Annotated in this window: 815 protein-coding genes, 40 tRNA genes, 2 other RNA genes, 13 pseudogenes, 1 CRISPR repeat array and 1 riboswitch (2 of these 872 running past the window's edge); of the genes and pseudogenes, 485 read left to right on the top strand and 385 right to left on the bottom strand. The window is 40.1% G+C overall.

Features of this window, described 5'->3' with window-relative positions; translation table 11 throughout:
* The 31 genes from AAGD16_RS11235 to AAGD16_RS11085 all read left to right on the top strand — a co-directional run.
* Positions 1 to 178 carry the 3' end of a sensor histidine kinase gene (locus AAGD16_RS11235; protein ID WP_377111772.1) on the top strand. The gene continues 935 nt to the left of window position 1, outside the view, so only the last 178 of its 1113 coding nucleotides appear in the window; the start codon falls outside the window, past its left edge; it ends in the stop codon at positions 176 to 178.
* Positions 175 to 1599 carry a sigma-54 dependent transcriptional regulator gene (locus AAGD16_RS11230; RefSeq protein ID WP_016899228.1) on the top strand — a complete coding sequence of 475 codons (1425 nt, stop codon included), beginning with the start codon at positions 175 to 177 and terminating at the stop codon, positions 1597 to 1599. The genes AAGD16_RS11235 and AAGD16_RS11230 overlap by 4 nt, the downstream gene beginning before the upstream one ends.
* A 157-nt stretch (positions 1600 to 1756) precedes the next feature.
* Complete coding sequence (gene fliE, locus AAGD16_RS11225; RefSeq protein ID WP_016899229.1) at positions 1757 to 2089, top strand: flagellar hook-basal body complex protein FliE; 333 nt, start codon at positions 1757 to 1759, stop codon at positions 2087 to 2089.
* A gap of 20 nt (positions 2090 to 2109) precedes the next feature.
* A complete protein-coding gene (gene fliF / locus AAGD16_RS11220) occupies positions 2110 to 3825 on the top strand; it encodes a flagellar basal-body MS-ring/collar protein FliF (RefSeq protein ID WP_377111767.1) in 1716 nt (571 codons plus the stop codon).
* Positions 3818 to 4858, top strand: a complete 1041-nt coding sequence (fliG, locus tag AAGD16_RS11215; RefSeq protein WP_013465559.1) for a flagellar motor switch protein FliG — start codon at positions 3818 to 3820, stop codon at positions 4856 to 4858. The genes fliF and fliG overlap by 8 nt, the downstream gene beginning before the upstream one ends.
* 3 nt (positions 4859 to 4861) lie before the next feature.
* Entirely contained in the window at positions 4862 to 5665 is an 804-nt protein-coding gene (fliH, locus tag AAGD16_RS11210) for a flagellar assembly protein FliH (RefSeq protein WP_013465558.1), read from the top strand.
* 18 nt (positions 5666 to 5683) lie between these two features.
* The gene (fliI, locus tag AAGD16_RS11205; RefSeq protein WP_008112184.1) at positions 5684 to 7018 is read left to right on the top strand and encodes a flagellar protein export ATPase FliI; all 1335 of its coding nucleotides are present in this window, start codon (positions 5684 to 5686) and stop codon (positions 7016 to 7018) included.
* Positions 7018 to 7464 carry a flagellar export protein FliJ gene (gene fliJ, locus AAGD16_RS11200; protein ID WP_028833987.1) on the top strand — a complete coding sequence of 149 codons (447 nt, stop codon included), beginning with the start codon at positions 7018 to 7020 and terminating at the stop codon, positions 7462 to 7464. Before fliI ends, fliJ begins: the two co-directional genes overlap by 1 nt.
* An 87-nt stretch (positions 7465 to 7551) precedes the next feature.
* Positions 7552 to 9363 (top strand): flagellar hook-length control protein FliK, encoded by a 1812-nt coding sequence (locus AAGD16_RS11195; protein ID WP_377111761.1) that lies wholly within the window; start codon positions 7552 to 7554, stop codon positions 9361 to 9363.
* A 57-nt stretch (positions 9364 to 9420) separates the two neighbouring features.
* Complete coding sequence (gene fliL, locus AAGD16_RS11190; RefSeq protein ID WP_013465555.1) at positions 9421 to 9948, top strand: flagellar basal body-associated protein FliL; 528 nt, start codon at positions 9421 to 9423, stop codon at positions 9946 to 9948.
* Between the two features lie 9 nt (positions 9949 to 9957).
* Positions 9958 to 11049, top strand: coding sequence for a flagellar motor switch protein FliM (fliM, locus tag AAGD16_RS11185; protein ID WP_010387912.1), 1092 nt, complete (start codon positions 9958 to 9960; stop codon positions 11047 to 11049).
* 20 nt (positions 11050 to 11069) lie between these two features.
* Entirely contained in the window at positions 11070 to 11468 is a 399-nt protein-coding gene (gene fliN, locus AAGD16_RS11180; RefSeq protein ID WP_013465554.1) for a flagellar motor switch protein FliN, read from the top strand.
* On the top strand, positions 11465 to 11848 hold the full coding sequence (fliO, locus tag AAGD16_RS11175; protein WP_024602027.1) for a flagellar biosynthetic protein FliO: 384 nt from the start codon (positions 11465 to 11467) through the stop codon (positions 11846 to 11848). The genes fliN and fliO overlap by 4 nt, the downstream gene beginning before the upstream one ends.
* A gap of 4 nt (positions 11849 to 11852) precedes the next feature.
* Complete coding sequence (gene fliP, locus AAGD16_RS11170; RefSeq protein ID WP_013465552.1) at positions 11853 to 12593, top strand: flagellar type III secretion system pore protein FliP; 741 nt, start codon at positions 11853 to 11855, stop codon at positions 12591 to 12593.
* Between the two features lie 41 nt (positions 12594 to 12634).
* Positions 12635 to 12904, top strand: a complete 270-nt coding sequence (locus tag AAGD16_RS11165; RefSeq protein ID WP_010387922.1) for a flagellar biosynthetic protein FliQ — start codon at positions 12635 to 12637, stop codon at positions 12902 to 12904.
* 2 nt (positions 12905 to 12906) lie between these two features.
* Positions 12907 to 13686 (top strand): flagellar biosynthetic protein FliR, encoded by a 780-nt coding sequence (gene fliR, locus AAGD16_RS11160; protein WP_013465551.1) that lies wholly within the window; start codon positions 12907 to 12909, stop codon positions 13684 to 13686.
* A gap of 9 nt (positions 13687 to 13695) precedes the next feature.
* Positions 13696 to 14826, top strand: coding sequence for a flagellar biosynthesis protein FlhB (gene flhB / locus AAGD16_RS11155; protein WP_013465550.1), 1131 nt, complete (start codon positions 13696 to 13698; stop codon positions 14824 to 14826).
* A 71-nt stretch (positions 14827 to 14897) separates the two neighbouring features.
* Positions 14898 to 17006, top strand: coding sequence for a flagellar biosynthesis protein FlhA (gene flhA, locus AAGD16_RS11150; RefSeq protein WP_008112204.1), 2109 nt, complete (start codon positions 14898 to 14900; stop codon positions 17004 to 17006).
* Between the two features lie 21 nt (positions 17007 to 17027).
* Positions 17028 to 18518, top strand: a complete 1491-nt coding sequence (gene flhF / locus AAGD16_RS11145) for a flagellar biosynthesis protein FlhF (RefSeq protein ID WP_013465549.1) — start codon at positions 17028 to 17030, stop codon at positions 18516 to 18518.
* On the top strand, positions 18511 to 19371 hold the full coding sequence (locus AAGD16_RS11140) for a MinD/ParA family protein (protein WP_010387928.1): 861 nt from the start codon (positions 18511 to 18513) through the stop codon (positions 19369 to 19371). The genes flhF and AAGD16_RS11140 overlap by 8 nt, the downstream gene beginning before the upstream one ends.
* Positions 19372 to 19397: 26 nt before the next feature.
* Positions 19398 to 20108 carry an RNA polymerase sigma factor FliA gene (locus AAGD16_RS11135; protein ID WP_008112209.1) on the top strand — a complete coding sequence of 237 codons (711 nt, stop codon included), beginning with the start codon at positions 19398 to 19400 and terminating at the stop codon, positions 20106 to 20108.
* Between the two features lie 40 nt (positions 20109 to 20148).
* Positions 20149 to 20532 (top strand): chemotaxis response regulator CheY, encoded by a 384-nt coding sequence (gene cheY / locus AAGD16_RS11130; protein ID WP_008112210.1) that lies wholly within the window; start codon positions 20149 to 20151, stop codon positions 20530 to 20532.
* 16 nt (positions 20533 to 20548) lie between these two features.
* Positions 20549 to 21316: a protein phosphatase CheZ gene (locus tag AAGD16_RS11125; protein ID WP_010387932.1), complete on the top strand. Its 768-nt coding sequence runs from the start codon at positions 20549 to 20551 to the stop codon at positions 21314 to 21316.
* Positions 21317 to 21330: 14 nt separating this feature from the next.
* Positions 21331 to 23547, top strand: coding sequence for a chemotaxis protein CheA (locus AAGD16_RS11120; protein ID WP_064662609.1), 2217 nt, complete (start codon positions 21331 to 21333; stop codon positions 23545 to 23547).
* Between the two features lie 53 nt (positions 23548 to 23600).
* On the top strand, positions 23601 to 24752 hold the full coding sequence (locus tag AAGD16_RS11115) for a chemotaxis response regulator protein-glutamate methylesterase (protein WP_377111749.1): 1152 nt from the start codon (positions 23601 to 23603) through the stop codon (positions 24750 to 24752).
* Positions 24745 to 25509, top strand: a complete 765-nt coding sequence (locus AAGD16_RS11110) for a flagellar motor protein (protein WP_028833993.1) — start codon at positions 24745 to 24747, stop codon at positions 25507 to 25509. The genes AAGD16_RS11115 and AAGD16_RS11110 overlap by 8 nt, the downstream gene beginning before the upstream one ends.
* Before the next feature lie 5 nt (positions 25510 to 25514).
* Positions 25515 to 26477, top strand: coding sequence for a flagellar motor protein MotB (locus AAGD16_RS11105; RefSeq protein WP_377111745.1), 963 nt, complete (start codon positions 25515 to 25517; stop codon positions 26475 to 26477).
* Between the two features lie 12 nt (positions 26478 to 26489).
* Positions 26490 to 27260, top strand: a complete 771-nt coding sequence (locus tag AAGD16_RS11100) for a ParA family protein (protein WP_008112222.1) — start codon at positions 26490 to 26492, stop codon at positions 27258 to 27260.
* Positions 27261 to 27263: 3 nt separating this feature from the next.
* Positions 27264 to 27986, top strand: a complete 723-nt coding sequence (locus tag AAGD16_RS11095; protein ID WP_008112224.1) for a chemotaxis protein CheW — start codon at positions 27264 to 27266, stop codon at positions 27984 to 27986.
* Between the two features lie 21 nt (positions 27987 to 28007).
* On the top strand, positions 28008 to 28505 hold the full coding sequence (locus AAGD16_RS11090; protein WP_008112225.1) for a chemotaxis protein CheW: 498 nt from the start codon (positions 28008 to 28010) through the stop codon (positions 28503 to 28505).
* Positions 28506 to 28523: 18 nt separating this feature from the next.
* The gene (locus tag AAGD16_RS11085) at positions 28524 to 28925 is read left to right on the top strand and encodes a DUF2802 domain-containing protein (RefSeq protein ID WP_008112228.1); all 402 of its coding nucleotides are present in this window, start codon (positions 28524 to 28526) and stop codon (positions 28923 to 28925) included.
* Between the two features lie 27 nt (positions 28926 to 28952).
* Here the strand turns inward: AAGD16_RS11085 and AAGD16_RS11080 are convergent, their stop codons facing one another.
* Together AAGD16_RS11080 and AAGD16_RS11075 are read right to left on the bottom strand one after the other, a co-directional pair.
* A complete protein-coding gene (locus tag AAGD16_RS11080; protein ID WP_010387940.1) occupies positions 28953 to 29261 on the bottom strand; it encodes an EscU/YscU/HrcU family type III secretion system export apparatus switch protein in 309 nt (102 codons plus the stop codon).
* Positions 29262 to 29263: 2 nt separating this feature from the next.
* Entirely contained in the window at positions 29264 to 31429 is a 2166-nt protein-coding gene (locus AAGD16_RS11075; RefSeq protein WP_377111739.1) for a flagellar hook-length control protein FliK, read from the bottom strand.
* Between the two features lie 113 nt (positions 31430 to 31542).
* Between AAGD16_RS11075 and ccmA the strand changes: the two genes are divergently transcribed.
* Genes ccmA through AAGD16_RS11025 form a run of 10 tightly spaced genes read left to right on the top strand, consistent with a single transcriptional unit; the run spans position 31543 to position 39258 of the window.
* Positions 31543 to 32163 (top strand): cytochrome c biogenesis heme-transporting ATPase CcmA, encoded by a 621-nt coding sequence (ccmA, locus tag AAGD16_RS11070; RefSeq protein WP_138764392.1) that lies wholly within the window; start codon positions 31543 to 31545, stop codon positions 32161 to 32163.
* On the top strand, positions 32163 to 32849 hold the full coding sequence (gene ccmB, locus AAGD16_RS11065; RefSeq protein WP_128583049.1) for a heme exporter protein CcmB: 687 nt from the start codon (positions 32163 to 32165) through the stop codon (positions 32847 to 32849). The genes ccmA and ccmB overlap by 1 nt, the downstream gene beginning before the upstream one ends.
* A 1-nt stretch (position 32850) precedes the next feature.
* A complete protein-coding gene (locus AAGD16_RS11060) occupies positions 32851 to 33588 on the top strand; it encodes a heme ABC transporter permease (protein ID WP_029609912.1) in 738 nt (245 codons plus the stop codon).
* Between the two features lie 2 nt (positions 33589 to 33590).
* Positions 33591 to 33794 carry a heme exporter protein CcmD gene (gene ccmD / locus AAGD16_RS11055; protein ID WP_008112240.1) on the top strand — a complete coding sequence of 68 codons (204 nt, stop codon included), beginning with the start codon at positions 33591 to 33593 and terminating at the stop codon, positions 33792 to 33794.
* On the top strand, positions 33791 to 34270 hold the full coding sequence (gene ccmE / locus AAGD16_RS11050; protein ID WP_008465420.1) for a cytochrome c maturation protein CcmE: 480 nt from the start codon (positions 33791 to 33793) through the stop codon (positions 34268 to 34270). Before ccmD ends, ccmE begins: the two co-directional genes overlap by 4 nt.
* A gap of 1 nt (position 34271) precedes the next feature.
* Complete coding sequence (locus AAGD16_RS11045) at positions 34272 to 36233, top strand: heme lyase CcmF/NrfE family subunit (protein ID WP_377111732.1); 1962 nt, start codon at positions 34272 to 34274, stop codon at positions 36231 to 36233.
* Positions 36230 to 36802 (top strand): DsbE family thiol:disulfide interchange protein, encoded by a 573-nt coding sequence (locus tag AAGD16_RS11040; protein WP_013465537.1) that lies wholly within the window; start codon positions 36230 to 36232, stop codon positions 36800 to 36802. Before AAGD16_RS11045 ends, AAGD16_RS11040 begins: the two co-directional genes overlap by 4 nt.
* Positions 36799 to 37260: a cytochrome c-type biogenesis protein gene (locus tag AAGD16_RS11035; protein WP_013465536.1), complete on the top strand. Its 462-nt coding sequence runs from the start codon at positions 36799 to 36801 to the stop codon at positions 37258 to 37260. The genes AAGD16_RS11040 and AAGD16_RS11035 overlap by 4 nt, the downstream gene beginning before the upstream one ends.
* Entirely contained in the window at positions 37261 to 38517 is a 1257-nt protein-coding gene (gene ccmI / locus AAGD16_RS11030) for a c-type cytochrome biogenesis protein CcmI (RefSeq protein ID WP_377111727.1), read from the top strand.
* 9 nt (positions 38518 to 38526) lie between these two features.
* Positions 38527 to 39258, top strand: a complete 732-nt coding sequence (locus AAGD16_RS11025) for a VacJ family lipoprotein (RefSeq protein ID WP_028834001.1) — start codon at positions 38527 to 38529, stop codon at positions 39256 to 39258.
* A 64-nt stretch (positions 39259 to 39322) separates the two neighbouring features.
* Here AAGD16_RS11025 and AAGD16_RS11020 read toward each other — a convergent pair whose 3' ends face one another.
* Complete coding sequence (locus AAGD16_RS11020; RefSeq protein ID WP_013465534.1) at positions 39323 to 40546, bottom strand: EAL and HDOD domain-containing protein; 1224 nt, start codon at positions 40544 to 40546, stop codon at positions 39323 to 39325.
* Positions 40547 to 40890: 344 nt separating this feature from the next.
* Here AAGD16_RS11020 and putP point away from each other — a divergent pair, with 344 nt between their 5' ends.
* Entirely contained in the window at positions 40891 to 42402 is a 1512-nt protein-coding gene (putP, locus tag AAGD16_RS11015; protein WP_008113313.1) for a sodium/proline symporter PutP, read from the top strand.
* A gap of 172 nt (positions 42403 to 42574) precedes the next feature.
* On the opposite strand, the gene AAGD16_RS11010 is transcribed toward putP, so the two are convergent.
* Complete coding sequence (locus AAGD16_RS11010) at positions 42575 to 42874, bottom strand: YebG family protein (RefSeq protein WP_013465532.1); 300 nt, start codon at positions 42872 to 42874, stop codon at positions 42575 to 42577.
* 297 nt (positions 42875 to 43171) lie between these two features.
* Here AAGD16_RS11010 and AAGD16_RS11005 point away from each other — a divergent pair, with 297 nt between their 5' ends.
* A complete protein-coding gene (locus tag AAGD16_RS11005) occupies positions 43172 to 43465 on the top strand; it encodes a ComEA family DNA-binding protein (RefSeq protein WP_013465531.1) in 294 nt (97 codons plus the stop codon).
* Between the two features lie 12 nt (positions 43466 to 43477).
* Here the strand turns inward: AAGD16_RS11005 and AAGD16_RS11000 are convergent, their stop codons facing one another.
* The 3 genes from AAGD16_RS11000 to nhaB form a co-directional block, all read right to left on the bottom strand.
* Positions 43478 to 43780 carry a DUF6170 family protein gene (locus tag AAGD16_RS11000; protein ID WP_013465530.1) on the bottom strand — a complete coding sequence of 101 codons (303 nt, stop codon included), beginning with the start codon at positions 43778 to 43780 and terminating at the stop codon, positions 43478 to 43480.
* A gap of 1 nt (position 43781) precedes the next feature.
* Positions 43782 to 44300, bottom strand: coding sequence for a disulfide bond formation protein DsbB (dsbB, locus tag AAGD16_RS10995; protein ID WP_013465529.1), 519 nt, complete (start codon positions 44298 to 44300; stop codon positions 43782 to 43784).
* Between the two features lie 118 nt (positions 44301 to 44418).
* Entirely contained in the window at positions 44419 to 45990 is a 1572-nt protein-coding gene (gene nhaB / locus AAGD16_RS10990) for a sodium/proton antiporter NhaB (protein WP_013465528.1), read from the bottom strand.
* Between the two features lie 301 nt (positions 45991 to 46291).
* Between nhaB and fadR the strand changes: the two genes are divergently transcribed.
* Both fadR and AAGD16_RS10980 read left to right on the top strand, forming a co-directional pair.
* Complete coding sequence (fadR, locus tag AAGD16_RS10985) at positions 46292 to 47005, top strand: fatty acid metabolism transcriptional regulator FadR (protein ID WP_008109093.1); 714 nt, start codon at positions 46292 to 46294, stop codon at positions 47003 to 47005.
* Positions 47006 to 47241: 236 nt separating this feature from the next.
* The gene (locus AAGD16_RS10980; protein WP_008109095.1) at positions 47242 to 47847 is read left to right on the top strand and encodes a peroxiredoxin; all 606 of its coding nucleotides are present in this window, start codon (positions 47242 to 47244) and stop codon (positions 47845 to 47847) included.
* 59 nt (positions 47848 to 47906) lie between these two features.
* Here the strand turns inward: AAGD16_RS10980 and AAGD16_RS10975 are convergent, their stop codons facing one another.
* Together AAGD16_RS10975 and smpB are read right to left on the bottom strand one after the other, a co-directional pair.
* On the bottom strand, positions 47907 to 50501 hold the full coding sequence (locus AAGD16_RS10975; protein WP_033104092.1) for a TonB-dependent receptor: 2595 nt from the start codon (positions 50499 to 50501) through the stop codon (positions 47907 to 47909).
* Positions 50502 to 50789: 288 nt separating this feature from the next.
* Positions 50790 to 51269: an SsrA-binding protein SmpB gene (gene smpB / locus AAGD16_RS10970; protein ID WP_013465526.1), complete on the bottom strand. Its 480-nt coding sequence runs from the start codon at positions 51267 to 51269 to the stop codon at positions 50790 to 50792.
* Positions 51270 to 51417: 148 nt separating this feature from the next.
* Between smpB and AAGD16_RS10965 the strand changes: the two genes are divergently transcribed.
* Together AAGD16_RS10965 and AAGD16_RS10960 are read left to right on the top strand one after the other, a co-directional pair.
* On the top strand, positions 51418 to 51858 hold the full coding sequence (locus AAGD16_RS10965) for a type II toxin-antitoxin system RatA family toxin (RefSeq protein ID WP_013465525.1): 441 nt from the start codon (positions 51418 to 51420) through the stop codon (positions 51856 to 51858).
* Entirely contained in the window at positions 51855 to 52178 is a 324-nt protein-coding gene (locus tag AAGD16_RS10960; protein ID WP_013465524.1) for an RnfH family protein, read from the top strand. Before AAGD16_RS10965 ends, AAGD16_RS10960 begins: the two co-directional genes overlap by 4 nt.
* Positions 52179 to 52228: 50 nt before the next feature.
* On the opposite strand, the gene AAGD16_RS10955 is transcribed toward AAGD16_RS10960, so the two are convergent.
* Entirely contained in the window at positions 52229 to 52588 is a 360-nt protein-coding gene (locus tag AAGD16_RS10955) for an outer membrane protein assembly factor BamE (protein WP_013465523.1), read from the bottom strand.
* 106 nt (positions 52589 to 52694) lie between these two features.
* Between AAGD16_RS10955 and AAGD16_RS10950 the strand changes: the two genes are divergently transcribed.
* A complete protein-coding gene (locus AAGD16_RS10950) occupies positions 52695 to 53036 on the top strand; it encodes a GIY-YIG nuclease family protein (RefSeq protein ID WP_069438684.1) in 342 nt (113 codons plus the stop codon).
* On the opposite strand, the gene AAGD16_RS10945 is transcribed toward AAGD16_RS10950, so the two are convergent.
* From AAGD16_RS10945 to ilvC, 4 genes are all read right to left on the bottom strand, one after another.
* Entirely contained in the window at positions 52982 to 53617 is a 636-nt protein-coding gene (locus AAGD16_RS10945) for a M28 family peptidase (RefSeq protein WP_252190541.1), read from the bottom strand. The two genes, AAGD16_RS10950 and AAGD16_RS10945, sit on opposite strands and share 55 nt — an antisense overlap.
* 277 nt (positions 53618 to 53894) lie before the next feature.
* A complete protein-coding gene (locus AAGD16_RS10940; protein ID WP_028834004.1) occupies positions 53895 to 55085 on the bottom strand; it encodes a tetratricopeptide repeat protein in 1191 nt (396 codons plus the stop codon).
* A 78-nt stretch (positions 55086 to 55163) separates the two neighbouring features.
* Positions 55164 to 57083, bottom strand: a complete 1920-nt coding sequence (locus tag AAGD16_RS10935; RefSeq protein ID WP_013465520.1) for a methyl-accepting chemotaxis protein — start codon at positions 57081 to 57083, stop codon at positions 55164 to 55166.
* Between the two features lie 144 nt (positions 57084 to 57227).
* Complete coding sequence (gene ilvC, locus AAGD16_RS10930; protein WP_064662601.1) at positions 57228 to 58700, bottom strand: ketol-acid reductoisomerase; 1473 nt, start codon at positions 58698 to 58700, stop codon at positions 57228 to 57230.
* A gap of 137 nt (positions 58701 to 58837) precedes the next feature.
* Here ilvC and ilvY point away from each other — a divergent pair, with 137 nt between their 5' ends.
* The 6 genes from ilvY to AAGD16_RS10900 all read left to right on the top strand — a co-directional run bounded on the left by ilvY (position 58838) and on the right by AAGD16_RS10900 (position 64176).
* Positions 58838 to 59743 (top strand): HTH-type transcriptional activator IlvY, encoded by a 906-nt coding sequence (gene ilvY, locus AAGD16_RS10925; protein ID WP_024602050.1) that lies wholly within the window; start codon positions 58838 to 58840, stop codon positions 59741 to 59743.
* 90 nt (positions 59744 to 59833) lie between these two features.
* Positions 59834 to 60880, top strand: a complete 1047-nt coding sequence (locus AAGD16_RS10920; RefSeq protein ID WP_013465517.1) for a GGDEF domain-containing protein — start codon at positions 59834 to 59836, stop codon at positions 60878 to 60880.
* Positions 60881 to 60991: 111 nt separating this feature from the next.
* The gene (locus AAGD16_RS10915; RefSeq protein ID WP_171046523.1) at positions 60992 to 61831 is read left to right on the top strand and encodes a MipA/OmpV family protein; all 840 of its coding nucleotides are present in this window, start codon (positions 60992 to 60994) and stop codon (positions 61829 to 61831) included.
* Between the two features lie 13 nt (positions 61832 to 61844).
* Entirely contained in the window at positions 61845 to 62210 is a 366-nt protein-coding gene (locus AAGD16_RS10910) for a DUF3019 domain-containing protein (RefSeq protein ID WP_028834008.1), read from the top strand.
* 14 nt (positions 62211 to 62224) lie between these two features.
* Entirely contained in the window at positions 62225 to 62917 is a 693-nt protein-coding gene (locus AAGD16_RS10905) for a response regulator (protein WP_013465514.1), read from the top strand.
* 26 nt (positions 62918 to 62943) lie between these two features.
* Entirely contained in the window at positions 62944 to 64176 is a 1233-nt protein-coding gene (locus AAGD16_RS10900; RefSeq protein WP_377111707.1) for an ATP-binding protein, read from the top strand.
* Between the two features lie 109 nt (positions 64177 to 64285).
* Here the strand turns inward: AAGD16_RS10900 and AAGD16_RS10895 are convergent, their stop codons facing one another.
* Positions 64286 to 64507, bottom strand: a complete 222-nt coding sequence (locus AAGD16_RS10895; RefSeq protein WP_076920594.1) for a DUF3820 family protein — start codon at positions 64505 to 64507, stop codon at positions 64286 to 64288.
* A 287-nt stretch (positions 64508 to 64794) separates the two neighbouring features.
* Complete coding sequence (locus AAGD16_RS10890) at positions 64795 to 66366, bottom strand: cation:proton antiporter (protein ID WP_377111704.1); 1572 nt, start codon at positions 66364 to 66366, stop codon at positions 64795 to 64797.
* A gap of 309 nt (positions 66367 to 66675) precedes the next feature.
* On the opposite strand from AAGD16_RS10890, the gene AAGD16_RS10885 reads away from it, so the two are divergent.
* Positions 66676 to 67419, top strand: a complete 744-nt coding sequence (locus tag AAGD16_RS10885) for a sporulation protein (protein ID WP_013465509.1) — start codon at positions 66676 to 66678, stop codon at positions 67417 to 67419.
* Positions 67420 to 67471: 52 nt separating this feature from the next.
* The gene (locus AAGD16_RS10880; protein WP_213608759.1) at positions 67472 to 67915 is read left to right on the top strand and encodes a GNAT family N-acetyltransferase; all 444 of its coding nucleotides are present in this window, start codon (positions 67472 to 67474) and stop codon (positions 67913 to 67915) included.
* 54 nt (positions 67916 to 67969) lie between these two features.
* Here AAGD16_RS10880 and AAGD16_RS10875 read toward each other — a convergent pair whose 3' ends face one another.
* The 6 genes from AAGD16_RS10875 to AAGD16_RS10850 all read right to left on the bottom strand — a co-directional run bounded on the left by AAGD16_RS10875 (position 67970) and on the right by AAGD16_RS10850 (position 73873).
* A complete protein-coding gene (locus tag AAGD16_RS10875; protein WP_024602058.1) occupies positions 67970 to 69325 on the bottom strand; it encodes a sodium-dependent transporter in 1356 nt (451 codons plus the stop codon).
* A 274-nt stretch (positions 69326 to 69599) separates the two neighbouring features.
* Positions 69600 to 70889 carry an ATP-binding protein gene (locus tag AAGD16_RS10870; protein ID WP_377111699.1) on the bottom strand — a complete coding sequence of 430 codons (1290 nt, stop codon included), beginning with the start codon at positions 70887 to 70889 and terminating at the stop codon, positions 69600 to 69602.
* A gap of 86 nt (positions 70890 to 70975) precedes the next feature.
* Positions 70976 to 71680: a response regulator transcription factor gene (locus AAGD16_RS10865; protein ID WP_028834012.1), complete on the bottom strand. Its 705-nt coding sequence runs from the start codon at positions 71678 to 71680 to the stop codon at positions 70976 to 70978.
* Between the two features lie 57 nt (positions 71681 to 71737).
* Entirely contained in the window at positions 71738 to 72124 is a 387-nt protein-coding gene (locus AAGD16_RS10860; RefSeq protein WP_016899250.1) for a DUF3019 domain-containing protein, read from the bottom strand.
* Entirely contained in the window at positions 72114 to 72971 is an 858-nt protein-coding gene (locus AAGD16_RS10855) for a MipA/OmpV family protein (protein WP_013465503.1), read from the bottom strand. Before AAGD16_RS10855 ends, AAGD16_RS10860 begins: the two co-directional genes overlap by 11 nt.
* Positions 72972 to 73063: 92 nt before the next feature.
* The gene (locus AAGD16_RS10850; protein WP_013465502.1) at positions 73064 to 73873 is read right to left on the bottom strand and encodes a hypothetical protein; all 810 of its coding nucleotides are present in this window, start codon (positions 73871 to 73873) and stop codon (positions 73064 to 73066) included.
* A 115-nt stretch (positions 73874 to 73988) separates the two neighbouring features.
* On the opposite strand from AAGD16_RS10850, the gene AAGD16_RS10845 reads away from it, so the two are divergent.
* Together AAGD16_RS10845 and AAGD16_RS10840 are read left to right on the top strand one after the other, a co-directional pair.
* Complete coding sequence (locus AAGD16_RS10845; protein ID WP_377111694.1) at positions 73989 to 75140, top strand: serine hydrolase domain-containing protein; 1152 nt, start codon at positions 73989 to 73991, stop codon at positions 75138 to 75140.
* A complete protein-coding gene (locus AAGD16_RS10840; protein WP_033104099.1) occupies positions 75140 to 75628 on the top strand; it encodes a histidine phosphatase family protein in 489 nt (162 codons plus the stop codon). The genes AAGD16_RS10845 and AAGD16_RS10840 overlap by 1 nt, the downstream gene beginning before the upstream one ends.
* Positions 75629 to 75685: 57 nt before the next feature.
* Here the strand turns inward: AAGD16_RS10840 and yhbY are convergent, their stop codons facing one another.
* The gene (yhbY, locus tag AAGD16_RS10835; RefSeq protein WP_008112687.1) at positions 75686 to 75982 is read right to left on the bottom strand and encodes a ribosome assembly RNA-binding protein YhbY; all 297 of its coding nucleotides are present in this window, start codon (positions 75980 to 75982) and stop codon (positions 75686 to 75688) included.
* A gap of 88 nt (positions 75983 to 76070) precedes the next feature.
* Here yhbY and rlmE point away from each other — a divergent pair, with 88 nt between their 5' ends.
* The 8 genes from rlmE to AAGD16_RS10795 all read left to right on the top strand — a co-directional run bounded on the left by rlmE (position 76071) and on the right by AAGD16_RS10795 (position 84217).
* Positions 76071 to 76700 carry a 23S rRNA (uridine(2552)-2'-O)-methyltransferase RlmE gene (gene rlmE / locus AAGD16_RS10830; RefSeq protein WP_013465499.1) on the top strand — a complete coding sequence of 210 codons (630 nt, stop codon included), beginning with the start codon at positions 76071 to 76073 and terminating at the stop codon, positions 76698 to 76700.
* A gap of 66 nt (positions 76701 to 76766) precedes the next feature.
* Positions 76767 to 78710 (top strand): ATP-dependent zinc metalloprotease FtsH, encoded by a 1944-nt coding sequence (ftsH, locus tag AAGD16_RS10825; protein ID WP_377111688.1) that lies wholly within the window; start codon positions 76767 to 76769, stop codon positions 78708 to 78710.
* Between the two features lie 95 nt (positions 78711 to 78805).
* A complete protein-coding gene (gene folP, locus AAGD16_RS10820) occupies positions 78806 to 79651 on the top strand; it encodes a dihydropteroate synthase (protein WP_377111685.1) in 846 nt (281 codons plus the stop codon).
* On the top strand, positions 79652 to 81001 hold the full coding sequence (gene glmM / locus AAGD16_RS10815) for a phosphoglucosamine mutase (protein WP_013465496.1): 1350 nt from the start codon (positions 79652 to 79654) through the stop codon (positions 80999 to 81001).
* A gap of 72 nt (positions 81002 to 81073) precedes the next feature.
* Entirely contained in the window at positions 81074 to 81823 is a 750-nt protein-coding gene (gene tpiA, locus AAGD16_RS10810; protein ID WP_013465495.1) for a triose-phosphate isomerase, read from the top strand.
* A gap of 1 nt (position 81824) precedes the next feature.
* Positions 81825 to 82178 carry a preprotein translocase subunit SecG gene (secG, locus tag AAGD16_RS10805; protein WP_013465494.1) on the top strand — a complete coding sequence of 118 codons (354 nt, stop codon included), beginning with the start codon at positions 81825 to 81827 and terminating at the stop codon, positions 82176 to 82178.
* Positions 82179 to 82256: 78 nt separating this feature from the next.
* Positions 82257 to 82341 (top strand) — tRNA-Leu (locus AAGD16_RS10800).
* A gap of 250 nt (positions 82342 to 82591) precedes the next feature.
* The gene (locus tag AAGD16_RS10795) at positions 82592 to 84217 is read left to right on the top strand and encodes a methyl-accepting chemotaxis protein (RefSeq protein ID WP_013465493.1); all 1626 of its coding nucleotides are present in this window, start codon (positions 82592 to 82594) and stop codon (positions 84215 to 84217) included.
* A 106-nt stretch (positions 84218 to 84323) separates the two neighbouring features.
* Here AAGD16_RS10795 and AAGD16_RS10790 read toward each other — a convergent pair whose 3' ends face one another.
* A complete protein-coding gene (locus AAGD16_RS10790; RefSeq protein WP_377111678.1) occupies positions 84324 to 84731 on the bottom strand; it encodes a phosphate ABC transporter substrate-binding protein in 408 nt (135 codons plus the stop codon).
* Between the two features lie 12 nt (positions 84732 to 84743).
* Positions 84744 to 85889 carry a porin gene (locus AAGD16_RS10785; protein WP_377111675.1) on the bottom strand — a complete coding sequence of 382 codons (1146 nt, stop codon included), beginning with the start codon at positions 85887 to 85889 and terminating at the stop codon, positions 84744 to 84746.
* Between the two features lie 463 nt (positions 85890 to 86352).
* Here AAGD16_RS10785 and AAGD16_RS10780 point away from each other — a divergent pair, with 463 nt between their 5' ends.
* Entirely contained in the window at positions 86353 to 88575 is a 2223-nt protein-coding gene (locus tag AAGD16_RS10780; protein ID WP_377111672.1) for a TonB-dependent receptor, read from the top strand.
* 72 nt (positions 88576 to 88647) lie between these two features.
* Here AAGD16_RS10780 and AAGD16_RS10775 read toward each other — a convergent pair whose 3' ends face one another.
* Positions 88648 to 89013: a hypothetical protein gene (locus AAGD16_RS10775; RefSeq protein ID WP_013465487.1), complete on the bottom strand. Its 366-nt coding sequence runs from the start codon at positions 89011 to 89013 to the stop codon at positions 88648 to 88650.
* Positions 89014 to 89062: 49 nt separating this feature from the next.
* Here AAGD16_RS10775 and AAGD16_RS10770 point away from each other — a divergent pair, with 49 nt between their 5' ends.
* Both AAGD16_RS10770 and ggt (AAGD16_RS10765) read left to right on the top strand, forming a co-directional pair.
* On the top strand, positions 89063 to 89608 hold the full coding sequence (locus AAGD16_RS10770) for a GNAT family N-acetyltransferase (RefSeq protein WP_090494398.1): 546 nt from the start codon (positions 89063 to 89065) through the stop codon (positions 89606 to 89608).
* Positions 89609 to 89719: 111 nt separating this feature from the next.
* Positions 89720 to 91384: a gamma-glutamyltransferase gene (gene ggt, locus AAGD16_RS10765; protein WP_377111668.1), complete on the top strand. Its 1665-nt coding sequence runs from the start codon at positions 89720 to 89722 to the stop codon at positions 91382 to 91384.
* A gap of 77 nt (positions 91385 to 91461) precedes the next feature.
* Here the strand turns inward: ggt (AAGD16_RS10765) and AAGD16_RS10760 are convergent, their stop codons facing one another.
* Together AAGD16_RS10760 and AAGD16_RS10755 are read right to left on the bottom strand one after the other, a co-directional pair.
* Positions 91462 to 92664, bottom strand: coding sequence for an aromatic amino acid transport family protein (locus AAGD16_RS10760; protein WP_083494660.1), 1203 nt, complete (start codon positions 92662 to 92664; stop codon positions 91462 to 91464).
* A gap of 302 nt (positions 92665 to 92966) precedes the next feature.
* Entirely contained in the window at positions 92967 to 93845 is an 879-nt protein-coding gene (locus AAGD16_RS10755; RefSeq protein WP_377111664.1) for an OmpA family protein, read from the bottom strand.
* Positions 93846 to 94316: 471 nt separating this feature from the next.
* On the opposite strand from AAGD16_RS10755, the gene rnt reads away from it, so the two are divergent.
* Positions 94317 to 94991 carry a ribonuclease T gene (gene rnt / locus AAGD16_RS10750; RefSeq protein WP_013465481.1) on the top strand — a complete coding sequence of 225 codons (675 nt, stop codon included), beginning with the start codon at positions 94317 to 94319 and terminating at the stop codon, positions 94989 to 94991.
* Positions 94992 to 95055: 64 nt separating this feature from the next.
* Here the strand turns inward: rnt and AAGD16_RS10745 are convergent, their stop codons facing one another.
* On the bottom strand, positions 95056 to 96681 hold the full coding sequence (locus AAGD16_RS10745; RefSeq protein WP_016899259.1) for a DUF342 domain-containing protein: 1626 nt from the start codon (positions 96679 to 96681) through the stop codon (positions 95056 to 95058).
* Between the two features lie 250 nt (positions 96682 to 96931).
* On the opposite strand from AAGD16_RS10745, the gene ssrA reads away from it, so the two are divergent.
* The 3 genes and pseudogenes from ssrA to AAGD16_RS10730 all read left to right on the top strand — a co-directional run.
* Positions 96932 to 97288: a transfer-messenger RNA gene (gene ssrA / locus AAGD16_RS10740) on the top strand.
* Between the two features lie 194 nt (positions 97289 to 97482).
* Complete coding sequence (locus AAGD16_RS10735) at positions 97483 to 97650, top strand: winged helix-turn-helix domain-containing protein (protein WP_377111659.1); 168 nt, start codon at positions 97483 to 97485, stop codon at positions 97648 to 97650.
* Positions 97646 to 97918: pseudogene (locus AAGD16_RS10730) on the top strand (tyrosine-type recombinase/integrase); the annotation flags it as partial. The gene AAGD16_RS10735 and the pseudogene AAGD16_RS10730, both read left to right, overlap by 5 nt.
* Here the strand turns inward: AAGD16_RS10730 and AAGD16_RS10725 are convergent.
* Positions 97908 to 98288 carry a hypothetical protein gene (locus AAGD16_RS10725; RefSeq protein WP_377111656.1) on the bottom strand — a complete coding sequence of 127 codons (381 nt, stop codon included), beginning with the start codon at positions 98286 to 98288 and terminating at the stop codon, positions 97908 to 97910. The pseudogene AAGD16_RS10730 and the gene AAGD16_RS10725 overlap by 11 nt on opposite strands.
* Position 98289: 1 nt before the next feature.
* Positions 98290 to 99147, bottom strand: a complete 858-nt coding sequence (locus tag AAGD16_RS10720; RefSeq protein ID WP_377111653.1) for a hypothetical protein — start codon at positions 99145 to 99147, stop codon at positions 98290 to 98292.
* 441 nt (positions 99148 to 99588) lie between these two features.
* On the opposite strand from AAGD16_RS10720, the gene AAGD16_RS10715 reads away from it, so the two are divergent.
* Positions 99589 to 100347, top strand: a complete 759-nt coding sequence (locus AAGD16_RS10715; RefSeq protein WP_377111650.1) for a sulfite exporter TauE/SafE family protein — start codon at positions 99589 to 99591, stop codon at positions 100345 to 100347.
* Here the strand turns inward: AAGD16_RS10715 and AAGD16_RS10710 are convergent.
* Together AAGD16_RS10710 and mnmC are read right to left on the bottom strand one after the other, a co-directional pair.
* Positions 100340 to 100975, bottom strand: coding sequence for an NAD(P)-binding oxidoreductase (locus AAGD16_RS10710; RefSeq protein ID WP_016899261.1), 636 nt, complete (start codon positions 100973 to 100975; stop codon positions 100340 to 100342). The genes AAGD16_RS10715 and AAGD16_RS10710 overlap by 8 nt on opposite strands.
* A gap of 291 nt (positions 100976 to 101266) precedes the next feature.
* Positions 101267 to 103276 carry a bifunctional tRNA (5-methylaminomethyl-2-thiouridine)(34)-methyltransferase MnmD/FAD-dependent 5-carboxymethylaminomethyl-2-thiouridine(34) oxidoreductase MnmC gene (gene mnmC / locus AAGD16_RS10705; protein WP_377111646.1) on the bottom strand — a complete coding sequence of 670 codons (2010 nt, stop codon included), beginning with the start codon at positions 103274 to 103276 and terminating at the stop codon, positions 101267 to 101269.
* 179 nt (positions 103277 to 103455) lie between these two features.
* Here mnmC and fabB point away from each other — a divergent pair, with 179 nt between their 5' ends.
* The 10 genes from fabB (at position 103456) to purF (ending at position 118457) form a co-directional block, all read left to right on the top strand.
* Complete coding sequence (gene fabB / locus AAGD16_RS10700) at positions 103456 to 104667, top strand: beta-ketoacyl-ACP synthase I (protein WP_013465470.1); 1212 nt, start codon at positions 103456 to 103458, stop codon at positions 104665 to 104667.
* Positions 104668 to 104775: 108 nt separating this feature from the next.
* Positions 104776 to 105897: a 4-phosphoerythronate dehydrogenase gene (locus tag AAGD16_RS10695; protein WP_262975977.1), complete on the top strand. Its 1122-nt coding sequence runs from the start codon at positions 104776 to 104778 to the stop codon at positions 105895 to 105897.
* A gap of 45 nt (positions 105898 to 105942) precedes the next feature.
* Positions 105943 to 106959, top strand: coding sequence for an aspartate-semialdehyde dehydrogenase (locus AAGD16_RS10690; protein ID WP_013465468.1), 1017 nt, complete (start codon positions 105943 to 105945; stop codon positions 106957 to 106959).
* Positions 106960 to 107310: 351 nt separating this feature from the next.
* Positions 107311 to 112176: a FimV/HubP family polar landmark protein gene (locus tag AAGD16_RS10685; protein WP_377111640.1), complete on the top strand. Its 4866-nt coding sequence runs from the start codon at positions 107311 to 107313 to the stop codon at positions 112174 to 112176.
* A gap of 166 nt (positions 112177 to 112342) precedes the next feature.
* On the top strand, positions 112343 to 113137 hold the full coding sequence (truA, locus tag AAGD16_RS10680) for a tRNA pseudouridine(38-40) synthase TruA (RefSeq protein ID WP_016899264.1): 795 nt from the start codon (positions 112343 to 112345) through the stop codon (positions 113135 to 113137).
* A gap of 176 nt (positions 113138 to 113313) precedes the next feature.
* Positions 113314 to 114189 (top strand): acetyl-CoA carboxylase, carboxyltransferase subunit beta, encoded by an 876-nt coding sequence (gene accD / locus AAGD16_RS10675; protein WP_013465465.1) that lies wholly within the window; start codon positions 113314 to 113316, stop codon positions 114187 to 114189.
* 25 nt (positions 114190 to 114214) lie between these two features.
* Positions 114215 to 115480: a bifunctional tetrahydrofolate synthase/dihydrofolate synthase gene (gene folC, locus AAGD16_RS10670; protein WP_016899265.1), complete on the top strand. Its 1266-nt coding sequence runs from the start codon at positions 114215 to 114217 to the stop codon at positions 115478 to 115480.
* Positions 115481 to 115491: 11 nt separating this feature from the next.
* Positions 115492 to 116115 (top strand): SPOR domain-containing protein, encoded by a 624-nt coding sequence (locus AAGD16_RS10665; RefSeq protein WP_013465463.1) that lies wholly within the window; start codon positions 115492 to 115494, stop codon positions 116113 to 116115.
* Positions 116116 to 116417: 302 nt separating this feature from the next.
* Complete coding sequence (locus tag AAGD16_RS10660; protein ID WP_024601787.1) at positions 116418 to 116912, top strand: CvpA family protein; 495 nt, start codon at positions 116418 to 116420, stop codon at positions 116910 to 116912.
* Positions 116913 to 116930: 18 nt separating this feature from the next.
* Positions 116931 to 118457: an amidophosphoribosyltransferase gene (gene purF / locus AAGD16_RS10655; protein WP_013465461.1), complete on the top strand. Its 1527-nt coding sequence runs from the start codon at positions 116931 to 116933 to the stop codon at positions 118455 to 118457.
* Between the two features lie 87 nt (positions 118458 to 118544).
* On the opposite strand, the gene AAGD16_RS10650 is transcribed toward purF, so the two are convergent.
* The gene (locus tag AAGD16_RS10650) at positions 118545 to 119144 is read right to left on the bottom strand and encodes a Yip1 family protein (RefSeq protein ID WP_008111059.1); all 600 of its coding nucleotides are present in this window, start codon (positions 119142 to 119144) and stop codon (positions 118545 to 118547) included.
* Positions 119145 to 119343: 199 nt separating this feature from the next.
* On the opposite strand from AAGD16_RS10650, the gene miaE reads away from it, so the two are divergent.
* The 3 genes from miaE to AAGD16_RS10635 all read left to right on the top strand — a co-directional run bounded on the left by miaE (position 119344) and on the right by AAGD16_RS10635 (position 124468).
* A complete protein-coding gene (gene miaE, locus AAGD16_RS10645; protein ID WP_016899267.1) occupies positions 119344 to 120114 on the top strand; it encodes a tRNA isopentenyl-2-thiomethyl-A-37 hydroxylase MiaE in 771 nt (256 codons plus the stop codon).
* 195 nt (positions 120115 to 120309) lie between these two features.
* Positions 120310 to 122538, top strand: a complete 2229-nt coding sequence (locus AAGD16_RS10640; RefSeq protein ID WP_368484954.1) for an EAL domain-containing protein — start codon at positions 120310 to 120312, stop codon at positions 122536 to 122538.
* Entirely contained in the window at positions 122531 to 124468 is a 1938-nt protein-coding gene (locus AAGD16_RS10635) for a sensor histidine kinase (protein ID WP_377111631.1), read from the top strand. Before AAGD16_RS10640 ends, AAGD16_RS10635 begins: the two co-directional genes overlap by 8 nt.
* 19 nt (positions 124469 to 124487) lie before the next feature.
* Here the strand turns inward: AAGD16_RS10635 and AAGD16_RS10630 are convergent, their stop codons facing one another.
* Together AAGD16_RS10630 and AAGD16_RS10625 are read right to left on the bottom strand one after the other, a co-directional pair.
* Positions 124488 to 125222, bottom strand: a complete 735-nt coding sequence (locus AAGD16_RS10630) for a UDP-2,3-diacylglucosamine diphosphatase (RefSeq protein WP_377111628.1) — start codon at positions 125220 to 125222, stop codon at positions 124488 to 124490.
* A 67-nt stretch (positions 125223 to 125289) separates the two neighbouring features.
* Complete coding sequence (locus tag AAGD16_RS10625; protein ID WP_013465455.1) at positions 125290 to 125781, bottom strand: peptidylprolyl isomerase; 492 nt, start codon at positions 125779 to 125781, stop codon at positions 125290 to 125292.
* Between the two features lie 144 nt (positions 125782 to 125925).
* Here AAGD16_RS10625 and cysS point away from each other — a divergent pair, with 144 nt between their 5' ends.
* Together cysS and AAGD16_RS10615 are read left to right on the top strand one after the other, a co-directional pair.
* Entirely contained in the window at positions 125926 to 127305 is a 1380-nt protein-coding gene (gene cysS / locus AAGD16_RS10620; protein WP_013465454.1) for a cysteine--tRNA ligase, read from the top strand.
* A gap of 187 nt (positions 127306 to 127492) precedes the next feature.
* On the top strand, positions 127493 to 128389 hold the full coding sequence (locus AAGD16_RS10615) for a DMT family transporter (RefSeq protein WP_090494364.1): 897 nt from the start codon (positions 127493 to 127495) through the stop codon (positions 128387 to 128389).
* A gap of 31 nt (positions 128390 to 128420) precedes the next feature.
* On the opposite strand, the gene folD is transcribed toward AAGD16_RS10615, so the two are convergent.
* Positions 128421 to 129275: a bifunctional methylenetetrahydrofolate dehydrogenase/methenyltetrahydrofolate cyclohydrolase FolD gene (folD, locus tag AAGD16_RS10610; RefSeq protein WP_013465452.1), complete on the bottom strand. Its 855-nt coding sequence runs from the start codon at positions 129273 to 129275 to the stop codon at positions 128421 to 128423.
* A 346-nt stretch (positions 129276 to 129621) separates the two neighbouring features.
* Between folD and AAGD16_RS10605 the strand changes: the two genes are divergently transcribed.
* The 11 genes from AAGD16_RS10605 to ppiD all read left to right on the top strand — a co-directional run bounded on the left by AAGD16_RS10605 (position 129622) and on the right by ppiD (position 139075).
* Positions 129622 to 129698 (top strand) — tRNA-Pro (locus AAGD16_RS10605).
* Positions 129699 to 129753: 55 nt separating this feature from the next.
* A tRNA-Arg gene (locus AAGD16_RS10600) sits at positions 129754 to 129830 on the top strand.
* A 24-nt stretch (positions 129831 to 129854) separates the two neighbouring features.
* Positions 129855 to 129930 (top strand) — tRNA-His (locus AAGD16_RS10595).
* Between the two features lie 18 nt (positions 129931 to 129948).
* A tRNA-Pro gene (locus tag AAGD16_RS10590) sits at positions 129949 to 130025 on the top strand.
* 54 nt (positions 130026 to 130079) lie between these two features.
* Positions 130080 to 130156 (top strand) — tRNA-Pro (locus AAGD16_RS10585).
* Between the two features lie 353 nt (positions 130157 to 130509).
* Complete coding sequence (gene tig / locus AAGD16_RS10580; RefSeq protein WP_058155052.1) at positions 130510 to 131814, top strand: trigger factor; 1305 nt, start codon at positions 130510 to 130512, stop codon at positions 131812 to 131814.
* 159 nt (positions 131815 to 131973) lie between these two features.
* Positions 131974 to 132591, top strand: a complete 618-nt coding sequence (gene clpP, locus AAGD16_RS10575) for an ATP-dependent Clp endopeptidase proteolytic subunit ClpP (RefSeq protein ID WP_013465450.1) — start codon at positions 131974 to 131976, stop codon at positions 132589 to 132591.
* Positions 132592 to 132722: 131 nt separating this feature from the next.
* A complete protein-coding gene (clpX, locus tag AAGD16_RS10570) occupies positions 132723 to 134006 on the top strand; it encodes an ATP-dependent protease ATP-binding subunit ClpX (protein WP_013465449.1) in 1284 nt (427 codons plus the stop codon).
* Between the two features lie 149 nt (positions 134007 to 134155).
* The gene (lon, locus tag AAGD16_RS10565) at positions 134156 to 136516 is read left to right on the top strand and encodes an endopeptidase La (RefSeq protein ID WP_013465448.1); all 2361 of its coding nucleotides are present in this window, start codon (positions 134156 to 134158) and stop codon (positions 136514 to 136516) included.
* Between the two features lie 210 nt (positions 136517 to 136726).
* Entirely contained in the window at positions 136727 to 136999 is a 273-nt protein-coding gene (gene hupB, locus AAGD16_RS10560) for a nucleoid-associated protein HU-beta (protein ID WP_008111035.1), read from the top strand.
* 174 nt (positions 137000 to 137173) lie between these two features.
* Positions 137174 to 139075, top strand: a complete 1902-nt coding sequence (ppiD, locus tag AAGD16_RS10555; RefSeq protein ID WP_028834040.1) for a peptidylprolyl isomerase — start codon at positions 137174 to 137176, stop codon at positions 139073 to 139075.
* Positions 139076 to 139126: 51 nt separating this feature from the next.
* On the opposite strand, the gene AAGD16_RS10550 is transcribed toward ppiD, so the two are convergent.
* The 6 genes from AAGD16_RS10550 to pspF are packed head-to-tail and all read right to left on the bottom strand — an operon-like array spanning position 139127 to position 145478.
* Positions 139127 to 139888 carry an ATP-binding cassette domain-containing protein gene (locus AAGD16_RS10550; protein ID WP_013465446.1) on the bottom strand — a complete coding sequence of 254 codons (762 nt, stop codon included), beginning with the start codon at positions 139886 to 139888 and terminating at the stop codon, positions 139127 to 139129.
* Positions 139888 to 140880, bottom strand: a complete 993-nt coding sequence (locus AAGD16_RS10545) for an oligopeptide/dipeptide ABC transporter ATP-binding protein (RefSeq protein ID WP_008111028.1) — start codon at positions 140878 to 140880, stop codon at positions 139888 to 139890. Before AAGD16_RS10545 ends, AAGD16_RS10550 begins: the two co-directional genes overlap by 1 nt.
* Positions 140881 to 141774 (bottom strand): ABC transporter permease subunit, encoded by an 894-nt coding sequence (locus AAGD16_RS10540; protein WP_013465445.1) that lies wholly within the window; start codon positions 141772 to 141774, stop codon positions 140881 to 140883.
* A complete protein-coding gene (locus AAGD16_RS10535) occupies positions 141761 to 142795 on the bottom strand; it encodes an ABC transporter permease subunit (protein WP_058155050.1) in 1035 nt (344 codons plus the stop codon). Before AAGD16_RS10535 ends, AAGD16_RS10540 begins: the two co-directional genes overlap by 14 nt.
* Positions 142795 to 144402, bottom strand: coding sequence for an ABC transporter substrate-binding protein (locus AAGD16_RS10530; RefSeq protein ID WP_013465443.1), 1608 nt, complete (start codon positions 144400 to 144402; stop codon positions 142795 to 142797). Before AAGD16_RS10530 ends, AAGD16_RS10535 begins: the two co-directional genes overlap by 1 nt.
* 14 nt (positions 144403 to 144416) lie before the next feature.
* The gene (gene pspF, locus AAGD16_RS10525; protein WP_013465442.1) at positions 144417 to 145478 is read right to left on the bottom strand and encodes a phage shock protein operon transcriptional activator; all 1062 of its coding nucleotides are present in this window, start codon (positions 145476 to 145478) and stop codon (positions 144417 to 144419) included.
* 186 nt (positions 145479 to 145664) lie between these two features.
* On the opposite strand from pspF, the gene pspA reads away from it, so the two are divergent.
* The 8 genes from pspA (at position 145665) to AAGD16_RS10485 (ending at position 152262) form a co-directional block, all read left to right on the top strand.
* A complete protein-coding gene (pspA, locus tag AAGD16_RS10520) occupies positions 145665 to 146324 on the top strand; it encodes a phage shock protein PspA (RefSeq protein WP_016899278.1) in 660 nt (219 codons plus the stop codon).
* 66 nt (positions 146325 to 146390) lie between these two features.
* The gene (gene pspB, locus AAGD16_RS10515; protein WP_008111014.1) at positions 146391 to 146624 is read left to right on the top strand and encodes an envelope stress response membrane protein PspB; all 234 of its coding nucleotides are present in this window, start codon (positions 146391 to 146393) and stop codon (positions 146622 to 146624) included.
* A complete protein-coding gene (pspC, locus tag AAGD16_RS10510) occupies positions 146621 to 147019 on the top strand; it encodes an envelope stress response membrane protein PspC (protein WP_013465440.1) in 399 nt (132 codons plus the stop codon). The genes pspB and pspC overlap by 4 nt, the downstream gene beginning before the upstream one ends.
* 63 nt (positions 147020 to 147082) lie before the next feature.
* The gene (locus tag AAGD16_RS10505; RefSeq protein ID WP_377111612.1) at positions 147083 to 148501 is read left to right on the top strand and encodes a YcjX family protein; all 1419 of its coding nucleotides are present in this window, start codon (positions 147083 to 147085) and stop codon (positions 148499 to 148501) included.
* Positions 148498 to 149526: a TIGR01620 family protein gene (locus AAGD16_RS10500; protein WP_377111609.1), complete on the top strand. Its 1029-nt coding sequence runs from the start codon at positions 148498 to 148500 to the stop codon at positions 149524 to 149526. Before AAGD16_RS10505 ends, AAGD16_RS10500 begins: the two co-directional genes overlap by 4 nt.
* A gap of 135 nt (positions 149527 to 149661) precedes the next feature.
* Positions 149662 to 150843, top strand: coding sequence for a methionine gamma-lyase (gene megL / locus AAGD16_RS10495; RefSeq protein WP_377111607.1), 1182 nt, complete (start codon positions 149662 to 149664; stop codon positions 150841 to 150843).
* 238 nt (positions 150844 to 151081) lie between these two features.
* Entirely contained in the window at positions 151082 to 151879 is a 798-nt protein-coding gene (gene phhA / locus AAGD16_RS10490; RefSeq protein ID WP_013465436.1) for a phenylalanine 4-monooxygenase, read from the top strand.
* A 38-nt stretch (positions 151880 to 151917) separates the two neighbouring features.
* Positions 151918 to 152262 carry a 4a-hydroxytetrahydrobiopterin dehydratase gene (locus tag AAGD16_RS10485; RefSeq protein ID WP_377111604.1) on the top strand — a complete coding sequence of 115 codons (345 nt, stop codon included), beginning with the start codon at positions 151918 to 151920 and terminating at the stop codon, positions 152260 to 152262.
* 86 nt (positions 152263 to 152348) lie between these two features.
* On the opposite strand, the gene AAGD16_RS10480 is transcribed toward AAGD16_RS10485, so the two are convergent.
* The 5 genes from AAGD16_RS10480 to map all read right to left on the bottom strand — a co-directional run bounded on the left by AAGD16_RS10480 (position 152349) and on the right by map (position 160270).
* Positions 152349 to 154379, bottom strand: coding sequence for a BCCT family transporter (locus AAGD16_RS10480; protein ID WP_377111601.1), 2031 nt, complete (start codon positions 154377 to 154379; stop codon positions 152349 to 152351).
* A 229-nt stretch (positions 154380 to 154608) separates the two neighbouring features.
* Positions 154609 to 155625: a tetratricopeptide repeat protein gene (locus AAGD16_RS10475; protein WP_058155040.1), complete on the bottom strand. Its 1017-nt coding sequence runs from the start codon at positions 155623 to 155625 to the stop codon at positions 154609 to 154611.
* Positions 155626 to 155861: 236 nt separating this feature from the next.
* Positions 155862 to 156689 carry a 2,3,4,5-tetrahydropyridine-2,6-dicarboxylate N-succinyltransferase gene (gene dapD / locus AAGD16_RS10470; protein WP_013465432.1) on the bottom strand — a complete coding sequence of 276 codons (828 nt, stop codon included), beginning with the start codon at positions 156687 to 156689 and terminating at the stop codon, positions 155862 to 155864.
* A gap of 9 nt (positions 156690 to 156698) precedes the next feature.
* Positions 156699 to 159317, bottom strand: coding sequence for a [protein-PII] uridylyltransferase (gene glnD / locus AAGD16_RS10465; protein WP_016899280.1), 2619 nt, complete (start codon positions 159315 to 159317; stop codon positions 156699 to 156701).
* A gap of 167 nt (positions 159318 to 159484) precedes the next feature.
* Positions 159485 to 160270 (bottom strand): type I methionyl aminopeptidase, encoded by a 786-nt coding sequence (gene map, locus AAGD16_RS10460; RefSeq protein WP_008467527.1) that lies wholly within the window; start codon positions 160268 to 160270, stop codon positions 159485 to 159487.
* Positions 160271 to 160542: 272 nt separating this feature from the next.
* Here map and rpsB point away from each other — a divergent pair, with 272 nt between their 5' ends.
* The 14 genes from rpsB to AAGD16_RS10390 all read left to right on the top strand — a co-directional run bounded on the left by rpsB (position 160543) and on the right by AAGD16_RS10390 (position 174161).
* Positions 160543 to 161271 (top strand): 30S ribosomal protein S2, encoded by a 729-nt coding sequence (gene rpsB, locus AAGD16_RS10455; protein WP_013465430.1) that lies wholly within the window; start codon positions 160543 to 160545, stop codon positions 161269 to 161271.
* A gap of 104 nt (positions 161272 to 161375) precedes the next feature.
* Positions 161376 to 162227 (top strand): translation elongation factor Ts, encoded by an 852-nt coding sequence (gene tsf, locus AAGD16_RS10450; RefSeq protein ID WP_013465429.1) that lies wholly within the window; start codon positions 161376 to 161378, stop codon positions 162225 to 162227.
* Positions 162228 to 162385: 158 nt separating this feature from the next.
* Positions 162386 to 163135, top strand: a complete 750-nt coding sequence (gene pyrH / locus AAGD16_RS10445) for a UMP kinase (RefSeq protein WP_016899281.1) — start codon at positions 162386 to 162388, stop codon at positions 163133 to 163135.
* Between the two features lie 50 nt (positions 163136 to 163185).
* Positions 163186 to 163707 carry a ribosome recycling factor gene (frr, locus tag AAGD16_RS10440; RefSeq protein ID WP_013465428.1) on the top strand — a complete coding sequence of 174 codons (522 nt, stop codon included), beginning with the start codon at positions 163186 to 163188 and terminating at the stop codon, positions 163705 to 163707.
* Positions 163708 to 163963: 256 nt separating this feature from the next.
* Positions 163964 to 164743 (top strand): isoprenyl transferase, encoded by a 780-nt coding sequence (locus tag AAGD16_RS10435; RefSeq protein ID WP_008110986.1) that lies wholly within the window; start codon positions 163964 to 163966, stop codon positions 164741 to 164743.
* A gap of 21 nt (positions 164744 to 164764) precedes the next feature.
* On the top strand, positions 164765 to 165631 hold the full coding sequence (locus AAGD16_RS10430; RefSeq protein ID WP_008110985.1) for a phosphatidate cytidylyltransferase: 867 nt from the start codon (positions 164765 to 164767) through the stop codon (positions 165629 to 165631).
* Complete coding sequence (ispC, locus tag AAGD16_RS10425) at positions 165628 to 166830, top strand: 1-deoxy-D-xylulose-5-phosphate reductoisomerase (protein WP_058155038.1); 1203 nt, start codon at positions 165628 to 165630, stop codon at positions 166828 to 166830. The genes AAGD16_RS10430 and ispC overlap by 4 nt, the downstream gene beginning before the upstream one ends.
* 1 nt (position 166831) lies before the next feature.
* Positions 166832 to 168184, top strand: coding sequence for a sigma E protease regulator RseP (rseP, locus tag AAGD16_RS10420; protein WP_058155036.1), 1353 nt, complete (start codon positions 166832 to 166834; stop codon positions 168182 to 168184).
* 106 nt (positions 168185 to 168290) lie between these two features.
* The gene (bamA, locus tag AAGD16_RS10415) at positions 168291 to 170762 is read left to right on the top strand and encodes an outer membrane protein assembly factor BamA (RefSeq protein WP_058155514.1); all 2472 of its coding nucleotides are present in this window, start codon (positions 168291 to 168293) and stop codon (positions 170760 to 170762) included.
* Between the two features lie 11 nt (positions 170763 to 170773).
* Positions 170774 to 171292: an OmpH family outer membrane protein gene (locus AAGD16_RS10410; protein ID WP_041695743.1), complete on the top strand. Its 519-nt coding sequence runs from the start codon at positions 170774 to 170776 to the stop codon at positions 171290 to 171292.
* Positions 171293 to 171299: 7 nt separating this feature from the next.
* Positions 171300 to 172322 carry a UDP-3-O-(3-hydroxymyristoyl)glucosamine N-acyltransferase gene (gene lpxD / locus AAGD16_RS10405; RefSeq protein WP_013465423.1) on the top strand — a complete coding sequence of 341 codons (1023 nt, stop codon included), beginning with the start codon at positions 171300 to 171302 and terminating at the stop codon, positions 172320 to 172322.
* 27 nt (positions 172323 to 172349) lie between these two features.
* Entirely contained in the window at positions 172350 to 172802 is a 453-nt protein-coding gene (fabZ, locus tag AAGD16_RS10400; RefSeq protein WP_008110974.1) for a 3-hydroxyacyl-ACP dehydratase FabZ, read from the top strand.
* Between the two features lie 2 nt (positions 172803 to 172804).
* Positions 172805 to 173575 (top strand): acyl-ACP--UDP-N-acetylglucosamine O-acyltransferase, encoded by a 771-nt coding sequence (gene lpxA, locus AAGD16_RS10395; protein WP_377111587.1) that lies wholly within the window; start codon positions 172805 to 172807, stop codon positions 173573 to 173575.
* 178 nt (positions 173576 to 173753) lie between these two features.
* Positions 173754 to 174161 (top strand): septal ring lytic transglycosylase RlpA family protein, encoded by a 408-nt coding sequence (locus AAGD16_RS10390; protein ID WP_008467506.1) that lies wholly within the window; start codon positions 173754 to 173756, stop codon positions 174159 to 174161.
* On the opposite strand, the gene cydC is transcribed toward AAGD16_RS10390, so the two are convergent.
* Genes cydC through AAGD16_RS10365 form a run of 5 tightly spaced genes read right to left on the bottom strand, consistent with a single transcriptional unit; the run spans position 174158 to position 180548 of the window.
* On the bottom strand, positions 174158 to 175894 hold the full coding sequence (gene cydC, locus AAGD16_RS10385; protein ID WP_377111584.1) for a thiol reductant ABC exporter subunit CydC: 1737 nt from the start codon (positions 175892 to 175894) through the stop codon (positions 174158 to 174160). The two genes, AAGD16_RS10390 and cydC, sit on opposite strands and share 4 nt — an antisense overlap.
* Positions 175887 to 177662 carry a thiol reductant ABC exporter subunit CydD gene (cydD, locus tag AAGD16_RS10380; protein WP_377111581.1) on the bottom strand — a complete coding sequence of 592 codons (1776 nt, stop codon included), beginning with the start codon at positions 177660 to 177662 and terminating at the stop codon, positions 175887 to 175889. The genes cydC and cydD overlap by 8 nt, the downstream gene beginning before the upstream one ends.
* Positions 177652 to 177816 carry a cytochrome bd-I oxidase subunit CydX gene (gene cydX, locus AAGD16_RS10375; RefSeq protein ID WP_013465418.1) on the bottom strand — a complete coding sequence of 55 codons (165 nt, stop codon included), beginning with the start codon at positions 177814 to 177816 and terminating at the stop codon, positions 177652 to 177654. The genes cydD and cydX overlap by 11 nt, the downstream gene beginning before the upstream one ends.
* A gap of 12 nt (positions 177817 to 177828) precedes the next feature.
* A complete protein-coding gene (cydB, locus tag AAGD16_RS10370) occupies positions 177829 to 178968 on the bottom strand; it encodes a cytochrome d ubiquinol oxidase subunit II (RefSeq protein WP_058155027.1) in 1140 nt (379 codons plus the stop codon).
* On the bottom strand, positions 178965 to 180548 hold the full coding sequence (locus AAGD16_RS10365; protein WP_013465416.1) for a cytochrome ubiquinol oxidase subunit I: 1584 nt from the start codon (positions 180546 to 180548) through the stop codon (positions 178965 to 178967). Before AAGD16_RS10365 ends, cydB begins: the two co-directional genes overlap by 4 nt.
* Positions 180549 to 180840: 292 nt before the next feature.
* Between AAGD16_RS10365 and lpxB the strand changes: the two genes are divergently transcribed.
* The 6 genes from lpxB (at position 180841) to AAGD16_RS10335 (ending at position 188815) form a co-directional block, all read left to right on the top strand.
* Complete coding sequence (gene lpxB, locus AAGD16_RS10360) at positions 180841 to 181998, top strand: lipid-A-disaccharide synthase (RefSeq protein ID WP_013465415.1); 1158 nt, start codon at positions 180841 to 180843, stop codon at positions 181996 to 181998.
* Positions 181988 to 182587, top strand: a complete 600-nt coding sequence (gene rnhB, locus AAGD16_RS10355; protein ID WP_096038617.1) for a ribonuclease HII — start codon at positions 181988 to 181990, stop codon at positions 182585 to 182587. Before lpxB ends, rnhB begins: the two co-directional genes overlap by 11 nt.
* 2 nt (positions 182588 to 182589) lie before the next feature.
* On the top strand, positions 182590 to 186081 hold the full coding sequence (gene dnaE, locus AAGD16_RS10350) for a DNA polymerase III subunit alpha (RefSeq protein ID WP_013465414.1): 3492 nt from the start codon (positions 182590 to 182592) through the stop codon (positions 186079 to 186081).
* Between the two features lie 16 nt (positions 186082 to 186097).
* The gene (gene accA / locus AAGD16_RS10345; protein ID WP_008467493.1) at positions 186098 to 187054 is read left to right on the top strand and encodes an acetyl-CoA carboxylase carboxyl transferase subunit alpha; all 957 of its coding nucleotides are present in this window, start codon (positions 186098 to 186100) and stop codon (positions 187052 to 187054) included.
* 112 nt (positions 187055 to 187166) lie between these two features.
* Positions 187167 to 188477 carry a tRNA lysidine(34) synthetase TilS gene (gene tilS / locus AAGD16_RS10340; protein WP_377111573.1) on the top strand — a complete coding sequence of 437 codons (1311 nt, stop codon included), beginning with the start codon at positions 187167 to 187169 and terminating at the stop codon, positions 188475 to 188477.
* Positions 188474 to 188815 (top strand): hypothetical protein, encoded by a 342-nt coding sequence (locus AAGD16_RS10335; protein ID WP_008467489.1) that lies wholly within the window; start codon positions 188474 to 188476, stop codon positions 188813 to 188815. The genes tilS and AAGD16_RS10335 overlap by 4 nt, the downstream gene beginning before the upstream one ends.
* Before the next feature lie 55 nt (positions 188816 to 188870).
* Here AAGD16_RS10335 and AAGD16_RS10330 read toward each other — a convergent pair whose 3' ends face one another.
* Complete coding sequence (locus AAGD16_RS10330) at positions 188871 to 189767, bottom strand: GGDEF domain-containing protein (protein ID WP_008467488.1); 897 nt, start codon at positions 189765 to 189767, stop codon at positions 188871 to 188873.
* Between the two features lie 127 nt (positions 189768 to 189894).
* On the opposite strand from AAGD16_RS10330, the gene AAGD16_RS10325 reads away from it, so the two are divergent.
* Positions 189895 to 191868: a monovalent cation:proton antiporter-2 (CPA2) family protein gene (locus AAGD16_RS10325; protein ID WP_013465412.1), complete on the top strand. Its 1974-nt coding sequence runs from the start codon at positions 189895 to 189897 to the stop codon at positions 191866 to 191868.
* A gap of 18 nt (positions 191869 to 191886) precedes the next feature.
* Here AAGD16_RS10325 and AAGD16_RS10320 read toward each other — a convergent pair whose 3' ends face one another.
* Complete coding sequence (locus AAGD16_RS10320; RefSeq protein ID WP_013465411.1) at positions 191887 to 193032, bottom strand: patatin-like phospholipase family protein; 1146 nt, start codon at positions 193030 to 193032, stop codon at positions 191887 to 191889.
* A gap of 346 nt (positions 193033 to 193378) precedes the next feature.
* Here AAGD16_RS10320 and AAGD16_RS10315 point away from each other — a divergent pair, with 346 nt between their 5' ends.
* The 5 genes from AAGD16_RS10315 to AAGD16_RS10295 all read left to right on the top strand — a co-directional run bounded on the left by AAGD16_RS10315 (position 193379) and on the right by AAGD16_RS10295 (position 198075).
* A complete protein-coding gene (locus AAGD16_RS10315; RefSeq protein WP_013465410.1) occupies positions 193379 to 194257 on the top strand; it encodes a DUF3014 domain-containing protein in 879 nt (292 codons plus the stop codon).
* A gap of 139 nt (positions 194258 to 194396) precedes the next feature.
* Positions 194397 to 194493, top strand: an RNA gene (ffs, locus tag AAGD16_RS10310) — signal recognition particle sRNA small type.
* Between the two features lie 132 nt (positions 194494 to 194625).
* Complete coding sequence (locus AAGD16_RS10305; RefSeq protein WP_008133907.1) at positions 194626 to 195255, top strand: TnsA endonuclease N-terminal domain-containing protein; 630 nt, start codon at positions 194626 to 194628, stop codon at positions 195253 to 195255.
* Positions 195248 to 197071 (top strand): Mu transposase C-terminal domain-containing protein, encoded by a 1824-nt coding sequence (locus AAGD16_RS10300; RefSeq protein ID WP_377111566.1) that lies wholly within the window; start codon positions 195248 to 195250, stop codon positions 197069 to 197071. Before AAGD16_RS10305 ends, AAGD16_RS10300 begins: the two co-directional genes overlap by 8 nt.
* A 2-nt stretch (positions 197072 to 197073) precedes the next feature.
* Positions 197074 to 198075, top strand: a complete 1002-nt coding sequence (locus AAGD16_RS10295; RefSeq protein WP_377111563.1) for a TniB family NTP-binding protein — start codon at positions 197074 to 197076, stop codon at positions 198073 to 198075.
* Between the two features lie 146 nt (positions 198076 to 198221).
* Here AAGD16_RS10295 and AAGD16_RS10290 read toward each other — a convergent pair whose 3' ends face one another.
* Positions 198222 to 200285 carry a P-loop NTPase fold protein gene (locus tag AAGD16_RS10290; RefSeq protein ID WP_377111560.1) on the bottom strand — a complete coding sequence of 688 codons (2064 nt, stop codon included), beginning with the start codon at positions 200283 to 200285 and terminating at the stop codon, positions 198222 to 198224.
* A gap of 563 nt (positions 200286 to 200848) precedes the next feature.
* On the opposite strand from AAGD16_RS10290, the gene AAGD16_RS10285 reads away from it, so the two are divergent.
* The 9 genes from AAGD16_RS10285 (at position 200849) to cas6f (ending at position 210443) form a co-directional block, all read left to right on the top strand.
* The gene (locus tag AAGD16_RS10285) at positions 200849 to 201154 is read left to right on the top strand and encodes a helix-turn-helix domain-containing protein (protein ID WP_377111557.1); all 306 of its coding nucleotides are present in this window, start codon (positions 200849 to 200851) and stop codon (positions 201152 to 201154) included.
* A gap of 12 nt (positions 201155 to 201166) precedes the next feature.
* On the top strand, positions 201167 to 202975 hold the full coding sequence (locus AAGD16_RS10280) for an AAA family ATPase (protein WP_377111554.1): 1809 nt from the start codon (positions 201167 to 201169) through the stop codon (positions 202973 to 202975).
* A gap of 27 nt (positions 202976 to 203002) precedes the next feature.
* Positions 203003 to 204643, top strand: a complete 1641-nt coding sequence (locus tag AAGD16_RS10275) for an AAA family ATPase (protein WP_272982000.1) — start codon at positions 203003 to 203005, stop codon at positions 204641 to 204643.
* Positions 204644 to 205516, top strand: coding sequence for a hypothetical protein (locus tag AAGD16_RS10270; protein ID WP_272981998.1), 873 nt, complete (start codon positions 204644 to 204646; stop codon positions 205514 to 205516).
* A 69-nt stretch (positions 205517 to 205585) separates the two neighbouring features.
* Positions 205586 to 205828, top strand: coding sequence for a hypothetical protein (locus AAGD16_RS10265; RefSeq protein WP_377111550.1), 243 nt, complete (start codon positions 205586 to 205588; stop codon positions 205826 to 205828).
* A gap of 150 nt (positions 205829 to 205978) precedes the next feature.
* Entirely contained in the window at positions 205979 to 206761 is a 783-nt protein-coding gene (locus AAGD16_RS10260) for a hypothetical protein (protein WP_377111547.1), read from the top strand.
* Between the two features lie 3 nt (positions 206762 to 206764).
* On the top strand, positions 206765 to 208816 hold the full coding sequence (locus AAGD16_RS10255; RefSeq protein WP_377111544.1) for a type I-F CRISPR-associated protein Csy2: 2052 nt from the start codon (positions 206765 to 206767) through the stop codon (positions 208814 to 208816).
* The gene (gene csy3 / locus AAGD16_RS10250) at positions 208816 to 209844 is read left to right on the top strand and encodes a type I-F CRISPR-associated protein Csy3 (RefSeq protein ID WP_377111541.1); all 1029 of its coding nucleotides are present in this window, start codon (positions 208816 to 208818) and stop codon (positions 209842 to 209844) included. Before AAGD16_RS10255 ends, csy3 begins: the two co-directional genes overlap by 1 nt.
* On the top strand, positions 209841 to 210443 hold the full coding sequence (gene cas6f / locus AAGD16_RS10245; protein WP_138585163.1) for a type I-F CRISPR-associated endoribonuclease Cas6/Csy4: 603 nt from the start codon (positions 209841 to 209843) through the stop codon (positions 210441 to 210443). The genes csy3 and cas6f overlap by 4 nt, the downstream gene beginning before the upstream one ends.
* A gap of 116 nt (positions 210444 to 210559) precedes the next feature.
* Positions 210560 to 210825: a CRISPR direct-repeat array (repeat unit 24 nt; unit sequence TGTGAACTGCCGAGTAGGCAGCTG).
* Positions 210826 to 210861: 36 nt separating this feature from the next.
* On the opposite strand, the gene AAGD16_RS10240 is transcribed toward cas6f, so the two are convergent.
* Positions 210862 to 211398 carry an antitoxin Xre/MbcA/ParS toxin-binding domain-containing protein gene (locus tag AAGD16_RS10240; protein ID WP_377111537.1) on the bottom strand — a complete coding sequence of 179 codons (537 nt, stop codon included), beginning with the start codon at positions 211396 to 211398 and terminating at the stop codon, positions 210862 to 210864.
* Between the two features lie 176 nt (positions 211399 to 211574).
* On the opposite strand from AAGD16_RS10240, the gene AAGD16_RS10235 reads away from it, so the two are divergent.
* From AAGD16_RS10235 to AAGD16_RS10210, 6 genes are all read left to right on the top strand, one after another.
* Complete coding sequence (locus tag AAGD16_RS10235; protein WP_036956181.1) at positions 211575 to 212318, top strand: hypothetical protein; 744 nt, start codon at positions 211575 to 211577, stop codon at positions 212316 to 212318.
* 274 nt (positions 212319 to 212592) lie between these two features.
* Positions 212593 to 213351: a hypothetical protein gene (locus AAGD16_RS10230; RefSeq protein ID WP_036956182.1), complete on the top strand. Its 759-nt coding sequence runs from the start codon at positions 212593 to 212595 to the stop codon at positions 213349 to 213351.
* A 327-nt stretch (positions 213352 to 213678) separates the two neighbouring features.
* Positions 213679 to 214254 carry an SEC-C metal-binding domain-containing protein gene (locus AAGD16_RS10225; protein ID WP_377111533.1) on the top strand — a complete coding sequence of 192 codons (576 nt, stop codon included), beginning with the start codon at positions 213679 to 213681 and terminating at the stop codon, positions 214252 to 214254.
* Between the two features lie 128 nt (positions 214255 to 214382).
* Positions 214383 to 215075, top strand: coding sequence for a hypothetical protein (locus tag AAGD16_RS10220; RefSeq protein ID WP_377111530.1), 693 nt, complete (start codon positions 214383 to 214385; stop codon positions 215073 to 215075).
* Positions 215076 to 215216: 141 nt separating this feature from the next.
* A complete protein-coding gene (locus AAGD16_RS10215) occupies positions 215217 to 215531 on the top strand; it encodes a hypothetical protein (RefSeq protein ID WP_377111527.1) in 315 nt (104 codons plus the stop codon).
* A 485-nt stretch (positions 215532 to 216016) separates the two neighbouring features.
* A complete protein-coding gene (locus AAGD16_RS10210) occupies positions 216017 to 218773 on the top strand; it encodes a response regulator (protein ID WP_377111524.1) in 2757 nt (918 codons plus the stop codon).
* 74 nt (positions 218774 to 218847) lie between these two features.
* Here AAGD16_RS10210 and AAGD16_RS10205 read toward each other — a convergent pair whose 3' ends face one another.
* From AAGD16_RS10205 to AAGD16_RS10190, 4 genes are all read right to left on the bottom strand, one after another.
* A complete protein-coding gene (locus tag AAGD16_RS10205) occupies positions 218848 to 219249 on the bottom strand; it encodes a DUF6691 family protein (protein ID WP_377111521.1) in 402 nt (133 codons plus the stop codon).
* A 3-nt stretch (positions 219250 to 219252) separates the two neighbouring features.
* Entirely contained in the window at positions 219253 to 219666 is a 414-nt protein-coding gene (locus AAGD16_RS10200; RefSeq protein ID WP_036981994.1) for a YeeE/YedE family protein, read from the bottom strand.
* 3 nt (positions 219667 to 219669) lie between these two features.
* Positions 219670 to 220929: an OmpP1/FadL family transporter gene (locus AAGD16_RS10195; protein ID WP_377111518.1), complete on the bottom strand. Its 1260-nt coding sequence runs from the start codon at positions 220927 to 220929 to the stop codon at positions 219670 to 219672.
* Between the two features lie 202 nt (positions 220930 to 221131).
* Positions 221132 to 222556, bottom strand: coding sequence for a sugar porter family MFS transporter (locus tag AAGD16_RS10190; RefSeq protein WP_377111515.1), 1425 nt, complete (start codon positions 222554 to 222556; stop codon positions 221132 to 221134).
* A gap of 486 nt (positions 222557 to 223042) precedes the next feature.
* Here AAGD16_RS10190 and AAGD16_RS10185 point away from each other — a divergent pair, with 486 nt between their 5' ends.
* Together AAGD16_RS10185 and AAGD16_RS10180 are read left to right on the top strand one after the other, a co-directional pair.
* Complete coding sequence (locus tag AAGD16_RS10185; RefSeq protein ID WP_377111512.1) at positions 223043 to 225199, top strand: exonuclease domain-containing protein; 2157 nt, start codon at positions 223043 to 223045, stop codon at positions 225197 to 225199.
* Positions 225200 to 225442: 243 nt separating this feature from the next.
* Complete coding sequence (locus AAGD16_RS10180) at positions 225443 to 225970, top strand: sel1 repeat family protein (protein WP_377111509.1); 528 nt, start codon at positions 225443 to 225445, stop codon at positions 225968 to 225970.
* 2 nt (positions 225971 to 225972) lie between these two features.
* Here the strand turns inward: AAGD16_RS10180 and AAGD16_RS10175 are convergent, their stop codons facing one another.
* Genes AAGD16_RS10175 through dinG form a run of 6 tightly spaced genes read right to left on the bottom strand, consistent with a single transcriptional unit; the run spans position 225973 to position 230789 of the window.
* Positions 225973 to 226125: a YbaM family protein gene (locus AAGD16_RS10175; protein WP_081745130.1), complete on the bottom strand. Its 153-nt coding sequence runs from the start codon at positions 226123 to 226125 to the stop codon at positions 225973 to 225975.
* A complete protein-coding gene (locus AAGD16_RS10170) occupies positions 226118 to 226390 on the bottom strand; it encodes a late competence development ComFB family protein (protein WP_013465384.1) in 273 nt (90 codons plus the stop codon). Before AAGD16_RS10170 ends, AAGD16_RS10175 begins: the two co-directional genes overlap by 8 nt.
* Positions 226391 to 226440: 50 nt before the next feature.
* Positions 226441 to 227328, bottom strand: coding sequence for a histone deacetylase (locus tag AAGD16_RS10165; protein WP_377111504.1), 888 nt, complete (start codon positions 227326 to 227328; stop codon positions 226441 to 226443).
* Positions 227328 to 227936 (bottom strand): primosomal replication protein, encoded by a 609-nt coding sequence (locus AAGD16_RS10160; protein WP_377111501.1) that lies wholly within the window; start codon positions 227934 to 227936, stop codon positions 227328 to 227330. The genes AAGD16_RS10165 and AAGD16_RS10160 overlap by 1 nt, the downstream gene beginning before the upstream one ends.
* Before the next feature lies 1 nt (position 227937).
* Positions 227938 to 228714, bottom strand: coding sequence for a TSUP family transporter (locus tag AAGD16_RS10155; RefSeq protein WP_058154995.1), 777 nt, complete (start codon positions 228712 to 228714; stop codon positions 227938 to 227940).
* Positions 228714 to 230789: an ATP-dependent DNA helicase DinG gene (gene dinG, locus AAGD16_RS10150; RefSeq protein ID WP_377111498.1), complete on the bottom strand. Its 2076-nt coding sequence runs from the start codon at positions 230787 to 230789 to the stop codon at positions 228714 to 228716. Before dinG ends, AAGD16_RS10155 begins: the two co-directional genes overlap by 1 nt.
* 60 nt (positions 230790 to 230849) lie before the next feature.
* Here dinG and AAGD16_RS10145 point away from each other — a divergent pair, with 60 nt between their 5' ends.
* From AAGD16_RS10145 to AAGD16_RS10125, 5 genes are all read left to right on the top strand, one after another.
* Complete coding sequence (locus tag AAGD16_RS10145; protein ID WP_058155509.1) at positions 230850 to 233198, top strand: DNA polymerase II; 2349 nt, start codon at positions 230850 to 230852, stop codon at positions 233196 to 233198.
* 416 nt (positions 233199 to 233614) lie between these two features.
* Positions 233615 to 236386: a TonB-dependent receptor plug domain-containing protein gene (locus AAGD16_RS10140; RefSeq protein ID WP_377111494.1), complete on the top strand. Its 2772-nt coding sequence runs from the start codon at positions 233615 to 233617 to the stop codon at positions 236384 to 236386.
* 66 nt (positions 236387 to 236452) lie between these two features.
* Positions 236453 to 237148: a 2OG-Fe(II) oxygenase family protein gene (locus AAGD16_RS10135; RefSeq protein WP_013465377.1), complete on the top strand. Its 696-nt coding sequence runs from the start codon at positions 236453 to 236455 to the stop codon at positions 237146 to 237148.
* 483 nt (positions 237149 to 237631) lie between these two features.
* Positions 237632 to 240523 (top strand): TonB-dependent receptor domain-containing protein, encoded by a 2892-nt coding sequence (locus AAGD16_RS10130; RefSeq protein WP_058154990.1) that lies wholly within the window; start codon positions 237632 to 237634, stop codon positions 240521 to 240523.
* Between the two features lie 252 nt (positions 240524 to 240775).
* On the top strand, positions 240776 to 242527 hold the full coding sequence (locus AAGD16_RS10125; protein ID WP_096038606.1) for a DEAD/DEAH box helicase: 1752 nt from the start codon (positions 240776 to 240778) through the stop codon (positions 242525 to 242527).
* Between the two features lie 36 nt (positions 242528 to 242563).
* On the opposite strand, the gene AAGD16_RS10120 is transcribed toward AAGD16_RS10125, so the two are convergent.
* Positions 242564 to 242896 (bottom strand): ribonuclease E inhibitor RraB, encoded by a 333-nt coding sequence (locus tag AAGD16_RS10120; protein WP_008109396.1) that lies wholly within the window; start codon positions 242894 to 242896, stop codon positions 242564 to 242566.
* A gap of 192 nt (positions 242897 to 243088) precedes the next feature.
* On the opposite strand from AAGD16_RS10120, the gene AAGD16_RS10115 reads away from it, so the two are divergent.
* The 3 genes from AAGD16_RS10115 to AAGD16_RS10105 are packed head-to-tail and all read left to right on the top strand — an operon-like array spanning position 243089 to position 249412.
* Complete coding sequence (locus AAGD16_RS10115; RefSeq protein WP_377111488.1) at positions 243089 to 244816, top strand: autotransporter assembly complex family protein; 1728 nt, start codon at positions 243089 to 243091, stop codon at positions 244814 to 244816.
* The gene (locus AAGD16_RS10110) at positions 244816 to 248502 is read left to right on the top strand and encodes a translocation/assembly module TamB domain-containing protein (protein ID WP_377111485.1); all 3687 of its coding nucleotides are present in this window, start codon (positions 244816 to 244818) and stop codon (positions 248500 to 248502) included. Before AAGD16_RS10115 ends, AAGD16_RS10110 begins: the two co-directional genes overlap by 1 nt.
* 25 nt (positions 248503 to 248527) lie before the next feature.
* Positions 248528 to 249412 (top strand): peptidylprolyl isomerase, encoded by an 885-nt coding sequence (locus AAGD16_RS10105; RefSeq protein WP_096038603.1) that lies wholly within the window; start codon positions 248528 to 248530, stop codon positions 249410 to 249412.
* Positions 249413 to 249455: 43 nt separating this feature from the next.
* On the opposite strand, the gene queF is transcribed toward AAGD16_RS10105, so the two are convergent.
* Complete coding sequence (gene queF, locus AAGD16_RS10100; RefSeq protein ID WP_028834075.1) at positions 249456 to 250301, bottom strand: NADPH-dependent 7-cyano-7-deazaguanine reductase QueF; 846 nt, start codon at positions 250299 to 250301, stop codon at positions 249456 to 249458.
* Between the two features lie 59 nt (positions 250302 to 250360).
* Between queF and syd the strand changes: the two genes are divergently transcribed.
* The gene (syd, locus tag AAGD16_RS10095; RefSeq protein ID WP_036953897.1) at positions 250361 to 250900 is read left to right on the top strand and encodes a SecY-interacting protein; all 540 of its coding nucleotides are present in this window, start codon (positions 250361 to 250363) and stop codon (positions 250898 to 250900) included.
* A gap of 56 nt (positions 250901 to 250956) precedes the next feature.
* Here syd and AAGD16_RS10090 read toward each other — a convergent pair whose 3' ends face one another.
* The 3 genes from AAGD16_RS10090 to AAGD16_RS10080 form a co-directional block, all read right to left on the bottom strand.
* Positions 250957 to 251730 carry a Zn-ribbon-containing protein gene (locus AAGD16_RS10090; RefSeq protein ID WP_024601585.1) on the bottom strand — a complete coding sequence of 258 codons (774 nt, stop codon included), beginning with the start codon at positions 251728 to 251730 and terminating at the stop codon, positions 250957 to 250959.
* A gap of 13 nt (positions 251731 to 251743) precedes the next feature.
* Positions 251744 to 252010, bottom strand: coding sequence for a hypothetical protein (locus tag AAGD16_RS10085; RefSeq protein ID WP_377111478.1), 267 nt, complete (start codon positions 252008 to 252010; stop codon positions 251744 to 251746).
* A gap of 97 nt (positions 252011 to 252107) precedes the next feature.
* Positions 252108 to 252344, bottom strand: coding sequence for a DUF2789 domain-containing protein (locus AAGD16_RS10080; RefSeq protein ID WP_013465367.1), 237 nt, complete (start codon positions 252342 to 252344; stop codon positions 252108 to 252110).
* 295 nt (positions 252345 to 252639) lie between these two features.
* On the opposite strand from AAGD16_RS10080, the gene AAGD16_RS10075 reads away from it, so the two are divergent.
* Entirely contained in the window at positions 252640 to 253296 is a 657-nt protein-coding gene (locus tag AAGD16_RS10075) for a GNAT family N-acetyltransferase (RefSeq protein ID WP_377111475.1), read from the top strand.
* Positions 253297 to 254476: 1180 nt separating this feature from the next.
* Here the strand turns inward: AAGD16_RS10075 and AAGD16_RS10070 are convergent.
* On the bottom strand, positions 254477 to 254776 hold the full coding sequence (locus AAGD16_RS10070) for a DUF3301 domain-containing protein (protein ID WP_013465365.1): 300 nt from the start codon (positions 254774 to 254776) through the stop codon (positions 254477 to 254479).
* On the bottom strand, positions 254777 to 255805 hold the full coding sequence (locus AAGD16_RS10065; RefSeq protein WP_377111472.1) for a DUF3549 family protein: 1029 nt from the start codon (positions 255803 to 255805) through the stop codon (positions 254777 to 254779).
* Positions 255806 to 255908: 103 nt separating this feature from the next.
* Between AAGD16_RS10065 and AAGD16_RS10060 the strand changes: the two genes are divergently transcribed.
* From AAGD16_RS10060 to AAGD16_RS10040, 5 genes are all read left to right on the top strand, one after another.
* Complete coding sequence (locus AAGD16_RS10060) at positions 255909 to 256229, top strand: YqcC family protein (protein WP_013465363.1); 321 nt, start codon at positions 255909 to 255911, stop codon at positions 256227 to 256229.
* Complete coding sequence (truC, locus tag AAGD16_RS10055; RefSeq protein ID WP_013465362.1) at positions 256222 to 256986, top strand: tRNA pseudouridine(65) synthase TruC; 765 nt, start codon at positions 256222 to 256224, stop codon at positions 256984 to 256986. The genes AAGD16_RS10060 and truC overlap by 8 nt, the downstream gene beginning before the upstream one ends.
* Positions 256987 to 257436, top strand: coding sequence for a flavodoxin (locus tag AAGD16_RS10050; RefSeq protein WP_013465361.1), 450 nt, complete (start codon positions 256987 to 256989; stop codon positions 257434 to 257436).
* A 15-nt stretch (positions 257437 to 257451) separates the two neighbouring features.
* Positions 257452 to 258327 carry an NTP transferase domain-containing protein gene (locus AAGD16_RS10045; protein ID WP_013465360.1) on the top strand — a complete coding sequence of 292 codons (876 nt, stop codon included), beginning with the start codon at positions 257452 to 257454 and terminating at the stop codon, positions 258325 to 258327.
* Positions 258328 to 258536: 209 nt separating this feature from the next.
* Complete coding sequence (locus AAGD16_RS10040; protein ID WP_013465359.1) at positions 258537 to 259610, top strand: phosphotransferase enzyme family protein; 1074 nt, start codon at positions 258537 to 258539, stop codon at positions 259608 to 259610.
* 105 nt (positions 259611 to 259715) lie between these two features.
* Here AAGD16_RS10040 and AAGD16_RS10035 read toward each other — a convergent pair whose 3' ends face one another.
* The 14 genes from AAGD16_RS10035 to leuS form a co-directional block, all read right to left on the bottom strand.
* Positions 259716 to 259955 (bottom strand): hypothetical protein, encoded by a 240-nt coding sequence (locus tag AAGD16_RS10035; RefSeq protein WP_008109433.1) that lies wholly within the window; start codon positions 259953 to 259955, stop codon positions 259716 to 259718.
* Positions 259956 to 260093: 138 nt separating this feature from the next.
* Entirely contained in the window at positions 260094 to 261059 is a 966-nt protein-coding gene (lipA, locus tag AAGD16_RS10030) for a lipoyl synthase (RefSeq protein ID WP_013465357.1), read from the bottom strand.
* Positions 261056 to 261709 (bottom strand): lipoyl(octanoyl) transferase LipB, encoded by a 654-nt coding sequence (gene lipB / locus AAGD16_RS10025; protein WP_013465356.1) that lies wholly within the window; start codon positions 261707 to 261709, stop codon positions 261056 to 261058. The genes lipA and lipB overlap by 4 nt, the downstream gene beginning before the upstream one ends.
* Positions 261710 to 261728: 19 nt before the next feature.
* Entirely contained in the window at positions 261729 to 262007 is a 279-nt protein-coding gene (gene ybeD, locus AAGD16_RS10020) for a DUF493 family protein YbeD (RefSeq protein WP_016898950.1), read from the bottom strand.
* 210 nt (positions 262008 to 262217) lie between these two features.
* Positions 262218 to 263378 (bottom strand): serine hydrolase, encoded by a 1161-nt coding sequence (locus AAGD16_RS10015; RefSeq protein ID WP_029609897.1) that lies wholly within the window; start codon positions 263376 to 263378, stop codon positions 262218 to 262220.
* 53 nt (positions 263379 to 263431) lie between these two features.
* On the bottom strand, positions 263432 to 264193 hold the full coding sequence (locus AAGD16_RS10010; RefSeq protein ID WP_028834084.1) for a septal ring lytic transglycosylase RlpA family protein: 762 nt from the start codon (positions 264191 to 264193) through the stop codon (positions 263432 to 263434).
* Positions 264193 to 265299, bottom strand: a complete 1107-nt coding sequence (gene rodA / locus AAGD16_RS10005) for a rod shape-determining protein RodA (protein ID WP_013465351.1) — start codon at positions 265297 to 265299, stop codon at positions 264193 to 264195. The genes AAGD16_RS10010 and rodA overlap by 1 nt, the downstream gene beginning before the upstream one ends.
* A complete protein-coding gene (mrdA, locus tag AAGD16_RS10000) occupies positions 265296 to 267176 on the bottom strand; it encodes a penicillin-binding protein 2 (RefSeq protein ID WP_013465350.1) in 1881 nt (626 codons plus the stop codon). Before mrdA ends, rodA begins: the two co-directional genes overlap by 4 nt.
* A gap of 9 nt (positions 267177 to 267185) precedes the next feature.
* Positions 267186 to 267656, bottom strand: a complete 471-nt coding sequence (rlmH, locus tag AAGD16_RS09995) for a 23S rRNA (pseudouridine(1915)-N(3))-methyltransferase RlmH (protein ID WP_002958522.1) — start codon at positions 267654 to 267656, stop codon at positions 267186 to 267188.
* 37 nt (positions 267657 to 267693) lie between these two features.
* Complete coding sequence (gene rsfS, locus AAGD16_RS09990) at positions 267694 to 268011, bottom strand: ribosome silencing factor (protein WP_013465348.1); 318 nt, start codon at positions 268009 to 268011, stop codon at positions 267694 to 267696.
* A 62-nt stretch (positions 268012 to 268073) separates the two neighbouring features.
* On the bottom strand, positions 268074 to 268703 hold the full coding sequence (gene nadD / locus AAGD16_RS09985; RefSeq protein WP_013465347.1) for a nicotinate-nucleotide adenylyltransferase: 630 nt from the start codon (positions 268701 to 268703) through the stop codon (positions 268074 to 268076).
* Between the two features lie 10 nt (positions 268704 to 268713).
* The gene (gene holA, locus AAGD16_RS09980) at positions 268714 to 269754 is read right to left on the bottom strand and encodes a DNA polymerase III subunit delta (protein WP_058154959.1); all 1041 of its coding nucleotides are present in this window, start codon (positions 269752 to 269754) and stop codon (positions 268714 to 268716) included.
* Entirely contained in the window at positions 269754 to 270245 is a 492-nt protein-coding gene (gene lptE, locus AAGD16_RS09975) for an LPS assembly lipoprotein LptE (protein WP_016898943.1), read from the bottom strand. The genes holA and lptE overlap by 1 nt, the downstream gene beginning before the upstream one ends.
* 1 nt (position 270246) lies before the next feature.
* The gene (gene leuS / locus AAGD16_RS09970) at positions 270247 to 272835 is read right to left on the bottom strand and encodes a leucine--tRNA ligase (protein ID WP_064662912.1); all 2589 of its coding nucleotides are present in this window, start codon (positions 272833 to 272835) and stop codon (positions 270247 to 270249) included.
* Between the two features lie 574 nt (positions 272836 to 273409).
* Between leuS and AAGD16_RS09965 the strand changes: the two genes are divergently transcribed.
* The 4 genes from AAGD16_RS09965 to AAGD16_RS09950 all read left to right on the top strand — a co-directional run bounded on the left by AAGD16_RS09965 (position 273410) and on the right by AAGD16_RS09950 (position 277500).
* Complete coding sequence (locus tag AAGD16_RS09965; RefSeq protein ID WP_016898941.1) at positions 273410 to 273868, top strand: hypothetical protein; 459 nt, start codon at positions 273410 to 273412, stop codon at positions 273866 to 273868.
* A gap of 79 nt (positions 273869 to 273947) precedes the next feature.
* Entirely contained in the window at positions 273948 to 276374 is a 2427-nt protein-coding gene (locus tag AAGD16_RS09960) for a Lon protease family protein (protein WP_235190255.1), read from the top strand.
* Positions 276371 to 276847, top strand: a complete 477-nt coding sequence (locus AAGD16_RS09955; RefSeq protein WP_128583211.1) for an FKBP-type peptidyl-prolyl cis-trans isomerase — start codon at positions 276371 to 276373, stop codon at positions 276845 to 276847. The genes AAGD16_RS09960 and AAGD16_RS09955 overlap by 4 nt, the downstream gene beginning before the upstream one ends.
* Before the next feature lie 140 nt (positions 276848 to 276987).
* Entirely contained in the window at positions 276988 to 277500 is a 513-nt protein-coding gene (locus AAGD16_RS09950; RefSeq protein ID WP_036953927.1) for a hypothetical protein, read from the top strand.
* 56 nt (positions 277501 to 277556) lie between these two features.
* Here the strand turns inward: AAGD16_RS09950 and AAGD16_RS09945 are convergent, their stop codons facing one another.
* Positions 277557 to 278081, bottom strand: a complete 525-nt coding sequence (locus tag AAGD16_RS09945) for a CIA30 family protein (RefSeq protein WP_036953930.1) — start codon at positions 278079 to 278081, stop codon at positions 277557 to 277559.
* 186 nt (positions 278082 to 278267) lie between these two features.
* Between AAGD16_RS09945 and AAGD16_RS09940 the strand changes: the two genes are divergently transcribed.
* The 3 genes from AAGD16_RS09940 to AAGD16_RS09930 are packed head-to-tail and all read left to right on the top strand — an operon-like array spanning position 278268 to position 280699.
* Entirely contained in the window at positions 278268 to 279278 is a 1011-nt protein-coding gene (locus AAGD16_RS09940; RefSeq protein ID WP_024601597.1) for an RDD family protein, read from the top strand.
* 25 nt (positions 279279 to 279303) lie between these two features.
* The gene (locus tag AAGD16_RS09935; RefSeq protein WP_377111452.1) at positions 279304 to 280155 is read left to right on the top strand and encodes an alpha/beta hydrolase; all 852 of its coding nucleotides are present in this window, start codon (positions 279304 to 279306) and stop codon (positions 280153 to 280155) included.
* A gap of 52 nt (positions 280156 to 280207) precedes the next feature.
* On the top strand, positions 280208 to 280699 hold the full coding sequence (locus AAGD16_RS09930; protein ID WP_096038582.1) for a hypothetical protein: 492 nt from the start codon (positions 280208 to 280210) through the stop codon (positions 280697 to 280699).
* A gap of 67 nt (positions 280700 to 280766) precedes the next feature.
* Here AAGD16_RS09930 and lnt read toward each other — a convergent pair whose 3' ends face one another.
* The 5 genes from lnt to miaB are packed head-to-tail and all read right to left on the bottom strand — an operon-like array spanning position 280767 to position 286226.
* Positions 280767 to 282317: an apolipoprotein N-acyltransferase gene (gene lnt, locus AAGD16_RS09925; RefSeq protein ID WP_377111449.1), complete on the bottom strand. Its 1551-nt coding sequence runs from the start codon at positions 282315 to 282317 to the stop codon at positions 280767 to 280769.
* Positions 282298 to 283182, bottom strand: a complete 885-nt coding sequence (gene corC / locus AAGD16_RS09920; protein WP_013465334.1) for a CNNM family magnesium/cobalt transport protein CorC — start codon at positions 283180 to 283182, stop codon at positions 282298 to 282300. The genes lnt and corC overlap by 20 nt, the downstream gene beginning before the upstream one ends.
* Positions 283183 to 283204: 22 nt before the next feature.
* Positions 283205 to 283663 carry an rRNA maturation RNase YbeY gene (gene ybeY / locus AAGD16_RS09915; protein ID WP_008115159.1) on the bottom strand — a complete coding sequence of 153 codons (459 nt, stop codon included), beginning with the start codon at positions 283661 to 283663 and terminating at the stop codon, positions 283205 to 283207.
* Positions 283664 to 283667: 4 nt separating this feature from the next.
* A complete protein-coding gene (locus AAGD16_RS09910) occupies positions 283668 to 284726 on the bottom strand; it encodes a PhoH family protein (protein WP_008115160.1) in 1059 nt (352 codons plus the stop codon).
* Positions 284727 to 284780: 54 nt separating this feature from the next.
* Entirely contained in the window at positions 284781 to 286226 is a 1446-nt protein-coding gene (gene miaB / locus AAGD16_RS09905; protein WP_008467975.1) for a tRNA (N6-isopentenyl adenosine(37)-C2)-methylthiotransferase MiaB, read from the bottom strand.
* A gap of 256 nt (positions 286227 to 286482) precedes the next feature.
* On the opposite strand from miaB, the gene AAGD16_RS09900 reads away from it, so the two are divergent.
* Complete coding sequence (locus AAGD16_RS09900) at positions 286483 to 287664, top strand: FAD-dependent monooxygenase (protein WP_036953941.1); 1182 nt, start codon at positions 286483 to 286485, stop codon at positions 287662 to 287664.
* A 145-nt stretch (positions 287665 to 287809) separates the two neighbouring features.
* Here the strand turns inward: AAGD16_RS09900 and AAGD16_RS09895 are convergent.
* From AAGD16_RS09895 to lolB, 16 genes are all read right to left on the bottom strand, one after another.
* Positions 287810 to 287884: transfer RNA gene (locus AAGD16_RS09895), tRNA-Gln, on the bottom strand.
* A gap of 39 nt (positions 287885 to 287923) precedes the next feature.
* Positions 287924 to 288008 (bottom strand) — tRNA-Leu (locus AAGD16_RS09890).
* Between the two features lie 39 nt (positions 288009 to 288047).
* A tRNA-Gln gene (locus AAGD16_RS09885) sits at positions 288048 to 288122 on the bottom strand.
* 40 nt (positions 288123 to 288162) lie between these two features.
* Positions 288163 to 288247 (bottom strand) — tRNA-Leu (locus AAGD16_RS09880).
* 66 nt (positions 288248 to 288313) lie between these two features.
* Positions 288314 to 288388: transfer RNA gene (locus tag AAGD16_RS09875), tRNA-Gln, on the bottom strand.
* 41 nt (positions 288389 to 288429) lie between these two features.
* Positions 288430 to 288514, bottom strand: a tRNA-Leu gene (locus AAGD16_RS09870).
* 95 nt (positions 288515 to 288609) lie between these two features.
* Positions 288610 to 288686, bottom strand: a tRNA-Met gene (locus AAGD16_RS09865).
* A 5-nt stretch (positions 288687 to 288691) separates the two neighbouring features.
* Positions 288692 to 288766: transfer RNA gene (locus tag AAGD16_RS09860), tRNA-Gln, on the bottom strand.
* Positions 288767 to 288804: 38 nt separating this feature from the next.
* Positions 288805 to 288889 (bottom strand) — tRNA-Leu (locus AAGD16_RS09855).
* A gap of 69 nt (positions 288890 to 288958) precedes the next feature.
* A tRNA-Met gene (locus AAGD16_RS09850) sits at positions 288959 to 289035 on the bottom strand.
* Between the two features lie 322 nt (positions 289036 to 289357).
* Entirely contained in the window at positions 289358 to 290449 is a 1092-nt protein-coding gene (ychF, locus tag AAGD16_RS09845; RefSeq protein WP_008467970.1) for a redox-regulated ATPase YchF, read from the bottom strand.
* A 53-nt stretch (positions 290450 to 290502) separates the two neighbouring features.
* Positions 290503 to 291087, bottom strand: coding sequence for an aminoacyl-tRNA hydrolase (pth, locus tag AAGD16_RS09840; protein ID WP_008467968.1), 585 nt, complete (start codon positions 291085 to 291087; stop codon positions 290503 to 290505).
* Between the two features lie 18 nt (positions 291088 to 291105).
* Positions 291106 to 291720: a 50S ribosomal protein L25/general stress protein Ctc gene (locus AAGD16_RS09835; RefSeq protein WP_013465331.1), complete on the bottom strand. Its 615-nt coding sequence runs from the start codon at positions 291718 to 291720 to the stop codon at positions 291106 to 291108.
* Between the two features lie 149 nt (positions 291721 to 291869).
* Positions 291870 to 292817: a ribose-phosphate pyrophosphokinase gene (locus AAGD16_RS09830; protein WP_008115168.1), complete on the bottom strand. Its 948-nt coding sequence runs from the start codon at positions 292815 to 292817 to the stop codon at positions 291870 to 291872.
* Positions 292818 to 292903: 86 nt separating this feature from the next.
* Entirely contained in the window at positions 292904 to 293761 is an 858-nt protein-coding gene (ispE, locus tag AAGD16_RS09825; protein WP_013465330.1) for a 4-(cytidine 5'-diphospho)-2-C-methyl-D-erythritol kinase, read from the bottom strand.
* A 2-nt stretch (positions 293762 to 293763) separates the two neighbouring features.
* The gene (lolB, locus tag AAGD16_RS09820) at positions 293764 to 294351 is read right to left on the bottom strand and encodes a lipoprotein insertase outer membrane protein LolB (RefSeq protein WP_028834962.1); all 588 of its coding nucleotides are present in this window, start codon (positions 294349 to 294351) and stop codon (positions 293764 to 293766) included.
* 83 nt (positions 294352 to 294434) lie between these two features.
* Here lolB and hemA point away from each other — a divergent pair, with 83 nt between their 5' ends.
* The 12 genes and pseudogenes from hemA to rlmM all read left to right on the top strand — a co-directional run bounded on the left by hemA (position 294435) and on the right by rlmM (position 305870).
* Complete coding sequence (hemA, locus tag AAGD16_RS09815; RefSeq protein ID WP_024602657.1) at positions 294435 to 295691, top strand: glutamyl-tRNA reductase; 1257 nt, start codon at positions 294435 to 294437, stop codon at positions 295689 to 295691.
* A 7-nt stretch (positions 295692 to 295698) separates the two neighbouring features.
* Entirely contained in the window at positions 295699 to 296784 is a 1086-nt protein-coding gene (gene prfA, locus AAGD16_RS09810) for a peptide chain release factor 1 (RefSeq protein WP_008115176.1), read from the top strand.
* Positions 296785 to 296786: 2 nt separating this feature from the next.
* Positions 296787 to 297626, top strand: a complete 840-nt coding sequence (prmC, locus tag AAGD16_RS09805; RefSeq protein WP_036953989.1) for a peptide chain release factor N(5)-glutamine methyltransferase — start codon at positions 296787 to 296789, stop codon at positions 297624 to 297626.
* A gap of 55 nt (positions 297627 to 297681) precedes the next feature.
* Positions 297682 to 299238: pseudogene (locus tag AAGD16_RS09800) on the top strand (DUF3369 domain-containing protein).
* Positions 299239 to 299256: 18 nt separating this feature from the next.
* The gene (locus AAGD16_RS09795) at positions 299257 to 299631 is read left to right on the top strand and encodes a SirB2 family protein (RefSeq protein WP_024602655.1); all 375 of its coding nucleotides are present in this window, start codon (positions 299257 to 299259) and stop codon (positions 299629 to 299631) included.
* A gap of 131 nt (positions 299632 to 299762) precedes the next feature.
* Positions 299763 to 300589 (top strand): annotated as a pseudogene (locus tag AAGD16_RS09790) (tetratricopeptide repeat protein).
* Positions 300590 to 300610: 21 nt separating this feature from the next.
* Positions 300611 to 301866: pseudogene (locus AAGD16_RS09785) on the top strand (DUF819 domain-containing protein).
* Between the two features lie 9 nt (positions 301867 to 301875).
* Positions 301876 to 302733, top strand: a pseudogene (kdsA, locus tag AAGD16_RS09780) (3-deoxy-8-phosphooctulonate synthase).
* Between the two features lie 119 nt (positions 302734 to 302852).
* A complete protein-coding gene (locus tag AAGD16_RS09775) occupies positions 302853 to 303749 on the top strand; it encodes a transcriptional regulator GcvA (RefSeq protein WP_013465321.1) in 897 nt (298 codons plus the stop codon).
* Entirely contained in the window at positions 303749 to 304405 is a 657-nt protein-coding gene (locus tag AAGD16_RS09770; protein WP_377111434.1) for an alpha/beta family hydrolase, read from the top strand. The genes AAGD16_RS09775 and AAGD16_RS09770 overlap by 1 nt, the downstream gene beginning before the upstream one ends.
* Positions 304398 to 304766, top strand: a complete 369-nt coding sequence (locus AAGD16_RS09765; RefSeq protein WP_377111431.1) for a DUF423 domain-containing protein — start codon at positions 304398 to 304400, stop codon at positions 304764 to 304766. Before AAGD16_RS09770 ends, AAGD16_RS09765 begins: the two co-directional genes overlap by 8 nt.
* Positions 304767 to 304783: 17 nt before the next feature.
* Positions 304784 to 305870 (top strand): annotated as a pseudogene (gene rlmM, locus AAGD16_RS09760) (23S rRNA (cytidine(2498)-2'-O)-methyltransferase RlmM).
* A gap of 47 nt (positions 305871 to 305917) precedes the next feature.
* Here the strand turns inward: rlmM and cysZ are convergent.
* Positions 305918 to 306634 (bottom strand): annotated as a pseudogene (gene cysZ, locus AAGD16_RS09755) (sulfate transporter CysZ).
* 323 nt (positions 306635 to 306957) lie between these two features.
* On the opposite strand from cysZ, the pseudogene AAGD16_RS09750 reads away from it, so the two are divergent.
* A pseudogene (locus AAGD16_RS09750) lies at positions 306958 to 309213 on the top strand (putative bifunctional diguanylate cyclase/phosphodiesterase).
* Positions 309214 to 309616: 403 nt separating this feature from the next.
* Positions 309617 to 311178, top strand: a pseudogene (locus AAGD16_RS09745) (BCCT family transporter).
* A gap of 179 nt (positions 311179 to 311357) precedes the next feature.
* On the opposite strand, the gene AAGD16_RS09740 reads toward AAGD16_RS09745, so the two are convergent.
* The gene (locus tag AAGD16_RS09740) at positions 311358 to 312962 is read right to left on the bottom strand and encodes a methyl-accepting chemotaxis protein (RefSeq protein ID WP_377111428.1); all 1605 of its coding nucleotides are present in this window, start codon (positions 312960 to 312962) and stop codon (positions 311358 to 311360) included.
* Positions 312963 to 313164: 202 nt separating this feature from the next.
* Here AAGD16_RS09740 and AAGD16_RS09735 point away from each other — a divergent pair, with 202 nt between their 5' ends.
* The 3 genes from AAGD16_RS09735 (at position 313165) to speB (ending at position 316607) form a co-directional block, all read left to right on the top strand.
* A complete protein-coding gene (locus tag AAGD16_RS09735) occupies positions 313165 to 313623 on the top strand; it encodes a GNAT family N-acetyltransferase (RefSeq protein WP_013465312.1) in 459 nt (152 codons plus the stop codon).
* A 143-nt stretch (positions 313624 to 313766) separates the two neighbouring features.
* Entirely contained in the window at positions 313767 to 315680 is a 1914-nt protein-coding gene (gene speA / locus AAGD16_RS09730) for a biosynthetic arginine decarboxylase (protein ID WP_335674446.1), read from the top strand.
* Positions 315681 to 315683: 3 nt separating this feature from the next.
* A complete protein-coding gene (speB, locus tag AAGD16_RS09725) occupies positions 315684 to 316607 on the top strand; it encodes an agmatinase (protein ID WP_028834954.1) in 924 nt (307 codons plus the stop codon).
* A 63-nt stretch (positions 316608 to 316670) separates the two neighbouring features.
* Here the strand turns inward: speB and AAGD16_RS09720 are convergent, their stop codons facing one another.
* From AAGD16_RS09720 to AAGD16_RS09710, 3 genes are read right to left on the bottom strand one after another with little or no spacing between them, the layout of a single operon-like run.
* The gene (locus AAGD16_RS09720) at positions 316671 to 316964 is read right to left on the bottom strand and encodes a hypothetical protein (protein WP_013465309.1); all 294 of its coding nucleotides are present in this window, start codon (positions 316962 to 316964) and stop codon (positions 316671 to 316673) included.
* Positions 316961 to 318001: a M48 family metallopeptidase gene (locus AAGD16_RS09715; protein ID WP_064662927.1), complete on the bottom strand. Its 1041-nt coding sequence runs from the start codon at positions 317999 to 318001 to the stop codon at positions 316961 to 316963. The genes AAGD16_RS09720 and AAGD16_RS09715 overlap by 4 nt, the downstream gene beginning before the upstream one ends.
* Positions 318001 to 319089 (bottom strand): YjgN family protein, encoded by a 1089-nt coding sequence (locus AAGD16_RS09710; RefSeq protein WP_377111421.1) that lies wholly within the window; start codon positions 319087 to 319089, stop codon positions 318001 to 318003. Before AAGD16_RS09710 ends, AAGD16_RS09715 begins: the two co-directional genes overlap by 1 nt.
* Positions 319090 to 319261: 172 nt before the next feature.
* On the opposite strand from AAGD16_RS09710, the gene AAGD16_RS09705 reads away from it, so the two are divergent.
* The 8 genes from AAGD16_RS09705 (at position 319262) to msrB (ending at position 328201) form a co-directional block, all read left to right on the top strand.
* Positions 319262 to 319993, top strand: coding sequence for an RNA methyltransferase (locus tag AAGD16_RS09705; RefSeq protein ID WP_013465306.1), 732 nt, complete (start codon positions 319262 to 319264; stop codon positions 319991 to 319993).
* Positions 319994 to 320061: 68 nt separating this feature from the next.
* Positions 320062 to 323463, top strand: a complete 3402-nt coding sequence (locus AAGD16_RS09700; protein ID WP_013465305.1) for a chromosome segregation SMC family protein — start codon at positions 320062 to 320064, stop codon at positions 323461 to 323463.
* 73 nt (positions 323464 to 323536) lie between these two features.
* Positions 323537 to 324283: a cell division protein ZipA gene (gene zipA, locus AAGD16_RS09695; RefSeq protein WP_024602645.1), complete on the top strand. Its 747-nt coding sequence runs from the start codon at positions 323537 to 323539 to the stop codon at positions 324281 to 324283.
* A 79-nt stretch (positions 324284 to 324362) separates the two neighbouring features.
* On the top strand, positions 324363 to 326384 hold the full coding sequence (ligA, locus tag AAGD16_RS09690; protein ID WP_377111415.1) for an NAD-dependent DNA ligase LigA: 2022 nt from the start codon (positions 324363 to 324365) through the stop codon (positions 326382 to 326384).
* Positions 326377 to 326721: a DUF3392 family protein gene (locus AAGD16_RS09685; RefSeq protein ID WP_013465302.1), complete on the top strand. Its 345-nt coding sequence runs from the start codon at positions 326377 to 326379 to the stop codon at positions 326719 to 326721. The genes ligA and AAGD16_RS09685 overlap by 8 nt, the downstream gene beginning before the upstream one ends.
* The gene (locus AAGD16_RS09680) at positions 326718 to 327218 is read left to right on the top strand and encodes a DUF2919 domain-containing protein (RefSeq protein WP_024602644.1); all 501 of its coding nucleotides are present in this window, start codon (positions 326718 to 326720) and stop codon (positions 327216 to 327218) included. Before AAGD16_RS09685 ends, AAGD16_RS09680 begins: the two co-directional genes overlap by 4 nt.
* A gap of 6 nt (positions 327219 to 327224) precedes the next feature.
* The gene (locus AAGD16_RS09675) at positions 327225 to 327665 is read left to right on the top strand and encodes a hypothetical protein (RefSeq protein ID WP_013465300.1); all 441 of its coding nucleotides are present in this window, start codon (positions 327225 to 327227) and stop codon (positions 327663 to 327665) included.
* Positions 327666 to 327760: 95 nt separating this feature from the next.
* A complete protein-coding gene (gene msrB / locus AAGD16_RS09670) occupies positions 327761 to 328201 on the top strand; it encodes a peptide-methionine (R)-S-oxide reductase MsrB (protein WP_013465299.1) in 441 nt (146 codons plus the stop codon).
* A 357-nt stretch (positions 328202 to 328558) separates the two neighbouring features.
* Here msrB and AAGD16_RS09665 read toward each other — a convergent pair whose 3' ends face one another.
* From AAGD16_RS09665 to AAGD16_RS09630, 8 genes are all read right to left on the bottom strand, one after another.
* The gene (locus tag AAGD16_RS09665; protein WP_036954016.1) at positions 328559 to 330190 is read right to left on the bottom strand and encodes a response regulator; all 1632 of its coding nucleotides are present in this window, start codon (positions 330188 to 330190) and stop codon (positions 328559 to 328561) included.
* Between the two features lie 407 nt (positions 330191 to 330597).
* Positions 330598 to 330673 (bottom strand) — tRNA-Val (locus AAGD16_RS09660).
* A gap of 50 nt (positions 330674 to 330723) precedes the next feature.
* Positions 330724 to 330799: transfer RNA gene (locus AAGD16_RS09655), tRNA-Val, on the bottom strand.
* Positions 330800 to 330834: 35 nt separating this feature from the next.
* Positions 330835 to 330910 (bottom strand) — tRNA-Val (locus tag AAGD16_RS09650).
* 50 nt (positions 330911 to 330960) lie between these two features.
* A tRNA-Val gene (locus AAGD16_RS09645) sits at positions 330961 to 331036 on the bottom strand.
* Positions 331037 to 331206: 170 nt separating this feature from the next.
* Positions 331207 to 331282: transfer RNA gene (locus AAGD16_RS09640), tRNA-Val, on the bottom strand.
* 170 nt (positions 331283 to 331452) lie between these two features.
* Positions 331453 to 331528 (bottom strand) — tRNA-Val (locus AAGD16_RS09635).
* 148 nt (positions 331529 to 331676) lie between these two features.
* Positions 331677 to 331752, bottom strand: a tRNA-Val gene (locus AAGD16_RS09630).
* A 663-nt stretch (positions 331753 to 332415) separates the two neighbouring features.
* On the opposite strand from AAGD16_RS09630, the gene AAGD16_RS09625 reads away from it, so the two are divergent.
* From AAGD16_RS09625 to AAGD16_RS09585, 9 genes are all read left to right on the top strand, one after another.
* A tRNA-Ala gene (locus AAGD16_RS09625) sits at positions 332416 to 332491 on the top strand.
* A gap of 36 nt (positions 332492 to 332527) precedes the next feature.
* A tRNA-Glu gene (locus AAGD16_RS09620) sits at positions 332528 to 332603 on the top strand.
* Between the two features lie 143 nt (positions 332604 to 332746).
* A tRNA-Glu gene (locus tag AAGD16_RS09615) sits at positions 332747 to 332822 on the top strand.
* 93 nt (positions 332823 to 332915) lie between these two features.
* Positions 332916 to 332991, top strand: a tRNA-Glu gene (locus AAGD16_RS09610).
* 180 nt (positions 332992 to 333171) lie between these two features.
* Positions 333172 to 333247, top strand: a tRNA-Glu gene (locus AAGD16_RS09605).
* 93 nt (positions 333248 to 333340) lie between these two features.
* Positions 333341 to 333416, top strand: a tRNA-Glu gene (locus AAGD16_RS09600).
* A 93-nt stretch (positions 333417 to 333509) separates the two neighbouring features.
* A tRNA-Glu gene (locus AAGD16_RS09595) sits at positions 333510 to 333585 on the top strand.
* Positions 333586 to 333678: 93 nt separating this feature from the next.
* Positions 333679 to 333754, top strand: a tRNA-Glu gene (locus AAGD16_RS09590).
* 316 nt (positions 333755 to 334070) lie between these two features.
* On the top strand, positions 334071 to 334337 hold the full coding sequence (locus AAGD16_RS09585; RefSeq protein WP_024602991.1) for a DksA/TraR family C4-type zinc finger protein: 267 nt from the start codon (positions 334071 to 334073) through the stop codon (positions 334335 to 334337).
* Between the two features lie 90 nt (positions 334338 to 334427).
* Here AAGD16_RS09585 and gloA (AAGD16_RS09580) read toward each other — a convergent pair whose 3' ends face one another.
* From gloA (AAGD16_RS09580) to AAGD16_RS09565, 4 genes are all read right to left on the bottom strand, one after another.
* A complete protein-coding gene (gene gloA, locus AAGD16_RS09580; protein ID WP_024602990.1) occupies positions 334428 to 334829 on the bottom strand; it encodes a lactoylglutathione lyase in 402 nt (133 codons plus the stop codon).
* Positions 334830 to 334883: 54 nt separating this feature from the next.
* On the bottom strand, positions 334884 to 335915 hold the full coding sequence (locus AAGD16_RS09575) for a serine hydrolase domain-containing protein (RefSeq protein WP_377111407.1): 1032 nt from the start codon (positions 335913 to 335915) through the stop codon (positions 334884 to 334886).
* 119 nt (positions 335916 to 336034) lie between these two features.
* Positions 336035 to 337945 (bottom strand): aminotransferase class V-fold PLP-dependent enzyme, encoded by a 1911-nt coding sequence (locus tag AAGD16_RS09570; protein WP_013465293.1) that lies wholly within the window; start codon positions 337943 to 337945, stop codon positions 336035 to 336037.
* Between the two features lie 557 nt (positions 337946 to 338502).
* Positions 338503 to 339576, bottom strand: a complete 1074-nt coding sequence (locus tag AAGD16_RS09565; RefSeq protein WP_377111404.1) for a DUF418 domain-containing protein — start codon at positions 339574 to 339576, stop codon at positions 338503 to 338505.
* Positions 339577 to 339665: 89 nt separating this feature from the next.
* Here AAGD16_RS09565 and AAGD16_RS09560 point away from each other — a divergent pair, with 89 nt between their 5' ends.
* Positions 339666 to 340220, top strand: a complete 555-nt coding sequence (locus AAGD16_RS09560) for a TetR/AcrR family transcriptional regulator (RefSeq protein WP_028834979.1) — start codon at positions 339666 to 339668, stop codon at positions 340218 to 340220.
* Positions 340221 to 340424: 204 nt separating this feature from the next.
* Here AAGD16_RS09560 and AAGD16_RS09555 read toward each other — a convergent pair.
* The 15 genes and pseudogenes from AAGD16_RS09555 to AAGD16_RS09485 all read right to left on the bottom strand — a co-directional run.
* Positions 340425 to 340673 (bottom strand): annotated as a pseudogene (locus tag AAGD16_RS09555) (endonuclease III); the annotation flags it as partial.
* 123 nt (positions 340674 to 340796) lie between these two features.
* Positions 340797 to 341666, bottom strand: coding sequence for a DMT family transporter (locus tag AAGD16_RS09550; RefSeq protein ID WP_096038569.1), 870 nt, complete (start codon positions 341664 to 341666; stop codon positions 340797 to 340799).
* Between the two features lie 134 nt (positions 341667 to 341800).
* The gene (locus AAGD16_RS09545) at positions 341801 to 342508 is read right to left on the bottom strand and encodes an AraC family transcriptional regulator (protein WP_016900424.1); all 708 of its coding nucleotides are present in this window, start codon (positions 342506 to 342508) and stop codon (positions 341801 to 341803) included.
* Between the two features lie 236 nt (positions 342509 to 342744).
* Entirely contained in the window at positions 342745 to 343377 is a 633-nt protein-coding gene (gene nth / locus AAGD16_RS09540) for an endonuclease III (RefSeq protein WP_096038568.1), read from the bottom strand.
* A 45-nt stretch (positions 343378 to 343422) separates the two neighbouring features.
* Positions 343423 to 344121: an electron transport complex subunit E gene (locus AAGD16_RS09535; protein WP_028835009.1), complete on the bottom strand. Its 699-nt coding sequence runs from the start codon at positions 344119 to 344121 to the stop codon at positions 343423 to 343425.
* Complete coding sequence (rsxG, locus tag AAGD16_RS09530) at positions 344118 to 344756, bottom strand: electron transport complex subunit RsxG (RefSeq protein WP_377111399.1); 639 nt, start codon at positions 344754 to 344756, stop codon at positions 344118 to 344120. Before rsxG ends, AAGD16_RS09535 begins: the two co-directional genes overlap by 4 nt.
* A complete protein-coding gene (gene rsxD / locus AAGD16_RS09525) occupies positions 344753 to 345811 on the bottom strand; it encodes an electron transport complex subunit RsxD (protein WP_377111396.1) in 1059 nt (352 codons plus the stop codon). The genes rsxG and rsxD overlap by 4 nt, the downstream gene beginning before the upstream one ends.
* Positions 345808 to 348198: an electron transport complex subunit RsxC gene (gene rsxC / locus AAGD16_RS09520; RefSeq protein WP_096038566.1), complete on the bottom strand. Its 2391-nt coding sequence runs from the start codon at positions 348196 to 348198 to the stop codon at positions 345808 to 345810. Before rsxC ends, rsxD begins: the two co-directional genes overlap by 4 nt.
* An 8-nt stretch (positions 348199 to 348206) precedes the next feature.
* Positions 348207 to 348761, bottom strand: coding sequence for an electron transport complex subunit RsxB (rsxB, locus tag AAGD16_RS09515; RefSeq protein WP_013465282.1), 555 nt, complete (start codon positions 348759 to 348761; stop codon positions 348207 to 348209).
* Position 348762: 1 nt separating this feature from the next.
* On the bottom strand, positions 348763 to 349344 hold the full coding sequence (gene rsxA / locus AAGD16_RS09510; RefSeq protein WP_008115244.1) for an electron transport complex subunit RsxA: 582 nt from the start codon (positions 349342 to 349344) through the stop codon (positions 348763 to 348765).
* A gap of 244 nt (positions 349345 to 349588) precedes the next feature.
* Complete coding sequence (locus AAGD16_RS09505) at positions 349589 to 351532, bottom strand: GGDEF domain-containing protein (protein ID WP_013465281.1); 1944 nt, start codon at positions 351530 to 351532, stop codon at positions 349589 to 349591.
* A 173-nt stretch (positions 351533 to 351705) separates the two neighbouring features.
* Positions 351706 to 351782: transfer RNA gene (locus tag AAGD16_RS09500), tRNA-Asn, on the bottom strand.
* A gap of 23 nt (positions 351783 to 351805) precedes the next feature.
* Positions 351806 to 351882 (bottom strand) — tRNA-Asn (locus AAGD16_RS09495).
* Positions 351883 to 351903: 21 nt separating this feature from the next.
* Positions 351904 to 351980 (bottom strand) — tRNA-Asn (locus AAGD16_RS09490).
* A 21-nt stretch (positions 351981 to 352001) separates the two neighbouring features.
* A tRNA-Asn gene (locus tag AAGD16_RS09485) sits at positions 352002 to 352078 on the bottom strand.
* Between the two features lie 1038 nt (positions 352079 to 353116).
* On the opposite strand from AAGD16_RS09485, the gene AAGD16_RS09480 reads away from it, so the two are divergent.
* The 5 genes from AAGD16_RS09480 (at position 353117) to AAGD16_RS09460 (ending at position 359199) form a co-directional block, all read left to right on the top strand.
* A complete protein-coding gene (locus tag AAGD16_RS09480; protein WP_033104422.1) occupies positions 353117 to 354496 on the top strand; it encodes an MATE family efflux transporter in 1380 nt (459 codons plus the stop codon).
* Entirely contained in the window at positions 354493 to 356487 is a 1995-nt protein-coding gene (uvrB, locus tag AAGD16_RS09475; RefSeq protein ID WP_377111390.1) for an excinuclease ABC subunit UvrB, read from the top strand. The genes AAGD16_RS09480 and uvrB overlap by 4 nt, the downstream gene beginning before the upstream one ends.
* Entirely contained in the window at positions 356488 to 357417 is a 930-nt protein-coding gene (locus tag AAGD16_RS09470) for a class I SAM-dependent methyltransferase (protein WP_090492241.1), read from the top strand.
* A gap of 8 nt (positions 357418 to 357425) precedes the next feature.
* On the top strand, positions 357426 to 358091 hold the full coding sequence (locus AAGD16_RS09465; RefSeq protein ID WP_024601105.1) for a tRNA (adenine(22)-N(1))-methyltransferase TrmK: 666 nt from the start codon (positions 357426 to 357428) through the stop codon (positions 358089 to 358091).
* 94 nt (positions 358092 to 358185) lie between these two features.
* Positions 358186 to 359199: a hypothetical protein gene (locus AAGD16_RS09460; protein WP_024601106.1), complete on the top strand. Its 1014-nt coding sequence runs from the start codon at positions 358186 to 358188 to the stop codon at positions 359197 to 359199.
* Positions 359200 to 359210: 11 nt separating this feature from the next.
* Here AAGD16_RS09460 and AAGD16_RS09455 read toward each other — a convergent pair whose 3' ends face one another.
* Positions 359211 to 359453: a hypothetical protein gene (locus AAGD16_RS09455; protein ID WP_013465274.1), complete on the bottom strand. Its 243-nt coding sequence runs from the start codon at positions 359451 to 359453 to the stop codon at positions 359211 to 359213.
* A 166-nt stretch (positions 359454 to 359619) separates the two neighbouring features.
* Between AAGD16_RS09455 and AAGD16_RS09450 the strand changes: the two genes are divergently transcribed.
* Positions 359620 to 360069 (top strand): isoprenylcysteine carboxylmethyltransferase family protein, encoded by a 450-nt coding sequence (locus tag AAGD16_RS09450; RefSeq protein WP_024601107.1) that lies wholly within the window; start codon positions 359620 to 359622, stop codon positions 360067 to 360069.
* Between the two features lie 60 nt (positions 360070 to 360129).
* On the opposite strand, the gene queC is transcribed toward AAGD16_RS09450, so the two are convergent.
* Positions 360130 to 360786 (bottom strand): 7-cyano-7-deazaguanine synthase QueC, encoded by a 657-nt coding sequence (gene queC, locus AAGD16_RS09445; protein WP_013465272.1) that lies wholly within the window; start codon positions 360784 to 360786, stop codon positions 360130 to 360132.
* 145 nt (positions 360787 to 360931) lie between these two features.
* Here queC and queE point away from each other — a divergent pair, with 145 nt between their 5' ends.
* The gene (gene queE, locus AAGD16_RS09440) at positions 360932 to 361597 is read left to right on the top strand and encodes a 7-carboxy-7-deazaguanine synthase QueE (protein WP_033104418.1); all 666 of its coding nucleotides are present in this window, start codon (positions 360932 to 360934) and stop codon (positions 361595 to 361597) included.
* A gap of 107 nt (positions 361598 to 361704) precedes the next feature.
* Here queE and AAGD16_RS09435 read toward each other — a convergent pair whose 3' ends face one another.
* From AAGD16_RS09435 to AAGD16_RS09425, 3 genes are all read right to left on the bottom strand, one after another.
* A complete protein-coding gene (locus tag AAGD16_RS09435) occupies positions 361705 to 361977 on the bottom strand; it encodes a hypothetical protein (RefSeq protein ID WP_096038562.1) in 273 nt (90 codons plus the stop codon).
* A 15-nt stretch (positions 361978 to 361992) separates the two neighbouring features.
* Positions 361993 to 362295, bottom strand: coding sequence for a hypothetical protein (locus tag AAGD16_RS09430; RefSeq protein WP_096038561.1), 303 nt, complete (start codon positions 362293 to 362295; stop codon positions 361993 to 361995).
* Positions 362296 to 362411: 116 nt separating this feature from the next.
* Entirely contained in the window at positions 362412 to 362876 is a 465-nt protein-coding gene (locus AAGD16_RS09425) for a hypothetical protein (protein ID WP_096038560.1), read from the bottom strand.
* A 430-nt stretch (positions 362877 to 363306) separates the two neighbouring features.
* Between AAGD16_RS09425 and AAGD16_RS09420 the strand changes: the two genes are divergently transcribed.
* Positions 363307 to 364785, top strand: a complete 1479-nt coding sequence (locus AAGD16_RS09420) for an ABC transporter substrate-binding protein (RefSeq protein WP_096038558.1) — start codon at positions 363307 to 363309, stop codon at positions 364783 to 364785.
* Positions 364786 to 364918: 133 nt separating this feature from the next.
* Here AAGD16_RS09420 and AAGD16_RS09415 read toward each other — a convergent pair whose 3' ends face one another.
* The 3 genes from AAGD16_RS09415 to AAGD16_RS09405 all read right to left on the bottom strand — a co-directional run bounded on the left by AAGD16_RS09415 (position 364919) and on the right by AAGD16_RS09405 (position 366584).
* Positions 364919 to 365365 carry a hypothetical protein gene (locus AAGD16_RS09415; RefSeq protein ID WP_024601113.1) on the bottom strand — a complete coding sequence of 149 codons (447 nt, stop codon included), beginning with the start codon at positions 365363 to 365365 and terminating at the stop codon, positions 364919 to 364921.
* Between the two features lie 195 nt (positions 365366 to 365560).
* On the bottom strand, positions 365561 to 366040 hold the full coding sequence (bcp, locus tag AAGD16_RS09410) for a thioredoxin-dependent thiol peroxidase (protein WP_024601114.1): 480 nt from the start codon (positions 366038 to 366040) through the stop codon (positions 365561 to 365563).
* Positions 366041 to 366050: 10 nt separating this feature from the next.
* Positions 366051 to 366584, bottom strand: coding sequence for a glycine cleavage system protein R (locus tag AAGD16_RS09405; RefSeq protein WP_013465263.1), 534 nt, complete (start codon positions 366582 to 366584; stop codon positions 366051 to 366053).
* A gap of 355 nt (positions 366585 to 366939) precedes the next feature.
* Here AAGD16_RS09405 and bamC point away from each other — a divergent pair, with 355 nt between their 5' ends.
* Positions 366940 to 367998: an outer membrane protein assembly factor BamC gene (gene bamC, locus AAGD16_RS09400; protein ID WP_377111378.1), complete on the top strand. Its 1059-nt coding sequence runs from the start codon at positions 366940 to 366942 to the stop codon at positions 367996 to 367998.
* 65 nt (positions 367999 to 368063) lie between these two features.
* Positions 368064 to 369452 carry a YjiH family protein gene (locus tag AAGD16_RS09395; RefSeq protein WP_024601116.1) on the top strand — a complete coding sequence of 463 codons (1389 nt, stop codon included), beginning with the start codon at positions 368064 to 368066 and terminating at the stop codon, positions 369450 to 369452.
* A gap of 34 nt (positions 369453 to 369486) precedes the next feature.
* Here the strand turns inward: AAGD16_RS09395 and AAGD16_RS09390 are convergent, their stop codons facing one another.
* Together AAGD16_RS09390 and AAGD16_RS09385 are read right to left on the bottom strand one after the other, a co-directional pair.
* Positions 369487 to 369636, bottom strand: coding sequence for a DUF2897 family protein (locus AAGD16_RS09390; RefSeq protein ID WP_076916055.1), 150 nt, complete (start codon positions 369634 to 369636; stop codon positions 369487 to 369489).
* Between the two features lie 85 nt (positions 369637 to 369721).
* Positions 369722 to 370258: an acyloxyacyl hydrolase gene (locus tag AAGD16_RS09385; protein ID WP_036954276.1), complete on the bottom strand. Its 537-nt coding sequence runs from the start codon at positions 370256 to 370258 to the stop codon at positions 369722 to 369724.
* Between the two features lie 246 nt (positions 370259 to 370504).
* Between AAGD16_RS09385 and AAGD16_RS09380 the strand changes: the two genes are divergently transcribed.
* Both AAGD16_RS09380 and AAGD16_RS09375 read left to right on the top strand, forming a co-directional pair.
* On the top strand, positions 370505 to 371098 hold the full coding sequence (locus tag AAGD16_RS09380; protein WP_013465258.1) for a phospholipid-binding protein MlaC: 594 nt from the start codon (positions 370505 to 370507) through the stop codon (positions 371096 to 371098).
* Between the two features lie 209 nt (positions 371099 to 371307).
* On the top strand, positions 371308 to 372645 hold the full coding sequence (locus tag AAGD16_RS09375) for an ankyrin repeat domain-containing protein (RefSeq protein ID WP_138764988.1): 1338 nt from the start codon (positions 371308 to 371310) through the stop codon (positions 372643 to 372645).
* 63 nt (positions 372646 to 372708) lie between these two features.
* On the opposite strand, the gene AAGD16_RS09370 is transcribed toward AAGD16_RS09375, so the two are convergent.
* From AAGD16_RS09370 to AAGD16_RS09350, 5 genes are read right to left on the bottom strand one after another with little or no spacing between them, the layout of a single operon-like run.
* Positions 372709 to 373161: a DUF2069 domain-containing protein gene (locus AAGD16_RS09370; RefSeq protein ID WP_013465256.1), complete on the bottom strand. Its 453-nt coding sequence runs from the start codon at positions 373159 to 373161 to the stop codon at positions 372709 to 372711.
* Positions 373158 to 373712, bottom strand: a complete 555-nt coding sequence (gene wrbA, locus AAGD16_RS09365; RefSeq protein ID WP_013465255.1) for an NAD(P)H:quinone oxidoreductase — start codon at positions 373710 to 373712, stop codon at positions 373158 to 373160. The genes AAGD16_RS09370 and wrbA overlap by 4 nt, the downstream gene beginning before the upstream one ends.
* Entirely contained in the window at positions 373712 to 374059 is a 348-nt protein-coding gene (gene arsC / locus AAGD16_RS09360; RefSeq protein WP_013465254.1) for an arsenate reductase (glutaredoxin), read from the bottom strand. Before arsC ends, wrbA begins: the two co-directional genes overlap by 1 nt.
* Positions 374060 to 374113: 54 nt before the next feature.
* Positions 374114 to 375571 carry a M48 family metalloprotease gene (locus AAGD16_RS09355; RefSeq protein WP_013465253.1) on the bottom strand — a complete coding sequence of 486 codons (1458 nt, stop codon included), beginning with the start codon at positions 375569 to 375571 and terminating at the stop codon, positions 374114 to 374116.
* A 12-nt stretch (positions 375572 to 375583) separates the two neighbouring features.
* Positions 375584 to 376234, bottom strand: a complete 651-nt coding sequence (locus tag AAGD16_RS09350) for a hypothetical protein (RefSeq protein WP_013465252.1) — start codon at positions 376232 to 376234, stop codon at positions 375584 to 375586.
* Between the two features lie 143 nt (positions 376235 to 376377).
* On the opposite strand from AAGD16_RS09350, the gene AAGD16_RS09345 reads away from it, so the two are divergent.
* The 8 genes from AAGD16_RS09345 to AAGD16_RS09310 all read left to right on the top strand — a co-directional run bounded on the left by AAGD16_RS09345 (position 376378) and on the right by AAGD16_RS09310 (position 389225).
* Positions 376378 to 376596 (top strand): hypothetical protein, encoded by a 219-nt coding sequence (locus tag AAGD16_RS09345; RefSeq protein ID WP_033104406.1) that lies wholly within the window; start codon positions 376378 to 376380, stop codon positions 376594 to 376596.
* On the top strand, positions 376589 to 377665 hold the full coding sequence (locus AAGD16_RS09340; protein WP_064662991.1) for an AI-2E family transporter: 1077 nt from the start codon (positions 376589 to 376591) through the stop codon (positions 377663 to 377665). The genes AAGD16_RS09345 and AAGD16_RS09340 overlap by 8 nt, the downstream gene beginning before the upstream one ends.
* 107 nt (positions 377666 to 377772) lie before the next feature.
* Positions 377773 to 380028: an aminotransferase class V-fold PLP-dependent enzyme gene (locus AAGD16_RS09335; RefSeq protein WP_377111367.1), complete on the top strand. Its 2256-nt coding sequence runs from the start codon at positions 377773 to 377775 to the stop codon at positions 380026 to 380028.
* Between the two features lie 319 nt (positions 380029 to 380347).
* Entirely contained in the window at positions 380348 to 381994 is a 1647-nt protein-coding gene (gene pgi / locus AAGD16_RS09330; RefSeq protein WP_028835030.1) for a glucose-6-phosphate isomerase, read from the top strand.
* Positions 381995 to 382228: 234 nt separating this feature from the next.
* Entirely contained in the window at positions 382229 to 383701 is a 1473-nt protein-coding gene (gene zwf / locus AAGD16_RS09325) for a glucose-6-phosphate dehydrogenase (protein WP_013465247.1), read from the top strand.
* A 3-nt stretch (positions 383702 to 383704) separates the two neighbouring features.
* A complete protein-coding gene (pgl, locus tag AAGD16_RS09320; protein ID WP_064662995.1) occupies positions 383705 to 384415 on the top strand; it encodes a 6-phosphogluconolactonase in 711 nt (236 codons plus the stop codon).
* 579 nt (positions 384416 to 384994) lie between these two features.
* Positions 384995 to 387613, top strand: a complete 2619-nt coding sequence (locus AAGD16_RS09315; RefSeq protein WP_033104402.1) for a TonB-dependent receptor — start codon at positions 384995 to 384997, stop codon at positions 387611 to 387613.
* A gap of 76 nt (positions 387614 to 387689) precedes the next feature.
* Positions 387690 to 389225, top strand: coding sequence for a tryptophan halogenase family protein (locus tag AAGD16_RS09310; protein ID WP_377111361.1), 1536 nt, complete (start codon positions 387690 to 387692; stop codon positions 389223 to 389225).
* Positions 389226 to 389228: 3 nt separating this feature from the next.
* On the opposite strand, the gene AAGD16_RS09305 is transcribed toward AAGD16_RS09310, so the two are convergent.
* The gene (locus tag AAGD16_RS09305; protein WP_024601129.1) at positions 389229 to 389939 is read right to left on the bottom strand and encodes a DUF6445 family protein; all 711 of its coding nucleotides are present in this window, start codon (positions 389937 to 389939) and stop codon (positions 389229 to 389231) included.
* Positions 389940 to 390244: 305 nt separating this feature from the next.
* On the opposite strand from AAGD16_RS09305, the gene AAGD16_RS09300 reads away from it, so the two are divergent.
* From AAGD16_RS09300 to AAGD16_RS09280, 5 genes are all read left to right on the top strand, one after another.
* Positions 390245 to 390949 carry a SapC family protein gene (locus AAGD16_RS09300; RefSeq protein WP_013465241.1) on the top strand — a complete coding sequence of 235 codons (705 nt, stop codon included), beginning with the start codon at positions 390245 to 390247 and terminating at the stop codon, positions 390947 to 390949.
* A 124-nt stretch (positions 390950 to 391073) separates the two neighbouring features.
* Positions 391074 to 392108, top strand: coding sequence for an isoaspartyl peptidase/L-asparaginase family protein (locus AAGD16_RS09295; protein ID WP_377111356.1), 1035 nt, complete (start codon positions 391074 to 391076; stop codon positions 392106 to 392108).
* Between the two features lie 128 nt (positions 392109 to 392236).
* Positions 392237 to 396124, top strand: a complete 3888-nt coding sequence (gene hrpA, locus AAGD16_RS09290) for an ATP-dependent RNA helicase HrpA (protein ID WP_377111353.1) — start codon at positions 392237 to 392239, stop codon at positions 396122 to 396124.
* Between the two features lie 226 nt (positions 396125 to 396350).
* Complete coding sequence (locus AAGD16_RS09285) at positions 396351 to 396731, top strand: two-component system response regulator (RefSeq protein WP_013465238.1); 381 nt, start codon at positions 396351 to 396353, stop codon at positions 396729 to 396731.
* 8 nt (positions 396732 to 396739) lie between these two features.
* Positions 396740 to 397036 (top strand): PilZ domain-containing protein, encoded by a 297-nt coding sequence (locus tag AAGD16_RS09280; RefSeq protein WP_013465237.1) that lies wholly within the window; start codon positions 396740 to 396742, stop codon positions 397034 to 397036.
* A gap of 9 nt (positions 397037 to 397045) precedes the next feature.
* Here the strand turns inward: AAGD16_RS09280 and AAGD16_RS09275 are convergent, their stop codons facing one another.
* Positions 397046 to 398236 (bottom strand): class I SAM-dependent methyltransferase, encoded by a 1191-nt coding sequence (locus tag AAGD16_RS09275; protein WP_013465236.1) that lies wholly within the window; start codon positions 398234 to 398236, stop codon positions 397046 to 397048.
* A gap of 139 nt (positions 398237 to 398375) precedes the next feature.
* Here AAGD16_RS09275 and AAGD16_RS09270 point away from each other — a divergent pair, with 139 nt between their 5' ends.
* Both AAGD16_RS09270 and AAGD16_RS09265 read left to right on the top strand, forming a co-directional pair.
* Positions 398376 to 399032: an HD domain-containing protein gene (locus tag AAGD16_RS09270; RefSeq protein WP_377111348.1), complete on the top strand. Its 657-nt coding sequence runs from the start codon at positions 398376 to 398378 to the stop codon at positions 399030 to 399032.
* 4 nt (positions 399033 to 399036) lie between these two features.
* A complete protein-coding gene (locus tag AAGD16_RS09265) occupies positions 399037 to 399465 on the top strand; it encodes a VOC family protein (RefSeq protein ID WP_028835037.1) in 429 nt (142 codons plus the stop codon).
* A 47-nt stretch (positions 399466 to 399512) separates the two neighbouring features.
* Here the strand turns inward: AAGD16_RS09265 and AAGD16_RS09260 are convergent, their stop codons facing one another.
* Positions 399513 to 400508, bottom strand: a complete 996-nt coding sequence (locus AAGD16_RS09260; RefSeq protein ID WP_028835038.1) for a two-component system response regulator — start codon at positions 400506 to 400508, stop codon at positions 399513 to 399515.
* Positions 400509 to 400525: 17 nt separating this feature from the next.
* Positions 400526 to 403837, bottom strand: coding sequence for a PAS domain S-box protein (locus AAGD16_RS09255; RefSeq protein ID WP_377111344.1), 3312 nt, complete (start codon positions 403835 to 403837; stop codon positions 400526 to 400528).
* A 245-nt stretch (positions 403838 to 404082) separates the two neighbouring features.
* On the opposite strand from AAGD16_RS09255, the gene AAGD16_RS09250 reads away from it, so the two are divergent.
* Positions 404083 to 404775, top strand: coding sequence for a M48 family metallopeptidase (locus AAGD16_RS09250; protein ID WP_028835040.1), 693 nt, complete (start codon positions 404083 to 404085; stop codon positions 404773 to 404775).
* A 25-nt stretch (positions 404776 to 404800) separates the two neighbouring features.
* On the opposite strand, the gene AAGD16_RS09245 is transcribed toward AAGD16_RS09250, so the two are convergent.
* Both AAGD16_RS09245 and AAGD16_RS09240 read right to left on the bottom strand, forming a co-directional pair.
* Positions 404801 to 404885: transfer RNA gene (locus AAGD16_RS09245), tRNA-Tyr, on the bottom strand.
* Between the two features lie 49 nt (positions 404886 to 404934).
* A tRNA-Tyr gene (locus tag AAGD16_RS09240) sits at positions 404935 to 405019 on the bottom strand.
* 112 nt (positions 405020 to 405131) lie between these two features.
* Here AAGD16_RS09240 and AAGD16_RS09235 point away from each other — a divergent pair.
* On the top strand, positions 405132 to 405659 hold the full coding sequence (locus AAGD16_RS09235; protein ID WP_058154866.1) for a VC2046/SO_2500 family protein: 528 nt from the start codon (positions 405132 to 405134) through the stop codon (positions 405657 to 405659).
* A 212-nt stretch (positions 405660 to 405871) separates the two neighbouring features.
* On the top strand, positions 405872 to 406174 hold the full coding sequence (locus AAGD16_RS09230; RefSeq protein WP_008113037.1) for a DUF6172 family protein: 303 nt from the start codon (positions 405872 to 405874) through the stop codon (positions 406172 to 406174).
* A 67-nt stretch (positions 406175 to 406241) separates the two neighbouring features.
* Here AAGD16_RS09230 and AAGD16_RS09225 read toward each other — a convergent pair whose 3' ends face one another.
* The 3 genes from AAGD16_RS09225 to AAGD16_RS09215 all read right to left on the bottom strand — a co-directional run bounded on the left by AAGD16_RS09225 (position 406242) and on the right by AAGD16_RS09215 (position 407976).
* Positions 406242 to 406718, bottom strand: coding sequence for a YchJ family protein (locus AAGD16_RS09225; protein WP_090492276.1), 477 nt, complete (start codon positions 406716 to 406718; stop codon positions 406242 to 406244).
* A gap of 39 nt (positions 406719 to 406757) precedes the next feature.
* On the bottom strand, positions 406758 to 407192 hold the full coding sequence (locus AAGD16_RS09220) for a SulA-like leucine-rich domain-containing protein (RefSeq protein WP_013465228.1): 435 nt from the start codon (positions 407190 to 407192) through the stop codon (positions 406758 to 406760).
* Between the two features lie 322 nt (positions 407193 to 407514).
* Entirely contained in the window at positions 407515 to 407976 is a 462-nt protein-coding gene (locus AAGD16_RS09215) for a sel1 repeat family protein (RefSeq protein ID WP_033104392.1), read from the bottom strand.
* Positions 407977 to 408094: 118 nt separating this feature from the next.
* On the opposite strand from AAGD16_RS09215, the gene AAGD16_RS09210 reads away from it, so the two are divergent.
* Positions 408095 to 409387: an NCS2 family permease gene (locus AAGD16_RS09210; protein ID WP_008113045.1), complete on the top strand. Its 1293-nt coding sequence runs from the start codon at positions 408095 to 408097 to the stop codon at positions 409385 to 409387.
* A 114-nt stretch (positions 409388 to 409501) separates the two neighbouring features.
* Here AAGD16_RS09210 and AAGD16_RS09205 read toward each other — a convergent pair whose 3' ends face one another.
* On the bottom strand, positions 409502 to 410257 hold the full coding sequence (locus AAGD16_RS09205) for a hypothetical protein (protein ID WP_013465225.1): 756 nt from the start codon (positions 410255 to 410257) through the stop codon (positions 409502 to 409504).
* A 295-nt stretch (positions 410258 to 410552) separates the two neighbouring features.
* Between AAGD16_RS09205 and cysB the strand changes: the two genes are divergently transcribed.
* Positions 410553 to 411530, top strand: a complete 978-nt coding sequence (gene cysB / locus AAGD16_RS09200; protein WP_008466190.1) for an HTH-type transcriptional regulator CysB — start codon at positions 410553 to 410555, stop codon at positions 411528 to 411530.
* 264 nt (positions 411531 to 411794) lie between these two features.
* On the opposite strand, the gene AAGD16_RS09195 is transcribed toward cysB, so the two are convergent.
* From AAGD16_RS09195 to pabB, 3 genes are all read right to left on the bottom strand, one after another.
* Positions 411795 to 413171, bottom strand: coding sequence for an L-serine ammonia-lyase (locus tag AAGD16_RS09195; RefSeq protein WP_008112780.1), 1377 nt, complete (start codon positions 413169 to 413171; stop codon positions 411795 to 411797).
* Positions 413172 to 413272: 101 nt separating this feature from the next.
* Positions 413273 to 413848, bottom strand: a complete 576-nt coding sequence (locus AAGD16_RS09190) for a CoA pyrophosphatase (RefSeq protein WP_008112778.1) — start codon at positions 413846 to 413848, stop codon at positions 413273 to 413275.
* Positions 413841 to 415199, bottom strand: a complete 1359-nt coding sequence (gene pabB / locus AAGD16_RS09185; RefSeq protein WP_377111339.1) for an aminodeoxychorismate synthase component I — start codon at positions 415197 to 415199, stop codon at positions 413841 to 413843. The genes AAGD16_RS09190 and pabB overlap by 8 nt, the downstream gene beginning before the upstream one ends.
* Positions 415200 to 415365: 166 nt before the next feature.
* On the opposite strand from pabB, the gene AAGD16_RS09180 reads away from it, so the two are divergent.
* The 6 genes from AAGD16_RS09180 (at position 415366) to AAGD16_RS09155 (ending at position 426371) form a co-directional block, all read left to right on the top strand.
* On the top strand, positions 415366 to 416892 hold the full coding sequence (locus AAGD16_RS09180) for a fumarate hydratase (protein ID WP_008112774.1): 1527 nt from the start codon (positions 415366 to 415368) through the stop codon (positions 416890 to 416892).
* A gap of 433 nt (positions 416893 to 417325) precedes the next feature.
* Positions 417326 to 418366: a Glu/Leu/Phe/Val dehydrogenase gene (locus AAGD16_RS09175; protein WP_028835045.1), complete on the top strand. Its 1041-nt coding sequence runs from the start codon at positions 417326 to 417328 to the stop codon at positions 418364 to 418366.
* Positions 418367 to 418517: 151 nt separating this feature from the next.
* Positions 418518 to 419180, top strand: coding sequence for a CatA-like O-acetyltransferase (locus tag AAGD16_RS09170; RefSeq protein WP_090492281.1), 663 nt, complete (start codon positions 418518 to 418520; stop codon positions 419178 to 419180).
* Positions 419181 to 419296: 116 nt separating this feature from the next.
* On the top strand, positions 419297 to 422179 hold the full coding sequence (locus AAGD16_RS09165; protein WP_377111336.1) for a two-component regulator propeller domain-containing protein: 2883 nt from the start codon (positions 419297 to 419299) through the stop codon (positions 422177 to 422179).
* Between the two features lie 94 nt (positions 422180 to 422273).
* Positions 422274 to 423098 (top strand): M90 family metallopeptidase, encoded by an 825-nt coding sequence (locus AAGD16_RS09160; RefSeq protein ID WP_013465218.1) that lies wholly within the window; start codon positions 422274 to 422276, stop codon positions 423096 to 423098.
* Between the two features lie 99 nt (positions 423099 to 423197).
* Positions 423198 to 426371: an amidohydrolase family protein gene (locus tag AAGD16_RS09155; RefSeq protein WP_377111334.1), complete on the top strand. Its 3174-nt coding sequence runs from the start codon at positions 423198 to 423200 to the stop codon at positions 426369 to 426371.
* A 63-nt stretch (positions 426372 to 426434) separates the two neighbouring features.
* On the opposite strand, the gene AAGD16_RS09150 is transcribed toward AAGD16_RS09155, so the two are convergent.
* Positions 426435 to 427010 (bottom strand): TetR/AcrR family transcriptional regulator, encoded by a 576-nt coding sequence (locus AAGD16_RS09150; protein ID WP_377111332.1) that lies wholly within the window; start codon positions 427008 to 427010, stop codon positions 426435 to 426437.
* A 101-nt stretch (positions 427011 to 427111) separates the two neighbouring features.
* Between AAGD16_RS09150 and AAGD16_RS09145 the strand changes: the two genes are divergently transcribed.
* Complete coding sequence (locus tag AAGD16_RS09145; protein WP_013465215.1) at positions 427112 to 427588, top strand: HPP family protein; 477 nt, start codon at positions 427112 to 427114, stop codon at positions 427586 to 427588.
* A gap of 32 nt (positions 427589 to 427620) precedes the next feature.
* Here AAGD16_RS09145 and AAGD16_RS09140 read toward each other — a convergent pair whose 3' ends face one another.
* Complete coding sequence (locus AAGD16_RS09140; RefSeq protein WP_008114254.1) at positions 427621 to 427983, bottom strand: hypothetical protein; 363 nt, start codon at positions 427981 to 427983, stop codon at positions 427621 to 427623.
* A 150-nt stretch (positions 427984 to 428133) separates the two neighbouring features.
* Here AAGD16_RS09140 and AAGD16_RS09135 point away from each other — a divergent pair, with 150 nt between their 5' ends.
* Positions 428134 to 428886: a Nif3-like dinuclear metal center hexameric protein gene (locus AAGD16_RS09135; protein WP_036954340.1), complete on the top strand. Its 753-nt coding sequence runs from the start codon at positions 428134 to 428136 to the stop codon at positions 428884 to 428886.
* A gap of 342 nt (positions 428887 to 429228) precedes the next feature.
* The gene (locus AAGD16_RS09130; RefSeq protein WP_013465211.1) at positions 429229 to 429798 is read left to right on the top strand and encodes a DedA family protein; all 570 of its coding nucleotides are present in this window, start codon (positions 429229 to 429231) and stop codon (positions 429796 to 429798) included.
* 130 nt (positions 429799 to 429928) lie between these two features.
* Here AAGD16_RS09130 and AAGD16_RS09125 read toward each other — a convergent pair whose 3' ends face one another.
* The 3 genes from AAGD16_RS09125 to AAGD16_RS09115 all read right to left on the bottom strand — a co-directional run bounded on the left by AAGD16_RS09125 (position 429929) and on the right by AAGD16_RS09115 (position 434764).
* Positions 429929 to 430693, bottom strand: coding sequence for a YdcF family protein (locus AAGD16_RS09125; protein ID WP_377111329.1), 765 nt, complete (start codon positions 430691 to 430693; stop codon positions 429929 to 429931).
* A gap of 54 nt (positions 430694 to 430747) precedes the next feature.
* The gene (locus tag AAGD16_RS09120) at positions 430748 to 431635 is read right to left on the bottom strand and encodes a LysR family transcriptional regulator (protein ID WP_008114241.1); all 888 of its coding nucleotides are present in this window, start codon (positions 431633 to 431635) and stop codon (positions 430748 to 430750) included.
* A 759-nt stretch (positions 431636 to 432394) separates the two neighbouring features.
* Complete coding sequence (locus AAGD16_RS09115) at positions 432395 to 434764, bottom strand: EAL domain-containing protein (protein WP_016900410.1); 2370 nt, start codon at positions 434762 to 434764, stop codon at positions 432395 to 432397.
* A gap of 206 nt (positions 434765 to 434970) precedes the next feature.
* On the opposite strand from AAGD16_RS09115, the gene pyrC reads away from it, so the two are divergent.
* The 9 genes from pyrC to AAGD16_RS09070 all read left to right on the top strand — a co-directional run bounded on the left by pyrC (position 434971) and on the right by AAGD16_RS09070 (position 443568).
* Positions 434971 to 436011 (top strand): dihydroorotase, encoded by a 1041-nt coding sequence (gene pyrC, locus AAGD16_RS09110; protein ID WP_028835052.1) that lies wholly within the window; start codon positions 434971 to 434973, stop codon positions 436009 to 436011.
* Between the two features lie 420 nt (positions 436012 to 436431).
* The gene (locus tag AAGD16_RS09105; RefSeq protein ID WP_004588138.1) at positions 436432 to 436635 is read left to right on the top strand and encodes a cold-shock protein; all 204 of its coding nucleotides are present in this window, start codon (positions 436432 to 436434) and stop codon (positions 436633 to 436635) included.
* 855 nt (positions 436636 to 437490) lie between these two features.
* The gene (locus AAGD16_RS09100) at positions 437491 to 438261 is read left to right on the top strand and encodes a DUF3450 domain-containing protein (RefSeq protein WP_013465204.1); all 771 of its coding nucleotides are present in this window, start codon (positions 437491 to 437493) and stop codon (positions 438259 to 438261) included.
* Between the two features lie 6 nt (positions 438262 to 438267).
* Complete coding sequence (locus AAGD16_RS09095; RefSeq protein WP_013465203.1) at positions 438268 to 439632, top strand: MotA/TolQ/ExbB proton channel family protein; 1365 nt, start codon at positions 438268 to 438270, stop codon at positions 439630 to 439632.
* Entirely contained in the window at positions 439632 to 440156 is a 525-nt protein-coding gene (locus tag AAGD16_RS09090) for a MotA/TolQ/ExbB proton channel family protein (protein ID WP_008109346.1), read from the top strand. The genes AAGD16_RS09095 and AAGD16_RS09090 overlap by 1 nt, the downstream gene beginning before the upstream one ends.
* Before the next feature lie 14 nt (positions 440157 to 440170).
* Positions 440171 to 440575, top strand: a complete 405-nt coding sequence (locus AAGD16_RS09085; RefSeq protein WP_006792384.1) for a biopolymer transporter ExbD — start codon at positions 440171 to 440173, stop codon at positions 440573 to 440575.
* Entirely contained in the window at positions 440575 to 441192 is a 618-nt protein-coding gene (locus AAGD16_RS09080) for an energy transducer TonB (protein WP_008109338.1), read from the top strand. The genes AAGD16_RS09085 and AAGD16_RS09080 overlap by 1 nt, the downstream gene beginning before the upstream one ends.
* Positions 441193 to 441203: 11 nt before the next feature.
* Positions 441204 to 442463 (top strand): tetratricopeptide repeat protein, encoded by a 1260-nt coding sequence (locus AAGD16_RS09075; RefSeq protein ID WP_013465200.1) that lies wholly within the window; start codon positions 441204 to 441206, stop codon positions 442461 to 442463.
* A 61-nt stretch (positions 442464 to 442524) separates the two neighbouring features.
* Entirely contained in the window at positions 442525 to 443568 is a 1044-nt protein-coding gene (locus AAGD16_RS09070; RefSeq protein ID WP_033104379.1) for a hypothetical protein, read from the top strand.
* Between the two features lie 14 nt (positions 443569 to 443582).
* Here AAGD16_RS09070 and AAGD16_RS09065 read toward each other — a convergent pair whose 3' ends face one another.
* Both AAGD16_RS09065 and AAGD16_RS09060 read right to left on the bottom strand, forming a co-directional pair.
* Positions 443583 to 443909: a TraR/DksA C4-type zinc finger protein gene (locus AAGD16_RS09065; RefSeq protein ID WP_013465198.1), complete on the bottom strand. Its 327-nt coding sequence runs from the start codon at positions 443907 to 443909 to the stop codon at positions 443583 to 443585.
* Positions 443910 to 443968: 59 nt separating this feature from the next.
* Positions 443969 to 444949, bottom strand: coding sequence for a tRNA-dihydrouridine synthase (locus AAGD16_RS09060; protein ID WP_028835056.1), 981 nt, complete (start codon positions 444947 to 444949; stop codon positions 443969 to 443971).
* Between the two features lie 188 nt (positions 444950 to 445137).
* On the opposite strand from AAGD16_RS09060, the gene AAGD16_RS09055 reads away from it, so the two are divergent.
* The 11 genes from AAGD16_RS09055 (at position 445138) to adk (ending at position 455400) form a co-directional block, all read left to right on the top strand.
* Positions 445138 to 445557 carry a hypothetical protein gene (locus tag AAGD16_RS09055; RefSeq protein ID WP_058154841.1) on the top strand — a complete coding sequence of 140 codons (420 nt, stop codon included), beginning with the start codon at positions 445138 to 445140 and terminating at the stop codon, positions 445555 to 445557.
* A 68-nt stretch (positions 445558 to 445625) separates the two neighbouring features.
* Complete coding sequence (locus AAGD16_RS09050; RefSeq protein ID WP_013465196.1) at positions 445626 to 446483, top strand: DUF692 domain-containing protein; 858 nt, start codon at positions 445626 to 445628, stop codon at positions 446481 to 446483.
* A gap of 54 nt (positions 446484 to 446537) precedes the next feature.
* Entirely contained in the window at positions 446538 to 447284 is a 747-nt protein-coding gene (locus AAGD16_RS09045) for a DUF2063 domain-containing protein (protein WP_013465195.1), read from the top strand.
* Between the two features lie 78 nt (positions 447285 to 447362).
* On the top strand, positions 447363 to 447485 hold the full coding sequence (locus AAGD16_RS09040; RefSeq protein WP_013465194.1) for a hypothetical protein: 123 nt from the start codon (positions 447363 to 447365) through the stop codon (positions 447483 to 447485).
* Between the two features lie 161 nt (positions 447486 to 447646).
* Positions 447647 to 448192 (top strand): adenine phosphoribosyltransferase, encoded by a 546-nt coding sequence (gene apt, locus AAGD16_RS09035; RefSeq protein WP_013465193.1) that lies wholly within the window; start codon positions 447647 to 447649, stop codon positions 448190 to 448192.
* Positions 448193 to 448195: 3 nt separating this feature from the next.
* Positions 448196 to 450529 (top strand): DNA polymerase III subunit gamma/tau, encoded by a 2334-nt coding sequence (dnaX, locus tag AAGD16_RS09030; RefSeq protein ID WP_377111321.1) that lies wholly within the window; start codon positions 448196 to 448198, stop codon positions 450527 to 450529.
* A gap of 60 nt (positions 450530 to 450589) precedes the next feature.
* Positions 450590 to 450916, top strand: coding sequence for a YbaB/EbfC family nucleoid-associated protein (locus tag AAGD16_RS09025; protein WP_013465191.1), 327 nt, complete (start codon positions 450590 to 450592; stop codon positions 450914 to 450916).
* A gap of 6 nt (positions 450917 to 450922) precedes the next feature.
* The gene (recR, locus tag AAGD16_RS09020; RefSeq protein WP_368484902.1) at positions 450923 to 451531 is read left to right on the top strand and encodes a recombination mediator RecR; all 609 of its coding nucleotides are present in this window, start codon (positions 450923 to 450925) and stop codon (positions 451529 to 451531) included.
* Between the two features lie 105 nt (positions 451532 to 451636).
* A complete protein-coding gene (locus AAGD16_RS09015) occupies positions 451637 to 452350 on the top strand; it encodes an RluA family pseudouridine synthase (RefSeq protein ID WP_058154835.1) in 714 nt (237 codons plus the stop codon).
* Positions 452351 to 452480: 130 nt separating this feature from the next.
* Positions 452481 to 454394, top strand: a complete 1914-nt coding sequence (gene htpG, locus AAGD16_RS09010) for a molecular chaperone HtpG (protein WP_036954359.1) — start codon at positions 452481 to 452483, stop codon at positions 454392 to 454394.
* Between the two features lie 361 nt (positions 454395 to 454755).
* A complete protein-coding gene (gene adk, locus AAGD16_RS09005) occupies positions 454756 to 455400 on the top strand; it encodes an adenylate kinase (RefSeq protein ID WP_377111318.1) in 645 nt (214 codons plus the stop codon).
* A gap of 74 nt (positions 455401 to 455474) precedes the next feature.
* On the opposite strand, the gene tpx is transcribed toward adk, so the two are convergent.
* The gene (tpx, locus tag AAGD16_RS09000) at positions 455475 to 456056 is read right to left on the bottom strand and encodes a thiol peroxidase (RefSeq protein ID WP_013465186.1); all 582 of its coding nucleotides are present in this window, start codon (positions 456054 to 456056) and stop codon (positions 455475 to 455477) included.
* A gap of 221 nt (positions 456057 to 456277) precedes the next feature.
* Between tpx and AAGD16_RS08995 the strand changes: the two genes are divergently transcribed.
* Positions 456278 to 457282 (top strand): response regulator, encoded by a 1005-nt coding sequence (locus AAGD16_RS08995; RefSeq protein WP_013465185.1) that lies wholly within the window; start codon positions 456278 to 456280, stop codon positions 457280 to 457282.
* A 6-nt stretch (positions 457283 to 457288) separates the two neighbouring features.
* Positions 457289 to 458260 carry a diguanylate cyclase gene (locus tag AAGD16_RS08990; protein ID WP_013465184.1) on the top strand — a complete coding sequence of 324 codons (972 nt, stop codon included), beginning with the start codon at positions 457289 to 457291 and terminating at the stop codon, positions 458258 to 458260.
* Positions 458261 to 458270: 10 nt separating this feature from the next.
* On the opposite strand, the gene AAGD16_RS08985 is transcribed toward AAGD16_RS08990, so the two are convergent.
* The 5 genes from AAGD16_RS08985 to AAGD16_RS08965 form a co-directional block, all read right to left on the bottom strand.
* On the bottom strand, positions 458271 to 459152 hold the full coding sequence (locus AAGD16_RS08985) for a universal stress protein (RefSeq protein ID WP_377111315.1): 882 nt from the start codon (positions 459150 to 459152) through the stop codon (positions 458271 to 458273).
* 5 nt (positions 459153 to 459157) lie between these two features.
* Positions 459158 to 460672, bottom strand: coding sequence for a SpoVR family protein (locus AAGD16_RS08980; protein ID WP_013465182.1), 1515 nt, complete (start codon positions 460670 to 460672; stop codon positions 459158 to 459160).
* A gap of 18 nt (positions 460673 to 460690) precedes the next feature.
* The gene (locus AAGD16_RS08975) at positions 460691 to 461974 is read right to left on the bottom strand and encodes a YeaH/YhbH family protein (RefSeq protein WP_058154832.1); all 1284 of its coding nucleotides are present in this window, start codon (positions 461972 to 461974) and stop codon (positions 460691 to 460693) included.
* Positions 461975 to 462005: 31 nt separating this feature from the next.
* Positions 462006 to 463928, bottom strand: coding sequence for a PrkA family serine protein kinase (locus AAGD16_RS08970; RefSeq protein ID WP_377111312.1), 1923 nt, complete (start codon positions 463926 to 463928; stop codon positions 462006 to 462008).
* A 209-nt stretch (positions 463929 to 464137) separates the two neighbouring features.
* Positions 464138 to 464719 carry a superoxide dismutase gene (locus tag AAGD16_RS08965; RefSeq protein ID WP_010388603.1) on the bottom strand — a complete coding sequence of 194 codons (582 nt, stop codon included), beginning with the start codon at positions 464717 to 464719 and terminating at the stop codon, positions 464138 to 464140.
* A gap of 264 nt (positions 464720 to 464983) precedes the next feature.
* Here AAGD16_RS08965 and AAGD16_RS08960 point away from each other — a divergent pair, with 264 nt between their 5' ends.
* Positions 464984 to 465322: a Grx4 family monothiol glutaredoxin gene (locus AAGD16_RS08960; protein WP_008113155.1), complete on the top strand. Its 339-nt coding sequence runs from the start codon at positions 464984 to 464986 to the stop codon at positions 465320 to 465322.
* Positions 465323 to 465523: 201 nt separating this feature from the next.
* Here AAGD16_RS08960 and AAGD16_RS08955 read toward each other — a convergent pair whose 3' ends face one another.
* The 6 genes from AAGD16_RS08955 to AAGD16_RS08930 form a co-directional block, all read right to left on the bottom strand.
* Positions 465524 to 466828, bottom strand: coding sequence for a sensor histidine kinase (locus AAGD16_RS08955; protein ID WP_377111310.1), 1305 nt, complete (start codon positions 466826 to 466828; stop codon positions 465524 to 465526).
* Entirely contained in the window at positions 466828 to 468156 is a 1329-nt protein-coding gene (locus AAGD16_RS08950; RefSeq protein ID WP_090492319.1) for a sigma-54 dependent transcriptional regulator, read from the bottom strand. The genes AAGD16_RS08955 and AAGD16_RS08950 overlap by 1 nt, the downstream gene beginning before the upstream one ends.
* 85 nt (positions 468157 to 468241) lie before the next feature.
* A complete protein-coding gene (locus AAGD16_RS08945) occupies positions 468242 to 469447 on the bottom strand; it encodes an ABC transporter permease (RefSeq protein ID WP_377114810.1) in 1206 nt (401 codons plus the stop codon).
* A gap of 14 nt (positions 469448 to 469461) precedes the next feature.
* Positions 469462 to 470775, bottom strand: coding sequence for an ABC transporter permease (locus tag AAGD16_RS08940; RefSeq protein ID WP_058154830.1), 1314 nt, complete (start codon positions 470773 to 470775; stop codon positions 469462 to 469464).
* 3 nt (positions 470776 to 470778) lie between these two features.
* Positions 470779 to 471489, bottom strand: coding sequence for an ABC transporter ATP-binding protein (locus tag AAGD16_RS08935; RefSeq protein ID WP_013465175.1), 711 nt, complete (start codon positions 471487 to 471489; stop codon positions 470779 to 470781).
* 35 nt (positions 471490 to 471524) lie between these two features.
* Positions 471525 to 472781 (bottom strand): efflux RND transporter periplasmic adaptor subunit, encoded by a 1257-nt coding sequence (locus AAGD16_RS08930; RefSeq protein WP_377111307.1) that lies wholly within the window; start codon positions 472779 to 472781, stop codon positions 471525 to 471527.
* 726 nt (positions 472782 to 473507) lie between these two features.
* On the opposite strand from AAGD16_RS08930, the gene gltB reads away from it, so the two are divergent.
* On the top strand, positions 473508 to 477965 hold the full coding sequence (gltB, locus tag AAGD16_RS08925) for a glutamate synthase large subunit (protein WP_377111305.1): 4458 nt from the start codon (positions 473508 to 473510) through the stop codon (positions 477963 to 477965).
* 9 nt (positions 477966 to 477974) lie between these two features.
* Positions 477975 to 479390, top strand: a complete 1416-nt coding sequence (locus tag AAGD16_RS08920; protein WP_013465171.1) for an FAD-dependent oxidoreductase — start codon at positions 477975 to 477977, stop codon at positions 479388 to 479390.
* 222 nt (positions 479391 to 479612) lie between these two features.
* Here the strand turns inward: AAGD16_RS08920 and AAGD16_RS08915 are convergent, their stop codons facing one another.
* The 4 genes from AAGD16_RS08915 to nadK form a co-directional block, all read right to left on the bottom strand.
* Positions 479613 to 479930 carry a hypothetical protein gene (locus tag AAGD16_RS08915; RefSeq protein WP_013465170.1) on the bottom strand — a complete coding sequence of 106 codons (318 nt, stop codon included), beginning with the start codon at positions 479928 to 479930 and terminating at the stop codon, positions 479613 to 479615.
* Between the two features lie 48 nt (positions 479931 to 479978).
* Positions 479979 to 481652 carry a DNA repair protein RecN gene (gene recN, locus AAGD16_RS08910; RefSeq protein ID WP_013465169.1) on the bottom strand — a complete coding sequence of 558 codons (1674 nt, stop codon included), beginning with the start codon at positions 481650 to 481652 and terminating at the stop codon, positions 479979 to 479981.
* A gap of 75 nt (positions 481653 to 481727) precedes the next feature.
* Positions 481728 to 482285: a hypothetical protein gene (locus AAGD16_RS08905; RefSeq protein ID WP_013465168.1), complete on the bottom strand. Its 558-nt coding sequence runs from the start codon at positions 482283 to 482285 to the stop codon at positions 481728 to 481730.
* Between the two features lie 279 nt (positions 482286 to 482564).
* Positions 482565 to 483449: an NAD(+) kinase gene (gene nadK, locus AAGD16_RS08900; protein ID WP_024602951.1), complete on the bottom strand. Its 885-nt coding sequence runs from the start codon at positions 483447 to 483449 to the stop codon at positions 482565 to 482567.
* A 339-nt stretch (positions 483450 to 483788) separates the two neighbouring features.
* On the opposite strand from nadK, the gene AAGD16_RS08895 reads away from it, so the two are divergent.
* The gene (locus AAGD16_RS08895; protein ID WP_377111301.1) at positions 483789 to 484754 is read left to right on the top strand and encodes an HrcA family transcriptional regulator; all 966 of its coding nucleotides are present in this window, start codon (positions 483789 to 483791) and stop codon (positions 484752 to 484754) included.
* 58 nt (positions 484755 to 484812) lie between these two features.
* Entirely contained in the window at positions 484813 to 485424 is a 612-nt protein-coding gene (gene grpE, locus AAGD16_RS08890) for a nucleotide exchange factor GrpE (RefSeq protein ID WP_013465165.1), read from the top strand.
* A 27-nt stretch (positions 485425 to 485451) separates the two neighbouring features.
* Here the strand turns inward: grpE and AAGD16_RS08885 are convergent, their stop codons facing one another.
* Positions 485452 to 486651, bottom strand: coding sequence for a Bcr/CflA family efflux MFS transporter (locus tag AAGD16_RS08885; RefSeq protein WP_013465163.1), 1200 nt, complete (start codon positions 486649 to 486651; stop codon positions 485452 to 485454).
* A 170-nt stretch (positions 486652 to 486821) separates the two neighbouring features.
* On the opposite strand from AAGD16_RS08885, the gene AAGD16_RS08880 reads away from it, so the two are divergent.
* Positions 486822 to 487619: a M48 family metallopeptidase gene (locus tag AAGD16_RS08880; RefSeq protein WP_033103610.1), complete on the top strand. Its 798-nt coding sequence runs from the start codon at positions 486822 to 486824 to the stop codon at positions 487617 to 487619.
* A gap of 66 nt (positions 487620 to 487685) precedes the next feature.
* On the opposite strand, the gene AAGD16_RS08875 is transcribed toward AAGD16_RS08880, so the two are convergent.
* Both AAGD16_RS08875 and AAGD16_RS08870 read right to left on the bottom strand, forming a co-directional pair.
* A complete protein-coding gene (locus AAGD16_RS08875) occupies positions 487686 to 488474 on the bottom strand; it encodes a nucleoside-binding outer membrane protein (RefSeq protein ID WP_024602952.1) in 789 nt (262 codons plus the stop codon).
* Between the two features lie 118 nt (positions 488475 to 488592).
* Positions 488593 to 489906, bottom strand: coding sequence for a Na+/H+ antiporter NhaC family protein (locus AAGD16_RS08870; protein ID WP_013465160.1), 1314 nt, complete (start codon positions 489904 to 489906; stop codon positions 488593 to 488595).
* Between the two features lie 571 nt (positions 489907 to 490477).
* Here AAGD16_RS08870 and dapB point away from each other — a divergent pair.
* The 5 genes from dapB to AAGD16_RS08845 all read left to right on the top strand — a co-directional run bounded on the left by dapB (position 490478) and on the right by AAGD16_RS08845 (position 497764).
* Positions 490478 to 491275 carry a 4-hydroxy-tetrahydrodipicolinate reductase gene (dapB, locus tag AAGD16_RS08865; RefSeq protein WP_008463955.1) on the top strand — a complete coding sequence of 266 codons (798 nt, stop codon included), beginning with the start codon at positions 490478 to 490480 and terminating at the stop codon, positions 491273 to 491275.
* 361 nt (positions 491276 to 491636) lie between these two features.
* Complete coding sequence (carA, locus tag AAGD16_RS08860; protein ID WP_377111297.1) at positions 491637 to 492773, top strand: glutamine-hydrolyzing carbamoyl-phosphate synthase small subunit; 1137 nt, start codon at positions 491637 to 491639, stop codon at positions 492771 to 492773.
* 16 nt (positions 492774 to 492789) lie between these two features.
* On the top strand, positions 492790 to 496008 hold the full coding sequence (carB, locus tag AAGD16_RS08855; protein WP_016900400.1) for a carbamoyl-phosphate synthase large subunit: 3219 nt from the start codon (positions 492790 to 492792) through the stop codon (positions 496006 to 496008).
* A 50-nt stretch (positions 496009 to 496058) separates the two neighbouring features.
* On the top strand, positions 496059 to 496535 hold the full coding sequence (greA, locus tag AAGD16_RS08850) for a transcription elongation factor GreA (RefSeq protein ID WP_010388635.1): 477 nt from the start codon (positions 496059 to 496061) through the stop codon (positions 496533 to 496535).
* A 170-nt stretch (positions 496536 to 496705) separates the two neighbouring features.
* Complete coding sequence (locus AAGD16_RS08845) at positions 496706 to 497764, top strand: S66 peptidase family protein (RefSeq protein WP_368484895.1); 1059 nt, start codon at positions 496706 to 496708, stop codon at positions 497762 to 497764.
* A 44-nt stretch (positions 497765 to 497808) separates the two neighbouring features.
* Here the strand turns inward: AAGD16_RS08845 and AAGD16_RS08840 are convergent, their stop codons facing one another.
* Positions 497809 to 498465, bottom strand: coding sequence for a nitroreductase family protein (locus AAGD16_RS08840; RefSeq protein ID WP_008109298.1), 657 nt, complete (start codon positions 498463 to 498465; stop codon positions 497809 to 497811).
* Positions 498466 to 498592: 127 nt separating this feature from the next.
* On the opposite strand from AAGD16_RS08840, the gene AAGD16_RS08835 reads away from it, so the two are divergent.
* Positions 498593 to 499528 (top strand): LysR family transcriptional regulator, encoded by a 936-nt coding sequence (locus tag AAGD16_RS08835; RefSeq protein WP_024602953.1) that lies wholly within the window; start codon positions 498593 to 498595, stop codon positions 499526 to 499528.
* Positions 499529 to 499555: 27 nt separating this feature from the next.
* On the opposite strand, the gene AAGD16_RS08830 is transcribed toward AAGD16_RS08835, so the two are convergent.
* The 3 genes from AAGD16_RS08830 to AAGD16_RS08820 all read right to left on the bottom strand — a co-directional run bounded on the left by AAGD16_RS08830 (position 499556) and on the right by AAGD16_RS08820 (position 505535).
* Positions 499556 to 501010, bottom strand: coding sequence for a serine hydrolase (locus AAGD16_RS08830; RefSeq protein ID WP_024602954.1), 1455 nt, complete (start codon positions 501008 to 501010; stop codon positions 499556 to 499558).
* A gap of 172 nt (positions 501011 to 501182) precedes the next feature.
* The gene (locus AAGD16_RS08825) at positions 501183 to 504356 is read right to left on the bottom strand and encodes an efflux RND transporter permease subunit (RefSeq protein WP_377111293.1); all 3174 of its coding nucleotides are present in this window, start codon (positions 504354 to 504356) and stop codon (positions 501183 to 501185) included.
* Between the two features lie 3 nt (positions 504357 to 504359).
* The gene (locus AAGD16_RS08820) at positions 504360 to 505535 is read right to left on the bottom strand and encodes an efflux RND transporter periplasmic adaptor subunit (RefSeq protein WP_013465149.1); all 1176 of its coding nucleotides are present in this window, start codon (positions 505533 to 505535) and stop codon (positions 504360 to 504362) included.
* Between the two features lie 171 nt (positions 505536 to 505706).
* Between AAGD16_RS08820 and AAGD16_RS08815 the strand changes: the two genes are divergently transcribed.
* Positions 505707 to 505970, top strand: coding sequence for a YkgJ family cysteine cluster protein (locus tag AAGD16_RS08815; RefSeq protein ID WP_008109286.1), 264 nt, complete (start codon positions 505707 to 505709; stop codon positions 505968 to 505970).
* A gap of 329 nt (positions 505971 to 506299) precedes the next feature.
* On the opposite strand, the gene AAGD16_RS08810 is transcribed toward AAGD16_RS08815, so the two are convergent.
* The gene (locus AAGD16_RS08810) at positions 506300 to 508153 is read right to left on the bottom strand and encodes a TonB-dependent receptor plug domain-containing protein (protein ID WP_377111290.1); all 1854 of its coding nucleotides are present in this window, start codon (positions 508151 to 508153) and stop codon (positions 506300 to 506302) included.
* A 202-nt stretch (positions 508154 to 508355) separates the two neighbouring features.
* On the opposite strand from AAGD16_RS08810, the gene AAGD16_RS08805 reads away from it, so the two are divergent.
* Positions 508356 to 508859 carry a peptide-methionine (S)-S-oxide reductase gene (locus AAGD16_RS08805; RefSeq protein WP_377111288.1) on the top strand — a complete coding sequence of 168 codons (504 nt, stop codon included), beginning with the start codon at positions 508356 to 508358 and terminating at the stop codon, positions 508857 to 508859.
* A gap of 395 nt (positions 508860 to 509254) precedes the next feature.
* Here the strand turns inward: AAGD16_RS08805 and AAGD16_RS08800 are convergent, their stop codons facing one another.
* From AAGD16_RS08800 to AAGD16_RS08780, 5 genes are all read right to left on the bottom strand, one after another.
* Positions 509255 to 509554, bottom strand: coding sequence for a hypothetical protein (locus tag AAGD16_RS08800; protein WP_029750492.1), 300 nt, complete (start codon positions 509552 to 509554; stop codon positions 509255 to 509257).
* Between the two features lie 200 nt (positions 509555 to 509754).
* Positions 509755 to 510306 (bottom strand): DUF4136 domain-containing protein, encoded by a 552-nt coding sequence (locus AAGD16_RS08795; RefSeq protein ID WP_013465143.1) that lies wholly within the window; start codon positions 510304 to 510306, stop codon positions 509755 to 509757.
* A gap of 104 nt (positions 510307 to 510410) precedes the next feature.
* A complete protein-coding gene (locus AAGD16_RS08790) occupies positions 510411 to 513203 on the bottom strand; it encodes an ATPase (RefSeq protein WP_377111285.1) in 2793 nt (930 codons plus the stop codon).
* Positions 513200 to 513748 carry a hypothetical protein gene (locus AAGD16_RS08785; protein ID WP_028835095.1) on the bottom strand — a complete coding sequence of 183 codons (549 nt, stop codon included), beginning with the start codon at positions 513746 to 513748 and terminating at the stop codon, positions 513200 to 513202. Before AAGD16_RS08785 ends, AAGD16_RS08790 begins: the two co-directional genes overlap by 4 nt.
* Positions 513749 to 513753: 5 nt before the next feature.
* Positions 513754 to 515025: a hypothetical protein gene (locus AAGD16_RS08780; protein ID WP_377111283.1), complete on the bottom strand. Its 1272-nt coding sequence runs from the start codon at positions 515023 to 515025 to the stop codon at positions 513754 to 513756.
* A gap of 196 nt (positions 515026 to 515221) precedes the next feature.
* Between AAGD16_RS08780 and nhaD the strand changes: the two genes are divergently transcribed.
* Complete coding sequence (gene nhaD, locus AAGD16_RS08775) at positions 515222 to 516469, top strand: sodium:proton antiporter NhaD (RefSeq protein WP_013465139.1); 1248 nt, start codon at positions 515222 to 515224, stop codon at positions 516467 to 516469.
* Positions 516470 to 516567: 98 nt separating this feature from the next.
* Positions 516568 to 516740: riboswitch (Lysine riboswitch) on the top strand.
* A gap of 75 nt (positions 516741 to 516815) precedes the next feature.
* On the top strand, positions 516816 to 518207 hold the full coding sequence (gene lysC / locus AAGD16_RS08770; protein WP_377111281.1) for a lysine-sensitive aspartokinase 3: 1392 nt from the start codon (positions 516816 to 516818) through the stop codon (positions 518205 to 518207).
* Here lysC and AAGD16_RS08765 read toward each other — a convergent pair.
* A complete protein-coding gene (locus AAGD16_RS08765; protein ID WP_036954390.1) occupies positions 518184 to 518942 on the bottom strand; it encodes a 4'-phosphopantetheinyl transferase superfamily protein in 759 nt (252 codons plus the stop codon). The genes lysC and AAGD16_RS08765 overlap by 24 nt on opposite strands.
* 166 nt (positions 518943 to 519108) lie before the next feature.
* Here AAGD16_RS08765 and AAGD16_RS08760 point away from each other — a divergent pair, with 166 nt between their 5' ends.
* Entirely contained in the window at positions 519109 to 520431 is a 1323-nt protein-coding gene (locus tag AAGD16_RS08760; RefSeq protein WP_028835099.1) for a sodium-dependent transporter, read from the top strand.
* Between the two features lie 95 nt (positions 520432 to 520526).
* Here AAGD16_RS08760 and AAGD16_RS08755 read toward each other — a convergent pair whose 3' ends face one another.
* Entirely contained in the window at positions 520527 to 521507 is a 981-nt protein-coding gene (locus tag AAGD16_RS08755; RefSeq protein WP_058154793.1) for a 2-hydroxyacid dehydrogenase, read from the bottom strand.
* A gap of 88 nt (positions 521508 to 521595) precedes the next feature.
* Positions 521596 to 522138, bottom strand: coding sequence for a glutathione peroxidase (locus tag AAGD16_RS08750; RefSeq protein ID WP_013465134.1), 543 nt, complete (start codon positions 522136 to 522138; stop codon positions 521596 to 521598).
* A gap of 120 nt (positions 522139 to 522258) precedes the next feature.
* Between AAGD16_RS08750 and AAGD16_RS08745 the strand changes: the two genes are divergently transcribed.
* On the top strand, positions 522259 to 523140 hold the full coding sequence (locus AAGD16_RS08745) for an NAD(P)-dependent oxidoreductase (RefSeq protein ID WP_058154791.1): 882 nt from the start codon (positions 522259 to 522261) through the stop codon (positions 523138 to 523140).
* Between the two features lie 212 nt (positions 523141 to 523352).
* On the opposite strand, the gene sbcB is transcribed toward AAGD16_RS08745, so the two are convergent.
* A complete protein-coding gene (gene sbcB / locus AAGD16_RS08740) occupies positions 523353 to 524798 on the bottom strand; it encodes an exodeoxyribonuclease I (RefSeq protein ID WP_096038507.1) in 1446 nt (481 codons plus the stop codon).
* 249 nt (positions 524799 to 525047) lie between these two features.
* Here sbcB and AAGD16_RS08735 point away from each other — a divergent pair, with 249 nt between their 5' ends.
* From AAGD16_RS08735 to AAGD16_RS08725, 3 genes are all read left to right on the top strand, one after another.
* Positions 525048 to 525860 (top strand): alpha/beta fold hydrolase, encoded by an 813-nt coding sequence (locus tag AAGD16_RS08735; RefSeq protein ID WP_377111280.1) that lies wholly within the window; start codon positions 525048 to 525050, stop codon positions 525858 to 525860.
* Between the two features lie 145 nt (positions 525861 to 526005).
* Positions 526006 to 526344: a hypothetical protein gene (locus AAGD16_RS08730; RefSeq protein WP_024601607.1), complete on the top strand. Its 339-nt coding sequence runs from the start codon at positions 526006 to 526008 to the stop codon at positions 526342 to 526344.
* Entirely contained in the window at positions 526337 to 527680 is a 1344-nt protein-coding gene (locus AAGD16_RS08725) for an SPFH domain-containing protein (RefSeq protein WP_013465129.1), read from the top strand. The genes AAGD16_RS08730 and AAGD16_RS08725 overlap by 8 nt, the downstream gene beginning before the upstream one ends.
* 76 nt (positions 527681 to 527756) lie before the next feature.
* On the opposite strand, the gene AAGD16_RS08720 is transcribed toward AAGD16_RS08725, so the two are convergent.
* A complete protein-coding gene (locus tag AAGD16_RS08720; protein ID WP_013465128.1) occupies positions 527757 to 528002 on the bottom strand; it encodes a hypothetical protein in 246 nt (81 codons plus the stop codon).
* Positions 528003 to 528348: 346 nt separating this feature from the next.
* Here AAGD16_RS08720 and AAGD16_RS08715 point away from each other — a divergent pair, with 346 nt between their 5' ends.
* The 3 genes from AAGD16_RS08715 (at position 528349) to AAGD16_RS08705 (ending at position 531293) form a co-directional block, all read left to right on the top strand.
* Positions 528349 to 529647: a porin gene (locus tag AAGD16_RS08715; RefSeq protein WP_377111278.1), complete on the top strand. Its 1299-nt coding sequence runs from the start codon at positions 528349 to 528351 to the stop codon at positions 529645 to 529647.
* A 182-nt stretch (positions 529648 to 529829) separates the two neighbouring features.
* A complete protein-coding gene (locus AAGD16_RS08710) occupies positions 529830 to 530675 on the top strand; it encodes an HDOD domain-containing protein (RefSeq protein WP_290191063.1) in 846 nt (281 codons plus the stop codon).
* A 207-nt stretch (positions 530676 to 530882) separates the two neighbouring features.
* Positions 530883 to 531293, top strand: a complete 411-nt coding sequence (locus tag AAGD16_RS08705; protein ID WP_013465125.1) for a hypothetical protein — start codon at positions 530883 to 530885, stop codon at positions 531291 to 531293.
* 74 nt (positions 531294 to 531367) lie between these two features.
* On the opposite strand, the gene AAGD16_RS08700 is transcribed toward AAGD16_RS08705, so the two are convergent.
* Positions 531368 to 532267, bottom strand: coding sequence for a LysR substrate-binding domain-containing protein (locus AAGD16_RS08700; RefSeq protein WP_024601610.1), 900 nt, complete (start codon positions 532265 to 532267; stop codon positions 531368 to 531370).
* Positions 532268 to 532391: 124 nt separating this feature from the next.
* Between AAGD16_RS08700 and AAGD16_RS08695 the strand changes: the two genes are divergently transcribed.
* From AAGD16_RS08695 to AAGD16_RS08685, 3 genes are all read left to right on the top strand, one after another.
* Positions 532392 to 532844: a DoxX family protein gene (locus tag AAGD16_RS08695; RefSeq protein WP_290171833.1), complete on the top strand. Its 453-nt coding sequence runs from the start codon at positions 532392 to 532394 to the stop codon at positions 532842 to 532844.
* 78 nt (positions 532845 to 532922) lie between these two features.
* Positions 532923 to 533873, top strand: a complete 951-nt coding sequence (locus AAGD16_RS08690) for a glutathione S-transferase family protein (RefSeq protein WP_024601612.1) — start codon at positions 532923 to 532925, stop codon at positions 533871 to 533873.
* 29 nt (positions 533874 to 533902) lie between these two features.
* Positions 533903 to 534610 carry a pirin family protein gene (locus AAGD16_RS08685; RefSeq protein WP_377111274.1) on the top strand — a complete coding sequence of 236 codons (708 nt, stop codon included), beginning with the start codon at positions 533903 to 533905 and terminating at the stop codon, positions 534608 to 534610.
* A gap of 72 nt (positions 534611 to 534682) precedes the next feature.
* Here the strand turns inward: AAGD16_RS08685 and AAGD16_RS08680 are convergent, their stop codons facing one another.
* The gene (locus tag AAGD16_RS08680; RefSeq protein ID WP_096038502.1) at positions 534683 to 536725 is read right to left on the bottom strand and encodes a methyl-accepting chemotaxis protein; all 2043 of its coding nucleotides are present in this window, start codon (positions 536723 to 536725) and stop codon (positions 534683 to 534685) included.
* Between the two features lie 205 nt (positions 536726 to 536930).
* On the opposite strand from AAGD16_RS08680, the gene helD reads away from it, so the two are divergent.
* The gene (gene helD / locus AAGD16_RS08675; protein WP_290190518.1) at positions 536931 to 539054 is read left to right on the top strand and encodes a DNA helicase IV; all 2124 of its coding nucleotides are present in this window, start codon (positions 536931 to 536933) and stop codon (positions 539052 to 539054) included.
* A 46-nt stretch (positions 539055 to 539100) separates the two neighbouring features.
* Here the strand turns inward: helD and AAGD16_RS08670 are convergent, their stop codons facing one another.
* Positions 539101 to 540270, bottom strand: coding sequence for an MFS transporter (locus AAGD16_RS08670; protein ID WP_128583790.1), 1170 nt, complete (start codon positions 540268 to 540270; stop codon positions 539101 to 539103).
* A gap of 317 nt (positions 540271 to 540587) precedes the next feature.
* Positions 540588 to 541535, bottom strand: coding sequence for a sodium-dependent bicarbonate transport family permease (locus AAGD16_RS08665; protein ID WP_024603122.1), 948 nt, complete (start codon positions 541533 to 541535; stop codon positions 540588 to 540590).
* 124 nt (positions 541536 to 541659) lie between these two features.
* On the opposite strand from AAGD16_RS08665, the gene AAGD16_RS08660 reads away from it, so the two are divergent.
* Positions 541660 to 542604 (top strand): LysR family transcriptional regulator, encoded by a 945-nt coding sequence (locus tag AAGD16_RS08660; protein ID WP_290191061.1) that lies wholly within the window; start codon positions 541660 to 541662, stop codon positions 542602 to 542604.
* Positions 542605 to 542729: 125 nt separating this feature from the next.
* Entirely contained in the window at positions 542730 to 543146 is a 417-nt protein-coding gene (locus tag AAGD16_RS08655; RefSeq protein ID WP_350314482.1) for a hypothetical protein, read from the top strand.
* A 338-nt stretch (positions 543147 to 543484) separates the two neighbouring features.
* On the opposite strand, the gene AAGD16_RS08650 is transcribed toward AAGD16_RS08655, so the two are convergent.
* A complete protein-coding gene (locus tag AAGD16_RS08650) occupies positions 543485 to 543883 on the bottom strand; it encodes a hypothetical protein (RefSeq protein WP_013465114.1) in 399 nt (132 codons plus the stop codon).
* Between the two features lie 181 nt (positions 543884 to 544064).
* Between AAGD16_RS08650 and AAGD16_RS08645 the strand changes: the two genes are divergently transcribed.
* Positions 544065 to 544568: a DUF962 domain-containing protein gene (locus tag AAGD16_RS08645; protein ID WP_290191059.1), complete on the top strand. Its 504-nt coding sequence runs from the start codon at positions 544065 to 544067 to the stop codon at positions 544566 to 544568.
* Between the two features lie 25 nt (positions 544569 to 544593).
* Positions 544594 to 545385, top strand: a complete 792-nt coding sequence (locus tag AAGD16_RS08640) for an SDR family oxidoreductase (protein WP_290191058.1) — start codon at positions 544594 to 544596, stop codon at positions 545383 to 545385.
* Positions 545386 to 545540: 155 nt separating this feature from the next.
* On the opposite strand, the gene AAGD16_RS08635 is transcribed toward AAGD16_RS08640, so the two are convergent.
* The 3 genes from AAGD16_RS08635 to AAGD16_RS08625 form a co-directional block, all read right to left on the bottom strand.
* Positions 545541 to 546155 carry a DUF7010 family protein gene (locus AAGD16_RS08635; protein WP_290191057.1) on the bottom strand — a complete coding sequence of 205 codons (615 nt, stop codon included), beginning with the start codon at positions 546153 to 546155 and terminating at the stop codon, positions 545541 to 545543.
* 228 nt (positions 546156 to 546383) lie between these two features.
* Positions 546384 to 546563 carry a DUF6435 family protein gene (locus AAGD16_RS08630; RefSeq protein WP_024603117.1) on the bottom strand — a complete coding sequence of 60 codons (180 nt, stop codon included), beginning with the start codon at positions 546561 to 546563 and terminating at the stop codon, positions 546384 to 546386.
* A gap of 92 nt (positions 546564 to 546655) precedes the next feature.
* A complete protein-coding gene (locus AAGD16_RS08625; protein ID WP_290191056.1) occupies positions 546656 to 547816 on the bottom strand; it encodes a PQQ-dependent sugar dehydrogenase in 1161 nt (386 codons plus the stop codon).
* A 366-nt stretch (positions 547817 to 548182) separates the two neighbouring features.
* Here AAGD16_RS08625 and AAGD16_RS08620 point away from each other — a divergent pair, with 366 nt between their 5' ends.
* The 3 genes from AAGD16_RS08620 to AAGD16_RS08610 all read left to right on the top strand — a co-directional run bounded on the left by AAGD16_RS08620 (position 548183) and on the right by AAGD16_RS08610 (position 551502).
* Entirely contained in the window at positions 548183 to 549226 is a 1044-nt protein-coding gene (locus AAGD16_RS08620; protein WP_290191055.1) for a flavin reductase family protein, read from the top strand.
* A complete protein-coding gene (locus AAGD16_RS08615; protein WP_377111267.1) occupies positions 549223 to 550275 on the top strand; it encodes a fatty acid desaturase family protein in 1053 nt (350 codons plus the stop codon). Before AAGD16_RS08620 ends, AAGD16_RS08615 begins: the two co-directional genes overlap by 4 nt.
* A gap of 231 nt (positions 550276 to 550506) precedes the next feature.
* Positions 550507 to 551502, top strand: coding sequence for a branched-chain amino acid aminotransferase (locus tag AAGD16_RS08610; protein WP_377111265.1), 996 nt, complete (start codon positions 550507 to 550509; stop codon positions 551500 to 551502).
* Positions 551503 to 551564: 62 nt separating this feature from the next.
* Here the strand turns inward: AAGD16_RS08610 and AAGD16_RS08605 are convergent, their stop codons facing one another.
* Positions 551565 to 554120 carry a TonB-dependent receptor gene (locus tag AAGD16_RS08605; RefSeq protein ID WP_350314484.1) on the bottom strand — a complete coding sequence of 852 codons (2556 nt, stop codon included), beginning with the start codon at positions 554118 to 554120 and terminating at the stop codon, positions 551565 to 551567.
* A gap of 177 nt (positions 554121 to 554297) precedes the next feature.
* Positions 554298 to 554609, bottom strand: a complete 312-nt coding sequence (locus tag AAGD16_RS08600) for a DUF962 domain-containing protein (protein WP_013465102.1) — start codon at positions 554607 to 554609, stop codon at positions 554298 to 554300.
* 157 nt (positions 554610 to 554766) lie between these two features.
* Between AAGD16_RS08600 and AAGD16_RS08595 the strand changes: the two genes are divergently transcribed.
* Positions 554767 to 556923: a prolyl oligopeptidase family protein gene (locus AAGD16_RS08595; protein WP_138686463.1), complete on the top strand. Its 2157-nt coding sequence runs from the start codon at positions 554767 to 554769 to the stop codon at positions 556921 to 556923.
* Positions 556924 to 556990: 67 nt separating this feature from the next.
* Here AAGD16_RS08595 and AAGD16_RS08590 read toward each other — a convergent pair whose 3' ends face one another.
* Positions 556991 to 558283, bottom strand: a complete 1293-nt coding sequence (locus tag AAGD16_RS08590; protein ID WP_013465100.1) for an anti-phage deoxyguanosine triphosphatase — start codon at positions 558281 to 558283, stop codon at positions 556991 to 556993.
* 181 nt (positions 558284 to 558464) lie between these two features.
* On the opposite strand from AAGD16_RS08590, the gene AAGD16_RS08585 reads away from it, so the two are divergent.
* Positions 558465 to 559274, top strand: coding sequence for a glucosaminidase domain-containing protein (locus AAGD16_RS08585; RefSeq protein WP_013465099.1), 810 nt, complete (start codon positions 558465 to 558467; stop codon positions 559272 to 559274).
* A complete protein-coding gene (locus tag AAGD16_RS08580) occupies positions 559267 to 559935 on the top strand; it encodes a DUF2987 domain-containing protein (protein ID WP_377111262.1) in 669 nt (222 codons plus the stop codon). Before AAGD16_RS08585 ends, AAGD16_RS08580 begins: the two co-directional genes overlap by 8 nt.
* Before the next feature lie 63 nt (positions 559936 to 559998).
* Here the strand turns inward: AAGD16_RS08580 and AAGD16_RS08575 are convergent, their stop codons facing one another.
* Together AAGD16_RS08575 and AAGD16_RS08570 are read right to left on the bottom strand one after the other, a co-directional pair.
* Positions 559999 to 561177 (bottom strand): GGDEF domain-containing protein, encoded by a 1179-nt coding sequence (locus AAGD16_RS08575; protein WP_290191051.1) that lies wholly within the window; start codon positions 561175 to 561177, stop codon positions 559999 to 560001.
* A 135-nt stretch (positions 561178 to 561312) separates the two neighbouring features.
* On the bottom strand, positions 561313 to 562203 hold the full coding sequence (locus AAGD16_RS08570; protein ID WP_036954506.1) for a TIGR01777 family oxidoreductase: 891 nt from the start codon (positions 562201 to 562203) through the stop codon (positions 561313 to 561315).
* A 168-nt stretch (positions 562204 to 562371) separates the two neighbouring features.
* On the opposite strand from AAGD16_RS08570, the gene AAGD16_RS08565 reads away from it, so the two are divergent.
* Entirely contained in the window at positions 562372 to 563415 is a 1044-nt protein-coding gene (locus AAGD16_RS08565) for an AI-2E family transporter (protein ID WP_013465095.1), read from the top strand.
* 39 nt (positions 563416 to 563454) lie between these two features.
* Here AAGD16_RS08565 and AAGD16_RS08560 read toward each other — a convergent pair whose 3' ends face one another.
* Positions 563455 to 564537 carry a flavin monoamine oxidase family protein gene (locus tag AAGD16_RS08560; protein WP_377111259.1) on the bottom strand — a complete coding sequence of 361 codons (1083 nt, stop codon included), beginning with the start codon at positions 564535 to 564537 and terminating at the stop codon, positions 563455 to 563457.
* 696 nt (positions 564538 to 565233) lie between these two features.
* Here AAGD16_RS08560 and AAGD16_RS08555 point away from each other — a divergent pair.
* The 3 genes from AAGD16_RS08555 (at position 565234) to AAGD16_RS08545 (ending at position 567440) form a co-directional block, all read left to right on the top strand.
* Complete coding sequence (locus AAGD16_RS08555) at positions 565234 to 565893, top strand: hypothetical protein (protein ID WP_377111257.1); 660 nt, start codon at positions 565234 to 565236, stop codon at positions 565891 to 565893.
* Between the two features lie 139 nt (positions 565894 to 566032).
* Complete coding sequence (locus AAGD16_RS08550; protein ID WP_377111255.1) at positions 566033 to 566821, top strand: hypothetical protein; 789 nt, start codon at positions 566033 to 566035, stop codon at positions 566819 to 566821.
* 268 nt (positions 566822 to 567089) lie between these two features.
* Positions 567090 to 567440: a VOC family protein gene (locus AAGD16_RS08545; RefSeq protein ID WP_377111253.1), complete on the top strand. Its 351-nt coding sequence runs from the start codon at positions 567090 to 567092 to the stop codon at positions 567438 to 567440.
* 119 nt (positions 567441 to 567559) lie between these two features.
* On the opposite strand, the gene AAGD16_RS08540 is transcribed toward AAGD16_RS08545, so the two are convergent.
* The 5 genes from AAGD16_RS08540 to AAGD16_RS08520 all read right to left on the bottom strand — a co-directional run bounded on the left by AAGD16_RS08540 (position 567560) and on the right by AAGD16_RS08520 (position 570695).
* Positions 567560 to 567973, bottom strand: a complete 414-nt coding sequence (locus AAGD16_RS08540; protein ID WP_377111251.1) for a hypothetical protein — start codon at positions 567971 to 567973, stop codon at positions 567560 to 567562.
* Complete coding sequence (locus tag AAGD16_RS08535; protein WP_028835133.1) at positions 567960 to 569297, bottom strand: ATP-binding protein; 1338 nt, start codon at positions 569295 to 569297, stop codon at positions 567960 to 567962. Before AAGD16_RS08535 ends, AAGD16_RS08540 begins: the two co-directional genes overlap by 14 nt.
* Positions 569291 to 569965 (bottom strand): response regulator transcription factor, encoded by a 675-nt coding sequence (locus AAGD16_RS08530; protein ID WP_008109187.1) that lies wholly within the window; start codon positions 569963 to 569965, stop codon positions 569291 to 569293. The genes AAGD16_RS08535 and AAGD16_RS08530 overlap by 7 nt, the downstream gene beginning before the upstream one ends.
* Before the next feature lie 3 nt (positions 569966 to 569968).
* Positions 569969 to 570229, bottom strand: a complete 261-nt coding sequence (locus AAGD16_RS08525; protein ID WP_377111248.1) for a PepSY domain-containing protein — start codon at positions 570227 to 570229, stop codon at positions 569969 to 569971.
* Positions 570230 to 570392: 163 nt separating this feature from the next.
* Positions 570393 to 570695: a YciI family protein gene (locus tag AAGD16_RS08520; protein ID WP_016900387.1), complete on the bottom strand. Its 303-nt coding sequence runs from the start codon at positions 570693 to 570695 to the stop codon at positions 570393 to 570395.
* A 188-nt stretch (positions 570696 to 570883) separates the two neighbouring features.
* On the opposite strand from AAGD16_RS08520, the gene AAGD16_RS08515 reads away from it, so the two are divergent.
* Entirely contained in the window at positions 570884 to 572308 is a 1425-nt protein-coding gene (locus tag AAGD16_RS08515; RefSeq protein WP_013465088.1) for a sodium-dependent transporter, read from the top strand.
* Between the two features lie 53 nt (positions 572309 to 572361).
* On the opposite strand, the gene AAGD16_RS08510 is transcribed toward AAGD16_RS08515, so the two are convergent.
* Positions 572362 to 573003 (bottom strand): CPBP family intramembrane glutamic endopeptidase, encoded by a 642-nt coding sequence (locus AAGD16_RS08510; RefSeq protein ID WP_024603097.1) that lies wholly within the window; start codon positions 573001 to 573003, stop codon positions 572362 to 572364.
* Positions 573004 to 573234: 231 nt separating this feature from the next.
* On the opposite strand from AAGD16_RS08510, the gene AAGD16_RS08505 reads away from it, so the two are divergent.
* A complete protein-coding gene (locus AAGD16_RS08505) occupies positions 573235 to 573504 on the top strand; it encodes an HU family DNA-binding protein (protein WP_058154739.1) in 270 nt (89 codons plus the stop codon).
* 222 nt (positions 573505 to 573726) lie between these two features.
* Positions 573727 to 574305, top strand: a complete 579-nt coding sequence (locus tag AAGD16_RS08500; RefSeq protein ID WP_377111244.1) for a type 1 glutamine amidotransferase domain-containing protein — start codon at positions 573727 to 573729, stop codon at positions 574303 to 574305.
* A gap of 73 nt (positions 574306 to 574378) precedes the next feature.
* Here AAGD16_RS08500 and trpA read toward each other — a convergent pair whose 3' ends face one another.
* The 6 genes from trpA to AAGD16_RS08470 are packed head-to-tail and all read right to left on the bottom strand — an operon-like array spanning position 574379 to position 580966.
* Complete coding sequence (gene trpA / locus AAGD16_RS08495; protein ID WP_090492418.1) at positions 574379 to 575200, bottom strand: tryptophan synthase subunit alpha; 822 nt, start codon at positions 575198 to 575200, stop codon at positions 574379 to 574381.
* Positions 575197 to 576381 carry a tryptophan synthase subunit beta gene (trpB, locus tag AAGD16_RS08490; RefSeq protein WP_033103492.1) on the bottom strand — a complete coding sequence of 395 codons (1185 nt, stop codon included), beginning with the start codon at positions 576379 to 576381 and terminating at the stop codon, positions 575197 to 575199. Before trpB ends, trpA begins: the two co-directional genes overlap by 4 nt.
* A gap of 7 nt (positions 576382 to 576388) precedes the next feature.
* Positions 576389 to 577753, bottom strand: coding sequence for a bifunctional indole-3-glycerol-phosphate synthase TrpC/phosphoribosylanthranilate isomerase TrpF (gene trpCF, locus AAGD16_RS08485; protein WP_377111242.1), 1365 nt, complete (start codon positions 577751 to 577753; stop codon positions 576389 to 576391).
* Entirely contained in the window at positions 577746 to 578783 is a 1038-nt protein-coding gene (gene trpD / locus AAGD16_RS08480; protein ID WP_033103348.1) for an anthranilate phosphoribosyltransferase, read from the bottom strand. Before trpD ends, trpCF begins: the two co-directional genes overlap by 8 nt.
* Positions 578784 to 578793: 10 nt before the next feature.
* A complete protein-coding gene (locus tag AAGD16_RS08475) occupies positions 578794 to 579396 on the bottom strand; it encodes an aminodeoxychorismate/anthranilate synthase component II (protein ID WP_013465081.1) in 603 nt (200 codons plus the stop codon).
* Position 579397: 1 nt separating this feature from the next.
* Positions 579398 to 580966 (bottom strand): anthranilate synthase component 1, encoded by a 1569-nt coding sequence (locus AAGD16_RS08470; protein WP_377111239.1) that lies wholly within the window; start codon positions 580964 to 580966, stop codon positions 579398 to 579400.
* 445 nt (positions 580967 to 581411) lie between these two features.
* Between AAGD16_RS08470 and AAGD16_RS08465 the strand changes: the two genes are divergently transcribed.
* The 5 genes from AAGD16_RS08465 (at position 581412) to AAGD16_RS08445 (ending at position 585010) form a co-directional block, all read left to right on the top strand.
* Entirely contained in the window at positions 581412 to 582266 is an 855-nt protein-coding gene (locus tag AAGD16_RS08465; protein ID WP_013465079.1) for a PHP domain-containing protein, read from the top strand.
* Positions 582263 to 582883, top strand: a complete 621-nt coding sequence (locus tag AAGD16_RS08460; RefSeq protein ID WP_013465078.1) for an L-threonylcarbamoyladenylate synthase — start codon at positions 582263 to 582265, stop codon at positions 582881 to 582883. Before AAGD16_RS08465 ends, AAGD16_RS08460 begins: the two co-directional genes overlap by 4 nt.
* A 2-nt stretch (positions 582884 to 582885) precedes the next feature.
* On the top strand, positions 582886 to 583728 hold the full coding sequence (locus AAGD16_RS08455; RefSeq protein WP_036954544.1) for a ScpA family protein: 843 nt from the start codon (positions 582886 to 582888) through the stop codon (positions 583726 to 583728).
* Between the two features lie 147 nt (positions 583729 to 583875).
* Positions 583876 to 584427, top strand: a complete 552-nt coding sequence (locus tag AAGD16_RS08450) for a cytochrome b (protein ID WP_024603087.1) — start codon at positions 583876 to 583878, stop codon at positions 584425 to 584427.
* 1 nt (position 584428) lies between these two features.
* Positions 584429 to 585010 carry a YceI family protein gene (locus AAGD16_RS08445; RefSeq protein WP_028835143.1) on the top strand — a complete coding sequence of 194 codons (582 nt, stop codon included), beginning with the start codon at positions 584429 to 584431 and terminating at the stop codon, positions 585008 to 585010.
* Positions 585011 to 585060: 50 nt separating this feature from the next.
* On the opposite strand, the gene AAGD16_RS08440 is transcribed toward AAGD16_RS08445, so the two are convergent.
* Complete coding sequence (locus AAGD16_RS08440; protein WP_036954547.1) at positions 585061 to 585894, bottom strand: transporter substrate-binding domain-containing protein; 834 nt, start codon at positions 585892 to 585894, stop codon at positions 585061 to 585063.
* 122 nt (positions 585895 to 586016) lie between these two features.
* The gene (locus tag AAGD16_RS08435; RefSeq protein WP_007375427.1) at positions 586017 to 586184 is read right to left on the bottom strand and encodes a hypothetical protein; all 168 of its coding nucleotides are present in this window, start codon (positions 586182 to 586184) and stop codon (positions 586017 to 586019) included.
* Between the two features lie 413 nt (positions 586185 to 586597).
* On the opposite strand from AAGD16_RS08435, the gene AAGD16_RS08430 reads away from it, so the two are divergent.
* The 6 genes from AAGD16_RS08430 (at position 586598) to icd (ending at position 597213) form a co-directional block, all read left to right on the top strand.
* Positions 586598 to 587533, top strand: coding sequence for an acetoacetate decarboxylase (locus tag AAGD16_RS08430; protein WP_377111235.1), 936 nt, complete (start codon positions 586598 to 586600; stop codon positions 587531 to 587533).
* 20 nt (positions 587534 to 587553) lie between these two features.
* Positions 587554 to 589803 carry an NAD(P)-binding protein gene (locus AAGD16_RS08425; RefSeq protein ID WP_377111233.1) on the top strand — a complete coding sequence of 750 codons (2250 nt, stop codon included), beginning with the start codon at positions 587554 to 587556 and terminating at the stop codon, positions 589801 to 589803.
* Between the two features lie 87 nt (positions 589804 to 589890).
* On the top strand, positions 589891 to 592161 hold the full coding sequence (locus AAGD16_RS08420) for a TonB-dependent receptor (RefSeq protein WP_377111231.1): 2271 nt from the start codon (positions 589891 to 589893) through the stop codon (positions 592159 to 592161).
* A gap of 15 nt (positions 592162 to 592176) precedes the next feature.
* Positions 592177 to 594861: a 7TM diverse intracellular signaling domain-containing protein gene (locus AAGD16_RS08415; RefSeq protein ID WP_377111229.1), complete on the top strand. Its 2685-nt coding sequence runs from the start codon at positions 592177 to 592179 to the stop codon at positions 594859 to 594861.
* A 97-nt stretch (positions 594862 to 594958) separates the two neighbouring features.
* Positions 594959 to 595699: a glycosyltransferase family 2 protein gene (locus tag AAGD16_RS08410; RefSeq protein ID WP_058154721.1), complete on the top strand. Its 741-nt coding sequence runs from the start codon at positions 594959 to 594961 to the stop codon at positions 595697 to 595699.
* Positions 595700 to 595962: 263 nt separating this feature from the next.
* A complete protein-coding gene (gene icd, locus AAGD16_RS08405) occupies positions 595963 to 597213 on the top strand; it encodes an NADP-dependent isocitrate dehydrogenase (protein WP_096038478.1) in 1251 nt (416 codons plus the stop codon).
* An 11-nt stretch (positions 597214 to 597224) separates the two neighbouring features.
* Here icd and AAGD16_RS08400 read toward each other — a convergent pair whose 3' ends face one another.
* Positions 597225 to 597671: a hypothetical protein gene (locus tag AAGD16_RS08400; RefSeq protein WP_096038477.1), complete on the bottom strand. Its 447-nt coding sequence runs from the start codon at positions 597669 to 597671 to the stop codon at positions 597225 to 597227.
* Positions 597672 to 597780: 109 nt separating this feature from the next.
* Complete coding sequence (locus AAGD16_RS08395; protein WP_096038476.1) at positions 597781 to 598728, bottom strand: LysR family transcriptional regulator; 948 nt, start codon at positions 598726 to 598728, stop codon at positions 597781 to 597783.
* A 117-nt stretch (positions 598729 to 598845) separates the two neighbouring features.
* Here AAGD16_RS08395 and aceK point away from each other — a divergent pair, with 117 nt between their 5' ends.
* The 4 genes from aceK (at position 598846) to lepB (ending at position 603367) form a co-directional block, all read left to right on the top strand.
* Entirely contained in the window at positions 598846 to 600627 is a 1782-nt protein-coding gene (gene aceK, locus AAGD16_RS08390; RefSeq protein ID WP_013465066.1) for a bifunctional isocitrate dehydrogenase kinase/phosphatase, read from the top strand.
* A gap of 397 nt (positions 600628 to 601024) precedes the next feature.
* The gene (locus tag AAGD16_RS08385) at positions 601025 to 601987 is read left to right on the top strand and encodes a zinc-binding dehydrogenase (RefSeq protein ID WP_377111225.1); all 963 of its coding nucleotides are present in this window, start codon (positions 601025 to 601027) and stop codon (positions 601985 to 601987) included.
* Between the two features lie 86 nt (positions 601988 to 602073).
* Entirely contained in the window at positions 602074 to 602328 is a 255-nt protein-coding gene (locus tag AAGD16_RS08380) for a DUF2999 family protein (RefSeq protein WP_008113615.1), read from the top strand.
* Positions 602329 to 602782: 454 nt separating this feature from the next.
* The gene (lepB, locus tag AAGD16_RS08375) at positions 602783 to 603367 is read left to right on the top strand and encodes a signal peptidase I (RefSeq protein ID WP_377111223.1); all 585 of its coding nucleotides are present in this window, start codon (positions 602783 to 602785) and stop codon (positions 603365 to 603367) included.
* Positions 603368 to 603441: 74 nt separating this feature from the next.
* Here the strand turns inward: lepB and AAGD16_RS08370 are convergent, their stop codons facing one another.
* Both AAGD16_RS08370 and AAGD16_RS08365 read right to left on the bottom strand, forming a co-directional pair.
* Entirely contained in the window at positions 603442 to 604155 is a 714-nt protein-coding gene (locus AAGD16_RS08370; protein WP_013465062.1) for a flagellar brake protein, read from the bottom strand.
* 155 nt (positions 604156 to 604310) lie between these two features.
* Positions 604311 to 604811 (bottom strand): fasciclin domain-containing protein, encoded by a 501-nt coding sequence (locus tag AAGD16_RS08365; RefSeq protein ID WP_064662513.1) that lies wholly within the window; start codon positions 604809 to 604811, stop codon positions 604311 to 604313.
* A 241-nt stretch (positions 604812 to 605052) separates the two neighbouring features.
* On the opposite strand from AAGD16_RS08365, the gene AAGD16_RS08360 reads away from it, so the two are divergent.
* The 4 genes from AAGD16_RS08360 to AAGD16_RS08345 all read left to right on the top strand — a co-directional run bounded on the left by AAGD16_RS08360 (position 605053) and on the right by AAGD16_RS08345 (position 606730).
* A complete protein-coding gene (locus tag AAGD16_RS08360) occupies positions 605053 to 605481 on the top strand; it encodes a heme-binding protein (RefSeq protein WP_377111220.1) in 429 nt (142 codons plus the stop codon).
* Positions 605482 to 605492: 11 nt separating this feature from the next.
* Positions 605493 to 605582 carry a hypothetical protein gene (locus AAGD16_RS08355; protein ID WP_377111218.1) on the top strand — a complete coding sequence of 30 codons (90 nt, stop codon included), beginning with the start codon at positions 605493 to 605495 and terminating at the stop codon, positions 605580 to 605582.
* A gap of 58 nt (positions 605583 to 605640) precedes the next feature.
* Positions 605641 to 606117, top strand: coding sequence for a nucleoside deaminase (locus AAGD16_RS08350; RefSeq protein WP_377111216.1), 477 nt, complete (start codon positions 605641 to 605643; stop codon positions 606115 to 606117).
* Between the two features lie 91 nt (positions 606118 to 606208).
* Positions 606209 to 606730 (top strand): DUF2937 family protein, encoded by a 522-nt coding sequence (locus AAGD16_RS08345; protein ID WP_377111214.1) that lies wholly within the window; start codon positions 606209 to 606211, stop codon positions 606728 to 606730.
* Positions 606731 to 606744: 14 nt separating this feature from the next.
* Here AAGD16_RS08345 and AAGD16_RS08340 read toward each other — a convergent pair whose 3' ends face one another.
* Positions 606745 to 607287 carry a DUF3365 domain-containing protein gene (locus tag AAGD16_RS08340; RefSeq protein WP_028835159.1) on the bottom strand — a complete coding sequence of 181 codons (543 nt, stop codon included), beginning with the start codon at positions 607285 to 607287 and terminating at the stop codon, positions 606745 to 606747.
* 135 nt (positions 607288 to 607422) lie between these two features.
* Between AAGD16_RS08340 and AAGD16_RS08335 the strand changes: the two genes are divergently transcribed.
* Positions 607423 to 607596, top strand: coding sequence for a hypothetical protein (locus tag AAGD16_RS08335; RefSeq protein ID WP_167380510.1), 174 nt, complete (start codon positions 607423 to 607425; stop codon positions 607594 to 607596).
* Between the two features lie 224 nt (positions 607597 to 607820).
* Positions 607821 to 608462, top strand: coding sequence for a hypothetical protein (locus AAGD16_RS08330; protein WP_377111212.1), 642 nt, complete (start codon positions 607821 to 607823; stop codon positions 608460 to 608462).
* A gap of 112 nt (positions 608463 to 608574) precedes the next feature.
* Here the strand turns inward: AAGD16_RS08330 and metG are convergent, their stop codons facing one another.
* Entirely contained in the window at positions 608575 to 610599 is a 2025-nt protein-coding gene (metG, locus tag AAGD16_RS08325; RefSeq protein WP_013465054.1) for a methionine--tRNA ligase, read from the bottom strand.
* 177 nt (positions 610600 to 610776) lie between these two features.
* On the opposite strand from metG, the gene apbC reads away from it, so the two are divergent.
* Together apbC and dcd are read left to right on the top strand one after the other, a co-directional pair.
* Positions 610777 to 611853, top strand: a complete 1077-nt coding sequence (gene apbC / locus AAGD16_RS08320; RefSeq protein ID WP_377111209.1) for an iron-sulfur cluster carrier protein ApbC — start codon at positions 610777 to 610779, stop codon at positions 611851 to 611853.
* Between the two features lie 2 nt (positions 611854 to 611855).
* On the top strand, positions 611856 to 612440 hold the full coding sequence (gene dcd, locus AAGD16_RS08315; protein ID WP_013465052.1) for a dCTP deaminase: 585 nt from the start codon (positions 611856 to 611858) through the stop codon (positions 612438 to 612440).
* 17 nt (positions 612441 to 612457) lie between these two features.
* On the opposite strand, the gene AAGD16_RS08310 is transcribed toward dcd, so the two are convergent.
* On the bottom strand, positions 612458 to 613243 hold the full coding sequence (locus tag AAGD16_RS08310; RefSeq protein ID WP_377111207.1) for a CLCA_X family protein: 786 nt from the start codon (positions 613241 to 613243) through the stop codon (positions 612458 to 612460).
* Positions 613244 to 613268: 25 nt separating this feature from the next.
* Entirely contained in the window at positions 613269 to 613862 is a 594-nt protein-coding gene (locus AAGD16_RS08305) for a tRNA-uridine aminocarboxypropyltransferase (protein ID WP_368484838.1), read from the bottom strand.
* 132 nt (positions 613863 to 613994) lie between these two features.
* Between AAGD16_RS08305 and AAGD16_RS08300 the strand changes: the two genes are divergently transcribed.
* Positions 613995 to 614339, top strand: a complete 345-nt coding sequence (locus AAGD16_RS08300) for an Hpt domain-containing protein (protein WP_013465049.1) — start codon at positions 613995 to 613997, stop codon at positions 614337 to 614339.
* Positions 614340 to 614468: 129 nt separating this feature from the next.
* The gene (locus tag AAGD16_RS08295; RefSeq protein ID WP_377111204.1) at positions 614469 to 615686 is read left to right on the top strand and encodes a pyridoxal phosphate-dependent aminotransferase; all 1218 of its coding nucleotides are present in this window, start codon (positions 614469 to 614471) and stop codon (positions 615684 to 615686) included.
* 33 nt (positions 615687 to 615719) lie between these two features.
* On the opposite strand, the gene AAGD16_RS08290 is transcribed toward AAGD16_RS08295, so the two are convergent.
* From AAGD16_RS08290 to mnmA, 5 genes are all read right to left on the bottom strand, one after another.
* Positions 615720 to 616178 carry a GNAT family N-acetyltransferase gene (locus AAGD16_RS08290; RefSeq protein WP_013465047.1) on the bottom strand — a complete coding sequence of 153 codons (459 nt, stop codon included), beginning with the start codon at positions 616176 to 616178 and terminating at the stop codon, positions 615720 to 615722.
* 9 nt (positions 616179 to 616187) lie between these two features.
* Positions 616188 to 617330 carry a JmjC domain-containing protein gene (locus AAGD16_RS08285; protein ID WP_377111202.1) on the bottom strand — a complete coding sequence of 381 codons (1143 nt, stop codon included), beginning with the start codon at positions 617328 to 617330 and terminating at the stop codon, positions 616188 to 616190.
* Positions 617331 to 617410: 80 nt separating this feature from the next.
* Entirely contained in the window at positions 617411 to 618781 is a 1371-nt protein-coding gene (gene purB, locus AAGD16_RS08280; RefSeq protein WP_377111199.1) for an adenylosuccinate lyase, read from the bottom strand.
* Between the two features lie 31 nt (positions 618782 to 618812).
* The gene (gene hflD / locus AAGD16_RS08275) at positions 618813 to 619415 is read right to left on the bottom strand and encodes a high frequency lysogenization protein HflD (protein ID WP_096038467.1); all 603 of its coding nucleotides are present in this window, start codon (positions 619413 to 619415) and stop codon (positions 618813 to 618815) included.
* Positions 619415 to 620515 (bottom strand): tRNA 2-thiouridine(34) synthase MnmA, encoded by a 1101-nt coding sequence (mnmA, locus tag AAGD16_RS08270; RefSeq protein ID WP_377111197.1) that lies wholly within the window; start codon positions 620513 to 620515, stop codon positions 619415 to 619417. The genes hflD and mnmA overlap by 1 nt, the downstream gene beginning before the upstream one ends.
* Before the next feature lie 467 nt (positions 620516 to 620982).
* On the opposite strand from mnmA, the gene AAGD16_RS08265 reads away from it, so the two are divergent.
* Positions 620983 to 622257, top strand: coding sequence for a diguanylate cyclase (locus AAGD16_RS08265; RefSeq protein WP_036954606.1), 1275 nt, complete (start codon positions 620983 to 620985; stop codon positions 622255 to 622257).
* A 57-nt stretch (positions 622258 to 622314) separates the two neighbouring features.
* On the opposite strand, the gene AAGD16_RS08260 is transcribed toward AAGD16_RS08265, so the two are convergent.
* The 6 genes from AAGD16_RS08260 to AAGD16_RS08235 are packed head-to-tail and all read right to left on the bottom strand — an operon-like array spanning position 622315 to position 625015.
* The gene (locus AAGD16_RS08260) at positions 622315 to 622992 is read right to left on the bottom strand and encodes an rRNA large subunit pseudouridine synthase E (RefSeq protein WP_008112023.1); all 678 of its coding nucleotides are present in this window, start codon (positions 622990 to 622992) and stop codon (positions 622315 to 622317) included.
* Positions 622992 to 623321 (bottom strand): TusE/DsrC/DsvC family sulfur relay protein, encoded by a 330-nt coding sequence (locus tag AAGD16_RS08255; protein ID WP_008112024.1) that lies wholly within the window; start codon positions 623319 to 623321, stop codon positions 622992 to 622994. Before AAGD16_RS08255 ends, AAGD16_RS08260 begins: the two co-directional genes overlap by 1 nt.
* Before the next feature lie 3 nt (positions 623322 to 623324).
* Entirely contained in the window at positions 623325 to 623591 is a 267-nt protein-coding gene (locus tag AAGD16_RS08250) for a DsrH/TusB family sulfur metabolism protein (protein ID WP_028835169.1), read from the bottom strand.
* Positions 623588 to 623944, bottom strand: coding sequence for a sulfurtransferase complex subunit TusC (gene tusC / locus AAGD16_RS08245; RefSeq protein WP_008112028.1), 357 nt, complete (start codon positions 623942 to 623944; stop codon positions 623588 to 623590). The genes AAGD16_RS08250 and tusC overlap by 4 nt, the downstream gene beginning before the upstream one ends.
* Entirely contained in the window at positions 623941 to 624294 is a 354-nt protein-coding gene (tusD, locus tag AAGD16_RS08240; protein ID WP_036954613.1) for a sulfurtransferase complex subunit TusD, read from the bottom strand. Before tusD ends, tusC begins: the two co-directional genes overlap by 4 nt.
* A 55-nt stretch (positions 624295 to 624349) precedes the next feature.
* Entirely contained in the window at positions 624350 to 625015 is a 666-nt protein-coding gene (locus tag AAGD16_RS08235) for a Bax inhibitor-1/YccA family protein (RefSeq protein WP_096038464.1), read from the bottom strand.
* Positions 625016 to 625267: 252 nt separating this feature from the next.
* On the opposite strand from AAGD16_RS08235, the gene AAGD16_RS08230 reads away from it, so the two are divergent.
* The 21 genes from AAGD16_RS08230 to AAGD16_RS08130 all read left to right on the top strand — a co-directional run bounded on the left by AAGD16_RS08230 (position 625268) and on the right by AAGD16_RS08130 (position 654260).
* Positions 625268 to 625358: transfer RNA gene (locus tag AAGD16_RS08230), tRNA-Ser, on the top strand.
* Positions 625359 to 625409: 51 nt separating this feature from the next.
* A tRNA-Ser gene (locus AAGD16_RS08225) sits at positions 625410 to 625500 on the top strand.
* A gap of 174 nt (positions 625501 to 625674) precedes the next feature.
* On the top strand, positions 625675 to 626043 hold the full coding sequence (locus AAGD16_RS08220) for a hypothetical protein (protein WP_096038463.1): 369 nt from the start codon (positions 625675 to 625677) through the stop codon (positions 626041 to 626043).
* Between the two features lie 140 nt (positions 626044 to 626183).
* Positions 626184 to 626642 (top strand): GAF domain-containing protein, encoded by a 459-nt coding sequence (locus AAGD16_RS08215; RefSeq protein WP_008112037.1) that lies wholly within the window; start codon positions 626184 to 626186, stop codon positions 626640 to 626642.
* Positions 626642 to 626920, top strand: a complete 279-nt coding sequence (locus AAGD16_RS08210) for a hypothetical protein (protein WP_008112039.1) — start codon at positions 626642 to 626644, stop codon at positions 626918 to 626920. The genes AAGD16_RS08215 and AAGD16_RS08210 overlap by 1 nt, the downstream gene beginning before the upstream one ends.
* 16 nt (positions 626921 to 626936) lie before the next feature.
* Entirely contained in the window at positions 626937 to 627575 is a 639-nt protein-coding gene (proQ, locus tag AAGD16_RS08205; protein WP_008112041.1) for an RNA chaperone ProQ, read from the top strand.
* Between the two features lie 27 nt (positions 627576 to 627602).
* Entirely contained in the window at positions 627603 to 629627 is a 2025-nt protein-coding gene (gene prc, locus AAGD16_RS08200) for a carboxy terminal-processing peptidase (protein ID WP_377111191.1), read from the top strand.
* Positions 629628 to 629784: 157 nt separating this feature from the next.
* The gene (gene nhaC, locus AAGD16_RS08195; protein WP_016900378.1) at positions 629785 to 631269 is read left to right on the top strand and encodes a Na+/H+ antiporter NhaC; all 1485 of its coding nucleotides are present in this window, start codon (positions 629785 to 629787) and stop codon (positions 631267 to 631269) included.
* Between the two features lie 51 nt (positions 631270 to 631320).
* Positions 631321 to 633915: an aminopeptidase N gene (pepN, locus tag AAGD16_RS08190; protein WP_368484831.1), complete on the top strand. Its 2595-nt coding sequence runs from the start codon at positions 631321 to 631323 to the stop codon at positions 633913 to 633915.
* A gap of 3 nt (positions 633916 to 633918) precedes the next feature.
* Positions 633919 to 634140 (top strand): DUF2835 family protein, encoded by a 222-nt coding sequence (locus AAGD16_RS08185; protein ID WP_016900377.1) that lies wholly within the window; start codon positions 633919 to 633921, stop codon positions 634138 to 634140.
* Between the two features lie 253 nt (positions 634141 to 634393).
* Entirely contained in the window at positions 634394 to 636490 is a 2097-nt protein-coding gene (locus AAGD16_RS08180) for a DUF1302 domain-containing protein (protein ID WP_028835176.1), read from the top strand.
* A 13-nt stretch (positions 636491 to 636503) separates the two neighbouring features.
* Entirely contained in the window at positions 636504 to 637868 is a 1365-nt protein-coding gene (locus AAGD16_RS08175; protein WP_008112052.1) for a DUF1329 domain-containing protein, read from the top strand.
* Positions 637869 to 637992: 124 nt separating this feature from the next.
* Positions 637993 to 638988, top strand: a complete 996-nt coding sequence (locus AAGD16_RS08170) for a WD40/YVTN/BNR-like repeat-containing protein (protein WP_377111188.1) — start codon at positions 637993 to 637995, stop codon at positions 638986 to 638988.
* Positions 638988 to 641309: an RND family transporter gene (locus AAGD16_RS08165; RefSeq protein WP_377111186.1), complete on the top strand. Its 2322-nt coding sequence runs from the start codon at positions 638988 to 638990 to the stop codon at positions 641307 to 641309. The genes AAGD16_RS08170 and AAGD16_RS08165 overlap by 1 nt, the downstream gene beginning before the upstream one ends.
* A 210-nt stretch (positions 641310 to 641519) precedes the next feature.
* The gene (locus tag AAGD16_RS08160) at positions 641520 to 646361 is read left to right on the top strand and encodes an NAD-glutamate dehydrogenase (protein WP_036954632.1); all 4842 of its coding nucleotides are present in this window, start codon (positions 641520 to 641522) and stop codon (positions 646359 to 646361) included.
* Positions 646362 to 646467: 106 nt separating this feature from the next.
* Positions 646468 to 647478: a quinone-dependent dihydroorotate dehydrogenase gene (gene pyrD, locus AAGD16_RS08155; RefSeq protein ID WP_024603052.1), complete on the top strand. Its 1011-nt coding sequence runs from the start codon at positions 646468 to 646470 to the stop codon at positions 647476 to 647478.
* Between the two features lie 131 nt (positions 647479 to 647609).
* On the top strand, positions 647610 to 648140 hold the full coding sequence (locus AAGD16_RS08150; RefSeq protein ID WP_036954637.1) for a cell division protein ZapC: 531 nt from the start codon (positions 647610 to 647612) through the stop codon (positions 648138 to 648140).
* A gap of 90 nt (positions 648141 to 648230) precedes the next feature.
* Positions 648231 to 650348 (top strand): bifunctional 23S rRNA (guanine(2069)-N(7))-methyltransferase RlmK/23S rRNA (guanine(2445)-N(2))-methyltransferase RlmL, encoded by a 2118-nt coding sequence (gene rlmKL / locus AAGD16_RS08145; RefSeq protein WP_377111183.1) that lies wholly within the window; start codon positions 648231 to 648233, stop codon positions 650346 to 650348.
* Positions 650341 to 650580, top strand: a complete 240-nt coding sequence (locus AAGD16_RS08140; protein WP_036954640.1) for a glutaredoxin family protein — start codon at positions 650341 to 650343, stop codon at positions 650578 to 650580. The genes rlmKL and AAGD16_RS08140 overlap by 8 nt, the downstream gene beginning before the upstream one ends.
* Before the next feature lie 15 nt (positions 650581 to 650595).
* Positions 650596 to 652509 (top strand): ABC transporter ATP-binding protein, encoded by a 1914-nt coding sequence (locus AAGD16_RS08135; RefSeq protein ID WP_138765217.1) that lies wholly within the window; start codon positions 650596 to 650598, stop codon positions 652507 to 652509.
* Positions 652510 to 652520: 11 nt separating this feature from the next.
* The gene (locus AAGD16_RS08130) at positions 652521 to 654260 is read left to right on the top strand and encodes a DUF3466 family protein (protein ID WP_350644714.1); all 1740 of its coding nucleotides are present in this window, start codon (positions 652521 to 652523) and stop codon (positions 654258 to 654260) included.
* A gap of 97 nt (positions 654261 to 654357) precedes the next feature.
* Here the strand turns inward: AAGD16_RS08130 and AAGD16_RS08125 are convergent, their stop codons facing one another.
* A complete protein-coding gene (locus AAGD16_RS08125; protein ID WP_024603046.1) occupies positions 654358 to 654864 on the bottom strand; it encodes a DUF2062 domain-containing protein in 507 nt (168 codons plus the stop codon).
* On the opposite strand from AAGD16_RS08125, the gene AAGD16_RS08120 reads away from it, so the two are divergent.
* Genes AAGD16_RS08120 through tcdA form a run of 7 tightly spaced genes read left to right on the top strand, consistent with a single transcriptional unit; the run spans position 654844 to position 662304 of the window.
* Positions 654844 to 657111, top strand: coding sequence for a DNA internalization-related competence protein ComEC/Rec2 (locus AAGD16_RS08120; protein WP_377111179.1), 2268 nt, complete (start codon positions 654844 to 654846; stop codon positions 657109 to 657111). The genes AAGD16_RS08125 and AAGD16_RS08120 overlap by 21 nt on opposite strands.
* Before the next feature lie 60 nt (positions 657112 to 657171).
* Positions 657172 to 658917: a lipid A export permease/ATP-binding protein MsbA gene (gene msbA, locus AAGD16_RS08115; RefSeq protein WP_013465021.1), complete on the top strand. Its 1746-nt coding sequence runs from the start codon at positions 657172 to 657174 to the stop codon at positions 658915 to 658917.
* Positions 658914 to 659894, top strand: a complete 981-nt coding sequence (gene lpxK / locus AAGD16_RS08110) for a tetraacyldisaccharide 4'-kinase (protein ID WP_377111177.1) — start codon at positions 658914 to 658916, stop codon at positions 659892 to 659894. Before msbA ends, lpxK begins: the two co-directional genes overlap by 4 nt.
* The gene (locus AAGD16_RS08105) at positions 659884 to 660081 is read left to right on the top strand and encodes a Trm112 family protein (RefSeq protein WP_008112074.1); all 198 of its coding nucleotides are present in this window, start codon (positions 659884 to 659886) and stop codon (positions 660079 to 660081) included. Before lpxK ends, AAGD16_RS08105 begins: the two co-directional genes overlap by 11 nt.
* Positions 660069 to 660833: a 3-deoxy-manno-octulosonate cytidylyltransferase gene (gene kdsB, locus AAGD16_RS08100; protein ID WP_024603043.1), complete on the top strand. Its 765-nt coding sequence runs from the start codon at positions 660069 to 660071 to the stop codon at positions 660831 to 660833. The genes AAGD16_RS08105 and kdsB overlap by 13 nt, the downstream gene beginning before the upstream one ends.
* Positions 660826 to 661506 carry a TIGR01621 family pseudouridine synthase gene (locus tag AAGD16_RS08095; protein WP_058154677.1) on the top strand — a complete coding sequence of 227 codons (681 nt, stop codon included), beginning with the start codon at positions 660826 to 660828 and terminating at the stop codon, positions 661504 to 661506. Before kdsB ends, AAGD16_RS08095 begins: the two co-directional genes overlap by 8 nt.
* Complete coding sequence (gene tcdA / locus AAGD16_RS08090; RefSeq protein ID WP_024603041.1) at positions 661507 to 662304, top strand: tRNA cyclic N6-threonylcarbamoyladenosine(37) synthase TcdA; 798 nt, start codon at positions 661507 to 661509, stop codon at positions 662302 to 662304. It begins immediately after the preceding gene.
* Positions 662305 to 662340: 36 nt separating this feature from the next.
* Here tcdA and AAGD16_RS08085 read toward each other — a convergent pair whose 3' ends face one another.
* The 3 genes from AAGD16_RS08085 to AAGD16_RS08075 form a co-directional block, all read right to left on the bottom strand.
* A complete protein-coding gene (locus AAGD16_RS08085; protein ID WP_024603040.1) occupies positions 662341 to 662757 on the bottom strand; it encodes a SufE family protein in 417 nt (138 codons plus the stop codon).
* Between the two features lie 12 nt (positions 662758 to 662769).
* On the bottom strand, positions 662770 to 663996 hold the full coding sequence (locus tag AAGD16_RS08080; RefSeq protein WP_036954659.1) for an aminotransferase class V-fold PLP-dependent enzyme: 1227 nt from the start codon (positions 663994 to 663996) through the stop codon (positions 662770 to 662772).
* 111 nt (positions 663997 to 664107) lie between these two features.
* Positions 664108 to 665394 (bottom strand): citrate synthase, encoded by a 1287-nt coding sequence (locus tag AAGD16_RS08075; RefSeq protein WP_013465014.1) that lies wholly within the window; start codon positions 665392 to 665394, stop codon positions 664108 to 664110.
* 405 nt (positions 665395 to 665799) lie between these two features.
* On the opposite strand from AAGD16_RS08075, the gene sdhC reads away from it, so the two are divergent.
* The 8 genes from sdhC to sucD all read left to right on the top strand — a co-directional run bounded on the left by sdhC (position 665800) and on the right by sucD (position 675658).
* Positions 665800 to 666177, top strand: coding sequence for a succinate dehydrogenase, cytochrome b556 subunit (sdhC, locus tag AAGD16_RS08070; RefSeq protein WP_076916082.1), 378 nt, complete (start codon positions 665800 to 665802; stop codon positions 666175 to 666177).
* The gene (sdhD, locus tag AAGD16_RS08065) at positions 666168 to 666515 is read left to right on the top strand and encodes a succinate dehydrogenase, hydrophobic membrane anchor protein (protein WP_013465012.1); all 348 of its coding nucleotides are present in this window, start codon (positions 666168 to 666170) and stop codon (positions 666513 to 666515) included. Before sdhC ends, sdhD begins: the two co-directional genes overlap by 10 nt.
* Positions 666516 to 668288 carry a succinate dehydrogenase flavoprotein subunit gene (gene sdhA / locus AAGD16_RS08060; RefSeq protein WP_013465011.1) on the top strand — a complete coding sequence of 591 codons (1773 nt, stop codon included), beginning with the start codon at positions 666516 to 666518 and terminating at the stop codon, positions 668286 to 668288.
* 10 nt (positions 668289 to 668298) lie between these two features.
* Positions 668299 to 669015, top strand: coding sequence for a succinate dehydrogenase iron-sulfur subunit (locus AAGD16_RS08055; RefSeq protein WP_008112091.1), 717 nt, complete (start codon positions 668299 to 668301; stop codon positions 669013 to 669015).
* Positions 669016 to 669102: 87 nt separating this feature from the next.
* Complete coding sequence (gene sucA, locus AAGD16_RS08050) at positions 669103 to 671922, top strand: 2-oxoglutarate dehydrogenase E1 component (protein ID WP_064662497.1); 2820 nt, start codon at positions 669103 to 669105, stop codon at positions 671920 to 671922.
* A gap of 3 nt (positions 671923 to 671925) precedes the next feature.
* On the top strand, positions 671926 to 673443 hold the full coding sequence (odhB, locus tag AAGD16_RS08045) for a 2-oxoglutarate dehydrogenase complex dihydrolipoyllysine-residue succinyltransferase (protein WP_377111171.1): 1518 nt from the start codon (positions 671926 to 671928) through the stop codon (positions 673441 to 673443).
* 176 nt (positions 673444 to 673619) lie between these two features.
* Positions 673620 to 674786, top strand: coding sequence for an ADP-forming succinate--CoA ligase subunit beta (gene sucC / locus AAGD16_RS08040; RefSeq protein WP_008464053.1), 1167 nt, complete (start codon positions 673620 to 673622; stop codon positions 674784 to 674786).
* Positions 674786 to 675658, top strand: coding sequence for a succinate--CoA ligase subunit alpha (sucD, locus tag AAGD16_RS08035; protein WP_024603036.1), 873 nt, complete (start codon positions 674786 to 674788; stop codon positions 675656 to 675658). The genes sucC and sucD overlap by 1 nt, the downstream gene beginning before the upstream one ends.
* A gap of 79 nt (positions 675659 to 675737) precedes the next feature.
* On the opposite strand, the gene AAGD16_RS08030 is transcribed toward sucD, so the two are convergent.
* Entirely contained in the window at positions 675738 to 676808 is a 1071-nt protein-coding gene (locus AAGD16_RS08030; RefSeq protein WP_377111168.1) for a DUF3083 family protein, read from the bottom strand.
* A 214-nt stretch (positions 676809 to 677022) separates the two neighbouring features.
* On the opposite strand from AAGD16_RS08030, the gene glnS reads away from it, so the two are divergent.
* Positions 677023 to 678687 carry a glutamine--tRNA ligase gene (glnS, locus tag AAGD16_RS08025; protein ID WP_013465005.1) on the top strand — a complete coding sequence of 555 codons (1665 nt, stop codon included), beginning with the start codon at positions 677023 to 677025 and terminating at the stop codon, positions 678685 to 678687.
* 71 nt (positions 678688 to 678758) lie between these two features.
* Here the strand turns inward: glnS and fur are convergent, their stop codons facing one another.
* The 5 genes from fur to AAGD16_RS08000 form a co-directional block, all read right to left on the bottom strand.
* Positions 678759 to 679202: a ferric iron uptake transcriptional regulator gene (fur, locus tag AAGD16_RS08020; protein WP_013465004.1), complete on the bottom strand. Its 444-nt coding sequence runs from the start codon at positions 679200 to 679202 to the stop codon at positions 678759 to 678761.
* 183 nt (positions 679203 to 679385) lie between these two features.
* A complete protein-coding gene (gene fldA / locus AAGD16_RS08015) occupies positions 679386 to 679913 on the bottom strand; it encodes a flavodoxin FldA (RefSeq protein ID WP_008113772.1) in 528 nt (175 codons plus the stop codon).
* A gap of 13 nt (positions 679914 to 679926) precedes the next feature.
* Positions 679927 to 680205, bottom strand: coding sequence for a LexA regulated protein (ybfE, locus tag AAGD16_RS08010; RefSeq protein ID WP_008113775.1), 279 nt, complete (start codon positions 680203 to 680205; stop codon positions 679927 to 679929).
* A gap of 2 nt (positions 680206 to 680207) precedes the next feature.
* Positions 680208 to 680429 (bottom strand): DUF2788 domain-containing protein, encoded by a 222-nt coding sequence (locus AAGD16_RS08005; RefSeq protein WP_008113777.1) that lies wholly within the window; start codon positions 680427 to 680429, stop codon positions 680208 to 680210.
* 95 nt (positions 680430 to 680524) lie between these two features.
* Positions 680525 to 681292 carry an alpha/beta fold hydrolase gene (locus AAGD16_RS08000; protein ID WP_008113779.1) on the bottom strand — a complete coding sequence of 256 codons (768 nt, stop codon included), beginning with the start codon at positions 681290 to 681292 and terminating at the stop codon, positions 680525 to 680527.
* A gap of 489 nt (positions 681293 to 681781) precedes the next feature.
* On the opposite strand from AAGD16_RS08000, the gene seqA reads away from it, so the two are divergent.
* The 6 genes from seqA to AAGD16_RS07970 all read left to right on the top strand — a co-directional run bounded on the left by seqA (position 681782) and on the right by AAGD16_RS07970 (position 689179).
* Positions 681782 to 682366, top strand: coding sequence for a replication initiation negative regulator SeqA (seqA, locus tag AAGD16_RS07995; protein ID WP_008113782.1), 585 nt, complete (start codon positions 681782 to 681784; stop codon positions 682364 to 682366).
* Between the two features lie 9 nt (positions 682367 to 682375).
* Positions 682376 to 684013, top strand: coding sequence for a phosphoglucomutase (alpha-D-glucose-1,6-bisphosphate-dependent) (gene pgm / locus AAGD16_RS07990; protein ID WP_013465002.1), 1638 nt, complete (start codon positions 682376 to 682378; stop codon positions 684011 to 684013).
* Between the two features lie 79 nt (positions 684014 to 684092).
* A complete protein-coding gene (astE, locus tag AAGD16_RS07985) occupies positions 684093 to 685145 on the top strand; it encodes a succinylglutamate desuccinylase (RefSeq protein ID WP_013465001.1) in 1053 nt (350 codons plus the stop codon).
* A gap of 265 nt (positions 685146 to 685410) precedes the next feature.
* Positions 685411 to 686625 carry a thiamine pyrophosphate-dependent dehydrogenase E1 component subunit alpha gene (locus AAGD16_RS07980; RefSeq protein ID WP_013465000.1) on the top strand — a complete coding sequence of 405 codons (1215 nt, stop codon included), beginning with the start codon at positions 685411 to 685413 and terminating at the stop codon, positions 686623 to 686625.
* Positions 686625 to 687602: an alpha-ketoacid dehydrogenase subunit beta gene (locus AAGD16_RS07975; RefSeq protein ID WP_013464999.1), complete on the top strand. Its 978-nt coding sequence runs from the start codon at positions 686625 to 686627 to the stop codon at positions 687600 to 687602. The genes AAGD16_RS07980 and AAGD16_RS07975 overlap by 1 nt, the downstream gene beginning before the upstream one ends.
* Before the next feature lie 8 nt (positions 687603 to 687610).
* The gene (locus AAGD16_RS07970) at positions 687611 to 689179 is read left to right on the top strand and encodes a dihydrolipoyllysine-residue acetyltransferase (RefSeq protein ID WP_377111162.1); all 1569 of its coding nucleotides are present in this window, start codon (positions 687611 to 687613) and stop codon (positions 689177 to 689179) included.
* An 80-nt stretch (positions 689180 to 689259) separates the two neighbouring features.
* Here AAGD16_RS07970 and AAGD16_RS07965 read toward each other — a convergent pair whose 3' ends face one another.
* Both AAGD16_RS07965 and AAGD16_RS07960 read right to left on the bottom strand, forming a co-directional pair.
* Positions 689260 to 690429, bottom strand: a complete 1170-nt coding sequence (locus AAGD16_RS07965) for a putative manganese transporter (RefSeq protein ID WP_377111160.1) — start codon at positions 690427 to 690429, stop codon at positions 689260 to 689262.
* 85 nt (positions 690430 to 690514) lie between these two features.
* A complete protein-coding gene (locus AAGD16_RS07960) occupies positions 690515 to 692143 on the bottom strand; it encodes a M28 family metallopeptidase (protein WP_377111158.1) in 1629 nt (542 codons plus the stop codon).
* A 107-nt stretch (positions 692144 to 692250) separates the two neighbouring features.
* Here AAGD16_RS07960 and AAGD16_RS07955 point away from each other — a divergent pair, with 107 nt between their 5' ends.
* The 3 genes from AAGD16_RS07955 to AAGD16_RS07945 are packed head-to-tail and all read left to right on the top strand — an operon-like array spanning position 692251 to position 695049.
* Positions 692251 to 693063: a DUF3025 domain-containing protein gene (locus AAGD16_RS07955; RefSeq protein ID WP_028835198.1), complete on the top strand. Its 813-nt coding sequence runs from the start codon at positions 692251 to 692253 to the stop codon at positions 693061 to 693063.
* The gene (locus AAGD16_RS07950) at positions 693060 to 693848 is read left to right on the top strand and encodes an ABC transporter ATP-binding protein (RefSeq protein ID WP_377111155.1); all 789 of its coding nucleotides are present in this window, start codon (positions 693060 to 693062) and stop codon (positions 693846 to 693848) included. The genes AAGD16_RS07955 and AAGD16_RS07950 overlap by 4 nt, the downstream gene beginning before the upstream one ends.
* The gene (locus AAGD16_RS07945; RefSeq protein ID WP_033103410.1) at positions 693841 to 695049 is read left to right on the top strand and encodes an ABC transporter permease; all 1209 of its coding nucleotides are present in this window, start codon (positions 693841 to 693843) and stop codon (positions 695047 to 695049) included. Before AAGD16_RS07950 ends, AAGD16_RS07945 begins: the two co-directional genes overlap by 8 nt.
* Positions 695050 to 695209: 160 nt before the next feature.
* On the opposite strand, the gene AAGD16_RS07940 is transcribed toward AAGD16_RS07945, so the two are convergent.
* The 5 genes from AAGD16_RS07940 to AAGD16_RS07920 all read right to left on the bottom strand — a co-directional run bounded on the left by AAGD16_RS07940 (position 695210) and on the right by AAGD16_RS07920 (position 700968).
* Positions 695210 to 696934 (bottom strand): proline--tRNA ligase, encoded by a 1725-nt coding sequence (locus AAGD16_RS07940; protein ID WP_377111153.1) that lies wholly within the window; start codon positions 696932 to 696934, stop codon positions 695210 to 695212.
* A 129-nt stretch (positions 696935 to 697063) separates the two neighbouring features.
* On the bottom strand, positions 697064 to 697768 hold the full coding sequence (gene tsaA, locus AAGD16_RS07935; RefSeq protein ID WP_064663947.1) for a tRNA (N6-threonylcarbamoyladenosine(37)-N6)-methyltransferase TrmO: 705 nt from the start codon (positions 697766 to 697768) through the stop codon (positions 697064 to 697066).
* Positions 697769 to 697936: 168 nt separating this feature from the next.
* Entirely contained in the window at positions 697937 to 698506 is a 570-nt protein-coding gene (locus AAGD16_RS07930) for an outer membrane beta-barrel protein (protein ID WP_013464990.1), read from the bottom strand.
* A 249-nt stretch (positions 698507 to 698755) separates the two neighbouring features.
* Positions 698756 to 699220 carry an acyl-CoA thioesterase gene (locus AAGD16_RS07925; RefSeq protein WP_024602547.1) on the bottom strand — a complete coding sequence of 155 codons (465 nt, stop codon included), beginning with the start codon at positions 699218 to 699220 and terminating at the stop codon, positions 698756 to 698758.
* A gap of 101 nt (positions 699221 to 699321) precedes the next feature.
* Entirely contained in the window at positions 699322 to 700968 is a 1647-nt protein-coding gene (locus tag AAGD16_RS07920) for an electron transfer flavoprotein-ubiquinone oxidoreductase (RefSeq protein WP_377111149.1), read from the bottom strand.
* Positions 700969 to 701187: 219 nt separating this feature from the next.
* On the opposite strand from AAGD16_RS07920, the gene AAGD16_RS07915 reads away from it, so the two are divergent.
* The 3 genes from AAGD16_RS07915 to AAGD16_RS07905 all read left to right on the top strand — a co-directional run bounded on the left by AAGD16_RS07915 (position 701188) and on the right by AAGD16_RS07905 (position 704131).
* A complete protein-coding gene (locus tag AAGD16_RS07915) occupies positions 701188 to 701937 on the top strand; it encodes an electron transfer flavoprotein subunit beta/FixA family protein (protein ID WP_013464986.1) in 750 nt (249 codons plus the stop codon).
* Positions 701938 to 702864, top strand: coding sequence for an electron transfer flavoprotein subunit alpha/FixB family protein (locus tag AAGD16_RS07910; RefSeq protein WP_377111147.1), 927 nt, complete (start codon positions 701938 to 701940; stop codon positions 702862 to 702864).
* Between the two features lie 187 nt (positions 702865 to 703051).
* Positions 703052 to 704131, top strand: coding sequence for an acyltransferase family protein (locus tag AAGD16_RS07905; RefSeq protein WP_377111145.1), 1080 nt, complete (start codon positions 703052 to 703054; stop codon positions 704129 to 704131).
* Between the two features lie 57 nt (positions 704132 to 704188).
* Here the strand turns inward: AAGD16_RS07905 and asnS are convergent, their stop codons facing one another.
* Complete coding sequence (asnS, locus tag AAGD16_RS07900; protein ID WP_013464983.1) at positions 704189 to 705586, bottom strand: asparagine--tRNA ligase; 1398 nt, start codon at positions 705584 to 705586, stop codon at positions 704189 to 704191.
* Between the two features lie 291 nt (positions 705587 to 705877).
* Between asnS and AAGD16_RS07895 the strand changes: the two genes are divergently transcribed.
* Positions 705878 to 706312, top strand: coding sequence for an AAA family ATPase (locus AAGD16_RS07895; RefSeq protein ID WP_013464982.1), 435 nt, complete (start codon positions 705878 to 705880; stop codon positions 706310 to 706312).
* A 3-nt stretch (positions 706313 to 706315) separates the two neighbouring features.
* On the opposite strand, the pseudogene AAGD16_RS07890 reads toward AAGD16_RS07895, so the two are convergent.
* From AAGD16_RS07890 to bioA, 6 genes and pseudogenes are all read right to left on the bottom strand, one after another.
* Positions 706316 to 706944, bottom strand: a pseudogene (locus tag AAGD16_RS07890) (Vat family streptogramin A O-acetyltransferase).
* Positions 706945 to 706974: 30 nt separating this feature from the next.
* Positions 706975 to 707985 carry an ABC transporter ATP-binding protein gene (locus AAGD16_RS07885; RefSeq protein WP_377111142.1) on the bottom strand — a complete coding sequence of 337 codons (1011 nt, stop codon included), beginning with the start codon at positions 707983 to 707985 and terminating at the stop codon, positions 706975 to 706977.
* 13 nt (positions 707986 to 707998) lie between these two features.
* Entirely contained in the window at positions 707999 to 709498 is a 1500-nt protein-coding gene (locus AAGD16_RS07880; RefSeq protein ID WP_377111140.1) for an ABC transporter permease, read from the bottom strand.
* Positions 709498 to 710544 (bottom strand): extracellular solute-binding protein, encoded by a 1047-nt coding sequence (locus AAGD16_RS07875; protein WP_377111138.1) that lies wholly within the window; start codon positions 710542 to 710544, stop codon positions 709498 to 709500. Before AAGD16_RS07875 ends, AAGD16_RS07880 begins: the two co-directional genes overlap by 1 nt.
* Positions 710545 to 711357, bottom strand: coding sequence for a hypothetical protein (locus AAGD16_RS07870; RefSeq protein WP_215521690.1), 813 nt, complete (start codon positions 711355 to 711357; stop codon positions 710545 to 710547).
* A gap of 180 nt (positions 711358 to 711537) precedes the next feature.
* Positions 711538 to 712839, bottom strand: a complete 1302-nt coding sequence (bioA, locus tag AAGD16_RS07865) for an adenosylmethionine--8-amino-7-oxononanoate transaminase (protein WP_377111135.1) — start codon at positions 712837 to 712839, stop codon at positions 711538 to 711540.
* 95 nt (positions 712840 to 712934) lie between these two features.
* Here bioA and bioB point away from each other — a divergent pair, with 95 nt between their 5' ends.
* The 5 genes from bioB (at position 712935) to htpX (ending at position 717705) form a co-directional block, all read left to right on the top strand.
* Positions 712935 to 713975 (top strand): biotin synthase BioB, encoded by a 1041-nt coding sequence (gene bioB / locus AAGD16_RS07860; protein WP_058154647.1) that lies wholly within the window; start codon positions 712935 to 712937, stop codon positions 713973 to 713975.
* 55 nt (positions 713976 to 714030) lie between these two features.
* Positions 714031 to 715185 (top strand): aminotransferase class I/II-fold pyridoxal phosphate-dependent enzyme, encoded by a 1155-nt coding sequence (locus AAGD16_RS07855; RefSeq protein WP_377111133.1) that lies wholly within the window; start codon positions 714031 to 714033, stop codon positions 715183 to 715185.
* Positions 715182 to 716000, top strand: a complete 819-nt coding sequence (locus AAGD16_RS07850; RefSeq protein ID WP_377111131.1) for a methyltransferase domain-containing protein — start codon at positions 715182 to 715184, stop codon at positions 715998 to 716000. Before AAGD16_RS07855 ends, AAGD16_RS07850 begins: the two co-directional genes overlap by 4 nt.
* 18 nt (positions 716001 to 716018) lie before the next feature.
* Entirely contained in the window at positions 716019 to 716702 is a 684-nt protein-coding gene (gene bioD / locus AAGD16_RS07845; RefSeq protein ID WP_377111129.1) for a dethiobiotin synthase, read from the top strand.
* Between the two features lie 139 nt (positions 716703 to 716841).
* A complete protein-coding gene (gene htpX / locus AAGD16_RS07840; protein ID WP_033103426.1) occupies positions 716842 to 717705 on the top strand; it encodes a protease HtpX in 864 nt (287 codons plus the stop codon).
* Positions 717706 to 717778: 73 nt separating this feature from the next.
* Here htpX and gloA (AAGD16_RS07835) read toward each other — a convergent pair whose 3' ends face one another.
* The gene (gene gloA / locus AAGD16_RS07835; RefSeq protein WP_377111126.1) at positions 717779 to 718306 is read right to left on the bottom strand and encodes a lactoylglutathione lyase; all 528 of its coding nucleotides are present in this window, start codon (positions 718304 to 718306) and stop codon (positions 717779 to 717781) included.
* 388 nt (positions 718307 to 718694) lie between these two features.
* Between gloA (AAGD16_RS07835) and AAGD16_RS07830 the strand changes: the two genes are divergently transcribed.
* The 7 genes from AAGD16_RS07830 (at position 718695) to AAGD16_RS07800 (ending at position 722466) form a co-directional block, all read left to right on the top strand.
* Entirely contained in the window at positions 718695 to 719435 is a 741-nt protein-coding gene (locus AAGD16_RS07830; protein ID WP_377111124.1) for a toll/interleukin-1 receptor domain-containing protein, read from the top strand.
* A gap of 81 nt (positions 719436 to 719516) precedes the next feature.
* Positions 719517 to 719867 carry a hypothetical protein gene (locus tag AAGD16_RS07825; protein ID WP_377111122.1) on the top strand — a complete coding sequence of 117 codons (351 nt, stop codon included), beginning with the start codon at positions 719517 to 719519 and terminating at the stop codon, positions 719865 to 719867.
* A 115-nt stretch (positions 719868 to 719982) separates the two neighbouring features.
* A complete protein-coding gene (locus AAGD16_RS07820; RefSeq protein ID WP_377111120.1) occupies positions 719983 to 720309 on the top strand; it encodes a hypothetical protein in 327 nt (108 codons plus the stop codon).
* A 129-nt stretch (positions 720310 to 720438) separates the two neighbouring features.
* Positions 720439 to 720891, top strand: a complete 453-nt coding sequence (locus AAGD16_RS07815; RefSeq protein ID WP_273179913.1) for a GNAT family N-acetyltransferase — start codon at positions 720439 to 720441, stop codon at positions 720889 to 720891.
* 199 nt (positions 720892 to 721090) lie between these two features.
* Positions 721091 to 721324, top strand: coding sequence for a hypothetical protein (locus tag AAGD16_RS07810; RefSeq protein ID WP_290190995.1), 234 nt, complete (start codon positions 721091 to 721093; stop codon positions 721322 to 721324).
* A 91-nt stretch (positions 721325 to 721415) separates the two neighbouring features.
* Positions 721416 to 721994, top strand: coding sequence for an excalibur calcium-binding domain-containing protein (locus AAGD16_RS07805; protein ID WP_377114804.1), 579 nt, complete (start codon positions 721416 to 721418; stop codon positions 721992 to 721994).
* A gap of 163 nt (positions 721995 to 722157) precedes the next feature.
* Positions 722158 to 722466 carry a DUF6419 family natural product biosynthesis protein gene (locus AAGD16_RS07800; protein WP_377111118.1) on the top strand — a complete coding sequence of 103 codons (309 nt, stop codon included), beginning with the start codon at positions 722158 to 722160 and terminating at the stop codon, positions 722464 to 722466.
* Positions 722467 to 722705: 239 nt separating this feature from the next.
* Here the strand turns inward: AAGD16_RS07800 and AAGD16_RS07795 are convergent, their stop codons facing one another.
* The 3 genes from AAGD16_RS07795 to AAGD16_RS07785 form a co-directional block, all read right to left on the bottom strand.
* Positions 722706 to 723899 (bottom strand): acetyl-CoA C-acyltransferase family protein, encoded by a 1194-nt coding sequence (locus tag AAGD16_RS07795; RefSeq protein WP_377111116.1) that lies wholly within the window; start codon positions 723897 to 723899, stop codon positions 722706 to 722708.
* A 232-nt stretch (positions 723900 to 724131) separates the two neighbouring features.
* Complete coding sequence (locus tag AAGD16_RS07790) at positions 724132 to 725589, bottom strand: aerolysin family beta-barrel pore-forming toxin (RefSeq protein WP_377111114.1); 1458 nt, start codon at positions 725587 to 725589, stop codon at positions 724132 to 724134.
* Positions 725590 to 725771: 182 nt separating this feature from the next.
* Positions 725772 to 726653 carry a LysR family transcriptional regulator gene (locus AAGD16_RS07785; RefSeq protein ID WP_377111112.1) on the bottom strand — a complete coding sequence of 294 codons (882 nt, stop codon included), beginning with the start codon at positions 726651 to 726653 and terminating at the stop codon, positions 725772 to 725774.
* A 392-nt stretch (positions 726654 to 727045) separates the two neighbouring features.
* On the opposite strand from AAGD16_RS07785, the gene AAGD16_RS07780 reads away from it, so the two are divergent.
* Positions 727046 to 727213 (top strand): hypothetical protein, encoded by a 168-nt coding sequence (locus AAGD16_RS07780; protein ID WP_377111110.1) that lies wholly within the window; start codon positions 727046 to 727048, stop codon positions 727211 to 727213.
* Positions 727214 to 727355: 142 nt separating this feature from the next.
* Here AAGD16_RS07780 and msrA (AAGD16_RS07775) read toward each other — a convergent pair whose 3' ends face one another.
* Positions 727356 to 727952 (bottom strand): peptide-methionine (S)-S-oxide reductase MsrA, encoded by a 597-nt coding sequence (gene msrA / locus AAGD16_RS07775; protein ID WP_090492574.1) that lies wholly within the window; start codon positions 727950 to 727952, stop codon positions 727356 to 727358.
* 123 nt (positions 727953 to 728075) lie between these two features.
* Here msrA (AAGD16_RS07775) and AAGD16_RS07770 point away from each other — a divergent pair, with 123 nt between their 5' ends.
* From AAGD16_RS07770 to AAGD16_RS07760, 3 genes are all read left to right on the top strand, one after another.
* The gene (locus tag AAGD16_RS07770) at positions 728076 to 728675 is read left to right on the top strand and encodes a MepB family protein (RefSeq protein ID WP_058154625.1); all 600 of its coding nucleotides are present in this window, start codon (positions 728076 to 728078) and stop codon (positions 728673 to 728675) included.
* Between the two features lie 95 nt (positions 728676 to 728770).
* Positions 728771 to 728965 (top strand): CPXCG motif-containing cysteine-rich protein, encoded by a 195-nt coding sequence (locus AAGD16_RS07765; protein WP_013464956.1) that lies wholly within the window; start codon positions 728771 to 728773, stop codon positions 728963 to 728965.
* A gap of 140 nt (positions 728966 to 729105) precedes the next feature.
* Entirely contained in the window at positions 729106 to 729453 is a 348-nt protein-coding gene (locus AAGD16_RS07760; protein ID WP_083494654.1) for a GNAT family N-acetyltransferase, read from the top strand.
* A 15-nt stretch (positions 729454 to 729468) separates the two neighbouring features.
* Here the strand turns inward: AAGD16_RS07760 and AAGD16_RS07755 are convergent, their stop codons facing one another.
* Positions 729469 to 729672 carry a hypothetical protein gene (locus AAGD16_RS07755; RefSeq protein ID WP_013464954.1) on the bottom strand — a complete coding sequence of 68 codons (204 nt, stop codon included), beginning with the start codon at positions 729670 to 729672 and terminating at the stop codon, positions 729469 to 729471.
* A 99-nt stretch (positions 729673 to 729771) separates the two neighbouring features.
* Between AAGD16_RS07755 and AAGD16_RS07750 the strand changes: the two genes are divergently transcribed.
* Entirely contained in the window at positions 729772 to 730281 is a 510-nt protein-coding gene (locus tag AAGD16_RS07750; RefSeq protein ID WP_377111107.1) for a GNAT family N-acetyltransferase, read from the top strand.
* Positions 730278 to 731150: an alpha/beta hydrolase gene (locus AAGD16_RS07745; protein ID WP_377111105.1), complete on the top strand. Its 873-nt coding sequence runs from the start codon at positions 730278 to 730280 to the stop codon at positions 731148 to 731150. Before AAGD16_RS07750 ends, AAGD16_RS07745 begins: the two co-directional genes overlap by 4 nt.
* 333 nt (positions 731151 to 731483) lie before the next feature.
* On the opposite strand, the gene AAGD16_RS07740 is transcribed toward AAGD16_RS07745, so the two are convergent.
* Complete coding sequence (locus tag AAGD16_RS07740) at positions 731484 to 732005, bottom strand: TetR/AcrR family transcriptional regulator (protein WP_028835232.1); 522 nt, start codon at positions 732003 to 732005, stop codon at positions 731484 to 731486.
* Between the two features lie 111 nt (positions 732006 to 732116).
* Between AAGD16_RS07740 and AAGD16_RS07735 the strand changes: the two genes are divergently transcribed.
* Positions 732117 to 732299 (top strand): hypothetical protein, encoded by a 183-nt coding sequence (locus AAGD16_RS07735; protein ID WP_024602491.1) that lies wholly within the window; start codon positions 732117 to 732119, stop codon positions 732297 to 732299.
* A 95-nt stretch (positions 732300 to 732394) separates the two neighbouring features.
* On the opposite strand, the gene AAGD16_RS07730 is transcribed toward AAGD16_RS07735, so the two are convergent.
* On the bottom strand, positions 732395 to 733603 hold the full coding sequence (locus tag AAGD16_RS07730) for a porin (RefSeq protein WP_028835233.1): 1209 nt from the start codon (positions 733601 to 733603) through the stop codon (positions 732395 to 732397).
* 618 nt (positions 733604 to 734221) lie between these two features.
* On the opposite strand from AAGD16_RS07730, the gene AAGD16_RS07725 reads away from it, so the two are divergent.
* The 7 genes from AAGD16_RS07725 (at position 734222) to AAGD16_RS07695 (ending at position 742596) form a co-directional block, all read left to right on the top strand.
* Positions 734222 to 735808, top strand: a complete 1587-nt coding sequence (locus AAGD16_RS07725) for an ABC-F family ATPase (protein WP_076916071.1) — start codon at positions 734222 to 734224, stop codon at positions 735806 to 735808.
* Between the two features lie 153 nt (positions 735809 to 735961).
* Complete coding sequence (gene purE / locus AAGD16_RS07720) at positions 735962 to 736444, top strand: 5-(carboxyamino)imidazole ribonucleotide mutase (protein WP_013464946.1); 483 nt, start codon at positions 735962 to 735964, stop codon at positions 736442 to 736444.
* A 2-nt stretch (positions 736445 to 736446) separates the two neighbouring features.
* Positions 736447 to 737592 (top strand): 5-(carboxyamino)imidazole ribonucleotide synthase, encoded by a 1146-nt coding sequence (locus AAGD16_RS07715; RefSeq protein WP_377111102.1) that lies wholly within the window; start codon positions 736447 to 736449, stop codon positions 737590 to 737592.
* 69 nt (positions 737593 to 737661) lie between these two features.
* Positions 737662 to 737886, top strand: a complete 225-nt coding sequence (locus AAGD16_RS07710) for a DUF2798 domain-containing protein (protein ID WP_013464944.1) — start codon at positions 737662 to 737664, stop codon at positions 737884 to 737886.
* Between the two features lie 4 nt (positions 737887 to 737890).
* Complete coding sequence (locus AAGD16_RS07705) at positions 737891 to 738820, top strand: YeiH family protein (protein WP_016900350.1); 930 nt, start codon at positions 737891 to 737893, stop codon at positions 738818 to 738820.
* Entirely contained in the window at positions 738820 to 739989 is a 1170-nt protein-coding gene (locus AAGD16_RS07700; protein ID WP_377111101.1) for an endonuclease/exonuclease/phosphatase family protein, read from the top strand. The genes AAGD16_RS07705 and AAGD16_RS07700 overlap by 1 nt, the downstream gene beginning before the upstream one ends.
* Positions 739990 to 740094: 105 nt before the next feature.
* The gene (locus tag AAGD16_RS07695; protein WP_377111100.1) at positions 740095 to 742596 is read left to right on the top strand and encodes a prolyl oligopeptidase family serine peptidase; all 2502 of its coding nucleotides are present in this window, start codon (positions 740095 to 740097) and stop codon (positions 742594 to 742596) included.
* Between the two features lie 38 nt (positions 742597 to 742634).
* Here AAGD16_RS07695 and rrtA read toward each other — a convergent pair whose 3' ends face one another.
* On the bottom strand, positions 742635 to 743228 hold the full coding sequence (gene rrtA, locus AAGD16_RS07690) for a rhombosortase (protein WP_058154611.1): 594 nt from the start codon (positions 743226 to 743228) through the stop codon (positions 742635 to 742637).
* Positions 743229 to 743325: 97 nt separating this feature from the next.
* Between rrtA and ggt (AAGD16_RS07685) the strand changes: the two genes are divergently transcribed.
* The 3 genes from ggt (AAGD16_RS07685) to AAGD16_RS07675 all read left to right on the top strand — a co-directional run bounded on the left by ggt (AAGD16_RS07685) (position 743326) and on the right by AAGD16_RS07675 (position 747989).
* Positions 743326 to 745104, top strand: a complete 1779-nt coding sequence (gene ggt, locus AAGD16_RS07685) for a gamma-glutamyltransferase (RefSeq protein ID WP_377111098.1) — start codon at positions 743326 to 743328, stop codon at positions 745102 to 745104.
* A 368-nt stretch (positions 745105 to 745472) separates the two neighbouring features.
* The gene (locus AAGD16_RS07680; RefSeq protein ID WP_028835240.1) at positions 745473 to 747167 is read left to right on the top strand and encodes an NAD-dependent malic enzyme; all 1695 of its coding nucleotides are present in this window, start codon (positions 745473 to 745475) and stop codon (positions 747165 to 747167) included.
* A gap of 111 nt (positions 747168 to 747278) precedes the next feature.
* Positions 747279 to 747989: an SIMPL domain-containing protein gene (locus AAGD16_RS07675; RefSeq protein ID WP_377114737.1), complete on the top strand. Its 711-nt coding sequence runs from the start codon at positions 747279 to 747281 to the stop codon at positions 747987 to 747989.
* Between the two features lie 86 nt (positions 747990 to 748075).
* Here AAGD16_RS07675 and AAGD16_RS07670 read toward each other — a convergent pair whose 3' ends face one another.
* Complete coding sequence (locus AAGD16_RS07670; protein ID WP_028835242.1) at positions 748076 to 749437, bottom strand: DUF2254 domain-containing protein; 1362 nt, start codon at positions 749435 to 749437, stop codon at positions 748076 to 748078.
* A 120-nt stretch (positions 749438 to 749557) separates the two neighbouring features.
* Between AAGD16_RS07670 and AAGD16_RS07665 the strand changes: the two genes are divergently transcribed.
* The 11 genes from AAGD16_RS07665 (at position 749558) to AAGD16_RS07615 (ending at position 759665) form a co-directional block, all read left to right on the top strand.
* Positions 749558 to 749926 (top strand): MAPEG family protein, encoded by a 369-nt coding sequence (locus tag AAGD16_RS07665; RefSeq protein WP_033103449.1) that lies wholly within the window; start codon positions 749558 to 749560, stop codon positions 749924 to 749926.
* Positions 749927 to 749932: 6 nt separating this feature from the next.
* On the top strand, positions 749933 to 750832 hold the full coding sequence (locus AAGD16_RS07660; protein WP_377114734.1) for a hypothetical protein: 900 nt from the start codon (positions 749933 to 749935) through the stop codon (positions 750830 to 750832).
* A gap of 6 nt (positions 750833 to 750838) precedes the next feature.
* A complete protein-coding gene (locus AAGD16_RS07655) occupies positions 750839 to 751471 on the top strand; it encodes a sulfotransferase (RefSeq protein ID WP_377114731.1) in 633 nt (210 codons plus the stop codon).
* Positions 751472 to 751545: 74 nt separating this feature from the next.
* Positions 751546 to 752118 (top strand): tRNA-(ms[2]io[6]A)-hydroxylase, encoded by a 573-nt coding sequence (locus AAGD16_RS07650; RefSeq protein ID WP_013464932.1) that lies wholly within the window; start codon positions 751546 to 751548, stop codon positions 752116 to 752118.
* A gap of 191 nt (positions 752119 to 752309) precedes the next feature.
* Positions 752310 to 753278: an ATP-dependent 6-phosphofructokinase gene (locus AAGD16_RS07645; RefSeq protein ID WP_377114728.1), complete on the top strand. Its 969-nt coding sequence runs from the start codon at positions 752310 to 752312 to the stop codon at positions 753276 to 753278.
* Between the two features lie 27 nt (positions 753279 to 753305).
* Positions 753306 to 753731: a DUF1090 domain-containing protein gene (locus tag AAGD16_RS07640; protein WP_377114725.1), complete on the top strand. Its 426-nt coding sequence runs from the start codon at positions 753306 to 753308 to the stop codon at positions 753729 to 753731.
* 357 nt (positions 753732 to 754088) lie between these two features.
* The gene (locus AAGD16_RS07635) at positions 754089 to 754472 is read left to right on the top strand and encodes a response regulator (protein ID WP_013464929.1); all 384 of its coding nucleotides are present in this window, start codon (positions 754089 to 754091) and stop codon (positions 754470 to 754472) included.
* 8 nt (positions 754473 to 754480) lie between these two features.
* A complete protein-coding gene (locus AAGD16_RS07630; RefSeq protein ID WP_028835247.1) occupies positions 754481 to 755386 on the top strand; it encodes a MoxR family ATPase in 906 nt (301 codons plus the stop codon).
* 4 nt (positions 755387 to 755390) lie between these two features.
* A complete protein-coding gene (locus AAGD16_RS07625) occupies positions 755391 to 756380 on the top strand; it encodes a DUF58 domain-containing protein (protein ID WP_377114720.1) in 990 nt (329 codons plus the stop codon).
* Positions 756373 to 758346, top strand: a complete 1974-nt coding sequence (locus AAGD16_RS07620; RefSeq protein ID WP_377114717.1) for a DUF3488 and DUF4129 domain-containing transglutaminase family protein — start codon at positions 756373 to 756375, stop codon at positions 758344 to 758346. Before AAGD16_RS07625 ends, AAGD16_RS07620 begins: the two co-directional genes overlap by 8 nt.
* Entirely contained in the window at positions 758343 to 759665 is a 1323-nt protein-coding gene (locus tag AAGD16_RS07615) for a Na+/H+ antiporter family protein (RefSeq protein WP_377114714.1), read from the top strand. The genes AAGD16_RS07620 and AAGD16_RS07615 overlap by 4 nt, the downstream gene beginning before the upstream one ends.
* 183 nt (positions 759666 to 759848) lie before the next feature.
* On the opposite strand, the gene AAGD16_RS07610 is transcribed toward AAGD16_RS07615, so the two are convergent.
* From AAGD16_RS07610 to AAGD16_RS07600, 3 genes are read right to left on the bottom strand one after another with little or no spacing between them, the layout of a single operon-like run.
* Positions 759849 to 760283 (bottom strand): acyl-CoA thioesterase, encoded by a 435-nt coding sequence (locus tag AAGD16_RS07610; protein ID WP_008114650.1) that lies wholly within the window; start codon positions 760281 to 760283, stop codon positions 759849 to 759851.
* 5 nt (positions 760284 to 760288) lie between these two features.
* Positions 760289 to 761107, bottom strand: coding sequence for a M23 family metallopeptidase (locus AAGD16_RS07605; protein ID WP_377114710.1), 819 nt, complete (start codon positions 761105 to 761107; stop codon positions 760289 to 760291).
* The gene (locus tag AAGD16_RS07600) at positions 761100 to 761957 is read right to left on the bottom strand and encodes a 6-carboxytetrahydropterin synthase (protein WP_377114707.1); all 858 of its coding nucleotides are present in this window, start codon (positions 761955 to 761957) and stop codon (positions 761100 to 761102) included. Before AAGD16_RS07600 ends, AAGD16_RS07605 begins: the two co-directional genes overlap by 8 nt.
* Before the next feature lie 195 nt (positions 761958 to 762152).
* On the opposite strand from AAGD16_RS07600, the gene fabA reads away from it, so the two are divergent.
* Complete coding sequence (fabA, locus tag AAGD16_RS07595; protein WP_008114654.1) at positions 762153 to 762668, top strand: bifunctional 3-hydroxydecanoyl-ACP dehydratase/trans-2-decenoyl-ACP isomerase; 516 nt, start codon at positions 762153 to 762155, stop codon at positions 762666 to 762668.
* A 63-nt stretch (positions 762669 to 762731) separates the two neighbouring features.
* Here fabA and rmf read toward each other — a convergent pair whose 3' ends face one another.
* Positions 762732 to 762902, bottom strand: a complete 171-nt coding sequence (gene rmf, locus AAGD16_RS07590) for a ribosome modulation factor (RefSeq protein WP_008114656.1) — start codon at positions 762900 to 762902, stop codon at positions 762732 to 762734.
* Positions 762903 to 763265: 363 nt separating this feature from the next.
* On the opposite strand from rmf, the gene AAGD16_RS07585 reads away from it, so the two are divergent.
* The 3 genes from AAGD16_RS07585 (at position 763266) to AAGD16_RS07575 (ending at position 765432) form a co-directional block, all read left to right on the top strand.
* Positions 763266 to 763901 (top strand): TetR/AcrR family transcriptional regulator, encoded by a 636-nt coding sequence (locus tag AAGD16_RS07585; RefSeq protein ID WP_016900341.1) that lies wholly within the window; start codon positions 763266 to 763268, stop codon positions 763899 to 763901.
* A 49-nt stretch (positions 763902 to 763950) separates the two neighbouring features.
* Positions 763951 to 764943, top strand: a complete 993-nt coding sequence (locus AAGD16_RS07580) for an MDR family oxidoreductase (RefSeq protein WP_076921148.1) — start codon at positions 763951 to 763953, stop codon at positions 764941 to 764943.
* Between the two features lie 72 nt (positions 764944 to 765015).
* Complete coding sequence (locus tag AAGD16_RS07575) at positions 765016 to 765432, top strand: VF530 family DNA-binding protein (RefSeq protein ID WP_008114664.1); 417 nt, start codon at positions 765016 to 765018, stop codon at positions 765430 to 765432.
* Positions 765433 to 765495: 63 nt separating this feature from the next.
* On the opposite strand, the gene AAGD16_RS07570 is transcribed toward AAGD16_RS07575, so the two are convergent.
* Positions 765496 to 765933: a DUF3859 domain-containing protein gene (locus tag AAGD16_RS07570; protein WP_377114703.1), complete on the bottom strand. Its 438-nt coding sequence runs from the start codon at positions 765931 to 765933 to the stop codon at positions 765496 to 765498.
* Between the two features lie 57 nt (positions 765934 to 765990).
* Positions 765991 to 767808, bottom strand: a complete 1818-nt coding sequence (locus AAGD16_RS07565) for a phosphotransferase (RefSeq protein ID WP_377114701.1) — start codon at positions 767806 to 767808, stop codon at positions 765991 to 765993.
* Positions 767809 to 768048: 240 nt separating this feature from the next.
* Between AAGD16_RS07565 and AAGD16_RS07560 the strand changes: the two genes are divergently transcribed.
* Both AAGD16_RS07560 and AAGD16_RS07555 read left to right on the top strand, forming a co-directional pair.
* A complete protein-coding gene (locus AAGD16_RS07560; protein WP_033103457.1) occupies positions 768049 to 769566 on the top strand; it encodes a leucyl aminopeptidase in 1518 nt (505 codons plus the stop codon).
* A 184-nt stretch (positions 769567 to 769750) separates the two neighbouring features.
* Positions 769751 to 771298, top strand: a complete 1548-nt coding sequence (locus AAGD16_RS07555; protein ID WP_377114698.1) for a methyl-accepting chemotaxis protein — start codon at positions 769751 to 769753, stop codon at positions 771296 to 771298.
* Positions 771299 to 771339: 41 nt separating this feature from the next.
* Here the strand turns inward: AAGD16_RS07555 and AAGD16_RS07550 are convergent, their stop codons facing one another.
* From AAGD16_RS07550 to AAGD16_RS07495, 12 genes are all read right to left on the bottom strand, one after another.
* The gene (locus AAGD16_RS07550) at positions 771340 to 771891 is read right to left on the bottom strand and encodes a cytochrome b (RefSeq protein ID WP_377114696.1); all 552 of its coding nucleotides are present in this window, start codon (positions 771889 to 771891) and stop codon (positions 771340 to 771342) included.
* 340 nt (positions 771892 to 772231) lie between these two features.
* Positions 772232 to 773026: a type 1 glutamine amidotransferase domain-containing protein gene (locus AAGD16_RS07545; RefSeq protein WP_377114694.1), complete on the bottom strand. Its 795-nt coding sequence runs from the start codon at positions 773024 to 773026 to the stop codon at positions 772232 to 772234.
* Between the two features lie 141 nt (positions 773027 to 773167).
* A complete protein-coding gene (locus tag AAGD16_RS07540; protein WP_377114691.1) occupies positions 773168 to 774175 on the bottom strand; it encodes a hypothetical protein in 1008 nt (335 codons plus the stop codon).
* A 112-nt stretch (positions 774176 to 774287) separates the two neighbouring features.
* Complete coding sequence (locus tag AAGD16_RS07535) at positions 774288 to 774467, bottom strand: hypothetical protein (protein ID WP_377114688.1); 180 nt, start codon at positions 774465 to 774467, stop codon at positions 774288 to 774290.
* Entirely contained in the window at positions 774468 to 774707 is a 240-nt protein-coding gene (locus AAGD16_RS07530) for a hypothetical protein (protein WP_377114685.1), read from the bottom strand.
* A gap of 381 nt (positions 774708 to 775088) precedes the next feature.
* On the bottom strand, positions 775089 to 775859 hold the full coding sequence (locus AAGD16_RS07525; RefSeq protein WP_008114682.1) for an SDR family oxidoreductase: 771 nt from the start codon (positions 775857 to 775859) through the stop codon (positions 775089 to 775091).
* Positions 775860 to 775868: 9 nt separating this feature from the next.
* Positions 775869 to 776768 (bottom strand): 3-hydroxyisobutyrate dehydrogenase, encoded by a 900-nt coding sequence (gene mmsB / locus AAGD16_RS07520; protein WP_377114682.1) that lies wholly within the window; start codon positions 776766 to 776768, stop codon positions 775869 to 775871.
* A 4-nt stretch (positions 776769 to 776772) separates the two neighbouring features.
* Positions 776773 to 777930: an enoyl-CoA hydratase/isomerase family protein gene (locus AAGD16_RS07515; RefSeq protein ID WP_377114679.1), complete on the bottom strand. Its 1158-nt coding sequence runs from the start codon at positions 777928 to 777930 to the stop codon at positions 776773 to 776775.
* On the bottom strand, positions 777930 to 778709 hold the full coding sequence (locus AAGD16_RS07510; protein ID WP_013464905.1) for an enoyl-CoA hydratase: 780 nt from the start codon (positions 778707 to 778709) through the stop codon (positions 777930 to 777932). Before AAGD16_RS07510 ends, AAGD16_RS07515 begins: the two co-directional genes overlap by 1 nt.
* Before the next feature lie 10 nt (positions 778710 to 778719).
* Positions 778720 to 779877: an acyl-CoA dehydrogenase family protein gene (locus tag AAGD16_RS07505; protein WP_377114675.1), complete on the bottom strand. Its 1158-nt coding sequence runs from the start codon at positions 779875 to 779877 to the stop codon at positions 778720 to 778722.
* A gap of 120 nt (positions 779878 to 779997) precedes the next feature.
* Positions 779998 to 781488, bottom strand: coding sequence for a CoA-acylating methylmalonate-semialdehyde dehydrogenase (locus AAGD16_RS07500; RefSeq protein WP_069439443.1), 1491 nt, complete (start codon positions 781486 to 781488; stop codon positions 779998 to 780000).
* A gap of 70 nt (positions 781489 to 781558) precedes the next feature.
* Positions 781559 to 782740, bottom strand: coding sequence for a thiolase family protein (locus AAGD16_RS07495; protein ID WP_377114671.1), 1182 nt, complete (start codon positions 782738 to 782740; stop codon positions 781559 to 781561).
* 329 nt (positions 782741 to 783069) lie between these two features.
* Between AAGD16_RS07495 and AAGD16_RS07490 the strand changes: the two genes are divergently transcribed.
* The 9 genes from AAGD16_RS07490 (at position 783070) to AAGD16_RS07450 (ending at position 792540) form a co-directional block, all read left to right on the top strand.
* A complete protein-coding gene (locus AAGD16_RS07490) occupies positions 783070 to 783504 on the top strand; it encodes a MerR family DNA-binding transcriptional regulator (RefSeq protein ID WP_008114692.1) in 435 nt (144 codons plus the stop codon).
* Between the two features lie 37 nt (positions 783505 to 783541).
* Positions 783542 to 784717 (top strand): isovaleryl-CoA dehydrogenase, encoded by a 1176-nt coding sequence (locus AAGD16_RS07485; protein WP_013464901.1) that lies wholly within the window; start codon positions 783542 to 783544, stop codon positions 784715 to 784717.
* Positions 784718 to 784727: 10 nt separating this feature from the next.
* On the top strand, positions 784728 to 786335 hold the full coding sequence (locus tag AAGD16_RS07480; protein WP_024600979.1) for a carboxyl transferase domain-containing protein: 1608 nt from the start codon (positions 784728 to 784730) through the stop codon (positions 786333 to 786335).
* A 12-nt stretch (positions 786336 to 786347) separates the two neighbouring features.
* Positions 786348 to 787118 carry an enoyl-CoA hydratase/isomerase family protein gene (locus tag AAGD16_RS07475; protein WP_016899945.1) on the top strand — a complete coding sequence of 257 codons (771 nt, stop codon included), beginning with the start codon at positions 786348 to 786350 and terminating at the stop codon, positions 787116 to 787118.
* 8 nt (positions 787119 to 787126) lie between these two features.
* On the top strand, positions 787127 to 789118 hold the full coding sequence (locus AAGD16_RS07470; RefSeq protein WP_377114666.1) for an acetyl/propionyl/methylcrotonyl-CoA carboxylase subunit alpha: 1992 nt from the start codon (positions 787127 to 787129) through the stop codon (positions 789116 to 789118).
* Positions 789118 to 790014 carry a hydroxymethylglutaryl-CoA lyase gene (locus AAGD16_RS07465; RefSeq protein ID WP_013464897.1) on the top strand — a complete coding sequence of 299 codons (897 nt, stop codon included), beginning with the start codon at positions 789118 to 789120 and terminating at the stop codon, positions 790012 to 790014. Before AAGD16_RS07470 ends, AAGD16_RS07465 begins: the two co-directional genes overlap by 1 nt.
* A gap of 29 nt (positions 790015 to 790043) precedes the next feature.
* Positions 790044 to 790742, top strand: coding sequence for a CoA transferase subunit A (locus AAGD16_RS07460; protein WP_013464896.1), 699 nt, complete (start codon positions 790044 to 790046; stop codon positions 790740 to 790742).
* Between the two features lie 15 nt (positions 790743 to 790757).
* A complete protein-coding gene (locus AAGD16_RS07455; protein ID WP_013464895.1) occupies positions 790758 to 791414 on the top strand; it encodes a 3-oxoacid CoA-transferase subunit B in 657 nt (218 codons plus the stop codon).
* 247 nt (positions 791415 to 791661) lie between these two features.
* Positions 791662 to 792540 carry a LysR family transcriptional regulator gene (locus AAGD16_RS07450; RefSeq protein ID WP_013464894.1) on the top strand — a complete coding sequence of 293 codons (879 nt, stop codon included), beginning with the start codon at positions 791662 to 791664 and terminating at the stop codon, positions 792538 to 792540.
* A gap of 643 nt (positions 792541 to 793183) precedes the next feature.
* On the opposite strand, the gene msrA (AAGD16_RS07445) is transcribed toward AAGD16_RS07450, so the two are convergent.
* Positions 793184 to 794470, bottom strand: a complete 1287-nt coding sequence (gene msrA / locus AAGD16_RS07445) for a peptide-methionine (S)-S-oxide reductase MsrA (RefSeq protein ID WP_377114661.1) — start codon at positions 794468 to 794470, stop codon at positions 793184 to 793186.
* A 178-nt stretch (positions 794471 to 794648) separates the two neighbouring features.
* Between msrA (AAGD16_RS07445) and pxpB the strand changes: the two genes are divergently transcribed.
* From pxpB to AAGD16_RS07425, 4 genes are all read left to right on the top strand, one after another.
* On the top strand, positions 794649 to 795305 hold the full coding sequence (pxpB, locus tag AAGD16_RS07440; protein WP_377114658.1) for a 5-oxoprolinase subunit PxpB: 657 nt from the start codon (positions 794649 to 794651) through the stop codon (positions 795303 to 795305).
* The gene (locus AAGD16_RS07435; RefSeq protein ID WP_377114655.1) at positions 795302 to 796243 is read left to right on the top strand and encodes a biotin-dependent carboxyltransferase family protein; all 942 of its coding nucleotides are present in this window, start codon (positions 795302 to 795304) and stop codon (positions 796241 to 796243) included. The genes pxpB and AAGD16_RS07435 overlap by 4 nt, the downstream gene beginning before the upstream one ends.
* A gap of 286 nt (positions 796244 to 796529) precedes the next feature.
* Positions 796530 to 798194, top strand: a complete 1665-nt coding sequence (gene asnB, locus AAGD16_RS07430; RefSeq protein ID WP_377114652.1) for an asparagine synthase B — start codon at positions 796530 to 796532, stop codon at positions 798192 to 798194.
* Between the two features lie 946 nt (positions 798195 to 799140).
* Positions 799141 to 800721, top strand: coding sequence for a BCCT family transporter (locus AAGD16_RS07425; protein ID WP_013464887.1), 1581 nt, complete (start codon positions 799141 to 799143; stop codon positions 800719 to 800721).
* A 78-nt stretch (positions 800722 to 800799) separates the two neighbouring features.
* Here AAGD16_RS07425 and AAGD16_RS07420 read toward each other — a convergent pair whose 3' ends face one another.
* The 4 genes from AAGD16_RS07420 to AAGD16_RS07405 form a co-directional block, all read right to left on the bottom strand.
* Entirely contained in the window at positions 800800 to 801501 is a 702-nt protein-coding gene (locus tag AAGD16_RS07420) for a 3'-5' exonuclease (protein WP_013464886.1), read from the bottom strand.
* A 3-nt stretch (positions 801502 to 801504) separates the two neighbouring features.
* Positions 801505 to 803400 (bottom strand): putative nucleotidyltransferase substrate binding domain-containing protein, encoded by a 1896-nt coding sequence (locus AAGD16_RS07415; RefSeq protein WP_377114648.1) that lies wholly within the window; start codon positions 803398 to 803400, stop codon positions 801505 to 801507.
* Positions 803401 to 803486: 86 nt separating this feature from the next.
* Positions 803487 to 806567 carry an efflux RND transporter permease subunit gene (locus AAGD16_RS07410; protein WP_215522115.1) on the bottom strand — a complete coding sequence of 1027 codons (3081 nt, stop codon included), beginning with the start codon at positions 806565 to 806567 and terminating at the stop codon, positions 803487 to 803489.
* Between the two features lie 2 nt (positions 806568 to 806569).
* Entirely contained in the window at positions 806570 to 807586 is a 1017-nt protein-coding gene (locus tag AAGD16_RS07405; RefSeq protein ID WP_016899935.1) for an efflux RND transporter periplasmic adaptor subunit, read from the bottom strand.
* Between the two features lie 221 nt (positions 807587 to 807807).
* Here AAGD16_RS07405 and AAGD16_RS07400 point away from each other — a divergent pair, with 221 nt between their 5' ends.
* Positions 807808 to 808245: a hypothetical protein gene (locus AAGD16_RS07400; protein ID WP_377114644.1), complete on the top strand. Its 438-nt coding sequence runs from the start codon at positions 807808 to 807810 to the stop codon at positions 808243 to 808245.
* 56 nt (positions 808246 to 808301) lie between these two features.
* Here the strand turns inward: AAGD16_RS07400 and AAGD16_RS07395 are convergent, their stop codons facing one another.
* The gene (locus AAGD16_RS07395) at positions 808302 to 809309 is read right to left on the bottom strand and encodes a rhodanese-related sulfurtransferase (protein ID WP_377114641.1); all 1008 of its coding nucleotides are present in this window, start codon (positions 809307 to 809309) and stop codon (positions 808302 to 808304) included.
* Positions 809310 to 809514: 205 nt separating this feature from the next.
* Here AAGD16_RS07395 and AAGD16_RS07390 point away from each other — a divergent pair, with 205 nt between their 5' ends.
* Positions 809515 to 810837 (top strand): DEAD/DEAH box helicase, encoded by a 1323-nt coding sequence (locus AAGD16_RS07390; RefSeq protein ID WP_377114638.1) that lies wholly within the window; start codon positions 809515 to 809517, stop codon positions 810835 to 810837.
* A 2-nt stretch (positions 810838 to 810839) separates the two neighbouring features.
* Entirely contained in the window at positions 810840 to 811670 is an 831-nt protein-coding gene (locus tag AAGD16_RS07385) for a S1 RNA-binding domain-containing protein (RefSeq protein ID WP_010389931.1), read from the top strand.
* A gap of 55 nt (positions 811671 to 811725) precedes the next feature.
* Here AAGD16_RS07385 and AAGD16_RS07380 read toward each other — a convergent pair whose 3' ends face one another.
* From AAGD16_RS07380 to gyrA, 10 genes are all read right to left on the bottom strand, one after another.
* Positions 811726 to 812100: a hypothetical protein gene (locus AAGD16_RS07380; RefSeq protein ID WP_016899933.1), complete on the bottom strand. Its 375-nt coding sequence runs from the start codon at positions 812098 to 812100 to the stop codon at positions 811726 to 811728.
* 90 nt (positions 812101 to 812190) lie between these two features.
* Positions 812191 to 812895, bottom strand: coding sequence for an orotidine-5'-phosphate decarboxylase (gene pyrF / locus AAGD16_RS07375; protein WP_016899932.1), 705 nt, complete (start codon positions 812893 to 812895; stop codon positions 812191 to 812193).
* Positions 812896 to 812928: 33 nt separating this feature from the next.
* Entirely contained in the window at positions 812929 to 814065 is a 1137-nt protein-coding gene (gene lapB, locus AAGD16_RS07370) for a lipopolysaccharide assembly protein LapB (protein ID WP_377114633.1), read from the bottom strand.
* Between the two features lie 2 nt (positions 814066 to 814067).
* Positions 814068 to 814349: a lipopolysaccharide assembly protein LapA domain-containing protein gene (locus AAGD16_RS07365; RefSeq protein WP_008114742.1), complete on the bottom strand. Its 282-nt coding sequence runs from the start codon at positions 814347 to 814349 to the stop codon at positions 814068 to 814070.
* Between the two features lie 21 nt (positions 814350 to 814370).
* On the bottom strand, positions 814371 to 814658 hold the full coding sequence (gene ihfB / locus AAGD16_RS07360; RefSeq protein ID WP_008114744.1) for an integration host factor subunit beta: 288 nt from the start codon (positions 814656 to 814658) through the stop codon (positions 814371 to 814373).
* Positions 814659 to 814725: 67 nt separating this feature from the next.
* A complete protein-coding gene (gene rpsA / locus AAGD16_RS07355; protein ID WP_002961176.1) occupies positions 814726 to 816393 on the bottom strand; it encodes a 30S ribosomal protein S1 in 1668 nt (555 codons plus the stop codon).
* Positions 816394 to 816488: 95 nt separating this feature from the next.
* Positions 816489 to 817199 carry a (d)CMP kinase gene (gene cmk, locus AAGD16_RS07350; protein ID WP_016899929.1) on the bottom strand — a complete coding sequence of 237 codons (711 nt, stop codon included), beginning with the start codon at positions 817197 to 817199 and terminating at the stop codon, positions 816489 to 816491.
* Positions 817200 to 817306: 107 nt separating this feature from the next.
* Entirely contained in the window at positions 817307 to 818584 is a 1278-nt protein-coding gene (gene aroA / locus AAGD16_RS07345; RefSeq protein WP_377114627.1) for a 3-phosphoshikimate 1-carboxyvinyltransferase, read from the bottom strand.
* On the bottom strand, positions 818584 to 819666 hold the full coding sequence (gene serC, locus AAGD16_RS07340; protein WP_036956455.1) for a 3-phosphoserine/phosphohydroxythreonine transaminase: 1083 nt from the start codon (positions 819664 to 819666) through the stop codon (positions 818584 to 818586). Before serC ends, aroA begins: the two co-directional genes overlap by 1 nt.
* A gap of 98 nt (positions 819667 to 819764) precedes the next feature.
* A complete protein-coding gene (gene gyrA / locus AAGD16_RS07335) occupies positions 819765 to 822464 on the bottom strand; it encodes a DNA topoisomerase (ATP-hydrolyzing) subunit A (protein WP_064662744.1) in 2700 nt (899 codons plus the stop codon).
* A 178-nt stretch (positions 822465 to 822642) separates the two neighbouring features.
* Between gyrA and ubiG the strand changes: the two genes are divergently transcribed.
* The 5 genes from ubiG to yfaE all read left to right on the top strand — a co-directional run bounded on the left by ubiG (position 822643) and on the right by yfaE (position 828203).
* Positions 822643 to 823353: a bifunctional 2-polyprenyl-6-hydroxyphenol methylase/3-demethylubiquinol 3-O-methyltransferase UbiG gene (gene ubiG, locus AAGD16_RS07330; protein WP_028835280.1), complete on the top strand. Its 711-nt coding sequence runs from the start codon at positions 822643 to 822645 to the stop codon at positions 823351 to 823353.
* Positions 823353 to 824033 (top strand): HAD family hydrolase, encoded by a 681-nt coding sequence (locus AAGD16_RS07325; RefSeq protein ID WP_058154559.1) that lies wholly within the window; start codon positions 823353 to 823355, stop codon positions 824031 to 824033. Before ubiG ends, AAGD16_RS07325 begins: the two co-directional genes overlap by 1 nt.
* Before the next feature lie 411 nt (positions 824034 to 824444).
* The gene (nrdA, locus tag AAGD16_RS07320) at positions 824445 to 826727 is read left to right on the top strand and encodes a class 1a ribonucleoside-diphosphate reductase subunit alpha (RefSeq protein WP_064662743.1); all 2283 of its coding nucleotides are present in this window, start codon (positions 824445 to 824447) and stop codon (positions 826725 to 826727) included.
* Positions 826728 to 826800: 73 nt separating this feature from the next.
* Positions 826801 to 827931, top strand: coding sequence for a class Ia ribonucleoside-diphosphate reductase subunit beta (gene nrdB / locus AAGD16_RS07315; RefSeq protein ID WP_013464873.1), 1131 nt, complete (start codon positions 826801 to 826803; stop codon positions 827929 to 827931).
* Positions 827931 to 828203 carry a class I ribonucleotide reductase maintenance protein YfaE gene (gene yfaE, locus AAGD16_RS07310; protein WP_013464872.1) on the top strand — a complete coding sequence of 91 codons (273 nt, stop codon included), beginning with the start codon at positions 827931 to 827933 and terminating at the stop codon, positions 828201 to 828203. The genes nrdB and yfaE overlap by 1 nt, the downstream gene beginning before the upstream one ends.
* Positions 828204 to 828300: 97 nt before the next feature.
* On the opposite strand, the gene AAGD16_RS07305 is transcribed toward yfaE, so the two are convergent.
* The 3 genes from AAGD16_RS07305 to AAGD16_RS07295 all read right to left on the bottom strand — a co-directional run bounded on the left by AAGD16_RS07305 (position 828301) and on the right by AAGD16_RS07295 (position 829966).
* Entirely contained in the window at positions 828301 to 828897 is a 597-nt protein-coding gene (locus tag AAGD16_RS07305; protein WP_013464871.1) for a DUF1287 domain-containing protein, read from the bottom strand.
* A gap of 27 nt (positions 828898 to 828924) precedes the next feature.
* Entirely contained in the window at positions 828925 to 829398 is a 474-nt protein-coding gene (locus tag AAGD16_RS07300) for a hypothetical protein (protein WP_013464870.1), read from the bottom strand.
* Between the two features lie 142 nt (positions 829399 to 829540).
* Positions 829541 to 829966, bottom strand: coding sequence for a tetratricopeptide repeat protein (locus AAGD16_RS07295; protein ID WP_008112472.1), 426 nt, complete (start codon positions 829964 to 829966; stop codon positions 829541 to 829543).
* 208 nt (positions 829967 to 830174) lie between these two features.
* Here AAGD16_RS07295 and AAGD16_RS07290 point away from each other — a divergent pair, with 208 nt between their 5' ends.
* Positions 830175 to 830564 (top strand): YkgJ family cysteine cluster protein, encoded by a 390-nt coding sequence (locus AAGD16_RS07290; RefSeq protein WP_008465669.1) that lies wholly within the window; start codon positions 830175 to 830177, stop codon positions 830562 to 830564.
* Between the two features lie 173 nt (positions 830565 to 830737).
* Positions 830738 to 833128: a TonB-dependent receptor gene (locus AAGD16_RS07285; RefSeq protein ID WP_368485584.1), complete on the top strand. Its 2391-nt coding sequence runs from the start codon at positions 830738 to 830740 to the stop codon at positions 833126 to 833128.
* Between the two features lie 78 nt (positions 833129 to 833206).
* Here AAGD16_RS07285 and AAGD16_RS07280 read toward each other — a convergent pair whose 3' ends face one another.
* The 6 genes from AAGD16_RS07280 to AAGD16_RS07255 form a co-directional block, all read right to left on the bottom strand.
* Positions 833207 to 833824 carry an FKBP-type peptidyl-prolyl cis-trans isomerase gene (locus AAGD16_RS07280; RefSeq protein WP_008112467.1) on the bottom strand — a complete coding sequence of 206 codons (618 nt, stop codon included), beginning with the start codon at positions 833822 to 833824 and terminating at the stop codon, positions 833207 to 833209.
* A 69-nt stretch (positions 833825 to 833893) separates the two neighbouring features.
* Positions 833894 to 834217, bottom strand: a complete 324-nt coding sequence (locus tag AAGD16_RS07275) for a hypothetical protein (RefSeq protein ID WP_013464868.1) — start codon at positions 834215 to 834217, stop codon at positions 833894 to 833896.
* A 114-nt stretch (positions 834218 to 834331) separates the two neighbouring features.
* Positions 834332 to 834422: transfer RNA gene (locus tag AAGD16_RS07270), tRNA-Ser, on the bottom strand.
* A gap of 98 nt (positions 834423 to 834520) precedes the next feature.
* The gene (locus tag AAGD16_RS07265; protein ID WP_024601029.1) at positions 834521 to 834898 is read right to left on the bottom strand and encodes a hypothetical protein; all 378 of its coding nucleotides are present in this window, start codon (positions 834896 to 834898) and stop codon (positions 834521 to 834523) included.
* Between the two features lie 203 nt (positions 834899 to 835101).
* Positions 835102 to 835650 carry an NAD(P)H nitroreductase gene (locus tag AAGD16_RS07260; protein ID WP_335675053.1) on the bottom strand — a complete coding sequence of 183 codons (549 nt, stop codon included), beginning with the start codon at positions 835648 to 835650 and terminating at the stop codon, positions 835102 to 835104.
* A gap of 394 nt (positions 835651 to 836044) precedes the next feature.
* Positions 836045 to 838006, bottom strand: a complete 1962-nt coding sequence (locus tag AAGD16_RS07255; RefSeq protein ID WP_377114615.1) for an FAD-dependent oxidoreductase — start codon at positions 838004 to 838006, stop codon at positions 836045 to 836047.
* 322 nt (positions 838007 to 838328) lie between these two features.
* On the opposite strand from AAGD16_RS07255, the gene sppA reads away from it, so the two are divergent.
* Complete coding sequence (gene sppA, locus AAGD16_RS07250; protein ID WP_008112457.1) at positions 838329 to 840194, top strand: signal peptide peptidase SppA; 1866 nt, start codon at positions 838329 to 838331, stop codon at positions 840192 to 840194.
* Between the two features lie 70 nt (positions 840195 to 840264).
* Positions 840265 to 841275 (top strand): asparaginase, encoded by a 1011-nt coding sequence (gene ansA, locus AAGD16_RS07245; RefSeq protein ID WP_008112456.1) that lies wholly within the window; start codon positions 840265 to 840267, stop codon positions 841273 to 841275.
* A gap of 66 nt (positions 841276 to 841341) precedes the next feature.
* On the opposite strand, the gene gndA is transcribed toward ansA, so the two are convergent.
* Complete coding sequence (gndA, locus tag AAGD16_RS07240) at positions 841342 to 842715, bottom strand: NADP-dependent phosphogluconate dehydrogenase (RefSeq protein ID WP_013464864.1); 1374 nt, start codon at positions 842713 to 842715, stop codon at positions 841342 to 841344.
* 350 nt (positions 842716 to 843065) lie between these two features.
* Between gndA and pyk the strand changes: the two genes are divergently transcribed.
* Complete coding sequence (gene pyk / locus AAGD16_RS07235) at positions 843066 to 844502, top strand: pyruvate kinase (RefSeq protein ID WP_008112452.1); 1437 nt, start codon at positions 843066 to 843068, stop codon at positions 844500 to 844502.
* 62 nt (positions 844503 to 844564) lie between these two features.
* On the opposite strand, the gene AAGD16_RS07230 is transcribed toward pyk, so the two are convergent.
* The 10 genes from AAGD16_RS07230 to thrS form a co-directional block, all read right to left on the bottom strand.
* Positions 844565 to 845389, bottom strand: a complete 825-nt coding sequence (locus AAGD16_RS07230; protein WP_008110464.1) for a LytTR family DNA-binding domain-containing protein — start codon at positions 845387 to 845389, stop codon at positions 844565 to 844567.
* Entirely contained in the window at positions 845386 to 846459 is a 1074-nt protein-coding gene (locus AAGD16_RS07225) for a sensor histidine kinase (RefSeq protein WP_008110465.1), read from the bottom strand. Before AAGD16_RS07225 ends, AAGD16_RS07230 begins: the two co-directional genes overlap by 4 nt.
* A gap of 258 nt (positions 846460 to 846717) precedes the next feature.
* Positions 846718 to 848274 (bottom strand): SulP family inorganic anion transporter, encoded by a 1557-nt coding sequence (locus AAGD16_RS07220; protein ID WP_377114608.1) that lies wholly within the window; start codon positions 848272 to 848274, stop codon positions 846718 to 846720.
* Positions 848275 to 848388: 114 nt separating this feature from the next.
* The gene (locus AAGD16_RS07215) at positions 848389 to 848847 is read right to left on the bottom strand and encodes an Lrp/AsnC family transcriptional regulator (protein ID WP_008110469.1); all 459 of its coding nucleotides are present in this window, start codon (positions 848845 to 848847) and stop codon (positions 848389 to 848391) included.
* 84 nt (positions 848848 to 848931) lie between these two features.
* Positions 848932 to 849573 carry an MBL fold metallo-hydrolase gene (locus AAGD16_RS07210; protein ID WP_377114604.1) on the bottom strand — a complete coding sequence of 214 codons (642 nt, stop codon included), beginning with the start codon at positions 849571 to 849573 and terminating at the stop codon, positions 848932 to 848934.
* 1 nt (position 849574) lies between these two features.
* Positions 849575 to 851392: a M14 family metallopeptidase gene (locus AAGD16_RS07205; RefSeq protein WP_377114601.1), complete on the bottom strand. Its 1818-nt coding sequence runs from the start codon at positions 851390 to 851392 to the stop codon at positions 849575 to 849577.
* 287 nt (positions 851393 to 851679) lie between these two features.
* Entirely contained in the window at positions 851680 to 852042 is a 363-nt protein-coding gene (gene rplT, locus AAGD16_RS07200) for a 50S ribosomal protein L20 (RefSeq protein ID WP_008110477.1), read from the bottom strand.
* A 15-nt stretch (positions 852043 to 852057) separates the two neighbouring features.
* On the bottom strand, positions 852058 to 852258 hold the full coding sequence (gene rpmI / locus AAGD16_RS07195; RefSeq protein ID WP_004587840.1) for a 50S ribosomal protein L35: 201 nt from the start codon (positions 852256 to 852258) through the stop codon (positions 852058 to 852060).
* Between the two features lie 212 nt (positions 852259 to 852470).
* Complete coding sequence (gene infC / locus AAGD16_RS07190) at positions 852471 to 853031, bottom strand: translation initiation factor IF-3 (protein ID WP_008110479.1); 561 nt, start codon at positions 853029 to 853031, stop codon at positions 852471 to 852473.
* Between the two features lie 59 nt (positions 853032 to 853090).
* On the bottom strand, positions 853091 to 855001 hold the full coding sequence (gene thrS / locus AAGD16_RS07185) for a threonine--tRNA ligase (protein WP_377114597.1): 1911 nt from the start codon (positions 854999 to 855001) through the stop codon (positions 853091 to 853093).
* A gap of 565 nt (positions 855002 to 855566) precedes the next feature.
* On the opposite strand from thrS, the gene AAGD16_RS07180 reads away from it, so the two are divergent.
* Complete coding sequence (locus AAGD16_RS07180) at positions 855567 to 856013, top strand: DUF3010 family protein (protein WP_008110482.1); 447 nt, start codon at positions 855567 to 855569, stop codon at positions 856011 to 856013.
* Positions 856014 to 856344: 331 nt separating this feature from the next.
* On the top strand, positions 856345 to 858078 hold the full coding sequence (locus tag AAGD16_RS07175) for an AMP-binding protein (protein WP_377114593.1): 1734 nt from the start codon (positions 856345 to 856347) through the stop codon (positions 858076 to 858078).
* 45 nt (positions 858079 to 858123) lie between these two features.
* Here AAGD16_RS07175 and AAGD16_RS07170 read toward each other — a convergent pair whose 3' ends face one another.
* Entirely contained in the window at positions 858124 to 859230 is a 1107-nt protein-coding gene (locus AAGD16_RS07170; RefSeq protein WP_377114590.1) for a GGDEF domain-containing protein, read from the bottom strand.
* 180 nt (positions 859231 to 859410) lie between these two features.
* On the bottom strand, positions 859411 to 860763 hold the full coding sequence (gdhA, locus tag AAGD16_RS07165) for an NADP-specific glutamate dehydrogenase (RefSeq protein WP_028835295.1): 1353 nt from the start codon (positions 860761 to 860763) through the stop codon (positions 859411 to 859413).
* 237 nt (positions 860764 to 861000) lie between these two features.
* Here gdhA and AAGD16_RS07160 point away from each other — a divergent pair, with 237 nt between their 5' ends.
* Positions 861001 to 861975: an IS1595-like element ISPesp2 family transposase gene (locus AAGD16_RS07160; RefSeq protein ID WP_377114587.1), complete on the top strand. Its 975-nt coding sequence runs from the start codon at positions 861001 to 861003 to the stop codon at positions 861973 to 861975.
* An 86-nt stretch (positions 861976 to 862061) separates the two neighbouring features.
* Positions 862062 to 862502: an energy transducer TonB gene (locus tag AAGD16_RS07155; RefSeq protein ID WP_064662731.1), complete on the top strand. Its 441-nt coding sequence runs from the start codon at positions 862062 to 862064 to the stop codon at positions 862500 to 862502.
* A gap of 331 nt (positions 862503 to 862833) precedes the next feature.
* Here the strand turns inward: AAGD16_RS07155 and AAGD16_RS07150 are convergent, their stop codons facing one another.
* The 5 genes from AAGD16_RS07150 to AAGD16_RS07130 form a co-directional block, all read right to left on the bottom strand.
* The gene (locus tag AAGD16_RS07150; protein ID WP_377114583.1) at positions 862834 to 863307 is read right to left on the bottom strand and encodes a DUF1456 family protein; all 474 of its coding nucleotides are present in this window, start codon (positions 863305 to 863307) and stop codon (positions 862834 to 862836) included.
* Positions 863308 to 863405: 98 nt separating this feature from the next.
* Positions 863406 to 864650 (bottom strand): lipoprotein-releasing ABC transporter permease subunit, encoded by a 1245-nt coding sequence (locus AAGD16_RS07145; protein ID WP_377114580.1) that lies wholly within the window; start codon positions 864648 to 864650, stop codon positions 863406 to 863408.
* Positions 864640 to 865338, bottom strand: a complete 699-nt coding sequence (gene lolD / locus AAGD16_RS07140; protein ID WP_377114577.1) for a lipoprotein-releasing ABC transporter ATP-binding protein LolD — start codon at positions 865336 to 865338, stop codon at positions 864640 to 864642. Before lolD ends, AAGD16_RS07145 begins: the two co-directional genes overlap by 11 nt.
* The gene (locus tag AAGD16_RS07135; RefSeq protein ID WP_377114574.1) at positions 865331 to 866548 is read right to left on the bottom strand and encodes a lipoprotein-releasing ABC transporter permease subunit; all 1218 of its coding nucleotides are present in this window, start codon (positions 866546 to 866548) and stop codon (positions 865331 to 865333) included. The genes lolD and AAGD16_RS07135 overlap by 8 nt, the downstream gene beginning before the upstream one ends.
* 136 nt (positions 866549 to 866684) lie before the next feature.
* On the bottom strand, positions 866685 to 867557 hold the full coding sequence (locus AAGD16_RS07130; RefSeq protein WP_029609976.1) for a LysR family transcriptional regulator: 873 nt from the start codon (positions 867555 to 867557) through the stop codon (positions 866685 to 866687).
* A 130-nt stretch (positions 867558 to 867687) separates the two neighbouring features.
* On the opposite strand from AAGD16_RS07130, the gene AAGD16_RS07125 reads away from it, so the two are divergent.
* Both AAGD16_RS07125 and fghA read left to right on the top strand, forming a co-directional pair.
* Positions 867688 to 868809 carry an S-(hydroxymethyl)glutathione dehydrogenase/class III alcohol dehydrogenase gene (locus tag AAGD16_RS07125; RefSeq protein WP_008110499.1) on the top strand — a complete coding sequence of 374 codons (1122 nt, stop codon included), beginning with the start codon at positions 867688 to 867690 and terminating at the stop codon, positions 868807 to 868809.
* Between the two features lie 66 nt (positions 868810 to 868875).
* Positions 868876 to 869718 (top strand): S-formylglutathione hydrolase, encoded by an 843-nt coding sequence (fghA, locus tag AAGD16_RS07120; protein WP_024601045.1) that lies wholly within the window; start codon positions 868876 to 868878, stop codon positions 869716 to 869718.
* On the opposite strand, the gene AAGD16_RS07115 is transcribed toward fghA, so the two are convergent.
* Positions 869672 to 870004, bottom strand: a complete 333-nt coding sequence (locus AAGD16_RS07115) for a hypothetical protein (protein WP_377114570.1) — start codon at positions 870002 to 870004, stop codon at positions 869672 to 869674. The two genes, fghA and AAGD16_RS07115, sit on opposite strands and share 47 nt — an antisense overlap.
* Positions 870005 to 870275: 271 nt before the next feature.
* Here AAGD16_RS07115 and AAGD16_RS07110 point away from each other — a divergent pair, with 271 nt between their 5' ends.
* Both AAGD16_RS07110 and AAGD16_RS07105 read left to right on the top strand, forming a co-directional pair.
* Entirely contained in the window at positions 870276 to 870692 is a 417-nt protein-coding gene (locus AAGD16_RS07110; protein ID WP_013464847.1) for an MgtC/SapB family protein, read from the top strand.
* Positions 870693 to 870819: 127 nt separating this feature from the next.
* On the top strand, positions 870820 to 872004 hold the full coding sequence (locus AAGD16_RS07105) for a DUF1624 domain-containing protein (protein WP_377114567.1): 1185 nt from the start codon (positions 870820 to 870822) through the stop codon (positions 872002 to 872004).
* 69 nt (positions 872005 to 872073) lie between these two features.
* On the opposite strand, the gene AAGD16_RS07100 is transcribed toward AAGD16_RS07105, so the two are convergent.
* A complete protein-coding gene (locus AAGD16_RS07100; protein ID WP_064664202.1) occupies positions 872074 to 873981 on the bottom strand; it encodes a beta-ketoacyl synthase in 1908 nt (635 codons plus the stop codon).
* A gap of 128 nt (positions 873982 to 874109) precedes the next feature.
* Between AAGD16_RS07100 and AAGD16_RS07095 the strand changes: the two genes are divergently transcribed.
* Positions 874110 to 875120, top strand: a complete 1011-nt coding sequence (locus AAGD16_RS07095) for a GlxA family transcriptional regulator (RefSeq protein WP_377114563.1) — start codon at positions 874110 to 874112, stop codon at positions 875118 to 875120.
* Here the strand turns inward: AAGD16_RS07095 and AAGD16_RS07090 are convergent.
* Positions 875109 to 875660: a GGDEF domain-containing protein gene (locus AAGD16_RS07090; protein WP_377114798.1), complete on the bottom strand. Its 552-nt coding sequence runs from the start codon at positions 875658 to 875660 to the stop codon at positions 875109 to 875111. The two genes, AAGD16_RS07095 and AAGD16_RS07090, sit on opposite strands and share 12 nt — an antisense overlap.
* A gap of 39 nt (positions 875661 to 875699) precedes the next feature.
* A pseudogene (locus AAGD16_RS07085) lies at positions 875700 to 876154 on the bottom strand (GGDEF domain-containing protein); the annotation flags it as partial.
* Between the two features lie 232 nt (positions 876155 to 876386).
* Between AAGD16_RS07085 and AAGD16_RS07080 the strand changes: the two are divergent.
* A complete protein-coding gene (locus AAGD16_RS07080; RefSeq protein ID WP_377114560.1) occupies positions 876387 to 877616 on the top strand; it encodes an EAL domain-containing protein in 1230 nt (409 codons plus the stop codon).
* Positions 877617 to 877628: 12 nt separating this feature from the next.
* Here AAGD16_RS07080 and AAGD16_RS07075 read toward each other — a convergent pair whose 3' ends face one another.
* From AAGD16_RS07075 to AAGD16_RS07065, 3 genes are read right to left on the bottom strand one after another with little or no spacing between them, the layout of a single operon-like run.
* The gene (locus AAGD16_RS07075) at positions 877629 to 878141 is read right to left on the bottom strand and encodes an MgtC/SapB family protein (protein WP_064663749.1); all 513 of its coding nucleotides are present in this window, start codon (positions 878139 to 878141) and stop codon (positions 877629 to 877631) included.
* Positions 878142 to 878157: 16 nt separating this feature from the next.
* The gene (locus AAGD16_RS07070; RefSeq protein WP_064663748.1) at positions 878158 to 879303 is read right to left on the bottom strand and encodes a GNAT family N-acetyltransferase/peptidase C39 family protein; all 1146 of its coding nucleotides are present in this window, start codon (positions 879301 to 879303) and stop codon (positions 878158 to 878160) included.
* A complete protein-coding gene (locus tag AAGD16_RS07065; protein ID WP_013464837.1) occupies positions 879303 to 880697 on the bottom strand; it encodes a RimK family protein in 1395 nt (464 codons plus the stop codon). The genes AAGD16_RS07070 and AAGD16_RS07065 overlap by 1 nt, the downstream gene beginning before the upstream one ends.
* Positions 880698 to 881012: 315 nt before the next feature.
* On the opposite strand from AAGD16_RS07065, the gene AAGD16_RS07060 reads away from it, so the two are divergent.
* Positions 881013 to 881348 (top strand): zinc ribbon domain-containing protein YjdM, encoded by a 336-nt coding sequence (locus AAGD16_RS07060; protein WP_013464836.1) that lies wholly within the window; start codon positions 881013 to 881015, stop codon positions 881346 to 881348.
* Positions 881349 to 881497: 149 nt separating this feature from the next.
* Here AAGD16_RS07060 and AAGD16_RS07055 read toward each other — a convergent pair whose 3' ends face one another.
* From AAGD16_RS07055 to AAGD16_RS07030, 6 genes are all read right to left on the bottom strand, one after another.
* Positions 881498 to 881839, bottom strand: a complete 342-nt coding sequence (locus AAGD16_RS07055; protein WP_231893575.1) for a hypothetical protein — start codon at positions 881837 to 881839, stop codon at positions 881498 to 881500.
* Between the two features lie 154 nt (positions 881840 to 881993).
* Entirely contained in the window at positions 881994 to 882542 is a 549-nt protein-coding gene (locus AAGD16_RS07050) for a hypothetical protein (RefSeq protein WP_013464834.1), read from the bottom strand.
* Positions 882543 to 882646: 104 nt separating this feature from the next.
* Positions 882647 to 883123, bottom strand: coding sequence for a GreA/GreB family elongation factor (locus AAGD16_RS07045; protein ID WP_013464833.1), 477 nt, complete (start codon positions 883121 to 883123; stop codon positions 882647 to 882649).
* Between the two features lie 101 nt (positions 883124 to 883224).
* Positions 883225 to 884154, bottom strand: coding sequence for a protein translocase subunit SecF (secF, locus tag AAGD16_RS07040; RefSeq protein ID WP_013464832.1), 930 nt, complete (start codon positions 884152 to 884154; stop codon positions 883225 to 883227).
* Entirely contained in the window at positions 884147 to 885985 is a 1839-nt protein-coding gene (gene secD, locus AAGD16_RS07035) for a protein translocase subunit SecD (protein WP_013464831.1), read from the bottom strand. Before secD ends, secF begins: the two co-directional genes overlap by 8 nt.
* Positions 885986 to 886093: 108 nt before the next feature.
* Positions 886094 to 886555, bottom strand: coding sequence for a hypothetical protein (locus tag AAGD16_RS07030; protein ID WP_013464830.1), 462 nt, complete (start codon positions 886553 to 886555; stop codon positions 886094 to 886096).
* Positions 886556 to 886667: 112 nt separating this feature from the next.
* Here AAGD16_RS07030 and AAGD16_RS07025 point away from each other — a divergent pair, with 112 nt between their 5' ends.
* The 4 genes from AAGD16_RS07025 (at position 886668) to AAGD16_RS07010 (ending at position 892995) form a co-directional block, all read left to right on the top strand.
* On the top strand, positions 886668 to 888458 hold the full coding sequence (locus tag AAGD16_RS07025) for an ABC transporter ATP-binding protein/permease (RefSeq protein WP_197487261.1): 1791 nt from the start codon (positions 886668 to 886670) through the stop codon (positions 888456 to 888458).
* Between the two features lie 195 nt (positions 888459 to 888653).
* Positions 888654 to 890732 carry a M13 family metallopeptidase gene (locus AAGD16_RS07020; RefSeq protein WP_377114552.1) on the top strand — a complete coding sequence of 693 codons (2079 nt, stop codon included), beginning with the start codon at positions 888654 to 888656 and terminating at the stop codon, positions 890730 to 890732.
* Between the two features lie 198 nt (positions 890733 to 890930).
* Positions 890931 to 891644 carry a YebC/PmpR family DNA-binding transcriptional regulator gene (locus AAGD16_RS07015; protein ID WP_013464827.1) on the top strand — a complete coding sequence of 238 codons (714 nt, stop codon included), beginning with the start codon at positions 890931 to 890933 and terminating at the stop codon, positions 891642 to 891644.
* Between the two features lie 73 nt (positions 891645 to 891717).
* Positions 891718 to 892995: a protein kinase gene (locus AAGD16_RS07010; RefSeq protein ID WP_013464826.1), complete on the top strand. Its 1278-nt coding sequence runs from the start codon at positions 891718 to 891720 to the stop codon at positions 892993 to 892995.
* 46 nt (positions 892996 to 893041) lie between these two features.
* On the opposite strand, the gene AAGD16_RS07005 is transcribed toward AAGD16_RS07010, so the two are convergent.
* The 6 genes from AAGD16_RS07005 to glk all read right to left on the bottom strand — a co-directional run bounded on the left by AAGD16_RS07005 (position 893042) and on the right by glk (position 900200).
* Entirely contained in the window at positions 893042 to 894166 is a 1125-nt protein-coding gene (locus AAGD16_RS07005) for a sterol desaturase family protein (RefSeq protein WP_013464825.1), read from the bottom strand.
* Between the two features lie 134 nt (positions 894167 to 894300).
* Positions 894301 to 895305 carry a type I glyceraldehyde-3-phosphate dehydrogenase gene (gene gap, locus AAGD16_RS07000; RefSeq protein WP_013464824.1) on the bottom strand — a complete coding sequence of 335 codons (1005 nt, stop codon included), beginning with the start codon at positions 895303 to 895305 and terminating at the stop codon, positions 894301 to 894303.
* Positions 895302 to 895934, bottom strand: a complete 633-nt coding sequence (eda, locus tag AAGD16_RS06995; protein ID WP_013464823.1) for a bifunctional 4-hydroxy-2-oxoglutarate aldolase/2-dehydro-3-deoxy-phosphogluconate aldolase — start codon at positions 895932 to 895934, stop codon at positions 895302 to 895304. Before eda ends, gap begins: the two co-directional genes overlap by 4 nt.
* Positions 895935 to 895967: 33 nt before the next feature.
* Positions 895968 to 897818 (bottom strand): phosphogluconate dehydratase, encoded by a 1851-nt coding sequence (gene edd / locus AAGD16_RS06990; protein WP_064663751.1) that lies wholly within the window; start codon positions 897816 to 897818, stop codon positions 895968 to 895970.
* 340 nt (positions 897819 to 898158) lie between these two features.
* Positions 898159 to 899172, bottom strand: a complete 1014-nt coding sequence (locus AAGD16_RS06985; RefSeq protein ID WP_008110549.1) for a LacI family DNA-binding transcriptional regulator — start codon at positions 899170 to 899172, stop codon at positions 898159 to 898161.
* Between the two features lie 29 nt (positions 899173 to 899201).
* A complete protein-coding gene (gene glk / locus AAGD16_RS06980) occupies positions 899202 to 900200 on the bottom strand; it encodes a glucokinase (protein WP_377114546.1) in 999 nt (332 codons plus the stop codon).
* Between the two features lie 290 nt (positions 900201 to 900490).
* On the opposite strand from glk, the gene AAGD16_RS06975 reads away from it, so the two are divergent.
* Positions 900491 to 901507, top strand: a complete 1017-nt coding sequence (locus AAGD16_RS06975; RefSeq protein ID WP_013464820.1) for a LacI family DNA-binding transcriptional regulator — start codon at positions 900491 to 900493, stop codon at positions 901505 to 901507.
* A 285-nt stretch (positions 901508 to 901792) separates the two neighbouring features.
* Positions 901793 to 902425: a trimeric intracellular cation channel family protein gene (locus tag AAGD16_RS06970; protein ID WP_064663745.1), complete on the top strand. Its 633-nt coding sequence runs from the start codon at positions 901793 to 901795 to the stop codon at positions 902423 to 902425.
* Between the two features lie 9 nt (positions 902426 to 902434).
* Here AAGD16_RS06970 and AAGD16_RS06965 read toward each other — a convergent pair whose 3' ends face one another.
* The 3 genes from AAGD16_RS06965 to AAGD16_RS06955 all read right to left on the bottom strand — a co-directional run bounded on the left by AAGD16_RS06965 (position 902435) and on the right by AAGD16_RS06955 (position 903887).
* Complete coding sequence (locus tag AAGD16_RS06965) at positions 902435 to 902608, bottom strand: DUF3955 domain-containing protein (RefSeq protein WP_231485836.1); 174 nt, start codon at positions 902606 to 902608, stop codon at positions 902435 to 902437.
* Positions 902609 to 902783: 175 nt separating this feature from the next.
* Positions 902784 to 903209, bottom strand: coding sequence for an N-acetyltransferase (locus AAGD16_RS06960; RefSeq protein ID WP_064663743.1), 426 nt, complete (start codon positions 903207 to 903209; stop codon positions 902784 to 902786).
* A gap of 27 nt (positions 903210 to 903236) precedes the next feature.
* Positions 903237 to 903887: a membrane protein insertase YidC gene (locus AAGD16_RS06955; protein ID WP_290190593.1), complete on the bottom strand. Its 651-nt coding sequence runs from the start codon at positions 903885 to 903887 to the stop codon at positions 903237 to 903239.
* Between the two features lie 408 nt (positions 903888 to 904295).
* On the opposite strand from AAGD16_RS06955, the pseudogene AAGD16_RS06950 reads away from it, so the two are divergent.
* Positions 904296 to 905249, top strand: a pseudogene (locus tag AAGD16_RS06950) (IS110 family transposase).
* A gap of 37 nt (positions 905250 to 905286) precedes the next feature.
* On the opposite strand, the gene AAGD16_RS06945 reads toward AAGD16_RS06950, so the two are convergent.
* From AAGD16_RS06945 to AAGD16_RS06910, 8 genes are all read right to left on the bottom strand, one after another.
* Complete coding sequence (locus AAGD16_RS06945; RefSeq protein WP_013464815.1) at positions 905287 to 905553, bottom strand: DUF4177 domain-containing protein; 267 nt, start codon at positions 905551 to 905553, stop codon at positions 905287 to 905289.
* Between the two features lie 113 nt (positions 905554 to 905666).
* The gene (locus AAGD16_RS06940; RefSeq protein WP_064663742.1) at positions 905667 to 905903 is read right to left on the bottom strand and encodes a hypothetical protein; all 237 of its coding nucleotides are present in this window, start codon (positions 905901 to 905903) and stop codon (positions 905667 to 905669) included.
* Between the two features lie 500 nt (positions 905904 to 906403).
* Positions 906404 to 908116, bottom strand: a complete 1713-nt coding sequence (locus tag AAGD16_RS06935) for an alpha-amylase family glycosyl hydrolase (protein WP_377114540.1) — start codon at positions 908114 to 908116, stop codon at positions 906404 to 906406.
* Positions 908117 to 908202: 86 nt separating this feature from the next.
* On the bottom strand, positions 908203 to 910608 hold the full coding sequence (locus AAGD16_RS06930) for a glycoside hydrolase family 15 protein (RefSeq protein ID WP_377114537.1): 2406 nt from the start codon (positions 910606 to 910608) through the stop codon (positions 908203 to 908205).
* A gap of 14 nt (positions 910609 to 910622) precedes the next feature.
* Complete coding sequence (locus tag AAGD16_RS06925; protein WP_064663739.1) at positions 910623 to 912110, bottom strand: MFS transporter; 1488 nt, start codon at positions 912108 to 912110, stop codon at positions 910623 to 910625.
* Complete coding sequence (locus AAGD16_RS06920) at positions 912100 to 913962, bottom strand: alpha-amylase family protein (protein ID WP_029609931.1); 1863 nt, start codon at positions 913960 to 913962, stop codon at positions 912100 to 912102. Before AAGD16_RS06920 ends, AAGD16_RS06925 begins: the two co-directional genes overlap by 11 nt.
* A 149-nt stretch (positions 913963 to 914111) precedes the next feature.
* Positions 914112 to 915605, bottom strand: coding sequence for a tryptophan halogenase family protein (locus AAGD16_RS06915; RefSeq protein WP_064663738.1), 1494 nt, complete (start codon positions 915603 to 915605; stop codon positions 914112 to 914114).
* 118 nt (positions 915606 to 915723) lie between these two features.
* A complete protein-coding gene (locus AAGD16_RS06910) occupies positions 915724 to 918516 on the bottom strand; it encodes a TonB-dependent receptor (RefSeq protein WP_377114532.1) in 2793 nt (930 codons plus the stop codon).
* 658 nt (positions 918517 to 919174) lie between these two features.
* Between AAGD16_RS06910 and AAGD16_RS06905 the strand changes: the two genes are divergently transcribed.
* Entirely contained in the window at positions 919175 to 920815 is a 1641-nt protein-coding gene (locus tag AAGD16_RS06905) for an alpha-glucosidase family protein (RefSeq protein WP_377114529.1), read from the top strand.
* A gap of 53 nt (positions 920816 to 920868) precedes the next feature.
* Here AAGD16_RS06905 and AAGD16_RS06900 read toward each other — a convergent pair whose 3' ends face one another.
* A complete protein-coding gene (locus tag AAGD16_RS06900) occupies positions 920869 to 921423 on the bottom strand; it encodes a TIGR00645 family protein (RefSeq protein WP_028835834.1) in 555 nt (184 codons plus the stop codon).
* A gap of 243 nt (positions 921424 to 921666) precedes the next feature.
* Between AAGD16_RS06900 and AAGD16_RS06895 the strand changes: the two genes are divergently transcribed.
* Positions 921667 to 921909: a hypothetical protein gene (locus AAGD16_RS06895; protein ID WP_016899532.1), complete on the top strand. Its 243-nt coding sequence runs from the start codon at positions 921667 to 921669 to the stop codon at positions 921907 to 921909.
* A gap of 167 nt (positions 921910 to 922076) precedes the next feature.
* Here AAGD16_RS06895 and topA read toward each other — a convergent pair whose 3' ends face one another.
* Positions 922077 to 922746 carry the final stretch of a type I DNA topoisomerase gene (gene topA / locus AAGD16_RS06890; RefSeq protein WP_377114525.1) on the bottom strand. It continues 2039 nt past the right edge of the window, so 670 of the gene's 2709 nt are visible here — the last part of the coding sequence; the start codon falls outside the window, past its right edge; the stop codon is at positions 922077 to 922079.

Raw genomic sequence — 922746 nt, 5'->3', positions numbered from 1 at the left:
ATTTGAACCCTTTTATACCACTAAAAGCCAAGGTACTGGTTTAGGACTTGCCGTTGTAAGTTCAGTGGCCAGTGCACATCAGGGACGTGTTGAAGCAAACAACAATCCACAAGGGGGAGCAATTTTTAGTATGTTGCTACCTATTAGTGTCACATCTAAATTAGGGGAGTCACAATGAGTAACACTATTTTAGTTGTAGAAGATGACGCCGGACTTCGTGAAGCATTAATTGATACGCTTGAAATGTCAGGTATAGCCTGTATGGCCGCCAATAGTGCCGAGCAAGCCATGGTGCTACTAAAAAAAGAAGTATTTTCATTGGTGGTCAGTGATGTACAAATGGGCGCAATGAGCGGCTTGGATTTATTACGTAGTATTAAATTAAATTACCCTGATTTACCCGTACTAATGATGACGGCCTATGCCACTATTGATGATGCTGTAGAGGCTATGCGTTTAGGCGCGATTGATTATATGGCTAAGCCATTTGCACCAGAAGTGCTATTGAATATGGTGAGTCGTTACTTACCAGAAAAAGAAAAAGAAACAGACGGGCCCATTGTCGCCGACCCTAGTAGTATTCAATTACTCGAACTTGCTAATAAAGTTGCTCGATCAGATGCCAGTGTGATGGTGCTTGGGCCAAGTGGCTCTGGTAAAGAAGTACTGGCGCGTTATATTCATGACAAATCAAAACGCTGTAATGAACCGTTTGTTGCGATTAACTGTGCTGCTATTCCTGAAAATATGCTCGAAGCCACTTTATTTGGTTATGAGAAAGGCGCGTTTACCGGTGCTATTCAAGCTTGCCCTGGTAAGTTTGAACAAGCACAGGGCGGTACTATTTTACTTGATGAAATCACCGAAATGGATTTAGGCCTGCAAGCCAAGCTGTTACGTGTACTTCAAGAGCGTGAAGTTGAGCGTTTAGGTGGTCGTAAAACCATTGCACTAGATGTACGTGTGCTTGCCACAAGTAACCGAGAGTTAAAAGAAGCGGTTGCTGATAACCAGTTCCGTGAAGATTTATACTATCGACTCAATGTTTTCCCACTGCTGTGGCGACCACTGTGTGAGCGCCCAGGGGACATTATTGTGCTGGCTAAACATTTGATTGAACGTCACTTAAGTAAAAGCAAAGAGCCAATGGCGTATTTAGATAGCAGTGCAGAGCAAAAACTGCTTAGCCATAGCTGGCCCGGTAACGTACGCGAACTAGATAACGTTATCCAGCGAGCATTAATTTTACGCAGTGGAAATAGTATTGATGAGCATGCTATTTTTATCGAAAATCTAGCCCCAACGCATTTTGTGGCAGAAACTAAAGCTGACATTGAACCTGTAAAAAGTAGTCTCAGTAACGCTTATTATGATGAAAAAGCAGCGCCTGCAGATGAGCAAAAAAATGATTTGTTAGCCGTCGATACTGGTAGTTACAAAGATGAGCTTAAAGATAAAGAACATCGTATTATTTTAGAAACCTTGGCACGCTGCCAAGGAAAACGTAAAGAGGTCGCCGAAACCTTAGGTATTAGCCCGCGTACTTTACGCTACAAATTAGCACAAATGCGTGATTTAGGTATTTCCCTCCCAGCATAACCCCCATAAGCCCTAAGTTCAATCACTTGAATTTAGGGCTGTCAAAACTCTGACTGCTTAATTATTTTACTTAAAGCGTTGTTTTAATTGGTTTTAATTTTTGGCATGTTTTGTGCTTTATTCTCTTTAAGAGTTTACTGCATTATCAGAGACAATTATGAAAATTCAAAACAGTGCTTTATTTCAAGAAATGCAATCAATGGCTGCGGAGGCCACACGTAGTAATCAAGTTAATAACTTGCCAACGCAAGTGCAATCAACCTCTACAGCACAGTTTGGTGACATGTTGAGTAATGCCCTTAATACAGTGCATGAACTTCAGCAAGACACAGGGCAAAAAGTAAAAGCGGTAGAGAATGGCGACAGAAGCGTATCACTTGCCGAGGCTATGATTGCTTCGCAAAAGTCTTCTGTGGCATTTGAAGCTACGGTACAGGTTCGTAATAAGCTTGTTGAGTCTTATAAAGAAATTATGAACATGCCTGTTTAACTAGGTAGTGGAGAATTATTGTGGCGCAATCTAATCAATCTACAGATCTGGCACTTGCTGATGGCATGATGGAGCAAAGTGAAAACGAAGATCAACAAGAGCAAAAATCAGGCTATTTCAGTGCCCTTGGCGGTGTTGATGTTTTACGTCAAATTACCCTGATTGTTGCATTAGCTATTTGTTTAGCCATTGCTATTTTCGTTATTATTTGGGCTCGTCAGCCAGATATGCGCCCTTTAGGTAAAATGCAAACTGAAGAGTTAATAGAAACACTCGACTTTTTAGATGCACAAAAAATTGACTACCAACTTGATGGCAATGTGGTCTCGGTGGATGAAACTGAATATCAAAATATCAAGTTATTGATGACCCGTGAAGGTTTAGATCAAGGGCCTACATCAGGTAGCGACATTATTATGCAAGACATGGGGTTTGGGGTAAGCCAACGTTTAGAGCGTGAGCGCCTTAAACATGGCCGTGAGCAACAACTTGCCCGTACTATAGAAGAGCTAAATAATGTTACTCGCGCCAAAGTATTGTTAGCGATTCCCAAAGAAAATGTGTTTGCCCGTAGAGAGAAAAAACCCTCTGCAACTGTTGTACTTACTCTTAAACGCGGTCGCTCTCTAGATGGCGAAGAAGTTGACTCGGTTGTTGATATGATAGCTTCAGCGGTACAAGGGCTTGAGCCTTCGCGCGTTACTGTGACCGATCAAAATGGTCGTTTATTAAATTCAGGCTCGCAAACCTCTTTAGCTGCACGCTCACGTAAAGAATACGATATAGAACGTAAACGTGAGCAAGAATACCTAGAAAAAATCGACAGTATTTTGATCCCCGTGGTTGGATTAGGTAATTACACCGCACAAGTAGATTTAAGTATGGACTTTAGTGCGGTAGAAGAAACACAAAAACGTTACAACCCAGATTTACCTGCGGTAAGAAGTGAAACGACCTTTGAAGAAAATAATATTGGTGGCCTAGCGGTTGGTATTCCAGGCGCGCTGACTAATCAGCCACCAGTTAACTCAACTATTCCTGAAGATGCGATGGCGGGCGGTGCAGGCACTGGAACCTCACCGAGTAGAACTCACAAAGAAGCCACTCGTAACTATGAACTCGATACCACTATTTCACATAAGCGTCAGCAAACTGGAGTGATCCGCAGAATAAGCGTCTCTGTTGCGGTTGATTACCTGCCTACGGTGGGTGAAAATGGTGAAACAACTATGACGCCACGCTCGGTTGAAGCCCTGTCAAATATTCGTCGCTTGTTACAAGGTGGCGTAGGCTTTGATATGCAACGTGGCGATGCACTTGAAGTAGTGACCGTACCATTTGTTCGTGAAGACTCAGCGCTTGATTTTGAGTTGCCTTTATGGGAACAAGATTGGTTTATGAAAATGATGCGCTTAGTATTAGGTGCACTGGTTATTATTGTACTGATTTTAGCTGTCGTTAAACCTATGCTTAAACGCTTAATCTACCCAGATAATACACTTGAAGAATACGATGAAGATTCTCTTAGTTCAGGTGTTGATCTTGGTGACAGCACATTAGATATGCTAAATAATGACTTTGATTCTGCTTCTGTTGGCTTCTCAAGCGATGGTACACTACGCTTACCAGACCTACACGGCGACGAAGACTTACTCAAAGCGGTTCGTGCCCTTGTAGCCAATGAACCAGAACTATCATCACAAGTAGTGAAAGCGTGGTTAACAGAAGATGACTGATCAAGAACAAAAACAACTACCTCAAGCGTTTGATGTTGATAAACTTGATGGTGTAGATAAAGCGGCAATATTATTGCTGAGCTTAACTGAAGAAGATGCAGCGCAAATCCTCAAGCACTTAGAGCCAAAACAAGTGCAAAAGGTCGGTATGGCCATGGCGGCAATCGATGATTTGTCGCAAGCTAAAATTAGCGCGGTTCATAATTTGTTTATTGAACAAATTCAAAGCTTTAGTACGATTGGTTTTCAGTCTGAAGACTTCATCAAAAAAGCACTTACAGCCGCATTAGGTGAAGATAAAGCCGCCAGCTTGATAGACCAAATAGTGATGGGCTCAGGCGCTAAAGGTCTTGATTCATTAAAATGGATGGACTCTAAACAGGTGGCTAACATTATTCGTAATGAGCATCCACAAATTCAAACAATTGTTCTCTCTTACCTAGAGCCTGAACAGTCGGCTGAAATTTTAGCGCAATTTCCTGAAAAAGTGCGCCTCGATTTAACCATGCGTATTGCTAATTTAGAAGAAGTACAACCGGCAGCATTGCAAGAATTGAATGAAATTATGGAAAAACAATTTGCCGGTCAAGCGGGTGCACAAGCTGCGAAAATGGGTGGCTTAAAAGCTGCGGCAGATATCATGAACTACCTCGATACCAATGTTGAAGGCCAGTTAATGGATTCAATCCGTGAGCATGACGAAGAAATGTCGCAACAAATTCAAGACTTAATGTTTGTCTTCGAAAACTTAATGGATGTAGACGACAGAGGCATTCAAGCAATCCTGCGTGAAGTGCCGCAAGATGTATTAATGAAAGCCATTAAAGGAACCGATGATGCCCTTAAAGAGAAAATTTTGGGTAACATGTCAAAACGTGCCGCTGAAATGCTCGCTGATGATTTAGAAGCTATGGCTCCTGTGCGTATTAGTGAAGTAGAAGCGGCGCAAAAAGAAATTTTATCAACAGCACGTCGCCTTTCTGATTCAGGTGAAATTATGCTTGGTGGTGGCGGTGGTGAGGAGTTCTTATAACCTATGAGTCACTCTAAAGGTCGCCCATTACATGCAGATGAAGCTGATGAGTTATTAAAAAATTGGCCAATTCCTGATGTTGCTCCTGATGAGCGAAGCTTTCGCAATCGCTCTACGGCTTATGGCACACCCTTAGCCGAGCTATACCGTAAAGAAATAGCAAAAGAACAAGTAGAAGAACCGGAAGAACCAGAGCTGCCTTCATTAACTATGGTAGAGCTGGAGCGTATTCGCCAAGATGCCTACGAAGAAGGCCTTAAACAAGGGCACGAACAAGGCTATATAGATGGCTTTGACAAAGGCGTAACCGAGGGTAAAGAGGCGGGTTACAAAGAAGGTGTAGAGCTGGGTAAAACACAAGGCCAAGAAGACGTTAAACCATTAATTGATGAGCAGTTGACCAGTCTGCGTGGTTTACTAGATAGTTTAAGCGACCCGCTTAAAAAAGTGGACGAGCAAGCAGAAAAACAGCTGGTACAGCTAGCCACTATGCTCAGTGAAGCGATTATTTATCAAGAAGTAAAAACATCACCTGATATTATTTTACATACTTTGAAAAAAAGCATTGATGCACTTAATGCAGAACAAGAAAAAGTTCGAATTCATCTTCATCCAGATGACTTATCGCTGATAAAAACCAGTTATGGCGAACAAGCTATTGAAGATAATCATTGGCAATTAATTGCAGAACCCACTCTAGAGCGGGGCGGTTGTGAAGTTAAAACAACGTTATCATCTTTAGATATGACCTTGAAAACCCGTGTCAAAGAAACGTTGGATAGCTTTTTGCATAACAGTGGTATCTAACTTTTTTATTGGCGTGTTATGTCTGTGAGCGATACTTCATTAAGCGAACGCTTATCTCAATACCAACGGCATATTAAAATTCCAGCGCCTGCAGTCGCGGGAGTTTTAACGCGTGTGGTTGGTTTAACACTGGAAGCCAAAGGTTTGCGCGCTCCGGTAGGCAGCCAATGTAAAATTGAAACAATGAACGGCTTTGTTGACGCTGAAATTGTTGGATTTAACGATCAAACTTTGTATTTAATGCCTAACGACCACATTTCAGGCGTACTTCCTGGTGCGCGAGTTATCCCCCAAGTTAATGACACAGGTTTGCCTGTTGGCATGAGCTTACTTGGTCGAGTGGTAGACGGCTTAGGCAGACCTTTAGATGGCTTAGGTAAAATTAATGCAGAACATACACTCAAATTTGCTCAAAATGCAATAAACCCTCTTGCAAGACGCCCCATTAGTAAGCCTATGGATGTGGGGGTACGTGCTATTAACTCGGTGATTACTGTCGGCCAAGGCCAGCGCATGGGCTTATTTGCAGGCTCTGGTGTGGGTAAATCAGTATTATTAGGCATGATGACCCGAGGCAGTGAAGCCGATGTGATTGTAGTGGGTTTAGTCGGTGAGCGTGGTCGAGAAGTAAAAGAATTTATTGAAGAAATACTGGGTGTTGAAGGGCGTAAACGTTCAGTTGTTGTTGCAGCCCCCGCTGATGCCTCACCATTAATGCGATTAAAAGGCTGCGAAAGTGCGGTAACCATTGCAGAGTATTTTCGAGATCAAGGTTTAAACGTATTGTTATTACTCGACTCGGTGACGCGTTATGCTATGGCACAGCGTGAAATCGCGCTGGCTGTAGGTGAGCCCCCTGCAACAAAAGGCTACCCACCTTCAGTATTTGCTAAATTACCTGCGCTGGTGGAAAGAGCGGGTAATGGCGGGGAAGGGCAAGGCTCTATTACTGCCTTTTTTACCGTACTGAGTGAAGGCGATGACATGCAAGACCCGATTGCTGATGCTGCACGTGCCATACTTGACGGACATATTGTTTTATCACGTGATTTAGCCGACAGCGGCCATTATCCTGCCATTGACATAGAAAAATCGATTTCACGGGTTATGCCACAAGTGGTGTCTGAGTCGCACATGCAACAAGCTCGTGTGCTTAAGCAAGTGTATTCAATGTATCAACAGAACAAAGACATGATCACCTTGGGCGCTTATCAAAAAGGCAGTGATCAAATGCTCGATCAGGCGATAAACATGATGCCAAGAGTGAACGCATTTTTACAACAAGGGATGCGTGATGTGATTAGTTATGATGACGGCCTTCAAGGGCTAGCGCAATTATTAGGACAAGCATAATGGCTAAAAATAAACTGCATTTGTTGCTCAGGCTCGAAAACGAAAAAGAAGAAACGTTACGCATGAGCTACTTGCAAGCTAATCAAAATTTGCAATTAAATCAGCAAAAGCTGCAAGGCTTAAATGACTTTCGACTTGAATACACGCAGCAACTTCATATTAAGGGGCAGTCGGGTTTATCAAGTGCCGGATTTAGTCAGTATCATGCATTTATTGCTAAAATTGAAGAAGCGATCCGTCAACAAGCAAGCACTGTTAATACCGCAAAGCAGGTGGTTAGCCAGCGTAAAACTTTGTGGTTAAAGCAACAAGTAAAAGCGAAAGCGGTTGCTAAGTTAATTGAAAAACAACAGATAAAAGCGGATATATTGGTCGCTAAGAATGAGCAAAAAATGCTCGACGAGTTTTCCTCTAATCAGTTTTATCAAAGGCATAAAGCACTATAAGGTAGGCATGCTAATTGCTTAGATTCTACAAGAGCAATGATTTTTAGGATTGTGCGGTGGGCTGTTGCCGCTTTTATTAGGTGATTTATGGCGATAAATGATATTTCAATGTTAGCGGTATCTGAGCAAGACTCATACTTAGTTAAAAAAGACAGTGATAAAGCAAAGTTAGACAGCAGTAATAATGCGGGCTTTTTTGATCAATTAGCACTTGCTAACCAAGCCTCTGAAACACATAGTGCGCAAGCCAAAGTGCCACAAAAACAACAATCAGATGAACAAGTCGACCTAAAAGAGCAAACCAGCGAAGAAAAGCCTTTGAGCGGTGAAGATATGCTGGCGCAAATTAATGCGGCACAAGTCATCGATACCTCAGTAAAAAATAACCCCCATGGTGGTGCGCAGTTAATAGACAAAGACGCTGTTAAAATAAACGCTAAGCCTGAAGATAAGCTGGCACCTATTGTTATTAATTTACCAAGTGATGAAATTGTTGATGATACGGCCATTGTGCAGTCACAAAAGACTGTAGGTTCTGAATCAGCAAGCAAAACTGCAGCTGAGTCTTCACAGCTTGACACGAAACCTTTAGCTACAGCTGCCCCAACCGGACAGTATGAGGCTGTTACAAATGAACTCGCGGCTGCTAAACCATCGGATAAGCCGACCGAGACTATGAACATTAAAGCATCGCTAGATGCTTCCGTTTTGGCGCTGTTATCAAAAGATGATAATGCCATTAAAGCAGATAAATTACTGGCAAATTTAACACCTGCTCAGCAAGGTGAATTAGCCACTGAGCTTAATGCGATGAGCAAGCCAATTAATAAAGATAACTTAGCGGATTTAAAGCAATTACTCAGTAAGTATGTGAGTGAAAGTGAGAAGCCGCAAACATCTCAGCAGACCATTAATGCGCAAATAAGTACGTTAACTACCTCAGAAAAACAGGCCTTACTCAATCAGTTGCAGGGTTACGTTAAAAATGAATCTTTATCAACGAAAGAACTTACCTCGCTAAAAGGAGTAATCAGTGATTTAGAGACCGCGATTAACGCGGACAGCTTGTTTAGCGCCAAAGATAGGCCACTATTTTCAAATAATGCTTTGGCGGGAGCAATAGCGCCAAAAGCACAGGCTGGTACTGAATCAGCCAATGTAAAACCTGAGCTAAAATTAGAGAGTTCAAAATCGGTAGCTGATAACCCTGAAGAGCTTGCCAAACAGTTAGACGCGCTACAAAAAGAGAGCATGCGCGGCACTAATGCTGAGCAAATGCCACCGCGTGCAGCACAAATTTTCTCTCAGATCATTAATGTATTTGATAAACAGTCGCTTAATACACTCGCTAAATACGATACTTTAGGGTACGAACAAGCTATTATTGAAGCGCAAAGCTTGCAAGCAGGGCAGTTACAAAGTACTGCACAAGCGAAACAAGTAAGCATTGATCCTGCCACCTTACAGGCTTTAAACATTATTAAAAGTGATGCGGCAAAAATGCTACAAGAGCGGGTTAGCTCAATGTTAAGTATTAATAATAAAGAAGCTGAAATTCGCCTAGATCCGCCAGAAATGGGCAGTATGCAAATTCGTATTAGAAGTGATGCTGAGCAAGCACAAATCAACTTTGTAGTGCAAAACCAGCAAGCCAAAGAAGCACTGGAGCAGTCGTTACCTAGGCTTAGAGAAATGCTGATGCAGCAAGGTTTAGAACTAGGTGAAAGCAGTATTTCTTACGGTGATTCCTCAGGTGAGCAAGCACAGCAACAAGAAGGTGATGCACAAGGGCAAATGGCCAATAATCGCTCTACAGATGAGACAAATAGTGAGCAACCAGATAAGCAAATACAGGGTTCTGGACAACAAACGTCATCATCAATAGATTACTATGCCTAAGTCCTGCTATTATAATAGTTAAAACAAGCAAATACCTTTGCAAATAAAGGAAATACAATGGCTGAAGATACTAATTTAGAAATAGAAGAAGTAAGTAAGAGTAAAAGCAAACTCATAATAATTATTGCCGCTGTATTACTTATTGTTGGCGCTGTGGCAGGGTACTTTTTATTATCAGGTGGTGATGAGCCAGTAGAAACCCTTGCAGATGATGCTGCCAATGGTGAGGTAGCTGCTGCGCCAACAAGTTCTTCGGCAACGGTTGGCAGTGCTTTATATGTTGCGATGCCTAGACCGTTTATTTTTAATGTGCCAGGGGCTAGTCGCGATAGAATTGTACAGATTAAAGTACAATTATTAGTGCGCGGCGATGGTAATGAAGAAACGGCTAAAAAACACATTCCACTGATTGAAGGCACACTCCTGAGTGTATTTTCTATGACAACGGCTGATGAACTTAGCACCAGTGTAGGCAAAGAAACACTGCGTTTTACTGCACTTGATAAAGTACAGGCCGCTATGATGGATGTTGAAGGGAACAAAGTAATTGAGCGGGTACTATTTACCGGCTTTGTGATGCAATAAGGGGCCAGTGTGAGCGATTTATTATCCCAAGACGAAATTGATGCACTATTACATGGTGTCGATGAAGTCGAAGAGGAAGATATACACGACGGTGAAGATGGTGAGGGAAGTACACTACAGTACGACTTTTCTTCGCAAGATCGCATCGTGCGTGGTCGCATGCCGACACTTGAAATTGTTAACGAGCGATTTGCCCGTCATATGCGAATTAGCTTATTTAACATGATGCGCCGCACCGCTGAGGTGTCAATTAACGGCGTGCAAATGATCAAGTTCGGTGAGTACATACATACCTTGTTTGTACCAACGAGTTTGAATATGGTGCGTTTTCGCCCACTAAAAGGCACCGGCCTTATTACCATGGAAGCACGCTTAGTATTTATACTGGTAGACAACTTCTTTGGTGGCGATGGCCGTTATCATGCCAAAATTGAAGGACGTGAATTTACCCCAACAGAACGCCGAATCGTACAAATGCTGCTGAAAATAATCTTTGAAGATTACAAAGAAGCATGGGCACCGGTGATGGATGTGTCGTTCGAGTACCTCGATTCTGAGGTAAACCCTGCGATGGCTAATATTGTTAGCCCAACCGAAGTAGTGGTTATCAGCTCTTTTCATATTGAGCTGGATGGTGGCGGGGGAGACTTCCATATTGCGCTACCTTATTCAATGCTCGAACCTATCAGAGAGCTATTGGATGCGGGTGTTCAGTCTGATACTGAAGATACCGATTTACGTTGGAGTAAGGCGCTTCGTGACGAAATAATGGACGTAGAAGTCGATTTATCGACCCAGCTACTTGAAGTTGATTTAAGCTTAAAACAAATAATGGAGCTCAAAGCTGGGGATATAATTCCAGTTGAAATGCCTGAGCATATTACCGTATTTGTGGAAGAGCTCCCTACATTTAGAGCTAAAATGGGTCGTTCACGCGATAACGTTGCGCTACAAATTAGTGAAAAAATTAAACGCCCTGATTCAGTTAAATCTGAGCTGCATGTCTTTACCAAAGGCGGCAAAAAAATTGATTCAGATGCAGAATTAGCAGAACTAGAAGATGATTTACACCTTTCAAACGGTGTAGACTTAGACTGGTAATTGATTAAAAGGTTAAAAGTATGAGCGATGATCAAGATACAATGGACGAATGGGCAGCAGCACTTGCTGAAGCTGAAGGCACTGACGATAGTCCTGAGGTCAAAGTAACCGAGCTTGATGAGCTTGATGATTCAAAGCATGAACTCAGCGGTGAAGAAAAACGTAAACTCGATACTATTTTAGATATTCCCGTTACTATTTCTATGGAAGTAGGGCGTTCTAAAATTAATATTCGTAATTTATTACAACTTAACCAAGGTTCGGTCGTTGAGCTTGACAGGGTTGCCGGCGAACCGCTCGATGTTTTAGTTAATGGTACTTTGATTGCGCATGGCGAAGTGGTTGTGGTGAACGATAAGTTCGGTATTCGTTTAACGGATGTAATTAGCCAGGTTGAACGGATCAAAAAGTTACGATGATAGCACTAGCCAGTTTAAGCAATTCGGTGTTTGCAGCAACCGATGCTGCAACACCGACCACAGATATCGTATCCATGGTGTTATCTTTGGGTATGGTTGTGGTGTTAATTTTAGTGTTGGCTTTTTTTGTAAAAAAGCTCAATCCAAATTTAACCAATAACGATGAGTTTAAAGTGATCCGCAGTCTTCCGTTGGGATCACGTGAGCGCTTAATGGTTGTTGAAATAGATAATGCACAGCACCTATTAGGGGTTACTCCACACAGTATTAATTATCTACACAAGTTAGAAACCCCCCTAACAGAAAAAGAGTTACCAGAATTAGCGAAGCGGTTTGGCAAAATGTTGAATCCGCAACTTAATCAAAATAAAAAGAACTAATATTATGACTAAATGGCTGCTTTTCCTATTTGCCATGGTGTTCGTCCCAGGGGTCAATGCCGAGGGGATTGACGCGCTGACGATCACCACTAATGCCGATGGCACCCAAGACTACTCAGTGACGCTACAAGTGTTGGCGATCATGACGGCTATGAGCTTTATTCCAGCCGCCATTATCATGATGACCTCTTTCACTCGAATTATTGTTGTTTTAGCTATTTTGCGCCAAGCCATTGGTTTGCAGCAAACGCCTTCGAATCAAGTATTACTAGGTATGTCGCTGTTTTTAAGTATTTTTATTATGGCGCCAATTTATGAGCAAATAAATGAGCGAGCTATCGAACCGTATTTAAGTGAACAAGTAACGTCACTTGAAGCACTTGATTTAGCCAAAGAGCCAATGAAAGCGTTTATGCTCTCACAGGTACGTATAAAAGATTTAGAAACCTTTGCTAAAATAGCAGGTTACGATCAGCTTGATTCGCCTGAAGCAACGCCAATGGTTGTGCTTATTCCTGCGTTTGTAACCAGTGAGCTACAAACCGCTTTTATTATTGGTTTTATGTTTTTTATTCCCTTTTTGATTGTCGATTTGGTGGTTGCATCGGTATTGATGGCCATGGGTATGATGATGTTATCGCCCATGATTGTGTCGCTACCGTTTAAAATTATGTTGTTTGTATTGGTTGATGGGTGGAGCTTGGTGATGGGTACACTCGCTAAAAGCTTTGGCTTGGGCACGTAGTTGTGCACTCTTCATTGAACCAATCACACTAGGAGTCGTCCATGGAACCTGAAGTATTTGTTGATATTTTAAGTGGAGCCCTATTTTTAGTGATTAAGCTGGTGTCTGCCATTGTGGTACCTGGCTTAATTATTGGGTTGGTTGTGGCTGTGTTTCAGGCAGCAACCTCAATTAACGAACAAACACTGAGTTTTTTACCGCGTTTATTAATCACCATCAGTGCCCTGATTGTGGGAGGACATTGGTTTACTCAAGAGCTAATGGACTTTTTTAATCGCTTAGTGCTGCTTATTCCCGAAATTGCAGGTTAACAATGGAATTTCCATTTTCCGTTGTCATTCAATGGTTAAGTGATTTTTTACTGCCCTTAGTGCGCATCAGCTCTATGATCATGATCATGGCGGGTATTGGCGCAAAAAACGTACCTGCTCGAATAAAAATGGGCTTGGCTGTTGTGGTCACCTTCTTAGTTGTTCCTGTTCTTCCTGCTGCTACATTTACTAATCTATTTTCTTTTGAAATGATTTTAGTGGTACTCCAACAAATGTTGATTGGTGTCGCAATTGGTTTTGCGTCCACACTATTACTCAATACGTTTGTGTTAGCCGGTCAAATTCTTGCTATGCAAACCGGTTTAGGTTTTGCATCTGTTGTTGACCCCTCTAATGGGATGAGTGTGCCTGCAGTGGGGCAATTTTATCTAATATTAGCTACCTTATTATTTTTTGTGTTTAATGGTCATTTAATGATGATTCAAATGGTGGTGCACAGTTTTGAAGTACTCCCGATTGATGGCAATTGGTGGGCGGTTGATCATTACTGGGACATAGTGACATGGGGTGGTTGGATGTTTACCACTGCATTAGTGCTGTCATTAGCACCATTAACCGCCATGCTGGTTATTAATATGGCATTTGGTATTATGACCCGTGCTGCACCGCAGTTAAATATTTTCTCGATAGGCTTCCCGTTTACCTTAGTGGCAGGGCTCGTTATTATTTGGGCAACGCTCGGTAACTTTGTCACTCAGTTTGAGTTCCAATGGCTAAAAATGGTTGAGCTGATGTGTACTCTAGTTGGTTGTTCCCCTTAGGAGAGCGTAATGGCTGAAGATTCCGGACAAGAAAAAACCGAAGAACCCACCCCAAAAAAAGTTGATGATGCTAAAAAGAAAGGCCAAATAGCGCGTTCTAAAGAGTTAGGTACCATGTTTGTGCTTATTTTTTCTGCTATTTCCTTATTAATGTATGGGCCTGAAATTGGCAAAGGCTTGTACCGCATTATGGGAAGAATGCTGAGTCTTAACCGCAATGAAACCTACGACACCACCAAAATGTTTGCCGTATGGGGAGAGGTGGCCGACGTACTGTTATTTCCTATGTCGATGTTTGTACTCATTATTGTATTGGCTGCATTTATCGGTAATACCATGCTTGGCGGCTTTAATTTTAGTTGGCAAGCAGCTGCGCCCAAAGCCAGTAAAATGTCGCCAATGAAAGGCTTTACCCGCATGTTTGGTCCACAAGCGGCTATAGAATTGCTTAAGTCATTATTAAAGTTTGGCTTGGTGGCCGCATTTGCTATTTTTTTAATTAATACGTTTTTTGATGAAATCTTACATTTAAGTATAGAAAGTGCGCCTGGCAATATTGTTCATGCTTTGGAAATTTTAGCGTGGATGTTTTTAGGCATGTCTTGCACCTTAATTATTATTGCTGCTATTGACGCCCCATTTCAAAGCTATAGTCATAACAAACAGCTTAAAATGACTATGCAAGAGGTAAAAGACGAATATAAAAACTCAGAAGGTGATCCGCAGATTAAAGCGCGCATAAGGCAAACCCAACGTCAAATGTCGCAAAAGAGAATGATGCAGGATGTGCCAGACGCCGATGTTATTGTTACCAACCCTACTCACTATTCCGTAGCTTTAAAATACGATACAGAGCGAGCAGGCGCGCCTATTGTATTAGCCAAAGGTGTGGATGAGCTCGCCATGCAAATTCGTAAAATTGCATTGGGTAATGAAGTGCCTATTGTTGAGTCTCCAACTTTAACCCGAGCGCTTTATCATACTGCAGAAGTGGGTGAGCAAATCCCCGATCAGCTCTTTACTGCGGTTGCTCAAGTGCTTGCTTATGTGTTTCAGCTTAAACGGTTTAAAAAAGGCCGTGGAAAACGCCCTGTTGCCCTTAATAAAAAGCTGCCTATCCCCGATGAATTTAAGTATTAACTGCTAACCAACTAACTTGGAATAGTTATTGCAATTTCAGCGTAGTGTCAATTTTTTGAAATTGTAGAGTTATGGAATTTAAAGCGGTATTACAACAACTTAATAAAGATAAAAAAGAATATGCGAAGGGCGTTGGTACACCGCTTTTGGTGTTGGCTGCGCTGGGCATGGTTATTTTACCACTGCCTCCATTCCTGCTTGATATATTATTTTCGTTTAATATCGCGCTTGCGTTAGTTGTATTACTGGTCACTGTATACACCATGAAGCCGCTTGAGTTTGGTATGTTCCCAGCGGTGCTGTTAATCGCAACCATAATGCGCTTAGCACTCAATGTGGCCAGTACCCGGGTGGTACTGCTTGAGGGTCATAACGGTGGGGATGCTGCTGGTAAAGTCATTGAAGCATTTGGTTCAGTGGTAATCGGTGGTAACTACGCCGTGGGCTTGGTGGTGTTTTTAATTCTGATCATCATTAACTTTGTGGTAATCACCAAAGGTGCTGGTCGTATTTCAGAGGTATCAGCGCGTTTTACTCTAGATGCTATGCCAGGTAAGCAAATGGCCATAGATGCAGATATGAATGCCGGTTTTATCAGTGCCGAGCAAGCCAGAGAACGTCGTGAGGAAGTAACCCGTGAAGCTGACTTTTATGGTTCTATGGATGGAGCTAGTAAATTTGTAAAAGGTGATGCTATTGCTGGCATAGTCATTTTAGTGATCAATATTGTGGGTGGCTTATTTGTTGGCATGATCCAACATGATTTAAGTTTTTCACGCGCTATGGAAGTATACACACTATTGACCATTGGTGATGGCTTAGTCGCGCAATTACCTTCATTACTACTTTCAATTGGTACTGCAATTGTTGTAACCCGTCAAAATGAATCGCACAACATGGGCGATCAGTTTAAGAAGCAATTAGGTAACGAAAAGTCGTTATTTATTGCCTCAGGTATCCTTATTACTATGGGCTTAGTCCCAGGTATGCCACACCTTGCATTTTTAAGCTTAGGGGCGCTTTTAGGTTACCTTGCATACTATACTCAACAAAATAAACTGAAATTAGCCGCTGCAGAAGCAGAAGAAGCCGAAAATGCGGCCTCAGGTACCGGAATTGCGGCTAAACAAGAGCAAAAAGAACTGGGTTGGGATGATGTTCAACAAGTTGATGTTATTGGTTTAGAAGTCGGTTACCGACTCATTCCTCTCGTTGACCAATCACAAGGTGGCGAGCTGTTAAACCGTATTAAAGGAGTGCGTAAAAAACTATCTCAAGAGCTAGGCTTTTTAGTGCCGCCGGTGCATATACGCGATAATCTAGAACTCGACCCAAATGCATACCGCATAACCATGATGGGTGTATCAAGTGGTGAGGGTGAGCTTAAACATGGTGATGAATTAGCGATTAACCCAGGCCAAGTATTTGGCCCGTTAAAAGGAATTGAAACTAAAGATCCTGCGTTTGGTTTAGATGCAGTTTGGATAAAACCTGATCAAAAAGATGAAGCACAGTCTTTAGGTTACACGGTGGTTGATTCGGCTACCGTGGTGGCAACCCATATTAGCCAGTTACTCACCAATAGCGCCGCTTTATTACTCGGACATGAAGAAGTACAAAACTTATTAGATATGTTAGGTAAGAGTCACCCTCGCTTAGTTGAAGGACTTGTACCTGAGGTATTACCGCTGACCACCATCGTGAAAGTACTACAAAATTTATTAAACGAAGGGGTGGCAATACGAGATATGCGCTCAATTGTTCAAACCCTTGTTGAGTATGGCCCTCGCAGCCAAGACCCAGATGTATTAACGGCTGCAGTGCGAATATCACTGCGTAGATTAATCGTTCAAGATGCCGTTGGTATGTCTTCTGAAATCCCTGTCATAACCTTGGCGCCTGAGTTGGAACAGATGTTGCATCAGTCACTTCAAAATGCAGGTGATGAAGGTGCCGGAATAGAACCAGGGCTTGCTGATAGACTTCAAACATCATTGAATGAAGCGCATCAAAATCAAGAAATGGCCGGTGAACCTTCAATATTGCTAACGTCAGGAATGTTACGCACTGTGTTATCTCGATTTGTTAAATACACCATTCCAGGATTGCGAGTGATGTCTTATCAAGAGATACCAGATGAAAGACAGATCAAGATTGTCAGCTCTGTAGGCCAACAATAAGATTTTAAAGGGGTTTGAATTATGAAAATTAAACGTTTTTTTGCTAAAGACATGCGCACTGCACTAAAAGAAGTAAAAGAAGAGTTGGGTGTTGATGCGGTTATTATGTCAAATAAAAAACTAGCTAATGGCGTTGAAATTGTTGCTGCAGTTGATTACGACAAAGCAGCGACAAAACCGCCAGAGCAGCCTCAAAGCCAACCCGCTGCAAGAGCTTCATTTGCACATACTGAGCAAAGTTCACATAATTTTGTTAAACCAGAACCGCAACGCGCTCAACCTAAGCCACAAGCAAAGGTTGCAGATAGCTTACAAGCCTTACTAGAGCGTCAGTCTCCACGTCCTCGTTCAGCAGAGCTTGCTTCAATGTTTTCACACTCTGGCATTGACACTTCTGGCCACTATCAAGAACAAGAGCCTGTGCAATCACGACCTAAAAATATGTTTGAACGTGAACAAAGCGCGCCAGTGCGTCCTCGCACCCAAGCCGATAGCTTAGGTTTTGACGATTTAGACAGTGGCTTTGACGATTTAGATTCACCCAGCGCACCGCGTCAGCAAACAATGCATAAAGAATCCAGTGACATCAGCACAATGCGTGAAGAAATGAACGCAATTCGTCAACTATTAGAGCACCAAGTATCAGGTTTAATGCAGCAAGATATGGCACGTCGCGACCCGACCCGTGCATGTATGATTGACCGCTTAGTCGGTATGGGGATAGAGAAAAATGTTGCTGAGCAAATGGCATGTTTTGTACCAGATGATGTGTCTCGCCAACAAGGCTGGAAAGCTTTATTGAACATGGTTGAAGATCAAATGCAAACCACGAACAACGAAATACTTCGCCAAGGCGGTGTTTTTGCGTTAGTCGGACCTACTGGCGTGGGTAAAACCACCACAGTTGCAAAACTGGCAGCATTGGGTGCACAAAAATACGGTGCCGATAAAGTAGCGCTTATTACTACCGATACCTACCGTATTGGTGCTTATGAGCAGCTAGCAACGTATGGTCGTATTATAGGTTGTGGCGTTAAACAAGTTAAAGATGCAAATGAATTAGCAGAAGTTTTATACCATTTACGAAATAAACGTCTAGTCTTAATTGATACAGCGGGAATGAGTCAACGTGATTTACGCTTAACCGAGCAGTTAAACACCTTGATGCGTAATCAGCGTGTTGATATACGTAGTTATTTAGTATTAAGTGCGACGGCGCAAATTAATGTATTACAAGAAACAGTAAGGCACTTTAAAAAAGTACAGCTAAGCGGATGTATTTTTACTAAACTTGATGAGTCATTGAGTTTAGGTGAGATTATTAGTATTGCGATTCAAAATCGTCTCCCAATAGGGTATCTTACTAACGGTCAGCGAGTACCAGAAGATATTAGAGTGGCAAATGCCGAAAAACTAGTAAAAAAAGCTGAGCAATTGTATTTAAAAAGAATAAAAGCACAACAATCACGACACCAATCAGTGGCGTCGAGCACAGTAGAGATGTATGATTAACACAGTTTTAGATCAAGCAAGCGGCCTTCGCAAAATGAGCAAGAATAATAATAACGGCGTAAAAGTTATCGCTGTCACCGGCGGCAAAGGTGGAGTGGGTAAAACGAACGTATCCCTTAACACGGCAATCGCGTTAGGCCAACAAGGCAAACGTGTGCTTGTACTAGATGCTGATTTAGGATTAGCGAATTGTGATGTGATGCTTGGACTGCGCGTTGAGCGTAATTTATCTCATGTTTTATCGGGCGAATGTGAACTTGATGATATTTTAGTCGAAGGTCCCGCAGGCATAAAAATAGTGCCTGCAACATCGGGTTCGCAAAGTATGGTTGAGTTATCACCCTCAGAGCACGCTGGACTTATTCGTGCATTTAGTGAACTTAACACCGACTTTGATATTTTAATTGTTGATACCGCTGCGGGTATTTCCGATATGGTGCTGAGTTTTTCTCGCGCAGCGCAAGATGTGGTTGTGGTGGTATGTGATGAGCCTACATCAATTACCGATGCCTATGCTTTAATTAAAGTACTTAGCCGTGAGCACGGCGTTTATAAATTTAAAATTGTTGCCAATATGGTGCGTAGTTTACGCGAAGGGCAGGAATTGTTTGCAAAACTTTCAAAGGTTACCGACCGATTTTTAGATATATCAATGGAGTTGGTTGCAACGGTTCCATATGATGAAAATATGCGCAAATCAACGCGCCGCCAAAAAGTAATTGTTGAGGTTTTTCCTGGGTCGCCTGCTGCAATTGCTTTTAAAACACTGGCTACAAAAATTGCTAAGTGGCCAACACCTAGTCAAGCCTCGGGTCATTTAGAGTTTTTCATTGAGAAACTAGTTAGTAACTAACAATGACAATACCGGTGAATAGAGCTATGGGATATCAGTCAACACAGAATTTAAATATGATTGTTGAAAAGCATGCCTCATTAGTCAAGAAAGTGGCGTGCCATTTAATTGCTCGTTTACCGGCCAGTGTGCAGCTAGATGATTTAATTCAATCGGGTATGATTGGTTTAATTGAAGCTTCAAAAAACTTTGATGCAAGCAAAGGCGCAAGCTTTGAAACCTTTGCCGGTATTCGTATTCGTGGTGCGATGATAGACGAAATGCGCCGAGGCGATTGGGTTCCACGTTCAGTTCACAGAAAAAGCCGTTTGGTTGCAGAGACTATTGTTGCGCTTGAGAACAGTTTAAACCGTGAACCTAAAGATAGTGAAGTTGCTGAAAAACTTGAAATTTCGCTAAATGAGTACCATCATATTTTAAACGATGTAAATGTAAGCAAAGTGTTAGGCATTGAAGACCTTGGTATAGATGATGATGTGATTACACCTCATGGCCAAGATTTAGCACTAGACAAACCGTTCAATAATGTTAAAAATGAACGGTTTAATGAGTCTTTACTCAGTGCAATAAAGTCGTTACCGGAAAAAGATGCAATGGTGCTTTCTTTGTACTATAACGATGAGATGAATTTAAAAGAAATTGGGCATATACTCGATGTAAGTGAATCGCGTGTAAGTCAGATACATGGTCAGGCGATGATTAAGCTTAAAGCAAAAATCAATGACTGGATAAACTAGAAGTAAGTAAATAAAGGTTCAGGCCTCACTGGAGGATGTTTTGGATAAAAACATTAAAATTCTTGTTGTTGATGATTTCTCAACAATGAGACGTATTATTAAAAACCTGTTGCGCGATTTAGGTTTTACCAATGTTCAAGAAGCAGATGACGGGTCAACTGCTTTGCCTATGTTGCAAAATCAAGCGTTTGATTTTGTTGTAACAGATTGGAATATGCCAGGCATGCAAGGTATTGATCTTTTGAGGGCAATTCGAGCTGATGAAAAATTAAAGCATATTCCTGTTTTAATGGTTACAGCAGAAGCTAAAAAAGAACAAATAATTGCTGCGGCCCAAGCAGGTGTTAATGGTTATATTGTTAAACCATTCACTGCAGGTACATTGAAAACTAAATTAGAAAAAGTGTTCGAACGCTTAGGTTAATGAGAGGGAGAGGCTTATGTCAGCACCTGCTGCGCCTCAGATTACTTTAGAACAAGCTCGCCAGTTAGTTGTTTTTTTAGAAAATGGTGAGCAAGATAAAGCGAATCAGTTAATTTTAGAAACAGCTTCACAAGAGCAATCACAGTTATTTGCTGAGGTGGGTAAGTTGACGCGTCAACTGCACGAAGCTTTAAAAAGTTTCGAGTTAGACACGCGTTTAACAGACATTACCACTGATGCCATCCCTGACGCAAAAAAACGCCTTAACTATGTCATGGAAATGACAGAAAACGCAGCCAATAAGACAATGGATGCGGTAGAAGCAAGCTTACCATTAGCACAAGAAATCGCTGACGAAATAGCTGATATCAAGCCAACGTGGGATCGTTTAATGAACCGCGAAATAGAGCTTGGTGAGTTTAAATCACTTTGTCATAGTATTGATAAGTTTATGAGCAGTTCTCATCACAAAACCGATGAGTTACAAATGCTGATGACTAATGTGCTGATGGCTCAAGACTATCAAGATTTAACCGGTCAGGTTATTCGCCGTGTTATTGAACTTGTCCGTGAAGTTGAAGAAAGTTTAATTCACCTGTTAACTGCATTTGCAGCGCAAGGTGGTGAGGTTGAACCAACTGAACAACCAGAAAAAATAGAAGATCCCATTGTTGCACAAACACTAGCAGGTCCCGAAGGGCCTATTATTGATAAAGAAACGCGTAATGATGTTGTATCTGATCAAGATGAAGTTGATGATCTATTATCAAGTTTGGGCTTCTAATAGGAGAGTACTGCATGAGCTTTGAAGTCGATGAAGATATTTTACAAGACTTTTTAGTAGAGGCCGGAGAAATCCTTGAGCTTTTATCTGAACAGTTAGTAGAACTGGAAAACAACCCAGATGATACTGAGCTACTAAACGCAATATTTCGCGGTTTCCACACTGTAAAGGGTGGCGCTGGCTTTTTGGCTATGACAGAGCTTGTTGATGCATGTCATGGTGCTGAAAATGTGTTTGATTTACTGCGCCAAGGTGTAAGAACAGTTAACTCTGAATTAATGGATGTGATTTTACAAGCACTGGATACCATTAATGAAATGTTTGCCACGATTAAAAATCGTGACCAGCCAGAGCCTGCTGATCCAGAATTACTTGCAGTACTTCACAAACTTGGACAGCCACCGACAGCAGAAGAGCTTGCCGGCGATTCTGTGGTTGAAGATATAGCTCCTGTCGAAACCCCATCGGTAGAGCCCGAACCAGTTGCAGAGCAACCGAGCAACGATGCTGAAGAAGACCCGTTTGCTTTTGATGAATTATTTAGCGGTTCAGATAGCAGCAGTACTGAGTCTCAGATTGATGAAATAACCGAAGACGAATTCGAAAGCCTACTTGATGAACTTCATGGAAAAGGGCAAGCCCCACAAGAAAAACAATCATCATCAAGTGACAATGATGTCAGTGGTGATATAACTGACGATGAGTTTGACAGCTTATTGGATGAACTTCATGGTGTAGGCAGCTTTGGCGAAGTGAGCCAAGCAACCGCAAGTACACCACAACAAACACCATCAGCCCCTGTGGCTCCACCAAGTAACGAGCAAAGCTCGGGCGATGATGAAATAAGTGACGACGAGTTTGAAGCGTTACTTGATGAACTTCATGGTAAAGGTGCACCTAAGTCGATAGAAACACCGGCTCCTGTAAGTAAACCAGAACCAGTGGCAGCTAAAAAGCCAGAACCAGTTGCTGCAGCTAAGCCACAGCCTAAACCAGAGCCAGCTAAGCCGGCTCCTGCGGCACAAGCAGCTAAAGCTGCGCCGCCTAAAAAAGCAGCGCCTCCACCGGCAGAAACAACAGTACGTGTTGATACCAAACGCCTAGACCAAATAATGAACATGGTGGGCGAGTTAGTACTTGTGCGAAATCGCTTAGTGAGTTTGGCGACTAATTCTGATAGCGAGGCTATGGGTAAAGCTATTTCCAACTTAGATGTTGTGACTGCTGATATCCAAGGTGCAGTAATGCAAACACGAATGCAGCCAATTAAAAAAGTATTTGGCCGTTTTCCTCGTGTTGTACGTGACTTAGCACGAACACTTAAAAAAGATATTAATTTATTACTTGTCGGTGAAGACACCGATTTAGATAAAAATTTAGTGGAAGCATTGGCCGATCCATTGGTGCATTTGGTTCGCAACTCGGTCGACCATGGTATTGAAATGCCCGATATTCGTGAAGCATCGGGTAAACCTAGAACAGGTACGGTGACTTTATCAGCTTCGCAACAGGGTGATCATATTCTACTTACCATCCAAGATGATGGTGCCGGTATGGATGCTGAAAAGCTTAAAAAGATTGCGATTAGTAAAGGGGTGCTTGATCACGACCAAGCGAGTCGTCTTTCTGATACTGAAGCTTATAACCTTATTTTTGCACCTGGGTTTTCAACCAAAGAAGAAATCTCAGATATTTCTGGCCGTGGTGTTGGTATGGATGTGGTTAAAACAAAAATCACTCAGCTCAATGGCTCGGTTAACATAAAATCAGAAATGGGCGTAGGGACTACTTTAGAAATCAAAGTTCCACTAACACTTGCGATATTGCCTACCTTAATGGTGGTGGTGGGAGAGCAAACCTTTGCCTTGCCGCTAGCGGGTGTAAGTGAAATATTCCACTTAGATTTAACAAAAACTAATGTGGTTGATGGCCAGCTAACGATTATTGTTCGTAAAAAGTCGATTCCATTATTCTACCTTGAACATTGGCTTATAAAAGGCGCTGATAGAGGTCAGCGAAAAGCACAAGGGCATGTCGTTATTGTGCAAATAGGGACTCAAAAAGTAGGGTTCGTTGTTGATTCACTAATAGGTCAAGAAGAAGTGGTGATCAAGCCTCTAGATGCATTATTGCAAGGTACGCCGGGTATGGCGGGTGCGACTATTACCTCTGATGGTGGAATTGCACTGATATTAGATGTACCGAGTATGCTAAAGCATTACGCTGGATAATAAAAAGTAGGTATAAACTTTATGCCTACCCATTCATTGAATAAGAGAGCGAAATGGCTGTTAAAGTTTTAGTAGTTGATGATTCAAGCTTTTTTCGCCGCAGAGTGAGTGAAATTCTTGAACAAGACAGCGGCATTGAGGTAATAGGCTTTGCTGTAAATGGCCGAGAGGCCGTCGAAAAAACAGCTCAGTTACGTCCTGATGTTATCACCATGGATGTTGAAATGCCGGTGCTGGATGGTATTAGTGCTGTGAAAGAGATCATGGCGAGTAATCCAACACCTATTTTAATGTTTTCATCGTTAACACGAGCAGGGGCATCTGCCACTTTGGATGCGCTTGATGCTGGGGCGATGGACTTTTTACCTAAAAAGTTTGAAGATATTGCTCGCAATAACGATGATGCAATTAAGTTATTGCAAAATAAGGTTAAGGAAATAGGCCGCCAGCGTATTGGAAGAATTACGAGAACGGCCCCATCTCCAAGTATTAGTAAACCAGCGTCAAACAGCTCTGAACGCTTTTCTAACCTTGCTAAAAAGCCGATAGTTCAACCTGATCGTAGCTTTAATAATGTGAGTCCTGCACCTACTAACAGCAGTGCCTCAGCGCGTGCCAGTGGTAAGCAGTATCAGTTAGTTGCTATTGGTACATCCACAGGTGGGCCAGTTGCACTGCAAACTATTTTGACGCAATTACCTGCTAATTTTCCACACCCTATTTTACTCATACAGCATATGCCTGCTGCATTTACCCCGGCCTTTGCTACTCGCTTAGATGGCTTGTGTAAGATTAAGGTAAAAGAAGCGCAGCAAGGCGATAGATTACAACCTGGGTGCGCTTATTTAGCGCCAGGTGGCCAGCAAATGATGGTAGAAGGACGTGGTTCTAATAGAACCCTTCGTGTGTTTGAAGATAAAAATGAACGAGTAAACTATAAACCAAGTGTTGATATTACCTTTGCCAGTGCTGCCAAAGCATATCAAGGTGATGTGCTTGCCATTATTTTGACAGGCATGGGTGCAGATGGTCGTGATGGTGCTCGCATGCTTAAGCAAACTGGCGCTACAATTTGGGCTCAGGATGAAAAAAGCTGTGTTGTCTATGGTATGCCTCAGGCGATAGCCAGTGCAGGTTTAGCAAGCGAAAGCATTAGCCTTCATGATGTGGCTGCACGCTTAAAAAGAGAGGTTGGCTGTGGATAAGCTTTCTGTTTTAGGATTACTGGTTGCATTAGGTGCTATTGCAATCGGTTATTCTTTAGAGGGAGGTGTGGTATCTGCGCTGTTTAATGGGCCTGCACTAATTATTGTATTAGGCGGTACATTAGGTGCGGTGATGCTACAAACATCAGCCAATACATTTAAAAAAATGCTTAGTATTACTCATTGGGTTTTTGTTACCGACGACCATGATATTGAAGATGCGATTGAGCAAGTAAAACGCTGGTCGCATAAAGCCCGTCAAGAAGGGTATTTAGCATTAGAAAACGAAGCACTTGCGCATTCAGATCCCTATGCTGCCAAAGGACTGAGTTTATTAGTTGATGGCTGTTCAGAGCAAAAACTACGCGATACCCTCGAGATTGACTTATTACTTGAGCGAGAACGATTACTTGAGGCTAGCCGGGTATATGAAGCAATGGGTGGGTATAGCCCAACTATTGGTATTTTAGGTGCGGTACTTGGGCTTATTCAAGCCATGTCATTTATTAACGATCCTGAGCAGTTAGGAACGGGTATTGCCACCGCGTTCATTGCAACTATATATGGTGTTGGTTTGGCTAATTTATTGTTTTTACCTATGGCCAATAAGCTAAAGCAACGGGTTGAACAAAAGATGCTTTATCACGAAATGTTAGCGGAAGGTGTAATTGCTATTAGCCAAGGTGAGAGCCCTATTAATATTGAACTAAAGCTTGAAGCCTACCGCGTTGAACGTCCAATTTTACAGGCCCATTAGCGCCTATGTTACGCCGTCGCTTACGTCATCACCAATTAAAGAGCCAACATACTGAGCGTTGGTTAGTTTCTTATGCGGATTATATGACCATAATGTTTGCATTTTTTGTTGTATTGTATGCAATTGCGATAAACAAAGAAGACAACATCAAGGTTTTATCTGATTCTCTTGAGCATGTTTTTGATAAGTCTGCAAAACAATATTCTCAGCAGGGTAACGGGGTAAATGGTGATGCTTTATTGCTTGAAAGGGTGACCCCTGAGGCTGAAATACTCTATGGCGAAAGTATTCAAGAGCAAGAACAAGGCCCAATGTTACTCGATGGTCAAAGTGACAATAGCAATATTAGTCAACGCCACTTAGGTAAGCCGCTGGATAGTTTATTGGCTAAATTACAATCGTCGCTGATTGATGAGATACGCAGTGGCGAGGCTAGCTTAGAACTAAGCCAAGACTGGTTGGTTATTGAGCTCAATTCCGGATTGTTGTTTGCCAGTGGTAGTGCTGTTGCACATAACAAGGCCAAAGAGATTGTAAAAAAAATTGAAGCAATCATCGCATCAGTCGATAACTATATAAGAGTACGCGGGTATACAGATAACGAAACCATACGAAATGAAATATTTCGTTCTAATTGGGAGTTATCAGTGGCGCGTGCAACCTCAATATTAGTTGAGCTAGAGCGTTTGGGCATTGAATCCGCGCGCATGGCCATTGAGGGATATGGTCAATACTCTCCCTTTGCCGATAATAATACCGAAGCTGGGCGTGCTGAAAACCGTAAAGTCGTGATTGCACTTTCTAAATATGGTTTAGCACCCGAGCCCTCTGATGAACAAACGAGATCATCAATTTCAGTATCAGAGCAAAGTCAGCCAGAAATTGAGCTACCAGCCCAAGACGATACAATAAAAATAATTCGTTTACCGCATGGTGGCATCCGTGTTACAACGCGCAACGAACAGTAATTAGGATGTAATGTGAAAGTTTGGACAGTAGCCAATCAAAAAGGGGGAGTAGGCAAAACCACTACAGCGGTTAGCCTTGCAGGGATCCTTGCGCTTCAAGGCAAGCGTGTGTTATTGATTGATACAGATCCTCATGCTTCACTAACCTATTACTTTGGTATTGATTCAGAAGATTTAGAGGTCAGTGTTTACGATATTTTTACTCGCGGCTCGAGTATGAAAAGTGAAGAAATACTGCAAGCATTATGCCCCTCAACAATTGAAAACCTAGATATTTTACCCGCAACTATGGCGATCGCGACACTTGACCGTAGCATGGGTAATAAAACGGGAATGGGCCTGATTTTAAAAAAAACACTGGCTAAAATTAGCGAGTATTACGATTACGCAATTTTAGATTGTCCACCTGTTTTAGGTGTGCTGATGGTCAATGCGCTTGCCGCCTGTGAAAGAGTGTTAGTGCCGGTGCAAACTGAGTTCTTGGCGCTTAAAGGGCTCGATAGAATGATGCGTACTATGGAGTTAATGCAAACCTCTCAAGCGAAAAGCTATGAATATACTATAATTCCAACTATGTATGATAAACGAACCAAAGCATCGCTTGAGGCCTATAAAACATTACAAGAAACGTATAAAGAAAAAGTATGGCCAGGCGTTATTCCTGTTGATACTAAATTTAGAGATGCAAGTTTAGCGCAAAAAGTACCGGTAGATTTTTGCCCAAATGCGCGTGGAGTCTATGCTTATAAAGCATTACTTAAATATTTAATAAAACAAGGTTAATAAATGAGTAAGCAATTATTTGCTAATGAAAAAGTAGTCACTCAGTACTTAGGGGCGTTATTATCTGATGACGAACCAACAAAAGACCTTGAGCCTGTTGCTAAACTGCTTGAGCAGGTAACGTATGAAGAGCAAAAAGAACAACCAGTAATAGTTGAGCCTGTTGTTGAAGTTGAAAAGCTCAATAAGCAAGTATCGAATGTAGAAATTGACACCCACCAAGAGCAACACGTCGTGCCTGAGCAAGAGGTGGTTGTAGGTGGTGAAGCTGACTACTTTGATGGTGAGTTTCAAGCGCTGTTTTTTGAAGTGGCAGGGCTTACTTTAGCGGTGCCGCTAAAAGCCTTAGGTGGCATTCATGAGCTTGGAGAAGTAAATCATTTATTTGGCAAGCCTAAGTGGTTTAAAGGGGTTATGATCAACCGAGAAGAAAAGCTCAATGTTGTTGATACCGCTCGCTGGGTTATGCCTGAAAAGTACGATGAGCAGTTAGAGGCATCTTTAAATTATCAATATCTCATCACTTTAGGTGATAGCCAATGGGGTTTATTAGCAGAAAAACTAATAAATAACATTACATTGAGTAAAGAAGATGTAAAATGGCGTACAAATAACAGTAAGCGCCCATGGCTTGCTGGAGTAATTAAAGAAAAAATGTGTGCTTTAATAGATGTTAATAATTTAAACGCACTATTAGAGAAAGGCTTAGATAGCCGTCACAAGTAATGACCATTACGAGGTAAGAGCATGAGTGAAGATAAATTACTGTCAGCTAAGAAAAATGCAGATAATAATGATGAGATTTTGCAGTGGGTTACGTTCAAGCTAGAAGATGAAACTTATGGCGTAAATGTAATGCAAGTGCAAGAAATACTGCGTTACACCGAGATTGCTCCTGTACCAGGTGCGCCTTCGTATGTGATTGGTATTATTAACTTACGTGGTAATGTTGTTACCGTTATTGATACTCGCTCTCGTTTTGGTTTACCTGATATTGAAGCGACGGATAATTCACGTATTTTAATTATTGAAGCAGAAGAGCAAGTGATTGGCATTTTAGCCGATAGCGTTTCTGAGGTTGTTTACCTACGTAGCTCTGAAATTGACAGTGCGCCAAATGTAGGTACAGAGGAAAGTGCTAAATTTATTCAAGGTGTATGTAACCGCGACAATGAGTTACTTATTCTGGTTGATTTAAATAAACTACTTAGTGATGACGAATGGGATGAGTTAAGCGATATATAAGCTTCTCTACATAAAACTATGTTATTACTTGGTATTGCTATTGCGGGTTTAGTTTTTGGACTATTCTCGCTGCTTTTAATTGTGATGTTTAAAAAGCGCTATGCGAGTGAGCTTGGCGCGCAATTACAACAGTTTAAAGATTCATCAGAGCAGATTAATATTTTACGTAGCGAAGTGTCTGAGTTGCGAACCGGTTTACTGAGTATTGGTAAGCGTGTGCTTGAGGTAGAACAACAAAACCAAGAGCTGATACAGCAACAAGCAGCTCAAAAATACGATGACCCCGATGCTAAAATATACTCTCGTGCAGTAAAAATGGTTGAGTTAGGTGCTGATTTAGATGAGGTTATTCGCGAATGTGAATTACCCCGCGCCGAGGCTGAACTGTTGTTTTCATTACACAAACAAAAAGGCGCTTAGCGCCTTTTTTGCTTTTATAACACTGCGTTATGCTTTTATATTTAGCTTTCCCTGAAAGTCTTGCCAACCAGGCGGAAACTTTCCTCTAACCACGTATGAAAACGCAATGAGCTCAGCAATAACAAAGTACAACTCTTTGGGGATCTCTTCTGCGAGGTCTAGTTTCGATAGTGTATTTGCAAGTGCTTCATCTTGATGGATTAAAATTCCTTTTTCTTTGGCTAGGGCAATAATTTCATCCGCCAGTTCACCAAACCCTTTAGCACTTACAATGGGTGAATGTCCCGCCTCGTAGAGTAGTCCAATTGCTGAATTGCTTTTTGATGACTCAGTCATGGCTAAACCTTAATATTAATAATGGCATGCGATTGGTAAAATGCTTGATGGTTATCATCCGCTCGTTTTAGTTTAAGCTCACCCACTTGTAAGCCTTGTTTTGCCAGTTTTGAGCGTAAATTATCAAGATGTGGATGAGCTAAAGCGCTCACCGCTTGGGTTGAGGCTAACAACTGACAATCTAAAGCTTTATCCATGAGTTCTGCGATTATTTGTAGCTTACCCAGCTCGGCATAATCAAAGTTGAGCCTGACAAACCAGACATTTTTATCCGCTAGTTTACCGCTACTGTGCTTTTTATACTGCCCTAAAGTTATTTCTGTTTGCGCCGCTTCAGCAGGTAACTTCATCGGTAATAAAAATTGCACCAAGGCGTTTGTGTCAGGTTGTTGACTAATAGCAGGCGTTTGTACTTGGCTTAATGTGTTCTTAATTTGGGTTAATTCACCTGCTAATGCTTGTACTTGTGGTTGCTGTAATTGTTCCAACAATTTATTGGCGCTATTACCCACTTTAAACGTCGGTAATAAAACCTGCAGTAAAGCTTCTAAACCCGTTTGATTATTAATACTCACCGCACTTGGATTTTGGTTAATGATAGGCGCGGCTAAAATGCTTAATGAAAGCTGTTCAACACCTCTATTAAACGAGCTTTGTAAGATGTCGCTTTGAAGTTGTGTGGGCTTTATGGTGCTGAGTATTTCGCGCTGTATGGTTGCTGGGTGCAAATTACTATCTGACAACATGCGATTAAAAGCCTGATTAACTAAACGGTTTAAATCGGTTCCTTGATCAGTCAGTTTGCTTGTAATGGTATTAAGTTGGCTGCTTACTATTTGGTTGGTCGCATCTTTTTGTTCTATTGAGGTGTTTGGACTGTGTTTTAAAACCGTCGCTAATAAGAGTTTTTCTAAAGGCTGTAAGCTCTGACCAAATGTAACTGCGTTAGTTGGTGAGGATGAAAAAGGAGTCACTAAAGGAGATAAAGCGTGTGCTGCTAACGGTTGTTGTTGCCACATAGAAACGCTTGATTTTATTTGCTGGGTAAATTGCATTAGGGGCGGCGCTAAATTTGACACGCTTTTTAATTGTATCATGTCAATTTTTTGCATTGGGGTGAGCCATTTTTGCTGAGCATTGCCTGTAAATTCTGGTTTTTGAGATGAGCTTACCGAGGTCGTAAATGGCTTGCTTTCAAAGTACTTTACTGCATCTAAAATACGTGTTTTAAAATCAGCAAAACTGCTTTTTAACCATGATTGTATGGGACTATTTATCGTGCTGAGCGGATGCTGTTTACTTGGCGAGGAATCAATTAGGCCTTGCGATTGTTGCAAAGAGAGCATCTCATTAAACGGTTTACTAAATGAGTTTTTAAGGCTCACAGTCATATTATGATAAGCGGTTTTGATCAGTAATTTATCTGCTTGGTGAGTAATGTTTACCTTAGTCGGGATGGTAGGTAGTTCACTTAATTGTCGATGACTTAGGTTAATAGTTAATGAGTCTTTAAAAGAGTTTGGGCTTAATACCGCAAACTTAGGCATAGCATGAAGCTGAGCAGGGGTTAAATTACTGGCAAGCAACTGTGTTAGTTTGGCTTGGTTTATTGGCTGTGAATGCACTATATCAGCAAAACGGTTAATAATATTAAGTCGTGTACCTTTGCTATCCGTTTCAATCATCCCCTTTATTAAAGGCTCATCTGCGAGTAATTGTGCAACGTGTTTATTAATAGCAATACTGGCATTAAATTTTTCAATGACCAACTTTGGTGTTGGTTGTAATACCACCTGAAGTGATAGTGGACTGTTTTGAATATCACTTTGGGTGTTTATAAAATTTAAAAATCGTTGCAACTGAGCCGGTTGTTTAATTGTTAAAGTTGTATTGTTAGGGATGATGGTTAAGTTTTTACCATCTGCACTTAACTGTATGTTAGCGCTAGCTATTTTTTCAACGTTTGTGAATGTCTCAGTTGTCCCAAGGCGAATCGTTTGCCAATGCTTATTCATAAACACATCAAGCGTGACTGAATCTTTAGAAAACTGAATATTTTTTGCCGCCAGCACTTCAGGTGGCAGTGTTGCTAACGCAGCCTTACCTGAATCAGTTGTTTGATTACTAACCTGTGGGTTAGACAATGTGATGTGCGTTGGTGTATTCATTATTTTATATCAAGTTTTCTTTATTTTAAGTAAATCGATTCTAAAGCAATATTCGTATTACCCTATCATTATGGTAGACTTACGGCTAATTTTTGGCAGAGAGAATCGTCATCTTGTTACACATTAAGTCCGTTACTTGTATCAAGCAAGAGCGTTGTTTGTTTGATGAACTTAATTTTAGCCTTAAAAGCGGTCAAATCATGCAGTTAGCTGGCCCTAATGGGGCTGGTAAAACATCATTATTGCGCATTATTGCTGGTTTTTCGCTGCCGGATGAAGGTGATATTTTATACCTAAATCAATCTATCAAAAAATATTATGACGAATATGCCAGAGACTTATTATTTATAGGCCATAAAACCGGTGTTAACGTACAACTTAGTGCACTTGAAAATGTAGCACATTGGTTGGCTATTAATGGTTATGTTGATACTCCTGACTTATACCCTTTATTAAGTAAGTTAGGTTTAGTGGGGCTGGAAGATGTACCTGTAAGAACGTTATCTGCGGGTCAACAGCGGCGGGTGGCTCTCGTTCGATTATGGTTATCTGAAGCGAAGTTATGGATTTTAGATGAACCTTTCACGGCGCTAGATAAAAGCGGGGTTGCCTTTTTACAGCAACGTTTTACTGAGCACTTATCAAAGGGGGGCGCTATTTTGTTAACAACACACCAAGATTTAACCACCCACTTTAGTGACTTACAAACGTTGACTTTGGAGTACCGCCACTAATGATACGACAGCATTCATATTGGCAGTTATTTGTCGCTGTATTTAGCAAAGACGTTAAGCTCGCTTTTCGTCAGCGCGCTGAAATAGTTAATCCTATCTTGTTTTTTTTAATTGTTATCTCACTGTTTCCATTAGCCATAGGGCCTGAGCCAGGCTTGCTATCAAGAATGGCCCCGGGCATTATTTGGGTTGCGGCTTTACTCTCGACCATGCTTGGCCTTGATAAACTGTTTAGAGATGATTACCACGACGGCTCTTTGGAGCAGCTCATTGCTTCGTCATACCCCTTATCATTAACGGTGCTGGGCAAAGTAGCCGCACACTGGGTGATCACCGGCCTCCCGTTAGTGCTAATGACTCCTTTATTTGCTTTACTACTAAATTTAGAAACGACGGCCCTAATGGCTACGTTATTAACGCTATTATTGGGCACGCCTTTATTAAGCTTCATAGGCGCAATAGGGGCGGGCTTGACTGTGGGATTACAAAAAGGCGGCATTTTAATGAGTCTGCTCGTTTTGCCTTTGTATATTCCGGTTTTAATTTTTGCAACTTCCGCTATTGATACCAGCACTATGTCGCTGGATTACAGTGGTCAGCTTGCAATCCTTGGTGCGATGTTAGTCGTTGCGACTATCAGTGCGCCAATTGCCATATCATCAGCATTAAAAGTGAGTGTAAGTTAATATGTGGAAGTGGTTACATCCGTATGCGAAAGCAGAGCGAGCATATCAATTATGCAATACTCTACTGCCATATTTTGCAGTAGTAACGGTTATTAGTATGATTGTCGGTTGGGTATGGGGATTAGGTTTTGCTCCTGCCGATTACCAACAAAAAGACAGTTACCGTATTATTTTTATTCACGTGCCCTCCGCTATTTTATCTATGGGCGCCTATTCATCAATGGCGATTGCTGCCATTGTTGCGTTGGTATGGCAATTACGCAATGCAGAGCTTGCGGTGATTGCAATAGCACCCGTAGGTGCCTGCATGACCGCAATAGCCTTAATCACCGGTGCTGCGTGGGGTAAACCTATGTGGGGTGCTTGGTGGGTATGGGATGCACGACTGACCTCTGAACTCATTTTGTTATTTTTATATCTAGGGGTGTTGTCTTTGTACCATGCCTTTGAAGATAAAAAATCAGCCGGTCGCGCCGCGTCTATTTTAGCTATTGTTGGGGTTATTAACTTGCCTATCATTCACTTTTCGGTGGAATGGTGGAATACCCTGCATCAAGGGGCAAGCATCACTAAGTTTAACCGCGACGCGGTAGATCCAAGTATGTTTTGGCCGTTAATGATTAATATTTTAGCCTTTGCCGCGTTTGTTGGTACTGTGACTTTAATTCGTCTTAAAAATGAAATTTTACACCGTGAAAAGCACCGCCCATGGGTGCGACAGTTGTTAACTAAGGGGTAATTATGCAGTTTGACTCGTTTTCAGATTTTATTGCAATGGGAGGCTATGGCTTTTATGTATGGCTTTCTTTTGGTACATGCGCATTAATTTTATTAGGCATTTTATTTAGCTCGTTACGCGACAAAAAACAAATTTTAGCGTCGGTAGAGCAGCAAATTGCGCGTGAAACTCGAATTAAAAATTCTAAGCAGGAGCAAACCTCGTGAACCCTAGACGTAAAAAACGCCTTTTGGTTATTATTGCCGTACTCTTTGGTATTGGTGGATCAATTGGTTTAGTGTTGTACGCCTTACAAGAAAACATTAATTTGTTTTACACCCCCAGTGAATTAATTGATGGTAAAGGCCCGAATAAAGAAAAGCCTCATATAGGACAAAAGCTCCGCATTGGCGGTATGGTTGTCCCTGGTACAGTGCAAAGAAATGAGCAAAGCTTACAGGTAAGCTTTAAGTTGATTGATACTGGCCCATTGGTCACGGTGCGTTATCAAGGAATTTTGCCTGATCTATTTCGTGAAGGGCAAGGAATTGTTGCACAAGGTGTGTTAGTTGAACCTAACGTCATTGAAGCGTTTGAAGTACTGGCTAAACATGATGAAGAATATATGCCAGCCGAGGTTGCCGAGGCAGTAAAAGGAATTAAGCACGAGAAACCAAAATACAATTTAGATAGTGGGAGCTAATATGATCCCAGAACTTGGTTATTTTTCCCTAACATTGGCCATGGTACTGAGTATTCTGTTGTGTATTTTCCCACTTTGGGGTGCACACACAGGAAACCTTCGTTTGATGCGCGCTGCGCCATCACTTGCTATTGGTCAGTTTGCATTTGTTGCTTTGTCTTTTGCTGCGCTTATTTATGCCAGCTTAACCGATGATTTTACCGTATCTTATGTAGCGTATCACTCAAGTAGCACCTTGCCTTGGTATTATAAAATAACCTCAACATGGGGTGGCCATGAAGGCGCTATTTTATTGTGGTTATTAATGCAGGCCGGTTGGACCGCCGTTGTTGCTTTGCGTTCAAAGTCACTGCCTTGGGTACTTCGTGCTCGCGTATTAGGTGTGCTTGGCTTTTTAGGTGTCGGATTTATGATGTACACCTTGCTACTTTCAAGTCCGTTTGAACGTTTACTACCCTATTTCCCTGTTGAGGGACGCGATTTAAATCCATTATTACAAGACCCGGGGATGATAATTCACCCTCCATTACTTTATATGGGGTATGTCGGTCTTTCTGTTGCTTTTGCCTTTGCTATTGCCGCGTTGTTAACCGGCAAGCTTGATAACACCTGGGCAAAATGGTCACGCCCATGGACAATGACGGCATGGGGCTTTTTAACCTTAGGTATCACCATAGGTAGTTGGTGGGCCTATTCAGAGCTAGGCTGGGGCGGCTGGTGGTTTTGGGATCCTGTTGAAAACGCATCACTCATGCCATGGTTAGTCGCAACCGCGTTACTGCACTCTTTAAGTGTGACTGAAAAACGTGGCGTATTTAAATCATGGACAGTGTTACTGGCTATTGCGGCGTTTTCATTAAGTTTACTAGGCACCTTTATCGTTCGCTCAGGAATTATTGTTTCGGTGCATGCCTTTGCAACAGACCCTGATCGTGGCTTATTTATTCTTGGCTTTTTGGCCGTAGTTGTTGGCGGCGGTTTAGCGTTATATGGCTTGCGTGTCTCACAAGTTAAAAGTGAAGGGCGTTATAAATTTGTATCGCGTGAAGTGGCACTTTGGTTAAACAATATTTTCTTAGTGGTTGCTACGTTAATTGTACTGTTAGGTACATTATTACCTATGGCGCACAAGGAAATGGGGCTAGGCAGTATTTCAATTGGCGAACCTTTCTTTAATAAAATGTTTGCTATTTTACTGGTGCCATTTGCTATTTTAATGGGCATTGGACCTTTCCTGCGTTGGAAGCAAAATAAGTGGGCCTTTTTACAAAATAAAATATTTGTAGGCGCATTAGTCAGTATTATCATTACCTGCGCATGGTTATTTAGTAGCTATGAGGTAGTGACTCCATTAACACTTTTAGCAACCACGCTAGGTGTATGGATATTTATTGCCACTTTTATTGATTTATATACCAAAGCAGCGGTTCATGGCTCGCTTAAGCTCGGTATAAAGCGTTTAGGTTTAAGCTATTGGGCAATGGTGCTGGGGCATGTTGGTTTAGCCTTCGTTATAGCGGGCATTACACTCACCTCGGCGTATTCAGTTGAGCGTGATGTATCGATGAAGCAAGGCGATATCGTGCAGCTTAACCAGTATCAATACCGCTTTGAAGGTGTGAAGACTATTCGTGGTGCAAACTACAGTGGTCATGCTGGTGTCGTGACGGTATTAAAAGGGAATGACACTGTAACGCGTTTATATGCAGAAAAGCGTCGTTACGATATTGGTATGCAATTTATGACCGAAGCCGCTATTGATGCCGGATTCACTCGTGATTTATATCTTGCGCTTGGTGAGCAACTAAGTGAAGGGGCATGGTCATTACGCATTTACCATAAGCCGTTTGTACGTTGGATGTGGATTGGCGGTATTCTGATCTCACTCGCTGGTTTTGTGATTTTATTCGATAAGCGCTATCGCGCCTCACCGCGAAAAGATGAAATAGAGGGGGCAGTATGAACCGTAAACTTATCGCAATTGCTCCTTTATTAATTTTTATCTTTATTTGTGTGTTTTTATACCAAGGGTTGTTTGCCAACCCGCGGGAAATACAAACAGGGCGAATTGGTCAAACGGTGCCTGCGTTTAATTTACCTGATTTAATGCAAGACGATAAACGTTGGACTGATGAGCAGCTAAAGGGTGACGTGTATTTGCTAAACGTTTGGGGCACATGGTGTCCGACGTGTTTAGCTGAGCTTGGCTATTTAACTAAGCTACGCGAGCAAGGGGTTAAAATTATCGGCTTGTATTATGTACAAAGTTACGACGCCGATTTTGATGGCCCATTTGATATGCAAGCGCTGCGTGATGATGTGAGTAATATGCTTTCACGTGCGGGCGACCCTTATCAATTTAATATTTTAGATTTAGAACGTTCATTGTCTTTAGATTTAGGGGTGTCCGGTGCACCAGAGACATTTTTAGTAGATAAAAATGGCACCATTTTGTTACATCACACTGGTGATATAAACCCTCGAGTTTGGCGTGCTAAGTTTGCGCCTATTATGCAGGAGCTGCAGCCATGAGATTGTTTTTATTAACCCTTAGCTTGTTTGTTAGTGTAGCTGCGTTTGCTCAGCAAGACCGTTATCAATTTGATAGCAACGAGCAAGCTGTTCGCTTTGAAGAGCTAACAAAAGAATTACGTTGCCCGAAGTGTCAAAATCAGAATATTGCTGACTCTGATGCCGTTGTCGCAAAAGACTTGCGCGAGCGAGTGCTGGCGTTGGTAAAAGATGGCAAAACCAAAGATGAAGTTATTGATTACATGATTGATCGATATGGCTATTTTGTTCATTACGATCCACCGGTAACACCTGCCACGTTAATACTGTGGGTACTTCCGGTACTCATCGTAATAATTGGGTTTGGCTTTATTGTGATTCGCCAACGTAAAGCGTCGGTAAAACAAACCTGGAGTGACGCTGATGAAGTGATGCTCAATAAGCTGATTAAACAAAATAAACATCAGGAGCAAAGTTAAATGATTTTAATGTGGGCGTCTTTTGCTTTACTCACACTCATTGCATTGCTGTTTATTATTGTGCCTTTTTTAAAAAAAGAGCGCGTAGTAACCATCACTCATAACGCCAATGCACAGCTTATCAGCATTTATGAACAGCGTTTAGTTGAATTACAGGCAGATTTAGATAATCAACGTATAGACTCGCAAAATCACAGCGAAGCTATTATTGAATTAAAACGCCGCTTACTTAATGAATTATCGCCAGAGAAGTCACTAAATAGTCGTGGTGACAATCGTATATTTGCTTTAACAGGGGCGGCGTTTTTAATTGCATTAGCAGGTATTTTCTATGCAATGACAGGCAGCCAGCAACAAATTGCAGCTTGGCATGATGCAATGGATAACTTGGCCGATTATGGTCAGCGCGCCGTAATGCAAAAGGGCGAGCCATTAACTAAAAATGAGTTACAAGCGTTTGCCCTAGCACTGCGTACTAAGTTAAGCCAAAGCGGTGATGATGAAGTGGCTTGGATGTTGTTAGGGCGTGTTGCTTTAATGCTAAATGAATTTGATATGGCGAAACAGTCATTCGATAAAACATTAAAAATAAACCCTGATAATATGCAAGCGCTTGTTAGCTACTCTCAGGTGCTATTACTTGAGGGCAGTGAAGAAAACATGACTCGTGCAGCGGGTATGCTTTCTAAAGTACTGCAAGCTCAACCAAATAACCTTGATGCGATTTCGTTACTTGCACTAATCGCCTTTGAGAGAAAAGACTGGCTACAAGCAAAGGCAGCGTTTGAGGTGCTACTTGCAAGTATGAATGAGTCTGATACGCGCTATGCTATGATCAACCAACGTATTAGCGAAATCGACCTACAAATTGCTCAGCAAAACGTGGCAACCAGTGGCGATCAGTTAGCGGCTCAAAGTATTCAAGTTACCGTTGATATCGATAGCCAACTTGCAGACAAACAGCCTAATAATGGTATTTTGTTTGTGTTTGCTAAAGCGGCTAAGGGATCACCGATGCCTTTAGCCGTGGTCAAACTAACAGACTATAGCTTTCCAATTACGGTTGAGCTGAGCGATGCTAATGCCATGATGGCAGGGCTAAACTTATCGAGTGCGAGTGAAATTATCATTTCTGCGCGTATCTCTAATGATGATTCAGTTATGCCAAGCACTGGGGAGCTTGAAGGGCATTCTCAAGTGCTTGCTTCTAAAGAGGTGCGCCAAGTGCAACTGAACATTGATACATTAATACCTTAAGGATTTGAGATGTTAAAACAAGGCTTACTTTTATTATGTTTACTCACGTTATCGGGTTGTGCTCAAGTTCCTGAGAGTAAATATGATGAGCGCGATCCCATACAAAGTGTAAACAGACCTATTTATGACTTTAATATGGACGTACTTGATGCTTATATTTTAAGGCCTGCGGCAGTGGGTTATATAACAGTAACCCCACAGCCTGTGCGTCGAAGTATTGTGCATTTTACCGATAATATTACAGCACCGGTTGATATTATTAATGCGGGTCTGCAAGGAAAGCCAAGCAGTGCCGGAATTAATTTTGCGCGCTTTTTAGTGAACTCTACGGTGGGGGTGTTTGGCTTATTTGACGTTGCAAGTTCGTTAGGGCTTGAAGTAACTGATGAAGATTTTGGCCAAACCTTAGGTGTGTGGGGAGTAGGCGATGGTGCCTATTTAATGATCCCTGCAATGGGGCCATCGACTGCACGCAACTTAACCGGTGATGTTGTTGATAATGTGGTTTTACCTGAAATTGCACTGACAACACCACAAACAATTTTAGTGTTTGCGTTAAAGGCGGTTGAGGCAAGGGCGTCTTTAATGGCTCAAGAGGGCTTATTAAATGATTCATTAGACCCATACCTGTTTGTTAAAGACATTTACTTTCAGCGTCAGTTATATGAACTCTACGATGGCAATCCGCCAATAAAAGAAGAGCCTGAAGATTTTGACGAAGATTTCTTAGAAAGCCTTTAATAAAAATAAAAACGCCAGCAAATGCTGGCGTTTTATTTTTAGTTATTAATTACTAATGAGCGCTTTAATTATCAATCATTATCTGCATTTGTTCACTAACCCAATTAAGTGCTTCGTGGTAAGCATCAGGCACATCATCACCCAAGTTAAGCTGTTGGGCTTTATCGTTAGCAGCGTGCCAGTTACCCTGCTCATAGAGGGTTACTAAGTTTAAATACTCAGCAAGCAGCCCTTCATTGTTTAACAGTGCCGCTTTTATCTCATTTGAAAGCGGTAGTTTAAGCATTACACTGTCCATCTCTTCATCTAGTATGGCATCCATAAGCGACATCATGCCGGTTAAAAATGCTATTCCTGTATCTCTAAGTTTGCCATGTGAAATTGCTAAAAGCTCACAAAAACGCGCGCGTGTTAGCGACAACCTAATAAGCTCCAGAGGTTTGTCTGCAGAGACTTGTGCGGCAAATAATAAAGAGAGTAGTTTTTTTATTTCAGCCGCGCCCAATACAATAAGCGCTTGTTTTATTGTGTTTATTTCAGAGCGGCGAGCAAATGCTGCCGAGTTTGAGTAGCGTAGCAGCTTATACGATAAGTTAACATCACGCTCAAATACATCGGTGATTTTTTTAAGATCCATTTCTACGCTGGATGTTTCATAGAGTAGCTCAGCCAGTGCCATGCCCGATGGCGGTAATGCCTTGCTTTGCACCATTTCTGGTTTTGAAAAGAAAAAGCCTTGAAAGTATTCAAAACCTAGTTCAAAAGCTTGATTGTAAAGCGCGTAAGTTTCAACCTTTTCAGCAAGTAATTTTATGTGTGGATAAGGTTTTAAATCCTCTATGATCGTTTTAACGTTTTCAATATCACAAGTTAAAAAGTCGACTTTAATAATATCGATAAACGGATAAAAGTGCCGCCATACAGGTTGATGTGCATAGTCATCTAGCGCTAGCGTATAGCCTTTTTCTTTTAGGTCTTTAACAATTGCCAATAAGCGTTTACCTGGCTGGACGGTTTCGAGTATTTCAATTACCACCCCATCTTTGTTTAAAAGGGTTGGGTAGCCTTTTAACAAGGTGTCTAAGGTAAAGTTAATATAAGCGGGTTTATTATCAGTTAAATCTTCTAAGCCAAAGTTAAATTGACTGCCTTCAATCAGTCGAGACGTGGCTTCATCGCCGTCAATATTTGGAAATACGTTATCAACTCCATCACGAAATAAAAGCTCATAGCCAATTAGTTCTTTATTGCGATCTAAAATAGGTTGCCGAGCAGCGTAAAAATACATATAAGATTCCGAAAGAGTAGAAATTGATTAACATTGTAATAATATATTGGAAAACATTCAAAATAGCATCGGTAAAATGAACATTATTAATAAAATACTATGGTTGGTTTGGTATTTCTTAATCTAATTTTATTGTTTTTCATTTTATTTGTTGCAAAAGTGAGCTAACCGATGGTTTTTTATCTACTTAAATGAGCGGGTTGGAGTTATTAGCAATTACCGTGTTATAGTTCAGTAGAAAGCTTTTATTCCAATACTGTCTTAATTATAAGATTTCAAGAGTCATTATTTGGATTAAAAGCCTGTTATTACTTATTTAAGTGGAGGCAAATTTGGAAACAGGAATGATTATTTCACTGGCATTATATTTTATTGTAATGCTGGGAATAGGACTATACGCATATAAGCAATCTACCAGCGATATATCAGGGTATATGCTAGGTGGTCGTAATTTAGCCCCCAGTGTTGCTGCCTTATCAGCGGGTGCATCAGACATGAGTGGTTGGTTACTTATGGGCCTACCTGGCGCAATGTACTTGTTTGGGCTTAGCAAGGTTTGGATTGCTATTGGCTTAGTGTTAGGCGCATGGGCAAACTATTTCTTAGTCGCCCCAAGACTGCGTGTTTATACTGAAAAAGCAAATGACTCTATTACCATCCCTGATTATTTTGCAAATCGTTTTGATGATAACAAGAATATCCTTCGTGTGATCTCTGCAATTGTTATTATTGTGTTCTTTACTTTGTATACTTCATCAGGCGTTGTCGCCGGTGGTAAGTTATTTGAAAATTCATTTCAGATGAGTTACGAAATGGGTTTATACATCACCACAGGTGTGGTTGTTGTTTACACCTTATTTGGTGGCTTTTTAGCGGTTAGCCTAACAGACTTCGTGCAAGGTTGTATTATGTTTATCTCCTTGCTTGCAGTACCTATCGCTACTTATATGATGCTTGATCAGCCATTTATGGATACTTTAGCAAATGCAAATTACCAGCAGTTGTTAAGTTCACCAAAAGCCAGTGAAATCCATTCATTGAATATGCTTGATTGGTTTGCTGGTGGTTCTACCATTGCTATTATTTCAGCGATGGCTTGGGGCTTAGGCTACTTTGGTCAGCCACATATTATTGTTCGCTTTATGTCTATTCGCTCAGTAAAAGAAATGCCAACTATGCGTCGTATTGGAATGTCTTGGATGACACTATCTGCGATTGGTGCGGTATTTACCGGTTTATTTGGTGCTGCCTTTATGATTGAAAACCAAATGCCAATTGCCGATAAAGAGACCATTTTCTTAGTATTAGCTGAACTTATTTTCCACCCATTAATTGCTGGTTTCCTACTGGCTGCTATTTTAGCTGCGATTATGAGTACGATTTCATCGCAATTATTGGTGTGTTCAAGCTCGCTTACTGAAGACTTCTACAAGATTTACTTAAACCGCGATGCCTCGCAAACTGAGCTGGTGTTAGTAGGGCGTATTAGCGTAATACTGGTTGCGTTATTTGCTATTTACCTAGCGTATGACCGTAATAGTTCAATACTTGATTTAGTTAGTAACGCATGGGCTGGTTTTGGTGCTGCATTTGGTCCACTTGTCTTGTTTAGCCTTTACTGGAAACGTATGAACTTAAAAGGGGCTATTAGCGGTATGGTTGTTGGTGCTTTAACAGTGCTTGTATGGATTTATGCGCCTATTACCATTAATGGTGAGAGCTTAAGCAGTGTAATTTATGAAATCGTCCCAGGCTTCATTTTAGCGAGTATTGCTATTGTGGTAGGAAGCCTTGTGACAGCTGAACCGAAAAAAGAAATTACTGATCTGTTTGATGAAGTTGAATCGTCATTGTAACTGATTAGCTAACGTAAAGTGTTGGTTTTTATAAATGCCAATCAGTTTAACTGGTTGGCATTTTTTATTAGCTTTAGCTGACCTTTAGCTATTATTATTTAAAGGCATAAAAAAACTGAATTCGAATACCGAATTCAGTTTTTTAATAATTACTATTGAGCTTTTGAAAGTACTAACTCGCTGCTTTATCTTTTATATCCGCAACGTTATCTGACTTTGTTTTTTTAGCTTTAGTGGGTACTTCTTTACCACCTTTAAGTACGGCCATAAAGTCGTCTTTACTTTTTGCAATCTCCAGCGCGAGCGACTCAACCTGTTGTTCACTTAGTGGCACATCTACTTTTTCAAGCATGAGTTCTAGTGACTCGGCAATATCGAGCATTTTGTCATAGGCATCAGCTTCTTTTTTAGTAGTAAACGTCATGCGCTCGACTCCGTTTCGTTCTACAACATATTTAACAACAACAGCCATGATTTCTCCTGCTTACTTACGTGGCAATATGATTAATTTAAATCATTAGATTACTGTTTTTATATACAGTACAAGCTTGCGCGTGGTTTTGCAAGCTTTAGCCTTAGTTTATCTGCAGCTTGGTTGACAATAAAGAGTAACTCTACTTTATTTATTAAGTCACTTTATAACGCGTTGCAGTAAAGGAGTCGCAAGGAGTGATTGTTACCGTTAGTACTTAGTAACCACAACGTTATGTAAAAGTGCTGGGTGTAAATAATCAACGAATGTTCATGTAAGAACACAAAAGGAAATAGTATGAAATTAATTAAAATCATCTCATTAGCCGCTGCTTTATGTTTATTACCTATGGGTAGCACCTTTGCGCAAAGCGATATGCTATCAGAGCAGATGCAATCAGCCGTGGTTAATATTAATACTGCTGATTTAAAACAGTTAATTAAGTTACCAGGTGTTGGCAAGAAAAAAGCACAGGCAATTATCGATTATAGAGAAACAAATGGTGATTTCTCATCACTTGAAGATCTAGCTAAAGTAAAAGGGGTGGGTAAAAAAATGCTAGCCAAACTTGATGGAAAGGTGGCGTTTTAACTTAAAAGGGCGCTATGCGCCCTGATTAAACTGTTTTAAGGCAGCACCAAGGTGCTTTTTAGCAAAATTAACATCTACGGGGGCGGTTAGTAGCGGGTAGCTTAAACCAGCCACAATCAAAAAGGGCACGAGTAGCCATCCTTCAAAAAGGGTAAATATTAAAAAAAATGGGCTTAGCAGCATAAGCTTTACAATACGCATTAACACTCTGTCACTAGGAGAGAGCATACTTAACGAGATCGCAATAACGGTTTGTCTTTGACGAACTTTTAAGTGTTTAAGTTCGTCAACGTGGCTTGAAAAAAAAGTAAACATATTAAAGTGACTTTTTAGAGATTAATCGACTGGCCACTAACGCAATAAGTGTGGCGGTAAACAATACAAAAATAACTTCCATCCATGCTGGCATACTTAAGCCTGCAAATTGCCAATCTATGTTTCCGCAATCACCGGTTGCCTCAAAAAATTGCGGTATCCAATGATGTAATGGCATAAACTCTGGAAAATTTGGCTCAAACTCACAGCTAAATGCGAAGGGGTCAGTGGTTGTTTGCATTTCAATGTGCTCACGAGCTATTAGTAACCCCCATACACTTGAAACCCCCCACACTGTATAAGCGACAATACGGACTACGAGGTTGTTTGGTTTACTGGCGCCAATAATACCGGCAAAAAGTAAGCCTAATACCGCGGTGCGTTGGTAAATACACATAATGCACGGTGCTAATCCCATGTTGTATTGAAAAAAGAGCGCGATGACTTCAAGCAGAAAAACAATCCCACTGAATAATAACCAAGGTGTACGTTGAGTACTTAGATTAGCAAGCCAGTTCATAACAAATCCGTATTTAAATAAGGGCTTAGATTATGACGTAGGATAAACAGCGGAGCAAGTAAAAGGGAAAAAGTGAGGAGCTATGAAATTTCCTAGCTCCTCAAAGTCGGGGAAGCTCTTAATGCCCAGAATTCGCTACAGGGATGTGGTGTTGTATTATCCCCCAGTCATAAAACAAACTGGTTATTTCACTCAAGCCAAAATAAGTCGCGCTTAACCCAACAAAGGTAAGCACAAAAGTGTAAGGTAAAGCCATATACACCATTCGACCGTAAGATAGGCGTAACACGGGAGCTAGTGTTGATGTAAGTAAGAATAAGAAAGCAGCTTGACCATTAGGGGTGGCCACGCTGGGTAAGTTTGTGCCGGTGTTTATCGCCACTGCAAGTAAATCAAATTGGTCTCGAGTTATTTGACCTGCTTTTAGAGCTGCAGCAACTTCATTTATATATACAGTGCCGACAAATACATTATCACTGACCATTGAAAGCAATCCATTAGCGATAAAAAACATCACCAATTGTAAGTGCCCTTCAAATGTTAGTACCCAAGTAATCACAGGGGTAAAGAGTTGTTGATCGATGATTACTGCAACCACACTAAAAAATACACAAAGTAGTGCAGTGAAGGGGAGGGCCTCTTCAAAGGCTTTACCGAGTTGGTGCTCTTCTATTATGCCGGCCGACGACGTGGCTAAAATAATTACCGATAAACCAATTAAGCCCACGGTTGCTAAATGTAACGCTAAGCCAGTAATTAACCAGATAGCGATAAGTGCTTGAATTGTGAGGTTCACTCTATCGCGTTTGGTGCGTTTTTTATCAAGTGTTTGTGCATGGTTTTTTAAAATAGCATGAATTGTTTCTGGCAGTTTTGCCCCATAGCCAAAGGTTTTTGTTTTTTCTAATAAAAAGGTTGTTAATAAGCCCGCAAAAAGCACGGGTAAAGAAACGGGCAGCATTCTTAAAAAGAACTCTCCAAATAGCCAACTTGCTCGCTCTGCAATAATTAAATTTTGTGGTTCACCAACCATAGTACACACGCCGCCAAGTGCGGTCCCAATCGAGGCATGCATGAGTAAATTACGTAAAAAAGCACGAAACTCTTCAAGCTCTTGACGGTTTACCTCTTTTACTTGGTTATCATCGTTAATATCGTGCTCACTAATAAAATCTTTTCCTGAGGCCACCTTGTGATAAATACTATAAAAGCCCATGGCCACCGCAATAACAACCGCCATTACAGTTAGGGCATCTAAAAAAGCTGATAAAAACGCAGCAGCTATTGCAAAGGCAAGCGATAAAACGGTTTTACTTCTTACTGAAACCACTAACTTGGTAAAAATATACAGCAGCAGATCTTTCATGAAATAAATACCGGCAACCATAAAAATAAGTAATAAAAGCACATCTAGGTTTTGTGCTATTTCATGTTCAACTTGCGTGGTTGATGTCATACCAATTAATAGTGCCTCAATGGCAAGTAGACCACCAGGTTGCAGTGGGTAACACTTGAGCGCCATGGCCAGTGTAAAAATAAACTCAATAACCAGTACCCAGCCAGACAAATAAGGGTTTAATTGAAACAGCAGCGGGTTAATTATTAAAAATGCAATAATGGTGTATTTATACCATTGAGGTGCTTTACCTAAAAAATTTATAAATATTGCAGATGGGACACTCTGTTGCATGATTTTTCCCTAGGGAGGCGTTTAATAGTCTGGTTAATGTCATTAACTTAGTCCAGCTTATAGAGGGTGTAAACAACTAAATAATAATAGTCAAAGTGTCTGGTATGAATAATAGGTTGGCATTCATATTGTGTTTAAAACCTATCGGTAAAACTAGCGAATCATACAAGTAAAGTTGCCTTTTTAATCACATACCTAGGTAATTTAACTTACTTTACTTGTTAGTTGTGGCTTGTCTGGTACAATCAGTCAGTTAATCGTATGTAGCGATGTGATGTGAATTAATTCGAGTAGGAATTGAATGAGAATTTTTAAAGCGAAAAGCCCAGCAGGATTTGCTGAGGAATACATAGTAGAGTCAATCTGGAATGGTGATTTTCCTCCAGGTTCAATTCTGCCTGCTGAGCGTGAACTCTCAGAGTTAATTGGTGTTACTAGAACCACATTACGAGAAGTATTACAGCGATTAGCTAGGGACGGTTGGTTAACAATACAACATGGTAAACCTACTCGCGTTAATAACTTTTGGGAAACCTCAGGATTAAATATCCTTGAAACACTGGCACGTTTAGATGAAGATAAAATGCCAGAGCTAACCGATCAGTTACTCTCAGCACGTACTAATATCAGCGCAATTTATACCCGTGCAGCTATAAAGCTTGCACCAGAGCGTGTTATCGAAATTTTATCACAAAGCGATGAATTAGAAGACAGCGCGCAAGCGTTTGCAGATTATGATTATAAAGTTCATCATGAATTAGCTGTTGCCGGTAACAATCGCATTTATGTGCTCATCCTTAATGGCTTTAAAGGTTTTTATTCTAAGATTGGCTGCCATTACTTTTCAGATCCTCGCACTCGCGAGCTTGCACGCCAGTTTTATAAAGACTTAACTAAGCTTGCTGAGAATAAAGAGCACGATGGTGCAATATTCATGATGCGTAAATATGGTCATCAAACCGGTGAAATATGGCAACATATTCGCGGTGATATGCCTAGCGATATTATGGATTAGTAAAAAGAACCTGCTTAAAGCAGGTTTTTTTATGAACAAAAATCAGTCCATTTATCAAGCGTTCGCTATTTTAGAACGGTGCTATCTATAAATACGATTGTTAATTTATTTTTGATAGCCATAGAATAATGTTTAATTAAATATGGTTGCTATTGTAATTTTAAAATTAGTGCCCATATTAGTAATCAGTATTGCGTAAGCAATTGACAATAAACTCAAAATATTTGGAGAATAAAATGGGTGTATTAGTAGGCCGTCAGGCACCAGACTTTACCGCTGCAGCTGTTCTAGGTAACGGTGAGATTGTAGATAGCTATAACCTTCACGAAAAAATCAAAGGTAAAAAAGCAGTAATCTTTTTCTACCCACTAGATTTCACATTTGTATGTCCTTCTGAGCTTATTGCTTTTGATAAGCGTTATGCAGAATTCCAAAAACGTGGTGTAGAAGTAATTGGTGTTTCTATCGATTCACAATTCTCACACAACGCATGGCGTAACACGGCTGTAGCAGACGGCGGTATTGGTAAAGTTCAATACGCACTAGTTGCAGACGTTAAACACGAAATCTGTAAAGCATACGACGTTGAGCACCCAGAAGCGGGCGTTGCATTTCGTGGTTCTTTCCTAATCGATGAAGAAGGTAACGTACGTCACCAAGTAGTGAACGACTTACCACTGGGTCGTAACATCGACGAAATGATCCGTATGGTAGATGCACTAGCATTCCACAGCGAGCACGGTGAAGTATGTCCTGCTGGTTGGACTGAAGGTAAAAAAGGAATGGACGCAAGCCCTGAAGGCGTTGCTAAATTCTTATCTGAAAACGAAGGCGAGCTATAATTTAGCCCTTTAGTTTGAGAAAAAAACCGCCAAAATGGCGGTTTTTTTATTATTTTAAATTAAAACGAAAAGCTAACTTTAGTGTAAATGTAACGACCACGAGGGTTGTGTACACCCGATGCGTAACCATACAGATCTGAATCACCGTCACCAATTGCAAACGGTGGCTCTTCATCAAATAAGTTGTTCACACCTAGTGATACTTTTGCTGACTCAGTAATACGGTATGATGTTTGTAAATCTACCAGTACTTGTGAATCAACAGTACGCGATGTATTACTATCGAAGTCTAAGTTACCATCGAAGTCGATATCTGGCGTATCTTCAAACTCACCTACATAACTAATGTTCATGTTTGTGTTGAACTGACCAATTTCCCAGTTAGTTGAGAAAATCCAGCGATGCTCTGGGTAACCATATTCACCGGTATAATCGCGGCCGTCTTTTTCAAATTTATCTTGGTAAGCCCATTCTAAATTGAATTTTAGTAAGCCTAAATCATCCAGTGAGTGATTGTAGTTTGCTGAAATATCAACGCCCGAAACTTCTTGTGATGACACGTTTTCAAAAGTACTGAAAATCTTTTGAATAGTCCCTAAACTGTCCGTACCTGAAGGAGGTAAGCGAACACATACGGTACTGTTTTGGTTATTACACTCTGAGTTGTAAATTGGACCAAACTCTTGCTCATCAATTTTATTGTCTTGGGTGATACTCCATACATCTACACTCAAACCAAAGTCAGTTGTAGGTGCCCAAATAAAGCCGACGTTCCAAGATTCAGACTCTTCAGCCTCTAAGTCAGGATTACCAGCAAATTCAATGTTGTAATCTAGTGCATCACAATCTTTACCTGTTGCGTCACAACGGTAATTATCGATAAAGAACTGGCTCTCTTGAGATGGCCCTAAACCTACTTGTGCAAGTGACGGTGCTCTAAAGCCTTGTGCCCAAGAACCACGCACTGTGATTTCATCAGTAGGTGCCCAGCGTAAAGCGACTTTAGGATTGGTTGTGGTACCAAAGTCACTGTAATCATCGTAACGACCAGCAAGTTGTAGCTCTAAGTTCTCAGCAAGTGGAATTGAAAACTCTACATAGGCAGCGTATTGGTCACGCTCTGCTGCAGCTGACACAGACTCGGTACCAAAGATTAATCCTCGTTGGAATTGATCATCTGGCGTATCCGTTACGTCCTCTTCGCGGTATTCAATACCGGCCGCCATCATGACAACATCATCACCAAAGCTAAATGCTTCACCTGAAATGTTAGCATCGAACGACGTCATATGAGACTCGCCTTGACGAACCAAGCTCGTAGTAATTCTATCAATTACGGCCGGATCGTTGTAAGTGCCGCCAAATGGGTTGTAGTTACCGGCATCAATTTCTTGTTGTAAGAAGTCGGTGCGTACCCAACCTTGTGAGCGATCCCCAGTTTGTAATGACTTACTACGTCCTTTTTGTACCGCTGTTTCCCAGCTCCAATCGTTTATTTCACCTTTTAAACCAGCAACAAAACGTAATGTGTCTGATTCGATATCCCATTGGCGCGCACCCGCATCTACGGTTCTGTAACGACCTATTTCAATATCTTGGCCGAATGGGTTATTAGGGTGACTACCTGGTACTGTTAAGCCCGCATCTTCATCAAGTGGCGTTGGGGCACCTGCTGCAATTGAGCTGTTATGCTGAACGGCCATTTCTAAGAAGCCCGTTATGCCATTATCAAAGCGGTATTCAAATTGTGAAATAGCACCTACACGTTCTGATGCCGGTGCAATATAGCCAAATGGACCATAGTCAAATAAACAACTGCCACTTGATGTTGCATTTTCTGCAGGACACGCAGGGTCTATTGTTTTAACGCCATCAACATAGAAGTAGCCAGGGAAGCCACGTGATGAACGGAAATCTTCACCGCCATATGGAGATTGATTAGCAGTACCTAAACGCCCCATTTCATCTGATGATAAAGAGGTGTTTTTAAAGTAATCAATAATAACGGATGCGCTACTTTTTGCACTAGTAGTACCCCAAACAATACTAGCTGTAGTTTCTTCATAGTTAGGGCCATCTGTGCCGCCGTAACCTAAGTTTACTTCAATACCGTCAATATCTTTTTTCAAGATAACGTTTACAACACCCGCTACAGCATCAGAGCCATAGATTGCTGAGGCGCCATCTTTTAAAATATCAATACGTTCGATTGCTGAAACAGGAATACTGTTGATATCAACGAATGAGTTGGTGATCCCTTCAGCAAATGCGCTGATTGCAACACGACGACCATTAATAAGTACCAAGGTAGCATCGGCGCCTAAGCCTCGAAGGCTGACGGCAGCTGAGCCATTTGCGGTTGAGTCTTGGTTATTACCACGGGTTGAAAAAGTACCATTACCTGCAACAGGCATTCTTTCAAGAAGCTGTTGTAGGTTGTCATAACCCATGTTTTCGATGTCTTCTTTATTAATGGATTGTACTGGAGACGGGCCTTCGATGTCCGAACGTTTGATACGAGAGCCTGTTACTTGAATACGTTCTACTTTTTCTGCAGTTTGCTGTGCAGCATAAGTCGTTGTACTAAAACCTGCTGACAATGCGATAGTAGCACCGATGATTAAGCTCGGTGTAAATGCAATTGATTGCTTCATCCTTAAGTCCTTGTTGATATGTTATAATTTACTTGTTTTACAAGTCGAATTATTAATACCATGTAACTTAACTGTTATCAATTGGCCACAAAGATGATTTTGTTATCTGCACTAATATGTACTGATTTTCTCAATAAAGGTAAACGATAGGATGCTCGCTATTTGGCGCTGTAACGTGATTTAGTTATTATTGATAAACAAAACGCCGAGCGACTTTAATTTGTAATAATTTGTATTTTCCTAAAAATTTAGCAAAAAAAAGCCTAACATGATGTTAGGCTTTTTCATTTAAACTTTATGTTTCATTAAGCGTTCTTTTTCACGGGACCAATCTTTATTTTTACCGTCTTCACGTTTGTCATGCATTTTCTTACCTTTCGCTAAATGGAATTCAAGCTTTACCCAGCATTTTTTCCAATACATAGCTGTGGCAATTAATGAATAACCATCACGCTCGGTTGCACCTACCAAACGGTCAAGTTCACGTCTGCTGAGCAATAATTTACGATAACGCAGCGGGTCGCAAATAACATGGGTTGATGCACTATTTAAAGGCTGGATTGTGCTGCCTAATAAAAACGCTTCACCGTTTTTAAGATGAATATAAGTTTCAGAGATATTTACTTTACCTGCTCGGATACTTTTTACTTCCCAGCCTTGGAGTTCAATACCTGCTTCAAACTTGTCGTGTAAAAAATACTCGTGTCGCGCTTTTTTATTTAGCGCGATGGTATTACTTGTCGATTTTGATGAATTTTTCTTAGCCATAGTGCCCTATAATATACGTTATACGAGATGTTTTACATCGATTTTTTTAAATTATACATGCAAAAGCGAAGGATTCATTTAAGCGCGATGAAAGTTTGGGGAAACGCACAAAGCTTGCTAAAATTCCTGCACACAGTTGGGAGTGAGTATGCCACAAATAGAAAAAAGTGCGCTGGTTATGTACAGCACTAAAGAGATGTTTGATCTAGTCAATGATGTAGAAGCTTATTCGCAGTTTTTACCTAATTGTTCAGACTCAAAAATTATTAAGCAGCATGATAATAACATGACCGCCAGTTTAGAAATATCTAAAGCCGGTATAAAAAAATGGTTTACCACTGAAAATACGCTAATTGATGAGCAAACAGTGATGCTTCGCTTGGTCGATGGGCCTTTTAAAACCTTACAAGGTCGTTGGCATTTTCAGCAATTAGATGCACATGCGTGCAAAGTACATTTACAGCTAGACTTTGAATTTTCTAGTAAGTTAATAGAACTTGCGTTTGGTAAAATTTTTAATGATGTGGCTAAAAATATGGTGAGTGCCTTTACTCAACGTGCAAAAGCGGTATATGGAGAGCGTGCATGATCAATATTGAAATTGTGTTTGCGTTGCCAACGAAAGCAACCACGCTAAATATAGAGGTATTCCAAGGTACCACCGCAGAGCAAGCAGTGATCCAGTCAGGTATTATTAAGAAGTGCCCTGAGATTGATGCAACCGCTTTAACTTTAGGTGTATGGAACAGAACGGTAAAGCTTAATCATGAGCTTAAAGACGGCGATAGAGTTGAAATTTACCGCCCATTAATTGCCGACCCTAAAGATGCCCGCAGAAAGCGCGCCGAAAAAGCCAAAGAAGAGGGCCGCGCAAATAAAGTAACCGGTGGCCGACCGTTAGATCGTTAGATACAAAAAAGGTGAGCCATGCTCACCTTTTTCAATTAAACCCAAATGGCTTATTGCTCTAAAGGGGTTGTAAAGTTTTCTGGTTGCTCATAGTCACCAGAGACCGTTACCAACTTTTCATTTTCAAAGTTTAATACTAATGATTTATATTGTTCATTAGCGCGCCCTTTATTAAAGCTGTAAACGTAACGCCAAGTATTTTTATCGAAGGCGTCTTCGGCAATCGGTCTGCCTAGTACATAAATTACTTGCTCGCGAGTCATATTAACGCGAAGCTTATCAACGTCTGATTGTTCTAAAAAGTTACCTTGAGGGATGTTGATTCTGTACACCCAGCTAGAACAACCTGCGGCTGAACTAAGCGTTAAAGCGACGATAAGCCAAAGAGAAAAAGTTTTTAACGACTGCATTGTTAGTTGTGATCCTTATTTTTTATAATCTGCATGATACCTATTAGTCACTCAAGGTAAAACCCTTTTGAGTAATTGTTTTTGTTTAGCGCGTTAAGGCGAGGTTTTGACCATTAATAATCAAAAAAGTTTAAACGATGAGTTGTGCAATAGTAAAAGTAAACCGGCTGTTTGGTCACTGTATATTGTGCAAACACGGTTTGGTCATTGGTATACCGGCATTACAGTTGATGTAGCGCGTCGTTTAGCAACGCACCAAGCGGGTAAAGGGGCAAAAAACCTCAAAGGGAAAGGACCGCTGGTGCTCATTCATCAGCAACAAGTTGGGACTAAAAGCGACGCAAGTAAATTAGAATATGCGATTAAAAAACTTCCACGGGCAAAAAAAGAGGCTTACGTTGCTGCTTTTAAAGGGGGACTGAATACCTCAGGTTTTGTCAAAAGCTGATTAATAAATGCCTCAATTAGCAATACTGCTTCTTGATAAAGAGCAGTATTAATATTTTCGAGCGTATCTTTTGCTGTGTGATGATAATTATCGGCGCCCATCGAAAAGTACACATACGGAATTTTCTGTTTAGCGAATGAATAATGGTCGCTGGCTCTGTGCCAGTCTATTTGTTTCGTGTTGGTGAGTCGACTCATTTTTCGTGATGAATAAACGGGCTTTAATTCGACACTCGTATTTTTTATTTGGCTAAATAGTGGAGTGAGTTGGTTTTTTAACGAACGACTTGTTAGCGCGTATAACCGCTTATGCGATTTTTTAATTGCCAACATATCTAAGTTAATATTTAAAGCAACAGGGAACTGGCGCATTGTTTTGGCAAAGTGCTCACTGCCGTGTAAACCGTTTTCTTCAGCGTCTGTTGCAACAAACACAAAACCATAGGATGATTGCACCTTTAAAGCGTTCGATAAGTATAGTAATGCGGCAACACCCGAGGCATTATCGTTAGCGCCAGGGTGTAATTTTCCGGCTTTTAGGCCTAAATGGTCGTAATGCGCTGTAATAACAATAACAGGCAAATTTTTTTCTGTTTTGGTCGCAACAATATTTACGCCTTGCGCCTTAGAAAACAGCCCTGATGGATAAGTAAAAGGTTGTTCAATAACCGTCAGTTGATGCTCTTTAAAGCGTGCTTTTAAATATTCTCTGGTGAGTAAAGCCGAGTGACTATTCGTTTTTCTGCCTGCTAATTTAGAGCTGGTTAGCGTTGTTAAATCAGTGAATAACTGCGGCTCAATCGGCTTTGAGAGTCCACTCCAACTTATAAAAAATACAATGCAGGTTAAACTAAATAATTTAATAATGATTCGCCTTAACGATAAGTGATTTTAATGCGATGAGTTTATTATCATAGCGTTGTTTGTCATGTGTAAAGTCTGCTTTTTTTCTGGCTTTACGCAAATGAAATTCCGCCCTAGCTATATTATTTAACTCAAAGTAACTTCGCGCCAGTCCAAAGTGGCTTTCATGTAAGGTTGGTGACATAGCGTTAGCTTTTTTATAGTGGCTAATTGCGCCTTTAAAATTACCATTTACATACTCACTGTTACCAAGCGAGATATGATAGTAAGGATTTTCTTGGCGTTTTTTGTCAAGCTCAGCCAATAGCTTTTCGCCTTCGGCCACTCTATCTGTGAGTGTGTATAATAATGCTAAGTTACCTTGTGCAGTATTATTATCAGTATTTAAGGCAATAGCATAGCGATACATTTGCTCCGCTTGCTTTAAATCATCTAATTGTTTAAAGAGTACCCCTAAATTGCCCCAGCTAGCACTAAATGAAGCGTCCGTATTGATTGCTGCTTTGAAATAGCTAAACGCTAAATCATAGTGTTTATTTACCAGTGCCTCACCCCCTTTATTATTATAAAACATGGCGGTCACTCTTTTTTTTGAAAGCAATGAGGTTGCAAAACGGGCTTGTCTGCTATTGGGATCAAAATCAATGATTAAACGCTTATTACGCTGATAAACAAGTGAGCTGTCTTTGAGTTTCGTTTTATTGTCTATGGCAAGGTTGATGTGCCCCGTGAGTAAATTAAATCCCTGATTTAGTGACCAATACTCCGGAATGTGTACTTTTTGAAAGCGAGCTTTAAGCCCTAAATGCTCAGCTAAACTATATGCTAAAATTGATAGTGACAAGCAATTGGCGTTTAAGTTTTGATAGCTCTGAGATGCGGTTTGTGTCGTGGTGGATTGATAAGATAAAGCGCTATCGCCATTTGTGAGTAAAAAACTAAGTAGGCTATACGCTATTTCATCAACTGATTTACTCGATTGCACGTAAGCATTTAATTGCTGTTTGAGGCTATCGTCGAGTTGAAATATTTGTTGCTCAGACTCTACCAGCTGCTGTTGTAATTGCATGGGAGGAGTAATAGTGGGGATTGGCACGCTTATATTGGCGTTATCTGTGGTGCTACAAGCACACAGAGCCAGCAGACACACAATCAGTAAATAATGTTTACCTTGGAGAGCATTCATACACACCTCTGTACAAAAAACACACTTAAGTATAGTGGTTATTTTGTACAGAGGTTATTTTTTAATGTAACACTCTATTTAACGTTGCTGATTAAACGTTGCAACGAGTGCATCAAGTGTTTGTGCGCTGGTGGCTAAATCACGAATTGCTTGTTCTGTATTGATTTGTTCACTCATTGACTTATCACTGATCTCACTTATTTGCTCAATACTACGACCTACATCATTCACAACGCTACTTTGCTGTTCGGTGGCGGTGGCAATTAAGGTCGCCATATCGTTAATTTCATTGGCTGTTTCAGTAATGGTATTAAGTAACTCAACCGAGTTTTGCATTGCGCTTACGCTTTGTTGTGCTTTATCTTTTGATTGACCGATATCGCTGACAACGTCATCTGAAATATGAGTGAGTTCTTCAATCATTGATTGAATTTCAGTGGTCGATTGTGAGGTACGATTCGCCAGCGCTCTTACTTCATCAGCAACTACAGCAAAGCCTCGTCCATGTTCACCAGCACGAGCAGACTCAATGGCTGCATTAAGAGCCAGTAAGTTAGTTTGTTCAGATATACCTCTAATTGAATCCACAATACTAGCGATATCAATAGTCTTTTTAGAAAGTAAAGCAACTTGCTCGGTTATGCCGTCAATGTCGCTGGCAAGGGCTGAGATTGTCGTTTGGCTTTGTAACACTTGTTGATGGCTTTGCTTGGTGTTATCGCGGCTATCGTTGGTTAGCTTAGCTGCATTGGCAGCACTTTGTGCTATTTCTTGCACTGTAGCGCCCATTTCATTAATGGCTGCTGCAACTGAAATAGTTTGCTCTTTTTGCTTATCAAGCGCTAAAGAGTTTTGCTTGGCTTGCGAAAATACATGATCTGAGCTGTGGCGAATACCGTGGCTCTCATTAGCCACTTGCACAATAGCGGTTTCTATTTTTTCAATAAATTGATTAAAGCCGGTGGTTAAATTATTTAGCTCAGGTTGGGGAGATGTTGGTAAGCGATAGGCTAAATTTGCATCGCCACGGCCTAAGCGCGAAAATAGCTCAGCCATTGTTGATAACGGTGAAGCTAAAGAGCGAGCTAATAAGTAACTGATCACGCTTGCGATTAGCGCAGTGATGATAGTGAAAGTGAATATTTGCCACTCCAGGGTATTTACACTAGAAAACACTTCGCTTTTTGGGACTTGAGCTAAGACAAATAAGTCAGTGTTTTTAATCGGTGTGGCTGCAATGAGTGTGGCTTGCCCGTTGATATTTACTTCCTCTAAAGCGAAGCCGTTTTTATTAAGTAATTTGTTATGAATATTAGCGCTGTAAATACTATCTATATTAACCTTAGCGACTTTGTCTGCATCTTTATGTAACTGAATTAATCCGTTTTTATCGGCAATAAACACAAACCCTGATTGCTCAATTTTAAATTGTTGTAGCAGCTTTTGCATATCTGTAATGCTTTTTGCTAAGCCTGCCAAGCCTAAACCATTAGGTTGTTGGTGGTTAACAAACATTTTTACATCGTTTTCTGACTCTTGATAAATACTAATTGAGTAAGGTTGCTTTGATTGTGTAAAAGCAAAAAACCATCCATCTGCGGCATCATTTTTTAAAACACGTAAAAAGCCATCTTGATTCCAATATTGTGCAGTGTTTTTATTCGCCCATGAAGCCGTGGCAAGATCGTATTGGTCAACCAAACGATTGAGCTCTTTAAGTAATAGCGTGTCGTTGTTGTTGCCAGCATTTGCCCAATCTAAAATAAAGGTATTTGCCGAAAGCTGCTGTGCTGCACCAAGAAGTTCATTGATCTCCCCACCAATATGATTACTGATTGTTTGCAATTTACTTGGCAGTTCAGATTCGATCATGCGTTGCTCAATAATATTCTTTGAGTTATGCAAAGACGTCAAACCAATTAATACAGCAACACAAATAGCAATAATGCTTCCAAGGGCTGTTATTTTTTGAGTAATAGAGAGATTTTGTATCGTCATGATAGTGCTTATATTTACAACTGAGGCAATGAGGGGAATTATTTTAGCACATTATTTATTTTCAGCTATTGATGATTAAAAAAGCCCACAGCAAAATGCAAGTGGGCTTGGTTTCTAACAAGTGAAAGTTCTAGGGTTATAGAATTAAACTATTTTTTTCATTGCGGACATGTAGCCGCGTAATTTTGCGCCTACTTTCTCAACAGGGTGCTCACGTAGAGCCGTATTTATTTGAATTAAAGTTTGGTTATCAACTTGATTACTTTGCTCATTTAAGCCTTTACCAATAACATCAGTATCAATACCTTGCATAAATTCTTGTAGAAGCGGCAAACAGGCATGGTTATATAAATAGCAGCCGTACTCAGCGGTATCTGAAATAGTGCGGTTCATTTCAAATAACTTTTTGCGTGCAATAGTATTGGCTATCAGCGGCGTTTCATGCAGTGACTCATAATAGGCAGATTCTGCAATAATACCGGCCGCTGTCATGGTTTCAAATGCCAGTTCTACACCCGCTTTTACCATTGCCACCATTAAAATACCGTGGTCAAAAAATTCTTGCTCAGCAATTTCTACATCACCTGCAGGGGTTTTTTCAAAATGAGTTTCTGCAGTTTCAGCACGCCATTTTAGTAAGTTAGCGTCATCATTTGCCCAGTCTTCCATCATTACACGTGAAAATGTGCCATCGATAATGTCATCTTGGTGTTTGTTATAAAGAGGACGCATAATCACTTTAAGCTCTTCACTTAGCTCAAACGCTTTAACCTTTGCAGGGTTTGATAAGCGGTCAAGCATGTTTGTCACACCGCCGTATTTAAGTGCTTCTGTGATCACTTCCCAGCCATATTGAATAAGCTTTGAGGCGTAACCGGCATCAATTCCTTTTTCAATCATTTTGTCAAAACATAAAATAGAGCCAGTTTGTAGCATGCCACATAAAATGGTTTGCTCGCCCATCAGATCAGATTTCACTTCAGCGATAAATGATGATTTAAGCACCCCCGCGCGATGACCACCCGTACCTGCTGCATAGGCTTTTGCTTGTGCCAAGCCATGGCCCTGAGGATCATTCTCTGGGTGAACCGCAATTAATGTAGGTACACCAAAGCCGCGTTTATACTCTTCACGTACTTCTGACCCCGGGCATTTTGGTGCAACCATAATAACGGTAATGTCTTCACGAACTTGCATGCCTTCTTCAACAATATTAAAGCCATGTGAATAGGCAAGGGTTGAGCCGTGTTTCATTAATGGCATGATGGCATTAACAACTGCAGTATGTTGTTTATCAGGTGTTAAGTTAAGTACTACATCGGCTGTTGGGATTAACTCTTCATATGTACCCACTTTAAAACCATTGTCAGATGCATTTAAGAATGACTGACGACGCTCAGAAATGGCTGAATCACGTAGTGTATAGGCTACATCTAAACCAGAATCACGTAAGTTTAAGCCTTGATTTAAGCCCTGTGCGCCACAGCCTACAATTACCAATTTTTTACCTTTAAGTGCAGCAACACCGTCGTTAAATTCGTCTGCGCCCATAAATTCACATTGTGCCAATTGCGCTAATTGTTCGCGTAAAGGTAAGCTATTAAAATAATTTGCCATGATAAGTTTCCTATTAATTCAGTTTGTTAGATGCATTGCTTTTGCTTTGCTTGGAATAACAATATGGAAAATCTTTTCTTGCGTAAAATGATATATTTGAATTAAAGTATTTCATAATATGAAATACCGGTGTTATTATGGATCATAAGCATTTAAATTACTTTTTGGCGTTGGCAAAAACGCTTCATTTCTCTCGTGCCAGTGAGTTATGCCACATAAGTGCGCCCACTTTAAGTCGTAATATTAAGCAGTTAGAAGATGAAGTAGGGGTGATGTTATTCCAGCGTGATAATCGCAGTGTAAAGCTTACCCGCGAAGGCGTTGCATTTAAGGAGTATGCCAGTGCAACACTTAGTCATTGGCAGCGGTTTAAAGCTAATTTAAACGAACCGCAACAACATATTTATGGCAATGTGAGCCTTTATTGCTCCGTTACCGCGTCTTACAGTTTTTTGCATCATATTTTAGAGCAACTTAGAGCTCAGCATCAGCATATTGAAATTACCTTAAATACGGGCGATCCCGCCTTGGCTATTAACCGAGTGTTAGATGGACATGAATCTATGGCCATTGCAGCCAGACCCAGTAAATTACCTGCACAAATTGCATTTGTAGATATTGGCTACTCGCCATTGGTATTAATTGCACCCACTATTCAATGTCCGATCACAGAAAAATTAGCCACTAGTAGCGAAACTATTGATTGGTCTGAGCTTGAATTTATTGTTGCTGAACAAGGATTTTCAAGACAAAGGTTGGAGCAGTGGTGGCGAAAAAATAATGTACAAGGAAAAATTTACGCGCAAGTGGCAGGGCATGAAGCTATGGTATCTATGGTGAGTTTAGGGTTAGGCGTGGCCATGATCCCAAAAATTGTACTCGATAATAGTCCGCTTAACGATAAGGTTCAGGTTTTAGAGTATAAAGGCGAGCCACCACAAGGGTTTAAAATTGGTTTGGCTGTATTACATAAAGAACTAAACGACCCTGCTATTAGTGCGCTTTGGAATATTGCACAAAATATGGGAGAAAACATAATATAGGCTTGTTGGATGATAAAAAACTGTTAATATAAACCGCTAATATTTATGTGTTTATTAACATCTTTGTTGTGATGTCTAAGAGTTTTAATTATGGATAATACGGTTTCACTTGCTCATTCTGCCCAGTGTTTAAAAAAAGCCATTCCGTTGATGGTTAAATACAAAATGCCTGTAACGCCAATAAATTATGCTATTTGGTACTGTTATGTACAGGGCGACAACCCACAACTAAACACAGAGCTTGATAAAGTCATCTCTTTGCACAATACGTGTTCAGCTCAAACCGCCCAAGAAATTTTTAATAAGCATATTAATGACGAAGAGCTTGCATTTTTTCAACAAATGTCTGAAAGGTTTCATGGCACCGTAGAGCAAATGCAGTTTGATCTTAGTGACTCCATTCAATATTCGAAAAGCTTTACTACCTCGTTAGTTGATTCACAAAATGAATTAAAAACACTCTCTAGTATTAACTCATTTAATGAGATCCTTTCTTGCGTTGAGCGCCTAACTGACGAATCAATTGCGATGCAAGATTACGCCCGTGGATTCCAAACCAAATTAGCGCAAGCGTACAACGAAATTAAAGATTTAAAAGAAGCGCTTAGCGTGACCCAAGAAGCGGTTGATAAAGATTCCTTAACCGGATTATTTAATCGCGGTAAGTTTGACACAGACATTGTTGAGTTTTGTTTGAACGCCTCTTCACAAAATGAACACGGTAAATTAGCGGTGTTGATTATGTTCGATATTGATCATTTTAAACGTTTTAATGACGATTTTGGCCATCAAAAAGGCGATGAGGTACTCAAGCTAGTAGCTCAAAAAGTGCAAAATAGTGTACAAGAGCAATACAGAGCTTATCGTTTTGGTGGTGAAGAATTTTGTATTACGGGCTACTTTGAAAGCATTAATGATGCGATGGCATTTTGTAATCAGCTTCGTTTGAGCATTGCCAAATTGACGATTCGTAAAAAAGAAGACAGTAATAATAAACGTAATATTTCAGCCAGTTTCGGCATTGCTTTAATGGAACCCTTTAGTAAAAGCTGTTTATTAGTTGAAAAGGCAGACAGAGCACTTTATTTAGCTAAAACCCATGGTCGTAATCGGGTCGAAATAGCGGCCGATATGTAAACGTGTTCTGTTTGTATCAAATTTGTTAATGATTGTAACCCTCTAGAGCTTGTGTTCATACTACTTGCTACTATAGGGTCAAAGCCACTTTATAAACTAGCGATTAACTTCATGCGGTTCCATCTGAGAATAAACACATGCCTGTTATTAGTGCTATTAAGCACTAATGCGATTGCTCAGAAGCAGCAACATATATCCACTGATGAGCTTAACCTTAGTGTGAGTGTTGGTGTTGGGGTGATCACAAATCCTCTGTATGGTGCAGATAACATCCCCTTAGTTGTTATTCCGCAAGTGGCCTATTATGGTCAAAATTGGTTTTTTGATAATGGCCGCCTTGGTTATTCTTTTTTACAAAGCAAACAACATAACGTTAGTTTTGTGTCAGAAATTAACCCTGAGTCACGCTTTTTTATTGATTGGCATCCACAAAATATTTTCGCCTTTAAAACAACCGCTGAGAACGAGATATTAGAATCGCTACACACTGACTCACCTCGTCAAGTAAATATAAATAATATACAAAAAAGACGAGTCGCACTTGATGCCGGTATCAGCTATTTTTTTGTAAAGCAGCAGCAAGTATTTTCTGCGCAATTATTGCATGATGTAAACAGCGTTTATAATGGCTATAGGGGATCGTTGCAATGGCAATATCACCATGAGTTTAAGCAATTAACGTTAAAGTCGACGTTAGGCGTTAATTACAAATCAGCCCAACTAAATAACTATTTTTATGGTTTAAATAGCGCTGAATCTATTTACGGTGAAATAGAAGTTGGTAGTAGTTGGCAACCTTATGCTAAAATCGACGCCCGTTGGCCTGTAGATGGAGTCAACGCGCTTCGTTTTCATTTAGCCTATTATGATTATTCAGCAATGGATAGCAGCCCGCTTTTTGAACATGACTATTCAATGACCGCCTTTATAGGATTCGAACATACATTTTAATATGAAGTGTTTTATGTTGGTTGTGCTTGCAGCTTCATTTTTTAGCAACGCTAGCGTTGCAAAAGCCTCTTCACTTAACGTATCACCCAAAGTCTGTGTGGTTTCCGAACAACAAGAATTTTGTGATCTTGAGTTAAAATTTAAGTGGCAACTGTCAGCCGCTAGCGATGTATGTTTATACCAACAAGATACACAATTACAATGCTGGCAAGGTGTCAAAAAAGGCCAACTTAGTTATAAAGCGCGTGTTCAGGTGGAGACCATATACTCCCTGATTAATCCCCATACAGGTGTATCGTTAGCGAGTGTGCAAATAGAAGTGCAAACCGCATACGCTAAGAAAAAACATCGGCTACGCTCACCTTGGAGCTTTTTTTAATTTAGGAGCAGTAAATGCCAAAGATATTACTTGTTGAAGATGATTTAGGGTTGCAACAATTAACCAAAGACTATCTTGAGCATAATGGCTTAGAAGTTGACGTTTTAGAACGCGGTGACGAAGTGTTCCCTTATCTTAGTGAAAACCACGTCGACTTGATCATTTTAGATGTAATGTTGCCAGGAAAAGATGGCTTTAGCGTATGTCGACAAGTACGTGACAAATACACTCTCCCTATCTTAATGCTGACAGCAAAGGGTGAAGACTTCGATCAAGTCATAGGCTTAGAACTCGGGGCTGACGACTACGTTATAAAACCAGCAGAGCCGCGTGTACTTCTTGCTCGAATTAGTGCATTGCTTCGCCGTGGACAGCCAAGTGTTAAAGCGATTGAAGAACTTCAATTTGGTGATTTATCAATAGATAAAACCAGCCGCATTGTAAAGCTAAGCGGTGTTGAAATTGTCCTGACTTCTCATGAATTTGAATTGCTGTGGTTATTGGCTTCAAATGCTGGTGAAGTGCTCAGTCGAGAGCATGTCCATCAACATATGATAGGGCGTGAGTACGACGGGTTAGACCGCACGGTGGATGTTCGTGTATCACGCATTCGTAAAAAGCTCGGTGATAACAGTGATAAGCCCTATCGAATTAAAACGGTATGGGGGCAAGGCTATTTATTTGTATCAGATGCGTGGGATATGTAATAAATGCAAGGTGTTAGGCTAGGTTAATGGGAAAGCTATTTATAAGCCTTTACGTGTATATTATTGCCTCTTTGTTTATTGTTAGTGGCGTTATAGAGCAGTTTTGGCCCTATGATGAATCTCAGCAAAGTGTATTGTTAGATGACGAATTCGGGCAGTCTTTATGGCTGCTTTCACAAACCCCAGATGGGCTTGAGCAGCTTAAACATAATTTTGATAGCCAAGTCATTGCCCAGCAAGATCTGGTGCTCCCACCAGAACAGCAAGCACAACTATTTCAAAACCATTACCTTTATTTATATGATAAACAGCAGCGTATCGTTTGGTATGTAACGCTAAATAATTCACAATTGCTACAAGTAGGCCCTGTGGGTGTTAAACACAGCAGCTCCGGGACTGTGTTACCGTATTTACTGGTGTTGTTTATTATAAGTTTACCAATAGGTTTGTGGAGCTTTTTGTTGTGGCGAGACTTTGCAAAGCTGAGTCATGCATGCGAGGCAGTGGGTGGCTCGCAAGATTTTCAATTAAGCGATAGCTCAAAGTCATTCTTCTTACCCATCACCGATACATTGCAAGTAATGCAGCAACGTATTGAGTTTTTACTGAGTGCTCAGCAAGAGCTCACCTCTTCTGTATCTCATGAATTTAGAACGCCATTAGCGCGGTTGAAGTTTGCTATTGCAATACTCGAGGATAAAACTCACGATACCAAAGCACAGCAGTATTTATCTGACATGCAAATGGATATTCATGAACTGGAGTCCTTGGTATCTGAAATGTTGGAATACGCCCGTTTAGACACACAGCAACCTAGTTTACAATTAGCCCCTTGCGATATCGTTGCATTAATTAAAACTAATATTGAAAAAGTAAACTTTGATACCCGTATTAAACTAAAAACAACGCTCCCCACTCAATTTATTTACTCATGCGATAGTCATTTTATGTCGCGGGTGCTGCAAAACTTAATCAGTAATGCACTTAAACATGCCTCGAAAAGTGTACATATTAGTTTAAGTACTGCCGATGAAAAGTTACTGCTAGTGGTTGAAGATGATGGCCCTGGTATTGCCTTCTCTGAGCGCGAAAAAGTATTTAAGCCGTTTACACGCTTAGATAAAAGTCGTGATAAAAAAACCGGAGGGTTTGGGCTAGGGCTGGCGATAGTGAGTAAAATTGTGTCATGGCATAAAGGGCAGTGCACGATTGAAGACTCTACACTGGGTGGGGTTAAGTTTATTATTAGCTTAGACTAGTAAATTCCACACAATAAAAAAGCGCCTTAAAGGCGCTTTTTTGCGGTTTAAAACCAAAAAATCAACAAGTAGCAAATAGATAGACAGGCCACTTATAGAAAAGTTCTATTTATTTACTATTTTTTTCTAGTAATGGCATCAACATTTGCTCTAAACCATTAAGCTTCACTTCGTACATCATTGCAAGTTGAGAGCCGAGCTTGCTATTAGGAAAGCCTTGCTGTTTAAACCACACTAAATAAGGCTCAGGCAGCAAAAGTAAGGGGCGTCCCGCATATTTACCAAACGGCATAATGGTATTAATGGCGACTTTAAGTTGTTGAGGATCCATTATTGACATCTTTTATGAGTAGAGGTGTTAAGTGTAAGGGATAATAAAGAAATAAAATAGGCTGTAACGGGCAAGTAACAGCCTATTGATAGAGGGAGTAGGCCCTCTAATTTGAGAATCTTATTGGTTAATTAAAAGCAAGGGGTCCAGTTGTGTATATTTTATTTAAATACACACTTAGGTATTAGCTTTACTAAACCAACACAGACATTTTACCTTATTTTTAAACCAATAAAATACGCAGATGTAAAGGAATGTAAATGCAATCTATTTGCATCTAAACCCTATTAAGGAAACAGGGTTTGCTTTACATGCTCTGCAAAACCGCTACCTGCTTCTAAGTAAAAGTTGTAAGTAGAGTCTATTCCCATTTCTTCTAATTCTTTTTGCTGATCGGGGTAGTTGGCAATCGCCGTTACTTGTCCTTTATAACCCGATGCTTGTAATTGCTCTAAGGCAAAAATATTTTGCATGTGCTTAGGCATAGCTAGCATTACCATTTCAACGTGGGAGTGGTTAACACGTTGCCAAAAATCAGGATCGGTGGCATCGGCAATTAATACTCGGCGACCTCGCTTTACATGCTTATCAACTACCTCAGGCTTAATATCAATACCTGCAACAACATCCGGATGAGTTGCGTTTATTGTTTCATAGGCACCTGTGCCAATTCTACCCATGCCAAAAATAACAATTTTTGTGTCATTTAAGTTTACTGGGAGCTCTTCAGCTAAGCGGGTTTTGCTTTCAAACTTTAATAAAAAGCGTTCAATTTTAACGTATAGCTCGTTAGAGCGTTTATTTAAAGGAGAAGCAATTACAAAGGTGATCGACACCGCAATCGCAATAACAGCAAGCCACTCAGAGGTAACCATGCCGGTAGATGCGGCAACTGCACACACAATCAAACCAAATTCGCTAAAGTTAGCTAGGCTAAATGCTGTTAACAAAGAGGTACGCGCACGAAGTTTAAATAGGTTGGTTAGTATGTAATAAAGCAGGGTTTTAATTGGAATAATTAATACCAGCACTAAAGCGACGACTAAGGAGTGGGCAGTAAGCTCTGCACTTAAACCAATGCTTAGGAAAAAGCCAACTAGCAATATATCTTTTAGGCTAAGCAATGACTTAGACAATTCACCGGCTTTTTTGTGTGGTGCGAACATCATACCTACAATCAAAGCACCTAAATCACCTTTGAGACCTGCAAATTCAAAGGCGTTATAACCTGCTACTAAGGCAAAGAAAAACCCAAATAGCGGCAGTAACTCACCATGTTTAGAGCGGTTTAACACCCAGTACATAACAGGGCGAAATAAAGGTAAGGCAATAATTAACCCTAAGGCCCAAATATTCGGCAACTGACCGGTACTGACCGCTAAAAATATAACCGCAAATATATCCTGCATAACTAAAATACCAATGGCTATTTTACCGTGCAGGCTTGCCATTTCACCGCGCTCTTCAAGAACTTTTACCGCAAATACGGTGCTTGAAAAGCTCAGAGCAAAACCAACTAACAGCGCACTTTGCCAACTTAAATCGACGAATAATGGCAGTGCAAAAACACCCAGGAATAGCATAAAGCCACTAAATAAGGCGCTGCTTAGAATTATATGTAAGGTGGCCGGAGCCCAGACTTGAGGTTTTATTAAATTTGAAATTTTAAGCTTGAGGCCAATACTAAAAAGTAGCAGTGTAACCCCTAAAGATGCAATTGTTTCCAGCAGTTCCGTGCTTTTATAACCCGCTAAATTAAGAATAAATCCAGCCATAAGAAAGCCGATAAGTGGCGGCAATTTTAGCTGGTATATACCAAAACCGCAGACGAAGGCGGTAGCAAAATAAATTAGTTCCATAGTTATTAATACCACTTTTTTAGGCATTGTAGTGTAGCGAAAAACAATGCTTATTGACAATTAATCTACTTATTTAACGCAGTTAGTTACGTGATAGTGAGTATTTATCAAATGATTGCTACTGTCAGTTTATGCAGAGGTAAAGTAGCTTCAATGTATAAAAAATGCACATATATGGCTAGTTTTATGGTAAACAGCATGTAAATAGCAGTTTTTCGCTGACAAGAGCTTTTAAATGTGGTTAAGATGCCATAACGAAGGAGTTTAAGCGTAAGCAAACATTAGAGTTGCTTAGCTTAAGGAGAAAATATGTTTAAAAAGATTTTAGCATCGGTAGGCATTGGTGCCGCCAAAGTAGATACTATTTTAGAGACCGAGCATCTTCAGCCGGGGCAATTATTTAACGCGCAAATTGTAATTACTGCAGGCGATGTGAGCCAAGAAATTACCGGTTTAGACTTAATGTTAGTCACCCGTGTCAAAGTGGCGAGTGAAGACGGTGATTATTTCACTAATCATGTGATTGACCAGTGGCGCATTACCGATATTGGTATTATTGAGCCCGGTGAAGTAAGAACTATTCCGTTTGAAGCCCGTTTACACTCAGAAACGCCTATAACTGAAATTAATGCAGGTTATAATCAATCTTATGTATGGTTAGAAACAGGCCTTGATATTGACCTTGCGCTTGATCCAACAGATAAAGACCATTTACACATTTATCCTAATGAAGCGGTTAAAACATGCATGCAAGCGATGGAAAAGCTTGGTTTTAGTTTAGTTAAAGCCGATGTAGAACAAGGCCATTTACGTGCCCCTACTTTTCAATCTGTGTCGGGATGTTATCAAGAGCTTGAGTATCAGCCTAATAGCCGCAGTTTGTTTGGCATAAAAGAAATTGAGTTGTCGTTTATTCCTGAAGCGCATAAAACCCATGTATTGATTGAATTAGACAGGGCATTTAGAAGTGATGGCTATGTTGATTTAACCATAGAGCATGACCATGTTAATTTATCGCAGTTATGTGATCAGTTAGAGCGATTATTTGCTTAATCGCTTTAGGGGCTTACTTTAGGTAAGCCCCTGCAATAAAAAAGGTATTTAAATGGCGTTTAAATGTGAGCCATTCTCTGCGCTCGACTCCCAAACCCTATTTTCAATCATGCGTGAACGTGTCGATGTATTCGTTGTAGAACAAGCATGTCCTTACCCTGAACTTGATGATCACGATATCGCAGACACTACACGTCATGTCTATTTACTTGATGGGCTATCGGTGCATGCCTATGCCCGTTGTTATGAAAAAGATGCTCAGTACAGTGCGATAGGGCGTGTATTGGTTGCTCAATCACAGCGAAGCTCTGGATTAGGCAAACAGTTAGTCAATGAAGCAATAGCATGCTGTAAGGCGCAATGGCCGACTCGCGATATTTATATTGGCGCACAAACCTACCTACTGAATTTTTATCGCTCATTCGGTTTTGAATGTGTTGGTGATGAATATATAGAAGATGGCATACCCCATCAGGATATGATTTTAAAGCAGTAGTATTGCTCCACTAAAAAGGCCTACTGATGTGGGCCTTTTTTATGCATCTTTTAACTAGCTTAGTAGGGAATGTAAAAATACTAAGCTAATGGCAATAGGGCATACAAACTTAGTATACCAAGGCCATATCTTCCAAAATAACGTATTATGCACCTCAGGGTTACCTTGTTGAATCGCTTTAAGTAGTGACGATCTGTACCAGATCCAACCTACAAATATACAGCACATAAGCCCTAATAAAGGTTGTGCAACCTTGGTTGTTAGGGTGATCACTAAGCCAAATAAAGTGCCTAGGTTACACACTATGGTAATGCTCACTATGGCAATTAAAGCGCCTATTAACCATGTTGCTTGAACACGTTTCATCGCAAAGCGCTCTACCGTGTACGACACTGGCGCTTCTAGCATGGAAATAGATGAAGTTAGTGCGGCAATACTCATCAATGCAAAAAAAGCAAAGCCAACAAATAAACCTACACCACCCATGCCATCAAATAAGGCAGGCAATACCTGAAATACGAGAGTATCTTCAGAGAGAAGTTTACCTGTAGTTGCAGAGAATATTTCAACACCTTGCGCTTGTGCCACATACATAGCAGGGATGATCAATAAACCCGCTACAAACGCTATAAACACATCAATTAAGGTTACATACGCGCCAAGGGAAACAAGGTTTTCTTTTTTACTGATATATGAGCCATATATAATCATCACACTGGTGCCCAGTGACAATGAAAAGAAAGCTTGGCCTAAGGCACTCACTAACAATGTAGGGTCAAAAATAGAAGAAAAGTCAGGGACTAAGTAAGCTTTTAACCCCTCAACAGCGCCTTCTTGAGTCATCACGTAGGCAATTAGGGCAAACAAAATACCGAGCAGAGCGGGCATTAAGCGTTTAGACCATTTTTCAATGCCGTTTTCTACACCGCGGCTGATAATAGCAACAGTTAAAATAATAAATAAAACAGTGAAAAGAATATTACGAGTAAGCGATTGCTCACTTAACCATAAAGAGGCGGCATCAGCGCCGACCAATGTGGTTACCGGTTCTAAAGTGGCACTTAACATCCAACCGGCAACAATGGCATAAAAACTTAAAATAAATCCAGCACATAAAATACCACCAAAACCGACAGCAAAGGCAAATTGCTTTTGCCATGGTCGCGTGGTTAATTTAGTTAATGAAGAGACCGCATTAGCTTGCCCATGGCGACCTATCATCAGTTCTGCCATTAGCGCGGGGTAGGCTAAAAAGAAAGCCAGTACTAAATACGCGACTAAAAATGCAGCGCCCCCATTACTTGCTGTTTGGGTCGGAAAACCCCAAATATTACCCAAGCCAACAGCTGACCCTGCCGCGGCCATTATAAAACCAAAGCGGGAGCTAAACTCACCTCTTACTGCACTCATATTATTCTGCTTCTCTATTTTTTCGACGCCGTGACAATCTACTGGAATTGTAATTAAATAAAAAGTGCTTATTTGTCTCTGTTGCACAATTATTGCGTTTTATTTAGCTGTATAAATAACACGTGCGTATTTTGATTATAAATAGCACAATTTTTTTAATTATATTTCGTTTATCAGCTGTATAAATAACACGTGCGTATTTTGATTATAAATAGCACAATTTTTTTAATTATATTTCGTTTATCAGCTGTATTGAGCATCTTTGCATTGTTGATTAATGTTCAAACTGAGCGATGGTTAATGTGAAACAGGCGCCTGAGAGTCGTTCACTTTTACTCACTTTTACGGTGCCATGATGCCAATCGGCAACTTTGGCGACGATTGCTAACCCCAAGCCATAACTATTATCACTGCGATTACGGTGGCTGCGTTCACGAAAAAATGGGCTAAATACTTTATGATTATTTTCTTGAGCAATGCCTGGGCCGTCGTCGGCGATGTTCACCACCAGAAAACGTTGTTGTACTGAAGCGGTTACTTGAATGCTGTGATTTGCAAAGTCGCAGGCATTATTAATTAAGTTGGTGATTGCTCTTGCCAGCCAATGTAAGTCAGCATAAACGGTATGATCATCACATTCTAAAGAAATATTAAGCGAGCGAGAGGTTATTCTAGGCTCAAGTTGCAATACAATATCACTTAGGTATTGTTTAAGGTTTGCTGATGAGTAAGTAAGCTTATTCGCATTTTGCTCTAAAGTAGCAAACGTTAAATAGCTTTTTAGCATTGACTCCATATGATCCAAGTCGGTTTCCATGCGAGTTAAATAATGCTTTATTTTACTCTCGTCATGACTATCAAGAGCGGCGTCGACACCAAAGCGTAAGCAAGCAATTGGAGTTCTAATATCATGCGATAAGCTGGAGGCCATTAGCTTGTTTTCAGCAACTAGCTTTTCAATTTGACTCGCCATACGGTTAAAGGTCAGTTCCACATCTTTTATATAGGTAAATCGAGAGGGGGTAATACGCGCTTTAACATTACCAGATGCAAATTGCTTTGCTGCTTCGTTTAACACCGTAAGGCGCTTTGCTAAAGGGGTAATAATAAAACCCATAAAAACACATAAGCCAGTGTAAAATAATAGCGTTAAAATAATATCGTTTCGTTGTGTGGCCTCATAGGGTTTATCTAAACGCATGGTTAAATGATAAGGACTTAACTCATCATTTGTGTAGAGCATATAAAAGCCTTGCTCGTCTTCGAGTATTAATCCGCCTTGGGTTTGCATTTTATCTAATAGCGCTAAGGGCAGTGCCAGCGACTGATTTAATTTGTAGTTAAGTATAAGGTCAAAGTCAGCGGCGAGCTTTGTTACTTGTTGCGGGCGAGCATCGGGTTTAAGCGCCGTGAGCTGTTTACTTAACCCGACAATAATCTGGCTTTGAACGCTAAACTCATCCAAAGGCGCATGCGCTTGTTGGCTAAATGCATCAATAAGCCAACCTAAAACAATAATTGAAAGCAGCGCACTGCCTAGTAGTGAAATATAAAACTTTTTCATTGATGCTATTCCATAATAGGCTGGGTGTATTGAAGTGACTTTTATTACTATCGCGCTAATTATTTTAAGCACTCAGGCATTAAAACTTACCACGCTGTAGTCACAAACAAATAACCACGTCCCCAAATGGTTTTAATTTTTTCTGGTTTTTGTGGGTCATCATTAAACTTTTTACGCAAGGCAGAAATAAGCACATCAACGCTTCTATCTAAGCCATCATATTCCCTGCCTTTGGTTGCTTTAAACACCGCATCGCGGGAAACAACTTGTCCAGCATTACTGGCTAAGTAATGCAGTAATAAATACTCTGCGCTTGAAATGTTCACATCCTGTTGGTTAAGGGTAACGTTGCGTGACTCGGTATTAATACTTAATTGACCGATATTGATCATATTTGCTTGATCATCGGTTTTAGGCGTGTCGCTACTGTAGCGCAAGGCCGATTTAATGCGTGCAAGCAATGCGCGAGGGCGTACTGGTTTTATTATATAATCGGTAGCACCGACTTCTAGCCCAATGACTTCATCCATTTCTTCATCGCGGGCAGTAAGCATTATAATTGGGGCATGATAAAAGCTACGTAGCTCACGACATACACTAATACCATCAAGCCCTGGCAGCATAATGTCGAGTAAAATAAGTTGTGGGTTTAAACGTTTTACTTGGCTTATTACCTCATCACCTCGATGACATACATGTACAACATAGCCTTGCTCTGTTAAATACTCAGTGACCCATTGTGCAAGAGAAATATCATCTTCAACCAGTAAAATAGTACCGTAATTATCCATAAGCTTTCTTCGCATACCTAAATGATGTTTAGCTATCATAATGTTTATAGTGTGTGACTAAAATAACCGCCAACGCCGCTTTTTTTGCCTATTTTGATACACCCATTGTAATTTTACTTCTGTGACGGCAATGACTTGTGATGTATTACTGTCAAATAGTTCAAACGAAATACTTTGCGTTGAGTCAAAGGCATAATTAAACGAACCTTGTCGCTGTTTAAGCCAGCACTGCATAATGTACTTTGAGGTGGCATCGCGTAGACAATAATTCCCCACTTCTACTTGCTGCCATGACAAAACAACATCGGCGTAACAGTGACGTCCTTCACGTAAGGCCACACAGGTATCAGGTACTGCACTCAATTGAGCGGGTATTTGCACTGGGGCTGCCAGCAAAGAGCCTGAATAACTAAACAATAAACAGTAAAAAAATCTAAAGTACATAACGCACGCCTACCTTGGCTTTGTGTTGATATCCTTGGGAAATAATTGGGCTGTCATCAATTTCTTTTGAAAACCACGTCGTTAACCAGCCTGCTAAAAAGACCCAATCTTGGTTAATGGGGTATTCAGCATGAAATTCAAACATAATACTGGTACTGGCATTGGTTTGATAAATAGGGCGAGTTGCGTTTGCTTCATCGCTATCAATACCAAAATAATAGTTTGTAAAATCTGCAGAGTAGGCACTTAGGCCAATACCAGAGCGAAACTCCCAATTACGCCAAGGCTGAATATGACTAAAAAATACGTTTGCCACCCAGCCATTATGAGCACCAGATATGTCATGTAAGTATTCAAGGGAAATTTGTGAGTTTTCAAATCGACGTGTTAATCGAAGGCCGGTATCAAAATCATAGTTACGTTTTTTGATACCGCGCAGTGGCTCAATAATGCCATCGTTATAAATACCTAAGCCTTGTTCGTCAAACCCGGCTTGGGAATTAGTGCCTAATAAATCAAGGCCCCAATCGTATTTGTTAATTAAGCTATAGCCTAAAACAAGTCCACCGCTGAGTTGATTATGATCAAAATCAAGGTAAAAATTATCGTAAGAAACCGCAAGGCTTAAATCTAACTCGGCGCCAACATCATAAGAATTCATCCCCACCAAATAAGAATCTTCTATGTAATAACCAGCTCCTGCACTCCAGTCCCAGGCAAACCCTGTAGTGGGTTCCAATGTGTTATCGGCATAGTAACGATTGCTTGCTGTGCTCTGGCCACTAAAAATGAGCGCAAACAATAAGGCTGTACAACGGAAAAAATGTCTTTGTGGGAAATGCTTCATCCTTGGAACCTAAATTAGAGTTTGCTTAAAAGGGTAGTATATTGTCAAACTCTTGGCTAAATCTGTAAAAAAATGTAGCGGTCGTCCTGCAACTACTGAACTTTAATTTTATCGATAAGTATACTGCTTAAGTAAAATTGCATCATGGGAGTTAATGCGCTTATCTCAGTACGTGTACATGGCCCATTTAATTTAGTTAAACGACTCAGTTTAGTGATCGTTTTATAAGCAGGCGCCGTTACTTCATTTTTAAGTTCAGCACGCTTAAGCCGAGCCTGTTCGGTGTTATGTTTATGAATAAACGCAACAACTTCTAACTCGTTAGTGATCTTTTTTTCTTCAGTAAAGCTATAGATTAGGGGCTCACGGTGAAAGCTTGCACTATCTATTGATGATTTGGCAAACCACACTACATCTCCCGATGCTTTGTGTGTAAGGCGCATACTAACTTGTGCCAGTATATTTGCGCATTGTTGAGAAGGGAATTGCTGTGCTACTTTTGAAAACAATGAATAAGGTTTTTCTGGCTGCGCTAGGATGTACTTTGCATCATCTATAAACTCAAGGTCAACTTGATGAATAGCTAACGTGTAATCACTGTTATCGGTTGTGGTAACTTTTAGTTGTTTATCGTTAAGTGCTTGGCTAATTTGAGATACTAATGTGTCAGTGACACTTGCACGGTCTACGATCACTCTGACAGTCTGATTTTTTTTAATGTTATGTGCAGGTAATTGCACCGATTTTACTTTCGGTGAAGCATGCTCGGTTTCATATTTAAGTTGGTAAGTTTGACTCTTAAGCAAAGGTTTTGCAGGCATTGCTAAAGGTTCTGCAGGCTGCTTAACTACGGCACAACCTGAAGCTAATACAATAAAAAGTGATACAACTAAAAAACGCATAAATATTTTACATCCACTCAAAAGCCATTAATCGAACATATTGTACGTTAGTCCGAGCAAAAGTTCATGATATTATAGAGGCTGATTATGACTAAAAAAGAAAAATTAGCTAAGAATGAAGTATTTTAACTCCTTACCCTTTTATTTTTTTGCTTTATGTATTTTAGGGACGCATTTACAGGCAAGCGCAAGCACAGATCCTCACTGGGAAGCTTTTGTTAAAAATTATGGACGCTACGTAGAAAAAAAACTAAAAGTAAAAAAGATTCCGGGCGGAGCGCTTTCCATCGTCAACGCACAAGCGCGTGACTATATTCATACTATGGGGCATACCAAAGTGCGCAGTGGGCAAAAAATTAATCCACACACTCGGTTTCGTTTGGCCTCAGTATCTAAAACGTTTGCAGGGTCGTTAGCGGCAAAACTTGCAAATGAAGAACAACTTAATTTGTATTTTCCTGTTAGTCATTACATTCCTGAATTTAAACAAACCGACTACAAAGATGATTTAAAGGTTTTTCATATTTTAAGCCATTCTAGTGGGCTAGTACCGAATGCATACGATAATTTAATCGAATCGCGAATGGGGTATATCGATATTGTAGAAAAGCTATTAAGTGTAAAACCCATATGCGAACCCGGTGACTGTTATGGCTATCAAAATGTCATGTTTAGTTTAATTGATGACGTGATTTTAAAAAGCACCAACAAAACTTATACTCAGTGGCTCTATGACGCATTTTTTATCCCTCTAAAAATGAACGATGCAAGCTTAGGCTACGATGCCATGGTGCAAGATAGTAACTACGCACACCCTCATGTGCGTGGGAAAAAGCGTTGGTACAGTGCCCGTTTGAAAAAGAATTATTATAAAGTCGCTCCGGCGGCTGGGGTAAACGCCAGTGCGTCAGATATGGCTATTTGGTTAAATGCGCAATTAGGGCAATATCCATCGGTATTATCCTTAGATGCATTGGCCACGCAAACGCGTCCTTATACACATACTAAAAAAGAACGCTACAGACGAGTATGGCGAGAGCACATGAACGAAGCCTACTATGGGCTAGGCTGGCGTGTGTATGATTATGATGATGAAACGCTTTATTACCACAGTGGTTGGGTGCAAGGCTACCGCAGTGATTTGGTTGTGTTTCCGCACTTAAATGTAGGCTTTAGTTTGATTTTAAATGCAGAAACTGGACTCATAAATGAGCTTACAACTGAGTTTATAAATCGCCTATTAGCATATAAACGAGAGAAGCAATAATGAACGCCCACATAAAAACATTGTTAATAGCATTATTACTTATTTGCCAACCCGCCTTTTCTGCCCCTGAACAGGTTTACTTGTTTCGACATAGCGAAAAACAAACAGGGGAAAATCCATTTCTAACTGCCCAAGGCCAAGCGCGTGCTGAGCACTTGGTTTCGTTAGTTAACACCTATCCAAACATAACGTTATTCAGCAGTAACTATAACCGCACCCTAAGCACGGCAGCGCCATTAGCCGCGTATTATAATATTAAAGTTATTACCTATGATGCTGCTGATCTAACGACATTGAAAAAACAATTATTAGCACAAAATGGCGTTGTGGTAGTAATAGGACATAGTAATACCACACCGCAGCTGGCTTCATTATTGAGTAACCAAGCTATTGAAAGTATGGATGAGAGTCAGTACGGGCATTATTATTTAGTGAGTAAGCTAGAAAATAATAGTTATGAAGTTAAAACGCTGACAATGGGTTTTTAAGCAGGCATAAAAAAACCAGCAATGGCTGGTTTTTTTGTTTTACCTTTAAATGGCTTATTAGCCACGAGGTAATTGAATTTTTTTCTCAGGGCTTTGACGATAAAGCACAATCGTATGACCGATAGTCTGTAATTTAGTAGCCCCTGTTTCGCGAACAATGGCATCAAAAATAAGCTTTTTGGTTTCACGATCGTCTGTTGGCACCTTCACTTTAATTAATTCGTGAATTTCTAGTGCGCTTTGGATTTCGACTACTACGCCTTCGGTTAAACCGTTAGAACCTAGTAAAACTACAGGCTTAAGGCTATGCGCCTGACCTTTTAAAAACTGCTTTTGTTTGTTTGATAATGTCATGATATTACAAATTTTGCTGAATATGGCTTGAATTAAGGGTATTCTAACGCCATCTAGAGAATATTACTAATTAGTTGCGTGTTAATTTATGACAAATAAAAAACAGTCAGCCAGTTCACAACGTTGGCTTAAAGAACATTTTGATGATAAATATGTTCAAGAAGCGCAAAAAAAAGGCTGGCGCTCTCGAGCTGTTTTCAAATTAGACGAAATCCAAAACAAAGATAAGTTATTGCGTCCAGCGATGACCGTTGTTGATTTAGGCGCAGCCCCAGGGAGTTGGTCACAATACTTAGCTGAAAAAGTGGGTGACAAAGGCCAAGTGGTTGCGTGTGATATTTTACCTATGGACTCTTTAGCGGGCGTTGACTTTTTACAAGGCGATTTTCGTGAAGAAGCGGTACTTGATGCATTGTTAAAACGCATTGATGGTAAAAATGTAGATGTGGTATTGTCTGATATGGCACCTAACATGAGTGGCAATAACTCGGTTGATCAGGCAGGCAGCATGTACTTGGTTGAGCTTGCACTTGATATGTGCAACCAAGTTTTAAAGAAAAATGGCGCGTTTATTGTTAAAGTATTCCAAGGTGAAGGCTTTGATCAATATTTGCAAGATGTACGTAATAGTTTTAAAGCAGTGAAGATACGTAAACCGGATGCCTCGCGTCCCCGTTCTCGGGAAGTATATATAGTAGCGACTGGATACAAACTGTAGTACAGTTGCTTGGCGTTTAGTTGAATTTAAATTAATTGGATACAAGAGGTTAACCCCTTGAGCGATATGGCGAAAAATCTAATACTCTGGCTGGTTATTGCAGTAGTGCTTATGTCAGTATTTCAGAGCTTTAATGGCGGCGATCAAGTTGATCGTCAAACAAGTTACAGTCAATTTGTAAAAGACGCCCGTAGCGGCTCTATACAAGAAGTGTCCATTGAAAGTGGTAGTGGCACAATTACTGGCATAAAAAATAGTGGCGAGCGTTTTCAAACCATTATGCCTATTTATGACAAAGACATTTTAAATGATTTGTTAAAAAGCGATGTGAACGTTAAAGGTGTTAAACCTGAAGAGCAATCGTTTTTAGCAAGCATTTTTATTTCTTGGTTCCCTATGATCCTGCTTATTGGTGTGTGGATTTTCTTCATGCGTCAGATGCAAGGTGGCGGTGGAAAAGGCGCCATGTCATTTGGTAAAAGTAAAGCCCGCTTAATGAGTGAAGATCAAGTCAAAACGACCTTTGCTGATGTAGCTGGCTGTGATGAAGCCAAAGACGATGTAACTGAGCTGGTGGACTTTTTACGTGACCCTTCTAAGTTTCAAAAATTAGGCGGTAGTATTCCTAAAGGCGTACTTATGGTCGGTCCTCCAGGTACAGGTAAAACATTACTTGCTAAGGCTGTTGCTGGTGAAGCAAAAGTACCGTTCTTTACTATTTCGGGTTCTGACTTTGTTGAAATGTTTGTAGGTGTAGGTGCATCACGTGTACGTGACATGTTCGAACAAGCTAAAAAAGCAGCTCCATGTATTATCTTTATCGATGAAATTGATGCGGTAGGGCGTAAACGTGGCGCTGGTATGGGGGGCGGCCATGATGAACGTGAGCAAACTCTAAACCAAATGCTTGTTGAAATGGATGGCTTTGAAGGTAATGAAGGTATTATCGTTATTGCTGCGACAAACCGTCCTGACGTACTAGACCCTGCGTTACTTCGTCCTGGTCGTTTTGACCGTCAAGTAGTGGTCGGTTTACCTGATATTCGTGGTCGTGAACAAATTCTCAAAGTACATATGCGTAAAGTGCCATTAGGCGATAACGTTGAAGCGGCCGTGATTGCACGTGGTACACCAGGATTCTCGGGTGCTGATCTCGCTAACCTTGTAAATGAAGCGGCTTTGTATGCTGCGCGTGGCAATAAACGTGTTGTTAGTATGGCTGAATTCGACGCTGCGAAAGATAAAATCATGATGGGCGCTGAGCGCAAGACCATGGTTATGAGTGAGCAAGAGAAAGAAATGACGGCTTACCATGAAGCTGGCCACGCAATTGTAGGTCGTATGGTGCCAGAGCACGACCCAGTTTATAAAGTATCTATTATCCCACGTGGCCGAGCGCTAGGTGTGACTATGTATTTACCAGAACAAGATCGTGTTAGTCACTCTAAAGAGCTTTTAGAATCAATGATTTCAAGCCTTTACGGTGGTCGTATTGCTGAGGCAATCATTTATGGTGAAGACAAAGTAACCACGGGTGCAAGCAACGACATTGAACGTGCCACTGATATTGCGCGCAAGATGGTGACTCAGTGGGGCTTAAGCGAAAAATTAGGTCCATTACTTTATGCTGAAGATCAAAGTGAGATGTACATGGGTGGCGGTGGTGGTCGCTCTATGAGCATGTCTGATGAGACGGCGAAAGTAATTGATGCAGAAGTACGTTTATTCTCAGACCGCAACTATCAACGTGCAGAATCAATATTGAAAGAAAACATTGATATTCTGCATGCAATGAAAGATGCATTAATGAAGTATGAAACCATTGATGCTAAGCAAATTGATGATTTAATGGCTCGTCAGCCTGTACGTGAACCACGTGATGCGCATGACCGTCATGAAGCTAAACCAGAAAAAGAAGATGTTTCTAAAGAGAAACCAGTTGATGAAGTACAAAAACCAGCTGATGAATCTAAAAAAGATGAAACAAACCTTGATGATAAAGCTGAATAATCGTTAAAATAACGTATCCAAAAGCCCCGAAGTTCGGGGCTTTTTTGTATCAGTTTGATGTAAATAACTAAAATTATCACATATTAAGGTTAGCGATGAATAATAAAATTAACCTTGCGCGCGGCCGAACGCTTGATTTTGCAGAGCCTGTGATTATGGGGATCGTGAATGTTACCCCTGATTCATTTTCTGATGGCGGTCAGTTCTTAAATACAACTGCCGCGCTGAGTCATGCGATGCAATTACTTGATGATGGTGCAACCATTTTAGATATCGGTGGCGAGTCAACACGCCCAGGCGCACCTGATGTTAGCCTTGAAGATGAGCTAAAGCGTGTTATTCCTATTATTAAAGCTATTCGTGAGCAAAGTGACTGCGTTATTTCAATCGATACCAGTAAAGCTGAGGTGATGCGCCAAGCGATTCAAGCCGGTGCTGATATTGTCAACGATGTACGGGCATTGCAAGAGCCCGGCGCAATCGATGTGGTTGCACAGTTTCCTGAGGTAGCAGTGTGTTTAATGCATATGCAAGGGCAACCTCGTAGTATGCAACACGCTCCTCACTATAATGACTTAGCGGGTGAGATAAACGATTTTTTTAGCCAGCGAATAGCCGCATGTGAAGCTGCTGGCATTAAACAAAGCCAGTTAATTTTAGATCCTGGTTTTGGTTTTGGAAAAACACTAAAGCATAATTATCAAATATTGGCTCAATTTAACGATTATGCAAAATTGGGACTTCCTTTGCTCGCGGGATTATCGCGTAAGTCAATGATTGGTAAATTATTAAATAGAGACACAGACGATAGATTGGCAGGCAGTTTAGCTGGAGCACTGATCGCCGCACAAAACGGTGCACACATTATTCGTGTGCATGATGTAAAAGAAACCGCAGATGTGCTTGGCGTATATCAAGCCTGCAAACAAGGAGTACTTTAAATGAAAGAAAGAAAATATTTTGGCACGGACGGTGTGCGTGGTTTAGTAGGTCAAGGTCCTATTAACCCAGAGTTTGCGATGAAATTGGGTTGGGCCGCAGGGCGTGTACTCTCACTTCATGGCACTAAAAAAGTCATTATAGGTAAAGACACTCGTATTTCAGGTTACATGCTGGAGACTGCCCTAGAGGCTGGATTAATTGCAGCAGGTATTGATGTTATTCTTTTAGGGCCCATGCCAACGCCTGCAGTTGCTTATTTAGCGCAAACGTTTCGCGCTGAAGCGGGGATAGTGATCAGCGCATCACATAATCCTTATTATGATAACGGCATTAAGTTTTTCAATGGCCAAGGTTTAAAGTTAGATGATGAGGTAGAGCTACAAATTGAAGCGATGCTTGACGAGCCTATGACCTGTGTTGCTTCTGACAAGTTAGGTAAAGCAACACGTTTATCTAGCGCTGATGGCCGTTATATTGAATTTTGTAAAAGCCAGTTTCCACAAGGATTGTCCCTTGAAGGAATTAAAATTGTTTTAGATTGTGCTAATGGTGCTACATACCATATTGCTCCTTCTGTAATGCGAGAGCTTGGTGCAGAGGTGATCACTCATGCATGTGAGCCAAACGGTGTAAACATTAACCATGAATGTGGCGCAACCCATGTTGACACATTAAAGCGTAAAGTACTTGAACACAAAGCGGATGTCGGTATCGCCTATGATGGCGACGGCGACCGTGTGATGATGGTTGATCATAATGGCCGCGTATTCGACGGTGATGATTTGGTTTATATTATTGCTTGCCAAGCTGCACAAGATGACAATTTAGGCGGTGGTGTTGTTGGCACGGTTATGTCGAATATGGGACTTGAAAATGCGTTAAAAGCAAAAAACATTGCTTTTGCTCGCAGTAAAGTCGGTGATCGTTATGTGATGGAACTGCTGCAGCAAAAAGGCTGGAAAATTGGCGGTGAAAGCTCAGGCCATGTGTTGAATCTAGATTTAATCAGCACGGGTGATGGCATCATCTCAAGCTTACAAGTGCTTGCTGCTATGGTAGCACAAAATCGTACACTTCAAGACTTAGGAGCCGGTTTTACTAAGTACCCAATGAAAATGATTAACGTACGTTACACTGCCGGTACTGATCCGACCCAAGCACCCGAAGTGCTCGCTGCAGTTGCTGAAGTAGAGCAAAGCTTAGCAGATAAAGGGCGCGTATTACTGCGTAAATCAGGCACTGAGCCTGTAGTACGAGTAATGGTTGAAGCTGAGCAAGAAAAAATAGTAATAGATAGTGCACAGAAAATAGCAGCGGTTGTCGAATCTATGAGCAAACAAACTGATTAATAACAATAACCTCTTGTAACTTTGGGCGAGTCGAGTTAATATCTCGCCCGCTTTCTAATGTGGAGTGGAAAAATGGCAGCACGCAAAGCGATGGTCGCAGGCAACTGGAAAATGAATGGTTCATTAGAACTCGTTCAACAACTGTCTGATGCTATTAACGATGTTAAATCTTCTGAAGTAAACATTGTTTTATTTCCTCCGTTTCCTCTAGTCCCAGCAATGATTGCAAGTGGTGTAACAACAGGCACGCAAACAGTGTCTGAAAATACCCCAGGTGCATTTACTGGTGAAGTAGATGCAGAGCTAATTAAGCAGCTTGGTGCGAAATATGTACTGGTTGGTCACTCTGAACGACGCAGCATATACAAAGAAAGCAATGATACCGTTGCTGCAAAATTTGCTCGCGCGCAACAAGTAGGTCTAACGCCTATTTTATGTGTTGGCGAAAGCGAAACAGAGCAAGAAAGCGGTCAAACAGAACAAGTAGTTGCTGCGCAGATTGACGCGGTAATTAATAAATTAGGTGTAGCAGCACTAAAAGAATCTGTGATAGCATATGAGCCCGTTTGGGCTATAGGCACAGGTAAGACTGCATCGCCTGAACAGGCACAAAGTGTTCACAAATTTATCCGTGACAAAATTGCTGCACTAGATAGCGATTTAGCACAAGGGCTAACCATCTTATATGGTGGTAGCGTTAATGAAAAAAATAGCGAATTATTATTTGCGCAAACAGATATAGACGGCGGCCTAATTGGAGGCGCAAGTTTAAAAGCAGAATCATTTACTGCTATCTGCAATAGTGCAAAAGGGACCGTATAAGATGTACGAAATTTTATTAGTAGTGTATTTAATTGTAGCTTTAGCGCTTGTTGGTATGGTTTTGATCCAACAAGGTAAAGGTGCGGACATGGGGTCATCATTTGGTGCCGGCGCATCGTCTACAGTTTTCGGTTCTTCTGGGGCTGGGAATTTCATGACGAAAACGACAACGGTATTAGCTACAATCTTTTTTGTGCTTAGTATTGTGTTAGGTAACCTAACTGCCGGTCAAATTAAAAAGACTGACGAATGGGAAAACCTAGAAGCGGCTCCAGCTGTTGAAACAGTGACTCCAGTTGAAGAAGATGTGCCAGTCACATCAACTAAAGAGCAAAGCTCTGACGTACCAAATTAATTTAGTTTTAAATCGTTAAGTTGTTTATTTCCCTCAAATAAACATGCGGACTTAACACTAAGCAATAGCTTAAAAAATGCGGATGTGGTGGAATTGGTAGACACGCTACCTTGAGGGGGTAGTGCTTTCGGGCGTGGGGGTTCAAGTCCCCCCATCCGCACCAAATACAAAAACCAGTAACAGCAATGTTACTGGTTTTTTTGTGCCTAAAATTTAAAATATTAAACAACTCTTTTAGGATTAATGTTGATCATTGAGTAGAACACTCTATATTTCAATTGTTAGTGTTTACAAAAGAATATTACGGTATATTTAACTTTATGTATAAAAAGCGTCTAAAGTTAAAAATAAAGTTAACATTTCTGCATCTTAAGCCGATAATAACTATAGATAATTAAACGGAGTAAATGAATATGGCTTCAGGTTTCTCTTTTAAAAACCTCAGCATTACTAAAAAAATACATGCAATTACATCTATAGCGATCATCGCATTCTTAGTAATCGTTTTGGTTAACTACTTTGCCATGAACGAAAATCGCATATCACTCAATGAAATGGAGAAATCGTCTTATAAAGTAGCCAAATTAACCTTGGCTAACGTAAGTATTTTAGAAAAATTAGATGAATTATACACCCAGGCTGTAACCTTTGGTGAGCAAGACTTAGTAACAAAGGCGAGTGAAACCTATGCGCAGTTGGTTACTAATCTTGGTGCGATTGAGGCAATTAATACCTCTTATATTGATAATGATACAAAAACACGACTAGCTAATTACGAAAAAATATCTGCAACTATTGCCAATGGTATGGTTAATGGCACGGCAGATTTCAGTAAAATTCAACAACAAGCTCAGCTTAAAACAAGCCTATACGAAGCCGTATTAACCAGCTTTAAAAGCGCACAGCAAAAAGCAGATGATCGCTTTTTCCAGCTTGTTGCTAATACAAAAGCTCGCTCAGATGACGCACTTAACTTAATGCTGGTTGTTGCGGTAGTTTCATTAGCACTGTTATTACTTATGGCTATTTGGATAGCGCGTAATATCGGTTCATCAGCCAGTGATGCCGCTAATAATTTAAGCCTTTTGGCAAGTGGTAAAGGGTCGTTAAGTACCAAGCTTGCTGTTAACTCAGAGGATGAAATAGGACAGGTATCTATAAACTTTAATGCTTTTATTAGCCTGCTTAGAGAAACCGTTTTAGAAGTCATCGCGGTATGTGAACCGTTAATGGAAAATTCAACCCGTCTTGTACAAGGGATGGAGCGAGCGGAGAGAGCGACCACCAAACAAACCACCGATGCAGATGTTGTTAAACAGTCGATGGAAGAAATGAAGCAAAGCGTTGGTGATATTTCACAATCAGCTGCAAGCGCATCTAATGCCGTGCAAACCGCAGAAAAAGAAGTAGATCAAAGCCGAATACAAGTAAAAATGTCTGTAAATGCGTCGCGAACGCTAAGTGATGAAATTAATATAGCGGCCAGCACCATTAATAAGTTAGCTGATGACACTAAAAATGTATCGCAAATATTAAATGTAATTACATCCATTGCCGAGCAAACAAACTTATTAGCCCTAAATGCCGCAATAGAAGCTGCACGCGCGGGTGAACATGGCCGAGGCTTTGCCGTGGTTGCAGATGAAGTCCGTGAGCTTGCCTCTCGTACGGCGCAGTCAACTAATGAAATACGTGAATTGTTAAGTACATTAAGTGTGGCAGCTAATGAATCTGTAAGCGCGATGACCTCTGCAAGAGATATGGCAACCGATAATGCTAGTGCAGCAGAGCAAACCGGTGTTTCGATTGAAAAAATTGCAGAGCAAATACTAGAAATTAATGGCATGAACTCGCAAATTGCAGCTGCAACAGAAGAGCAAACCTCTGTTGCTGCAATGGTTGTAGACAACGTATCTAATATGCATGTTTCATTTGAAGATACTATGAGCTCACTAAAAGCAGTAAGAGATGTGGCTAAAAACTTACATTACCTTTCAGATAACTTATTAGATGCAACTGCTAAGTTTAAAATTGAGTAGTTGCTAAAGCACATTACTTTAACGTTTTATGATTTTGTAAAACGTTAAGGGATAAAAAAGCCCGCAATAAAGTATTTATTGCGGGCTTTTATTTTAATTTAGCAGATTAATACTTACCCACTACTTTAACTTTATCACTTACTTTGGCGCTATCGATATAGCCAATTGCATCTGCATTAGCAGCGACAAAATCTATGACAGCTTGATCAGAACCTAACTTCTCGGGTGGTGTACCTTTACCTGTAAACACAAGTTTAGACCAGTAAGCATTAAGCTGGCTGCCAGATTTACCTACAACTTTATCGTTAAACTCATCTGCTGCAGCGGTACCATCTTGGTTTACTGGGTTTACCTTAGTACCATCACCAAATGATTTGGCTTTACCAAGGTATATTTTCTTAATAGTATCTGCGTCTAAAGCATTGGCGTTTCCAGCGTTAACTATTACCGCAACTTCTGCAAAAGCATTAATTGAGCACAATGAAAGTGCACTAGCTAAAATTAATTTTTTCATTATTTGCTCCAATTAAAATACAAGGTCAACGCCAACAGCAACAACATCAGTTTCTGTATCAGTTACATCGTCTTCAAAGCGGCTAAAATCGATTTTAAACGCTGCAGAAGGGTGAAAGTCGTAACGCGCGCCGATAGTGTATACATTGCTTTGCGCTTGAACACCTGTCAAGGCACCGTTTATAGCGGCATTAAGGCTTGGTACTGCTGCGATAGGGTCAAAGCGAGATGCATCATGCTTATCGTCATTATCTTCATACGTAAAATGGACTATAACGTCATCCAAGCGGTAACCTACAGATGCATAATATTGTGTTTGCTCAGTCAAAATACTGTTTTCTACTTCAAATTGTGTATATTCAGCATCAAATAAGAAATTATCATAATCAATTGAGAAGCCAAAGCCGAAAAAGCTGCTGTCATCTTCGTTTATTGCAATATCGTCAGCTAACGTGTTTAAGCTGTTTGCTCGAAGTGCAGCTTCTAAGCCATTTAATGCAGCCCCGCTAGGGTCTGTTCCGTCAAGTGCAAATGATGATTCAGCAATTAAATATGCAGCACGAACACTGAACCAGTCGTATGCAAGCGTCCAGTTAATGCCAGCAAAATCATTAAGCTCAGCTTGAGTTTTTTCAGTGATTGCGTCTATTTCACCATCAAAACTACCGTACATGATTTGTACTGTTGAATCCCAATCACCAAGTTGTGTATTGTGCAATAAGCTTAAACCTTCATAGGTAGAAAAAGGAATGCTATAAACAGATTGAGGCGGGCGTACCCAGCGGTAAGCGTAACCTACATCAATAAAATCTGAGTAACGGTAAAAAGGTACACGCATTTTACCCGCGCTAATTTGTAACTCGTCGCTTAGTTCATAAGTTACGTAGGCCCATTCAAATTCTGCGTCGAAATCATTCTCACCACGAGCAACAATTTGAGCTGTTGCCGTTAGTTTCTCCATTAGGTCAGCTGATAGCTGTAATGCAAAGACACTTTCGTTTTTAAATGAAATGTCATCATCATATCCATATAAGGTACTGTCGCTATCAAGGCTCTTTCCACCGACAATTGATGCAAAGCCATTAATTCGAACTTCGGCGCTAGCATAGTTTGTTGCTAAAGCCGCACATAATGCTACTGCTACAGATAGCTTTTTCATATGTATTTCCTATTAGTTAATTAGATGTTGATTCAAGCGTATTATAGAAGTGAAATAGAGCTATATCTAATCAATTTAGCAAGTTAGTGATAAAAACCAATTGATTTAATACTTTGTTATTATTTTTTAAGTGGGTGTGCCTGATATTTTTAATGCAGGTTGCTGATTTTAAGTAAAATATCAAAATAAGTTTCAACCAATTAAATTTAAGAGCGTATATTTATTGCGAGAGATTTTATGCCGTAATTGCATAAAAAGTAAGTATCGCTGCAACGTGTTAATTTTTCCCCTATAAGGAACATTTGCATTTTTACCAAAAAATAAATACATAAATTCACAATTGTGTAATATAATGCCCTTCCAGAGGAAAGATGCTACCACGCATCTTTTTTTATGCCCAAAATTTACTGGTTGCACCAGTAAATGCATAATAAATAATTTACGGTATCCTTTGGAGAATATTTTGAAACTACGCAAACTCTCACAGTTAAGCCTAGCAATAGTTGCTGCCCTGACTACCTCAGTAAGTGCTGAAGAAACCAAAACAACTGCAAAACAAGATGCGTTTGAAAAAATCGAAGTTACAGCTCGTAAACGTACAGAGAGCTTGTTTGAATCTCCAACCGCTATCACATCAATTGGTGCTAACTTAATTGATAAAGCCAATATGAGTAACCTTGAAGATATTGGCAAATACGTTCCAAATTTAAACATCACACGTTACGGTGTAGGTAACGCAGCACATGCTTCGGTATTTATTCGTGGTATTGGCTTGCAAGATCACATTATTACAACCGATCCTGGTGTGGGTGTATACCTTGATGGTGTTTACTTAGGCCGTCAAATGGGGTCTAACCTATCATTACCAAATGTTGAGCGTGTAGAAGTACTGCGCGGTCCACAAGGTACTCTATATGGTCGAAACACGTTAGGTGGTGCGGTAAACGTTATTACCAAACAACCGGGCGATGAAGGTATTTTAACAACGTCTGCAAAATTAGGTAGTCGTGGACGTATTGCTGGCGATATTTACTTCAATAACTCATTAAATGATGAAGTAAGTATGTCTGCAAGTGCGTCATACAAAACACGCGACGGTGTTGGCGAAGCGGTAAACCTAGCGAACCCAGAAAAAGAAATAGGTGAAGAAGAAGAGTTTAGCGGTCGTGTTGCTCTTAAATGGCAAGCAAATTCAGATCTTGCATTTACGTTTTCTTTAGACGGTGTTGATAACGAGTCAGGCCAATCTCCTTATACAATTGAACTGACAGAACCACTTGACCCAAATGATGTATTCAATGGTGACTTTCCATTACTTACACAAGACATGATCCCATCAGACCCAGATGATTTAGGTACTACTGTTGCTGGTATTGAGTCAACGTCATACTCTGGTTGGGGTACGTCTTTAACTGCTGATTGGGCGATTAACGATACATACACAGCTAAATTTATTTCAAGCTATCGTACATCTGAGTATGAAGGTGGCCTAGATGATGATGCATCACCTCTAAACTTATCAGAATTTCCTGAAGAAGGTGGAGCCGATCAGTACTCATTTGAGCTTCAGTTAAATGCAACATTCGACAACATGGATTTTGTTTCTGGTCTTTACTTCTTTAACGAAGATGGCTTCACTCGTTCAGGTCCATTTGTATTTAGCCCGTTCAATACACCAAATGGCTTGTTGAATGATGGCGTTACTCCTTCATTTGGTGGTTACGGCGACTTTGAAATTAATCAAGAAACTAACTCATATGCAGCTTATATTAATGCTAGCTACGATTTAACTGATGATTTAACTGTTGGCGGTGGATTGCGTTATTCTAAAGACGAAAAAGACGCAAACGCGCAGTTCCCAACATTCCCTGTACCTAAGTTTGTAAGTGCTGATTTTGACGCGGTGACATGGGACATTAATGCATCATACCAAATCAGCAATAACATGAATGTGTATGGTCAAATTCAAAAAGGTTATCAAACTGGTGGCTTCCCACCGCGTCCATTTGGCGGACCAGATCAGTTTGTGTCGTTCGACGAAACTAAAGCGGTTAACTACGAAATGGGCTTGAAAGGCCAGGTACACGAAAACGTATCTATGATGTTAGCGGTATTTGTTACTGATTACACTGATTTAGCACTTCCGTTTTCAGATCCAACAGCGGGTGGTGGTTTTGTAACTATTGTTGAAAATGCGGGCCAATCAAAAGCACAAGGTATAGAGCTTGAAACCACCGTTGCTATCACTGACGACTTTACAATAAGAAGTGCTGTAGGTTACCTAGATTCAGAAATTACAGAGGTTGATGCCGGCGTTCAAGGTATTGGTAAAGGTGATTCACCGGCTTTAACACCTCGCTGGACTGTAATGGTTGCTCCATCATACTTTATGGATTTAGACAGCGGTGCGACAGTTGCACTTAATGCTAATTATTCATACCGTAGTGAAATGCAAGGTCAGTCAGTATATAGCCAAAGTGAAACAATTGATTCGCGTGAGTTAGTTGGCTTTAACATTTCTTACACTAACCCATACGGTGATATGGAAGTGACGTTATATGGCGAAAACGTATTAAACGAAGTTTACGATGTAGGACGTCTACAGCAAACTGGCTTTGTTGGCGTTATGCGCAGTAATGATCGTAGTGAGTTTGGTTTAAAATTCAAAAAAGACTTTGAACTATAATTTATATTTTACTTTAAAAGTAAAACAAAAAAGGTAAGCCATAGCTTACCTTTTTTTTATGGTTAAAAATAATTAACCTTCTTTATGTTCTTTACGTGCCTGCTCAATTTCTGCGGCAATTTCACGTGCTTTTTGCTTGGTTTTTTCAGTCAGCTCGCCAGCCGCTTCTTTGCTTTTAATCCATGCATCAACAGCTACTTCTTTGCCGTCGTCGTACATGTCTAAGCCCATTTCTTTACTTTCTTCAAGTAGCTCGTTTAATGATTCATCATTTTTAAGCTCATTGGTTTTTTCCTTTACTTCATTCCAAGTTTCATCAAGCTTTTCTTTCACTTGAGCGCTTGTTTCTTTTGCATCTTGTTTTACTTCGTTGGCATCTTCACAGCCAGTTAACGTAATTAAAGTGCCTAATAAAGCTAAACCTGCTAATTTCTTCATTTACTATCTCCTTTAGAGAAAATTATATTTCAGGGGTAACTATACAACAATGAAAATGAACATAGCTGTAACAACACGATTAAGTTTTAAACTAATGGACGAACATGATTGGCCGCAATTATACGAGCTCGATCAAGACCCAGCCGTTATGCAGTATTTAACACAAGGTAAACCCACTTCGCTTGAAGAGATAAAAACAGTCAGTATTCCTAGAATGCTTGCTTATCGTAACGAGCAACAAGGGTGGGGGTTATGGCAAGTAACCTTGCGTGAAAGCAATACCTTTATAGGATGGGTGCTTGTTCGGCCGATGGGCTTTTTTTCAGATACGCCTGATTTTAGTGATATTGAAGTGGGCTGGCGGTTTAAGCAAGTGAGTTGGGGCAAAGGGTATGCTATCGAAGCGGCAGGCGCTATTTGTTCAGAGCTTGAAAAACAACGCCAAGTAAAGGCAATTAGCGCTACAGCACTGACCTCAAATGTTGGCTCAATTAATGTTATGAAAAAACTCGGTATGCAGCTTAAACATTATTATATTCATACAGAGGATGGCTCAAATTTAACAGCCGTACTTTATTCAAAGTCATGTGGATAATCTAACAACAATCCTAAGCTCTTTAAATGTGGCGTATAAATATTGACCTAGTGTTTGTTACTGTGCATTAATGTTTGCCATCAATGTATAAAAATAACCTAAGGATATGGGATGGGAACATTTTTTTCACCACGCAAGCTAATTATTAGCAGTGTCTTAATAATACAAGTAGGCTTTTTTAATGTAGCGGCTAAACAAAGTGCGGTGGCGATGCCCGACACATTTAGTGCCCACGCTGCAAAAGCCGTGTTAGAGCAAGGCGGCAACGCGGTTGATGCAGCTATTGCTGCTCAGTTTGTATTAGCCGTTACGCTCCCCGAAGCGGGTAATATTGGTGGCGGTGGGTTTATGCTTATCCATAAAGATGGAAAAGGTGATTTTATAGATTACCGCGAAACCGCGCCCAGTGCCGCGCATCGTGATATGTATTTAGATGAGCAGGGGCAAGTAATTGAAAATAAATCTATTTACGGCATACACGCTAGTGGCGTGCCTGGCAGTGTCGCAGGAATGTGGTTAGCCCATAAAAAGCATGGTACGTTACCGTGGAAAGCGTTAGTGCAACCTGCGGTAACATTAGCAGAGCAGGGCTTTGTTGTGCCTGAAAAGTTGGCTCAGCTGATTGAGGACTATATAGCGCATCTAAATAATAAAAACATTAAAGTAAATTTTGCCAGTTATTTTGCTACAGCTACGGCAGGTGCGCTTTTTAAACAACCAGAGCTAGCTGCCACACTCAAACGCATTCGCGATGACGGTCAAGATGGCTTTTATCAAGGTGAAACTGCCGCAATTATTGCAAAATTTATGCACCAACATGGCGGGATCATTAACCAAGATGACTTAAAACGTTATCGTGCTAAATCGCGGACTCCTATAAAAGCGAACTGGAATGGCTACCAAGTGCTTACTTCACCGCCACCAAGTTCAGGCGGCATTGCTATATTGCAATGGCTGAAAATGTATGAGCTTAAAAAACCAACGCCTGCACAACAACATAATTCAGTAGGGTATGTGCATTTATTGGCTGAAATAGGTAAGCGAGTATTTGCCGATAGAGCAGAGTACTTAGGCGATCCTGATTTTTACCAAGTACCTACAGCAAAACTACTTGCAGAAAATTATCTTAAAAACCGTAGTAGCAGTATAGATTTAAAGGCTATTTCAACCACCGAAAACATTAAACCCGGTTTAAAAGAAAGCGAGCAAACCACTCACTTTTCCATTGTCGATAACATGGGTAACGCTGTAGCTAATACCACCACCATTAATTTAGGCTTTGGTAGTGGTGTGGTGGTAGAAGGCGCAGGCTTTATTTTAAACGATGAAATGGATGACTTTAGCGCTAAACCCGGGGTTATGAATGTATTTGGTGCCATTGGCGGCAAAGCAAATGAAATTCAGCCGCATAAACGTATGCTCAGCTCTATGACCCCCACTATTTTACTCAGTAATAATCAGGTGAAAATGGTAACAGGGTCGCCAGGTGGCACTACTATTATTAGCTCGGTGTATCAATCGATACTCAACGCGATTGAATTTAATATGAGCGCCGATGATGTGGTAAATAGCCCGCGTTTTCATCATCAGTTATGGCCAAAAAATGTGATCAGAGCACATGCCGGCTTGGAGCCATCAGTAAAACAACAGCTGATAAAAATGGGTTACACAGTGGACGAACGCCACTTTGGTGATATGCATGTGATTATTAATCATAATGGCAAATTAGATGCGGCGTCAGAGCAAAGCGGTAGAGGAAAAGCAATCGTGTTTTAACGTTAGCGTTTGCATGTCAATCCCCCCAAACTCTTGTTTGGGGGGATTGCCAATAGAGTATTACTTATTATGGGGTATTAACCTATTGCAGGTATTAGCCCTGCCATTTGCAGGCATTGCGCACTAATAATTGAAATGCCACACAAAGCGGCTATGGCTAAACCAATATTACCGCTTCGTACTTTATAACCGCTTTTTTCAACGCCTTGACGCTGTTTGTACACCATACTCACCGGCAAAAATACAGCCAATATCACCAATGCAATGGCGGCATAACCTAATGCCATAATAAACCCTTGCGGATAAAATAAGGCAAACCCAAGAGGAGGAATAAAGGTAATAAATGCGGTTTTTATTCTATCTGCGCCCGTATCTGCTTTTTTGAATGTGTCGGCAAAAAAGTCAAACAACCCTAAGCTCACTCCTAAAAATGACGTTGCCAGCGCTAAATCAGCAAAAAGCTTAACGGCTGTAGAAACGCTCGTGTTGTTAGCAATATTTGCCACACTGGCTACAAACCCGCTTAAGCCTTCACTTTCGAGAAGTTGGGCTTGGCTCATTATACCTTGGCTTAATACCTGCCAAAAAATATAAATAACCAGTGGTAAAGAGGCGCCTGCAATCATAACTTTGCGTAAGGTTTTTATGTCAAGGCCAACGTATTTAACAATAGAAGGAATAGAGCCATGAAAGCCAAAAGAGGTAAATACCACCGGAATAGCCGAAAGTATCAGCCCTTGCTCAACCGGCATTTCAAGTAAGTGCTGGCCATGCACATAAGGCGTAAGCATATAAAATAAGCTACCCAATACCACTATTTTTATACTAAACAGCACTCTATTAAGCTTATCTACCTTGCTGGTGCCTAAAGTGACAACACCTGCAATCACCACCGCTAAAATAACGGAGCCTAACTGTGGGGCAATACTTAAGTTAAAACCAGTGTTTATACGTTCTTGTAGCTGGGCTCCGCCACCTGCTATGTAGGCCGCGCATAACGCATAAAATAAAAATATCATTGAAAAGTTAGCCACATACTGACCGCGCTTACCTAGCCAAAGCTTAGCCAAGGTATTTAAGGTGGCGTCGCGAGGGGCGTATTGATGTAGTTCCAACATAAGTAAAGCGGTGTAGGTCATAAGTAACCAACAACCGATAATTAATACCATCGCGGTATTAAATCCAAGCCCTGCAGAGGCGATAGGCAGGGCAAGCATACCTGCACCTATGGTGGTTCCTGCAACAATTAACATGCTACCTATTGTTTTATTTTTAAGCACTTAATGATCCTGATCAAACGTGAGAGACACGCAAGATATAACTAGTTGTGCAAAACTTAAATAGTTTTGTCATAAAAGAGACAAAATAAAATGTAATCTTCTATTTACAACTGTATTTAAAAAGCAGAGATATTTTGCTGATGTAATTTAACTCATTAATATAATTAATAAATAAAAAGCCAAATGTTAATAACTAAATGGTCAGATTATTGGTTTTGCACAATAGAGGGATTACTAAAACAATAGGTGTTGGCCGAAAGTGCTAAAATTGCACCTTCAACCATTAAAAGAGGGGGCTGAATTTACATTTTAGCTATTTGAATCACTAAGCGGCGGTTTTTATCACGGCCCAAAATATTATCGTTGGTATCTACAAAGCGTTTTTCACCAAAGCCTTCAGTAACCACTTTAGCTTCATCAACACCTAAGCTCACCATGTAATCTTTAATCGCCTTGGCACGGGTTCTAGATAAATCGAGGTTATTCCAGCGGCCACCGTAACTATCGGTATAGGATGCAATACTGATTGACTCTATACTGGGGTCGTTTTTCAAATACTCAGCAATTTTATCAAGGCGTTGTTGCGATGACTTAGTTAACTTACTGCTATTAGATTCATAGTTCATTATAGTGAACGAAATATCTTCAAAATTGTATGGCAGTAGTTCATCGCGACACTGTAAAAACGCCCAATACGCTTGCTTAAAGTTAACATTAGACATGCCCACGGCAATTTTATCGGCACTATTTTGCCAGTCTTGGTAGTAAAAAGTGGGTTGGTTACCTTTTTCAAGCTCAGTAAGCATTTCCCATGCTGTTTTATTACCTAATTCACCATCAAACTTTTTAAGTAATTTCATATCAGCAATATCACGGGCAGGGCGGCCTGCTCGCCAGCTAGGTGGCACCGCTTTCAAACCGGCAATCGCGTAATTTTCTGGGCGCACAACCATGTCTAAATTAAAGGTGAGATCTTTGTTTTTACTGGCTGATGCTTTAAAAACGGCTTCACCATAGTAGGGAACTTCATGATTTAATTGGCATTGTAAGCGAGTTGTTTTAACCAAGTTCCAGTTTGAATTATCTTGGTTAGCCGTGTACTGGCGCATTGCCGCAGTTGTATTCAAACTATACAGCACACTACTAATGCTTAGGCTAATAAATAACAACTTACACTTCATTGAGAATTCTCCAGTTATCTAGCTTTGCCAAAAAAGTGACAAAAACCGTAAAATATTACGCAACAGTAAATAATTCAGCGCAAACGCTAGGGTCTGTTGACCTTTCAAGGTTAAATTTGCAGCAGCCTGTTTGGTATTTAGGCAAGGCAGCGCCTATGTGGTGTGGTTATTCCCCATAAATAGGCGATAACAAAGCATCAATGCCAAACAGGCGCTGCCCGAAGGGTTCTGCCTAGGGGCGATTTACTCTTTGTTGCTCGGTTTTTACTTAGCCCACTAGGTTACAAACCTCGCGCCGCGATTAAACCGCCCCTAGCTTGAACAAATTTTAATCCGCAACGGTCAACAGACCCTAATTACTAAGCAAGTAACATGCCTATAGTTTAACTGTAATTAATCAATAAATCCCCTAGCCGACAGGCCACCAATTTTGACATAATAGATAGCTAATCCCTATAAACCAAGAATACTATGGCAAATACTGAGCAAACACTTTTCGCACAACGCTTTCGTGGCTTTTTTCCAGTGGTTATTGATGTTGAAACCGCCGGTTTTAATAAAGAAACCGACGCACTACTTGAAATTGCAGCATCCGTTTTAAAAATGGATGACGAGGGATTGCTTAGCATAGATCATACTGTTCATTTTCATGTGCAACCGTTTGAGGGCGCAAACATTGAACAAGCCGCCATTGAGTTTAATGGTATTGAGCCTTTTTCAGCACTGCGAGGGGCAGTCCCTGAAGAAGAGGCGATTAAAGAAATTTGTAAAGTAGTGCGCAAAGCGCAAAAAGCCGCAGGGTGCCAGCGCTCTGTGGTGGTTGCTCATAATGCTGCTTTTGATCATGGCTTTTTAAATGCGGCTATTGAGCGTAATAACATTAAGCGCACACCATTTCATCCGTTTGTTAGTTTTGATACCACATCACTTGCAGGCTTGGCATTAGGGCAAACAGTATTGGCTAAAGCGTGCCGCGCGGCAGGAATAGAGTTTGATAACAAACAAGCACACTCTGCGTTATACGATACAGAACGCACCGCTGAATTATATTGTTTAATTGTCAATCGTTGGCAGCAACTAGGTGGTTGGCCACTTGCTATAGATGAAACACAACAAAACGAAGACGAAGTAAGCAACCAAGATTAGCATAAACTCAGCTCATATTAATGAGTGTTCACTGTGTGGGCTGAGCCAGTCTTAATATGCGTTATTAAAACGATTGCGTTATTTTACCTTCACTGTGAGTAATTAAATGTGGTGGATAATTACGCGAAAAGCTAATTGATTCTCGTGCAATTTTAAGCTCCACCCCGGGGTGCATAAGCTCATTAACTTTCAAACGACTGAGCGCTAAAAGCTGCGCCATTTTCTTTCTTAGCAACTGCTTTTGCTGACTGATACTGGCGCTTCGGTTTGCTATGTGTTCTTCATTCGTTGTTATTTTATTCAAAAACTGCTGACGCTGTGCGCTTGCAACTTGTTTATTAATTCGCTGGCGCGCTTGCTGTAGTTCAATTGACTTACTGATTAAAACTTTTTCAAAGTCAGTGATTTGTGCTTGTTTTTGTTTTAGCACATACCATCGCTGTGCGATGCAAACACGGGTTTTAGTTCCTGCTGGTGCGCCCAATTCACCTGTTTCAATGCGCATTGCGTCTAGAATATGGCCACCAATAATTTTCCCTTTAGGATCTTTTGCGCTGCCAACCCTAATTAAATTTCCAGCACTCAAGTCACAATGTAATGATTGGCGTTCTATTAATAAGTTTTGCTCCGTTTTTATGTCACAGTATTGAGAGTAACCAAGTGCAACGGTTCGTTTAGCAAAAATAGAACAGGTGAATGGCTCATCGGCTTCTCGTTTTCTGCCAATTGCCCCCTTTACTATTGTGATGGCGTTATTACTTTTTAACTGCGCCGATTCAACAAAACCTAAAACAGTAATATCGCCGGTAGCAGTCACGCGCATGCCATCTTTTATATCACCACTGACTATAATACTGCCATCAAATTCAACATGGCCGGTACTTGGGTCAATATTATGAAAACATAAAACATCATCAACACGCATACCACGGGGAAGGGCAACCGGTACACCAGTACAGTCGGCAATTAGTAAGTTGGGGTTATCGGGCGCAATTTTAGTACCGTCAAAAGGTTGTAATTTATGCTCTTTGCCAGGGATTGCAGTTAGCACATCTCCAAACACAGTAAAGCCATCAACTCCCGATGTTGCTGGAATACGCCGCATTAGTTCACACCCAGGTTTTACAGTAATAATATCACCTAGGTTTCTCATATCGACTTTACCACCGCCCTTAGCTTGCGGGCTAAGTACGCGGTCTTGCGCTGTGCAGCAAAGACGCACAAATTTGGCATCGTTACCCACTTTAGGCGCGCGACCAAAAGCGACTTCAGCGCAATGCGTGCTTCCTGAGGGTTGTTCAAATTGTTGTGCCAATAACTGTTCTAATGCATGAGAGCTAATACCCTTTACAATCCCTGCCTGAGCTAACACGTCAATTGCTTGTTCCATGTTAAGTAATTTACCGCCCTTAGCAGTAATAAGGGTAGCTTCAACAAGCATATTTTTTTCATCAATGTTAATGGTTAGCTTTGCATCAATGGCTTGAGCAACCACCAAAGAGGGGGTCTCTTCGTCGTTATTTTGAGCAAACAACTTACCAATATTGCTAGCAATAATGTCACACTCGCAATATTCTGACTGCCTAATTAATTCAATAAGCTGTGTTGCTGTTGAGGCTAAACCTGAGACATTAGGGTGGGAGAGCAAAGAGATATGCCCCGTTTGCTCATCAAAAGAAAAAACCGACATTTATAAATCCTCTAGGTAATATGCCTGTTATTATTTTTTTATATTGTATTAGACCAAGGTCTAGCCCTACATTTGAGCATAAAGCATCATGCTTGTTAAGTAATTGTTTCTTAATTATCCAATATTTTACATTTAAAAGTGTGTTTGATGCAGGATTAACCAACCAATAAAATAAAACGCCTAAGGTGTTGAGTATTGATGGGTTACTCAGTTATACTGCTTGCACGCTCTGAATGAGTAACCTTATTCAGGGGCTGATTAGGATTCGACGGAATTCAAGAAGCCCAAGGTGCATGTCGAGGTGCGGTTTGCCTCGTAAAAAAGCCGCAATTTAAAGTAATCGCAAACGACGATAACTACTCTCTAGCAGCTTAGGCTGGCTAGCGCTCCTTCCATGTATTCTTGTGGACTGGATTTTGGAGTGTCACCCTAACACCTGATCGCGACGGAAACCCTGGCCGGGGTTGAAGCGTTAAAACTAAGCGGCCTCGCCTTTATCTACCGTGTTTGTCCGGGATTTAAAGGTTAATTAAATGACAATACTAAACATGTAGTACCGACGGTCGAGGCTTTTCGGACGGGGGTTCAAATCCCCCCAGCTCCACCAATAAAGGTTTTTAAATTCGTTTGTTTAAAAACCCTAAAAAACCCGCAACTTGAGCAATCAAGTCGCGGGTTTTTTTATGGCTAAAATTTAATTAAGACAATAGATTTGCTTGCAGTCTCGGGTGTACTAATAAAATATTAAGTGACGGTTTAAATGATGGTTTAAAACTCTCTAATCTTGATAAAGATATTTTGATGTTTATTCAACAAGACCGCTATAAAACTAATGCACAGCTTGCTGAAAAATGTGGTAAGTCTCAAAGCACTATTGAAAGGCGCGTAAAGTTTTTGAAAGGTGCAGGCTTGATAACTCGTATTGGCGCTAAGAAAACAGGGTATTGGCAGGTTAATTCACCCGTTTAATCAGCTCCCTAAAAAGTCAGGGTCATTATTTGCAGATTGTCGAAAGGCGTTTGAAAGGGCAGTAAATAAAACAGATATTAATTTGCCAAAAGGGCAGTGTAGCCATGTTTTACGTCATACTTTCGCAAGTCACTTTATGATGAACGGAGGTAATATTTTAGTGCTACAGCAAATACTTGGTCATGCAAAGATTGAGCAAACTATGGTTTACGCGCACTTTGCACCAAGTCATTTAGAAGATGCTATTAGGTTAGGGCCTAAGATATAAAACCAAAATAAATAAATAGTATTTGAGCCAAATAAAACGGTAAAACTGTCCTTGATTTTGCAGTTGAAAGAATAGACAGAGTACCATTCAGAAACTCTCTGTTGTCCAAAGAGTAGTTTGTAGCTTGCTCTGTAATTGCTTTTTCATAAAGCTTTCTAAAAGCTCTTTCTTGGGATAAATAATATGAATCTAAGTACCAAAAAAGAATTACGGGAGATAGCATAAAATAGTCACCAGCTATACCCTCACTTTTCGATGCAATGCCAACAATAGCTGTTGAAACTGTGAGAGACCATCCTTTTAATAGAAATGAGTTGTTAGCCACTCTAGTTATAATAAGTTGTATAAGCTCTAATCGTTTTTCTTGCATGTTAATTGCCCTTATTTACATAACCTAAACCAGTTAATTCATATAAGTAATCTAGAACCTCTAGTTCATTTAGCTCTGAATTTATGATTTTTTCAAACCATTTTTTAAAAGTATCCTCAGTTAATTCGTTTAAATGATTCATCGGAAGTTTATACTTAACTTGTAATACATTACTTGCTGATTCAAGGGATGACTTTTCGAGAGATACGTGGCGTTTAATTGTTGGGTCTATCCGTTTTGGGTAGACTTTTCTTGCTTTGCTCGAGAAGTTTAATTCAGACATTAACCATGGAGAGGTAGTGTAACTATGATTTTTATATAATTTTGATGGATCGGAATCTTGAACAATTGAATTTTCAGAGTTTAAAAATATTAAACATTCAGATTTATCAATCACTTCAATGAGCGCGGAGTTAAGCATTAAATAAACGTTTGATGTTGTTTTATTTCTAACATCATAAGAGTAGATGTTAGAATTTTTATTATATGCATATTTATTATCAACTTTCCTCAATAAATCATCGGAGTAACCCCAAAAAATAGAGTCAATAAAAACATTTAAGCCGCACTTTTTTTTAAATAAATATGCAATTAGAATCGCTAAAGACTCATCTTTGTGCGAATGAGATAAAAAAATATCAAAAGCATTTGGTGGAAACCAATCCCCTATAATTTGATCTGCGTCTAATGTGCCATCTCCATCATTAAGATAGTCAGATATATTTTTGAGGTGTTTATATGAGTCAGCATAAACAGTGTCTTTTAATTCTTGTTTCATCCTCTCTATAGGGAATGGCTCTTCAAAAAAGCTTCCATCTTCCATGTCTATAGATAGCTTTAAGTTAAATCCTTCAAACATTATTTTTCCTTATAGTTTAATTTGTCCACATAATGCCCAAATTCAATATACTTCACAAGATTATGAGAGCTATTATTAGTAGATAACTTATTGTTTTTATTCAATGCTTGTAATAATCGAGGCTTTTCGGACTGGCTTATCTCCCCGAGCCCCACCAATAACGTTTTTTTATGGCTAAAATTATTGAATTTATTGTGCTTTGATTTATCTTGCGAACCCCGAACCCCGAACCCCGAACCCCGAACCCCGAACCCCGAACCCCGAACCCCGAACCCCGAACCCCGAACCCCGAACCCCGAACCCCGAACCCCGAACCCCGAACCCCGAACCCCGAACCCCGAACCCCGAACCCCGAACCCCGAACCCCTTACAACTAATAGACTAGTCGCTTACTTACCTATTTTTTGTATTATGAGCCAATGATTAACTGCGAGCTTTGATATGGATATTTTTACAGCTGAACACATTTCCCCTTTAATTTCGCTTTTATTGGTTTTACTGGCGGGGTTTACTTCGTTTGTATCGGCGGCCTTTGGTGCGGGTGGCGGTTTAATGTTGTTGGTGGTAATGGCGTCGGTTATGCCGATGGCAATGGTTGTGCCGGTTCATGGTTTAGTGCAGTTAGGCTCTAATGCCAATCGATTATTGTTAAGTATTGCTCATCTTGATAAGCCGATGTTGTTGTATTTTACTCTGGGTGGGTTAATTGGTGCCGGGTTGTCGAGCCAAGTAGTGAGCGATATTAACCTTGATAGCATGAAGCTGTTTGTGGCTTTATTTGTGATTTATTTACTGTGGGGAACAATCCCTGAATTTAATAAAGACTCACGATTAGGGCGTTTAATAGCGGGTGTAATTACGGCATTTATTTCTAATTTTGTGGGAGCAAGTGGGCCTCTGGTGGCAAGTTATTTACACATTAATCATTACGATAAGCTTAAATTTACTGCGACTTTTTCAAGTATTATGACCTTGCAGCATAGTTTAAAAGCCGTTGTTTATGCAGGGCTGGGTTTTAGCTTTTGGCAATGGTTGCCGTTAACACTGGCGATGATTTTAAGCGGAGCCATTGGCACTTGGTTAGGGATTCGTTTACTTAAGCGGTTATCGGTGGCACGTTTTAGGGTTATTTTTAAAGTGATTTTAACTCTGCTTGCCATGCAGCTTGCATGGCAAGGGGGGAGTGTAATGCTTACTTAATAGCGGCTTTTATTGGTTTATCGCCATCAAATAACTCAAAAATACGATTGCTATTAAATGAGTTTGTAGCAACGTGAAGCAATGCGTTGGCTACATTTTCGCGGCTAATTTTAGCCTTTGACTGATCGCTAGGGCGCTCTGTTGTTACTTCCAAAGAGGCACTTTCGTCAGTTAATGTTCCTGGGCGGACAATTGTGTAATTGAGTCCACTGTGAATTAAATGCTCATCAGCCATATGTTTTGCTACAAGATAAGGCTTTAAGTCACTATCTATCGCATCAGGATCGTCTGCACCAATAGAGCTGACCATAATAAAGTGTTTTACACCGTGCTCTTTAGAATAAGTTGCTGCTTTTGTCGCTGCCCACAAATCAATAAGTACGGTTTTATCTGTGCCTGTACTTCCACCTGAACCTGCTGCAAAGATAACTTGGTCGCAGCCATTAATGGCACTTGAAAAGTCACCTTCTAAATCCTGTTCAACAATACTTAAAAATGGGCTATCTAAATCACGCAGTTTGCTTTTGTCTCTTACAAGTGCAACAACATTTTGCTCATTTTCTAAAAGTAGTTTGGTAGCCATTTTACCAATTTGACCACTTGCGCCAATAATTAAAGTCTTACTCATAATTAATTCCTTCTCAATATAGTGTAAAGATTGTTCGTACAAACAGACCTTGGGGTAGGAAATTATTTTTAAAGAGTAAATGGGATTTAAACGAGCTTATTTAAAAAAAACATATTAGTGAAAAGTTATTACTTAACTGAGTATTAAAATTAGCTATTTTTTTAGGCGTTTTTTAGAACTTTTTACTCGATCATTATACTTACTTCGGTTACAAAGCTACGGTGGTATAAGCCAATACGTACACTTCGTTCTTGGTAATTACGGTAAAGGGCTTTGTAGGTATTATTACCTTTAAATTTTATTGCGAATAAGGTCACGAACAATAAATCGGCCTGGGTGAATAGCTTGGCTTACGCGTTCGCTTAGTGGGCGAGGTTCATTGTTTAAACTACTAATTAGGTGCTCGGCAGATAGCGGTGCACTGCATAATGCTCGCGCGCCAAAGCCGGTAAAAATATGCAGGCCCTGTTGTGGTTTTTTTAATGCTTGGTATTGATAGCGCTTACCCAAACGTAAATTAGCAAATGCATGTGTATAGTCAGTTTGCTCCACCCATTCACCGGCCATAGGTAAGTGATCAATAAAACTACAGCGAACAGCGGCTTTAGCAGAGCTAATATCGCCTAAGCTGGTGGCAAATTCAGTGTTGTTATAAAAGCTCAGCAGTTGCTCGCGGTTGGTTCGATTATCTTGCTCGGTCACTTCACGGCTTTTACTGTTTTTTTCAAAGGTGGCGCCCATACAATGGTGATCTAAATAAGCGGGGGTGAAATACCCCTTGTGACACAACACGGTTTTTAGCTTACGTGATTGCGTGCTTGCTTGAACATGTGACACCTGTCCGCGTACGCCAACAATAGGGAGCGTTTTAGTTTGCGCAAATGCATCGCTGTGTTCACCGGCGCAAATAATCAAATCGCTAAAGGGGCCAAATGTTTGTTTTTGCGTTGTTAAGTACCAGCCATCGGGTTGTTTGTTAAGTTGCTCAATGTGGCAATTAAATAAGCTCTCAAACTCATTTAATTGCTGTGCGGCATCTAACATAGCACTGACTAACTGGGGGGGATTAACCCAGCCGCCTTGTTCAAAAAACACCCCTGAGTAACCTGTTTTAACCCCAGCAATAGCATCACCCTCATCAGCAGTCACATTTCGCATAAGCTGCTCTGGCCACAGTTGTTTATCAGCGAGATTTTGATGACGCTCTGCCAATGGTTTTTTTACTGCATGTTGCAGCACACCACACCACTGGTGATCAAACAAAAAGCCATTGTTGAGTAATTGATTGTAAAGCCGCTTTGCGTATAAAAAACTATGGGCAAATAGTTCACTGTGTGGCGAATTTTTTGCTTGTAAATGCGGATATATCGCCCCTTGTACATTGTGAGATGCCCCCATGGCCGGTTGTTTATCTTGGCAAAATAAGTGGCTTGGTATACCGCGTTTTGCAAGGCTATAAAGAATACAACTGCTGGCTATACCACCGCCAATAACAGCCACATTGGTAAGGGGAGAGAAGTGATGCTCAAAATAGGCGGGGGCCGATTGTTTTGAATTAGCCTGAGCGAGTGTGCCAACTAGCATCTCTCGTTTTCGGCCAAAGCCTTTGGCTTTTTGCATGCTAAAGCCTGCCTCGTTTAGTCCTCTGCGCACAAAGCCCGCAGCGGTAAACGTGGCTAATGTGGCATTGCTTCTAGAAATATCGACCATGGCATTAAATACACTTTGCTGCCACATGTCGGGGTTTTTACTCGGTGCAAAACCATCTAAAAACCATGCGTCAACCAGTCCACTTTGTGGATAGCTCATGCTATTAATACATTCCAGCACATCACCAAAGTAGAGGTCGAGCACCACAAGGCCATTGGCAAATTCAAGGCGATGACAACCGGTTAAATTAATCGGGTAGTGGGAGACGAGTTGGGCGCTTAAATGACTTAAACTAGGCCAAGCTTGCAAGGCTTGTTTTAAATCATTTACGCTAAGTGGATATTTTTCAAAAGAAATAAAATGCAGTCGTTGCACGTTATTAGACTGTTGACTTTGAACTTGTGGGCATTGCAGGTGGTCATAAAACTGCTGCCATGCATTTAAAAAATTAAGCCCTGTACCAAAACCGGTTTCGGCTATAACAAAGTGCTCACGGTCATGATTTTGTAACCGTGACTCTATATTGTTTTGTTGATAAAACACATAATGAGACTCAGCGAGGCCGTCGTCATTAGAAAAATAAACATCATCAAAGTCATTAGCAACCGGTGTCCCTAAATCATTAAAGTGTATGTGGGCGTTTTTTATCATGACCAATTCAATTTTATAGATAATTTTTTAATTATTTTACGTGTTTTCTTTGAAATAGTCTGGCGTTATTTATAAGCTGTAGGTTCAGAGTACAAGTGTACGCTAGAAAGCTGACCACTTAGGTGATTAAATTCGCGTAAAATAGAACACAATTAAGTATTAAGCTAAGGGAATTACCCATGAGAAGAGCCGTAATAACAGGCATCGGTGTTGTATCAAGCATCGGCAATAATAAAGAAGAAGTATTAGAGTCACTAAGAGCGGGTAAAAGCGGTATTGCTTTTAACCAAGAATTTGCTGATTACAAATTGCGCAGCAATGTATCAGGTAAAATTGATATTGATGTTAAAGAGCATGTTGACCGCAAAGCAATGCGCTTTATGGGTGATGCAGCGGCTTATTCTTATATCTCAATGGCACAAGCGATTGAAGATGCGGGCCTTAGCGACGAACAAGTATCAAACGAGCGCACTGGTTTATTAGTGGGTTCTGGCGGCGGTTCATCAAAATGGCAAGTAGAAGCGGCCGATATCCTTCGCGAAAAAGGCGTTAAGCGCGTTGGCCCTTACATGGTGCCACGTACTATGGCGAGCACCACCTCGGCTTGTTTAGCAACGCCATTTAAAATTAAAGGCGTTAACTATTCAATTAGCTCTGCGTGTGCAACCTCTGCGCATTGTATTGGCCATGCCGTTGAGCAAATTCAACTAGGCAAGCAAGACGTTATTTTTGCAGGTGGGGGTGAAGAACTTCACTGGACGCTAGCGATGGAATTTGACGCTATGGGCGCGCTTTCGACTAAATATAACGACACACCTGAAAAAGCATCACGTACATACGATGCTAACCGTGATGGTTTTGTGATTTCAGCCGGTGGCGGTATTGTGGTTGTTGAAGAGCTAGAACACGCACTTGCACGTGGCGCGCACATTTATGCTGAAATTACCGGTTACGGCGCAACCTCAGATGGTTACGACATGGTTGCACCATCGGGTGAGGGCGCAGTACGTTGTATGCGCCAAGCAATGCAAAACGTTGATAGCATTGATTACTTGAATACCCATGGTACGTCAACACCCGTAGGCGATGTGAAAGAGCTGGGCGCTATTCAAGAAGTATTTGGTGGTAACTCGCCAATGATCAGCGCAACTAAAGCAATGACAGGCCATGCACTGGGGGCGGCAGGTGTACACGAAGCCATCTTTTCATTGCTAATGCTTGAGCATGGTTTTGTTGCGCCATCTATCAATATTGATGAGCTTGATGAGCAAGCAGCGGGCTTGAACATTGTAACTGAAGCCAAAGACGTTGAACTAAATACGGTTATGTCTAACAGTTTTGGTTTTGGCGGCACCAATGCCACATTAGTAATGAGCAAATACAAAGGCTAAGTAAACCTTTAACTATTTTAAAGCCGAGCAAAATGCTCGGCTTTTTCGTTTGTGCAAATAGGCGGTTGTTCGTTACAATAGAGCCTCATTTTGCCAAACGGATTCACAATGAAAATTCTTGCCGATCAAAATATGCCTTTAGTTGAGCAATTCTTTAAAGATATGGGTGAGGTTGAACGATTTGATGGCAGGCAATTAACTCCAGAACAACTCATTGATGTTGATGTATTACTCACTCGTTCAGTCACGCAGGTCAATAGTGAATTATTAGCACAGGCTAATAAGCTAAGCTTTGTAGGTACAGCCACTATTGGTGTGGATCATATTGATACCGATTTGCTCAACGCAAAAAATATTGCTTTTACCAGTGCACCAGGCTGCAATGCGATTGCGGTTGCTGAATATGTGATCAGTAGTTTATTTGCATTAAGTCAAGAAAACGCCAGCCCATTAAGCGGAAAAACAATTGGTATTGTGGGTGTGGGTAATATTGGTAGCTGCCTCGCGCACAAGCTAAAAGCACTTAACGTTAATTTACTATTGTGCGACCCAATAAAGCATGAGCAAGGGCTATTACCCGAGCACGTTGAGCTTGATGAGCTATTAGCGCAGTCAGATATAGTCACGTTTCATGTGCCGTTAGTAAAAACAGGTACGCATAAAACACTGCACATGCTTGATAAAAAGCGCTTAACTACGCTTAAACCTGGGCTTACTTTAATTAACGCCAGCAGAGGTGATGTGATTGATAATCAAGCATTACTTGAGGTGATGGAAGCCGGCGCTGAGCTCGATTTAGTGTTGGATGTGTGGGAAAACGAACCTAACATTTTAACCGAGTTACTTGAGCATGTTCGCTATGCCAGTGTGCACATTGCCGGACATACTCTTGAGGGTAAAGCTCGGGGTACACAAATGTTGTATCAAAGCTTGTGTGAGCTAAAAGGGGTTAACGCAATAAAATCGCTTGATGATTTTTTACCGCCTCCTGCAATTAAAAAAGTCGCCCTAGGAAGTAGTTTTAGCGAAACAGATATAGCCCGTTTAGTGCACTTAGTTTATGACGTACGCCGTGATGATGGCATTTTACTGCGTCACTTGGCCGATGAAGGCTTTGACAGTTTACGAAAAAATTATCCAACCCGACGTGAGTTTAGCACCGTGGTGGTTGAAGGTGATAGCACCGAGCTTGCTGCACTTGCGCAGCTTGGTTTTACTACAGCAAACTAATTTAATTAGCACGGTTGTTTTAATCGTGCTTACAGAGGATGAAATATGTCGCAAAAATATAACGTTGCCGTACTCGGCGCTACAGGCCTTGTAGGTCGTCAAATCATTGAAACTTTGGAAGATCGTAAATTTCCGGTCGATCAGCTGTTTTTATTAGCAAGCAGCCGCAGTGCTGGCGAAGATATAAAGTTTCGTGGTGAGACCATAGAAGTACGTGATGTTGAAGGCTTTGACTTTAGCCAAGCGCATATCGGTTTATTTTCTGCTGGTGGCAGTGTATCTGAAAAATATGCCCCTATTGCCGCAGACGCTGGCTGTATCGTTATTGATAACACATCGCACTTTAGAAATGACTTTGAAGTGCCGCTTATTGTGCCAGAAGTAAATGCATCGAGCTTAGCCGATTTTAGAAATCGTAATATTATTGCCAACCCTAATTGTTCAACCATTCAAATGATGCTTGCGCTTAAGCCTATTTATGATGCATACGGCATTGATCGTATTAACGTTTCAACTTACCAAGCGGTGTCGGGAGCGGGTAAAGAGGCAGTTGATGAACTGGCTAAACAAACTGCAAATTTAATGAATGCACGCCCAATGGAAAACGAAATATTTCCTAAGCAAATTGCGTTTAATGTAATACCGCAAATCGATAGCTTTGAAGATAACGGCTATACGCGCGAAGAAATGAAAATGGTAAACGAAACGCATAAAATTTTAGGCGATACAACCATTGCGGTAAACCCGACTTGTGTTCGCGTCCCTGTATTTTTTGGTCATTCTGAGTCAATTAATATTGAAACGCGTATGCCTTATGATTTTGAGCATGTAAAGCAACTATTGAGTGATGCGCCAGGTGTTGAGCTAATTGATGATGCTGGCGACTACCCAACGGCTGTGTCGGATGCCAGTGGTAATGATACTGTTTATATCGGCCGTTTACGTGCTGATATTTCACACCCACATGGATTAAATATGTGGGTAGTAAGTGATAATACCCGAAAAGGGGCTGCAACCAATAGTGTACAAATAGCAGAAGAACTGATTGCTAATTATATGTAATTAGCCTGAAAATAGTGATAATTTCAATAAACGGCAAACCACAGTGGTTTGCCGTTTTTTTATGCTTTAACCGCCATTTTTTTGCCACTTATTAACTGAGAGAGTGTAAACATCTTGATAAACAACATAAAAACATTTTTATCATGATGTTTAAGGTATTTATTTTCAATGCGTTGCGATGGATATTATGGCTTAACTGGTTTATAGTTTGTAACTGGAATAGAGCTTGCAATAAAAATAGATTGTAATAAAAATGTGCGTTGGCCACGTGGCTAACAACGGCAAGAATAATCAATGTTTAAGCGCCAATTTTAAAGCGCTGCGTTAACATTTAAACATTAAAGGATCAGCATGCGCGGTTTCGTTTCACTTATTATATTAGCGTCTGCACTGATGGTAACGACTGTTTACTCTCAAGACAGTACCCAATTAAGAGGGCCTAAAGGCGCAGATTACGGCGCGCAGGGTCGCTCTATTGGGCCAATAAAACCAACCGATACACTTTGGCGTATTGCCGTTAAAGTTCGCCCAGATAACTCAGTCAGCATTTATCAAGTTATGCAGGCCTTGTATAACAAAAACCCCAACTCATTTTTAGAACAAAACTTAAATCACATGCAAAGTGGTTCGTATTTAAAAATACCTACTTTGGCAGAAATTAGACGAGTAAACCCGCAATTAGCTAAGCAACGTTCTGAGCAAGACGATGAACTGTGGGAAAAAAAGAAAAATGGCACACTCACTCAAGCAGAGATCAATTCAGCACAAACACAAGTAACCCAAGCCCGCAAAGCAGACGTTGATGAAGCCAAAAAAGAATTACAACAAGAATTAAAAGCGATTAAAACAGATCAAGGTAATAAATTAGTTGAGCTTCAGCAGCAGTTTAAAAGTTCGGTTAGTAACGTAGAAGAGATTTTAGTTGAAAACAACAACCTTAAAAAACAGCTGACAGGTATTTCAAACGAGTTAGAAAACGTTCGTTTACAACTAGGGCAAGATAGTGAAATTCAACAACAGTTAAAAGAATTAATCGTTAAGCAAAACGAGATCATTGCACAGCAAAAATTAAAAGATGCAAAGCAAGAGAATGAATTTAGTTTTGCTGCATTACTCTCGAATCCTTTGGTACTCATTTTATTAATGACCATTCCAGCGTTGTTGATTATTTTTGCTGTAGTTATGTGGCTGCGTAAGCGTGGTAATAACCAAGAGCCTGAGAGTAACGATGATGAATTTATACCACAAGCGCCTGCGTATACTGACCCTTTAGATGAAATGCCAGAACCCACGCTTGACGAAGCGCCTGCTCCCGATCCACTTGATGATTTAAGTGTGCAGTTAGATGAGAACATGGATGACGTATTACTTGATGATGATGTGGAGTTTAATGATGATCTCGATGATGACAGTTTATTAGATCAAGATGAGTTAGAAAGCTTACTTAATGATGATGTTGTTTTTGAAGATGAAAATACTGAGGGCGATGAACTTGATGTTTTCATGCAACAAGATTTTGATAGCCCTGATGAAGATGACACGGGCGATACAATTAATCTTGACGAATCGGATGATATTTTAAGTGCGGATGATTTAGATAGCCTGTTTGATGAAGAAGATGACGATTCATTACCAGATGAACCCCAAGGTGAATCGAATGATGATATGGCTGCACTCAGTGAAGAGCTCGCCGAAGAGGGCGAAGACTTCGACATTGATGATTTACTCGATGAAAATAATGAGCAGGCAACTGACACATCAGCAGACGATGACGAATTTGATATTGACGATTTACTCGATGCAGAGCAACCCGCTACTGCACAAAGTGAAGAAACCGATATTGACAGCTTAGTTGATGAAGATGACGAATTTGATATCGACGATTTACTCGATGCAGAGCAACCCGCTGCTGCACAGAGTGAAGAAACTGATATTGACAGCTTAGTTGAAGAAGATGACGAGATTGACATTGATGACTTGCTTGATGCAGAGCAACCCGCTGCTGCAGAGAGTGAAGAAACTGATATTGACAGTTTAGTTGATGAAGGTGACGAATTTGATATTGACGACTTACTTGATGCAGAGCAACCTGCTGCTGAAGTCGAAAATGCAGAGCCTGATATTGACAGCTTAGTTGATGAAGATGACGAAGTTGATATTGACGACTTACTTGATGCTGAGCAACCGGCTACTGAAGCTCAAAGTGAAGAGCCTGATATTGACAGCTTAGTAGATGAAGACGATGAAGTTAATATTGACGATTTACTTGATGCAGAACAATCGGCTACTGAAGCTCAAAGTGAAGAGCCAGACATCGACAGCCTAGTTGATGAAGACGAAGTAGATATTGACGATGTACTGGATGCGGAGCAACCTGAAAGTGATGTTCATGATTCTGAAATAGATCATGCATTGGCGGACTCAATTGAAGATTTAGCTGACGCGCAAGAAGAGTTAAATAGTGAAGATGTAGAATCTATCGCTTCATCTTTTGCTGAGCCAGAAGTAGAGCCAGAGCCAGGCGTTGAAGCTGAGCCGGAGCTTGAAGAAGAACCTGAACTTGAAGCAGAGCCAGAACTTGAAGTAGAGCCTGAGCTTGAAGCAGAGCCTGAACTTGAAGTAGAACCAGAGCTTGAAACAGAGCCTGAAATTGAAGTAGAACCAGAGCTTGAAGTAGAGCCTGAGCTTGAAGTAGAGCCTGAGCTTGAAGTAGAGCCTGAGCTTGAAGTAGAGCCTGAGCTTGAAGTAGAACCAGAACTTGAAGCTGAGCCAGAAGTTGCAGCTGAGCCGGAGCTTGAAGAAGAACCTGAACTTGAAGCAGAGCCTGAACTTGAAGTAGAACCAGAGCTTGAAGTAGAGCCTGAGCTTGAAGTAGAACCAGAACTTGAAGCTGAGCCAGAAGTTGCAGCTGAGCCGGAGCTTGAAGAAGAACCTGAACTTGAAGTAGAACCAGAGCTTGAAGCAGAGCCAGAACTTGAAGTAGAGCCAGAAGTTGAAGTAGAACCAGAGCTTGAAGCTGAGCCGGAGCTTCAAGCAGAACTTGAACCTGAGCCTGAGTTTGACGTTGGATCTGAAGGTGATTTCACCGATACATCTTCTACATTACTCGATCAAGAGGATGCCTTAGATGAATTTAACGATGAAAACCTTGAAAGTATTGATGATCTGTTAAGTGAGTTAGAACAACCTACCGACGACTATGTAGAAACACCAGATTGGTCAGTTGATGGTGTAGATGATGAACTTAAAGCAGAATCTGAACTTGAAGTAGAAGCTGAGCCAGAAATTGAAGCTGAGACAGAACTTGAAGCAGAGCCAGAACTTGAAGCAGAGCCAGAACTTGAAGCAGAGCCTGAACTTGAAGTTGAGCCTGAACTTGAAGTAGAACCTGAACTTGAAGTAGAACCTGAGCTTGAAGCAGAGCCTGAACTTGAAGTTGAGCTTGAACTTGAAGTAGAACCTGAGCTTGAAGCTGAGCCGGAACTTGAAGTAGAGCCTGAACTTGAAGCAGAACCTGAGCTTGAAGCTGAGCCGGAGCTTGAAGCAGAACCTGAACTTGAAGCCGAGCCGGAGCTTGAAGAAGAACCTGAACTTGAAGTAGAGCCAGAGCTTGAAGCAGAACCAGAGCTTGAAGCAGAGCCTGAGCTTGAAGCAGAGCCTGAGCTTGAAGCAGAACCAGAGCTTGAAGCAGAGCCTGAGCTTGAAGCAGAGCCTGAGCTTGAAGCAGAGCCTGAACTTGAAGCAGAGCCTGAGCTTGAAGCAGAGCCTGAGCTTGAAGCAGAGCCTGAGCTTGAAGTAGAGCCTGAACTTGAAGCAGAGCCTGAGCTTGAAGTAGAGCCTGAACTTGAACCAGAGCTTGAAGCAGAACCAGAGCCTGAGCTTGAAGCAGAGCCTGAGCTTGAAGTAGAACCAGAGCTTGAACAAGATCCTGAGTTTGACGTTGAATCAGAAGATGACTTTACCGATACGTCTTCAACCTTACTCGACCCAGAAGATGCGCTTGACGAGTACGACGGTGAAAACTTTAAAAGCGTTGATGATCTTTTAAGTGAACTTGAGCAAACAAGCGATGCAGATGAACACGTTCCTGATTGGTCACTCGACGATTTAAACGATGAGCTTGATGAAGATGAAATTGATTTAGGTGATGATCCGCTTGCTGGTGATATCCAAAACAATGATTTATCGACAGATGACGATGAGCTATACGAGCCAGAAATAGTTACACCGAGTGAAGAGCTTGAAGAATATCCTGAGTTAGAGCTTGATGATGAGTTGCCTTTATCTGATGAAGAGCATCAATCACTAACACCAGAAGAGCTACAAGGTGATAATTTAGACGGTGATGCAACGGGTATGTCACCAAGTCAAGCAGAGCAAGATCTCGCTAATGCACTATCCGCAGGTAATGATCTCGATAGCTTAGAAGACGATTTTGATGATGAATTATTACTAGACAATGAGTTTTCAGAGTCAAACACTGCGCAAGGTCTAGATAATGAAGTTTCAGAGCCTGAAAAGCTGACTGAACAAATTATAGATGAGCAAAGCGTTAGCACAGACGATGAGTTTGATGATGAACAACTTGATGCTTTAGCTGAATCATCAGAGTTTACTGACGAGCAAACGAACGCTGACCGTGAAGCTGATTTAACGCAAGGCCCAGTATCGCCAGAATCAGACATGATTTCAGATGATGAGCTTGACGATGAGTTCATGGCTGATTTAACACAAACTGATTTTGATGCCTTGCTTAATGAACTGGCAGAACCTGAAAATGTTGATTTAAGTGACAGCAGTGAGTTTGATGTTGATTTTAATAGCTTACTAAGTGAAGACTTAGCTGACGAAAGTGCATCCTCGTTGCAAGAGCCTATTGAGCAACCAGAGGTTACTGAGCCATTAGCGCAGGATGACTTTGTTGATATTGATGCATTGTTAGAGCAAAGCGATGAAGCTGATTTAGATCACGAACCTTACACAGACGTCGATATGGATGTTGGTTTAGGTGAGTATGATTCACTTCTGGCTGGTGATAACCCTATGGATGTTGATACCCAAAGCGGGGGTTACTCAGCTAAGCTTGATCTTGCACATGCCTATATTGAGATTGATGATGCAGACTCAGCAGTTAAAATCCTGGATGAGATCATTAATAATGGCCCGGATGATGTGCAAGAAGAAGCGCAAAGCTTAAAGGCTAAACTTAAAAATTAATAACCAAGCTCCTGTAAGGTATGGTTGATATGAAAACCCGTTATTAGTGATGCTAATAGCGGGTTTTTTGTATTGCATAGTTAGGAACCTTAGTTCGCTGCTTTTATTGGGACGCCATATAGCATAAAATGCAGCGTCGATTAGCACAGTAGGTAAAGCAGTAATTATGCGAGTAGCACTTGGAGTAGAATACAATGGCGCACGTTACAGTGGTTGGCAGCGTCAATCACACGTAAATAGTGTACAACAAGAAGTAGAAAAAGCGTTGTCGCGCATTTGTAATCATCCAGTTGAAATTGTATGTGCAGGGCGTACCGATGCCGGTGTACATGGCACTGGACAAGTAGTGCATTTTGATACACATGCTGAGCGTGAAATGGTGGCCTTTACATTAGGTATGAACACCTTATTACCCAAAGATATTGCTATTCGTTTTGCACAACCTGTGGCGGAAGACTTTCATGCCCGCTTTAGTGCAACTGCTCGTCGTTATCGTTATGTTATTTACAATTATGCGTTTCGTGGTGCGGTATTAAATGAAGGTGTTACACATTTTCATCACCCACTAGATGAAGTGAAAATGCAGCAGGCGTGTCAATATTTACTAGGTGAGCATGACTTTACCTCGTTTAGAGCGCTGCACTGCCAAGCTAATACGGCAACGCGAACGATTCATCATTTATCGGTACAGCGCCAAGGTGCTTATGTCATTATTGATATTAAAGCCAATGCGTTTTTACACCATATGGTACGTAATATTACGGGTTGTTTAATGGATATTGGCTTACACAAACATGAACCAATTTGGTTAAAAGAGCTGCTAGATGTTAAAGAGCGAGCTAAAGCGAGCGCTACAGCAAAAGCAGCAGGTTTATATTTAGTGGATGTTGATTATCCAGATCATTTTAATATCCCTAGAACGCCGCTAGGACCATTGTTTTTAGCCGACAGTGATATTTGATAAGTAACGAGATGTGTATATTTTGAGGCTAAATTTATACGCTGTTATTCGTATTGCTAACTACTAAGACCAGTTTTTTATACCGTGACAGCGTAATTCATGTTTTAATTGGAAAAATTTGTTTGCATGGTTAACATGTAGACTCGCGACACAGAACAGCATTAAGAGAGTTGCAAATGAGTTGGCTAGAAAAAATCTTACCAAAAACGACTAAATCTTCAGGTCGTAAAGAAATTCCAGAAGGTGTATGGGCTAAATGTACGTCATGTGATTCAATTTTATATAAAGCAGAATTAGAAAAATCACTGAACGTATGCCCTAAATGCGATCATCATATGCGTGTTAGTGGTCGTAAACGTCTTGAACAGTTTTTAGATGAAGGCGATCGTCACGAGTTAGGCGCCCAACACGAACCTAAAGATGTGCTTAAATTTAGAGACTCAAAAAAATACTCAGATCGTATCAATGCAGCTCAAAAGTCAAGCGGTGAAAAAGACGCGCTTGTCGCAATGAAAGGGAACCTAAAAGGTATTCCGGTTGCTGCTGTTGCATTTGAATTCTCATTTATGGGTGGCTCAATGGCATCGGTAGTGGGTGCCCGTTTTGTTGACGCGGTTGACCAATGTTTAGAGCATAATATGCCGCTGATTTGTTTTTCTGCATCGGGCGGTGCTCGTATGCAAGAAGCCCTTATGTCACTTATGCAAATGGCTAAAACCAGTGCGGCACTGGCTAAAATGACTGAAAAAGGCCTACCGTTTATTTCTGTAATGACAGATCCAACAATGGGTGGTGTATCAGCATCATTGGCAATGCTTGGTGATATTAATGTTGCAGAGCCTAAAGCTTTGATTGGTTTTGCCGGTCCGCGTGTTATTGAACAAACTGTTCGCGAAACGCTACCAGAGGGTTTCCAACGCAGTGAATTCTTGTTAGAACATGGCGCAATCGACATGATTATAGACCGTCGAGAAATGCGCGATACGCTAGCACGTATCTTAGCAAAATTTATGAACTTGCCTTCTACGGAACAAGAGCATAGAGTAGCGTAAATTTCAGCTTTACTGATTACATGCTATGACAAAAACAATTCCTAGCCAATCATCAAGCCTTGATGATTGGCTTTGTTATTTAGAGAGTGTTCACCCTGCTAATATAGAAATGGGTTTAGAACGCGTTGCTCGTGTTGCTAACAACATTGGGCTTTTAACCTCCTCAAGTAAAATCATTCTTATTGCAGGCACCAATGGCAAAGGCACAACAGCACGTTGTTTAGAGTCACTGTTATTAGCCCAAGGTTATCGTGTTGGTACTTATGCTTCTCCGCATTTAATTCGTTACAATGAGCGCGTACGCGTTGATGGCGCAGAGCTTGACGATCAATACCATGTCGATGCGTTTAATTTATTAGAACAAGGTCGTGGTGACACCCCACTGACATATTTTGAATATGGCACCTTAGGCGCGTTAGCAATATTCAAGCGTTTAGAGGTTGATTACGTGCTGTTAGAGGTAGGTTTAGGCGGGCGTTTTGACGCGACCAATATTGTTACCCCCTATGCCAGCATCATCACCACCATCGACTTAGATCATAAAGAATACTTAGGTGACACGCGTGAATTAGTTGCTTATGATAAAGCGGGTATTTTTCGAGAGAGTACTCCTGCAATTATTGGGGACTTAAATATTCCACATACAATGACCGATTATGGTAAAGAAATTAACGCTAATATGGTGTTATCTGGCAGCGACTTTATTTTTAAAGAGCACGCCCAGAGTTTTAGTTGGCAATTTAAAGAGCATAATCTTGAGTTACCTAAACCAGCAATCCCATGTCAAAATGTAGCCACGGCATTAACCGCTCTATCGGTATTAAACTTATTACCGAGCGATGAGGTGATTACTCAGTGTTTAGCGAACTTAGTCGTTGAGGGACGTTTTCAACAACTAAGTGCAGAGCCATTAGTGTATACCGATGTAGCACATAACCCTGAATCAGCTCGCTATTTAGCGACTAAATTAGCAAGCTATAAAGATAAAGGCTTTAAAATTCATGCATTAGCCGCTATGCTTGCTGATAAAGATAAGGTTGGTGTGCTTAAAGAAGTTAGTGATGTAGTAGATGAATGGTCGTTTGCGAGCTTAGAGGGCCCACGCGGCGATAGCGCTGCTAATTTACATCAGGCACTTTTAAGCATTCCTAATAGTTATTTTAAACAGGGTTATAATAGCGTAGAGGCAGCATTGGATGCTATCTTGCCAAACCAGCCAACTAACACACTATTAATTGTATTTGGTTCATTTTTTACCGTGGCTGGCGCTATTCATTACTTTAAAAAATAGAGAGGATGTCGGTGAACTCAGGTTTTATTAATCGCTTAGTCGGAACAAGTATTGTGGTGATCGCAGCAATTGTGTTTATTCCCAATATACTCGATGGTGAAAAAGTGCACTATAAAGAAGGCTTTAAAGCGATTCCAGAACGCTCTGAGTTCAAGACCATTGATTTGCAAGAATCAATCGATCAAAAAGTGGCAAATGCACAGCCTTTAAAAGAGGATGAAGTTGAAGATATTCAGCCTGATGATGCCGCATTTGAACAGCAAAACAGTGCTGCTCAAACAGACATTACCGACCAGCCTGCAATGGTTGAAGCGGTAATACCTGATACAAACCAAAGCAGTACGGCTGCAATTCAAGAACCTACGCGCCCAGCTAACGAAAACTTAACTAGCATGGCGTATGTTATTCAGTTAGGTAGTTTTTCACATGCAGCCAATGTAAAAGCGCTGCAAGCTAAGCTCAAGGCTAAAGGGTTTAAAACTTTTACTAAACCAGTTAAAACGCCAAATGGGACGTTAACGAAAGTTTTTGTCGGACCATCACTGAATAAACAAGAACTGCAATCTCAACTTCCTGCACTTAAAGAGTTAACCAAACTCAACGGTAAAGTCACCCAATTTGAAGTGACCAAATAAATTCAATAAAAGGAAGTGTGTTTATCGCGAGATATTACACACTTACCTCGTCTTATTTTATACGTTTAAATAGACCTTTATCGCATTTTTAGCTTCGCTCCTTTACTTATCAATGCCCACACAAAAATAGCAAAATAGATGCGCTATAAACAAAATGTTTGTTGTTTTTATAACGGTGAGACTGCGCTATTTTTAATCTAATAATGGTGTGTGTTTACTCACCTGTAATCTCACGCTTAAACTTGCATCACAAGGAGGTTTAGGTATAGAATGCGCCCAAAATTAGCGACTAATTGGTTCTTATGATCTGGGTTGATTACGCCATTCTTGGCATTATTGCACTCTCTACCATCATCGGTTTAATACGCGGCTTTGTTAAAGAAGCTATGTCATTAGCGGTATGGGCAGGGGCTTTCATCATCTCCAGCTTATTTTATCAATATTTAGCTTCCTTCCTAACATCCATTTCTGAACCCCTTTTAAGAAATGCGGCGGCCATTGCCATATTATTCTTTGCGACGCTATTGTTAGGCGGTTTACTAAACTATATTTTAGGTGAGCTTGTACAGCGAACCGGATTATCCGGCACAGACCGTGTTTTTGGTGTGGTGTTTGGTGCTCTTCGAGGCGTGTTGGTCGTGAGCGCGTTACTCTTCTTTCTTGATGCTTTTACTGGTGCGCCAAGTACGCATTGGTGGGGCAACTCTATTTTGATTCCAGAATTTGGCTTTGTAGTTGAATGGTTCTTTTCGTACCTAGAAAACAACTCGAGCTTTTTAAATTCAGTAAACCGTTAATCGGCGAGGATAAATTACATGTGTGGTATCGTTGGAATAGTCGGAACATCGCCAGTTAATCAGGCGATTTATGATGGCTTAACCGTTTTGCAACACCGTGGCCAAGATGCTGCGGGTATCATAACTATTGAGAACAATACATTTAGCTTGCGCAAAGCAAATGGCCTAGTGAAAGATGTATTTCACACTCGTCATATGAAACGTTTGCAAGGCAATATTGGCATTGGCCATGTGCGTTACCCAACAGCGGGTTCTTCAAGTTCGTCAGAGGCTCAGCCGTTTTATGTAAACTCTCCATTTGGTATAGCGCTTGCGCATAATGGTAACTTAACCAATGCCGAGTCGTTAAAAGAGCAGTTATTTTCAGAGGCACGTCGCCATGTTAATACGACCTCTGATTCTGAAATTTTACTTAACATCATGGCGCATGAGCTAAGTAAATCAGACAAACTAAAATTAGACCCTGAAGATATTTTCACCGCGGTTACTGAAGTTAACAATAAAGTAAGTGGCGGTTATGCCACTATCGCCATGATTATCGGTCATGGTATTGTGGCGTTTCGCGATCCAAACGGTATTCGTCCATTGGTGTTTGGTAAACGTGAATCAGCAAACGGCACTGAATACATGTTTGCCTCAGAAAGCGTAGCATTAAAGCCTGACGGTTTTGAATTTGTTCGTGACGTTGCCCCAGGCGAAGCTATTTATGTCACTGAAAATGGAGAGTTTCACTCTTTAAGCTGTGCAGATAAAGTGTCTTACTCACCGTGTATTTTTGAATTTGTTTATTTTGCACGACCGGATTCAACCATTGACCGCATGTCAGTGTATGCAGCGCGTGTAAATATGGGGACTAAGTTAGGTGAAAAAGTAGCGCGTGAATGGGCAGACAAAGACATTGATGTGGTTATTCCTATTCCTGAAACCTCGTGTGATATTGCATTAGAAATGGCACGCGTGCTTGACTTACCGTATCGCCAAGGCTTTGTTAAAAATCGTTATATTGGTCGTACGTTTATTATGCCTGGCCAAGAGCTTCGTAAAAAATCAGTTCGCCAAAAACTCAATGCGATTGATCGTGAGTTTAAAGGTAAAAATGTCCTACTTGTTGATGACTCAATTGTACGTGGTACCACCTCAGCACAAATTGTAGAGATGGCACGCGAGTCAGGCGCTAAAAATGTTTACTTTGCATCAGCAGCACCTGAAATACGCTTTCCAAATGTATACGGTATAGATATGCCATCTGCGGCAGAACTTATTGCACACGGCCGTGAAGTAGAAGATATTAACCAAAGCATTAGCTCTGATGGTTTAATCTTTCAATCGTTAAGCGATTTAATTGCTGCCGTTAGCCAAGAAAACCCAGAGATCACTAAGTTTGAAACATCAGTGTTTGACGGACAATACATTACTGGCGACATTGATCAAGATTACTTAAACCGTATAGATAAGCTGCGCAACGATTCAGCTAAAAGCATCCGTGAAAACGCAATGTCATCTGGTTTAGAAATACATAATCAAGATGAAAACGAATCTGATTAATAATGTAATGTTAGCCTGATAGTATTTTAAGGCTAATAAAAAAAGGAGCTTAACAGCTCCTTTTTTGCGTCTATAGAAAAGGAATATTTAAGTAAACATGGGGCTGATAATACCGTTGGTCCATAGCATAGCGGTAAGTGCTAATATAATAACCAGTAAAATTAATCCACAGGTAACAACAGAGCTTGCATAAATAAAGCCGCGCTCTTGCGGAATGTGCATCAAAATTGGCACGCCGGTGTACAGTAAATAAACTGAGTAGGCGAGTGCAACTAATCCAACACACACCACAAACCACAGCTCAGGCCAAAAAGCTGCCAATGCCGACATAAACACCGGTGTAGCGGTATAAGCTGCCAGCTCAATTGTTTGGGTAAAAGTCGGTTTAGCACCAAAAGTAACCGCCATCCAATGGGCTAAATAGGCCAGTGCAAATACACCGCCAATTAAAGCGACATACATGGCTGCGCCAATCATCAGTGCGCTTTCATGGGTTAAAAATACTGGATTACCTGTACCTATACTCCAGCCTAAGTAAACCGATGAGTAGTACCCCATTGCAGAGGGAAATAAAGCGATAAGCAAAATGTGCGATAAGCTATAGGTTAAGCTTTCGTGACGGTTATCAATTGTTTGCCATTCTTCGAGTGGATGGGCGTATAAACCCCATAGGTGATTTAGTATCATTGCGTGCTCTCCATAAAAGGATATATTACTGTTTGGTTATAATTGGTTTGTTTTTATACAGTCCATTTAGTTATGGTTCAGTAAGTATACAAAGTCAAGTTATCCACATGCTTGCAATAAGGGCGAGTGTTTATTTTATTCAGAGTAATATTTCATGTTAAAATGCCATAATCGCAATTTTTAGCAATGAGTAGTCAGCGTGCCACATAGCCAGCTTTTAGAGCCAATTAACAATTTTTTATTATGCAGTACTCCCGATGAGTGGGTTGAACAAGCAATCAAAAAAGAAAACTTACCCATCATATTAATTGATCACTTAATATGTGAATTAAAAGCGGCGCAAAGTGCCATGTTTTTAATTCGTAAGTATGCGGTAGATAAAGAGAGCAGTGATGCACTGCTTGAATGGCTTAAACCGTTTGAAACGCTTATTTATAAACGTGAGGGAAATTGGCGTGATTTAGCGGCTAAAAATAAACTCACTAAATCCATTATCCCTAAATCTAACTCGCCTTATGGCCAAGATTTAATTGATAAAATGGTAATGCTGATAAAAGAAGAGCTGCATCATTTCTATCAAGTGCTCGAAATTATGGATGAATACGGTGTTGAATATAAAAGTATAACGCCATGTCGTTATGCCAAAGGCATGCTACGCAATGTTAAAACGTTTGAGCCTAATGCCTTAGTTGATAAGCTTATTGTAGGTGCTTACATAGAAGCTCGCTCGTGTGAACGCTTTGCCAAGCTTGCACCCCATGTAGATAAACGCTTAGGGGATTTTTATATTTCATTGCTGCGCTCTGAGGCACGTCATTACCAAGATTATTTAACCCTTGCTCAAGACATTGCTGATTTTGATATTACCGAGCGGGTAAAAGAATTTGCTGAAATAGAAGCACAGTTAATTTTATCTGATGACGAAGACTTTAAGTTTCACAGTGGAACACCGTTAAGTAAAAGTGCTTAGTATACTTAAGTGCTACAAATGGGTTATGTTGTTGTAGCACATACTTTAGTATCAAAATTATTTTTAAATTAGACACTTCCAAAACTCTCTCCTAATATTTAAGCAAGTCGAATTTTGAGTTATCAACGGTCTATATTGCTTTGTAATTCATTTTAATAAAAGGGCCATACCTTATTTATTATTGGGTGAGAATGTATGCAAGATAAAGAGGGATTATTTGTATTTGCAGCTGAAGAAGAACCAGCAGATACAGATCTGAAAACTTGGAAAATATTAACCGTTGAGGATGATCTTGATTATCAAAACGCGTTAGTTAACAGCTTAAAAGAGCTAAAAGCCAAAGATGGTTATAAATACGAGTTGTTAACAGCAAATTCGGTACCAGAGGCGGCTTTGGCGTTGAGCATGCACCCTGATATTGCACTTATTTTTATAGATGTGGTGATGGAGGAGGATGACTCAGGTCTGCGTTTAGTGAATACTATTCGAGAGGTCATCGGTAACGCAGAAATGCGTATTGTGCTCTTAACAGGGCAACCTGGTTTTGCACCAGAGAGCGATATCATGAAAATGCTCGATATCGATGAATACTGGAATAAATCAGACCTATCTGCCGAGAAGCTGCAATCAATTGTTAATAGCAACATGCGCACTTGGGAGTATATCTCACAAATTAGGTCAGCCAAGCAAGGTTTACAGTTGGTGCTTGATGCATCTAGAAGTATTAACGGTAAGCACGATATGGCCTCTTTCTCTTATGCTGTGCTTAAAGAAATTAGCAACATTTTAAAAATAACCGAAGGTGGTGGTATTTTTTGTTCGAGTAATTCAGACCCTAGCTCTGAATGTTTAATACTCTCAACCCATGGTTGCTTTAGTGGCATTAAAGGGCAACCTGTGGGACCTAATCTGCCTGCAGAAATGCTGCAAGACTTTAAACAAGCGATTAGAGAGCGTCGTCATATTTTTTCAAAGCACCACAGTGTGTTTTTTTTCGAAACGCCAGATCAGCAGGGCGCTGATTACATAACTATCGTCAAATCAGACAACCCAATTAGTGAGCAAAACGAATATTTACTTAAAGTATTTAGTGAAAATGTGAGCACAGGATTTGCTAATATTTCGTTATTAAATCGCTTAACCGAGCTTGCTTATACCGATGTGTCACTTAACTTGCAAAACCGTAACTGGCTAACCCGTGAAATAAAGAACATGAATGCGCAGGAGCGGCTAAAAACGCGATTGGTCATTTTTGATATTTATCAGTTTGACGAAAAAGCATTCACCTTTGGTCATGAATTTTGTAATAAATTAATGAAGTTAGTTTACCAGAGTATTGTTGATAGCTTTACTAGGTATGACCCCCGCATAGCATTGATTAGTAACAAAGCGTTTGGCATGTTAGTGAGCGTTGACTTTGATATCTCAAATGCAGTTAGTTACTTTCAAAATAAACAAAAATTCGAAATTGAACAAGTTAAGCAATACATTGATGTCCGTATTTTAGAATTAAAATTAAATGTAGCTTTAAACTTAACACCTGAAAAAGTAATCAGCCTTGCAGAGTCGAGCCTGAACTCTTCGCAGCTAAACCAAACTAAGTATATTCAGCATACCGAGGAAAAAACAGATCAAATTACTCGTCGTTATGAACTGATGGCTGAGCTCAGAACGGCTATAGGTAATAAAAGTTTACAGGTGGCGTTACAACCCAAAATCAGCTTATCAACCTTGAAACCAGCAGGTTTTGAAGCGCTCGCTAGGTGGCAAAGAGCTGATGGCAGCTTTGTACGCCCTGATGAATTTATAGAGTTAGCTGAAACAGCCGGATTAATTAATGAACTAGACCATGTGATTTTCGAAAAAATACTAGAGACTATTAATCAACTTAAAGAGCAAGGCTGCAACTTACCCGTTGCATTTAATGCATCCTCTTATGATTTAGTTGAACCTAGTTACTTTGAGCAAATAAAAACTAAAATTGAAGAGTACAACATTCTGCCTTCTATGCTTGAGCTAGAGGTGACAGAAACGCAAGCCATAAGTAACTATAACTTAATTAAAGAAGCACTTGAACGGTTTATCGCCTTAGGTATGAAAGTCAGCATTGATGACTTTGGCACTGGTTACTCGTCGTTAGCTCACATCAATGAAATACCGTCTACGTCGATAAAAATAGATCGCTACTTTGTTAGTGATCTTGAATTTAATGACAACAATCAGTACATGATTAAGATGATATTATCTTTAGCGAATCAGTTTAACTTTTCGGTAATTGCTGAAGGTGTTGAGAATGAATTTGAGGCTCAGTGGTTACATCAGCAGGGGTGCGAAACTGCTCAAGGATACTACTTTTCTAAACCATTATTTTTAAAAGATTTAATTGTGTGGCTAAAACAGTTTGAAGTGAGTAAGAATGAATAGCCTTAACAGCTTGCCGGTCGGCTCAAAAAAAAGTGTGCTGATAAAGTCTTTGTTTAGTTTATTTATTACTTTATTTATTGGCTGGCTTATATACGAACAAACATATCAAGAAAAAATAAACACCATAAAAGCTAAGCAAGATGAAAAGTTAGTCCTTATCAGTGGAGATTTTTCTAAAGAGCTCAGTAGTATTAAAAAGCTTACGCGTATCCTGGCCCAAGGGCCGATTTTAAAAAGCGACACACCAAACAAGCCTTTACAATCAAAGCAAAGAAGAGATGAAATAAATAACTATTTTTTAAATTTTGCTGCTATCTCTACTAATATCGCGCAAATTCGCTGGCTAGATACACAAGGCCAAGAGCAATACCGCATTAACGCAGCCAATGGTATTGGCGAAATTGTATCGCCTGATGAGTTGCAAAATAAGCAAACTCGTTACTACTTTCAAAAAGGGATGCAGGTCAGTGCGCCTGACATTTTTGCCACAGAAATAGATTTAAATATCGAACGCAACCAAATTGTAATTCCTCATCAACCAACAATCCGTGTAACCTATCGTACGGATAAAGAAAATTACCTATTAGATGGTTTGCTAGTGGTAAACTTTAACTTAGATTATTTGTTTGATCAGATTAAAAGTTACAACCAAGAGAGCACTTTAATTAGCATTTTAAACCACGATGGCTTTTGGTTATTAAATACTGATGCTGAATTAGAGTGGGGGTTTATGTATGGTAAAAATGAGCAAACACTCGCTTTAAAAAAACCAGAGCTTTGGCAGCAAATTATTGATGGCAATGTAGAATATGGTTCGCACTTTTTTAACCATAGTCTTTATACCTACCGCCGTTTTTCTATTTTTTCGTTGCGCGAGAACAAAGGTAGAATTAGCAATGCTGACAAAGAATTAATTATTCTTATAAGTAGCCCCAATGAATTGTTAATAACTGTACGAAATGCGGCCTTACGGTTAGCGTTAATTTGCAGTGGATTACTATGTTTAATTAGCTTTGGTTTTATTTATCGTGAGTATAAGTTTCAAAATCAGCTATTAGCCCTGACACATAAATTACATATTGAAAAGATAGAACTAGATATCGTTAACCGTGAGCTTGATGCCACAATTAAGCAGCAGCAGCAACTGCAAGAAGGGTTAATTGAAGCGCAAAAACTATCTTCATTAGGGTTGCTCGTGGCAGGTGTTGCTCATGAAATGAATACGCCTATCGGTGGAGCCGTTATTTCTGTTTCAAATGCAGATATGGCATTGAATAAATTAAATGAAGCGATGAAACAGGGGCTGACTAAATCAACGTTAGAAAGTACTACAACAAGTATTGGAGAGAACCTAGCGCTGGCTAAAATTAATTTAAATAAAACCGCCGTATTAGTAAAAAGTTTTAAAAAAATGGCGATTGATCGCCATAATGATGAATTTATAGCATGTGATATTGAAAAAATTATTGAAGAGCTATTATTGTCATTAAACTCCAGGTTAAAAAACTCGCCAATAAAAGTGAAAACTATTTTTTTACTTAATAAACAGGTAATTAGCTTGCCAGGTGTTATTTCTCAGGTGGTCGAAAACTTAGTGGTTAATGCGCTAAACCATGCTTTTGATGAAAAGCAGGAGGGGGTAATAGAAATAAAAGTCGAACAAGCGACTAATAATAGGGTGAGGCTGAGCGTGTCAGATAATGGCAAAGGTGTTGATGGTGAGATAAAGGCAGATATATTTGAACCCTTTTATACTTCAGCTAGAGGTAAAGGTAACACGGGTTTAGGTTTATATATGGTTTATCAATGGGTAACCCAGATTTTAAAAGGGGACATCAAACTTCATTCAGAACCACAAAGCGATACCTATTTTAAAACGCAATTTATTATTACTTTACCTGACTTAAAAGCAAAGTCTCATTACGATTAGTCAATAAAGGCTAAAAACCCTACAAGGGGGTCGAAACTAACTCTTGAGAATCAGGGGTAATCACTAAATACGAACCTTGAGTATACCAATCGCCCAATACTGTGCGAGTAAGCGTTTGGTTATTAACTTTATAGGTATGTACATCAGGGCGGTGAGTATGGCCGTGGATCATATTAGCCACGTTATGTTTGGCGAAGGTTTCGAGTACTGCGCTTTGCACCACATCCAGTATTTCTATAGGTTTGTCTGCTTGGCTAAGTTTACTTTTTTCACGTGCATCACGCGCTATTTTTTTACGATACCACAATGGCATAGCAAGCATAAGTTTAGGCCACCACCAACCACGGCTCTTTCGACGAAACTTTTGGTACTCAACATCCTGGGTACACATTTCATCACCGTGCAAAATGACAGTAGGAGTGCCGTAGAGGTCGATCACTGTTTGCTCATTCAGTAAGGTCATTCCTGCCATATCGGCGTACTGTTCTCGCATGATAAAGTCGCGATTACCGTGTACAAAATAAATAGGAATACCTAAATTATTAACCGCTTTTAGCTGTTCTGCCACTGCCGCTGAGAGTTCGCTAACATAATCGTCACCAACCCACACTTCAAAAAAATCACCTAAAATATATAGGGCGTCTACTTTTTGAGGAGTAATATGGGCGTGTAAAAATTTAAAAAATGCCGCTGTAATATCAGGGCGATTTTCACTCAAATGTAAATCGGCGATAAAGTAGGTTTGGCGAGTCATGGTGATTCCATTTAGATAAAAGCGGGTGAATACCCGCTTTATGTATTCTTTGAAGAATAATGCGGTCTTAGCTGACAGTTACACTTTCAATTACCACATCTTCAAGTGGTACATCTTGGTGGAAGCCATTGCTACCTGTAGCAACACCTTTGATTTTATTTACTACGTCCATGCCTTCTACTACTTCAGCAAACACACAGTAACCCCAGCCCTGTGATGTTTCACTGCTGTGGTTTAAAAAGTCGTTGTTATTTACGTTAATGAAAAATTGCGCTGTAGCTGAGTGTGGATCAGGCGTGCGTGCCATTGCTAATGTACCTACTTTGTTAGATAGGCCGTTGTTCGCTTCATTTTCAATTGGGTCGTTTACTTCTTTTTGTTCCATACCCGGTGCAAAACCACCGCCTTGAACCATAAAACCATCAATTACACGATGAAAAATAGTGCCATTATAAAAACCTGAGTTTGCATACTCTAAAAAGTTTTTTACTGTATTTGGAGCTTCGCTTTCGTGCATTTTAATGGTGATATCACCAAAATTTGTGTGTAGAACAACCATGAGATTTCCTATAGCTGGTTTGAATATTGACGCTATTTTATCGTAGTTGACCCAGATTAACAAAGAGCTTTGATAAACCGCTAGAGCCCATGCTTAGCAAGTGGTAACATAGCTTTTCTGTTAATCGTGAAGGAAAGCAACTAAATGGTACAAATATACAACACACTGACACGCCAAAAAGAAGAGTTTAAACCTATGGTCGATGGAAAAATCGACATGTATGTGTGTGGTATCACCATTTATGATTACTGTCACATTGGCCATGCACGCACATTTGTGGGTTTTGATGTAATTGTTCGCTACCTTCGCCACTTAGGTTACGATTTAAAGTATGTACGTAATATTACCGATGTTGATGATAAAATTATCAAGCGCGCAAATGAAAACGGTGAGGCGATTAACGACTTAACCGTGCGTATGACTAAAGCCATGCATGAAGACTTTGACAGTTTAAATATGCTACGTCCTGATATAGAGCCAACCGTAACCGGCCACATGGATGAAATTATTGCTATGGTTGAGCGTTTGATTGCCAAAGGCCACGCTTATGTTGCAGCCGATGGCGACGTTTTATTTGATGTTTCTACCTTTGAGCAATACGGAGCTCTTTCGCAACAAGATTTAACCATGTTGCAATCAGGTTCGCGTGTTGAAGTAGCTCAAGATAAAGACGATCCTCTTGATTTTGTTTTATGGAAAAAAGCCAAAGCAGGGGAGCCGTCGTGGTCATCACCTTGGGGTGAGGGTCGCCCTGGTTGGCACATAGAATGTTCAGCAATGAGCTCTAAGCATTTAGGTGAGCATTTTGATATTCATGGTGGTGGTTCAGACCTACAGTTCCCGCACCACGAAAACGAAATCGCGCAATCATGTTGTGCAAATAATGGCCAGTATGTAAATACTTGGATCCACACCGGTATGGTACAAGTGAACAAAGAGAAGATGTCTAAATCGTTGGATAACTTTTTTACCGTTCGTGAGGTATTAAAACAATATGACGCAGAGTCGGTTCGTTACTTTTTAATATCAGGTCATTACCGCAGTCAGCTCAATTATTCGCAAGAAAACTTAGACCAAGCACGTTCGTCTCTTGAGCGTATTTACACCGCATTACGTGGCGTTGAGCCAGTTGAATGTGAGCTTGAGGGTAATGAGTATGTGGCTAAGTTTAGAAAAGCCATGAATGATGACTTTAATTCGCCAGAAGCATTACCGGTTGTGTTTGAAGTTGCTAAAGAGCTAAATCGTGTAAAAGACAGTGATAGCGAAAAAGCAGGACATTTAGCCTTTATTCTACGTAGCTTAGGTGAAATACTTGGTATTGCTCAACAAGCACCAGAGGCATTTTTACAAGGCGGTCAAAACGACGATGAAGTGGCTGAAATTGAGGCACTGATTGTAAAACGTAATGACGCACGTGCCAGTAAAAATTGGGCTGCAGCAGATGAAGCTCGCGATGCTTTAAATGCGTTAGGTGTAGTACTTGAAGATTCAGCGGGAAAAACAACGTGGCGTAAAGCTTAGGGTTTGTTGAGCTTTGCGGATTTAGCCATAACGCGCTGAACACAAAAAAGGGTTGCCATAGGGTAACCCTTTTTTAGTTATATCAATTGCATTAGATTGATTATGCTTTTAATAAAATTGATATTGTTGACCTCAATTATAGTTGAGGTTTTAAACTCGCATTCATCAATTTAAAAATGGAAAATTAATGAATATTTTACTTGCCATGATCCCAGCTTTTTTATGGGGAACGACTTATGCGGTAACTAAATACGCAACCCCAGAGTGGCCGCCAATCTTGCTAGGAGCCATACGTGCACTCCCTGCTGGTTTATTATTGTTGTTATTTAAACCTTCTTGGCCAACGGCTAAACAGTGGCCAGGCATTTTTCTAATAGGCGCAATCAATATTGCGTTGTTTTTTAGTTTTATTTTTGTAATGGCGATTAATTTACCTGCTGCGATTGCAGGTGTCGGTATGGTATCTGTTCCTGTGGTCGCATTATTATATGCATGGCTCGTAAAGCGACAACAGCCAGCGCTAGTGCAAGGATTTTGTGCCCTTGCTTTAGTGGTTTTAGCATGGCGCTTATTTGACCCACAACATGTTACACTTAATTTATTGGGAGTAGTGGCACTGATAGGGGCGCTATTGACTATTGTTATAGGCAGTACGCTGGTAAAAAAAGTGACCGCTAAAGTACACTGGTGGACAGTATTAACATGGCAGTTAATTATTGGCGGCAGTTTGCTAGCAATTGCCGCTGCAATACAGGCTTTTTATTTTGCTCCCCAGCAGTATCAATTTTTAACTGCATCAATAAATACAACCCAATGGCTGGCGCTATTTTGGCTGGTGGTGCCTAACACTGCTTTAGCCTATATTTTGTATGTTTGGTTATTAGGGCGAATGACAGTGGTTGAATTTACTTTTGGCACTATAGCTAACCCAATTGCCGGCATTTTATGTGCAGGGTTATTGATTAACGAACAATATGAAAGTTGGCAGTACGCGATTATGTTATTAATGATCGTGTTTTCGGTATTGCCACAAGGCTTGGCATTAATAAAACGAAGAATGATGATACAAAAAGCCCGCAATTAAGCGGGCTCTTCATTACTTTATTTTTTGTTTATTAGCTGTGATACTTTTCACACGCTTCTAGCGTATTTTCAATTAAGCTAGCAACCGTCATCGGACCCACACCGCCTGGTACAGGGGTAATAAAGTCCGCTTTTTGTTCTGCAACGGCGTACTCTACATCACCCACTAATTTACCGTTGTCTAAACGGTTAATACCTACATCAATAACAATGGCGCCGTCTTTTATCCAATCACCCGGAATAAATTCAGGTTTACCCACTGCTACAACCAGTAAATCTGCACGGCGTACATGCGTTTCTAAATCTTGGGTAAACTTATGACAAACAGTGGTGGTACATCCGGCGAGTAACAGCTCAAGTGACATAGGTCGACCCACAATATTAGAGGCACCAACAACCACAGCATGCATGCCTTTGTAACGTACGCCGGTTGAATCTAGTAAAGTAATAATACCCTTAGGTGTACATGGACGAAGAGCGGGCATACGCTGTGCTAATCGGCCAATATTATAAGGATGAAAACCATCAACGTCTTTGTGTGGAGTAATACGCTCAAGAATTTTTTCTGCATCTAAGCCCTCTGGTAAAGGGAGCTGCACTAAAATACCATCAATTTCACCATCAACATTCAACTCATCAATTAATGCTAATAGCGCTTGCTCTGTGGTGTCTGCTGGTAAGTCGAATGACTTAGAAATAAAACCAACCTCTTCACAGGCTTTACGTTTTGAACCAACGTAAACTTGGCTTGCTGGATCTTGTCCAACAAGTACCACAGCTAATCCTGGGGCTCTAAGGTTTTGCGCAACACGTTCTGAAACTCGTTCAGCCACTGCGCTACGTACTTGTTTTGCTACTGCTTTACCATCAATGATGTTTGCCGTCATGGGTGACCTTTAATTAGGTTAATTAACTTGATACCGATACATTTAAAAAACGAATGCATATATAGGGGTTAAAATGCCGATAAAGAAAACACCTTTATCTTACTCATTTTTTATATGGCGACTATTTTCGCAGAAAAGCGGTTAAGCGCCAAGTTGCTTTTAAAGTATAAGCGCTCGAATTATAAAAAAGAGTTTAAATTTTATCCCTGTATCGTAATATTTGACCATTATGAACTAAAAATGAGCAATTGATTTGTTTTCTTAAAAAAACGTTTGACCTAACCCAGTCAAATCACTATTATGCACCCCGTTGTCAACGAGGTCACTCGCAGACAATAGTAAGTATCGGCGATTAGCGCAGTTTGGTAGCGCACTTGGTTTGGGTCCAAGGGGTCGCAGGTTCAAATCCTGCATCGCCGACCATTTTTATGTTTATTCATAACAATTTAACTTACTAGTGAACTATGAAGTTTTCGATGCGCCCATAGCTCAGCTGGATAGAGCAACGCCCTTCTAAGGCGTCGGTCGAAGGTTCGAATCCTTCTGGGTGCGCCATTTTGAAAACACTGTAATGCCGTGGTGATTGTAGCTCAGTTGGTAGAGCCCCGGATTGTGATTCCGGTTGTCGTGGGTTCGAGCCCCATCAGTCACCCCAATTTACAAAAAAGAATATCGGCGATTAGCGCAGTTTGGTAGCGCACTTGGTTTGGGTCCAAGGGGTCGCAGGTTCAAATCCTGCATCGCCGACCACTTTCTTATAAGTGGTCTTAAATCCAACATTTAAGTATTCAAGAAAAGTTATATCGGCGATTAGCGCAGTTTGGTAGCGCACTTGGTTTGGGTCCAAGGGGTCGCAGGTTCAAATCCTGCATCGCCGACCATTTCCCCTAAGTAAAACACATCTAAATTCTACTTTTATTAAACAACACCCTTAATTTTTTCTTTATTAATCGTATTTTCACTTAATTAGTCTGTTTTTTATTCGCTTAGTCGTTATCTACCCTGATCTACCCCAAATAATTGCCCCCTACACTCGACTATCATAAATATTAGGTTATAATGCCGCGTCTATTTGTTTAATAATATAGTGCCCTAAGGGCAGAGCAGCAATGGTATCTCCTGGTAGCGACGGATTTTTTTAAGCCCCAAAGCTTGAATTTTATCAAGACGCCTATAGATTACTTTGTTTGTAAGGAAGGCGAACAGTCGCCAAAATTGAATATTGAGGTAAATCATGCAAGTTTCTGTTGAGACGACTCAAGGCCTTGAGCGCCGTCTGACCATCACCGTTCCTGCAGAGAACGTTGAGACCGAAGTAAAAAAACGCTTACAACAACTGTCAAAAACGCAGCGTATCGACGGTTTCCGTGCTGGTAAAGTTCCAGTATCAGTAATCAACAAGCGTTTCGGACCAGCTGTTCGTCAAGAAGTTGCTGGCGAAGTAATGCAACGTAATTACATTGAAGCAATTGTTGCTGAAAAAATTAACCCTGCAGGCGCACCAACATTTGCTCCTAAAGCACTTGAAGCAGGTAAAGATTTAGAATTCTCAGCAACATTTGAAGTTTATCCTGAAGTTGAAGTTCAAGGTTTAGAGAAAATTGCTGTTGAAAAACCAGCGGTAGAAGTTACTGACGAAGATTTAGCAAACATGCTAGAAACACTTCGTAAGCAACACGCTTCTTGGGCTGATGTTGATGCAGCGGCTGGCGCAAACGACCGTGTAACGGTTGATTTCGTTGGTACTATCGACGGCGAAGAATTTGAAGGCGGCAAAGCTGAAGACTTCCCATTAGAACTTGGCCAAGGTCGTATGATCCCAGGTTTTGAAGATAACATCGTTGGCAAAAAAGCAGGCGAAGAAGTGGTTGCTGATGTAACTTTCCCTGAAGATTACCATGCTGAAAACTTAAAAGGTAAAGCGGCTCAATTCACTATCACAGTGAAAAAAGTTGAAGCGCAAGAATTACCTGAATTAAGCGATGAGTTTGCAACTAAATTCGGTGTTACCGAAGGCGGTGTAGACGCGCTTAAAGAAGAAGTTAAAAAGAACATGACGCGTGAGCTAGACCAAGCGGTTAAAGCTAACGTTAAAGACCAAGCAATTAAAGGTCTTTTAGAGCAAAACGAAGTTGAAGTGCCTAAAGCATTAATCGACCAAGAAGTTGACGCACTACGTCAGCAAGCTGCTCAACGTTTTGGTGGCAATGGTCAAAACATGCCAGAGCTTCCAGCTGAATTGTTCCACGAGCAAGCAGTAACACGTGTTAAAACTGGCCTATTATTAGGTGAAGTGATTAAAGCGAATGACATCAAAGTTGATGACGCTAAAGTTGAAGCATTAATTGCTACTGTAGCTTCTGCATACGAAGATCCAACTGAAGTAGTAGAATACTACAAAGCAAATGATCAACTAATGCAGCAAATGCGTAATGTAGCAATGGAAGAGCAAGCTGTTGAAGCTATTTTGGCTAAAGCAACTGTGACTGATGTTGAAAAAGCATTTGATGACATCATGAATCCACAGCAAGGTGCATAATAAGTCATTGACTTAAGCGCTCGCTAACGATTAAATGGCTCGTGTTACTCTGTTTATGCAGTGTGCCCGGGCCATTTTAGTTTGTGGTTCTTAATTAGCTAAAAATGATCATTATGCTTTTCTTAGAATAAGTATAAGCGCATAAGGAATTAAATAAGTATGAACACTGGTATGACAGATCCCCTAAACGCATTAGTCCCTATGGTTGTTGAGCAAACAGCTAAAGGCGAGCGCTCGTTTGATATTTATTCGAGACTATTAAAAGAGCGTATTATCTTTTTAACGGGCCAAGTTGAAGACAACATGGCAAACCTGATCTTAGCGCAAATGCTATTTTTAGAATCAGAGAACCCAGAAAAAGATATTTTCTTATATATCAATTCACCGGGTGGCTCTGTCACTGCGGGAATGGCTATTTACGATACAATGAACTTCATTAAACCAGACGTAAGCACAATCTGTGTAGGCCAAGCGGCTAGCATGGGCGCATTTTTACTGTCTGGTGGCGCGAAGGGTAAACGTTTTTGTTTACCAAATTCACGCGTGATGATTCACCAACCGTTAGGTGGATTCCAAGGTCAAGCGTCTGACTTTGAAATACACGCAAAAGAAATCCTGTCTATTAAAGACAAGTTAAATCGCTTAATGGCTGAGCATACTGGCCAACCGCTTGACGTTGTTTCACGCGATACAGACCGTGACAATTTTATGAGTGCAAGCCAAGCTGTAGATTACGGTATTGTTGACTCAGTATTTACTAATCGCGGTAGCAAGTAAGTATGCCTGCAAGCAGTGATGCTTGCTAATGAGAGTTACTATGCGAAAAACACTAAATTTTGGTATAGTTAAAGCGTATTAAAATAGCCACCAAGACTTTGGTGGCCAACGTAATAAAATGAGGTAGCTGAATGTCTGACACTCCTACAGACGGCGACAAAAGTAATAAATTGTTATACTGCTCTTTTTGTGGCAAAAGCCAGCATGAAGTTCGAAAGTTAATTGCAGGACCTTCAGTATACGTTTGTGATGAATGTGTAGAGCTGTGTAATGATATTATCAGGGAAGAAATTAAAGACATCGCGCCTAAGCATGATGCCGCTGACAAATTACCTGTGCCAAAAGAAATTCGTAACCACTTAGACGACTACGTTATTGGTCAAGACCATGCGAAGAAAGTATTGTCTGTAGCGGTTTACAATCACTACAAGCGTTTACGCAATCAATCAACTAAACAAGACGTTGAACTAGGTAAAAGTAATATTTTATTAATTGGCCCAACCGGGAGTGGTAAAACATTATTAGCTGAAACGTTAGCTCGTTTACTTGATGTGCCGTTTACTATGGCCGATGCCACCACACTAACCGAAGCCGGTTATGTAGGTGAAGATGTTGAAAACATTATTCAAAAGCTTTTACAAAAATGTGACTACGACGTAGAAAAAGCACAACGTGGTATTGTTTACATTGATGAAATTGACAAAATTTCTCGTAAATCAGATAACCCATCAATCACACGTGATGTATCAGGTGAAGGTGTACAACAAGCCTTACTTAAACTGATTGAAGGTACAGTGGCTTCTGTTCCTCCACAAGGTGGACGTAAACATCCACAGCAAGAGTTCCTGCAAGTAGACACCTCTAAAATACTGTTTATTTGTGGTGGTGCATTTGCTGGTCTTGATAAAGTTATTGAGCAGCGTAGCCATAAAAACACCGGTATTGGTTTTGGTGTTGACGTTAAAGAGTCGGCGGCGAGCCGTTCTCTGAGTGAAACATTTAAAGATGTTGAGCCAGAAGATTTAGTAAAATATGGTTTAATTCCAGAGTTTATTGGTCGTTTACCTGTGGTTGCAACATTGACTGAACTTGATGAAGCCGCGCTGGTACAAATTCTAAGTGAGCCTAAAAACGCCATTACTAAACAGTTTTCAGTATTGTTTGGTATGGAAGATGTTGAGCTTGAGTTTCGTGATGATGCACTGCGTGCTATTGCTCATAAAGCAATGGAACGTAAAACCGGTGCGCGTGGCTTACGTTCAATCGTAGAAGGTGTATTGCTTGATACTATGTATGAGCTGCCTTCAATTGATAACGTTAGCAAAGTGGTTGTTGATGAAACCGTTATTAAAGGCGAGTCTGATCCTATCTTAATTTATGACAGCAGTAATCAAGAACATGCTGCGGCAGATTAAATTCTGAGCGAATCATAAAAAAAGGGAGCCAATGGCTCCTTTTTTTATAATTAATTTAATCGAGTTAACAAAAATTGTTGAACTTTAATTAGGTTATCCCCATATACTTGAGTAATCTTTAAATAAATGAAGTGCAAAGAGAAAATACAATGACGCTTGAGAGAAACGATCGAGTCGAAATCCCTGTGCTAGCACTGCGCGATGTGGTGGTGTATCCACACATGGTGATCCCGCTTTTTGTAGGCCGTGAAAAATCAATAAAATGCCTTGAAGCGGCAATGGATAAAGACAAACAAATTTTCTTAGTTGCACAAAAAGATGCAACTGTAGATGAGCCTGAGAAAGACGATATTTATCGTGTTGGGACAATTGCGACTGTACTTCAATTATTAAAGCTACCCGATGGTACAGTAAAAGTATTAGTTGAAGGCACACAACGTGCGAATATCGAAGAGTTTGTTGATAACGAAGACTTCTTCGTTGCCAATGCACAGTTTATTGAATCGGATTCAGTGAACGAACAAGAACAAGATATCTTTATTCGTAGTGCATTGAGCCAGTTTGAAGGCTATGTAAAATTAAATAAAAAAATTCCACCTGAAGTCATGACCTCGGTATCCGGTATTGATGAGCCTGCGCGTCTTGCTGACACTATGGCAGCACATATGCCATTGAAAGTGCCTGAAAAACAAAAAGTACTTGAAATATCTAGCGTTACAGAACGTTTAGAGTACTTAATGGCGCTGATGGAAGGTGAAATAGACTTATTGCAAGTTGAGAAGAAAATTCGCACCCGCGTTAAAAAGCAAATGGAAAAATCGCAGCGTGAGTATTACCTCAATGAGCAAATGAAAGCGATTCAAAAAGAGTTGGGTGAAATTGATGACGTACCGGATGAATTTGAAGCGTTGAAAAAGCGCATTGAAGAGTCTGGCATGCCATCAGAAGCGAAAGAAAAAGCCACAGCTGAATTAAATAAGCTTAAGATGATGTCGCCAATGTCGGCAGAAGCCAGTGTTGTTCGCTCATACATAGATACGTTAATTAACGTACCGTGGAAAAAACGCTCTAAGGTGAAAAAAGACTTAGCCGGCGCGCAAAAAATATTAGATAGCGATCACCACGGCCTTGATAAAGTCAAAGAACGCATTATTGAGTACCTCGCAGTACAACAGCGCACAAATAAACTTAAAGGGCCAATCTTATGTTTAGTTGGACCGCCAGGTGTAGGTAAAACATCACTTGGACAGTCTATTGCGCGTTCAACGGGTCGTAAATACGTTCGTATGGCACTCGGTGGCGTACGCGATGAGGCTGAGATTCGTGGGCATCGTCGTACTTACATTGGTTCTATGCCTGGTAAGTTAATTCAAAACATGACTAAAGTAGGCGTTAAAAACCCATTATTCTTGTTAGATGAAATTGACAAAATGTCAGCGGATATGCGCGGTGACCCTGCATCAGCATTGTTAGAAGTATTGGATCCTGAGCAAAACAGTCATTTTGCGGACCATTACTTAGAAGTTGATTACGACTTATCTGATGTGATGTTTGTTGCAACCTCAAATAGCTTTAATATTCCAGGTCCTTTATTAGACCGCATGGAAGTGATTCGATTATCGGGTTACACCGAAGACGAAAAGCTAAATATTGCTAAAGAGCACTTAATTCCTAAGCAAATTAAGCGTAATGGTTTAAAAGCTAAAGAAGTTGAAATTGCCGACAGTGCCATCATTGGTATTATCCGTTATTACACCCGTGAAGCGGGCGTGCGTAATTTAGAGCGTGAAGTATCTAAGCTATGTCGTAAAGCGGTTAAAAATATCTTAATCGAAAAAGACACTAAAACAGTGACAATTGATGCAGATAACCTTGAAGAATACTTAGGTGTGCAGCGCTTTGATTACGGTAAAGCAGAAGATGGCGACCGTATTGGCCAAGTTACAGGCCTTGCATGGACAGAAGTAGGCGGTGACTTACTCACGATTGAATGTGCTGCAGTACCAGGTAAAGGTAAGCTGACCTATACAGGCTCGTTAGGCGATGTAATGCAAGAGTCGATTCAAGCGGCAATGACCGTTGTGCGTAATCGTGCTGATGAGCTGCGTATTAATAGCGACTTTTATGAAAAGCGCGATATTCACGTACACGTACCTGAGGGTGCAACACCTAAAGATGGCCCAAGTGCCGGTATTGCAATGGTAACGTGTTTGGTTTCAAGCTTAACCGGTAATGCGGTGCGCTCTGATGTAGCCATGACAGGTGAAATTACCTTACGTGGTGAAGTATTGCCTATTGGTGGTTTAAAAGAGAAATTATTAGCGGCTCACCGTGGTGGGATTAAAACGGTCATCATTCCAAAAATTAACGAACGTGACTTAAAAGAGATACCTGACAATGTATTGGCGGGTCTTGATATTCACCCAGTTACATGGATTGATGAGGTATTAAAGCTTGCTTTAGTGCATCCAGTTGATAGTTTTTCAGTCGAAACACCGAAAAAGCAGTAAAAAAGCCAAAAAAAGTGCTTTTAGGGGCTTTTCAAATCTAAACGGTATGATAAGTTAAGCACTGGTTTTCAAGCCTAGCCCTTGCAGGGCCTAGGCTTAAGAAAAATATAATCATATGAGCTTTAAATAAATGCTCAAAAATTTCAAAACAGTGATGTTAGTTTAAAAAAACAATCGCTCTTGATAACAACAATGAAAGAGGATGATATTGTGAATAAATCTCAATTAATCGATCAAATCGCAGCTGATGCTGACATTTCTAAAGCGGCTGCAGGTCGTGCACTAGATTCATTCATCGAATCTGTATCTGGCGCGCTAAAAGATGGCGACTCAGTTGCACTTGTTGGTTTTGGTACTTTCTCTGTACGTGAGCGTGCTGCTCGTGCAGGTCGTAACCCACAAACTGGTGAAACGATTCAAATTGCTGCTGCTAACATCCCAGCTTTTAAAGCCGGTAAAGCGCTTAAAGACGCAGTAAACTAATCACTGTGTAAACAAATTAGTTATGGCGAGTGAACAATACGCTTAATTATTCTAATCGATGAATTAAGTTACTTCACCGCCAGTTACTTCAAGTGAAAAAGCGTATCTGGTAAGATACGCTTTTTTTACATATGACAAGGTAGAAAAGACCTTGGTCAGAAAAGAGATAAACAAATGCTTGAGAAAATCAGAGAAGGTTCGCAAGGGCCGGTAGCCAAAGTCATTTTAGGCGCGGTGATTTTATCTTTTGCCTTAGCTGGGATCGGTAGTTACTTAGGTCAAACCACAGAACAACCCGTTGCTGAAGTAAATGGAATTAAAATTAGCCAAACAGAATTTAGCCGTGCGTTTCAAAATGAACGTAGCCGCTTAGAACAACAATTTGGTGAATATTTTACCCAAATAGCAGCCGATCCAACTTATATGGCTCAAATACGTCAAGGCGTGATTGACCGTTTAGTACAACAAGAATTACAAAGCCAGTTAGCGACTGAGCTGGGTCTGCGTGTGAGTGATGAAAGTATTCGTCAAACAATTTTAGAGCTTCCTTATTTTAAAATTGGCGATCAGTTTAATAACGACCGTTACTTACAAGTGATTCGTCAAATGAACTTCCAACCTGATTCATTTCGAGAGTACCTTCGTGATGATATGACACGTAGCCAGTTAGTGTCAGCGGTTGCAGGAACTGACTTTGCATTGCAAAACGAGCTTAAATCAGCCATTGCACTGCAACAACAAACTCGCAGCATTGATTATTTAGTCATTGATAAACAAGCAATGCAGGCTGATGTTGACGTTACTGATCAAGAAGTGGCTGATTATTACGAATTAAATGCAGGGCAATTTTTATCGCCAGAGCTTATTTCAGTTAATTACATTGAGTTAGATGCAGATGATATCGATGTTGCATCGGTAAGTGAAGACGACGTAAAAGCATATTATGAGCAGAGTAAAGCGCAATATGTTGAGCCTGAAAAACGTCGTGTATCACATATCTTAATTGATAACAGTGAAGATGACGATGCGGCAAAAGCGAAAGCTGAGTCTTTATTAGCACAGCTTAATGCGGGTGCTGATTTTGCACAATTAGCTGAATCGTCGTCAGATGATATTGTTAGCGCCGAAATGGGTGGTGACCTAGAGTGGATTGAACGTGATGTCATGGAGCCTGCATTTGAAGATGCTGCTTTTGCACTGCAAAACAAAGGTGATTACTCTGATGTAGTAGCCTCTGAATTTGGTTATCACATCATTAAACTTACAGACATTCAATCGCAGCAAGTTAAACCTTACGATGCCGTGAAAGCCGATTTACGTGCTGAACTTGAACAAGCTGAAAAAGTGGATGCGTTTTACGAGAAGCAAACAGAAATGGGTGCGTTAGCATTTGAGATTTCTGACCGCTTAGACGATGCTGCTGAAGTGGCGGGTGTTGAAGTACAATCTACACCGCTATTAGCACTGAGTGCGCTTCCTGAGCCGCTTAATAATCCTGCGGTTATAACCGCATTATCATCAGTTGAATTACTAGAAGATAAAGTAAACTCAGAAGTAATCGAACTAGGTAATGAGCACGTGATTGTGGTTCGTGTTAACGAGCATCAACCGGCTGCAACTAAAGCATTGAGCGAAGTAAGCGAGCAAATTAAAACACGCTTAGTAAACGAAAAAGCGTCGGATCTTGCTAAAGAAAAAGCACGTACCTTATTTGCACAAATCAAAGACGGTAAGAGCTTAAACGATGTTGCTGCTGAGCAGTCACTAAGCGTTCGTCAAGAGTCGCAACTTACTCGTGAAAGCTTTGCTGTTTCGCCTGCTATTGTTACCCAAGTATTTAAAATGGCGCACCCACGAGATGGCGCAGTTTATGATGTAGTTAACTTAAACAATGGTGATGCTGCTATTGTTGCGCTTAACTCAGTCACGGATGCACCAGTGAGTGACAGCATTGAGCCACAAATGAAGCAAAATATCACGATGGCCCAAGCACAGAAAAACTATACGGTATTCATTGAGTCGCTTAAGCAACAAGCGGAACTTAATGTACCAAAAGCAGCGCAACCTGCGGAATAAATAATAGCTAAACTATAAAAGGCGCCAATTGGCGCCTTTTTTGTTTTTGTATTAACAGCTTAATAAGCGTTGAGTAACCTTTGACTGTGGGCTTTGAAAAATAGCTTCAGTGGGACCGTATTCAACAATTTCACCTTTATTGAGAACGACTAATTGGTCGCTAATATGACGCACTAAACTTAAGTGATGGGTGATCAAAATATAGGTTAAACCGGTTTCGAGCTGTAATTTAAGTAATAAGTTAACTATTTGCGCCCTCACAGAGGGGTCAAGCGACGAAAGTGCCTCATCGAGTACAACGACCTTGGGATCTAAAATAAGTGCGCGAGCGAGCGCTATACGCTGTAATTGCCCAATACTAAACATATGCGGATAGTATTGTTGGTGATCAACCAGCAAACCGACCTTAAGTAAAGTACTGCCAATTTTTTCACTGCGCTGATCTTTATCAAAATCGGTATTAAATTTTAGGCAATCGTCGAGCATTTCTGCAATGGTTAGTGCTGGGTTTAACGAGGTGGCGGAGTCTTGAAAAATCATTCGGATATAACGGCACTGAGCATCGCGCTGGCCGTTGTTTTCAATGGTGTTATTTTCTAATAATATTTGTCCGCTGTCTGCACTGTATGCGCCAACTAACAATTTAGCGAGGGTGCTTTTTCCTGAGCCGGTTTCACCAATAATGGCAATCGTTTCACCTTTACCAATACTAAATGAGATGTTTTTTAGTACATCAAATTTTTTACGGCTAAATAAACCTGCACGCATGTTAAAGGCTTTTGACAAGGCTTGAACTTTTAACAAGGGTTGCATTATTTTACTTCCTTGATCAATGGAAAGTGACACGCGTAACTATGGCCGTGGTGTTTAGAGAGTTTAGGGGCAACCACACACTCTTTTTGTGCTTGCGGGCAACGCGGTCCTAAACGACAACCAATCGGTAAATGTTGTAGTGTAGGTATAGTGCCTTTTAATGCATAAAAAGGTTCTTTATGGGCTAAGCCGTGCTCATAATCAGGTAAGCTTTTTAATAAAGCCTGCGTATAAGGATGACGCGGTTGGCTAAAAATACGGTGCGTTGGACCGGCTTCAACCATTTGTCCGCAATACAAAACATGAATACCATGTGACCAATTTACTATTTCTTCTAGCTCATGGGAAATCATCAAAATAGACATATTCTTTAGCTGATTCAAACTTTTTAATAATCGAAATACCTGCGCACGAGTGGTACTTTCTAGTGCGGTTGTTGGCTCATCAGCAATGAGCAATTTAGGTGTACGCGCAATGGCCATGGCTATCATGACTTTTTGACAAACGCCTTCAGAGAGTTCATGAGGGTAGCTATCAAGCACGGCTTCATGATTTTTAATGCCCACTTTGTGTATCAGTGCTTTTACACGATCTTTACGCTCTCGGTTGCGTTTTAAGAAAAACCCTTTGGCGGCCACTTCAGGCAGTGTTTCAGCGATTTGGTTAAATATTTTTGCAGTAGGGTCAAGGCAGCGACTTGGATCTTGGTAAATCATTGCAATGTCTTGGCTGACGGTTTTACGGCGCTGCTCTGGTGTGAGGCGCATTAAATCAACACCGCGCCAATGCATTCTATCGGCGGTTATAACCCAGCGTTCGTTAAGTACGCCTACAATGGCTTTTGCAATTAAGCTTTTTCCTGAGCCGGATTCTCCCACTAAGGCGTGTACTTCACCTTCTTTTAAACTAAAACTTACTCGGTCAACAGCACGAATAGCGGTTTCAGACGTTTGCAGCTCTATGGTTAAGTTTCGAATATCTAGTAAATGCATTTAATCGGCCTTACGCGCTTGTAAAACTTTGCGAAGTCCATCGCCCACCAAGTTTGTTGAAAGAACGGCTAAAAATAGCAGTACACCCGGAAGAGCCACCGTCCATGGCGCTAAATAAATAAGCCCTAAGTTTTCGGCCAAAATAGCACCCCATTCAGTGGTCGGCGGCTGTGCGCCAAGTTTTAAAAACCCTAGCGCAGCAATATCTAAAATAGCTGTGGAGAGGGCCATAGTAAAAATAACCACAATATACTCATACACATTAGGAAAAATACCGCGCGATAAAATATGCCACTTAGAGGCCCCATCGAGCCGGTACGCTGTGACATAATCTTTACCCAGCTCATCAACGATTAGGTTTCTAATGGAATGAATAAACTGTGGTAACAGCGCTAAAATAATTGCCCAAACGGTATTCATTAATCCTGGGCCGAGTATGGCAATAATAATAATGGCCAATAATAATGAGGGGATAGATAAGGTTACATCAAGTAAATGGTTCAAAAAGCTAGAGCGTATGCCTTTGCTTATACCAGCAAATGTACCGACTAACACACCAATTATGGTGGTAATTAGGGCAGCCACGACCGACAAACCAAAAGTATAAGTCGCACCATTCATCAAGCGTGAAAGCACATCTCGGCCTAAGTCATCGGTGCCTAAAATAAACCGCACATCGCCCATTTCATTCCATGAAGGTGGCAGCAGTAGTGCATTACTGTGCTGTTGATTTACTCCATAGGGCGCAAGAAACGGCGCTGTTGCAGCTAATATACTAAAGGCAATAAACACCCATAAACCCACCAAAGCAGGATGGTTATTTTTAAATTTTCGCCATAGTCTCGCTAATGGCGATTTATTTGAATCTTCTGAAAATAAATTAAACTTTGCCATGCGCTTGGTTCCGAGACAGAGGATCGAGTAGGGTGTATGTTAGTTCAGCTATAATTGTGGCAATAATAATAAAAAAAGAAACGGCCATTAACCCCCCTTGTATGGCAGGGTAGTCACGTTGATAAATACTGTCGATTAACCAACGGCCAATCCCCGGCCATGAAAAAATAACCTCGGTGATCATAGCAAGGGTGATCAAGGTGCTAAATTGCAAACCTATTTGCTTTATGACTGGCAGTAATGCATTTCTCAGGGCGTGATGAATAATAAGCTGTCCACGGTTAAGGCCTTTGGCGCGAGCTGTTTTGATAAAGTTTTGATCCATTACTTTTAACATTGATTCGCGAGTAAAGCGCACCAATACAGTAGTCGGATACATAGCCAGTACAATGGTAGGTAACGTTAGGTGATGCAGTGCATCAAGCATTGCCATGCCATTGTAGGGAAAATCAGCAAGTAAAATATCCAGTAAGATAAACCCCGTACTGGCAGGTATTTCATACAATAAGCTCACTCGCCCCGACATAGGAAACCAACCAAGTTTGAGCGAAAAAACCATAATTAGTAATAACGCGAGCCAAAAAATAGGCATAGAATAACCAACCATAGCTGTTGAGCTAATTAATTTATCAGGCCATTGTTTATGATAAGCCGATGCTAAAATCCCGACAGGCACGCCTACTACAACCGAGATGACTAACGCATAAATACTCAGCTCTAAGGTCGCTGGAATTAAATCAACCACGTGAGCAAAAACACTATCTCCTGAGGCAAACGACACGCCCCAATCGCCTTGTACTATTCGCCCAACAAAGGCAATGAACTGCATGAAGTAGTTACTGTTAAACAGGTACTTTTCTTCTAGCTGTGCATTTTGAGTAAAATTAGTGTCTGGTATGCCACTTAAGTTACTCAGTGGATCGCCAGGGAATAAGTAGCTCAGCGAAAAAGTAAAAATACTCAGTAATAACACCATGAAAAATAACAATCCGAGGCGGCGTAAAATATAATCGAATAACATTACTTCTTCCTCGCGTTAGCCAATGAAATAGCGCCAAATGGCCCGAGTGTGATCCCCTCAACATCAGCACTACTTGCCTGAAAACGCATGCCGTGGGCTATTGGGTATAAGGGTAATTGTTCGATGATCATACTTTGTGCAGCGTCGTAATATTGTTTACGTAAATTTAAATCGGTCGTATCGAGAGCTTTAGTTAACAGTAAATCAAATTCAGGATTACACCAGTTCGCTGGGTTTTTGCCACTGAAGGTCGCGGTGCAGCTAAGTAACGGGCTAAAAAAGTTATCAGGATCAGGCGTATCTGCTGCCCAACCTAATAATACACTGTCGTGACGGTGCTCGCCTATGCGTTGAATAAAGGTGTTCCACTCATACTCGACAATATTAACGTTAACGCCAATTTTGCGTAAATCGCTTTGCATCAGCTCTGCCATTTTTCGTGCATTGGGGTTATAAATACGGCTGACAGGCATAGCCCAAATGCTCATATCAAACCCTTTTTCATAACCGGCTTCAGTTAATAGTTTTTTTGCCAGTTGTGGGTCGAAAATTGGCATGTTCTTTTGTGGTTCAAACGCCCACGACGTGGGTGGTAATATTGACCGCGCACGAAGTCCATTACCGTAGTAAACTGCCTGCATTATTTTTTCTATATCAATGGCATGCACTAAGGCTTGGCGTACTTTTAAGTTATCAAACGGAGGGCGTTCGGTATTAAATGCCCAATAACCTATGTTTAAGTTGGTTTCCCTTTCAACGTTAATATCATCTCGCTGAGCTAAAATACTTAACTGTGCACTGCTAGGATGCGCAGTTACGTCACACTCTTTGGTAAGAATTTTAGCAATACGCGTTGTGCCATTAGGGGTAATGTCGTACACCAACTGCTCAAGTGCCACCTCGTGTTTCCAATAGTCAGCGTTTTTATAAAAGCGTACTAAATGGTCTCGTCGGTATTCTTTGTAAATATAAGGACCGGTGCCAACTGGATATTGATCAAATAGGTTTTCTTGGTTGTTGGCTTTGAGCGCCATGGCATATTCTTTAGAGAGCACCACGGCGAAATCGGTCGCCATATTCGCTAAAAAACTGCTTTCTGCGTTAAATAATTCAAACCGAACTTGGTGATCAGACACCCTGACAATTTTACGAATAAGTTGGTCAATACCCACACTTTGAAAGTAGGGGTAATTCGCATCACCGACAAAGTGATAGGGGTTGTATACATCAAATAAACGACTGAAAGTGAAAATGACATCATCAGCGTTAAATTCGCGTGTTGGAGTAAAATACGCGGTGGTATGAAATTTAACCCCTTTGCGCAGAGTAAAAGTGACAGACTTACCGTCTTTGCTAATTTTCCAGTCGGTGGCTAGTTCGCTTTTAAATTCAGCGGTCACAGGGTCAATACTAATTAACCGGTCGTACAACTGGTTAGCAATAATATCGATGGTTGATCCTGTGGTTGTGACTTGTGGATTGAACGACACAGGATTTGCCTCAGCGCAATAAACGAGGCCTTGGTTTTTTTCTTCTAAGATTTCTTCTTTACTATCAATGCAACCTACTAAACTCAATGATAATAAAGCAAGTAATAATTTATGCACCCGCACAACCTCTACTATTCCAGCAAATTGTATTTTTTCAAATAACCACGTAATTGATGATACGTTAAACCAAGTACTTCTGCAGTCTTCTTTTGATTAAATTGGCTATGTTCTAATGCTTTTTTTATTAATGTGATCTCAAATTCATTAGAGAGTGTTTTTAAGTCACAAGGAAACTCAGGTTCTGCGTTACTCAAACTCGGTGTTACAGGCGCTTCTATGGGCTGGGTGTTAACAACTTCATTTTGCACAGCAACAGGGGCTTGTGTATGTTTAATACGTGCTTTAGGTCTAAAGCGGCTTTCGAATGGGTCTAAAATAATTTTATGCACAGGGATGTGTTCATTGCCGTGGCGATACAGACTTCGCTCCACCACATTTTTAAGCTCACGGACATTACCCGGCCACTCATAACTGAGTAAACTTTCTTGTGCATTGCGAGTAAAGCCACTAAATAACTCCCACTCTAAGTCGCGTGCCATATTCATTGCAAATTGCTCAGCCAGTAACATAATATCGTCTTGGCGTTCGCGCAGTGGCGGTAGAGTGATCACATCAAATGCGAGCCTATCGAGTAAATCGCTTCTAAATTCACCTTGCTGCGCTAAATGCGGTAAGTCTTCATTGGTCGCACAGACTAAGCGCGTATCTACTTTAACCGTTTGTTTGCCGCCAACACGCTCAAACTCACCATACTCGATTACCCTTAATAGCTTTTCTTGCACTAGGGCAGAAGTATTTGCCAACTCATCTAGAAATAAGGTGCCGCTATTAGCCCGCTCAAATCGGCCTTCATGGCGTTTACTTGCGCCGGTAAATGCACCACTTTCATGGCCAAATAATTCACTTTCGAGTAGATTTTCGTTTAATGCCGCACAGTTGAGTTTGACGTAACTTTGATCCCAGCGCTTGGATAAAAAGTGTAAACGTGCTGCAATAAGCTCTTTACCGGTACCACGTTCACCAATAATAAGTACGGGTTTATCTAGGTTTGCTAGCTGCGATACCTGATCAAGAACCGATAAAAAGCTGTCTGATTGGCCGAGCAAATTATCCTGTTGGCGATATTGACTCATATTTCCTAACTCTTAGTCATTTTTACTAACAGTTAGTGTATTTCATTATGATTGATAACAAAAGCAATTTGTAATTTGGATTTAACTGTTTGAAATTTATTGCTATTTTAAAATTAAAAAAGTTGGCAAGCATATTGATACTAATAAAAGCAGACACATTTAGATTAAATAATAGAGGTATATGTTATGGGAATTTTTTCACGTTTTGCAGACATTGTTAATTCTAATATCAATGCCATTTTAGATAAAGCAGAAGACCCTGAAAAAATGGTTCGTCTTATTATCCAAGAGATGGAAGATACACTGGTAGAGGTTCGCTCTACATCAGCAAAAACACTCGCTGAGAAAAAAGAATTAGTACGTCGCGTAGATACACTAAAAGCCCAAGTAAACGATTGGCAAGACAAAGCCGAATTGGCACTGAGCAAAGATCGTGACGATCTAGCACGCTCAGCATTACTTGAAAAGCAAAAATCAGCCGACGCAGTTGCTGCGGTAGAAAGTGAACTTGACCATGTAGAGTCTCATATTGAGAAGCTACAACAAGAGGTAACTACGCTACAAGAAAAGCTAGCAGATGCTAAGGCACGTCAAAAAGCGATTATTTTACGTCAACGCTCGGCTGAGTCGCGCCTTGAAGTTAAAAAAGCGCTTGATAGTTCTAAAGTAGAGGATGCACTTAATCGCTTTGAACGTTACGAAACCAAAATTGATGGGCTAGAATCTCAAATAGAGTCTTATGATTTAGGTAAACAAACGTTAGCTGATGAAATTGCAGACTTACAAAAGAATGAAAAGATTGATGACGAGTTAGCTGAACTTAAAAAGAAACTCGCAAATAAATAAAACGATAATATCAGGGGCCACGTGCCCCTGACATCAACATAGAATACGGATTGTCAGGAGAGGATTATGTTTGATCCAGAGATACTAGTTGCCCCCTTTATCTTATTTATGATTTTTGTTGCGCCACTGTGGTTAATTTTACACTACCGTAGCAAAAAGCAAGTAAGCCAAGGGTTAAGTGAGCATGAGCACCGCCAATTATTGGAGCTTGCACAAAAAGCTGAAAAAATGGCTGATAGAGTAGAAACATTAGAAGCGTTGCTTGATCAAGAGTCACCTCAGTGGAGACAAAAAGTATGAACACTAAACGCGAATTATTCAGAGACCCACAACGCGGCAAAATAGCTGGCGTATGTGCCGGTTTAAGTGACTACTTTAATATGGAGTTATGGTTAGTTCGCATTATATTTGTTAGTGCGGTACTACTAACCGGTGGCCCATTATTTGTGGTAGCGTACATTGCAGCATGGTTTATTTTAGATAAAAAACCTGCTGCAACACATAAAACGCATTCAACTTACAGTGATGACCCACTAGAAGTTAAGTTTAAAGTATGGCAAAAGGGCGAGCCACCTCGTCGTGCATTACAAGACTTAAAAGAGCGTTTAACGCGTGTTGATGTTCGCTTACAAGAGATGGAACGTTACGTTACCTCAAGCGAATTTACGGTCAGTCGTGAAATTAATAAACTTTAAAGGATTGATAGGCACCTTGTTTGTAACGTGAACAATTACGGCAGATAGGGTGCAAAACACTTTATGAGCCAATCATTTGCAAAAAAGACCTTTAAAACCTTTAAAGGCAAAGCACAAAAAGCCCTGCACCGTAGTTTAGACCAACATGTTAAGCTTGCCGTAACGGGGTTGAGCGGCAGTGGTAAAACCGCGTTTATCAGTGCGTTAGTTAAGCACTTAACCTCTCAGGCGAATGACAACAACTTACCTTTTTTTGATGTGATGCGCGAGCATCGTCATATTGCCACTAAAATTGTGCCGCAAGAGGCATTAAACGTGCCCACCTTTGACTATAACCGTGCAATAAATGCTTTACTGCCAATGGAAGGCGACCCTGCTTGGCCGGCGTCTACAGAGCGAATAAATACCCTGCGCTTGGCGATTAAATACCAAAGTAATGCAGGTCTGCGAGGTCATTTTTCACCGCAATCAACGTTATACCTAGATATTATTGACTACCCAGGCGAATGGCTGCTCGATTTACCTATGCTTGAACAAAGCTATACTGCGTGGTGTGAACAGCAATACCCATTATTAAATCAGTCTCCTCGCAGCGCTACCTCAGGCGATTTTTTACACGCCGTAGAGCAACTTAATTTACATGCGCCTGTGGATGAAAGTGAGCTTGCTAACATTGCACAACTTTATCAACGCATGCTGGTAGGGCTAAAAAAAGACACCAAACTTGCGATGTTACAACCAGGGCGAATGTTAATGCCGGGCGACTTGCAAGGTGCGCCGTTATTGTTATTTTTTCCAATTAATCCTGAAAAAATTAAAGACGATGTGGTGGCCGGTTCTAATTTAGCGCATTTAATTAAACGTTTTAATGCTTACGTGAAAGAAGTCGTTAAGCCATTTTATAATGAGCATTTTCGTCATTTTGACCGCCAAATTGTGTTGGTTGATGTACTCAGTGCATTAAATGAAGGCCATGAAACGTTGCATGAGCAAAGCCGTGTTATTAATCAATTGTTGGCACATTTTAGTTATGGGGAGTCTGGCTTTTTTAAACGTTTATTCAAACCGAATATTGATAAAATATTGTTTGCGGCTAATAAGTCAGATCACATCAGTGCTAAGCATCATAAAGCGTTAGCCTTGTTACTAGACTCGCTGGTTAAAGAGCAAAGTAATCATTTAAAGTTTGATGGTGTACAAATTGAAACTATGGCTATGTCATCAATTACCGCAACCCAACCTCGCCAAGTGGTTGATAAAGGTCAAACCCTTGATTGCGTTTACGGTAAACCTTTAAATGAGCATGAGTGGCTGACTTATTTACCACCAGAGCCGCCAAGTAGAATGCTTAATAAAAGTGAGTGGCCAGCGCAAGGGTTTGAATTTTTGTCATTTTCGCCGATGCCAAGCCCCGACAAGCAACTTAAACATATTCGATTAGATCATGTGATGCAGTACCTGCTAGGAGACAAATTAACATGAGTGAGTCAACGCAACAGTTTCAAGCAGGGCGTCGTATTAATGCACAAAATATTGAGCAAAACGAGCCTGCGTTAACACCCGCTAAAATTATTGAACACGGACAAAGTGATTACATCTCTGAGCTTGAGGATGATGCGCTTGAGCCTGAAGTTGATTTAGAGCCGGTGTATAAAAAGTCAAAATGGCAAACGCTCAAAGGCTTGTTTGCGCTCAGCTTTATTATTTTAGTACTGCTAGAGTTTGGGTTTTCTATTGTGCTTACTTATCAGCAATCGCTTATTTTGGGCAGTGTTTATTTAACCGCTGTGGTAAGCGGTGTGTTATTAATAACAAGATTGTTATGGCGAGAGTATCGGATGTTGCGCAGTTTAAAGCGTAATCAGCTGCATCGCCATGAAGCCGATAGGTTATTAAACAGTGAGCAAGTGGGTGGTGCACTCCCTTGGCTTGAAAAATTGAACAAGCACCAGCAGTTAGACAATTTTGAAAACTTTAAAAACCAAGTTGCTACGCACCATAGTGATAAAGAAATAATGACACTTTACGCTAATAGCCTACTGGTAACGCAAGACACCCAAGCTAAAAAGCTTATAAACCGCTTTGCAACAGAGTCAGCCTTATTAGTCGCATTAAGCCCTCTTGCGCTGGTGGATATGATAGCGGTGTTATGGCGCGGTACAAAATTAATTGAACAAATAGGTAAAATTTATGGCATTGGTTTTGGTTACGCCAGTCGTATTAAACTCTATCGAATGCTGTTAAAACAAGTCATGTTTGTAGGTAGTGCAGAGCTTGTATCTGATTTAGCTGCCACGGCACTTAGTGCTGAGCTATTAGGCAAACTTTCAGGGCGAGCCGCGCAAGGCGTCAGTGCGGGTATATTTACAGCACGTATAGGCTATAAAGCCATGGAATTAAGCCGACCCTTACCGCGTCTTGAAAATAAACGCAGCTTGTTAAAAGGCACTGTTCAAGGGATTGCGAGTAAAATTATGAGTCGCACTAAGAGAGCGGAGAGTAAATAGTTGGCAATATTTGTGTACAGCTTTTTGAGTAAAGTTTGCACAAATAGCCATCTGAGCATCCGGCATGCTTGTGATTTAAAGTGCGGTGCGTTTTATTTATGTAATTGACACACATAATAAAAACGAGAGCACACAATGAGCAAGCATCATCCACACACCCAATGTATTCATGGCCCACAAAAAGCCAATGATCCCCATGGCGCATTAACCTCGCCATTATACCAAACATCGACATTTCATTTTGAAAATGCTGCGCAGGGTGCTGCACGGTTTGCTGGCGATGAGCCAGGTTATATTTATACGCGTTTGGGTAACCCTACCACCACTGAACTTGAACAAAAAGTGGCGCAATTAGAGGGCTGTGAGGCTGCAGCGGCAACGGCTACAGGTATGGGAGCGGTATCGGCTTCGGTACTGAGCTTTTTATCACAAGGCGATCACTTAGTTGCATCGAGTGCGCTTTATGGTTGCACCTTTGCTTTTTTTGCGCATATGTTGCCGCGTTGGGGCATTGAAGTCACCTTTGTGGATATGACCAATGAAGATGAGTTACGTGCTGCAATAAAGCCAAACTCAAAAATGATATTTGCAGAAACCCCGATAAACCCAACGATGGCTGTTATTGATTTAGCACTTATTGGTAATGTAGCAAAACAGCATAATTTAATAAGTGTGGTCGACAATACCTTTTTAACGCCGCTGCTACAGTCACCTAAACAATACGGCATCGATATTATTATGCACAGTGCTACCAAGTATTTAAATGGTCACGGCGATGTAGTCGCAGGTATTGTGTGTGGATCCCTTGAGCACATTACACATATTAAAATGACGGTGTTAAAAGATATAGGCGCGACGATTAGCCCACACGATGCATGGTTAATTAATCGAGGTTTAAAAACATTAGCTATACGGGTAGAGCGTCATTGTCAGAGTGCGCAAACAATTGCTGAATATTTAGAGGCTCACCCTCAAGTGAGTAAAGTGTACTATCCGGGACTGAAGTCGCACCCAGGTTATCGGTTTATTGGTAAGCAAATGAAAGCTGCTGGCGGTGTTATTGCTTTTGAAATTAAAGGGAGTTTAACCGACGGTGAGCAGTTTATTGATAGCATGAAGCTATGTACTTTAGCGGTTAGCTTAGGCGATGCAGAAACACTTATTCAACACCCTGCATCGATGACCCATTCGCCTTACACACCGGAAGAAAGATTAGCAGCCGGAATTAGTGATGGTTTAATTCGCTTATCTGTTGGGCTTGAAGATGTTAATGATATTATTAACGATCTCAACCAAGCATTTACTAAAATATCGTAACGTGTAATTTATTGTTTACAGTATTTTCGATCTGTAAGTGCCGTTAAGTATAGGGTGTGTTTTTATCTTTGCTTTGGTGTAATTATAAATTTACTATCTGTGCAATATGCGAAAGTATTGATCTGAGTCAACCTATTAAACTTTTGTTCACTTTTGCATAGTATGACTACATCGAATAGCCGAGCACGTGGCTATTATTTTGACACCGATTTAGGGTTTAAACCCAAAGAAGGTATTTATGGCTAAAGCAAGTAATTACACCTCTAAAACACCAGATGAAAATGGCGTTATACATTGGAGCGATGAAGAAAATAAAATTTGGTCTGAGCTTGTAGCACGCCAACTTGCGTGCATTGAAGGCAAAGCCTGTGACGAGTACATGGAAGGGTTAAAAAAAATTAATCTACCGCATGATCGTATTCCACAGCTAAGTGAGCTAAACGAAGTGCTATTGGCAACAACAGGTTGGCAAGTAGCACCTGTACCTGCACTTATCGACTTTGATGAGTTTTTTAGACTACTGGCCAACAAGCAGTTTCCTGTTGCTACGTTTATTCGTAGCCGTGAAGAATTTGATTATTTACAAGAGCCCGATATTTTTCATGAAATATTCGGCCACTGTGCCATGCTAACAAATCCTGACTTTGCTGAATTTACGCATAAGTACGGGCAACTAGGTTACGCGGCAGAGAAAAAAGACCGCGTTTATTTAGCGCGCATGTATTGGTTTACGGTCGAATTTGGTTTGATGCAAACTGAAAAAGGATTACGTATTTACGGGGGCGGTATTTTATCAAGCCCAGGAGAAACCCAATACGTGTATTCAGATACACCAGAAATTAATCCAATGAATGTGCTAGATGTGCTGCGCACGCCATACCGTATTGATATTATGCAGCCGCTGTACTACACCATTAATTCGATTCATGATCTGTTTGAAATATCGCAAATGGATATAATGACTTTAGTTGAGCAAGCTAAGGCGCTTGGTTTACACGAGCCGAAATTTCCCCCAAAAGAAAAATTAGCTAGTTAGTTTTTTAATAAAAGTAACACTAGAATTAAGGATTTAAAATGTCTTCATTAAGTGAACAAAAATGTGAAGCCTGTCATGCAGATGCTCCAAAAGTATCAGATGTAGAATTGGCTGAATTAATTAAAAAAATCCCTGATTGGGTGCCGGAAGTACGCGACGGTATTATGCAATTAGAGCGCGTTTATAAGTTTAAAAACTTTAAGCAAGCCATTGCATTTACTAATAAAGTTGGCGATATGGCTGAAGACGAAGGCCATCACCCTGGTCTATTAACCGAATGGGGTAAAGTAACTGTTACTTGGTGGAGCCATTCAATTAAAGGTTTGCACAAAAACGATTTTATTTGTGCCGCTAAAACAGACGATGTATTTAACGCGCTGTAATTAATTAGATTTGAGTAAATAAAAAGGCACTTTACAGTGCCTTTTTTATTTTTAATTACCGTTTTTACCAATACTGGCTGTATCCGTTAAGCTTTATCGGTATTTAACATGTCATCATGTTCGGCCATATCCCAAGGAAGTTCGCCTGGGCTATTACCTAGAAAGTGTAAGTAGTTCTCAAATTGGTCAAGAATATCTTTCACAATATCATCTTCAGTGTAGCCATAAACATCGTATGACAGACCACCGCGACGTAAAAACACGTCGGCCTTATAATACTTTTCAGCATCGTTGTTATCAGGCTTTAGCTCTGAGTAAGCAAAGCTTGGCATAGGATGCTCGGTAAGGCGAATATCATAAACAAAATCCACATGTTCATGGCGCAGTACCGTTAAATGAGCGCGGCCTAAATCCGTATCAAATTCCACCACTGCATGCCATTGTCTAGATTTCAATTCTGCTTGTACGGCTTTCATTGCCTTAACTACCACGCTACCAATAAAAGTATGTACTTTTTCTTTATTAGGGTAATTGACCATAGCCGCTAAACGACGCTTCCAGTGAGACAAGTTAATGTTACGGCTATTAAGTGTATGTGCTTGCAAGCTGGTGTCTCGATGGCCTTCAATTTTTAGAGCTCGCCAAAGCCCCGCCGTGGCAATTAGCATAATAATAGCAAAGGGTAAGGCACTGGCTATGGTCATGGTTTGCAGCGCACTTAGTCCGCCTGCCACTAATAAAACAGCCGCCACAGCACCTTCAAGTACCGCCCAAAACACGCGTTGCCAAGCCGGCGTATTAATGCTTCCTCCAGAGGCGAGTGAATCAATGACTAAAGAGCCTGAATCAGATGATGTAACAAAAAAAGTTATGATCAAAATGACAGTGAGCAGTGAAATGAAAAATGACAGTGGTAACACTTCAAATAATTGAAATAATGCGACGGCATGATTTGCTTGTACATCGCCAATAAGGGTATCAAATCCCTCATTCATAATTAAGTTAAGTGCGGTATCACCAAAGACTGAAAACCATAAAAAGGTAAAAATAGTGGGAACTAACATTACCCCAACAACAAATTGTCGGATGGTTCTACCACGGCTAATTTTTGCGATGAACATACCCACAAACGGTGCCCACGCAATCGTCCAGCCAAATATAAATAAGGTCCAGTTACCAATCCAATCACTGCGGCTGTATGCCTGTAAATTAAAGGTACGTTCAATAATGCCGCTTAGGTAACTGCCGGTATTTTGTAAAAATGATTCTAGAATATGGATAGTCGGGCCAATGAAAAACACAAAAGCCATTAGTGAAACCGCTAAGGTCATATTCACAATTGATAATCGCTTGACCCCTTTATCCATACCGGCCACCACTGAGAGTGTTGCTGCCGCAGTAATTACGGCAATGGCTGTAATTTGCACTGTGGTATTAATAGGGATGTTTGGCCATAAATAATGTAGGCCAGCATTTATTTGAGTCACCGAAAGCCCTAGTGTAGTGGCAATACCAAACAAAGTACCTAATATGGCAAATACATCCACAGTATGGCCGATTGGGCCATAAATTTTATCGCCAATAAGTGGATACAAGGCAGAGCGAATAGACAGTGGTAAGCCATGGCGAAATGCAAAATAAGCCAGCACTAAACCAACAATTCCATAGATAGCCCAAATATGAAATCCCCAATGGAAAAAGGCAATTTGCATTGCCTGCTTGGCGGCATCAACGGTTTCAGCCGCTCCCGATGGCGGGGATGCGTAATGCAGCACAGGTTCAGCAACACCAAAATAAAGCAGTGCCACGCCATAACCGGCAGAAAAGAGCATGGCAAACCATTCACCAAAGCTGTATTGCGGCTGTGCATGATCGGGGCCTAGTTTTATATTCCCCCAGCTAGAAGCCGCGACCGAGACAATAAATACCAAAAAAATAGCGACAGACAACATATAAAACCAGCCAAAGGTTTCAGTAATCCACGCAAGGGCAACACTAAATGCCTGACCAGCGAGTTCAGGGTTACTACTTGTACCAATTACCAAAAGTAGAATAATAAATACGGCGGGCAAAAATACAGGTAGCAAAATGGTTGAGCGTAAAGCAGTTTTTGTCATATTAATCCTTAATATTAATTGCTAACTTTCAAGTATGCCTGACTACCTTATTATAAATTCACTAGGGTTGGCTAATTTTGCAGCTTAAAAACGATACTTTTTTAAATTAAAGTTAATATTTACAGCAGCTTGGTTTTAAAAAGAAAGTAAGAGAAAGTTGATGTGAGAGTATTAAAGTATTTATTTTAGAGAGGTATAGCCTTATATAGGCTAAGGACTAAATCGAGTCTTAGCGTTTCCAATCACATTGCTTTACCAGCTCAAACCAAGGGCTGGTAAAGTCCTTAGCGACAATAGGGGCGGGTAAGGTTACAGCTACATCTAGCTTGTTGGCTAAATAGCGCGCGACCAGTTGTTTCATTTTATCGCTTTCTAATTGCTCATACGCTGTTTGTAACTGTTGTTTGTCTTTTTGGCTTATAAAACCCCCAGTCAAATTTTTGTAGCCTATTTCAAGCCAAAAAAGTAATGCTTGTTTCGCTTCATTGGGAAAGGCATGGGTTAATGTGGCCGTTGGGCTATAGAGTCGCTCAAAATTAATTTGCTGCTCTTGAATCAAAAAAACCATTAATAAATTAAGTCCGGTTGAGATTTGCCCCGCGCGTTTATCAATGTTTTGGTTATTACTTAATGCACTTCTAAAATAGCGCTCAGCTTCGGGTATATTGCCCTCATCTAGGGCTAAATAACCTAAGTTACTTTCTATCAGTGCAGTTACATTGGGAAGCTGTAATTGTGTGGTGATTTTATGGCTATCAAGGTACAAGGCACGCGCTTTTGCAAAGTCATCTTGCGAGCGAGCAACCAATGCCATACTGTTGGTGAGTGTTAAGCGTTGACGATCGTTTTGCGCATATTTGTAAGCACATTTAAATGAGTACTGGGCATCGTCTAAATATTCTGCATGGCGAAGCCATATTCCCAAGGCACTCATAATGGTGGTCAGTTTTTGTTTGAAATAGTCAGTTTGATGATGCTGAAATATTGCGTCAATCGATGTATAAAGCTCGTCATAGTGACTTGTAGGTACTGCTGTACGGGCATAGATAAGGTGCCAGCGGATAAATAATTCTGGCGGCATGAGTTGTAACCCTGTGAGGTTTTCTAAAATAGTAATAGATTGAGCTGGATTAACAGTAAGATAATCTTCGGCTTCGTCTAATTTTTTTTCAAAGGTATTGAAGTCATTAGCAAAGACGTGTTTTGAACATAATAATATCAACCAACTTATTACAAAAAGCCGCAACAACTTAACCTCGACAATCGAACTATGCGTTAATTCACTATAGTTGTAGGCATCTAACAAAGCAACGCAATTGCGATGAGCATACTCAACGATGTGGCTATCTGCTATAGCTAAAAAACAAAAAAGCCTTAAACCCAGAAGGGTTTAAGGCTTTTAAAGATTCAATTAAAGTTTAGCTAAAGTACTTAACTTTAAAAGTATCGTTGGGTTTCGTTTCACTCAACCCAAGCACCGTATTACTCATCAATCGAGCGCAGTAGGGCATTAATGCCCACTTTTTCGCGAGTTTGTTTATCTACTTTTTTCACAATAATAGCCGCATACAAGCTATGGCTGCCATCTTTTGAAGGCAGTGCACCTGGAACCACAACAGCGCCGGCAGGCACACGGCCATAGTGAATTTCACCGGTTTCACGGTCGTAAATACGGGTACTTTGGCTAATGTAAACCCCCATTGAAATAACGGCGCCTTCTTCAACAATTACGCCTTCAACAATTTCTGAACGTGCGCCAATAAAACAGTTGTCTTCAATGATGGTAGGATTGGCTTGTAACGGCTCTAAAACGCCGCCTATGCCTACGCCGCCAGATAAGTGTACGTTCTTGCCAATTTGAGCACATGAGCCCACTGTCGCCCATGTATCAACCATGGTGCCATCGTCAACAAATGCACCTATGTTTACGTACGATGGCATTAATACGACATTTTTACCTACAAAGCTGCCTTTACGAGCAACGGCGTTGGGTACGACACGCATGCCGCCTTGCTGAAATTGCTCCGGCGTGTAGTCGCTAAATTTAAGCGGTACTTTATCGTAAAATTGGTTTACGCCGTCGTTCATTGGCTGATTTTCACGAATTCTAAATGAAAGTAGTACTGCTTTTTTAAGCCACTGGTGAACAACCCATTCGCCTGAAATTTTCTCTGCAACGCGAGCAGCGCCGCTATCTAATAGCTCAAGCGCATCTATAATCGCTTGTTTAACATCGCTTGATACTGTAGCAGGGCTAATGCTGTCGCGGTTATCCCACGCATTTTCAATCATGGTTTTTAAATCTGACATAGTGTCCTCTTATTCAATTTCGGCGTTGAGTTTTTTACGTAATGCCTGATGAATTTTTGCTTGCTCTTCATCAGTCAGCGCTTGATATTCGTTATTTGATACCACAAAGAAATCTTCTGCACGTTCGCCTACCGTGGTAATACGTGCGGCATGTATGTGGAGTAAGTAAGCTTGAAAAACCTCGGCTATTTTAGTTAATAGTCCAGGTATATCAACCGCTTGAATTTCTATTAAGCTACGATCCTTACGAGGGTGCGGGCGCAGTACAATTTTAGGTTTAATATTAAAGTCTTTAAAACGCTGTGATCGGCTCTTTTTAAAGCGTATTTTTTTACGTGGATCATGAAGCGCTTGCTCTAATCCGCGTTTAATCGATTGTGCGCGGCTACTGGCAATCGGATCGCCGTTAACTTCTAAAATAACAAAGTTGAACAGTACGTAGCCATCTTTGGTGGTCAGTACTTGGGCGTGCTGAATTTGCGCTTTTTTAGAGCCAATAACACTTACCAGTCGAGCAAAGAGAGCACCTGAATAGGGGCTATAAGCAAACACTTGGGTACCGCCATGCATCGCTTTATTAGAAACGATAACACTGGGCTGGCTTAAATCAGTGCACTTGAGTAAGTGCTCAGTATGCCAAGAAATTTGTTGCTCACTAAAAGCGGTAAAGTAATTTGCTTTAAAACGGCTCCAAATTAAGTCAATTTGCTCCTCGTGATAATGCAAATTAAGCAGGCGTTGCTTAGCTTGGTGCTTTTTATCACGAATTTGGTCGCGTTGATCCATTGGGTTTTCAAGCCCGAGGCGCAAGGCGCGCTGTGTGTGCAAATAAAGCTCGCGCAGCAGCGTGTTTTTCCAGTCATTCCATAGGTTGTCATTGGTGGCTCGAATATCAGCCACGGTTAAACAATAGAGGTAATCGAGTTGGCGTTCGGTTTTTACTCGCGATGCAAAATCTTTTATTACATCGGGGTCGTTAATATCTTTACGTTGCGCAGTTACCGACATAAGTAAGTGGTTGCTTACCAACCACGCTATGAGCTTACCATCTGAAGAGGCAAAGCCATGCAGCTTTGAAAACGCTATGGCATCAACAGCGCCCAGCTCTGAGTGATCGCCACCACGCCCCTTAGCAATATCATGAAAAATACCAGCCAAATACAGTAATTCGGGTTTATCCATGCGCGTAACTATTTCACTGCAAATTGGAAAGTCACTAATGCTGGTTTTATCGAAGTATTGGTAAATATTATTAATTAATTTATGGGTATGTTCATCTACGGTATAGGCATGAAACAAATCAAACTGCATTTGGCCAAAAATATTGCGCCACTGCGGAAGGTAAGCCGCAATCATGCCGTGCTTATGCATCAGCGTAAACGCACGGCCCATGCCGTTAGGGTGCTTTATAATGCGTAAAAAAGCTTCGCGGCACGCGGCATAATCTTGTAAGTCACCTAATAAGCGACGACGTACTTGGCGGATAGTTCGAATGGTACTTGGGTATATATGGGTAATTTCTGGGTGATCAGCAATGTGCTCAAATAATACAAAAAGTTGGTCACGCCTAAAAAATACTGACGGACTTTTTACCCGAATTTGATGGCCCACGCGTTCAAAATTGCGGTCAAGCTCTTCAACGGTGGCTTGGCTGCTGTCTGGCGAAATACTTTGCTCAAAGTACGAAAGTAGCATTTGATTAAGTTCACGCACCCGGCTCATTATTCTGAACAAGCGTTTCATCATGCGCTCAACAGAGGCTTTTCCATCACTACCAAAACCCAAAATTTCAGCCGCTTGCGGCTGGTGATCAAACAATAAACGGTTTTCTGAGCGACCCGCGGCTAAATGCAAAGCAAAGCGAATATTCCATAAATTTTCAAGGCACTCTAACAGTTCTTGGTATTCTTCGTGAGTTAGGTAGCCGTGATTTATCAGCTCTTGCAGGGTTTCGGCTCTAAAGTGTTTTTTTGCAACCCAAATAATGGTTTGTAAATCGCGCAGCCCGCCTGGATTTTCTTTTATATTAGGCTCTAGATTATAAGCCGTACCATGACATTTTTTATGGCGTAAATTTTGCTCTTGTACTTTTGCAACAAAGAACTCTCCAGAGCCCCATACAGGCCTTTCGATGAGGTGACTTTTGAGCTTTTCGAATTCAATATGGTTGCCGAAAATTAATCGGCTTTCTAGTAGGCTGGTGGCAAAGGTAACATCTTCACGTTTTTGCTCTATGGCTTGTTCAATGGTGCGTACACTGTGACCTATTTCTAAATTAAGATCCCATAGCATAGTGACAAACTGGCCAATTTTTTCGCAAATATCGTCATTGGGTTGCTGGGTAACAAGCAGTAAAAAGTCAATGTCGGAGTAGGGATGAAGTTCACCGCGACCATAACCTCCTACAGCAATTAAAGCGAGATCTGGCTCGTGGGCTAAATCGAAAACATGAAAGAGTTTAATCAGTAACCGGTCTATAAATTCTGCACGGGCGTTTATTAGATTACCAACGGGTTGTTTTGAGAATTCATTATGCAACCATTTATAAAAATAGGCGGAGCAATCGCGGTATTCGCTAAGTTGCTGAGCATCATTGAGCAACTTTTTTACTTTGTTAGGTAATGCCACTTAGGCTGGCTCCTATATATGGACTGCATTATAAGTCTTGGATTAAGTTATTTTTATACTGTGTTTGCTGCAAAGGGAATAAATCATGTTATTTCCCTTTGCAGCAAACCACTTAATCTGTACGCAGGCTAAAGCCTGTTATTACTATGATTAAGCACACACTACTATTAGTGCTCGATGATTCTATCGATAGTATCATCTGATCGTAGTGTTAAAATTTCAACACCATTTTCAGTTACCAGTAAGGTATGTTCCCACTGAGCTGATAAACTACGGTCTTTTGTTACCACAGTCCAGTCGTCTTTTAGTAATTTACATTGGCGTTTGCCTGCATTGACCATGGGCTCGATTGTTAAACACATACCGGCTTTTAATGTTTCGCCTGTACCTGGTTTTCCGTAGTGCATTACCTGTGGTTCTTCATGAAATTCACTGCCAATACCGTGCCCGCAGTATTCACGTACGATAGAGTAATTAAAGCTCTCTGCATATTTTTGAATAGCTGCACCAATATCACCAAGGCGAACACCCGGTTTTACCATTTTAATGGCAAGGTAAAGACTTTCTTGAGTCACTTCTGCAAGGCGTTTGCCTTGAATGTTAGGTGTGCCAACATGGAACATTTTTGAAGTATCACCATGGTAACCATCTTTAATAACAGTAATGTCAATATTGACACTGTCACCGTCTTTTAATGCTTTGTCGTTCGGAATTCCGTGACAAATTACATGATTTACCGAGGTACAAATTGATTTTGGAAAACCATGATAATTAAGAGGAGCAGGAACGGCATCTTGCACATTAACAATATAATCATGACAAATTGTATTTAGCTCATCGGTGGTGATACCTGGTACCACATGTGGTTCGATCATTTCTAGCACATCAGCAGCCAAACGGCCGGCTACACGCATTTTCTCGATTTCTTCAGGGGTCTTAATCACAGCGCTCATTGAGGCTCCAAAGTTGCGTTTTTAGATGATTATCGTCGCACAATTTTTGCACGAGACGTTGAGTATTTAATTTTAATATGGTATAAAGCGCGCCGTCTTTTTACAAATAAATTCTTAAATGATTTTTTGTATTTAAGGCAAACACAATTTTATTTTAACACACACACGTATCGTCACATACACTTGGGTGCATTTCAGTTTCATTTAACTGCGGTGTTGGTGCTATGGGATATGTGGAGGCCTAACCCTAAACAACTTAGAGGATTTACAAAATGGCAAACGTTTCAATGCGCGATATGCTTCAAGCTGGTGTTCACTTTGGTCACCAAGCACGTTACTGGAACCCTAAGATGAAACCTTTCATCTTCGGCGCACGTAACCGTGTACATATCATCAACCTTGAGCAAACTGTACCAATGTTCAACACTGCACTTAAGTTTTTATCTGGTGCTGCTGCAAACAAAGGTAAAGTTCTTTTCGTTGGTACAAAGCGCGCAGCAAGCGAAGCAGTAAAAGAAGCTGCTTTACAAAGCGATCAATTCTTCGTTAACCACCGTTGGTTAGGCGGCATGTTGACTAACTGGAAAACAGTTCGTCAATCAATCAAGCGTCTTAAAGACCTTGAAGCTCAAAGCCAAGACGGTACTTTCGAGAAGTTAACTAAGAAAGAAGCGTTAATGCTTACTCGTGAAATGGACAAGCTTGAAAAAAGCCTTGGTGGTATTAAAAACATGGGTGGCCTTCCAGACGCTATCTTTGTAATCGATGCTGACCACGAGCACATTGCTATCCGTGAAGCTAACAACCTAGGTATCCCAGTTGTTGCAATCGTTGATACTAACTCTAACCCAGACGGTGTTGATTACATCGTACCTGGTAACGATGATGCTATCCGTGCAATCAACCTTTACACTAGTGCTGTTGCAGCTGCGATCACTGAAGGCCGTGAGAGTAACATCGTTGCTCAAGCTGAAAAAGATGACTTCGTAGAAGCTGAGTAATTAGCTGTCATCAAGTCTTCATCTTTTAAAGGTGAAGACTTGCTATTCTTGTGGAGCGGGTAACCCGCTTATCTAAACCTGATTTCAGATTTGAGGATTTACTAATGGCTGTAACTACTGCCCTAGTTAAAGAATTACGCGAGCGTACTGGCGCTGGCATGATGGATTGTAAAAAAGCGTTAACTGAGACTGATGGTGACATCGAGTTAGCGATTGAAAACATGCGTAAGAGCGGTGCTGCAAAGGCTGCTAAAAAAGCAGGTAACATCGCTGCTGAAGGTACTATCATCATCAAGCAAAACGCGGGTGTTGCAGTACTTGTAGAAGTTAACTGTCAAACTGACTTCGTAGCTAAAGATGCAAGCTTCTTAGCATTTGCTAATAAAGTTGCAGATGCTGCTATCGCTGACACTTCATCTATCGAAGACTTACAAGCTAAGTTTGAAGAAGATCGTGTTGAGCTAGTAACTAAAATTGGTGAAAACATCAATGTACGTCGTCTTCAGTACATCACTGGTGAGCAACTAGTTGAGTACCGTCACGGCGAGCGTATTGGTGTTGTTGTTGCAGGTGTTGCTGATGAAGAAACACTTAAGCACGTTGCAATGCACGTTGCTGCTTCAAACCCAGACTACTTAACACCAGATGACGTACCTGCTGATGTTGTTGAAAAAGAAAAGCAAGTACAAATCGACATCGCGATGAATGAAGGCAAGCCTGCTGAAATCGCTGAGAAGATGGTTGTTGGTCGTATGAAAAAATTCACTGGTGAGGTTTCTCTTACTGGTCAAGCTTTCATCATGGAACCTAAAAAGTCTGTTGGCGAAATTCTTAAAGAGAAAAACGCAACAGTTACTGGCTTTGTACGTATGGAAGTTGGTGCAGGTATCGAGAAGAAAGAAGAAGATTTTGCTGCTGAAGTTGCTGCTCAAATTGCAGCTGCTAAAGCTAAGTAAGATTAGCTATTTGTGATGCCAAAGGAAAATAGATGCAATTAAAGTACTATTTGCTTTTGCGTCACGCTTAGAAATTCTTTAAAATAACCGCGCTTTTATGTTTAACATAAGCGCGGTTATTTTTTATCCATAATTCAATAAAAGTTGGCCCCAAAACTATGACTATCAATCGCAAACCTATTTTTAGACGTGTTCTTCTCAAATTAAGTGGTGAAGCTTTAATGGGAGACGAAGGCTTCGGCATCGACCCTAAAGTTTTAGATCGTATGGCACAAGAAATTAAAGAGCTCGTAGAACTCGACGTAGAAGTGGGTTTAGTTATTGGTGGCGGTAACTTTTTACGTGGAGGCTCACTAGCCGAAGCGGGTATGAACCGCGTTGTTGGCGACCACATGGGTATGCTTGCAACCGTCATGAATGGTCTTGCTATGCGTGATGCGTTGCACCGTGCATTTGTAAATTGTCGTTTAATGTCAGCCATTCCTTTAAATGGCGTATGTGATGCGTATAACTGGGCAGAAGCCATTAGCTTATTAAAAACAGGTCGTGTTGTTATTTTTGCAGCCGGTACGGGTAACCCGTTCTTTACAACTGACTCTGCAGCGTGTTTACGTGGCATTGAAATTGAAGCTGACACAGTAATTAAAGCAACCAAAGTAGATGGTGTATTTAGCGATGATCCGGTTAAAAACCCAGATGCGACACTTTACCGTCACTTAAGCTACAATGAAATTATTGATAAAGAACTAAAAGTAATGGATTTAGCGGCATTTACATTAGCTCGCGACCATAATATGCCATTGAGCGTATTTAATATGAATAAATCAGGCGCATTAAAACGCGTAATAATGGGTGAAGAAGAAGGAACCCTTATTTCTTCACAAGCCTCAGATGAAGTTAGTAACTAGATTAGGATTAAACCGTGATTAACGATATTCAAAAAGATGCGCAAGCGCGCATGCAAAAAAGTGTAGCAGCACTTGGTAGTCAATTATCTAAAATTCGTACTGGCCGTGCTCATCCTGCAATTTTAGACGGCATCATGGTGTCGTACTACGGCGCACCAACACCGTTAAACCAAGTTGCAAATGTAACAATTGAAGACTCACGTACATTGGCTATTGGTGTATTTGATAAGTCATTAGCGCAAGCTGTTGAAAAAGCGATTATGGCATCTGACCTTGGTTTAAATCCAATGTCTGCAGGCACAGTGATCCGTGTACCACTTCCTCCATTGACTGAAGAACGTCGTAAAGATTTAATTAAAATCGTACGTGGTGAAGTAGAAGGCGGTCGTGTTGCTATTCGTAACATTCGTCGTGATGCAAATGGCGATATTAAAAACTTATTAAAAGATAAAGACATCTCTGAAGATGAAGCGCGTCAAGCTGAAGATGCTATCCAAAAAATCACTGATAAGTTTATCAAAGAAATGGATACGCAACTAACAGCGAAAGAAGCTGAGTTGATGGAAATCTAATTGCTAATCTAGGCTCGGATTAACAGCTTTACTAAAGTAACTAAGTCGTTGTTTATATGCCTTCGCACTTAACTTTAATTGTGTGATTTTAAAGGGTAACAGATTGTGTTTACTCTTTGCTATTGGCTCGATTATCAGTAAATACAAGGTTGTTAGCTGTATAATTATTTGCTTTATGTAGATTTATTATCACGGGTACAGGTTAAAATTATTAGTTTTGAAACGCCGTCTGGGGTATACTAGGCGGCGTTTTTTTATGGAATACACAAAATTTATGGTTCTAGACGCTGATACAATTTCACAGCAATGTTTACCTAAACATGTTGCCATCATCATGGATGGGAACGGGCGTTGGGCACAAGCTAGAAATAGACCTCGTGTATATGGGCATAAAAAAGGCGTGGATGCAGTTCGTCAATCCGTGCAGTTTTGTACTAAATTAGGAATACAATCGTTAACCTTATTTGCTTTTAGTAGTGAAAACTGGCGCCGCCCTGAAGACGAAGTAAATACACTTATGGAGCTTTTTTTATTTGTACTGAGTAAAGAAGTTAAAAAGCTGCATAAAAATAACGTAAAACTAACCATCATTGGAGATTTATCTCGATTCTCTGAAAGCTTGCGCGCTAAAGTACATACAGCTCAAGAACTAACAGCGAACAATACCGGGCTGCACTTAAATGTTGCGGCAAATTACGGTGGTCGCTGGGATATGACTCACGCTGCTAAGCAAGTTGCTTTACAAGTAGCGAATGGAGAAATTGACCCAGCAGATATTACAGAAGAACATATTGCACAGCATATGAGTATGGCAGATCAAGCTCAGCCTGATTTATTGATCCGTACCGGTGGCGATGTCAGAATTAGTAACTTTTTACTTTGGCAGGCAGCCTACGCTGAACTTTATTTCACAAATACACTTTGGCCTGATTTTAATGAAGCTGCTTTTGCAGAGGCCATTGCATGTTACGTTGCCAGAGAGCGACGTTTTGGTTGCACGGGCGAACAAATAAAACAATTACTCGCTCAAACCTAAAATAGATTAAGGGTCATCATTTTGTTAAAACAACGTATTTTAACCTCACTAGTGCTAGCGCCATTAGCACTGGCTTTGGTTTTTTACACCCCACTAACGTTATTTAGTTATTTTGCGGGTGCTATTGTATTAATGGGCGCGTGGGAATGGTCTGCCTTTATGGGACTATGCGATAAGCTAAAACGTGGCGCCTTCGTGTTATTAGTGGCAGTATTACTAGGGTTACTCAATTTGCATTGGCCTATAGAGACTCTATGGCAAGATGGTCAACTTGTAGGCGATGCTAATTACTTATTTACCTTGTCGTTTTCTTGGTGGTTGGTAGCCAGTTACTTAGTGTGGCGTTACCCTGCTATGGCGAAAGGGTGGAACGAAGGGCTTGTGATGCGCGGCATTGCTGGTTTGTTGACCTTAGTACCGCTATGGCTTGCACTTAACACACTGCGTAGTGCGCAATATACGGAATCTACTCACTATGGCTCTATGCTCATTTTAGTTGTATTAGGCATTGTATGGAGTGCCGATATAGGCGCTTACTTTACAGGTAAAAGTTTTGGTAAACATAAGTTAATGCCTAAAGTTAGTCCAAATAAAACCATAGAAGGCCTCGCAGGTGGCGTGGTTGCTGCGGTGTTATTTGTACTGGCTTTTTGTTATTACACTAACGTTGATACCTCTGTATGGCCTATTTATGCAGTTATGACAGCGTTTATTGCCTTGTTTTCTGCGGTAGGTGATTTACTTGAGAGTATGTTTAAGCGCGAAGCGGGACTTAAAGATAGCGGCAGTTGCTTACCAGGACACGGTGGTATTTTAGACCGTATTGATAGTTTAACTGCGGCAGCACCGATGTTTGTTATTTGCTTTGCTTGGACGCTTAGCTTATGAGTGCTGTGCAACAACTGGTTATTTTGGGTGCGACGGGGTCGATAGGTCTTAGCACGTTAGATGTTGTTGCAAGAAACCAACAGCAATTTAAAGTTTTTGCATTGACCGCAGGACAAAATGCAAAAAAAATGGCTGAACTGTGTATAGCTCACCAGCCTCGTTATGCTGTAATGGCATCTGAATCGGCGGCTAAGCAGCTTTCTGCGCTTTTAAAGCATGAGAGTAAAACGCAAGTAATGCATGGCGAGAAAGCCATGAGTGAGCTCTGTGCTCATGTTGATGTTGATACGGTTATGTCAGCGATTGTCGGTGCAGCCGGATTACTACCTACCTTGAGCGCTGTTGAAGCGGGTAAAAAAGTGCTGCTTGCCAACAAAGAGTCACTGGTGATGTCGGGTCAGTTATTCATCGATAAAGTTAAAAAGCATAAAGCAACTTTATTACCCATCGACAGCGAGCATAATGCTATTTTTCAGTGTTTACCTAGTGCTTTACAAAATACCCAAGGGCAAGCAAAGCTTGGGCAACATGGGGTTAGCAAAATTTTATTAACTGGCTCAGGTGGCCCGTTTTTAAATCGCGATATCAATACCCTTAACACCGTTAGCGTCAGTGAAGCTGTTGCTCATCCTAATTGGTCTATGGGGCAAAAAATATCAGTAGACTCAGCTACGATGATGAACAAAGGCTTAGAGTTTATTGAGGCAAAATGGTTATTTAACTGTGATGCAAACGATATTGATGTGGTGATTCATCCTCAAAGTATTATTCATTCGATGGTGCAATACCAAGATGGCTCTATTTTAGCGCAAATGGGTAACCCTGATATGCGCACCCCGATAGCGCATGCACTTGCGTATCCAGAGCGCATTGATGCGGGTGTCAAGCCGTTAAATTTTTCTGATATTTGTGATTTTTCGTTTACCAAACCTGATTTCTCACGTTACCCCAATTTAAAGCTTGCAATTGCAGCCTGTGATGCAGGCCAAGGAGCCACCACCACCGTTAATGCGGCTAATGAGATTGCAGTTAATGCGTTTTTACAGGGGCAGATTGGGTTTACGGATATTTATAAAGTGAATGCGCAAACGCTAGACGCCGCACAATTTACTGATGCGAAAACACTCGATGAAATTTTAGAGTGTGACCGTTTAGCTCGCATCAGCGCTGCGCAGTTTATAACAAAAGTGGTGCATTGATATGTTCGATTTTTTTTGGAATTTAGGTTCGTTTATACTCGCACTAGGCATTCTAGTGACCGTTCATGAATATGGTCATTTTTGGGTTGCGCGTAAAGCGGGTGTAAAGGTACTGCGCTTTTCAATTGGTTTTGGTAAACCCTTACTAAAATGGCACGATAAATATAATACTGAGTACGTTATTGCGGCAATCCCGCTGGGCGGATACGTGAAAATGCTCGACGAGCGTGTTGATGAAGTGCCTGCCAATCAACGTCATTTATCGTTTAATGCTAAATCAGTTCAAGCCCGCATAGCCATTGTGGCAGCAGGGCCGATGGCGAACTTTTTGTTCGCTATTTTTGCTTTAGCGGTGATGTACATGGTAGGTGTGCAAACCATAAAACCAGTTGTGGGTAGTGTTGTTGAAGGCAGTCGAGCTGAACAAGCCGGTATTATGCCAACCCAGCAAATTATTAAAATTGGTGATGACGACATAAGTAATTGGCAAGATGCGACCTTTTCTTTGATGTCTCATTTAGGTGATAAAAGCGTTGCCGTAACCTTACGCAACGAAAATTATCAGCAAACAGTGCAAACGCTTAACCTAGATGGTTGGAAGCTTGATCAACAAGATGTACCGCCGCTCAGTTCGTTAGGTATTGTACCGTTTCGTCCTCAGGCAACCTTGGTTATTGCTGCTATTACTAAAAACTCAGCTGCTGAACAGGCTAATTTACAGGTTAACGACGTTATTTTAGCTGTGAATGGTGAAACAATGAGCAGTTGGCAGCAATTAGTTAATCTTATTACTCAATCGGCTAACAAATCCTTACAATTTAGTGTAAAAAGACAAGATAGTATAAAAACAATAACAGTTACTCCAAAGAGCCGGGTCGTCAGTAATGGCATAGAGCAAGGCTTTTTGGGTGTTGCTCCCGTTGTAGAGCAGTGGCCTGATGATTTTGTAGAGACTAGACATTATGGGCCACTAGATAGTATTGTGCTGGGCACAAAAGAAACATGGCGTTTAATTACGCTGAGTTTTGACATGATAGGTAACTTAATAACAGGCCAAGTGTCGGTTAAAAACCTAAGTGGACCCGTCGGCATAGCCGTAGGCGCCGGCACCAGTGTTAGTTATGGATTAGTCGCATTTTTAAGCTTTTTAGCTTTGATAAGCGTTAACTTGGGAGTATTTAATTTACTTCCTCTGCCAGTGCTTGATGGTGGGCACTTAATGTATTACATAATTGAACTTTTTCGTAAAAAGCCAGTCTCTGAAAAGACACAAGAGTTTGGTTTTAAAGTGGGAGCCTTGCTACTCATTTTTCTAACATGTTTCGCTTTGTTCAATGATGTATCGCGCTTGTAGTTATGTAAGCGTGGTAACGACAAATTAGAACACGATTGTAAAGCTCTTAAATATTTAATTTTCGATGCTAAGCGGTAATACAGTTGTAAAGGATAAAGATAATAAAATGGCTATAAAAAAACATTTGGTAGTTTCAAGTTTATTGGGTGCAAGCTTTGCAGCCCTAGGCCAAAACTCCTTTATTGTTGAAGATTTAAAAGTTGAGGGATTGCAACGTGTCGCACTTGGTGCTGCATTAACGCATATTCCTATTAACGTGGGCGACAATGTTGATGAATATACAATTTCAAAAACAATTAAGTCACTTTATCGCTCTGGTCACTTTGACAATATAAAAGCGTTACGTGATGGTAATAACGTTATTTTTAAAGTAACTGAGCGTCCAACCATTAGCTTTATTGAATTTGAAGGCAATAAAGACATAAAAGATGAGCAGTTAAATCAGTCACTCGATCAACAAGATATTCGCCAAGGCGAGCCGCTTGATAAAACGGTAATCGATAATATCGAAAAAGGCCTGATTGAATTTTTTCACAGTATTGGTAAATACAATGCAAAAGTGGATATCAGTGTCACTAAATTACCACGTAATCGGGTTAAATTAAGACTTGAGTTTGACGAGGGCGATGCAGCCTCCATTCGTCAAATTAACTTAGTGGGTAATGAGCTTTTCTCAAACGAAGAGTTATTGCAACTAGTTGAGTCGCAGCAAGACTTACCATGGTGGCAGTTTATGGGTAGCGACCGCTATCAAAAACAAACCATTGAAGGCGATTTAGAAAAAATTCGCAGCTTTTATTTAGACCGTGGCTATTTACGCTTTAATATTGACTCAACTCAAGTATCAGTTAGCCCTGAACGTGAGTCTGTTTATGTAACGGCAAATATTACCGAAGGCGTTAAATACAAAGTGAAAGGCTTTGATTTCATCGGTGATTTACTTGGTCGTGAAGAATTAATAAAAAGTGTTATTCCACTGCGCACAGGCGAGCTTTATAACGGATCAGTGGTTACCTCATCAGAAGAATTTATCAAAAGCTACTTGGCGCGTTTTGGTTACGCCAATGCTGAAGTACGTACGATTCCAGAAATTGATGACGAGAACCAAGAAGTACAATTGACTCTGTCGGTTGACCCAGGCAAGCGTGTGTATGTTCGTCGAATTATTGTAGGTGGTAACCAAAACACGGCTGATGAAGTACTGCGCCGTGAAATGACACAGCTTGAAGGTGCATGGTTATCTAACCAAAACCTAGAGCGTTCTAAACTACAAATTCAACGTTTACCTTATATGGAAACCGTTGATTTTAATGTAGTGCCAGTTCCAGGTGTTGATGACCAAGTGGACGTTGACTTTACTGTTAAAGAGCAATCAGCGGGCAGCTTTAATGCGGGTCTTGCCTATGGCTCATACTTAGGTCTGCAGTTTAATATTGGTGTAACCGAGTCTAACTTTTTAGGCACAGGTAACCAAATTGGCTTTAATATTAATACTTCACGCGGCTCTGAGCGTGTCAGTGTATCGTATACCGACCCTTACTTTACGCCGGATGGCGTATCGCAGGGCAGCAGTATTTTTTACAGTAACTACGATGCCAGTCAGTTTAGCTTGATTGACTATAAGTCAAAAAGTTATGGGTTAGGGACAAACATTGGTTTCCCAATTGATGCCATTAACCGTATTAATTTTGGCGCACGTTGGATAGAAGAACAATTGTCAGATATTGCTGAATATGAGCAAACACGTGTACTACGTGAAACCTTCTTAGATCCAGAAAATCCAGATGCGGGCTTTGAATTTACAAAGTACGAGCTAAGTGTTGGTTGGTCACGAGTTACAGTTAACCGTGGTTTATTCCCAACGGCAGGTTCACGACAAACATTAAACTTAACAGCCACAACGCCAAACTCTGATTTACAGTACTTTAAATTAAATTATGACTCGCGTTTTTACTGGCCGATTTCTAACGATCATCGTTGGGTTTTCTCAACGCGTGCTGCATTAGGTTATGGTAATGGTTATGGCTCTACCAATGGCTATGATCAAACTTTACCGTTCCAAGAATACTTCCGTATCACTGAAATGGAATTACGTGGCTTTGATAGAAATACCATTTTACCGCGTGCTGTTTCGCGTATACCGCAATCAATACCAGGTACGCCATCAGGTGATGGCACAACCACAGGCAACATTGGTGGGGCGTCAGAGTTTGACGTGCTAATACCACAAGGTCGTATTGGTGGTAATGCTAAAGCAGTGGCAGGTATGGAGCTTATTGTACCTACTCCATTCTTAGATGAAGAAAATACTAGTTCAGTGCGAACGAGTTTCTTTGTTGACGCTGCCAACGTATGGGATACCGAATTCAGTGTTGATCGCTATCAAAACTTAGGGATTGATGAGCGTGCAAAATTAGATGACTACTCAGACCCAATGCGCTTTAGGGTTGCAACCGGTTTATCATTACAGTGGATCTCACCTATGGGTCCGATGCTGATCAGCTTTGCGTATCCGTTGCAAAAAGAAGAAGATGACGATACCAAGACCATCAGTTTTAATATTAGTAACACTTTCTAAAGGAGTTTATTGTGAAAAAATTATTCAAATCAACAGCAGTTGCCGTTTTAGCTACACTTATGATGGGTACATCAGTTAACGCTTTTGCTCATAAAGTGGGTATTGTAGATATGCAAGAAATCTACAAGCAGCTTCCACAAATGGCTAAAATTGAACAGTCTCTGCAAACTGAGTTTGCAGAGCGTCGTCAAGAGCTTGAAAAGTTGCAAGGTGACATTCGCTTTGAAGCTGAAAAGTTTAAGCGTGAAAGCACTACAATGAGTCAAGACCAAAAAGACGCATTACGTGATAAAATTCAAGGTATGCAAAAAAATCTTGCTGAAAAAGGTCGTCCTTTAGAGCAAGAAATTAAATCACGCCAAAATCAAGAGTTGGCTAAAGTTCAGACTCTAATTATTGAAACTATCCAAGAAATTGCTAAAAAAGGCGACTTCGACGAAGTTAAAGTAAAAGACACAACAATTTACTTTAACCCTAAAGAAGTAACTGATCTTTCTGAAAAAGTTGTACAAGCTGTAAGTAAGAAATAATTAATCTATGCAAAATTATACGCTTTCGCAAATTGCGGAACTTCTAAGCGCCGAGCTACAAGGTGATGGCGCTTTAGAAATTAAAAAAATAGCAACACTTGCAAATGCCCAGACTGGGCATATTGCATTTTTAGCGAACAAGAAATATCGCTCTCAGCTTGAAACAACACAAGCCAGTGCTGTGATACTGAGTCCTGAGGATGCGCCTTATTTTTCAGGCAACAAAATCATCGTCGCCAATCCGTATGTGAATTACGCCAAACTCGCTCAGTTAATGGATACCACGCCACGTAGTGCCATTAGTGGTATACACCCAAGTGCGGTTATACATGCCAGTGCGCAAGTCAGTAAAAGCGCAGCCATAGGCGCGAATGTTGTAATTGAAGCTGACGCTGTGATTGGCGATAACGTACAAATTGGTCCGAACAGTTTTATTGGTGAACGTGTTAAAATAGGCTCAGGCACCAAACTATGGTCAAGTGTGAGCGTTTATCATGATGTTGAGATTGGCGCAGACTGTTTATTTCAAGCGAATACTGTTATTGGCAGCGACGGTTTTGGTTATGCGAATGAACGTGGTCAGTGGCTTAAAATTCCACAACTAGGCTCAGTGATCATTGGCGATAAAGTCGAAATTGGTGCAAGCACCACCATAGATCGTGGTGCACTCGATGATACTATTATTCACAGTAACGTTATTATTGATAATCAGTGTCAAATAGCACACAACGTTGAAGTTCAGTCAGGCACTGCAATTGCCGGTTGTACTGTACTTGCAGGCAGTGTCAGCATAGGTAAAAATTGCCAGATTGGCGGCATGACCGCAATTAACGGTCACATGTCTGTATGTGATGGTGTTATAATTACTGGTATGAGTATGGTGACTAAATCAATCACCGAACCGGGTATTTACTCATCCGGTATGCCTCATACGACTAACAAAGAATGGCGAAAGTCAATTGCTCATTTGCGTAACCTTTCAGACATGAAGTCACGTCTAAAAGCGCTTGAAGCATTGAATAAGTCATGAACGTTGAACACTAATAAGGATGCTATTTTGGCAAACGAATTAAATAGCCTTGATATTCAAGAAATTTTAAGTTTATTACCGCACCGTTACCCGATGCTACTGATTGATCGCGTTATAGATTTCACCCCTGGTGAATCGTTACATGCAATTAAAAACGTATCGATTAATGAACCCATTTTCACCGGCCATTTCCCAAACCAGCCGATTTTTCCTGGTGTGCTAATATTAGAGTCAATGGCACAAGCAACGGGTCTATTAGGGTTTAAAACGGTTGAAAATCGTAGTGAAAACGAACTTTACCTATTTGCAGCCGTAGACAATGCTCGTTTTAAGCAGCCGGTTGTGCCAGGTGATACCATGCATCTTCATGTTAAGTTTTTAAAAGAGCGTCGTAACATATGGAAATTTGCGGCTGAAGCTAAAGTTGACGGCAAAACAGTGTGTAGCGCCGAAATCATGTGTGCTAGAAGAGAGTTTTAATTGTGATCCATGCTACGGCAATAATCGAACCGGGTGCAAAACTTGGTAACAATGTGTCAGTTGGACCATACAGTTACATCGGTAATGATGTTGTTATTGGTGATGACTGTATTATTGAGTCTCACGTTGTTGTTAAAGGGCCTGCTACTATTGGCTCTGGTAACCATATTTTTCAGTTTGCTTCTGTGGGCGAAGCCTGCCAAGACAAAAAATATAACAACGAACCAACAAGCTTAATTATTGGCGACAATAATGTTATTCGTGAATGTGTGACTATTCATCGCGGTACAATCCAAGATGAAGGTGTTACCAAAATAGGTAGCAATAACTTATTTATGGCTTACACTCACGTTGCACACGATGCGGTGATTGGCGATAACGTTATTTTTGCAAATAATGCCAGTGTAGCGGGTCACGTTCATGTTGGTGATTGGGTTATTTTAGCGGGTAACTCAGGTGTGCATCAATTTTGTAAAATTGGTGCTCATGCATTTGTTGGTATGTATTCTGGTGTAAATAAAGACGTACCTCCTTTTGTTACCACCATTGGTATGCCAGCAGGTCCTGCTGCAATCAATACCGAAGGCATGAAACGCCGTGGTTTTGAAAGCGATGAGATAATGGCAGTACGCCGCGCATACAAGGCGTTTTATCGTAAGAGCCTAGGCGTTGATGAAGCGATAGAATCGCTTTCAGAAGACGCTGAAAAATACCCAGCGGTGCAGCTGATGATTGATTTTGTTAAAAGCTCAGAGCGCGGTATTGTGCGTTAATACAGAGCATTTTAATTTATAAAAAAACCACCTCTGAGTAATCAAGGTGGTTTTTTATTAGCTGATATTTGATTAATAACTCAGCCATGAAGTGCATGTTGCTATGTTTATTAAATTCAGTCTCTACTCAGGCTTACCTTATTACACTCCCTACACATTTTCCTATAAAGTATAAATAATGAAACGGATAAAGTTAGTATTGCTTTCAATGCTATTGGTTATGTTAACTGCTTGTAGTACTGCGCCAAGGCAAATAAATAATCAACAAAGTGATATGTCAGAGCGAGGTAAAGCATCATTCTATGCAGACAAATATCATGGCAGAACCACGGCTAATGGCGAACGTTTTAGCCAACAGGCGGCAACGGCTGCGCATCTAAGACTCCCATTTGGTACAAAAGTGAAAGTTACTAATATTGCTAATAATAAGTCTGTAGTGGTCAGAATTAATGACAGGGGGCCTTATATTCGGGGGCGAATTATTGATTTATCTAAGGCGATGTTTAAAAAAATAGCCGACCCTAAAGTCGGCGTTATTGATGTAACGGTCACCGTTATTGATAAAAGTAATACTGCTAAGGACTAAAAGCGGGTCGTTAACGCCACATAGTCAGGGTGTTCATTGAGCAATTGTTGATGTGAACCTTGAGCGATGATTTGTCCACTGTCTAACCAGATGACACTATCCATTTGCGATAACAACGCTGGATCATGAGTAATTGTTAATACACTAGCATGCTCTTTTAGCTGTAAAATACTGTTCATAACGGCTTGTTTAGAAATATTATCGAGCCCTTCAGTGGGTTCATCGAGCACTACAATGGCGGGTTGTTGCAGCAGCGCTTGTGCCAAGGCAATGCGTCTTGACTGGCCTTGAGAGACACTGCGTCCCCCTGTGCCTAAACGAGTATTTAAGCCTTCTTTTAGCGCGCTAAACCAGTTACCCAGCTCGGCTTGTTTTAACGCCGCTGTCATTTGTTGCGGTGTTGCATCAGGTGCCGCATAGGCAAGATTATCGCTTAATGTACCATCAAAAATATGATGTTGCTGCGCTAAAATATTTAATGTTTTTGCACGGCTTTCATTATTTAAATTATGCAGGTTTATTGTTTCTTTTTCGTTTTGTAAGCTAATTGCACCTTGTTGCAGAGGCCATAAACCGCTTAGTAAATTCACTAAGGTTGTTTTACCACTGCCGCTTCGTCCAACAATCGCCACTTTATGCTTTGCAGGTAGCTCAAAACTCACATTATTTAATGCCTGCTTTTGGCCATAGTGGTAGCTAATTTTATCTAGCGAAAGTGTCCATTTTTTATTATGTGAATCAATAACCTGTGAAGGTATCTCGTTTTTATTCAGTACTTTATCTTCAAGGGTAAATAGTCGCTCAGCTGCTTTTAATACATTAGGTAGTTCAATAAACGCGTTGGGTAGTAACAATACGCTTTCAAAACTGGCCAGTACAAACAAACTCAACATCGCCAATTCAACATTTACCATCTCGGCGCTAAACACCAGCGGCACAATAGTGACAATGCTGGCGAGCATAGCCAGTTGTACTATGAGTAAGCTCAAACCATCAGCATTGCCAAGAGCCTTATGACGAATAAATAATTGCTGGTTATACTGCTTACTTAACTGATCACACTTAGTGAGTTGTTGGTTTCGAGCTTGGTAAATATTTAGTTCTCTAAGACCCGTTAAGGTATCAGATAGCTCAGCTCTTAATTGGGCGCTGAGTAATGTTTCTTGGTGGCTGTTTTTATCTAATTGTCTGCTCAATATAGCGGGTATAACCACCCCAATAACAACGATACCCGTAAAGCAAATTAAGGCTACACTTGGGCTGTAAGCAGACATAAACAGCATAATAATAGGCACAGTGAGTAAGGCTACCAACATCGGTAGCAACACATTTAAATAAAATTTTTCTAGTGCGTCTACATCATTTTGTAAGCGGTTAACTAAATCGGCACTGCGGCTCATAGCCAAATCAAGGTTATTAAGTTTACTGAGTGTGGCGAACATATTTACTCGTATTTCACTTAACAATAAAAATGTGGCGTTGTGAGTAACTAAGCGTTCAGCGTAACGTGAAGCGGTGCGCACAATCGCCAAAAAACGAATGGTGCCAGCTGGGGTAAAGTAGTTCATATGGACGCCTGCAATTCCTGCGGCAGCCATAGAAGCTAAAAACCAGCCGGAAATAGCGAGTAAGCCTACATTAGCTAGCACCGTGAGTGACGCTAGAAACGTCCCTAGAAGCATCGCTTTATAATGGGGGCGGCACAATTTAAGTAAACGAATAAAGTTAGTCATTAGTCGCTCCATGTTGCGCTGTTTGCAGCAGCTTTGCAAATTCGCCAGCTTGCTGGCTGAGCGTTATAAAGTCGCCTTGCTGAGCGATGGCACCATTTTCCATAACGATAAGTTGTTTGGCATTTCTTACTGTATTTAAGCGGTGCGCTATGGTGATCACTAAGTGTTCTTTTGCATACTCAGCAATAGCGTTTTGAATGAGCTGTTCAGTTTGACTGTCTAAATGAGCGGTTGGCTCATCAAGCATTAAAATAGGGGCGTTTTTTAAAAATGCACGAGCTAAAGCAATACGCTGCTTTTGTCCTCCAGAGAGCCCTTCGCCTTGTTCACCTATTAATGTGTTAAACCCATCAGGTAAGTCGTTAATAAATTCCAGCGCACCAGCTTGCTGCGCCGCCTGCTCAAGTGCTGCATTTGAAACGCCTGGGTTACCTAGCTTTATATTAGCGCCAATGGTGTCGTAAAATAAGGTTGGCTTTTGTGGGATCCAGGCAATGTTTTGTTGTAATTGGCTTATATCGGCTGTCGTCAATGGTTGTTGGTCAATGGATATGTGTTGTATTACTTCTGGGTGAAAACCAAGCATGCAATCAAGTAGGGTGCTCTTACCTGAGCCGCTAGCTCCCACAATGGCTACTAGTCCTGTGCTTGGCAGGGTTAAATTAATATTATTAATTCCCTCATTGCTATTAGGGTAACTAAAATTGAGATCATGGACGCTGATAGTGCTGTTACCCTCCATGTCTATATGAGCTGTGTGGTTATTATTTTTTGATGGCAGTGGTGCATTTAAAATGATTAGCATATCTGCAGCAGCACTAATTCCTTGTAAGCGCGCATGATAATGGCTGCCTAATTGGCGAAGCGGTAAGTAAAATTCAGGCGCTAGCAGCAATACTACAAAGCCGGTTGCAAAATCGAGCGTGCCAAAAAATAATCTAAAACCAATAATAACCGCTACCAGTGCCACACTAATTGTGGCTAAAAACTCCAGTGCAAAAGAAGATAAAAAAGCAATTTTTAACACGCTTAGCGTTGCATGCCTAAAATCATCTGAAATTTGGGCTATTTGCTTTAGCTCTTTGCGCGTAGCATTAAACAATTTTAGTTGGGTAAGCCCTTGTATGCGGTCAAAAAAGTAGTTGCCTAATACCGCCAGTTGTTGCCAGCGCTTTTGGTTAAGCGCTTCTGCCTTATGACCAACTAGAATCATAAAAAACGGAATAAGTGGTGCGGTTAATAAAAATATCAGTCCCGCTTTATAATCGGTCGGAAATATAACCACTAATATTGCCAGAGGAATAAGCGCACTATAGGCAACCCCTGGTAAGTACTTTGCATAGTAGTCATGCAGAGCTTCTACACCATTGTGCAGCGTGTTGAGCGTAGCGCCTTGGCCGTGTTGTTCTATATAACTTGGCCCAAGTAGCGTGAGTTTATCGAGTAAAGTTTGGCGAATAGCCGATTTGATTTTAAGCGCTGCAAATGCGCTTAAGCGCTCGCTTAACGCTAAAAAAATGGCGCGCAGTAAAATAATACCCGCTAAAGGCCATAAAAAGTGGGTTACTTGGGCTAAATTACGCCCTTCAAACATCACATCATGAATGGTTTGTGCAAGTAAATAAGCGCCTGCAATCATTAAAATCGCATTAACTGTACCTAGGGCAATGCTTAGCTTTAACCACATTGCTGCCGGCTTACTTTGCTGCTTTAAAAAAGCGCGCAGAGACTGTTGCTGCGCGCGATTAGGTCGGGGGTTAGTCGTCATTATGAGTTGTATTATGCTCGTTTAATAAATCATGGGTGGCTTGTTCATCATCAGCAATACTGTTTTTATTTTGATGAAACTCATACCACATTACATTTATTACGCCTAATGTACAGGCAAGTAATACACCTAAAATCCACGCGAAATACCACATAATTTAGTCTCCTTAATAGCTGCCGTGAGGGTTGTTTTCAATTTCATCAACCGTCACTCTGCGCCACATTTTTACATAACACCACGTGGTGTAGGCTAAAATGAGTGGCACAAATATAACCACAGCAATAAACATAACATTGAGTGTTCTGTGGCTTGATACCGCATCCCAAATGGTTAAGCTAATATCAGGGTTGTTGCTTGAGGGCATGATAAATGGGAATAACGAAACGCCCGCGGTCATAATCACTCCAATTAACATCACACTGGTTGCCAGTAAGCCTAAAGCGGGTTTATTTACTTTAGAAAACAGCAGTGCACACAGTGCCATTGCAAATGCCAAAATAGGGAAGGTCATTGTCCATGGACGTTCGCTGTAGTTATTCAGCCATGCGCCTTGGGCGGTTGTGACTACTTTTGCCAGTGGATCTGCATGGCCTTGAGTATCACCCATAGAAACAATTTGATAGCCCGTTAGGTTGGCAACCCACACACCAGCCGCCGCAAATAACACTATAAAGGCAAGTAATGAGTAGCGACCGTATTGTCCTGAGCGCTCAGCAACCTGATCTGCAGTGCGCAGTTGTAGCCACATTCCCGCGTGTGCAATTAACATGGTAATACTAACTAAACCGGCAATGAGCGCAAATGGATTAAGCAAGGCGAAAAACGACCCTTGGTAACTGACTCTTAATAAATTATCGATATTAAACGGTACACCCAAAAACAAGTTACCAAACGCGACACCAAATACCAGCGCAGGTATGGCACTACCGGCAAACAAGCCCCAGTCCCAGTTATTACGCCAGCGTTTAGAGTCAACTTTAGAGCGATAATCAAAGCCAAGAGGTCTAAAAAATAATGCAAATAACACCAGCATCATGGCAAAGTAAAAACCAGAAAACGCTGCCGCATAAACCATAGGCCACGCTGCAAACAAGGCACCGCCAGCAGTAATAAACCATACTTGGTTACCATCCCAGTGGGCACCAATGGTATTAATAACGGTACGACGTTCACTGTCTGTTTTGCCCACAAAGCGCAGTAACATAGCAACGCCCATGTCCATACCATCGGTAATGGCAAAACCAATTAACAGCACACCAATAATTAACCACCAGAGCATTTTTAATGTTTCATAATCAAAAATCATGATAGTTCTCCTTTAGCAGCCGTGCTGTGATCAGGTAATTCAAAATGGTACTTACCGGTATGAAGGGAGCTTGGGCCTTGCTTAATAAATTTAATCATTAACCATGCTTCAACAATCGCCAATCCAGTATAGAAAACAATAAAACCGGTCAAGCTAATTAAAATATCATTTACCGTCAGCGATGACGTTGCTAAAAAGGTCGGTAATACTTCAGAAATAGCCCATGGCTGGCGGCCATATTCAGCCACAATCCAACCAAATTCAATAGCAATCCAAGGCAGAGGAATGCTCAATACCGCCGCCCACAACAACCAACGTTTTTGTTCAATAATACGATGGGCGTTGTAATAAAAAGAGAGAATAAACACGCCAAGCATAATTACGCCACAGCCAACCATAATCCTAAATGACCAAAACATAGGGCCCACTTTAGGGAAGGAGTCTTTAACGGCTTGTTGTATTTGTGCCTCGCTGGCATCTACCACATTAGGAGTGTAACGTTTAAGTAATAAGCCATAGCCTAAATCATCTTTGACGTTATCAAACTTTTCGATATTTGCAGGGGTATCGTCACCTGCGCGAAGTTTTTCTAGGTATTCATAAGCAATCATGCCATTGCGAATACGCTTTTCGTGTTTTTTCTCAAGATCTGAAATACCAATCACTTGCTCATCAAGTGAGCGAGTTGCAATAATCCCTAATGCGTAGGGAATTTTTACTGCAGCATGAGTGACTTGCTCTTCTGAGTCAGGGAAACCTATTGCAGTAAAGGCTGCTGGAGCTTCTTCTGTATGCCATTCAGCTTCTATGGTCGCGAGTTTTACTTTTTGTACTTCACCGACTTCGTAGCCAGATTCATCACCGAGTAAAATAACACACAAAATAGAGGCTAAACCAAAGCCTGATGCCACCGAGAACGACCGTTTAGCAAATGCCAAATCACGTCCTTTTAATATGTACCAGCTACTAATTCCAAGTACAAACATAGAGGCGGCCACATAACCTGCAGACACGGTATGAATAAACTTAACTTGTGCTACAGGGTTAAATACCAGCTCTGCAAAACTGGTCATTTCCATGCGCATGGTTTGATAGTTAAACTCAGCCCCTACTGGATTTTGCATCCACGCATTAGCGACTAAAATCCACAGCGCAGACATATTTGTGCCCAGCGCCATTAAAAATGTGACCCCTAAATGCTGGCGTTTAGAGAGCCTATCCCAACCTAAAAAGAACATTCCCACAAAGGTTGATTCTAAAAAGAATGCCATTAAGCCTTCAATGGCCAGTGGCGCACCAAATACATCACCCACATAGTGCGAGTAATACGACCAGTTAGTACCAAACTCAAATTCCATGGTGAGGCCCGTCGCCACGCCAATAGCAAAGTTAATACCAAATAACTTGCCCCAAAACTTAGTCATATCACGATAAATTTCGCGACCGGTCATAACATAAACCGATTCCATGATAACTAAAATCCAGGTCATACCGATTGTTAACGGCACAAATAAAAAATGAAATAGAGCGGTGACAGCAAACTGTAATCGCGATAGATCCACAAAGGTTTCATCTATCATTTTTGGCTCCTTTGGTTGTGATGCAGTGACAGCACAAAGCAATTGTTAATATTTTAATAAACTTTCAGTAATTTCTGAAAGTTTGCATCATTATTAGCGTTTGTACAATTTTTGTCAATATGTATATTAGAAAACTTTAATATACTATGACATTACATCAGTCTATAAAATACGCAATCATCAATTAAGAGTAAGTTAGAAAAAAGTGGTGTGTTTTAAGCGTTTAACCTAGCCTTAAAACACGGTAAACTAATCGGTATGAACGCCGGGTTTACTTGTGAAAAAATAGCAAATGAAAAAAGATAAAAAACAACTACGAATTGGTATTGTGGCAGGTGAACTGTCGGGCGATATTTTAGGTGAAGGGCTCATAAAAGCGCTTAAAATACACTTTCCTGATGCCACTTTTGAAGGTATTGCAGGCCCTAAAATGCAAGCTCAAGGCTGCAAAACGCTGTTTGATATGGATGAGTTGTCGGTTATGGGCTTGGTTGAAGTCCTAGGCCGTTTACCGCGCTTGCTAAAAATCCGCAAACAACTCGTGCAGCACTTTGTTAATAACCCTCCTGATGTATTTATTGGTATTGATGCGCCGGACTTTAATTTACGTGTAGAAAAACCGTTAAAAGATGCAGGCATCAAAACCGTGCAATACGTAAGCCCTTCAGTGTGGGCGTGGCGTGAAAAACGTATTCACACTATAAGTGCAGCAACTAACTTAGTATTGGCTTTATTGCCTTTTGAAAAAGAATTTTACGACAAACACCAAGTACCGTGTACTTTTGTAGGCCATACATTAGCTGACGACATTGCACTTAAGCACGACGATAGCCAAGCCCGCAGCCAACTAGGCTTAAGTGCTGATGATAAGGTGTTAGCGTTATTGCCCGGGAGCCGGGGCTCAGAAGTGGGCTTGTTAAGCGAAACTTACATAAAAACAGCGACGCAGTTACAAGCGCAGAACCCTGCATTAAAAGTCGTGGTGCCACTGGTGAACGAAAAGCGCAAAGCGCAGTTTATTGCTATTTTAAATGCCACAGCGCCCTCACTTAATGTTAACTTACTGGATGGGCAATCAAATTTAGCCATGCAAGCCGCCGATGCTATATTGCTTGCATCAGGTACAGCAACGCTTGAGGGCATGTTATATAAAAAGCCAATGGTGGTTGGTTATAAAATTAAACCCATGAGTTACTGGATTTTTAAAACCTTATTTACCTTTAATATTAAATATTTTTCGCTACCCAATTTATTGGCAGATGAAGAGTTAGTACCAGAGTTTTTACAAAGTGAGTGTAATGTCGCTAACTTAACAGCAGCACTTACCCCTATGCTCAATAGCGATAATAAAGAATTAAAAGCACGCTTTTTAGCCATACATGAAAAAATTAGATTAGATGCAAGTAAACAAGCTGCAAATGCAGTGGCGGAGTTAATAGATGCAAATTGAACGACCCAATGTAACCTTAATAGCCGGTGTGGATGAAGTTGGTCGTGGACCGCTGGTGGGTGATGTGGTTACAGCCGCTGTTATTTTAAATCCCGCTAAACCGATTGCTGGCCTTGCCGACTCTAAAAAATTAACCGATAAAAAGCGCCAATTATTAGCCATCGAAATAAAAGAAAAAGCACTGTGTTACGCCATTGGCCGTTGTAGCCCCAGTGAAATAGATGAGTTAAATATATTACAAGCCACTATGCTTGCTATGAGCCGCGCGGTGGAAGCACTTAACACAGTGCCTGAATTTGTGTTTGTAGATGGAAACCGCCTTCCTAAATTAGCCATGCCCGCACAAGCGGTGGTAAAAGGCGATAGCCTAGTTGCTGAAATATCAGCCGCGTCTATTTTAGCAAAAGTTGCCCGGGATGATGAAATGATTGAACTTGATGCACGCTACCCACAATATGGGTTTGCAGGGCATAAGGGGTATCCAACTAAGGCACATTTTGCAGCGCTTGAACAATACGGTGCGATAGATGAGCATCGCAAGAGCTTTAAACCTGTGCAGCGTGTGCTTGCGCTTTCGGGTAAGGAGTAATTATGGCGGCTCCTGAATTTGTTCATCTAAGAGTTCACTCAGACTTTTCAATGGTTGATGGTTTGGCAAAAACCAAACCAATCGTCGCTAAAGCACAAGAGCTTGAAATGCCAGCGTTGGCAATTACCGATCAAATGAACTTTTGTGGTCTGGTGCGTTTTTATGGCGCAGCGCATAATGCGGGTATTAAGCCGATTGTTGGTGCGGATTTTTGGGTACGTAGCCCAGAATTCCCCGACGAACCAAGCCGATTAACATTATTAGCCAAAGATAACATTGGCTATAAAAATATTACTTTATTGATCTCTAAAGCCTATCAACGTGGCCATGTTTTTCATCGCCCTGTCATTGACCGTGAGTGGTTAGTTGATTTAAAAGAGGGGCTTATCATACTCTCGGGCGCCAAAGATGGCGATTTAGGAAAAGCCTTAATAAAAGGTAACCCCGCTATTGTTGAGTCGGTGGTCAGTTTTTATAAACAGCATTTTAGCGATCATTATTATATAGAGCTTATTCGTACCAACCGTGCTCAAGAAGAAAATTATTTGCACATGGCGGTGGAGCTTGCAACAAATGAGCAATTGCCAGTAGTGGCCACCAATGAAGTGGTATTTTTAAAACCTGAAAACTTTGAAGCCCATGAAATTCGTGTGGCTATTTTTGATGGTTACACTCTAGATGATAAACGCCGACCAAAGCGTTTTTCACAAGAGCAATACCTAAAAACGCCAGAACAAATGGCAGAGCTATTTAGTGATATTCCAGAAGCGCTACAAAATACCGTAGAAATTGCAAAGCGCTGTAATGTAACCGTGCAATTAGGTGAGTATTTCCTACCAGATTACCCGACGGGCTCACTAAAAATTGATGAGTTTTTGGTTAAAGTGTCACAAGACGGCCTTGAAGAACGATTACAGTTTTTATTTCCTGACGAGCAAGAACGTCAAGAAAAACGTGGCGAATACGATGAACGTTTAAAAATAGAACTTGATGTAATTAACCAAATGGGATTCCCTGGTTACTTCTTGATCGTAATGGAGTTTATTCAGTGGAGTAAAGATAACAATATTCCAGTAGGCCCAGGGCGTGGTTCAGGTGCGGGTTCATTAGTGGCTTATGCCCTTAAAATTACCGACCTTGATCCGCTCGAATTTGACCTACTCTTCGAGCGATTCTTAAACCCTGAACGTGTTTCTATGCCCGACTTTGACGTCGACTTTTGCATGGATAGGCGTGATGAAGTAATTGATCATGTATCGGCCTTGTATGGCCGTGACGCGGTATCGCAAATTATTACCTTTGGTACTATGGCAGCAAAAGCGGTAATACGCGATGTAGGCCGGGTACTTGGTCATCCGTATGGGTTTGTCGATCGTATTTCTAAGCTTATTCCGGGCGACCCTGGGATGACACTGGCTAAAGCATTTGACGTAGAACCCCGTTTGCAAGAAGCCTACGACGGCGATGAAGAAGTTAAAGACTTAATCGACATGTGTCGTATTCTTGAGGGCTGTACGCGTAATGCCGGTAAACATGCCGGGGGGGTTGTAATATCGCCGACCACCATTACCGATTTTGCGGCGCTCTATTGCGATGACGAAGGCAAGTTTCCTGTTACCCAGTTTGATAAAAACGATGTAGAAACCGCCGGTTTAGTTAAGTTTGACTTTTTAGGCTTACGTACGCTCACCATATTACAGTGGGCGCTGGATATGACCAATGAGCGCTTAAAGCGTGAAGGCAAACAGCCGGTCGATATCAACACCATTCCATTGGATGATAAAAAAAGTATAGAGTTACTGCTGCGCGCTGAAACCACCGCGGTATTCCAGCTAGAATCACGCGGCATGAAAGACCTAGTCCGCCGATTAAAGCCCGATTGCTTTGAAGATATGATAGCCCTAGTGGCCTTGTTCCGCCCAGGTCCACTGCAATCAGGCATGGTAGATAACTTCATCGACCGAAAGCTCGGCAGAGAAGAAATCTCATACCCCGATGCGCAATACCAACACGAAAGTTTAAAGCCGATTCTTGAGCCGACATACGGCATTATTTTGTATCAAGAACAAGTTATGCAAATAGCGCAGGTGCTGGCCGGTTATACACTGGGTGGCGCCGATATGTTACGTCGTGCTATGGGTAAGAAAAAGCCTGAAGAAATGGCAAAGCAGCGTTCAACCTTTGAAGAAGGCGCACGTAACAACGGTATTGACGGCGAACTGGCAATAAAAATATTTGACTTGGTTGAAAAGTTTGCGGGTTACGGTTTTAACAAATCTCACTCAGCAGCTTATGCATTAGTATCGTATCAAACGCTGTGGATGAAAACGCATTATCCGGCCGAGTTTATGGCGGCGGTAATGTCGGCTGATATGGATAACACCGACAAAATAGTAACGCTGGTGGATGAGTGTGAAAACATGAAACTCACTTTGTTACCGCCCGATGTAAACGCGGGTGAATACAAGTTTACTGTTAACCTTCAAGGTGAAATTGTTTACGGCATAGGGGCAATTAAAGGCGTAGGTGAAGCGCCGGTTGATGCCATATTAGAGGCGCGAGCAAAAGGCGGCCCATTTAAAGACCTATTTGATTTTTGTGCGCGTGTTGATTTAAAACGCTTAAATAAACGCGTTACCGAGAAATTAATTTATGCAGGCGCATTAGACCAACTAGGGCCTGAAAAAACTCAGCCAGGGCGAGCAACACTATTAGCCAGCTTAAAAGATGCGATGCGCGCAGCCGATCAGCACAACAAAGCTGAATTATTAGGGCAAAGTGATTTATTTGGTTTATTGGCTACAGAGCCTGATGAAGTAGAGCAAGCGTTTATAAAAGCAACACCGCTTACGGATAATCAGTGGCTTGATGGCGAAAAAGACACCCTAGGCCTTTATTTAACCGGACATCCTATAAACCAGTATCGACGAGAGCTTGGGCATTATACCAGTGGGCGACTCATCGACTTACAACCAACTAATCGTGATGTAGTCTCAACCGGAGCAGGTTTAGTGATTGCAGCGAGAACCTTAATTAATAAAAAAGGAAATCGTTGGGGGCTGATAACTTTAGATGACAAAAGCGCCCGAATTGATGTACGCTTGTTTCCAGAACAGTTTGAAATGTACCAAGATATGTTGCAAATCAACAATATTTTGGTGATATCCGGACAGGTCAGCTTTGATAACTTCTCTGGTGGTATTACAATGACCGCCAGAGAAATAAACACCATTGCTCAGGCGCGTGAAAAGCGTATAAAAGCGATTAAGATGACGCTGAATATGGTGCAGATCGAGGCTGGTTTCTTCGATAAATTACAAAAAGTACTCGAACCATACAAAATGGGAACGTGTCCGATCAAGGTATATTATCAACGCCCCGATGCGTTGGTGCAATTAACCCTAGGGATCGAATGGTGTGTTACGCCAAGTGACGACTTAATTCATAAGTTATCGCTGATGGCAGCGCAAAATGTAGAACTAGAATTTAACTAATTAGGTAGTTTAGAGCATGAGCCTCAATTATCTTGATTTTGAGCTTCCAATTGCAGAATTAGAAGCAAAAATTGAAGAATTACAAAATGTAAGCCGCGCTGGCGAATTAGACCTTGGATTAGAAGAGGAAGTCAGTAAACTTAAAGAAAAGAGCGCACAAATGAAGGAGAAAATTTTCTCTGAACTAGGCGCTTGGCAAGTATCACAGTTAGCACGTCATCCGTTGCGTCCTTATACTCGAGATTATATCGAGCGTATTTTTACGGAATTTGACGAATTTGCGGGTGATCGCACGTTTGCTAACGACCCTGCCATTTTAGGCGGCGTAGCCCGTTTAGATGGTGAGCCAGTAATGGTGATCGGTCAGCAAAAAGGCCGTGGTACTGCTGAAAAAATCAAACGTAATTTTGGCATGCCAAAACCTGAAGGTTACCGTAAAGCATTGCGCTTAATGGAAATGGCAGAGCGTTTTAAAATGCCAATCATGACCTTTATCGACACCCCAGGTGCATACCCTGGTGTTGGCGCTGAAGAGCGTGGTCAGTCTGAAGCAATTGCACGTAACCTAAAAGTAATGGCCGCACTTAAAGTACCAACAATTTGTACTGTTATTGGTGAAGGTGGTTCAGGTGGTGCATTAGCCATTGGTGTGGGCGACAGAGTAAACATGTTGCAATACAGCACTTACTCGGTTATTTCACCAGAGGGTTGTGCCTCTATTTTATGGAAAAGTGCTGACAAAGCACCATTGGCTGCAGAGGCAATGGGTGTAACAGCAGAGCGTGTTAAAGAGCTAGATTTAATTAATAATTTAGTTGAAGAGCCTCTAGGCGGCGCGCACCGTAATTATGATGCGATGGCACGTAACTTAAAAGTACGCCTTAAGCGCGATTTAGCAGACCTACAAGCGTTATCGCTTGAAGAGATGCTTGACCAACGTTACAAGCGTTTAATGTCGTTTGGTTATTGTTAAAAATAGCTAAATATAGAAAAAAGCCGCCTATGCGGCTTTTTTTGTTTTAAAATACCGTAACGTAGAGCCTTTATTGTTCGGGTTATTAGCAATTTACTCATTGGGTATATTAATGCACAAAACACCTATTTATCTGCAGGTAAAAAAAGCCCTTAATCACTACTTAGAAAATGGGCAATTCACATTTACAGTAGCCTTATCTGGTGGGGTAGACTCGGTGGTGCTGTTGCAGGTAATGCATGCGTTAAAACAGCAGTGCCCGCAATTAGATTTAAGTGCAATTTATGTCAATCATGGCTTAAGTGATAACGCCCATCACTGGCGGCAATTTTGCCATGCACGCTGTGAGCAGCTTTCAATTGATTTTAAGGCGGCAAACGTCATTATTGAGCCGAAATCGCGCACCAGTATTGAAGCGCAGGCTCGCGAAGCGCGTTATCAAGCGCTTGATGAACACAGCCCAAGTGATAGTGTCATTTTGTTAGGCCAGCATTTAAACGACCAAGTAGAGACATTTCTACTTCGTTTAAAGCGCGGCTCAGGCTTAAAAGGGCTCGGCGCTATGCAGCAAACTCGCGTGCTTGAAAGTGGCCGTGAGTGCTACAGGCCATTACTTGGGGTAAAACGCAGCGACATAGAAGCGTTTGCTCAGCAATTTAATATTAGCCATATTACTGATGAGTCAAACTCCAATGAACGCTTTGATCGTAATTTTTTGCGTCAACAAATCGTGCCTAAGTTGGCTGAGCGTTTTACTGGGTTTGAGCAGTGTACAGCCCGTAGTATAGAATTATTACAACAGCAACAAGCACTGCTTGATGAATATACCCAGCAAGATCTCGCACAGTGTATTAACCAACATCAGGCGCTTAATATACAAAATATGGCTCATTACAGCGCTATTCGCATTGCGAATCTTCTGCGCGCATGGCTGGCTTTATTTACTCATACCATGCCTTCGCAAAAACAGTTAATGCAAATAATGAGTCAGGCTATTCATGCCAAAGCTGATGCGCAAATGGTTATTGAGCTAAGCGATGGACAAATACGCCGTCATCAAGGTTATCTGTATTTTGTGCAACCGACGCCTTTAGCCGTTAATATTGAACGCGTAACAAATCACGAATTAGTGCTGAATGACGGACAAATACTACAATGCCTGCAGGGAGTGGGTATACGCGCCCCTAAACTTGATGAACAAGTCAGTGTTCGTTTTAACTCTAATAGTGCGCGTATTAAACCACTCAAAAAACCAGGCAGTAATAGCCTTAAACATTGGTTTAAAGATGCAAAAGTAGCCCCTTGGCTGCGTGCTCATATTCCATTAATTTTTTACAATGATGAGCTAGTTCAAGTGGTTGGTTATTTTGTTAGTGATAACCATAAAGATGAGAATGGAGTTATTTGGGAGTATAAATCATGAGTCAACAACCTCATGTTGGGCTGTCGCTTATAAATAAGGCACCTACTGGCATATTAATTACGCTATTGATTGCGGTTTTAGCGAATGTATTTTTAACCCTTAATATAATTACATTAGGCTACGCTGTGTTGGGCGGTATGGTATGTGCCGCCATTTTACTTGCCTATTGGTTAGGTAAAGGGGGCGTATTTTTCATTTTAGGGGTGAGTATGCCCTTACTGTTAGTGCTTTTTACACCGCTTGCGACAATTGCCGCATTGCTTAATTTACTCAGTGGCTTCTTTTTTGGCTTTTGCGCCATGTTGCTCATTTATAAGCACGTGATATTAAAAAAGTAGCGTAAAAAAGCCCAGCGGGGGAGGCTAGGCTTTTTAAAAATAATGTTTTTATTACTTAATAGGCTTTTGCGCAGTTTCGCCCAGATGCTTTTGCTTTATATAAGCCTTTATCTGCGCGAGAAAATATCTCGTTCTGGCAATCGTCGCTATTAGTCAGCGTAAAACCAATACTGGCTGTGACGTTGTATTTAGACATAATCGGTGAGTTTCTGACTAAACGCATAATACGTTCAGCCACCACTTTATTGGTGGTAAAAGCCGGGTCTTCGATTAATATTGAAAACTCATCGCCACCAAAGCGAAATACCGAATCAGTCCCCCTAATACTACTAGATAAAACCGCAGCAAACTCGATTAAAACGTCATCGCCAATTTTGTGACCATAGTTGTCATTTACTTGCTTAAAATTATCTAAATCAAGCAGCATTAAACTAAACGAATGACCGTTACGTCGATGATTTTCAAGCTTTTGTAGCAACATGTCATTAAATTGACTACGGTTGTTTAATCCGGTTAATGAATCTTTTGTGGCTAACCTTAATACACGGTTATACATAAGCGCATTACGCAATGGATAAATTAGTACACTATGAAAGTGTTGTAGCTTTTTCTCAATAGCCGCACTAAGCGGATACTTTGTATAATAAGTTAATGTGCCTAAGTACTCATTTTCAACTTTTAAATCAAACGAGTACGCTGGATTTTCAACATCACTATTGGGTGTTTTTACATCAATACTTGTTGCTTTAAAATGCACACCAGAAAAATTAAGCAGTTGTTTTGCAAAATTTGCAAACGTTCCTAAAATATCTTCTAAAACTAAGCTCGTTTGCAGTTTAGCTGCTAGCTCATGCAGTGCTGTCGGTGTATTGCTATTATATTGCTCTGCTGAAAACGGCAAAAATTCGCCGCGACCAGAGATACGTTGTGTCAAAATATGAACGTTTTCCACTATTTCTTCCCCCTATAGTATTACTTTTTATAACTAAGCAGGTTATATGCCATATTTACATTCTGGCTGAAACTTATACGGTTGCTATAGTTAAGTTACATTCCATTGATTGCTTATAAGGATTGCATTGCAAAATATTAATGCTCAGGTTTTTGGACTTTTAGTTGCTGCGGTTCTATTTGTATGGCTATTTAAGCGAATAGGGCTTCCCCCTGTATTAGCTTATTTAGCGGTAGGTTTACTAGCTGGTGGCCATGGCGTTGGTTGGATGGCACAAAGCCATGAAATGGACTTTATTGCTGAGCTGGGTATTGTGTTTTTGTTATTTAGTTTAGGGCTGGAGTTTTCTGTATCGCGCTTAATGGCAATGCGAAATATCGTATTTGGCTTAGGCTCATTGCAAGTCATAGTCAGCAGTATCTTGCTTATTTTAATCCTTTATTTATTAAATTTTAGTTTATTAACTAGTTTTACCATCGGCATTATTATTATGCTCTCCTCTACGGCGGTGGTTGCTAAATTATTAAAAGAGAGTGGTGATTTAAATAAACGCCGAGGGCAATTGGCAATCGGTGTTTTACTATTTCAAGACATTGCGGTTGTGCCGTTACTCATTATTTTGCCATTATTTGCCAGCAGTGATCCCAATAGTATTGGTTGGGCATTACTGTTTGCGCTGACTAAAGGCGCGTTTGTGTGTGTATTGCTATGGGCTATTGGCAAGTGGGTTTTGCCCAAGGTGTTTAAAGAAGTGGCACTAGCACGAAGCGATGAGCTGTTTGTATTAACCACGTTATTGGTGTCTTTGTTTGCAGGGTTACTCACATACTCTTTTGGTTTATCGATGGCATTAGGGGCTTTTTTAGCAGGCATGATGCTAGGGGAGAGCCACTATCGTCATCAATTAGAGGCCGATATTCGCCCGTTTCGCGATATTCTCATGGGGTTATTTTTTGTAACCGTGGGGATGCAGTTAGACATTGGTTTTGTTGTTGATCATGCGGGTATTATTATTGTTGCCTTGATGGGCATCTTAATCTTAAAAATTGCCGTAGTGATGTTATCTTCTTTATTTATGGGAGAGCGAAAACAAGATGCGTTAGCGTGCGCTATAATGTTGTGGCAAATGGGTGAGTTTGGCTTTGTGTTAATTGCACTCGCTGCACAGCATAACTTGCTGAGCGTTGAGCAAGTATCATTTTTAATTGCCATGGGCGTAATTTCTATGGCGCTTACGCCCTATTTAATTGATAAAACCCCTTTTATTTTAAAACGACTAGGCATGTTAGAGCGCGCAAAGTTTGCCTTTGAAGACGAGCTTCAAAGTAGCACGCTTTATCATAACCATGTGGTGATATGCGGTTTTTCTCGCGTAGGACAAACTATTGCCCGCTTTTTATCCCCAGAGGCAATTGATTATGTGGCAATAGAGAGCGACCCCATTTTAGTACAGGAAGGAAAAGCGGCGGGCGAGCCTTTAATATTTGGTCATGTTGAGCAAAAAGATATTTTAAAGTGTGCGGGGGTAGAGCGAGCGCGACTAATCATTATTACTTTTACCGAATTTCAACAAACTCAAATAGTCATTAATGCCATTAAACAGGTTGCACCTAAGGTTAAAATACTCATAAGAACCCGTGATGATAGTCAGTTAGAGCGCTTAAAAGCGCTAGGGGTTACTGAGGTTGTGCCTGAGGCGCTTGAAGCAAGCTTAATGTTGGTGTCGCATGTGTTGTCAATGTCTGGTGTGCCAATGAGCCGTATTATTCGCCGTGTTAGTAGTGAGCGACGAAACCGTTATAAATTATTGCATAGCTTTTTTGCCGGCGAAAATATTGACAGCGATACCAACTTGCCAGAGCGTTTAGAGTATTTACACGCAATAGCCTTACCAGATAAAGCATTTGCGGTTAATAAAGCAATTAGCGAACTCAATTTAGCAAAAAGAAAAGTGCTAATTAAGGCGCTTCGCCGCGAGGGCGAAGAAATAGACACACCACAAGAACACACAATATTGTATGCTAATGATATTCTAGTGCTGCAAGGTAAACCACGGCGTGTAGAACGTGTTGAGCATTATTTACTTGATGGTATAGAGTAGCCCATCAAGCAAAAAAACTTACTCTAGCTCTAAGAACTTTCTGATTTCAGGGAGTTGTTTCATACCATCGTCGTATCCGATTTGAATTAAATGCTGGGTGTAGCGTTTTTCAAATAACAAATAGCTGGTCAAACTCGACTGAGAGCGCTTTTTTACCCCGATCATACGTAATAAAACTTTTATCGCCCAAGGCATATCATCGTAATACTGCGCGGCAATGGCATTGAAGTTTTGCGATGGATTAATAATAAAGCTATCTATTTGTTTCAATTCTTGATGCTTATGCTTATTGGGCAGTAAACCGAGTGTGCGGTTTATTCTGTCCAAGCGCTCTAAATCAGATTGCATGGTGTCGGTAAATACACTGTCGAGTAAATGCCCTGCCACGGCCGAAAGCCCCGGGAAATGTGCAGAGTACCCTGGAGGATGTGGCTCTTTGGGTTGATCAACCCCAATAATAAATATTTTATTTGCCCCTAAGTGAATAGAGGGGCTCAAAGGTGAAAGCTGATGTATTGAGCCATCGCCAAAGTAATGGTTATAAATATTCACACTTGGAAACACCATAGGAATGGCACTTGAGGCCATTAGGTGTTCAACATTGATACGAGTAGCGCGTCCTTCGCGCTTGGCTCGTTGCCAAGAATGCTGCGTATTTGACTGAAAAAAAGCAACAGAATCGCCAGTAGTATAACTGGATGCAGTGATAGACAGCGCCTCTAAATATTCACGGTGTAAATTACGCTCAATACGATGTAAATCCAGTATATCGTTTAACAGTTTTCTAAGTGGTCGGTTATTTAACAAGCTTGCTGGTGGATGGTTTATATGCTCTGACTGGAAACTGGTTAAAATATTACGGGTAATATGACCAAACACACTTAAAAAGTCGCTTTTATATACCATCGAAGTTGAAAAGTTTTTCCAAACTGTTTCTAGTTTTCTTACCGCTAAATGCATACATGAGGCGTAACATGCTAAGGCTGCAGAATTAATTGCACCGGCAGAGGTGCCATTTATCACTCTAAAGGGGAGCGGGGCGGTTCTGGGCATACTTTGCGCTAACGCTTTCAAAACACCCACTTGATAAGCCGCTCGGGCACCACCACCTGTTAGTAATAAGGCAATTTTAGGTTTACTAGGATCGACTTGCTTAATTTTCATGTTAGGTATTTAAACTGTTCGCTGTCTTTACTTTATTTATTTACTGTAAGTCTTTAAGCTAGAAGAATCAAAGGATATGTTAGAGTCTATTTATCTTTCGAGGTTGAATTTTTAGTAGTGTGTTTGTTTTTCAGGCAAGGCTGAGCCTATGTATTGTGGTTACTTCCCATAAATAGGCGATAACGTAGCTTAAAAATTAAACATCCTCTACCCAAGGGGGCTGAACAAATTTTAATCCGGAAAGGTCAACAGACCCTACTTATTAATGAATATTAGTGTAAGTTAGGAATTAAATCTGTTTAGAGTACTCTAAACGGTATCGCATTTTTATATTTATGGAGTTCGTATGTCAGATAAACCATCAGAATCAGATGTTCAAAAACGTCCACCGAATAACAACCTTATCTTCGCAGGGGTTATTTTATTAATCATTATTATTGCCGCCGCGTTTGTATTATTAAAACCAAGCGGAGCCCCAGAAACAGTTATGCAGGTTGAAGAACCCATAAAAGAGCAACCCGTTATGGAGCTAAAACCTGAAAACGACCCAGTGGTCGGTGCGCCATCGGTTAAGCCAGAAAAACCTGAAGAGTTGGCAGTGCCAACACAGCGCCCAGACGTTGAGCCAGAGTCTGAGGTTGTGCCTTTACCAACATTAAATGACAGTGATCCTGTCGTGGTTGCAAAATTAGATGAATACTTAGGCGATGCGGCAATGAGCCTAGTGTTAAACGATGATGTTATTCGTCGTGGTGTGGTGTTTATCGATAACTTAGCAAAAGGTAAGGTAGCTAAGAAACATACCCCAGTTGTAAAGTTAGAAGAAGGTTTTAGCGTAAACGAAGGCGATATTTTAACCATTGATCCTAATAGCTATGAACGCTACACCCCATATGTAAAAGTACTAACAAGTATGAGTGCCGCACAAGCTGTTCGTTTATATGAAGAATATAAACCGCTAATCAACAGTGCATACACTGAAATTGGCTATGGCGATGATGAGTTTACACAAACACTTGAAGATGCCATTGACTTGCTACTTGATACTCCAGAGCCAAAAGGCAGCTTACCTTTATTGCGTGACTCGGTTACTTATCAGTATGCGTTTTCTGAGTGGGAGCAATTACCCGCTGCACAAAAACAACTTTTACGCATGGGCCCAGAGAACATGAAAAAGGTAAAAGCAGCGCTACGTAATATAAAAGCGCAGTTAGAGAGTAATTAATAACCGCTTTAATAACTAAATACCCTGCGATTGTATATGAAGTGTGCAATCGCACTTTCTTTTTTGATTATCCCTTGAATAACAGAGTAAAAGTAGAGATAATCTCAATTGCGCCAACCAAGGCCCTCAATGGTAGTCTTATTGGTCCTCTCGCAACACTAGCAGGCGAACCTGGTCAGGCCCGGAAGGGAGCAGCCACAGTTTGTGACGTGTGTGCCGAGATGTGGCTGGTAAGACTGCCACCCAAATTCCTCATTTGGTGTTGTTTGAAGTATAAGTTGACATATTTGTACTAAAAGATGGCATAAATTGGAAGTATAAGGTGGCATAGTCTAGTATTTAACCAAATGGTTAGATGGTTGACTCACATGTACAGAAGAAAACTCAAACACTCCCGTGTTAAAAACCTCCATAAATTTGCTAGTCAAAAAAATAAATCTACCTGTTTAGTCGAATCGTCTTTAGAGTTTGATGCCTGTTTCCATTTTGAATTTTCACCATCAATAGCCGCATTTGAAGCACAGCCACTAGGTTACGAATATGAGTTTGATAACCGTATTTGCCGTTACACACCTGACTTTTTACTTACCCACACAGACGGCACGCAAAAATTTATCGAAGTAAAACCGCAAAGCAAAATTGCTGACGAAGACTTTCGTGCACGTTTTATTGAAAAGCAAGCCATAGCTAAGCAAGGTGGGCGCGATTTAATACTGGTTACAGACAAACAAATCCGTGTATATCCAACACTCAATAACTTAAAGCTTTTGCATCGCTACTCTGGTTTTCAGTCTTTAACAGAATTGCAAGCATCGGTGTTAGAACTTGTTCAGCAATACGAGTCTATTAAAGTAGGCCAGTTAGTTAGCTATTTAAAAGTAACTGCCGGTGAGCTACTTGCTACGGTGCTACGCTTATTATCTTTAGGGCAGTTATTTGCCGATTTAACTACAAATGAAATATCAATAGAAACAGCAATTTGGTCTAATAATGTTTAATGACGGGTTGTTTGAAGATGAATTTAACCAGCCATTACCAAAAGTAGCAGCCAAACTACCTCAAAATTACGCCAAAGATTTACAAGCCCTTCCTGAAAAAATTAAAACAACAACATTTGCTAAGCTTAAATATATTCAATGGCTTGAGGCTAATATTCAAGGCGGTTGGACACAAAAAAGCCTTGAGCCTTTATTAAAAGTAATGCCCGAAGTTGAGGGAGAAAAAAAGCCCAGCTGGAGAACCGCCGCACGATGGTATAGCGCTTATACTAATGCGGATAAAAATATAATGGCGCTAATACCAAGACACCAAAAAAAGGGTAACAGGGAGCGCGATAAAGCAACCGATAAGTTTTTTGAAAAAGCGCTTGAACGTTACTTAGTAAAAGAAAAACCATCAGTGGCTTCGGCTTACAAGTATTACGCAGACTTAGTTATTATTGAAAACGACAGTGTTGTTGGTAGTGTTTTAAAGCCTTTAACATACAAAGCATTTAAAAACAGAATAGATAACTTACCGCAATACGAAGTAATGGTTGCTCGTTATGGTAAGCGCCTTGCTGATATTGCTTTTAATAAAGTGGAAGGGCATACACGGCCTACCCGAGTACTTGAAAAAGTTGAAATTGACCATACACCGCTAGACCTTATTTTATTAGATGATGAACTGCATATTCCACTTGGTCGGCCAACACTTACCATATTAATAGATGTGTATAGCCACTGTATTGTTGGCTACTATTTTAGCTTCAGTGCGCCTAGCTACGATGCAGTAAGGCGAGCAATGCTAAATTCGATGAAACCTAAAAGTGAAGTGGCAAAACTATACCCTGATACTGTAAATGAGTGGAAGTGTGCTGGTAAAATTGAAACACTCGTTGTTGATAATGGAGCCGAGTTTTGGAGTAACAGCCTTGAGCTAGCTTGTGAAGAAATAGGCATTAATACTCAGTATAACGCTGTCGCAAAGCCTTGGTTAAAACCAATTGTAGAACGTATGTTCGGCACAATAAATACAGAGTTATTAGACCCTATACCAGGTAAAACCTTTTCTAATATTTTACAAAAGCATGAATATAATCCCAAAAAAGATGCAATTATGCGTTTTACTACCTTTATGCAGTTATTTCATAAATGGGTAGTAGACGTTTACCATCAAGATGCCGACAGCCGTTTTAAGTACATACCGAGCCAACTATGGGAGCAAGGCTTTAGTACGTTACCACCAACAATGCTGAGTAATGATGATCTACAACGACTAGATATTGTGCTCAGTATTTCAATTCACCCTAAACTTCGAAAGGGAGGGGTATGGCTGGAAAACTTAAGGTATGACTGCACGGAGCTGTCTAATTACAGAAAGCAATTTAGTCACAACGTATCTCATAAGGTTTTAGTTAAGTTAAACCCCGAAGATATTTCTTATGTATACGTATACCTCGATAAGCTAGAGCATTACATAAAAGTACCATGCATAGACCCAAACGGTTACACCCAAAATTTAAGTTTGAATCAGCATAAAATAAACATACGCATCCACCGCGACTTTATTTCGGGCTCTATCGATAATGTAGGCTTAGCAAAAGCGCGTATGTTTATTCATAATAAAATTCAAAACGAGTTTGAAGCGTTAAAAAATGCGCCAAAACACTCAAAAGTAAAAGGCGGTAAAGCGCTAGCTAAGCATCAAAATGTCAGTAGTGATTCACAAAAATCAATAACTCAGTGCAAACCCATAGAACCCAAAAAGGTTACACCTAAAGAGCAACCAACAGATAGTTGGGATGATTTTATCTCAGACCTAGATGGATTTTAATTATGCTGACCGACAAACAAAAAGAAAAGCTTAATGAATTTCGCGATGTATTTATTGAATACCCAATAATAACCACTGTATTTAACGACTTTGACAGATTAAGACTTGGTAAAGGGCTAACAGGTGAAAAGCCTTGCATGGTGTTAAATGGCGATACAGGCACAGGTAAAACAGCACTAATAAAACAGTATAAAGAACGTCACTTACCGCAATTTATTAATGGAGTGATGAATCACCCTGTATTAGTAAGCCGCATACCTAGTAACCCGACATTAGAGTCTACTTTAGCTGAACTACTCAAAGATTTAGGGCAAGTAGGTAGCACAGAGCGTAGACTGCGAATAAACGGTACTAGGTTAACGACATCATTAATAAAATGCTTAAAAACGTGTGGTACAGAGCTTATAATTATTGATGAGTTTCAAGAGTTGATTGAACACAACCAAGGTAAAAAGCGCCGCGAGATTGCCAACCGATTAAAATATATTAACGACGAAGCGGGTGTATCAATTGTATTGGTAGGAATGCCGTGGGCAGAAAAAATAGCAGACGAGCCTCAATGGTCATCGCGTTTATTAGTGAGGCGGCAGCTGCCTTATTTTAAGTTATCAGAAAATCCAAAGCATTTTGTACAACTAATAATTGGCCTAGCCAACCGCATGCCATTTACCGAAAAGCCAAATTTAAGTGAGCAAGCAACAGTATTTGCTTTGTTCTCATTATCAAAAGGCTGTTTTAGAACATTAAAATACTTTTTAGATGATGCAGTACTTTACGCGTTAATGGATAACGCTAAAACCCTCACGACCAAGCATTTAGTTAAAGCATTTGAGGTACTGTTTCCAGATGTACTAAACTTATTTACTTTGCCTGTTGCAGAAATTACAGCAAGTGAAGTCGAGCGCTATTCACTATACAAACCTGAAAGCGCCCAAGATGAAGACCCGTTTATAGCGACTAAGTTTACTGACCGAATGCCTATTAGTCAGTTGTTGAGGAAGTGAAGTCTTATTAAAAATTATAGTAATTCCTATTAATTTGGAATTAATTAATATAATAAAATTTATGTGTAAGTTAGATTGGTTCTACAAAGCTTAAATTACATCTAAATTCTGAATTAGGTGCTTTCCAGACCTTAAGTACTACTAGATTAAATTGCAGAGACTAATCTAGAAACTTTTTCAATTACACTTTCAACTTCAATATGTTCGTTTTTATAAGTATTATCAACACTAACGTTGTTACTAATAGCAATTAGGTGTTCTATCAATTGTGCTTCCTGTTTAGATTCATCCCATTTGGCCAGAAGCTTTTTTTCTTCCAGTGAAATGAATAATAACTTTTTTGCGATAAGATATTTATAATAGAATATCTTGATATTTCTTGGCGTTCTTATATTTAACTTAACGATTGAGTTAATTAACTGCTCATGCTCAGAACTACTAATCTCAAAAACTTCGATATCTTTAGCTTGTATCTCATTTGTATTTGTTGTGTCGGTTAAACTATTTACTGGTAAGTGAACATTTATCTTAGCAGTATTTATAGGACTTTTAGTTGTTTCACTAGAGGTATTAGCTACTTTCGTATGATTATTATTACTGGCTTGAGTAGAATTAGTGCTTTTTAGTACGGGTAATATTTTTTCCAAAAACTCAGCGGACTCTTGCTCGCAAAGTTGATCTAATTTTAGTCCTATGATGAACATTTTTTGCAAATACTCAGAATAAATTTCGTCTCTTTGCCGCTTATCTATTAGTGAATATTTTATTTCAATTGCATTTTTTAAAATTCTTTCGTCAATTGCGGAGATAATTATTACCCTACTATATATTTCAGGGTTATCTAAGATTAAACGTAATCCATCTATAACATCTAAGACATTAGTTATGTCACATCTATCTATATCATCGACAAAAATAACAAGCTTAGATTGACTGTTTTTAGGTATCCAAGAAGAAAGCATTGCAACTAAAGATTCTTCTATATCTGCTTGAAGGCCCAAGTTGCTTCTATATGAAGTCTTAGAAAAATAAGAAGTACCAATCTTCTTTATAATTCCTGAGCTTGCATTAACAAACATGAAAGACTTAACAAGTAAAACAAATGCTCCAAAGGTCATCATGCTTGCAAGTAGCTGTACTAACGCGACTTTGTCGACAAAGAAAACCCAAATAAGAAGAAATATAACAGAGGTGATACCTAAATATAGCCTAGCTGTACCCTTCTTTATTATATTAGCTTTGATCCGATTGTGTAGGTTCTTAAGCTTCCCTTTGAAAGAATTGTCTTTTTCAAGCTCCTTTAAAATTTTATCATGTAAATGGGACCAACTAGATTCTGTATTTTGGTACTTCCAAGCGGAAAAATTGACGTTATACCAAGAGCTATTTTCTTTCATCAGCTTAGATATAGTTTGGTGTGCTAGAAATGTTTTTCCTCGACCCCAACGTCCAAATACTCCGATCATCATTCCACTGTCCTTAGTTAGTTTAGATGATATATCAGCAAGAACATCTGATATTGAATCTACCCCTAGTGCGGGCTCCACATTATTTTTAGCTTTAAATTCAAATTTTTCTGTTTGATTAATTATTTGAGATTTATTTTCAAAACTATCAGAGGAAACACTTTTATCATCAATGTTGAAGGTGCTCCAAATTGATTTTGCGTGGAGGATATACGTATCTTTTTTAACTGAGTTTGTTTCAAAAGGGCTATCGTCAATGTATAAAGAGTCTCCATCAATACTGAGCTCATCTAGGTATTTCGATTTTAAGTAGTTAAGTGCTTTTTGAACATTTGATCTTATACTTCCCTTATAATCATATAAAACATATTTACCTTTGATGGTTTGACTTATTATCTTGATATCGTCTTCTAGTTCAGAAATTCTGAAAAGTCGTGACTCATATTCTGCCAAATAACAATTGCCAACTAATTTTACACTTCCATCTTCTCTCATTCCAGGTAGTGACAGTTTGACAGCTAGCTCATCTAATTGCGGAGTTAAATGAGTGCTTACGTCCGAAGAAATACCAATAAATTGAGGTTGTGCAGATTCAAATAATTTTTGATTGGACAAGTTTGTGCTTAAAGGAGCTAAATGTTGGAGGTGGAAATTGTCCATGAGTTTGTTACCAGAAATTACGCATAGACCATTCTGTTCATTGTAAATAGCTTTCCGAACATCTGAAGTTGATAAGTTTTCCATCTTTTTATTTCCATTTAGTTGCACCTATTATCGATCTTAATAATACCAACTTAAAGTAAATCAACAAACTAATCATCATAGTTGAAAGATAAACAATGCAAAGCTCCCTGCTAGTAGGGATGCTATATTGAGTTTCATAGAATTTTTTTCTAATCTTTTTTAAGATCTCAATGTGAAATAGTAACTGCTGGGTGGTTTAACTTTTTAATGACTAAAAAGTATTCTTGTACGTATCGATTCAAATCGGTCATTAACCGTTATCTGGATTCTTTTTTGTATGGACAAAGGAGTGGCATCTATAGTGCCGCCATTGCTACTAAAGGGTCATTACATGCGATACAAAAACAATTACATGCTTTACCATTTTTGACATTATTTGTTGAAACAATTTTACCAGAAGCATCGCTAGCAAAAACAAGCATAAAATCCCTATTAACTCATAAATGTATAGTTTGAGACATTACTGGTTAAGTATATATTTAAAAACTAAAATATCCTTAGTACACTTATAGGTTAGATACTAAGAGAATCTTAGCAAGATATGTTTTATAGCTAAGGTTCACATGGAAACTCCAACACCTTCACGCCTAAAATCTGCAAGAAAAGCAGCTGGCCTTACTCAGCAACAGCTAGGTATGGCATTAGGTATGGAGCCAAACACGGCTAGTGCTCGCATGAACCAATATGAAAAAGGCAAACATGCCCCTGATTTTTTAACCATGAAACGCATAGCTAAAGAGCTAGATGTGCCAGTTGCTTATTTCTATTGTGAAGAAGATACTTTATCTGAATTAATTTGTGCTTTAGGTAAGTTAAGTAGAGAAGAGCAAATTGAATTATTAAATACCATTAGAATTAATAAGTTATAAGGATCAGGTGACATGGAGGTAAATGTAAATTCAATCAGGAATATTGGTAAAATTGAAGATGAGTTTTGGCTTTTAGAAGACGTGCGCCAGTTAACTTTTTTTATAGGTCCAAATAATTCAGGTAAAAGCAGAGAATTAAGAAAGTTATTTATTGATAATAAAAGTCAGTGGTTTTTTGAGTTTTCTGAGTATGCTGTATCGGAGCTTTTGAGTGTTTTTCTCGAAGAACTAGAGCAAAGGAAGTGGCATAGAGAAATAGCCAGCTTTGGCAATGTAAATGTTGCTAAAATACGAAGAGAGCTTCCTCTATTACTCAAATTACCTATTGGGCTCGCTGAAGTAGGTAAAAAAGTATACCAACTGGGCAAGCCAGAACACTATAATTCTCGATCTGAAGAAGAGCGTTTCAGTACTATGTTTGATAGTGTCTTAAGTTCATATTATGAACAAGTAGACATTGATAAACTTAAAGAAAGTACCATTGTTTCCGGTTGGAGGAATGTGTATATACCTACTCTCCGAGGGCTGAGACATGTTGAAAGGGAAGATACTTTTGAACACCGAACTAAGTCAGATTACTTTCCTAATATTAATAAGGATGAGTTTGAGGTTTTTACCGGTCACAGTCTCTACAAAGATCTAACGACACATCTGCTAGGCTCATACCAAAAAAGACAAAAAGTACGCGACTATGAAAAGTATCTATCTGAAAACTTCTTTTTTGGCAGAGATATTTCTTTAGTTCCAATGGTTGATAAGGATGTTGTGTATGTTAAAGAAGGTGATGATGAAGATCGAGCTATCTATGATTTAGGCGACGGTATTCAATCAATCATATTATTGACTTACAAAGTTTTTATGGCTGAAAGTCCAACAATGTTTTTTATAGAAGAGCCTGAACATTTTCTGCATGCAGGTCTTCAAAGAACATTAATTGAAACATTTGCAAAGCATAAAGAACATATGTTTTTTATGACGACTCATTCAAACCACTTTTTAGATTTGGCTCAAGAGCGTGACGATATTTCAATTCAACAAGTTTCCAGGGTAAATGGTGAGAGTAAAGTACAAGCTTCTTTAGATTATGGTGAGTTACTTAATGAGCTTGGTGTACGTGCATCGTCGGTACTTCTTGCTAATTGTTCAATTTGGGTGGAAGGCGTTACTGATAAGCTATACTTGCGAGCCTATCTAAATAAGTACATCGAAGAGCTCGGAGATGAAGATAAGAAAAGTAAGCTAAAAAGTTATCATGAAAATCTTCATTTTGTTTTTACAGAGTACCAAGGCAGTAATATCACTCACTGGGATTTCAGTAACGATCTTGAAAACGATGGCAGTGAAACCCCCGCTAAAAGACTCAACAGAAATATCTTACTAATTGCTGATGCAGATATTGAAGGTAAAGGTGAGCGTGTTGAAAGCTTAAAAAAAGCTTTGGGTGAGGCATTTTATTTACTTGAATATAAGGAAATTGAAAACTTTATACCTTTTGATATTTTGATTGATACAGCTAAAGCTAGATGGGGAACTTTTACCCAAAGAGCCGATTGTGATATCGATAAATTTAGTAATATTAAAGAAAGCTCATTTAGAAAAAGAGATGTTGGTATAGGTAAGGTTTTAGAGCGTAATGTCGTTAAAGCAGAAAGACTTGAGCGGAACTTTTACTCTGACAAATCAGGCACAATTAAAGACAAAGTTAAATTTTGTCATACTGCAATTTCACTAATGAATAAGTCTGATGATTGGAAGTTAACGCCAGAGCTAACTTCGCTATGTGAAACGGTCTGGGATTTTATTGAATCACATAATTTGTGATGCCTAGTTAATAATAGGGAAGTTATAGTGCAGAAAAAATTGAAAGTTATACTTTGTTCTAGCCAAAGGGGTTATGGGGAGTATCAAAAAAACACGATTTATTTGTGGCCGACAAAAGACAGATGGAATGACTTTAAATTTAAGACACATGGGATGTTTGTAGTACATTTAGAAAATTCATCGGTGATAAGTGGTGAGATATTATTTGCTGTAAATACTAGTATTCACTCTGTAGTGGGCGAATTTACAGGAATAGGAAACTTTGTAGAACTTGAGAATAATGGGGATCTTGAGTTATTTCAACATAACTACTTTAGTTTGCTACCTAGCCTTTCTTCTTATAGGAGTATTGTCTCTGAGGCAGGAAATGAATTTGCGTCTTTAATTCTCACTTCATTAAATGATATTGTTGTTTTTAACAATGAAAAACTTGCACCCAAGTGGCTAAGTAAATCTCTTAATAGTGATGTATTTAATAAATCATTTATGCGTAATTCAGAGCCTTTTTTTGCTTTTCATAATGCATCCGACATACTAAGGGGGCTTAATTTTGAAGAGTTAGACTATGTTTCTAGTGAACTTGATTTGAGCTTTCAGCTTGGTGCTTTTAATAATAAACATGAATTAAAACTTAGATTTTCGCCTAGTGGACTTGTTCCAAAAAGAATAAACATACTTATAGGTGAAAATGGATTAGGTAAAAGTCAGTCTTTAAACCAATTTGTTCGCTCAGCACTACAGCAAAGAGGTTATGCAGATAATTTGATTGATCCTTCAGGTAAATCTAAGCGCCCTATGATTAATAGAGTTTTAGCGATAGGAACACCAGGAGAAACGACAAATACATATCCTACGGACTCAATTAAGAATCCTAAGTTATCTTACCGCCGGCTCATCCTTACGAGAAATAGTCGTTCAAAGTCAAATAGAACTATAGGTAAAAGTATTGTCCAACTAGCTAGACTTGAAGAGTCAATTAGTGAATTTGAACGATGGGATATTTTCATTGAAGCATTAAACAAAGCACTGCCCTTAGAGCAAATTCGAATTACTTTAAATGATTATGAGGGGCATTTAGAAAGCGTGCCTCTAAAAAAGCTTAAAGCAGGATACAATGAGGAAAAGCTTCTAAAAATTTGGTCAAGTATAGCTGACAATTCAGAGCCAAGAATTGAGGTTTGTAATGAGCTTCACCCAATGAGCAGTGGACAGTTATCTTTTTTTAAATTTGCTTTGCTAGCTTGCCTACATATTGAGAATGGCTCTTTTGTATTATTGGATGAGCCTGAAACTCATTTACATCCTAGTTTAATATCTGATTTTATAAACTTGTTAGACACAATTCTTGAAAAAACAGGGTCATACGCTATTGTTGCTACCCACTCACCATACTTTGTTCGGGAAGTATCTAGAGAGCAGGTACATATTTTTAAACGCTTGGGTGAGTGTAACATAGGTATTTTCAACCCTAGATTAAAAACGTTTGGTGCTAATATTGGAGATATTTCACATTTTGTGTTTGATGAAGATATTGGTAATACTCTTTCACAAAAAATTGTTGATAAGGCTAAAGATGAAGAAATTCCTTATTCGCATATAAAAAATAACTTTAGTAAAGAACTACCTACCGAAATATTACAAAATATAAAAAGAAAGATGAGGATGTAAATGAAAAAGCTTCCTCTACCAGAAGTAAATGATCTCGAAATTCTAGAAAGTATGAGAGATAACCCTAGACTCTCATGCCAACCTTATATTTCTCAAGAATATGATATTTTGCTCGACAAATATTTGGAGTATGCAGTTCATGAAGGTAACCCTTGGTCGTGTGTGGGAAGTGTAATTTCAAATGATTTAAAAACAAAACTTAAGTATCACTTTAAAAAACCATATTCAGATTTGGAATATATAAAAATTTTGCGATCACAAGGCTCTCCTGATGTATGTCCTATGTGTGGGAGCTCTAAAACAGGGACTTTGGATCATTTTTTACCACAAGGAAATTACCCAGAGTGGATTATTTACTCAAAAAATTTAATTCCAGCTTGTGATTGTAACTCTAAAAGAGGGGAGCATGTTCGGGGTGATAATATTAATAAACGTGTTTTACATCCTTATTTTGATGATTGCTTGAATACTCGTATTGTGCGTGCAGAATTTAATGGAGATTTTGAGGAGCCTTTCATAAATATAGTTCCAGCCTTAAACGAAGCCGTTAATGAGGAGACGCTGATATTCCATATTGAAACCGTAGTCAAGAAATCGACTATAGTTACTTGGATGGAAGCTAAGTGGCAATCATTGAGAAGGCGACCTAGAGCGATAATTTCGTCTATCCCAAGAGTTGAGCGGGAGATTACGATGGATGAACTTGAACAGTTCATACTTGAAACTCTCGATGATAAAGATACAGAGCATCAAACCCCTAATAATTGGTATTCTATGTTCATTTATGGAATTTACTTATCTGAACCAGCAAAGCATTGGCTGCTAGAACGATACAATGGCATCGTGACTGGGTTAATTGATCCACTGAATTAACGTTAAAAATTGACGATGATAGTTATTTAGCCTAAACCTAAACTAAGATTTTCTTAGTTTAGGTTGGCGATGCATTTTTTAGTTCAAACAAAACCTTATCCAGATGAAGCGCTTGAAAGCTATTTGCTAAGGCTTGCAAGGGATAACTCATATGATGGCTATAGTGAGCTTGCTGATATTTTGTGGCAATGGCTTGCAGAGCAAGATCATGATCTTGAAGGTGCGTTGCCGTTAGAGCTGAGTAAAGTTGATGTTTATCATGCTAGGCAAGCGAGTAGCTTTAGAATAAGAGCGCTTAAGTTAGTAGCCTAATTAGTAGATGTTAACGCTGGTGATATACTATCTCTTGCATGGCGGCGCAGTAACTTTAAATTTGGCAACCTAGCAGCAGTAAGCCGTAGTGAGCTGACCATTCCCCTAGAGCTACTTTGTACTGATAACATACCTGTTTGCATTGAATGCTTGTCTGAGTCTTCATATATTCCTTTTTGCTGGCATCTAAAGCCCTATAAAGCGTGCCATAAGCATAAAGCACAATTAATCTCACAATGTAGGAAATGCCATAAATTAATTGATTATAGAGCTTCTGAGGCGTTTTTAGAGTGCAGTTGTGGTTGTAAACTAACCAATAGTAAACAGTTAAATGATGCAGACTTTAAAATTGCATTTGCGCTTGCAAGTAGTAACAGCAAAAAAATAGTGGGGTTGATATCGTGGTTTGCGAAGGTTAAGCAATTTGATGTAAGCGATGCTGACTTTAACTGCGCTTTTGTTGATTACTTTAGTACTTGGCCTGATGGTTTTACAGCTGAACTAGATTTACTCACAAATAATGCGCGGCTTAAGCAACTCAACCCTTTTAATAAAACTAAGTTTAACTCTGTGTATGGCAATGTGCTCCGTGATGCTCAAATAGCTGCAACAAGTAACCGTAAAAACAAAGTTCTTGATGAGATTATTAATTACTTTGTCGAATTAGTTGATAGTAATCCTAAAGCTAAACATCCAAATATTGCAGATTTACTGCTTTGTACTTTTGATGCCGCAGTATTGTTAAACACCACCACCGAGCAAGTTTACAGGCTTCATCAAGAAGGCTTTTTAAACTGTGCTTATCCACAAAAAAAGCACGAACAGCTCAGAGCTGATAGCTATGTATTTTATTTACGCCAAGTGATTGAGCTACAGCAAGCATTTGCAGCTGAAAAGCCTCAAACAAAAAAACAATTTATAGCGCCGTGGTAACTTATGAACTTACAAGATGCATTTGCAATTGAATCATTAAAAGAAAAAACCACAATACTAAGAAAGTTGTTTGCCCCATACACGCCTCACGTTGCGGTAGATGGCTTTGAAGAACAAGCGCTGACTGTACTCATTAACCTAGTTTATAAGCGCAGTGAAATTGATGATCTAACAAGTACAAGAACCGCTAAAAGTGTATTACGCGATGAAGTGTTACTGAGTAAGTGCATTAACGAAGTTAAATGGTTTCATACTCATAATTTAAAATACCCAGATATACGAGTAAGCCATCAGCGTTTAATTAGTAAGGTAGTAAGTGAAGATATTGCGGGTATTTGTAGCCGGTCATTACCTTTAAGTTTTGGCTGGTCGCACAACAGTGCTGAAATTAATCATGCAAAGTTATTTTTAACCTCGTTTAATTGGCAGGGCGAAGTGACTTGTTTAGCAAAGTTATTAATAACTGAAGAGCTTGTTTGGATTAATTTAATAAGAGCATACGGGTTTACTAAAAAGGCGGTTTTAGATATCGCGGGTAAAGTAAAACAGCAGTTGCCAGTGGCTGAGCTCCCATTAGAAGTAAGTTCTTTTTCACCACAATTACAAATGCCATTTCAGCAAAGCTACCTTGCGGTTACGCCTGTAGTAAGCCACGCAATGCTGGCTAAAATTCAGCCGCTAACTACAGAGCGTAAACTAAACTCTGGTTTAGTTGAGCACTCAAGGCCTGCCAATGTAGGTGATTTAGCAAGCTCAGTTGGTGGGAATATAAGAGTGTTGCGCTACTTCCCTAAAACATATTCTAAGGCTGTTAATCGCTCTAAAGTAGCCAATGATGATATTGAGAAAGCATTTAAAGTTCGTGCGCTATTAAGCAGTCAATTTCAACAGGCACTTTTGGTGCTGGTAGGTATTAAGCAGTTTAATACGTTAAGGCAAAAGCGATTAGCGCGAGTAGCGGCTATTAGGCAAGTACGTGTTAGCTTGCAGTTATGGCTGGATAACATTCTGGAAGCTAAAAATAACGCGCAAAACCAAGCTTATCCTGAGTGGGCAAAGCATTACTTAGATCAGAGTGTTACTAACTGTATTAGCCAATTTAGTAACGTACTAAATGAGAGTCTTGGTAATTTAAGTAAGCTCAAACGCTTTGCGTATCACCCTAATTTAATGGGGCTGTTTAAGGTGCAATTAAACTATGTGTTTACTCACTGTGCAGCTGAAGAGGAAACATTAAATGATGAGCAAATAGTGTATGTACATTGTCAAGATATGCGAGTGTTTGATGCCGAAGCAATGGCTAACCCGTATATTCAAGGCATGCCGTCACTTACTGCTTTAAATGGGCTTGCTCATAACTTTGAGCGTAAGCTAAAAAGCTTTATAGACCCTTCCATTAAGTGTATTGGCAGCGCTATTTACATTGAAAACTATCAATTACATACAGGTAAACCATTACCTGAGCCAAGCAAGTTAAAACAAGTTACAGGACGTAGTCATGTTATAAGTTCTGGTATTATCGATAAACCTAAATGCGATATAACACTCGATTTAGTATTTAGACTTTTTGTACCAAATACTGAGCTGTTAGATAAGTTAAATAGTCAGCTTATAAAGCCCGCACTACCATCTTCATTTGCAGGCGGGACTATGCATCCACCTTCGTTATATCAAAATATAAACTGGTGTCATGTACATACTAAACCGAGTGAGCTGTTTAAAAACCTTAAGGCAAAATCGTTAAATGGCAGTTGGTTGTACCCTTCAAAAAAAGTAGTCAAAAGTTTTGAACAATTGATAGATGCGCTTAACGGGAACTTTAATTTAAGACCCGCTGCAATTGGCTTTGCTGCGCTTGAAGAACCCGTAAAGCGAGATGCAGCATTACATGAACACCATTGTTATGCAGAGCCCGTAATTGGGCTCTTAGAGTGTGTTAGCAATAAATCAGTAAAGTACGCAGGCGCTAAGCAGTTCTTTCATGACGCATTTTGGATTATGGATGTTCAAAAAGGGTCTATGCTTATGAAAAAGTCTAAGTTTGAGTATGAATAATGCAATTACCTCGGCACTTAAGTTACACGCGTTCGCTCTCACCCAGTAAAGCGGTGTTTTTTTATAAAACACCGGAATCTGATTTTGAACCGCTACAAATAGAGCAAAATAAATTAGTTGGGCAAAAGTCAGGGTTTAGCGATGCGTATCAAAAGCAAAATGTGGCTAAAAACTTAGCGCCACAAGATCTCGCTTTTGGGAACCCTCAAACAATTGATGTGTGCTACGTGCCTCCAACAGTAAATGAGCTATTTTGTCGTTTTTCACTCAGGGTTGAGGCCAATAGTATTGAGCCTCATGTTTGTGATGATCCTAAAGTTATTTATTGGTTAAAACGTTTTTTTGAAACCTATAAAAAGCACAATGGCCTTAATGAAGTTGCTACCCGTTACGCTAAAAATATACTGATGGGCAATTGGCTTTGGCGCAACCGTCAATCACCGAACGTTGATATTGAAATCCTCACAGAACATGCAGACCCAATTATTGTTGAAGGTGCACAAAAACTAAAATGGCAAGACAATTGGCAAAATAATCAAACGGCATTATTAACGTTGTCAGAAGCTATTCAAGAAGGGCTTAGTAACCCTCAAAATTATTGTTATTTAGATATAACCGCAAAAATTAAAAATGCATTTAGCCAAGAGGTTCACCCAAGTCAAAAGTTTGTAGATACTGTTGAACAAGGCATGTCATCTAAACAACTTGCATATACTCAAGTAGGCGATAAAAAAGCAGCAAGTTTAAACTCGCAAAAAGTAGGGGCCGCTATTCAAACTATCGATGATTGGTATGAGGGAGGTTACAAACCTTTGCGCACCCATGAATATGGCGCAGATAAGCAAATATTAGTTGCACACAGAACACCTAAGACCCATTCAGACTTTTATTCATTACTCCCTCGCATTGCTTTGCATATTAAACACATGGAAAAGCATGGTTTAGATCAAAGTGAACAATCAAACGCAGTTCACTTTATTGCGTCAGTGTTGATCAAAGGTGGCTTGTTCCAAAGGAGTAAAGCTTGAAGCGCTATTACTTTACCATTACTTATCTACCTAAAAATTGTGATGTAAGCCTGCTGGCTGGGAGGTGTATCGGCATTTTACACGGGTTCATGAGTTCACGCGGAATAAGTAATATTGGTGTGTGCTTTCCTAAGTGGAATGAGCAAACGGTAGGTGATCAAATAGCGTTTGTATCAATAGATAAAAAGCAATTAACCAACCTATCTCAGCAAAGCTATTTTGAGATGATGGCTCATGATAAGTTATTTGGCTTATCAAAAATACTCGAAGTACCAACAGAGCAAAATGAGGTTATGTTTATTCGCAATCAATCAGTAGCCAAAGCTTTTGTTGGCGAAAAGCAAAGGCGGTTAAAACGCGCTAAAAAACGAGCTGAAGCCAGAGGCGAAGTCTACAATCCAGAATATCAATTTGAGGCAAAAGACATAGGCCATTTTCATTCAATACCCGTATCAAGCAAAGGCAACGGGGAGAATTTTATACTGCATATACAAAAAATTGAAAATGCTGAATCTATAAAAAATCAGTTTAATAATTATGGCCTTGCTACAAATCAAACATTTCAAGGCACGGTTCCCTCTTTGAATACCCTTTTTTAATAGTTATAAAACACTCTTTTAATTTTCAACTGGTTATAAGGTTGGTTAAAAATAAGGGTAAATAATTTAAATGCGTTTAACAGTTTGGTATTTATAGAAATTTAAACTATTTTTAATAGTGAACTGCCGAGTAGGCAGCTGGAAATTACAGTGCAGATGTTTTATTTATAGGCTTGTTGTGAACTGCCGAGTAGGCAGCTGGAAATGGCTAAAGGATGGCGGATATCTTTCTTTATTTGTGAACTGCCGAGTAGGCAGCTGGAAATTGAAGGTCAACCAGATTTAACGAAAGATGGATGTGAACTGCCGAGTAGGCAGCTGAAGTTAGGCCGGGAAGTGAATAACCACAAATTGTGACTTTTAACTGCCGAAAAGGCAGAGGCTAAATAGAGAGACCCCAGCAAAAGCTGGGATGTTTTTAAGCGTTATAACCGTATTTAAGGCTATTTATAACGTTCTTAATTAACCTTCTACCAGCAATTGTATTTACAAATGTTAAAGGTGTTTTAGAGCTAAATTGTAAGGAGCATGTATTTAGCCATTTATTCCATCGTTCAATACTTTCAAAGTAATCAATACAAGTTGATGCTAAATGAGCCAGCTCGAAGGTATTTTCACTCAAAGTTGCATTTAAACGTTTATGCTCTTTTTTATGACTTTCGAAAGTTCTAGTATTTGTACCAATTGCTTTAGCAAAGGATTGAATATCCCAACCTAACTGAAGCCTAAACTTCTCAACACTTTTTATATCTAAACCGCGCTGAATTAATTCAATTTCATCTAACGGGTTTAAGCTTAAATTAACTTTTCCATTGCTGAGTATATCTACAAATTTATGATTAGCACTAGGTTGAATATCACTAGGCATACATACCTCAAAGCCAGAAAAAGTTATATTTAATAATAGCACTTCTAATATTAAGCTGATAGTCGGGTTAGAGCGATAACCGGTCATTCAGGTGAGTCGTCATTAACTTAGTTATAATAAGAGGATATTTTTTCTTTTTTAGCATAATATTTATAATTGGCAATGATTTAAACTATTTGCTATTAATGTAAGTTCACAAAATAAGGACGTTTTTTCGCTAAGAAAGTGTCCTCTGATAAAGTTGTTAGCTACTCTGGGTGCATATGCAGGATTTCAGTAAATTCAAAAAGTCGTTATTAGCAATTGATCATTATATTTACGCCTTATGTGAGATAGATGGGGATAAGAGAACCCCATTCTATATTGGCAAAGGTGTAAATGATCGATGCTTGCAGCATCTAAAGGAAAAAAAAGACTCTCCAAAAAAGGAGGTAATTGAAAGGTTGTTAGAAAAAAACTCTCTTGGTATCGATATTCTTAGGCATGGAATAAAAACTGATAAAACAGCTAAGTTGATTGAAGCAACATGTATTGATTTACTGGGAATTGGGGAGCTATCTAATAAAGTTCGTGGCAGTGGCTCAGAAATGGGAAGAGCAACGGTTGAAGAAATTCATAATTTAAAATCTGGTGAGCTTGTTGAAATACAAAAAGAACATCAAGGGCTCGCTTTTTTATTAAATTCTACATACAAATCAGGTATGTCAGAGATAGAGTTGTTTGAATCAACAAGAGGTGTCTGGAGAAATATACCAAGAGATGATTCTATTAAATATGCATACGCAACTTACGGTGGCTTAATCAAAGAAGTATACCAAATCCACTCTTGGGTTAAAGCTGGAACACAGCAATATTTTACTCGTTGTTTTGATAATCGAAATATTAGTCAGCGTTGGGAGTTTGTTGGAAAAAAAGCACCAACAGATGTGAGAGAAAAATATGTCGGAAAAGTTATCAAAAAAGATCGAAGTTTTGGTAATCCATTTATAAAGGTTGGCAACGATTAAACGAAGCTAACAAGTACTTCAAACGCAACAAAAACAGTTGGTTACATTCCATTTCCATACACATTGTAACCAACTATATTTATCCGTTTAAGTGAGCGTTGAGGCTGTAGAGTTACTCTCTTTTTGAGAAGCAGCCTGTTTATGAGTTCCAAATTCATTACCTAATGCTTTAAAAATGCTTAGAGTCAATTGCAGGAACTCATTTTCTAATCGGATTTGGCTGTTGGAGTTTTTCTACAGCCTCGTTATGCAACATTTCATCGAGGAGTAAATTTTGAGCTCAATTAAAGATCACCTGTTTGAGGTTCAAAACGAGCAAGCAGAACAATGGATTCGTGAAAGGCTTAGTGATGTTCAGCTTGATGAGGACTCAGAAGAATGGCAAGACTTGGCAAATGAGTATTCAAACTATCAAGATCATCTAATGGAGGAAGCCGAATGGGAAGCCGAAATAAAGTGGTTAAAAGAAAATGGTTCATCCAATATCCACAAGTTTTTTTCAGTTGAGTTAAATGCACTAAAAGCAATGGCTGAAAGCAATTTAGGTCATTCCAGTAAAGTGGCGTTTATGTTGCACTCGAATATTATCGTAAAAATGTCTTATGCGTACGCAGTTACTCTTTTGGAATCATTTCTGGCTGACACATTAAAATCCCTCATTACTGAGCGTGAAGCATTCTTGCACAATGCCATTAAAAATGTAGAAGAAGTGAGCAAAGCTAAGTATTCAATTGCAGAGCTGGCTGGAACCGATTTAAGTATTTGTAACTTAGCTTTAAAGCACGTTAGCGAAATCTTGTTTCATAACATACCTAAAGTGAAGAAAATTTATGAGCAAGTTCTTGGGGTGAAATTACAGCTCGATATATCTAAGGTGTCCAGAATAACCACCTTACGCCACGATATTGTACACAGGAATGGTTACAGCAAAGATAACGCACCGATTAATTTAAATGCCCAAGACTTTTATCAGGCAATAGAGGATATAAAAGAGTTCTCGTCCTCACTGCAAAAACAGATCAATGCGCTATAGCCTGCATAAAAAGAGCAGGCAGTTAATCCTTTTGGCTGAGGCGGTTACCAGCTTACTACCATTCCGCTCATGGCACATAGCCGTTAGTCGGTTTAGAGCGAGAAGCAGTCAATCATGTAAGTTGTCATTAACTTAGTAAGAATAAGAGGTAACTTTCCTCTTTTTTACATGTTTATATAAGCAGCAGGAAGAATAATATTTATAGTTGGCAATAGTTTACGCTATTTGCTATTAGTATAAGTTCATAAAATAAGAACGTTATCGCGCTAAAAAAGGGAAAGTGTCCTCTGATAAAGTTGTTATAGCAATAATGGAGTATGCACTTTGATGCGAAAGTTTGATCCTAAAACTATATCTAATGACTTACTTAAAAGAGCTGGGTTAAAGTATTTATCTCCTATTGCAATTGAAAGGCAAAAATACTCGAAAGAGTTAAATTGCTTAAAAAATACTACAAAGTACATTGAAAATCATGGTGGTGAACTTCAGTTTGGTTGGTTAATAACGGTCATAGGTAATGTAGCGATACAACTTACCGCACATGCTTTAGTAAAAAAAGATGACAACTCTTTTTTATGTGTAACTTTGAATGAAAATAGGAAAAATACTGTTAAGTTTTCTCCTGACAATTCAATAGATCAACTTATTCAAAATGAATATTTGCCTAGCAGGTTCATTGCGTTGGTATACGATGAAGTTCTAGATAATTACCTAGACCTACATAAAAAACACGATGAGTTAAGGTTAATGAGCTTTGATAATTCATGCTCAGAAATTCAAGATATTAATGGTAGTTGTCAGGCTTTATACCCACAAATCCAAGCACTTGCTGTTAAAAACACAGGGCGCAATGATTATTGCTATTGTGGCTCTGGTAAAAAACATAAAAAATGTTGTGGCTGAAATCGCTATAACAAGGCAATTAAACGAGACTAAAACAGTGAGTTTCGCTTCGCTACACATTATAACCCACAATTTTAGCCGCTTATTGCGGCGTTAAGCCTCATTATTAAATTTCACGAAGGCAATATATGTTAAAGCTTAGATCTACAAGAGCAAATTGGTATTTGTGCTATATGGCACCAACTATTGAGTTGATTTATGGTTTTGTTGACTCGACTGAAGAGCAAGTTGCACTTCAAATGAACAACTTTCGCGAGAATAAGAAGCACGTAGTAATTGAAGATGAATTATCCCCAGAATTTGACTACTTAGTTACAGAATTCTCTGGCTTGGCTAGTGATAGTTGGGATCTAGAGTCCGTCTTTAATGAGTACTTTCCCAACTTACAACGTAGATCTGCTCTTTTAACGTTAATGGGGGTCTTCGAGCATGAGTTCGATAAATTATGCATTATTTGTTGTGAAGAGAAAAAACTAGATATTAAGCTAGAAGAAACAAAAGGCATGGGGCTTGAGAGGTCAACCAAGTATCTGTCTAAAATAGTAAAAATCGATATGCATAAAACATCCGTTCCTTGGCAAGAAATCCAGAAAATAATCAAGTTAAGAAATGCTCTTATTCATCAAGATGGCAAAGTACTTGATTATGCGGGAAATAAAATTGCTAAAATAATTGAGCATTGCGAGAATGTAGATAGCTTATCAATTGATGAAAATAAACAAGTTGTATTGCATCGAGGCTACCTACACTATGTTTTAAAAACATATAGTCAATACATAGAGTTGGTAAATGGGTCTTTAGTCGCGATACCTAAGGCTTAAAAATGCATTTAAACTTAACTAAAACAGTTGGTTAGGTTACGCTTCGCTCTACATTACAACCAACAATTTTAGTCCGCTTAATACGGCGTTAGGCATCACAACGTAGGTTTGAGTATTTATATTTTATAAAGGGTTAATTAAATGAAATTTAGTAATGTTTTATTATTGATGGTTTGTGGGGCTATGTTTGGTTGTTCTCAAGGAGAAGAGACGGTAAAAATTAAAATGGAACAAGCTACCGTAATACAACAACATATAGCAGCATTAGCAGCAGCTTGTACTGGTAAACTTTCCATAACAAGTGAACTCACTGGAGAAATAAAAATTCCAATTAAAACTATTGTTAGTTGTGATGAAATGGACAACGAAGACAGTTTCTTTAAAGCGCTTAGTGATGATCAACTGGAAAGCCTTGAAACCACAATTAGAACAGTTAATCAGATAGAAAAAGAATAAGTTAAAAGTAATGCCTAACAAGGGTTTTTAAGTCGGACAAATTACAGTTGGCTTTTTGTTCGTGCCTCACTTACTTTAGCCAACTGCAATTTGCTGCTTAAAACGGCGTTACCATCTTCCGCTCATGGCACATAGTAGCCAACTAAACTTAGCAGGATTTTATGGGGTTGAGCTCATAAAGCCTATATTTGGTAACTTTATGCCATTTTTCGCTTCAATATTATGCCAAGTTATACTTCACTTACGACGCTGTAGCTCAGTAAAAGCATATGTTCTTATGTCAACTTATACTTCAAACAACATTTGGGTGTATTAAAATTCCATTTTTCAATATTTCTTATTTATATTATTCGTACACTAATTCTAGATCATACCCACTTAGCTAAATTTTTACCTTTATAGACAATAGCTAATGAGTGAGCAATAATTAAAACTCGTGATTATACTTTACGCCGCAGGTGTTAAATAAGCTATTAAGGGTCAATATGACGTCTCAGAGGAATAAGTGGGCGCTTGCTATATTATTAGGGCTTTTAGGGGGATGCGCTAACCTTTTACCTCTGTATTTTTTTGATAGCTCTGAATTTTTATTTGGTCAGACGTTTGTAATACTCAGTTTAGTGTTTGTTGGGCTTCGTTATTCCCTCCTTAGTTTAGCTATTGTCACTGGTTTTTTATTTTATCGCTGGGGGCATAGCTGGACCAGTATTGTTTATGTGCTTGAGCTGTTTTGGCTTTATACCTTTTGCTTAAAGCGTTCTAAGCCAATACTTCCTTTAGGTGCAGTATTTTGGTTTTTAGTCGGCTTACCACTGGTGTGGGTTTTGGGTCACTTTGTTATAGGCCTACCTTGGCTCACGCTTGTTGTGGCTGCCTCAAAATACTTTATCAATGCCATGATAGCGTTAGCTTTGGTCGACTTAGTGAGTGTGTTTGTTCCCCACGCAAGCCGGGCTTATCAAGGGCAGCCTCTGGCCCGTATATTAAGTTATGTTGTCAGTATCATTATTGTTTTGGTGGTTTTGATCACCAGTGTCTTTTTGGTTAATCAGCATTACTCGCGCTTAGAATACGAAGTAAATACGCAACTTAAAGAAAAATCACGCTCGATCAGTGCCCAGCTTAGTGACTATTTGTTGTTTCATAAAAATGCAATGGTAATAACCAGTGATGCAATGAGTGCCGGAGCACCAATACAGCAGCAGCTTGAGCGGCTAATGGCTTTATACCCTGGTTTTGCAACTAGTCTGTATGCGAACTCCGAAGGTTATGTTGAGAAAAGTATACCCAGTGAATTGCTCAGTGGTTTAAGTCAGAGTCAGCGTTATGTTAATGATCGTCCTTATTTCGCTCAGGCTCAGCAGTTCCCGTTAGGCTACAGCAGTGGCGTTTTTCAAGGCAGAGGATTAGGCGATCAACCTATTGTTGCGCTTTCGGCTCCCATTTATAAAAATGATGAGTTTTATGGTGTAGTTGAGGGGTCGCTCAAGCTAGATCAGTTAGAGCGGTTTATTCCCAATTTATTTGAGTATAAAGGGGATTTACTTGTTCTTGATGCCGATAAAAAAGTAGTATTTAGCTCGTTAAGTCAGTTTGCTGCGCTGACTGATTTTAAGCAGCAGGATCTTAGTATCCAACGTTTTAGTGGTAATCAGCTTTTTCGCTCAAACGATAACGAGGTGTACCACACAAATCAGTATGTTGACGACACCACAGGGTGGCAGGTTATATCGCTCTATAATCGTAAATATTTAAGCTTGGTGGTAGTGGCTGCTTGGTTACCCACTATGTTGCTGGGGCTATTTTCCATTGCACTGGTGGTATTATTTATTTATAAATTCACCCATTTGCTGGTTAAACCCATCATAGAGTTAACTAATTTAATCAACAGCTTTAGTAAAACTAAAAAACACGTATTTAATACCGATTCTAGTTGGTACGAAGTACTGCAATTACAGCAACAGTTTGAAATGTTGGGCAATGCACTTCTGCATTCAATCAAAAGTTTGCAAGCCTCTAATGTAAAAAATGAAGACCTTAATAAACAACTTAGCCAATTTAATCAGCAACTCGCAGATAAAGTAGCAGAACAAACAACTGAGCTAACACAAGCCGTTAAACTCGCTAATGAAGCAAATATCGCTAAGTCACAATTTTTAGCTAATATGAGTCACGAACTTCGCACACCTATGAATGGCATATTAGGTATGGGAGAGGTTTTGCTTCGAGAGCAGTCTTTAAGTAATGAACAAAAAGAGTTGTTGCTCACGCAGCAAAAAAGCGCAAAAAACTTGCTTAATATTCTTAACGATATTTTAGATTTTTCTAAAATTGAAGCAAATGCCATGGAGCTAAATAGTAGACCCACGCAGCTAGCTCCATTTATCGAAAATATACGCTCTTTATTTACGCCGATTGTTAGTACTAAAGAGGTGGAATTTAGCATAATTCAAACCACAAATTTACCACTGTACATTAGTGTTGATGAATTACGCTTAAATCAGGTGATTATTAATTTACTCTCTAATGCGTATAAATTTACAGAGCAAGGCTTTGTGCGATTATCGTTCGATTATAACGATAATAAACTTCAGGTTAGCGTTGAAGATAGCGGTATTGGTATTGCAAAGGCACAGCAATCATTATTATTTAGTGAGTTTACCCAGGCAGATGTGGGCGTTGCTCGTAAGTATGGCGGAACAGGGCTGGGGCTGGCTATTTCTCAAAAGCTAATAAAAATGATGGACGGTGAAATTCATTTACACAGTGAAGAGGATAAAGGTAGTACGTTTACGTTTAGTATTAGTGCGCCAGAATCAGCAGACGCTCCCTCAAAGTTACCTAAAAAAACAGCTTCGCAGCCAAATCTTTTGGATAAACGCATACTGTTGGTAGAGGATAATGCGATTAACCGACAGGTGATTGCAAAAATGCTTGAGCCTACTAAAGTGAGTTTAACAATGGCTGAAGATGGCTTAAAGGCGCTTGAAGTATTGAAGAGTCAGTCGTTTGATTTGATTTTAATGGATTGCCAAATGCCCAACATGGATGGCTATGAATGCACTCGCGCGATTAGAACCACTGAAATTAAAACCGGCTTACGAGTACCTATAGTGGCGATCACTGCAAATGCTTATGAAGAAGATAAGCAGCGCTGTTTAATTGTTGGTATGGATGACTTTATAGCCAAACCCATTAATAGCGATGATTTATATACAGTGATTGGTAATATACTCAGTTGAGCAGCAGCTGAAGAGCACACAGCATAGATCACGGTTAGCATGCTAAGTGACCGAGGCGTGCTCGGCGACTCATATTATACTTTTTTGGTTAGCCACATACCGCCAAGTACGGAAGCAAAAAATAACCAAAACTCTGTTTTAAGTGATACCAGTTGTACAAGCCCAGGACCCGGACACACGCCACTTAAGCCCCAACCTAAACCAAATAAAATAGAGCCAGTAATTAACCGCGTATCGACCTTTTTTAAATCGCTAAGGCTTAGTTTGTCGTTAAACAACGGCGTGCCTTTTTTAGACATCCAAAACCATGCGCCCATCATAATGACCATTGCAACGGCCATGACAATAATTAAGCTACCGTCCCATTGCTGATTAAAGGTGAGAAAGTTAAGCACTTTATCAGGGTTGGTCATGCCACTAATAATTAGTCCCAAACCAAATACAAACCCTAAAATAAGCGTAATAATTGCGTGCATGATTTACCCTACTAAATTAGCGGTGATAATGGCGATTGCCATAAACGTACAGGTTGATACCCATGAACGAGCCGAAAAGCGAGACATACCACATACGCCGTGACCACTGGTGCAGCCATTCGCTAACGTGGTCCCCGCACCGACCAAAAGCCCTGCAATAATAATCATCCAAGGCGATAAGTTTAATTCGCCTACTAACAGCTCAGGGGCAAATAATTGTATAAATACACCTGCTAGTAATAACCCCATCACAAAACACAGTTTCCAACGAGAAGCTGCTGCCAGTGGATTAAAAATTGATTTTATAAGCCCTGAAATTCCCGCTACTTTACCAAATAAAACCAGTAATAACGCGCAGGCTAGACCAATTAAACCACCGCCAATAGCCCCAGATAGTGGTGTGAATTCGGTTGTCATCGTTTAAATCCTCCAAGCAAGGGATACACCCAATCCTGATTGTTCCATTGAAATTGATAGTTGTTGATTAGGCGCTAAATAGTTTGCACCTGTTACATTTTTAGAGGGTGAATAAAAAGCCATTGCGTTAAATTGCACCGCGTCACTAAGCGCATGACTAATGCCTGCTGTAAAATGCCATTCTTGCACACCGGGCGCTAAAATATTAAATAAAATGTCAGATGATGGAATGGGTTGCTCGGTATAAGAAGCACCAAACCTAATTTTTTGTTGCTCAGTGCGTTGCCATTGATAACCCAGTTTATAAATATTCATATCGTGCCAACCAAAGCCTGCTCCGGCTTCAGCCCCTAGTGGCGCTGACATTAAATTAGTAATAGGGTTGGCGATACTTTTTACTTTACTGTAATTTATTTTTTGCCAATCAAACACCACTTGGTGCGATGGTAAAAACTGCCAAGCGGTACCGAGCTGAATAGAGCTTGGTAAATCAAACCCGCCTTGCTCTGCAAACAGGCCGCTGTAACGGTCAAATTCATCCATAGACACTGATGAACGGTAACTGGCGCCCCAGCTAAGTGACGAGTTAATAATGTGGCTGATCCCAAGTTGCATTCCAATGCCTGTGCTGGTATCAACGCCATTATTAGACAGCGCCTCTGGCTTTTGCGAAAAGGCGGCAAAATTTGCCAAACCTTGTGCTTCAAATTGTTGCACTACATAAATAGCAGATACACCTAGGCGTATTTGTTCATTTAATTGATAGCTCATGGTTGGGCTGACAAATAGCTGTTTTAAGTCAACACCAGTGGTGCCGCCATAAAATGTGCCTTGAGGGGCAGAATCAGCCACATATTCTGTGTTCATTCCGCCGTTACCATAAACTAATAGGCCAATATTAATGCGCTCATTTAGTTGATGGCCAATAGCAAATTCGGGAATTGCAAATAAGCTGTTATCACTTTTTTTGGTGGTTGCGTCCAAATACAGTGCATTGGGAAAGTATTCATCGACCTTTGCAGCGGTGTAGTTACGCTCAGGAGCAAATAATTCTATGCCTACCGACATTTGCGTGCCATTAGCTGAAAAAGTAGCCGGGTTATTTGCACCTGACATTAATTCTTCTGATAACGCTACACCAGCACCTGCCATGCCTTTGTGAGTCATACCGTAGCCATGAGTAAAATAGCCATTCGTTGCAAATACATTAAATGTGCTTAACGCAGAGGTGAAAACAAGGCCTGAGAGTAACTGTTTTTTCATTTAAATTGAGACTAAGTAGAGAAAGTTGGCGAACAATAGCTAACTTTTTATATTCCAAAAAAGAACTTTAAAAGATTATATATACTAAAAAAGCATATTGTTTGTGGATGAGGAACAGGTAAATGAAAGGGCTTACAAAGGAGGGTTAAATACACTGGAGTAAAACAGCATTATTAAGCGCTATTTTACTCCAGCCAAGTGATTACATTGACTCTAATTTCATACCGCGTGTCTCTTTAATGTATTTAACTACAAAAAACACACTAATAAACGCCGAGAGGGTATAAAAGCCATAGGCGCCTGCTAAACCAATACTACCTAGCATGATAGGGAAGGTCATAGTAATAGCAAAGTTAGCTATCCACTGCGCACTAGCAGCAACTGCAAGCGCGGCGCCGCGAATGCGGTTATTAAACATTTCACCAAGCAGTACCCACACAATTGGGCCCCAGCTTAAACCAAAAAATACCACAAACAGGTTAGCCATTATTAAAGCAAAGGTACCCATATTTTCGCTAAGTGCTAACTTGCCCGCTTCATCAAGGCCTGCACTGCCAAAGGTGTAGGTAAGTGCACTTAAACTAATAAACATACCTATACTACCTACCAGTAACAATGGCTTACGTCCCACTTTATCAACTAAAGCAATAGCAATAAAAGTAGACAAAATATTAGTGGTACCCGCAAGCACGTTTATAAACAGTGATTGTGATTCATCAAAACCAGCGGCTTGCCAAAGTTCTGAACCGTAATAAAATACCACGTTAATACCAACAAATTGTTGAAACACTGACAAGGCCACACCCATCCAAACAATAGGGTGTACCTTTTTACTGCCATCGATAAATAAATCGCGAATACTTGGTTTTTTATCGCTTTTCAGAGACTGCTTTACGTCATTGATTTGCGCATCAGCATCATCGTTTGAAATTTTATTAAATACAGTTTTAGCGTGTTTAAGCTTGCCTTGTGCGACTAAGTAACGCGGTGACTCAGGAATAAACAAGACCCCAATTAAAAATAAGCCTGCAGGAACTAGTTCAGCCCAAAACATCCAGCGCCATGCAGCTAAGTCTAACAGTAAAATACCCTCGGCACCGCCTGCGGCATTAGCAATTAGGTAGTTACTTAAAAAGGCAGCAAATAAGCCAAGAACAATAGCAAGCTGCTGCAGTGTTGCTAAACGGCCGCGTAAGCTGGCAGGTGCTACTTCTGCAATATAAGCCGGCGCTAAAACAGATGCCGCACCTATACCTAATCCACCAAATAAGCGGTAAAAAATAAACTCAGCTGAGCTATCAGCAATACCAGAGCCAAATGCACTGATAGCAAATATAAGTGCAGTGACAATCATAATAGCGCGACGGCCAAATTTGTCAGCTAATGGGCCAGCAGCTAAAGCACCCAGCGCACAACCAAGTAAAACAGAGGCAACATTAAACCCTGTTGCTACACTGCTTGAGTTAAATGTATTACCTAATGCCGATACAGTGCCATTTATAACGCCTGAATCAAAACCAAATAAAAAGCCACCAATGGCGGCAACAGCCGATATAAAAATAACGTATAAAAGTGAGCACTTTGTCTGTGCGCTTTGCTCACCTTTAGTTGCATGCTGTGTTGTCATGTTGTTCAATCCTAATTTTTATTATGTGTAATGAAGTTAAAGTACCACTAATAATTTGCGGGCAACCTTAGCACAGAGTAATCACGCTAAAAAAGATATTTCAATAGTAATACGTATGCATAAATAAATTAATTGAGTTGCGCGAGGGTCTGTTTATCTTTTGAGATTGAAGTTTCAGCAGTGTGTTTGGTTTTTAAGCAAAATAGATCTTTTGCCATGTGAATGCCCGTAAATAGGTACTAACGCTTCGTTAATGTTAAACACGCACTGCTTGAAGGGTTCTGCTATCTACACAGGTGAAGATAAGGTGCAGGGTATAAAAAGGGTGCTCGGTTTTAACTTAGTTTATTAAGTAACAAACCTCGCTGAAATTAAAGCGCCCGAGATTGAATCAATTTAAATTCTAAAAGGCTATTAACTCCTAATTGGGTTGCTAAAAGCGCTCAAACAATTATACTGTTTTTATATACAGTATTGGCGGTTTTTATGAGAAAAGAGTTACCAGCAAAATATTATTTGGCACATTTTAAAGAGCTAATAGGCTTTGTGAGCGATAAATGTATGCATTTACTTGAGCAAAAGCACATTACATTTATTAATAAAATAAACACCCTCGACGAGCAAAGCCAATGCATGCTAGCACGTATTTATTCTCGTAAGCCTTATTTAGTGCAAACTCAGTCATTAAATTATGAAGAGATTATTTCGCCTTATCAGTCACTTTTTAATTTAAAAACAGCCGGATTAGTATATGAACCCTCACAAGCAGACGCTAAGCAACTGCTTAGTCACCTAACAAAGCCGGCCTTAATTGAGTTGTTATCTCAACAAGAGCAGCCACCATTATTTAAAAAAAGTGCAGCTAAAAGTTGTTTAGTTGAAGTCGCTATTTCATTTTTTGAATCTAAGCCAGAGCGTCTTTCGCATTTGTATAATCAGTATGTGATCAATAATAGAGATGAGTGTTACCAGTATTTTGAGTTTTTGTATATTGGCAGGCTCAGTGCCGGTGATGTTAATCATCAAAATCGGTTTGTACTAAGAGATTTAGGGGTAACTCCTGTTAGGCAAGGGCATAATGAAAGTTTGTCTCGCTTTGACTCAATTGAGGAAGCGCAATCTAACTATGTGTTAAACCGTTTTCGGTTAGCCGTTAAAAACGCGAAAGATGACAATGAAAATGAGACGTTAGCAAAACAGTTAATAAATGAATTAGCAGTAGGGGTTGTAGCTCGAGAGCTAAAGAATAAGTTATTGGTCATACTTTATAAGCAACTAAAAACAACTAACCCTGTATTAGCGTTTGATGTACTTAATGCCTGCGAAGACGATGCGCACGCACTAGAAATTCAAATAAGAGAGCAATACCGTTTAGGTAATAAAGAATGGGTAAAGGCGCAACTTGAGAAAATTATAGAAAATCCGCTCACCGATGAGTTACTGTACTTTGCGGATGACTTTTTAATGCGCAAATTTAACAAGCAAACACGCTCACGGCTTAGTGAAATGTTAGCCAGTACACGCTGTATTATAGAAGTTGATGAACTTTACCGTGGCGATGTTGAGTTAGGTGTAAGTGATCACTACACTCGTCAAGGCAAACAGGTTTTTTATACTGAAAATACTTTGTGGCAAAGCTTATTTGCGCTGGTTTTTTGGCAGGAGCTTTTTATTGAAACCCCGACACCGCCTTGTAATGAATTTGATATTTACCCGCAAGCCTTAAAAACAGACACCTTTTATTTAAATCAATCCTCACAAATAGAAGCGCGGCTGGCTGCGTGTAATAGTACCCAAAAACTGCTGCGTTTAGTGTGTAACCATGCAGCGAAGTATTATGAGCAACCAAATGGCTTATTTAGATGGCACAAAGATGTATTAAAGCCATTAGAGATGCTTATTTTAAACAGCCCGATAAATGCGCTATTAAGCCATTTAAAAAACATGGCAAAAAACTACCGACAATTAAAAGATGGTTACCCCGATTTAATGATTGTTGATAACAGCGCAGTTCATTTTGAGGAGGTAAAAGCGCCCGGAGACAAGCTTAAAAGAAACCAGCTAGTGAGCATCGATAATTTAAAAAACAGTGGTTTTAAAGTCAATATTGCAGCGGTGAAGTGGTATGTAGACCCTAACCGTATTTATAGTGTGGTAGATATTGAAACTACAGGAGGCCTCAAAGGCGGTAACCGCATTACCGAAATTGGTATTGTTAAAGTAAAGCAGGGCGAAATAGTTGATACATGGACCACATTGATAAACCCAGAGCGACCCATCCCGCGCTTTATTACCTCGCTTACAGGCATTAACGATGCCATGGTAAGCAATGCGCCCATATTTAGCGATATTGCAGCGCCGTTACTGAATCAGCTCTCAGGCAGTATTTTTGTGGCGCATAATGTTAATTTTGATTATGGCTTTATTAAAAAAGAGCTTGAGAGGATAGGGATTAATTTTAAAATGCCGAAACTGTGTACAGTCGTTGAATCACGCAAAGCATTTAAGGGATTAAAGTCGTATTCGCTGGGAAATTTATCTGCACACTTTAATTTAGACTTAACCAATCATCACCGTGCATTAGACGATGCCAAAGCGGCCGCGCAGTTATTATTACTGGTTCAGCAAACGGACAGTCAGTGATAGATTTACGTCAGTTAAAAGTATTTTGCTTAAAGTGGTAAAGTGCCTTGTGTATAAATACAGGGTATTAAAAAATTAGGTTTATCTATTTTTAATGGGCGATTAAAACTGCGCTAATAAAATAATCGCTGTAAGCTTTGCAATCCCATGATAATGTTAAATTTATGCTAACATATTTTAGGGCGGGTGTTTTAAAAGTGGTATATGTTTCTGGGCAAAAACAATAATAAATTAAGGATAATAATGAATCATCGACAATTGAGTGCCACTTTGCTGGTATTGATGGCTTTAATAACTGGCTGTAATTCGTCACCAATAAGTCTTTACAGCGATAATACCATGAAGAAAAAAGAATATAATGGTGTTAAGGCATACAAAAAAGGGGAGTTTGAAGAAGCTTTTAACTATTTAGAAGAGCCTGCTGCATTGGGTTATAAAAGTGCACAATACACCCTAGCGTTTATGTTTTTAAAAGGGCAATATTTAGAGCAATCAACTAAGCTTGGTATGGGGTGGTTAGGTGTTGCAGCAGAAGCTGGCGTTGAAAATTGGTCACAACAATATGATACTTTTTATGCCGCAGCGACAACAGAAGACAAACAAGAAATAGATGCAATTGTTGCCGTTTATACTGAGCAGTTTGGTGTTAAAGCTCAAAACATGACCTGCCGTAGGTCAACATCACCGAGACGAACATTCGGCGAAATTAAAATTGATTGTAATAAACACGATGGTATTGTCACCGTTCATGAAATACAAACAATAGAGTAAAGCTAGTTACTAACTAGCTTTTTCTCAAAATCACTTTTTACGATATCGAGCGCTTTTAATACTTCTTCGGGCTCTACGTCGTGTTGCTCTAATATCATAATTAAATCAACAGCCAGTTTTACGTGTGTAGGGGCGTCTTCTAGCGGGTTACTCATTAATATCTTTCTTTTTAGCAATCTGATCAATCGCAAAATTAATAGCAAGTTCAACGCGTTGCTGCATATCTAAACGATCTGTTTGAGTTAAATAAAATGCCATATCTACATCGTATCGAATATAACGTGGGGGTAATTGATTGAGTACGGTACAGCAAAAGTCAGCCATTACATCGTCGTTGTAACGCTCATTAAGTTTACGTTTTTCTATTTCTTCTAAAACGAGTTTTTCGTAAAAATTATGTATGTCGTCATCTAATCGCATATTCCAGTCACTCTTTGTTATTGTCTTTAATGAGTCTATACCAAGGACTGTTATAAATCGAGAGCCGCTTTAAATAGTTGTTTATGGACACTGACTAAAACATTGATGTTACGCTGATAACCACCACCTAAAGCGCACATAAGCGGGATGTTTCGCTGCTTACAAAAGTTAAGAACGGCAAAGTCACGCGCGTATACGCCAGCCAAAGAAACATCAAATAAGCCAAGTTCGTCTTTGGTATAAATATCGGCGCCCGCATTATATAAAATAATATCGGGCTGGTGGAGGCGAACACATAACTCAAGAGCTTGCTCTAGTGTTGTTAAATACTCTGCATCTGTGGTGTTTGCAGGTAAGGCAAAGTCATAGGTTGAGTGTTGCTTTTGTCGAGGAAAGTTTTGTTCACAGTGAATTGAGCAGCTAATTATGTGCTCATGGTGCTGGGTTATTTGTGCTGTGCCGTCACCTTGATGCACGTCACAATCAAATATTAATACGGTGTCGGCTTGCTCCGTTGCAATAAGGTGGGCTGCAGCAATGGCTAAATCATTAAAAATACAAAAGCCACTGCCGTAATTGCTGTAAGCATGATGATAACCGCCACTTAAATTAGCCGCTAAACCACTTTTAATTGCACTTTCAGCGGCTTGAATGCTAGCACCAACAGAGTAAAGGGTTCGCTCAACAAGTTCAGGAGAGTGAGGAAATCCCATTTTTTTAACTGCTTTGTCAGTTAACGAGCCATTTAAAAAATCAGCGATGTACTCTGAGCTATGACACAATTTTAATTGTGCTGTTGTTGCTGGCGAAGGTGATATAAATTGGGTGTAGCCTAAAAATTCAACTTCATGCTTGAGCTGCTGATACTTTTTAATTGGAAAGCGATGGCGCTCAGGTAACTCTAATTGCGAGTACAGATGGTGATAATAAAGCTGCATTAGCGTAACTGTTGTTTTTCTACTTGTTGAATTTTGTCTTCGGTGGCAGAAATTGCTTTTCTACAACGGCCGAGTCGTGCATGAGTGGTTAAAATTTCTTGATTAAGTTTTTGTGCTTGCGCAGGTGATGCTTTTTCCATTTGTAACTTACGCTCTTCAATCATCAGTACTAGGCGGCGTTCAAACTCATGGTTTTGCTTAAGCTCATCATACAGCTCATGGGATGACTGCATTATTTTTTGCACCGCTTGCTTATAAATAGGCTGTTTTGCTCGGGGCTTATAATGACTTTTGTTTTCTTTCACCCAAATAGGGGTCGATTTAATTACATTAAAGACCGCTTGTACCTGACTAGCAATGCGCTCAAGTGCGTAAGTGTAGGCATGGCGGTGATCGCTCGGTGGTAGGCTGGCTATTTCATCTTCTATTTCTACTACGTAATCAACCAAGTTCATGCTTTTGGTACTAAATACGGCTCTGTCAAATAGGCTCGGCTGTGCCTGCATATACCGATTTTTAGAAAAAAGCTTTGCTTTGTCAAATTGCTCTGCCTGTTGCTTAAGCGTGGCAACTTGTTGGCGTAGTTTGTCTAAAGCGGCAGGTTGCATGTTAAAAGTATGCCTCGTAAATTAGTTTTAATGCTAAAAGTATAACCATCGTATTAAATACTGGACGAATAAATTTACTGCCAAAACGAATAGCTGAATGTGCGCCAAACCATGCACCAAGCATGATAAAGAAGCCCATTGTAATTCCCAGTAAAAAGTTAACATGGCCAAGTGCAACAAAGGTGATCAGAGAGATGAAGTTAGAAACAAAATTCATTGAACGCGCCAAACCACAATTGAGTAGCAAACTCATTTTATAAAGCATACCGTTTGAGGCAGTCCAAAAAGTTCCCGTTCCAGGCCCAGCTAAACCATCAAAAAAACCTAGGCTTAATCCTTGTAGCCACTGTTTTACTTTTATTGTGCGGGTTAATTTAGGCAGATAATCACTTTGTGTGGTACTTAAATTACCAAACAAGCTGTAGCAAGCCACTAAAATAATAATAATGGGTAAGAGCTTATTTAAAAACTCGATACTTAAATGATCAACAATAAGTGTGCCTAACAAAGCACCTATGGCGGTAGCCATAATAGAAGCAAACCAAAATCGTGGGTTAAATAGTTGTTTTTTATAATAGGTGATACTGGCCGTTAACGAGCCAAAACTGGCGGCCAATTTATTAGTGCCAAGCGTTAAATGAGGAGGTAATCCTGCCGTTAACAGTGCTGGTACAGTGAGTAATCCACCGCCGCCAGCAATAGCATCAATAAAGCCAGCTAAAAGTGCAACGCCACATAAAATAGCCCAAGTTGTTGGGTCGAGTGCAAGTTCAAACATCAGTAATCTATTTGTCTTTTAAAAGGTGGTAAGGTGTCAAGCATGGCTTTGCCATATCGTTTGGTGACTAGGCGTCTATCTAAAATAGTTATTGTGCCTGCATCACTTTCTTTGCGCAGCAGTCTACCACAGCTTTGTACCAATTTCTTTGCTGCGTCTGGGACGGTTATCGATAAAAACGGATTCCCCCCTTTACTTTGCACAAACTCCGCTTGTGCTTCTTCTATTGGCGAGGTGGGCACCGCAAACGGAATTTTGGTAATAATCAGGTTTTCTAAATATTTTCCAGGTAAATCAAGCCCTTCAGAAAGACTTTGGGTACCAAATAAAATACTGCCTTTGCCTTCATCAATATTTTTAGTATGTAATTTGAGTAAAGCTTCTCGTGACATTTCACCTTGTACTAATAAGTTAAATCCTTTTGTTCTAAGAAACTTACTTACATGGTCCATTTGCCAGTAAGAGGCAAATAACACTAAGTTGGCTTTTTTAGTGTTTAGATACTCGGGTAATGTTTTAGCAATATGATCGCTAAACTCTTTATCTGTTGGCTCTATACTTGAGGCCGGAATGCGTAAAGTGGCTTGTTTTGGGTAGTCAAACGGAGAGGGGACTTTAATAAATTTCACCCCTTCCTCTTTGGCAAGGCCGCTTTCATAGGCAAAATGATCAAATGAACCGAGTGCGCTCAAGGTAGCTGAACATAACACGGCTCCAGCACATTCGTTCCATAGCTTATCTTTTAAATAGTAACCGACTTCAATAGGGCAGTCGCTAAGCAGGTGATCATGATGGCTTTTATATTCAAGTCGTTTTATCCATCGCGCATGCGGTGTGCCTTCGCCTTTAGTAGCGTAACTAAACCATAATTTATTAAGTTGTTCTAACCGGTTTATGTATTGCCCACTTTCAGCCAGAATGGGGTCGGCAACATAAGGTTTAATATCACCGTCGCTTACATCTTGGGTGAGGGTATCGTGCATCTTATTTAAACACCGTAATGCATCAAGCGTGGCTTCGCTAATGTCTTTTGCTTTTGCGTGTAACGATTTAGGAATTTCACCATGTTCAAAGCGATAGGTATCGTCTTTTGAATATTCAAAATCGGCGTTGTCGAGTATATCGCGCACCACTTTTAAATCTTTGTTGGCATCGTTAACGCTATCGCATAACTTAAAGTTTTGCCCAATGCCTTTTTGACCCACTAACACTTTGGCCATTTTGCCACTGAATTTAGTAAGTTTGTCGAGCCAATCTATCGTGCCTTTTATCGTAGCTGCAGCAGATGAAAAGTCGCGGGTAATATGTGCAAGGTGGTGCGCTTCATCGATTACATAAATGGTGTTGTCGGGCTCGGGTAAAATTTTTCCGCCCCCTAAGTCTAAATCGGCTAACAGTAACGAATGGTTTATAACCAATACATCCATTTGCATTAACTGCTGGCGGGCGAGTTGAAAAGGACATGTTTGGTGTGCTTTCATCTGACGTTGGCAGGCATGCTTATCACAAGCAATGAGCCCCCATACTCTATCAGGAATGGTATCGGCCCAGCTGTCTCTATCACCTTGCCATTTTTTATTGATATAGGCATCGTAAAGTTGTTTTAAGCACTTAGTTTCCATATCGCTTAATGGCGATGTAAGGGTAGGCATAAACTCCATTTGAGTTTGGCTATCGCTGTTTAGTGCATTATAAAGTTTGTGCGCACAGATATAACGTTGGCGACCTTTGACTAAATCAAATTTAAAATCGAGTCCTGAGTGCTTTTTAAAAAACGGCAGTTCTTTAGCGATTAACTGCTCTTGCAAAGCCACAGTAGCCGTAGAAATAACCAGTTTCTTTTTTTGTGCTAATGCCAGTGGCAGAGCGCCTAGGCAGTAAGCTAATGACTTTCCGGTGCCTGTGCCTGCTTCAATAACACAAATACGTTGTTTTTTATGGTATTCACCGGCTAATGTTTTGGCGATTTCAGCAACTAAATAGTTTTGACTACTGCGAGGGCGGTAATCGGTTAGGTTATTTGCAACATGCTGGTGTACTTGTCTAATTGTTTTTTTTAGTGAGCTCGATAGCATGTGATGATTAACCTAAAATATGTATATAATTACAGTGTATATATTAAGTGGGATCGAACATTGACACAAGCAATCTATCAGGGCTTTATTTTATCAAGGCAACAATACAGCGCTAAAAATACGCAAGGTATTACTTTGTGCTATTGGCTAAGCTCTGAACATGGCCCACTTAAAGTTATTATTGAAAACCAGCAGGCAGTGTTTTTCATCCCATTGTCAGCGCAACATACTGCAAATACTTTACTCGCACAGGCAAATATAAAAGCGCAGTTTAATAAGGTTGAGTTGTGTCATTTTAGTGGCAACGAATGTGTTGCCTGTTACTTTAACGATATAAAAAGTTTATATACTGCACGCGCTCTTTTAGAGCAAGCAATGCCTATTTACGAAGCCGATGTACGCCACAGTGACCGCTTTTTAATGGAGCGCTTTATTAAAGGAGGTGTGTGGGTAACGGGTAACGCCACAACTAAAAATGGCTTTATTGAAATTAGTGACGCAAAGTTAAAAGCAAACAAAGATTACACGCCAACGCTTACGTCTGTTTCTTTGGATATAGAATGTAATGGCGATGGGGTGTTATTTAGTGTTGCACTGGTGGGAAATGGTTTAGATTGTGTATTGATGATAGGTGAGCAACAGCTGCAGAGCGACTCGACATTTGAAATAGACTGGTGCTATGACGAAATTAACCTACTCACCAAGCTGCAGCAGTACATTATAAATAATGACCCCGATGTTATTGTTGGTTGGAATGTTATTGATTTTGATTTTAGTTTATTGCAAGAACGCGCTGAGGCGTTAGGGCTTACTCTAAACTTTGGTCGAGATAATCAACCTTTATATATTAATAAGGGTCATTACACCCGATTAACGCTCCCAGGGCGGTGCGTCATTGATGGCATTGATACATTAAAAAATGCCACTTACCGATTTGACAGCTTTTCATTAGCCAATGTTGCAGAGCGTGTGCTTAACGAATCTAAATTAATAAAAACCGACAACCGACTAACTGAAATTGTTCGTCAATTTAACGAAGATAAGTTTTCTCTAGCGGCTTATAATCGTCAAGATTGTATTTTGGTTAATCAAATTTTCGAAAAATTAAAGCTATTTGAATTTGCCATTGTCAGAACCCAAATAACAGGGCTCGAACTGGAACGCATGGGGGGCTCGGTTGCCGCATTTACAAACTTATATTTACCGTTATTGCATCGCAGTGGTTATGTTGCACCCAATTTAGGCGATCATGGGCTCTCATTTGAGAGCCCCGGTGGCTATGTGATGGAGTCGACTCCAGGGCTGTATAAAAACGTTTTGGTATTGGATTTTAAAAGCTTATACCCTTCAATTATGCGTACGTTTTGTATTGACCCACTAGGTTTAATCGCAGGGTTAAATGCACCAGAGCAAGCGGTTGAAGGGTTTAATCAGGCGTTATTCTCAAGAACGCAGCACCATCTACCCAAATTAATTGCACACCTGACACAAACTCGCCAAGAGGCAAAAGACACTAATCAACCTATGCTCTCACAAGCGATTAAAATTATTATGAATAGTTTATATGGCGTACTCGGCTCTAAGGGTTGTCGGTTTTACGACCCGCGCTTATCGAGTTCTATCACGTTACGTGGCCATGAGATAATGCAAACAACCCGTAAATGGATAGAAGCGCAAGGCTTTGAGGTGATATATGGTGATACCGACTCTACGTTTGTAAAACTTTGTGAAGATAAAAGCCCTGAGCAATGCAACGAAATTGGCTGCCAACTTGTTCATCATATTAATACCATGTGGCAAGCTGATTTAAAACAACGCTATGATTTACATAGTTATTTAGAAATTGAATTTGAAACTCATTACAGTCCGTTTTTTATGCCAACTATACGAGGTAAAAAAACAGGCTCTAAAAAGCGATATGTAGGGCAAGTAACCAAAAATAATGAAAAAAAACTGGTATTTAAAGGTATGGAAACGGTACGTAGTGACTGGACTGAGTTTGCACAAGAGTTTCAAACACAATTATTTGAGACGTTATTTACTGACAACTTCGAAATACAGCAACTGCACGATATTATAAATAGCTACACTCAAAAACTTTATAATGGTGAGTTCGACCGTAAATTAGTATATAGAAAGCGGTTAGGGCAGCACCTTAACGATTACATCAAAAATATTCCTCCTCATGTTCAAGCTGTTAAAAAATACAAAGCGAATCATCCTGAGTTTGAAATAAAACGCGGGCAAGTGATTGAATATGTTTACGCAGTAACCGGCGCTGAGCTTTATAGCGGTAAAAACACTCTGAACTACCCACTGTACATTCAAAGACAGCTCGACCCTGTTGCGCAAATGATATTAAGCGCATTAAACACAGCATCTGAATCTACACAAGCCTCGTTGTTTTAGCTTAACTATGAGCTTAAAAAGTCTTTTATAGTTAATTATTCGCCTATAAACTTCAAAGGTGAATAAAAAATTTAAAGGTAAATTAACAATTGTGGCCTTGGTTACAATTTTATCTAAAAAGAATACAAAGCGTAATTTAAAAAATCATTTATTAAAACTCATAAAAATCAATTGTTTACCATGATGTTGTTTCTAATTATCAAGTTTGTTTCTAAATCGTATCCATAAATTAATTTAAAAAACTAATAAAATACCGCCAAAAATGATAATGAAAAGTCATGCAAAGTGCTTTTAAAGTTAATTTAATGTTGACCGCCTTGTGTTTGAAGTATTATCATCTGAAGCGTGATCACAAATTAATTAACAAGGTGTGATCAAAAAAATACAAAAACAAATAGTATTCTAGGGAGAATCAAATGTTAAATAACAAAGTTTCAAAAGCAGTTCGCTTAGCGATCGCTTTTGGTGCAGCTTCTACTGCTGCTTTCTCAGCAAATTCATTTGCTGCAGAAGAAGGCGCAGAAAAAGTTGAACGTATTCAGGTTACAGGTTCACGCATCAAGCGTACTGATTTAGAAAGTGCTAGCCCGGTTTTAGTTCTTAGCCGTGATGATTTAAATGTTAGTGGTCAATTAAGCATCGGTGACATTCTTCAACAAATTCCAGCTGCGGGTGCTGCACTTAATACTGCCTTTAATAACGGTGGTACTGGCGCAACAAACATGGATTTACGTAACTTAGGCGCACAACGTCTTCTTGTATTAGTAAATGGTAAGCGCTGGGTTTCATCTTTAGGTTCTACAGTTGATTTAAACACAATCCCATCGTCAGCGATTGAACGTGTTGAAGTTGTTAAAGACGGCGCTTCTGCAATCTACGGTTCTGATGCTATTGCTGGTGTTGTAAATATCATCACTCGTAAAGATTTTGAAGGTGTTGAGGTTTCTGTATACGGTGGTGAAAACTTAAAGTACAACGATGGTCGCCAGTATTCTGCAGACATCACTGTTGGTACTACTTCAGACCGCGGTGGCTTAATGTTTAATGCTAGCCATGTAACTCAACAAGAAATTTGGGCAGGTGATCGCGATATTTCTTCTATGGGTAACAGCTCTACAACTGAAAAAGGCCGTTTACGTCTTACTTCAAGTGCAATCAGCCCTGATCTTCGAGATAGCTTACTTGCTCAAGGTTACACTGAAAACAACGCTGGTAAGTCAAACGCTGGTTTTGATTTAGTTCCTAATGGTGCAGGTTCAGCTGTAGGTTTAGATTCATTCCGTGACCGAGCTGGTGATGTTTACAACTACGCGCCTGAAAACTACCTTGCAACGCCACAAGAGCGTAACAGTTTTTATGTTCAAGCTTTTTATGACTTAAGTGATGACGTTCGTTTCGTTTCAGATTTCATGATGACTAACCGTAAATCTTCACAGCTACTTGCAGCGATGCCATTAACAATTGGTGCATCTTTTGGTGCAGCAGCTAGCCGAGTAGACATCCACGAAAATAATATCTACAACCCATTTGGTGAAACACTGTATGGTGATGCTTCTCGCTCAGGTGTAGAAGGTTATATCCCATTTGCTGGTCAACGTCGTTTTGTAGAAGCTGGTAACCGTATTTACAGACAAAATGATACTACTTACCGTGCAATGGTTGGTTTAGAGGGCGGTATTGGTGATACATCTTGGGTTTGGGATGCTTCTTACATTTATGGTAAGAATAGCCAAGACGTTTTAACAACAGGTCTACTTAACCTTACTCGTATAAACCAAGCATTAGGTGACAACTGTAATGCATCTACTTCTTGTGTACCACTTAACCTATTTGGTGGTGCTGGCTCAATTACACAAGATATGGTTGATTTTGTAACATTTGACAGTGTTTCTCGTGAAGGTTTAGAACTTAAAGATTACACAGTAAACTTTGCTGGTGATGCATTTGAGTTACCTGCAGGTGTTGTAGGTATGGCCGTTGGCTTTGAACGTCGTGAAGAGTCAGGTTACGATACGCCTGATCCACTAACTCAAAGTGGTGAAACTTCAGGTAACCAACGTGATGCAACTTCAGGTGGCTTCCGTTTAGATGAAGCTTATGTAGAGCTTTCAATTCCAGTATTTGATGGTTTAACTATTGCACCAGCAATTAGATTCTCTGACCACAGTGCATATGGTAGCAACTCTACAGCTAAAGTTGGTGTTGAATACCGTCCAATGGATGATTTACTTCTTCGTGGTACTTGGGCTGAAGGTTACCGAGCTCCTTCAATCTCTGACTTATATGCAGGTAATGCAGATGCATACCCTACATTAACAGACCCGTGTAACTCTGTAGAAGGTGTTGTTCCAAGCCTACCTGGTTGTGCTGGCGTACCAAATGGTTACACGCAAGCTAATACACAGATTCGTGAAACTCGCGTTTCTTCTCCAGATTTACAACCAGAAGAATCAGAATCTAAAACGTTTGGTATTGTTTATAACCCAAGCTATGTTGATGGTTTAGAATTCACAATCGATTACTACGATATCGAAGTTGAAAACTCAATTGGTCGTTACGGTTCTAATCGTATATTGAACGAGTGTACTTCAGGAAGTAATGCATCTTCTTGTGATTACATTGACCGTGATGCTAACGGTAATATCGTTGATTTACGTAACTTCCTACAAAACTCAGGTACCTACAATGTTGAAGGTATAGATTTTTATACTGCATACAAGTTTGATACTGAGTACGGTAGCTTCAGAACATCTCTTGATTTGTCTTATGTAATGACTAACGAGTTCGATGGCGAAGATCAAGTAGGCGTGCAGTATGGTGATGCTGGTTATCCTGAATATAAAGGCACATTTGCTCTAGATTGGTCTCAAGGTGACTTTGATGCGCATTGGCAAACACGTTATGTTGACCGTATGCAAAACTACTATGACATAGCTTACGGCGCAGAAAATTACCCAGGTATGGCTGATTACATTGGTTCTTACTTTGTACATGATGTATCTGTAGGTTATGCGCTAGACGCTTACAACACTAAAATTAGTGTAGGTATTGAGAACTTATTCGCGAAAGAACCTTCTCGTGAATACACTAACAATGACTTTGCAATCTCAACTAACAACTTCTCTGTTACAGAGTACGACGTTAATATGGATCGCTTTGTATATGTACGAGCTACAATTAAGTTCTAATAACTTAGAAACTTAAACTTTATTTAAAAGCCACTTTTTAGTGGCTTTTTTATTTTTGGAATATTTATGATTCAACTAAATAAAAATATTGATGTAGTTAATTTACATAGGGAATACTCTAAAAATAAGAGAATTATGGTTGATAGTGTTTTAGAGTTTGATGGTTTTTCTAAAATTACAGAAAAATTAAAACACAATATTCCTTATTTGAATGCATATTCTTTAAATGGCCAATACATTCAATCATCAGATGATGAATTAAAAAATATGTCTCCCAATAAAATGAGAGCGCTTCAGCAGACTATTTATGAAAATGCGAGTAAAGGGGTTGGCTTTTTTTATGGGCGATATGAAATAACTCAGAATGAAAAAGATGAGTTACTAAAGGATCTATTTAATTATCTTAATGGCCAAGAAGTTTTAAAATTGATTAGTGATGTTACAGGTGTAAAGGGTTTAAAAAGTGCAAGTGTGCAATTAACACGCTATGTACCAGGGAATTTTTTGACACGACATAATGATGTACTCCCTACAAAGCAAAGAGCAATCGCTTTTGTTTTTGGTTTTACACCACAGTGGCACCCAGACTGGGGTGGTTTGTTACATTTTTATGAAATGGATGGAAAGCTGACAGAGACGTTTATGCCCAAAAGTAATGTTTTATCCCTTTTTGATGTGCAATTACCACATTCTGTTTCTTATGTAACTCCATTTGCTCGTGCTGCAAGATACTCAATTACTGGCTGGTTTAACTTAAAATAATATTATTTAAGCGACGCCAAGTTAGTTTTATTAAGACTAATTAACATCTTTATTAATATGAGTAATAGGTAATCAGTAAAATTCTATTTAGACGAGGAGCCATGTAATTCTAAGAAATTGATAGATGAAAAAATTATTATTTGCTCTAAATAAAGCAAGTATTGTGATAACTACCTCATACAAAATAATTACTTAAGTTATTTAGTATTTAAACTTTATAATTAGCCCAAGCTTTTGATATTAAATAATTAATTGTTTTAAAAGTATACTTTTAATTTAAATCGTTTATTTAACTTTTGAAAGAACTTGGTGATAATGTAAAAAAATAAAGTTAAAAACTTTGTTCTTGTAATTTATGTGTAAATGGGTTGTTGACCTTGTGCATAAATTAAGCTTAAGATGTTAAATAACAGACAGGTTTTAATGCTGATATTTGCCTGTTTAGTTAAATAAAAAATATAATAACACCTTAGGGAGAATTTAATGTTGAACAATAAAGTTTCAAAAGCTGTTCGTTTAGCGATAGCTTTTGGTGCAGCTTCTACAGCTGCTTTCTCAGCAAGTTCATTTGCTGCAGAAGAAGAAAATGCAGAAAAAGTAGAACGCATTGAAGTAACAGGTTCACGTATATTACGTGAAGGCGCTATTTCACCATCGCCGGTAACCGTAATTACGGGCGAAGACTTAGTTAGCACTGGTGCTTTGAATATCGGTGAAGTACTAAACAAACTACCAGCCTTAGCAACTACCTATTCACTTGCAAACTCAGGCCGTTTTATCGGTACTGCTGGTATCAGTTTATTAGATTTACGTGGTATGGGCAGTGAACGTACATTAGTACTAGTTGACGGTAAACGTCATGTTTCTAGTGCCCCAGGAACATCTTCTGTTGATACGAATACCATTCCAAGCTCTTGGATTGAAAAAGTTGAGATTATTACTGGTGGTGCGTCTGCGGTATATGGTGCCGATGCGGTAACGGGTGTAGTTAACTTCATATTAAAGAAAGATATTACTGGTTTTAATGTATCTGCAACGAAAGGTTTTGCAGATAATAGTTCTTATCAAAATGAAAAATATACTTTTTCTTACGGTAAAGATTTTGCTGAAGGGCGTGGTAATGCTGCATTCTCTGTAGAATATAATACACAAAACTCATTGAATGCTTTAGACAACCCTTGGACTGCAACATCGTATGCATCCATGCCATATGATGTTGTGACAGGTCAATCTCGCCCAGAAGGTCAAATTGATAGCGAAGCTTATCCGGATAGAATAGTAGTCCCTAATGCTGGTTATTATTTAATTTCAAATCAAGGAACTGTTTGGAATCCAAATACAGGTGGTATTTTAGGTAAATTTAATGGTGATAGCTCATTAAACGATGTTTATACAGGTGCTATTGATGATGGCCAATTCTGTGGAAGCGCTGGTTGTGATTTCATTAACTTACGCCAATATTCAGAAATACAACCTAAGTTTGATCGCGTTAATTTTAACTTTAAAACGAATTATGACGTAACAGATGAATTAAACGCATATTTTCAAGCTAAATATTCTAAAACAGAAGGTGAAAATATAGGCCAACCTTTCTTCCGCTTCTTTAGTGGCGCAAATATGATACAGCGAGATAATGCATTTTTATCAGCTGACACTGCAGCATTGATGGATGAAGAAGGGCTATCAATGATCGGTGTAAACAAAATGTACAACGATGTTGGTCGCCGTTTAGAAGAAAATACTCGTGAAACAACTCGGTTTGTAGCAGGTATCCAAGGCTATATTACTGATGATTGGTCTATGGATATCTCTTTAGTTCATGGTAAGTCAGAGATAGAACGTATTAATGGCGCAAATGTTATTTTGGCTAATTATGCTAACGCTATTGATGCTGTGTTTGATGACAGTGGCAATATCGTTTGTCGTAGTGAAACTGCTCGTGCAGATGGTTGTGTTGCAGCAAATATAATGGGTGACGGCGCAATTAGCCAAGAAGCAATTGACTATGTGACAACAACATCAATTGGTACATCAGAAATCAAGCAAACTGTATTCAATGCAACATTTAGTAATTCGGCAATTTATGAACTACCAGCGGGTATGGTTGGTTTTGCTGGTGGTGTTGAGTACCGTGATGAAACAAGTGTGACGATTGAAGATGCTTTTGCTAAAACAGGGGCTACATTCTTTAATGCACTTGGTGAAACGGATGGTGGTTATGATGTAACAGAAGCGTTTTTTGAACTATCAGTACCATTAATTGAAGATGTATTCTTAATCGATACTTTAGTGTTTGACACAGCTGTACGTTATGCTGATTATTCAACTATAGGTGATGCTACAAGCTGGAAATTAGGCTTAGATTGGACTATTACGCCTGAATTACGTGCTCGTTTTACAGTATCTGAAGCGATGCGTGCGCCAAACATTGATGAACTCTTTTCTGGACAAAGTCAGTCATTTGCCAATGTAGATGATAAATGTAAAGTATCTGAGCTTGATCAGTTGAGTGATGCAGGCCGAGCTATTCGTGCAGCTAACTGTGCAGCGCTTGGTGTACCTGCTGATTTTGACTCAAGTTATGATAGCGCAACGCTTGAGACTTTAGTTGGTGGTAATCCAGACCTACAGCCAGAAGAATCTAGATCAATTACGGCAGGTATTGTTTACCAGCCAGAATGGTTAGAAGGCTTTAGTGTAACAGCCGATTACTGGGAAATTGATATTGATGACACAATTAGTGGTATTGGGTTTCAAACTATCATAGACCGTTGTGTAGATTCACCAACTGGTATTGACAATCAATTCTGTGGTCTTATAACTCGTGATCCAAATACAAGTGAAATTACCTTATTAAAAGGTTTTGCACTTAATATCGCACGCAGTCTTAATTCTGGTGTAGATTTTGAGGTGGGTTATGATTTTGATGCTCTAGGTGGTAGTTTTGGTACTAGCTTTATTGGTACTTATTTGATTGAAGCAAAGGATTATCCTTTCTCAGCTGAGCCTGAAAATTACACAGACTATGAAGGTGTATTAGGTAATGAAACATGGCAGGGTAGTATTTCTGTTGATTATACTTATGAAAACCTGGTTGTAGATTTTAGCACACGCTTTATTAACGGTGTTGAGTTATACAATCCTACACAAATAGAAGCAAACCCTAACCCGTCAAATGAAATGCGTTACGGTTCATATTTTATAACTGATGCTTCAGTCGCTTATAACTTTGACAGTGGTGTTGGCTTTAAGTTAGGTGTTGATAACTTATTCAATCGTGGCTTACCAGGAAGTACGACTGGCACAGGTGCAGGCTCAGCGATTTACGATAATATTGGTCGATTTGCCTACCTACAAGCTACTTACAAATTTTAAAGCTATTACCTATTAATATAATATTTTTATACTAATAGAGTTTCTTAGAATTGCAGATAAGTTAAGTATGTAATTAAATACCCTTAATCATTTTGATTAAGGGTATTTTTTTATATTTATACATAATATAGTTCTCTAAATTTATAAACAGTTTGAATATTAGTTTATGAATATAAATTATTTAAACAAATGTGAAATAAAGCTGTCTTCCTAAAACATAACCATTAATTAGATTAAGAATTCTTACCTTTGATGACCTACACCCTTAGACCCTATCAGCAAGAGGCGGTTGAACGCACCGTTTTACACTTTAGAAAAACCAATGATCCTGCTGTCATTGTGCTGCCTACAGGTGCGGGTAAAAGTTTAGTGATAGCTGAGCTTGCGCGTATTGCTAAACAAAAAATATTGGTGTTGGCGCACGTAAAAGAATTAGTTGAGCAAAATGCTCAAAAGTATAAAAGCTTTGGTCTTGAGGCGAGTATATTTTCCGCAGGATTAAAAGAGAAGTCGTTAACCCATCAGGTCACTTTTGCGAGTGTGCAGTCGTTATCACGTAATTTAGACAAACTTAATGAGCACTACTCACTACTTATTATTGATGAGTGTCACAGAGTAAATGGCGAAAAGAAAAGCCAATACGGTAAGGTTATTAATGCACTTAAATTTCACAACCCTGAATTAAAAGTATTAGGCTTAACAGCAACGCCTTACCGCCTTGGGTTAGGCTGGATTTATCAGCATCATTACCATGGGTTTGTAAGAGGCAATAAAGAGAGTCCATTCAAACACTGTATTTTTGAATTACCTTTGCGCTATATGATCAAGCATAACTATTTAACGCCCCCTAAAGAGGTTGATGCTGCAATTAGCCATTATGATTTTTCATCTTTAACTAGCAATGCATTTGGGCAATATAGCAATGAGGATATGAATGCGCTGTTAAAAAAATCGACCCGTGCAACTCAAACAATTTTACAACAGGTTATACAATACAGTGAAAATCGTTACGGCGTGATGATTTTTGCAGCTACGGTTATGCATGCACAAGAGATAATGACTTATCTACCAGAGGATCACAGTGCGCTGATCACGGGGGATACGCCAAATAGCGAACGCGATAAAATAATTAAACAATTTAAAGCTAAAAAATTAAAGTATTTAGTGAATATATCGGTTCTTACTACCGGCTTTGATGCCCCCCATGTTGATTTTATTGCTATTTTACGGCCCACAGAGTCGGTAAGTTTATACCAGCAAATTGTCGGTAGAGGCTTGAGGTTGGCTGAGGGTAAAGATGATTGTTTAGTGATTGACTATGCGGGCAATGGCTTTGATTTATTCTACCCAGAAGTGGGAGATAAAAAAGGCGATAGCGATAATGAACCCGTGCAAGTGCTGTGTCCTGGGTGTGGCTTTGCCAATATATTTTGGGGCAAAACAGATGCTGATGGCAAAGTAATCGAGCACTTCGGCAGGCGTTGTAAAGGTTTGCTAGAAGATGATAACGGTTTAAGCGAGCAATGCGATTACCGCTTTCGTTTTAAAGAGTGTGAGCAGTGCGGCGCACAAAATGATATAGCTGCTCGAAAATGCCATGATTGTAATGCTGTGATGGCCGACCCAGATGATAAGCTGCGCAATGCGTTAAACCTTAAAGATGCATTAGTCCTACGTTGTAGCGGCTTGAGTGTGGTAAAACTTAAAGAGCAATTGTTAAAAATTACTTATTTTGATGAAGACGGAGCCAGTTGTGATGAAATTTTTGATTTATCAAACAAAGGTGCTCGGTATTACTTTCATCAGCAGTTTGGTAAGCGTGTAAGTCTGGGCCAATCCCCCATTGAATTTACCAGTGCAGAGCAAGTTATAAAAGCGCAGTTTGATTTAATACCACCGGATTTTGTGATTGCGCGAAAAAGTAAGAAATATGGCTGGAAAGTAGCAGATAAACTTTTTGATTATAAAGGCAGCTTCAGAAAAGCAAACCAGCTAAGTCGATAGACTAAGCTGGATATCATTCATCATTTAAATTAGGGATTATGCCTCTTCTGCGTCTAATCCCCAACCATCACCATAGCCATTAAAGCTGTTCGCTATGCTTTCAATGTATTGTTCTGCTTGGCCTAACAGTGCATGTTCAGGCACCATTTGTACATGGGCAATTACTTCCCAAACGCCGGTATCTTTGCATTTTTCAACATCAGCAGTTTGCACTAATGCATCGTTTACAATCTCAGTTGCAAATTTTTCGGCATCAACCTGTTGTTCAAATAAAATGTAAAAATCAATTTGTTGCATTTTACTTAAATCTACACCAGCGGCGGAAATTTCAGCAAGTAGCTGGCCATTGTCATCATCAGGGAATTGCATTAAAAAACTCATTAATTTTATTTTGTACTCGTTATAGCTATTGTAACCAAAATAAACCGTTAACGCGTACTAAATTTTGACTGCATCTTTGAGTGTTAATTGCGATTAAGTTAATGTTAGGCTCATTGTGGCTATGGTAGTATATCTCTGTCTAGCGGTTTATTTTATGGATACCACAGTAAGGATATTTACTTGTTCAATCAGCTTTTAAAGTTTTTTTGTTTTTTTTGCTTGTTAGTAAGCCTGTCTTCTATTGCCTCTGAAAATATAATTGAAGATTATGAAATTAAAGGGATCAGTGGCGACTTAGAAAATAACGTTGCACTTTATTTAAAACAACTTGTTGGTGAAAAACCAACCCGTACACTTCGTCGGTATGCAAAAACGCAAGTTGAGAACAGTATCAAAGCCTTAGGTTATTATAGTCCAGTAGTAAATATTGATTTTGATAAAGACGAGCGCGAACTTGTTGTAAATATAGAGCGAGGCCCAGCCACACGTATTGAGTCACTTAATATAACGGTTAATGGTGAAGCAAAACAGGATCCGTTCGTTCAAAAAACGATTGAAAATCTTAATTTAAAACAAGGTGATATTTTAAATCATGGGGTTTATAGCAGCGCGCATAAAAAAATAGAGTCAGTGTTGCTAGAGTATGGATATTTCGATGCAAAATGGCCTGTTAGAAAATTTGAAGTATCACTCCAAAAACACAGCGCAACCATTACTTTTACTATTGATAGCGGAGTTCGTTATCAATTTGGTGATATTTTAATTGCCAGAAATACTCCAGCCGAAAAATATATCCGCTCTTTGGCGCCATTTAAAATGGGTCAGTCGTACAAAGCATCCTATATTGCCGATTATAATCTTGATTTATCAAGTACCCCTTATTTTAAGAGCGTGCGTGTTTACGCCGATATTACAGCGAGAAAAAACAAGCAAGTTCCTATAAAAGTGGATGTGTTACATAAACCAGAAAATAGTTATGAAATTGGTGGTGGCTTTAGTACAGATTTAGGGCCGAAAGTACGTTTTAAATGGAGTAAACCATGGATCACCGATAACGGGCACTATCTTGAAAGCAATTTAAATGTTTCTCAAAAACAGCAAGATATTTCCATGGCTTACACCGTGCCGGTGAATGATCCGAACGATGATTTATGGCGCTTTTCTGTCGGTTATAAGTTGGAAGATGAATTAACCAATGAAACCTACAGTGAAATACTAACAGGTCAGTTACAGCGCCAGTGGTTAACTGAGCATAAATGGGTACGAACGGCTTTTTTAAGGCGCGAGCAAGAAACCTACCGCATAGGGGATGACGAAGAAAAAACAACTGAAATGTTAATGCCTGGGATCAGTTATGCGCGTAAACAATCAAAGGGTGGCACCACACCTTATTGGGGGGAGCAGTGGTCTATTTCAGCTGAGTTTGGACTCGATAGCGTACTCTCAAGTACCAATTTGGTTAGAGTTCAATTACAGCATGCTTGGTTACGTACTTACCTTGACCGCCATCTGATCTTTTTAAAAGCAAACGTGGGCGCAATGATTGTTAATGATATAAATAATGTGCCATTTTCTTTGCGATTTTATGCCGGTGGCGATCAAAGTGTCAGGGGTTTTGCTTATCAGTCGATTTCTCCGCAAAACGAGCAGGGTGAGCGTATTGGTGGTAAATATTTATTAGCGAGTACCGTTGAATACAACTACCAATTTGCTAAAAATTGGCGAGCTGCGCTGTTTGTTGATGGGGGGACCGCAACCAATGATTTTTCAGAACAATTTGAAGTAGGTGCAGGATTTGGTTTTCGTTATTTAACACCGGTTGGTCCGATAAGAGTTGATCACGCGTGGGGGCTCACAAAAGAAAGTAAAAGTACCCGTTTAAGTATTACCATAGGGCCTGAAATTTAATGTCAGTATTTAAAAAAGTAACGGCGATAATTAGCGCCGTTTTAGCAACGCTGTTAGTTACACTGTTTTGCGTTTTGTTTACCGCCCCTGGTAATCAATTGCTTGCTTATACAGCGAATAAATTGGTTGATGGATTAACCATTGAAATAAAAAATGGCCGATTTTTATACAATGACGCATTTAACTTACAGTTTGACCAAAATGGCTTAAGCGTTAATGCACAGCAACTAAAGATAGATTTATTTTGGTGGCAATGTGATGGTATTTGTATTGATAATTTAAGCGCTAAGTCGATTAAATTAACCTTGCCAAAAAGCGCTGAAAATAAAGACGATACGCCAACCGAAGCAGTAGAAAAAATAACCTTACCCTTTAATATTGCATTAAAAAATCTAGCTATTGATGAATTTATTTTAAATCATTCAAGTGCAAATGTAACACTTAACACTCTGCAATTGTCGGCAAAGGCTGAAGGGTCTGATGTTACAATTAAACGCTTAACCATTCCTCGTATTAATGTGGTATTAAAAGAGCAAACCGCAGCTCAACAAGCAGCGGCTAATCAACAAACAACAACAGCTATTAAGGAATTACCAGCTTTACCCAATATCGATTTTATCTCGCCACTTAACATCAATGTTGAGCAGTTCAATATCACCAACGTGACAATAAATCAGGGCGAGCAACACTATTCAATTGATGATATTGCCCTGCAAATGAGCGTAGAAGATGCCACTATTAAAGTACAGTCACTATCGGCAGGTTATCAGCAGTGGCAGTTAAATACTCAGCTTGATGCAACACTGGAAGGGGCTATGCCTATTAACGGCAACATTAGCTTAAAAGGGAATGAACACGGAGCTACTCTTGATATAAATGGTGATCTAGCCAAGCTTAACATTGCGCTTGATACCACAGGATTATTTCCTTTAAATTTGAGAGCAACAGCCAACCTCAAACAGAAAAACTATCCCTTTAGTGTTAATGGCAAAATTAATCAATGGCTTATTAATACACAAAATAATGAGCTAAAGGTTAAAAACATCAATTTAAGTGCCCAAGGTAATGCTAACGACTATGAATTAAGTTTAACGGGTAATACTCAGCTAGATGCTTATCCAAGTGTAGATTTAAATGCTCAGCTAAAAGGCACACTAACCAAGGCAACGCTTGAAACGCTTGCTTTAAAAACTAACGATAGCGCTGCGAATATTCAAGCACAGCTTGATTGGCAACAGGGAATTAAAGCGGACTTTACCGGCGCTTTATCAAATTTAAAAGCGCAATACTTAACCGATGCCCTAACCAGTGATGTTTCAGGGACGTTTAAAGGCGTATTTAACGCCCAAGTCGATACCTGGCAGCTACAAATGAACAATACTAAGCTAGCTGGCTTTTTAAACAACGTTCCCTTAGAGTTTGCTGCAAACTTTAAGTTAGATAATCAATTAAAAGCGGATATCGATAGTTTTTATTTAAGTAGTGGTGCTAACAAGTTAACTTTGAATGGGCAGGTAGATGATACATGGCAAGTTGACGGTGATATCACGCTTAATAGTGATGAGCAGGCTAATCTTCCTTTTATTGCTAACGGTAAAGCGGATTTAAAAGTACGCGGCAACAGATTAACCCCTTCGGTTAACTTAGCCGTCATACTAGATCGTTTTATTTTTAATGAGATAAACATTAATAAACTTGCTATAAAATCTCAACTAGATACGGCCGCTGATTGGCAAACTGATCTCAGTGTTAATGTTGCATCTGCACTGGTCGCTGGGCAGCAAATTAATAATATAAACATAGCTGCCAGTGGTGATAAAACAGATCATCAACTTAGCGCGTCGATTGATGCCGAAAAAGGCGCGGTGGAACTTGAGCTTAATGGCAAAATGAAAAATGCCATTTGGAATGGTGAGCTAAGTGACATAACCCTTAGTGATAAAAAGCTGAGTTTTAATAATACTAAAAAAATATCCGTTATGGTGAATACACAAAACGGGGATTTTGATGTGAGCGCTCATTGTTGGCAATCAGCTCAAAGTAAGTTGTGTATAGATACCTTGTCGCAAACAAAAGCGCTAGGGCAGTTTAATGCAAAGCTTGCTAACCTCTCACTTGCAGAGCTTAAGCACTTATTACCAGATAATATTCGCACACGCGGAGACTTAACAGGTGATTTTGCTGCTAATTGGCAGTCAGGTGCACTTAAAACACTCAGAGCCAATGTAAATTCTAATGGATTAAATGCAGTGCTAACCTCAGAAGAGGATCGATTTAAACTCCCAATAGAAACACTCAGTATTCGTGCTTTTTCAGATTCGCAGGTTGGTAAAATTGAAGCTAACTTGGCATCCAGTGTGTTAGGTAAAATAGCTACCGATATAAATATTGACGACATTCAAAATACACAAACACTCTCTGGTAACGTTAATATAGATAAAATTTTACTCTCAGACATTCAGCCATTTTTAGATACGCTTGAGCAACTTAAAGGGGCAATCAGCGGACAGGTTACATTAGCAGGAACGCTCAAAGATCCTCAGTTAGATGGTGAGCTTAATATAGCAGACATTAATTTAGAGGGAGAGCAATTACCCGTTGCACTTAAAGACTCTAATATACATATTTTATTTAATAAAACCACGGCAACGATTAAAGGTAACTTAAGTGATACTCAAGGCGGGCAAGTTAAACTTACCGGTGATGTTGATTGGCAAGGTGAGCAACCCGCGGTTAATGTTGCAGTTGTTGGCAATGAGTTTTTTGTTAGAGCGCAGCAGGGTGTGATATTTAAAGTATCACCCGATCTAAAAATCGGCATAGCAGATAACGCGCTTAACCTTGTCGGTGAAGTGGTTGTGCCTTATGGACGTATAGAAATTGAAGAGCTGCCCGAGGGCGCGGTGCAAGTAAGCGATGATGAAATAATTATTGATCAAAAAACACAAGCGGCTAAAAAAGTCCCTTTTGATTATGATGTAGACTTAAAAGTAACAGTAAAAAATGATGTAAAAGTCGAATCGTTTGGACTCAAGTCTAAAGTAACTGGTGATTTAGCGCTTAAAATGAGCCAAGGTACGCCAATTATTGCAACCGGAGAGCTTAATTTAATAGAAGGGACGTATTTAGCCTTCGGGCAAGACTTGATAATTAGAACAGGGCAAGTAGGTTTTAGTGGCGCAATCGACAAACCGTATCTCAACATTAAAGCGATTCGTAACCCAGATAATACCGCTGATGGTGTGATTGCCGGGGTGACTTTAACCGGCAGTGTTGAGCAACCTACGTTAAAAGTATTTTCTGAGCCTGCGATGGATCAAGCCCAAGCCTTAGCCTATTTACTCAATGGGCAACCATTAGGAGAGGGCGACAGCTCTACAGATGCTATGTTAACTCAGCTATTACTTTCGCAAGGTGTGAGTCGCAGTGAGGGAGTGGTTTCTAAGGTGGGTGAAACCTTTGGTTTATCTGATGTAAGCTTAAGCTCTAAAGGCAGTGGTGAACAAACAAAAGTAGAAATATCGGGTTATATAGCCCCAAGCTTACAGGTTAAGTACAGTGTCGGGGTGTTCGACTCACTCAGTGAAGTGGCTGTGCGCTACCAGTTACTCTCTAAACTATACATAGAAATAACCAGTGGCTTATACCAAAACGTAGACATACTGTATAAGTTTGATTGGGACTAATAGATAACTATAAAAAAGGAAAGGTATGAAAAAGTGTGTAGTGACCCTTTTAGTGTCGGCCTTGTTAGGTGGGTGTGCCCAGCACAGTACTCAATCACCAGCCTCATCGGCTAAAAAGCTAACAAGCAGTGAGATTATTGCGGCGGCTAAAGATGATGAATGGCGATGGGTCGAATCAGAGAATATTCTAAAGTTAACCCTGCCCACAGGCGCCGCATATATTGAGCTTAACCCCAAACTTGCGCCTAAACACACTGCGAATATTAAAAAACTGGCAAGACAAGGCTTTTATCAAGGTACTCACATTTACCGTTTTGTTGAAGGGTTTGTAGCTCAAGGTGGCGATAGTACGGGTAAAAAGTTAGCCAAAACTAAAGATAACACGGTGCCAGCGGAATTTTATTTAACCACCACTGAGCCACTTTCAATAACCGAGATGGGCAGTGATGGTTATGCACCCGTAACGGGGTTTTTAGGTGGCTTTGCGGTTGCACAAAACCAAGCGCATACACAAACGTGGCAAGTCCATTGTCATGGCATATTTGCAATGGCGCGCGATAACGATATAAACAGTGCCAGCAGTGAGTTTTTTGTCACCATAGGTCAAGGGCCGCGTTATTTAGACAAAAATATTACCGTGTTTGGTCGGGTGCTTAAAGGCATGGCACATTTTCATCAGCTAGTGCGAACGCCAACTGAGAATACCGAGTTTAACCCCATTACTGATCTACAAGTATTAGCGGATGTAGCAGACGATAGCAGCCAATTTAAAGTAATGAAAACAGACTCTGATTCATTCAAACAATTAATTATTGCTAGGGGTAACCGCAGCGAAGAATGGTTTGCGTACAGCCATAATTATATTGATGTGTGTGGCATGGCGGTGCCAACTAAGCAACTTAATGACTAAAAAAGGAGCCTCAGGCTCCTTTTTTGTTAAGGTAACGCGACACTTATTGACGGTTTATTTTTACCGAAAATGGGGTTTCGTTATAATGTGTTGAGCGATATGGGTTTATATCAAGCCCACCACGGCGCGTATAACGAGCGTATACTTCAAGTTCTTTAATATGGAGTTGAGTGGTTAAGTCGCTGTAAATACGTTCCACACATTGCTCATGAAACTCATTGTGAGTTCTAAATGAAATTAAATAGCGTAATAATGACTCACGACAAACTTGCTCACCGGTATAGCGAATAATAATACTCGCCCAATCCGGTTGTGAAGTAATTAAACAGTTAGACTTAAGCAAGTGGCTATGCAAAGTTTCGGTGACTATTTTATTGCTTTGTGATTTAAGTGAATGGGCATCAATATGGTAGTTATCTATCTCAATATCTAACTCATCAATACACTCACCTGGAAGCGGTGTGCAAGGAATACAATTGTAGTCATCAGCGCTGTATAAGGTTACCTTTACAGGGCTGTTTACCGCATTGGATAAGTCGTCAATTAAATGTTGTTTAACAATTTCAATACTCCCAAAACGGCTTTGATTAAAGCTGTTTAAATAAAGCTTAAACGACTTTGATTCAATAATATGACTACTTTGACATTCGAAAGTAAACAATGCCACCGCAACTTGAGGCTTACCTTTAGTATTTAACCAAGACAGTTCGTAACCTGTCCATATGTCTTGGCCTTTAAACGGCAGCGCAGTTTCATCAATACTTAATGAATCGCGATTAAGCTTGCGAGCAATAGGAAAAAGCAAGCTGGGCGTGTATTGATCGACATACTCAGTAGATTGACCAAGTACGCTGCCTTTAAGATCGGGAGAATTGCTGTAATCTGTCATGTTTGCTCTTAAATAGTTACAATGGATGCATTATATATAAATTAAATGAGTTTCACAGTATGTCTGTTGCAATGCAATTAGCTCAACTTCACGAAAAATTTAGCGAACAAACGATTACTAATACACAAAAGCGCCCATTAATCGTCCACGATGAGCAATGGCCAAGCCCATGTGAAATAGGTAGCGCCGATGAACATGGCATGATCCAATGGCAAGCGATAGTTAGAGAGCCTACAGGTTCATTAACCGATCTCGCTAACGCATTGGAGCTTGAGTTTCCAGAGGCGTTGAGTCAATTTTATGGTCATATGTTTGCTGGCAGTGTTGTAGCCAATATTGACGGACATCAAGTGGAATTATTACAAGCATGGAATGAAGATGATTTTGACCTACTGCAACAAAATATCACTGGCCATGTTTTAATGAAACGTAAACTCAAACAAGCGCCAAGTGTATTTATTGGGTTAACCGACCAAGACGATTTGCTTGTTACCGTATTAGTAGAAACAGGTGAGGTGTGCTTAGAGTATGTAGGTAAAAAGCCACATCATGTACTTGCCAAAAACCTCAGTGAATTTATAGCATCGTTGACAGTATAATTATAAGGTAGTTTTAAGGTGTGATGTTTTTAGACATAGCACCTTAAGCGTGGGATTTATTGAAAATCCCACGAAATATTAGAGACTAAACCACACGGTTCACACCTAAAATCAAACAAGCCAAACCATGGCTCGGGTAATTTCCATTCACCATGGCAACTCGGGCATTTACGCTCAAGTTCAGAGGCTTTATCAACCCCCCCTACACGGTATAAATAATAGTAAACAGGCTTTTTAGTTAAAAAACTAATCCGTTTAGTTATATCTTTACCACGGCGGTATAAATCACTTTGGGTGCTGGCTATTTCTTCAAGCGCTGGAAATTCACAGCGTGTTGCACCATTAATTTGAATTTGATCGCACGCTTGCCAATCTTCTTGCCATTTAATTAGTGTTTTATAGTCACCATTAGCAATCGCAGGAATCTTAAATAGCGGCACGGGTAAAAAGTCATCGCCACAATACAGTGGGCTACATGTATGCACATAGGTGGTGTATAAAATATAGCTTGATGGCTCTTTACAGCCATCGGCGCCATTGGAGTGAATATCTTGACCGATGACCTTTACTTTGGGAGCAAGCAAACCAGCGCCATGAAGCTTTTCAACACTGTGTTTAACAAACGCACTGTTATTAAGTGGGTGCATGGCGTCTTCGGTCGGGCACATTACACGAGTAATAAAATAGCCATCTTTTAAAACCGTTGGAAATTCCTCTCCAATGATTTGGCCATTAAAGCGTAATGCATTCACTAAGCGGTTTATTGCCTGCTCGGCTTGCTCTAGGGTTGTGTCTTGGTAGCAATCAAATGTTAAATCAACAACAAACATTTATAGTCTCAAATTATTTTTGCTCTAGCAAAGCAAGTAATCGGTCAAGTTTTTGCTCAATTCTATCTAACTGAGTGTTTTTAGGATCTGAGTTACTTGCTTGCTCGGGTGTTTTCATTAAATTATAAATTGAATCGGGATTATTTTTATATTGACTCACTGCTGCAATAATAACCGGCATAGGAAGTGGTTTTACTAAACGGCTTTTAGTTAGTGCAACAGTGGGGACTTTGCCTTCATCAAGAAGGGCTTTAATAGCTTCAAATACAGCAGCATTCATTCGATTTATAACTCTTTAATAAAGTAAGCTCGCAACATGGAAGTTGCGAGCAGGTATGGTAACAATAAAGTGGCTCAGACACATTAAAATGTGCGATTTAATTATTTTGACGAAGGCGAGAGTCGAGTTCGTCAATTACCTCACTCCAATCGCCATCAACCGCCAGCGATTCAGCAATAAAGTGTTGTTGGGCTTCATCCCAAAAGGGAGCATCTTGCAATAATGTGGTATCCGAAATGGCATGCGATGCAATAAATGCATCTATTTCTGCTTCTGTATTAGGTAACCCTAATTGTGCGAACAATGTATTTATGTCGTGCTTAGTCGTATCCATAATCGTGCTCCTTAATGAATTAATACTTAATACTTATTAACTCTAGGGGGGAATGATATATCTAGCCAGTTTAACCCTTACTGAATTTACGCTTTATTTACTCAGTAGTAAGTCGCTAAAGCATGATCTGACTCAATGCAGTGGATGAGCGTACTAACTAAAATGTAAATTCGCTTATTTGCCCCACTTAGGTATATAGTTATATGAGCATTTGGTCATCGTTGTAGTTCAAAATTAATCCCAAACAAGTTACGCGGCGTAATGACAAAGGGTATAAAATAATAAAGGAAATAAAATGACAGCCACAGCAGAATCCACAGACACGTTTAGCGTGCAACATATTGCACCAGAAGATATCAGTACCGCTGCAAGCCTTATATATCAGGCCTACCAAAATGACCCTATTTTACAAACTCTGCTAGGGTATAACGAAAAAAGCCCTCTGGACTATGAAAAAAAACTCCGTGCGCTTATTCGCGAAGAGCTCAGTAGCTTTTGGCAAGAAAAACAGCCTTTAATTGGCCTTTACCGTAACGATAAGTTAAAAGCAGTTGCTTGTGTATTTGAGTCAAGTAGCCAACTTCAAGCAGAGCGTTATTGGCATTGGCGATTAAAGTTGATGTTAAGTGCCGGTTATTTGCAAACGAATCAATTAATTGAAAAAGAAAAAACTATTCGTGATGCACTAAAGCCGCAAGGCAATTACTACTTTTTAGCGTTTATCGCCGTTGACCCACATTTTCATGGTCAAGGGTTTGGCCGCCAATTACTTAAAGGCTTAGATGGTTTATTACATGACAATCCTGAGTCCTCTGGTATAGCGGTATTTGTGACTCGTGACGAACATACGCAATTTTTTAAATCACAAGGCTTTGAGCACTTTAAGCAGCTCACATTTAACCGAGTTAAAGGTGAATTACTTTTTAAAGCTGCTCTATCTTTACAAGGCTAGGTGTTTAGAATTGTGATTGGTAATTGACTTTCGGATTGAGAATCTCAGTCAGTGGCATCTAGTAGCTTACTTAGCCGTACGTGAGCAGTGAAAAATTGGCTGCCGCTGCGGGTAAGAATTGTTTGCAAAAATCTCATAAAATAGTCCCTGTATGTAACCCTACCAGTGTGCTGGTTAGGGTTCGTTTACTACGCAATAACGTCAAACGTAATTGTACGTTCAACTTCATTGCCTCTGTATTAGTAACAAATATGAGCTAGATGAGCAAACTATACTGGAGCTAGAGTAAAAATAGTGGGGGCGTGCATAGAAATAGAGGATCCAAGGCGGGTTTCAGCCTACCGGAAGAATGGTTACCTTCAAGTTGAATTAATTAACCCATTCGACTTCACAAGGAAATACCTAAAATACTGATATTTAAAATAAATCACACATCAACTTGTTATCTTGAAAAAATGTAGAGAAATCAAACCAGTATCATGAAGATTGCAGTTTCCTTATCCAGCTCAAACAACTTTTCAACAATCCACGTAAGTCATAATAGTGCTTTTTTACACTATAGTGTCGGAAATTGTCACTAATAGTGCTTTTTTCCATGATTATGTAAGCCAATGTTCCAAATAGGGCGCACTTACGTGAGATATATCTTACATTAACGTGCGCCTTGTCAGTTTAACTCCGTATTTTATCTTCTTAAAAACATCAAGCCATTGTTATTTATAGTTATTTTTATTTTTCAATTTTATGACCGTAATTTTTTTTGTTTTCTTCACTATCATACGAAGCCGTTTGCTTTAAACTTTACTTTGTCAAGACGACATAGCCCAATGATTGAGCTACTGCCACGGATAAGGAATCAGGCAACTAAGTAGTTACTAGCAGGAAGCACAAAGGACAAGTTAACACGGATGCAGGGATTAAACAGGAAGTACACGGAGTACTAAAATAGCTGGGAGCTATTTAAAGGACACCAAGGATGATGCGATAGGAAATTGCAGGAGCGTTAGTTTACGCAGGATAGCCAAGGCGGCAAGTGGATATTGCAGGATGCAATGGAGAGTAAACACGGTAGTTTGCTCGTTCAGAGGATGATAAACAGGGAATAGGTAAAGGATACCTTACAGGATGTTTGCAATTGGGGCGTAACTGAGGTTACGCCTTAGTTTTTTGTGCTAAGAAATTATATTCTATGTGGTGGCACAACCACACTTTTTAGTTTTTCATCTTCCATGATTAATACCCCTTGGTAGGCGTTTTCACCGTCACTTGAAAACTCAAAAATAAATTCGCTTTTCATGCCCGGTTTACCACTTTTTAAAATGCCAAATCGACGCTTGTTACAAGCTACACTCATAAGTTGCACTTGCAATTGCTCGCTTTGGCGTTTGGCATGAACGTTCGCTGCTTCGGCTATTTTACGATTTAGCCAAAAAAAATAAATTACAGCACCAATAAGTATGAACGTCCATAAACTAGCCATTTAAGAGAATAACCTTCCAATTGCGCGAGCTAATGTCTCGCTTCTGTTTTCTTCACGTAATAAAGCTAATAAGTGAGGGCGAATAGTCGCAATTGCAACTAAATCTGCAAAAACGCTAGGAAATAATTCAGCTATTTTCTCATGATGCGCACAGTTATCCATAAACACATGTAAACGCTGTGGCTGTTCTAACTGTTTGAAGCAGCGACCAGCAATGGTCAACAAAATATCAGAATCCTGCCCTAAAGGTGAGTTAAGCGCGCAGTCAACAAGTTGTGCGCTAAGCCCTACTGCTTGCCCTGATGATATTGCACGCAGCGCGGCAGAGGCCGCAACAACATCATTATTACTAAGGGCGGTTTGCCCATAACTTAACAATAACTCACTTAACGAGGGCGGTATTTCGATGTGTTCAAGCATTGCACTTAATGGCTGTAATACTTCAACTGGTAATTTAGGCCACGCTGCTTGTAAGTGCTTTAAGTTATCAGCACTATGAAGACGATAAGCAAAATCGGCAATGCCTTGTAACGCGACATTTTGCCAATTATCAAAGCCAATTTGGCCACTAAAGTAGAGTTGGGCGTGCTCGTAGTATTGCGACGCTGGTTGCTTTAGCAACACTTTAACTTGTGCATTGAACGCCGCTAATTTATTCGCGTTCGGAGTAAATACATAAGGGTTGTTATCGAGTGTGCCATCGGCTTGCTCGCCGGTAATTTCTGTTCCTAGTGCCTGAATAACCATATCTGCAAAGTGATCACGGCTCGCGCTTACTAACTTACTTTGCTCATCAAGTGGGAATTTTAAGAACCACACATAGGGTTCTTTACTGGCTTTGCTATCCCAAAACTGAATCGCTAACCATGCATGACCTGCTAACGGGTAAGGGTAAGGAATTTGCGCTTGTTCAACGGCTAAAAATTGTTGTTTATCAAGCTTGGTAATGTGCCTGCCAATATCAAAAGCAAGCCATTGAGTGCCTGCACCATCTAAAAGCTGGCCTAACGTAGCTATATGTTCACTCATGGATTTCCAACTGTTTTTACTACAAAATTACCTTAATTATACGCCATAGCGACTGTTGTGGGAACAGGGTATAATTGCATAATACACAGACCAAAGGGTGATTATGTACCAGCAAACCCACATATATTTACAGCAATTAGCGGCGCTACTTAAAAAGCATCAACTGTGGCAGGTTGAGCCACTGAATCCCGATTTATTAGATTCTAGCGTACCGTTTTGTCACGATACACTGGCATTTGAACAATGGTTGCAGTTTGTATTTATTGAAAAGTTACAGCGGCTAATTGACAACAAGCAGCCGTTACCGCGCAATTTTGCAGTCGCCCCGATGGCGCAAATGACACTCACTGATAAATCAGGCAGCGAAGACATTATCGCTTTACTGACCCAATTAGATTCATATTTAGGAGAGCCTAATGAGTGAGCGCCCAGAGCCTATTGAATACGGCGAACTGTCGATTCTTTATCAAGATGAAAATTATGTAGCAATAGATAAACCCTCTGGGCTACTTGTTCATCGCTCATTTTTAGATAAACATGAAACCCAATTTGCAATGCAAATGCTGCGCGATCAAATAGGGCAACATGTGTTTCCTGTTCACCGTCTTGATAGGCCTACTTCGGGTGTATTACTGTTTGCATTAAGCTCAGAGGCGGCGCGTGATATGAATCAATTATTTATTGAGGGCACAATAACAAAACGTTATTTAGCGTTGGTACGCGGGTTTGCGCCTGAATCTGTTTTTTTAGATAAACCGTTAAAAGAAGAACTCGACAAAATAGCCGATAAGTTTGCTGATCAAGACAAAGCCGCGCAAGAAGCACAAACCCAATTTAATTGTTTGCATCAAGCTGCGCTGCCTATCCCAATAGGAAAATACCCAACGGTTCGTTATTCTTTGGTAGAGTGTTTTCCTAAAACGGGTCGCAAACATCAAATACGCCGGCATTTAAAGCACTTGTCTTTACCTATTATTGGTGATGTAAATCATGGCGATAACCAGCATAATCAGTTTTTTAGGGAGCATTTTTCGCTTCGCCGTCTAATGTTGTTTGCATCAGAGCTTAGCTTTGTGCACCCTTATAATAATGAACCCATAACAATTAAAGCGCCGCTGGGTGATGCAATGTTAAACATTTGCAAACAGCTGGGGTGGCCAGAACAAGAAGAGGATTATTAAATGGCACATATTAGTATTTTTGTTGGCAGCGTGTATGGCGGTGCAGAGCGATTAAGTGAGCAAGTTAGCGACACGCTAGAGCAAGCTGGTCATCAGGTTAGTGTCTTCGAGCAGCCTACTTTAGATGATATAAAAAATGCTTCGCATATTTTAATTGTTACCTCGACCACTGGGCAAGGCGATATTCCTGATAATTTAGCGGATCTTTATCATCAATTAAATAGTACTTTTCCAATGCTAACAGACAAGCCTTTTGGTATTGTTGCCATGGGTGATAGAAGTTACGGTGATACGTTTTGTGGGGCAGGGCGCAGCTTTGATGAGCTACTACGTGATTTACAAGCTAAACCTGTTGGTAACCGACTAGAAATCGATGCCTGTGAAGACTTTGAGCCATGGCCGGTAACTGAGCCTTGGTTGCAAGCTTGGCTTGGTAAATTACCCTCATAAATGCGCAGACTCTAAATGAAAAAACATAAACTGAGTTTGGTTGTGCTTGCGGGTGGCTTAGGTAGTCGCTTTGGTGGCAATAAACAAATAGCAGCAATCCCTGGGCTAAATTGCACGATTATGGAGTTAAGCATTACTGATGCGTATCGCGCCGGTGTGACACAGGTTGTACTGATCATCAATCAAGCCGTTCGCAGTGAGATAGAACACACTATTTTACCTCGCTTACCTAAAGCCCTTGACGTGGTATTAGTAGAGCAACATAACGCGCTTGTTCCTGATGCATACAAAGCACTATCACAGCAACGTATAAAACCATGGGGCACAGGGCATGCGTTACTGTGTGCCAAAGCATATATTAACAACCCTGCAATTGTTATTACCGCAGATGACTATTATGGTGCGTCTTCATTTTTATTGCTTAGTGAGCATTTTAAAAATAGCCCCGAATGGGCAATGGTGGGGTACCCGATTATCAATACCCTCTCTGAGCACGGTGGGGTTAATCGCGGGGTATGTAGCATTGCTGATGGAAAGCTTGTTGCAGTGACGGAATATTTAAATATTCAAAAAGAATCTGCACATATTGTTGGAAATAATCCGCAGGGCTTGCGTGAAAAAATTAGCCGAGATGCGCTAGGATCTATGAGTTTTTGGGGGATCACGCCGTGCTTTTTTGATTATTTGCAACAAGGTTTTGAGACGTTTTTACAGCAATATAACGCTAATACTCAGCAAGAGTATTACTTACCTGATCAAATCCAGCAAGCGATTAATGTAAAAGCACAGCCTGTATTTGTATACACTGCAAAAGAGCCTTGGTTTGGTGTTACCTATAAATCAGAACTGACAAGCATTGCGGCTACTTTGTGCGCATTGCGTCAAGCGTAAAGGTGTTAATACCAATTTTATTAAAAATATGATCAATCTAGCGTATTAAATAACCCGCTTCCTGCGTTAAAAATTATTTATATAGAACAACTATGTATCATAATTTTCGCCTTGCTATCGCGTTATTTCCTTGTCGCTGTAATCGTTCACTAATTTAATGCAATTGATATAAATTATTGTCGCCTTGGGCGAAAAGAGTGAAGTAGAAAATGAATTCAATTCCTATAGAAGTTTACTTATCTGAGAGTTTTGGCCTTGACGATAAGCATGCGAGTATAAAACCCATTGGTAGTGGGCATATCAATACTACCATGTTATTGAGCACACCTAAGCGGTCATTGGTTGTACAAAAGCTCAATACGGTGGTATTCCCAAAACCACAGTTACTTGTTGATAATGCAAGATTAATAGAACAACACTTAAGCAAAAAGCAGCAAGTCGGTGAGTTCAACTTAGCAATTGTGCGGCATGTAGCAACAACTCAGCATGACTATTTAGTAAATAATAATAACGATACTTGGCGAGCCCTTGAGTTTATTGGTGGCAGTTACAGCGAAGATGTGGTTAATACTGTTAGCCAAGCGCAAACCGCGGCTAATGCATTTGGCCAATTTGCTGCAGCATTAGAGGATTTTGACGCTAACAAATTACATGCAGTTATCCCTAACTTTCATAACTTAGCCATGCGTGCAGAGGTTTTTAAGCAAGTTATTAACGCCGATCCTCATAAACGTGTAGCTCATTGTCAGGAGGAGGTTGATTTTTGCTTGTCGCAGTTCTCACTCATTGATGAGCTCAATGCATTAGCTGGAAAAGTCCCTATTCGCGTGTGTCATAACGATACTAAAATAAACAACATGCTATTTTGTTCAGATTCAAATGATGCAAAAGCGGTGATTGATTTAGACACCTGTATGCCAGGTTATTGGCTTAATGACTTTGGCGATATGGTCAGAACATTCTGCTCTGCAGAGCAAGAAGATTCAACAGCGCTTGAAAAAGTAGGTGTTCGTGAAGACATTTTTGCAGCAATTGTTAAAGGTTACGTTGAACCATTAAAGTCAGTATTAACGGCCGCAGAAAAACAAAGCTTTTGGTTAGGTGCTAAAGTAATGCCTTTTATGATTGGCTTACGCTTTTTAACCGACTATATAGACGGCGATAATTACTTTAGTGTTAAATATGAGAGACACAATTTAGATCGCGCAAAAAATCAATTTGCGTTGTACAGGGATATAGTAAGTAAGCAGCAGGTATTAAAGGCGATGTTAACTCAGATATAAGCCCAATTGGTTATATTGCTCAAAGTGTTAAAGCTAAGCTTTGAGCAATATAAAGCGAGGTTAAACGCTGAAAATACGTATAAACTTCCAACCCCTCAATCGTTATTAAGCATCGGCTAGTTTTACGCGGATTTTGCTTTTATCAACGGTTGTTTGATTAAGGGCTTTAATAGCGCCTTTAACTTCAATGTCGTTTGGCATTTCTACAAAAGCAAAACCTTTTGATTGGCCAGTTTCTTTATCGAGTACTAAGTTACAGGTGGTCACTTTACCGTGCGCTGTAAATAAAGTACGAAGCTCATGCTCAGTGGTAGCACGAGATAAGTTGCGAACTAATAGTTTCATAATGAACCTAATTAAGGGTATCAGCGGTAATTATCTCAAGTAACCCCGCTTTAGCCTAACTTTATTTTACATTTGCTGAAAATAACACCCATAAACAAAAAAAGCTGCTCGTTGGCAGCTTTTTGTTAATCAGCAGGCTTATTTTACTTCTTTACCCGCTGCTTGTTGATCTGCGTGATAGCTTGAGCGTACAAACGGGCCAGAAGCCGCGTGTGTAAAGCCAATTTCATCAGCATACTCTTTTAGTGCATCAAACTCAGCAGGCGGCACGTAGCGTTTTACTGGTAAGTGATGCTTAGAGGGTTGTAGGTATTGGCCTACGGTTAGCATATCAACGTTATGCTCACGTAAATCACGCAGTACTTCTTCAATTTCGCTAATTTCTTCACCAAGGCCAACCATTAACCCCGATTTAGTTTTAACCTCAGGGTGTGCTTCTTTAAAGCGGCGTAATAATTCAAGTGACCACTTGTAATCAGCACCTGGACGCGCCAATTTGTACAAACGTGGTGCTGTTTCTAGGTTGTGGTTAAATACATCTGGCGGCGTTTCAATTAATATTTCCAACGCTCTGTCCATACGACCACGAAAATCAGGGACTAATATCTCAATGGTGATTTCTGGATTGTGCTTGCGAATTTCACGGATACAATCGGCAAAGTGCTGAGCGCCACCGTCACGTAAATCATCACGGTCTACCGAAGTGATCACTACGTAGCTTAGCTTCATGTCTTTAATGGTCAGTGCAAGCTTTTCAGGCTCTGCTGCATCGGGCTTTAATGGACGGCCATGTGCAACATCACAGAATGGGCAACGACGTGTACAAATAGCCCCTAAAATCATAAAGGTCGCCGTACCGTGGTTAAAACATTCTGATAAGTTGGGGCACGAGGCTTCTTCACATACAGAGTGAAGGCCATGCTTACGCATTGCTTGTTTTATGCCGTCAATCCGCTCGGTTGACTTGGGTAAGCGGATTTTAAGCCACTCTGGCTTACGGAGCATTTCGGTTTTTTCAGTTGGTAAAACTTTAACGGGGATCAACGCCATTTTTTCTGCGTCGCGTAGTTTTACACCTGGTTCCATTTTGACTGGTTTATTCATTCGTTTTCAAACCCTTCAGTATGCTTAACCTGTGTTGCATTAAGCTTTTTGATCATGTGTTTTACCAGCCCTTGACCTGCAGCTTCAAGGTTTTGAGGGCCATTTAATTCTTTAGTTTGCACCATATTCATGCCCGCATAACCACAAGGGTTAATGCGTAAAAATGGACTTAGGTCCATGTTAACATTTAATGCTAAACCATGAAATGAGCAGCCACGACGAACTCTTAGGCCTAAAGAGGCAATTTTGCTGTCGTTCACGTAAACACCGGGTGCATCGGCTTTTGCGTATGCATCAATACCGTACTCAGCAAGGGATTCAATAATACATTCCTCAAGCCATGTTACTAGCTCTCGTACGCCAATCTTTAAACGACGTAAGTTAAATAATACATACATCATTTGCTGACCTGGGCCGTGGTAAGTTACTTGTCCGCCACGATCCACTTTAATCACTTCAATGTCACCTGGGGCGAGCAAGTGCTCATCTTTACCGGCTTGGCCTTGGGTAAATACACTTTCGTGCTCTACCAGCCAAATTTCATCTGGGGTATTTTCATCACGGGTGTCGGTAAACTCTTGCATTTTTTGCCAAATCGGCATGTAACGCTGACGACCCAGTTGGCGTACGATTAGGGTGTTTTCGCTCACAACAAATCTCAACTATGGATTAAAGCATATGGCGTACGTCATCGATGTTGCTGATCACGTTGTAAATTTCTTCAATGTGTTTGCCGCTTGTTACAGTAGCTACTAGCGTTACAGACTCGTAATTACCTTTACTGCTTGGTTTTACTTTTGGCGCATAATCACCTGGAGCAATAGGTTGTAATTTAGCTAAAATTTGATCAGTTAAGTTTACATTAGCTAGACCCATAATTTTAAATGTAAATGGGCAAGGGTACTCTAAGTACTCATCAAATTTAGTGTCTTTAACAGGTTCAACCACGACGGGAACTCCTCAAACAAAAAGTGTTGGCTTTGCTAAAACGCGAAGCTTAAAACTGACAGGCTAATGGCAATCTTGAAATGATGCTATTGTTGACCCAAGCCAATGATAGTCATTCAATACGATTGGTATATATGGGGCGCATTCTAGCACTTTTCAAGCAAAAAAAAACGCCTCACAGTGGAGGCGTTCATATTACTTTACTCGCAATTACATAATCTGTAAGCGTAAGTAGTCATATATTTTACTAAAGAAGCTACCTTCTTGTATTTCTTCAAGTGTAACTAGCGGATATTGTGCAATATCTTCGCCTTCAAGCTGTAAAAATAAAGTACCTACTTTTGTGCCTTTAGCTAAAGGTGCCTCAAGGGTATCGTCTAGCTCAAAGTTTGCTTTAAGGTTTTTATGCTGACCACGAGGAATAGTAATAGGTGTATCTTCTAAAATTCCTAAAGAAACATTCTCTTTATTGCCCATCCAAACACGTTGCTCAGCAAAGCTGTCGCCGGCTTTATACGGGGTAATTGTTTCAAAAAAGCGAAAACCGTAGTTTAGTAGTTTTTTACTTTCTACTTTACGCGCGCGCTCACTTGAGGTGCCCATTACAACGGCAATTAAACGCATGTCGTTTTTTGTTGCAGAGGTGACTAAGCTGTAACCGGCATCAGATGTGTGACCCGTTTTAATACCATCTACATCTAGGCTTTCATCCCACAACAAAGAGTTGCGGTTATATTGCTTTATGCCATTGAAGGTAAAAGACTTTTGTTTATATAGAGCGTATTCATCAGGCACATCTCTGATAAGTGCAGCCCCTAATGTTGCCATGTCGCGTGGCGTTGTATAATGCGCATCAGTATCAAGGCCATGGCTATTAACAAAATGCGTATTAGTCATGCCTATTTTTTCGGCGTGAGCATTCATTAAATCTGCAAACGCGCTTTCGCTACCAGCAATATGCTCTGCCATAGCAACACATGCATCATTTCCTGATTGAATAATAATGCCATGGTTAAGATCATCGACACTAACTTGTTTACCGACTTCAATAAACATTTTTGATGATTCAGGGAAGTTTTTTGCCCACGCTTTTTCACTAACAGTAACCATATCGGTAGGCGCAATATTACCAGCATTAATTTCGGTACCAATTACATAACTGGTCATCATTTTAGTTAAGCTGGCCGGTGCGAGTTTGGTATCAGCCTCGCCTTGTGCAATGACTTTACCTGTGGTGAAGTCCACCAAAAAGTAACCTTTTGCATTAACTTGAGGAGGCGCTGGAATAATTTGGGCGGTGGCTGAAAATACGGCGGCAGAACAGACTAAGCCGCAAACACCAGTAAGAATTTTATGTTTAATAGATTTCATCATACTCATTAATGGTTAAAGTTAAAAATATGCGTATTCCCATTCTAAAGGGCTTACTGAGTGTAAAGCAAGAACGCGTTTTGAAATTGATTTTGTTTTAATGTTTCTAATACTTGTTGCGCATGTTGGGCATCTTTTATTGGCCCTAAGTGCAATCTATAAATAGCGTCTTTTTCAACGATATTTGTCGGTAACTTATACTGTTCTCGCAGTGTACTTGCTAACGCTTCTATGTTGGCTAAGGTACTGCCCGCGGCGACTTGAACGTAGGTTTTTCGTGCATGGGTATCGGCTAGAGTAATGGCTTCTAGCTTAACCTCTGCTGTACCATACTTATGGTATCCAAGTTTGTATGCAGCGGCATAAGAAAGGTCAATAATTCTATTATCATGAAAGGGGCCACGGTCATTAACACGAACAATAATTGATTTGCCATTAGCCGTATTTGTTACCCGCACAAAACTAGGTAAAGGCAACGTTTTATGAGCTGCGGTCATCGCGAACATGTCGTAAATTTCGCCATTAGAGGTGTGATACCCATGAAATTTACGGCCATACCACGAAGCAATGCCCGTTTCTGAATAGCCGGTTTCATCGAGCATCGGGGTATAACGTTTGCCAAGCACTTCGTAGGGGCGCGTGGTACTCGCACTTTTAATAACTTGAGTAACAATGGCATCTTGCATTTCTAATTCGGTCGGTGCACGAAGCGGCGCCGCATCATGGCGCATGCTGTAACGACTATTTGAACTGCTGCATGCACTTAAAAAGAGGCTAACGAGAATAATAATTATAAGTTGTTTGTAAAGGCGCATTATTTTAAGAGCATCCTTTTATCTGTGGCAATCGACATAATAATGCCAAATGCAGCCATCAGGGTCACCATCGAGGTACCGCCATAACTAATTAATGGTAACGGTACACCTACAACAGGCAGCAAACCCGATACCATGCCAATATTTACAAAAATATAAACAAAAAATGTGAGCGTGAGTGAGCCGGCTAATAGTTTACCAAACGCATCTTGTGCGTTAACCGCAATATACAGTCCACGGCCAATAATAAATAAATATAAACTAAGTAAAACACACACACCAAATAAGCCAAACTCTTCACTCAGTACTGAAAAAATAAAGTCAGTATGTCGTTCAGGTAAAAATTCTAGCTGCGATTGCGTGCCTTGCAGCCAGCCTTTTCCTTCGATACCGCCTGAACCAATGGCAATTTTTGATTGAATAATATGATAGCCAGAACCCAGCGGATCGCTCTCAGGGTCTAAAAAGGTCAGTACCCTTTGCTTTTGATAATCGTGCATACCGTAGTGCCAAAATGGCCATGCTGCCAAAGCAACAACCGAGCTTAAAAAACCGATTAAACGCCAGCTTAAGCCTGACAAAAACAACACAAATACACCGGAACTGGCAATCAGAATTGAGGTACCCAAATCAGGTTGCTCTTTAATTAGTAGGGTAGGCAGCATAACAATGGCAAAGCCAATGACTAAATGTAACGGACGCGGCGGCAAATGGTGGCGGCCAATATACCAAGCAACCATCATCGGAACCGCTAGTTTCATTAGCTCCGAGGGTTGAAAGCGAGTAATGCCTAAATCTAACCAGCGTTGAGCTCCCTTAGAACTTACACCAAATAGCAGTACCCCAACCAGCATGAGTAATCCTAGGCAATACATGGGAATAACTAAGCGTTTTAAAGTCGCTGGTGGAATTTGAGCGAGTACAAACATACCTATAATGGCGCCAGCCATTCGCGTAATATGGCGAACCATCATGGCAGAGTCTTGCCCTGAGGCGCTGTATACAATGGTGATACTACCGGCCATCATCAGCAATAACGCAATAAAAAGTGGCAAATCAATATGCAGTCGCAGCCAAATAGAGCGCTTATCATGTAAAGCCGTCATGGTGCTTTGTCCCCTGAAGGTTGGATTGGGTTAGCTGCAAAATAGTAATCCATTAATTGGCGCGCAATGGGCGCACCTACTGAGCTTCCCCCACCGGTATTTTCTACCACAATAGAGACAACAATTTGTGGGTTATTAAACGGGGCAAAACCTATATAAATAGCGTTGTCGCGTTGGCGCTCTTTGAGTGCATCGGCGTCGTAACGCTCGCCCTGAGCAATACTCACCACTTGGGCAGTACCGGTTTTACCTGCAGGGTCATAAGTAGCCCCTTTAAATGCACGATGGGCAGTTCCGGTAGTTTTTTTAACGGTGTTATGCATGGCATCAATCGCGATGCGCCAGTTATCTTCGTTATTGAGTACAACCGGCGGTTTTTCTTCATTATTGAGCTGAGTAATTTGATCTTCTTTTTTAGCAACTTGCACTAAATGAGGAGGGTGATTTATCCCTCTGTTAACTAAAATATTAGTGGCATTCGCTATTTGAATGGGGGTGGCAGTCCAATAACCTTGGCCAATTCCTACAGAAATAGTATCTCCAGGCCACCAAGACTCTTTAAAACGGGCTTCTTTCCATTCTTTTGAGGGTAAAATAGCGGTTGTTTCTTCATGAATATCAATACCGGATAATTCACCAAAGCCAAAGCGAGCCATAAAGTTACTTATTTTTGTGATCCCCATTCGATAGGCTGCGTCATAAAAGTAGGTATCGCATGACTCTTCTATTGCTTTATAAACATCCACATGGCCATGGCCCCAACGTCGCCAATCACGCCATCTATGCTCTACGTTGGGAATTTGAAAAAAGCCCGGATCCCACATACTGGTGGTTTCTTGCACTATATTTTCTTCTAATGCCAAAATAGCCATGTGTGGTTTAACAGTAGATGCTGGTGCGTAGCGACCTTGAGTCGTGCGATTGATCAGTGGACGATCAGGGTTGAGTAAGGCTTTGTAGTCTTTACTGCTAATACCGTGCACAAATAAATTGGGATCATAACTTGGGTTTGAATACAGCGCTAAAACGCCGCCATCTTTTGCATCCATTACCACAATAGCGCCGCGCATATCTTTAAGTGCATGTTGGGCTATTTGTTGTAAACCAATGTCGAGAGTAAGTACTAAGTCGTCACCCGCTTGCGGTGGATCCATACTTAAAGTGCGGATAATTCGGCCGCGGTTATTAACTTCAACTCGTTGTGAGCCAACTTGACCATGTAATAACGGCTCGTAGTACTTTTCGATACCCAGCTTACCAATATCATGCGTGGCTCGGTAGTTTGTGGCTTCATCTTGTTGTTCAAGCTTGTTTAACTCTTTTCTATTGAGCTTTGCGACATAGCCTAATGCATGGGTTAAAGTATCGCCAAAGGGGTAATATCTCGCTAGACGTGCCTCAATACTAAAGCCTGGAAACTTATGTTGGTTTACTGAAAACATCGCTACTTCGTTTTCATTTAAACGGGCTTTGAGGACTTGACTTTTAAAACGTCGAGTATGTTTTATATCATCAAGAAAATCAGCTTGTTGCTGCTCGGTTATTTCAATGATTTTGCTGATAGACTTCAAAGAGGCGGTTAAATCATTAACTTCTTCGGGGATCACCTCAAGGTTATAAACGGGCTTATTTTCGGCCAGCAAAACACCGTTGCGGTCGTAAATTAAACCGCGATTGGGGGCTATAGGTATAACTTTTATACGGTTATCATTAGAACGAGTTTGATAATCTTGATGATCATCTACCTGAATTTTATACAAGTTAGACAGCAATATTGCTACAAGGACTAATATAAAAATAAAACCCACGAATGCACGCCGAGCAAATAAATTAGCTTCTGCTGAGTGGTCGCGAATGGTGGGTCTTCGTTTTAGCATGGCAAGAAACTACTCGCGATGATAAGGATGGTTGTTATTTAAGCTCCAGCCTCTGTAGAGGCTTTCAGCAACAATAATGCGTACTAAAGGGTGTGGGAGCGTTAAATTTGATAACGACCATTTTTGCTCAGAGGCAGCAATACACTCTGGGGCTAAGCCTTCAGGTCCGCCAATTAATAAACTGACATCGCGACCATCTAGTTGCCACTTTTCCATGTTTTTCGCTAGTTGATGAGTATCCAGTGCTTTACCGGTTACTTCTAGTGTGACAATACGATTGCCTTTAGGTATGGCGGCTAAGGTTTTTTCACCTTCAATGTGCAAAATACGCTTTATATCGGCATTTTTTCCACGTTTACCAGCAGGGATCTCAATGAGTTCCAATGCCATATCTTTGGGAAAGCGGCGTTGATACTCTGCAAAACCTGTCTCTACCCATGCTGGCATTTTTGTACCAACAGCAATCATTTGTATTTTCACGACGTTACTTCCAAGCGTTGTCTAAAATAGGGAGCAATTAGCCCCAAAGCTTTTCTAGATCGTAATAGCTACGTGCTTGATCTTGCATAACGTGAACAATCACATCACCTAAATCAACGAGTGCCCATTCACCATCGCTTTGGCCTTCATACCCTAATGGCTCTTCACCAGCGTGGCGAGCTTCTTTTGCTAAGTTATCAGCAATTGACAATACATGACGTCTTGATGTGCCTGAACATACAATCATGTAATCGGTTACGTCTGAGCTGCCAGTTACGTCAAGTTGAATCACATCACGTGCTTTCATATCGTCAATTTTGTCTAGTGCAAAAGCGAGTAGTTGTTTCGAATCCAAGGTTTTGTCTCAATTTAAAATTTAATAGCGGTTATTTTAACACGCTGAGGGGTTTATACCAATCACTCTTGATAAAGCTGGTGCTGCTTAATATAGTGACTCACGGCGTCGGGTAATAGTTCACTCTTTTTAGTACTTTTTTTAAGGGCTTGACGGATCTCGCTGGATGCGGCATCCAGCTGTTCCCCCTCTAAAAAGTAAAGGTGTCCGGCATTTGTTTTTTGCAGCAAGGCAATATCAGTGGTAACAGCGTTATGTTGATAGCATTTAAGTTCACCCTGTGTATCACAAATTTGGCCAGGGCGTTGATACACCACCAGATGACAAAGGCGAGTTATTGTTTGCCATTGATACCATTTATCGAAATTGTTGAATGAGTCCATGCCAATTAAAAATAAAATAGGGGTATCGGGGTTTTCTGCTCTTAGCTCTTGCAAACTTAATAAAGAATACGACGGGCCGCTGCGTTGCAGTTCTCGTAAATCAAGTTTGAACGGCGCATAAGGTGTAATTGCGGCTTTAAGCATTGCTATACGATGCTCGGTGCTGATCCCCGGTGCCGCTTTGTGCGCAGGTATTGCACAGGGCATAAAATAGAGTGAGTGTAATTTAAAGGTCGCAACGCATTGCTGCGCCATATTAAGGTGTCCCAAATGAACGGGATCAAAAGTACCACCAAAAATTGCAATCATGTATTTCCCTTTACTGACGGTTACTATGGCAGGGAAGTGGAATATCGAGCGGTTGGCAGAACTTAATGCAAATATGCGCCAATGCTTGGTAAGGGGCAATCAATGCACCTTGCTTGTAACTTGCATCAAACAATGCCAGTTCACTGCTAATATTCTCTAGGGTATGAATGTTTAGCCTGTTAATGGCTGTTTGTACTGGCGCTTGTTGATTTTTCCAAATAGCTTTTTGTTTAAATAAGGTTGCTAATGACTCACCTTGCAATAATCCCTGCTGCACACTCAATAATGTATTAAGGTCTTTATTAATGGCCCATAAGATACTCACAACCTCAGTGTTATCACTGGCAAGTTTGTTAAGTACTTTTATAGCCTGAGCGGTGTGGCCGTTTAAAAGCGCATCACTTAAATCAAAAATATCAAACTTAGCTTGGTTTAGTAGTCCTTGCATCACCAGCTGTTGCGTGATCAGAGCGTCACCGTGTATTAATGCTAGTTTTTCAAGCTCTTGGTAACACGCAAGTAAGTTGCCTTCAGTGGCATTAATTAAACTGAGTTTGGCCTCGTTTTGAATATTTAGTGACAAACGTTGGCACTGCTCATCAAACCAACGCTTTAAGTGATTTCCGCTAAGTGGGTAACAGGGTACAAATAACCCATGCTTATCAAGTGCTTTAAACCACGCGCCGCGCTGAACATCTTGACTGGCCTTAGCGCCTTTTACGATTAAGATCGTATCAGGGTTTTCAAGCTCTACTATTTTTTTAAAGGTGTTTGCGCCGGGTGTCCCCGGTTTTTGCTGGTTTAAATCAAGCTCAATAATAGTGCGCGCGCTAAACAACGACATACTTTGGTATTGCGCGATTATTTCTTGCCAATCAAAGCCCTGAGCTAAAGTGAATTTAATTACTTCATCAAATCCTTGTGCCTTTGCCGTGTCGCGAATGAGCTGTACACATTGCGCTTCTTGAAAAGGCTCTTCGCCAAAAACCAAATAAAAAGGTTTTAAGCCTTTTTTTAATTCACTCGATAGCTGATTTGCATAACAACGCATTATAGTTGCGACAACTCTCTAACAATACGACGACTCGCTTGTTGGCGAATTTCGCTAATTAGCAGCTCAAGCTCTTTTGCTTTTGCTAGTGCATTATCTGGATCGTCTTGGTAGTTACGGTATAACTCAAAGCGTTTTTCGATGGCTTTTTGTTTCGGGCGTTTTACTACATAACTTACGCTGTATGCCAGTTCGTACTCAGCTACTTGTCCATTTTGGAACAACGATAAGGTTTGACGCTCTAGTTGCTCTTTAAATAAATAAAGCTGCGCTGATTGTTTACTTGCAGGCACTAAAGTGACATCGCTCATAGCCAGTTCGCTTTGCAAATAGCTAAATAAAGCAGATTTTTGATCATCCCCCACAAGCGTTAGCTGTTTTAAATCATCGGGTAGGCTAGAGGCTTTTTTAAGATGAAAGCCACAGCTCGATAACAAAAAACAGACTAGCACTAAGGCTAGTCCGTTTTTAATGGCGTTTAAAGCAGCCATATTAGTTAGCTACCACGTTAAGTAATTTACCTGGTACATAAATAACTTTTCGTATCGTTGCACCATCAGTAAATTTAGTCACGTTAGACTCGGCAAATGCCAAAGCTTCTACTTGCTCTTGCGTAGCATCAGCTGCCACTGTTAGTTTTGCACGCAGCTTACCATTTACTTGTACGATGATTAGTTTTTCATCTTCAACAAGAGCAGATTCGTCAACTTTTGGCCATGCCGCATCTAAAATATCACCTTCTTTACCTAGGTCTTGCCATAATTGATGCGATAAATGCGGTGTAATAGGTGCCAGCATAATTATTAATGCTTCCAGTGCCTCGTTAGCAATGGCAACATCTTGTGTGTCACTTAATGGCGCTTTTAATAGCTTGTTAGAAAGCTCCATAATTGCGGCAATAGCGGTGTTAAAGGTTTGACGACGTTCTACATCATCGCTCACTTTTGCGATTGCTTTGTGTAGCTCACGACGTAGTACTTTTTGTGGGTTAGTAAGCGCCGATTTATCAAGTGCTTGGTAACCTACTGTTTTAACATCTACTGCGTATTTCCACACACGCTTTAAGAAACGGTGTGCGCCTTCAACGCCTGAATCTGACCATTCAAGTGTTTGCTCTGGTGGTGCAGTAAACATCATAAATAAACGTACTGTATCTGCACCGTATTGGGCAATAACTTCTTGTGGGTCTATACCGTTGTTTTTCGACTTAGACATTTTGCTCATGCCTGATGAGAATACCGGTTCACCATCATCTTTATGCCATGCTTTAGTTACGCGACCTTTGTCGTCGGTTTCGGTGTTTACATCACTTGGCGAAATCCAAATGTCGCCACCTTTTTCATCTTTACGATAAAATGTTTCAGCAAGTACCATACCTTGACAAAGTAAGCGGTCGAATGGTTCATCTGAATTAACTAAACCAAAGTCACGTAATAATTTGTGGAAAAAGCGCGAATATAATAAGTGCAATATAGCGTGCTCAATACCACCGATGTATTGGTTTACTGGTAACCAGTAGTTAGCGGCTGCAGGGTCTAACATGCCTTCGTCATGACGTGGGCTACAGTAGCGAGCGTAATACCACGATGATTCCATAAAGGTGTCAAAAGTATCTGTTTCGTGAGTAGCGGGTACACCGTTTACAGTTGTTTTAGCCCAATTCGGATCGGCTTTAATTGGCGATGTAACACCATTCATTACCACATCTTCTGGTAAACGCACAGGGAGCATATCTTCAGTGGCAGCAAGCTCGTTACCGTTTTCATCGCTCAACATTGGGATTGGAGAGCCCCAGTAACGTTGGCGACTTACGCCCCAATCGCGAAGACGGAAGTTTACTTTACGCTCACCTACACCTAATGCTTCTAGTTTGTCGGCAACAGCGTTAAAGGCGTGTTCAAAATCAAGGCCATCAAATTCACCGGAGTTAACCAGTACGCCTTTTTCGGTGAATGCTTCTTTGCTTAGGTTTACTTCAAGCTCAGAACCTTCAGCAGGGGCAATAACTTGTTTAATATCGAGGCCGTAAGCGGTGGCAAATTCAAAGTCACGTTGGTCGTGCGCTGGTACTGCCATTACCGCGCCTGAGCCGTAATGCATCAATACAAAGTTTGCAACCCAAATAGGCACTTGCTCGCCCGTTAATGGATGCGTGGCGTAAAAGCCCGTTGCAATGCCTTTTTTCTCCATGGTTGCCATATCCGCCTCAGCAACTTTAGTGTTTTTACACTCTTCAACAAACATCGCAATCGCGTCGTTGTTTTTAGCCGCTTCTTGCGCGATTGGGTGGCCACCGGCAACGGCTAGGTATGTCACGCCCATAAATGTATCTGGACGAGTGGTGTATACACTAAATTTTTCGTTATTGTCGGTACGCGTAAACTCGATATCTAATCCTTCAGAGCGACCAATCCAGTTGCGCTGCATAGTTTTAACTTGCTCAGGCCAATCTTCTAGTTTGTCTAAGTCGTCTAATAGCTCTTGAGCATAGTCGGTAATTTTAATAAACCACTGTGGAATTTCTTTTTGTTCTACTACTGCGCCTGAACGCCAACCACGACCATCAATTACTTGTTCGTTAGCTAATACTGTTTGATCCACAGGATCCCAGTTAACCGTTGACATTTTTTTGTACACTAGGCCTTTTTCGTAAAGCTTAGTGAAGAACCATTGTTCCCATTTATAATATTCTGGGTGACACGTCGCAATTTCGCGATCCCAGTCGTAGCCAAACCCTAATTGCTTAAGCTGGTTACGCATGTAATCAATATTTTCGTAAGTCCACTTTGCAGGGGCTGTTTTATTTTTAATAGCCGCGTTTTCTGCAGGTAAACCAAACGCATCCCAACCCATAGGTTGCATTACGTTTTTGCCTTGCAAGCGCTGAAAGCGAGAAACCACGTCACCAATGGTGTAGTTACGCACATGACCCATATGCAGTCGACCACTTGGGTAAGGAAACATTGAGAGGCAGTAGTACTTTTCTTTGCTCTCGTCTTCTGTGACTTTAAATACTTGGTTTTCTTCCCAGTAGCGTTGGACTTTTGACTCTATGTCTTGTGGGTTATATTGCTCTTGCATTTACGTTTCCAAACTTCTTGCATACTAATAAAAAATTGTCGATAGGATACCCCAAATAAAGCGTTATTCACAGCGCCAAAGCGGCGCTTTTTATAAATTTGCCGCTAAATTAGTTTTCAGTGCAGGTTAACCTATACTTATCTATGTTAGGAGTCAGTTTTAACTTAGCGTTTGTTAATCTTTTTAGTTAAGTTTACACGCAAGTATTTGAGGTTTAAGCTAGGGTCTGTTGATCTTTGTGGATTACAATTTGTTCAAACTAGGGGCGATTTAATCGCGACGCGAGGTTTGTAACCTAGTGGGCTAAGTAAAAACCGAGCAACAAAGAGTAAATCACCCCTAGGCAGAACCCTTCGGGCAGCGCCTGTTTGGCATTGATGCTGCGTTATCGCCTATTTATGGGGAATAACCACACCACATAGGCTCTGCCTTGCCTAAATACCAAACAGACTGCTGCAAATTTAACCTTGAAAGGTCAACAGACCCTAAACAAAGCCTGTATGGTGTTGTTTTTATCAACAGCTAATAGCGCCGTATAAATATCAGTCCCCTCACAATTTTGAAGGAGTAAAAAATGGCAGATTACAGAGCATGGCTAAGCGATTTAACCGATTGGTTAAAAGATGTAAAAGAGCATGAAGTTAAAGCAGCAGTAAAGCGATTTATTGAATCCGAGCAGGCACTTAAAGATTTAGGTGAAGAAAAATATTATCTTTATCGTAATTACCTAATGCGTGACATTTCTCATCTACAAGAAAATAACAACTACTATAATTCGCTTGCATGGCAGGAGCTTAAAGAGTCATTGTGGTTTGAGCTTTCTCATATTGAAGACAAAACACAGCTTGAATGGCAGTCATTAAGTGAAGATTTTAAGCATAATGGTGTTTATCACGCAGGTGAATGGATAGCCATGGGCACATTAGTATGTAAGAATTGCAACCATAGTTACGATGTTTATCATGCAACGCAAATTATTCCGTGTACACAGTGTGATGGCATCTATTTTAGCCGCCAGGCTTTACAACCTTAAATATGAATATTGAGTGGCTTATATAGCCACTCAATACGTCCAAAACCTAGCGAATATGCTGGTAAAAAAAGAAGTTAGAATGACGAAAAAATTGCTGCCACTACCCGTATCAAATCTTGCACCGAGTATTTCATCGAGCCATGTAAACACTTGCATGAGTAATCCATACCCTGAGCAACTTACCTTTATAGGCCAACAACGTGCGCAAAGTGCATTGGACTTTTCTTTAGGAATGGACCTACCGGGTTACAATGTTTACGTGATGGGAGAGGCGGCACACGGGCGTTTTACTTTAGTAAAAGACAAATTAAAACAACACGCTAAAGAGCGCACAACACCGCATGAATGGTTATATGTTAATAACTACGACGATCACCGTGAGCCTATTGCGTTATTTATGCATGCAGGGCAAAGCAAACAACTAGCCGATGATATTGACTCATTTATTGATGAAGTACTCGACACTTTTCCTGCTGCATTTGATAACCCAGCCTATCAGCGCAAGAAAAAATCGATAGATCGTGAATTTAACGATGCTTACGACGGCGCAATTACCGCAGTAGAAATAGCAGCACTTGAACAAAGTGTGGCACTAATTGAAGAAAAAGGTGTAGTCGGCTTTGCACCGCTGATTGATGGTAAACAACTTACCGATAATGAGTTTTCTGATCTTGAAGATGACTTACGCGAGATGTTTTTTGAGCGTATAGAAAAATTAGAAGATGCCCTCATTGAGGCGCTTATTGAGTTACCGCGCTGGAAACGCGAGTCGAAAGAAAAGCTCCGCAACCTTAAAAAGTCTACTGCTGAGCAAGCCACTAAACCGTTATTAAAAGATTTAGAACATAAATATGCCAGCCATATTGGTGTACTGCGTTATTTAAAAGATATACGTGTAGAAATTATTGATGCCGTCCTTGAATGGCTTGATGATGAAGGTGAAAGCGAAGAAAACAAAGAAGACTTTGATCGTAAAGGCATGCTTACCGACTTTTTTGCGCCTAATATTTTGGTCGAATATAAAGAAGGCGATGCGGCACCGGTTGTTTACGAGCCGAATCCCACTTTTGGTAATATTTTTGGCAAAATTGAATATGCCACATCGCAAGGGTCGTTAATTACCAGCTATCGATCAATTCAACCAGGTGCATTGCACCGCGCGAATGGCGGCTATTTAATTATGGATGCTGAAAAAGTAATGGCTCAACCCCAAGTGTGGGATGGGCTAAAGCTGTCGCTAAAAACGCATCAAATAAAAAATGACTTGCCTTATCAAGACAGTGTAGTTGGCAGTAGCTTTACGCTTCGCCCGCAGTTAATACCGCTTGATGTGAAAATTATTTTACTCGGCTCACGTGAACTTTATTACACCATCGGTGAATACGACGAAGAATTTGCCGAGTTATTTAGAGTACTTGCCGATTTTGATTATTACTTACCAAGCAGCGATAAGCTGCAGTATCAGTTTATTACTAAAGTCAGTGATTACTGCGAGCAAACATTAAAGTGCACGTTAAACGAATCAGCAATGGTGCGATTGCTTAAGTTTAGTTATCGCCAAGCTGAGCACCATAATAAACTCTCAGCCCGTTTTGCTGATGTACTAGAGCTTGTGGCTGAGGCTAGTTTTTACGCTAAGCAAGATAAGCTGACGGTGATTGATGCTCGCCATATTGACGAAGCGATTGAAGGCAAACAATACCGTACAGGGCAAATTAGTGAAAATATGCTCAGCGATATAAAAGAAGGCCACACCTTAATTGCGACCGACGGGCAAGCCGTAGGTAAAGTAAACGGTTTAACGGTACTGCACATTGGTGATACTTCGTTTGGTACACCTGCACGCATTACCGCCACTGTTTATGCGGGTGCTGATGGCGTTATTGATGTGGAACGCGAAGCTGAGCTGGGTAAAGCAATTCACTCAAAAGGGGTAATGTTGCTTACCGGTTATTTAGGTAACAAATATGCGCAACACTTTAGCTTAACACTCAGTGCGAATATAGCCATTGAACAAAGCTATGGCTACATAGATGGTGATAGCGCCTCATTAGCTGAACTTTGTGCGCTAATATCGGCGATCACCAGTTTACCAATAAGCCAATCTATTGCACTAACCGGCTCTATTAATCAGCATGGTGATGTGCAAGCAATCGGTGGCGTAAATGAAAAAATAGAAGGCTTCTTTAAGCTATGTAAAATGCGTGGTTTAACGGGCGAGCAAGGCGTTATTATTCCAAAATCAAACCAAGTTAACTTAGTACTTGATGATGAAATACTGAATGCGGTTGAACTGGGTAAATTTAATATTTTCGCCGTTGAAACAGTTGACCAAGCGCTAAACTTACTAATGGATATTGACGCGGGTGACATGATTGATGAGCAGTACCCAGTAGATTCAGTGAATGGCATTGCATTAGCACGATTAAAAGATATTGCTGATATTGTTAACGGCGATAACAGCGACGATAAAGACGACTCAGAAGATGAAAAAGGGGAGTTATGATCAATATTATTTTACTGATTGCTATCGCTATTTTTTGCGTTTTGATTTTTAAAAACAGTAAAAAAGCCAAGCAGCAAGCAATCGCTAATGCGCAAATTGAAAGTGATTACTTAATTGCCAATGCAAAGGTAGAAGGCGTTCAAGAAACCGCGTCTGGCTTGCAATATAAAATAATCCATAAAGGGGATAGCGAAAATACACCTAGCTCAACGAGTATGGTGAAAGTGCATTATCACGGCACTTTAATCGACAGCACTGTATTTGACAGCTCAGTAGAGCGTAAAACGCCGATTAGCTTTGGCTTAAACCAAGTTATTAAAGGTTGGACCGAAGGCCTACAACTGATGAGTCCGGGCGATAAATTTCAGTTTTATATACCGCATCAGCTCGCCTATGGTGAAAAGCGAGTAGGCAGCATCCCGCCTGCATCATTGCTTATTTTTGAGGTGGAATTACTGGCTATAGAGTCGTAATTTTAAAGTAAAAAACACTTTAAGCCCTACTTTAATCAAGTCGGGCTTTTTTATTTGCTCTTATTAGCCAATCCTACTCAAGAATTTAAATCGTCAGTCGATACCTAAAATAGTGACAAATTCATTTTAGGGATAAAATAATGAAGATTTCAACCGCCTCAATCCAATATCAAGCATCTAATTACAACAACCAGCCTTTAATAGAATCAGAACAGCAACGCATTGATGATAAATCAGAGGAAGAACCTGACTATGTTTTATCAGAGTTTTTAGATGCTAAGGTTCAAAAATACAGCGAAGATAACGCAACATTTGCTGAGCAATATCAAAATTTAGAAAAGGCATATAAATATTTCACCCAGCAAGTAGTTGCATTGCAAGAACAAGTAAATAAGCTTAAGCAGGGTACGGTACAACGGAGTTTAACCATAGATAATAGCCAATATGGGCCAGCTGAAGACGATAGTCGCTTAACTATGGATGCTGAGCATATGGGAGCTAAAAAGTATAAAACCGAGCAACAACAAGAAGAGATAAATAGATTGGAGCTGCAACTTAGTGAGGTAAAGTCACAGCAGGCAGCAATAAAACAACAAATTATTGAGCTAGTAATCAACGAAATGAAAAGGCGAGGCGACGACTTTACTATTTAACCAAAGTCTAACTGTATTAGTTCAGGTTATTTAACCTTGTAATGTACGCAGAAAAGTTAGTTTTTAAACTCAATTTTTTCAACCTCAAGCCTAAATTCTCCCGCCTGTTTACCTGCAATCATAAACCCAAGCTGCCTTACATCTTTAAAGTTAATTGTAGGTTGTTGTTCAAGTAAGCGGCCGCGATAAGTAAGCTGAAAATCCTCAGGTAAAAACTCAATATTAAGCCACTCGCTCTTTGTGGTACTAAACGAGCGGGTATAAGCCGCACCATCCATGTACTCATTGGTTCTTAAACGTAATTGATAGGTTTGACCATCGCCCTTAACACGTAGCATAATTTTAGTGATGTCTTGGCTTTGTACATCCAATAGCGTTCGAATAGAAGCAAACCCGCCATTGTTTGCAAGCGATACATTGCCTGTAAACACTAAATTGTCGTTTTCATACAAAACCTGACTATTAGAAATGCCACCCATCACCGAATCATTCACTACATACCAGCGAGCATTGGCGTTTGCCTCGGTTGTGGCAAACAGTAAGTGAAAAACGAAAAGTGATGAGAGTTGTTTGGTTGTCATAAGCTCTTCCTCGTAGCTTTTATATTTAATACGATACGATAGATTAATTGTTCACTCTTTTAAGAATTAATCTATTACTAGCGGCTATTTTCAATGTGAACTCTCGTTATCCATTTTATTCGCTTGAGCAAAAATTAAAAAGCGCGTAATTTAATCGCGTTACCTATTTTAATAACAAGTATAATAATGAAAGCACAAGAATTAGAACAATTAGCGTTATCTAAAGCCGAAACTCGAGAAGTGATCACGCCATATGCCTTTGAGGTTGATAATGCTTTACTTGGCTTGCCTTTGGCTTCGCCGACTCGGCGCGCATTAGCTATGATTATTGATGTTGCATTAATATTCATAGCTGCAAAGCTCAGTGCAACTATTATTGCATTCGTTGCTGCGATGGCTTTTTACAAAGGAACGGCGCAGCAATACCTTCCTAAAATGTCGAGTGTGTGGCGAAGAATATTAAAAATAGTAGCAGCAAGTATTTTATTTGTAAGCGCTCTTGCTGTGCTTTCAATTGGCATAGATTACTTAGAAGGCGATGACCCTGTTCAAGGCTTAACTGTTAAAGGCTTAAAAATACAGGATGACATTCAGCTTACCTCCACAGAAAAAAAGCAGGTAAATGCCTACTTAGTGCAAACAGCCGACGAAAGCTGTGAGCAACTTTGCCAACAAAATGCGCTTGATAATTTGATAGGGCAAGTACCCAAATTAGCCGAAATGGACGACTTACAAAACCCACAACTTGCAAAAGCATTTTTACAATTATTAGTGTTTGGTGAAAATAATGAATTAAAGCTTGCGCAGTTAATAGAAGATAAGCCCGCACAAACAACCACGCACAGTATTTTGCAGTGGGGTAAAGGTATTATTCAAGATTTAGGTTTGGGTTTTGGCTGGGCGACTGTGTACTTCACACTGTTTTCTTTATTATGGCGCGGTCAAACCCCTGGTAAAAAGCTCTGTAACACCCGAGTGGTTGCATTAAGTGGTGAACCGCTAGGTTTACTTGATTGTTTTGGCCGCTACGGTGGTTACGGCGCAGGTTTTGCCACCGGCTTGTTAGGCTTTTTACAAGTGTACTGGGACCCAAACAGACAAGCTATTCAAGATAAAATATCAGCCACGGTGGTTATTAAAGGGAGTATTAACCAAGTTGTAAATGTGCAAACGGTAGAAGAGACTGTTAAAAGTTAACTTTGCTCTTATTACAAGGATGGTTATGAAAGCTTTATTAATTGTATTTATTGATCTGTATTTTATTACGGTTTCGTATGCGTCAGAAAATATTGTGTTCGCAAAAACGCATCAGCTTACGTCTGTTATTTTAGGTGAGCAACGCAGCTTTAGCGTTTATTTACCGCCAAGCTATAATGAAAACCCTAATAAAGTATATCCAGTTATTTACTTGCTCGATGGTGACCAAACACATCTAAAAGCCGTAGCTGGGCTAGTAGAGACACTTAGTACGGACCGGCTAGAGCAGCAAATACAGCAAGCAATTATAGTAGCCATTCCTAATAGTAAAAATGCGATAAGAGAGCGTGACTTTACCCCAACCAATGTTGATCGGACATTTAACGGTAAACTCCTAGAAAGATTTGAAAATATCGGCAACGCCTTAAACTACAGCGCCTTTTTTGAAAAAGAACTTATTCCACTCATTAATAAAAATTACCGGACATCAACTAAACGCGTATTAATTGGCGAGTCTTTCGGTGGCTTATTTGCCAGCTATGTATTGCTTACCAACCATGCGCTATTTACAGATTACTTAATTATTGATGCAACCTATCTGTGGGATAATAACTACCTCAATCGTTATTTTAATGATAACCAATTTATAAATAAGCAGCTTAACGGCAATGTGTATTTTACCTTTGCAAATAATGTCGAAGCGTTTGGCGAAATTGGTAAAATAAATTACCAATGGGGTTTAGCGTTTGCTAAAAAGTTAAAAGCGCACCCGAGCGATAATTTAGTTATAAATCAACGTTATTTTGAAGATGAAACCCATGGCACAGTCGCCGCACTTAGTTGGTATTATGGGATTAAAGAATTATTAAGTAACTAGAAACCTAGTTTTATAAGAATAAAAATATTTAGATTATTTTTAAGGAAAGGCTATGAACGATGACAGCTATGATTGGGTTTTAGCTCCTCATATGATTGAAACATCATATCTATATTTGAAGGCATCAGAGCTTATGTGGAGTCATTCAATTAGTATTTCGATAGCTAATGCAGCATTAGCTTTGGAGATATTACTTAAAAGCTTTAACTGCAAAGTAGTAAGCAGTGATGGATTAATAAACGAAAAATATCAATTTAACGCTAAGGTTCTTAATAAAAAAGAAAATGCACATGATTTGGTGTATCTATTTAATGCGTTACCAACTTCAATTAAGCATAAATTTTCAAGCGACCTTTCATTGATACTGATTGAAAGATATCGACATACCTTTATTGAAAGTCGCTATATTTATGAGAAAAATGCAATTACTGGGGGAACAACTGCATTAATGGACATGACAAGTCGTCTTTTAAAGAAAACAATCTCAATTTATCTTGAAAGAGGGTGTACTGATCAATGGATAAAAAATTACCCTGATGTTTAAATCTTACTAAATTATTGGGGTTGTATTTATATACTGATAGCTGACAACCGACAGCTATCAACTCCATTCACTTGCTAAACCTAACCCCAAATCCAATCATACCCAACAACACCATTACTCCCCACACAACCATATTGCCGTATTGGCTATACACGCTATCCCCTTGTATGAGCTTTATATTGGCTTTGAGAGTAGTAGCTTCAAACTGTGGCATAGTTTGGCGTGTTTGGCTTATGGGGTCATATACACCGCTTATGCCGTTGTTGGTAACACGTACCAATGGGCGCTGTAGTTCAAGGGCGCGCATGCGGGCAATTTGCATATGCTGGTGGGGGCCGATTGAATCACCAAACCAGGCATCGTTGCTTACGGTAAATAGTAAATCAGAGTCGCTTTTGTAGTTACCCCGCACTAAATCGGCAAAGACTATTTCATAGCAAATAGCGGGCAGTAGATTAAAACCATTCGCGCGTAAGTTATTTTGCACTTTATCACCGCGAGAGAACGACGACATAGGTAAATCAAATAACGGAGCTATGGGGCGTAGTATGTCTTCAAAGGGAACAAACTCACCAATCGGCAGTAATTGATGTTTTTGATAGCGGTTACTGTCTAAGTAACGATAGTGACCGTGTTCATCATTTTGCTCTTTGTTACCGACCACAATTAGCGTATTGAAAATGGTTTTAGTGTCGCGTTGGTAATCGACAATACCGGTCACTAATGCAGTTTTATTGAATGAGGCTGCACTGTCTAAGCCTGCTAAATATGAATCAGCGAGGGCTTCTATTTCAGGGACTGCGGCTTCAGGCCACACAATTAAATCAGCATCCCAGTGACGGCGCGTCATATCCTGATACTTACTCATGGTGGTCCAAAACTCACTGGGGTCAAAGCGCAAGTGTTGTTTTATATTACCTTGTACAAGCAGCACAGAAAGGTCTTTATTGGAGTAATGGGGTGCCTTTGTAAAATGTGCACCTGCAAAAGCTAAAACAACCACAGCAGCGGTAATAGCAGGCACTTTATATTGTTTTTGGGTTAAGCAGTACAATGCAAAACCAATGGCAATACATAATAGCGTGACTCCAAATTCACCAATAAAAGGAGCAAGGGCATTAAGTGGACTGTCGGTTTGTGTATAGCCAAAGCTTAACCAAGGAAAACCGGTTAATAGGTTGGCTCGCAAATACTCACTAATCGCAAAACAAGGTAGTAGTAGCGCTGCAAAATTTATAGAGCCGTTTGAAAAACGAGTGGTTGCCCATAGTGCCAACGCAGGAAATAATGCAAGGTAGCTGCACAGCAATACCATTAACGAAATGGAAGCGATAAGTGGCATACCACCAAAGGTGGCAATAGATACATGCACCCAGCTAATGCCTGCACCAAACCAGCCTAGACCAAATATAAAGCCATATTTAGCCGCGGTTTTAGCGTGTTTTTTTCCGGTGAGGTTTGCAGGGATACAATAAAATAATGCGGCCAAGCTAAAAAATACAATTGGCCAAATACCAAAAGGCGCGTAGCTAAAAGTCAAAACAAGGCCCGCAACCAGTGCGAGCCATGCTTTTTTATCTTTTGCTAGTAGGGTGAGGCTAGTTAGCAGTTTCTTCACTGTCGTTATCATCAGCCTTAGGAATGGTGACTTGCAGTTGTAATATACGACGGTTATCAGAATTAGTTACTTTAAACTGAAATCCGTCTATATCAATGGTTTCGCCACGACTCGGCATATGGCCAAAGGCATGTAATACGGTACCACCAATAGTATCGGCGTCTTGCGAACTATAGCCTGATTTAAAATGCTCGTTAAAGTCATCTACAGGGGTTAGTGCTTGCACAACGTAAACATGTTTAGCTAGTTGACGAATATCTTGTTGTTCTTCTTCTTCATCGTGCTCATCTTCGATTTCGCCAACAATGATCTCAAGAATATCTTCAATGGTGACCAAACCAGATACGCCGCCGTATTCATCAATCACAATCGCCATATGGTAGCGTTGCTGACGAAATTCGTTAAGCAGGGTATCAACCCGTTTACTTTCAGGCACCACCATAGCTGGACGTAAATAGTCACGTAGCGATGGTAAATGCTCATCTTTGTTTAAAATGAGAGGTAATAAGTCTTTTGCGAGTAAAATCCCTTCTACATGGTCTTTATCTTCACACACAACCGGAAAACGAGAGTGGGTAGAGTCAACCATCATAGGTATATGCTCTTCAAGCGGGCTATCAATTTCCAAAGTGACCATTTGTGAGCGCGGTATCATAATATCTCGCACTTTAAGCTCAGACACACCAAGCACACCTTCAATCATTTCTTTGGTTTCAGGATCGATTACATCCCGCTCTTGGGCATCGGCAATCACCTCAACCAGCTCTTCTCTATTCTGGGGTTCCCCTTGCAACATGTGGGTTATACGGCCCAGCCAAGTCCTGCCAGAAGAACCCTGGCTAGATTGCGAGTTATCGTCGCTCATTACGTCTAATTGCTCCGTTTATTTAAATATCGTCCCGGTATGGGTCTGCTATGTTTAGTTCAGCAAGTAATTGCTTTTCTATACTTTCCATCTCTAACGCATCTTCACTCTTTATATGGTCAAATCCAAGTAAATGCAAGCATCCATGAATAACCATATGGGCAAAGTGGTCATGAAATGACTTTTCTTGCTCTTGCGCCTCAGCCAAAACGATGGCTGGACAAATAATTAAGTCACCCACAAGTGGGATATCAATACCCGGTGGCGCTTCAAATTCAAACGATAATACGTTGGTAGGCTTATTTTTACCACGGTAGTCATTATTGAGCTGTTGCGACTGTGCTTCATCGCTAATGACAATGGTCAGCTCAGACTCATCGCGGTATTGGCTAAGTACTTTATCGGCCCACATTGCAAACTGCTCAAGGCTGGGTAAGTTGTCAAACTCACACGCTATTTGTAAATCAAGTTCTGTTTTCACGGTATTACTCTTTAGTCGCAGGTTGCTCATGAGCGGCAAGCGCTTCTTTGGCTTGTTGTTTTTCTAATCGCTTAAGGCGCTCACGTTCGTCGTTGCGCTCATAGGCTTCAACAATACGCGCTACCACAGGGTGGCGTACTACATCATGCGATTTGAAAAAGTTAAAGCTAATTTCATCAACGCCATCTAACACTTCAATAGCATGACGAAGACCAGAGCGCGCACCACGAGGTAAATCAACTTGGGTTATGTCGCCGGTGATCACCGCTTTAGAATTAAAGCCAATACGGGTTAAGAACATTTTCATTTGCTCTGTAGTGGTATTTTGACTTTCATCTAAAATAATAAACGCATCATTAAGTGTGCGTCCGCGCATATAAGCCAGTGGCGCAATTTCGATGATATTTTTTTCAATCAGCTTTTCAACACGCTCAAAGCCAAGCATTTCAAATAAGGCATCGTAAAGTGGGCGTAAGTAAGGGTCTATTTTTTGGCTTAAATCACCGGGTAAAAAGCCAAGTTTTTCACCCGCTTCAACCGCAGGGCGAGTGAGCAATATACGACGTATTTCTTGGCGCTCTAGTGCATCAACTGCCGCCGCAACGGCAAGATAGGTTTTACCTGTACCCGCAGGGCCAATACCAAAGGTAATGTCGTGGTGCAAAATATTAGCAACATACAAGCCTTGGTTATCGTTACGCGGTTTAATAACGCCACGACGGGTTTTAATCATCATTTCTTTGCCGTAGGCGCTACTTGAGGTATCTTGCTCAAGCGCTTTAGACTCAGTGATGGCTAAATGGACATTGTCAGGCTCAATTTCGCCAATTTCCCCACGTACAGGCTGAGTATCAATATAAAGGTTTTTTAAGATCTCTACCGCGCCGGCGCTACTGTGTAGTTTACCGGTTACTTTAAAAAAGTTATCACGATGAATAATTTCAACACCTAGACGGCGTTCAATTTGTTTGATGTTTTCGTCAAACGGGCCACATAATGAAGAAAGGCGTTTGTTGTCGGCAGGTTCTAAATAAATCTCTAATGTTTTTAACTGATTACTCAAAATTACTTCCTATTACAGTGCGCCAGCGTTAACTGGCGCAATGAATTTTTGCAACTAAGGTACGAAAGTAGCAACGCCAATTTCGTTAGCTGTCTCGGTTTTCTGCTCACTCGCTGCTTTGGTTAAAATAGCAGAAGGGGCAATTTCGCGGCGTAAGTTCATTTCTGATTCTGTACGAATTAAATCGCCACGTAAAGAGTTTGGTAGTGCCTCGGTAATACGTACATCAACAAACTGACCGATCACTGTGTGTGGGCCAACAAAGTTAACTACACGGTTGTTTTCAGTTCGGCCACGTAATTCCATTGGGTTCTTCTTAGAAGGACCTTCAACTAAAATACGTTGTTCGGTATCAAACATTTGGCGGCTAATTTGCTGTGCCATTTGTGTAATACGGTTTTGTAATAAGTACAGGCGCTCTTTTTTCTCTTGCTCGGTTACGTCATCTGGCAAATCGGCCGCTGGCGTACCTGGGCGTGCACTGTAAATAAAGCTAAAGCTCATATCAAAACCAATATCGTTGATAAGGTTCATGGTCGCTTCAAAATCGGCCTTGCTTTCACCTGGGAAACCTATGATGAAATCTGACGACATACTTAAGTTAGGGCGAATTTTACGTAGCTTACGAATAGTTGATTTGTACTCAAGTGCAGTATGGCCGCGTTTCATTAAGTTTAAAACACGATCTGAGCCACTTTGTACTGGAAGGTGTAAGTGATCAACCAGCTCAGGCACATCGGCATACGCATCAATTATGTCAGGCGTAAACTCAACGGGGTGTGAAGTGGTGTAACGAATACGGTCAATCCCGTCAATTGCGGCTACTAAACGGATAAGGTCTGAGAAATAGCAAATTTCACCATCGTGTGTATCACCACGGTACGCATTTACGTTTTGACCTAGTAAGTTAACTTCACGTACGCCTTGCTCGGCTAACTGTGCAACCTCTAATAACACGTCATCAACAGGGCGACTTACTTCTTCACCACGCGTGTAAGGTACAACACAAAAAGTACAGTATTTAGAACACCCTTCCATAATTGATACAAACGCAGAAGGACCTTCTGCTTTTGGCTCAGGAAGACGGTCAAATTTTTCAATCTCTGGGAATGAAATATCAACCACTGATGACCCTTTGTTACCTTGCACTTGTTTGATCATTTCAGGTAAACGGTGCAATGTTTGTGGGCCAAAAATAACATCGACAAACGGCGCGCGTTGACGAATTGAATCGCCTTCTTGCGATGCTACACAGCCGCCAACACCAATAATTAGGTCTGGTTTGTCATCTTTTAATAACTTCCAACGACCTAATTGGTGGAATACTTTTTCTTGCGCTTTTTCACGAATTGAACAGGTGTTAAGTAATATAACATCAGCATCAGCAGCTTCTTCAGTTAGCTGATAGCCGTTGGTCGCATCTAGAAGATCAGCCATTTTCTGAGAGTCGTATTCGTTCATCTGACAACCCCAGGTTTTAATATGCAGCTTTTTGCTCATTGAAATATAGCCTCGTGTTCAATTCGATAGTGGCACAAACATGTGCTAGAAACAGGTATAAGTGGCGCAATTATTAAATTTTGCTCGACTTAAAGGACGCGTATTTTAGCTGGATACACGCTCAAAACCAAGTATAGATTTCATGTTTGTGATCTGAAATCAATATAGTATGGGTTTAATAAGAGAATTAAGCGAAGCGCTCACACAGAGCAAACTAATTACGATACAATCAAAGTAGAGTTAAGTCAGAAGTAAAATGATGAAAAACATGGCTAAAAATAATGTAATTGTAGTAGGCGGCGGCATGGTTGGTGCCGCTATGGCTATTAAATTAGCGCAACAAGGTAAAGCCGTACGTGTTATTGAAAAACACCCAATAGATGCATCACTAGTGCTTAGTAGTGATGCAGTTGATATACGTGTATCAGCTATTAACCGCTTTTCGGAAAAACTGCTTGATCAGCTTGGTGCTATGCCATTGCTGCGCGAAAATAGACTCGCTCCCTATGAGCAATTAGAAGCTTTTGAGCGTGGTAACGATCATTTATTGTTTGATTGCCATGCCATCAATACCACGCATTTAGGTCATTTAATCGAGAATAAGTTAATTCAAGCAAGCTTATGGCAGCAATTTGAGCAGCATAATATTGAAATGATTAATCCTTCATCGGCTTTAACTGCAATAGAGCAAAACCCTGATAGCATTACCTTGCACTATAACGAACAAAGCTATACTGCTGATTTAGTCATTGCAGCCGATGGTGGGCAATCACAATTACGTAGCAAAGCCAATATTGGTATAACTGGGTGGCAATATCAGCAGCATTGTATGGGCGTGCTAATAAAGCTCGATGCACCACAACAAGTTAAAACATGGCAGCAGTTTACACCTACAGGGCCTGTTGCGTTTTTACCTATGCAAGCACCTTATGCAAATTTAATTTGGTATGACGATGCAAATACCCTCAAAGCATTTAAAGCCCTACAACCTAGCGCATTAAAAGCTCATATTATTGAAAAGTTTCCAAAGCTCGCTGGTGATTTTGAAGTACAAAGCCATGCTATATTTCCTCTAGCAAGGCAGCATGCTAATAATTATTCACAAGGGCGACTCGTTTTAGTGGGTGATGCGGCGCACACCATTAATCCTCTGGCAGGACAGGGCGTTAATTTAGGTTTTCAAGATGTGGCTGCCTTAGCTGAAGTGTTGCGTACAGCTGATGATGTAGGTTGCCCGCTAATGCTTAAAGAGTACGAACGTAGTCGTCGTAACGCTAATTTATTAATGATGAGTATGATGGATGCTTGCTACTTTGGTTTCTCAAACCAAATAGCCCCATTAAAATGGGCGCGCAGCACATTTTTAAAGTTAGCTAATAATACAGGGCCGGTAAAAAACTGGGTATTAAAATACGCAATAAGTGGTGAGCTTAGTTAGTTGATGAAAAGGCTCAAACTTGGGTCTTTTTTTATGCCAAGAAAAAGTGGTGTAGGTTATAAAGGTAGAAAAAGAATAAAAGATATAAATTATATAATTGGAGTTTAGGATAAATCGTGAAGTGTAATCAAAGATGTGTGCAAATTGGCTGGGATACCAGGATTTGAACCTGGGAATGCCAGGATCAAAACCTGGTGCCTTACCGCTTGGCGATATCCCAACTCTAAATTTGGATGAGTTTTAGTTCTAATTAAGAACATGGTGCGGAAGGAGAGACTTGAACTCTCACATCCTAAGATACTGGAACCTAAATCCAGCGCGTCTACCAATTCCGCCACTCCCGCAGTTCTTATTCTTATACAACATTCTTTGGTAGAAGAAGTTGGCTGGGATACCAGGATTTGAACCTGGGAATGCCAGGATCAAAACCTGGTGCCTTACCGCTTGGCGATATCCCAACTAAGAAATTGCTGATAATTTTAATTCTTATCAAGAATGTGGTGCGGAAGGAGAGACTTGAACTCTCACATCCTAAGATACTGGAACCTAAATCCAGCGCGTCTACCAATTCCGCCACTCCCGCATACAAATTTATGTTTATACTCCTAACAGAGTATTTCTTAATTCAACATTCTTTGGTAGAAGAAGTTGGCTGGGATACCAGGATTTGAACCTGGGAATGCCAGGATCAAAACCTGGTGCCTTACCGCTTGGCGATATCCCAACTAAGAAATTGCTGATAATTTTAATTCTTATCAAAGAATATGGTGCGGAAGGAGAGACTTGAACTCTCACATCCTAAGATACTGGAACCTAAATCCAGCGCGTCTACCAATTCCGCCACTCCCGCATTATCACTTTGAATTAATCAAAGAAATGGTAGTTATTTTAAACTCTTCATTGAGCTGCAATTTAACTCTTGCAGAGCCACTTCTAAAAAAGAAATGGTGGCTAAGACGGGATTTGAACCTGTGACCCCATCATTATGAGTGATGTGCTCTAACCAGCTGAGCTACTTAGCCATTGTTGGCTGGGATACCAGGATTTGAACCTGGGAATGCCAGGATCAAAACCTGGTGCCTTACCGCTTGGCGATATCCCAACAATAACAATTGATAGTTTTAATTCTTATCAAGAATATGGTGCGGAAGGAGAGACTTGAACTCTCACATCCTAAGATACTGGAACCTAAATCCAGCGCGTCTACCAATTCCGCCACTCCCGCATTATCACTTTGAATTAATCAAAGAAATGGTAGTTATTTTAAACTCTTCATTGAGCAACAAAAAATAAATGGTGGCTAAGACGGGATTTGAACCTGTGACCCCATCATTATGAGTGATGTGCTCTAACCAGCTGAGCTACTTAGCCATCTTTTTTGTTAACACTTCATCGCTGAGTGCGGGGCGTATTATGCTGATATGCCCCAAATTCGTCAACACCTTTTTTGCAAAAAAACACTTAAGTTGGTTTGTTTGCAGGAAAAATAGGCTAACCGGCTACTTTTTAATTAAAACGTTGCTTTTTTAACACTCTTTGTGAGCTTTGTATTGTAATTTTGGCTTTGCCTTACAATTCTAAGCCTATAGTAAGGGTAGACTAATTATTACTTTTATTCGGCTGAAAAATAAAAAGGCCCGTAAAAACGAGCCTTTAAAAAACAATGAGCCACTTAACGTGGTGCAATGTTTAATTATACGTTGAACAAGAAGTTCATTACATCGCCATCTTTAACAATGTACTCTTTCCCTTCTTGGCGCATTTTACCTGCTTCTTTTGCACCGCTTTCACCTTTAAATGCAATAAAGTCATCAAAAGCAATTGTTTGTGCGCGGATAAAGCCACGTTCAAAGTCGGTATGAATTTTACCCGCTGCTTGTGGCGCTGTTGCACCCACTGGGATAGTCCATGCACGTACTTCTTTTACACCCGCAGTAAAGTAAGTTTGCAAATGTAGTAGCTCATAGCCACCACGAATAACAAGGTTAAGTCCTGGCTCTTCAAGACCAAGGTCAGCCATAAACTCTAATTTGTCTTCTTCGTCAAGCTCAGATAGCTCAGATTCGATAGCTGCACACACAGGCACAACAACCGCATCTTCAGCAGCCGCTATTTCACGGACACGATCTAGCAATGGGTTATTTTCAAATCCGTCTTCAGCCACGTTAGCAATATACATAGTTGGCTTGATAGTTAAGAAGTTAATAGGCGCAATGGCTGCTTTTTCTTCTTTTGTTAGCGCTAAAGAACGTAAAGTTAAGCCTTCATCAAGATGCACTTTTACTTTTTCAAGTACCGCATTTTGCTCTTTAGCGTCTTTATCGCCACCTTTTGCTTTTTTTGCATTACGGAACATTGCTTTATCAGCACTGTCCATATCAGCAAGAACTAGCTCGGTGTTGATCACGTCAATATCGTCAGCAGGGTCGATAGTACCAGCAACGTGAATAACGTTTTCATCTTCAAAACAACGAACTACATGGCCAATCGCATCTGTTTCACGGATATTTGCTAAAAACTGATTGCCTAGGCCTTCACCTTTCGATGCACCTTTAACTAAACCTGCAATATCCACAAATTCCATACTGGTTGTAAGAATACGTTGTGGGTTAACAATTTTAGCAAGTTCGTCTAGGCGAGGATCTGGCACCGGTACCACACCTGTATTAGGTTCAATGGTACAAAAAGGAAAGTTAGCGGCTTCAATACCCGCTTTAGTCAATGCATTGAAAAGTGTTGATTTACCAACATTAGGCAAGCCAACGATGCCACATTTAAAACCCATAGTAAGATACCTTGTTTAGATTCGTTTAATACGTGCGACCGTATACCCAAAAATTAGGGTTTAAACGAATGTAGTCTGTTTTGTGCTTTTAACACACCGTCTTTAGCAAGTATTTCCATACAACGAACTGCTTCATCAACTGCGGCATCCATTTTTTCTTGATCGTCCTTGGCTGCTTTACCAAGCACCCAACCGGTGACCATTTCGCGATGTCCTGGATGACCTACACCTATGCGTAAGCGCATAAAGTCTTTTTGATTTGCCATTTTTGCAATAATGTCTTTTAAGCCATTATGACCGCCATGTCCGCCGCCTTTTTTTAATTTAGCAACGCCCGGGTCTAAATCCAATTCATCATGGGCAACAAGTATGTCTTCCACGGGGATTTTAAAAAAATTGGCTAAACTACTCACCGCTTTGCCACTTAAGTTCATGTAAGTGGTGGGGATCAGTAATTTGAATTCTTTGCCTTGAATAATCACTTTACCAGTAAGGCCGTGATATTTAGGGTCGTGTTTTAGCGTGCAGTTGTAGCGTGCAGCGAGTTCTTGAATGAACCAAGCACCTGCGTTGTGGCGTGTATTTGCGTATTCGGGGCCTGGATTAGCCAGGCCCACAAGCATTTGAATAGAATTCAAGGTGCGAGACCTTAAATATTATTCTGCAGCGTCTGAAGCGTCGTCTTCAGTTGGAGCTGCTTTGTTAGCTTTGATAGTAACGATAGACTGATCGTGGCCTTCGCCTTTACCAAGCTCAACAGATTGAACACCTTTAGGGAACGCAAGATCTGTAAGGTGGATTGAATCACCAGCAACAAGATCAGATACGTCTACTTCGATGAATTCTGGAAGTGACTTAGGAAGACAAGAAATCTCAACTTCAGTTAACTGGTGAACAACAGTTGCACCTAACTTAGTTACTTTCTCTTCACCGATGAAGTGTAAAGGAACCTTAGTTACTAGTTTATGAGTTGCGTCTACACGTTGGAAATCAAGGTGAGTAAGCTTAGGCTTGAAAGGGTGACGTTGGATATCTTTTAAGATTGCTTCAACTTTCTCGCCACCTACATTTAATGTAAGGATGTGAGTGTAAAAGCCTTCGTCTTCTTGTGCTTTGATCATATCTTTATGAGCAAAAGTAAGCGATACCGCTTCTTTATCAGCTCCATAAAGGATTGCCGGCACTTTGTCTTCGCGACGTAGGCGGCGGCTCGCACCAGTACCAGTTTCTACGCGAAGTTCAGCGTCATAAGTATAAGTTGTGTTAGACATGATGTCTCCAATAATTAAAAGTGTTAGGGCCTTTGCGACCAAGGTCCCTAGCCAAAAGGCGCGCTATCATACCACTGCGGGTTTATAAAATAAACATCGCTTACAAAAAAAGCGCCAAAAGGCGCTTTTATACTCATTAATGTTTAACTTTAGTGTTCAAACATTGCCGAGATAGATTCTTCGTTGCTAATGCGACGAATAGTCTCTGCTAACATATCTGCAAGCGTTAATACTTTAACAATATCAAGCGCTTTTAGTTCGTCAGACAGTGGAATTGAGTCAGTTACAATCACTTCGTCAATCACAGAATTACGTAAGTTTTCTGCAGCTGTACCAGAAAGAATAGGGTGAGTAGCGTAAGCAAATACACGTTTAGCACCATGCTCTTTAAGGGCTTCAGCGGCTTTACACAATGTACCACCGGTATCAATCATGTCATCAACAATAATACAATCGCGGCCTTCAACGTCACCAATAATGTGCATTACTTGAGAAACGTTAGCTTGAGGGCGACGTTTATCGATAATTGCTAAGTCGGTATCGTTTAATAGTTTTGCAATTGCACGGGCACGCACCACGCCACCAATATCAGGTGATACAACAACCACGTCATCAAAGTCGCGGTTTTTCATATCTTCTAATAGTACAGGGCTACCAAATACGTTATCCACTGGTACATCAAAGAAGCCTTGGATTTGCTCAGCGTGTAAATCAACCGTAAGAACGCGGTCAACACCTACACTTGATAAGAAATCCGCAACCACTTTAGCTGTAATTGGTACACGGGCAGAACGTACGCGACGATCTTGACGAGCATAACCAAAATAAGGGATAACAGCAGTGATACGACCGGCAGATGCACGGCGTAACGCATCAACCATAACGATAAGTTCCATCAGGTTATCGTTAGTAGGGGCACAGGTTGATTGCAAGATAAAAACATCCGAGCCACGAACATTTTCATTAATTTGAACACTGATCTCACCGTCACTAAAACGGCCAACAACAGCATCGCCTAATTCAATATATAAACGTTTTGCAACTTTTTGAGCTAGGTCAGGTGTTGCGTTACCAGCGAAGAGCTTCATGTCAGGCACGGTAGGGTTCCTCAGGCACTGAATTTTTGGACTAACTTACATTGAGTGAACAAAGTAGGTTAACTTATGATTACTTGTACGTTACTTCATTTATCAATGATGGCGGCTAACTCCGTATGAGCAGGAGAGGTACTAACGCTGGATGCGATAAAACCCTGCCAAGTATGGGGGAGGTTAGCAAGTACATCTTGTGCTTGAACTTGGCTAGCAAATTCAACAAAACAACATGAACCTGTTCCGGTCATCTTTGATGGAGCGTATTTTAGCAACCACTGCAGGGTTTTTTCAACCTCGGGGCACAGCTTTTTCACTAAAGGCTCACAATCGTTGGTTAAAATTTGCTGTTGCCAGTCGCCAGAAAGTTTTGGTGTATCACGTTTTAAATCTGGGTGAGTAAATATTTGTGCTGTGCTGACATGTTGATTTGGGAAGACAACACAATACCACTTCGGCGGCAGTTCTAGGTACTCTAATTGCTCGCCAATGCCATGTGCTATGGCACTTTTACCTTTAATGAACACAGGCACATCAGCACCGAGTTTCAGGCCTAAATCAGCCAGTTCATCTAAAGATAGGGCTGTATTCCAAAGCGTATTAAGAGCTAAAAGCGTTGATGCAGCATCGGATGAACCGCCTCCAACACCTCCACCCATGGGTAAGCGTTTAGTTAAATTTATTTTTGCACCCATATCCACTTTACAGTGGGTTTGTAATAATAACGCCGCTTTGTAAATCAAATTGTCGGTTAGCGCAATGCCATTGGTGTCGCCGCTAATACTTATAAGAGTATCCGTGCTTAGTTTAAAATGGAGCTCGTCACCATAATTTAAAAACGTAAATAAAGTTTCTAATTCATGGTAGCCATCATCACGGCGGCCATTAATGTGTAAAAATAAATTAAGCTTGGCTGGGGCAATCAGCGAAAATTCAGAGTGAGTATACATAGTTAGTTAAACTGCCAGTCATAGAGTTTGATTTTAATTTTAATCTTTTCATGGGTTAAGGTTAAAGCATTCGGTAACCAAAAACCGTATTTTTGGACGTAACTTGTGTAACTTATTTGCCACTTTTTGCCATTATCATCAAACCATAACACGCTTTTAGCACGCCCTAACTGATCAATTTCTAGGGTGTGATCGTCAATGGTAGCTTTTAACCATGGGCCTGCGTTATTAACCGGTAAAGTAAACCCTGTTAAACGTTGTAAAAGTGCACTGGCGTTACTATCAAAATACGGTTGGTCATCAAAGATTAATTCGGCGCCGACTGCGGTTTGTTTAAGCGATAAAATCCGTGTGCCAATAAACGTGGTTAACACTAAATAATTACTATTTTGTGTTTGTTGCCAATTTAAGTTGGCAGATTGGCGCTCATCTGGGCTAATAAACGCAAGTTTACCGTCTACTTGCCAAGTTTTTTGCTCGCCAAGGCGTAACTTCCAGTCTTCGTAAAGCTCTGTTTTGTAATTGTTTTTACTTGCGCAGCCGGTTAAAAATACAAATAGCAGTGTTAAAATCAAATATTGTCGAGTCAAATGTTGTTCCTTACTTTCCATATTCCTGAGATTTTTGATAAAATTGCCGCCTATGTAGTAGGGCTCAGCAATATTTGGCAGATATGACCATAATAGCACTTGGTATTAATCACAAAACCGCATCCGTAGAATTACGAGAAAAAGTGGCCTTTTCGCCTGAGCAAATTTCAGAGGCGCTACAACAATTAAGTGGCCATGCCGACTTTAATGAAGCGGTTATTGTCTCTACCTGTAATCGCACTGAGGTGTATTGTAGCCTTGCACAGCAAAATTCCCAAACATTGTTGCAATGGTTGGCCAGTTTCCATGGTTTAGATGAACATGAACTGAGTAAAAATATCTACTGTCATGAAGACAGCGCTGCAATAAATCATTTGATGCGTGTAGCCTGTGGGCTTGACTCGCTGGTGTTAGGCGAACCACAAATTTTAGGGCAAATAAAACAAGCCTATAATAGTGCCAAAACCCATGATGCGGTGGGCGTTACGTTTGACCGTTTGTTTCAAAAAACGTTTTCGGTGGCAAAAGAAGTCCGTACCGAAACCAACATTGGTGCCAGTGCTGTATCGGTTGCCTTTGCGGCAGTTAATTTAGCAAAGCATATTTATGGAAAGCTGGATAAAACCAAGGTGTTACTCATTGGTGCCGGTGAAACCATAGAGCTGGTAGCAAAACATTTATACCAAAATGAGCCGCAAAAAATTACTGTTGCCAACAGAACAATAGAAAGAGCGCGCAGTTTAGCCGATGAAGTATCAGCCGATGTTATTGCGTTGGCACAATTGCCTGAACGTTTGCATCAAGCTGATATTGTGATTAGCTCCACCGCCAGCACTTTGCCCATTATTGGTAAAGGTGTAGTTGAGCAAGCACTGAAACAACGCCGCTATAAGCCGATGCTGTTTATTGATATAGCTGTACCACGCGATATTGAAAGCCAAGTCGGTGAACTCGACGACGCCTACTTGTACTCGGTCGATGACTTACAAGCCATTGTTAGTGAAAACATGGCTGCTCGTGAGCAGGCGGCAGAGCAAGCACAAATTATTATTAGTGAGCGCACCAAAGAGTTTTTTATGTGGTTGCGCTCGCTTGATTCCGTGGATTTAATTCGCCACTACCGTAATGATGTACAAACAACAAAAGCAGAACTTGTAGATAGGGCGCTTAGTCAGCTAAATACAGGTAAAGATGCAGAAAAAGTAATTTTAGAGCTGGCCAATAAATTAACCAATCGCTTAATGCACGCGCCTACCCGTGCCATCCAAGATGCAGCGAAAAAAGGTGAAGTGGCTCAGTTAAACCAATTGAAAAAAATGTTAGGTATAGATCAGGAATAACAGTTAAATGAAAGAGTCCGTTTATCGTAAATTAGAAACCTTAGTTGAGCGTTACGAAGAAGTTCAAGCGCTACTAAGTGACCCATCGGTCATTAGTGATCAAAACCGCTTCCGTACTCTTTCAAAAGAATACTCTGAGCTTGAAGAAGTGGTGAAAACGTTTTTAGCATACCAGCAAGCACAGGAAGACTTGAGTAGCGCTGAAGAAATGCTAAAAGATTCAGATCCTGAAATGCGCGAAATGGCACAAGAAGAATATAAAGAAGCAAAAGCACAAATTTCGACTTTAGAGGACGACATTCAAGTGCTTATGTTGCCTAAAGATCCAAAAGACAATAACAACGTGTTTTTAGAAGTTCGCGCCGGAACAGGGGGCGACGAGGCCGCTATTTTTGCTGGCGACTTGTTTAGAATGTACAGCCGCTACGCAGAAACAAAAAAATGGAAAGTAGAAGTTGTGACGACCAACGAAGGTGAACATGGCGGCTACAAAGAAGTAATTGCTAACATCAGCGGTGAAGGTGTGTATGGGCAATTAAAATTTGAATCAGGCGTGCACCGTGTACAGCGCGTCCCAGAAACTGAGTCACAAGGGCGCGTACATACCTCAGCCTGTACTGTTGCTGTCATGGCTGAAGTGCCAGAAGCCGAAGCCATAGAAATTAATACCGCCGATATTAAAGTTGATACCTTTAGAGCATCGGGCGCGGGTGGTCAGCACGTTAATAAAACCGACTCTGCCATTCGTATTACTCATTTACCAACCGGTGTTGTGGTTGAGTGTCAAGATGAGCGTTCTCAACATAAAAACCGTGCAAAAGCGATGTCGGTATTGGCAGCGCGTTTGCAACAGGCTGAAGATGAAAAACGTCATGCTGCTGAGGCGTCTGAACGTCGTAATTTAGTGGGCAGTGGCGATCGTTCTGAGCGTATTCGCACATACAACTATCCGCAGGGGCGTATTACCGATCACCGTATTAACTTAACGCTTTATCGTTTAAACGAAGTGGTAGCTGGTGATTTAGGCGCTGTGGTTGAGCCGCTAATGCAAGAGCATCAGGCCGACTTATTAGCAGCGATGGGCGACGATTAATCGTGAACCTCACTGTTGAAAACGCTATTACTACCGGTGCTAATTTATTAGCATCAAGTAGTGATAGCGCAAAGTTAGATGCTCAAGTACTACTGCTTAATATTTTACAAAAGCCACGTAGTTATTTATTTACTTGGCCAGAAAAACAATTAACGGATGAGCAATCACAAGCGTTTGAGCGTGCATGTGAGCGTCGTTTAAACGGCGAGCCTGTTTCGCACATTACAGGGTATCGTGAGTTTTGGAGTTTACAGCTTGAAGTAAATCCAACAACACTCATTCCTCGCCCTGATACAGAAACCTTAGTTGAGCTTGCGCTTGCATGTAATGTACCAAATGACGCCAAAGTGCTCGATTTGGGCACAGGCACTGGAGCAATTGCACTTGCGCTTGGAAGTGAAATGCCTACATGGGATATTATTGCCGTTGATCGTATTGATGATGCGGTGGCACTGGCCAAACGTAATCAAAAACGATTAGCGATAAATAATGTGTGTGTTGAACAAAGCAATTGGTTTAGCGCGTTAAATAATAAAAAATTTGATCTAATTGTAACCAACCCTCCCTATATAGAATATAACGATAAACACTTGCACCAAGGTGATGTGCGCTTTGAGCCTTTGTCTGCATTGGTTGCAGATGATGCTGGATTAGCTGATATTAAACAAATAATTACACAATCACGTGACTATTTACATTCTAATGGCTATCTTTTAATTGAACACGGATTTGAGCAAAGTGCAGCTGTTCGCCATATATTCAACCAAATGGCGTTTATAAATGTAAGCACAGTGAAAGATCTTGGTAATAACGACCGCGTAACTTTCGGACAATGGCCTTAACTTATTAAAAATAGCCCCGTTGTTTGTTTGCATATGTTTTAAGGAACTCTTTGTGATGGAAGATTTTTTATTTTCAAATGAACAACCACCTGAAGTAGTAAGTGAAGAGCAAGGAACATGGAAAGTTCTAATTGTTGATGATGAACCCGAGGTTCATGCTGTTACGCGTTTAGCGTTGAGTGATTTTAAGTTTCAAGATAGACGCTTGGAGTTTATTAGTGCTTATTCAGGCGCAGAAGCGAAAAAGTTGATTGATGATCATCCTGATGCGGCCATCATCCTACTCGATGTTGTTATGGAAACAGACGATGCGGGTTTGCAAGTAGCAAAATACATTCGTGATACCGTTAAAAATAATTATATTCGCATTATTCTACGAACCGGGCAGCCAGGCCAAGCACCCGAGCGCCAAGTAATCGTAAATTACGATATTAATGACTATAAATCTAAAACAGAACTTACCGCACAAAAACTATTCACCGTTATGATGGCAAGTCTTCGCTCGTATCGCGATATTATTTCGATTGAGCAATCGCGTGAGGGGCTAGAAAAAATAATCACCGCTTCGCGCAATATTTTTGCAACCCATTCAATGGATAACTTTATTGAAGGCGTGATGCAGCAGCTTACTTCTTTACTAAACGTTGCTGATGAAGCCATGTATGCCACCACCTTAGTTGCACAAAATCCGTCAGAGGAGATGAATAAAAAACTGATTGTTTGCTCTGGTACCGGCGATTTTGCTAAGCGCGAGGGAGAAGAGCTAGAAACCGTACTAGCAGAAGATCAATTACAAGCGTGCCAAGAGGCCCTTGCTAACAAAGCAATTGTGTACAGAGATGATTATTTGTTTGCGCTTATTGCAGCAGTAAATTTAACCATAATTCAATGTTGTTTGTATCAGGTGTGCCGTCAAAGTTGACGGATACACAACGAAACCTAATTGAAATCTTTTCTCAAAATGTGCAGTTGGCATTTGAAAATGTGCAGTTACATACTGAAGTTGAAGCCACACAACAAGAGCTTGTTTATCGTTTAAGTGAAGCCGTTGAACAGCGCTCGTGCGAAACGGGTAATCATGTAAAACGGGTTGCTTATATTTGCTATGAATTAGCATTAGCCTACGGGTTATCTGAAGAGCAAGCGAATTTAATTCGCTTTGCATCGCCTTTACATGATGTGGGTAAAATAGGTATTCCGGATGCAATTTTAAATAAGCCTGGCAAGTTAAATAGCGAAGAGTGGGAAGTTATGAAAACTCATGCTGGAAAAGGCTATGCTATTTTGAAAGATTCACCGCGTAAAATAGTCAGCGCAGGGGCATTAATCGCACAGCAGCACCACGAAAAAAGGGGATGGTTCTGGTTACCCTAGTGGATTAAAGGGGGAGAGTATTGATATTTTTGCCAGAATAGTGGCATTGGCTGATGTGTATGATGCACTGCGCCATAAACGTTGCTATAAAGGTGCGTGGACACTTGAAGAAGCGGTTGCGGAGATCAACGCAAATAAAGGAACGCATTTTGATCCTAAACTTGTTGATGTATTTAATGATAAACTTGAAGACCTCGAAGCGGTACTTTTACGCTTTCCTGACAAAACACATAACTAAACAGAAGTAACAATACATATGGATTATTTAGCATTAAAACACTCACACATGGCCATTGCGCTAGTGAGTATTATTTTATTTTACGTACGTTCTTTTTCTCGCATGGGCAGTGGCAGCCTTGCCAAAAATAAATTGGTTTTTATTGGTAGCCACAGTATAGACACTTTATTAATTGTCTCAGCCATCGGCTTAATGGCAATGGCTAAAATAAACCCATTAGAGCAGCTTTGGTTATTAGAAAAAATTATTCTAGTTATCGTTTATATTGTTGTGGGTATTATTAGCGCTAAACAAACGACAACCGTTCCAAAAGTCGTATTTTTAGTACTTAACACCGCTGTTATTTTAGCTATTGGTTACTTAGCAACAGCGAAAGCACCGCTGTTGTTATAATTAACAATGCCTATTTAAGCTTTGCACACCAAAGGTGTAAAGCTTACCTCTTCAATTCATTTCTGATTATTGGTATCTAGCTTTAAAATTAGGTAAACTACGTCCTCGTTTTCTAGAATGTTGTAGTATGAATGACCACCCTCGGGTTTGATGAACACGATGAATCTTATATAGAAGATGCTTACGATGATTTTTTGCCGCCGGCTATATATCGTTGTATAAAAGCGGAAGCTAAATGGGACCCTCAAATAGACTTAACACCAAGTCTTGAAATACTCACTGCGTTTGAGCAGCAAATAGAGTCTATTTGTCAGCAGATGCCGGACGAACACGATCGCCTAGATAAACTACTGATAGCTTTTATAGTGAGTGGCTATTTAGTGCATCAAGCTTGAAAGTTCCTGAGTATAAGTTAAATAGCATCAGCTACACCTTGTCTATGCGCAGTGGCACACCGACAACCTTAGCTATTTTGTTATGCCACTTTTTACAGCATGCTAAACTCGATGCCAGTGTAAGCATAACTCAAGGCGAAGTGGGCATTCACGTCGCAATGAGTGATGAAGAGGGTTATCTTGTCGACCCTAGCAGTGGCCAACAAAGTTGGTACATCATTCCTGAAAATATTGATGAAGAAAACCCTCAAGAACAAGAGCCTTTAGAGCTTATTTTTGAAGACGAAGTGTATAAATTATTTTTAGCGCAGCAAAAATGGTCTTTCATTAGTGAAAATAAATTTGGTCATGCATTAACTTGCGTCGATTTATTAATGGAAATGTTAGGTGATGATCCCTATGAGCGACGCGACAGAGGTTATTTACTAAATCAGCTTGGCTGCCCTAAAATGGCACGAGATGATTTACAGTTTTTTGTTGATGAATGTCCTGATGATCCTGCTATTGAAATCATTCTACATCAAATTGAAGAACTTGAAGACAATCATAAAACTCACCACTAAGAATAAAAAATAGGAAATGTTATGGCTGATCCCCAAACTGCATTAATTACCAATGATGCCGTTGTACTTGGTTTATTGGCGATTATTTTAGGGTTTATTTTCAAAACCTCAAATAGTCAACGCCCAGGTCTTGTGGCATTTTATAAATATGTACCGGCATTATTGCTGTGTTATTTTTTTTGCCGTCATTGTTAAATACCTTTGGTATTGTTGATGGTTCTCAATCTAACGTATATTACGTCGCTTCGCGATATTTACTGCCAGCGTGTTTAATTTTGCTTACTATCAGTATTGATTTAAAAGCGATTATTAATTTAGGTCCTAAAGCATTAATTATGTTTTTAACCGGCACCGCAGGTATTGTGATTGGCGGCCCATTAGCTATTTTAATAATGAGTGCTGTTTATCCAGAAGCGGTAGGGGGACATGGCCCTGACGCTGTTTGGCGTGGTATGACAACCATTGCAGGTAGCTGGATTGGTGGCGGTGCAAACCAAGCATCTATGAAAGAAATGTTTGAAGTGGGTGGCGATATTTTCTCAGCCATGGTCACCGTGGATGTGATAGTGGCTAATTTATGGATGGCAGTATTATTATTAATGGCAGCTAATCATAAAGCGATTGACGCTAAAGCCGGTGCAGATACCACCGCGATTGAAGACTTAAAGCAACGTGTTGAAAAATACCATGCAGAGCATGCGCGTATGCCAACGCTAAATGATTACATGATGATTATTGCTATTGCCTTTGGTATTACCGGTTTAGCGCACTTTTGTGCAGATATTTTAGGGCCCTTCTTTGCCAATAATTATGCGTGGGCAAAAGAATACAGTTTAAACAGTAAGTTCTTTTGGCTTATTGTTATATCAACGACGATAGGTATTTGCTTATCGTTTACCAAAGTACGCCATATTGAGGCGTTTGGTTCATCGAAAGTGGCGTCAGCCTTTTTGTATATTTTAGTGGCATCGATTGGCCTGCATATGAATGTAATGGCGATTTTTGATTCACCGATGTATTTTGTTATTGGTGCAATTTGGATGTTAACTCACGCAAGCTTAATGCTCATTGTGGCTAAATTAATTAAAGCGCCGTTATTTTATATGGCTGTTGGCTCACAGGCCAATGTAGGTGGCGCAGCGTCTGCCCCTGTTGTGGCTGCTGCGTTTCATCCGTCACTGGCACCGGTCGGCGTATTATTAGCTGTACTTGGCTATGGTGTAGGTACATATATGGCGTATATTTGTGGATTAATGATGCAAGCAGTTGCACCATAAGGAATTAAAATGAATAACCAAGTTATTAATATCAATGAAATAGAACTGGCAAATAATAAACCTTTTGTTTTATTTGGTGGCATGAATGTGCTTGAATCACGCGACTTAGCGAGCGATGCGTATTGCCGAGCATTATGTTGAAGTGACCACTAAATTAAATATTCCTTATGTATTCAAGGCGTCATTTGATAAAGCCAATCGCTCGTCCATCAATTCTTACCGTGGTCCAGGCATGGAAGAAGGCTTAAAGATATTTGAAGAGATTAAAAATACCTTTAATATTCCGCTTATCACCGATGTACATGAACCTCATCAAGCAGCACCGGTTGCAGAGGTTGTTGATGTTATTCAGCTACCGGCGTTTTTGGCTCGTCAAACAGACTTGGTGGTTGCAATGGCTAAAACAGGCGCGATTATTAATGTGAAAAAGCCACAGTTTTTAGCTCCGCATGAAATGCGTCATATCATTACTAAATTTAATGAAGCCGGAAATAATAATGTGGCCTTATGTGAACGTGGTTCAAGCTTTGGCTATAATAACCTAGTGGTTGATATGCTAGGTATGGATGATATGAAAACCATGGCTCCCGTTATATTTGATGCAACTCATGCATTGCAGGTCCTGGCGGTCGAGCTGACTCAGCCGATGGTCGTCGTGCTCAAGCTGCCGAACTTGCTCGTAGCGGCATGGCATTGGGTATTGCAGGCTTATTTATTGAAGCGCACCCCAATCCAAATGAAGCAAAATGTGATGGCCCCTGTGCATTAGCATTGAGCAAGTTAGAAGGGTACTTATCGCAAATGAAAGCGGTTGATGATTTAATCAAGAGCTTTGCCCCTCTTGATACCAGTGCTAGCGATTTATAAAGTTGATTAGCACTTTAAAAAGCGACTTAGGTCGCTTTTTTTATGGCTTGAATATACTCTTTCCTAGCATAGGTATATAATTCACCGCATAAGAAAAACTAATTCTAAGCTTGGTTGCCATGTCAAGACGAGTTCCTCCATTAAACGCGCTGAAAGCTTTTGAAGCTGCAGCACGTCATTTAAGCTTTACTAAAGCCGCAGAAGAGTTGTATGTCACGCAAGCTGCGGTGAGTCATCAAATAAAAACGCTTGAAGAGCATTTAGGCTTAAAGCTGTTTTTACGTAAAAATCGCTCGTTATTATTAACCGAAGAAGGCCAAGGTTACTTTTTAGATATTAAAGAGATTTTTACTCAGCTAATAGATGCAACTGAAAAGCTATTAGCTCGTGGTGCCAAAGGCTCGTTAACCGTAAGTTTAACCCCCAGTTTTGCGATTCAATGGCTCATTCCTCGATTGAGCTTATTTAACGAATTACACCCAGAAATTGATGTGCGAATTAAAGCCCAAGATCAGGATGAAAACTCGTTAACAGACGATGTTGATATCTCAATTTATTATGGTCGCGGTCATTGGAGTGGGGTGCAAGCCTATAAACTGCACACTGAGTATTTAGTGCCGTTATGTAGCCCGTTACTGTTAAATGGCCCCAGAGCGCTTAACCAACCCAGTGATTTAGCAAACCATACCTTGCTACATGACACCACCCGTAAAAACTGGAAAACCTGGATGAAAACCGCCGGCGTACGTAATGTACAAGTTAACCAAGGACCTATATTTAGTCATTCTTCTATGGTGTTACAAGCTGCGGTACATGGCCAAGGTGTTGCAATTGGTAACAGCGTACTAGCAAAACCAGATATTGATGCAGGACGTTTAGTGATCCCGTTCAATCACAGTTTAGAGAGTAAAAATGCCTATTACTTAGTGATCCGTGAGTCACAAAATGAGTTAGGCAAAATTGTATCGTTTAAAGACTGGATGTTAAGTTTAGTTGAGCAGGAGCAAGAATATTAATGAGCATCGAATGGGTTAGAAGTAGTCAGCAACCGGCAATCGCACAGTTTATATTTGCTCATGGCGCAGGGGCTGGCAGTGATTCTGAGTTTATGCAAATCATGGCTAAACAACTTAGTGAGTACAGTATTGACGTTGGCTTGTTTGATTTTGAATATATGCAAATTGCTAAACAAACTAACAAACGTCGCCCACCAGAGCGAGCGCCTAAACTACTTACTTATTTTGAACATATAGTGACTCAAGCTGATGCAAATTTACCGCTATTTATAGGGGGTAAATCAATGGGCGGGCGCATGGCATCGATGCTTGCCTGTTCGACCTCTCATCCTGTTTTAGGTGTGCTTGCGTTTGGTTATCCGTTTCATCCTCCGGGCAAGCCAGAAAAACTGCGTACAGATCATTTTGCAGAAATACCGTGTCCTTTTTTAGTATTACAGGGGGAAAGGGATACCTTTGGCACCCGCGAAGAGCTTGCCACAATGGCCATGCCAAAGCAGCCAAAGTATGTATGGTTAACGGATGGTGACCACTCACTAAAACCGCGTAAAAAAAGTGGCGTGACTGAGCAGGAAAACCTGAATGCTGCGGCAATACAGGCAGCAAGCTTTATAAAGAATACGCTTGAAAATTTAAAAGAGGATAAACATGATTAAACTATTTTTATTAGCAGGCAGCTTTTTTTGCATGCTTTCAGTGATACTGGGCGCATTTGCTGCTCATGGTCTGAAAAATCGTTTATCAGAGTACTCCATTGGTATTTTTAAAACCGCCGCTGAATATCAAATGGTGCATGGGCTGGCGTTAATTGCAGTGGCTATTTTAATTAAGTGGGGTATGCACCTCAGTATGGCGGGTGGTTTTTTTATTGCCGGTACATTGTTATTTAGTGGCAGCTTATACTTATTGGCCTTAACAGGGTTGAAGTGGCTGGGCCCAATTACCCCATTGGGTGGGCTGTGCTTTATTATTGGTTGGATAGTTATTTTAGTGCAAGTTGCACGATTTAAGTTTTAAAGAGTTTAAGGGTTAATATGTCTAGTGTTGTGATTTACTGTCGTAGTGGTTTTGAAAACGATGCCGCTGCTGAAATAACGTTTCACGCTGCCGAACAAGGATTTGCTGGGTATGTAAAAGCAAAACCAAATACCGGTTATGTTATTTATGAATGTTTTGAAGCGCAGCACAGCGACGAAATAATCAAAAAAGTTGATTTTAAAAAAATGGTGTTTTGCACGCCAATGGTTTGCCGGTAACCTAATTGAAAATATGCCCGTAGAAGATAGAGTAGGCGCTATTGTAGATGCCGCAAAAGATTTTACTTTGTGTTCTGAGCTTCGTGTCGAAACACCCGATACCAACGAGGGCAAAGAGTTACTGACTTTTTGTAAAAAAATATCGACCCCGCTTAAAAAAGCCCTCGAGAAACAAAACACTGTATTGCGTGAGCCAAAAGCAAATCGCCCAGTAATGCATGTGCTGTTTTTAGCTAATAATACTGCGTATGTGGGTTACTCATATAGTTATAACAACTCTCCTTTTTTTATGGGGATCTTACGTTTACGTATGCCAAGCGATGGCCCAAGTCGTTCAACGCTTAAGTTAGATGAAGCGTTTAATGTGTTTATTCCTGAGCAACAGCGTGAGTCACGCGTACAAGCTGGGATGCGCAGCGTTGATTTAGGTGCATGCCCAGGTGGCTGGACTTATCAGTTAGTTCGCCGTGGTATGTTTGTTAGCGCGATAGATAACGGCCCAATGAACGAAAGTTTAATGGAAACGGGTCAGGTAAAGCATTTTAGAGAAGATGGTTTTAAATACCGTCCAGAAAAAAGAAATATCACTTGGTTGGTTTGCGATATGGTAGAAAAGCCGACTAAAGTGACTAACTTGATGATTGACTGGGCAGTAAATGCTTATGCAAAAGAGCTTATTTTTAATCTGAAATTACCGATGAAAAAACGCTTTGATAGTGTGTATGAATGTTTAAAAATGATCAGAGAAGAAATGGCGAAGTACGGCATAAGCTATGAACTTCAAGCTAAGCATTTATACCATGATCGTGAAGAAATAACGGTGCACTTAAATGTCACTAAAGTGCCACAGAGCTTATATAGTTAATCTATTAGCGAGTATAAAAAAAATGGCCAAGTGGCCCATTTTTTATTTTAACTACGGTATTGTGGTCGGTAATTTTCAACCCATAATCGTGTGGCACCACATACCGCCACACAGGCATAACAATTAAATTTACAAATGGGATAGCGGTTAGCAGCATCACGGCAAAGCCAAACCCATAAGATAACCCTTGTTTGCTTTTTAAATCATTTTTCATTTGTGTAAAGCTAATTTTGTGATTATCAAAAGCATAATCTTTATATTGCACCGCATACATCCAGCAGGTAAAAAGCACCCATAGCACTTGGCCTATTACAGGTAGTACCCACAATAAAATAAAAAAAAAAGCCGATAGCGCGTGGGAGGTAGTAGCAAAGCTTAGTCCATTCCCGGCCCAGCATTCGCGGAACATCTTTAACTAAATCAGCTAATCCGTCGTCGTTAATTTTTTGACCAGTTAAGTAAAGCTCTACCTTTTCACTTAGTAAGCCATTAAAAGGTGCGGCGATAAAGTTAGTAATAACGGTAAATAACATACTGTAACTAAACAGCACCACCAGCACAGCAATTGGCCACATTAACCATTCGAGCCAACTTAGCCATTCTGGGAGCATGGCGTTTACGGCATTAAAGCCATCACTAAGCCAGCCAAATAAAAAGAATAAGGAGCTACCAAATAATAAAATATTAATAAGTAGGGGTATAAGTACAAAGCGTTTTAGCCCTTTTTGACTAATTAACTTAAACCCTGAAATAAAATATTCCATACCTTGTGTTATTTGCACACTAACCTCATCGATTATTACTATTTTAGCTATTATAAATAGCTTGATGATTTTAAACAGTACTTTTAAGTAACAAAGTATTTAATAAAGGGTATTTACAGATGGTATGTAAATAAATGATTTGTTGATAAGTACATTTCAAATCGCCACCTTGTATTGAATGGCAAACGCTCGTGAAATAGACGAAAATAGCATAGATGCTGATTTCAATATTATGTATAGTCAAAAGACTATAATAAATTATTATAAACAGGCCCTAAAATAGAGCGACGCATTTAGCGTTAGTGATTGTTGAGGAATATAATTTGATTGAAATAATGAGAGTCAGAAAGCTGCTTTCTCAGCAACAAAGTATATTATCGAAAATAGCACTCGGTGCGCCACTTGATGAGGTACTGGAAAATATTTGTTTATCTATTGAGGAGCTTATTGAAGACTCCTCTGCAAAGTGCTCTATATTAACGCTCAAAGGAGAGCAGCTATTTCATAGCGCGGCACCTAATATTGCACAGGGTTACTGCCAAGCAATTAATGGTGTGAAAATAGGGCCAACTGTCGGTTCATGCGGTACTGCAGCCTATGAAAAAAAAAACGCATTATAGCCGCAGATATTTCAACATCGCCATTATGGGATGATTATAGAGTATTGGCGTTAAGTTATGGTTTAAGGTCATGTTGGTCTACCCCCATTATTTCAACAAAATCAGACATATTAGGCACTTTTGCAATTTATCATGACAGCGCAAAGTCACCGACACCACAAGATTTAGAATTAATAGATTTTTTTGTTGATTTCACCAGTATTGCTCTTGAAAAGCACACCGAGTCACTAAGATTAAACGCGTTGCTTTTTGAATTACAGCAAAGTAATGAAAAGTTTAAAGCCTTTACAAAAGTGCTTCCTGATCTAACCCTCATTTTGAGTGAAGAGGGGGAGTATACCAATGTTTACGGCACAGCTAATGAAAGTTTATATTTAAGCCAAGAGCACGTTATTAATCAAAATGTCAGAGATATTATGCCTCCTGAAGATGCAAATCCTATTCTGGCGGTGATTGACAAAACGTTGCAAACTAATGAAGTTCAAGTGTTTGAATATCAGCTCAATATAAAAGGTAAGCAGCTTACATTTGAAGGGCGAACAGCTCCCCTTGAAAGTTACCAGCCTAATAACCCGTCACTGAGACATGTGGTGTGGATGGCCAGAGATATCTCTAATCGCAAAGCTGCCGAAGAAGAAGTACAACGGTTAGCATTTTTCGATCCGCTCACTAACCTTCCTAATCGCAGAATGCTCAATGATAGGCTCAGTATGTATGTGGAGCGAATTAAGCAGTCTGATCATTCTGGCGCACTCTTATTTTTAGATTTAGATAATTTTAAACGCATAAATGACTCACTAGGTCATAATGCAGGCGATGAAATACTGGTTGAGTTATCACAACGATTAACAGCTATTTTGAACCCGGCAGATACCCTCGCACGAGTCGGTGGTGATGAATTTATTATTCTTATCGAGCATGTCGGTGATAGCCACATGCAAGCTAATAGTGAATCTGAGTTGATTGCTAAAAAAGTACAAAGTGTCTTTTATGAAAAATTTGAAGTGGGCGATTTAGCGTTTCAGGTCAGTTGTAGTATTGGTATTTGTTTGATTAACACGAGCAATGCCATAACCGCTAATATTTTAAAATTTGCAGATACCGCTATGTATCGCTCTAAAATGAAAGGCGGTAATAGTAGTAGCTTTTACGACCCCGCACTGCAAACCTTACTGGAAAATCAAACTGAGCTTGAAACTGACATTGTTAGGGCTATCGCGTGCGATGAGTTTTGTGTTTTGTGCTTATTTTCAGCCACAATTAGCAATTGATGGAACCCTTGTGGGTGCTGAGGCATTAATAAGGTGGAATCATCCAACCAAAGGACTTATCCCCCCTAATGCATTTATTCCAATTGCCGAGCAATTTGGCTTAATTCAAAAGTTACAAAATATTGTATTAAGAGATATTTGTATTTTACTTGAAACACTTCGAGATAATAACTTACTCGATGACAGTTTTAGCGTATCAATTAACATTAGCCAGTGTCAGTTTAATTCTTCCACTTTAAAAGGTGAGCTATTTAAAGCAATTGAAGCGTTTGACGTCTCGCCAACTCGAATTAAATTAGAGATCACTGAATCAATGTTAGCGGGTGACTTGATGGGGACCGTAAAGCAAATGGAAGAATTAAAATCGCAGGGATTTGTGTTTTCAATTGATGACTTTGGTACGGGCTACTCGTGTTTAAAACATTTAAGCGTTTTTCCTATTGATGAGTTAAAAATTGATAAAAGCTTTATTGATAAAGTGCTCAATAGCGCATCGGGTCAAAGTATTGTGCAATCTATTATTGGCTTAGGTCATAGCTTAAATATTAACATTGTGGCCGAAGGGGTCGAAAGTGCTGAGCAACTAACAATATTAAAGTCGATGGGCGTGAATGCAGTGCAGGGTTATTTATTTGCAAAACCATTAACGTACAGCAACTATTTAACATGGCATAAACAGCATCAATAACCCTGTATTTATCACTAACAGAGCGACAGGTTTAGTTGCCCTAATCGATAAGCCGCGTTGTTTGCGTACCCACTGCGCAGCAACGTTTAATAACGTACCGCGCTTTTGCTAAAGCAAAAATGTATATTTTTTGTTTGTTTGATACCGTGATGTAATTTATCTTTTATTATTGTGTAACTACTACACAAATCATTCCTGAGGCATTGGTTTAGCGTTTTTAACGCGTTAAACTAGTCAGGAATTGGCAATAAGTCTACTTGTTGTGACATTACCTAAACGTGAACATGACAAGTACTTAAAACTCGCTTTTGAGTTGCTTTGTCGTTTGTTGAAACTAGGGTTTAGTGTGATGTCATGGTGTGTCGCTATGTCGGTAACTTTAAAGAACCATTAGGAGCGATAAATGAATACCACTAAAGCAACTTTAAAGTCGGGTGAAACACATTCTTCCCGAGTTAAGTTTCTTGATGGGGTTGATATACCCGTATTTTTAATCAGTGGCGGTATATTAGTTTTATTTGCCGCGCTGGCCCTTTACGACATTAAACTGATGTCTGATTGGATAAATACGGCCTTTGCCTTCTCAACCAAAATATTTGGCGCCTTTTGGCAAGTCCTACTTTTATTAACCTTTGTGATTGGCATTTTCTTAGCTATCGGCCGCACTGGCTCAGTGGTACTGGGTGGCTTAAAAACCCCTGAAATTTCTACCTTTAAGTGGATAAGTATTATTATGTGTACTTTGCTTGCTGGTGGCGGCGTATTTTGGGCCGCAGCAGAGCCAATGGCACATTTTATTTCTCCGCCACCGCTATTTGGTGGTGAAACAGGCACTAACGATGCCGCTTATAACGCACTTGCACAAAGCTTTATGCACTGGGGATTTTTAGCCTGGGCTATATTAGGCAGCTTAACGGGCATTGTTTATATGCATCTTCATTACGAAAAAGGCTTACCGCTTAAACCTCGTACTTTGCTTTATCCCGTATTTGGCGATCGTGTTATGAAAGGGGCGCTTGGTACAATTGTTGATGCATGTTGTGTACTCGCTGTGGTTGCTGGCACTGTAGGTCCAATTGGTTTTTTAGGCTTACAGGTGAGTTTTGGCCTAGATAAATTGTTTGGTATTCCTGACACCTACACCACACAAGTAGTTATTTTATTTAGTTTAATTGGCATTTACACACTTTCAGCGGTAAGTGGCGTTACTAAAGGTATTCAGCTGTTAAGTCGTTTTAATGTTGTTTTGGCTGTAGTGCTGATGTTGTTTATATTACTGATGGGGGGGCCACTGCGTTTATTATTGATAGCTACATCCAATCGTTTGGCTTGTACTTAGATAACTTTATTCCTATGGCTACGTTTCGTGCCGATAAACCATGGTTAGACTGGTGGACCGTATTCTTTTGGGGCTGGTTTTTAGGTTATGGCCCTTTAATGGCGATGTTTGTTGCGCGTATATCGCGTGGCCGAACTATCCGTGAAATGATTTTACTCATCTCTGTGGTTGCGCCAGTGATCACCTGCTTTTGGTTTACCATTGTGGGTGGCTCAGGCATATTTTTTGAGTTAAATAATCCAGGTGTTATATCAGAACCTTTCGCAGGGCTTAATTTACCAGCGGCATTGTTAGCCATTACTGAGCAGTTACCCATGGGGTTTGTTGTGTCGGTATTATTTTTAGTGCTGACCACTATTTTTGTGGCAACAACCGGTGACTCAATGACGTACTCGGTATCTATGGTGATGACCGGTACCGATCATCCGCAAACATCAATTCGTGTGTTTTGGGGAGTTATGATGGGGGTAATGGCTGCATTACTCATCTCAATTGGCGAGGGCGGAATTTCAGCGCTACAGTCCTTTATTGTGGTGACCGCGGTGCCAGTTTCCTTTGTGTTACTACCGTCACTGTGGACAGCACCACAAATAGTTAAAAAAATGGCAGATGAGCAAGGGCTCTAATAGCACATAAAAAAGGCGCTCGTTAGCGCCTTTTTCTATTTTATACATCGCTTAAATTTTAACAAAAAACAGCCACATTTCTTCAGGCCACACAGACTCTACCGGATTAAAATAATTCACTAACAAACAGTTTAATTTGTTGATTGAGCAAGTTTGTTAAGTTTTTTCAAACTATTTAATTATTTTAAAAATGAAGCAAGCTCGTCAACGTGCGTTTGAGTTTCATTTATTAAAAGTCCAATTTGTGCCGCTGCTTCGTTTGATGTTTTGGCAAGGTTACGTACTTCGTCAGCAACCACGGCAAAACCTCGTCCAGCTTCACCAGCTCTCGCAGCTTCAATGGCCGCATTAAGAGCAAGTAAATTAGTTTGATCTGCCACGGCATTAATGGTGGTGACTGTAGTTTGAATTTTCCCTAATACGGTTGACATTGATTGATGCGTTCCAGTAACTAATTTGTTTCTAGAAGAGACATTACTACCAAATACAACGTATTTAGAAACCTTACCGTTTAAATCGGTAATAGAAGAAATAATGCAATCTAGCGTTACGTCTTCATTTTGATGCGTCAATGACATTATTACTTCAGTCGGCTTGCCTTGGTTGAGTATTTGAATACGTGAAGAGTCTAAATGATCCCTTAAATTACCAAACACACTCGCTATGTTTGAGCCCTCAGATATGTTTAATTGCTTTTTGGTATACTCATTGGCAGATAGGAACTGGCCATCTTCATTAAACTCAATCACAGCCGAGTGGCTACTTATTGCATCTTTTTGGTTTATTTGTTCAAGTACTTGGCGCTTAATTTCGCGAATATCTGAACTGACGCCCACAAACCCTGTGTGCTGGCCATTATCATCAAATGTTGGGTTTACCGACAGAACAATCCAATATGGCACACCATTTTTATCAAAATTTAGTATTTCTTCATAAAATGGTTGTTTGTTTTTAAGGTTTTTTGAAATCCGCTTAACGGTTTCTTTGTCTGTTTGTTCTCCCTGCAAGAAATTGCCTGGTTTTTTGCCTTTTACTTCTGCAAGTGTATAACCTGAAAGTACTTCAAAGCCAGGGTTAACATATTCTACTAAGCCATCTTTATTGGTAATAAGTACACTAGTACTGGTATTGCTGACCACTTTAGATAACAGTTCAAATTGCTTATAGTCTTCAACTTGTGATTGTTTTGATAATACAAATGCAGACAACAAGGTATTATTGAAGTTAAAAGTAGTGTGGGCAACATTATAATAAATATTGTCTTTTATAGATAAACACAGTGAACCGTGTTCGCTATTTAAAGCATCTTGTAAAACGTTTAGCAATTTAGTGTTTTCTTTGGGCAGTAGTGCAGCGTCGGCACTGTTCGACGTATCTAAATTATTCGCAACAAGCTTTGAGTTATCATCGAAGACTGCATAGATATCTTCACCTAAACTCAGAAGTGTTTGCCAAGCTTGCTCATCTAACACTCTCACAGGCTCAGGTTTAAATACATGAAGCGAGCATGTATCAAGCTCTTTTAATGTAAGCGGGCTAATGTGTTGGGTTAAAAACAAGTTATTTCCACAAGCAATGGTTTTGCTTGTTGGATTATAACGTTTATTTAAATAAGTTAATGTATTAGTGTCATTAGTTTGGTTAAGTGTCTTACTTAGCGATTTAAACTCGTCATTCACTGCAATAACAGTGTTGTCGTTGTTAACGATAATCGCAGCTGCTTCGTGTGTACTAACTAGCTGTTTTGCAAACGCCTGTTTTCTTTTTTTTGGGCTAAACCACATTATTTATTCCTAATTTACACTCTAATTGATTGCATTATACGCCCGTCATAGTACATGTAGGTCAAACTATTGTTTTTTATTTTGCAATAATAATTTTGTGTCGGTATTTTTTAAAAGTAATGACATAAAACATAGTTATTGTTCATTTGTTACAATGCGTTATAGTTTGCTAACAAATAAGAAAATAAATTAGAGATAACCTATGCAGTTAATAGATTTAACCCCTGATGATCCCGATGTGATTAATGTTTTTTCTGATATCGACAGACTTATTAATTCTTTATATCCAGTAGCGACAGCACAGTCATTGTCTGTTAGTCAATTGGGCCAACCCAATGTCTATGCAATAGGCTTGAAAAATGAAGAGGGGATTATTGCTTGTGGGGCGATTGTTATGCAGTTTGATACCCAGCCCTATGGTGAGATACGCCGTTTATATGTCAAACCTAGTTATCGCGGAAAAGGCTTATCGCGCCGTATTATGCAAATATTATTACACCATGCTGGCGAAGAAGAAATCCCAATCATAAAGCTAGAAACAGGGCCAAAGCAAAGACAATCAATCCATCTTTACGAGAATTTAGGGTTTGTACAATGTGCCCCTTTTGGTGAATACACAGAAAACCCGAACAGCCTATTTATGGAGCTTGCGCTCAGCTAATAATACGCTATTTACTGTTTTTCTTTATCAATTTTAATCCTCACTCGTTACGAGTAGAAATACTTGTTGGACATGAATCGCTATTTTTCTTTTAATGCGCGCAACTAGCCGGTTTGGCATTCATAAATAAAAGAGAAAGATAAATGAAAGAGACAACATCACTTGAACAAGCTCGTACGAGCTACAACGTTCGTCATTGGAGCCAAGGTTTTTTTGGTATTAATGATCAAGGTGATGTGTATGTTGCGCCTAAGGCTGATGCCCCACAGCAAACCATTGCATTAACAGACATTGCTAAGCAGCTTGAAGAAAAAGGCTTAAGCTTGCCGGCGTTAGTTCGCTTTCCACAAATTTTACACCATCGCGTGCATAGCTTATGTGGTGCATTTAATACTGCTATAGAAAGTTATGGTTATCCAAAAGATTATTTATTAGTTTACCCGATTAAAGTTAACCAACAACGCGAAGTAGTTGAAGAAATTGTTGCCAGCCAAGCACAAGTAGAAAAAAAACAGCTGGGTTTAGAAGCAGGCAGCAAGCCAGAGTTATTAACCGTATTAGCGCTGGCTGAAAAAACCAGTGCGGTGATTGTGTGTAATGGCTACAAAGATAAAGAATATGTGCGTTTAGCCTTGATTGGCGAAAAGCTGGGCCATAAAGTGTATATCGTACTTGAGAAACTGTCTGAGCTGGATATGGTACTTAGCCAAGCTAAAGAATTAAATGTAAAACCACGCATTGGTATTCGTGTGCGTTTAGCATCGCAAGGCAAAGGTAAGTGGCAAGCCAGTGGCGGAGAAAAATCTAAGTTTGGTTTATCTGCTTCTCAAGTGCTGTATGTAGTAAACCGTTTAAAAGAAACAGATCAGCTAGATTTAGTCCAACTGGTGCATTTTCACTTAGGTTCGCAAATGGCCAACATTCGTGATGTGCGCTTAGGTGTAAGCGAGGCTGCGCGTTTTTATTGTGAATTACGTAAGTTGGGTGCACACATAGAGTGTCTTGATGTAGGCGGCGGTTTAGCGGTTGATTACGACGGCACGCGCAGTCAATCACACAACTCAATGAATTACAGTTTAGCTGAATACGCAAATAATATTGTGTACACCATCGGTGATATTTGTAAGCAGTATGAACAGCCTTTCCCTACCATTATTTCAGAGTCGGGAAGAGCATTAACGGCGCATCATGCAGTGCTTATTTCCAATGTAATTGGCACCGAAACGTATACACCAGAAGAAATAGAAGCACCAGCAGATGAAGCGCCGCAGCTACTTAAAAACATGTGGACGTCATGGCAACAATTACATGTGCTTACAGATGACCGTGCATTAATTGAAATTTTTCACGACAGCCAAGGTGATTTAGCCGAAGCGCATAGTCAGTTTGCGATGGGGTTATTAGATTTAACCCAGCGTGCATGGGCAGAGCAAATCAACTTACGCGTTTGTTATGAACTCAATAAATTAATGGATAACAAAAACCGTTTTCATCGACCGATTATAGATGACCTTAATGCGCGTTTAGCGGACAAGTTTTTTGTAAATTTCTCATTGTTTCAGTCATTGCCAGACGCGTGGGGAATTGATCAAGTGTTTCCAGTATTGCCATTAAGTGGTTTAACGCAAGCACCGCAAAAGCGCGCGGTGTTATTGGATATTACTTGTGACTCAGATGGCGCTTTAGAGCATTATGTAGATGGCCAAGGTATTGAAAGTACGTTACCAGTACCTGAATACTCAGCCGATAAACCATATTTAATGGGGTTTTTCTTGGTGGGTGCCTATCAAGAGATTTTAGGCGATATGCATAACTTATTTGGTGATACGCACAGTGCTATTGTCAATATGGATGAGCAAGGTGTTGCCAGCATTACAGAAATTAACCACGGTGATACTGTTGCTGACATGATGCGTTATGTACATTTAGATGTTGAAGGTTTTCAGCAGTCTTACGCACAGTTAGTAAGCGCAAAAATTGCAGTAGATGAACAGCAAAGCGTCCTCGACGAGTTGCAAAGCGGCCTTGATGGCTACACTTATTTAGAAGAGTTATAAGCAATGTCTAGCTTGTTTGGTCATGTTGACCACTCATTATACTCAAATGGGATGACGTTTTTACGTCGTCCTATGGTACAAAATATTAACGCGATTGAAGCCGATGTAGTAGTACTAGGCTTACCGTTTGATTTAGCCACCTCTGGGCGCCCTGGTGCCCGCTTGGGGCCAGATGCAATTCGCAGAGCGTCGGTGCATTTAGCATGGGAAGATACTAAATATCCGTGGACGTTTCCTTTGTTTGAACGGCTAAAAGTAGCGGATGCTGGCGATTTTACCTATCCGGTAGGCGATCCTGAGTATTTTACTGCCCAGCTAGAAATGGCGGCAGAGCAAATACTTCGCCAAGGTAAAACATTATTAGGCTTAGGTGGCGATCATTTCGTAACGTTACCGCTGTTGCGCGCACATGCAAAAATTCATGGAAAAATGGCGTTAGTGCATTTCGATGCGCATACCGACACCTACAGTAATGGGTCGCGTTTTGATCACGGTACTATGTTTTATCATGCGCCAATGGAAGGGTTGATTGATGTTAATCACAGTATTCAGCTCGGCATTCGTACCGATTTTGATCAAAGCAAGCATGAGTTTGCAGTGATTGATGCTATGCAAGCCAATGATCTTCATGCGAATGATATTGCAGCGCAGATTATTGAGCGAGTGGGCGATTTACCGGTTTACTTAACCTTTGATATAGATTGTTTAGACCCTGCCTTTGCGCCAGGTACAGGTACACCAGTATGTGGTGGTTTAACTTCTGATAAAGTGCTGAAAATTTTACGTGCACTCAAAGGCATTAATATGGTGGGTATGGATGTAGTTGAAGTATCGCCTTCTTATGACCAAAGTGAGCTCACCGCCATTGCCGCAGCAACGATTGCCAGTGAATTATTGCATTTGTGGGCACTTAAGCATAAATATTAGTATGTTTTAATGCAGCTCAAAAAAGCGCCAATTTGGCGCTTTTTTTGTATAAAAATAAGAGTACTATGAAAACTGCATATTGTGCTTTTTAGCATAAATAAAAAACACCGGAATTTCGATTATTACGTAAGTTAAAAAAGTAAACCAAAACCAATTAACTTCAAATAGTAACCAGCTAAATTGCACGCCCGAGTTGTAATAAAGGCGAGATGCAATTAATAGCGTAATGCCTGTTGCAAATAAATCTTGTACCGATACCTTTTTAAAGCTGCTGCCTGCAAAGCGCGGATAAATAAACCCGTAGCCAAGCGTTATCATAATGATGACTAATAACAATAAATTCAGTTCAGGGGTCATAGTGGTTTATATTGCCTCGCATATTCTATTCGCTCTTGAGAGCTTGGGTGCGTTGATAAATACTTTAACCAAGTATCATCAAGGGTCGCCTCTTGTGCTTTTAAATTATTTTCCAGTGCTTCAATTGCATCAGCAAAGTCGTGGTTAGAATATCCTAATTTTAAAAGATTTTTAATAGCATATTCATCGGCCTCTTGTTCCATATCTCGTGAAAACGCTTGCTGTAAAAAAGATGAACCAGAGCCAAGCACGACCTCTAATATCCCTTCTAAATCACCAAAAATAACTGCAAATACAACGGTGCTCGCTGCAGCTTGTGCTGCAAGGCGAATGCTGTGATGGTGCTGAACATGACCAATTTCATGAAGTAAAATAGCACGCAGGGCATCAGGTTCATTCTTTAATAGCTCAACAAGTTCGTCAGTCACAACAACCCGCCCATTAGGAAGAGCAAACGCATTAGCTGAAAAATAATCTGACTGATAAAAAGAGAGTCTAAATTTTGCACTGTCTAAATTGAGTGAGTTAAGCATTAAACGCCATTGTTGCTGTATTTCTGATTGCTTATTAGTAGAAAGTTGAGAAGGTTCTAATGCGACTTTTTCTATCACACTGAGCGTTTGCTCTCCCATCGTTTCAATTGTCGAGGCAGGTGCTAAGTTAACGCTATATACGGCTACTGATGGTATTAAGCGGTATAAAATTAACCAAAGCAATAGGGGAATTAGCAGCACGGATGCAACAATAAGAATCTTATTTTTTTCTAAGCGTTCACTTAGTCCATGCTTTTTAAGCGCGAATGGCCATCTAAATTCTACATCTTGAGGAACAAATCGCCCACCATCAGCAAAATTTAACTCTGATGCCATGCCCGGTAACGGACTATCAAGTTGGCAATCGTCTAAAGTTGATGAAAGTAACGTCGTATTCTCAGAGTCAACAAGCGTTATTTGCTCATGGGAAAGGTGTGCGTAGCTTTTAATATATTGGCTGCTATTAGGGTAATAATAACAGCCAAAAATAGGATAATTACTCATTAGGTGAGTGAAATATCAATATCAAACACATTAGCAGCTTCTTCAGCAAATGATGACTGCTCATTTTGTGCAACATCAATCAACGAAAGCGCACCGCTATAAATAGTGACTTCAGTAACCGATGCTAACAGCTTTGCTCTGCGTATTTTAGCCCAAGGGTAGGCAAGTCCTAAGGTAAACATAATTGCCAATACATTGGTAAATAGTAAGATGGCATAGTCAATGGCTTTTAAGTTCGAATCAAAGGTAGCGACTTCTGAAAATTCACTGTTATTAAAAATATGATTTCTAATAAGCGAATGATAAACAGCGCCTACCAGTGTTAAAAACGCAACATACAACACAGCAATTAATAGCGGCACTACAATTGTCGAAAGGCTAAAGTTTTGTGTGTTTAAGTTATCGATCGTTAAGGCACTTGCACCAGCAAAGAAGCCAAAAATAACTAAGCCACCTATTGCAACTCCTAGGGTAATAAGTGCTGCGATATAATAGCGTTCGCCCTGAAGATTTACTGTAAGTGGTTTATTTCCATAGCTGATGTTTTCATGCATATATTGATCAATTCGCTTTAATACATACGGCAGCAATAGGTGTAATGTGAATACACTTGCAATAGGCAATAAAACAAAGTTAATAAATGCATCGCCGTAATTACCTGAAAAAGCAAAGCGCACATTACGATGGCGAGTCATACGCATATTAAAACGCAGACCTTGGTTGATGATCCACGGCAATAAAAATAAAAAGCCAATAGCAAATAAAAGGCCTATCGCCGGTGCGAGGCTGCTTAGTATGGTGTAAATTAAAAACACGATTACCGCTAAAATGCGGCCTTTTAGAATTTGTATAGGAGTGGCTAGGTAGTCAAAGCTATGACCGTCGATACGCGTATGACCGTAAAAATAACGGTAGGTGCGTACTTTTGCCCATGCAGAATAAATTCCTAAAGTAATAATACTTAGCAGTATATTGACACTCCATATGCCAAAAAATTCGCCGCTTTTGCCGCTAAATTGTACTTTACCGCTAAAAATAGAGGAGGGTGTTTGGTTTGACTCAGATGAAGTTGGGTGTATTGATTCCATTTAAAAAAAGTCCTTGTAATTTTTTGTAAATTTACCCTTTTTAGAGAATAAAAACAATCTTTATGATTAGCTAGCTTATTGTAAGTAGGCTAATTTTATTGCTTTTGCTGTTTATAGGGCTGCACTTTAAGTCTCCTCTGGTATACTGTGCAGATAATTTAACGGGGCTGACATGATTTCAAAAAACCAACTTAAACTAATTCGCCAGCTTGGCCAAAAGAAGTACCGCAAGCAACTTAATCAATACCTTGTACAAGGCGAAAAAAATGTACTGGAGTTATTAAATAGCCCATTAAAAGTAACCGATGTGTTTGCAACGCAAAACTTTATTGATAATAACCAAAGCGCATACCCTCAAACGCATTTTATTACAGCAGATGAAGAGCAGTTAACAAAGGTAAGTACTTTAGTCAGTAATAATGCGGCGATTGCCATTGTTGATATGCCAAGTACCACATTACCCGATGAAAACAGCTTAATATTGGCCTTAGATGGAGTGTCTGATCCGGGTAATTTAGGTACCATCATTCGCGTGGCTGATTGGTACGGCATAAAACACATTGTTGCCAGCACCGACAGTGCCGATCCGTATAACCCAAAAACAATTAGTGCCACTATGGGGTCATTTGTTCGTGTATCGGTAAGCCAAGTTGATTTACCTAGCTATTTAACATCTTTGGATGTGCCTATTTATGGTGCATTTTTAGAGGGCGAGAATGTCCATCATTGCCAGTTTGCTGGGAAAGGGGTGTTATTAATGGGCAGCGAGTCACATGGTATACGTCAGCAGTGTGCCGCGCTGGTAACAAATAAAATTACCATCCCTGCCTTTGGTGGCGCTGAATCACTTAATGTGGCAATGGCAACGGGCATTATTTTAGATAACTTTAAACGCCAAGCTTAACCTTTTGCCTAAAAATAGGTTAAATTGTAACAACTAACAAAAATAATAAAAATTGGTAAAACAAACAGATGCGCTTAAGCACTATAAAATTAGCGGGCTTTAAATCCTTTGTAGAGCCCACTAAAATTCCATTTCCGGATCAAATGACGTGTGTTGTCGGCCCTAATGGCTGTGGCAAATCGAACGTGATTGATGCGGTGCGATGGGTGCTTGGTGAAAGCTCAGCTAAAAATTTACGTGGCGATGCCATGACAGATGTTATTTTTAATGGCTCCACTAACCGCAAGCCCATCTCACAAGCTTCTGTTGAACTCATATTTGATAATACCCAAGGTAAATTACCCAATACCTTTGCTGATCGTAACCAAGTGGCTATTAAGCGTTTGGTAACTCGCGATGGCCAATCGCTGTACTTTTTAAATGGTAGCAAATGCCGCAAACGTGATATTACCGATATATTTTTAGGCACTGGGCTTGGGCCGCGTAGTTACGCCATTATAGAACAAGGCATGATCTCGCGTTTAATTGAGAGCAAACCGCAAGAGCTGCGTGTTTTTTTAGAAGAAGCGGCAGGCGTATCGAAATACAAAGAGCGCCGCCGTGAAACACAAACCCGCATAAAGAGCACCCGAGAAAACCTAGAGCGACTCCTCGATGTTCGCCAAGAGTTACAAAACCAGCTTGATAAACTTGCAGTACAGTCGGTTGATGCTAAAAAATATCGCGAATTTAAAACCCAAGAACGCACTTTAAAGGGGCAAATAGCGGTATTAAAATGGCAAAAGCTGCATCAGCAACAAGTTGATAAAAGCGCACAAATAAAAAAACTGGATGAACAAATCAGCTTTTTTAAAACGGCGCATTCAGGCCATGATGATGTTCTGGCAAGTCTTGAAGCTCAAGTACAATTTCAGCAAGATAAACTTAATGATGCACAGCAACAGCAGCACCATACACATACAGAATTGACTCGCAGTGAACAGCAGCAAATTAGCATTCAACAACAAACGCTGTCACTGAAACAAAATTTAGCCAAGTTAGAGCAACAAAAAAATCAAAGTGAAGAAGTCAAAACGCAGCAACAAAGTTTCTGCCAAGAGTTAGATGACAGCTTACAACAGGCTGTAGAGCATAACTTAATGTGTAGCGAGCAGGTTATAGAGCTTAGCGATGAGGTTAATCGGCTGCTGGAGATTAAAAATGCCGACACATCACACTGGCAATCGCTAAAAGAAGATTATCAACAATTGCATAATCAGCAGTTAGCGCATACCAACGCAGTAAAACACACAGAACAGAAAAGCAGTTATGTTAAGCAACAACTAACGCAGCTTGATGAGCAAATAGATGAGTTAAAACACAGTGAGATAGAGCAGCTATTAACTCAGCAACAACAGCACAGACAAGCCCTGACTGAGCAGCTAGCGAAAGCGCAAACGGCTCACAGTAAAGGCCAAACTGCGCAAACTACTCAGCAGCAACAGCTAGATGATGCACAGCAAGATTGGCAGCATTTATCTCAGCAAGTAAATGAATTAAAAGCCGGTATAGCGGGGCTACAAACTACTCTTGGGCTTGAAAAAAGCAGCGATGAAAGTTTAACCTTATTTAAGCAGTTAACTGTTCAGTCGGGATATGAGTTTTTAGTCGAGCAGGCGCTGTCATCACTTGAGCACATTCATATATCACAAGGTAAAGCAGAAAATAGCACGTGGGAAATTGCATCGCAGTCTGCAGCTAAGCACAGTATTGCCGCGTTTATTACCACAGGTGTGTATCCTGAGTTATTAAATCATATTGCTTATGATGAAGCCGGCGATATAAGCGCACTTAACGACAATAGTTATATTGCGGTTATAGATAAGCAAGGGGCATTACACGGTCGAAACTGGCATGTAAGTGGCGATAAAAATGCAGAAAATTCCTTATTATTAATGCACAAAAAACTCAAGCAGCAAGAAACCTTACTTGAGCAACAACAACAGGCATTGACGAACGCACACTCCACGCTTGAAGAACATAAAACGCAGGCTGCATTGTTAACTGTTCAGCAAAATGAGCGCAAAGACACTATTCATCAATTAGCACAACAACTTGCTGTAGCAACAACGCGTGGCGATATGCTTAAAGCGCAAGCTGATCAGCATCTGCAGCAGCTAACAAAATTACAACAACAGCGTCTGCCTCTGCTAGAGCAACAACAGCAGTTAAGCGAATTATTGAGCGAAGAGCTCGATAAAAATGAACAGCTTGCACAGCAGTTACAGGCCTTAGCTGAAGAGCTTAACCAAGCCGATAGCACACGAATAAATAGTGATGAGCGTTACAAACAAGCTTTGAATAATGCTGAACAATATAAAACACTAGCGCATCAGGCAAACCTTAATGAGCAAAAAGCACGAAGTGAATGGCAGCTCAGTCAAACAAAACTTAGCCATGCTGTACAGGCGCTTGCAACTGCTGCAGAGGGTGCGCAAGAGATAATAGAGCAGATTGAAGCGTTACTTATTCCTGAGCAAGAGCTTGCAGAGAGTATTGAGCAATTATTAGTACAGCACCAACAAGGCGAACAAACCCTTGTGGATACCCAGCAGCAGTTAGCTCAAGCAAAACAAGAATTACAAAACAAACAAGCGAGTTTAAAAAGTTCACAGACTGAGCTGGTGGCATTGCAAGAGCAGCATCAAAAACTGAGTATTGAAGAGCAAAGCTTACTAATAAAAGCGCAAGCGGTACTAGAGCCACTTAGTGAGCTTAATCAAAATTTAAAACAGGTATTAGCAGAGCTTCCTGCAGAGTTGTCATTAAATGCGGCGCAAAATCAACTTGCTGGAGTAAGTAATCAGCTAGAGCAATTAGGAGCTGTTAACCTTGCAGCCATTGATGAATTTGAACAAGCGAAGCAAAGAAGTGATTATTTAAATAATCAGCTGGACGATTTAACCCAAGCATTAACAGCTTTAGAAGGCGCTATTCATAAAATAGATCGTGAAACAAAAACGCGCTTTAAGTCTACGTTTGATCAGGTAAATCACGATTTTGGCCAGCTTTTCCCCAAAGTGTTTGGCGGCGGCAGTGCTTACTTAGAATTAACCAGTGACGATTTACTCGAAAGTGGTGTTAGTATAATGGCAAGGCCACCAGGTAAAAAAAATTCGACAATTCATTTGTTAAGTGGTGGAGAAAAAGCGCTGAGCGCATTATCATTGGTGTTTTCTATATTCAGGCTCAATCCAGCTCCATTCTGTATGCTGGACGAGGTAGATGCTCCATTAGATGATGCCAATGTGGTTCGTTTTTGCCGTTTGGTTGAAGAAATGTCACAATCTGTGCAGTTTATTTATATTAGTCATAATAAAATTGCAATGGAAATGGCGGGTAGATTAACGGGTGTAACCATGGCAGAGCCCGGCGTTTCGCGCATGGTTGCTGTGGATATTGAACAAGCGGTGCAACTTGCACATGCATAATTTTATAGTCATTTGCTGGTTATTTTAGGTAAAATGATGGCTGTTAGGCATATTAATAATAAAAGGTGAGGGGATGGCCGAAGAATTAAGATGGGTTTTAATTGTGATCAGTGTATTTGTCATTGGTGGCTTATTAATACACGGTTTGTGGTCAGTAAGAAAAAAAGAGAATGCTGAACTCCCTGCAAATGAGCGAGTCGAGCCTGTTCAAGAACAGCAGCCTTCATCTGTACATACTGAGCCACAAGAGCCAACGTTAGCGCAACGAGAAGAGCCACAAATGAGTGAGTTAAACTTCAGCGCTGATGAACCACAGATAGACGAAAGCCCAGTAAATACACCTATCGAGGATGACCTTGAAGTGGTAACAGAAGAGGCCGCAGACACACAACAAGATGCCCCTAAAGACGTTGCAGACTTTGTCATTGTGCATATTCAAATGCCAGAAGGGCTCACTATGCAAGGCAGTAAATTACTGCCTGCTGTTAACATGCTAGGTTTTAAATATTCAGAAGAAGGCTTTTTTAATCGCCACCTAGACCCAGCAGGCCAAGGGCCGGTGTTATTTAGGCTGGTGAATATGTATAACCCAGGCACGTTCGATATTGATAATATGGAACAATTTAGCACCGCTGGGGTGAGCTTATTTATGACTCTGCCATGCGATGGCGACGGTTTAGCCGCGTTTAACATGCTGCACAGCGCCGCTAAAAAAATAGCGGATGAATTTGGTGCCGATATTTTAGATGCAGAGCGAAATGTAATGACGGTAGAGCGTATTCGTCAATATGTTGAACAGGTTCGCGCATTTTCTGCGTAACATACGCATAAGTTAAATTTTGTAAGCCACTGGGCGTTCACTCGTCAAAGTGGCTTTTTTTATGTTTTTTGAGGTCTACATGACAAGCAGCATTAGTGAGCAAATTAATCATCTTCGTACCACGCTTGAGCAACACAATTATAGTTATTATGTGCTTGATACACCCAGCATACCTGATGCCGAATATGACCGCTTGTTACGGACACTAAGTGAATTAGAAACCCAGCACCCTGAGTTTTTAACAGCCGATTCACCCACTCAAAAAGTTGGAGGAGCGGCGCTTGCCAAGTTTGAGCAAGTAGCGCACCAAGTGCCTATGTTATCGCTTGATAACGCCTTTGGTGAGGATGAATTTAGCGGTTTTAATCGTCGTATTAAAGAGCGCTTAATGAGCACTGAAGAGCTTACATTTTGCTGTGAGCCTAAACTGGATGGTTTAGCGGTATCGATTATTTATCGCGATGGAGTACTGGTTCAAGCGGCGACCCGTGGCGATGGTTTTACTGGCGAAAATATTACTCAAAATGTAAAAACAATCCGTAATGTGCCATTAAAATTGCGCGGTGATGATTACCCTCGTGAACTTGAAGTGCGCGGTGAGGTATTTATGGATAGCGCGGGCTTTGAAAAATTAAATGCAGAGGCAGAAAAACGTGGCGATAAAGTCTTTGTTAATCCACGTAATGCGGCGGCAGGAAGTTTACGCCAGCTCGACTCAAAAATTACCGCAAAACGCCCATTGATGTTTTATGCCTACAGCACCGGATTAGTTGCCGATGGCACCTTACCTGAAGATCACTACCAGCAACTTGCTAAGCTTACCGATTGGGGATTACCGCTGTGTCCAGAAACCAAATTAGTTGAAGGCCCAAAGGCTGCGCTTGCCTATTACAATGATATTTTAACGCGTCGTAGCGAGCTAAAGTACGAAATAGATGGCGTGGTAATAAAGGTAAATAAAAAAGCCTTACAAGAGCGCTTAGGCTTTGTAGCTCGTGCACCGCGTTGGGCAATCGCTTATAAATTTCCGGCGCAAGAAGAAATAACGCAATTATTAGATGTTGAATTTCAAGTAGGGCGTACAGGGGCAATTACACCCGTAGCAAGACTAGAACCAGTATTTGTTGGGGGTGTTACGGTATCAAATGCAACGCTGCATAATGCCGACGAAATAGCTCGTTTAGGCGTTAAAGTGGGCGACACCGTGATTATTCGCCGCGCAGGGGATGTTATCCCGCAAATTACTCAAGTGGTACTTGAGCAACGCCCAAGCGATGCAAAAGAAATTGTCTTTCCAACTATGTGCCCCATTTGTGACTCGCATATTGAACGGGTTGAAGGTGAAGCCGTTGCACGTTGTACCGCTGGCTTAGTATGCCAAGCACAACGTAAACAAGCGATTAAGCATTTTGCATCGCGTAAGGCATTAGATATTGACGGCTTAGGCGACAAAATTGTTGATCAATTAGTTGACCGAGAGCTGATCAAAACCCCGGCTGATTTATTTATTTTAAAGCAGGGACATTTTGAATCACTTGAACGAATGGGGCCAAAATCAGCAAAAAACTTAGTTGCCGCACTTGATGATGCAAAAACGACTACCTTAGCAAAGTTTTTATATTCACTGGGTATCCGTGAAGTCGGTGAGGCAACCGCGCAAAACTTAGCTAATCATTTTTTAACGCTTGAAAACGTAATCGATGCCAGCATTGAACAGCTGATTGAAGTAAGCGATGTAGGTGAAATAGTGGCAAAGCACGTGCGTGGCTTTTTTACTGAAGAGCATAATTTAACCGTGGTGAACGAATTAATAGCCCAAGGCATTAACTGGCCACAGTTAACAGCGCCATCAGAGCAAGAACAACCGCTAGCGGGTTTAACTTATGTGCTAACTGGGACGCTTAATACGCTTAATCGCAATGATGCGAAAGCGCGCTTACAACAATTAGGTGCCAAGGTATCTGGCAGTGTTTCAGCCAAAACTGATGCGCTAGTGGCGGGCGAAAAAGCCGGCTCTAAACTAACTAAAGCGCAAGAACTCGGTATAGAAATACTGACAGAGGATGATTTAATTACTTTGTTAGAGACTCATAATGGCTAGTTTTACAAATATACTTAATACCTTGTTAATTGACCTAGGCCAGTGGCTACAAGGCTATTTACCGCATTTATCATTGCTTTTGATGGTGTGCTTAGTGTCGCTTTATGCGGATGATATTTTAAAGCTCACCAAAGGCGTGGTAGCTAGGCGTCACTTTATTATAAGGGTGGCATGTTTTGTGTTGATCACCGCGTTTGGGTTTGGTTTATTAGTGGTGTGGTTAAGCCCACTGCTAACTAAAGCCTTACTGTTTTTTGGTACTAAGTGGTTAGGGCTCACATTATTAGCTGCATTTTTTATTTTGGGCACTATTGCCGATAGGAAAAACCAGTTGTGAGCCGTTATGGACCTGAATACTGGGATAAATATGGTAGCTATCGTACGCCAATAGCGTTTCATTTGAGTATTTTAGTGTTACTGCGGGCCTATTTTATTTGGGTGATTGCCGCGCTGAGCCGTCGTCCTGAACTTGATCTAATGTCATTGTTTTTTAAATCAAAAAATGATTTTTTTATTGCCATAGCAATTGGTGCCGTGGCAATTGTACCCACTATTTTGTTTTGTTTACGCAGACCCAGAGACTCGCATCAAGCTACGAAACGGTTAGCGCGTATTTGGCGATACATGCGTTGGCCGCTTATTGCTTGCGCGCTAATAGACTTGTCGTGGTTAAGTATCCAGGCGGCCCATAGTCATTATCGCTTTTCACTGTTTTTAGCCATACAAATGGTGATTGTATTGTGGGTATTGTGGTATTTGGCAAAAAGTCGTTATTTAAGTGTTTTTTTTAGTGATTGGCCTGAGCCGACAGAAAAAGCAACCGATAAAAAGTAAGAGATTATGCACACTATTAATAAAAAAATAGCGCAAGTAGTGGCCTTTATAGGGCTGATTATTATCTGCGTTGGCTATTTTTTATCATTAGGCGAACATATTTGGTTTAAAGGGATATTGCTATTGTGGATAGTGGTATTTTGTTCGTGCTGTTACCGGTTAACGCCGTTATTTAAAATGCGTAACCCGCTGCGTAACTTTATTCAGCGTGATGCACAGCATTTGTTTGTTTTTAGTTTAACCGGGTTGTTTGATAAAAAGAATGGCCCGCATTGGTTAGTCATCAGCAATATTGAGTCAATAGAGATAAAAGACGATGAGCTAATAGTGCATAGTAATAATGACAGGCAATTAAGCGTGAGTATTCCTGGTAGTCAAGCTCAATTACACGCTTATATAAGCTGTATACTTACAGCAACAGAGAAGCACCGTATAGTGTTTAAATAGCGTTGATCGTGGTATTAGCCACGGACGTAATGATAGGCTGTCAGCCAATGCTTTTGGCTCAGTATGAAGCAAATTTATAACGCAATGAGGTTGTTATGTTAAAATGGAACGATATTGTTAATTTTGCCAACCATGGCAATCCGACACCGGTTCAAAAAGTAGTTAAAACAGAACAGCAATGGCGTGAACTGTTAAACGAAGAGCAATATTACGTGACCCGTAAAAAAGGCACAGAGCGACCAAATAGTTCAACTAGTTGCACACTATTAGAACCGGGAAAGTACGTATGTGTGTGTTGTGACAACCTACTGTTTGATGCGGATGAAAAGTTTGATAGTGGCACAGGATGGCCTTCATTTACACAACCTGCAACGGTTGATGCGATAGGGTATGTAATGGATAACAGCCATGGCATGGAGCGAGTTGAAGTTGTTTGTAATGTGTGTGATGCGCACTTAGGGCATATTTTCCCTGATGGCCCACTTCCTTCCGGCTTGCGCTACTGTGTAAACGCACTGGCAATGAAAAAGCTCTAGGGCCTGTTGGCCTTCCAAGGTTAAATTTGCAGCAGTCTGTTTGGTATTTAGGCAAGGCAGAGCCTATGTGGTGTGGTTATTCCCCATAAATGGGCGATAACGTAGCATCAATTCCAAACAGGCGCTGCCCAAAGGGTTCTGCCAAAGGACGATTAACTCTTTGTTGCCTACATGGATGTAGGTAAGGGGCGTGAGCAGGACGCGGAAGCTTTGCTCGGCTTTTACTTATTCTTACATGGATGTAAGCCAGTAGAATAACGCAGGAGCAGTTATCGAGCCCACTAGGTTACAAACCTCACGCTGCGATTAAATCGTCCCTTGCTTGAACAAATTTTAATCCGCAAATGTCAACAGGCCCTAGCTAATCTCTAGTTTCATTTCTTTAGCAATCTGAAGTAGTTTATCGAACCGCTCTGATTGCTCTTCTGCTAAGGGTGATTTTTTTAATAGTTTAAAGCACTTTTGAGCCAATAGACTATTGAAAGAGCCCCCCTGTTTTTTTGATTTATCCACTAAACACTGTAATAAGTTAAGCGCAATACTTGGGTTGTGTGGCATGACCCTAAAGGCTTGACTGAATGCCTCTAAAGCAACATTTAACTGGCCACGCTCAAACTGTTTAACTGCATGATTGTTAAGTTCCTTCGGCCCCATTTTAATATCACGTCTTTCACTTTGCTGTTGCTGTATATAACGCAAGTACGTCGCGTCGCTCCTACTTGGGTGGCGTTCGCAATGATCAATAATTTGGCTAAATAGCGCTTGCGCCTTCTGATGAAAACCTAATTCATGTAATGCTTTTGCTTTATCTAGGGCACCATCGACTGAACGTATTTGAGTATCGCTGTCATCAAGTTGTTCAATCAACTGTTTCGCTTTTTTATGTTCATCTTTTAAATAATAAAGGCGTGCATTGAGCACATCGATTTGAGTTTGTGCATTACTGGTTGGGAATTGTGTTTTTAGCTCATTAATATATTTATTTGTTTGACGGGAGATTCTGTTTATTTGGTCAGTTTGATCTGTGGTTAGTGCAAAATCAATCCCAGCACGAGCGGCATTTAAATAAATGTCTGGGCTATCATGCATAGAGTACTTAGCAAAAGTGGCAATATCCTTTTGAGTTAAGTAGCTGGTTTCATAATCTCTATTAATGAGCGATACGCTGTTCAGTGACTTTTGACGGTCTATATTACGTGGAGCAATATGGGCCGCTTGACTTAAAAACTCTTGAGCTAACTCAAACTGGTTTAGTTTTATTTCTAAACGGCCTAATAAGTCTAATGCAACTAGTCGTGTTTCATTACGTTCAAGCATAGTTTTGAGCATGCGTTGAGCCAAAATATGCTCATTGTTAGCAATTAAGGCTTCTACTAATCCTACTTTTGCCCATGCAAATTTTTGAATATTCAAAACTGATTTAAAAAAGTCTTTCGCTTCTTGGTTTTGTTTTAGCGCCAGTAAAATATTACCTTTTAATCTAAGCAGAATAGGGCTGTATTTATTACTTTTATCAAGCTGAGCATTAATTTGTTTTAATGCTTTAGACTGGTTATCGTCATCAATTAAAGTGTATATAGCTTTTAAGTCGCTTTTGCGTTTGAGAATACGCTCTATGCGCACTCTTAGCTCTTGTACAGAGAAAGGTTTTACTAAAAAGTCATCGGGTTGAAGTTCTAACACACTGTGAACTAACTCTCCGCTAGTTTCCGCAGATGTAAAAATAAACCCAGTAGAGTGTTTTATTAATGCTTTAGCGCGTAATTCTTCATAAAGCTGGTAGCCATCTTGGCGTTTGCTTAGATTAAAAGAGCAAATTACCAAGTCAAATTCTTCATGTAAGCATTGTTCTTTTGCCGCTAGAGCATGATCTGCAAAACGCATATGTCCAAAGCCAATTTTTTCGAGCGACTGTTTCATGTAGCTTTGAGCAAGTGGCTGCTCCTCTACAATCAGTATTTTTGCTTCATTAAAAATATTTTTAGACATTGGCTTAAGCGTAATTGAATTTAACACAGACTATAATCAACAGTTTAGACGCTTACAAGGTAATTTAAAGATTCGCTTCGAAGATGAGAGCTTATTAAGCAAATTAATTCTAAAGGTTTATATTTTTATCTTAAAAGAGCTAAAAACCCATTTAAAGTAAATGGATAGCACGCGTAATAAAATAAGTTTAAACAAAATGATTTTGGAGATAATAAAACTCGGAAGATAGGTTTTTGGCATGTGATTGGTAATACTGATTTTTTTTGAAACCGAAGAATTGCTTGATAACGAATTTCTAAATGGCAATTAATACTGAACATGAACTAAAGGAGTGAAGGATAATGAATATTAAAATGGAAGGTGATACTGGAGAATTTAGATTTTTGTAATATGCACCATTCAAAGAATGGTGGGTCGTACTGGACTTGAACCAGTGACCCTCGCCTTGTAAGGGCGATGCTCTCCCAACTGAGCTAACGACCCATATTACAACTTTAAAACATGACTATTAACATAATAATAGATTTTATATGTGGTGGGTGATACTGGACTTGAACCAGTGACCCTCGCCTTGTAAGGGCGATGCTCTCCCAACTGAGCTAATCACCCATTTAGATATCTTGTAATATGCACCATTCAAAGAATGGTGGGTCGTACTGGACTTGAACCAGTGACCCTCGCCTTGTAAGGGCGATGCTCTCCCAACTGAGCTAACGACCCATATTACAACTTTAAAACATGACTATTAACATAATAATAGATTTTATATGTGGTGGGTGATACTGGACTTGAACCAGTGACCCTCGCCTTGTAAGGGCGATGCTCTCCCAACTGAGCTAATCACCCACATATAAATTAAAACGCTACTATTAAAATAAATAGTACTGGACTTTAACCAGTGAACTTCGCCGTTACTTGTAAATAGCGGTAATGCTCTCATTTCTTGTAACTGAGCTAACGACCCATATTACAATTTTAATACAAATCACTATTAACATAATAATAGATTTTATATGTGGTGGGTGATACTGGACTTGAACCAGTGACCCTCGCCTTGTAAGGGCGATGCTCTCCCAACTGAGCTAATCACCCACATATAAATTAAAACGCTACTATTAAAATAAATAGTACTGGACTTTAACCAGTGAACTTCGCCGTTACTTGTAAATAGCGGTGATGCTCTCATTTCTTGTAACTGAGCTAACGACCCATATTACAATTTTAATACATATCACTATTAATATAACAATAGGTTTTATATGTGGTGGGTGATACTGGACTTGAACCAGTGACCCTCGCCTTGTAAGGGCGATGCTCTCCCAACTGAGCTAATCACCCACATATAAATTCAAACGCTACTATTAAATTTTAGTAGTACTGGACTTTAACCAGTGAACCTTGCCGTTACTTGTAAATAACGGTGAGCTCTCTTTTTTCTAACTGAGCTAACGCCCATATAGAATCTTAGATACGACACATTAAAATGTGGTGGGTGATACTGGACTTGAACCAGTGACCCTCGCCTTGTAAGGGCGATGCTCTCCCAACTGAGCTAATCACCCGCATCTAAACAACACCACATTGCTGCGTTGTTGTGGGGCGCTATTATAGATAGAGTTGCAAATGTGTCAACACTTGAATGATAAAAATGTGCTGAGTGAAGCTTTTATAAACAATACAGTGCGAACGGTGTTCACTTTATCAACAAACTAATATTAAACGAACAATTGTTAAGCTTAATGTTTATTTAAAGTCGGCGGCGTAGACTAAATAGATGTCATTAGTGGTCGGATAAACAATAAAATATTTATGTAATAAAAGGCTAACTTTCAATAATTGTATTGCGTGATACAAATTAGCGGATAATAAAAAGTTACTTAAAGTTTAACATGCCAATGAACAGCGCTTTTTTAGTAGTAAAACAGCACCAAGCTAATTTGCATATAAATGTATACCCTTTAAATCATATTCAAACTCATATTATCGGTTGAATAGGGTACTTAGTCGTATACATGTGGCGAGTACAACAACGTAAAGCGCAACATGACATCTAAATTAGTATGAAAATCTGTTTTTTAGCACGTATGATAGCCAGTTTGTTGAAATTTAAACCATTTAAATAATGTCGCATAAAAAACTGTTGACTTTATTTTGGGGGGTGCATAGAATGCGCCCCGCACTAAGCGATACACGACGTGATTATCACCGAGCGTATTGAATAAGTTGGGGCTATAGCTCAGCTGGGAGAGCGCTTCGCTGGCAGCGAAGAGGTCTGCGGTTCGATCCCGCATAGCTCCACCAATTTTTAGTGTTTGTCCTAGGGTAACAGTTTTCTGTGTCCCCATCGTCTAGAGGCCTAGGACACCGCCCTTTCACGGCGGTAACAGGGGTTCGAATCCCCTTGGGGACGCCACTTAACTTTTTAGTTAAAGGCGGTTTTACCGAGAAAATAGCGTAACACATAAAGCTCGAGTCTTTATTTGTACTATACGCCATTACCTTAAAGCTCAGGATGTGAGTAAAACTAATCGATTGTCCTAGTGACACATATTCTGTGTCCCCATCGTCTAGAGGCCTAGGACACCGCCCTTTCACGGCGGTAACAGGGGTTCGAATCCCCTTGGGGACGCCACTTACCTATTTTAAATAGGGAAGTGCAGTGTTATTAAGCAGCTCGCCTGAAACGAGTCAAACCATTCAGTTGTCCTAGTGACACATATTCTGTGTCCCCATCGTCTAGAGGCCTAGGACACCGCCCTTTCACGGCGGTAACAGGGGTTCGAATCCCCTTGGGGACGCCACTTACCTATTTTAAATAGGGAAGTGCAGTGTTATTGAGCAGCTCGCCTGAAACGAGTCAAACCATTCAGTTGTCCTAGTGACACAGAAAATGTTTCTGAGAAGATAATGCCATTCGCCTCGCAGGCTCGGCTCATCTTACGCAGAAATAGCAAATCAGTGATTTGCAAATCAATTTCTGCGTCCCCATCGTCTAGAGGCCTAGGACACCGCCCTTTCACGGCGGTAACAGGGGTTCGAATCCCCTTGGGGACGCCACTTACTTGTTTTAAATAGGGAAGTGAAGTGTTATTGAGCAGCTCGCCTGAAACGAGTCAAACCATTCAGTTGTCCTAGTGACACATATTCTGTGTCCCCATCGTCTAGAGGCCTAGGACACCGCCCTTTCACGGCGGTAACAGGGGTTCGAATCCCCTTGGGGACGCCACTTACCTATTTTAAATAGGGAAGTGCAGTGTTATTGAGCAGCTCGCCTGAAACGAGTCAAACCATTCAGTTGTCCTAGTGACACATATTCTGTGTCCCCATCGTCTAGAGGCCTAGGACACCGCCCTTTCACGGCGGTAACAGGGGTTCGAATCCCCTTGGGGACGCCACTTACCTATTTTAAATAGGGAAGTGCAGTGTTATTGAGCAGCTCGCCTGAAACGAGTCAAACCATTCAGTTGTCCTAGTGACACATATTCTGTGTCCCCATCGTCTAGAGGCCTAGGACACCGCCCTTTCACGGCGGTAACAGGGGTTCGAATCCCCTTGGGGACGCCACTTACTTACTTTAAGTAATATATACAGCAGTGTGACAGCGCACTCTCTATCCGCAACTTTAAAAAGAGTGAAAATCTCTTGATACGCCACCTACTATTTATTAGTAAGACAGCTTTTACTAAAAATATCTAAAATCAATTTATCTGCATTTCTATTATTACCTCAGAATTATTCAGTGAAGTTAAAATCTCAAAATTAAATATTTTATATAATAACTCCTAAATTTTATTAGCATCTTTCCCTTTCTTATATTCAGCTTAAATAAACTTCACCTATGTTAGGTTACATATAAACGTCCAAATAAATAGGAGGTTATATGGCAAGTGGATGGGCACGCGATGGTGCAATTCAAGATCAAATCGACGCCAGCGTTAATGATGCTGTGCAATATGCTAGAAGTAACTTAGTTTCTGGAGCCAGTGCCGAGCTATGTGAAGAATGTGATGAACCAATACCACAGGCACGAAGACTTGCGTTACCAGGTGTTAAGTATTGTGTAAGCTGCCAAGTTGAACTAGAAGGTAAAGGCGCACTTTCTAAAGGGCTTAATCGGCGTGGCAGTAAAGATAGTCAATTACGATAAAAAGGTGCATATAGCACCTTTTTTAAAATTGTATCAGAGTTAAGCTTAAATAATTAAAAAGCCGCTTAGTAAACCTATTAAATATATTTACTAAAATTTATTCATATTTTCTTTTTTCTGAATAAGTTCAATTGAGTAGCCATCTGGATCTTTTACAAACGCTATTTCTGTTGTGCCACCCTTTACTGGACCTGGTTCACGGCTTACGTTACCGCCAGCGGCCTTGATATCAGCACAGGCTTTATAGATATCATCAAACTCAATCGCGATATGACCATAGGCATTGCCTAAATCATAGCTGTCGGTATCCCAGTTATAGGTCAGTTCAAGCACTGTTGTGTCAGTTTCATCACCGTAGCCTACAAAGGCGAGGGTATAGCGGTACTCTTCGTTATCAGCACGGCGTAACTCTTTCATACCAAGTACTTGAGTATAAAACGCAATTGATTTATCTAGATCTGCAACCCGTAACATGGTGTGTAGTAAACGCATTTAAATCCTCTTTAAAATTCATATAAATTTTTATAACGCAGCTAGTTTTAAATACTATTGCTGCGCAGTTAAAATATCAATAATCCGATTATAAATTATTTCTGTGAGCATCACAGTATCATCGCCATTAGTATTTATAAACTGCACAACGACTGTATCGATATCTTTATAATAACGAGCAATGCTTGAATACCCTAATACCCAACCTGTGTGTTCATACTTATAAAGTGATGCATACAAAGCTTGCTCTTGTTCGTCGAAAAAAGTGCCTTTGTTTAAAGCAAAAATAAAGTCGCCTACATCTTGTGCGGTTGCCACATAGCCTTGATCGAGTGCTTTAAAATCATTCTCATAACCTACGTAGTAACCACTCATCAAATCTACTAAATTGATTTCATGTACAGATGAAAACGTATGCGTTAGGCCCAGTGGCGTTAAAATTTCATCTTTAATATATTGGTTATGATCATAACCCAGCACGTTAGACATAATTTTTCGCAGCAACAAATAATTGGTATTAGAATAGCCATAGTCAGCATCAGGGCTAAAATCAGCGGGTTTATCGAGTACTAATGCAAGTGGGTCAGGGTAGGTGATTGACCAATCGAAATTATCAGTGTCTGTGTAATTGGGTATGCCACTTTTGTGTTTTACCATCATTCGTAGTGTTATTTTATCTGCGTTTTCAATGCGTCCAATTAATGATGGAAGATAATCAGCCAGTGTTTTATCTACATCAATACGTCCAGCGGCTGAAAGTTTAGTTAAAGCTGCTGCATCATATAACTTTCGAATGCTGCCAATTTTAAAAAGTGCACTAGGGTAAGCGGGTATTTTGTGCTCTCTATTATGCCAACCATTTGCAAAATATTCAGGTTGCTGTCCTTGTTTATGAATATACACAATAATGCCATCGACTCCTTCTTCAATAGCCTCTTGTGTTTGTGCTTGAACGTTAGCGGGCAGTGGGTGAAAGTAATATAAAGCAAACTGCCAAGGGGCAAAAATGTATATGCTAGTAAGAGTAACAATGAGAGCTGCAATCCGCAGAAGTGTAAGCGCTTTTTTGTTCTTCAATTGTATCATTGCATTCTGGCTTCATTTATTTTTGGAGTGTGAGGATCAGCTTTTTACTCTACTAAACAGCAATATCATGTGATATTGCTGTTTAGTTATGAGGAGTTCGACTGTATTAAAGTATATCTTTACTTATTAACTTTGCCCTTAAGAACATAGATTTCACCATCAAAACTCCCTTGAATCGTCAAACCTTGTCCTGCTAGCTCTTTAAGGTACTCTATGTGTTCCTCAGTAATATGCTGGCCAGGCACCAAAAGCGGAATACCTGGCGGATAGGGGGTAACTAAACCGGCACAAATACGGTTGTTACTTTTACCGATAGGCACTGATTCGCGCTCGCCATAAAAAGCATCACTTGGAATACACGCAAGGTCTATAGCGGGTAGGTTTTCAGGCAAGCGAGATCGTCGCGTCGATTTTGACAATTTCACTTTACCGCTGTCGAGTTTTTTGAGCGCATTGTAAAGACGAATTATTTTTGAGCGCGTACCGCCAAGGGTGAGTAATACCAAAATGGTACTGTGGGTGTATTTTTCTATTTCTAAGCCAATTTCATCCAGCAGGTATTTATGAATATCCTTTAACGAATAAGGTAATTCGCTTATGTCGATGAGAATTTTTAGCGGATCGTGACCCATGTTATCACCACTGAAGTGCGGAAATATTTCCATAAAGTCTTGCTTACCTAGTACTTTAATTTGTTTGAGTGAAGCCATCTGTTGTTTAAATTCTTCCACATGGTTCAACAAAGCATTGAGTAACTTATAGCCTTCCATCTCTAATTGCTTTTGGCACACATCAAGCGACGCGATAAGCTGATATTTTGGCGATGTACTGGCGTAAATACTGTAAATCTCACGAAAGAAATCAGCATCGAAATCAGGGTCGTTAACATGAATATAAGACGCTTGAGAAAACGCCGATACCACTTTATGTGCCGAATGAGTGACGTAGTCAGCGCCAGCATGAATGGCGGAATAGTATCGTAGGCTTGGATGAAACAGCGAGTAAGCAAACCATGCCTCGTCAATAAATACTTTAATACCATGTTGATGGGCAAAATCGACCACCTGTTTCAGATCGCTCAGTAGGCCATCGTAAGTACAACCGGTGAGAACCAGCAATTTTGCATCGGTATTTTGTTCTATCGCTTGTTTTATATCGGCCAACGACGGCGGCGCAAAAATGCCATATTTAGGATTTAAAATACTCGACAAATAAACAGGTAAACTCGCTGATTGCAAAATGCCATAGTGCACAGATTTATGACAATTGCGGTCGATGATCACTTTATCGCCCTTACGCAGCAATGTCTGCAAGATGATTTTATTTGAGGTAGACGACCCATTGGTAACGAAATAGGTATGCTTGACTTCAAACGTCGCCGCTGCTGACTCTTGCGCACGGCCAATGGTATTGGTGCTATCTGACAATGAACCTAACGAATCAACAGAAACCGACAGATCGCCCACGAACACATTACGACCATAAAACTGATAAAAATCTTTAATATAAGGAGAATTTCTAAAGCTCGAGCCGCCACTGTGACCTGGTGTATGCCAAGAATCGTTTGCTTCGCCAACATAACGGCGATACGCAGTCCAAAATGGGGTTTCTGAGCGGTCATCGAAATCGTTGATCATATAGCCTAAAATTGCTTCAGGATCAGAAATTACCTCATCTTTAAAAAAGAAAGACTCAATCTCCTCCGACTCATTAACGATTTCTAGCCCCTTCGTATCATCGCCAATAACATAAACAGGCAGCTCAAGGCGGATCCCTTTTAACTGCTCGATAAAGCGACTATAAGTGCGTTCGCCAACCTTATTTTGCAAATCCCAGCTAAGCACTACAGCCTGAATATCACCATCTTCCTCTACAATGTCCAACGCTTGTTTTAGCTCAAGACGCTCAATAATATCGATATGAATATCATCTCGCTCAAAATTGACAATGGTCTTCGATAGATTCGTTGAAAGCTCTTGTAAGGTGACTGGATCTTGCTCAATTAACAAGATACGAAGTATTGGTAGCATAGGAATTCTCGTAATAAAATTTCATAATGCTCAACAGCATAACTAAAGGATTGACGCTTGTGAAATTAATACTTTGAAAATGTTCCAATAATTACGCCAAATCACGAATAAACAGATTTTATTTGAATTGATTTACAAGGTATGAAAAATGAAAGGTGCCAAAGTTAGACACCTACTTTGAATAAACAAAAAAGTAACACTGGAATACGAATTAATCATTGAGCTTATTCTTATAAGCCTGATAATTGAGGTTTAGTATTAACAATCGTGCTAAATGAACGTTTTTTATTTACGGATCTATTCTGCTTTATCTTTAAACTCTTAAGGTACTACTTTTTCGCGCTTCTTTTCTACTTCAACAACGTTCTTACCCATAGCAAACTTATCAAGGTTTGAGTCGGCCAGCCGAAAGATAATAAAAGTAGATGCAAAAGGTAATACCTATAGGATGCTTTTATTAACTTCCTGACTGTTATTATCGACATAGCATTATTTACCCTAATTAAACAGCTAACAGTCTCAATAGTTTTAGTTTTTTAAAACAATGTTTTGGCCTACTAAGTGCATTTTTTAAAAATCCATTCTAAAGGCCCGTGTTTAAAATACTTGAGCCAAAACACACTGAAAATTACGCTAATTATGCAAAAGACCAATGCCGCAAATATTGACAAGTCTATGGTTTGATTAACGAGTAAGCCAGTTGCCTCAAGAATTCCCATGCCAATAATGACATGTGCTACATACAGAGTTAACGTTAACTGCCCAGTTTTGCTTAGCCACTCAATTAACCGGTTGGTAGGAAATACACTTGCTAGTTTTAGAGAAACCAGCAAAACAAGAACGGCAGAGCTTGCAGCTGAAAACATATATTGTGGCAACGGCGGTATTATTGACGTGGTTAACAAAAACTCAATTTCATCTTTTGACATGCCAATAGACGGGTCATCTCCTGCCCACATTCTCAGCATATAGAAGCTTGCTTCTACAATAAGTAAAATACTTAAAGACCATGTAAACAAAGACTTCCTTACATTAGCATTGGATAAATCTTGTTTACCCAACCATATGCCAAATAACAAGAAACCACACCATGGTAAAACTGGGTGATAACCATTAAAGAAAAGGTGTCTAATCACTCCTTCAGTTGTCCAAAAACCAGAATAACTAAGCTCAAGCCAATCCCATCCTTTTTCGTAATCAAAGAATAGCCACATTAATGGAAATGCAAAAACAAAACCGATAGATGCACTGAGCAGTTTCTTGCTGCTAAGAGTAAATAATAATGCAGCTATCAAAAAATAGAATGCATAGAATTTCAAGATGTCGGCTTCCCAAATAGGTGTAAAAGCCAAGCCAATCAAAAGTAGTAAAACAGACCTTTTTATCAAAGAGGTTCTTACTTGCTTGATGTGTTCAAGTGATTCACTGGTAACACATTTTTTAGTTAAAAACGCAATACCTAAACCCGCTAATATAACAAACAAAGCCGAAGCCCGACCTTCGAATAGAGCCGCAAACTCTATTAATTGTGGTGTGCCAATATCGGCGTTCATGGCTAATTTAAAGTTGACAATAACCATACCAAAGAGCGCTAACGCTCTTGCAAAGTCAATACCGATTAGTCTATTCACTCTCTTGCTCCACAGAATTCATTTTTAACTTTTGAGACATTGCTGTATCATAATGGAACTTAATAGATGATACAAGGCTGTCTCATAAAATGGATGCAAGAACAAATAATTCGAGAAAAAAAATTATTCAATCGGGGTTAAAACTGTTTATTCAAAACGAGGACTCAACGCTAGTTGACGTGGCTAAAAGGGCTGAAGTTGGTAGAGCAACGGTGTACCGCCAATTTAAGCATAAGGAAGCGCTTCAAGAAGAGATTGCGTTATATTGTTTAGACCGCTTTGATGAAGTAAATATGTCCGTTGAAAATAAAGCTAAAGACTCATTGGATGCTATTAGGCTTGTATTCGAAAATACTTTGCCGTTATACGAGGAATTCGCTTTTTTGCAAAAATTCGAGAAGATGTTTCAGAAAAGTGAAAAGCTTCAAGTTCGTATACAACAGCAAGATAACGAGATACGAGAATTGATAAAACTTGCGAAAGATGAGGGGTTATTAAGTAAGCACTTCTGTGTTGATTGGGGTTTTTATTTTTTTGAAGGTTTATTGTACGCAGGTTACAAGATGAGTCATCTAGATAATTACAGTTCAGGTAAGGCAGCACATTTAGCTTTTTTATCGTTCAAGAGTGGGGTTGCTTCATAACCCCCTGCAAGAATATAGATGTAACATTAATTTACTGAAGACAGTTACTAAGCACATCTTGTGGTTAATTTATTTAAAAGATCAGTTTGCTACCTATCTGTTCTTTTTTGGGTGGAAATCGACACAACTTAAGCCAGCGATGTCGCAACATGACACTGGGTAAGCCAAAGCTAAGGTACGCTTTCGTATCTTAACAGGTGGGAGCTATTCAGTCTTATCTTTAAACTCACATAAATCTTCAATAATACAGCTGCCACACTTTGGCTTTCGCGCCACACAGGTATAACGTCCATGTAAAATGAGCCAGTGGTGCACGTCTACTTTAAATTCTTTGGGGATCACTTTTTCGAGCTTTTGCTCAACCGCTACCACGTCTTTACCCATGGCAAGCTTGGTACGGTTAGATACACGAAAAATATGCGTGTCTACCGCGATAGTCGGCCAGCCAAAAGATAATTAAGGTAGATAGCAAAAGGAAAACCTATGGACTGCTTTTAGCCATATGCTGACATTAAGCCTTAGCAAATTCAGGAGCATATTTAGGGCTATATATCTACATTGTTTTGACGGCTAACCTTAGTTTTTTTGAGGTTTGATTGTTTGCATCAATAGGCATAGTGATACTAAAGCTACGCCTGCCCAACCTATTACTTTAAATTTTTCCCCAATAATGACTATAGCTAAAACAGTTGCAACTAATGGTTCAATTAAGGTGATTAATGTCGCTTTACTTGCATCTATATAATTCAAGCCAAAACCAAATAATAAATATCCTAAAAACATTGGAATTATTGCCATATATAAAGATACGAAAGCATTAGATGAACTTGAAAATAAGTTATCACCCGTAAACCATAATGAAGGAAGTAACAATAGTGCAGCACAACCGAATAGCCCAGACATGGACGATGTTGAGTGAACGCCACTTTCAATTAAACACCTTGCCGCCCATGAATAACCTGCATAAGTTAAACCAGCAATACAACCTAAAATAATCCCCAAACCCTGTTGATTGATACTGTAAGCATTATTATTACTCTGGTCTTTACCTAAAGTTAACAGAGCAATACCTATAGCACCAATGACAAAGCTCAACATCCATTGCAATGAAATGTCCTTTTTGCTAATAAGACGTTCAAGGATTCCAGCAAAAAAAGGTGCAGTGGCTATAGATACTACAGTACCAATGGCAACACCTGATAAGCGCATTGAGGTATAGAATGCTAATGGGTAAATAGCGACAGAAGCGACACCTAAGAGAAATATTTTAGGCTGTTCGAGCATCAGCTTATAATCTATAAGTAGCTTTTTTCGAGCTGTGATTACAAGTAACACTCCTCCTATCCCCATAGAGAATGCACCAATAGCCAAAGAGCTTACATCTGGGGAGTAGCTTGCAGCAGTACCAGTTGTCCCCCACAAGAAACTAGCAACAATAATCGCCATTACACCTTTAAAACTTCCGTGATGATTTTCCACAATGAGACTTATTTATAATAACTTCAATATAGAAATAGTATGCTAATTATGTAGGGTGTTTTTAACAATTAAGACGCAATAGTTAACAATTCCGACTAAGTTTACTTTTTGAATTTAGTTGGTGATAGACCAAAGTATTGTGAAAACTTTCGGCTAAAGGCTGAGGGTTCTTTATAACCTACTTTTTCACCAATAATTGGTAACGGATAATCTGTATGCGTAAGTAATGCTTGGGCTTTTTCCATTCGAAGTTTTGTTACGTACTTCATCACGGTCATACCTGTTTGTATTTTAAATAGTTTCTTAAACTGTGTTTCACTCAGGAAAGCAGATTCAGCTAAACATTTAATTTGAAGCTGCTCTGCAATATTTTGCTCTATGAAGGATATTGCTGTACCAATGCGACTATCTACCTTTGGTAATAAAGTTTGCTCTGCCAGCAGTAAGCTGAACATTTCGAACATCGCCTGTTCTAATTGAGCATTAACTTTGTTTTCTAGTTGGTTTTCGATAAAAGTTAAGTAACTTCTAAGAGATGAGTTAATTGCAAAAACAATACATTGTGAAGATGAAATATTTAGCGGAAGATTTTTCATATCTACGACTACAAACCTAGCTTCAGTGTTTGCAGTGAACAGGTGCTCTTCGTTGGCTTTAACTACAACACATTCACTTGGTGCAACTTTTCCATTGAAATCACCAACACATATATTTATGACACCACGTAAAGGTAGAACCAACTGATTAAATTGATGTGAGTGACGAACTGGCTTTGTGCTATAGGAGCGGATGGATAATAGATTTTTCATAATAATAGAAAACGTATTGCCTTATTTCATTATGATTAGGGTTATATATCTTAGAGTAATGAATTCTAAAGTGAAGTCTTAGTTTCTACTGGTGTTTTTAATTAAAGTTTATATGATCAATGTGGCGGCTTAGTTGACTGTCAAGATGATGATAGCTCTACGTTTAATGGATACTAAAAATATCTCTGAAAACTATTGATGCTAATGTCCGTTATCGTATCAAAGCAGTCTAAACATTACTCAGTCTTATCTTTAAACTCACACAAATCTTCAATTATACAACTGCCGCATTTTGGTTTGCGGGCTGTACAAACATAACGACCATGCAGTATCAGCCAGTGGTGTACATCGACTTTAAATTCTTTAGGGATCACCTTTTCGAGCTTTTGCTCAACCGCAACCACGTCTTTACCCATAGCAAGTTTAGTACGGTTTGATACACGGAAAATATGCGTATCAACTGCAATTGTCGGCCAGCCGAAGGCTGTATTTAATACTACGTTAGCAGTTTTACGGCCAACGCCAGGAAGGGCTTCTAGGGCTTCACGATTCTCTGGCACTTCACCGTTATGCTGATCTACCAATATTTGGCACATTTTGTATACGTTCGCAGCTTTGGAATTAAACAACCCGATGGTTTTTATATAATCACGCAGTGTGTCGTGGCCAATATCTAAAATAGCTTGCGGTGTGTTTGCCACTGGAAAGAGTTTTCGGGTGGCTTTATTTACCCCAACATCGGTGGCTTGTGCAGAGAGCGTAACGGCAACTAGTAACTCAAACGGGCTTGAGTATTCAAGCTCCGTTTCAGGATGTGGGTTGTCGTCGCGTAAGCGCGTGAGTATTTGGTGACGTTTTTCTTTATTCATGTAACTTAAAACGCATTAGCTTTATTCAGTTAATGCGTTTTCCCCTTAAGTTAAGCTAGTAACACGTGCACGTGGGCCTTTTTCAGCTTCTGGCGGCGTTACTTGTTTTGATTTTATTTGTGCATCAATGACGTTTTTAGCGGCGATCAGCAGCCCAAGCCCTAAGAATGCGCCTGGTGGTAAAATGGCCAGTAAAAACTGGCTATCAAAGCTAAATACTTCGATGCGTAAAGCTGAAGCCCAAGGACCGAGTAATAAATCGGCGCCATCGAATAAGGTGCCTTGGCCAATCAGCTCTCGCATAGCGCCAAGTACAACTAGTACCAGCATAAAGCCTAAGCCCATCATCAAGCCATCAAAGGCAGATAAATGCACTGGATTTTTAGAGGCAAATGCTTCAGCACGACCAATAATGGCGCAGTTAGTCACAATCAACGGAATGAAAATCCCTAAAGATTGATAAAGGCCAAAAGTGTAGGCGTTCATTAACAGCTGCACAATCGTCACAAAACCGGCAATGATCATTACAAAAACCGGTATTCTGATATCTTTAGGCACCCAATTGCGCACAAATGATACGGTAATATTAGAGCCCACTAAAACTAACAAGGTTGCTAAGCCTAAACCTAGCGCATTAGTAATCGTGGAGGTAACAGCAAGTAAAGGACATAAACCTAATAACTGTACTAAGGCGGGGTTATTTCCCCATAAGCCTTCTTTGTAAAGGGTTTTTAATTCACTCATGGTGTTACCTCAGGGCAAGCATTCGCTGCTGCAAAAAGATCATCAAAGTTATTTTGTGCATACACTACCGCATTTTTAACTGAGCCAACAACGGCGCGAGGCGTAATGGTTGCGCCAGTAAATTGATCAAACTGACCGCCATCTTTTTTAACGGCCCAACGCGCGTCACTTTCGCTTTGTACTGTTTTTGAATTAAATGAGGTGATCCAGTCTGACTTTTTAATTTCGACTTTATCGCCCAAACCAGGGGTTTCTTCATGCTTAGTAACCCTTACACCAGCAACGCTGCCATCGCGATATACCGCGCTAAGCAAGTTTATATCGCCACTGTAGCCGCTAGGAGTGACATGACGAATGACTAATGCAACGGGCACGTCATCTTTACGTGCACGGTAAATTACTTGGTTGTCGTATGGCCCAAGTAAAGGGTCTGATATAATCACACAATCTTGAGAAAGTTCATTAGTGTACTTGCTGTGCGGTAATACTTCTTGTAACTGATTAGTTAATTGCAGTTGCTCTTGCTCTGCAATCTTATCGGCCGTTAACGAGTTTATGGTGGCCACTAACCCTGTTGTAAGGAGTGCGAAGCCGCATAATATTGCGCCATTTTTTACCATTGAAGAAATAATCATTTTACTGCTCCATGGCCATAGGTTCTTGGTTGTGTGTAGTAATCAATAAGCGGAACTGCAATATTGATCAGTAATACGGCAAATGCAACGGCATCCGGAAAGCCACCAAATGTACGAATTAAATACACAACTAAACCAATCGCGGCACCATAAATAAGGCGGCCTCGATTAGTGGTCGTAGCTGATACAGGATCGGTGGCGATAAAAAAGGCTCCCAGCATAGTCGCACCACTAAATAAGTGAAATACCAGACCCGGCTCAGTGCCTGGCGAGGCAATATAACCAATTGCAGCGCATAGGCTTAAACTGGCAATAAAACTCACTGGTATATGCCAGTTAATCACTTTCGTTTTTAATAAATAAAGGCCACCAAGTAAAAAGGCTAAATTAACCCAACCCCAACCTAGGCCTACCCATTCATTAAATACCGGTTTTTGCATACTTTCAGTGACGGTAAGACTATGAGCAATATCTGTTTTTAAGGTATCAAGAGGGGTGGCCATTGTGCTGCCATCAATACCCACTCTGAGCTGATCTAAGCTATATCCAAGAGTTGTAAAGTCGCTAAATATTAGACTAAGTTGCTGGCTAAAAGTAATGCCCGTATTGAGTAACTCTGTAACGGGTAACCAGGCCGTCATTTGCACAGGGAACGACACTAATAAAAGTACATAAGCTGCCATTGCAGGGTTAAATAAATTAAAGCCTAAACCACCATAAAGTTGCTTAACAATAACAATGGCAAACAAACATCCTATAACAATAACCCACCACGGCGCTAAAGGCGGAACACTAATCGCTAATAGCACGCCGGTTAGCCATGCGCTGCCATCGCTTAATGAAGGCCAGATAGGGCGCTTACGCATTAGCATAATGGCTGCTTCAAATGCGCTTACACACACTAACGCTAATAATAATTGGATAAGTACACCGGTACCAAAAAATACAACTTGTGCAATAACACCAGGAATACAGGCCGCAATCACAGTTAACATTAAACGTGTCACAGATTTGTGACTATGATTGTGGGGTGAACTGGCCATGGTTAGTTTCATGACTGATCATTTCCTTCTTTTTGTTGCTTTTTAGCTTTAGCGCGAGCAATAGCGGCGGCTACGGCGGCTTTCTTTTTTTCTTGAGCTGTTTGCTGTGAGCCTTCTGAAGATTCATCGTTGCTTTGTGGCTCAGTGTTTTCACTTTGTTTTGCTAATTCATCAGCCTGTGCTGCTTTTTTGGCTTTAGCACGGGCAATAGCGGCAGCCACGGCGGCTTTTTTATCATCGGCGGCGACAGGTGATTCACTTATTGCGTCATCGCTTTGTGTTTGCTCAGCAGCTTGTGCTGCTTTTTTGGCTTTAGCACGGGCAATGGCGGCAGCGACGGCAGCTTTTTTATCATCGGCAGCGACAGGTGATTCACTTACTGCGTCATCACTTACTGCTTGCTCATTTGCTTGTGCTGCTTTTTTGGCTTTAGCACGGGCAATAGCGGCAGCGACGGCAGCTTTTTTATCATCTGCAGCAACTGGAGATTCACTTGCAGTGTCATCAGTTGCTGTCTGCTCATTTGCTTGTGCTGCCTTTTTAGCTTTTGCACGGGCGATAGCAGCAGCTACCGCGGCTTTTTTATCATCGGCAGCGACTGGCGATTCACTTTCTGTGTCATCACTTTGCGCTTGTTCATTGGCTTGTGCTGCTTTTTTGGCTTTAGCACGGGCAATAGCGGCAGCAACGGCTGATTTTTTATCATCTACAGGCTCGTCATCACCATTATTTTGTGCCTTTTGCTCTTTGTAAAGGCGAGCTTGTTCTTTACGTGCTGCGCGCTCTTTTGCAACTTCACTGTTATCTGGCTCGAGTTCGCCACCTTGCTTTTTCGCTTTAGCGCGCGCAATTGCCGCTGCTACAGCTGATTTATTGTCACCATCGCTAGTTTTATCTTTAACGCGGGCAAGGGCATCGGCTACTTTTTGCTGCTCTTCGGTCGATTTAGGGGCAGGTTTACGTTTATGGCGATTTTTTCGCTCAGCTTGTTCTTGCTCTAAACGCGCTTTACGTGCATCAAAGCGCTCTTTAGCGCGATCTGATTTTATCTTCTCGGCAATTTGCTCTTTAATTTCAACTTTTGCAACGCGATAATACTGAACAAGTGGTATTTCACTAGGGCATACATAGGCACAGGCACCACATTCAATACAGTCAAATAAGTTATGCTCTTGGAGTTTGTCGTATTCTTTTGATTTAGCAAACCATTGTAATTGTTGTGGCAATAACGAGGCAGGGCAGGCATCGGCACAGGCACTGCAGCGAATACAGGCTTTTTCTGGGCCAGGCTCTGCTAATTCCTTATGATCTGGGGCAAGTATGCAGTTTGTTGTTTTAACAACGCCAATACGAACTGTGGGTAAGGTAAAGCCCATCATAGGGCCGCCCATGACCACGCGTTGTTGTGGCACCGGTGAAAAACCTTGGCAATCAAGTAAGTGCTTAATTTCAGTACCTAATAACGCCCATACATTGCCAGGATTATGTATAGTATTGCCGGTAACGGTAACGACACGTTCAATTAACGGTTTACCTTCGTATACAGCTTGCTGTATCGCAAATAAAGTGCCGGTGTTATGTACTAAAATGCCGATATCAGCTGGGATACCGCCGTTTGGTACTTCACGGTTAGTGAGCAGTTTTATTAGCTGTTTTTCACCGCCAGAAGGGTAAACAGTAGGCACGGTTTGTATTAAGATATGCTCGTTATGATTCGCCGCTTCTGTCATGGCTGTGATAGCCTCGGGCTTATTGTCTTCAATACCAATAATACACAGCGTCGGATTAAGTAACTGCTGCATTAGCTCAATACCTTTGACTATTTCAGCGGCGTGCTCACGCATTAAGGTATCGTCAGCCGTGATGTAAGGTTCACACTCAACCGCATTAACAATCAAAAATTCAATAGGTTGTTTAATATCAGCTTTTACATAGGTTGGGAAGCCTGCGCCGCCCATACCAGAAATACCCGCATTATGAATAACATCAACCAGTTCATCGTGTGATGCAGTGGCTGGGTTTGCTAAAGGCGATAATTCACACCAGGTATCGTTGCCATCGGGCTCAATAATAATGCTTAATTCAGGTAATGCCGAAGGGTGCGCCGACGGCATAGGCGTAATATCAATAATAGTGCCGGAAGTCGGTGCATGTATTGGCACCGACCAATTAGCTGATGGCTTTGTTAACGCTTGGCCTTTTAAGACGTGCTGGTTTTTTTCAACTATTAATTTACCACTAGCGCCAATGTGCTGCTTTAAAGGCAGAACAAGTTTTTCAGGCAAAGGGAGTCTGGCTATAGGCGCACTATTAGATAATGATTTCTGCTGAGGAGGATGTACGCCGCCAGGAAATGCCCAAACGGTGCCTTTTTTTATTTGTTCAAGTAACTTTTCCACTCAAACCTCTAATCTATTTGGGTAACAGGAATAGCGTCTAATTGCCATTTCCAGGTTTGTTTTGTTGGTGCAACAGGTAGCATGTCAATACAATCGACCGGACAAGGTTCAACGCACAAATCGCAGCCAGTGCATTCGTCAATTAGAACGGTATGCATTTGACGTGTTGCACCCACAATCGCATCAACAGGGCAGGCTTGAATACATTTAGTACAGCCAATACATTCATCTTCGCGGATATACGCCACTGTTTTAACCGGATCTGCTTGTTCGCCGCCAGCGAGGGGTTTAGCCTCAACCCCCATTAAATCAGCTAGCTTTTTAACGGTCGCTTCACCACCTGGAGGGCATTTATTTATTTCATCGCCATTGGCAATGGCTTCTGCATAAGGACGACAGCCAGGGTAACCACATTGGCCGCATTGTGTTTGCGGTAAAATGGTGTCGATTTGTTCTACAACAGGATTACCTTCTACTCGAAAGCGTACTGCTGCAAACCCTAAAATTAATCCGAAAATTAACGCCAGCAAACCCAGCGCTATTAAAGCGTACAACAAGGTCATATTAAAACTTCACTAATCCAGTAAAACCCATGAAGGCCATTGACATTAAACCTGCCGTTATCATTGCGATTGAGGCACCTTTAAATGGGGTTGGTACGTCTGCTGCGGCTAAACGTTCGCGCAATGCAGCAAATAAAACCAATACTAATGAAAAACCCACCGCAGCACCAAAGCCATAAACGGCCGATTGTAAAAACGTGTGATCTTCTTTGATATTTAATAAAGCAACACCAAGTACCGCACAGTTGGTGGTTATTAAAGGTAAAAATATTCCCAGTAACCGGTAAAGCGTTGGACTGGTTTTTCTGACAACCATTTCAGTAAATTGTACAACAACAGCTATTACTAAAATAAAGCTCATTGTTTTCAGATAGGTAATATCCAATGGTAATAAAATATACTCATTTACTAAATAGCTTGTCACAGAGGCAAGCGTTAGCACAAAGGTGGTTGCCAAAGACATACCTATGGCTGTATCAAGTTTCCCCGACACGCCCATAAACGGGCAAAGGCCTAAAAATTGTACTAATACAAAGTTGTTGACTAACACTGTTCCAATTAATAACAAGACGTATTCTGTCATGTGTGCCTCACGCTAATAAAATCCCGTGTATTATCCTTTTTTCTACTGTGATTAACAACACGTTGAGTGATTATCAGTTAAATAAACAACGTTAAATAATGGGCTAATTGTAAAGGGTTAAAATCAAGGGACTTTGCAATTAAAAAACTGTCAGCATTTTAACGGCTGAAAATTCATAAAAGCACACTTTAAAACGTAAAAAAGAGCATACATGCTCTTTTTTACGTTAATTGGAGTAGAGGCGTTAGATGTCTTTGGGCTTTTCAATGTAGTAACCTTGAACACCATCTAGGCATAACGTTTCTACAATGTGTTTTTCTTCTTGGCTTTCAACGCCCTCAGCAAAAACACTGACGCCAATTCGGTGTGCAAGGTCGACCATTAAACGCATAAAATACTGATTATTTTTATCATCCTCTAAGCCTCGGGTATAACTTGCATCCATTTTAATAAAGTCTGGTTTTAAATCTCTGAAAAACTTAAATGATGTGAGTCCTACACCAAAGCGTTCAACAGTAATTCTGGCTCCAACGCGATGCACCATATCAATAAAACGTTTGCTTGCTTTAATGTTTTGTTGCAGACCAAATTCACTCACCTCAAAAATTAACTTAGAAGCAATATGGGTATCTTTAAGCAAACGACGCTCTAACCAAATCATAAATTGGTCACTGTGCGCACTTGAAGGGGTAATATTTAAGCCAAAGTATTTTTCAGATAAATTACTCGATTTTATTCTTTCTAATGACGATTCTATAATTAACTTATCAATTTCTATTGCCATATCGAGCTTTTCAGCCATTGCTAAAAATGAAGCGGTAGGCAAAGCTTGATTTTCTTCTGTTTTGAAGCGGGCTTGAATTTCAGCATAGGCTTTAATGCTTTTACCTAATGGCATAATATTTTGGATCACTAAATGGACACTTTTAGACTCGATCACTTCGTTAATCACTTTACGCCAGTTTTGGTTACCAAACCCTGCGCTCACATTATTAACAAGATCAGTATCGCGCTGCACATGCCACGCATTAGCTTGCTTAGATTGCGCCATACTCATTGCGTTATCAACGATAGAGAGCAACTCACCTAAAGGTTTGGCTTTTTCGTACCCCACAATACCTGTGTTTGCAACCGAGCTAAGCTCTTGGTTTTGCATATATTGAGTAAAGCGAGATTGTAAGTTTTCACCAAATTTTTCAGCTTCTTTTAACGGGGTATTCGGCAATATAATTATAAAGTCAGAGCTGTTTACTCTAAAAACTTGACTGCCGGAATAGGTACCACTGATATTTACTATGATATCTGCAACCGACTTAATGTACTCATCACCTTTTTGATAGCCTCGACTTTGATTAATTGACTGTAACTCACTACAGCGGACAAGTGCTAAAGAGCCAAATGTACTTATTTCGGTGTTTTCTATATTTTTTTCGTAGTAATCAACAAACATATTGCGATTACCTAATTCAGTAACGCCGTCTTTGTAGGCTTCACGTTTAATATCGTGGGCTGCATTTTTTATATTGTCGTTTTTGCTTTTTAAAAAGTGCGATAAACGATTAAAGCTAGGAATTAAACTTTTCCCCAACTTAGCTAACTCAGGTGAATCAATTTTAGTTGCAAAATCATCACCTAGTTGGTTTTGATTGATATATACATCAATAACATCAGCAACGTCCGTACATATATTGTCGTTAATGTGCTTAACAATGGTTTTCATCAATATAATAGGTATTAGGGCGAGTAGGGTGCTAACAATTAAAATAACAAAAAACGCGGTTTGAAACTGCTCACCCAAGTGAGTAATGTTTAATTTAAATTCAATTTTTATATCGGCGTTATTATTTGTGGCGTACTGAGGACGTACTGAGTTGCTACTAGATTGAATAAGCTCAGCAATAAAAGGTAATTGCACTGCATTGTTAACCGAAAATACTTCAACGCCTTGATAGTCACGTAAAACAAAATTTGAAAAGGTTTCACTAGTTGCAAGCGTGTTTTTAAGATTTTCTGCTGATATATCTGTCGCAGAGAGATTTTTAATGTATTGCTCAACGGTCGCTTGTGCATTTTTTTGAGCGTTGCCGATGGCATTATCAAAATTTTGGCTAATAAAATAACTACCAGCGGACACAAGTACCAGCCAAGCTAACAGTTGTATAAGAATAAGTTTTTTGAAAGCTGCCATTATTTAATCTTTTTATGTCAAATGGGGGAGGACACAACCTCATGATTATTAAACTAATTATAGCTCGATATCAATAGTTATCAAATGGTTAGTTTTTTAAGCAAAAAAGTTTTTATTTTAAAAGAAGAATGGTAGAGCAAATTGGAGGGTATGTCTATGTGATTGTAGTAAATTGGCTCCCCCTCCCCGACTCGAACGGGGGACCTGCGGATTAACAGTCCGTCGCTCTAACCAACTGAGCTAAGGGGGAACTAAAATATACTTTTTATGACTTGGCTCCCCCTCCCCGACTCGAACGGGGGACCTGCGGATTAACAGTCCGTCGCTCTAACCAACTGAGCTAAGGGGGAACTACATCATAAACATAAACTTGGCTCCCCCTCCCCGACTCGAACGGGGGACCTGCGGATTAACAGTCCGTCGCTCTAACCAACTGAGCTAAGGGGGAATCGTTTATGGCTGAAAAACTTGGCTCCCCCTCCCCGACTCGAACGGGGGACCTGCGGATTAACAGTCCGTCGCTCTAACCAACTGAGCTAAGGGGGAAGCGTCTTGCCTTTCAACGGGGCGAAATATTAATGACCGCATAGCAAAGTGTCAACATATAAAAGATCATAAATTCAAAAAAGAGGTCTATTCGTTGTTTTTATGTGCAATCTGCGCGTTTTGTAACACTATTTAAGTAAAGCGCAGTGATATTGTTTTATAAAAACAGGGTAATATTTGCATGAAGTTTGTAATTTGAGCTAATAAAGTGATGAGTAAAATTTAAGAAAACGGCTTTTAATAGCAAAAACGGGTTCTATTTCCTGTATTTTTATAAAGCGATAATTAACTTATTTAAAATAAATGGCTCCTTTTTATTTTGGTACGTTAAAACGGTTGAACTAAATGCGTATTAGTTACGTAAACTAAAACTAGCGCTAAAACATAATATAAATTTTGACTGCAGCAGTAATGCTTTGTACAAAAATAAAACAATCAATGAGTTAGCTACCTGTTTGAGTGTGTTACTCACTGATATTAGTCTAAGAAAAAATCACCTTCATACACATAACAGGGGCATACAACGCTGTTTGCATATTGGTAACGGAAAAAACCAAATGATCAGACAATTTAGCACTCGGTTGTAGCCCTTTATAAACGTGGGGTTGATTGAGTTATCCACGGTTTCTGTGGATAACTCTGTTTATGAAACTTTAAGAACATCAGCACCCCCAGCATTGTAGGGCGCTACAACGATTTCAAGTATTTAAAAGCTTTTTTTTTATACATTTAAAAACAATAGCTTACGATTCAGCTAAGTTACTCACTTGATCGATAAATAAAATTTTTCGTGACGATAAAACACAGTCTCTGACTGTGTGATAAATCAACAAAACCTAAAAAATAAATGTTGCAAAAGTTACATAAATGTACTTTATTTGGTTTTTAGTGTGTTAGCGCAAAATTTGTTTACAAAGGCATAAAAATAACAGTTTGTAGATTAAACGTTTAATTAATTGTTTAGATTTAATAAAGCATGGCTTGAACAGCTCGGATGCTTTAAAATATGCCGTTCAGTAAAAGAGGCTTATTTATTTTATGCGCGCACATTCTCAATCACATACTCGCCCTGATTTACTCACCGCCCCAATCTTGCCTACATTAAAGAAAATGACCATTCCGATGATCTTTGGGATGATCACCCTAATGATGTTCAACATAGTTGATACTTTTTTCATTAGCTTATTGGGTACTGAGCCGCTTGCTGCAGTGAGCTTTACATTTCCCGTCACTTTTACCGTTATTAGTTTAGCGATTGGTTTAGGCATAGGTACCTCAGCGGTAATAGCAAAAGCATTAGGCAGTAACAATATTGAAGAAGCGCGTTTTGATGCCAGTATATCGTTGTTGATTGCGGTGGTATTAGTGTTGGTTTTATCTACGTGTGGCTATTTATTAATTGATCCTATTTTTACTTTACTCGGAGCTGGGGAGCAAGTATTACCGCTCATTCATGAATATATCAGTATTTGGTTTTTAGGCAGTGTATTTTTAATTACCCCGATGATTGGTAATTCTGTACTGCGTGCCAGTGGCGATACTAAAACACCGAGTATTATTATGGGTGGAGCGGGGCTTATCAATGCGGTACTCGATCCTGTACTTATTTTTGGTTTTGGCCCCATTCCTGCGTTTGGCATTAAAGGAGCCGCCATCGCCAGTGTTATAGCATGGGCAGTTGCTGTGGCAATTATTTTATACTTATTAATTGCTAAAAAGCGCTTATTGAGTTTAAAAGCAGGGTCGCAAACGGTTATTGGAGCTATTCGTAAAATATTAAAAATAGGCTTACCCGCAGCAGGTGCTAACATGCTAACACCGGTTGCTATGGCAGTAATGACAGCATTGGTTGCACATCATGGTCCAGAGGCTGTGGCTGCTTTTGGAGTAGGGAGTCGAATAGAATCAATAGCGAGTTTGGTGGTATTAGCATTATCGATGACTTTGCCACCTTTTATTAGTCAAAACTTTGGAGCCAGTCATTTTTCTCGCGTAAAGGATGCCTACCTAGGAACCTTAAAATTTGTGATGTTATGGCAGTTTGTTATTTATATTTTATTAATTATGTTCTCAGGCGTCATCAGTGAAATATTTGGTAAGGAGCAAGCCGTTGTTGATGTCATAAAACTGTTTATTTATACCATCCCATTAAGTTATGGCTTGCAAGGAGTGATCATTTTATCCAACTCCTCGTTTAACGCTTTACACAAACCCATGAACGCCTTAGTTTTGAGCGTCATTCGGTTATTTATTTTTTATGTTCCCTTTGCGTATATCGGGAATGAACTGGCAGGTTTAATCGGCTTGTTTATTGGCGCGGCCATTGGTAATTTATTCACAGCCCTTGTAGCCTATAAGTGGTTTATGAAAGAAATTGAAGCGTTAAGCAGTCAAGCATTACAGGAGTGTAGTCATTGAGCGATCATTTTCAGTTAGAATCAAAATTTAAACCCGCTGGGGATCAGCCTACCGCTATCGCTCAGTTGTGCGAAGGTTTAGAAGCAGGGCTTGCTCATCAAACTTTATTGGGCGCAACAGGGACGGGAAAAACCTTCACGATGGCTAACATCATTAGTGATTTAAATCGCCCCACTATAATTATGGCGCACAATAAAACCTTAGCGGCGCAATTATACGGCGAGATGAAAGAATTTTTCCCGCAAAATGCGGTTGAGTACTTTGTATCTTACTACGATTACTACCAACCAGAAGCCTACGTGGTAGCCAGTGACACCTTTATTGAAAAAGATGCATCCATCAATGAACACATTGAGCAAATGCGGCTCAGCGCCACTAAAGCGTTGTTAGAGCGTCGCGATACCATAATCGTTGCGTCGGTATCGGCGATTTATGGTCTGGGCGATCCTGATTCATACATGAAAATGATGCTGCTTTTAAAAGTGGGCGAAAAAGTCGACCAGCGCGATATGCTGCGCCGCCTTGCAGAGCTGCAATACACCCGTAACGATATTGATTTTAGTCGTGGTACATATCGTGTTCGCGGCGAAGTGGTGGATATATTTCCCGCTGAATCAGATACCTATGCAGTACGTGTAGAAATGTTTGATGATGAAGTTGAACGCCTAAGTATTTTTGACCCCCTCACTGGTGCTGTTGAAAAACATATAGTGCGTGCAACTATTTACCCTAAAACTCACTATGTAACGCCACGAGAAAAAATACTCGAAGCCATCGAAAAAATAAAAGTTGAACTTAAAGAGCGCAGGGCACAATTACTCAGCGCTAATAAATTAGTTGAAGAGCAACGTATTGCGCAGCGTACCCAATACGACATAGAAATGATGACCGAGCTTGGTTATTGCTCAGGCATTGAAAACTACAGCCGTTACTTATCGGGGCGTACACCTGGTGATCCACCGCCAACATTACTTGATTATTTACCCGACGATGCATTAATGATTATTGATGAATCGCACGTAACTGTCTCGCAAATTGGCGCTATGTATAAAGGCGATAGAAGTCGTAAAGAAAACCTCGTTGAATACGGTTTTAGAATGCCCTCGGCCATGGATAACCGTCCACTGCGTTTTGAAGAATTTGAAGCCATTGCACCGCAAACTATTTATGTGTCGGCCACACCGGGTGATTTTGAATTAGAGCGCAGCAATGGCGAGGTTGCTGAACAAGTTATTCGTCCAACCGGCTTACTTGATCCATTAATAGAAGTGCGTCCGGTTGGCGATCAGGTTGATGACTTACTCTCAGAAATTTATAAAAGTGTTGAAAAAGGCGAGCGTGTATTAGTTACAACACTGACTAAACGCATGGCTGAGGATTTAACCGACTACCTGAGTGAGCACAATGTAAAAGTACGCTACTTGCACTCTGACATAGACACCGTAGAGCGGGTTGAAATTATTCGTGATTTACGTGCCGGTGTGTTTGATGTGTTAGTAGGCATTAACTTACTACGTGAAGGTTTAGATATGCCAGAAGTGGCATTAGTAGCTATTTTAGATGCCGATAAAGAAGGCTTTTTACGCTCAGCTCGCTCGCTTATTCAAACCATAGGCCGTGCTGCGCGCCACCTTGATGGTCGTGCTATTTTATACGGTGATAGAATCACTAAGTCGATGGCCAAAGCCATTGATGAAACCCAGCGACGCCGCGATATACAGCATGCTTATAATGTTAAGCACGGTATTGAGCCTAAAGCACTGATCAAAAAGATACTCGATGTAATGGATGTAGGTGAAGATGCTTCACCGCAAGATAACTTACAGCTTATTCGTAAAGAGTCTAAAAAAATTCTTAGTGCGAAAGAAATTGCCACGCAAATTAAGCAGCTTGAAACCAAAATGCATGCCTACGCCAGTGATTTAGAATTTGAAAAAGCCGCCTCTGTACGCGACGAAATACATGAACTACAACAACAGTTGATTAATTAAATGACAATCGATTTTACTCCTCTTATTAATGCATTAGCAGACACGCCTTTTGCAGATAACGAATTATGCCGCGTATTTCATGGTCGCGGCCACAGCGTAGAAGCGCTAAGCCATATTAACTTAGACTTTTATCCACCGAGTTTGTTTTTGGTGTCATACAGTGAAATTGATGAGATAACACTCACTACGCTCACCGATATGTTATGGCAGTGGGCACAACAACATCATCCAGAGCTAATTACTGCATTGGTGTATCAGCAGCGAGCGGGGCTGCAAAGCCATAACACCCTTGTTCACGGGCAATTGCCCGCGCGCCATAGCGTAGCCGAAAATGGTGTGCGTTTTTTGGTTGATTTAATGAGTAAGCAAAACACCGGTATTTTTCCAGATATGCGAAAAGGCCGTGAGTTTGTCATGCAAAATAGTAAACATGCCAAAGTACTTAACCTGTTTTCTTATACTTGTGGTTTTTCGGTAGCGGCTATGCACGGCGGTGCCGATCATGTGATGAACATGGATATGAGCAAAGGCGTGTTAAAAGTCGGTAAGCAAAACCATCAATTAAACAATGTTGATAGGGGCGTCAGTTTTTTACCGCATGATATTTTAAAGTCGTTTGGTAAGCTAAAAAAAGCCGCACCGTTTGATTTAATTATTGTTGATCCACCCAGCTTTCAAAAAGGCAGTTTTATATTAACAAAAGACTACCAAAAAGTGCTGCGCAGACTTCCTGAGCTTTTAAACGATACTACACAGCTGTTGTTATGCGCTAATAGCCCAGAGCTTTCAGAAAACGACTTTAAAGCACTTATTCAAGAACATACTCAAGGTGCTATTGAGTTTGTTAAACGCCTAGAACCGACTGATCGCTTTATTGAAATTGATAGCGATAAAAGCTTAAAAGCATTGGTGTACAAAACAAAAACATAGTGAGTTAAATGAAACTGAGTAAACGTTTAAACGCCATCAATTCATTAATTACAGAGCCTTACGATATTGTTTGGGATTGTTGCTGCGATCATGGCTTTTTAGGGATGGCGTTACTTGAGCGCGATATAGCAAAACATATAAATTTTGTGGATATTATTCCAACGTTAATGGAAGCGCTCGAACAGTCGCTGCAACAATTTGAGCAAGGTAAATCTTTACCTTCATGGCAAGTGCGCTGCGAAGATGTTGCGCAAATTAAATTGCCAACAGCTGCAAAGCAAGTGGTGGTTATTGCTGGTGTGGGGGGCGATTTATGTTTAAAGCTTATTGAACAAATTATTGCCAACAACCCGCAAAGCTTGCACCAACTCAGTTTTATTATTTGCCCCATTCAGCATCTTTACAAAGTGCGCGAAGGTTTAAAAGCCTGTAATTTAAAGCTCGAAAACGAGCAAATTATTGTTGAAAACAAACGTTTTTACGAAGTATTACACGTTAGTGTAAATGCCAGCCAAACACTCACTCAAACCGGTGCTCAAATGTGGGATAAACACAATCCACAACATCATCAATATCAGCAGCAATTGCTTAACCATTATACTCGAATGCTCAATAAAGATAGACTTTACTATCAAAAAGTTATAACAGAGTATCAACGAGTATTTGAATGCTAAATACTCCTGTCAGTGTGATCGGTTTTTGTGATTAACTACGTAAAGTGCTTCATAGTTAATATCTTGCCACTAGGCGGATTTATTTGGTTTAAATATGTCAGATAAAAATATAAAAATTGAGCCATTATTAGGCGATGGGCAAAAGTGGCAACACAGTTACGAGCAACCGATTTCGTATGCGCCGTTAGTACAACTGGCCAATAATAATTGGATTGTTCCCCAGCATTTTTTACGTTACAAACATACGCTAGCCAGCGTTAATGAAGTGCTTAACGACATTAGTTTTTCTACTCACTTTAGTGTGTTAGCTGCAGAAAAAAACAGTGATATTTATCTGCAAGTGGCGGTACTTAGTCCAGATAATTACCGTGCTGAGAACAAAGCAAAAAAGTTACTGTTTGGTCGTCGCTGGCCAGTAGAGCAAAATTTGCCAACCTCAGAGCTTATTCAAACAGCATTTTTAGCATTGAAAGTGGCACGCGAGCATGAAGTAAGAGAGCTTTTTCAGCTGCAGCATCAAGGCGCAACCAGCACGCCGTTTAATAATCATCATGATTTACCTGTTATGGCGCAAAACCCTGAGCTTGTTAAAAGCACATCGTTTAAAAATATTCCATTGAACGACCTGATAGAGCGCCTGGTGTTTGCGGATAATAAAATTGCGCTAATTAACTGCCAAGCCATAATCACCGGCGAGCAGGTGTATACGGTTAAACTTCATTGCGATAGTTGTCAGCTAAGCGAATTTAATAATAAAACCTTGTCATTTTTAGCACCTGATGCAACAATCAACAGCTTTTTACATAGCTTTATTGCCGCACTGGTTGCTGTAAGTAACGAGTATGTGAGTGAGCATTTTAAATACCAAGGCTTTGCGCGCTTTAGTAAAGATGTACACGCAGAGCAGGTCGGGGAGCTAAGCATTGCCATGCGTTCACCAAGTTCAGTTAGTTTATGTTCTATGGGTAAGCAAGAGGCGAATCAGTTAAACTTTGAAATAGACAGCGGCAGGGCACCCCAAGGGTGTGGACAAGCCATTGGCGGGTTTTTAGCTGCCCATGGTATAGAGCAGCCAGAAAATGCACATTTATACCCTAATTATTTATAACTAAGGGACAGCTATAGTTTGTTTATTTCTTGTTTTACGCTATAGCTTGAGTCGGTAACAATGGCTTCAAGTGTTTGTACTCGCTGTTTGAGTTCAGTCACTTGCGCGGTTACTTCTGCTAGTTGCTTATGAGCATCTTGATTGTTGTCTTGAACTTTATGTTTAAACTCAAGGTGCTTTTTATACATATCGTAAATAACCCCCGAACCTACAGAAATAAGTACAATGAGAACTATCATTGTTGTGCCAGACATAATTACTTCCTTTAATTTTATTTTAAGTTTAAATTATAACCATAATTAAGCGCCGATAAAGCTAATTAATTGTAACTTTATTTGTATTTATAAAGTCATTGTTATTATTTGTGCCGCCACCATATAGTAACCATGCAGTTTTTTTTAATCGATACAAGGAATAGGTATGTTAAATAATAAAATTCCACCGGTTGTCGTTGTGGTATTTTTCGCTGCTGTTATGGCACTGATTGCGCATTACACAGTAATAGACTTTACCGCCTTCATAACTTACCTAGCATTAGGATTAGTCGCTATAGGTTGTTTCTTTTGTGTTGCTGGGGTCGTCAGTTTTCGTTTAGCCAAAACCACGGTACTACCAAATAAACCTGAGCAAGCAACAAGCTTAGTTACCTCAGGGGTATATAAACTCTCACGTAACCCTATGTATTTAGGCTTTGCTTTTATACTGGCGGGGTGGGGCGTGTGGCTAAGCTCTATTTGGGCTTTTTTAGGTATTGTGGGCTACGTTGGTTATTTAACGCTGTTTCAAATCATTCCCGAAGAGCGGGCGTTACATCAGTTATTTGGTGAGCAATTTGAGGATTACAAATCGCGGGTAAAACGCTGGCTTTAATGTTTTTTCATACTAAAAAAGGCTACCCTTGGTAGCCTTATAGTGTGCTTATTTTAAACTTTACTCGTATTCAAGCGGGTCGGTTACGTTGTTCAGCTCAAAGGCTTCTAAACGTTCTTGGCAAGCGCCACATTTGCCACAGGCCTTATCACGACCGTTATAACAGGTCCATGTTTGGCTGTAGTCTAATCCCATTTTAATACCATCGGTTAAAATATCGATTTTAGTATTATTTAAATACGGGCTAAAAATTTCTACCGCATCGTAATTAGCAATACGACACACATCATCCATCTTTTTAACAAACTCAGGGCGGCAATCTGGGTAAATAGCATGATCGCCCGAATGCGCACCGTAATATACTTTGCTTGCTTTAAGCGACACCGCATAACCTACCGCTAAAGAAAGTAAAATCATGTTGCGATTAGGCACAATGGTGCTTTTCATGCTTTCTTCTTCGTAATGGCCTTCTGGCACATCAATATCGTCCGTTAACGACGAGCCACCAATAAGCTGATTAATTGCCGATATATCAACAATCTTGTGCGGTACATTTAGCTTTTCACATACGCTGGCGGCGACTTTAAGTTCTTTAACATGACGCTGACCATAATCAAACGAGAGGGCATAAACATCATGGCCTTGCTGCAGGGCTTTATTTAATACAGTAAATGAGTCCATACCGCCGGAATAAATAACAACTACTTTTTGCGTCATACGTGGTTTGCTCTTTAGTTTTGATAGAGGTTTATATCAGGGCGCGATATACTACACGGCCAAGGCATAAATGACAATTTTTGCACCGTGCTTTGTGATTTCTAATAGTAACAATTTTGCCGTCAGGTTGTAAGTGAGATTTCTTTTGTACAAAATTAATGAAGTGTTTGAAACCATTCAAGGTGAAGCGAGTTTTACTGGTACGCCGTCTATTTTTTTACGCCTGCAAGGTTGCCCTGTGGGATGTTCATGGTGCGACACAAAGCAAACCTGGGATGTTGATAACGTATATAAAGTATCACTTGATGACACGGTAGAAAAAAAAGCCGACTCAGATCATTGGGCTGAGGCCAGTGCCTCGCAAGTACTGGAGTTATTTAAATCCCGTGGCTATACCGCCAAGCATGTTGTTATAACCGGTGGCGAACCTTGCATGTATGATTTGAACCCAGTATGTAATTTACTGCATGATCATGGCTTTAGCACACAAATAGAAACCAGTGGCACCTTCGAAATACTCGCCCCTGCACAAACGTGGGTCACGGTATCGCCAAAAATTAATATGCGCGGTGGTTACAAAGTATTGAGCAGTGCTATGCAACGCGCCGATGAAATTAAACACCCGGTTGCTATGCAAAAACACGTAGAAGAACTGGAAGAGCTATTTACCGCCACCGGCGTAAACCCAAAACTGGTATATTTGCAGCCAATCAGCCAAAAAACCTCAGCCACTAAATTAGCCATTGATACTTGTATCGTCAAAAACTGGCGCTTATCAATTCAAGTTCATAAGTATTTGGGGATTAGTTAAAGGGCAGCTGTAAGCTGCTCTGCGTTAAGTTATATTACGTAGATACAAGGTTGGGTTATAAACCCAACCGAACTAAACAAATTTCAACTCATAAAGTTAAGCTGGCTTTAAATATAATTTTCATCAATAAACTGACACCACAGCTGTGTATTTAATTCTGGTACATTTGGCTTATCTCTAATACCGAGTTTAAACATGATCACAGAGCGCCATTCTAAAGAGCCAATGTCTGGCCCATGTCCATAACCGTCACCGGTATTAATTTGCTGCTCAACATAGTTAAACCATGCCTCAGAGCACGGCGAATATTTTTCATCTTTTTGCGCAACACTACTGCATCCAGCAATAATGAGTAATAAAGGGGCCATTAATAGTTTCATATTTTACCTATGTGTTTATTTTGCTAATCGCTGCTGTGTTAAGGTTAAACGCTTATGTGAGCTGTATACTTGCAACCTTTCATCGTCCGTAATTAAAAATGCATCCATTTCTACAGATATTAAAGCAGATATGGGGAAAATCTCTAAAATACCAAGATCAGCAAGTTTAGCTGAAAGAAGTGCTGTTTTGCCATTAACAATAAAAGTAGAATCTTGATCACGAAAATCGCCATCAACATATAGTTTTGCACCACCAAACCATGAGTTAACAATTTTAATTTTATGACCCTTGACCGTGAATTCGAACTCTTTTCTCATTTTCAAACTCCATTTTTTGAAAAGTGTATAACATGTTAACGCCGTAAATAAACGGCAGAAAATAGTTGGCAATAACTTGTTGGGAACGAACAAAATAATCTGTTTTTATCCCACTTCTAATTTTTTTTGTTCAATTGCGATTTGCACAATACATTTTCGTTAAGTTTATTACCAAACAAAAATTTCAACCTTTCTGTACCACCCGTTTTTTCATAAAACTCTTGTAAAGTAATTTCTTTTTTCTCGTAGCTCATTAGCTGCCAAAAACCGTAAAAGCCTTTGAACCAAAAGTAATAAAACACCGCTCCAACAGCCAATAGGAAATATGCTGATTTGCCAACTTTTCGTTTGTACTTTATGGCGCAATAAAAAAACCAGACACAGCTTAAAACTGCCACTATTAAAAATGCCGTAAAAGGTGTAATTGCAGTATCAATATTATCCCAAAGGAAGCTTAGACAAATTGAGCTCCAATCTAACCCCATAGAGAAAATTAAAGTAATCTTAAAAAAGAAATATAATAAAACGGTAGTAAACACCGCATATAAGATCCCACTTTCCTTGTACTCTTCTTTATTCAATACTTGTCCTTATTGAGCGATTTAATAATCTTATAGTGCGCGAGTCGTGCAGGTTTATATCCATACCACGCTCACTTTTCTTCTGTAAAGTTTTAACAAATTACCTAAGATATTACTATCACTAACTTTTCTATGATTTTTAAGAAAAGCTAATATTTAAAAGCGTTGTTATTGAGCAGCGCTTTTGTTTTTATTTTGTTGAACCTTGAACCTTGAACCTTGAACCTTGAACCTTGAACCTTGAACCTTGAACCTTGAACCTTGAACCTTGAACCTTGAACCTTGAACCTTGAACCTTGAACCTTGAACCTTGAACCTTGAACCTTGAACCTTGAACCTTGAACCTTGAACCTTTTTAAAGTACCAAACTAAAACCCAAGTTTGCAAAGTGTATTAGGTGGTGCTTATATTAAACTAAGTGATTGGGAGAATGCGCTTGGCTAAATACCTACTACTGTTGTTTGTTTTTTCTTATGTTTTTATAAACTCGGCTTTTGCTAGTGTAAAAGTGGGCGTGACTCACTGGGTTGATTACACTAATCCGGATGAAACAGGCGTTTATATTGAATTATTAAAAGAAGTTTATGCGGATGAACAGCTCGAGTTTGATTTTAGTACTTACAAACGAATTACCAATTTATTTGAACAAAAACAATATGATATTGTTGTTGGTGTTGCTAAAGAGGATATTCCTTTAGCTTATTATCCTAATTGGTATTTAGACTACGATTACCCAATTAATGCGTATTTTGTAGATTCTGCTCATAAGTTTAATAAACTGTCTGATTTAAACAACAAAGTATTAAGCTGGCTCGATGGCTACAATTTCGATAAGTTTATTGAATACCCACACGATTATTACCCGGCTTCTACTATTGAAAACGCAGTGGCACTGCTACTCAATAAACGCATAGATGCTTTCGTTGATTTTGACTACAACATTCCCAAAGAGTACAAATCAAAGCTTAATTATGTAGAGGTTGTGCCAGCAAGGCCTATTTATTTAGCCTTTTCGAATAATGAAAAAGGGAAAGCCTTGGCGAGAAAATTTGACCAAACAATGCCAAAATTAAAATCATCGGGACGGTTGCAGGCATTATATAAATTAGATTATGAAAATACGCGTTTTGCAGAGTTTGACGCAAATAAAACAAAAATCGTATTAAGTAGTAACGATGAGTCTTTGCTACGACTGAACTCAGTTACCGAAGGAAAATCACTCGACGCGCAGCTTTATAAGTTAATTTTGGCTGAAATGCGAGATTACAGAATTGAGTTTGTAAAAGCGCCAGATACCAATGTTGAGGTGCAATTTGGCATTAGTCATTGTTTCGCCAATAAAATTAACACGCCAGAACGAGCAAGCCGCTATTTAATATCAAAGCCGTTTTCTTTGTATCTCGCACCGCGACTTTATTCTCCAAATAACTTGGCTCAATTTAAACATATAAAAAATTTAGACGAGTTGGTGTCACAAAGTGGATTAAGGTTGGGGTTATCAAAATTCAGAATATTCTCCGAAGACATTATGTCTCTACTTGAGGAGGTAGATAAAACTAAAATAAAACCAGCTCCCACTAATATATTCTCTAGATTACAACAATTAGCGAAGTTGCAAGAGTTTGATGCGTCTATTGAATACCCCAGTGATGTAGCCACGTATTGGCACGATATAACAGATGCTGATATTCACTCCTTTGATTTGAAATTAAAAACATCGTTTACTGTTGGGCATTTAATGTGTGAGCGCAGTGAAGAAAATATAAAATTTATGCAGAACTTTAATAATACACTCTCAAAATTAATTCAAAGCGATGAATATAAAGCGCTTATATACCACTTTGCGGCTGACTTACCTGCTGAACAGTTTAATAAAATTTATCAGCAAGCACTGTTAGATGAAGAGTGAGAACGCAAGCACAACGTGGTTTTTTAACCGCTAGGGTAGGCATATTTATCATTGAAATAATAAGCCGATGATAAAAATAAAGCCGCCTTTGTAAGGTAGATTTGTATAACGCTGAATACTTGGCTCTGAAAATTCAAACAATGGCACTAACAAGTGCACCTGCGTCAGTAATACCGGCGTCTTTCATGGCTTGGCTAATCATTTGTACCAGCGCGACTACTTGAGATTGTGTTGATGAAACAATATTTGCCTGTGCTTCAATTTGTGCTTGTATGACCTCGTCTTCCGGATCGGATTGAGTTTTTAATTGAGAGAGTAGCTCTTTTTGTTGTTCAAGCTGCTGTTTAAGCTCTTTAAGTTGCTCTATCATTTTTGCGATATATTCAGGCATTTCTGAATTTGCTGTTTTTTCAGCGTTTTGCTCAGCCTCTTTTCCTGAGAGTTTATTGCGTTCTTTGTCTGATAATTGATAATCAGTGTTGTCCTGATTTTTTGTTGTGTCTTTTGTTTGTTGTGTAATATTTGTTTTTTCGGCTGTAATTTTAACGTCAAAGGCTGAGTGTTTATTTAGCTGTATCACGGTTTATTATCCATAATGTTATTTGTTACTAATTTAACTATCGGCAGGAATGCTAAAGTACTAAAGCGATAAATACAAAAAAGCGTTGCCATTGAGCAACGCTTTTATTTTATCTTGTTTAGCCTTTAGCCTTTAGCCTTTAGCCTTTAGCCTTTAGCCTTTAGCCTTTAGCCTTTAGCCTTTAGCCTTTAGCCTTTATTCAGCTGCTAAATAATCTAATACCACTTGGTGGTGATCTTTGGTTTTGAATTTATCAAACAAGTGTTTAATTTTACCGTCTTGGCCTACTAAGAAAGTGAGGCGGTGGATACCGTCGTACTCTTTGCCCATAAACTTTTTATAGCCCCACACCCCAAATGCCTCAGCAATGGCATGATCTTCATCTGAGAGTAGGTCAAAGTTAAGCTCTTTTTTTGTTTCAAAGTTTTTAAGACGCTTAATCGGATCTGGGCTTATGCCAACAACATGGGTGTTAAATTTAGCAAGCTCGGCTTGTTGGTCACGCAGGTTTTCGGCTTGTACGGTACAGCCAGGCGTTGACGCCTTAGGGTAAAAGTACACCAGTACTTGTTTTTCTTTTAATAACTCGCTGAGCACGACGGTTTCATCATTTTGGTTTTGTAAGCTAAAAGCCGGTGCTGTGTCGCCACTTTGTAATGGGGTAATTTTGTTCATGCTAAACTCCTTAGCGAATACGTCGAAAGATGTAATCTACGTTTAAAACGTGCGAAAGGTTTTCAAAACTAATTTTAAATTGGTCAATATCAACGTCAACGGGAATATTAAATTCAAGTTCACAACGCATTTTTAGCTCAGTTTCTTCTTCGTAGGTGTCTGACTTTAATGAGCAAATATTAATATTATTATCTGCAAAAAAACGCGTTACTTTACTTAATGTGCCAGGGGTGTCTATGCCGGTATATTCTAAGGTATAGCCTGCACAAAACTCGCTTTGATTATGGCTTGAAGTACGCTTCATCATAGTGAGCAGGCCAAGCTCCATGCCTTTGGTCGGTAATGTATGCTCTATGCGGCTAATGGCTGACATATCACCGCTAAGTAGCATAATAAAGGTGAATTCGTTGCCTAAAATTGCAATACGGCTATCTATAATATTACAGTGGCAATCGCTTACGAGTTGCGTAAGTTCACTGACGATGCCCGATCTATCCTCGCCAATTGCGGTTAAAACAATTTGATGATTTGAAAATGCAGTCATGGGTTTTAAAGTACCTAAGTTACTTGGATGAAAACAACCGACTTGGCAACAAAAAAATAAACACGTAGCGTTGCACGGCGGCAAAGTTTAACACAAAACCCGCGTTAAACTATAGCAGCGGTTAATTTTAGGCGGTTAATAGTGCAGTGTTTCTTGTTTTTACAAGCTTGTGAAAGTACCATAGCAAAAATGTGTCTATTTGTAGCCTAGTCCGTTTGTTATCTCATAGGCTGAATGCAGTTAGGCAAGCAAATTATAAATGTAAAGTTAATATTGATTTTACACTGAACCAAATCGGCATTACCCACTCATATATTTGTTAAAACAATTAAGGGTATGCTAAGGAGAATTATCTGTGCAGTATTGGATCCCAAAAGCACTAGCAGTAAGTGTATTGGTAAGTTTGTCAGGGTGTAGTGTATTTACAAGTGATGCTCATAATGAGCGTAATTACCGCGCCCATGAGCCGGTTAAAGCGCCTGCATCGTTATCTCAACCCGCTCAAGATCCTGTTTATAAAATGGATGTGGGTCAATATGATAATAATCCGGAGGCAACAAACTATCGTCCGCCGGCGCAAGTTTTAACCATTGCTAAAGGCAGTTGGGTTGAGGAAGCAGATAAACAAGCGCGTATTTATTTTGATAAAAATGACGGCATTGAAGATTTAGATGTGTTTATTTGGGATTCGATTCAAGCGGTGCTTGCTGATAATAACATTAGTGCAACACAGCTAGATAAAACGCAAGGAACACTCGTAACCGATTGGTACGCTATTGTAAAGCCTGAAGAAAGCTGGTTATGGGGCAATGATGAAAGCGTTGATTTAGAGCGTTTTAAATTTACCATTGAAGAAAAAGAACACCAACGCACAGCCTCGTTAACCGCTGAGCTTATTGATTTTAAAGGTGATAAGCCGCTAACTGATTTATTAAAACAACAGCTTGAAGTGCGTGCACTTAACCAAGTAGTGAGTGAGTTTGATTACCGCTACCGTCAGCTTGAAGTTGATATGCGTAAGCGCCAAGGGATCATCTCGTTAGAACTCGGGTTTGATAACAAAGGCAATGCCGCACTTGTTACTGAGCAGGCTTACGATACGGTATTCGATCGCTTTTCTGGATTTTTAGAGCGTTTGTCGTTCACAATTGTTGAAGTAAACCAAGAGACAGGTTTAATTACAGCAGATTATGCGAAAGTAGAAAGCAGTGTGTGGGATTCAATTTGGGGCGATGAACCAACAGAGCTTCCAATTGATGAAGGTCAATACCAAATTTTGGTTAGCAAAACCAAACAAGGTGGCACCAGTCTAACGTGGATGGATGACAAAGGCGAAACGCTTGAACCAGGTACAATGAATGGGTTACAACAAGCATTAGAAGCGGCGTTAATCAAGCGCGGTATTAAAATTTAATAAATATAAATACTTCCCACAAAAAGAGCACTTAGCTCTTTTTGTGGTTTTTACAGGTTGAAAATATGTCTCAGTTAGATTCATCACGCCCAGCACCAGTCCAAAAAAGTTATGATTTGAAAGTATGGTTGGTTTTTTTAATTCCTTCTTTAATCGGTGTTTTTTTGTTCATGACGCCAGTACCGTCTGGCGAAATAATGACGATCCCTATTGCGGTAATGGCAAAAGCAATTCAAGCCTTATTTAGTGAAATAGCACTAGGGCTAATAGCGACAATTATTTGTATTACTGGCGTTATGTCGTTGATATTTAGTGTGTTTAAACCGAAAAGCTTAACCAAATTTCGCTTATTAAATCATTTATTTAATGTGAGTTGGATTTGGTTAGTAACACGGTTATTTGGTATGGCGTTTGTGCTTTTAACTTATTTTCAAGTTGGGCCGCATGCTATTACCTCAGAAAATACCGGTTTATTAGTATTAAAAGATTTACTACCGGTGTTGTTTTCGGTGTTTATTTTAGCGGGCTTGTTACTGCCGTTATTACTTAATTTTGGTTTACTTGAGCTGGTGGGTACCTTACTTACTAAAGTAATGCGTCCATTGTTTGGGGTGCCGGGGCGCAGTGCAGTTAACTGTGTTGCTTCGTGGTTAGGTGATGGCAGTGTCGGTATTTTGATGACTGCACGCCAGTATGAAGATAAATACTACACTCAACGTGAAGCTGCGATTATTGGTACCACTTTCTCTGCTGTATCAATTACCTTTTGTTTGGTTGTTATTGGCCAAGTAAAGCTTGAATATTTATTTGCACCTTTTTACCTAACCGTGTGTTTAGCGGGTGTAGTGGCTGCGATAATTGTTCCGCGTTTACCGCCACTGCGGTTTAAAAAGGACGTGCTTATTGATGGTGAAGAGCCCGATGGAAACGCTGAATTGGTTCCTGAAGGCAAAACATTATTTAAGCATTCACTTGATGTTGCATTAACTAAAGCAGAAAAAGCACCAGGCTTAAAAGGCACAATTGAAGAGGGCTTACACAACGCATTTGATATGGTGTTTGCAGTATTACCTGTGGTAATGGCTGTGGGTACATTTGCGTTAATTATTGCTGAGTACACGCCAATATTTCAATATTTAGGTATGCCGTTTATTCCATTTTTAGAATTACTACAAATACCTGAAGCCGAAATGGCGGCGCAAACGATTATGGTGGGATTTGCAGATATGTTTATTCCGTCTATTTTAGCCGCAGGCTCAATTGAAAGCGATGTAACACGTTTTATTATTGCGGCAATGAGTGTAACGCAACTTATTTATATGTCTGAAGTAGGCGCACTTTTATTAGGTAGTAAAATACCGGTTAATATTTTTGAGTTATTTGTTATTTTTATTCTCAGAACTTTAGTAACCTTGCCAGTTATTGCCTTAATGGCACACTGGTTAGTTGGCTAGAACAATCATTTAAACGAAAAAAAGCCCTGATTATTCAGGGCTTTTTTGTTTCTTTGCTTTGCGCAGATGAGCGTGGTGCTGAGGGTTTAAACTCGCTTTTTGCACTTAAACGCAGCAGTACTAAATTGCCGATAACAATAGCCAGTACAATCACGATAACGAGTACGATTTGCCAAATTTGCATTGCGATGCTCTTATTTTTTATTAAGCGATAATTATGACCACTTTAAATAAAAGCTGCAATCCTCTCTAGGGCTGTAAATAAGCAATTAAAACCGTTGTGCCACCGATAACGTTAAAAAGTTAATGCCTGGGTTTGGCGCTTTAAACCCGGCGTTTGAATAGTGAATAATTCGCAGCGCTACATTAGTTTCACCAAAATCTGCCACTAGGCCTATCCTATCTTCAAACTGATAGTGAGTACTTAGGTTTTTACCAGCAAAATAGCGCTCATCAAGTAATGAAAAACCAATGCCAGCCTCTACATAAAAGGGGGTGTTGTATACACTAAATGCTGGAAATTGCACCACCGGTGACACAGCCAAGACTACGTTGGATTGTGATTGTTGATCATGGCGGTATTGCCACACGTTAACGCTGCTTTCTAAATAAAAACGAGCATCGCCGACAAAGTTTTGCATTCCTTGAGGGTGATATTGATACGCAAGCTTTGCCCCTGTTACATTGCCTTCTCCTTTTAAAAGATCGACGGCATAACCATGGTTAGAGGATGCATAAGCGGCTTTGGTAGCCAATATAAACAGGGTAAAAACAAGAACTAAAAGTCTGTTGTATGAGGTTTTCATAACGGCCAACTAGGGTTTAAGTCAAAATAGTAAAGGGATAATAAGGGCGGTGAATTGGTGTTTTCAATGAGGACAAAAAGCCGCTTGTATATGGCTTGTTAACTGATTTATTTAACCAATTGAATTTATTTAATTAATTCAATTGGTGCCAATTAGGCATTAATAAGTTGCTTATTTATGCCTTTTTTATTGCCTGTTATTTGCGTAAATTACGCTTAAATTAATTATTTAAACTATGCATTTTTTATGAAACTTATAAAGCTTTTAGTGGTTATTGCTGTTTTTTTCAGTAGCGCTTTGTATGCACAAACGCAGCCATCACCTAAGCAGTTATTGCAAACTGTAGCAGAATCATTATTTAACGATATTGGACAGGTAAATGCCAAAGGCGATGCCAGCAAAGAAGCCATGTCGTTAATTGTTCAGCAGCGTTTAATGCCACATATTGATGTTAAGTTTGTGTCTTTTAAATTATTAGGTAAGCATATTAAAGGTATTAACCGCGACCAAGGTGTTGCGTTTATTAATGCTGTAGAGCATTACTTAACAGGGACTTATGCCGGTGCGCTTATGAAGTACACAGGGCAGGATGTAATATTTGAGCAAGACGCTGCTGCAAGCGACTCTAAATTTGCTACGGTTAAAACGCAAATTATTGAACCGAATAAGCCAACCATTGATTTGCACTTTAAATTGCGTTTAGGTAATAACAATCAGTGGAAGGTATACGATATTGTTGCAGAGGGAATTTCGTTGCTCAGTGCTAAGCAAAAAGAGATCATTCAACGTATTTCTGATGTGGGATTAGACCAAGTCACAGCAGAACTTCAGCAAAGTTAGTACTTTTGCAATTAACAGCTCCAACCTAAAAGCAGCTAATGACGTATGTCGTTAGCTGCTTTTGTATTTTGGCCTATATTGCATGAGTTTACGCTAGCTTGGCTACCTAGCTGTGGTAGAATATTGGCTTCTTTGATTAAGCGTGGTGTCAGCTAAATACTGTTATAACTGACTACTCACCCGAGCTACACTGGAGTTGTGTTGTTTTAATGGAAAATGTACTAATTTGGCCAAAGGAATACCCGTTACTGGTCAAAGGGCTGGTTGAACAAAACGGTGCCTTCATTTTAGATGCTTTAGAAGCTTGGCCCGCCTGTCGCTCTACTGAAGAAGATAATGGTGTATGCACTACTGTTTTACCCCCAATTTATTATTTAACCTGGTTAACCCCCTTAGAGCCATTTGAAGAGTGTTATTTTCAGCATATTTCTGAATATGATGAAAACGCACAAGAGTATATTGCTGCACTGAAAGAGCATTATTTTGCCAATGATTACAGCATAGAAAATATTGTGCTAATGCTGTGTCAGCGACTTGAAAAGTATGCAAGTGTGTCGGCACAAAATAACATTGAAACGCCACTTTCTTTAATTAGCTTATTTTTTAGTAAACGCTTTTTTACTCTGATAGAGCATGCGCTAGAGCAAGGTGCAAAGCTCTCTGCTGCAGATACCTTAGCTATTTGGAAAGAGGTCGATTTTAGAGAGCGTTTAAGTGCGCATATTCCCCAGTCGATTGCTGATATTGACCACTTAGCAGAGCTGACCAGCGAAAAAGTGGCTGCTGGCAAAGATTACTTTACTTTGTTAACTCAGGTGTCTCCTGATGTTGACTCTATTGTGCTTTTAGAAAATGCCTTACTTGCGCATTTAAACAAGAAAAAAGCTAAGCAAACCATGGCAATGCGCTTTATTGAGCAAGGCGCCACGGGCACCTTAACCGATGAAGATAATAAAACAGCATTTATGTGGGCGGCAGAAAAAGGCTACGTAAATGTAGTAGAAACACTCCTGCAGTACCAAGATAAAAAAGCGGTAGACGGCCAAGGTAATACGGCGCTGCATTACGCGGTGATAAGTAAAAACGAATCGTTAATGATTTTACTGCTCAAAGCAGGGTATGACTTTAGAGCGCGAAATAACGAGGGGTTAAGTTGTTACCGATTAGCGGTTAGTATAAAAGCCAGCAACTTAGTTAAGTGCCTTGAGCGTGACTTTGGTATTAAAGAGTTATCGCCAGAGGGGCAGCTAGAGCGAATTAAAAAGGTGCATGTGCTACATGCGGTTGTGGCTTTATTATTACCGCTACAGTTATTTTTCTTTTTTGATGAAAACATCACTATAAAAAGTGAGCTTACTCTTTTTATGACCATGACGGCGGTGGTGTGTTTTTTCTTTGCAACGAACTTAAAGCGTTGCTCATTGTATCCGCATGTAAAACACCCATGGGGATTGTTTTTAATACGAATGATGTCTGTTTTTAGTCTTGTTGCACAACTAGGTTTAGCCTGTATTGTGGGGCTGGCAGCTTTAAGCGAGTTAGTTTAAAAGTTAATGTTTTGCTACAAAAAAACGCGCTAATTAGCGCGTTTTTGCATTGTAGGGTATTTATTACGGATTGTTTTTATCGTGCTCGTGTGCGGCTTTTTCTTCAGCGAGCTCATCTTTAAGCTTTCGAATTTTAAGCCCAAGTTCTTGCCCTCTATGGCGCGCATAATAAGTACAGCCAATAAACATAGATGAGGCAAATAATAACTCAAGCAATACCCATATAAGCTCATCTTGTGCGACCCACAGCAATGTAAAGCCATGAATAAAGTAAAACATAACAATAAAATTAGCCCACGCATAGGTGTAGGTTTTATCTTGTAATATGCCTTTTAATGGCAGTAATAGTGGCAATACATACACTAAGAAAAGAAAGGTGTTACTGTGGCCGTCTCTAGGGGCTAATACAAACATCCATAACGGCATTAAAATAAGCAGACCAATATAACCAAATAAGGCTAGGCGCTGAAATTTAATGGTAATCGGTTTTTTAGCAGGCTCGCTTGCTTGAATCATTTAAGTTTACTCGCAACTTGAGTCAGGCGTTTTCCTACGCTTTGACATATTTTAATTTCATCCTTACTCAGGGTTGAGCTGTTATTGCTACCTGCAACGTGAGAGGCGCCATAAGGTGTTCCTCCTGTTTCGGTGCCGAGCAACTCAGGTACATCGTAAGGTACGCCCATCAACATCATCCCATGGTGTAACAAAGGCAATGACAAATTGAGTAGGGTTGCTTCATTGCCACCATGCATACTGCTTGATGATGAAAACACACAGGCAGGTTTATCAATAAGTTGGCCTTTGAGCCAAAGATCGCTGGTGGTTTCCCAAAACGTTTTTGCTTGTGAGGCCATCATGCCAAAGCGGGTCGGCGTACCAAATGCAAGCCCGTCGCAGGCAACTAAATCATCTTTACTGATCACAATGTCATGCGGGTTTTTGGCCACAAAAGTACGCAGTAATGCGGTTGCGCCTTGTTGCTCTATTGACTCTGCAATCTCATGCGCCATAGCCTCTACTGAGCCATGGCTTGAGTGATACAGCACCACGATGGTTGTGCTCATTATAGAACGCTTAATACGTTTTCAGGCGGGCGACCTAGGGCGGCTTTATTGTTATTTACTACAATAGGGCGCTCAATTAGTTTTGGGTGATTGACCATGGCATCAATAAGCACTGACTCGCTGTTTTCATCTTTTAAATTAAGCGCTTTGTACTGCTCTTCTTTGATGCGCATCAAATCTCGTGCCGAATTAAACCCAAGTTGAGAAACTAAGGTACTAATTTGCTCATGAGAAAGGGGTGTTTTTAAGTATTCAACAACACTCGGTTCAATGTTTTTACTTTGTAATAGGTTAAGGGTTTCGCGTGATTTTGAACAACGCGGATTATGATAAATAGTAACTGACATAAAAATACATCCAAAGTATAAATTGTGGCTATTTTAGGTGAACTCACTAAAGACTTAAAGCCTCGCAAGCTCTTTTTGCAATAACCGATACTGTGTGAGTAACGCTTTTAAGCGCTGTTGCTTAACATTTTCACTTGGCTCTACAAAATTAAGCGCTTTTTGTATTTCATCGGCCGCTTTTAAATACGCACCATACTGAGATAATACATCGGCATTGGCTTCATGGTAGGCCGCCAATTTTTCTTGTTTTTTGTAGGCGTCAGTTAAAAGCTGTTTGCCTAAACTGTGATCGGGTTTTTCCAGTAAAAACGACTTTAATATATTTTCAGCTAACTCATATTGCTCAGCCTCTAGTGCCGCATTGGCGTAATTTAAGGTGATCACTTGGTTATTTGGCCGATAATTATTTAGCTCGCTTAAGTAACTAACAGCCTCTGCGGCTTTTTTTTGTGCAATGAGTAAATCTGTTTTGGTATCAATATAAAATAAGTTTTTAGGATCGTCTGCTAGTAACTTATCAAGTATAGGCTGTGCTTCATCCGTCTTTTTTTGATCAAGCAAACTAATAGCTAAGCCGTACTGTAATGCTACGTTGTTATAGGTGTTTTCGCGCATTAACTTTCTAAATAAGGCTTCTGCGTTTTCGGGTTTGTTATCGTAACGCGCTAGGACTCGGCTTTTTGCTAAGTCAAAATCAAGGCTCGAGCTTACCTGGCGTTTAGGGTATTGCTCGGCGCGAAGGCGAACATCTGACACACGACTTTCAGGAAGAGGGTGAGTGAGTAAAAACGCCGGTGGTTTATATTTATAACGAATTTGTGCGGCAAGTTTAGTTAAAAATTCACTTGATGCTCTGGCATCAAACCCTGCGTTGTTGAGGGTTTGCATGCCCATTCTGTCTGCTTCTTGCTCGGCAGAACGGCTATGTGTCAGCTGACTGAAAGCTGATTGTGTTTGGCTGGCTGAAATAATAGCCATACCGGCATCAGGGGCTACAACCGCGGCTAAAATACCAGCAATCATGCCTGCAATGGTAAGCCCGCTATTATCTTGCTGCTGCTGAATGCGCCTTGCTAAGTGGCGCTGTGTAACGTGTGCAATTTCATGGCCAAGAACCGATGCAAATTGACTCTCGTTATCGGCTTGGGCTATTAATCCGGTGTGTACACCAACATGGCCGCCATAAAATGCAAAAGCATTAATTTCGGGATTATTTAACCAAAAGAATGAAAACCCAAAACGCACATCATTGGCGTTAGCAACTAACTTTCTACCTAAGGTTGTTAGGTATTCATCAAGCACCGGATCGTTAATCAAAGGCGATGAGCCTCTGATCTGCATCATCATCACTTCACCAATCGCTTTTTCTTTTTCAATTGGCAATGCCTGTAAGGCTGAAGTGCCTAAGTCGGGCAGTTGAAGATTGGTTTGTGCCTTTAACGGCTCACTTATCAGTAGGCTAAATGTAAGCGCTGCACTGCATAAAGTGATAAAGGCTGATTTTAGCTGCATTATATTCCTTGTTTATTTTTTATCAGGGGCACTAGCACTTGAAGGATCATCTGTGTATAAACGGCTGTCCTTTTCACATAGTTGATAAAACGCCTTTATTGTGACCCCATCAACCTTAACAATGTTCAATTGAGTTTGTAAAAAAGCAATAATTTTATGAACCACTTTGTGAGAATGTAATATAAGCGCTTTATCTGCCTCATCGCCTTGGTCTAAGTAAAAGCCAATGAATTTATGTAACTGATTAATGCGAATAACGGTTTTCATCGTCAATGGATCCCATAACCTAAACTCCATTGTCTCATCATGTCGTGCGTACCTATCGATGGCGGTATCATTAGAAAAAGGGAAGGCTTGTAATTCAAAACCACGCTCGGTAAACACTTGATGCAGTGAAATTCGTGGTTTGTTATTGCTTTCTTTTTCATAAAGTTCGTTGGGGTCTATTCCCAGCGCTTCTAAATTCCAATTGCGTTTGTCGATAATACGCTTGATGGCATTATCAAATCCGTGATCTAAAATACTTTCACATTCACTTACCGACGAAGCCACTAAATGATAAAAATGCGGCAGCTCCCCCCAATTAATTTGCTTTTTAAACCAATTAATTTCTTTGAGAGTTGGATTGCTAGGCAATTGCGCTTTATTATGCGAATTAGGCATTAACGTATCCTGATAGCTAACGATGCTATAAGGATAAACCATTGCAGAGGTTGTTTTAAGGAAAAGTTAAATTTAACTGCGGTTAATCTCAATTGACCCTGTTATAGGACTTATTATTAATGTGAATAGGTAGCGAAACGAGTATGCTAGAGCTAAATTTACGCACTTATAAATGCCCACAGCAATTTATTCAGTTTAAATTAGGGCTGCGTGATGCAATATCGTTAAAACAAGCAATTACCTTTAATATCTCACAAGAACAAAACACTGATGATATTGAACGATATTTGCAAAAAAAAGCGTATTATTACAAGTTAAATAAACAACAGGGGTTGTTATTAGTGGAGCCGTTACGTGTTTGAATATGTAAAAGCATGGTATGAAAAAAAGTTTTCTGATCCCGATTCAGTCACTTTACTTTTTTTATTGTTGGCACTGGTTGCCATGTTGTATTTTTTTGGCCCATTAATTGTGCCTGTGTTAGTGGCACTGATCATAGCTTATTTATTAGATTGGCCTGTGGTTCACTTAGAACGGTTTGGCCTTAAGCGTTTTACTGCCACCAGCATAGTAATGCTGATATTTATTGGCATTATGCTCACTTTAATATTGTTTATAGGCCCTGTGCTTTGGCAGCAAAGCAGTAACTTAGTCCAAGAAACACCGCATATGGTCGAACAAGGTAAATCGTTTTTACTCGATCTGCCTGATAAATACCCCAGCCTTATTAGCGCAGAGCAAGTACAATCGATTGTAGTAACCGTTGAAACCAAAGTTCTCGACTTTGGCCAAGTGGTATTATCTGCGTCGCTTAATTCATTAAAAGACGCTGTAGCATGGTTAATTTACCTTATTTTGGTACCGCTACTGGTGTTTTTTATGCTCAAAGATAAAGTAGAGCTCAGTGCCAGCATTGCTAAAATGATCCCACGCCAACGCCGCTTAATTTTACAAGTGTGGCATGAAATGAATCAGCAAATCATGAATTATATTCGTGGCAAAGTATTTGAAATTTTAATTGTTGGTTCTGTGTCGTTTATTGCTTTTACCATACTGGACTTACGGTACGCCGCGCTTTTAGGCGTTCTCGTAGGCTTTTCGGTGCTTATTCCATTTGTGGGCGCAGCGTTAGTAACTATACCAGTGGCCGCAGTAGCGCTGTTTCAGTTTGGTTTAGAAACTCAATTTTGGACCGTTTTAATTATATACGGCATTATTCAAGCGCTCGATGGCAACGTATTGGTGCCTTTATTGTTCTCTGAAGCGGTTGATTTAAATCCGGTATTTATTATTGTTGCGGTGCTATTTTTTGGTGGGCTATGGGGTTTTTGGGGAGTGTTTTTTGCCATTCCATTAGCATCATTAGTCAAAGCACTTATTAATGCCTGGTCATCCAAACACGAAGAACTCGCGCAAGAGCTCGGTAACTAAAAGGTATAGTAAACGCACTTTAATTACGAAAGATTATTACTCATTCCTGTCAAAACTATGTACTATTGGGAATAAGATATATTTTTTAGTAATAAGGTGCGTTTTTAATGTCAGAGTTTTTATTGCCAGATGAACCCAAAGCTCAAGTTTATCTCGATGCAAATGCGACCACACCTGTATTGCCATGTATTGCAGAGGTGGTGTGCCATGCTATGCAAATTTGTTTTGGTAATCCCTCAAGTCCTCATATAACCGGTATTCAAGCTAAACACTTATTAGAACAAACTAGGCAAAAAGCCCGTACCGTCATTGGCGCGCAGCAAGGTGATATTTTATTCACCTCGGGTGCCACTGAGGGGATTCAAACCGCCATCGTATCGACGCTCATTAATGCAAAACACCATACAAAGCCAAATCCCGTTTTATTGTATGGGGCAACCGAACATAAAGCGGTGCCTAATACGCTAAAGCATTGGAATACAGTGCTTGAGATTAACGCTGACATTATTGCTATTCCGGTTAATCGTGATGGTATTTTAGATTTAGACTTTATTGCTCAGCATATTGATGACGCTTTGATGATTTGCACGATGGCCGTTAATAATGAAACCGGTGTTTACCAAGATTTAAGCGCCATAGAAAAGGTTATTCGTAGTCGTAATAGCCAAGTCACTTGGATGGTTGATTGTGTACAAGCGCTTGGCAAACAACAGCTCAACCTAAGTGAAACAACGATTGATTATGCGCCTTTTTCAGGGCATAAACTTTATGCACCTAAAGGCATAGGTTTATTGTATATTCGTCAAGGCAGCCCATACACGCCTTTTATAGCCGGTGGCGGCCAAGAAAGTGGCATGCGCTCTGGTACAGAAAATCTCCCCGGTATAGCTGGGCTCAATAAGCTGTTTAGTTTGCTGCTAGATAAACAAGACGAGACTTTTAAATCAATAGATGTACTTAACTTGTATCGGGATAAACTGCATAGCGCCTTAGTTGATACTTTTGGAAGTATTACCTTTAATCATGACTTTGCCTGCTCTGTGCCCACAACGCTTAATTTTGCGGTTAACGATTTAACTAGTAAAGAAGTTATTGATTTGTTTGACGCTGCAGGTATTAGGGTCAGCGGTGGCTCTGCATGCAGCACGGGAGCTACGCAGAGCTTTGTGCTTGATGCGATGGGAGCCTCACAGTGGCAAAGTGAAAACGCTATTCGTTTATCATTTGGCCCTGCTGCTACGATGGCGCAAATAGATGATGCATGTGAACAAATTAGAGCGCTTAAAACGGTATTACAAGCTAACTGTTTAGTGATTTCTGATAGCAGTTTTCCTTTGCAAGAAGTATGTGCTTTAGGGCTTACCCAATTTAGACACCAAGGTGCATGTAGTTGGTTGTATGTAACAGATGATCAACATGCATTTATTATCGATCCGATTATTGAACTGATCCCTCGCTTTGAAAAAATAGTAACTACGCAAAATTTAACTATTACCGCTATTTTAAATACGCATGAGCATCAAGAACGTCACTGCGCACTTGATTTAATGCGCAGCGCACTTAAAGAATACTTAGTCGCTGGAGAGGTTGATAAATTAGGCTGGCCAACTAATAGCGACACATTGCAATTAACCACTCACGTACTCGAAAAGCTAGCCACACCCGGGCATAGCCAAGATAGCGTGAGTTATTTATTAAAAGCGAATAATGGAGATGTTCAGTATTGCTTTTGCGGTGATTTAATTTTACCTGCAGGGCTTGGAAATACCGCGCTTGATGGCGGGGATGCAATGAAAATGGCGCATTCTTTGACGATGTTAGCAGCAGAGCTGAATCCGCAAAGTGTGGTGTGTTCAGGGCATGATTACCAACAGTGCTTTGCAATGAACTGGGCTGTTCAACAGCAGCAAACGCCATTGTTACAAAAGCTAATTAAAGGTGATATTGATGACGCTGAATTTGCCGCACAAAAACAGCAAGCAGATTTACAACAACACACACAAGCCAACACGCTCTGTGGTTATGTTAATGCTAAGCCTGCTGTAGAAACTTCGCAATTAAGTTTTAACCAAGCAAAAGAAATACTGGTAGAGGGCAATGCGTATTTAATTGATACCCGAGAACCTTATGAACACGGCGCTAATAATTTAAGCGCATTGCTAAACGTACCCATAGCTAAAACCTTAAATATTCCTTTAAGTCGAATGGCTCATGCACTTACGCAAGGCCAATTGGACAAAAACAACCAGTATATTTTAGTGTGTCGCAGTGGTAACCGTTCAAAAATTGCGGCAGCAAATTTGACTGAGCTTGGTTACAGCAGTGTTTATAACTTATCGGGTGGTTTAGCGTTAACCGGTTAATTATTTATTTAGAGGAAAGGCCGACATTTGTCGGCCTTTTTTTTGCTCGCTTTAATTTGGATCAGTTAGAAATTAATAAAATCTTCATTAAAGAGAAGGGCTGATCAGTTGTTAAATTCAATTTTTAATTTTATGATACCGGTGTCAAAAGCAAAAAATTGCGCTATTATCTGCATCAAAGCTTATAAAAATAACGCAAATTAGACTTTTTAAGCTATAATATTGGGCTTTGCTTTTTACAAAATTCGGTTATTTTGCGTCGTAAAAAATTAAATAAAGCGCTTTAAATCAATAGATTAATAAATTAGGGGATGTTTACATGGCGAGCCGTTCTGAGTTAGTAAGTTGGCAAGCACTAGAAAATAGTGCACAAAAGATGGCACAAACACATCTGAAAACTTTATTTGCACAAGACGATTCTCGTTTTTCTCAATTTTCTACTCACATTCCTGGTGTATTGTTTGATTATTCAAAACAACGTATTGATGAGAAAGTTTTCGCTCAATTAATCTCATTAGCTAAAGAGTGTGATATTGAAGCGTGGCGTGAAAAAATGTTTGCCGGTGAGAAAATAAATATCACCGAAGACCGTGCCGTATTGCATACCGCACTTAGAAATCGCGCCCATACACCGCTTATTGTTGACGGTGAAAATATTACTGAGGCGGTCGATAGCGAACTTGCTAAAATTAAAACCTTTGTTGAAAAAGTACGCAGCGGGCAGTGGTTAGGTTACACCGGTAAAGCGGTGAAAGATGTAGTGAGTATTGGAGTAGGGGGTTCAAACCTAGGCCCTCAAACAGCGACTGAAGCACTTAAAGCAGTGGTTGATAAGCCGTTAAACGTTCATTATGTTTCTAATGCTGATGGCGTACAAATTGCGTCAGTATTGAATAAAGTTGACCCTGAAACAACGTTATTTGTTATTTCGTCAAAAACCTTTACTACCTCAGAAACCATGACCAACTCAAAAACAGCGGTTGATTGGTTTTTAAATAGCGCCAAAGATAAAAGCGCCATAGCAAAGCATTTTGTGGCAGTAAGCACCAATTTAGAAAAAACCGCGGCATTTGGTATTAGTGACGAAAACGTATTTACCATGTGGGATTGGGTTGGGGGTCGTTTTTCACTTTGGAGTGCCATTGGTTTACCTATTGCACTTTATGCCGGCTTTGAAGCATTTGAAGCTATTTTAGAAGGGGCGTTTGAAGTTGACGAGCACTTTAAGTCGGCGCCGCTTGAGCAGAATATTCCTTTAATTATGGCGCTGTTGAGTGTATGGAATACCAGCTTTTTAGGATTTGATTCGCAAGCTATTTTACCTTATGACCAAGCATTACATATGTTGCCTGCGTATTTACAACAGGGTGAAATGGAAAGTAACGGTAAGCACGTCACTTTTGATGGGCAAACCGTACCTTACACTACCGTGCCTATTATTTGGGGCATGACGGGAATAAATGGCCAGCATGCGTTTTATCAATGTTTGCACCAAGGCAATGTAATTGTCCCTGCGGACTTTATTGGCTCTGTAAAACCACAGGTTAACGTTGATAAGCATCACAATATTTTATTATCGAACTTTTTTGCACAAACCGAAGCATTAATGAACGGGGTAGATGCGCAGCAGATAACCGCTGATTTAGCAGCCAAAGGCAAAACGCCTGCGCAAATTGAAATGCTACTAAAGCATAAAATTCATCAAGGAAACCGCCCAACAACGTCTATATTATTAGACACGGTTGATGCAAAAGCGGTGGGTCGTTTAATTGCACTGTATGAACATAAGATTTTTTGCCACGGTATTCTTTTACAAATATGTTCGTTTGATCAGTGGGGCGTTGAGCTTGGTAAAGGTTTAGCCTCTAAAATTGAAGCTGAATTAACCGACGATAACGTGGTTAATGAGCACGACAGCTCAACACAGGGCTTGATGGCGTACTACAAACAACACCGTACGCAGTAACACATTCACTTATTACACAATAAGTAACCAAATACCTTTGAACGGGTAGCGCTGGAGTCCTAGGGCCTGTATTTTTGTGAGAGGAATTACAGTGTCCCTAGACCCATTTTTTATGGCGCATATAACGAACAACATTAGTAGGCTTTGTGCTAAGGCCTGCATATCCAGATAATAAACCGCTATAACTGATTACCAATACGGTAGTGGCAGGTAGCATAAACGTAGAGAGTAACTATGCTTAATCCTTTTGATATTATAATTTTTGGGGGCGGTGGTGATCTTGCGTTACGCAAATTACTTCCTGCAATGTATCGAGCATATCAAGAAGGTAACTTACCGCAAGGCTCACGTATTTTGCCTACCGTGCGCGAACAAAGTAAATGTGATGAATACATTGATACCGCACACAAAGCATTACAAGAATTTTTAAGCGAAGGCGAGTATAACGCTAAGGATTGGAAATCGTTCTCAGCGTTTTTAGTGCCTGTAGTGAGTAATGTTACCGAAGCGGATGATAACTGGGATGTGCTGAAAAAAATTCTTGATGAAGACGACAGCGATAAATCTCGTGTGTTTTACTTATCTCTTCCGCCAGCTGTGTATGGCACTTGTTGTGAAATTCTATCCACTAAAAAATTAATAACAGCCAATTCACGTGTTGTTGTAGAAAAACCAATTGGTTATTGTGGCGAGTCTGCAGAAGTTATTAATGCGAAAATTGCACAGTACTTCGACGAAGATCAAATTTTCCGTATTGACCACTACCTAGGCAAAGAAACCGTTCAAAACTTAATGGCATTGCGTTTTTCAAATTCATTATTTGAAAACATGTGGGATGCTAAATCGATTGATAATATCCAAATTAGCTTATCAGAAACGGTAGGGCTTGAGAGCCGCGCTGGTTTTTATGATAAAGCCGGTGCTTTGCGTGACATGGTGCAAAACCACTTGTTACAGCTACTTTGCTTAGTCGCAATGGAGTCACCGCATAAACTTAAAGCCAATAGTATTCGCAATGAAAAGTTAAAAGTATTAGAAGCATTACGCCCATTAGAGGGCAGCGATGTTGATGACAATATTATTCGTGGGCAATACGTACCGGGTGATTTAAACGGTAAAATAGTCCCAGGTTACTTAGAAGAGCTAAACGAAGGGGCAAGTAAAACTGAAACCTTCGTGGCTATTCGTGCGCACATTGATAATTGGCGTTGGGCAGGTGTGCCTTTTTACCTGCGTACCGGTAAACGTATGGCAAAGCGCTGCGCTGAAATTGTGGTTGAATATAAAAAAGTATCTCATAACGTGTATGAGGACAGCGTAGGTAATATCGAGCCAAACCGTTTAGTGATCCGTTTACAACCACAAGAAAGTATTCAATTAACGCTGATGTCGAAGCGTTTAGATAATTTAGACATGCAACTTGAACCTGTAACGATGAACATTGAGCTGTCGCAAGCATATAGTAATGGCTTTCACTCAGATGCTTACAAACGTTTAATGCTTGATGCTGCAGCGAATAATCCATCATTATTTATTCACCGCGACGAAGTACGCCAAGCATGGAAATGGATTGATCCAATAATTGAACGTTGGCAAGAGAAAGGTAAACCAGCACTGTATAGAGCCGGTAGTTGGGGCCCTGAAGATGCAGATGAATTATTAGCAGAGAATAATCATGTTTGGTTTAACACTGGCGATAAGGCATAAGTGATGGCAACAATAGTAGAAAAGTTTTTTGACGATAAAGCTGCGCTGACTGATGAATTATCTCAGTCACTAGAGTATGCTTTACGTGATGGCATTGAACGTGATGGCCGTGCAGTATTAATGGTTTCAGGCGGTTCTTCACCTGAGCCGGCTTATAAACATTTATCGACCCTTGATTTAAACTGGGCAAACATTGATGTTGCTATGGTTGATGAGCGCTGGGTTGAGGCAAGTCATGAAAAGAGTAATGAAGCATTTATCAAGCGTACTTTGTTACAAAACCATGGTGCAGCGGCTAATTTTATTAGCATGAAAAATACAGCAGCCACTGCAGAGCAAGGGGTTGATGCCTGTGAAGCGCAGTTTCAAGCATTAAAACGTCCTTTTGATGTGACTATTTTAGGCATGGGCCCAGATGGCCACACCGCGTCATTATTCCCACATGCACAAGGCCTGAAAAACGGCTTAGATTCAAGCCAACTTGTGTGCGCTATCAACGCGATACAAAGTGACGTAACAGGCAGTATTACTGAGCGCATGAGCTTAACGTTAAATGCGATTGCACAATCTAAAGTGGTTAAATTGCTAATTAGTGGCGATGAAAAGTTGGCTGTTTATAAACAAGCTTTAGCGGGGGGCGATGTGAATGACATGCCGTTACGTGCGGTATTAAATCACCCTGAGATCAACATTGAAGTGTATTGGGCGCCCTAATTTTAATATAAATTAGATGTGCGCTAAACCTCTTTGTATTGATGGTTTAATGAAAGGTCAGTCGCTTTTGCTACTGACCTTTTTTATTGCTGATCTGTTTTACTCTTTGCTGAATTATAAAAAGCCGCGCAGAGATAAAGATGAAATGCTGAGTATTGCCTCCACAATTAGCAGTATAAAATAGGCTTTTACACCGATTGTAAATACTGAATAAATTTTACTTATAGCCAAAAAATCAAATGGTTAAATTTATTAAACACTAACTCACAAGCATGTTTTACGGTTTGAAAATTCCTACTCACCACGTCGTTTTAAACAAAATCAATTTAAAAATGCTTCAAGTACATGCTGGAAATGTGAACGAATTAAACAAATTTAATTCGGCTTTTTCATGCAATAATTAATTTCTTTAAAATCATTTGCTTAATGTTGAATTAGCTATTTTTCATACAAAAAGAGCGGAAAAATGTAGCAAAATTGTAATTTTGCATGTATGGTTTGTTACTACTATGACAGCGCTGTCATGGCGGTAGGCAAAATGATAAACAAAAACCAACAAAATGATTCAAGGGGAATCCTGTGTTAGCTAAAAATTTTAAAAAAAGCTTATTAGCAGTAAATATCGGCTTAGTAATGGGAGCCGGGTTCACTGGTGCTGCATTCGCAGCCGATGAAACTAAAGTTCAAGAAGATGTTGAAGTAATCCAAGTTACGGGTATTCGCGCTTCAAATAAAGAAAACTTAAACGGCAAGCGTTTTTCAAATGCCGTTGTTGATGTTGTAACAGCTGAAGACGTTGGTAAGTTTCCTGATGGCGATGTAGGTGAATCTCTTGGTCGTATTTCTGGTGTCAGTGTATCTCGTCAATTTGGACAGGGTCAGCAAGTATCTATCCGTGGTGCATCAGCACAATTAACACGCACATTACTTGACGGTCATACTGTTGCCTCAACTAGCTGGTTCGATCAACAAGCGGTCGATCGTAGCTTTAATTATTCATTACTACCTTCTGAATTAGTAGGTGGCTTAGAAGTTTATAAATCATCTCAAGCTAATCTAGTTGAAGGTGGTATCGGCGGTACTGTAATTGTTAAAACTCGTAAACCGCTAGATTTAGATGCAAACACTGTATTTGCTAGTGTTAAAGCTGATTACGGTACAGTATCTGAGGAGACAGATCCTGAGCTTTCAGGCTTGTACAGCTGGAAAAATGATGGTGAAACATTTGGTATCTTAGCTGCGGGTTCATTATCAGAAGTAGATTATCAACGTAACGGTATTGAATCGTCAGGTGGTTGGAGTGGCGGTATGGCACCCACAACCTTCCAGCAAGCTCGTGAGCGAACTGCGTATAACGTAGCTATGCAATATCAGCCATCAGACTCGCTAGTTTTAGGTCTAACTTATACAAGTTTAGAGCTAGATGCTAACAATGCTAACTCGCAAATCATTATATTCCCAGGTGATGGTTCATGTGAACAAACGAACGCCTCAGGTAACTGTGTTTCGCGTAATATCGACGGCAATGGCACGGCTTTTTTCCAAACATGGGCGCGTAAAGCAAGCATGAAGTCTGATACTATTGACTTAGATTGGAAATATGACTCAGAGTTATTCACCTTTAAAGGTCGTGTAGGTAAAACAAGCGCAGACAGTGATGTAACAACGGCAAACTATGGTATGTTTGCAAATAACAATAGCGACTTAAATGGGTCTATTGATATGACTGGCGACGTGACTAGATTTAATTTAGCTAATCAATCATACGATGCTAGCATTTTACCTGATACCATCAGCCCACAAACTTGGGCGCCTGAATACAACCCTGATTCAGATGAAGAAAGTTACTTAAATTTAGACTTTGAAATTCCTGTTGAGCTTGGTGTTATTACCGCAATTAAAACGGGCTTAAGATATGCCGATCACAAAGTTGTACAAGATGGTAATGCAGCCAATGTGAATGCCGATTTAGTACCTGTACGTAATGCTAATGAATACTACCCAGGTACCGTGACTGCCGGTGGTGGTTTTGTAATACCTGAACCCGATATGGATCTAATGATTGCTGATTCATTAGCAATGACAGAAGGTTATACAGCACGTCCACAAGCATACGGCACCATAGAAGAAGAAAATTTTGCTTTATATGCGATGGCTGATTTTGACACCGGTGGTATTCGCGGTAATTTAGGTGTTCGTTACATATCAACTGATATTTCGTCAGATTACTATGATTTAAGTGATGAAGGTGTTTACGACTCGACGTTATCTACAGACAAAGCTGATTACAGTGAGTTCTTACCAAGCTTAAACGTGGTTATGGATTTAGCTGACGACTTAATCTTACGTACCTCAGCAGCACAAGTTATCTCTCGCCCTAATTACGCAGATTTATTTGCAACGCGTAATCTAGCGGGTTATACAGATAACCGTCCTTTAAATGAAGTGTTAAATACGGGTAATGTAGGTTTAAGCCCATTTAAAGCGTTCCAGGCAGACATTGGTGTTGAATGGTATTTTGATGACGATGCTATGTTAAGCGTCACTTACTTCACTAAAGAAGTAAGCTCATTTATTTCTACCCAACAACAAACAAACCAACAAATTGGTATCGACATCCCAGTTTATACGACTAACCCAGATGCCGGCGAGCCACCGTGTGGTGCTCAGCAATATGACTGTTGGACAGTAAGCTCATCAACAAATGGTACGGGTGGTTCAATCGAAGGTATTGAGTTCCAAATTCAAGATTCATTCGATAACGGCTTTGGTTATTCATTTAACTACACCTATTCAGATGCGAAAGCACCAGCAGAGAATTACCCAGACCGTGTTGGGGTATTCTCTGATTCATCTAAAAACAGCTATAACGTAGTTGGTTTTTATGAAAATGATGATTTCTCTGCCCGTTTAGCATATAACTGGCGTTCAGAGTTTATTATTCGTGAAGCACCAGGTTGGTACGGTAACCGCGAGCATCAAGACTACGGACAGCTAGATTTCAGTGCAACATACTCTGTAACTGATTACTTAGATGTCACTTTCGAAGGGATTAACCTAACAGAGGAAGACAGCGTTCAGCTGGGTAACAATGATGCATCTACCTCATTACCAAACCCTGATTTACTGAATGACTTCCCTGTGTGGAGTTTTGAAGGTGAAGCACGTTACAAGCTTGGTGTAACAATGCGTTTTTAATACGCTAAATGAGTAAAAATAACCTAGGCCCAGCATTGCTGGGCTTTTTTACGAGGTTAAACTTTATTGGTGATTTATGGATATAAAAAAAGTTGCAATTGTAGGTGGTGGAACAGCAGGGTGGTTAGCTGCAAACCACATTGGCAAAGAGATGCTCAATCGTAAAGGTATATCTGTTATTTTAATAGAGTCCCCAGATATACCGCCAATTGGTGTCGGTGAAGGCACAGTCCCCGATATTAGGAATACCCTAAAAAGCTTTGGTATTCGTGAAGATGAATTTATTAGGCAATGTGATGCAACGTTCAAGCAGTCTATAAAGTTTATTAACTGGATGGATAAGAAAAAACATGGCGAAGGCAACTTTTTTCATCATTTATTTGATGTGCCAAGCCCTTATGATGCCAAGCATTTAACTTCTTATTGGTTAAATAACAAAGAGGAAAGTCAAAGTTATGCGCAGGGCTTATCTTCTCAGCATGTTATTTGTGAGGCAGGCTTAGCACCTAAAAATATTACTAATGCTCAATATGAAGGGGAGTTGGCTTACGCGTATCATTTTAATGCAGGCAAGTTTGCACAACTACTCGCTTGTAATGCAAAAGAAAAATTTTCTGTAGAGCATATACACACCCATGTTACACAGGTAAAGCTTGGCGTTGACGGCGCTATTGCTGCACTTATTACAGATAACAATGAAGAGCTTGAGTTTGACTTTTATATTGACTGCTCAGGCTTTGAATCTTTACTTATGAGAAAAGCGTTAAAGATTCCTTTTGTTGATGTATCTGAGAGTTTATTAATTAACAGCGCATTAGTGGTACAAGTACCAACCAAAGCCGATGATGCTATTCCTCCTTATACACTTGCCACCGCTCATCAAGCTGGCTGGATTTGGGATATAGCGCTCACCAATAGGCGTGGAGTCGGTTTTGTTTATTCAGATAACCATATGACGGATGAACAGGCACATGAAAAACTTGACCGTTATTTAGGTGACAGTAAGCAAGATCTTACCTACAGAAAAATACCAATGCGGGTCGGTTACCGGAAAAAGTTTTGGCATAAAAATTGTGTTGCCCTTGGCTTAGCGCAAGGGTTTTTAGAACCATTAGAGGCAACGTCAATATTATTAACTGACTTTTCAGCTAAATTTTTAACGTTGCGCTTCCCATCATCAACAACGCAGCTAGAGCAATTAGAAGAGCGTTTTAATCATGCTATGGGGTATGCATGGGAGCGGGTGATTGATTTTATTAAACTTCACTACTGTATATCAGACCGCACTGATTCAGCTTTTTGGATAGCAAATAAAAACCAAGACACTATTTCCTCGTCATTAAAAGAAAAACTTAATTTGTGGAAAGAGTTTACCCCAGTCAGAGATGATTTTTTTAGTCAGTTTGAAGTGTTTTATCTAGAGAACTTCTTATTTGTACTTTATGGAATGAATTACAATACTAAGGCGTCTAACAGCCCCGGTAAAGAACAGGCACACTGTTTAGCGCGTTTAAAACAAAGAGCTGAGATTGATCACTATTTAATAAATAAGCTTCCTGATCACAGAGCGCTTTTAAATAAAATTAAACAGTATGGGCTTCAGTCAATCTAACCCTTATCTTACACTTGCAAAAGAGGCTATCGACAGACGGCCTTTTTTAGCATCGGCTAAGCAGCTTTGCTCAGAGTAAATATTTGCACTGTGTAATAAGTTACCTTGGTAAATAACTAGGCGATTAAATTTAGCATCTATTTTAAACACCTGCTCAAATAAGCTAGTGGTACCTGCTAAATAGCCTTGATGTTCATCAGGGTTATTTTTAACATCGTTAACTATATCTGCCAATAGTGGTTTGTGTTGCTCTTTAAATTCAATAATGTTTTGCGGTATGTATTTATAAATACTGGTGCCACCGAGTTCCTCACCAGATAAATAATGCACAAACGCATAGTCTCTTTCATCACATGAATCGATATGGGGCACTTTTTGATCGACAATTAAATTAGCCGGTTTACATGAAACTAATGAAAGCAAACTTTTATGAAGAATAGACTCGTGGTAGTTTTTGTTTTCTATTTTAGGCAGTATTTCATTTTGAAAAAATGCGTGCAGCAACCTCAAGTACGGTTGTGGCATATTATCGCGGATCCCCGGATAAAAGGAATTATCTGAAAACATAGGATTAAAGTAAGCTATGTTATGGGCAAAATTCATTACACTACTTGTATCTAAAAGAAAATCATCAACAACGTAAGCGTATACCTGTGTGCCAGGGATCATCAACTTTTCAATTTTTAACTGTGGATTTATGGTTAAATTTTTCATTTTTAAGGTCTAATTTTTGATGAGAATATTTAAGTGTAAACATCTTACCTCGCTGTAAAATTAATATATCACCTCTGACAACGCTGTCAAAGCTATCAGCGAGTGTATTTAATGGCTAATAGACCAGTGAACGTTGGCAAAAGTAACGTTTTTTATATATTTGTCTAAATAATCAGCGATAATGTTTTTGTTAATTAATAACGTACAAAATGACACAAAATTTTCACTTCCTTTTTGTCACCAAAACCATTAGCCTTAGGCCACTAATAGTAATAAATCAAATTAATAAATAACGGAGCAGTAACATGGCGGAGCAACAAGTACAGCCTTTACACAACGAAAAACATGCCAACACTAAAATTAAAAATGGCATCAATATCGAATTTATGAAAACTCAACACTTAGTGCCAGTTGTAGCACACGAGTTTGCGCGTATCGCCAATGAGTTTCCAATGTCTTTTGTTAAAAATAACGAAACAGGTACTTTTCAAGCGGTTGCTATGTTTGGCCTAGAGCCTGGCGAAAACTTATTTGTTGATGGCGACAAATGGACAGCAGCATTTGCACCTATGGCAACAACGCGTTACCCATTAGGTTTAGTAAAGCACCCTGAGCAAGATCAATTTGGTATTGTAATTGACGAAGCGAGCTCATTAGTTGGTGAAGAAGAGGGTAATGCATTATTCGAAAACGGTGAAGAAACTGATTACCTTAAGCGTCGTAAAGAAGCGTTAGTATCGTTCATTGAGTTTTCACAAGTCACTGATGCGTTCACTAAATTTCTTGCTGATAAAGAATTACTAGTAGCACAAACGCTAACGGTTGATATTAAAGGCGAGAAAAAAGACATCAACGGTATTTACCTTATCGATGAGAAAAAACTAAATGAGCTAAGCGATGCAGACTTTCTAGAGCTTCGTAAACGCGGTTATTTAGCACCTATCTATTCTTTCTTAACGTCTACTCACCAAGTAGCACGTTTAGCACGTTTAAAAGCGCAACAAGCGTAATTTTTAAACAGAATTTAAAAAGCGCCTCAGGGCGCTTTTTTTATGCCATTAAACTCAGTTCACTTGAAAAACCCCACGTAACCATTCACATTAGTTTTAATCTTAACTAACAAAAGAACGCACAATGAAAAAATCACTATTACTAGGACTGCTTTGCGGTAGTTTAATGAGTGTGAGCTCATCTGCATTGAGTGCGAGCACGCCGTTTGCCATTGCGATTCATGGCGGGGCAGGCACAATCGAAAAAAGTAAATTTACACCTGCTCAAGAGCAAGCTTACCGCGATAAATTAGCTCAAGCTGTTGAGGCTGGGTATAAGGTACTTGAACAAGGCGGAGAAAGCCTTGATGCAGTCACAGCAGCCATTGAAGTGTTAGAGCAATCGCCTTATTTTAACGCCGGACGCGGCGCGGTATACACCTATGATGGTAGCCATGAGTTAGATGCCTCTATTATGGATGGTCGTAACCGCCAAGCTGGAGCAGTTTCGGGCATTAAGCACATAGAAAGTCCAATTAAACTTGCCCGTTTAGTGATGGAAAAATCAGTGCATGTGATGTTAAGTGGCCAAGGTGCAGAAGAGTTTGCTAAAGAGCAAGGCGTTAGCTTAGTAGAGAATAATATATTTGATACAAAGCATCGCTATGAAGCTTTATTAAAAGCAAAGGAAAAACTAGAGGCGAGCAAAAGCACCAATAAAGATTATCAAGCAGCGCACAAGGCGTTACCCGCTAATTATAAAATGGGGACTGTGGGTGCGGTGGCACTGGATAAACAAGGTAATTTAGCCGCGGGTACGTCAACTGGCGGAATGACCGCAAAACGTTTTGGCCGTATTGGTGATGCACCAGTTATTGGCGCGGGTACCTTTGCAGAAAACGCCTCGTGTGCAGTATCGGCAACCGGCCATGGCGAATATTTTATTCGTTATAATGTGGCAAGCGATATTTGCGCACGAGTAAAATATCAAGGTAAAACCATTGCCCAAGCCGGGGATGAAGTAATAAATGGGGTGCTTAAACCGATTGGCGGCACAGGCGGTGTTATTATTGTTGATACAAAAGGCAATATTAGCCTGCCGTTTAACACCACAGGCATGTACCGTGCGAGTAAATCGAATACGCAAGCGACTTATGTAGGTATTTTTAGCAACGAATGAGCGTTTTTCTTTAGTGGCTGGAGGTTTATATAATAATCCGCTGATTGTTATGTCCTTTACAGGATTAACCCCAGCCATTTAATTTGCTACAATCGGGGCTCTTTGACTAATTTTTATAAGGTATGCAGGTGGTAAACCTAGGTCAGTTGTTTGGCGAGCTAAAAACGTGCTTAAAAAAAGATCAATTCAGTTTTAAAAAGCGCCTTCATGGCGTAAAAAAAATTACCGACGAGGCAAAACTTACCAGTGCGCTTGAAAAAATTACGGCTGATATCAGTCGCAGTCAATCGCTTCGCGAGCAGCGTTTAGCTGGGCTACCTAACGTTACTTATCCTGAGCAATTACCGGTCAGTCAAAAAAAAGACACCATTAAAGAAGCCATTGCTAATAATCAAGTGGTGATCATTGCTGGTGAAACCGGCTCAGGTAAAACCACACAAATTCCTAAAATGTGTTTAGAGTTAGGCCGCGGGGTTGATGGGTATATAGGCCATACTCAACCTAGACGTTTAGCTGCACGTAGCGTTGCCAATCGTATAGCAGAAGAAATGCAATGCGAGCTTGGTCAGCAAGTGGGTTTTAAAATTCGCTTTAGCGATCAGGTTTCTAATAACAGTTATATAAAACTGATGACCGACGGTATTCTATTAGCTGAAATACAACAAGACCGTTTTTTGAATCAATACGACACCATTATTATTGATGAAGCGCATGAGCGCAGTTTAAACATTGATTTTATTTTAGGTTACCTTAAAAATTTACTTCCTAAACGTCCTGACTTAAAAGTTATTATTACCTCAGCGACCATTGATCCAGAACGTTTTTCTAAGCACTTTGATGATGCGCCAATTATTGAAGTATCAGGCCGGACATTCCCTGTGGATGTACGCTATAACCCCATCAGTGATATCCAAAAAGAAGACATGGAAGCCGAAGGCGACCAGTTACAGGGGATTTTTGATGCGGTCGATGAACTTTGCGCTGAAGGCCCCGGTGATATTCTGATCTTTTTAAACGGTGAGCGAGAAATACGCGACACCGCCGATGCGCTAAGTAAGCGTAATTTAAAACACACCGATATATTACCTTTGTATTCAAGGCTATCGAACGCTGAGCAAAATCGTATTTTTGCGCCGCATTCGCGCCGCCACATTATTCTCTCAACCAACGTCGCTGAAACATCGCTAACGGTGCCAGGTATTCGTTATGTTATTGACCCGGGTACGGCGCGTATTAGTCGTTACAGTTACCGTACAAAGGTTCAACGTTTACCCATAGAGCCTATTTCGCAAGCTAGTGCTAATCAGCGAATGGGGCGTTGTGGACGTGTTGAAGCGGGTATTTGTATTCGCTTGTATTCAGAGGACGATTTTTTATCACGTCCTGAATTTACCGATCCTGAAATATTGCGTACTAACTTAGCGTCAGTTATTTTACAAATGCTGGCATTAGGGTTGGGTGATATGGCGCAATTTCCTTTTGTGCAAGCCCCAGATAGCCGTAACATTAACGATGGTTTAACACTGCTTGAAGAGTTACAAGCGGTAAAAGAAGCTAAACGTCATCAAAAAACCAGTTTAACGCAATCTGGTCGAGAGCTGAGTCGTTTGCCAGTGGATCCGCGTTTAGCAAAAATGGTGCTGACTGCGCATAAGCTGGGTGCATTGCGTGAGGTGATTATTATTGTTGCTGCGCTCTCAATTCAAGACCCACGAGAACGACCACAAGAAAAACGCCAGGCAGCGAATGAAAAACACGGTCGCTTTGACGATCCAGACTCTGACTTTATCGCCTTTTTAAACTTGTGGAATTACCTCGAAGAGCAGCAAAGTGAGCTGACCAATAGCCAGTTTAGAAAGCTATGTCAAAAAGATTTTTTAGCGTATATGCGCATTCGTGAATGGCAAGACATCGTTTATCAAATCAGCACTGTGTGCAATGAAATGAAAATGAAAGCCACCACTAATGTTGCAGACAGCGAGCTTATTCACAAAGCACTGTTAAGTGGCATGCTCAGTCATATCGGTTTTAAAGACGAAAAGCAGCTGTATAAAGGCGCACGTAATAGCCAATTTCATATTTTTCCAGGATCTGGCTTGTTTAAAAAGAGCCCCAAGTGGATGATGTCGGCTGAATTGGTAGAAACCAGTAAACTCTATGCCCGTATTAATGCCAAAATAGATGTGAACTGGGTAGAACCGTTTGCTCAACATTTGGTAAAACGAAGCTATACAGAGCCACACTGGGAGAAAAAGCCCGGTGCAGTCATTGCCTTTGAGCAACAAACACTTTACGGCCTGCTTATCGTTAATAAACGCCGGTGTGTGTATAGCAAGATTGATCCTAAAGTAAGTCGCGAATTATTTATCCGCTCGGCGCTGGTTGAACAAGAGCTTGGATTAAATGAAGCATTTTTAGCGTATAACCGCGAATTAATTGAAGATATTCAAGTGCTCGAAAACAAGTCTCGTAGACGCGATATTTTAGTTGATGAGCAAACCTTGTTTGAGTTTTACGAGAAGAAAATACCCAGCGATATTAACAATCGTGCTGCGTTTATTAAGTGGTATAAAACACAAAAACAACAAGACAAACACTACCTGCACATGACGCGCGAAGAGCTCATGCAACATGGCGCCAGCAGCATTACCGAATTTGACTACCCAGATACATGGCAGCAAGATAATTTGATGCTGCCGCTTACCTATCACTTTGATCCAGGCCAAGCGGTTGATGGCGTTGCCGTACAAATACCCGTTGCACTGTTAAACCAAGTGCAAGAAAGTGGCTTTGATTGGCATATACCGGCATTTCGTCATGAGTTAATTTGTAGGTTAATTAAGTCATTACCAAAGTCATTGCGTCGTAACTTTGTTCCTGCGCCCAATTATGCCGATGCGGTGTTAGCGGCTATAGAGCCATTACAAGGCTCGTTAATCGACTCGCTAAGCAATCGATTACTACGTATGACCGGCGTCCGTGTAGACCCTGAGGCGTGGGATTTAACTGCGCTTGCTCCGCATTTAAGGCTACAATTTGAAGTGCGCGATGAACACGACAAGCTACTGGCACGTGGACTCGATTTAGCTAAACTTAAAGCGCAGCTACAAGGCAAGGTCACCGACACCTTATCTAAAGTCGCCGACAAAGGCATAGAAAAAACCGATTTAACACAGTGGGATTTTGGAGAGTTACCAACATCCTATGTGAAAAAGCAAGGTCAGTACGAAATTAAAGCGTACCCTGCGCTGGTGGATAAAAAATCAACGGCGGCAGTGGAGTTATTCGATAACGAAATTAAAGCGCAATTAGCGCACCAGCAGGGGTTGCGTCGTTTAGTGTTATTAAACGTGCCATCACCCATTAAATACCTGCAGCAAAATTTACCAAACAAGGCTAAGCTAGGGTTGTACTTTAATCCTTTTGGTAAAATTGCCGATTTAATAGATGACTGCATTGCATCGGGTGTTGATAGCCTATTAGTTAAATATGGTGATATTCGTACAAGTGATGCATTTGAAACGGTTAAAGAGCATATTCGCGGCGAATTAGGCGACACCGTAGTAGCAATTGCAACCCAAGTAGAGCAAGTACTGAGTATTGCTCATGCGCTGCATAAAAAAATGAAAGGGCGAGTAGATTTAACCATGATCACTGCCCATGGCGATATTAAATCTCAGTTAGAATCGCTTATTTTTAAAGGTTTTGTGAGCCAGCATGGGGCGGATAAGCTCGGCGATTTAATTCGTTACTTAAAAGCGATTCAAAAACGACTAGAAAAGCTACCCGTTGACCCAAATCGTGATAGATTATGTGTGCTAGAGCTTGAAAAAGTGGCGCAAGAATATAAAACACTGACGAATAAAACCCCTAAAGGAATGCCATTGCCTGATGATGTTGAGGCTATTTTTTGGATGCAGCAAGAATTACGCGTATCCTTATTTGCGCAAACCTTAGGTACACCTTATCCAATTTCAGCAAAACGTGTGTTAAATGCGATAAAAGAAATTGAATAATCCCTTTATTCGCTATTAAGCTAGGGTCTGTTGACCTTTGTGGATTAAAATTTGTTCAAACTAAGGGCGGTTTAATCGCGGCGCGAGGTTTGTAACCTAGTGGGCTAAGTAAAAACCACACCACATAGGCTCTGCCTTGCCTAAATACCAAACAGGCTACTGCAAATTCAACCTTGAACGGTCAACAGACCCTAAGGGACTAACTTGAGAAGGAAATGACATTGCTATGTCCTCATTACTAAAACACCAAGCGCGACAATTGTTAGTGGTTGATGATGAGTATTTCAATTTTGAAATACTCAAAGCAGGGTTAGCATCAACATTTGATTTAAGCTATGCTGATTCTGGTAAAAGTTGTTTAGCATCTGCCATTGCTAATCCGCCTGATATTATTTTGCTTGATGTATGTATGCCGGGGCTTGATGGTTATGATACCTGTCGAATACTTAAACATACGCCAGAGACAAAACACATTCCGGTGGTGATGATATCAGGACTTGAGTCAGAGCTTGAGCAACAAGCAGGCTTTGACTCAGGGTGTGATGCTTACGTTGTAAAACCTTTTTCTATCGCCGTACTACGAGAAAAAATTAATAATATTGTGTAGAGGGAATTATGTTTACTGAAGATAAGCGAAACTACAGACGTATGCAGGTTAACACACCCGCTAAGTTAACCTCGATTGAGCCCGTCGCAGGACTAAGTTACACAGGCACCTGCCTTGACTTAAGTGCAACAGGGCTCTCCTTGCAGCTCGATGATTTATTAGAGCTTAACTCAATTTTATCGGTTGATATTGCATCAACCCATCCAAGCATTGCACCGTTAAAAGCCACTGCAAAGGTGATACGTGCCAGCACAGAAGAGGATGGCACGATAACCGCGGGGCTAGAAATTATTGAGTTTAACTAAAATTAGTGTTTAGTAAACCTTACAAATAAGGCCTTTAAGATAAAAGCCTTCAGGGTAGCTGCCCGCAATAGGGTGGTCAGCTGCTTGATTTAAGCGCTCCATGATCAGCAAATCTTTACCTGCATCAAGTGCTGCATCTGCAACCACTTTTTGAAACAAATTTTGTTCCATTAAACCAGAGCATGAGAAAGTAAGCAGTGTGCCGCCTGGTTTTAATATTTGCATCGCAATCATATTAATGTCTTTGTAACCCCGACATGCCCCAGTTAACTGCGCTTTATTATCAGCAAATTTAGGCGGATCCATCACAATCGTATCAAACATCACGCCGTCTTCACGGTATTGGCGCAATAACTTAAATACATCTTGTTTTACAAAGTCGACTTTATTTAAATCAAGGTTGTTATGTTCAACATTGCGCTTTGCTGTATCAAGAGCTGGTTGTGAAACATCGACATTGGTTACATGCTTACAGCCACCACGCAGGGCATAAAGAGAAAACGTCCCCGTATAACTAAAGCAATTTAATACGGTTTTATCTTTTGAAAAACGCTCCAGCGCAGCACGGCTATCACGTTGATCTAAATAAAAGCCGGTTTTATGGCCTTCAAGAATATCAACTTCAATTTTTAAACCATTTTCTTCAATGATAACTGGCGCTGTGGGTTCATTACCCCAAAGCACTCCTTTAATTGGCTCCAAGCCTTCTTTAGTACGCACATCTACATCTGAGCGCTCATAAATATTTGAACCTGGGAAAATAGCCATTAATGCGCCAACAATTTCACCTTTGTGGCGCTCAGCACCGGCACTGAGTAACTGACAAACCAAGGTGTTATCAAATTTATCTATGGTAACACCCGGTAAATAATCGGATTCAGCGGCGCAAAGCCTAAAACCGGTCAGTCCACCTTCTTCAATCGCATGACTGCGCGCCTCTAAAGCACGACGTAGGCGACGCTCGAAAAAATGTTGATCAATGACTTCTTTTTCATCAAAGCTCCAAACACGCGCGCGAATTTGTGAATGCGGGCTGTAAGCCGCGGTGGCTAAAAACTTACCTTCACTGTCGTGTATGGTTACCGTGTCACCTAATCCAGGTTTACCTTTAATTTTTTTGATGGCTTTAGAAAATAACCAAGGGTGTTTTCTTTTTAATGATTTATCGCGACCAGCTTGCAGGTAAACGGCAGATGACATAGGGCTTCTCTGTAGTAATAAATAAGCGCTGTATTTTAGTCAAGCCACGCGCAACATACAATGAATGTTTTGCAAGGGCCTTATAAATCGCGTTAAAGTAGGGGATATTACCTCGTTTAAATAGATTTTTGGAAGCTCGGTGAACAATTTAGCCCTTAGCCCTTCATTAAAGCAACTTGATCAGCAATGCAGAGAATTTATAACAGCGCTTATCCATGCTGATGTAGCCCATGATATCACTCATATTGAACGCGTTGTCCGTGTCGCAGTTAAATTATGCACTGCTGAAAAAGCCAATATGAATGTTGTTTTACCTGCTGCGTGGTTACATGATTGTGTGGCCGTAGCAAAAAACCATCCCGATAGGGCAAAAGCTTCAATGATGGCTGCCGATAAAGCGATTAGTTTTTTAGCGTCTATTGGCTATGATGAAGCGCTATTTGATGATATTCACCACGCCATAGCCGCGCATAGTTTTAGCGCCAATATTGCTATTAAAACCGTTGAAGCACAGATTGTACAAGATGCTGACAGAATGGATGCCTTAGGGGCTATTGGTGTTAGTCGTTGTATGAAAGTGGGGGGCTCAATAAGCCGACTTTTGTACAATCCTAATGATCCATTTTGTTTAGAGCGTGAACCTGATGATAAACAGTACACCTTAGATCATTTTTTTATAAAGTTGCTGCATATTGCAAAAAGTATGAATACACCTTCAGCTAAAGCTGAAGCACTTAGAAGAACAGATTATATGTATGACTTTTTAGAGCAGTTAAAATCTGAAATTGGAGGGTAAGACAGTGAGGCCAAAATTGAGCGGTATTGATCATTGTCATTTAAATGTTCAAAGCCTCACCCAAGCCGTTGATTGGTATGAAAAGGTGCTTGGTTTTACTGTAGTAGAGGAATTAGCATTTTGGAATGAAGAAGGCAAAGGCCCTTTAACGCTTGAAGATGAAAACGCATCCACACGTTTAGCTTTATTTGAGGCGCCAGGGCGAAGTAAAGGAATCGCTTTTGCTGCAACCGGTGAGCAATTTATAGCGTGGTTAGCACATTTTGAGCAGCTTGAAATTAAAACGATACTGGCTGATCATGGCGTGACTTTTTCTATGTATTTTAAAGATAACAGTGGCAATAGCCATGAGATCACTTCCCATGACTACCGCATTATAAAACAGCATTTTCCAGCTGTAGCGTTAGGCTCTCACAATGCCAAAAGAGGCTAGGTCCTGTTGAACTTTGTGCAGTAATATTTGTTCAAAAAAGAGACGATTTAATCGCGTTCTTGATGAGCCTTTTTTATCGCTAAAATAGCGTCAATTTTGCTAATAAAAAGATCAACCAGTTGAGGGTCAAAGTGTTTTCCTGCTTGTTGTTTCATATGCTCTAGTGTTTGCTCAATGCTCCACGGCTCTTTATAAGGACGTTTTGATGTAAGTGCATCAAATACATCAGCAATCGCTACAATCCGCCCCTCAATAGAGATTTCCTCGCCTTTCAATCCATTAGGATAACCTGTGCCATCCCATTTTTCATGATGTTCAATAGCCAATACATGGGCAAGTTGCAGTAAGGGGGAAGGTGAGTTGGCCAATATTTTAGCCCCTATAGCGGCATGCTCTTTCATGTGTGCAAATTCGTCGGGGGTTAATTTGCCAGGTTTTAACAGTATCGAATCAGGAATACCTATTTTTCCGACATCGTGCATTGGCGCAGCTTGGCGTAATAATTCTGCGTGTTGTTCGTTCATTCCCAACGCTAAAGCAAGTACTTTGCTGTATTGGCTCATTCGTGCAATATGCTCACCCGTATCGGTATCTTTATACTCTGCCGCGCGACCCAATCGCTCAACTAAATCTACATGTGCTTGTTTTAGTTGCTCGGCTTGTACTAAAGAAAGATGAGTTTTTACCCTTGCCTTTACAATCGCAGGGCTAATAGGTTTGGTTATATAGTCAACCGCACCTAGCGAAAACCCTTCCGATTCATCTTGTTCTTGCGTGAGTGCGGTGACAAAAATGACCGGAATGTGTGCGGTTTTAGGATTAGCTTTTAAAATTTTGCACACTTCAAAGCCATTCATATCTGGCATCATTACATCAAGTAAAATGAGTTTTGGCGGATCGTTTTCTATTAATTGCAGTGCCACAGCCCCCGATTTAGCAAACGATAAACGGTAGTTACTCGCTAAGACCTCGCGCATTACTTTTAAATTTGCAGGTTCATCATCGACGATTAATATTCGCGCCTGACTTATCGATTGATCCATCGGTATCCTCAGAAGAGCTAGTTATTGAGTGTTGTTAATAATGCGTTGAGCTGTGTTTGTGCATTATCAAATTCAAAGTCATTAAACTGCTCATAAATATTCAAAATAGCAGCTTTGTGTTGTTCGGGTGTTATTCTTTCAATATAACTTAATAACGTATCATCCAACTCTGCTCGTTTAGCTTGGCTGAGTAAAAGCGTTAATTGGTGAATAAATTCAGCATCTGACACGGTTTCTTTTTGTAATTCATTCTCTTTAAAAGCAATGTGTAAGTGTGATAATTCATCTGCTAGCTGCTGCCACTCTTGCTGACATTTTAATATGCACTGAGTATAACTGGCTATATCACGTTGTTTTTCAGCTTGCGCAATTAAGTAAGATAAATTATTGAGCGCTAAATTACCGGCAAGGCCTTTTAAATTATGCAAAATATGAGCATGATGCTTGTCGTTTAGCTTAGTGGTCGCCAAGGTTTGCATACTATTTTGATGCTGAGCTAAAAAGAGTGCAATCTCTTTGAGATGTTTCTCTTTGCTGCCCCACATTTTTTCGCCTTTATTAAAATCTATACGAAGTTTTGAATCTAATGGATCGTTAGTTACTAACTGGCTGATAGCAAGCCCAAGCACCCGCGCTATTTCTTGGTTGAGTTGGTTTATGTCAACGGGTTTGGTTGTAAAACCATTCATACCCGCTTGTTTGGCTGTTAGCTTATCTTGCTGTAGCACACTGGCCGTTAAGGCAATTATTGGCGTGTGCTTTAGTTGTTTTTGCTGCTCTAAAGAGCGAATTGATGCTGTGGCACTGATCCCATCACATTTAGGCATATGAATATCCATTAGGATAATATCAAAGCGATGCTGATTAAACATGTCAATGGCCTCAAAACCATTATTTGCTTTACTTACCTGATGGCCTGCTTGGGAAAGCATAATAGTGAGTAGTTCGATATTTTGTTCAATATCATCCACCACTAAGATTTTTAATGGGGGTAAGCTAAATGCGTTTCTACTAATGGCTTGCACCTGACTTTTTTCGCCTGGCTCAAGCCCAACAGTAAAGGAAAAACAGCTACCTTGACCAAGGGTACTTTGTGCATATATTTTGCCGCCCATTAATTCAACCAGCTGCTTACTAATTGTTGTGCCAAGCCCTGTGCCACCAAATCGGCGTGTTGTGGTGCCATCTGCTTGCTCAAAGGGTTTAAAAATAGCCTCAAGGCGACCTTTTTCGATACCTATACCACTATCTTGTACTTCAAATAAAATGGGTTGATTGGGTTTATGAGTAACCGAAACAGTAACATGGCCTTGCTCAGTAAACTTTATCGCATTGCCGATTAAATTGGTTAGCACTTGGCGTAAACGCGTATCATCACCAAAATAAAATGGATTTACATTGTCAGCTATTTTTAAAATGAGCTGTAAGTCTTTGCGTTTTGCATCAAGCCAAAATGTCGACACAATATTATCGAGCAATTCTTGCAAGTTAAAATGTACTTTTTGAATTTCGAGTTTACCTTTCTCTAGCTTTGCTGAGTCAAGGATATCGTTGAGTAAATGCAATAAAGAACGCGCAGCGTTATTAACGGTAATAATTTGTTTTTGTTGTTCTTTATTAAGCGGACTATCCATTAAAATATCACTAAAGCCAATAATTGCATTCATGGGGGTACGTATCTCATGGCTCATATTTGCCATAAAAGACTGTTTAGCTTGCGCGGCTGCTTCAGCCTCGTATTTAGCTTGCTTTAAGCTTTGCTCATATTCATGGCGCTTGGTTATATCAACTAAAACGCCATCAACCCAGCGTGTATCATCTTTAGAGTTAGTGATAATACTTGCTTGATCAAGTACCCAAATAATATTGCCGTTGCGATGGCGAATGCGATACTCAATTGAGTATTGACTGGTCGATGCAACTGCTTGATCAATCGCTAAAGAAATAGCCGCTTCATCTTCTTTAACAATAAGCTCGGCAAAGGTAATACGCTGCTCAGTAAATTCTTCAGCGCGATAACCCGTTAGTTCATAGACGCTAGGGCTGATAAACAACATACTCCAGTGTTCATCTAACAAGCAGCGAAATACCACACCGGGCATATTGTTCATTAAGGTACGGTATTGTCGCTCTTTTTCAATTAAGCTTTGTTGTAACGCTCTTTGCTCAGTTAAATCGGTAATAAAGCCCACAAACAATGTTTCAGTTTGTAATTGCTTTACTTCACCAATCCCTAAGCGAATTGGAAATTGATGACCATTTTTATGTTTTGCCCACACATCGCGATTAACACCAATAACACGTTTTACCTCATGGTTTGTTGTATTTTTTAAAAAAGCATCGTGTTGATTAGCAATATCATCAGCCATTAATATTTTTACATTCTGGCCAATGACCTCATTATCTTGCCAGCCAAAAATTGTTTCTGCGGCTTTATTAAAGCTCAAAATAGTGCCTTTAATATTGATAGTAACGATGCCGTCAATGGCAGTTGATAAAATAGCATCAAGGCGAGACTCTTCAGCTGATTTTTTCCCCAACAGCATTCTGTAACGGATCATGCCATTGATGATCACAACCACCGCTGTTAATAAAAGCGTGGCGAACGACACACTAATAGCAATAAAGGTTAGATGTGATTGGTTTGTTTGCTCGTTAATTATCGGGCTTGTTGCAATAAATCGCGTAGCAGCCATGCCCATATAATGCATACCAGCCACGGCAAGGCCAAGAATAAGGGCACAAATAATACGATTATGCACAGGCGTTAATTTTTTAAAGTGTGCTGGTAAATGAAAACGTGTATAGAGACTTATAAAAGACAGCAGCACTGCAACAACAATTGAAGCGCCAAACCATATTGGATCATAACGAAGTAAAGGACTTAATTGCATCGCGGCCATACCGCTGTAATGCATGGTGCCAACACCCGCGCCAAATAAAAGAGAGCTTAGAATTAAATTGATAATACGAGGCTTAGAGCTATATGTTTTCAAACAAGAAAAAGCAATGGTACATGCCAGTAAAGCCGGTATAAACGACACAAAAGTGAGTGTGGGATCGTATTCAATTGTAGTGCACAAAGAAAATGCCAGCATAGCAATAAAGTGCATGCTCCAGACCCCTCCGGCAAGGACTAAGGCTGCGGTTATATTGGCTAACTTTCGATAAGATTTAAAATGTGTATTATTTGCTAAATCGATAACGTGCAAAGAAAAATAAGCTGCAAAAATTGCGGTGAGTATAGATAGTGTCACTAAACTTGGGTCGTATACACCATTAATAATTAGGCTTGGATCTGGTTCGTTTATAAAAAAATTAGCTAACATCAATCATTCACATAATAACTCTTAAATTCAGTCTAATATAAAATACAATAATAATCACAAGGTATTGAGTTATAAATTACAAAAGTAACGTAAGTGTTTTAAGCTCTAAACCATACTATTTATTGAGTAGCACTAAATCCATTGTTATTAAAATGGCATTTAGTAGGGATTATTTATAGATTAGCCGTTATGGTACAAGGTAAAATAAAACCCAGTGGTTAATTATAAATAGGCAGCATTCATTGTTGGATTACACTTTAAAGCGTAGTAAGCGAAGAAAAACAGTGGCTATCAAAGTCGCACAACGTGAGCTTACGGTATATGCGCCCCATTTTGTAACGAAAACACAAATTAATGAATGGCTGTTAAGTAAACAGGACTGGATTGATGCTCAGTTACATAAGCAACAAATTCAAGCCGATACACGACAGTTTCCACTCAAAACCCAGAGTATTAAATTATTTAATGAAGCTGTTAATGTGCAATTTGAAAACGCAGTACGCACTCAATGGCAGCAGCACAATGAAAGCCAAACGCTGTTACTGAGTATTTCTTCACGTGTAAAGCATCAAACGCAAATGTATCAAAGTTTGCTAGAGCAGTTTTTGCATGAGAAATTAGAAAGCTATATTGAAATGCGAGTTAACGATTATTGTCAGCTGATGGGTGAAAAGCTACCGAGTAATATTCGTATTCAATTGTATAAACGTCGCTGGGGTAGTTGTAATCGCAGGCGTGAACTAACCTTCAACTTACACTTGGCAAGTGCACCGACATGGGTTATTGACTACGTGATTGTTCATGAATTAGCACATTTAAAATATTTAAATCACAGCGCTCAATTTTGGCAACGTGTGGGATTATTTTATTCAGATTATAAACAAGCAAGTAACTGGTTAAACAATCATGGTATGAGTTTACAGTGGGTATTTGAATAAAAAGAAATAAGGTAGAGAAGAGAAGTGGTGGAGGGAGCTGGATTCGAACCAGCGAAGGCTGAGCCGTCAGATTTACAGTCTGATCCCTTTGGCCGCTCGGGAACCCCTCCACACTAATTGTTATTGCATTTGGCCCCACTTAACTTAGCCTAAGAAAAGTGGTGGAGGGAGCTGGATTCGAACCAGCGAAGGCTGAGCCGTCAGATTTACAGTCTGATCCCTTTGGCCGCTCGGGAACCCCTCCAATGCAACGCGGCAGATAATAGCAAACTTCTTATTTAAGTAAAGAAAAAAGCTAAAGAAAATTCAAATTTAGCCGATAAATACTTATTAATTAGTTAAATAGGCTAAAGTCTATGCAGATTGGTGATTTGTTAATCACGGAGAGCCAGTTAAAAACGAGGCTTAACGAAAGTGTGCACGAAAACCGCCGAGGCGAGTTTGCACTTTTATTAGCAATGCTCTCTCACGATGCACTCGATTTTAGTGAATTCCACCTACCCAAAAGTGACACTAAGCATGATCAAGCTGATGAAAATGCTCTGCGTAAACAATTTGGCGCAGGTCCAAAGCAGCCATTAGCGCCAGATACCTTTAATATGTTAATTGGTAAAAATAACACAGAGCTTTTAGCAAAAATGGGAAGCGCTGTAGGGATGAGTGATATAAAGTTAACTCAGTGCTTAAAGCCTGAGCCATTTAATATTCGTGATGATAAAAACCACATTCCACTGACTGTCATTGATAACTGTGAATTAGCGGTACGTCGACGAATTCAAAATACCAACACCGAGTTATCAAACCCTCAAATGGATGCGGTGGCATTTTATGATGATTTACAAAATGAAGCTATCCACCAGCCATTACATTTGTTTAGTGCCTAATTATATGTGTTCAATTGCTGCTTTATACATGCCATTTGATTGTAATAAACTGTGTTTATAGTAGTAAGTAACTATTGGTTTTATAGGTGCTTTATTTTAATAACTGATTTAATATAAAAAAAGCATCCAAAATTTAAATGCAATTGCTATAATGGCGCAAATGGTATGACATTAAATGCCATTATCATTAAACCAAGGTAATTAGGAACGTAATGAAGAAAACATTCACGCTGAATCATGAGAAAATCAAATACCCTCGTATGGTTGATGCTGCAAAGCATGAAGTGAAAAAATATTTGAAAAGAGAACGTAATAAAACTTTACCTGTTGATGCCGACTACTGGGCATTTGATTGTAAGTTTGGTAACACGGCTGAAGAAGCCCAAGTGGTTCACGTTGCTGAAATTAACAATCACATCAGTGAAATTGAAAAGCAAGGTTTAACTTCTTTTTACTTAGAGATTTTAGCAAGACCTGCACAGCGTCAAGATTTCGATGAAGATGATGGCGAGTAAAACGCTAATTTGCGTTTAGTGTAGTTTTTGAAAATGGGCCTTGTGGCCCATTTTTTGTAGCTGAAGTTTATACACTATGACATTTTTTGTATTTTTTATTACTGCCACAAGGGCACGTATCATTACGTTTTACTTTAATATCGGCAACCGGTGTAATCTCACCATCAAGGTATCGCCATTGTCCATCTTCTTTAATAAACCTTGAATTTTCTGCCAACTCGCAATATAAATCTTGATAAAAGTAGTGAGCTTTAAATGTAACAAATCCTGTTTCATCATTATAACCAGAGTCTAATACGGCTAAGTTTATAAAACGGCAACTATTTGCAAAATCTTTAATTTCTGAAATTGAATTTTCAGCTTGTTTTTCTTTTGCATAACTTTCACGAACAAAAACCGCGTTTTTAACAGCATAAGCACTGTAGCGTGCACGCATAAGTTGCTCTGGTGTGTGTGGCTGTTTGGTTTTTAAATGAAAAGGCTCGCAGCAATCAGCATAAGGTTGCTGACTGCCACAAAAACATAATAGGGCGTTAGAAGTCATGATAAATGTACTGTGTATTAAAACGCTAGTTTATCAAGCTTATTGCGTAAGTGAAATCTCAGAATGAGCGCTTTTTTTGCTAAAGCAATACAACTTAGTGCGCGTATGGCTCAAGTTTAATGATAACTGCGACAGTTGTTGGTTATTTATTATGTCAGTCCAGGTGATCACCGCGGCAAAATTTCCATTGTGAAGTGCAGAACTTAAAACATACTCTAAATTAACTAAATGCTTTTGACGAATAACCAGTAATTTACTGGTATCAATTGAGCATGAATCAAGTAGCGCTTTGCTCGGTACGTTATCTGGTGCTATTAACAGTGTCCATGCGTTTAGGCTGTTGTATTGGTGTAATACTTTTAATAACTCAAACGTTGCTGAAATTTCATCTTCAATTTGTACAACGTTAACACAATCTGATTGGTCATCTTGCTGGTAGCTTTTAACTGTTCTTACGGTAATTGGCTGTAACATAATCTTCTCACTCACTGGGTTTTTATACAGTACATTCATACAGTAGTTTATACAGTTGTTTGGTGCAAGTGTTTTTTGCTATTTTTTTGTACAGTTATTCATCTTAAAACGCGACAGTTACTATAAATATACAAATAATCTATATATAACAAAGATTTAATTTTTATTGGATATTAATCCCCACAGAATTAATTTTAAGGCTGGGAGCAAATAAATACAGATGAACAGGGGGTATACAGTAGTTTAAATTAATTAAGCGTGCTTGCTTTGGCTATAAACGCTTAATTAATTTACAGATGAAATGAGTTGCTGGGCAATGAAATTATTTTTCGCTACTAGAGGGGATCAAATGTGAAAATTGTAACTGGTGAATTTGTTCATACAGGCTGGCTGCGTAGCATTGAGCATCTTTAAGTCGTTTGGTACTAATATGTTTTCGTATATCGCTCATTGCTTCTATGGCAGGTTCATAGCCTTGACTACCGGCTAAGCTAAGCCACGCAGCACCATGAAATACACTTTGCGGCACACCTTGTCCTTTTATAAAAAACAGCCCTAAATAAAACTGCGCGCGATAATTTCCTGCCATTGCTGCCAAACGCATCCATTTTGCGGCTAAGGCGCCTTGTTCATTTTTAAGGTAATAAAGGGCTTTATTTAATGTGTCTTGATCGGTGTTTTTAGAGCTCGCAGGGAGATTTGCATCGCTTGGTTGCGTTACAAAAGAAAGAATGTTGTCTAATTGTTGCTCTAAGTCTTGGCCACTTGGTGTCGTTTTGATCATGCTACTTCGTTTGTTATTTTAATCACTTAGCTAGTTTAGTATATAGCAAGGTAAAATGTCCTGTAAAAAGTTATTTTTATGCTAAAATCTCGCCACTTTTTACAACCACAAGTTTATTATGCTCGAAGCCTTATTCAAAATCCGTGCAAATGATTCTTCGGTTCGCCGTGAATGTATTGCCGGTATGACTACATTTATTACGATGGTTTATATCGTATTCGTAAACCCAGCTATGCTTGCGGAAGCCGGTATGGACCAAGGTGCTGCTTTTGTTGCCACCTGTATTGCTGCTGCAATAGGGTGTTTTATTATGGGTTTGTGGGCCAATTATCCACTGGCATTGGCACCGGGTATGGGATTAAATGCATTTTTTACCTATGGTGTTGTATTAGGTATGGGTTATAGCTGGCAAGCTGCGTTGGGTGCGGTATTTATGTCAGGGTGTATATTTTTAATTCTAAGCTTATTTAAGGTGCGAGAGTGGATTATTAATGCAATCCCTCTGGTGCTCAAGCAAGCAATAGCAACGGGTATTGGCGCATTTTTAGCTCTCATCGCACTTAAAAGTGCCGGTATTATTGTATCAAGTCCTGCAACACTGGTGCAGTTGGGTGATATTACCTCGCCTGGCCCTTTATTGGCTATTTTCAGCTTTTTTGTTATTGCTGCACTGCTTTATCGCGATTTTAAAAGTGGCGTACTGATTAGTATTTTACTAGTCACCGCGATTGCTGTGTCTATGGGGTTAGTGGAGTATCATGGTGTTATTGCTATGCCACCTTCTATCATGCCGACCTTTATGCAACTGGACTTTAGTGCCGCGTTTGAACTGTCGATGTTGAGTGTTATTTTTGCGTTTTTATTCGTTGATTTGTTTGATACCTCAGGCACGTTAGTTGCGGTAACTCAGAAGGCTGGTTTAGCAGATAAAAACGGTAATATGCCGCGTTTAGGTCGTGCATTAAGCGCCGACAGCACAGCAACCATTGCAGGTGCAATGCTCGGTACTTCAACAACCACGTCATACATTGAGTCTGTTGCAGGTGTATCTGTTGGTGGTCGAACGGGTTTGACCGCTGTGGTTGTGGGTTGCTGCTTTTTACTGATGATGTTTTTTGCGCCTTTAGCTCAAATGGTGCCTGCATACGCAACCGCGGGAGCTATTTTATATGTATCTGTATTGATGCTACAAAACTTAAAGTTTGTAAATTGGGACGACATGACTGATGCAATTCCGGTGAGTGTTGTATTATTAATGACACCGCTGACTTTCTCAATTGCACACGGTATTGCACTTGGTTTTATTTCTTATACGGCGGTAAAAGTGCTGTGTGGCAAAAAAGATCAGGTAAGCATTAGTGTTTGGATTTTAACTGCCTTGTTTATTGTTAAGTTCGCATTTTTATCTTAATGCAGGCAGCTTGTTAGAATATGTATATGTTCTAGTATGTAAACACAAAGTGGGGCAAAATCCTATTCAAAAAAAAGCCCATGCAACTGCATGGGCTTTTTATTTAGAAAGGAGTTACCATTTCTTTTTAGGTGCAAATAATACGTCTAAATCATCTTGCTCTTGTTCGTTCTTTTTCTTCAATGATGTAGCATTTGATGCCTTGAGTTCATTACTTATCGTTTCAAGGTAGCCTTCAACTTCAGCTCGTTTTGCCGTAATGTAATCGTCATTAAATGAAACACTGTTAAGTGTGGCAGCTGCTTTTTCAAAGTACTGCCTAGCAGAGCCTATCATTCCAGCTGTTTGCGCTGATAACCCTCGTTTTATTTGGCTTTCAATGTTGATTCTTAGTTGTAGCTTTTCAAGGCGTTTGTCTTCTGCAATAAATACCTGGCTGTCTACTTTGCCTTTATTATGCTCAGAACGAATAATAGTGCGTAACTTTTTAATGCCTTGTATCAGCGATATCAGTTGTTTGTCGTTGCCTGGTAATACAAAGCCATCTGAACCGTCTTGAATTGGGTTTTGTAGTCGCTCTTTTGCTTCTTTTAAGCGGTTTTTTAGTCCACTACCTCCGCTTGAAATAGACACCATTTGACTGAGCGCATCATGAATTCGTCGTTGTAATATTCGCTGAGTTGCCTCTGAAAGTGGAATGTTGGCGCTATTCATTAATGCTTCTTCGGTTTCTTCAATGATTGCTTTTTGTTTTGTTAACTCTTTGCGTCGTTCAGCTTCTTGTTTTTCTTTGTGTTGCTGAACAGCACTAACCCATAGTGCAATGACTATAAGTGCAACAATTAATACAATTATAATGGAAACTATCATGTTATAATTCTCAAATTCTTAACCTTATTATCTAATCTTACATTAAATATATAAAAGGTGGGAAACTTTGCTCAGATTAACTGAAAAAAGCGTCACCATAAAGCGTTTAAATCTTAATATGTTATGTTTCGATTGCTGATAATCATTGCTACCTCAAGTTTATTTATTGTGTTAACCTGAAATTTCAACAAATTAATTGTTATATTATGTAACATTAATCAGCCTTTTATATAGCTACCTATAGTTAGGGTGCGCTTTTATCTGTCAATGTGAATTATAACGAAACTACATAGCCATGAAATTACAACAACTTAGATATATCGTAGAAGTTCAAAATCATAAATTAAATGTTTCAGCTACGGCTGAAAGTTTATTTACCTCCCAGCCTGGTATTTCTAAGCAAGTACGTATGTTAGAAGATGAGCTCGGTGTACAAATTTTTGGCCGCAGTGGTAAGCATTTAACTCATGTTACAGGCGCTGGCGAGGAAATCATTAACATATCACGCGAAATACTCTCAAAAGTTGAGGGTATTAAAGCGGTTGCGAATGAACATACTTTACCGGATCAAGGCAAACTTAATATTGCTACCACGCATACACAAGCACGGTATGCGTTACCGAGTGTAATTAAAGGCTTTACTCAAAAATACCCTGCGGTATCACTGCATATGCACCAAGGTACACCACAGCAAATATCGGATGCAGCCGCTCGCGGTGATGCTGACTTTGCCATAGCCACAGAAGCGCTTCATTTATATTCAGATTTAGTAATGCTGCCTTGCTACCATTGGAATCGTAGTATTGTGGTTGCTAAAGATCATCCCCTTGCGAAAAAAGTGGATAATTTAACAGTGGCTGATATAGCCCAATACCCACTCATTACCTACGTATTTGGCTTTACAGGTCGTTCGGAGCTCGACAAAGCATTTAATGCTTACGGATTAGAGCCACATATTGTATTTACTGCCACCGATGCCGATGTCATTAAAACATATGTGCGTTTAGGGCTAGGTGTGGGTGTGGTTGCATCTATGGCAATTGATCAGGTAAACGACAGCGACTTAGTGTGCATTGATGCTAGCCATTTATTTGAGGCGAGCACGACTAAAATTGGCTTTAGAAAGGGCAGTTTTTTACGCACCTACATGTATGACTTTATCGAACGTTTTGCACCGCATTTAACTAAAGAGCGAGTAGAGCGTGCGAGTTTACTGCGTAATCAAGAAGATGTTGATAAGTTATTTGCTGATATTGAATTGCCGGTTAAGTAACCGCCATAAACAGCAATGAAAAGCCGCTTAGTTTTGCAACTAAGCGGCTTTTTTGTGCTATGTAATTAACCTGAACTGTGGATAATAAATCCATCTTAAGCAGCTATTTTCAGCGCTAACTGCGTTGAATTTACTTGCAATAGGCTAGCTATTGACGCGTAATTTCGCCTTGTTTTCACTAAAAATCTCTAGCTAGAGAAAATAAACATAAATATCATTTTGATCCTATATGTTAGTAAATCTCTTAACCAGAGTTCAGGTTAATTAGCACTCGATAATATTAACAGCCAGTCCACCGCGAGCGGTTTCTTTGTATTTTGTTTTCATATCGTTACCCGTATCGAGCATGGTTTTTATTACTTTATCCAGCGATACTTTTTGCTCACCACTACCGCGTATAGCAAGGCGCGACGCATTAATTGCTTTAATAGCGCCCATTGCATTACGTTCAATACAGGGGACTTGCACTAAGCCGCCAACAGGGTCACAGGTTAACCCTAAGTTATGTTCCATACCAATTTCAGCGGCATTTTCTACGTGTACAACGTTACCACCAACAATTTCAGTAAGTGCGCCTGCGGCCATTGAACAAGCAACACCGACTTCGCCTTGGCAACCCACTTCAGCACCAGAAATAGAGGCATTCTTTTTATATAAAATGCCTATTGCAGCGGCAGTTAATAAGTAGCGGGTAGCAATATCACGGTCTACTTCTTTAATAAAAGTATGATAATACATTAATACTGCAGGTAAAATTCCGGCTGCGCCATTTGTGGGGGCAGTTACTACACGTCCTCCGGCTGCATTTTCTTCGTTTACAGCTAATGCGAATAAATCAACCCAGTCCATGGCGCGCAGCGGATCGTTACTGACTTCTACATTAAGCTTTAAATATAAGCTTGGCGCACGGCGTTTTACTTTTAATCCGCCAGGTAAAATACCTTCGGTGCGCATACCTCGCTCAATACAGGCTTTCATTACTTGCCAAATATTAAATAGCTCATCTTTAATGGCTTCTTCACTGCGTAGCGTCTTTTCGTTTTTCATCATTAACGTTGATACGCTGTAACCCGACTCTTTACACATTTCGAGTAATTCTTTAGCCGAGCCAAACGGGAACGGGGCTGGGTTTTCTTCACGGATATCTAAAGCGGCTTGTTTTTCTTTTTCAAACTCTTCATCCGTAACAATAAATCCGCCACCAATAGAGTAGTAAACTTTGCTATATACTTTTTCGCCATTGTTATAGGCAATAATTTCCATTGCGTTGGAATGTTTAGGGAGTGTCTTTCTGCGATGAAAAACAATCGCGCCCTGCTTAGGGAATTTAGCTTTGTGAGTTTGGTTTAGGTAAATAACCTGTTCTTTTTCAATTTTAGCGAGTATGTCATCCACTAAATCGGCATCAATGGTTTCAGGATCATACCCTGCTAAGCCAAGTATCACTGCTTTACCAGAGCCGTGGCCAACACCTGTTTGGCCAAGCGAGCCGTAAAGCTCTACTTTTACATCGGTCACATTTGCTAATAGTTGTTGTTCGTTTAGGTCATTAACAAATAAGCGTGATGCACGCATTGGGCCAACGGTATGTGACGATGAAGGGCCAATACCAATGCTAAACATATCAAATGCACTGATCATAATGTGTGTCTCTACTTAGTTTTCTCAGCATTAAGCTGTTCTTTGAACGGTCGACTATAATAACGTGGAAACGCAGGTGTGTAACCCTTATTAGTAAAGATTTAAACTGGTATGGCGAGTTGTTTTGTAAAGTTTTTAATAATGCTGGCTGTGGCTCCCCACAAAAGCCCATGTGGGGTGATAAAGCCATTTAAGGTAATGATTTTTCCACCTCGTTCAAATGGCAAAGGTTGCCAGTTAGCCGCGTTATTCAGCGCTTTTATAGAGAGTAAAAAGCTAGCTTGCACTTCGTTGTGGTCGTTTTCCCACACTGTTTCTTTTTTAATTAAGCCTACAAAGGGGCGTATAGTAAATCCGGTCAGGGTTGAATATTCAGGTAACTGACCTAACACATGGACATTTTGCGGGGCAATATTAAGCTCTTCATGTAATTCACGCAGTGCGGTGGTGCGTAGGTTAACATCATCAATTTCAAACTTGCCGCCCGGTAAACAAATCTCCCCAGGGTGGTGATGAAGGTAGGTTGGTCGCTTACACAATAAAATATGTGCTTCGTTATCTATATCAATCAATGGCAGCATTACTGCGCTTGCGCGCTTTTTTTTATTATCTTTGAGCTGATCCACGGCTAAACTGCGGTTTAATTGAAAACGAGCCGAAATGGTTTCACTATTCAAAGCGACCTTCATTTAATATAGGAAGTATTTTATTTACTTTATCGTAAGTTTCTTGATATTCCAATTCGACTTTTGAATCAGCAACAATACCACCCCCAGCCCAACAATATATTTGTTGTTGATGTGTGACTAAAGTTCGAATAGTAATACTGGTATCCATATTGCCGCAGCCACTAATGTAACCAATAGAGCCACAATAAATGCTACGTCTATGTGGCTCTAGTTCTTCTATTATTTCCATGGCACGGACTTTTGGTGCGCCTGTAATTGAACCACCGGGAAACGCAGCTTCCAGCTGATCAACCGCTGTTTTACCCTCATCAAGGGTTGAGGTGACCGTACTCACTAAATGGTGTACCGCCGGAAAACTTTCAATAGCAAATAATGAGGGCACAATAACCGAGCCCGGTTTAGCGACTTTTCCTAAATCATTTCGCAGCAGGTCCACTATCATGACATTTTCGGCGCGGTCTTTATTCGAATTTGCCAGCAAGGTCGCTTGTTTTGCATCCTCAAGGGCATCTGCTTTGCGAGGTAAAGTCCCTTTAATGGGTTTTGTTTCTACTTTATTGTCGTGTACTGCAATAAAACGCTCGGGTGAGATTGACAAAATAGCGCCCTGAGGATGATTAATAAAACTAGAAAAAGGCGCTTTATTAGCCTGAGTTAATTTAACATAGGCGCTCCAAGGCGAGCCTTGGTAATGTGCGCTAAAACGCTGCGCTAAGTTAATTTGATAGCAATCACCACTTTTTAGGTATTCTTCAATCGCGGCAAACTTTTCGCTATAGCTAGTCTGACTCATATTTGACTGCCACGGTGATGTAAGCGAAAAGCTTTCATGTTTAGGTGGTTGCGCTAAATATTGCTGATATAGCCAAAGGCGGTCTACATTGGGCTGCGAAACATAAAACCACGTGCGCAGTTGTTTATCGTAAATCAGTGCATCGAGGTAAAGTCCAACCGCCATTTGCGGTAAATTTATGTCGTGTAAAGCGCTGCTTGGTAGTTGCTCTATAGTACGGCCTAAGTCATAGCCAAAATAACCCAGCCAGCCACCATTAAAAGGTAAGTTGTTGGCGGCTTTAGTGCTGTCTAACTTTGCCAGTTCATTATTCATTATTTCAAAGCAGCTTTTTATGTTTGGCTGGTTATTAAAAACGCTTTGATTATTTTCGACTTCAAGGGTGCTCTGGGGGTCAATCGCAATAATGTCAAAACGACTGTTTATGTGATCACTATCACCCGAATCTAATAAAATGGCGTAAGGCAAATGAGCAAAATGCGAAAATACCTCAATACAATTTTGTGATATGGCTAATTCAACACAATTTTTTTTATTGTTTAGCATTTACTACCCCTATAAGAACTGGCTCCAAACGGGCTGGGAGGGTATCATAAGTCAAATTTATTTGGCAGCGTTTAGTGAGCGCTGTAGTTGAAAACAGTTCGAACCACCGTCACGGGTTTGATATCGCTTACGTGCTGCGTGAGTAACAACAACTTAAGGAACCACTATGAGTACAATTCGTCAGCAAGACTTTATTGATAGCATTGAAGATGCCTTGCAATACATCTCGTTTTACCATCCTCTTGATTTTGTTCAAGCACTAGAGAAAGCGTATAACAAAGAACAAAGTAAAGCCGCTAAAGATGCGATTGCGCAAATTTTAATTAACTCGCGTATGTCGGCAGAAGGTAAGCGCCCACTGTGTCAAGATACCGGGATCATCACTTGTTTCGTAAAAGTAGGGATGGATGTTAATTGGGATAAAACCGACTTAACAGTACAACAAATGGTTGATGAGGGAACGCGTCGTGCGTACTTAAATCCAGATAACCCTTTACGTGCATCGATTGTTGCAGATCCTGCGGGAACACGTAAAAACACTAAAGATAATACGCCATCAGTGGTTCACATTGACTTAGTTGCAGGCGATAAAGTCGAAGTGATGGTCGCTGCTAAGGGCGGCGGCTCAGAAAACAAAAGTAAAATGGTGATGTTAAACCCATCTGACGATGTGGCTGAGTGGGTAGAAAAAACGCTACCAACAATGGGGGCGGGTTGGTGTCCACCAGGCATGCTAGGCATAGGTATTGGTGGCACGGCAGAAAAAGCAGCGGTAATGGCCAAAGAGTCATTAATGGATCCGGTTGATATTCATGAACTAATTGAGCGCGGCGCAGAAACAACAGAAGAAAAGCTGCGTTTAGAAATCTTTGAACGTGCGAATAAATTAGGTATTGGTGCGCAAGGCCTTGGCGGTTTAACCACGGTTGTTGATATTAAAATTAAAACGGCGCCAACTCACGCGGCTTCAAAGCCAGTGGTTATGATCCCAAATTGTGCTGCTACGCGCCACGTTCACTTTACCCTTGATGGATCAGGCCCTGCGAATTTAAAAGCACCTAAATTAGAAGATTGGCCAGAAGTGACTTTCGAAGTGGGTGAGGGCACACGCCGTGTTAATTTAGATACTCTTACTAAAGAAGACACTAAAGAATGGAAAATGGGTGAAACCGTTTTACTCTCAGGTACTATTTTAACGGGTCGAGATGCTGCTCATAAGCGTCTGCAAGATATGATCAACTCAGGGGAAGGTTTACCTGAAGGTGTTGATTTTGATAACAAGTTTATTTACTACGTTGGCCCTGTGGATGCAGTAGGCGATGAAGCAGTAGGCCCTGCGGGTCCTACAACGGCAACACGTATGGATAAATTTACCGATATGATGTTAGAAAAAACCGGCATCGTGGGTATGATTGGTAAAGCTGAACGAGGCCCTGCAACGGTTGAGTCTATTAAAAAGCACCAGTCAGTGTATTTGATGGCGGTAGGCGGTGCGGCTTACTTAGTATCTAAAGCTATTAAAAAAGCACGTGTTGTTGCCTTTGAAGATTTAGGTATGGAAGCTATCTACGAATTTGAAGTAGAAGATATGCCAGTAACAGTTGCCGTAGACAGTGAAGGAGCAAATGCTCACACCCAAGGCCCTGCTATTTGGAAAGCAAAAATTGAAGAGCTAGACAGCAAAATGAAGTAAATTTTTACTTAAAAAGCAATCATATAAGCGAGCACTGTGTGCTCGCTTTTTTATTTACTTTTACATTTGCAAAGACTTATACACCTCAGACCAGTTTATGCTGCGTAGGCAATGAGCGTATAAGCCACTGTATTTTAAGCTGTAGTATACTTTTTTAGGGTGTATGGTTAAGTTTACAAATAACTGCAAGGTGACGTTCACGTAAGCGTAAGCTTTAATTGCGATGGTGTTTTTAGCTTTTATACTTAATCAAATGGTTATTTTTGGAATTTTTATGCTTACTTTTAACGATAAGTCATTTTATTTTTCACTTTGACGCGCTTTATTTGGTTTATCTACTCATAGTGTGGCGAACCATTAACTGAAGTGATAAAGTCTCGACAATTTGTAGCGTGCTTGCCCAAAAGGGCCCATTATTTTCGGAGTATTTAAAGTGGTTGTATTTAATCAAGTTGAATTTGATAACCATGAACAAGTGGTTTTTTGTTCAGACAAAGCGTCTGGTTTGAAGGCCATTATTGCGGTACATAACACAAACTTAGGCCCTGCGGTAGGCGGTTGTAGAATGTGGGATTATGCTAACGATGAAGACGCAGTATATGATGTGCTGCGTTTATCAAAAGGGATGACCTATAAAAATGCCGTAGCACGCTTGCCATTTGGTGGTGGTAAATCGGTTATTATTGGTAATGCCAAAGAAATCAAATCTGAGCAGTTATTTCGCGCATTTGGTCGCCAGTTAGAGCGACTAAATGGTAGCTATTACTCAGCAGAAGATGTAAACATTACCTGTGATGATGTGGCGTTAATGAACAAAGAAACAAATTACGTGCTAGGCCTTGAAGGAAAAAGTGGTAACCCTTCGCCGTTTACAGCCTATGGTACGTTTTTGGGCATGAAAGCAGCGCTTAACCATCAACGCGGTATTAAAGACTTTTCTGGTATTAAAGTTGCGGTGCAAGGTTTAGGTGCAGTAGCTTATGGATTATGTAAACATTTAGCACAAGCCGGTGCTGAGTTATTTGTTACCGATATTAATCAAGCTGCAGTAGAACGTGTAGTAAATGATTTTGGCGCAACCGCAGTTGGTATTGATGAAATATACGACCTAAATGTGGATGTTTATGCACCCTGTGCATTAGGTGCCACTATTAATGACACAACAATCCCACGCTTAAAAGCAACGATAGTAGCAGGCTGTGCAAACAATCAACTTGCTGAATCACGCCATGGTGAAATTTTACGTGAAAAAGGTATTTTATATGCGCCTGATTATGTAATAAATGCAGGTGGTATTATTAACGTTTATTACGAAACTGCACCAGAGGGTTACAGTAAAGAGGCTTCTAATAAACACGTAGAAAGAATTTACGATACACTTAGTGAAATTTTTACCCGTAGTGAAAAAGAGCAAAAATCAACGCATTTAATTGCCGATGAACTGGCACAAGAAATTATTGAAAACGGACTTTAAGTTTCCACTCGGTTTAAAATAGGAGCGAAATACGCTCCTTTTTTATACCTTATGTAAGACTTTGGTATAACTACACCCAAAGCGTCATTTTAGTTAATGCGAATATAGATAAAGCACGGTAAAATTTAGTTTTACACTTTATCTATATTTTATGTCCTCTACTGATTTTTCTATTACTCCTCTTGATTTTGAGCAATGGCCTCGAAAGCAACACTTTGAGTTATTTCAGCAGTTCACTCAGCCTTATTTTAATGTGTGCGTACAACTGAATGCGAAAAAGTTATATACCGCCTGTAAACAAGCTAATATTGCTTTTTTTCATGGTTATATTTATTGCTTATTAAAAGTCTGTCATCAGTATGAGCCGATGATGCTGCGCATTATTAACCAAAAACCTTGTTACTTAAGTGCTACGCGGGCAAGTGTAGTCGAGCTTGCCGATGATGAGTCGTTTCGCTTTAGTTATTTTAAATTACACGGGTCGTTAAATGAATTTGCCAGTGAGGCGAAAGCTATTAGCAATACCACAAAATTAAACCCACTGTTTTCTGATGCGTTTGCAGCAACAGAAGGGCAAGCAGATTTAATTCATGTTTCTGTATTACCTTGGTTAAACTTTAGCAGCTTTTCGCATGCATTTACCCACGGTCAAAGTAATGGTATTCCTAAATTTGTGTTTGGCCAATACAACACTGAGACAGGTAAAATGCCGCTTGCTATTGATGTTCATCATGCGTTGTTGGATGGGCTTCATGTCGCTAAATTTATAAAGCAATTGCAGTATACATTTGATAATTTATGTAATAATAATTAATGAAAAAGTTGTAAATTTTATGTTATTATTTGCCAGCAGTGCTTTTAACTTAAATTGTCACTCTAAACTTACCCAAATATAAAAATTAATAATTATAATTATAAAGGCAATATCTGATGAATCGCTTAGTGATTTTATGTATTTTGTTGGTGATTTTTTCTGTTGACGCACAACAGCAGACTCGTTTGCCGTTACGTGATTATTTTTTTGAAACTTGGAATACACGTACGGGTCTTCCTCACAATAGCATTAATAGCCTTGCACAAACACAAGATGGGTATCTATGGGTGGGTACTTGGGAAGGACTTGCCCGCTTCAATGGCCAAGAGTTTAAGTTATTTACTCGCTCCGAAATTACTGACTTGCCTGACTCAGGCGTACGTGCGCTAACCCCTACATCTGATGGCGGTTTACTTATTGCAGGGGCGCGCGGCGGTATTAGCTTATATCAACATCGCCAATGGGACACGCAACCACCTGCCCAAGCGATGGTTAATCATATATTTAAAAGTAAAAATGATAACTTGTGGCTAGCGCTTGAGAATGATGGTGTGTATTGTCGTTCAGCTAGTAGCACTCAAGACATCCCAATAATACAAAATGTCAGTGCGTATCGAATCATTGAAGACCCCAAGGGGGTTATATGGGCAGCAACCAGTGATGGCCTCTATAAAATAGTCAACTACAAACCCACTTTGATGACGCCACAACAAGGGTTACCAGATGCTCCCGTATATACCTTATTAATCACCCGTGAAGGTCGACTCATTATAGGAAGTGAAAGAGGGGCACGAATCCTTAATGGCGAGCTATTTGAATCGCCTCACCCACAACTCGACGCGGAATCTATTTCCAGTTTGTTAGAAGATGATCATGGGGATCTGTGGTTTGGCACCATTAATAAAGGTGTTTTTAGGCTTAGCGTCGATGGTTTAGAGCAATTAGATGCTAAAAATGGTTTACCCGCCAACCGTATTCTTTCTTTGTTACAAGACAGAGAAAATAGTATTTGGGTAGGCACCAATGCTGGTGTATTTAGGTTAAGAGAAGCGCCGTTTTCATCGTGGGGCAAAAAGCGAGGCTTATCTAGCGATTATGTGCGTACGGTATTGTCACATTCTGATGGCAGTTTATGGATAGGCGGAAGCACAGGCTTAGATCGGCTGCAAAACAATCAGATCAGCCATATTAAAGGCACTAAACAAGGCTCGCCATATTCAGTATTAAGCTTACTAGAGCAAAACCAAGGTGATGTCTGGGTAGGCACATACACCTCGGGTGTTTTAAAAGTGGTTAATAACGAACTCATACCTTATTTAAACCGTGATAATGGCTTAGGTAGTAATGAAGTAAGATCTTTACTTTTTGATTCAAAAAATCGCTTATGGATAGGCTCGGCCATGGGGCTGACACGCGTTAATACCGACGGTAGCTTAAACCAATTTACTAATGAAAAAGAGCTGCCGAGTGGGTTTATTTTAGCCTTGAGTGAAGATAACTCAGCTAATATTTGGGTAGGAACCGGTAATGGGGTCGTGGTTTATGACACTCAAACTGACGTGTTTAATCCTGTTGAGTTTCCTGCTGAATTTGCCGCCCAATATGCGTTTGGCTTTTACATTGACGATAAATACACGTGGATGGCTACCGATCGCGGCTTAGTTCGTTATCAGCATTCAAACGCAAAGATGACCATTTTAGGGCGTGAATTAGGTTTACCCGTTGATAAGCTTTTTCAAATTGTGCCGTTTAAAGACTCACTCTGGCTATCAAGTAACCGTGGCATTATTGAAGTCAATTATAAGCAGGTAAATGAGCTGCTTGATTCAAAATCTAACAATAGAGGTACGCTCGCCTTTCAATTATACGATGAGGGTGATGGCATGCTCAGTGCACAAGCAAATGGCGGTTCAACCCCCTCTGCAACCGCTCATTCAGATGGCACAATTTGGTTTGCTACCGCAAAAGGAGTGAGTACAGTAAAACCGGAGCGCTTAAAAGAAGCCACTAAAATAGCGTTACCAACGATTGTTGAAAGCTTTTCTGTTGATGGTAAACCAACGTCGTTACCTATAGACGGTGAAACTATCATTTTACCACCAGGGGTGACGCGCTTGTCATTTCAATACGCGGGACTGAGCTTTATTATGCCGCAGCGATTAAACTTTCAAACAAAATTGGAAGGCTTTAATAACGAATGGATCAACCGTCAACACATAGCGACTGCTGAATACACTAACTTACCTGCGGGCAAGTATTCTTTTGCTGTACGTGCAGCCTATCCAAATACTGATTGGCAACAAAATCACAAAGTCGTTAACTTTGAAATTCAATCGCACTTTTGGCAAAAAACAAGCTTTAAGTTGTTTATGTTTTTTCTTTTTGTGGTGGTGATATATAGCGCTTATCGCTACCGCTTATATCGTTATAAACACGTTGAAAAGGAATTAACGAGTCGAGTGGTGAAGCAAACGCAAGCACTGCAAGAGCAAGCCAGTGCCTTTGCGTATCAAGCCACACACGATCAGCTTACCGATTTACCGAATCGCCGCGCATTTGATGGCTGGCTGGCGGATAACTTTTCAGACTTTAAAGCATGTAATAAATCACTTGCTATCGCTATTATGGATATTGATCACTTTAAACGGATTAACGATGGTTGGTCACACCTCATAGGTGATCAGGTTATATGTGAAGTAGCTAACATTCTTAAAGCGCACTGCGAAGGTGAGCAAGAGGTAGCTCGCTGGGGCGGCGAAGAGTTTACTTTTGTGTTTCCTGATACGAGTGCAGTGCAGGCACAAGAAATGTGCGAGAAGTTGCGCAAATGTATTGAAAATAAAAACTTTTCAAATATCGCAGAAGGCCTCAGCGTAACCGTGAGTTTTGGTGTTTCTGACTCTGGTGATGTTGATGATTATGACCGATTATTATCACGGGCTGACCAAGCTTTGTATAAGGCAAAAAACAATGGCCGAAATCGAACTGAAGTGATGTGATTGAAAAACAGCCTCACTGCACCCATTACTATTTTAATAATACGGGCGCAGTATTTTGGCGTTAAAGCTACATGGTTTGATTTAGGACGACCCAATGATAAATGGGCTATTAATTTTTGTTTTAATTGTATTTATTATAATGTTTTGGCGCTGGCCTGATATTCAAAATGCCGTGTGGCACCGTAAATACAGTGATTTATTGTTAAGTGAGCAACAACACACGTTGTTACTGCGTGCTATGCCCATATACAACAAAATGACCGATGCAGAGCGAGCCAAGTTAGCATCCCATATTGTGTGGTTTTTAAATGAAAAGCGTTTTGTTGGCTGCGATGGGTTGCAACTAACGGAGGCAATGAAACTCATTATTGCCGCCGATGCCTGCTTGCTGGTGCTTAACAAGCCTTGGCCTTTGTATAAAAACGTAAAAGAAATTTTACTCTACCCCAGCGCGTATTACGCGCCCCAATCAAGCCGCGATAACGCAGGCCTTGTCAGTTTTCATAATACAGTAAGGCAAGGTGAATCGTGGCCGGGGGGAACATTGGTGCTTAGCTGGCATGATGTGCTTGAGGGCAACCGCTTACCCAGTGATGGGCATAACTTAGTGTTTCATGAATTTGCACATCAACTTGATCAAGAAACCGGTAAAACCACCGGCACGCCACTACTTGCATCACAGGCAAAATACCAACAATGGGGGCGAGTATTTAGTCGAGCGTTTTCGCAGTTAAAAACCCATGTTGCTTATAGTATGCCGCATGTAATACATAGCTATGGAGCCACCAATGAGGCTGAGTTTTTTGCGGTGATCACCGAAACATTCTTAGAGAAACCTGCCGATTTACGCCGTGAAGACCCTGAAATTTACCATTTGCTAGTGGATTTTTATCAATTTGATCCTATTGTTTGGCACTGATTTTATGCACTTCATCCTATTACGCTGGTAACTTGCTGGCGTTTTTGTTGCAATCATGTAATAGATCAACACACAGCAACAATAATAAGTGAGATAAGCATGAAAAAAATGCTGCAAACAGCACTCGCGTTATCAGTTTCATTGGCATTAGGCCACGCACACGCAGAGCAAACGGATGAAAAAAAATGGCAAGTTGATTCACCTAAAGGGCAATTTGTTGATGCATCTATTAGTGTAGAGCAAGGCACATGGATGAATGTCGATATAAGTCCTGACGGAGAAACCTTAGTATTTGATTTACTGGGCGATATTTACACCATGCCAATGAGTGGTGGTAAAGCGACTAAAATAACCTCAGACATTGCATGGCAAATGCAGCCGCGCTTTAGCCCAGATGGCAAGCACATTGCTTTTACATCAGATCAAGGCGGTGGTGACAATATTTGGATAATGGATGTTAACGGCGAAAACCAAACCGCCGTCACTGACGAAACATTTAGATTACTCAATAGCCCTGCGTGGAGCCCTGATGGCGATTATTTAGTTGCACGTAAGCATTTTACCGCCAGTCGCTCGCTAGGTGCGGGTGAAGTTTGGCTTTATCACAAAGCCGGCGGTAAAGGGGTGCAACTGACTAAACGTGAAAACGATCAAAAAGATTTAGGTGAACCCATGTTTTCACCGGATGGTCGGTATGTTTATTTTTCGCATGATGCAACCCCGGGTAAAACTTTTCATTATTCAAAAGACTCTGTTGCCGGTATTTATAAAATTAAGCGTTATGACCGTGAAACAGGCGACATAGAAACCATTATAAGTGGCATGGGCGGGGCAATAAGACCGACGCCGTCGCCAGATGGTAAAAAACTAGCGTACATAAAGCGTGATGACTTTCAAACCAGCCTGTACTTATATGATTTAACCAGTGGTGAGCATACTAAGCTATACGACAAGCTAGAGCGCGATATGCAAGAAACGTGGGCGATTCATGGCGTATATCCGACTATTGCGTGGACCCCAGATAACGAAGAGCTGGTATTTTGGGCTGGTGGCACCCTTCATAAACTCAATGTCGATGATAAATCAGTTAGCGATATTGCATTTAAAGTAGACACCACGAAAAAAATTCAAAAAGCAGTGCGTTTTACTCAAAATATCGACACTGATGAGTTTGATGTAAAAATGCTGCGTAATGTGCAAATTAGCCCTGATGGTGAAACCGCACTTTTTGAAGCGCTTGGTTATATTTACAAGCGCGATTTAGAATCAGGAAAAATAAAGCGCTTAACTAAGCAAACCGATCATTATGAGTTATTCCCGCAGTATTCTCGTGATGGCAAAAACATTGTCTACACCACGTGGGATGATAACGAACAAGGCACCGTGCGTGTCGTCTCTGCACGCAGTGGTCGTGGCGACACTATTACACAAGAGCCGGGAAAATACGTAGAGCCAACATTTAGTCCAGATGGCAAAACCGTGGTGTATCGTAAAGCCAGCGGCGGCAGCATTTTAAACCCTAAGTGGTCACTGCATCCTGGGGTATACAGTGTTAGTGCTAAAGGCGGAAAAAGTGAGCTCATTTCTAAAAGTGGCTATCAACCTCAGTTTGGCAGTGCCAACGATCGTGTTTATATTATGAGCCCATGGCCTAAGCCGACATTAAGTGTGGTAGAGCTTGAAAGTAAAAAAGTACGTAAACTGTATGAGTCAGAGCACGCCACTGAATTTAGAGTCTCTCCTGATGGTGAGTATTTAGCTTTTGCTGAGCGCTTTAAAGTATTTGTTACTCCATTTGTAGAGCGCGGCAAAACGATAAATATTGGGCCCAAAGATAGTCAATTTCCAATTGAGCAACTATCTGTACGCGCCGGTGAAAACATTAGCTGGAGTGCCAACAGCAATAAACTGTATTGGACACTGGGGCCTGAGCTTTACCATGCCAGTTTAGAGGGTATGTTTGCTATTAATAAAGCAGATGATAAAGACGTTAAAGTAAAAAGCGGGACTAATATCGGCTTTAGTAAAAAAATGGCTGAACCGCAGGGCATGATTGCATTAACTGGCGCTAAAATTATTACCATGGAGGGTGAAAAGGTCATTGAAAATGGCGTGATCATTACCGATGGCAAACATATCAAAGCCATTGGCACTGCAGCTGATGTGAGTATTCCTAAGGGGGCAAAGGTCATTGATGTAACAGGTAAAACAATTATGCCTGGCATTGTAGATGCCCATGCTCATGGCTCACAAGCCAGTGATGAAATTATCCCGCAGCAAAACTGGAAAAACTTAGCAGGTCTTGCGCTGGGTGTTACTACTATTCACGACCCATCAAACGACACCACTGAAATATTTACCGCGAGTGAAATGCAAAAAGCGGGGATGATCGTTGGTCCGCGTATTTTCTCTACCGGTACTATTTTATACGGCGCGAATATGCCTGGGTATACCTCGCATATTGATTCATTAGATGATGCTAAATTTCATTTAGAGCGCCTTAAAAAAGTGGGTGCGTTTAGTGTTAAATCTTATAACCAACCGCGCAGAGAGCAGCGTCAGCAAGTTATAGAAGCAGGGCGAATGCTTGAAATGATGGTAGTCCCTGAAGGGGGGTCATTATTACAACATAACTTGAGTATGGTAGTCGATGGCCATACAGGCATTGAGCATTCAATTCCTGTTGAACATATTTATGACGATATTAAGCAGCTATGGTCACAAAGTGATGTAGGTTACACACCTACATTGGTGGTAGCCTATGGCGGTATTTGGGGTGAAAACTACTGGTATGATAAAACGGACGTATGGAATCATCCACGTTTAAGTAAATTTGTGCCTAAAAACCAATTATTACCGCGCTCAATGCGCCGAGTTAAAGCACCCGATCATCACTATAATCACTTTAACAATGCTCGCGTAGCGGCTGAGTTACAAGATTTAGGTGTACTTGTTAATTTGGGTGCGCATGGCCAACGTGAGGGGTTAGGTGCGCATTGGGAAATGTGGATGTTTGCCCAAGGCGGCATGACGCCACTGGAAGCAATTAGAGCATCGACACTCGATCCGGCAAAATATTTAGGCCTAGATAAAAATGTGGGTTCATTAGAGGTCGGTAAACTGGCAGATTTAATGGTTATTGATGGCGACCCACTGAAAAACATTCGTGATTCAGACAAAATTGATTACACCATGATCAACGGCCGTTTGTTCGACGCAGCCACCATGAACGAAGTAGGCAAAAAACAGCGTGAACCATTATTTTTTGAATAATGCAGCTATTTTTTAGTTAATAAGCGGCTATTTAGCCGCTTTTTTAATACTGTATTTACCTATTTAACCAACCGCGACTATCGCTTTTAAAATATTATCACTAGGTGGAGTCACTGTTACATCATGCATCACCCTCGCTCTACATATATAACCTTCCTTTAGAATAAGTAAGTGTTGCGTGGCTTCAATTGCTTTTTCTCTATTGTGAGCAAATTCAGGCGTTTCTAAAAGAGCTGATAGTATGATCTCAAAGTTCGCTTGCTTGTGCTGTTTGCAAAGTTTGGCAATAGGGTTGTTCTCTACAGGGTACTCAGCTGCAGTATTAATAAAAAAACAGCCATTAAAACACCCTAACTCTGAAACCTCATTATTAATCCACTTTTTCAGTCCGGCAAAAATTGCCTGTGCGACTAACATAGCACTTGGTTGTATACATATTTTTTTAAGCCAAGCGTTAAAGCAGATGTCACGTGCGACTAAACAAGCACAAATAAGCGCGTCTTTGCTTTCAAAGTGCTTATATAAGGTTTTTTTTGCAATGCCCGATACAGCTAAAATTTCATTAATACCAACAGCGTGTATACCCTTTTTATAAAAAAGACTCAGTGCCGTACTGATTATTTGTTGTTGTTTATCCATGATATTCCAAATTTGAGCAGTAAAAACACAGCTTGACATAGGTAGACCGACTTGTCTATATTGCAGGTGTAGACAAGTCGGTCTACTTTTGAGGAGGTAATATGCATAGTGAGCAAATAAAGTCGGCATTAATCGCAGGCGTTTTTTCTACTTTTGTTTTGGGGTTTTTGGCGTGGCTAAATTATATGGGTGATTACGGTATTTGGTTAATGGCGCCATTCGGCGCAACAGCTGTACTTGTTTTTGGCGTACCGCAGAGCCCGTTAGCTATGCCAAAAAACGTAATAGGGGGGCATATACTGACCGCAATGATTGGGGTTGTTTTTAGCTACTATAGTGCTGATAGTGCGATTATGATTGGGCTGGCTGTGGGTATTGCTATAACATTAATGATAATCACAAAAACTATTCACCCTGCTGCCGGCGCAAACCCTATCTTAATTATTGAGTCTGGCCAAAGTTGGGATTTTTTAATAATGCCAGTACTGGCAGGAACTGTATTTATAGTTTTGTCTGGCTTTGTTGCGAGGTGGTTTATTCAATACTTGATGGATAATAAATATAAAAAAACCGCTTAACGCGGTTTCTTTTATACAAAGCACTCAGCTGATCAAACAACACCGCGAGGTAGGCGGCAATCATGATCTTTGCGAGCAAGCTCAACTATCCAAAGCTCTTCTGCTGTGTAGCCTTCTTCGTTTTGTGTGATCACGGTGAAAGGCGCTTTTTTCTGTGCTTTTACAGGAGCAGCTTTTTTAGTTTTTTTAGCAGGTGCTTTTACTGCAGCTTTTTTTGTAGACTTACCAGAGCTTAATTCTTTAGTCAGCTCTGCTACATCAGCTAGGCGCATGTTCTTGCCGCCATCAATGCTATACCAGCCAGGTTTAGTTGTTATTTCAGGTTTTTTACCGTTGGCAGCTTCATATGCAGCTTCAAAGGCAGATAACACTTCTGTTTTGTCTAGTTTGCTCATCAGAGACCCTATACGTTGTTTACACAGATAAAGAAGAGGTATTTATACCTATTTTAGAACTGTTTTTCAATTTTTTGCGATTTTCCTTTCATTTTTAGCGCATAACCGCCAAAATTTGTACAAAATTCAGTGCAAAGTAAGGTAAGTAGTATGCAACGTAGAGAATTTAATCAATTATTAAACACCCTGTTAAAGCCAGAAACCATTAACGATTTTTGTCCAAACGGGCTTCAGGTAGAAGGTAAAGATGAGATACGCACCATAGTAACGGGTGTAACGGCAAGCCAAGCACTTATTGATGCCGCGATTGAAAATAATGCCGATGCCATTTTGGTACACCATGGCTATTTTTGGAAAGGCGAGTCACAACCTATCACTGGCATGAAAAAACGTCGTGTGGCTGCGCTTTTAGCTAAAGACATCAATTTATTTGCCTATCATTTGCCATTAGATATTCACCCTGAAATGGGTAATAACGCACAGCTGGCGCAATTGCTCGATATTGAAATTGAAGCAGGCCTTGAGCCAACTAACAACAGTGTAGCGATGAAAGGACGTTTAAAAACACCGTTAACGGGCAGTGAATTTGCTAAAAAAATAAGCCAAGTGCTTAAGCGCGAGCCACTAACGAGTTTAGTACGTACTGATAAAATTGAAACCATCGCTTTGTGTACAGGTGGCGGGCAAGGGTATATCGACTTAGCAGCCGAGCAAGGTATTGATGCTTACTTAACTGGTGAGGCATCAGAGCAAACCATTCACAGCTCACGCGAGCAAAATATCGACTTTTTTGCCGCAGGCCATCACGCCACCGAGCGCTACGGTATAAAAGCATTAGGCGAATATCTTGCTAAGCAACATGGCTTTGACGTGACATTTATTGACATAGACAATCCTGTGTAAACACCTAGCTTAAAAGTAATTTTATAAATAACCTACTTGTAACGTATTTCGGGTAGGTTATTTAAATCTAGCGTTCTAAATAGCTAATTTAGCAAACTATGGTAAGTCAGTATGTTGATTTTTTATATACCCGCATACCCTTTTATCCTTTTTGTGAGTTAATTATTTTTGGTTTATGCATCCCAAAAATTGAATAAACGTAATAGATATAAACCTACGCTTAAAATCATAATTACATCCATTCTTATATTGCAAAAAACATAGATCTTTCGCTGTACTTACCTCGTTTAAATTACAATGTTACTTTGCTTGTTACTAAGGTAGTTACTTTAAAGGAATGAAATGGAAGGGGTATTAGCTTTAATTGAGCAGTACGGGTTGTTGGTTTATCTGTTACTTTTTGGTTATTGTGCGTTAAAAAGTGGATGGCTACCTTTGTTCGCAGGCTATGCTGCACATACTGGCGCACTAGATGTTGGTTTTGTTGCTTTGGCTACTTTTATGGGGGGATACTTGGGCGATGAATTACGTTTTGCTATAGCAAGAGCGTATGGCGCGGCATGGCTTGAAAAACCAGGCCGCCTTGGTCGATTATTTAAAACAGCCAGTGAGCTTGCTGAACGCCATGGCACAGCCTACATTTTTTTATATCGTTATCCTAAAGGATTACGCACGATTGGTGCCATTCCCGTAGGGCTTACAGCAATTAGTTGGCGCCGCTTTAGTGTGTTAAATGGATGCTCTGCACTGCTATGGGTTATTGTTTTAGTCGGTGGAGGCTACATTTTCGGTGCTACTTTTGATGCTTTAGGTGTTGAGAATTTAACAGCACTAAGTCTGCTATTTCTTTGCGTATTTTTAGTGACACTGTACCGGCTTTGGAATAAAACAGCTGAGGTTAAAACCCTCTAAGAATAACAAAACATCCAACGCTACTATCAAACGAATATTCAGTTTGATTTTTTCATAACCCCCTGTGTAAAACGCAAATAATTGCGGTTTTTTAGGGGGAATTTACGCAGCGTAATAAGCGTTAACTTAATTAAAGTGCTTCAGGGTTAATTGTACGGCGTACATTTATCCACGCATTGCCAATAACTTCATGAGCATACTGGGTGACTACTAGTAGTGCTTTTGCATTGGGTATGAGTTGTTTATACCAAGGGAAAGCGGCAAAGTTGTGGTAGTCGGTTGCGGCGGGGATAACGTTAATGCCTTGCGCATTAAATAAATTTTTTGCTCTGGGCATATGGCTTACTGAGGTGACTAAAGCGACCTTGTAATCAACGAGTTTTGAGGCTAAAAGTTTTGCCTCTTGGGCGGTATCCATTGCGTTTGGATTTTGCACAATACGATTTTTATTAATACCTAAGCTAATCGCGGTTTTATACACTAACGCACTGTTGGTGACTTTTTCATACCCCCCACCTGAAACAATCAGTTGCGCATGGGGGTAAATGTTAGCAAGTCTTATTCCTTCCACCAAACGAGTTAACGCACAATTACCTAACTGGCTGTTAGCACTCAATGCAGGGTTGGGGTTTATGTCACAGCCAAGTACTACAATTTTATCTATATTGGGGTGTTTAAGATAATTAAATGCTAATGAGGTTGGTTGGCTATTTTTAATCAGTAAGTTGGCCACCAAAGGGGTGCTGGCAAGTAGCAAAGTTACAAGGCTCATTAAAGATAAAGCGATTGTGACCTTTCGTTGTTTGAGCGCAAAAATGAGTAATATTAGGCTTACTAAGCCCAACAAAGGTAACGGCATGAGCAAGCCGCCCAGTATTTTTTTTAGTTCAAACATAGTGAGCAACATGATTAAGTATATTTATTAGCATGTTACTCATAAGTTTAAGATTTATCGACCGTTATTTAATTTACAGGTGTTTAAAAAGTGACGATAAACTGGATTGTCTTTCATGTCTTTTTTCATCGCTAAGTACATTGGACGCGTTAAACCAAGCGCGCCCAGTGGAATTGACTTAATTAACCCTTGGCTTTCGTAAGGGGTTACTAACCAATCGGGTAAGGCGGCCACACCCATACCTGCACTGACTAATTGAAATATAAGTAAACCTTGATCAACCGTTTTTAGCGTGCCGTCAAAACGCGCATTTTGGATGAAATGCTTAAATATATCTTGGCGCTCACGCGGAATAGGGTAAGAAATAATAGTTTCGCTTTTCAAATCAAGCGCAGTTACATAGGCTTTTTTAGCTAAGTCGTGATCCGGTGCCACAATCAGTTTCAGCTTAAAGTCAAACAAATGGGCGTATTCAAGTTTGTCAGGGTCGCGAATATCTGATGTAAGCACGAGATCTAATTCATCATTTAATAAGTCTGGGATAGCGTCGTAACTAAAGCCTCGCTCGTAATCAATTTTTATATCAGGCCAAAAGTTATTAAATTCTTTAATAGTAGGCAATAACCAATGAAAACAGGCATGACATTCAACGCTTAAACGCAGCTGCGAAATAGGCTGGTTTAGGCTTTCTTTGAGTCGGCACTTGGTGGCTTCTAATTTAGGTAATATTTCGTGTGCTAATTCAAGTAATAACATACCTTGAGGTGTAAATCGGACTGGTTGAGTTTTACGCTCAAACAACTGGCAGTCTAATTTATTTTCTAAATCTTTGATTTGATGTGATAAAGCTGACTGAGTTAAAAATAGTTCGCGGGCTGTATTGACGAGAGAACCCGTTTCTTTAAGGGTAGCAATTGTTTTTAAGTGTTTAATGTCAATCATCTTTAATAAATCTCATGGATATGGTGAGTATAGCTCAGATTCATTACATACTACGCCTTTACAAAAACCGTTTCAACGTCTGGATGGCTATAAAATTGCACTTTAGTGTGTTTTTTACTGCGAACATTAAGTTTTTTAACTTTGTTGAGTCAAACAGTGTTTAGTTTTTTATTTATTGTTGAATTTGTCTCATGTTTGTTTGAGTTTTTTATTAATGATTATTGTTCTGGTAACAGATAACTTTATTGTCATGTAACTCTCTAAAATAAGTAGGTTATAGCGCGACTTTAATATTTAGATGTTTCATAGCGAGGTTAAAATGCGAATTAAAATTTATGGCGAAGGGTTTGGCAGGCAAAAGCTCAGTACACGCAACTCAGATTCAAAGGATACATGATTGAAAAAGCAGTGAATGCTAGGATTGAATGATTAGGGGCTACTCATTGGCATACATTAATACCAATTCGTATACGCGTTTAAATAATATAATGTATTAAAGCATTCGCTAACGGGGTTAAAGATTTTTATTAAGAACAATGTGACATAAAACTAATTATAAGATTTTCTAGTGGTTAAATAGACCCTTACTTAAGTAAGCAGTTATAAGGCAGGTTGCAAAAAGCTATAGAGTGACGTTGCATCAGTTAGTGTTGGCAAAATAAGTCATATAGCATTCAACAGAACAGCCAGCTAATGGGCTGGCAAAAGCGTGTAAGAAATTACTGTGATTTTTAAAAGCCAGCAAACCTGGCTTATTAATTAAAGAGGGCTATGTATTAGTAAAATAGCTTCTTTTGCTGTAACAGGTTTAGACTTTAAAAAGCCTTGGCCATAATCACATTGGGTTTTTTGCAAAATAGCGAGTTGTTCAGGGCTTTCTATCCCTTCTGCTATAACAATAAGATCTAATGAAATGGCTAAGGTTAAAATAGCATCAATCAATGGATTGGCCGTGGTTTTTAAATTATCGATAAAGCTTTTATCAATTTTAAGGACATGAATAGGCAGTTGATGCAAGTAACCAAGGGCAGAGTAACCGGTGCCAAAGTCATCTAAACAGAGCAATACTTTTAAAGGCGATAATCCTTGAATAATTTGTGTTGCTAACTCTAAATTTTCAATCAATCCCGATTCGGTTATTTCTAGACATAACGAGCCTAAAGGTAGTTGATGTTTTTTGTAGATTGCGTGAAGCTGATCTACAAACTCTAAACTTGCGAAGTGGCGAGATGAAACATTAACCGTAACGCGTAAAAAACGATGTCCTTGTTGTTGCCATAAAGCGATATGCTGTGCTGCAAGGTCGAGCAAATGCAAATCTAAATTGATAATCTGCCCCGTTTTTTCTGCAATAGGGATAAAGTCACCTGGCGATACAAACCCTTTTCGTGGGTGATGCCAACGTACTAAAGCTTCAAACCCCATAACGTCACTGCTAGTAATGTTAAAAATAGGCTGAAAATACAGTTCAAACTCATCATGCTCAATACCGTGTTGTAAATCGTTTTCAAGGTCGGCATGTGTTTTTAACTTGTTACGCATGACATTATTAAAAAACTTAACTTGGCCACGCCCTGATGATTTTGCTTCGTACATAGCCGCGTCTGATTGCTGTAATAAAACAAATGCTTCATCGTTTACATTATCACTAAATGCAACGCCAATACTGGTAGAGGGTTGCAGTAAATGGCCATCAATATCAATGGGATCTGACAGAGCGGTTTTTATTCGAGCGAGGGCATCGTTTACTTGGTCACGATGACTGAGATTTTCCATAAAAATAGCAAACTCATCGCCGCCTAAACGAGAAAAGGTATCAGTATTGCGAACGGTTTGAGTAATCAATTTACAAATAGCAATTAAAAAATGGTCACCTACTTCATGGCCTAACGAATCATTAATACTTTTGAAGCGATCGAAATCAAGGTAGAGCAGAGCATGAAAAGTACCTTTTTTAGCGCGATTCAAGCGTAAAATTGCATGCTTCATTCTTTCTATTAGTAACGAACGATTGGCAAGCCCTGTTAGTTCATCATGCAGTGCTTTGTGCTCGAGTTCTTGGCGGGCTAAATGCCTGTCTATAACCATACTTATTTGTCGGCTTACATACGTCAACAGCGAGCTATCATGTTCGTTGTAGTAATGTTGCTTGTCATAGCTTTGTACGACAATAACGCCACTCATGCGCTCATTAACTTTATATGGCACACCAAGCCAAGAGTCTGCTAGTTCACCGACCAATTTAAAGTGGCCTTGCTCTATATAGTGTCGGTATTGCTCTTTATTAAGCAGTAAAGGGCGCTCGTTAATTAATAAATAGTAAGAGGCTGTTTCTTTTAACTGATCTTTTGAAATAATTTTATGCGTGTTTGTTTGTACACCGCCTTCAACGGTATAGACAAAATCTAGAACATCTTCTTTTTTATCATACAAAGCAATAAAAAAGTTACTTGCATTAAGAAGGCTATCAATAATCACATGCAGCGATTTAAAAAAGGTATCTAAATTTTGTGCTTTATAGGTTAAGTTAGCTATTTGCAGTAGGCTACTTTCTAATTTTTGCGCATTATTAAGTTGCCGAACGGTATCTTGCAAGCTGTTGACGGTATTCACTTGATTTATTTTTGCGCTTAGTAAGTGGGCAACGGTAGTTAAAATTTCTAAATGTGAACTGGTAAAGTAATTTTTTATTGGGTGTTCACAGTCAATTACGCCGAGTACTTTATCTTTATATATTAAAGGCACACACAGCTCTGATTGCGCAGGGCGCTCATCAGCAATGTAGCGGCTGTCTTTAGTTACATCGCCTATTATTAAAGCTTGCCCAGTTGATGCAGCATAGCCCGTTATCCCCTCATTAAAGCGGATTAACTTTCGTTCTGACTGATAACTAGTGTGTTCGCTTTCAATACCCATAGACGCCACTTGATTTAGCGTAGATTGGCTGTCATCGGCTAAATAAATCACGCAGTCGACAAATCCAAGTCGATTAACAACTTGTGTGGTGACATAACTAAAGAGCGCTTCTAACGTATTCAGTTGCAATAAACTAGAGGAGAACTGATTGATTATACTCAATTGATCCGTTTTAGTTTCGAGCGCTTTAGTAGTATCGATAGTGTTCGACATAGGCAACGAAGGTAGGCCTTATAATTATTATTAAAGGTACATACGTTAACCTAATATTAACCTTTCTACAAAATAAAACGATAAATGAGAAGCGTGAAGTGTAAAGTTTACTTTATATATAGTATCTAAGGATTATTTTTAATAAGGTCTTTACTCGAAAACCCCATATGCCTATGATCAGTTAACTTAAGCATTAGGATTTTACGATGACGAGCAAAATGACAACTCTAACGATTACTAGGCCCGATGATTGGCATGTACATTTACGCGACGGGGATCAGCTAAAAGATACAGTACGTGATATCAGTCGTTATATGGGCCGCGCGATCATTATGCCAAACCTAGTACCGCCAGCCACGTGTACTGAAACCGCATTATCGTACCGAGAGCGCATTATGGCAGCGAAACCTCAAGGGCAGTTTGAGCCACTAATGGTACTTTATCTTACTGATAAAACGACACCAGAAGAGATAAAAAAGGCAAAAGCAACGGGTAAAATATTTGCAGCTAAATTGTACCCAGCGGGTGCAACCACAAATTCAGATTCTGGCGTAACATCGGTTAAAAATATTTATCCGGTGTTAAAAGCAATGCAAGAAGTTGGCATGCTGTTACTCGTCCACGGTGAAGTAACCGACTCGTCTATTGATATATTTGATCGTGAAAAAGTGTTTTTAGAGACTATTCTAGGCGATGTTGTCGTTGACTTCCCTGAGCTTAAAATTGTTCTTGAACACATAACAACGAAAGATGCAGTCGAGTTTGTAGAAAGTGCCTCTGATAACGTAGCAGCTACAATTACTGCGCATCATTTGCTATACAACCGTAACCATATGTTAGCAGGGGGCATTCGCCCACATTACTATTGTTTACCTATATTAAAGCGAAACATTCATCAGCAAGCACTTATGGCGGCAGCAACGAGTGGCAATAAAAAATTCTTTTTAGGCACTGATTCAGCGCCACATTATAAAGATAAAAAAGAAGCTGCATGCGGTTGTGCAGGTGCTTACACTGCACATGCTGCTATTGAACTTTATGCAGAAGCTTTTGAAGAGGCTGGTGCGCTTGATAAGTTAGAGGGCTTTGCAAGCCATTTTGGTCCAGATTTTTATGGCTTAGCGCGTAACACCGACACTATTACCTTAGAAAAATCGCCTTGGACAGTGCCGGCAAGCTACTCGCTAGGTGACTCTGAAGTAGTACCAATCAAAGCCGAGAGCGTTATCGACTGGCAAGTTAAATAGTTAATATTTAAACACTAAACTTTAAACCACCTTAAATTCAAGGTGGTTTTTTATTTTAAGTGGCTAAAAAACATACTGATAAAAACTATTTTAAAGCAATTGTAATCTGTTTATAAAAAATACAATATTTTGCTTGTTATTTTCTATAAAAATTAAAAGGTTACACCGTCGTTAGTAAAACAATGAAACTTCAAAAATAAATCCTAATTAATAGAGCTAAAAAAATTTTAATGTGTTAATCTTAATTGGCTTTGAGTTTTTGCGTATTGAATTACGGTATTGTGCTGCGTTTAAGGTTACCGGTTTGGTTATTACTTCTTCCTGTACTATCACCTCCAGTTTTTTGGGCATTGACTCAGGGAGGATATTGCCATAATTATATGGCTGAATTTTAATTATTGACTTACAGGAAAATTTAGTATGTCGGTTACTGGTAAAGTAAAATTTTTCAACGAAGCTAAAGGCTTTGGTTTCATTGAACAAGAAAATGGTCCTGACGTGTTTGTACATTTCAGCGCAATCACTGGTTCTGGTTTTCGCACTCTTAGCGAAGGTCAAGCAGTGACTTTCAGCATCAAGCAAGGTCAAAAAGGCCCTGAAGCTGAGAACGTAGAAGTAGCATAATTTATTATGTGAACCTAAGTTCATCGTGGTGAAACACTAACCTGTTTCACCATAATTCTTAAATAATTATCAACTCTATTTTTAATCTCTCTGTATTGCCTTTCATTTCTGATATCCGTTATTCATATTTTTAACTCCGATATACCAAATTAAACGTAAACCTTTATGCGCGAGTCCGTTGTTGCCCAATGATCGCCTAGCGATTTAAATTTAGTCTACTGCTTGATGTGAGTTTAATTATATTGAGTTCATAAAAGTGCGTAAGATTGATATTTCTCCATGGAATAATATAAAAAATCGGCAGGATATTAATGAACAGTAGAAACAAAAAACACAGGTGTTAATAAAAATGATTCTTTGTAATCTATTTCCCCTCCTTTGTATTGCTTTTTAGATAATCGGCACGTCCTTATTACTATGCGACGAATGCGCGAATAATAACGATTAGCTGTATTTTTAGCTTAAAAAGTCTCAAAAACCACTAAAAAAGAATATTCGGGACAGAAAATAAGCTTATTTTTAATTTTTTTTCAGCCACGATTAAGTTAATTTTAAATGTTATATTTTTGTTTACTTTAACTAGGTTGTTTATCAGTATTCTTACTATATCTGGCTTTGCTGAAATTGCATTTGTCACGTTAGTTACGATAATGTTAATTTTTTTGTGTGAGCCCTTTAAATATCTTACAAACAAGCTGATTTATTTATAGGTTATGCGAAACATGAAGTTGACATGACTTAATGCATTTAGCATTATTGGTAAGTTGATATCTATTAAAAGATATCAGGGTTGTCTTCCCCTTGCGGGTTGATAATTAAATTATAAAAGTAACATTACTTAATTGGTTGGGAACTATGTCTGTTAAAATCAGAAAGAGTCTTGTAGCAACTGCGTTGGTTGGCGCTTTTGCATTTGCAAGCAGCAATGTGATTGCAGATCCTTTGAATGACGTGCAAAAAGCAGGTCAAACAATTCAAAAGGCTGCGGTTAAGTCTCAAACTAAAATTGACAATGTATATGGTCAAACTCAGGAGCTAATCGCTGAGTACCGTAGCATCGTTGATGAGACTGAACTTATGAAAGTGTACAACGATCACGTAGCACGTTTGGTCGCTGACCAAAATGCGTCTATCGCATCGTTCGATCGTCAAATCGCGACTATCGATAACACTAAACAAAACGTTGTGCCTTTGATGTATCGCATGATCGATACGCTTGAGCAATTCATCAAAGCGGACGTTCCATTTAACCTTGAAACTCGTCTTGGACGTGTTGAAAGATTACGTGAGATCATGGCATCTGCATCTGTAACAACGTCTGAGAAGTTCCGTCAGGTACTTGAAGCGTACACTGTTGAAACAGCATACAGTTCAGCTGTAACTGCTTCTCAAGGTACTTTAGATGTTGATGGTCGTAGCATTAACGTTGATATCGGTCGTTTAGGTCGTATCACTTATGTAGCGCAATCATTCGATCTAAAACACGCTTGGGTGTGGGATAACAACACTAAACAGTGGAAAGAATTAGGTGAAGAATACCTAAAACCTGTTAAAGAAGTGATCCGTATGGCGCGTAAGCAAGCCACACTAGAACTTGTTAAACTACCAATTTTTGGCGCGGAGTAATCAATAATGAAGAAACTATTTAAAGGTTTTGCTGTTGCAGCAGTACTGTCTGTTTCTGCCGGTACCGCGCTTAATGCACATGCAAATACTGATGCTTTAGATAAAATTCTTGAGCAAGTAAAGCAAGAGCGTATTTCTGAAGGGAAAATCAATAAGCAACGTGAACAAGAGTTCTTATCAGATCGTGCTGATAAGCAAGCGTTACTTAACAAAGCGAAAAGCCAATTAGCTGCTGAAAAAGCACGTGGTGATCGTCTTAGCAAAGAATATGCACAAAACGAAAATACTTTAGCGGAAAAAGAGCAAGCTCTTCAAAACGCGCAAGGTACGTTAGGTGAAATGTTTGGTGTTGTTCGTCGTGCAGCAGCTGACGCGATTGGTTCAATTGAAGCATCTTTAGTAAGTGCTGAAAAACCAGGACGTGCTGAAGTACTTCGTTCATTAGCTGCGGCTAAAGAACTTCCAACAGTTCGTGAGTTAGAAGAACTTTGGATTTCACTTCAAACAGAAATGACTGAGTCAGCTAAAGTTTCAACGTTTGAAACTGAAGTTGCAGGTCTTGACGGTAACCCGTCAATGAAAAAAGTAACACGTATCGGTAACTTCAACTTAGTTACAGACGATGGCTACTTAATCTACTCACCAGAGACTAAGTCTATACAGCCTCTAGGTAAGCAACCTGACAGCTATATCTTAAAAGGTATTTCTGATCTAGAAGGTACTTCAGCTGATAATTACGCTGGCGTATACGTGGATCCTACACGTGGTGCAATCTTACGTATCAACACGCAGAAGAAGTCTCTTATGGAGTACTACGAGCAAGGTGCTGAAGTTGGTTACATCATCACCGTATTGCTTGCTGTAGGTCTTTTAATCTTCTTAGTACGTTTCGTTGATTTAGCGCTTACTACTTCTAAGATCAAAGCTCAGCTTAAGAACTTGTCTACACCGAATACAAACAACCCATTGGGTCGTATTCTTAAAGTGTACTCTGACAACAAAAATCAAGATGTTGAAAACCTTGAGCTTAAACTTGATGAAGCGATTCTACGTGAAACGCCACGCATCGAAGCGGGTATTAACATCATCAAGATCCTTGCTGCTATCGCACCATTACTAGGTCTACTAGGTACGGTAATCGGTATGATCCTAACGTTCCAAACAATCACATTGTTCGGTACGGGCGATCCGAAGATCATGGCTGGTAACATCTCTCTAGCACTTGTAACTACAGCGCTAGGTCTAATTGCAGCACTACCACTTATCCTACTTCATTCAATTGTTGCAGGTCGTAGTAAGTCGGTACTACATATCCTTGATGAGCAAAGCGCGGGTATCATCGCGACTCACGCGGAGAAGGAGAAAGCCTAATGCTAGTCCTGATGGAGATCTGGGAATCTATCAGGGATTTTGTTGGCACAGGCGGCCAGGTTTTATACGTGGTCGCGATAGCACTCTTTCTTATGTGGGTTTTAATGATTGAGCGCTATTGGTTCTTACTTGCTGAGTTTCCTCGTTTAACGAAGGAAATTGTAGCTAAGTGGGATGCCCGCCAAGACACTACGTCTTGGTACGCACACAGAATCCGTGAAGCATGGATTTCTGAAGCGTCTGAAAAATTAGATCAGCGTATGTTGTTGATTAAAACATTAGTAGCTATATGTCCTTTAATAGGCTTACTTGGTACTGTTACGGGTATGATCGCGGTTTTTGAAACCATGGCAACCCAAGGTACAGGTAATGCACGTTTAATGGCATCAGGCATATCAATGGCAACAATCCCAACAATGGCTGGAATGGTTGCGGCACTATCTGGGGTATTCTTTAGCTCACGCCTTGAGGCAAGAGCGAGAATGGTGAAAGCCAAGCTTGTAGATAGTATGCCTCATCACTAGAGAGAGAATTAAATATGGCACGTAAACAACGTTTTCGTGAAGAAGAAGAAGCAGCGGTAGATATGACGCCAATGCTTGACATCGTATTTATCATGCTTATTTTCTTTATCGTAACTACATCGTTCGTTAAAGAGGCTGGTATCGAGGTCAATAAACCAAAAGCTGCCCAAGCTACGAAGCAAAAAAATGCTAACATTTTTATTGCAATTCGCAGTGACGGTGCAATCTGGATTGATAAACAGCAAGTTGATGTTGAACGTGTTTCAGCAAAAATCGAAAGTTTATTAGCAGAACAACCTACTGATGTTGTAATTTTGCAAGCTGATAAAGAAGCAAAACACGGCACAGTGGTTAAAGTGATGGACCAGATTAAAGCGACGGGTGATAACCTGAGAATTTCAATAGCTGGAGATCAGTAATGATTCGTTTTCTGTTTTCACTGATTGCAGGTGGGGCAGTTACTTTCGGCTTGTTCTACTTCATGGCATACCTCATCTCTGGTGGGGCTGACCGTAATACGGAACAAAAAGAGCAGATCATAGTCGAAATTATGACGAATCCGCCTGAATCTAAGGTGCAGGAGAGGAAGCGTGTACCGCCTCCGCCTCCGCCACCGCCAAAGCAGCCGCCTAAACCGCAGCCGCCACAGCCGGAAAATAGCAACCCAAATACTGGTGGCTTGTCATTTAATATGCCAAGTATCGATGTGGGAAGCACGGCCGGTGGACTAAGTGGTCCAGGTGCATTTGGACGAGATGGTGATGCGACACCTATCGTTCGTATTGAACCAAAATATCCAACACAAGCAGCACGTGATGGTAAAGAAGGTTGGGTTCAACTTTCGTTCACAATTGATGAGTTAGGTGGCGTGATTGACGTTGATGTTATCGACGCAGATCCAAAACGTATCTTTGACCGTGAAGCTAAACGTGCATTGCGTAAGTGGAAATACCGTCCTAAGATCATTGACGGGAAACCACAAAAGCAAGTTGGTTTACAAGTTCAACTAGACTTTAAACTTAACCAAGGCAACTAAGGAGGCGAGTAATGAGAAATTTTTCTAAAGTAACTGCACTTGCAATTCTTATGTCTGTGTCAGGTGCATCATTAACTGCACCTGTTTTAGCGGCGCCAGATTACGCAAAGATTGAAGAGCGTAAGAAAGCAAAAACTAAAATCATGGGCGAACGTACTGGTAAAAAAGTAATTAAAGCGTTTGATTTGTATAACGAAGATGATGTTGATGGTGCAATAGCGTTATTGAAAGAGTTAGAACCGTCTAATGACTTTGATAAAGCAACTGTTAATCGTTACTTAGGCAGCATGTACGCTCAAAAAGAGCAATACAAAGTTGCAATTAAGTATATGAAAGCAGCGATTGCACCGGATGTATTGAACTTTGCTGATCAGGCTCAAGGCTTAAAAACCTTGGGCGATATGTATGCGGGTACTGAACAATACAGTGCTGCCAAGCAAGCATATTCTGATTGGATGGACTTCACAGGTGAAGAGGACCCGAAAGTTTACACTCGTATTGCGCAAGCAAGTTATGAGCTTAAACAATTTGATCAGGTTCTTGAACCGGCAAACAAAGCAATTAAGTTAGCTGAAGAGCCAAATAAAGCTCCTTATCAACTTAAATTAGCTGCCTATTTTGAGAAAAAGCAATATCAAGATATGGTTAAAGTTGCAGAAGAAATTGTTCGTGTATGGCCTGAAGACAAAAAGTCTTGGGTAGGTTTAGGTAAGTATTATTTACAAACCGAAGACTACCAAAAAGGTCTAGCAACTATGGAAGTTGCATACAAGAATGGTTACTTCGAAAACGAAGTTGAATACAAAGTACTGGCTAACTTTTATTCTTTAAACGAAATTCCTTACAAAGCAGCAGTAACGCTTGAAAAGGCTGTTAAAGAAGAGAAAGTAAAACGCACTAAGCAAAATATTAGCGCGATTGCTAGTAACTACCATCGTTCGAAAGATATAGAGAAAGCTGCTAAGTATTACGAAGAAGCTGCTAAATTTGATGACGACGCTGAGCTCTACCGCAAAGCAGGTTCATTACTTTTACAATCTGAAAAATTCAGCGCTGCTGTTGTTCGTTTGAACAAAGCATTAGAGCTTGGCTCTGATAAAAAAGGCACTATTTATTCAGATTTAGCTGAAGCGTTTTACTACCAAGGTAAGTATAAGCAAGCTTATGCTGCTATTACTAAAGCCATGGACGACCCAAGCACACGTAGGTTTGCTAAAGGTTGGGCTACATATATTAAAGATAAAGCCGCTCGCAACGGTGTTAAAATTTAGTATTTAATGTACTCTAGTATTTTTAAAAAGCCCCATTGGGGCTTTTTTTATTGGAATTGACATGAAAAAAACGCCTATTATTTCACTGCTATTTTGTTTGCTGTTAACGTCTTGCTCTAAGCCTACAGATATATTTTCATCTTATGAAGAAGCGCAAAGCGCGTTAATATCACTTAATACTGCTTTAAGTGCGCAACCGAATTCACAGGTTACACAGCTCAGTAATGAGCAGCTCCCTTTTACAGATGATTATTTAGAGCGTCGCCACGCTATTTATCAGCAGCTAATGCAAATGCAGTTATCAGCAGAGCAAACCAATCAGGTTAATTATTTAGTTATTGCTGAGCGATTCCCAGAGCGCTATTTTGCATGGCCTGCACAAACAAATGTTTTGGCTAATATGCTCACTATGGCGAAAAATGATGCCCAGTATAAAAATATTGAGCAATGGTTAAGGTTTGTAAAATCTCAGCTAGAAGCTGCCGAGCAAAGTAATTTAAAGCTAAATAAAGTTGAACATAGTTATTTAAAAAAGTACGTGCAACAAGCTATAAATCGCACTAACACACCGGTTGAACTTAATGCAGCGTTGAGTGAGTTAAACAATTATTTGGCGCACTATAAGCCAAGAGGCAGCATTGGTTTATCAGGCCTTGCTAATGGCAGTCAGTGGTATCAAAGTAAATTAAATTATTTTGCAAATGCTGTGCTCTCACCGCTTGAGTGGCTAAGTCGTATTGATAGCAAATTCAAATCAATGCAGAGTCAAAAACAGCAAACAACGGTAGAAGCCTCAAATGCCTCACAGCTTACCACATTACTTTTAACTGATTCGAAAATAGCGGGTTTAGACTGGTTAACGGGTTATACGCTATTACCTCTGAGGGCTAACGCTTCACAATTAGAACCAGCCGATGAACTGCTCTATATGGCTATGATGGAGACTGATCTAGGGGTGCATTATCACGCTTGGACATTGTCACAAGCACGCTTAAATTTACTTAAACGATTAAACATAAGTGAAGAGGAAGCGACTTTATTAGTTGAAGATATTCTTTTTTATCCAGGGCAAGCGTTTAGTTTTGCTCCACAACTACTTAATTAAACTTTAGTGCGCTATTAACTAGCGCACTGATCACATCGCTGCGCTGCAGGGTCTTGCTCTAAGCGCTGCGCTGATATTTTTTCCTCACAGTCACAACAGTAACCATACTGGCCAATGTCAATTTGGCTTATTGCCGCTTCAAGCTTATTCATACGCTCAATCAAGGGATTATACTCGGTGCCTAATTGCTGAGCTGCTATATCAAGCCACTCTTCATTTGAGGTACGGGTTAGTATACAAAGCAAATTTTGATGTGTAGGGTGTGTAGATTGTGATAGCAAGCCTAATATAGTCGCTTTAACACTTTCAATTTCATCGTTTAGTCGTTGCTGATGATGCATTAGCAGTATAACCCTTAAATTAGTCCTCAGTGATACTGCTATTATCTAGTTAGATTATCTTAGATGTTATGATTTGTATCAAATTGTGGCGCTTTCGCATATTTTTTTAATACCTCTGCCACTTCATCTTTGGCTTTTAAACGACGTATTTCGTCAAATAATAGTCCTGCTTGTGGGTACTGACGTTTTAAATAACCAAGCCATTGTTTTGTGCGTGAGGCAAAGTACTTGGTATCTTTACTGGCGGTTTGGTGCATGGATGAGTAAATAATATGGTGTAAAATATTTTCCCACGTTAACTCACTATAATCTTCATTATTAATATGAGCTTTAATTTTACGAGCTAAATCAGGATGTGAAAGGGCGCCACGGCCAATCATTAAGTCAGTGCAACCGCTGCGCTTTTGGCATAAAAGGGCATCTTCTACCTGCCAAATCTCCCCATTGGCGACCACCGCAATTTGTTTATCTTTAACTAAAGGAGGGATTTTTTCCCAATAGGCAGGCGGGTTATAGCCATCGCGTTTAGTTCGCGCATGAATGGCAATACTGCTCGCACCTGCACTGACAACGGCATCGACAATCTCTTGGCTATTACTATCATCATCAAAACCTAAGCGAATTTTTGCACTTACCTCGTGTTCAGCGTCTACGGCATCCCTTACAGTTTTAATTATTGAATACATATGTTCAGGGTCTTTGAGTAAAACAGCGCCCCCTTTGCTTTTATTCACCGTTTTTGCCGGGCAGCCAAAGTTTAAGTCAACACCATGGGAGCCTAAGCCAACTGCTTTTACTGCATTTTCAGCTAGGACGTCAGCCACTTGGCCCAATAACTGAATTCGAACCGGCGTGCCACATCGAGTTAGCCCTGCATTTTTTAGTTCAGGGCAATAACGGTGAAATACTTTATCAGGCAAGCAAGTATCTACAACGCGGATAAATTCAGTCACACAAAGATCAAAGCCACCTATGTCGGTGAGTAGTTGGCGCATTTTAAAGTCAACGACACCTTCCATAGGTGCTAAAACAAGTTTCATAGTGTGATTAATTTATTACTGAAAAAGAGCGCCAGTTTACCTGTAAATCATAAATTGATAAAACGCTTATTAGGGTTCATAGTTAGTTTACTAAGTTATTTTAGAAAAAATAGATAATGTGAAAGTTTTTAGTTTTATGCAGGTCTACTTGTATAATGATATCTGACAAGTTTAGAAGGTAATAAAAAATGAATACAATAAAGAAAAATTCAATTGCATTAACACTCGGCGCAGTGGTTGTTGGCAGTGCAAGTATGGCCAGTGCAGATGTACAAGCTAACCCATTTGAATTTCAGCAAATGGTTGCTGGTTACCAGTTAGACGCAGGTGAAGGCAAGTGCGGCGAAGGTAAATGCGGTGAAGCTAAAACCAAAAAAGAAGGAAAGTGCGGCGAAGGTAAATGCGGCGAAGCGAAGGCCAAAAAAGAAGGTAAGTGCGGCGAAGGCAAATGCGGTGAAGCTAAAGCCAAAAAAGAAGGCAAATGCGGCGAAGGTAAATGCGGCGAAGCTAAGGCCAAAAAAGAAGGCAAGTGCGGCGAAGGTAAATGCGGCGAAGCTAAGGCCAAAAAAGAAGGCAAGTGTGGCGAAGGTAAATGCGGTGGTCAATAAACTTTTCTTTTAAATACGTTAAGCTATAGGGCCTATTAGGCCCTTTTTATTTAATATGAGGTTTTATTATGGCTCACATTCAAACGCCTAACTTTGGCATGGTCGGTTTAGGTTTGCGAAGAGAAATGCTAGATGAGCTAGACGGTGCTGTACCAAAACAAATTGAGTTTATGGAAGTGGCCCCAGAAAACTGGTTAAAGTTAGGTGGACGCTTTGAAAAGCAGTTCAAACAGTTAACCAATACTAATTATTTTGTTTGCCATGGTTTGTCACTTTCTATTGGCTCGCCTGAGCCACTAGACCTTGAATTTGTAAAGTCGTTAAAACCGTTTTTTGATACTCATAATATTAAAGTATACAGCGAGCATTTAAGTTATTGTTCAGGAAAAGGACACATGTATGACTTAATGCCGATCCCTTTCACTGAGGAGGCGGTTAACCATGTTGTTTCTCGGGTTAAACAGGTACAAGATATTTTAGAACGCCCACTTGCGCTGGAAAATGTGTCTTATTATGGCGCGCCTGGACAACAGTTAACTGAGCTTGAATTTACAAACGCTATTTTAGAACAGGCTGATTGCCAGTTACTACTAGATGTAAATAATATTTATGTTAATTCAGTTAATCATGGCTACGATGCACATGCCTTTTTAGCTGCATTGCCAACTAACCGAATTGCTTATGCCCATGTTGCAGGGCATTACAACGAAGCCGAGGACTTGATTATAGATACTCATGGCACCGATGTTATTGATCCCGTATGGCAGTTGCTTGATAGCGCTTATGAAACACATGGTGTATTTCCGACGCTGTTAGAGCGGGACTTTAATATTCCACCTATTAACGTGTTAACCAAAGAGCTGGATATAATTCATCAATTACAAGCAAAGCACCTGCAGCGGTTATCCACTGAGCAAAGTGCTTAAACAGTCCTATGCAGCTAGTAATAACAACAGCATGGTTTTAAAAGAGTATTAACTATGAGTTTTATCGATATTCAAAATGAGTTTATGGCTCATATTCGCCAGCCCAACACGAACCCTTGCCCAGCAGATGTTGAAGACAGACGTATGGCTATTTATCGGGAGCTTTTTTTTAATAATATTAATGGGTTTGTTTCATCAGCATTTCCAGTTTTAAAAACACTCTATAGTGAGCAACAGTGGCTATTACTGGTTCGTCAATTTTTTAGTGAACATGATTGCCAGTCTCCTTACTTTTTAGATATTGCTGAAGAGTTTATAACGTATTTAATGACAAGTTATGTGCCCAAAGAGTGCGACCCTGTGTTTATGCTAGCGCTGGCGCATTATGAATGGATTGAGCTTGATGTATCGGTAACTCAGGCTGACTTGGATGAGAGCGAACTGGAAACGAATCAATTAACCCAAAGCCCTTTATATTTATCTAAAACGGCACGTAACTTAAGCTATGAATTCCCCGTACAACATATTAGCGAAGCGTTTCAACCGCAACAGCCCTCTGAGCAGCCACATTATTTTGTGGTGTACAGAGATAAAGACGATGAAGTACAATTTTTAGCAACTAATGCGATGACCGCCATGCTGTTGTCTATTATTGACAATAACGCAGGAAGCACATTTGCGCATGTTTGCCAGCAAGTCAGTGAAAATGCACCTCAATTTAGCCTTGAGCAAATAACTCAAGGCGCATTAAGTACCCTAACGGCTATGGCACAGCGTCAAATTATAGTGACAAAAAATTAAGATTAAGCTCTTTATAGATTATTTCACATCGTCTATTATAACGCCTTTATTTGTTGTGCTTAATAAAAGGTTGTACCGATGTCAGATGATAAAGAGTTTAAAGACCCGTTTAATGCGACTTACTTTTTTGCATTTTTAGCCGTGTTTGCTGGAATAGGGTGTTTAAATGCTATTTTAGGTTGGATCACCAGCTTGACGTAATTTTTGCTTTATTTCATAAGGCTGTTGTTTTCATCAGCCTTATATTTTTTTATCTTGTTTACCCTTCCTGAATTTTTATAACTACCGCAAACTCGCAATTTACGCTCACTTAAGGTTATAATCACCTGCTTTGTAATATGAACCATTGAGCAGTTAAAATTATGACTCAAGTAACACCAGCAATTATCAAAAACAGCATTACTACAATTGCTGATTACCCTAAAGCGGGCATTATGTTTCGCGATGTAACAACCCTAATGGCAAACCCTGAAGCGTTTAAAGCAACCATAGATGCATTTATTAACGCCTATAAAGATCAAGGTTTTACTAAAATTATTGGCACAGAATCGCGTGGCTTTATTTTTGGTGCACCGCTATCTTATGCCTTGGGAATTCCTTTTATCCCTGTTCGCAAACCTGGTAAATTACCGCGCGAAGTTATTCGCCAAGATTACCAACTCGAATATGGTGAAGATACATTAGAGCTTCATACTGATGCGATTGTAGCCGGTGACAAAGTATTGCTAGTTGACGACTTGTTGGCGACCGGTGGTACAATTGAAGCAACAGCCAAGTTGGTTGCAAAATTAGGCGGCAACGCCACAGATGCAGCATTCGTCGTATCGTTACCTGAACTAGGTGGGGAGCAGCGTGTTGAAAAAATGGGTATTAAAATCCTAAAATTGGTTGAATTCGAAGGCGAATAATCGATGAGTTATCAGGTTCTAGCGAGAAAATGGCGTCCTCAAACCTTTCATGAATTGGTTGGGCAGTCTCATGTTAAACAAGCGCTGGTTAATGCGCTGAATCAAAATAGACTGCATCACGCTTATTTATTCACTGGAACCCGTGGTGTTGGTAAAACGACCATTGCGCGTATTTTTGCTAAAAGCTTAAATTGTGATGAGGGCATTTCTGCCACACCATGTGGTCAATGTAGTAGCTGTGTTGATATAGAAGCAGGGCGCTACATTGATTTACTCGAAATAGATGCGGCCTCACGCACAAAAGTTGAAGATACTCGCGAAATACTCGATAACGTTCAATATGCGCCAACCCGCGGACGCTACAAAGTGTACTTAATTGATGAAGTACACATGTTGTCAAAGCACAGCTTTAATGCCTTATTAAAAACGCTCGAAGAACCACCTGAGCATGTAAAGTTTTTACTGGCGACCACCGATCCACAAAAATTACCGGTAACTATTTTATCGCGCTGTTTACAGTTTAATTTAAATGCCTTGTCGCAAGCTGAAATTAAGCAACAGCTTGAGCATGTTCTTACACAAGAACAGCTCAATTTTGATAATGATGCCCTAAGTATTATTGCTAAAGCAGCCGATGGCAGTATGCGAGATGCGCTGAGCCTGACCGATCAGGCTATTGCTCAAACAAATGGCGATATTAATAATCAAGCTGTTCAAGCCATGCTTGGTTTAATGGATACCCATTATAGTCAGAGTTTACTCGCTGCATTACTCGCGCAGGATGGCGCAGCCTTAATGGCTGAAGTTGCCCAAGTCGCGAGCAGAAATCCTAATTACATTGCACTACTTGATGACTTAATTGCACTTACGCATATTATTCAATTAAGCCAATTAGTGCCTGAAGCGGCAGCACTTGATAGCAATAATGCTGACTACATTAAGCATGTTGCAGCGCACACTCATGCTCAGCAAATTCAAGTGTATTATCAGTTATTACTGAATGGCAAAAAAGATTTACAGTGGGCGCCTGAGCCACGCTTAGGGTTTGAGATGATTATGCTACGATTGTTAGCATTTCAACCTGAGCACTCACAAACGACGCATTCAGCACCTAGCTCGCAACCCGCGCCAGAGCAAAATGCCACAGGGCGTACCAATGCATTGCGTGATATTTTAAATAAAAATAAACCAGCGCATAGCAATAGCACTGAAAGTCAGCCATCAATACATAATCCACAGCCAATAGAGGCTGCTGAGCCTGAGGTTTCGCGCTCTGATAATAGCCGGACTCACATTGAGCAAGAGTCAACGCAAAGTCAGCCAAACGTGTCTGATACAACGCCAATGAGCGATGAACAAGCGCAGCGTCAAAGCGAAGATGATGCCTACATGCAGCACAGCGATGTAGAACAAACCATTGCAGCGCAATACGATGATGTAATGAGTAGCGCGGTTGACCAAGGATTTAATCCTGAGCTATCAAACGTACCTAGTAGCACTGAGCATTCAGCGCCAACAATGGGCGAGCAAGAAGCACGTGCACAGTCTGCAATAGCGCGTATTTTACGTGACAGAAATATTTCCGGTGCGGGCAAACTGTCAAGCGCAGCAACCGAAAAACCTGTTGTGCCAAAATCGACCCCTGCGAGGCAAGTCGATAAACCTATTAGCAATACACCTCAAGCTGTAGCGCAGGAGCCGCCTCCATGGGATAGTGAGACGGGTGATGAGTTACCAAAAAAGCCAGCGCTCCCCATGTCAGGGAGCAAGCCACAGGTAAGCACTAAACCTGCAAATAAAGTTGACTTTAAAGCGAAGCACCAAACAATTACCGAAAATCTTGCACCTGAGCTATTAGAGCAAATTAATCCGCAAAAACCAGCTCCTGCTGTTGAACAAGCACCAAGTATTCCGGTGCCGGATGATTTTCAAAGCCCCATCAGTGAAATTAGATTTGCCCATCAACAAGATGAATGGGCTTATTTAATTAAGCGAATGGGGCTTGGCGGGCGCATGCGCCAGTTTGCCTTGCATTCAATTTTTACCAAGCAAGACAATCATTTTCATATTGAAGTGGATGAATCGCAAAAGCATTTAGATACGCCTATGCTGCGCCAAAAGTTAAATGTGGCGTTATCGACTATTTATGGGCATAACGTTGAGCTAAATATCGACTTTGCCAGTGGGGTGATTGACTCGCCTTATCTAATTCAACAAAAAATTGATGCAGGTCGTCACCAGCAAGCGATTGATGTGATCACAAGCGATGAAAATATAGTACAATTTCAACAGCTATTTAGCGCTGAAATTGACGAAAACAGTATTCAGGCATTGTAATTAACTATCAGTGCCCTTATTTATACTTCAGTTAATGTATTAAAAGAAAGAGAGACGATTATGTTTAAAGGTGGAATGGGTAACATGATGAAGCAAGCGCAGCAAATGCAAGAGCGCATGCAAAAAGCCCAAGAAGAAATCGCAACAATGGAAGTCGTTGGTGAAGCTGGTGCCGGTTTAGTTAAAGTAACCATGCTTGGTAACCACAACGTGCGCCGTGTTGAGCTTGATGAAAGCTTAATGGAAGACGACAAAGACATGATTGAAGATTTATTAGCTGCAGCATGTAACGATGCTGTGCGCCGTGTTGCCGATGAAACGCAAGAACGCATGGGTAAAGTGACAGGCGGTATGCAGTTACCACCTGGTATGAAAATGCCGTTCTAAGCAACTATGCAACTTTCAGATAGTTTAACATCGCTTATTGAAGCACTGCGTTGTCAGCCCGGCATCGGTCCGAAGTCTGCCCAGCGTATTGCGTTTCATTTGTTAGAGCGCGACCGTAAAGGCGGTGCTCAACTTGGTAATGCCTTGACTAAAGCAATGACGGCTGTAGGGCATTGTCAGTCGTGCCGCACATTTACCGAGCAGGCGCAGTGTGATATTTGCTTAAGCACTAAACGCCAAGACAGTGGTATTTTATGTGTTGTTGAATCGCCAACGGATGTACTCGCCATTGAGCAAACAGGTCAATACAAAGGGCTTTACTTTGTATTAATGGGGCATTTATCACCGATTGATGGCATAGGGCCTAAAGAAATTGGCCTTGATGTACTCGAGCAAAAGCTTGCGCAAGGCGGTATTAATGAAGTCATTTTAGCCACAAATCCTTCGGTTGAAGGCGAAACAACGGCGCATTATATTGCTCAGCTTTGCCACAAAAACAATGTGGGTGCATCGCGTATTGCTCATGGTATTCCTGTTGGTGGTGAGCTTGATTTAGTCGATGGAATGACGCTTATGCATGCATTTAGCGGTAGGCGATTAGTCAGCCATGAATAGTTTATTTTAAGCTTAACTATTTGAACTTACTTTAAAAGCCTACATACATGCTGTAGGCTTTTTTGTTGGCTTTAATTGCAATATAAACAAAAGTTTAAGGATGGTATGGCTGCAATAACCCAAAGTGCTAATGTGATTGTTGATGACTTTATCGCACCTGTTTGCCATGAACACATAAAAATTATTTATCAAGATGAGGCGCTTTTAGTGATCAATAAGCCCAGTGGTTTATTGAGTTTGTCGGGTAAAAACCCACTAAATTGGGATTCCGTTCATTATCGTTTAGTCAATGGTCAACAGGGTAAAACAGCCGCCTTTGCAGAAGCAAAGTTACCTCATCGATTAGATTTTGGAACCTCAGGGATCATGCTGGTGGCACTCAATAGTGAGTCGGCAAAAAACCTCAATCAACAATTTCAAAGTCACACCATAAGCAAACGCTATGTCGCTATGTTGCAAGGAAAAGTGTGCGATAACCACGGACAAATAAATTACCCGATTGCTAAAGACAAACTCCATTTTCCTCGTGTTAAATTATGTAACACCACAGGCAAAGCGGCCTTAACACACTACACAGTACTTAAGCGTTTTATACAACCAATCAAGACGTTAGTGCAATTTACCCCCGTTACTGGTCGAACGCATCAATTACGTATTCATAGTCATGCAATTGGGCATCCTATTTTAGGTTGCGATTTGTATAAAAGTGAACAGAGTGAGCAGATGGCGTCGCGTTTGCAGCTACATGCCAGCGATATATATTTTCATCACCCAAGCACTCAAAAGCCGATGCATTTACACTGTGCCAGCCCATTTTGAACAGATATTGTTTTTTATAATATTGTTGTTTTTTGCTGGCAGCTTTTTTTACTTTTTTCCCTTGAAGTTCTGACACCTCCCCCCATATTAAGTGCATAACGCAGACACTTTGCAAATTGGAGATACATAAATGACTGCAGCACAAAAAGAAACATTAGGCTTTCAAACAGAAGTAAAACAATTACTAAACTTAATGATTCACTCGCTTTATTCTAATAAAGAAATATTTTTACGTGAGCTTGTATCAAACGCATCTGATGCAGCCGATAAATTACGCTTTTTAGCGTTATCAAACGGCGACTTATATCAAGGTGATGCTGATTTACGTGTACGTATTAGTGCTGATAAAGAAGCCAATACGGTAACCATTTCTGATAATGGTATTGGTATGACACGTGATGAAGTGATCAGCTCTTTAGGTACAATTGCAAAGTCGGGTACCGCAGAGTTTTTCAAAAACTTAACGGGCGACCAAAGCAAAGATTCACAACTTATTGGTCAATTTGGTGTGGGCTTTTACTCAGCGTTTATTGTTGCTGATGAAGTGACAGTGCGTACCCGTAAAGCAGGCGAGACAACAGCTGTAGAGTGGCAATCAAAAGGTGAAGGTGAATACACGCTGCAAGAAATTGAAAAAGAAGGCCGCGGTACAGACATTATTCTACACCTACGTGAAGAAGAAAAAGAGTACGCAGACGAATGGCGCCTTCGTAGTATCGTGACTAAATACTCTGATCATATTTCTACACCAGTACAAATGTACAAAGCAGAAGTACCAGAGTCTGAAGGCGAAGACGGCGAGAAAATTCCAGCAGTTCCTGGTGAGTGGGAAAGCATTAACCGTGCTACGGCATTGTGGACGCGTGATAAGTCTGAAATCTCTGAAGATGAATACAAAGAATTTTACAAGCATGTAAGCCATGACTGGGAAGATCCACTTAGTTGGGGACATAACAAAGTTGAAGGTAAAACTGAATACACCAGTTTGTTATACATTCCTAAAAAAGCACCCTTTGATTTATGGAACCGTGAGCGCCAAAGTGGTTTAAAACTTTATGTTCAACGCGTGTTTATTATGGATGACGCTGAACAGTTTATGCCAAGCTACTTACGTTTTGTTAAAGGCTTATTAGACTCAAACGATTTACCACTAAACGTATCGCGTGAAATTTTACAAGACAACAAAGTAACCCAGGCTATTCGCAAGGGGTGTACGTCGCGTATTATTAAAATGCTTGAGCGTATGGCTAAAAACAAAGCCGATGATTACCAAACATTTTGGAATGAATTTGGTCAGGTAATGAAAGAAGGCCCAGCTGAAGATGCGGCCAACAAAGAAAGCATTGCTAAGCTATTACGTTTTGCTTCAACGCATACCGATTCAGACACTCAAGATGTATCGCTTGAACAATACATTGAGCGTATGAAAGACAGCCAAGATAAAATTTACTATGTTGTTGCTGACTCATTTATTGCAGCTAAAAACTCACCGCATTTAGAGATCTTCCGCAAAAAAGGCATTGAAGTTTTACTACTAAGTGACCGTGTTGATGAGTGGATGATGAGCCACTTAACTGAATTTGCAGACAAGCAATTTCAATCAATTACTCGCGGTGATTTAGATTTAGGTGACTTAGACGACGAAGAAACTAAAAAAGCACAAGAAGAGTCTGAAAAAGAAGTTGCAGGCCTTATTGAGCGTATTAAAACCGCATTAGGTGATGATGTTAAAGAAGTACGCTTTACACATCGTTTAACCGATTCGCCAGCCTGTGTGGTGAGCGATGACAATGATATGAGCTCGCAAATGCAAAAGCTGATGGAGTCAGTAGGTCAAGCAGTGCCAGAAGCTAAACCTGTGTTTGAGCTAAACCCTGAACACCAGATTGTTAAGCATTTAAATGATGAGCAAGACGAAGATAAATTTGCGCAGTGGTCACATGTATTGCTAGATCAAGCATTACTAGCTGAGCGCGGTACGCTTAAAGATCCAACTGGATTTGTCACTCGCTTAAATAAACTTATGCTTGATTTAAGCAAATAAGTATTAAAAATCAATGATTGAGTAAAAAGGGAACGTTTGTTCCCTTTTTTTATGCGCTGGAGCATAGAGTTTATTGATTTTTAAAGGTTAAATTTGCTGCATAGGCGCTGCCCGAATGGGTCTGTCTGCCTACATGGATGGTGGCAAATGACGTGAGCAGGACGCAGAAGCTTTGCTCGATTTTTACTCAGCCTACTAAGTTGCAAACCTTGCGCCGCGATTAAACTCCCCTAGTTTGCACAAATATTAATCCGCAAAGGCCAACAGACTCTAGACAATTAGTATAAGTTACTTGAGTATCTGCGGCGCTTGTGGAAGAATTCAGACTTTAAAATAAACTCTCATATTAGGGGACAATGATATGCGCATTATTCTTTTGGGCGCGCCGGGTGCAGGTAAAGGTACTCAAGCTCAGTTTTTAATGGATAGATACGGTATTCCACAAATTTCTACCGGTGATATGCTACGAGCTGCAATTAAAGAGGGCACACCACTTGGCCTTGAAGCAAAAAAAGTAATGGACGCAGGTCAGTTAATTTCTGATGACATCATCATTGGCCTTGTTAAAGAGCGCATTGCAAAACCTGATTGTGAGAAAGGCTTTTTACTTGATGGCTTCCCACGTACCATTCCACAAGCTGATGCAATGAAAGACAATGGCGTCGTCGTTGATCACGTTATTGAATTTGATGTTGCTGATGAAGTGATTGTTGAGCGTATGGGTGGCCGTCGTGTTCATCCTGGTTCTGGTCGTGTTTATCATGTTGTTTACAATCCACCAAAACAGGAAGGTAAAGACAACGAAACAGGCGAAGAGCTTATTATCCGTGCGGATGACACAGAAGAGACAGTTCGTAAACGCTTAGGCATTTACCATGAGCAAACAATGCCATTGGTTGACTACTATCAAGCAGAAGCGCAAGCTGGTAATACGCAGTACCATAAATTAGACGGTACTCAAGCGGTTGAAGCAGTAAGCAAGCAACTAGCTGAGCTTTTAGGTTAATTTTTATCTAAAATTAAAAGCATAATTAAAAAAAACCGCTTCATAGCGGTTTTTTATTATCTGAAATTCGACCTTTAAAGCGTTTTAAGCTTTTCAATAACGCTATCGTATTCGGGCTCGGTTGATAAGCTACTAACTAATTGTTTATATATAACTTTATGGCTTTTATCGAGAATAAAAACAGCGCGTGTAAGTAACCCCATATCTTTAATTATTAACCCATACTTTTGGCCAAAATCACGCCATACAGAATCAGAAAGTGTCGTAACTTTATCGATATTTTCTGCTTTGCAAAAACGTTTTTGTGCAAAAGGTAGGTCGGCACTAATCGTTAACATGGCTACGCCAGGAAACTGTTGCGCTACTTTTTCATTAAAATGTTTTGTTTGCAGGCTACAAATGCCAGTATCTAAGCTTGGTACCACGCTTATCAATACAGCCTGCCCTTGGTAATTTTCTAATGTAATGGCAGTAAAGCTGTCGTCGACCACTTTAAAATTTGGCGCATCAGCACCGACTTTAAGGCCTTGGCCTAGTAACGTAACAGGTTTACCTTGCGCTGTTACTTTTCCTGCATCTAAGGTGTTTTCAGGTAACTCTGATGCAAAACTAGTGCAACAAAACAGGCTCAATGCAAAGGCTAATGAACGACGCATGGATTTTTTCCTTTTAAGAATTAACGTAATAGTGGTGAGTGTATTATACTGTGATGGAGTTACCAAGCAGAATAATTGACGCGTTTATTTTTCCCTAAAATTGTAAATAAGCAATACTTTGATTACTATGTATATATAAGAAATAGGTATTAATTAATAATATCCGTGCCTTTATTTTTTGCGGTGTCAGCGTACAACAAGTTTTAAAATAGAGAGATAATATGTCAACATCGGTTTTAATTTGTGATGATTCAAAACTAGCTAGACGTCAATTAGCTCGCTCTTTACCCGATGATTGGGATATTAAAGTTGAATTTGCATGTGACGGTGTAGACTGCATAAAACAAATAACTAAAGCCCAGCCTGAAATTCTTTTCCTTGATTTAAATATGCCAGAAATGGACGGTTATGGCGTGCTTGCTGCAATGAAAGAGCAAGGACTCGACGTTCTCACTGTTGTGGTATCAGGCGATATTCAACCGAGTGCGCATCAACGTGTGCTTGAGCTTGGCGCCATAGATTTTATTCAAAAACCGTGTTCCCCAGAAAAGCTTGCTGCCATTATTGAACATCATGGTATTAGAGATAGAGCACTGCGTGAACGCATGTCTCACTCGTTAGGTGAACAAGTTGACCCTGATGTTCGTGATATATATCAAGAGCTGACTAATGTTGCCATGGGTCAGGCGGGAGATTTACTGGCAAGACTGCTTAATGTATTTGTTAAGTTACCCATTCCTAATGTTAATGTTTTAGAAGTCAGTGAGCTCAACATGGCGTTAAGCTCTGTTGATACCAATGATACTACATCGGGTATTTGCCAAGGCTTTATAGGTGGTGGGGTATCTGGCGAGGCATTATTACTTTTAAATGACTCTAGCTTTAAAGAAATAGCCTCACTCATGAATTACGAAGGTGAACTAAACGACAAGGTTGAGTTAGAGTTGCTAATGGATGTAAGTAACATTTTAATTGGCGCTATTTTAACCGGCTTGTCAAAACAGCTCGACATGACCTTTAGCCAAGGGCATCCAATAGTTTTGGGGCAGCATCGGGACGTTTCTGAGCTTGTTCAGTCGAATAAGTCGCGCTGGCAACGGACTCTAGCCATAGAAATAAGTTACGGTATTGAAAATCATGATATTAGTTGTGATTTAATGTTGCTCTTTACTGAAGATTCACTGAAAACTTTGAAATACAAAGTTGCTTATCTACTAGAAGATTAAATATTTATGCCAGCTGATTTAGATTTGAATGAAATCCATTGGTTAATGGATATGTTTAATACGGTTGATGTCGGTCTTGTTGTACTCGATCGAGAATACAAAGTGCATGTATGGAATGGTTTTATGGAAAATCATTCTGGTTTGTTACCGAGCGCTGTAAAAGACAAAGACTTATTTGATTTATTTCCGGCCATTGATGAAAAATGGTTTAGAAGTAAATCTGAGTCAGTGTTTGTATTAAAGAATCGTTCATTTACTATTTGGGAGCAGCAGCCGTATATTTTTCGTTTTAAAAACTACCGACCAATTACCGGTAAAGCGGACTATATGTATCAAAATGCCACGTTTATTCCACTTACCAATGTGCGAGGCGAAGTCGAGCATATTTGTATTATTATTTACGATGTGACAGATATTGCGGTTAACAAAAAAGAACTAGAAGAGTTAAATAAAAAACTAGAACAAGTAAGCCAAACAGATAGTTTAACCCAGCTTGCCAATAGAGGGCATTGGGAGCATTTACTGCACCAAGAATTTTTACGAACGAAGCGAAACGAAGGTTGTTGCTCGTTATTAATTTTTGATATTGACCACTTTAAAAAGGTAAATGATGATTTTGGACACAGTGCTGGAGATGAAGCACTTCGTCATATAGCGAGTTTACTGAAAACTGCATTGCGTGAAACAGACATTGCTGGGCGATACGGCGGTGAAGAGTTTGTTGTTACTTTATTAGATACCGATAAACAAGGGGCGATTGTATTTGCTGAACGTTTACGCCAATTAATTGAAACCTCTCCGGCGAAATACAATGAGCACACGGTGCATATGGCCATTAGTGTGGGTATTGCGTGTTTTGATGATCAGTTTAAAGATCACGAACGCTGGATTGAAGCTGCCGATAAAGCGCTTTATCATTCAAAAGAAACAGGTCGAAATAAAGTGTCGGTATACGCTGATATAAAAAATGATGCTTAGGCATCATTTTTTAATTGGGGGGTAAAATAAGCAAGTCAGTTTTAAGTAAGCGCATTATTTTTTCTGCAGTATTACCAATGAGTTTTGCTTTAATTCCTACATTCCCAACAGATCCTATAATCACTAAATCAGCATTGAGCTTGGCCGCTAAGCTTGGGATCACCTGCTCAGGTAAACCCGCTTTAATATAAAGTTTGTCGCGTAAGTTATTATCAATAATGAGTTGTTGCTGTGATTGAGGTAATTTCTCAAAGGCATTGACTAGTTGCTCTTCTGAAAATACTAAGCCTAAATCTCTTAATATTGGAGAAATATACACTGTGTAGCCGGCATAAAATTCACAGTCTGTTCGCTGTGCGTATGCTAGGCCATATTTAATAATTGACTGATTAAGTTTATGTTTTGCGGTTTTTTCGCTGGCTAAATCAAGTGCGGCGAGTATGTTGGTATGCTTGCGCCATTTGTTATCTGCCGCTAAATACAAAGCGATGGGCGTAAAGCGGATAAGTTGCCAATCAAGTTCACTAAATTGGCTGTCGCTGTCGATATGGCGTGTTTTTATCACCATTTCGTAATCATCAGTATTAATATCTTCGTTAAGCCACTGCTCGGGGGCTTCATGCCATGCGGTTTGAAAGGTATAACTGCAACCCTCCAGTTCTGCGCTAATCAGTGGCTCCAACTGTGCCCTTAATGATGAAAGGCATTTATCTTGCAGCGCAAGTAGTTGTTCTGGCGACAGAGAAAATAAAATATTGCCGGTTTCTTCAAAGCTAAATGCAACAATATCAATATGTTTATTCCCTTGCAGCGCTTTTTGTTTAGCATGCTGCAATGACGTTTTTGCAAATTCAACCGAATCAATCAGTACAAGAAGCTTTTTTTTGTCCATTATTTTTACTCTGTTGTATGGCGTGAATCATCAATTGGACATTGACCAATGGTTGAAATCTCACCAGAATTTGACTCCTGTTCCAGTTTTACCTTAAAGCCCCATAGTCTGTAAAGGTGTTTTAATACCTCCCCATGGGAGTTAGCCAGTGGAACGGCATTATGAGGTACATATCGTAGGGTTAAAGAGCGGTCACCGCGTAAGTCAACATCGTAAACTTGTATGTTAGGCTCATGATTACTAAGGTTATATTGTGCAGAAAGTGCTTCTCTAACCGCTTTGTAGCCATTATCGTCGTGAATAGCGCCTATTTCTAAATGTGGGTTACTAGCATGGTCGACTATGGTGAATAATTTAAAATCCCGAATCAGCTTAGGGGATAAAAATTGGCTAATAAAACTCTCATCTTTGAAATTTTGCATTGCAAAGTGCAGTGTCTCGAGCCAGTCACTGCCCGCATGCTCAGGGAACCAGCGTTTATCTTCTTCTGTTGGGTTTTCACAAATACGACGTATATCAACCATCATATTAAAGCCCAGTGCATAGGGGTTAATACCTGAGTAATAATCGCTATTGTATGGAGGTTGGTACACAACATTAGTATGGCTTTGTAAAAACTCCAACATAAATGAGTCGGTTAGTTTTCCCTCATCATATAAATGGTTCAAAATAGTGTAGTGCCAAAAAGTGGCCCAACCTTCATTCATTACTTGGGTTTGTTTTTGCGGGTAAAAGTATTGTGATATTTTTCGCACTATCCTGACGATTTCTCGCTGCCATGACTCGAGTAAAGGGGCATTTTTTTCAATAAAGTACAGAATATTTTCCTGTGGCTCTTGCGGGAAGTGGCGTTCGTGTTTTTTTGACTCTTGCTGTTGAGAAGGAATGGTACGCCATAATTCGTTAACTTGTGATTGCAAATACTCAGCCCGTTCTTGCTGACGCTTTTGCTCTTCAAATAACGAAATTCGTTGTGGACGTTTGTACCTATCAACACCGTAACTCATTAATGCATGACATGAGTCGAGTATGCTTTCTACTTCGGAAATACCGTACTTTTCTTCACAGCGGCTAATATAGTTTTTAGCAAACAATAAATAATCAATAATTGAGCCTGCATCAGTCCATGTTTTAAATAAATAATTCCCTTTAAAAAATGAGTTATGCCCATAGCAAGCATGTGCCATAACCAGTGCCTGCATCGGAAGGGTGTTTTCTTCCATTAGGTAAGCAATACAGGGGTTCGAATTAATCACAATTTCATACGCAAGTCCCATTTGACCGCGTTTATAATTTTGCTCCGTTTGAATAAATTTTTTACCATACGACCAGTGAGTGTAGCCAATGGGCATGCCTACACTTGAGTAGGCATCCATCATTTGTTCTGCGGTGATCACTTCAATTTGGTTAGGGTAGGTGTCTAGCTTGTAGTGCTCAGCCACACGCGCTATTTCGTCTTGGTATTGTTGCAATAGTTCAAAGGTCCAATCTGGCCCATCACTTATTCGATTATCGTTCATAATGCTACCTCGCTTTGGCTATGCAGCCCCTTGCTGTTGACGACCTTTTTTAAATAGCTCCCTAAATATAGGGTAAATATCTTCAACACCTTGGATATGCTGGATGGCAAAATTACTGTTCGTTTGACTAATGTTTTGATACTCGCGCCATAAACTTTGATGAGCACGTGTGGTAATTTCTATATAGGCAAAATAGCGAACAGCTTTAAGTATTTTATTACGTAAAATGTGTCCACATTGGGGCGTGTCATCGGCCCAATTATCACCATCAGAAGCTTGTGCTGCGTATATATTCCATTCATCAGCATTATAGCGCTCAGCTATTATTTCATTCATCAGTTTTAGTGCACTTGAAACAATGGTACCGCCTGTTTCTTGTGAATAAAAAAACTCTTGCTCATCAACTTCTTTGGCTTGGGTATGATGGCGAATATACACAACGTCGATGTCTTTGTAGCTGCGAGTTAAAAACTGATAAAGCAAAATGTAAAAGCGTTTTGCCATGTCTTTTGTTGCTTGATCCATTGAACCTGACACATCCATAATACAAAACATCACCGCTTTACTAGTTGGGTGTGGTTGTTTGTCGTAGTTACGAAAACGTAAGTCGTAATTATCGATAAAGGGCACGGTTTTTATTTGCTGTTTAAGTGTGTCGATTTCTTTTTGTAATAAGGCCACAGCGGCTTTATCACAGTGTGGTTGTTCAAGCAGCAGTGCTAGTTGCCCCTCAAGCTCGCTAAGGCGGCGTTTTTTACCTGCGGTCATTGCAATACGACGAGCTAGAGAGCCTTGTAATGAGCGCACTACATCAATATTACTGGGCATACCATCACTGCAAAACCCAGCGCGATGGGTTTTCATTTGCACTAGCTTATCAAGCTGATTTTCTTGCAAATTAGGGAGTTCTAAATCCTCAAATAACAAATCAAGGTATTCATCTTTAGAGATAGAAAAAACAAATTCATCTTGGCCTTCGCCAGAGTCACTTGCTTCACCTTCGCCTGCGCCACCGCCTTTGCCTCCTTTAGGGCGTTCTATTTTGTCGCCAGTAGAGAACTGATCGTTCCCAGGGTGTATTTGCTCTCTATTACCGCCTCTACCTTGATGAAAAGTAGGTTCGCTAATATCACGCTGCGGAATAGAGATACTCTCTCCAGAGCTTGAATCAGTGACACTGCGTTTATTGATCGCATCAGACACCGCTTCTTTGATCTGCTTTTTATAACGCCTAATAAAACGCTGGCGGTTAACTGTGCTTTTGTTTTTGCCATTTAAACGCCTGTCGATAAAATGCGCCATAATGACCTCCTAAAAACTGCAATTATGAAGGTTATTGCGATTTTCTAACCCGTAAATACCACTCAGATAGCAAGCGCACTTGTTTTTGCGTGTAGCCTTTTTCAACCATACGATTAACAAAGTCCTCATGCTTTTGCTGATCTTCAGCTGATGTTTTTGCATTAAATGAAATAACAGGGAGTAAGTCTTCCGTGTTTGAGAACATTTTTTTCTCAATAACCGTGCGTAGTTTTTCATAACTTGTCCACAGCGGATTTTTGCCATTGTTATGAGCGCGAGCACGCAGAACAAAGTTAACAATTTCATTTCTAAAATCTTTAGGGTTTGAAATACCTGCAGGCTTTTCTATTTTTTCAAGCTCAGCGTTGAGTGCATCACGGTCAAATAATTGCCCTGTATCAGGATCGCGGTATTCTTGATCTTGAATCCAAAAATCAGCATAAATAACGTAGCGGTCAAAAATATTTTGGCCATATTCTGAATATGACTCTAAGTACGCGGTTTGTAGCTCTTTACCTATAAACTCAACATATTGTGGAATTAAATAGCCTTTTAAAAAGCTTAAATAACGCTCTTCAACTTCGGCACTAAATTGTTCACGCTCAATTTGTTGCTCAAGCACATAAAACAAATGCACAGGGTTGGCGGCCACTTCGGTGGTGTCAAAGTTGAATACTCGCGATAAAATTTTAAACGCAAAGCGGGTTGAAAGGCCGGTCATGCCCTCATCAACACCAGCGTAATCACGATACTCTTGATACGACTTCGCTTTTGGATCGGTGTCTTTAAGGGTTTCACCATCGTAAACTCGCATTTTAGAGTAAATACTTGAGTTTTCCGGCTCTTTTAAGCGCGAAAGAGTGGTAAATTGGGCTAAAATTTTAAGTGTACCTGGCGCACAGGGGGCGTTGTAAAGCTCACTGTGTTCAATCAGCTTATCGTAAATCTTAATTTCTTCGGTAACTCGTAAGCAATAAGGGACCTTAACAATATAAACACGGTCTAAAAAGGCTTCGTTGTTTTTATTGTTTTTAAAGGTTTGCCATTCTGATTCATTAGAGTGGGCGAGTATCATGCCGTTAAATGGCAGGGCGCTTATGCCTTCTGTGCCGTTATAGTTACCTTCTTGTGTTGCTGTTAGCAGTGGGTGTAACACTTTTATGGGGGCTTTGAACATTTCCACAAATTCCATTAAGCCTTGGTTGGCTAAACATAATGCGCCTGAATAGGCATAAGCATCAGGATCATTTTGTGCAAAGTGTTCAAGTTGGCGAATATCGACCTTACCGACAAGAGCAGAAATATCTTGATTGTTTTCATCTCCGGGCTCTGTTTTAGCAATCGCAACTTGATTTAAAATTGATGGGAAGCGTTTAACCACTCTAAATTGACTAATGTCACCATTAAATTCTTGTAAACGTTTTGCGGCCCATGGCGACATTACCGTTTTGAGGTAACGAGACTTAATTCCATATTCTGTTTCGAGTAGGCTGGCATCTTCAACGGGATCAAATAATGACAGCGGATGGTCATTAACCGGGGAGCCCTTAATTGCATAAATAGGCACTTGTTGCATTAAATACTTTAGCTTTTCAGCAATCGATGACTTACCGCCACCCACCGGACCAAGCAAGTAAAGCACTTGTTTACACTCTTCTAATCCTTGCGCGGCGTGTTTTAGATAAGAAACAATTTGCTCAATGGCGTCTTCCATACCATAAAAATCGGCAAATGCAGGGTAACGTGCAACAACACGGTTCGAAAATAAGCGACTTAAACGAGTATCGGTAGCGGTATCTACCATTTTAGGCTCGCCAATGGCCATCAGTAATCTTTCAGGAGCACTGGCATAAGCAGACTTATCGGTTTTACAAATTTCTAGAAACTCAGCAACACTGTACTCTTCTTCTTGTGTTGATTCATAACGTGCTTGGTAGTGATCAAAAATAGTCATAATGACCTCCGAAACCTACTTGGAAAATGTATTCACTATTTAAAGTCTAGTCACGAATTTAAATTTTTGTGCAATAAAATTAAAAATTTATATGAAAAATGATCATGATGCACTTTTAGAAAACAACCTACGTATAACCCTAATCAAAAAAAGTAGCGGACATAAAAAAAGACGCCTAAGCGTCTTTTTAAAGATTAGTTTAAAACTAATTATGCGAAGTTAGCGTTCGCGAATTCCCAGTTAACGAGTGACCAGAAACCTTTAAGGTAATCTGGACGCACGTTACGGTAATCAATGTAGTATGCGTGTTCCCATAAATCCACTGTTAGGATTGGTGTAACACCTGCATCTGTTAATGGTGTTGCAGCGTTAGATGTATTAACGATGTCTAGTGAACCATCAGCTAGTTTAACTAACCACGTCCAGCTTGAACCAAAGTTATTTACTGCTTTGTCGTTTAACGCGTCTTTAAATGCGTCAAATGAGCCCCATTTAGCGTTAATTGCATCAGCAATTGCACCTGTTGGAGCGCCACCGCCATTTGGAGATAGGCTGTTCCAATAGAAAGTGTGGTTCCAGATCTGAGCAGCGTTGTTAAATACACCGCCTTCTGAAGAACATACGATCTCTTCAAGTGATTTACCTTCAAACTCAGTGCCTGGGATTAAACCGTTAAGTTTAGTCACATAAGTGTTGTGGTGTTTACCATGGTGAAACTCTAACGTTTCTTGTGAAATATGTGGCTCAAGTGCATCAATTGCATACGGTAGTGACGGTAGTTCAAATGCCATTTTTTATCTCCATCTTCTTTTGGTTGATAGTCTATTTAGTAATACGTAATGCCTGCGCAAACAGGGCACTTATCTATACCAAACAGGAATATAGTGTTACTATAATTGTTGAGTATTTTACTCAAGTTTTAGCAAACAGCAATGCTCTTGCTAAAGCTATTTAAGATTGAGGCTTTAATTGCCTATGTTAATCTATATATCTGAGGCCACAGTGAAACTTTTTCAAGGCCTAATGTGTTCGCTATCGTCATTTTGAGGTTGTAAATGGAAACCATCGATAAAATTAAACAGCAAATTGCTGAAAACCCAATCATCTTATACATGAAAGGATCACCAAAACTGCCTAATTGTGGTTTTTCTTCACAAGCATCACAAGCATTAATGTCGTGCGGTGAACCGTTTGCATATGTGGATATTTTACTTAATCCAGACATTCGTGCAGAGCTTCCTGCTTACGCTAATTGGCCTACCTTCCCGCAACTTTGGGTTGAAGGCGAGTTAATTGGTGGCTGTGACATTATCATTGAAATGTTTCAACGTGGTGAATTACAACCACTGATCACTGAAACAGCTGCAAAGCATAAACCTGCAGACGCTGAATAAGCGTTTAGGTAAAAAAAGCTGCAATTTGCAGCTTTTTTTATGTCTATAAAGTATTTACTCATAGTTGCTTATACGATGACAGTACCGAATGAATAGGCAGCTTTTCGCGGTTTTTACTTAGCTCACTAGGTCATAAACTTCAGAACGCGATTGTATCATTTCTAAATTAGATGAGTTTTCAGCCTTAAAGCTAAACAACTCTCAAGGTAAACTTACAAAAACACTGATCCCGCCGACGTCCCGATTGTGTAGGCTAATTTGCCCATGATGGGCTTCAACAATTTCTCGACACAGTGCCAAACCTAATCCACTTCCTGCCACCTTGGTAGAATAAAAAGGGATAAGCGCACTGGCCATAACTGTTTCACTCATACCTTTTCCTTTGTCGCTCACATTAATATGAGTGCCAAGGCTATCTTGTGTTACTTTTAAACTAATATGCTCTGCTAGCGACTCTGATTCATGTGCATTTTTCAACAGGTTAATCAGCAATTGTTCTATTTGGGTTTGATCGGCTTGTGTAGTGATGTCTTTTTGAAGGTCGCAATTAAATTGCCATTGGCTTTGTAATTGATCGAGTAATGAATGCCAGTCAACCGTTGTTATTTTAGGTGGTGGAAGTTTAGCAAACCTACCATAGCCTTGAACGAACTCGTTTAAATGCTTTATTCGCTCTTCAATGGTAGTGAAAACGCGCTTTAAACGAGGTTCATCCACTTTTTGCGTTAACAGTTGTGCACTATGTAACATGGATGACATAGGCCCTAGTGAGTTATTGAGTTCATGGCTAATGATCCTAATAACCTTTTTCCAAACTTCAACTTCTTGGCGGCTCAATTCGCGGGTCAACTGTTTAAAAACAAACAACCTATGGTGTTGGTTGTTAAGCAATAAGCGACCCATTGAAAGATGCCATGTTTGCGGTTCTTGTTCTGTTTTATCAAGAATAAATAAACCATCTACGCCTTTATTAACGGCATTAATTATTTGCTGTGGGGCTTTAGACAATAATGGTGAGATTTTTTCGCCTTCAAGGGCTGTACTTGCATTAAAAAAATCTCTCGCACTGTGGTTACTATAAACAATAAAATCATTATCATTAACCAATAATACAGCTTGAGGGGAGTTTTGTAATACCTTATCAAGCATTAACTCTCGTTGGTAAACCCATTGTTTTTCTTGTCTTAATTGCTTTGCAGTTTGGTTATAAAGCTGGCACAAATGACCTAATTCATCATTATGGTTATAGGCCAGTAAAGTTGATAGTTCCCCATCTTTAAAATTTAATAAGCCAGTTTCTAATGAAGTAATACCTTGAACCAGTTTACCACTGAGTCGATGAGCTAATAAACTACTTAGAATGGCTGTAAAAATGACACTTAGTGCTGTTTTTATAGCGTCAACACCCAGCAGCCAGCAACAGATAAAAACAGGGATCACAGAGGAAAATACACATACTAAAATCACTTTAGACGTTAAAGAGAAGCGGTATCTTGATTTTTTCATCAGTAGGCTATCTCAAACTTATCAAGGCGACGGTACAGTGCTTGTCGGCTGAGTCCAAATTCACGTGCTACTTTGGCAATCACCCCTTTATGTAAACGCATAGCATCCTCAATTTGTTGTTTGTTAGGCTCTACTTTTTGAGTGTGTGTTTGAGACGTAATAGGAGTTAAACCAAAGTCGTCGATGCTTATCTCACCGCTGGGTTTGAGCACACTGACACGTTTACATGCATTTTCAAGTTCACGAACATTACCGGGCCATGGGTGGGCTAAAAGTAGGTTTTCGCATTGTAAATCCAGCTCACGTTCTTCTAAAAAATGACGAATAAGAGGAAGTATGTCATCCGGTCGTTGGCTAAGACTTGGTAGGTTAAGTTCAATTACATTTAAGCGGTAGTATAAGTCTTCTCTAAACAGCCCTTTACTGATTGCATCTGTTAGGTTTTCATTGGTCGCTGATATTACACGGACATTAACTTTTCGAGTTTGGGTTGAACCTAAGCGCTCGAATTCTCCAGTTTGTAAAATCCGTAGGAGCTTCATTTGCCCTGATAAAGGGAGATTACCTATTTCATCTAAAAATAATGTGCCACCGTCAGCTGCTTCAAATCGACCAATCCTTTGTTTTGTGATCCCAGTAAAAGCGCCTGCTTCTGCACCAAATAATTCTGCTTCTATTAGTTGATGGGGAAGGGCACCTGCATTGACCGTAATAAACGCAGCATTTTGGCGAGGTGAGTTTGCTTGAATAATTTGTGCTATGCGCTCTTTACCACTGCCATTTGGGCCTGTTATTAATACTGAGACATCAGATTTGGCGACTTGTAATGCCATTTTAACTAATTGCTCCATGGCCGTACTGCGATAAATTAAACCTACTAAATTAGCATTTTCTAAAGATGCATCCCGCTCTTGCTGGTGGCGCAATAAGGTTTGATTTTGTTTTTTTGTCTTTCCTAGTTCAATTAGGTTTTTAACACAGGTAAGAAGCTTGGCATCATCCCATGGTTTTGGTAAATAATCAGCCGCACCGGCTTTGACAAGTTCAACGGCTGTTTCAAGCTCGGTCCATGCAGTGATCAGAATAATGGGCAGATGGGGATTTAGCTCTCTGAGTTGATAAAAGAGTAACTTTCCCTCTTCTCCTGAAGTTGTGTCGTTACTAAAGTTCATATCTTGAAGTACAAGTGCAATACGCTGGTATTGCACAATTTGAATAGCTTCAAATGGGCTATTTGCAGTAACCACTTTATAGTCGTGAATCTCTAGCAATAATGACAGAGCATCTAAAATTGCAGGATTGTCATCAACGATAAGTATTTTTTCCATGCTAATTTAATCGCTGTTTATTATTATTTAAATATTGAAAATGCTACACCGCGTTTAGCCAGTGTAGCATAGGTTGGGAGCTGTGCTATATGGTTCGGGTTGCGATACTCGGCGAAATATTTGCTGCGCGTTTAGCTGGGCCAAATACAGCCAAAAGGCTCATTGTAAACACCATGATTGCCGTGACAGCAATATAACTTGATGGTAATGCCGCTATTGAAAAATGTTGCATTAATAACTGACCGAGTAAAAGTGCTGAAATAGCACCTAAAAATAAGCCAGCAATGCAAATCAGCGCATTTTCAACTAAAAAATAATTAACAATTGCAGATTTACGAGCGCCTAAAGCACGACGGGTTCCAATTTGCTTGGTACGTTTATTTATATTAAATAGCGTCAAACCAAAAATGCCCAGTGCGGTTACCAATACCAGTATGGTTATGAGCACAATTAACATACGCATCATCAATGTGTCTTCAGCCATGTATTGGGCTTTATCTTGGTCAAGGCCCCGAATTCGAATAATTACACGTTTGTTGTAATTTTCTAGCATCTCGTCTTCAATTCGTTTAGCAATATTTGCCCGCTCATTGGCTGCTGTGCGAACTAAAAAATTCCCCGAGATATTAGGATTTATATAAGGAATTAATGCGACATTATTTGGGCGGCTGTCTCTGAGCCATGGGCCTTTTGCATGCTTAATTACACCAATGACTTTCATTGGAATATCACCAAGGAATATTGTTTTTCCTAATCCATCTTCATCAGGAAATAGCTCTTTTAATAATGCCTGTGTCACAATGGTAACATTGGCTCGCTGATCATTATCGTTAGTTACAACAACTTCGTCTTCTCTAAAATTGCGTCCAGCAATAAGTTCAACCCCAAGCGTGTTAATTGCATGATCATCTGTAAAAAAGTAAGCAGTTCTTGCAGAAAGCCCAGGCTCAGGGGCTGAGTTTATACTGAAGTCAGAAGAGCTACCACTTCCCGATAAGGGGATGTTGTTTATATAGGCGGCGTCTTTCACTGCGGGTAAAGCTCTTAACATCGCTTCATCAAGTTCAAATTGTTGGTGGCTTTTGACATCTTTGCCAAAGTGCATGACATGAAAAGCAAGTATTTCATCTTCGGGGTATCCTGTATCCTGATTAAGATAAGTCATTCTATCTTGAATAATAAACGCTGCGTTACTGACAATAGCAGTAGTAATAGCTATTTGGATAAGTAACAGCAGCGCACCAACTTTAGATCGACACAGTGCATGGAAAATAGGTTTAATTTCTAACATCATAGTGTTCGTCCTTATTGGCTTTTTAGGTAAATTGCAGGATTGGTTTTACATACCAGCCAAGCAGGGTAAAGCCCAGCTATTATGCAGGTGCTAATTGCAATGAGTGGGGCGCTCAATAACATGGTTAAATCCATGGTCGCTAAGCTTTCGTAGTAGCTATAGCTTTGGCGAACACCCAATAAGCCAAACTGGGCAAGGACAATACCAAGTAGCCCACCTAATAGTCCTAGCATGGCGACTTCGATAATATGTTGCATAAAAATCTGTCGCTTACTGGCTCCAAGTGCACGGCGTACACCGACTTCTGGGGCTCGACGTAAAAATTTTGCAAGTAATAAGCCGAGAATATTCGCCAAACATACAGCCAAAAACATAAAACTAAGTGCGACTAAAATTTTGTTATCTTCACTGACTACGTTGTTATAGGCCATCCACTGGTTAACATCTCGAATACTGTAAGCTAACTCTTTGCGATTAAAACGACCAAGCTTTTGTTGCTCTTGCATGTAGGCTAATAAATAATTTTCATAATCATTTTTTTGTTGTTCGTTAGTTAATTCAACCCAGAATTGAATCCACACCATTTCTGACTGTAACTTGGCACTAAAGCTTCTAACATCCTCATGTTTCCAACCATTGGTATTCCCCCAATTACCAAGCTGTTTTGCTTCAAGAAGACTAAATGGCATAAAAAGTTGTTCAGGGTCATTAAATGAACCATTATTTAAATCGTAGTATTTGATGGTTAATGGCCAGTTTCTAGTAACCCCAACCACTTCATAACTCGCATCATCAAGATAAATAATTTTACCCACTGAATTTTCGCCAGCAAAAAGCTTATTATTTAACTCTTCACTGATCACAACAACGGGAGCCGCGTTTTCTTCTTGCTGCTGAGACCATTTTTCACCATAGAGAAACTCAAGATCAAACATATTAAAAAATTCTGGGGTTGTTAGTCTTGCACTTTGGCTAAATGGTTTTACTGTGTCAGAATCTATGTAAACAGAGAATCCACTGCGCACCATTTTTAAACGCTTGCCACCTATTTCTGATTTATATAGGTTAGCAGCATCTTGATAAGTTAGTTGTTGCGGGAGGTTATCAGACGTCCACCAAGTGTGGCCATCATCCATTATTTGCAGCTGCACAGCATAGAGCTGGCTACTTTTATGCGCAATGGGATCCGCCGACATCATGTGATAAACGCTTAAACTGGTCATAGTGATGCCAATACCAATGGCAATCGCCAGTACCATTAAAAAGCTCACTAAAGGCGTGCGCTTGAAGCTGCGCCAACTTAAATCGAGGTAATGTAATAGCATGGCTTAGGCTCCAGCAACATTTTTAAGGTTTTGTGCACCTTGGTACAAGGTGAAATCGGCAAGTTGACCGTCGACAACTTGAATGTTCCGAGGGGCACGCCGAGCAAGCTCTGCATCATGGGTGACCATGACAATGGTTGCGCCATCACGATTTATTTGTTCAAGCAGCTCCATTACTTGACGAGCCATAAGGCTGTCGAGATTACCGGTTGGCTCATCGGCAAGTAAAAACCGTGGCTCGCCAGCAAGCGCGCGTGCTATGGCCACTCGTTGTTGCTGTCCGCCAGAGAGTTGCTGCGGCAAATGTTTTGCCCTAGAGGCAAGGCCAACTTGTTCTAAGCATTTTTCAATGCGACGTTTACGCTCTGCGGCTTTAATACCCCTATAACGTAGCGGTACTTCAATATTTTCATATAAGTTTAAGTCAGGTATTAAATTAAACCCTTGGAAGATAAAGCCTATTTTTTGATTTCGACAATCTGCACGTTGGTTATCGTTTAACTTACCGACATCAATTCCATCAAGTAAGTATTCACCTGCGGAGAAGGGCTCTAACATTCCAGCGATATTTAAAAAGGTCGTTTTTCCTGACCCGCTAGGGCCTGTTACAGCAATAAATTCGCCTTCATCAACGTGCAGATTAAAGTCACGTAATGCATGGGTTTGCACCATTTCAGTTTGATATACTTTACTTATATTATTCATCTTTAACATGCTTTTTCCTTTTATTATTTGATTCTACGCGATTGTTAGCGAAGTAATAACGTGTGTGTGTGTTTGAAACTGTTATAGCTTGAGATAATCAATTCATCGCCAGCTTGAACCCCTGAAATTAACTCAACCGCATTAATGCTGGTTGCACCAATTGAAATATCAATGAGCTGAGCTGTATCACCGGTAATTTTATAAACCTGTGTGCCGCCTTGTTGTAAAAATGCCCCACGCTTAACCTGTAAAACATCGTCACGATTTTCTAATAAAATACGTGCGGTTAATCGTTGGTTTTGTCTGATGCCCGTCATGTCTTTGTTAAAACGTACACGTGTTGTGACTTCTCTATTATTGACTTCTGGTGAAATGGCAGAAAGGGTACCCATCACTTTGCTAGCGCCCATTGTTATCTCTACGTCCATACCTAAACCAAGCTCATTTGCATAACTTTCAGGAACTTGTAGTTCTGCTTCAAAATTGCTCAAATCAACTAAAGTCATTAGTGGTTGGCTTTGTGTTACCGCTTCTCTTTGTTGAACTAGTAAGTTACCTACAATCCCTGACACAGTGGCTTTAATTGTTAAGTTATTAACTTTGCGAAGTAGATCATCGACAATCAGCTGTTGACGAGTGACATCTCGTTTAGCGGCCTGTAGTTCAAAAGCAAGTGTATCTTTGGACAATTCAACTTCTTGCTCTGCATGTTTATAAGAAAGTTTTGCACGGGCAAGCTCATCAATGGCTTTTTCATGATCAATTTGACTGATCACATTTTTTTGCATTGACAAAGTCGCTCTGCGATTTTCTCTATCGGCAGCGTTTAATTCTACTTGTGCTAGATCAAGCGCTTTATTTAAGCTTAATGATTGGCGGCGTGCCTCAAGGTGTTTACGTTGTAGCTCGCCCTCAAGACGAGCTAAAACAGACTGTTGCTGCTTTAATTCGTTTGTGAGCTCGGGGCTCTCAACCATGGCTATTACATCATTCAGTTTGACTGAGTCACCAGCATTTACCTTCAATGAAACAAAGCCTCGTTCAGGGCTGTAAACTTTTGGTGCTCTGGCGGCTACAATTTTACCGCTGGCTGCAACATCACGTATTAGTGATTGGCGCACCACTGTGGCTATTTGTAGGCTTACTCTATCAACCGAGATAGTACCTTCTTGATCAGTATTTAATAATGCATATACACATAGAGCAACTAAGCCCACAGTAAATATAAACAGCCATATGTTTTTTTTAAAATTTATAGGTCGTGAGATTTGCGTGTCTTGCCCGCTAGTGTCTTTAATCATTATTTGTTCTCTTTGCTTAGTGTTTTTCAAACACAGTAATCATTAGCGAGGCAATAAACAGAATAATTGGTGAAATTAAAAATAAGCCAATAGTAAACATTCAAATGCCCTCAAAATTTATATAGTTATGGGATATTCGAATAGCGTGCCATTTTTTATCTTGTTGAATTTAATTACTTTTTATTTCTAAACTTTCTTTTTATGTGTCCGCGGACATAAAAAGTGTCCGCTGCGGGCACTTTTTTGATTTGGCTGTGGGGTGAGATTACCTCAACGTAAAGCAAAGAAAGTTGTTAATTAATGCATAGCATAAGACTAACGTGCAAATTCATTGAATAAACTATGTGCTAATAGAAGTCGATGTAATTAAATGTCATGTTTAGATGTATTACGAATAAAGCAAAAATGATGGAATGATATCTGGTGAATAGTTATTCATTTTAAGCCCCCTTTACGTTTACGTAAACTGCCTGTTGTGAGGAGGTTTTGTTTACAAGTTCTTAAAAATAACACCGGTGTCATTATAGTTTTCGATCCAATATCTACTCAAATGTTAATATTTAGCATTATTTTATAATTTTTAATGAAGTTGAAATATATTCAATATAATGAATATGTATTCAGAAAGATGTTGACTCAGGTTAGGAATAACGCTAATTTTGATCGTCTGTTAGCAAATCGTCGAGCCGTTCATCCACGTTAACAGTGCAGCAAGGGGAGGGGTCCATGTTATATGACTCAAAACTAGAAAAAGATAATTGTGGCTTTGGCTTAATAGCCCAAGTAAATAACCAAGCGAGTCACCGACTCATCCGTACGGCGATCACCGGTTTAGATCGCATGCAGCACCGCGGCGGTATATCTGCTGATGGTAAAACGGGTGATGGTTGTGGCTTGTTACTTCAAAAACCAGACAGCTTCTTTCGTGCTATTGCTGCTGAAAATAATTGGCATTTAGGTAAAAATTACGCCGTTGGGATGATTTTCCTCAATGCTGATCCGGTATTAGCACAAGCAGCTAAAGATGTTTTAAGCGAAGAACTAGAAAAAGAAACGCTTAATATTTTAGGTTGGCGTGTTGTCCCTACCGATCCATCAATGTTAGGACCTATAGCCCTAAAGCAATTGCCTGGGTTTGAACAAATTTTTATTAGTGCGCCTGAAGGGTGGCGTTCTAAAGATTTAGAGCGACGTTTATATGTTGCACGTCGTCGTGCAGAAAAGCGCTTGATGGATGATGAATCATTTTATATTGCGAGCTTATCTGGGCTAGTCACCATCTATAAAGGCTTAATGATGCCTGCTGACTTGCCAAATTTTTATCTCGATCTTGCTGATATTCGCATGACCAGTGCTATTTGTGTTTTTCATCAACGCTTCTCTACAAACACACAGCCTCGCTGGCCTTTAGCGCAACCATTTCGTTATTTAGCGCACAATGGTGAAATTAATACTATTGAAGGTAACCGCCAGTGGGCCCGTGCACGCTCTTATAAATTTACTTCGCCGCTTATTCCTGATTTACAAAGCGCAGCGCCGTTTGTTAATGAAACAGGGTCTGACTCATCTAGCCTCGATAATATGCTGGAGCTATTTTTAGCCGGTGGTATGGATTTATTCCGTGCTATGCGTATGTTAGTGCCGCCAGCATGGCAAAAAAACCGTGCTATGGATGACGACTTACGTGCATTCTATGATTTTAATTCGATGCATATGGAACCGTGGGATGGCCCTGCAGGCATCGTTATGTCGGATGGGCGTTTTGCAGCCTGTAACCTAGACCGTAATGGCCTGCGCCCTGCGCGTTATATTATTACTCAAGATGGCTTTATTACTTTAGCCTCTGAAGTGGGTATATGGGATTACACCGCTGACGAAGTGGTCGAAAAAGGACGTGTAGGCCCGGGCGAACTCCTCGTTATTGATACTAAATTGGGTAAAATTTGGCATTCAGATGAAATTGACCAAGATTTAAAATCACGCCACCCTTATAAGTCGTGGTTAGAAGAAAACGTTAAACGATTAACGCCTTTTGAAGCACTTACCGAGCAAGATGCGGGCAATCGCTCATTTGATGATGAAACCCTTGTCAAATACCAAAAGATGTTTGGCTATACTAACGAAGAGCTAGACAGCGTCATTCGTGTCATGGGTGAAAATGGGCAAGAAGCCACTGGCTCAATGGGTGACGATACGCCGTTTGCCGTACTGAGCGAAGGGCACCGTTCACTTTATGATTATTTCCGTCAAAAGTTTGCTCAGGTTACTAATCCGCCAATTGATCCGTTACGTGAAAACCATGTAATGTCGCTTGCAACGTGTATTGGCAGTGAGCAAAACGTATTTAATGAAACAACAGGGCACGCTAAACGCCTGCAATTTGATACGCCTATTTTAATGTATGCTGATATGCAGCAGCTACTTAACGCCGATGAAGCGCATTACAGCTATTGTAAGATTGATATTACTTACACCGTAGAAGAAGGCCTTGAGAATGCGGTTAAGCGCATCTGTGATGAAGCACAAGCAAAAGCCGCATCTGGCTGTATTATGCTGGTATTAACGGATCGTAACTTTGATGACAATCAATTACCTATTCCTGCTGCTATGGCGGTGGGTGCGGTACAAAAACGCTTGGTAGATAATAACTTACGCTGTGAGTCAAATATTATTATTGAAACTGGCAGCGTTCGCGATGCGCATCAATTTGCGGTACTACTTGGATTTGGTGCAACCGCAATTTACCCGTATTTAGCGTACGAGTCACTTGTGGCTATGAGCGATACCAAGGTAATTAATAAGTCATACTGTGAAGTTACACTGGCTTATCGTCAAGCAATTAATAAAGGCTTGTACAAAATCATGTCTAAAATGGGCATTAGTACCGTGGCTTCATATCGTTGTTCAATGCTGTTTGAAGCAGTTGGTCTATCGGACGCTATTGTTGAGATGTGTTTTAAAGGCGTGGCGAGTCGTATTAAAGGGGCGTGTTTTAGCGACTTTGATGACGATCAGCAAAGCTTGCATAAACTGGCGCTTAGTAAACGTAAATTATTAAGCCATGGTGGTTTATTTAAGTACGTACACGGCGGCGAGTACCATGCTTACAACCCTGATGTGATTCAAACGTTACAAAAAGCAGTACGTAGCGGCGAGTACAGTGATTACAGCGAATACGCAAAGCTAGTAAATCAACGTCCAGTCGCGACTCTGCGTGATATGTTGGCTTTAAAACTGCCAGAAAAGGGTATAAGTATTGATGAGGTAGAGCCTGCCACTGAGCTTTATAAACGGTTTGACTCAGCCGCCATGAGTATTGGTGCATTATCGCCAGAAGCGCATGAAGCACTCGCAATTGCCATGAATCGTTTAGGTGGCTGCTCAAATTCTGGTGAAGGTGGCGAAGATAAGCTGCGTTACGGTACAGAAAAAAATTCACGTATTAAACAAGTAGCTTCGGGTCGATTTGGTGTCACCCCACATTACTTACGTAGCGCTGATGTTATTCAAATAAAAGTGGCACAAGGCGCTAAACCTGGGGAAGGCGGACAATTACCGGGTGAAAAAGTCACTCCCTATATTGCCAAGCTTCGTTACTCGGTACCGGGTGTGACACTTATTTCACCTCCGCCGCATCACGATATTTATTCTATCGAAGATTTAGCTCAGCTTATTTTTGACTTAAAACAAGTAAACCCGAATGCATTGATTTCAGTAAAACTGGTATCTGAACCGGGTGTTGGCACAATTGCAACCGGTGTAGCAAAAGCGTATGCCGACTTAATTACCATTTCAGGCTATGATGGTGGCACAGGTGCAAGTCCATTAACCTCGGTTAAATACGCTGGCAGCCCATGGGAGTTGGGACTTGCTGAAACACAGCAAGCATTGGTAGAAAATGGCCTTCGCCATCGTATTCGCCTGCAAACAGATGGTGGTTTAAAAACCGGCCTTGATATCATCAAAGCGGCCATTTTAGGCGCCGAAAGTTTTGGCTTTGGCACAGGGCCTATGGTTGCATTAGGCTGTAAATACTTACGAATCTGTCACTTAAATAACTGTGCGACAGGTGTGGCAACACAAGACGAAACATTACGTCAAAAGCATTATCATGGTCTGCCAGAAATGGCGATGAATTACTTTAAGTTCATTGCTCAAGAAGCGCGTGAAATTATGGCAAGTTTAGGGGTTGCAAACCTAACCGATTTAATTGGTCGCTTAGACTTACTCGAAGCCATTGAAGGCAAAACAGCGAAGCAGCAAAAAATAGATTTATCAGCGGTTATCGCTCAGCCAAATAACCCAACAGGTGAAACTCTGTTTTGCAGTGCACCAAATAGCTCGCATTATTTAGGTGAGTTAAATGAGAGCTTACTAGGCAAGGCACAAGAGGCAATAGATAACTCAAGCGGCATTTCATTAGTAAGTCGTATTTGTAATACCGACAGATCAGTAGGTGCCATGCTTTCTGGGTATATTGCTGATAAATACGGTAATCAAGGCATGGCCGCAGATCCGGTAGTTATTGAATTACATGGTACAGCTGGTCAGTCATTCGGTGTATGGAATGCCGGTGGCCTTGAAATGACTTTGGTTGGCGATGCTAACGATTACGTTGGTAAAGGCATGGCTGGCGGTAAGCTAGTTATTCGCCCACCATTGGGTTCGTCATTTGAAAGTCATAAAGCAACAATTATTGGCAATACCTGTTTATATGGTGCAACCGGCGGTAAATTGTTTGCAGCAGGATGTGCAGGCGAGCGTTTTGCTGTACGTAACTCAGGCGTGCAAGCTGTTGTTGAGGGCGTAGGTGATAACGGTTGTGAATACATGACCGGTGGCGTTGTGTGTGTACTTGGTAATGTAGGAGTGAACTTTGGTGCAGGTATGACCGGTGGTTTCGCTTACATTTTAGATGAACGAGGTGATTTTGAGAAACGCATTAACCCAGAGTTGGTTGAAGTGGTTACTTTAGATGACTTAAGTTCACATCAAGAGCATTTACGCGGCTTAATTGCTGATCATTTAGAGCTAACAGGCTCATGCAGAGCAGAAACTATTTTAGCTAACTTTGAACTTTATTTACCGATGTTCAAATTAGTAAAACCTAAATCAAGTGACGTAAAAAGTTTACTCGGGCACCGCGCTCGCAGTAGCGCCGAACTACGTGTTCAGGCGCAATAAGGGGGCAGTATGAGCGAAAATGTATATCAATTTATAGACGTGCAGCGTGTAGACCCACGCAAAAAACCAATCTCGTCGCGTAAAAAATCGTTCGTAGAAATTTATGAACCCTTTTCAGAAAATCAGGTTAATTCACAAGCGGATCGTTGCCTTGATTGTGGTAACCCTTATTGTGAGTGGAAATGTCCAGTACATAACTATATTCCACAATGGTTAAAACTGATCCGTACAGGGCGCATTTTAGAGGCCGCTGAGCTATCGCACCGTACTAACAGTTTGCCAGAAGTGTGTGGACGAGTATGCCCGCAAGACCGCTTATGCGAAGGCTCATGTACATTAGATGAAGAGTTTGGTGCAGTAACAATCGGTAATATTGAAAAATACATCACCGACACCGCGTTTAAAATGGGCTGGAAACCAGACATGTCCTATGTAACATGGACTGATAAAAAAGTTGCCATTATTGGCGCAGGGCCTGCGGGCCTGGGCTGTGCAGATATCTTAGTGCGTAATGGCGTAAAGCCTGTGGTATTTGACCGTCACCCTGAAATTGGTGGGCTGTTAACCTTTGGTATTCCTTCTTTTAAATTAGAAAAAGAAGTCATGCAAAAACGTCGCGAAATATTTACCGAAATGGGTGTTGAATTCAAGCTTAATGTCGAAGTAGGTAAAGACATTAGCATGGATGAAATACTTAATGAGTATGACGCTGTATTTTTGGGCGTGGGGACTTATCAGAGTATGCGAGCGGGGCTTGAGAACGAAGATGCGCCGGGGGTGCATGATGCCCTGCCATTTTTAATTGGTAACACTAACCGTGTTATGGGTTACGATGAGTCTAAACAAGCTTGCATTGATATGGCAAACCAAAAAGTAGTGGTACTAGGTGGTGGTGATACAGCAATGGACTGTGTGCGTACCTCTATTCGTCATAACGCGTTAAAAGTAACGTGTGCTTATCGTCGTGATGAAGAGAACATGCCTGGTTCAAAACGCGAAGTAAAAAATGCCAAAGAAGAGGGCGTCATTTTTACTTATAACGTTCAGCCTAAAGGGATTGTGCTTGATGACAAAGGTGCTGTAGCCGGTGTTAAAATGGTAAAAACTCAGCTTGGCGAGGCAGATGAAAACGGCCGCCGTCGCGCTGAGGAAGTACCGGGTTCAGAGCATATTATTGAAGCCACACAAGTGATTATGGCATTTGGTTTTAAGCCACATAAAATGGATTGGCTAGAGCAGTACGACGTAGAAATTAACCACTGGGGTGGTATTAATGCACCCGAGCAAGGTGAATTTACACATCAAACCACTAATCCTAAAATATTTGCTGGTGGCGATATTGTTCGTGGTTCAGACTTAGTGGTCACCGCTATATTTGAGGGGCGTAACGCTGCAGAAGGCATTATGGATTATTTAAAAGTGTAAATAATGCTTTTGTTAGAATGGAGTCAAAAGCAAACCTTCGGGTTTGCTTTTTTTATTTCCTCAGTTTTACAAACAAAGGTAAATATTTATGGTTCCATAGTCGGTGTTTAAGGTCTACAAAAAGGGACGTAGGTTTTGACCTAGCTATTTACAATTATAAGATTTTACAAATAAAAAAGCCCGCAATACATAGATTGTGGGCTTTTTTAAACGCGCTGTTAGTTAATCCATCGAGAAGTGATCTAGGCTCGGTTTCACTCTGGCTTGTCGGCGTTTCACACTTTTATAGCAAATAACGTTACAAACAAGCTGTAGGCCAATAACTAACCAACTTAGTGTTATTAAGCCACTAATAGCTGTGCTGCTAAAAACTAACATAACAGCAATAACAATATGTACAATTAATGCCACATTTAAAAAGCGATATAAGCTCTGCTTAAATTGTGTATGTTTAAACTTACTAAAAACAGCCAAAAGTATACTGACAATCAGTAGCAGCCAGTTAATTGCTAAGCCAAAATAAATGACCGTCGTTTGCATTAATGTATCCTCACCGTATCAAGGTAACGCACTATAAAGCGATTCACTTTATCCGTGCGCTTTTATAAGCTCTTTTGCATTTGCTTTAGCTGTTTTGCTAATGTTATCACCACCCAGTAATCGAGCAATCTCATTTACTCGACCATCTTTATTCAATGCCAGCATATGCGTAAATGTTTCACCGTCTGCAATTTCTTTGGCAACAAAAAACTGCTGATGAGCGCTACTGGCCACTTGCGGTAAATGGGTTACACAAATTACTTGCGTAGACTTACCTAGTTGGCGCAGTAGTTTACCAACAGCAGCAGCTGTTGGGCCAGAAATACCAACATCCACTTCATCAAATATAAGCGTAGGGGTCGTGACTTTTTGCGCAATAATAACCTGAATAGCCAAACTAATGCGTGATAGCTCACCACCCGAGGCTACTTTTGCTAAAGGTTGCAATGGTTGCCCTGGGTTTGTTGATACTAAAAACGAAACATTATCAAAGCCTAAGCTATTTGGAGCGCGATCGTTTTGTGCAGTCAATGCTATTTCAAATACGCCATTTTCCATAGATAGATTAGCCATGCTTTCGCTGATCAATCCATTTAATGTATTCGCATACTGGTGGCGACTTGCACTTAATTGTTCACTGGCGTTTTGATAATCCTCAAGGGCATGTTCAATTTCACCTTCAAGTTGCTCAAGACGTGAGCTGTTATTACTTATCGACTCAAGCTCTTGTGCAATAGTTTGATGAAATCCAACGAGCTCTTGGGGTTTTATATGGTGTTTTCTGGCTAAGTCCATTGCACCACTGAGTCTATTTTCTACTTCAGTTAATCGCTGAGGATCCAAGTCGGCTTGTTCAGTGTAATTACGAACTTCTCGGCTTGCTTCTTCAACTTGAACAGCGGCTTCTGATAATAATGTTGCCACACTGGCTAAGCTTTCATCATACTGTGCAAGTTCAGTAAATTGTTGGGCGCTGTGCTGTATAATGGAACACGCATTTTGTTCATCATTTTCATATAAATGCTGCAACTCGCGCTGGCAGACTTGCAATATAGTTTGGCTATTGCTGAGTTTATAATGTTCGGCTTCTATTTGCTCAAATTCATCTGCCTGCAATGCAAATTCATCAAGCTCTGCGACTTGATACTCCAATAGTTGCTTTTGTGCGGCTTGTTGCTGCTGCTGTTGTTCTAGCTGTTTAAATTCTTTTTGTAAGTCAGCAAATTGTTTATAACGCTGGCTTACAGCATTAACAAGATTATGATGGCCTGCATATGCATCGAGTAATTGTAGCTGATGCTCTGCCTTTAATAGGTGCTGGTGCGCATGTTGACCATGAATAGAAATTAAATATTGGCCTAGCTCTTTTAGTTGTGCAGCGGTAACTGGGCTGCCATTAATGTAGCTTTTACTGCGACCATTTTTACAAACAACTCGACGAAGTAAACATTCGTTGTCGTCGTTATTAAGCATGTTCTCTTCTAAAAAAGCATGAGCGAGTGGTAAATTGCTTAAATCAAATTGTGCACTTACCTCTGCTTTATCAGTACCTGGGCGCACAGCAGACGCTTCTGCTCGCTCTCCAAGACACAATGATAATGCATCAATGGCGATTGATTTACCTGCTCCCGTTTCACCGGTGATAGCGGTCATACCCGAATGCCATTCTGTGCTTAAATTACTTACGATTGCAAAATTTTTAATTTCTAAACCAATTAACATACTGTTCATCCATCCAGTGAATTAACTGTTAATTTATACAGTGTTTTGGTTTTTTGCAAATTAAATTTCTATATTTTAAGCAAGGCTGGACTCAATTAATGTTTTTTTTTCTTCATCAATAGGGAGGTTTTCATCGTTAAGGTCAATACTATCAACTGGTTGCGCTATGTCTTCAGTTTTTAACTTTAAAATTAGCGTAGGAAGGACTTCTTGATAAAAGTTTTTATTATATAAAATACCTTGAGCTGGTAACTCTGCTATGAAATATTGAGTGGTATCGGAAAAAGCTTGGCTGTTATTATTTTTATAGGTTTTTATTAGTTCTTCGTTAAGTATATTAATAAGTAAATCGCATAGCGACTCTAGCTTGTTTAAATTTTCATCAGTGTGTGGCTGTACCACAAAAAAATTACTGACAACGGCTTGAATTCGAGGAAGGTGTTTAGCACTAATGACTTTTGCATCAAGTAACTCGTTAAGTTTTATTTTTAAACGTGATTGAGTACTTGCAACGCGCTCGTTAAACAGCTTTTTCTTTGCTTCAATAGTCTTTTTACGATTACTTTCAATGAGTAAGTAACTGCCAAGTAAAGTAATTAACAATAATAAAGCAAGAAATACTACATAAGTCATTGCTACAATTTCCTGATGGTGATGATTAATAATCTAGCCCGATATTTTGCTCTAAAGTTGCATGTTTGGCAATAACTGAGAGATTGTTTATCTATTGGGGTGAAACAAACATGCGCACTCAAAGAGACTCAGCCTTACCTACCTGTTTAGAGGCAAGGGATATGAGCATGCGCAGTAGTTTTAATCGCTTTTTACTTTGCCCTCTCGATTAACTATCTCTTGCTGCGATTACATCGCCCCTCAATTAAACAACTCTCAGTCCTAAAAGCTCAACCGTTTTTAGTATAAACGGCTACCCCAGTTTAACTTCTTACGAAGCACATTATAATAAGAGTAATTTTTTGGGTGAATTAATCGTAATTTTCTATCTGCTTTGCGAATAACGACCTCATCACCGGGTAATACGGCAAGTACAACATGGCTGTCGCAACTTACCTGTAAGCTATCGGTATTTTCTAAACTAAGCTTTAAACGTACTTCGTTATCGGCATCTACCACTAAAGGGCGGCTTGATAAAGTATGCGGGAACATAGGAACCAATGACATGGCGTTGAGTTCTGGGGTTAAAATAGGGCCGCCGCCCGATAAAGAGTAGGCTGTTGAACCTGTTGGAGTCGATACAATTAACCCATCAGAGCGTTGTGAGAATACAAAATCATCGTTAATAAATGCTTCAAACTCAATCATGTGTGCTACTTTATCAGCATGAAGCACCGCTTCGTTTACTGCCGAATTAGCGCTTTTAAGTTCGTTATGACGGTACACTTCTACTTCTAATAAAAAACGTTTTTCTTCAATGTAATCGCCACTGAGTACTTGTTCTAAACTGCCTTCAAATCCTTCTGGATTTAAATCGGTTAAAAAGCCTAAATTGCCTCTGTTTACACCGATTACCGCAATATCAAAACGAGCGAGTACTCTTGCAGCGCCAAGCATATTGCCATCACCACCAACCACAATGGCTAAATCGGCGCGCGCTCCCAAATCAACGAGTTTTACGAGCTTGTCCTCAGGTACATCACTAAGTTGACCTCCCGTGCGTTTTTCAACAATCACCTCAAAGCCTAAAGCTAATAAAAACGTATGTAATCGTTGTAACGTAGCGGCTGCATTAGGATGATTTGGCTTACCAATCAAGCCAATAGTGTTAAAGGGAGAGTCCATAATAAATACACTGAAAGTTTCGGTATTGGTAGAGTAACCTAAAACAGAAGTGTTTGAAAACACAGATCTTAGGGTCTGTTGTCCTTTCAATGCGAAACAGACACTGACTGAAGGGTTTTGACTAGAGGCGATTAACTTTTTGTTATTCGGTTTTCACTTAGGCCACTAGGTTATAAACCTCGTATCGCGATTAAATCGCCCCTAGTTTGAACAAATTTTAATCCGCAAAAATAACAGAGCTTAATAGTGACTAATTGATTTAATTAATACACTGTAAAATTTAGATTTATTAAATTTCTTATACTTGAAATAATAATACCTAGCCCCGATATAACAGTCATGCGTAAAGATGTAGATAACATGAAACTAAATCCTCGAGACCAGCAAATTTTTGCCGCTGTTATGAGCCTGTACTGTAATGGTGATGGCTTACCTGTGCCTTCAACAAAAATTGCAAAACAAAAAGGTATGGCGGTGTGTTCTGCCACTGTTCGCAACGCGATGGCACGCCTTGAAAAAATAGGCTTATTGTATTCACCACATACATCTGCAGGACGAGTCCCTACCAATGATGGCTTTGAGTATTGGTTTGATGAGTTTTTTACTTTGGGTGCTATTGCTAATTATTGGCAGCCTGAACAGGCTGAGCTAGTCGAATTGGCACATGGCTTGAGTCAACGTTACCAAGTATGCTGTTGTGTGGGGCTACCTCAAGTTAGAACTCAACAGGTATTTAGAGTAGAAGTGCTAGACTTTGACGCTAATAACTGGCTTGTCTTACTTTTAGACAGAGCAGGGCAAAGCCATAATATTTGCATTAACAAGCCTGATGATCCTAGTGACGGCCAACGCTACGAGTTTGCCACTTGGCTTAACACTGTATTTAGCCAGCAAACGCTCATTGAAGGGCTATACAGAATGCAGGCAATGGCAAATACGGCACCGCGTAATTGTCATGACTCTTTAACTCAATGGACGCGTGAGTTAAGCCAAAAATTAGGCTCAGATAACAGTATTGTGGTGGGCGAAAACTACCTTTATAAAAAAATAGATTGTGAGCAAAGTCTTAATATTGGTGTTTCATTTTTAAATTTTGTGGAAGATAAGCTCGCATTTAAAAATGGGGTCTCTATTCTCAGTGCTGAAAACTTACCTTTTAGCACCTGTGATGATCTCATTGTGATCACTGTGCCGTACTTTCAAAATCAGGAATATCAAAGTCGTTTTTGTGTTATTTGTCCGAAATCAGCGCAATTAGAGAAAATAATCCAAGAATTTAAATTATTAGAGCCATCGGGCTCTTGAATCTTTTTATTCAATCCCCATAATTACCGCAGTTGTAAAGAATTGGAGCGTATATTTTATGTCTGAGCAGACACAAAACCCAGAGCAAGAAGTAGAATTGAATGAAGAAGTGGCGCAAATGGAAGCCGACGTTGAGGCTGCAGTAGAAGCAGCAGAACAACACGCCGAGCAAGAGCAAAGCCCTGAAGCAGAAATTGCAATGTTATATGCTGAGTTAGAAGCGGCAAAACAAACTATTGCAGATCAAAAAGATAGCGTCGTTCGCGCTGCTGCTGACGTTGACAATATGCGTCGTCGTGCTGCACAAGATGTTGAGAAAGCACACAAATTTGCACTTGAAAAATTTGCTAATGAATTACTCCCTGTTATAGATAACTTAGAGCGTGCTATTGAGTTCTCTGATAAAGAAAATGAAACGCTTAAGCCTTTGTTAGAAGGTATTGATATGACAGTAAAAAGCTTTAACGATGCAGTGGCTAAATTTGGCGTTGAAATTGTAAACCCACAAGGTGAGCAGTTTAACCCAGATTTTCATCAAGCAATGTCGATTCAGCCAAGTAATGATGTGACGCCTAATACTGTTTTAGCAGTAATGCAAAAAGGTTACACATTAAACGGTCGTTTATTACGTCCTGCAATGGTTATGGTATCTAAAGCAGCTGATGCTTAATTAAGTGTACAATTAAAAAATGCCTCATTATGAGGCATTTTTTTTGTCTTTAAAATAATGAACTAACTGCACTAGGATAGTGAGTACAACTGCGCTGAACATTAAACTTGAAAATGGAACTGCACTTTGTGCATGCATTACCGCTAATATAGGGCCTACTAATGCGCCACTACCAAAACGTAAGGTGCCAATAACCGCCGTTGCAGTCCCTGTATTTTGCTCAAATTTCATCAAAATCAATGAATCTGCGTTACTTGCTATTATACCTAGGCTCATCATCAACGGAGCAATAGCCGCAACAATAAAGTAAAGTGACAAGTTTAATACGCTAAAGCTAAGTAATGCTGCGCCAGAGATAAAGCCACACATTAAGCCATAATAAAGCATTTTGCGTGAGCCAATACGTGGGACTACGCGAGTATTTAAAAAATTACCAAACATCAACGCCATTACATTAAAAGCGAATAACAGGCCAAACAATTGTTCTGATACTTTAAATAGGTCGAGGTAAATATAAGGGACGGACGTTAAAAAGCAAAAAAAGCCAAACGACACAAACATCGAGCTTAAAATATCGGCGCGGGCGTGCGTATTACTTAATACCACTTTATAACTTGAGAAGAATAATGCTAATCCTTTTCGCTCATTTTTAAATATTGGAATATCGATTAAATAACGTTGCACAAAGAGTAAAATAACAAAGCTATAGGTCGCTAAAACAATAAAAATAGTCGACCATACCGAAAAGCCTAAAATAACCGAGCCGATAGAGGGGGCAAGTAAAGGCGCTATCATCATAATCATAGACACGTAAGACATACCTTTAGCAGTATTTTTTTGATATATGTGCCTAATGATCCCAGGGACGACAACCGTAGCGGCCGCGCCTGTAAATGCCTGTACAGCTCTTAACAGCCAAAAAGTATGCACTTCAGTGGTAAATGCTAACGCCAGTGAACTTAAGCCAAATAAACTGAGACCTATCCGTGCCAGTTTACGCCTGCCAATTTGATCCGCTATAGGACCAAAAAATAACATGCCCAATGCATAACCCGCTAAGTATATGCTCAACGATATTTGAACATTTGGCATGCTGGTATTGAGATCATTGGCAATCACCAGCATCGCCGGTAAATACATATCAATGGCTAAAGGCGTGATCGCGACAATACTGGCTAATAAAGGCAATAAAATGCGGGTGTTAAAAGAAGAAGCCGAAGCACTCATTTAAAAACTCAAAACAACGAATATAGGCCCAGCATTATAGCAGGGCAATAGCCTTGGATAAACTTAGTTTGCCTGCTAACTTAATTGTTTAATTGCAAAAAGCAAAGATTTTAAACTAACACCGCGTTTGGTATTCTATACTTAGTAACAAACTTTTTTAGGGTAACACAATGAAAAAATTGGTTTTGGTAGTTCTAGCCAGTGCAGTATTAGCAGGTTGTAAAACATCACCAACTGGGCGCACGCAAATTGCGCTTTACTCAGATCAGCAAATGACTCAAATGGGCACTGCCAGTTTTGCAGAGATGAAAAAAACGCAGCCGGTAAATAAAGATCCAAAAGTAAACAGTTACGTCAATTGCATTGCTGAAAAAGTAGTGGCCGTGCTACCTACAGAATATGCATCTCAAAATTGGGAAGTGGTGGTATTTGAAGATGAATCTGCAAACGCCTTTGCATTGCCTGGCGGTTATATTGGTGTACATACGGGGCTCTTAAAAATAGCCACAAATCAAGATCAGGTTGCCACTGTTTTAGGCCATGAAGTTGGACACGTGATTGCTGAGCATTCAAATGAACGGGTCTCACAAAGTTCTATTTTACAAACGGGTATGCAGCTGGGCAATGCGGCGCTTGAAATGGGTAACGTGCAATACCGTAATGAAATTATGCAAGGCCTTGGTTTAGGCGCTCAATATGGTGTGGTTTTACCCTTTAGTCGCTCACATGAGTCAGAGGCAGATACAATTGGTTTAGATCTTATGGCGCAAGCAGGGTTTAATCCCAAAGAGTCTGTAACACTTTGGCAAAATATGAGCCAAGCGGGCAGTGGAGCTACGCCAGAGTTTTTATCAACTCACCCAGCACCAACGAGCCGTATTGCAAATTTACAATCGCAAATGAGTAAAGCGCTTAGCGAGCAAAAAACAGCTAAAGCACAAGGTAAAAATCCGCAGTGTAAGTTGTGATCAGCCATAAAAAAACCTGTCTAATGACAGGTTTTATTTTTTATAATTAAAACATTCAATTATATATTAGAAAGTCCACTCTAAATGAACTTGCGGTACTGATTCACTAACATCAGTACCAAATTTATTGTGCCAGTATTGCCATTCCATACCTAACAGTAAGGTATTTTCTTTCATTTCTAGCGCATGTCCCATATCCCATACAATAATAGGTTGGGCTAAAAACCAAGCACGCACATCGTTACCAAACTCATCTTTTCGTTCAGCAATGTACTCTGCATGGCCTTTTACGTTAAACTTTTGCGAGCCAATCATGAACGGGTAATCAAAGGCTACATCAAACATCCAGCTGTTAGTTTCAATGGGTGCACCGCCTTTTGCAACGCCTTCGCTATCATCAATGTATGCACTGATAAGGGTTGAAAAGAAATTAAAACCAGGCACATCCCAGCTTAATTTTACGCCTGGTAAATATTTAACTACTTTGGCATCGCCTGCAGCATTAATACCCATGGTTAGGCCAACATCAACAAGCGCCCCTGATGCTACTTTTTCGTCCATTACCGCAGATAAACTAAGGGTAGAGTAACCTTCAAAGTAAAAGTCTTGATCTTGAAAGCCATCATCGTTGCTGTCGGTACTGTAATCAATAAAGAAAAAGTTATCGCCATAATCATGCCCAGAAGCATGCTCAATTGAGTACACCGTGGTATTAGATTTTTGTTCAGTAAATGGGTTTTTGTGGTTGCCGTTATTAATATGAAGCGCCGTATTGCTCCAATTAGCAGCGGTAGCTGTTGAACTTAAGGCACACGCACTTAGTGCAACGAGAGGAAGTAAGTTTTTAATTTTCATAACCATATTTTATGTGACACGCTGAATATCACATTATAGCAAACACGGTTAATTTGTTAATTATTTATTGTGATAAACAGTGCATTAGCACGCAGCTAATACACTGTAAAAAGGGAGATTATGCTTTATTGCGGCGCAAACAAATAACAGCAATAGCAGTAAAGGCTAAAATAAAGCAGTAGTAAGATGAGGTTGAAACATCCCACGGGCTAATTTTAAATGTAGCACCGAGTAATAATGCTTGCGCGCCATAAGGCAAAGACCCTTGGGTTACACAGGCAAAAATATCTAATAAACTGGCAGAACGTTTACCACTAATTTCGCCATCATCAGCCAGTTTTTTAGCAATAGGGCCTGTCACAATAATAGACACGGTATTATTGGCAATACACATATTACTGGTGACAACTAATGCCGCGATCCCTAACTGATCGGCTACTTTACGGTGCCATTTGGCAATGACTTTAGTAATAGCTTGAATCTTTTGAGCGATGTAGTCGAGGCCGCCATTAATACGAATAAACTCAGAGAGGCCACCAATAAACATAGACAGTAAAAATATTTCCTGCATTTCACTAAAGCCTTTGTAAATATCTTTTACAAAGCTTGCACCTTCATAGCTGCCGGTAAAGCCCATTAATGCGGCAAACACAATACCGCTTAACAGCACGACAAACACATTAAAGCCCATTACCGCCAGGACTAAAATAAAGGCATACGGAAGTACTAATAAAATATCGTAGTCTTTGGTATCAACTACTTGTGCTGCAGGCGTTAAAAATAATAGCAATGCAATAGTGAGTATGGCGGCCGGAACAGCAATTTTAAGGTTTTCTTTAAACTTATCTTTCATTTCACAGCCTTGCGTGCGGGTAGCAGCAATCGTGGTGTCAGAAATTATTGATAAGTTATCACCAAACATAGCACCAGATACAATGGTACCGGCCATTAAAGCAGGATCAATTCCTGTTTTAATAGATACTGCATAGGCAATTGGGCCAATAGCACCAATCGTTCCCATTGATGTGCCCATAGCAGTAGAAATAACCGCCGCTATTAAAAACAAACCAGGTAGTAGTAACGAAGGAGGAATAAGTGAAAGTCCGGCATTAACAACCGCATCCACACCGCCGGTAGCACCAGCAACCGCCGAAAAAGCACCCGCTAGTAAGTAAATAAGACACATGGTAATAATATTGTTATTACCTACGCCCTTTATAAAGGTTTCTACACTTTGGTTGATGCTGGTTTTATTTAAAATAAAGGCTAAAACAATCGCGGGTAAAATAGCGACTGGTGCTGGGAGTTGATAAAACGCGTAATCAACCCCTTGAGATTGTAAATATAAGCCTGAGCCTAAAAAAATAGCAACAAAGGTGAGTAGGGGAAGCAAAGAAAATCTTGCTTTATTTTTATCAAATGATGGCTGCATCATAATCCTCGTTAATTATTCATAGCAATCGAAGTCGATTGATATATTAAACAGCCAAAGCATCCCTCTTTTAGCTGAATTTAGTTGTTTTTTTTACTATCTAACCAGATAAGTAATCCAACAGCGCCCGCAAGCCAAAGACCAAATCGGCGCAAAAAAAGAAGTTTAAATGTATAGATGGCTAAATGCAAAGACTATCTGTTATTATTATGAGGGTCTGTTGATCTTTCAAGGTTAAATTTGCAGCAGTCTGTTTGGTATTTAGGCAAGGCAGAGCCTATGTGGTGTGGTTGTTCCCCATAAATAGGCGGTAACGCAGCATCAATGCCAAACAGGCGCTGCCCGAAGGGTTCTGCCTAGGGGCGATTTACTATTTGTTGCTCGGTTTTTACTTAGCCCACTAGGTTACAAACCTCGCGCCACGATTAAACCGCTCCTAGTTTGAACAAATTTTAATCCGCAAAGGTCAACAGACCCTAAAATAATCGAAGCTTTTTTATAAGCTTTCCTGACTATTACATGAGTTTTAGATAAAATCTAGCTAACTAAAAAATACATAGGTTGTAAAAAGATGAATCGAGTAGGTGTGTTTGGTGCGAATGGCCGTATGGGACTGGCACTTGTAGAAGCAGCAACAATCAATAAAAATTCACAATTAGCGGCGGCCTATGTGCGCAGTCAGTCACCGTTATTAGACCTGCCCGTTAATCAGCTTAATAGCGCAGCGGCAAAAGAGATTAAGTTTAGCAGTGAACAGCAGGTTGAAAATGTAGATGTGCTTATAGACTTTACTTTGCCTGAAGGCATGAGAAATCATTTAAAAACAGCCGTTGAGCAAAAAACACCTATGGTAATTGGCACCACCGGCTTAACTCATGACGATATGGCGCTATTAACGGATGCCGCTAAACATATTCCGATTGTATTTGCGCGTAATTATAGCGTGGGCGTAAATTTACTGCTTAACTTAGTGCAAACGGCAGCAACAAAACTAGGCGATGATTTAGATATAGAAATTTTTGAAGCACATCATCGTCATAAAATTGATGCGCCATCGGGCACTGCACTTGCCATTGGCGAGTCGATTGCTCAGGCAAAAGGGTGGGATCATGATGAGGTTGCCGTTTATGATCGCAACAATATAGAGCAGGCCAAATCACAAAATGAAATTGGTTATTCGGTGCTAAGAGGGGGTGATATAGTAGGTGAACACACGGCCTACTTCGCTACAATGGGCGAAAGACTTGAATTAACCCATAAAGCAAGTTCGCGAATGACCTTCGCGCTAGGTGCTATAAGAGCTGCGCAGTGGTTGAAAAATAAACCTGCAGGACTTTATGACATGCAAGATGTGCTAGATTTAAAGTAGTTAAGTTCCTTTTTTAACGCTTTGAGGTGCTTTTTTGCTATAACCACTTATTTATTACAATTTACTAATTAGCGTTAGACCTAAAAGCCAACTTCATGTAGAATGCAGCCAATTTGCCAAAAATTACTAAATGCGTGTTTCCAATTATACTCATATGGTTAGCAAAACCGGGGTTTGTGTGGGAATGAAAAGAGTTTTAGGCAAGAAAAATGAATGAAGGTTTAGTGGTTTACATCGGCATCATTTAAGACTGCGTAAAACAATTTAAGCTCACAGAAATCAGGTTTTGACCAATTATCTGAGTATTGGCGGGGTGTTAAGCAATTTGCTTACTCCCGTTTTTACTGTTAGGAGGTTTAACTTGACTAAATCCGCTCTGTTAGTCCTAGAAGACGGCACAGTGTTTCGCGGTACTGCAATCGGCGCTGACGGCATGTCAGTCGGTGAAGTAGTATTCAATACGTCTATGACTGGTTATCAAGAAATTTTGACTGATCCATCGTACGCGGAACAAATCGTAACTTTGACGTACCCACATATCGGTAATACGGGTACCAACAGCGAAGACGAAGAAGCGAGTCACATTTGGGCTAAAGGCCTAGTGATCCGTGATTTGCCACTGCTAGCGAGTAATTTTCGTAACGAGCAATCGTTAGATGATTACTTAAAAGAACGTAATATTTTAGGTATTGCGGACATCGACACCAGAAAACTAACCCGTATTTTGCGTGATAAAGGCGCACAAAATGGCTGTATCGTTGCCGGTGACGAACTAGACGAGAAAAAAGCGCTTGAAGCTGCGCAAGCCTTCCCAGGCTTAAAAGGCATGGATTTAGCAAAAGTTGTCTCAACCAAGGAAAATTTTGAGTGGCGCGAATCAAGCTGGACATTAGGCGAAGGGTTTAAAACCTTACACGCTGACGATGAAAAGTTTCACGTTGTTGCCTACGACTTCGGTGTTAAACGTAATATTTTACGTATGTTTGTAGATCGTGGTTGTAAACTAACGGTTGTACCCGCACAAACCTCTGCCGCTGACGTACTAGCATTAAACCCTGATGGTATTTTCTTATCAAATGGCCCTGGCGATCCTGAGCCATGTACTTATGCCATTGATGCAATTAAAACCTTTTTAGAAACCGATACGCCAATTTTTGGTATTTGTTTAGGGCATCAACTATTAGCGCTTGCCTCAGGTGCTAAAACAGTAAAAATGAAGTTTGGCCACCATGGTGGTAACCACCCAGTTAAAGATCTTGAGCGCGATGTCGTAATGATCACCGCACAAAACCATGGTTTTGCTGCAGATGAAGCCACATTACCAGATAACCTACGTGCAACGCATAAATCGTTATTTGACGGCACATTGCAAGGTATTCACCGTACGGATAAACCAGCATTTAGCTTCCAAGGTCACCCTGAAGCGAGTCCTGGTCCGCACGATGCAGCCCCATTATTTGACCACTTCATCGATTTGATGCAAGCGCGTAACCACTAATTTAACCGGAGTAATAATGCCAAAACGTACCGACATAAAAAGCATTCTTATCTTAGGCGCAGGCCCAATTGTAATTGGTCAAGCTTGTGAATTTGACTACTCTGGTGCTCAAGCGTGTAAAGCACTTAGAGAAGAAGGCTATCGAGTTATACTCGTTAACTCAAACCCAGCAACTATCATGACTGACCCAGAAATGGCCGATGCAACATACATCGAACCAATTCACTGGGAAGTGGTAGAAAAAATCATTGAAAAAGAAAAGCCAGATGCTGTCCTGCCTACAATGGGTGGCCAAACAGCATTAAACTGTGCGCTTGATTTAGACAAGCATGGTGTATTGGCTAAGCATGGCGTTGAGCTTATTGGCGCAACAGCCGATGCAATCGATAAAGCAGAAAACCGTGAACGCTTTGATGTTGCTATGCGTAACATCGGCCTTGAATGTCCACGTGCTGAAATTGCCCATTCAATGGATGAAGCGCGCGATACCATGACCCGTATCGGCTTACCGTGTATTATTCGTCCTTCTTTCACAATGGGCGGCACCGGCGGCGGTGTGGCTTACAACATGGAAGAGTTTGAAGAAATCTGTGAGCGCGGTTTAGACCTTTCACCAACCAGCGAGTTATTAATAGATGAGTCGTTAATTGGTTGGAAAGAATACGAAATGGAAGTTGTTCGTGACAAAAAAGACAACTGTATTATCGTCTGTTCTATTGAAAACTTTGACCCAATGGGTGTGCACACAGGTGACTCAATCACTGTGGCTCCAGCACAAACATTAACCGACAAAGAATACCAAATCATGCGTAATGCCTCTATGGCCGTATTGCGTGAAATTGGTGTTGAAACCGGCGGTTCAAACGTACAATTTGGTGTAAACCCCGTTGATGGCCGTATGGTTATCATTGAAATGAACCCACGTGTATCACGTTCATCTGCATTGGCCTCTAAAGCAACCGGTTTCCCTATTGCTAAAATCGCCGCTAAGTTAGCGGTAGGCTACACGTTAGATGAGCTTCAAAACGATATCACTGGCGGTAAAACCCCAGCGTCGTTTGAACCTTCAATCGATTACGTTGTAACAAAAATTCCTCGCTTTAACTTTGAAAAATTTGCCGGTGCAAACGACCGTTTAACGACGCAAATGAAATCAGTGGGCGAAGTAATGGCGATTGGTCGTAACCAACAAGAGTCATTACAAAAAGCATTACGTGGTTTAGAAGTAGGCGCAACAGGCTTTAATCCAATTGTGGCACTTGATGACCCTAAAGCAAAAGAAAAAATCATTCGTGAATTACGTGAGCCAGGTGCAGAGCGTATTTGGTACATTGCCGATGCAATGCGCCATGGTATGAGCGTTGAAGATGTATTTGAATTAACTAAGATTGACCCTTGGTACTTAGTACAAATTGAAGATATCTTAAAAGACGAAGCTAAAATTTCAGAAGTCGGTATGGCCGGCTTAAATGCAGACTTCTTGCGTAAACTTAAACGCAAAGGGTTTGCAGATCCGCGTATTGCAGAAATTGCCGGTGTGTCAGAAGCTGAAATCCGTAAAAAGCGTCATCAACTCAATATTGTGCCTGTGTACAAACGCGTTGATACGTGCGCTGCCGAATTTAGCTCAGATACAGCTTACATGTACTCATCTTACGATGAAGAGTGTGAAGCGAACGCATCTGACCGTGATAAAATCATGGTGATTGGTGGTGGTCCTAACCGTATCGGCCAAGGTATTGAATTTGACTACTGTTGTGTTCATGCTGCGCTTGCGCTTCGTGAAGACGGTTACGAAACTATTATGGTTAACTGTAACCCTGAAACGGTATCTACCGATTACGATACGTCAGACCGTTTATACTTCGAACCAATTACCCTTGAAGACGTGCTTGAAATTGTACGTGTTGAAAAGCCAAAAGGCGTTATCGTACAGTACGGTGGTCAAACGCCACTTAAACTTGCGCGTGAGCTTGAAGCGAACGGCGTGCCAGTAATTGGTACTTCGCCAGATGCGATTGACCGTGCAGAAGACCGTGAACGCTTCCAACAACTTGTTGAGCGTTTGGATTTACTGCAGCCAGAAAATGCCACCGTAACCTCAACTGAAGAAGCTATTTTAAAATCAGTTGAAATTGGTTTCCCACTGGTAGTACGTCCTTCGTACGTATTAGGTGGTCGTGCGATGGAAATTGTATACGATGAGCAAGACTTACGTCGTTACATGACCGAGGCCGTATCTGCATCAAACGAAGCACCCGTGTTACTTGACCGTTTCTTAGATAACGCAATCGAAGTTGACGTTGATGCTATCTGTGATGGCGAGCAAGTCATCATCGGCGGCATCATGGAGCATATTGAACAAGCGGGCGTTCACTCTGGTGACTCAGCGTGTTCATTACCAGCTCACTCGCTAACGCAAGAAGTACAAGATGTAATGCGTAAGCAAGTAACTGATATGGCCCTTGAGCTTGGTGTAGTTGGTTTGATGAATACACAGTTTGCGGTTAAAGATGGCAAAGTGTATTTAATCGAAGTAAACCCACGTGCAGCACGTACAGTTCCATTTGTATCTAAAGCAACGGGTGTAGCACTTGCAAAAGTTGCGGCACGTTGTATGGCAGGTCAATCTTTAGCAAGCCAAGGCATTACTAAAGAAGTGATTCCACCGTACTACAGCGTAAAAGAAGTGGTATTGCCATTTGCTAAGTTCCAAGGTGTGGATCCTATCCGTGGCCCAGAAATGCGCTCTACGGGTGAAGTAATGGGTGTTGGTGATACTTTCGCCGAAGCGTTCGCAAAAGCACAATTAGGTGCAAGCAACACTTTACCACGTGGTGGTCGCGCGTTACTATCTGTACGTAATAGCGATAAGCCACGTATTGTAGAACTAGCTAAAACCATGACAGACCTTGGTTTTGAGCTAGATGCAACAGGTGGAACAGCTGCTGCACTTGAAGATGCTGGAATTACGGTTCGCCGTGTAAATAAAGTATATGAAGGTCGTCCGCACATTCTTGATAGAATCAAAAATGGCGAGTATAGCTATATCGTTAATACCACCGAAGGTCGCCAAGCGATTGAAGATTCGAAGGTGTTACGTCGTGGTGCATTGCAGCACAAAACCAATTATACTACGACATTGAATGCGGCATTTGCTAACTGTACTGCTAACCAAGCAGATGACCGCAGTAAAGTGACGTCTGTTCAAGAACTACACCTGCGATTGAACTAAGGAAATGTGCCAAGGCCGTAACCACGGCCTTGGGATTAAGTGAGAAAAGTATGCAATCAATTCCAATGACAGTTCGTGGCGCAAAATTATTGCGCGATGAACTTAACGAATTAAAAACTGTTACCCGTCCAAAAATTGTATCTGATATTGCTGATGCACGTGAACACGGTGACTTAAAAGAAAATGCTGAGTATCACGCTGCGCGTGAGCAACAGGGTTTTTGTGAAGGCCGTATTCAAGAAATTGAAGCAAAACTTTCAAACATGCAGATGATTGACGTAACAAAGATGCCTAATACAGGTAAAGTGATTTTTGGTACTACAGTAACCATCGTTAATGTTGAAACCGACGCTGAAGTTAAATATCAGATTGTTGGCGATGATGAAGCAGATATTAAAAGTAATTTAATCTCTGTTAATTCACCAATTGCTCGCGGCTTAATTGGTAAACAAGCGGATGACGCTGTGATTATCAAAACGCCAAAAGGTGATGTAGAGTACGAAATCATTGAGGTTGAGTATATTTAATTAGTTAACTCACTTTAACGTTTTATAAAAACCAGTGTTTAGCAATAAGCACTGGTTTTTTTATGTTTGGTTTTTATATTTGGTTTAGATACAGGTCAATTATTATTCATTGTTTGTAAATGTAGGCTATGTTGTTATGGTAGTAACCTATTCTTCAATAAGGAAATAATATGGCAAATATACTGTATCCAGCACCTTTAAAAGTGGGATCTAAAATCGCCGTGTGTTCTTTATCAGCGGGGATCAAATCAAAATATCACCCACGGTTAGACATCGTCATTAATGGCTTAAAACATCGAGGTTATGAGGTTGTTGAGGGGGAGTTTTTACGTCAAAACGAGCCGCGAACTCAACTTACTGCTAAGCAGCATGCCAAGCAATTAATGGACTTTTTATTAGATGATAAAATAGATGCGATTATGCCGCCAATGGGCGGAGAGCTGGCAATGGAAATATTGCCGTTACTTGATTTTGGCGCAATTAAAAATGCCAAACCTAAATGGTTGGTGGGTTATTCAGATGTCAGCACGATTGCCTGTGCACTGACAGCAAAATGTAATTGGGCAACACTGCATAGCGCCAATTTAATTCAGTTACACCCCGATGAAAAAGATCCGTATTGTTTACAAATTTTTGAAAGTCTAAGCTATGAGGCTAATAGTGAGTTTGAGCAAGCCCCCTCGACTTACCATCAACATAGCAAGCCTGATTATGCACAAAACCCAAACGTATTATTTGATCACAGCGCGCCAACCCAGTGGCAATGTTTAAATTACACCGATAAACGCAGTATCGAAATGTCAGGGCGATTGTTTGGTGGATGTCTTGATACGGTAGGGCTGTTGCTTGATTCGCCTTTTTTAGCACTACATGAGTTTAAAAAGCATAATGCCTCGCAAGGTATTGTGCTTTATTTAGAAAGCGCAGAGCTTACGCCTGCGACGGTTGCACGGTTTTTATTGTCACTCAAATTAGCCGGTATGTTTGATGATATAAACGGGGTGATTATTGGCCGCCATGTAACCTTACAGGGGCAAGATCCGGGGTTTGATTATCGCCAAGGCTTAAATACCGCTTTTGGCGGGTGTTTATTTCCGGTGATCATTGATGCCGATATTGGTCACATCCCTCCTAATTTAAATTTAATCAATGGAGCTTTGTGCACTGTTACCGCAGATGTTGATCAAGGCAAAGTGACCAATGCATCTGTGGTTACAAAACTAGCCTAATAAAGTAAGCTGCTCACTAACAATTTAAAGCGAGCAGCTTTAACTTATAAAACCTGAATTACTTGTTCTTTGCTTAAACGTGACTTTGGCAACTTAGCGTTATAGTCTTCTTCTGCATCATGGTAACCCAGCGCAAGTGCCACATCACAGATGTAGCCGTCTAATTCGCTTGCAAACTCTTCACCAATCAGCTGTGCATCAACGCCTTCCATAGGCGTGGTATCAATCCCTAAGCGTGCTGCTGCATGCATAGTATTGCCTAAAGCAATGTAGGTTTGTGCTTTGGTCCACGCGGCATTATTACCTTGCTCATCGGTATTTAAATCAACAAACGCAAAGGCGCCAAAAGCTTGCTCGCGGTTTTCTTTTTGAGTTCGGCCATTCTTTATATCGGCATCAATTACGTGTCCGTAATCTTCACGAGTATATTGCGGATTATGAGCAAATAAAATAATGTGCGACGCCGCTTTAATGTGTGGCTGATTAAATTGAAACTTATTAGCAAAGGTAGTGTGCATACGCTCTTTTGCAGCGTCTGATTCAATCACTACAAATTTCCAAGGCTGCGAATTAATTGACGAAGGAGAAAGACGCATAGCATCATACAATACCGTTAAATCGTCTTGAGAAATGCGCTTTGTCGCGTCGTAACGTTTAGCAGTATGGCGGCTTTCAAGGTCGCGAATAATAGGGTGAGTCATAGTCTCTCCATAATAAAAAAGGGCTAATAAACAGTGTTCACTGAGTGTATGAGCAACATAATACAATTTGCTTTATTTAAAATAAACAGCATAATTATTGAATCATTATCAAATAAAAATAGATAATATGCAGATTGATGACTTAAAACTGATTTTAAAAGTAGCAGAGTGTCGAAGTATTACTTTAGCTGCTGCTAAGTTAGATATGCGCACAGCAACCGCCAGTGCGGCTATTAAGCGCGTAGAATCAGCCCTTGGCTGCGAATTATTTATTAGAACAACTCGCCATTTGCGTTTATCCAGTGCAGGGGAGCGGTACATACCCCAATGCGAACAAGCGCTGGCTGTACTTGAAACGGCAAGGCAAAACCTCAAAGGAGAACATGATGCTATTGAGGGAGAATTGCGGGTGGCTACTTCATCTGATTTAGGGCGCAATCTAGTGATCCCCTGGATTGATGACATTATGGATAGGTACCCAAGTGTGAGCTTGCGTACGCACATTAGCGATAGCAATATCGATTTTTTTCGTGATTCGGTTGATATTGCACTGCGTTATGGCTCCCCAAGTGATAGCAGTGTTTATGGATTTAAAATTTGCAACGTACCGCGACTACTCTGTGCTACACCTACCTATTTAGCTAAATATGGTGAGCCAGAGCACCCTGATGATTTAGCGCAGCATCAAGGGTTATTTTATCAGCTGCAAGATATTATCAATAATGTATGGGAGTTTACCGATGGCCAAAAAAAATACAAAGTAAAAATGCAGGGCAGACGTGCCTCAAACGATGGCGATTTAGTAAGGCGCTGGTGTGTGGCAGGTAAAGGTTTAGCGGTTAAATCAGCGTTAGATATTGCAGATGATTTGCTAAATGATCGCGTGATCACGCTGATGCCTGGTTATCAACACACCTGTGGCGAACTTTGGTTAATATGCCCAAGCCGCCAATCCATTACGCCAGCAGTGAGATTGCTAAGAGATGTGTGCAGAGAAAAAGCTACTCGTTTGTTACAACAGTTAGTTGATAAAGGTGTTTTAGCAAAAAGTGCACTTGAATGATGTTTTTCCAGCCAAGTGCATGTTGATTTAAAGTTTGCTGCTGAGTGTTTTAATTGCCTGGGATGCATTTTCACTCGTAGGGTCGAGCTCTAAAGTTTGTTGATAAAACTCAAGTGACTTTGCAATGTTACCATCAGCTAAATATGCTTCCGCTAAACTGTCGTGGGCATTCGCAGAGTCTGGATTTGTTTGCACATTGAGTTTAAATACAGCAATGGCTTCTTTTATCATCTTCATTTCGAGTAGTTCATAGCCAAAATAATTAATTGAGCGCTCGCGAGGAGTATCGCCACTAGAGACCAATTCTGCGTATTTCTTATTTAACTCACTAATGCCACCACTTTTTATTGCCTGAAACAGCATGCTATCAACATTTTCGGTTGCTACCTCGTAAGATTTACCATAAACAATATTGGTTAAGCCTTTCGTCATAGGCGTGAGCGGAGCTCCGCCAGTGTTATTTAAAATCACGATAAGTAGCTGATCTTCCAATATACGACTAATAAATGCATTAAATCCATCTATACCTCCACCATGTTGTACTTGTGTTAGTGGTTTGCCATATTTATAAGCACTTAATTGATTAACTTCCCAGCCAAATGCGTAATTACGCTGCTGCGATACGGTATACATTTGCTTTTTTAGCTCTTCATTTATTAGCTTATTTGTATAAAGTGCTTGGTCCCATTTTACGAGATCGCGGGCGGTTGAATAGAGAGACCCCGCGGCATAGGGAATAGACATATCTAGATAATCGGCATTAGTGTAACCGTCTAAGTTATTGTTATAACCAGATGCACGTTGCTTGAGCAGCTTTTCATGAGAGTCATAACCGCTGTTGTGCATATTCAGCGGGGTAAAAATGTTCTGCTGCAGTACGTCTTGGTATGTTTGTTGAGTGACCTTTTCAATCACGGCACCTAAAATAAAGTAGCCTGAATTGCTGTAGCGAAATTGTGTACCGGGCTCAAATAATAAATCATCACTACATAACAGCGTTATAAACTCATCAACGCTGTAAGGGTTGCGGCTGTAATCATCTCTAAATGCTTTTGCATGAGTATAATTACTTAGGCCTGAAGTATGGTTAAGGATTTGGCGAATGGTAATTTTATCGCCAATATCTTTACGATAGCCGGGTAGGTAAGTGCTTAAAGGGGCATCGAGCTGTATTTTGTTTTGTTGAACCAATTGTAGAATGAGTAGGGCTGTAAATTGCTTTGTAATAGAGCCTATTCGAAACTTGGTCTGTGATGTGTTTTTAATATCCCATTCAAAGTTTGCGTAACCATAGCTTTTTTCAAAAATAACTTCGCCGTGTTTGGCAACTAACACGTTACCATTAAATTGTTTTAACTCATGAAAGCCTTGTATGAAAGAATCAATTTCTGTGGCTTTATTAGCGGCTAAGCTTATTGTAGATATAAAAAGTACACTCATAGCTAATAATTGAGTTAGCCAAACTCTAGTCTTGTGACTCATAATTTTCCTTAATTATTATTGTTTGTTTTAAAATGAATTTTTAGCGTGGTTAGTATGAAAAGTAAACTTATTTCGTGTTGCAATTTTGTGTTCAGCTTGTTTTTTTTATTTTTTGCAATAAAAAGCCCGAGTTGTAAATAGCTCGGGCTTGTTGGTTGGGATAACAAATTTATTAGTGAGAAGGGGTGGTTTTATCTACCATTATGGTATTACTCAGTTTCGTATCCGAAGTCGACTCTTTACCTCGAAATTTACGTATCACTCGTTTCAAATCTTCAAGCGCAACGTACTGACACGGTATAAGAATAAGCGTAATTACTGTGGCAAACAGCACACCAAAGGCGAGTGATACGGCCATAGGTATTACAATTTTTGCTTGTAAACTGGTTTCCATAATAATGGGCATTACGCCAATAAAAGTAGTAACAGAGGTTAGTAATATCGCTCTAAAGCGACGCGCTCCGGCTTGCATTACCGCTTCTTTTATTGCCACACCTTCTGCACGGGCTTTGTTTACAAAATCCACCATAACAAGTGAATCATTAACCACCACACCGGCTACCGCAATAATGCCAAACATCGATAAGCTGCTCATGGTCATACCTAGTACCATGTGGCCAAACATGGCGCCAACCACACCAAATGGAATGACCGACATAATAATTAATGGTTGCGAGTAAGAGCGCAGAGGAATAGCCAATAATGCAAAAATTATGATCATCGATAGCGCAAAGTCACGTAATTGCTCATCAGCGCTATCCATTTCCTCTTGAATACGACCAGCCACATTACTTTGTACCCCTGGGTAGTTTTTAAGTAATGAAGGTAAGTACTCATCACGAATTTGTTGTGCAATGGCAAAGGGTTCTACTTGGTCAGTATTTACCGCAGCCCACACGTTTACTGTACGTTTTGAATTTTCACGGCGAATACGATTAACCCCATCAACTAATGAAATATTAGCAACTTCACTTAATGGTACTTCAGCGCCTGTTGGGGTGATAATACGTACGCTGTCGATATCACTGATTGAATTACGCTCATCTTCTGGGTAGCGGATCATCACTTTAATTTCTTCACCTTCGCGAAGAATACGTTGTGCTTCAAGACCGTAATAGCTAAAGCTTACTTGAGAGGCCACATCAGCAAGGGTTAAGCCCATACTGTAAGCAAGTGGTTTTAAATCTAGCTGTACTTCATCGGTAGCGCTTTGCATTGAGTCATTAACATCGCCTACGCCTTCCATACTTTGCAACTTGGTTTTAAGCTTACCAGCAACTTCTTTAAGTACTTGTGCATTTTTACCTTCGAGTTTAAAGCTTACATCGCCATCGTCTCGACCCCCGTTCATAATACTGTCTTGAATGGTTAGGGTTTTAACACCCGGTAAGTTAGGCATTTGTTCGCGCCATAAGGCACTCAGTGCAAAGGTATCAATAGGGCGCAGGTCGGGTTCAACTAAAATAGCCATAATGTTTGCTTGCGTTCGCCCACGTAAGCTAACTGATAAATCGCGGATCATCGGTTTACCGTATTGCTCTTTGAGCTGGTTATCAACGCTCAGTATTAGCTGCTCTACTTTTTTAGCTGTCTCAAGCGTTGCTTGCTCAGAAGACGCTAAGTTCATTTCTATATCAATGCGAGGAAAATCGTGCGGTATTTTAGGATTAGGCACAAATTTAACTAAACCACCGGCAAACATTCCCGCACTGACAATCAGTAAACACATAAAACCGACAATTACGGTATAGCGATAATGAATGCAGCGACCAACAAACGGGGTGTAGTAGTTATCAACAAAACTTTTTAGACCGTTATCCATTACTTTACGTGCACGGTGAAGCGGGTTTTTTGGATTTGGTTTACGGTCTTTCATTGCCGCAATATGTGCCGGCAAAATAAGTTTTGATTCAATTAGTGAGAAAATTAAACATAAAATAATCACCCCACCAATGGCTTTAGAAAAAGCCGCGCCTGGGCCTGTGGCAAGAGTTTGCGGTAAAAATGCCGCAATAGTGGTAAGTACGCCAAATGTGGCTGGCATTGCCACGCGCTTTACGCCGCGTACTACGTTATCGAGTGTATGGCCGTGTTTTTCTATTTCAGCACTAGCAGATTCGCCCACAACAATGGCGTCATCAACCACTATCCCAAGCACCAGTATAAAGGCAAATAACGAGGCTAAGTTAATGGTGACATCTAAAAAGCCAATTGGCATAAACAAAAAGGCACCTAAAAATGACACAGGTAAACCCATCATTACCCAAAAAGCTAAACGTAATGGTAAAAACAGCGCTAATACCAACATAACTAATAAGCCACCCCAAATCATATTGTCGACCATCATATCGAGGCGACCTTCGAGGTAGTAAGTTAAATCAACAATAGGAGAGAGCTTAACACCTGCAGGCAGTTGCGATTCTTTTTCAGCCATATAGATTTTAAGTACTTTAGCAACATCGGTAATATCTTGATCTTTAGAGGCGTTTACTTCAAACGACAATGAGTTTTTACCATTGTATTTTGAGTATTGCAGGCCTTCTTCAAAGCCATCATTTATGGTGGCAACGTCACCTAAATAAACTTGCGCGCCATCGACAAGGGTGATCAGTGGTAGTTTTGCAAACTCGCTACCACGGTAGGCTTGTTTTTCAACGCGCATTGAAATATAGCCATTTTCAGAGCGAATTTGCCCAGCTGACATATTGGCAGAAAAGCTTTGCACTGCACTGGCAATATCTCTAAACGTTAATCCATAAGCACGCAGTTTGTCTGGGCTTACTTCAATACCAATTTCGTAATTAAGGCCACCATTAAAGTTAACTAAATTAATATTAGGCAGTGCCTGAAGCTCATCTTTTATATCATTACCGAGCTCTTTAAGTTGGTAGTTACTCATGTCACCGTAAAGCGCAAGTATCATTACTTCTTGTTCGTATTTATCGCGACGAACAATAGGGCGCTCCATACCCGCAGGAAACGTATTAATTGAATCTACTTGTACTTTAATTTCATCGAGTACTTCTTGCGGATCAAACTGCTCTTCTATTTCAATCCATGCTTGTGAAGAGCCTCTATTGGAGTAGGTGATAAGGCGCTTTATTCCCTCTATACCCTCAAGGTTCTCCTCAACTTTTATAGTAATGCCTTCCTCAACCTCTTGCGGGGCTGCGCCAGGGTATACCGCGGAGACACTGATCCAGTTACTTTCAAATTGTGGAAACATTTGTTTGCGAATAGTAAACGCCGTTAAAATGCCACCAATAAGTATAAATATCATCAATAGATTTGCTGCAACAGGGTTGCGCGCAAACCATGCAATTAGGCCTTTTTCACGTGTAGACATAAGTTACTCCTGTTTCAATGCAAGTTGAGTAACGTCTGGGGTTGTTACAACGTCTTCAATTTTTACCGCCATTCCCTCGGTAGGGTATTCAAGGGCAGAAGTAATTAGCTGTTCACCTTCATTAAGCCCTTGGTCTGCGATCACCATGCCGTTTTGTTCACGTATAATATTGAGAGTTTTAAACGACAGGGTTAAATCGTCATTTAATATCGCAATTTTATTTTCTTTGACTAAATGATGTGGCACAACAATGGCGTTATTAACTGCACGACCTTCTATGCTAGCGTTAACATAGGAGCCAAAACGCAATGGTTGAGTTTTGTTAGCATATGGGGTTGGTAATTGTGCCACTAAGTAGCTCATACGGCTTTTTTGATCTATCACCCCTTCACTGCGAACAACTTCTGCCTGCCATGTGGTTTCTTTGCCCGCGAACTGCGCACTAAATAACACTGTTGCACCAATACCGCCATTATTTAAGTATTGAAGCTCTTTATCGGCAACCGGTAAACGTACTTCAGCGACCGAAGTGGCGCTGAGTGAGCCAAAGCTATTACCTGGATTTACAACAGAACCCAAACTAATGCTGCGCGCGTTTATAATTGCATCGTAGGGGGCTTTAATATAAGTGCGTTCTAAATTACGTTTAGCACGTTTTACACTTGCTTGTGCTGAGCGATAACGCGCCATTTTCTCTGCTAATTGCGGTTTACGTAAATAAAGCGCAGAGGCGGTAATATCGCTTGAGTCTGCTTTAATGCGTTCCCATTCAGCTTTAGCAACATGCGCTTGAGCACGTTCTATCTCAAGCGCTGAACTTGCTTGGGCGAGCCCAGCCTCAGCTTCAATTAAATCAGCTTCGTAATCATTTGGGTCAATTCGTGCTAAAATATCTCCTTGCTTTACGAAGGCACCTTCAACAAATTGCCCTGCAACAGAAATAACTTGGCCACTTACCTGAGCAATCAGCTCAGTGCGGTCTTTAGGTTGCACAATACCGTACGATTTAACATCGAGAGTGATTGCATCAAGGTGAATAGGTTGTGCTGCAACCAATGGGCGAGTATCTTGTTCTGGCTTTTCTTCTGGTGGTTTTTTCATTGCTGAAAAGCCCGCTGCAAGGGCGATGCCACCAACAAGGACCGCGATAGGGAGTATTATTTGTTTTTTAGTCGCCACAGGGCATTCCTTCAAAAATTGTGCTGATGAACTAATGATACGCAATAAAGTGTTTACAGTGTGTTTGAAGATGTAACAAGTCATTGCATAATGCGGTTACAAATAGAACAAATCGCTCTGTTTGTATGCAAAGCAGCAACAATATAATTAAAATTTATTACTGAGGTTATAATGAAAACACAATCAATGGCGTGCCGTTTAGGCTGTGGAGCATGTTGTATTGCACCAAGTATTAGCTCGCCAATACCGGGTATGCCAAATGGTAAAAAGGCCGGAGAACGTTGTATTCAGCTGGATGAGCGTAATTTATGTAAGCTATTTGGTGATGAGTCGCGCCCAAAAGTGTGTAGTGATTTTAGCGCTACTTTAGATGTTTGTGGGACGACTAATGAACACGCATTGACGTTAATTACAGAATTAGAGCAATTAACCTAATTTATTGTATTAAATACACATATATTTACAATTTATACGCCTGAAAAGTGTAGACACTTACTTTGTGTTTCTAAAAGTAGTACTGAGAGAGTGCAATTACGTATCCACTTAGCATTGTCGCTAGTGTTTTTTCTTATTCAATTCTCTTTGTTCATACCGTTTTTAATGATAAATGCACAAAGAGGGCGAAGAGGCGCTGCGCTTTTAGGGCACGTAAAGTAGAGCGAATTGCGGTATGAAATTTTTAAGTCAGTTTGTTGCTAGTCTGTTTATTATTTCAATTAAAAAAACACGCTCAGCGTGGGATAAACCCTCGCCGAGCTAAATTGTTACCAGCTATACGTGGCGCTTAGCGTATATTGCTCACCGCGACCTGGCGTGCCTGGGATTTCTTCAAACGATTCATCCCACAAATTATCCGCAGCTAAAGTAATAAAGAAATTTTGCAGTGTAGCCGGGGTTATTTTTAACGTCAGCTGAGTAAATAGTGCCTCGTCATCTGAACGGCGAAGGGCATTTTTATGCTGTTTACGCCATTCATTATCTACTCGAAACTCTAATAGATCCGTCGGGTTCCAAATTGCACCGAGCGTTACACGATGATCAGGAAAATTTAAGGCATAAAAGCTAGCATCAACATTTTCAGCGCCATAGGTTTCTGTTTTATGTAAGTAGGTATAGCTGGCAACAATTTCTGTATTATTAAATTGTTTAGTGGCTAAAAACTCAAGGCCTGTGGTGTCAATATCAACCGGCTGTGCAAATCGCGCTGAGCTTGAATCAAAGCTAAATGTCCAATCGGTTAGGTTGTTATCTTTACGATAAAAAAGTGCGGAATTAAGCTGCCAGCTTTGTTGCTCAAGCAATAAGCCCAGCTCTAAATTTTTAGTGGTTTCGCGCTCAAGATTAGCGTTACTTCTGAACAACCCACCAGTCTCGCTGCCACCAATAGCAGTATAACCGGCTACTTGGTTTGCCTCAGCATACGAAAAATACAATGTTCGCTCAGTGCCATCGTTATTTTGGGTATTGAAACTAACATCCCCAATTAACGATAGCTCAGAATCATCACGACTGGTGTTATCAAACGCAGCACCTAAGCGGACGGTTAGTTGCTGGTTGCTTGCTAGTGCTGTTGTGTATTCAGGCAATACACTAAGCTTAAAGTAGTTACGTGAAGTAAAGTTATTTTCAAGGGTGGTGGAGTCAATACTGTCTTCTATATATTGCGCCGAGTAATTAACCGCAACTGACTTTGTTTGCGCATGACGACCTGAAATAGCCAGTGATGTTACTTGTGTTTCATGAAATGCTTGGAACGCGCTTGGGTTCTCTCTTGAATAAACATAATGGTCGTTATGCTTGCGGTAATAAGCCGATACTTCAAATTCACTGTTGGTAGCATAGGCTTGCTTATGGTTGAGCATCCATAATTGGGTTTCTAAGTCTTCGGTTTCATTTACACCAAAGGGGGTATAAAGGTTTGGCCAACCAAAAAACTTTTCTTGTAAGCCGTAAAATAAATCAGTTTGTGAATCGCTCCCAGTTAACTGCACTCTACCTGAGGTACGAGTAAAGTCATGATCGCCAAAATCAATTGAACCATCACTTTGTGAGTGCGAATATTCACCTTCAAAACCAATACGCCAATTAGCGTTTGCTTCAATTGGAGTACTCACACCTGCATGAATTGTTTGTAGGTTAAAGTCATTTGAGCCTGCGCCCAAAGAGACACTGCCACCGGTTGTTATTGGTTTCCAAGCAAACGACACAGTACCTACCGAGCTATTCATGCCATAAAGTGCGTTATCGGCTCCGGTTAATACGCTGGCACCCGTTAGCATTTGTGGTGCAATAGGAATTTCTGCAAAGTAGTGACCAGACTGCGGGTCGAGTAGAGTTGCACTGCCGACTCTAAAGCCGGTATTTTCAAAAATACCCCCGCGTATCGTTACATCAGCTTGTGCTTCAGCCATATTGCGTGATTGCAAGTCAACACGCGGGTCGTACTCTAAATTTGAAATAGGTGAATCAAATGTACCAACGGGTAAGGTATTGGCAGTGGGAGACGCTTCAATTGTTATTTGTTCTATGGTTGCTGTTTCTTTACTCTGTTCTGCATAAGCAACAGTCGAAATACTGGCTAGTACAGCCGGTATAATAAGGTGCGGGGCACGATTCATATCATTATTCTCATTTTATGCAATGGCGCTAACAATTAAATACCTATCACTTTTTATCACATGATAAGGTAAGCTCACTAAGCTAGGGTGATTTTGGGCGCTATTGTACATTAATGATAAAAAACTGCATTTGATAATCAAACCTAGCGTTACAAAATAGTAACTCTGCATCCTATAAATTATTTACATTGGTCACTTTATTATGCAAACACAACAATCGAGTCATTCATTAAATCAGCACACACTTTATTTTGCTGGTGGTTGCTTATGGGGCGTGCAAGAATTTATGAAGTATTTACCTGGAGTAGTTACCACTGAGGCGGGGCGTGCCAATGGCACTAGTAACACAACACAAGGTGAATACGATGGCTATGCCGAATGCGTGAAAGTAACCTTTGATATTCAAGAAGTGACCTTAAATGAATTAATCGGCTATTTTTTTGAGATTATTGACCCATACAGTATCAATAAACAAGGTAACGATGTAGGCGAAAAATACCGCACCGCCATTTTTAGCCAAGACAGTAATCATTTAAACATCGCCAGAGACTATATTAGCCAGCGTGATGATGCTGAAAAAATAGCGGTACAAGTAGCGCCATTGACTAATTATGTCCCTAGCGATCCCGAGCATCAAGACCGTTTAACTAATCACCCAGATGATTATTGCCATATCCCACTTGATTTATTACACAAGTATAAATAACAACTTCATTGATGCGTATTTAAATAAAAAAGGCTGGTAACTAATAAAGCTAAAATTAGCTGTTACCTCGTTTATGCTTTTTTTAGATTTATTAGGCTTTTTCTTTTTTCGTGGGAACATATCTCTAAAAAGATAGGGCACAGCTAAAAAGTAGATCCCAGTTCCTAAAATAAAGAAAAAGGTAAAATAGATAAGTAAACGGCGACGCTGAAAAGAAATAAACGTCAGATTCGACCCGGTAATCTGTTGGGGTCAGAATATAGCCATCATGTATAAACTTTATCGCAAATAAAATAGATAAAAGGCCTAAAGCCCAAAAGACTAAAGAGAATGCGATTTGATTCAATAGCATTCTCGTATTACTTATATCTACATATTTTACTTTTGGTTTCTTTTTATTTTTTGATTGCTTCATTTTGGCCAAAAAAAGTAATAATGATTGCCATTAGTATGCCTACTAAGCCAATGCTTGAAAAAACCAGACTGTATTCACTCTTAATATTGAAGATATTTAATAGGCTGGTTATTAACAATAAAAAAATACCAATAATTTTTATAATCGTTAGTGTTTTATTCAAACAAAACCATGTTTGACAAGAAGGGCATTGTTTTTCAATAAAAATACTATTTTTGTTAATATTTTTTATATCTTTAGCTGCAAAATTACTTTTACAATTTGGGCATGTTTCTTTCATTTTAATCCTTTAATTTACCTCACAACTTTAAACACTAGGTTTACTAAACATCTTATTGATTAAGCTTTATCCCTGTAACATGGTTACTATAGCATTGAGCTATCACCTTGTTAATGCGCAACTTATTACATTATAGGCAAACAGTTTTTAAGCCATAAAAAAGCCCGCGAACATGCGGGCTTTTAAATATTAATTAAAATTTATTGCTGCGCTTTAGGCGGGAAGTTGCTTAAAATATTGGCAACCGTTTCTTTAATAGCGGCTTCACGTTGTGATGGTGTTTGTTTTTTCTTTAAACGACCATCTTTAGCACCACGCCAAATTAATTGGTTTGACTCACGATCAATAATATCGATAACTAACGTGCCTACTTCATACTCACGTGCGCTTACATCGTGGTTAAAGCCTGTGCCCCAGTAACCCCAACGTGCACCGTAGCCTACATTAAAGGTATCTACTTCTAGCTCTTTATCAACACTTGCATGGTAATTAACAAGTACATCAGCTTGCGCTACGTCAACCAATTGCATACCTAACTGTTGGCTTAGTTGGTTGTTTACCGCATTGCGAACGCGTTTTTCCATAAGGCCACTGATTTGGTAGTTATTCGTGTCTTTAGTTAGGCTCGCGTTTTCTACCCAAGCAAACGTTTTGTAGTTACTAAAGTTTGCTGATTTATCGTAATCCCAATCGGGCGTTTGTGTACAGGCGGTAAGTAGCGCCAGTGCTGCGACAATAAATATATGTTTCATACCGTTTGCTCCAATAAAGTGCGTTTGTTTAAACTACCATGGGCGAGGGTAATTTAAAATCTAAAAATAAGTGTAACTGACTAAGATGAATAGCCAATTAACTCTTAGTCCAGTAGAGAGGCTTTATGTTCAACCTCAATCCAATCTTTTTCATCTACCCAGTTTTGTGCGCCGTTTTTTACCGAACGAATTGGCACAATATAATCACAACTTATTTGCGGTTTAACCGAAGCAAATATTGGCACAAAGCCAAAGCTCAGGGCGGTTTCTATAATTGCTTTTTGGTTTTGCGGATCGATATCAGCAGCTTCATCTATGTAAATAGGTATACGGTATAAGTTTTGTTCCTGATCGCTTAATAAGTAACGAATAAACAACATGCCACATAACAGCTTAATGGTGATACGCGTACCATTTGAACCAGCCGAATCTATTTTTTCAAAGTGCTCGGTTTCGCCCGCGCGGTTAACCACTTCAAAACGAATATCAAATAAATCGGTAAGGGTCAGGCCTGCTTTGTCTGAGGCGAGTTTAATTAAATGATCTTTTGCGTCGTTTACCGCACTTTCGCTGTACGGCTCTTGGCTAAGTAAATCAAGAGTATCGCCTTGTTCAATTTGGTTAGAGGTACTTATAATGGTATCAATGCTATCTACCAACATTTTGCGCGGGATAATATTAATTTTAAACGCTTGCAGGTTTGAAATACGATGCTGGCTTATGCCTTTATTAAAGCTATTCATTTCACGGCGTAGGCGGTCCAAATCTTCACGTAAGCCTTTAATCGTGGCGGCCACTTCGGTGAGGGCAACGCGACCTTGGCGCTCAACGGCATCACGCTCGTTATCAATATTATGAAACGCGCTAATAAGTTTTTGGTATTTACTAAACTCATCGTTTTCGTTATCGAATTTGGTAATACCTGCATTGTAAATATGCATATAAGTATTACGTACATTTATATCGAAATTACGTAGCTCTTGGCAGTCTTTGTTAAAGTGGTGAATTAAATCGCTTAAATTATCAAAATCGATTTTTATATCAATCATGTAAGGTGTCACTTTACCACTGTATAAATCTAACGTGTGGTCAATACGCTCGGTTTTAACTTGGCGCAGGCGCTCTGTTTGACGATTAATTTGCGCTTGTTTTGATTTAATTAACGAGCGTCTATCAGCAATTGAGCCACTGTTTTTTTGAATATCTTGTAGGTAGTCGTCAACTTGTTCGCGTTCGGCTAAAAGCTGCTCTTTTAGCATTGCTTGGGCGTCAACCGATTGTTGCATCACTTCAAATTGCTCTAAGCGTTTAAGTGCACTTTCAGCACTCATAAGCTCATCGTATAGCGCGTCTTTTTCTTTTTGCTTATCTGCAACATTGGCGGCCACTTCGCGCTGTTGTTTAAACTCTTTTAATGATTGCTCAAGTGCGGTTAATTGAGCACTCAGTTGCTCTTTGTTTTCGCCGCTTTGCATTTGCACAGGCGAGAGTTTTTTAAGCTTAATACTGGCACCGGGCAGGGTGAGTACACCGCCTTTTACGTTTTCACTAAGCTGCGCTAAAAATTCGCCGAAAGCATCGTCATCATCAATAGTGATATCGCCATTGCTGGTGGTAGCAAAGGAGAGAAGATCGGGGTTTAATAGTCGCGATATTTCTTCAACTTCTTTCAGTGATAAGTCTTCACGCATACGAGTGAATAAATTAAATTCTAAGTTTTTAAGTTGTAACTTTAAGCTTTTAATTTGTTTTTGTGTTTCGCCAATGCGGTAATCAAGGGTGTGCAGGCTTTGACCTTGTGCACTCGTTATTGAGTGTGACAACGACTCGTAGTCATTTTTTAACTGCGTTAAGCTGGTTTTGAGCGTGGCTTTATTAACCAGCTCAAACTCACTTTTAAGAGCGTTGTAATCTAAAAACCACTGTTCAATTTGGGTTTGTTTGCGCTCTATATCGCGCGATTGTTGAACGTATAAGCTTTGTTTTTGTTCAAACTCGTGTTTTTCGTGCTCAATATCTTCAAGAGCGATGTTGAGCTCGCTTAGTTGCTCTTCCTGATACGTATCAAAATCAATCAGTGCTTGGTCAATTTTTGGTGCATAAGCGGCCAGTTTACCTTTAAGAACGGTTTGGTTTTCAAGCATAGATTCGAGGGCGGCTATGGGCTCTTGCATTGACTCAAGGGCTTTTAATTCACGTTTTGCGCGGTTTACTTTATCAAACGACCGGCGCCATACTTCGTAAAAGTCGACCTTTGAATTTGACATGTGGCGTTCAAACACACGTAACATAAAGCGCTTAACGTCGTTTGCGCCTAATTTATGTAAATTAAGAATACGACGAAATATTTCTTTGTATATTGCAGAGTCTTGAACGTTGTTAAGGGGGATCATTTTTAAATTGATCTCACCATCAAATTGCGTTGCACCGCCAGTAAGTAGGGCGTTTAACTCTTGCGCTTTAAGCTCTATCGGGTTGTAACCTTGCTGCTTTAAGTGATTAAACAGCTTGGTAAACTTAATAATGGTATTGCCTTGGGTGAACTGGGCTAAATCAAGTTTGCCTTGATAGCAAAAGTATTGGTGTGCATAACCGGCAATTTTACCTAAGCCTGCTACGCCAATGACAACTGAGCCATGGGGTAAATCGGCTTGCAATAAAATGTACGATTGATCTGATGAAAAATAAAACTTACGGGTTTCATCTAAATCGTGGCCATCCCACTCGGTAAGGCGTAAATCGTTAATTAGCGGAAATTGCAGTGCATTAATAACTGAGCTTTTACCTGTGTTGTTAGGCGCACAAATCGAGCTACTTTTATCAAGTGGGATCACACACTTTGCATAGCCTGCAGTATTAAGTAGGGCGAGTTTACTCAGTCCGTATAAGTTTTTCATTCCTCGTCCTCTCCTAAAAAGGTTTCTTCATTTACTTCCATTAAGGCATCAATATAGCGATGAATTGGCGCCTGTAGCATAAAGCCGCCTTCCACTTCGCGGGCAAGGCCTAAACGTACCATGCGTAAATACACATCTTTGCGTAAATCAGAACCCGAGAATATTTCAAGCTGATCAAATAAATGTTTATTAAGTTGTACCAAGGTTTGCATTAGCTCTAAATCGTTTGGCTCATCAAATAATGCACGCATTGGGTCTTTACCTGTGTTGGCAAAGTGTTCGATTAAAATATAAATAGTGAGCGCTATCGCGCGCGATATTTTGCCCATATTGGGGGTGCTTTCATCGCTAGCAAAATAATAAAAGCCACGACTGTCGTGCTTTAAATCATGGCCTAATGCTGTGAATAAGGCGCTGTAGGCTTCAATTTGTTGGTCAAGCTCTTGCCACATTAGGGTGTCTTGTTCGCAAATGTGGTAACCCGCGACTAATTTTTTATTAATGGCTTGTAAGTGAGAAAGCTCATTTAAGTTTATCTGTGTCATGGTCATTACTCGTGCTCGGCTTTATCAGCCTGAGGCTCTGAATTAAAGGGGTACAAAGAAAAGTGCTGGCCTGCAATGTTAACGCGGGCTTTTTTATCGCTTTGGCTAATGTGTAGGGTGGTATCGCTCACTAGCTTTTGATATAAAAACAGCATTTCATCGGCTTCAAGCTCTGGGTAGCTTTCGTCTAAAAATTGCAGCAGAGGCTGTGGTTTTTTACGCTGCTTTTTGAAGCGTTTTGCAAACTGCGCTTTTACATCGTGATAGTCAGGAATGTTTGGCGTGACAAACGCAGGCACATCGTTTTGCTCTGGTAGCTGATATTCATGATGCTCAAATTCAGCCAGGCTTGCCATGTAGGCTACTATATGGCGCTGTTGACCCAATGAATACTTTTGCGCATCGCTTACAAAATGTGGCTGCACGGCGCTGAGCATATTATCTACCCCATTTTTACGTATTAGCCCTAATACTTTTGCTACTTGGCGGGTAACAAGGTTATTACGGCGCAACTCTTCACGCAGTGGCATAAGCATATCGGCACTTTTACGTAAGCTTATCCGGCCAACTAAGTGCATTTCTAGAATTCGGGTACGCAATTGCTCAAGCATGCGTTTATCGTTGTACGCTTTGCCTGAACGTTCAATATGTTCTATTTGGGTGCTAATTTGTTGCTCAATTAAAGTAAAACAGGCATGAAAGTCGCCTCTAATATCCACCATTTCCAGCATGGGTTCTATATACTCATCAAACGCTTCTATCACGGCTTTATAGCGTTTTTGTAGCGACTGCACTGCATTATTAGATTTGGCTTGCTCAACAATATTTAAAATGGCGTTTTCGTTGTGTAAAAACAGTTTGATTATTTTACGCACCCGATCATCCATAATACGGCTAAAGCGGCGTAAATCATCAAAATCTTCCATTTCACCGGCATTAGATAGCCGATTACCTAAACGGGCCAAATCATCAACCAAGACACTAATTTCTTGTGCTAAGCCTAAATGTTCTTCTTGCAGTAAAAAGGTGGCAAAATCGGCAATGGCGCGGTTAATTTCCAGTTGTGACGATTTAGCCAGCGGAATAATAATTTCTTGATTTAATAACCGGTTGGTTTCTTTATAAATACGCTCATTATTCCACGTGGGTTGCTTTTGCTTAATGGCATTATGAAGATCTTTAATACTAAAGTCGGCCATTTTAAAGCGCTTAAATAATAGCTCTAATACACCCCAGTGTTCATTTAGGGTATTAAGTAGCTTTTTAGCTGGGATCATAAGGCGTTGCAACTTCCTAGTATTCGTTATTTTATATTTCTCGAACTTATATGGTATTCGTTTTTGCGACGATTTAATAATAGTTTTTACACCCGCTTAGTGATAGTATCCGCGCCGAATATAGGCACATAGAGTTTGTGGGTATATTTTTTACATGGTTTCAATTTTTACTTAACCCCGAAGGTTGTTTAATATCATGGTTTCCTCGATTATCCTGACGCTGATAGCGATTGCATTCTTGCTTATCGTTATTGAGGATGTGATCCACGTTAACAAAGCCAAAACGACGTTATTTTTTGGTACACTTTGCTGGATTATCTCCTTTATTTTTCCTCTTAATGGGCAAAGCCCCGAAACGATTCAAACCCTCCTAGACCACAATATTTTAGAAATTGCTTCTTTATGGCTGTTTTTAATGGCCGCAATGACCTTTGTCGCCTATTTAAACTCTAAAGGACTTATCGAAAATGTTGTGAATCGGATTATGCCAACCAGCATTAGTGAGCGTAAGCTGATGTTTTTGGTGGGGTGTTTTGCGTTTTTATTTTCATCTATTTCCGACAACGTTACTGCCACGCTAATATCATTGGCAGTGATTATGTCATTAAAGCTTGAAGCCAAAAAACTAGTTAAGTACGCCACGCTTATTGTATTTGCTGTAAACTCCGGTGGTGTATCACTTATCACGGGTGATGTAACCACACTTATGATTTTCCTTGATGGTAAAGTAACAATTAGCAATTTATTACTGTTAATTGTGCCTGCGTTATTAAGTGTATTATTACTGGCTACTTTGTTATCAATTGGCATGAATAAGCAACTCGAGTTTAAAAAAACTAAATTTAAACGTATTGAAAAAACCGACATAACCATTGCGGTTATTTTCTTCACTACGGTTATTGCTACGCTTACATTGAGTGTTTTATACAGTGTACCGCCTCTGCTTACTTTTTTATTGGGTTTATCTATTATGTTTTTAGTCGCGCAATTTTTAATGCGCAAAAAAGACATCAACAAAGATATGATCGATTTTATACGCGACATAGAGTACGACACCTTATTGTTTTTCGTGGGTGTGTTACTGCTTGTTGGTGCCTTAAAAGAAGTTGGGGTACTGAGCCAATTTACTAATTTGTATACGGTAATGGCGCCAGAGTACGCAAACTACTTAATGGGTATTTTATCCGCAGGTGTTGATAACGTGCCACTAACGGCAGCGTTATTAAAAGCCGACATTGTAATGAGTCAACAGCATTGGTTGTCGTTTACGTATGCAACCGGTGTAGGTGGCTCTATGCTAATCATTGGCTCGGCGGCCGGTATTATAGCCATGAGTAAGGTAAAAGAGCTGACGTTTGCAAGTTACCTTCGCTTATCGCTGTATTTATTACTGTGTTACACCTTTGGTTATGCGGGCTCTTACTTAATGGGTAGTTTTATTTGATTTTATAGTAAAACGACTTGACAGCTAGACGTCTAAACGATAACTTTCAAAGCCGCACTCTTAGTGCGGTTTTGTTTTATTAGCCACAGGTTAATAATACATTCAGAAGAGGTGCGATACTTAGGTACTTAATGTGAGGCAACGACAGCCTGCGACCATTAAGGAGGGAAGTACTCGCCGAGGAAAATAATGGGTCGTTACCATTGTTTTTCGGTTTATGGGGCTGAATCCTCAAAACTGTCACCAATTTAGGTGGAGAGCTTCTGGCAGTAGATTTTTCTTATCTTTATTTCCTGCCAAGTTCTTCTTGTTTTATTGCGGTTTGGATGCCGCGAAAGGAGACGAAATGACTACCCAATCAGTGCCACAAAGTTCACAGTGCACAAAATCAGATTACATTGTTGCCAAATTTGGTGGCACCAGCGTTGCTAACTTTGAGGCGATGAGCCGTTGTAGCGAAATTATCGTAAACGATAAAAATGTACGTATTGTTGCAGTAAGCGCCAGTGCCGGAGTGACCAATCATTTAGTGGAGCTTTGTAAAGCGGGTATTGAAGCCGCTAAACGCCAACAGCATATTGATGGTGTCCTTGCGATTCAGCAGGCTATTTTAAATGACCTGTCGTTAGATGAGGATTTAGCCATTGGGTTTAATCAAACGCTAGATGCATTTCAAACGTTGGCGGCACAAACACTCAATACTGAGCAGCAGTTCGATGAGCTACTTAGCTTTGGCGAGCGTTTATCGTCTTACTTATTTACTCAAGTACTAAGGTTAAAGGGTTTAAAAGCCACTCGTTTTGATGTGCGCCAGGTGCTTAAAACCGATAGCCAATTTGGTAAAGCAACACCAAATGTGGCCGCCACAGCGCAAGCCGCTAAAACACATTTAATTCCGCTGCTTGATGATAGCGTTATTGTGACCCAAGGGTTTATTGGTAGCGATGCAAACAATTTAACGACCACGCTCGGTCGAGGCGGCTCAGATTATAGTGCTGCACTGCTTGCTGAGGCTATTAACGCTAAAAGTGTGCATATTTGGACTGACGTAGTGGGTATTTTTAGCACCGATCCTCGTTTGTGTGTAAAAGCCACTCCTATTGCGCGTTTAAGTTTTGATGAAGCAGCAGAAATGGCGACCTTTGGCGCTAAAGTATTGCACCCGGCAACTATTTTACCTGCCAGTCGCAGCCATATTAATGTGTTTGTTGGCTCAAGCACAGAGCCAGAACTTGGCGGTACGTGGATTGAACGTGAAAAATCGCAGCTACCTGGTATTCGTGCGGTAACACAACGTAAAAATCAAATATTATTAACCCTTAAAAGCCCAGAAATGCTGTTAGCCAGTGGCTTTTTAGCGCGTATATTTACTATTTTAAGTGAGTGTAATATTTCGGTAGATTTGGTTACCACCTCTGAAATTAGTGTAGCAATTACCCTTGATAATGCGCCTAATGCATCACGCCCAGAGCTAGATCAAGAGTGCTTAGATAAACTCGCTGAATTTTGCCATGTATCGGTTGAAAACAATTTAACGCTGGTAGCGTTAATTGGCTCTGAAATTGTTTTGCGCCAACATGAAATGAATTTAATGAAAGTATTAAGTGACTTTAATATTAGACTCATTTGCCATGGTGCGAGTAAACACAACCTGTGCTTTTTAGTTGAGCAAAGCGAGTCTGATGCAGTGGTTCAAGCGATTCATAGTCGATTACTAGAAAGTGATTGCGCTGCGTAAATCGTTAATAGTCATTATTGAGCACCGCCAGTCGGTGCTTTTTTTTGCCACAACGCTAATATCAAACATGTCGTTATGTGCTCCAACCACGGTATTGCTGCAGGCTGTAAGCTGGGCGTTATTAAGTTCGTTAAACACATTAGGGCTTAATAGCTGAGCAATAGGGCGGGTGGTGGCTTTAGCCAGCGCTTCTTTTAATGTCCAAATCCTAAAGAAATGATGTGCTTGAGTTGTTATGTTATCTGTATCGGTTATTAAGCTCACTTCGGCTGGGTGGTAAAAGTGTTTAGCGAGTTTATTAAAAGGGCGCTTTAAACTAATTTTTTCAATATCAAAGCCAAATTGAGTTGATGCTACATTTAACGCTGCACCTACAAAACCATGAGAATGAGAAATACAGCAACTGATCACGCCTGTTGTATTTTTAATATGTAATTCTAATTTACTGTTATCGGGGTTAAATTCAGAACTAATATCACACAGCTTTAATGATGCATAAGAAGAACAAGCGGATTTTACTAGGTATTTAAGCACTAAACGTGTGGCTAAATATTCTTGTTTAGCCTGTGGATTTTTACGCCGATTAATAACATTGAGCTCAAAAGGGCTTAAATAGTGGGGTAAATCAAATTCACCCACATTGAGGGTGGTCGCGTTAAGCAACGCAATGCAATGGCTGTTATTTGCTAAAGCGGGCGTGATTTCTAGCTGGTTTTCAAAGTAAGTTACACTCATCATTGCTCGTTATAAATGACGACCGATTACATATTTATTACCCAAAGCTGGATAGTTTGTGAGCGGTTGTTAGTTGTTGTGAGCGCTAAGTACATTTTTATTACTCAGTGGCTCTTAAATATGGTTTAATTCGCATTCGTTAAAATAATAACAGATTTGTAGGTGTATGGCACAAGTGCGTGATGGTTTTCAAAGTCGACTAGGTTTTGTATTGGCAGCAGCCGGTGCAGCCGTAGGTTTAGGTAATATATGGGGTTTTCCTACGCAGGCTGCTAATCATGGTGGCGGCGCATTTTTACTGGTTTACTTTATCGTTATTTTTTTGCTGGCGTTACCTGCTTTATACACCGAGCTGTATTTAGGTTACAAAGCCCAAGCTAACCCTGTTAAAGCGCTAAGCCAAGCATGGCAAGATCACGCCCCTAAAGTGGGAGCCGCAGCAGGCTATATTGGCCTTGCCGGTGCCATCGTTATGTTAAGTTTTTACTCTATTGTGGCCGGTTGGATGCTTTCCTACGCTATAGAGCCTATAAGTAGCTTTTTTGGCTTGCATAGCTTGAGTGAGTTTTTACATAGCGACTCTATGTTACGTAATTTTATTTTTACGCCGCTTATGCTTATTTTAACCGCCAGTATTATTTTAAAAGGGGTGAAGTCGGGAATAGAAACCTGGTCACGCCGTTTAATGCCGCTTTTACTTGTTCTCCTTATTGGGCTTATTATTTATATTGCAACGTTAGATGGCGCAAGCGAAGGGTTTGCTGCTTATTTAGTGCCTGACTTTAGTAAAATACTCGACCCTGATTTAATTATTGCCGCAATGGGGCAAGCGTTCTTTTCGTTGTCGCTTGGGGTAGGCTGTATGATGATTTACGGCTCATATTTAAAACCCGGAGCTAACTTACCAAAATTAACCGCAAGTGTTGCGCTACTTGATACCAGCGTGGCGTTTTTGGCGGGCTTATTAATAATTCCGGCTATTTATGTTGCCCAGTACAATGGCGTTGAAGTATTTAATAACGGTAAATTAATTGGTGAGGGACAACTTATTTTTGCCATATTACCTGAGCTATTTGGCACTATGGGTGAAATTGGTTTATTGGTTGGCTTATTATTTTTTGTTTTGATGTCGATAGCTTCAGTTACCTCAACTATTTCATCAACTGAGATCCCTGTGGCATTTTTGGTTGAAAACCACAGTGTAGATAGAACCAAAGCAACATGGGCAGTCAGTGCTGTTGTGCTTATTTGTGCCAGTACCATTATATTAAACTTTGATTGGTTATTTGGTTTAGTGATTATGGTATTTACTCAATACCAATTGCCGTTAATGGGGCTGTTTTACTTTATAACGGTAGGCTGGCTATGGCAACGTGGTAATAAACTGAACAAGGCAAGTAGTGGGCCGCACTATTGGTTTGCACAATATATTCGCTTTGTGTGTCCTGTACTTATGACCTTAGTATTTGCAAATGTAGCGTTTGGTTAAAAACTTTTAAACGCGAATTTAAAAATGCAGTTTTAAAAAGCGAACTATTGGGAGTCACCCGAAAGTTCGCTTTTTACAGTTTAAATGACTTGATATTACAATACTTGATTGGTTAGCGTTTGCCCTTGAGCAAGCTCGTTTGCATTTTGTAATGTTATATTAGCGATTTCGGTTAGAGCTTCTTGAGTAAAAAAGCCTTGATGCCCTGTTATTAACACGTTTCTAAAACTCACTAAGCGAGAAAATATATCGTCTTGATTTATTTCGTCACTGTGGTTTTTAAAAAACAGTTCTGATTCTTGTTCGTACACATCAAGCCCTAAGTACCCCAGTTTTTGTGATTTAAGTGCTTTAATACACGCTTGGCTGTTTACCAGCGCACCGCGAGAAGTATTAATGAGCATGACCCCGGTTTTCATTTTATTAAATGCAGCGTCATCGATTAAATGATGCGTATCTTCGCTCAGCGGGCAGTGCAGTGAAATTATATCGCTTTGGGCAAGTAGGGTATTTAAATCGGTAATAGTGTAATTGCCTGGTTTTGCAAAAGGGTCGCACACTAAAACGTTAGCGCCAAAACCATTTAAAATGTTACACAGTGCCAAGCCTATTTTACCGCAGCCTATAATCCCTATGGTCTTGTTATGTAAGTTAAACCCAAGTAAGCCATTTAAATCAAAGTTGTCTTCGCGCACGCGGTTATAAGCTTTGTGTGTTTTACGACTGAGGGTAAGCATAAGGGCAACACAATGCTCCGCTACTGCCTCAGGGCTGTAGGCGGGTACGCGTAATACGCTGAGGTTATGCTGTTTGGCAACAGGCAAGTCAACGTTATTAAACCCCGCACAGCGTAATAAAATAGCGCTAACACCCAATGTGGAAAGTTGCTCAATCACTGCTTTATCTACTGTATCGTTGACAAATACGCACACAGCGTCAAAGTTTTTAGCTAATATTGCCGTCTGCGGCGATAAACTTTGCTCAAAATAAGTAATAGTGATGTTAGAAAAGCCATTTAAACTTTGCTCAAAAAAAGGTCGCTCATATTTCTGAGCACTAAAAAAAGCAATATCCATTAACTAGCTCCAAGTAATCAATTATTTTATTACCATAAACTATTCTTACTATAGATGCTTCACTCTTGTTGTTTTAATTACGAAAGGATTATTTTAATACAGCCGAACGGACTCCTAAACGAGCGGTCGTCGGTTTTATAACGGGCACTGATTCTAAGCAGCTTGTTATTACATTATGTAATGACTCCGGTTTAGTTCGCGGTGCATAGCGAGCAACCAGCTGCCCTTGTGCATTAACTAAAAACTTAGTGAAGTTCCATTTTATTGCTCGGTTTTGTGCAATACCTCGTGTATGAGACTTTAAATAACTAAACAGTGGATGCGTATCTGGGCCATTTACCATGACCTTATTAAACACCTCAAAATTAATTGAAAAATGTTTTTGATAATAGTCTTTAATGGCCATTCCCTCTAATGGCTCATTTTTATCAAATTGATTACACGGAAAGGCTAAAATAGTAAACCCATCGTTTTTGTATTGTTGATATAGCTTTTCTAGCGCGCATAATTGCGCAGAAAAATGACATTTACTGGCGGTATTAACAATAAGAACCGTTTTTCCTTTTAGCTGACTCAAAGAAAAATCATCGTTATTACAAAGTGGTGCGTTAAATTGATAAATACTATCCATAGATTACCTACCTAATTTCCGTATGAGGGAAATTTTAAAAGACTTTCATTCGCTTTTTTAGCGGCCGATTGACATAATCGAGCTTATGTTTCTAAGTTATCAGTTAAATAGGTCATTTTTATGTCAGTAAAAATTGCATTTATAGGTTTAGGCGTAATGGGTTACCCAATGGCAGGGCATCTAGCAAAAGCGGGGCACAGCGTATGTGTTTATAACCGCACAGCAGCTAAAGCACAAAAATGGGTTGAAGATTTTAACGGCAGTTTTGCACCTACCCCGCGTGAAGCTGCAAGTGGTGCCGATATGGTATTTATGTGTGTTGGCAATGACGACGACTTACGGTCAGTGGTATACGGCGATGATGGCGTTTTAGCTGGTATGGACAAAAACACGATTTTAATCGATCACACAACTACTTCTGCTGAGGTAGCGCGTGAAGTTGCGGCAAAAGCGGCTTTACAGCATATCGACTTTATTGATGCGCCAGTATCGGGCGGTCAAGCAGGTGCTGAAAACGGGGTATTAACCGTTATGGCCGGTGGCAACGAAACGGTATTTGCTAAAGCACAACCTATCATGGCGGCGTTTAGCCGTTTTAGCCAGTTATTAGGGGAAGTTGGATCTGGACAATTATGTAAAATGGTTAATCAAATTTGTATTGCTGGTGTGGTACAAGGCTTAGCTGAGGGCTTACATTTTGCTAAACAAGCAGGGCTTGATGGCGAAAAAGTAATAGAAACCATTTCTAAAGGCGCAGCTGGTTCGTGGCAAATGGAAAACCGCTACAAAACAATGTGGGCAGGTGAGTACGAGTTTGGTTTTGCTGTAGATTGGATGCGTAAAGATTTAGGCATTGCCCTTGATGAAGCTAAAAATAATGGTGCAACGCTGCCAATGACTGCAACGGTCGATCAATACTACGCCGATGTACAGGCTCTTGGCGGCGGCAGATACGATACCTCAAGTTTACTAGCGCGTATTGAAGCACTGCATAAAAAGTAATGTAATTGGTAAAAGTAAACTGTTCACAAAGAGGCTAAGAGGCGCTGCGCTTTTAGAGGAAGTGATAATCATAAACAGTAAATGTTGGTTTTATGTTTTCTCATTTACCTCTCTTGTTGAGATAGTTTTTTGGTTTTTTACCTAGTAACAAAAAACGCGACACTTTTTGCTAAAGGGTCGCGTTTTTCATGGGTTATATACACTAAAGCAAATTACATGCTTTGCGCGTAGTTATACAGCGCTTTTAAAATTGTAAGATTTTTTTCGCTGTCATCATGCTCATGCGCTAGGTTTTCAAGGGTGATCATAAAATCTTGTGCGCTGATTGATGGCTGATCTTCGCCATGCATTAACTTGCTTTGGCAATATTGACGCCATTGATCAAGCTCTTGTTGGTTTAGCGTTTGTGGCCAGTTTCGCGCGCGGTATCTAAACAACAAAGTATTAAATTTAGGATCTTCAAATTCAAGCTTTAAACTTGCCAAGTCTTCAGGTTTTGCATCACGAATAATCGCAAATTTAGCTTTATCAGCATGGCTAGTAAACCCATCATATAATAAGTAATCCACGTTCGTGGTGGCGCTGTAATCGCCTTGCTCATTAAATACCTCAGTGACTTTATCGCGAAGCTCGGTATTGGCTTTTAAAATGGCTAAATTAGTCAAGCATTGCTCTCGGTCAATACCCAAGCGAGCAGCGTTTTCAGGCAGCAGTGTTTTAGCTGGTGCTAAAATAGGGCACTTGTTTAAATGCACCAGCTTTAAACCTACGGGTAAATCACCCTCTGCTAAATCTATACGTTTGGTGTATAAACGCTTGCGTAGCTCTTCTACATTTAAATCAAGTAATACCTGTGGGTTTTGGGTTAAATCAAAACAAATAACTGCGTTTTTATTAAGAGGATGAAAGCTCATAGGTGCCACCCACGTGGTACAACCCTGGGTTGCTGGAATACGCGACGATGTATGCACTAATGGGGTCATGTTAAACACGTCCACCAATTCAGCAAGGGCTTTTTTATTGCGCAAACTAAAAAAGAAGTGATACAGCTTAGGCTGCTTTTCTTTTATTAATTTAGCCAGTGCAATGGTAGCCGTTACATCACTTAATGCATCGTGCGCAGCGGCATGTTCAATACCATTAGCTACAGTTAAATGCTCAAGTTTAAAACTTGGGCTGCCATCTTCTTTTAATGGCCACTCAATGCCCTCAGGGCGAAGTGCATAGCAGGCACGCACTAAATCTATAATATCCCAACGACTGTTATTGTTTTTATATTCACGCTCATATGGGTCGTAAAAGTTACGATAAAAGCTATATCGGCTTACTTCATCATCAAAGCGAATACTGTTATAACCAGCCACACAGGTATTGGGCACGCTAAATTCGGCATGAATTTTAGCAATAAACTCAGCCTCAACTAAGCCTTTTTGCATCGCCACTTGTGGGGTAATACCAGTAATTAAACACGCCTCAGGATGCGGTAAATAATCCGCTTGCGGCTTACAGTACTCAATAAGCGGCTCGCCAATAATATTTAAATCAAGATCGGTGCGTACACCTGCAAATTGGCTCGGCTTATCTTTTTGTGGGCTTGCCCCCCACGTTTCATAGTCGTGCCAGTAGATTGTTGCTTGGTTTTGCTCTTGATAAGCCATTAAAAAACCCTATAAGTTAGCTTGAAACGGTTTATATACCGCCAAGTTACTAAATTTATGAATTATTTAGATTATGGCATAGGGTTACAGAGGTTTATAGGCTTGAATAGGGAAATCTATCAGTCAAAACAGGATTTAAGAGTGATTGACGTGATTATTTATTTTTGAGGGTATGTGATAGAGAATTTATTTATAAACATAGTGCTTAATGTTATAAACTTAAGCTAACTACTAATTAGCTTTAACAACATGAAACTAATAATAAAAACGACTCTATTTTGGGTATTAATCACCTCTACCGCTGCGTTTGCTGAGCTTGCTAAAGTTAAAGTAAATGGCTTTGATATTGAATATGAAATGGTGGGTAGTGGCAAACACACTATTTTACTCGAGGCGGGTGGCTCTGCAGGGCTTAGTGATTGGGATCCCATTTATAACTCGCTTACTAAGTATGCAAAAGTAATTCGCTATTCTCGAATTGGCAATGGCGGCTCAGCGCAAATAAAGAAAAACTATAGCTCTGAGGAGTATGCTGCTGAAGCTTTACTATTACTTAAAGCGTTAAAAATTGAAGAACCTGTGATTTATGTGGCGCATTCTTATGGTGCTTATATCGCAAGGGTATTTGCAGCAAGCTACCCTGATAACATTAAAGCGTTAATGTTAATTGAACCCGCCTCAGAGCATGATGTTGATATTATGCGTAAGATTGATTTACCGCGCGCTGAAAAAGAAATTGCTGCTATAAAACGTGATGATATGAAAAACGGCATGTCGAATCAGTATTTAGACTTTTGGTCGAAGCGGCCTTTGCCCGATTACCCACAAATAGCAGATATTCCCGTGACGGTTATTGCCTCAGTTAAAAAATATGAAAATCCATCGGTGTTATTTTTTACTGATAAAGGGCGTGAAATGTGGGGAGAACTGCATTTAAACTGGGCTAATGCTTTTCCTCAAGGTGAGATAGTGCTAACCAGTAAAAGTTACCACTATCCACAAAATGATGAGCCAGAAATGGTGATCACCCAGCTAGTCAGGTTACTTAATCGCACTGATTAATTTTTAGTTTACAAAAATATACACAAGCCAAGTTTTAATTCTGTTATTTGGGTCGTTATTCTGTAAAATTATCGGCTTAACATTTGTGATTTAACCGTTACATTTGTTGTTATGGTTAATTATTCAATTAATATAAGCAGACGTTATGATTTTTTATATTATTGGGTTAAGTACGCTTGTTATTATTTTGTGTGTGGCGCTTTATGTGATTTACAGCAATATACGTAAGAGCCGAGTAAGAAAGTCAAAAGAATATAATGTGTTATTTGATAAAGACACCATCATTGATGATCTTATTGCTCAACTTAGCGAGAAAAACCAAACCCAAGAAAACCAGGAAAAAACAATTAAAGGCAAACAAGAGATCCTTGCAACATTTATAGATTTGCATCGATCGGGTAGTTTTTGTGCGCATTTAAGCGAACAAGAAATTACGTATTTTGTTAAAAAGAAACTAAACATGGAGAGTACTAAAAATGGATAGCGAGCAACAAGCAGTCGCTGAGGCAAAAAATACCTCATTTATGGCACGTTTTGGCCGTCGTAATGTGATTTTACTAACATCCGTTGTTGTGGTGTTAGCAGTGATTGCAACATTAACTTCGCAGGTTATTTCATGGAATGAAGCCGATGAACGGCTAGTTCATCAGTCAGCTTTTACCGGTAATTTAACGGTAATAAATCAAGCGGGCCCTTACTTAAAAGCATTTGGTACGACATCAGCCTATAAAAAAGTTATTTCAATTAACTTTACCGGCGATAGCAGCGCAACAGCCAGTGCCATTGTACCACTCATTCCTATTCGATTCTTAGATACCACGACCGGTGGGGCACGCGGTGTTTCCCGCTTTAGATTACCTGGCAACGTACCCGCTAGTGAATCGGGTGCTTTGCGTGGTTTATTAAAAATTCATGAAGAATTTGGCTCCCAAGAAACCCTAATTTCTAACCTTTTAATGCGTGCAACAACAGAAAATGTAAAAGCGTCGGCTCGTATGATGTCGGTGGAGCAACATTATTCAGGTGGTAATGGTCAATTAAGCCAAGATTTTTCTGATCAACTTACGAATGGTATTTTTGTTACTGAGCAAATTATTAGTACCGGTGAGCGTGATAAGTCAGATGATTTAAGTAATTTAAGTAAGCAACAACGCGTTACCATTAATATAAAGAAGGATGCTGAAGGTAATCCGCTACGTAATGCGCCTATTTTAGGCTCTTATGGGATCACAGTCGTTGATGCGAGTATTATTGATATTGATTACGAAAATAAAGTAAATGCACGTTTAGAGGCGCAAAAACAAGCGGCTGCTGATGAAGCGCTGGCAAGACAAAACCTTAAAAAAGCAGAGCAACAAGCACGTACTGAAGTGGCATTAGGCGAACAAGCGATTGCAAAGCAAAGAGCTGAGTCTGAAAAGCTAAAAATTAAAGAGCAAATTGATGCAGAACGAATAAAAGCGAATGCGATTATTTCTGCCCAGCAACGTGTAGCTGTTAAAGCGGAGCTTGCAAAAGAGCAAGAAGAAATTTTAAAACAGCAACGCTTAGAAGCATTAGGTATGGACGTTTTAGCTGAAGCACGTTTACGCGCAAAATCAGCAGCGCTTGATCCTAAGTATGTATTTGATGAAACACTTAAAGCAGAAGTTAAAATTCAAACGGCTTTATTTAATAGCTTAGGTAACAGTCGCTTAGTGCCTGAAATTGTTATAGGTGCAGGGCAGGGTGAGCAAAATAATGGTTCTGAATTTATGCGCTTACTGGCGGCCGACGCGGCATTGAGCCTTAAGAAGCGTTTAGAAAAAGAGAAAAAATAAACGTTAAAAATCATTATAAAGCCCTAGCTTTAATTGCTAGGGCTTTTTTTGTGGTATCGCTTTGTAAGTGGTGAGTTTAAAACTTAGGACACAAAGCGTGGCTAAAGCCTTTTTCGGTTAGCAAAAAAGTGGCGCTGGGCGTCGAAAATATATATTCCTCATGAAGAAGAAACGCAATTGTTCCTTTTATTTGCTCACCTTGATGATCTGAGGCATCGCTAATTAATTGTTCAGGATCTAACTGGCTTGGGCTTGGAAAGTTATTATAAAGATGCTTAAAAATTAACGTAGCAATTGTGTTAAAGGTATCGTTATTTTTCATTTTTGGAGAATCCTTAATTTATATATGTAGCAACAAACTGGCTGTTTTAAATATGATTTTTAAATAATAACACATTAAAAATAGGTACATGATCATCCTACTATTTTTTTAAGCTTTAATTTTGCAAGCTGCTGCTTTCATTTATTAAAATGATGATTAATTGTCATGCTTACCCTGCTAAAAAGTAGTGTGTGTTGCTGGTGTGTTGCGCAAAATCATAAAGTGTAATTGAAGAGTTGTAAAAATACGTTATCATTGTAAAACAACATGTAAAATCAAGCAGGTACTTAGCTCACGCTGACCAAGTTCGAGTTAATAACATCAACAAGGCAAGCAAGGACAAATTATGACACCTATGAAACCTTTAGCACTGGCAGTGGCTATGGTTGTTTTTTCACATCCGGCACATGCAGATACAGATCTTGATAAAGTAAAGCAGCAATTAAGCAGCTTACAAAAACAAGTGGAAATGCTGCAAAAGCAACTTGCAAAAGCAGAGCAAAAAAGTGAAAAGACAATCGAGCGCACCATTGAAGTGAAAGAAGATACAGCTGAAGTTAAAGTAGCTAAACATGAACACAAGCCTCAGGGAATTAAAATTGGCGGTGCTGTTCGAACCAACTATAGCCACACCTCGTATGATGACGACAATAAAAATCGCGGCGGCGATTTTGACTTTGATATTTTTCGCTTAAATTTCTCAGGCGATGTGGGTGATGTAAAACTAAACGCTGAAATTCGTTTTTTTGATTACATGACAGCTGTTAAATACGCCTATGCTGCTTACGATTTTGCTGATGATTGGCAAGTTCAAGCAGGTATTACTCAGGTTCCTTTTGGTAACTGGCCTTACAATTCACATAACTACTTTTTCAGCACTAACTATTACGTAGGCCTTGAAGACGACCACGATTTAGGGGTGTTATTTAAGCGTAAAATTGCCGATAACTGGCAGCTTGATTTAGGCTTTTTCAAAAATGATGAATTAGGTGGTGTTGATGGTTATGTAGATAACCGCAGCGATCGCTACTCATACGATATTGTTGGTTTTAGAGAAGCTGGTGATGGTGTTTACGCTGAGCCGACCAATCCAATTGGCGAATATAATACGTTCTCAGGTCGTTACGGCTACCACATAGAGCATGAGGGTGGTAAAACTGAAATTGGTGTGTCAGCGCTTGCTGGTGGCTTGCATGATGGTGTTGACCGCGCAGGTGACTATAACGCATGGGCGCTTCACTTAAACAGTAATATGGGCCCTTGGAACTTGCAATTACAACATGGCGAATACAACTACGATATTGATAACGTAAACCGTATTGCTGTAGGCGCTTACTCGTTTTACGATAGCATGGCAGCGGAAGCAACTATGTCGAGTGCAAACGTAGCATACAGTGTGCCGGTGCAATGGGGCGCAGTAACAAACTTACAGTTTTATAATGACTACAGCGCTATTTACGACAAATCAGACAACAGCAGAGATACCTGGATGAACGTAACCGGTTTCTCGGTTGCTGCAGGTGGTTTATTTACATACTTTGACTTAGTTCATGGTAAAAACATGCCGTTTGTTGGTGGTTCATTAGCGGGCGATAGCAGCGAAACTGAACGCCGCTTCAACATTAATATTGGCTATTACTTCTAATAAGCTAGTATTCAAAGCACACGTCTATATACCGGGCGTGTGCTGCTTTGGTTTTAAAAATTATTTTTACCCTACCAATTTCAGCACCTACAAATTGATAAATCTCTAATCAACTTCTAGTATAAAAGTTCAAATGGAATTAAATAAATAATCCATATAGCTTAGCTGGAGGCTAGACATCGATGTTTGTCGTTAATGAGCAGGTATTATCTGATGTAAACAAAAACTTTATTATTCCCCCAAAACCGCAAATTTTAGATGATCTTGATAAATTAGCACATCAAAATGAGCCGTCTTTAATAGCTGCTGCAGATATAGTTGCTAAAGATGTGGCCATATCGTCTGCTATTTTAAAAATTGTTAATTCACCCGCTTACGGCTTAGTGCGAAGCATTGCTGACATAAAACAAGCCATCATGTTTTTAGGTTGGAATGGCATAGAAGCACTTATTCCTGCGCTTAAATTAAAGCAAATGTTTTTACAAAAAACATGTTGTATTAGTTTAGAGCGTTTTTGGGATAACGCGTCTGAAATTGCTAATGTAAACATGATTGTTGGGCAGCGAGTAAAAAATAAAATTCCAGTTGAATACTTATACACTCTCGGTTTATTTCATGATTGCGGCATAGTTCCGATGGCGATTAAATATGACGACTACGTCAATGTGCTGCATGGTTCAAATAGAAGCAGTAAAGAAAGTTTAGTTGATATTGAAGATCGTGTTTATGGCGCTAATCATGCCATTATCGGCTATTACTTAGCATCGAGTTGGCATTTACCAAGAGATATTTGCCAGCTTATTCTACGCCATCATGATTTAAGTTTACTTGAGGACACATCCGATCCTAATCAACAGCTCTGTTTTTGTGTGTTAAAGCTCTCTGAAAGCATAGTAAATAGTATTTTACGTGATGAAAAAATTAAAGATTGGGAGCGCCTTGAACCGTTTATACTTAAAAAATTAAATATGTCTGAAGATGAATATATTGATTTACAAGAAGAAGTTATTGATTACTTAAATCAGTAAATAATCATGCCGGGTTTGCAGCCTAGTTAAACGAGCGGTTATTTGTCGCTTTTATTAAAACGAATATGCTCAGTTTAATTAGACTAAAGTCTATAGGTTAGTTTTTTTCACTTATTGGTTTGTTTTTAATCGTTTGTCGAGATTAAGTAAACACTCTAAAGTTTAGTTGTCGGCAACAAGCACGACTAACCAAATAGGAAACTAATCATGAAACGCTCACTTATCAAAACCATCGCTCTTGGCTCTTTATTAACTTGCTCAGCTGCTGTAATGGCTGATCAAAGTGACTACAAGTTAATGGTTATTGAAGAGGCTGCAACAGCCCCACAAGAATTCGAAGTTGCATTTAACAGTTGCGCATTAAATGTAAAATCAAAAAACTACAGCCAAGCTGAAGAAATTTGCTCAAAAGCAATTACATTATTACAGCAAAGTACAGGCCCACGTTTTAAAGTACGTGAGCTGACCTCATTTGCTTTAAGTAACCGCGGTGTTGGCCGTTTAATGGCTAAAAACGAAACCGCAGCGTTATCTGACTTTTACGAAGCACAGCAAATATCAGGTAACGAGTTAGTGTCGCACAATTTAACACGTGCTAAGCAAGATCTTGCTCTATAACATCTATTAGTGATTAAAAAAGCCCATGCTAATTTAGTTAGCATGGGCTTTTGCATTTATGTAGTTGGCTTATTTCATGTCTGTAAATTATTGTCGATTAAAAGTTGAGTCAATTTTTTTAATCCTTTACCTTTGTTGGTTATTTTCCATGCAAGGTATAAGTCTTGAATAGGACGTGGTTCAATGAGCTCCACAACATGAAGTTTTTTAGCTTTAATATGTTCAGCAATAAGGTTTACTGGTAAATAACCAATCCCGATTCCCGATAAAATAGCGGTAATTTTTTGTTTTACGGAGCTTACATAAAAACGTTGACTACCTTCGATTAAATTAGCTGACCACGGAATACTTTGTTTTGCAGAGTCATGAACTATCACTGTGGTGTATTGACCAAGCTCACTAGGCTTGATGGGTTTTTGCTCTTTTGCTAAAGGGTGGGTTGGGTGAACCACAAGTACATTTTGAATATCCGTTATTTTCACTGCTCTGATCCCTTTTTGAGCAGGCACGGGGGCGGGTGCACCAATCACTAAGTCAACATTGTCTTCTATTAACGCCTCCCATGTACCGCTCATGACCTCTTCTTTTACATCAATTTCAATGCTTTTATGTTCAATTAAAAATTGTTGCAAAGCAGCAAAAACATTAGTTACGTCAATAATTGAGTCACAAGCAATCCGTATTCTAGGCTCCCAGCCATTAGCTATGGTTTGTGTTTGCTCCGATAAATTATTTATAGCATTGAGCACTTTACGCCCCTCGCTCAGTAAATGTTTACCTGCGGGGGTTAAAACTGCTCGCCGACCTTGGCGCTGAAATAAAGTTACATTTAATTGCTCTTCAAGTTTATTAACAATATACGACAGGGCTGATGGCACTTTATTAAGTTGTTCTGCAGCGGCTGCATAACTGCCACGATGCTCAATGGCGTCTAATACCAGTAAAGCTTCTATGCTAATAGGGGGTGTATTCATCATCATACCAAATATTAAATGTTCAAAATATTTGAACATATAAAGCAAATAATAGGAGTTATTTAATTTTAATTCAACTTATACAATAGCTGCATAATCAACAGAAACAATACAGGTAAACATTATGACGATTAAAAATATCACAGCTGCCATCACAAAAACTGAACAGTCTTTTGCAACACTACCATTAAGGCTTATTGCAGGATTAGTGTTTAGTGCTCATGGGGCACAAAAACTGTTTGCGTGGTTTGGTGGCTATGGCTTGGAAGGCACAGGGCAATGGATGGAGTCGATTGGCTTAGCACCGGGCTATTTAATGGCATTAATGGCGGGTGGCGCTGAATTTTTTGGTGGATTACTACTTATCGCTGGTTTGCTGGTGCGTCCTGCGAGTTTTGTACTGGCTATCACTATGGTGGTTGCTATTTTTACCGTACATATAGATAACGGCTTATTTATGAGCAACAACGGTTACGAGTTTGGTTTATCGTTGTTGGCAATTACCTTGGCCTTATTTATTCAAGGAGCTGGAAAGCTATCCCTTGATGGAAAAATTCATAACAAATTAAACCAATAAGCTGATCATATAACTGATTGAACTTTAAGCTGCCAATCTGCGTAAGGTTGGCACATTCTACATACTTAGGAGACGGACATGGGATTACTTGTTAACGGTGAATGGGTCGATAAATGGTACGACACCGAAAAAAGCGACGGTAAATTTGTACGCCAAGACAGCCGTTTTAGGGATACTATTTCATCAGCGCCACAAAGCAAATTTACCCCTGAGGCGGGGCGTTATCATTTATATGTATCGCTAGCGTGCCCATGGGCGCACAGAACGATTATTTTTCGTAAATTAAAGCAGCTCGAAGACATTATTTCTATGAGTATTGTTGAAGCGCCCATGATGGAAAACGGCTGGGAATTTGGCGAGCAGGGCGATCCACTTTATAACTTAGATTACGCTTATCAATTGTATTTAAAAGCCGATCCTAGTTATGAAGGGCGGGTTACTGTGCCGATTTTATGGGATAAAAAAACGCAAACTATTGTAAATAATGAATCAATAGAGATTATTCGTATGCTTAATAGTGCGTTTAATGAGCTCACTGGCAATACTGATGATTATTATCCAGAGCCACTTCGTGAAGAAATCGAAGCCGTGAATAACCGTGTCTATAACACCATTAATAATGGCGTATATAAAGCCGGTTTTGCTACTACACAAGAAGCTTACAATGAGGCTTACACCGCACTATTTGATAGTTTAGACTGGCTAGAAGCGCGTTTAGCTAAGCAGCGCTATCTCGTTGGTGATGTTATTACAGAAGCTGATTGGCGTTTATTTACAACCCTTATTCGCTTTGATGCGGTGTATCACGGGCATTTTAAGTGTAACCGTCAAAAATTAAGCGAGTTTCACCATATTAGCAATTACGTTAACGAGCTGTACCAAGTACCGGGTGTTAAAGAAACAGTCGATTTAGAGTACACAAAGGTGCATTACTATGTAAGCCACTTAACGATTAATCCAACACAAATAGTACCGCTGGGTGCAAAGCATCATTTTGATGCTCCACACGACCGTGAACGTCCATATTAATTAATGTTTATTCTTTTTGAGGAAAGACCATGATCAATCATTATCCAAAGAACAGTTTAGGCAGTGCCGATCACGGTTGGCTTAAATCTAAACATCATTTTAGTTTTGCACATTACTATAATCCGGCACGTATGGGCTTTGGTACATTACGCGTTGTTAATGATGATTGGGTTGCACCTGAAATGGGATTTGGAGCGCATCCACACAAAAATATGGAAATTATTAGTTTCATACGCAGTGGTGCCATTACTCATCAAGATAGTATGGGTAATAAAGGCATAACCGAGCAAGGTGAAGTGCAGGTAATGAGTGCAGGCACAGGTATTGTGCATTCTGAGTATAATCGTACCAATGAGCCACTTACTTTTTATCAAATTTGGATTCAAAGTAATAAACAAGATGTGCCGCCGCGTTGGGAAAGTAAAAAATTTCCGACCGACGTAGCTAACGAGCTTACGCTTTTAGTGTCGGGTTATGCAGAAGATGCGGGTAACACCTTATTTATCAATCAACAAGCACGCATTTATGGTGGAAAGATTGCAAAAGGTACCACCATCACTCAGCGTATTGATCATCAAGCTTATGTACTTGCATCTGATGGTGTATTTACTGTAGATGACAAAAGCAGTGTAATTACCATGAACAAAGGGGATGGTGCTGAGGTCACTCATGCTGATTTTATCACGCTAACTGCAGCAACAGAGTGTGAAATAATTATTATTGATACACTAGCCTAGGCTATTCGGCTTAGTTGGGTTTATCTTAATGGCGCAGTAAACACTGCGCCATTGTTTTAAAAACATACAGCACTATACCTTAAAGCTATCTACTTGCGATTTCATTTGCTTGTAAAGCGCTGATACATTTTTTGACTGCAATGTTGTTTGCTCAGAGATTTGTTTCATTTGTGCTGACTGTTCTTTTAACGATACCAAATTTCTATTAATCTCGTTTGCTACATGGGATTGTTCTTGTGTTGCTTGTGCGGTTTCGGCCGACATTTGCTGCACTTTTTCAAAGGCGTGAGTTAGGTTGCTAAAAATACTAATAACGGCATCAAAATTACTGAGTGTGGCATTAGCATTTGTTTGACTGTTTTTAATAGAATCTGATGACGCTTTTACATTGTTATTTAAGCGTTGGATCATTGTATCTATTTCATCGGTGCTTTGTTGTGTGCGAGTAGCCAACGTTCTAACCTCATCAGCGACAACGGCAAACCCTCGGCCTTGCTCGCCAGCTCTGGCAGCCTCAATCGCGGCATTTAACGCTAATAAGTTAGTTTGTTCGGCAATATTTCTAATGACCTCAAGTACAGACGTAATATCGGTTGAGCTACTTTCTAATTCAATAGAATTAGATAAAGCCGATTGAATATCATTGATTAAATCTTCAATTGCTTTACTTGATACATCAATGGCTTGAACTCCTTGCTGTACCTGCTCGCTAGAAATATCAGCTTCGTGGGCGGTATTTTTAGCCAGCTCAGCCATTTGCTGGTTTGCCATATCCATTTCATGACCAGCGCTTACAATAGAGTCAGACGCATTAGCAAGTTGCTGGGTCACGTCCATCGCGGTATCAGAGACATTATTAAGATCGCCGGTCACAGTACCTAGTTGAATGGATTGCTGCTGAATGTTTTTTATTATTTGCTGCAGGTGTGCTAAAAAGTTATCAAACTCATTACTCAGCTCACCGAGCTCGTCATGTGATGTAGTATTAATTCTTTGCGTTAAATCACCATCACCAGCGGCAATTTCTTGGATTCGTAGAGTAATATTATTTATATTGTCGGTGAGTTTTTTAGGGATGTAATAACCCACAGCTAAAGCAACAATAAAGGCAATAATAATGATAACAAACACAATTTTTTCAAAAAGTTGAATGCTAGCTTGCACTTCATGTTTTACTTTTCGGGCATAGGTTCGCGCTTCTTCGCCCGCTATATCAAGTATTTCTCTCAATTCATTAAAGCTTTTATCTGCTTGCGCTAAATTATCATCAATTAAGGCTATTTGATTAGCCGAACTTGAGTAAACTAACGCTTTTCCTTTCTCGTACCACTGTTGATAAAGTTGATCAAAATTAGCGTATTTTTGTGTCAGTTGTGGCTCATCAATTAAGTAGCTGCGGTAACTATTAAAACGACGAATAACCTGAGCTGCATTTTCTTCAAATAGTTTTTGGTTTTGTGCCAATTCGCCATGTTGGTTTACAATTTTTTGTTTTGCTAGTCGAGCTTGGTATATATCTCTATCTGCATTGAGCACCTCGGCCATTGCTTCTACATAGCGACTTAATAACTCTGAGCCGACTTTATCTTGCTGCTGTTTATTGGTATGGATGCGAAGCTCTTCACCTGCTTGATCCATCATTTCTCGTATTTGTAAAAATTCAGATTCAGTTTGATTCAAATCACTTTGCATTTTACTTTGTGAGTGACTGGAATCCATTAACGTTTTACTGTGGTCTAGCCATTGATTGTATAAAGGCGCAAAACGAGAAAAAGAGTCATGTTTTGACAATAGTGCTCGTTCATCTTTTAAGTACGTTAAGTATTTGTTGAAGCGGTCTTTGACTTGTTCAGCGTTTTCTAAAAACTCTGCTTTATTGGTCTCATTATCGCCTGTGGCACTGAGTAGATTTTCCAGTGCAATACGTGCTTGGTATATGTCTCTGTCAGCATTTAAAATAACGGTAACGGCTTCAAAAAAGGTTTCGGTTTGCCTTTTCATCGCGTTGTCTTGTATGTAAGTAATTGATGCAATTGAAACAAGTAAACCTGCAAGGATCAGTGCTAAAAAAGCAATAGGTAAAATAACTTTGGTTCTAATTGAGTTAATTCGCATGTTTCAATCCTTGTTAAATCACTGTATGTAGAGTAAATATTAGTCACAATAGGGAGTTATGCCAAGGAAATGGATAAATTGATTGGTTGTTTTTTGTTCTACTTTAACGCGTTGAAATTTTACCGCCAGATTTATTATCCTTACAGCGCGTATTACCTTAAAATAGCGTTAATTGGTTCATTTTTATAAAGGAATTCTGCTGTTAATGAATTCTATTTTCCCCAGCGTATTTGGCCGCCTGTTTACCCCACACCTCGCTGTTGATATTAATCAACAAGGTTTAGTCATTAACAACAAAAAGCACACAGATACACTGAATTGGTGCGATTTAACCTCGCCTATTTGTTATGAATATGGGGTTTTTGGACAAACACTACGTTTTTCAACACAGTCTAGGCAGTATCGAGTGTGGATGAGGGCTTATGGCAGTCACCGAATACTTAAAGCCAAGACGGATCAGCTATGGGTCAATAATAATATTGAACCATTAAATGAGCTGCTAGAAAATATTAACCAATTTGCACATCATCAATTTTTGCGTCAATCCTATGTGGCAGATATAAAACAGCGCGTTAAACAACAATACAACCGCTGGTTACCTTGGATAAAAAAGAGTGAGGCATTGGCAGTTGTTAGCACACAAATAAAACTGCTCGAACAATATAGTCAGTGGAGCGATTCATTAACTCGCTTTTTACAGCATAAATACACACAGACACAGTTGCAGCGTTATGCTGGTTTTTTCGATAACGTTGAAGCAAACCCACTTACTGAAAAGCAAAGACGGGCATGCATCATCGATGACGATAATAACCTCGTATTAGCCGGAGCCGGCACAGGTAAAACCAGTGTAATGGTGGCGCGAGCGGGCTATTTAGTTAACAGTGAGCAAGCTAATTACGATGATATTTTATTACTCGCCTATGGTAAGCAAGCTGCCAGTGAAATGGACGAACGTATTAAAGCTAAGCTGAATACACAGGCTATAAAAACCGCTACTTTTCACAGCTTAGGTTTAACAATTATTAGTGAGGTTGAGAGAAAAACGCCTAAAATATCTAAACTTGCTGAAAACGAAAAAGCTAAAATAAAATGGGTTGAAGGGTGTTTTGAATCGCTTGCTAATGCTAAGCCACAGTATGCTAAAGCATTGGTAAACTATATAAATAACAATTTTAATGACGTTAAAAGTGGGTTTGAATTTAGTGCTGCAAAGCCTAACCATATAGCGCTTCTAAAAGAGATAAAAACTGGCGGTCATTTAACCAAATTAGCAACTTTATTTAGTCAATTAATAAGTGTGTATAAAACAGCAAACAAAACCTTTGAAAGCGACTCAAAGCAGTTACAGCAGACTTGGAAACTATTAAAGCCATTATTAGCCAACTATAACCATTATTTACATACTAAAGGTGAAATAGACTTTGACGATATGATCCTCAAAGCTCTTGATTACGTCACTGCAGGGAAATTTGCTTCACCTTGGCGTTATATCATGGTCGATGAATTTCAAGATATATCGCCCACGCGTGCGGCATTGGTTAAAGCGCTGCGCGATAGTAAGCCCAGGAGCTCATTGTTTGTAGTAGGCGATGACTGGCAAGCTATTTACCGTTTTAGTGGTGCTGATATGCGCCTGACCACAGAGTTTGCCGCACATTTTGGTTTTACTACACAAACCATACTGGATGTTACGTTTCGTTTTAATAATAAAATTAGTGAGGTTGCTTCATGTTTTATCATGAAAAACCCTGCCCAGTTAGCTAAGCAAATTAACTCGTTATCACAAGTGATAAAGCCCGCTATTAGCGTATTAAAAACAGCGAATGTTATCTCAAGCAAAAATACAAAAATAGCTGAGCTAAATAATGGGGCACTTGCCCATTTACTCGACACTATCAATAAAAATAAGCCCGCTGTTGTGTATTTACTGGCACGCTATCGCTATCAGTTACCTACTAAAGCTGACATTAACGCCTTGGAGCACACCTTTTCTTCATTACAAATTGAGTGTGATACCTTTCATGGTTCAAAGGGTAAAGAAGCCGATTATGTAGTTATATTAGGTATGCATGGCGGGCAATTTGGATTTCCGAGCACTAAGCCATCGCCGGCAATGTTAGAAGCTCTGTTACCCGCTAAAGATTTGTATGCCCATAGCGAAGAGCGACGCTTATTTTATGTGGCGCTCACTCGTGCTAAACACAAGGTGTTTATCATAAGTGATGACAACAACCGCAGCTGTTTTGTTGACGAGCTCATAAACGAGTATCAAATTGAGCTAAAAGAGTTAAAAAACATAGCTAGTAAAGTGGTAGCGCAGGTATAAACCGCTTAGTGGCAAACGAATAAGCTTAAGCGGTTTATCGCGTTAGTTAACCTGCAACAGGGGTGTTACCTGTGGGTATTTTTTTCATACTTTTTATGAGCATATAAATACAGGTGGTAATTAAACAACCACCTAAATAAATAAGCACACCATGGCTTGCATCAGAAAAATGCGTTGCCAACAACGGGCCTAATACAGAGCCAACACTGTAGCTGAGCAGCATTATTTCAGTGGCTGACACTATCTTTGCCATAGGTAACGAGTCGCACGCTAAAGTAATTGCAATCGGATAAAGTGCAAAACTACACGCACCTAATACAAAGTAACTTACAACTAATCCGCCAAAGCTATGCGCGTTTAATATTCCCATTACGCTGGCAGCACCAACAAAACAAAAAATAGCCATAAGTAAGCTTTTTATAATACGGGTTGATAAATAACTCACTAAAGGTTGCACCAGCATGCCACCTAAAATAATCACCGCCATAAGTAAGCCGGTATATTGGGCTTGATCAGTTTGCGCGGCTATATAAATAGGTAATAACCCGTAAATAGGTCCTAGTAATAATCCTGATACTAAACAGCCTAAAATAGCAGGGCGGCTGAGAGTTTTTAACTCTTTAAGTGGCAGCTTTTGTAATTGCTGAGCATTAGGTTGGCCTGTGGTAATTAATAATGGAGCTAAAATAGCCAACGCCAAAAGGGCCACGACAAATAAATACGGTACGGCACCTTCAGTGCCAAGCGGTGTGATTGCTAATTGCCCCACAGCGCTGCCACCATATAAAGAGGTCATATATAAACCTAAGCGTTTAGCTCGCGCCTTAGGTGTATTCGCCATTAACAACCACGACTCAACCACTACAAATACTCCCGCAACAGCAATACCAGCAACAAAGCGAGCAATTAACCACATTGTGGCTGTAGGGGAAATGATCTGCGCAATAACACTGATGATCAGCAACATTAAAAATGCGATAAATGCCATACGGTGGCCAATTTTTACTACCACACGCTCAATACACAGCGCGCCAATAAGTAAACCAAAATAAAAGACGCTGGCAAGCCAAGGCGCAAGATCAATACTTAACTTAAAAGCACTCAGTGATAACGGGATCAGGCTCATTAAAAAGCCCGAAGCAATAGCAAAAAAAGATAAACCAATAACAGGGGCTAAAGGATTATTTGATTTACTATTAGCGGCAAGTTCCACCATTAGATTATTCCGATAAAAAGGGTTTAAATAATTGCTGATTTAGGTGTGATAGTGGCGCGATTATTTGAAGCAGGTTAATTTGGCTGCGAATTTATGCTGCTTTTTATACCAAGTAAAGTGTTTTTTAATTGCTCAATCAAAATAATTTTTAAAATGTTTTTTTACGTAAACTAATCGCTTAATTGCAATCTGATTGTAGAAATAAGTTAGCGTTTTTGTTTTATATTTGTTGATTTTTTAAAGAGGGTGATAACGTAGTAATGGCGGGGCATAGTTAAAAAATAAAAGCCCATGTTGGGCTTTTATTGGTGTTTATTTTAGTGCATGGCAAGCGCAAGCTTATGGTACAAACCAATACCAACAATCACATTAAACGGAAACGTTACCCCTAAAGAGCTGAGCATAGCTAGGCCAATATCAGCCTTGGGAACGGCTGCTTTAATTGCCGCAGGGGCTGCAATATAAGACGCACTAGCCACTAAACTACCGAGTATCACCACCGAGCCTAATTCTAATTTTAATAGTGTGCCTACAGCCACGCCGATAGTACCTAAAAATAGCGGAGTGATAATAGCAAATGCAGCGAGTCTCCAATGCTGCCAAGGAAATGGGCGCAGAGTTTGCGCAGCCACTAAACCCATTTCAAGTAAAAACAATGCCAGTACTACTTTAAAACTACTGGTTAAAAGACTGGTTACTTGACTGCCTTGCTGTGTGCCATACATCATTCCGATGATCACACCGCCAACTAACAAAATCACGCTTTTGTTAGTAAGTGTTTCGTGCCAAAGCGCTTTGAGTGACAGTGTATTACTTTGGCTATGTTGTTTATCGAGTTTACGATAAAGCATTAAACCGACAATAATGGCAGGTAATTCGAGCATCACTAAATACAGTGTAACCTCAGCACCTACCTCTAATTTAGCTGACTCTGCATAAGCCAATGCAACTGCAAAGGTACCTGCGCTTACCGAGCCATAATGCGCGGCAATACTGGCGCTATTAGCCACACTGAGTCTAACAACATATTTTAAAATAGGGTAAAGAGTGAGGGGAATAAGGCCACCGAGTAACATAACCGAGGCCATTTCAGGAAGAAGCTGCCAGCTTAAATTTCCATGCAGCACCATGCCACCTTTTAACCCTATGGTGAGCATTAACAATAGACTTAGCGTGTCATAAGTGGCTTTAGGTATCGCTAAATCAGAACGTAAAATCCCCGCCACTAATCCTAAAATAAAAAACATTACGACGATATCAGGCACACTGTTCTCCTTTTTGTTATTAGTTACTCAATTTGTTAAGCGGCGCTATTGTAAGCCTATCTTTGTATAGCAAATAATAAAATGAATGATAGTATCTTATAGATAAAAATCTATGAGGTGAGTAATGAACATAAGGCAACTATCATTTAGGCTACTCGAAGTCTTTATGAGTGTAGTTAAAACCGGCTCCATTAGCGAAACAGCTCGGCAATTGCATTTAACCCAGCCTACCGTTTCTTTGCAAATTAAGCGCTTACAAGAAACCGTTAATGAGCCTTTAATTGTTATGCAACAGCAAAAATTACAGGTTACCGAGGCTGGCTTACAATTATTTAGAACTTGTGAGCAAGTGTTTGGGCACTTTGATGATTACCAAGACTATTTAGCCGAGGTTAAAGGCGGGGAGCGCGGGCGCTGTAAAATTGCCATGGTAAACACTGCACAATATATTTTGCCTAAGTTACTCGGGCCTTACAGTAATGCCCATCCCTATGTAGAGCTGCCATTGGAAATTGGCAACCGCTCTGCAGTGTTAGCGCGTTTTGAGCGTGGAGAAGACGACATTTATGTGTTTAGCCACCCACCATCACTTGAACATGCCCAAGCCGCGCGTTTTTTACATAACCCCTTGGTCTTTATTGTGCCGCTTGATCATCCGCTTGCCGATGTAAAAGCATTAACATTAGCTGATTTAATGCCATATCGATTTTTATTAAGAGAGCCAGGCTCTGCTACGCGTATGCTTTTTGAAAGCGAATTACAAAGCCGTGGTTTAGTCCTTAGTGATAGTGTGCAAATGGCCAGTAACGAAGCCATACGGGTTGCTGTTTCCTCGGGAATGGGGATTGCGGTGCTTTCTCATCATGTATTACCTAAAGGCGATAACAGTTTTAAAGTGCTCAATGTAACCGACACCTGCTTAGCCAGCCATTGGTATTTTGTAGTGCGCACAGACAGGCATATTTCTCATGCTGCGCGCAGCTTTTTAAAATTTGCCCAGCTGAATTTAGAGCAATATCTCGATAAGCAATGGGTGCGTAATGAGCTAAATGGGCTTAATTTAAAATAAAGAGTTAAAGCGAAGCGAATAACAAATATAAGTTGGTATTAAAGTTGCTGTAGTTATTCACATACAAGTATCTAAATGAAAATAGTTAAAGATAGATATTTTAACGCAAAAATGGATTTGAGCTGATGACATCAATAACCTTTAAAAATCAATACAATACTTATGTTAGTACAATAAATAAACCGGCAAAAGCTGACGAAGTAGCGGCAACTTCTGGCCCTGCGGCAACAGCTAAAACCAGCGATAGCGAACAAACGCAAATCGCAAGCGCTAAGCCACAAGACAAAAGCTTTTTAGAAAATGCGCAAGAGGCGCTTATCTATCAACGATTAGGAGTTGATAAAGAAAAAATTGCTGAGTTAAAAGCAGCAATCGAAGCATTGGCAGAAAAACTTCAAGAGCAAGGTGCTGATATAGACACCATTAAAGAGCAGCTTGCAGAGTTACAAAAAATGCTGGAGCAAGAATACGAAAAAGGCACTGATCGAATGGCCATGCAACCTACGCATGAAAAAGGCAAGCTTGTAACCGCATTAGTTTAGATAACGACACGTTGCAAGCTCATTTACTTCTGATTTTAAATAGATTTTAAGAATTATGCACAAAGAGGGCAAAGAGACGCTGCGCTTTTAGAGCAGTGATCTAAAGCATACTTTTTATGGCTTCTCATTTTCTCCTCATTTAATTCTCTCAGTTCATACTGTTTCTTATGATCAATTTACAAAGAGGGCGAAGAGACGCTGTGCTTTTAAAGTAAGTAGCTGAAATAAATAAACTTTTCTACTCATTTATTCCTCATTCATTTCTATCAGTTTAAATTATTTTTAAGTGATTAATACACAAAGAGAGCGAAGAGACGCTGCGCTTATAGAGCAGTGATCTAAACCATAACTTTCATCTGCAACCAAAAAACCAAGCTTGGGCATATAAAAAGTATCAACATGCCAACACTAAGCAAGTTGCCTTTAAAGAGATTAAAGTCATCAAAAATTCTCTGCCACTTATATTTAAATAAATACCTACCCACAAAAATATCTAAACTAAGCATTATTATTAGCCACATTAAGCCTAATTTAAAACAATCTAGGTAGTTTGTAGGGGCAACCCATGGCAGGGCTAACCAAGCTATAGCAAAAATAATGGCGATGCCTGAGAGTAAACTAAGCGTTTTAGCGCGTCGTTGCCCATATAATCGATGCAGAACTCGCACCCGAATGTTGCCATTAATTATCTCGCCTAAAGCAAGTAATAAGCCTATGGCTAGAGCTTTTAATAACATGATGATTTCCTTATATTACAAGGGCCAACAGTTAAACATTTATTTTAAATAGCTTACATCAATACCCAATTAGAGAGCCATTAGTTAGCCTTTTAATTTATAACCATCGGTATTTGTTGTTATTGTGCGCACTTTTTTATAAGGTGAACTTTGCTTATAAAAATAACAACGGGATCAACCGATGAAAACTCTACAACAACAACTTGGCCAGTATGGCTTGTATCATCGTTCAAAGCGTAACGTATTAACTCACTTTTTTGGTATTCCACTGATTGTATTTGCGGCATTGTGCTTACTCGCGCGTGTTGAAATTCCCATAGGGAGTTTTAATGTCGATGGGGCGCAGCTTTTTGTCCTTGCCAGTGTGGTTTACTATTTTATGCTGAGCTTTTCGCTAGGTTTAATCATGGGCATTATTTTTACTGTATTGTTAGTGGCAGCGCAGCCTATCGCCGCAATGCCCTTTACATCATGGCTGACGATTGGTGTGGGTGTGTTTGTATTTGGCTGGGTGTTACAGTTTATTGGTCATTATTTTGAAGGCAAAAAGCCCGCCTTTGTTGATGATTTAGTGGGTTTAATTATTGGCCCTTTGTATGTCACCGCAGAGCTGTTATTTTTAATGGGCTTTTATAAAAATTTAGAACAGCAAGTTAATGAAATAGCGGGCCCAACTAAAGCATAATCAGTCAAAGACTATAAGGTAAACCATGGATTATAACAATAAAACAGTATGGATCACCGGTGCATCATCAGGTATTGGTGAAGAGCTTGCAAAACAATTTGCAGAGCAAGGTGCGAAGGTTATTTTATCAGCGCGTAACGTTGATAAACTCAACGAGATAAAAGAACAGTTAAAAGGGCAAGGGCATCGGGTAATACCGCTTGATTTATCAAAGCCCGAAATCGTACTGCAGGATGTATCAGCGCAAATAGATAGCTTAGGCCCGATTGATATTTTAATTAATAACGGCGGAATTTCGCAGCGTAGTTTATTTTTAGAAAACGACTTTAAAGTGTACCGCCAACTCATGGAAGTAAATTACTTTGGTTTAATTGCACTCACTAAAGCAGTGCTACCCTCAATGGTGGCGCGAAAAAGTGGTTCTGTAGTGGCTATTAGTAGCGTGGCAGGCAAAGTGGGCTCTAAATTTAGAACGGGTTATTCAGGCAGTAAATACGCTGTAGTAGGCTTTATGGATTGCTTACGCGCCGAAGTCGCGCAGCACAATATACATTGCTTAACTATTTGCCCTGGCTCAATTAAAACAGCAATTGCCCATAATTCATTGAACGAGCAAGGAGAGGCACAAAACAAACCTGAGCCTTCAATAGAAAATGGTATGAATGTAAATGTAGCCGCATCGAAAATGCTCACCGCAATCTATAATAAAAAAGACGAAGTTGTAATAGGCCAAGGGTTGAGTGGTTGGGCACCGTTTATAAAACGGTTTTTCCCTAGTTTATTTAATCGCTTAACCGCCAAGGTAGAATATAAATAGCCTGAGAATTAGTGGACTGTTAGCAAAAATTTAAGTTAAATTTGTGCTGACAGTGTACTTCTATTTTTTAAATAATGGAGACGTTAAAGTTAATGATGCATAGTGTTAAGCTAAGAGTATCTTTATCTGTAACTTTCCTTTTAGATAACAATTCGCTACGAGGCTTTTACTGCTGACTCTTTTGATTTATTGAAGATCACAATAGAAAATATAACTTCTGTTATGCCACCAACAAAAGCACCAATGACGAAGTTAGCATTTAATAATATACAAACTACTCCCGCTAGCATAAGCACAGCACCTAAAAGCCAATAAACTTTTGCACCATATAAAGTATTAAAAATTAAATAACGCACACCCATTGCCAACAGCATTATTGGATAAAACCATTGCAGATGCAGCTTAGAAACATAGAAGGCGAGGAAAAAACCAACAAATAAAATAACGGTACTTTCTAAAGCAAGTTTGCCTAATGGGTTTGTGGAGTCATGTTGTCCAGGGCGCTTAAGTACTTTTGATAGCAACATAGCCAGCGGGTGTATAAACATACCACCAATAAACAGGGTAAGCATACTCGCTTTAGTTGAATACAGTACTGCAATTAAACCAGCAAAACACCAAACTAACCCAGAAATAACAACACCTGTTGCGCCACCAAAATAGGCGAGATCCATGTCTTTTTGTGCTTGCTTAAATTCCATAAATACCCCGTGACCTAAAAGTGGATATCCCTCAAACAGAGGAAAGTAATTATTGGTTAATAATTCCACTAATTAACTTTAATGTAAACAACTGATTATGCGAGAAATAAAATGGCTTTTGAGTGTCGCACCAATAGGGCTGTAATAACGTGATGGGGGAAATGCAAAGTGAACTTATAAGAAGTGTATCTAATTTTACTTAGTTGGATAAATGTTTATCGAAGTTATTTAGTCTGGGAAATACAAACCCCGCACTGTTAATGCGGGGGATAGGTTTAAACTCATTTGGTTAAATGTTTACTGGGCTTTTTTGGCTTCGAGCGCTTCTATTTCATTCCAAATTTTTTCAGCCTCGTCGGTTAACATAGCGTAGCTTTTTATATCGCCTTTTCTTTGCGCTTGCATGCCTTGTTCTAATTTTGCGTCGTATTCTTTACGTAATTTTTTGATTGGATCTGGCTTTAAAAATGAAAACATCAACACCCTCGTTGTTTATTAGCTAATTACAGAAACAATACGCAGTGAAGACGCAAAAAGTTTGCTGTTACTGTAATTAGCTTATTAAAAGATTATTGTGGGTCAAGGCGCATAATGCCTTGGCCGTCCAATCCTAAGTAAATAGTGCCATCATCACTTTGTGCTAGACTGCGAATACGACCAATGCCTTCCAGTAATTTACTTTGTTTAACGACATTGCCATCTGCTATTTCAAGTACGCTAATAAACGCGTATTTCATTGAAGCGAGTAAAAATTTTCCTTTAAGCTCAGGATACTTGTCACCTTTTACGAGCAGCATGTCTGAAGGAGCAATAGAGGGTGTCCATTGTAATGTGGGCGCTTGCATGCCTGATTTTTCGGTTAAATCGGTAAACGAGGTGCCACTGTAGTTAATACCATAGCTTACCACTGGCCAGCCGTAGTTAGTTTTAGGCTTAATCATATTAAGCTCATCGCCGCCACGGGGGCCGTGTTCGTGTGCCCAAAATACATTATTTTCACCATCGAACCACATGCCTTGTGGGTTACGATGCCCGTAAGACCAAATCGCTGATTTTGCGTCTTTTTGTTTTACAAATGGGTTGTCGGTTGGAATTTTACCATCGTCGTGTAAACGATAAATTTTACCGCCATCGCGGCTTAAATCTTGTGGGTTAATATCTCGCGAGCCGCGATCGCCAATCGAAAAATACACATAATTTTGGTTATCAAACACAATACGGCTGCCGTAGTGCTGGCCTTTTTTAGAATTATGCTCGCCTTTGTATAATTGTTGTGGCTCGCTTAATTGGCTGTGATCGTTACTTAATTTTGCGCGCATAAGTGCGGTGTTACTGCCAGCACCGTCACCTTCACTGCTTGAGTAAGTGATATACAGCCATTGATTATTAGCAAAATCAGGATGCAGCTCTAAATCAAGTAGGCCGCCTTGGCCGTTGGCATCAATTTTAGGTAGCCCAGAAATTTTAGTTAAGCTGGTGGTATTTTTACGCAATAAATATAAGGTGCCACTGCGCTCGGTTATTAATAAATCACCGTTTGGTAGAGCCTCAATAGCCCAGGGAATAGAAATCCCTTGGGCAACAGTGACCGGTTTTACATTAAGCGCTAATTTATCCAGTTCTTTAAAATCAACTGCATGAGCACTAAGGCTGGTAAGCGCCGAAAATGCCAATGCACAACTGGCTGTGGCGAGTGTAGAAAATTTTTTACGCGTTGTTACTTTGTTCATAATGGCTTCCAAAATTAACTAAATTTTAACTACCTTAGCACGCTATTGATCACAGTGTTAAGTATTTGGGATGAATGAAATTGCACACTATTTAACCGCTTTAATGTTGGTTTTTAGCTTAATGAGCTTGTTTATGTCCCTCAGGTGTTTAACTAACTTTACGGGTATAGGAATTAAAGACCGCTTTAAAAAAATTGAATAATTACCCTATTAGGGTTGAAATTTAAAAATTCGAGCGTACACTTGTGCGCTGAAAGTTGAGCTTACACGTGTAGGCTCAAATATTTAAAGCCCAGCACATGTGTTTGCTTGAATTCGCTTAACACAAAGTGATGGGTAGTCGATTTAAGTAGAGAATTAATCACCATGTTAACTTCGGTATTAGACCAATTTTCAAAATGGTTTTTACACCATCAAAGCTTTGCCGCTTACATAGAGCCTTTAATACAGGTCGTTAAACCTGCATGGCGAGCCGGCTTTTTTCGTGCGCAAATTGTTGATGTACACGCGTTGAGTGGTCAGTTTTTAAGTGTAACGCTTAAACCCAATAAACAGTGGCGCGCCCACATTGCGGGCCAGCATATTAGTTTAACGCTTGAGCTCAACGGGCGTTTGCTTACCCGTTTATTTACGCTTGCTTGCAGCCCCGCGCAATACAAAGCAACCGGATTGCTGCGAGTTTTAATTAAAACCAATGAGCAAGGACGTTTTACAGCTCAGTTGCAAAGCACATTAAAGGCGCCGTCGTGGTGTAATATTTCTGCGCCAAGTGGCGACTTTGTATTTAAAAGCTGGCATAAAGCCAGCACCTTTGTTGCTGGTGGCTCAGGTATTACACCTATGCTGGCAATGCTTAGCCAGCAATTAGCAAATACTCAGCACACCATCAAATTACTGTATTTTGCAAAAGCTAATGAGCACCAATGCGTTGAAGAACTTGCCGCATTAGCAGAGCGTTATGCGCATTTTTCTTACTTGTTACTCACTCGCGATATGAGCCCGCAATTAACTACGCATATAAACATCGATGACAATCCTGATATTTACTGCTGTGGGCCAGCAGCGTTTATGCAAAAAATTGCACATTTTGCAAACCAGCATCATTTAACCTATTACCAAGAAGCCTTTAGCCTTGCATTGCCAAGCTTAAATGATGACAGTCAATTTACTGTAAAAATTAATAATGATCACCACGACGTAGCAGCGAATGAGGTGTTGTTAACTCAGTTTGAGGCAAAAAAACTACCTGTGCAGCGAGGGTGTGGGATTGGTATTTGTCATCAATGCCAGTGCATTAAAAAAACGGGCGTGGTGCGCAATTTAAAAACCGGTGAGTTATCAGATAACGGCGAGCAGTTAATTCAACTGTGTGTTAGCCAAGCGGTCAGTGATTTGGAGTTACAGCTATGACAACCATAAATTATCAACAATTAGCCGAAGATTTAGATGGCATAAAAATGTCGACGCTTGCCAAAGTAGGGCAAAAGGATGCTAATTATATACGCTCTATTGTCCGCAAGCAGCGACTGTGCGAAATAGGTGGGCGCATTTTATTAATGCTTGGTTTTATTCAGCCCTTACTTTGGGTGGCGGGTGTGTTATTACTGGCTTTGGCTAAAATTCTCGACAACATGGAAATTGGCCACAATGTAATGCATGGTCAATACGATTGGATGAACGACAAACAGCTTAATTCAAAAATATACGAGTGGGATATAGCCTGCGACGGCCAAAGTTGGAACCGAGTACACAATTTTGAGCACCATACTTACACTAATATTATTGGCAAAGACCGCGATTTTGGTTATGGCTTATTAAGATTAAGTAATGACTTTAAATGGCGTTTAAAAAATACTTGGCAGTTTATTACCTATTTAAATTTAAGTGTGCTATTTCAGTGGGGCGTGTCGTACCATCAGCTGGCGGGTGAGCGTGTGTTTATAGGTAAAAAGAAGCCAAACCGCAAAGGGGCTGTAGCGCATAGTACGTTAAAAAAACGCTTTTTTAGTAAAGGGGCGCGCCAATTAATTAAAGACTATGTGCTGTTTCCACTTTTAGCGGGGCCTCTGTTTTTATGGGTGCTAAGCGGTAACTTATTGGCGAACCTAATTCGTAATTTATGGACATCAACCATTATTTTTTGTGGCCATTTTACCGAGCAAACGCATACCTTTTACGAGCAAGATTGTGAAAACGAAAGCCAAGGTCAGTGGTATTATCGCCAAGCGCTTGGGTCGTCAAACATTAAAGGGGCGCGTTGGTTTCATATTTTAACGGGGCATTTAAGTTTTCAAATTGAACACCATTTATTTCCAGACTTGCCATCGTCACGCTACCAAGAAATAGCACCACAAGTGCAAGCTGCTTTACAAAAGCAGGGCATTGCATACAACACCGGCGGTTTTTTTCACCAATATACCTCGGTGTTAAAACGTATATTTCGTTATTCATTTAAATAGAGGTTAATAAAATAGCCGCTACTATAATGTATGCATTAAATAATCAGCTAACCTTAAATTGTTAGCTGATTATTGCATTAAAGAGTTAGCAAGTGCTTTTTTGATTAAATAATCATCAGTACATGCAAAAAATTCGTCTAATTAATTTAAAAACAGCCTGTTTTGCTATGGTTAAATAGTAGCGGGTTGTCATACAATGGAGAAAAATAGACCACACAAGAGAGAATAAAAATGGCCGCATTTGGTACTGTGTTTATGCCGCAGATGATTCAAGCTAAGTTTTCTGACAATCAGTGGGGCGAAAGCTCAATTGTTCCTTGCGATAAGCTTGAGTTGCATGCAGGTGCACACGTTCTTCATTATTCAAGTACATGTTTTGAAGGTTTAAAAGCCTTTCGCCATGAAGATGGTTCGGTAAATATTTTTAGAATGGATGCAAATATTGCGCGTATGCAGCAAAGTTCTGAATTATTAAGTTTACCAGCGGTTGATGGCGAGATGCTAAAAACAATGATCATCGATATTGTTCGTGAATACGCCGATGAAACGCCGCTTCCTCCTGGTTCTATGTATATTCGCCCAACCCACATTGGTACTGAAGCTGCCATTGGCAAAGCGGCTGCACCTTCAATGAGCTCATTGCTTTATACGTTATTATCGCCAGTGGGTGACTACTTTTCAGGTGGTGCTACCGCGTTACGTGTTTTATTAGAAGAAGACGGCATGCGCTGTGCCCCGCATATGGGTATGATTAAAAGCGGTGGTAACTATGCTAGCGCGCTTGGCCCAATATCAGCAGCGCGCACTAAATATAAAGCCGACCAAATTTTATTTTGCCCAGGTGGCGATGTGCAAGAAACCGGCGCGGCCAACTTCATATTAATTGATGGCAACGAAATCATTACTAAAGCACTCGACAGCACCTTTTTACATGGTGTTACTCGTAATAGTATTTTAACCATTGCGAAAGATTTAGGAATGACGGTAAGCGAGCGTAACTTTACCGTAACTGAGCTTTTAGAGCGTTCAGCAAAACCAGGCACTGAAGCAGCACTTTCAGGCACTGCAGCAGTATTAACACCAGTAGGTACGTTTATCCATAACGATAAAGAATACAAAGTGGGTAATGGTGAACCAGGACCAACAACAGCACGTTTACGTCAAGCATTGAACGATATTCAATGGGGTAAAAGTGAAGATACACACGGTTGGTTAACTAAAATCTAATCGGGTTCAAATTCATTAAAAAGCCACACTAAATAGTGTGGCTTTTTGTTTTTAGCTGCAGCTTAAAATTTCATTTCAACTTTGCCGTAAACATAGCGGCCATTAAAACCAAATGGCGAAAAGCCCGAGTAAGAGAACAAACGAGAGAAAGTGGTTACATCGCTCACTAAATCACGCGTTGGATCTGGGTATACATCAAACACATTATTCGCGCCTAAGCTCAGAGTAATGTTGTTATTAAGTGCATAGGCAACATCTAAGTCGGTGATCCACTTTGGCTTGAGCACTTCGTTACGCTCTGGAATTTCTGATGGGTCTTGTGTTTCACCATAGCGAGTGCCGCGAAGTGTGGTACGCCATTCGTTTAGTGTCCATGTAGCGCTTAGGTTGTATTTATTACGCGGGGTACTTACTTCAAAACGACGCAGTTCATTACCCGAGAACAAATTATCTTGTTCAACACCTACGCTTTGTAGCTCAGCGGGTGGGGCAATAATATTAGTCACTTCGTTTTTGCCGTAGTTATAGCCTAAATTAAACGCTACATCACCGTAGTTATCGGTCATTAGGTTGTAAGAGGCAACCACATCAACGCCACGGGTTTTGCTATCAATCGCGTTTAAGAAAAACCGCCCTTGGTTAGCTCCAGTGCCCTCAAGTAAGCTTGCTACACCTGCACCCGACAGGTTATTTGATAACACAATACGGTCATCAATTAATATTTGGTAATAATCCACAGATAAGCTGAAATTAAAGTCGGTTGACCAGGTAATACCTACCCCGTAGTTGGTGGCTTCTTCTGCATCTAAGCCCGGTGATCCCAATGCAACGGCTACATCACTGCTTGGGGCAAACGTCCCTGTTTGTGTTGGAATACCATCAACAAACACGGTGGCCACTGAAGTAAAATATTGCTGTTGCAGAGAGGGCGCTCTAAAGCCGGTTGATACAGAGCCGCGTAATGCTAAATCTTCTGTTAGCGTATAACGGGTGGCAATTTTACCATTAAGCGTATCGCCAAAGTCAGAGTAGTCTTCATAACGCGCTGCGACGGCAACGTTCCAGTTATCTGTAATAAAGGCTTCTAAATCAACGTAAAGGCTAACATTATGGCGGCTGTTATCACCCGCAGACTCAGGTGTGAAACCTGGGAATACTTGCGAACCTGCAGAGCCAAATGGGCCATTAACTGGGTCGGTTACTGCGCCACCAGGGCCAAAAGTGCCTTGTGCGTATGAGGCTTCTTCGCCTGCCTGAATTTCGTAGCCTTCACGACGATACTCAGCACCCACTGCGACGTTAATTCCGCTAGCTAAAAAGTCAGCATCAATCTCGCGGCTAAAATCAAGGTTAATAGTCAGCTGATCGTAGGTAAGTGTACCGGCATCAAAACTGGTTTGACTGCTAGGCCCATATGAGGTGTTTAAGCTATCAATAACACCAAAGTTAAAGGCATCTTTGCCGTATACAGCAGAAGCGTCGTAATTCCATTCATTAGCAAAACCTTTTACGCCAAGTGCTAACGAAAAATCGTCAATATCTGAGGTGATCACCGGTAAAAAGCCATCAGGATAAATATCTGTTACGTTACGGCTGTCTTGTGCGCGACGATAAAAACCTCCGCCTTCGCCTTCACGCTTGCTGTAAGAGCCAAACGAGTAGAGCTCGGCATCGTTAGTTAATTGATAACCGGCATTATAAAACAGCGCGAAGTCTTCAACGGTGCCATTGCCAAAGTTATGATTGTAACGATCCCATGTGAACTCACGCGGATCAAGAGAGCCATCAGGTAGGCGGGCGTAATTTTCGCGCTGGTCATAATCAGAGCGATTCGTTGAGCTACGGTCGCGATATTCAGTAGAAATACTTAAAAAGCCGTTATCGCCCAATTCAAACCCCATATTACCTTGCAGGGTTAACGTTTGGCCGTCGGTAAGCGAGCGGTCGCTGCCTTCACTAAAGGCTAAGTTGCCATTGGCATCTTCAGAAACGGATTCTAGTTGAGGCACACCCTGCATTTCGGTGATGTTTGCTCCATATACAGCACCTAGGCTGCCGCCACTGCTATTACTTTTAAGGACAATATTAATCACACCGGCAATGGCGTCTGAGCCATATTGCGCAGCGGCACCATCGCGCAATACTTCTATTCGCTCAATGGCATTGGCTGGAATAGCGTTTAAATCAACCGATGATGACCCACGACCGGTTGAACCATTTAAATTAAGCAGTGCATTACTATGGCGACGTTTACCATTTACGAGCACTAAGGTGTGATCAGGTGCTAAGCCACGCAGTTGAGCGGGGCGCACATGGTCGCTGCCATCGGTGATTGATGGCTGAGGGAAATTAAAGCTTGGTAATAAAGTGCTCAGTAGTGCATTGGTTTCAGTTTGCCCTGAACTTTTTAGGGCATCACCGCTAATGATATCAATCGGAACTGGGCTGTCTTCAACTGTGCGGCCGAGTCGGCGAGAGCCAATTACACTAATTTGTTCAATATTTTCTTCTGCTTGTGTTTCTTGCTGTGCGGCATTTACCGACCACGAGCCAAGTAGTGCAGCGGCAACACTGAGTGTAATGGTTTTTTTTGCTGTAAATAGCTGTTTTAGTTGCATGATTAGTTTCCCTCATTCAATGCTCTACAGGTAATTCAATTATTAATGAACTAATTGAAATTTCTGTTGTCAAGGTAGACCATTTTTACAACCAAGGTCAATTGAATTACATTCAATCTACAATTTATTTACAGCGGCAGGTGGACTATTTGAGTAGCCTGTAGCGTAAGTCGCCATTTACCATTTTATTTTACCTGTGAGCATATCTTTAAACATTACCCAATCGCCCCATAAACTATATAACGGGTGCTTAAATGTAGCAGGGCGGTTTTTTTCAAAAAAGAAATGCCCAACCCACGCAAAGCCATAACCAATCACTGGTAATAACCATAACAACATAAGTTGTGAGCTAAAAAACGCATAGCCTGCCAGTAACAGTACTAAACTACTGCCTATAAAATGCAATCTACGGCAGGTTTGATTTCGATGCTCTTTTAAGTAATAAGGGTAAAAGCGTTTAAAGCTTTTAAAGGATTGGGTTTCTGTCATTACTTAGCCTATTGATGTTTAAACGTTGTTAATTAATGTATTTAAGCGTAACTAAGCGCAGGTTAACAGCGATAAATGGCGTTTACCGCATCTTAATAGACAAAAGCAGGAAAAGTTAATAACTTAGAGTGATTATCAACAAGGAACTAAAATAACAATGCTAAAAAAAACACTGACCTGTGCGGTTGTAATCGCACTTGCGGGTTGTTCACAACCTGCAGAAAACACCTCTCAAAATGAAGTAAAAACAGCAATGAAAGCAGTTAACTCTCTAGATTACCCTGAAACTAAAAAAGGCACAGTGGTTGACACTTACTTTGGTGAAAATGTGGCTGATCCGTATCGTTGGTTAGAAGATGATATGAGTGATGAAACGGCTCAATGGGTTAAAACACAAAATAACCTAACCTTTTCATATTTAGAGCAAATACCGTACAGAGATACGTTAAAGCAGCGCCTTGAAAAGTTAATGAACTACGAAAAAATCAGCGCGCCGTTCACCGAAGGTGATTACACCTATTTTTACAAAAATGATGGCCTGCAAAATCAGTACGTTTTATACCGCAGTAAAGACGGCGGCGAGGCTGAGATTTTCTTAGATCCTAATACCTTTAGTGAAGATGGTACCACTTCAATGTCGGGCTTATCATTTTCAGAAGACGGCTCATTGTTAGCATACCAAATATCGGAAGGTGGCAGTGATTGGCGTAAAATCATTGTTATAGACACCGAAACCAAAGAGCAAGTAGAGCAAGCACTGGTTGATGTTAAATTTAGTGGCGTGAGTTGGTTGGCAAATGATGGTTTTTATTATTCAAGCTACGACAAACCAGAAGGCAGTGAGCTTTCTGCAAAAACTGATCAACATAAAGTGTACTACCATAAATTAGGCCAAGCCCAAAGCGAGGATACGCTAGTATTTGGCGATACCGCTGAGCAAAAACACCGTTATGTGGGCGCCAAAGCGACCAAAGATGGCCGCTATTTGTTTATTACTGCTAGCGTATCGACCTCAGGTAATAAATTATTTATTAAAGATTTAACTAAGCCAGATAGCGAGTTTGTTACCGTAGTGGGTAATACCGACTCTGATACCAGCGTGATTGATAACGAAGGTAGCAAGCTATTTTTGGTTACTAACTTAAATGCTCCAAATAAAAAAGTAGTGACGGTTGATGCAAGCAACCCGCAACCTGAAAACTGGCAAGACTTTATTCCAGAAACTGAAAACGTACTCAATGTAACGCTTGGCGGTAACACATTCTTTGCCAACTACATGGTTGATGCTATTTCTAAAGTGAAGCAGTATAACAAGCAGGGCGAATTGATCCGTGATATAAGTTTACCAGGCGTTGGTACGGCGGGTGGTTTTGGCGGTAAAAAAGAGCAAACTACGCTTTATTACTCATTTACTAACTACAAAACACCTGGCACGACTTACAGTTTTGACGTACAAAGTGGTGAGTCTAAAGTATATCGTAAGTCAGGGATTGATTTTAATAGCGACAACTACACCTCTGAGCAAGTATTTTATACCTCTAAAGATGGCACTAAAGTACCGATGATTATTACTTACAAAAGTGATATTAAATTAGACGGTAGCAACCCAACTATTTTATATGGCTATGGTGGCTTTAATATAAGCTTAACACCTCGCTTTAGTTCAACAACAGCAGCTTGGCTTGAGCAAGGCGGCGTATACGCAGTGGCAAACATTCGTGGTGGCGGTGAGTATGGTAAAGAGTGGCATAAAGCAGGTACGCAATTGCAAAAGCAAAACGTATTTGACGACTTTATTGCCGCCGCACAATACTTACAAGATAAAAAATACACCTCTAAAAAGCGCCTAGCACTGCGAGGTGGTTCAAACGGCGGGTTATTAGTCGGTGCCGTAATGACCCAGCGACCTGACTTATTTCAAGTGGCGTTACCTGCGGTAGGCGTACTCGATATGCTGCGTTATCATACTTTTACAGCGGGTGCTGGCTGGGCATACGATTACGGTACTAGCGACCAAAGTAAAGAAATGTTTGATTACTTAAAAGGCTACTCGCCAATTCATAATGTAAAAGCAGGGGTTGAATATCCGGCGACTATGATCACTACAGGCGATCATGATGACCGCGTTGTACCGTCGCATTCATTTAAATTTGCAGCAGAGCTTCAAGCGAAGCAAGCGGGTACTAACCCAACGCTTATTCGTATTGAAACCAATGCAGGCCATGGTGCAGGTACACCAACCAGTAAAATTATTGATCTTTATGCCGACATGTACGGTTTTACGCTATACAACATGGGCATTAAATCACTTTAATGTGACTTTATAAGCTAACGAAAAGCCGAGTTACTTAAGTGACTCGGCTTTTTTTATGCTCACTACTTTATTGTATGGGTGAGAACAACCGTTGATAAGTTTTATAAGCGTATTCGTCACTCATACCGCTTAAGTAGTCACAAATAATTCGCATGCCTTGATGGTGTTTTTCGGCTTCTAGGTAAAGTGCTTGCGTGGTTTCGGGTAATAACCGCATTGGATCGCTGGCAAATGCGGTAAACAGTTCAATAAGCAGGTTCTGCCCTTTAAATTCTATTTGCTGCATTTGAGGGTCGCGTATCAAGCGTTGAAACACAAAATGTTTAAGTATTTGTAATACGCTTTCGTATTGCTGATCTAATTTGGCGGTGTGCTTTAAAATAGGGCATTCAAAGGCATCGTTTTGTATGTCTAAATGAATATGAATAATAAAGGTATTTACTAATTCACCAATGGCATCTTTGCGTTCATGTTCGTGCTTTGAAAATAATCGCTCTGTAAGTGATTTAAGTAGCGTATTTAACCAATCATAGTTGAGTGCTTGTAAGTGCGGCAATGCATGGGTTAACCAATCGTCTAGGCTTAACACATCGGTGGCTATGGCATCTTCAAGGTCGTGTACGGCATAGGCAATGTCATCAGCCAGTTCCATAATGGCACTATCGAGAGATTTATAGCGTGTTTTAGCTCGGTATGAATCTACAATATTTTGGCTGGTTAATAATGCTTTATCGTTTTGACTCAGTGGTTCAATGATCCAATTAAATATAGGTGCATCGTCATTGTAAATACCTTTAGCAGGTCGCCAGTCGTCGGCTTTTATAAACGCGCGTTGTTTATCTACTTTGGGAATGTTGTACCACAACTGATCGATAAAACCAGGGTACTTTATAAACCCTAATAATGTGCGCCTTGTTAAGTTCATGCCATAGCCATTACTATAAGGCTCTAGTTTGGCGACTATTCGTAGCGTTTGTGCGTTACCTTCAAACCCGCCATGATCACGCATCATGTAGTTAAGTGCAATTTCTCCGCCGTGCCCAAAGGGGGGATGGCCGATGTCGTGCGCTAAACATAAGGTTTCGAGTAATCCGGTTGATGGAAAATGTTCAAAACGAGGGTGCTGGGCTTTTAAGTGACGTAATATGCCCGTGCCTATTTGCGATACTTCTAAAGAATGGGTAAGACGTGTGCGATAAAAGTCATTTAAACCAATACCCATTATTTGAGTTTTGGCTTGAAGGCGTCTAAATGCTGCAGCATGAATAATTCGAGAGCGGTCTATTTGCCAAGGAGAGCGGTTATCGTTTGGGCGGTGCTTATATTGTTCAATTATTCTATTTTGCCACTGTTTATCCATGTCACAACCTATCTCTATATCTACGACTTTAACGCTTAGTATATTATAAATAACTCACAATAGGCGTATGAATTTTATTCAGTTGTTCGGTATTCGCGTTTATAAAGTGGCTTAGGTATAATGAGTGTTCGTATGTATGTGACTACACCATACATAACTTAGAGTTTAATTGAGATAATACATGTTAAAAACTATTTTTCAGTTGTTGTTAGCCGCCCTTGTTATTTGGGCACTTACTCATCCATTTATACAAACTGATGAGTTTGTTTCAGATGAACAAACACGTGCTGACGACATTAAAAAAGAAAAGAAGAAAGAAAAACCATTGCACAATGTTAAGTTGCCAAAATTCTCAGAATACACCGATGTAAAAGAGAAAAAGCATGCGTTTTTTAACTTCATTAAGCCCCATGTAGAAGCCGAAAACAAAAAGATTTTACAGCAACGTGCAAACATTGAAATTGCGCGCATGATGCTAGAACACGACGAGCCGTTAAGTAAAAAACAAGCGAGCGATATTAAAAAAATACTTAAATTATACCGCTTACCTGAAACCTTAGACACGCTTACACTAACTCAAGCGCTGCGCCGTGTAGATATTATTCCTAAAGAACTTGCCCTAATGCAAGCTGCTAATGAGTCGGCATGGGGTACCTCACGCTTTGCCCGAATAGGCTTAAACTTTTTTGGCCAATGGTGCTACAAAAAAGGCTGTGGCATGGTGCCAAGAAGACGTAATAATGAAGCCGAGCATGAAGTGGCTGCATTTAAATCGGTTCGCGCTGCTGTAACGTCATATTTTAGAAATATTAATACGCATAATGCCTATAAACAATTACGCAGTATACGTGAAGATTTACGCGCACAGCAAAAGCCAATTAAGGCGACTAAGCTAACCCTTGGGCTGATGTCCTACTCAGAGCGTGGTGAAGCGTATATTGAAGAGCTAAATACGATGATCAATCAAAACCGAGCGTACTTTGATGAATAAATCAGTATTAAAATTAGTTACGACTATAGCGACCTGCTTTTTAGCAATAGCGGCAAATAACACCTATGCTAAAGAGTTTGTTATGTCGTATGACGGTTTTTACGACCGTTTAAAAGTAGTAAACAAAGGCGATTTTCAGTACGCCCGCGTAAACTTTTATATTAGCGATATTGGTACTAACGAAGTATGTAGTATCAAAAGCGGGACTATTTTAACTGAAAAAAATGAGTACCCGCTTAATTACACTGACAAAGCGCAACTGTTATTACCGTATGATAAGCAGCTCGATACTGACAAAGCGGTGATTGTGGTTCAGCCTAAAAATCCGATTCATGATTGTCAGTTAAAGCTCCAAATAGAGGCCAACGAGCTAGAAGGGCTAACCTTTTCAAAGCAATCATTATTAACCATTAATAATGAGCTTGAAGCGCTTTTAACAGACTTGTCGGGCTTTTTTGTTAGCAAACTAATGTGGTTTTTACTGCCTGAGCAAAAAGGGGTGGTTGTTACTTTTAATGCGCCTAAACAATTTGATGATGAGCGCATAACATGCGAAGAATCAGTATGTTATTTTGAAGTAACAGACAGCTGGCAAAACGACACAAAAGTATTGGCTGATATAAACGAGGTAGTTAAAGTAACGCCTTGGATCAGTAAGTAATAAAATTAATTGGTTTGATTATAAAGCGGGGTCAGGTTTGACCCCGCTTTTTTTATTGCTAAATTAAATAATGGCAGAGTGGCTATTCATGAGCGCGCTTTTTTCATCATGAGTAACAACTTTATTTCGGCCCGTTTCTTTAGCAAGGTAAAGGCGTTTATCAGCTTGCAATAGCAGCTCTTGCATATTTAAATCGCGAATAAGTGCGCTACTTACTCCAGCACTAACAGACAGTGCAATACTATTACCGTTAAAATAAAAGGGATATTGATCAATACTTCTGCATAGCTTTTGGGCTAACTGCCTTGCTTGAGTAAGATTTTTTTGATTAAGGAAAATAGCAAACTCTTCTCCGCCAATTCGAGCGGTAATGCCTGCTTCAAAAAACAATTCGTTAATATGTTGTGCAATCCACTTTATTGCTTCGTCGCCAGTTTCATGACCATATCGGTCGTTCACTTGTTTAAAAAGATCGATATCGAGCATAATTAACGACACTCTGCTGTTAAGTGGTGCAGTGTGGGTTATTTTTTTACACAGGCGGAAAAAGCCTCGCCTGTTTAATAATTGTGTGAGCGGATCGTGATTAGCTAAGTTTATTAGTTTTGATTCTTCATTGGCAAAAGCAATAAACGGCAGAATTAACGCACTGGCTGTGGTTAAAAATAAATGCGAGACCAATAATAGTTGTAACCCTGCGGCTAAGTTCGCCTGACTAATTTGGCTAAAGTAGGGTAAAACAAGGAGTACAACTTGCAACAGCATTACTACACTGTGTAGTGAAAAGCAGGCAATTAGTAGTCGTTGCTGTACTTTAGCAACACTGGGGGTTTTGATCATTAAATAGGCCGCGTAGCTAAATAGTACGGCAGTAATGATACTGGTAATAATTTGTCCCGCATCAATGAGATACACAGCAAGTAGCAATGTGCAACATATAGCACAAGCATAATATAAAGGCGTTAGCTTTACTGCAGGCACCGTACTTTGTGGTATTAACCCTAAAATAAGCAGGAGTGGGGTTAAAATAATAAATAGGTAAGCAAAAAAGTAAGTTAAAAGTGGATAGTCAATCACTCCTCTCAAACCAATCAGGGCAATAGCGGTTATAAACGAGCAGCAGGCAGTAGCAAAAAATAAAAAGCTAGGTTGTTTTTTATATGAATACACTGAAAAAAAGAACACTGCAATAAACAAGTTAAGAATAAAACAGAGGCTAATTAATGTGGGTAAATGAAGCATGTTTTAGTTGCTCTTTTAGCTGAATAAGAAATAACGCTTAACTCATTATTAGGTAGTAACACTAAAATAGCAAGGGAGTAAAAAGTATTAACTTTATACTCCCTTGCTACAAACTTAACCCTTTAAGGTCAGTCGTTAAACTAAACTTTTTAATGCGGCATCGATTTCAGAAAAGTGAAAACGGTAATTATTTTCTAATGCTTTTTTAGGCACCACAAATTGGCCGGTTGTGAGTAGATCTGCCATTTCTCCCATTAAAACATTGAGCACAGCTGCAGGCATGGGCATAAAGGCAGGGCGTGACAATGCTTTACCCAATGATTGGCTAAATTGTTTATTGCTTACCGGATGCGGGGCAGTGGCATTTACAGCACCAGAGATATCTTGATTACGAATCAAAAATAAAATGAGCTGCACCATGTCATCAATGTGGATCCACGACATACCTTGCTCGCCATTGCCAATTGGCCCGCCTAAACAAAGCTTAAATGCAGGCAACATTTTTCCAAGTGCGCCGCCTTTTTTAGCCAGTACAATGCCTGTGCGAAGTAAGCAAACACGAGTATCGTCAGACTCAGCTTTTAATGCAGCGAGTTCCCAATCCCTGCAAAGTTGGTGACTAAATTCATCGTGCGGTTCTGTGTTGTTTTCATCAACTTGGGTTTTACCTTGGCGACCATAATAGCCTATTGCACTGCCTGAAATAAACGTATGTGGCGGTGTATGACACTGATTAATTGCATCGCTTATGGCTTGGGTAATAATAATTCGGCTATCGCGTATTTTTGCTTTTTGTTTATCACTCCAGCGTTTATTAACGATAGGTTCGCCGGCTAAATTAATGACAATATCGACCGTATTAAAATCGACATCGTCTAAGCTGCTAACAGCATTTACTCTGTGGCCTAACAAAACTTTAGCTTTGGTTGGGTTTCTACTTAGTACCGTAATGTCGTGGTGGTGCAACAAGAAAGGGCAAAGGTGCCTACCAATTAAGCCCGTGGCGCCTGTAAAAAATATATGCATTGCAACTCCAAAATTATAAATAAAGCGGGATGTTTAAAATTTATACTCCCCAGCTCAACGATTTGCAAATTTATACGTACTAATCATTATTATGATCACCCATAAATATTTCATTCTATTGGGTTTTGCCTTACACTGAAGCCAAATAACAGCAATAGGATAAGAGTATTGGCAAGTTTAACTGGGGTAAATAAAAGCTTAATTATTTTTGCAGCGTTGGTCATTGTATTGGCGGGCATTAAAGCCGCAAGTGCTATTGTTATTCCGTTTATTTTGGCAGCATTCATCGCCATTATTTGTAGCCCACTCATTAATTTTTTTGCTCGCTACCGTATTCCAAAAGGCATAGCGGTGGTGCTTGTGGTGCTTATTATTATGGGCTTAGGTGTTAGCTTAGGCGGTTTAGTGGGGCAGTCGGTTAATGACTTTTCAAAGCAGTTACCTGAATACAAAGCACAGTTAAAAGAAGAATTTGTATGGCTGGTTGATATGGCGTCGCAATACAATATATTAATTAATAAAGAACAAATTTTGTCTATGTTCGACCCCGGTAAAATGGTTGATGTTGCCACCAATATGTTAACCGGCTTAGGTAGCGTAATGGCCAATATGTTTTTAATTATTTTAACGGTTGTTTTTATGCTGTTTGAAGGGCCCATACTTGGTAAAAAAATACATTTAGCACTAGACGACCCCGATAGTAAAATTAAGCAAATTGACCGCTTTTTAGACTCTATCAACTCTTATTTGGCTATTAAAACCCTAGTAAGTTTAGCCACCGGTGTAATTGCTGGTTTTTACTTATGGATACTCGATGTTGATTACTTTGTACTTTGGGGCGTACTGGCATTTATGCTTAATTACATTCCTAACATTGGTTCAATCATAGCGGCTGTGCCAGCACTGTTACTGGCGCTTATTACTCAAGGTCCTTTAGTGGCAGGCCTCGTTGGTGCGGGTTATTTAACTATAAATACCGTAATGGGTAATATTGTAGAGCCTAAATACATGGGTAAAGGGTTAGGGCTCTCTACGTTAGTGGTATTTTTATCGTTAATATTTTGGGGTTGGCTATTAGGCTCTGTGGGAATGTTGTTATCGGTGCCGTTAACTATGATTGTAAAAATAGCGCTAGAAGCCAGTGACGAAGGGCGTTGGTTAGCCACTATGCTTGGCACAGGTGAAGAAACCGTCATTAAATCAGAAGACTAATACCTTACAAAGGCGTGCCTAAGCACGCCTTTAACATTATTAAGTATTTATTAAATTAGCTAAGGCGCTATCTACGGCGTTTATAGCCCCCTCTAAATAGCCAGCCTCCTGCTTTGCAAACTCACTGCCCACAAAATGCACTTTTAACTGTTTGAGTTGCTCGCTAAGCCCTGAAAAATTAAATTCAGGATGCTGCGATACACCTAGTTGGTCATCCTTGTTGGCCACAAATTCATCCTCAGCCCAATCTTTTATCGTGCAATCAGTGGCAGTATAAGCCTGCTCACCATAAAAATAGCCAAGCTGATCAAGGCAGGCTTGGGTTAATTGCTCGCGAGTTACTTGACTTCGCTGTAAGTAAGGCACGCCAATAAAGCCAAATAGAGCAGGGTGAGCATGATCACTTGCTGACGCATCATGTATTTCTACTAACGGGCCTACACGGCTAAAACATTGCCCCGATAAGTTTTTATCTCGCCAAAAAGCGTGCTCAAAGGTGGCAACAAACTTTGCTTGGCCTGCCATCCACGTAGGCACGGACGCTAAACGCTGTGCTAAAATATTATCAGCCCATAAATGCGGGGTTAAATGCTGGCCGATCATTCTAGGCGGTAACGCCAACAGTAACTGATCGCAAGTAAAGTGCTGCGTACTCCCTTGGTAATTAGCGCTTATATGCCAGCCATCGGAAAGCTTTTTCACTTCACTAACAGGGTGCTCTAATTTAACTGTGTTTGGGTCAAGCTGCTGATAAAGCGCATTAATAAGCTCGTTCATACCATTTTGGATTCTAAATAGCTGCATTTCACCCGCCCCTGCAATTTGCTGAGCAGGGGCAGTATGCGATGCTTGATACAATACATCACCTTGTGTGTATTGCTCAAACACAGGGATGTTTAAAGCAGCAACTAATTGTTGAATATTAGGCTGGTGCGGAAATATCCAGGTAGGGCCTAAATCGTGGCCAATGGTGTTGTTGGCTGCCAAAAAGTGAGACGCAATACGACCGCCCAAATTGGCTTTGGCCTCTAATAATAAAAACGGAATATTTCGTTTTTTTAGGTTGTAAGCGGCATATAAGCCCGCTAAGCCACCACCAATAATAACCACAGGTTTATGCATTTTAAAATCACTTTAGCTAAATCAATCTACTGGTAGGTAGTTTGTGGTTTTTATGCAGATTTGTCAAAACGTTTTATGGGCTAAGTGAGTAAGCTTTAGTGTGCACTCATATTCAGGAAAATGAGCGACGCGAGCCTATTGTTCAAATTAGCACTGCTTAAAATAATAAAACTTAATGATAGCAATGTGTTAGCTAATTTGTTAAAACTATGTAAGGAAAAAAATGAGCGTAGCGCTGGTATAAATATACGAGAGTCACCGACTATAAAATTGTCTGCCATACTTAACAAAGGAAGGTCTATGAAAAAGGAAATCACAACAACATTTAACGCATTAGCAACATTCGTGGCTCTGCTAGTGATAACTGTCCACGAATTAATATATTATGAACCACACTCCGAATCGAACACCGTTTTTATTGATTTGTTCTTTGAATCTTCGTTGTTTAAATCACTGTTCTTATTTGTAATGCTTATAACAATGATGCTAGTTTTTGCAGAAATTTTTCGAAATATATGGAATCGATTGTTTACCGATTTATTTAAACTTCGAAATATTAACTTAAATGAGGCGTATTCGATTACCTCCCTATTAACATTAGTACTTTTCAATTGATGGTTAACAAAAGCTTTAAGCGGATAAAAATGAAAAGCACTTTTTAGCTTAATCATGTATTACCAAACATAGAAGTAGATTATGAAAAATAAGTTTATGGTTATTGTGTGTTCTTTTTTATTAACGTTTTCTTTGAATGCGTTTGCTCAAGAGGATAGCTCAGCAAAAGTAGCCCAGATATTAGGGGATACAATACACGGGACTGATCTAGAAATAGATTTGAGGTTTTTAAAAGGATATAAGCGATCTTATCCTGATTTATCAGAAGATAATGTGCTTGATAAAATGCGAGCAGATAAATTAACGTCAATAATTTGGAAACGAATTATCCAAAAGTTATCTGATGAACATAATTTAGAACCAACAGCTGATGAAGTCGGAAGTTTTACTGAAGCCATGCATCGTTTTAGCTCAAAGCCATCAGCTGAGACATTAACTTCTGAGATGAAAGAAGCTTCATTTAGGGCAAATAGAGACGTCGTTAAAACTTACAAAATTAGTAAGTATCTTTATGAAACGTATGGAGGCACAGTTATTTTCCAACAGGGAAACCCTCATGAACCTGTAGGAGCCTACCGTAAACTTTTAGAAGAGTATCAAGCCCAAGGGAATTTTAAAATTTATAACCCAAAATATGAAAAAGCTTTCTGGGCGTATTATTTGAGAAAACACCCAATGGTTATTCCAGAGGATAAAGTCGATTTTTCCAAACCATGGTGGGAAAAAGCACAGGTTGAGTAGTGCGTAAAAGCGTATATCAAGCTGTTAAAAAAGCAAAAATATAGTTGACTGTTTTCGTTCCATTTTAACCTATAATTTTTTGTACATTATTATGGCTTGCCCTTGCCTGTGAATTAAATATTTAAAAGGAATTAATTAAATGACAATGAAACAGTTTAAAACAGCGCTAGGCTTTAGCCTGATCTTAGTTACATTTAATAGCTATGCAACATCACTACAGAATCAGAATATTAGCAAATCTTGTGTTAGTGTTGAGAGTGAAAAAGATAAAAAAAGCCGACTACAAAGAGGAGAAGAAAGAGTAGACATTTTTGTCGGTCTGAATTCATTTACTGCTTATGATGAAGGGTTTAGACAAAAGATGAAGAGCGTTCCTGTTAAAGAAATTATGCCATATTCGTTTGCGTCCATGGGCATTATTGCTGCTTCAATGCAAACGGTTTTTCCTGTTTTACAATTAGCGTTGTGCAATGAGGAATATGCAATTAATAATAAGTGTAATTATGAAAGGAATATTCATGGAGGGCGGCTTATTAGTATGGAAACTGAATGGAAAAGTGATACCCAATATACAATGACACAATACGTAACCAATGCTGAAACTGGTGCTAAAAGAATAAAGCTGCTTCTCTCATCTGAACTTCCAAATTACTGGAATGGTAATATGACATTGTTTAACGAGGATGGTTCTAAAGCCGAGGTATCTTGGTCTAGAAGTGATGATGGAACTGAATATTATCAAGGGCGAAGCCTAGGCGGCACCGATATATCAAGTACAACATTTACTGAGTACCCAAATTGCTCTGCAGAGGTAACATATGTCAAAAACGACGTTAAAATTACAGCAAATTGGACATTAGTTGATGAAAAAACAACAGGCAACTTTGTGTATTGTAATCAAAAAGGCTGCCACAATGGGCAGTGGTAAATATTTCAAATTTGATATGAATCTCTGTTTTGTTGTCGTAATTTAAATAATGACGCGATTATTATAATAATATAGCTGGAATGAAAAAATAAAATGAAGTCTTAGGACTGCATTTACCCAAAATATATTTAAAACCCTATCAAAAATATGATATCTAATAACACTGAGATTTGTTCTGGTTTAAGTACAGTCGAGCATTACTGCTATCTTTATTTATTGCTAGCACAAGCCACAAATAATATAAGTGATAATAAGGGTAAAAACTACAATGACTCAAAATAATAAAATTAACTATATTGAAATTCCTGCACAAAATATTGCAGTTACAAAGGCTTTCTTCAGTACGGTGTTTGGCTGGTCATTTGTAGATTATGGCCCAGAATATTGTAGTTTTACCGCGCAAGGGGTTGATGGTGGTTTCTTTAAATCTGATTTAGTTGTTTCTACTAAAAACGGAAGCCCGTTAATTGTGTTATACAGTAATGACCTTGAAGCGACTCAAAATAAAATTGAAAAAGCAGGAGGCAAAATAATTAAGCCTACATTTTCATTTCCCGGTGGTAGACGATTTCACTTTAGCGACCCTAATGGAAATGAATTTGCGGTATGGTCAGAGTAATCACATTTCAAACTATATAACTACAAAAATGCAGTCTTTAAGGCTGCACTTCCCAAAACACCAATAAACTATTCACTTAATTACCAAGCCACAACATAAATCGCTTACCTATGAGCTAATTAAAGAGACGTTTTAAGCTGCTGAATAAACTGCTCGGTCATGGCTATTTCACATTCTTTGTAGGTAACAACGGCTTGTTGTGCATTAGGTTGTTTTAGCATGTAGCGCCATTGGCAGCTTCTTTGAATGTAGTTGTCTTTAGCGTTAATGCTTAGCTTGAATAATGACAAAATTTGGGTGTTGCCAGTTTCGCTTTCTAATGCAGATAGTTCAAAGGTACGCTTTTGGATCCAGCTATCTTGTTCTTGCTGTACTCTATTTAATTTGGCATCTAAACATTGTGTATATGCTTTGATTTGTTCGGGTAGGGCGTTCTTTTCAAGTGTGCATTCAAGCGGCGCTGCAACGCTTGGAACAGCCCAAGCAAATAATAGGGCTAGAGTGAAACAAAGGATATACTTACTTTTTTTCATGGTAATTAAACTCGAGAATAAATTTTGCGCCGCCCAAACGTTGCGACTGAGAAATAGTTAACAACCCGTGATACGACTTCACTAAGTCAGATACAATCGCCATGCCAACACCATGGCCACTCTCGTAAGTATCAAGGCGCGTACCGCGTTGAAGCAATGACTCGCGTTTATCTGGTTGAATACCCGGGCCGTCATCACAAATACTAATGCTGAGCGTTTTAGCTTGTGAAACGTCAATACTGACTTGGGAGCGACAGGCTTTGCAGGCATTATCTATTAAGTTACCTAATAACTCCATTAAATCGGTTTTATCGCCTAAAAAGTAATCTTTATCACTCACTTTGCAATTAAATATGATGTCTTTATCGCGATAAACTTTACCCATTGCACTTAAAATAGAGTCGATAACCGGTTTGATGGGGGTTTGCTTTTTCCATGTATCGGAAGCCCCAGTAGCAGCACGTTTTAATTGGTGCTCGATCATCACATTAATTCTGTCGAGTTGTTCTTGTGCGTCGGCATCGTTGGCCAGTGGGCTTGATTTTAATACAGCTAACGGCGTTTTAAGTGCATGTGCTAAATCACTGAGTGAGGCGCGGTAGCGCTCTTTTTGGCGTTGCTGCGACTCTAATAATAGGTTGAGGTCGGCTTTTATTGTTTGTAGTTCAACGGGGTATAAGCCTTTAATTTCTTGAATATCGCCTGATTCAATAGCTTTTATTTCTTTATCTAGGCGCTGCAGCGGCCTTGCACTCCAAATAAAACCAATAGCCATTAACCCTGCTATAGCAATCCCCATTATAAACATCCAATCGACTAAGGTTTGTTTAAACCCGTCCATTAAACGCAGTAGGGCATCGTTGCGTTTTAATAAAATAAATCGTGCTTGCTCTGATTGGTCAATATTATTAAGAATGACCGTTAAGCTTAACTGCCAATAGGCGGTGTTGTTATAAACCACGCGTCTAAAGTCTGCAGCACCGGCTTTGGGCTCTATATATTGGGGAACAAAGTTAACGTTAACCGCCGACTCAGAATGCCAAATAGGCACATCGTCACGGTAAATCATGGCGTAGGTGTCTGAGTTTAGGTTATTAAGTTCGGGCGTTAAGATAGAGCTGGGCATGATAATACCGCGCTCGGTAAAATCAACCTCGGAGATGAGTGAATATAGGTGCGCTTCGAGGTTTTTTTCGGTGGCATCAACAAGTGACGCGTAATACGCCTTACCTATGGAGTAAAACAAAATAGGTAAGGCGACTAATAAAACAAAGACAAGGATAAATCCTTGCCTTATTTTTAACGAAATTTGCGGTGCTACCACTGGCTTTTAAGCCTGTAACCACGCCCACGTAGTGTTTCTACTGGGTTAAGCACACCGTCAGGGTCGAGCTTTTTACGTAAACGCAATACAAACACTTCAATGACGTTTGAATCAAGATCGAAATCTTGGTCATAAATATGTTCTGTTAACTCAGACTTTGAAATTACTTTTTGCGGGTTAACCATTAAGTATTCAAGTACTTTATATTCGTATGCGGTTAAGCTTAGCTCTTTGTCGTTTACCCACACTTGTTGTGAACGCGTATGAATTTTAATAGGGCCGGCTGTCATTTCTGGGTTTGCTTTACCTGCACTTCGACGAATAAGCGCATTACAGCGAGCAATGAGTTCTTCAACATGAAATGGCTTGGTTAGGTAGTCGTCAGCGCCCGCATCGAGGCCTTCAACTTTGTCTTGCCAGCGATCGCGCGCCGTTAAAATTAAAATAGGGATAGTGATCCCTTGGGCGCGGGCTTTGTTTATAAGCTCTATGCCATCTATTTTAGGCAGGCCTAAATCAACCACTGCCATGTCTAAAGGGTATTCTGTTATATGAAAAAGGCCCGCTTCGCCATCGTGACATAAATCAACACTGTAACGCTCTTTTTCTAATGCATTGCGCAGATTATCTGCCAAATGTAAATCATCTTCTATTACTAAAATTCGCATTGGTTAATCCTTTTTCACTTCGCCAGTTTTTTTGTTTATCTTCAAATCGACGACGTGGCCGTCAGCTTTTAAAATTCGTACTGTATAAAATTGTGTTTCTTCTGAAATTTTTAATGTTGTACCGTCTGTGGTTTGTTTTGCAAGTATTACTGCTTTCTTTTTGCTTATCTCAATTTTATCGGGTGTGCTGTTAGTATTATTTGCATGGGCAACATTAGCCAAACAAAAAACAGCAATTAAATTGAGTATTAATAATACACGCATTACGAAACTCCTAGAACATACCTGCTTAGCCTAAAAAACTAAGCCACTAAAATTTAATTACTCTATTGGGTATTTAAATTTTTATAAGACAAAGTCTAATTAAAAATGAGTGAACAAACCCTGAATTACTGGTTGCAGTTAAACAGGGGAACTCACGTTAATGTTAAGCAGGGAACACTTTTTTGAATGGTTTAACGATTGAGTTTTCATATACGCCACCCGCAACATAAGGATCATCTGCGGCCCATTCTCTGGCATCTTCTAAAGAGTTAAATTCAGCAATCACTAAAGAGCCAGTAAAGCCCGCATCTTGAGGGTCTTCACTATCAACCGCTGGAAGGGGGCCGGCTGTTAATAGTCGACCTTCGTTTTCTAGCGTTTGTAAACGTGCTAAATGAGCAGGGCGAGCGGCTTTTCTGTGCTCTAAGCTGTTCTGGACGTCCGTTGAATAAATCATATACAACATAAAAATACTCTCAAAACTTGTTAAATTTAATTAACTGCATACTAGCATAGCGTTGATAAATGGTGAATTAAAAGTGTTTATGGCGATGTTTACAGCAAGAATGTTTTTTTACGCGGTAATTGCTTGAAAAGCGTTGTGTAACACTGGTAGAGTCCCTTGGATAAGATAAATAATAACAAGGTTATTACATGAGTGAAAATAGAGAGCACTTTAGCTCCCGCTTAGGATTTATATTAGCAGCGGCGGGTTCTGCTGTGGGCATTGGTAACTTAGTAGGCTTTCCAGTTTCTGCGACTAAGAATGGCGGTGGTGCATTTTTGCTCGTCTATGCTTTGTTCGTCGCATTCATTTGTTTACCCGTCATGATGGCCGAAATGGCTATGGGTCGCCACGCACAAAAAGATCCTCTTGGTGCATACAAGGCGTTAGCCAATAACGATAAAAAATGGAAGTTTGCTGGCTTTTTAGCCGTGTTAACGCCATTTATGATTGCCGTTTTTTACATGGTGATCACGGTGTGGATTTTTGGTTACTTAAGCCAAACCGCATTTGGTAATTTGGATAAGTTGGCAAACCCTGGGCACTTTGATGAGTTTATTAACAGCTACACGGTGTTTGGCTACATGGCACTGGTTGTGGTGATTGTTAACTTAATATTGGTCGGTGGCGTAAAAGATGGCATAGAAAAAGCGGCTAAATTTTTGATGCCGGCGTTATTTGTCATGCTTATTATATTAGTGGGTTACGTACTCACCCTTGATAACGCAATGGCGGGTGTGAAGTACTATATTATTCCTGATTTTAGTAAAATGAATGCCAGTGTTCTTAATGGCGCATTGAGCCAAGCGTTTTTCTCATTGTCGTTAGGTATGGGTATTTTAATTACGTATGCCTCTTACATTTCTAAAAAAGATGACATTGTGGGCAGTGCGAAAATGGTTGCCATTACCGACTCATTAGTTGCCTTTGTTGCAGGCTTAATGGTGTTACCGGCTATTTTTAGCTTTGACCCAAATACCGATCCGACAAAGTTGTCTGACTCGTCAGTTTCAATGATTTTTGTGTACTTACCAAAAATCTTATTAGCGTTACAACACGATATTGGCTACTTTGGCGCATCAGCCGTGGCGTTTATTTTCTTCTTGCTGGTATTTTTTGCCGCAATTACATCGTTGGTATCAATTGTAGAAGTGCCGACTGCCACACTCAGCGACCGTAAAGGCATTAGCCGTAAAAAAGCGCTAGGAATACTTACCTTATCAACCGGTGTGTTAACCATTATGTGTATTATGTCGTTTGGTATGATTGACAGCCTAACAACCTTTACTAGCTACGGCAGTGGTAACAAGAGCTTTTTTGATATTGTATATGACGTGTTCTACGACACTATTTTACCACTCAATGGTTTAATGGTGTGTTTGTTTGTAATGTATAAATGGAAGAAGGTTCGTTTAAGTGAAGAGCTAAGACAAGGTTCGCCTAATTATGCGAATAGCTTTATGGAAAAGTACGTTAACTTTTCACTACAAACATTTATCCCAGCGATTTTACTGCTTATTTTTGTAAACACCGTTGCGACCAAGTTTTTTAATATCAGTATTTTTGGTTTTTAATTAAAACTTAATTTAATAAAGCCGCGCTTATCGCGGCTTTTTGTTGCGGTTAGTTAATTCAGTGCACCCGAATCTAAGTAGTCACCAATCCCCAATGTAAACATCCAAATGCCCCATAAGCTGTGCTCAATAACACAGGCAAAAGTTGAGCGACTTTGTGCGTAGGTATAGGCAAACAGCAAGCCACCGACAAACGCTAAACTAACAGCTATCCAATTGGCGTAAATAATATGTGCCAATGCAAATACACTGGCGCTAATAATAATGCGCAACCATTTACTGGGCATAATGCGCTTATAGCGATGAAAAAAATACGTTCTAAATATTAACTCTTGCGGGATCACCGACAATAAAGGGTAGAGCAGCAATAGCATCAGCCAATCGGTGAGGTTTTCACGCGGTAAAGTAAACCAGTGTCCTTGGTAGAGTAGGTTATAAAACACCCCTGAAAATAATGCGCCAATAAAGAAAAAGCTAAACATACGGCGCTTCACAGCAGAAAACTGCCCCATACTGGTTAATCTAAAGCGCTTAAAGTGAATGTCGTTTAGTAGCAGCATACAGCACACACTCATTAAAATGATCAGTGCTGGAATAAGCCAGTTAGATAAATACTGGCGAATATTAAAGCCAATTAAAGGCAGTATGATAAAAATAAAGGTAAATTCAAACCAGCGGTATTGATTAGCGTTCACGTTTGCTCACGTTGATTTTTATTTCACCTTAGCAAGCGATTAAGTCATCTTTATGACTATAAAACAGCCAAGCTGATTATATTTAAACCCAATGAGTTTCACTAAGGCCCTTAGCCCTCGGTTAAGGTTGACTTACCCCCTTGCAACCCTTAGCCTGCCTGCTTTTATTTTTACATCATTGTATTGCCACGCTAGTTGGCTAAAGCCAGCGCGTGTATTTAGGAGCAAAAAATGAATAAGGCAGAACTTGTTACAGCCATGGCACACACGAGCGAGTTAACAAAAAAAGAGGCGCAATTAGCGTTAACCAGCTTACAAAAGGTGATTACCAAATCATTGTCTGAAGGCGATCAGGTACAAATATCTGGTTTTGGCACTTTTGCATTAAGTTATTACCCAGCCCGTACGGGTCGTAATCCACAAACAGGCGAAGCAATAGAAATAGAAGGGGCTAATAAAGCCGTATTTAAGCCAGCCAAAGCGTTAAAAGACAGCCTTTAATTGTCAATGCCTGTAAGGGAGTTTTGTTATTCAAACAAAGCATGTACCTTGCAGGCTATTTTTATTTTTAAAAAATGGCTGTGTAGTATCTGCAACCACTGTAAATAATTTACATAGCACTCTCATCTCTTTAAATAAAACGCCAATATTATCAGTATGTTATTTTTGGTATGTGATATGCAAACCTCTCTGTGTATCAAAAAATAAGATAAGGAGTATTTAATGAGTAATTTACATAGCAGCACCCGTTTACAAGGTAAAAAAATTGCTATTTTAGCCACCGATGGATTTGAACAAAGCGAGCTACTTTCGCCGCAAAGCGCATTACTAGAGGCGGGCGCCGATATAGAGGTGGTGTCTATTAAAGAAGGGCAGATCACTGGTTGGAATAAAGATAATTGGGGTGAAAAAGTAACCGTTGATAAATTAGCTGCCGATGCCAATGCCGCTGACTACGATGCACTTTTATTGCCGGGTGGTTTGTTTAATCCCGATAGCTTACGTCAAAATACAGATGCCAAAGCGTTTGTTGATGGCTTTTTTGGAACTAAGAAAAACAAACCCGTGGCCGCTATATGTCATGCACCTTGGTTATTAGCTGAAATTAATAAGCTCAGAGATAAAAAAGTGACTTCTTTCCCTAGTATTAAAAGCGATTTAATTAACGCCGGAGCTCATTGGGTAGATCAAGAAGTGTGTGTTGATAACGGCTTAGTCACTAGCCGCAGCCCTGCAGATTTAGATGCATTTAATGCAAAATTTATTGAAGAAATACTCGAAGGTAAGCACCAAGCGCACTAGCTCTGGGCTTTTAAATAGAAAAGGGCATATTACATGCCCTTTTTTATTGATAATGATAAAACACAGCTCGCTATTAAAGCGCAGTAGCGGCTTTCATATCGCTTACAAATGTTTTTAGCTGCGAGGTCATCGCATCTAAATCATCTAAGTTTGCTTCAATAATTTTTACCACAGCAGAGCCCGAAATAGCCCCCGCAGCACCGGCTTTAAGTGCCGCTTTTACATCTTCAGGCGTTGAAATACCAAAGCCTAATAATGCAGGTGCACTGTGGTACTCTTGTAAGCGCGTAACCACATGGGTTGCTGGCATTTGTGCTTTGGTGTCTGTACCTGTTACCCCAGCACGAGAAAGCAAGTAGGTGTAGCCACGGCCGTATGATGCACATTCACGCAAGGTATCGTCACTGGCGTTCGGTGTAGCGATAAAAATCGGGTCTATACCATTGGCCATGGCGGCTTTTCTAAACATTTTAGACTCATGTAATGGCACATCAGCCACTAAAATAGAGTCAACACCCACTGCTTTTGCATCGGTGTAAAACTTTTCTAAGCCACGTTTAAATATTAAGTTTGAATACAATAACAAACCAATTGGAATGTCGGCGTTATATTCACGGATCTCTTTAATAATATCAAAGCAGTCTTGCGTATTAATATGCACGTTTAAGGCACGAATATTGGCTTTTTGAATGACAGGGCCATCGGCAATCGGGTCGGAAAACGGAATACCTAATTCAAGCCCGTCAGCGCCGCCATCAATTAAGCTTTTAATAATTTCGATGCTTTGCGCTTTACCTGGATCGCCAATGGTTACAAACGGAACAAAAGCACCCTGGTTTTGCTCTTTAAGCGCGGCAAACATTTTTCCATAACGGTCAGTTTTTACGTGGCTCATAGTTGACCTTCCTCTGATAATACCTTGTGTACGTGGGCTAAGTCTTTGTCTCCACGACCACTTAAATTAATAACAATGATACTGTCTTGCGTTTGCTCTTCTGCATAATCTAGGGCATAGGCTAGCGCATGACTTGATTCAAGCGCAGGAATAATCCCTTCGTGTTTAGCCAATGCTTGAAAAGCATCAAGTGCTTTGGTGTCGGTAATACCGACATATTGAGCACGGCCAGTTTCGTGCAAAAAGGCATGTTGAGGGCCAACTGCGGGGTAATCTAGTCCCGCCGATACAGAGTAAGACTCTTCAATTTGGCCATCTGTATTTTGCATAATATAAGTGTAAGTACCGTGCAAAATACCTTTTGTTCCTTTACAGATGGTTGCGCCATGCTCGTGCGTGTCTAACCCTTTACCTGCAGGTTCAACACCAATGAGTTTAACGCTTGGCTCATCAATAAAATCGGTAAACATACCAATTGCGTTAGACCCACCGCCTACACATGCAATAACCGCATCAGGCAAACGGCCTTCGGCTTTAAGTACTTGTTGTTTTGCTTCTTCACCAATAATTTTTTGATATTCACGTACAATAGTCGGGAATGGGTGAGGACCCGCTGCAGTACCTAAAAGGTAATGAGCCTCTTGATAATTGGCAGACCAATCACGCAGTGCCTCGTTAACCGCATCTTTTAATGTACCCGAGCCTGCGGTTACCGGAATAACTTCAGCGCCCATTAGCTTCATTCTAAATACATTTGGCTGTTGGCGTTCAACATCTTTTGCACCCATGTAAATACGGCATTTTAAGCCAAGCAATGCACAGGCAAGTGCAGTGGCTACACCATGTTGGCCGGCGCCTGTTTCAGCAATCACTTCTTTTTTACCCATACGTTTGGTAAGCAGTGCTTGGCCTAAAACTTGGTTTGTTTTGTGCGCACCACCGTGGAGTAAATCTTCACGCTTTAAATACAGTTTTACTTTTGGGTTTTTAACTAAGTTACGCGTTAAAGTAAGCGGGGTAGGACGACCCGCATACTCGTTAAGTAATTTACTTAGCTCTGCCTGAAATTCAGGATCTTTTTGTGCTTTATTAAATTCGTTTTCTAACTGCTTAAGCGCAGGGACAAGCAGTTCGGGTACAAACATACCGCCAAACTCGCCAAAATAAGCTGGATTTTGCATTTTAACCTCAATAATTTCTGATACTTGTAAAAGCATGATGTAGTTTGTTTGCACACTTTTTACCTGGAGACTCTTCTACACCTGAATTTAAATCAAGCCCAAGAGCACCTTGAAAAAGTGCATCGCTAATATTGTCTGGGTTTAAGCCGCCAGCAAGCATAAATGGGGTCGTGGCATCGCGAAGTACCGACCAATCAAATGTTTTGCCTGTGCCGCCAGCCTGTGAATCACTGTGAGTGTCGTATAAATGGCGATCGGCTCCTATAATCGGTTGAGGCAAAGCATCTTTGATGGCCTGTGCTTTCCATATTTCACAATGACGTGGTAGTTCATTACGTAACGATGCAATGTAATGTTCATCTTCTTGGCCATGTAATTGAACAGCAGACAGTTTTAGTTGTTTAGCGTGCTCAGCAACCTCTGCTATGGCGGCATTAACAAACACCCCAACAAATTTTAAAGGGGCACTTTGGCTGATTTCTTTGGCGCAATCTAAATCGACAAAGCGCGGTGATTTTGGATAAAAAATTAATCCGCCATAAAGGGCACCGTTGTCGTAAGCCGCAATGGCATCTTGATTACGGGTTAATCCACAAACCTTGTTTTCGCCTAGGATTACACGGCGGCACGCTTGTAATAAATCAGCCTCAGCCATTAATGAGCTGCCAATTAAGAATCCATTACATAAAGGCGCTAAACGCTTTACATCTTGATGGGTATAAATACCTGACTCTGAAATAACCACTTTATCGTTAGGAATAAGCTTACGTAGTCGCTCGGTTGTGGCTAAGTCGGTGCTTAAATCGCGCAAGTCACGATTATTAATCCCAATTATTTGTGCATTGAGTGCCAGTGCACGATGCACCTCTTCTTCGTTACTCACCTCAGTTAGTACCGACATATTTAACGAATCGGCGACTGCATGAAGCGTTTTATACTGCTCATCGTCAAGCACTGATAGCATCAGTAAAATAGCGTCACCACCATAAATACGTGCCATGTAAACTTGGTATTCATCAATAAAAAAGTCTTTACAAATAAGTGGCTGCTCTACTTGGCTGCGCACAAACGCAAGGTAATCAAAGCTACCCTGAAAGTACTTTTCGTCAGTTAATACACTCATACAAGTGGCATACTGCTTATACGCTTGGGTGATTTCTGTTAAATCAAACGGCTGACGAATTAACCCTTTAGAAGGCGATGCCTTTTTGCACTCTAAAATAAACTGCGTGCCAGGTGCCGCTAACGCTTGATAAAAGCTACGTGTGGTGGGTTTAGCTTGATGCTTAAAGCTCTCAAGTGGGCGCGCTGCTTTGCGTTCAATGAGTTCTATTTTTTTATCGGCAATAATTTTGTCTAATACATTAGCCATGACTTACCTCAATAATTGCATTTAGTGTGTCCATGGCCTTGCCTGAACGTAATAATGAGTGTGTTATTTGTGCACCTTGTTTTAACGATTGTGCTTGGCCAGTTAAGTACAGCAATGCAGCAACGTTAACAATAATAGCGGCGTTATGTGCCTCGCTACCTTTGCCCTGTAAAATGGCAAGGCTGGCGTTTGCATTGTATTGTGGGCCTTCACCGGCTAATTGTTCAAGTGAATAGTTTGCAAGGTCAAAATCACTAGGGTTGAGTGTGTATTGGGTGATTTTGCCGTTATCCAGCTCAACAACCTGTGTTGGGCCATGCAAGGCGATTTCGTCGGTGCCAGAGCCGTGAACTATCATAGCGCGTTTAGTGCCCAGAGTATGAAGAGTTTGCGCCATAGGTAGGCACAAGGATTCATCGTATACCCCCAGCAATTGAACATCTGGGGCAGCAGGATTAGCTAGCGGCCCAAGAATATTAAAAATAGTACGGGTTTTTAAAGTGGTTCGTACGTTCATCGCATGGCGCACGCCGCTGTGATAGTGCGGTGCAAATAAAAAGGTAAAATTTGTATGTTCAAGGCATTTAGCCGCTTGTGTGGGAGTCATATCAATATTGATCCCCAAGGCTTTGAGTAAATCAGCAGACCCTGAGTTACTCGATACACTGCGATTGCCATGTTTTACCATATTAACACCGGCAGCGGCTGCCACAATTGCCGCGGTTGTACTGATATTGATAGTGTTTGAACCATCGCCACCGGTACCACAGCTATCGGCAAGTTGAGTTTTAATGGTTGTAAATGCCACGGCGTTTTCACGCATTGAGGCCGCGGCACCGGCGATTTCATCGCTTATTTCACCTTTCATTTTAAGGCTAATTAACAGTGCAGAGAGCTCAATATCGCTCATATTCCCTTGCATTATTTGATCAAAAAGTGTTTTTGCTTGTGCATAGCTCAATGATTGCTTGGCAATAACGTGCTCAATAGCCTGTTGAACATTAAGCGAGTTTTGTAATTGTGTAGTCATAATGTTCCCTTTATTTGGCACGCGTTAAATAGGCAACGCTTTGCTGCAGCAGCATAGCGCCATTGGGCGTTAAAATAGATTCTGGGTGGAATTGATAACCCAGCGCAGTGTCTTGATGATGATAAATAGCCATTGGAATATCTTGATACTTTGCAATAACCGCTAAGTTATCAGGCACTTTTGTGGCCATTAATGAGTGATAACGCGCCACTGGCATAGTGCTACCCATTCCGTTAAACACCGGGTGATCGTCTAACTCAATTATTGATGATTTACCATGTACGGTTTCACCAGCATGACCGATTACTCCGCCGTAACTTTGTGTTAGTGCTTGTTGGCCTAAACAAATGCCCAGCATCGGGAATTTACCTTTGCACAGGCTAATTAATTCCATTAGGCAGCCCGCATCACTCGGTGCCCCTGGGCCTGGCGATAAAACCAGTAATACCTGCTTATGCTCTGCCTGCATTTTGTTGAATATTACTTCAGCGCTAATGTTATTTCTGTAAACAACTAACTCAGCACCTAGCATTGTTAGTTCATCAACAAGGTTATAGCTAAATGAGTCAAAGTTATCTAAAAAGTAAATTTTAATAGGGTGTGCTTCACTCATTTTATACTGCCTTATATGTCGATTTAATTGCGGTGATCACCGCCTGTGCTTTAGCGCGAGTTTCGTTAGCCTCTGACATTGGGTCTGAATCAAATACAACCCCAGCGCCAGCTTGCACATAAGCAATATTATTTTTAACAAAGGCTGCACGAATAACAATACAGCTGTCCATTGCACCATCACCAGTTAAATAGCCAACTGCGCCGCCATAACTGCCGCGGCGTTTTCCTTCGGTTTGGCGCACAAGCTCTGCAGCTCTTACCTTTGGCGCGCCCACTAATGTGCCCATGTTCATACAGGCTTGATAAGCATGTAGGGCATCTAGTTCGGGTTTTAATTTACCCACCACGCGCGACACTAAGTGCATTACTTGTGAGTAACGGTCTACTTTTAATAGCTCTTTGGCATGGCGCGTACCAGGCACGCTAATGCGGGCCACATCATTACGCGCTAAATCAACCAGCATTAAATGCTCTGCACGTTCTTTTTGATCGTTTCTAAGCTCAAGCTCAATACGGCTATCTAAATCAGGGCTGATTTGTCCATTAGCAAATTTGCCGCGAGGGCGTGTGCCGGCAATCGGATAAACCTCGACCTGTTGAGATTGAACTTCGTATTTAAGCGCGGACTCAGGAGATGCGCCAAATAATGAGAAATCTTCATCGCGCATATAAAACATGTACGGACTAGGGTTTTGTTTTTTTAGCTGACTGTAGGCATGTAAAGAGTCAGGACAGGGTAATGAGAAGGTACGAGAGGGCACCACTTGAAAAATATCGCCATCGACTATGTGTTGCTTGAGCTTAATTACTTGCTGGCAGTATTGCTCATCACTAATATCAACACTCACTGGGCAGTCGCCAGTTTGGCTTGGTGCGTTAAAGTCAGCAGCATGGTCGCATAATGTATTCAAACGCTCTAATTGTTTGCCTACTTCAAAGCAGTTTGCATGTACATCAGGGCCATTAAATACGTTACCAATTAATTCCGTTGTTTGTTTTTGATGATCAATAACAACCAGTGTTTCTGCTAAATAAAAAACATAGTCTGGACAGGTGTTTTCCCCGTCGGGTACATCGGTGAGTTGTTCAAAATTAGCCACCATGTCGTAGGCAAATACGCCGCCTAAAAACACCGAGAATGGATTGTTGGTGGTACTTTTAATGCTATTTAAACAGCTGCGTAATGCACTAAAAGCGTTATCTGCAATCAGCTTACTGGCTTGGTCAATGGTGTCATCTACTGGGTGATACTCCAGTGTTAATGTGGTATCGGATAACTGTGATGCGCAGTTTTTTACATTAGCTTGTAAATAACTGAGTAACTGCTGACCATTATTTGATTGTGCTGTTACGCTCACTTGATTGCCTTGGCAGACAATACGCAGTGCACAATCAACGAGTATTAAGCTTTTTACGCTATCTTTAGAATCTATCTCTGCAGATTCAAGTAATAGTGAGTTAGGTTTATCAAGTGCGGCATACAATGCAAGTGGGCTACTTATGTAGTCTCGTACTTGCGTTATGCTGATCACTTCACCTGGTGTTGTTGTTATATGACTAAAAATCAAACCTCATCCCCTAAAAAAAATAAAACCCCGCAATGCTAAGCAGTGCGGGGTTTGAATAACGATGTCTAAATTATAGATAGACCATTACCGTCCCGCTATGCCAGGCGCCACCACCAATGATGTGTAAGAGTATTTACGTTATTCATGTTTTTAATTCCTGTTAATCTTGTATTGCAAAATTTAGTGATAAAAAAACCCGCATGGTAGCGGGTTAGAATTTTTTGTTTAGACACGACAATTCATCACCCTTGATTTTAAGAGTGCCACCACCAAATGATGTTGTGAATTGTATTTTTCATTGTTGTTAATTCTTTAATGTCTAAAAGTGGCTACAGTAAAACGTATCAACTGCTTTTGTGTCAAGTGTTTATTTAAAACAATTTAGTTAAAAAACTTGTTATACTGGGTGAAACACCGTTAAACCCTAAATTTAAGTAGTTTTCATTTGATAAAATACGACCTACATAGTCACACCACGCACTCAGACGGCCACTTAACCGTTGAGGAATTATTAGCGCGAGCAGTCGATAAAAATATTGATGTATTTGCTATTACCGATCACGATACGGTGGCTGCTATTGAACCTGCACAGGCTTTTATCAAACGTGAAAACTTGCCGCTTAGACTTATTAATGGGGTTGAAATATCAACCAAGTGGGAAAGTTTTGAAATTCATATTGTTGGACTAAATATTGATACCAACGATAGTACCTTGCATACATTACTGAGCGAGCAGCAGCAAAAACGTGAAACTCGCGCAATAGAGATTGGCCATCGACTAAATAAAAACGGATTCGATGGTATTTACCAACAAGCTCGCGAGCTGGCCGAAAATGCACAAATTACTCGCGCTCACTTTGCCAGAGCATTGATTGAGCGTGGTGTAGCTAAAAACTTTCCTGGGGTATTTAAAAAGTATTTAGGGCGAGGTAAAACCGGTTACGTGCCAAGTAATTGGTGTGATATGCAAACAGCTATTGCGGCGATTCATGCCGCAGGTGGGGTGGCCGTTTTAGCGCACCCAAGTAGCTATAAAATGTCGAACAAGTGGCTACGTAAATTGTTAGTGGAATTTAAATCAGTAGGCGGAGATGCAATGGAAGTTGCTCAGCCGCAGCAGGCGCCAAGTGAACGTCAGTTTTTAGGGCTATTGAGCCAAGAATACGAGCTACTTTGCTCACAAGGCTCTGATTTTCATTTTCCGACTAGCTATTTAGAACTTGGAAAAAATTTATACTTACCTAAAGATTGCCAAGGGGTTTGGCAAACATGGGAAAAGCACGAAGGAGTTGCATTATGAGTCAATTATTTCATATACATCCAGATAATCCACAGCCTAGATTAATTTCTCAAGCTGTTGATATTATTAAACAAGGCGGCGTAGTTGTGTATCCTACAGATTCAGGATATGCGATAGGCTGTAATTTAGGTAATAAGCAAGCTAAAGAGCGCATTGAACGTATTCGTGGCATTGAAAAACATCACAATTTTACTTTGGTATGCCGTGATTTATCTGAGCTGTCTACTTATGCACGTGTTGATAACCAAATGTTTAGGCTTATTAAAAATAATACCCCAGGGCCTTACACATTTATTTTTAAAGGTACAAAAGAAGTGCCTAAGCGGTTATTAAACGACAAGAAAAAAACCATAGGCATACGTGTTATAGAGCACCCAATAGCGTGTGCTTTATTAGCTGAGCTGGGTGAGCCCTTAATGTCGTGCTCACTTATTTTACCGGGCGAAGAGTTTACTCAAGCTGATCCCGATGACATTTTAGAGCGCCTTGATAAACATGTGGATTTAATTATTCATGGTGGGTATTTACCTGAGCAGGCGACCACAGTGATTGATTTATCAGAAGATGATATTCAAATTCTTCGTGTTGGTTGCGGTGATACGACGCCATTTGAATAACAATGAAACAGTCTGAGACGCTATCATCAACGCCAACACCTGATATGCCAGTGCAGCAAAAGCTGCCTCTGGCATTTTTACATGGTAAAGCCGTTGTTGATAAACCCGAAGATTTATATATCCCGCCTGATGCCCTTGAAGTTATTTTAGAAACCTTTGAAGGGCCCTTGGATCTGCTGCTTTATTTAATTAAAAAGCATAAGTTAGATGTTCTTGAGTTGTCTATTTTTAGCATTACTGAGCAGTATGTTAAATATGTTGAAATGATGAGCGAGTTCCAGCTAGAACTCGCGGGTGAATATTTAGTAATGGCGGCATTGCTGGCCCAAATTAAATCTAGGCTGTTACTGCCTGTTCATGAAGAGTTAGAAGAAGAAGACGATCCCCGCGCCGAACTTATAAAACGTCTACAAGAGTACGAACAATTTAAAAAAGCGGCCGAAAATATAGACAGCCTACCTCGTGTTGGCCGCGATATCTTTATAGCGCAGGCAAGCGTGCCGGAACTAGCAGAAAAAAACCAGCCATTACCTGAACTGGCAGTCAAAGATTTATTGTTAGCGCTAAGCGATGTCATGGCGCGTGCAAAAACATTCGAGCATCATTTAATTAGCGCTGAAACCCTTTCAACGCGTGAGCGCATGAGCTTGATTTTAAATACCTTATCCCAATCAAAAGCGCCTGTTGCGTTTACTCAATTATTTACCTTTGAAGAGGGACGCAGTGGGGTTGTTGTTAGTTTTATCGCTATGTTAGAACTAATAAAAGAGGGCCTGATTGCCTGCTTACAGGTTGAACCTGATAGCCAAATATACGTGTCTCTTAACGAGTCAGCTGCTAGCTAATCCCTTCTCAACGTCATTTGCAATTATATTAACCTTATACATTTTACTGTGCGTATACGCACGATGAGTGTTTGCATATGCTATTTTAATCACCACTTAATCATTATATCGTAGTGTTATTACTAAATAAGAGATTGGCAGTAGGGAATGTTTAAAAACTCAAAAACCAGCTATGGCGTGGTGGCTATATTTTTACACTGGCTAATGGCGCTGACCGTGTTTGGTCTGTTTGGTTTAGGTTTATATATGGTTGAGCTGACTTATTATGATAGTTGGTATAAAGGATCATTAGACCTACACAAAAGCATTGGCCTTAGCTTAGCAGCGGTTTTTGTTTTTAGGCTGTTATGGCGACACTTTAGTGTTAAACCAAGTCCGATTGGCAGTAACAAGCAGTTAAATCAATTAGCCCAAACAGCACATATTTTAATGTATCTGTTTTTACTGATCATTATGGTGTCAGGGTATTTAATTTCGACGGCTGATGGACGACCCATAGAAGTATTTGGCTTTTTTTATGTAAAAGCTATCGACTTTGCGTTTGATTCTCAGGCTGATATAGCCGGGCAAATCCATTTCTATAGCGCATGCTTATTAATTGGATTTGTAGTATTGCATGTGTTAGGTGCGCTAAAACATCACTTTATCGATAAAGATAAAACATTAATTAGAATGATCACATTACAAAAGGATGATTAAAATGAAAAAATTATTTTTAACTTCAGCGTTATCAGCAGCGATGTTTATGACAGCGACCACTGCGAATGCCGCAGATTATGTTATTGACACAAAAGGTGCGCATGCTTTTGTAAACTTTAAGATTAAACATTTAGGCTACAGCTGGCTGCACGGTCGTTTTAATACCTTTGATGGCAAATTTAACTACGATGCTAAAAATCCAAATGCGTCTCAAATTAGTGTAAATATTGATACGGCAAGCCTAGATTCAAATCACGCAGAACGTGATAAACACTTACGTGGTAGTGACTTTTTAAACGTAAGCAAATACCCACAGGCAAGCTTTAAGAGTACAGCGATTAAGTTTGACGAAGACGGTGAAGAAGCCACTGTAACCGGTGACTTTACTCTACACGGTGTTACGAAGACAATTACCTTTGAAATAGATAAAATTGGTGAAGGTCAAGATCCATGGGGTGGTTACCGTGTTGGTTTTGAAGGAGAAACTAGCTTAAAACTGGCCGACTACGGTATTGACTATAACTTAGGCCCAGCATCTACCCATGTTGATATTGGTTTATTTATTGAAGGTATTCGCCAGTAAGACTATTTTAAAAAAGCTAAGCGCTAATTAGTAACACGCTTAGCTTTTTATTATTGTAAATGTGCTTCTAATTTGGGTTTTAAATGACTTGGCAACCACCGAGTTAATATCTGTTTATAGTCTTCAGTCTGCTTAATCAGTTTGAGTTGTTGATTAAGCGTAGCAATATCTTCTGCACCTTGCTCGTTTTTAGTACAGCCAATGTAACCGTAACTTATTTCTGGTGCTTCAGTGAGCATCCGCTGGGTTAAATTATCAGTAAAGCCCATTGTTTTTGCTAAATAATAATGTTCACTTGGGTAACCTAATAAAATATCAATTCTTTTAAGGTTAAGCATATATGTTAACGTACTGAGGGTATCGCGAGTTGGTCGAATGACCAGATTTATACCGGGTGTGGTGTTGATTATTTTATCAATTTCACTGCCATAGGAGCGATTCATAGATACACCTAAGGTAAGCTTTTTATTAACTAATAAATTGGTTAATGACACTGGTTTAGCGTCTTCAATCTCTAGCGCACTGCTTAACTTGGTATGCATGGCAATTGATGGCGAAAGCCCTGCTGTAGAGCTTTGATGTGTGAAATAAACACGCTCTTCGCGGTATTTATTCTTATAGAGCGACAAAGCACAGGCATTAGACTGCAGGTTTGCGAGTTCCTGAATCACTTTACCTGAGGGGATGATCACTCTTTCAAAGGTAATATGCGGCAGCTGCTGTTCTAAAAGCGAAATAATACTTTCGTCACGACCTTGGGATTTGTTCGGCCCGCTTATAATGTAGTAGGGCGCAAAATCATGTGTTAACCATTTTATTGTTCTGGCATTACACTTTGTGCTTAAAAATACACAGACTAACAGTATTAACCACGAAAACCGCATTTGCACTACAACGAATAAATAAACAAGGATTTAAGTGTAGTCAATAATACACCAAAAAGTAAAATGCCAGCTTTACGCTGGCATTTAGATTTATTTATAAGTGTTTAACTTATCAATGATAATTAGCTGGCTTTGAGCCACTTTACAAATTGACGTGCATCACTTGCTTTTTGAAACAATGCATTTTTCAAACCTTGTGTATCGCTAAAGATTACACGATGTTTGTTAACCGAAATTGATTGCACTGGATGTGCTATTTGGATCATAGATCCGTTATATTTGTATGACATAATAAAACTCACTTTATTTTTGTTATTTATTCTGGGCTTTTTCTTAAAGCACATTACAGATGATAAATAATCTAATTGTGTTTAGCTTCATTACAGTGTTGACGATCTTTATGACACTTTTACGATGATATTAAAAATAAATCATCAAGGTATTAATAGGGGTTCTCGCCGTACAATAACTTAGCTTTTGAATATACGTTTTGCGGGGCTTACTGGATCAGGGTAAAGAGGTTAACCGCTAGGGCTTTTTATAGCCAAGAATCGATACTACTTCACAACATTTTACTTTGCAAGCAATTTATTAAAATACTTTGAATCGAGTGGAATTCACATATAGCCATAAATATTAATTCGCAAAGGTCAACAGACCCTAATATATCTGACTATACTCAGTTTTTAACTGAGGGGGTCAAATGAGCTCACTATCTACGCCATATCAACATTTTTTATCTAATCCAATAGCAAAGCCGCCTTGTCGTATGCACAATGCGAATATGTATGGTTTTTTTGCTGAGATAGAATTAGCTAAATCACAAAGATATATTGATTCAACGCTAAACGTAGGCGTTAAAGGGAATATTCGTTTTAAAATACTTGGCGAGTTTGCGCTTATTACATTTACAGATATTGAAAAAATAGCCTCAATGACACCGCCTTTCGATCAGCATGGTTGGATGCAAGAAACAGATATTATCATCTGGTTGCCTGTCGCTAAAGTTGAAAATGAGGATATAAGCTACTTATATTGGTATCCAGCATTTATCTGCGTTAATAACATTTATGCACTCATAAATGGTCGCGAAACGTGGGGCTATAATAAATATTTATGTGATTACATTATGCCCGAGTGTGTAACTGAGCTTTCGAATTTTTCACTATCTTTAGAATGCTTTGATCATTTTTCGCCTGAATCAAAGCTGCAAATGCATGAGTTATTTACAATTACAATAAACTCTCAGGGGCACGAAAATGACTTTTTCTCTGTCCTAGATGATTTTGCCGAGCAAGTAGCAAATTTGTTTTCTCGTAAACATTTAGGCATTGATTTGTCATTATTAAAGCAGCTATTGAGTGGGTTTGTTAATCCACAAATGGATCAAATATTGTTTAAGCAATTTCCCGATGGCAGTAGTGATTCAGCGGTATACCAAAGCGTAATGCACTCACCCTCTATGATTAAAAAAATACATCGCTTTAAATTTCTGAAACCTGAGTTTACGTTACATCTTAATAAATTAGATAGTTTCCCCCTTGCCGATATGTTTGGTCTGAAGTTAGGTAGTCAAGCGCTGCATTTACCATTTTATGTTCAAATGGATTTTGACCAGTTAGCCGCAACTAAGATTTAAATTACTTAGAAGGATTTACCATGAACCAAGAAAAAATTGTGATAATTGGTGGCGGTGTATCGGCTATGACTGCTGCACTGTATTTAACCGAGCAGCGTGATTGGCAACAGCATCGAACTATTACTGTATACCAACAAGGTTGGCGTTTAGGTGGTAAAGGCGCAAGTGGCCGTAATGCGGCTCGTGGGCAGCGTATTGAAGAGCATGGCTTGCATGTATGGTTTGGTGCTTATGTAAATAGCTTTAAAACAATAGAAACGGTTTACACTCAGTTACAACGCCCAGTCGATTCACCTTTATCTACATGGCAGCAAGCATTAAAGCCGCATAGTTTTATAGCACTAGAAGAATATATTAATGATCAATGGCAAACATGGCCAATAGATTTCCCCTTATTACCTGGAAATCCTGCGGAGGGTAGTTTGGATATTACGCCATGGGACTTTATTAAAATGACCCTAGCTTGGCTAAAAAAGTGGATACTGGATTTACAATTAGCCGCAACAAAAGCCAATAAAAATATAAATTTGAGCACAAAAAAATCTCGTGATCAGTCTTTATTACGCCATTTACATCAACAAATAGCGGACTTGGTTGATGATACAGAGGAAACTTGGCAACACTTTGCTGATGATATAAAACAATACTCGAGTGAAATAGCCTCTACTCCCAGCTTATTAATAAGTAAATTAAATCAGTTTGCTCACGCTGACAATACATTAAAACCCCAAGTACAAGAGAAAAAAGATGGCCTTGTCATTTGGTATATAGTTAGAAAACTAAAGCGTTGGCTAAATAGCGAAATGATTGAGTTATTAGACAATAATGCGCAGCTTAGACGATTATATATTTGTGCAGACCTTGCTATTGCAATGTTGGTTGGCCTGGTCAAAGACAAAGTATATCGAGATGGGTTTGGGGTCATAAACAAATTTGATTTTAGACAGTGGCTGATAAGAAATGGGGCAAATGAGCAGTACAGTGCTAACTCTGCGCCAATACGGGGATTTTATGATTTAGTATTTGCTTACGCTGATGGAGATATCAGTAAGCCTAATGTTGAAGCCGGTGTTGCATCACTAGCTATGTTACGTATTGCGCTGTGTTATCGCGGAGGGGTTATGTGGAAAATGCAAGCGGGGATGGGCGATGTCATTTTTGCTCCACTGTATGAGCTACTAAAAAAAAGAGGGGTTAAGTTTGAATATTTCCATCAATTGCAAAACCTGGAACCCAGCCTAAATGAGCAGGGTGAACGTTTTGTTGAGGTAATTAAGTTACAGCAACAAGTTACTTTGAAATCAGGCGCTGAATATCAACCACTTGTTGATGTGAAAAAACTACCTTGTTGGCCAAGTGAGCCGCTTTATGCGCAAATTAATAGTGAACAAGCCGCACTATTAAAACAGCATAATATTAATTTAGAATCTTTTTGGTCTAACTGGCCTGCTCAATATGAAAATCATTTTGGGCAGCCCCTACCAATAAAAAAATTACGCTACAAAGATGACTTTGACAGGATTATTCTTGGCGTATCTGTTGCCTCACTTGAACATGTATGTCCTTCTTTACTTGCATTGGATACAAATTTTGCAGCTCAAGCAAAGCAAGTTAAAACGGTGGCAACGCAGGCAGTCCAATTGTGGCTTAGTAAGACTGACGAGCAATTAGGTTGGCAATATAGGCCACCTAGCAAAGAAGGCCCCATTCTCAGTGGCTTTAGCGAACCATTTGATACATGGGCTGCGATGATGAATTTAATCGACAAAGAGCAATGGCCTATCGATTGTTCTCCTAAAAACATTGCTTACTTTTGCAGTGTTTTTCCTTGTGACTATTACCCGCCACAAAGTGAACATCAATTTGTTTTTCAAGCAAAATCGCAAGTAAAAGCTAATCTTAAAGGTATGCTAGAAAATAACATACAGGCTATTTGGCCAATAGCGTATCAAAATAATCAATTTGACTGGTCTGTTTTGCATGGCTCTCAGTTATCAGGGGATGAACGATTAAATGCTCAATATTGGCGAGTAAATGTGGATCCCAGTGAGCGCTATGTTTTGTCAGTTGCGGGCTCAAGTCAATATCGTCTGGCAACTGATGAAACACAATTTACCAATCTTTTTATTACCGGTGACTGGATAAAAACAGGCGTTAATGTCGGTTGTGTTGAAGCGGCTGTCATGGCTGGTATGCAAACAGCAAGAGCAATGGTGGGTTACCCACAACACATTAGTGGCGAAGATGCATTTGCAGCCCTCAAACATTAAAATATTATTCATATAACCGTATTATCGATTGATTAGTATATAATTAAACATGCTGTTTACATTTGTCTAGCGTAAAGGTCACAAGAAATGAAAAATAAAGGCAAGCTTCTCAATAAGAAAATAGGGTTGATATGCTTACCAGGCTTTTTACTGCCACTGCAGGCGAAAGTACTTGTAGATGATGAAAGTGCGAATGCGCGTAATATGGAAATCATAGAAGTTTATGCGCAAAAAAGAGCGCAAAAAATTGAAGAAGTTGGCATTTCTGTAAGCACCATTAAAGGTAATGATCTTCAAGTACAACACGTTAAAGATTCGACAGAGTTGTCTGTATTTGCTCCTAATCTAAAAATTAGTCAAAACGCAGCGGAAGGCACACCGCCAGCGGTTAACATTCGTGGTGTAGGGCTAGTTGATTACAATACGGCGAATACATCCCCTGTGGCGATGTATGTTGATGACATTGCTGTTGGCTCTGCAAGTAACCAAATTGTTAATTTATTTGATATTGAACAAATTGATATTTTGCGTGGTCCTCAAGGCACTTTATTTGGTCGTAACTCTACTGGGGGCGCTATTTTAATCCGCTCTAAACGCCCTGAGTTTGAACAAAGCGGATACTTAAGTGCTGGTATTGCTAATAACAACGCGACCAGTGTTGATGCTATGTTTAATTCAGCAATTAGTGAAAACACTGCCGTTCGTATAGCGCTTAATCATCAAGATTATGATTATTCCACTAACAATATTTTTGCTGACTCACCGAAGGCTGGCATGCGTCAAACGAATGGCCGAATTTCCTTTTTAGCTGATTTTGACACGGTACAGCTATTGATAAAAGGGCATATTGCCGATTGGGATGGCATAGTACAGCCGGTTGGCAGTATTGGAATTATTGCTAATCCACTAACAGGAGAGCGATGCTCGCCAGCACAAGCGGGTTCAACCAATTGTTTTGATAATTTTGGCTTTAATGATGCCAGTGATGATTTTTATACAGTCAGCGTAAATAATAATTCGCCTCATAAAACAGATGGTAAGGGCATTAGCGCCCATGCTAATTGGCAATTAGACACACACAATGAGCTTGTTTTTTTAAGCAGTTATAACAAATTAAAACGGGACCATGCTTTTAATTGTGATGGCTCTCCCGCACAGTTATGTGAGGGCAACTTAGGGTTAAATACTGATTTGGTGACGCAAGAATTGCGATTGCAATCTCAGTTGGGTGAGCATTTTTTAACGACGGGAATATATTATGCTGATGAGTCTATTGTTCAAGATAATGTAAATGATATTTTACGGGACTATCGGGGAATTTTAGCGACAGATTTAACCGCTACTTTTTTTTATAATAATAAAATAAACACAAAGAGTATGGCTGCGTTTACGCAACTCGATTATCAATTAAACCAAGATTGGCTGATCACTGCAGGGCTTCGTTACTCTTATGAATCGTTAGACTACGACTCAGTGTCACAGCTTAATGTTATTTTAGATGCTAACGATTTAACGGGGGTTAAGGTTCCATTTTATCGTGTTCAAGGAGAGCAGTCAGATAATGGCATTTCTGGGCAGTTAGGAGTGAACTTTAAAGTCGATGATTCAACTTACGCCTATTATCGTTTTGCTAATGGCGCCAAAAGCGGAGGCTATAACGGTGGCTTTTTATCATCGGTTGAACAGGCCCAACTCGCTGACTATCAAAAAGAGCGGTTAAACTCACATGAAATCGGATCAAAGTCCTGGTGGCCACAGCAGGGTATTCGATTTAACTGGGCTGCATTTTATTATGATTATAATGATCAACAAGTCTTTATGAATCAGCCTTCAACATCTGAGCAGAGCCCGCCAATTCAATTATTAGAAAATGTGGCTGACTCCATTATTTACGGCTTAGAAGCTGATCTTGAGTATTGGCTGACCGATAATTTGAATGTTAAGTTTGCTATGGGTTATATACCTCATGCAGAGTTTGAAGAATATGTTGATCCACTAGGGAATGCGTTAACTGATAATCGTTTGCCGTTTACCTCAAAATGGAATCTCAGTGCGGGTATTGAATACACTTTTGAGGTGGCTAATCACCCACTAACTACTCAATTATTAGTTGATTATCAATCCGATTACTATTTTGATCAGAATCAAAACCCCTATGCGATGCAAGACAGCTATAGTATTTTTAACGCCAATATACACTATCAACACGATAACTGGGGGGTTGCCATTTGGGGTAAAAACCTGTTTGGTACTCAATACAGTCACTTAAAATTTGATTTAAGTTCTTTTCTTGGCATGCTTGAAGATTTTAAGGGTGAAGACCGGCGTTTTGGCTTGGATATTAGTTATCAGTTTTAATTTAAGGTGCAAAGTATGCCAATAAAGGCAGCTCTAAAGCTATTTATATATTGTGTATTTATATGCTTTAGCAATTTAGCAGTGGCAAATGCACTTGAGCCTTTTGCTTATACTTTGAAACAACAAGATACTGATTTGCTTAATCAAGGCAGTGTATTTCAAGTCACTGATGGCGCTTTTCCCCGAGACCATAGCGATATAGAAACGTGGCTTGAAAAAAAGCAACCACAATCGAGAACATCGTTTTTTGGTGGTAGTTTTTGGTTTGTGATTAAGCTGGAAAACAAAACTGATTTAAATGAACTTGTGTTATATCCCTATAACACGCTGCTTTCAAAAATTGAGACGCGTATTTATGATATGTCGAATTTTGATGAGTCAATAAATCGTTATACAACGGGTGGCATTTACCCTAATGAGTTTGCATTTCATTATGGTAATAGAATTGAGCTTACGCCTAATCGTCCCTATATGTTAATTGCAAAATTTCAAAGTGAATACTTTTACACCCCACCTAAATTAGTGCTTTCACCTTATGATGATTTTTTTGTGAAAAAAACATCAGATAACATGATTATGCTGCTGTGCTTTGGGGTTGGTATTGCATTAGGTTTATACAATTTTCTTATTTACTTGGGTGATAGAGATAAAACCCATTTGTATTACGCCCTGTTTACCGCGTGCTGGGTATTAGCTTGGAGTCAGTTTTTTCATATACCAGATCAAATTTTTGGTTTTTACAACGCCCATTTTCATTGGCTAGGTTTTACCTTAATTCCCATCACAAATATCTTATTTTTTAACAGCTTACTTAAATTAAAGGAAACGTCTCCTCAATTATCACGGTTTTCAATTTACTTGGGCATTATTGCTACCGCAGGTACTCCATTTGCAATCATTTGGCCAGGTTTTGGCTTTATATGGGCTACTTTAGTAACGGGGGCTACTTTGTGCCTGGGTATGATTGTTGGTATACGAAGTTGGTTAAGTGGCTTTAAGCCCGCTCGCTATTTTGTTTTAGCGTATTTGGCGATGGCCATTCCTAATATGGTCGGCAATTTAACTAATTTAGGGCTAATTGAACCCATAAAGATGGATCTCTATTTACTTGGGCTCATTGGTACCGCACTCGATGCAGTGCTACTTGCTTTTGCCGTGGCAAATAAATTTAGCATTTTACACCATGAGAATGTTGAGTTGACTAAAAATTTAGAATACAAAGTACAGTTGCGTACTCAAGAGTTACAACAATTAGCTGAAGAACTTCGTGATGCAAGTGAAGCTAAAAGTCGATTTTTAGCCAATATGAGCCACGAAATTCGCACCCCAATGACATCAATCATTGGTTATGCTGATGGTATTATTTTAGGTGATATACAGCCTCATGAGAGAAACCATGGCATTCGGGTGATTTTGCAAAATAGTCGTCATGTTCTTGGCTTAATTAATGACATTTTGGATATGTCAAAAATTGAGGCTAACCGTCTAGAGATAGAGCTAGTTGAAACGGACTTGTTTGCCACTATTGCTGAAATCGAATCGTTATTAGGAAAACAAATTCGTGATAAAGGCTTAAAATTTAAAGTTGATTATCAATTTCCGCTACCTGATTGGATAGTCTCAGATCCAACTCGATTGAGACAAATATTATTAAATTTAGCAAGCAATGCGCTTAAATTTACCAGCCAAGGTTATATAAAGCTAACGGTTAGCTGTAATAAAAAACAACTAATTATTAAAGTGAAAGATACGGGAATAGGTATGACCGACAGTGAGCAAAAAGATCTATTTACTCCCTTTCATCAAGCTGACTCGTCGATTTCTCGTAAATACGGTGGCACTGGACTTGGATTAAACATATCAAAAAGCTTAGCAACTAAACTAGATGGGGATATTACGGTTTATTCTGTACTCGGTAGCGGCAGTGAGTTTTGTTTTACTATGGCACTGCATACAACGGAGCATACAAAATGGGTTTACGCATTTGACGATATCTGTAAGTCACAAAACAAAGAGCTCCCTTTAAATAGTAACCTGCGAAATTTGATTGGTAGGGTACTCGTGGCTGAAGATCACCCAGAAAACCGACAGCTGATTAAGCGGATTTTAGAGCGAATGGGTTTAACTGTGGTGGCAGTAGAAAATGGCCGAGATGCTGCACAAGCGACACTTGATGAACAATTTGATTTAATTTTATTAGATATTCAAATGCCAATTATGGATGGTGAACAAGCAATTAATATTATGCAAGCCACGGGTGTAACAACACCGATTGTGGCGCTTACTGCGAATACGATGAAGCATGAAGTAGATCGCTATTTAAAACAAGGTTTTACCGATCATATTGCCAAACCCATCGATAGACGGTGCTTTAGTAGTAAAATCGCAAGTTATCTTGATATTGATATATGCGAAAATATTAAGCTGCCTGATGATGAGTTTGCACTGCTCAAGCAAGAATACATTAAAGGATTAAAAAAACAAAAACACACATTACAATCGCAATTTAAGCAGGGTGATATAACCGGCTTTGCACGCAGCGTACATATGATTAAGGGAACGGCAGGGATGTTTGAATGCCAAGCACTGTATCAACAAGCTGTTGAGTTTGAAAAACGATTAAAATCCGCTAACGCCGTGCTTGATAGACATCAAGTAGAGGCTTTACTCAATACAATTGACGTTATTTTAGAAGCTTAAAACCATACTTTTTAAAGCCTTGTTTCCTGTGTTGTTATGATCTGTTTATAATAGGAAGATAATTTTTAAAATACAGCGTTATTAAAAAGGAAATTTTGTGAAGCTATCTGTTTGTATTATATGTAAAAATGAAAAGGATAAAATTGAGCGTTGTTTAGAGTCAGTAAAGTGGGCAGATGAAATTATTGTACTTGATTCAGGTAGCACTGATGAAACACGTGCTATTGCAAATAAATACACAGATAAAGTATTTGTGCGTGATGACTGGCAAGGGTTTGGTGAGCAAAGACGAAGGGCAGAAGCATTAGCAACTAACGATTGGATTTTTGCAATTGACTGTGATGAAGTTGTCAGTGAGCGTTTAAAGGAAGAAATAATAACGACATTGGCAAAATGCAATGAGAAAAATATTTTAAAGCTTAACCGTTTAACGTATTTTTGTGGCCAATTTATTCGACACAGCGGCTGGTATCCTGATCGTATTGCGCGTATCTACAATAAAAAAATAACAGGTTATAACCAAAACTTAGTGCATGAGTCTGTTGTAATGCTTGATTGTAAACCAATTGAGTTGAAAGAAAATATATTACATTTTCAGCATGAAGATATTTTTGGCTATATGAATAAAAGAAATCATTATGCGCACATAGGTGCAGAGCAAATGGTAAATAAGGGTAAAAAACCATCACTCTTGAAGGCAAGTAGTTCCGCTTTTTTTGCTTTTATCCGCCATTATTTTTTAAGACGTGGCTTTTTAGATGGTAAAGCAGGATTTGTTATTGCGGTTATACAAAGCCAATATAGTTTCAATAAATACTTATTTGCCTATTATAAATAATCTCACTTAGCAGGTTAATTTTATAATCATCCGGTGGTTAAAATTAATCTGCAGTTATGCTCTACTCAGTAATGTTCTATTTGGTCGGGTGTTAAATAAAATGCCTGATGCCACCTTTATTAAAAAATCGTTCCCTTATTTTTACTAATAGTGAATACCGTGCAGTTATTCGCTGCGGTGATATCAATTATAAAAATGCAATTACAGACACCTATTAACGAACATGCTTTAATGGAAAGAGGATGTTTTTCTAGGTGTTAACAATGCAATATCAACATATTACTGTGCCAGAAAATGGTGAACATATACTTATTGATGAACAAGGACAGTGGCATATACCCGAACACCCTATTATTGCTTATATTGATGGTGATGGCGTCGGCCTAGATGTGATGCCAGTGATGCGAAAAGTAGTGGATGCCGCCATAGAGCATAGTTATGGCGCAAGACGCAAAATTCATTGGATGCAAGTTTACAATGGTGAGCAAGCTGCCAAGCTTTATGACGGTGATTGGTTCCCTCAAGAAACGATTAATGCAGTACGAGATTGTAAAATCGCGATTAAAGGCCCTTTAACAACACCGCTTGGAGGCGGATTTCGCTCGCTAAATGTCGCGCTTCGTCATGAAATGGATTTGTATGTAAATATGCGAACCATTAAAGGATTTAGTGCATTACCGTCACCATTAAAAAACCCATTTACCACGCATATTACCGTGCTGCGTGATAGCAGTGAAGATGTGTACTCAGGAATTGAGTGGCAAGCGGGCAGTGTTGAAAGTGAAAAAATGCTCGATTTTTTATGTGAAGAAATGGGCGTAACTCGGCTTCGTTTTACCCAAGAGTGTGGTTTAGGTATTAAAAATATCTCTAAAGAGGGATCAGAGCGATTAATACGCTATGCAATTAATTATGCCCTAAAAAATAATAGTGAATCACTCACTTTAGTTCACAAAGGTAATGTACTTAAGTTCACCGATGGCGCATTTAAGCGCTGGGGATTTGCACTGGCCAGACATGAATACGCTGCCGTTGAGCATCAAAACGGGCGCTGGCTTGAAATACAACGTGCTGATTTACCGCCGCTGGTTATTAAAGAAGTAATTGCCGATAATATGCTTCAGCAGTGTTTAATGGATCCTGCTCAATTTGATGTGGTGGCCACCACTAATCAAAACGGAGACTTTTTAGCCGATATGCTCAGTGCACAAGTCGGTGGAGTAGGGATTATGCCGACGGCAAACTTAAATACCGAAGTTGCTTTTTTTGAACCCACACATGGTACATTTGAGCGCATAGCAGGGCAAGATAAGGCAAATCCGAGCAGTAGCTTATTAAGTGCGGTGCTAATGCTTAAGTTTATGGGATGGAGTGAGGCTGCTTGTTTAATTGAAAACGCGCTTGAAAGCACATTTGCCAGTGGACAGGTTACATTTGATTTAGCTCAATCAAATCATAACTCGACAACCTTAAGTTGCAAACAATTTGCCAACAAGGTTATCGAGCACTTTTAAAGGGCAGCATTTTACGCTGCAGAGGCGTTAGCTGTTTGCTCGCGATGAACGCATGGACGCTCTGTCAGCTCTGCAGCTCTGTGGTAAAGTTTATGGGCGCTTGGCTCATCACAGAGTGTGCCACTAAGCGTATCCATTAAAGCAACCACAATAATTGCAGGCACTTGGCAACAGTATTCATCTAGAACGGCTGCGGTTGTTTGTGCATCGACATGACAATGTGGATGACTTTTACGTTGATATGCATTTAATAAAGTATTCACGTCGAGAATGTCGTTTTCATGGTGTTTTGTTTTACGACATGCACACCCAAACTCATCAACTAACGTGGCTAACGCTTGGTAAACGTGTTGCGTTTGAAGTGTTGTTTTACGACACAATTGTTGTTCAATGAATTGATGTAAATTTGCATCAATGAATAATCCGTCTTGTTGTGTGAAGCTTGCTGATGTTTGCATAATTATTACTCTTAGTTTGTTGGCTTAACTTCACTGTAGCGCTAAGTGTAATATTAATGAAATTGTTGTTTTCAATAACTGATATTGATTTGATCAATATTTTAATTCTTTACCTATCAATCACTGTATTTGCAAACGCCAACAACTCGCGTCTAAGCCATTGGTGCGCTGGCGTATGGTGTAATAACGGGCTCCATATCATTTTTACTTCTATGGGGACGATTTGAAATGGCACAGGGCTAATCACTAAATTAGTATGGCTAGTTAAAAGCTTTGCTTGACGACGCGGAAGGGTTGCAATGAGTTGCTCAGATTGACACAGTAAACTGGCAATCATGTAATGACGAGTAAATACGCGTATTTTACGTGTTTGTTCTAATTGCCATAATGCTTCATCGACCCAGCCTAATTTTTGTTTACCTGATTTATTGGTCACAGCGGGTTCGGGGCCCCAGCCGGCTCGATTAACCCAAATATGTTCACTTTTTAAGTATTGGTCTAAGTTTGCATCGTTTAAAAATGGATTATGTGGATGGGTTAAACAACAGTAGTTATCTCGCCATACAGTAGCTTGATGAAAAGAGCGCGGCAGACCATTAAAACGGTTTATTGCCAAATCGATAGTGCCTTTTTCCATATCCTGTAGGTTAACGTCGCTGGGGCTAAGTACATCGAAGTCAATGCCCGGATTTTTAGCAAGCTGCTCGCAAATAAAGGGGGCAATTAGCGTCGATTCTATATAATCGTTTGCCATAATACGAAACGTCACGTTGGCGGTAGCCGGATTAAACTGCTCACTGGGCTGCGTGATCTCTTCTGCCATTTTTAACAGCGCTTCAATTTCGGGTTTAAGGGCAAGGGCTTTAGCTGTTGGGGTCATGGAGCCAGCTGCACGAACAAGCAAAGGATCGTCAAATAAGTCTCTTAGGCGTTTTAACGCATTGCTCATAGCCGGTTGTGTTAATGCGAGTTTATTGGCCGCTTTAGACACACTTTTTTCATCTATTAATACATTTAAATAGACGAGTAGGTTGAGATCGACATTTCTTATATTCATATGATCAATTTTATTTATTTGCTGTATTAATTATCTAAATTAAAGCGTGCTTGCTAAGGTGTAAACCTCTAATAAAAAATAATCAGCATAATTGCTAAAAATAGAAGCGCCTATACTATGCCTAGCACGTCGTTAACGTCTACCCACAATCCTATACAAGAACTCATAGCCACTAAGTTAGCACGCGCTGTATTTGCTGGCTTTGAAGCTATGTTTGCACAGTTCTTAAATATTACCTTAGGGGCACAAAGTCGCTTTGAACAACGCCAATATCATGAGGTGCAAGCGGCAATGCGAGCGCGCTTGCAAGTGTATGAGCGTCAAGTAAAGCAGGTGAGTGAGGCCGTTAAAGTGATTGCCTATGATGAACTAAACTGCCCACAAACATGGCAACGAGCAAAAAATATTTATGGCGAAATGGTTAAAGAGCATGAAAACCAGCCAATTGCACATACGTTTTTTAATTCTACTTTTGGCGCTATTTGGGATGATAAAAAAATTCGTACGGTGCATTTATTTGTCTTAAAAGCAAAGTACCGGGGGCAACCACGTTCTTATGAAGGGCTTGTGAGTCGTATTTCCTTAAAAGAAGGCTTTGATAGCGCAGTTAAAACTTTAGTCAATGAACAAGTGTTTAGAGTGCCATTTAAAAATTTAAACGAGGACTTAGCTAAACTACAAGCAACGTTAACCCAAGGGGCGCAGCAACAATGCAGACAAGTGTATGAGCTAATAAGTTTAAATGACGGCTATATTGAGTACGCCAATTCACACTTTTACCGAAATAAAGCGTGTTATGTAATAGGACGATGTATTGCTAAAAATGGCGATAATATGCCCTTTGCAATAGCCATTTTAAATACCCCTGACGGGCTTACAATTGATGCTGTGATGATGGGTGCTGATCAGCTGAGCTTGTTATTTGGCTTTGCGCGCACGTACTTTATGGTAGATACCGACCAACCTGCAAGGTATGTAGATTACTTAAGTGTGTTAATGCCTCACAAACAACGGTTTGAATTGTTTAATGCGATAGGTTTTATTAAACATGCGAAAACAGAATTTTATCGCTATAAGGTGGATACGACTAAAAGTAGCCCCGAGCAATATAAATATCATTTAGCGCCAGGTACACCAGGTATGGTGATGCTTGTTTTTACAATTGATGGCCTAGACTATGTGTACAAAGTAATAAAAGATAAATTTAGTGCACCAAAAACGGCGACAAAACAGCAGGTAAAAGATAAATATAACTTTGTAAAACAGGCTGATAGAGTAGGGCGATTAGTTGATACTCATGAATTTAGATACCTAGCCTTTGATTTAAGTCGTTTTAGTGATGAACTGCTTACACAAATGAAAAAACACATTGGTGATAGCTTAATTATTTCGGGTAAAGCGTTAATACTCAAACATGTCTATGTTGAGCGAAAAATGACACCGCTTAATTTATATATCGGTCAATGTAGCAGTAAATCACTGCAGCAGGTGATGGTTGATTATGGTAAAGCGATTAAAGAGCTTGCCAGTGCAAATATTTTTGCCGGTGACATGCTAATGAAAAACTTTGGCGTGACACGTTGGGGGCGAGTGGTATTTTATGATTACGATGAAATTTGCCCTCTTACTGATTGTAATTTTAGAGAAGTGCCAAATACTGACAACGCGTTAGAGGAAATAAGCTCACATTCTTATTTTGATATAGACCAAAATGATATATTTCCTAGTCAATTTAAGGTGTTTTTTAGTGCCAGTAGCAGTGCCTTTAGCCATTTTAATCATTATCATAGTGATTTATTTACGGCAAAGTACTGGCAAATGACCCAGCAAGGTATTGAGCAGGGTCAGCTTCCTGATGTATATCCTTATAAACAAAGCTGGCGTTTTAATAATTTATAGTTTTGTTTATCTTTCAAGGTTAAGTTTGAAGTCGTGTTTTTAGGCAATGCTTCCCCAGCAATTGCTGATAACGCAGCATAAATGCAGAACATGCACTGCCCAACGAGTTCGGCCTAAATTGAACAAAGGTTAGTCGACAAAGGCCAATACACTGGTTAAATCAGCACTGAATTTTCGTGCTTAAGGCGCTGTTAACACCAAAAGGAGTATTATTAAGTTTATATTAGTTGGCTTTGCTTTGTTGTCAGGCTTTGTGTTTGCCAGTGCTAAAACCCCGAGGTTACATCAATAAAATTAATAACTGCTACACACTTTAATCATATGACACAGTAAATAACGAGTTAGTTGAAGCCGAAGTATGGCGAAAAATTAAATAGAATAAAATACGAGGAGATTTATGCAGTACATTTCACATCAAGATCAGCAGTTAGCGTTTGAACAAACCGACAAGCCGAAGATTAGCAGTAATGAAGTACTGGTAAAAGTAGCAGCTATTGGCGTTAACCGCGCCGATTGTATGCAGCGTCAAGGTAAGTATCCTGCTCCTGAAGGGGATAGCCCTATTCTAGGACTCGAATGTGCAGGTACCGTGTGTGAGCTTGGCAGTGAGGTAGACCCTAAATGGCAAGATAAGCGTATTTTTACTCTATGTGCTGGAGGTGCTTACAGTGAATATGTCGCGGTAGATGCGCAGCAATTAATGGAATTGCCAGATAATATTTCTATGGCACAAGGTGCTGCTATTAGTGAAGTGTATTTAACTGCCTTTGGCGCACTCTTTGAGTTAGGAAAACTACAATCAGGGCAAACGGCGCTTATTCATGCCGGTGCCAGTGGCGTGGGCGGAGCGGCTATTCAAATGGCAAAAAGTGCCGGTGCACAGGTGGTAATAACAGCAGGATCTGATGAAAAATGTGAACACGCTAAAAGCTTGGGTGCTGACCATGTGATTAATTATAAAACCACTGATTTTGTTGAATATATGAAGGCACATAACTTAAGTGCAAACGCCATAGTCGATCCGGTTTCTGGCCGCTATTTGAATAAAAATGCCAAAGTTGCCGCAATGGATTGTCAGATTGTGATGCTCGCATTTTTAGATAGTCGCTTTGCCGAAGTCGATTTTGCACGCTTATTACAAAAGCGTATTTCGTTTCATGCCTCCACATTACGTAATCGCAGTATCGCGTTTAAGCGCGCGTTAAGAGATGCATTTGTAGCGCGCTTTTATGATGATATTGCCAATCAAAAGTATGACTTTAATATTTATAAAACCATGCCATGGCAACAAGCTAGTGAGGCACATGCCATCTTAGAGGGTAATGAAAACTCAGGTAAAGTTGTATTGTTGGTAGAGTGAAAAAAGTAATGCCACAGGGATTAATATTGTTAATCCCTGTATGAGGCCATATACTTTAAAAAACTATTTCGATTTTAAGGTTAATAATGAATCCAATTATTGCAATATTAAAAGAGCACAATGTCAGCGATGAAAAAGTAGCGGCATTATTTGAAGCATTTACCCAAAACCCAATGATGGCTATGGCATTAGTACAAGAGCTGGGCATACCACCTGAAAAACTTCAGCAATTGATGGCGGTAGTAATGACCCAACCTCATTTAATTAAAGAAGCAACGGATGAGTTAGGTTTAGATTTTGCAAAAGTACAAGAAGCGAAAGACAAGTTAAACCAGCAGTAAACTATCTTTAGAGACATGTTTTATGCATGTCTCTATCCCTAAACATGTTTTGTAACACACTCATTTGAACGGCTCTGCATTTATACAGTCAAATAAATACTTAACCTATAGCAGGGACAAAACATGAAGCGACTTTATAAATTTTGGAAAAATAACCGTTCTTAAGGGCCTGTTAACCTTTCAAGGTTGAATTTGCAGTAGTCTGTTTGGTATTTAAGCAAGGCAGAGCCTATGTGGTGTGGTTATTCCCCATAAATAGGCGATAACGTAGCATCAATGCCAAACAGATATTGCCCAAAGGGTTCTTCCAAGGGGCGATTAACTCTTTGTTACTCGGTTTTTACTTAGCCCACTAGGTTACAAACCTCGCGCCGCGATTAAATCGCCCCTTGTTTGAACAAATTCCAATCCGCAAAGGTCAACAGGCCCTATTGTTTTTATTATTTTAAAGAGTGTGTTTCGTAGTGCCGTCGCCGATTGGTACGAAGTACCAACAGGTTCAATGAAACCGACTATTGAAGAAGGCGACCGAATCCTTACCGATAAAATGGCGTATGATTTACGTATACCATTTACGCATGTATCCCTGATAAGATTGGCAGAACCACAAACCGGCGATATTATTGTATTTGATTCTAAAGTGGCGGATAACCGTTTAATAAAACGCGTTATTGGCACACCAGGTGATATAGTTTCGTTGCAAAATAACGAATTGACCATTAATGGCGAGAAAGTAAGTTATAGCACTTTAAACGAGAGTATTCGGTGGCTAGATAAAACTGAGCACTTAAAGGGGCATGCTCATACCATACGGCTTACCAAATCGGCAGCAAGCTTAGTGCAGTTTCCGGCAACACCAATAGCAGCAGATCATTATCTGGTTATGGGTGATAACCGCGATAACAGTGCGGACTCACGGGTTATTGGATTAATTCCACGTGATGAGTTGCTAGGTCGGGCAGAGCGAGTGATTGTCTCGCTTGATTATGATGATTACTACTTGCCAAGAAGTGACCGGTTTTTGAAGCGTTTAGAATAAAAAACTAACTATTACAATGGCTAAGCAAAATTGGTTAGCCATTGCTGTTTTTGCAGGTAGGATTATTTAAGGCATTAATCAATATCAATCGAGTAAGCTTCTAACAGCTTGTTAAGCTTAACTTGCTCTGAAGCATCAAACTCTATACCAACGCTAAGGCGGTTGCCTTTCATTTGGTTATTCCTAATGTAAGACGTAATAATTACAGGCTCGTTGTCTAATGGAGAAAGTATATGCACAAAAACTTGACGTTTTTTTAGTGCAACAAATCCAGAGCTTACGTGAATAGCAAAGCGACAGCCACTCGGAGAAATATCAATAATTAAACCGTGCAATAAGCTTTTATTATCAGCATCAATATCGCCTTTATGTAAACTAATTTTAGCCGGAATGTGTGTAGGCAACCTGCTAGTTTCACGTAATTGTCGGCTTTCAATTTTTTTAGGGTAAGCTAAATAAATTAATCGTTCAGGGCGAAATGAAATCGCTAATATGCTGGTTGAAAAAGCAACACATTCGCCCCGTTCGTCTTCAATAATATACCGTACAATAGCCCCATTACCTTCAACTAAAATGTCGCTGTAATCATTTTTACCTGCTTGAGCAGGGTATTTTAATATTAAATATTTACCGGTGTCGTAGCCGATTAAAGTGAGTTTAAAGCGAACCTGAATGGGATTGTTAAATTGTATATCAATTAGCTTTCCCGGGAGTAAATCGAGGAAAAACTTCTTTTGATCTTCAGTTGGTTTATCTTCAACAGTAGTATTATTTTTATTTGTTTCCACAAACACTTTCTCAATATTAACAGACGCTTAATTATCTTTTAATATAGTGTAAAAATCACTAGTATAAAAGAGGGCATTTAGTAAAAGAAAATAATACTTTGTGCTTGTAATAGTGAGCGGAGTTAGTATTTTACTCCGCTGTGGAGATTAGATTGTTACTCTTTTGGCAACAAAACAGTATCAATGACATGAATCACGCCGTTGCTGGCTTTTACATCTGCCATAACTACGTTTGCATTGTTGATCATAACAGAGCCATCATTGGTGGTTACATTCACAGACTGGCCTTGCACGGTCGTTGCACTGTCTAATTTTACAACGTCTGCAGCCATTACTTTACCTGATACCACATGGTAGGTAAGAATTGCAGTTAACTTGTCTTTATTTTCGCTCTTAAGAAGGTTTTCAACGGTACCTGCTGGTAGCTTGGCAAATGCTTCATCAGTTGGCGCAAATACAGTAAAAGGGCCATCTCCTTTTAACGTATCAACGAGGCCTGCCGCTTTGACAGCTGCAACGAGTGTTGAAAAAGAACCATTGGCAGCAGCTACATCTACGATATCTTTTTTCATACCATGATGATCGGCATGAGCTGCTGAAGATAGGGTTAAACTTGCTAATACAAAAGTCAGAACAGACGCTATTTTCTTAAACATGTTACTTTCCTTTAAATTGATTAGTTGTCGGTTAAATATTACGCCGGGTTGCTAGCTTACGATCATTTTAAAAAAGGGGGGTTACATTACCTTATCCCAATAAAAGTATTTTATAAAAAGCAAAGCCTGCTATTAACCCTCCTAGTGAAAGCTTTTATGAGTAAACACGGTCTGTTTATTTTCAATTTTTTATATCCAGTTCAGCGATATAACGTCATTAATTAACAATAGGAAATAAACCATGAAAAAACGGGCTATTTTTACAGCGCTAATTGCATCACTTTCTTCATTAGCGTCTGTTGCTGGACAAACTGAAATGCAGATAAATACTTATAATCAACAGCTTGAAAATGTGGCTATGGTGGCACAATTAACGGGTGAAATGGCACAGCGTATAGTCAATGCAGCGTCTGCAGCGGCGCTCAAGGACAATTTAGCTGTATCAATAACCGTTGTGGATGCATCTGGACAAACGCTGGCGGTACTTCGCGATCATCGTGCCGGTGTTCATACTATTCGTGCCAGTTATAAAAAAGCATATACCGCCAATTCGCAAAAGCGAGAAACCGCAGTTATAGCAAAAGGCATAAATGAGGGCACTATTCCAGCAGACCTTCGTTATTTAGATGAAAACATTTTAATATTGGATGGCGGGGTGCCTATTATATAAACGATACTGTGGTGGGGGCTGTGGGAGTTGGCGGTGCTCATGGCAGTGAGGATGTACGTGTTGCAAAAGCAGGGATCAAAGCGTTATGGTTAGCGCAGTAGAAAAACTGATCACGTTACTAAATATCCCCAAAAGTGATAGTAAAGGAGTTTACAGATTATGAACGAGACTGATTTAGCGCACTTAAAACGCACCGTAGCGCTAGCTAAAGAGGCGTTAGAAGCAGGTGATGAACCGTTTGGCTCAGTCCTTGTTGATGCTAATGGGCATGTATGTATGGAAGATCGCAACCGTGTTGCGGGTGGCGATCATACTCGTCATCCTGAATTTGAGATTGCTCGTTGGGCAGCCAACAATATGACCCCAGAGCAACGCGCCAGCGCCACAGTGTATACCTCAGGAGAACATTGTCCTATGTGCTCCGCAGCACACGCCTGGGTTGGCTTAGGTCGAATTATGTATGTCAGTTCATCTGCGCAATTAACTAGCTGGCTTAGCGAGCTCAAAATGACTAAGTCGCCGGTTAACCCGTTACCTATTGAAGCGGTTGCTCCTAATGTCGCTGTTTATGGGCCCGTACCAGCACTTGTTGAGCAGGTTCACGCCCTACATCGTCAATTCCACCAAGCAGATTAACAGCGCAGCAGCGCATGGTATTTAGACTAAAGCGACTACCTGCTATAGTTAACGGTAGTCACTTTTATTAAACGCAGCACAAGGGATTATTATGATCGTTAACCTGTTCGATAAGTTAATATTTGCTTGCGCTTTTATTGTTTCATTGCAACTACCGCAGCTGAGTGATCATTACCAACAACATTTAGCGGGCTTATACCATGCAACAAAATGGCAAGTCGACGGCTATGCAAAAACGGCCAAGCAATATAACTTTTCTAGCACGCAAGCGATGATAAACCGCCACTTAGCTAACCCTGAACCTAGCGTTAGAGCCGATGCAAATCAAAAACAGCAAACATTACTGCAATTTGCCGATTTAAAAAAAGGGATGGCTATTTTTGAACGAGGTAATTTAGTGCAAAAAATGCTGTATATGTTCTCCCCTGAGCGCGTTGACAGATTACAAAATACACTTGATAACTTTAAGTTAGGTATCCCTTTAACCGCGAGTGCAGTGTTGTTTGCATTGGTATTAGCTATTTTATTAAATCAATTACTTATGCTGCCACATACTTTATATGTTAGGCGTAAAAAGCGTATTGCATCCGATGCGGTAAAATTCAATAGCTGATCGTCAATGAGTTATCATTGGTAATTTTCACTGGCCCTTTTAACAACAAATGCGCCACGAATGTCACCCAGTTTAAAATCAGTTGCCTGATCATTAGGGTATAAAGTCGCTATTTTTTTAGAAACTGTGGGGTCAATCTGACTGCCATGACACGCTAAACACGCTTTTTGAGTAGGAATCGCTTTTACAAAATACCAGCCATCGGGTCTTTGCTCTTGATATTCTATGCTTGCTACCGGCTCGCCATTGAGCTTACGTTGTTCAAAGTTTAATAAAACATTTTTGAGCCATGCATCGGGTTGATTATCTGAGTTACGAGTTTTCAAAGCACTGCGGCTAATTTGCCAAGGACTATTGCTATGTTGTGAAGCGATAGCGGGTGCAGCTGTATTACATACACTTATTGCCGCTAGTGGGCCGCTTTGTTTCATAGTACTAACCAGTACCTGTTTTAAATCACTTGAAAATGCTTTGATTGTTTGTCGTGCATCGTCGGTATTGCTAGCAAAAGCAGCGGATGAAATAAATAAACTGGAAAAAAGCAAAATAATGCGCATAATACACCTCTAAATATTAGGAGGTTCTAATATACAGGGTGTCAGGTGTTTTTCAAGTAAATCGTTTAGCGTTTAAGCACTTTTTTACTTAAGGTACCGCGCCTAAAATCGATAAACAGTTTCAAGAGAAAAGATATGCACAATAAGCACGGTGAGAATAAAGTAATAAACCAACAAAATAACCATGATGCTGGTGGACTTAATGCACAAGATCCATTAGCCGCTATTAAAGCAATTCGACTCGAACAGTTAGCGCAATGTCGGCTTAAAACACAAAAAGAAATACAGCACATGCAAAACAAAAAATAGCCTTGGACGATAAAAACTTGCTAAGTTAACGTTATTAATTTTAAAGGTTGGATAGTGCAATTAATCCGTTATCTATAAAACATCCGCATCAAATTATTACTTTTATAGCTTGGCTGTGCGCTTTAGCTGTGATGTTAATAGGGCTACTTGCGCCTGAAAATAAACGTGTTTTAATGCTGTTGTCACTGAGTTCGCTCTGCTTACTTATGTTTAATAGTGTAACGATGTCAGCTTGGGTATTTAAACGTTTTAAAGACCAACAATTACGCTTTATTGCTCTTTTAGGCAGTGGCGCTTTTATGTTGTGTATCGCGGGTGATGTGATTAATTTTAATTTACCCCAACACTATTATCGCTATAGTACCTTGATAAAACATGATTACTTAGTGGATTCAATCTTATTTTTTGCACCTGGTTACAGCCTTTTATTTATAGCCTGTGTGTTAGCTTTTAATATAAAACGTCGGGTGTCGTTTATAAAAAGTGCACTTTTTTTTGTTGTTGTGTTGGTGCTAAGTAGTGCGTCGCTCTCTTCTATGTATCTTGAGGGGGCAGGAGATACTATTTTAGCTATGACAGGGGTCTATAGCTTAGTGATAACGGCTGTTGGGCTTATGGGTCTGGTATTAGTTGTTGGCTATGGTGGGATTAACGCGCCCAAACCAATAGTGTGGGTGAGCTTAGGGCTTTTTCTTGCTGCATTGGCTGATGCCATTATTGGTGCTTTTTGGATTTATGGTAATCAGGGGGAAGGCTTTTACCCTCAAGTGCGCTATATAAACTGGTTTGTGTATATTAGCTCGCAAAGCTTAGTGATTCACTTAGCAAAAGTTGTTGCAGTAATACTAAATCGCAATAATGCTTAATTATTTTCAGGAAGTAAACCAGAGAATAGCGGCGTTAAAAATTCTCATTAGAATAACTAAATAACAGGTGAAAAAAAAGCCGCTAAATATTAGCGGCTTTAAGCGATAATAATTACATTACGCGCATACCCGGCTCAGAGCCGTCGTCTGGGTTAAGAATGTAAATTTCTTTACCACCAGGGCCTGCCGCAAGTACCATGCCTTCAGACATTCCAAAACGCATTTTACGTGGTTTAAGGTTAGCAACCATTACCGTTAATTTACCTTCAATGTCTTCTGGTGCGTAAGCCGATTTAATTCCAGCAAACACTTGGCGAGTTTCACCGCCTAAATCAAGGGTTAATTTAAGCAGCTTGTCAGCGCCTTCTACGTGCTCTGCTTTGGCAATTTTAGCAACACGCAGGTCTACCTTTGCAAAGTCATCAAACTCAATCTCTTCGCTAATAGGCTCTTTTGCAAGTGGGCTATTAGGATCGATTTTGTCTTTTTCAGCAACTAAGCTTTCTTTTGATTCTTCAACCATTTTATTCACTTTATCCATTTCTACACGTTGCATTAACGGCTTAAATTTATTGATAGGGTGGTTTACTAACGCTGTTTGCGCACCCTGCCAAGATAATTCATCATTTAAAAAGGCTTCAACATTACTTGCCATGCCAGGTAGCACTGGTTTTAAGTAAGTGATCAACACGCGAAATAAGTTAAGTCCTAGTGAACAAACCTGATGCGCTTCTTCTTGCTTTGACTCATCTTTAATAAGCACCCAAGGCGCGGCATTATCAATGAACTGGTTTGCTTTATCAGCAAGTGCCATTATTTCACGAATTGCACGGCTGTATTCACGGTTCTCGTAATATTCGGTGATTGTCGCTGATGCGTTCTGGAATTCTGCAAGCAATTGAGGTTGCATAACTGTATTGCTCAGCTTACCGTCGAACTTTTTAGTAATAAAACCAGCACAACGACTGGCAATATTCACTACTTTACCCACTAAGTCTGAGTTTACACGTTGTGCAAAATCTTCAAGGTTTAAATCTAAATCGGTAATGCCACTATTAAGTTTAGCTGCGTAGTAGTAACGTAAAAATTCTGGGTCTAGGTTATCTAAATAAGTACGCGCTTTAATAAACGTGCCTTTTGATTTAGACATTTTTGCGCCATTGACCGTAACAAAACCATGGGCGAATACGTTAGTTGGCTTTCTAAATTGAGCGCCTTCTAACATAGCAGGCCAAAATAGGCTGTGGAAATAGATGATGTCTTTACCAATAAAGTGATAAAGCTCAGCGTCTGAACCTTCTTGCCAAAATGCATCAAAGTCGATGCCCTGTTTATCACATAAGTTTTTAAAGCTCGCCATATAACCAATAGGCGCATCTAGCCATACGTAAAAGTATTTACCTGGTGCGTTTGGAATTTCAAAACCAAAATAAGGTGCATCACGGCTGATGTCCCATTGCTGGAGACCATCTGCAAACCACTCATCTAACTTGTTGGCCATTTCTTGTTGAATTGTGCCTGAATGTAGCCACTCTTTAAGCATGTCTTCAAAGGCGGGTAAATCAAAAAAGTAATGCTCAGAATCTTTTAAGATAGGCTCAGCACCCGACATAACAGAGCGTGGGTTGATTAGCTCGGTTGGGCTATAGGTTGCGCCACAGGCATCACAGCTATCCCCGTTCTGATCTTCCGATTTACATGTAGGACACGTGCCAGTAACAAAGCGATCTGGCAGAAAAATGCCTTTTTCTGGATCGAATAACTGTGAAATAGTGTGCTTTTTAATATGACCGGCATCGTTAAGGCGATTATAAATAAGCTCACTAAATTCTTTATTCTCTTGGCTATGGGTACTGTGGTAATTATCAAATTTGATATTAAAATCAGCAAAGTCGCGTTGGCGCTCGATGCTAACGTTTTTTACCATTTCCTCAGGCGTGATCCCTTGCTTTTGCGCATTAAGCATAATAGGTGTGCCATGAGCATCATCGGCGCACACATAGTACGCTTCGTGGCCTTGTAGTTTTTGAAAACGCGACCAAATATCAGTTTGAATATACTCTAATAAATGCCCTAAATGGGTAGGGCCATTGGCATAAGGTAATGCGCTAGTAATCAGGATCTTTCGCTGTGCCATAATCATTCCGAATTAAGCGTTCCTAGTCAGGAACAGATGAAAATTATTACATTATCGATAAGCAAAGTGATAACAGAGCACACTGCTTATCGATATTTACTAATTGACTGGTGTTAATGCCCTGAATGTTACATAATTCCGTGGCACTTTTCATCAAAGAAACGCTATTTTATTGCTATGTTTGGACTGTCGAAACTATTCTCTGCAAAATCGGTGCAAAAACAACCGATTATTTCTGCTCTAGCGGCCTATCGCAGTGCCGCTTTCGCTGTGGGTATTGAGCAAGATTTCATTGCTGATATCACTCAAAACACTGATAAATCAATTACGGTTAAACTCAATCTCCCTTTTGCGGCGCAATCTGAAATGCCGCATGTGGCTCAATTTTTGACTGAGCGTTTAAAGATTGATGTAAACGTAACGGCTAGTGTTCACCTTAAAGAGGCTGCGAAATTTAAAGCCATTAAACATATTGTTTTAGTCGCCTCAGGCAAAGGTGGGGTGGGTAAATCTACTACGGCTGTAAATCTTGCGGGCTCGCTTAAAAATGAAGGCGCAAAAGTAGGTATACTAGATGCCGACATTTACGGTCCGTCAATTCCTATGTTGTTAGGATTAGTTGGCAGTGAGCCGGTTACAAAAGACAATAAACAATTACAACCGTTTGATGCCAATGGTATTAAAGCGCAATCTATCGGTTTTTTAGTCCCCAGCGATGATGCCACCGTATGGCGCGGCCCAATGGCCTCAGGCGCGCTTAGTCAACTTTTAAATGAAACCGATTGGGGTGAACTTGATTATTTAATTGTAGATATGCCGCCAGGTACCGGTGATATTCAATTAACCATGAGCCAAAAAGTGCCAGCCAGTGGCACCGTGATTGTCACGACGCCACAAGACTTAGCGCTTGCTGATGCGCAAAAGGGTATTGCTATGTTTAATAAAGTAAATGTGCCAGTGCTCGGTTTGATTGAAAATATGAGCCATTACATTTGTGGGCATTGCGGCGAGGCCAACCATGTATTTGGTAAAGACGGTGCACAAAAATTAGCCCTTAAGTATGGTGTGCCTGTGCTTTCGCATATTCCGCTTGCGATTGATATCAGAGAATCCTCTGAGCAAGGTAAGTTGATTGCCGATGATACAGATGCGGTTATTAGCAAAACTTACAGCGCGGCCGCACGATTGATTGCCAGCACGCTTTACTATCAACAACATCACAACGCGATTGACGTTGTGATTACGGAAGATTAAAAATGAGACTTTCAGATACACATATTAAAGAATACTTAAACGATGGGCGCATTGTTATCGAGCCCGCGCCAACGAGTGAAATGATTTCAGGGGTTACCGCTGATCTTCGCTTAGGTAATAAGTTTAGAACATTTCATGCCCATAATGCCGCTTATGTTGATTTAAGTGGTCCAAAAGATCAGCTTAATAAAGCGTTAGAATCAATCATGAGCGACGAAATTGTATTAGCTGAAGGCGAAGCGTTTTTTCTACATCCTGGCGAGCTTGCGTTGGCAATAACCTATGAAAAAGTAACCCTACCTGCAGACATTGTTGGTTGGTTAGACGGGCGTTCATCGCTGGCACGTTTGGGTTTAATGGTGCATGTTACAGCACACAGAATCGATCCTGGTTGGAGTGGTAATATTGTTTTAGAGTTTTATAACTCGGGTAAGTTACCGCTTGCGCTCAGACCTATGATGAAAATTGGCGCAATGAGTTTTGAAACACTTACCGGTCCGTGTGAAAGCCCTTATAACACCCGCATTGATGCAAAATATAAAGATCAGAATAGTGCGGTAGCAAGCCGTATCAGTGACGATAAATAACTAAGCTAAACAATAGCTTATTTTTCTAGTTGATGAAGCGCATAACCTAATAGTTGAAAATAATGGTTAAGCGCTTCATTGGCGAGTAACGTGTGCTTTAGCTCAGGATAAATTAAGTTATTATTACTCAAACCGCCGACTAAGAAACTGTTTTTGATTGTTTGATGCTCGTTGATACAGGCTTCAAAACACCGAGCAGCAAGCTCCTCTGGCATACTCATATACTGCTGATTATGCGCTTTATCAAACGCAATGCATTTATTTACAAATTCATTGGCATGTTCACCGCTTTGCTCTAAAAACACCTGTTTATAAAATTGATTAAGTGCATCATTAAGTGGATGGCTTAAGTCGGGAGAGTGTGATAACCATAACTTAGAAGCGAAACCAAAGCGGGTTTTTGATTTAAACAAATGCTCACTAATATGATGATCAAAAGCATGAAACCATTCATGGGCTAAAGCGCCACCGCCTGCATTTTTAGCCAGTGCTAAGGTTTGGTCATACGCATTATAATGTGCTTGCACGCCTTTTTGTCCACCGTGACCAAAAGCGAAATTAAGTTTGCCACGCAGGCCAATGGCAGTGGGTGGTAAATGCAAAATCTGCGCTAAATCAGCCAGCGCATCATAAATTAAGTTGGCACTAATAAAGCGCTCTTCTTTAGTAACCCATTTACCAACCACCATAGAACGAAAACCAAAAGTGGTTCTTATATCACTAAAATCGACTTGATCGTCAAAACGATAGTCGGGGCCTTGGCGAGAAAATCCGCGTTTTAATCGAGATGTGGTATTACGCATCGGTTATTTTATTTCAGCTCATACATTACAAGTAACGTGCTTTTACGTGAGCGGGCATGTGTTGGGTTTGTTTTTTTATTAATTCCTCTAATAAACCATACAAGGGCGCAGGGTTTAGTGCTTCTATGAGCCATAAACTATGTGCTACTGCTTCTAGTGTCGATAAACTATCTGCTCTAGGGGCTTTACGAATAGCATAACGGTTGGTGGGAATATGGCTAAAGCTTACCGTTTTAAACTGTTGTAATAACGGGGTTAATTGCAAAATTTTAAAGGCTTTATTCCATGTACCATCAATCACAATTAAATGCGTAATCTCTTGTAGATTTTCTTTACTATTCGGTCGGTCTAATTTTACGGCGCTCTCGCTTGGGTAGAGTAATACGCTCGATTCAATAGGCAGGTTCTGTAAACAGGCGAAGTCTTGATTATTTTCGCCTCTAATAATTTTACAGTGGGTTAAACCTAAAGCTAATAGCTGCGCCGTATTTTTGCTAACTTTTGCTTCACTGGGGTGCTGCAAAATAATAACCTGTGTTTGGTTATTAACACAGGTAATTGCGCTGCAAATACAAGTGCTTAGCGAAAAGTTACACTGTTTACAAAGAGGACGTGCCATTGAATACACTATTTCGTTGGTACATTTGCCGTAATTATACATTTTTGCACTAATAAAGTTGGTTTTTTTTGTGCTTAGATATAGAGTAAGAGATAAGAAGAAAATCGATGGACCGTATTGAAGGGCATGAATATGACAGAGATCAATATTGACGAATCCGCTTTAGAAAGTATGGAATCGCTATTAGGTGAACAATTTCCAGATACGTTGGAATTTTGTTGTGCGGAATTTGAGCGATTGGGGAACGAAGCAATTGCTGCGCTTGGGCAAGATAAAGAGGCTGCTATTCGCCACTCTCATAGCCTTAAATCAAACGCCGCTCAATTTGGTGCGGCAAGTTTAGCCGAAGTTGCTCGTTTAATTGAATATAATTTAAATAACGGGAATGACGAGCAGGCTGTTAATGCAGCCGATGGATTAATGGCGCAAGTTACTGGTTCACAAGCAAAACTAAATGCATGGTTAGCTGGGCGCTAAACGCGTTTCAATAGTAATAAAAAAGAGTGTTAACGTGAATTTTTTTCAGTTTTAAGCGCTTAATTTTTTCTAGTAATTCACGGCTTTACTGCGTTAGTCTAATGGCTAACTTGCTCTTTAGAGGTAACAATGTCAGAAATAAAAAAGAGTCATAAATTAGACGGCGTCTGTTATGACATCCGAGGTCCCGTTTTAGTGCAAGCTAAAAAAATGGAGGATGAGGGCCAAAAGGTATTAAAGCTTAATATAGGTAACCCCGCCGCATTTGGCTTTGATATGCCAGAAGATATGCATCGCGATATCATTCGTAATTTATATTCAGCTCAAGGATACTGTGACTCTAAAGGTCTTTATTCTGCGCGTGTTGCTATTTATCAGCACTACCAACAGCGTGGCTTACACAATTTAGACGTTGATAATATTTACATTGGCAACGGCGTGAGTGAGCTTATCCAAATGGTTACTCAAGCACTGTTGAATAATGATGATGAAGTGTTAATTCCCGCTCCAGATTATCCGCTTTGGACTGCCTCGGTAAAATTAGCAGGTGGTAATCCGGTTCACTACTTGTGTGATGAAGAGCAAGATTGGTTTCCTGACATTGATGATATTAAAAGTAAAATCACCTCTAAAACCAAAGCATTGGTGCTGATTAATCCCAACAACCCAACCGGGGCTGTGTACAGTGACGCTTTACTTGAAGAATTGATCAATATTGCTCGAGAGCACAAGCTTTTGCTGTTAAGCGATGAAATATACGAGAAAATTCTATACGACGGTGTTACCCATACTTCTATTGGTTCATTATGCGATGATCTCCCTATCATCACCTTTAATGGCTTAGCTAAAACATACCGTGCTGCTGGGCTGAGAATGGGCTGGATGGTGTTAAGTGGTCGCACCGCATTAATGACAGATTTAATTAAAGGCTTAGATATTCTTGCCTCAATGCGTCTTTGTGCCAATGTGCCCGCACAATATGCAATTCAGCAAGCATTGGGTGGCGTTCAGTCAATTGATAGCTTAATTGACCCCGGTGGGCGTTTATATGTGCAACGTGATATTGCTTGGCGCGGCTTAAATGCGATTGATGGAATTAGTTGTAAAAAGCCTAAAGGGGCGCTTTATGCTTTCCCTAAAGTGGATACCGCTAAATTCAATATTAAAAGCGATGAACAAATGATGTTTGATTTGTTAAAAGCAGAAAAAATATTGTTAGTACATGGGCGCGCCTTTAACTGGCCAGACCCTGATCATTTTAGATTGGTGTTCTTACCTAATAAAGATGATTTATCGAGTGCAATGATGAAAATGCAGCGTTTTTTCAAAGATTACCGACAAGAATAAAGAAAAAAACGAGCCAAGTGGCTCGTTTTTTCGTTAATGCACTAAAGTAAATGGTCGTGTTTCAAAGCATGCAATAGGGCACTGCATACGTTGCCTTGGGATACCTGCTTCCATAAAGACGTGGCCTTGTACAGTAAACCCATTATTTTTGAATCGTTCTACTTCGTTTAAAATACAATTAATACTGATTGCTTCAATACCTTGCTCCGCTGCTAATTTAACAATGAAATTAAGCAGTGACTTATAAACATTGCGGTTGCGATGCTGCGGCAATACGGCGATTCTACCAATTAAACCATCATTACATAATCGACCTGTGGCAACAGGTGAGTGCATATTATCGGTGACCAGAATATGTTGAGCGAGTGCATCTAAGTTATCAAACTCAATACGTTTAGGAATATGTAACTCATATACAAACACTCGCTCCCTTATATGTTGCAGTTGACTTTTTTCACTTTGCCAATCAACTTTGTCAACCGTATAAACCATGACCTCCTCCTAGCTAAACCAAATACCCTCATTAACCAGTGTAGTAAAAGTTTCGATAAAATCTAGGCTAGGTGTGGTTGCATTAAGCACGCTGCTATCAAATTCAATAAAATCAGTAAGCTGTTTTACCGCTTCTAAATCAGATAAGGGTAAAGCGTAGTTTTCGCCATTGATACTCAGAAGTAGCTCTGTATCCATACATTGATAAATAGCACGTGTGCCCCCTAAACGCTCAAATGTTACTTGGTTTTCAATCAGTTGTTGTATTTGTTCGACACTAAATGGGTCTTCTTCAGGGGCTAAGTCCATATCATGCTTAGGTTGGCTAAGGGTATTACCTAACCAGTGTTTAAATAAACTCTCGTCTTCTAGCAATGCTTGCATTAACGTTTTTACTTTATCGACTTCGCTTTGGGTTAGCTCACCTTTGGAATCACGTAGGGCGAGGGTATGGTCGGTATACCTTTTTTGGCCACTTTCTGTGTCGATAATATGATCAGCAAAACTTGAAAGTAAATCTTGTTGATTAGGTGCTCTAAAACCGACTGAATAGTTAAGTGCATTCTCAACCGCATAGCCTTCATGAGGACAACCGGGTGGTATATATAAAATATCACCGGGCTCCAAAATACAATCAATTACTGCACTAAAAGCTTCAACTTGCAGTAATGTTTTATTTTGAGCAAATTGTTTTAGTGTTGGGTCGGGTAATCCTACCCGCCAATGGCGCTTACCTTCACCTTGAATAATAAATACATCGTATTGGTCTAGGTGTGGGCCAACACCGCCACCTGGGGTTGAGTAGCTGATCATCAAATCATCTATTCGCCAATTAGGTATAAAGCGAAAAGGTTCAAGTAACTGAGCAGCTTCTGGGTGCCAATGATCCACTGCTTGCACGAGTAGTGTCGAGTGCTGATCAGTGAGTATTTCAAAATCGTCAAATGGTCCCTGATGCGATTGCCATTGTTGATTGTGGTTAGTAATAATGCGCGATTCTATGCTGTCTTCCATAGCAAGGCCTGCGAGTTCATTCGCATCAAGTGGGTCTTGAAAATCTTTAAAACCAGCTTTGATCAACAGTGGTTTTTTTTGCCAATATTGACTTAAAAACGCTTGCTCTGATAATTCATTTATTTTTAATTGATACATAGAATGCCTATAACGTTAAGACCTAAATGAAAAAAGCGAAAGGCAGGTACCTTTCGCTTTATATTAGTAGATTTGAGTGATTAAACTAAATCATCAATAAACTCAACAGCGCGACCAATGTAGTTAGCCGGCGTTAGTTTTTTCATTTCAATTTTTGCAGCTTCTGGAAGGTCTAAACCATCGATGAAATCAGCCATAATTTCTTGATTTACACGTTTACCACGGGTTAAATCTTTTAGCTTTTCATATGGTTTTTCAATACCGTATTTACGCATAACGGTTTGAATTGGTTCAGCGAGCAGCTCCCAGTTTTGGTCAAGCTCATCTGCCAAACGTTGCTCGTTTACTTCAAGTTTGCTTACACCTTTAAGGGTTGATTGGTATGCAATTACCGCATAACCCATACCTACACCTAAGTTACGTAATACGGTTGAGTCAGTTAAATCACGTTGCCAGCGAGACACAGGTAGTTTTTGTGCTAAATGACCAAAGATAGCATTGGCTAAGCCTAAATTACCTTCTGAGTTTTCAAAATCAATCGGGTTCACTTTGTGTGGCATAGTTGATGAGCCAATTTCACCGGCAATGGTTTTTTGCTTAAAGTGATTAAGTGCAATGTAGCCCCACATGTCGCGGTCAAAATCGAGCAAAATGGTATTAAAGCGTGCAATTGCATCAAAAAGCTCTGCTATGTAATCATGCGGTTCAATTTGCGTGGTAAACGGGTTGAGTGTTAAACCTAGGCTAGTTACAAACTTATCGGCGTGGGTATGCCAATCGTAGTCAGGGTACGCACTTAGGTGTGCATTGTAGTTACCCACAGCACCGTTTACTTTACCTAGCATTTCTACTTGTGCAATTTGGTCACGTTGACGCTTTAAACGCATGTAAACATTTGCAAACTCTTTACCCATAGTCGAAGGCGTTGCAGGCTGTCCATGTGTACGAGTCATCATTGGAATGGCTTTGTACTCAATTGCTTTTTCTTTAATGGCGCTTAATAACTCATCACAATAAGGTAAAACGACGTGGTTACGCGCTTCACTTAACATTAAACCATGAGATAAGTTATTAATATCTTCAGAGGTACAGGCAAAGTGAATAAATTCGTTAATTGCGTTTAGCTCAGCATTATCAGCTACTTTTTCTTTTAGTAAATACTCTACGGCTTTAACATCATGGTTTGTCGTGCGTTCGATGTCTTTAACTCGCTGAGCATCAGCTTCACAGAAGTTATCTACAATTGCATTCAACAGCGCATTTGCTTCGTCGCTAAAAGCGGGGACTTCTTTAATCTCGCTTGCTGCAGCTAACGCTTGCAACCAACGCACTTCAACGGTTACGCGGTATTTGATTAATCCAAATTCGCTAAAAATACTGCGTAGTTCAGTGGTTTTGCTGCCGTAGCGACCATCAACCGGAGAGATAGCCGTTAACGCTGAAAGCTCCATAATAACTCCTAAATTTTAGTTTGAACGATAATTAAATTTTTGTTTTAGCTATGGCGAGAATTTTTCTTTTCGCAAAAAAGAAATGACGACGTTTGCCGCCCATTTGTCGCCATAATACTGCACTGCGAATTCCGGCTAAAAGTAATGCGCGGATTTTATTTTGCGTGAGCTGCTGTTTTAATAACTCGGGTTTACCATAAACCTGAATTCGGTGCCCAAGGGGGCTTAGCACCGACGAGTATATATCTGCTAAACCGGCGACAACACTGTCATCGGTAATAGCAAAATGATCTAAACGACGATGAATATCATCAATACGTTTACCTAATTCATTGAGGCTTTTACTGTTAGCACTAAGCGCACGCTCTAACTGCATTAAACCACCCACATATTTGACTATTTCTACATCTTTTTGAGCACCGGCACTCAGTTGTGCCATCAATGTTTTATAGCCGTCACGTAAGTTATGTTCACCTTGATAAACATCTTCTGGGGAAGCTGGCGAGGTTTGCACAATACTTGATAATAAAATCGATAAATCTTGTTCATCAACGCGACCATATTGAGCAACCTTCTGAACTTGCTTAGCCACTTGACACATGGCTGCAAGCGCCATGACTTGATGTTGATTCATTATTTGATCACCGAGTCAATAATACCACCACCTAAACACACTTCATTAGCGTAAAATACGGCAGATTGTCCTGGTGTTACCGCTTTTTGTGGCTCATCAAATAATACGCGTGCCATACCATCTTCACCGACTAACAAGGTACAGCTTAGGTCTTCTTGACGGTAGCGTGTTTTTACGGTGCAACGAGTAGTACCTTGAGGACCAACACGATCTACCCAGTGTAATTGGTTGGCATTTAGGCCATTACTGTAAAGGCGAGGGTGATTTTTACCTTGGCCCACAATCAATACATTGCGTTCAACATCTTTGTCTACAACATACCAAGGTTCGCCTGAGCCTTCTTTCATACCACCAATTAACAAGCCTTTGCGCTGACCTAAGGTGTGGTACATCAACCCTTCATGTTCACCAACGTTGTTACCATCTGTGTCTTCAATAACACCAGGTTGAGCAGGTAAGAATTTTTGTAAGAAATCTTTAAATTTACGCTCACCAATAAAACAAATACCAGTACTATCTTTTTTATCGTGGGTAATTAAATCTTGCTCTTCAGCAATACGGCGCACATCTGGCTTGGCAATATCTCCGACAGGGAACAGCGTTTGCGCGATATGTTCATGACTCAATGTGTACAAAAAGTAGCTTTGATCTTTATTATCATCTAGGCCACGGCACATAACATATTTATCATCTCTGAGCTCACGACGCACGTAGTGGCCCGTTGCTATAAAGTCAGCACCAAGTGCTTGAGCCGCAAATTCTAAAAAGGCTTTAAATTTAATTTCTTTGTTACACATGATGTCTGGGTTAGGTGTGCGACCAGCTTTGTACTCAGCTAAAAAGTATTCGAATACGTTGTCCCAGTATTCCGCTGCAAAGTTAACGGTATGAAGTTCAATACCTAATTTGTCACAGACAGCTTGGGCATCTTTTAAATCTTCAGCGGCAGCGCAATATTCATCATTGTCATCTTCTTCCCAGTTCTTCATAAACAAGCCTTCTACTTGGTAGCCTTGTTGTTTTAATAAATATGCAGATACAGAAGAATCAACACCGCCGGACATACCAACGATGACTTTAATGTGACTATTTTCGCTCATGAATAATTTCGCTTATACAGATTACTGTTAACTTGGAAAGGCCGCGATTATAGCATGTATTTTGTAAGTGCTTAAAGAGAGGAAGGGCTATTGAATAGATTTTGTTGCTTTTTTTTATGTTGGTTAGGGATGATTTACTCCTTGTTAGTCGATTTTTACTTAGTCGATTAGATTACACATTTTGCCGTGCTATTATAGCCCCTTTGTTTGAACACATTTTAATTTGCAACGAACAACAGGTCCAAGATGTCAGGCCATTAAATTATAAACACTCATTTAAGTTATAAATGATGAGTAAATGTTGTTTATTTAAGGTGTTAGTACTGTTTATAGAATATCAAAGAATATATTTATTATTGTTCATTAACAAACCTTTACAACCAAATGATTATGCAATACCTTTAGATGAGTTTAAATTGAATAAACACTCAAATAAGTATTTATAATATAGTCAATGGAATGAATATATGAATTATGCTTCTCAAGCACAAAAGGTAAAATCTTACGTTGTTGAGTTATCAACAAAGTTACAACGCGATGATTGCTTAGTAGCAGAACAATTACCACATAACGTTAAAGAATCAGCTTACCAACTGTTTTATCAAACCATTAGGGTTCCTCGTCCTTACCGCTTTGAAGAACCCAACCCTATTTCAGCGCTATTTAGACTCATTGAACATTCTTTAGACTTTATTAATCCCTTTCAACAAGTCATTTTAAAGCAGCTAGAAAAGTGGTGGTTAGAATGGCATTTTGTTGCCACTATGAATGCTTCTCTTGAAATGAAACACGTTGAACAGCAGCGTTTTGTTAGTAGTGCAACTGAACATCCAATGCGAAAACATGAGCTGAGCCATTATGCAAAATTATTTACTATTTTGCCTTTGCCCGTGTGTAATGTTTGTATGGTAACCGGCGATATTTTAAAGCTTAATCAACGCTTTGTAGATGTATTTGGCTATACAATTGATGATATCCCTAATTTAAAACAGTGGTGGAAAGCCGCGTATCCTGAGCCTAGTTATAGAGAGTCTGCTCAAACGATGTGGGGTGAGTCTTTAGCGCAGGCAAATAAAAATAATGACGATATTCCTGCTAATGACTATCAAATTGTATGTAAAGATGGCTCAAAAGTGATAATGCAAGTGTCAGGTATTAGTGTAGAAAGTGAATTTATTGCTGTATTTAACGATGCGACGGAGCGTTTGAAAACTCAAGAGATACTCAGCGATATGGCCTTTTTAGACTCATTGACTAAAATTGCCAACAGACGCCGTTTTGACGAAAAATTACATGCTGAATTTAAAAAACTGATAAAAGTAAATACTCAACTTTCTATGATCATTATTGATATAGATAATTTCAAAAAATTTAATGATAGGTATGGTCATATTGCAGGGGATAAGTGTTTACATAGCGTAGCGCAAAAACTAGCAGAAACAGTCAGTCGTCCTGAGGACTTTGTAGCGCGCTATGGCGGAGAAGAGTTTGTTGTTTTACTCCCACAAACAGATAATCAAGGTGCACTCTTTATTGCAGAACAAATACAAAAATCTATTGAAGATTTAGCGATAGCTCATGAAGATAGTTTTACTGGCTTTCTCTCTGTGAGTATGGGAGTTCATACGGTAAAACATGGCGAAAAAACTAACCATGTCGATTTCTTTAAAGCAACGGATAGTGCGCTGTATTATGCAAAAAGGCAGGGCAGAAATTGTATTGCCTTAGGAAGGCATGAATAACACAGCATGTTTAACCTTTGCTTTTAATACCAGATAAGCAAAGGCTAACGTAAAGTATTAACTGTTGGTTGGTGGTCCACTGATTTTATATTGACCTGTTTCAATTCCATCGAGTGTGTATTTACCAATACTATAGCGAATTAACCGTAACGTTGGGTGGCCAATGTGTGCGGTCATTCGTCGAACTTGACGGTTCTTCCCCTCGTTTATAGTGATACTCAACCAAGATGTTGGAATTGATTTACGTTCTCTCACTGGGGGAGTACGTGGCCAAAGCGCTGGTTCATCGATTAACTTTACCTGTGCAGGTAAGGTTAATCCATCTTTGAGTTCGACCCCTTGACTGAGCGCATCAATAGATGCTTCTGTAGGCACCCCCTCAACTTGTACCCAGTACGTTTTGTTGGTTTTTTTACCAGGAGCGGTTAAGGTATTTTGTAATTTCCCGCAATTGGTCAATAATAACAAGCCTTCACTGTCTCTGTCTAAGCGACCCGCAGCATAAACATCTTTAATAGGAATAAAATTAGCCAGTGTTTGTCTATTTTGCTCGTCTGTGAATTGGCAAAGGACATCATAAGGTTTGTTAAATAAAATAACTTTTTTATCGCTTTGGGCTATCTGCGGCTTAATTGCTCTTTTTATCGGGCTCTTTTTTACAGCACTGCGCGAATATGTACGACCTGTATTGCGTTTACTTGTTGAAGATGACGTGTTTTTAGCTTTTTGTTTCATTAAATACACCGTGCAGGTTTAGGTAAGCCCGCAATTTTAGTGGCTTGTTTGGCCGGTCCCTTTGGAAAAAGTTTATACAAGTACATGCTATTACCTTTATCCTCACCGAGCGCTTTAGCCATCGCTTTGACTAACATTCTAATGGCTGGACTGGTGTTGTATTCAAGATAAAATGCGCGCACAAAGTTAACAACTTCCCAATGCTGTTCGGTTAATATAATGCTTTCATGTTGTGCAATAACATCGGCCAATTCTTTAGACCAATCAGTATGATCTAGCAGGTAACCTTGCTTATCTGTGTCTATTGTTTGATTATTAAATTCAAGCATAAATCACCAAGTAATTGATTGTTTAGATGATAAACTTAGGGTAACGAACTCATCATAGCTAATCGCTTTATCATTCAAATTTAAAGAGATACCACGCGCCGCTGCATCGTCCTTTAAAATATAAAGCGAATCGGCAAATTGCCTGTATTGCCCTTTAGCAAAACAGGCATCACCCACTAATAAAACCGAGTCTGTTAGCATAATCAGATTATCGAGACTGTTTGCACTGTAGTAATTCAGCGGTTTTGAAAATATATGTAAAGTGCTCATAGCGTTACCACGTGCTGCTGATTTTGAATTAACTGTTTTTGGGCATTAAAGTTAACGGTTTTTACTTCAATAAGTAGCTCATTTTTACTTAAACCGTAGTCAATGAGTGACTTCTCACACACGTAGATATTGTCAACATCATATATTTCTAGGGTTTTAATATTTTTAAAAAAATCTTTAAGTCCCAAACTATTCGGGCTTTGATTTTTTTTAAGAGCTAACACCGCAGGACCGCTAAACAACCAACTTATATTTTGATCAACTGCGGCAAAAATAAGCGTCATATCGAGTGCATCGCGAATATGCATGTCATCAAATGGACTTGATTGACTAATAACGAGTACATTAATCATTTAAATTGTATCCATTTATCTGCTTCACTGGCTAACATAGCAAATTCAGCGAGGCCTGCTACAGCGAATACACCAGTATTTTGCATATCTAAGCCACGCTTTTCAGCTGCGGTAACGCACAGCATTAAATTAATATTTTTGTCGGCTAGCTGCTGCCAAAGTGAGGATAAATTGAGCTCATCTGAGGCAAGTTCAAAATGCGTTGAAGCATGATAGATACCATCTTGGTATAAAAATATTGCATCAACACTATGCCCTTGTGCTAAACAGGCGTGAGCAAATTTAACAATTCGCTGTGTGGTATCGTGATCCGATGGTGGAGTATGTAAAGAAAGTACAAAGCGTGCCAAAACTATTCCAATAAAAAAGCCCCAATAAAGGGGCTATTTTAACAGAACTATTTAATTAGTCATTATTTGCGCCAAGTAACGCAAGTAAAGACGTAAATAAGTTATAAACGCTCAGGTATAAAGAAACCGTTGCGCGGATATAATTCGTTTCGCCGCCATTGATGATTCTGCTCGTATCGAACAAAATTAGGCCAGACATGATTAATACCACAGCTGCGTTTAGTACCATAAACATTAAAGAGCTACCTAGGAAAATATTTACAATACTTGCCACGATAACCACAATTAAGCCCACAGTTAAAAAACCACCCATAAACGAGAAATCTTTTTTAGTGTTAAGTGCATAAGCAGATAAACCAAAGAAGATTAACGCCGTAGAACCTAGCGCTTGCATAATTAGCATAGGGCCATTAGGTAATTGTGCATAGTGATTAAGGAGTGGGCCTAAACCAGCTCCCATAAATCCTGTAAACGCAAACACCCAAAATACACCAGATGCTGTGTCGGCTTTTTTGTTTACAACAAAAAGAAGGCCAAACGAAACCAGAGTGAACACTAGTCCCATGAAATAAGGTAATTGCAGTGCCATTGAAATGCCGGCGGTGACGGCACTAAATGCAAGTGTCATTGCAAGTAGAAAATAAGTGTTTTTAAGCACTTTGTTTGTTTCAATGGTCGACATTACCGGCTTTGCAGTATTGTACGATTGATTAAATGCCATTGTAGAGCTCCTGTAAGTGAAACTAAGTAGTTCCTGTAATTTAACTAAAATTAGATTACCAACTCTTATATGTTTGGGCAAACCTTTGTAGATCAATAGACAACTAAATTTAAATAAAAGTTCACTCGGCGTATAGGAATCGCCCTTTTTGCTTTATGTTTAAACAAATTAGTTGTTTTTTAATCACTTGAACAAATAATTGAAAAAAAAGCTTCACAAAGCCCATGGGTTTCCCTATTATTCAGGCCGTGCGGAGAGATGGCAGAGTGGTCGAATGCACCGGTCTTGAAAACCGGCAGGGGTTTATAGCCCCTCTAGGGTTCAAATCCCTATCTCTCCACCACCTTATTAAAATAACTATGAGTACTCTCTTACTTGTAGTTTATGCACTTTCGGAGAGATGGCAGAGTGGTCGAATGCACCGGTCTTGAAAACCGGCAGGGGTTTATAGCCCCTCTAGGGTTCAAATCCCTATCTCTCCACCATTATATTAAAGCCCGCTTATTAGCGGGCTTTTTTGTGTCTAATTTTCGCTATACCTAACCTCAAAACCAAGTATATTTAGTTAAAAAATACGACCATAGTCTCTATTTATAAGCTACAGCTCTTAGGGCATGCTAAGAAATAAGATTTATGCTTGTGTATTTAAGGTTCTTACTATGAAACATCAACTTGCTAAAAGCGTCGCACTTTCATTATTATCTCCTGTTATTATCGGCAGTATGCTAGGAATATATTACGCATTGACTATGCGTGGTGACGCGGTGTCTATCTTTTTAGGACTATTGATGACGGCCATTGCTAATGCCCACATAGTAGGGTTAACAATGGCAGCGTTTGTGGTGCCAGGCTACTTACTTATGTTTAAGTATTCTAAGGTGAATTATTCTGGGGTATTAACTCTTGGCTTACTGGGTGGCGCTATTTTTAGCTATCTGCTTAGTGCGACTACTGGCGAGATATTTTTAATCAATAGTGTGATGTCGGGATTTGCTGCAGGACTGTTTTTATTTGGCTTGCGTAAATAGGTACAAAGCTAATTGCAGAATATTTAATCAAGTGTGTCGTAAAACCATGTAATTTCCTTTTTTTTACCCGCAAAAGGTTTCAATTTTTAGTGACAAAGAGTACCTTTAGCTACTGTATGTTTAATAAGAAGTAGTTTGGTATGCAAAAGCACGATTTTTACCAGTCATTAGTTAAGCAAACTGAATCGCTGATAGGCGGTGAATCAAACATAATTGCCAATATGGCAAATATTAGCGCGCTGTTATTTACTTCTTTAGAAGATGTGAATTGGGCGGGCTTTTATTTTATGGATTCACCGACAGAATTGGTACTTGGTCCATTTCAAGGCAATCCAGCTTGTATTCGTATTCCGGTAGGGAAAGGGGTATGTGGCACTGCTGCGGCAACCGAGCAAACCCAGTTAATTTCAGATGTGCATGCGTTTGACGGTCATATAGCCTGTGATGCGGCGTCAAATTCTGAGATAGTTGTACCTATCATGAAAAACGGCCGTGTATTTGCGGTACTTGATATAGATAGCCCAAGTATTGGCCGATTTGATACTGATGACCAAGCAGGGCTTGAAGCACTTGTAAAATGCTTAGAGGCTAGCCTGTAATGAAAGATTTGCTAAATGTTCAAGATTACCTATTCGCCGTTCAAGATGTAGGTGATTGGGAAGGTGAAGAAGAACATGTAGCGGAAACGCTCAATGATTTGATTCACATGGCCTGGGATCGTCTACCTGATGATTTAGACTGTGATTCAATTGATGAAATTATAAATGGTATTTGGGAACATTTACGTGGTGATATGGCTGTGATTGAAACTGACTTTGAAGAGTTAGTTGATTGGAGCATCCACTATGTTGATTCTGCCCTTGATGAAAAGATGTGATTAAATAGGTTCTAAAATGGAAACCACAAACAAGCTAAAAGATATTAATGAAGTATTGGAGTTCTTATACCAAGAATTTCCACAATGTTTTAAACAAAAAGAAGGCATTCAGCCGCTTAAAGTAGGTATCTTTAAAGATATCGCTGAGCGTATTGAAGGGTCTGAAAAAGTTAGTAAAACACAAGTACGCCAAGCACTTAGAAAATACACATCTAACTGGCGCTATCTTGAAGCGGTTACTAAATCTGAGTTCCGTATTGATCTTGACGGAAATCAAGGCGAGAAAGTTGAGCAAGAGCATATCGACCACGCACAAAAAGCGTTGGAAGAAAGCCGTGCTAAAATGGCAAAGCGCAAAAAGCAGCAACGCCCACGTCAAGACTCAGATGCAAAATCTTTTAAGAAGAAGCCAGCGCATTCAGCTAAAAATCCATCAGCTGCAGCAAAACCTGCCAAAGCCGCTGCGCCTAAGCGTTCAGGAAAAGTTGAACCTTTACCTGCAGGCGAGGTCAAGGTTAATAACAAGGTTAAAGTTAAACTTGGCCAAGCACTTGTTAATGCAGTAATCACTGAAGTAAACAAAGACGATGTTCACGTTGAACTAGTGACAGGTATGCAAGTAAAAACCAAAGCCGACAGCTTATACATTATTTAAGTTGCGAAAAAAATTAAGGAGTTGTGTATGAGTAAAAAGTTTACGCTCATTCCGTTAGTTGCTGCGCTGTTTTCAGGTTCGTTATTTGCTGCAGTAGAGCCGGTAACATTAGAAGACTTACCCTTGTTAAAACAAGAAAGTCAGCACGGTACAGCCAGCAAACGAGTGGCTAATCTATTTACTCGTTCACATTACACACCCGTTCGATTTAATGATGAGCTTTCGAGTAAAGTATTTGATCGTTACATCGAGTCCCTTGATTTTAATAAAAGCGTGTTTTTAAAAAGCGATATAGACTCATTTGAGCAATATCGTAACCGTTTTGATAACGCGCTTCTTAGCGGCCAGTTAGGGTTTACGTTTGATATTTTCAACTTAAGCCTTAAACGCCGTTTTGAACGTTATGAATTTTCACTGTCGCTACTTGAAAACGAAATGACGTTTGACGAAGAAGATGAATATTTTTATGACCGCGAAGATGCACCGTGGGCAACAACCCAAGCTGAGCTTGATGAAATTTGGCGCGAACGGGTAAAATATGATGCACTGCGTTTAAAAATGACTGGCAAAGATTGGCCAGGCATTAAAGAGGTGTTGACTAAGCGCTATAAAAACGCAGAAAAACGCCTTGTTCAGTCAAAATCTGAAGACGCATTTCAAATTGTAATGAACTCGCTAGCACGCAGTATTGAAGCGCATACTTCATACTTGTCACCTCGTCGTGCTGAACAATTTAAAATGGACATGGACTTAGAGCTTGAGGGGATTGGCGCAGTATTAACGCCTGATGAAGACTACACGGTTATTCGTAGTCTAGTTCCAGGAGGCCCTGCAGACAAATCTGAGCAGATTAAAGCCGATGATCGCATTATTGGTGTGGCTCAAGAGGGCGAAGAGTTTGTTGATGTTATTGGTTGGCGTTTAGATGACGTGGTTGATCTTATAAAAGGCCCTAAAGGCACTAAAGTACGTTTACAATATTTAAAGGGTGCAGATGCTCACGGTACGCCAAAGGTAGTTGAGATAACCCGTGATAAAATTCGTCTGGAAGACCGAGCAGCAAAATCAGAAGTATTTGAAGCCAGCTATTCAGATCTGACTAGTAAAATAGGGGTAATCGAAATCCCTGGCTTTTACAACAACCTTTCTAAAGATGTAAAAGTAGAACTTGCTAAATTAAAAGAGCAAAAAGTTGACGGTATTATTATAGACCTACGTCAAAATGGCGGTGGTTCGCTATATGAAGCGACGCAATTGTCAGGCTTGTTTTTTGATCAAGGCCCAGTGGTACAAATTCATACATTAAATAATCGCATTGAAGAGCAAAAAGACCGTGATGGCATTACCTATTACGATGGCCCACTGACGGTACTTGTTGATAGATACAGCGCGTCTGCATCTGAAATATTTGCAGCGGCAATGCAAGACTATGGCCGCGCAGTTATCATAGGTGAACAAACCTTTGGTAAAGGCACTGTGCAGCAGCATAAAGGCCTCGCACGCGCTTATGATTTATACGATAACCCGCTAGGCAGTGTGCAATACACCATTGCTAAGTTTTACCGTATAAATGGCGGCAGTACGCAGCATAAAGGTGTGATCCCAGATATTACGTTCCCATCTGCCATTGACCCAGCTGAGTGGGGCGAAAGCAAACAAGACAATGCATTGCCATGGGATAGCATAGTAAAAGCACAGTATAAACAAATAGGGCGTTTAGATCCGGTCATCAGTCATCTTGAAAAACAACATGATGAGCGAATTAAAACAGAGCCTGAATTTAATTATGTGTTTGAAGATATTACCCGTTACAACGAAGAAAAAGATCGTAAAACTATTTCTTTAGTTGAGAAAAAACGTATTAAAGAAAAAGAAGAAAATGAGGCACGTGCATTAGCTCGTACTAACGAGCGTTTAAAACGTTTAGGTAAAGAGCCAGTAGAAAACCTTGACGATGTACCAGAGGTGATTGAAAAGCTCGACCCATTCCTTGAAGAAGCGGCACTAATAACGCAAGATTATATTAGATACGGTCGTATGGCTAAGCGCTAATTAAGGCTTTGCTAGTTAAAAAAAGGCGCTTAGGCGCCTTTTTTACTATCGATAATTTGCTAAATTGTTATAATCGCGGATTACCAAAAGTTGAGCTAGATCAACACTGCTCAATAAATGCGCGTACGTGCTAATAAAAATAATCAACATGCATCGAATGTGTGTAGGAGTCTATATTTTGAAGCCCATTGAAGAAAAACCACTTAAAAGTGCCACACTTTTTGATGCACTCATTCCAATTGCTGTATTAATTTGTTTGTTAGGTGCCGCCGTGTACTTATTTGGCGATGATTCATCATCAGGCCCGAATCAAATTGCATTACTGTTTGCAACTTTTGCTGCAGCACTGATTGGTTTAAAAAATGGCTACACATGGAAAAAATTAGAAGATGCAATGATTGAGGGAATTACCTTATCTCTTAGCGCTATTTTAATTTTACTCATGGTAGGGGCACTTATCGGAACTTGGTTATTATCAGGAACGGTTCCGACCTTAATTTATTACGGCTTACAAATTATCAACCCTAGCTGGTTTTACGCCGCGAGTTGTTTAATTTGTGGCATTGTAGCAATGAGTATTGGTAGTTCGTGGACCACGGCAGCGACCATAGGTGTCGCATTACTTGGCGTTGCTTCTGGACTTGGCCTAGAGCCGACAGTTACCGCCGGTGCAGTTATATCAGGCGCTTACTTTGGCGACAAGCTTAGCCCATTGTCAGAAACAACCAATTTAGCACCGGCTGTTGCTGGTGCTGATTTATTTGAACACATTCACCATATGTTATGGACAACTGTTCCAAGCTTTGTGATTGCATTAATCATTTTTGTATTTATGGGCTTCAATGCCACCGCGGCAGGCGAGTCGGGTCAAATTGATGAAATAACATCAATTCTTCAACAAAACTTTAATATTGGTTTAGAAATGTTGGTGCCTTTAATCGTGTTACTAGTTTTAGCAATAAGAAAAATGCCAGCGTTTCCGGCTATTTCTATTGGTGCTGTAATAGGGGCTGTATGGGCATTGTTATTTCAATCTGATTTAATTGCTAATCAAATAGATATGACTCAAGGTGAGTTTGTTGGTTACTTTAAACTGGTTTGGACCACCTTTTTTGACGGTTTTACTATTAGTACCGGTGATGAAAAAATGGACTCTTTGCTCAGTGGCGGTGGCATGTCAGGCATGCTAACAACCACATGGTTGATCATGACGGCACTTATGTTTGGTGCGATTATGGAAAAAACGGGTCTACTTGATATATTTGTTAAAAGTATTCTTAAAATCGCAAAAAGTACCGGTTCATTAATTGCTTCAACTATTGCTACCTGTATTGGTACAAATATTATCGCAGCCGATCAGTATATTGCTATTGTTGTACCCGGGCGTATGTTTAAAGAAGAATATAAAAAGCGCGGGTTAAAGCCGGTTAATTTGTCACGCACACTAGAAGATGGTGGCACAATTACCAGCCCGCTCATACCATGGAATACCTGTGGTGCGTATATGCAAAGTGTCCTATTAATCAATCCGTTTGATTATGCACTTTATGCATTTTTCAACCTTATAAATCCTTTCTTAGCCGTTATTTATGCTTACTTAGGTATTAAGATACTTCGTATCAAGCCTAAGCAAACGGCTTAATTTAAGTAGCTCCTTTTATCACTAAAAGGGGCTATTTTTTTTGGAGTGATCATGACTGAACTACAAAAACCTCAAGCAGAATATTTAAAAGACTATAAAGCCCCCGATTTTTCAATCGAGCATACTGAGCTAACTTTCGACTTACAGCCATTAACGACTCAAGTAAATGCTTTATTAACGCTTAAACGCGTGGGTGATTCAAATGCCCCCCTGGTATTAGATGGCATTGACTTAACTTTGATCTCTTTATCGATTGACGGTGCAGAGCTCACAGATTATAAAATTATAAATCAGCAATTAATCATTAATAATCTGCCTGATGAATGTCAGTTAAGCATAGTGACGCAAACTTCACCGCAAACAAACACATCACTTGAGGGATTGTACTTATCGGGAGGCGCTTATTGTACTCAATGTGAAGCGCAAGGGTTTAGAAAAATAACCTACTACATGGATCGTCCTGATGTACTTTCAACTTTTGATGTCACTATTATTGCCGATACGGCATTTCCGCATTTGCTCTCTAATGGTAACCAAGTGGACAGTGGTGAAACGCAAGATGGACGCCATTTTGTAAAATGGCAAGATCCGTTCAAAAAGCCGAGTTATTTGTTTGCTCTAGTGGCAGGGGACTTTGATGTTTTACACGATAAATACACTACCCGCAATGGTAAGGATGTCACCCTAGCGTTATTTGTCGATAAAGGAAACTTACCTAAAACAGAGCATGCTATGACGTCGCTTAAAAAAGCGATGGCTTGGGATGAGTCACGTTTTAATTTAGAGTATGACCTTGATATTTATATGATTGTTGCCGTTGATTTCTTCAATATGGGAGCAATGGAAAATAAAGGGTTAAACATTTTCAACAGCAAATGCGTGCTGGCAAATCAAGAAACGGCAACCGATAAAGATTACCACACCATTGAGTCTATTGTTGGCCACGAGTACTTTCATAACTGGACCGGAAATCGTGTAACTTGTCGTGATTGGTTTCAGCTGTCTTTAAAAGAAGGTTTAACGGTATTTAGAGATCAAGAGTTTAGCAGTGATTTAGGCTCTCGTGCGCTAAATAGAATTGACGCGGTAAAAGTGATGCGCACTCATCAATTTAGCGAAGATGCCGGCCCAATGGCACACCCAATACGCCCAGAAAAAGTCATCGAAATGAATAACTTTTACACCGTTACAGTGTATGACAAAGGGGCTGAAGTTATTCGTATGATGCATACATTGTTGGGTGAGGAAAATTTTCAAAAAGGCATGACACTGTATTTTCAGCGTCATGATGGCCAAGCGGTTACCTGCGATGATTTTGTTGCGGCAATGAGTGATGCATCATCAATTGATTTATCACAATTTAAGCGTTGGTATAATCAGTGTGGGACACCACGTTTAAACGTTACCAAAGCGTATGATGAAAGTGCACAAATCTTCACGCTCACTATAGAGCAACTTGCGCCCCTGAATCAGCCTGATAATGCGATGTTACATATTCCTTTTGCGATTGAACTTTTAGATCAGCAAGGCCAAGGTATTGCATTGCAATACCAAGGTAAAAAGGTTGATAGCGTATTAAATGTTACTCAAGCTAAACAAACATTTCATTTTGATAATATTGAACACAGTCCAACCGCCGTATTGCTAGAAGATTTTTCAGCACCGTGTATTTTGAATCAACAGATCACTGAAGCTGATTTATTACATATTATGCGTTTTGCACGCAGTGACTTTTCACGCTGGGATGCACAACAACAATTGTTTATTAATGCACTCAAGGCAAACGTTATTTCAGCTAGTAATGCACCACTAAGCGATGCCGTTATTGATGCACTTAGGGTGCTAATATCGCAACGAGAGGGTGATTTAGCGCTGATTGCTGAACTCTTAAAACTGCCTAGTTTTGATACTTTAGCTGCGGAGTTTGACGTTATTCCGGTTGATGACATTATTGCCAATATTGAGCTATTCGAACAACAAATTGCCAAACAACTACATACTGAGTTTTTAAGTTGTTATCAGGCAATCACCGATGATGGTAGTGTGAGTGCCAAAGCGGTGGCTATTCGCGCTTTAAAACAACTTTGCTTGCACTATTTAGCAAAAACAGATAGTGCTAAGGCGGCAAGCTTAATTGAGCAGGCAGCAGCATCAACAAATATGACTAATGTGCTTGGCGCTTTGAGCAGTGTAGTTAAAGCTGCGCACCCATTATCAAATCAATTACTTGCGCATTTTGACAGCCAATGGCGCCATGATGTGCTAGTAATGGATAAATGGTTTGCTTTACAAGCAATGAATAGCGCTGATGATGCCATTGAGAAAATTAAGGCCTTGTATACACATCCATGTTTTGATTTTTCAAATCCGAATCGAGTTCGTGCATTAGTGGGGAGTTTTTCGCACTTTAATACCGCACAATTTCATCGCTTAGATGGTCAAGGTTATACATTACTTGGCGATTTATTAATTAAGCTTAATGCGATTAACCCGCAAAATGCATCACGTATGTTAACGCCGTTTATGTCATGGCGCCGCTATGATGAAACCCGTGCCAGTGCAATGAAAGCGCAATTAGAGCGCCTTTCGAATTTAGAAGGTTTAAGCGATGATTTATTTGAAAAGGTTGAAAAAGCTTTACAATAAATCATGATAGAACATTATTTTTATATAAATTTGAGCTATAACGAGTGTATGGATTATTACCATGGCCGGTATAGCTCAATTCAAGTAACAGCTGATAGCGGCAAAACAATTCGTTTTGCTGCGCATTATCTTCGGCCCTTCATGTCTAGTTTAGGTATTCGTGGTCGGTTTAGACTTATTTTAAGTAATGAAAACAAGTTCATCCGTCTCGAACGAGTAGCCTAGCTGTTGTTTTTTGTGATATAGATATACACAAATATTGCCTTTTTGTTAATTTCGATTTGTTCTATTGTTAATTTACGTGTATAAATTATCTGGTATGACGTCTTACCAATACGTAAACGTTAAACAAATAAAAAACTTATAACTGATTGAAGGCGACCATTTGTAATTTGTTTAATTCGCTTCTATCGTTACGATTACACTAAAAACAATAACTTGATCACACAAAAAATACCCGCGACAGGGGGGAACCAAAATGATAAGAAGATCGCTTTTTGTTAAAAATAAAATAGTACTCGGCTTAACAGCTGCGGCTATCGGTTTATCAGCAGCACAGACACAGGCTGCAACATTTGAGGTAGGCGGTTTTGATATCGCTTTCGACTCTACTTTTTCTTATGGGCAAAGTATTCGCGTAGAAGACCGTGACTTTAACCTCATTGGTAAAAGTAATAACCCATCATTTGATTGGACAGGTTATAACCCAGCAATCAATACAATTTATTCATCTCAAGATGTCTGGGCTCAACCGGGCTCTTACTCAAATAATGGTGATGCAGGCGATTTAAACTTTGATAGCGGCGAAACTTTTTCAAAGCTATTAAAAGGCACGCATGACCTATCAATAAGTAAAGATAACTACGGCTTATTTACTCGTTTTATGTATTTTTATGATTTTGAATTAATGGACGGCGATCGTGCCTACGTTAATCCAACATCTGGTCAGGGTGTAGATCCGTGTGATGATGATGATACTAAAGAGCAAAGCTGTGCTGACATTCGTTTACTTGATGCGTATGTGTGGGCAAACTTTGATTTAAATGAAGGCAAAAACCCGCTTTCTATTCGAGTTGGTCAACAAGTGGTTAACTGGGGGGAAAGTACATTAATCTCTCATGGTATTAACGTAAATCCGGTTGATATTGACCGATTAAAAGCACCAGGTGCTGAACTAAAAGAAGCGTTTATTCCGGTTGGTATGTTGTGGGCCTCATTAGGGCTTACAGAAAACATGACCTTAGAGGGCTTTTATCAGTATCAATGGCATGAAACGCGTTTACCTGCAGCAGGGACTTATTTTTCTACCAATGATTTTGCGGCTGAAAACGGTTATCAACAAAATGTACAGCTTGGTTTCACCTCAAACCCTGATATTGACTTAGCGTTTTTAACAGATAACTTGAATAACCTGATGGCAACTTATGGCCAAGTGGCTGCGAGCCAAGGTATTGATCCATCAAGTGCAGCTGGACAACAATTACTGGCCAATATGTACTTAGCGTACCCGACTAAGGTTGCCCTTAAAGGTAAAGGCTATGATGGAAAAACAGAGCCTGATGATGGCGGTCAATATGGTCTGCGCTTAGGTATGTTTTTGCCAGAGTGGAACGATACAGAAGTGGCACTTTACCATGTAAATTATCACAGCCGCCGTCCACTTATTTCGGGCCGCGTATCTAATTTCACGCAAGCATCATTGCAACAAGATTTAGCCATGATTGCCACCACTGAAATTACCTCTGATAACGTCTCTGACTTAAAAGCATTTGCTAAAGCGACAAACGAATACCCTGAAGATATTAAACTATATGGTTTGAGTTTTAATACCTCGCTGGGTGAAACCGCGTTTGCAGGTGAATTCACTTTCCGTGAAGACGAACCACTGCAAATCGATGACGTAGAATTACTTTATGCAGCTATGCCTGAGCAATTAGCGATTGCCGGCTTACGCCCTGAATTTGCGGGTATTTCGCAAATGAGTAAAGGTGATGCTGCAAGTGTTGTAGGTCCAGGCGAGCTGGCTAAAGGTTACATTGAACGTAATACTTCACAGCTACAGTTTACGGCAACGCATTTATTCGGCCCTTCATTAGGTGCTGATAGCTGGGCAGTTGTCGGTGAAATTGGTGGTGTTCGCATCAACAATATGCCTGAATACGATGAAATGCGTTTAAATGTTTCTGGTACTGGTCGAAGCGGTATTATGCAAGGCCCAGGTAGTTCAGACTATTCTGCATTGCATATGGCTTTATCAAATGGTCCTGAGCAAAAATCGTTTGCTACGGCGTCGTCTTGGGGTTATCGCTTAATTGCCAAAGGTGATTACTTTAATATTTACAATGGTATTAACTTCTCACCCCGTTTTGTGTTCTCGCATGATGTTAATGGTAATACGCCTGATCCAATGTTCTTGTTCATTGAAGATCGTAAGTCACTAGGTGCTACTATGAGCTTTAATTACCAAAATGCATGGTCTTTAGATGTAAGTTACAACTCATTTTGGGGTGGTGGCGACACCAACACTTTCTCTGACCGAGATTACGTTTCTTTTAACTTAAAATATTCTATCTAGGGGTAACATTATTATGATTAAAAAACCTACCCTCATTGCTACAGCGTTTTGTAGTTTGTTTGCAAGTCACACAGCACTGGCTAAAATTAGTCCAGAAGAAGCTGCGCGTCTAGGTAAAGACCTAAGCCCAATTGGGGCAGAAAAAGCAGCTAATGCAGATGGTTCAATCCCAGCTTGGAACGGCGGTATTACTGCTGCACCAGCAGGTTATGAGCCGGGTATGCACCACTTAGACCCTTACGCAACTGATGAAGTATTGTTTACTATAGATAAAAGCAATATTGATAAGTACAAAGAAAATTTAAGCCCAGGGCAAATAGCATTATTTGAAGCGTACCCAGATACGTTTAAAATGCCTATTTACAAAACACGTCGTTCAGCGTCATACCCACAGTTTGTATACGATGCGACAAAGAAATTTGCTACTACAGCTGAATTAGTTGAAGGTGGTAACGGGATTAAGAACACAGCAATTGGTATTCCATTTCCAATTCCTAAAACAGGTTTAGAAGCAATTTGGAACCATTTACTTCGCTATCGTGGTCAATCAATTGAGCGCTTTGGTGGTCAAGCAGCGCCAACAGCATCGGGGTCGTACAACTATGTTGGCTTTGATGAGCAGCTATTAGTTAAATATTCTGATCCAAGTGCAACGCCGGCTGAACTACAAGACTCTAATATTTTGTTTAAGTTTAAACAGCAAGTGACAGAGCCAGCACGTTTGGCAGGTACGGCATTGTTAGTACATGAAACCATGGATCAAATATTAACACCACGTCAAGCGTGGACGTATAATTCAGGTCAGCGTCGTGTTCGTCGTGCACCTAATGTAGCGTATGATGCTCCGGGTACAGCAGCAGATAGCTTACGTACTACCGATGATTTTGACATGTTTAACGGCTCACCAAATCGTTATAACTGGACGCTAAAAGGCAAGCAAGAGCTTTACATCCCATACAATAGCTACAAGCTTCATAGTGATAAGCTAACCTATGATGATATTTTAAAGCCGGGCCACATCAACCCAGAGCATACACGTTATGAAAAACACCGTGTGTGGGTTGTTGAAGCAAACTTAAAAGATGACACGCGCCATATTTATAAAAAACGTGTGTTCTACATTGATGAAGACAGCTGGCAAGTACATGTTACCGATATCTACGATAATCGCGACCAACTGTATCGTGTAGCAATGGCTTATGGCCTTAACTACTACGAAGTACCGACTCAGTGGAGTACGCTTGAGGTTTACCACGACCTTAACTCACGTCGCTACTTAGCCATTGGTTTAGATAACCAAGAAAAGATGTATGATTTTTCTCAGTCATTTAATGATAATGAGTTCACATCGAGCGCTTTACGTCGCGCTGGCAGATAGTATAAAAGCAGGCACCTAGTTTCCTAGGTGCCTTTTTTCTTTCACATCGCGTTTGTCTATTAACGCACAGGTTTTCCTCTTTATAACAGACAAACAAATCCTCAGTTCAAGGCGAATTTAATTTATGAAGTATTTGGTTTATGCCAGCCTGATCCTAAGCGGTGCGAGTTTTGCACAAGACGCACCTTTAAGTGCGATTAGCGCGATTAATGCAGATAAAACACTCCTTACCGATATCACACAAACCTCAGCAGGGCTCATTGCTGTGGGTAAACACGGTACGGTAATTAAAAGTGTTGATGGTAACAATTGGCAACAAGCACAATCAGTGCCTACACAAGTATTACTAACGGCGGTTGAATTTACTAATGATTCTCACGGCTGGGCATGTGGACATGACGCCACAATTATAAATACCACCGACGGTGGTGAAAACTGGCAGTTACAACAAGCAAAGCCCTCACTTGATAAACCCTGTTTAGATATTTATTTTAAAGACGATTTACATGGTTATGCCGTGGGCGCCTACGGTATGTTTTATCAAACCAGTGATGGCGGCGAACATTGGCAAAAACGGTTTTTAGATTCACTGTTATTTAGTGAAGATAGAGCGTACTTAAACGATTTAAAAGAAACCGATCCCGAAGGGTATGAAATAGAAACCTCGTCTATTTTGCCACATTTTAACCGCATAGAACCGACTAGCACGGGTTTAATGCTAGTGGGAGAGATGGGCTTAATGGCAAAAAGTGATGACGATGGCCAAACATGGCAACGGATAGATGAAATTTATCCTGGCTCGTTTTTTGGTTTTGCTTTTGATTCATCGCAACAAATCGTCGCGGGGCTACGCGGTAATATTTTCGTAAATAAAACCGACAGTGGACAATGGCAGCATTTAGAAAATGACAAAACCGCCACTATTAATAGCATTATCAACTACAACAATAAACAATGGCTATTACTGGCTAATAGCGGTGTTATTTTTCATCTAAAAGATGATGAGCTGTCATACGAGCAATTGGCCGATGGTAAAGCAATACTTGATGGTGTAATTGTTAAAGATAGACTTATTATGGCGACAGAAAATGGCATTAAAGTGAAGGAGTTGACCCCTTAATGCAAGCAATTTTAGATTTCTTAGAAAAAGCGATTTTTAGGCACCGCACAGTAGTACTCATAAGTTTTGTGCTAATTACCTGTTTGTTGGTTTTTAAAGCAACACAGATTCAACTTGATGCGTCATTTAATAAAAATATCCCGCTCAATCATGAATACATGAAGGTATACACTAAACATGAGAAACAGTTCGGTGGTGCAAATAGTATTTTAATTTCTGTATGTGACGACAGCGGAGATATTTTCAATCCTGAATTTTTTACCCAATTAAAAGCAGTGCACGATCAGCTTTATTTTATTCCTGGGGTAAATCGTCCTTTAGTAAATTCTATCTTTTCACCCAGTGCCCGTTTTGTTGAAGTCGTTGAAGACGGTTTTGCCGGTGGCCCTATCATTCCAGCTAACTTTAAAGCAGACAAGCAAGGGTTAGGCGTTGTAAAAGAAAATATTGAAAAGGCAAAAGTAGTTGGTCGTATGATAGCAAGCGATTATTCGTGTGCCATGGTCACCGCCCAACTGTTAGAGACTGATCCGCAAACACAAGAAAAATTAGACACCCTTGCGTTTGCAAAAAAATTAGAAACCGAAATTCGTGAACCTTTAAGTACTGATAATATCAGTATTCATATTATCGGTTTTGCAAAAATGGCTGGCGATATCGCTGAAGGTGCAAAAGGGGTTGTTTTATTTTTTGCCATCGCGATTGCGTTTACATTCGTCATGGTATGGCTATTTTGTGGCAGCTTGAAACTCACTATTTTACCAATTGTGTGTTCTATTATTGCCGTTATTTGGCAGTTAGGCTTATTGTCTAGTTTAGGCTTTGGCCTTGATCCTATGTCAATTTTAGTTCCCTTTTTAGTCTTTGCAATTGGTGTAAGCCACGGTGTGCAGATGATCAACGCCATTGGTAAAAAAGTCACTGAGGGCAAATCGACCGCCGTGTGTTGTCAATCTAGCTTTAGAGCTTTGCTGGTACCAGGTGGGATTGCGTTGTTATCAGATACGGTTGGCTTTTTAACACTTTTAACCATAGATATCGGCATCATTCGTGAACTGGCTATTACAGCAAGTTTAGGGGTGGCTGTTATTATATTTACTAACCTTATTTTATTGCCTGTATGGGCATCGTATATGCGTTTTGAAAACAGCATCCATATTCAATCGGGTGATGCCAACAAACCTAATATACTCGATGCAATGCGCGATTTATTAGTTAAAGCTACCGACCCTAAAACAGCAAAAATGATCATAGGTTTTACCTTGGTTTTATTTGCATTAGGTTATTGGCAAGCGGATAAAATGCGAATCGGTGATTTACACGCGGGTGCGCCATCGTTGCACCAAGATGCACGTTATAACCAAGATACCTTTTTAATATCGGACAAATACACCATTTCGTCTGACATTTTAAAAGTGATTGTGGAAGCATACCCTGCGGCCTGTACAGAGCACGATGTAATGGAACGTATATCGCGTTTTCAATATAAAGTTGAAAACTTAGCGGGCGTGCAGTCAGCGGTGAGCCTGAGTTCAGTGGCACAATCAGTCAATGCCGGTTACAACGAGGGCAATTTAAAGTGGCAAAGTTTGCCGCGCAATTCTGCCAGCTTAGTGCAATCAACGTCACGTGTAGAAACCAGTACAGGGTTATTAAACGGTGATTGTTCGGTAATGCCGGTGATTATATTTTTAGACGATCACAAAGCACAAACAATTGATAACGTGATTGCAAAAGTAAAACAATTTGCCGATGAAGAGGGTACAGATAAACTTGCCTTTAAATTGGCATCAGGGCCAGTTGGTGTTATGGCAGCAACAAATGAGTCTGTTTCAGCAGCGCAAATACCTATGATGTTGTATGTATACGGTGCGGTTATTATTTTATGCTTACTTAGTTTTAAGAGTGTAAAAGCAACAGTTGCGGTGGTATTACCCTTGTACATAGTATCAACCCTTGCACAAGCACTGATGGTACAGCTTGAGATTGGTCTGACTGTTTCAACGTTACCAGTGATTGCTCTGGGTGTAGGTATTGGTGTTGATTACGGTATTTATATTTTGTCATCGATGATGGGGCAGTTAAAACAAAACGTACCATTGAGTATTGCTTATCGTAATGCATTAGTTGAACGTGGTAGTGCGGTGTTATTTACCGGTATTACATTAGCGATTGGTGTAAGTACGTGGATTTTTTCTGATTTGAAGTTCCAAGTTGATATGGGAATTCTGCTTACCTTCATGTTTTTAGTAAATATGTTGGGCGCAGTGTTACTTTTACCTGCAATTGGCAGCTTGCTCTGGACTGACCAGAAAAAATAAGGTGAATAAATTTGCTCCAAAATGGCCAGTAATGGCCATTTATATCTATATTTTGTGAATAGATGACCAAATAGCTGAAATGCTTAAAATGTTTTCATCGAAAAGGCTGTTTATTAGTTTCAAAAGGGTTAGAATTTAACTGACTCCACGCTAATAAATGGCTGTACAAATACTCTGCTAAACTAGCAGTGATAGATTAAGGAACATACAATGACACGAAATGAAGGCCAAGCCTCGGTTATTTTAGATAACGTCTGTAAGCTTATCCAGAAAAAAGTTCGCGCTGATAATGTGTTACTCGTTGAGAAATTCGCCAAAGCCTTGTACAGCAATATGTCTAAAGAGGATTTGGCAAATCGCAACGACAGTGACTTATATGGTGCTGCACTTAGCCTTTGGAATTCGCTAGAAAAAAATACATCAGATGACGCAGTTATTCGCGTTTTCAACCCTGAAGTGGCAAAAGATGGCTGGCAGTCATCGCATACCATTGTAGAGATCATTGCTAAAGATATGCCATTTTTAGTTGACTCTGTGCGTATGGCCATGACACGAGAAAACATTGCCTCTCACTTACTTCTACATAGCCCACTGAAAATTCAACGTGATAAAAACGATAAAATATCAGGGTTATCAAGCTTAAAAGCAGAGCAAGAATCAACATCAACAAAAACAGTATTCTTCATAGAAATTGACCGTCAAACAGATGCTACTGTTATTGAGTCTTTCAAAAAAGAACTTGAATCTGTACTCGTTGATGTATCGGTTGCGGTTGAAGATTGGCAGCCTATTCGCGAAAAACTAATCGCAGTTAGCAAAAGCTTACCTAAAAGCCACAAAGATAAAAATGATAACGAAATAAATGAAACCGTTGAGTTCTTAGATTGGCTAGTAAAAGACAACTTTACATTAATGGGTTACCGCCAATATGAGCTCTCGCCAGTCCAAGGTGATTATCAATTAAAAGGTAAAATGGATACCAGCTTAGGGTTAATGAAAAACTCAGATGCTGAGCATACACGTTTGCTTTCTGAGTTACCTGAAGTGGCTCGTCAAGAAGCACGTAGTAGTAACTTATTAATTTTAACAAAAACCAATTCATTATCTCGAGTTCATCGCCCAGCCTATATTGATTATGTGGGTGTTAAGCGTTTTGATGACAAAGGTAATGTGATTGGTGAAGACCGTTTTATAGGTTTATTCTCATCTAACTTTTATAACAACAGTGCTGCTGATGTCCCGGTTCTTAAAAGCAAGATTAATCGCATTATGGATATGTGTGATTTTGCTAAGGGTACACATGCATACAAAGCGGTATTAAACATCTTAGAAACCTACCCACGTGACGAATTAGTGCAAGCTCGCGAACATGAGCTACTTGAAGTTGCTATGGGCGTGTTACAAATTCAAGAACGCGATATGTGTCGTTTATTTGTTCGCAAAGATGCATACGGTCGCTTCCTATCTTGTATGGTGTATGTACCACGTGAACGTTATAACACGGCGCTGCGCCGCGAAACGCAGGCTATTTTAGCGAATGCATTTAATTCTGACGTTAAAGTCGAATTTACTACCTATTTCTCAGAGTCAACACTGGCGCGTACTCATTACACCGTTCGTGTGACCGATAACAATATTGAATATAACGTGAAAGACATAGAAAATAATCTAATAGAAGCCGCTCGTACCTGGGAAGATAAACTCCAATCAGCCTTACTCGAATCTGCTGGTGAAGCACGTGGTAACGAATTAAACCGTAAATACTGCAACGCTTTTGCACGTTCATATAAAGAAGAAGTATTACCAAGTGCCGCTGTTGTTGATATTGAAAAGCTAGAAATGCTAAACGATGACAACAAACTTGAGATGTTGTTTTATCGTCCACAAGAAGAGGCGAGCAGCAATATTGTTCGTTTAAGCTTATTCCACAAAGATGAGCCAATTCACTTATCAGATGTGATGCCAATGCTGGAAAACTTTGGTTTACGTGTTGTAGGTGAAACACCTTACTCAGTTAAAACCAGTGATGGTGGCATTAATTGGATCATGGACTTCTCAATGCTGATTGATAGCAAAGGGATGGCCGATTTTGATAAAATTTCCGCACGTTTTCGTGCCGCACTAACCAGTGTGTGGGCAAATCGTTTAGAAAACGATGGTTTTAACCGTTTAGTGTTAATGGGTGGGTTAACCGGTCGCGAAGCATCAATTTTACGTGCGTACGCTAAATACATGCGCCAAATTGGGGTTACTTTCTCGCAAACGTACATCGAAAGCACCTTTGCTAATTACCCACACATCGCGGCTAAAATCGTTAATTTATTTGCAAAAAAATTCTCAGTTAAAAGTCCTGCAAGTGCTAAAACACTTGAAAAACTAGGCTTAGAAATTTATGCAGAGTTAGAAAACGTAGCGAATCTTGATGATGACCGTATTATCCGTTTATACGTTGATATGATTGTTGCAACGCTGCGTACAAACTATTTCCAAAAAGATGCTGAAGGTAAGTTTAAGTCATACATTTCACTTAAAATTCAACCAAGTTTAATTCCAGAAGTACCACTGCCTGTTCCTGCGTTTGAGATTTTCGTTTACTCGCCGCGTGTTGAAGGTGTGCATTTACGCTTTGGTAAAGTTGCGCGTGGCGGCCTTCGTTGGTCAGACCGTCGTGAAGACTTCCGTACTGAAGTTTTGGGCTTGGTAAAAGCGCAGCAGGTTAAAAATACCGTAATTGTACCGGTTGGTTCAAAAGGCGGCTTTGTATGTAAACAACTACCTAGTGAGCGCGAAGCGTTTATCAAAGAAGGCCAAGAATGTTACAAAATCTTCATTCGTGGCTTATTAGATATCACAGATAATATTGAGCGCGGCGAAGTTGTACCTGCTGTTGATGTTACTCGTCATGATGAAGACGATGCGTACCTAGTGGTTGCAGCGGACAAAGGAACTGCGACTTTCTCTGATATCGCGAACGGTATCGCAATCGAATATAACTTCTGGCTGGGTGATGCGTTTGCATCAGGTGGTTCAGTAGGTTACGACCATAAGAAAATGGGTATTACTGCGCGTGGTGCATGGGAGTCTGTTAAGCGTCATTTCCGTGAAATGGATATTAACTGTCAAACCACAGACTTTACTGCCGTTGCCATTGGTGACATGGCCGGTGATGTATTTGGTAATGGTATGTTGTTATCAAAGCACATTCGTTTGCAAGTGGCGTTTAACCACTTACATATTTTTGTGGATCCAAACCCTGATGCAGCTGCTTCTTACCCAGAGCGCGAGCGTTTATTTAATTTGCCACGTTCATCATGGGAAGATTACAACAAAGAGTTAATTTCAAGCGGCGGTGGTGTGTTCTCTCGTGCAGCCAAGTCGATTACGCTAAGCCCAGAAATGAAAAAAATGTTGGGCACTAAAAAAGCCAGCATGACGCCTAATGAATTGATCAAAGCCTCACTTATGATGGAGTTCGATTTATTGTGGAATGGCGGTATTGGTACATACATTAAGCACTCTAAAGAAACAGATGCGGATGTAGGGGACCGTGCAAACGATGCACTACGCATTAATGGTAAAGACCTTGGCGCTAAAGTCTTTGGCGAAGGCGGTAACTTAGGGGCAACCCAGTTAGGTCGTATTGAATTTGCTGCTAAAGGTGGCCGTGTAAATACTGATTTTATCGATAACGTAGGCGGTGTTGCGTGTTCAGATAACGAAGTAAACATTAAAATCTTACTTAATGGTTTAGTTGCCGAAGGTGATTTAACACGTAAGCAACGTGATGAGTTACTTTACTCAATGACCGACGAAGTATCTGAATTAGTGCTTAAAGACTGTTATCGTCAAACACACACTTTATCGATTACCCAATCGAAAGGGACCTCAACGCTTAAAGAAAAAATTCGTTTTATTCATGCGCTTGAAAAAGAGGGCAAGTTAGACCGTGCGATTGAGTTTATTCCGACGGATGAGGAGTTAGCAGAGCGTGCTGCCGCAGGCAGAGATTTAACACGTCCTGAGCTTTCAGTGTTGGTCTCTTATGCGAAAATGGTTCTTAAAGAGTCATTAGTAACCGACGAAATTACCGAAAACCCTTACTATCGTCAGTTATTGGTTAAATCATTCCCACGTCCATTACGTGAGAAGTTTAACGATGCTATGAATAATCACCCACTACGCAAAGAGATCATTGCCACTAAGTTAGCAAATAATATTGTTAACGATATGGGCTTAAACTTTATGGTGCGTATGAATGAAGAAACAGGTGCAAACGAAGCTGAGATTGCATTATGTTATTCAATCGCAAGTGAAATATTCCAAATGCGTGACACTTGGTTATCAATTAGTGACTTAGATAACAAGATACCGTCTAACGTACAAACAGAAATGTTGTACCAGTTACGTCGTACTGTTCGTCGTGCAACTCGTTGGTTCTTACGTCACCGTACGAAAGCACAAACAATTGAGCAATCAATTGAAGCATTTGCACCAACATTTGCCGATTTAAGTGAAAACTTAAATAAATACATTGTTAAAGCAGAAAGCGATCGTATAGAAAGTGCACGTGAAGAGCTAACGCAAAGCGGTGTTCCGGTTGAGATTGCTCAGCGTATTGTATCGTTATCAAGCTTGTTCTCTGTAATGGACTTGACACAAATTGCGCAAAACTCTAATCGTAAAATCGATATGGTATCGCACACTTACTTCAAACTTGGTGCGCAAATGGGGCTACATTGGTTCTTAGACCAAATTACTAATCAACCTGTTTCAAACCATTGGCAAGCACTTGCGCGTGCTTCATATCGTGAAGAGTTAGATTGGCAACAACGTACATTATCTGAAGTAGTGTTAAACAGCTTTGAAGGTGATAGTAGTGATGTTGATGGCCAAATTGAACAGTGGATGGATAGCCAAGATCTGTTGTTACAGCGCTGGAAACAAATGCTAACTGAATTTAAAACATCGCAAAGTCATGACTTTGCAAAATTCTCAGTTGCACTTAGAGAGCTTATGTTACTAGGCCACAACTGTGATACCTCTGCAAAGTAATAAACTGCAACTGATTAAAATTAATCGTTAAACAGTTTTTTGTTATATAATACCTCAGCCTTGTCTGAGGTATTTTTTTGTCTACAACTTTAAGAGGATTATATTCATGTTTTACGATTTAGCTCGCCGTTTTATGTTTACCCGTGATGCGGAGTGGGCCCATGATTTTGCTCTTAATAACTTACGTCGCTTTGCTAATACACCGTTAAGTGCCGCGTGGTCACAAAGCGTGGCAAATAAGCCTGTGAACTTTTTAGGCCTCGAATTTAAAAATCCCGTAGGGCTTGCCGCTGGTCTTGATAAAAATGCCGAGTGTATTGATGCATTTGCCCAAATGGGGTTTGGTTTTGTCGAAGTAGGCACAGTAACACCGCGTCCACAAGCAGGTAACGATAAGCCTCGTATGTTTAGATTGCCACAGTCGAATGCAATTATTAATCGCATGGGCTTTAATAATAAAGGCGTTGATAATCTAGTAAATAACGTAAAAGCAGCAAAGTATGATGGCATTTTAGGTATTAATATTGGTAAAAATAAAGATACGCCGAATGAACAAGGCAAAGATGATTACATTCACTGTATGCGAAAAGTGTTTGAGTATGCATCTTACATAACCGTCAATATTTCATCACCTAACACACCAGGACTGCGTGACTTACAATATGGCGCAGCATTAGATGACCTATTGCAAAGTTTAAAAAATGAACAGTTAGATTTAATTGCCAAGCATAATAAAAATGTACCTATGCTGGTTAAAATTGCGCCAGACTTAGATCCTATTCAAATTGAACAAGTGAGCGAATCACTATTAACGAATAAAATTGATGGTGTGATTGCCACAAATACAACCCTTGAGCGTAGCCTAGTGCAAGGTCAGCAGTATGCTGATGAAGCAGGGGGGTTATCGGGTGCTCCGGTAAGAGAGCGTTCAACTCATATTGTTTCTGAACTAAAACGTTTAACTAATAATCAATTACCTATCATTGGTGTAGGCGGTATTGATGACGTTCAATCGGCTAAAGAGAAGATGAACGCAGGGGCTGATTTGATTCAAGTTTACACTGGATTTATTTATAAAGGACCACAATTGGTCAAGTCGATCATTAACGACTTATAAGGATCAGTTATGTAAGCTTTTGATCGTTCGATAAATGTTCTAAAAAGACGTTTTAAAAATGGTCAAAAGCAGCTATACTCTAAGCTTATTGTCTTATTTTATTTTTTTAAGTACTAAGTAGGGAGGAGCAAATGTTACAAGCGTCAAAGCAATGGCAGTGGATAGCGTGTGCTGAAAAAAACCGCTTACTGCTTGATTTAAATGACGATATGCAACTATGCACCCCTTATAAACTAAGGCAATTAACAGATTGCACCTTTAAAAACCCTTACTTTAGTTTAGAAGACGCCGCTTTTTATGAGCAGGTATATTATTACCTCGAGCAGTTTAACTTATGGAATCCTGCGCAATTATGTCAAATAGCGCTCAATGCCACCGCGGTTAAGTTTCAATTAAAGCCCGTTTTAGCTAAAAGTTGGTTTTTTAAAACTTACACGGGTACAACACCTAGTACTGAAGCCGTTATCAACTTGAGCTCTGAATCTCAAACTGGCGAGTTTTTAATTGTGGAGCATTGCCCTGATGCTTCTGTGTGTATTAATTTAAGCGAAACCTTTGCGCTTGACGATAATTTATCACTCTCACAGTTTGAAGTGATCCGCGTATTAAACAACCGTGTTCACCCGCTTATTATCTCACAGTACGATAGTCAAACCGCTTAATCTAATTTAGTTTTCCCACCGTGTTTATGGCGTATTTGTACGCAAACCTATGTTATAATCCCGCGCAATTAGCTATTAAGGGTTTTTACTTTGCAATTTATCGCACTTACTTCTATCGGAATCGAAAATTTATTGGTTGATGAACTTACAGAGCTTGGCGCTACGGTGTCAAAACAAACTGTGGGTTCTGTTCGCTTTGAGTCTGACTCATTGCTAGCGCAAAAGGTGTGTTTATCAACACGCTTTGCTACGCGTGTACTTATGCTTATTGAAGAAAAAGAAGGCGTAAATGACAAAGACAGCTTGTATAAATTTGCACGCTTACAACCTTGGCAAGAGTGGTTTGGGCCTACGCAAACCTTTGCTGTTGACTTTAATGGCACAAACGACTCGCTTAAAAATACCCAGTTTTCAGGGTTAGTGATTAAAGATGCGATTGTTGATTATTTTAATGATCTGTATGAACAGCGCCCAAATGTTGATAAGCAAGATGCGAATGTACGAGTGGTTGCACGTTTAAATCGCCATGGTGTTTCACTTTATATTGATTATTCAGGCCCGCGTTTATCAGAGCGTGGTTACCGTCAAGGTCAAGGTAAAGCACCAATTAAAGAACATTTAGCTGCAGCAATTATTAAACGCAGTGGCTGGCTTGAAAATGTTAACCAGCCTTTATTTGATCCCTGTTGTGGTGCTGGTACTATTTTAATTGAAGCCGCTGGAATGGCGCGTAATGAAGCGCCAGGTCTATTTCGTGAAGGCTTTGCGTTTGAACGTTTACCTAGCTTTAGAGTGGCAAAATTTAAAGAACTAAAAGAGCAGCTTTTAGCAAATATTACCGACCCTAAATTGTGGTTGATTGGCCATGATTACGACGCAAATGTCCTTGATAAAGCCATTGCCAATGCGCAGCGCGCAGAACTTGATACGGTAATTAAGTTTAAACAAAGCGATGCAACTAAATTGACTGCGGTTGCTAAATTGCCGGGTGTTGTTATTTCTAATTTACCTTATGGTGAGCGAATTGGCTCTATGGCTGAGCTGGTTAACTTACATCGCAGTTTAGGTGTTGGCTTTAAAAAACACTTCAACCACTGGAAACTAGCTTTATTAGGCATGGATGAAAGCTTGTTTAAACTGCTTAAATTGGTTAAGCAAAAACGTTATAAATTTAAAAATGGCCCACTTGATGTTGAATTAAACTTGTATCAACTTGATGACAAGCAAGTGAGTCTTACCACGGATGATAAACCGGCTTTAAACTTTGAAGGCTCAATGGCTTTTGCTAATCGCTTGAAAAAGAATAAGCAAGGCTTAAAAAATTGGCTTAAGCAAAATCAAGTACACGCCTATCGCGTGTATGATGCAGATATTCCTGAATATAACGTTGCGGTTGATATTTATGGTGATTCAGCGGTTATTTTTGAATACGCAGCACCAAAAGAAATTGATGAAAAAACCTCAGAAAAACGCTTGCAAGATGTTATTAGCTTAACAGCGCAACAACTGGATATTGCACCTGAAAACATTGCGGTAAAAGTACGTAAAAAGCAAAAAGGTGAAGAACAATATACCCCGATGGCTAAGCAAAACAGAACCATGGTGGTAGAGGAGTTTGGTGCTAAGTTTAAAGTTAACTTATTTGATTACTTAGACACCGGACTATTTTTAGATCACCGTCTTGCGCGTCGTTACATTCAAGAAAATGCAAAAGATAAGCGCTTTTTAAATCTGTTTGCCTACACGGGAACAGCGTCGGTTCATGCTGCATTAGGCGGTGCAAAAGCGATTACTACCGTTGATTTATCTAAAACCTACCTAAAATGGGGGCAAGATAACTTTGCGCTTAACGATATTAGCAATACGCGTTATCGGTTTGAGCAAGCAGACTGTTTAAAATGGTTAGAGCATGCACAAGGCCAATACGACTTGATCTTTTTAGACCCTCCAACATTTTCTAACTCTAAGCGAATGAAAGATGCGTTTGATGTACAAAATGATCACATTAAGCTGTTAACTTGGGTTAAAAAAATATTGAGCCCATCGGGTACGCTTATATTTTCTAACAATAAACGCGGCTTTGTGATGGACGAAGTAGGGTTAATGGGCTTAGGCTTAAAAGCGGAAAATATTTCAGAAAAAACCTTATCTCCCGATTTTAAACGTAATAAAAAAATTCATAATAGCTGGTTAATTAAACATGGCTAAGTGGGTTTTATATCACACAGACGGTTGCCACTTGTGTGAGCAAGCTGAGCAACTGTTAAAACCGTTACTTTCATCAGCTGATGAATTACAACTTATTGATATTATGAGCGATAACTCATTAATTTTAGAGTATCAAATCAGTATTCCGGTTTTAAAAAATCAACAAGGCCAGCAATTGTTTTGGCCGTTTACTGCACCTCAGGCGCAGCAGTTTTTAGCGCAAGCAGAATAAGAGTAAAGATTAATTATGGATTTAATTAGAATTTCAAAAGCACAATTAGCCTACGGTACGCACCCATTATTAGATAATGCCGATGCGGTTATAGAAAGCGGTGAACGTGTATGTATTGTAGGGCGTAACGGTGCGGGTAAATCAACGCTTCTAAAAGTATTAGATGGCCAAGTAATACTAGATGACGGCGAAATAAACCAAGTCGGTAGTTTAAAAATATCGCGTTTAGAACAAGATCCGCCTAAAGGGGCAAGCGGTACTGTATTTGATTATGTTGCCCAAGGTATGCCGGAAATTGCTAACTTACTGATTGATTTTCATCATGTAAGTACACAATTGCAAACAGATTGTACTGATCAGTTACTCAATAAATTAGAGCGCTTATCAAATAAGTTAGAAGCAGCTGATGGCTGGCGTTTTGATAGCCGTATTCAACTGGTTTTAACCCAACTAGAATTAACCCCCGATGCAAAACTAGAATCACTTTCTGGTGGTTGGTTACGTAAAGTTGCACTTGCGCGTGCGCTAGTGAGCGAGCCTGATTTATTATTACTCGATGAGCCTACCAACCACTTAGATATGACAAGTGTAATGTGGTTAGAGCAATTTTTAAAAGAGTTTAAAGGCGGGATTGTATTTATATCGCATGACCGTGCTTTTATTCGCGCCGTTGCAACACGTATTTTAGATTTAGATCGCGGTAAACTAATTTCTTATCCAGGTGATTATGCCACTTACTTAGAACAAAAAGCGCATGATTTAAAAGTGGAAGAAACGCAAAATGCATTGTTCGATAAGCGTTTAGCGGAAGAAGAAGCGTGGATCCGCCAAGGTGTTAAAGCGCGTCGTACGCGTAATGAAGGGCGTGTTCGTGAGCTTAAACAATTACGTAATGAGCGTAAAAAGCGTGTTGATCAAGTAGGCAAAACCGATTTCAATATTGAAACGGCAGATCGTTCAGGTAAATTAGTGTTTGAAGCGAAACACTTACACCATGCATTTAAAGATAAAATCATTGCTGATGACTTTTCTACTTTGGTTATGCGTGGTGACCGTATTGGATTAGTCGGCCCTAATGGCATTGGTAAAACAACACTATTAAAATTACTATTTGGTGATTTAAAAGCTGACAGTGGCGAAATAAAGCAAGGTGTTAATTTAGAATTTGCTTATTTTGATCAATATCGTGAAAAGCTCGATGAAGAAGCGACCGTTCAAGATAATGTGGCTGAGGGTAAGCAAGAGGTCATGATGGGCGGGCGCTCTCGTCATGTATTAGGTTATTTACAAGACTTTTTGTTTCCACCAGCACGTGCTCGTACCCCCGTAAAAGCGCTCTCAGGTGGTGAAAAAAATAGATTACTTCTGGCTAAGTTATTCTTAAAGCCATCAAATATATTGGTTCTTGATGAGCCTACCAACGACTTAGACATAGAAACGTTAGAGTTACTAGAAGATATCATCAATCAATACCAAGGTACTGTGCTGATTGTTAGCCATGACCGTGAGTTTATTGATAATACGTGTTCAAGTGTATGGGCCTTTGAAGGTAATGGTAAGGTAACAGATATCGTTGGCGGCTACAGCGATTATGAAGCCTATACCAACTATTTAGCAGAGCAAGAAAAGAAGCAGCAACAGCAGCCAGTGAAAAAGGTTGAAAAACCAGAGCCGGCACCCGTTAAAAGCAATAACAAAGCAAATAAACTCTCTTACAAATTAAAACTTGAACTAGAGCAACTACCTAATAAAATGGAACAACTTGAAGCTGAGCTTGAAAAACAACAAGAACGAGTAAGTCACGAAGACTTTTTCAAGCAAGACAGTGATGTAACAGCTAAGGAATTGAACCATTTAGCCCAACTCGAGTCTGACCTTGAAGCCGCTTTTGAGCGTTGGGAAGAACTTGAAGAATTAAAGAATCAGTAGTAAGGAATAAAATGAAATATAAATTACTCGCGGCCAGTGTTTTAGCAACACTGAGTACATCGGCATTAAGTGCTACCTATGCGTTAACGGAGTTAGGTAACTTTGAAAACGCAAAACATACTTATGTTACCGATGTGAGTGAAAACGGACATGTCATTGGGCTTGCTAATGGCTTATACAATATCCCAATTGATATTAGTTATATTGATTTTACCGATAGTTTAATTAAGAACGCTTATACTAATGAAGTAAATTCATTTGAACTAAGTGACAAAGAAATTACGTTTACACTTGATGACATCGAAAACAACGACGCTATTTATACCAATGCTGATGCGCATACTTTTATGGTTCGTTTTTTGTCAAACTTATCTGCTAACTTTGAATATCAAAAAATTAGCTCAATTGTTGCTACAAATTACAATAGTGGTGTAATTACAGAGCAATCTTTGTTTGATGTGGCTTCGGTTGATTATGATGGGTTAACGCGATCGACCAGCAATTTTTATAATGCTGTTGCACAGGACGGTACGACCGTAGGTTGGGGCAGTGCACCGTTTGATAAAATCACTTTTACACCAGATGGTGAAACTGAAGAAGAAACTTGGTTTACCCGAGAGTTTATAGAACGTGGTATTTTAATTTCTGAAGGCGGTGTAGAAGTGCCGCTTGTTCCAGAATTTACTGAACATGGTGGGACGAGTAAAGCGTCTGATATTGTTGCCACTGACACGGGTTACGTTGTTGTTGGTAATGTATCAGTGAGTATCCCTACAGAGAGACAAACCTTAATTGCTGATAATTGTGATGGTCTTGATGAACCTGTAATGACGTGTATTGAATCAATTAATAGTCGTAACACACGTGGTTTATTTAATAAAACAGCGGTTAAGTGGACATTAGATAGTGCCTATAATGTAACCTCAACAGAATTTTTAGGTTTAGCGCTGACACCAAAAGAAGATGAAGACAGTAACCCATTTATTAGTAATGCATTAGCGGTTAATAAAAATGGCGTTGCGGCCGGTTTTTCTAATACCCGTTACTTTGATAGAGATTCCACAATTTTAACGATGCCAGTTTACTTTAAAGATGGTGAAGTGGTTGATTTTATTGAACAAAGAGATGACTGGCAAAGTGGTAAAGCATTTGCTATCAACGATAACGATATTGTTGTAGGTTATGCGACCAAGCGAATAGAAGGCACGCTAAGAAATAAACTTTTTTACCATGATATAAATACAAACACGACCGTGTTTCCTGAAGATTACTTTATAAGCTCAAGCTCATATGCAAATGACATTAATAATCAAGGTTACATTGTTGGTGAAGGTGAAATTGGTGAATCTGAGAACACCCGCCGTTCAGAAGCCTTCATTTATAAAATTGGCGATGACAAGATCACTAACCTAAATAAATTGCTGCCTTGTTATGACAGTGATGGTGAAACCAGTTTCAGCTATAAAATGGTAGAAGCTAAATCGATTAATGAAAACAACGAAGTATTTGGTGTTGCGACTAAAACAGTTGAAAAACGAAATTCATTGGGCGGAGTTGTTACCGATGTAAATGGTAATATTGAATATGAAAGTGTAGCCGTTGCGGTAAAACTTTCGCCTATCCCTAATGGTGAAGTTGAGAATTGTAAAGCCCCAGATGCTGAATTTTACGAACGCAGTTCTGCGAGCTTTTCTTGGCTTGGTTTATTATTACTACCACTTGTTGGTTTAAGACGTGTATTTAGATTTTAAATGAGCTTAAATCGTTAAACAGAACGACTAAAAAACCCAACTTGTTAAGTTGGGTTTTTTTTGTCTATAGTAATGTAAGCATTTAAAGGAAGAGAGGCTAATTATTTCTCATTCCCCATGCCCGCCTTACAGAGCGGCGCCACATTAGATCTATTCCAAAGTAGCCAATAACACTGGCGATAGAGGCGCATACCAAAGAACCGACTAAGAATGCAGGGCCAATTGTCGTTAAGCTTTCTATAAACCATGCCCAACTGGCTTCGAACGCAAAGTGTTGTTCTGGTTGATTAAGTACTAATGTACCAACAAGGTAGGAGCCGTAAAAAATTGGCGGCATAGTCAGTGGATTAGTGATCCATACTAGCGCAACAGAAATGGGTAAATTAACTCTCAAAATTATCGCTGCGGCAGCCGCGAGCACCATTTGAAAAGGAACAGGGATGAAAGCAAAAAAAAGCCCAACAGCAAAAGCACCTCGTGCCGAACGTCTATTTAAATGCCAAAGGTTAGCATCATGTAAAAGACGGCCAAATATTCTTAGCGATTTGTGATGTCTAATTTTATTTGGATCGGGTAAAAACCGTTGGATCGTTTTTTTAGCCATTTAAAGCAACCATTTACTTCTGTGTGGATGAGTCTTGGGTTTGTTATCGGAGTTGTTGTTACCGTATTTTATTACCAAACCCTTGAATTTACAGTTATCACAATTTTAATCCTCATTGTGAGCACGTATTTTAAGCCGTTTTTAACTGTATTGTTAGGCTTTATTTGCGGTATTTGCTGTGTAGCGGCACATTTTATCTTGTTTTATTCATTTGAATTACCTAATGAGCACGAAAAATATGCTTATTCAGTCAATGTTGTTGTCGAAGAAGTTATTTCTTCAACACCTCCACAATACGTAAAAGTGAAAATAACCCGTTTGGAAGATAGCGAATATAGTCAGTTTAGAGCACCTAATGCCTTATTAAGTATTAATTCAACACAACCTATTCAGCCAGGTGATGCTTTTACTGCTCAAGTTAGGTTAAAAAATTTTAGGGGGATTAAAAATTTTACTGTGTTCGACAGTCAACTCTATGCCTTTACACAAAAAATAGCGTTTAAAGGCACAGTATTAAATAAGCAGTTAGCGATTTACAACCGCCCACAAAATAATCATATCGCGGCTTATAGGACTTATGTCAAAAAGCTCGTAAGTAGTGCTGAACTTAATTGGCTATATTATGTGCTCTTAACTGGAGACAAGTCGTTAATGACCTTTGAGCATAAACAATTAATGCAAAGTCTTGGGTTAAGCCATTTACTGGCTATTTCTGGATTGCATATCTCTTTGGTTTTCGGCTTTTGTTATTTTGCAGTGCGCTGTTTTCTTAAGTTGATTAAGCCTGAACTAAATCAATCATTAAATATTGCTATTTTTTATAGCGCTGCTGGCTTTGTTGCCGCTTTTATTTATGTTTACTTGAGTGATTTCATTATTTCGGCAACCCGCGCCTTAATTATGTTGGGTTGTTATTTGTTGCTTTATTATTTAGCGAAGCAAGCGCTTAGATGGCGAAGTATTTTATATGCGTTGGTTATTATTCTAGCGGTTAATCCATTTAGTTTGCTTAATCCTGGCCTGTATTTTTCCTTTTTAGCGGTATGTATTATTTTTATGGTTTTAAAACAGTTTCCGCTGCGAGGTCATTCATTGTTAGCCAACATTCGCACTCTTTTTATTATTCAACTGGGATTATTTATTGGCTTATTACCGCTGTCATTATACTTTTTTAATGGCGTGAGTTTAGCAGGTTTAGTTTTAAATCTTGTCGCTATTCCCATTTTATCTTTTGTATTAATGCCTGCTTTATTTTTAAGTGTGTTGCTGGGGTTATTAACCGACTGGTATGCGTTTATTGTGTTGTATGATTTTCCACTGACCTATATTTATCAAATGTTGCTGGCAATACCGCAGCACATACGTTGGCTTAATGTTGGTCAGGTAAGTATAACCACTGTGGTGCTGCTTTATAGTGTCGTTCCTTTACTTTATTTTATTGAGCTTCGCGTACTGGCGTGTATTCCGCTTTTGACTTTACTGTCTAATTATTATTTTACGCAATCTAGTCTTTGGGAGTTGAACGTATTTGATGTAGGCCATGGCCTAATGGTATTGATAAAAAAAGACAAACATGCGTTTATTTATGATTTTGGCCCGAGTTACTTTAATCGCTTTAGTCGTGTGCCTAGTGTATTACTACCCTATATTGACGCCCATAATCTAACGGTAAGTACCGCGATTGTCAGTCATCAAGATAACGATCATGCCGGAGGTGTTGCGCATTTTAAAGCGGCCGGTTATGCAAGGAGTTTTGATTATTTTCATCCAAATGGTGTATATAACGACTGTATAGCAACAACACTCGATTTTAATGGGTTGAGTATTCAAACTTTTGCTAAAGAGGAATTTAATAATAGTAATGATAATTCCTGTATCGTTAAAATCTCAGCTGCAAACTATAGTGTGCTACTTACCGGTGACATATCAAAGACGCGAGAGTCGCAATTAATTATAAAGGAAGATGATTTACAAAGTACCGTTTTGATAAGCCCACACCACGGCAGTGACAGCTCCTCGAGTAACGAGTTTATTAAGGCAGTAAACCCAACGATTGTGATTCATTCAAGTGCCTATCAAGGTCAGTGGCAATTTCCAAGTAAAGCGGTAGTTGAGCGTTACAATAAAATAAACGCCAAACAATATAGCACCGGTGATGTAGGACAAGTTAGGGTTGATTTTTATGCTAAGCACCTTGAGCTTACTACAGCGAGGGCGCAGGAAAGTTATTGGTTTATCAAAGATTGACGTTTTGTTTTGCTGTTGCTAAGGATACAATAGAGGCTGTCAGTGGTTTTAGAGAGTGTTATGGATCAAAGTACTACACAAATTTATAAACGGCTTGTTTCTTACGTTGGTGCCTATAAGTCGGTTGCCATCGTCGCAATTATTGGAATGATAGGTTATTCAGGTATGGATGCATTATTCATCCAACTGATGAAGCCGTTTATTGATGAAGGTTTAAATGAGCGTAATAGTCAGGTACTTACTTATGCGCCATTTGTGGTTATTGCGTTGGTGATCGGGCGTGGCGTATTTAATTTTATGTCATCGTACTGTTTAAGCTATGTTGGTTCGCAGGTAGTGCGTGCGCTTCGCCAAGAACTATTTGAGCATATATTACATTTGCCAGTATCGTTTCATGATAAAAACTCGACTGGCGACCTTATTTCAAAAATTACCTTTGATACAGAGCAAGTACAGCAAGCGATTACCAAAGCACTGCTTATTGTAGTTCGTGAAGGCGCTTTTGTGGTGTTTTTACTTGCAGTTATGTTTTATACCAGCTGGCAATTATCGTTAATCTTTTTAGTTATTATTCCATTAGTGGCTATTATAGTGGCGGTGGTATCTAAACGTTTTCGTCATATATCTAAAAATATTCAGTCTGCGATGGGTCAAGTTACCCGCAGCTCAGAGCAAATGCTCAGTGGTCACAAAGTGATCCACGGCTTTGGTGGTCAAACTCAAGAAATCGATCAATTTTCTAAAATTAATAATCATAATCGCCAGCAACGTATCAAAATGGATGCGACTAAGGCGTTAAGTGTCTCTATCATTCAAATTTTAGCCGCCAGTGCAATGGCCGTTATTTTATGGGTGGTGTCTATGCCCTCAATGATAGACAGTATTAGCTCTGGGGATTTTGTAGTGCTTATTTCTTCGATGATGATGTTACTACGTCCGTTAAAACAGCTTGCCAATGTGAATAGCGATTTACAACGCGGTATTTCAGCTGCGCAGAGTGTATTTTTAGTGCTAGATGAAGAAATAGAAAAGGACACAGGCACCTTATCGGTTGATAAAGTTAAAGGTCATATTGAGGTAAAAAATGTCACCTTTAAATACCCAACCAAAGACGAGCCGGTATTAAATAATTTGTCTATGACTATTAAAGCGGGCGAGAGCATTGCGCTTGTTGGCCGCTCAGGCTCGGGTAAATCCACCATATCAAATTTATTACCTCGCTATTATGATTTAGAAGCGCCCAGTGAAATATTACTGGATGGTATTGCTTTAAATGAATATAAGCTCACCGATTTACGTCGTCAATTTGCTTTAGTATCGCAGCAAGTGGTGCTTTTTAATGACACGATTGCAAATAATATTTGTTATGGCCTCCAACGCGATGTATCGATGGAAGAGCTTCATGCTGTGGCTAAACAAGCTCATGTGTGGGAGTTTGTTAAAGATTTACCGGAACAACTTAACACTATGGTTGGTGAGAATGGAGTGATGCTTTCAGGTGGTCAACGTCAACGTATCGCGATTGCTCGCGCAATATTAAAAGATGCACCAATTTTAATTTTAGATGAAGCGACCTCGGCGCTGGATACTGAATCAGAAAAACTCATTCAACATGCCCTCGATACATTAATGAAAGACAAAACGTCTATTGTAATTGCGCATAGGTTATCGACTATTGAAAATAGTGACCGCATTTATGTAATAGACAGTGGTCAAGTTATTGAAAGTGGTACCCATACAGATTTACTTGCTAACGATGGCACTTATTCTGCGTTATGCAAAATGCAGTTTGGTGAGCAAGGGTGAGTAAAATAGAGCAAAGCTGGTATAAACCTTTTAGCTTAATTACATTATTGCTATTACCACTGTCCGCTATTTTTGGCTGTATTTCTTTGCTGCGTAGATATTGCTATAAGTTCGGCATTTTTAAATCGTTTATCAGCAAAACACCGGTTATTGTGGTTGGTAATATAAGCGTTGGCGGTAATGGTAAAACCCCATTTGTATTATGGCTGCATGATCACTTAATCGCCCAAGGTTTATCTGTTGGTTTAATTAGTCGCGGCTATGGTGGGAAAGCAGCTCATTACCCATTATTAGTGACTGCTAATACGACTACTTTAGAGGCTGGGGATGAGCCGGTACTTTTATTTAACCGTTTACAATGTCCGTTAGTTGTGGGGCCAAATAGGCAGCACAATATAGAAAAGCTCAACGCAAACTTTAAGCTTGATGTGATCATTTCTGATGATGGCATGCAGCATTACAAAATGGCACGCAGCATAGAATGTTGTATTGTTGATAGCGAAAGAAAATTTGGTAATGGTTTGCTAATGCCCGCAGGGCCACTGCGCGAAACCGTCTCTCGATTAAAGAGCGTAGACGTAGTAATTGAAAATGGCTCTGAGGATGAGTTTAGTTATCGCTTGCAGCCATCGGTTATTAAACGCGTTGCCGATAACACGGATATAGCGTCGCCTTTGAAGGCTGCGCATGCGGTGAGTGCTATTGGTAACCCAGGTCGTTTTGAGGCTTCACTGCAAGCACAGGGTATTAAATTACTGTCTACACATCATTTTCGCGATCATTATGCTTATAGCGCTGATGATTTCGCTCAATTTGGCGATGACTGTGTATTAATGACAGAAAAAGATGCGGTTAAATGCCGTGATTTTGCAAAGCCTAATTGGTATTACCTGCCTGTTGATGCTCAACCAACAGCGGCGGTAATAAACACATTAAATTTACTATTAAAAGAAAAAGGGATCCATCATGGCCTTTGATACGAAGTTACTCGAAATTATTGCTTGCCCCGTGTGTAAAGGTAAGTTGCGCTTTGATAAAGAAAACCAAGAGCTGATCAGTACAGCTGCAAAGCTTGCTTATCCTGTACGCGATGATATTCCGGTATTACTTGAAAATGAAGCCCGAGAATTGTCTCTTGAAGAGGTAGAAAAGTGGAATTCGTAGTTGTTATTCCTGCGCGTTACGCTTCTACTCGTTTGCCAGGTAAGCCACTTGCTGATATTTGTGGCAAGCCAATGATCCAACATGTCTATGAAAAAGCGTGTTTGTCGGGAGCGAGTAAAGTGGTTATTGCCACCGATCATCAAAAAGTATTTGATGCAGCTAAACACTTTACCAATGATGTATTGATGACTCGAGAAGATCATCAATCAGGGACTGAACGGTTAGCAGAAGTCGTTGATTTACTAAACTTATCAGAAGATACTATCGTAGTTAATGTGCAGGGCGATGAACCATTATTATCCCCTGATAACGTGTCACAAGTGGCTACATTATTAGCGCAATCAACCGCGCCTATGGCAACCCTAAGTGTTGCCATTGAAGAGCGTGATGAGGTGTTTAACCCTAATGCGGTTAAAGTGGTCAGCGATATTAATAAAAATGCCTTATATTTTTCAAGAGCCAGCATTCCATTTGATAGAAGTGCCATGATGGCAGAGCAGCAACCACTTAATTTAGCGCCTTTTCAACGCCATGTGGGTATTTACGCGTATCGCGCAGGGTTTATAAAGCAATATATTCAATTATCGGTATCACCATTAGAAGTTTTAGAATCACTAGAGCAGCTAAGGGTGCTTTACCATGGCTATGCGATTAAAATAGAGCAAGCGCTGGTGACCCCTCATGCTGGGGTTGATACACCAGAGGATTTAGCTAAAGTCGTTGCGCATATTCAAAGTAAAGCGCGTGAATAAAGCAGATACGCCTGTGTTAAAAGTGCAATACACGCACGATGATTTTTATATTATAACTAAACCTGCAGGGCTTAATTTTCATTCAGAAGAAAGCCCTGGTTTTGTGTTTCTTGCTGAGCAACAACTAAACGAAAAATTGTTTGCGGTTCACCGTCTAGACAAAGTGACTTCAGGGCTGATCATATTAGCGCGGCATAAAGACGCTGCGGCAAAGTTTACCCAGATGTTTACTGAGCATACTATTAATAAATTTTATTTAGCTGTAAGTGATTCTAAGCCTAAAAAAAAGCAAGGTTGGGTTAAAGGAGACATGGCGAAGTCACGTCGGGGTACTTTTAAACTATTAAACTCGCAAATAAATCCCGCAATTACGCGGTTTTATTCATTTAGTTTTAAAAGTGGTTTTAGAGCTTACCTATTAAAACCCTATTCGGGTAAAACCCATCAGCTCAGAGTTGCTTTAAAGAGTTTGGGTGCCCCCATAATGGGTGATGCGAGTTATGCAGGCAGCCCTGCAGAGCGTACCTATTTACATGCATTTGCGCTGGATTTTTTATGGAAAGGGCAAAAAATACAACATACCCTGTTGCCAGAATCTGGTGAAGAGTATGCGCAATTGATAAAACATCAAGATTTTAATTCTTGGCAAACGCCGTGGAAACTGGATTGGTAAATGAGTGAACAAGTAACTGATATCCGCTTTGGTGGTATTAAACGACTGTATGGTCAACAGCAATTTGAGTGGTTACAGCAAGCACATTTTTGTGTTGTGGGTATTGGTGGTGTAGGCAGTTGGACTGCTGAAGCACTAGCGCGTACCGGCGTAGGTAAAATCACCTTAATTGATTTAGATGATATTTGTGCAACTAATGTAAATCGTCAAATTCATGCCTTAACAGGCACAATAGGGGAAGCTAAAGTTGAGGCGATGAAAACTCGCTGCAAGCTTATCAACCCTGAGTGTGTGGTGAATGTGATTGATGACTTTATTAGCCTTGATAATATTCAAGAACATATTCAAGGTTTTGATTATGTAATAGATTGTATTGATGCGGTTAAAGAAAAAGCGGCGTTAATAGCTCACTGTAAACGTAATAAAATGCCTATAATTACAACTGGCGGTGCAGGTGGTCAAACCGATCCGAGTCAAATTACCTTTGGCGATGTGGCAAAAACCACTCAAGATCCATTACTTGCAAAAGTGCGTTACATTTTGCGTAAACAATATAATTTCAGTTCAAACCCAAAACGTAAATTTAATATTGACTGTGTATATTCCACTGAACAGCTTGTTTACCCAGGTAGTGACGGCAGTGTGTGTCATGCGAAGCAAAATGCTGATGGCAGTATGAACATGGATTGTAATAATGGCTTTGGCTCAGTGACGATGATCACCGGTAGTTTTGGTTTTTTTGTTGCCGCTAAAGCGGTTCGAAAATACTTAGACAAGCGTGCGCGTCTAAATACTTAGATAAAGTGTTTTGGTTTAATAGTATTTAAAAAGCGCTTAAAGCGCTTTTTGTTTGGCCATGGTTTGTATTGTTTCAACCATGGCTTTTACTCCATTACCCCTAGACGCACTCAAATGACTGATTAAGCCAAGCTTTTCAAATTCATCATAAGCATTTACTGCTAACACTTCTTCGGGTGTTAAACCGTTATACAGGGCTAAAATTAACGCCAATAAGCCTTTTACTATGCGAGTATCAGAGTCACCAATTACAACCAGTGCATTCTCGGTTAGGTCAAACTCAACAAACATCCATACTTTACTCTCACAGCCTGGCACTAACGCATCATCTGTTTTTAATATATCGGCTAAAGGTGGCAGCGTTTTACCGAGTAACATAATTTCACGGTACTTTTGTTGCCAGCTACTACTGCTTTGAATACTTTTAGTTACGAGTTGATATGTGTGTGTCATTATTTATCCAAATTAGTCTAATAAAGCAATGCATTCTTTGAGTGCGGCAATAAATTGGTCTACATCTTTAGTCGTATTATAAAAAGCAAAACTCGCTCTCAGTGAACCATTTAGGTTTAAATGACTCATTAAAGGTTGGGTACAATGATGACCACTTCGTACAGCAATACCATAGCCGTCAAGTAAAGTTGACAGATCATAAGGATGTTCATTTTTATAATTAAAGCAAAGTGTGCCAATATTCGATTTGAGGTCGCTGTAGATAATAATACCGTCTATTTTGCTCAATGCGTTCGCTGCATAAATAAACAACTGCTGTTCATAGTGCTGTAATGTTTGCAGATCAAGCGCCATTAAATACTCAAGTGCAGCGCCAAAACCTAAAACACCGGCTATATTTGGCGTTCCTGCTTCAAATTTAGCCGGTGCATTACGATAAGTACTGTGCGTTAAGGTTACTTTTTCAATCATTTCACCGCCTGTTTGATAAGGCGATAGTGCATTAAGGGCTGTATAACGGCCATATAAACCGCCTAGCCCTGTTGGCCCCACCATTTTATGAGCAGAAAACACGTAAAAATCACAATCGAGCTTTTTTAAATTCGGTCTTAAATGCAGCGCCCCTTGTGCGCCATCGACTAAGGTTAGCGCGCCTACCGCCTTAGCTGAGGCTATTAAGGGGACTAAATCAGTAATATTGCCTAGCGCATTAGAAGCGTGAGTAATAGCCAGTAGTGCAGGGTTGGTGCGCTTAATCACTTCACAACACTGTGCTATATCAAACGTAGCATCTGCATTAAGTGGTAAAGTTTTTAATGTTGCCCCGGTTTGCGCTGCCAGTTCTTGCCACGGCACGATATTAGCGTGGTGTTCGATTGGGCTAATTAAAATAGTGTCAGCAGCTGTTAATGTATTTCTTAAGCCATGAGCAACTAAGTTAATCGCTTCAGTGGCACCTTTGGTCCAGACAATTTCGTTACTGGTTACCTGAAAATAATCGGCAACGCGTTGACGTACTTGCTCATAAGCCGCTGTAGCTTGCTCACTCAGCGTATGACGTCCGCGGTGAACATTTGCATTCTGTAAGGTGTAAAACTGTGTCGTAGCGTCAATCACGCATTGTGGTTTTTGTGTTGTTGCTGCTGAGTCTAAATAAACCAAAGGGTAGCCATTGATTGTCTGATTTAGAGTAGGAAAGTCATTACGGATTTTTTTAGGATCAAACGAGGACACAGACATAGGCTCATAAAGTTAATCAAGTGGGCAGGAATTGTAATCTGTTTAAGATAATTCTCAAGTAGCAGGTAATAAAAAAGGCCGCAGAGGCGGCCTTTTAAACTAACTTAATGCTTAGCGCTTGTCAGTTGCTTTATAATCACGGTGTGTTTCACCTGTGTAAAGCTGACGTGGACGGCTGATCTTATGACCAGGTTGAGAAAGCATCTCGTCCCAGTGTGAGATCCAACCTACAGTACGTGCCATTGCAAAGATTACAGTGAACATGCTGGTAGGGATGCCGATTGCTTTTAAGATAATACCTGAGTAGAAATCTACATTAGGGTAAAGTTTCTTCTCAACAAAGTACGGGTCTTCAAGTGCAATTTGCTCTAGTTTCATTGCGATATCAAGTAATGGATCTTGAATGTTTAGCTCTGCTAACACTTCATGACATGTTTGACGCATTACTGTTGCACGAGGATCGAAGTTTTTATAAACACGGTGTCCAAAGCCCATAAGACGGAACGGGTCCGCTTTATCTTTTGCTTTTGCTACGTATTCGTCAATGCGATCAACTGAGCCAATTTCTTCTAACATGTTTAAACATGCTTCGTTAGCACCGCCGTGAGCAGGGCCCCAAAGTGATGCAATACCCGCAGCAATACATGCATAAGGGTTAGCACCAGAAGAACCTGCTAAACGTACTGTAGACGTTGATGCATTTTGCTCATGGTCAGCATGAAGCATGAAGATTTTATCCATTGCTTTAGCTGTGACAGGGTTTACTTTGTATTCTTCAGCAGGCACAGAGAACATCATGTGTAAGAAGTTTTCTGCATAGCTTAAGTCATTGCGTGGATATACAAATGGTTGACCGATGTTTGTTTTGTACGCCATTGCTGCAATTGTTGGTAACTTAGCAACTAATTTAATAGCGCTTGTTTTACGTTGAACTGCATCAGTGATATCCAGATCTTCATGGTAGAAAGAAGATAAAGCACCAACCACACCACATAGCATCGCCATAGGGTGAGCGTCAAAACGGAAACCTTGGAAGAAGTTTGCGATTTTTTCATCTAGCATAGTGCTACGAGTGATTTTTGTAGCGAAATCATCGTATTGCTCTTTAGTTGGTAACTCACCATTTAATAGTAAGTAGCATAACTCAACGTAGTTAGAGCTTTCTGCTAACTGTTCGATTGGGTAACCACGGTGTAATAAAACACCCTTGCCACCATCGATGTAAGTGATGGTAGATTCACAAGAACCAGTCGACATGAAACCTGGGTCATAAGTAAAGTGACCATGTGAGCCGAGTGTACGTACGTCAATTACATCTTGGCCAGCAGTACCTTGATAAATTGGAAGTTCGATTGGATCTAGCCCATCAATATGGACCGTGGCTTTCTTATCTGCCATCTATGTATCTCCTATTAAGATAACTATTCTGATTTTTATATTCTAAAATCTATTCTAAGCACATCTTTACATTTTAACGTGAAAGAGGGGTATAAAGTCAATTTTTATAAGTATTATGCACATATGTATAATAAATATTCGGTATAGATTGAATATTATACCATTGGCTAATTCGCAAACGACTCAAAGTAAACAAGAATTGTAAAAGAGTCTCCGGCTATATATACTAACGGAGGTTTTTAACCAATTTGTATTTGGGTAAACTTTTTTTACATAATAATTTTCATAAAAAGTGAACTTTATTAGTATCAATACGTTTATTTTGATAGTTCCACCAGAAACATTTGGTGGGTTTTAGAAAAACAAGTAGATGAGCCCCACTGCGGGCAAGATGGGCAAGTAACTGTGAAAAAGCAAAGACCTGTAAATCTAGATCTAACAACTATATCTATGCCGGCAACGGCTAAAGCTTCAATTTTTCACCGCGTCACCGGTGTTGCATTATTTTTTGCTTTAACGTTTGTCATTTGGGCTTGGTCAGAGTCTCTTTCTTCAGCTGAAGGTTTTGAATTCGTCAAGAGTCTGTTTAACGGATTCATTGCCAAATTTATAGCTTGGGGCACCCTTTCTGTATTGGGTTATCACCTTATCGGTGGTATCCGTCACATTATTATGGATATGGGGCATTGGGAAGAACTTGAATCAGGCAATACTAGCGCTAAAATTGCGATGGCACTTGGCGTTGTGTTTGCTGTATTGGCAGGGGTGTGGATATGGTCTTAAATCAAGCAACTCTTAAACGTGATGGCGTACAAGATTTTGTATCTTTACGCACAACGGCATTAATAATCAGCGCGTATGCAATCTTTATTATTGGCTATTTTTTAGCAATGCCAGAAGTCACATATGAAGCCTGGACAGGCCTATTCTCAAACCTAGCAATGAAAGGGGCAACGTTAATCACCCTAGTTTGCATTATGGTTCATACCCGTATCGGCCTTTGGCAGGTTCTTACCGACTATGTAAAGAACGCTAAATTGCGTGCTTTTTTAGGCTTTGTACTAAACCTAATGGCTGTTGCTTACGTAGCTGTGGGTTTAATCGTTTTATGGGGTGTTTAAGTGAAATATTCTGTTCGTGAATTTGACGCCGTAGTAATTGGTGCCGGTGGTGCAGGTATGCGCGCTGCTCTTGCTATTACTGAATCTGGCAAAACATGTGCGCTAATCTCTAAAGTTTTCCCGACACGCTCACACACTGTATCTGCTCAAGGCGGTATTACAGTCGCGTTAGGTAACTCGCATGAAGATAACTGGGAATGGCATATGTATGATACCGTTAAAGGTTCCGATTTTATCGGTGACCAAGACGCTATCGAATACATGTGTCAAACTGGCCCAGAAGCTATTACTGAATTAGAAAACATGGGCTTACCATTTTCGCGTTTTGAAAATGGCCGTGTTTACCAACGTCCTTTCGGTGGTCAATCGAAAAACTTTGGTGGTGAACAGGCTGCGCGTACTGCAGCAGCAGCTGACCGTACGGGCCATGCATTATTACACCTTCTTTATCAACAAAACGTTAAAAACAAAACCAATGTATTCTCAGAATGGTATGCACTTGATTTAGTTAAAAACGATAATGGCGATGTAGTAGGCTGTACAGCGATTGAAATTGAAACAGGTGAAATCACCTTCTTCAAATCAAAAGCAGTTGTGTTAGCGACAGGTGGTGCAGGTCGTATTTTCGCATCAACAACCAATGCTCACATTAATACCGGTGACGGTGTTGGTATGGCTGCACGTGCTGGTATTTCTATGCAAGACATGGAAATGTGGCAGTTCCACCCGACAGGTATAGCTGGCGCTGGTACGCTAGTAACTGAAGGTTGTCGTGGTGAAGGTGGTTATCTTTTAAATAAAGATGGCGAACGCTTCATGGAACGTTACGCACCAAATGCTAAAGATTTAGCGTCTCGTGACGTTGTTGCTCGTTCAATGATGACAGAAATTCGTGAAGGTCGTGGTTGTGATGGTCCTTGGGGTCCTCACCTTAAGTTGAAACTTGACCACTTAGGCGAAGAAACGCTTAACTTACGTCTTCCAGGTGTATGTGATCTTGCTAAAACATTTGCTCACGTTGACCCTGCAAAAGAACCGATTCCAGTTATCCCAACATGTCACTACATGATGGGTGGTGTGCCAACAAACGTAAATGGTCAAGTACTTAATATCGATGCTGCTGGCAACGAAAAAGTAGTACAAGGTTTATTTGCTGTTGGTGAGATTGCGTGTGTATCTGTACATGGTGCTAACCGCTTAGGTGGTAACTCATTACTTGACTTAGTTGTATTTGGCCGTGCAGCAGGTAACTTCTTAGGTAAATACCTAAATGACGTTGAAATTTCTAAAGCGGCTTCAGAGTCTGACCTAGAAGCGTCTCTTGCGCGCTTTAACCGTTGGGAAAACTCAACAGCTGGTCAAGGCGAAGACCCAGTTCAAATCAAGAAAGACCTACAACAATGTATGCAGCTTAACTTCTCGGTATTCCGTGAAGGTGACTCAATGGCTACAGGTCTTACTGAACTTAAAGAAATCCGTGAACGTTTACAGCACGCGCGTCTTGATGACAAATCATCAGACTTTAACACCATGCGTATTGAATGTTTAGAACTAGACAACTTAATGGAAACAGCTTACTCAACTGCAGTAGCTGCAAACTTCCGTACTGAAAGCCGTGGCGCACACTCTCGCTTTGACTTCCCAGATCGTGATGACGAAAACTGGTTATGTCACTCAGTATTTAATCCGGTAACGGATGAAATGAGCAAGCGTAAAGTAAACTACGAGCCTAAAACACGTGAAGCTTTCCCACCTAAAGCACGTACCTACTAGGAGCGAGACGATGGCACAAGTACAATTTTCAGTTTATCGTTACAATCCGGATGTTGATAACGCACCTCGTATGCAAGATTACACTTTGCAAACTGAGGAAGGCCAAGACATGATGGTATTGGATGCACTTTTACTATTAAAAGAGCAAGATCCTACACTATCGTTTCGTCGTTCATGCCGTGAAGGCGTGTGTGGTTCAGACGGCGTAAACATGAATGGTAAGAACGGTTTAGCATGTATTACTCCTTTATCTACGCTGCAAAAAAATGGCAAAGGTAAAATCGTAGTGCGTCCATTACCTGGACTTCCTGTTGTTCGAGACCTTGTTATTGACATGAGTCAGTTCTACACTCAATACGAAAAAGTAAAACCGTATCTAATTAATGATGAGCCTGCTGCAGGTGAACGTCTTCAATCTATCGAAGAACGTGATAAATTAGATGGGCTTTACGAGTGTATTTTATGTGCATGTTGTTCTACATCGTGTCCTTCTTTCTGGTGGAATCCAGATAAGTTTATAGGTCCAGCAGGCCTTCTTCATGCTTACCGTTTCTTAGCTGATAGCCGAGACACAGCAACAGAAGAGCGTTTAGCTGACTTAGACGATGCATTCAGTGTGTTCCGTTGCCACAGTATCATGAACTGTGTTAGCGTTTGTCCTAAGGGTCTTAATCCGACCAAAGCAATTGGACAAATAAAATCTATGTTATTAAACCGCTCGGTTTAATTTCTAGTAGACGAAAGATGGCTAATAATTTATTAGCCATCTTGTTATATAACTATTAATTTCTGCGCTAAAAAAAAGGGCTTATAAATGCACGAAGGTGTGATGAAGGCATGGCTAGAATCTTCACATTTAAACGGCGGTAACGTTGCTTATGTTGAAGAGCTTTATGAAGCGTATTTAGACGATGCGACTTCGGTGCCAGAAGAATGGCGAGAAGTGTTCGAACAGTTACCAAAAGTAGATGGTGTGGATGTTGAAGTAAAACATTCAGAAGTTCGTTCACAATTTGCGGCGCTTGCTAAAAACAAGCATAGAGAAGTAGTGGTAGCAGAGGGCAGTGGTGGCGACCTTAAACAGGTTAAAGTACTGCAACTTATTAATGCTTTCCGTTTTCGTGGACACCAAAATGCAAACCTAGATCCACTAGGTATTTGGCAACGAGAACGTGTACGAGATTTAGAGCTAGAGTACCACGACTTATCGGATGCTGACTTTGACCGCGAATTTAACGTAGGATCGTTTGCCGTTGGCCGCGATACTATGCCTTTAGGTGAGTTATACCAAGCACTAAAAACCACTTACTGTGGTTCTATTGGCGCCGAGTATATGCACATCACATCAACAGAAGAAAAGCGTTGGTTACAACAGCGTTTAGAGTCTGTTCAGTCTAGGCCAAAATTTGATAAAAATGAAAAGCTACGAATCCTCAAGGGATTAACAGCGGCTGATGGTCTTGAAAAATATTTAGGGGCTAAGTTCCCGGGTGCTAAGCGTTTCTCACTTGAAGGTGGCGATGCGTTAGTGCCAATGTTAAAAGAGCTTATTCACCGTGCCGGTGAAAGTGGCCAAAAAGAAGCCGTTATTGGTATGGCCCACCGTGGTCGCTTAAATGTTCTTGTTAATGTGCTAGGCAAAAATCCATCAGAACTTTTTGATGAGTTTGCTGGCAAGCACAAAGAAACGTTAAGCTCAGGTGATGTTAAATACCACATGGGTTATTCATCAGATTTCGCGACTAAAGGTGGCAACGTGCACATGGCACTTGCGTTTAACCCGTCGCATTTAGAAATCGTAAATCCGGTGGTTATGGGCTCTGTGCGTGCACGTCTTGATCGTCTTAATGACAAAACAGGCAGCAAAGCACTTCCAATCACTATCCACGGCGACTCAGCAATTGCAGGTCAGGGTGTTGTTCAAGAAACGTTTAACTTATCGCAAACTAATGCATTTAGTTGTGGCGGTAGTATCCGTATTGTTGTTAATAACCAAGTTGGTTTTACAACAAGTAAAAAAGACGATGTACGCTCAACTGATTACTGTACTGATATCGCAAAAATGGTTCAATCGCCAATTTTCCACGTAAACTCTGATGATCCTGAAGCGGTTGCTTTTGTAACGCAACTCGCGCTTGATTTTAGAAATCAGTTTAAACGTGACGTTGTGATTGACCTTGTTTGTTACCGTCGCCATGGTCATAACGAAGCTGATGAGCCTAACGCTACACAGCCAATTATGTACCAAAAAATTAAAAAACACCCAGTACCTCGTTTAATCTACGCGGATCAGCTGATTTCTGAAGGTTCTTTCACAGAAGATGAAGTGAAAGCGCTTGCTGATGATTACCGTAATGGTTTAGACGATGGCAACTGTGTTGTTGAAGAAATACAGCCAGAAACATCACACTCTTCAGATTGGGCTAAGTATGTAGGCCATGAATGGAGTGTTGATTACGATGCTAGCGTTTCGGTAGAAAAGCTTAAAGAACTTGGTAACATAGTTGCAAGTTACCCAGAAGAGTACAAAGCACAATCTCGTGTTAAAAAAATATACGATGATCGTAAAGCAATGGCTGCTGGCGAAAAACCACTTGATTGGGGTATGGCAGAAACTTTAGCGTATGCAACTATTGCAGCTGAAGGCACTGATATTCGTCTAACTGGACAAGATTCAGGCCGTGGTACCTTCTTCCACCGTCATGCGGTTGTTCATAGTCAAAAAGATGGTGCAACGTATTTACCATTACAGAACCTTAGTGAAGATCAAGGTACGTTTGAAGTGTTCGACTCAGTACTGTCTGAAGAAGCGGTATTAGCATTTGAATATGGTTATGCAACTGCAGAGCCGACTTCATTAGTATTGTGGGAAGCACAATTTGGTGATTTCGCTAATGGTGCACAGGTGGTATTTGACCAGTTCTTAAGTTCAGGTGAGCAAAAGTGGGGTCGCTTATGTGGCTTAACGTGTTTGTTACCTCATGGCTATGAAGGTCAGGGTCCAGAGCACAGCTCGGCTCGTCTAGAACGCTTTTTACAGCTTTGTGCTGATCACAACATGCAAGTATGTGTGCCATCAACACCGGCGCAAGTGTACGCAATGTTACGTCGTCAATCAGTTAGACCACTGCGTCGTCCATTGATTGTAATGACACCGAAATCGTTATTACGTCATCCATTAGCAACATCGACACTTGAAGAGTTATCTGAAGGTGTGTTCCACAATATCATTGATGAAATTGATGAGATTGATGCTAAGAAAGTAGAACGTGTTGTATTTTGTAGCGGCAAAGTTTACTACGAACTATTACAAGAGCGTCGTAAACTTGAGCAAGACAATATTGCAATTGTTCGTGTTGAGCAGCTTTACCCGTTCCCACATGACGAAATGAAAGCAATTATTGAACGTTACCAACACGTTACTGATTTTGTGTGGTGTCAGGAAGAGCCGCAAAACCAAGGCGCTTGGTACTGTTCACAACATCACTTTGTTGATGCAATTCCACAAGGTGCAAAATTGAAATATGCAGGCCGTAAGGCATCAGCATCTCCTGCATGTGGATATATGTCAGTACATACTAAAGAACAACAAGCGCTCGTTGCCGACGCGCTTACTATAGAAAAGAAAGGATAAGCAATGAGCACAGAAATTAAAGTTCCTGTTCTTCCTGAGTCGGTTGCAGATGCTTCCGTTGCTACATGGCATGTAAGTGTTGGCGACAGAGTAAGCCGTGACCAAAACTTAGTAGATATTGAAACAGACAAAGTGGTTTTAGAAGTGGTTGCACAAAATGACGGTGTGATCACTGAAATTTCACAAGAAGAAGGTGCTACGGTACTTGGTGACCAAGTGATCGGTTTAATTGGTGATGCGCAAGAAGCATCACCAAGTAAAGAGCCAAAAGAAGATAGCTCAGCATCAGAAAAATCAGAAGACGCGCCGGCGGCGCAATCAGCACCAGCATCAGAAGGTAAAGAAGTGGATATTAAAGTACCTGTACTTCCAGAATCAGTTGCAGATGCAACAATTGCTACTTGGCATGTTCAACCAGGTGACGCGGTAACACGCGACCAAAACTTGGTTGATATTGAAACAGATAAAGTTGTACTTGAAGTGGTTGCCCAAGAAGACGGCGTTATGGGTGAAATCATTCATGACGAAGGCGATACTGTTCTTGGTGAGCAAGTAATTGGTAAAGTAAAAGCAGGCGCTGCACCCGCTAAATCTGACGCTAAAGCGGATGCACCAGCAGCCAAAGAAGAAAGCTCAAGCGAGGGTTCAGATGTGTTAACGCCATCAGTTCGTCGTTTAATTGCTGAGAAAGGCCTTGATGCATCAAAAATCAAAGGTTCAGGCAAAAATGGTCGTGTGACTAAAGAAGATGTTGATCAATTCTTAAAATCACCTGCGCCAGCGGCAAAAGCAGAAGCAGCGCCAGCAGCACCTATGGGTGACCGTACACAAAAACGTGTGCCTATGACACGTTTACGTAAAACAATTGCGAATCGTCTTCTTGAAGCGAAAAACTCTACTGCAATGTTAACTACATTTAACGAAGTTAACATGAAGCCAATCATGGATCTTCGTAAGCAGTACCAAGAAGTATTTGAAAAGCGCCACGGTATCCGTTTAGGTTTCATGTCTTTCTACGTGAAAGCAGTGACTGAAGCGTTAAAGCGTTTCCCAGATGTAAATGCATCAATTGATGGCGATGATATTGTTTACCACAACTATTTCGACATCAGCATTGCTGTTTCTACACCTCGTGGCTTAGTAACACCTGTACTCAAAGACTGTGACAAGCTATCTGTTGCAGAAATCGAAAAGGGGATTCGTGAGCTAGCGCTTAAAGGTCGTGATGGTAAGCTAACGCTTGACGATATGACCGGCGGTAACTTCACTATCACCAACGGTGGTGTATTTGGTTCGTTACTATCTACTCCAATTATTAACTTACCGCAGTCTTCAATTTTGGGTATGCACAAAATCCAAGATCGTCCAATGGCTGTAAACGGTAAAGTTGAAATCTTACCTATGATGTACTTAGCGTTATCTTACGATCACCGCCAAATCGATGGTAAAGAATCAGTTGGTTTCTTAGTAACAATTAAAGAGTTACTTGAAGATCCAACACGTTTACTGCTGGATGTTTAATTAAGTAGTATAAAATATAAGCTGTGAGTTAAAATCACAGCTTTTTTTTTGTGCCTATGGTCATACTGGGGTTTTCATGTAGCGCCATGAGATCTATACTAGGCACGCAATTTGGGATAGTTGTTTATTTGCATAAATATTCAACTCTTTTAATATAAAAAATTGGATAAAGCATCATGAATTTGCATGAGTATCAGGCAAAACAACTTTTTGCCGAATATGGTTTACCAGTTTCTCAAGGTTTCGCTTGCGATACACCTGAAGAAGCTGCAGCAGCTGCTGAAAAGATTGGCGGCGATATGTGGGTTGTTAAAACTCAGGTTCACGCAGGTGGACGTGGTAAAGCTGGCGGTGTAAAGCTAGTTAAAACTATCGACGAAGTTAAAGCGTTTGCAGCTAACTGGTTAGGTAAAAACCTAGTTACTTACCAAACAGACGAGAAAGGCCAGCCAGTTGCTAAAATTTTAGTAGAAAGCTGTACTGACATCGCTAACGAGCTGTACTTAGGTGCTGTTGTTGACCGTGCTTCTCGTAAAGTTGTGTTCATGGCGTCTACTGAAGGCGGCGTTGAAATTGAAACTGTTGCTGAAGAAACACCAGAACTTATCCACAAAGCTGAGATCGATCCATTAGTAGGTCCTCAAGCTTACCAAGCACGTGAGCTTGGTTTTAAATTGGGTCTTAACCCAACGCAAATGAAACAGTTTGTTAAGATCTTCATGGGTCTTGGTAATATGTTCAACGATTTCGATTTCGCATTACTTGAAATCAACCCGCTAGTAATCACAGATGAAGGTAACCTTCACTGTCTAGATGGTAAAATCGGTATCGATGGTAATGCACTTTACCGTCAACCTAAAATCCGTGAAATGCATGATCCATCTCAAGAAGATGCGCGTGAAGCTCACGCAGCAAGCTTCGAGCTTAACTACGTAGCCCTTGATGGTAACGTAGGTTGTATGGTTAACGGTGCAGGCCTAGCAATGGGTACTATGGACATCGTAAACCTACACGGTGGCAAGCCAGCTAACTTCCTAGATGTTGGCGGCGGCGCAACGAAAGAACGTGTATCTGAAGCATTCAAAATTATCCTTTCAGATGACAACGTTAAAGCTGTTTTAGTTAACATCTTCGGCGGTATCGTTCGTTGTGACATGATTGCAGAAGGCATCATTGGCGCAGTTAAAGAAGTAGGTGTAACAGTACCAGTAGTTGTACGTTTAGAAGGTACTAATGCTGAATTAGGCCGTGAAGTACTTGCTAAGTCTGATCTTAACATCATCGCTGCTGAATCATTAACAGACGCGGCTGAAAAAGTTGTTGCTGCTGCGGAGGGCAAATAATGTCTGTATTAATCAATAAAGATACAAAAGTTATCTGTCAAGGTTTCACTGGTGGTCAAGGTACTTTCCACTCAGAGCAAGCGCTTGAGTACGGTACACAAATGGTTGGTGGTGTAAGCCCAGGTAAAGGCGGTCAAACGCACCTTGGTCTTCCAGTATTTAACACAGTACGTGATGCTGTAGAAGCAACTGGCGCAACTGCATCAGTTATCTACGTACCGGCACCTTTTTGTAAAGATGCAATCTTAGAAGCAATCGATGCGGGCATCGAGCTAATTGTTTGTATCACTGAAGGTATTCCTACACTTGATATGGTTGACGTTAAAGTTAAACTAGATCAAACAGGTACACGTATGATCGGTCCTAACTGTCCAGGTGTTATCACTCCTGGTGAGACTAAGATTGGTATCATGCCTGGTCACATCCACAAGCCTGGTAAAGTAGGTATTGTTTCTCGCTCTGGTACTTTAACGTACGAAGCGGTTAAGCAAACTACAGATGCTGGTTTTGGTCAGTCTACGTGTGTTGGTATTGGTGGCGACCCAATCCCAGGTACTAACTTTATCGACGTTTTAGAAATGTTCGAAAAAGACGACCAAACTGAAGCAATCGTAATGATTGGTGAAATTGGTGGTACTGCAGAAGAAGAAGCTGCAGAGTACATCAAAGCTAACGTAACTAAACCTGTTGTTTCTTACATTGCTGGTGTTACTGCACCAGAAGGTAAGCGTATGGGTCACGCTGGCGCAATCATCGCAGGCGGTAAAGGTACTGCTGATGAGAAATTTGCTGCATTAGAAGCTGCGGGCGTAAAAACTGTACGTTCACTTGCTGATATCGGTAAAGCACTTAAAGAAAAAACAGGCTGGTAATCAGCGGTTATTCTTTAAAAAAAGGCTCGCAATTGCGAGCCTTTTTGTTATCTATGACTAGAGCGTATTGCCCTTAATCTTAAAACGGGTAACTAATATGCTGAAAAAATCGCAGAGATAAATCTTGGCGCTGCTTATTAATAGCTAATTCATCACAGAATGCATGAACGGTTTTCTCTACTTGGTTCATAAAGCGACCATAGCCAATCTCATGTTTGTTATGTGCGGCGGCAACAATCACAAAATGTAGCGTCTCTACTAGTTTATTTTCATCAAAAAATACTTTTATTTGTGGCGCTGAATCTTCTATATCAAAACTAATTTTTTGTAACTCACTATTTCCCTCATTTCTATCCACTTCACTATTACGAATTATTGGCATTGCCCCATTGGCAACCATCGCTGCATGGGTGAGTTTATTATCTTCACAAAGTTGACTAAATAACTGTGAAAAGTGGCTATAAAACGGCTTATAAGTTTGGCTATTAATTTGTGTTTGAAATTGCGTTTTAATATTACGTGACACGGGAATAGAGAAGGTGACGTAAGTCATTTCAGCATGGCTACTGGGTATTGCGCATTGTCTGGATTGATAGCGAGGGTATAAACTTCTTAGTTTATAACCATAGCTTTCTTTATTACCTTTTTCTTTAGCGAATAAGTCATAGGTTAAATGTTGATGATCGCGTAGCTTAAAGCTTGGCTGGTCTAAAAATAACTGATCTTGTAAATGACTCAATACTTTTTGTACATTGGTATGAAATTGCGCTGAGTGGGCACGTATATCTTCGCCAGTAGCTAAAAACAATAGGCGTATTTTTTTACTTTGCTGATTTTCTGTGTGATGAAGTTTATGCGCTTCATGGTAACGAGGGTTATAAAAAAACAACATTTGCTTATCGGTTTCAAGTTGGTAAGACTCATCATGAAATCTCACCACAGGGAGTTTATCATTTGCGAGTAAATGGACATTATGCAGTTCATATTCATCACATGATGCAAATAACTGACGCGCAATTCGTTCATAGCAAGCATTAATATTACTGAAGTTTTTATAAAAATCTTCATTAGGTGTAATTTCGGCTAATAAGTAATGATTTGCACGTGCATTACTTGGAATATATATGCGGTGTTGATTTAATGAGGCCATCTTCGTTCCTTTAAGTTGGGGTTATTCGTTTACTATAAATCGCTTTAATGACTTTAATATTGCGCTAAAACAAATTTTGCTCATAAACTATCCCTTATCTAACAAACTTTGGTAATAACTGCATAAACCCGCATCTATTACTGTATGTTAAGGTTGGTTTTTGTAATAATGCAGTAGTTTTGTTATCACGCAATATACAGAGGTTTATAATCCTATGGCGGAAATCGAGAATCGCCCAAATAACTTTATTAGAACCCGAATTGATGAAGATTTAGCAAGTGGAAAACATGCCACAACGCATACCCGTTTTCCACCTGAACCTAATGGCTTTTTACATATTGGCCATGCAAAATCAATTTGCCTAAATTTTGGTATCGCCAAAGACTATAACGGTTTATGTAACCTTCGTTTTGACGATACAAACCCAGAAAAAGAAGATATTAACTACGTTAATTCAATTAAAGAAGACGTACAGTGGTTAGGGTTTAATTGGGATGGTGAGATTAAGTATTCGTCAAACTATTTTGATCTACTTTATGGTTATGCGGTAGAGCTTATTAATAAAGGCTTAGCGTATGTTTGTTTCTTAACTGCAGATCAAGCTCGCGAATACCGTGGTACATTAAAAGAGCCTGGTAAAAACAGCCCATACCGCGAAACATCACCTGAAGAAAACCTCGCATTATTTGAAAAAATGCGTAACGGTGAATTTAAAGAAGGTGAATGTGTCCTTCGCGCTAAAATAGATATGGCCAGCTCATTTATGGTGCTGCGCGATCCAATTATATACCGTATACGTTTTGCTAATCATCATCAAACAGCGGATAAGTGGTGCATTTACCCAATGTACGACTTCACGCATTGTATTTCTGATGCACTTGAAGGCATTACTCATTCATTATGTACGCTAGAGTTCCAAGATAACCGTCGTTTATATGACTGGGTATTGGATAACATCAGCCTTGAATGTCACCCGCAACAAATTGAGTTTTCACGTTTAAACCTTGAATACACAATTATGTCAAAGCGTAAGCTTAATGACTTAGTGGTTAATAAGCACGTAGAAGGGTGGGATGATCCGCGTATGCCAACCATTGCGGGTCTGCGTCGTCGTGGTTATACACCGGCATCTGTGCGTGAATTTTGTCAGCGTATCGGTATTACCAAGCAAGAAAATATGGTTGAAATGGGCATGCTTGAAGCGTGTATCCGTGATGACTTAAACGAAAATGCTCCGCGTGCAATGGCTGTACTTGATCCAGTGAAAATTGTGATTGAGAATTATGAAGCCGATAAAGTAGAAACGCTTTCTGTGGCTAATCACCCAAATAAAGAAGAAATGGGTCGCCGTGAAGTGCCTTTCACGCGTGAAATTTTTATCGAACGCGAAGATTTCCGTGAAGAAGCGAACAATAAGTTTAAACGTTTAGTGCTTGATAAAGAAGTACGCTTACGTGGTGCTTATGTGATTAAGGCAGAGCGTGTTGAAAAAGACGACAATGGTGAAATTACAACTATTTACTGTACTTACGATCCTGAAACATTGGGTAAAAATCCAAGCGATGGTCGTAAAGTAAAAGGGGTTATTCATTGGGTATCTGCGCCTGAGTCAGTGACAGCTGAAGTACGTTTATATGACCGTTTATTCAGTGTGCCTAACCCTGCAGCCGCAGAGGACTTTGAAAGCACGTTAAACCCAGACTCATTAGTGGTTATTTCTAATGCTAAACTTGAACCTTCATTGGCTAATTCTGTACCTGCACAAGGTTTTCAGTTTGAGCGTACTGGTTATTTCTCACGTGATACTAAATCAGAAAACCTGGTATTTAACCAAACGGTAGGCTTACGTGATTCGTGGGCTAAAATAGAGCACAAATAATACTGCTCTATTTTCTAGTTATAAAAAAACCTGCTTAATAGCAGGTTTTTTTTATTAAACTAAATAGGCTTTTAACTATTGCTTTGCGCAAATGCTTTACACGCGTCTTTATCTTCACATTCGCCATATAGGTAAAGAGAGTGATTGGTCAGCTTAATACCGTTTTCTTCAGCTATTTCAAGTTGACGACGTTCAATTAAATCATCTTCAAACTCAACAACCTTGCCACATTTTAAACACACTAAGTGGTCATGGTGAGTGCTGCCAGAAAGTTCAAATACTGACTTACCGCCTTCAAAGTGGTGACGGCTTACAATTCCTGCATCATCAAATTGATTTAAAACACGGTAAACAGTCGCAAGACCAATTTCTTCGCCTAGATCTAATAAAACCTTGTAAACATCTTCAGCGCTTATGTGTTGGTTATCTGGAGATTGAAGAATCTCTAAAATTTTAATACGCGGTAAAGTTACCTTTAGCCCGGCTTTTTTAAGTTCCAAGTTATGATCAGTCATTAAATCTGTCTCAATTTTATTTAGTTATACTAGACATCTTGCAAGATGTACTCGTCACAATAACAGTTAGGATAACGTGCCTTAGCAGGAAGTGCAAAGAACAATTGATCTATATCAATATTAACGCGGAAAATGCTAACTGTTTGATAATATTTTAAACAGTTAGCATTTAAAAGGGGGGGATTAATCTGCTAACTCACTTAAGCACATTTCATCATATACCTGAGCACACCACTGCTTAACACGCTGCTCAGTCAATTCTGGCTGACGGTCTTCATCAATACCTAAACCAACAAAATGTTTGTCATCAGCCATGCCTTTTGATGCTTCAAAATCATAACTGTCTGTTGGCCAATGGCCAACAACAATAGCACCACGCTCTGTTACGATATCGTTGATCATGCCCATAGCATCTAAGAAGTATTCTGCATAGTCTTCTTGGTCGCCACAGCCAAAAATAGCCACTAGTTTACCTTCAAAGCTTACTTCTTCAAGCTCAGGAAAGAAATCATCCCAATCACATTGCGCTTCACCATAATACCAAGTTGGAATACCGAATAAGATCAGATCAAACTCAGCAATCTCTTCTTTAGAGCTTTTTGCAATGTCATGCACAGCAACGAGCTTTTTACCCAATTCTTTTTGGATCATTTTTGCTACGTGTTCTGTGTTACCTGTGTCACTTCCGAAAAAAATGCCTACACTTGCCATGGATTTAAACCTTTTATCTATCAATAGCCAATCTTTCTTGTAAAATTGTTTCGATCAACGCACTGCGGCTAATATTTTGTGCATCTGCCATATCACTCAGTGCCTGATACAGCTGTGACGAAACTTTAAATTCAACACGCTTTAAACCACGTGCCTTATCTCTTTTTATTTGATTACGTTTATTAACCTTTAACTGCATATCCCGAGGAAGGGGATTAGTTTTAGGTCTTCCTGGACGTTTCTCGTATTCAAATAAATCAAGCGTTGTTCTATCTGTTTCTGACTTGGCCATGCTTAACCTACACCCGCACCTTGCCAAAATACCTGAATAAGTCCTTTGGCAATAAAGCCAGAGCAACCTAAAAAGAGTACCAGCCACACAATATAACGACCAAATTTAGGCACATTGCCGCTTTTCAGTACGTCTTTAATTGCCAAGCCGATAAAAATAAAAATACCTGCTAAGCCAAAATACAACCCTAAGGTATCAAATTCGTTAATAAACTGACTGACCATCGACGTATAACCTTTAAATTAAACGGCGCGTACTATAGCACATAAATCTTTAATTATTTAGTGTGATAAATCAAAAACACGCCATAAAAATAACATTAAACTGCAGTTAAAAAATCATTGATTGCTTTGTTTACAGCCTGTGGTTTTTGGGCATGTAACCAATGACCCGCACCATGAATGATTTTTGCACTGACGTTTTTAAACAGCGCATTAATCGCTTCGCGATGCTCGGTTAAAATGTAGTCAGAGTCATTACCTTTAATAAACAGAGTTTCGCACAAACAAGAATTATTTGCATTAATATTTGCGGTAATAGTTGAATATTTATCATCGAGCACAGGTAAATTAAAGCGCCAAACAAAGTGCCCATCATCATTTTTATATAAGCTTTTTAATAAAAACTGACGTACACCTAACTCCTCTATATACGGTTGCATTATTAAATCAGCTTGCTTTCTATCACTAATATCTGCATTTTTTACTGCATTTAAAGCCTCAAGTATTTGAGTATGGCGCGCAGGGTAGCTCACAGGCGCAATATCAAGAACCACTAGTTTATCGACTAAATCAGTATGGCTCAGTGCTATTTGCATCGCCACTTTGCCGCCCATAGAGTGCCCAACCAGATGCGCTTTTTGTATGTTTAATGCCGTCATTAATTCAACAACATCATTAGCCATTTCAGTATAATCCATTTCATCGCTGTGGGGCGAAAGGCCATGATTACGTAAATCAACATTGGTTACGCAAAAATGCTCGCTTAATGGCTTTGCAATCACATTAAGGTTTTCTAAAGAGCCAAACAGTCCATGGATCAAAATAACATTTGGACCTTGACCAATTTGTTTGTAATTTAATTGCATAGACGCCTCCTTCAATTTTGCGCATAGTTTGCCGAGCATTACCCTAAAAAGCAAAAAATACAGATATTATTTGTATGTTGGACTCAAAAATACCTAGCTTCCTGATTATTTAGTAATTATTAATTACTACTATGTTTAGAGTCGCGTGGGTTGTAACTCGCATTTCTAACTGGATTGGGTATATACCCAAACCATCACAAGATACAGAATTCAGCGTTTGACCGGGGCTTAATATCAAGGCGTTAGTTTGCAACAATGGTGATCCCTTTTAAAAATTAACAACGATGAGAGTAAGTTCCTGTGAAACGCCCAGAGGGTTGGTTTAAAAGCGATTTATACTGCGTTATTGGTTTTAGCAATAGAACGACTATTGTTTGCAATCAATGCCTTGCCTAAATCGCTTTTAATTCCAACTGAAACTCGCATCTTGAGGTGATTTGGGTATAATCATATCGAAAGAAAAATGTGACCCGTAATGACAGGAAGAACATGAAACAAATCGACATAGACGACGAGTTATATCAGTACATTGCAAGCAATACACAGAGTATTGGTGAGAGTGCATCCACTATTTTACGTCGTTTATTAAATCTCAACGGCGAAAAAATTAACACCACTAAACTAGACACTGATCATAAAAATGAAACCGTTAGTGTGTCTAATTCATCACTTGAACAACCTATAGCAGACGTTGAACAGCCAACCCAAGTGGCAAAACCGCCGGTAAATAAAAAAAATGCAAACGTATTTAATATTTTAAATAAAGAAGAATTGGCGATGCAAAAAGGCGTTGTAGGTCGTTTTTTATTTATTTTAAGTGCATTTTATCGAACGCATAAAACAGACTTCTCTGCGGTGCTAGATATTAAAGGTCGAGATCGTGTTTACTTCGCGACCAGTAAAGAAGACTTAGTGAATAGCGGTAGTAGTATGAACCCAAAAAATATCACTGACAGTGAATATTGGGTGATGACCAATTCTAATACCACGCGTAAAAAAATGATGCTGCATGAAGTTGCACTTAGTTTAGGCTACAGCAACGAGCAAGCTGAAAAAATTCGTGATTATCTTTAAGGAAAGACCATGGCAATTCATTCCGGCGCAGGTAAAACTGCACCACAATCGGCTTTAGTGAATGTACCAAAGTTAGTGTCTGCGTATTATTTAAATGAGCCTGACTTAGAGCAAAACCCCGAGCACTGTGTTGCATTTGGCACCTCAGGGCATCGAGGCTGTGCCTACGATGTAAAATTTAACGAATCGCACATATTATCAATTACCCAAGCTATTTGTGATTACAGAAAACAGAACGATATATTTGGTCCGTTATTTTTAGGTAAAGATACCCACGCACTGAGCGAGGCGGCCTTTAACTCAGCAATTGAAGTGTTGGTTGCTAATGAAGTCCAAGTTATCACCCAAGAAAATGGTGACTTTACTCCAACGCCAGTTATTAGCCATGCTATTGTTAGTTATAATAAAAATCATCCTAATGAGCTTGCCGATGGCATTGTAGTGACTCCATCTCATAATCCACCAGAAGATGGCGGTTTTAAATATAACCCGCCCAATGGCGGTCCTGCAGACACAGACGTTACAAAATGGATTGAAGACAGAGCCAATCAATTATTATTAGAAGACTTAGTTGAAGTAGAACTGTTTCCTTTTGCTAAAGCTTCACGTTCTGGTTTTATTCGCTACGAAGATTTAATGACGCCTTATATTGATGATTTAAAAAACATTATTAATTTAAAAGCGATTAGCGATGCAGGCATCAAGATTGGTATTGATCCATTAGGTGGCTCAGGCATTAACTTTTGGCCAGTGATTGCGCAAAAATATAATTTAGATTTAACGGTCGTTAATGACAGTGTTGATCCACGTTTTGCATTTATGCCGCTTGATAAAGATGGCAAAATTCGTATGGATTGCTCATCACCTTATTCAATGGCTAATTTAATTGCGCTTAAAGATGATTTTGATTTATCGATTGGTAATGACCCTGATTATGACCGTCACGGCATAGTAACACCAGATGGGTTAATGAATCCTAATCACTTTTTAGCCGTAGCGATTGACTATTTACTAACGCATCGTGATTGGGATGCCAGTGTTGAAATCGGTAAAACCCTTGTTTCTAGCTCAATGATTGACAAGGTAACTGAGCGCAACAAGCGTAAAGTAAAAGAAGTACCCGTTGGCTTTAAATGGTTTGTTGAGGGTTTAAACAAAGGCAAATTGGCCTTTGGTGGTGAAGAAAGCGCTGGTGCGGCTTTCTTACGTTTTGATGGCACGGTTTGGTGTACAGATAAAGATGGCTTTATCATGGGCTTACTCGCCGCTGAAATTCTTGCAGTTACAGGTAAAACACCGTCTGCGCTGTATAAAGAACTAGAGCAAGAATTTGGTGCGCCACTTTATAAACGCCTAGATGCGCCAGCAACGCCTGAGCAAAAGTCGCGATTAAAAGCACTCAGTGCTGATGACGTAAAAGCAGATACCTTAGCGGGTGAGCCTATTTTACAAAAGCTAACTCATGCGCCAGGTAATAATGCAGCTATTGGTGGGCTAAAAGTGGTAACTGAAAGCGGCTGGTTTGCGGCGCGTCCGTCAGGTACGGAAGATATTTATAAAATTTACTTAGAATCATTTAAAGGCGAAGAGCACTTAGCTTTATTAGAAAAAGAAGCTAAAAAACTGGTTGATTCAGTGATTAGCTAATATGCAATTACAACTAAAAACGGCTGATTTTATCAGCCGTTTTTGTATCTATAATTTTAAAAAAAGGGCTTTTATCGTTATGTCAGCCACTGCAGAATATATTAATCAATTAAAACAAGATGGTGATTTTTTAACGCTTTCGCGTAACCATGAATGGCATTTAGAGGCAGGTCAATTTACGCTTAATAACAATACTCAGGTTACCATACACGATACCGGAGTAATTGAGTTTGAACCAGATTGTATAACTTCAAAAAATGTGGTGCTATCCAGTGCCATTCATGGCAATGAAACAGCCCCCATTGAAATTTGCGATGAACTCATTAAACACATTATTAGTGGGCAACTTGAATTACAACAACGTGTTTTATTTATTTTTGGTAATCCTCAGTCAATTAATATTGGTAAACGATTTGTAGAAGAGAACTTAAACCGCTTGTTTAACGGCCACCACACTGTTGATGGCATTGCGATGAACGACGAACGCGTTCGCGCTGATAAACTTGAGCAATATGTTAGCGATTTTTATGCGCGTTCAGAGCAGGGTACGTATCGCTGTCATTATGATTTACATACCGCTATTCGCGGTTCTAAAAACGAAAAATTTGCTGTCTACCCATTCTTACATGGCAAGCCTTGGAAAAAGTCGCAACTGCAGTTCTTATTAAGCTGTGGTGTAAATACAGTATTGATGATGAAGTCGCCTGCTACCACGTTTAGCTACTATTCGTCGTTTGTGCATGGGGCTGACTCATTTACTGTAGAGCTTGGGCAAGTGAAACCCTTTGGTGAAAACGACATGTCACGCTTTGCAAAAACAAAACAAACTCTAACTGCATTAATTAGCCAAAAAGAAGTAAAATACCCAGAATTTAATGCAAGCGACTTTGAGTTGTTTTCTGTTCATCGAACTATTAACCGCACAGAGCAAAACTTTAGTTTTCCGTTTTCTGACGATGCCGAGAATTTTACAGGGTTTGCAAAGGGTGAGCTTTTAGCCACCGATGGCGATAATGCCATATATGCCGACGTAGAAGGGGAAGCAATTATTTTTCCTAACGCACAGGTTGCCATTGGGCAACGTGCATTACTCACGGTAGTCCCTATGCAAGTGGATAGCCGCTTTAGCTAAATCAACACATCAGACCACTTGTTATGAAAGTTTAACCAACTGATTAATAAGTGGTTAATTTTATGTATAGTTAACTTGCCAGTTTTTTGCTCATTATTTACTTTTCTTTGGTCACAGTTTTGTTGAATAACACTTTACGTTAACGTAAAGTGTTGGCAGCTTTAATTAAATACAGTGCAGATGTTGCAAAGTTTATTCAGCAACTATCACCCATAATAATAATCCAAAGGGGCGCTGTGATACCGACAACAAAAGAAGGTAGGTTATGAGTAATCCCAATAACGTATCGCTGAATATTAATCATGAGCTTGAGTTTATTGACGGCCACGCACTTAATATTCCAACCCTGAGTATTTTAACTGAGGACGGCGACATTCATCCTAGTGCTCCTGCACCTGATATTTCTAAACACACCGCTATTAAATTATACGAAACCATGCGTTTTATTCGTTTATTGGATGAACGTATGCAGGGTGCTCAACGCCAAGGCCGCGTCAGCTTTTACATGCAATGTTTAGGGGAAGAAGCGGCGGTAACAGCCTCTGCTGCAGCCCTTGAACAAGATGACATGATCATGGCGCAATACCGTGAACAAGCAGCCTTGCACTACCGTGGATTTACCCTTGATCAATTTATGAACCAAATGTTTTCTAATGAATTAGATTTAGGTAAAGGCCGTCAAATGCCGATCCATTATGGCTCTAAAGCACTTAACTACATGACCATTTCATCACCTTTGGGAACACAAATTCCACAGGCTACGGGTTACGCATATGGTCAAAAAGTAAAACACATTGATGCTAAAACAGGTGAACTAGCAAGTACTATTGATAACGTTACTATTTGTTATTTTGGTGAAGGGGCTGCTTCAGAAGGTGATTTTCATGCAGGCTTAAATATGGCTGCAGTACATAAAGCACCGGTTATCTTTTTTGCACGTAACAATGGTTATGCTATTTCAACCCCAGCCGATGAGCAATTTAAAGGCGATGGGATTGCATCGCGTGGTGTGGGTTATGGTATTAAAACTATTCGTGTTGATGGCAGTGATGCGCTCGCCGTTTACGCGGCTACTAAAAAAGCCCGCAAAATTGCTGCAACACAAGGTGAACCGGTATTAATTGAATCGATAGCGTATCGTTTAGGTGCGCATTCAACATCAGATGATCCAAGCGGTTACCGTTCAAAAGATGAAGAAGCAAACTATAAAACATGCCCAATTGAGCGCTTTAGAAAATGGTTAGTAAAACAAAATTGGTTAGATGACGCAGAAGATATCAAAGCGAAAGAAACAATTCGTGATGATATTTTAGCGGCACTAAAACGCGCTGAAGTAATTGATAAGCCGGCGTTAGAAGAGCTAATTTCAGATGTTTACGATACGCCAATTCCATCTTTACAACGTCAATATGATGAACTTAAAACGCATATAAAAGCACATCCAGACGCCTACCCAACAACAGCAGGGAGAATTAAGTAATGGCTAAAATGAACATGCTACATGCAATTAATTCTGCTTTAGATATCACCATGAATGAACATCCTCAAGCGTGTATTTTTGGTGAAGACGTGGGTTATTTTGGCGGTGTTTTTAGAGCAACATCAGGGTTACAAGAAAAGTACGGTAAGCATCGCGTATTCAATACCCCGCTCACAGAGCAAGGTATTTTAGGCTTTGCAAATGGTTTGGCAGCCTTTGGTGCACCTGCATTGGCAGAGATTCAATTTGCTGATTACATCTTTCCTGCGTTTGATCAAATTGTGAATGAATCGGCTAAGTTTCGTTATCGTAGTGGTAATGAGTTTAATGTGGGTAATCTAACGATTCGTACACCTTACGGTGGCGGTATTGCTGGTGGTTTGTATCACTCGCAATCGCCAGAAGCGTACTTTGCTCACACGCCAGGGTTAAAAATTGTCGTGCCGCGTAACCCGTACCAAGCTAAAGGCTTACTGCGTGCGTGTATTAAAGACGACAACCCAGTGCTATTTTTTGAGCCCAAACGTTTATACCGTGCTTCAACTGGTGAAGTGCCTGAAGAAGATTACAGCATTGAACTTGGTAAAGCTGAAGTGGTTCAAGAGGGTACTGACGTTACTTTATTAGCGTGGGGTGCACAAATGGAAATTATAGAAGCAGCGGCAAAGCAAGCCAGTGAACAGGGCATTAGCTGTGAAGTGATTGACCTTCGCAGTATTTTACCATGGGATGTTGAAACGATTGCTAAATCAGTGACTAAAACAGGCCGTCTTATTGTTAGTCATGAAGCACCTATTACCAACGGTTTTGGCGCAGAAATAGCCGCAACCATCGCTCAAGAGTGTTTTCTGCATTTAGAGTCGCCTATTTTACGTGTTTGTGGCCTAGATACGCCATACCCGCTGGCGCTCGAAAAAGAATATGTTCCAGATGCATTAAAAGTAATGGCCGCAATTAAACAATCAGTGAACTTTTAGGGGTTTCCATGGCTAAAGATTTTATATTACCCGACATTGGTGAAGGCATAGTTGAATGCGAAGTAGTCGAATGGCTGGTACAAGAGGGCGACACTGTAAAAGAAGATCAGCCTATTTGTGATGTGATGACAGATAAAGCCTTAGTGCAAATTCCAGCGGTACACGATGGGGTGATCACTAAGCTGCATTGTAAAAAAGGCGATATTGCTAAAGTACATGCGCCGTTATTTGCAATGGATGTTGCCGGTGAAGCGCCTAGTGAAGAGACTGAAACAGCTTCTTCACCAACAAGTACTCGTGAACACTTAGAAGACTTTATTTTACCCGATATTGGTGAAGGTATTGTTGAGTGTGAAATTGTAGAGTGGTTAGTGGCAGAGGGCGATGAAATAGAAGAAGACCAAGCCGTTTGTGATGTAATGACCGATAAAGCATTAGTACAAATACCGGCTAAATACACCGGTACAGTGCAAAAGCTGTATTATCAAAAAGGTGAAATTGCAAAGGTGCATAGCCCATTATTTCAAATGACGGTTGCAGGGCAAGTCGCAAAAGAAGACGTTGATGTTAACCAAGCAGTTGTAAAAGCACAAAGTAATGCAACGTCAGACGCACCTGCTAAGCAAACGCAAACTGCAATAGTTAACGAAAAAGCGGTTGCATCACCGGCGGTTAGGCGTAAAGCGCGTGAGCTTGACGTTGATTTAACCTGCGTACCAGGTAGTGGTAAAAATGGCCGTATTTATAAACAAGATATTGAGGCGTTTATAAAAAATGAAGTGCCATCTGGCATGGATACCTCTGAGCTTAACAAGCCACAAACGACTCAGAGTAAAAACACTCGTAGTACTGAGAACTCAACTAGTTCGGGTGGAACACGAACAGAAGCGATTAAAGGCATTAAAGCGGCCATGGCAAAACAAATGGTGGCGTCGGTTTCTACTATTCCACATTTTACCTACAGTGATGAAATTGACTTAACTGATTTAATTGCACTTCGAACTGATCTTAAAGAGCAATATAAAGCACAGGGCGTTAAGTTAACTATGATGCCGTTCTTTATTAAGGCGTTATCGTTGGCAATGACTGAATTCCCGGTACTCAACTCAAAAGTAAACGATGATTGCAGTGAAATTACCTACTATGATGATCACAATATTGGGGTTGCAGTGGACTCTAAAGTGGGCTTATTAGTACCAAATATTAAAGCCTGCCAAACTAAGAGTATTGTAGAGGTGGCTAATAATTTAACGCAATTAACTGACTCAGCTCGAGAAGGCCGCGTAGCACCAGATGATTTAAAAGGCGGTACTATTAGTATTTCTAATATTGGTGCGATTGGTGGCACTATAGCTACGCCAATTATTAATAAGCCAGAAGTGGCGATTGTTGCCTTAGGTAAATTACAGCACCTTCCGCGCTTTGACGAGCAAGGGCAAGTGGTATCGCGTGCAATTATGCAAGTAAGTTGGTCAGGGGATCACCGTGTAATTGATGGCGGCACTATCGCGCGCTTTAATAATTTATGGAAAGAATACTTAGAGCAGCCAGCTAAAATGATGATGGCTATGCGCTAAGTCTTTATATTCATTTATAAATTAAAAAACCAGCAACTAGCTGGTTTTTTTATAACTAAATAAATAAAAGCTAGACTGATTTAGCTCAGAAAATACAGGCCATAACCAACCATTAATGCTGGAATAGCGGTATATAGCGTGGCAATAATAGCCGCTTTAGGTGTCATGGCAATGGCTGGGAAAAGCGCATCGCCATCGTTGGAAATGGCATTGGCCGCTAATGCGCTAAACGGAATAACCCCTTGAATATATAAAGTGGTAACAATTATTTGCTGGCCACAGCCAGGTAAAAAACCAATTAATACCGCTATGAGCGGGGCCATATAAGCATAATTTAAAAACCATGTTTTTAAGTCAAGGCCAAACACTGTCACCAGTAGTTCAAATAATATAAAGGAGGCAACCACCCACGCGGTTACAAAATGAGTATCTTGCAGTACTTTTGTGAGTTTTGAAGGTGGACTGCATATATCATCTTCTGAGGTTACTTCTTTATAGCTTTCACCTTTTGAAGATAACGCCCACATAAATACGACAAACAACGCCATTAATGCGCCAAAATGAGTAATAGTGAATGTGGTGTACTGCCCAAATTGGCTCAAATCAATATTAAAAGCGAGTAAAAAGGCAATGAGTAACCCCGGAATAATAGCGATGTACCAAATAGGCTTACTGAGCGTAATTATTTTCGTCGGTAAAAGGGTAATCTGTGGTGTGTGCTTTTGATCAGTTGGGCATAAGTAGCCTGTTTTATGAAGTGTGTTGACGATTAAACCCGTTACAGAACCAACCACAAACCCTATTGCCATGATGGTTAAACCCTCGGTAGGGCGAGTCGCTAATAATAAAAACGCGGCATCACCCATAGTCGCCGTTAATACAGCAACAATTGCGCCAAAGCTAGCTTGGCCTTTTGTAAATTGAGTCACCACAATAATCGCGCCACCACAGCCTGGTAACATGCCTAAAAAAGCAGCAAAGCTGACCTCTAATACCGGTGACTTAGCATTTAGGTAACGAAGCTCTAGTTGGGGTAAATGATCAATCGCGTAGTAGTAAATAAATAAGGTCGCAGCAACAAACACACTGACTTGAAAAAAGGCATCACTGAGTGCAGTAATTGTTATGGCGCGTAAATCGGGCAGGGCTAAACAGACTAAAATTAACAGAGGTAAAATTAGGCGTTTATTTTGATGAAAAACACGTTTTGCAGCTGGCGAAATAACTCCTAAATGGGATGTTAAAAACATACAGTACGACCTAATTAAAGAATGAGATCGCACTGTACTACTTTATTAAATGATAATCAATATCATTTACGTGTTGTCGCAGTAGTTACTTTTTACGTTGAAACTCTGAGTTTTCATTCCACGTAGGCCACTGAGTTTGTTGTGAAATATCAAAACCTACTTTATAAAATAATTGTAAATCTTGAACCGCACCTGATAAATCCCACTCATCGCGGTATCTATCACAAGGTTGATGGTAACAACCACGCAGTACTAAGCTCATACGCTTACGGTAATTTGCAGTTTCATCGTCAAACGCTTGTGTACCGCCACCGGCATACATGGCAGGAACACCCATATTAGCAAAGGCAAAGTGATCTGAGCGGTAGTAGCCACCTGAAGATGGTTTAGGGTCGCCCGATACTGTTCTGCCTTGCTCTTTGGCCGCAGTTGCTAATAGCTCATCCATTTGTGATTTACCAATACCCACCACACTAATATCTTTTACTTTACCTAATAGGTTTAAGCTGTCCATATTAATATTTGCAACGGTTTTATTAGCTGGAATAACTGGATTCGCAGCATAATATTTCGAGCCTAATAAACCTTGCTCTTCAGCGGTTACCGCTAAAAAGGTCATTGAACGGTCAGGGCGTTTACCTAGTTTGGTAAAGGCTTCGGCAACTTCTATCATACCGGCTGTACCTGTTGCATTATCGTGGGCACCATTATAAATTTGATCGCCATTACGATTTTTATCCGTTCCTAAATGATCCCAATGCGCAGAGTAAATAATATGCTCATCGGGTGTTTTACTACCAGGAAGAGTGGCAATAAAGTTATAAGATACCGATTTTTTGATGGTGTTTTTTACATTCACAGTGGCTGTTAAATCGCCCATATCAACATGGTAAGCACCTTTGGCAGCGTTTGCTTTGGCGGTTTCAAAATTAAGGCCTGCTTTAGAAAAAAGCTCTTTTGCAACATCAACAGTAACCCAACCTTCAACAGCAACACGGTCCATATTATTGTTTTCTTTTACGAAACCAAATTGCTCGCCACTCCATGAGTTCTCAACCACAGACCAAGGGTAAGACGCTGGAGCAGTTTCATGAATAATAATAGCGCCTGCAGCACCTTGACGGCTTGCTTCTTCGTATTTGTAAGTCCAACGCCCGTAATAGGTCATTGCATCGCCGGTGAATAAAGCCGGATCTTTAGTTGCAAAACCCGGATCGTTTACCAGCATAACAACGGTTTTACCTTTAACATCTAGGCCTTCGTAATCATTCCAGTTATATTCAGGTGCGTTAACACCGTAGCCCACAAATACAAGCTCCGAGTTTTCAATTCCTTCTTGCGCACTAATACGGCTACTACCCATAACCATGTCTTTTTTGTATTGGTAGTCTTTACCGCCAATATTAAGCACCATATCAGAGTCTGCTTCTAACGATACAAGCGGCACTTCTTGGAAAAAGCTGTCGCCATTACCCGGCTCAAAGCCTAAAGCAGTAAATTCTTTTGTTAAGTAATCAAGCGTAAGCTTTTCACCTTCAGATGAAGGAGCACGTCCACCAAATTCATCAGAAGCTAACACTTTTACATGCTTAGCAATTTCATCCGCTTGAATGCTGTTGTAGCCTTTAGCGACATCATCAGATGTGATACTTGTTGTTGCACAACCGGCTAAAATTGCCGTTGTTATTAGGGTCAAAGAAAAATAACGTTTCATATTGGCTCTTTTTTTGTTCTAAGTGGCGTTAGTATATGAACTTCTGTTAATTAGAACCAGTTTTTGCGGTAAACTGTTGCTGATAAAAATGTACAGTAAAGGTAACAATGAAGCGTTTTACTCCCCCAGAACAATTTCAAGTAACGAGTATAAATGGAGGTGCATTTGAGCACCTTCGTCAGCTGTTTAAAATAGATCAGCAAACAGACTGGCCTGAGCCTGCGTACTTTACCCCGTATTTAAACGCCATCAATGCTAATAATCTGCCAATTCGTTTTGTCGATGATGCCAAGGTTGATTTTGCTGAGCGCTATTATGAACAAGTCATTTTTGAAACAGGGGACGTGCCCACCCGACAACAAAACTGGCATGATCTGTTTGGTGGTTTTATTTGGTGCTTATTTCCAAAAACAAAAGCCCTTATTAATCAGCGTCATGTTGATGAAATAGCGTTGCATGGGTTAAAACAACGAAGTAAACACCGTAACGCACTGACCTTGTTTGACGAATGCGGTGTGGTTTTAGCTATTAGCGAATCACAGTGGAAAGAGTGGTTAAGAGATCATCAATGGAAAACAGCCTTCATCGAACATAGAGAGCAGTGGGGTAAAACCATTGCACCTTTCATGTTTGGCCATGCCAATTATGAAATGTTAACCAAACCTTATATTGGACTGACTGGCAAAGCCTTATTTGTAAATGTACCGGATGAAATATTTTGTAAAGATTTAGTAACTCAATACCAGTACCTAGATCAGCGCCTTTATGAGATGATTAAAACTGATGATTGTTTAGCCGATAACAAACAGCTTTCACCTTTACCTTTATTAGGTGTTCCTGGTTGGTGTGATGAGAATAACAATCCATCATTTTACGATAACACGGACTATTTTAGACCGAAACGAAGGACACGAAAATGATAGAAGTTACCGCGCTTAAAAAGAAGTATAAGCTCACTAAAGATCATAAAAAAAATAAAATAGATGATATAGACCCCCGTGAAGATAAAGATTATTTTCACTCGGTTAAAAATGTCAGCTTTAGCTGTGCAAAAGGCGAAGTACTAGGGCTATTAGGACCGAATGGCGCGGGCAAAACCACGACGTTAAGAATGATCTCTACCGCTTTAAAACCGGATGATGGCAGTATTACTATTGCAGGAAACGACATAATTAAAAAGCCACTCATTGGGCGTAAGTGTATTGGTTTTTTATCCGGCTCGACTGGTTTATATGGTCGTTTAACGGTAAAAGAAAACATAGAGTACTTTGCAAAACTGCACGGCATGAGCAAGCAGGCTATCAAGGCACGCTGTGAAGAATTATTTACCTTACTTGATATGCATAAATTTATTGATAAACGCGCTGAAAATTTATCAACCGGCATGAAGCAAAAAGCCAATATTGCGCGTGCTGTGGTGCATCACCCAGACGTTGTTATTCTCGATGAGCCAACTACCGGCCTCGATATTATGACCACCCAAACGGTGATCAACTTCATTAAAGGCTTAAAGGCACAAGGTACTCCCGTTATTTTTTCGACTCACCATTTAGATGAAGTAGCTCTTTTATGTGACCGCGTTGCGGTGATTAATGAAGGCGTTAGTTGTTTTGATGGCACGCTTGCTGAATTTAAACAGGCAGGCAACAGTGAAGAATTAAACCAAGCGTTTATGAACATATTAACGGAGAAACATGATGTTTGAAGTATTTAAAAAGGAATTAACAGAGCTGCTACGCGATAAAAAAACCTTATTGTTCGTGGTGGTATTTCCTATTGTAGTTTTCCCGTTGTTATTTGCTGTGGTTGCGTTTATATCCTCGCAAGCTGCGCTTGATGCTGAACAAAAAGTAAATACCTATGTGATTATCAATGGCGACTATGCGCCAGAATTTTCTGATAAAGTGTTTTATCACAAAAGCTTTGAGTTATATAAAGGTGATAAAACCTTTAACAGTGTTGAGGAGTTAAAAGCAGGTGTAAACGCTGGCGATATCGACATGGGAATATATCTGCCAAGCGATGCAGTGCAAACATTAAATGAGCAACAGCAAAGCGAATGGCAAGTTGTATTTAATGACTCAAAATCAATTAACTTCTTATTTGAGCGTGTCAAAGAGCTTGCTAAAGAGTACAGCGATACTTTACAAGAAAGTAAATTATTGAGCTTTGGTATAGATAAAAGCGCACAAGAAGCTATTTTAAAGCCAGTTAATGTAGTTAAAGTAGATACTGCCGATAAGCGCGAAAACCTAGGTGAAAAAGTGGGTGGGTTTTTACCTTATCTACTTATTCCGTTAGTACTGGTAGGCGCAACGTATCCGGCTATTGATTTAGGGGCCGGTGAAAAAGAACGAGGTACCTTAGAAACTTTATTACTTACGCCTATTACTCGTACTGAGCTAGTATTGGGTAAATTCATTACTCTACTCACTACGTCAATTGCATCAACCACTATAACCGTAATTAGTATGGGGTGTTGGATAGCCTTAGCGCTGGCTTTTGCTGATCTTGAATTTATTAAAGCCGCTTTTAGTACATTGGCTATCACAGACTTACTGATGATTTTTGTATTATTATTGCCTATAGCAGCAACCTTTTCTGCATTAGCTTTGGCAATATCAATCTATGCACGCTCGTTTAAAGAAGCGCAAAATTACATGACGCCATTAAGCATGGTCGTGTTTTTCCCGATTATTATTTCAATTATGCCTAATATGGAACTGACCTCGAAAACGGCGTTTATTCCAGTGACTAACGTCGCCTTAGCGATTAAAGAAATTGTTAAAGGCACCGTCGATTACACGCTGGTGGGATTGATATTCCTAGCAACAGCACTCATCGCTGGGGCACTACTGGCATTTTGTGTGAAATGGTTTAACCGTGAAGATGTGTTGTTTAGATAATTCATAAGTATAAAAAGGTCGCAGAGCGACCTTTTTTATTAATTATTATTAGGTTTTAGTGCTGAAATGAGAACTTAAAAATCGAGCTTGGCTTACAGGAATTAATAAAAAACCGCTGTATGAAAAAATCATACAGCGGTTTTTTTAATTAATTTTAAGCTTATGCATTAAATTGATTTTTGATTGTTTCAATTGCGCTATCAATATCTATCATTAGCTTTTCACCAGTGCGGCGGTTTTTAAGTTCTACCTTGTTTTCATCAAGGTTACGCTCACCAATTACAAGCGTGTAAGGTACACCGAGTAATTCCATGTCGTTAAACATAACACCAGGGCGCTCTTTACGATCATCAAATAGCACATCTAAACCTGCATCTTTCAAACCTTGATATAGATTATTAGCAATATCAGGGATACGATGCGATTTATGCATATTCATTGGCACAATTGCTAAATCGAAAGGGGCGATGGCTTTAGGCCAGGTAATACCGTATTGGTCGTTATTTTGCTCAATAGCTGCAGCAACAACACGCGATACACCAATACCATAACAACCCATAGTCATTGTTTGATTTTTACCCGATTCGCTTAATACACCTGCTTTCATTGCTTCAGAGTACTTAGTACCTAGTTGGAAAATATGACCAACTTCAATACCGCGCTTAATTTGCAACGTGCCTTGACCACACGGGCTAGGATCGCCCTCAACAATATTACGGATATCAGCAACTTCGTAGTCTGTTACGTCGCGATCCCAGTTAATACCACTAAAGTGCTCATCGTCTTTGTTGGCACCAGCTACAAAATCAGCCATTACATTCGCTGTTCTATCAACAATAATTGGCATGTTTAAGCCAACAGGGCCTAAAGAACCCGGTTTTGCGCCAATGGCAGCCACAATATCTGCCTCGGTTGCCATTTCTAATGGTGCAGCAACCAGTGGGTGTTTTTCAGCTTTAAGTTCATTAAGCTCGTGATCGCCACGCAGTACTAGTGCAACTAAGCCACGTTTTCCGTCTTCATCAGGGGTGCCATAAACAATCAGTGTTTTAACACCGCGATGTGGTTTTACACCATAGTGTTTTTTCAGCTCATTAATTGTTTTAGCATCAGGCGTTGGGAATGCTTTTAGCTCTTTGCTTGCTTCAGGGCGCGATTCAGTTGGCGCTAGCGCTTCAGCTTTTTCAATATTAGCGGCGTAGTCACTGGCATCACTAAAGGCAATAGCGTCTTCGCCAGATTCAGCAAGTACGTGAAACTCATGCGATACACTACCGCCTATAGAGCCGGTATCAGCAATAACAGGGCGGAAATCAAGGCCTAAACGTTCAAAAATATTACAGTAGGCTTTGTGCATAACTTGATAAGTTGCATCTAAACATTCATCGGTTAAATGGAATGAGTAGGCATCTTTCATAGTAAACTCACGAGCACGCATAACACCAAAGCGCGGACGACGTTCGTCACGTACTTTAGTTTGTACTTGGTACAAAGTAATAGGCAGTTGCTTGTAGCTGTTAATTTCTTTGCGGACAAAATCGGTGATCACTTCTTCATGGGTAGGACCCATAGCAAATTCACGATTGTGACGATCGGTAAAGCGCATAAGCTCTGGACCAAACTCACTCCAGCGGCCCGATTCTTCCCATAAGTCAGCCGGTTGAATTACTGGCATGAGCATTTCAATTGCGCCTGCTTTATCCATTTCTTCGCGTACAATGTTTTCTACTTTTCTAAGCACACGTAAACCAGAGGGTAGCCAAGTGTATAAACCCGAAGCGACGCGACGGATCATTCCGGCTCTAAGCATTAATTGATGCGATACAATTTCCGCATCTGATGGCGTTTCTTTAAGTGTAGCGAGTATATATTGACTAGTACGCATGTTTTTTCCGAAATAGAGTAATATGTTCTTTTAATTAAGGCGCTCAGTTTACCAGCGGATGCATTGACACTAAAGCGCTAAGTGATTTTTTATCGCATTTTATAGCCATAGCAGGGTTTTAAAGTTAGTTTAACTGGGCTCTATATGAGTAACCAGATGATGAGAGTCAGTCACTTGCCAGGTAATGTTGTATTCATACAAATTCATACCATAACTTTGCATGCCTTGTTTTTGCTTTTTATACGCTGGGCGAGGATCTTGTTTTAGCACATTGCTGATAAACGCTTGTAGCTCAGGATAGTGGCTTTGTTTATTTATAAATTCCAAAGCTTGCTTACTAAATTCAACACTCATGTGAGTTTCTGGGCGCGTGTCGGCAAAGCCTGCACTGGCATCGGGTAATGAGTCTGAATAGGGCAAATAAGGTTTTATATCTACAATGGGTGTGCCATCAAGTAAATCAATACCGGCGAGCAATAACGCTAACTGCCCATTTTTGTATTCAATTCCCTCTAACTTAACAGCACTCATCCCTATAGCGTTAGGTCTGAATGTAGCGCGTGTGGCAAAAACGCCTTTACGCTCATTGCCACCAAGGCGCGGCGGGCGCACCATTGCTGAATAGCCTTTATCTGCGGTTTCATGAAAACGAAATAATAGCCAAATATGGCTAAATTCATCTAAACCACGAACAAACTCTTCACGATTAAAATCTGGAGCAAAAATAAGTTTAGCTTTTGCTTCTGGCACTAATCGAGGTTGTCTAGGAATGGCAAACTTTTGTTTATACGGTGATTGGATATGGCCAATAGCCGAAATTTGATAATCGCTCATAATGCTCGGTTATAGAAAAAATAGAGCGTTATTCTACCTTTTATTAACGTTGCTGGCATTAGCTTAATTTGGAGAGTATTTTATTTTTAGACTAACAGGTTTAAATGTGAAATAAAAAAGGCAAGGCTACAAATAGCCTTACCTAACGTTTTAATAATCAAGCTATTATTAAAACATGTATTGGAATGATACTGACGCAACGTCCATTTCTGGATCAATATCATCATCTAATTCGTAACGCTCATACTCTAAACGCACTTGCATATTGGTTGTGAAAGCATATTCAATACCTGCACCATAAAATACGTCACCACCGTCTTGTGATACGCTAACGCTGCCTACGGGTAGTTCTTGAGTTAAATCAGCATCCCATTCAAACCAACCGCCTTTTGCATAAACAGAAAAATCTTCAGTGATTGGCGCTGCAAAACGCGCTGCCAGTGATACCCCATCAATTTCTGCTTTACTGTCTATGTCACTCACTTCATCAAAATTTTGATAGGCAAGCTCAAGACTTAAATGTTCATTAAATTGAGTACCGATATAACCTTTTAACATTTGCGCGTCGTCATCGAAATCGGTGTCGTTTTCGCTATCTTCAAATTGAAATGAATATTGGCCGTAACCGATACCCGTATAAATACGTGGAGAGTCCATGTCGGTAACATCAGCCTGTGCTGCTGAATTAAAACCCAGTGTTGCTAAAGCAAGTGCAGAAAGAGAAAGTGTTTTAATCATTGTATAGCTCCTTTAAAAAATAATATCTAATGTTCGATAGATTCATCAAACGTCGATTTACTTATTGCAGTGAACATGCCAATAATTTTTTTGTTTAATATTTGCCCTTGAAGTATGTTTATTGAACTTTTTTGGTGGTTTTAGTACGCAAAACATTCAACTGTTAAGCGTACTGTTAATTTGTAAAAAATAAAAATTGTAGAATTTACAGCTTGTTGTAGTTTATACATACCTGCAAAAGGTACCGAATTAGACTTGATAAAGTAAGTTTTCTGTTTCTATCGCTATTTGTTTCATTTTAATGGCGTAATTTTCTAGCTTTTTATCTTCGTCAGTAACAGATGTGAATTCAGGAACGGCAACAGGGTAACCCGTCTCATCCATAGCAACAAAACTTATTACACAATGATTAGTTTCAACTAAGTTTTGGGTTTTAGGGTCGCCACAGCGTACTTGTATGAAAATTTGCATACTGGTTTTACCGGTGTGTGCAATTTTGGCTTCCACTTCAACAATTTGGCCAACCAAAATAGGACGGCTAAACTTAACGCCCGCAACCGATACGGTTACGCAGTAATGACCGCTCCAACCTGCAGCACAGGCATAGCCTGCTTGGTCAATCCACTTCATGACCACACCACCATGCACCTTACCACCAAAATTTACATCGGTAGGCTCTGCTAAAAAACGAAAAATTACACTCGACGACGCCATAACACACTCTCATTTATTCATATTACTTAACAGCATAGCGCAAAAAAGGGGCCGAAGCCCCTGCAATTTAGGATAAGTTTATAATTTCTTTAGAAAGGTTGTTACATATTGGGGTAGTTAGGACCGCCAGCACCTTCAGGGGTGACCCAAGTAATATTTTGGCTCGGATCTTTAATATCACAGGTTTTACAATGCACACAGTTTTGCGCATTGATCACAAAGGCTTGCTCGCCTTCGACTTCTTGTACTTCATAAACGCCGGCAGGGCAGTATCGCTGTGCAGGTTCATCAAATTTAACTAAATTTACCTTAATCGGAATTGATGAATCTTTGAGTTTCAAATGACACGGCTGCGATTCTTCATGATTAGTGTTTGATAAAAATACCGAAGAAAGCTTATCAAAGCTGAGTTTGCCATCAGGCTTCGGATAGGCAATCTTTTCAGCTTGATCAGCGTCTTTTAAAGTGGCGTGATCGGGTACGTTATCTTTAAAACTAAACGGTAGGGCACCCTTAAATATGTTTTGATCAAGGGTGTTGTATGCACCGCCTGCAAATTTACCTAATGTATGCATTGCAGGGCCAAAGTTACGAGATTGATACAACTCTTTATACGCCCATGATTTTTTAAACTCAGCAGTGTACTGGGTTAAATCCGTGTTAGCTAAATTGTTTTGTAGCGCATTAAAAATGACCTCAGCGGCTATCATGCCTGACTTCATAGCCGTATGATTACCTTTAATTTTTGCAAAATTAAGCGTGCCTGCATCACAGCCCACTAACAAGCCACCCGGGAAATGCATTTTAGGCAAAGAGTGTAAACCGCCTTTGGCAATGGCGCGCGCACCATAAGCAATACGCTCACCCCCTTCGAGGGTGTTTTTAAATACCGGGTGGTGTTTTAAGCGCTGAAACTCATCAAATGGGCTTAAATGTGGATTTGAATAATTTAAATCAACAATTAAACCAACCACCACTTGGTTGTTTTCGCTATGATACATAAAAGCACCACCGCCAGTATCGCCACTCAATGGCCAACCGGTTCCGTGAACTACTTTACCAAGCTGGTGTTTAGATTCATCCACTTGCCAAATTTCTTTAAAGCCTAAACCGTAATGCTGTGGCGAGCTTTCATCGTCTAAAGCAAACTGATTGATCAGTTGCTTACCTAAATGGCCGCGACAGCCCTCAGCAAATACTGTGTATTTAGCACGTAACTCCATACCCGGCATGTAACCGTCTTTTTCGTCGCCGTTTTTATCCAGCCCCATATCACCGGTGATAATGCCTTTAACAACATCATCTTCAATAATAAGTGAATGAGCACTAAAGCCTGGAAAAATTTCAACGCCTAAGCTTTCTGCTTGTTCAGCAAGCCAACGACATACATTCCCCATAGAAACAATGTAGTTACCGTTATTATGAAATGTGTTTGGGGTTGCAAAATGAGGAATAGAGGTTGCTTTTTGTTCGTTATTAAACCAATAAATTTCATCACTTTGGACTTTAGTCGTAACAGGCGCGCCCAATTCTTGCCAGTTTGGCAGTAGCTCATCCAATGCTTTGGTTTCAAAAACAGCACCCGATAATACATGCGCGCCCACTTCAGAGCCTTTTTCAACCACACAAATCATGCACTCTTGTTGTTTTTCTTGTGCTTGCTGCGCGAGTTTAATTGCTGTTGAAAGCCCAGCAGGGCCTGCCCCTACAACAACAACATCAAATTCCATGGTTTCGCGTTCAATCATAATAACCTCTTTATCTATGACGGACTCACTTTTGCCCTGTAGGCAAAAAGTAAGCTAAGCAACCTGTTATTTTGTGATGCAAATTAAACGTTACAGGTTGTGAATAGTTTAAGGTTATTTTAGGTTGACGTTTACGTCAACAGGAAGTAGTCTGATTTCATAAAATAAATAGGTTGACGTATACGTTAGCTTATAGGTTTAAATAATTATGGAGTCCCTATGAAAGTTCTCGTACCAATAAAAAGAGTGATTGATTACAACGTAAAAGCTCGCGTTAAACCTGATAACAGCGGTGTTGATTTAACAAACGTAAAAATGGCAATGAACCCATTTTGTGAAATTGCGGTAGAAGAAGCGATTCGTTTAAAAGAAGCAGGTACTGCAAGCGAAGTGGTTGTTGTGACTATTGGCGCTAAAGCATCACAAGAGCAATTACGCACAGCACTTGCCCTTGGCGCTGATAAAGCGATTCATGTTGAAACCGAGCAAAACCTAGAATCTCTCCATATTGCTAAGTTACTTGCGAAAGTGGTTGAGCAAGAATCTCCTGAGCTCGTTATTTTAGGCAAGCAATCTATCGATTCTGATAATAATCAAACGGGCCAAATGCTCGCTGCATTAACTAATCGCGGCCAAGGTACATTTGCTTCAAAAGTCGTTATTGAAAATGGCAAAGTGAATGTAACCCGCGAAGTTGATGGCGGTTTGCAAACTGTTGCACTTAATTTACCAGCGATTGTAACCACCGATTTACGTTTAAACGAGCCTCGTTATGCGTCGCTACCTAATATTATGAAAGCTAAACGTAAACCGCTAGAAGTTATTGCGGCTGATTCGTTAGGTGTCGATTTAACACCGCGTATTGAAGTCGTTCGTGTAGAAGAACCAGCAAAACGCAGCGGCGGCATTATTGTTGAAGACGTTGCACAGCTTGTAGAAAAACTTAAAACAGAGGCAAAGGTGATTTAAATGAAAACTCTTGTAATTGCAGAGCACGATAACGGTGCCTTAAAACCAGAAACCTCAAAAACCATTAACGCCGCTAAAAAATTAGGCTTTGATGTCGATGTATTGTTAGCTGGCATAAACTTAGGTGCCATGAGTGAGTCACTTGCGAGCATCGAGGGTGTTACAAATGTATTACTTGCAGATAACGCGGTGTACGAACATCAACTTGCTGAAAGCATGACAGATCTAGTGTTATCACTTGCAAATGAGTATAGCCATATCGTGGCAAGTGCCACAACGACAGGTAAAAACTTTATGCCGCGTGTTGCCGCATTATTAGATGTTGCACAAATTTCAGAAATTATTGATGTTATTGACGCAGACACGTTTAAACGCCCAATCTATGCGGGAAATGCCATAGCAACGGTTAAATCGCTCGATAGTAAAAAAGTGATCACCGTGCGTGCAAGTAGCTTTGATTTACAAGGCGAACAAGCACCAGCTAATGTCACAACCTTAGATACGGTCTCTGATTCACAGTTAAGTAGTTTTGTTAGTGTTGAGCAAACTGAATCTGAACGCCCAGAGCTCACTGCAGCTGATGTAGTTATTTCAGGTGGTCGAGGTATGCAAAATGGTGAAAACTTTGCACTTCTTAATGGTATTGCCGATAAACTGGGAGCTGCAATTGGCGCTTCACGTGCAGCGGTTGACGCAGGCTTTGTCCCTAACGATATGCAAGTAGGCCAAACAGGTAAAATTGTAGCGCCTAATTTATACATAGCCGTGGGTATTAGTGGTGCAATTCAGCATTTAGCAGGCATGAAAGATTCAAAAATTATTGTCGCCATTAATAAAGACCCAGATGCACCAATATTCCAAGTGGCTGATTACGGTTTAGTTGCTGATTTATTTGATGTATTACCCGAGCTTGAACAAGCTTTATAAAGTTAAATAACCACAGCATTATATAAAGTTAAATATTCTGATTTAAAGCCGCCGTTTCATTCTTGATTCTGCGGCTTTTTTAATTCAAAAACGCCACTTATCTAAATTACTTGCGCTTGGCTTTTTTTTATAACAAAGTGACAGCGTTGTCATTTGTAGACATACAAATTATTAAATAGGAGCCAAAATGACAAGGTATAAAGCGCTTGATGCTATGCGGGGGTTAACCATCGCATTAATGATACTGGTAAATACACCGGGTTCGTGGTCCCACGTGTATGAACCTTTACTTCATGCCGATTGGCATGGGTGTACACCAACGGATGTAATTTTTCCGTTTTTCATGTTTATTATTGGCTCTGCGATGTTTTTTTCATTTAAAAAAACCAACAGCACAGCTAATGCAAGCCAAGTGTTACGGCTGATAAAACGAGGAGCAATTATTTTTGCTATTGGCTTAGCGTTAAATATTTATCCCTTTACCACGAGCATTGAAAACTTAAGAATACTGGGCGTATTACAGCGAATAGGCATTGCCTATATTTTAGCGTCTATCTGTGTATTGTTACTCAACAGGCGAGGGGTGATCAGCTTATCGGTTGTTATTTTAATTGCATATTGGTTACTGCTTTTAAGTGTTGGTCCTAATAATGCGTATACACTAGAGAATAACTTAGTTAGAACGGTTGATATAGCGGTATTAGGTGAATCGCATTTGTGGCAAGGTAAAGGATTAGCGTTTGATCCAGAAGGGCTTTTGAGCACCTTACCAAGTGTAGTAAGTGTTTTATTTGGCTTTGAGGTTACCCGTTTACTTACCAGCTCTAGCAGTCAATGGACAAGTATTAAGCGTTTGTTGGTCATTGGGGTTGTTGGTATCGCTTTAGGGCAATTAGGCTCGCTGATTATGCCAATTAATAAATCGCTTTGGACCAGTACCTTCGTTATTTACACCTCAGGGATTGCCTGTATTGTACTGGCCTTTTTTGTGTGGCTTTGCGACATAGTAAAACCCGAACGCCTTGTTAATCCATTAATTGTGTATGGCTCGAATCCGTTGTTTATTTATGTGTTATCGGGTGTGTGGGTACTGAGCTATTCACTGATTAATATTGGCGAGCTAAACTTGGGGGATTGGATGTATCAACAGTTAGCCTTAGTCATGAGTGCTAAATTGGCATCGTTCACCTTTGCTTTATTACATGTTATTGGCTTTTGGTTAATTTCAAATATGCTTTATAAGCGCAAGATATTTATAAAGATTTAGGACAATAAAAAACCAACCCTTAGGTTGGTTTTTTTATTTAACGTTACAAAGCGTGGCTTAGTACGTTGCGCTGCCTTTAGTACGAGGGAATGCAATTACATCACGTACGTTACCCATACCGGTAACATAAGCAACTAAGCGCTCAAACCCTAAACCAAAGCCAGAGTGTGGCACGCTACCGTATTTACGTAGGTCGCGGTACCAGCTGTAGTCTTCTTTATTTAAGCCCATTTCGTCAAGGCGTGCATCTAATACATCAAGACGCTCTTCACGTTGTGAACCACCAATGATCTCACCAATGCCAGGTGCTACTACGTCCATAGCCGCAACAGTTTTGCCGTCTTCGTTTTGACGCATGTAAAATGCTTTAATATCGCGCGGGTAGTTTTTAATAACAACCGGTGCTTTAAAGTGTTCTTCTGCTAGGTAACGCTCGTGCTCAGACTGTAAATCTACACCCCATTCAACAGCGTACTCAAATTTCTTGCCACACGCTTTTAGAATCTCTACAGCGTCTGTGTAATCAACTTGTGCGAAGTCTTTTTCAACAAATTCTTCTAAACGGCTAATGGCTGTTTTTTCGATACGTTGAGCAAAAAACTCCATGTCGTCACGGCGTTCTTCAAGTACGGCTTTAAACACGTACTTAAGCATGTTTTCAGCCAATTTTGCGATATCTTCTAAATCAGCAAACGCAACTTCTGGCTCTACCATCCAAAATTCAGCTAAGTGGCGAGATGTATTGGAATTCTCTGCACGGAACGTAGGACCAAAGGTGTAAATTTTTGACATAGCTGACGCATATGTTTCACCGTTTAGCTGGCCAGATACCGTTAGGAATGCTTCTTTACCAAAAAAGTCTTCGCTGTAATCAATTTCGCCTTTATCTGTCATTGGCAGGTTTTGCATATCAAGGGTTGATACGCGGAACATTTCACCTGCGCCTTCACAGTCACTGGCTGTGATGATTGGTGTACTGATCCAGTAAAAGCCTTGCTCATGGTAAAAACGATGAATCGCTTGCGCTAAACAGTTACGTACACGCGTTACTGCGCCAATCATGTTGGTGCGCGGGCGAAGGTGAGCGTGCTCACGTAAGTACTCAATGCTGTGGCGCTTAGCCGACATTGGGTAAGTATCTGGATTTTCAACCCAGCCTAACACAGTCACTGAGTTAGCTTGAATTTCGAAAGATTGGCCTTGTCCTGCTGATTGTACTAATACACCGGTAACCGATACAGAACAGCCTGCTGTTAAGCTTGTAACTTCATCATAATTATTCAGTGAATTAGGAACTACCGCTTGAATAGGATCAAAACACGAACCGTCATGAACGGCTAAAAATGATATTCCTGCTTTTGAATCGCGGCGTGTACGGATCCAGCCTTTAATGGTTACTTGGCTGTCTACCGCAACATTGCCTTTTAATAGCTCTGAAATCGCTAAATGGCTCATCTTCACTCCAATGATATAAGTTGCCTAACTATATAAATTAATTGTGCGTTACTCATGCATTTATGCATGTAAGGTCACTGCACTTGAACCTTGTATAATACCTAGTAAAGTAAAATAAAAAAACTGTTGTGGGCAACTCTTTAAAAGTTTTTAGTCGTGCGCGGTTTTTTTAACCAGTTTTTAGTGTTAAATGGCCACTATTACTATTTGTTACTCTGAAAATTCATCAATTTGTGGCATTATTAGTAAACAAACCAAATTTACGTTTACCATTAATAAAAAATGGATGCTATGAAACAAGTTTTTATTTTACGAGGACTGCCAGGCAGTGGTAAGTCATATTATGCGCAAAATCTCGCTGACGAATTATCGGGCGCAGATGAAAGCAATTATTTTATTTGCTCAACAGATGATTACTTTGTAAACGAGCAGGGTGAATATCATTTCGATAAGTTTAAATTATCGCAATATCATAACCTAAACCTAGCACGTTTTATTAACGCGTTAGCACAAGGTATTGAACTGGTTATTGTTGATAACACTAACATTAAAAAATGGGAATTCATTGCCTATTCGCAAGCAGCGATAGCTTTAGGGTATCAAGTAAAAGAAGTGATTGTTGGTGAAGTAAAAGACAAATCAATGCAGCACTTATATGCCAAGCGCAACAGCCATAACATACCGCTTAAAACCATTAGTAAAATGGCCTACATGTTTGAGTGGTAATTATTAAATGTTAGCTAATACATCTATATCAGCGTGGGTAATGGCATCTAAATGAGCGGTAATTTTTTCACTGCTCCAATCCCACCATGCAATCGCTAAAAGTTGATTGATAGTTGTTTCATTAAAACGCTTTTTTATTACTTTTGCAGGATTACCGCCTACAATGCTATAGGCAGGTACATCATTGGTTACCACAGATTTACTCGCTATGATGGCGCCGCTGCCAATTTTTACCCCCGGCATAATAGTGGCGTTGTAACCAATCCATACATCATTACCTATTTCAGTATTGCCCTTGAAAGGTAAGTCACCTTGTTGAGTGCAGACTTTTCCCAACCGTTACCAAATATAAAAAATGGATAAGAAGAAAAGCCGGAGGTTTGATGGTTAGCTCCATTCATTATAAAAATAACGTCTTTAGCTATGGCGCAAAACTTACCAATAATGAGACGGTCTCCGATAAAATCGAAATGGTAGAGCACATTTTTTTCAAAATGTTCAGGCCCATCAGGGTCGTCGTAATACGTGTAATCACCTACTTCTATATTAGGTGACTTAATAAAGTTTTTTAAATAACCTACTTGAGGAAAACCGTCCATAGGTGATGGATTGTTTGGATTTGGTCCGTTCATGGTTTCCTCTCAAGTAAGATAAATAGGCTACTAGCTCTTAAATGCCGCCAATGGGTGAGATGTACTGAGCGAAACATGTACCTTGTCACCTGGGTGTACAACCACCTCATGGCTTACTCGGCTAGTTACCACGGTTTCGCATGCAAGTTTAACCGCGCATAAACGGCTACCGCCTTCAAAGCGTACCCAAATTACTTCACCATTATTACCAATACTGCTTTGTACTAATAATACATCATCTGGACGAAGTAGAACTTCTACCTCTCCAGTGTCACAATCAACGCCGTTTGCAGGTACATTACCAATATCAGTAAGCGCTTGGCCGTTATTTAGCTTTCCTTTTATAAAGCTGGCTTCACCTAAAAAGCGGGCCACAAAGCGGTTGTTTGGGGTACTAAAACACTGCTCTGGGGTGTCAATTTGTTGTATTTTACCGCCTTTTAAAACACCCACACGATCGCCCACCGAAAGCGCTTCTTCTTGATCGTGCGTTACCCAAATTGCCGGTACACCAGCTTCTTTTAATGCGTTACGGATATCCCAACGCAACATATCTTTTAAGGCAGCATCAAGGTTAGATAACGGCTCATCAAGTAAGACAAAGTCAGGTTGGTGGGCAAGGGTACGCGCTAATGCTACGCGTTGCTTTTGCCCGCCTGACAGTGTGGCTGGTTTTTTATGCCTAAATGCATCTAAACCAAGAAGTTTTAGCCAGTGATCGGCAGGGCTGCTGTCTTTAAGTTTAAAACATACGTTTTGTTCAACTGTTAAATGAGGGAACAACGCAAAGTCTTGAAACACCATACCTACGCTGCGTTTTTCAGGCGCCACAGTATGCTTTGGTGTCGCTGTCCATTTAGCCACTTTAATTTCACCCTCGCTAATTGGCAAAAGCCCCGCTAACGCTTGTAAAATAGTACTTTTTCCGCAACCTGTTGGACCAACAAGCATTAATATTTCGCTTTCACCTAAGGTGAAATTTAAATCGCTAACAACACGATTACTGCCATAATCTATAGACAACTGACTTACAGATAGCATTTTTTATAAATCCTTAATGTTCAAACTGGTTGCGTTTTTCGCCAGACATCATAATAGCTAAAGCACCCGCAGAAATCACCACCAACAATAACCCAGGAATAGCAGCACGGCCAAAATAACCGGCTTCGTAAACACGCCATAAGTAGGTAGATAGCGTTTCAAAGCCAGTGGGGCCTAATAAAAGTGTGGCTTCTAATTCACGCATTGACTCTAAAAAGACCAAGGCGCCACCTGCAATAATACCACGCATAGTTAGGGGTAAAGTAATACGCGTAAAAGCTTCGCGCGGGCTTGCGCCTAATACCCGCGCTGATTTTACCAAACTCGGGTCAAGGTGCTCGGTGCTGGTACGCACAGAACCTACCGCAAGTGGTAAAAAACGTAGCATATAAGCAATAATCAATAAGCCCAGCGTTTGATATAAAAAGGGCAGTTGTAAGCCGCCATACACAAGCGCTGTGCCCATAACAATACCCGGAATACCAAAACCAAAGTAAGTAACGCGTTCCATTACTTTACCGGCCTTACCACTTAAAGCCGCATGGGCAACCGGAATGGCAACAATAACCGTAACAATAGCCGCAATGGCTGAAGCATAGGTTGAATGCCAGGCAATACTAAAATCAAACGAGCTAAAGCCATCACGCACTAACCACAAAGTAAATACTGCTAAAGGAAGGCCAATAGCGAGTAATAAAATAGGCGCAAAGGTGGCAAACATAGCGCTTAGTTGCCATTTTTTAGGGAATAAAATAAGCGAACGACCTTGACGCTCTGAGGCGGTTTTTATTTGTGATTCAATCATTAATAAAAAGCCAACAATCACCATCAGTTGCAGTGACAACATAGCCGCACGGCTTAAGGCAAAAGCATTGTATTCCACATAAATAACACGGGTAAACGTATCTAAGCGCATCATTGCGGGAGTACCAAAGTCAGATAAGGTATATAGTGCAACCAATAATGACCCTGCAGCAATGCCATTTATTACGCGGGGTAAAATAACTTTAAATACGCTTTGCGTCATCGACATACCCAGTGTGCGAGCAGCGTTGACCATACTGGCATCTAAACTAAGTAAAGACGAACGGGTAGTCATCATAACAAACGGAAAAGTATACAAGGTCATTACAATGGCGGCTCCCGTTAAGCCATACATAGAAGGGGTTTCAAAACCAAGTAAGTTGTTTATTTCACCGCCGGGACCAAATGCAGCATAAAGCGTAAAAGCGCCAATGTAACTAGGAATAGCAAGCGGGGCTGCAAACACCACCAGCCAAAACTTTTTAAACGGTAACTGCACATAGGCGCTAATGAATGCCAAGGGCACACCAATTAAAATTGAACCTAATACAGTTAATCCCATTAACGACAGGGTATTCCCTAAAATAGTTAAATTATGGCTATCAAAAAAAGAGCTTGCGTCAGAGGCAAGCGTAATTAAAACAAAAATAGGAGTCAGGGTCACTAGCGCTGCAAGCAGCGCCATTGGGTAAGATGTAGGTATTCGCATTATAAAACGCCGCTGCTGCGCATTAAATCTATAGTTGGGCGTAAATCAGCCAACTGGGTTAAATCAATTTTAGGTGGCGAAATACTGGTTAACTTTGGCAATCCATCGGGTTGAGTAATGCCATTAACCAGTGGGATTTCATAAGCTTCGCTTGCTAAATAACTTTGCACTTCAATGCTAAGTAAATAGCGCATAAAGTTGATTGCCAGTGGGTCTTCAGATAACGATAAAATACCTGAAGCGTTAACTAAACAGCCAGCATCATTTTGCGTAAAGGCTAAATCAAGTTTTGCATCGGGTTTACCTGATTTTAAGCGCAGCGTGTAGTAATGATTAGCAAAACCAATGTCTACTTCACCACGTTCAACGCCCATTACCACACCGAGTTCACCTGCGTAGGTTTTAGAACGTTTTTTAACTTTTTTGAGCCACTTAGCCGTTTTATCATCACCTTCTAAAAGTCGCATAGCGGTAATAAACGATTGAAAAGAAGCATAAGCAGGCGCCCAACCAATACTTAAATCACTGTCGGCAATGTCCATAATGCTCGTTGGAATTTGCTCTTTGGTTAAGCGATCGGTATTAAAGGGTAAAGTACGAATACGGCCAGTAACAGGTGCCCATTCATCGTATCTAAATTGTGGCTGTAATTGCGCTGATAAATCACTCGGCATGGGCTTGGCAAGGCCGGCATCGGTAACTAAACCAATTGCCCCAGAGTCGACTGCCCAAAATAAGTCGGCACGTTTAACCCCTGCATTTGCTTCGGCAACAATAGTGTTGGCAAGCGCTGCGGTAGGGCCGCGACGAATGGCAAGGTCAAGATCAGGGTTCTTTTTTTGAATGGCTTGTAATACGTTTTCGTATAAGCCACCTTCACCACGGCCTAAATAAAGCGTTAATGCACCTTTTAATTTAGGCAATGTATCAACAGACACGGGGTTTGAAATAGCAATATCAGCGGCAAAAGCGCGTGAAAGCGATAGCGGTAATGCACCCGCTACCCCTAACGCAGCTAAGCCTTGAATAAAGGTTCTGCGTTTCACTTAAAATACATCCTTACGTGCTTTTTCTGCTTTTTCAATCAGCGTTTGAGCGCGGCTTAGTTTGGTTTGCATATCAACAACCACATCACGAACTTCATCAACACTTTTATTATTAGAAATTGCTTGTGGAAGTGTTACGTTAAAGTCTTTTTCTAGAACTTCTACTAACTTCGCGTCTTGTTCAATTAGTGTACCTTCAACACCTTCAAATAAATGTAGGTAAGTATCGTGCACTATGTTGGTGGCTTCATCGCTTAAACGTTCTGCGTATTTAGCGACCACTCGGTCTAATTTATGTTTAATTTCGTCGATAGTCGCGCTTTGCGTCATTTCTTTGGTTGCTGTAGCTTTTACGCTATCTAATAACCCTTTTTGTTGAAACTTAGCCGCCAGTTTAACTGCGCCTAATCCTTGCCATAGGGCATTATTCATTGCTTGTTGTTGTTTGCGTACTTCTGACGCTGGTTTTTTATTATCGATAGCCATTTTTATGCCATACAAACCTTGCCAAATAGAGGCATAGACAGGCACGTAATTAGTTTCTATTGCGCTGTGGAATTTAACTGACTCCCAGTACTCAACCAAATCATCACTATTGACTGCTTTTGCGCCTTTTTTCTCGTAATCGCTTACCATGGTATCGACTTTAGAGATCATCCATTCAACGTCTTCATTGTAAGTTTTTAAATTAGCTTGAAGGTGATTAACATGCTCACCAATAGGGCCATTAGCAAGTGCCGGTTGTGCAAAAATCGCAGAGGCGAGTAAAAAACTTGCACTTAATGTCTTGGCAGGCTTAAGTAATATTTTCATAGCAAGTGAGTCCATAAATGTTATTGTAAATGATAGGCATTATCATATCCCTAAAGATCACTCAGATCAACACACTAAATGACAGGTCAGGGCTAAAAATACCAATGTTTTGGGACGAATAGGCAGCAAACTAATTATTTGCATAAATTTTAACGTAACCCTTAATAATAGTTAACCTATCTATACGTAATGTTTACCTTTTATGGCGTTACAAATAGCATCACATAAAGCGCGAATACTGTTTTTGTCACTTATATACGGTGGCATTAGATAAATTAGCTTACCAAAGGGGCGTATCCATACTCCTTGAGATACAAAATAAGCCTGAATCTTAGCGACATCAATGCTACCAGCCTCTTCTGTTAGCTCTACTACGCCAATAGCTCCTAAAGTACGTACATTCGCCACGCCCCTGAGCGCTTGGCATTTATGCAGCTGCTGTAATTGAGTATTTATTTCGCTGATACGGTGTTGCCAGTTTTGGCTTAGTAATAAATCAATACTGGCGCAGGCAACAGCGCAGGCCAGCGGATTTCCCATAAATGTAGGCCCGTGCATCAAAACCCCAGCTTCTCCTTCGCTGATTCCTGTGGCTATTTTGTCGCTAGTTATGGTTGCCGAAAGGGTCATTACGCCACCAGTCAGCGCTTTACCTATACACAGTATATCGGGCTCTATATTGGCATGCTCTACAGCAAACAATTTGCCGGTGCGGCCAAATCCAGTGGCAATTTCATCGCAAATAAGCAGCACATCATATTGAGTGCAGAGCTTACGCACACAGGCTAAATACTCAGGATGATAAAAATTCATCCCCCCGGCGTTTTGCACTATAGGTTCAATAATAAAGGCGGCGACTTGCTGGTGGTACTTTAAAAAATAGCTTTCGAGTTCATCGGCCTCAGCTTGATTAAACACACTATTAAATTGGCTAATAGGGGCAGGCACAAAAATATGCTCAGGCAAAAAACCAGCGTACAAACTATGCATAGAATTAATAGGATCGCACACACTCATCGCTGCAAACGTATCGCCATGGTAGCCTTTGAACGGGGTCATTAATTTTTGTTTTGTTGTAACCCCTTGGCTTAACCAATATTGCAGCGCCATTTTTATCGCTACTTCCACACTTACTGAGCCACTGTCGGCTAAAAACACCTTTGTTAATCCCTCTGGCGTTATCGCTACCAGCTTTTTACAGAGCTCTACTGCCGGCTGGTGGGTTATGCCACCAAACATTACATGGCTCATTTTATCTATCTGGGCGTGCATCGCTTCATTTAAAACCGGATGGTTATAGCCGTGAATAGCACTCCACCATGAGGCCATACCGTCAATGAGTTGTTCGCCCGTTTCTAAGTGAATAAGGTTGTGATTTGCATGCGTTACGGGGTAAACCGGAATAGGTTGAGTCATTGAGGTGTAGGGATGCCAAATGTGCTGACGATCAAAATCAAGGTCTATCGTTTGTTTATTAATCATATGTAAACTTTAGCTAAGTGGGTTTCGTTGACAATGGTACGGCAATACGTATTCTAAGCCAATAACACCAAGAGCAAAAAATAAAAGAGAGTATTATGGAGCTTGCAACAGTTCGACACGATTGGACCCACAGTGAGGTGAAAGCCTTATTTGAAATGCCATTTAACGATTTATTATTTAAAGCCGCCTCTGTGCATCGCGCTAATTTTAATCCAAACGAAGTACAAATTTCTACGTTGTTATCTATTAAAACCGGTGCCTGCCCAGAAGACTGTAAATATTGCCCGCAATCAGGGCATTACAAAACTGATTTAGAACGCGAGCGCCTAATAGAAGTAGAAAAAGTGGTAGAGCAAGCGCGGTTAGCAAAACAAAAAGGCGCCACCCGTTTTTGTATGGGGGCTGCATGGTCAGATCCAAAAGACAGAGACATGCCATACATTTCGCAAATGGTAAAAGAAGTAAAAGCCCTTGGCCTTGAAACCTGTATGACTTTAGGCATGTTAAATAACGAAAAAGCCCATGAACTGCGCAGTGCAGGGCTTGATTACTATAACCACAACCTCGACACTTCACCTGAATACTATGAGCAAATTATATCAACTCGTACCTTTCAAGACCGCCTTGATACTATAGGCAATGTGCGAGACGCTGGTATGAAAGTCTGCTCCGGCGGTATTGTCGGTATGGGTGAGCAAGCAAGCGATCGCTATGGCTTATTAATGCAGTTGGCTAATTTACCCCAGCAGCCCGAAAGCGTGCCAATTAATATGCTAGTAAAGGTAAAAGGGACACCGCTTGAAAACGTTGATGACTTAGATCAGTTTGAGTTTATTCGTACCATTGCCACAGCACGTATTATGATGCCCCATAGCTACGTACGTTTATCAGCGGGGCGCACTGCTATGAACGAGCAAATGCAGTCAATGTGCTTTTTTGCCGGTGCAAACTCTATATTTTATGGCGATAAACTTCTTACTACCGAAAACCCAGAAGCCGATGCCGACATGCAATTAATTAAAAAACTCGGTATGAACCCAGAAACACGCCACGATTATTCTGATGAAGCCGTTGCTGCGTCTTTGTCATCGCAAGTGGCTGATAAAGCAACCGCAGAATTGTTTTACGAAGCGTAAAGTGCTCAGTACTATGCTAATGGTTTAAAGTATCGCGTTGAAGGTTAAAGCATTTATGTCATTTGAATTTATAAACACTCATTTAGATGAACGCAAAGCACAACAGCTATTGCGTAAACGCTATGTAGTGCAAAGCGCAACGGCGCGCACTATTACGGTTAATGATAAAACCTACCTTAACTTTGCGAGTAACGATTATTTAGGGTTTGGCGATTCGCCGGTGGAGTTAACCAGCGCGCCATTACTAGGTAGCCACAGCTCAGCATTAGTAACGGGTTATCAACAACCACAGCAAGCGCTTGAGCAAGCTTTATGTAGTGCTTTGGGTTATGAGGCAGGCATGTTGTTTAATTCGGGCTTTAGCGCAAATAGCAGTGTGATTAAAGCCTTGTTTCAAGATAAAGCGACAGCGCAACACAGTGCGATTTTTCAAGATAAACTCAATCATGCCAGTTTAATTGATGGCGCATTACACGCCAACGCCGCGTTAATACGCTTTAACCATAACGATATAAACCATTTACGTTCACGGCTAGAAAAATCAAAAGCGCGCAATAAGCTCATTGTGTCTGAAGGTGTGTTCTCCATGGATGGTGATACCGCGCCAATTAAAGCGCTATTTACCTTAGCAAAGCAGCATAACGCCTGGTTAATGATAGACGACGCCCATGGTTTTGGTGTTTTAGGAAAATCGGGGCTTGGCAGTTGTGAAGCCTTAATTGCAGCCGACACCTTGCCCGATATTTTAGTGATCACCTTTGGTAAAGCGGTTGCTAGTAGTGGGGCGTGCGTATTAGGTTCGCAGCATTTTATAGATTACATGCTTCAGTTTAATCGTGATTATACCTACTCAACCGCTATGTCACCGTTTATTGCCGCTCATACTTTGGCGCGTATCAAAAGCATAAGAGACGCCAACGACAGGCGAGCTAAATTAAACGCTAATATTGCGCTGTTTAAATGCTTAGCAAAAGAGCAGCACATTGCGCTAATGGACTCTAATACCGCGATTCAGCCAATTGTTTTAGGCTGCGCCGAGCAAACGTTAAAAGCCAGTGAGCAACTAAAGCAGCAGGGCATTTGGCTAACGGCTATTCGCCCGCCAACTGTTTTACACAATACCTCGCGTTTGCGTATTACCTTAAGTGCAGCCCACACCCATGACGATATAAAACAACTCGTTGGTAGCTTACAAAAGGTCATTTCATGATAAGCCCGCAGGCAATTAAAACTAAGCCACTTAGCCCTACAACTGTGTGTTTAGCTGCTCAGGTTTTAAAAAAAACAACAGCGCATAACTTTTCAAAGGCAGCAAACAGTTACAGCCAGCATGCCAATGTGCAAAAACAAGCGGCAAATGATTTATTTAAACTCATTAGTGCAAACCCTAATAAGCTCTGTGTTGACCTAGGCGCAGGGCCGCTTGTTAATACTCAGGCTTTAAAGGCATTATTTGGCCAAGTTGTTGCCATAGATTTAAGTTTTAACATGCTAAAAAGCAGTGATTTAAACACCCAAAAACTGTGCGCCGACATGGATAACTTACCGCTGCAAGCTAACAGTATTGACGTGCTATTTAGTAATTTTGCGCTGCAGTGGTCTACTAATTTTGAAGCCTTAATGCACTCGCTTTACCAAGCATTAAAACCAGGCGGGCAAGCCTATATTAGTACGGTTGTTGCAGGGTCACTAAACGAGATCAAAACCGCCTTTGAAGTGCTTGATTCACATAATCATATTAATCAGTTTGCAAGCCATAATAATATAAACCAATCGGTCGAAAAGGCCGGGTTTAAGATCAACGCCTCAAAAAAAGTCATTTATACCGATCAGCACAGCAGTGCATTAGCCGCTATAAAATCGATTAAAGCCATTGGTGCCACCACACAAAACCACGCAACAAGTCGTCGTGGTTTATTAACCAAATCAGCGCTAAAAAAAGTATGTGATGCCTATCCGCTTATAAACAATAAAGCCCATGTATCTTACCATGTGGTATTGTTATCATTAGAAAAAGCCCAGTAAAAATAATAAGGCCATGCCATGAAACAGTTTTTTATTACCGGTACTGATACCGACGCCGGTAAAACTCATGTAACCAGTTTGCTGTTAAAGTTACTCGCGCAACATAAAAAGCGTGCAATAGGTTTTAAACCGATTGCATCAGGGTGTGAACTTGCGTTTGATCAGCTCGTGAATGCCGATGCCTTAATGCTAATGGAAAGTGCAACTGTAAGTGCAAAATACGACATAATTAACCCGTTTGCTTTTGAGCCCGCCATAGCCCCGCACATTGCTGCAGAGCAAGCGGGTATAAACATAACAGTAGAGAAGCTCAGCATGGCTTATCAACATCTTAAGCAACAAGGCGCAGATTACCTGTTAACAGAAGGCGCGGGCGGCTGGGCATTGCCAATTAATAATAACGAATATTTATATGACTGGGTAAAAGCAGAGCAACTACCCGTAATATTAGTAGTAGGGATGAAACTAGGCTGCATTAATCATGCGTTACTCACTGCAGCACATATGCAAAGTATGGGTGTTAATTGCATTGGTTGGATTGCTAACCAAGTTGATGCCACTATGGATGAATACCAAGCAAACCTTGATTCACTTAAAACACGCTTACCATTCCCGCTGCTTGCTATAAGCCCCTATACCGAGCAAACCCCTAAATTACAAATTTATAAAACCCTGCTTGAAAAATTATCGATAAATCCATAAATAACCCTTGTGTTGTGACATAGTTTGTCACAGAATAGCGCTGACGTTATGACATAGTGTGTCATAACGCAGTGATTGCTCAAAGCCGATCAAACATAGTAAATCGCTCAGCAATAAATGTTATTTTTGGAGAACTCGTATGAAACGTGTATTTTTGTTTTTATTAACTAACCTCGCGGTTATGTTGGTACTAGGTGTGGTGCTTTCAATCATAATGAGTGCGCTGGGCTTAAGCCATCGTAGCCTTGGCGGAATTTTACTAATTGCGACTGTATTTGGTTTTGGTGGATCGTTTATTTCGTTATTTATGTCGAAATGGATCGCCAAAAAATCAACCGGTGCGCAAGTGATCACCCAACCTCGTACCGAAACCGAACAATGGCTGGTAAGCACTGTGGCTGCTCAAGCTAAAAAAGCCGGTATTAACATGCCAGAAGTGGCTATTTACGACAGCCCAGAAATGAACGCGTTTGCAACGGGCCCGAGTAAAAATAATTCGCTGGTGGCGGTAAGTACGGGTTTATTACATAACATGAGCCAAGATCAAGCCGAAGCCGTACTGGCGCACGAAGTATCGCATGTGGCTAATGGCGACATGGTAACGCTAACGCTTATTCAAGGTGTGGTTAATACCTTTGTTATTTTTGCCGCTAAAGTACTGGCTGGCATTGTAGATAACTTTATCAATAGCGATGAGGAAGAGGGCGGCAGCAGCTGGACTTACTTCTTATTCGATATGTTATTCCAAGTATTATTTGGCGTATTGGCAAGCATTGTGGTTGCCCATTACAGCCGTAAGCGTGAATTTGCAGCCGATAACGGCGCAGCTCAGTTGGTAGGCGCAGATAAAATGCGTTCAGCCCTTGAGCGATTAAAGCAAAACCACCCATCGCAATTAGAAGGCTCAATGATGGCCTTTGGTATTGCCAGTGGTAAAGGCATGGCTGAGTTGTTTTCATCTCACCCACCGCTTGACGCACGTATAGACGCACTACGTCGTTAAAAAAATTCAAGTTTTTCACAGTACTTGTAAACAAAAAGCCTGCATTTGCAGGCTTTTTTATGTTTAATGGTTTTTATTGCGATTGAATAATCTCAGTAATGCCCTCTGGCGAAAGTATTTCAATCCAGTAACCGTCTGGGTCTTTAATAAAGGCAAGCCCCTTCATTGAGCCGCCATCTGGTTTTTTTACAAACTCAACATCGTATTTAGCAAAGCGCTCACAGGCTGCGTATACATCGGGTACGCTTATACCAATATGGCCAAAGCCTTTTGGTTCTTCATTACCACTGTGATAACCGCTAAAGCTGTCGTCGTTTTCAGTGCCCCAGTTATGGGTAAGCTCAATGAGTGCAGGGCGGCGAAACACCCACTGCGTTTTTTGTTTATCATCGCCTTTTGGCATGTCTTGTTCGTAGCCTAAAAAGTACAAGGTAAACTCCATACCAGGAAAGTCGAACTTACCTAACAACTTCATGCCCAATACGTTTTCATAAAATGCCAGCGACGGTTTTGGATCTTTAATACGCAACATAGTTTGCTGCATTACATAGCCCTCAGTGGCTTGTGCAATTTGCTCTGGAGATTCGTTATAGCTAGACATGAAATAATCCTTAAAAAATAACTTTAAAACCTTAATGGATTTAAAAAGGCAGGGTGTACGCTCATCATAATAAACAGCAGCAAAAATTAAAACCACCTAGCTAAATTACCAGCCAGTTAGTTGGGTGCTTTGTAAGCGGAAAATGGCATATTTATGGGTACTGTATATTTATAAAGTGTGTGGCATTTTGTCCAATATTACTGATCTCTACCATTTTGGGATATTTGTGCATTTATGAAGTATGAGCCGAAGTTAACTAGTTGTTTACAGGTGTTTATTTGAGGGCTAAGATAAATTCTATGTAATATATGGACATTTGTCGGTTTATAAAACGACAAATGTCGTAGACAAAGTTGTTATGCAATGAATAGAAAGGTTAAGGAAAGTTATGTCAACTCCTAAGGTGTTTATATCATACTCACACGACTCGCAAGAGCACAAAAAGTGGGTTCTAGATTTGGCGACACGGCTGAGGAATAGCGGCGTAGATGCAATTATTGATCAATGGGAGTTGCGCCCAGGTGACGACCTGCCGTATTTCATGGAAACACACCTAGCAGATTCTGATTATGTAGTCATGGTATGCACCGATAAATATGTAGAGAAAGCTAATAAAGGAACTGGCGGCGTAGGCTATGAGAAAATGATAATCACTGCCGACCTCCTTTCTAGTATTGATTCAAATAAAATTGTACCTGTAATAAGGCAATTTGGTACGCACAATGTACCAACATTTCTAAAAACAAAATTGTTTGTGAATTTTTCAAAAGACGATGATTACGAATTCAGCTTTGATGAGCTCGTTAGAACATTTCACGGAGCTCCTCTCTTTGAGAAACCCGAAATTGGCAATAATCCATTTACACCTGTAAGTGAAACGCCACCTGAAAAAACAGGCGATCCGATAAGGGAAATAATGAAACACATCGTTGGTGATTTTGAAAATGGTGATGATTACACAATTTACAAAAATTTGGTCCAAGCTGTCGATATGTCTCGCATCATGCTTGACATAATAATTAACGAAGCTGTCCAAAAAGGATATATAGCTTTAGATCGTGACGGAGACATCCGTCTGCAGCCCGAAGGTAAAAAATACGCCATACAACATAAATTGGTAAATGCATAACAAGGTAATGGTGTCGGACTAATGTTGCTTCGCACCATTAGCCGCACATTACGGCGTTATGTTTACAAGGAAATTCGGCGTATGTTTAAAAAGCTATTTATATTATCGATATTGGTGTCATTATTCGTTTGTCAAAGTACCAATAATTCGAGTGGAGATAATGTAAATATTTACGGAGTTATATTTGCAGTTAAAGTAGATAAAGACGGTAAATTATCAAATCTACGCTTTTCAAAAGCAACTAACCCAATAAAAAATATCGATATTAATTTTCAGCCACCTTCTAACTATGTTAAAAAAGTGGAAGCTAAATTAGCTAAGCGCCAATTCGAAGTACCTAAAGATGGTGCGGATTTAAATAAAGAATCATTTATCCCATGTTTCTACGTTAAATCAAATCCATCTGACATAAAGTGCTACGGTGATGAGTAAACATAACAAGAAAATAAACAAGGACTTAAAACAGTTGGCTTTTGCTCCTTCGTCGCTTATTTTAGCCAACAATATTTAGCCCATTAATGGGGCGTTATATGCCTAAGAGAGTTATGTGAATATTGCTATTTTTGTAGTTTCATTTGTGGTCTATGTTTGGCTCTGCTTGAGTATCGTAAAGTTCCATAAACATTTAGCAGATAAACTTAAACTGGTTAATCGTCGTAGTTTGTTAAACGTGTTTAGCCAATATATTTGGTTTCTGTTGTTTATCGTTACCTACATCCCATTTAGTATATTCTTCCCTGCATGGTTAAATGGAAATCTTGGCATTGTGCAAGAGTCCCCAAATGTAACAGCTATTTTCATTTTGTTGGGATGTTTAACGCTAGCAATTACTATGTGGCTAGGTTATAAAAAAACTAAGCAGGCGAATTGGTAATCGGCATATAACAAAGTAAATTAAAAAGTGCGGACAAAAACTAGTTGGCTTTGTTCGTACCTCACAAATTTTAGCCAACTAATTTTTACCGTTTATTTGTGGCGTTAGTGCTCTATGAGAGGAAATAGTTTGAATATACGAAAAGCAGAGTTACGAGATTTGTCATTTTTAGTCGAGTTCACTTCCGAAGAAGCTCGTGAAGCTGAGAATGCTGTCAAGATACCCGAAACTCTAAAGCGTGGTATAGAAGTCGCACTTTGTGACCGAGATGTTGCAAGTTATTGGGTTATGACTGATGAAAATGATATTCCGATAGGTAGTGTTTCCTCGATAAGAGAATGGAGTGATTGGAATGCTGGCTATTATTGGTGGATTCAAAGCATGTACCTAAGACCCGAGTATAGAGGCAAAGGTTTAATGAGCGAGTTGATCACATGTGTAGAGTCAGAAATGTATCGCGAAGGCGGTTTAGAGCTGAGGCTATACGTACATAAAGACAATGCTGTTGCCAAGCGAGCTTACGAAAAGTCGGGTTTTTCTTTGTCTGATTATCAGATTATGGCCCTGGGTAAAGAGCATTAACAAACAATTGAAGCAGACCCTCAACGCTCGGCGATTTTGGTTTGCGTTAATGTTGGAGTTGCCGCGTAAAAACCAAATGGGGTCAAATCTTGACTTCAAACATCAAACTCATGTGGCAACCTTATAAGCGGCTTTTAAAATGCTGGTAGCTTATAAGCTAATTAATCTCTAAGTTAAATTTAAAATAAAAGGATTTTTTATGAAAGGTATTAAACGTATTTGGTTTTGGTTTACGCTTGTTGTGTGCCCATTATTAATTATTTTAGGTGTGGCTACCTTTGCACAGTTATTTGGGCAGTACATGTATTCTCAGCAATTTAGTTTCTCGTCACTATCAAGCTTTCAAATTGCGTTTATGGGGGGCGGAATTTGTGCGTTTTCTGTATTTTTAAACACATTAAAAGAAGCAAAAATACGCTTTTTTGTAAAATGAGTTAGTTAATAGGGAAAATAAGGCTTGCTTGGTTTTAAACCTTTTTTAAAACGGGTGTAAAATTAACAGTTATTAAATGGACGATTTAAGGATGAACAAAGGATTATTAAAATCGTGGAATGACGAGAAAGGTTTTGGCTTTATCAAATCAACTACACTGCAACACGATACCTTTATACACATATCATCGCTCAAACACATGAGCCGTAAACCTAAAGTGGACGACATTATTTACTTTGAGGTAGCGACTGATCCCAACGGTAAAACTAAAGCTGTAAATTGCCGTATTGAGGGCGTATTAGCACAACCACACATAAACACTTCAACAAGGCCGGTTAGAATAAGCAAAACCGCACGTAAAAACTCACCATTAATGAAGCTTATAACACTTGGTATTATTTTTGGTATTGGTTTTAGTGTTTATAAAACCGGTTTTTTAAATACCAAGCAAACACCTGTAGTGACTAATGCTAACTTAGAGTCATTTATGCCCGCGGGTTCAAGCTCACTTAATAAAACACAGCAAGCATTTCGTTGTGATGGCCGCCAACATTGTAGCCAAATGACCTCCTATGCAGAGGCGTTATTTTTTATTCAACATTGCCCCAATACCAAAATGGACGGGGATAAAGATGGCAAGCCCTGTGAACGGCAGTTTGGAAATAAGTAGTTTTTATATAGGGGTTATCGATAAAACAGTAATTTGGTTAAACCTGTTAAATGGAATACGATTTTTGATAATACTGCTATAAATAGCTGGTGGAATAAAGGCACGATAAGGTGCTTTACGTTAAGCTATATTGGATTAACTGTTAAACACCATGGAGGATGTTATGTTTAAAGTAATAATTGGATGTGCTGTTATATTTTCGTTTGTTTGTATGTTACTCGCCGCCGCACCTTTTACGCCTGCGATATCAGGATCATTTATTATGCTGTTATTTGCAGGAGCTATTGGATACAAGGGCTATCTGCAATCAAGCTTAATACTGCTGTTAATTAATACGTTGGCAGTTATTGGCAGCCCAGCTATAAATATAGAAAACACAGAAACATTACTGTTTTTGCCAATATTATTTTTAATCTCATTTGGTGGTGTTTTAGTAGGCGTAAGAAAGTTAACTATAAAACACGTTTTGTAGACGAGAGTTTTTTCATGTTTGATAGTTAACCTATAAGTTGACGCAACTTTTATCTCCCTAAGTGAAAAAAGCCTTAAAATCGATTTTCACAAAGAGAAACTCAAGAGGGGGAGTACGAAAGAATATAACTTCCACGTTTTTATTTCCTCTAAAAGCAAAGCGTCTCTTAGTACTCCTTGTGTATAAAGCCTTTATGTTTAAACCTAATGTGATATTAAATAGTTGTTATAAACTTAGAATCAAAGCGCTTCAAAAATGGCTGCAATGCCTTGCCCGCCACCAATACACATTGTGACTAGCCCATATTTGCCTTGAATTCGTTTGAGTTCGTACAAGCATTTGGTGGTTAGTATGGCGCCCGTTGCGCCAACAGGGTGGCCTAATGCAATGGCGCCGCCATTCGGGTTTACCTTATGCGCAGGAAAGTTTAACTCGTTTGCAACGCACAGAGCTTGTACTGCAAAGGCCTCGTTAGACTCAATTACATCCATATCGTCAATGGTTAAGCCGGTTTTTTCAAATACCTGTTGTACTGCAGGAATAGGGCCGATACCCATTAAAGTAGGATCAACGCCTGCTCTAGCATAACCCACTAAACGAGCGAGCGGTTTTAAGCCTTGCTCATTCGCTTTTTGCTCAGACATGAGTACTAACATGGCCGCACCATCGTTTATACCGGATGAGCTTGCTGCGGTAACGGTGCCATCTTTTTTAAAGTAGGGCTTTAAGGTGGCAAGTTTTTCGGCTGTGGTATCGGCGCGAACGTGTTCGTCGGTGTCAAAAATGTGCGTCCCTTTTCGCGACTTGATTTCTAAAGGTACTATTTGCTGTTTAAAATGGCCTGCAGCAATTGCTTTTGCGGCTTTTTGGTGGCTTTTTGCTGCGTACTCGTCTTGCTGCTGACGGCTAATTGAATATTTTTCTGCGATGTTTTCAGCAGTTATTCCCATCGGGTTATTATCCCATGGGTCTTGTAAGGTCGTGGTGAGCTCATCGACCATAGTGCTATTGCCCATTTTTTGCCCCCAGCGATTACTTTCGAGAGTATAGGCAGAGCTACTCATGCTTTCAGCTCCGCCAGCAAGGGCTGCATCTACATCACCTAATTGAATTTGTTGTGCCGCTTGTATAATGGCTTCAAGGCCAGAGCCACATAAGCGATTAAGCGTTACAGCGTGGCTGCTTATAGGCAACCCAGCATCGAGACCAATGACTCTTGAAAGGTATGCGTCTTTAGGGCCGTTATGAATAACTTTGCCCACAACACATGAACCTACTTGGTTAGGAGAAACTTTAGACCGATTTAGGGCTTCTTTTGCGCACAAAGTGCCAAGCTCAGCCGGGCTAAAATTTTTGAGGCTGCCACCAAAGCTGCCGATAGCGGTACGAACCGCACTGAGTATTACTACGCTGTTGTTTGTATTTTGTGCCATTGTTGTTCTCTTATTATTTTTATAATCATTTTGTGCTGGTGTATGTTTAATAGACTAATGTGATTAATAGTTTTATTAATGCATCAAAGCATAATTTCTTAATAAACTAAAGGCGAGGTTGGTTCAGCTGTATATGTATTTTAATAAAGGGAATAGTAAAGTAGGTGAGTAGTAATAATATTTTTGTTTAAATTTATGAAATAGGGCTCTCATTATGAGAGCCCACAGGTGTTTATAAATCAATCATTTCAATATTAACAACGACATTTTTAAAACCCGCATCTTCAAACTCTTTTTTTAACTTTTCAGCACTTGAGTACTCACTAGATGAAACACTTCGCTTACTTCTTTGGTTAGTGACAAGTGGGGTTTCGTCACCAAAGTAAACACTGCCCGCAAATTGGCTTTGTGCATAAAAGTGGCCTGTTAGGGTTGTTTTTTTAGGTCTTAAAACATGGCTTAAATAGTATTGCATTGTTGATAAGCTTGTTTGTTGTATCATCCAAGGCCAATCCCATTTTTTATTCTCACCTGGTATATAGCGGTGTTCCCATTGATACTCAATGCTTTTATCTTGGCCTGCCCAACGGCCAATTACAAAATTAGCAGTGTCGTTAGGTCTGTTTTCTGGGTGGGTTAATAAAGCATTGCCTCCCCATCGCATAAAGCCATTTATAGATAGATCATAGGTAATATCAGCATCGAATGCATAAGGATATGATATTGATGATTTAAACAAATCGACCTTTGCATTAAGCTGTGTGTATGCTGGTACATTGGTTCTTGCCTGTACAACTACTCGCTCAGCTTCTGAGCCGCCATTACTTGTTCCCCATGCTTGCTCCGCTGCGATTGTGACTGATAACGAAGTGTCTGATCCGCCAGTAACAGAGGGAGACTTCCATGTATTAGATAATGTAACAGACTCAGAAATACTGTAATCATTGGTTTTAGACCAGTTGGTTGCCGCATCGTATTCAATTGTAACCACTGACATTTGAGCTGCTGACGTGTCATTCACTGCAGGGACTGTTAACGTTTTTATTAGTTCTTTGTCGGCAGCAACAATATCACCTGTTATTTTATATGACTCGTTATCCATCACATATTGAAAGTTAGATACGGTAATAGCTGACTTTTCATCACATCGATAACCATCACAACTGCCACCATTGTAACCTTGTATTTTCCACCCTGAGCCCGTTTTGGTTACCTCCATGTCATCACCCACATAGCTAGAGCGATTTCCACCAACCCACGCAAATCCCATTGTATGGGCAAGGTATGAAAGGGGTTTTATAAACCCCTCTTTTTGATTCACTAAGTCCCATTCAATTTGGCTTTGACTGCCTGGCGATACTTTTACGGGACTTAATGTAGGGATCTCATTAATAGGATCGTTAGGGTAGCACCAAGAATTTACAGCAGTCCCTTGTTTTATTTCACCTGCGTAGCCAGAACCCATAATAACCCAGCCATTAGCTAATCCCGTTATTTGCCACTTACCCATTTTGTTAGTAAGTTCATTTCTGTAGGTTTGCGCTTCAGCCTTTGTAATTAGTCTATTATCAGCTGAGCAAACTCCAGCACCTAAGCTTTCATTTTTAAGTTGATCTGGATAAATTGCAGTTGTATTAGCACTTACAAAACTTGTATGCGACAACAGCAATAGGGGTAATATTTTTTTCATTAAGTTACATCCTTTAAAATTATATTTAAATGAGGTCCTAATTAAATAATCTAATTTTGGACCGATTTTGATTCTAAAGAACTCGCTTTATTTTTATAGAGTGTTATATGAAAGTTGATTTTTCAAAAATATTAGTTGCTTAAGCATTACAAAAATTAATTAAATTATTAATGCTGCGGTAGCTACATTTTGATTCCTTTGAGAGAGTGCTCTAAAAAATCAATTAAATAGCGTGTGCTTTTTGGAATTAATTTATCAGGCCATATCAGGTTTACATCTCGCTTTATGGGTTTGAATTGCGTTAATACTTCAACCAAGCTTTCGTCTTTTATATGCGGTAATAAACAATATTTAGGGCCATAATATACACCTCTTCCTTCAATAGCAGCTAAGGCACACATTTCTATATCGTTAGAAATAAAGTTAGGTTGAGGTTTAAAAATTACCTGTTCATTTTTATTTGTTTTAAAGGACCAGTTTTCGAATGGCGAGCACGATATGTGGGGTAGTTTAGCTAAATCGTCAAAATTACTTGGTATGCCATATTGCTCAATTAAACTCGATGAACAAGCTAAAACAAAACTCATTTGGTTAATCACTTTACATATATTTTGTGAGCTATCTAGTTTTCCAATTCTAATGGCTAAATCAAACTCGGTGGCTTTTAAATCAAGGCGTTCATCCGATAGCATCATATGAATTTTAATATTTGGATAAAGTAATGTGAATTGATTTATAATGCCTGAGAAGTACACACTCTTTATAAAGTTTTGCGGCGCTATTAGTTTAATTTTACTCACTTTATTTTCACTGAAATTCTTAAAATTGCACAGCGTAGTTTGTAAACCTTCTACATGGGCTAGGCAGTGGCTATAAAAACTCTTTCCAGGTTCTGTTAATCGCAAACTTCCTTTTTCACGATAAAACAACGCTAACGATAAGTCTTCTTCAAGTTTTTTTATTTTTCTTTGTAAAGTGGGTAAAGGAATATTTAACTTTACTGACGCTTCATTAAATGTTTTGTAATGATTTACTTTTATAAAAAGCGCGATGATATCAAGCAAGGTAAATCTCCCGTATAAATTTAAGACATGAAATTGTATTTAGTACTTAATAATTAGTTAAAGTTATAAAACTAATTATTTAATTAAAGTACTCATTAGTCCCTTTTGTGGCAACAAAAAATTTACCTTTGTATTAGAACATTTAATAAATTATTGTGAGCGAAGGTGTACTTACTTGAGGTATTAGTAATTAAAGATTCTGCAAATAACGCGTTTTTGAAAATAAAACTCAATAGAAACAATGCGTAACATTTTACGATACGTTTTAGTAGACAAACAATAAACGAGTATTTACGCTAGACACACTTTTTTGGGAATAATCATGATGCATAGGATCTGATTACCTAAATGGGATTTGCCACGATAAATCAACAGAACTGAAGGTATTAAAGATGAATGTGTTTATAAAATGGTTGATTATAGCTGCATTAATTATTGCTGCTATTGGCTGTTATTCTTATGGTAGCACTACTGGCTTATTTATTTTTATTATTGCGGGCTTTGTTTTTGAAATGGCATTTTGGTTTCAGGTGTTTCCTATAAAAAAGAAATCATCATGATAGGAAGCCTATTTAACCGTCTTAAAAAATGAATTGTTTAAGTGGGCTTGCAGCTTTGAGCATAGAATAAATAATTAGTCTGCTATTACTTTGCTTAAATATTAGAAAGACTGCAATTTTTGCAGCCTTTTGGTTTATAAACTCAGTGGGTAACTCGATCGCCCCAAATGTCTTCTAGGCGACTATCACGGCCACAACGCCAGCGATAGGTGTTATAACGAATAGGATTATTTTTGTAGTAATCTTGGTGATAACTTTCATCGCCCTTTATAGGGTAAAAGGTTTTAGCATCGAGAATAGGGGTTACTACCGTTTGCTCAGGAAATTCGTTAACTACTGCTTGTTTAGATTGCTTAGCTAATTGTCGCTGTTGCTCATTAGCAACAAAAATCGCACTACGGTAGCTTGGGCCTTTATCACAAAACTGACCTTTTGCGTCAAAAGGATCAATATTCACCCAGTAATGGTTTAAAATATCTTGATAGCTTAATACATTAGTGTTGTAGGTAACCAGCACAGCTTCGTAGTGGCCTTGGTGATTACCATTGTAGGTTGGATTTTTAAGTTCACCACCAGTAAACCCTGAGATCACATCGGTTACACCTTCGAGTTTTTCAAAGTCACTTTCCATACACCAAAAACAGCCACCGGCTAAAATAGCTTGTTCGGTTTTAGCGTATGTTAATGAGCTAAACAAAATCCCCATAGAGGTCAATACTAGCGCTAATGTGTGTTTCATAAAAATGTTCACCTTTAGTTATGTATAAATACTTGTATAGTAAGACCCGCTAACTTTAAAAACTCTTTCATTACAAAGTTGCTTAAGGGTTTGAACTCACTTTATATAAAACGGATGCGAGATATGAAAAGTTTAATGACGAATGATCATTTGCATGATGAATTATTAATCATTTTACAAAACAACTTTGCTCCCTCAGGGTATAAACTACCAAACGCTGATGAGTTGATACCTCATAATCAAAATGCCCAATACCATGGCTATGCATTTACTTTAAACCAAAAACGTATAATTTACAGAAAAGCTAAAGTTACACCCGACAGACCTGGCGCTTTTTTAGCACTATGGAAACGCCCAGCGGATTTGAGTAATTTTAAACCAATTCCATTTGCCAATGAGTTTGACTATTTATTAGTAGCTGTTTCAAGTGATGGATTAACCACTATTAATAACCAAGTAGCAAATATACAAAAAGGTTTCTTTTTATTTCCGATTGAATTGTTAGTTAAAAAAGGCATCGTCACAGGTAGAAACTATAAAGGTAAAACGGCTTTTAGAGTATTTCCGCCTTGGAGCGAAAGTAGGGCATTAAAAGGGATTGGCGCATTTAGTAACTCTGCTAAAGTTACTCAGCGTTGGCAATGCGATTATTTTTTAAATCAGAACCAACATGGCTTAGTTGATTTAATTAAGTTAAACAATATTTTAGCTAACGCTGTTTAAATTTGAATTATTAAGTCACTTTACGAGCATTGTTTTATATAGGGTTGTTTACTAAAGTGAAATTATAACCTTATGTAAATTTGAAAGAGGAAATCATGAACCAGTTAACTGAAAAGTCAATCAGTTGTCCTTACTGCGGCGAAACCATAGAAGTATTAATTGATGTGGCTGATATTGATGAGCAATACATAGAAGATTGTCAAGTATGCTGTAAGCCCATTACGTTTGTGGTGTTTGATGATGAAGACGAGCTTGGCGTAAATGTGTATAGCGAAGATGATGCGTTTTGAAGGAATCAACAAGGCGAATGACATTACAACCACTTAATAATACGCATATTATCGAGCTAATGAGTTGGTTTAATGATCAACATGACATAACTTAATGGGCTGGCCCTTACTTTAGGTACCCATTTACGGCGCAGACTTTTATTGAAAACTTAAACCTTGATGTCTCGACTTCTTTTGTATTGGTTGGACAACAAAACGTATTACTCGCTTTTGGGCAATATTATCAACAAAAAAACAAATGTCATTTGGCGCGTTTAATAGTAAACCCTATACGAAGGGGGGAGGGAATTGCAGCCACCCTAATTAAAGCATTATGTAAACATGGGCAATTAAACTTAAATGTTAATGATTGCTCATTGTTTATTTATAAATACAACCGAGCAGCAGTATCGGCTTATAAAAAGCTAGGCTTTAAAGTTGCTGCTAATACCCCAGAAAATCATGACTTAAGCCCATTACCAGAAAACTGTGTACATATGGTTAAGTGATAAATTTTGTTTAATTTAGCTATTTTGCTGTTCACGCGCTAATTGGTTAGGCAACAACTGCTCTACAATTTCTCTCGCTGGTAAGGTGTAACGTACACCATCAAACATAACCGACGTAAACTCGTTAATATTAGTAATGCCGGTAAGGGTCCAACCTTCACCACGTTTTGGGCAGTAAACAGTAGTAGTTGGTTGTATTACTTTAAAATTGTCACTCATAGTTTATCTCAATTAATGCTTGTGAATACGGTATGGTAAGTTAATAATGACGCTCTATAAAGTGCTATTTAAAGCGCGTTTACTTTATTTGGCGTAGGCATGTTTAAAACTATAAAATTACCCCGCGTTACCTTACGTTTAATTACCCACAAACACGGCGCAGCTCTATTAACAATTTTAAATAATCCACTCGTTTATGAGTTTAACGATTATAAAACCCCGCTAAATAAACAGCATATTAAACAATTAATTCAAGATGATATAAGCGGATATTACGAAGGTGAAGTGATTCGACTCGCTATTGAACATAATATGAGTGGCAAACTACTGGGTACATGTGGCTTATATAAAATATGTAAACAAACCAAAAGTGCTTATTTGGGCTTCGAACTCGATCCTTTTTATTGGCAGCAAGGTTTAATGCAAGAAGTGCTGCGCGGTTTTATGAGCCAGATACCGAGTGTATTAAAGATAGAGCAATTATATGCTGAAATTCACGGACATAACGTTCGTAGTTATAATTTACTGACTAAGCTTGGGTTTGTGTTAAACGAGCAATTAAACAATGGTATTTGGCATAAGCAATTAACTAAAATGGGTGACGCATGAGAATAAAAAAAGCGATTATTTTAAATGTGTTGCTTGCTGTTAGTGTATTTGGGGTTACAACAATTGGGTTTAGTTATTACAAAAATGATGTATCAGATTTTGTTGATGTAACCCTAGATTCAAAGGTGCTTAATGAGTCTCGTAAGGTATTTATAAGGTTCCCCGATGATTTTGATAAAAATAAAGCGTATCCACTTATTATAAAAACAGATGGTAATTTTAATTTAGCTAATTGGGATAAAGCGCTAAAAGCATTAAATCCTGAAAGTATATTAAATGAGGCTATTTTAGTTGCTATACCTAATCAGTTTTTTACTGATACCCGAAATCGTGATCTTGTACCACCTTATGCAAGGAAGGACGTAAATACAAATCCTCGACCTAAACATGAAACTTCGCCAGAAATTTTTGGTAAAGCTGATTTGTTTTTAGCTTTTATAGAGCAAGAGCTACTTACTTATTTAGAGGCTAACTACAGGTTAACTGAAAACCGTATATTAACGGGATTTTCGGCAGGGGGCAGTTTTACTTTATATACGCTGCATACCAAACCATCGCTATTTAATGGTTACTTTGCATTTAGCCCTGCGGCTTGGTATGACGATATGACCGTAGTAAATCATCTTAATAGCTTTTTACAAGTTAAAACACAGAGCTACTATAGACCCGCCTTATTATATTTTACTGTTGGCGGGGCTGAGCATAAATTAATGCTTGAGGCGTATAATAACTTGGAGCAAAGTTTAGTAAGCCATACTAGTAACTGGTTAGTGTGGGGCAGTAAAGTAAACCCTGATGCAAAGCATAATGATAATCCAGCATTGAGTATTACGGGGGCTTTAATGGCCTATGATGAATTTATTAATTAATAATATTGTTAAACTTTAATTAAGAGTAGTACTAGCAAAACGGCTTAACTGTATATATGTACAGTTAAGCCGTTTTGCTATAAATTATTTTATGGTGTAAATGGCTGGTGGATGTAAAGTAACACATGTAAGAACACATCATACTTAATTGTGTTTAAATGTAATCTTAGCAATGGCGTAATACAAATTATCAATTTAGTCATAAGTGGAGTGGTGGGTTTATAACGCTTATTGAGTTTGGCTATCTGGGTCGTTAAATAAAGAACTTAAATAACAAAAAAGGTTGGCGGTGCTTTATTTATATCAGCACCGGTCTATACGTTTAGGACTTAATTACAAAAGCGCTATTTTATTACTTAACTGTCTAAGCATATTTTCAGCATTTGGTAAGGGATCGTTTAACCCATCTATTAAGGTCATAAAATAACAGTCCATCATTACGCTTGCTTTTGTTTCATCAAACTTCGGTTGTTCACTAAAAAGCAGTTGTTTAAACTCATCCATCTGCGCTTTAAAAAAAGACGTTCTCCAAATGATGTCGCTAATTAATAGCTTACTAAATTCACTATTTTCACAATAAAAAGAATAAAGCGGATGAGCGTAATGACGTAACTTTAAGCGAGGGGAGTGCTGCGTATCTAACTGCTTTGCTTGGTTAATAATAACGGCTATTTGTTGTTGCATACCGGCCATCAATAAATCAATTTTATTTTCAAAATGACTAAACACTGTACCTACAGCAACATTGGCTGCAACCGCTATTTCTCTTGTTGATGTGTGATCGTAACCTTGCAGCAAAAATAATTCCCATGCTGAAGCTAAAATTTTATCGCGTGTCTTTTCTTTTTTACTCATTATATTTCAATGCTTTACTTGTTTGTTAAATAAAAGGGCTAAATCATTATTTGATTAATTGAGCGTGCTCAATTAATATTGTGAGCACGCTCATTTTTATAAGGATGTTACATGAAGTTTATCAAACGTGTTATTGGTTATGTACTTTTTATTCCACTAATTTATTTTTATTCTTATTTGCTAGGGCCAATATTAAAAGCAGTTTTAGTCCCAGGAGGGGTTGCTTTTTTATGGCTTATTCTAGGGCCAACAGAGGGAACGCGTGCGTTAAAAAAAGCATTTAAGAAAAAATAGCTCAAGCTTCAACTAAACAAATCGAAAAAAGCCCTGCTATTTTGCAGGGCTTTAAGTTTAGCTTTGTGATTTTAAGCTTGAAAGCTCAACTGATATTAAAGAACGTATCTAAAACCAAAAGCAATACCGTCATCTTCAGATTGCTCCATTAGCGCTTGCTGCTGTTTATTATTACTTTCAAAATCACCAAAGTCTTTACGTGCTTCTACATAAAGTTGTGTGTCTTGGTCAATTAAGTAATGCACACCAATAACTGCAAACTGACGCTTAAATACATCGTTAGGATCGGCATTAAAGTTTGGTTGAATTACGTAGTCATCACCTGCATCAAATAAGTTATAGGCAATGAATGGTCTAAAATCGTTATCAAAGCGATACGACACAAATGTTTCAATACCAATCGCATCTTTAATTAAACGACCTATGTTATCTGTATCGTGGTTTTCGTTTTTGTTGATATTAGCGGCTACATACAAGCCTGGCGCATCAATATTGCCCCAAATAACACCTGCACCATAAATTAAATCGTCAACAGAGCGGGTTGTTCCGTCGCCATACGTTAATTCAAACTCGCCGCGGTTAATACCCGCGGTCAGTTTTAGCTTATCAGTCACGTTATAGGTTACTGCACCGCCAAACGTATAGTTAAATTCAACTTGTTGTGCAGCAGCATCTCCAGACTCAAAATTTGCTTGGCATTGTGATTCTGTAATATTACTTACATCACAAGTATAAAAAGCGCTATTTTTTAACTGAGTTTGAACACTAAAGTCAAAGTCGTTGTAGCTATTACGGTATTGCAGTGTTTTATCACCACGACCAGTACCATTTACTGCACCATCGTCTTTGTTGTAAGTGTAAACACCGGCAGCGTTACCATCCCATACATAGCTGTAGTTTGTAGCATACACAACATCAAACCACGCACCCCATTGTTTACCAATCGTAATTTGGCCGTATTTATCGTGTTTAAGTCCTGCATAACCTAAACGATTATATAAAAACTCATCTTGAATAGATTCAAAACGGTTGTTGTATACAATATCGCTACTGCCAACAGGGTTGACACCCCATTCAACTAAAGCCATTGCTTCCCAGCCGTTTTTTAGTTGGCGTTTAAAATCAAAATTAATTCGTGAGGCACCATTGACGATTTCGTTTTGACCTTGAGTATTTATCACTCGCGCATCAATATATCCGCCTACTGCGACTGTATTTTTTTCATCCTTAAACACTTCTACTGCTGAAACACTTGGAGCAGCTAAAATACCCGCAATTGCTAGCGATACTAATTTTCTTTTCATTGTGTGTGCCTTGCCTAAATTAAAGACGTTTTTATAATTACTAAATTCGAAGTCGTGCAGACTAGCAAAGCAATAAAAGGCTCAAAAGTGAAAAATTATCAATCACAATTAGCATAAAACACGCAGCTTGTTCATTTTAAGTTAATGCTGTTTTTATTTTGTAGCCGTATAAACTGCCATTTAATTTTGTAATAAGACATTAGGCTTAAATGTAGGAGAGGGTGTGTTGAATTTTTTTCATAGTTGCACCTATCGGCATGGGTAGAGCTAAAACTCTAATACTATAAAAAACGTTAATATAGCCGTATTAATTGTTAATAAAAGTAAAATGCGACCAAGTCGCCTGTAAACGCGATTAAATAATTTATAAAGGGTTTTATGCTAGTTGTTTTTTTATTAAACATTTTTTTACTGCATCAACAGTACAATAATGAGTTTTACTCACCTTTTCAGCACATTTACTCGCCCAGTACTTTGGCTATTTAATTGCTTTTATAGTTAATAAACAGCCACCGTTTACTTTGAGTTTGGTGCTATAAACTTTCATAGAAAAAAACGGTGATTTGGTTTAAACTGCGCGCAATTTAAATACTTCAGTCTCCCTTGGAGGGTAGCGCTATTATTAGTACAGCTAACATCACCATGCAATTTGGTGCTAAACCGTTATTTGAAAATATCTCAGCTAAATTTGGCGAATCAAACCGTTATGGTTTAATTGGTGCTAATGGTTGCGGTAAGTCGACCTTTATGAAAATCCTTAGTGGTGAATTAGAACCATCTTCGGGTAACGTAAGTACTGATCCAAATGAGCGCGTTGCTAAACTAAACCAAGATCAATTCGCCTACGAAGAATATTCTGTTATTGATACCGTGATTATGGGTCATAAAGAATTGTGGGATATCAAACAAGAACGTGACCGTATATATAGCCTACCTGAAATGAGTGAAGAAGACGGCATGAAAGTAGCCGATCTTGAAACTGAATTTGCTGAAATGGACGGTTACTCGGCTGAATCTAAAGCGGGTGAGTTACTATTAGGTGTGGGTATTGCTACAGAGCAGCACTACGGACCTATGTCAGAAATTGCACCAGGTTTTAAACTTCGTGTGCTTCTAGCTCAAGTGTTGTTTTCAGACCCTGATATCATGCTGCTCGATGAGCCTACCAATAACTTGGACATTTATACAATTAAGTGGCTTGAAGATGTATTGAATCAACGTGACTGTACCATGATCATCATCTCGCATGACCGTCACTTTTTAAATTCGGTATGTACGCACATGGCCGATATTGACTACGGTGAACTACGTATTTACCCGGGTAACTACGATGAATACATGTTTGCAGCTACTCAAGCACGCGAACGTTTATTAAGTGAAAACGCCAAAAAGAAAAGCCAAATAGCAGAGCTTCAACAATTTGTATCGCGCTTTTCTGCCAACGCATCAAAGGCAAAGCAAGCCACTTCACGTGCAAAACGAATTGATAAAATTCAATTAGACGAAGTAAAAGCGTCGTCACGTCAAACACCTTTTATTCGTTTTGAACAAGAAAAGCAGTTATTTCGTAACGCACTAGAAATGACTAGCTTATCTCAAGGTTTTGAAGAAACTTTATTCTCAGGCCTTGAGGGTTTGGTTGAAGTAGGTGAACGCATTGCTATTATTGGTGAAAATGGTGTGGGTAAAACAACATTATTAAACACTTTAGCAGGACGTTTAGCGCCTAAAAGCGGTGAGTTTAAATGGTCTGAAAATGCAAACATTGGCTACTATGCACAAGATCATGCTGATGAGTTTGAAAAAGACATGAATTTGTTTGAGTGGATGGAGCAATGGCAACAAGAGGGCGACGATGAGCAAGTAGTGCGTAGCTTCTTGGGTCGTATGTTGTTTTCACAAAACGATATAAAAAAATCAGTAAAAGTAATATCTGGTGGTGAGCAAGGTCGTATGCTGTTTGGTAAAATCATGATGCATAAACCAAATATCTTATTAATGGATGAGCCAACCAACCACATGGATATGGAATCAATTGAAGCGCTTAACTTAGCACTTGAAGCGTATGAAGGTACCTTGATGTTTGTGTCACACGACCGTCAGTTTGTATCATCAGTTGCCACCCGTATTTGGGAAATTAAAGACGGTAAAGTTATCGACTTTAGAGGTAACTACTCAGAATATTTAGCGAGTAAAGAAGCTTAATTGCTGATTGTTTCGCTGTTTAAAAAAAGCCATGTTTAACATGGCTTTTTTATTGCCTGCTGGTCGCATTAGTGCAGCATTTAAGTATATAATACCCGCCATAAAACCGGACATAAGTCCGCTATTTTTAAAATACATTACTGAGGAGTATTTATGACTGTTGGCATTATTATGGGTTCTAAATCAGATTGGCCAACCATGGAACACGCCGCCCTTATGCTAGAAAAATTTGGCATTGAGTATGAAACTAAAGTGGTTTCTGCCCACCGCACTCCTCAATTACTTGCCGATTACGCAAGTTCAGCCGCAGAACGCGGTATTAAAGTTATTATTGCAGGCGCAGGTGGCGCGGCGCACTTACCGGGAATGGCGGCAGCGTTTACATCTCTGCCAGTTTTAGGCGTACCCGTTAAATCTAAAGCGCTAAACGGTGTAGACTCTCTGTTATCTATTTGCCAAATGCCAAAAGGTGTTGCGGTAGGTACCCTTGCTATTGGTGAGCCCGGTGCTGCAAACGCAGGTTTATTAGCGGCACAAATTTTAGGATGTCAAAACCCAGAAATCTTCGCAAAAATCGAAGCGTTCCGTAAAGAACAAACTGAGACTGTTTTAGCTAACCCAAATCCTGCAGAGTGATCATGAATATTTTAATTTTAGGGGCAGGGCAGCTAGCACGAATGATGAGCTTAGCCGGTGCACCGCTTAATTTAAATGTGGTTGCTTATGATGTAGGCAGCAAAAAGATTGTACATCCGCTTACCAATGAAGTGTACCCAACAACGCTCGAACTGGCGATAGAAAACGCTGATGCTATTACGGCCGAGTTTGAACATATTCCAGATGATGTACTTACACAGTGTTGTAATAGCAATAAGTTTTATCCGGGCAAACAAGCCATTAAAACCGGTGGCGACCGTGCGCTTGAAAAAGCGCTCCTAGATAAAACCGCGGTCGCATGCGCGCCATATCAATTAATTACAGAAAAAGCGCATCTTGAACTCGCGGTTCAAACACTTGGTAAGCCATTAGTCATTAAAACATGCCAAGCGGGTTACGATGGTAAAGGCCAATGGCGTTTAAAATCAGACGATCAAATTGAGCAAATTTGGGCTGAAATGGCTGATTTTATTGCATCAGGCACTGAGCACGCTCCGCACACCATAATTGCAGAAAAAATGATCCCGTTTGATCGTGAAGTCTCTATTATTGGTGCGCGCGATAAACACGGCCATGTTGCTATTTATCCATTAACTGAAAACAAGCACACCGAGGGTGTGTTAACGCTTTCGGTTGCAGGTAAAAACAATAATAGCCAACTAGAGCAACAAGCAATCACGGCATTTACCCGAATTGCGAATGAGCTTAACTATGTGGGTGTACTCGCCATTGAGTTTTTTGATGTGCAAGGTACATTACTGGTTAATGAAATTGCGCCGCGAGTTCATAACTCAGGCCATTGGACGCAACAAGGTGCTCATTGCTCGCAATTTGAAAACCATATGCGCGCTGTTGCCGGCTTACCTTTAGGTAGTACGCAACTTAAGCAACCGACTGCTATGATAAATGTATTAGGCCAAGCACAAATCCCTACTGATGTGTTAAAAACAGCAGATGTAACCAGCCATTGGTACGGTAAAAGTGTAAAACCTGGTCGCAAAATGGGCCACATTAATGTATCTGCTGATAATTTACAGCAATTAGGTGAACGCCTTGGTGAACTCGCAATGTGCTTACCAGAGCAAGATTACCCCGGTGTATTAGCTACCAGCAAATCGCTATTATAAGTTAAAAAACAAAGCGATAAATTGAACTTAACTTCAATATATCGCTTTACCTTCTAAAGGTTCTTTTCAATGATCCATCCAAAGTTTCGTACTATTGTGTTTGCCTTTTTTATGGCACTTTTCATGTCAGGTTTTATGTCGTTAGTTATTTCTCTATTTAATGTTGGTATGGTCGATAACATCGTATCTATCTGGCTTAAAGCGTGGTTATTTGCCTTTTGTATTGCCTTTCCAACGGTTATATTTGTTGCCCCCGTTGTCCATAAACTGACTAATAAACTCATTCGCGCTTAACGTTATGATTATCGCTAAATTACATAAACCTGTATTTATAATATTACTGGCTTTGTGCATCACTCCATTTATTGGCGCTGGTAGTGCCTTGGTTATGGGGGCGTTATTTGCGATTACCTTGGGTAACCCGTTTGCTGAGTTATCACAAAAGGCCAGTAAATGGATGCTAAAGTTGGCGGTTATGGGGCTGGGGTTTGCTGTTGATTTTAATCAGGTAATTGAGGTTGGTCGCAGCTCTTTAGTGTTAACAATTGTCAGTATTACTGCCATAATTGGACTTGGCGAAATTTTAACTCAAGTGTTTAAACTTAATCGTAACACAGGCGTGTTAATTTCCTTTGGAACCGCTATTTGTGGTGGTAGCGCTATTGCGGCCATGGCACCGGTTATAAAAGCCAAAGATCATGAAGTGGCTGTGGCTCTGGGTATCGTATTTTTACTCAATGGTGTAGGGTTATTATTATTCCCTGCAATTGGGCACTATTTTGAATTAACCCAAGAACAGTTTGGATTATGGGCTGCACTTGCAATTCATGATACCAGCAGCGTGGTAGGTGCATCGGCTACTTATGGTGCAGTGGCACTGAGCATAGCAACAACAGTGAAGCTTACTCGTGCTATGTGGATTATTCCATACACTACGCTTGCGGGTGTGTTTATGCGCTCAGATGAAAAGGCGAGTATTCCATTATTTATTGTAGGCTTTTTATTAGCCGCATTAATTAATACCTATGTGCCGTCGCTTTCATCTTATTGGGAGTTGATAAACATTGCAGCGAAGCAAATACTAGTGATGACACTGTTTTTAATTGGCAGTGGTTTGTCGTTATCGGTACTAAAGCAAGCGGGAATTAAACCGTTTTTAATGGCTGTGATTCTTTGGATCGTGGTTAGCAGTGTTATTTTATTATTAATTATAGATGGATTCATATAATGAGACATGATCTCGGTATTAAAATTATTGGTGGCTTTTTATTGTCACTGGTTTCAGCAAGCTATGTTCACGCAGAGTCATTACGGGTCGCAACGTTTAATGTCAGTATGGATGCAACCAATTACACCGCTAAAAATGAAAAAGTAAAAAGCGATGCCTTAGTTAACGCGCTGCGCTCTGACCACCAGCAAATTAAAAATATTGCTGAAATAATTCAACGCGTTCGTCCAGATGTAGTGCTTTTAAATGAATTTGACTACGTCCCTAAATCACAAGGGATAGAATACTTTAAAACCCATTACTTAAATGTAGGACAAAATGATCAAGCGGCTATCGATTATCCTTATGTTTACATTGCACCAGTTAACACAGGCTTAGCCACAGAGTTTGATTTAGACAACGATGGCAAAAAAAATGGTGTGATGGGCGATGCGCAAGGTTTTGGATTTTTTGAAGGCCACTACGCAATGGCGTTTTTGTCTCGTTACCCCATTGTTTTTGACAACATCAGAACCCTGCAAACGTTTAAGCACAAAGATTTACCGAATGTGAAAATGCCGGTAGATCCAAAAACCAATACAAATTGGTATAACGAAGAAGAATGGAATGCTTTACGTTTAAGCTCTAAATCGTTTTGGGATATACCGGTAAAAGTAAATGATAAAGTAGTTCACATGTTAGCCTCGCATCCTACGCCGCCTGTGTTTGATGGTGATGAAGACAGAAACGGCATTCGTAATCATGATGAAATTAGATTAATTGCTGATTACGTTAATAACGAAAGTTACCTGTATGACGATAACGGTAAAAAGGGCGGCCTTGCAGCAAAATCACGCTTTGTGATTTTAGGTGATCTAAATGCCGCCCCTGAGGGCGATAAAAAGCGCACAAATACAACAGATCAGTTACTTAAAAGCCCGATGATTAATGCCGGTTTTATTCCAACCAGTGAGGGCGCTAAAGAGCAATACCCACAAGCTTATGCTAAAAATTATACTGCTAATTGGCAGGCACGCGTTGATTACGTTCTGCCTTCAAATTATGGACTAACCATTAAAGATGGTGGCGTATTTTGGCCGAAAAAACAAAGCGAATTGTACCGTTTAATCAAAGATAGAAACGCATCAAGTGACCACCGTATGGTATGGCTTGATTTAACGGTTGAATAAACGGGTTACTCACCCCGATATCAGCGTTGTTTATCTTAAATAATTGCAATTATAAAGGTGCTTCTGCTTAAATACGGTTAATTATAATAACCGTCAAGAAGCACTATGATTTTTAAACTTTCATCTTCTAAAACACTTGTTGCAATGGCTGTTGCGTCAAGTGTTATGTTAGCGGGCTGTACAGCAACCGCCACAACTTCTAATGACTCAGCTATTCAAACAAATACCAAGGTTGCAAGTGTTGTTAACACACCTGCAGACATGGGTGTCTCAAAAATTACGCTTGAACAAGCGATGGCTCACCCTGATTGGATTGGACGCCAACCGCAAGGTGCATTTTGGAGTGCTGACTCAAGTACCGTTATTTACGCGCGTAAACAACAAGGTAGTGAGCTAAGAGATTTATTCACTCAAGCTGTAAACGCTCAAACAGCAGAGCAAGTGGCTTTAAATCAGCTTCACAGCGTAGGCTCAAGTAAAGCTGTTTTTTCTAACGATAAATCACTTCAAGCTTATGTGTTTGAAGGCAACATATTTATTAAAAACGTACAGTCAGGTGTAATTAAGCAAATTACGCAAAGCTCAGCCACCGAGTCAAAACCACAATTTTTAAACGATGGTAATTTAGCGTATCGCCAAGGTAATATCTTTTTTAAAGTAGATTTAACCACAGGTTTAACCCGTGAAATTGCTAATTTAAAACTGGCTGACAAACCACAAGGCGTAAAAGAGCCAACAACTTATATTGCCAAAGAACAACATAAGCTGATTGATTACATTGCACTGCAGCATAAAAACAAACAAGACAAGTATGCGCGAAATGAGCAAGTCAAAACTCAAAATAGCTCAATTGCCAACACGCATTACTATTTAGGCGATGGCAACACGGTTGATGAGGCCCAGCTTTCTCCAAATGGCGACGCGTTAATTGTGGTTGTTCAAGAAAAAAGTTCATGGCGTGGTGAAGGCGACATTATGCCTAACTACATCACTGATGATGCGACAATAGAGCCTAAAAAAGTTCGCCGTCGTGTGGCTGACGCTAAAGAGCAAACTTCTGAAATTGTTTATATTAACCTTACAGATCAAAGCCAAACTACTTTAGGGTTTAATACCTTGCCTGGTTTTGATGAAGATGTACTCGCTGAGGTTAAAAAAGAAAACTATGCCCGCGAAGGCAAAACGTATAAGTCTAAGAAACAACCGCGTGGCATTAATGTAATTTCAGACTGGGGATGGGATCAATCGCCTATCAGCTGGAACGATGATGGCAGCCAAGTGGCGATTATGCTTGAAGCGTGGGATAACAAAGATCGTTGGTTAGCCACCGTTGATTTTAAAAATAACAAACTCGTATCTCAACACCGTTTACATGACGATGCGTGGATTGCGTATGCGTTTAACGACTTTGGTTGGTTAAATGATTCAACCACGCTGTATTATTTATCGGAAGAGTCGGGGTACAGTCAGCTTTATAAAAAACCTTTAAATGGCAAGGCTACGGCTTTAACACAAGGTCAGTTTGAAGTGTCTGACTTAACCCTTACTGATGACAATAGTGCTATTTATTATAAAGCGAATATTGAGCATCCGGGTCTTTACGAAATATACCGCGTTAATCCACAAACAGGTGTTAGTGAGCAAGTAACCGACTTAAACGGTATGACGGATTACACCTTAAGCCCTGATCAATCTAAGTTATTACTTAGACATTCTAAAATCACTATGCCGACTGAACTTTATGTGGCAGAGGCTAAAGCAAACACAACCGCGACTCGTTTAACCAATACGATATCTGATGCGTTTTTAGCTAAAAAACTCACAGCGCCTAAAATTGTTGCTGTGCCATCTAGTCATACAGATCAGCCCATATACGCCAAAGTCTATTATCCCGCTGATTACCAAGAGGGTGAAACAGGCAAAACCCGCAAAGCGGTTATTTTTAACCACGGTGCAGGGTACTTGCAAAATTCACACATGGGGTGGTCTGGCTACTTCCGTGAATTTATGTTCCATTCATTACTAGCAGATGAAGGTTATGTAGTAATGGATATGGATTACCGCGCATCTAAAGGCTATGGTCGTGATTGGCGAACGGCTATTTATCGCCAAATGGGAACACCTGAAACACAAGATCTAGCCGATGGCGTAAAATGGATGGCGGATAATGCCAATGTTAATACCCAAGCGGTAGGGACTTACGGTGGCTCTTATGGTGGGTTTATGACCTTCATGGCGTTATTTACCGCACCAGACTTGTTTCAATCAGGCGCAGCGCTTCGTCCAGTGACTGATTGGGCTCATTACAACACAGGTTATACGGCTAACATTTTGAATCACCCTGATGTTGACCCGATTGCCTATGAGCGTAGTTCACCTATTTATTATGCAGAAGGGCTTAAAAAGCATTTATTAATAAATGCGCCTATGGTTGATGATAATGTGTTCTTTCAAGATTCAGTGCGTTTAGTACAGCGTTTAATAGAACTTGAAAAAGAAAACTTTGAAACAGCAATCTTCCCAGTAGAACCGCATGGTTTTGTTCAGCCTTCGAGCTGGTTAGATGAATACCGTCGAATTTATAAACTGTTTAAAGAAACGCTTTAATCGACTAAAAATAAAAACGCCACTTATGTGGCGTTTTTTTAACCGTGTTTATTATCGTTTTTGATGTGTTTTACAACCAGCGGCACAGCTAATATAACCCCACCAATTGCACCAATTAAATGCGCATCAACGGCCACCGTTGATTGAATGAGTTGACCTATTTCTGCGCTTGGACCATTAACTTGCTCAAGAATAAGTTTTATCCATACACCAATAAACAAGATATAACCTGATTTTAGCCCGACGGTGACATCTTTTATGGCCCCCCACACGATCACGCCATGCAATAGCGCACTCAGCCCTGTATAAATAATGATTGTTGGACAAAACCAATAAACACCCAAGCCACACCAAAGCGCAAGGAGTGCAATATTAAAGCTGTATTGCTTAGGTGTAGTATATTCACCGTGCAATAACCAAATAAGCGCGATACCAGCACAATTTAAACCTAGGTGTACCCAGTTAGCATGTACAAATTGGCTGGTAAATAAGCGCCATAGTTGGCCTTGTTCAATTAATGGGCGATTAAACTCAAGCTCATTGTTCATACCAAGCCATGCTAAGAGCGTACTTAATACAATTAAACACAAGGGGGGTAAAACATAACGCGGCTGAAGGGGTAAATTAAGCATTTAATGATCATTTTTTTATATTTATTTTTGCATATTGTGCCTGTTTAACTTTAAGATGCCAATTATCTTCCATGCAATTTAAGTTTAATCAGTAATTATGAATTTTAAGCTCAACTCTTTATTTGCTCTCTCTTTAAGTGCACTGTCTTTTCCTTTATTTGCACAGCAAGCAAGCCAAATTGAAACCCGTGAACCAGAAGCCGCCACAGGGGTAGTACAAAAGCAGTTAGTACCTGGCGATAAATACATGGTTGCGGCTGCAAATCCTTATGCCTCACAAGCGGGTAAGGCCATTTTAGCCCAAGGCGGAAGCGCCGTTGATGCCGCAATTGCCACCCAATTAGTGCTTACATTAGTTGAGCCGCAATCATCAGGCATTGGTGGTGGTACGTTTATGATGTATTACAACAAAGCTAACAATAAACTCACCAGTTTTGATGGTCGCGAAACAGCCCCCAGTAATGCCGATGAAAACCTGTTTTTAAATGAACATGGCAAAGCTGTTAAATGGATTGAAGCAGTTGTAGGTGGTCGCTCGGTGGGTGTACCAGGTATTTTACATGCGTTTGCCAGTGCCCATAAACAATATGGTAACTTGCCATGGGCAACGTTATTTAAGCCAGCTATTGCGCTAGCTGAACAAGGGTTTGAAGTATCTCCACGATTACATGGTTTACTCGTTAGGCAGTTAAACCCGGGTGTTATGAGTATGCCGGTCATAAATGAGTATTTTTTTCCCAATGGTGAAGTGATCAAAGTAGGCAGTATTAAAAAAAATCAGCCGCTTGCTAATTTATACAAAGACATTGCCTCACAAGGGATTGACGCTTTTTATAAAGGTGATAATGCAAAAGCCATGGTAAGTGCAGTGCAGAAATCAAAAATTGCACCGGGTAAATTATCTGAGCAAGATCTTGCTAACTACACCAGCAAAGAGCGCGCCCCTGTATGTATTAAATACCGCGTTTACAAAGTGTGCTCAATGGCACCACCTAGTAGTGGCGGTGTTGCAGTGCTACAAATTTTAGGCTTGCTTGAACACAAAGACATGGCCAATATTAAAGCTAATAGCGCAGAGGCTATTCATTACTTTAGCCAAGCATCGCGCATTGCGTTTGCCGATCGAAATAAATACATTGGCGATCCTGATTTTACCCAAGTCCCTACCGAGGAGTTATTAAACAAAGACTATATCGCCACCCGCGCAAAATTGATCACTGAAAAAGATCAAAAAGCATTTCCTGGTGATCCAGTTGATTACTTAAGCTACGCAAATGATGACTCTTTTGAACTTCCGTCTACGTCACATGTCTCGATTGTTGATAGCAAAGGCAATGCTGTTTCGATGACCAGCTCTATAGAAATGGCGTTTGGTTCGACGGTCATGGTTAATGGTTTCATTTTAAACAATCAGCTGACTGATTTTTCACTTTCGCCGCGTAAAAATGGCAAGTTAGTGGCTAACAGAGTAGAAGCCCATAAACGTCCGCGCAGCTCAATGTCACCCGTGATGGTATTTAATCAAGATGGGAGCTTACGTCTAGTGGTCGGCTCTCCTGGTGGTAGTCGCATTATTGATTATGTAGCGCAAGTTGTTATTGGCGTTTTAGATTGGGATTTGAATGCGCAACAAGCCATTAATTTACCGCGTACCACTAATCGCAACGACTACACCAGCGTAGAAAAAGGCACTGCACTTGAAGCGGTGGTACCAAAGCTTAAAAAGCGCGGCCATGATGTGCGCGTGATTGACTTAAACTCTGGGTTGCATGCGGTAGAAGTTAAAAACAACCGTTTGTATGGCGCCGCCGATCCTCGCAGGGAAGGGATGGCATTATCGGATTTAAGTAATAATAAAGCCTCATTTAAATTCTAAAACATGTATAATCAACAGCAGGTTTGCAGCTAATGTATTACCTGCTGTTATTTATGTAACAGCTTAATAGTTAATGATTATTTGATTGAAAATAGTATGTTAACTAACGTAAAAAATTAGCAAATCTAAAAATAACTGACACTGTTGTAATCATTGCACACAGCAAACGCTGGTCTAATGCCCGTTTTAATTTTTATAAACTCACAACAGCCAGCTAACATATTCACCAAATATGAGTGGCTTTATACTAAAGTAGCGCTTGTATTTGTAAATTTTCAATGGTCTGACAAGCTTAAATGTCATTGCAATTTAGCCTTTAACAATGATAATGGCAGATCATTACTTAAGATTCAGTAAAGCTTGGAAATATGACTACAAATACCGATCCAAATTATCTTTATATTCCTTATTCTGGCCCAGGCCTAATTGAAACCCCGCTATTGAATAAAGGAAGTGCTTTTAGCCAAAAAGAACGTGAAAACTTTAATCTTGCTGGTTTACTTCCTCCTCGTTACGAAACAATAGAAGAGCAAGTTGAGCGTTGTTACCAACAGTACTCAAGTTTTAACGACAACTTAAATAAGCACATTTATTTACGCGCCATTCAAGATAATAACGAAACGCTTTATTACCGTTTAGTGCGCGATCATATCGAAGAAATGATGCCTATTATCTACACCCCAACAGTGGGTGATGCCTGTGAAAAGTTTTCTGATATTTATCGCAGTGCCCGTGGTTTATTTATTTCCTATGAAGATCGCTTTCACATTGACGATATTTTACGTAATGCCACAAAAGGCAAAGTAAAAGTGATTGTTGTTACCGACGGTGAGCGTATTTTAGGCCTTGGCGACCAAGGTATTGGCGGTATGGGCATTCCAATTGGTAAACTTTCTTTGTATACCGCGTGTGGCGGTATTAGCCCAGCCTATACGTTACCGGTTATGCTCGATGTGGGAACCAATAACGAAAAATTATTAAACGACCCAATGTACATGGGTGCCCGCCATAAACGTATTGCACAAGATGAATACGATGAGTTTTTAGATTTATTCATTAAAGCAGTTAAACGTCGCTGGCCAAATGTGTTACTGCAGTTTGAAGATTTTGCTCAGCCTAATGCAATGCCATTATTAAAGCGTTACCGCAACGAAATTTGTAGCTTTAATGATGATATTCAAGGCACTGCATCGGTCACTGTGGGTTCTTTATTAGCAGCATGTCGTGTTAAAGGTGCTAAATTATCAACTCAAAAAGTTGTTTTTGTAGGCGCAGGCTCTGCAGGCTGTGGTATTGCTGAACAAATTGTTAGCACTATGGTTGCTGAGGGTATTAGTGAAGCACAGGCACGTAGCCAAGTCTTTATGGTTGACCGTTTTGGCTTATTAACTGATGGTATGCAAGGCTTACGTGACTTTCAACAAATGCTTGCACAACCAACTAGCTGCTTAGCTGATTGGACCTATAGCGGTGAATACGCGTCGTTATTAGATGTAATGCATTGTGCTGAACCAGATATTTTAATTGGTGTATCAGGCCAACCTGGTTTATTTACCGAGCAAGTCATTCGCGCTATGCATGCTAAATGTGAATCGCCAATTATTTTCCCGTTAAGTAATCCATCTAAGCAAGTTGAAGCGTATCCAGAAGATGTAATTAAATGGACCGATGGCAAAGCAATTGTTGCAACTGGCAGCCCATTCGACCCAGTTGTTTATAACGGTGTGACTTACCCAATTCCACAATGTAATAATAGTTACATATTCCCGGGTATTGGCTTAGGTGTTATTGCCGCCAAAGCAACCCGTATTACCGATGCGATGCTAATAATGTCGAGCGAAATGTTGGCTGAGTCGTCACCTTTAGCTAATACAGGTAAAGGCAGCTTACTACCGGCACTGACTGAAATTGAAACGCTTAGTAAACGTATTGCGTTTGCAGTGGCTAAAAAAGCAATTGAAGAGGGCGTAGCCCTTGAAATTTCAGACGATGCGCTGTGGGCAGCCATCGACAAAAACTACTGGTTACCAAAATACCGTAACTACAAGCGTTGCAGCATTTAATTACAGTAGAGATTAAAAAAACAGGCTTTTGCCTGTTTTTTTATGCTTGTTCATCTTTAATTAACCGCATAAGGTGTTAACTGAGGCAATCAAATTTAAAAGGATAGACTTATGAAAACGCTTTCGATTTTAACCGCCGCATTACTCAGTACATCAGCTTATGCAAGCAACGCCCCAGAAGAGCCGCATATTTATGTTAAAGGTGAAGCTTCACTAACGACGATGCCGGATCATGTTTTATTAACGGTGGGCATTACTGAAATAGATAAAGACTTAATTGCAGCAAAAAAACAAACCGATACCACTATGGCCAGTGCAATAAGTTTAGTAAAAAAACTAGGGGTAGATGATGCGGATATTAATGCCGGTCAAATTTCTATATACCGTGATAACCAATATAACCGTGAAACAGGCAAACAAGAGTTTACTGGCTTTAAAGTATCAAGAACGCTCACTATTAAACTCTCTGCAATTAATAAATACCCTGAATTACTACAGAGCTTAGTTAATAATGGCATTAATGAAATTAGACAAACGCAATTTTTAGCTAGCAACTACGATGAGCTGCATAAAAAAGCACAAAAAATGGCAATTAAACAAGCCAAAGTCGCGGCAAAAGAGCTAAGTGACGACTTTGATGTAGAGTTAAAAGGCTTATATAGCGCGTCTTTAACCCCGCTTGATATGCCATCTACACCGTACATGCGCAGTGAAAAAGTAATGATGGCAGACAGTGCACCTGATAATTATGTCCCTGATGCCTATCATGCGGGTGAAATCACTATTAGCGCGTCAAGCTATGCAATTTATTATATAGATTAGGGTTTGGTGATCTTTCAATGCCAAATAGGCGCTGCCGAGGAGCGATAACTCTTTGCCCCTCGGCAGAATAAATAGCTCTACAAAGCTTACTCGCTAATAGGTCTGTGCTGCTCAAAACGTGCCACCAACTGCTTACCTTGTAACTCACTAATTCGCACTATTGCTTGTAGCATATTTCTAATTTCTCGTCGGTCATACTCATTACAAATGTGCTGATTAATATCATCAACAATGGCACCTAAATAATTAAACACACTGTTTCGAGCTTCAACATCCTCGTTGGCAATAAACAAAATATTTTTAAATGCTTCAATAACATTGGTCATTACATAGGCATCTGCTTTGGCATAATTACGCAAAGGAGTGAAGTTATCGTGCAGTAATTCATCAAAACTGGTTTCATGAAAATAGAGCAAAGGGGCTTCTTCTGGTTGATAACACGCGTAGTTAATCGCATTAATCTTTAGGCGAGCAATCAATAAAATACTCAGCATATCAATAGCTTTAACCGCTGTGCCCGGATCGTTAATCCCAGGGCTCATTGCTTTTACAGCAATTTCAGAAATTTGGGTTAATCCATAACGGTAATGATCGCTAATGTATTCTTCTATATAAAAAATAAAGCAGTCTAAGATTTTCTCTATTAACTCTTCGTTTTCACAAATGTCTTTATTACACTTTAAGAACGGGTAGCCTTTAACGGTAAAGTAACCTTGCTTAACGGTAATAAAAAGTTCTATTTTTTCTTCAGCCAAAATAGCACACAGCTTATTTGTGTGAACCCCTTTGTAGTAACCCTCAGTAGTACTTTTTATTGAATGCCAATTTGAAAATTCAGGAAAGTTATCGACGGGGTTATCGCCTTGTTTGTTGATGATGTCTTGGATCTCTTGTTTGGTTTGTCTAAATAAACCATTTAATACGTTATCAACCTGAATTGCTTTTGAAATAGAGTGAATAAAAAAAACGAACAAGCCCAAAGAAATCAAACCAAAAATTAACGCAAAGAGTACCCCTAATGAGGGTATTGCCGTATTTCCGTTATCTAACTTATTAATATTAATGAGCATTATAATAGAATAAATAATACTGCCTAAATAAAACCCTAATACCATTTGATGCGATTTACGGGTAATAAGCCCAGGAACGACTCTGGGTGACAAGCTAGCGCTGGCCGCATTTAAAACCACCATCACCATAGAAAAACTAAATACGGTTAACGAAATAATACTACCAGCTAAGGTGCTTAATATGGTTCGTGCGTTTTCTGCACTGTCTACTAATACAAATGAGATTAATGATTTAAATTGCTCAATAGGGGCTAAGTACTCAACAGACATAGTGAGTACAGCAAAAATTAAAAACGCAACAGACAGTAGCGAGGGATAAAAGCCAATACTGTTTATTATTTCACGATAGTGATTGGTGATTTTTGTTCTTAAATACATATTATCCTTACTTATTACTATTCCAAAGTATAAATTACTCTAGCATAGTTCATGATAAAACTACTGATTTACCGCTTAACTTATGTGTTATTATTGCTGAAAAATTAAATGGACTATACTGTGATCATATCTAGCTATGCGGCCTTATTGGCCCTTTATTATATTTATTTGAGTGTTAATGTTATAAAAATACGTAAAGCCGAAGGGATTTCGTTAGGTAATGGCAGTAATACCGCGCTTGAACGTGCAACCCGAGCGCATGGTAATTTTATTGAGTACGTGCCCATTAGCTTAATTTTAGTTTTTTTATTGGAGTATCAAGGGTTAGCTAGTCATTATGTGCATGCACTAGGCGGTTTATTATTTATCAGCCGTGTTGTTCATGGTTCTGCCATTATTAACAATAATTTGAAGGCACGTGGATTGAGCATGATGATCACCTTTGCTATTGTGATAATAAGCGCGGTGTTATTACTTTTAAGTAGATAAACGATTATGCGGTTAGCTATTGTTTTTACATGTGTTTATTTTTTCAGTTCGCTGACATTATTTGCATGGGCAATAGAAAATAATAGCAAAAACACCGTTTCTAGTTTGCATGTTGTATACCCCAAAACAATGCGCAGTGGTGAAGATGAAATATTATACCCGTTAGTACTATTAAGAACAGCTCTGCAATTCAGCGGAGAAAATTTTACATTACAACCCTCAAGTATTTCGATGCCACAGAGCCGATCGTTAAAGCAAATTCTTCATAATGATGAAATAAACGTAGCTTGGACCATGACCTCTAAACAGCGTGAGCAACAATTACTACCCGTTAGAGTGCCTATATTTAAGGGGTTATATGGGTGGCGTGTTTTGGTAACTACACAGGATAAAGTGAATACCTTATTAAACATCAATACCCTTAGCGACTTTAAAAGCATACACTTTATTCAAGGGCATGATTGGCCTGACACACAAATACTGCAGGATAACGGCTTAACTGTATCGACATCAATCGAATATAGTTCGTTATTTAATATGTTGATAAAAGGCCGAGGTGATGTATTTCCTCGTTCTGTGTTAGAGGTTGAAACTGAGCTCAATACCTTTAAAGATGAAGCCGGTGCTAACCTCACGATAGTGCCACACTTATTGTTGCAATACCCTAGTGCAATCTACTTCTTTTTTAGTAAAGAAAAGCCCGAAATAGCGCAAGCGGTTGAGAAAGGCTTAGCTATTATGCGTAAAAACGGTGAGTTTGATCGTTTGTTTAAGGCTTATCATCGCAGTGCGATTAAGCATGCAGATATAAAAAATAAAATCATCATTAAATTAAAAAACAATCAGTTACCCGCATTAACACCCCTTAATGATGCATCACTTTGGTTTTCAGAAAAAGACATTTAAAACGCCATGACACAAAAAATATTTATTATTGGTTTACCACGCACTGGAACGACTAGCGTATGTAATGCATTTTTAGATTTTGGTATACCTACTGCCCATACTGCTTACACTAACGCTTGTTTTGAAAATGCGGTGGCTATCGCAGACACCCCCATATTTAACGATTATCAAACATTAGATAAATATTACCCAGGTTCTAAATTTGTATATTTAAAGCGAGAACTTAATGCGTGGTTGCCTTCAATCAAACAGCTTTTACTGCGTATGCATACTAATTTAACGCGTGCTGATGGGGGCTTTAATATTCATTTAAAGCGTTGTTACTTAAATACGTTTAGTGATTTTTCACTCGAAAACATTAATCAGGATGAATATTTAACTAATTGTTATAACACTCATTTTAATAGTGCCAATAGTTATTTTGCCGACCGGCCTAATGATTTTTTGACCATTGATATAGCAAATCCCGAGAGTTTTAATAAGCTATGTGAGTTTTTAAATATTACCAGCAGCTTAGCTGGCTTTGAAAAAATGAACATGGGCGGTAAAGTCACTGCATGGAATGATATAAAGCACCCATTAAAAATTGAGTCGACGGCGAAAGGGCGGATTGATAAGTTTTTGCCTTATGAAAGTTAAATTTAAATCGCGATCAAAGATTTTTATTTTTAAATACGCTAAAATCCACGCATTATTTTATAAGTTGTATCCCTATGTTTGAATTAAAATACCACACGCCATTTGAATGGACCGAAGTTGTTTTAGCTGACTTCGAAACCTTTTTACAAGACCACGCTGCTGCTGAGAAAAAAGCATCTGGCATGGCTATGTCAATGCTTTCACATTATCCGGATAAGCGTAAATTAGTTAAAGCCATGACTGACTTAGCTCTTGAAGAGTTAATTCATTTTAAACAAGTACTTAAACTATTAATTGAACGCGATACTAATTTGGGTGATGATAAAAAAGATCCATACATTAAACAAATTCGTGCACACTTTAGGCATGGTCGTGACGGTTTTTTAATGGACAGACTATTAGTAGGTGGGGTAATTGAGGCGAGGGGACATGAACGTTTTTCTTTAGTTGCCGAGGCACTACCTGAAGGAAAAGAAAAAGATTTTTATGTCGCAATTGCTAAATCAGAAGAAAAACATAAAAATTTATTTGTGGAACTCGCCTACGAATACTTTGATAAGCAAGAAGTTGACGAACGCTTAGACGAGTTACTAACAATAGAAGCCGAAATTTGTAAAAACATTCCTTTTACAGCGGCTCTTCATTAAAAATTACGGTATGTTGTTTTAAAAGCAAAAGCAACATACCAACTTTTCAATTTATAACTGCTCCCTTCATACTAATTAAACAATCAAATAAACCCTATGTAGATCAACTTTACTGCGCTTACTTTACACAGCCTACTCATAAACAGCTATTATGAATTATTAAAGTTTAGCTTATCGAAGGATGTGAACCGATGCAGCCAATTAAACACATTGCCGTATTAACCTCAGGGGGCGATGCGCCTGGGATGAACACCGCATTATTTGCCATAGTAAAAACCGCTCAACAACACGGAATAAAAGTGTCGGGCGTTCGAAAAGGGTTTGAGGGTTTAATTGATAATGACTTAGTGACACTTGATTGCAAAAACCTACAACAAACCATGCACTTAGGTGGTACTGTGTTAAAAACAGCGCGTAGTGAAAGATTTAGAGGTGATGCCGGTAGAAATCAAGCACTAGCCACAATTGAACATAATAATATTGACGCTTTAATTGTGATAGGTGGAGATGGTTCATTTAGAGGGTGTTTATGGTTATCACAAATTACTGACATACCGTATATAGGCATTCCAGGCACTATTGATAATGATATTGCGGGTACAGATTACACCTTAGGGTTTGATACCGCAGTAAACACATCAATGCAATGTATTGATAATATTAGAGATACTGCAGAATCACATAATAGGGTGTTTGTTATTGAAGTAATGGGACGTGATTCTGGTTATATTGGCACTTATGCCGGTTTAACCTCTGGCGCCGATTCAATATTAATACCTGAAAGTGATGAAGACATAACTTATTTAGTGAATAAAATTAGCGATTATCACAGCGAGCATGCTTTTATTGTGGTGGTATCTGAAGGTGATGAAATTGGCGTTGAGCATATATGTGAGAAAATAAGTACCGTTAATCCCAGTATAGATTTGCGCGTAACTAAGCTAGGGCACTTACAACGCGGCGGTAATCCATCTGCAGCGGATCGTATGTTAGCAATAAGATTATGCGTACACAGTGTTAAGGCTTTATGTGCTGGAGAAAGCGCTAAAATGGTGGGTATTTTAAATAACAAAGTATCAAATACTCCTATGCAAGATGTTGTAAAACAACATGTTATAAATAAAGAGCTGCAAGGGCTGTTATCTGTATTTTCCCGCTAACAATGAATTAAAGAGGAATAATGACCAATGCGAGATAATAAAAACTCTAAAATGACGATTATTAAAGGTATTACAATAAGTTTTTTATTTGCCGGTTCAACAGTCGTATTGGCCAAAGATGATTGTGCAGATTTAACAGGGTGTGCGAAAAAAGCCTGTGAAGTTAACCACCAGTTATTAACTGCAAAACGCCAAGGTAATTCACACCAAGTTGCAGGTCTTAATAAAGCACTCAATAATATAAACGAATACTGCACCCAGGATGGATTAAAAGCAGAGTTACAACAAAAAATAGATGATACCAATAGCGAAATTGAAGAATATAAAACCGATCTTAAAAAAGCTAAGCGTCAAGGTAAGCATGACAAAGTTGAAAAGTATCAGCAAAAACTAAACGACGAAACTAAACAGCTTAAGCAATTAATTGATGAGCTAAATAGTTTGATTAATTAAAATGTCATTACAGCGTTTTTATATTTAATAAAGTAGAGCATATTACTATAAATAAATAATGTGCGAATAAAAGGGCTAAAATACCATGTTTATAAGTGACGTAATTGCCGACAGTTACTTTGCTTAAGTACATATATATGCTATTTAACATAATATAAATTATAGGTAGTTATATATCTATATATAAGCAGCGGTCTATTTTAAAAGCTACAAGCTCACTAAGTCCAATACTAGACGGTATCGGACATTATGTGGCTTTAAACAACTATTATGGTTATTCATAGTTATCACCTTGAGGTTCCTTAATGCTTAGCTTAATATTAAAGCACAAGCCGTAAAAAACATTGAAGTATTCATATGGAATTTGTACGCCCACTCGAACCAATTTTAATTATTGATGATGTTAAACAGATCCGCGCTGATTTAAGCCAAGTATTAGCCGGTTTAGGTTTTGATGACATTATTGAGTGCGATAATTTTAATTGTGCTAAACCTCTGCTTATTGAAAAATCACCCAACGTTATATTCTTAGATGTTGATTTACCTGATTCTGAAAGCATTGAAATTTTAGAGTCAATTAACAACGAACACCCTCATGCACATGTTGTTATGTGTTCAGGCCACAATAGCTTTGAAACAGTGCAAAATACCTGGGAGCTAGGCGCAAAAGAATTTATAGCTAAGCCCTTTAACGCGCAAAAAGTTGATGCGGTAATGAAACGTTTAGAACTCATAGATTAAAGGAAATTATGCAGCACATTGTTACGACAATAATTGATGACCTATCTACCGTTATATTTGGTAAACAACAACAAATAAAATTAGCGTTAGCCTGTTTATTTAGTGAAGGCCATTTACTAATTGAAGACTTACCCGGCATGGGAAAAACCACTTTGTCGCATGCATTAGCTGCAGTACTGGGGTTATCGTATCAGCGTATACAATTTACCAGCGATTTATTGCCCGCTGATATTATTGGCACCAATATATTTAATAATAATGAACATAGTTTTTCATTTCATAAAGGCCCAATTTTCAGCCAAGTGGTGCTCGCTGATGAAATAAATCGCGCGGGTCCTAAAACACAAAGTGCTTTATTGGAGGCGATGGAAGAGCATCAAGTAACAGTAGATGGAGACAAGTACCCGCTCCCTACTCCATTTTTTGTAATTGCGACTCAAAATCCATTATATCAGGCAGGTACATACCCGTTACCAGAATCACAACTAGATCGTTTTTTAATGCGAATAAGTTTAGGGTTTCCACCTAAAGATGCAGAAAAACGGTTACTGTTAAATAATCTAAAACGTGATTATTCGCAGTTACCGCAGCGAATTGAACAACATCAACTTAAGCAAATTCAAGATGCTATATCAAATATCACGCTAAGTTCGCCGGTGGTTGATTATATAATTGAGTTAGTGACTTATACTCGTGAGTCTCAAACATTAACGACTTCGCTTTCCCCAAGAGCCAGTATGGCACTGGCTAAATCGGCCAAAGCGTGGGCTTATATTGAAGGCCGTGATTATGTACTACCCGAAGATGTACAGGCTGTATTTTCAAGTGTGTGTCAGCATCGATTAGGTTTACATAGTGATGCGGGCGATACACAAATAGCGGCCATTTTAAAACATGTTTTAGTGCCCGTTTAGGTAAATGCGTATTTATAAATTTAAGCGCCCTACTTTTATTCACGATATAAAAAGCGCGATTTTAACTGCCTTATTAAAAAATAAGCACAAAAAAAATAGCATCACCTTAAAACATAATACTATTTATGTTTTACCATCCACGCTTGGCGTTTACTTTAGCGTTGTTGCATCATTAAATTTTGTAATGGGGATTAATTATCAAAATAATTTAATTCTGTTTATGGCTTATTTAATGTTTGTAATTATAATTTTTGCATTGTTATTGGGCTACAGTAATGCCAGAGGTTTAACTGTCAGCTTTAAATACGCCATTGACAGTTTTGCGCCTCAGACACCACAGCTAGTTTGGCAAATAGAAGCCGATGATCCTTGCCAATCCATTACATTGAGTTACCCCAAGGATTTAAAAAATGCGTGTTACATTACGCGCGTTAAAAATGAAGTAATAAAATGCCAATTATCATTACCTTACACCAAGCGAGGCTGTTACAAGTTAAAGCCAATAAAAATTGCCAGTAATTACCCCTTTGGTTTAGTCAGTGTGTGGAGTTATATACAACCGAATAAAGCAGTGTATGTTTATCCGTCAATAATTAAAACAACAAATCAAAAACACCAAAACTTAGTTGCAAATAATACCGATGAAGGTACTGAAAAACATAAAGGTGATGATGAATTTGAAAGTTTAATTACTCATTTACCAGAAATGGGGTTACAGCGAATATCATGGAAGCACTATGCAAAAACACAGCAATTACTTGTAAAACAATTTAGTGATTTTAAATCAGCCGATGCACAATTCGATTTTAATTTAGTCACGGGCGATACCGAACAGCGTTTAGGGCAACTCTGTTTTTTAGTTTGCCAAGCATTTGAAAGTGACATTAATTATTCTTTAAAACTTCCCAATAAATTAATCACCACCAATTCAGGCAAGCTGCATCATCAGCGCTGTTTACAAGCGTTAAGCCAAGTCGGTGATGATAATGAATAAGATTAAAAACCATCGTGTTATTAACTTTGCTCTATCGTTTATATACTTAGGGCTAGTCAGTTTTTTTACAGAGCACTTACCCCTGCCCTTTATTGCAATGCTTAGCGTGTTATGTGGCTGGAATGTTTATTTAACAGTTAAGCAAAAGCAAAAACCCAACGCGTGGTTTGCTAATGGATTTGCCGCCATTGCATTAATTATTATGCTAAGCAGCATAGGCTTTAAAGATACCGTTGTATTGTTTGTAGCCATGCTGTTATTGTCGTGTGTTTTTAAATTATTGCAGGCAAAATCAAAACAGCATTACCAATTGATCATTACCCTTACGTTCTTTTCACTCTCAGCGGTGTATCTGTTTAGCCAAACCATTTTTACTACCTTAGTTATAAGCACTTTATATATTATAAACTTTGCGGTCCTAGGGTTATTAGAGTCTAGTCATAGCTTAAAACTCTCTTCAAAACAAAGTGCTAAAATTATGCTACTGGCTTTTCCTTTAGCCGTAATACTTTTATTATTTTTACCTAAACTTCCGGCATTTTGGCAACTACCTGGTCCAAAAATGGCACAAACAGGATTATCTGAACAAGTCGATCCGTTTGATATAGCAAAGTTATCAAATTCTGATGAACTGGTATTTAGAGCAAAATTTAATGGTACACCACCCCCTACGCCCTATTATTGGCGCGCTATTGTACATGATGAATTTGATGGTGCAGCCTGGAAAACATCCTCCTTTTTAAAGCAAGCGTTGATATTACCCGCTAAAAAAAGTACGAGTGAAAATGAGGCTCAGTATACGGTCATAGCTGAGCCTGCTATTTCAGATTGGCTATATGGGCTTGGTTTTTCAAGCAGTGAAAGCCCCAATGTTATTGCCAATACTTTAGGTTTATTACGTAAACAACAATATAAATCCAAGGTTTTACAATATGCAGTTAATAGTGAACCGTTATCTAGTACATCGCTTAATAAGTCCCAACAGCGGTTTTATAGCCAATTAACTGTTAGTAATAATCAAAAATCTCAGCAGTTAGCGCAACAATTAAAAAATAATAGCGCCAATGCTGATGAATTTTTTAATCGACTTTTAAGCTATTTTTCAAAAAATGAATTTAGCTATACACTTACACCCACCCCCATGCGCGGCGAAAATACGCTCGATCAGTTTATGTTTGATAATAAACGCGGTTTTTGCGGGCATTATGCCAGTGCCGCCGCCTTTATTTTTAGAAGTGCAGGTATTCCTGCGCGTGTTGTCAGTGGCTATTTAGGAGGCGAGCTAAATAAAAACAGTGATTATATGACTATTCGTCAATACGATGCGCATGCCTGGGTTGAAGTATATACCGGTGCCGGTTGGAGAGAATTTGATGCCACAGCGGTTGTCGCACCCGAGCGGTTAAACGGCTCCTTGTCACAAAGTAACACCCTTAATGACGAATTTAAAAATAATATTAGCTTTGGACTCGTTAGTTTAAGTAACTATGCCGCCATTAATTGGCTTAGACTTGAATTAGAAAACTTAGATTATCAATGGTCTAGTTGGGTACTTGGGTTTGATAAAGACAAACAACAAGATTTATTTGCTACCTTATTTGGTAATAAGTTTATTTGGCTGGTGCCACTTGGGGTTATTATTATTTTAATTTTGAGTTTTACGGCTTACTTTATTTATTTAAACAGACCTAAAGCCTCAACAAAACAACCGCCACTGGTCAATGAGTATTATGAAATTATTCGTTGGGCTAATAAACATGCGATTAGCTATCCTGAAAATGTCACACCAACCCAAACTTTAGAACACATTAGCAACCAAGCGCCCCATGCAGAGCAACAAATAACCGCTTTTTGTGAGTTATTTAAGCAAGTGCGCTATGCAAGGCACCCATTTACTAAAGAACGTAAAAATCAGGCTAAAGATCTGATAAAATTAATTAAATCTACAAAACAGAGAAATCTATGAACGCAGTAATTATCGGCGTTATTTTAATGCTTGGACTCACTTTAGTCCGTGTAAATGTGATTGTTGCAATGACGATAAGTGCACTGGTTGCCGGATTAACCGCTGGCATGGGATTGAAAGAAAGCATCGATGCATTTAATTCAGGATTATCGTCAGGTGCCGAGATTGCTTTAAGTTATGCTATGTTGGGCGCATTTGCCGTGGCAATTTCTAAGTCAGGCCTAACACGTATTTTAGCCGCGAAGTTATTGGCAAAAGTTAACGCACAAACTGGCTCAAGCGAAAGCCTGCTCAGCTATTTTATCCTGTTTATTATTTTGATTTGTGCTATTTCATCACAAAATTTAGTCCCTGTTCATATTGCGTTTATTCCTATTTTAATCCCGCCGCTATTAGTGGTGTTTAACAAATTGCGATTAGACAGACGCGCCATTGCTTGTATTTTAACCTTTGGTTTAGCCACCTCGTATATGGTACTCCCTTATGGGTTTGGTGGAATTTATTTATACTCAATATTACATAAAAACCTAGTGGATAATGGTCTTGAAATAGTCAATACCAGCGTACCTTTGGCGATGATTATTCCAGCTATTGGCATGTTCGTGGGGTTGTTAATTGCGCTGTTTATTACTTATAGAAAACGCCGAGAATATAAAAATACCGCCCTTACCGTTGAGAGTAAACAAACAGAAATTGATAACCCCAAAAAAGTAATGATGGTTGGTTTATTTGCTGTTGTTGCGTCGTTAATTGCTCAAAATGCCAGTGGCTCTATGATATTAGGCGGCCTAGTTGGTGTGGTTATATTTAGTATATTCGGTGTGGTTAAGTGGGAAGAAAACGGCGACGTATTTAGTAAAGGCGTGGCAATGATGGCCATGATTGGTTTTATTATGATCTCAGCACAAGGCTTTGCCGCGGTCATGAAAGAAACTGGGCACGTAGCCAGCTTAGTTCACAGTAGCGCCGCTATTTTTGATGGTAATAAGCCGATGGCTGCGGCTGTAATTTTATTAGTCGGCTTATTTATAACGATGGGAATTGGCAGCTCGTTTTCAACGGTACCTATTATTGCCACCTTATTTGTTCCTTTATGTTTAGAGCTAAACTTTTCCGTTATGGCAACCGCTGCACTTGTTGGTACTGCTGGCGCATTAGGTGATGCCGGCTCCCCTGCATCTGATTCTACATTAGGGCCAACTTCCGGCCTTAATGCTGATGGTCAGCACGACCATATTTGGGATTCGGTTGTTCCAACTTTTATTCACTTTAATTTACCGCTATTGGTATTCGGCTGGATAGCCGCCATGGTACTTTAATTTTTAAAAGGTGTGCTTTGTGCACGCCTTTTTATTTTGAAATTTACACCCTCCTTTTTACTCTTTATCTCAAACAAACATTAATGCTAAGTTTGTAGCACTAAGAAATAAAGTATGATGTGTTCTCAATGGGTTTTAATATAAGCACCAAACTAGGTGCTTATATTAATTTATTATATCGCGTTATAACTCAAAGCCATGTAGCATTTTATCGCATACTACCGGTGTTGGTCTGTGATTATCATCCACGGCAACAAAGGTAAAACTACCCGTAATAGCAGAATGCTTATTATCTTTGTGCATGGTTTCTAGGAATATTTCAACATCTACCTTTAGGCTGGTATTCCCTACATGCGACACTTTTGAGATTAATTCGGCAAATGAACCTGCTGGAATAGCCTCTTTAAAATCTACCCTATCAGATGAAATAGTCACTAATGGCTTACGGCAAAAACGGGTAGCTGCTATAAAAGCAACCTCATCCATCCACGCTAATGCATCACCACCAAATAGCGTATTGTGGTGATTAGTACGCCCAGGAAATACCGCTTTTGTAACCGATGTGGTCGAATCTTTTATACGCTGCGCAATAATTGCTTCGCGCTCTACTTGAGTCATAATCTCTACTTTTTGTTTGCTAATGTGTCTTGCATCAATAATGCAGGGTCAAGGCGTTCACCTTGCCAATTAAATCGCCAATCTAAATGCGGGCCAGTTACACGGCCCGTAGCACCTATTTCAGCCACTTTCATACCTTGTGTAATTTTATCCCCCACTTTTACATCTAGCTTGCTTAGATGAATGTAAGTCGAGGTAACACCGTGGCCATGATCTAAAATTAAAGTACCACCTGAGTAATATAAATCTGGTTCAGCAAATACCACGGTACCGCTGATCGGCGCATACACAGGAGAGCCTGTTTTATTTGCTATGTCTAAACCAAAGTGTGGTCTGCGTGGTTCACCATTAAAGTAACGCTGGCTTCCATAAACACCTGAAATACGGCCCTCGGCAGGCCTAAGCACAGGCTGTAAAAAGTACTCTAGGTCAGAGTTAACAGCGCGCGCTTTTCTTACCGCGACCGCTTCACGGCTAATACGTTCACTGACCGCTTTTGGTGGCGATACATATTTTTTTGCAACACCGGTTATTTTATCGATGTTGTAGTCACGAAGGGTTATAACTAAATCTTGGCTGTGGCTTTTTCCACTTTTATCAACCCATGATAAAGTGTGGTTTGGTTTTGCATCACGACCAAAACCAAATACAAATAAGCCAGTATCAGATAGCTTTAATGGCTTACCATTTAAACTAACCGATTTTACGTTATTTAATTGCCCTGTAACCAAGCCGCCTTGAGTTAAATGCCCTTTTAGTTCAACTGCCAAAGCACTAAAACTAAATGATGCAATTAACGCTGTCACTAATAAGGATTTAAGCATAACTAATTGACCCTTTGCCAACGCCTTCATAAGCGGTAATTTTTACGTCTTTTTCAGGATGCTGCAGTTTTACTTGGCCGGCAATATACTCAGCAATACATTCTACTGTAGTATCTATGGGTAAAATGTCGCAACGCGATTCGCTAATAGCCATTTCAAAATAACCTTGCGCGGCTGTATATGCAAAACACACGTCATCTTCTTTGGCGACAATGTGTTTTAATTCAGAGGCGCTGATTTGATCTTCGCTGGTAGCTAAGTAAATATCTTGCCATTTATCAGCCCACTGTTTTTGTAAACGAGGCATAGAGATACCACCTAAACTGATCCCTATTTGTGAACGATGGCCATGAATAATGCGCTGGCAATTACCATCATGCTTTTTAAGGCCATGGCTGTAGTGGTAGTAAAAACTTTGGTTGTGCTCAGGCTTTAATACCAGTTCAATTTTTTCAATATTATCAGGAAGCTGTGGCAGTATTGTGGCAACTAAATACTCTGTAACCGACTCAATGGTTATCTTATCGGTATCTATCAGGCAAAAAGCTTGATGAGGCGCACTCATTGCAAGGTGCTTATTCTCACCAAATGTACAATCTAATGTTTTATGATCAGCAAACTCATTAATGCTACCGTTTATGTTATTTGGAACAGCTAAACGGTGATCAATACACTCATCAATAATGCCTTTTATTTGCTTTTTAACTAAGCCAAAGTCTAAAACCATAGACTCTTCATTTAGTTTGCCATGTAAAGTCAAATCAACAATCCAACTTTCGCCAACTGCACCGCGTTTATTGCATAAGTAAGAAAAATCAATCACAGTGAGTGAGTTAACAAAAAGGGTCATAAATTTCCTTTAAACTGATTAAAAGTCAGCCCTAATTATAATGATTTCTGTTAGTAATTGCGCGGTTTAATCATACTAAAATCAGTTGCATTGTCTGATTGGCTATATTTAAACCATTTTTTAACTGCTCCGAGTTGTTTAGCGTACAAGTGTACGCTAAAGTACGGGGCAATTTCTAAGCAAAGATAAAGTGTTATGGAACCTAAAAATAGCTATACAAAAGAAGATTTGATCCTTTGTGGTCAAGGTGAAATGTTTGGTGAAGGAAATTGTCGTTTACCAAGTGACAACATGTTAATGATGGATCGTATCATCTCTATCACCGATGATGGTGGTGAGCACGGTAAAGGCCAAATTATTGCTGAGCTAGATATTGACCCTAGCCTTTGGTTTTTTGACTGCCACTTTAAAGGCGACCCTGTAATGCCGGGTTGTTTAGGCTTAGATGCAATGTGGCAACTGGTTGGGTTTTTCTTAGGCTGGTCTGGTGGCCCAGGTCTTGGCCGCGCATTAGGTGTAGGCGAAGTGAAATTTACTGGCCAAATTCTACCAACGGCAAAAAAAGTAACTTACCGTCTCGATATGAAACGCGTTATTAAACGTAAGTTGTTTATGGGCATGGCTGATGGCACTGTTGAAGTAGACGGCCGCGTTATATACGAAGCAAAAGATTTAAAAGTGGGCTTATTCCAAGACACTAGCGCGTTTTAATTTTAACGCACGCAACAAAAAAGCCTCTAACTAGAGGCTTTTTTGCTTAAATTCGTTGTGAGTTTATGTTTTATACATATTGCGATTTTCTATTGCCTCGCGCCAACCACCAAGCCACTCAGACTTAGGATCAACTTGTTGATAAGGGCAGTGCTCTTTTGAGCGACCAGCTAAACCAGCTTTAAAACCTTGAGAATGAGCTCTTTCTAAACGATCTCTTTTCTGTCTCTTCATCGGTAAAATCCTCACCTTTATATTTATATTTTTGTAGCATTAAGTTCATCTACATTTAATAAATAGCCAACAAAAATGTTTAATTCAAACACAAAATACAATTAATTTGTTTGACTTTAACTAAGCTGCTGATGCAATGATAAATTAATTTAAAAATAATTTTATTGCTCAACTTTAACCAATTTAACTTTATTAAAATGTTCCGATACATCGGTTCAAAACACATAAGTGTCATATTTGTGACTAACAATATACCCTTAAGTTCCCAATTAATTTGTAATCAAAAAATGAACGTCAGAGCTGTTTTAAAAACATCCCAAATAAAAGCTTGATTAATTAAAACCGATCGGTCTAATATGAAGCATGAACAAAACACCAGCAGTTGCAACTAGGCGTGGCCGCCCACCCAAAATAGCCAGAGACAGCGCAGATACAAAAGCGCTGCTCATTCGTGTGGGCTTAGAAACCTTAACTGAGTTTGGCTTTAGTGCCACCGGGCTCGATACCATATTAAAAAAAGCAAAAGTACCAAAAGGCTCTTTTTATCATTACTTTAAAAGTAAAGAAGCCTATGGTTTGGCTCTTGTTGATGCCTACGACGATTTTTTTATAAATAAACTTAAATTTTACCTAGAGCAATCTGAAGTCCCCGCACTCGAGCGCATTGTTAATTTCACACAAAGCGCAATTGCTGGAATGCAAAAGTATGATTACAAACGCGGGTGCTTGGTGGGTAACTTAAATCAAGAGCTTAATCATTTAAGTGACGACTTTAAAACCCGTTTAATGCAAAGCTACATCGCTTGGCAACAACAATTAAAACGATGTTTAGATTTAGCCCAGCAGCAACAAACTATTAATCCACACATTAATACCGAACAAATGAGTGAATATTTTTGGGTGGGTTGGGAAGGCGCAGTAATGCGAGCTAAACTAACCCAATCAAGTAAGCCACTTACTTTATACACAGAAATGTTTTTACGCGCATTACTCAGTTAATGCATTTTTTATTACTAATTTAAAGACGATCGGTCTAAAAGGAAATCTAATGAGCAATTCTATTAAAGCTATTGTTATAGATAAGCAAGACGACAACTACACTGCAGCCCTAAGCACCATAAACAGTGACGATCTGCCAAACGAAAATGTATTAATTGATGTGCTTTACAGTACCTTAAATTATAAAGATGGCTTAGCCATCACGGGTAAAGGCCCTGTTGTACGTAGCTTTCCTATGGTGCCGGGGATTGATTTAGTGGGTACAGTGACTAGCAGCGACAGTGCTGAATTTAAAAGTGGCGACAACGTTATTTTAAATGGTTTTGGTGTTGGCGAAAAACACTGGGGTGGCTTATCTCAAAAAGCGGCACTGAGCAGTGATTGGTTAATTCCCCTACCCGCTAACTTATCACCTAAACAAGCTATGCAAATTGGTACTGCCGGTTATACGGCAATGCTCAGTGTTATTGCACTAGAAAAGCAAGGCGTTACTCCCGAGTCAGGTGAAATTTTAGTGACCGGTGCTAATGGTGGCGTAGGCAGTTTTGCTATTTATTTACTAAGCCAGCTAGGTTATCAAGTCACCGCTGCAACAGGTCGTATGGAGCAAGCAGACTATTTAAAATCATTAGGAGCAACTAATGTAATTGATAGAAATGAGTTTTCTAACCCTGGTAAACCTTTGCAAAAAGAACGCTTTGCTGCAGCTATTGATTCTGTAGGTAGTCACACACTTGCAAATATTTGTGCATCACTTAAATATGGGGGGGTTGTTACTGCTTGCGGGCTTGCTCAAGGTATGGACTTACCGGCCTCGGTTGCACCATTTATTTTACGTGGGGTTTCATTAATGGGTATTGATAGCGTTATGCGCCCAAAAGCGGATCGTGTTGAAGCATGGGATCGTTTAGCTTCATTAGTTAATGCCGATTACTTGGATAAAATTTCAACTGAAATAAATCTTGATCAAGTCATTGAAAGCGCCGAGCAACTAATGCAGGGCCAAATTCGTGGTCGTGTAGTGGTTAATTGTCAAAGTTAAGCATTTTTGCTACTAAACTCTCGTTATTAAATTTATAATGTTCGCTGATTTTTTAATAACGAGAGAACACCTATGAGCAACCAAGAACTTTTCAGTAATAACCCACTGCAAGGCGTTAAATTAGAGCAAGTGGTTGAAGAACTGGTTGAGCAATATGGGTGGGAACTCCTGCATGCCTACTTACAACTTAACTGCTTTAAAAATAATCCAGACATTAAATCTGCAGTTAAATTTTTACGTAAAACCGAGTGGGCACAACAAAAAGTAGATAATTTCTATTTGTACCGCCTTAAAAACTTACCTCGCCCAGATGACGTACAATACGAACTGCCTCCACGCGACCGCATTATTCCTGAAGGCGATAAACCAGGTGAGCCTTGCGAGTTAAGCTTTTCTGATGCAAAACGTATTCAAGAAAAAAAAGCAGCAAAACAACGTGCGCGTACCCGTAAGCAACGTTCAAATTCAAGTAACCCGTGGGGTAACTAATACGTATTTTAGGCAAGAGTTAACATTAAACGTTAACTCTTGCGTTACTGTGAACTGTAGTCATTAATAACCGCGGTATTTCCAAAAGTCGTCTTCAGTTTTAGTTTTAGTTTTTTCATTAATAAGATTAAATGTTTTATCCGCAATGACTTTCCCCGCTAAAGATAGGGTCATACGCCAGTCACCTATTTTATCCTCAATAGGCTCCCATACCGTATCGCCTAAATAAAACGACCAGTCGTTATCTTTAACGTATACAGTGCCCTCAAAAGGCAGCATCACTTCGCTATTGGTATCTATAATACCGGGGTGGTAAATACAAAAATGTAGTTTTTCGCCTTTAGCTTTTTTAATATTAACTATCAGACCAAATTCTACATCAAGTTCTGCTTTGACTTGCGTAGTGAATTGAGTAATTTGCGGTAGCGATTTACTGTCTTTGTCCCAGTGACTATATATGCCGAAACTTTGTAATGTAATTTGTGGTTTAAATTTTGCCATTGAACTTTCTATTTTTGTACTTTCAATTTTTAAACCCCAGCTTAAGCGAGCGGTTTATTAATTAAGTAGTTGCTTTGGATTTTTAGGGTAATAATTGCTGGGTTGTTGTTCACATAAACCGAACTCACGAGTATTTTTATAAGGTAACTTCATAAACCCAGCCACCCCCACGTCGGTAATATTTACCGCGTATTGCATAAGCTTATTTAGTAAACGTTTAAATTCTACTTCTTTGCTGGCATCAAGTAATCTGTAGTAATGGTGAATTTTCATCCTATCTGGCAGCGCTTCAAAAATAATACAGCCGGTATGATGTATCTGGTTTAGCTCAAATACACATTTAATCACTTTTTTAGGCAGTTGCAGTTGCTCATCGGGGTCTTTACCATCTTCAAAATATGAATGCGGACGGGTTACATCGCTGGCTTTTACATTAACCACTTCATAATCAAGCTCAGGTAACTGGTTAAATTTGAACGCGCCAGTGCCATCACGTTCTAACTGAATTGTTTTGCGGGCATCAAATAAACAACACTTAAATAAGCCTTTTTGGCTAATAGCCTGGGCTAACATTACTGTGTTGTTTACTGCATCGGTGAATGCGGTTGCGAGGGTCTCGTCATGCATAATGAGTGACGATTCAACATACAAAGATTCATCTTTCCAATGAAAGCTGAGCCCTCCTACTACAGGATATTTAGCTAAGCGGCTAATAGAGGCTAAAAACGCTTTTTCGGTATCCCCAGTATCAAATAAAAACTCTTTATAATACCTATCAAGCTGAGCATCGTTAACATCTAAAAGTTGTTGTTTATGATCGGCTTGGCGTAAAAATTGTTTTCTAGAGCTATAAACTACGGTTTCGGGTTCGGGGTCTTGGCTAAACCAAAACGGAATTGCCGCTTTAGTTTCTGTTTTTGGTAGTTGTGGTAAATACGCTTTTGCCATGGTTTCTATGTTACGCATAAAATAGTCACCTGCTTTGTCTCTGACTAACCGTTCTTTTGAAAGCATGCCATCAATAACGTTTGCCAGCTCCTTAGGTAACATTAAACTACTGGCCGGTATAGCCTGAGCACCAAATCGGCAAGACTGCGCCGAGGCAAGTGCATATAGCGTTGATGCAACCCCCTGCTCATCAAAACGAGGGGATGACTTTTCACCCGACATTTGCGCATCACCTATAAAATACACATCGCCCATACGGGCATTGGTAGTACTTAAGTCACCCGACATTAAATCCATAAAATTACTGGCAATTGGGTTTCCTTGTTCATCTACTTGGGCATAAACAGAGCTTCCCCAGTCAACCAAGGATAGCTGCTTTTTATTTTCATCCCACACCAAGTTAGAGGGTTTAATATCACCATGTACAATAGGCTGCGGGCTTAAACCATTTTTATGACGACGTAAATCAAGCAACACATTTCTTAATTTAACCGCTAAGTTCATTATTTTGGCGGCCGGTAAGCGCCCTTGCTTTAGTGATACTTTTTCAAGGTCTTCACCAATAGCACGCGCCATCATCAAAATGCCTTGTTTTTTTATTCGCTCAAAGCCATAAAATGTTGGCACTAAGGGATTTTTGATTTGCGAAAGCATATACGCTTCATCTTCAAGGCGATCACGTACACTTTGCGCGAGCGTAATTCTAGAAAACTTAAACACCCAAGGCAGGCCATGTTCATCATCCCCTGCAAATACAAACCCAAATGCCCCTGAGCCAATCATTTCTACCTTTTTATACCCAAGCAAAGTGAGCTGTTTAATACAAATATTAAGCCACTGACGATGTTTTTTTGCATCACGGTGTGACAGCAAATAAACCGACTGCTCTTCGTTGATATAAAAATTGCGAATTTCTTTAGCTTTCAATGCGGGTTCTCTAGGTTAGTTGTTAAAAGCGCAGTGTTACTTTTATATTTGATAGTAACGCGAGCATTGTGTTAATTAAACCTTTAAGCATGACAATATGTTTATCAAGCCGTTATGTCATGATATTTAGTAATGGTTTAGACATATATCGCTGTTATTTGCTATTTCGCCGTATCCTACTTAACCACAGCATCGTAAATAGGGTAAAACACACCTTTATATTATTCTTAGGTTAAAAAAATGAAACGTATTATAAAAGCCTCTTCAATCGCGCTTGCTCTGAGTATGTGCATGAATGCCCAAGCCGCAGACTTTAATTTTTCTTCAAAAGTGAACAGCGATGCAAATACGCTGGTTGTATTTTATAGCCAAGATGGAAACAACAGCCAATTTAAAGCGCTCGACAAGCAGTTTGATGGCCAATTGCAACGCGTTATTGATATAGAAAATTTTACCGGCGATTACGCTAAAGTGGCACAACTTGTTGCGCCAAGTAAAAGTAACTACAGCCGCGTTTTAGTCGTAGGTACTGGTAAAACTAGCGAGCTTGATAAAGCAAAAGCAGCTAAGTTAGGCGGTAATATTCACGCTCAACTAGTTAAAGCCAAAGTAGGCACTGCCAGCGTTGTATTTGAAGATGTAACCGGTGTAAGTGACAATGCATTACTTGCTGCTAACTTTGCCCATGGTGCAAACTTACGCGATCATCGTTTTGAAAACTATAAAAAAGAACCAAACACTGAAACAGTTAGCTATACATTTGATGTTGATAACACTAAGCAAACTCGCAAGCTTTACACCCAATTAGAAAGCATTCAAGCCGGTGTTTTTTTAGCCCGCGATTTAACCTCTGAAGTCGCTACCGAAATGACACCTGTTGACTTTGCTAATGCGGCAAAAGAATTAGCATCTTTGGGCGTAACCATCAAAGTATTGGAGCCTAAAGAAATAAAAGAACTGGGTATGGGTGCATTAGAAGCTGTTGGTCGAGGTAGCCAGCAAGGTGCCCGTTTAGTGGTTGCCCATTATAAAGGGTCTGACGATGCCCCTATTGCCCTTGTTGGTAAAGGCATTACGTTTGACTCAGGTGGTTACAGCATTAAAACCGGTGCATCTATTGCACGTATGAAGTCAGACATGGCCGGTGCTGCTGCAGTGCTTGGTACAGTTAAAGCAATGGCGTTAGCTAAAGCTGACAAAAACGTGGTAGCCGTTATGGGTATGGCTGCGAATATGGTATCGCAGTTCGCTGTAGCCCCAGGTGATGTTGTTCGCACCGCTGAGGGCTTAAGTGTTGAAATTTTAAATACCGACGCTGAAGGCCGCTTAGTATTAAGTGATGCTATGTGGTATGCACGTGAGCACTACAAACCAGAAATTATGATTGATGTTGCAACACTCACCGGTTCAAAAATCCGTGCTGTAGGCAATGAATACGCGGCAGTGTTCTCAGATGACGATACGCTAGTATCTCAACTAACGGTAGCCGGTAAACAAGTAAACGAAAACCTATGGCGCCTACCTTTAGGGTATAAAGATATGTTGGAGTCTGACATTGCAGATTTAACAAATGTGGGCTCAGGTGGCCCAGGCGCAACCACTGCTGCCACTTTCTTAGAGCATTTTGCTGGCGATACCCGTTGGGTGCATATCGATATTGCGGGTAATGCCTTAGTGAAAAAAGGTAAAGATGAGCTTTCGCCAGGGGGAACGGGGTTTGGTGTTCGCTTACTAAGCGAGTGGTTATTAGCTAACTAATTGTTTATTAATACTAATAAAAGCGCCAAAGTAGTTTTACTGTTTTGGCGCTTTTTGTATATAAAGCAGTTTTATAGAGCTCGATACATCACTATTAATAAATCCTTAAAAGTGTGTTTATTATTTGATTTTGTTTGATTTATAGTCAAAGATAGAAGGAACAATTAGTAACGAGGTCAAAGGAATGAAAATAACCTACCTGCTCTATAGCATGTTTTACTTAAGCATTTGTTTTCTTTTCTATTTTGAACAACTCTCCGCCATTGCTGCAGCTATTATAGTGTTGTTATCTGCAATTTTTTATATAAAACCAGCAAAACCTGAAACAGCAAATGACAATGCGTCACTAGGTGCAGCGCAGTCGTTCAATAACAAAATTGCACAAAACATTACCAAAGCCACCTCAAAAAATGCCATGGGCGCAGCTGAAGTGTCATTTTATGTTGATAGCTTATCCAAAGAAATAGACGCTTGTTATAACGAGAGTGAAACTGTCGGGCGTGCCACACACGAGCTTTCACAAAATAGCACTGAACTCAGTGACAACATGACCACCATTAATCAAGCAATGGTACAAACAGCGCAAGCCTCAAGCTCTGCCGATAGCCGCTTACAAACGGCCACCAGCCAAATTGATTCGTTATCAGGCTCTATAGATAAAGTGGCCCAGCAATTAGATTTATTATTAAAAAGTGCCAGTGATATACAAAGCATTACCCAAGTTATTCAAAACATTGCAGAGCAAACCAACCTACTTGCTTTAAATGCTGCCATAGAGGCCGCTCGCGCAGGTGAGCAAGGTCGTGGTTTTGCAGTTGTTGCCGACGAAGTGCGTAACCTTGCAAATAAAACCAATGAAGCAACCAAACAAATTGCAGACATGCTTACAGACATTAACGCCAACAGTATAAAAACCAATGAAGATATGAAGCAGGTTTCACAGCAAAGTATTTCTGTAAAATCAGAGCTTGAAAACGTGACTCAATCCTTTTTAACAATTAACCAAGATATTGGTGCCTCATCTACCGCGCTTGATAGTATGCATCAGTCTGTTTCTGCATTTCAGCATGCAACCACACAAATAAATAGCTCAGTCACTAGCATCAGTAGTTTATTGGGCGAAGTTACTAAAAAAGGCAGTACAATTTCTCAGCAAGCGTCTTCTTTATCGCTGGGATCAGAATCAATATTTAGAGAGCTTGAAAACATAGAGTATGACGCATTCTTTAAACCAATCCTGATATCGGCTAAACACGCCAGTAAAGCAATTGGCGAATGTTTTGAGGGTTGGATCCAAAGCGGAAAAATAACCCAGCAACAACTTTTTTCGCAAAACTATAAACCCATCGAGAATACTAATCCAACCAAGTACACAACCGATTACGATAAACTTACAGATCAATCACTGCCGGCTATTCAAGAACCAATACTGGAAAATAAAGACATAATTTTTGCAGGAGCCGTTGATACTAAGGGCTACTTTCCTACTCATAACAAACGCTATAGCCAAGCCCTAACCGGTAACTTTGAAAAAGATTTAGTAAACAACCGTACTAAACGTATTTTTAATGACCCGACAGGAATTCGCTGTGGTAGCCACACAGAAAGCTTTTTATTACAAACCTATAAACGTGATACCGGTGAAATACTGCATGACCTTTCGGTGCCAATTTATGTAAACGGTAAACATTGGGGCGGGTTTAGAATAGGGTTTAAGAGTACTAAACATTAAAAAAGGGAGACACATGGTCTCCCTTTTTATAAGTGATGTGTTTATTTTTTAGAAAATAGCATACGTTTAAAGGTGTTATCAGCCAAAATGTAATGATGAAATAATGCAGCCGCCGCATGTAAGCCTATTACGTAATAACCAACTTCACCCGCAGTTTCGTGTATTTCTTTAATGGTTTTACCCAGCTCTTTGTTTTCACTTGCCAATGGAGGCAGCTCTAAACCAAAAAATGGCACAGGTTTACCTGCCATACTTAATATTAACCAACCCGCAATTGGCATAGCAAACATAAACACATACAGCGCAAGGTGTACAAATTTAGCTAACTTATCTTGCCACTTTGCAGGCTCAGGGTGTATAGCTGGTACCGAGCCCCCCACTACACGCGCAACTATCCTCACGCTGACTAAAACTAAAACCGATAAACCCAACATAAAATGCCACATTTTAAAGGCATCACGGGTTTCTGTGCCTTTATCAAATAATTCACGTAGCTCTATACTGCCGTAAACAGTGACAATTAAAATAAACATAAGCCAGTGCAAGGCTATAGAGAGTGTATTGTAATGAGTCGTTGTGTTTTTAAAATTCATAAGGCCTCTTTTAGTGAAGAAACGCAATTGAGTAAAGTGCTCACTTTATGCGTTATGACTACATGTTTACACGTTAACCTTTACTCACTCACACTTTAATGATCTGAAACATGAAATTAGCTATTAACTCAGATGAATGGTTTAAAGGTTTTAATTACAATAACTATGCAAACTTAAAATAAACTTAAATAGTAGGCAAAAAACGGCAACCTTAAGTTATCGTTTTAAACAATTAACGTGTTTTAAAAATAATAAACAGCAGCAAATGAAAGAGTATCGAGAACGACGAGTGATTTAGACTAGCCAAAGCTTGAAGAATTGGCTCTTATGATGTCTGAAGTCAAGATTTTACCCCTTTAGTTCTTGATTTGTTTATCTTTTCTCCGTGTTCGAGCAAAATAAGCATTTCTTTAGCTACCAATGCAGCAGGTGGCAAGAACATTGTTGAAATTATGCGAGCATCAATGATAACCTCATGTTTATCGGTAATCTTGTCTTTATTGATTGCTAGTGCACCGTTTTTACGAAGCTGGTCTTCAACGAGAAATGGCAACAAAGTCCCCTGCTTAGCCCAGGTCTTCTCCTCTTCTGTCGAGTTTGGAAAACCCGCAACTCGCTTTCCCTGAACCAAAAACTTGCCATTTTTTAGCTTTACATTCGCAAAAGCGCCCGCTCCATGCCCACTACTCCCGATAACTCCACCGCTTTCGTAAATTTTCGCCATTATATCAAGTAACTTTTCATTCGAAGCCACATCGAACAGCGTCCCGTAGCCCCCACCTATAAAAACGGCAGCATAATCCTCAGGGTTAACCTGATCCGGATTCAGTGAGCTATTAGCCCTGCCCAAAAAACCTTCATACTTTATTGTGTAACTGCTGATACCAAGAGGATCCATCATAAACGGCACTGCACCTCCGGCCGGAGAAGCAAAATCAACTGTATAGCCATGAGAAACAAAGATATGATACGAAGGTGCGTATTCCCAAAGGTTATTTCTAGCATCATGCTTATCAGGATCGCCCATATCTTCCAAATTTGAGGCGATGATCAGAATCTTTTTGGCGTCGCCTGCTTGGGCTGGCAGAGCAAAGCCGATAAGGATGATGCCCAATGCCAAAACTAAATTTTTCATATTCACTCCATTGATTTAACTTATGCCCAGAATTAGGCTTAACGCCCTGTTAAGAACCAAGATGACCCCATTAGTTTTTGATGTCTGAAGTCAAGATTTGACCCCATTAGTTCTTTAAACGACTTGTTAACAGGCTTATTCTCAAGACTTAGGGATCAATTTATTTATACTCCCCATAAGTTGATTTACTTGGTCTAACCCCACGACATTTTCACTTTTCTTATCTGCTTTTTGATTATCAGATGGTGAAGTAAAAATAACTTTAGACGCTTCCGAAAGAATTTGATCTTTCACCTCATTGTCTACAGCCAAGTCTCCATAGTTAGGTAACGATGTTGCAACAGCTGCTTTATGAGCATAAACCTCTTCTAGAGTACGCTCTCTCTTATATTGGCCAAATGCAAAGGCAAAGAGAGCATAAACAGGAATTAATAAACCAATACGTAATAAAACCGACGACCAAAGAACACCAGAACCGTTTTCAGCATCTTTTATCAAGGTTGCTACTGTTTCATTGTCGAAAACACCAATTATTGAAGAGACAACACAAAAAGTAGTTATTAATGAAGTTACCGCCGTAATTACTGAGGCCCAAAACCAACGTTTTTGATTTTTATTGAGATCTTCTTTACGCTTTTCAAATGATTTTGATAATGAACCTGCAACAGCAGGTTCAATTAACTTATTCACATTTTGTTTAATTACTTCAACTTCTCGATTGTGCGCAAGAAATTTTTGAATTTCATCATCAAGTAATTGAGACTTACCTTCTAATTCTTTACCTAAAGTATATAAATAATTAATTCCCCATGTTTGAAGGTTTGTACGCGCACTTTCAACTTGTTGAAAGGCTTGATGAAAATGCTGCTGATTTTTAGAGTTTATAAAATTCTGGCTATGCGTAAATGCATTGTTTAATTGCCCATGTAGGGAATTTAATATGTTCCATGGAATATCAGATAGAAAGCCATCTTGTTTGAAAGACTTCACCGATTTTTTAAGATCATTCACGGCAACAAGATAATCATCAACAGTCAAATTTTGCCAAGGAGCTAACGCCGGTTTAGCTTCTTCTATCTTAGACAGATCTAATGCTAATAGATTATCGGTGACGGTAAGTATTTGTTGTTCTACTTGGGTCGATGGCACAGTATACTCCTTTGCCTGTTAACGCCGTTATAAGCGGTTTAAAAAGTTTTGGCTATACTGCCCGAAGGGCAAGCCAAACTTTTTAAATCCGACTTGATAACCTTGTTAGGTTTTATTGCGTTTCGTAATGTCCGCAAGAGCGACAAACTATATATTTTTGTTCAATCATATCTAAAAACATATTTAAGATACGATCAACTACGGTAGGTGGCAAAAAGTTAGCTGTTTTAATCTCAGCTTTAGACATAAGCTCAGCTTCTTTTTTTCCGCATTTGTTACATTTAAGTTTCATTTACATCCCTTTAATCTCTTCAGGTGAATAACCTCTAGATTTTAATTCTTGAAATGCTGCAGACCCTTTTAAAGGGGATCTTTTCATTTCATTTTTAACAATCCTTGCTAATTCAGAATCAGATTTCGAAGGCATTTCAGCCTTGAACTCTCTATTTCTTTCATTCGCAGCCTTTGCTTCATCAACAATAGCTCCACCTGCTTTCATAGCTAAATCACCCGCTTTTTTCCAAAAACTCATATACTTCTCCTAAGTTGAGTTGAACTACTTAAAACCTAACAGCTTATTGAACACCACTTTGGGGGGTTATAAAACCCCAAAACGGCGTATATTACATGGCTCAATAATTCCACTAAATAACTTCAATGTAAACAAGTTATTACGCAAGTTATAAAATTATCGTTTTTAAAATACACCAAAACGACTTTTAATAATGTTATTGGACAAAACACCATTAACTGTCTATATATACAGTATTCTTTTTTAAGTTAAATATCGTTTATGAAATCTCTGTTTCTAACCATGATTAAATTATAATGGTGCGCTTTAAAACAAAAAAAGCACAACCCAAAAGGCTGTGCTTTTTAATCAACTAACATTCATACGTTTATAAACATTAGTTTACAAACGAATACCGCCGTCTATCTCTACTACACGGCCAGTAAAAAAGTCGTTTTCGATAATATACTGAGCAGTATGGGCTATTTCAGCGGTTTCACCTAAGCGCCCTACTGGTGTTACAGCCAGCATGCGCTGTTTGGCTTCTGGCTTCATTACATCTGTCATCGCGGTGCTAATAACACCTGGGGCAATTGCGCCAACGCGGATACCAAAACGGCCAAGCTCTTTAGCCCATGTAGTGGTTAATGCCACAACACCCGCTTTTGAGGCAGCGTAATTTGTTTGGCCAATATTACCCGCACGCGCTACGCTCGACATGTTTACAATTACGCCGCCTTTGCCTGATTCAATCATGTGGCTAGCCGCTTCGCGCCCTGCTAAAAATACACCTGTTAAGTTAACGTCAATTACTGATTGAAATTGATCAAGCGACATTTTTTTAACCACTTTGCCGTCTTTGGCTTTTATAAACATACCATCGCGTAAAATGCCGGCGTTATTAATTAATACCCCAATGTGACCAAAGTCACTGTTAATAGTATTAAATACGTCTTCAACTTCGCTCTCAACGGTTACATTAGCGCTGTAGCCTTTAATAGTGCCTGTTACGCCTGCTAATGCAGATAGCTGCTCGGTTGCTTCATTTAACTGGGCTTGCGCCATATCAATTAAGGCAATATTAGCGCCCATTAAGGCAAACTTTTGCGCCATTGCAAAACCTAAGCCTTGTGCGCCACCGGTAATAACTACGGTATTATTTTTTATTTCCACAATACTTTCCTACTTCGAAAACAATTTAAAAATGGCACTAAAATCATCACTGCCTGCACCTTTGTGCTGCATCATAGTGTATAAATTTTTAGCCATTGAGCCCATTGGCGTTAGTGAATTACTTTGTTGCGCTGCTTCCATAGCAAGGCCTAAGTCTTTAGCCATTAAATCGACCATAAAGCCAGGTTTATAGTCGTTACTAGCTGGTGCGGTTTCCATAACACCTGGGCAGGGGTTATAAAGTTCTAACGTCCAGTTACGACCCGAACTTGCGCTCATTATGTCGCTGAGTACTTTTGCATCGAGGCCGTTATTAATGCCCATTTGAATGGCTTCACTGGTGCCTGCCATTAAAATACTCAACAGCATATTGTTACATATTTTGGCAACTTGCCCTGCACCAATATCACCAGCATGGAATATGTTTTTACCCATATCGACTAATACAGTATTGGCTTTATCGAATGCAGCTTGCTCACCACCAACAATAAACGTAAGCGTTCCTGCTGTTGCACCTGCTACACCACCCGATACCGGTGCATCAACAAACGCAATACCTTGCTCACTTAGGGCATGGCCAACGTCACGTGCTGATTGTGCATCTATAGTTGAACAATCAATCACTAACGTGCTTTTACTTAGTACTTTAATTAAACCCGATTGCTCGTCTGTGCCTAAATAAAGTGATTTAACATGTTTGCTTGCCGGTAGCATGCTAATTAGCACATCAGCCTCGTGAGCACAGTCACTGGCGCTTTGCGCCGCACTAGCCCCATGATTCACAAGCTCTTTCACGGCCTCTGCACTTAAGTCAAACACGCGCACACTGTGGCCTGCTTTAACTAAGTTTGCTGCCATTGGGCCGCCCATGTTTCCTAAACCAATAAATCCTATATTAAGTTTACTCATCGCTTTACCCTTGTAAATTTAGTTGTGAAAAGTACGGCTCTAGCGGATGTTGCTCGCCAAAGCGGTTTGCAAAAAAGCTCTCTACTACTTCTTTTGGTACATCAGCTAACGATTTAAACTGCCACTGTGGCGCACCGTCTTTATCGATTAGTAAGGCACGTACACCTTCTTGAAACTCGCCCACTTCACCGGCACGAACCGACATGCCCAATTCCATTTTAAAACACTCAGCTAAGTTTTTACCTTTGCTATGTTTGAGCTGCTCACTTACTAAGGCACAACTTAATGGGCAACCATGCGCCAACGATTTTTGTGCGCGTTGTAGCCATTTGTCATCTGTGGTTAGATTTAAAATGTAATCTACCTGCTGCTGTAACGTGTCAAACTCGCCAAGCTTTTGAATCAAGCTTAAGTTTGCTTTTAAATTGCCTTTTGGCATACGGCTAGAGTTGTTATCTAACTCAATAAGCAAGGTACTTAGCTTGTCGTGATTTAAACTTGCTGTTTTACCCCATTTAGTATTGAGTAATGCTTCAACAAGCTCTGGGTACTTGTCGGCATTAACAAAGTGGTCGGCAAGCGATACAAGCTTAGCGTCTTCACAATTTATAGATGCCGAGGTCAGCCCTAAAAACAAACCAACATGGGCGGGCATTTTATGTAAAAAATAACTGCCGCCTACATCAGGGTAAAGCCCAATAGTTTGCTCTGGCATGGCAATGCGTGATGTTTCGGTAACCACACGGTGGCTAGCACCGGCCATTAAACCTAAACCGCCGCCCATTACAATCCCGTTCCCCCACACTAAAATGGGTTTGTTGTAACAGTGAATTAGGTAATCGAGCTGATACTCTTGAGTAAAAAATTCTTCAACCAGTGAGCTCGGTTTTCCCTCACTCATTGCTTTGTGTAAGCTCACTACATCGCCACCGGCACAAAATGCTTTTTCACCAGCGCCTTTAAGAACCACTAATGCAATGTTATCGTCTTTGTCCCATTGCTGTAGTTGCGGCTCGAGTAAGCTGATCATTTCAAAATTAAGAGCATTTAACGATTTAGGCGCATTTAAGGTTGCAAAACCAATGAGTCGGCCATTGTCTGTGGTTGCCGTTTCAAATACCACGGCAGCATCAGCTGAATTTAAACGAGTAAGTTCGGTCATTAGCCATTCACCCAAATAGCTTTACGTTTTTCTAAAAAGGCGTTCACGCCCTCTTGCTGATCTTCGGTATCAAATAAACCAACAAACAGTTCACGCTCCAGTGGCAATGTATTCGCCATTGGTTGATGACGCCCTTTTTGAATCAAGGTTTTACATGCAGCAACCGACGATGGACTTTGCTCTGCTACTTGGTTTGCCAGTTTTAATGCTGCGGCAAAGCTTTCACCTTGTGCAACCACTTCTTCTACTAAACCAATTTGCAGGGCTTTATCGGCTTTTAAGCGCTCACCGCATAAAATCATGCGTTTTGCCCAGCCTTCACCTACGAGCCATGCTAAGTTTTGCGTTCCACCAGCACAGGGTAATAAACCCACTTTTGCTTCAGGTAACGCCATTTGTGCTTGCTCTTCTGCAATACGAATATCACAAGCAAGCGCTACTTCAAGGCCGCCACCCATTGCATAGCCATTAATGGCTGCAACCGACACACCTCTAAAATTAGTTAGCGCTTCAAACGCTTCACCAAATACACGTGACATATCTGCAGCTACACCTTTATCGCCACTGGCAAATACATTTAGGTCGGCACCGGCGCTAAAGAACTTCTCGCCTTCACCAGTCAGTACTAACGCATAAATATTTTTATTGGTATTTAATTGGTTAACCGTGTCTTTAAGCGCCACTAAGGTGTCTTTCGTCCAGGTATTCGCTGGCGGATTCGACATGGTTAAAATAGCTACATGGCCTTCAATAGTTAACTCAATGCTAGGATTTGACATACTAATCTCCTTATAAAACTTCGCTGGCTGATTCGGCTAAAATACGACGCGCAATAATCACACGCATAATTTCGTTAGTGCCCTCAAGAATTTGATGAACACGTACATCTCTAACATGGCGCTCAAGCGGGTATTCTTTTATGTAACCGTAGCCACCATGAATTTGCAGCGCGTCATTACAAACAGTAAAACCTACATCGGTTGCAAAGCGTTTAGCCATAGCACAATAAGTGGTTTTTTCACTGTCGTTAGTATCGAGTTTAAACGCCGCTAAGCGCACCATTTGGCGTGCTGCTACAAGCTCGGTATTCATATCGGCAATTTTAAACTGTAGCGCTTGAAACGCAGCCAATGGCTTACCAAATTGGGTACGCTCTTTTAAATACTCACGTGCGGTATTAAGTGCCGCTTGTGCTGTACCAATAGAGCAAGTGGCAATATTAATACGGCCGCCGTCTAAACCTTGCATTGCAAATTTAAAGCCTTCACCTTCTTGGCCTAATAAGTTTGCGGCTGGAATACGCACATCTTCAAAGCTAATTAAACGTGTAGGCTGTGCATTCCAGCCCATTTTTTCTTCTGCTTTTCCGTATTCAACGCCTGGTGCATCTGCAGGTACAACAAAAGCCGAAATACCGCCAGGGCCGTCGGCTCCCGTACGTGCCATTACCACTAATATTTCGGTTTCACCAGCGCCTGAAATAAACATTTTTGAGCCGTTAATAACATACTCATCACCGTCACGCACTGCTTTAGTTTTTAATGACGCAGCATCAGAACCCGAGCCTGGCTCAGTTAAGCAATACGATGCAAGTAATTCACCCATTACTAATTGTTCAACGTATTGCTCTTTTACGGTATCGGTCGCAAAACTGGCTATCATCCACGTTGCCATATTATGAATAGTTAACATGGCCGTTGTTGCCGTACAGCCCATCGCCAGCTGTTCAAAAATAATGCTTGAATCTAAGCGAGATAAACCTAAGCCACCGGCTTCTTCTGGGGTGTATAAACCACAAAAACCTAGCTCACCAGCGGCTTTTATTGTGTCTTTAGGAAAAATATGTTCGCGATCCCACTTGGCAGCGTGTGGTGCTAGTTCAGACTCTGCAAATTGGCGAGCCGTTTGCGCAAAGGCTTGTTGATCTTCAGATAAGTTAAAGTCCATGGTAGACCTCTTTAAGTGTGTTTTGTTTGTTGTCAGTTCATCCCATAACGGGAGTAATTAGTGAGGAGCGACAACACTGTGTGTTGTGCCCCTCTTTTTTATTAATTATTCAGTGCAATATTATTTAAGATTAATACTCATGTTTGGACCTGAGGCAATGTCATCCTCAAACCAACGAGAGGTAATAGTTTTAGTTTCTGTGTAAAAACGAATACCTTGTTTACCATAGGTGTGAGTATCGCCGTAAAATGAGCCTTTCCAGCCAGTAAACGAGAAAAATGGCAACGGCACAGGAATAGGCACATTAATACCGACTTGGCCTACTTCAATTTCGTGTTGGAACTTACGTGCAGCTGCACCACTTGATGTAAATAATGAGGTACCGTTACCGTAAGGGCTTTCGTTAATAAGGGCGATGGCTTCTTCAAGCGTATCTACAAACATACACGCCAGTACTGGGCCAAAAATCTCTTCTTTGTAAAGATTCATCTCTTTGGTTACATCAGTAAATAACGTTGGACCTACCCAGTTACCTTGCTCAAACCCTTCAACAGTAAAATCAGAGCCATCAATTAAACAGGTTGCGCCTTGCGCTTTACCATCGGCAATCAATGATAAAATACGCGCTTTTGCAGCTGGTGATGTTTGCGGACCATAAGCGGCGTCTGCATCATCCCATACACCTGGGCGTACACCTTCAAAGCCAGCTTTAATTTCATCAACCCAGTCTTTTGCTTGGCCAACAAATACCGCCACTGAAATACCCATACAACGCTGACCTGCCGCACCAACCGATGCGCCTACTAAGTTATTAACTACGTGAGACTTGCTTGCATCAGGCATAATTACCATGTGGTTTTTAGCGCCCACACAGGCTTGCACACGTTTTAGATGTTGTGTGCCTTTAGAATAAATGTATGCACCTACGCCACATGAACCTACAAATGAAATAGCGCGAACCGCTTTGTCTTCTAATAAACGGTCAACTTGTGGTTTAGTACCATGCACAACTTGTAAAACACCCTTTGGTGCACCCGCTTCAATAAATAGCTCAGCTAAACGCATTGGCGTAAGTGGGTCTTGCTCAGAGGGTTTTAAAATAAAGGTATTACCGCACACAATTGCCAGTGGGAACATCCAAAGTGGGATCATGGCCGGAAAATTAAATGGGGTAATACCTGCACATACACCCAATGGTTGCATGTAAGAATACGTATCGATTTTACGCGCTACGTTTTCCATCGTCTCGCCCATCATTAATGATGGTGCATTAGCAGCTTGCTCGACTACTTCAATACCACGCCACACATCACCTTTGGCATCTTCAAATGTTTTACCTAATTCATGACAAATAATAGTGGCTAATTCATCATGGTTTTCTTTTAACAGCGCCGCGTATTTCATCATAATGCGCGCACGTTCTGTAATAGGAACGTCTTTCCACGTTTTAAACGTTTCGCTGGCAGAGGCAATAGCCGCGTCCATTTCAGCGTCTGTAGCACAAGGTACTTGCGCTAACACTTCTTGATTAGCAGGATTTACAACATCAATTAGTTCATTTGAAGTTGATTGAATAAATTCGCCGTTAATGAGTAAGGGTACTTGGTGCATAATTAAAATCCTATTGATTAAATTGGGTACAGCAGCGTTTTTGTTATAGTTGCTGCGGCTTTATTATTAGTTAAAGTGCTTCTACGGCCATAGCAACGGCTTCACCGCCACCAATACATAAAGAGGCTACGCCCTTTTTAAGACCCCGGTTTTTAAGTGCATGGATAAGTGTTACTAAAATACGCGCACCGCTGGCACCAATAGGATGACCCAATGCACAAGCGCCACCGTTAACATTAACTTTGCTTTCATCGAGCTTTAACTCGTTAATAGCTAGCATGGTAACCATGGCAAACGCTTCGTTAATTTCCCATAGGTCAACATCTGCGGTTGTCCACCCTGCTTTTTCAAGCACACTGTTCATTGCACCAACAGGCGCTACGGTAAATTCACTGGGTTTTTGAGAATGCGTGCTGTGAGCCACAATTTTGCACAGTGGCGTTAAACCCTCTGCTTTTGCTTTTGATTCGCTCATTAAAATCAGTGCTGCGCCACCATCTGAAATAGACGATGAGTTTGCCGCAGTAATAGTGCCGTCTTTTTTAAATGCTGCACGTAAACTTGGGATTTTTTCAGGGCGAGCATTACCAGGTTGTTCATCAATTGAAACTGTTACATCACCTTTGCGGGTTTTAATAGTATGAGGGACGATTTCGTTGTCAAAGCTACCATTTTCTATGGCTGCGTTTGCTTTACTTAACGAACCCAGTGCAAACGCGTCCATTTGCTCACGGCCAATGCCATATTCATCAGCCGTGTCTTGAGCAAAACAACCCATTGCTTTATTGTCGTAAGCATCTTCAAGGCCATCGCTCATCATATGATCTTTTATTTCACCATGTCCCATACGCATACCGCCACGGGCTTTAGGAATAAAGTAAGGCGCATTGGTCATGCTTTCCATACCACCAGCGATTGCTGATTCAATAGAACCTGCCTTAATTAAATCATTCGCTAACATCGCTGCTTTTAAACCCGAGCCACATACTTTATTAATAGTGGTAGCGCCTGTGCTCAGTGAAAGCCCTGCTTTAAGCATTGCTTGACGTGCAGGCGCTTGGCCTAAACCGGCTGGTAATACACAGCCCATAATCACTTCATCAATTGCATCATTGCTTAAACCCGTTTGAGCAAGTGCACCTGCAATAGCTGTAGCACCAAGCTCGGTAGACTGCGCATCACTTAGTGCGCCCATAAATCCACCCATTGGGGTGCGTTTTGCTGCTACAATTACAACGCTTTCTAAAGACATAAAAGGCTCCATTTTCAATTAACGCAAACATGTTTTATTATGTTTAGCTTAATGTTTAAACTAATCTGATAAATACGAGCATACATAAAATTTACGTTTACGCCAACGTAAATCTAAAATCAACTTTCTAATTAGTGTAAAAACTGTAAAGCAAGCTTGCTGAAAATGTATTGGAACCTCCACAAATGGCTTATAACGTTTATAAACACTCAACTTCTAGTGTAAATCCGCATTTATTTTGTACGTCTAAAGTATAACAACCAGATCGCACTTTACCTTTACGTAAACTTCACTTATATTGGTGATATTCGAATGAGGTAAACATTACAATGAAATCAGATAATCAAACAAACTTTGCAAATTCAGCCAATGAGCCGGCTAAGAACGAACAGACTTTTAGTATCAGCGAATTAGCGAAAGAATTTGATATTACCACGCGCTCTATTCGCTTTTACGAAGACCAAGGGCTTATATCACCAGAGCGCAACGGCCAAACTCGTATTTACTCAAAGCGCGATAAAGTACGCCTTAAGTTAATACTTCGTGGTAAACGTTTAGGGTTTACCTTGGCTGAAACCGGTCGTTTGTTTGAACTTTATGATGCAGACAAATCAAGCGCTAAACAGTTAGTTACTATGCTTGACCTCATCAGCGAAAAAAAGGCCGACCTATCTCAACAAATGGACGACATTAAAGTTGTGCTAATGGAGTTGGTTACCGCAGAACGTCGTTGTCGCGACACGCTTAGCAAAATAGATGAATAAAATATAATAAACGTCATCAAACACACAGGAATGAATCATGAGCACTATTTCACTATATAAAGAAATGAATTTTGGTCTTGGCGAAACAGCGGACATGATCCGCAGTCATGTTAATAGCTTCGCAAGTCAAGAAATTGCCCCACTAGCTGAAAAAACAGATCTGGATAATGCGTTTCCCAATCAACTTTGGCCGCAAATGGGTGAAATGGGCGTTTTAGGCATGACCGTTGATGAAGAATTTGGTGGTGCGGGTTTAGGTTATTTAGAGCACGTTATTGCCATGGAAGAAATTAGCCGTGCAAGTGCCTCTATTGGCTTAAGCTATGGTGCGCATTCAAACCTGTGTGTTAATCAAATAAACCGTAATGGATCACAAGCACAAAAAGAAAAATATTTACCTAAACTAATTAGCGGTGAACACATTGGTGCCTTAGCCATGAGTGAGCCTAACGCGGGCTCTGATGTTGTATCAATGAAACTTAAAGCCGAGAAAAAAGGCGATAAGTACATTTTAAACGGCAATAAAATGTGGATCACCAATGGCCCTGATGCCGATACCTTAGTTATTTACGCAAAAACAGATTTAAACGCCGGTGCGAAAGGTATTACCGCCTTTATTGTTGAGAAAACATTCCCGGGGTTTTCTACCGCACAAAAGCTCGACAAACTCGGTATGCGCGGTTCAAACACCTGTGAACTGGTATTTGATAACTGCGAAGTACCCGAAGAAAACATTTTAGGTAACTTAAACGAAGGCGTTAAGGTACTTATGAGCGGCCTTGATTACGAGCGAGTTGTTTTAGCTGCAGGCCCGTTAGGAATTATGCAAGCATGTATGGACATTGTGGTGCCTTACATTCATGAGCGTAAGCAGTTTGACAGCCCGATTGGTCAATTTCAGTTAATTCAAGGCAAAATTGCCGATATGTATACACAAATGAATGCTGCTCGCTCATATGTGTACACAGTAGCAAAAGCCTGTGATCGCGGCGAAACCACCCGTAAAGACGCAGCTGGCGCAATTTTATACGCTGCAGAGCTTGCAACTAAAATGGCCCTTGATGCAATCCAAATTTTAGGCGGCAATGGCTACATAAACGAATACGCAACAGGTCGTTTACTGCGTGATGCGAAATTATACGAAATTGGCGCAGGCACTTCAGAAATACGCCGCATGTTGATTGGCCGTGAATTATTTACTGAAAGCCGTTAAGGATTAATTTATGACGATTTTAAAATCGAGCGTTAATCCCCACGATCCTAGCTTTGTGCAAAACCACAAAAATATGTCGGCGCTGGTGGATGATTTACGCGATAAAGTTGCCAATATTAGCTTAGGTGGTGGCGCTGCACTTAAAGAGCGCCATGAAAGCAGAGGAAAGCTGTTTGTTCGTGACCGTATCAGTACTTTATTAGATGAAGGCTCACCCTTTTTAGAAATATCGCAATTTGCTGCATTTGGTGTGTATGAACAAGAGATACCTTGTGCCGGTGTAGTTGCAGGTATTGGTCGCGTAAAAGGCGTTGAATGTATGGTGATTGCAAACGACGCGACAGTTAAAGGTGGCACCTATTTCCCGCTTACTGTTAAAAAGCATTTACGCGCACAAGATATTGCTGAGCGTTGCCACTTACCGTGTATTTACTTAGTTGATTCTGGCGGTGCCAACCTGCCAGAGCAAGACGATGTATTTCCAGACAAACTGCATTTTGGGCGTATTTTTTACAATCAAGCACGTATGTCGGGTAAAGGCATTCCTCAAATTGCAGTGGTTATGGGCTTATGTACCGCAGGCGGTGCGTATGTGCCCGCTATGGCCGATGAAAGTATTATTGTAAAAGAGCAAGGCACTATATTTTTAGCAGGCCCACCACTGGTAAAAGCGGCAACCGGTGAAGAAGTCACCGCAGAAGAACTTGGCGGCGCCGATGTTCATTGTAAAACATCGGGTGTGGCAGATCATTACGCTGAAAATGATGCGCATGCATTATCAATTGCACGCCAATGTATAGAGCGAATTAATTACACACGTCCTACCGCCCCATTATTAGATGACGTAAAAGCTCCACGATACGATATTAACGAGCTTTACGGCATTGTTGGTACTGATCTTAAAAAGCCATTTGATGTGCGTGAAGTAATAGCTCGCACTGTCGATGACTCGTCTTTTGATGAATTTAAACGTTACTTTGGCGAAACACTAGTGACAGGCTTTGCCAGCATTTATGGTAACCCTGTGGGCATAGTGGCTAACAACGGTATTTTATTTAGTGAGTCGGCGCAAAAAGGCGCGCACTTTATTCAGCTGTGTGCTCAGCGCAACATTCCATTGGTATTTTTACAAAATATTACTGGCTTTATGGTCGGTAAAAAATACGAAGCCGAAGGCATTGCTAAGCATGGCGCTAAAATGGTGATGGCGGTGTCGTGTGCTGATGTACCAAAATTCACCGTGCTTATTGGCGGCTCTTATGGCGCCGGCAATTATGGTATGTGTGGCCGTGCATTTGAACCGACCATGATGTGGATGTGGCCAAATGCCCGTATTTCAGTCATGGGTGGTGAGCAAGCTGCCGGTGTTATGGCACAAGTTAAACAAGATGGATTAGCCCGTAAAGGCGAAAGCATGAGCGAGCAAGAAGTTAGCGATTTTAAAAAGCCAATTATTAGTCAATACGAACAACAAGGTCATCCTTATTATGCCAGTGCCCGCTTATGGGATGATGGCATTATAGACCCTGTCGATACACGTAATGTGTTGGGGCTTGCATTAACTGCAGCTAAAAATGCACCACAGCGTGAGTCTAAGTTTGGCGTATTTAGAATGTAACCGGAGCGCACAATGTCAGTAACACTACAAATAACAAAATCTAATGTGGCTGTACTCGTTTTAAGCCGCCCAGAAAAACGTAATGCGTTTAATAGCGACGTTATCCATGAGCTTATTCAATGTATTGAACATGCTAATACGCTCGATATTCGTGCCTTAGTCCTCAAAACCGAAGGTAAACATTTTTCAGCCGGTGCCGACTTAGCCTGGATGAAATCGATGGCAGATAATAACTATAACGATAACTTAGCTGATTCAATGCAACTGGCTAAACTTATGCAAGTATTAGCACAGAGCCCACATCCTACAATTTGTGCGGTACAAGGTGCCGCCTTTGGTGGAGCATTAGGGTTAATTGCCTGCTGTGATATTGCGCTTAGTAAAGACGATGCACAATTTTGTTTAAGTGAAGTTAAACTTGGGCTAATACCTGCCGTGATCAGCCCTTATGTGATTAAGGCCATTGGTGAACGTGCTGCACGAAGATATTTTTTAACTGCAGAGGTATTTGATGCCCATACCGCAAAGCAACTGGGTTTAGTGCATCAAATTACTGGGAACTTAGAAACAGCCCTCGATAATTTGCTGCAAACCTTGATTGATAACGGCCCTATTGCCGTTAAGGCCGCAAAAGCACTTATTAACGATGTTGCCAATAAAGAGATAAACGAGGAGCTAATTGCACTGACTGCAGAGCGTATAGCTAAAATTCGTGTATCAACTGAAGGCCAAGAAGGACTGAGCGCCTTTTTTGATAAACGCCCTCCCCAATGGCAACTCTAGGACGCATTATGAACACAGTACAATTACAAAAAATTCTGATTGCTAACCGTGGCGAAATTGCCTGTCGTATTATGCGCACCGCAAAGCAAATGGGCTTAACCACGGTTGCGGTGTATTCAGATGCAGATAAAAACGCGCAACATGTAAAAATGGCCGACGAAGCCTACCATATTGGTGCTGCGCCAAGTAAAGATTCATACCTAGTCGCAGATAAAATTTTGCAGGTTGCTAAAACCAGTGGCGCTGATTGCATTCATCCAGGCTACGGCTTTTTATCAGAAAACAGTGAATTTGCTAAAGCCTGTGAAACCCATAACATTGCTTTTATTGGCCCACCAGCAACGAGTATTGAAGCAATGGGCTCAAAAACCCGTGCTAAAGAAATAATGGCCGCGGCTAACGTTCCTTTGGTACCTGGTTACTATGGTGATAAACAAGACCCTACTTTTTTGCAATCTGAGGCCGAAAAAATTGGTTACCCTGTTCTTATCAAAGCGGCCTTTGGCGGCGGCGGTAAAGGGATGCGAGTGGTAGAAAAGCCGAAAGACTTTATAACTGCACTTGAAGGCGCCCAACGTGAGGCCATTGCCGGTTTTGGTAACGATTTAGTGCTATTAGAGCGCTACGTTAATCAACCTCGCCATGTTGAAGTACAAGTATTTGCAGATAATCACGGTAACTGTGTTTATTTGGGTGATCGTGACTGTTCGTTGCAACGCCGACACCAAAAGGTGATTGAAGAAGCCCCTGCTCCAGGTTTATCTGACGCGCTTCGTAAAGAAATGGGCGAAGCGGCTGTACGCTGTGCATTAGCCATTAATTACCGTGGTGCGGGTACCGTTGAGTTTTTACTTTGCGGTAATGAATTTTTCTTTATGGAAATGAACACTCGCCTGCAAGTTGAGCACCCAGTGACCGAAATGGTAACCGGCGTTGATTTAGTGAACTGGCAAATTAATATAGCGGGCGGGCAAACACTGCCGTTAAAGCAATCTGATATTCAACTGCAAGGCCATAGCTTTGAAGCGCGTATTTACGCCGAAGACCCTGCAAATGACTTTATTCCGTGCTCAGGCACCATTGAAGCGCTACATGTCCCCGTTAATAGTGAATTTGTACGTATAGATACCGGGATTGCCCAAGGTGATGAAATAAGCCCCTATTACGACCCAATGATCGCAAAGTTAATTGTTCATGATGATAATCGCGAACAAGCGCTTTCTCGTTTGCAACAGGCGCTTGAGCAATTTCATTTAGCAGGCTTTAGTACTAATATTGGCTTTTTACATAACTTAGCTTGCCACGCAAGCTTTAAACAAGGCGCGCCAAGTACACACTTTATTGCTGAGCAAGGTGATTCACTCGCTACGGTTGATGAGTCATTATTGCTATCAAGCCAGCTTATTGCTGCTTTTGCCTATTTAGAGTCGTTAAACACGCACCAAGCACAAAACAATAGTGCCAGCCCTTGGCAACAACTGATTGGGTTTACTTTAAATGCACCGCAGGCAATTAAAATCCCATTTGTAGATTTACCGCTAAGCGCCGTCAAAACAGCGCAGGGTTACAATGTGACACACAGTGCGGGCGTATACAGTGTACAAGGGACGCTAAATAATGGTGAGTGCTGCGTATTTATTAACGGTGAAAAGCACAGTGCGCATGTCAGCATAACTGACAATGAAATTACTGTAATGAATAAAGCACTGCAAACTAAGTTTGAATGTGTAGATAAACATTATATTAGTTCACACGAAAATGACGCGCTGCCGCTCGCTGCGCCACTCAATGGCACGGTAGTAAAACATTTAATTGAAGTAGGTAGCACTATCACCAAAGGTGATGCCGTTGTTATTATTGAAGCCATGAAAATGGAATATACACTTAATGCACCACATGACGGCATATTACAGAGTTACTGCTTTGGTGAAGGTGAACTAGTTTCACACGGCGCACTGTTAGCCATTGTTGAAGATACGACTGTGCAGGAAGGTGCTTAATGAGTGCCTTTGCAAACAAAGTTCGTATTGTTGAAGTGGGTGCACGTGATGGTTTACAAAATGAAAAAACCGTCAGCACTGAAGATAAAGTAACACTTATTAATGCCCTCGCCGCCGCGGGATTAAAAGACATAGAAGCTGGTGCATTTGTATCCCCAAAATGGGTGCCACAAATGGCAGACTCAAGCGAAGTGATCAGTGCCCTTGATCTTCCAGAGATTAATTTAAGTGCCTTAACGCCAAATTTAAAAGGCGCACAAGCTGCGCATGCTGTTGGTATTAAAGAATTTGCTATATTTACGGCGGCCAGCGAAGCGTTTTGTCAAAAAAATATAAATTGTTCAATAGCGCAAAGTATTGATCGTTTTAGCGAGGTAATGACTTTTGCTAAAGCGAATAATATACGCGTTCGAGGCTATGTAAGCTGTGTTTTAGGCTGCCCTTATGAGGGAGACGTTGATCCTCAGGTTGTTTTAAACGTGGCACAAAAGTTATTAGCACTTGGCTGCTATGAAGTGAGCCTTGGCGATACTATTGGTGTCGGCACCGCAGGTAAAGTAACTGAGCTGCTTACATTGCTGCTCAAGCATATCGATAAAAGTAAGCTTGCAGTACACTTTCATGATACATATGGACAGGCGCTCACAAATATTTACGCTGCCTTAAGCCTAGGTATTTCAACGGTTGACGCTGCCGTTGCTGGCCTTGGTGGCTGCCCTTACGCTAAGGGTGCGTCAGGAAATGTTGCCACCGAAGATGTTGTTTACTTACTGCAAGGGCTTGGCATTGAACATGGAATTGATTTAAAAAGGCTTGCACAAGCAGGTTGGCAAATTACTAATGCGCTTAATAAACAGCCTGTTAGTAAAGTTTCAGTGGCATTACACACACAATAATTGCAATAGCATAGAATGAGGAGTCACTCATGGCCGGTTTTGATAAAGTAGTTTCGAGTTACGAAGCTGCAATGGAAGGTTTAAAAGACGGCGATACTATCATCGCTGGTGGTTTTGGTTTATGCGGTATTCCCGAGGGATTAATAGCACAAATTAAAAAAATGCAAACCAAAGAGTTAACGGTCGTATCGAACAATTGCGGCGTTGATGACTTTGGTTTAGGACTTTTATTACAAGACAAACAAATTAAAAAAGTGGTTGCCTCTTATGTGGGCGAAAATGCTCTTTTTGAACAACAACTACTGAATGGCGAAATTGATGTAGAGCTAACACCGCAAGGGACTCTAGCAGAAAAAATGCGTGCTGGTGGTGCCGGTATTCCTGCTTTTTATACCGCCACGGGTTACGGTACGCCAGTAGCTGAGGGTAAAGAAGTAAAAGAATTTAATGGTCGCCCTTATATTTTAGAAGAGTCAATCACGGGCGAATTTGCCATTGTAAAAGCATGGAAAGCAGACCGTTACGGTAATTTAGTATTTCGCCATACCGCAATGAACTTTAACCCAATGGCCGCAACCGCAGGTAAAATTACCGTTGCCGAAGTGGAAGAGATTGTTGAACCCGGTGAGCTAGAGCCAAGTCAAATTCATACCCCTGGCATTTTTGTAAATCGCGTGATCAAGGGTAACTTTGAAAAACGCATTGAACGTGTTACCACACGAGATTAAGCAGGAGCACTTAAAATGGCATTATCACGTGAACAAGTCGCAATGCGCGTCGCTCAAGAGCTACAAGATGGGTACTATGTTAATTTAGGCATAGGTATTCCGACACTCGTCGCAAACTATGTACCCGATGGCATAGAAGTTATGCTACAGTCCGAAAATGGCCTATTAGGTATGGGTGAATACCCAACCAAAGACACTGTAGATGCAGATATGATCAACGCGGGTAAAGAAACCGTGACGGCAGCTACCGGTGCAGCTATATTTAATAGTGCAGATAGTTTTGCCATGATACGGGGTGGTCATGTAGACTTAACGGTTCTGGGCGCATTTGAGGTAGACCAAAACGGGTCTATAGCCTCATGGATGATCCCTAAAAAATTAATAAAAGGCATGGGCGGAGCAATGGATTTAGTTGCTGGTGCAAAAAACATTATTGTTACTATGACCCATGCGAGTAAACACGGCGATTCTAAATTATTAGAAAGCTGTACGTTACCGCTGACGGGCGTTAACTGTGTTAAAAAAATAGTAACCGATTTAGCCGTATTAGAAGTTAAAGACGGCGCATTTCATTTGCTAGAACGCGCACCAGGCGTATCAGTTGATGAAATTATTAGTAAAACGGCAGGTAAATTGCTTGTTGACGGTGATATTCCTGAGATGGTGTTTTAAACTACTCACAATTTCACCCTGTACCGACCTCATTCCCAGTGCCAATGGCGCTGAGTTACCCAAAATCCCTCGCAAGAGGGATTTTTTTTGCCTTTATTTTAGTTTTTGCACTATAGTGAGAATTTAACGCACCACTTAGGTGAATTCGCCCTAATAAAAAAATTAAATAACTGATATAGTTAACTTTTATTTTTGGTTTAATAATTGCCTGTAATAAGGTGATTGAAATAACTTTATATTGGATACCATGCAAACACCTATTCGCGGCCTTCGCTCTTTTTGTTTTGCCGCAAAAAGCTTAAGTTTTAAACATGCCGCCAAAGAGCTGTATTTAACGCCATCGGCGGTCAGCCATCAAATAAAGCAGCTAGAAGAGCAGCTGGGCATTGATTTATTTCAAAGGCAAACCCGTTCCATAAGCTTAACGCCAGCTGGAAAAAACTTTTTTGAAGCGATTTACCCCATTATAAATATGCTGGAAAGCACCATTACCGAATTTAGTCAGTTACAACAAAATGTAAATTTAACCATTACCCTGCCCGAGTTTTTTGCCAGTGAATTGCTAATGCCAAAACTGAGTGAGTGGACGAGTGAGCATCCTAATATTAATTTACATATGGACACCCTTAAAACACGCAAAGAGTTGACACGCCAAAGTGATTTATCAATCATTTTATCTTCAAGTAAACCGCTTGATGGGCTGGCTACTGAGTTATTTAATTTAGAATATATTCCAGCGTGTAATAAAAAGCTGCTCGATCAGTGGCAAAACGATCATTGCCAGGCACTCAATCAAGTGCCGCTTATTGTTCATAAAGCCCGGCCTTGGGCATGGCACCAATGGGCTGAAAAAGTCGGTATTGATGACTTTTCCCCTGCACAAATTATTCAAATAGACAGTATGTTTGGCGTAGCACGGGCTGCACAGCAAGGTATGGGCATTGCGCTTATTCCTTTACCAATAAGTCAAAGCTGGCTGGATGAGCAATGGCTCTACAAACTGTTTGAGCAACCACTAACAACAAAAGACAAATACTATTTAGTTCAGCATGGCTCAAGTACCGCTAATCACCCTCTCGATTTGTTTGCAAAATGGGTGATTAACACCTTTAGGCAAACTAAATAGCACATTCAATTAAGCGCTCCTTGTTGAGCGCTTTTTAGCTAATTTTAAAGTGTGCAACTTTTATTTTTAAAATCCCCCTACCGGAAAAACAACAAAAGCGTCTATTTATCAGTGTTTTATATATTGGAAAAATCTAAAACCCCATAAGTTAGTTTTTTTCACTTATTAGTTTTGTTTTTATCGCTTGTCGAAATTGAGTAAAAGCTCTAAAGTTAACTCAACCAAACGGCAACACGCTAAAAAATATAAAACGTGTTACCAAAATCAGATTTAATTAGTTTGTAACAACGAGCTAGTAAAAAAGAATCTTTATTGTGTGTGAAGATGTTGTCAGTGTAAAAAACAGCTCAAGTTCGGTGGTGACTTAGCTTGAGTTGTTTTTATTTTTACCCTTACACCCGCCAATAAACTTAAGAATCTTTATTGTGTGTGAAGATGTTGTCAGTGTAAAAAACAACTCAAGTCCGGTGGTGACTGAGCTTGGGTTGTTTTTATTTTCATTCTCATCAACAACAATAAGCCAGAGTTAGTTTTGTACTAATACAACCCCCCGAATCTTTATTGTGTGTGAAGATGTTTTTAATTGAAATGCAGCGACCGTTAAGTATCTACTTAATCATCGCTGCTTTTTTTTGCTTAAAATTTACTGTTTTCTGGCTACAAATTCTAAAACAGTCGCATTAATACAATATCTATCTTGCCCTCTAGGCCCCTCACCCGGAAATAAATGCCCTAAGTGAATACCGGTACTTTTAGACTTAAGCTCAATGCGCTGCATTCCCCAGCTATTATCTTCATGTTGGGTTACACTGTCTTTTATTGGGTGGGTAAATGAAAGCCAACCGGTGCCTGAGTTAAATCTATCGCGGGTATCAAACAAGGGTTCACCGCTTAGTTTATCAATAAAGATGCCATCGGGCGTGTTTTTAAAAATAGCATATTCTTTGCAGTAAGGGCTGTCGGTTTTAGCATTAAAAGCCACCTTATAAGCTTCACTGTTGCCAAGCTTAAACGCACCTAATGCTTTATAAAATTGCTCTGGGTTCATGTAGCCTTGGCGAGAATAGACTTCAACCCCATTTTCTAAAAATAATATGGTAGGTGTAGCCCATGTTGCCGATTTAATCGTTAACCCATCAAGCTGATCAGCATGGCGGAAAGTCATTGGAATTGTGCCTTTATAATCATTGGCAACGGCCGCTTTAAACTTTTCGCAGTAAGGGCAATAACTTTGCGAGTCTAAAATAACAATCTGTTTGCCATTTAATAATGCAGTATTATCTACCTTCGGTTTATCATTTTGAGTAAATACAACGCCGGTTGAATGATCAGGGCAATAGCCGTTTGGATTTTTTTCAAGGTAATTTTGATGATACTCTTCAGCCGAATAAAAGCGCTCAAGTGGCTTTATTTGCGTCACTATTTTTCCATAATCGGCTTTACTTAATAATTGCTGATACTCACTCGTGACCGCTTTTGCGATGCTCGCTTGCTGATCGGTAGTGGTTAAAATAATAGAGCGATATTGCGTGCCTACATCATTACCTTGACGATTCTTTTGCGTTGGATCGTGGCTCTCATAGTAATTTTGCAACAACTCTCTTGCTGAAATAATATTACTATTAAAGGTAACCTGCACCACTTCGGCGTAATTATCTTCATCAAAGCGACGGGATAACTTAGTGATATTTCTATAGGTTGGCTTAAACCCCCGGCCATCGGCGTAACCCGATTCAGCGTCTAACACACCATTAAGTGCTTCGTAGCGTTTTTCTGCACCCCAAAAACAGCCCGAACCCAGCACTATTTTTTCAACATGCATGGTTGCATCTAAATCAGTTGGTTTGATTATTTCATCTGACGATATGGCACTCATTGCACTTAGTATGCCCACAATGGCAAACGCCGATAGTATTACCCGCTTAAACATACGATGACCTCTTAGTTTTAGTTACCTTTGAGCAGACCTGTAAACTCAACAATAAATTTCACACGCAATAAAACTTTACGAAGACGGGAATTTAATCGATCCGAGTTTGTCTATTAATATCGTAATAGCACAACGACTGTGATAGCTTAAATACAAACAATATTAATAAGTTATCTGTATGAGCACTTTGCCAAGTATAAAAATATTAACAAATTCTAGTCTGCTTTTTGATGTTTCTCACTACAGCGAACAACACATACTTGCGACGCAAAAAAAACTCTGGGCGCTGTCACAGTATTGTAAAAACACCAATGAGTTTATAGATTTAGTCCCCGGAATGAACTCATTAACCTTGTATTTAAAATCAGCCAGTAATTTACATCAATGGCAAAACACCTTAACCAAACTATGGGATGAGGTTGATGATTACGCCTTTGAAAGTCAGCATCATAAAATAGACACCTATTACCAAGGTGAGGATTTAAACTATGTGGCTAATTATCACAAGCTAACAATAGATGAGGTAATTAATTTACACAGTAAAGAAATTTACCATGTGTTGTTTTTAGGTTTTGTGCCCGGTTTTCCTTATTTACATGGGCTCAATTCTCAACTGTTTACCCCAAGGCGTGATAACCCACGAGTCAGTGTTCCTAAAGGCGCGATTGCGATTGGGGCAGACCAAACAGGCATTTACCCTGAAGACTCACCTGGTGGCTGGCATATTATTGCTCATACTGATGCCTGTTTATTTGATGCAACCGTCTCAAACCCTTGTTTATTTAAACCCGGTGACACCCTTGAATTTGTGCCTGTTAAAAGGAGTAAACAATGATTAAAGTAATCAAACCCGGTATACAGCTTACAATCCAAGATTTAGGCCGTGTGGGTTTTCGTCATTTAGGGGTTAGCCGCTCGGGTAGCTTAGACGCCTATGCGCACATTATTGCCAATCGCTTAGTAAATAATCACGATAACGATGCCGTACTTGAACTCACCGTTGGGTTATGTGAATTGCAATTTGAGTGCGATACCGTCATTGCTCTGCATGGAGCCGACTTAAACGCTAAACTTGACGCTCAAGCCGTTTACCCCGGGTGGAGTTATCCGGTAAAAGCAAAACAAACACTTAAATTTGATACAGGACGCGGTGGCTCCAGAGCTTACATTGCCGTAAAAGGTGGAATTGAATGCCCTGAAGTTATGGGTTCTAAATCAACCGACTTAGGAGCAGCCATTGGTGGTTTTAATGGCCGAGCATTACAAAGCGACGATATTATAAAAATAACCCCATATACTCAGCCTTGGCTATGCAATAGAGGTGCATTAACACCGCCTAAACGAAAAGTTATTCGGCTACATCAAGGCCCACATCATGAACTACTGACACCTGAGTGTATAAACGCTTTCTGTACCACCTCATTTACTATTAACCCGAATAGTAATCGAATGGGAGTACGCTTAGATCATAATAATAGCCAAATAATGCAACACTCGCTCTCACTGCACTCACTCGCGGTAGCACCGGGAAGCGTGCAACTCCCACCTGATGGCAACCCAATTGTGCTGTTAAATGATGCACAAACAACGGGGGGCTACCCATTGATAGGCCATGTAATAGAGGCGGATTTACATCAGTTTGCTCAGTTTAGAACCGCCGATTCTATTACTTTTGAGTTTGTAACGCTTGAACAAGCAACCGCGGCAAAAAGTAAACTCGATGCGCATATATCTCAGCTTAAACTAAGTTTAAATCGCTATTGGGCTAATTAACATAAAGCTATTTCTTAACGATTATATTTGCACCCACTTGGTGCAAATATAAATTTACATCAGCATGAAACGCTAACCCCAGCCGGTTTTAAATTAAAAATTGTACAATTCGTTGCTATCATACTATCAATCTCACCATCTTGGTGCGCCAGCAACTTATTTGGTGCATAAATTATTCTTATTAATTTAAAAAAGCCGTGTGACTTAGTTATTTATTTCTGATAAAACAAGGTTAGTCTTTAGCAAACTCGCTATCGTAGGCACTTAATAGGAATGAGGAAAAATTATGTGTTCAATTTTTGGTGTACTCGATATTAAATCGGATCCCAGCCAGTTACGCACTCAGGCAATCGAAATGTCTAAACTGTTACGTCATCGTGGGCCAGATTGGTCTGGTGTGTATTCATCTGATAAAGCAATTTTAGTGCATGAGCGCTTAGCCATTGTTGGCGTATCAAGCGGTGCTCAACCCCTTTACAACCCAGAAAAAACCCATATTTTAGCGGTTAATGGCGAAATTTATAACCACAAAGAGCTGGCCGCTAACTTAGAGGTCGACTTTGATTTTCAAACCCAGTCAGACTGTGAAGTGATTTTAGCCCTGTATAAACAAAAAGGGCCGGCATTTTTAGATGACTTAAATGGTATTTTTGCTTTTTGTTTATATGACGAAGAGCAAGACGCGTACTTAATTGGTCGCGATCACATTGGTATTATTCCACTGTACACAGGTCACGATGAGCACGGTAACTTTTATGTAGCGTCAGAGCTCAAAGCGCTCTCACCTATTTGTAAGCACATTGAAGAGTTTCCGCCGGGGCATTACCTTTACAGCAAAGACGGCAAATTAACCCCTTACTATCAACGTGATTGGCAACGCTTCGACGCTGTTAAAAACAACAATGCCAAAGCAGAAGATGTAAAAGATGCATTGGAAGCGGCGGTTAAGCGCCAGCTTATGTGTGACGTACCCTATGGCGTATTGCTATCGGGTGGCTTAGATTCATCGGTTATTTCCGCTATTACCCAGCGCTTTGCTGCAAAACGTATTGAAGATAACGATGAAAGCGATGCTTGGTGGCCTAAACTGCATTCCTTTTCGGTGGGTTTAGAAGGCTCCCCCGATTTAGCCGCAGCGCAAAAAGTAGCTGATATGATAGGGACTATTCACCACCCTATTATCTTTACTATTCAACAAGGTATTGATGCACTTAAAGAAGTAATTTACCACATTGAAACTTACGATGTAACCACCATTCGTGCATCAACCCCAATGTACTTAATGGCCCGTCAAATTAAAGCCATGGGTATAAAAATGGTGCTCTCAGGTGAAGGTGCAGATGAATTATTTGGCGGTTATTTATATTTTCATAAAGCGCCTAATGCACAAGAATTTCATGAAGAGCTGAACCGTAAAGTTTCAAAGCTCCATATGTTTGACTGTTTACGTGCCAATAAATCAATGGCAGCTTGGGGTGTTGAAGCACGCGTACCATTTTTAGATAAAGAGTTTGTTGATGTGGCAATGCGCATTAACCCTGAAGCTAAAATGTGTAAAGACGGCAAAATTGAAAAACACATTTTACGTGCAGGCTTTGACGGTTACCTCCCAGATGAAGTGTTATGGCGTCAAAAAGAGCAATTCTCTGATGGCGTTGGCTACAGCTGGATAGATACCTTAAAAGAGTTTGTTAATGAGCAAGTAACGGATCAAGAATTGGCGAATGCCAAATTTAAATACCCAATTAACACCCCAGACTCTAAAGAAGCGTATTTTTACCGCAGTATTTTTGAGTCGCACTTCCCAGGCGATGCCTCGGCTAAGTGTGTACCACATGGTAAATCAGTTGCGTGTTCAACCCCAGAAGCACTCGCATGGGATGCATCATTTCAAAATAATGCCGATCCATCAGGGCGCGCCGCGGGCGTTCATAACGAAGCGTACAAATAAAAATTTAACCATCCTAAGCTGCAGTGTTAAAGCTGCAGCGTTTTTGCTGTCTTTGCGTATGATTTTTTATAGGTTTTATTGTACTGAGAGAAGTGAATGAGAAGAAAATGAAAAAGTAAAAGCCATTCTATCTAATCATTTTTGTTTAATTATTTTGGTTTTGTTACTTCTCTAAAAGCGCAGCGTCTCTTTATCCTCTTTGTGAGTTAAGCACTTAAAAATCTATTTGCACAAATAGATGAAATAATGACTCAATGAAAAAGTAAAAGCCATTCTATCTAATCATTTTTGTTTAATTATTTTGGTTTTGTTACTTCTCTAAAAGCGCAGCGTCTCTTTACCCTCTTTGTGAGTTAAGCTGTTAAGACTCAAAATAAACGAGGAAGCCAAATTAGTTTAAACCGCAAAATAAATAAGCCACTTTTTTATAAAAACTACTTTAACATCGCTATTCTCATTGCTGACTCTATTAACCTCCCCTTAGCTAAAAACCCAAAGCTATAAAAATGTAATTAAAAAGTCATAAAAAAGCCCATTTAACAAACTACTCTTAGTTTTAAAAATCAGAGTACGCTTTTAGCGTATCCAATCAAGTGATTTATCTGTTTATACTCCCTATTAATTTGAATATTCATTAACTTAGCTTTTGCATTCATTGCTATTTACGACTATAAAATAAAGTGCTAACGCGTTAGTTTTCATTTTCTAAGCGACCAGATATGTACAATAAAAAGACAAAGTCAGCTCAAAATTTTAGCAAAGTGTTAATTCTTTCGTATTTAATATTTAACTCCCCTAGCAGTAAAGGTATGATGGGCAATTAAATTAGTTAGTCTTCTAATTATTCGTGTTGTTAGCTTTGGCAAAGAATCTAATAAGACGAATACAGTGAACTATAAAAAACTGGCATTAAGCCAGCCTGTTTCATTAACCAATGAGGTATTGCATGAGCGAGAATCATGACAAGTACAGTATTGACAATACGGACTACACCGTAGGTCAAGACAACGTGCAAAAATGGGGGTTTGATATACATAACCCTGTATTCGGAATAAGTGCAGGGTTAATAGCGCTGTTTTTAATTGCCGTATTAGTATCTGATGCCGAAGTTGCTAAAACGACGCTAGATGGTATTAAAACCGATATTATTAATAATTTTGACGGCCTGTTTATGTGGGCTGCTAACTTCTTTGTTATTTTTTGTTTAGTTTTAATTTTTTCGCCTTACGGCAATATCCGTTTAGGCGGCGACGATGCTAAACCATCTCACTCTCGTATTTCTTGGCTGGCAATGTTATTTGCAGCAGGTATGGGTATTGGCTTAATGTTTTGGGGAGTTGCTGAACCGGTGGCTTATTACACCGGCTGGTATGAAACACCGCTTAATGTGGCTGCCAACACCCCAGAAGCAGCAAAGCTTGCAATGGGCGCAACTATGTTCCACTGGGGTCTTCATCCTTGGGCCATTTATGCGGTTGTCGCGCTTTCTTTAGCGTTTTTCACATACAATAAAGGCTTACCGCTTTCTATACGCTCAATTTTTTACCCTATTTTAGGTGATAAAGCATGGGGCTGGCCGGGGCATATAATCGATATTCTAGCTGTGCTTGCGACCTTATTTGGTTTGGCAACATCTTTAGGATTAGGTGCTCAACAAGCTTCAGCGGGTATTAACCACGTATTTGGTCTTGAAGGTGGCGTAGGTTCACAAATTCTGGTTATTACAGGGGTGACGTTATTAGCCATTGTCTCAGTTATTCGAGGCATTGATGGTGGCGTTAAGCTACTAAGTAACGTCAATATGCTTATTGCTTTAGTGCTACTGGTATTTGTATGTTTAGTTGGTTTTGCTGTATCTATGGGTAATATACCAAACACAGTAATGGGCTATGTAGAAAACATTATTCCGTTAAGTAACCCACATGGTCGTGAAGATGAAACATGGATGCATGGATGGACAGTATTTTATTGGGCTTGGTGGATTTCGTGGTCACCGTTTGTAGGTATGTTTATTGCCCGTGTTTCACGTGGTCGTACAATTCGTGAGTTTTTAACCGCTGTACTACTTATTCCTACAGCAGTCACTATCTTATGGATGTCTATTTATGGCGGCATCGCAATTGACCAAGTAGTTAATGGAATTGGTGCCCTAGGAACTGACGGTTTAACAAGTGTGCCTATGGCGATGTTCCAAATGCTTGATGAAATGCCAATGGCGAACGTTTTATCTTTCATTGCTATTGTTTTAGTACTGGTATTCTTTATTACTTCTTCTGATTCAGGGTCACTTGTAATCGATTCAATCACAGCAGGTGGTAAGATTGATGCGCCGGTACCACAGCGTATTTTTTGGGCGTCTGTTGAGGGTGCTATCGCTGCTGCATTACTTTGGATTGGTGGCACTCAAGCGATTGAAGCACTGCAAGCGGGGGCTATATCAACCGGTCTGCCATTTACCATTGTATTGTTATTGATGTGTGTAAGCTTAATTTTAGGTTTACGAACTGAGCCTCGCCCAGTTAAATAACACAACACATTCCATAATAAAAAAGCCGCAAATTGCGGCTTTTTTTGTGCTCTATTTTTAACAGTAATGCTTCAATAGCTAAAGCCAAATTTCACTCACTGGCGTGTCTGATCTATAGTGGTAACTCAGCTGCGCTTGCAGCAGCTCGGCAGTGGCTAGTGCATCAGTAAGCGCATTATGGTTTTGATACAGTGGCAATGAATAACGCTCCCGTGTATCACTTAACCTAAGTGATCCTAGCTTTGAATTAAACAGCCTGCCTAATAACCCCTGCCGCGCTTTAAGCGCCCGCCTTTCTATTTCCATCGTATCAACTAGTGCAAACTCAATGCCCTCTTTTATACGCATAAGTAGCGCGTTATAAAAAAAATGACGTTCTATTGCAGCATAATGTACCACCACCACTTTGCCTTTAAGGGCATCAAGCAGTGGCGCTAAAATTCGATTAAGATCAGGGGCTTCATCCACTTCTGAATGAGTAATTCCATGAATAACTATTGACTCTTCACTTAAATCTCGTCGTGGTTGCACCACCCAGTGGCGGCTCTCTTTACAATAAATACGATTTACATTAAAAGGCACCAGCCCCACACTAACAATATCATCGCTATTCGCATCAAGGCCGGTTGTTTCAAAGTCGAGCGCCACAAAAGGGACATCTTTAAGTGGAGCAGCCTGATTGGTAAACGCTTGTTGATAAAAGTCTTTAAGTAACGGGTTTTGCGCAGTTTGCAATAACTGCTCGTAGCGCTGTGACCAATCTAACGGTGATTTAGCCATAACTTATTTCACACCCGGGTGCGCAGAATAGCTAAATTTTAAAAAGCTTTGCGCTTTTTCTAAAATAGCAAAGGCTTCTTTTAAATTACTTTGCTCAAAGGGTGAAAGTAAATGGGGGTCTAGATCGTTATCTGGGGCTTCACCCTGCTCTATTTGCCACGCCTGATGACGAATACGTACTGTGGCAATATACTCAAACGCATCACGTAAATCTTGTGCTTTACCTTTAGGCAGTAAATTTGCCTCTATAATATCTTCTAAGCGCTCAAAGGAGTTTTGTTTACGTGAGCCAACCGCTAAGGCGTGCACGCGCACCACATCAGATAGTGGCGCCGTACCACGGCGTTTTAAGTTCATTGACCGCTTATGCTGGCCATTATGCTCAAGCACAAAACCGTTAAAGAATCCTAGTGGCGGCGTTCTATTGCGGGCATTGGCAGCAAGGTTCGCTAAAAAGCGTTTGTTTACTTTGCTTTCTTTGGCCACCAGCGTTTTAAGCTCATCGGCCCATTTTAGCTTGCCCCATACACCATCTAAGTCAAAAAATATCGAACTATTAAGCAGTGCTTGCGGTTTCGGCTCGGCCATCCAACTAGCAAATTTTTCTTTCCATTGTGTACGGGTCATACGCCATTTTTTAAACGACGCCATAATTTCACCTTCACAATAGGTATAGCCACATTTAGCTAAACCATCACACACGAAATCTGATAGGTTTTGAAAATACTCATCGTGCAGTGCCTCATCAAAACTATTATCCAAAATGAGAGCATTATCTTGATCAGTCACAATTAGCTGCTCGTCGCGGGCCATTGAGCCTAAGGCTATAAAACAATAAGGAATAGGCGGCTCGCCAAATTTTTCTTCGGCCAGTGCTAACAAACGCTGTTTAAAGGTACGGCCTATGACCGCCATAGCGGTTCCTATCATATGCGAATTTGCATCTTCATTAACCATACGTACAAATACATTAGGTAATTGCCGCGCGTAATGAACTAAGTCATCAACTGATTGCTGCGCTAAAATACCGCGTACTAACAGTAAGCTACTTTGTGATTCATAACGTAAAATGTCAGACAGCGATATTACCCCAATAGGCCGTTTTTTATGTACCACAGGTAAATGATGTAAGTTATCTCTTAGCATGGCTAATACGGCTTCAAAAACATAGGCGTTGCTATCAAGTAGTACTAAGCTTGATGTCATTACTTCTTTGGCGGGTGTATCATATGTTAACCCTTGGGCAACCACCTTAGTGCGAATATCTCTGTCGGTTATGATCCCAACAACTTGACCGTCGTCTTCTTCTGGATCGTCGCTTATTTGTTTTTCTATGTCGGTAACTAACACTGAAGAGACCGATTCTTGCGTCATTAAAAATGCGACGTCTTGAATAGCAGTTTGCATTGTTACTGTGACCACATCACGGTGTAATAATGACTTCACTTTCGCGGTGGTTAAATCATTGCTGTCGGCTTGCTCTACAATGGCTTGGTGCAAACGTACGTTACCATCCACTTCAAAAAAATCGGCAAAGGTTTCGTATTTATCACAATATTCGTTGAAGGTATTAACGTTAATACAATAGGTTAAGGTGTCTTCTAGGGCTCGAGCCGGAAAGCGCACTTTGCGGTTCATCAATAGGCCCATTTGGCCAAAAATGCCGCCTGTGGCTAAACGATTATAGAGCTCGCCATTACGACGTGAAATTTCAACCGAGCCACTACGAATAATATATAAGTCACTAATATCTTGGCCTAAATGTAAAATATCAGTTTGCGCACGAAAATAAGCAACTTCAATTTGCATTGCTAGTTCGTTTAGTGCCTCGCTCTCAAGCGTATCAAAGGGGGGGTGTTCAACTAAAAATTGGGCTATTTCAACTTGCTCGGCCTGCATGGGTGATCCTTGTGGCTTTAATCTAGTTGAATTGTGGGCTTAATTGGCTATTTTTTCAAAGAAAAATAGCCAATTAGCGTAATTAGTTAGTCAAGTTGCTCCAGCTCTTGGGCTAATTGCTTTGACTCATCGCCACGAGGACTGGTAAAGCGGGCTAATCCTAAATAAATCACCGGTGTTAAGTAAAGCGTAAACAATACCGCTAACGCAAGTCCACCAAATACCACCCAGCCAATGGCATTACGTGCTTCTGCTCCGGCACCTGTTGACATAATGAGGGGTAACGCACCGAGTAAGGTCGATATTAAGGTCATGGTGATTGGTCTTAAACGTACCAATGCTGCTTGTTCAACCGCTTTTCGAACACTCAGCCCCTGATCTCTTAATTGATCAGCAAACTCGACCAATAAAATTGCATTTTTAGCGATTAACCCAATTAACATCACTAGGCCTATTTGCGAGTAAATATTCAGTGAGGTACCGGTTAAATACAGCGCTAGAATGGCCGATGTAATCCCAAATGGTACAGTGATCATTACCACGATTGCACTGTTAACATTTTCAAATTGCGCCGCAAGTACTAAAAACACAATTAAAAATGCCAATACGTAGGTCATTAATACTTCGTTGGAGGTTTCTTCAAATGTCAGTGCTTCCCCTTTAAACGCAAGGGTGATACCTGCTGGTAATGATTGCTCAGACACTTGCTTTATTTGCTCCACTAAGGTGGCAATTGTTAAGCCCTCAGGCAGCTCCATACTGAGCTCTATGGCACGGCGCTGAGCATGACGCTCAAGCTCGGCAGCAACCCCTTCCTCTGAAATGTTAGCGACACTACTGAGCGGTACCAATTGATTATTACGAGCTCTAATAAACAAGTTTGCTAAATCACTTGGGTCGTTAATAGTTTGATTTTGTGCCTGTAGCATAATAGGAATAGATTGATCGCCAATGTTTAAATCAGCGATATCGTCACCATTAATAGCGGCTCTTAACGTAATTGCGATATCACTTAAAGACACGCCAAGTTCTTCTGCGCGTCGTCTGTCAATATTAACACGCAATTGCGGCTGCGATGGCTGATACGATACTCTTACCGGCGCAACCTCTGGCACGGCTTTTTCAAGATCAGCTGAAAACTGCTGTGCAGCCTTAAATATTTCAAGGTAATCTTGTCCCAGTAAAGCGATTTCTATGCCGCCACCTTGGCCACGTAAATTTAAGCTATTTGCACCACCAGGGTAAGCAGGTGCACCAGGGATGTTACCTAAAGGCTCGCGAATTTTATTAATAATTTCTTGTTGGCTAAAGTTACGTTCATCCCAATGCTTTAATGGCACAGTAATAAACACAATATTGGGATCCCATTGCCCAACCACAGTGTAAATAGACTCAATTTCACCACTTTCAACGAAAGGCAGTAAGGTATCTTCCATTTTAATGGCTTGTCTATCCATAAAATTTAAGCCTACGCCATCAGGTCCGCGGGCAAATATTCTAATTTTACCGCGGTCTTCAGTAGGGAGCAGTTCGTTATCTAAACTCATATACAAAGCACCCGAACCGCCTGCAACTAATAAACAAACAATAAAGGTAACCCACGCATGATCCAGTACTTTATGAATTGTTTTGGTATAAATATTGGCAAGCACGTTACCAAATTTCGCAAAGGGATGAAAACCACCTTGCTTAAGCTTTAGTTTAGAGGTGAGCGCCGGCACTAACGATAACGCAACAAAGCTAGATATAATTACCGCACCAGCTAGTACGCCACCAAACTCCCTAAATAAACGCCCTGCTGTAGAGGGTAAAAATGCGATGGGTACAAACACAGCCGCTAATACTGCAGTGGTGGCAATAACGGCAAAAAATACTTCACGGGTACCAACAACCGCTGCGGCACGCCTTCCAAGGCCTAACCCTCGCTGGCGTTGAATATTTTCACTCACTACAATTGCATCATCAACAATTAATCCTGTCGCTAATACCAGTGCTAATAAGGTTAAAATATTAATTGAAAACCCAAGTGCCCATATCAGAGCTAATGAACCTATAAGCGCAACAGGAATGGCAAATGCTGGGACTAATGTTGCACGCCATGAACCAATAAACACCCATAAGGTGATGATCACTAGCAGTACCGTTAGAACCAATGAGTTAATCACTTCATCTACTGAGCTTCTAATAAACTGCGCATCATCTGATGTTAGCGTAAACTCCATCTCAGGAAAGCGCTCACGCATTCCCTCTATAAGGTTGAGTACTTCATCAGAAATTTCGATGGTGTTGGACTGTGCTTGGCGAATAATTTCCATACCAATAACAGGTTTACCATTAAGTCTTACCATAGAGCGCGGATCGGCTGGGCCAAAATATACCGCGGCGATATCGCTAATACGGGTATCGCCCTGAATTATAATATCGCCCACCTGTGCGGGGGTAACAGACGTTGCATCAGCGCGCACTATTATTTGCTGATCGTTTGATTTTAAACTCCCTGCAGGCACATCAAAGGGGGCTTGTCTGAGTACATCGGCAACATCTGGAATCGTTAAGTTAAAACTGCTGAGCTTTAATGGATCAATGCGAACCCTGAGCACACGTTCTCTATCGCCGTTTAATCGTACGTCGGCAACACCAGGAATAGTTAAAAACTGCGGCGCTAAGTCAACATCAACCCGCTCTGTTAATGCCTCTAACGATAAGCTTTCACTTGATACTGTTAATGAAACCACCGCTTCAGCGTCGTTATCAGCCTTAATAATAGAAACGCGCTCTACCTCTTCAGGGAGCTCTCTTTGCACTCGAGCAACGGACTCACGCGTTTCATTCGCAGCGTCGTCAAGGTTAACACCCGGTCTAAATTCAACCACAATACGTGAATTACCTTCTTCACTTTGCGCACGAATCGATTTAACACCGCTCACACGGGCCACGGCACCTTCAAGTTTACTGGTAACTTCGGTATCAACGGTTTCAGGTGAACCACCAGGGAACGAGGCTGATACGGTAATTCGGGGTCTGTCTACATCTGGAAGCTCTCGAACTTCTACGCCTGCTATGGCGGCAATTCCGGCAATAATAATCAGTAAATTCAGAACCACAATAAGCACTGGGCGGCGAATAGCCATTGATGGCAAGTCTTGCATCATAGGTTGCTGTTTCATGGCTACTCCTGCGTATTAGCGATTGGCGCTGAGAAGCTTAGCTCTTGGTTAGCTCGTAAGCGCTGTACGCCCTCTACCACTAAGTTATCTTGTTCTTTTAAAGCCCCCGAAACTAATAAACGACCTGCAAGGCGCTGTTCAATTTTAACATCAATTCGAGTGGCTTTTTTATCAACACTTGTCCATACGTAAGGGCCTGTTGCTCCCCACAGTAATGCCGCCTCAGGTACAGCAGCAAAACGTTGCCCTTCTACTTCAATATGAACACGAAAACTCATGCCGGGTAAGAACTTTTGCTGCGGGTTTTCAAGCTGCGCTTTTACACGTAAGGTGCGGGTTTGTGGGTCTATTCGTGAATCTAGATAAGCAATTTTTGCGTTTACAGCATTTTGTGACTGCCAAGGGAATACTTTTACATTGCCTTTATTGCGCAGCATATAAACGGCCGATTCTGGGGCGTTAAAGTTTATATATAAAGCACGCGTATCATCAATACTTGCAATCGCCGTTTGGGGAGTTATTCTGTCACCCACTTCAACGTCGGTAAGTCCCATAGTGCCGTTAAAAGGCGCACGAACTTGGCGGTCTTCAAATTCTGTTTCTGCTTGGGTAAGGGTCACTTTTGCTAATTCAACAACTGTTTTTGCATCATCCACATCACTCTGTGGCACAGCCCCTTTTGCTTGGCTTTGCTTTAAACGTGCGAGGGTTCTTTGGGTATCAGCAAGTTTTATTTTTGCCTCTTCAAGTGCTGCTTTTTGTCTGCGAGAATCAAGTTCAAGTAACACATCACCGGCCTTTACGCTATCACCCGGTTTAAAATGGACCGCCGTTACTTTATCGCCCACAGCCGGATATAAAATAACCGAATGAATTGCTTCGGCGTTACCGACAGCCTGAACTTGCTCTTTAGCACGTTCCATCGCTACCTGCTCCACCACGACATTGGCACTCTTTACAGATAAACTTAACGACATTAAAGAAAAAAACACGCTGGTAAAAAGAATTCGCGATTTCAAAGGATGACCCTAATTAATTATTATTTCCATTATGTTACGCAGTTTAACAGCTCTATGATCAATAAATAGCTAAGTACGATAAATTAGCAAAACAATAAGCTGAAATTAAGCATGCTAGCCACTCTTACATATTTTTACAGCTGCATACAAAATCCACACATATTTAAATTACATTTATGACTATGATTTAGCTCATCAATATTTTTAATAAAGGCACATTTATGAAAAAGAGTTTAATTATGGTGATCTTGCTATCAGGCTGTGCATCACCAGGGATTGATCGGGCAGATCAAAATCAAGTTGTTAAACGTTATTATGCGTCTGTTGAATCAATACAAAAAGTAACACTCTCCTCAGAAGTGGGAACTGGAATAGCTGCTGGTGCGGGGTTTGGCTTTGTAGATAGCTTAGATGGCAATAAAGAAGAAATGATTGGCGGCGCCATTGTTGGTGGATTAGTCGGTGGATTATTTACTGCTTTATTTGAAGGGGGGAATACCGCGTATCAGTATAATCTATATGCTGCTGATGAAGGTAAATTTACCGTTATTCAAAAGAAAAAGCTCGATAAAAACACAAAATGTGTGCTCGTCAATGCTGCCAACAAGGTCACGCTCTCTACTACAGACGCAAGCAATTGTGAAAAGAGTTTAAAATAAAAAACCTCAGTTGAAACTGAGGTTTTTATTAATAGCGTACAAACAAAAAGTACCGCTTATTTATTTCGCTGTGCGTCTTTTTGCGCTTTTTTAGCTTCTTTACGTTGTTGTAAAACAGCTTGTGCTTCGTTACCAATGTGGCCTTCACCGCGCGCTTGAGCAAGCTCTATTTGCTTTTGGCGCTCTGCAAAGCGAGCGCGTTGTTCATCGGTTACATTGTCAATACAGTGGTGACACGACACCCCTTCCATGTATTCTGGCTTTTGCTTTTCTTCTTCTGTGATAGGCATGCGACATGCATGACACTGATCGTATGAGCCTTTTTGTAAGTCATGATTTACCGCTACACGGTTATCAAATACAAAACACTCGCCTTCCCACATGGTTTCTTCTTTTGGCACTTCTTCTAGGTATTTTAATATGCCGCCTTCAAGGTGGTAAACCTCATCAAAACCTTGCTCTTTCATATAGGCTGTTGATTTTTCACAGCGAATACCACCAGTACAAAACATGGCTACTTTTTTATGTTTTGATGGGTCTAAGTTTTCTTTGGCCCACTGAGGAAATTCACGGAACGTTTTAGTGTTTGGGTCTACTGCGTTTTGAAACGTACCAATTTCAATTTCGTAATCATTACGGGTATCAACAAGGATCACCTCTGGATCAGAAATAAGGGCATTCCATTCATGTGGCTTAACATAACTGCCCACTACTTTTAATGGGTCTACGCCTTCAACACCCATAGTCACAATTTCTTTTTTCAGCTTAACTTTTGTGCGGTAAAACGGGCATTCGTCATCAAATGATTCTTTGGTAACAATGTTGTCTAAATTTGGTTGGGTGTCTAACCACGAAAGTAAATTATCTATGCCTTCACGTTTTGCAGAGACAGTACCGTTAATCCCCTCTGCGGCAATTAATAAAGTGCCTCGTACTTCGTTTTGCTCCATTACATTAAGTAAAGGTTGGCGAAGTGCTTCAAAATCCGGCAGAGAAACAAATTTATACAGAGCGCATACAACAAAGTGTTCGCTGGTTACATTATCTTTATGGACAGCAGTCATGGTATTCCTATTTTGCTTTTAAAACCCGCAAGGGGCGTTTACCGAATCGTAAATCCGGCGCATATGGGGCGCGTATTTTACGCTTTTTTTATTTAAATGCAAAAAAATGGATGATAATGCGCTTTTTACTGTTAGCGCAGTAGCTCAGTGGGCTATAATGCGCGGATAAATTTATACAGACTTGCTCATATTGGAGAAACATACATTGCACTTTACTGATCTTGGGATTGATACTCGCCTAGAAACACAATTAGCGCACCAAGGGATCACCCAGCCTACCGATATTCAAGCTCATGCTGTGCCAACGGCACTGGCGGGACATGACATTTTCGCTCAGTCAAAAACTGGGTCAGGCAAAACTTTAGCGTTTTTATTACCGGCTGTGCAGCGTGTAATGAAACAAAAAGCACTCAGTAAACGTGATCCTCGTGTACTTATTGTTGCTCCAACTCGTGAGCTTGCGACCCAAGTTTTTACTCAACTTCGATTACTTATTGCCGGTACCAACATAAAGGCCGTTAAAATCCTCGGTGGCGAAAATTTTAACGACCAAATTAAAGCACTGCGTAACGACCCTCACTTTGTGGTCGCCACACCTGGGCGTTTAGCCGATCATTTAAAGCAACGTTCATTACAATTAAGTGGCCTAGAGTTACTTATATTTGATGAAGCTGACCGTATTTTAGATTTAGGTTTTACCGATCAACTTAAATTAATTAATGAACTGGCCGATCATCGTCTTCGTCAAACTTTGTTGTTTTCGGCGACATTAGATCATGCTCAAGTTGATGCGTTATCGCGTAATTTATTAAAAAAACCAAAACAAATTATGCTCAGTGCAGCCAATGAGCAACACAGTGATATTAAACAAACACTGTATTTAGCTGACCATCTTGATCATAAAGAAGCACTGCTTGAGCACTTTTTAAATCAAGATAACGTTGGCCAGTGCATTATATTTACTGCCACACGAGCTGATACCAGCCGTTTAAGTGAATCATTAAATAGTAAAGGCTTTAAATCTGTCGCATTAGCTGGGGATTTAACTCAAAGTAAGCGTCTTGATATTATGGATGCGTTTAGCCGTGAAAACTTTAAAATATTAATTACTACAGATGTTGCTTCGCGCGGTTTAGATTTACTCAGTGTTACCCATGTTATTAACTTTGATTTACCAAAACACGCAGAAGAATATGTTCATCGTATTGGTCGTACTGGTCGTGCTGGTTTTAAAGGTAACGCATTATCACTTGTGGGCCCTAAAGATTGGGCAAGTTACTTGGCAATAAAATCATTTTTAAATGATGAATTATCGTTTGCTGCTGTTGAGGGTTTAAAAGCGAAATTTAAAGGTATTAAAGAGAAAAAAGTAGCGCCAATCAAACCGACTAAAAAAGCAGTGACCGCGAATAAGCCACAGCCAAAACGAACAGCAAAACCGAAAAAGCCAGCGGCCCCAATTAAAGCACCTCTTAATATTGATGGTGATACCCCGATGCGTCGTAAAAAAAAGCCTGAGCAGGAATAATTATGAGTTACCTAGGAACCACCCAAACCCTTTTTGTTAAAGAAGTCAGCAACGAAGGTGCCTATTTAGATGGGCACGACTTAGGTGAAGTTTTTTTACCTAAACATGAAATAAAACATGAGCTTGAAGCCGGCGATAGCATCAGTGTATTCACATTTTTAGATAATGCAAACCTGCCAACAGCAACAACTAAAAAGCCGCATGCTCAAGTGGGTGAATATGCCCTACTGCGTGTAAAAGAAATAAACAGCATAGGCGCGTTTTTAGATTGGGGCTTAGAAAAAGACGTACTCGCACCGTTTAATGAACAAAAACCACGTATGCAAGAAGGCTACTCATATTTAGTGCGTTTATATCTTGATAACGCCAGTCAGCGTATTTGTGCCTCAACTAACTTTAACCGTTTTTTATCAAAAGATGAGCCTCAGTATAGTCACTTACAAGAAGTTGACTTAATTGTTGCAGGCAAAACTGATATTGGTTACAAGGTGCTTATTGAAGAATCCCATTTTGGCGTCGTGTTTTACAACATGGTGTTTAAAAACCTGTTTGTTGGTCAAAAGCTAAAAGGATTTATTCAAAAAGTACGTGAAGACGGAAAAATTGACGTCATACTTGAAAAACCAGGCATGGGTAAAGTAAGCGAGCTTGGTGAAAAAATAATGGAAAAACTAAAGGATGAGGGTGGCATATTAGCCATAGGCGATAAGTCTGAACCTGAATTAATTAAAAAAGTGTTTTCGACCAGCAAAGCAAATTACAAAAAAGCCATTGGCGGTTTATTTAAACAAGGCTTAATTGATATTGAAGCTAAGTCTATTCGTTTAAAATAATTAAATAAAAAGCCACTTAAGTTTTAAACCTAAGTGGCTTTTTAGTATCTGAAATTTATAACCTAATATTTTTATAAGGTAAGGTACAGCGAGAATATTCATTTGAGTATTCAATTAATTCTTTTTTAGAATCTAGATTTAACGGCGCTAGCCTAAAAACTTTTTCTGTACACTCATTTTGCATTTCATCATGTGTCGCAACACAGTCTCTGCTGCTAACATCTATTCCTGCTAACACACCTTCATTGGTGTAACACAGATGCTGGGCATAATTTTGAGCAATTTTTTTAAACTTGAATAAATCAACGGGGTAACCAGATACCAAGTCAGTAACGTTTGAAACATCATCATACATTTTAGTTGAAAAAACATATTTATTAACAGCAAAGCCACTAATGATAATTACAACTAAAAATATTATTATACGCAAAGCAAATCCCTCACTGCACACCCATAATTTAAATGTAGCACAAAGAAAAGCAGTTGTAAGGAACTGCTCTCAATTATGCTAATTTTTAATTTAAGCTATTGATTCATTTACATCATTTAGTACTTTTACAGGGTTTTGTGCCTGAGTGATCGGACGCCCAATCACTAAATAGTCACTACCCGCTTCAATCGCTTCTTTAGGTGTCATAATACGTTTTTGATCGCCTGCATCACTTCCCGCTGGGCGAATACCTGGCGTAACTAATTTAAACTCTTTCCCTAAAGCAGCCTTTAAACTTTGCGCTTCTTGCGCGGAACAAACAACACCGTCAAGTCCTGCTTGCTTTGTTAATTTAGCTAAATGCATAACTTGCTCTTGGGGTGATTTAGTTATACCTAAACGCTCAAGTTCAGCTTCGTCCATGCTGGTTAATACAGTTACCGCAATCAGTAATGGCGCTTTGTCGCCAAACTGCTCGAGTGCTTGTTTAGCTTTATGCATCATTTCATAACCGCCCGATGCATGTACATTGACCATCCATACACCCATTTTAGCCGCAGCAGTCACCGCTTTAGCAACGGTGTTTGGAATATCGTGAAACTTTAAATCTAAAAATACATCAAAACCTAAATCGACCAATTCTTTAACAAATGCAGGACCAAAATAAGTAAACATTTCTTTGCCCACTTTTAATCGACAGGTATCTGGTGATAACTGTTTTACAAATGCTAAAGCAGTTTGCTGATCATCATAATCAAGCGCGATAAGAATTTTTTTTGATTTTTCGAAAGACATAACTATCCTACTAGTGAGCGAAAAGTATAAAGATTAAAATCCGTCTAAGCCTCTGCTAGGCACAATGGTTTCCCAGTGTTTACATGAAGGGCAATTCCAATAAATGGTGTAGCTAGTAAAGCCACAATGCTGACATTGAAAGTCAGGTTTAGTGGCAATGTAAGAAGTAACAAGTTTATCGATTTGATTAAGCACATCTTTTGTATTTTTATTTTCTGTACTCATTAACTGTAATAAAAAACTAAAGCCACGAATAGTGGGTTGACGTTTTAAATTATCAGTTAAAAATTCAAAGGCTTGTTCAGTGTGTCCTTGCTCAAGCAAGGCTTGGCAATGCTGTATTTTTATCATCACTCCACCCTTTTCTAGTAACTCAGTAATGAGTTCATGAAATTGGTGAGTTAATTTTAATTGCTTATAGCTGTGAGCTAACTTTTCAATAAACAATGGCGCAAAAAAAGTAAATTGGCAGATTAATTCTCGCCAATAGTAAATTGCTTTGACGTAATCTTCTTTGGTATAAGCTGACAGTCCAAGCTCATATAAAGGCCTAATTGTTTTAAAGTTTAAGCTAATGGCTTTACGCATAAGTTGTGGGTTATTACTGGCAATGGCATACTCACAGTAAAAATTAGCGATGGCTTTAAAGTGTTGTTCTTTTGAAAAAAGCTCAGTATGCGCTTCAAACATATTAATGCCTTTTTGCCATTCACGGGTTTGTGAATATAAAGAAATTATCGGATCGAGTGCATCTACATGGCTATTTTTTACCAGCCATATTAAATGTTCTTCTGCGCTGTCTAATAAGCCAGCCATAATATAATCTTCGGCTAGTTCTAAACGGCTATTAGCGGCTTGTTTTTCGTTAAGACTTGGGTGTTTTAGCAGCAGTTCATGAATTTTTATTGCGCGGTCAAGCTCACCACGGCGGCGAAACATGGTGGCTAAAGTAGAATAATGTTCAACAGAGTCAGCAGCTACTTCGAGCAAATTAATTAAATGCTCAAGCCCCTGATCTTCTTCTCTGTCCAGTAAAAACTTTAAGCCTTTACTGTATTCAGAAGTAATTTGACGGTTAAACTGATGAGCCTGATTTTTTGCACTGTTTTTCCCCATGATCCAACCATAACCGGCAGCAACGGGAAGCAGTAAAAACAACAGCTCAATCATAATTAGGTGTCTTTGTTGGCAATACGCTTTTTATTATCTTTTTCAGGCGTTAATTGCTTTTTTAAACGGTAATTTTGCCACTTTAATTGCGTGAACAATTTAAAACTCACAAAACAACCCACTACAACACCTAGCAAAAAGCAGATACTTATTATAACGGCTAAAGGTAATGTATTACTGGCTATTATGTAGTTAATTTGTGTTAATTGTGGGTTTTGAGAACCCAATACAAATGCACCAATTAAAAAAAGTGCCGCCAGAATAATTTTTAATACCTTGAACAAGTAACTACTCCAATAAGTTTACTAAGCAATGCTCTCGTTTACACGGTCACGTAGTTCTTTGCCTGGTTTAAAATGAGGTACATGCTTACCATCTAACTCTACAGTTTCACCTGTTTTAGGGTTACGGCCTGTACGAGGCGCACGGTAATGCAAAGAGAAACTTCCAAAACCTCGGATCTCAATACGATCTGAAGAAGATAATGAGCCGGCCATTTGTTCAAGAATTTCTTTAACAGCGTTCTCAACATCTTTCACAGGAATATGTGAATGTTGTTCAGCAAGTGTTTCTATCAGTTCTGACTTAGTCATAGCGTTTCCTTAAAAAGAAATAGTGGAAGGGCATAAACTGCCCTTCCAATTAAAAGACTATAATTAATTAGTCTTTTTGTGCATTTGCGAAAGCAGCTGCCATTGCGTTTTCAAACACTGGCTCTTCTTTCTTAAGCTTCTCTAGTACTTCTTTCTCTTCTGCTTCGAAAAGAGCTTTAACAGATAAGCTTAAAGTGCGGTTCTTACGATCAACACCAACGTATTTAACTTCAATCTCGTCGCCTACAGAAACAACAGTAGTTGCATCTTCAACGCGCTCTTGAGCGATATCAGCTACACGGATGTAACCTTCAACGCCTTCGATAAGTTCAACAGTTGCGCCTTTCGCATCAACTTCAGTCACTTTACCTTTAACAATAGCACCTTTTTTGTTTGCATCAAGGTAGTTATTGAATGGGTCAGCTTCGATTTGCTTAACACCTAGAGAGATACGTTCACGCTCTGGGTCAACTTGCAATACGATAGCAGTGATTTCGTCGCCTTTCTTGAATTCACGTACAGCTTCTTCGCCAGGTGTATTCCAAGAAATGTCTGAAAGGTGTACAAGACCATCAATACCACCGTCAAGACCGATAAAGATACCGAAGTCAGTGATTGATTTGATCTTACCAGTAACTTGGTCGCCTTTGTTTTGTAGACGAGCAAATTCCTGCCAAGGATTAGCAATACATTGCTTAAGACCAAGAGAAATACGACGACGTTCTTCGTCGATTTCAAGAACCATAACTTCAACAGTGTCACCTAATGATACAACTTTTGAAGGGTGGATGTTCTTGTTAGTCCAATCCATTTCAGAAACGTGTACTAGACCTTCAACGCCTTCTTCGATTTCTACGAAGCAACCGTAATCAGTAAGGTTAGTTACACGGCCAGAAAGTTTAGAACCTTCTGGGTAACGACCAGCGATAGCTGCCCATGGATCTTCGCCAAGCTGTTTAAGGCCTAGAGATACACGAGTTTTATCTTTGTCGAATTTAAGAACTTTAACTGCGATTTCGTCGCCAACATTAACGATTTCTGAAGGGTGCTTAACACGCTTCCACGCCATATCAGTAATGTGTAGTAGACCATCAACACCACCAAGGTCAACGAATGCACCGTAGTCAGTAAGGTTCTTAACGATACCTTTAACTTCTTGACCTTCAACAAGGTTAGCAAGAAGCTCTTCACGTTCTTGTGAGTTTTCTGATTCGATAACTGCACGACGTGAAACAACAACGTTGTTACGTTTTTGATCAAGCTTGATTACTTTAAATTCAAGCTCTTTGCCTTCAAGGTGAGTTGTGTCACGTACTGGACGAACATCAACAAGTGAACCAGGTAGGAAAGCACGGATTGAATCAACTTCAACAGTGAAACCGCCTTTAACTTTACCGTTGATAACACCAGTAACAGTCTCTTGCTCTTCACATGCTTTCTCAAGACGGATCCACGCTTCGTGACGCTTCGCTTTCTCACGAGAAAGGATAGTTTCACCAAAACCGTCTTCGATTGCATCTAGTGCAACATCTACTTCGTCGCCAACAGCAACTTCTAGTTCACCAGCAGCATTTTTGAACTGCTCTGCAGGGATAGCACTTTCTGATTTAAGACCAGCATCTACAAGTACAATGTTGTTCTCGATTGAGATTACTGTACCTTTAACGATAGAGCCTTGCTCTGCTTCAAAACCCTTTAAGCTTTCTTCAAATAACTGCGCAAAATTTTCTGACATACGAATATACGTCTCATATATTAATACCAATAAGCAACCATGCTGCATGGGGTTGTTAAAATAGCACTGGCATCCTGCTGGTGCATAAAATGTATTTAGCTTCGTTTAGGAAGCTTACCTTCTGAGATGCTCGCATCTAATAAAGTTATAACTTTATCAAAGACTTGCTGTGCGTTGAGTTCGCTAGTATCAAGCTCAATCGCATCCTCTGCAGGTACAAGCGGCGCAACGGCACGATTCATATCGCGATCGTCACGTGCTTGAATGTCCTGTAATAGACCACTTAGTGTAACATCAAGCCCGCGCTCATTCAACTCAACAAAACGTCTGCGAGCACGTTCTTCTGCACTTGCGGTTAGAAATATCTTTAATGGCGCATCTGGAAATACCACAGTGCCCATATCGCGGCCATCGGCAATTAAACCGTTTTCTGTTCTAAACGCACGCTGGCGGCGAAGCAACGCTTCTCGAACACGCGGCAATGCGGCCACTTTCGACGCTGCAGCACCCACTTCTTCATTTCGAATAGTGGTTGTAACATCTTCGCCTTCTAAAATAATCTTTCCTGCATTAGTGTCACTGTCTATCAAAAACTGCACATCAAGATTTGCAGCTAGTGGGACAAGTGCTTCTTCGTTATCTAACGCAATTTGGTGATGAAGTGCTGCAAGTGATAGTACGCGATAAATTGCTCCGCTATCTAACACATCCCAGCCTAATTTTTCAGCCAATAGGCGACAAACAGTTCCTTTACCAGAACCACTTGGGCCATCTACGGTGATTACGGGCATTAATAACGCCGGCATTTAAAACCTCCTTCAATGCACACCAAAATAAACCGCCACATTATACGCCAATTAATAAAGATTATCCGCTTTTAGTATGTAACTTTTTATAAATACTTATAAATAGCCTATTTACTGACAGATGCTAACACTTTGAAAAATGTTGGGAATGTCTTATAAGTACAGGCCGGATCGTTAATCGTTATGGGCTTACCCCCTACTGCCACCATTGCAAAGCACATTGCAATACGGTGGTCGTCATAGGTATCAATCGCCACATCGTTAAAGTGTTTTGGCGGTGTTATTTCGATGAAATCTTCACCTTCAACTACCTCTGCACCGACTTTACGCAGCTCTGTCGCCATTGCATGTAAGCGATCAGTTTCTTTTACGCGCCAGTTATAAATATTACGAATAGCGGTTGGACCATCTGCAAATAACGCCACTGTTGCAAGGGTCATCGCCGCATCAGGAATAGCATTGGCATCGATATCAACACCTTTTAATTCACCTTTACGTACCACTAAGCGCTCGTCATACCAATCAATTTTGGCACCAACCTGCTCCATCACTTTAGCAAAGCCAATATCACCTTGAACTGATTTAGCGCCAACGCCTTTAATTTCTATTTCGCCACCGGCAATTGCTGCAGCAGCAATAAAATAAGAAGCCGATGAAGCATCACCTTCAACCATTATGCGCTCAACCGCTTGGTATTGCTGAGCACCTTTAACGAAGAACGTGGTGTAATTATCATGCTCAACAGTTACACCAAAGCGCGCCATCACATCCAGCGTAATATCAATATAAGGCTTAGAGACTAAGGTACCTTTAATTTTAATGTGTGTATCGCCTTTAAATAACGGCGCAGCCATGAGCAGCGCCGTTAAAAATTGACTTGAAATACTGCCGTCAATTTCGACTTCACCGCCGGCTATTTGCCCACCGATAATTTTAAGTGGTGGGTAATCTTTATTTTTTAAATAACTAACATCACCCCCGAGCGCTTGTAAAGCATCAACTAAATGCCCTATAGGGCGCTCTTCCATGCGCGGCTCACCAATTAACTCATACTCACCAGCAATCGCACTCAGTACTGCCGTTAATGGCCGATACGCTGTACCTGCATTACCTAAAAACAACGGCTCAGTTGGCGTATTAAACACGCCACTCACACCCTCTACGGTCGCTACGGTGCGCTCAGTATTAAGCGTTACATTAACGCCCAAGTGCTTTAACGCACCCAACATATGGCGAATATCGTCGCTGTCGAGTAAGTTTTCAACAACCGTGGTGCCGTTAGATAATGCTGCTAATAATAAAATTCGGTTTGATAAACTCTTTGAGCCCGGTAATGTCACACTGCCATTCACTTGTGAAATAGGGGCTAAGGAAAGTTGCTCCATTAACTATTCTCCTTGGCGAAGTTAGCCATAAAGTCAACTAAGGCTTGTACACCTTCCAATGGCATCGCGTTATAAATACTGGCGCGCATCCCGCCAACAATACGATGACCTTCAAGCGCTAACAAGCCCGCTTCTTTTGACTCTTTAACAAACTTATCATTTAAGCTTTCATCAACCAGCCAAAAAGGCACATTCATACGTGAACGGCAATGCTTCGCTACTTTATTGGTATAAAAATCTGAACCATCAATAAAATCATAAAGCAGCTGCGCTTTGGCAATATTATGAGCTTCCATGGCTTTTACACCCCCGGTTTGCTCAAGCCATGCAAATACTTCTGCCGCTAAATACCAAGCAAAAGTCGGTGGGGTGTTAAACATGCTGCCTTGTTTTGCTTCAAGGGCGTAATCTAAAATACCCGGCTTGGCGAGCCCTTCACGCTCAAGTAGCGTTTTGCGAACAATCACAATAGCAATGCCCGACGGACCGATATTTTTTTGTGCACCCGCGTAGATTAAATCAAATTTATTAACGTCAATTTCGCGCGATAAAATAGTCGACGACATATCGGCCACAATCGGCGCCGTTGGATGACTGGGTACATCAAATATTTCAAGGCCGTCTACGGTTTCATTCGGGCAATAGTGAATGTAAGCCGCATCAGCAGGTAAAACCCAATCGGCTACCTGCTTAATAGAAAACAGGCCGTTATCATCATTGCGCACATCAACAGCGTGTGTATTTGTAAACTTATCGGCTTCGCTGGTTGCACTTTTTGACCAAACGCCATTTTCACAATAAACTGCTTTTTTACCGTTAACATGAAGGTTTAAAGGTACGGCACTGAATTGACCTCGACCACCACCGTGCATAAATAGCACTTCAAACTCGTCACTTATATTCATTAAACGACGCAGGCTGGCTTCACATTTAGCGGTTAATGCTAAAAATTCATGACTACGATGACTTATTTCCATCACCGATACACCAAGACCTTGCCAGTTTAAAAACTCTTTTTGCGCTTTTTGCATAACAGCCGGTGGTAACATTGCAGGGCCTGCACAAAAATTATATATACTCATTACCTTTTCCTCATTCCAGTAATTTAACTTGAATTAAACTAATTTAATTTTTTTCAACCACATAAAAAAAGCGGCCAAGGCCGCTTTTTTCAATCTAATTATTCTGAAGGAGGATTGTCATCCGCCACTTCATCAATAACTGTATCTACTGTTTCAACGTCTTCGATATCAACCAAGTCACTTTCAGTCACTTCAATTTCTTCTATACGTTGTAAACCAACTACTTGCTCTTCGTCAATAGTTCTGATCAAAATAACACCTTGAGTGTTACGTCCAACCGTAGAAACTTCATTAACGCGAGTACGCACTAAGGTACCACGATTCGAAATAATCATTATTTCGTCGTTGTCATCAACCTGTACAGCACCAACAACAGCACCGTTACGCTCACTCACTTTGATTGATACAACACCTTGAGTTGCACGACTCTTAGATGGGTAATCTTCAAGTTGGGTACGCTTGCCGTAGCCATTTTCTGTCACTGTTAATATTGCACCATCATTCTTTGGTACAATAAGTGATACAACACGCTGATCGTCTGGCATCTTAATACCACGAACACCCGTTGCAGTACGGCCCATAGGACGTACACCTTTGAAACGGATTTCAGGTTTGCCTTCTTCGTCTAGTACTGGGTTACCATTTTCATCAACGACAGCCGTTTCTTCAGCTTCTTTAAAGCGAACAACTTTACCCGCATCAGTGAACAACATAATTTCGTTGCTGCCATCGGTAATATCAACACCGATTAAGCTATCACCTTCGTTTAAGTTAACCGCAATAATACCGCTTGCACGTTGACGACTGTATGCCGTTAATGGCGTCTTCTTAACCGTACCAAATGCTGTCGCCATAAAGATGTACTTATCATCTTCATAATCGCGTACTGGCAAGATTGCAGTAATACGTTCATCTGCTTCAAGTGGTAATAAGTTAACAATTGGCTTACCGCGCGCTGCACGACTGGCAAGTGGCAACTGGTATACTTTAAGCCAATATAAACGACCCGCTGTAGAGAAACAAAGAATAGTATCGTGCGTATTGGCAACCAATAAACGTTCAATGAAATCTTCATCTTTCATCTTAGTTGCTGATTTACCTTTACCACCACGACGCTGCGCTTCGTAATCAGTTAATGCTTGATACTTAACGTACCCTTCATGTGAAAGCGTAACAACTACGTTTTCTTCGTTGATTAAATCTTCAAGGCTAATATCGTGTGCTGCAGCATTTATTTCAGTGCGGCGCTCATCACCATATTGCTCTTTAATTTCAACGAGCTCATCACGAATAACTTCCATTAAACGCTCTGGATTTGCCAAAATGAATAATAACTCAGCAATCAACTCAAGTAATGATTGATATTCGGTAAGAATTTTTTCGTGTTCAAGACCAGTAAGTTTATGTAAACGTAAGTCTAATATTGCTTGAGCTTGTTGCTCAGAAATATAGTACTGACCATCACGAATACCAAGCTCGCTTGCTAACCAATCTGGGCGTGCCACGTTGTCTTCGCCTGCTTTATCAAGCATGGCTTTAACATTACCTAATTCCCATGGACGCGCTGTTAATGCAACTTTTGCTTCAGCAGGTGTTGGCGACTTACGGATAAGTTCGATAATTGGGTCAATGTTAGCCAGTGCAATCGCTAAACCTTCTAGCGTATGCGCACGGTCGCGGGCTTTGCGTAAATCAAATACCGTACGACGGGTAACAACTTCACGGCGGTGAATAATAAACTCTTCAAGCATTTCTTTTAAGTTGAAACACTTAGGTTGGTTATTAATTAACGCAACCATATTCATACCAAACACAGTTTGCAACTGAGTTTGTGCATAAAGGTTGTTTAAAATAACTTCACCTACGTCACCACGTTTGATCTCGATAACGATACGCATACCGTCTTTATCTGATTCATCACGTAATGCGCTGATCCCTTCAATTTTTTTATCTTTAACTAGCTCGGCGATTTTTTCAATCAAACGTGCTTTGTTAACTTGGTAAGGGATTTCATGAACAATAATGGTTTCGCGACCCGTCTTTTCATCGGTTTCGATGTCAGCACGCGCACGCATGTACACTTTACCACGACCGGTTTGATAAGCTTGTTCAATGCCTTTTTTACCGTTAATAATCGCCGCAGTTGGGAAATCAGGCCCAGGAATGTAATCCATTAACTCCGTAATGGTCAATTCAGGGTTTTGAATAAGCGCTAAACAGCCATTCACGACTTCTGTTAAGTTATGTGGCGGAATATTTGTTGCCATACCAACCGCAATACCCGATGAACCATTAACTAACAGGTTAGGTATTTTAGTGGGTAACACATCAGGAATTTGCTCTGTGCCATCGTAGTTAGGCACAAAATCAACCGTTTCTTTTTCAAGATCGGCTAATAATTCGTGCGACATTTTTGCCATACGTACTTCTGTATAACGCATTGCCGCTGCAGAATCACCATCAACCGAACCAAAGTTACCCTGACCATCTACTAGCATGTAACGCAGTGAGAATGGCTGAGCCATACGTACGATGGTGTCATAAACTGCACTGTCGCCGTGTGGGTGGTATTTACCGATTACGTCACCGACCACACGGGCCGATTTTTTGTAAGGCTTGTTCCAGTCATTACTAAGCTCGTTCATTGCAAACAAAACGCGGCGGTGAACAGGTTTTAAACCGTCACGTACGTCTGGTAATGCACGTCCTACAATTACACTCATGGCGTAATCTAAGTAGGAGTTTTTTAACTCGTCTTCAATATTGACTGGCAGAATTTCATTGGCGAGATCAGTCATTTGATATCACATTCCTTCAGTATCAGCTCTTAACAACCCAGTATTAGGTATTAAGAGTGTTTGTTATTATTTCTAAGTAACCATGCTATCACAATTAATTTTAATTTACAGGCGCAAAACTTTGCGATTTATCAATTTAGGCCTATATAATGGCCTCAGATTGACGAGGAAGTATTTTATGACCGAACATCAAAATGTAGATAACGCAGAAATAGCAAAGTTTGAAGCCATCGCAGAACGTTGGTGGGATTTAGAAGGCGAATTTAAGCCGCTTCACGAAATTAATCCATTACGATTAGATTTCATCGCAGACAAAACCAAAGGATTATTTGATAAAGAAACCCTAGATGTAGGATGTGGTGGTGGCATTTTAAGTCACAGCATGGCGCGAATGGGCGCAAACGTAACAGGCATCGATATGGGCCAAGAGCCTTTAACCGTAGCTAAGTTACACAGCTTAGAAACAAGTGTCCCCGTTGAGTATATAAAAGTACCTGCAGAGCAGTTTGCAGATGAGCACCCTGAGCGCTTTGATGTGATCACTTGTATGGAAATGTTAGAGCACGTCCCCGACCCTGCTTCTATTATTCATGCGGTGGCTAAATTAGCAAAACCTGGGGCTGATGTTTTTTTCTCTACTCTTAATAAAACCCCAAAAGCTTACTTATACGCTATTGTCGGTGCAGAAAAACTGTTAAAAATGGTCCCAGAGGGTACCCATGACCATAAAAAGTTTATTAAACCTGCACAATTAATTGCATGGGCAGAGCAAGCTGGCTTAAAAGTACGTGCCAGTGCTGGTTTAAGTTACAACCCGCTTTCTAAGCAATACACAATGAATGATGATGTAAGCGTAAATTATATGCTGCATTTTGAGAAGTTAGCGTAATGGCAAGCTCTCAAACCCCCATTGTCCCAATGGAATATCAAGCATTGCTGTTTGACTTAGATGGCACTTTACTCGATACCGCTGATGATTTAGGCGCCGCACTAAACACCGTGCTGCAAAATCATCAACAGCCCCAAGTGGGCAGTGATATATATCGCCCCGCGGCTTCAAACGGTGCTGCCGCTTTATTGGCTGCTGGTTTTAAAGAAAGCTGGGCACAACAGCCGCAAGAGCAACTTTTACATGAGCTAGTCACGCAATACGCTGCCAATATTGCCACCCATACTCGATGTTTTGTAGGAATAGAGCAATTACTAATCGCACTTGATAACAAAGCAATACCCTGGGGAATTATGACTAATAAGCCCGGATTTTTAACTGATCCTTTAGTCAAGGCGATTCCTGCATTAAAAAATGCACGTATTGTGATAAGCGGTGATACCTTAGCTGAATCTAAGCCCTCACCCCTTCCTTTACTGTATTGCGCTGAGCAAATGAGTGTTGATCCTTCGCGTTGCTTATATATAGGTGATGCGCAGCGTGACATTCAAGCAGGTAAAGCAGCCAATATGCACACCGCAACCGCACTATGGGGATATGTACCGAGTGTTGACGAGGCATTGGCTTGGAATGCGGATTTTAATTGGCACAGTCCTATAGATGCATTTAACCACATATAGTGCCATGTTAATTAATAAACACTACATATTGTGATTGTGTTAGTTTTTACGCAAAGCTTGATGATAAAAAAAGCAGACAAAATTTATTTTAAAAAAGCGTAAATTTAATCTTTCCTTAGTTGATTTTTACAAATTTCAACTTAACCGATTGATCAAAGGTTAATGCCTACTAACACAATTACGTTATCCCAACGTTATCCACAATGAGAGCGGTTTCTGTCCCTTGCAAAAGATACCAGACCACACTATCTTGTGATCTCTAATTTGAACAACACCAGATATTGTGGCTAAATGTTATTCAATTAAATTCACCAAACCGGTGAAAATAACAATAAACGAATAGGCACTGCGCTTTTTTAGGTGCACGCATTGGTCAAAAATATTTAATTCCCAAGGAATACAGGCAAAGCTATGAACCAACAGTTATCTGTAAGCAAACGTGACGGTCGTAAAGAGCCACTCGATCTTGATAAGATCCATCGCGTTATTGAATGGGCCGCCGAAGGTTTAAATAACGTTTCGGTTTCACAAGTTGAACTTAAATCGCATATTCAATTTTATGACGGTATTCGTACTAAAGACATCCACGAAACGATTATTAAAGCCGCTGCGGATCAGATCTCAAAAGAATCACCTGATTATCAGTATCTTGCTGCTCGTTTAGCTGTATTCCATTTACGTAAAAAAGCCTATGGCCAGTTTGAGCCACCGCGTCTTTTTGACCATGTTACTAACATGGTTGAACAAAAACGTTACGATGCACATTTACTCGTTGATTACACAGAGCAAGAATTAGATGAGCTAGATGCGTACTTAGATCATTCTCGCGATCTTAACTTTAGCTACGCAGCAGTAAAACAGCTTGAAGGTAAATACCTAGTTCAAAACCGTGTAACGGGTGAAATTTACGAAAGCGCGCAGTTTTTATATATTTTAGTGGCTGCAAGCTTATTCTCTGATTACCCTCGTGATACACGTATTGATTACATTAAACGTTTTTATGATGCGGTTTCATTATTTAAAATTTCTTTACCTACGCCAATTATGTCGGGCGTACGTACGCCAACACGCCAGTTTAGCTCATGCGTACTTATTGAGTGTGGCGATAGCCTAGACTCAATTAACGCTACATCATCAGCGATTGTTAAATACGTTTCTCAACGTGCTGGTATTGGTATTAATGCAGGTCGTATTCGTGCACTAGGTAGCCCTATTCGTAACGGTGAAGCGTATCACACTGGCTGTATTCCGTTTTATAAGCACTTTCAAACAGCGGTTAAAAGCTGTTCGCAAGGCGGTGTACGTGGTGGCGCAGCAACCCTTTTCTACCCGCTTTGGCATTTAGAAGTTGAAAACTTATTAGTGCTTAAAAACAACCGTGGCGTTGATGATAACCGCGTACGTCACTTAGATTACGGCGTACAGTTTAATAAACTCATGTACTCACGTTTAATTAAAGACGATTACATTACGTTATTCAGCCCCTCTGATGTGCCTGGCCTTTACGATGCATTTTTTGAAGATCAAGACGAGTTTGACGCGCTATATGTAAAATATGAGCAAGACGAGTCAATTCGTAAAAAACGAATTAAAGCAATTGAGCTGTTCTCTATGTTTGCTCAAGAACGTGCTAGCACGGGTCGTATTTACTTACAAAACGTTGACCACTGTAATACACACAGTCCGTTTATCTCAAAAGTGGCTCCGATCCGTCAATCTAACTTATGTTTAGAAATTGCGTTACCAACTAAGCCTCTTAGCAACGTGAATGATGAAGAAGGTGAAATTGCACTTTGTACATTATCTGCGTTTAACTTAGGCGCGATTGAGTCTTTAGATGAACTAGAAGAGTTAGCTGAGCTTGCAGTACGCGCACTTGATAACCTACTTGATTTCCAAGACTACCCAGTACCTGCAGCTAAAAATGCAACTATGGGACGTCGTACGCTAGGCATAGGCGTTATTAACTACGCATACTACCTAGCTAAAAACGGTAAGCGTTATTCAGATGGCAGCGCAAATGCGCTTACGCACAAAACATTTGAAGCGATTCAGTACTACCTAATGAAAGCGTCTAATGAGCTGGCAAAAGAACGTGGTGCCTGTCCTAAATTTAACGAAACAACGTACTCACAAGGTATTATGCCAACGGATACGTACAAGCGTGATTTAGATAAAATTTGTGATGAACCACTTCATCTTGATTGGGATACGTTACGTGCCAGCATTAAAGAGCACGGTATGCGTAACTCAACACTGAGCGCATTAATGCCATCAGAAACATCATCGCAAATATCTAATGCAACCAATGGCATTGAGCCACCGCGTGGCCATATTAGTGTTAAAGCAAGTAAAGACGGTATTTTAAAACAAGTTGTCCCTGAGTACGAACGCCTCAAAGATAGCTATGAGCTACTGTGGGATATCCCATCTAACGATGGTTACTTACAATTAGTAGGCATAATGCAGAAATTTATCGACCAAACGATTTCAGCAAATACTAATTATGATCCAAATAAATACGAAGGCGGTAGAGTACCTATGAAAGTCTTATTAAAAGACTTACTTGGTGCCTACAAGCTAGGTGTTAAAACGCTGTACTACCATAACACCCGTGATGGCGCATCAGATGCACAAGAAGACGCTCCAGAAGTGGAAGATGACGATTGTGCAGGCGGCGCGTGTAAAATTTAATAGTTAAACTTAAAGCGGGCGCCTTGCCCGCTTTGTCCTGATAGTTTTAGTGATAGTTTTTTGAGTGATAAACATGTCTTATACTACTTTTAGCAGAAATCATAATAACCAAATGCAAGAGCCAATGTTTTTTGGTCAAACCGTTAACGTGTCACGTTACGATCAACAAAAATACCCTATTTTTGAAAAGCTGATTGAAAAACAATTGTCTTTCTTTTGGCGTCCTGAAGAAGTTGACGTAAGTAAAGACCGTTTAGACTTTCAAGCGCTTCCTGATCACGAAAAGCATATCTTTTTAAGTAACTTAAAATACCAAACTTTGCTTGATAGTGTTCAAGGCCGTTCGCCTAACGTTGCACTATTGCCAATTGTGTCAATTCCTGAGCTTGAAACATGGATTGAAACATGGGCGTTTAGTGAAACCATTCACAGCCGCTCATACACACATATTATTCGTAACGTAACCCAAGCGCCTGAACTCATCTTTGACGACATTGTTAGCAATGACAAAATTAGTGAACGTGCCGATGCCGTAACCACTTATTACGACGATTTAATTAACTCAGTGTCGCTTTACAACCTGTACGGTGAAGGCAAACATGACATTAATGGTGAAACCGTGGTGGTTAACCTATTCGAGCTGAAAAAGAAATTGTACCTGGCGATGATGTCAGTGAACATTCTTGAAGCTATTCGCTTTTATGTCAGCTTTGCGTGTTCATTTGCGTTTGCAGAGCGTGAGCTAATGGAAGGCAATGCAAAAATTATTAAGCTTATTGCCCGTGATGAAGCGCTTCACCTTTCAGGCACTCAGCATATTTTAAATATTATGCAGGATGGCAAAGACGACCCTGAAATGGCAATTGTTGCTGCACAGTGCCGTGAAGAAGCAATCAAAATGTTTGTTGACGCTGCAGAGCAAGAAAAAGAATGGGCAGAGTACCTGTTTAAAGATGGTTCAATGATTGGCTTAAATAAACATATTTTATGTCAGTATGTTGAATACATTACCAATGCACGCATGACTGCTATTGGTTTACCAGCACAGTTTGATAATAACAGTAATCCGATTCCATGGATCAACTCATGGCTTGTTTCTGATAACGTGCAAGTTGCTCCACAAGAAGCGGAAATTAGCTCATACCTTGTAGGTCAAATTGATTCACAGGTTGATGCAGCTGAATTTGGTGACTTTGATTTATAATGACTGATAGAACCACTGCAAGTGTTACGCTTGCAGATAACAGCCAGTGTTTAGATTTTACCGCTGGCTGCCCTTCTCTTTTACACTGCTTAGAATCGAATAAAATTGATGCTGCTTACCAGTGCCGTGAGGGATATTGTGGTGCGTGTCGTGCTACGCTTGTCTCTGGTGAAGTCAATTACAATGAAGAACCGTTAGCCTTTGTGCGTGATGGTGAAATACTATTGTGTTGCTGCAAGCCCAATGGTGATATCAGTATTAATTTAAAGTAACTAGCAAACCACACAGTATAATGCCTAACAGCTCGCTTTATTCACTTACCTGTTTCTGCAATTATTACTCAAGTAATCGCGATTATAGCCGTGTTATTTACTCTGAATAAGCAGCAGGTACAAATCGGTAATGACCCGTAATTGTATAAGCAAAAAGCATATCGCTCATTTCAGGTCCGCGACCAATATTGTGCACAATAAGCGGGTGACCACTGTCCTGCGCTATTTGATTAACGACCATACCTATGTGCGGTAAATTGCCTGGCAGCATCCAAGTGACTATGTCACCGGTTTTATAATCTGCTGCATTAAGCGATTTAGTTAACACTTGAGCATGGCGCTCAAAGTAAACCTGTAAGTTAGGTACACGTCGATGATCAATGTTTTTATCTGGCTTGGTTAATCCCCAAATACGCTTAGAAGGATATGCGCGAAAATTGGCCTGCATGTCTTCATGTACTAACTTTTGCAAATCAATACCAAGCTGTCGATAGGATCGAATTATAACATCGGTACATACACCAATATTAGCGGGTACATCGCCACCAGGGTATTCAAGCCTATGATAGGCGCCATCGTAAGTTACTTGTTGCGTTGTTCTGTGTATCAATGCGTTGACAATATCATGATTAAAATCGGCTGCCTTTACATCAAGGGCAGATAAAGCTAGTAAATAGAGCACAAAGCGCGACATATAAATTCCTTTTATAATATTTATTAACTAAAGCTGTTGAGTAATATAGTCAGGAATATTAAATTTATTTCCATTGCTGGTAAAGTGCGCATCAAGTGCATAGGCCATTTTTTCAAGCGGAGCATCATCATAACCACAGGTTTGGATTTCATTGATGTAGCGCATAATAAAAGCGTGAGCACCGAGCTCGCGCCATTGAACGACATGAGCCAGCTCATGAAAATGCACTCTTAAATTACGCGCAACATGAGGTAATATGTAATAAGTGTTTTTATAGGTGATCCCTGCTACATCCATGTCAATAAAATCGCTTAAACCAATTTCACGTAAACCAGTAAAGTCAGGCTTGGGAATGTGTTCAACAACCACATAAAATGCAGTTTTCAAAAAATCATGCGGGTAAAAGCCAGCAAATTCGCTAACAAATGTATCACAACATATTCTTTGATCAACATACTCGCTATTCGTTTTATCAATCCATTGTTCTATTTGCGCTAGCATGTTTTCTCCAAAAAATTTGCTTAGTGACTTAATTTAAGCATAAACATTTAATGACGCAGAATTTGCTTTTATCAATAAAAAAGCGCCAATGGTATTATTACTGACGCTTATTAGAATGATAAATACAAAGTAACGCTTTAAACTAACCTTCTTCTTCAACCAATGATTCTAATAACTCATGGATCTCTGATTTTAATTCTTTGTCTTCAATTTTATTTGCACTGATTTTAGCATCTTGCAGATTTTTAATTGCCGCTTCTTTATCACCCAGCTCAAGCTGTAAAGTAGCCATAGAAAAGGCAACAGACGACATATGATCTTTGTTATTAATTTCTATCGACTTCTGTAACGCTTTTTCGTAAGTCTCGATAGCTTCTTCTAGCTCTTCGGTGAAATCAGCCAATGTTTCCCACTGAACAGGGTGATCTTTCGCTGTATTTTCGTTTTCAATACAAATAGCTTTTAGCTCAGCATATAAAGATTCAAACTGTTTAGTATCATTTTTATTAGCCGCTGCCATCAGCTTTTCCGCCAAATCGTGAACCGCTTTGTATACTTTAGTATTCATAATTACTCGCTACCTTATTAACGCGCCTTTTTTGACTTATTAAAGGCATCGTATTCGAAATATATTCCCTAATAGTACATTATTATTAAGCGCTGCGTTGTTACAAAAGTATTATAAGCGATAAAAACAGAGGTTTAATTTAAAAACCTGGATATTACAGTGCTACACTTAACGCTTAATTTAAGTCGCAATAGTAAATACCTACCCTATGCAAAATTGCAATCAATGCGGTAAATGCTGCACTAAATATGGTGCGGCAGATTTAGATACAAATCAGGATGAAATTGAAATGTGGGCGTTATTCAACCCAGAAATATTTCAATATGTTAAAAACGATCAGTTATGGTTTGATCCCAAAACAGGCGAGCAATTAACGCAATGCCCATTTTTAGTACTTAGCAGTAAAAAATATCCACAAGAAAAAGATAAGTATACATGCAGTATTTACCATGACCGTCCTCAAGATTGCCGACACTACCCAAGTTTAATTTCAGAAATGATAAACGATGACTGTGAAATGCTTGAACCAATCGATAAACAAAATCCTTTCAAAGCACAAAAAAAATTAGACATACTAATGATAGACAGCCGCTCTTAAGCGAATAAATATAACAAATGCACTGATCTGTAATAATGAGCTGGTAATGTAAATTTAACGCGATTATTTTGCCATTCAACGCAAAATTAAAAGTTATAGTATAACATTGTTGATGATGCCATTTTGTAGTGTTATATTATATCACAACATAACAACCACGATTCGAAGTAATTATGACAAAGTTAACACTCATATCCTCAGCGCTACTGTCTGTTTTGTGTTCTCACTCTGCCCTAGCAGCAACGATTAACGGCACAGTAACAGATTCAAAAAAACAACCTATTGCTAATGCAACTATCCATGTTCATGGAAAGTCACAAAGCGTGAAAAGCAATGAACAAGGTCAGTTTAGCATCGACATAGATGCTAAAAGCCAATTACATATTAGTAAAGATAACTACATCGATTCACGTATATCGCTTGAGAATGTAGACGATACAATTACTGTTACATTAAAGCCGTCTTCGGTTGAAACTGTGGTTGTGTATGCCTCGGCACTGCATAAAAATAGCTTAGAAATGATTTCACCTGTGAGCGTACTATCAGGGGATGAACTAAAAAATAAAGCGAAACCGACCCTAGGTGAAACACTTAAAGGAATACCAGGAGTAAACGCGAGTTATTTCGGCCCAGTGTCTTCAAGTCCGATTATTCGTGGCCTAGGTGGTCCTCGTGTTAAAATTACTCAAAACGGTTTAGATAGCAGTGATGCATCACGTATTGGTCCAGATCACGCGACATCAAGTGATAGCTTAGCCGCTGAACAAATTGAAGTACTACGAGGCCCAAGCACCCTACTATATGGCTCTGGTGCTATTGGCGGAGTAGTAAATGTGGTTGATAACCGTATTCCAACCAATAATATTGACGCACTCTCGGGAGCGGCACAATACACACACGATACCGTTTCAAATGCGAACACCTATGCGGCAAAATTAGAAACAGGCAGCAATAACTTTAATTTTCATTTTGATGGCACCAAACGCAGTGGTGATGACTATCAAACGCCTCGCTTTAACCTACCAGATGAACATGAAGAAGGTGAAGTACACATTGAGGGCGATGAAGAAACAGCCACTTCAGTTGAAAATACTTTTATCGACAGTGAAACAGTGAACTTTGGTACCAGCTATGTCGGTGAGCATTTAACCGTTGGCTTTTCATACGGCAATATTGAAACAGACTATGGCATTCCAGGGCATTCACATGATCACGGTCATGCCCATGAAGAAGAAGGCGATCATGAAGATCATGCGGATGAAGAACATATAGAAACTCCCGTTTATGCTCATTTAGAGCAAGATCGTTGGCAAGGACTGGTAAGCTATGCATTTCATGATAACTGGATTGAATCGATTAATCTTCGTCTTGGCTACACCGACTACACTCACAGTGAAATTGAAGATGGCGCGATTGGCACCACGTTTAGTAACGAAACCACTGAAGCACGTTTAAATGTAGAGCATCAGTTAGGCCAATGGCATGGCATGATTGGCTATCACTATAGTGAATCTGATTACGATGCAATTGGCGAAGAAGCGTTTACGCCTGCAAGTGTCACTACCACTCATGCGTTATATTTACTTGAAGAACGCACATTTGGCGATGTCACCGTAGAGCTTGGCGCCCGCCTAGAAGATTATGATATCAAAAGTGATGTAGATACACATCAGCACAGCCATGATGAACAACCTGTATCGGCAGATGAGACTATTAACTACACCCAAAGCTTTACTAATGTAAGTGCCTCAGCCGGTGCAATTTGGGAGTATATGCCAAGTCACAACCTAGCCGTTAGCTTATCACATTCAGAGCGTGCGCCACTTTCAGCTGAGTTACTCTCTAATGGTGTGCATGTTGCCACAGGTACTTATGAGCTTGGTTTGGGCTATCATATTGAAGGGGCAGAAGCGCATTTTGAACCTGAAGAAATTAAACAAGAGACCTCAACCAATCTTGATATTAGTTTACGTCGTTTTAGCGGTGACTTTGGCTACACCGTCAACTTTTTCTATAACGATATTAAAAACTTTTATTATCAACAAAACACCGGATTAGTGTTTGATGAGATGGATGGCTTTGAGTCTGCTGCCAATGGACACAGCGATGCAATTGATGTTTATCAATTTACCAGTAAAGATGCGCAGCTTTATGGTTTTGAATTTGATGCACATTATCAAATAAACCCCAGCGCCATGGTAAAAGTATTTGGTGACTCTACTCGCGCCAAACTAAAAGATAATGAAGGTAATTTACCACGTATCCCTGCCAATAAATTGGGCTCAGAACTACAATATACCCTAGGTAATGCGCAATTTACCTTAACAGGAACCCATTACTTTGAGCAAAATGATATTAGTGCTTACGAAACGGCAACGGATGGCTATACATTAATTGATTTACAAGCCAATTATCAACTTGATTTAGGCGCAGTTGACACGCAGCTATACCTAAGTGTTGATAACATTACTGATGAACTTGGTTTTGTACATAGTTCATTTATTAAAGATACGGCACCTCTTCCTGGACGTAACTTCCAATTTGGCGTTAGAGGCTACTTTTAAAACGCGCTCATTTTTAATCAGACAATAAAAAACCGCATTCGTAATAATGAATGCGGTTTTTTTACAACTAAATTCTAATTAAAGAATTGCGTGTAACTCAACGTCAAATACTAGAGTTGAGTAAGGTGCGATTGCAGCACCGGCACCACGTTCACCATAAGCAAGCTCATGAGGAACGTATAAACGCCATTTAGTACCTACTGGCATCATTTGTAATGCTTCAGTCCAACCTTTGATCACGCCACCTACTGGGAATTCAGCAGGTTGACCGCGCTCGTATGAGCTATCAAAAACAGTACCGTTTACTAAAGTACCGTGGTAATCAACACGTACTGTAGACTCTGCAGTTGGCTTTTCGCCTTCACCTGTTGCAAGTACTTCGTACTGAAGACCTGACTCAGTAACTGTAATTTCAGGACGTTTTGCGTTTTCTTCTAAAAATGCAATACCTTCAGCAGCCAATACTTTAGCTTCTTCTTCACGACGAGCTTGGATCTCTTCGTTGATTTTCTCAAATGCAGCTTGGATCTCAGGGATCTCTACTTGAAAAGCACTGCCTGCATACGCATCTTTCATGCCTTCAAATACTGAATTTAAGTTTAAACCTTCAAAAGGGTTAGCCTTAAGTTGCTCACCCATTTGTAAGCCAATACCGTAACTTGCTTTTTCAGCATCTGTAGTAAAATTATCTGACATAATGTGTTATTCACGTTTTGTTAGTTAAAAGACCCGTATATGCTATCACAAAATAAAAGCCGTTTGGGGCTAGTTTTTATTGAGTTTTTCTTTAATTAAACCAATAGCAAAGGTACATACAGGTAAACTGAGCAAAATTCCAACAAGTAAGCTCATCGGCAACAATCCGACCACGCCGATCAACAAAAGAGGCACAGCCACCAAACCGATAATGCCAATGTAAAACGCACCCCACACTGGCCAAAAATGATCGTATTTTGTGATTAAATGCCCGGATAAAAGATTAAATCCGATGCCATATAAGAAAGTCATCATCAGCGCATTATCTGGGTATGCATCAATGGCCATTTTTTGTAATAACGATATGGCACTTTGGTAACAATAACCAAACACAGTCCATAGCAGGATGTGCTTGAGTAAACGTTTAGAGAAGGATAACTCCGGGGACTGTGACATAATAAAGCTCCAGATAGCAAAAAACCGCCAATAAGGCGGTTTTTTAAATAATGGTGGAGAGATAGGGATTTGAACCCTAGAGGGGCTATAAACCCCTGCCGGTTTTCAAGACCGGTGCATTCGACCACTCTGCCATCTCTCCGTACGGCGCGCATAATAAGATCATACGCTTAGCTTGTAAAGCCCTATTTTACTAAAACTGATTAAATAGTTAAATATTAACCAAGATAGTCATAAACCCTAGTAATATTGTTTAGGTCTGCGGGCAATCCAAGAACATACTAAACACACCAATAAGCTGGCAGTTAAAAATGCAATACTTTGAAATATTAAATCGAAGCGGTTTAAATCATCACTTGGGATCACAACTAACACAAACGAAGGTAGGACGGTGAATAATAGAACATAGCAGCATATTTTAAAGGCTCTGCCAAAATCAAATCGTCGAGACTGTTGCATCCACCATGTTAGTAGTACTAGGACACCCATCGCAGTTGCAGCAATAAAGTGAGCTGCTTGTGTATTCATTGCAACATAAAATGTCGCAAGCGCGCCAACAACACCCCAGATTGACCAAGCAAACCAGTTTTCTTTTTCACGTAAAAATAAATTTCCCATCATTTTCGTCTTCTTTATCGTTATTATTGGTAAGACTTTCCATACATTACCAAAAAACAACCGATTAAAAAACAAACTGAAGAAGATTTATTGCGTATGGTGCTTCCGTGCGCTTCTCGCAGCTACAATATTAACCGCGGTAGTGTAACACGATTAACTTAATGAATTATGACTATATTGAATATAAAAAGTTCATCCTATTGCTACAAAAAACTAAAATAGTTTTCTGGCTTATGGCGCGGTGACTTTTTACACTCAACTGCTGGCGTCCCTAAATACAAATAACCCACTATTTCATCATCATTATTTAAGTTAAGCGCTTTTTTAACACTGGGGCTTTGTGCAAAGTAACCTGTGCGCCAAATACCGCCAAGCCCTTGTGCAAATGCAGCTTGTTGCATAGCCAGCACACCACAGCCTGCACTTTGAACTTGTTCTATTCTTGGTACTTTTGGATGTTGTTGATATTTTGCAATTGCAATAATGATCATGGGTGCTCTAAGGGGTAACTCTTTAGCACGATTAATTACTTTTTCAGCTTGCTGCTCGGCCAAAGCGCTTTGATAATAAATTTCACCCAACTTATGACGTGCATCCCCTTGAACAATAATATATTGCCAAGGCGCAATACAGCCATGATCGGGAACTCTGAGCCCAGCCTGCTGAATAATGTTTAGTTGTTCTTCATTAGGGCCTGGCTCTGTCAGTTTTGCATCTGACTGGCGGGTTAATAAAAGCTCAATAGCATCCATTATAATTACTCAAAAGACAAAACAATAGCATACCATTGAAACCCTTAGGTTAAAATATAATGGGCACCCCGCTGTTATTATTTGCTTATCAAGAAAGTACCTAGGTTAAAAAGTACACAAATAATATCGCAACCCAGATAGCCGTGTATTTGTGCCATTACAAAGTAGCGCTCGCCTTTTGCGTGTAAATAATTAGGTCGAACTAATGAGGGGCTTTATAGATTTAATTTTGCCAGTTAAGCGTTGTAGCCGAGGTACCATTAAAAATCGTAATAGCGTATTTATTAGCTATACAAGAAATGAGGGAAAGTTAAAATCAACAATATAAGGGTCTGATTATAAGTTAACTATCTTTAAAAAATAATCAGACCCGTGTACTTACTTAAATTGCATATTAGATACTGCGTGCAACTTGTAAAGCTTCAAATATAGCGCGCTTGGCATCAATAGCCGCTGCCAGTTTAGCGCCACCAATAACATGAACCTTGGCATTCTCTGCTTGCGTCTTAAATAGTTCGTCATTAGACACTTGGCCAATACAAGCAATCACAGTATCAACTGGCAATAATTGTGTTTCGCCAGCAACACTGATCGTTAGGCCGTTTTTATCAAAACGATGGTATTGGCAATTGGCAATTTGCTTAACGCCATGTTGTTTAGCAACTTGACGATGTATCCAACCGGTTGTTTTACCTAAATCACCACCAAAGCGCCCTTCACTGCGTTTAAGCATATAAAGTTGACGCTCATCTTTATGAGGCTGAGCATCGCACTCTATTCCCCACTGGGTTTTAAAGTCGCTGATACTTTGTGATTTATGTTCACTTAAAAATGCCACCATATCAAAACCAATACCGCCTGCGCCTAAAATCGCAATCGAGTTACCAAGTTCAACCTCACCGCGAATGACTTCATCGTAGGCAAAAACACGTTTGTCATCACTACATTCTATAGAGGCTTCACGTGGCCTTACACCCGTGGCAAAAACCACATCGTCAAACTGGCTCAGCATACTATCATCAAATGCTTTGCCTAATTCAATGGTGACGTTTAAACGCTTAAGTTCATTGGTAAAGTAAGCCAATGTATGGTTAAAGTCTTCTTTACCTGGTATTTGCATGGCTAAATTAAACTGCCCACCCATATGCTGCTTTTGGTCAATAAGCGTTACATTGTGACCTTTTTGCGCTAAGTAACAACTTGAAGAAAGCCCAGCAGGACCCGCTCCAACCACTAATACATTTTTAGCTGTTGCGGCTTTTTCTAGAGGGTAATCAAGTTCAAAACCCGCTTGTGGATTAACTAAGCACGTGGCACGTTTACCTTTAAATACGTGGTCTAAACAGCCCTGATTACACCCAATACAAATATTAATATGGTCAGAGCGCTTCGCTTGGTATTTATTAAAAAACTCAGGATCGGCAAGTAAAGGACGCGCCATAGAGATTAAATCAGCTTCACCCGCCGTTAAAATATCATTGGCAATTTCTGGTGTATTAATGCGGTTTACGGCAATAACAGGCACGCTAATGACATCTTTCAACCGCTTTGACGCTTCTTTAAATGCGCCTGGGGGTACCATGCTTGCAATTGTCGGTACTCGAGCTTCATGCCAACCAATGCCAGTATTAAAAATATCAACACCTGCTTTTTCAAGTGCAATAGCTTGTTGTGTTACTTCCTCAGGAGTTGAGCCATTCGGAATTAAATCGATAACAGACAGTCTAAAAATAATTAGAAATTTATCTGAAACTTTAGCTCTTACTGCTTTTACAATCTCAACAGCTAAACGCATTCTGTTTTCAAGACTGCCACCAAACTCATCGTCTCGTTTGTTTGTATGCGGTGCCATAAATTCATTAATTAAGTAACCTTCAGAGCCCATCACCTCAACGCCATCGTAACCTGCTTTTTCTGCTAAATATGCAGAGTGAGCAAAATCTTTAATGGTTTTTTTAATTGAACTTAAAGACATAGCCTTAGGTTTATAAGGGTTGATCGGTGCTTTTATCGCACTTGGGGCTTGATTGAATGGATGATAGGCATAGCGCCCAGCATGCAATAACTGCAGGCAAATTTTACCACCATGTTGATGAACAGCTTGCGTATAAGCACGGTGTTTAAAAACATCATAATAACTATTAAATGATGATGAAATAGGCGTTAACTTGCCGCGAAGATTAGGGCTATATCCCCCCGTAATGAGCATTGCTGTGCCACCTTTAGCACGTGCTTCATAAAAAGCACGTAGGCGTTTACGATTATGCCATCCCTCTTCGAGGCCGGTATGCATTGATCCCATTACTAAACGGTTGCGTAATTGTGTGTGTTTTAGTTCTAATTTTTGTTCTAACATCCTGTGCCCCAATAACTGGTCTAACCTGTGTGCATTTAGTCAATTCTGCTTTAATGACCAACAATAAGCAATATATGAGCAGATTAAACTTAATAATTTTTTAACTTAAAACCTGTTGACTGCGTTTATCTTGACCAATAGCGTGAGTTAAAAGTAGTGACTACAGCCATAATTTCAGTAATTATTTATTAAATAAACACGTGTTTAATCTCAAGTGTAATTGAATTTATAAATGTTTCGTTACGATTTAGCAGTTAAATTTATTTATATTCTACGCTAAGATGGCAATAACGTTTTAGCTGTACCAATTTAAGGAGCTATTTTGATAGCAAAGGTATTTAAAGGTATATGGACGGGGATCAACTTCTCACGTCGTTTAATACTCAACGTATTGTTTTTATTTTTGGTCGTCATTTTTATCGTATCGGTATCAAGTGACGGTGATAAAATTATTGTCGAAGAGGGCTCTGTTCTTAGACTTAACCTTAATGGCCCTATTGTCGAAGAAAAAACCTATATAGACCCTGTTGAAGCCGCTATTAATGATGCAACGGCCAGTGCTGACTCACCCAGTGAAATATTGCTCGACGATGTAGTTGAAGTAATTAATGAAGCAGCACAAGACTCGCGTATAAGCGCTATTTTGCTTGATTTACAAGAAATGCCAAAAGCACATTTAAATAAGCTCAAACAAATTACACAGGCACTTGAAACATTTAAAGCAACTGGTAAAAAAGTGATTGCCTCAGGGTATTACTACACCCAAGCACAATATTACATTGCCGCGCATGCAGACGAAATTGCGATGCATCCTTATGGTAGTGTGCTTATTGAAGGCTACGGTATGTACCCGCTTTACTTCAAAGACGCATTAGAAAAATTAGAAGTCACTCAGCATATATTCCGTGTAGGTACCTTTAAATCGGCCGTTGAACCGTTTATCAGAAACGATATGTCAGAGGCAGCTAAAGAAGCAAACCGTGTATGGCTTGGTGCTTTATGGAATGAATATAAGCAAGACGTTAGTGCTGTACGTCCTTTTGATGAGTCAAACTTTGATGAAACAATGGATGTTTATTTAGCTAAAATGCAAGCCGCTAATGGTGATGCCGGTAAATATGCACTGGATAACCAATGGGTTGATTCATTAAAAACCAATCAGCAAATTCGCCAACAATTAATTGAATTGGTTGGAGAAAATGAAGATGGAAAAACATTTAAACAAGTCTCTTTTGGTGAATACTTAAGTTTAGTAAAACCGCCTATTGAGTTTGATAACCCTATGACTGAAAAAGTCGCTGTTGTGGTTGCTAAAGGCACTATTGTTGATGGTGAGCGCCGTGCTGGTGAAATTGGTGGTGATTCAACTGCAGCCCTACTTCGCAAAGCGCGACTTGATGACAAGGTTAAAGCGGTGGTTTTACGAATAGATTCAGGCGGTGGCAGCATGTTTGCCTCAGAAGTAATTCGTGCTGAAGTACTTGCACTTAAAGCTGCTGGTAAACCCGTTATTGCATCAATGAGCTCAGTAGCTGCATCAGGCGGTTATTGGATTGCATCGGCGGCCAATGAAATTTGGGCAGCGCCGAGTACAATTACCGGTTCAATTGGCGTATTTGGTACCTTTATGACATTTGAAGATACCCTCGCTAAAATAGGCGTGTATTCAGATGGCGTAGCGACCACCGAATTGGCAGGTTTTTCAATCACTCGCCCACTTAACGAGAAAATGGCTAAAGTTATTCAAATGAGTGTTGAAGAAGCGTATGGACGCTTTTTAGATGTGGTTGCTGAGGCACGTAATATGACCCCAGAGCAAGTTGATAAAATTGCCCAAGGTCGGGTATGGATTGCCTCTCAAGCTCAAGAGCTTGGTTTAGTTGATAAACTTGGTAATAAACAAGATGCGATTAAAGCAGCTGCAGAGCTTGCAAAGCTTAACTACTATGACGTTAAAACAATTAAGCAATCGCTTAGCCCACAAGAAAAAATGCTTCAAGATATTTTCGGCAGTGCCGCCGTTAAATCAGTACTTGGGCTTGAAACACAAAAAACAGCAGTATTAGCCAGCCAAGCTAATCTGCAAAGTGTTATTAAACAATTAAGCAGTGAAGTAGAAAACCTAAAAGATTATAACGATCCACAAGGTGTTTATGCCCGCTGTTTAGAGTGTACAGTTGCACAATAGTGCCTTAACAGGCTGTATTGATTAGCAGTTAGCGTTATACTAAGCCCAGTTTTTTTACTGGGCTTTTTTTATGAAACGTAAACGCATTTATATCGCTTACACTGGCGGTACCATAGGAATGAAAAAATCAATTCGCGGCTATATTCCTGCTGAAGGGTTTTTAACCGAAACCGTGGTTAATAACGCAGAGTTTAATCGTGAAGAAATGCCATTATTTGATATTCATGAATACTGCCCACTTATAGATTCTTCAGATATGTCACCTGCTCATTGGCAACTCATCGCCGATGATATAAAAAGTAAATACCAAGATTACGATGGCTTTGTGGTACTGCATGGTACCGATACTATGGCCTATACTGCATCAGCTCTGTCGTTTATGTTTGAAAACTTAACTAAACCTATTATTGTGACCGGCTCACAAATTCCGCTGTCTCAATTACGCTCTGATGGTCAAGTTAACCTACTTAATGCCATGTATTTAGCGGCTAACTACCCCATTGCAGAAGTCAGCTTATTTTTTAATAATCAGTTGTTCAGAGGTAATCGTGCCACCAAAGCCCATGCAGATGGGTTTGATGCATTCGCCTCACCTAACTTAGAGCCGCTTGCGCTTTCAGGTATTAATATTCAGCTGATCAAAGGGCAATTAAGCCCGTATGTAGAAAATGAACTCCAAGTTACCCCTATTACACCGCAAGCTATTGGCGTGCTGTATTTATACCCAGGGATCAGCAAAGAAGTAGTAAAAAGCTTAGTTAATGGCAATATTAAAGCCCTCGTACTGCTAAGCTTTGGCGTAGGCAATGCGCCACAAGACCCTGAGTTTTTAGATATTCTGGATGAAGCAAGTAAACGGGGTGTTATTATTACTAATTTAACCCAATGTTTAAAAGGCCAAGTGAACATGGGCGGTTATGCCACGGGTAATGCGCTGTTAAACATAGGCGTGATCAGCGGTTACGATATGACCTTAGAAGCATGCTTAACTAAGCTGCATTACTTGTTTAGTCAAAACCTAGAAATTGAAACAATTCGCCATTTAATGCAAGATAACCTGCGTGGTGAGCTGACCCGTTAAGTAATCAGTTAAGCGAATAACAAAAAAGGACGCTACTTAGCGTCCTTTTTGATTACTTAGATTTTATTAACGAACTTTTGCGTCAATATCAACTAAGTCAGTTAAATGACACGTTTCACCACTGTGGGTTTTAATGCCATGCTCACCAAAGTAATCACGCTGGGCTTGAACTAAGTGCCCATTACTTGGTGTTGTTAACGTTGCTAAGTAGGTTTGTGTTGCACTAAGCACAGGAAACGCCAGACCCGTCATAACGGCTTGGCCAGTCACTTTACGCATCGCTAATGACTCTTTTTCAAGCGTATCAATAAACTCAACGCCTTGCGCTACACTATCTAGATAATCAGCACGGATAATACACCCTGCACGCCATGTTTGTAGCGTTTTCGCTAAATCAACTTTCCATTGATGAGTTCGTGAAGCGCCTTTAATTAATGCAAGTCCTTGACGGTATGCCAATAGGCTCGCAAGGGTAAACGCATCTTTTAGCTCGTCTAAATCAATATCAACTTGCGTGGTATTTTGTGCGCTGTACGTCATTTCTTGTGCGGCAGTGGTATTACACGCATTAGTTAAATGACGAGCTTGTACAGCAGCCACTAGCGACGGTACCGCAATACCTAATTCAAGGGCGTTTTGTGCTGTCCATAAACCGGTGCCTTTTGCGCCTACTTTATTGTCAATTAAATCTACAAGCGGCACATTATGCGAATTTTCAAGTGATAAAATATGGCTTGAGATTGACAGTAAATAACTATTTAGCTGCCCTTGAGACCATTCGTTAAATATCTCTGCAATTTCTTTAGGTGAGCGATTAGTGCCGTGACGCAATAGCTGATACATTTCTGCAATCAGTTGCATGAGTGCGTATTCAATTCCATTGTGAACCATTTTTACAAAATGGCCGCTGGCTGACTGGCCCACACGCGCAAAACACGACTCGCCTTTATAGCTTGCAGCAACCTTTGTAAACCATGGCTCGACACGCTCCCAGCCACCTTCAGAACCACTGGCCATCATAGCTGGACCGTGACGTGCACCCTCGGCACCGCCTGAAATACCCATAGTGGCAAATTCAAACTTATCTTGGTATTTGAGCTTACGGTTAATACCGTCTTTATAATTACTGTTACCACAATCAACAATAATATCACTACACTGAACACCCGCTTCAATAAGCTCGTTGCAAACCGCATCAACTAACTCACCAGCAGGCACAAGTAATAAAATAGAACGCGGTGCTTCTAAACGCCTAACCATATCCCCTAGATCAGAGACAATGTGAAGTTTATCAGCCATGCCTTGTGATTTAGCACAACTTAGTAATTCTTCACCCGCATTTGGGTTTTTGTCATAAGCGACAAGCGTTATCCCTTTTTCAATCAAGTTCAGGGCAAGATTTTTCCCCATAACGCCTAACCCTACTAATGCAACTTGCATTTAGTGCCCTCCTCGGTAACAACTATTTGGTTAGTAAATTAAAATAATACCGCGTGCATTATACTCAGACCGCAGCCATGAGCAAAGCTACATGCATTTATTACAGTTAAAATAAACGCCGTAATTATATCAAACAACCGCCCTCTCAGGGGAAGAAATAGCAGTGCTATTTAAATTTTTAGATCATTGACGCCCTGTGACACCGGTGTCATAATGATGACATATTCATTTTGTATATAATAGTCGCAATGTTATAAAAATTGCATAAAACTAAAGATTGCTCTTTATTAGTAATCGCTAAAAACAAAATAACCGTCAACTTGCTTAAAAAAAGCACACAGGAGAATTTAATGTTAAGACGTACAAAAATAGTCGCGACACTTGGACCTGCAACAGATAGAGATAATAACTTAGAAAAAATTATTCGTGCAGGCGCAAATGTCGTTCGATTAAATTTCTCACACGGTGTTGCACAAGATCATAAAGACCGTGCACAAGCTGTTCGAGATATTGCAACTAAACTTGGTAAGCACATCGCGATTCTCGCTGACTTACAAGGCCCAAAAATTCGCGTTTCAACCTTCAAAGAAGGCAAAGTGACCTTATCTGTTGGTGCAAAATTTATTCTTGATGCCAAAATGGAAAAAGGCCAAGGCGATATTAACGCCGTCGGTATTGACTACAAAGAGCTACCACAAGATGTTGCCCCAGGTGATTTATTGCTATTAAACGATGGCTTAATTCAACTCACCGTAGAAAGTGTTGAAGGTCACTTAGTTCATACCATTGTGACTGTTGGCGGCGTACTTTCTAATAATAAAGGGATTAACCGTTTAGGTGGAGGCTTAACAGCACCTGCATTTACGGAAAAAGATAAAGAAGATTTAATCACCGCTGCTGAAATTGGCGTTGATTACATTGCGGTTTCTTTTCCTCGCAGTGGCGATGATATGCGTTATGTGCGTTCATTAGCGGAGGCTGCAGGCTCTAATGCACAGCTTTTAGCTAAAATTGAGCGTGCTGAAGCAGTAGAAACACAAGAAGCAGTTGATGACATTATTTTAGCCTCTGACGCTGTTATGGTTGCCCGTGGCGACTTAGGTGTTGAAATTGGTGATGCTGCACTAATGGGTAAACAAAAACTCATTATTCGTCGTGCTCGTTCATTAAATCGTACCGTAGTAACCGCTACGCAAATGATGGAATCGATGATCGATAACCCTATGCCAACACGCGCAGAAGTTATGGATGTTGCCAATGCAGTACTTGATGGCACAGATGCAGTGATGCTTTCTGCTGAAACAGCCGCTGGTGATTACCCGGAAGAAACCGTTGCTACTATGGCGCGTGTTTGTCTAGGTGCTGAGTCGCAAAAAGAAACACACGTTTCTAAACATCGTTTAGACAGCCGTTTTTCTTCTAATGCCGAATCAATTGCCTTATCAGCTATGTATGCAGCTAACCACTTAGACTCTGTTAAAGCGATTATCACCTTGACTGAGTCGGGTAGCACGGCAAAATTGATGTCGCGAATTAGCTCTGGACTGCCTATTTATTCACTTTCACGTCATGCAAGTACATTAGGTCAAACAGCACTGTATCGTGGTGTTTACCCTGTATTTTTTGACTCTACAAAATGTGAAAAAGATAGCATGGTTAAAGATGCATTAAGCACACTTGTAGCCGCAGGCTCTTTACAAGCAGGCGATACCGTGATTATTACCCACGGTGATGCGATGGAAACGATTGGTGCAACCAACACGATGAAAATAGTCACGGTTTCGTAACTGTAACGCGCATAAAAAAACGCGAGCTAAAAGCTCGCGTTTTTTTATGTTATTTATTAAAGTTAGCTAGCCAGTGCTGCTTTTACTTTATCACGGTAACTTCTACTTACTTTAAGCTCTTGTCCGTTATCTAACACTAATAAATATTCACCACTAACCTGAGTTACCAGCTTGCTAATTTGTTTGGTGTTAACAATCGCGCTGCGATGAACACGTACAAATAAGCTTGGATCTAATTCTTGTTCAAGCTCTTTCATGGTTTTACGTAATATATGCGTTTGCCCATCTTGGCAATGCAGACACATGTAATCACCTGCCGCATCTACCCACTGTATAGTAGCAACGGGTACTCTGACAATTTCGCCCTGCTCTTTTACGGCCAATGACTCAGGATAACGACGATCCGTAAGGGTATCGCCTGTGGCTAATTTCTTTAAAATTTCTTCGCAGTTATTGCCTGTTATCCCTGCTACGAAGCTCGCTAGTTTTTTCTTATGGGCGTTATCCTGCTGAGTTTTTAAATAGGTATGCACTTTTTCTACCGCCTGTTTTAACCTGTTATCATCAACGGGTTTTAAAATGTAATCTAAAGCATGAATTTCAAATGCTTTAACAGCAAAGTGATCAAACGCCGTAACAAACACAATGGCAGGTAAATCTTTACTGCTTTCACTTAAAGCACGTGCGACTTCAAAACCGTTCATACCAGGCATTTGAATATCAAGAAAGACAAGATCAATTTTTTCGTTTTTACAACTTTCAATCGCATCAAAACCTGAACTACACAGTTTGATCACTTCAATATCAGAAAACTCTTCAAGCCTGACGGCTAAACCTTTACGTGCTAATGGTTCATCATCAACAATAAGCGTTTTTATTCTTGTCATTTCTTCACAGCCTTCTCAAACGGGACTCGCAGATTAACTTTTAATCCACTTGGCGTATTATGTGATAATACAAACGAGTAATTATTTTCGTAGAGCGTTTTTAATCTGTCTCGGGTGTTTGCTACCCCTACGCCTTGTGCATTAACTAACTGACCATTTTCAATATCAGTGCCAGGCCCATTATCGCCCACTTCAAGTAATAATTCATTAGCAAAAACTTGCGCTTTTATATCAATAACACCACCTTCTGACATATGGGCAATGGCGTACTTAATGGCATTTTCGATGATCGGTTGTAATATTAAGCTCGGCACTAATGCTTGTTTGGCCTGCTCACTCACGTCCACATTAACTTGTAAGCGCTCATCAAAACGTACACGTTCAATTTCTAAATAGAGCATTAATGCATGTAACTCTTGCTCCAGCGGCACTTTTTTAATTGGATCAGTATTAAGCGTATAGCGTAAAAAGTCACTCAATTTAGATACCATCAAGTTAGCATCTTTATTTTCTTTTACCAAAACTAAGGTTGATATTGCATTGAGCGTATTAAACAAAAAATGAGGATTTAGCTGGTATCTAAGCATTTTTAACTGCGCTTCGTGCGCCATTGTGGTCGCTTTTAAGGCTTTTTGACGTTCACTTTGTAATAACTGGTAATACTTAACCCCAAAGTACAAACCACTCCAACACAAAATAATATAAACAGAATCAAGTCCTTGTTGTAAATAATAAAACCATTCTTCAGGACGGTATCCGTGGCGATAAATTTCCCACAGGTTAAACTTTTGCACCACGGCCCATAATGTACCGGTTATATAAGAGGCGCCAAATACAACAATAATTAATACCCAAGGTGAGGCATTCCAAATTTTGCGATAAATATAACGCAGAGGCACAGTCATTAAACAGCCCGCATAGGCGTTTAGTAAAATAACGAATACGTAAATATCACGCATTTCGAATACTTTAGAACCAATATAGTTAACTAACGCATAACCTATCCAGCCTGCAATTTGCAAAAGCCAGAAAAAACGTTGTCTGTTATCAATTAAAGACTGCCAATTCAAAATTAATTATTACCTTGTAAATTTGTCACTATTATATCGATTTATCGTCGGGTATAGCACTACCAACTGTCTTACTTTTTAATAGCCCTATCGCAAACAATAAATTAAATAAATACAGGATGGATGTTCAGTTCTGGTTTAGTTGTTACGTTAAACAGGCTAAAACTCGTGTTGCAATTACCCCTTGCGGATGGTTTAAAGCGCATAAAAAAAGCGAAAGGCATCCACCTTTCGCTTATCAATGTTTACTTTTATTTTTTAAGCAAGCTTATCTGAAGCAACTTTATAAGTCGGATCTTCAATTACGTTCACTTCAACTAAGTCACGTGCTTTATGAAGTAGTTCTGTACAGTCTTTACTTAAGTGACGCAAGTGCAGCTTTTTACCCGCTTTATTGTATTTGTCAGCTAAGCTGTCGATGGCCTCAATCGCACTATGATCCGCAACGCGACTGTATTTAAACTCAACAATCACATCTTTAGGGTCATTCTTAACATCAAATAAATCAGCAAAGTTTTTAACCGAACCAAAAAATAAAGGCCCATGTAGCTCGTACACTTTTGAACCTTCTTTATCAATATAGTTAGTTGTGTAAATATGTTTTGCATGCTGCCATGCAAACACTAACGCAGAGACAATAACACCTACACACACCGCAATCGCAAGGTCGGTAATAACCGTTACACCCGAAACTAATACAATCACAAAAGCATCAGATAAAGGCACGCGTTTCATCATTTTGAAACTCGCCCATTCAAACGTACCCAGCACCACCATAAACATAACCCCAACTAATGCGGCCAGTGGGATCATTTCGATTAAGCTTGAAGCGAAGATAATAAATGCAAGTAACATCAATGCGGCACTAATACCTGATAAACGCGAACGTCCACCTGAATTAATGTTGATCATAGATTGGCCAATCATGGCACAGCCACCCATTGCACCAAAGAAACCACATGTGACATTGGCCGCACCTTGGCCAATACATTCTTTATTAGAATGGCCACGGGTTTCTGTAATTTCGTCAATCAAGCTTAGCGTTAACAGCGATTCAATTAAGCCAATTGCTGCAAGAATAAGCGCATATGGAAAGATAATTCGTAGTGTTTCTAGGTTAAAAGGGACCATAGGAATATGAAACTGTGGTAAGCCACCGGCAATGGTTGCAGCTTCATTTCCTGTCATGCCTTTTAAGAAATCAAGTACCGTACGTGCTTCTAAATCAAGACCAATCACTAAACCCGTTACAGTAACAATAGCAACCAGTGATGAAGGCACTGCGGTAGTTAATTTTGGTAAAAAGTGAATAATTGCCATCGTTAGCGCCACTAAACCTAACATGATGTAAAGCGCACTGCCCGTCATCCACATTTGGCCGCCAGCACCATCAGGCACTTTAAACTGTCCAAGCTGGGCTAAAAATATAACAATCGCTAAACCGTTAACGAAACCGAGCATAACAGGATGCGGAACCATACGAATAAATTTACCGAGCTTAAATACCCCAGCCAATATTTGTAGTAGTCCCATCAGCAACACAGTGGCAAATAGGTATTCCACTCCGTGATCAAGTACTAAACTTACCATCACAACCGCTAATGCACCGGTTGCACCCGAAATCATACCCGGACGACCACCAAAAATAGCCGTAATTAAGCCCACAATAAATGCGGCGTATAAACCAACAAGAGGTTCTACATTTGCAACAAAGGCAAATGCAACAGCTTCTGGGATCAAGGCAAGTGCCACTGTCAATCCAGAGAGAATATCGTTTTTAGCAGAGCTTGGCGCTCTGCTGAGTAAGTTAAACATTGAGTTCCTCAGTTTTATTTCGCTAACAAAAAAAGCGCTAGATTTTATCAAATTAGCGCTCATTTCACAATTATAGTTAATTCAGCCTGTGTGTTTTTAGCTGCTTAGTAAAGTTTAAAGTGGCAGTGCCGTGCTTCGTTTAACACACGTCATGGTCACATTAGAATGAACCTCTTGTACATATTCTAAGCTAAGCAAGTTATCGCGTACAAAGTGCTCATAACCTTCTATGCCTTGAGAAATAATACGCAACATAAAGTCCATAGTGCCAGCCATGGTGTAACATTCAGTCACTTCATCATAGCTAAGTATTAATTTTTCAAACTCAGCTAAATTCTTTTTACCATGGTTTGATAAACGTACATGGGCGTAAACCAACATATCAAAGCCCAGCTTTTTTTCATCAAGCAATGCGACTTTACTTTTGATGTAGCCATCTTGTTCTAATTTAGCAATACGACGCCAACAAGGAGACTGAGAAAGTCCGACTTTGTCTGCAATCTCAGCAGTTGATAAACTTGCATCTTGTTGTAAAAGTGCCAATATTTGGCGATCTACGTGATTTAGAGACATTTTATTTCTTATTTATCTAATAAATTGGTTAAATTATACAGCCTTTTTAAAAAGCAGTCTGCTTATTTTTAACAAATATGCACATCAACCAAACTGGCCACTTACAAATGGGTTAGTAGCCTGTTCATGAGCAATATGGGTGTTGTCACCATGGCCACTTAAAATTGCAGTGTTCGGTGGTAATGTCATGATATGTTGCATTATAGAGTCGATTAGCTGCTTGCTGTCGCCTTTAGGAAAGTCGGTACGCCCTATTGAACCTTTGAAAATAACATCCCCGACGATAACCGTATTGTGTGCTTGTTGATAAAACACAACATGGCCTGGCGTATGCCCTGGGCAATGAAGTACTTTAAACTCAAGCTGCCCAACCTTGATACTATCACCATGGGCTAACCATTCATCAGGATAGAAGGAGTTGATCGGTTTAAAGCCAAACATAGTGGCTTGCATCGGTAAATTGTCGAACCAAAAACGTTCATCCTCATGAGGCCCAATCATCTTTACCTTGTGTTGCTCGCGTAAATTATGCGCAGCGCCTACATGATCTAAATGCCCATGGGTTAACCAAATCGCTGCCAATGATAAATTATGCTGCTTAAGTGATGCATTAATTTTGTCAGCATCACCGCCAGGGTCGACCACGACAGCTTGCTGGGTTTGTTCACATACTATAATGCGGCAATTTTGCATAAACGGGGTTACGGGAATAGTGATTATTTTCATCTTATATTTCTTTATCTTTTTGTGCTGGAATAACTATATTCTCTTCGTATGACATTAAAACTGGGTATTTCAAATAAGCTTGATCATAAAATGGGCTATGCTCATATAACCAATTTAAACGTGCTTCAGCGTTCTTAGCAAAGTCTTTATCCTGGTTTACTTTTTTATCAAATTCTTGGGCTAATTTGGGGTCATCAGCAAGCATTTTTTCAGCAAACGGTATCAAAGCATAATTTTCCATATATTCAGTGCGCTGAAAAATAGTATTAAACTCCCCCCAAGCAAAAAATGAATCTGGTGCTTCAGGATGTAGCAAGTGGACAGCTAACTCTCCTGCCTTTTGCTGCGTACTCACTTCAAACCAACCATCTAAATCCACATTTGTAGCTGGTACATAATCAAAACTAGCCGACACTCTAAAACGCCCTTCAAATGGCGCTTTATCAAAACTATATTGCGCTACTTTTGCCATTTTTAATGGCTGAGTGTTGGCACCACTGAGCTTATTAACTGACACCCCATGCAGGGCTAATTTCTCAATAATATCGGTGTAAACAGGTGGAATAAAAAATGATTTTGGTACTTCAACCGTGTGCTGCACCTCTTTTTGCCAAAAAATAGGCAGCTTGTCATAATCCTGTTTTTTACCCAAATAGCTTACTTCTTGTTGATTTGACAATGGGCTCAGGCTTTTAGAATAAGCAATACCTTTAAACGCGATATGATCAGGCTGCTCAGAATAACCACGCTTAACAATTAATTGCTTAGGAACAAATTCTTGTTCTTTTTTTACTGCATTAGCGAGTTTATCTTTATGCGCTGATAATGCTTCAATAGCACCATCTATAAACACATAAGTCCCTAACACGCGTTGTTTGTATGGCTTTAAAGAATGGTTTTCAACTAAAATGGTAGGCAATGACTTTAAATCACCCCACCCGTTTGAAAACCGCGGTGTGGCAACCCAACCGGCCAGCCCTGATTTAAATTCTTGCTTATCCATAACAAACACTAAAGGGCCCGGAATATGGCCTTGCTCAGTGAGGGTTTGATCAATCATTGGTTTAAAATAACGGTTAAGCGCATCTGAAATGGCAGGCGACTCGCTAGCAAATACCGGGTTATAGCCATAGGTTACATCGTATTGGTAATCAGCCCCATCAGTCACGTGTACGTCAATATACAAATTCGGATTATAATCATTAATTACTTGAAGGACGCTTTTAATCTCTGGCGTATCAAGCTTAGTGTAATCACGATTTAAATTAAGATTATTTGCGTTTGTTCTAAAACCCATTTTTACAGGGCCACGCTGATTAATACGATTAAACGCACTACTACGCTCGTGACCATCAACGTTTAATATTGGGATAAATAAAATGTTTACCTTTTTTAATATATCGCGTCGTTTACCCGTAGCAATATCTCTAAGCAGCATAAACATCGCATCTTTACCATCAATCTCACCAGCGTGAATACCAGCCTGAATAAGCACGGTTGGTTTGGTGCTATTGGCCATTTGACCCGCATTAAAAAAACCTTGTTCGCTGGCAATCAACATTTTTATTGCTCGTTTACTATTACTATAGCCAATCGTTTTTGATTTAAATTGAGTGGGATTCGCCGCCACTAATCTATCAACAAATGCCATGGTATCAGCATAATTGGGAGACGAGACTCCTGCAGAAATTTCAAAGTCTGTGGTTAAGGGTCCCTGTTGTTGCAATAGTGAGGTACTACTACCTTCCCATGGTAATAATGGCGGTAAATGATTGCTATTTGCCATACTTGCAGATAAAACCAATAAACTTATAAACATATACTTCTCTAACAAACCCATTAATTAAGAAAAATTATAGCAATTAAACTTTTCTAGTTGCCAAAACTGCGGTGGTTCAACAAAAAAATACAGCCAACGGCATTTTTAGTTGCAGCCCAGCCACGCTATCAACATCTACTGAATAAAAAGGGCTAATAAGTACCTAAAAAAACGAACACACAACGGTAATAAATAAAGGAAAAAGCCTACAAGCGCATAAAAAAGATAATAAATTACAGGCACAAAAAAAGGAGCCATGGGCTCCTTTTCATTACTTATACAAAAACTTAAGCTGCCGCTAGGCCTTCTTTTGCTTTTGCTACAAGCGCTGCGAATGCAACTTGGTCGTAAACAGCGATATCTGCAAGGATCTTACGATCGATTTCTACAGATGTCTTTTTAAGACCATTGATAAAACGGCTGTAAGACAGACCATTTTGACGTGAAGCAGCATTGATACGTGCAATCCATAGTTGACGGAAAGTACGTTTCTTAGCACGGCGGTCACGGTAAGCGTATTGACCCGCTTTAGTAACAGCCTGGAAAGCTACGCGGTAAACACGTGAACGTGCTCCGTAGTAACCTTTCGCTTGTTTTAAAACTTTTTTGTGACGTGCACGTGCGACAACGCCGCGTTTAACTCTTGCCATTTCTAAAAACCCCTATTAAGCGAATGGTAACATACGTGAAACTAGACCATGGTCATTTTTATGAACCATCATCTTAGGACGTAGGTGTAACTTACGCTTAGAAGTTTTCTTAGTCAGAATGTGACGAAGATGCGCTTGTTTACGCTTGAAACCGCCAGAAGCAGTCTTTTTGAAACGCTTAGCTGCGCCTCTGTGACTTTTTAGCTTGTAAGCCATTGCAATAACTCCAATTGTATTGCTTTAAATTTAGTAAGAAGGCGTGAGATATATTGCTATAGCTCCACTTTAAAGGCCTAACTTACTGCTATGTTCCGGTGAAAACCCGATATAAATACCGCAATTTTACTTTAAAACCGGTTAACTCAGGTGGACATTTCCACATCACTTGCAAACCTGAGCTAAATTCGGTGCGTATTATCGCCTAATTATTACTTTTTAGCAACCGGTGCCATCATCATAACCATTTGACGACCTTCAACACGATTTGGGAAAGACTCAACAACTGCTAACTCTTCTAAATCGGTTTTAATACGGTTTAATAATTCGATACCAATTTCTTGGTGAGCCATTTCACGACCACGGAAGCGGATAGTTATCTTAGCTTTATCGCCAGCTTCTAAGAACTTACGTAAGTTGCGCAGCTTAACCTGATAATCGCCTTCATCCGTTCCCGGACGGAATTTGATTTCTTTAATCTGGATTTGCTTTTGCTTCTTCTTCTGCTCTTTTAGTTCTTTGCTTTTTTCAAAGATGAACTTACCGTAGTCCATAACCTTACAAACAGGCGGCTCAGCGTTTGGACTGATCTCTACAAGATCAACACCCGCTGCATCAGCCATAGCTTGCGCGTCTTTTAATGACTGAATTCCAGCTTGTTCGCCGTCGATGTCGATTAAACGAACTTCTAGCGCTGTAATTTCTTCGTTAATACGATTTTTTTGAGCTGTTTGTTGCCCTTTCTTGCCGCCTCTAATGGTACGTTCCTCCAAGAATATCAATAATATAAGCGTGTAGTTGGCTGTTTGAGATTGCCCTACACGCTCGATTTTTACTGTCGATTTTTGATTTCTTCACTGATTTTAGCGATAAAATCATCGACATTAAATTTGCCTAGGTCTTCACCTGTGCGAGTTCGTACTGCTACTTCTCGTTGTTCAACTTCTTTATCGCCAACAACCAGTAAGTAAGGAATACGCTTAAGTGTATGTTCTCGGATTTTAAAGCCAATCTTCTCATTTCTCAAGTCAGCAGCGGCTCTAATTCCAAGTTTATTTAATTTTTGTACAATTTCCTGCACATAAGGTGCTTGTTTATCGGTGATATTCATAATCACCACTTGCTTAGGCGCAAGCCACGTTGGGAATAAACCAGCGTACTCTTCTGTTAAGATACCGATAAAGCGCTCAATAGACCCTAAAATAGCGCGGTGTATCATAACAGGTGTGCGACGTTCGTTATTTTCAGCTACATAAGTAGCGCCCAAACGACCCGGTAATGCAAAATCTAGTTGCACTGTACCACACTGCCACGCTCTGTCTAAGCAATCGTACAAAGTAAATTCAATTTTAGGGCCATAAAACGCCCCTTCACCTGGTAAATAATCAAATTCAATGTCATTTGCTTTAAGTGCGTCAGCAAGTGCAAGCTCTGCTTTATCCCACATTTCATCTTCGCCAATACGTTGCTCTGGGCGAGTTGAAAGTTTAACTACAATTTTTTCGAAACCAAATGTTTCATAGGTATCGTAAACCATTTTAATACAGGCCGATACTTCATCCATGATTTGCTCTTCTGTACAAAATACATGAGCATCATCTTGGGTAAAGCCGCGTACACGCATTAAGCCATGAAGCGCGCCTGATGGTTCATTACGGTGACAACAACCAAACTCAGCCATACGCAGTGGTAAATCACGGTATGATTTTAAACCTTGGTTAAATATTTGTACGTGACCTGGACAGTTCATTGGCTTGATTGCGTATTCACGCTTTTCAGATTCCGTGGTAAACATGGCTTCTGAATACTTTTCCCAATGCCCTGATTTTTCCCACAAAGAGCGATCCATCATCATTGGACCTTTCACTTCTTCGTATTGGTACTCACGTAATTTTTCACGCACAAAATCTTCTAGCTCGCGGTAAATGCTCCAACCATCGTTGTGCCAAAATACCATACCTGGCGCTTCTTCTTGCCAGTGCCATAAATCGAGTGCTTTACCGATACGACGGTGATCGCGCTTCTCAGCCTCTTCTAAACGCTTTAAATACGCTTTAAGTTGCTTTTTATCGCCCCATGCTGTGCCGTAAATACGCTGTAGCATTTTGTTTTCAGAATCACCGCGCCAGTATGCGCCGGCCACTTTCATAATTTTAAAGTTTTGACAAAACTTCATGTTTGGCACATGAGGACCACGACACATATCGATGTATTCTTCGTGATGATATAAACCTGGACGGTCATCTTGTGCGATATTTTCGTCTAGTATTTCAATTTTGTATGTTTCGCCACGCGCTGCAAAAGTGTCGCGCGCTTCTTGCCAGCTAACGGTTTTTTTCACTACGTCGTAGTTTGTTTTTGCGAGCTGTAGCATACGTTTTTCAATGGCATCAAGATCATCTTGAGATAACGAATGTTCCATATCAATATCGTAGTAAAAACCGTTATCAATTGTTGGACCAATCGCCATTTTTGCATCAGGAAAAAGTTGTTTAACAGCATGACCAATTAAGTGCGCACACGAGTGGCGAATAATCTCTAGGCCATCGTCGTCTTTTGCGGTAATGATCTCAAGACGAGAATCGTCACTAATTAAATCACACGCATCTACGCGTTCGCCATTAACACGACCCGCAATGGTGGCTTTAGCAAGACCTGGGCCTATATCGTTTGCTACATCAAGTGTGCTTACAGGGTTTTCAAAACTACGCTGACTACCGTCAGGAAGAGTAATAACTGGCATTATAAATCCTTACATACAGTGGTGACACCTACAATGTATCACGTGTATTTTTAATTAATTAAATGAGAATGACTCGACAACGCTTTTACGAATAAGCATTGACTATTTTTCGCCAAAAATGGCTAATGTAGATGCTGAGTCTGCTCAACTACAAGAGAGTTATTGTCGCGTGCTGCAGCATTAATTACAAGTTTTAAGCTATTAAAAGCCACCCTATTTTACCATAAAAGTGCAATTAATAACGTTTAATAAGAGTCTGTTGGCTTTCTGTATTAGGATTTGTTCAATCTAGGGGCGATTTAGTTAAAGCCCGGGAGCTATCACCTGGCGCTAAGTAAAAAATTGAGCAACGCTCACACCTATTTAAAGTAAACAAACCATAGCGCTGTCTTAGCTAAAAAAAGGAGGGCTGCACATTTAGCCGCAAAGATAAACAGACCTTGTTACATCAAAATGACGAATGGACGTTAAGCGTTAACAAAAACACCACTGTAAGTGCTTAAACTCGCATTTTAATGCGTGTTGCGTATAATAACGGGTAATTAAGTTATAGTAGAGATTAGCAATGAGAACATGTGGTGTAGAAATTACCGGTAGTGATGTACTACTTTGTATTTTAAGTAAAGATAATGACGTTTTTGATATTCGTGATGTGCGCCAAACACGCTTTACCTTAGGTAACGGTAACGACACTGAAGTAATGCGTAAGTTTCAGTTTGATTTTGCCAAGTTAATGCAAGATTACCAAATTGATTCGGTTGCCATTCGCGAACGCCAACCTAAAGGTAAGTTTGCTGGTAGCGCTAAAGGATTCAAAATGGAAACCGCTATTCAGTTAATCGATAATCTCGATGTACGTGTGTTTTCAACCACCGAAATAAAAGAACAAGTAAAACGTAATCCGATACCTATCGCGTTTGAAGACACCGGTCTTAAAAAGTATCAAGAAAATGCATTTGTTAATGCTTACGTTTACATCATGAAAAAAACGTATCGCAGCGACGAAATGTAAATTAATTACATCCTTATAAAAACGCGTATTCGCTAGAGAGTACGCGTTTTTTTGTCTTTAAATTCTACATAAAAACAGTAATACCAATTCGCTTAACTAAGTGATATAATTTGAGGGAGGAAAATCGTGTCGATATCAAAGCAAAAATTTCGTTAGTTAGTTGTTCTAAATGAGAAATTTTTAACACAGCTAGCGTCTGATTTGCCCCCTCAAAATGATTTAGTATTATTGCCGATTGGTATAATACATTAGTCTAACCCTCTTCCTTTTGTCGACAATTCGTGTTTATTTAAACAGCAGGCCTCTCAAAAATAAAAACATGGAGTATGTCATGAAAGCGACACAAAAAGTGATAAAAGAAGTAGAGCAAATAAACACTATACCGCTATCAAGCAGCTATTTTAAAGGAATTCAGAGCACACCATTAGTAGAACAAACCATAGGCGATTACTTTGACGCCATTGTCGACAATAACCCAGACGCTCTGGCCGTAGTCGTTGCCCATCAAAATATACGTTTAAGCTATAAGCAATTTCAACAGCAGATTAATCAACTTGCTATGGGGTTACTGGCTTTAGGGGTAAAACCTGGTGAACGGGTCGGTATTTGGTCACCGAACAATATACAGTGGTGCTTAACACAATTTGCCACCGCTAAAATAGGTGCCATTATGGTATGCATTAACCCAGCTTACCGCCCTAGTGAACTGCAATATGCACTAAACAGTGTGGAATGCTCTACGCTTATAACCACCACTGAATTTAAAGGCAGCCACTATATTAATATGCTGCAAAGTTTAGCTCCTGAGCTTAGCGGTTGTAACAAAGGTGAGTTAACCGCAGTCAAATTACCCACTTTAAAAAATGTAATTTGTATTGGTGATGAACCCGTCGATGGGATGTTTTCCTTTAATGAGGTTATGAGCATGCCCACCGATGCACATAAATTAGAACTGCAAGCGGTGGCCAAAACCCTCGATTGCAATCAAGATATAAATATTCAATTTACCTCTGGCACAACAGGAAACCCTAAAGGGGCTACGTTGACGCATAAAAATATATTGAATAATGCGCTTTTAGTCGCACAAGCTATGCACTTTACTGAGCGCGATAAGCTCTGTATTCCTGTTCCGCTATATCACTGCTTTGGCATGGTATTAGGCAGTTTATTGTGTGTCAGTAAAGGGGCCGCTGCAATTTATCCAAGTGATTCTTTTGATCCAAAAACTACATTAGAGGTGGTACAACAAGAAAAATGCACCGGCCTTCATGGTGTACCCACTATGTTTATAAGCGAGTTAGAGCTTAATAACTTTAACGAGTATGACTTAAGTACACTGCGAACGGGTGTTATGGCAGGCTCAACTTGTCCTGAACAGGTGATGCGTAAAGTACAAACACTCATGAATATGAATCAGGTGGTAATTGCCTATGGGCAAACAGAATGCAGCCCAATTAATAACATTACCGAAACCGACTCTTCTATTGAGCGTCAAGTCACTACGGTTGGCCGAGCACTTGCACACACCGAAGTAAAAATTATTGATGAGGTTGGTGACATTCAAAAAATCGGGCAGCCTGGTGAAGTATGTAGCCGTGGGGCCGGCATTATGCGTTGCTACTGGAATGATGAAGAGAAAACCAAAGCCACTATCGACAATGACGGCTGGCTGCACTCGGGCGATTTAGGGGTAATGGACAGTGAGGGCTTTGTCAGCATTGTTGGCAGAATTAAAGACATGATTATTCGTGGTGGTGAAAACATTTATCCGCGTGAAATTGAAGAAGTGCTTTACACCTATCCGGGTATACAAGACGCCGCTATTTTTGGCATTAGTGATGAAAAATTTGGCGAAGAAGTCTGTGCTTGGATCCAGCCTAAAGAAGGTGAAGTGCTTGATGAGCAAGCAATTCGTCTGTTTTTAAAGGACAAACTCGCCTACTTTAAACAACCTAAATACATTCGCTTTGTTGAAAATTACCCGATGACGGTAACCGGTAAATTGCAAAAATTTAAAATGCGTGAACAAATGCAAGAAGAGCTCGCCGAATCTGCATTTTCGTAAACCGATTCAATGCGAAGCACTATCAGCTTAGTGCTTTGCATTGTCTTACTCAATTTCAGGTTGTTTAGGGTCAACAAAATCGGTAATACTGATATTTCGTCCTGCATTTTTAGCTTTATAAACCCCTACATCAGCTGTTGCTAACAATGATTTTATTGAAGGTCTATATGTCGTGTATTGATCAATTGCAATACCGGCAGAGACAGTAATACGGTTAAAAGGTGAATATTGGTGTGCAATGGGGTCGTCTGCGAAGCACTTAGGTAAGTCACTTAACCAATCTAGCTCATTCGCTTGCAATGTTTTTACCAATATGAATTCTTCACCACCAAAACGCACCACAATATCAGCGTCACAATGCTTTAATCGGTTTGCTACTGCTATTAGTACGTTATCTCCCTCTAAGTGGCCGTAGTTATCGTTATATTTTTTAAAATAGTCGACATCAATCATGGCTAACCCTAAATATTGTGATGGCGCTAACTTGTTAATTAATGCTTTACAGCGCCGATCAAAACTATGCCGATTATGCATACCTGTTAACTGATCGGTGTTGGCTTTTTCCGTTTCAAATAACTCCGCTTTATATTGCTTTCTTAATAAGGTATCTAGTTGATATTGCACAATAGCCAATACAATCACCATGCTAAAATAAAAATAAAGTGTCCATACAATCGAAGTAGAAGAAAAAAGCTCAATAAATATCAAGGCAATGCCGATTATTGACCATAAAACCAGTTTATGTCCTAAGTGCAGCATCGGTATGGCTATAAATGCAGCCGCTACAAGCATAGGCCCTCCCTCTTTCAACTCACCGTAACGCTGAACATATACCCAGAAGAAATAACTAAATAAAAAACAAAATAAAACCGCATAAATAAAAAAGCGCGAATGTAAGTACTCTGAACTTAGTGTTTTATTTATAATAATCAGAACTATCGATAGCAATACCATAACTACACGTAAAATTGTTATGGTTGAATTAGCAGGCTCTTGTTGATTAAACCAAGACATAAAAATAAAAGATAATAAAAAAAGTGTTACAAGGTAGAGTGATGCATCAGCAAGACGCATTGAGCTTTTATTAAGTTGATTTTGGAAGTCGTGCTCTGTCGCACTTGAAAAATAAAAAATTGCGGGAATAAGTCGCACCTGCACTCTCCTTAATAAGCTCACTGATCCTTATCCATACTATAGTTTATTGTTATTAATTAGCGAGTTAAATTTACCTTATTAAATAATATTATACATTATTTTTGCTATATCCTGAACAATTCTTATTCAGGATATAACGAATAAAAGTAGAGAGTTAATTAAATAGCCGAGGCGCTACTATACAACGCCTTGTTCAATCATTGCATCGGCTACACGTCTAAAACCAGCGATGTTAGCGCCTAGTAATAGATTACCGGGCTGATCAAATTCTTTTGCGGTATCGCTTGCTGTTGTGAAAATATCTTTCATTATTTGCTTGAGCTTTTCATCAACTTCTTCAAACGTCCAGCTTTGCATACTGGCATTTTGCGCCATTTCTAGTTGGCTGGTTGCCACGCCACCGGCATTAGCCGCTTTACCCGGGCCATAAGCTATTTTTGCTTCAATGAAGCAATCAATCGCTTCTTTGGTTGAGGGCATATTGGCTCCTTCACATACTAATTTACAGCCATTATCAAGTAGCGCTTTTGCATCCGCTTCGGTCAATTCATTTTGCGTGGCGCAAGGAAACGCAGCATCCGCACTGTAGCGCCATACCGTATGACCATCCTCTGGGTAGTCATCGCGAGGCGTATACTTGGCTTGTGAATGACTATCTAAATAGTCACTTAAACACCCTCTTGATTGCTCTTTGAGCTGTTTTATCAGCTTTAAATCAATACCATTCTCATCATATAAAGTGCCTTTAGAGTCACTACAGGTAATTGGCGTTGCACCAAGTTGATATAACTTTTCCATGGCATAAATAGCCACATTACCAGAGCCTGAAATTAAACAGCGCTTACCTGATAAGCTATCGTTACGCTCTTCAAGCATATTATTAGCAAAATAGGCAGCGCCATAGCCTGTGGCCTCTTTACGGGCAAGCGATCCACCCCAAAGTAAACTCTTACCCGTTAGCACCCCTTCATAACGCCCTGTTAAGCGTTTGTATTGACCAAACATATAGCCAATCTCTCTGGCACCTACGCCAATATCGCCGGCAGGTACATCGGTAGTCGGGCCAATATGGCGGTATAGCTCGTTCATAAAGGATTGGCAAAAACGCATAATTTCGCCATCAGAGCGTCCTTTAGGATCAAAGTTCGCACCGCCTTTTCCCCCACCAATAGGCAAACCTGTTAGTGCATTTTTAAAAATTTGTTCAAAGCCTAAAAACTTTATAATGCTGGCATTTACACTCGGGTGAAAACGTAAGCCGCCTTTGTAAGGCCCTAACGCCGAATTAAATTCAATACGGTAGCCTTTATTCACTTGAATATTGCCCTCATCGTCAACCCAAGGCACACGAAACATTAGTTGGCGCTCTGGCTCTACCATTCTTTGAATAATTGCTTGTTGTTGGTAATGACTTGTTTGCGCAAATACAGGTTCAAGTGAGTCAAGCACTTCTTCCACTGCTTGATAAAACTCACATTGCGCAGGGCTCGTTTGTTTTAACTGCGCAATGGTTGTGTGTATATAATTCATATTTATTCTTCCATGTAGGTATTTTTTAATTTGAAATAGGAAAAATGATCAATGCTATTGTTAGTGAAGAAATTAATTATCCGATCATTATTTTCACACTTTAACATCATAGATAAACTGGATGCACGTGTTTGATGTTAAATTAAATTGTTGTTTCTTTTGGCTCTATTTGCGTTAGTTGTTGATCTCTGAATTTGTACTATAATTAATTGTCCCAAAGCTAGAGAGGTCGGGACATTGAAGAAAAATCAATTCACACTAATAATTGAATCGTTATCTAAGCTAACACATAACCAAAAACGATTGCTACACCATCACGTTGTTGAAGACCTCAAACGTGGTGATACTGATAACCTGATCAATGAATGTAAAGGCGATGATGTTATTTGCCCTCACTGTGGTAATGAGGAAATTGGAAAATGGGGCATGGCTGCTGGCTTACAACGCTTCAAATGTAAAAACTCTTCATGTGGAAAAACTTTTAATGCTTTAACTAAAACACCTCTAGCTCGATTGAGAAAGCGTGAACTCTGGGCAAAGAACCTAGAGTACATGTTAGATGGCTTGCCAATTAGACGAGTTGCTGAACTCTTAGAAGTTGCAGAGACTACAGCGTTTCGATGGCGACACAGATTCCTCAAAGCTCCAGCACAGCGCAAACCATCAGAAGTAGCGGGAATCATCGAAGCTGATGAAATGTTTTTCATGGAGAGTTTTAAAGGCAACCAGACGATATATTATCGTAAGCCTAGAAAACGAGGTGGCATGGGCGATAGACGTACTGTTGATGATAAAATCCCTGTATTGATCGTAGTAGATAGAAGCGGTGGTTTAACAGACTTCGTACTTGAAGAACATTCAAGCGATGAAATTCATAATGCAATGAGACCAATAGTAAATCACGACAGTATTCTCTGTAGCGATGGCGCACACGCCTATCGTTCTTTCGCCAAGGAAGAAAATATCCAGCATTATCGCACTATAGTCAGTAAAGGTGAGCGAGTGATCGGTGGTCAATTTCATATCCAGAACGTAAATGGCTATATGAGCCGTTTACGGGGCTGGATGCGAAGGTTTAATGGTGTTGGTACAGAATATCTCCCAAACTACTTAGGTTGGATGAGAATGATGGATAGCAAGAAAGATAAGTACAAAGAGGTAAGGCTTGCATACTTAATTGACGAAAATCTTGCTTATGGCCTCGTTGCCTAGATTTATATTTATTTGATTATGAAGGCGATTTTGTTACATTAATGTGTACTTACATATTGATAATAAAAATACTAAGGAAGGAAAAAATGAAAAAGAGAATCGCAATATTAAGTTCAATATTAGGGTTGCAGTTTTCTGCTGTAGCTCAAGCTAATAACTATGCTGACGTTAAGCTTACTCACCTAGATCCAGAAAAGTCTGCTGCCACATGGGTTAGAACTAAACAAGTCACTCCTAGATACCCTATGGATCTAGCTATGAAAGGTATAGCTGGTTGTGGAGTCTTTAAGCTGACCGTAGATGAAGACGGTAATTCACAAGATATAGAATTAGTTTCGTCTATTCCTAAGAAAGTTATTTTCAAACCAGCTAAAAAGGTCATAAAAAAGTGGCGCTGGGAAAATGTTTCAGGCCAGCCAAACCAAGCCGAAGAAAAGGTAATACGCTTAGATTTTTGTATGGGTGGAAGTTCTGAAGAAGAAGCAAAAGCTAGGTGTGCTGAACAAGCAAAACTTCAATGTGAATAATATTTAAAATGCTTTCCAAAATAGCGTGGGAATAATAAGTAATTTCCACGTTTTCCCACACAAAAGAAATTATTCAACACTTAACGATAATAGAGCCTTTCTTTTGTATAAAAACTCATTAAAAAAGAATTTATATGCTAAAAACACCCATTTGAATGAATAACACGTTAAAAGTATTAAAAAAATAGTAAAACAAAATACGACTCTACATTTTTACGAGAGCGACAAAATAAACTGCTTTATGAGACTGAAGTTGTAGAAGGATAGACTGATAATTGAGTAAATGTGGAGAGGTCAAAATGGAGGTTGTATTCAACCTCCATAAAATGCATTAAGCTTTTTCGCCATCTGGGCGAAAAGTACTCTGTACACCGGTTAAAAATAAACGCAATATTTGATCGTTACACACACGGTAATGCTTGTTTTCAACTTTACGTGAAAATGCGCTTAGCTCATGTTTACTTAAATCAAAATCAACCAACGCCAAGGTCGCGATCACGTCTTCTGCTTTCATATTTAAAGCAATACGTAGCTTCATAAAAATAATATTGTTGTTCAATTTACTTTCAGGCTCTGGCTGCTCACCTTCACGCTTGCCGCGCTTGGTATTTATAAAACCATTTAAAAATACCGCAAATTCAGTGTCACTTATTGGGGTATACCCAGGCTCGCCCTCTTTAGTTAACCATGCAATCACCTGCTCAGTGCTTATGCTCTGCGCTGCTGCGGCGAAAACATCAACCATAGCTGAATCAGTTAAATCAAAGGTGTAGCGAATACGGCGTAAAATATCGTTATTTGTCAAAGTAAATCCCAAGGTAAATAAGCGCTCAGCAAACAAAAGCTGTTTAGTAGCGGCGCAGTTTATCAGAGTTACACTAAGCACCCTATTAAATACTGTGTTTAATTACCCAATACCTTTGCCGGATCTACGCGTGTTGCTTGCCATGCTGGATATAGCGTAGCAAATATCGCAAGCACAAAGGTGGCTATAACGGTCAACACAATATCTTGCCAAACTAATTTACTGGGCAAAAATTCGATAAAGTACACACCTTCTAGCGGGTTTTCACCCAATAATAAGCTCAGCCAAGTAAATAGCTCACTAATATTAATTGCTAAAATCACGCCAATAATTGAGCCTAAAAGTACACCCACAAATGCTTGGGTTAAGCCTTGCATGACAAAAGTAGCCAATATGGTACTGTCTTTGGCACCCATGGTTTTTAAAATAGCAATATTGCCTTCTTTTTCACGCACTTCCATTACCAGTGAAGACACAATATTGAAACTCGCCACCGCGATAATTAAAAACACCACAATATAAACAATCGTGCGCACCATTTGAATATCTTGATACAAGCTACCTTGCGTTCTAAGCCAACTCGAAATATACACATAATCGGTAATAGTCTGGCCAACACGAAGCGCTACTTGATGCGCCGAAAACACATCATCAACACGCAAGCGTAACCCTGTTACTTGGCTTTGATCATAGCCTAAGGTTTGTTGTGCTTTGTTAAGATGAATAAAAGCAGCGCTGCTGTCGATTGGTCCGCCCATTTCTATAATGCCCGCAAGCGTGAGGGTAACACGTTTTGGGGCGAGTAATGACTGGCCTTTTTCACTAATTTGCGGGATTAACAAGGTCACATTATCACCTAATGCGATATTAAGTTGCTTAACAATTTGCTTGCCTAAAATAACATCATCACCTGTTAACTGGCTGACTAATTTACCTTGTGTAAATTGGTTAATGGCTGACACATCACCTTCCAACGAAGGCTCAACACCTCGGATCTCAACCGCTTTTAATTGGCTTTTAAATTGCGCCATCCCATTAACAGCAATAAATGGGGCTGCGCCTGTTACGTGTGGTTGCTGTTTTAACTTTTCGACTTTAGTGGGCCAATCGGCAATTGCCCTACTTGGGGCAACATATTCAACTTGCGGCACTACACTTAATAAACGATGCACTAATTGCTGCTCAAACCCATTAATCACCGATAACGCCACAATTAACACGGCAACACCAAGTAAAATACCAATAGTGGATGCTTTGGCTATAAAACTTACGAAGGCATTTTTTTCATCTTTATGGCCTGAATAGGCTCTAAAGCGTTTACTAATAAAGGCACTAAGCAACATGGCTAGACTCTTTTATTGATAGTTTACCATCATCTAAGTACGCTATTTTACCCAGTTTATCTGCCAGTTCTAAATCATGAGTCACTACCACAAAGCTGGTGTTTAAACTTTTATTTAACTCATTAATTAAATCGTAAATTTTAATCGCATTTTGCTTATCTAAATTACCCGTTGGCTCATCAGCAAGCACCAGCGCAGGCTCTGTCACTAAAGCGCGTGCAATGGCAACACGCTGACGTTCACCACCAGAAAGAGCCGAAGGCTTATGGCTACTTCTATGTGCAAGGCCTACCTTATCTAGCATGTTAAGTGCTTTCTTTTTGGCTTCTTTCGCGCTCAACCCTTTTATGAGTAATGGCATGGCAACGTTTTCAACCGCACTAAATTCCATTAATAAATGGTGGAACTGATAAATAAACCCTAAGTTTTTATTTCTGAAAGCCGCTTGCTGCGAGCGAGATAACTTAGCAACGTCTTGGTTTTTTATTTTTGCACTACCCGCACTGGCCGTGTCTAAGGTGCCTAAAATATGTAACAAGGTGCTTTTACCTGAACCTGAGCTGCCTACAATTGCCAGCATTTCACCTTGCGTTAGGACTAAATCAACGCCTTTTAATACCTCAACCTGATTTTGCCCGTCTTGGTACACTTTACTTATTTTTTCACAACTAATTACTAAATCATTCATAACGTAATACCTCTGCTGGGTTTACTTTAGCGGCTTGGCGCGCTGGATATAAAGTCGCTAAAAAGCTCATTGCTAAGCTTAAAACGGCAATAACACTTAAACTAACCACATCAAATTTGACGGGGAGTGAAATTCCCGATAGTAAATTTAAACCAACCAAAGCCAGCAGTTCATTTATATATAAACTTAATAAAAGACCTAAAAAAGCACCCACGGCCGTGCCAATTACTCCGTTATAGAGCCCTTGTACCATAAATACGGTTTGCACTTGGCTTGGTGTGAGTCCTAATGTTTGCAAAATTGCTACTTCGCTTTGTTTTTCACTGACCATCATGGTCAGTGCCGATACAATATTAAATACCGCCACCAGCACAATTAAGCCAAGGAGCATAGACATGATGCGTTTTTCCATCGCAACGGCGGCAAATAAAGTGCCTTGACTGCTTCGCCAGTCGGTGAGTTTAAAGTCATTGAGTATGTGTTGGCTGTCTTGCATAAATTGGTCAAGTGCAAACGGCTCATGCAGTGACACGCTTAAATTAGGTACCGTATTGTTGCTAAGTTTTAAAACCCGTTGTAGTGATACGCCACTGGTAAATGCCAGTCCCATGTCTATTTCGGAGCCAGTTTCATAGATAGCAGCAATTTTAAATAAACGTTGGCTTGGCATGCGCCCAAGTGGGGTGTACGTAGATGCGTTAGGCATAATTACACGTAACTTATCACCTAAGCCAACGCCAAGTTTGCGGCTTAAATAACGACTTATTGCAATATTATAATTATTATTTAGTACGCTTTGCCAATTGCCTTGCACTATTTTGTCGGTGATTTTATACAGCGAGCCGTTATTGTCGTAAAGCCCTTGTAATAACACCCCGTGAAGATCTTTATTGGTTTGCAATATGGCTTCACCGTGGCGGTACAAACTAACATGATCAACATACGGTAATTGCTCAAGCGCAGATTTTAACGAATTCATTTGCGCTTTGGAGTGATCTTTGGCTTGTACTTCAACGTGTGGAATAAGCCCCAACATATTAGATTTTAAACTACTCTCAAAGCCGTTCATTACACTACTGACCGTAAAAAGCGCCATTAAACCAATCGCTATACCTGCAATAGAAAAAAACGAAATGAACGAAATAAACGCATTGCCTTTAGAGGAGCGGCTATATCTGAGTCCGATAAATAGGCTAACAGGTTGAAACATATTAATTAAAACATTAATGCCAAAAGTGTGGCGTTATAGTAGCACGAACTCAGCGCAATTGAATATCACCATAAATGTAAGAAATAATTTATAAATCTGATACTTGGCTATATTTTAAACAAGCCAGTAAACCCTGCTAAACTTTCAGCCCTGTTACTAAGTAATCAAGTAATACCCGCACATTAGTAGCCACAAATTGCCGTGGCGGATATAGACCCCACACGCCCTCTTGTTGTGGTTGGTATGCAGTTAATATAGGTACTAACTGACCGGATTTAATTTCATTTTCAATATAGTAATCAGGCAACTGAACAATACCCAAACCCTTTATAGCGCCGTCAACCAGTGCCCAGCCGCTATTACAATGCAATCGCCCTGCTACCTTAATATGTTTATCACGATTATTTTCATTTACTCGCCAATAACTACTATTGCCAATTAAACATTGATGATTATTAAGCTCCCCCAAAGTGTGAGGCTCACCAAAACGCGCTAAATATGCAGGTGAAGCACACATAATAAATCGTCGCGAGCTCAAGCGCCGCGCTTTTAAGCTTGAATCTTTTAAATGGCCTAGTCGAATGGCTAAATCAAAGCCCCCCTCTAATAAGTTTTCTTGCTCGTTAGAGAGCGTTGCGATTACTTCTACCTCTGGGTGATCATGCATAAATGAATGCACAATGGGCATAATAAAACTTTCACCATACATAACCGGTGCTGTTAATTTAATTTTACCTTTAGGTGAGGTTTGTACCGATGCTAAGCCTTGAGTGGCCTCGTCCATTGCGTGCTGTAAATGTTTAACTTGGTGTAAAAACTGCTCGCCCTCTTTGGTTAACACAACCTTTCGAGTGGTACGTGTTAATAATTGCGTATTTAACCGTTGTTCTAGCTTTGTAACATGGCGGCTAATATGAGCAACCGATAAACCTAACGTCTGTGCAGCTTGGGTAAAACTTCCCTCTTCGCCAACAGCAATAAACTCATCAATACCTTCCCAACGCATAATTATTACCATACTGTAAAAGTGTTTTATTAAATTGAAGATTATCATTATCTGAGAAACAAATACAATAACCTCATCACCCAAACAGTATGGGTCTACAATTCATATTCAAACCACTACAAAGGATATACACATGTCTGAATTTATAAAATCAAAAGCAGCGATTGCCTGGGGCCCTAATCAGCCTTTAAGCGTTGAAGAAGTTGATGTGATGATGCCTAAAAAAGGCGAAGTAATGGTAAAAATCACTGCCACTGGTGTATGCCATACAGACGCTTTTACTTTATCAGGTGAAGATCCTGAAGGTATTTTCCCCGCTATTTTAGGTCATGAAGGCGCTGGGGTGGTTTACGCTGTGGGCGAAGGCGTTACGAGTGTAGAAGTTGGCGATCACGTTATTCCTTTATACACCGCAGAATGTGGTGAATGTAAAATGTGTACTTCAGGTAAAACAAACTTGTGTTCAGCAGTTCGCGAAACGCAAGGTAAAGGCTTAATGCCAGATGGCACCACTCGCTTTTTCAAAGATGGCGAGCCTATTTACCACTATATGGGTACATCTACATTTTCTGAATACACAGTATTGCCAGAAATCTCATTGGCTAAAGTAAATAAAGAAGCGTCGTTAGAAGAAATTTGTTTATTAGGCTGTGGTGTTACTACCGGTATGGGCGCTGTAACAAATACGGCTAAAGTAAAAGCCGGCGATACGGTGGCTATTTTTGGTTTAGGCGGTATTGGTTTATCTGCCATTATTGGCGCTAAAATGGCTGGTGCTAGCCGTATTATTGGTATTGATATTAATACCTCTAAATTTGACTTGGCGACCAAACTAGGTGCTACCGACTTAATTAATCCAAAAGACTTTGACAAGCCAATTCAAGAAGTCATTGTTGAAATGACAGATGGTGGTGTTGATTACTCATTTGAATGTATTGGTAATGTTGATGTGATGCGCTCTGCGCTTGAGTGTTGTCATAAGGGTTGGGGAGAGTCGGTGATTATTGGTGTAGCCGGTGCTGGCCAAGAAATTTCAACTCGTCCGTTCCAACTTGTTACTGGCCGTGTATGGCGTGGTAGCGCATTTGGTGGTGTTAAAGGCCGCTCACAACTTCCTGAAATTGTAGAGCGTTACATGGCGGGTGAATTTGCGCTAAACGACTTTATCACTCATACCATGAGTCTAGAAGAAATTAACGATGCCTTTGATTTAATGCATGAAGGTAAAAGTATTCGTACTGTAATTCATTACTAATACGCTCATTTCACTTAATTACCATCACAAGCCGTTGCTATTAAGTAACGGCTTTTAAGGATTGTTATGTTAGAAAATATTTCAACAGCGAAAGTGGCTGGCGGATGGCATAAGCAATACAGCCATAGCGCTTCAAGCACTCGTTGCACTATGCGTTTTGCAGTTTTTTTACCGCCAGGCGCCAGTGAAACCAATAAGGTGCCGGTACTGTACTGGTTATCAGGTTTAACCTGTACCGATGAAAACTTTATGCAAAAAGCAGGCGCATTTAAAAAAGCAGCGGAGCTGGGTATCGCTATTGTAGCGCCAGATACGAGCCCACGTGGTGATAACGTGCCAAACGAAGACAGCTATGATTTTGCACAAGGTGCTGGGTTTTACCTTAATGCCACAAAAGCGCCCTACAACACCCATTTTAATATGTATGATTACGTTGTTAATGAGTTACCGGCACTAATTGAGCAACACTTTCCTGTTACAGATAAAAAAGCAATTAGTGGTCATTCAATGGGCGGGCACGGCGCATTGATGATTGCACTTAAAAACCCACAATCGTACACCAGCGCTTCGGCATTTAGTCCTATTGTTAATCCTATGGCGTGTCCGTGGGGTGTAAAAGCATTTACAGGCTACTTAGGCGACGACAAAACAACGTGGGCACACTACGATACTTGCGAATTAATGCAACAAGCCGAGCAAGCAAACTATTTACCTATGCTGGTAAGCCAAGGTGATGCTGATAACTTTTTAGAAGAGCAGCTTAAGCCGCAAAACTTGGTCGATATCGCTAATAAAAAAGCGTATCCGCTGCAGCTCGAAATGCACGCTGGCTACGATCATAGTTACTTTTTTATTAGTAGCTTTATAGACCAACACTTATTATTTCATCATCAGTTTTTATCGGCTTAGATTCATTACTGTGTAGAGTAGATTTATCTACTTCTACACATTCTTTTAAGACTTTAGTAACCTGCCTACATTTTTTAATCACACCGTTATCTTCTTTTATAAATTCAATTATGGCTTTATCAGTTTCGTAACCAAGTTTGCTAAAACTAAAACCATCTTTATCCTTTACATAACTATTAGTGCTATTGATGTTGGAATTGGATCTCGCCGTTTCATCCAAAAATATACCCATTACTGTGCAACCACTTAATACATTTAAAAAGATAATAATTAATAAAATGCGCATGTAAACTCTCGTTGCAAATAAGCCAAATTATATACGACTTAAAAAAGGAGTGTTGTAAAAATATGTAAGCCCCACAATTTTACATAATAGAGTTTGCTTGTGTGGTACGCAGCTGAAATTCATTGCTGGGTAAAAACGCACTTTATTGTGTAAATATTGCTAACGCCACTCATCCCCCTCGATAAAACAAAGGTAACACAATGATTTTATTTAAATTAATACCTTGGTTCAATTTTTGCTACTTATTTAAAATTTATACGTGGAAATAGCAATGGAGATTGATCTACAGTGGAGAGACATTATTGATAACTTGATTCATCTTGGCATGGCGTATTTACTTGCCCTGCCAATGGCATATGATAGAGAGCATAGCCATAATGGTGCAGGTCTAAGAACGTTTCCTTTAGTTGCCGTCGCATCATGTGGTTATGCACTGATTGCTATGTCAGTTTTGGAGGGCGCAGAGGCGCAATCTAAAATGTTACAAGGTATTATTACAGGTATTGGTTTTATTGGTGGCGGCGCTATTTTAAAAAATAACCAGTCTACATCTGGAACAGCAACAGCTGCGAGTATTTGGAATATGGGTTTAATTGGTATCGCTATTGCGTACAGCCGCTATGAAATAGCTATTTTGTTGGCAGTAATAAACTTCATAACGCTTAGGTATGTTAAAAAATTTAAATAATGAAAATTATAATTAATTGCTTAGCGCTGATGCGATCACCCTGTTAAATTCAATCTTCAAACTCGCATTTTGATATAATATAACATATAATCAAGTTCATTTTTTTCATTCTTGTTAATTGTATTTTATGTCATTATCTTTATCGCAAAGTCGCTTGCATCATATTGATCTATTACGCGGCATTATCATCATATTTATGGTGATAGATCACGGCATGTATTATTGTATAAATTATTCAGTAACTGATCCCATGACCATACCCGGAACAGATGCGCTTACTTTTTTCACACGCTTTATATCGCATTTCTGTGCGCCATTATTTGTATTTTTAGCAGGCCTCTCTGCCGCTATTACAGAGCATAAATACGCGTGTACTCGTCAGTTTGCTAACGCTTTAATAGTTCGAGGCTTAGTGCTTATTTTATTTGAGTTTACAATTGTGTCATGGTCATGGAGTTTTAATCCTCTTTTCCCGATGTTATATGCTCAAGTAATTTGGGCGATTGGCTGGGGCTTTGTGGTGCTTGGCTTGCTTCGCTTAACAGGTATATACCCTGTATTTATAGCTGGCTTATTACTGGTATTTGGTCATAACTTACTTGATGGCATTACCTTTGAAACTAATACAATAGCGCATACACTGTGGTCTATCGTTCATCAAAAAAATGTATTAGCACTGCCGTTTGGTTTTTCTATTAGAACGACCTACCCCGTTGCGCCTATTGTTGGACTCATGTGTTTGGCTTATTGTGCAGGTATATATTATAAATCTCAGCATTATAGTAAAAAAGTGATGAATTACGCGTTTATTATGGGTATGAGCTGCCTAGCACTTTATTCAATACTACGCGGCTTTAATTTATACGGTGATATGTCACAGTTTTCTACACATACAGATCCACTGCTGACTATTATGTCGTTTTTAAATCCGACTAAATATCCGTTGTCGTTACAATTTATGTTACTTACTGTAGGGCTTGGTTTAATTGCGCTAAAACTGTTGAGCCACTTAAAGGCTAGTTTTTCGCAAAATTTTCTGCAAATACTAGGTAAAACCAGCATGTTTTCCTACCTCACTCACTTGTATTTGCTGCATGCTATCAGTTGGCTTTTAATACCTGTTCTTGGTTTTAACTTTAGTGATATGACCTATGGTGAAACCCTTGTTGGCTTACCATCAGGGTATGGTATGAGTTATATTGCAACCATGGCGATGATAGCTGTAGTGGTTGTGCTTACCGCCTTACTCGCTAAGCGCTACTTAAATTGGAAATATCGTAATAAAAACAGCCTGATTGCTAAATATATTTAGTTATTACGCTGTTGTTTTTAGTCATTAAAAAAGGCGCTTAAAAAGCGCCTTGCTAACAAGTATGTGTGCTTAGAACATATCTTGATAGGAATTTGTTGTATTGAATATAATTGCTTTTTCAAAGCCTGGCAGCTGAATGCTGTGCTCATCAATAACAATGTCATTTTCATCAATCAGCCCATCACCAAAACGATAAACTAGCGCGTATTGACCTAAATCTGCTTGTTTTTGATAGTGCTGTTGTGCTTCTTTTACCGCTGCATGTTTGCTGGTATAGAGCCCCATCATTTCATCGCCATAACGCTTAGCAAGCATCTGCATCGTTACTTTTGCTGAAAGCACTGTGGCTGTTGCATTATTACCACCAAACCCTTTAGAGTTTATAAATGCAATATCCATATCACCACAATCATAGTGACTGTTACGAATATCTAAATGATCTGCATAAACATCATCAGCCACTTTATCTATAGTGGTAATACCCGGCATAATATTATGACTAAATACACCTAAGGCAATGGCAAGCTGATCGCCACTGGCAGGTGCTATAGTATGGCCAACATACGCTTTAGGGGCGGTTACTTTCCAATTATCTATTGCAAATGTTTGCGCTACTTTATGATAAATTAACGACTCAGTTACGCGGTTTTGTGGTGTGCTTGAACCATGGGCTAAAATAAAGCTACGTTGCTGTAATGCCTCTTTACCTAGTAAGCTACTGGCAAGTGCAGCCGATTTTGCCATGGTAATGTAGTTACCAGGCCCAGGTGAAGTAATTGATTTTTTTACTCCATCGGCGTTAACAAATACATCAGGCACACAGCCCATAATGTCTGCACCTAGTTCAAGTGCCAGCGCATCATCCATTAATATAGCCACTTGTGCGCCTTCACCTAAAGTAAAGCCACAGTTTTCGCCAAATGGGCGGCTGCTTCTACGATAATCAGGTTCATCGTCATTACTTAAATCATCTAAGCGGCGCAAACCTTCAATATTAGCCAGCGCACTCATATTGCCAAAGCCTTCAACCACTTCAGGGGTAATCGCACATTCTACACTTGCCACAATTGCAACACGTGTGCGCCCTGCTTGTATATCATTTACTGCTGCGCGCAAGTTATATAAAAAAGTAGCACACGCACCCGATGTAGAAAAAGTAGTCCCTACATTGCCCGTAACATAGGCATTGATAAAATCGGTCGACATTGTATTTAAACCCAGTGCTAGCTGCTTAGTGCTGACGCGATCACCCTGCTGGCGCGCTTTGACTAACCCACCTAAGCCTTTATCGTCCATTTGGCCAATAACCGATGCTGAATAGGTACCAATTTTATCAGGCTCAACACTATTCATAATGTATTGCCAATCAAGTCCGGTTGATTTTATTGCATCGGTGGCAGCAAAAATAGTGGCTTGTAAACCACGAGGTTGGTAGCGGCTATTGTACATAATTGACGGATCAAACCCTGTGGGTAGTTGCCCAGCAGATTTAATTGGATTATCGCGAGTAGAATCATGTTTAATATCAAATTGAGCCGCAATAGTTACTTTCACTTTTTTATTTTCAAGCTCTTCTACGTGCCAACTTTCAGGTACTGGCGAAGGTAAATCACGACGGCGTGTTTCAAACACAATCGCGTTTTCATCCGATGCGGTTAACGTCATTTTTTGCTGCCACGGCGTGGCATCTACATCAAAGTGTTGTTTTTCAATTTTACGAATTAATGTACCTGCAATAATTTGCTCACCAAAACGTGCTTCTATGTCGCTTTGCTCAACATTATTGCCTTGCATGTCTTGTAGTTGTCCATTCACAACACTCACTAAATTCATTAATGTGGCGAGGCCTAAAAATGTTTCTTGGCGAGCTTGTGACTCTAAGCTATCTAACACGATACGACGATAACCTTGATGAAAAGAAGTACGGCCAGCGGCATTAATGCCTCCCATGCCGACAATGACGGGTAATGCGGTCATAATTTACCTTTAAAAAAACGTGTTATAAGAATATGGAGTCAGTTTAAATGGATTACGCACATATCTTTGTGCTTTAATAGCCAAATATTAAGCACAAAAGGCCAAAAACAACTGGTCGGAGCATTTAAATGAGCAATAATCCAACAAATCTACCATTAAATATAGCTATTGCTGTTTACTCGCATCTACTGGTAACTAGTTTAACCTTGCCAATTGAAATGCTCAGAGCAGGTGAAGCGTTTGCCAAGGGACACACTAGTAAAAAAAACTTCAGAGCACTGAATATTCATTTAATTGCAAAAAATATGGCACCTATTGCAACCAGAACAGGTTTAGCCATCGTGCCTGATTGCAGCAGTGATAACGCCCCCTATTGCGATTTAATCATTGTTCCGGGTATTTGGCGTAATCCACGGCCTGTTGTTAAAACGAATCAACCAATAGTTAATTGGCTCAATGAGAGTTTTACGATGGGAAGCCATATTATTGGTGTTGGTACCGGCAATTGTTTGCTCGCAGAAGCCGGTTTACTTGATGGTCACCCTGCAACCACTCACTGGCATTATGCCAAGCAATTTTCTCAAGATTATCCAAACGTTAGCTTAAAACCTGATTTTTTTATTACCCAATCAGAGCGCATGTATACGGTAGCCAGTTTAAATGCCTTAGCTGACGTTATTGTTCATATTATTAGTCAATACTATGGTAAAGAAGCGGCGCAGCATGTTGAGCGGAACTTTTCACATGAAATACGTAAACCCTACGAAGATCAACGCTATTTAGAAGGCGCCGTTAACCGACATGCTGATGAACTTATTGCACAAATACAATTTTGGTTAAAAACTAATTTATCTAGTGAGTTAGATTTACAAGAAGTCGCGGCACAATTTAGCTTAAGCTACCGCACGTTTACACGCAGGTTTCGACTTGCTACAAATCAAAGCCCTATAGAGTACTGGCAGCAGCTACGTGTTGAAGGTGCCAAAGAATTACTGGCCTCATCGAACTTATCAATTCAGGAAGTCGCGTTAGAAGTTGGTTATAACGATCAAGGGCATTTAACCCGTGTGTTTAAAAAGGTATTGAGCCAAACCCCGAGCGAATACAGAAAAGTAGTCAGACGAAAGTTATTTGGTTAATGTTTCTTTGCCCTTGTTTGATATTTTAGTCAGGCCGTTGACAACGCAGTTTCGACCGTTGTTTTTAGCTAAATATAAATAATTATCGGCTAATCTTAAAATTTCACTCAGGTGAGTATGCTCATGTGCATCAATACCGACCAAGCCAATACTGATAGTGATGTTTAACGTGCTCTGCATATAAGTAAATTGATGATTTTGTATGTCAGTTCTTAGCTTATCCATTGTGATTACAGCGACCTCTATGTCGTCATTTACCACCAATGTAAATTCTTCACCGCCAAAACGATAAACATGTTCATCGCCTAAATGTTTTTTAAATAACTGTGTTAATTGTACCAGCACTGCATCACCGGCATCGTGCCCATATTTATCGTTTACTTTTTTAAAAAAATCCAGATCAGCTAAGGCAAAACAATAGGGGTTAGAAAAGTCGATATGGTTATGAAAATGGCTTTTAAAAGCACGCCGGTTATAAGCCTGTGTTAAGCTGTCGCGTAATGCTAAATTAATAATTTCCTCTTGATTAGAGGCTCTCATCGATTCAAAAACATGTGAAACACCCCACACAATAATATACGTCAGAGAAAGATTAATGATGAGCTTAAAATTTATTTCAACTAACCGTTTGTCGATAACATAAAACAGCAGTAACAACGTAATCAAAAAGCTAAAGCTGCTTATAAAGCCATGCTTTTTCCAAACAATAAGTAAACCAATACAGGAAGAGTACACACCCAATGCGATATGCCAGTCTCTAAGTTAATTGCGGTGATAGCAAGCAACACAACTGCAAAGTAAGTATAAATAACAGCATAGCGATGCCATAATTTAGAGCGATTTGTTCTCGTTTGGTGATACGTATAAATACAAAAAAAAGCTAATGCAAGTTCAATAAAGCCCAAAACATAATTTTTACTCATAAACACATTAACGTAAGTGACAACTAAAGCAACTAATGTAATTATTAAGCTTATATTTTTGAATACGGTTAATCTGACTGATTCTGTTTTATCAAATGAATGCTGATGCATTAATATCCCTTTAAATAATTACCTCCCATAAACTTCAAGCATATCAGCCTAGGATTAAAAAATAGATAATAACTACAACATATATGTAAGCCTACTTACTATAACAGCTAAAATTAGCCTAAATTTAAATATGCGTGAACAAAGATTGATAGGCCTTGATTAGATCTTTTTATATATATAAATTATAGTATTACTCATTAGGTGTAGTGGTATTAACATAGGGAGATAGCCGATGGATGAATTAACCAATTTGCTTGTCGAACAACACAACAATGCATCCATTAAGGCTAAACTAGCTAACTTACTCACTTTGGTTCGTAAACATTTAGATATGGATGTTGCTTTTATATCTGAATTTATTAACGATGAGCGTGTTTTTAAAGTGGTCGATAACCCCTCTGAAAACCAAATTGTTAAAGTGGGTAATGCCGATCCGATTAATGAAACGTATTGCCAACAAATCACCGACAACAAGCTTAGCCCTATTATTACTAATACCAAAGCAAACCCAATAACCAAAGCGATGCCGGTTACAAAAAAATTAGGTATAGGGGCATATATAGGTGTACCTATCAACCTGTCGAACGGGAAATTATATGGTACGTTTTGTTGTTATAAATCACACCATGATGAGAGCTTAAATGAGCGCGATTTATCTTTTTTAAATATTATTTCAGAAATAGCGACCGGATTAATTGAAAAGAGTTTAGATAAAAGCGTATCGTACAACCACACAAAATCAACTATTGAGCAAATTATTAGCGATAATGATATTAGTATCTATTTTCAGCCTATTTATAGTCAACTAAATAATAAAGTTGTAGGTTTTGAATCGCTTGCACGTTTTTTTACCACCCCTTATAAAACCCCTGATATCTGGTTTAAAGAAGCGAGTAAGGTGGGTTTAAGTGAATCATTAGAAATGCTGGCCATTAAAAATGCAGTAGCCAATATGGCAAAGTTTAATAATACAACTTACATTGCCATTAATTGCTCGCCTTCGCACATTCTTAGCGGCGCACTTGAACGAACATTACAACAGATTGACTGCACTAGGGTGGTATTAGAAATTACTGAACATTCGCCAATTTCTAATTACGAAAAAATGCGAGCTGCACTTAGGCCTCTCAGAAACAAAGGTCTGCGCTTGGCCATTGACGATGTAGGCGCTGGCTTTTCCTCATTTCAGCACATACTAGAGCTTGAGGCCGATATTATAAAATTAGATATTAGCCTGACTCAAAATATAAACACAGACGATCGTAAATTTTTACTGGCAAAAGCACTGTGTGGATTTGCAAAAGCAATCGACTGCACCATTGTTGCCGAAGGGATCGAAACCGCAGAAGAACTAAACTCGTTAAGAATACTCAATGTAGACAGTGTACAAGGTTATTTTATTGGCCGCCCCGCACCAATTGAAGATGCGCTTAGCTTCCAAAACAAAGCACTACCCGCATAAAAACGCCACTAATTAGTGGCGCTCGGTATCAATACTGTCTTTTCGATAATAGCGTTTATGATAACTTTTCACTTTAGCATGCACGCCTTTACTTAAGCTTTTAAACTTAGCTTCTAGCACGTCAACGCCGTATAAAATACCCACCACAAGCACCGAGAGCTTAATAGCAGCCCCGAGGTTTTCGGTTGCTATCATCACGCCAATGGAGGCCAGTACCCAAATGGTGGCAGCAGAGGTAACCCCGACTACCGCACCGTCTTTTGCGAGCATTACGCCTGCGCCTAAAAAGCCGATGCCGGTAATTATTTGCCCGACTACGCGAGAATGATCAATCACATCCCCTTGTAAATTAAACGCAGTCGATAAAAACAAGTAAGTACCTAAGGTGATCAGTGCAGAAGTACGGATCCCTACAGGTTTGCCACGCAATTGCCGTTCTATACCAATAATAGCCCCACAAAAAGCCGCCGTACCAATAGCTGACCACGAGTATGGGGCTACATCGATAAAATCTAAAAATGTCACTTAAAATCCTAATCTATTATTTTTTACCAATAGCAACTGCCGTTCTAAGCCTTTGACTACCAAAAGCCGACATTTTACTAAAATCGCTGCGTGCAATTGGCACATATTGACAGTCAATCGCTAATTGATTGTCGTTACCTGGTTCGCAAAACGGGTCATGTACGTACACACAGTGCGCATCTAAATGAGTAACACATACCCAATGCGGTGATTTTTTTCCATCAAACCGATAAGTGCTTATTAACAGTAACACACTAAAACCTTGGTTTAACCACGTTTCTATATCAGTTAGTTCAACATCTTTATAGGTAACAGGAATATTAGCCGAGGCTATGCCTTCAACAAATTGCTGATGTACTGTCGCCAGCACCGTTTTTTTATTATCACTGCGTACCCCATCTAAAAATAATGGCTCTGAGGTATTAACAATGACCTCACTTTTAAATCCCCGTTTATTTGCAGCCAATGCCAATCCAAACGGATGACAACCGCCATGTCCCGAGGTCATAAAAATGGTGGTGCCTTCACGCCATAAAGCTAATTCATGTGACTGACTCAGCTCTGTGCTGTTATCAAGCGAGCCCATTGCCATTAATAATGCCGCAGGCCCACAGGTAAACTCGGTAGTTTGCTGATACCATGGCGTTAAACGCTCAACTTGCAACTCGCTGGTTTGGCGAATGTTTTTTTGCATGCGCAAGGCATCACTGTGATCATCGTAATAATCACTGTATTGACCAAAAACTCGATACCCTACACTTTTATAAAGCCCTATGGCGCTGTCGTTATTTACTGCCACTTCTAAACGCAAATAAATACGCCCACGCTCACTAGTGGCTTTTTCAAGGGCTTTAAGCAGCGTTTTAGCGATTCCTTTGCCCTGCATCGTCGGTAATACGGCTAACGAATACAAACGCGCTAACCGCGTGCCTTTGTGGCACCACACCAAACCGTAACCACATAATTGCGAATTATGCTCGGCGACTAATAAAATCCCATGTTTAGCACTAAGCCAACGCTTTAAACTTCGCGCACTAAGCTTATCGTTACTAAAGCAGGCATTTTCAAGCGCCACTAAGGCGTTTAAATCACTCGCGCTTGCAGGGCGAATACTAATACCCGCTCCTGCCAAAATCGTCATATCAGACAATGCGTTAAGCATTAGCCGCGACCTCGTGCTTCAAGGCGCTGTTTAAACTCATCCATAATGATCATGTATAACTCATCACCTAAGTAACCATCTTCTACTTTGTGATCAATACTTGGGTTATCGTTTACTTCCAACACATACGCACGGCCTTGATGCTCTTTTACATCCACACCGTATAAACCCTTACCCACGGTTTTACATGCTTTTAAAGCAGCATCCAGTACAGCTTTAGGTAATTCAAACGTAGGCAATGTTTCAAAGCCACCCGAGAAAAAGCGTTTTGCGTCATGGTTATATATTTGCCAATGGTTACGCGCCATTAAATAACGACACGCATAAATAGCACGGCCATTAAGTACCCCTACACGCCAATCGTATTCTGTGTACATGTACTCTTGCGCCAGAACTAGCGCACTTAAAGCAAATAACTCACTAAGCTTAGCTTCTAATTCATCACGATTAGCAACTTTATACACGCCTTTAGAAAACGACCCTTCTGGCATTTTTAATACCAGCGGATAAGTAAACGACGCTTCTAGTTGCTCAATTGTGTCTTTTGATTGATCTGCGACCACCACGGTTTTTAAGCTCGGTACTTTTTGATAATTGAATGCATCATGTAAGTACACTTTATTACAGCATCGTAAAATAGACTCCGCATCATCAATCACCACTAAACCTAGGCTTTGCGCTTTACTTGCAAGGCGGTACGTTGGGTGATCAATCGCTGTTGTTTGGCGAATAAACAACGCATCAAATTGGGCAATATTGTCTATTTCCTCAAAGCTGAGTGCTTTTGCGTTAATACCATGTTTCGCTGCTGCTTTTATAAAACGGGCTATTGCATCTTTATCACTTGGCGGTACTTTTTCGTTATGATCAACCAATATCGCCATATCCCAACGAAAACGGCGCTCTACTTTACCAATACGCCATTGCGTTTGGGTAAACTCATTTAGCTTTTCAATAAACGCAGCATACTGCTGCTCGCTTAGTGACGCTAATGATCCTTGTTGTAATAGGCCTTGCTCATCAACAAATAAAATAGGTGCCGGATATTGTTTAAATACCGATTTAGCGGCTTTAGCTTGTTGATCATTTCCCGCATGACCAAAATAAACAGCACCATCAATATGGCCAATATTTTGTAATGACGCTTGATTGCTTCGAAGCGCGTTAATTGTTTTTACACTCGGTAATACTTGATGCTTGCGCGCCTCAGCAAGTAACGAACAGTAATAGCCTTTACTTAAATACTGGCTAGCATCACATAGGTTTATTATGCGGGTTTTTGGTTCGTTGCGTTTTGGGTAGTCACGCAAATAGGTGTCAAATGTAATGACATTTTCAAATGAAAGAGCAAGCGTTTGCTCATTGTTATCAACCACAATTAAGGTTTTAAACACGACTTTTCCTAGTTAAGTCAAAATATACAAAGCAGCCTTGCTAATCAGTTAGCTCAGCGAATAAAACAGCAAATAGAAACACCTATCGCACTAAGTGCAGCATTTAGCAAATCACTTAATACGATAGGTGCTTTAACGAATATCTACTATAAACGTTAGCGCTTAAATTGCTTAAGCGACAGGTGATTTATATGCCCTTTTTTAGATGCACACAAACGAGATATTTTTAGCGTAAAGATAAAAATTTTTGATGAACTTTTTTATTGCTAATTTGTGTTTTAAAATAGCCAAAATTTAATACTAAAAGTGATCATCATGTCTCTTCCCGCTTGTCCTAAATGCCAATGTGAATACGTTTACGAAGACCAACAGCTGCTTATTTGTCCAGAATGTGCCTATGAGTGGAACCCGAATGTTACTAATGACGAAGACGCTATTTTAGTGAAAGACGCAAACGGCACTTTACTTGCTGATGGCGACAAAGTAACCGTAGCTAAAGATTTAAAAATTAAAGGTAGCTCACAAGTTATTAAAATTGGCACCAAAGCCTTAGTAAGACGTGTACTTGATAAAAAAGATCATGAGCTTGACTGTAAAGTAGATGGCATAGGTGAAATGATGGTGACGGCTAAATTTGTTAAAAAAGCCTAAACCCATTGAGATAAACAATTAAATACAGCAATAACCTGCGTAATCTTGGCGCTTTATTACATTAACAAACTGACATCCACTTTAACTAATCGATTTTCAGCGCCTTTTAAAAAATTTTAAAATCTATATTCAGTTCTCATAGTGGTGTGTTAGTTGTCTAGTATTACTACTTCTGCTTTGTGAAAGTGTGTTTTTGCGCTTTGCAAAACATCGGCAGTAAACTTTGAGTTTGGAACTGGTATATCAATAACATTGCCACTTTTACAAAATAAAGTAACGGTATTTGACGCTAGCTGTATTTTAATTATCGCCCCTTTAGGAATAAGCTGCATTCTACTTTTATTATTATTGAACCAGTGAGGTTTTTTGCAAAGTAGAACGTTTTCTCCAATATCAGAAAAAACACGCTCAGGCCTAAAAGTTAAGTACTTTATAAATAAAGCCGTGAGTAAAACACCCGTAATTGTGACGGTAAAAATCCCTATCTCCATAATATTCCCTTAAATTTATGTCCTTTATTTAACTGCTTATCCGTTAATGATTATCAGACTCAAGCAAATCTTATAAGTTCACGCTATAAATGCCTTAGTTGTGATTGAGTGAAACCGGCTAACATCGAGTTATAAACACTCCTTAACTAGTTTATTATATTAGCTTATTAGATAACACAGTTAATGTTTCATCGTAAGCGCGTTGATTAAAATTATTCGAATGCGAGTTCATAAAACCATGCAAATAATCAACACACTTAGCGGAAACATTAGGCTTTGTTGCCAACTTAGCCTGAAGTGCTTTTACATCAAAATGTTGCTCATAGTGAGGAAAAATTAACTCTATTTCAAATGCCGGGTTTAGCTCAGTATGGTGCCTAATTTGCGAGCTGTAAAAACAAATGCCCTTAGCTATCGTTTTAATCGCCGGATGTGCAGACATTGACCAAATTGCCGATGCGCCAACACTAAAATCAATCAATATGATGTTACCAGCGAGTGGTTTAATCGCTTTTTGTAAAATAGCGACATACTCATCAAGGCCAATATGCTGACTAAAATACTCATAGGCCTGCTGTTCACTGTTAAATGCCAAATCCACCCCGCCATAGGGATCGACAATAGACTGAGCGTTTAGTTCTTCAGCTAATGCTTTTAAAGCCGCTGTTTTACCAAATATATCACTAACCAAAACTAAGTTCATAAACGGCTCATCTCTAATTTTATTCTATAAGTTTCAGGCAATTATTTAACAAAGAGGCCTACGAGATGCTGCGTCTCAGCGTAAGAGACAAATAAATACTACATTCAAAGCACTTTAACCACATCGTAACTATGTTTTACATCACCGAGTGTTAAACTAACTTCATCATCGACTTGTTTACCTAATAACTGTTGGCCTAATGGTGCACCAGAGGTAAGTACTTGAATAGTTGTGCCTTTAATATCAACGGTTAATCCACCAGCTGCAGGGCCTAAATAAAACCATTTTTGTGTGCCTGCATCATCTTCTAAACACACCAATGAACTGACTGCTATTGTGCCTGTAACGACGTCGTTGTAGATGGCTTCAAATAGTTGTATTTCTTTATAACACTCATTCACCCGATCAGCGTGACCTTGCGCTAAATACGCAGCTTCAAGCCCGAGCGTATCATATTGAGTTTCTGCAATACTTTCTTCGTGGGTCGCGGTATCGTGGGCTGTTTGAGCTGCAATTTTCGCAGTATTAAGCTGCTCTTCTAAGGCAAAACGCAGGTGCTCTGTAACATGGGCTTTATTCATTTGGAAATTCACTAAATACGGTAAAATAATTTTGCCATTTTAGCATTGTTGCTACACCTAACACTATCCCTTTGCTGTGTAACAACAATGCTGATTTAAGCCTATGGCATATCCATTAATGCCTGCGTTTGCTGATCCACTTGCTTATCGTAGTTTTTAGCACTTAACCCAAGTAGCTCGGGTAATGTTGCAGCAATACAAATGGACGATAACGTGCCTACGACTATTCCTGCAAACAGAGCAATTGCAAATCCCTGAAGCGGCGCCCCTGCTAACAGCCAAACACTTGCCACCGTTGCGAGCGTAGTCCCGGAGGTAATAAGCGTACGAGTTAAGGTACTTTTAATAGCACTGTTGATAATACTGCTTGGTTTGAGTGTGATGTTTGTTGGTATGCGCAACAGCTCGCGCACCCTATCTCCAACTATTATTGAGTCATTTAATGAGTAGCCAATAATCGCCAACAAACTGGCTAAAACAGTTAGGTTAAACTCTATTTGTAACCATGCAAATAAGCCAACCACCAGCACTAAGTCATGAAATAAAGCCACCACAGAGCCTAATGCCAAACGCCATTCAAAACGAACAGCTAAATAAATCATTACCGCGACCATCGCAGCAAATAATGCTAAGCAGCCTTGTTCAAATAGTTCATCACCCACTTGAGAGCCAATATAAGCCGATGATAAAACCTCAGCATTTATAGTTGGGTTTTGGCTAATAGCCGTTTTCCAGTCATCGTTATTGCTTGTATTATTGGGGCCTTGTGTTAGTTGAAAATGATTATTGCCCTGTGCTGTTAGCTCAAATTCACCCTGATGATTTTTTGCAATAAATTGCTCAAGCTGTTTTAGTTCAACACCTTGGCTGGTGGTAAACTCTGTTAAGTATCCACCCGTAAAATCAAGGCCAAAGTTTAGCCCTTTTTGTGCAATGGTGAATACCGACAACAACACAAATATGGCGCTGATCAGCATGCCTGTATAACGTATACGAGACCCTGCCTCACATTTTAAAAAAGAATTAAGCATGCGCGTTTACTCCTGCTTTTTTACCCAGCTTTAAATATAAGCTTTGGCTTAAATATTTCGATACATACACACCAGTAAATACCGATGTGATAAGTCCCAGCGCCAGCGTTATAGCAAAGCCTTTTACAGGGCCATAACCTATGCCATATAAAATAATCGCGGTGATCATCGTGGTAATATTGGCATCTAAAATCGTATTCGCAGCTTGTTTATAGCCCTCTTGTATCGCTTGATATGGAGGACGTCCTTTGCGGCGCTCTTCTTTAATGCGTTCAAATATAATCACGTTAGTATCAACTGCCATTCCTATGGTTAGCACCAAACCTGCAATACCAGGAAGTGTTAAAACCACCCCAGGTAATAATGACATTAACCCCACTAAAGACGTTAAATTTAAAACTAACGCAACATTTGCAATAAGCCCTAAACGACGATACCACAGCGCCATAAAGGCAAGCGTTAACCCCATGCCTAACATTAACGCCGCCAATCCATTGTTAATGTTGTCTTGGCCAAGGCTTGGACCAATAGTTTGTTCATGTACTATGGTTACTGGCGCCGTAAGCGATCCTGCACGGAGTAATAGCGCTAAATCGGCAGCCGCTTGCTGGCTTTGCATATTGGTTATACTAAAGCGTGAGCTTAAATGCTGGGCTATATTCGCCACATTAATGACTTCGCTTTTTTTAACCACTTCACCTTTAGCATTTTGTGAATACTCTGAATAGAGCGTTGCCATCGGCTTGCCTATATTCGCCTTAGAAAACGCCGACATAGCATCGCCACCTTGGCTATCTAGGCTCAGTTGTACTAAAGGTTTACCCCAGTCATCACGGCCAATATTGGCATTATTAATGTGCTCACCAGTAAAAATAGGCACAGGGTCGAGCTTAATAGTCCCACCCGATTGCAAATTAAATGTTTGTCCGCCAATCTCTTTAAGTTGATAAAACCCAAGTGACGCGGTAGCACCAATAATACGTTTTGCCTCGGCTGGGTCTTGGACGCCGGGTAGCTCAATGCGAATGCGCTGCTTACCTTGGCGCTGTGTAACCGCCTCGGTAATTCCTAACTCTTCAATGCGTGAGCGAAGCGTAGTGAGTGTTTGGCTCATGACTTGTTTATCAAATGCGCTGCGCCCTTGCTCAGAATAACTCACTTTAACGACCTGTAAGTTGCCATGAGTTGATGTGGTTAAAGTTAGATTTTCAAAGCGGCTTTTAAGGTCGCTAATAACTGAGGTTAGCTTTTCAGCTGCATTTTCTAATGCACTTATTTCAAAGCCTTGGTTAGTTTGCTTTGCTTTAACACCATAGGCTTTTTGTTTAACAATAATGGCTTTCGTTTGCTGGTAAGCACTGAGTAATTGCTCATCAATGGCTTTATCTAAATCAACATCAAGTACAAACAATACTCCGCCGTTTAAATCAAGACCCAGCTTTATGGGCGATAGACCAAACTCTTGTAACCAAATAGGGCTGGTTGCATGTTCTACAATTTTAACTTGTGTGTTTGGGTAATTCGATTTTATAGCCGCTTGAGCTTGGGCACTTTGCGTAGGTGTATTTAAAAGCACATTAATTGTTGCTTGGTTTTCTACCCCTTGGCTGACCTCAAACCCTTGGCTATTTAAAAAGCGCACTATGTTTTCAGTACTTGGTATTGCTTGTGTTTTAACCTCAGGTGCGGCACTAATATGCAACCACGATTTATTCGGGTATAAATTAGGTAAAGCGCTTATTGCCAGTAAAACCAATACAACCAACATGGCTACATAGCTTAATTTAAATTTAGCCATAAATGGCTTTTTTTGTTTTTTAAAACTTAACATAGTTGTTCCTTATTACTAGGCATAGCTCAGTAACGTACCTATTAGGCACAATTAAAATTAAGGTCAAAACGCGATGCGTTAAAACCAATTAACGATAATTAAGGAACTTTAAGCGTGGTAGGTGGTTACAGCGGTGTATAACAGATTCGCATCTTTCCAGCCGCTCAAGCGCGACTTTTTACTTTTAAAAACCCAAGTATACCAAGGCTGATTTATGGTGACTGCTTGCGGTCGCAAAAAAATATGCCTACACCCATTTAGCGCAAAAAACTCATGCACTACATCGTATTCAGGATCGCCCTGCGCACTGTGTAAAAATAAAAATGAGTTATTGGCTGTTAGCCTAGGTTGATGCGCAGCAAACTCAGAATGCTTTGAGTTTTTATGCTGTAAATTACCTAGCGATTTTAACGGTGTGGGAGCGTTAGTTAAATTTTCGACATTAACAACATGGCTATAACTGCTTTGGTTACTGTTTAATTCGTGCTTTACGCCCATAGCATGGCTTTGCACACTAAAGAGTGCAGCAAAAAACAAGCAAGTAGCTAAAAAAACGCGAAATTTTAACATCTGTCATTTAAAACTAAAATAAAGGATAGCTAGTATATAAGGGCAGCTAATTAAAATACAATAGCCAACATTAAGCTATTTCATTTATATAAAAACAATACTGAGATCCTCGATGCGCTCCAGACAAAGTTCAGTAAAACGCCCCGACGCTATGAATTTAAAACAAAGCATTCAAACTCTTTGGCCTTATATCACTAAATTTAAAGGTCGTGTGCTGATTGCCATATTAGCGCTAGTCGGTGCTAAAGGCGCGACATTGCTCATGCCATGGGCTTTAAAAGAAATAATTGATGCGGTTGATAAATCAATTAACCCGCTACTGCTCGTCCCAACCTTATTACTCGTTATGTACGGCGCACTGCGATTTGCCAGCGTGTTTTTAGGTGAAGTACGCGATGCTGTATTTTCTCGAGTCACCGAGCATGCCATGCGTGATATTGGCCTTAAAGTATTTAAACATTTGCATTCGTTAGATTTAGCCTTTCATTTAGACAGACAAACTGGCGGTATAAGTCGAGACATAGAGCGCGGCACCAGTGGTTTGAGCTTTTTAATGCGCTTTTTAATGTTTAATATTGTGCCCACGTTGTTTGAAATAATGACCGTGGCGATTATTTTTGGCACCTTATTTTCTATTTGGTTTGCGCTGATCACCCTACTTGCTGTGGCTATTTATATCTTTTTTACCGTGGCAGTTACCCAATGGCGAAACCGCTTTATTCGCGAGTCAAATGCTGCCGACAACCAAAGTAACACACGCGCCATCGACAGCTTATTAAATTACGAAACCGTTAAATACTTTAATAACGAAGAGTATGAAGCTAAAACTTACGATACGTTTTTAGCAACCTGGGAACAAGCACGATTAAAAAACAGACTCTCGTTACTGGCGCTAAATTCAGGGCAAGCACTCATAATTGCCTGTGCAATAACCGCATTAATGTGGCTTGGCGCAAGCGAAGTTGTCACGGGCGAGTTAACGATTGGTGAACTGGTGATGATCAATGCGTATATGATTCAACTCTTTTTACCGCTCAACTTTTTAGGGTTTGTGTATCGCGAAATACGCCGTGCCCTCACCGACCTTGAAAACATGCTCGGCCTGCTTAATACACAACCTAAAGTGGCGGATGCTCATGAGGCTAAAGAATTGGTCATTAAACAAGGTGAAATTAGCTTTGATAAAGTAAGCTTTCACTACGACAGTAAAAGGCCTATTTTAAAAAGCATTAGCTTTAATGTTACTGCCGGCTCAAAAGTCGCGATTGTGGGTGCAAGTGGTGCAGGAAAAAGCTCATTAGCCCGATTACTGTATCGCTTTTATGAGCTGTCATCAGGCACTATTAGCATAGATAAACAAGCAATTAATACAGTTACTCTTGCAAGCTTGCGTAAAGCCATTGCGATAGTCCCCCAAGATACTGTGCTGTTTAATAGCACCATCCGTGAGAATATTGCCTATGGCAGACCCTCAGCAACTGAAGATGAAATAAATAAAGCAATTAACATGGCGCACTTAACCGACTTTATAAATAGCTTAGACAAAGGCGATAAAACCCTCGTGGGTGAGCGTGGGTTAAAAGTCTCAGGGGGTGAAAAACAACGGATTGCCATTGCCCGTGCTATTTTAAAGCAATCACCCATCTTAATCTTTGATGAAGCAACCTCTGCGCTCGACTCTCATGCAGAGCAAGCTATTTTAAAAGCAATGCGTGAAGTGGCAAATGATCACACCAGTATTGTTATTGCGCACCGACTTTCGACCATAACCGACGCAGACTCAATTATTGTTTTAAAAGCTGGTGAAATTATTGAACAAGGCAAACACCAAGAACTACTAAATCAAAACGGTGAATATGCCCGTATGTGGGCATTACAGCAAAAGCAGTCAAAGGCGCAATAAACTAAGCCGCTCAAGAACGATTTAAGTAGTTGAGTGTTTTTTTGCTATTTTGATAGTATTTTATTCATCTTATCGACCGGTACGGTTATTCACCTCAAAAGGTTTGTTTGAAGTGAAGTTATCAATACAATCAAATAGCTATTTTTATAACAAAAATATAACGAATTAAATAACGTGAATTCATAGGGGAAAGTAATGAAAAAAAGTTTAATTGCAGCGGCACTCGCCGCTACATTTATTACCGGCTGTTCAGAGCCACAAACTACAAAAACTGAGCAAGTCGCAGCAGTCGCTGAAAAACCACAAGCAACTGAGCAAGCTGAATTAGGCACTTTTGGGGTTGATTTAACTGCCCGCAATGAAGCTGTAAAACCAGGCGATGACTTTTTTATGTATGCCAGCGGTTCATGGTACGACAACTACGAAATGCCAGCAGATAAAACACGCTATGGTGCGTTTTCTGCGTTAGCTGAACGCAGTGAAGAGCGTGTAAAAGAAATTATTGAAGATATTGCAGCACGTGAAAATTTAAATGCAGAAGAGCAACTAGTTGCTGATTTTTATAATTCGTACATGGATACCGACACGCTAAATAAGCTCGGTGTGACTCCCATTAAGCCATTGCTTAACGATATTAACGCTGTCGACTCAACTGATGACTTAGCAAAAATCTTTGGTAATTCATGGCTCACTGGTGTTAGCGCCCCAATTGGTGGTGGTATGTGGTTTAACCGCTTAGATCCTAATAAATACGAAATGTCGTTAGGTGCTGGTGGTTTAGGCTTACCTGATCGTTCATATTACCTTGAAGATGCAGAGCGTTTTGTCAAAACTCGTGAAGCGTATGTTGCACATATTGAGGACATGCTTAAATTTGCTGGTGTTGAAAATACCACTGAACGTGCACAAGCAATTTTAGCGCTAGAGACAAAAATTGCAGAAGGTCATTGGCCACGTGAAAAACGCCGTAATCGTGACATAACGTTAAACCAAATAAAACGCGACGAGTTAAGTACTCAGTACCCTGGATTTAATTGGGATTTATACTTTGCGCAAACAGGTTACAAAGTACCGCAGCTAAACGTGTCACAGCCTGAACCTGTAAAGGCCATGATTGATTTAATCAACAACGAAGATATAAGCGTATGGAAAGACTACCTAACATATCATGCAATTAATGGTAACGCTGGGCTGTTGTCAGAAGACATATTTAACACCAGCTTTGCTTTCTTTGGTAAAGAGTTAAATGGTCAGCAGGAGCCTCGTCCGCGCTGGAAACGTGCGATCAGCCAAATGTCAGGCACTAGTTCACTAGGCTTTGCGATTGGTAAAATTTATGTAGAACGTTATTTCCCTGAGTCATCAAAGCAACAAATGTCTGAGCTGGTTGAAAACTTACGCACAGCCCTTGGCGAGCGTATTGATAACCTAGATTGGATGGGCGCAGAAACAAAAGTGAATGCGCGTGCAAAATTAGCGGCGTTTGTGCCAAAAATTGGTTACCCAGATGAATGGCAATCTTACGAAGGCTTAAGCATTAGCAAAAATGATTTAATGGCTAATGTAAAAAATATGCGTGAGTTTTTCCAAGCCGATAGCGTTGAAAAAGAGCTTAAGAAAACCGACCGCAATCGCTGGGGTATGACACCACAACGTGTAAATGCTTATTACAATAGCTCATTTAATGAAATTGTATTCCCTGCCGCTATTTTACAACCGCCGTTTTTCGATCCAAATGCAGATCCTGCGGTAAACTACGGTGGTATTGGTGCCGTGATTGGCCACGAAATGGGCCATGGCTTTGATGACCAAGGGTCAAAATCAGATGCTAACGGCATACAACGTAACTGGTGGACTGACGAAGACCGTGCTGCTTTTGATGCTAAAGCCGACAAACTGGCGGCTCAGTACAGCAAATATGAGCCAATTCCAGGTAACTTTGTAAATGGCCGCAACAGCTTAGGTGAAAATATTGGTGATGTAGGTGGTTTAGCCATGGCTTATCATGCCTACAAACTAAGCCTAAATGGTAAAGAAGCCCCTGTGATTGATGGTGTAACCGGCGATCAACGTTTCTTCTTAGCGTGGGCACAGGTATGGAAAGAAAAACGTACTGAGCAAAGCATGTTAAATCAATTACGTGGCGGTACGCATGCGCCAGGTCGCTTTAGAGCACAAGCTCCTCGTAACCACGACGCATGGTACAAAGCATTTGATGTAAAACCAGGTGATGAGTTGTACTTACCAGAAGACGAACGTGTTCGTATTTGGTAATCCCCTGACAAACGTTCATCATTTGTAACGAATAAACAACCCGCTTCGGCGGGTTGTTTTATTTTCCATTCATAATAACTGTTCCCCCCGTTACTTAGTAATCAATCTCAATACTTACTAGCCCTGCCCGGCATTTACCTTTAGAATATGGGCTTGCAAATTTTTTCAATTATTTATACATATTAAGGCGAAACGCAGATGGGAAGAGCTTACCAAAACAAAAAAGATTCAATGGCTAAAACTGCGGGTGCTAAAACTAAAGTTTATTCAAAATACGGTAAAGAAATTTATATTTGTGCAAAAAACGGCGGTGTTGATCCAGACGGTAACCTAGCACTGCGTCGTTTAATTGAACGCGCTAAAAAAGACCAAGTACCGGCTCACGTAATTGAACGCGCCATTGATAAAGCCAAAGGCGGCGGCGGTGAAGACTATGCAGCTACGCGCTACGAAGGTTACGGCCCAGGTAATTGCATGATTATTGTTGACTGTTTAACCGACAACAACAAACGTACCTTTGCTGATGTACGTGTGTGTTTTACTAAAGCAAACGCTAAAATTGGCGCACAAAACTCGGTATCACACTTATTTGATCACCTTGCTATTTTTGTATTTGACGGTGACGACGATGAAACCGTACTTGAAGCGCTAATGATGGCTGACGTTGATGTAACCGATGTAGAAGTAGAAAATGGTAAAGTGACGGTATTTGCTCCACACACTGAATACAACAATACGCGTACCGCACTTGAAGAAATGGGTGTGACAGAATTTGACGAAGACTTAATTGCCTTTGTACCCCAAGTAGAAGCCCCTATTGAAGGCGAAGATGTAGAAGTGATGGAACGCTTTTTAGCCATGCTTGAAGATTGTGACGACGTACAAAACGTGTACCACAACGCACAATTTTAAACGTTAAAGCTTAATCGTGTTTAAAGGCCAACTTAGTTGGCCTTTTTATTGATTTTAAAATGGATTATTAATTTTGAATACCCTTTCACAACTTCGCAGCGGCCAATTACTTGGTGCAAAACACCTACAATTAGTTGAAGCGCTAAGCCACTTTCCAGAGGAAATTTTTACCCTCGCGGATACCCTTGAAGTCTTGGATTTATCTAATAACAATTTATCTGATTTACCTGATGAATTTGCCTGCCTAACAAAATTAAAACGACTGTTTTTATCGTTTAATCAGTTTAAACATATACCTAAAATACTCGCTAAGTGCCCTGCTCTGACAATGGTTGCATTTAAAGGTAATCACATCACTGAATTTGCAGATCACTGCCTACCTAAAACGATTGAATGGCTTATTCTTACAGATAATAAAATAGCTAAGCTGCCTGCAACATTTGGCCAATACACTGCGCTTAAAAAGCTGGCATTGGCAGGTAATCAGCTCAGTGAGCTACCAATAAGCATGGCAAACTGCCATAACCTAGAACTAGTTAGGCTCTCTGCAAATCAGTTAACTCAAATTGATGATTGGCTATTTGAACTACCAAAACTGACTTGGCTTGCATTTGCAGGTAATTGCTTTAATAAATCACAGTGCCTTACCCAATCAAATTTAGCCAATAAACCACTGGCAGATTACTCGCTCAGTAAAGTAATAGGCCAAGGCGCATCAGGGATTATCCATCTTGCTTATTCAACGAATAAAGAGCCGGTTGCTGTTAAGTTATTTAAAGGGACTATTACAAGCGATGGTTACCCGCTGGATGAAGTTAATTGTTGCTTGCAAGCGCTTGAGCATCCAAACTTAATTAAAGTACTGGCTTACATTGAACAACAGCAACAGCTTGGTTTAGTGATGGAGTTAATTGATACAAGCTATACAAATCTAGGCTTACCGCCCAGCCTTGATACCTGTACTAGAGATACATTTGAAAGCGATTGCCACTACTCTACCCACGCAATTTATGCCATAGCGCAGCAAATGGTTAGCACTGTGGCCCACTTGCACCAGCACAATATAAGCCATGGTGATATATATGCGCACAATACCATGGTTGACCCGCACGCGCGTGTGCTGTTTGGGGATTTTGGCGCGGCCACTGATCTTACTATGCTCAGTGACTATCAACGTCAACAAATGCAGTTAATAGAAGTGCGTGCTTTAGGGTGTTTAATCGAGGATTTACTCACAACCTGCCAAGAGCAAAACGCTGAAGTCATGCACTTAAAACATATTGCGCAGCAATGCATGAGCGAAAATATCACACAGCGGCCAACACTTAGCGCATTAGCTGACTTTTTATAGTGGTTATGCGGCCATTAATATTATGGCCACAAGCTAAAATTGAACACTATTTTTGTTTTTTAAACGGGTAAATTTGTTGCTTTAGCATACCTACAGGCATGTAATCACCCACAACCCCATATTCTTTAGGCCACTCTGCTTGCCCTTTTACTGCAGAGCCAAACAAGTAATCTAAAAACGAAAAATGGGCTGCATAATTTCTATCAATTGCGGCTTTATCGGATGCGTGATGCCAATGATGAAACTGCGGTGTAACTATAAAATACTTTAACCACCCAAATTTTACATTTACGTTGGCGTGATTAAATACCGCTTGAAAGCCTACAATAATCACGTACAAACTAATAATTTGCTGTGAAAAACCCAGCACAAATATAGGCGTTAACACTAAACTACGGGTAACCAGTATTTCTAAAATATGCTGACGAGAGCCTGCTAACCAGTCCATTTCTTTGGCACTGTGGTGCACACCATGAAATCGCCATAAAAAGGGGACTTCGTGATACGCACGATGTGTCCAATACTGCATTAAATCAGCCACCAAAATAATTAAAAATAGCTGCAGTATAAACGGCATTTGCGCTATGTAACCTTGTAATGTGCTCGACACCGCCCAACCAAAACCATAATGAACAAAATGATTAGTAACCAGTAATACAAAGCCCACTATTAGATGATTGACAAAGAAATGGTTTAAATCCCCGCGCCATTCACTACGCAGTATTTTTTGCTCTTTTCGATGCGGAAGCAGTTTTTCAATTAAAATAAAAATTAAGGTTGAGCCTAATAAGTCTAATATAAACCAGTCTAAGCCAATATATGGGGTGTTATCGGCAAAGTCATTCACTTCAACATTCGGGCCGCCAAAGCCAATTGCTAGTACAATAAAAAACCACGCAGTCGCCCCCAAGCGCTTATTGGTATTTCGTACAAAATTAAGTAAACCCAGGCTTCCTGAAATAATAAGGGCAACAAACATAAGTTGACGTAAAAACTCGACGCTATAACTTTTACGCAATTCTGGAGTCGTTAAATATTCAGGGAAGTGGAATGCAAGCACTCCCAAGCAACTTAATATCGCCAAAAAGCAAGCAATGTAACCGCTGATATTACCCTCACCAATTTGCAGGTGACTGGTGCGAAATATTTTTTTAGTGACGTGTTTTAGCATTATTTTCCTTAATATAATATGCAGTCCCTATTCTAGTGCGCATATTCTAGCAAATTTTGGGCTAACTAAAACACAAAAAAAGCCACGCAATGCGTGGCTTGGCTGGATAAAGCTAAATTAACTACACGGAAAATTTATAAATAGGCACCCAGCGCTTTAACTTGATCTAACATGCGGTTTGAGAAACCCCATTCGTTGTCGTACCACGCCATTACTTTAACTAATTTACCATCAGCACGCGTTTGCGTTGCATCAAAAATAGATGAAGCTGGGTTATGGTTAAAGTCGATAGAAACAAGCGGCAGCTCGTTGTACTCTAAAATACCTTTCATTGGCCCTTCCGAGGCTGCTTTAACCACTTGGTTAATTTCTTCAATGCTTGTGTCACGTTTAGCAATAAACGTTAAATCAACTAACGACACATTAATTGTAGGTACACGTACCGCCATGCCATCTAGTTTACCGGCAAGTTCAGGCAGTACTAAACCAACCGCTTTTGCAGCGCCCGTTTTAGTTGGGATCATAGATTGAGTCGCACTACGCGCGCGGTATAAATCTGGGTGGTATACGTCAGATAAGTTCTGATCGTTGGTATAAGCATGAATAGTAGTCATGCTACCTTGTTCAATCCCTACCGTATCGTTTATTGCTTTGGCTACTGGCGCTAAACAGTTAGTTGTACACGACGCGTTTGAGATGATATTGCTATCGGCATTAATTACATCGCTATTTACACCGTGCACTACGGTAGCATCCATATCTGTACCAGGTGCCGATACCACTACTTTTTTAGCACCGGCTTCAATATGCTTATTAGCCGCTTCGCGTGACGTAAATAACCCTGTACATTCAAGTACTATGTCAACGTTTAACGCTTTCCACGGTAAATTAGCAGGATCGCGTTCTTGCGTTAAGGTGATCACATCATCGCCAATTAACATGGTGTTGTCTTTAAGCGTTACTTGCTGTGAAAAACGACCATGTACTGAGTCAAACTGAGTCAGATGAGCATTTACATTGGCTGGGGCTAAATCGTTAATAGCCACAATTTTAATTTCATTATTTTGCGCTGATTCATACAGTGCACGTAATACATTACGACCAATTCGGCCGTAGCCATTAATTGCTACATTAATCATTTTTGACTCCTATTAACTTCACATGCTTGGCGAGCAAGCGTTTCAATAGCTTGCCAGTCTTTATTTTCAATAAGTTGCTTATCTAACATCCAGGTACCACCTACACAAATAACATTGTTAAGTGCTAAGTAATCAGGTGCGGTTGCTAAACTAATGCCACCGGTTGGACAAAAAGTAATATCAGGTAATGGGCCGCCAATAGATTTAAGCATGGCAGCACCGCCTGCAGCTTCTGCAGGAAAAAACTTTAAGAACTTAAAACCATGAGCAGCTAAGTTCATCACTTCGCTTGGGGTCGCTGCACCGGGTAAAAATGGAATAGTAGACTCTTTTGCCAGCGCTAATAACTCATCGCTAACACCTGGGCTTACCATAAAGTCAGCACCCGCCTCTACTGATGCGTTAAAGCTTGCTTTATCAACCACAGTACCTGTACCAACATAAGCTTCGGGCACTTCTGCTTTCATTAGTTTTACAGCCTCAGCTGCAATGGGTGTACGCAGTGTAATTTCAAGTGCTTTTAGGCCACCGTTATATAACGCTCTTGCAAGTGGTGCTGCATCTTCTAATTTTTCGATTACCACCACTGGCACTACCGGTGCCGATGCTAAGATTTTTTCAATACTCATTACTTGTTCCTCATTACCCAATATGGCTAATTATTATTCAAGTCCAAAAGCACTTGCACCTAAATCGGCACTGCTTACTATGTTTCTAAATCCAGTAAATAATTCACGACCTGTACCAAACGTTTGGCTTGCTTGGCTAATTTGCGGCTCTCGTTTAGCAAGCTCTTCATCGCTAACATGCAGTTTTAAAATACCATTTGGCGCATCTAGAGTAACAATATCGCCTTCATGAATTTTAGCAATAATCCCACCTTCAACCGCTTCAGGTGCTAAATGGATTGCCGCTGGTACTTTGCCTGATGCGCCCGACATACGACCGTCGGTAACAATAGCCACTTTATAGCCCTGATCTTGTAATGTTGCCATTACTGGTGTGAGCTTATGAAGCTCAGGCATGCCTTTGGCTTTTGGCCCTTGCTCTTTAAGTACAGCAATAAAATCTTGGTTAAGTTCGCCACGGCTGTAGGCATCTTGTAACTCACCTTGTGAGCTAAATACTTTAGCCGGTGCCGACACCACTTGATGAGACTCTGCAACCGCAGAAACTTTAATAACCGCTTTACCTAAGTTACCCGTTAGTAGCTGTAAACCACCTTGCTTACTAAATGGGTTACTTACTGGGCGAAGTACTTCTTCATCATGTGAGTTTTCTGGACACGCGACCCATTTAACTTTACTTGGGCCATTCGCATCACTCATAATTAAGTTGTCGTCTTTATCGAGTAGTGGCTCACACATGTAAGGTGCAAGGCCTTCGCCTAAAATAGTGGTTACGTCTGTATGAAGGTAACCAGCACCTGCTAATTCACGCATTAAGAAGCCCATTCCGCCGGCTGCTTGAAAGTGATTAACATCTGCAGAGCCATTAGGGTAAATACGCGTCAGTAATGGAACAACCGCTGATAAATCAGACATGTCTTTCCATGTAACTTGAATACCGGCCGCTTTAGCAATCGCCACAATATGGATTGCATGATTTGTTGAGCCACCTGTTGATAACAAGCCAACTAAGCCGTTAATAATGGTTTTTTCGCTGATCACATCCGCTAAACACGGGCCATCTTTGTTTTCAGTAAGCTGCTTAAGCATGGTTTCAACCGCATTACCGGTTAAGCCATCACGCAGTTCTGTGTATGGGTTTATAAACGAGCTACCTGGTAAGTGTAAGCCCATTATTTCCATCAGCATTTGATTTGAATTTGCAGTGCCATAAAACGTACAGGTACCCGCACTGTGATAAGAAGCGCTTTCAGCTTCTAGTAGCTCTTCACGAGATACCAGTCCTTGTGCAAACTTTTGACGAACACGTGCTTTGTCTTTGTTTGGTATACCTGATTGCATAGGCCCTGCTGGTAAAAAATACACAGGTAAGTGACCAAATGATAAAGCACCAATTAATAGGCCTGGGACAATTTTGTCACATACGCCTAAACAAAACACACCATCAAACACGTCATGCGATAACGAAACCGCAGTAGACATAGCAATAACGTCACGAGAAAAAAGCGATAGCTCCATGCCATCACGCCCTTGCGTAACGCCATCACACATCGCAGGTACACCGCCAGCAACTTGCGCGGTGGCGTCAAATTTAGTGGCAATGCTTTTAATTAAATCGGGGTATTCTTTATAAGGCACATGTGCAGATAACATGTCGTTATATGAATTGATAATTGCAAGGTTTGGCACCTCGTCTGCTTTTAAACGCGCTTTGTCATCGCTGCTACACGCAGCCATTACATGAGCAATATTGCCACAGCCTAATCCAGCACGAACTCTTGTTTGTTTTTTTGCGTGCGAAATACGATCTAAATAGGCTTGACGGGTTTGTTTACTGCGCTCAATAACGCGATCTGTGACTTCTTGAATTCGAGGGTGCAACATAATTTTACTCATCTCTATTCGTTAGAGGATAAAGGCTCAGTAACAATTATAGACTCCACGAAAATAACTGTACTGAGCATCTTTGACTTACCCGTTCAAAGGTACGCTACCAGGGAGCCTCTCACAACAACCCTGACACCGGTGTCAGGGTATTAACGCATGACATTGACACCGGTGTCAACCCTGAGTCATAAAAATAGCCAATTTTTTTAACATGTACAATAAATAAACGTGAATTTTTAGTGAAATACCAGCAAGCAAATAATGAAAATTAAAAGTACAGACAAAAAAAAGCCCGAGTAAGCGTCACTCATACTCGGGCTACTGTGAAAAAAGGGTTTTATTTTACGGCTGCAGTTGACTCTCGCGTGATTAATTTTGCTTCTAAAATCACTTTATATGGCGACTCTTGCGGCTCAATAATATGGGTGATCAATTGCGTAACGGCTTGTTTTGTCATTTCTTCTACAGGTTGCGCTATGGTGGTCAGCCCAGGCCAAATGTGGCGCGCTATTGGTGCATTATCAAACCCAGCGATAGAAATATCATCAGGTACACGTAAGTTACGCTGCGTGGCTAATTTGAGCACTGCCGCTGCCATGTAGTCGTTTGATGCAAATACAGCAGTAGGACGTGGCGATAAATCTAAAATACTACGCGCACTGTCTACCCCTGAATGGTAACTAAAGTTACCCTCTTCAACTAAGCGTTCGTTAAATTCAATGCCATGAGTTGTTAATGCGCGCCTGTAACCTTTAAAACGCTGCTCAGTGGCACTGTGATCTGGGTGACCTTTAATAAACGCGATAGACGTATGTCCTAGGTTTATTAAATGCTCGGTAATTTCAAACGCCCCCTGCTCGTCATTGCTGGTCACAGAAATAGAATCATCATCTAAAATTGCAGAAGCGACTCGAGCATAAGGGATTTTTTTCGACTTTAAAAAATCTACCAACTCGCCAAAATCACAAAATGGCGGGGTTAATACTAAACCGTCAAGGCGTGATGACTGCAATAACTGCTCAATATTGTTAATGAGTGCATCGCCCCTGAGCTCACAAGGATGAATAAGCAAGTTATAGTTGTTCTCTTGGCAGGCAGCCAGTGCGCCTGTTTGCACACGGGTGATATAACTTTTACTAGGGTTATCGTAAATGCAACCAATGATAAAGCTGCGATTTTGTGCAAGGCCGCGTGCAATTGGGTTTGGGGTGTAATCTAGCTCTTTAAATACGGCTAACACTTTTTCGCGTGTAGCTGCACTGACATTAGGCTCATTGTTGAGTACTCGCGATACGGTTTTTTTAGAAACACCTGCATGACTGGCAACGCTGTTTATAGTGACTTTTTTCATCTATTTATTTCCAAACCTATGCAAAGCGATTAATCCTGTTGACTCGTATGCAAACACGCGGCAGCTCCAATTAATGGGATGTTGTCTTGTGTTACTAACGTCACCGGAATTTGACCTGTGTACTGCGACATAATACCTTTTTGCGAAAAGCGCTCAATAAAACGACTTTCAAGTAAACGAGCTTGCATGCGTGGTAAAATTCCACCGCCAATATAAAGGCCGCCTAAGGCGCCGTAGGCCAATGCTAAATCGCCCGCAACACTGCCAATCCAGTCACAAAATTGATTAAGCGTTGCATCACACACTTCACATTCACCGCTATTGGCTAAGTTGCTAATTTGTGCGGCATCTAAATTTTTTGCCGCCACCCCTTTAACCGCAGCCATGGCTTTATACAAATGAGCAATGCCAGGGCCCGAAAATACCGTTTCTACCGATACATGAGGGTGATCTTTTTTGAGTTCTTGAATAAGTTGAGCGTCGAGTTGATTAACGGCTGCTAACGAAATATGCCCGCCTTCTGAACTCATTACCGCGCACGAATGTGCCGTTCTAACTAAGCACGCTGCACCAAAACCAGTGCCTGGGCCCATTACACCTATATTGGCAGACTCATCCGCTTGACCAGGTTTAACAGTGACATTTTGTGAAGGGTCTAAATACGGTGCTGCGTAGGCAAAAGCAGCAAAGTCATTTATAACGCTTAATTGAGCAAGGTCAAAGTGGTGTTTAAAATCATTAACGCTAAAGTGCCAACCTAAATTAGTTAAATGAACTTGCCCTGCATTTATAGGGCCTGCTACTGCAAGGCATGCGCGTTTAGGGGTTATATGAGACACTGTTGATAAGTAGTACTCGGTAGCACTTTCGAGCGATCCATAGTTAGCACTGGGAAAAGTATGATTATGCTCAATGGTAAATTGATTACTTGATTCGTCGAACCCAGTGATCAACGCAAAACGAGCATTTGTGCCGCCAATATCAGCAACCAGAATAGGATCAAAGTGTGTGCTAGAGTGTAAACCCATAGTGTTATCTCTTTTGTTTAAGTAATGAGTACTTATTATTTTAATGGGGTATCATTGATACTTATTTACTTTGAGCTATCACCTCAAAGCAGCTATCACTGTAAAAAATGCTACCTTTAATAATAAAGGTAGCTAATACGTTTTGACAACAAAATGATAAAACGCCCTCATTGTGACACCGGTGTCATGAAAAAATCAATAAAAAAATGCCTTTATTGACAAATAAGCTTGAAAAAAATCACTAATAAACGAGAATATCCCCTTATTGTCCTCTTAAGTAAGTAATCGTGATGAAAGGTAAAGCCACCTCGTTTGATATAGCCCACTATGCTGGGGTGTCTCAATCTACAGTTTCCCGTGCTTTACGAAATAGTCCATTGGTAAATGACGAAACACGAAGACGTGTTCACGATATTGCTAAAAAACTTAATTACAAAGTAGACAAAAACGCCAGTAACCTTCGCACTCAACAAAGCAGTACCCTAGCATTGCTGTTGTTCGAAGACCCAACCTCAGATGAATCACAAATCAATCCGTTTTTTTTAGCCATGCTGGGGAGTATTACTCGTGCCTGCGCAAAAGAGGGTTACGATTTACTTGTTTCATTTCAATCAGCCAGCGCTGATTGGCAAGCAGACTACGAAGACAGCCATCGAGCAGATGGAATAATCTTATTAGGCTATGGCGACTACATTGATTTTCAACCAAAATTTAATACCTTGCTTGAACAAAACACTAAATTTGTTTGCTGGGGAGCAAGCGTTGATAACCGCCCTGATTTAACTATAAGTTGCGATAATTATGGCGGTGGTAAACTTGCCGCTGAGCATTTACTTGCGCATAACCGAACTGATTGTGCATTTATTGGCGATGCCTCTGATCACAGCCCTGAGTTTTTTGCCCGTTTTAATGGCTTTAAAGACGAACTACAGCAAAACGGTGTCACCTTAAATGATCGTAAAATTGCCAATGCAATTTCTACCGAAGAATCTGGCTACCATGCTACTCGCTCTTTAATTGCTAATAACATTACTTTTAATGCACTTTTTGCTGCCAGCGATTTGATTGCCATAGGCGCAATACGCGCGCTTAAAGAAGCTAATATTAACGTGCCAAAAGATGTAGCCGTAATCGGCTTTGATAATATTTCTATTGCCAGTTACATTAATCCTCCGCTCACAACCATAGAGCAAAACACCACTATAGCGGGGCAAATGTTAGTTGAAAACTTACTTAAATTAATTCGTGGTGAGCAAGTACAAAGTACCCTGCTGCCACCGCGTTTAATTGCGCGTGGCTCAAGTTAACTCATTGCGTGAGGCCACCCTTTAAAAAGTAGCCAAATCCCCCTCCTCTTACCCTTATATTTATTTGGGCTTTATTGGCTTAATTACGGTCATTTGTCCTTGCTGTTTTTACCAGCAAACCAAAAGTGTTCTTTAGATTAACAGCCTATTCACACCTTGCTATAACATTAGTTTTTTTAATCCGAAAGTGGCTGTTTTTAATGTGATTTTTCACTCGTCAATGCACTATTTTATCTCTACAATCGCACTTTAATTTTTGCTCTTAAAAGTTTAAGTGACTATTTCATGCTACTTACTATTGTTTACATCATCGGAATTACAGCAGAAGCCATGACCGGTGCACTCAGCGCTGGGCGCAGAAACATGGATTGGTTTGGGGTTATGCTAGTAGCCAGTGCCACAGCCATTGGGGGTGGCAGCGTACGCGATATTTTACTGGGCAATTACCCGTTAACGTGGGTAAAGCATCCTGAATATTTACTGATCACTTGCGTGGCGGGTATTGTTACAACTTGGCTAGCAAAATGGGTGGTTAAATTTAAAGGCATATTTATGCGTTTAGATGCCTTAGGGCTTGCCGCATTTAGTATTATTGGCTGCCAAGTTGGGCTTAATATGGGTTTGCACTATGGTATTTGTGTGGTCGCTGCTATAGTTACCGGCGTATTTGGTGGATTATTGCGTGATTTAATTTGTCGCCAAGCACCACTGGTATTACACCATGAACTTTACGCAAGTGTAGCGCTAATAGTCGCGTGTTTATACTTAGCACTCCATCACTACAACATTGACGACAATATCAGCGTGGTTGCAAGTTTAGTAGTAGGCTATTTAATTCGAATGGCATCGGTACGCTTTAAATGGCGCTTACCGACATTTAACTTATTAGAGCCCGCTAACTTAAATAATGAGCAATAACAGTAGCGGTTAATGCCCACCTCCACTAGCGCTTTTAAAGAGCCCGAATACTTTTCGGGCTAATAAACTGGCCACAAAAAATAACCCCAAAGCAAAACACAGTATGCTCAAGGGCATAAACAAGCTTTCATGTAGAACACCATTATGATCAACATATTGATACAGACTGTGCTCTATCAGCATAAAACCCGTGCCAAGCAATAAAAAGCAAACACTCAATGTGGCTGTTTTGTTTGTAAAAAAGCGCATAATCTATCCATAACTATTTTATTAAATTGTCGGGATAGCAGTTTGAATGAGCGAATATTAATCTACAGTGACTGAGCAACATTAATTTTTAAAATAAAAGTCACGCTCATTAAACTAAGCTTTTAGACATATAATAAAACCTGTCGTCTTCTTTATCTATGCTAAAACCTGAACGTGTGTAAAGCTTGTGCGCAGGGCTTATTTTAAAAACGCGAAGCCTAAGTTGCATAGCACCTCTGTGCACAGCTAAACGAGAACACTCACTAATTGCTGCTGCACCAATACCCATATTTTGAAACGCAGCATCTACTTGTAAGTCACGTATATAGCAACCCTCATCATCGAAAGCCAAGCGCATTGCACCCACTACATCGCCATTTAACAAAACATCCCAATTTTCAAGGTCTGAAATTTGCTCACATATTTTAAGTTGCTGCCAATCAACACCATAATGCTCATAATATCTACGCATATTGGTATAGGTTAACTGTGCAGAAGCCATTAGTTCGGCTGTGGGCTGATAATACATATTCATTATTGCCATTCCTTTGTTTAGCGACTTTTACAAAGCATGCTGCGGCTGATGGTTTTTAAAATACTTATTTACTAATAATGACTGCAACAAGCTAGTACTACTTGATGTAGCCCAGTATAAGCCAATTGCAGAAGGAAAATTAACGAGAGTAACCACACAAATAATTGCGGGAATTAGGAACAATAAAGTGCTGGTTTGCTCTGCGCTACCAGGCATCATCATCATAGATAAATATGTAATAGCCCCCACTAATAAGGAAAGCGCAATATCAGGCTTTGCAATATTGGCAATCCAGGCAAACTTACTAGTAAATACAATTTGTTGCAGAGCCTGAAAAGTTCCAAGGCCAAATACCCCTTGGCTTGCCATATTAATCACACTTTTTTTATCGATAAACTTAATGTTGTGCTTTTTATACAGTGCCATTGTCGATTGGGCTATTTGACTGGGTTGATCTTTATATTTGTTTTTTATGCTATCTAGCTCAGGTTTTAGTGCGGCAATTGCTTTTTTGTTTCTAACCATATTAGCCATAGCGACAAGGTTAATCGGCATTAAGACTAATCGTCCAATAACGGTAAACAAAATAATAGCAGCCGCTTGGCTTACGCCCACCTCTTGGGTAAAAAAGGTGATTGATTGCACGATAAAATCTGTAAATAAATTCCAAATTTCCATTTTAGTTTTCCTTTTAATATTATGTATTAAAAGTAACCACCACGACATACTATGTCAAGAGTTTATTTTAAACTAAAATCAACTCGCTATGTTTAAGGGCCTATTAGGCTGTGTTACTCCTTAATGTTATGTGGAGTTGTTCACTAAAACGGGTGAGGAGCAGTGTCCTGCTTTAACGACTTGTATGGATAATAAACCCATAAATTAATTAATACTTTAACCTAGTTCGGGTAATGTGAGGCCCAAGCTTTGGCTGCAACCAAAGCCTTTTATACAGTAGTTCGATTGAGCGTAGGCTCCTCTATTGAGAGACCGGTAACAAGTTAGAACGCTGTATAAACTCCAAGCATTAAACTCGGATAGTCAACGGGGCCTCGAGCCCGAATAGCAAGGCAGAGTCAGCTTATTATGAATAAAATAAATAATCAAAATGAAATTAACGTCGGTGTCGATACAGGTAAAACACAACTCGATATTTATATCAGGCCTTTAGACATTTACTTTACTGTAGAAAATAATCAAAGTGGCATTAAACACGCCATTCAAATCTTAAAAAAACACCCAGTAACACGCGTTACTATTGAGGCAAGTGGACGTCTTGAACAGCCTTTTATCATAGCCTGCGCTGAGGCGAATATTCCATTCGTTATTGCTAATCCCGTGAACATAAAACGCTTCGCAGGCGCTATCGGCCAAAAAGCAAAAACGGATAAACTTGATGCACAACTTATTGCTCACTTTGGTGAAGCGATTAAACCGCCTTTATCATCTTTAAAGCCAGAGCAAATGCGCTTGATGAGCGATTTACTCTCGAGAAGACGTCAGTTAATGAATATGCAAACGATGGAGAAAAATCGCTCTCAAATAATGCCAAAAACACTATCGTCACTCATAAAACCTATCTTAACTGCACTGAAAAACCAAATAGATAAAGTCGATTTAAAACTTCAAAAATTGATTGAAGAATGAGACGAATACAAAGCAAAAAATGCCATTATCCAAAGTGTGCCAGGTGTTGGCAATGTGGTCGCATTTAACTTGCTTAGTGATATGCCTGAGTTAGGTTATGTGAACAACAAAGAGGCCGTTTCTTTAGTGGGTGTAGCCCCATTTAATCGTGAAAGTGGCGTCTATCAAGGTAAGCGAATGATACGTGGCGGCCGACCTAAAATAAGAACTGCCATGTACATGGCGATGATGTCAGCCATTCAGTGCAACTCTAAATTTAAAGACCTTTATCAACGCATGTTTAAAGCAGGAAAGCCTAAAAAGGTAGCCATTATTGCGTGCATACGAAAGCTGGTAGTCATCATAAATTCTATGGTGAGGGATGGTGCCATGTGGGATCCTAAAATGGTTTAAAATTAGGAATTGACACCATAGTCACTTGTTATGTTACTTAATTAACCTGAACTGGCCTTTTAAAAATATAGTTTTTACCCTCAATATGAACCAATTCCCAGCCATCTTCACCATATTTTGAAAGAAGCTCTTTTTGCGTATTAGAATATTCCTTTTCGATTTCTCTTAGCTCTCTACCAATAAGCCCATTTTTAAATGGATTTACATTTATAGTTTTGTATTCCCATTTCAACGGCTTAATTGATGTACTTGTACAGCCTGAGATTAGAAAGAGTGTTAATAAAGCTCCGATGCTTAATTTCATAAATATCCTTATCTAGTAACATAACGCCCATTTAAGGGGCTGTTAATTGTTTGCTAAAATGTGTAGCGTTGCGAAACCGAGCAAACTGTTAGCAGTCCCGCTTTAAATTCTTGTTAGGTGTTTTTATCACTTTTGTCTGGAATATCATTGCACAAAGCACACTCTACACCTTTACGTGATTGATATAGTCTTGAACATATAAACACTGCTGTTGTAATCAATGACCAAGTACAAGCAAAAGTTAATGCTTCTTGAACTGAGTGCTGTTTAAGCAACTCAACTATAAAAAGTAAGGCTGCTACTCCAAGAAATACTTTTAATGCTCTAACGAACCAAAACTTAAATCCCATTTGAACTCCAAACCTTAGAAACACCTAACAATTTTATAGTGCGCTCGTCGCGTACATTTCTGCCAACGTCACGCTAATATATTTATTAATTACTTTTTTAACAAATAACTTAACTCATTGCTAGCTATAATTATTTCTTGCTACTAAATATAATATGAAAGATGAAAATGCGCTCGTCGCTCATTTTCTTGAATATAGAAGGAAACAACTAATCTATATATTTATACAGCCTTAAGCATTGATGATGATATGAAAACGCGTTCCCCATTTTTAAATTACATTGCTGGATATATGTTGGTACATCAGTATTCATTACGTACCGTGGGCACCTACCTGAGGTGGATTGCATCTTATATTCATTTTCATGATAAGTGCCATGACGCCAGAAGAAGTTAAGCGACTTATGATTCATTAAAATGGGGTATAACTTGGGGGGAATGCAATAATAGCACTTTTACCAAAAGGGGCTAATGTATATTAGCCCCTTTTATGTACTTTATTTACAGTGTGTTATTCAGTAACAACAAACCATAAGCTGCGAGTTGCTCGTCATTGAGGTCGTGTTGCCAGCTAGGCGTTAACCCCTGACGTTTTATACCGCTGATGCTTTGCGGGTTAGCGGTTAAATTAAGAATAAACATACTTTTACTGCCGTTTAACTCGCGGGTTATTTCAACTAGGCCGTTGTCGTGTTGCGTTAATTCATAACTGCCTTTAATACCCAGCTCTGGGCGCTGTTTTTTTAGTACGATTAAGTGCTGATATAAACGCCACAGTGAGTCAGATTGTGCTTGCTGTACTTTAACATTGCGATCACCTGCGCTAAGCTGCTCGGCTAAAAATTCAGGCCACCAGCTTGTAAAGTCTTTACCAAATAATTCACTTTGTTCAACCCAGCTCGTTTTAGCTTTGGTAAAACCGGCTTGATTGCTGTTGTCCCATTGCATAGGCGCACGTTTATACACATCGTGACCTGTGCCACCTTGTGTTAAGCCTATCTCTTCACCGTAATAAATATACGGCGTACCAGGAGAGCTAAATAACATGGCGGCAGCAAGTTTTGCTTTATCGTCGTGCTCTGCAAGTTGATAAGCGATACGTTCTTGGTCGTGATTAGTTAAAAACGGTGCAAAAAAATCAAGCGGCGCAGTTGAATCAATACGCTGCTGTAAATTTTGTTTGAGCACATTGGCATCAACTGCGTTGATTTTTTGATTAGATTGCATGGTGCCAAATTGCGCTTCACCACTGACATCGGGTTTTAATAAGCCCAGTATTTTATAGCCCACTTCAAAATCAAAGCCTTGATCGAGGCCTTTACCTTCGCCAAAGTATTTTGCTGCAACGGGAATGTCTGCCCAAGCTTCACCCACTAAATATGCCTCTGGATCAACGCTTTTTACGTATTGGTTAAAGTGCTGCCAATATGCAATGGTTTCGTCGATATCGGCTTGCGCATCTGCGCCACCTTCCATTGCAAAACGAACTGCGTCTAATCTAAACCCTGCAACGCCTTTATCAAGCCAAAACTTAGCCATTTTTTCCATTTCGGCAACAACATCTGGGTGGCGTAAATTCAAGTCAGGTTGGCTTGCTCCAAACGCACCATAGTAATACTGCTGGCGTGTTTCATTCCAATGCCATACTGCATCGGGTTGGTCGTTATTACTCCATGCGTGGCCCCAGCCACTTCCGGCTTTTGGCATATCGTCGCGCCAAATAAAGTAATCAGCATAAGGGGCTTGTTGTTTTGCTGAACGCTGAAACCATTCATGGTTACTTGATATATGGTTTATAACTAAATCAAGTATGACTTTCATGCCTTTATCATCAGCGGCTTTTATAAAGGCTTCAAACTCGGCCATGCTGCCGTAGTCGTTTTCTACTTGGTAAAATTCAGTAAAATCATAGCCATGATACGACGGTGCTTCAAACATGGGGGTTAACCACAGTGCATTTACGCCGAGCTCTTGTAAATACGGGAGCTTTTGGGTCATACCGTTAAAGTCGCCATGACCATCAGCATCGCTATCGTAAAAGCTGCGTGGCCAAATTTGGTAAAAAATGGCGCTTTCCCACCACGGGCTTACTTGTTGTTTAGTATTTAATTGCGATGTCTCGGTGTTATTCGTGTTGTTATTTAATGATGGTGCGCTTTGGCAGCCTGTTAGCATGATTGCTAATGCTAATGCGCTCAAGGTAAATGTTTTCATTTCAGCCTCGTTATTATTATAATAAATAACATAGCCGTATTTTACTACGGCTATGTTAATTAACCTGAACTGCGGATAGTTTGTGGTTATTTTAGTGCTTTAGTTACCACCGGATAATGATCCCATACTTGTTTGTCGCTTAGTGAGCGCACTAGCTTCACGTATTCAGCATGCGTCCACGCCAGTGGTGTGGCCGAGTTTGTACCCTCGCCTAACGTGTATCCTGCTTTATTTACGCCTACGCCATCCCATACTTGTTCTGGTAGCATCATACCTTCGTTAGCAAATTGCTCTAGCCCTTTTACATAGCTATTTTTAATAGCCTGCTGTTTTGTTGCATCTAAGGTATTATTAGCATTTGCGGCGGCAATTTCATAATGACCACGTTCACCGGTAAAAAATGGCCAAACTCGCCCACGTTGCCCTGGGCTATTTTTTCCACCTTGCGCATAGTTAGCGCCAGTTACTTCATCTTCACCGTACCCGTCGTTACCATAGCGGCGGTATCCTGCAAATGTGCCGCTGCCATCAATAAACTCAAAGCTGTATTTAACTTGTAGGTTATCGGTTAGGGTTTCGTCATCATATTCTGGGAGTGTTTTTACTATGCTAGGCGCTAGTGCATCACGTACACCATAGCGAACGAGCTCTAAAAATCCACCATCGAGAATTTGCTTTTTATTAAACCCTTCACGGCCATTATTGGCGTTAATTTTAGTATTTGAATTGGCGTCTTTGTCTTGACCAATACGTATAAAATACTCGCCGTCTGATGCGTTTGATTCTAAATTTCCTGCGGTGGTAAACATCATGCTTTCTATATCGGCGTTGTAACTTTTTGCTGTTGCAAGGTAGCGTTTAGCATTTACCTCATCACCTGCCATTTTTGCAATATCAGCGGCGGTAATTAAACCGGCAATAACAGCAGCGGTGGTTGATGGCGAATACCCTTCTTGCTCTTCCCAACGCTCTTGTTGAGTCGCAGGTGGGGTTATTTGCATGTCGTTCCATAGGATTTTAGCGCGCCCACCGTCTACCAAAAAGTCAGCGGCCGGTTTTAACATGCGGGTATACCAATCAGTTAGCTCAGCATCACTTAACACATCTGCCTGATGAAGCTTCCACGCTAGCATAATAGGCATAGCGGTTTGGTCTAGCTGTACGCCTACCCATTCAAGTTCGCCATCTACGTGTGTTTTTTGTAAAAACCACCCTGTGTCGCCTTTGTTGCCCGGGGTTTTGCTGTTTACTTGTACTTTTTCAAGGTATTCAAATGCGGTTTTGGCTGTTGCGGTATCGCCTAGTGCCATAAATGCCATGGCAACTTGATAAAAGTCGCGCACCCATACCGCTTTGTAACCGGTAGAGCCGGTTTTCGACGATACGGTTTCACCCCATGGGTTAGATAAAGAGGCAATAAGTGCCCCAGCATGAGTTTTGTCTTCTTGCGCTTTTAACACCATAGCACTGGTGTAAAGTAACTTGCCGTTATCAGCGGTTTGTTCGCTCATGTTGTTTAGCGGTGCAAGGCTTTGCAGGTAGTCTTGCCAACCAAGCGCTTCGCCTTTACCGTTGTAATTATCAAGCACAGCTTGGTAACCTTTGGCTAGCGTAGCTTGCCCTTGTTTAAAGCTTGATTGCTGGTTGTTACCAAAGCTTAGGGTTAAATCGAACTGGCTGTTTTTACCAATTTCACCCAGCTCTGCAAGTAGGCTAACATTACCCGATTGTTCACCGGTAGTTTTATAAACTCGGGTAAGCTGCTGAGTTGTTTTAAGCTGGCTTAAACCATCACTCACGCCCGTAAAACCGACACTTGTTTGTTTAAATGGCTGTGCACCTTGCAATGACAAGTAATTATCGCCCTGCCACGCTACCAATCCTTGCTCGGTGGTTTTTGCAAAGTCATCTAAGCCGTTGTTGTTTATATACGGGTTAACTGTTACATATGCTTTTACACCGTCAAGCTGGGTATTAAAAATACTGCGTACAAATAAGCTTTGACCGTCTGGGTCGGTAAATATATGTTTTTCGAGGCTAAAGCGACCTTGCTTATCTTTGCTTACTACTTTGTATGCTAATGATAACGGGCGGCCTTTATCGTCTTTGTATAAGTAATCAATGGTAACGTCTAAATCGTCAGCTTCGGTGACTGTAAAATCTTTTCCGACTACAACAAATTGCATGTCTTTAATTTGCGCTTGATGAATAAGCCCGAACATGGTTTCGGTGATCATCCCTTTGGCAATCGAAAACCATACTTTTGACACTTTACCTGTAGGTGCTTCGTCACTGTAATGGCCATTTTGGTATTGCTCAAAAGACGTGCCTATCCCAGTTTTGCCTGCGTATGCCCAAAATGGGGCTTCGCCTGGTGCGCCTGGCGCACTCACTGATGTTTTTGCTACTGCACTGGTTTGCGTATTTTGCACGCCACAACCTACAAGGCCTGCGGCCAATATTGTCGCGGTAATTAGGTTATATTTTTTCATTTTAGCCCCTTAAATTAAGACTGTTTAACACGCAGTACGGCAACCGCTGCAAGTACAAAAGACACAGCACCTAGCATCAATGCGTAAATAGGTTGATTTTGGAAAAAGTGACGGAGTATCAGGCCAAGTACACTGGCGGCTAATAATTGTGGGATCACAATAAAAAAGTTAAATATTCCCATATACACACCCATTTTATGACTCGGTACTGAGGTACTTAACATGGCGTAAGGCAACGACAAAATAGACGCCCACGCAAAACCAATACCTATCATTGGCCAAATAAGTAAGCTCGGATCTTTTATAAACATAAAGCTCGCTAAACCTAAGGCACCTAAAATAAGGTTAAGTGCATGCGCTAGTTTTAAACCAACACGCTTAACGATGATCGGGATACATAAAGCCGCCAATGCAGCAAAACCGTTGTAAGCCGCAAATAAAATACCCACCCAGTCTGCACCATTGTTATACGCCGCTGAACTTGTGTCGCTGCTACCATAATGAAAACTGGTTACCGCTGAGGTGGTGTAAATCCACATGGCAAATAAAGCAAACCAGCTAAAAAACTGTACCCAAGCAAGTTGTTTCATCGCCTCTGGCATGGTGAATACATCGTTAACGACTTGGTAAAAGCCACCGCTGGTGTGGTTTTTTGCCTGAAGTGCGGCTGCAATAAATTGAATAACGCCAAAACTCACTAAGCCAGCTGCTAATAGGTACAGCTCTTTTTCTAGGTTTAATCCCGTGACTAAACCAAGTACGGCAAGCCCTAGCACGGTAAATACACTGCCGCCTTTACTAAAGTTAATTTGTGCACAAACCGTCTGTTCAACTTGAGCTTGCTCTTGTTGATTAAATGCGGCCAATTCTTCAGGTGAATATTCTTTGGTGGTTATAATTGTCCAGCCCACTGCGACCAGCAATACAACTGCACCAAAGTAAAATGAGTACTTTACTGAATCAGGAATTTGCCCTGCAGCGGCGGTGTTGGCAATATCAAACCAGTTCGTCATCATCCAAGGGAGTGCAGAAGCAACCACGGCGCCTACGCCTATAAAAAAGCTTTGCATTGCATAGCCAGTAGCACGCTGTTTGTTTGGTAGGTTATCGCCTACAAGGGCGCGAAATGGTTCCATGGTGACGTTAATCGATGCATCCATGATCCATAACATGCCCGCTGCAATCCAAAGTGTTGGTGAGTTTGGCATAATAAATAACGATAATGTGGTTAAAATAGCGCCGTATAAAAAAAACGGACGACGGCGACCTAATTTGCCCCACGTCTTATCACTCCAATAACCAATAATTGGCTGTACAATTAAACCGGTAAGTGGTGCTGCTACCCACAAAATAGGAATATCGTCTACATTCGCCCCAAGGGTTTGAAAAATCCGACTTACGTTACCGTTTTGCAGTGCAAAGCCAAATTGAATGCCTAAAAAGCCAAAGCACATGTTCCATATTTGCCAAAAGCTTAAGGTTGGTTTGTTATTATAATTCATGGTCAGCCTTATTTGTTAAAACGGCACTACTGAGTGCATCAAGGGTCAGCGTAAAGGTTGTATTTTGTTTCTCATCGCTCACCAAAATACCGTTATGCGACTCTAATAGATCGTAAAGCGTTGAGTTTGGTTTGAGCATTGTTGCTTGATTGGGCGTGAGCGTAATAGTGACTGTTTGCGCTTGCTGACTAAAGTTACTCAGCACCCATAATGATTGCTGTCCTAGGGTGCGTACAAAACCTACCACTCTATTACTGCCTGTTACCAACAAGGGTGCCATATCGCCGGCAACAATCGCTGGTAAATCGTTAAGTGCCATAATTGAAATGTAATATTGGCGTAATTGCGCTTGTTCAGTTGTTAACTGACCGCCATCAAATTTACCGTTGTTCATCCACGCTTGGTGAGCAGGAACACCAATATAGTCAAAAATACTGGTGCGAGTCGGGCTACCAAACCCCGCGTTTTCTGAGCCATCTTCACCGACATCTTGACCAAAATAAAGCAAGCTTGGCGAGCGACTGATTAGGTGAGAGACCAGCATTGCTGGCTTGCCCAATGCGGCATCGCCGGCAAAATCAGGACTTGCGATACGTTGCTCGTCATGGTTTTCTAAAAAGTGCAGCATATGTTGCTCTATGTCAGCCACTTTTTGCTGAGCATTAAAAATACTACTTGCGGCTTGCTTGCCTTGCATTATGGCTTTTAAGGTGTCGTAAAAGCCTACTTTGTCATACAAGTAATCCATTTTACCTTGGTGAATATAAGTTCGGTACATCAATGGGTTGTACACTTCTGCAAGTAAAAACGCATCGGGTTTATGCATTTTTATCGATGAATTTAAAAAGCTCCAAAATTCAACCGGCACCATTTCAGCCATATCATAGCGAAAGCCATCCACGCCTTTATCTAACCAATAAAGCGCAATATTTCTAAATTTATACCAGCTATTAGGTAACTCTTTATCTTGCCAAAAGGCGTAATGAGCGCGGTAGTCTTGGTGTTCTAGCGCCTTAGGTAAAGTTGGAAAATCTAGGCTACCATCGGGTTTAACGCCGTAGTTTACTTTTACTGTTTCGTACCAGTCGTTTATATCAGGCTGTGGAGAGCGTGCACCGTTTCCTGTCCATTTAGCCGGTGTTTCATTAAATTTACCATCAGCTAAGGGATGAGAATTTCCGCCAAGCACTTGATAACTGTCGCTCGAAGGCACTTGAAATGACTCACCAGGTACATAATAAAAGTTATTATTAACATCATAGTCTTTGCTGGTATCGTCTTGTTCACCAAAGTCTTTAACGCCATTAGGCTTAGCCGTTGAGTGGTAATCACGTGCAACGTGATTGGGCACAATGTCTATTATCACTTTCATATCATGATCGTGGGTACGTTCAATAAGCGCGCTAAACTCTTCGATTCTGTTCGTTACATTTACCGCCAAATCAGGATTTACATCGTAATAATCTTTAATTGCATAGGGCGAGCCTGCACGCCCTTTAACCACATCTGGATCATCCTGACTAATACCATATTCGGTGTAATCACCCACTAAGGCATGATGTAAAACGCCGGTATACCACACATGCGTAGTACCCAACTCTTTAATACCTTTAAGCGCAGCATCGTTAAAATCAGCAAACTTACCCACGCCATTTTGCTCTTTAGTACCCCACGGAATATTAGCTGTTTGCGTATTACCAAATAAACGAGTAAACACTTGATAAACAACTGGCTTTACAGGCTCTGTCTTATTTACAACCGTTTTTGCTTGCGTGCTTTCATTATCATCACTGCAGCCTTGCACAACTAATGTGCTTAATAGCAGCAAGGGTATGTAAAATCTTTTTTTCATTGTGTGTGTCATTTTTATTTCAGTGTTGTCATTGGTTTATACTAAAGCTAACTGTAGTTTGGTTACAGTTGCTGCATACGTATTCACAGCTATATTCAGACCCTGTTAACCCAAAAATTAAACTGCCAGCATGAAACTTTTTTTGGGGCTTACTTTGGTTTTAAACTACTTAAAAATACGGTGTGACTTGGCAGTTGCTCTACCGTTGAATTTATTAATGTTTTTAAATTACTAAATAACTCGGCTAATTGCTCATTGGTTAATGAATCTGCTAGTGCACCGTAATCATCGGGTAATAGGCCTTGACCTATCATGACTTGTTGCCATGCCACTTCGGCAAATAACTCGTCGTTTTCGCGCACTACTTTGCCTGTTTGTTTAAATAAATCCATTTTATGCGCTAACGATTGCGGAATTTCCATTTGCTTACATTGACGCCAAAATGGAGTATCTTCCCGCTCAGTTAGCTTATAGTGCAAAATAATGAAGTCACGAATATGCTCGATTTCGGTGATGCTTTGCTTATTAAATTCTGTTACTAACGCATCACTAACCCCATGGCGAGGAAATAACTTAATTAAACGCGTCACAGCACTTTGTATTAGGTGAATACTGGTTGATTCAAGTGGCTCTAAAAACCCACTCGATAAGCCAATGGCAACGACGTTTTTATGCCACTGTTTTAAACGACGACCCGTTTTAAACTTAATTAATCGGGGTTCAGTAATAGGCTCTGCAGGAAGATTATTGAGTAATAATTGTTTTGCGTCGTCATCAGATATATGGCGGCTACAATATACTAAGCCATTCCCCATTCTGTGCTGTAATGGAATTTGCCACTGCCAACCGGCACTGTGCGCAATTGAACGTGTATAAGGTTTTAATTCATCATTTGATGCTGTTTGTACTGCAATGGCGCTATCGCAGGGTAAGTAGTGCGACCAATCTACATATCCAGTATTGAGTGTTTGCTCAATCAGTAAGGCACGCAGACCCGTACAATCTAAAAATAAATCGCCACTGATACTGCTGCCATCATCAAGGGTTAGGCTCTGAATATTGCCACTGGTTGGGCACTGCATGACCTCATTAATTTTAGCATCTAGATGTTTTACCCCCCGCTCTGTGGCTAAGTGCTTTAAAAACTCAGCATACAAACTGGCGTCAAAATGATACGCGTAGCTTAATCCTGGCAACGACGTGTTAGAAATGGTATTCAGTGGAGCAAATTTATTGTTTTTCGCAGCCTGATAATTTAATGAAAAATCCCAAAAATCATCTTTGCACCCTTGCGTTTGGCCTTTAAGCCAAAAATTATAAAAGTCACAAAAAGGAAAGTTTTTACCCAAAGTGCCAAACGCATGCATATAACTGTGTGCTGAGCTTTTCCAGTTTTCAAACTCAATACCAAGCTTAATCGTCGCGTTAGTAGCACTTATAAAGTGTTGTTCATTGATACCCAATGCATTATTTAACTGCATTATAGGGGGAATAGTGGCTTCCCCTACGCCCACTGTGCCAATGTGAGTTGATTCTATTAGGGTAATATTAATTACTTTACCTAATACTTTATTTAACAGTGCAGCGGCTATCCATCCAGCTGTACCACCGCCTGCAATGACGACGTGTTTTATTGGCTTCATATTATTGCTCACTTTTTTAAATCAGAATTTAAAAAGTTTGATAAAACTTAGGTAAGGTAGTTATAAAAAAGCCCTTGTAAAACTAATTACAAGGGCTAATAACTTAACTAAATTTCAGTTAAAGCTTGTAGCTAAATCCAAGAATAAAGTTACGCCCATAATCTTGGTAATCACGCACTTGTAAAGCATTATCACCACTTAGTGTTGTAAATGGTTCTTCAGTGATATTTTGTACTTGGAATGTCACATTTAAGCCATCTAAGCTCTCAACACCTGCTTCGCCAAAATCGTAACCAACTTGTACGTCCCAAATTGTTTCACCTAAGATATTCACTTGCTGAGTTTCATAACCTGCGTTGTAAATATCACCTTTAAAGTCGCTACGCTTTCGCATACTAGTACGTGCTTGGAAGCCATAGTTTTCATAATAAAAAGTTATGCTTTCAATTTTATCCGACAAACCAGGTAATTCGTATTCATTACCGTTTTGATCTTCAATATCTTGTTCAATTCCTGTATGGCTGGCAATTAAACCAAAACCTTCTAATGAATCACTAAAAATATTAAACGGTAGAGCAAGAGACAATTCATAGCCCCAAAGATCTCCACCACCGCCATTCACTTTACCTGATCCAGTACCGGTACTATTCTCTGGTATCTCACCCGTTGAAGGGTTAGCAACTCCTGACATATCAACTTCGTATACACCATCAAATATCCATTGGCTTAAGTCTTTATAAAATACAGCCGCTGAGAAGTATCCTTCTGCACTAAAGTAGTTTTCATAAGTAAAATCAAAACCCGTTGCTTCTTTTGGTTCAAGTGTAGGATTACCACCAGATACTGACCAATAGTTGCCATTCTCATCAGGACGCTCAGAATTGTAGCTCGCATTAACAGAAGCATTCATTTCATCTAGGCGGGCTCGTGAGATAGTTTTAGCGGCACCAAAACGCACAGTTTGATTTTCATCTAGCGCTAAAGATAAATTAAGACTAGGTAAAACATGACTATAATCGTGTGACACATTGTTAGGAACGGCGTCAACTAGACCAGTCACGTCATTCGGCACAGCCGCAAAACCTTGCGAAGATTGCTCAGTTCTAACATAGCGAACACCAAAGTTACCTGTTAATGGTAGTTCACCTACTTCAGCATTAACATCAGCTTGAACAAAAAACGCCGTAACTTTTTCTTGAACTGTGTACGACTGCGTAGTGTGTTTTATATCCGTTAAACTTTCTTGAATTGAGTCATAATATCCATCGTCAACTAGTGCACGGGTATCATAGGCAATCATATCCCCCATACCGATAAAGCCTAAGCTAGCTGTTCCGAGGCGATATTGATCTGGAACGACAAGCGTACCAGGATTATCTAATGAGAAATCGCTTAATGTTAAGTAATACCCTTCAGACTTTTTACTCTTCTCGCGGTCGCGATATGACATACCAAAACTTACTTTGCTTAAGTAATCGTTTTCTAATAGCTTGCTTGCTGCTAGTTTTAAAGTATGTAGTTCATCATTAACTTCAGGTGCATTAATAAAGCCATCTTGTGCGGTGTTTTGATAAGCCGTATCATTTAAGCCGTACTTATTATTTAGCGCTGAGCTGGTTCCCCATGACAAAGGACCACCTAACTGAATTAAAGCATAATCACTATAATCTAACTCGTGGCTAAATTTGGCGCCGGTATTGCCGCCATCAAGTGAGTAACCAATGTTGTCAGCAATACCGTTTGCATCGCCACGGCCTGTGCCAGAATAACTTTGTAAGCTCCAGTCCTTACGCTCAACTTCAGATAAGCTCGCATCAAACTCTACCGACCATGAATCGTCAATGTCATATTTAGTATTAAATCCAAATTGCGTTAATTCAGCATCACGTTCTTCAACATCATTGCGAACTACAACGCGTTGACCTTGCGTTGTTGCACTGGTGATAAAGCCAGACTGTTCATCTACAGTAACACTATTCGGGTCGATGCTACCTTGACCCCAGGCGAAAGGTACTTCAATACCACGTAAGATTTTTTCATCGTTAAAATCTACATATAACGCATCAAACGTCATGTTTAGACGATCATTTGGTGCAGCTTCCACTACTAGCATCGCTGAATCACGTTCAAGTGTTGATGAACGTACGAATGGTTTAGCGCCGCCTAAGATTGAATAATTCTGTCCATCAACGTCGAATTCAGGGTATCCCCAAGAATTCCAGCGTTTTTCTTGATTTGGTGAGCTCATTGTGTTGTAAGCAAATGCAACACCTATAGTGTCATCTGCAAACTGATCAATGTATGAAACCGTGCCACGAAAGCCTTTATCATCACCATCAGGGTTTAGCTTATCAAAACCTGACTGCTCTAACTGACCATTAAACATGATCACGCGCTCGCCTTTACTTAAAGGCTTTACCGTTTGCATGTCGATTACACCGGCAATACCTTCTGCTTCAATGCTAGCACTTGGTGTTTTATAAACGGTTACGCCGCTCATTATTTCTGATGGGTAAAGGTCAAACTCAACACCACGGTTGTCACCAATCGATACTTGCTCACGACCATTAAATGTGGTTGCGCTTTCGTTTTCGCTAAAACCACGAACACTTACACGACTAGCACGGCCATCAAGACGCTGGGCTGTTAAACCAGGTAAGCGTGCAATTGACTCAGCAATAGATGTATCTGGAAGTTTACCAATGTCTTCTGCAGAAATTGACTCAACCACCTGTGTTGAAAAACGCTTAGTATTAATTGATTCAACAACACTACCGCGAAAACCTTTTACTTCGATGATTTCTACATCATCATTTTTTATTGTTTCTTCTTGTGCCGCAGTGGTGGCAAAGCTTGATAGTCCGGCAGCAGTTAATGCTAGCGTTAGTATACTTGGTTTGAACATAGCCATAATGTTTTCCCGTTACCCATAATGTGATACCCGCTTACTTGCTTAAGTGATAGTTAAGCCTGCGAGCTTATTTTGTTGTCAGGATGAATATTAACGCTCGTATTATTTTATTAACAACTTTATGCATACGTATTCAAAGTTACACCACACGCATTAAGTTAACATTAAATTTACACACTATTTTATAAGTGACTGTTTTATTATGAGTTATTTTAGTGCAATTAGCATTTATAGCTTTAATGATAGTCATTATTTATTTTTTGATAAAATAAGTGTGTCATTAAACATAAATAAAGTGACACGACGCTATTTTATTTTCTAATTTATTATTATGGAGAACATTTATTTATGTACAATTGGTAAGACCAATATTAATAATCACCAATTTAGTGCACCCCCTTATTTTTAAGCACCTAAATAACGCAAACAATAAATTAACAATTTAACAAACCAAATTGGTAAAGAGATATTCAATAAACCGGCGTTAAAATCGATGAAATAAGCGATTGATTTAACCTCTTTTAATGGCCTTAAAACGGTGCATACGTATGCAGACTTTTTACAGTATGACGGGCTTCAAGTATGCTTTTTCAAATAAACGAGGATTAACACCTCTAAAAAAGAACAACACAAAGACAGTGTGAAAACGGAGAAAGGCATGGCCCAAAAGCAATGGTATAAAGGTGCGGTTATTTATCAGGTTTATCCGCGTAGCTTTCAAGATAGCAACAACGATGGCATTGGTGACTTAAAAGGGATAATTAATCGCATTGATTACATTAAAAGCTTAGGGGTGGATGCTATCTGGATCTCACCTTTCTTTAAATCACCTATGAAAGATTTTGGTTATGATATTAGCGACTATCGCGATATCGACCCCCTTTTTGGTAACTTAGATGATTTTGATGAGCTCATTGCGCAAGCACATCAACGCGATATTAAAATTATTATAGACCAAGTGCTTAGTCACACCTCAGATCAACACCAATGGTTTATTGATAGCCGTGAAGATTTAACCAACGATAAAGCTGATTGGTATGTATGGGCCGATGCTAAAGAAGACGGAACAGCACCAAACAACTGGTTATCAATTTTTGGTGGCGGTGCATGGCAATGGGAGCCGCGTCGTGGACAATACTACTTACATAACTTTTTCACGGAACAGCCAGATCTTAACTTTCATAACCCTGATGTTCGCCAAGCTGTATTAGATAATGTTGAGTTTTGGCTTAAAAAAGGCGTTGATGGTTTTAGGTTAGATGCAATTAACTTTTGCTACCATGACGCACAGCTTCGTGATAACCCTGCAAAACCAAAAGAAAAGCGTCAGGGCCGTGGTTTTAGTGAAGATAATCCGTATGCTTTTCAGTATCACTACTACAACAACACACAGCCAGAAAACATTGAGTTTATGCGTGATATTCGCACCTTGCTCAATAAATACCCAGGAACCGTGTCACTAGGTGAAATTTCATCTGAAGATTCATTAGCCACCATGGCAGAATACACCCAAGGCGGCGATAAACTGCACATGGGTTACAGCTTTGAGCTACTAACTGATGACTACTCGAGTGAATATATAAGAAACACCGTTACTACACTTGAACAACGTATGACTGAAGGCTGGCCTTGCTGGGCATTTAGTAACCATGACGTAGAGCGCGTTGCAAGTCGTTGGAGCGAAACGGGTGAAGTAAACCCTGCGCAATGTAAGATGTTAACCGCCCTATTGGCCTCGTTACGTGGTAGCGTGTGTATGTATCAAGGTGAAGAACTCGGACTCGGTGAAGCAAGCGTTGCGTTTGAAGATTTACAAGACCCATACGGCATTACGTTTTGGCCAAACTTTAAAGGCCGTGATGGTTGTCGTACCCCAATGCCTTGGGAAAACCTTGATAGCTCACATGCCAATGCTCACAATGCGGGCTTTAGTGAAGTAAAACCGTGGTTACCTGTTGATCAACAACATAGGCTGCAAGCAGTTGCTGAACAAGAGAATGATGCAAACTCAATATTAAATGCGTACCGTGAATTTATGGCATGGCGTAAAAACCAGCCGGTATTACTTGAAGGTGATATTGAGTTTTTACAAACCGAAGAGCCAATCTTAGCGTTTTACCGTACTCTAAACGATGAAAAAATGTTGTGTGTATTCAATTTGAGTGCTTCACAAGCAAAACTTACTATTAATGCAAGTGTTGAAAATGAACATAGCGACCTTTCTCATCACAACGCAAAGCTTGATAATGAAACACTGACAATTGAGCCATTTGGTTGTTATTACGCCCACTGCAGTTAATATTTGCATTATTATAAAAAACCCGAGCAGTGCTCGGGTTTTTTTAGCATTTTTTAATGGCTAATTGTTTTACTATTTAAGTAATCAGTAAATGCAAACAGTACACCCGACACAACAAAGGTAACGTGTATCAGCACTTTCCAGAGTAATTCATCATTTGAATGAGATGCAGAGCTTATAAACACTTTTAGTAGCTCAACGGCTGAAATGGCGACTATTGCACTAATCAGTTTCATTTTTAAACCAGAAAACCCTACTTTTCCCATCCATACGGGACGGTCTTCATGATTTTCGATATTAAGCTTAGAGACAAAGTTTTCGTAGCCACTAAATATAATAATTAATAAAAGTCCAGCTAACAAAGCGGTATCAACCAAAGTTAATATACCCACCAACAACTCTTGATTACTGGCAGTAAACGTTGCGATCCCCATCAAATACAGCTGTTTAAAAAATTTTATTAGTAATAAAACCACAGCAAATAGTAAACCGACAAAAAATGGGGCTAATAACCAGCGTCCTTTGAATATAAACGACTCAAGAGCATGCTCTACTTTATGAACAGGTTGTATTTTTTTATTTATATTATTTGTATGTGGCTCTGACATAAGAACACCTAAAAATTAAAACGCGACATTAGCCTAAATTTAGCTGTAACACAATTAGTTAAGGTTAAACACTTTTACGCGATACGCTCATCTTGACGATAAAAATATTTCGTTTCCCTTTATTTTATATTCGATTAAAAATCAATATACCAACAGAGATGTTCTGGCTTGGTTACACTTGTTTTATGTAGGCATTGTATGAATACATAACTCGATTGTTACTCCATTTTTAGGAATAAGAAAATGAATAAAGCATTACTCGCGTTAATCGTTGCACCATTTTTCGTTTTATCTGCTGCTAATGCAGTGGCAAACGATGCTACAGACGCTTCAGCTGAGACGATTCAAGAATTCACAGAAATGTGTGTTAGTTGGGCTAAAGAAGACGACGTAAGCAATGAAGAGCTTTATAACTATGTTTTAAAGTGTGTGAATGATGAACTAACATCTGAAGGCTATAACAAAGTCACTGCTGTTAAAATTTAATGAATAATTGAGTGAATTGAACCTAAATTGGTTACATTTTTTAATCCTGTAAAGTAAAAAATCAGATTAGAAATGCCATTGCGATAGGTTTGATTTGACAAAAAAAACCGGAACTGTCACAGGCTGTGCGTTCCGGTTTTTTATTACTTAAAGCGGTGAATAATTAATTATTCATCGTCTTTTTTTACTTTTGCTTTCGCTTTACTTTTAGCAGGCGCTTTTTTAGCGGCGGCTTTCTTTTTAGGCGCGGCTTTTTTCTTAGCCTCTTCTACCCATTTACCACCTTCGTAGTGTGCCGTCCAACCAGTTGCTTTGCCATCAACCTCAGTCATTACATACTGTGATTTATTCTTACGACTGTAACGCACAACAGCAAGATTACCATCAGGATCTTTAGCTGGTGCATCAGCTAAGTAGTAAAACTTAGGCGAAATACGATCTCTAAAACGCTGTAACTCTTCTACTTTGGGGGCGCGTGTTTCTCGTGATTTAGGGAACGTATTTGCTGCTAAGAAAATACCTGCAGCACCATCACGTAATACAAAATAGGCTTCAGACTTTTCACATTCTAATTCAGGAATATGAACGGGATCTTCTTTTGGTGGCGCGGCTTCGCCATTTTTTAATAACTTACGGGTATTTTTACACTCGTCATTGTTACAGCCAAAATACTTACCAAATCGACCTGATTTTAATTCCATATCAGCGCCACATTTATCACATTCAATAATAGGGCCGTCGTAACCTTTAATTTTAAACGTACCCTCTTCAACCACATGCCCATGACACGCTGGGTTATTACCACACACGTGTAGTTTACGGGTTTCATCGATAAGG

Source organism: Pseudoalteromonas sp. M58 (genome assembly GCF_042604605.1).
GTDB lineage: Bacteria > Pseudomonadota > Gammaproteobacteria > Enterobacterales > Alteromonadaceae > Pseudoalteromonas > Pseudoalteromonas tetraodonis.
This window is presented reverse-complemented; position numbering and strand designations above follow the sequence as displayed.

Excerpts from the sequence above, each read along its gene's own strand:
- smpB (WP_013465526.1), bottom strand. The coding sequence starts at position 51,269 with ATGGCTAAGAAAAATTCATCAAAATCGACAAGTAATACCATCGCGCTA.
- AAGD16_RS08460 (WP_013465078.1), top strand. The coding sequence starts at position 582,263 with ATGAGTCAATTATTTCATATACATCCAGATAATCCACAGCCTAGATTA.
- pxpB (WP_377114658.1), top strand. The coding sequence starts at position 794,649 with ATGAGCACTTTGCCAAGTATAAAAATATTAACAAATTCTAGTCTGCTT.
- AAGD16_RS08625 (WP_290191056.1), bottom strand. The coding sequence starts at position 547,816 with ATGAACAAAGTAACAACGCGTAAAAAATTTTCTACACTCGCCACAGCC.
- ccmD (WP_008112240.1), top strand. The coding sequence starts at position 33,591 with ATGCAGTTTGACTCGTTTTCAGATTTTATTGCAATGGGAGGCTATGGC.
- AAGD16_RS07945 (WP_033103410.1), top strand. The coding sequence starts at position 693,841 with ATGTTTGAAGTATTTAAAAAGGAATTAACAGAGCTGCTACGCGATAAA.
- AAGD16_RS08595 (WP_138686463.1), top strand. The coding sequence starts at position 554,767 with ATGCTAAAAAAAACACTGACCTGTGCGGTTGTAATCGCACTTGCGGGT.
- AAGD16_RS06940 (WP_064663742.1), bottom strand. The coding sequence starts at position 905,903 with ATGGGATTTAAGTTTTGGTTCGTTAGAGCATTAAAAGTATTTCTTGGA.
- apbC (WP_377111209.1), top strand. The coding sequence starts at position 610,777 with ATGTTTGGACTGTCGAAACTATTCTCTGCAAAATCGGTGCAAAAACAA.
- AAGD16_RS08845 (WP_368484895.1), top strand. The coding sequence starts at position 496,706 with ATGGCAAATATACTGTATCCAGCACCTTTAAAAGTGGGATCTAAAATC.
- AAGD16_RS10505 (WP_377111612.1), top strand. The coding sequence starts at position 147,083 with ATGAGCCAATCATTTGCAAAAAAGACCTTTAAAACCTTTAAAGGCAAA.
- AAGD16_RS10225 (WP_377111533.1), top strand. The coding sequence starts at position 213,679 with ATGCGAAAGTTTGATCCTAAAACTATATCTAATGACTTACTTAAAAGA.
- AAGD16_RS09160 (WP_013465218.1), top strand. The coding sequence starts at position 422,274 with ATGATAAATGGGCTATTAATTTTTGTTTTAATTGTATTTATTATAATG.
- AAGD16_RS08440 (WP_036954547.1), bottom strand. The coding sequence starts at position 585,894 with ATGCGGTTTTCGTGGTTAATACTGTTAGTCTGTGTATTTTTAAGCACA.
- AAGD16_RS08310 (WP_377111207.1), bottom strand. The coding sequence starts at position 613,243 with ATGCGTAATACCACATCTCGATTAAAACGCGGATTTTCTCGCCAAGGC.
- AAGD16_RS08080 (WP_036954659.1), bottom strand. The coding sequence starts at position 663,996 with ATGTCTGTGTCCTCGTTTGATCCTAAAAAAATCCGTAATGACTTTCCT.
- ftsH (WP_377111688.1), top strand. The coding sequence starts at position 76,767 with ATGGCGAAAAATCTAATACTCTGGCTGGTTATTGCAGTAGTGCTTATG.
- asnS (WP_013464983.1), bottom strand. The coding sequence starts at position 705,586 with ATGAGCCATTTAGCGATTTCAGAGCTATTAAAAGGCAATGTTGCGGTA.
- pyrC (WP_028835052.1), top strand. The coding sequence starts at position 434,971 with ATGACGAGCAAAATGACAACTCTAACGATTACTAGGCCCGATGATTGG.
- AAGD16_RS08570 (WP_036954506.1), bottom strand. The coding sequence starts at position 562,203 with ATGCATATATTTTTTACAGGCGCCACGGGCTTAATTGGTAGGCACCTT.
- truC (WP_013465362.1), top strand. The coding sequence starts at position 256,222 with ATGAGTGAGCGCCCAGAGCCTATTGAATACGGCGAACTGTCGATTCTT.
- rplT (WP_008110477.1), bottom strand. The coding sequence starts at position 852,042 with ATGGCAAGAGTTAAACGCGGCGTTGTCGCACGTGCACGTCACAAAAAA.
- AAGD16_RS06930 (WP_377114537.1), bottom strand. The coding sequence starts at position 910,608 with ATGAAAAAATATAACCTAATTACCGCGACAATATTGGCCGCAGGCCTT.
- AAGD16_RS07295 (WP_008112472.1), bottom strand. The coding sequence starts at position 829,966 with ATGAATACTAAAGTATACAAAGCGGTTCACGATTTGGCGGAAAAGCTG.
- secG (WP_013465494.1), top strand. The coding sequence starts at position 81,825 with ATGTACGAAATTTTATTAGTAGTGTATTTAATTGTAGCTTTAGCGCTT.
- AAGD16_RS08560 (WP_377111259.1), bottom strand. The coding sequence starts at position 564,537 with ATGCATAAACCTGTGGTTATTATTGGTGGTGGCTTAGCGGGCTTATAT.
- AAGD16_RS07975 (WP_013464999.1), top strand. The coding sequence starts at position 686,625 with ATGGCTAAAATGAACATGCTACATGCAATTAATTCTGCTTTAGATATC.
- aroA (WP_377114627.1), bottom strand. The coding sequence starts at position 818,584 with ATGGAGCAACTTTCCTTAGCCCCTATTTCACAAGTGAATGGCAGTGTG.
- AAGD16_RS07885 (WP_377111142.1), bottom strand. The coding sequence starts at position 707,985 with ATGCTATCTGTAAGTCAGTTGTCTATAGATTATGGCAGTAATCGTGTT.
- AAGD16_RS08990 (WP_013465184.1), top strand. The coding sequence starts at position 457,289 with ATGCCAGCTGATTTAGATTTGAATGAAATCCATTGGTTAATGGATATG.
- AAGD16_RS07265 (WP_024601029.1), bottom strand. The coding sequence starts at position 834,898 with ATGGGAAATTTATTTTTACGTGAAAAAGAAAACTGGTTTGCTTGGTCA.
- purB (WP_377111199.1), bottom strand. The coding sequence starts at position 618,781 with ATGGAGCTTTCAGCGTTAACGGCTATCTCTCCGGTTGATGGTCGCTAC.
- AAGD16_RS09080 (WP_008109338.1), top strand. The coding sequence starts at position 440,575 with ATGATTCGTTTTCTGTTTTCACTGATTGCAGGTGGGGCAGTTACTTTC.
- lysC (WP_377111281.1), top strand. The coding sequence starts at position 516,816 with ATGACTACCCAATCAGTGCCACAAAGTTCACAGTGCACAAAATCAGAT.
- AAGD16_RS08955 (WP_377111310.1), bottom strand. The coding sequence starts at position 466,828 with ATGAAAAAATCAAGATACCGCTTCTCTTTAACGTCTAAAGTGATTTTA.
- AAGD16_RS07605 (WP_377114710.1), bottom strand. The coding sequence starts at position 761,107 with ATGCTTAAATCCTTATTAGTGACAGCGTTAATTGCATCATTTAGTTTT.
- AAGD16_RS10335 (WP_008467489.1), top strand. The coding sequence starts at position 188,474 with ATGAGTCAACAACCTCATGTTGGGCTGTCGCTTATAAATAAGGCACCT.
- AAGD16_RS08985 (WP_377111315.1), bottom strand. The coding sequence starts at position 459,152 with ATGGACAAAAAAAAGCTTCTTGTACTGATTGATTCGGTTGAATTTGCA.
- dnaX (WP_377111321.1), top strand. The coding sequence starts at position 448,196 with ATGAGTTATCAGGTTCTAGCGAGAAAATGGCGTCCTCAAACCTTTCAT.
- AAGD16_RS10795 (WP_013465493.1), top strand. The coding sequence starts at position 82,592 with ATGGCTTCAGGTTTCTCTTTTAAAAACCTCAGCATTACTAAAAAAATA.
- AAGD16_RS10035 (WP_008109433.1), bottom strand. The coding sequence starts at position 259,955 with ATGAAACTATTAGTTCGCAACTTATCTCGTGCTACCACTGAGCATGAG.
- wrbA (WP_013465255.1), bottom strand. The coding sequence starts at position 373,712 with ATGAGCACAACCATCGTGGTGCTGTATCACTCAAGCCATGGCTCAGTA.
- AAGD16_RS06925 (WP_064663739.1), bottom strand. The coding sequence starts at position 912,110 with ATGAATTATAATAACAAACCAACCTTAAGCTTTTGGCAAATATGGAAC.
- AAGD16_RS09335 (WP_377111367.1), top strand. The coding sequence starts at position 377,773 with ATGTCAGAGTTTTTATTGCCAGATGAACCCAAAGCTCAAGTTTATCTC.
- AAGD16_RS09405 (WP_013465263.1), bottom strand. The coding sequence starts at position 366,584 with ATGACTGCATTTTCAAATCATCAAATTGTTTTAACCGCAATTGGCGAG.
- AAGD16_RS07825 (WP_377111122.1), top strand. The coding sequence starts at position 719,517 with ATGTTTAAAAAGCTATTTATATTATCGATATTGGTGTCATTATTCGTT.
- AAGD16_RS10050 (WP_013465361.1), top strand. The coding sequence starts at position 256,987 with ATGGCACATATTAGTATTTTTGTTGGCAGCGTGTATGGCGGTGCAGAG.
- AAGD16_RS08915 (WP_013465170.1), bottom strand. The coding sequence starts at position 479,930 with ATGCAAACGACGGTCATTTATTTTGGCTTAGCAATTAACTGGCTGCTA.
- csy3 (WP_377111541.1), top strand. The coding sequence starts at position 208,816 with ATGCAATTACCTCGGCACTTAAGTTACACGCGTTCGCTCTCACCCAGT.
- fliO (WP_024602027.1), top strand. The coding sequence starts at position 11,465 with ATGATAGCACTAGCCAGTTTAAGCAATTCGGTGTTTGCAGCAACCGAT.
- AAGD16_RS08840 (WP_008109298.1), bottom strand. The coding sequence starts at position 498,465 with ATGACTCACCCTATTATTCGCGACCTTGAAAGCCGCCATACTGCTAAA.
- AAGD16_RS08970 (WP_377111312.1), bottom strand. The coding sequence starts at position 463,928 with ATGACTATTTTTGATCACTACCAAGCACGTTATGAATCAACACAAGAA.
- pyrH (WP_016899281.1), top strand. The coding sequence starts at position 162,386 with ATGACTATCAATCGCAAACCTATTTTTAGACGTGTTCTTCTCAAATTA.
- AAGD16_RS10975 (WP_033104092.1), bottom strand. The coding sequence starts at position 50,501 with ATGAAGCAATCAATTGCATTTACACCGAGCTTAATCATCGGTGCTACT.
- AAGD16_RS07660 (WP_377114734.1), top strand. The coding sequence starts at position 749,933 with ATGCGGTTAGCTATTGTTTTTACATGTGTTTATTTTTTCAGTTCGCTG.
- AAGD16_RS10270 (WP_272981998.1), top strand. The coding sequence starts at position 204,644 with ATGAAAAAGCTTCCTCTACCAGAAGTAAATGATCTCGAAATTCTAGAA.
- folC (WP_016899265.1), top strand. The coding sequence starts at position 114,215 with ATGACAAAAACAATTCCTAGCCAATCATCAAGCCTTGATGATTGGCTT.
- htpG (WP_036954359.1), top strand. The coding sequence starts at position 452,481 with ATGACTGCAGCACAAAAAGAAACATTAGGCTTTCAAACAGAAGTAAAA.
- AAGD16_RS09950 (WP_036953927.1), top strand. The coding sequence starts at position 276,988 with ATGAAGATTTCAACCGCCTCAATCCAATATCAAGCATCTAATTACAAC.
- zwf (WP_013465247.1), top strand. The coding sequence starts at position 382,229 with ATGCTTAATCCTTTTGATATTATAATTTTTGGGGGCGGTGGTGATCTT.
- AAGD16_RS08590 (WP_013465100.1), bottom strand. The coding sequence starts at position 558,283 with ATGGATAAACAGTGGCAAAATAGAATAATTGAACAATATAAGCACCGC.
- AAGD16_RS09385 (WP_036954276.1), bottom strand. The coding sequence starts at position 370,258 with ATGAAAACCTCATACAACAGACTTTTAGTTCTTGTTTTTACCCTGTTT.
- rodA (WP_013465351.1), bottom strand. The coding sequence starts at position 265,299 with ATGACGGCTTTACATGATAAGCGCTCTATTTGGCTGCGACTGCATATT.
- AAGD16_RS07045 (WP_013464833.1), bottom strand. The coding sequence starts at position 883,123 with ATGAATAAAGCCCATGTTACAGAGCACCTGCGTTTTGCCTTAGAAGAG.
- AAGD16_RS08285 (WP_377111202.1), bottom strand. The coding sequence starts at position 617,330 with ATGTATCAATTAAAAATAAATGAATTATCAGAGCAAGCGTTTTTAAGT.
- AAGD16_RS09705 (WP_013465306.1), top strand. The coding sequence starts at position 319,262 with ATGATTTCAAAAAACCAACTTAAACTAATTCGCCAGCTTGGCCAAAAG.
- AAGD16_RS08790 (WP_377111285.1), bottom strand. The coding sequence starts at position 513,203 with ATGAAAAACTTATACGGACTGAGTAAACTCGCCCTACTTAATACTGCA.
- AAGD16_RS08825 (WP_377111293.1), bottom strand. The coding sequence starts at position 504,356 with ATGTCTACACGTGAAAAAGGCCTAATTGCATGGTTTGCGCGCAACCCT.
- AAGD16_RS07630 (WP_028835247.1), top strand. The coding sequence starts at position 754,481 with ATGCAGCACATTGTTACGACAATAATTGATGACCTATCTACCGTTATA.
- AAGD16_RS07485 (WP_013464901.1), top strand. The coding sequence starts at position 783,542 with ATGAGCACTATTTCACTATATAAAGAAATGAATTTTGGTCTTGGCGAA.
- ubiG (WP_028835280.1), top strand. The coding sequence starts at position 822,643 with ATGACCGAACATCAAAATGTAGATAACGCAGAAATAGCAAAGTTTGAA.
- AAGD16_RS09535 (WP_028835009.1), bottom strand. The coding sequence starts at position 344,121 with ATGAGTGAATTAAAAACCCTTTACAAAGAAGGCTTATGGGGAAATAAC.
- AAGD16_RS09955 (WP_128583211.1), top strand. The coding sequence starts at position 276,371 with ATGATCAATATTATTTTACTGATTGCTATCGCTATTTTTTGCGTTTTG.
- AAGD16_RS07850 (WP_377111131.1), top strand. The coding sequence starts at position 715,182 with ATGATAAGCCCGCAGGCAATTAAAACTAAGCCACTTAGCCCTACAACT.
- sdhD (WP_013465012.1), top strand. The coding sequence starts at position 666,168 with ATGGTCTTAAATCAAGCAACTCTTAAACGTGATGGCGTACAAGATTTT.
- pyrF (WP_016899932.1), bottom strand. The coding sequence starts at position 812,895 with ATGTCTTTCGAAAAATCAAAAAAAATTCTTATCGCGCTTGATTATGAT.
- AAGD16_RS08620 (WP_290191055.1), top strand. The coding sequence starts at position 548,183 with ATGTTAACTTCGGTATTAGACCAATTTTCAAAATGGTTTTTACACCAT.
- AAGD16_RS10640 (WP_368484954.1), top strand. The coding sequence starts at position 120,310 with ATGCAAGATAAAGAGGGATTATTTGTATTTGCAGCTGAAGAAGAACCA.
- sucA (WP_064662497.1), top strand. The coding sequence starts at position 669,103 with ATGCACGAAGGTGTGATGAAGGCATGGCTAGAATCTTCACATTTAAAC.
- AAGD16_RS07175 (WP_377114593.1), top strand. The coding sequence starts at position 856,345 with ATGAAAGCGACACAAAAAGTGATAAAAGAAGTAGAGCAAATAAACACT.
- miaB (WP_008467975.1), bottom strand. The coding sequence starts at position 286,226 with ATGAGCAAAAAGCTGCATATTAAAACCTGGGGTTGTCAGATGAACGAA.
- AAGD16_RS07155 (WP_064662731.1), top strand. The coding sequence starts at position 862,062 with ATGAAAAAGAGAATCGCAATATTAAGTTCAATATTAGGGTTGCAGTTT.
- AAGD16_RS09235 (WP_058154866.1), top strand. The coding sequence starts at position 405,132 with ATGCAGATTGGTGATTTGTTAATCACGGAGAGCCAGTTAAAAACGAGG.
- flhF (WP_013465549.1), top strand. The coding sequence starts at position 17,028 with ATGAAAATTAAACGTTTTTTTGCTAAAGACATGCGCACTGCACTAAAA.
- AAGD16_RS10165 (WP_377111504.1), bottom strand. The coding sequence starts at position 227,328 with ATGCAGCTTTATTATCACCATCTGTACTCGCAATTAGAGTTACCTGAG.
- AAGD16_RS10215 (WP_377111527.1), top strand. The coding sequence starts at position 215,217 with ATGAAATTTAGTAATGTTTTATTATTGATGGTTTGTGGGGCTATGTTT.
- AAGD16_RS07020 (WP_377114552.1), top strand. The coding sequence starts at position 888,654 with ATGAAAAAAAGTTTAATTGCAGCGGCACTCGCCGCTACATTTATTACC.
- AAGD16_RS08005 (WP_008113777.1), bottom strand. The coding sequence starts at position 680,429 with ATGGTCAGTCAGTTTATTAACGAATTTGATACCTTAGGGTTGTATTTT.
- AAGD16_RS11000 (WP_013465530.1), bottom strand. The coding sequence starts at position 43,780 with ATGTTTACTTTTTTTTCAAGCCACGTTGACGAACTTAAACACTTAAAA.
- AAGD16_RS07640 (WP_377114725.1), top strand. The coding sequence starts at position 753,306 with ATGCGAGATAATAAAAACTCTAAAATGACGATTATTAAAGGTATTACA.
- AAGD16_RS08555 (WP_377111257.1), top strand. The coding sequence starts at position 565,234 with ATGAAAAATAAGTTTATGGTTATTGTGTGTTCTTTTTTATTAACGTTT.
- AAGD16_RS07535 (WP_377114688.1), bottom strand. The coding sequence starts at position 774,467 with ATGAAACTTAAATGTAACAAATGCGGAAAAAAAGAAGCTGAGCTTATG.
- AAGD16_RS07710 (WP_013464944.1), top strand. The coding sequence starts at position 737,662 with ATGATCCATCCAAAGTTTCGTACTATTGTGTTTGCCTTTTTTATGGCA.
- msrA (WP_090492574.1), bottom strand. The coding sequence starts at position 727,952 with ATGAAACACACATTAGCGCTAGTATTGACCTCTATGGGGATTTTGTTT.
- AAGD16_RS07910 (WP_377111147.1), top strand. The coding sequence starts at position 701,938 with ATGAAAACTCTTGTAATTGCAGAGCACGATAACGGTGCCTTAAAACCA.
- AAGD16_RS08785 (WP_028835095.1), bottom strand. The coding sequence starts at position 513,748 with ATGACACAGATAAACTTAAATGAGCTTTCTCACTTACAAGCCATTAAT.
- AAGD16_RS09570 (WP_013465293.1), bottom strand. The coding sequence starts at position 337,945 with ATGCTACCAATACTTCGTATCTTGTTAATTGAGCAAGATCCAGTCACC.
- AAGD16_RS08420 (WP_377111231.1), top strand. The coding sequence starts at position 589,891 with ATGAAAAATAAAGGCAAGCTTCTCAATAAGAAAATAGGGTTGATATGC.
- clpP (WP_013465450.1), top strand. The coding sequence starts at position 131,974 with ATGAACACTGGTATGACAGATCCCCTAAACGCATTAGTCCCTATGGTT.
- AAGD16_RS08705 (WP_013465125.1), top strand. The coding sequence starts at position 530,883 with ATGAAACGCTCACTTATCAAAACCATCGCTCTTGGCTCTTTATTAACT.
- AAGD16_RS09155 (WP_377111334.1), top strand. The coding sequence starts at position 423,198 with ATGAAAAAAATGCTGCAAACAGCACTCGCGTTATCAGTTTCATTGGCA.
- AAGD16_RS07655 (WP_377114731.1), top strand. The coding sequence starts at position 750,839 with ATGACACAAAAAATATTTATTATTGGTTTACCACGCACTGGAACGACT.
- AAGD16_RS09710 (WP_377111421.1), bottom strand. The coding sequence starts at position 319,089 with ATGGAATCAATACACCCAACTTCATCTGAGTCAAACCAAACACCCTCC.
- AAGD16_RS10840 (WP_033104099.1), top strand. The coding sequence starts at position 75,140 with ATGAACGCCCACATAAAAACATTGTTAATAGCATTATTACTTATTTGC.
- pspC (WP_013465440.1), top strand. The coding sequence starts at position 146,621 with ATGAACACTAAACGCGAATTATTCAGAGACCCACAACGCGGCAAAATA.
- zipA (WP_024602645.1), top strand. The coding sequence starts at position 323,537 with ATGGCCGAAGAATTAAGATGGGTTTTAATTGTGATCAGTGTATTTGTC.
- recR (WP_368484902.1), top strand. The coding sequence starts at position 450,923 with ATGCAACTTTCAGATAGTTTAACATCGCTTATTGAAGCACTGCGTTGT.
- AAGD16_RS08140 (WP_036954640.1), top strand. The coding sequence starts at position 650,341 with ATGGCTAAGTGGGTTTTATATCACACAGACGGTTGCCACTTGTGTGAG.
- AAGD16_RS10125 (WP_096038606.1), top strand. The coding sequence starts at position 240,776 with ATGACCTACACCCTTAGACCCTATCAGCAAGAGGCGGTTGAACGCACC.
- AAGD16_RS07755 (WP_013464954.1), bottom strand. The coding sequence starts at position 729,672 with ATGAGTGACAATTTTAAAGTAATACAACCAACTACTACTGTTTACTGC.
- AAGD16_RS09210 (WP_008113045.1), top strand. The coding sequence starts at position 408,095 with ATGCTCGAAGCCTTATTCAAAATCCGTGCAAATGATTCTTCGGTTCGC.
- AAGD16_RS09465 (WP_024601105.1), top strand. The coding sequence starts at position 357,426 with ATGAAACTGAGTAAACGTTTAAACGCCATCAATTCATTAATTACAGAG.
- AAGD16_RS09015 (WP_058154835.1), top strand. The coding sequence starts at position 451,637 with ATGGCTGCAATAACCCAAAGTGCTAATGTGATTGTTGATGACTTTATC.
- AAGD16_RS07465 (WP_013464897.1), top strand. The coding sequence starts at position 789,118 with ATGAGTGCCTTTGCAAACAAAGTTCGTATTGTTGAAGTGGGTGCACGT.
- cydD (WP_377111581.1), bottom strand. The coding sequence starts at position 177,662 with ATGACGACTAACCCCCGACCTAATCGCGCGCAGCAACAGTCTCTGCGC.
- AAGD16_RS08760 (WP_028835099.1), top strand. The coding sequence starts at position 519,109 with ATGGCACAAGTGCGTGATGGTTTTCAAAGTCGACTAGGTTTTGTATTG.
- AAGD16_RS07395 (WP_377114641.1), bottom strand. The coding sequence starts at position 809,309 with ATGACTGCTGTCCATAAAGATAATGTAACCAGCGAACACTTTGTTGTA.
- AAGD16_RS10040 (WP_013465359.1), top strand. The coding sequence starts at position 258,537 with ATGAATTCAATTCCTATAGAAGTTTACTTATCTGAGAGTTTTGGCCTT.
- AAGD16_RS09105 (WP_004588138.1), top strand. The coding sequence starts at position 436,432 with ATGTCGGTTACTGGTAAAGTAAAATTTTTCAACGAAGCTAAAGGCTTT.
- AAGD16_RS08520 (WP_016900387.1), bottom strand. The coding sequence starts at position 570,695 with ATGTTGTATATGATTTATTCAACGGACGTCCAGAACAGCTTAGAGCAC.
- AAGD16_RS07545 (WP_377114694.1), bottom strand. The coding sequence starts at position 773,026 with ATGAAAAATTTAGTTTTGGCATTGGGCATCATCCTTATCGGCTTTGCT.
- lipA (WP_013465357.1), bottom strand. The coding sequence starts at position 261,059 with ATGAATAAACCAGTCAAAATGGAACCAGGTGTAAAACTACGCGACGCA.
- AAGD16_RS10850 (WP_013465502.1), bottom strand. The coding sequence starts at position 73,873 with ATGCGTTTTTTAGTTGTATCACTTTTTATTGTATTAGCTTCAGGTTGT.
- AAGD16_RS09070 (WP_033104379.1), top strand. The coding sequence starts at position 442,525 with ATGAAAAAAACGCCTATTATTTCACTGCTATTTTGTTTGCTGTTAACG.
- AAGD16_RS08360 (WP_377111220.1), top strand. The coding sequence starts at position 605,053 with ATGAAAAAACGGGCTATTTTTACAGCGCTAATTGCATCACTTTCTTCA.
- AAGD16_RS06960 (WP_064663743.1), bottom strand. The coding sequence starts at position 903,209 with ATGAATATGTATTATCAGCCCACAGCCGAACTAATGGCTTCTGCACAG.
- AAGD16_RS07125 (WP_008110499.1), top strand. The coding sequence starts at position 867,688 with ATGTCTGAATTTATAAAATCAAAAGCAGCGATTGCCTGGGGCCCTAAT.
- aceK (WP_013465066.1), top strand. The coding sequence starts at position 598,846 with ATGCCTAGCACGTCGTTAACGTCTACCCACAATCCTATACAAGAACTC.
- AAGD16_RS09170 (WP_090492281.1), top strand. The coding sequence starts at position 418,518 with ATGTCCTCTACTGATTTTTCTATTACTCCTCTTGATTTTGAGCAATGG.
- AAGD16_RS09935 (WP_377111452.1), top strand. The coding sequence starts at position 279,304 with ATGAAAGCTTTATTAATTGTATTTATTGATCTGTATTTTATTACGGTT.
- AAGD16_RS08505 (WP_058154739.1), top strand. The coding sequence starts at position 573,235 with ATGAATAAGGCAGAACTTGTTACAGCCATGGCACACACGAGCGAGTTA.
- ihfB (WP_008114744.1), bottom strand. The coding sequence starts at position 814,658 with ATGACTAAGTCAGAACTGATAGAAACACTTGCTGAACAACATTCACAT.
- AAGD16_RS07780 (WP_377111110.1), top strand. The coding sequence starts at position 727,046 with ATGAATGTGTTTATAAAATGGTTGATTATAGCTGCATTAATTATTGCT.
- pspB (WP_008111014.1), top strand. The coding sequence starts at position 146,391 with ATGTTTGATCCAGAGATACTAGTTGCCCCCTTTATCTTATTTATGATT.
- fur (WP_013465004.1), bottom strand. The coding sequence starts at position 679,202 with ATGACTGATCATAACTTGGAACTTAAAAAAGCCGGGCTAAAGGTAACT.
- rsxG (WP_377111399.1), bottom strand. The coding sequence starts at position 344,756 with ATGATTATTTCTTCAATGGTAAAAAATGGCGCAATATTATGCGGCTTC.
- fabB (WP_013465470.1), top strand. The coding sequence starts at position 103,456 with ATGAGAAGAGCCGTAATAACAGGCATCGGTGTTGTATCAAGCATCGGC.
- AAGD16_RS08895 (WP_377111301.1), top strand. The coding sequence starts at position 483,789 with ATGCGTAAAGATGTAGATAACATGAAACTAAATCCTCGAGACCAGCAA.
- AAGD16_RS08835 (WP_024602953.1), top strand. The coding sequence starts at position 498,593 with ATGCAGATTGATGACTTAAAACTGATTTTAAAAGTAGCAGAGTGTCGA.
- AAGD16_RS11005 (WP_013465531.1), top strand. The coding sequence starts at position 43,172 with ATGAAATTAATTAAAATCATCTCATTAGCCGCTGCTTTATGTTTATTA.
- AAGD16_RS10960 (WP_013465524.1), top strand. The coding sequence starts at position 51,855 with ATGATCAATATTGAAATTGTGTTTGCGTTGCCAACGAAAGCAACCACG.
- AAGD16_RS08515 (WP_013465088.1), top strand. The coding sequence starts at position 570,884 with ATGAGTGAAAATAGAGAGCACTTTAGCTCCCGCTTAGGATTTATATTA.
- AAGD16_RS08215 (WP_008112037.1), top strand. The coding sequence starts at position 626,184 with ATGCAAAAGCACGATTTTTACCAGTCATTAGTTAAGCAAACTGAATCG.
- nrdB (WP_013464873.1), top strand. The coding sequence starts at position 826,801 with ATGTCTTATACTACTTTTAGCAGAAATCATAATAACCAAATGCAAGAG.
- AAGD16_RS07095 (WP_377114563.1), top strand. The coding sequence starts at position 874,110 with ATGAGCAATAATCCAACAAATCTACCATTAAATATAGCTATTGCTGTT.
- AAGD16_RS08905 (WP_013465168.1), bottom strand. The coding sequence starts at position 482,285 with ATGACTTATGTAGTATTTCTTGCTTTATTATTGTTAATTACTTTACTT.
- AAGD16_RS07870 (WP_215521690.1), bottom strand. The coding sequence starts at position 711,357 with ATGAAAATATTACTTAAGCCTGCCAAGACATTAAGTGCAAGTTTTTTA.
- AAGD16_RS09165 (WP_377111336.1), top strand. The coding sequence starts at position 419,297 with ATGAATCGCTTAGTGATTTTATGTATTTTGTTGGTGATTTTTTCTGTT.
- gndA (WP_013464864.1), bottom strand. The coding sequence starts at position 842,715 with ATGCAAGTTGCATTAGTAGGGTTAGGCGTTATGGGGAAAAATCTTGCC.
- bioA (WP_377111135.1), bottom strand. The coding sequence starts at position 712,839 with ATGATTAATAAACAAACGATAGACCTTGATTTTGATCGTCAGCACATT.
- AAGD16_RS10535 (WP_058155050.1), bottom strand. The coding sequence starts at position 142,795 with ATGTTATTCGATTATATTTTACGCCGCCTCGGATTGTTATTTTTCATG.
- AAGD16_RS08475 (WP_013465081.1), bottom strand. The coding sequence starts at position 579,396 with ATGAGTGAAGCACACCCTATTAAAATTTACTTTTTAGATAACTTTGAC.
- helD (WP_290190518.1), top strand. The coding sequence starts at position 536,931 with ATGAATTCTATTTTCCCCAGCGTATTTGGCCGCCTGTTTACCCCACAC.
- gltB (WP_377111305.1), top strand. The coding sequence starts at position 473,508 with ATGTTATATGACTCAAAACTAGAAAAAGATAATTGTGGCTTTGGCTTA.
- AAGD16_RS07135 (WP_377114574.1), bottom strand. The coding sequence starts at position 866,548 with ATGTTTCAACCTGTTAGCCTATTTATCGGACTCAGATATAGCCGCTCC.
- AAGD16_RS10140 (WP_377111494.1), top strand. The coding sequence starts at position 233,615 with ATGTTAAATAACAAAGTTTCAAAAGCAGTTCGCTTAGCGATCGCTTTT.
- AAGD16_RS09120 (WP_008114241.1), bottom strand. The coding sequence starts at position 431,635 with ATGATTGACATTAAACACTTAAAAACAATTGCTACCCTTAAAGAAACG.
- trpB (WP_033103492.1), bottom strand. The coding sequence starts at position 576,381 with ATGCAAAATCCAGCTTATTTTGGCGAGTTTGGCGGTATGTTTGTACCC.
- icd (WP_096038478.1), top strand. The coding sequence starts at position 595,963 with ATGCAATATCAACATATTACTGTGCCAGAAAATGGTGAACATATACTT.
- cydB (WP_058155027.1), bottom strand. The coding sequence starts at position 178,968 with ATGATTTTTGATTATGAAACATTAAAAATGCTCTGGTGGTTAATTATT.
- AAGD16_RS10915 (WP_171046523.1), top strand. The coding sequence starts at position 60,992 with ATGCGGTTCCATCTGAGAATAAACACATGCCTGTTATTAGTGCTATTA.
- rsxD (WP_377111396.1), bottom strand. The coding sequence starts at position 345,811 with ATGAAACTAACCATGGCCAGTTCACCCCACAATCATAGTCACAAATCT.
- rlmE (WP_013465499.1), top strand. The coding sequence starts at position 76,071 with ATGACAAATAAAAAACAGTCAGCCAGTTCACAACGTTGGCTTAAAGAA.
- ybfE (WP_008113775.1), bottom strand. The coding sequence starts at position 680,205 with ATGGCCAAGTCAGAAACAGATAGAACAACGCTTGATTTATTTGAATAC.
- AAGD16_RS08430 (WP_377111235.1), top strand. The coding sequence starts at position 586,598 with ATGAGCTCACTATCTACGCCATATCAACATTTTTTATCTAATCCAATA.
- AAGD16_RS10845 (WP_377111694.1), top strand. The coding sequence starts at position 73,989 with ATGAAGTATTTTAACTCCTTACCCTTTTATTTTTTTGCTTTATGTATT.
- AAGD16_RS10090 (WP_024601585.1), bottom strand. The coding sequence starts at position 251,730 with ATGTTTGTTGTTGATTTAACATTTGATTGCTACCAAGACACAACCCTA.
- AAGD16_RS07635 (WP_013464929.1), top strand. The coding sequence starts at position 754,089 with ATGGAATTTGTACGCCCACTCGAACCAATTTTAATTATTGATGATGTT.
- AAGD16_RS07490 (WP_008114692.1), top strand. The coding sequence starts at position 783,070 with ATGAAATCAGATAATCAAACAAACTTTGCAAATTCAGCCAATGAGCCG.
- AAGD16_RS09735 (WP_013465312.1), top strand. The coding sequence starts at position 313,165 with ATGCAGTTAATAGATTTAACCCCTGATGATCCCGATGTGATTAATGTT.
- AAGD16_RS10550 (WP_013465446.1), bottom strand. The coding sequence starts at position 139,888 with ATGCAACCCTTGTTAAAAGTTCAAGCCTTGTCAAAAGCCTTTAACATG.
- AAGD16_RS08220 (WP_096038463.1), top strand. The coding sequence starts at position 625,675 with ATGAAACATCAACTTGCTAAAAGCGTCGCACTTTCATTATTATCTCCT.
- AAGD16_RS08615 (WP_377111267.1), top strand. The coding sequence starts at position 549,223 with ATGACAACCATAAATTATCAACAATTAGCCGAAGATTTAGATGGCATA.
- AAGD16_RS11105 (WP_377111745.1), top strand. The coding sequence starts at position 25,515 with ATGTTACGCCGTCGCTTACGTCATCACCAATTAAAGAGCCAACATACT.
- AAGD16_RS07805 (WP_377114804.1), top strand. The coding sequence starts at position 721,416 with ATGAACAAAGGATTATTAAAATCGTGGAATGACGAGAAAGGTTTTGGC.
- AAGD16_RS07880 (WP_377111140.1), bottom strand. The coding sequence starts at position 709,498 with ATGCGAATACCTACATCTTACCCAATGGCGCTGCTTGCAGCGCTAGTG.
- mnmC (WP_377111646.1), bottom strand. The coding sequence starts at position 103,276 with ATGATAAAAAACGCCCACATACACTTTAATGATTTAGGGACACCGGTT.
- AAGD16_RS08780 (WP_377111283.1), bottom strand. The coding sequence starts at position 515,025 with ATGATCCCAGCTAAAAAGCTACTTAATACCCTAAATGAACACTGGGGT.
- AAGD16_RS10365 (WP_013465416.1), bottom strand. The coding sequence starts at position 180,548 with ATGATAGATGAAACCTTTGTGGATCTATCGCGATTACAGTTTGCTGTC.
- rpmI (WP_004587840.1), bottom strand. The coding sequence starts at position 852,258 with ATGGCTTACAAGCTAAAAAGTCACAGAGGCGCAGCTAAGCGTTTCAAA.
- AAGD16_RS07180 (WP_008110482.1), top strand. The coding sequence starts at position 855,567 with ATGAGAACATGTGGTGTAGAAATTACCGGTAGTGATGTACTACTTTGT.
- AAGD16_RS11135 (WP_008112209.1), top strand. The coding sequence starts at position 19,398 with ATGGGATATCAGTCAACACAGAATTTAAATATGATTGTTGAAAAGCAT.
- AAGD16_RS09900 (WP_036953941.1), top strand. The coding sequence starts at position 286,483 with ATGATGAAAAACATGGCTAAAAATAATGTAATTGTAGTAGGCGGCGGC.
- AAGD16_RS08690 (WP_024601612.1), top strand. The coding sequence starts at position 532,923 with ATGGGATTACTTGTTAACGGTGAATGGGTCGATAAATGGTACGACACC.
- AAGD16_RS10485 (WP_377111604.1), top strand. The coding sequence starts at position 151,918 with ATGTCTTCATTAAGTGAACAAAAATGTGAAGCCTGTCATGCAGATGCT.
- cysB (WP_008466190.1), top strand. The coding sequence starts at position 410,553 with ATGAAATTACAACAACTTAGATATATCGTAGAAGTTCAAAATCATAAA.
- pgi (WP_028835030.1), top strand. The coding sequence starts at position 380,348 with ATGGCGAGCCGTTCTGAGTTAGTAAGTTGGCAAGCACTAGAAAATAGT.
- AAGD16_RS08940 (WP_058154830.1), bottom strand. The coding sequence starts at position 470,775 with ATGCTATTACATTACCTCGATTTAAGTTGGCGCAGCTTCAAGCGCACG.
- AAGD16_RS07400 (WP_377114644.1), top strand. The coding sequence starts at position 807,808 with ATGAAAAAGAGTTTAATTATGGTGATCTTGCTATCAGGCTGTGCATCA.
- tpx (WP_013465186.1), bottom strand. The coding sequence starts at position 456,056 with ATGCGTCGTTCATTAGCCTTTGCATTGAGCCTGTTTTGTTGCACTAGT.
- grpE (WP_013465165.1), top strand. The coding sequence starts at position 484,813 with ATGTCTGAGCAGACACAAAACCCAGAGCAAGAAGTAGAATTGAATGAA.
- AAGD16_RS08755 (WP_058154793.1), bottom strand. The coding sequence starts at position 521,507 with ATGGATATTGCTTTTTTTAGTGCTCAGAAATATGAGCGACCTTTTTTT.
- AAGD16_RS06975 (WP_013464820.1), top strand. The coding sequence starts at position 900,491 with ATGAAAGGTAAAGCCACCTCGTTTGATATAGCCCACTATGCTGGGGTG.
- AAGD16_RS09045 (WP_013465195.1), top strand. The coding sequence starts at position 446,538 with ATGAGTTTTATCGATATTCAAAATGAGTTTATGGCTCATATTCGCCAG.
- recN (WP_013465169.1), bottom strand. The coding sequence starts at position 481,652 with ATGTTAATTGGTTTAGAAATTAAAAATTTTGCAATCGTAAGTAATTTA.
- AAGD16_RS08305 (WP_368484838.1), bottom strand. The coding sequence starts at position 613,862 with ATGGCACGTCCTCTTTGTAAACAGTGTAACTTTTCGCTAAGCACTTGT.
- AAGD16_RS09770 (WP_377111434.1), top strand. The coding sequence starts at position 303,749 with ATGAGCATCGAATGGGTTAGAAGTAGTCAGCAACCGGCAATCGCACAG.
- ilvC (WP_064662601.1), bottom strand. The coding sequence starts at position 58,700 with ATGGCAAATTATTTTAATAGCTTACCTTTACGCGAACAATTAGCGCAA.
- AAGD16_RS08960 (WP_008113155.1), top strand. The coding sequence starts at position 464,984 with ATGGAAACCATCGATAAAATTAAACAGCAAATTGCTGAAAACCCAATC.
- AAGD16_RS10720 (WP_377111653.1), bottom strand. The coding sequence starts at position 99,147 with ATGTTTGAAGGATTTAACTTAAAGCTATCTATAGACATGGAAGATGGA.
- fliJ (WP_028833987.1), top strand. The coding sequence starts at position 7,018 with ATGGCTAAAAATAAACTGCATTTGTTGCTCAGGCTCGAAAACGAAAAA.
- AAGD16_RS10875 (WP_024602058.1), bottom strand. The coding sequence starts at position 69,325 with ATGAGTGCAGTAAGAGGTGAGTTTAGCTCCCGCTTTGGTTTTATAATG.
- edd (WP_064663751.1), bottom strand. The coding sequence starts at position 897,818 with ATGTTGCACCCTCGAATTCAAGAAGTCACAGATCGCGTTATTGAGCGC.
- lolD (WP_377114577.1), bottom strand. The coding sequence starts at position 865,338 with ATGAATGATTTAGTAATTAGTTGTGAAAAAATAAGTAAAGTGTACCAA.
- AAGD16_RS10070 (WP_013465365.1), bottom strand. The coding sequence starts at position 254,776 with ATGGCTAGTTTATGGACGTTCATACTTATTGGTGCTGTAATTTATTTT.
- AAGD16_RS08000 (WP_008113779.1), bottom strand. The coding sequence starts at position 681,292 with ATGCAATTAAATTACAAACAAATTGGTCAAGGTCCAAATGTTATTTTG.
- AAGD16_RS08335 (WP_167380510.1), top strand. The coding sequence starts at position 607,423 with ATGCACAATAAGCACGGTGAGAATAAAGTAATAAACCAACAAAATAAC.
- AAGD16_RS07025 (WP_197487261.1), top strand. The coding sequence starts at position 886,668 with ATGCGCTCCAGACAAAGTTCAGTAAAACGCCCCGACGCTATGAATTTA.
- AAGD16_RS08105 (WP_008112074.1), top strand. The coding sequence starts at position 659,884 with ATGGCCTTTGATACGAAGTTACTCGAAATTATTGCTTGCCCCGTGTGT.
- AAGD16_RS10865 (WP_028834012.1), bottom strand. The coding sequence starts at position 71,680 with ATGGATAATTACGGTACTATTTTACTGGTTGAAGATGATATTTCTCTT.
- AAGD16_RS09140 (WP_008114254.1), bottom strand. The coding sequence starts at position 427,983 with ATGAGCAAACTAGACAAAACAGAAGTGTTATCTGCCTTTGAAGCTGCA.
- ggt (WP_377111098.1), top strand. The coding sequence starts at position 743,326 with ATGAATTTTAAGCTCAACTCTTTATTTGCTCTCTCTTTAAGTGCACTG.
- fliP (WP_013465552.1), top strand. The coding sequence starts at position 11,853 with ATGACTAAATGGCTGCTTTTCCTATTTGCCATGGTGTTCGTCCCAGGG.
- AAGD16_RS08645 (WP_290191059.1), top strand. The coding sequence starts at position 544,065 with ATGAAAACTCTACAACAACAACTTGGCCAGTATGGCTTGTATCATCGT.
- AAGD16_RS09215 (WP_033104392.1), bottom strand. The coding sequence starts at position 407,976 with ATGATCAAAACGACACCAAGTGGCCAAGACTTAGAGCAACAATTAGAC.
- folD (WP_013465452.1), bottom strand. The coding sequence starts at position 129,275 with ATGACGGCAAACATCATTGATGGTAAAGCAGTAGCAAAACAAGTACGT.
- eda (WP_013464823.1), bottom strand. The coding sequence starts at position 895,934 with ATGAGTATTGAAAAAATCTTAGCATCGGCACCGGTAGTGCCAGTGGTG.
- tsf (WP_013465429.1), top strand. The coding sequence starts at position 161,376 with ATGGCTGTAACTACTGCCCTAGTTAAAGAATTACGCGAGCGTACTGGC.
- putP (WP_008113313.1), top strand. The coding sequence starts at position 40,891 with ATGATTATTTCACTGGCATTATATTTTATTGTAATGCTGGGAATAGGA.
- glmM (WP_013465496.1), top strand. The coding sequence starts at position 79,652 with ATGAAAGAAAGAAAATATTTTGGCACGGACGGTGTGCGTGGTTTAGTA.
- AAGD16_RS11020 (WP_013465534.1), bottom strand. The coding sequence starts at position 40,546 with ATGTATTTTTACGCTGCTCGGCAACCTATTTTAGATCGCAATAAAGAA.
- AAGD16_RS07500 (WP_069439443.1), bottom strand. The coding sequence starts at position 781,488 with ATGCACCAAGTACCCTTACTCATTAACGGCGAATTTATTCAATCAACT.
- AAGD16_RS09395 (WP_024601116.1), top strand. The coding sequence starts at position 368,064 with ATGTCTCAGTTAGATTCATCACGCCCAGCACCAGTCCAAAAAAGTTAT.
- AAGD16_RS08540 (WP_377111251.1), bottom strand. The coding sequence starts at position 567,973 with ATGAAAAAAAGTAAGTATATCCTTTGTTTCACTCTAGCCCTATTATTT.
- mmsB (WP_377114682.1), bottom strand. The coding sequence starts at position 776,768 with ATGAGTAAACTTAATATAGGATTTATTGGTTTAGGAAACATGGGCGGC.
- AAGD16_RS08980 (WP_013465182.1), bottom strand. The coding sequence starts at position 460,672 with ATGAACGATAATCGAATAAGTGATGGGCCAGATTGGACCTTTGAACTA.
- AAGD16_RS10180 (WP_377111509.1), top strand. The coding sequence starts at position 225,443 with ATGAATCATCGACAATTGAGTGCCACTTTGCTGGTATTGATGGCTTTA.
- AAGD16_RS07105 (WP_377114567.1), top strand. The coding sequence starts at position 870,820 with ATGTCATTATCTTTATCGCAAAGTCGCTTGCATCATATTGATCTATTA.
- speB (WP_028834954.1), top strand. The coding sequence starts at position 315,684 with ATGTCTAGCTTGTTTGGTCATGTTGACCACTCATTATACTCAAATGGG.
- AAGD16_RS08125 (WP_024603046.1), bottom strand. The coding sequence starts at position 654,864 with ATGGCTAAAAAAACGATCCAACGGTTTTTACCCGATCCAAATAAAATT.
- AAGD16_RS07695 (WP_377111100.1), top strand. The coding sequence starts at position 740,095 with ATGATTTTTAAACTTTCATCTTCTAAAACACTTGTTGCAATGGCTGTT.
- AAGD16_RS09390 (WP_076916055.1), bottom strand. The coding sequence starts at position 369,636 with ATGCAAATTTGGCAAATCGTACTCGTTATCGTGATTGTACTGGCTATT.
- AAGD16_RS07750 (WP_377111107.1), top strand. The coding sequence starts at position 729,772 with ATGTTTAAAACTATAAAATTACCCCGCGTTACCTTACGTTTAATTACC.
- AAGD16_RS09040 (WP_013465194.1), top strand. The coding sequence starts at position 447,363 with ATGTCAGATGATAAAGAGTTTAAAGACCCGTTTAATGCGACTTACTTT.
- htpX (WP_033103426.1), top strand. The coding sequence starts at position 716,842 with ATGAAACGTGTATTTTTGTTTTTATTAACTAACCTCGCGGTTATGTTG.
- bamA (WP_058155514.1), top strand. The coding sequence starts at position 168,291 with ATGGCTATAAAAAAACATTTGGTAGTTTCAAGTTTATTGGGTGCAAGC.
- AAGD16_RS08395 (WP_096038476.1), bottom strand. The coding sequence starts at position 598,728 with ATGAATATAAGAAATGTCGATCTCAACCTACTCGTCTATTTAAATGTA.
- AAGD16_RS11095 (WP_008112224.1), top strand. The coding sequence starts at position 27,264 with ATGAGTAAGCAATTATTTGCTAATGAAAAAGTAGTCACTCAGTACTTA.
- purE (WP_013464946.1), top strand. The coding sequence starts at position 735,962 with ATGACTGTTGGCATTATTATGGGTTCTAAATCAGATTGGCCAACCATG.
- AAGD16_RS07700 (WP_377111101.1), top strand. The coding sequence starts at position 738,820 with ATGAGACATGATCTCGGTATTAAAATTATTGGTGGCTTTTTATTGTCA.
- AAGD16_RS08670 (WP_128583790.1), bottom strand. The coding sequence starts at position 540,270 with ATGGTGGAACTTGCCGCTAATAGTAAATCAAATAATCCTTTAGCCCCT.
- AAGD16_RS07220 (WP_377114608.1), bottom strand. The coding sequence starts at position 848,274 with ATGTTTAACTTACTCAGCAGAGCGCCAAGCTCTGCTAAAAACGATATT.
- dinG (WP_377111498.1), bottom strand. The coding sequence starts at position 230,789 with ATGCTATCGAGCTCACTAAAAAAAACAATTAGACAAGTACACCAGCAT.
- AAGD16_RS09775 (WP_013465321.1), top strand. The coding sequence starts at position 302,853 with ATGTCAAGACGAGTTCCTCCATTAAACGCGCTGAAAGCTTTTGAAGCT.
- AAGD16_RS10920 (WP_013465517.1), top strand. The coding sequence starts at position 59,834 with ATGGATAATACGGTTTCACTTGCTCATTCTGCCCAGTGTTTAAAAAAA.
- AAGD16_RS10255 (WP_377111544.1), top strand. The coding sequence starts at position 206,765 with ATGAACTTACAAGATGCATTTGCAATTGAATCATTAAAAGAAAAAACC.
- AAGD16_RS08950 (WP_090492319.1), bottom strand. The coding sequence starts at position 468,156 with ATGGAAAAAATACTTATCGTTGATGACAATCCTGCAATTTTAGATGCT.
- holA (WP_058154959.1), bottom strand. The coding sequence starts at position 269,754 with ATGCGTTGTTATGCAAATCAGCTATCGAGTGAATTAAAAAAAGGCTTA.
- AAGD16_RS09300 (WP_013465241.1), top strand. The coding sequence starts at position 390,245 with ATGGCGGAGCAACAAGTACAGCCTTTACACAACGAAAAACATGCCAAC.
- glnS (WP_013465005.1), top strand. The coding sequence starts at position 677,023 with ATGGCGGAAATCGAGAATCGCCCAAATAACTTTATTAGAACCCGAATT.
- AAGD16_RS08815 (WP_008109286.1), top strand. The coding sequence starts at position 505,707 with ATGAAAACACAATCAATGGCGTGCCGTTTAGGCTGTGGAGCATGTTGT.
- AAGD16_RS08795 (WP_013465143.1), bottom strand. The coding sequence starts at position 510,306 with ATGAAACATATATTTATTGTCGCAGCACTGGCGCTACTTACCGCCTGT.
- AAGD16_RS07050 (WP_013464834.1), bottom strand. The coding sequence starts at position 882,542 with ATGAACTTAGTTTTGGTTAGTGATATATTTGGTAAAACAGCGGCTTTA.
- rpsB (WP_013465430.1), top strand. The coding sequence starts at position 160,543 with ATGGCAAACGTTTCAATGCGCGATATGCTTCAAGCTGGTGTTCACTTT.
- AAGD16_RS09480 (WP_033104422.1), top strand. The coding sequence starts at position 353,117 with ATGCGCGCACATTCTCAATCACATACTCGCCCTGATTTACTCACCGCC.
- phhA (WP_013465436.1), top strand. The coding sequence starts at position 151,082 with ATGGCTAAAGCAAGTAATTACACCTCTAAAACACCAGATGAAAATGGC.
- mnmA (WP_377111197.1), bottom strand. The coding sequence starts at position 620,515 with ATGAGCGAAAATAGTCACATTAAAGTCATCGTTGGTATGTCCGGCGGT.
- AAGD16_RS10885 (WP_013465509.1), top strand. The coding sequence starts at position 66,676 with ATGTTTAAAAAGATTTTAGCATCGGTAGGCATTGGTGCCGCCAAAGTA.
- AAGD16_RS07495 (WP_377114671.1), bottom strand. The coding sequence starts at position 782,740 with ATGTCTTTAGAAAGCGTTGTAATTGTAGCAGCAAAACGCACCCCAATG.
- AAGD16_RS06955 (WP_290190593.1), bottom strand. The coding sequence starts at position 903,887 with ATGGAAATTTGGAATTTATTTACAGATTTTATCGTGCAATCAATCACC.
- AAGD16_RS10980 (WP_008109095.1), top strand. The coding sequence starts at position 47,242 with ATGGGTGTATTAGTAGGCCGTCAGGCACCAGACTTTACCGCTGCAGCT.
- tpiA (WP_013465495.1), top strand. The coding sequence starts at position 81,074 with ATGGCAGCACGCAAAGCGATGGTCGCAGGCAACTGGAAAATGAATGGT.
- syd (WP_036953897.1), top strand. The coding sequence starts at position 250,361 with ATGTCTGTTGCAATGCAATTAGCTCAACTTCACGAAAAATTTAGCGAA.
- AAGD16_RS07560 (WP_033103457.1), top strand. The coding sequence starts at position 768,049 with ATGAAACGTATTATAAAAGCCTCTTCAATCGCGCTTGCTCTGAGTATG.
- AAGD16_RS10295 (WP_377111563.1), top strand. The coding sequence starts at position 197,074 with ATGCTGACCGACAAACAAAAAGAAAAGCTTAATGAATTTCGCGATGTA.
- trpCF (WP_377111242.1), bottom strand. The coding sequence starts at position 577,753 with ATGGCTAATGTATTAGACAAAATTATTGCCGATAAAAAAATAGAACTC.
- AAGD16_RS09450 (WP_024601107.1), top strand. The coding sequence starts at position 359,620 with ATGTTAAATAATAAAATTCCACCGGTTGTCGTTGTGGTATTTTTCGCT.
- apt (WP_013465193.1), top strand. The coding sequence starts at position 447,647 with ATGACTCAAGTAACACCAGCAATTATCAAAAACAGCATTACTACAATT.
- AAGD16_RS08885 (WP_013465163.1), bottom strand. The coding sequence starts at position 486,651 with ATGAGTGCTTCGGCTTCTTCTTTTAACACCCGCATTTTATTGCCTTTA.
- bcp (WP_024601114.1), bottom strand. The coding sequence starts at position 366,040 with ATGAACAAAATTACCCCATTACAAAGTGGCGACACAGCACCGGCTTTT.
- hemA (WP_024602657.1), top strand. The coding sequence starts at position 294,435 with ATGACCATAATAGCACTTGGTATTAATCACAAAACCGCATCCGTAGAA.
- AAGD16_RS08250 (WP_028835169.1), bottom strand. The coding sequence starts at position 623,591 with ATGAGCACTTTACATATATTTTCAAAACCGCTGAATTACTACAGTGCA.
- AAGD16_RS09550 (WP_096038569.1), bottom strand. The coding sequence starts at position 341,666 with ATGGCGATTATTGTTGCTAGTTTCTTGTGGGGGACAACTGGTACTGCT.
- AAGD16_RS07965 (WP_377111160.1), bottom strand. The coding sequence starts at position 690,429 with ATGTTTTTAACATCCCATTTAGGAGTTATTTCGCCAGCTGCAAAACGT.
- AAGD16_RS09050 (WP_013465196.1), top strand. The coding sequence starts at position 445,626 with ATGGCTCACATTCAAACGCCTAACTTTGGCATGGTCGGTTTAGGTTTG.
- corC (WP_013465334.1), bottom strand. The coding sequence starts at position 283,182 with ATGAGCGACGATAACTCGCAATCTAGCCAGGGTTCTTCTGGCAGGACT.
- AAGD16_RS07145 (WP_377114580.1), bottom strand. The coding sequence starts at position 864,650 with ATGTTGCTTAGTGCCTTTATTAGTAAACGCTTTAGAGCCTATTCAGGC.
- lpxD (WP_013465423.1), top strand. The coding sequence starts at position 171,300 with ATGCAAAATTATACGCTTTCGCAAATTGCGGAACTTCTAAGCGCCGAG.
- AAGD16_RS11060 (WP_029609912.1), top strand. The coding sequence starts at position 32,851 with ATGTGGAAGTGGTTACATCCGTATGCGAAAGCAGAGCGAGCATATCAA.
- AAGD16_RS08685 (WP_377111274.1), top strand. The coding sequence starts at position 533,903 with ATGATCAATCATTATCCAAAGAACAGTTTAGGCAGTGCCGATCACGGT.
- rsxA (WP_008115244.1), bottom strand. The coding sequence starts at position 349,344 with ATGACAGAATACGTCTTGTTATTAATTGGAACAGTGTTAGTCAACAAC.
- AAGD16_RS08585 (WP_013465099.1), top strand. The coding sequence starts at position 558,465 with ATGTTAAAAACTATTTTTCAGTTGTTGTTAGCCGCCCTTGTTATTTGG.
- odhB (WP_377111171.1), top strand. The coding sequence starts at position 671,926 with ATGAGCACAGAAATTAAAGTTCCTGTTCTTCCTGAGTCGGTTGCAGAT.
- AAGD16_RS11115 (WP_377111749.1), top strand. The coding sequence starts at position 23,601 with ATGGCTGTTAAAGTTTTAGTAGTTGATGATTCAAGCTTTTTTCGCCGC.
- AAGD16_RS09795 (WP_024602655.1), top strand. The coding sequence starts at position 299,257 with ATGGATTATTTAGCATTAAAACACTCACACATGGCCATTGCGCTAGTG.
- AAGD16_RS10065 (WP_377111472.1), bottom strand. The coding sequence starts at position 255,805 with ATGAGTGAACATATAGCTACGTTAGGCCAGCTTTTAGATGGTGCAGGC.
- AAGD16_RS09740 (WP_377111428.1), bottom strand. The coding sequence starts at position 312,962 with ATGTGGTTTAGCCCAAAAAAAAGAAAACAGGCGTTTGCAAAACAGCTA.
- AAGD16_RS07415 (WP_377114648.1), bottom strand. The coding sequence starts at position 803,400 with ATGCAGGCCGAGCAAGTTGAAATAGCCCAATTTTTAGTTGAACACCCC.
- AAGD16_RS08340 (WP_028835159.1), bottom strand. The coding sequence starts at position 607,287 with ATGCGCATTATTTTGCTTTTTTCCAGTTTATTTATTTCATCCGCTGCT.
- queF (WP_028834075.1), bottom strand. The coding sequence starts at position 250,301 with ATGACAGATTACAGCAATTCTCCCGATCTTAAAGGCAGCGTACTTGGT.
- AAGD16_RS08545 (WP_377111253.1), top strand. The coding sequence starts at position 567,090 with ATGACTCAAAATAATAAAATTAACTATATTGAAATTCCTGCACAAAAT.
- AAGD16_RS09260 (WP_028835038.1), bottom strand. The coding sequence starts at position 400,508 with ATGGATCAATCGATAAGTCAGGCGCGAATATTAATCGTCGATGATGAA.
- pabB (WP_377111339.1), bottom strand. The coding sequence starts at position 415,199 with ATGCTAAACAATAAAAAAAATTGTGTTGAATTAGCCATATCACAAAAT.
- AAGD16_RS10190 (WP_377111515.1), bottom strand. The coding sequence starts at position 222,556 with ATGACAACACAGCATGCAACTAAAGGTGAGCAAAGCGCACAGACAAAG.
- AAGD16_RS07740 (WP_028835232.1), bottom strand. The coding sequence starts at position 732,005 with ATGAGTAAAAAAGAAAAGACACGCGATAAAATTTTAGCTTCAGCATGG.
- AAGD16_RS10770 (WP_090494398.1), top strand. The coding sequence starts at position 89,063 with ATGAAAATGAACATAGCTGTAACAACACGATTAAGTTTTAAACTAATG.
- AAGD16_RS10480 (WP_377111601.1), bottom strand. The coding sequence starts at position 154,379 with ATGACAAAAACTGCTTTACGCTCAACCATTTTGCTACCTGTATTTTTG.
- dsbB (WP_013465529.1), bottom strand. The coding sequence starts at position 44,300 with ATGAACTGGCTTGCTAATCTAAGTACTCAACGTACACCTTGGTTATTA.
- AAGD16_RS10195 (WP_377111518.1), bottom strand. The coding sequence starts at position 220,929 with ATGAAAAAACAGTTACTCTCAGGCCTTGTTTTCACCTCTGCGTTAAGC.
- AAGD16_RS07420 (WP_013464886.1), bottom strand. The coding sequence starts at position 801,501 with ATGGCTAAATCACCGTTAGATTGGTCACAGCGCTACGAGCAGTTATTG.
- cydC (WP_377111584.1), bottom strand. The coding sequence starts at position 175,894 with ATGACTAACTTTATTCGTTTACTTAAATTGTGCCGCCCCCATTATAAA.
- AAGD16_RS07625 (WP_377114720.1), top strand. The coding sequence starts at position 755,391 with ATGCGTATTTATAAATTTAAGCGCCCTACTTTTATTCACGATATAAAA.
- AAGD16_RS10175 (WP_081745130.1), bottom strand. The coding sequence starts at position 226,125 with ATGAGTAACCCGCTAGAAGACGCCCCTACACACGTAAAACTGGCTGTT.
- AAGD16_RS07955 (WP_028835198.1), top strand. The coding sequence starts at position 692,251 with ATGAAGCGTTTTACTCCCCCAGAACAATTTCAAGTAACGAGTATAAAT.
- AAGD16_RS10855 (WP_013465503.1), bottom strand. The coding sequence starts at position 72,971 with ATGAAGCATTTCCCACAAAGACATTTTTTCCGTTGTACAGCCTTATTG.
- AAGD16_RS09295 (WP_377111356.1), top strand. The coding sequence starts at position 391,074 with ATGAAAAAATCACTATTACTAGGACTGCTTTGCGGTAGTTTAATGAGT.
- AAGD16_RS09125 (WP_377111329.1), bottom strand. The coding sequence starts at position 430,693 with ATGTTTGAACTAAAAAAAATACTGGGCGGCTTGCTCATGCCGTTACCT.
- AAGD16_RS08550 (WP_377111255.1), top strand. The coding sequence starts at position 566,033 with ATGACAATGAAACAGTTTAAAACAGCGCTAGGCTTTAGCCTGATCTTA.
- AAGD16_RS07810 (WP_290190995.1), top strand. The coding sequence starts at position 721,091 with ATGAAAGGTATTAAACGTATTTGGTTTTGGTTTACGCTTGTTGTGTGC.
- AAGD16_RS09355 (WP_013465253.1), bottom strand. The coding sequence starts at position 375,571 with ATGCAGCTAAAATCAGCCTTTATCACTTTATGCAGTGCAGCGCTTACA.
- AAGD16_RS10540 (WP_013465445.1), bottom strand. The coding sequence starts at position 141,774 with ATGGCAAAGTTTAATTTATTTTCAGAAGATTCAAATAAATCGCCATTA.
- AAGD16_RS07735 (WP_024602491.1), top strand. The coding sequence starts at position 732,117 with ATGAAGTTTATCAAACGTGTTATTGGTTATGTACTTTTTATTCCACTA.
- dapB (WP_008463955.1), top strand. The coding sequence starts at position 490,478 with ATGAATCGAGTAGGTGTGTTTGGTGCGAATGGCCGTATGGGACTGGCA.
- proQ (WP_008112041.1), top strand. The coding sequence starts at position 626,937 with ATGGAAACCACAAACAAGCTAAAAGATATTAATGAAGTATTGGAGTTC.
- tusC (WP_008112028.1), bottom strand. The coding sequence starts at position 623,944 with ATGATTAATGTACTCGTTATTAGTCAATCAAGTCCATTTGATGACATG.
- AAGD16_RS07585 (WP_016900341.1), top strand. The coding sequence starts at position 763,266 with ATGAACAAAACACCAGCAGTTGCAACTAGGCGTGGCCGCCCACCCAAA.
- AAGD16_RS10630 (WP_377111628.1), bottom strand. The coding sequence starts at position 125,222 with ATGACTCGCCAAACCTACTTTATCGCCGATTTACATTTGAGTGAAAAT.
- AAGD16_RS08605 (WP_350314484.1), bottom strand. The coding sequence starts at position 554,120 with ATGCAACTAAAACAGCTATTTACAGCAAAAAAAACCATTACACTCAGT.
- AAGD16_RS09370 (WP_013465256.1), bottom strand. The coding sequence starts at position 373,161 with ATGATTCAAGCAAGCGAGCCTGCTAAAAAACCGATTACCATTAAATTT.
- AAGD16_RS11035 (WP_013465536.1), top strand. The coding sequence starts at position 36,799 with ATGAGATTGTTTTTATTAACCCTTAGCTTGTTTGTTAGTGTAGCTGCG.
- AAGD16_RS10110 (WP_377111485.1), top strand. The coding sequence starts at position 244,816 with ATGTCAGTATTTAAAAAAGTAACGGCGATAATTAGCGCCGTTTTAGCA.
- frr (WP_013465428.1), top strand. The coding sequence starts at position 163,186 with ATGCAAAAAAGTGTAGCAGCACTTGGTAGTCAATTATCTAAAATTCGT.
- AAGD16_RS08210 (WP_008112039.1), top strand. The coding sequence starts at position 626,642 with ATGAAAGATTTGCTAAATGTTCAAGATTACCTATTCGCCGTTCAAGAT.
- folP (WP_377111685.1), top strand. The coding sequence starts at position 78,806 with ATGAATAATAAAATTAACCTTGCGCGCGGCCGAACGCTTGATTTTGCA.
- AAGD16_RS07745 (WP_377111105.1), top strand. The coding sequence starts at position 730,278 with ATGAGAATAAAAAAAGCGATTATTTTAAATGTGTTGCTTGCTGTTAGT.
- ispC (WP_058155038.1), top strand. The coding sequence starts at position 165,628 with ATGAGTGCTGTGCAACAACTGGTTATTTTGGGTGCGACGGGGTCGATA.
- AAGD16_RS07555 (WP_377114698.1), top strand. The coding sequence starts at position 769,751 with ATGAAAATAACCTACCTGCTCTATAGCATGTTTTACTTAAGCATTTGT.
- AAGD16_RS09930 (WP_096038582.1), top strand. The coding sequence starts at position 280,208 with ATGAACGATGACAGCTATGATTGGGTTTTAGCTCCTCATATGATTGAA.
- AAGD16_RS08680 (WP_096038502.1), bottom strand. The coding sequence starts at position 536,725 with ATGCGAATTAACTCAATTAGAACCAAAGTTATTTTACCTATTGCTTTT.
- AAGD16_RS07770 (WP_058154625.1), top strand. The coding sequence starts at position 728,076 with ATGAAAAGTTTAATGACGAATGATCATTTGCATGATGAATTATTAATC.
- AAGD16_RS08610 (WP_377111265.1), top strand. The coding sequence starts at position 550,507 with ATGGCCGCATTTGGTACTGTGTTTATGCCGCAGATGATTCAAGCTAAG.
- AAGD16_RS08170 (WP_377111188.1), top strand. The coding sequence starts at position 637,993 with ATGAAGTATTTGGTTTATGCCAGCCTGATCCTAAGCGGTGCGAGTTTT.
- AAGD16_RS10905 (WP_013465514.1), top strand. The coding sequence starts at position 62,225 with ATGCCAAAGATATTACTTGTTGAAGATGATTTAGGGTTGCAACAATTA.
- cysS (WP_013465454.1), top strand. The coding sequence starts at position 125,926 with ATGGTACAAATATACAACACACTGACACGCCAAAAAGAAGAGTTTAAA.
- AAGD16_RS09025 (WP_013465191.1), top strand. The coding sequence starts at position 450,590 with ATGTTTAAAGGTGGAATGGGTAACATGATGAAGCAAGCGCAGCAAATG.
- AAGD16_RS10790 (WP_377111678.1), bottom strand. The coding sequence starts at position 84,731 with ATGAAAAAATTAATTTTAGCTAGTGCACTTTCATTGTGCTCAATTAAT.
- AAGD16_RS08350 (WP_377111216.1), top strand. The coding sequence starts at position 605,641 with ATGAACGAGACTGATTTAGCGCACTTAAAACGCACCGTAGCGCTAGCT.
- AAGD16_RS10265 (WP_377111550.1), top strand. The coding sequence starts at position 205,586 with ATGCATTTTTTAGTTCAAACAAAACCTTATCCAGATGAAGCGCTTGAA.
- AAGD16_RS08165 (WP_377111186.1), top strand. The coding sequence starts at position 638,988 with ATGCAAGCAATTTTAGATTTCTTAGAAAAAGCGATTTTTAGGCACCGC.
- AAGD16_RS06935 (WP_377114540.1), bottom strand. The coding sequence starts at position 908,116 with ATGAAAACATTTACCTTGAGCGCATTAGCATTAGCAATCATGCTAACA.
- AAGD16_RS10135 (WP_013465377.1), top strand. The coding sequence starts at position 236,453 with ATGATTCAACTAAATAAAAATATTGATGTAGTTAATTTACATAGGGAA.
- nhaB (WP_013465528.1), bottom strand. The coding sequence starts at position 45,990 with ATGCAACAGAGTGTCCCATCTGCAATATTTATAAATTTTTTAGGTAAA.
- AAGD16_RS06910 (WP_377114532.1), bottom strand. The coding sequence starts at position 918,516 with ATGGCTATGTTCAAACCAAGTATACTAACGCTAGCATTAACTGCTGCC.
- lon (WP_013465448.1), top strand. The coding sequence starts at position 134,156 with ATGACGCTTGAGAGAAACGATCGAGTCGAAATCCCTGTGCTAGCACTG.
- thrS (WP_377114597.1), bottom strand. The coding sequence starts at position 855,001 with ATGCCAGTTATTACTCTTCCTGACGGTAGTCAGCGTAGTTTTGAAAAC.
- cydX (WP_013465418.1), bottom strand. The coding sequence starts at position 177,816 with ATGTGGTATTTCGCGTGGATTTTAGGTGTATTACTTGCCTGTACATTA.
- AAGD16_RS08235 (WP_096038464.1), bottom strand. The coding sequence starts at position 625,015 with ATGGCATTTAATCAATCGTACAATACTGCAAAGCCGGTAATGTCGACC.
- AAGD16_RS10785 (WP_377111675.1), bottom strand. The coding sequence starts at position 85,889 with ATGAAAAAGCTATCTGTAGCAGTAGCATTATGTGCGGCTTTAGCAACA.
- AAGD16_RS08735 (WP_377111280.1), top strand. The coding sequence starts at position 525,048 with ATGAAACTAATAATAAAAACGACTCTATTTTGGGTATTAATCACCTCT.
- clpX (WP_013465449.1), top strand. The coding sequence starts at position 132,723 with ATGTCTGACACTCCTACAGACGGCGACAAAAGTAATAAATTGTTATAC.
- AAGD16_RS08575 (WP_290191051.1), bottom strand. The coding sequence starts at position 561,177 with ATGCTTCATTTACCCACATTAATTAGCCTCTGTTTTATTCTTAACTTG.
- AAGD16_RS08330 (WP_377111212.1), top strand. The coding sequence starts at position 607,821 with ATGTCAGCTTGGGTATTTAAACGTTTTAAAGACCAACAATTACGCTTT.
- AAGD16_RS10160 (WP_377111501.1), bottom strand. The coding sequence starts at position 227,936 with ATGCAACCTGCCGCTTTAGACAAACTACGCCAACAAGTTGCCACGCTT.
- AAGD16_RS09460 (WP_024601106.1), top strand. The coding sequence starts at position 358,186 with ATGTCAGATAAAAATATAAAAATTGAGCCATTATTAGGCGATGGGCAA.
- AAGD16_RS09455 (WP_013465274.1), bottom strand. The coding sequence starts at position 359,453 with ATGTCTGGCACAACAATGATAGTTCTCATTGTACTTATTTCTGTAGGT.
- fliL (WP_013465555.1), top strand. The coding sequence starts at position 9,421 with ATGGCTGAAGATACTAATTTAGAAATAGAAGAAGTAAGTAAGAGTAAA.
- AAGD16_RS09065 (WP_013465198.1), bottom strand. The coding sequence starts at position 443,909 with ATGCATCATCAGCAACGACTAAACGATGAAATTGAAAGTGTTAAAGCG.
- AAGD16_RS07905 (WP_377111145.1), top strand. The coding sequence starts at position 703,052 with ATGACAAGGTATAAAGCGCTTGATGCTATGCGGGGGTTAACCATCGCA.
- rpsA (WP_002961176.1), bottom strand. The coding sequence starts at position 816,393 with ATGTCAGAAAATTTTGCGCAGTTATTTGAAGAAAGCTTAAAGGGTTTT.
- AAGD16_RS07480 (WP_024600979.1), top strand. The coding sequence starts at position 784,728 with ATGACGATTTTAAAATCGAGCGTTAATCCCCACGATCCTAGCTTTGTG.
- AAGD16_RS07455 (WP_013464895.1), top strand. The coding sequence starts at position 790,758 with ATGGCATTATCACGTGAACAAGTCGCAATGCGCGTCGCTCAAGAGCTA.
- AAGD16_RS09470 (WP_090492241.1), top strand. The coding sequence starts at position 356,488 with ATGACAATCGATTTTACTCCTCTTATTAATGCATTAGCAGACACGCCT.
- AAGD16_RS08580 (WP_377111262.1), top strand. The coding sequence starts at position 559,267 with ATGAATAAATCAGTATTAAAATTAGTTACGACTATAGCGACCTGCTTT.
- AAGD16_RS10085 (WP_377111478.1), bottom strand. The coding sequence starts at position 252,010 with ATGAATGCTGCTGTATTTGAAGCTATTAAAGCCCTTCTTGATGAAGGC.
- AAGD16_RS08180 (WP_028835176.1), top strand. The coding sequence starts at position 634,394 with ATGATAAGAAGATCGCTTTTTGTTAAAAATAAAATAGTACTCGGCTTA.
- AAGD16_RS10775 (WP_013465487.1), bottom strand. The coding sequence starts at position 89,013 with ATGAAGAAATTAGCAGGTTTAGCTTTATTAGGCACTTTAATTACGTTA.
- AAGD16_RS08445 (WP_028835143.1), top strand. The coding sequence starts at position 584,429 with ATGAAAAAATTATTTTTAACTTCAGCGTTATCAGCAGCGATGTTTATG.
- AAGD16_RS08695 (WP_290171833.1), top strand. The coding sequence starts at position 532,392 with ATGACGATTAAAAATATCACAGCTGCCATCACAAAAACTGAACAGTCT.
- nadD (WP_013465347.1), bottom strand. The coding sequence starts at position 268,703 with ATGATTGCAATTTTTGGTGGTACTTTTGATCCCGTTCATTTGGGACAC.
- AAGD16_RS09545 (WP_016900424.1), bottom strand. The coding sequence starts at position 342,508 with ATGAAAAATCTATTATCCATCCGCTCCTATAGCACAAAGCCAGTTCGT.
- pyk (WP_008112452.1), top strand. The coding sequence starts at position 843,066 with ATGTTAAGACGTACAAAAATAGTCGCGACACTTGGACCTGCAACAGAT.
- AAGD16_RS07960 (WP_377111158.1), bottom strand. The coding sequence starts at position 692,143 with ATGAAACGTTATTTTTCTTTGACCCTAATAACAACGGCAATTTTAGCC.
- AAGD16_RS08725 (WP_013465129.1), top strand. The coding sequence starts at position 526,337 with ATGGATAGCGAGCAACAAGCAGTCGCTGAGGCAAAAAATACCTCATTT.
- speA (WP_335674446.1), top strand. The coding sequence starts at position 313,767 with ATGAAAGAGACAACATCACTTGAACAAGCTCGTACGAGCTACAACGTT.
- fliR (WP_013465551.1), top strand. The coding sequence starts at position 12,907 with ATGGAATTTCCATTTTCCGTTGTCATTCAATGGTTAAGTGATTTTTTA.
- asnB (WP_377114652.1), top strand. The coding sequence starts at position 796,530 with ATGTGTTCAATTTTTGGTGTACTCGATATTAAATCGGATCCCAGCCAG.
- AAGD16_RS07800 (WP_377111118.1), top strand. The coding sequence starts at position 722,158 with ATGTTTAAAGTAATAATTGGATGTGCTGTTATATTTTCGTTTGTTTGT.
- AAGD16_RS08085 (WP_024603040.1), bottom strand. The coding sequence starts at position 662,757 with ATGACACACACATATCAACTCGTAACTAAAAGTATTCAAAGCAGTAGT.
- truA (WP_016899264.1), top strand. The coding sequence starts at position 112,343 with ATGCGAGTAGCACTTGGAGTAGAATACAATGGCGCACGTTACAGTGGT.
- AAGD16_RS09255 (WP_377111344.1), bottom strand. The coding sequence starts at position 403,837 with ATGTTAGCTAATTTTTTTATAAACGAACCAGATCCAAGCCTAATTATT.
- AAGD16_RS07830 (WP_377111124.1), top strand. The coding sequence starts at position 718,695 with ATGTCAACTCCTAAGGTGTTTATATCATACTCACACGACTCGCAAGAG.
- AAGD16_RS07620 (WP_377114717.1), top strand. The coding sequence starts at position 756,373 with ATGAATAAGATTAAAAACCATCGTGTTATTAACTTTGCTCTATCGTTT.
- rrtA (WP_058154611.1), bottom strand. The coding sequence starts at position 743,228 with ATGCTTAATTTACCCCTTCAGCCGCGTTATGTTTTACCCCCCTTGTGT.
- AAGD16_RS09230 (WP_008113037.1), top strand. The coding sequence starts at position 405,872 with ATGAAGAAAACATTCACGCTGAATCATGAGAAAATCAAATACCCTCGT.
- AAGD16_RS10910 (WP_028834008.1), top strand. The coding sequence starts at position 61,845 with ATGTTGGTTGTGCTTGCAGCTTCATTTTTTAGCAACGCTAGCGTTGCA.
- AAGD16_RS08055 (WP_008112091.1), top strand. The coding sequence starts at position 668,299 with ATGGCACAAGTACAATTTTCAGTTTATCGTTACAATCCGGATGTTGAT.
- AAGD16_RS07460 (WP_013464896.1), top strand. The coding sequence starts at position 790,044 with ATGGCCGGTTTTGATAAAGTAGTTTCGAGTTACGAAGCTGCAATGGAA.
- AAGD16_RS10290 (WP_377111560.1), bottom strand. The coding sequence starts at position 200,285 with ATGGAAAACTTATCAACTTCAGATGTTCGGAAAGCTATTTACAATGAA.
- AAGD16_RS08175 (WP_008112052.1), top strand. The coding sequence starts at position 636,504 with ATGATTAAAAAACCTACCCTCATTGCTACAGCGTTTTGTAGTTTGTTT.
- AAGD16_RS07325 (WP_058154559.1), top strand. The coding sequence starts at position 823,353 with ATGGCAAGCTCTCAAACCCCCATTGTCCCAATGGAATATCAAGCATTG.
- AAGD16_RS09420 (WP_096038558.1), top strand. The coding sequence starts at position 363,307 with ATGCGCTTGGCTAAATACCTACTACTGTTGTTTGTTTTTTCTTATGTT.
- AAGD16_RS07950 (WP_377111155.1), top strand. The coding sequence starts at position 693,060 with ATGATAGAAGTTACCGCGCTTAAAAAGAAGTATAAGCTCACTAAAGAT.
- AAGD16_RS08655 (WP_350314482.1), top strand. The coding sequence starts at position 542,730 with ATGACATCAATAACCTTTAAAAATCAATACAATACTTATGTTAGTACA.
- AAGD16_RS07715 (WP_377111102.1), top strand. The coding sequence starts at position 736,447 with ATGAATATTTTAATTTTAGGGGCAGGGCAGCTAGCACGAATGATGAGC.
- AAGD16_RS08265 (WP_036954606.1), top strand. The coding sequence starts at position 620,983 with ATGAATTATGCTTCTCAAGCACAAAAGGTAAAATCTTACGTTGTTGAG.
- AAGD16_RS07550 (WP_377114696.1), bottom strand. The coding sequence starts at position 771,891 with ATGAATTTTAAAAACACAACGACTCATTACAATACACTCTCTATAGCC.
- sucC (WP_008464053.1), top strand. The coding sequence starts at position 673,620 with ATGAATTTGCATGAGTATCAGGCAAAACAACTTTTTGCCGAATATGGT.
- AAGD16_RS11045 (WP_377111732.1), top strand. The coding sequence starts at position 34,272 with ATGATCCCAGAACTTGGTTATTTTTCCCTAACATTGGCCATGGTACTG.
- AAGD16_RS10735 (WP_377111659.1), top strand. The coding sequence starts at position 97,483 with ATGTTTATTCAACAAGACCGCTATAAAACTAATGCACAGCTTGCTGAA.
- mrdA (WP_013465350.1), bottom strand. The coding sequence starts at position 267,176 with ATGCTAAAACGAAGACCCACCATTCGCGACCACTCAGCAGAAGCTAAT.
- AAGD16_RS07650 (WP_013464932.1), top strand. The coding sequence starts at position 751,546 with ATGTTTGAATTAAAATACCACACGCCATTTGAATGGACCGAAGTTGTT.
- AAGD16_RS10200 (WP_036981994.1), bottom strand. The coding sequence starts at position 219,666 with ATGACAACCGAATTCACACCACTATCTGGGGCTATTGGCGGTGGTTTA.
- AAGD16_RS08870 (WP_013465160.1), bottom strand. The coding sequence starts at position 489,906 with ATGCAGCCATCATTTGATAAAAATAAAGCAAGATTTTCTTTGCTTCCC.
- AAGD16_RS08400 (WP_096038477.1), bottom strand. The coding sequence starts at position 597,671 with ATGCAAACATCAGCAAGCTTCACACAACAAGACGGATTATTCATTGAT.
- AAGD16_RS07615 (WP_377114714.1), top strand. The coding sequence starts at position 758,343 with ATGAACGCAGTAATTATCGGCGTTATTTTAATGCTTGGACTCACTTTA.
- AAGD16_RS08290 (WP_013465047.1), bottom strand. The coding sequence starts at position 616,178 with ATGGTTTATACGGTTGACAAAGTTGATTGGCAAAGTGAAAAAAGTCAA.
- dcd (WP_013465052.1), top strand. The coding sequence starts at position 611,856 with ATGAGACTTTCAGATACACATATTAAAGAATACTTAAACGATGGGCGC.
- fghA (WP_024601045.1), top strand. The coding sequence starts at position 868,876 with ATGTTAGAAAATATTTCAACAGCGAAAGTGGCTGGCGGATGGCATAAG.
- AAGD16_RS10685 (WP_377111640.1), top strand. The coding sequence starts at position 107,311 with ATGCGCGGTTTCGTTTCACTTATTATATTAGCGTCTGCACTGATGGTA.
- AAGD16_RS10635 (WP_377111631.1), top strand. The coding sequence starts at position 122,531 with ATGAATAGCCTTAACAGCTTGCCGGTCGGCTCAAAAAAAAGTGTGCTG.
- metG (WP_013465054.1), bottom strand. The coding sequence starts at position 610,599 with ATGGCACAGCGAAAGATCCTGATTACTAGCGCATTACCTTATGCCAAT.
- AAGD16_RS08380 (WP_008113615.1), top strand. The coding sequence starts at position 602,074 with ATGAATCCAATTATTGCAATATTAAAAGAGCACAATGTCAGCGATGAA.
- AAGD16_RS10235 (WP_036956181.1), top strand. The coding sequence starts at position 211,575 with ATGCAGGATTTCAGTAAATTCAAAAAGTCGTTATTAGCAATTGATCAT.
- AAGD16_RS08415 (WP_377111229.1), top strand. The coding sequence starts at position 592,177 with ATGCCAATAAAGGCAGCTCTAAAGCTATTTATATATTGTGTATTTATA.
- AAGD16_RS06970 (WP_064663745.1), top strand. The coding sequence starts at position 901,793 with ATGCTACTTACTATTGTTTACATCATCGGAATTACAGCAGAAGCCATG.
- AAGD16_RS11165 (WP_010387922.1), top strand. The coding sequence starts at position 12,635 with ATGGAACCTGAAGTATTTGTTGATATTTTAAGTGGAGCCCTATTTTTA.
- prfA (WP_008115176.1), top strand. The coding sequence starts at position 295,699 with ATGAAAGAGTCCGTTTATCGTAAATTAGAAACCTTAGTTGAGCGTTAC.
- lpxB (WP_013465415.1), top strand. The coding sequence starts at position 180,841 with ATGAAAAAAGATAAAAAACAACTACGAATTGGTATTGTGGCAGGTGAA.
- AAGD16_RS08640 (WP_290191058.1), top strand. The coding sequence starts at position 544,594 with ATGGATTATAACAATAAAACAGTATGGATCACCGGTGCATCATCAGGT.
- rnhB (WP_096038617.1), top strand. The coding sequence starts at position 181,988 with ATGCAAATTGAACGACCCAATGTAACCTTAATAGCCGGTGTGGATGAA.
- flhB (WP_013465550.1), top strand. The coding sequence starts at position 13,696 with ATGGCTGAAGATTCCGGACAAGAAAAAACCGAAGAACCCACCCCAAAA.
- AAGD16_RS07475 (WP_016899945.1), top strand. The coding sequence starts at position 786,348 with ATGTCAGTAACACTACAAATAACAAAATCTAATGTGGCTGTACTCGTT.
- AAGD16_RS08800 (WP_029750492.1), bottom strand. The coding sequence starts at position 509,554 with ATGAAAGAAACATGCCCAAATTGTAAAAGTAATTTTGCAGCTAAAGAT.
- AAGD16_RS08135 (WP_138765217.1), top strand. The coding sequence starts at position 650,596 with ATGGATTTAATTAGAATTTCAAAAGCACAATTAGCCTACGGTACGCAC.
- AAGD16_RS07575 (WP_008114664.1), top strand. The coding sequence starts at position 765,016 with ATGAGCAACCAAGAACTTTTCAGTAATAACCCACTGCAAGGCGTTAAA.
- AAGD16_RS07855 (WP_377111133.1), top strand. The coding sequence starts at position 714,031 with ATGTCATTTGAATTTATAAACACTCATTTAGATGAACGCAAAGCACAA.
- serC (WP_036956455.1), bottom strand. The coding sequence starts at position 819,666 with ATGAGTATATATAATTTTTGTGCAGGCCCTGCAATGTTACCACCGGCT.
- AAGD16_RS07580 (WP_076921148.1), top strand. The coding sequence starts at position 763,951 with ATGAGCAATTCTATTAAAGCTATTGTTATAGATAAGCAAGACGACAAC.
- fliN (WP_013465554.1), top strand. The coding sequence starts at position 11,070 with ATGAGCGATGATCAAGATACAATGGACGAATGGGCAGCAGCACTTGCT.
- AAGD16_RS07670 (WP_028835242.1), bottom strand. The coding sequence starts at position 749,437 with ATGTATTTAAGAACAAAAATCACCAATCACTATCGTGAAATAATAAAC.
- AAGD16_RS08300 (WP_013465049.1), top strand. The coding sequence starts at position 613,995 with ATGACAGAGATCAATATTGACGAATCCGCTTTAGAAAGTATGGAATCG.
- gyrA (WP_064662744.1), bottom strand. The coding sequence starts at position 822,464 with ATGACTGATCTCGCCAATGAAATTCTGCCAGTCAATATTGAAGACGAG.
- AAGD16_RS10015 (WP_029609897.1), bottom strand. The coding sequence starts at position 263,378 with ATGAAATCTATTAAACATAAAATTCTTACTGGTGTTTGCGGCTTAGTC.
- AAGD16_RS07970 (WP_377111162.1), top strand. The coding sequence starts at position 687,611 with ATGGCTAAAGATTTTATATTACCCGACATTGGTGAAGGCATAGTTGAA.
- AAGD16_RS10725 (WP_377111656.1), bottom strand. The coding sequence starts at position 98,288 with ATGCAAGAAAAACGATTAGAGCTTATACAACTTATTATAACTAGAGTG.
- AAGD16_RS07210 (WP_377114604.1), bottom strand. The coding sequence starts at position 849,573 with ATGAAAATAATCACTATTCCCGTAACCCCGTTTATGCAAAATTGCCGC.
- AAGD16_RS08660 (WP_290191061.1), top strand. The coding sequence starts at position 541,660 with ATGAACATAAGGCAACTATCATTTAGGCTACTCGAAGTCTTTATGAGT.
- AAGD16_RS09305 (WP_024601129.1), bottom strand. The coding sequence starts at position 389,939 with ATGAAAAATTTAACCATAAATCCACAGTTAAAAATTGAAAAGTTGATG.
- AAGD16_RS10935 (WP_013465520.1), bottom strand. The coding sequence starts at position 57,083 with ATGACGATACAAAATCTCTCTATTACTCAAAAAATAACAGCCCTTGGA.
- megL (WP_377111607.1), top strand. The coding sequence starts at position 149,662 with ATGAGCAAGCATCATCCACACACCCAATGTATTCATGGCCCACAAAAA.
- AAGD16_RS09055 (WP_058154841.1), top strand. The coding sequence starts at position 445,138 with ATGAATACAATAAAGAAAAATTCAATTGCATTAACACTCGGCGCAGTG.
- AAGD16_RS09085 (WP_006792384.1), top strand. The coding sequence starts at position 440,171 with ATGGCACGTAAACAACGTTTTCGTGAAGAAGAAGAAGCAGCGGTAGAT.
- fliH (WP_013465558.1), top strand. The coding sequence starts at position 4,862 with ATGAGTCACTCTAAAGGTCGCCCATTACATGCAGATGAAGCTGATGAG.
- AAGD16_RS11125 (WP_010387932.1), top strand. The coding sequence starts at position 20,549 with ATGTCAGCACCTGCTGCGCCTCAGATTACTTTAGAACAAGCTCGCCAG.
- ccmI (WP_377111727.1), top strand. The coding sequence starts at position 37,261 with ATGATTTTAATGTGGGCGTCTTTTGCTTTACTCACACTCATTGCATTG.
- AAGD16_RS07280 (WP_008112467.1), bottom strand. The coding sequence starts at position 833,824 with ATGTCAGATAATTTTACTACAGATGCTGAAAAAGCAAGTTACGGTATT.
- fliI (WP_008112184.1), top strand. The coding sequence starts at position 5,684 with ATGTCTGTGAGCGATACTTCATTAAGCGAACGCTTATCTCAATACCAA.
- AAGD16_RS08075 (WP_013465014.1), bottom strand. The coding sequence starts at position 665,394 with ATGGCAGATAAGAAAGCCACGGTCCATATTGATGGGCTAGATCCAATC.
- AAGD16_RS08530 (WP_008109187.1), bottom strand. The coding sequence starts at position 569,965 with ATGCGAATTTTAGTAATAGAAGATGATTTACATTTGGCAGATAATCTG.
- dnaE (WP_013465414.1), top strand. The coding sequence starts at position 182,590 with ATGGCGGCTCCTGAATTTGTTCATCTAAGAGTTCACTCAGACTTTTCA.
- AAGD16_RS07925 (WP_024602547.1), bottom strand. The coding sequence starts at position 699,220 with ATGGCGTCGTCGAGTGTAATTTTTCGTTTTTTAGCAGAGCCTACCGAT.
- AAGD16_RS07895 (WP_013464982.1), top strand. The coding sequence starts at position 705,878 with ATGAAACAAGTTTTTATTTTACGAGGACTGCCAGGCAGTGGTAAGTCA.
- AAGD16_RS08765 (WP_036954390.1), bottom strand. The coding sequence starts at position 518,942 with ATGAGTGTAACTTACTTTGAAAACCAGCTAGAAATCACGCCCGCTTTA.
- AAGD16_RS07765 (WP_013464956.1), top strand. The coding sequence starts at position 728,771 with ATGAACCAGTTAACTGAAAAGTCAATCAGTTGTCCTTACTGCGGCGAA.
- AAGD16_RS10300 (WP_377111566.1), top strand. The coding sequence starts at position 195,248 with ATGTTTAATGACGGGTTGTTTGAAGATGAATTTAACCAGCCATTACCA.
- AAGD16_RS10010 (WP_028834084.1), bottom strand. The coding sequence starts at position 264,193 with ATGCGCCTTTACAAACAACTTATAATTATTATTCTCGTTAGCCTCTTT.
- AAGD16_RS10690 (WP_013465468.1), top strand. The coding sequence starts at position 105,943 with ATGTCGCAAAAATATAACGTTGCCGTACTCGGCGCTACAGGCCTTGTA.
- AAGD16_RS11075 (WP_377111739.1), bottom strand. The coding sequence starts at position 31,429 with ATGAATACACCAACGCACATCACATTGTCTAACCCACAGGTTAGTAAT.
- AAGD16_RS07795 (WP_377111116.1), bottom strand. The coding sequence starts at position 723,899 with ATGGCACAAAATACAAACAACAGCGTAGTAATACTCAGTGCGGTTCGT.
- gloA (WP_024602990.1), bottom strand. The coding sequence starts at position 334,829 with ATGCGTTTACTACACACCATGTTACGGGTTGCAGATCTAGATAAATCA.
- yhbY (WP_008112687.1), bottom strand. The coding sequence starts at position 75,982 with ATGACATTATCAAACAAACAAAAGCAGTTTTTAAAAGGTCAGGCGCAT.
- AAGD16_RS07600 (WP_377114707.1), bottom strand. The coding sequence starts at position 761,957 with ATGACCCTTTTTGTTAACTCACTCACTGTGATTGATTTTTCTTACTTA.
- AAGD16_RS07470 (WP_377114666.1), top strand. The coding sequence starts at position 787,127 with ATGAACACAGTACAATTACAAAAAATTCTGATTGCTAACCGTGGCGAA.
- AAGD16_RS10965 (WP_013465525.1), top strand. The coding sequence starts at position 51,418 with ATGCCACAAATAGAAAAAAGTGCGCTGGTTATGTACAGCACTAAAGAG.
- flhA (WP_008112204.1), top strand. The coding sequence starts at position 14,898 with ATGGAATTTAAAGCGGTATTACAACAACTTAATAAAGATAAAAAAGAA.
- AAGD16_RS09075 (WP_013465200.1), top strand. The coding sequence starts at position 441,204 with ATGAGAAATTTTTCTAAAGTAACTGCACTTGCAATTCTTATGTCTGTG.
- ggt (WP_377111668.1), top strand. The coding sequence starts at position 89,720 with ATGGGAACATTTTTTTCACCACGCAAGCTAATTATTAGCAGTGTCTTA.
- trpA (WP_090492418.1), bottom strand. The coding sequence starts at position 575,200 with ATGAGCCACGTAAAAACTGACCGTTATGGAAAAATGTTTGCCGCGCTT.
- AAGD16_RS10045 (WP_013465360.1), top strand. The coding sequence starts at position 257,452 with ATGAAAAAACATAAACTGAGTTTGGTTGTGCTTGCGGGTGGCTTAGGT.
- AAGD16_RS10105 (WP_096038603.1), top strand. The coding sequence starts at position 248,528 with ATGAAAAAGTGTGTAGTGACCCTTTTAGTGTCGGCCTTGTTAGGTGGG.
- purF (WP_013465461.1), top strand. The coding sequence starts at position 116,931 with ATGTGTGGTATCGTTGGAATAGTCGGAACATCGCCAGTTAATCAGGCG.
- AAGD16_RS07730 (WP_028835233.1), bottom strand. The coding sequence starts at position 733,603 with ATGAAAAGAAAATTAGTATCGCTAGCAATTGCGGGTATTTTAGCTGCT.
- AAGD16_RS08930 (WP_377111307.1), bottom strand. The coding sequence starts at position 472,781 with ATGATTAAAGACACTAGCGGGCAAGACACGCAAATCTCACGACCTATA.
- AAGD16_RS07675 (WP_377114737.1), top strand. The coding sequence starts at position 747,279 with ATGAAAACGCTTTCGATTTTAACCGCCGCATTACTCAGTACATCAGCT.
- dapD (WP_013465432.1), bottom strand. The coding sequence starts at position 156,689 with ATGTCAGATTTAAAAACCATGATTGAAAATGCGTGGGATAACCGCGAC.
- AAGD16_RS11120 (WP_064662609.1), top strand. The coding sequence starts at position 21,331 with ATGAGCTTTGAAGTCGATGAAGATATTTTACAAGACTTTTTAGTAGAG.
- AAGD16_RS11230 (WP_016899228.1), top strand. The coding sequence starts at position 175 with ATGAGTAACACTATTTTAGTTGTAGAAGATGACGCCGGACTTCGTGAA.
- AAGD16_RS08730 (WP_024601607.1), top strand. The coding sequence starts at position 526,006 with ATGATTTTTTATATTATTGGGTTAAGTACGCTTGTTATTATTTTGTGT.
- AAGD16_RS11085 (WP_008112228.1), top strand. The coding sequence starts at position 28,524 with ATGTTATTACTTGGTATTGCTATTGCGGGTTTAGTTTTTGGACTATTC.
- hflD (WP_096038467.1), bottom strand. The coding sequence starts at position 619,415 with ATGAATCAACATCAAGTCATGGCGCTTGCAGCCATGTGTCAAGTGGCT.
- pepN (WP_368484831.1), top strand. The coding sequence starts at position 631,321 with ATGACTGAACTACAAAAACCTCAAGCAGAATATTTAAAAGACTATAAA.
- accA (WP_008467493.1), top strand. The coding sequence starts at position 186,098 with ATGAGCCTCAATTATCTTGATTTTGAGCTTCCAATTGCAGAATTAGAA.
- AAGD16_RS10500 (WP_377111609.1), top strand. The coding sequence starts at position 148,498 with ATGAGTGAGTCAACGCAACAGTTTCAAGCAGGGCGTCGTATTAATGCA.
- AAGD16_RS07410 (WP_215522115.1), bottom strand. The coding sequence starts at position 806,567 with ATGAAACAGCAACCTATGATGCAAGACTTGCCATCAATGGCTATTCGC.
- AAGD16_RS07610 (WP_008114650.1), bottom strand. The coding sequence starts at position 760,283 with ATGACTCAAGTAGAGCGCGAAGCAATTATTGCGCAGCGTATAAAAGAT.
- AAGD16_RS10435 (WP_008110986.1), top strand. The coding sequence starts at position 163,964 with ATGGAATACACAAAATTTATGGTTCTAGACGCTGATACAATTTCACAG.
- AAGD16_RS10185 (WP_377111512.1), top strand. The coding sequence starts at position 223,043 with ATGAGAAAAGAGTTACCAGCAAAATATTATTTGGCACATTTTAAAGAG.
- AAGD16_RS09720 (WP_013465309.1), bottom strand. The coding sequence starts at position 316,964 with ATGACCCCTGAACTGAATTTATTGTTATTAGTCATCATTATGATAACG.
- AAGD16_RS09435 (WP_096038562.1), bottom strand. The coding sequence starts at position 361,977 with ATGAAACTATTAATGGCCCCTTTATTACTCATTATTGCTGGATGCAGT.
- AAGD16_RS06915 (WP_064663738.1), bottom strand. The coding sequence starts at position 915,605 with ATGAAGCCAATAAAACACGTCGTCATTGCAGGCGGTGGTACAGCTGGA.
- AAGD16_RS07285 (WP_368485584.1), top strand. The coding sequence starts at position 830,738 with ATGACAAAGTTAACACTCATATCCTCAGCGCTACTGTCTGTTTTGTGT.
- AAGD16_RS10155 (WP_058154995.1), bottom strand. The coding sequence starts at position 228,714 with ATGTTTGAACTTGCACTCGACCCAACAACTTGGGCTATTTTATGTGGC.
- AAGD16_RS08455 (WP_036954544.1), top strand. The coding sequence starts at position 582,886 with ATGAAACAGTCTGAGACGCTATCATCAACGCCAACACCTGATATGCCA.
- AAGD16_RS06900 (WP_028835834.1), bottom strand. The coding sequence starts at position 921,423 with ATGTCAGAGCCACATACAAATAATATAAATAAAAAAATACAACCTGTT.
- AAGD16_RS10075 (WP_377111475.1), top strand. The coding sequence starts at position 252,640 with ATGACAGCCACAGCAGAATCCACAGACACGTTTAGCGTGCAACATATT.
- AAGD16_RS09180 (WP_008112774.1), top strand. The coding sequence starts at position 415,366 with ATGAGTACAATTCGTCAGCAAGACTTTATTGATAGCATTGAAGATGCC.
- AAGD16_RS08750 (WP_013465134.1), bottom strand. The coding sequence starts at position 522,138 with ATGGATAGTATTTATCAATTTAACGCACCACTTTGTAATAACGATGAT.
- AAGD16_RS08805 (WP_377111288.1), top strand. The coding sequence starts at position 508,356 with ATGCAAACACAACAATCGAGTCATTCATTAAATCAGCACACACTTTAT.
- AAGD16_RS10650 (WP_008111059.1), bottom strand. The coding sequence starts at position 119,144 with ATGATACTAAATCACCTATGGGGTTTATACGCCCATCCACTCGAAGAA.
- AAGD16_RS09560 (WP_028834979.1), top strand. The coding sequence starts at position 339,666 with ATGGATGCAAGAACAAATAATTCGAGAAAAAAAATTATTCAATCGGGG.
- AAGD16_RS09090 (WP_008109346.1), top strand. The coding sequence starts at position 439,632 with ATGCTAGTCCTGATGGAGATCTGGGAATCTATCAGGGATTTTGTTGGC.
- AAGD16_RS07980 (WP_013465000.1), top strand. The coding sequence starts at position 685,411 with ATGAGTAATCCCAATAACGTATCGCTGAATATTAATCATGAGCTTGAG.
- AAGD16_RS09765 (WP_377111431.1), top strand. The coding sequence starts at position 304,398 with ATGATTAAACTATTTTTATTAGCAGGCAGCTTTTTTTGCATGCTTTCA.
- tsaA (WP_064663947.1), bottom strand. The coding sequence starts at position 697,768 with ATGAGCGATTATCAAATTTCGGCTATTGGCCATATCCAATCACCGTAT.
- AAGD16_RS09135 (WP_036954340.1), top strand. The coding sequence starts at position 428,134 with ATGCAACGTAGAGAATTTAATCAATTATTAAACACCCTGTTAAAGCCA.
- AAGD16_RS08500 (WP_377111244.1), top strand. The coding sequence starts at position 573,727 with ATGAGTAATTTACATAGCAGCACCCGTTTACAAGGTAAAAAAATTGCT.
- fldA (WP_008113772.1), bottom strand. The coding sequence starts at position 679,913 with ATGGCAAGTGTAGGCATTTTTTTCGGAAGTGACACAGGTAACACAGAA.
- AAGD16_RS09380 (WP_013465258.1), top strand. The coding sequence starts at position 370,505 with ATGAAACTTATAAAGCTTTTAGTGGTTATTGCTGTTTTTTTCAGTAGC.
- rmf (WP_008114656.1), bottom strand. The coding sequence starts at position 762,902 with ATGAAGAGACAGAAAAGAGATCGTTTAGAAAGAGCTCATTCTCAAGGT.
- AAGD16_RS10320 (WP_013465411.1), bottom strand. The coding sequence starts at position 193,032 with ATGAAAATTAAGCAAGTCGATCCTAGTAAACCTAAAATTGCCTTATTA.
- msrB (WP_013465299.1), top strand. The coding sequence starts at position 327,761 with ATGTTAAAATGGAACGATATTGTTAATTTTGCCAACCATGGCAATCCG.
- AAGD16_RS08030 (WP_377111168.1), bottom strand. The coding sequence starts at position 676,808 with ATGGCCTCATTAAATCAACACCGCATATATATTCCAAGTAATGCACGT.
- AAGD16_RS08715 (WP_377111278.1), top strand. The coding sequence starts at position 528,349 with ATGACACCTATGAAACCTTTAGCACTGGCAGTGGCTATGGTTGTTTTT.
- AAGD16_RS10390 (WP_008467506.1), top strand. The coding sequence starts at position 173,754 with ATGAAACGGATAAAGTTAGTATTGCTTTCAATGCTATTGGTTATGTTA.
- AAGD16_RS07300 (WP_013464870.1), bottom strand. The coding sequence starts at position 829,398 with ATGCTAGCGCAAATAGAACAATGGATTGATAAAACGAATAGCGAGTAT.
- AAGD16_RS10130 (WP_058154990.1), top strand. The coding sequence starts at position 237,632 with ATGTTGAACAATAAAGTTTCAAAAGCTGTTCGTTTAGCGATAGCTTTT.
- AAGD16_RS10900 (WP_377111707.1), top strand. The coding sequence starts at position 62,944 with ATGGGAAAGCTATTTATAAGCCTTTACGTGTATATTATTGCCTCTTTG.
- AAGD16_RS06965 (WP_231485836.1), bottom strand. The coding sequence starts at position 902,608 with ATGCTGATAGAGCACAGTCTGTATCAATATGTTGATCATAATGGTGTT.
- AAGD16_RS10940 (WP_028834004.1), bottom strand. The coding sequence starts at position 55,085 with ATGAATGCTCTCCAAGGTAAACATTATTTACTGATTGTGTGTCTGCTG.
- AAGD16_RS09345 (WP_033104406.1), top strand. The coding sequence starts at position 376,378 with ATGCTAGAGCTAAATTTACGCACTTATAAATGCCCACAGCAATTTATT.
- fliG (WP_013465559.1), top strand. The coding sequence starts at position 3,818 with ATGACTGATCAAGAACAAAAACAACTACCTCAAGCGTTTGATGTTGAT.
- AAGD16_RS09275 (WP_013465236.1), bottom strand. The coding sequence starts at position 398,236 with ATGTCATCTGCCGTTTACCTGCAAGCTGGTCGCGATAAATCATTAAAA.
- secD (WP_013464831.1), bottom strand. The coding sequence starts at position 885,985 with ATGTTAAGTTTTAAAAAACAAAAAAAGCCATTTATGGCTAAATTTAAA.
- AAGD16_RS07930 (WP_013464990.1), bottom strand. The coding sequence starts at position 698,506 with ATGATTAAAACACTTTCTCTTTCTGCACTTGCTTTAGCAACACTGGGT.
- AAGD16_RS09715 (WP_064662927.1), bottom strand. The coding sequence starts at position 318,001 with ATGAGTAATTATCCTATTTTTGGCTGTTATTATTACCCTAATAGCAGC.
- AAGD16_RS08435 (WP_007375427.1), bottom strand. The coding sequence starts at position 586,184 with ATGTCATACAAATATAACGGATCTATGATCCAAATAGCACATCCAGTG.
- AAGD16_RS10120 (WP_008109396.1), bottom strand. The coding sequence starts at position 242,896 with ATGCAATTCCCTGATGATGACAATGGCCAGCTACTTGCTGAAATTTCC.
- AAGD16_RS09285 (WP_013465238.1), top strand. The coding sequence starts at position 396,351 with ATGTCCTCATTACTAAAACACCAAGCGCGACAATTGTTAGTGGTTGAT.
- AAGD16_RS10955 (WP_013465523.1), bottom strand. The coding sequence starts at position 52,588 with ATGCAGTCGTTAAAAACTTTTTCTCTTTGGCTTATCGTCGCTTTAACG.
- AAGD16_RS10545 (WP_008111028.1), bottom strand. The coding sequence starts at position 140,880 with ATGCATTTACTAGATATTCGAAACTTAACCATAGAGCTGCAAACGTCT.
- fadR (WP_008109093.1), top strand. The coding sequence starts at position 46,292 with ATGAGAATTTTTAAAGCGAAAAGCCCAGCAGGATTTGCTGAGGAATAC.
- AAGD16_RS11080 (WP_010387940.1), bottom strand. The coding sequence starts at position 29,261 with ATGACTGAGTCATCAAAAAGCAATTCAGCAATTGGACTACTCTACGAG.
- AAGD16_RS09350 (WP_013465252.1), bottom strand. The coding sequence starts at position 376,234 with ATGCCTAATTCGCATAATAAAGCGCAATTGCCTAGCAATCCAACTCTC.
- AAGD16_RS07055 (WP_231893575.1), bottom strand. The coding sequence starts at position 881,839 with ATGGAGATAGGGATTTTTACCGTCACAATTACGGGTGTTTTACTCACG.
- AAGD16_RS07100 (WP_064664202.1), bottom strand. The coding sequence starts at position 873,981 with ATGACCGCATTACCCGTCATTGTCGGCATGGGAGGCATTAATGCCGCT.
- AAGD16_RS09280 (WP_013465237.1), top strand. The coding sequence starts at position 396,740 with ATGTTTACTGAAGATAAGCGAAACTACAGACGTATGCAGGTTAACACA.
- pspF (WP_013465442.1), bottom strand. The coding sequence starts at position 145,478 with ATGAGTCAATATCGCCAACAGGATAATTTGCTCGGCCAATCAGACAGC.
- AAGD16_RS08830 (WP_024602954.1), bottom strand. The coding sequence starts at position 501,010 with ATGAGTCACAAGACTAGAGTTTGGCTAACTCAATTATTAGCTATGAGT.
- arsC (WP_013465254.1), bottom strand. The coding sequence starts at position 374,059 with ATGTCAGTTACTATTTATCATAATCCGCGTTGTTCAAAATCACGCGAA.
- AAGD16_RS10755 (WP_377111664.1), bottom strand. The coding sequence starts at position 93,845 with ATGAAGTGTAAGTTGTTATTTATTAGCCTAAGCATTAGTAGTGTGCTG.
- AAGD16_RS10870 (WP_377111699.1), bottom strand. The coding sequence starts at position 70,889 with ATGAAAAAGTTTTATATTTCACTACTAGGCAGTGCGCTGCTTTCAATT.
- AAGD16_RS07090 (WP_377114798.1), bottom strand. The coding sequence starts at position 875,660 with ATGAGAGCCTCTAATCAAGAGGAAATTATTAATTTAGCATTACGCGAC.
- AAGD16_RS06985 (WP_008110549.1), bottom strand. The coding sequence starts at position 899,172 with ATGAAAAAAGTCACTATAAACAGCGTTGCCAGTCATGCAGGTGTTTCT.
- AAGD16_RS09675 (WP_013465300.1), top strand. The coding sequence starts at position 327,225 with ATGCACACTATTAATAAAAAAATAGCGCAAGTAGTGGCCTTTATAGGG.
- AAGD16_RS07705 (WP_016900350.1), top strand. The coding sequence starts at position 737,891 with ATGATTATCGCTAAATTACATAAACCTGTATTTATAATATTACTGGCT.
- AAGD16_RS09060 (WP_028835056.1), bottom strand. The coding sequence starts at position 444,949 with ATGAAACTTGTTTTAGCACCTATGGAAGGTGTCGTTGACTTTAAAATG.
- AAGD16_RS08975 (WP_058154832.1), bottom strand. The coding sequence starts at position 461,974 with ATGGCGCATTTTATCGACAGGCGTTTAAATGGCAAAAACAAAAGCACA.
- AAGD16_RS08425 (WP_377111233.1), top strand. The coding sequence starts at position 587,554 with ATGAACCAAGAAAAAATTGTGATAATTGGTGGCGGTGTATCGGCTATG.
- ansA (WP_008112456.1), top strand. The coding sequence starts at position 840,265 with ATGAAACGTAAACGCATTTATATCGCTTACACTGGCGGTACCATAGGA.
- AAGD16_RS07790 (WP_377111114.1), bottom strand. The coding sequence starts at position 725,589 with ATGAAAAAAATATTACCCCTATTGCTGTTGTCGCATACAAGTTTTGTA.
- AAGD16_RS07570 (WP_377114703.1), bottom strand. The coding sequence starts at position 765,933 with ATGGCAAAATTTAAACCACAAATTACATTACAAAGTTTCGGCATATAT.
- AAGD16_RS08745 (WP_058154791.1), top strand. The coding sequence starts at position 522,259 with ATGTCAGTAAAAATTGCATTTATAGGTTTAGGCGTAATGGGTTACCCA.
- secF (WP_013464832.1), bottom strand. The coding sequence starts at position 884,154 with ATGCTTAATTCTTTTTTAAAATGTGAGGCAGGGTCTCGTATACGTTAT.
- ccmB (WP_128583049.1), top strand. The coding sequence starts at position 32,163 with ATGATACGACAGCATTCATATTGGCAGTTATTTGTCGCTGTATTTAGC.
- AAGD16_RS09575 (WP_377111407.1), bottom strand. The coding sequence starts at position 335,915 with ATGATACAATTGAAGAACAAAAAAGCGCTTACACTTCTGCGGATTGCA.
- AAGD16_RS07260 (WP_335675053.1), bottom strand. The coding sequence starts at position 835,650 with ATGGATGCTATTGAGCTTTTATTAACCCGCCAGTCAGATGCAAAACTG.
- pyrD (WP_024603052.1), top strand. The coding sequence starts at position 646,468 with ATGTTTTACGATTTAGCTCGCCGTTTTATGTTTACCCGTGATGCGGAG.
- rseP (WP_058155036.1), top strand. The coding sequence starts at position 166,832 with ATGTTCGATTTTTTTTGGAATTTAGGTTCGTTTATACTCGCACTAGGC.
- AAGD16_RS08160 (WP_036954632.1), top strand. The coding sequence starts at position 641,520 with ATGACACGAAATGAAGGCCAAGCCTCGGTTATTTTAGATAACGTCTGT.
- AAGD16_RS10060 (WP_013465363.1), top strand. The coding sequence starts at position 255,909 with ATGTACCAGCAAACCCACATATATTTACAGCAATTAGCGGCGCTACTT.
- AAGD16_RS08935 (WP_013465175.1), bottom strand. The coding sequence starts at position 471,489 with ATGTTAAAGATGAATAATATAAGTAAAGTATATCAAACTGAAATGGTG.
- AAGD16_RS07435 (WP_377114655.1), top strand. The coding sequence starts at position 795,302 with ATGATTAAAGTAATCAAACCCGGTATACAGCTTACAATCCAAGATTTA.
- AAGD16_RS10315 (WP_013465410.1), top strand. The coding sequence starts at position 193,379 with ATGTCAGATAAACCATCAGAATCAGATGTTCAAAAACGTCCACCGAAT.
- AAGD16_RS08450 (WP_024603087.1), top strand. The coding sequence starts at position 583,876 with ATGTTTAAAAACTCAAAAACCAGCTATGGCGTGGTGGCTATATTTTTA.
- AAGD16_RS10710 (WP_016899261.1), bottom strand. The coding sequence starts at position 100,975 with ATGAGTAAGACTTTAATTATTGGCGCAAGTGGTCAAATTGGTAAAATG.
- ychF (WP_008467970.1), bottom strand. The coding sequence starts at position 290,449 with ATGGGTTTTAAATGTGGCATCGTTGGCTTGCCTAATGTTGGTAAATCA.
- gloA (WP_377111126.1), bottom strand. The coding sequence starts at position 718,306 with ATGTCTAGCTATAACGAATCTCCAGAGCAAATTGCACAAGCCACTGAG.
- nadK (WP_024602951.1), bottom strand. The coding sequence starts at position 483,449 with ATGGACTCTCCCTTTAACACTATTGGCTTGATTGGTAAGCCAAATCAT.
- AAGD16_RS07920 (WP_377111149.1), bottom strand. The coding sequence starts at position 700,968 with ATGATTGAACGCGAAACCATGGAATTTGATGTTGTTGTTGTAGGGGCA.
- AAGD16_RS10080 (WP_013465367.1), bottom strand. The coding sequence starts at position 252,344 with ATGGATACGACTAAGCACGACATAAATACATTGTTCGCACAATTAGGG.
- AAGD16_RS09375 (WP_138764988.1), top strand. The coding sequence starts at position 371,308 with ATGGAAAATGTACTAATTTGGCCAAAGGAATACCCGTTACTGGTCAAA.
- AAGD16_RS10745 (WP_016899259.1), bottom strand. The coding sequence starts at position 96,681 with ATGTCGGTTTTTTCTTTTGATGAGCAAACGGGGCATATCTCTTTGCTC.
- AAGD16_RS09220 (WP_013465228.1), bottom strand. The coding sequence starts at position 407,192 with ATGTTACAGCCAATTACCGTAAGAACAGTTAAAAGCTACCAGCAAGAT.
- AAGD16_RS07680 (WP_028835240.1), top strand. The coding sequence starts at position 745,473 with ATGACTACAAATACCGATCCAAATTATCTTTATATTCCTTATTCTGGC.
- pspA (WP_016899278.1), top strand. The coding sequence starts at position 145,665 with ATGGGAATTTTTTCACGTTTTGCAGACATTGTTAATTCTAATATCAAT.
- AAGD16_RS07385 (WP_010389931.1), top strand. The coding sequence starts at position 810,840 with ATGAGTTACCTAGGAACCACCCAAACCCTTTTTGTTAAAGAAGTCAGC.
- AAGD16_RS07030 (WP_013464830.1), bottom strand. The coding sequence starts at position 886,555 with ATGTTAAAATTTCGCGTTTTTTTAGCTACTTGCTTGTTTTTTGCTGCA.
- AAGD16_RS10715 (WP_377111650.1), top strand. The coding sequence starts at position 99,589 with ATGGATATTTTTACAGCTGAACACATTTCCCCTTTAATTTCGCTTTTA.
- AAGD16_RS07645 (WP_377114728.1), top strand. The coding sequence starts at position 752,310 with ATGCAGCCAATTAAACACATTGCCGTATTAACCTCAGGGGGCGATGCG.
- AAGD16_RS07015 (WP_013464827.1), top strand. The coding sequence starts at position 890,931 with ATGGGAAGAGCTTACCAAAACAAAAAAGATTCAATGGCTAAAACTGCG.
- bioD (WP_377111129.1), top strand. The coding sequence starts at position 716,019 with ATGAAACAGTTTTTTATTACCGGTACTGATACCGACGCCGGTAAAACT.
- AAGD16_RS08185 (WP_016900377.1), top strand. The coding sequence starts at position 633,919 with ATGATAGAACATTATTTTTATATAAATTTGAGCTATAACGAGTGTATG.
- tcdA (WP_024603041.1), top strand. The coding sequence starts at position 661,507 with ATGAGTGAACAAGTAACTGATATCCGCTTTGGTGGTATTAAACGACTG.
- AAGD16_RS08525 (WP_377111248.1), bottom strand. The coding sequence starts at position 570,229 with ATGCGTGTATTATTAATACTCAATTTAATTGCTGTTTTTTGTTTGGCT.
- rsxB (WP_013465282.1), bottom strand. The coding sequence starts at position 348,761 with ATGACCTTGTTGTACGCTTTAATAGCGCTGGGTTTGCTGGCGTTAATT.
- AAGD16_RS07915 (WP_013464986.1), top strand. The coding sequence starts at position 701,188 with ATGAAAGTTCTCGTACCAATAAAAAGAGTGATTGATTACAACGTAAAA.
- AAGD16_RS08260 (WP_008112023.1), bottom strand. The coding sequence starts at position 622,992 with ATGAAACAAAAAGCTAAAAACACGTCATCTTCAACAAGTAAACGCAAT.
- map (WP_008467527.1), bottom strand. The coding sequence starts at position 160,270 with ATGAGCGCTGTGATTAAGACCCCTGAAGAAATCGAGAAAATGCGTGTA.
- AAGD16_RS10890 (WP_377111704.1), bottom strand. The coding sequence starts at position 66,366 with ATGGAACTAATTTATTTTGCTACCGCCTTCGTCTGCGGTTTTGGTATA.
- AAGD16_RS08945 (WP_377114810.1), bottom strand. The coding sequence starts at position 469,447 with ATGTTAGAAATTAAACCTATTTTCCATGCACTGTGTCGATCTAAAGTT.
- AAGD16_RS10860 (WP_016899250.1), bottom strand. The coding sequence starts at position 72,124 with ATGTACTTTAGATTTTTTTACTGTTTATTGTTTAGTTATTCAGGCTCT.
- lptE (WP_016898943.1), bottom strand. The coding sequence starts at position 270,245 with ATGGCTGCTTTAAACGCCATTAAAAACGGACTAGCCTTAGTGCTAGTC.
- AAGD16_RS08810 (WP_377111290.1), bottom strand. The coding sequence starts at position 508,153 with ATGAATCGTGCCCCGCACCTTATTATACCGGCTGTACTAGCCAGTATT.
- AAGD16_RS06905 (WP_377114529.1), top strand. The coding sequence starts at position 919,175 with ATGGCCCAAAAGCAATGGTATAAAGGTGCGGTTATTTATCAGGTTTAT.
- AAGD16_RS11025 (WP_028834001.1), top strand. The coding sequence starts at position 38,527 with ATGTTAAAACAAGGCTTACTTTTATTATGTTTACTCACGTTATCGGGT.
- AAGD16_RS07305 (WP_013464871.1), bottom strand. The coding sequence starts at position 828,897 with ATGTCGCGCTTTGTGCTCTATTTACTAGCTTTATCTGCCCTTGATGTA.
- AAGD16_RS09225 (WP_090492276.1), bottom strand. The coding sequence starts at position 406,718 with ATGACTTCTAACGCCCTATTATGTTTTTGTGGCAGTCAGCAACCTTAT.
- ispE (WP_013465330.1), bottom strand. The coding sequence starts at position 293,761 with ATGTATACTCACTCTGAATTTTCGCTGATTGCCCCAGCCAAGCTTAAT.
- AAGD16_RS10695 (WP_262975977.1), top strand. The coding sequence starts at position 104,776 with ATGAAAATTCTTGCCGATCAAAATATGCCTTTAGTTGAGCAATTCTTT.
- AAGD16_RS09940 (WP_024601597.1), top strand. The coding sequence starts at position 278,268 with ATGAAAGCACAAGAATTAGAACAATTAGCGTTATCTAAAGCCGAAACT.
- leuS (WP_064662912.1), bottom strand. The coding sequence starts at position 272,835 with ATGCAAGAGCAATATAACCCACAAGACATAGAGTCAAAAGTCCAACGC.
- AAGD16_RS10210 (WP_377111524.1), top strand. The coding sequence starts at position 216,017 with ATGACGTCTCAGAGGAATAAGTGGGCGCTTGCTATATTATTAGGGCTT.
- AAGD16_RS07255 (WP_377114615.1), bottom strand. The coding sequence starts at position 838,006 with ATGTTAGAACAAAAATTAGAACTAAAACACACACAATTACGCAACCGT.
- AAGD16_RS11195 (WP_377111761.1), top strand. The coding sequence starts at position 7,552 with ATGGCGATAAATGATATTTCAATGTTAGCGGTATCTGAGCAAGACTCA.
- ppiD (WP_028834040.1), top strand. The coding sequence starts at position 137,174 with ATGCTTGAGAAAATCAGAGAAGGTTCGCAAGGGCCGGTAGCCAAAGTC.
- greA (WP_010388635.1), top strand. The coding sequence starts at position 496,059 with ATGCAATCAATTCCAATGACAGTTCGTGGCGCAAAATTATTGCGCGAT.
- AAGD16_RS10170 (WP_013465384.1), bottom strand. The coding sequence starts at position 226,390 with ATGCGATTAGATGACGACATACATAATTTTTACGAAAAACTCGTTTTA.
- AAGD16_RS08875 (WP_024602952.1), bottom strand. The coding sequence starts at position 488,474 with ATGAAAATTAAAAACTTACTTCCTCTCGTTGCACTAAGTGCGTGTGCC.
- AAGD16_RS07290 (WP_008465669.1), top strand. The coding sequence starts at position 830,175 with ATGCAAAATTGCAATCAATGCGGTAAATGCTGCACTAAATATGGTGCG.
- AAGD16_RS07505 (WP_377114675.1), bottom strand. The coding sequence starts at position 779,877 with ATGGACTTTAACTTATCTGAAGATCAACAAGCCTTTGCGCAAACGGCT.
- AAGD16_RS07230 (WP_008110464.1), bottom strand. The coding sequence starts at position 845,389 with ATGACAAGAATAAAAACGCTTATTGTTGATGATGAACCATTAGCACGT.
- prc (WP_377111191.1), top strand. The coding sequence starts at position 627,603 with ATGAGTAAAAAGTTTACGCTCATTCCGTTAGTTGCTGCGCTGTTTTCA.
- accD (WP_013465465.1), top strand. The coding sequence starts at position 113,314 with ATGAGTTGGCTAGAAAAAATCTTACCAAAAACGACTAAATCTTCAGGT.
- lapB (WP_377114633.1), bottom strand. The coding sequence starts at position 814,065 with ATGATTGAGCTGTTGTTTTTACTGCTTCCCGTTGCTGCCGGTTATGGT.
- seqA (WP_008113782.1), top strand. The coding sequence starts at position 681,782 with ATGAAACAAATCGACATAGACGACGAGTTATATCAGTACATTGCAAGC.
- AAGD16_RS09965 (WP_016898941.1), top strand. The coding sequence starts at position 273,410 with ATGGCAGATTACAGAGCATGGCTAAGCGATTTAACCGATTGGTTAAAA.
- pgm (WP_013465002.1), top strand. The coding sequence starts at position 682,376 with ATGGCAATTCATTCCGGCGCAGGTAAAACTGCACCACAATCGGCTTTA.
- astE (WP_013465001.1), top strand. The coding sequence starts at position 684,093 with ATGTCAGCCACTGCAGAATATATTAATCAATTAAAACAAGATGGTGAT.
- adk (WP_377111318.1), top strand. The coding sequence starts at position 454,756 with ATGCGCATTATTCTTTTGGGCGCGCCGGGTGCAGGTAAAGGTACTCAA.
- AAGD16_RS09585 (WP_024602991.1), top strand. The coding sequence starts at position 334,071 with ATGGCAAGTGGATGGGCACGCGATGGTGCAATTCAAGATCAAATCGAC.
- AAGD16_RS10615 (WP_090494364.1), top strand. The coding sequence starts at position 127,493 with ATGAATATTTTACTTGCCATGATCCCAGCTTTTTTATGGGGAACGACT.
- AAGD16_RS11010 (WP_013465532.1), bottom strand. The coding sequence starts at position 42,874 with ATGGCTGTTGTTGTTAAATATGTTGTAGAACGAAACGGAGTCGAGCGC.
- AAGD16_RS10240 (WP_377111537.1), bottom strand. The coding sequence starts at position 211,398 with ATGACCGGTTATCGCTCTAACCCGACTATCAGCTTAATATTAGAAGTG.
- tilS (WP_377111573.1), top strand. The coding sequence starts at position 187,167 with ATGCACAAAACACCTATTTATCTGCAGGTAAAAAAAGCCCTTAATCAC.
- fabA (WP_008114654.1), top strand. The coding sequence starts at position 762,153 with ATGGAACCTAAAAATAGCTATACAAAAGAAGATTTGATCCTTTGTGGT.
- AAGD16_RS07515 (WP_377114679.1), bottom strand. The coding sequence starts at position 777,930 with ATGACCGAACTTACTCGTTTAAATTCAGCTGATGCTGCCGTGGTATTT.
- sucD (WP_024603036.1), top strand. The coding sequence starts at position 674,786 with ATGTCTGTATTAATCAATAAAGATACAAAAGTTATCTGTCAAGGTTTC.
- nrdA (WP_064662743.1), top strand. The coding sequence starts at position 824,445 with ATGAACCAACAGTTATCTGTAAGCAAACGTGACGGTCGTAAAGAGCCA.
- AAGD16_RS09195 (WP_008112780.1), bottom strand. The coding sequence starts at position 413,171 with ATGATCAGTGCATTTGATATGTTTAGCATTGGTATTGGCCCTTCATCG.
- nth (WP_096038568.1), bottom strand. The coding sequence starts at position 343,377 with ATGAATAAAGAAAAACGTCACCAAATACTCACGCGCTTACGCGACGAC.
- trpD (WP_033103348.1), bottom strand. The coding sequence starts at position 578,783 with ATGACTACACAATTACAAAACTCGCTTAATGTTCAACAGGCTATTGAG.
- AAGD16_RS09685 (WP_013465302.1), top strand. The coding sequence starts at position 326,377 with ATGGCTAGTTTTACAAATATACTTAATACCTTGTTAATTGACCTAGGC.
- AAGD16_RS08600 (WP_013465102.1), bottom strand. The coding sequence starts at position 554,609 with ATGACAGAAACCCAATCCTTTAAAAGCTTTAAACGCTTTTACCCTTAT.
- AAGD16_RS08365 (WP_064662513.1), bottom strand. The coding sequence starts at position 604,811 with ATGTTTAAGAAAATAGCGTCTGTTCTGACTTTTGTATTAGCAAGTTTA.
- AAGD16_RS07060 (WP_013464836.1), top strand. The coding sequence starts at position 881,013 with ATGTCTCTTCCCGCTTGTCCTAAATGCCAATGTGAATACGTTTACGAA.
- sbcB (WP_096038507.1), bottom strand. The coding sequence starts at position 524,798 with ATGGCTTATCAAGAGCAAAACCAAGCAACAATCTACTGGCACGACTAT.
- AAGD16_RS08130 (WP_350644714.1), top strand. The coding sequence starts at position 652,521 with ATGAAATATAAATTACTCGCGGCCAGTGTTTTAGCAACACTGAGTACA.
- AAGD16_RS07215 (WP_008110469.1), bottom strand. The coding sequence starts at position 848,847 with ATGTCTCTAAATCACGTAGATCGCCAAATATTGGCACTTTTACAACAA.
- carB (WP_016900400.1), top strand. The coding sequence starts at position 492,790 with ATGCCAAAACGTACCGACATAAAAAGCATTCTTATCTTAGGCGCAGGC.
- glk (WP_377114546.1), bottom strand. The coding sequence starts at position 900,200 with ATGGGTTTACACTCTAGCACACACTTTGATCCTATTCTGGTTGCTGAT.
- nhaC (WP_016900378.1), top strand. The coding sequence starts at position 629,785 with ATGTGTGTAGGAGTCTATATTTTGAAGCCCATTGAAGAAAAACCACTT.
- pgl (WP_064662995.1), top strand. The coding sequence starts at position 383,705 with ATGGCAACAATAGTAGAAAAGTTTTTTGACGATAAAGCTGCGCTGACT.
- AAGD16_RS10205 (WP_377111521.1), bottom strand. The coding sequence starts at position 219,249 with ATGCACGCAATTATTACGCTTATTTTAGGGTTTGTATTTGGTTTGGGA.
- AAGD16_RS09960 (WP_235190255.1), top strand. The coding sequence starts at position 273,948 with ATGACGAAAAAATTGCTGCCACTACCCGTATCAAATCTTGCACCGAGT.
- AAGD16_RS07110 (WP_013464847.1), top strand. The coding sequence starts at position 870,276 with ATGGAGATTGATCTACAGTGGAGAGACATTATTGATAACTTGATTCAT.
- AAGD16_RS08650 (WP_013465114.1), bottom strand. The coding sequence starts at position 543,883 with ATGTTATTAAAAGCTCTAGCCATAGGCTTATTACTTGCTTTAGGCGAG.
- AAGD16_RS06945 (WP_013464815.1), bottom strand. The coding sequence starts at position 905,553 with ATGAAATTAAGCATCGGAGCTTTATTAACACTCTTTCTAATCTCAGGC.
- AAGD16_RS08295 (WP_377111204.1), top strand. The coding sequence starts at position 614,469 with ATGTCAGAAATAAAAAAGAGTCATAAATTAGACGGCGTCTGTTATGAC.
- AAGD16_RS11090 (WP_008112225.1), top strand. The coding sequence starts at position 28,008 with ATGAGTGAAGATAAATTACTGTCAGCTAAGAAAAATGCAGATAATAAT.
- AAGD16_RS11140 (WP_010387928.1), top strand. The coding sequence starts at position 18,511 with ATGATTAACACAGTTTTAGATCAAGCAAGCGGCCTTCGCAAAATGAGC.
- gdhA (WP_028835295.1), bottom strand. The coding sequence starts at position 860,763 with ATGAATTATATACACACAACCATTGCGCAGTTAAAACAAACGAGCCCT.
- AAGD16_RS09945 (WP_036953930.1), bottom strand. The coding sequence starts at position 278,081 with ATGACAACCAAACAACTCTCATCACTTTTCGTTTTTCACTTACTGTTT.
- AAGD16_RS08385 (WP_377111225.1), top strand. The coding sequence starts at position 601,025 with ATGCAGTACATTTCACATCAAGATCAGCAGTTAGCGTTTGAACAAACC.
- AAGD16_RS09100 (WP_013465204.1), top strand. The coding sequence starts at position 437,491 with ATGTCTGTTAAAATCAGAAAGAGTCTTGTAGCAACTGCGTTGGTTGGC.
- AAGD16_RS07205 (WP_377114601.1), bottom strand. The coding sequence starts at position 851,392 with ATGTTTATAAGTTTATTGGTTTTATCTGCAAGTATGGCAAATAGCAAT.
- AAGD16_RS09150 (WP_377111332.1), bottom strand. The coding sequence starts at position 427,010 with ATGGATAAACAACAACAAATAATCAGTACGGCACTGAGTCTTTTTTAT.
- AAGD16_RS07080 (WP_377114560.1), top strand. The coding sequence starts at position 876,387 with ATGGATGAATTAACCAATTTGCTTGTCGAACAACACAACAATGCATCC.
- AAGD16_RS08700 (WP_024601610.1), bottom strand. The coding sequence starts at position 532,267 with ATGAATACACCCCCTATTAGCATAGAAGCTTTACTGGTATTAGACGCC.
- AAGD16_RS08255 (WP_008112024.1), bottom strand. The coding sequence starts at position 623,321 with ATGCTTGAATTTAATAATCAAACAATAGACACAGATAAGCAAGGTTAC.
- gap (WP_013464824.1), bottom strand. The coding sequence starts at position 895,305 with ATGATTAATGTAGCAATTAATGGCTACGGCCGAATTGGTCGTAATGTA.
- AAGD16_RS07070 (WP_064663748.1), bottom strand. The coding sequence starts at position 879,303 with ATGCTTAACGCATTGTCTGATATGACGATTTTGGCAGGAGCGGGTATT.
- AAGD16_RS06920 (WP_029609931.1), bottom strand. The coding sequence starts at position 913,962 with ATGAAAAAAAGATTTTACATACCCTTGCTGCTATTAAGCACATTAGTT.
- AAGD16_RS08150 (WP_036954637.1), top strand. The coding sequence starts at position 647,610 with ATGTTACAAGCGTCAAAGCAATGGCAGTGGATAGCGTGTGCTGAAAAA.
- AAGD16_RS10305 (WP_008133907.1), top strand. The coding sequence starts at position 194,626 with ATGTACAGAAGAAAACTCAAACACTCCCGTGTTAAAAACCTCCATAAA.
- AAGD16_RS06895 (WP_016899532.1), top strand. The coding sequence starts at position 921,667 with ATGAATAAAGCATTACTCGCGTTAATCGTTGCACCATTTTTCGTTTTA.
- AAGD16_RS09310 (WP_377111361.1), top strand. The coding sequence starts at position 387,690 with ATGGATATAAAAAAAGTTGCAATTGTAGGTGGTGGAACAGCAGGGTGG.
- AAGD16_RS08720 (WP_013465128.1), bottom strand. The coding sequence starts at position 528,002 with ATGAAAAATAACGATACCTTTAACACAATTGCTACGTTAATTTTTAAG.
- AAGD16_RS10625 (WP_013465455.1), bottom strand. The coding sequence starts at position 125,781 with ATGGTTGTTCTACACACAAATTTTGGTGATATCACCATTAAAATGCAC.
- AAGD16_RS07115 (WP_377114570.1), bottom strand. The coding sequence starts at position 870,004 with ATGCGCATTTTATTAATTATTATCTTTTTAAATGTATTAAGTGGTTGC.
- AAGD16_RS07530 (WP_377114685.1), bottom strand. The coding sequence starts at position 774,707 with ATGAGTTTTTGGAAAAAAGCGGGTGATTTAGCTATGAAAGCAGGTGGA.
- AAGD16_RS08965 (WP_010388603.1), bottom strand. The coding sequence starts at position 464,719 with ATGGCATTTGAACTACCGTCACTACCGTATGCAATTGATGCACTTGAG.
- AAGD16_RS09115 (WP_016900410.1), bottom strand. The coding sequence starts at position 434,764 with ATGTCGAACACTATCGATACTACTAAAGCGCTCGAAACTAAAACGGAT.
- AAGD16_RS08880 (WP_033103610.1), top strand. The coding sequence starts at position 486,822 with ATGAAAAAATTGGTTTTGGTAGTTCTAGCCAGTGCAGTATTAGCAGGT.
- msrA (WP_377114661.1), bottom strand. The coding sequence starts at position 794,470 with ATGTTTAAGCGGGTAATACTATCGGCGTTTGCCATTGTGGGCATACTA.
- AAGD16_RS07510 (WP_013464905.1), bottom strand. The coding sequence starts at position 778,709 with ATGTCAAATCCTAGCATTGAGTTAACTATTGAAGGCCATGTAGCTATT.
- AAGD16_RS09665 (WP_036954016.1), bottom strand. The coding sequence starts at position 330,190 with ATGTCTAAAAATATTTTTAATGAAGCAAAAATACTGATTGTAGAGGAG.
- AAGD16_RS09205 (WP_013465225.1), bottom strand. The coding sequence starts at position 410,257 with ATGATAGTTTCCATTATAATTGTATTAATTGTTGCACTTATAGTCATT.
- AAGD16_RS09835 (WP_013465331.1), bottom strand. The coding sequence starts at position 291,720 with ATGTCTAACACAACTTATACTTATGACGCTGAACTTCGCGTAGAAACT.
- AAGD16_RS07005 (WP_013464825.1), bottom strand. The coding sequence starts at position 894,166 with ATGCTAAAACACGTCACTAAAAAAATATTTCGCACCAGTCACCTGCAA.
- AAGD16_RS09130 (WP_013465211.1), top strand. The coding sequence starts at position 429,229 with ATGGAAGGGGTATTAGCTTTAATTGAGCAGTACGGGTTGTTGGTTTAT.
- queC (WP_013465272.1), bottom strand. The coding sequence starts at position 360,786 with ATGACGCAAAAAGTAGTTGTTATTTATTCCGGCGGTATGGACTCATTT.
- AAGD16_RS09095 (WP_013465203.1), top strand. The coding sequence starts at position 438,268 with ATGAAGAAACTATTTAAAGGTTTTGCTGTTGCAGCAGTACTGTCTGTT.
- AAGD16_RS10220 (WP_377111530.1), top strand. The coding sequence starts at position 214,383 with ATGTTAAAGCTTAGATCTACAAGAGCAAATTGGTATTTGTGCTATATG.
- AAGD16_RS09145 (WP_013465215.1), top strand. The coding sequence starts at position 427,112 with ATGCATAGTGAGCAAATAAAGTCGGCATTAATCGCAGGCGTTTTTTCT.
- AAGD16_RS10660 (WP_024601787.1), top strand. The coding sequence starts at position 116,418 with ATGATCTGGGTTGATTACGCCATTCTTGGCATTATTGCACTCTCTACC.
- AAGD16_RS11040 (WP_013465537.1), top strand. The coding sequence starts at position 36,230 with ATGAACCGTAAACTTATCGCAATTGCTCCTTTATTAATTTTTATCTTT.
- AAGD16_RS09430 (WP_096038561.1), bottom strand. The coding sequence starts at position 362,295 with ATGAGAAAAGAGTTCGAATTCACGGTCAAGGGTCATAAAATTAAAATT.
- msbA (WP_013465021.1), top strand. The coding sequence starts at position 657,172 with ATGGATCAAAGTACTACACAAATTTATAAACGGCTTGTTTCTTACGTT.
- nhaD (WP_013465139.1), top strand. The coding sequence starts at position 515,222 with ATGGTTTCCTCGATTATCCTGACGCTGATAGCGATTGCATTCTTGCTT.
- AAGD16_RS08345 (WP_377111214.1), top strand. The coding sequence starts at position 606,209 with ATGATCGTTAACCTGTTCGATAAGTTAATATTTGCTTGCGCTTTTATT.
- AAGD16_RS09700 (WP_013465305.1), top strand. The coding sequence starts at position 320,062 with ATGCGCTTAAGCACTATAAAATTAGCGGGCTTTAAATCCTTTGTAGAG.
- AAGD16_RS07940 (WP_377111153.1), bottom strand. The coding sequence starts at position 696,934 with ATGCGTACTAGTCAATATATACTCGCTACACTTAAAGAAACGCCATCA.
- bioB (WP_058154647.1), top strand. The coding sequence starts at position 712,935 with ATGGAGCTTGCAACAGTTCGACACGATTGGACCCACAGTGAGGTGAAA.
- ligA (WP_377111415.1), top strand. The coding sequence starts at position 324,363 with ATGACAAGCAGCATTAGTGAGCAAATTAATCATCTTCGTACCACGCTT.
- cmk (WP_016899929.1), bottom strand. The coding sequence starts at position 817,199 with ATGCCGGCGTTATTAATGCCCGTAATCACCGTAGATGGCCCAAGTGGT.
- AAGD16_RS10280 (WP_377111554.1), top strand. The coding sequence starts at position 201,167 with ATGGAGGTAAATGTAAATTCAATCAGGAATATTGGTAAAATTGAAGAT.
- fliE (WP_016899229.1), top strand. The coding sequence starts at position 1,757 with ATGAAAATTCAAAACAGTGCTTTATTTCAAGAAATGCAATCAATGGCT.
- tig (WP_058155052.1), top strand. The coding sequence starts at position 130,510 with ATGCAAGTTTCTGTTGAGACGACTCAAGGCCTTGAGCGCCGTCTGACC.
- AAGD16_RS09505 (WP_013465281.1), bottom strand. The coding sequence starts at position 351,532 with ATGGCAGCTTTCAAAAAACTTATTCTTATACAACTGTTAGCTTGGCTG.
- AAGD16_RS08920 (WP_013465171.1), top strand. The coding sequence starts at position 477,975 with ATGAGCGAAAATGTATATCAATTTATAGACGTGCAGCGTGTAGACCCA.
- AAGD16_RS07425 (WP_013464887.1), top strand. The coding sequence starts at position 799,141 with ATGAGCGAGAATCATGACAAGTACAGTATTGACAATACGGACTACACC.
- rnt (WP_013465481.1), top strand. The coding sequence starts at position 94,317 with ATGGCAAATACTGAGCAAACACTTTTCGCACAACGCTTTCGTGGCTTT.
- ilvY (WP_024602050.1), top strand. The coding sequence starts at position 58,838 with ATGGATCATAAGCATTTAAATTACTTTTTGGCGTTGGCAAAAACGCTT.
- AAGD16_RS08995 (WP_013465185.1), top strand. The coding sequence starts at position 456,278 with ATGTCAACATCGGTTTTAATTTGTGATGATTCAAAACTAGCTAGACGT.
- AAGD16_RS08710 (WP_290191063.1), top strand. The coding sequence starts at position 529,830 with ATGTTTGTCGTTAATGAGCAGGTATTATCTGATGTAAACAAAAACTTT.
- AAGD16_RS10880 (WP_213608759.1), top strand. The coding sequence starts at position 67,472 with ATGGCGTTTAAATGTGAGCCATTCTCTGCGCTCGACTCCCAAACCCTA.
- yfaE (WP_013464872.1), top strand. The coding sequence starts at position 827,931 with ATGACTGATAGAACCACTGCAAGTGTTACGCTTGCAGATAACAGCCAG.
- AAGD16_RS10895 (WP_076920594.1), bottom strand. The coding sequence starts at position 64,507 with ATGGATCCTCAACAACTTAAAGTCGCCATTAATACCATTATGCCGTTT.
- AAGD16_RS07450 (WP_013464894.1), top strand. The coding sequence starts at position 791,662 with ATGCAAACACCTATTCGCGGCCTTCGCTCTTTTTGTTTTGCCGCAAAA.
- AAGD16_RS08630 (WP_024603117.1), bottom strand. The coding sequence starts at position 546,563 with ATGTTTTCATTTTTAAAGCCAGATCCAATCAAAAAATTACGTAAAGAA.
- AAGD16_RS10285 (WP_377111557.1), top strand. The coding sequence starts at position 200,849 with ATGGAAACTCCAACACCTTCACGCCTAAAATCTGCAAGAAAAGCAGCT.